The 922746-nt window shown below is 66.6% G+C and carries 853 protein-coding genes, 8 tRNA genes, 1 other RNA gene, 6 pseudogenes and 2 riboswitches (2 of these 870 running past the window's edge); of the genes and pseudogenes, 367 read left to right on the top strand and 501 right to left on the bottom strand.

Going from position 1 to position 922746, the window contains the following annotated elements; translation table 11 throughout:
• The 4 genes from R5O87_RS22625 to R5O87_RS22610 all read left to right on the top strand — a co-directional run.
• Positions 1-774 carry the 3' end of an efflux RND transporter permease subunit gene (locus tag R5O87_RS22625; RefSeq protein ID WP_410555008.1) on the top strand. 2445 nt of this gene lie to the left of the window's left edge, so 774 of the gene's 3219 nt are visible here — the last part of the coding sequence; its start codon lies off the left edge, out of view; its stop codon occupies positions 772-774.
• 324 nt (positions 775-1098) lie between these two features.
• Complete coding sequence (locus R5O87_RS22620; protein WP_410555009.1) at positions 1099-1926, top strand: hypothetical protein; 828 nt, start codon at positions 1099-1101, stop codon at positions 1924-1926.
• 56 nt (positions 1927-1982) lie between these two features.
• Positions 1983-3128 carry an LLM class flavin-dependent oxidoreductase gene (locus tag R5O87_RS22615; protein WP_410555010.1) on the top strand — a complete coding sequence of 382 codons (1146 nt, stop codon included), beginning with the start codon at positions 1983-1985 and terminating at the stop codon, positions 3126-3128.
• Positions 3125-3607 (top strand): MarR family winged helix-turn-helix transcriptional regulator, encoded by a 483-nt coding sequence (locus R5O87_RS22610; RefSeq protein ID WP_410555011.1) that lies wholly within the window; start codon positions 3125-3127, stop codon positions 3605-3607. The genes R5O87_RS22615 and R5O87_RS22610 overlap by 4 nt, the downstream gene beginning before the upstream one ends.
• Positions 3608-3724: 117 nt before the next feature.
• On the opposite strand, the gene R5O87_RS22605 is transcribed toward R5O87_RS22610, so the two are convergent.
• The gene (locus tag R5O87_RS22605) at positions 3725-4531 is read right to left on the bottom strand and encodes a transglutaminase-like domain-containing protein (protein WP_410555012.1); all 807 of its coding nucleotides are present in this window, start codon (positions 4529-4531) and stop codon (positions 3725-3727) included.
• A 74-nt stretch (positions 4532-4605) separates the two neighbouring features.
• The gene (locus R5O87_RS22600) at positions 4606-5394 is read right to left on the bottom strand and encodes a hypothetical protein (RefSeq protein WP_410555013.1); all 789 of its coding nucleotides are present in this window, start codon (positions 5392-5394) and stop codon (positions 4606-4608) included.
• An 83-nt stretch (positions 5395-5477) separates the two neighbouring features.
• Between R5O87_RS22600 and R5O87_RS22595 the strand changes: the two genes are divergently transcribed.
• Both R5O87_RS22595 and R5O87_RS22590 read left to right on the top strand, forming a co-directional pair.
• Positions 5478-6140: a DUF1684 domain-containing protein gene (locus tag R5O87_RS22595; RefSeq protein WP_410555014.1), complete on the top strand. Its 663-nt coding sequence runs from the start codon at positions 5478-5480 to the stop codon at positions 6138-6140.
• Positions 6141-6187: 47 nt separating this feature from the next.
• On the top strand, positions 6188-7063 hold the full coding sequence (locus R5O87_RS22590) for a fumarylacetoacetate hydrolase family protein (RefSeq protein ID WP_410555015.1): 876 nt from the start codon (positions 6188-6190) through the stop codon (positions 7061-7063).
• An 8-nt stretch (positions 7064-7071) separates the two neighbouring features.
• Here R5O87_RS22590 and R5O87_RS22585 read toward each other — a convergent pair whose 3' ends face one another.
• The 5 genes from R5O87_RS22585 to R5O87_RS22565 are packed head-to-tail and all read right to left on the bottom strand — an operon-like array spanning position 7072 to position 12864.
• The gene (locus R5O87_RS22585) at positions 7072-8235 is read right to left on the bottom strand and encodes a cysteine desulfurase family protein (RefSeq protein WP_410555016.1); all 1164 of its coding nucleotides are present in this window, start codon (positions 8233-8235) and stop codon (positions 7072-7074) included.
• A gap of 7 nt (positions 8236-8242) precedes the next feature.
• The gene (nadC, locus tag R5O87_RS22580) at positions 8243-9115 is read right to left on the bottom strand and encodes a carboxylating nicotinate-nucleotide diphosphorylase (protein WP_410555017.1); all 873 of its coding nucleotides are present in this window, start codon (positions 9113-9115) and stop codon (positions 8243-8245) included.
• Complete coding sequence (gene nadB, locus R5O87_RS22575; protein WP_410555018.1) at positions 9108-10829, bottom strand: L-aspartate oxidase; 1722 nt, start codon at positions 10827-10829, stop codon at positions 9108-9110. Before nadB ends, nadC begins: the two co-directional genes overlap by 8 nt.
• Positions 10830-10846: 17 nt before the next feature.
• Positions 10847-12157 carry a quinolinate synthase NadA gene (gene nadA, locus R5O87_RS22570; RefSeq protein WP_410555019.1) on the bottom strand — a complete coding sequence of 437 codons (1311 nt, stop codon included), beginning with the start codon at positions 12155-12157 and terminating at the stop codon, positions 10847-10849.
• Complete coding sequence (locus tag R5O87_RS22565) at positions 12154-12864, bottom strand: NUDIX hydrolase (RefSeq protein WP_331574896.1); 711 nt, start codon at positions 12862-12864, stop codon at positions 12154-12156. The genes nadA and R5O87_RS22565 overlap by 4 nt, the downstream gene beginning before the upstream one ends.
• Positions 12865-13048: 184 nt before the next feature.
• Here R5O87_RS22565 and R5O87_RS22560 point away from each other — a divergent pair, with 184 nt between their 5' ends.
• From R5O87_RS22560 to R5O87_RS22550, 3 genes are all read left to right on the top strand, one after another.
• Positions 13049-14431 (top strand): amino acid permease, encoded by a 1383-nt coding sequence (locus tag R5O87_RS22560; RefSeq protein ID WP_410555020.1) that lies wholly within the window; start codon positions 13049-13051, stop codon positions 14429-14431.
• 121 nt (positions 14432-14552) lie between these two features.
• Positions 14553-15380 carry an alpha/beta fold hydrolase gene (locus tag R5O87_RS22555; RefSeq protein WP_410555089.1) on the top strand — a complete coding sequence of 276 codons (828 nt, stop codon included), beginning with the start codon at positions 14553-14555 and terminating at the stop codon, positions 15378-15380.
• Between the two features lie 135 nt (positions 15381-15515).
• Positions 15516-16169, top strand: a complete 654-nt coding sequence (locus R5O87_RS22550; protein ID WP_410555090.1) for a phosphoribosyltransferase — start codon at positions 15516-15518, stop codon at positions 16167-16169.
• On the opposite strand, the gene R5O87_RS22545 is transcribed toward R5O87_RS22550, so the two are convergent.
• From R5O87_RS22545 to R5O87_RS22535, 3 genes are all read right to left on the bottom strand, one after another.
• Complete coding sequence (locus R5O87_RS22545) at positions 16166-17497, bottom strand: MFS transporter (protein ID WP_410555021.1); 1332 nt, start codon at positions 17495-17497, stop codon at positions 16166-16168. The genes R5O87_RS22550 and R5O87_RS22545 overlap by 4 nt on opposite strands.
• Positions 17498-17641: 144 nt before the next feature.
• Positions 17642-19096 carry a 4-hydroxyphenylacetate 3-monooxygenase, oxygenase component gene (gene hpaB / locus R5O87_RS22540; protein WP_410555022.1) on the bottom strand — a complete coding sequence of 485 codons (1455 nt, stop codon included), beginning with the start codon at positions 19094-19096 and terminating at the stop codon, positions 17642-17644.
• A gap of 51 nt (positions 19097-19147) precedes the next feature.
• Complete coding sequence (locus tag R5O87_RS22535; RefSeq protein ID WP_410555091.1) at positions 19148-19675, bottom strand: flavin reductase family protein; 528 nt, start codon at positions 19673-19675, stop codon at positions 19148-19150.
• Between the two features lie 185 nt (positions 19676-19860).
• On the opposite strand from R5O87_RS22535, the gene R5O87_RS22530 reads away from it, so the two are divergent.
• Positions 19861-20595, top strand: coding sequence for an IclR family transcriptional regulator (locus tag R5O87_RS22530; protein ID WP_410555023.1), 735 nt, complete (start codon positions 19861-19863; stop codon positions 20593-20595).
• On the opposite strand, the gene R5O87_RS22525 is transcribed toward R5O87_RS22530, so the two are convergent.
• The 4 genes from R5O87_RS22525 to R5O87_RS22510 all read right to left on the bottom strand — a co-directional run bounded on the left by R5O87_RS22525 (position 20583) and on the right by R5O87_RS22510 (position 27659).
• Complete coding sequence (locus R5O87_RS22525; protein WP_410555024.1) at positions 20583-22037, bottom strand: MFS transporter; 1455 nt, start codon at positions 22035-22037, stop codon at positions 20583-20585. The genes R5O87_RS22530 and R5O87_RS22525 overlap by 13 nt on opposite strands.
• A gap of 207 nt (positions 22038-22244) precedes the next feature.
• On the bottom strand, positions 22245-25418 hold the full coding sequence (locus R5O87_RS22520; RefSeq protein ID WP_410555025.1) for an AAA family ATPase: 3174 nt from the start codon (positions 25416-25418) through the stop codon (positions 22245-22247).
• Positions 25415-26632 carry an exonuclease SbcCD subunit D gene (locus R5O87_RS22515; RefSeq protein ID WP_410555026.1) on the bottom strand — a complete coding sequence of 406 codons (1218 nt, stop codon included), beginning with the start codon at positions 26630-26632 and terminating at the stop codon, positions 25415-25417. The genes R5O87_RS22520 and R5O87_RS22515 overlap by 4 nt, the downstream gene beginning before the upstream one ends.
• Positions 26633-26687: 55 nt before the next feature.
• A complete protein-coding gene (locus R5O87_RS22510) occupies positions 26688-27659 on the bottom strand; it encodes an MIP/aquaporin family protein (protein WP_410555027.1) in 972 nt (323 codons plus the stop codon).
• A gap of 169 nt (positions 27660-27828) precedes the next feature.
• On the opposite strand from R5O87_RS22510, the gene R5O87_RS22505 reads away from it, so the two are divergent.
• Positions 27829-28920, top strand: a complete 1092-nt coding sequence (locus tag R5O87_RS22505) for an ADP-ribosylglycohydrolase family protein (protein ID WP_410555028.1) — start codon at positions 27829-27831, stop codon at positions 28918-28920.
• Here R5O87_RS22505 and R5O87_RS22500 read toward each other — a convergent pair.
• Together R5O87_RS22500 and R5O87_RS22495 are read right to left on the bottom strand one after the other, a co-directional pair.
• Complete coding sequence (locus R5O87_RS22500) at positions 28907-29386, bottom strand: DUF4395 domain-containing protein (RefSeq protein ID WP_410555092.1); 480 nt, start codon at positions 29384-29386, stop codon at positions 28907-28909. The genes R5O87_RS22505 and R5O87_RS22500 overlap by 14 nt on opposite strands.
• Before the next feature lie 511 nt (positions 29387-29897).
• Positions 29898-30902: a 3'-5' exonuclease gene (locus R5O87_RS22495; protein ID WP_410555029.1), complete on the bottom strand. Its 1005-nt coding sequence runs from the start codon at positions 30900-30902 to the stop codon at positions 29898-29900.
• Positions 30903-30970: 68 nt separating this feature from the next.
• On the opposite strand from R5O87_RS22495, the gene R5O87_RS22490 reads away from it, so the two are divergent.
• The gene (locus tag R5O87_RS22490) at positions 30971-31744 is read left to right on the top strand and encodes a VTT domain-containing protein (protein ID WP_410555093.1); all 774 of its coding nucleotides are present in this window, start codon (positions 30971-30973) and stop codon (positions 31742-31744) included.
• Positions 31745-31846: 102 nt separating this feature from the next.
• Here the strand turns inward: R5O87_RS22490 and rdgB are convergent, their stop codons facing one another.
• From rdgB to clpS, 6 genes are all read right to left on the bottom strand, one after another.
• Positions 31847-32491 (bottom strand): RdgB/HAM1 family non-canonical purine NTP pyrophosphatase, encoded by a 645-nt coding sequence (rdgB, locus tag R5O87_RS22485; RefSeq protein ID WP_410555030.1) that lies wholly within the window; start codon positions 32489-32491, stop codon positions 31847-31849.
• 31 nt (positions 32492-32522) lie between these two features.
• Positions 32523-33281 carry a ribonuclease PH gene (rph, locus tag R5O87_RS22480; protein ID WP_003805875.1) on the bottom strand — a complete coding sequence of 253 codons (759 nt, stop codon included), beginning with the start codon at positions 33279-33281 and terminating at the stop codon, positions 32523-32525.
• Positions 33282-33334: 53 nt separating this feature from the next.
• A complete protein-coding gene (locus R5O87_RS22475) occupies positions 33335-34132 on the bottom strand; it encodes an MBL fold metallo-hydrolase (protein WP_410555031.1) in 798 nt (265 codons plus the stop codon).
• Entirely contained in the window at positions 34129-35154 is a 1026-nt protein-coding gene (gene murI / locus R5O87_RS22470; RefSeq protein ID WP_410555032.1) for a glutamate racemase, read from the bottom strand. The genes R5O87_RS22475 and murI overlap by 4 nt, the downstream gene beginning before the upstream one ends.
• 109 nt (positions 35155-35263) lie before the next feature.
• A complete protein-coding gene (locus R5O87_RS22465; RefSeq protein WP_410555033.1) occupies positions 35264-35830 on the bottom strand; it encodes a DUF2017 domain-containing protein in 567 nt (188 codons plus the stop codon).
• Complete coding sequence (gene clpS, locus R5O87_RS22460; RefSeq protein ID WP_410555034.1) at positions 35823-36200, bottom strand: ATP-dependent Clp protease adapter ClpS; 378 nt, start codon at positions 36198-36200, stop codon at positions 35823-35825. The genes R5O87_RS22465 and clpS overlap by 8 nt, the downstream gene beginning before the upstream one ends.
• 154 nt (positions 36201-36354) lie before the next feature.
• Here clpS and R5O87_RS22455 point away from each other — a divergent pair, with 154 nt between their 5' ends.
• Both R5O87_RS22455 and R5O87_RS22450 read left to right on the top strand, forming a co-directional pair.
• Positions 36355-37683, top strand: coding sequence for a nicotinate phosphoribosyltransferase (locus R5O87_RS22455; RefSeq protein ID WP_410555035.1), 1329 nt, complete (start codon positions 36355-36357; stop codon positions 37681-37683).
• A gap of 9 nt (positions 37684-37692) precedes the next feature.
• On the top strand, positions 37693-38352 hold the full coding sequence (locus tag R5O87_RS22450) for an isochorismatase family protein (protein ID WP_410555036.1): 660 nt from the start codon (positions 37693-37695) through the stop codon (positions 38350-38352).
• Between the two features lie 29 nt (positions 38353-38381).
• On the opposite strand, the gene R5O87_RS22445 is transcribed toward R5O87_RS22450, so the two are convergent.
• From R5O87_RS22445 to R5O87_RS22410, 8 genes are all read right to left on the bottom strand, one after another.
• Entirely contained in the window at positions 38382-40160 is a 1779-nt protein-coding gene (locus R5O87_RS22445) for a DEAD/DEAH box helicase (protein WP_410555037.1), read from the bottom strand.
• Positions 40160-40501 carry a DUF3039 domain-containing protein gene (locus R5O87_RS22440; RefSeq protein ID WP_307103745.1) on the bottom strand — a complete coding sequence of 114 codons (342 nt, stop codon included), beginning with the start codon at positions 40499-40501 and terminating at the stop codon, positions 40160-40162. Before R5O87_RS22440 ends, R5O87_RS22445 begins: the two co-directional genes overlap by 1 nt.
• Before the next feature lie 50 nt (positions 40502-40551).
• Positions 40552-41334, bottom strand: a complete 783-nt coding sequence (gene nagB, locus R5O87_RS22435) for a glucosamine-6-phosphate deaminase (protein ID WP_410555038.1) — start codon at positions 41332-41334, stop codon at positions 40552-40554.
• Between the two features lie 104 nt (positions 41335-41438).
• Positions 41439-43010: a transporter gene (locus tag R5O87_RS22430; protein ID WP_410555039.1), complete on the bottom strand. Its 1572-nt coding sequence runs from the start codon at positions 43008-43010 to the stop codon at positions 41439-41441.
• A complete protein-coding gene (locus tag R5O87_RS22425) occupies positions 42992-43756 on the bottom strand; it encodes an ABC transporter ATP-binding protein (RefSeq protein ID WP_410555040.1) in 765 nt (254 codons plus the stop codon). The genes R5O87_RS22430 and R5O87_RS22425 overlap by 19 nt, the downstream gene beginning before the upstream one ends.
• 85 nt (positions 43757-43841) lie before the next feature.
• Positions 43842-44939 (bottom strand): NADH:flavin oxidoreductase/NADH oxidase, encoded by a 1098-nt coding sequence (locus R5O87_RS22420; protein ID WP_410555094.1) that lies wholly within the window; start codon positions 44937-44939, stop codon positions 43842-43844.
• A gap of 5 nt (positions 44940-44944) precedes the next feature.
• Positions 44945-45937, bottom strand: coding sequence for a co-chaperone YbbN (locus R5O87_RS22415; RefSeq protein ID WP_410555041.1), 993 nt, complete (start codon positions 45935-45937; stop codon positions 44945-44947).
• A gap of 80 nt (positions 45938-46017) precedes the next feature.
• On the bottom strand, positions 46018-47790 hold the full coding sequence (locus tag R5O87_RS22410) for a hypothetical protein (RefSeq protein ID WP_410555042.1): 1773 nt from the start codon (positions 47788-47790) through the stop codon (positions 46018-46020).
• 192 nt (positions 47791-47982) lie between these two features.
• On the opposite strand from R5O87_RS22410, the gene R5O87_RS22405 reads away from it, so the two are divergent.
• Positions 47983-49350, top strand: a complete 1368-nt coding sequence (locus R5O87_RS22405; protein ID WP_410555043.1) for an AI-2E family transporter — start codon at positions 47983-47985, stop codon at positions 49348-49350.
• 26 nt (positions 49351-49376) lie between these two features.
• Here the strand turns inward: R5O87_RS22405 and R5O87_RS22400 are convergent, their stop codons facing one another.
• Positions 49377-50177: an alpha/beta hydrolase gene (locus R5O87_RS22400; RefSeq protein ID WP_410555044.1), complete on the bottom strand. Its 801-nt coding sequence runs from the start codon at positions 50175-50177 to the stop codon at positions 49377-49379.
• Positions 50178-50245: 68 nt separating this feature from the next.
• The gene (locus R5O87_RS22395) at positions 50246-50602 is read right to left on the bottom strand and encodes an ATP/GTP-binding protein (protein ID WP_354258593.1); all 357 of its coding nucleotides are present in this window, start codon (positions 50600-50602) and stop codon (positions 50246-50248) included.
• A 155-nt stretch (positions 50603-50757) separates the two neighbouring features.
• On the opposite strand from R5O87_RS22395, the gene nucS reads away from it, so the two are divergent.
• On the top strand, positions 50758-51453 hold the full coding sequence (nucS, locus tag R5O87_RS22390) for an endonuclease NucS (protein ID WP_410555045.1): 696 nt from the start codon (positions 50758-50760) through the stop codon (positions 51451-51453).
• A gap of 295 nt (positions 51454-51748) precedes the next feature.
• Complete coding sequence (locus tag R5O87_RS22385; protein WP_003804766.1) at positions 51749-51952, top strand: cold-shock protein; 204 nt, start codon at positions 51749-51751, stop codon at positions 51950-51952.
• A gap of 111 nt (positions 51953-52063) precedes the next feature.
• Here R5O87_RS22385 and R5O87_RS22380 read toward each other — a convergent pair whose 3' ends face one another.
• The 12 genes from R5O87_RS22380 to R5O87_RS22325 form a co-directional block, all read right to left on the bottom strand.
• Positions 52064-52495 carry a DUF2550 domain-containing protein gene (locus tag R5O87_RS22380; RefSeq protein ID WP_306924354.1) on the bottom strand — a complete coding sequence of 144 codons (432 nt, stop codon included), beginning with the start codon at positions 52493-52495 and terminating at the stop codon, positions 52064-52066.
• Between the two features lie 10 nt (positions 52496-52505).
• Entirely contained in the window at positions 52506-52790 is a 285-nt protein-coding gene (locus R5O87_RS22375; RefSeq protein WP_306924356.1) for a F0F1 ATP synthase subunit epsilon, read from the bottom strand.
• Between the two features lies 1 nt (position 52791).
• Positions 52792-54246, bottom strand: a complete 1455-nt coding sequence (gene atpD, locus R5O87_RS22370; protein ID WP_377989917.1) for a F0F1 ATP synthase subunit beta — start codon at positions 54244-54246, stop codon at positions 52792-52794.
• Positions 54247-54326: 80 nt separating this feature from the next.
• Positions 54327-55217, bottom strand: a complete 891-nt coding sequence (locus tag R5O87_RS22365) for a F0F1 ATP synthase subunit gamma (protein ID WP_410555046.1) — start codon at positions 55215-55217, stop codon at positions 54327-54329.
• A 76-nt stretch (positions 55218-55293) separates the two neighbouring features.
• Positions 55294-56931 (bottom strand): F0F1 ATP synthase subunit alpha, encoded by a 1638-nt coding sequence (atpA, locus tag R5O87_RS22360; RefSeq protein WP_410555047.1) that lies wholly within the window; start codon positions 56929-56931, stop codon positions 55294-55296.
• Positions 56932-57014: 83 nt separating this feature from the next.
• Positions 57015-57842, bottom strand: coding sequence for a F0F1 ATP synthase subunit delta (locus R5O87_RS22355; protein ID WP_410555048.1), 828 nt, complete (start codon positions 57840-57842; stop codon positions 57015-57017).
• Positions 57842-58399 carry a F0F1 ATP synthase subunit B gene (locus tag R5O87_RS22350; protein ID WP_111905892.1) on the bottom strand — a complete coding sequence of 186 codons (558 nt, stop codon included), beginning with the start codon at positions 58397-58399 and terminating at the stop codon, positions 57842-57844. The genes R5O87_RS22355 and R5O87_RS22350 overlap by 1 nt, the downstream gene beginning before the upstream one ends.
• 53 nt (positions 58400-58452) lie before the next feature.
• Positions 58453-58671, bottom strand: a complete 219-nt coding sequence (gene atpE / locus R5O87_RS22345) for an ATP synthase F0 subunit C (RefSeq protein ID WP_003804776.1) — start codon at positions 58669-58671, stop codon at positions 58453-58455.
• A gap of 78 nt (positions 58672-58749) precedes the next feature.
• Entirely contained in the window at positions 58750-59550 is an 801-nt protein-coding gene (gene atpB, locus R5O87_RS22340) for a F0F1 ATP synthase subunit A (RefSeq protein WP_102972065.1), read from the bottom strand.
• A gap of 81 nt (positions 59551-59631) precedes the next feature.
• Positions 59632-59970, bottom strand: a complete 339-nt coding sequence (locus R5O87_RS22335; RefSeq protein WP_410555049.1) for a hypothetical protein — start codon at positions 59968-59970, stop codon at positions 59632-59634.
• A complete protein-coding gene (locus R5O87_RS22330) occupies positions 59963-60466 on the bottom strand; it encodes a hypothetical protein (protein WP_410555050.1) in 504 nt (167 codons plus the stop codon). Before R5O87_RS22330 ends, R5O87_RS22335 begins: the two co-directional genes overlap by 8 nt.
• 91 nt (positions 60467-60557) lie before the next feature.
• Positions 60558-61691: an MraY family glycosyltransferase gene (locus R5O87_RS22325; protein ID WP_410555051.1), complete on the bottom strand. Its 1134-nt coding sequence runs from the start codon at positions 61689-61691 to the stop codon at positions 60558-60560.
• Between the two features lie 315 nt (positions 61692-62006).
• On the opposite strand from R5O87_RS22325, the gene R5O87_RS22320 reads away from it, so the two are divergent.
• On the top strand, positions 62007-62903 hold the full coding sequence (locus R5O87_RS22320; protein WP_410555052.1) for a glycosyltransferase: 897 nt from the start codon (positions 62007-62009) through the stop codon (positions 62901-62903).
• 19 nt (positions 62904-62922) lie between these two features.
• Here the strand turns inward: R5O87_RS22320 and R5O87_RS22315 are convergent, their stop codons facing one another.
• The 10 genes from R5O87_RS22315 to argS all read right to left on the bottom strand — a co-directional run bounded on the left by R5O87_RS22315 (position 62923) and on the right by argS (position 75847).
• Positions 62923-63699 (bottom strand): WecB/TagA/CpsF family glycosyltransferase, encoded by a 777-nt coding sequence (locus tag R5O87_RS22315; protein WP_410555053.1) that lies wholly within the window; start codon positions 63697-63699, stop codon positions 62923-62925.
• The gene (locus tag R5O87_RS22310; RefSeq protein ID WP_410555054.1) at positions 63696-64478 is read right to left on the bottom strand and encodes an L-threonylcarbamoyladenylate synthase; all 783 of its coding nucleotides are present in this window, start codon (positions 64476-64478) and stop codon (positions 63696-63698) included. Before R5O87_RS22310 ends, R5O87_RS22315 begins: the two co-directional genes overlap by 4 nt.
• 15 nt (positions 64479-64493) lie before the next feature.
• Positions 64494-65408 (bottom strand): peptide chain release factor N(5)-glutamine methyltransferase, encoded by a 915-nt coding sequence (gene prmC / locus R5O87_RS22305; RefSeq protein ID WP_410555055.1) that lies wholly within the window; start codon positions 65406-65408, stop codon positions 64494-64496.
• Positions 65409-65423: 15 nt separating this feature from the next.
• On the bottom strand, positions 65424-66497 hold the full coding sequence (gene prfA / locus R5O87_RS22300; protein ID WP_410555056.1) for a peptide chain release factor 1: 1074 nt from the start codon (positions 66495-66497) through the stop codon (positions 65424-65426).
• 195 nt (positions 66498-66692) lie between these two features.
• On the bottom strand, positions 66693-68840 hold the full coding sequence (gene rho / locus R5O87_RS22295) for a transcription termination factor Rho (protein ID WP_410555057.1): 2148 nt from the start codon (positions 68838-68840) through the stop codon (positions 66693-66695).
• 445 nt (positions 68841-69285) lie between these two features.
• Positions 69286-70251: a homoserine kinase gene (thrB, locus tag R5O87_RS22290; RefSeq protein ID WP_410555095.1), complete on the bottom strand. Its 966-nt coding sequence runs from the start codon at positions 70249-70251 to the stop codon at positions 69286-69288.
• A gap of 11 nt (positions 70252-70262) precedes the next feature.
• Complete coding sequence (thrC, locus tag R5O87_RS22285; protein WP_410555058.1) at positions 70263-71369, bottom strand: threonine synthase; 1107 nt, start codon at positions 71367-71369, stop codon at positions 70263-70265.
• Entirely contained in the window at positions 71370-72686 is a 1317-nt protein-coding gene (locus tag R5O87_RS22280; RefSeq protein ID WP_410555059.1) for a homoserine dehydrogenase, read from the bottom strand.
• Positions 72687-74192: a diaminopimelate decarboxylase gene (gene lysA / locus R5O87_RS22275; protein ID WP_410555060.1), complete on the bottom strand. Its 1506-nt coding sequence runs from the start codon at positions 74190-74192 to the stop codon at positions 72687-72689. It lies immediately after the preceding gene.
• Positions 74193-74197: 5 nt separating this feature from the next.
• Positions 74198-75847, bottom strand: a complete 1650-nt coding sequence (gene argS, locus R5O87_RS22270) for an arginine--tRNA ligase (RefSeq protein WP_410555061.1) — start codon at positions 75845-75847, stop codon at positions 74198-74200.
• A 223-nt stretch (positions 75848-76070) separates the two neighbouring features.
• Here argS and R5O87_RS22265 point away from each other — a divergent pair, with 223 nt between their 5' ends.
• From R5O87_RS22265 to R5O87_RS22240, 6 genes are all read left to right on the top strand, one after another.
• On the top strand, positions 76071-76559 hold the full coding sequence (locus R5O87_RS22265) for an FMN-binding protein (RefSeq protein WP_410555062.1): 489 nt from the start codon (positions 76071-76073) through the stop codon (positions 76557-76559).
• 9 nt (positions 76560-76568) lie between these two features.
• Entirely contained in the window at positions 76569-77456 is an 888-nt protein-coding gene (locus R5O87_RS22260; RefSeq protein ID WP_410555063.1) for an FAD:protein FMN transferase, read from the top strand.
• Entirely contained in the window at positions 77453-79009 is a 1557-nt protein-coding gene (locus tag R5O87_RS22255; RefSeq protein ID WP_410555064.1) for a ferredoxin--NADP reductase, read from the top strand. The genes R5O87_RS22260 and R5O87_RS22255 overlap by 4 nt, the downstream gene beginning before the upstream one ends.
• Positions 79010-79091: 82 nt before the next feature.
• A tRNA-Arg gene (locus tag R5O87_RS22250) sits at positions 79092-79164 on the top strand.
• 153 nt (positions 79165-79317) lie between these two features.
• Positions 79318-80358 (top strand): M4 family metallopeptidase, encoded by a 1041-nt coding sequence (locus R5O87_RS22245; protein WP_410555065.1) that lies wholly within the window; start codon positions 79318-79320, stop codon positions 80356-80358.
• Between the two features lie 60 nt (positions 80359-80418).
• Positions 80419-80733 carry a protealysin inhibitor emfourin gene (locus R5O87_RS22240; RefSeq protein ID WP_410555066.1) on the top strand — a complete coding sequence of 105 codons (315 nt, stop codon included), beginning with the start codon at positions 80419-80421 and terminating at the stop codon, positions 80731-80733.
• 31 nt (positions 80734-80764) lie between these two features.
• On the opposite strand, the gene R5O87_RS22235 is transcribed toward R5O87_RS22240, so the two are convergent.
• Entirely contained in the window at positions 80765-81733 is a 969-nt protein-coding gene (locus tag R5O87_RS22235; RefSeq protein ID WP_410555067.1) for a GlxA family transcriptional regulator, read from the bottom strand.
• Positions 81734-81814: 81 nt separating this feature from the next.
• Here R5O87_RS22235 and R5O87_RS22230 point away from each other — a divergent pair, with 81 nt between their 5' ends.
• Together R5O87_RS22230 and hrpA are read left to right on the top strand one after the other, a co-directional pair.
• The gene (locus tag R5O87_RS22230) at positions 81815-81982 is read left to right on the top strand and encodes a hypothetical protein (RefSeq protein ID WP_410555068.1); all 168 of its coding nucleotides are present in this window, start codon (positions 81815-81817) and stop codon (positions 81980-81982) included.
• 111 nt (positions 81983-82093) lie between these two features.
• Positions 82094-86044 (top strand): ATP-dependent RNA helicase HrpA, encoded by a 3951-nt coding sequence (hrpA, locus tag R5O87_RS22225; RefSeq protein ID WP_410555069.1) that lies wholly within the window; start codon positions 82094-82096, stop codon positions 86042-86044.
• A gap of 123 nt (positions 86045-86167) precedes the next feature.
• Here hrpA and R5O87_RS22220 read toward each other — a convergent pair whose 3' ends face one another.
• The gene (locus R5O87_RS22220) at positions 86168-87649 is read right to left on the bottom strand and encodes an MFS transporter (RefSeq protein ID WP_410555070.1); all 1482 of its coding nucleotides are present in this window, start codon (positions 87647-87649) and stop codon (positions 86168-86170) included.
• A gap of 499 nt (positions 87650-88148) precedes the next feature.
• Here R5O87_RS22220 and R5O87_RS22215 point away from each other — a divergent pair, with 499 nt between their 5' ends.
• Positions 88149-89810, top strand: a complete 1662-nt coding sequence (locus R5O87_RS22215) for an HNH endonuclease (RefSeq protein WP_410555071.1) — start codon at positions 88149-88151, stop codon at positions 89808-89810.
• 41 nt (positions 89811-89851) lie between these two features.
• Here the strand turns inward: R5O87_RS22215 and R5O87_RS22210 are convergent, their stop codons facing one another.
• The 3 genes from R5O87_RS22210 to R5O87_RS22200 are packed head-to-tail and all read right to left on the bottom strand — an operon-like array spanning position 89852 to position 92330.
• The gene (locus R5O87_RS22210; RefSeq protein ID WP_003804824.1) at positions 89852-90280 is read right to left on the bottom strand and encodes an HIT family protein; all 429 of its coding nucleotides are present in this window, start codon (positions 90278-90280) and stop codon (positions 89852-89854) included.
• Complete coding sequence (locus tag R5O87_RS22205; RefSeq protein WP_410555072.1) at positions 90277-91431, bottom strand: NAD(P)-dependent alcohol dehydrogenase; 1155 nt, start codon at positions 91429-91431, stop codon at positions 90277-90279. Before R5O87_RS22205 ends, R5O87_RS22210 begins: the two co-directional genes overlap by 4 nt.
• Positions 91432-91487: 56 nt before the next feature.
• Positions 91488-92330, bottom strand: a complete 843-nt coding sequence (locus tag R5O87_RS22200) for a sulfurtransferase (protein ID WP_410555073.1) — start codon at positions 92328-92330, stop codon at positions 91488-91490.
• Between the two features lie 73 nt (positions 92331-92403).
• On the opposite strand from R5O87_RS22200, the gene R5O87_RS22195 reads away from it, so the two are divergent.
• Complete coding sequence (locus R5O87_RS22195) at positions 92404-93483, top strand: PLP-dependent cysteine synthase family protein (RefSeq protein WP_410555074.1); 1080 nt, start codon at positions 92404-92406, stop codon at positions 93481-93483.
• Here the strand turns inward: R5O87_RS22195 and R5O87_RS22190 are convergent.
• Positions 93480-94136 carry an MBL fold metallo-hydrolase gene (locus R5O87_RS22190; RefSeq protein ID WP_410555075.1) on the bottom strand — a complete coding sequence of 219 codons (657 nt, stop codon included), beginning with the start codon at positions 94134-94136 and terminating at the stop codon, positions 93480-93482. The genes R5O87_RS22195 and R5O87_RS22190 overlap by 4 nt on opposite strands.
• Positions 94137-94231: 95 nt before the next feature.
• Here R5O87_RS22190 and R5O87_RS22185 point away from each other — a divergent pair, with 95 nt between their 5' ends.
• Positions 94232-94696: a Fur family transcriptional regulator gene (locus R5O87_RS22185; protein ID WP_410555076.1), complete on the top strand. Its 465-nt coding sequence runs from the start codon at positions 94232-94234 to the stop codon at positions 94694-94696.
• A gap of 12 nt (positions 94697-94708) precedes the next feature.
• Here R5O87_RS22185 and R5O87_RS22180 read toward each other — a convergent pair whose 3' ends face one another.
• The 5 genes from R5O87_RS22180 to R5O87_RS22160 form a co-directional block, all read right to left on the bottom strand.
• Entirely contained in the window at positions 94709-95584 is an 876-nt protein-coding gene (locus R5O87_RS22180) for a metal ABC transporter permease (RefSeq protein WP_410555077.1), read from the bottom strand.
• Entirely contained in the window at positions 95584-96399 is an 816-nt protein-coding gene (locus tag R5O87_RS22175) for a metal ABC transporter ATP-binding protein (RefSeq protein ID WP_410555078.1), read from the bottom strand. Before R5O87_RS22175 ends, R5O87_RS22180 begins: the two co-directional genes overlap by 1 nt.
• The gene (locus R5O87_RS22170; RefSeq protein ID WP_410555079.1) at positions 96396-97382 is read right to left on the bottom strand and encodes a metal ABC transporter solute-binding protein, Zn/Mn family; all 987 of its coding nucleotides are present in this window, start codon (positions 97380-97382) and stop codon (positions 96396-96398) included. Before R5O87_RS22170 ends, R5O87_RS22175 begins: the two co-directional genes overlap by 4 nt.
• A 129-nt stretch (positions 97383-97511) precedes the next feature.
• The gene (locus R5O87_RS22165; RefSeq protein WP_410555080.1) at positions 97512-98582 is read right to left on the bottom strand and encodes a hemolysin family protein; all 1071 of its coding nucleotides are present in this window, start codon (positions 98580-98582) and stop codon (positions 97512-97514) included.
• Positions 98579-100063: a hemolysin family protein gene (locus tag R5O87_RS22160; protein ID WP_410555096.1), complete on the bottom strand. Its 1485-nt coding sequence runs from the start codon at positions 100061-100063 to the stop codon at positions 98579-98581. The genes R5O87_RS22165 and R5O87_RS22160 overlap by 4 nt, the downstream gene beginning before the upstream one ends.
• Positions 100064-100433: 370 nt before the next feature.
• On the opposite strand from R5O87_RS22160, the gene R5O87_RS22155 reads away from it, so the two are divergent.
• The 5 genes from R5O87_RS22155 to R5O87_RS22135 all read left to right on the top strand — a co-directional run bounded on the left by R5O87_RS22155 (position 100434) and on the right by R5O87_RS22135 (position 106694).
• The gene (locus tag R5O87_RS22155; RefSeq protein WP_410555081.1) at positions 100434-104270 is read left to right on the top strand and encodes a multifunctional oxoglutarate decarboxylase/oxoglutarate dehydrogenase thiamine pyrophosphate-binding subunit/dihydrolipoyllysine-residue succinyltransferase subunit; all 3837 of its coding nucleotides are present in this window, start codon (positions 100434-100436) and stop codon (positions 104268-104270) included.
• A gap of 143 nt (positions 104271-104413) precedes the next feature.
• A complete protein-coding gene (locus R5O87_RS22150) occupies positions 104414-105013 on the top strand; it encodes a GDSL-type esterase/lipase family protein (protein ID WP_410555082.1) in 600 nt (199 codons plus the stop codon).
• Between the two features lie 91 nt (positions 105014-105104).
• A complete protein-coding gene (locus R5O87_RS22145) occupies positions 105105-105932 on the top strand; it encodes a DUF4097 family beta strand repeat-containing protein (protein ID WP_410555083.1) in 828 nt (275 codons plus the stop codon).
• Positions 105932-106537 carry a PadR family transcriptional regulator gene (locus R5O87_RS22140; RefSeq protein WP_410555084.1) on the top strand — a complete coding sequence of 202 codons (606 nt, stop codon included), beginning with the start codon at positions 105932-105934 and terminating at the stop codon, positions 106535-106537. Before R5O87_RS22145 ends, R5O87_RS22140 begins: the two co-directional genes overlap by 1 nt.
• A gap of 82 nt (positions 106538-106619) precedes the next feature.
• Positions 106620-106694, top strand: coding sequence for a 50S ribosomal protein bL37 (locus R5O87_RS22135; protein WP_369299106.1), 75 nt, complete (start codon positions 106620-106622; stop codon positions 106692-106694).
• A 296-nt stretch (positions 106695-106990) separates the two neighbouring features.
• Here R5O87_RS22135 and R5O87_RS22130 read toward each other — a convergent pair whose 3' ends face one another.
• The 3 genes from R5O87_RS22130 to R5O87_RS22120 form a co-directional block, all read right to left on the bottom strand.
• Positions 106991-108097 (bottom strand): IS110 family RNA-guided transposase, encoded by a 1107-nt coding sequence (locus R5O87_RS22130; RefSeq protein WP_462836350.1) that lies wholly within the window; start codon positions 108095-108097, stop codon positions 106991-106993.
• 391 nt (positions 108098-108488) lie between these two features.
• Positions 108489-108749, bottom strand: coding sequence for a mycothiol system anti-sigma-R factor (gene rsrA / locus R5O87_RS22125; RefSeq protein WP_410554085.1), 261 nt, complete (start codon positions 108747-108749; stop codon positions 108489-108491).
• Positions 108746-109474, bottom strand: a complete 729-nt coding sequence (locus R5O87_RS22120; RefSeq protein ID WP_410554084.1) for a sigma-70 family RNA polymerase sigma factor — start codon at positions 109472-109474, stop codon at positions 108746-108748. The genes rsrA and R5O87_RS22120 overlap by 4 nt, the downstream gene beginning before the upstream one ends.
• A 419-nt stretch (positions 109475-109893) precedes the next feature.
• Between R5O87_RS22120 and R5O87_RS22115 the strand changes: the two genes are divergently transcribed.
• From R5O87_RS22115 to R5O87_RS22075, 9 genes are all read left to right on the top strand, one after another.
• The gene (locus R5O87_RS22115; protein ID WP_410554083.1) at positions 109894-110463 is read left to right on the top strand and encodes a DoxX family protein; all 570 of its coding nucleotides are present in this window, start codon (positions 109894-109896) and stop codon (positions 110461-110463) included.
• A gap of 6 nt (positions 110464-110469) precedes the next feature.
• A complete protein-coding gene (gene aroA, locus R5O87_RS22110) occupies positions 110470-111891 on the top strand; it encodes a 3-phosphoshikimate 1-carboxyvinyltransferase (RefSeq protein ID WP_410554082.1) in 1422 nt (473 codons plus the stop codon).
• Positions 111875-112990 carry a ribosome small subunit-dependent GTPase A gene (rsgA, locus tag R5O87_RS22105; RefSeq protein ID WP_410554081.1) on the top strand — a complete coding sequence of 372 codons (1116 nt, stop codon included), beginning with the start codon at positions 111875-111877 and terminating at the stop codon, positions 112988-112990. Before aroA ends, rsgA (R5O87_RS22105) begins: the two co-directional genes overlap by 17 nt.
• Before the next feature lie 66 nt (positions 112991-113056).
• A complete protein-coding gene (gene hisN / locus R5O87_RS22100) occupies positions 113057-113869 on the top strand; it encodes a histidinol-phosphatase (protein WP_387097945.1) in 813 nt (270 codons plus the stop codon).
• Between the two features lie 180 nt (positions 113870-114049).
• A riboswitch (SAM riboswitch) is annotated at positions 114050-114163 on the top strand.
• Between the two features lie 34 nt (positions 114164-114197).
• Positions 114198-115604: an aminotransferase class V-fold PLP-dependent enzyme gene (locus tag R5O87_RS22095; RefSeq protein WP_410554080.1), complete on the top strand. Its 1407-nt coding sequence runs from the start codon at positions 114198-114200 to the stop codon at positions 115602-115604.
• Positions 115605-115699: 95 nt separating this feature from the next.
• Positions 115700-116479 (top strand): class I SAM-dependent methyltransferase, encoded by a 780-nt coding sequence (locus R5O87_RS22090; RefSeq protein WP_410554079.1) that lies wholly within the window; start codon positions 115700-115702, stop codon positions 116477-116479.
• A 10-nt stretch (positions 116480-116489) separates the two neighbouring features.
• Positions 116490-117203: a metal-dependent transcriptional regulator gene (locus R5O87_RS22085; protein ID WP_410554078.1), complete on the top strand. Its 714-nt coding sequence runs from the start codon at positions 116490-116492 to the stop codon at positions 117201-117203.
• A gap of 6 nt (positions 117204-117209) precedes the next feature.
• Positions 117210-117659 (top strand): fluoride efflux transporter FluC, encoded by a 450-nt coding sequence (locus tag R5O87_RS22080; RefSeq protein WP_410554077.1) that lies wholly within the window; start codon positions 117210-117212, stop codon positions 117657-117659.
• On the top strand, positions 117656-118021 hold the full coding sequence (locus R5O87_RS22075) for a fluoride efflux transporter FluC (RefSeq protein ID WP_410554076.1): 366 nt from the start codon (positions 117656-117658) through the stop codon (positions 118019-118021). The genes R5O87_RS22080 and R5O87_RS22075 overlap by 4 nt, the downstream gene beginning before the upstream one ends.
• On the opposite strand, the gene R5O87_RS22070 is transcribed toward R5O87_RS22075, so the two are convergent.
• Positions 118008-119396 carry an MFS transporter gene (locus tag R5O87_RS22070; protein ID WP_410554075.1) on the bottom strand — a complete coding sequence of 463 codons (1389 nt, stop codon included), beginning with the start codon at positions 119394-119396 and terminating at the stop codon, positions 118008-118010. The two genes, R5O87_RS22075 and R5O87_RS22070, sit on opposite strands and share 14 nt — an antisense overlap.
• 22 nt (positions 119397-119418) lie before the next feature.
• On the opposite strand from R5O87_RS22070, the gene R5O87_RS22065 reads away from it, so the two are divergent.
• Both R5O87_RS22065 and R5O87_RS22060 read left to right on the top strand, forming a co-directional pair.
• The gene (locus tag R5O87_RS22065) at positions 119419-119781 is read left to right on the top strand and encodes a hypothetical protein (protein ID WP_410554099.1); all 363 of its coding nucleotides are present in this window, start codon (positions 119419-119421) and stop codon (positions 119779-119781) included.
• A gap of 82 nt (positions 119782-119863) precedes the next feature.
• Entirely contained in the window at positions 119864-119998 is a 135-nt protein-coding gene (locus R5O87_RS22060; protein WP_258006495.1) for a hypothetical protein, read from the top strand.
• Positions 119999-120057: 59 nt separating this feature from the next.
• Here R5O87_RS22060 and R5O87_RS22055 read toward each other — a convergent pair whose 3' ends face one another.
• The 16 genes from R5O87_RS22055 to galE all read right to left on the bottom strand — a co-directional run bounded on the left by R5O87_RS22055 (position 120058) and on the right by galE (position 133826).
• A complete protein-coding gene (locus tag R5O87_RS22055; RefSeq protein WP_410554074.1) occupies positions 120058-121041 on the bottom strand; it encodes a S1C family serine protease in 984 nt (327 codons plus the stop codon).
• A 191-nt stretch (positions 121042-121232) separates the two neighbouring features.
• Positions 121233-121601: a transfer-messenger RNA gene (gene ssrA / locus R5O87_RS22050) on the bottom strand.
• A 122-nt stretch (positions 121602-121723) separates the two neighbouring features.
• Complete coding sequence (gene smpB, locus R5O87_RS22045; protein WP_410554073.1) at positions 121724-122194, bottom strand: SsrA-binding protein SmpB; 471 nt, start codon at positions 122192-122194, stop codon at positions 121724-121726.
• Positions 122195-122310: 116 nt separating this feature from the next.
• Positions 122311-123678: a peptidoglycan DD-metalloendopeptidase family protein gene (locus tag R5O87_RS22040; protein WP_410554098.1), complete on the bottom strand. Its 1368-nt coding sequence runs from the start codon at positions 123676-123678 to the stop codon at positions 122311-122313.
• A gap of 45 nt (positions 123679-123723) precedes the next feature.
• Positions 123724-124638, bottom strand: coding sequence for a permease-like cell division protein FtsX (gene ftsX, locus R5O87_RS22035; protein WP_410554072.1), 915 nt, complete (start codon positions 124636-124638; stop codon positions 123724-123726).
• Positions 124635-125444 carry a cell division ATP-binding protein FtsE gene (ftsE, locus tag R5O87_RS22030; protein ID WP_410554071.1) on the bottom strand — a complete coding sequence of 270 codons (810 nt, stop codon included), beginning with the start codon at positions 125442-125444 and terminating at the stop codon, positions 124635-124637. The genes ftsX and ftsE overlap by 4 nt, the downstream gene beginning before the upstream one ends.
• 170 nt (positions 125445-125614) lie before the next feature.
• Entirely contained in the window at positions 125615-126730 is a 1116-nt protein-coding gene (prfB, locus tag R5O87_RS22025) for a peptide chain release factor 2 (RefSeq protein ID WP_410554070.1), read from the bottom strand.
• Positions 126731-126828: 98 nt separating this feature from the next.
• A complete protein-coding gene (locus R5O87_RS22020) occupies positions 126829-127242 on the bottom strand; it encodes a pilus assembly protein TadG-related protein (protein ID WP_410554069.1) in 414 nt (137 codons plus the stop codon).
• Positions 127243-127307: 65 nt separating this feature from the next.
• Positions 127308-127844 carry a hypothetical protein gene (locus R5O87_RS22015; RefSeq protein WP_410554068.1) on the bottom strand — a complete coding sequence of 179 codons (537 nt, stop codon included), beginning with the start codon at positions 127842-127844 and terminating at the stop codon, positions 127308-127310.
• Complete coding sequence (locus R5O87_RS22010) at positions 127825-128136, bottom strand: pilus assembly protein (RefSeq protein WP_462836450.1); 312 nt, start codon at positions 128134-128136, stop codon at positions 127825-127827. Before R5O87_RS22010 ends, R5O87_RS22015 begins: the two co-directional genes overlap by 20 nt.
• Before the next feature lie 87 nt (positions 128137-128223).
• Entirely contained in the window at positions 128224-128472 is a 249-nt protein-coding gene (locus R5O87_RS22005; RefSeq protein WP_410554066.1) for a hypothetical protein, read from the bottom strand.
• A 98-nt stretch (positions 128473-128570) separates the two neighbouring features.
• On the bottom strand, positions 128571-129512 hold the full coding sequence (locus tag R5O87_RS22000; RefSeq protein WP_410554065.1) for a type II secretion system F family protein: 942 nt from the start codon (positions 129510-129512) through the stop codon (positions 128571-128573).
• The gene (locus R5O87_RS21995; protein WP_410554064.1) at positions 129509-130363 is read right to left on the bottom strand and encodes a type II secretion system F family protein; all 855 of its coding nucleotides are present in this window, start codon (positions 130361-130363) and stop codon (positions 129509-129511) included. Before R5O87_RS21995 ends, R5O87_RS22000 begins: the two co-directional genes overlap by 4 nt.
• Complete coding sequence (locus R5O87_RS21990) at positions 130363-131586, bottom strand: CpaF family protein (RefSeq protein ID WP_410554063.1); 1224 nt, start codon at positions 131584-131586, stop codon at positions 130363-130365. Before R5O87_RS21990 ends, R5O87_RS21995 begins: the two co-directional genes overlap by 1 nt.
• Before the next feature lie 107 nt (positions 131587-131693).
• Positions 131694-132617, bottom strand: a complete 924-nt coding sequence (locus R5O87_RS21985; protein ID WP_462836449.1) for an acyltransferase family protein — start codon at positions 132615-132617, stop codon at positions 131694-131696.
• A gap of 159 nt (positions 132618-132776) precedes the next feature.
• The gene (gene galE, locus R5O87_RS21980) at positions 132777-133826 is read right to left on the bottom strand and encodes a UDP-glucose 4-epimerase GalE (RefSeq protein WP_410554061.1); all 1050 of its coding nucleotides are present in this window, start codon (positions 133824-133826) and stop codon (positions 132777-132779) included.
• 250 nt (positions 133827-134076) lie between these two features.
• Here galE and R5O87_RS21975 point away from each other — a divergent pair, with 250 nt between their 5' ends.
• Positions 134077-137439 (top strand): GH25 family lysozyme, encoded by a 3363-nt coding sequence (locus tag R5O87_RS21975; RefSeq protein ID WP_410554060.1) that lies wholly within the window; start codon positions 134077-134079, stop codon positions 137437-137439.
• A gap of 101 nt (positions 137440-137540) precedes the next feature.
• On the opposite strand, the gene R5O87_RS21970 is transcribed toward R5O87_RS21975, so the two are convergent.
• The 7 genes from R5O87_RS21970 to R5O87_RS21940 form a co-directional block, all read right to left on the bottom strand.
• On the bottom strand, positions 137541-138683 hold the full coding sequence (locus tag R5O87_RS21970) for a glycosyltransferase (protein ID WP_410554059.1): 1143 nt from the start codon (positions 138681-138683) through the stop codon (positions 137541-137543).
• Between the two features lie 89 nt (positions 138684-138772).
• Positions 138773-139870, bottom strand: a complete 1098-nt coding sequence (locus R5O87_RS21965; RefSeq protein ID WP_410554057.1) for an acyltransferase — start codon at positions 139868-139870, stop codon at positions 138773-138775.
• Positions 139870-140283, bottom strand: a complete 414-nt coding sequence (locus R5O87_RS21960; RefSeq protein WP_410554056.1) for a DUF2304 domain-containing protein — start codon at positions 140281-140283, stop codon at positions 139870-139872. The genes R5O87_RS21965 and R5O87_RS21960 overlap by 1 nt, the downstream gene beginning before the upstream one ends.
• Before the next feature lie 4 nt (positions 140284-140287).
• Positions 140288-140926, bottom strand: a complete 639-nt coding sequence (locus R5O87_RS21955) for a glycosyltransferase family 2 protein (protein ID WP_410554055.1) — start codon at positions 140924-140926, stop codon at positions 140288-140290.
• A gap of 84 nt (positions 140927-141010) precedes the next feature.
• The gene (locus R5O87_RS21950; protein WP_410554054.1) at positions 141011-141505 is read right to left on the bottom strand and encodes a hypothetical protein; all 495 of its coding nucleotides are present in this window, start codon (positions 141503-141505) and stop codon (positions 141011-141013) included.
• Positions 141502-142845: a glycosyltransferase gene (locus R5O87_RS21945; RefSeq protein ID WP_410554053.1), complete on the bottom strand. Its 1344-nt coding sequence runs from the start codon at positions 142843-142845 to the stop codon at positions 141502-141504. The genes R5O87_RS21950 and R5O87_RS21945 overlap by 4 nt, the downstream gene beginning before the upstream one ends.
• Positions 142842-143807, bottom strand: coding sequence for a glycosyltransferase family protein (locus R5O87_RS21940; protein WP_410554052.1), 966 nt, complete (start codon positions 143805-143807; stop codon positions 142842-142844). Before R5O87_RS21940 ends, R5O87_RS21945 begins: the two co-directional genes overlap by 4 nt.
• Before the next feature lie 153 nt (positions 143808-143960).
• Between R5O87_RS21940 and R5O87_RS21935 the strand changes: the two genes are divergently transcribed.
• Positions 143961-145769 carry an ABC transporter ATP-binding protein gene (locus R5O87_RS21935; protein WP_410554051.1) on the top strand — a complete coding sequence of 603 codons (1809 nt, stop codon included), beginning with the start codon at positions 143961-143963 and terminating at the stop codon, positions 145767-145769.
• A gap of 15 nt (positions 145770-145784) precedes the next feature.
• Here the strand turns inward: R5O87_RS21935 and R5O87_RS21930 are convergent, their stop codons facing one another.
• Genes R5O87_RS21930 through R5O87_RS21920 form a run of 3 tightly spaced genes read right to left on the bottom strand, consistent with a single transcriptional unit; the run spans position 145785 to position 149094 of the window.
• Entirely contained in the window at positions 145785-146789 is a 1005-nt protein-coding gene (locus R5O87_RS21930) for a glycosyltransferase (protein WP_410554050.1), read from the bottom strand.
• A 36-nt stretch (positions 146790-146825) separates the two neighbouring features.
• Positions 146826-147947 (bottom strand): glycosyltransferase, encoded by a 1122-nt coding sequence (locus R5O87_RS21925; RefSeq protein ID WP_410554049.1) that lies wholly within the window; start codon positions 147945-147947, stop codon positions 146826-146828.
• A gap of 40 nt (positions 147948-147987) precedes the next feature.
• Positions 147988-149094 carry a glycosyltransferase gene (locus R5O87_RS21920; RefSeq protein ID WP_410554048.1) on the bottom strand — a complete coding sequence of 369 codons (1107 nt, stop codon included), beginning with the start codon at positions 149092-149094 and terminating at the stop codon, positions 147988-147990.
• 53 nt (positions 149095-149147) lie between these two features.
• On the opposite strand from R5O87_RS21920, the gene R5O87_RS21915 reads away from it, so the two are divergent.
• On the top strand, positions 149148-150287 hold the full coding sequence (locus R5O87_RS21915; protein ID WP_410554047.1) for a hypothetical protein: 1140 nt from the start codon (positions 149148-149150) through the stop codon (positions 150285-150287).
• A gap of 58 nt (positions 150288-150345) precedes the next feature.
• Positions 150346-151410: a non-hydrolyzing UDP-N-acetylglucosamine 2-epimerase gene (wecB, locus tag R5O87_RS21910; protein ID WP_410554046.1), complete on the top strand. Its 1065-nt coding sequence runs from the start codon at positions 150346-150348 to the stop codon at positions 151408-151410.
• A gap of 83 nt (positions 151411-151493) precedes the next feature.
• Here wecB and R5O87_RS21905 read toward each other — a convergent pair whose 3' ends face one another.
• The 11 genes from R5O87_RS21905 to R5O87_RS21855 form a co-directional block, all read right to left on the bottom strand.
• The gene (locus tag R5O87_RS21905) at positions 151494-153488 is read right to left on the bottom strand and encodes a DUF6541 family protein (protein ID WP_410554044.1); all 1995 of its coding nucleotides are present in this window, start codon (positions 153486-153488) and stop codon (positions 151494-151496) included.
• Positions 153489-153597: 109 nt separating this feature from the next.
• On the bottom strand, positions 153598-154326 hold the full coding sequence (locus R5O87_RS21900) for an ABC transporter ATP-binding protein (protein WP_410554043.1): 729 nt from the start codon (positions 154324-154326) through the stop codon (positions 153598-153600).
• Positions 154327-154329: 3 nt separating this feature from the next.
• Positions 154330-155235 carry an ABC transporter permease gene (locus R5O87_RS21895; RefSeq protein WP_410554042.1) on the bottom strand — a complete coding sequence of 302 codons (906 nt, stop codon included), beginning with the start codon at positions 155233-155235 and terminating at the stop codon, positions 154330-154332.
• Positions 155232-157259, bottom strand: coding sequence for a glycosyltransferase (locus R5O87_RS21890; protein ID WP_410554041.1), 2028 nt, complete (start codon positions 157257-157259; stop codon positions 155232-155234). Before R5O87_RS21890 ends, R5O87_RS21895 begins: the two co-directional genes overlap by 4 nt.
• Positions 157256-158440, bottom strand: a complete 1185-nt coding sequence (glf, locus tag R5O87_RS21885; RefSeq protein ID WP_410554040.1) for a UDP-galactopyranose mutase — start codon at positions 158438-158440, stop codon at positions 157256-157258. The genes R5O87_RS21890 and glf overlap by 4 nt, the downstream gene beginning before the upstream one ends.
• Before the next feature lie 111 nt (positions 158441-158551).
• Complete coding sequence (locus R5O87_RS21880) at positions 158552-159640, bottom strand: glycosyltransferase family 2 protein (protein WP_410554039.1); 1089 nt, start codon at positions 159638-159640, stop codon at positions 158552-158554.
• Positions 159637-160851 (bottom strand): glycosyltransferase family 4 protein, encoded by a 1215-nt coding sequence (locus tag R5O87_RS21875; protein ID WP_410554038.1) that lies wholly within the window; start codon positions 160849-160851, stop codon positions 159637-159639. Before R5O87_RS21875 ends, R5O87_RS21880 begins: the two co-directional genes overlap by 4 nt.
• A complete protein-coding gene (locus tag R5O87_RS21870; RefSeq protein WP_410554037.1) occupies positions 160848-161843 on the bottom strand; it encodes a Gfo/Idh/MocA family oxidoreductase in 996 nt (331 codons plus the stop codon). The genes R5O87_RS21875 and R5O87_RS21870 overlap by 4 nt, the downstream gene beginning before the upstream one ends.
• Entirely contained in the window at positions 161843-162934 is a 1092-nt protein-coding gene (locus R5O87_RS21865; protein ID WP_410554036.1) for a DegT/DnrJ/EryC1/StrS family aminotransferase, read from the bottom strand. Before R5O87_RS21865 ends, R5O87_RS21870 begins: the two co-directional genes overlap by 1 nt.
• A complete protein-coding gene (locus R5O87_RS21860; protein ID WP_387097828.1) occupies positions 162931-163530 on the bottom strand; it encodes an acyltransferase in 600 nt (199 codons plus the stop codon). Before R5O87_RS21860 ends, R5O87_RS21865 begins: the two co-directional genes overlap by 4 nt.
• 67 nt (positions 163531-163597) lie before the next feature.
• Positions 163598-164887 carry a nucleotide sugar dehydrogenase gene (locus R5O87_RS21855; protein ID WP_410554035.1) on the bottom strand — a complete coding sequence of 430 codons (1290 nt, stop codon included), beginning with the start codon at positions 164885-164887 and terminating at the stop codon, positions 163598-163600.
• Positions 164888-165126: 239 nt separating this feature from the next.
• Here R5O87_RS21855 and R5O87_RS21850 point away from each other — a divergent pair, with 239 nt between their 5' ends.
• Positions 165127-169278 (top strand): FtsK/SpoIIIE domain-containing protein, encoded by a 4152-nt coding sequence (locus R5O87_RS21850; RefSeq protein ID WP_410554034.1) that lies wholly within the window; start codon positions 165127-165129, stop codon positions 169276-169278.
• Here R5O87_RS21850 and R5O87_RS21845 read toward each other — a convergent pair.
• Entirely contained in the window at positions 169275-169772 is a 498-nt protein-coding gene (locus R5O87_RS21845; RefSeq protein ID WP_410554033.1) for a hypothetical protein, read from the bottom strand. The two genes, R5O87_RS21850 and R5O87_RS21845, sit on opposite strands and share 4 nt — an antisense overlap.
• A gap of 233 nt (positions 169773-170005) precedes the next feature.
• Here R5O87_RS21845 and R5O87_RS21840 point away from each other — a divergent pair, with 233 nt between their 5' ends.
• A complete protein-coding gene (locus R5O87_RS21840; RefSeq protein ID WP_003804966.1) occupies positions 170006-170254 on the top strand; it encodes a WhiB family transcriptional regulator in 249 nt (82 codons plus the stop codon).
• 82 nt (positions 170255-170336) lie between these two features.
• Here the strand turns inward: R5O87_RS21840 and R5O87_RS21835 are convergent, their stop codons facing one another.
• The 4 genes from R5O87_RS21835 to R5O87_RS21820 are packed head-to-tail and all read right to left on the bottom strand — an operon-like array spanning position 170337 to position 178739.
• Complete coding sequence (locus R5O87_RS21835; protein ID WP_410554032.1) at positions 170337-171806, bottom strand: sensor histidine kinase; 1470 nt, start codon at positions 171804-171806, stop codon at positions 170337-170339.
• Between the two features lie 36 nt (positions 171807-171842).
• The gene (locus tag R5O87_RS21830) at positions 171843-176696 is read right to left on the bottom strand and encodes an NAD-glutamate dehydrogenase (RefSeq protein WP_410554031.1); all 4854 of its coding nucleotides are present in this window, start codon (positions 176694-176696) and stop codon (positions 171843-171845) included.
• A gap of 58 nt (positions 176697-176754) precedes the next feature.
• Positions 176755-178098 carry an AAA family ATPase gene (locus tag R5O87_RS21825; protein ID WP_410554030.1) on the bottom strand — a complete coding sequence of 448 codons (1344 nt, stop codon included), beginning with the start codon at positions 178096-178098 and terminating at the stop codon, positions 176755-176757.
• Complete coding sequence (locus R5O87_RS21820) at positions 178095-178739, bottom strand: SAF domain-containing protein (RefSeq protein ID WP_410554029.1); 645 nt, start codon at positions 178737-178739, stop codon at positions 178095-178097. The genes R5O87_RS21825 and R5O87_RS21820 overlap by 4 nt, the downstream gene beginning before the upstream one ends.
• A 153-nt stretch (positions 178740-178892) precedes the next feature.
• Here R5O87_RS21820 and R5O87_RS21815 point away from each other — a divergent pair, with 153 nt between their 5' ends.
• On the top strand, positions 178893-179108 hold the full coding sequence (locus R5O87_RS21815; protein ID WP_043419585.1) for a helix-turn-helix domain-containing protein: 216 nt from the start codon (positions 178893-178895) through the stop codon (positions 179106-179108).
• Between the two features lie 14 nt (positions 179109-179122).
• On the opposite strand, the gene R5O87_RS21810 is transcribed toward R5O87_RS21815, so the two are convergent.
• Positions 179123-179692 carry a hypothetical protein gene (locus R5O87_RS21810; RefSeq protein ID WP_410554028.1) on the bottom strand — a complete coding sequence of 190 codons (570 nt, stop codon included), beginning with the start codon at positions 179690-179692 and terminating at the stop codon, positions 179123-179125.
• A 157-nt stretch (positions 179693-179849) separates the two neighbouring features.
• Between R5O87_RS21810 and R5O87_RS21805 the strand changes: the two genes are divergently transcribed.
• Entirely contained in the window at positions 179850-180647 is a 798-nt protein-coding gene (locus tag R5O87_RS21805) for a LysM peptidoglycan-binding domain-containing protein (protein WP_410554027.1), read from the top strand.
• 388 nt (positions 180648-181035) lie between these two features.
• Entirely contained in the window at positions 181036-181407 is a 372-nt protein-coding gene (locus R5O87_RS21800; protein WP_410554026.1) for an Rv3235 family protein, read from the top strand.
• 60 nt (positions 181408-181467) lie between these two features.
• Here the strand turns inward: R5O87_RS21800 and secA are convergent, their stop codons facing one another.
• The 7 genes from secA to mtrA form a co-directional block, all read right to left on the bottom strand.
• A complete protein-coding gene (secA, locus tag R5O87_RS21795) occupies positions 181468-184197 on the bottom strand; it encodes a preprotein translocase subunit SecA (RefSeq protein ID WP_410554025.1) in 2730 nt (909 codons plus the stop codon).
• Positions 184198-184282: 85 nt separating this feature from the next.
• Positions 184283-185497, bottom strand: a complete 1215-nt coding sequence (locus tag R5O87_RS21790; RefSeq protein WP_410554024.1) for a winged helix-turn-helix domain-containing protein — start codon at positions 185495-185497, stop codon at positions 184283-184285.
• A 29-nt stretch (positions 185498-185526) separates the two neighbouring features.
• Positions 185527-186252: a ribosome hibernation-promoting factor, HPF/YfiA family gene (hpf, locus tag R5O87_RS21785; RefSeq protein WP_377990015.1), complete on the bottom strand. Its 726-nt coding sequence runs from the start codon at positions 186250-186252 to the stop codon at positions 185527-185529.
• A gap of 179 nt (positions 186253-186431) precedes the next feature.
• Positions 186432-186626, bottom strand: a complete 195-nt coding sequence (locus R5O87_RS21780) for a phosphoribosyltransferase family protein (RefSeq protein ID WP_410554022.1) — start codon at positions 186624-186626, stop codon at positions 186432-186434.
• 832 nt (positions 186627-187458) lie between these two features.
• Positions 187459-189168, bottom strand: coding sequence for an LpqB family beta-propeller domain-containing protein (locus R5O87_RS21775; RefSeq protein WP_410554097.1), 1710 nt, complete (start codon positions 189166-189168; stop codon positions 187459-187461).
• A 5-nt stretch (positions 189169-189173) separates the two neighbouring features.
• Positions 189174-191279 carry an MtrAB system histidine kinase MtrB gene (gene mtrB, locus R5O87_RS21770; protein WP_410554021.1) on the bottom strand — a complete coding sequence of 702 codons (2106 nt, stop codon included), beginning with the start codon at positions 191277-191279 and terminating at the stop codon, positions 189174-189176.
• Positions 191251-191925, bottom strand: coding sequence for an MtrAB system response regulator MtrA (gene mtrA / locus R5O87_RS21765; RefSeq protein WP_387097776.1), 675 nt, complete (start codon positions 191923-191925; stop codon positions 191251-191253). The genes mtrB and mtrA overlap by 29 nt, the downstream gene beginning before the upstream one ends.
• Positions 191926-192121: 196 nt before the next feature.
• Here mtrA and R5O87_RS21760 point away from each other — a divergent pair, with 196 nt between their 5' ends.
• From R5O87_RS21760 to R5O87_RS21735, 6 genes are all read left to right on the top strand, one after another.
• A complete protein-coding gene (locus R5O87_RS21760; protein ID WP_410554020.1) occupies positions 192122-193537 on the top strand; it encodes a DUF7544 domain-containing protein in 1416 nt (471 codons plus the stop codon).
• Positions 193534-194241 carry a DUF4129 domain-containing protein gene (locus tag R5O87_RS21755; RefSeq protein WP_410554019.1) on the top strand — a complete coding sequence of 236 codons (708 nt, stop codon included), beginning with the start codon at positions 193534-193536 and terminating at the stop codon, positions 194239-194241. The genes R5O87_RS21760 and R5O87_RS21755 overlap by 4 nt, the downstream gene beginning before the upstream one ends.
• Positions 194242-194345: 104 nt before the next feature.
• The gene (locus tag R5O87_RS21750) at positions 194346-195467 is read left to right on the top strand and encodes a DUF4350 domain-containing protein (RefSeq protein ID WP_410554018.1); all 1122 of its coding nucleotides are present in this window, start codon (positions 194346-194348) and stop codon (positions 195465-195467) included.
• 71 nt (positions 195468-195538) lie between these two features.
• A complete protein-coding gene (locus tag R5O87_RS21745; RefSeq protein WP_410554096.1) occupies positions 195539-196519 on the top strand; it encodes an AAA family ATPase in 981 nt (326 codons plus the stop codon).
• A 4-nt stretch (positions 196520-196523) separates the two neighbouring features.
• Positions 196524-197816, top strand: coding sequence for a DUF58 domain-containing protein (locus R5O87_RS21740; RefSeq protein WP_410554017.1), 1293 nt, complete (start codon positions 196524-196526; stop codon positions 197814-197816).
• Entirely contained in the window at positions 197816-198550 is a 735-nt protein-coding gene (locus R5O87_RS21735) for a DUF4166 domain-containing protein (RefSeq protein ID WP_410554016.1), read from the top strand. Before R5O87_RS21740 ends, R5O87_RS21735 begins: the two co-directional genes overlap by 1 nt.
• A gap of 33 nt (positions 198551-198583) precedes the next feature.
• Here the strand turns inward: R5O87_RS21735 and R5O87_RS21730 are convergent, their stop codons facing one another.
• Together R5O87_RS21730 and R5O87_RS21725 are read right to left on the bottom strand one after the other, a co-directional pair.
• Complete coding sequence (locus tag R5O87_RS21730; protein ID WP_410554015.1) at positions 198584-199624, bottom strand: uroporphyrinogen decarboxylase/cobalamine-independent methonine synthase family protein; 1041 nt, start codon at positions 199622-199624, stop codon at positions 198584-198586.
• A gap of 3 nt (positions 199625-199627) precedes the next feature.
• Positions 199628-200050, bottom strand: coding sequence for a chorismate mutase (locus R5O87_RS21725; protein ID WP_410554014.1), 423 nt, complete (start codon positions 200048-200050; stop codon positions 199628-199630).
• Between the two features lie 96 nt (positions 200051-200146).
• Between R5O87_RS21725 and R5O87_RS21720 the strand changes: the two genes are divergently transcribed.
• Entirely contained in the window at positions 200147-200803 is a 657-nt protein-coding gene (locus R5O87_RS21720; protein WP_410554013.1) for an NADPH-dependent F420 reductase, read from the top strand.
• 55 nt (positions 200804-200858) lie between these two features.
• Here R5O87_RS21720 and R5O87_RS21715 read toward each other — a convergent pair whose 3' ends face one another.
• The 5 genes from R5O87_RS21715 to mnmA all read right to left on the bottom strand — a co-directional run bounded on the left by R5O87_RS21715 (position 200859) and on the right by mnmA (position 207839).
• Complete coding sequence (locus tag R5O87_RS21715) at positions 200859-202574, bottom strand: ABC transporter ATP-binding protein (RefSeq protein WP_410554012.1); 1716 nt, start codon at positions 202572-202574, stop codon at positions 200859-200861.
• Positions 202571-203593 (bottom strand): ABC transporter permease, encoded by a 1023-nt coding sequence (locus R5O87_RS21710; RefSeq protein ID WP_410554011.1) that lies wholly within the window; start codon positions 203591-203593, stop codon positions 202571-202573. Before R5O87_RS21710 ends, R5O87_RS21715 begins: the two co-directional genes overlap by 4 nt.
• 1 nt (position 203594) lies before the next feature.
• Positions 203595-204686, bottom strand: a complete 1092-nt coding sequence (locus R5O87_RS21705; protein ID WP_410554010.1) for an ABC transporter permease — start codon at positions 204684-204686, stop codon at positions 203595-203597.
• 129 nt (positions 204687-204815) lie between these two features.
• A complete protein-coding gene (locus R5O87_RS21700; RefSeq protein WP_410554009.1) occupies positions 204816-206450 on the bottom strand; it encodes an ABC transporter substrate-binding protein in 1635 nt (544 codons plus the stop codon).
• Between the two features lie 249 nt (positions 206451-206699).
• The gene (gene mnmA, locus R5O87_RS21695; RefSeq protein WP_410554008.1) at positions 206700-207839 is read right to left on the bottom strand and encodes a tRNA 2-thiouridine(34) synthase MnmA; all 1140 of its coding nucleotides are present in this window, start codon (positions 207837-207839) and stop codon (positions 206700-206702) included.
• Positions 207840-208008: 169 nt separating this feature from the next.
• Here mnmA and R5O87_RS21690 point away from each other — a divergent pair, with 169 nt between their 5' ends.
• The gene (locus R5O87_RS21690; protein WP_410554007.1) at positions 208009-209262 is read left to right on the top strand and encodes an NAD(P)/FAD-dependent oxidoreductase; all 1254 of its coding nucleotides are present in this window, start codon (positions 208009-208011) and stop codon (positions 209260-209262) included.
• On the opposite strand, the gene R5O87_RS21685 is transcribed toward R5O87_RS21690, so the two are convergent.
• Both R5O87_RS21685 and R5O87_RS21680 read right to left on the bottom strand, forming a co-directional pair.
• On the bottom strand, positions 209241-210470 hold the full coding sequence (locus R5O87_RS21685) for a cysteine desulfurase family protein (protein ID WP_410554006.1): 1230 nt from the start codon (positions 210468-210470) through the stop codon (positions 209241-209243). The genes R5O87_RS21690 and R5O87_RS21685 overlap by 22 nt on opposite strands.
• A 68-nt stretch (positions 210471-210538) precedes the next feature.
• A complete protein-coding gene (locus R5O87_RS21680; RefSeq protein ID WP_410554005.1) occupies positions 210539-211228 on the bottom strand; it encodes a helix-turn-helix transcriptional regulator in 690 nt (229 codons plus the stop codon).
• Between the two features lie 92 nt (positions 211229-211320).
• Here R5O87_RS21680 and R5O87_RS21675 point away from each other — a divergent pair, with 92 nt between their 5' ends.
• A complete protein-coding gene (locus R5O87_RS21675) occupies positions 211321-211767 on the top strand; it encodes a DoxX family membrane protein (RefSeq protein WP_410554004.1) in 447 nt (148 codons plus the stop codon).
• On the opposite strand, the gene R5O87_RS21670 is transcribed toward R5O87_RS21675, so the two are convergent.
• The gene (locus R5O87_RS21670; protein WP_410554003.1) at positions 211737-212432 is read right to left on the bottom strand and encodes a hypothetical protein; all 696 of its coding nucleotides are present in this window, start codon (positions 212430-212432) and stop codon (positions 211737-211739) included. The two genes, R5O87_RS21675 and R5O87_RS21670, sit on opposite strands and share 31 nt — an antisense overlap.
• Before the next feature lie 149 nt (positions 212433-212581).
• Here R5O87_RS21670 and R5O87_RS21665 point away from each other — a divergent pair, with 149 nt between their 5' ends.
• The 5 genes from R5O87_RS21665 (at position 212582) to R5O87_RS21645 (ending at position 216535) form a co-directional block, all read left to right on the top strand.
• Complete coding sequence (locus R5O87_RS21665) at positions 212582-213526, top strand: J domain-containing protein (protein WP_410554002.1); 945 nt, start codon at positions 212582-212584, stop codon at positions 213524-213526.
• Positions 213527-213557: 31 nt separating this feature from the next.
• Positions 213558-214025, top strand: coding sequence for a tRNA (cytidine(34)-2'-O)-methyltransferase (locus tag R5O87_RS21660; RefSeq protein ID WP_003805026.1), 468 nt, complete (start codon positions 213558-213560; stop codon positions 214023-214025).
• A 214-nt stretch (positions 214026-214239) separates the two neighbouring features.
• Entirely contained in the window at positions 214240-214845 is a 606-nt protein-coding gene (locus R5O87_RS21655) for a sigma-70 family RNA polymerase sigma factor (protein WP_410554001.1), read from the top strand.
• Positions 214846-214847: 2 nt separating this feature from the next.
• The gene (locus R5O87_RS21650; RefSeq protein WP_410554000.1) at positions 214848-215711 is read left to right on the top strand and encodes an anti-sigma factor; all 864 of its coding nucleotides are present in this window, start codon (positions 214848-214850) and stop codon (positions 215709-215711) included.
• Positions 215712-215764: 53 nt separating this feature from the next.
• Positions 215765-216535: a MerR family transcriptional regulator gene (locus R5O87_RS21645; RefSeq protein WP_410553999.1), complete on the top strand. Its 771-nt coding sequence runs from the start codon at positions 215765-215767 to the stop codon at positions 216533-216535.
• Here R5O87_RS21645 and R5O87_RS21640 read toward each other — a convergent pair.
• From R5O87_RS21640 to R5O87_RS21625, 4 genes are all read right to left on the bottom strand, one after another.
• On the bottom strand, positions 216532-217311 hold the full coding sequence (locus R5O87_RS21640) for a PIG-L deacetylase family protein (protein ID WP_410553998.1): 780 nt from the start codon (positions 217309-217311) through the stop codon (positions 216532-216534). The genes R5O87_RS21645 and R5O87_RS21640 overlap by 4 nt on opposite strands.
• A gap of 4 nt (positions 217312-217315) precedes the next feature.
• On the bottom strand, positions 217316-218269 hold the full coding sequence (locus tag R5O87_RS21635) for an electron transfer flavoprotein subunit alpha/FixB family protein (RefSeq protein ID WP_410553997.1): 954 nt from the start codon (positions 218267-218269) through the stop codon (positions 217316-217318).
• Between the two features lie 14 nt (positions 218270-218283).
• The gene (locus tag R5O87_RS21630) at positions 218284-219084 is read right to left on the bottom strand and encodes an electron transfer flavoprotein subunit beta/FixA family protein (RefSeq protein WP_410554095.1); all 801 of its coding nucleotides are present in this window, start codon (positions 219082-219084) and stop codon (positions 218284-218286) included.
• A 268-nt stretch (positions 219085-219352) separates the two neighbouring features.
• A complete protein-coding gene (locus R5O87_RS21625) occupies positions 219353-221035 on the bottom strand; it encodes a trypsin-like peptidase domain-containing protein (RefSeq protein WP_410553996.1) in 1683 nt (560 codons plus the stop codon).
• A 307-nt stretch (positions 221036-221342) separates the two neighbouring features.
• Between R5O87_RS21625 and R5O87_RS21620 the strand changes: the two genes are divergently transcribed.
• The 3 genes from R5O87_RS21620 to R5O87_RS21610 all read left to right on the top strand — a co-directional run bounded on the left by R5O87_RS21620 (position 221343) and on the right by R5O87_RS21610 (position 225861).
• On the top strand, positions 221343-223418 hold the full coding sequence (locus tag R5O87_RS21620; protein WP_410553995.1) for a TPM domain-containing protein: 2076 nt from the start codon (positions 221343-221345) through the stop codon (positions 223416-223418).
• A 109-nt stretch (positions 223419-223527) separates the two neighbouring features.
• Positions 223528-224319, top strand: a complete 792-nt coding sequence (locus tag R5O87_RS21615) for a PspA/IM30 family protein (RefSeq protein ID WP_410553994.1) — start codon at positions 223528-223530, stop codon at positions 224317-224319.
• A 117-nt stretch (positions 224320-224436) separates the two neighbouring features.
• Positions 224437-225861, top strand: a complete 1425-nt coding sequence (locus R5O87_RS21610) for a cryptochrome/photolyase family protein (protein ID WP_410553993.1) — start codon at positions 224437-224439, stop codon at positions 225859-225861.
• Positions 225862-225865: 4 nt separating this feature from the next.
• Here R5O87_RS21610 and R5O87_RS21605 read toward each other — a convergent pair whose 3' ends face one another.
• The 5 genes from R5O87_RS21605 to R5O87_RS21585 form a co-directional block, all read right to left on the bottom strand.
• Complete coding sequence (locus R5O87_RS21605; RefSeq protein ID WP_410553991.1) at positions 225866-226801, bottom strand: cytochrome b/b6 domain-containing protein; 936 nt, start codon at positions 226799-226801, stop codon at positions 225866-225868.
• Between the two features lie 163 nt (positions 226802-226964).
• Positions 226965-227041, bottom strand: a tRNA-Met gene (locus R5O87_RS21600).
• 135 nt (positions 227042-227176) lie between these two features.
• A tRNA-Met gene (locus tag R5O87_RS21595) sits at positions 227177-227250 on the bottom strand.
• 150 nt (positions 227251-227400) lie between these two features.
• On the bottom strand, positions 227401-230328 hold the full coding sequence (locus tag R5O87_RS21590) for a UPF0182 family membrane protein (protein WP_462836349.1): 2928 nt from the start codon (positions 230326-230328) through the stop codon (positions 227401-227403).
• 186 nt (positions 230329-230514) lie between these two features.
• Positions 230515-231675, bottom strand: a complete 1161-nt coding sequence (locus R5O87_RS21585; RefSeq protein WP_410553989.1) for a YlbL family protein — start codon at positions 231673-231675, stop codon at positions 230515-230517.
• A gap of 222 nt (positions 231676-231897) precedes the next feature.
• On the opposite strand from R5O87_RS21585, the gene R5O87_RS21580 reads away from it, so the two are divergent.
• Complete coding sequence (locus tag R5O87_RS21580) at positions 231898-233352, top strand: zinc-dependent metalloprotease (RefSeq protein WP_410553988.1); 1455 nt, start codon at positions 231898-231900, stop codon at positions 233350-233352.
• 43 nt (positions 233353-233395) lie between these two features.
• On the opposite strand, the gene R5O87_RS21575 is transcribed toward R5O87_RS21580, so the two are convergent.
• From R5O87_RS21575 to nudC, 3 genes are all read right to left on the bottom strand, one after another.
• Positions 233396-233986: a M48 metallopeptidase family protein gene (locus tag R5O87_RS21575; RefSeq protein WP_410553987.1), complete on the bottom strand. Its 591-nt coding sequence runs from the start codon at positions 233984-233986 to the stop codon at positions 233396-233398.
• Positions 233986-236118 (bottom strand): ATP-dependent DNA helicase UvrD2, encoded by a 2133-nt coding sequence (locus R5O87_RS21570; protein WP_410553986.1) that lies wholly within the window; start codon positions 236116-236118, stop codon positions 233986-233988. The genes R5O87_RS21575 and R5O87_RS21570 overlap by 1 nt, the downstream gene beginning before the upstream one ends.
• Positions 236119-236202: 84 nt before the next feature.
• The gene (gene nudC, locus R5O87_RS21565) at positions 236203-237255 is read right to left on the bottom strand and encodes an NAD(+) diphosphatase (protein ID WP_410553985.1); all 1053 of its coding nucleotides are present in this window, start codon (positions 237253-237255) and stop codon (positions 236203-236205) included.
• A gap of 164 nt (positions 237256-237419) precedes the next feature.
• Between nudC and R5O87_RS21560 the strand changes: the two genes are divergently transcribed.
• On the top strand, positions 237420-238814 hold the full coding sequence (locus tag R5O87_RS21560) for a phosphotransferase (RefSeq protein WP_410553984.1): 1395 nt from the start codon (positions 237420-237422) through the stop codon (positions 238812-238814).
• A 47-nt stretch (positions 238815-238861) separates the two neighbouring features.
• Here R5O87_RS21560 and R5O87_RS21555 read toward each other — a convergent pair whose 3' ends face one another.
• The 3 genes from R5O87_RS21555 to R5O87_RS21545 all read right to left on the bottom strand — a co-directional run bounded on the left by R5O87_RS21555 (position 238862) and on the right by R5O87_RS21545 (position 246188).
• Positions 238862-242359: an ATP-dependent helicase gene (locus tag R5O87_RS21555; protein WP_410553983.1), complete on the bottom strand. Its 3498-nt coding sequence runs from the start codon at positions 242357-242359 to the stop codon at positions 238862-238864.
• On the bottom strand, positions 242356-245634 hold the full coding sequence (locus R5O87_RS21550) for an ATP-dependent helicase (protein ID WP_410554093.1): 3279 nt from the start codon (positions 245632-245634) through the stop codon (positions 242356-242358). Before R5O87_RS21550 ends, R5O87_RS21555 begins: the two co-directional genes overlap by 4 nt.
• Positions 245635-245771: 137 nt before the next feature.
• On the bottom strand, positions 245772-246188 hold the full coding sequence (locus tag R5O87_RS21545) for an MGMT family protein (RefSeq protein ID WP_410553982.1): 417 nt from the start codon (positions 246186-246188) through the stop codon (positions 245772-245774).
• A gap of 143 nt (positions 246189-246331) precedes the next feature.
• Here R5O87_RS21545 and R5O87_RS21540 point away from each other — a divergent pair, with 143 nt between their 5' ends.
• The 4 genes from R5O87_RS21540 to R5O87_RS21525 all read left to right on the top strand — a co-directional run bounded on the left by R5O87_RS21540 (position 246332) and on the right by R5O87_RS21525 (position 249812).
• Positions 246332-247042 (top strand): 3'-5' exonuclease, encoded by a 711-nt coding sequence (locus R5O87_RS21540; protein ID WP_410553981.1) that lies wholly within the window; start codon positions 246332-246334, stop codon positions 247040-247042.
• A 302-nt stretch (positions 247043-247344) separates the two neighbouring features.
• The gene (locus R5O87_RS21535) at positions 247345-248295 is read left to right on the top strand and encodes an ABC transporter substrate-binding protein (protein ID WP_410553980.1); all 951 of its coding nucleotides are present in this window, start codon (positions 247345-247347) and stop codon (positions 248293-248295) included.
• Between the two features lie 18 nt (positions 248296-248313).
• Entirely contained in the window at positions 248314-249078 is a 765-nt protein-coding gene (locus R5O87_RS21530) for an amino acid ABC transporter permease (protein ID WP_331575781.1), read from the top strand.
• On the top strand, positions 249075-249812 hold the full coding sequence (locus tag R5O87_RS21525; protein ID WP_410553979.1) for an amino acid ABC transporter ATP-binding protein: 738 nt from the start codon (positions 249075-249077) through the stop codon (positions 249810-249812). Before R5O87_RS21530 ends, R5O87_RS21525 begins: the two co-directional genes overlap by 4 nt.
• Positions 249813-249923: 111 nt before the next feature.
• On the opposite strand, the gene hemL is transcribed toward R5O87_RS21525, so the two are convergent.
• From hemL to R5O87_RS21485, 8 genes are all read right to left on the bottom strand, one after another.
• Positions 249924-251255 (bottom strand): glutamate-1-semialdehyde 2,1-aminomutase, encoded by a 1332-nt coding sequence (hemL, locus tag R5O87_RS21520; protein WP_410553978.1) that lies wholly within the window; start codon positions 251253-251255, stop codon positions 249924-249926.
• Positions 251256-251268: 13 nt separating this feature from the next.
• Positions 251269-252387 carry an LLM class flavin-dependent oxidoreductase gene (locus R5O87_RS21515; RefSeq protein ID WP_410553977.1) on the bottom strand — a complete coding sequence of 373 codons (1119 nt, stop codon included), beginning with the start codon at positions 252385-252387 and terminating at the stop codon, positions 251269-251271.
• Positions 252387-253367 (bottom strand): porphobilinogen synthase, encoded by a 981-nt coding sequence (gene hemB / locus R5O87_RS21510; protein WP_410553976.1) that lies wholly within the window; start codon positions 253365-253367, stop codon positions 252387-252389. Before hemB ends, R5O87_RS21515 begins: the two co-directional genes overlap by 1 nt.
• A gap of 42 nt (positions 253368-253409) precedes the next feature.
• Positions 253410-254267 (bottom strand): uroporphyrinogen-III synthase, encoded by an 858-nt coding sequence (locus R5O87_RS21505; protein WP_410553975.1) that lies wholly within the window; start codon positions 254265-254267, stop codon positions 253410-253412.
• A gap of 14 nt (positions 254268-254281) precedes the next feature.
• The gene (gene hemC, locus R5O87_RS21500; protein ID WP_410553974.1) at positions 254282-255280 is read right to left on the bottom strand and encodes a hydroxymethylbilane synthase; all 999 of its coding nucleotides are present in this window, start codon (positions 255278-255280) and stop codon (positions 254282-254284) included.
• Positions 255277-256509 carry a ferrochelatase gene (locus R5O87_RS21495; protein ID WP_410553973.1) on the bottom strand — a complete coding sequence of 411 codons (1233 nt, stop codon included), beginning with the start codon at positions 256507-256509 and terminating at the stop codon, positions 255277-255279. Before R5O87_RS21495 ends, hemC begins: the two co-directional genes overlap by 4 nt.
• A complete protein-coding gene (hemQ, locus tag R5O87_RS21490) occupies positions 256506-257207 on the bottom strand; it encodes a hydrogen peroxide-dependent heme synthase (RefSeq protein ID WP_410553972.1) in 702 nt (233 codons plus the stop codon). Before hemQ ends, R5O87_RS21495 begins: the two co-directional genes overlap by 4 nt.
• Positions 257208-257281: 74 nt before the next feature.
• Positions 257282-257569, bottom strand: a complete 288-nt coding sequence (locus tag R5O87_RS21485) for a hypothetical protein (RefSeq protein ID WP_410553971.1) — start codon at positions 257567-257569, stop codon at positions 257282-257284.
• Between the two features lie 13 nt (positions 257570-257582).
• Here R5O87_RS21485 and R5O87_RS21480 point away from each other — a divergent pair, with 13 nt between their 5' ends.
• Positions 257583-258173 carry a hypothetical protein gene (locus R5O87_RS21480; protein WP_410553970.1) on the top strand — a complete coding sequence of 197 codons (591 nt, stop codon included), beginning with the start codon at positions 257583-257585 and terminating at the stop codon, positions 258171-258173.
• A 273-nt stretch (positions 258174-258446) separates the two neighbouring features.
• Here R5O87_RS21480 and hemG read toward each other — a convergent pair whose 3' ends face one another.
• Both hemG and hemE read right to left on the bottom strand, forming a co-directional pair.
• Entirely contained in the window at positions 258447-259931 is a 1485-nt protein-coding gene (gene hemG, locus R5O87_RS21475; RefSeq protein ID WP_410553969.1) for a protoporphyrinogen oxidase, read from the bottom strand.
• 6 nt (positions 259932-259937) lie between these two features.
• Positions 259938-261032 carry a uroporphyrinogen decarboxylase gene (hemE, locus tag R5O87_RS21470; protein WP_410553968.1) on the bottom strand — a complete coding sequence of 365 codons (1095 nt, stop codon included), beginning with the start codon at positions 261030-261032 and terminating at the stop codon, positions 259938-259940.
• 158 nt (positions 261033-261190) lie between these two features.
• Here hemE and R5O87_RS21465 point away from each other — a divergent pair, with 158 nt between their 5' ends.
• From R5O87_RS21465 to R5O87_RS21450, 4 genes are all read left to right on the top strand, one after another.
• Positions 261191-262543 (top strand): glutamyl-tRNA reductase, encoded by a 1353-nt coding sequence (locus R5O87_RS21465; protein ID WP_410553967.1) that lies wholly within the window; start codon positions 261191-261193, stop codon positions 262541-262543.
• 96 nt (positions 262544-262639) lie between these two features.
• Entirely contained in the window at positions 262640-263326 is a 687-nt protein-coding gene (locus R5O87_RS21460; RefSeq protein WP_410553966.1) for a hypothetical protein, read from the top strand.
• On the top strand, positions 263323-264096 hold the full coding sequence (locus R5O87_RS21455) for a multicopper oxidase domain-containing protein (RefSeq protein WP_410553965.1): 774 nt from the start codon (positions 263323-263325) through the stop codon (positions 264094-264096). Before R5O87_RS21460 ends, R5O87_RS21455 begins: the two co-directional genes overlap by 4 nt.
• Positions 264097-264122: 26 nt before the next feature.
• Complete coding sequence (locus R5O87_RS21450; protein ID WP_410554092.1) at positions 264123-265670, top strand: multicopper oxidase domain-containing protein; 1548 nt, start codon at positions 264123-264125, stop codon at positions 265668-265670.
• 17 nt (positions 265671-265687) lie between these two features.
• Here R5O87_RS21450 and moeB read toward each other — a convergent pair whose 3' ends face one another.
• Positions 265688-266887, bottom strand: a complete 1200-nt coding sequence (moeB, locus tag R5O87_RS21445) for a molybdopterin-synthase adenylyltransferase MoeB (protein WP_410553964.1) — start codon at positions 266885-266887, stop codon at positions 265688-265690.
• A gap of 84 nt (positions 266888-266971) precedes the next feature.
• Between moeB and R5O87_RS21440 the strand changes: the two genes are divergently transcribed.
• The 3 genes from R5O87_RS21440 to R5O87_RS21430 are packed head-to-tail and all read left to right on the top strand — an operon-like array spanning position 266972 to position 268232.
• Positions 266972-267640 (top strand): TetR/AcrR family transcriptional regulator, encoded by a 669-nt coding sequence (locus R5O87_RS21440; RefSeq protein WP_410553963.1) that lies wholly within the window; start codon positions 266972-266974, stop codon positions 267638-267640.
• Between the two features lie 56 nt (positions 267641-267696).
• Positions 267697-267921: a DUF3107 domain-containing protein gene (locus tag R5O87_RS21435; protein ID WP_410553962.1), complete on the top strand. Its 225-nt coding sequence runs from the start codon at positions 267697-267699 to the stop codon at positions 267919-267921.
• Positions 267922-267929: 8 nt separating this feature from the next.
• On the top strand, positions 267930-268232 hold the full coding sequence (locus tag R5O87_RS21430; protein WP_410553961.1) for a hypothetical protein: 303 nt from the start codon (positions 267930-267932) through the stop codon (positions 268230-268232).
• Between the two features lie 21 nt (positions 268233-268253).
• Here the strand turns inward: R5O87_RS21430 and R5O87_RS21425 are convergent, their stop codons facing one another.
• The 4 genes from R5O87_RS21425 to thiO all read right to left on the bottom strand — a co-directional run bounded on the left by R5O87_RS21425 (position 268254) and on the right by thiO (position 271410).
• Positions 268254-268928 carry a 4a-hydroxytetrahydrobiopterin dehydratase gene (locus R5O87_RS21425; RefSeq protein WP_410553960.1) on the bottom strand — a complete coding sequence of 225 codons (675 nt, stop codon included), beginning with the start codon at positions 268926-268928 and terminating at the stop codon, positions 268254-268256.
• 62 nt (positions 268929-268990) lie between these two features.
• Positions 268991-269785 (bottom strand): thiazole synthase, encoded by a 795-nt coding sequence (locus tag R5O87_RS21420; RefSeq protein WP_410553959.1) that lies wholly within the window; start codon positions 269783-269785, stop codon positions 268991-268993.
• Between the two features lie 5 nt (positions 269786-269790).
• Positions 269791-270027, bottom strand: coding sequence for a sulfur carrier protein ThiS (thiS, locus tag R5O87_RS21415; protein WP_003805112.1), 237 nt, complete (start codon positions 270025-270027; stop codon positions 269791-269793).
• Between the two features lie 60 nt (positions 270028-270087).
• Positions 270088-271410, bottom strand: a complete 1323-nt coding sequence (thiO, locus tag R5O87_RS21410; protein WP_410553958.1) for a glycine oxidase ThiO — start codon at positions 271408-271410, stop codon at positions 270088-270090.
• Positions 271403-271523, bottom strand: a riboswitch (TPP riboswitch). Its footprint overlaps the gene before it by 8 nt.
• 27 nt (positions 271524-271550) lie before the next feature.
• Here thiO and thiE point away from each other — a divergent pair.
• Positions 271551-272252, top strand: a complete 702-nt coding sequence (gene thiE / locus R5O87_RS21405; RefSeq protein ID WP_410553957.1) for a thiamine phosphate synthase — start codon at positions 271551-271553, stop codon at positions 272250-272252.
• 12 nt (positions 272253-272264) lie between these two features.
• Here thiE and R5O87_RS21400 read toward each other — a convergent pair whose 3' ends face one another.
• A complete protein-coding gene (locus R5O87_RS21400; RefSeq protein WP_410553956.1) occupies positions 272265-272951 on the bottom strand; it encodes a ferritin-like fold-containing protein in 687 nt (228 codons plus the stop codon).
• A 41-nt stretch (positions 272952-272992) separates the two neighbouring features.
• Between R5O87_RS21400 and R5O87_RS21395 the strand changes: the two genes are divergently transcribed.
• From R5O87_RS21395 to R5O87_RS21385, 3 genes are all read left to right on the top strand, one after another.
• Complete coding sequence (locus R5O87_RS21395) at positions 272993-274516, top strand: RNB domain-containing ribonuclease (RefSeq protein WP_410553955.1); 1524 nt, start codon at positions 272993-272995, stop codon at positions 274514-274516.
• 302 nt (positions 274517-274818) lie between these two features.
• Complete coding sequence (locus R5O87_RS21390) at positions 274819-276501, top strand: DEAD/DEAH box helicase (protein ID WP_410553954.1); 1683 nt, start codon at positions 274819-274821, stop codon at positions 276499-276501.
• 5 nt (positions 276502-276506) lie between these two features.
• Positions 276507-277379: a DNA-methyltransferase gene (locus R5O87_RS21385; protein ID WP_387097575.1), complete on the top strand. Its 873-nt coding sequence runs from the start codon at positions 276507-276509 to the stop codon at positions 277377-277379.
• A 57-nt stretch (positions 277380-277436) separates the two neighbouring features.
• Here R5O87_RS21385 and R5O87_RS21380 read toward each other — a convergent pair whose 3' ends face one another.
• Complete coding sequence (locus tag R5O87_RS21380; protein ID WP_410553952.1) at positions 277437-278282, bottom strand: PHP domain-containing protein; 846 nt, start codon at positions 278280-278282, stop codon at positions 277437-277439.
• 95 nt (positions 278283-278377) lie between these two features.
• Between R5O87_RS21380 and R5O87_RS21375 the strand changes: the two genes are divergently transcribed.
• A complete protein-coding gene (locus tag R5O87_RS21375) occupies positions 278378-279967 on the top strand; it encodes an aminopeptidase P family protein (RefSeq protein ID WP_410553951.1) in 1590 nt (529 codons plus the stop codon).
• Positions 279968-280049: 82 nt separating this feature from the next.
• Here the strand turns inward: R5O87_RS21375 and R5O87_RS21370 are convergent, their stop codons facing one another.
• Entirely contained in the window at positions 280050-281051 is a 1002-nt protein-coding gene (locus tag R5O87_RS21370) for a YflT domain-containing protein (RefSeq protein WP_410553950.1), read from the bottom strand.
• A 77-nt stretch (positions 281052-281128) separates the two neighbouring features.
• Here R5O87_RS21370 and R5O87_RS21365 point away from each other — a divergent pair, with 77 nt between their 5' ends.
• Genes R5O87_RS21365 through R5O87_RS21355 form a run of 3 tightly spaced genes read left to right on the top strand, consistent with a single transcriptional unit; the run spans position 281129 to position 284253 of the window.
• Positions 281129-282412, top strand: coding sequence for a magnesium transporter MgtE N-terminal domain-containing protein (locus tag R5O87_RS21365; RefSeq protein WP_003805129.1), 1284 nt, complete (start codon positions 281129-281131; stop codon positions 282410-282412).
• Positions 282396-283115, top strand: a complete 720-nt coding sequence (locus tag R5O87_RS21360) for a DUF1003 domain-containing protein (RefSeq protein WP_410553949.1) — start codon at positions 282396-282398, stop codon at positions 283113-283115. The genes R5O87_RS21365 and R5O87_RS21360 overlap by 17 nt, the downstream gene beginning before the upstream one ends.
• 10 nt (positions 283116-283125) lie before the next feature.
• On the top strand, positions 283126-284253 hold the full coding sequence (locus R5O87_RS21355; RefSeq protein WP_410553948.1) for an Mrp/NBP35 family ATP-binding protein: 1128 nt from the start codon (positions 283126-283128) through the stop codon (positions 284251-284253).
• A gap of 8 nt (positions 284254-284261) precedes the next feature.
• Here the strand turns inward: R5O87_RS21355 and R5O87_RS21350 are convergent, their stop codons facing one another.
• The 3 genes from R5O87_RS21350 to sigE all read right to left on the bottom strand — a co-directional run bounded on the left by R5O87_RS21350 (position 284262) and on the right by sigE (position 286321).
• Positions 284262-284660, bottom strand: a complete 399-nt coding sequence (locus R5O87_RS21350; RefSeq protein WP_410553947.1) for a twin-arginine translocase TatA/TatE family subunit — start codon at positions 284658-284660, stop codon at positions 284262-284264.
• Positions 284661-284750: 90 nt separating this feature from the next.
• A complete protein-coding gene (locus R5O87_RS21345) occupies positions 284751-285647 on the bottom strand; it encodes an anti-sigma factor (protein WP_410553946.1) in 897 nt (298 codons plus the stop codon).
• Positions 285648-285703: 56 nt separating this feature from the next.
• Positions 285704-286321: an RNA polymerase sigma factor SigE gene (gene sigE, locus R5O87_RS21340; protein ID WP_387097552.1), complete on the bottom strand. Its 618-nt coding sequence runs from the start codon at positions 286319-286321 to the stop codon at positions 285704-285706.
• A gap of 318 nt (positions 286322-286639) precedes the next feature.
• On the opposite strand from sigE, the gene R5O87_RS21335 reads away from it, so the two are divergent.
• A complete protein-coding gene (locus R5O87_RS21335; protein ID WP_331575711.1) occupies positions 286640-287272 on the top strand; it encodes an O-methyltransferase in 633 nt (210 codons plus the stop codon).
• Positions 287273-287385: 113 nt separating this feature from the next.
• Here R5O87_RS21335 and R5O87_RS21330 read toward each other — a convergent pair whose 3' ends face one another.
• The 4 genes from R5O87_RS21330 to R5O87_RS21315 form a co-directional block, all read right to left on the bottom strand.
• Positions 287386-287553, bottom strand: a complete 168-nt coding sequence (locus R5O87_RS21330; RefSeq protein ID WP_003805139.1) for a DUF3117 domain-containing protein — start codon at positions 287551-287553, stop codon at positions 287386-287388.
• 257 nt (positions 287554-287810) lie between these two features.
• On the bottom strand, positions 287811-289154 hold the full coding sequence (locus tag R5O87_RS21325) for a hypothetical protein (protein WP_462836348.1): 1344 nt from the start codon (positions 289152-289154) through the stop codon (positions 287811-287813).
• Positions 289151-289570 (bottom strand): DivIVA domain-containing protein, encoded by a 420-nt coding sequence (locus R5O87_RS21320; protein ID WP_410553945.1) that lies wholly within the window; start codon positions 289568-289570, stop codon positions 289151-289153. The genes R5O87_RS21325 and R5O87_RS21320 overlap by 4 nt, the downstream gene beginning before the upstream one ends.
• A gap of 48 nt (positions 289571-289618) precedes the next feature.
• The gene (locus R5O87_RS21315; protein ID WP_410553944.1) at positions 289619-290404 is read right to left on the bottom strand and encodes an LOG family protein; all 786 of its coding nucleotides are present in this window, start codon (positions 290402-290404) and stop codon (positions 289619-289621) included.
• Between the two features lie 106 nt (positions 290405-290510).
• Here R5O87_RS21315 and R5O87_RS21310 point away from each other — a divergent pair, with 106 nt between their 5' ends.
• The 4 genes from R5O87_RS21310 to R5O87_RS21295 all read left to right on the top strand — a co-directional run bounded on the left by R5O87_RS21310 (position 290511) and on the right by R5O87_RS21295 (position 293828).
• Positions 290511-291266 (top strand): amino acid ABC transporter ATP-binding protein, encoded by a 756-nt coding sequence (locus R5O87_RS21310; protein WP_410553943.1) that lies wholly within the window; start codon positions 290511-290513, stop codon positions 291264-291266.
• An 84-nt stretch (positions 291267-291350) separates the two neighbouring features.
• The gene (locus R5O87_RS21305) at positions 291351-292241 is read left to right on the top strand and encodes a glutamate ABC transporter substrate-binding protein (RefSeq protein WP_410553942.1); all 891 of its coding nucleotides are present in this window, start codon (positions 291351-291353) and stop codon (positions 292239-292241) included.
• 100 nt (positions 292242-292341) lie between these two features.
• Positions 292342-292992 carry an amino acid ABC transporter permease gene (locus R5O87_RS21300; protein ID WP_331575698.1) on the top strand — a complete coding sequence of 217 codons (651 nt, stop codon included), beginning with the start codon at positions 292342-292344 and terminating at the stop codon, positions 292990-292992.
• A complete protein-coding gene (locus tag R5O87_RS21295; protein WP_410553941.1) occupies positions 292989-293828 on the top strand; it encodes an amino acid ABC transporter permease in 840 nt (279 codons plus the stop codon). The genes R5O87_RS21300 and R5O87_RS21295 overlap by 4 nt, the downstream gene beginning before the upstream one ends.
• Before the next feature lie 105 nt (positions 293829-293933).
• Here R5O87_RS21295 and dapE read toward each other — a convergent pair whose 3' ends face one another.
• Positions 293934-295058, bottom strand: coding sequence for a succinyl-diaminopimelate desuccinylase (gene dapE / locus R5O87_RS21290; RefSeq protein ID WP_410553940.1), 1125 nt, complete (start codon positions 295056-295058; stop codon positions 293934-293936).
• A gap of 138 nt (positions 295059-295196) precedes the next feature.
• On the opposite strand from dapE, the gene dapD reads away from it, so the two are divergent.
• Together dapD and R5O87_RS21280 are read left to right on the top strand one after the other, a co-directional pair.
• Positions 295197-296225, top strand: a complete 1029-nt coding sequence (dapD, locus tag R5O87_RS21285) for a 2,3,4,5-tetrahydropyridine-2,6-dicarboxylate N-succinyltransferase (RefSeq protein WP_410553939.1) — start codon at positions 295197-295199, stop codon at positions 296223-296225.
• A gap of 93 nt (positions 296226-296318) precedes the next feature.
• On the top strand, positions 296319-297170 hold the full coding sequence (locus tag R5O87_RS21280; protein ID WP_410553938.1) for a hypothetical protein: 852 nt from the start codon (positions 296319-296321) through the stop codon (positions 297168-297170).
• 91 nt (positions 297171-297261) lie between these two features.
• Here R5O87_RS21280 and R5O87_RS21275 read toward each other — a convergent pair whose 3' ends face one another.
• The 5 genes from R5O87_RS21275 to fdxA all read right to left on the bottom strand — a co-directional run bounded on the left by R5O87_RS21275 (position 297262) and on the right by fdxA (position 301866).
• The gene (locus tag R5O87_RS21275) at positions 297262-297873 is read right to left on the bottom strand and encodes a hypothetical protein (RefSeq protein ID WP_102973809.1); all 612 of its coding nucleotides are present in this window, start codon (positions 297871-297873) and stop codon (positions 297262-297264) included.
• 89 nt (positions 297874-297962) lie between these two features.
• On the bottom strand, positions 297963-298601 hold the full coding sequence (locus R5O87_RS21270; protein WP_410553937.1) for a TetR/AcrR family transcriptional regulator: 639 nt from the start codon (positions 298599-298601) through the stop codon (positions 297963-297965).
• 129 nt (positions 298602-298730) lie between these two features.
• Entirely contained in the window at positions 298731-300032 is a 1302-nt protein-coding gene (locus tag R5O87_RS21265; protein ID WP_377949634.1) for a citrate synthase, read from the bottom strand.
• A 356-nt stretch (positions 300033-300388) separates the two neighbouring features.
• Complete coding sequence (gene dapC, locus R5O87_RS21260) at positions 300389-301528, bottom strand: succinyldiaminopimelate transaminase (RefSeq protein ID WP_410553935.1); 1140 nt, start codon at positions 301526-301528, stop codon at positions 300389-300391.
• A gap of 11 nt (positions 301529-301539) precedes the next feature.
• Positions 301540-301866: a ferredoxin gene (gene fdxA, locus R5O87_RS21255; RefSeq protein ID WP_026265673.1), complete on the bottom strand. Its 327-nt coding sequence runs from the start codon at positions 301864-301866 to the stop codon at positions 301540-301542.
• Between the two features lie 154 nt (positions 301867-302020).
• On the opposite strand from fdxA, the gene R5O87_RS21250 reads away from it, so the two are divergent.
• Positions 302021-302263 (top strand): putative acetyltransferase, encoded by a 243-nt coding sequence (locus R5O87_RS21250; protein WP_410553934.1) that lies wholly within the window; start codon positions 302021-302023, stop codon positions 302261-302263.
• Here R5O87_RS21250 and R5O87_RS21245 read toward each other — a convergent pair.
• Complete coding sequence (locus tag R5O87_RS21245; RefSeq protein ID WP_410553933.1) at positions 302260-303597, bottom strand: MFS transporter; 1338 nt, start codon at positions 303595-303597, stop codon at positions 302260-302262. The genes R5O87_RS21250 and R5O87_RS21245 overlap by 4 nt on opposite strands.
• Before the next feature lie 63 nt (positions 303598-303660).
• Here R5O87_RS21245 and R5O87_RS21240 point away from each other — a divergent pair, with 63 nt between their 5' ends.
• Positions 303661-304170, top strand: a complete 510-nt coding sequence (locus R5O87_RS21240) for a helix-turn-helix domain-containing protein (protein WP_410553932.1) — start codon at positions 303661-303663, stop codon at positions 304168-304170.
• A 19-nt stretch (positions 304171-304189) separates the two neighbouring features.
• Here the strand turns inward: R5O87_RS21240 and R5O87_RS21235 are convergent, their stop codons facing one another.
• Complete coding sequence (locus tag R5O87_RS21235) at positions 304190-304558, bottom strand: hypothetical protein (RefSeq protein ID WP_410553931.1); 369 nt, start codon at positions 304556-304558, stop codon at positions 304190-304192.
• Between the two features lie 28 nt (positions 304559-304586).
• The gene (gene typA / locus R5O87_RS21230) at positions 304587-306515 is read right to left on the bottom strand and encodes a translational GTPase TypA (RefSeq protein WP_410553930.1); all 1929 of its coding nucleotides are present in this window, start codon (positions 306513-306515) and stop codon (positions 304587-304589) included.
• Positions 306516-306788: 273 nt separating this feature from the next.
• On the opposite strand from typA, the gene R5O87_RS21225 reads away from it, so the two are divergent.
• On the top strand, positions 306789-307634 hold the full coding sequence (locus R5O87_RS21225; RefSeq protein ID WP_410553929.1) for an SGNH/GDSL hydrolase family protein: 846 nt from the start codon (positions 306789-306791) through the stop codon (positions 307632-307634).
• Positions 307635-307754: 120 nt separating this feature from the next.
• Here the strand turns inward: R5O87_RS21225 and R5O87_RS21220 are convergent, their stop codons facing one another.
• The 5 genes from R5O87_RS21220 to R5O87_RS21200 all read right to left on the bottom strand — a co-directional run bounded on the left by R5O87_RS21220 (position 307755) and on the right by R5O87_RS21200 (position 315429).
• A complete protein-coding gene (locus tag R5O87_RS21220) occupies positions 307755-309572 on the bottom strand; it encodes a dipeptide ABC transporter ATP-binding protein (protein WP_410553928.1) in 1818 nt (605 codons plus the stop codon).
• An 11-nt stretch (positions 309573-309583) separates the two neighbouring features.
• Positions 309584-310534 carry an ABC transporter permease gene (locus tag R5O87_RS21215; RefSeq protein ID WP_410553927.1) on the bottom strand — a complete coding sequence of 317 codons (951 nt, stop codon included), beginning with the start codon at positions 310532-310534 and terminating at the stop codon, positions 309584-309586.
• On the bottom strand, positions 310524-311453 hold the full coding sequence (locus R5O87_RS21210) for an ABC transporter permease (RefSeq protein ID WP_410553926.1): 930 nt from the start codon (positions 311451-311453) through the stop codon (positions 310524-310526). Before R5O87_RS21210 ends, R5O87_RS21215 begins: the two co-directional genes overlap by 11 nt.
• Positions 311454-311582: 129 nt before the next feature.
• Positions 311583-313268 (bottom strand): peptide ABC transporter substrate-binding protein, encoded by a 1686-nt coding sequence (locus tag R5O87_RS21205; protein WP_410553925.1) that lies wholly within the window; start codon positions 313266-313268, stop codon positions 311583-311585.
• Positions 313269-313554: 286 nt separating this feature from the next.
• Positions 313555-315429 (bottom strand): ABC transporter ATP-binding protein, encoded by a 1875-nt coding sequence (locus R5O87_RS21200; RefSeq protein WP_410553924.1) that lies wholly within the window; start codon positions 315427-315429, stop codon positions 313555-313557.
• Positions 315430-315508: 79 nt separating this feature from the next.
• Here R5O87_RS21200 and R5O87_RS21195 point away from each other — a divergent pair, with 79 nt between their 5' ends.
• Positions 315509-316138, top strand: a complete 630-nt coding sequence (locus R5O87_RS21195) for a PH domain-containing protein (protein WP_410553923.1) — start codon at positions 315509-315511, stop codon at positions 316136-316138.
• 43 nt (positions 316139-316181) lie between these two features.
• Here the strand turns inward: R5O87_RS21195 and R5O87_RS21190 are convergent, their stop codons facing one another.
• From R5O87_RS21190 to ychF, 4 genes are all read right to left on the bottom strand, one after another.
• Positions 316182-317315: an ABC transporter permease gene (locus R5O87_RS21190; protein WP_410553922.1), complete on the bottom strand. Its 1134-nt coding sequence runs from the start codon at positions 317313-317315 to the stop codon at positions 316182-316184.
• Positions 317312-318853 (bottom strand): ABC transporter permease, encoded by a 1542-nt coding sequence (locus tag R5O87_RS21185; protein WP_410553921.1) that lies wholly within the window; start codon positions 318851-318853, stop codon positions 317312-317314. The genes R5O87_RS21190 and R5O87_RS21185 overlap by 4 nt, the downstream gene beginning before the upstream one ends.
• A gap of 178 nt (positions 318854-319031) precedes the next feature.
• Complete coding sequence (locus tag R5O87_RS21180) at positions 319032-320810, bottom strand: ABC transporter family substrate-binding protein (RefSeq protein ID WP_410553920.1); 1779 nt, start codon at positions 320808-320810, stop codon at positions 319032-319034.
• A 326-nt stretch (positions 320811-321136) separates the two neighbouring features.
• Positions 321137-322222 (bottom strand): redox-regulated ATPase YchF, encoded by a 1086-nt coding sequence (gene ychF / locus R5O87_RS21175; protein ID WP_410553919.1) that lies wholly within the window; start codon positions 322220-322222, stop codon positions 321137-321139.
• A 91-nt stretch (positions 322223-322313) separates the two neighbouring features.
• Here ychF and R5O87_RS21170 point away from each other — a divergent pair, with 91 nt between their 5' ends.
• A complete protein-coding gene (locus tag R5O87_RS21170; protein ID WP_410553918.1) occupies positions 322314-323549 on the top strand; it encodes a DNA recombination protein RmuC in 1236 nt (411 codons plus the stop codon).
• A 36-nt stretch (positions 323550-323585) separates the two neighbouring features.
• On the opposite strand, the gene R5O87_RS21165 is transcribed toward R5O87_RS21170, so the two are convergent.
• Both R5O87_RS21165 and R5O87_RS21160 read right to left on the bottom strand, forming a co-directional pair.
• The gene (locus tag R5O87_RS21165) at positions 323586-324662 is read right to left on the bottom strand and encodes a 4-hydroxy-3-methylbut-2-enyl diphosphate reductase (RefSeq protein ID WP_410553917.1); all 1077 of its coding nucleotides are present in this window, start codon (positions 324660-324662) and stop codon (positions 323586-323588) included.
• Positions 324663-324720: 58 nt separating this feature from the next.
• Complete coding sequence (locus R5O87_RS21160) at positions 324721-325569, bottom strand: hypothetical protein (RefSeq protein WP_410553916.1); 849 nt, start codon at positions 325567-325569, stop codon at positions 324721-324723.
• A 263-nt stretch (positions 325570-325832) separates the two neighbouring features.
• On the opposite strand from R5O87_RS21160, the gene xseA reads away from it, so the two are divergent.
• Complete coding sequence (gene xseA / locus R5O87_RS21155) at positions 325833-327116, top strand: exodeoxyribonuclease VII large subunit (RefSeq protein WP_410553915.1); 1284 nt, start codon at positions 325833-325835, stop codon at positions 327114-327116.
• A gap of 96 nt (positions 327117-327212) precedes the next feature.
• On the top strand, positions 327213-327503 hold the full coding sequence (locus R5O87_RS21150) for an exodeoxyribonuclease VII small subunit (protein ID WP_410553914.1): 291 nt from the start codon (positions 327213-327215) through the stop codon (positions 327501-327503).
• Between the two features lie 47 nt (positions 327504-327550).
• On the opposite strand, the gene R5O87_RS21145 is transcribed toward R5O87_RS21150, so the two are convergent.
• From R5O87_RS21145 to R5O87_RS21110, 8 genes are all read right to left on the bottom strand, one after another.
• Positions 327551-328405 (bottom strand): PPK2 family polyphosphate kinase, encoded by an 855-nt coding sequence (locus tag R5O87_RS21145; protein ID WP_410553913.1) that lies wholly within the window; start codon positions 328403-328405, stop codon positions 327551-327553.
• Positions 328406-328440: 35 nt separating this feature from the next.
• Entirely contained in the window at positions 328441-329661 is a 1221-nt protein-coding gene (locus tag R5O87_RS21140) for a pyridoxal phosphate-dependent aminotransferase (RefSeq protein ID WP_387097464.1), read from the bottom strand.
• A gap of 181 nt (positions 329662-329842) precedes the next feature.
• Positions 329843-330802, bottom strand: a complete 960-nt coding sequence (locus R5O87_RS21135; RefSeq protein WP_410553912.1) for an ABC transporter substrate-binding protein — start codon at positions 330800-330802, stop codon at positions 329843-329845.
• Entirely contained in the window at positions 330799-331542 is a 744-nt protein-coding gene (locus R5O87_RS21130; protein ID WP_410553911.1) for an ABC transporter permease, read from the bottom strand. Before R5O87_RS21130 ends, R5O87_RS21135 begins: the two co-directional genes overlap by 4 nt.
• Positions 331539-332252 carry an ABC transporter permease gene (locus tag R5O87_RS21125; protein WP_410553910.1) on the bottom strand — a complete coding sequence of 238 codons (714 nt, stop codon included), beginning with the start codon at positions 332250-332252 and terminating at the stop codon, positions 331539-331541. The genes R5O87_RS21130 and R5O87_RS21125 overlap by 4 nt, the downstream gene beginning before the upstream one ends.
• On the bottom strand, positions 332252-333340 hold the full coding sequence (locus R5O87_RS21120) for an ABC transporter ATP-binding protein (protein WP_410553909.1): 1089 nt from the start codon (positions 333338-333340) through the stop codon (positions 332252-332254). Before R5O87_RS21120 ends, R5O87_RS21125 begins: the two co-directional genes overlap by 1 nt.
• A gap of 268 nt (positions 333341-333608) precedes the next feature.
• On the bottom strand, positions 333609-334682 hold the full coding sequence (rsgA, locus tag R5O87_RS21115) for a ribosome small subunit-dependent GTPase A (RefSeq protein WP_410553908.1): 1074 nt from the start codon (positions 334680-334682) through the stop codon (positions 333609-333611).
• Between the two features lie 328 nt (positions 334683-335010).
• A complete protein-coding gene (locus tag R5O87_RS21110; protein ID WP_410553907.1) occupies positions 335011-335475 on the bottom strand; it encodes an NUDIX hydrolase in 465 nt (154 codons plus the stop codon).
• A 56-nt stretch (positions 335476-335531) separates the two neighbouring features.
• On the opposite strand from R5O87_RS21110, the gene R5O87_RS21105 reads away from it, so the two are divergent.
• Positions 335532-336590 (top strand): pirin family protein, encoded by a 1059-nt coding sequence (locus R5O87_RS21105; RefSeq protein ID WP_410553906.1) that lies wholly within the window; start codon positions 335532-335534, stop codon positions 336588-336590.
• 6 nt (positions 336591-336596) lie between these two features.
• Here R5O87_RS21105 and R5O87_RS21100 read toward each other — a convergent pair whose 3' ends face one another.
• Positions 336597-337469, bottom strand: coding sequence for an N-acetylglucosamine kinase (locus R5O87_RS21100; protein WP_410554090.1), 873 nt, complete (start codon positions 337467-337469; stop codon positions 336597-336599).
• Positions 337470-337649: 180 nt separating this feature from the next.
• Between R5O87_RS21100 and R5O87_RS21095 the strand changes: the two genes are divergently transcribed.
• A complete protein-coding gene (locus tag R5O87_RS21095; protein ID WP_410553905.1) occupies positions 337650-338681 on the top strand; it encodes a nitronate monooxygenase in 1032 nt (343 codons plus the stop codon).
• 51 nt (positions 338682-338732) lie between these two features.
• Here the strand turns inward: R5O87_RS21095 and R5O87_RS21090 are convergent, their stop codons facing one another.
• The gene (locus R5O87_RS21090) at positions 338733-339719 is read right to left on the bottom strand and encodes a LysR family transcriptional regulator (RefSeq protein ID WP_410554089.1); all 987 of its coding nucleotides are present in this window, start codon (positions 339717-339719) and stop codon (positions 338733-338735) included.
• An 89-nt stretch (positions 339720-339808) separates the two neighbouring features.
• Between R5O87_RS21090 and R5O87_RS21085 the strand changes: the two genes are divergently transcribed.
• Positions 339809-341110 (top strand): MFS transporter, encoded by a 1302-nt coding sequence (locus R5O87_RS21085; protein ID WP_410553904.1) that lies wholly within the window; start codon positions 339809-339811, stop codon positions 341108-341110.
• A 118-nt stretch (positions 341111-341228) separates the two neighbouring features.
• Positions 341229-341738: an Lrp/AsnC family transcriptional regulator gene (locus R5O87_RS21080; protein WP_387097433.1), complete on the top strand. Its 510-nt coding sequence runs from the start codon at positions 341229-341231 to the stop codon at positions 341736-341738.
• Positions 341739-341757: 19 nt separating this feature from the next.
• On the opposite strand, the gene R5O87_RS21075 is transcribed toward R5O87_RS21080, so the two are convergent.
• The 3 genes from R5O87_RS21075 to R5O87_RS21065 all read right to left on the bottom strand — a co-directional run bounded on the left by R5O87_RS21075 (position 341758) and on the right by R5O87_RS21065 (position 344105).
• Positions 341758-341994, bottom strand: coding sequence for a 2-nitropropane dioxygenase (locus tag R5O87_RS21075; RefSeq protein WP_410553903.1), 237 nt, complete (start codon positions 341992-341994; stop codon positions 341758-341760).
• Positions 341991-342710, bottom strand: coding sequence for an ArsR/SmtB family transcription factor (locus tag R5O87_RS21070; RefSeq protein WP_410553902.1), 720 nt, complete (start codon positions 342708-342710; stop codon positions 341991-341993). Before R5O87_RS21070 ends, R5O87_RS21075 begins: the two co-directional genes overlap by 4 nt.
• Before the next feature lie 159 nt (positions 342711-342869).
• Positions 342870-344105, bottom strand: coding sequence for an MFS transporter (locus R5O87_RS21065; protein WP_410553901.1), 1236 nt, complete (start codon positions 344103-344105; stop codon positions 342870-342872).
• Positions 344106-344279: 174 nt separating this feature from the next.
• On the opposite strand from R5O87_RS21065, the gene R5O87_RS21060 reads away from it, so the two are divergent.
• The 6 genes from R5O87_RS21060 to R5O87_RS21035 all read left to right on the top strand — a co-directional run bounded on the left by R5O87_RS21060 (position 344280) and on the right by R5O87_RS21035 (position 348145).
• Positions 344280-344810 (top strand): Lrp/AsnC family transcriptional regulator, encoded by a 531-nt coding sequence (locus R5O87_RS21060; RefSeq protein ID WP_410553900.1) that lies wholly within the window; start codon positions 344280-344282, stop codon positions 344808-344810.
• 9 nt (positions 344811-344819) lie between these two features.
• A complete protein-coding gene (locus R5O87_RS21055; protein ID WP_410553899.1) occupies positions 344820-345245 on the top strand; it encodes a DUF1761 domain-containing protein in 426 nt (141 codons plus the stop codon).
• 97 nt (positions 345246-345342) lie between these two features.
• Positions 345343-346338, top strand: a complete 996-nt coding sequence (gene corA / locus R5O87_RS21050) for a magnesium/cobalt transporter CorA (protein ID WP_410553898.1) — start codon at positions 345343-345345, stop codon at positions 346336-346338.
• On the top strand, positions 346338-346844 hold the full coding sequence (gene zapE / locus R5O87_RS21045) for an AFG1/ZapE family ATPase (RefSeq protein ID WP_410553897.1): 507 nt from the start codon (positions 346338-346340) through the stop codon (positions 346842-346844). Before corA ends, zapE begins: the two co-directional genes overlap by 1 nt.
• A gap of 75 nt (positions 346845-346919) precedes the next feature.
• Positions 346920-347261 carry a hypothetical protein gene (locus tag R5O87_RS21040; RefSeq protein WP_331575614.1) on the top strand — a complete coding sequence of 114 codons (342 nt, stop codon included), beginning with the start codon at positions 346920-346922 and terminating at the stop codon, positions 347259-347261.
• Positions 347262-347743: 482 nt separating this feature from the next.
• Positions 347744-348145 (top strand): Hpt domain-containing protein, encoded by a 402-nt coding sequence (locus R5O87_RS21035; protein ID WP_410553896.1) that lies wholly within the window; start codon positions 347744-347746, stop codon positions 348143-348145.
• A gap of 59 nt (positions 348146-348204) precedes the next feature.
• Here R5O87_RS21035 and R5O87_RS21030 read toward each other — a convergent pair.
• The 4 genes from R5O87_RS21030 to galU (R5O87_RS21015) form a co-directional block, all read right to left on the bottom strand.
• Positions 348205-348277: transfer RNA gene (locus R5O87_RS21030), tRNA-Ala, on the bottom strand.
• 213 nt (positions 348278-348490) lie between these two features.
• Positions 348491-349468 (bottom strand): hypothetical protein, encoded by a 978-nt coding sequence (locus tag R5O87_RS21025; protein WP_410553895.1) that lies wholly within the window; start codon positions 349466-349468, stop codon positions 348491-348493.
• A gap of 126 nt (positions 349469-349594) precedes the next feature.
• Positions 349595-350215: a GNAT family N-acetyltransferase gene (locus R5O87_RS21020; RefSeq protein WP_387097403.1), complete on the bottom strand. Its 621-nt coding sequence runs from the start codon at positions 350213-350215 to the stop codon at positions 349595-349597.
• 6 nt (positions 350216-350221) lie between these two features.
• The gene (gene galU / locus R5O87_RS21015) at positions 350222-351127 is read right to left on the bottom strand and encodes a UTP--glucose-1-phosphate uridylyltransferase GalU (RefSeq protein WP_410553894.1); all 906 of its coding nucleotides are present in this window, start codon (positions 351125-351127) and stop codon (positions 350222-350224) included.
• A gap of 88 nt (positions 351128-351215) precedes the next feature.
• Here galU (R5O87_RS21015) and R5O87_RS21010 point away from each other — a divergent pair, with 88 nt between their 5' ends.
• The 3 genes from R5O87_RS21010 (at position 351216) to cpaB (R5O87_RS21000) (ending at position 353300) form a co-directional block, all read left to right on the top strand.
• On the top strand, positions 351216-351827 hold the full coding sequence (locus R5O87_RS21010) for a 5-formyltetrahydrofolate cyclo-ligase (protein ID WP_410553893.1): 612 nt from the start codon (positions 351216-351218) through the stop codon (positions 351825-351827).
• A gap of 147 nt (positions 351828-351974) precedes the next feature.
• Positions 351975-352259, top strand: coding sequence for an FmdB family zinc ribbon protein (locus R5O87_RS21005; protein ID WP_410553892.1), 285 nt, complete (start codon positions 351975-351977; stop codon positions 352257-352259).
• A gap of 294 nt (positions 352260-352553) precedes the next feature.
• The gene (gene cpaB, locus R5O87_RS21000) at positions 352554-353300 is read left to right on the top strand and encodes a Flp pilus assembly protein CpaB (protein ID WP_410553891.1); all 747 of its coding nucleotides are present in this window, start codon (positions 352554-352556) and stop codon (positions 353298-353300) included.
• Positions 353301-353384: 84 nt separating this feature from the next.
• On the opposite strand, the gene R5O87_RS20995 is transcribed toward cpaB (R5O87_RS21000), so the two are convergent.
• From R5O87_RS20995 to R5O87_RS20930, 14 genes are all read right to left on the bottom strand, one after another.
• The gene (locus tag R5O87_RS20995; RefSeq protein ID WP_410553890.1) at positions 353385-353690 is read right to left on the bottom strand and encodes a hypothetical protein; all 306 of its coding nucleotides are present in this window, start codon (positions 353688-353690) and stop codon (positions 353385-353387) included.
• Positions 353687-357877 carry an AAA family ATPase gene (locus R5O87_RS20990; RefSeq protein ID WP_410553889.1) on the bottom strand — a complete coding sequence of 1397 codons (4191 nt, stop codon included), beginning with the start codon at positions 357875-357877 and terminating at the stop codon, positions 353687-353689. The genes R5O87_RS20995 and R5O87_RS20990 overlap by 4 nt, the downstream gene beginning before the upstream one ends.
• Before the next feature lie 157 nt (positions 357878-358034).
• Entirely contained in the window at positions 358035-359624 is a 1590-nt protein-coding gene (gene guaA, locus R5O87_RS20985) for a glutamine-hydrolyzing GMP synthase (protein WP_377949565.1), read from the bottom strand.
• A 71-nt stretch (positions 359625-359695) separates the two neighbouring features.
• Positions 359696-360193 carry a DUF3817 domain-containing protein gene (locus R5O87_RS20980; protein WP_387097382.1) on the bottom strand — a complete coding sequence of 166 codons (498 nt, stop codon included), beginning with the start codon at positions 360191-360193 and terminating at the stop codon, positions 359696-359698.
• Positions 360190-361041 carry an SURF1 family protein gene (locus R5O87_RS20975; protein ID WP_410553888.1) on the bottom strand — a complete coding sequence of 284 codons (852 nt, stop codon included), beginning with the start codon at positions 361039-361041 and terminating at the stop codon, positions 360190-360192. The genes R5O87_RS20980 and R5O87_RS20975 overlap by 4 nt, the downstream gene beginning before the upstream one ends.
• Before the next feature lie 80 nt (positions 361042-361121).
• Positions 361122-361610, bottom strand: coding sequence for a PTS sugar transporter subunit IIA (locus R5O87_RS20970; RefSeq protein WP_410553887.1), 489 nt, complete (start codon positions 361608-361610; stop codon positions 361122-361124).
• A 50-nt stretch (positions 361611-361660) separates the two neighbouring features.
• Positions 361661-363412, bottom strand: coding sequence for a glycerol-3-phosphate dehydrogenase/oxidase (locus tag R5O87_RS20965; RefSeq protein WP_410553886.1), 1752 nt, complete (start codon positions 363410-363412; stop codon positions 361661-361663).
• An 88-nt stretch (positions 363413-363500) separates the two neighbouring features.
• Positions 363501-364637: a GuaB3 family IMP dehydrogenase-related protein gene (locus tag R5O87_RS20960; protein WP_410553885.1), complete on the bottom strand. Its 1137-nt coding sequence runs from the start codon at positions 364635-364637 to the stop codon at positions 363501-363503.
• Between the two features lie 125 nt (positions 364638-364762).
• Positions 364763-366622 carry an ABC transporter ATP-binding protein gene (locus R5O87_RS20955; RefSeq protein ID WP_410553884.1) on the bottom strand — a complete coding sequence of 620 codons (1860 nt, stop codon included), beginning with the start codon at positions 366620-366622 and terminating at the stop codon, positions 364763-364765.
• A gap of 343 nt (positions 366623-366965) precedes the next feature.
• A complete protein-coding gene (guaB, locus tag R5O87_RS20950; protein WP_331575577.1) occupies positions 366966-368477 on the bottom strand; it encodes an IMP dehydrogenase in 1512 nt (503 codons plus the stop codon).
• Positions 368478-368693: 216 nt separating this feature from the next.
• Complete coding sequence (locus R5O87_RS20945) at positions 368694-370763, bottom strand: acyltransferase family protein (RefSeq protein ID WP_410554088.1); 2070 nt, start codon at positions 370761-370763, stop codon at positions 368694-368696.
• Between the two features lie 219 nt (positions 370764-370982).
• Positions 370983-372593, bottom strand: a complete 1611-nt coding sequence (groL, locus tag R5O87_RS20940; protein ID WP_410553883.1) for a chaperonin GroEL — start codon at positions 372591-372593, stop codon at positions 370983-370985.
• An 86-nt stretch (positions 372594-372679) separates the two neighbouring features.
• Positions 372680-372973 (bottom strand): co-chaperone GroES, encoded by a 294-nt coding sequence (gene groES / locus R5O87_RS20935; RefSeq protein WP_003805290.1) that lies wholly within the window; start codon positions 372971-372973, stop codon positions 372680-372682.
• 232 nt (positions 372974-373205) lie between these two features.
• Positions 373206-373622, bottom strand: a complete 417-nt coding sequence (locus tag R5O87_RS20930; RefSeq protein ID WP_410553882.1) for a hypothetical protein — start codon at positions 373620-373622, stop codon at positions 373206-373208.
• Positions 373623-373677: 55 nt separating this feature from the next.
• Here R5O87_RS20930 and R5O87_RS20925 point away from each other — a divergent pair, with 55 nt between their 5' ends.
• A complete protein-coding gene (locus R5O87_RS20925) occupies positions 373678-374907 on the top strand; it encodes a THUMP-like domain-containing protein (protein ID WP_410553881.1) in 1230 nt (409 codons plus the stop codon).
• 18 nt (positions 374908-374925) lie between these two features.
• On the opposite strand, the gene R5O87_RS20920 is transcribed toward R5O87_RS20925, so the two are convergent.
• Together R5O87_RS20920 and R5O87_RS20915 are read right to left on the bottom strand one after the other, a co-directional pair.
• Positions 374926-375732, bottom strand: a complete 807-nt coding sequence (locus R5O87_RS20920; protein WP_462836347.1) for a shikimate 5-dehydrogenase — start codon at positions 375730-375732, stop codon at positions 374926-374928.
• An 80-nt stretch (positions 375733-375812) separates the two neighbouring features.
• On the bottom strand, positions 375813-377393 hold the full coding sequence (locus R5O87_RS20915; protein WP_410553879.1) for a glycoside hydrolase family 3 N-terminal domain-containing protein: 1581 nt from the start codon (positions 377391-377393) through the stop codon (positions 375813-375815).
• 331 nt (positions 377394-377724) lie between these two features.
• Here R5O87_RS20915 and R5O87_RS20910 point away from each other — a divergent pair, with 331 nt between their 5' ends.
• Positions 377725-378876 (top strand): glutamate--cysteine ligase, encoded by a 1152-nt coding sequence (locus R5O87_RS20910; RefSeq protein WP_410553878.1) that lies wholly within the window; start codon positions 377725-377727, stop codon positions 378874-378876.
• A 5-nt stretch (positions 378877-378881) separates the two neighbouring features.
• Here the strand turns inward: R5O87_RS20910 and tsaD are convergent, their stop codons facing one another.
• The 6 genes from tsaD to R5O87_RS20880 all read right to left on the bottom strand — a co-directional run bounded on the left by tsaD (position 378882) and on the right by R5O87_RS20880 (position 384505).
• The gene (tsaD, locus tag R5O87_RS20905; RefSeq protein ID WP_410553877.1) at positions 378882-380036 is read right to left on the bottom strand and encodes a tRNA (adenosine(37)-N6)-threonylcarbamoyltransferase complex transferase subunit TsaD; all 1155 of its coding nucleotides are present in this window, start codon (positions 380034-380036) and stop codon (positions 378882-378884) included.
• Positions 380033-380584: a ribosomal protein S18-alanine N-acetyltransferase gene (gene rimI, locus R5O87_RS20900; protein WP_410554087.1), complete on the bottom strand. Its 552-nt coding sequence runs from the start codon at positions 380582-380584 to the stop codon at positions 380033-380035. The genes tsaD and rimI overlap by 4 nt, the downstream gene beginning before the upstream one ends.
• Positions 380585-380676: 92 nt before the next feature.
• A complete protein-coding gene (gene tsaB / locus R5O87_RS20895) occupies positions 380677-381348 on the bottom strand; it encodes a tRNA (adenosine(37)-N6)-threonylcarbamoyltransferase complex dimerization subunit type 1 TsaB (RefSeq protein WP_410553876.1) in 672 nt (223 codons plus the stop codon).
• Positions 381348-381968 (bottom strand): tRNA (adenosine(37)-N6)-threonylcarbamoyltransferase complex ATPase subunit type 1 TsaE, encoded by a 621-nt coding sequence (gene tsaE, locus R5O87_RS20890; RefSeq protein ID WP_410553875.1) that lies wholly within the window; start codon positions 381966-381968, stop codon positions 381348-381350. The genes tsaB and tsaE overlap by 1 nt, the downstream gene beginning before the upstream one ends.
• Positions 381965-383218 (bottom strand): alanine racemase, encoded by a 1254-nt coding sequence (gene alr / locus R5O87_RS20885; protein ID WP_410553874.1) that lies wholly within the window; start codon positions 383216-383218, stop codon positions 381965-381967. The genes tsaE and alr overlap by 4 nt, the downstream gene beginning before the upstream one ends.
• 195 nt (positions 383219-383413) lie before the next feature.
• Positions 383414-384505, bottom strand: a complete 1092-nt coding sequence (locus R5O87_RS20880; RefSeq protein WP_410553873.1) for a carbohydrate kinase family protein — start codon at positions 384503-384505, stop codon at positions 383414-383416.
• A gap of 126 nt (positions 384506-384631) precedes the next feature.
• On the opposite strand from R5O87_RS20880, the gene R5O87_RS20875 reads away from it, so the two are divergent.
• From R5O87_RS20875 to R5O87_RS20860, 4 genes are all read left to right on the top strand, one after another.
• On the top strand, positions 384632-386101 hold the full coding sequence (locus tag R5O87_RS20875) for a family 4 glycosyl hydrolase (RefSeq protein ID WP_410553872.1): 1470 nt from the start codon (positions 384632-384634) through the stop codon (positions 386099-386101).
• A gap of 180 nt (positions 386102-386281) precedes the next feature.
• Positions 386282-387559, top strand: coding sequence for a D-inositol-3-phosphate glycosyltransferase (gene mshA, locus R5O87_RS20870; RefSeq protein WP_410553871.1), 1278 nt, complete (start codon positions 386282-386284; stop codon positions 387557-387559).
• Positions 387560-387580: 21 nt separating this feature from the next.
• Complete coding sequence (locus R5O87_RS20865) at positions 387581-389293, top strand: formate--tetrahydrofolate ligase (RefSeq protein WP_410553870.1); 1713 nt, start codon at positions 387581-387583, stop codon at positions 389291-389293.
• A 279-nt stretch (positions 389294-389572) separates the two neighbouring features.
• Entirely contained in the window at positions 389573-390532 is a 960-nt protein-coding gene (locus R5O87_RS20860) for a DUF559 domain-containing protein (RefSeq protein ID WP_410554767.1), read from the top strand.
• Positions 390533-390639: 107 nt separating this feature from the next.
• Here the strand turns inward: R5O87_RS20860 and R5O87_RS20855 are convergent, their stop codons facing one another.
• Positions 390640-391182: a DUF2306 domain-containing protein gene (locus R5O87_RS20855; protein WP_410554769.1), complete on the bottom strand. Its 543-nt coding sequence runs from the start codon at positions 391180-391182 to the stop codon at positions 390640-390642.
• Between the two features lie 98 nt (positions 391183-391280).
• Between R5O87_RS20855 and R5O87_RS20850 the strand changes: the two genes are divergently transcribed.
• Positions 391281-391904 (top strand): MerR family transcriptional regulator, encoded by a 624-nt coding sequence (locus R5O87_RS20850; RefSeq protein ID WP_410554770.1) that lies wholly within the window; start codon positions 391281-391283, stop codon positions 391902-391904.
• A 132-nt stretch (positions 391905-392036) separates the two neighbouring features.
• Here R5O87_RS20850 and R5O87_RS20845 read toward each other — a convergent pair whose 3' ends face one another.
• The 9 genes from R5O87_RS20845 to R5O87_RS20805 all read right to left on the bottom strand — a co-directional run bounded on the left by R5O87_RS20845 (position 392037) and on the right by R5O87_RS20805 (position 405579).
• The gene (locus tag R5O87_RS20845; protein ID WP_410554771.1) at positions 392037-393122 is read right to left on the bottom strand and encodes an inositol-3-phosphate synthase; all 1086 of its coding nucleotides are present in this window, start codon (positions 393120-393122) and stop codon (positions 392037-392039) included.
• A gap of 181 nt (positions 393123-393303) precedes the next feature.
• Positions 393304-394344, bottom strand: coding sequence for an L-glyceraldehyde 3-phosphate reductase (mgrA, locus tag R5O87_RS20840; RefSeq protein WP_410554772.1), 1041 nt, complete (start codon positions 394342-394344; stop codon positions 393304-393306).
• 95 nt (positions 394345-394439) lie between these two features.
• The gene (treZ, locus tag R5O87_RS20835) at positions 394440-396236 is read right to left on the bottom strand and encodes a malto-oligosyltrehalose trehalohydrolase (protein ID WP_410554773.1); all 1797 of its coding nucleotides are present in this window, start codon (positions 396234-396236) and stop codon (positions 394440-394442) included.
• Complete coding sequence (gene treY, locus R5O87_RS20830) at positions 396233-398572, bottom strand: malto-oligosyltrehalose synthase (RefSeq protein ID WP_410554774.1); 2340 nt, start codon at positions 398570-398572, stop codon at positions 396233-396235. The genes treZ and treY overlap by 4 nt, the downstream gene beginning before the upstream one ends.
• Complete coding sequence (gene glgX, locus R5O87_RS20825) at positions 398569-401004, bottom strand: glycogen debranching protein GlgX (protein WP_410554775.1); 2436 nt, start codon at positions 401002-401004, stop codon at positions 398569-398571. Before glgX (R5O87_RS20825) ends, treY begins: the two co-directional genes overlap by 4 nt.
• 110 nt (positions 401005-401114) lie before the next feature.
• Positions 401115-402644 carry an NAD(P)H-hydrate epimerase gene (locus tag R5O87_RS20820; protein WP_410554776.1) on the bottom strand — a complete coding sequence of 510 codons (1530 nt, stop codon included), beginning with the start codon at positions 402642-402644 and terminating at the stop codon, positions 401115-401117.
• A 19-nt stretch (positions 402645-402663) separates the two neighbouring features.
• A complete protein-coding gene (locus R5O87_RS20815) occupies positions 402664-403011 on the bottom strand; it encodes a holo-ACP synthase (protein ID WP_018776647.1) in 348 nt (115 codons plus the stop codon).
• Between the two features lie 4 nt (positions 403012-403015).
• Entirely contained in the window at positions 403016-404908 is a 1893-nt protein-coding gene (glmS, locus tag R5O87_RS20810; RefSeq protein WP_410554777.1) for a glutamine--fructose-6-phosphate transaminase (isomerizing), read from the bottom strand.
• Positions 404909-404955: 47 nt separating this feature from the next.
• Positions 404956-405579 carry a signal peptidase I gene (locus R5O87_RS20805; RefSeq protein WP_410554778.1) on the bottom strand — a complete coding sequence of 208 codons (624 nt, stop codon included), beginning with the start codon at positions 405577-405579 and terminating at the stop codon, positions 404956-404958.
• Positions 405580-405727: 148 nt separating this feature from the next.
• Here R5O87_RS20805 and coaA point away from each other — a divergent pair, with 148 nt between their 5' ends.
• Positions 405728-406693, top strand: a complete 966-nt coding sequence (gene coaA / locus R5O87_RS20800; RefSeq protein ID WP_377964649.1) for a type I pantothenate kinase — start codon at positions 405728-405730, stop codon at positions 406691-406693.
• On the opposite strand, the gene R5O87_RS20795 is transcribed toward coaA, so the two are convergent.
• Positions 406641-407072, bottom strand: a complete 432-nt coding sequence (locus R5O87_RS20795) for a hypothetical protein (RefSeq protein ID WP_462836346.1) — start codon at positions 407070-407072, stop codon at positions 406641-406643. The two genes, coaA and R5O87_RS20795, sit on opposite strands and share 53 nt — an antisense overlap.
• A 19-nt stretch (positions 407073-407091) precedes the next feature.
• On the opposite strand from R5O87_RS20795, the gene R5O87_RS20790 reads away from it, so the two are divergent.
• Together R5O87_RS20790 and mscL are read left to right on the top strand one after the other, a co-directional pair.
• On the top strand, positions 407092-407661 hold the full coding sequence (locus R5O87_RS20790) for a M15 family metallopeptidase (protein WP_462836345.1): 570 nt from the start codon (positions 407092-407094) through the stop codon (positions 407659-407661).
• Positions 407662-407711: 50 nt separating this feature from the next.
• Positions 407712-408119 carry a large conductance mechanosensitive channel protein MscL gene (mscL, locus tag R5O87_RS20785; protein WP_410554780.1) on the top strand — a complete coding sequence of 136 codons (408 nt, stop codon included), beginning with the start codon at positions 407712-407714 and terminating at the stop codon, positions 408117-408119.
• Positions 408120-408214: 95 nt separating this feature from the next.
• Here the strand turns inward: mscL and glmM are convergent, their stop codons facing one another.
• The 3 genes from glmM to rplM all read right to left on the bottom strand — a co-directional run bounded on the left by glmM (position 408215) and on the right by rplM (position 410759).
• A complete protein-coding gene (gene glmM / locus R5O87_RS20780) occupies positions 408215-409576 on the bottom strand; it encodes a phosphoglucosamine mutase (RefSeq protein ID WP_410554781.1) in 1362 nt (453 codons plus the stop codon).
• A gap of 196 nt (positions 409577-409772) precedes the next feature.
• Positions 409773-410279, bottom strand: a complete 507-nt coding sequence (rpsI, locus tag R5O87_RS20775) for a 30S ribosomal protein S9 (RefSeq protein WP_102973654.1) — start codon at positions 410277-410279, stop codon at positions 409773-409775.
• A gap of 36 nt (positions 410280-410315) precedes the next feature.
• Positions 410316-410759: a 50S ribosomal protein L13 gene (gene rplM, locus R5O87_RS20770; protein ID WP_410554782.1), complete on the bottom strand. Its 444-nt coding sequence runs from the start codon at positions 410757-410759 to the stop codon at positions 410316-410318.
• Between the two features lie 524 nt (positions 410760-411283).
• Here rplM and R5O87_RS20765 point away from each other — a divergent pair.
• The 19 genes from R5O87_RS20765 (at position 411284) to R5O87_RS20675 (ending at position 427591) form a co-directional block, all read left to right on the top strand.
• Positions 411284-411745 (top strand): prepilin peptidase, encoded by a 462-nt coding sequence (locus R5O87_RS20765; protein ID WP_410554783.1) that lies wholly within the window; start codon positions 411284-411286, stop codon positions 411743-411745.
• A 273-nt stretch (positions 411746-412018) separates the two neighbouring features.
• Entirely contained in the window at positions 412019-412234 is a 216-nt protein-coding gene (locus tag R5O87_RS20760; RefSeq protein ID WP_410554784.1) for a Flp family type IVb pilin, read from the top strand.
• A 124-nt stretch (positions 412235-412358) separates the two neighbouring features.
• Positions 412359-412763: a TadE/TadG family type IV pilus assembly protein gene (locus R5O87_RS20755; protein WP_410554785.1), complete on the top strand. Its 405-nt coding sequence runs from the start codon at positions 412359-412361 to the stop codon at positions 412761-412763.
• Positions 412751-413770, top strand: coding sequence for a TadE/TadG family type IV pilus assembly protein (locus tag R5O87_RS20750; RefSeq protein WP_410554786.1), 1020 nt, complete (start codon positions 412751-412753; stop codon positions 413768-413770). The genes R5O87_RS20755 and R5O87_RS20750 overlap by 13 nt, the downstream gene beginning before the upstream one ends.
• Before the next feature lie 49 nt (positions 413771-413819).
• The gene (gene cpaB, locus R5O87_RS20745; protein ID WP_410554787.1) at positions 413820-414587 is read left to right on the top strand and encodes a Flp pilus assembly protein CpaB; all 768 of its coding nucleotides are present in this window, start codon (positions 413820-413822) and stop codon (positions 414585-414587) included.
• Positions 414584-415789: an AAA family ATPase gene (locus R5O87_RS20740; RefSeq protein WP_410554788.1), complete on the top strand. Its 1206-nt coding sequence runs from the start codon at positions 414584-414586 to the stop codon at positions 415787-415789. The genes cpaB (R5O87_RS20745) and R5O87_RS20740 overlap by 4 nt, the downstream gene beginning before the upstream one ends.
• Positions 415786-417276, top strand: coding sequence for a CpaF family protein (locus R5O87_RS20735; protein WP_410554789.1), 1491 nt, complete (start codon positions 415786-415788; stop codon positions 417274-417276). Before R5O87_RS20740 ends, R5O87_RS20735 begins: the two co-directional genes overlap by 4 nt.
• Positions 417273-418223 carry a type II secretion system F family protein gene (locus R5O87_RS20730; RefSeq protein ID WP_410554790.1) on the top strand — a complete coding sequence of 317 codons (951 nt, stop codon included), beginning with the start codon at positions 417273-417275 and terminating at the stop codon, positions 418221-418223. The genes R5O87_RS20735 and R5O87_RS20730 overlap by 4 nt, the downstream gene beginning before the upstream one ends.
• Positions 418224-418239: 16 nt before the next feature.
• Positions 418240-419118 carry a type II secretion system F family protein gene (locus tag R5O87_RS20725; RefSeq protein ID WP_410554791.1) on the top strand — a complete coding sequence of 293 codons (879 nt, stop codon included), beginning with the start codon at positions 418240-418242 and terminating at the stop codon, positions 419116-419118.
• A 237-nt stretch (positions 419119-419355) separates the two neighbouring features.
• Positions 419356-419595, top strand: coding sequence for a Flp family type IVb pilin (locus R5O87_RS20720; protein WP_410554792.1), 240 nt, complete (start codon positions 419356-419358; stop codon positions 419593-419595).
• A 52-nt stretch (positions 419596-419647) separates the two neighbouring features.
• Positions 419648-419908 carry a Flp family type IVb pilin gene (locus R5O87_RS20715; protein ID WP_410554793.1) on the top strand — a complete coding sequence of 87 codons (261 nt, stop codon included), beginning with the start codon at positions 419648-419650 and terminating at the stop codon, positions 419906-419908.
• Between the two features lie 104 nt (positions 419909-420012).
• Entirely contained in the window at positions 420013-420387 is a 375-nt protein-coding gene (locus R5O87_RS20710; protein ID WP_410554794.1) for a TadE/TadG family type IV pilus assembly protein, read from the top strand.
• On the top strand, positions 420375-421394 hold the full coding sequence (locus tag R5O87_RS20705) for a pilus assembly protein TadG-related protein (protein WP_410554795.1): 1020 nt from the start codon (positions 420375-420377) through the stop codon (positions 421392-421394). Before R5O87_RS20710 ends, R5O87_RS20705 begins: the two co-directional genes overlap by 13 nt.
• 50 nt (positions 421395-421444) lie before the next feature.
• The gene (gene cpaB / locus R5O87_RS20700; protein ID WP_410554796.1) at positions 421445-422221 is read left to right on the top strand and encodes a Flp pilus assembly protein CpaB; all 777 of its coding nucleotides are present in this window, start codon (positions 421445-421447) and stop codon (positions 422219-422221) included.
• Positions 422218-423411: an AAA family ATPase gene (locus tag R5O87_RS20695; protein ID WP_410554797.1), complete on the top strand. Its 1194-nt coding sequence runs from the start codon at positions 422218-422220 to the stop codon at positions 423409-423411. Before cpaB (R5O87_RS20700) ends, R5O87_RS20695 begins: the two co-directional genes overlap by 4 nt.
• Positions 423412-423741: 330 nt before the next feature.
• A complete protein-coding gene (locus R5O87_RS20690; protein ID WP_462836448.1) occupies positions 423742-425196 on the top strand; it encodes a CpaF family protein in 1455 nt (484 codons plus the stop codon).
• A 2-nt stretch (positions 425197-425198) separates the two neighbouring features.
• A complete protein-coding gene (locus tag R5O87_RS20685; RefSeq protein WP_410554798.1) occupies positions 425199-426131 on the top strand; it encodes a type II secretion system F family protein in 933 nt (310 codons plus the stop codon).
• Between the two features lie 7 nt (positions 426132-426138).
• A complete protein-coding gene (locus R5O87_RS20680; protein WP_410554799.1) occupies positions 426139-427023 on the top strand; it encodes a type II secretion system F family protein in 885 nt (294 codons plus the stop codon).
• A gap of 106 nt (positions 427024-427129) precedes the next feature.
• On the top strand, positions 427130-427591 hold the full coding sequence (locus R5O87_RS20675; RefSeq protein ID WP_410554800.1) for an Hpt domain-containing protein: 462 nt from the start codon (positions 427130-427132) through the stop codon (positions 427589-427591).
• A 65-nt stretch (positions 427592-427656) separates the two neighbouring features.
• Here the strand turns inward: R5O87_RS20675 and R5O87_RS20670 are convergent, their stop codons facing one another.
• A complete protein-coding gene (locus R5O87_RS20670) occupies positions 427657-428448 on the bottom strand; it encodes a response regulator transcription factor (protein ID WP_410554801.1) in 792 nt (263 codons plus the stop codon).
• 252 nt (positions 428449-428700) lie between these two features.
• Here R5O87_RS20670 and R5O87_RS20665 point away from each other — a divergent pair, with 252 nt between their 5' ends.
• Together R5O87_RS20665 and R5O87_RS20660 are read left to right on the top strand one after the other, a co-directional pair.
• Entirely contained in the window at positions 428701-430368 is a 1668-nt protein-coding gene (locus tag R5O87_RS20665; RefSeq protein ID WP_410554802.1) for a sensor histidine kinase, read from the top strand.
• Between the two features lie 128 nt (positions 430369-430496).
• Complete coding sequence (locus R5O87_RS20660) at positions 430497-432467, top strand: DUF222 domain-containing protein (protein WP_410554803.1); 1971 nt, start codon at positions 430497-430499, stop codon at positions 432465-432467.
• A gap of 25 nt (positions 432468-432492) precedes the next feature.
• Here the strand turns inward: R5O87_RS20660 and R5O87_RS20655 are convergent, their stop codons facing one another.
• The 33 genes from R5O87_RS20655 to rpsJ all read right to left on the bottom strand — a co-directional run bounded on the left by R5O87_RS20655 (position 432493) and on the right by rpsJ (position 452644).
• Positions 432493-432978 (bottom strand): sensor histidine kinase, encoded by a 486-nt coding sequence (locus tag R5O87_RS20655; protein ID WP_410554804.1) that lies wholly within the window; start codon positions 432976-432978, stop codon positions 432493-432495.
• 96 nt (positions 432979-433074) lie between these two features.
• Positions 433075-433974, bottom strand: coding sequence for a response regulator transcription factor (locus R5O87_RS20650; protein WP_410554805.1), 900 nt, complete (start codon positions 433972-433974; stop codon positions 433075-433077).
• 131 nt (positions 433975-434105) lie between these two features.
• Complete coding sequence (gene truA / locus R5O87_RS20645) at positions 434106-434996, bottom strand: tRNA pseudouridine(38-40) synthase TruA (RefSeq protein ID WP_410554806.1); 891 nt, start codon at positions 434994-434996, stop codon at positions 434106-434108.
• 31 nt (positions 434997-435027) lie between these two features.
• The gene (gene rplQ / locus R5O87_RS20640; protein WP_410554807.1) at positions 435028-435627 is read right to left on the bottom strand and encodes a 50S ribosomal protein L17; all 600 of its coding nucleotides are present in this window, start codon (positions 435625-435627) and stop codon (positions 435028-435030) included.
• Positions 435628-435704: 77 nt separating this feature from the next.
• Positions 435705-436715, bottom strand: coding sequence for a DNA-directed RNA polymerase subunit alpha (locus R5O87_RS20635; RefSeq protein WP_003803733.1), 1011 nt, complete (start codon positions 436713-436715; stop codon positions 435705-435707).
• A gap of 131 nt (positions 436716-436846) precedes the next feature.
• Positions 436847-437248, bottom strand: coding sequence for a 30S ribosomal protein S11 (gene rpsK / locus R5O87_RS20630; RefSeq protein ID WP_003803734.1), 402 nt, complete (start codon positions 437246-437248; stop codon positions 436847-436849).
• Positions 437249-437319: 71 nt separating this feature from the next.
• Complete coding sequence (gene rpsM / locus R5O87_RS20625) at positions 437320-437694, bottom strand: 30S ribosomal protein S13 (protein WP_003803743.1); 375 nt, start codon at positions 437692-437694, stop codon at positions 437320-437322.
• A 172-nt stretch (positions 437695-437866) separates the two neighbouring features.
• Positions 437867-437980 (bottom strand): 50S ribosomal protein L36, encoded by a 114-nt coding sequence (rpmJ, locus tag R5O87_RS20620; protein WP_009358722.1) that lies wholly within the window; start codon positions 437978-437980, stop codon positions 437867-437869.
• Positions 437981-438050: 70 nt separating this feature from the next.
• Positions 438051-438272 (bottom strand): translation initiation factor IF-1, encoded by a 222-nt coding sequence (infA, locus tag R5O87_RS20615; RefSeq protein ID WP_011775571.1) that lies wholly within the window; start codon positions 438270-438272, stop codon positions 438051-438053.
• A 170-nt stretch (positions 438273-438442) separates the two neighbouring features.
• Entirely contained in the window at positions 438443-439510 is a 1068-nt protein-coding gene (locus R5O87_RS20610) for a P1 family peptidase (protein WP_410554808.1), read from the bottom strand.
• A gap of 161 nt (positions 439511-439671) precedes the next feature.
• A complete protein-coding gene (map, locus tag R5O87_RS20605; RefSeq protein ID WP_410554809.1) occupies positions 439672-440499 on the bottom strand; it encodes a type I methionyl aminopeptidase in 828 nt (275 codons plus the stop codon).
• 128 nt (positions 440500-440627) lie between these two features.
• Positions 440628-441197, bottom strand: coding sequence for an adenylate kinase (locus R5O87_RS20600; protein ID WP_410554932.1), 570 nt, complete (start codon positions 441195-441197; stop codon positions 440628-440630).
• 5 nt (positions 441198-441202) lie between these two features.
• Positions 441203-442513, bottom strand: a complete 1311-nt coding sequence (gene secY / locus R5O87_RS20595) for a preprotein translocase subunit SecY (RefSeq protein ID WP_410554810.1) — start codon at positions 442511-442513, stop codon at positions 441203-441205.
• Between the two features lie 196 nt (positions 442514-442709).
• Positions 442710-443195, bottom strand: a complete 486-nt coding sequence (gene rplO / locus R5O87_RS20590; protein ID WP_306924871.1) for a 50S ribosomal protein L15 — start codon at positions 443193-443195, stop codon at positions 442710-442712.
• Complete coding sequence (gene rpmD / locus R5O87_RS20585) at positions 443195-443401, bottom strand: 50S ribosomal protein L30 (protein ID WP_003803757.1); 207 nt, start codon at positions 443399-443401, stop codon at positions 443195-443197. The genes rplO and rpmD overlap by 1 nt, the downstream gene beginning before the upstream one ends.
• A gap of 3 nt (positions 443402-443404) precedes the next feature.
• Positions 443405-444121: a 30S ribosomal protein S5 gene (rpsE, locus tag R5O87_RS20580; RefSeq protein ID WP_410554811.1), complete on the bottom strand. Its 717-nt coding sequence runs from the start codon at positions 444119-444121 to the stop codon at positions 443405-443407.
• A complete protein-coding gene (rplR, locus tag R5O87_RS20575; protein WP_003803763.1) occupies positions 444118-444501 on the bottom strand; it encodes a 50S ribosomal protein L18 in 384 nt (127 codons plus the stop codon). The genes rpsE and rplR overlap by 4 nt, the downstream gene beginning before the upstream one ends.
• A 2-nt stretch (positions 444502-444503) precedes the next feature.
• Complete coding sequence (gene rplF / locus R5O87_RS20570) at positions 444504-445040, bottom strand: 50S ribosomal protein L6 (RefSeq protein WP_410554812.1); 537 nt, start codon at positions 445038-445040, stop codon at positions 444504-444506.
• Between the two features lie 18 nt (positions 445041-445058).
• Complete coding sequence (gene rpsH / locus R5O87_RS20565) at positions 445059-445457, bottom strand: 30S ribosomal protein S8 (RefSeq protein WP_018769139.1); 399 nt, start codon at positions 445455-445457, stop codon at positions 445059-445061.
• An 82-nt stretch (positions 445458-445539) separates the two neighbouring features.
• On the bottom strand, positions 445540-446121 hold the full coding sequence (gene rplE / locus R5O87_RS20560) for a 50S ribosomal protein L5 (RefSeq protein ID WP_331572343.1): 582 nt from the start codon (positions 446119-446121) through the stop codon (positions 445540-445542).
• A complete protein-coding gene (rplX, locus tag R5O87_RS20555) occupies positions 446121-446480 on the bottom strand; it encodes a 50S ribosomal protein L24 (RefSeq protein WP_003803770.1) in 360 nt (119 codons plus the stop codon). The genes rplE and rplX overlap by 1 nt, the downstream gene beginning before the upstream one ends.
• A 3-nt stretch (positions 446481-446483) precedes the next feature.
• Complete coding sequence (gene rplN, locus R5O87_RS20550; protein WP_003803789.1) at positions 446484-446852, bottom strand: 50S ribosomal protein L14; 369 nt, start codon at positions 446850-446852, stop codon at positions 446484-446486.
• Between the two features lie 433 nt (positions 446853-447285).
• Positions 447286-447591, bottom strand: coding sequence for a 30S ribosomal protein S17 (gene rpsQ / locus R5O87_RS20545; RefSeq protein ID WP_076801234.1), 306 nt, complete (start codon positions 447589-447591; stop codon positions 447286-447288).
• Positions 447588-447917, bottom strand: coding sequence for a 50S ribosomal protein L29 (gene rpmC / locus R5O87_RS20540; protein WP_003803792.1), 330 nt, complete (start codon positions 447915-447917; stop codon positions 447588-447590). The genes rpsQ and rpmC overlap by 4 nt, the downstream gene beginning before the upstream one ends.
• A 2-nt stretch (positions 447918-447919) precedes the next feature.
• On the bottom strand, positions 447920-448336 hold the full coding sequence (gene rplP, locus R5O87_RS20535) for a 50S ribosomal protein L16 (RefSeq protein ID WP_076801229.1): 417 nt from the start codon (positions 448334-448336) through the stop codon (positions 447920-447922).
• Positions 448337-449173 (bottom strand): 30S ribosomal protein S3, encoded by an 837-nt coding sequence (gene rpsC, locus R5O87_RS20530; protein ID WP_111905195.1) that lies wholly within the window; start codon positions 449171-449173, stop codon positions 448337-448339.
• Positions 449174-449539 carry a 50S ribosomal protein L22 gene (gene rplV, locus R5O87_RS20525; RefSeq protein ID WP_003803798.1) on the bottom strand — a complete coding sequence of 122 codons (366 nt, stop codon included), beginning with the start codon at positions 449537-449539 and terminating at the stop codon, positions 449174-449176. It lies immediately after the preceding gene.
• A gap of 38 nt (positions 449540-449577) precedes the next feature.
• Positions 449578-449859, bottom strand: a complete 282-nt coding sequence (gene rpsS / locus R5O87_RS20520) for a 30S ribosomal protein S19 (RefSeq protein WP_003803803.1) — start codon at positions 449857-449859, stop codon at positions 449578-449580.
• Between the two features lie 12 nt (positions 449860-449871).
• Positions 449872-450711: a 50S ribosomal protein L2 gene (rplB, locus tag R5O87_RS20515; protein ID WP_003803804.1), complete on the bottom strand. Its 840-nt coding sequence runs from the start codon at positions 450709-450711 to the stop codon at positions 449872-449874.
• Positions 450712-450740: 29 nt separating this feature from the next.
• Positions 450741-451046 carry a 50S ribosomal protein L23 gene (gene rplW / locus R5O87_RS20510; protein ID WP_003803807.1) on the bottom strand — a complete coding sequence of 102 codons (306 nt, stop codon included), beginning with the start codon at positions 451044-451046 and terminating at the stop codon, positions 450741-450743.
• On the bottom strand, positions 451043-451663 hold the full coding sequence (gene rplD / locus R5O87_RS20505; protein WP_410554813.1) for a 50S ribosomal protein L4: 621 nt from the start codon (positions 451661-451663) through the stop codon (positions 451043-451045). Before rplD ends, rplW begins: the two co-directional genes overlap by 4 nt.
• Positions 451664-451667: 4 nt before the next feature.
• Complete coding sequence (rplC, locus tag R5O87_RS20500; protein ID WP_410554814.1) at positions 451668-452318, bottom strand: 50S ribosomal protein L3; 651 nt, start codon at positions 452316-452318, stop codon at positions 451668-451670.
• A gap of 17 nt (positions 452319-452335) precedes the next feature.
• The gene (gene rpsJ, locus R5O87_RS20495) at positions 452336-452644 is read right to left on the bottom strand and encodes a 30S ribosomal protein S10 (RefSeq protein ID WP_003803825.1); all 309 of its coding nucleotides are present in this window, start codon (positions 452642-452644) and stop codon (positions 452336-452338) included.
• Positions 452645-453049: 405 nt separating this feature from the next.
• On the opposite strand from rpsJ, the gene R5O87_RS20490 reads away from it, so the two are divergent.
• Positions 453050-454513, top strand: coding sequence for a GH1 family beta-glucosidase (locus tag R5O87_RS20490; protein WP_410554815.1), 1464 nt, complete (start codon positions 453050-453052; stop codon positions 454511-454513).
• Positions 454514-454559: 46 nt separating this feature from the next.
• Here R5O87_RS20490 and R5O87_RS20485 read toward each other — a convergent pair whose 3' ends face one another.
• From R5O87_RS20485 to rpoB, 7 genes are all read right to left on the bottom strand, one after another.
• Positions 454560-454685 carry a hypothetical protein gene (locus R5O87_RS20485; RefSeq protein WP_410554816.1) on the bottom strand — a complete coding sequence of 42 codons (126 nt, stop codon included), beginning with the start codon at positions 454683-454685 and terminating at the stop codon, positions 454560-454562.
• Between the two features lie 171 nt (positions 454686-454856).
• Positions 454857-456047: an elongation factor Tu gene (gene tuf, locus R5O87_RS20480; protein ID WP_076801216.1), complete on the bottom strand. Its 1191-nt coding sequence runs from the start codon at positions 456045-456047 to the stop codon at positions 454857-454859.
• A 255-nt stretch (positions 456048-456302) separates the two neighbouring features.
• Positions 456303-458417, bottom strand: a complete 2115-nt coding sequence (fusA, locus tag R5O87_RS20475) for an elongation factor G (protein WP_410554817.1) — start codon at positions 458415-458417, stop codon at positions 456303-456305.
• 69 nt (positions 458418-458486) lie between these two features.
• A complete protein-coding gene (gene rpsG / locus R5O87_RS20470) occupies positions 458487-458957 on the bottom strand; it encodes a 30S ribosomal protein S7 (protein WP_003803829.1) in 471 nt (156 codons plus the stop codon).
• A 1-nt stretch (position 458958) separates the two neighbouring features.
• Positions 458959-459333 (bottom strand): 30S ribosomal protein S12, encoded by a 375-nt coding sequence (gene rpsL, locus R5O87_RS20465; RefSeq protein ID WP_003803830.1) that lies wholly within the window; start codon positions 459331-459333, stop codon positions 458959-458961.
• A gap of 405 nt (positions 459334-459738) precedes the next feature.
• Positions 459739-463638: a DNA-directed RNA polymerase subunit beta' gene (locus R5O87_RS20460; protein WP_410554818.1), complete on the bottom strand. Its 3900-nt coding sequence runs from the start codon at positions 463636-463638 to the stop codon at positions 459739-459741.
• A 95-nt stretch (positions 463639-463733) separates the two neighbouring features.
• A complete protein-coding gene (gene rpoB / locus R5O87_RS20455; RefSeq protein WP_410554819.1) occupies positions 463734-467240 on the bottom strand; it encodes a DNA-directed RNA polymerase subunit beta in 3507 nt (1168 codons plus the stop codon).
• 393 nt (positions 467241-467633) lie between these two features.
• Between rpoB and R5O87_RS20450 the strand changes: the two genes are divergently transcribed.
• Together R5O87_RS20450 and R5O87_RS20445 are read left to right on the top strand one after the other, a co-directional pair.
• Entirely contained in the window at positions 467634-468833 is a 1200-nt protein-coding gene (locus tag R5O87_RS20450) for an acetyl-CoA C-acetyltransferase (RefSeq protein ID WP_410554820.1), read from the top strand.
• A complete protein-coding gene (locus R5O87_RS20445) occupies positions 468833-469333 on the top strand; it encodes an aminoacyl-tRNA deacylase (protein WP_410554821.1) in 501 nt (166 codons plus the stop codon). Before R5O87_RS20450 ends, R5O87_RS20445 begins: the two co-directional genes overlap by 1 nt.
• A gap of 140 nt (positions 469334-469473) precedes the next feature.
• On the opposite strand, the gene rplL is transcribed toward R5O87_RS20445, so the two are convergent.
• The 9 genes from rplL to R5O87_RS20400 form a co-directional block, all read right to left on the bottom strand.
• Positions 469474-469851: a 50S ribosomal protein L7/L12 gene (gene rplL / locus R5O87_RS20440; RefSeq protein ID WP_410554822.1), complete on the bottom strand. Its 378-nt coding sequence runs from the start codon at positions 469849-469851 to the stop codon at positions 469474-469476.
• A gap of 74 nt (positions 469852-469925) precedes the next feature.
• On the bottom strand, positions 469926-470507 hold the full coding sequence (gene rplJ / locus R5O87_RS20435) for a 50S ribosomal protein L10 (RefSeq protein ID WP_076801202.1): 582 nt from the start codon (positions 470505-470507) through the stop codon (positions 469926-469928).
• 312 nt (positions 470508-470819) lie between these two features.
• The gene (locus R5O87_RS20430; protein WP_410554933.1) at positions 470820-471929 is read right to left on the bottom strand and encodes a GNAT family N-acetyltransferase; all 1110 of its coding nucleotides are present in this window, start codon (positions 471927-471929) and stop codon (positions 470820-470822) included.
• Between the two features lie 78 nt (positions 471930-472007).
• The gene (locus R5O87_RS20425) at positions 472008-473099 is read right to left on the bottom strand and encodes a GNAT family N-acetyltransferase (protein WP_410554823.1); all 1092 of its coding nucleotides are present in this window, start codon (positions 473097-473099) and stop codon (positions 472008-472010) included.
• Between the two features lie 266 nt (positions 473100-473365).
• Positions 473366-474073: a 50S ribosomal protein L1 gene (rplA, locus tag R5O87_RS20420; protein WP_410554824.1), complete on the bottom strand. Its 708-nt coding sequence runs from the start codon at positions 474071-474073 to the stop codon at positions 473366-473368.
• Between the two features lie 188 nt (positions 474074-474261).
• A complete protein-coding gene (rplK, locus tag R5O87_RS20415; RefSeq protein ID WP_003803853.1) occupies positions 474262-474693 on the bottom strand; it encodes a 50S ribosomal protein L11 in 432 nt (143 codons plus the stop codon).
• A 133-nt stretch (positions 474694-474826) separates the two neighbouring features.
• A complete protein-coding gene (nusG, locus tag R5O87_RS20410) occupies positions 474827-475681 on the bottom strand; it encodes a transcription termination/antitermination protein NusG (RefSeq protein WP_410554825.1) in 855 nt (284 codons plus the stop codon).
• 115 nt (positions 475682-475796) lie between these two features.
• Positions 475797-476081, bottom strand: a complete 285-nt coding sequence (gene secE, locus R5O87_RS20405) for a preprotein translocase subunit SecE (RefSeq protein WP_410554826.1) — start codon at positions 476079-476081, stop codon at positions 475797-475799.
• Positions 476082-476162: 81 nt separating this feature from the next.
• Positions 476163-476235, bottom strand: a tRNA-Trp gene (locus tag R5O87_RS20400).
• A gap of 273 nt (positions 476236-476508) precedes the next feature.
• Between R5O87_RS20400 and R5O87_RS20395 the strand changes: the two genes are divergently transcribed.
• A complete protein-coding gene (locus tag R5O87_RS20395) occupies positions 476509-477726 on the top strand; it encodes a pyridoxal phosphate-dependent aminotransferase (RefSeq protein ID WP_410554827.1) in 1218 nt (405 codons plus the stop codon).
• A gap of 204 nt (positions 477727-477930) precedes the next feature.
• On the opposite strand, the gene R5O87_RS20390 is transcribed toward R5O87_RS20395, so the two are convergent.
• Together R5O87_RS20390 and R5O87_RS20385 are read right to left on the bottom strand one after the other, a co-directional pair.
• Positions 477931-478608 carry a LuxR C-terminal-related transcriptional regulator gene (locus R5O87_RS20390; RefSeq protein ID WP_410554828.1) on the bottom strand — a complete coding sequence of 226 codons (678 nt, stop codon included), beginning with the start codon at positions 478606-478608 and terminating at the stop codon, positions 477931-477933.
• Entirely contained in the window at positions 478605-480020 is a 1416-nt protein-coding gene (locus R5O87_RS20385; protein WP_462836344.1) for an ATP-binding protein, read from the bottom strand. The genes R5O87_RS20390 and R5O87_RS20385 overlap by 4 nt, the downstream gene beginning before the upstream one ends.
• A gap of 125 nt (positions 480021-480145) precedes the next feature.
• Between R5O87_RS20385 and R5O87_RS20380 the strand changes: the two genes are divergently transcribed.
• The 5 genes from R5O87_RS20380 to R5O87_RS20360 all read left to right on the top strand — a co-directional run bounded on the left by R5O87_RS20380 (position 480146) and on the right by R5O87_RS20360 (position 484403).
• Positions 480146-481768 carry a PspC domain-containing protein gene (locus R5O87_RS20380; RefSeq protein WP_410554829.1) on the top strand — a complete coding sequence of 541 codons (1623 nt, stop codon included), beginning with the start codon at positions 480146-480148 and terminating at the stop codon, positions 481766-481768.
• A gap of 1 nt (position 481769) precedes the next feature.
• On the top strand, positions 481770-482054 hold the full coding sequence (locus tag R5O87_RS20375) for a hypothetical protein (protein ID WP_410554830.1): 285 nt from the start codon (positions 481770-481772) through the stop codon (positions 482052-482054).
• A gap of 3 nt (positions 482055-482057) precedes the next feature.
• Positions 482058-482312 carry a PspC domain-containing protein gene (locus R5O87_RS20370; protein ID WP_410554831.1) on the top strand — a complete coding sequence of 85 codons (255 nt, stop codon included), beginning with the start codon at positions 482058-482060 and terminating at the stop codon, positions 482310-482312.
• A gap of 234 nt (positions 482313-482546) precedes the next feature.
• Positions 482547-483572: a 6-phosphofructokinase gene (locus R5O87_RS20365; RefSeq protein WP_387099047.1), complete on the top strand. Its 1026-nt coding sequence runs from the start codon at positions 482547-482549 to the stop codon at positions 483570-483572.
• Positions 483573-483686: 114 nt separating this feature from the next.
• A complete protein-coding gene (locus R5O87_RS20360) occupies positions 483687-484403 on the top strand; it encodes a GNAT family N-acetyltransferase (RefSeq protein WP_410554832.1) in 717 nt (238 codons plus the stop codon).
• 45 nt (positions 484404-484448) lie between these two features.
• Here R5O87_RS20360 and R5O87_RS20355 read toward each other — a convergent pair whose 3' ends face one another.
• From R5O87_RS20355 to R5O87_RS20330, 6 genes are all read right to left on the bottom strand, one after another.
• The gene (locus tag R5O87_RS20355; RefSeq protein ID WP_410554833.1) at positions 484449-485966 is read right to left on the bottom strand and encodes a DHA2 family efflux MFS transporter permease subunit; all 1518 of its coding nucleotides are present in this window, start codon (positions 485964-485966) and stop codon (positions 484449-484451) included.
• 4 nt (positions 485967-485970) lie between these two features.
• Positions 485971-486414 carry an ankyrin repeat domain-containing protein gene (locus R5O87_RS20350; protein WP_410554834.1) on the bottom strand — a complete coding sequence of 148 codons (444 nt, stop codon included), beginning with the start codon at positions 486412-486414 and terminating at the stop codon, positions 485971-485973.
• Positions 486411-487496 carry a CAF17-like 4Fe-4S cluster assembly/insertion protein YgfZ gene (gene ygfZ, locus R5O87_RS20345; RefSeq protein WP_410554835.1) on the bottom strand — a complete coding sequence of 362 codons (1086 nt, stop codon included), beginning with the start codon at positions 487494-487496 and terminating at the stop codon, positions 486411-486413. The genes R5O87_RS20350 and ygfZ overlap by 4 nt, the downstream gene beginning before the upstream one ends.
• A gap of 41 nt (positions 487497-487537) precedes the next feature.
• A complete protein-coding gene (locus R5O87_RS20340) occupies positions 487538-488260 on the bottom strand; it encodes a flavodoxin family protein (RefSeq protein ID WP_410554836.1) in 723 nt (240 codons plus the stop codon).
• 145 nt (positions 488261-488405) lie between these two features.
• Positions 488406-489059 (bottom strand): nitrobindin family protein, encoded by a 654-nt coding sequence (locus tag R5O87_RS20335; protein WP_410554837.1) that lies wholly within the window; start codon positions 489057-489059, stop codon positions 488406-488408.
• A gap of 164 nt (positions 489060-489223) precedes the next feature.
• Positions 489224-490015 (bottom strand): permease, encoded by a 792-nt coding sequence (locus R5O87_RS20330; protein WP_410554838.1) that lies wholly within the window; start codon positions 490013-490015, stop codon positions 489224-489226.
• 221 nt (positions 490016-490236) lie between these two features.
• Between R5O87_RS20330 and R5O87_RS20325 the strand changes: the two genes are divergently transcribed.
• The 14 genes from R5O87_RS20325 (at position 490237) to R5O87_RS20260 (ending at position 504059) form a co-directional block, all read left to right on the top strand.
• A complete protein-coding gene (locus R5O87_RS20325; protein WP_410554839.1) occupies positions 490237-490935 on the top strand; it encodes a winged helix-turn-helix transcriptional regulator in 699 nt (232 codons plus the stop codon).
• 230 nt (positions 490936-491165) lie between these two features.
• Entirely contained in the window at positions 491166-492137 is a 972-nt protein-coding gene (gene mshD / locus R5O87_RS20320) for a mycothiol synthase (RefSeq protein WP_410554840.1), read from the top strand.
• A 105-nt stretch (positions 492138-492242) separates the two neighbouring features.
• Entirely contained in the window at positions 492243-494492 is a 2250-nt protein-coding gene (locus R5O87_RS20315) for an RNA degradosome polyphosphate kinase (RefSeq protein ID WP_410554841.1), read from the top strand.
• Between the two features lie 11 nt (positions 494493-494503).
• Positions 494504-495475 carry an NUDIX hydrolase gene (locus tag R5O87_RS20310; protein WP_410554842.1) on the top strand — a complete coding sequence of 324 codons (972 nt, stop codon included), beginning with the start codon at positions 494504-494506 and terminating at the stop codon, positions 495473-495475.
• A gap of 103 nt (positions 495476-495578) precedes the next feature.
• Positions 495579-497237: a hypothetical protein gene (locus tag R5O87_RS20305; protein WP_410554843.1), complete on the top strand. Its 1659-nt coding sequence runs from the start codon at positions 495579-495581 to the stop codon at positions 497235-497237.
• Positions 497234-497686, top strand: a complete 453-nt coding sequence (locus tag R5O87_RS20300) for a GntR family transcriptional regulator (RefSeq protein ID WP_410554844.1) — start codon at positions 497234-497236, stop codon at positions 497684-497686. The genes R5O87_RS20305 and R5O87_RS20300 overlap by 4 nt, the downstream gene beginning before the upstream one ends.
• Positions 497687-497695: 9 nt before the next feature.
• Positions 497696-498499, top strand: coding sequence for a thymidylate synthase (locus tag R5O87_RS20295; RefSeq protein ID WP_410554845.1), 804 nt, complete (start codon positions 497696-497698; stop codon positions 498497-498499).
• Positions 498496-499080: a dihydrofolate reductase gene (locus R5O87_RS20290; RefSeq protein ID WP_410554846.1), complete on the top strand. Its 585-nt coding sequence runs from the start codon at positions 498496-498498 to the stop codon at positions 499078-499080. The genes R5O87_RS20295 and R5O87_RS20290 overlap by 4 nt, the downstream gene beginning before the upstream one ends.
• A 3-nt stretch (positions 499081-499083) precedes the next feature.
• The gene (locus R5O87_RS20285) at positions 499084-499302 is read left to right on the top strand and encodes an NF038396 family protein (protein WP_410554847.1); all 219 of its coding nucleotides are present in this window, start codon (positions 499084-499086) and stop codon (positions 499300-499302) included.
• 119 nt (positions 499303-499421) lie between these two features.
• Positions 499422-500501 carry a WXG100 family type VII secretion target gene (locus tag R5O87_RS20280; RefSeq protein ID WP_410554848.1) on the top strand — a complete coding sequence of 360 codons (1080 nt, stop codon included), beginning with the start codon at positions 499422-499424 and terminating at the stop codon, positions 500499-500501.
• A 9-nt stretch (positions 500502-500510) separates the two neighbouring features.
• Entirely contained in the window at positions 500511-501164 is a 654-nt protein-coding gene (locus R5O87_RS20275) for a hypothetical protein (protein ID WP_410554849.1), read from the top strand.
• The gene (locus tag R5O87_RS20270) at positions 501151-501552 is read left to right on the top strand and encodes a hypothetical protein (protein ID WP_410554850.1); all 402 of its coding nucleotides are present in this window, start codon (positions 501151-501153) and stop codon (positions 501550-501552) included. Before R5O87_RS20275 ends, R5O87_RS20270 begins: the two co-directional genes overlap by 14 nt.
• 76 nt (positions 501553-501628) lie before the next feature.
• Positions 501629-502771, top strand: coding sequence for an aspartate-semialdehyde dehydrogenase (gene asd / locus R5O87_RS20265; protein ID WP_410554851.1), 1143 nt, complete (start codon positions 501629-501631; stop codon positions 502769-502771).
• Between the two features lie 181 nt (positions 502772-502952).
• Positions 502953-504059 carry a winged helix DNA-binding domain-containing protein gene (locus tag R5O87_RS20260; RefSeq protein WP_410554852.1) on the top strand — a complete coding sequence of 369 codons (1107 nt, stop codon included), beginning with the start codon at positions 502953-502955 and terminating at the stop codon, positions 504057-504059.
• 37 nt (positions 504060-504096) lie between these two features.
• On the opposite strand, the gene R5O87_RS20255 is transcribed toward R5O87_RS20260, so the two are convergent.
• The 7 genes and pseudogenes from R5O87_RS20255 to R5O87_RS20225 form a co-directional block, all read right to left on the bottom strand.
• Positions 504097-505164 carry a UDP-N-acetylmuramate dehydrogenase gene (locus R5O87_RS20255; RefSeq protein ID WP_410554853.1) on the bottom strand — a complete coding sequence of 356 codons (1068 nt, stop codon included), beginning with the start codon at positions 505162-505164 and terminating at the stop codon, positions 504097-504099.
• A 34-nt stretch (positions 505165-505198) separates the two neighbouring features.
• A complete protein-coding gene (locus R5O87_RS20250; protein WP_410554854.1) occupies positions 505199-506467 on the bottom strand; it encodes an MFS transporter in 1269 nt (422 codons plus the stop codon).
• A gap of 12 nt (positions 506468-506479) precedes the next feature.
• Positions 506480-506917 carry a MaoC family dehydratase gene (locus R5O87_RS20245; protein WP_306924967.1) on the bottom strand — a complete coding sequence of 146 codons (438 nt, stop codon included), beginning with the start codon at positions 506915-506917 and terminating at the stop codon, positions 506480-506482.
• A gap of 2 nt (positions 506918-506919) precedes the next feature.
• The gene (locus R5O87_RS20240; protein ID WP_410554855.1) at positions 506920-507381 is read right to left on the bottom strand and encodes an FAS1-like dehydratase domain-containing protein; all 462 of its coding nucleotides are present in this window, start codon (positions 507379-507381) and stop codon (positions 506920-506922) included.
• Positions 507382-507416: 35 nt separating this feature from the next.
• Positions 507417-507641, bottom strand: a complete 225-nt coding sequence (locus R5O87_RS20235; protein WP_377949349.1) for a DUF3188 domain-containing protein — start codon at positions 507639-507641, stop codon at positions 507417-507419.
• A 49-nt stretch (positions 507642-507690) separates the two neighbouring features.
• Positions 507691-508571: pseudogene (locus tag R5O87_RS20230) on the bottom strand (DUF2797 domain-containing protein).
• 26 nt (positions 508572-508597) lie between these two features.
• Positions 508598-509461 (bottom strand): HpcH/HpaI aldolase/citrate lyase family protein, encoded by an 864-nt coding sequence (locus tag R5O87_RS20225; RefSeq protein WP_410554856.1) that lies wholly within the window; start codon positions 509459-509461, stop codon positions 508598-508600.
• 318 nt (positions 509462-509779) lie between these two features.
• Between R5O87_RS20225 and R5O87_RS20220 the strand changes: the two genes are divergently transcribed.
• Complete coding sequence (locus tag R5O87_RS20220; protein WP_410554857.1) at positions 509780-510811, top strand: ABC transporter substrate-binding protein; 1032 nt, start codon at positions 509780-509782, stop codon at positions 510809-510811.
• Between the two features lie 58 nt (positions 510812-510869).
• Positions 510870-511790: a TauD/TfdA dioxygenase family protein gene (locus tag R5O87_RS20215; protein ID WP_410554858.1), complete on the top strand. Its 921-nt coding sequence runs from the start codon at positions 510870-510872 to the stop codon at positions 511788-511790.
• A gap of 83 nt (positions 511791-511873) precedes the next feature.
• Here R5O87_RS20215 and R5O87_RS20210 read toward each other — a convergent pair whose 3' ends face one another.
• From R5O87_RS20210 to R5O87_RS20190, 5 genes are all read right to left on the bottom strand, one after another.
• The gene (locus R5O87_RS20210) at positions 511874-512839 is read right to left on the bottom strand and encodes an aldo/keto reductase (protein ID WP_410554859.1); all 966 of its coding nucleotides are present in this window, start codon (positions 512837-512839) and stop codon (positions 511874-511876) included.
• A gap of 118 nt (positions 512840-512957) precedes the next feature.
• Entirely contained in the window at positions 512958-514667 is a 1710-nt protein-coding gene (locus R5O87_RS20205) for a glycoside hydrolase family 13 protein (RefSeq protein ID WP_410554860.1), read from the bottom strand.
• Positions 514668-514720: 53 nt separating this feature from the next.
• On the bottom strand, positions 514721-515638 hold the full coding sequence (locus R5O87_RS20200; RefSeq protein WP_410554861.1) for a carbohydrate ABC transporter permease: 918 nt from the start codon (positions 515636-515638) through the stop codon (positions 514721-514723).
• Positions 515638-516594 (bottom strand): carbohydrate ABC transporter permease, encoded by a 957-nt coding sequence (locus tag R5O87_RS20195; RefSeq protein WP_410554862.1) that lies wholly within the window; start codon positions 516592-516594, stop codon positions 515638-515640. Before R5O87_RS20195 ends, R5O87_RS20200 begins: the two co-directional genes overlap by 1 nt.
• Before the next feature lie 23 nt (positions 516595-516617).
• Entirely contained in the window at positions 516618-517907 is a 1290-nt protein-coding gene (locus tag R5O87_RS20190) for an ABC transporter substrate-binding protein (protein ID WP_410554863.1), read from the bottom strand.
• 225 nt (positions 517908-518132) lie between these two features.
• On the opposite strand from R5O87_RS20190, the gene R5O87_RS20185 reads away from it, so the two are divergent.
• Positions 518133-519335, top strand: coding sequence for an ROK family transcriptional regulator (locus tag R5O87_RS20185; protein WP_410554864.1), 1203 nt, complete (start codon positions 518133-518135; stop codon positions 519333-519335).
• A 91-nt stretch (positions 519336-519426) separates the two neighbouring features.
• Here the strand turns inward: R5O87_RS20185 and R5O87_RS20180 are convergent, their stop codons facing one another.
• Positions 519427-520086, bottom strand: a complete 660-nt coding sequence (locus tag R5O87_RS20180) for an NAD(P)H-binding protein (RefSeq protein WP_410554865.1) — start codon at positions 520084-520086, stop codon at positions 519427-519429.
• A 67-nt stretch (positions 520087-520153) separates the two neighbouring features.
• On the bottom strand, positions 520154-520717 hold the full coding sequence (locus R5O87_RS20175; RefSeq protein ID WP_410554866.1) for a dihydrofolate reductase family protein: 564 nt from the start codon (positions 520715-520717) through the stop codon (positions 520154-520156).
• 222 nt (positions 520718-520939) lie between these two features.
• Between R5O87_RS20175 and R5O87_RS20170 the strand changes: the two genes are divergently transcribed.
• Complete coding sequence (locus tag R5O87_RS20170; RefSeq protein WP_410554867.1) at positions 520940-521731, top strand: HNH endonuclease family protein; 792 nt, start codon at positions 520940-520942, stop codon at positions 521729-521731.
• A 216-nt stretch (positions 521732-521947) separates the two neighbouring features.
• On the opposite strand, the gene R5O87_RS20165 is transcribed toward R5O87_RS20170, so the two are convergent.
• The 4 genes from R5O87_RS20165 to R5O87_RS20150 form a co-directional block, all read right to left on the bottom strand.
• Positions 521948-522021: transfer RNA gene (locus R5O87_RS20165), tRNA-Met, on the bottom strand.
• A 61-nt stretch (positions 522022-522082) separates the two neighbouring features.
• A tRNA-Thr gene (locus R5O87_RS20160) sits at positions 522083-522154 on the bottom strand.
• 296 nt (positions 522155-522450) lie between these two features.
• The gene (locus R5O87_RS20155; protein WP_410554868.1) at positions 522451-524532 is read right to left on the bottom strand and encodes a DEAD/DEAH box helicase; all 2082 of its coding nucleotides are present in this window, start codon (positions 524530-524532) and stop codon (positions 522451-522453) included.
• 505 nt (positions 524533-525037) lie between these two features.
• Positions 525038-525691, bottom strand: coding sequence for an MOSC domain-containing protein (locus tag R5O87_RS20150; RefSeq protein ID WP_410554869.1), 654 nt, complete (start codon positions 525689-525691; stop codon positions 525038-525040).
• A 224-nt stretch (positions 525692-525915) separates the two neighbouring features.
• On the opposite strand from R5O87_RS20150, the gene R5O87_RS20145 reads away from it, so the two are divergent.
• From R5O87_RS20145 to R5O87_RS20125, 5 genes are read left to right on the top strand one after another with little or no spacing between them, the layout of a single operon-like run.
• On the top strand, positions 525916-526692 hold the full coding sequence (locus R5O87_RS20145; RefSeq protein WP_410554870.1) for a Tat pathway signal protein: 777 nt from the start codon (positions 525916-525918) through the stop codon (positions 526690-526692).
• A gap of 2 nt (positions 526693-526694) precedes the next feature.
• On the top strand, positions 526695-527915 hold the full coding sequence (locus tag R5O87_RS20140; RefSeq protein ID WP_410554871.1) for a glutathionylspermidine synthase family protein: 1221 nt from the start codon (positions 526695-526697) through the stop codon (positions 527913-527915).
• A complete protein-coding gene (locus R5O87_RS20135; protein WP_410554872.1) occupies positions 527912-529435 on the top strand; it encodes an APC family permease in 1524 nt (507 codons plus the stop codon). Before R5O87_RS20140 ends, R5O87_RS20135 begins: the two co-directional genes overlap by 4 nt.
• Before the next feature lie 38 nt (positions 529436-529473).
• Positions 529474-530694, top strand: coding sequence for an acyl-CoA dehydrogenase family protein (locus tag R5O87_RS20130; RefSeq protein WP_410554873.1), 1221 nt, complete (start codon positions 529474-529476; stop codon positions 530692-530694).
• A gap of 53 nt (positions 530695-530747) precedes the next feature.
• Complete coding sequence (locus R5O87_RS20125) at positions 530748-532466, top strand: phospholipase D family protein (protein ID WP_410554874.1); 1719 nt, start codon at positions 530748-530750, stop codon at positions 532464-532466.
• A gap of 92 nt (positions 532467-532558) precedes the next feature.
• Here the strand turns inward: R5O87_RS20125 and R5O87_RS20120 are convergent, their stop codons facing one another.
• The 7 genes from R5O87_RS20120 to R5O87_RS20090 form a co-directional block, all read right to left on the bottom strand.
• Positions 532559-533302, bottom strand: a complete 744-nt coding sequence (locus tag R5O87_RS20120; RefSeq protein ID WP_410554875.1) for an SDR family oxidoreductase — start codon at positions 533300-533302, stop codon at positions 532559-532561.
• Positions 533299-534657, bottom strand: a complete 1359-nt coding sequence (locus R5O87_RS20115) for a glycosyltransferase 87 family protein (RefSeq protein WP_410554876.1) — start codon at positions 534655-534657, stop codon at positions 533299-533301. Before R5O87_RS20115 ends, R5O87_RS20120 begins: the two co-directional genes overlap by 4 nt.
• 86 nt (positions 534658-534743) lie before the next feature.
• Positions 534744-536240, bottom strand: a complete 1497-nt coding sequence (locus tag R5O87_RS20110) for an MFS transporter (RefSeq protein ID WP_410554877.1) — start codon at positions 536238-536240, stop codon at positions 534744-534746.
• Positions 536237-536785, bottom strand: coding sequence for a winged helix-turn-helix transcriptional regulator (locus R5O87_RS20105; protein WP_410554878.1), 549 nt, complete (start codon positions 536783-536785; stop codon positions 536237-536239). The genes R5O87_RS20110 and R5O87_RS20105 overlap by 4 nt, the downstream gene beginning before the upstream one ends.
• Positions 536786-536844: 59 nt before the next feature.
• Positions 536845-538182: a glycosyltransferase 87 family protein gene (locus R5O87_RS20100; protein ID WP_410554879.1), complete on the bottom strand. Its 1338-nt coding sequence runs from the start codon at positions 538180-538182 to the stop codon at positions 536845-536847.
• Complete coding sequence (locus tag R5O87_RS20095) at positions 538179-539342, bottom strand: cystathionine gamma-synthase (RefSeq protein WP_410554880.1); 1164 nt, start codon at positions 539340-539342, stop codon at positions 538179-538181. Before R5O87_RS20095 ends, R5O87_RS20100 begins: the two co-directional genes overlap by 4 nt.
• Positions 539343-539354: 12 nt before the next feature.
• Entirely contained in the window at positions 539355-540740 is a 1386-nt protein-coding gene (locus R5O87_RS20090; protein ID WP_410554881.1) for a cystathionine beta-synthase, read from the bottom strand.
• 119 nt (positions 540741-540859) lie between these two features.
• Between R5O87_RS20090 and R5O87_RS20085 the strand changes: the two genes are divergently transcribed.
• On the top strand, positions 540860-541993 hold the full coding sequence (locus R5O87_RS20085; RefSeq protein ID WP_410554934.1) for an SLC13 family permease: 1134 nt from the start codon (positions 540860-540862) through the stop codon (positions 541991-541993).
• A 131-nt stretch (positions 541994-542124) separates the two neighbouring features.
• The gene (locus R5O87_RS20080; protein WP_410554882.1) at positions 542125-542556 is read left to right on the top strand and encodes a VOC family protein; all 432 of its coding nucleotides are present in this window, start codon (positions 542125-542127) and stop codon (positions 542554-542556) included.
• A 53-nt stretch (positions 542557-542609) separates the two neighbouring features.
• On the opposite strand, the gene R5O87_RS20075 is transcribed toward R5O87_RS20080, so the two are convergent.
• Positions 542610-543014 (bottom strand): VOC family protein, encoded by a 405-nt coding sequence (locus tag R5O87_RS20075; protein ID WP_410554883.1) that lies wholly within the window; start codon positions 543012-543014, stop codon positions 542610-542612.
• Between the two features lie 151 nt (positions 543015-543165).
• Here R5O87_RS20075 and R5O87_RS20070 point away from each other — a divergent pair, with 151 nt between their 5' ends.
• Positions 543166-544161 carry a DNA-3-methyladenine glycosylase family protein gene (locus R5O87_RS20070; protein ID WP_410554884.1) on the top strand — a complete coding sequence of 332 codons (996 nt, stop codon included), beginning with the start codon at positions 543166-543168 and terminating at the stop codon, positions 544159-544161.
• Positions 544162-544294: 133 nt separating this feature from the next.
• Here R5O87_RS20070 and R5O87_RS20065 read toward each other — a convergent pair whose 3' ends face one another.
• Together R5O87_RS20065 and R5O87_RS20060 are read right to left on the bottom strand one after the other, a co-directional pair.
• Entirely contained in the window at positions 544295-545212 is a 918-nt protein-coding gene (locus R5O87_RS20065; RefSeq protein ID WP_410554885.1) for a hypothetical protein, read from the bottom strand.
• 144 nt (positions 545213-545356) lie between these two features.
• Positions 545357-547030, bottom strand: a complete 1674-nt coding sequence (locus R5O87_RS20060; protein ID WP_410554886.1) for an AMP-binding protein — start codon at positions 547028-547030, stop codon at positions 545357-545359.
• A gap of 33 nt (positions 547031-547063) precedes the next feature.
• Between R5O87_RS20060 and R5O87_RS20055 the strand changes: the two genes are divergently transcribed.
• Positions 547064-547342 (top strand): putative quinol monooxygenase, encoded by a 279-nt coding sequence (locus R5O87_RS20055; protein WP_410554887.1) that lies wholly within the window; start codon positions 547064-547066, stop codon positions 547340-547342.
• Between the two features lie 165 nt (positions 547343-547507).
• On the opposite strand, the gene R5O87_RS20050 is transcribed toward R5O87_RS20055, so the two are convergent.
• The gene (locus tag R5O87_RS20050; RefSeq protein ID WP_410554888.1) at positions 547508-547942 is read right to left on the bottom strand and encodes a thioredoxin family protein; all 435 of its coding nucleotides are present in this window, start codon (positions 547940-547942) and stop codon (positions 547508-547510) included.
• A gap of 400 nt (positions 547943-548342) precedes the next feature.
• Between R5O87_RS20050 and R5O87_RS20045 the strand changes: the two genes are divergently transcribed.
• On the top strand, positions 548343-549374 hold the full coding sequence (locus R5O87_RS20045) for a LysM peptidoglycan-binding domain-containing protein (RefSeq protein ID WP_410554889.1): 1032 nt from the start codon (positions 548343-548345) through the stop codon (positions 549372-549374).
• Between the two features lie 157 nt (positions 549375-549531).
• Positions 549532-550266, top strand: coding sequence for a potassium channel family protein (locus tag R5O87_RS20040; RefSeq protein ID WP_410554890.1), 735 nt, complete (start codon positions 549532-549534; stop codon positions 550264-550266).
• A gap of 122 nt (positions 550267-550388) precedes the next feature.
• Here the strand turns inward: R5O87_RS20040 and R5O87_RS20035 are convergent.
• Both R5O87_RS20035 and R5O87_RS20030 read right to left on the bottom strand, forming a co-directional pair.
• Positions 550389-550470: transfer RNA gene (locus tag R5O87_RS20035), tRNA-Tyr, on the bottom strand.
• 118 nt (positions 550471-550588) lie between these two features.
• Positions 550589-550843 carry a hypothetical protein gene (locus tag R5O87_RS20030; RefSeq protein WP_410554891.1) on the bottom strand — a complete coding sequence of 85 codons (255 nt, stop codon included), beginning with the start codon at positions 550841-550843 and terminating at the stop codon, positions 550589-550591.
• A gap of 199 nt (positions 550844-551042) precedes the next feature.
• Between R5O87_RS20030 and R5O87_RS20025 the strand changes: the two genes are divergently transcribed.
• Positions 551043-551534 (top strand): YajQ family cyclic di-GMP-binding protein, encoded by a 492-nt coding sequence (locus tag R5O87_RS20025; protein ID WP_050054209.1) that lies wholly within the window; start codon positions 551043-551045, stop codon positions 551532-551534.
• Between the two features lie 135 nt (positions 551535-551669).
• On the top strand, positions 551670-552128 hold the full coding sequence (locus R5O87_RS20020; RefSeq protein ID WP_410554892.1) for a GNAT family N-acetyltransferase: 459 nt from the start codon (positions 551670-551672) through the stop codon (positions 552126-552128).
• A gap of 125 nt (positions 552129-552253) precedes the next feature.
• On the opposite strand, the gene htpX is transcribed toward R5O87_RS20020, so the two are convergent.
• Positions 552254-553123, bottom strand: coding sequence for a zinc metalloprotease HtpX (gene htpX / locus R5O87_RS20015; protein ID WP_410554893.1), 870 nt, complete (start codon positions 553121-553123; stop codon positions 552254-552256).
• A gap of 39 nt (positions 553124-553162) precedes the next feature.
• Positions 553163-554434 (bottom strand): MFS transporter, encoded by a 1272-nt coding sequence (locus R5O87_RS20010; RefSeq protein WP_410554894.1) that lies wholly within the window; start codon positions 554432-554434, stop codon positions 553163-553165.
• Positions 554435-554510: 76 nt separating this feature from the next.
• On the opposite strand from R5O87_RS20010, the gene R5O87_RS20005 reads away from it, so the two are divergent.
• The 5 genes from R5O87_RS20005 (at position 554511) to R5O87_RS19985 (ending at position 560674) form a co-directional block, all read left to right on the top strand.
• Positions 554511-554984, top strand: coding sequence for a Fur family transcriptional regulator (locus R5O87_RS20005; RefSeq protein WP_410554895.1), 474 nt, complete (start codon positions 554511-554513; stop codon positions 554982-554984).
• Positions 554985-555003: 19 nt separating this feature from the next.
• Positions 555004-556485 carry a catalase gene (locus R5O87_RS20000; RefSeq protein ID WP_410554896.1) on the top strand — a complete coding sequence of 494 codons (1482 nt, stop codon included), beginning with the start codon at positions 555004-555006 and terminating at the stop codon, positions 556483-556485.
• A gap of 155 nt (positions 556486-556640) precedes the next feature.
• Complete coding sequence (locus R5O87_RS19995; protein ID WP_410554897.1) at positions 556641-557858, top strand: polysaccharide pyruvyl transferase family protein; 1218 nt, start codon at positions 556641-556643, stop codon at positions 557856-557858.
• A gap of 8 nt (positions 557859-557866) precedes the next feature.
• Positions 557867-559903, top strand: coding sequence for a DUF6541 family protein (locus R5O87_RS19990; RefSeq protein WP_410554898.1), 2037 nt, complete (start codon positions 557867-557869; stop codon positions 559901-559903).
• Between the two features lie 135 nt (positions 559904-560038).
• On the top strand, positions 560039-560674 hold the full coding sequence (locus R5O87_RS19985) for a DUF2461 domain-containing protein (RefSeq protein ID WP_410554899.1): 636 nt from the start codon (positions 560039-560041) through the stop codon (positions 560672-560674).
• Between the two features lie 102 nt (positions 560675-560776).
• Here R5O87_RS19985 and R5O87_RS19980 read toward each other — a convergent pair whose 3' ends face one another.
• The 8 genes from R5O87_RS19980 to R5O87_RS19945 all read right to left on the bottom strand — a co-directional run bounded on the left by R5O87_RS19980 (position 560777) and on the right by R5O87_RS19945 (position 575838).
• A complete protein-coding gene (locus tag R5O87_RS19980; protein ID WP_410554900.1) occupies positions 560777-562324 on the bottom strand; it encodes an APC family permease in 1548 nt (515 codons plus the stop codon).
• A gap of 216 nt (positions 562325-562540) precedes the next feature.
• The gene (locus R5O87_RS19975; protein ID WP_410554901.1) at positions 562541-568051 is read right to left on the bottom strand and encodes a peroxidase family protein; all 5511 of its coding nucleotides are present in this window, start codon (positions 568049-568051) and stop codon (positions 562541-562543) included.
• A 352-nt stretch (positions 568052-568403) separates the two neighbouring features.
• Entirely contained in the window at positions 568404-568862 is a 459-nt protein-coding gene (locus R5O87_RS19970; RefSeq protein WP_410554902.1) for a DUF779 domain-containing protein, read from the bottom strand.
• A complete protein-coding gene (gene adhP / locus R5O87_RS19965) occupies positions 568862-569884 on the bottom strand; it encodes an alcohol dehydrogenase AdhP (RefSeq protein ID WP_410554903.1) in 1023 nt (340 codons plus the stop codon). The genes R5O87_RS19970 and adhP overlap by 1 nt, the downstream gene beginning before the upstream one ends.
• A 79-nt stretch (positions 569885-569963) precedes the next feature.
• Complete coding sequence (gene exaC / locus R5O87_RS19960) at positions 569964-571487, bottom strand: acetaldehyde dehydrogenase ExaC (RefSeq protein ID WP_410554904.1); 1524 nt, start codon at positions 571485-571487, stop codon at positions 569964-569966.
• Between the two features lie 269 nt (positions 571488-571756).
• Positions 571757-573133 (bottom strand): GAF domain-containing protein, encoded by a 1377-nt coding sequence (locus R5O87_RS19955; RefSeq protein WP_410554905.1) that lies wholly within the window; start codon positions 573131-573133, stop codon positions 571757-571759.
• Between the two features lie 115 nt (positions 573134-573248).
• Positions 573249-574685, bottom strand: a complete 1437-nt coding sequence (locus tag R5O87_RS19950; RefSeq protein WP_410554906.1) for an FAD-dependent oxidoreductase — start codon at positions 574683-574685, stop codon at positions 573249-573251.
• A gap of 154 nt (positions 574686-574839) precedes the next feature.
• Positions 574840-575838 carry a DNA topoisomerase IB gene (locus R5O87_RS19945; protein ID WP_410554907.1) on the bottom strand — a complete coding sequence of 333 codons (999 nt, stop codon included), beginning with the start codon at positions 575836-575838 and terminating at the stop codon, positions 574840-574842.
• A 115-nt stretch (positions 575839-575953) separates the two neighbouring features.
• Here R5O87_RS19945 and rarD point away from each other — a divergent pair, with 115 nt between their 5' ends.
• Positions 575954-577039, top strand: a complete 1086-nt coding sequence (gene rarD / locus R5O87_RS19940; protein WP_410554908.1) for an EamA family transporter RarD — start codon at positions 575954-575956, stop codon at positions 577037-577039.
• A 50-nt stretch (positions 577040-577089) separates the two neighbouring features.
• On the opposite strand, the gene R5O87_RS19935 is transcribed toward rarD, so the two are convergent.
• The 3 genes from R5O87_RS19935 to R5O87_RS19925 all read right to left on the bottom strand — a co-directional run bounded on the left by R5O87_RS19935 (position 577090) and on the right by R5O87_RS19925 (position 581080).
• On the bottom strand, positions 577090-577956 hold the full coding sequence (locus tag R5O87_RS19935) for a universal stress protein (RefSeq protein WP_410554909.1): 867 nt from the start codon (positions 577954-577956) through the stop codon (positions 577090-577092).
• Positions 577957-578244: 288 nt separating this feature from the next.
• Positions 578245-579600 (bottom strand): 4-aminobutyrate--2-oxoglutarate transaminase, encoded by a 1356-nt coding sequence (gene gabT / locus R5O87_RS19930; RefSeq protein WP_331574554.1) that lies wholly within the window; start codon positions 579598-579600, stop codon positions 578245-578247.
• 49 nt (positions 579601-579649) lie between these two features.
• Positions 579650-581080, bottom strand: coding sequence for an aminobutyraldehyde dehydrogenase (locus R5O87_RS19925; protein ID WP_410554910.1), 1431 nt, complete (start codon positions 581078-581080; stop codon positions 579650-579652).
• 142 nt (positions 581081-581222) lie between these two features.
• Here R5O87_RS19925 and R5O87_RS19920 point away from each other — a divergent pair, with 142 nt between their 5' ends.
• Positions 581223-582659, top strand: a complete 1437-nt coding sequence (locus R5O87_RS19920; protein WP_410554911.1) for a PucR family transcriptional regulator — start codon at positions 581223-581225, stop codon at positions 582657-582659.
• Between the two features lie 53 nt (positions 582660-582712).
• On the opposite strand, the gene R5O87_RS19915 is transcribed toward R5O87_RS19920, so the two are convergent.
• From R5O87_RS19915 to R5O87_RS19900, 4 genes are read right to left on the bottom strand one after another with little or no spacing between them, the layout of a single operon-like run.
• Positions 582713-583396 carry an alpha/beta fold hydrolase gene (locus R5O87_RS19915; protein ID WP_410554912.1) on the bottom strand — a complete coding sequence of 228 codons (684 nt, stop codon included), beginning with the start codon at positions 583394-583396 and terminating at the stop codon, positions 582713-582715.
• Between the two features lie 48 nt (positions 583397-583444).
• Positions 583445-583711, bottom strand: a complete 267-nt coding sequence (locus R5O87_RS19910; protein ID WP_462836343.1) for a YciI family protein — start codon at positions 583709-583711, stop codon at positions 583445-583447.
• Between the two features lie 22 nt (positions 583712-583733).
• Entirely contained in the window at positions 583734-586529 is a 2796-nt protein-coding gene (locus R5O87_RS19905) for a PEP/pyruvate-binding domain-containing protein (protein ID WP_410554914.1), read from the bottom strand.
• An 11-nt stretch (positions 586530-586540) separates the two neighbouring features.
• Positions 586541-588190, bottom strand: a complete 1650-nt coding sequence (locus tag R5O87_RS19900; RefSeq protein ID WP_410554915.1) for a CYTH and CHAD domain-containing protein — start codon at positions 588188-588190, stop codon at positions 586541-586543.
• A gap of 141 nt (positions 588191-588331) precedes the next feature.
• Between R5O87_RS19900 and R5O87_RS19895 the strand changes: the two genes are divergently transcribed.
• From R5O87_RS19895 to R5O87_RS19885, 3 genes and pseudogenes are all read left to right on the top strand, one after another.
• Complete coding sequence (locus R5O87_RS19895; protein WP_410554916.1) at positions 588332-589609, top strand: MFS transporter; 1278 nt, start codon at positions 588332-588334, stop codon at positions 589607-589609.
• 6 nt (positions 589610-589615) lie between these two features.
• Entirely contained in the window at positions 589616-590296 is a 681-nt protein-coding gene (locus tag R5O87_RS19890; RefSeq protein ID WP_410554917.1) for a FadR/GntR family transcriptional regulator, read from the top strand.
• Between the two features lie 19 nt (positions 590297-590315).
• Positions 590316-590690, top strand: a pseudogene (locus R5O87_RS19885) (AI-2E family transporter); the annotation flags it as partial.
• Positions 590691-590783: 93 nt separating this feature from the next.
• Here the strand turns inward: R5O87_RS19885 and R5O87_RS19880 are convergent.
• Positions 590784-591317: a hypothetical protein gene (locus tag R5O87_RS19880; protein ID WP_410554918.1), complete on the bottom strand. Its 534-nt coding sequence runs from the start codon at positions 591315-591317 to the stop codon at positions 590784-590786.
• Positions 591318-591486: 169 nt separating this feature from the next.
• Here R5O87_RS19880 and R5O87_RS19875 point away from each other — a divergent pair, with 169 nt between their 5' ends.
• From R5O87_RS19875 to R5O87_RS19865, 3 genes are read left to right on the top strand one after another with little or no spacing between them, the layout of a single operon-like run.
• Positions 591487-591777: a hypothetical protein gene (locus R5O87_RS19875; protein ID WP_410554919.1), complete on the top strand. Its 291-nt coding sequence runs from the start codon at positions 591487-591489 to the stop codon at positions 591775-591777.
• Between the two features lie 23 nt (positions 591778-591800).
• Complete coding sequence (locus tag R5O87_RS19870; RefSeq protein WP_410554920.1) at positions 591801-592628, top strand: DUF1206 domain-containing protein; 828 nt, start codon at positions 591801-591803, stop codon at positions 592626-592628.
• A gap of 34 nt (positions 592629-592662) precedes the next feature.
• On the top strand, positions 592663-594078 hold the full coding sequence (locus R5O87_RS19865; RefSeq protein ID WP_410554921.1) for an SRPBCC family protein: 1416 nt from the start codon (positions 592663-592665) through the stop codon (positions 594076-594078).
• 109 nt (positions 594079-594187) lie between these two features.
• Here R5O87_RS19865 and R5O87_RS19860 read toward each other — a convergent pair whose 3' ends face one another.
• Together R5O87_RS19860 and cobA are read right to left on the bottom strand one after the other, a co-directional pair.
• A complete protein-coding gene (locus tag R5O87_RS19860) occupies positions 594188-595654 on the bottom strand; it encodes an FAD-dependent oxidoreductase (protein ID WP_410554922.1) in 1467 nt (488 codons plus the stop codon).
• Positions 595655-595741: 87 nt separating this feature from the next.
• Positions 595742-597013 (bottom strand): uroporphyrinogen-III C-methyltransferase, encoded by a 1272-nt coding sequence (gene cobA / locus R5O87_RS19855; RefSeq protein ID WP_410554923.1) that lies wholly within the window; start codon positions 597011-597013, stop codon positions 595742-595744.
• Positions 597014-597215: 202 nt separating this feature from the next.
• On the opposite strand from cobA, the gene R5O87_RS19850 reads away from it, so the two are divergent.
• Positions 597216-599405: a hypothetical protein gene (locus R5O87_RS19850; protein WP_462836342.1), complete on the top strand. Its 2190-nt coding sequence runs from the start codon at positions 597216-597218 to the stop codon at positions 599403-599405.
• Positions 599406-599637: 232 nt separating this feature from the next.
• On the opposite strand, the gene R5O87_RS19845 is transcribed toward R5O87_RS19850, so the two are convergent.
• The 4 genes from R5O87_RS19845 to R5O87_RS19830 all read right to left on the bottom strand — a co-directional run bounded on the left by R5O87_RS19845 (position 599638) and on the right by R5O87_RS19830 (position 603857).
• A complete protein-coding gene (locus R5O87_RS19845; protein WP_410554925.1) occupies positions 599638-600639 on the bottom strand; it encodes an ABC transporter permease in 1002 nt (333 codons plus the stop codon).
• The gene (locus R5O87_RS19840) at positions 600629-601354 is read right to left on the bottom strand and encodes an ABC transporter ATP-binding protein (RefSeq protein ID WP_354257471.1); all 726 of its coding nucleotides are present in this window, start codon (positions 601352-601354) and stop codon (positions 600629-600631) included. Before R5O87_RS19840 ends, R5O87_RS19845 begins: the two co-directional genes overlap by 11 nt.
• Before the next feature lie 55 nt (positions 601355-601409).
• The gene (locus R5O87_RS19835) at positions 601410-602543 is read right to left on the bottom strand and encodes an ABC transporter substrate-binding protein (RefSeq protein ID WP_410554935.1); all 1134 of its coding nucleotides are present in this window, start codon (positions 602541-602543) and stop codon (positions 601410-601412) included.
• Positions 602544-602690: 147 nt separating this feature from the next.
• Positions 602691-603857 carry an RtcB family protein gene (locus R5O87_RS19830; RefSeq protein ID WP_410554926.1) on the bottom strand — a complete coding sequence of 389 codons (1167 nt, stop codon included), beginning with the start codon at positions 603855-603857 and terminating at the stop codon, positions 602691-602693.
• Positions 603858-603955: 98 nt separating this feature from the next.
• Here R5O87_RS19830 and R5O87_RS19825 point away from each other — a divergent pair, with 98 nt between their 5' ends.
• On the top strand, positions 603956-604393 hold the full coding sequence (locus R5O87_RS19825) for an SRPBCC family protein (RefSeq protein WP_410554927.1): 438 nt from the start codon (positions 603956-603958) through the stop codon (positions 604391-604393).
• A 90-nt stretch (positions 604394-604483) separates the two neighbouring features.
• Here the strand turns inward: R5O87_RS19825 and R5O87_RS19820 are convergent, their stop codons facing one another.
• From R5O87_RS19820 to R5O87_RS19800, 5 genes are all read right to left on the bottom strand, one after another.
• On the bottom strand, positions 604484-605905 hold the full coding sequence (locus R5O87_RS19820) for a sulfate adenylyltransferase subunit 1 (protein ID WP_410554928.1): 1422 nt from the start codon (positions 605903-605905) through the stop codon (positions 604484-604486).
• Positions 605905-606852 carry a sulfate adenylyltransferase subunit CysD gene (cysD, locus tag R5O87_RS19815; protein WP_314194858.1) on the bottom strand — a complete coding sequence of 316 codons (948 nt, stop codon included), beginning with the start codon at positions 606850-606852 and terminating at the stop codon, positions 605905-605907. The genes R5O87_RS19820 and cysD overlap by 1 nt, the downstream gene beginning before the upstream one ends.
• Entirely contained in the window at positions 606849-607565 is a 717-nt protein-coding gene (locus R5O87_RS19810) for a phosphoadenylyl-sulfate reductase (protein WP_410554929.1), read from the bottom strand. The genes cysD and R5O87_RS19810 overlap by 4 nt, the downstream gene beginning before the upstream one ends.
• Entirely contained in the window at positions 607562-609301 is a 1740-nt protein-coding gene (locus R5O87_RS19805) for a nitrite/sulfite reductase (protein WP_462836341.1), read from the bottom strand. Before R5O87_RS19805 ends, R5O87_RS19810 begins: the two co-directional genes overlap by 4 nt.
• Positions 609302-609456: 155 nt before the next feature.
• Positions 609457-610242, bottom strand: coding sequence for a sirohydrochlorin chelatase (locus R5O87_RS19800; RefSeq protein WP_410556577.1), 786 nt, complete (start codon positions 610240-610242; stop codon positions 609457-609459).
• A gap of 60 nt (positions 610243-610302) precedes the next feature.
• Between R5O87_RS19800 and R5O87_RS19795 the strand changes: the two genes are divergently transcribed.
• Both R5O87_RS19795 and R5O87_RS19790 read left to right on the top strand, forming a co-directional pair.
• Positions 610303-610974, top strand: coding sequence for a trimeric intracellular cation channel family protein (locus R5O87_RS19795; RefSeq protein ID WP_410556578.1), 672 nt, complete (start codon positions 610303-610305; stop codon positions 610972-610974).
• Between the two features lie 14 nt (positions 610975-610988).
• Positions 610989-611411, top strand: a complete 423-nt coding sequence (locus R5O87_RS19790; protein WP_410556579.1) for a hypothetical protein — start codon at positions 610989-610991, stop codon at positions 611409-611411.
• Positions 611412-611600: 189 nt separating this feature from the next.
• Here the strand turns inward: R5O87_RS19790 and R5O87_RS19785 are convergent.
• From R5O87_RS19785 to R5O87_RS19770, 4 genes and pseudogenes are all read right to left on the bottom strand, one after another.
• Positions 611601-612344, bottom strand: a pseudogene (locus R5O87_RS19785) (type IV toxin-antitoxin system AbiEi family antitoxin domain-containing protein); the annotation flags it as partial.
• Positions 612345-612801: 457 nt separating this feature from the next.
• Positions 612802-613902 (bottom strand): polyprenyl synthetase family protein, encoded by a 1101-nt coding sequence (locus tag R5O87_RS19780; RefSeq protein WP_410556580.1) that lies wholly within the window; start codon positions 613900-613902, stop codon positions 612802-612804.
• 9 nt (positions 613903-613911) lie between these two features.
• Complete coding sequence (locus R5O87_RS19775) at positions 613912-615246, bottom strand: geranylgeranyl reductase family protein (RefSeq protein WP_410556581.1); 1335 nt, start codon at positions 615244-615246, stop codon at positions 613912-613914.
• Positions 615247-615250: 4 nt separating this feature from the next.
• Positions 615251-616030 carry a demethylmenaquinone methyltransferase gene (locus tag R5O87_RS19770; RefSeq protein ID WP_410556695.1) on the bottom strand — a complete coding sequence of 260 codons (780 nt, stop codon included), beginning with the start codon at positions 616028-616030 and terminating at the stop codon, positions 615251-615253.
• 108 nt (positions 616031-616138) lie between these two features.
• Between R5O87_RS19770 and R5O87_RS19765 the strand changes: the two genes are divergently transcribed.
• From R5O87_RS19765 to R5O87_RS19750, 4 genes are all read left to right on the top strand, one after another.
• The gene (locus R5O87_RS19765; RefSeq protein ID WP_410556582.1) at positions 616139-617524 is read left to right on the top strand and encodes an isochorismate synthase; all 1386 of its coding nucleotides are present in this window, start codon (positions 616139-616141) and stop codon (positions 617522-617524) included.
• Between the two features lie 178 nt (positions 617525-617702).
• Complete coding sequence (locus R5O87_RS19760; RefSeq protein WP_410556583.1) at positions 617703-618659, top strand: ABC transporter substrate-binding protein; 957 nt, start codon at positions 617703-617705, stop codon at positions 618657-618659.
• A gap of 35 nt (positions 618660-618694) precedes the next feature.
• Complete coding sequence (locus R5O87_RS19755; RefSeq protein WP_410556584.1) at positions 618695-619660, top strand: amino acid ABC transporter permease; 966 nt, start codon at positions 618695-618697, stop codon at positions 619658-619660.
• On the top strand, positions 619657-620433 hold the full coding sequence (locus tag R5O87_RS19750; protein ID WP_377949177.1) for an amino acid ABC transporter ATP-binding protein: 777 nt from the start codon (positions 619657-619659) through the stop codon (positions 620431-620433). Before R5O87_RS19755 ends, R5O87_RS19750 begins: the two co-directional genes overlap by 4 nt.
• 126 nt (positions 620434-620559) lie before the next feature.
• Here the strand turns inward: R5O87_RS19750 and R5O87_RS19745 are convergent, their stop codons facing one another.
• Positions 620560-621513, bottom strand: coding sequence for a hypothetical protein (locus R5O87_RS19745; protein WP_410556585.1), 954 nt, complete (start codon positions 621511-621513; stop codon positions 620560-620562).
• Positions 621514-621745: 232 nt separating this feature from the next.
• Positions 621746-623512 (bottom strand): 2-succinyl-5-enolpyruvyl-6-hydroxy-3-cyclohexene-1-carboxylic-acid synthase, encoded by a 1767-nt coding sequence (gene menD, locus R5O87_RS19740; RefSeq protein ID WP_410556586.1) that lies wholly within the window; start codon positions 623510-623512, stop codon positions 621746-621748.
• A 126-nt stretch (positions 623513-623638) separates the two neighbouring features.
• On the opposite strand from menD, the gene R5O87_RS19735 reads away from it, so the two are divergent.
• Positions 623639-624727, top strand: coding sequence for a LacI family DNA-binding transcriptional regulator (locus R5O87_RS19735; protein ID WP_410556587.1), 1089 nt, complete (start codon positions 623639-623641; stop codon positions 624725-624727).
• Between the two features lie 81 nt (positions 624728-624808).
• On the opposite strand, the gene R5O87_RS19730 is transcribed toward R5O87_RS19735, so the two are convergent.
• From R5O87_RS19730 to R5O87_RS19695, 8 genes are all read right to left on the bottom strand, one after another.
• A complete protein-coding gene (locus tag R5O87_RS19730) occupies positions 624809-626227 on the bottom strand; it encodes a glycoside hydrolase family 32 protein (RefSeq protein WP_410556588.1) in 1419 nt (472 codons plus the stop codon).
• 22 nt (positions 626228-626249) lie between these two features.
• Positions 626250-627155: a carbohydrate ABC transporter permease gene (locus R5O87_RS19725; protein ID WP_410556589.1), complete on the bottom strand. Its 906-nt coding sequence runs from the start codon at positions 627153-627155 to the stop codon at positions 626250-626252.
• Positions 627156-627163: 8 nt separating this feature from the next.
• Positions 627164-628135, bottom strand: coding sequence for a carbohydrate ABC transporter permease (locus tag R5O87_RS19720; RefSeq protein WP_410556590.1), 972 nt, complete (start codon positions 628133-628135; stop codon positions 627164-627166).
• Entirely contained in the window at positions 628132-629553 is a 1422-nt protein-coding gene (locus tag R5O87_RS19715) for an extracellular solute-binding protein (protein ID WP_410556592.1), read from the bottom strand. Before R5O87_RS19715 ends, R5O87_RS19720 begins: the two co-directional genes overlap by 4 nt.
• Positions 629554-629794: 241 nt before the next feature.
• Positions 629795-631885: a PhoX family protein gene (locus R5O87_RS19710; protein ID WP_410556593.1), complete on the bottom strand. Its 2091-nt coding sequence runs from the start codon at positions 631883-631885 to the stop codon at positions 629795-629797.
• 225 nt (positions 631886-632110) lie between these two features.
• A complete protein-coding gene (locus R5O87_RS19705; RefSeq protein WP_410556594.1) occupies positions 632111-633109 on the bottom strand; it encodes an o-succinylbenzoate synthase in 999 nt (332 codons plus the stop codon).
• Positions 633110-633229: 120 nt separating this feature from the next.
• On the bottom strand, positions 633230-634621 hold the full coding sequence (locus R5O87_RS19700) for a sensor histidine kinase (RefSeq protein ID WP_410556595.1): 1392 nt from the start codon (positions 634619-634621) through the stop codon (positions 633230-633232).
• Positions 634614-636188, bottom strand: coding sequence for a BTAD domain-containing putative transcriptional regulator (locus R5O87_RS19695; protein WP_410556596.1), 1575 nt, complete (start codon positions 636186-636188; stop codon positions 634614-634616). The genes R5O87_RS19700 and R5O87_RS19695 overlap by 8 nt, the downstream gene beginning before the upstream one ends.
• Positions 636189-636677: 489 nt before the next feature.
• Here R5O87_RS19695 and R5O87_RS19690 point away from each other — a divergent pair, with 489 nt between their 5' ends.
• The 4 genes from R5O87_RS19690 to R5O87_RS19675 all read left to right on the top strand — a co-directional run bounded on the left by R5O87_RS19690 (position 636678) and on the right by R5O87_RS19675 (position 640032).
• Positions 636678-638387, top strand: coding sequence for a sensor histidine kinase (locus tag R5O87_RS19690; protein WP_410556598.1), 1710 nt, complete (start codon positions 636678-636680; stop codon positions 638385-638387).
• Entirely contained in the window at positions 638384-639106 is a 723-nt protein-coding gene (locus tag R5O87_RS19685) for a response regulator transcription factor (RefSeq protein WP_410556599.1), read from the top strand. Before R5O87_RS19690 ends, R5O87_RS19685 begins: the two co-directional genes overlap by 4 nt.
• Positions 639107-639245: 139 nt before the next feature.
• The gene (locus R5O87_RS19680; protein WP_410556600.1) at positions 639246-639662 is read left to right on the top strand and encodes a hypothetical protein; all 417 of its coding nucleotides are present in this window, start codon (positions 639246-639248) and stop codon (positions 639660-639662) included.
• A 55-nt stretch (positions 639663-639717) separates the two neighbouring features.
• Positions 639718-640032, top strand: a complete 315-nt coding sequence (locus R5O87_RS19675; RefSeq protein ID WP_410556601.1) for a hypothetical protein — start codon at positions 639718-639720, stop codon at positions 640030-640032.
• Positions 640033-640182: 150 nt separating this feature from the next.
• On the opposite strand, the gene R5O87_RS19670 is transcribed toward R5O87_RS19675, so the two are convergent.
• Complete coding sequence (locus R5O87_RS19670) at positions 640183-640578, bottom strand: hypothetical protein (protein WP_387099298.1); 396 nt, start codon at positions 640576-640578, stop codon at positions 640183-640185.
• Between the two features lie 51 nt (positions 640579-640629).
• Positions 640630-640818, bottom strand: a complete 189-nt coding sequence (locus R5O87_RS19665; protein ID WP_410556602.1) for a hypothetical protein — start codon at positions 640816-640818, stop codon at positions 640630-640632.
• A gap of 127 nt (positions 640819-640945) precedes the next feature.
• Here R5O87_RS19665 and R5O87_RS19660 point away from each other — a divergent pair, with 127 nt between their 5' ends.
• The 4 genes from R5O87_RS19660 (at position 640946) to R5O87_RS19645 (ending at position 644541) form a co-directional block, all read left to right on the top strand.
• On the top strand, positions 640946-641902 hold the full coding sequence (locus tag R5O87_RS19660; protein ID WP_410556603.1) for a phosphatase PAP2 family protein: 957 nt from the start codon (positions 640946-640948) through the stop codon (positions 641900-641902).
• Between the two features lie 184 nt (positions 641903-642086).
• Positions 642087-642944 carry a class I SAM-dependent methyltransferase gene (locus R5O87_RS19655; protein ID WP_410556605.1) on the top strand — a complete coding sequence of 286 codons (858 nt, stop codon included), beginning with the start codon at positions 642087-642089 and terminating at the stop codon, positions 642942-642944.
• The gene (locus R5O87_RS19650; RefSeq protein WP_410556607.1) at positions 642941-644212 is read left to right on the top strand and encodes an aminotransferase class I/II-fold pyridoxal phosphate-dependent enzyme; all 1272 of its coding nucleotides are present in this window, start codon (positions 642941-642943) and stop codon (positions 644210-644212) included. The genes R5O87_RS19655 and R5O87_RS19650 overlap by 4 nt, the downstream gene beginning before the upstream one ends.
• Positions 644209-644541 (top strand): serine hydrolase, encoded by a 333-nt coding sequence (locus R5O87_RS19645; RefSeq protein WP_410556697.1) that lies wholly within the window; start codon positions 644209-644211, stop codon positions 644539-644541. The genes R5O87_RS19650 and R5O87_RS19645 overlap by 4 nt, the downstream gene beginning before the upstream one ends.
• Before the next feature lie 108 nt (positions 644542-644649).
• On the opposite strand, the gene R5O87_RS19640 is transcribed toward R5O87_RS19645, so the two are convergent.
• Both R5O87_RS19640 and R5O87_RS19635 read right to left on the bottom strand, forming a co-directional pair.
• Positions 644650-646047 carry an MFS transporter gene (locus R5O87_RS19640; RefSeq protein WP_410556608.1) on the bottom strand — a complete coding sequence of 466 codons (1398 nt, stop codon included), beginning with the start codon at positions 646045-646047 and terminating at the stop codon, positions 644650-644652.
• A gap of 115 nt (positions 646048-646162) precedes the next feature.
• A complete protein-coding gene (locus R5O87_RS19635) occupies positions 646163-647098 on the bottom strand; it encodes a dihydrodipicolinate synthase family protein (protein ID WP_410556609.1) in 936 nt (311 codons plus the stop codon).
• A gap of 161 nt (positions 647099-647259) precedes the next feature.
• On the opposite strand from R5O87_RS19635, the gene R5O87_RS19630 reads away from it, so the two are divergent.
• The 4 genes from R5O87_RS19630 (at position 647260) to R5O87_RS19615 (ending at position 650671) form a co-directional block, all read left to right on the top strand.
• Positions 647260-648303, top strand: a complete 1044-nt coding sequence (locus tag R5O87_RS19630) for a LacI family DNA-binding transcriptional regulator (protein ID WP_410556698.1) — start codon at positions 647260-647262, stop codon at positions 648301-648303.
• A 420-nt stretch (positions 648304-648723) separates the two neighbouring features.
• Positions 648724-649047 (top strand): hypothetical protein, encoded by a 324-nt coding sequence (locus R5O87_RS19625; RefSeq protein ID WP_410556610.1) that lies wholly within the window; start codon positions 648724-648726, stop codon positions 649045-649047.
• Entirely contained in the window at positions 649044-649622 is a 579-nt protein-coding gene (locus R5O87_RS19620; protein WP_410556611.1) for a hypothetical protein, read from the top strand. The genes R5O87_RS19625 and R5O87_RS19620 overlap by 4 nt, the downstream gene beginning before the upstream one ends.
• 368 nt (positions 649623-649990) lie before the next feature.
• A complete protein-coding gene (locus R5O87_RS19615; protein ID WP_410556612.1) occupies positions 649991-650671 on the top strand; it encodes a hypothetical protein in 681 nt (226 codons plus the stop codon).
• Positions 650672-651226: 555 nt separating this feature from the next.
• Here the strand turns inward: R5O87_RS19615 and R5O87_RS19610 are convergent.
• The 6 genes and pseudogenes from R5O87_RS19610 to R5O87_RS19585 form a co-directional block, all read right to left on the bottom strand.
• Positions 651227-651988 (bottom strand): annotated as a pseudogene (locus R5O87_RS19610) (MFS transporter); the annotation flags it as partial.
• Between the two features lie 108 nt (positions 651989-652096).
• Entirely contained in the window at positions 652097-653863 is a 1767-nt protein-coding gene (locus R5O87_RS19605) for an ATP-binding cassette domain-containing protein (protein WP_410556613.1), read from the bottom strand.
• On the bottom strand, positions 653856-654701 hold the full coding sequence (locus R5O87_RS19600; protein WP_410556614.1) for an ABC transporter permease: 846 nt from the start codon (positions 654699-654701) through the stop codon (positions 653856-653858). Before R5O87_RS19600 ends, R5O87_RS19605 begins: the two co-directional genes overlap by 8 nt.
• Positions 654694-655635: an ABC transporter permease gene (locus R5O87_RS19595; RefSeq protein WP_410556615.1), complete on the bottom strand. Its 942-nt coding sequence runs from the start codon at positions 655633-655635 to the stop codon at positions 654694-654696. Before R5O87_RS19595 ends, R5O87_RS19600 begins: the two co-directional genes overlap by 8 nt.
• A gap of 37 nt (positions 655636-655672) precedes the next feature.
• Complete coding sequence (locus tag R5O87_RS19590; protein WP_410556616.1) at positions 655673-657220, bottom strand: ABC transporter substrate-binding protein; 1548 nt, start codon at positions 657218-657220, stop codon at positions 655673-655675.
• Between the two features lie 167 nt (positions 657221-657387).
• The gene (locus R5O87_RS19585) at positions 657388-658605 is read right to left on the bottom strand and encodes an MFS transporter (protein ID WP_410556617.1); all 1218 of its coding nucleotides are present in this window, start codon (positions 658603-658605) and stop codon (positions 657388-657390) included.
• 214 nt (positions 658606-658819) lie between these two features.
• On the opposite strand from R5O87_RS19585, the gene glgX (R5O87_RS19580) reads away from it, so the two are divergent.
• The 7 genes from glgX (R5O87_RS19580) (at position 658820) to R5O87_RS19550 (ending at position 666130) form a co-directional block, all read left to right on the top strand.
• Entirely contained in the window at positions 658820-660985 is a 2166-nt protein-coding gene (glgX, locus tag R5O87_RS19580; protein WP_410556618.1) for a glycogen debranching protein GlgX, read from the top strand.
• Positions 660986-661401: 416 nt separating this feature from the next.
• Positions 661402-662316, top strand: a complete 915-nt coding sequence (locus R5O87_RS19575; protein WP_410556619.1) for a hypothetical protein — start codon at positions 661402-661404, stop codon at positions 662314-662316.
• Between the two features lie 61 nt (positions 662317-662377).
• Positions 662378-663001 (top strand): class F sortase, encoded by a 624-nt coding sequence (locus R5O87_RS19570; RefSeq protein ID WP_410556620.1) that lies wholly within the window; start codon positions 662378-662380, stop codon positions 662999-663001.
• Between the two features lie 208 nt (positions 663002-663209).
• A complete protein-coding gene (locus R5O87_RS19565) occupies positions 663210-663866 on the top strand; it encodes a SipW-dependent-type signal peptide-containing protein (RefSeq protein WP_410556621.1) in 657 nt (218 codons plus the stop codon).
• Between the two features lie 14 nt (positions 663867-663880).
• Positions 663881-664492 carry a SipW-dependent-type signal peptide-containing protein gene (locus tag R5O87_RS19560; RefSeq protein WP_410556622.1) on the top strand — a complete coding sequence of 204 codons (612 nt, stop codon included), beginning with the start codon at positions 663881-663883 and terminating at the stop codon, positions 664490-664492.
• A gap of 8 nt (positions 664493-664500) precedes the next feature.
• Positions 664501-665040 carry a signal peptidase I gene (locus tag R5O87_RS19555; protein ID WP_410556623.1) on the top strand — a complete coding sequence of 180 codons (540 nt, stop codon included), beginning with the start codon at positions 664501-664503 and terminating at the stop codon, positions 665038-665040.
• Between the two features lie 427 nt (positions 665041-665467).
• Entirely contained in the window at positions 665468-666130 is a 663-nt protein-coding gene (locus tag R5O87_RS19550; protein WP_410556624.1) for a hypothetical protein, read from the top strand.
• A 43-nt stretch (positions 666131-666173) separates the two neighbouring features.
• On the opposite strand, the gene R5O87_RS19545 is transcribed toward R5O87_RS19550, so the two are convergent.
• Positions 666174-667013 (bottom strand): phosphatidylinositol-specific phospholipase C/glycerophosphodiester phosphodiesterase family protein, encoded by an 840-nt coding sequence (locus R5O87_RS19545; protein ID WP_410556625.1) that lies wholly within the window; start codon positions 667011-667013, stop codon positions 666174-666176.
• A 398-nt stretch (positions 667014-667411) separates the two neighbouring features.
• Positions 667412-669394 (bottom strand): APC family permease, encoded by a 1983-nt coding sequence (locus R5O87_RS19540; RefSeq protein ID WP_410556626.1) that lies wholly within the window; start codon positions 669392-669394, stop codon positions 667412-667414.
• A gap of 405 nt (positions 669395-669799) precedes the next feature.
• Between R5O87_RS19540 and R5O87_RS19535 the strand changes: the two genes are divergently transcribed.
• Positions 669800-671323 carry a TrkH family potassium uptake protein gene (locus tag R5O87_RS19535; RefSeq protein WP_410556627.1) on the top strand — a complete coding sequence of 508 codons (1524 nt, stop codon included), beginning with the start codon at positions 669800-669802 and terminating at the stop codon, positions 671321-671323.
• On the top strand, positions 671316-672008 hold the full coding sequence (locus R5O87_RS19530; protein ID WP_410556628.1) for a potassium channel family protein: 693 nt from the start codon (positions 671316-671318) through the stop codon (positions 672006-672008). The genes R5O87_RS19535 and R5O87_RS19530 overlap by 8 nt, the downstream gene beginning before the upstream one ends.
• 29 nt (positions 672009-672037) lie before the next feature.
• Here the strand turns inward: R5O87_RS19530 and R5O87_RS19525 are convergent, their stop codons facing one another.
• From R5O87_RS19525 to R5O87_RS19515, 3 genes are all read right to left on the bottom strand, one after another.
• Positions 672038-672427 carry a hypothetical protein gene (locus tag R5O87_RS19525; protein ID WP_410556629.1) on the bottom strand — a complete coding sequence of 130 codons (390 nt, stop codon included), beginning with the start codon at positions 672425-672427 and terminating at the stop codon, positions 672038-672040.
• A gap of 77 nt (positions 672428-672504) precedes the next feature.
• On the bottom strand, positions 672505-672714 hold the full coding sequence (locus R5O87_RS19520) for a hypothetical protein (protein ID WP_462836447.1): 210 nt from the start codon (positions 672712-672714) through the stop codon (positions 672505-672507).
• Positions 672715-672759: 45 nt separating this feature from the next.
• Positions 672760-673419 (bottom strand): LGFP repeat-containing protein, encoded by a 660-nt coding sequence (locus R5O87_RS19515; RefSeq protein WP_410556630.1) that lies wholly within the window; start codon positions 673417-673419, stop codon positions 672760-672762.
• A 68-nt stretch (positions 673420-673487) separates the two neighbouring features.
• On the opposite strand from R5O87_RS19515, the gene R5O87_RS19510 reads away from it, so the two are divergent.
• The 6 genes from R5O87_RS19510 to R5O87_RS19485 all read left to right on the top strand — a co-directional run bounded on the left by R5O87_RS19510 (position 673488) and on the right by R5O87_RS19485 (position 679457).
• Complete coding sequence (locus R5O87_RS19510; protein ID WP_410556631.1) at positions 673488-674003, top strand: copper resistance CopC family protein; 516 nt, start codon at positions 673488-673490, stop codon at positions 674001-674003.
• A 101-nt stretch (positions 674004-674104) separates the two neighbouring features.
• On the top strand, positions 674105-674719 hold the full coding sequence (locus R5O87_RS19505) for a hypothetical protein (RefSeq protein WP_410556632.1): 615 nt from the start codon (positions 674105-674107) through the stop codon (positions 674717-674719).
• 117 nt (positions 674720-674836) lie between these two features.
• A complete protein-coding gene (locus tag R5O87_RS19500) occupies positions 674837-675601 on the top strand; it encodes a YcnI family copper-binding membrane protein (RefSeq protein ID WP_410556633.1) in 765 nt (254 codons plus the stop codon).
• Positions 675602-675947: 346 nt separating this feature from the next.
• Positions 675948-677426, top strand: coding sequence for a PepSY-associated TM helix domain-containing protein (locus tag R5O87_RS19495; RefSeq protein WP_410556634.1), 1479 nt, complete (start codon positions 675948-675950; stop codon positions 677424-677426).
• A gap of 106 nt (positions 677427-677532) precedes the next feature.
• Entirely contained in the window at positions 677533-677709 is a 177-nt protein-coding gene (locus R5O87_RS19490; RefSeq protein ID WP_306925217.1) for a CsbD family protein, read from the top strand.
• Positions 677710-678407: 698 nt separating this feature from the next.
• The gene (locus R5O87_RS19485) at positions 678408-679457 is read left to right on the top strand and encodes a glycoside hydrolase family 3 N-terminal domain-containing protein (protein ID WP_410556635.1); all 1050 of its coding nucleotides are present in this window, start codon (positions 678408-678410) and stop codon (positions 679455-679457) included.
• Positions 679458-679687: 230 nt separating this feature from the next.
• Here R5O87_RS19485 and R5O87_RS19480 read toward each other — a convergent pair whose 3' ends face one another.
• The 5 genes from R5O87_RS19480 to R5O87_RS19460 form a co-directional block, all read right to left on the bottom strand.
• Positions 679688-680362 (bottom strand): DUF1345 domain-containing protein, encoded by a 675-nt coding sequence (locus tag R5O87_RS19480; protein ID WP_410556636.1) that lies wholly within the window; start codon positions 680360-680362, stop codon positions 679688-679690.
• Positions 680363-680372: 10 nt separating this feature from the next.
• Positions 680373-680660, bottom strand: coding sequence for a hypothetical protein (locus R5O87_RS19475; protein ID WP_410556637.1), 288 nt, complete (start codon positions 680658-680660; stop codon positions 680373-680375).
• Positions 680657-681430 (bottom strand): DedA family protein, encoded by a 774-nt coding sequence (locus R5O87_RS19470; protein WP_410556638.1) that lies wholly within the window; start codon positions 681428-681430, stop codon positions 680657-680659. The genes R5O87_RS19475 and R5O87_RS19470 overlap by 4 nt, the downstream gene beginning before the upstream one ends.
• 149 nt (positions 681431-681579) lie before the next feature.
• Positions 681580-682533 (bottom strand): polysaccharide deacetylase family protein, encoded by a 954-nt coding sequence (locus R5O87_RS19465; RefSeq protein WP_410556639.1) that lies wholly within the window; start codon positions 682531-682533, stop codon positions 681580-681582.
• A 43-nt stretch (positions 682534-682576) separates the two neighbouring features.
• Positions 682577-684109: a purine-cytosine permease family protein gene (locus R5O87_RS19460; RefSeq protein ID WP_410556640.1), complete on the bottom strand. Its 1533-nt coding sequence runs from the start codon at positions 684107-684109 to the stop codon at positions 682577-682579.
• A gap of 133 nt (positions 684110-684242) precedes the next feature.
• Here R5O87_RS19460 and R5O87_RS19455 point away from each other — a divergent pair, with 133 nt between their 5' ends.
• Entirely contained in the window at positions 684243-685871 is a 1629-nt protein-coding gene (locus R5O87_RS19455; RefSeq protein ID WP_410556641.1) for a PucR family transcriptional regulator, read from the top strand.
• Between the two features lie 221 nt (positions 685872-686092).
• Here the strand turns inward: R5O87_RS19455 and R5O87_RS19450 are convergent, their stop codons facing one another.
• The gene (locus R5O87_RS19450; protein ID WP_410556642.1) at positions 686093-686980 is read right to left on the bottom strand and encodes a DUF695 domain-containing protein; all 888 of its coding nucleotides are present in this window, start codon (positions 686978-686980) and stop codon (positions 686093-686095) included.
• A gap of 216 nt (positions 686981-687196) precedes the next feature.
• Between R5O87_RS19450 and R5O87_RS19445 the strand changes: the two genes are divergently transcribed.
• Positions 687197-687892: a maleylpyruvate isomerase family mycothiol-dependent enzyme gene (locus tag R5O87_RS19445; RefSeq protein WP_410556643.1), complete on the top strand. Its 696-nt coding sequence runs from the start codon at positions 687197-687199 to the stop codon at positions 687890-687892.
• Between the two features lie 100 nt (positions 687893-687992).
• Here R5O87_RS19445 and R5O87_RS19440 read toward each other — a convergent pair whose 3' ends face one another.
• From R5O87_RS19440 to R5O87_RS19420, 5 genes are all read right to left on the bottom strand, one after another.
• Positions 687993-688571 (bottom strand): P-loop NTPase family protein, encoded by a 579-nt coding sequence (locus R5O87_RS19440; protein WP_410556644.1) that lies wholly within the window; start codon positions 688569-688571, stop codon positions 687993-687995.
• A gap of 98 nt (positions 688572-688669) precedes the next feature.
• Positions 688670-689431, bottom strand: coding sequence for an ABC transporter permease (locus tag R5O87_RS19435; RefSeq protein ID WP_410556645.1), 762 nt, complete (start codon positions 689429-689431; stop codon positions 688670-688672).
• The gene (locus tag R5O87_RS19430) at positions 689428-690255 is read right to left on the bottom strand and encodes an ABC transporter ATP-binding protein (protein WP_410556646.1); all 828 of its coding nucleotides are present in this window, start codon (positions 690253-690255) and stop codon (positions 689428-689430) included. Before R5O87_RS19430 ends, R5O87_RS19435 begins: the two co-directional genes overlap by 4 nt.
• Positions 690252-690623, bottom strand: coding sequence for a DUF1048 domain-containing protein (locus tag R5O87_RS19425; RefSeq protein ID WP_410556647.1), 372 nt, complete (start codon positions 690621-690623; stop codon positions 690252-690254). Before R5O87_RS19425 ends, R5O87_RS19430 begins: the two co-directional genes overlap by 4 nt.
• A 2-nt stretch (positions 690624-690625) precedes the next feature.
• On the bottom strand, positions 690626-690955 hold the full coding sequence (locus R5O87_RS19420; protein WP_410556648.1) for a PadR family transcriptional regulator: 330 nt from the start codon (positions 690953-690955) through the stop codon (positions 690626-690628).
• Positions 690956-691079: 124 nt separating this feature from the next.
• On the opposite strand from R5O87_RS19420, the gene R5O87_RS19415 reads away from it, so the two are divergent.
• A complete protein-coding gene (locus tag R5O87_RS19415) occupies positions 691080-691337 on the top strand; it encodes a hypothetical protein (RefSeq protein ID WP_410556649.1) in 258 nt (85 codons plus the stop codon).
• A gap of 73 nt (positions 691338-691410) precedes the next feature.
• On the opposite strand, the gene R5O87_RS19410 is transcribed toward R5O87_RS19415, so the two are convergent.
• The 3 genes from R5O87_RS19410 to R5O87_RS19400 all read right to left on the bottom strand — a co-directional run bounded on the left by R5O87_RS19410 (position 691411) and on the right by R5O87_RS19400 (position 694747).
• On the bottom strand, positions 691411-691785 hold the full coding sequence (locus tag R5O87_RS19410) for a hypothetical protein (protein WP_410556650.1): 375 nt from the start codon (positions 691783-691785) through the stop codon (positions 691411-691413).
• Between the two features lie 489 nt (positions 691786-692274).
• Positions 692275-693927 carry an amino acid permease gene (locus tag R5O87_RS19405; protein ID WP_410556652.1) on the bottom strand — a complete coding sequence of 551 codons (1653 nt, stop codon included), beginning with the start codon at positions 693925-693927 and terminating at the stop codon, positions 692275-692277.
• Between the two features lie 52 nt (positions 693928-693979).
• On the bottom strand, positions 693980-694747 hold the full coding sequence (locus R5O87_RS19400; protein ID WP_410556654.1) for an SDR family NAD(P)-dependent oxidoreductase: 768 nt from the start codon (positions 694745-694747) through the stop codon (positions 693980-693982).
• A gap of 460 nt (positions 694748-695207) precedes the next feature.
• Between R5O87_RS19400 and R5O87_RS19395 the strand changes: the two genes are divergently transcribed.
• The 8 genes and pseudogenes from R5O87_RS19395 to R5O87_RS19360 all read left to right on the top strand — a co-directional run bounded on the left by R5O87_RS19395 (position 695208) and on the right by R5O87_RS19360 (position 701022).
• Positions 695208-695999, top strand: coding sequence for an amino acid ABC transporter ATP-binding protein (locus R5O87_RS19395; protein ID WP_410556655.1), 792 nt, complete (start codon positions 695208-695210; stop codon positions 695997-695999).
• Between the two features lie 7 nt (positions 696000-696006).
• Complete coding sequence (locus tag R5O87_RS19390) at positions 696007-696654, top strand: amino acid ABC transporter permease (protein WP_410556656.1); 648 nt, start codon at positions 696007-696009, stop codon at positions 696652-696654.
• Positions 696654-697316, top strand: a complete 663-nt coding sequence (locus R5O87_RS19385) for an amino acid ABC transporter permease (protein ID WP_410556657.1) — start codon at positions 696654-696656, stop codon at positions 697314-697316. Before R5O87_RS19390 ends, R5O87_RS19385 begins: the two co-directional genes overlap by 1 nt.
• A gap of 71 nt (positions 697317-697387) precedes the next feature.
• Positions 697388-698254, top strand: a complete 867-nt coding sequence (locus R5O87_RS19380) for a substrate-binding periplasmic protein (RefSeq protein WP_410556658.1) — start codon at positions 697388-697390, stop codon at positions 698252-698254.
• Positions 698255-698375: 121 nt separating this feature from the next.
• Positions 698376-698801, top strand: a complete 426-nt coding sequence (locus R5O87_RS19375; protein WP_410556660.1) for a universal stress protein — start codon at positions 698376-698378, stop codon at positions 698799-698801.
• A gap of 17 nt (positions 698802-698818) precedes the next feature.
• On the top strand, positions 698819-700147 hold the full coding sequence (locus tag R5O87_RS19370; protein WP_410556661.1) for a flavin monoamine oxidase family protein: 1329 nt from the start codon (positions 698819-698821) through the stop codon (positions 700145-700147).
• Positions 700148-700264: 117 nt separating this feature from the next.
• Positions 700265-700552, top strand: a pseudogene (locus R5O87_RS19365) (GntR family transcriptional regulator); the annotation flags it as partial.
• Positions 700553-700638: 86 nt separating this feature from the next.
• Positions 700639-701022, top strand: a complete 384-nt coding sequence (locus R5O87_RS19360) for a hypothetical protein (RefSeq protein ID WP_462836446.1) — start codon at positions 700639-700641, stop codon at positions 701020-701022.
• Here R5O87_RS19360 and R5O87_RS19355 read toward each other — a convergent pair.
• Both R5O87_RS19355 and R5O87_RS19350 read right to left on the bottom strand, forming a co-directional pair.
• The gene (locus R5O87_RS19355; protein WP_410556662.1) at positions 700977-701429 is read right to left on the bottom strand and encodes a hypothetical protein; all 453 of its coding nucleotides are present in this window, start codon (positions 701427-701429) and stop codon (positions 700977-700979) included. The genes R5O87_RS19360 and R5O87_RS19355 overlap by 46 nt on opposite strands.
• A 17-nt stretch (positions 701430-701446) precedes the next feature.
• Positions 701447-701671 (bottom strand): hypothetical protein, encoded by a 225-nt coding sequence (locus R5O87_RS19350; protein WP_410556663.1) that lies wholly within the window; start codon positions 701669-701671, stop codon positions 701447-701449.
• Between the two features lie 188 nt (positions 701672-701859).
• Between R5O87_RS19350 and R5O87_RS19345 the strand changes: the two genes are divergently transcribed.
• Positions 701860-702411 carry a dihydrofolate reductase family protein gene (locus tag R5O87_RS19345; protein WP_410556664.1) on the top strand — a complete coding sequence of 184 codons (552 nt, stop codon included), beginning with the start codon at positions 701860-701862 and terminating at the stop codon, positions 702409-702411.
• Between the two features lie 25 nt (positions 702412-702436).
• Here R5O87_RS19345 and R5O87_RS19340 read toward each other — a convergent pair whose 3' ends face one another.
• Complete coding sequence (locus R5O87_RS19340; RefSeq protein ID WP_410556665.1) at positions 702437-702994, bottom strand: NADPH-dependent FMN reductase; 558 nt, start codon at positions 702992-702994, stop codon at positions 702437-702439.
• 385 nt (positions 702995-703379) lie between these two features.
• Between R5O87_RS19340 and R5O87_RS19335 the strand changes: the two genes are divergently transcribed.
• The 4 genes from R5O87_RS19335 (at position 703380) to map (R5O87_RS19320) (ending at position 707883) form a co-directional block, all read left to right on the top strand.
• The gene (locus R5O87_RS19335) at positions 703380-704723 is read left to right on the top strand and encodes an MFS transporter (RefSeq protein WP_410556666.1); all 1344 of its coding nucleotides are present in this window, start codon (positions 703380-703382) and stop codon (positions 704721-704723) included.
• 35 nt (positions 704724-704758) lie between these two features.
• The gene (locus R5O87_RS19330; RefSeq protein WP_410556667.1) at positions 704759-706015 is read left to right on the top strand and encodes an aminopeptidase P family protein; all 1257 of its coding nucleotides are present in this window, start codon (positions 704759-704761) and stop codon (positions 706013-706015) included.
• 172 nt (positions 706016-706187) lie between these two features.
• Positions 706188-707066, top strand: a complete 879-nt coding sequence (locus R5O87_RS19325; RefSeq protein ID WP_410556700.1) for an IclR family transcriptional regulator — start codon at positions 706188-706190, stop codon at positions 707064-707066.
• A gap of 40 nt (positions 707067-707106) precedes the next feature.
• The gene (gene map / locus R5O87_RS19320) at positions 707107-707883 is read left to right on the top strand and encodes a type I methionyl aminopeptidase (protein WP_410556669.1); all 777 of its coding nucleotides are present in this window, start codon (positions 707107-707109) and stop codon (positions 707881-707883) included.
• 397 nt (positions 707884-708280) lie between these two features.
• Here the strand turns inward: map (R5O87_RS19320) and ykgO are convergent, their stop codons facing one another.
• Positions 708281-708403: a type B 50S ribosomal protein L36 gene (ykgO, locus tag R5O87_RS19315; RefSeq protein ID WP_011693081.1), complete on the bottom strand. Its 123-nt coding sequence runs from the start codon at positions 708401-708403 to the stop codon at positions 708281-708283.
• Entirely contained in the window at positions 708400-709158 is a 759-nt protein-coding gene (locus tag R5O87_RS19310; RefSeq protein WP_410556670.1) for a GTP-binding protein, read from the bottom strand. The genes ykgO and R5O87_RS19310 overlap by 4 nt, the downstream gene beginning before the upstream one ends.
• A gap of 217 nt (positions 709159-709375) precedes the next feature.
• On the opposite strand from R5O87_RS19310, the gene R5O87_RS19305 reads away from it, so the two are divergent.
• From R5O87_RS19305 to R5O87_RS19295, 3 genes are all read left to right on the top strand, one after another.
• Entirely contained in the window at positions 709376-709942 is a 567-nt protein-coding gene (locus R5O87_RS19305; RefSeq protein WP_462836340.1) for a transcriptional repressor, read from the top strand.
• Positions 709912-710607, top strand: coding sequence for a metal ABC transporter solute-binding protein, Zn/Mn family (locus R5O87_RS19300; protein ID WP_410556672.1), 696 nt, complete (start codon positions 709912-709914; stop codon positions 710605-710607). The genes R5O87_RS19305 and R5O87_RS19300 overlap by 31 nt, the downstream gene beginning before the upstream one ends.
• A 317-nt stretch (positions 710608-710924) precedes the next feature.
• On the top strand, positions 710925-711779 hold the full coding sequence (locus R5O87_RS19295; RefSeq protein WP_410556673.1) for a glycoside hydrolase family 25 domain-containing protein: 855 nt from the start codon (positions 710925-710927) through the stop codon (positions 711777-711779).
• An 828-nt stretch (positions 711780-712607) separates the two neighbouring features.
• Here R5O87_RS19295 and R5O87_RS19290 read toward each other — a convergent pair.
• Entirely contained in the window at positions 712608-714137 is a 1530-nt protein-coding gene (locus tag R5O87_RS19290) for a M23 family metallopeptidase (RefSeq protein WP_410556674.1), read from the bottom strand.
• A gap of 603 nt (positions 714138-714740) precedes the next feature.
• Between R5O87_RS19290 and R5O87_RS19285 the strand changes: the two genes are divergently transcribed.
• Positions 714741-717953, top strand: coding sequence for a bifunctional cytochrome P450/NADPH--P450 reductase (locus R5O87_RS19285; RefSeq protein ID WP_410556675.1), 3213 nt, complete (start codon positions 714741-714743; stop codon positions 717951-717953).
• Between the two features lie 335 nt (positions 717954-718288).
• The gene (locus R5O87_RS19280) at positions 718289-720475 is read left to right on the top strand and encodes a multicopper oxidase family protein (RefSeq protein WP_410556676.1); all 2187 of its coding nucleotides are present in this window, start codon (positions 718289-718291) and stop codon (positions 720473-720475) included.
• A 60-nt stretch (positions 720476-720535) separates the two neighbouring features.
• On the opposite strand, the gene R5O87_RS19275 is transcribed toward R5O87_RS19280, so the two are convergent.
• Together R5O87_RS19275 and R5O87_RS19270 are read right to left on the bottom strand one after the other, a co-directional pair.
• A complete protein-coding gene (locus R5O87_RS19275; protein ID WP_410556677.1) occupies positions 720536-721819 on the bottom strand; it encodes an ABC transporter permease in 1284 nt (427 codons plus the stop codon).
• A gap of 4 nt (positions 721820-721823) precedes the next feature.
• A complete protein-coding gene (locus R5O87_RS19270) occupies positions 721824-722753 on the bottom strand; it encodes an ABC transporter ATP-binding protein (protein ID WP_410556678.1) in 930 nt (309 codons plus the stop codon).
• A gap of 191 nt (positions 722754-722944) precedes the next feature.
• Here R5O87_RS19270 and R5O87_RS19265 point away from each other — a divergent pair, with 191 nt between their 5' ends.
• Positions 722945-723364 carry a hypothetical protein gene (locus R5O87_RS19265; RefSeq protein WP_410556679.1) on the top strand — a complete coding sequence of 140 codons (420 nt, stop codon included), beginning with the start codon at positions 722945-722947 and terminating at the stop codon, positions 723362-723364.
• Between the two features lie 8 nt (positions 723365-723372).
• On the opposite strand, the gene R5O87_RS19260 is transcribed toward R5O87_RS19265, so the two are convergent.
• Together R5O87_RS19260 and R5O87_RS19255 are read right to left on the bottom strand one after the other, a co-directional pair.
• A complete protein-coding gene (locus R5O87_RS19260) occupies positions 723373-724017 on the bottom strand; it encodes a LysE family translocator (RefSeq protein ID WP_410556680.1) in 645 nt (214 codons plus the stop codon).
• A 77-nt stretch (positions 724018-724094) separates the two neighbouring features.
• The gene (locus R5O87_RS19255) at positions 724095-724691 is read right to left on the bottom strand and encodes a TetR/AcrR family transcriptional regulator (RefSeq protein ID WP_410556681.1); all 597 of its coding nucleotides are present in this window, start codon (positions 724689-724691) and stop codon (positions 724095-724097) included.
• Between the two features lie 206 nt (positions 724692-724897).
• On the opposite strand from R5O87_RS19255, the gene rox reads away from it, so the two are divergent.
• Positions 724898-726331 (top strand): rifampin monooxygenase, encoded by a 1434-nt coding sequence (gene rox / locus R5O87_RS19250; protein ID WP_410556683.1) that lies wholly within the window; start codon positions 724898-724900, stop codon positions 726329-726331.
• On the opposite strand, the gene R5O87_RS19245 is transcribed toward rox, so the two are convergent.
• Together R5O87_RS19245 and R5O87_RS19240 are read right to left on the bottom strand one after the other, a co-directional pair.
• Positions 726328-726933 (bottom strand): dihydrofolate reductase family protein, encoded by a 606-nt coding sequence (locus tag R5O87_RS19245; RefSeq protein WP_410556684.1) that lies wholly within the window; start codon positions 726931-726933, stop codon positions 726328-726330. The genes rox and R5O87_RS19245 overlap by 4 nt on opposite strands.
• A 187-nt stretch (positions 726934-727120) precedes the next feature.
• On the bottom strand, positions 727121-728458 hold the full coding sequence (locus R5O87_RS19240) for a S1C family serine protease (protein WP_410556686.1): 1338 nt from the start codon (positions 728456-728458) through the stop codon (positions 727121-727123).
• 307 nt (positions 728459-728765) lie between these two features.
• On the opposite strand from R5O87_RS19240, the gene R5O87_RS19235 reads away from it, so the two are divergent.
• The 3 genes from R5O87_RS19235 (at position 728766) to R5O87_RS19225 (ending at position 732862) form a co-directional block, all read left to right on the top strand.
• Complete coding sequence (locus tag R5O87_RS19235) at positions 728766-730274, top strand: FG-GAP repeat domain-containing protein (RefSeq protein WP_410556687.1); 1509 nt, start codon at positions 728766-728768, stop codon at positions 730272-730274.
• Between the two features lie 206 nt (positions 730275-730480).
• Positions 730481-731179 (top strand): hypothetical protein, encoded by a 699-nt coding sequence (locus tag R5O87_RS19230; RefSeq protein ID WP_410556688.1) that lies wholly within the window; start codon positions 730481-730483, stop codon positions 731177-731179.
• Between the two features lie 219 nt (positions 731180-731398).
• Positions 731399-732862: an FG-GAP repeat domain-containing protein gene (locus tag R5O87_RS19225; protein ID WP_410556689.1), complete on the top strand. Its 1464-nt coding sequence runs from the start codon at positions 731399-731401 to the stop codon at positions 732860-732862.
• Between the two features lie 226 nt (positions 732863-733088).
• On the opposite strand, the gene R5O87_RS19220 is transcribed toward R5O87_RS19225, so the two are convergent.
• Genes R5O87_RS19220 through R5O87_RS19210 form a run of 3 tightly spaced genes read right to left on the bottom strand, consistent with a single transcriptional unit; the run spans position 733089 to position 735134 of the window.
• Positions 733089-734528: a purine-cytosine permease family protein gene (locus R5O87_RS19220; protein ID WP_410556690.1), complete on the bottom strand. Its 1440-nt coding sequence runs from the start codon at positions 734526-734528 to the stop codon at positions 733089-733091.
• A complete protein-coding gene (locus R5O87_RS19215; protein ID WP_410556691.1) occupies positions 734525-734689 on the bottom strand; it encodes a hypothetical protein in 165 nt (54 codons plus the stop codon). Before R5O87_RS19215 ends, R5O87_RS19220 begins: the two co-directional genes overlap by 4 nt.
• Before the next feature lie 10 nt (positions 734690-734699).
• Positions 734700-735134, bottom strand: a complete 435-nt coding sequence (locus R5O87_RS19210) for a cupin domain-containing protein (protein WP_410556693.1) — start codon at positions 735132-735134, stop codon at positions 734700-734702.
• Positions 735135-735681: 547 nt separating this feature from the next.
• Between R5O87_RS19210 and R5O87_RS19205 the strand changes: the two genes are divergently transcribed.
• From R5O87_RS19205 to R5O87_RS19195, 3 genes are all read left to right on the top strand, one after another.
• Positions 735682-736059, top strand: coding sequence for a cupin domain-containing protein (locus tag R5O87_RS19205; RefSeq protein ID WP_410555828.1), 378 nt, complete (start codon positions 735682-735684; stop codon positions 736057-736059).
• Between the two features lie 105 nt (positions 736060-736164).
• The gene (locus R5O87_RS19200; protein ID WP_410555830.1) at positions 736165-737559 is read left to right on the top strand and encodes an NAD(P)-binding domain-containing protein; all 1395 of its coding nucleotides are present in this window, start codon (positions 736165-736167) and stop codon (positions 737557-737559) included.
• A gap of 268 nt (positions 737560-737827) precedes the next feature.
• The gene (locus R5O87_RS19195; protein ID WP_462836339.1) at positions 737828-738382 is read left to right on the top strand and encodes a TetR/AcrR family transcriptional regulator; all 555 of its coding nucleotides are present in this window, start codon (positions 737828-737830) and stop codon (positions 738380-738382) included.
• 31 nt (positions 738383-738413) lie between these two features.
• Here R5O87_RS19195 and R5O87_RS19190 read toward each other — a convergent pair whose 3' ends face one another.
• On the bottom strand, positions 738414-739895 hold the full coding sequence (locus R5O87_RS19190; protein ID WP_410555832.1) for an NCS1 family nucleobase:cation symporter-1: 1482 nt from the start codon (positions 739893-739895) through the stop codon (positions 738414-738416).
• A gap of 1787 nt (positions 739896-741682) precedes the next feature.
• Between R5O87_RS19190 and R5O87_RS19185 the strand changes: the two genes are divergently transcribed.
• Positions 741683-743257: a hypothetical protein gene (locus R5O87_RS19185; RefSeq protein WP_410555833.1), complete on the top strand. Its 1575-nt coding sequence runs from the start codon at positions 741683-741685 to the stop codon at positions 743255-743257.
• Positions 743258-743498: 241 nt separating this feature from the next.
• On the opposite strand, the gene R5O87_RS19180 is transcribed toward R5O87_RS19185, so the two are convergent.
• The 4 genes from R5O87_RS19180 to R5O87_RS19165 all read right to left on the bottom strand — a co-directional run bounded on the left by R5O87_RS19180 (position 743499) and on the right by R5O87_RS19165 (position 750785).
• Positions 743499-745730 carry a S8 family serine peptidase gene (locus R5O87_RS19180; RefSeq protein ID WP_410555834.1) on the bottom strand — a complete coding sequence of 744 codons (2232 nt, stop codon included), beginning with the start codon at positions 745728-745730 and terminating at the stop codon, positions 743499-743501.
• A 263-nt stretch (positions 745731-745993) separates the two neighbouring features.
• Positions 745994-748183 carry a S8 family serine peptidase gene (locus R5O87_RS19175; RefSeq protein ID WP_410555835.1) on the bottom strand — a complete coding sequence of 730 codons (2190 nt, stop codon included), beginning with the start codon at positions 748181-748183 and terminating at the stop codon, positions 745994-745996.
• Between the two features lie 675 nt (positions 748184-748858).
• Complete coding sequence (locus R5O87_RS19170; RefSeq protein ID WP_410555836.1) at positions 748859-749479, bottom strand: hypothetical protein; 621 nt, start codon at positions 749477-749479, stop codon at positions 748859-748861.
• A gap of 202 nt (positions 749480-749681) precedes the next feature.
• Positions 749682-750785, bottom strand: a complete 1104-nt coding sequence (locus R5O87_RS19165) for an acyltransferase family protein (RefSeq protein ID WP_410555837.1) — start codon at positions 750783-750785, stop codon at positions 749682-749684.
• Between the two features lie 975 nt (positions 750786-751760).
• Here R5O87_RS19165 and R5O87_RS19160 point away from each other — a divergent pair.
• Positions 751761-753794 (top strand): glycoside hydrolase family 55 protein, encoded by a 2034-nt coding sequence (locus R5O87_RS19160; RefSeq protein WP_410555838.1) that lies wholly within the window; start codon positions 751761-751763, stop codon positions 753792-753794.
• Between the two features lie 70 nt (positions 753795-753864).
• On the opposite strand, the gene R5O87_RS19155 is transcribed toward R5O87_RS19160, so the two are convergent.
• From R5O87_RS19155 to R5O87_RS19135, 5 genes are all read right to left on the bottom strand, one after another.
• On the bottom strand, positions 753865-755106 hold the full coding sequence (locus tag R5O87_RS19155) for a MinD/ParA family ATP-binding protein (RefSeq protein ID WP_410555839.1): 1242 nt from the start codon (positions 755104-755106) through the stop codon (positions 753865-753867).
• Between the two features lie 1475 nt (positions 755107-756581).
• On the bottom strand, positions 756582-757397 hold the full coding sequence (locus tag R5O87_RS19150) for an MBL fold metallo-hydrolase (protein ID WP_410555840.1): 816 nt from the start codon (positions 757395-757397) through the stop codon (positions 756582-756584).
• 363 nt (positions 757398-757760) lie between these two features.
• Positions 757761-759302, bottom strand: a complete 1542-nt coding sequence (locus R5O87_RS19145; protein ID WP_410555841.1) for a dihydrolipoamide acetyltransferase family protein — start codon at positions 759300-759302, stop codon at positions 757761-757763.
• A gap of 4 nt (positions 759303-759306) precedes the next feature.
• Positions 759307-760410, bottom strand: coding sequence for an alpha-ketoacid dehydrogenase subunit beta (locus tag R5O87_RS19140; RefSeq protein ID WP_410555842.1), 1104 nt, complete (start codon positions 760408-760410; stop codon positions 759307-759309).
• Positions 760407-761663 carry a thiamine pyrophosphate-dependent enzyme gene (locus R5O87_RS19135; protein WP_410555843.1) on the bottom strand — a complete coding sequence of 419 codons (1257 nt, stop codon included), beginning with the start codon at positions 761661-761663 and terminating at the stop codon, positions 760407-760409. The genes R5O87_RS19140 and R5O87_RS19135 overlap by 4 nt, the downstream gene beginning before the upstream one ends.
• 159 nt (positions 761664-761822) lie before the next feature.
• Here R5O87_RS19135 and R5O87_RS19130 point away from each other — a divergent pair, with 159 nt between their 5' ends.
• Both R5O87_RS19130 and R5O87_RS19125 read left to right on the top strand, forming a co-directional pair.
• A complete protein-coding gene (locus tag R5O87_RS19130) occupies positions 761823-762290 on the top strand; it encodes an Lrp/AsnC family transcriptional regulator (protein ID WP_410555844.1) in 468 nt (155 codons plus the stop codon).
• Positions 762291-762613: 323 nt separating this feature from the next.
• Complete coding sequence (locus tag R5O87_RS19125; RefSeq protein ID WP_410555845.1) at positions 762614-764113, top strand: tyrosine-protein kinase domain-containing protein; 1500 nt, start codon at positions 762614-762616, stop codon at positions 764111-764113.
• 750 nt (positions 764114-764863) lie between these two features.
• On the opposite strand, the gene R5O87_RS19120 is transcribed toward R5O87_RS19125, so the two are convergent.
• The 7 genes and pseudogenes from R5O87_RS19120 to R5O87_RS19090 all read right to left on the bottom strand — a co-directional run bounded on the left by R5O87_RS19120 (position 764864) and on the right by R5O87_RS19090 (position 771373).
• Positions 764864-765976: an O-antigen ligase family protein gene (locus R5O87_RS19120; RefSeq protein WP_462836338.1), complete on the bottom strand. Its 1113-nt coding sequence runs from the start codon at positions 765974-765976 to the stop codon at positions 764864-764866.
• A 233-nt stretch (positions 765977-766209) separates the two neighbouring features.
• Positions 766210-767433: a lipopolysaccharide biosynthesis protein gene (locus tag R5O87_RS19115; protein ID WP_410555849.1), complete on the bottom strand. Its 1224-nt coding sequence runs from the start codon at positions 767431-767433 to the stop codon at positions 766210-766212.
• Positions 767402-767914 carry an acyltransferase gene (locus R5O87_RS19110; protein ID WP_410555850.1) on the bottom strand — a complete coding sequence of 171 codons (513 nt, stop codon included), beginning with the start codon at positions 767912-767914 and terminating at the stop codon, positions 767402-767404. The genes R5O87_RS19115 and R5O87_RS19110 overlap by 32 nt, the downstream gene beginning before the upstream one ends.
• A gap of 2 nt (positions 767915-767916) precedes the next feature.
• Positions 767917-769041 (bottom strand): glycosyltransferase, encoded by a 1125-nt coding sequence (locus tag R5O87_RS19105; protein WP_410555851.1) that lies wholly within the window; start codon positions 769039-769041, stop codon positions 767917-767919.
• Complete coding sequence (locus R5O87_RS19100; protein ID WP_462836445.1) at positions 769038-769721, bottom strand: glycosyltransferase family 4 protein; 684 nt, start codon at positions 769719-769721, stop codon at positions 769038-769040. Before R5O87_RS19100 ends, R5O87_RS19105 begins: the two co-directional genes overlap by 4 nt.
• A gap of 30 nt (positions 769722-769751) precedes the next feature.
• Positions 769752-770048, bottom strand: a pseudogene (locus tag R5O87_RS19095) (glycosyltransferase family protein); the annotation flags it as partial.
• 221 nt (positions 770049-770269) lie between these two features.
• Positions 770270-771373 carry a glycosyltransferase gene (locus R5O87_RS19090; protein ID WP_410555852.1) on the bottom strand — a complete coding sequence of 368 codons (1104 nt, stop codon included), beginning with the start codon at positions 771371-771373 and terminating at the stop codon, positions 770270-770272.
• Positions 771374-771766: 393 nt separating this feature from the next.
• Between R5O87_RS19090 and R5O87_RS19085 the strand changes: the two genes are divergently transcribed.
• From R5O87_RS19085 to R5O87_RS19070, 4 genes are all read left to right on the top strand, one after another.
• Positions 771767-773203: a sugar transferase gene (locus R5O87_RS19085; RefSeq protein ID WP_410555853.1), complete on the top strand. Its 1437-nt coding sequence runs from the start codon at positions 771767-771769 to the stop codon at positions 773201-773203.
• A 50-nt stretch (positions 773204-773253) separates the two neighbouring features.
• Complete coding sequence (locus R5O87_RS19080; protein ID WP_410555854.1) at positions 773254-774567, top strand: UDP-glucose dehydrogenase family protein; 1314 nt, start codon at positions 773254-773256, stop codon at positions 774565-774567.
• A 215-nt stretch (positions 774568-774782) separates the two neighbouring features.
• Positions 774783-776432, top strand: a complete 1650-nt coding sequence (locus R5O87_RS19075) for a DUF4012 domain-containing protein (protein WP_410555855.1) — start codon at positions 774783-774785, stop codon at positions 776430-776432.
• Positions 776433-776604: 172 nt separating this feature from the next.
• Entirely contained in the window at positions 776605-777237 is a 633-nt protein-coding gene (locus R5O87_RS19070; RefSeq protein WP_410555856.1) for an LPXTG cell wall anchor domain-containing protein, read from the top strand.
• A gap of 147 nt (positions 777238-777384) precedes the next feature.
• On the opposite strand, the gene galU (R5O87_RS19065) is transcribed toward R5O87_RS19070, so the two are convergent.
• Positions 777385-778275 carry a UTP--glucose-1-phosphate uridylyltransferase GalU gene (gene galU / locus R5O87_RS19065; RefSeq protein WP_410555857.1) on the bottom strand — a complete coding sequence of 297 codons (891 nt, stop codon included), beginning with the start codon at positions 778273-778275 and terminating at the stop codon, positions 777385-777387.
• A gap of 87 nt (positions 778276-778362) precedes the next feature.
• On the opposite strand from galU (R5O87_RS19065), the gene R5O87_RS19060 reads away from it, so the two are divergent.
• Positions 778363-778806 (top strand): VanZ family protein, encoded by a 444-nt coding sequence (locus tag R5O87_RS19060; RefSeq protein WP_410555858.1) that lies wholly within the window; start codon positions 778363-778365, stop codon positions 778804-778806.
• Between the two features lie 11 nt (positions 778807-778817).
• On the opposite strand, the gene R5O87_RS19055 is transcribed toward R5O87_RS19060, so the two are convergent.
• The 6 genes from R5O87_RS19055 to paaA form a co-directional block, all read right to left on the bottom strand.
• Positions 778818-779597 carry an enoyl-CoA hydratase/isomerase family protein gene (locus R5O87_RS19055; protein WP_410555859.1) on the bottom strand — a complete coding sequence of 260 codons (780 nt, stop codon included), beginning with the start codon at positions 779595-779597 and terminating at the stop codon, positions 778818-778820.
• Positions 779598-779731: 134 nt separating this feature from the next.
• Positions 779732-780958, bottom strand: coding sequence for a 1,2-phenylacetyl-CoA epoxidase subunit PaaE (gene paaE / locus R5O87_RS19050; RefSeq protein ID WP_410555860.1), 1227 nt, complete (start codon positions 780956-780958; stop codon positions 779732-779734).
• A gap of 11 nt (positions 780959-780969) precedes the next feature.
• Positions 780970-781506, bottom strand: coding sequence for a 1,2-phenylacetyl-CoA epoxidase subunit PaaD (gene paaD / locus R5O87_RS19045; RefSeq protein ID WP_410556063.1), 537 nt, complete (start codon positions 781504-781506; stop codon positions 780970-780972).
• Positions 781507-781508: 2 nt separating this feature from the next.
• Positions 781509-782423 (bottom strand): 1,2-phenylacetyl-CoA epoxidase subunit PaaC, encoded by a 915-nt coding sequence (gene paaC, locus R5O87_RS19040; RefSeq protein ID WP_410555861.1) that lies wholly within the window; start codon positions 782421-782423, stop codon positions 781509-781511.
• A complete protein-coding gene (gene paaB, locus R5O87_RS19035; protein ID WP_410555862.1) occupies positions 782420-782803 on the bottom strand; it encodes a 1,2-phenylacetyl-CoA epoxidase subunit PaaB in 384 nt (127 codons plus the stop codon). The genes paaC and paaB overlap by 4 nt, the downstream gene beginning before the upstream one ends.
• Positions 782800-783813 (bottom strand): 1,2-phenylacetyl-CoA epoxidase subunit PaaA, encoded by a 1014-nt coding sequence (gene paaA / locus R5O87_RS19030; RefSeq protein ID WP_410555863.1) that lies wholly within the window; start codon positions 783811-783813, stop codon positions 782800-782802. The genes paaB and paaA overlap by 4 nt, the downstream gene beginning before the upstream one ends.
• Before the next feature lie 809 nt (positions 783814-784622).
• Between paaA and R5O87_RS19025 the strand changes: the two genes are divergently transcribed.
• Complete coding sequence (locus R5O87_RS19025) at positions 784623-785171, top strand: hypothetical protein (RefSeq protein WP_410555864.1); 549 nt, start codon at positions 784623-784625, stop codon at positions 785169-785171.
• Positions 785172-786212: 1041 nt separating this feature from the next.
• Positions 786213-786752, top strand: coding sequence for an NUDIX hydrolase (locus R5O87_RS19020; protein ID WP_410555865.1), 540 nt, complete (start codon positions 786213-786215; stop codon positions 786750-786752).
• 96 nt (positions 786753-786848) lie between these two features.
• Here R5O87_RS19020 and R5O87_RS19015 read toward each other — a convergent pair whose 3' ends face one another.
• Positions 786849-787049 carry a hypothetical protein gene (locus tag R5O87_RS19015; protein WP_410555866.1) on the bottom strand — a complete coding sequence of 67 codons (201 nt, stop codon included), beginning with the start codon at positions 787047-787049 and terminating at the stop codon, positions 786849-786851.
• Positions 787050-787136: 87 nt separating this feature from the next.
• On the opposite strand from R5O87_RS19015, the gene R5O87_RS19010 reads away from it, so the two are divergent.
• The 3 genes from R5O87_RS19010 (at position 787137) to R5O87_RS19000 (ending at position 789600) form a co-directional block, all read left to right on the top strand.
• On the top strand, positions 787137-787484 hold the full coding sequence (locus R5O87_RS19010) for a sensor histidine kinase (protein ID WP_410555867.1): 348 nt from the start codon (positions 787137-787139) through the stop codon (positions 787482-787484).
• Positions 787485-787801: 317 nt separating this feature from the next.
• Positions 787802-788593 carry a glycoside hydrolase family 16 protein gene (locus R5O87_RS19005; protein WP_410555868.1) on the top strand — a complete coding sequence of 264 codons (792 nt, stop codon included), beginning with the start codon at positions 787802-787804 and terminating at the stop codon, positions 788591-788593.
• 239 nt (positions 788594-788832) lie between these two features.
• Positions 788833-789600 (top strand): DUF6994 family protein, encoded by a 768-nt coding sequence (locus R5O87_RS19000; RefSeq protein ID WP_462836337.1) that lies wholly within the window; start codon positions 788833-788835, stop codon positions 789598-789600.
• Positions 789601-789675: 75 nt separating this feature from the next.
• Here the strand turns inward: R5O87_RS19000 and R5O87_RS18995 are convergent, their stop codons facing one another.
• From R5O87_RS18995 to R5O87_RS18985, 3 genes are read right to left on the bottom strand one after another with little or no spacing between them, the layout of a single operon-like run.
• Positions 789676-790818 (bottom strand): glycoside hydrolase family 26 protein, encoded by a 1143-nt coding sequence (locus R5O87_RS18995; protein ID WP_410555870.1) that lies wholly within the window; start codon positions 790816-790818, stop codon positions 789676-789678.
• A complete protein-coding gene (locus tag R5O87_RS18990; protein WP_410555871.1) occupies positions 790796-791152 on the bottom strand; it encodes a hypothetical protein in 357 nt (118 codons plus the stop codon). Before R5O87_RS18990 ends, R5O87_RS18995 begins: the two co-directional genes overlap by 23 nt.
• 2 nt (positions 791153-791154) lie before the next feature.
• Positions 791155-792582 (bottom strand): glycosyltransferase family 2 protein, encoded by a 1428-nt coding sequence (locus R5O87_RS18985; protein ID WP_410555872.1) that lies wholly within the window; start codon positions 792580-792582, stop codon positions 791155-791157.
• 699 nt (positions 792583-793281) lie between these two features.
• Here R5O87_RS18985 and R5O87_RS18980 point away from each other — a divergent pair.
• The 7 genes from R5O87_RS18980 to R5O87_RS18950 all read left to right on the top strand — a co-directional run bounded on the left by R5O87_RS18980 (position 793282) and on the right by R5O87_RS18950 (position 799437).
• Entirely contained in the window at positions 793282-794025 is a 744-nt protein-coding gene (locus R5O87_RS18980; RefSeq protein ID WP_410555873.1) for a phosphatase PAP2 family protein, read from the top strand.
• 50 nt (positions 794026-794075) lie between these two features.
• A complete protein-coding gene (locus R5O87_RS18975) occupies positions 794076-794747 on the top strand; it encodes a response regulator transcription factor (RefSeq protein ID WP_410555875.1) in 672 nt (223 codons plus the stop codon).
• Positions 794744-795727 (top strand): sensor histidine kinase, encoded by a 984-nt coding sequence (locus R5O87_RS18970; RefSeq protein ID WP_410555877.1) that lies wholly within the window; start codon positions 794744-794746, stop codon positions 795725-795727. Before R5O87_RS18975 ends, R5O87_RS18970 begins: the two co-directional genes overlap by 4 nt.
• Before the next feature lie 70 nt (positions 795728-795797).
• The gene (locus R5O87_RS18965) at positions 795798-796415 is read left to right on the top strand and encodes a DedA family protein (RefSeq protein WP_410555879.1); all 618 of its coding nucleotides are present in this window, start codon (positions 795798-795800) and stop codon (positions 796413-796415) included.
• Positions 796416-796447: 32 nt separating this feature from the next.
• On the top strand, positions 796448-796735 hold the full coding sequence (locus R5O87_RS18960) for an ArsR/SmtB family transcription factor (protein ID WP_410555880.1): 288 nt from the start codon (positions 796448-796450) through the stop codon (positions 796733-796735).
• Positions 796732-797124, top strand: coding sequence for a VOC family protein (locus tag R5O87_RS18955; RefSeq protein WP_410555882.1), 393 nt, complete (start codon positions 796732-796734; stop codon positions 797122-797124). Before R5O87_RS18960 ends, R5O87_RS18955 begins: the two co-directional genes overlap by 4 nt.
• 114 nt (positions 797125-797238) lie before the next feature.
• Positions 797239-799437: an acyltransferase family protein gene (locus R5O87_RS18950; RefSeq protein ID WP_410555883.1), complete on the top strand. Its 2199-nt coding sequence runs from the start codon at positions 797239-797241 to the stop codon at positions 799435-799437.
• Positions 799438-799539: 102 nt separating this feature from the next.
• Here R5O87_RS18950 and R5O87_RS18945 read toward each other — a convergent pair whose 3' ends face one another.
• On the bottom strand, positions 799540-799830 hold the full coding sequence (locus R5O87_RS18945; RefSeq protein WP_410555884.1) for an antibiotic biosynthesis monooxygenase family protein: 291 nt from the start codon (positions 799828-799830) through the stop codon (positions 799540-799542).
• 175 nt (positions 799831-800005) lie between these two features.
• Between R5O87_RS18945 and R5O87_RS18940 the strand changes: the two genes are divergently transcribed.
• Positions 800006-800335, top strand: coding sequence for a hypothetical protein (locus tag R5O87_RS18940; RefSeq protein ID WP_410555885.1), 330 nt, complete (start codon positions 800006-800008; stop codon positions 800333-800335).
• Between the two features lie 191 nt (positions 800336-800526).
• Here R5O87_RS18940 and R5O87_RS18935 read toward each other — a convergent pair whose 3' ends face one another.
• Positions 800527-801774: an MFS transporter gene (locus R5O87_RS18935; RefSeq protein ID WP_410555886.1), complete on the bottom strand. Its 1248-nt coding sequence runs from the start codon at positions 801772-801774 to the stop codon at positions 800527-800529.
• A 72-nt stretch (positions 801775-801846) separates the two neighbouring features.
• Between R5O87_RS18935 and R5O87_RS18930 the strand changes: the two genes are divergently transcribed.
• Positions 801847-802764 carry a LysR family transcriptional regulator gene (locus R5O87_RS18930; RefSeq protein ID WP_410555887.1) on the top strand — a complete coding sequence of 306 codons (918 nt, stop codon included), beginning with the start codon at positions 801847-801849 and terminating at the stop codon, positions 802762-802764.
• A 15-nt stretch (positions 802765-802779) separates the two neighbouring features.
• On the opposite strand, the gene R5O87_RS18925 is transcribed toward R5O87_RS18930, so the two are convergent.
• Positions 802780-803271, bottom strand: coding sequence for a DUF3592 domain-containing protein (locus R5O87_RS18925; protein WP_462836336.1), 492 nt, complete (start codon positions 803269-803271; stop codon positions 802780-802782).
• 1 nt (position 803272) lies between these two features.
• Complete coding sequence (locus R5O87_RS18920; protein WP_410555889.1) at positions 803273-804070, bottom strand: AraC family transcriptional regulator; 798 nt, start codon at positions 804068-804070, stop codon at positions 803273-803275.
• A 65-nt stretch (positions 804071-804135) separates the two neighbouring features.
• On the opposite strand from R5O87_RS18920, the gene R5O87_RS18915 reads away from it, so the two are divergent.
• Together R5O87_RS18915 and R5O87_RS18910 are read left to right on the top strand one after the other, a co-directional pair.
• Positions 804136-804648 carry a VOC family protein gene (locus R5O87_RS18915; protein WP_410555890.1) on the top strand — a complete coding sequence of 171 codons (513 nt, stop codon included), beginning with the start codon at positions 804136-804138 and terminating at the stop codon, positions 804646-804648.
• A gap of 155 nt (positions 804649-804803) precedes the next feature.
• Positions 804804-805883 carry a metallophosphoesterase family protein gene (locus R5O87_RS18910; RefSeq protein WP_410555891.1) on the top strand — a complete coding sequence of 360 codons (1080 nt, stop codon included), beginning with the start codon at positions 804804-804806 and terminating at the stop codon, positions 805881-805883.
• Positions 805884-805945: 62 nt separating this feature from the next.
• Here the strand turns inward: R5O87_RS18910 and R5O87_RS18905 are convergent, their stop codons facing one another.
• A complete protein-coding gene (locus R5O87_RS18905; RefSeq protein ID WP_410555892.1) occupies positions 805946-808294 on the bottom strand; it encodes a multicopper oxidase domain-containing protein in 2349 nt (782 codons plus the stop codon).
• A 205-nt stretch (positions 808295-808499) separates the two neighbouring features.
• Positions 808500-809606 carry an EAL domain-containing protein gene (locus R5O87_RS18900; protein WP_462836335.1) on the bottom strand — a complete coding sequence of 369 codons (1107 nt, stop codon included), beginning with the start codon at positions 809604-809606 and terminating at the stop codon, positions 808500-808502.
• 145 nt (positions 809607-809751) lie between these two features.
• Between R5O87_RS18900 and R5O87_RS18895 the strand changes: the two genes are divergently transcribed.
• The 3 genes from R5O87_RS18895 (at position 809752) to R5O87_RS18885 (ending at position 811080) form a co-directional block, all read left to right on the top strand.
• Positions 809752-810153 (top strand): YidH family protein, encoded by a 402-nt coding sequence (locus tag R5O87_RS18895; RefSeq protein ID WP_410555894.1) that lies wholly within the window; start codon positions 809752-809754, stop codon positions 810151-810153.
• A 3-nt stretch (positions 810154-810156) separates the two neighbouring features.
• Positions 810157-810546, top strand: coding sequence for a DUF202 domain-containing protein (locus R5O87_RS18890; protein ID WP_410555895.1), 390 nt, complete (start codon positions 810157-810159; stop codon positions 810544-810546).
• A 138-nt stretch (positions 810547-810684) separates the two neighbouring features.
• Complete coding sequence (locus R5O87_RS18885) at positions 810685-811080, top strand: response regulator transcription factor (protein WP_410555896.1); 396 nt, start codon at positions 810685-810687, stop codon at positions 811078-811080.
• Here R5O87_RS18885 and R5O87_RS18880 read toward each other — a convergent pair.
• On the bottom strand, positions 810989-811483 hold the full coding sequence (locus R5O87_RS18880) for an Hpt domain-containing protein (protein WP_410555897.1): 495 nt from the start codon (positions 811481-811483) through the stop codon (positions 810989-810991). The genes R5O87_RS18885 and R5O87_RS18880 overlap by 92 nt on opposite strands.
• A 604-nt stretch (positions 811484-812087) precedes the next feature.
• On the bottom strand, positions 812088-813536 hold the full coding sequence (locus R5O87_RS18875; RefSeq protein ID WP_410555898.1) for an MFS transporter: 1449 nt from the start codon (positions 813534-813536) through the stop codon (positions 812088-812090).
• A gap of 97 nt (positions 813537-813633) precedes the next feature.
• Between R5O87_RS18875 and R5O87_RS18870 the strand changes: the two genes are divergently transcribed.
• Together R5O87_RS18870 and R5O87_RS18865 are read left to right on the top strand one after the other, a co-directional pair.
• Positions 813634-814011, top strand: coding sequence for a MarR family winged helix-turn-helix transcriptional regulator (locus R5O87_RS18870; RefSeq protein WP_410555899.1), 378 nt, complete (start codon positions 813634-813636; stop codon positions 814009-814011).
• A gap of 102 nt (positions 814012-814113) precedes the next feature.
• The gene (locus R5O87_RS18865) at positions 814114-814410 is read left to right on the top strand and encodes a hypothetical protein (protein ID WP_410555900.1); all 297 of its coding nucleotides are present in this window, start codon (positions 814114-814116) and stop codon (positions 814408-814410) included.
• Between the two features lie 95 nt (positions 814411-814505).
• On the opposite strand, the gene R5O87_RS18860 is transcribed toward R5O87_RS18865, so the two are convergent.
• The gene (locus R5O87_RS18860; protein ID WP_410555901.1) at positions 814506-815162 is read right to left on the bottom strand and encodes a class I SAM-dependent methyltransferase; all 657 of its coding nucleotides are present in this window, start codon (positions 815160-815162) and stop codon (positions 814506-814508) included.
• Between the two features lie 5 nt (positions 815163-815167).
• Positions 815168-816439: a glycosyltransferase gene (locus R5O87_RS18855; protein WP_410555902.1), complete on the bottom strand. Its 1272-nt coding sequence runs from the start codon at positions 816437-816439 to the stop codon at positions 815168-815170.
• A gap of 186 nt (positions 816440-816625) precedes the next feature.
• On the opposite strand from R5O87_RS18855, the gene R5O87_RS18850 reads away from it, so the two are divergent.
• A complete protein-coding gene (locus tag R5O87_RS18850) occupies positions 816626-817408 on the top strand; it encodes a hypothetical protein (RefSeq protein WP_410555903.1) in 783 nt (260 codons plus the stop codon).
• Positions 817409-817456: 48 nt separating this feature from the next.
• Here R5O87_RS18850 and R5O87_RS18845 read toward each other — a convergent pair whose 3' ends face one another.
• The 5 genes from R5O87_RS18845 to R5O87_RS18825 form a co-directional block, all read right to left on the bottom strand.
• Positions 817457-817903: an arsenate-mycothiol transferase ArsC gene (locus tag R5O87_RS18845; protein ID WP_410555904.1), complete on the bottom strand. Its 447-nt coding sequence runs from the start codon at positions 817901-817903 to the stop codon at positions 817457-817459.
• 80 nt (positions 817904-817983) lie between these two features.
• Complete coding sequence (locus R5O87_RS18840) at positions 817984-819312, bottom strand: FAD-dependent oxidoreductase (RefSeq protein ID WP_410555905.1); 1329 nt, start codon at positions 819310-819312, stop codon at positions 817984-817986.
• 183 nt (positions 819313-819495) lie between these two features.
• A complete protein-coding gene (locus R5O87_RS18835; protein ID WP_410555906.1) occupies positions 819496-819906 on the bottom strand; it encodes an arsenate reductase ArsC in 411 nt (136 codons plus the stop codon).
• Positions 819903-820625, bottom strand: coding sequence for an aquaporin (locus R5O87_RS18830; protein ID WP_410555907.1), 723 nt, complete (start codon positions 820623-820625; stop codon positions 819903-819905). The genes R5O87_RS18835 and R5O87_RS18830 overlap by 4 nt, the downstream gene beginning before the upstream one ends.
• The gene (locus R5O87_RS18825; RefSeq protein WP_410555908.1) at positions 820622-820972 is read right to left on the bottom strand and encodes a metalloregulator ArsR/SmtB family transcription factor; all 351 of its coding nucleotides are present in this window, start codon (positions 820970-820972) and stop codon (positions 820622-820624) included. Before R5O87_RS18825 ends, R5O87_RS18830 begins: the two co-directional genes overlap by 4 nt.
• A 94-nt stretch (positions 820973-821066) precedes the next feature.
• Between R5O87_RS18825 and R5O87_RS18820 the strand changes: the two genes are divergently transcribed.
• The 5 genes from R5O87_RS18820 to R5O87_RS18800 all read left to right on the top strand — a co-directional run bounded on the left by R5O87_RS18820 (position 821067) and on the right by R5O87_RS18800 (position 826233).
• Positions 821067-821393, top strand: coding sequence for an ArsR/SmtB family transcription factor (locus tag R5O87_RS18820; protein WP_410555909.1), 327 nt, complete (start codon positions 821067-821069; stop codon positions 821391-821393).
• Positions 821394-821646: 253 nt separating this feature from the next.
• Positions 821647-822564: a cation diffusion facilitator family transporter gene (locus tag R5O87_RS18815; protein ID WP_410555910.1), complete on the top strand. Its 918-nt coding sequence runs from the start codon at positions 821647-821649 to the stop codon at positions 822562-822564.
• 198 nt (positions 822565-822762) lie between these two features.
• On the top strand, positions 822763-824907 hold the full coding sequence (locus R5O87_RS18810) for a heavy metal translocating P-type ATPase (protein ID WP_410555911.1): 2145 nt from the start codon (positions 822763-822765) through the stop codon (positions 824905-824907).
• 85 nt (positions 824908-824992) lie between these two features.
• Positions 824993-825448, top strand: coding sequence for a hypothetical protein (locus R5O87_RS18805; RefSeq protein WP_410555912.1), 456 nt, complete (start codon positions 824993-824995; stop codon positions 825446-825448).
• 140 nt (positions 825449-825588) lie between these two features.
• Positions 825589-826233: a DUF305 domain-containing protein gene (locus R5O87_RS18800; protein ID WP_410555913.1), complete on the top strand. Its 645-nt coding sequence runs from the start codon at positions 825589-825591 to the stop codon at positions 826231-826233.
• 111 nt (positions 826234-826344) lie between these two features.
• Here R5O87_RS18800 and R5O87_RS18795 read toward each other — a convergent pair whose 3' ends face one another.
• The 6 genes from R5O87_RS18795 to R5O87_RS18770 all read right to left on the bottom strand — a co-directional run bounded on the left by R5O87_RS18795 (position 826345) and on the right by R5O87_RS18770 (position 830008).
• Positions 826345-826755, bottom strand: a complete 411-nt coding sequence (locus tag R5O87_RS18795; RefSeq protein WP_410555914.1) for a hypothetical protein — start codon at positions 826753-826755, stop codon at positions 826345-826347.
• Positions 826756-826977: 222 nt separating this feature from the next.
• Positions 826978-827520: a hypothetical protein gene (locus R5O87_RS18790; protein ID WP_410555915.1), complete on the bottom strand. Its 543-nt coding sequence runs from the start codon at positions 827518-827520 to the stop codon at positions 826978-826980.
• 198 nt (positions 827521-827718) lie between these two features.
• Positions 827719-828177, bottom strand: a complete 459-nt coding sequence (locus R5O87_RS18785) for a hypothetical protein (RefSeq protein WP_410555916.1) — start codon at positions 828175-828177, stop codon at positions 827719-827721.
• A complete protein-coding gene (locus R5O87_RS18780; RefSeq protein WP_410555917.1) occupies positions 828174-828770 on the bottom strand; it encodes a signal peptidase I in 597 nt (198 codons plus the stop codon). Before R5O87_RS18780 ends, R5O87_RS18785 begins: the two co-directional genes overlap by 4 nt.
• A 12-nt stretch (positions 828771-828782) precedes the next feature.
• Positions 828783-829403 (bottom strand): SipW-dependent-type signal peptide-containing protein, encoded by a 621-nt coding sequence (locus R5O87_RS18775; RefSeq protein ID WP_410555918.1) that lies wholly within the window; start codon positions 829401-829403, stop codon positions 828783-828785.
• Positions 829404-829480: 77 nt separating this feature from the next.
• A complete protein-coding gene (locus R5O87_RS18770) occupies positions 829481-830008 on the bottom strand; it encodes an alternate-type signal peptide domain-containing protein (RefSeq protein WP_410555919.1) in 528 nt (175 codons plus the stop codon).
• A 185-nt stretch (positions 830009-830193) separates the two neighbouring features.
• Between R5O87_RS18770 and R5O87_RS18765 the strand changes: the two genes are divergently transcribed.
• Positions 830194-830409, top strand: coding sequence for a helix-hairpin-helix domain-containing protein (locus tag R5O87_RS18765; RefSeq protein ID WP_410555921.1), 216 nt, complete (start codon positions 830194-830196; stop codon positions 830407-830409).
• Between the two features lie 25 nt (positions 830410-830434).
• Here the strand turns inward: R5O87_RS18765 and R5O87_RS18760 are convergent, their stop codons facing one another.
• Together R5O87_RS18760 and R5O87_RS18755 are read right to left on the bottom strand one after the other, a co-directional pair.
• The gene (locus R5O87_RS18760; RefSeq protein WP_410555922.1) at positions 830435-831172 is read right to left on the bottom strand and encodes a GAF and ANTAR domain-containing protein; all 738 of its coding nucleotides are present in this window, start codon (positions 831170-831172) and stop codon (positions 830435-830437) included.
• A gap of 125 nt (positions 831173-831297) precedes the next feature.
• Positions 831298-831825, bottom strand: a complete 528-nt coding sequence (locus tag R5O87_RS18755; protein WP_410555923.1) for an alternate-type signal peptide domain-containing protein — start codon at positions 831823-831825, stop codon at positions 831298-831300.
• A gap of 229 nt (positions 831826-832054) precedes the next feature.
• Here R5O87_RS18755 and R5O87_RS18750 point away from each other — a divergent pair, with 229 nt between their 5' ends.
• The gene (locus R5O87_RS18750; protein WP_410555924.1) at positions 832055-832960 is read left to right on the top strand and encodes a trypsin-like serine protease; all 906 of its coding nucleotides are present in this window, start codon (positions 832055-832057) and stop codon (positions 832958-832960) included.
• A 66-nt stretch (positions 832961-833026) separates the two neighbouring features.
• On the opposite strand, the gene R5O87_RS18745 is transcribed toward R5O87_RS18750, so the two are convergent.
• Positions 833027-833839, bottom strand: coding sequence for an SGNH/GDSL hydrolase family protein (locus R5O87_RS18745; RefSeq protein WP_410556064.1), 813 nt, complete (start codon positions 833837-833839; stop codon positions 833027-833029).
• A gap of 451 nt (positions 833840-834290) precedes the next feature.
• Between R5O87_RS18745 and R5O87_RS18740 the strand changes: the two genes are divergently transcribed.
• On the top strand, positions 834291-834764 hold the full coding sequence (locus tag R5O87_RS18740; RefSeq protein ID WP_410555925.1) for a hypothetical protein: 474 nt from the start codon (positions 834291-834293) through the stop codon (positions 834762-834764).
• A 235-nt stretch (positions 834765-834999) separates the two neighbouring features.
• Positions 835000-835230 (top strand): three-helix bundle dimerization domain-containing protein, encoded by a 231-nt coding sequence (locus tag R5O87_RS18735; protein WP_410555926.1) that lies wholly within the window; start codon positions 835000-835002, stop codon positions 835228-835230.
• 12 nt (positions 835231-835242) lie between these two features.
• Here the strand turns inward: R5O87_RS18735 and R5O87_RS18730 are convergent, their stop codons facing one another.
• From R5O87_RS18730 to R5O87_RS18720, 3 genes are all read right to left on the bottom strand, one after another.
• Positions 835243-835464, bottom strand: coding sequence for a hypothetical protein (locus tag R5O87_RS18730; protein ID WP_410555927.1), 222 nt, complete (start codon positions 835462-835464; stop codon positions 835243-835245).
• Between the two features lie 501 nt (positions 835465-835965).
• Positions 835966-836598: a hypothetical protein gene (locus R5O87_RS18725; RefSeq protein WP_410555928.1), complete on the bottom strand. Its 633-nt coding sequence runs from the start codon at positions 836596-836598 to the stop codon at positions 835966-835968.
• A gap of 312 nt (positions 836599-836910) precedes the next feature.
• Positions 836911-837117 (bottom strand): hypothetical protein, encoded by a 207-nt coding sequence (locus R5O87_RS18720; RefSeq protein ID WP_410555929.1) that lies wholly within the window; start codon positions 837115-837117, stop codon positions 836911-836913.
• Between the two features lie 217 nt (positions 837118-837334).
• Here R5O87_RS18720 and R5O87_RS18715 point away from each other — a divergent pair, with 217 nt between their 5' ends.
• The 3 genes from R5O87_RS18715 to R5O87_RS18705 all read left to right on the top strand — a co-directional run bounded on the left by R5O87_RS18715 (position 837335) and on the right by R5O87_RS18705 (position 840654).
• Positions 837335-838414 (top strand): LacI family DNA-binding transcriptional regulator, encoded by a 1080-nt coding sequence (locus tag R5O87_RS18715; RefSeq protein WP_410555930.1) that lies wholly within the window; start codon positions 837335-837337, stop codon positions 838412-838414.
• A complete protein-coding gene (locus R5O87_RS18710) occupies positions 838414-839409 on the top strand; it encodes an aldo/keto reductase family protein (RefSeq protein ID WP_410555931.1) in 996 nt (331 codons plus the stop codon). The genes R5O87_RS18715 and R5O87_RS18710 overlap by 1 nt, the downstream gene beginning before the upstream one ends.
• A gap of 258 nt (positions 839410-839667) precedes the next feature.
• Positions 839668-840654: a hypothetical protein gene (locus tag R5O87_RS18705; RefSeq protein ID WP_410555932.1), complete on the top strand. Its 987-nt coding sequence runs from the start codon at positions 839668-839670 to the stop codon at positions 840652-840654.
• A 67-nt stretch (positions 840655-840721) separates the two neighbouring features.
• Here R5O87_RS18705 and R5O87_RS18700 read toward each other — a convergent pair whose 3' ends face one another.
• The gene (locus R5O87_RS18700; protein WP_410555933.1) at positions 840722-841018 is read right to left on the bottom strand and encodes a hypothetical protein; all 297 of its coding nucleotides are present in this window, start codon (positions 841016-841018) and stop codon (positions 840722-840724) included.
• A 359-nt stretch (positions 841019-841377) separates the two neighbouring features.
• Here R5O87_RS18700 and R5O87_RS18695 point away from each other — a divergent pair, with 359 nt between their 5' ends.
• Positions 841378-842220, top strand: coding sequence for a hypothetical protein (locus R5O87_RS18695; RefSeq protein ID WP_410555934.1), 843 nt, complete (start codon positions 841378-841380; stop codon positions 842218-842220).
• Positions 842221-842388: 168 nt separating this feature from the next.
• A complete protein-coding gene (locus tag R5O87_RS18690) occupies positions 842389-842697 on the top strand; it encodes a hypothetical protein (RefSeq protein ID WP_410555935.1) in 309 nt (102 codons plus the stop codon).
• A 262-nt stretch (positions 842698-842959) separates the two neighbouring features.
• Here the strand turns inward: R5O87_RS18690 and R5O87_RS18685 are convergent, their stop codons facing one another.
• Entirely contained in the window at positions 842960-843493 is a 534-nt protein-coding gene (locus R5O87_RS18685; protein ID WP_410555936.1) for a prolipoprotein diacylglyceryl transferase, read from the bottom strand.
• Between the two features lie 746 nt (positions 843494-844239).
• On the opposite strand from R5O87_RS18685, the gene R5O87_RS18680 reads away from it, so the two are divergent.
• The 7 genes from R5O87_RS18680 to R5O87_RS18650 are packed head-to-tail and all read left to right on the top strand — an operon-like array spanning position 844240 to position 853874.
• Entirely contained in the window at positions 844240-845499 is a 1260-nt protein-coding gene (locus tag R5O87_RS18680) for a glycosyltransferase family protein (RefSeq protein ID WP_410555937.1), read from the top strand.
• Complete coding sequence (locus R5O87_RS18675) at positions 845486-846769, top strand: glycosyltransferase family 4 protein (protein WP_410555938.1); 1284 nt, start codon at positions 845486-845488, stop codon at positions 846767-846769. The genes R5O87_RS18680 and R5O87_RS18675 overlap by 14 nt, the downstream gene beginning before the upstream one ends.
• Positions 846769-847935, top strand: a complete 1167-nt coding sequence (locus tag R5O87_RS18670; RefSeq protein WP_410555939.1) for a glycosyltransferase family 4 protein — start codon at positions 846769-846771, stop codon at positions 847933-847935. The genes R5O87_RS18675 and R5O87_RS18670 overlap by 1 nt, the downstream gene beginning before the upstream one ends.
• A gap of 1 nt (position 847936) precedes the next feature.
• Positions 847937-849826 carry an ABC transporter ATP-binding protein gene (locus R5O87_RS18665; protein WP_410555940.1) on the top strand — a complete coding sequence of 630 codons (1890 nt, stop codon included), beginning with the start codon at positions 847937-847939 and terminating at the stop codon, positions 849824-849826.
• Positions 849823-851196 (top strand): aminoglycoside phosphotransferase family protein, encoded by a 1374-nt coding sequence (locus R5O87_RS18660; RefSeq protein WP_410555941.1) that lies wholly within the window; start codon positions 849823-849825, stop codon positions 851194-851196. The genes R5O87_RS18665 and R5O87_RS18660 overlap by 4 nt, the downstream gene beginning before the upstream one ends.
• Complete coding sequence (locus R5O87_RS18655; protein WP_410555942.1) at positions 851193-852419, top strand: aminoglycoside phosphotransferase/kinase family protein; 1227 nt, start codon at positions 851193-851195, stop codon at positions 852417-852419. The genes R5O87_RS18660 and R5O87_RS18655 overlap by 4 nt, the downstream gene beginning before the upstream one ends.
• A gap of 9 nt (positions 852420-852428) precedes the next feature.
• Positions 852429-853874, top strand: coding sequence for a UDP-glucose dehydrogenase family protein (locus R5O87_RS18650; RefSeq protein ID WP_410555943.1), 1446 nt, complete (start codon positions 852429-852431; stop codon positions 853872-853874).
• A gap of 49 nt (positions 853875-853923) precedes the next feature.
• Here R5O87_RS18650 and R5O87_RS18645 read toward each other — a convergent pair whose 3' ends face one another.
• Positions 853924-854454, bottom strand: coding sequence for a hypothetical protein (locus tag R5O87_RS18645; RefSeq protein ID WP_410555944.1), 531 nt, complete (start codon positions 854452-854454; stop codon positions 853924-853926).
• A gap of 13 nt (positions 854455-854467) precedes the next feature.
• A complete protein-coding gene (locus tag R5O87_RS18640) occupies positions 854468-856168 on the bottom strand; it encodes a hypothetical protein (protein ID WP_410555945.1) in 1701 nt (566 codons plus the stop codon).
• 306 nt (positions 856169-856474) lie between these two features.
• Here R5O87_RS18640 and R5O87_RS18635 point away from each other — a divergent pair, with 306 nt between their 5' ends.
• On the top strand, positions 856475-859072 hold the full coding sequence (locus R5O87_RS18635) for a rhomboid family intramembrane serine protease (RefSeq protein WP_410555946.1): 2598 nt from the start codon (positions 856475-856477) through the stop codon (positions 859070-859072).
• Positions 859073-859145: 73 nt separating this feature from the next.
• Here R5O87_RS18635 and R5O87_RS18630 read toward each other — a convergent pair whose 3' ends face one another.
• Positions 859146-859880, bottom strand: coding sequence for an SDR family NAD(P)-dependent oxidoreductase (locus tag R5O87_RS18630; RefSeq protein ID WP_410555947.1), 735 nt, complete (start codon positions 859878-859880; stop codon positions 859146-859148).
• Between the two features lie 280 nt (positions 859881-860160).
• Here R5O87_RS18630 and R5O87_RS18625 point away from each other — a divergent pair, with 280 nt between their 5' ends.
• From R5O87_RS18625 to R5O87_RS18610, 4 genes are all read left to right on the top strand, one after another.
• Entirely contained in the window at positions 860161-861201 is a 1041-nt protein-coding gene (locus R5O87_RS18625; protein WP_410555948.1) for an NAD(P)-dependent alcohol dehydrogenase, read from the top strand.
• Positions 861202-861313: 112 nt separating this feature from the next.
• Positions 861314-862582 (top strand): MFS transporter, encoded by a 1269-nt coding sequence (locus R5O87_RS18620; RefSeq protein WP_410555949.1) that lies wholly within the window; start codon positions 861314-861316, stop codon positions 862580-862582.
• A 198-nt stretch (positions 862583-862780) separates the two neighbouring features.
• Complete coding sequence (locus R5O87_RS18615; RefSeq protein ID WP_410555950.1) at positions 862781-863779, top strand: hypothetical protein; 999 nt, start codon at positions 862781-862783, stop codon at positions 863777-863779.
• Positions 863780-864207: 428 nt separating this feature from the next.
• The gene (locus tag R5O87_RS18610) at positions 864208-864378 is read left to right on the top strand and encodes a hypothetical protein (protein ID WP_410555951.1); all 171 of its coding nucleotides are present in this window, start codon (positions 864208-864210) and stop codon (positions 864376-864378) included.
• 175 nt (positions 864379-864553) lie between these two features.
• On the opposite strand, the gene trxB is transcribed toward R5O87_RS18610, so the two are convergent.
• The 3 genes from trxB to R5O87_RS18595 all read right to left on the bottom strand — a co-directional run bounded on the left by trxB (position 864554) and on the right by R5O87_RS18595 (position 866692).
• Positions 864554-865516, bottom strand: a complete 963-nt coding sequence (gene trxB / locus R5O87_RS18605; protein ID WP_410556065.1) for a thioredoxin-disulfide reductase — start codon at positions 865514-865516, stop codon at positions 864554-864556.
• 142 nt (positions 865517-865658) lie between these two features.
• Complete coding sequence (locus R5O87_RS18600; protein WP_410555952.1) at positions 865659-866093, bottom strand: arsenate reductase ArsC; 435 nt, start codon at positions 866091-866093, stop codon at positions 865659-865661.
• Between the two features lie 257 nt (positions 866094-866350).
• Positions 866351-866692 (bottom strand): DUF5655 domain-containing protein, encoded by a 342-nt coding sequence (locus R5O87_RS18595; RefSeq protein ID WP_410555953.1) that lies wholly within the window; start codon positions 866690-866692, stop codon positions 866351-866353.
• Between the two features lie 86 nt (positions 866693-866778).
• Between R5O87_RS18595 and R5O87_RS18590 the strand changes: the two genes are divergently transcribed.
• Positions 866779-867426 carry an SGNH/GDSL hydrolase family protein gene (locus tag R5O87_RS18590; protein ID WP_410555954.1) on the top strand — a complete coding sequence of 216 codons (648 nt, stop codon included), beginning with the start codon at positions 866779-866781 and terminating at the stop codon, positions 867424-867426.
• A gap of 107 nt (positions 867427-867533) precedes the next feature.
• Here R5O87_RS18590 and R5O87_RS18585 read toward each other — a convergent pair whose 3' ends face one another.
• A complete protein-coding gene (locus R5O87_RS18585; RefSeq protein WP_410555955.1) occupies positions 867534-868541 on the bottom strand; it encodes a LacI family DNA-binding transcriptional regulator in 1008 nt (335 codons plus the stop codon).
• A gap of 139 nt (positions 868542-868680) precedes the next feature.
• Here R5O87_RS18585 and R5O87_RS18580 point away from each other — a divergent pair, with 139 nt between their 5' ends.
• Positions 868681-870147 carry a sugar porter family MFS transporter gene (locus tag R5O87_RS18580; RefSeq protein ID WP_410555956.1) on the top strand — a complete coding sequence of 489 codons (1467 nt, stop codon included), beginning with the start codon at positions 868681-868683 and terminating at the stop codon, positions 870145-870147.
• A 120-nt stretch (positions 870148-870267) separates the two neighbouring features.
• On the opposite strand, the gene R5O87_RS18575 is transcribed toward R5O87_RS18580, so the two are convergent.
• Both R5O87_RS18575 and R5O87_RS18570 read right to left on the bottom strand, forming a co-directional pair.
• Positions 870268-870678: a VOC family protein gene (locus tag R5O87_RS18575; RefSeq protein WP_410555957.1), complete on the bottom strand. Its 411-nt coding sequence runs from the start codon at positions 870676-870678 to the stop codon at positions 870268-870270.
• Positions 870679-870707: 29 nt separating this feature from the next.
• Complete coding sequence (locus tag R5O87_RS18570; RefSeq protein ID WP_410555958.1) at positions 870708-871076, bottom strand: VOC family protein; 369 nt, start codon at positions 871074-871076, stop codon at positions 870708-870710.
• Between the two features lie 128 nt (positions 871077-871204).
• Between R5O87_RS18570 and R5O87_RS18565 the strand changes: the two genes are divergently transcribed.
• Together R5O87_RS18565 and R5O87_RS18560 are read left to right on the top strand one after the other, a co-directional pair.
• On the top strand, positions 871205-871399 hold the full coding sequence (locus tag R5O87_RS18565) for a hypothetical protein (RefSeq protein ID WP_410555959.1): 195 nt from the start codon (positions 871205-871207) through the stop codon (positions 871397-871399).
• 74 nt (positions 871400-871473) lie between these two features.
• The gene (locus tag R5O87_RS18560; RefSeq protein ID WP_410555961.1) at positions 871474-871935 is read left to right on the top strand and encodes an SRPBCC family protein; all 462 of its coding nucleotides are present in this window, start codon (positions 871474-871476) and stop codon (positions 871933-871935) included.
• 13 nt (positions 871936-871948) lie between these two features.
• Here the strand turns inward: R5O87_RS18560 and R5O87_RS18555 are convergent, their stop codons facing one another.
• The gene (locus R5O87_RS18555; protein ID WP_410555962.1) at positions 871949-872194 is read right to left on the bottom strand and encodes a hypothetical protein; all 246 of its coding nucleotides are present in this window, start codon (positions 872192-872194) and stop codon (positions 871949-871951) included.
• Between the two features lie 465 nt (positions 872195-872659).
• Between R5O87_RS18555 and R5O87_RS18550 the strand changes: the two genes are divergently transcribed.
• From R5O87_RS18550 to R5O87_RS18525, 6 genes are all read left to right on the top strand, one after another.
• The gene (locus R5O87_RS18550) at positions 872660-872860 is read left to right on the top strand and encodes a DUF7793 family protein (protein WP_410555963.1); all 201 of its coding nucleotides are present in this window, start codon (positions 872660-872662) and stop codon (positions 872858-872860) included.
• A gap of 27 nt (positions 872861-872887) precedes the next feature.
• Positions 872888-873406 carry a hypothetical protein gene (locus tag R5O87_RS18545; RefSeq protein ID WP_410555964.1) on the top strand — a complete coding sequence of 173 codons (519 nt, stop codon included), beginning with the start codon at positions 872888-872890 and terminating at the stop codon, positions 873404-873406.
• A gap of 158 nt (positions 873407-873564) precedes the next feature.
• On the top strand, positions 873565-873822 hold the full coding sequence (locus R5O87_RS18540; RefSeq protein ID WP_410555966.1) for a hypothetical protein: 258 nt from the start codon (positions 873565-873567) through the stop codon (positions 873820-873822).
• A 2-nt stretch (positions 873823-873824) separates the two neighbouring features.
• Positions 873825-874262, top strand: a complete 438-nt coding sequence (locus R5O87_RS18535) for a hypothetical protein (RefSeq protein WP_410555968.1) — start codon at positions 873825-873827, stop codon at positions 874260-874262.
• A gap of 198 nt (positions 874263-874460) precedes the next feature.
• Positions 874461-874865, top strand: coding sequence for a response regulator transcription factor (locus R5O87_RS18530; protein WP_410555969.1), 405 nt, complete (start codon positions 874461-874463; stop codon positions 874863-874865).
• 312 nt (positions 874866-875177) lie between these two features.
• Positions 875178-875558: a VOC family protein gene (locus tag R5O87_RS18525; RefSeq protein WP_410555970.1), complete on the top strand. Its 381-nt coding sequence runs from the start codon at positions 875178-875180 to the stop codon at positions 875556-875558.
• Positions 875559-875929: 371 nt separating this feature from the next.
• On the opposite strand, the gene R5O87_RS18520 is transcribed toward R5O87_RS18525, so the two are convergent.
• A complete protein-coding gene (locus R5O87_RS18520) occupies positions 875930-876568 on the bottom strand; it encodes an ArsR/SmtB family transcription factor (protein WP_410555971.1) in 639 nt (212 codons plus the stop codon).
• Between the two features lie 339 nt (positions 876569-876907).
• Here R5O87_RS18520 and R5O87_RS18515 point away from each other — a divergent pair, with 339 nt between their 5' ends.
• Both R5O87_RS18515 and R5O87_RS18510 read left to right on the top strand, forming a co-directional pair.
• Positions 876908-877621, top strand: a complete 714-nt coding sequence (locus R5O87_RS18515; protein WP_410555972.1) for a GAF and ANTAR domain-containing protein — start codon at positions 876908-876910, stop codon at positions 877619-877621.
• A 224-nt stretch (positions 877622-877845) separates the two neighbouring features.
• Positions 877846-877998, top strand: a complete 153-nt coding sequence (locus R5O87_RS18510; RefSeq protein WP_410555973.1) for a hypothetical protein — start codon at positions 877846-877848, stop codon at positions 877996-877998.
• 1 nt (position 877999) lies between these two features.
• On the opposite strand, the gene R5O87_RS18505 is transcribed toward R5O87_RS18510, so the two are convergent.
• Positions 878000-879463, bottom strand: a complete 1464-nt coding sequence (locus R5O87_RS18505) for a protein adenylyltransferase SelO (protein WP_410555974.1) — start codon at positions 879461-879463, stop codon at positions 878000-878002.
• 302 nt (positions 879464-879765) lie between these two features.
• On the opposite strand from R5O87_RS18505, the gene R5O87_RS18500 reads away from it, so the two are divergent.
• The 8 genes from R5O87_RS18500 to R5O87_RS18465 all read left to right on the top strand — a co-directional run bounded on the left by R5O87_RS18500 (position 879766) and on the right by R5O87_RS18465 (position 885345).
• Positions 879766-880650 (top strand): hypothetical protein, encoded by an 885-nt coding sequence (locus R5O87_RS18500; protein ID WP_462836334.1) that lies wholly within the window; start codon positions 879766-879768, stop codon positions 880648-880650.
• A complete protein-coding gene (locus tag R5O87_RS18495; RefSeq protein WP_410555977.1) occupies positions 880647-881078 on the top strand; it encodes a phage holin family protein in 432 nt (143 codons plus the stop codon). The genes R5O87_RS18500 and R5O87_RS18495 overlap by 4 nt, the downstream gene beginning before the upstream one ends.
• Positions 881075-881707, top strand: a complete 633-nt coding sequence (locus tag R5O87_RS18490; RefSeq protein WP_410555978.1) for a DUF3618 domain-containing protein — start codon at positions 881075-881077, stop codon at positions 881705-881707. Before R5O87_RS18495 ends, R5O87_RS18490 begins: the two co-directional genes overlap by 4 nt.
• A gap of 462 nt (positions 881708-882169) precedes the next feature.
• The gene (locus R5O87_RS18485) at positions 882170-882859 is read left to right on the top strand and encodes a GAF and ANTAR domain-containing protein (RefSeq protein WP_410555980.1); all 690 of its coding nucleotides are present in this window, start codon (positions 882170-882172) and stop codon (positions 882857-882859) included.
• A gap of 120 nt (positions 882860-882979) precedes the next feature.
• A complete protein-coding gene (locus tag R5O87_RS18480) occupies positions 882980-883720 on the top strand; it encodes a GAF and ANTAR domain-containing protein (protein WP_410555981.1) in 741 nt (246 codons plus the stop codon).
• The gene (locus tag R5O87_RS18475) at positions 883710-883937 is read left to right on the top strand and encodes a hypothetical protein (protein ID WP_410555982.1); all 228 of its coding nucleotides are present in this window, start codon (positions 883710-883712) and stop codon (positions 883935-883937) included. The genes R5O87_RS18480 and R5O87_RS18475 overlap by 11 nt, the downstream gene beginning before the upstream one ends.
• A gap of 212 nt (positions 883938-884149) precedes the next feature.
• The gene (locus R5O87_RS18470; protein ID WP_410555983.1) at positions 884150-884578 is read left to right on the top strand and encodes a hypothetical protein; all 429 of its coding nucleotides are present in this window, start codon (positions 884150-884152) and stop codon (positions 884576-884578) included.
• Positions 884579-884670: 92 nt separating this feature from the next.
• Positions 884671-885345, top strand: coding sequence for a DUF6766 family protein (locus tag R5O87_RS18465; RefSeq protein WP_410555984.1), 675 nt, complete (start codon positions 884671-884673; stop codon positions 885343-885345).
• 17 nt (positions 885346-885362) lie between these two features.
• Here the strand turns inward: R5O87_RS18465 and R5O87_RS18460 are convergent, their stop codons facing one another.
• Together R5O87_RS18460 and R5O87_RS18455 are read right to left on the bottom strand one after the other, a co-directional pair.
• Entirely contained in the window at positions 885363-885650 is a 288-nt protein-coding gene (locus R5O87_RS18460) for a DUF6221 family protein (RefSeq protein WP_410555985.1), read from the bottom strand.
• An 84-nt stretch (positions 885651-885734) separates the two neighbouring features.
• Positions 885735-886286 (bottom strand): universal stress protein, encoded by a 552-nt coding sequence (locus R5O87_RS18455; protein WP_410555986.1) that lies wholly within the window; start codon positions 886284-886286, stop codon positions 885735-885737.
• Between the two features lie 106 nt (positions 886287-886392).
• On the opposite strand from R5O87_RS18455, the gene R5O87_RS18450 reads away from it, so the two are divergent.
• Positions 886393-886869 (top strand): hypothetical protein, encoded by a 477-nt coding sequence (locus R5O87_RS18450; protein ID WP_410555987.1) that lies wholly within the window; start codon positions 886393-886395, stop codon positions 886867-886869.
• Here R5O87_RS18450 and R5O87_RS18445 read toward each other — a convergent pair.
• Complete coding sequence (locus tag R5O87_RS18445) at positions 886806-887942, bottom strand: alkaline phosphatase family protein (protein ID WP_410555988.1); 1137 nt, start codon at positions 887940-887942, stop codon at positions 886806-886808. The genes R5O87_RS18450 and R5O87_RS18445 overlap by 64 nt on opposite strands.
• Before the next feature lie 245 nt (positions 887943-888187).
• On the opposite strand from R5O87_RS18445, the gene R5O87_RS18440 reads away from it, so the two are divergent.
• The 5 genes from R5O87_RS18440 (at position 888188) to R5O87_RS18420 (ending at position 892292) form a co-directional block, all read left to right on the top strand.
• Complete coding sequence (locus tag R5O87_RS18440) at positions 888188-888811, top strand: arsenate reductase/protein-tyrosine-phosphatase family protein (RefSeq protein WP_410555989.1); 624 nt, start codon at positions 888188-888190, stop codon at positions 888809-888811.
• A 53-nt stretch (positions 888812-888864) separates the two neighbouring features.
• Complete coding sequence (locus R5O87_RS18435) at positions 888865-889962, top strand: LCP family protein (RefSeq protein WP_410555990.1); 1098 nt, start codon at positions 888865-888867, stop codon at positions 889960-889962.
• A gap of 24 nt (positions 889963-889986) precedes the next feature.
• Entirely contained in the window at positions 889987-890151 is a 165-nt protein-coding gene (locus R5O87_RS18430) for a hypothetical protein (RefSeq protein ID WP_410555991.1), read from the top strand.
• A gap of 409 nt (positions 890152-890560) precedes the next feature.
• The gene (locus tag R5O87_RS18425) at positions 890561-891319 is read left to right on the top strand and encodes a histidine phosphatase family protein (RefSeq protein ID WP_410556066.1); all 759 of its coding nucleotides are present in this window, start codon (positions 890561-890563) and stop codon (positions 891317-891319) included.
• Positions 891303-892292, top strand: coding sequence for an ADP-dependent NAD(P)H-hydrate dehydratase (locus R5O87_RS18420; RefSeq protein ID WP_410555992.1), 990 nt, complete (start codon positions 891303-891305; stop codon positions 892290-892292). Before R5O87_RS18425 ends, R5O87_RS18420 begins: the two co-directional genes overlap by 17 nt.
• Before the next feature lie 3 nt (positions 892293-892295).
• On the opposite strand, the gene R5O87_RS18415 is transcribed toward R5O87_RS18420, so the two are convergent.
• The gene (locus tag R5O87_RS18415) at positions 892296-893714 is read right to left on the bottom strand and encodes an ABC transporter substrate-binding protein (protein WP_410555993.1); all 1419 of its coding nucleotides are present in this window, start codon (positions 893712-893714) and stop codon (positions 892296-892298) included.
• Positions 893715-894293: 579 nt separating this feature from the next.
• On the opposite strand from R5O87_RS18415, the gene R5O87_RS18410 reads away from it, so the two are divergent.
• The 3 genes from R5O87_RS18410 to ctaD all read left to right on the top strand — a co-directional run bounded on the left by R5O87_RS18410 (position 894294) and on the right by ctaD (position 897076).
• Positions 894294-894716 carry a hypothetical protein gene (locus R5O87_RS18410; protein ID WP_410555994.1) on the top strand — a complete coding sequence of 141 codons (423 nt, stop codon included), beginning with the start codon at positions 894294-894296 and terminating at the stop codon, positions 894714-894716.
• 42 nt (positions 894717-894758) lie between these two features.
• Complete coding sequence (locus R5O87_RS18405) at positions 894759-895175, top strand: CBS domain-containing protein (RefSeq protein WP_410555995.1); 417 nt, start codon at positions 894759-894761, stop codon at positions 895173-895175.
• Positions 895176-895324: 149 nt separating this feature from the next.
• Complete coding sequence (gene ctaD, locus R5O87_RS18400) at positions 895325-897076, top strand: aa3-type cytochrome oxidase subunit I (RefSeq protein ID WP_410555996.1); 1752 nt, start codon at positions 895325-895327, stop codon at positions 897074-897076.
• A 78-nt stretch (positions 897077-897154) separates the two neighbouring features.
• On the opposite strand, the gene R5O87_RS18395 is transcribed toward ctaD, so the two are convergent.
• Both R5O87_RS18395 and R5O87_RS18390 read right to left on the bottom strand, forming a co-directional pair.
• The gene (locus R5O87_RS18395) at positions 897155-897493 is read right to left on the bottom strand and encodes a hypothetical protein (RefSeq protein ID WP_410555997.1); all 339 of its coding nucleotides are present in this window, start codon (positions 897491-897493) and stop codon (positions 897155-897157) included.
• Positions 897494-897717: 224 nt separating this feature from the next.
• Positions 897718-897900 (bottom strand): hypothetical protein, encoded by a 183-nt coding sequence (locus R5O87_RS18390; RefSeq protein ID WP_377997570.1) that lies wholly within the window; start codon positions 897898-897900, stop codon positions 897718-897720.
• Positions 897901-898098: 198 nt separating this feature from the next.
• Between R5O87_RS18390 and R5O87_RS18385 the strand changes: the two genes are divergently transcribed.
• The 3 genes from R5O87_RS18385 to R5O87_RS18375 all read left to right on the top strand — a co-directional run bounded on the left by R5O87_RS18385 (position 898099) and on the right by R5O87_RS18375 (position 904066).
• Positions 898099-900339, top strand: coding sequence for a S9 family peptidase (locus tag R5O87_RS18385; protein ID WP_410555998.1), 2241 nt, complete (start codon positions 898099-898101; stop codon positions 900337-900339).
• A gap of 249 nt (positions 900340-900588) precedes the next feature.
• A complete protein-coding gene (locus R5O87_RS18380; RefSeq protein WP_410555999.1) occupies positions 900589-901413 on the top strand; it encodes a peptidoglycan-binding protein in 825 nt (274 codons plus the stop codon).
• A gap of 7 nt (positions 901414-901420) precedes the next feature.
• Entirely contained in the window at positions 901421-904066 is a 2646-nt protein-coding gene (locus R5O87_RS18375; RefSeq protein ID WP_410556000.1) for a hypothetical protein, read from the top strand.
• 150 nt (positions 904067-904216) lie between these two features.
• Here the strand turns inward: R5O87_RS18375 and R5O87_RS18370 are convergent, their stop codons facing one another.
• Together R5O87_RS18370 and R5O87_RS18365 are read right to left on the bottom strand one after the other, a co-directional pair.
• Positions 904217-905023 carry a methyltransferase domain-containing protein gene (locus R5O87_RS18370; protein WP_410556067.1) on the bottom strand — a complete coding sequence of 269 codons (807 nt, stop codon included), beginning with the start codon at positions 905021-905023 and terminating at the stop codon, positions 904217-904219.
• A 191-nt stretch (positions 905024-905214) separates the two neighbouring features.
• Complete coding sequence (locus tag R5O87_RS18365) at positions 905215-905589, bottom strand: DUF7793 family protein (protein WP_410556001.1); 375 nt, start codon at positions 905587-905589, stop codon at positions 905215-905217.
• Positions 905590-905724: 135 nt separating this feature from the next.
• Between R5O87_RS18365 and R5O87_RS18360 the strand changes: the two genes are divergently transcribed.
• Complete coding sequence (locus R5O87_RS18360; RefSeq protein ID WP_410556002.1) at positions 905725-907437, top strand: ATP-binding response regulator; 1713 nt, start codon at positions 905725-905727, stop codon at positions 907435-907437.
• A 157-nt stretch (positions 907438-907594) separates the two neighbouring features.
• On the opposite strand, the gene R5O87_RS18355 is transcribed toward R5O87_RS18360, so the two are convergent.
• On the bottom strand, positions 907595-907753 hold the full coding sequence (locus R5O87_RS18355; RefSeq protein ID WP_410556003.1) for a hypothetical protein: 159 nt from the start codon (positions 907751-907753) through the stop codon (positions 907595-907597).
• A gap of 219 nt (positions 907754-907972) precedes the next feature.
• Here R5O87_RS18355 and R5O87_RS18350 point away from each other — a divergent pair, with 219 nt between their 5' ends.
• The 3 genes from R5O87_RS18350 to R5O87_RS18340 are packed head-to-tail and all read left to right on the top strand — an operon-like array spanning position 907973 to position 910991.
• A complete protein-coding gene (locus tag R5O87_RS18350) occupies positions 907973-909034 on the top strand; it encodes a tetratricopeptide repeat protein (RefSeq protein ID WP_462836333.1) in 1062 nt (353 codons plus the stop codon).
• Positions 909035-909466 carry a DUF7793 family protein gene (locus tag R5O87_RS18345; protein ID WP_410556005.1) on the top strand — a complete coding sequence of 144 codons (432 nt, stop codon included), beginning with the start codon at positions 909035-909037 and terminating at the stop codon, positions 909464-909466. It begins immediately after the preceding gene.
• Entirely contained in the window at positions 909456-910991 is a 1536-nt protein-coding gene (locus tag R5O87_RS18340; RefSeq protein WP_410556068.1) for a putative bifunctional diguanylate cyclase/phosphodiesterase, read from the top strand. The genes R5O87_RS18345 and R5O87_RS18340 overlap by 11 nt, the downstream gene beginning before the upstream one ends.
• A 69-nt stretch (positions 910992-911060) precedes the next feature.
• Here R5O87_RS18340 and R5O87_RS18335 read toward each other — a convergent pair whose 3' ends face one another.
• Together R5O87_RS18335 and pta are read right to left on the bottom strand one after the other, a co-directional pair.
• Entirely contained in the window at positions 911061-912215 is a 1155-nt protein-coding gene (locus R5O87_RS18335) for an acetate kinase (RefSeq protein WP_410556006.1), read from the bottom strand.
• An 8-nt stretch (positions 912216-912223) separates the two neighbouring features.
• Positions 912224-914356, bottom strand: coding sequence for a phosphate acetyltransferase (pta, locus tag R5O87_RS18330; protein ID WP_410556007.1), 2133 nt, complete (start codon positions 914354-914356; stop codon positions 912224-912226).
• 385 nt (positions 914357-914741) lie between these two features.
• Here pta and R5O87_RS18325 point away from each other — a divergent pair, with 385 nt between their 5' ends.
• The 3 genes from R5O87_RS18325 to paaK are packed head-to-tail and all read left to right on the top strand — an operon-like array spanning position 914742 to position 917475.
• Entirely contained in the window at positions 914742-915614 is an 873-nt protein-coding gene (locus tag R5O87_RS18325) for a CPBP family intramembrane glutamic endopeptidase (RefSeq protein ID WP_410556008.1), read from the top strand.
• 36 nt (positions 915615-915650) lie between these two features.
• On the top strand, positions 915651-916094 hold the full coding sequence (gene paaI / locus R5O87_RS18320) for a hydroxyphenylacetyl-CoA thioesterase PaaI (RefSeq protein WP_410556009.1): 444 nt from the start codon (positions 915651-915653) through the stop codon (positions 916092-916094).
• A gap of 10 nt (positions 916095-916104) precedes the next feature.
• Positions 916105-917475, top strand: a complete 1371-nt coding sequence (paaK, locus tag R5O87_RS18315; RefSeq protein WP_410556010.1) for a phenylacetate--CoA ligase PaaK — start codon at positions 916105-916107, stop codon at positions 917473-917475.
• A gap of 68 nt (positions 917476-917543) precedes the next feature.
• On the opposite strand, the gene R5O87_RS18310 is transcribed toward paaK, so the two are convergent.
• Positions 917544-919733 (bottom strand): multicopper oxidase family protein, encoded by a 2190-nt coding sequence (locus tag R5O87_RS18310; RefSeq protein WP_410556011.1) that lies wholly within the window; start codon positions 919731-919733, stop codon positions 917544-917546.
• A gap of 319 nt (positions 919734-920052) precedes the next feature.
• Here R5O87_RS18310 and R5O87_RS18305 point away from each other — a divergent pair, with 319 nt between their 5' ends.
• Positions 920053-920670 (top strand): TetR/AcrR family transcriptional regulator, encoded by a 618-nt coding sequence (locus R5O87_RS18305; RefSeq protein ID WP_410556012.1) that lies wholly within the window; start codon positions 920053-920055, stop codon positions 920668-920670.
• A 67-nt stretch (positions 920671-920737) separates the two neighbouring features.
• Positions 920738-921571 (top strand): DUF427 domain-containing protein, encoded by an 834-nt coding sequence (locus R5O87_RS18300; protein ID WP_410556013.1) that lies wholly within the window; start codon positions 920738-920740, stop codon positions 921569-921571.
• 241 nt (positions 921572-921812) lie between these two features.
• Here R5O87_RS18300 and R5O87_RS18295 read toward each other — a convergent pair whose 3' ends face one another.
• Both R5O87_RS18295 and paaZ read right to left on the bottom strand, forming a co-directional pair.
• Complete coding sequence (locus tag R5O87_RS18295; protein WP_331572255.1) at positions 921813-922220, bottom strand: VOC family protein; 408 nt, start codon at positions 922218-922220, stop codon at positions 921813-921815.
• 191 nt (positions 922221-922411) lie between these two features.
• Positions 922412-922746 carry the 3' portion of a phenylacetic acid degradation bifunctional protein PaaZ gene (gene paaZ / locus R5O87_RS18290; protein WP_410556014.1) on the bottom strand. Its footprint extends 1777 nt past the window's final position, so 335 of the gene's 2112 nt are visible here — the last part of the coding sequence; its start codon lies off the right edge, out of view; it ends in the stop codon at positions 922412-922414.

Raw genomic sequence — 922746 nt, 5'->3', positions numbered from 1 at the left:
CCGTCGGGATCCAACCTCGGCGCCGTCAGCGCCGAGGTGCAGCAGCGCCTCAAGGCCGTGGAGCTGCCCGCCGGGGTGACCGCGGAGATCGGCGGCGCCACGACGCAGCAGGCGGAATCGTTCCGGCAGCTGGGCCTTGCGCTGCTGGCCGCCATCGCCATTGTCTACGTGATCATGGTGGCGACGTTCAAGTCCCTGGTGCAGCCGCTGATCCTCCTCGTTTCGGTGCCGTTCGCCGCCACCGGAGCGGTTGCCCTGCTCCTGGTCACGCGGGTACCGCTGGGGCTGCCGTCGCTGATCGGCATGCTCATGCTGGTGGGCATCGTGGTGACCAACGCCATTGTGCTGATTGACCTGATCAACCAGTACCGGAAGCCGCGCGGCGGCAAGCCGGGCATGGGCGTCGCCGACGCCATCACGCACGGCGCCCGGCAGCGGCTCCGCCCCATCCTCATGACGGCACTGGCCACGGTCTTCGCGCTGACTCCCATGGCGCTTGGCATGACGGGCGGCGGCGGGTTCATTTCCCAGCCGCTGGCCATCGTGGTGATCGGCGGCCTGGTCTCCTCCACGGCTCTGACCCTGGTGCTCGTCCCCGTGCTGTACCGGCTGGTGGAGGGGCGCAGGGAGAAGAAGGAGCTCCTGCGCCAGCTCAAGCAGCGGCCCGGCTTCTCCCCCGCCGATGACGACGTCGATGCCGAGTTCGCCGACTGGACCACCGGCATGGTGCCCAAGCTCAGCGGCCGCCGCGCCGCGCCGGGCTCTCCCGAATAGCCCCGCCGCTCCCCTTCCCGTCCTCCACACCCAACTAGGTGGCAGCAGAGGGCGTTCCCAGCGCTGGGAACGCCCTCTGCTGCTACCTAGATCTCGTGACCGCCGCGGAGCCTGTGGATAACCCCAATCCCGCCTCCCGTTTTTGCAACGATGGGCCATGAAATATCCGAGCCCATTGCCGGACCACCTCTCGGCCGTGCCGTTTACCGTGCATGAAGCACTCGATGCCGGGATTCCCGGGACCGCCTGAAGATCGGCGGTCTGGTGACTCCCAGCCGCGGCATCCGTGTGCCTTCCGACGTCGGCAGCGGCCCGGAGTGCCTAATGCAGCTTGCGCAGCTGGCCAGGCCCCACACGCTGGTAACGCGCCTTTCGGCGGCGTCGCACGCCACGGCGTTCCTGCTGTGGGAGTTCCCCGGCTTTCTCCCCGGCGCCGACCAGCCGGGCGTCCACATTTCCCGCCCGGATGCGGTTACGATCGCCCGGCGCCGGGGTGTGGTGGGCCACCGCGGGCAGTTCTTTCCGGACGAGATCGTGGAGCTCTACGGGGCGTTTGTGACCAGCAGGGTCCGGACGTGGCTCGATATTGCGCGGCGGATGAGCGTCGATGAGCTGACGGTGGTGGCAGACCATCTCCTGCGCCATCCGCGTCCTGAATTCGAGGGGAGGTCCGCACCCCACGCCACCCTGGAGGGACTCGCTGACATGCTGGACCGGCACAAAGGAACGCCCGGGATCCGGAAGGCCCGGCTGGCGCTGGAACAGGCACGCGTCGGCGCGGATTCCGCTCCTGAAACACGGCTCCGGCTTGCGCTGGCGCGCCGCGGCTTTCCGGATGCGGACGTCAACGTGCCGGTGGCTCTGGGCGGCGGCATCGTGCGGCAGCCGGATCTTGCATATCCGGCGTTCCGCGTGGCGGTGGAGTACGACGGCGAGGGCCATTCGTCCGGCACAGGTGCTGAGGGACATCAACCGCGACGAGGATTTCGCGGCCGCTGGCTGGATCCTGGTACGCATCGGCAAGACCCACATGGAGCACGACGCGCGGGCGGCCGCCCGCAAGGTCCGGCTGGCGCTCCTCGCGCGCGGCTGGTGGGGCGGGAATATCCTGGCGCCGGGGACGTTGACGGCAGTACATGCAAATGCATGTAAATCGGGTACACTGGTAACAGCAGGCCCGAACAACCCCGGCGAACGGAAGGCTCATCATGCAGATCGGCGTATTCAGCGTCAGCGACATCACCCAGGACCCCACCACGGGCCGGACCCCCACCGAGCACGAGCGCATCAAGGCCTCCGTGGCGATCGCCAAGAAGGTCGAAGAAATCGGCATGGACGTCTACGCCCTCGGCGAGCACCACAACCGGCCGTTCTTCTCCTCCTCCCCCACCACGACGCTCGCGTACATCGCCGCGCAGACCGAGCGCATCACGCTGTCCACAGCCACCACGCTGATCACCACGAACGATCCGGTCAAGATCGCCGAGGACTTCGCCATGCTGCAGCACCTCTCCGACGGCCGCGTGGACCTGGTGCTGGGCCGCGGCAACACCGCCCCGGTCTACCCCTGGTTCGGCAAGAACATCCAGGACGGGATCGAACTCGCCATCGAGAACTACAGCCTGCTCCGCAAGCTGTGGGATGAGGACACCGTCAACTGGTCCGGCAAGTTCCGCACGCCGCTGCAGAACTTCACCTCCACCCCGCGCCCGCTCGACGGCGTGGCCCCCTTTGTCTGGCACGGTTCCATCCGCACGCCGCAGATTGCGGAGGTGGCCGCCTACTACGGTGACGGGTTCTTCGCCAACAACATCTTCTGGCCCAAGGAGCACTACCAGCAGCTGATCGGCCTGTACCGCGAGCGCTACGAGCACTACGGCCACGGCAAGGCGGACCAGGCCATCGTCGGGTTGGGCGGACAGTTCTTCATGCGGAAGAACTCCCAGGACGCGGTCCGGGAATTCCGGCCGTACTTCGACAACGCCCCCGTCTACGGCCACGGCCCGTCGCTGGAGGACTTCACATCGCAGACCCCGCTCACCGTCGGCAGCCCGCAGGAGGTCATCGAGAAGACTCTCACGTTCCGCGAGTTCTTCGGCGACTACCAGCGCCAGCTGTTCCTGATCGACCACGCAGGCCTGCCGCTGAAGACCGTCCTGGAGCAGCTTGACCTGTTCGGCGAGGAGGTGCTGCCGGTCCTGCGCAAGGAGTACGCCGACCGCACGCCCGCCCACATCCCGGCTCCGCCCACGCACGCCGGAAGAGTTGCCGCACGGATCGCAGCCGAGGGCACCGCCGCCGAGGGCACCGCAGGTGAGGACGCTGCCGCTGCCGCCCCGACGGAGTTGCGATGACACCGCGGAACGCCCCGGCGGCATCCGGGCCATCGACGTCCACAGTCCGGCTGGCCGCCGAGACCTGGGAGTCGCTGTTCCGCGCACAGGTTGCCGTGATGCGGCGGCTGCAGTCCGGCCCAGCCTTCCGGACCCTGGCGGTGAACGAGTACGACGTGCTGTTCACCCTGTCGCGGTGCCCGTCCGGCTGGCTGCGGCTCAACGAGCTGAACGACAACGTGCTGCTGAGCCAGTCCAGCCTGAGCAGGCTGGTGGACCGGCTGGAGAAACGCGGCCTCGTGGAACGCACGCCCGCGCCGGATGACGGCCGGGGCGTGCTGCTTAAACTCACGGAGGAGGGCGCCGCGCTGCAGAAGGAAATCGGCCGGGAGCACGTGCGGGACATCGCCGAGCTTGTCGCCCCGGCCCTGACCGCGGCGGAGCAGCGGGAACTCCTGCGCCTCACGGAGAAGCTGCGCGCGTCGCTGCCGTCGCGTTAGTCACCTGCCGTCCCGTTGGCGGGACGGCAGGTGACAGGGCCGCCGTCGGCGGGGTGACAGGACGGCCGACGGCGGGAGGCCGGTTACGCCGGAAAGCCAACCTCCGGAGGCCTAAAGTCAGCGGATGACCGCCAGTTTGTCCGGGTCCTCCGCCGGAAGCCCGCCCTCCACCGTGGCGGATACCCGGATCTCCCGCAGGGACAGGCTGCCGCCCACCGTGGACAGGAAGGCGGTGTCCGAGGAGTCGCGCCCGGCGGTGATGCGCAGCATGGTGTCCCTGGGCGCCAGGCCCGTGGGGTCGATCACGTGCCACGCGCCGTTCACATGGGCTTCGGCCACGGCATGGAAGTCCATCGGGGTAAGGCCAGGCGCATACACGGCCGCCAGCCGGGCAGGCACGTTCTTGGCGCGCAGCAGCGAGATGGCCAGGTGCGCATAGTCCCGGCACACGCCCCGCCGGTTCAGGAGGGTTTCCACGGCGCCATCCGTTCCGCGGGAGGAACCGCTGACGTAGCGCAGTTCGTTGAAGACCCACTTGCGCACGGCGTGCAGCAGCTCCTCGCCCTGGAGTCCGCCGAACTCCGCGTAGGAGGTGGGAAGCATCCGGTCGGACTCCGCGTAGCGGCTGGGCCGGACATAGCGGATCAGCTCCATCAGCGAGGCTTCCTCGGGTTCTGCACGGCCCCCGACGGTCGCCGAGTAATCCACCGTGACCTCCGTGGGGTCGGCAAACTCCATGTAGTGGAACCTGCCGCCGTGGTGGTCCGAAAGCTCCGTCAGCGGAACCTGCTCCCCGTCCGCCGTCACGCTGAGGTCCTCCGCAAAGGACGTATAGCCGGCGTTTCTCGCCACGGAGATGGCCATCGCCACCTTGGTGTCGGCCACAGTCTTGAATACCAGGCGGGCAGCAACAGTTCGTTCCATGGGTCTCCGGGGTGTGAGGCGGCGGCGTCAGTCAGTCGCGGCTGCGGGCTGGGTGTGCCGGAGGCGCCGCGGGACTAGCTCTTGATCTCCAGAGACATTAGCATCCGCTGGACATTGGCGAATTCGGAGCCCTTGTTGACGTAGCCGGCAGCCTGGTCGAGGGTGTCGAAGGCTTTGGCCGGAGCCACCTTTTCATCGGGCGCGAACGCCTTCAGCGAGCGTACGTCGCTGAACGAGTAGTTCCCCTTGCCCGGAAGGCCCTGCACCACATTCTGCAGCTGGCAGGCCTTGGAATCGGCGCCGCCCACCAGGTTGGTGATGCCGTACGAGCCAAAGTAGCGGTAGCCCTGGATCACCCGGAACACCACGTGCGGGTCGATGGTCCCCTGCCCGCCGCTGTGCGGCAGCTCCACGGGAACGCTGCTGACGACGACGTAGGGTTTGCGGGCGGAAGCGGCGCAGCCCGCCGGCGTGGTGTTGGGCAGGCCGGTCTGCAGGGTGGCCAGGTACGTGCCCTCCTTGTCCTTGATTTCGATCTTGACCGCGCCGGGAAGGGTGCCCATGTCAGGCTCCGCCGACTGGGCAATCCAGTCCTGCGGAAGCTCGAAGCTCACGGTCTTGGCCGGGTCGGTGAAGACCTTCCACGCCGCCGCCGTGGAGCCGGGGGAGGCTGAAGCACCGGCTGACGGGGTGGCGGAGGGGCTCGCGGTCCCGGAGGCCGCGCCGCTCGCCGGGCTGGTGCCCGGCTCTGCCGTCCAGGCGGGCCCGCCCTTGCCGTCGCTGCTGCAGCCGGCCATCAGTCCTGCCGTCAACAGCACGACGGCGGCGGTGCCGATGCGTCCAGAGGCCGTGATCCCTGTCATGGCTCCAGCCTAGCCGGGACGCCGGGCCCAACCCGGGGCCTCTGGTCAGCGTTTCGCGGGTGAATTAGCAATAGGCTGAGGTTATGGCCGAACATGAGCTGGACGCAGCAGAGCAGACCCTGGCGAACATGTCCGCCCTCGACATTGCCGACTGGCGGCTGCGGACCTTCGCCCTCTACGACACGGTGCGCAAGATCGCCGCGGACAGCCCCGCGGAAGCCCACTCCTACTGGCGCCAGGAGCGCGACCGCATGTTCGGCACCCACGCTGCGTCAGCACTGACAGCCGAGGCCAAGGCGTCCTTCTACGGTCTCAAGACGGCAGACTACGATCCCATCTACCGCTTCTATGTCCCACTGACCAAGGAGGGCGCCGGGCAGGAGATGAACGTCGAGACAGGGACGGACGGGCTGGTCCGGTTCGTCAGGCTGGGAACGTTCGACCTTCCCGAGATGGGGCAGCTGGCGGTGTGGAAGCTGAATGGCTACGGGGGCGGGATCTTCGTTCCGTTCCGTGACGCCACCGCCGGGAAGCCTGACGGAAGCTACGGTGCCGGCCGCTACCTCCTCGACACCATCAAGGGCGCCTTCCACGGGGTCCGCGGTTCCGGGTCCGACGCCCAGTACGTGCTGGATTTCAACTTCGCCTACAACCCCTCATGCGCCTACAACGAGGCCTGGGCGTGCCCGCTCGCCGGCCCCGCCAACCGGCTGGCCGTGGAGATCCCGGTAGGCGAGCTGTACTGACGCTTCCCAGTTCCTCGCCGGTCCGCCCCGGCACATACGATGGCTGGATGACCCCACCTGCTGCCCGACGGATCGCCCGCGTCCGCCCCCTCGCCCCAGTCCAGCCGTCCCCGGCGCCGGACACCAACCCGGACTCGGACACAGCCCGGCTGCCCGAGCAGTTCTTCGTGGCCAACCACGCCACGGACTTCGACAGCCCGGCGGGACGGATCTGGACGGTGGTGGCGTCCCCCTTCCCCGGCTCGCGAGCCAACGCCAACAGCAACCCAAGACAAGGATGGGAGCCCGGGGCTGAGGTCGCCGAGGAGAGCTTCACCTTCCTGGCGCCGAGCGTGCCGGCCAATGTCCTGGGGATGGCCCACAACACCGGTCAGGCGGGCCGGGACCTTCCCGCCCAGGCATTCCACAAGGCGGCCACCAGCGTGATCGGGCCGGGCGACGCGATCGAACTGCCGGCGGGAATCGGCTTGGTGGAGCCGGAGGCGGAACTGACGGTCGTCGTCGGCCGGACAGCGAAAAACCTGACCCTCGACAACGCGCGGGCCGCGGTTCTTGGCTACACCATCGGCAATGACGTCACCGCGCGCAAACGGCAAAAGTCCGATGAACTGTGGCTGAGCGCCAAGAGCCAGGACACGTTCACCCCGGCCGGGCCGTGGATCGTCACCGGGCTGGACCATGCGGACCTGCCCGTCGGCGTGGTCCACAACGGCACCGAGCTGCCGGCGGCAAGCACCGCGGACCTCGGCTGGAAGGTGGACGAGATCCTCGTCTACCTGACCTCGTTCCTGACCCTGCATCCCGGCGACCTGGTGCTCACCGGGTTCCCGGCGGCGAGCGCCGCCATCCGGCCGGGCGACACCGTCACCTGCCGGGTGGGCGGGATCGGCGAGCTCTCCAACCCCGTCACGGCCGCTGGCTGACCGGCACGCTAACCCGGAATCAGACCCAGGTTCCGGACACTTCCGACGGCGGCCGTCACCGCCGCGGCGGCGGCCGCCAGGTCGGCGGCGGTCACCGACGAATCAAAGCTGAACCGCACGGCGGTCTGCGCCACCTCGGCTTCGATGCCCAGTGCCACCAGCACCGGTGACGGCGCGTCCGATCCGGCCGCGCATGCTGAGCCGCTGGAGCAGACCACACCCTGGCGCTCGAGTTCCAGGAGCACGGACTCCCCGCTGGTACCCGGGAAGCAGAAGGACGCCACCGAGGGCAGCCGTTCGGCCGGATGGCCGGTCAGCAGCGCACCGGGAACGCTGGCCAGTACCGCGCCGATAAAGTCATCGCGGAGGCCTGTGACGCGGTCGGCGAGCGCGGGCTGGTCAACGTGCGCCAGGGTGAGGGCGGTGGCCAGGGCCACGGCGCCCGCAACGTTTTCGGTACCGGAGCGCCGGCCGCGTTCCTGGCCCCCGCCGTGCACCAGCGGCTCGATGCGGGTCCGGCCGCGGACGAACAGGACGCCGTTGCCCTTGGGCGCCCCGAGCTTGTGCCCGGAGATGCTCAGCGCGTCCACGCCGAGCGCGCGCACGTCCAGCGGCAGCCAGCCGGCGGCCTGCACGGCGTCGGTGTGGAAGGGGGTTCCCCGCTCCTTCGCCAGGGCCGCCAGTTCGGCCACCGGTTGGACGGTCCCCACCTCGTTGTTGGCGTACATGATGCTGACCAGCGCGGTTTCGTCCCGCAGCACCGCGGCGAGCGCCTCGGGCGTGACCGTACCGTTCCCGTCCACCGGCACCACGTCCACGGTGAAGCCGTGGAAGCGTTCGAGGTAGCGTGCGGACTCCTCCACGGCGGGATGCTCGACGGCGCTGATCACCACCCGGTTCAGTGCCGGGTCCGCGGCCTGCCGGGCCAGCGCAATCCCCTTGAGGGCGAGGTTGTCAGCCTCCGTGCCGCCCGAGGTGAAGGTGATCTCCCCCGGCCGGCAGCCCAGGACCGCGGCCACGGTCTTGCGGGCGTCCGTAAGCGCCCGCGCGGCGGAGTCGCCGAGCGAGTGGTGGCTTGACGGGTTGCCGAATTCGCCGGTGAGGTAGGGCCACATGGCCTCCAGCACCTCCCGGCGGACGGGCGTTGTGGCTGCTGCGTCCAGGAAGATCATGGTGTGTTCACCCCACTGTCAGTTCGACGTCCAGGCCGAGGTCCAGGGCCGTGACGCTGTGCGTCAGGGCACCGACGGAGATGACGTCCACGCCAGCTGCGGCAATGTCCGCCACCGTCTGCAGGTTGACGTTGCCGCTGGCCTCCACTACGGCCCGCCCGGCCACCTGCCGGACGCCTGCGCGGAGTTCCTCGAGGCTGAAGTTGTCCAGCATGATGGTGTCCACCCCGGCGGCCAGGACAGGTTCGATCTGCTCGGCGCTGTCCACCTCCACCTCGAAGTGCGTGGTGTGTCCCAGCTGGGCCTTCGCGCCGGCGAGCAGCGCGGTCAGCTTCGCCGGATCTCCCCCGGTCATGACGGCCAGGTGGTTGTCCTTGGCCAGCACCGCGTCCGACAGGCTGTAGCGGTGGTTGGCGCCGCCGCCGCAGCGGACGGCGTACCGTTCCAGCACCCGCAGGCCGGGCGTGGTCTTGCGGGTGTCCGTGATGCGCGCCTTGGTGCCGGCGGCCAGTGCCACAAACTCCGCCGTCTTGGTCGCGATCGCGCTCATCCGCTGAGCCAGGTTCAGGCCCACCCGCTCGGCCAGCAGCACGCTGCGCGCCCGGCCGGTGACCCGCGCGAGCTTTGTTCCGGCGGCAAACGCTTCGCCGTCGGCCACGAGCAGCTCAACCTGCGTATCCGGGTCCACCATCAGCATCGCGTCGCGGAACACGCTGCCCCCGCTGAAGACCCCCGGGACACGGGCGTTGAGCACAGCGGTGGCGCGGGCCTCGGCCGGGATCAGCAGCTGCGAGGTGATGTCGCCGCTGGGCGCATCCTCCGCAAAGGCCCGCTCCAGGATCTCGCGGACGGGTGCTGCAGGGAGGGTCAGGCTAGTCATGGACAAGGCTCGCTTTCGGGCTCATTCTGAATTCTTCGTCTGGGGTGTCCGGGATGGCGGGTTCCGGCAGGCCGTCATTCCGGTAATGCGCACCGAGCGAACCGGTTCGCTCCCTCGCCGCGTGGACCAGCAGCTGCGCGGCGAGCAGCAGGTTGGCGTCCTCGTGGGTCCGCCGGTCCGCTGACTGCGGCGCGGCTTCCGGACACACGTCTTCGAACCACCCGGCAATCTCAGTCCCCGCCTCCCGCAGCAACTCCCCACTGCGCAACACGCCGGCCTTGGCAGTCATCAGCCGCCGCAAGGCTTCCCGAGAAAACGCTCCGGACAGTGGCGCTTCGCCGAACGGCAATCCTCCGCGTGCTGTCTCGGCCGCAAGCGGCCTCCCCTTGACGCACGCTTCCGGATCACCGTCCGCCGAACCAGACGGCTCAGCCAGGAATGCTTCAACAGCCCGCCGCCCGAACACGAGTCCTTCGAGCAACGAGTTACTGGCAAGCCGGTTGGCCCCCTGGACGCCGGTGCAGGCGACTTCGCCGGCCGCGAAGAGCCCGGGGACGGTGGTGCGGCCGTGCAGGTCGGTGGACACGCCGCCCATCCAATAGTGGGCGGCCGGCGCGACGGGGACCAGTTCCCGGGTCCACTCGATGCCGGCCTCGAGGGTGCCTCGGGTGATGGTGGGGAAACGGCGCGCCAGGAACCCTGCACCCCTGGCGGCTTCAATCCCGCGGGCGTCGAGGTAGACGTGGCCGTTCGGGTCGCCGAGCGCGGCAAGGTGGAGGGCGATGCTGCGGGACACCACGTCGCGCGGGGCGAGTTCGCCGTCGGGGTGGTAGCCATGCAGGAAACGGCGGCCGCGGGCGTCCACGAGGATGGCCCCCTCGCCGCGCACTGCCTCGGAGATCAGCAGCGGGTTCTGGCCGCCGTCGGACTTCACACCCCTGTCCCGGCGGGCTGATCCCCCCTCGGACCTGACCAGGCAGGTGGGGTGGAACTGGAAGAACTCCAGGTCGGCGACCGCGGCACCCGCGCGCCAGGCGAGGGCCAGGCCGTCGGCGGTGGCAACGGAGGGGTTGGTGGTCTGCGCGAACAGCTGCCCTGCCCCGCCGGTGGCCAGCAGCACGGCGTCGGCCTGGATGCTGCCCGGCCGGCCGTCCTGCAGGAAATCGACGCCCGTGACCCGGCGGCCCTGCTGCAGCAGGGCCGTGACGCTGGCGTGGCCCAGCAGCCGGATCCTGCCCGTGGCCTGTGCGGCCAGCACCGCGCAGATCAGGGCGTTGGCAATGCCTGCGCCGGTGGCGTCGCCGCCGGCGTGCAGGATCCGCGGCGCGGAGTGGGCGGCCTCGAGACCCAGGGCGGGGTCGCCGCCGTCGTCCAGGTCAAAACGGACGCCGAAGCGGCCGAGTCCGGCGATGTCCCGGCGCGCCTCGGTGCACAGCACCCGGACAGCCGCCGGGTTGCAGTGCCCGGCGCCGGCCTTCAGGGTGTCGGCGATGTGGGCAGCCACGGTGTCCCCGGGCGACGGCTCGTCCAGGACGGCGGAAATCCCGCCCTGGGCGAAGTACGTGTTGCTGTCCGCGAGCGCGCCCTTGGTCAGCAGCACCACGTCGGCGCCTGCCTCCGCCGCGAGCAGCGCGGCGTAGAGGCCGGCGATGCCGCTGCCGACGACGGCGAGCCGCCGGCGTGCGTCCGTTCCGTTTTCGCTGGGGATGGTCATTGCGGGCTCTTTTCGGACTATTGGGGCTTGGCGGCGAGCATGCGCTCGAGTGCAGTCCTGGCGTCCTGCTGCACGTCGTCGTCCACAATGATGCGGTTGACGATGCGGCCGGCCACGAGCTCCTCGAGGACCCAGGCCAGGTAGCCGGGGTGGATCCGGTACATGGTGCTGCACGGGCAGATCACCGGGTCCAGGCAGAAGATGGTGTGCTGCGGGTACTGGGCCGCCAGCCGGTTCACCATGTTGATCTCGGTGCCGATCGCGAAGACCGTGGGCTCGGTGGCTGCGGCAATGGCCTTCTGGATGAAGTCCGTGGATCCGGCGGAGTCGGCCGCGTCCACCACTTCCATGGGGCACTCGGGGTGCACGATCACGTTGACGCCGGGGAAGTCGGCCCGGGCCTTCTCGATCTGGGCCACGCTGAAGCGCTTGTGGACCGAGCAGAAGCCGTGCCACAGGATGACGCGGGAGTCCAGCAGGGCCTGTTCGTCGTTGCCGCCGAGTTCCTTGCGCGGGTTCCACATGGGCATCTGCTCGAGCGGGACGCCCAGTGCCTTGGCCGTGTTCCGGCCGAGGTGCTGGTCCGGGAAGAACAGGACGCGCTGGCCGCGCTCGAAGGCCCACTCGAGGACCGTCTTGGCGTTGGAGGAGGTACAGACGATCCCGCCGTTCCGGCCGCAGAAGGCCTTCAGGGCTGCGGAGGAGTTCATGTACGTGACGGGGATGACCGGAACGCGGCCTTCGGCGTCGGGCCCGGTGCCGAAAATCTCCTCGAGCTGTTCCCAGCAGTCCTCCACGGAATCGGCGTCGGCCATGTCCGCCATCGAGCATCCGGCAGCGAGGTTCGGCAGGATCACGGCCTGCTCCGGCGTGGAAAGGGTGTCGGCGGTCTCGGCCATGAAGTGCACGCCGCAGAACACGATCGCCTCGGCGTCGGGCCGGGTCAGCGCGGCGTTGGCCAGCTGGAAGGAGTCGCCAACAAAGTCCGCGTACTGGACAACCTCGTCGCGCTGGTAGAAGTGGCCCAGGATGACGGCGCGGTCACCCAGCGTTGCCTTGGCAGCCCGGATCCGGGCGTCGAGCTCAGCTTCGCCGGCCAGCTTGTACTCCTCGGGCAGCTGGCCCTGGCGCGGCGTGGAGGCCGGAGCGACGTCCGCACTGGAGGCCCCGGGTCCGTAGGCCGGAACACCGGCCAGCGTTTCGGCGAGGTCGTACTCCCAGGGCCCCTTGGCGAGCGCCGGACTGCAGGTGCCGCCGGTGCCGGCTGCCGTGGCCTTCTCGGCCTGTTCACGCGTGATCAGCTGGATGGCAGTGTTGACGCTGCTCATGGGGTACTCCTGTTATCTGGGTCGAGGCCGGGGCGGCCGGTAAATCGGTAAAGACGCGGCGGGCGGTGCTTGCCGCCCTGGAGGTATTCACCGGTTTCTTCGATTTCCGGCGTCGACTTGATCTGCCGGCGGAAGTTGGCGGGGTCCAGTTGCGTGTCCAGCACGGCTTCATAGACCTCGCGGACCTGGGCGAGGGTGAAGTACTCCCCCAGGAAGTGGTAGGCGATGGAGCCGTAGGCCAGCTTGTTCCGCAGGCGCCAGAGGGCGTAGTCCACAATTGCGTTGTGATCGAAGGCCAGGCTGCCGAGCTTGTCGGCGCGGAACCACCGGACGTTCTCGGATTCGTCGGCGAGGGCCGCCTCCGTGGGCTGCACCAGCGCCCAGTAGACGATGGACACGACGCGCTGGGTGGGCGAACGGTGCAGGCCACCGAAGGCGTAGAGCTGCTCGAGGTAGCTCGGCGCCAGTCCCGTGGTCTCACGCAGGTTCCGCGAGGCGGCGTCCTGCAGGGATTCAGCGTGGGTCAGCGGGCCGCCGGGCAGTGCCCACTGGCCTTTGAACGGTTCCCGGATCCGGCGGACCAGCGGGATCCACAGCGTGGGGCGGCCGGAGGACTCGCTGGGGCGGAGCGCGAAAATCACCGTGGAAATGGCGAGCGACGGCGGCGCGGACTGCCGCTCGGCCACATTGGCTGAGGTGGTGTACACCGTGATCACCCGCTTCGCTGCGATCGGCTGGCCCGTTGGGGCCCGCCCTGGATTAGTTATAGTCAACTTGACTCAAACTGATTCTACGGCCGGCTGCCCGGGATGCAAAATGTTTCGCGAAAGTTGGGTGTAAATTCGAAAGGTCCCAAAAGGACCAGTCCCCAACCCCAAGAAGGTACGCAGCATGACGATGAAGTCCACGGCAGAGCGACCCGCAGTCGAGCTCCGCCACAGCATGAAGTCCCGCCAACTCACCATGATGGGCCTCGGCAGCGCCATTGGCGCCGGGCTCTTCCTGGGCTCAGGCGCCGGCGTCCAGGCAGCCGGCCCCGCAGTCCTGGTTTCCTACCTTGTGGCCGGCACGCTCATCATCCTGGTCATGTGGGCTCTGGGCGAGATGGCGGCGGCCAACCCCAACAGCGGCGCCTTCTCCGTCTACGCCGAACGCGCCATGGGCAAGACCGCCGGGGCAACCGTGGGCTGGCTCTGGTGGCTGCAGCTGGTAGTGGTCATCGCCGCCGAGGCACTCGGCGCGGCGGGGCTGCTGTTTTCGGTCTGGCCGGTGGTTCCGGTGTGGGCACTCGCCCTGGTGTTCATGGTGGTGTTCACGGGCATCAACCTCGCCGGCGTGAAGAACTTCGGCGAGTTCGAGTTCTGGTTCGCCATTCTCAAGGTGACCGCCATTGTCCTGTTCCTCGCCATCGGTGCCGCGCTGCTGCTCGGGCTCCTGCCGGACGTGGCTTCCCCGGGACTGGCCAACATCACCGGAGACTTCGCCCCCTCGGGCCTCGGCGGCATTGCCACGGCCCTGTTCGTGGTGATCTTCGCGTTCGGCGGCACGGAGATCGTGAGCGTCGCAGCCGCTGAAACCGAAGACCCCGAGCACAGCGTCACCAGGGCCATCCGCACGGTGGTGTGGCGGATCCTCGTCTTCTACATCGGCTCCGTCTTCGTGATCGCCGCCGTCCTGCCCGCCACGTCGGAGGCCCTGTCCTCGCCGTTCGCGGGCGTCCTGGATGCCGCCCGCATCCCCGGCGCCGCCACCGCCATCACCCTGGTGGCCGTCGTCGCCCTGCTGTCCGCCCTGAACGCCAACCTGTACGGGGCGTCCCGCATGGTGTTCTCGCTCGCAGAGCGGGGCGAGGCTCCCGGCTTCCTGTCCCGGCTCAGCGGCGCGGGAGTGCCGACGGCCGCCGTCGGCGTCTCCGTCGCTTTCGGCTTCATCGCCACTGTCCTGGAACTGCTGTTCCCGGGGCGCATCCTGCCCGCCCTGTTCCAGCTGGTCGGGTCCACCTGCCTCGTGGTCTGGGGTTCGGCACTGGTCTCCCAGCTCATCCTGCGCCGCCGGGCCGACCGCGCCGGCACACCGCTGCCGCTGCGGATGAAGGGCTTCCCCGGGCTCACCGTGTTTGGCCTCGTGCTGCTGGGCCTGGTGTTTGCCGTGGGCTTGAGCGCCGAGAGCAGCCGCATCCAACTGGTCAGCACGCTGCTGCTCATTGCCGGCATCGCGGCCGCCTGCTGGGCGGGGGCCCGGTTCGCGGCATCGCGGCGCGCCCGGCTCTCCTAGCCGTGGATTTGCCCGGTCCGCAGGCGGGTAGAGTGGTGCCCATCCACGGCGGACCGGCGACGAAGCAGTCCCGGCGAGCCCTGCACCTGACAAGGATTGAGACTTGACGAGGACTGAGGCGATGAGCGGCAGACACACCGGCGAACAGCACTCCCACACGGTCGAGGGCACCGACCCGCAGCTTTACGTCGAGGTGCACGATCCCGCGAACGACGCCGGTCTCCGCCCCATCCTCCTCATTCACGGCTTCTCCGCGTCCAGCAAGCTGAACTGGGAGGACACGGGCTGGATCCCGGCGCTGCTGGAGGCCGGCCGCCGGGTCATCGCCGTCGATCTTCCCGGCCACGGCCGGAGCGGGGCCCCGGAGGACATGGACTCCTACTCCCCCAGCCGGATCAGGGCGGACCTCCTGCAGATAGCGTTCGACGTCGGCGCCCGGCCTTTGCGCGACGGTGACCCTGCCAGCGGGCTGGACGTGGTGGGCTATTCCCTCGGTTCCCGGCTCGCCTGGGAGTTCGGCGCCACCCAGCCGGAGCTGGTCCACCGGCTGGTGCTGGGCGGCGCGAACATGGCCGACCCGCTGGCGGCCTTCGACCTCGTGGCCGCCCAGCGGTACCTGGCCGACGGCACGCCCATCGAGGACGCGTCCACGGCCGGGCTGCTGAGCATGGCGCAGGCGCTGCCCAGCAACAACATTTTCGCGCTGCTGTCCCTGGTGGAGGCGATCAAGGGCGAACCGTACGACCCCGCCGAGGCCGTGCCGCACATGCCGGTGCTGCTGGTGGCCGGCGAAAACGATGAACGCGCCGCGTCCATGCCGCAGCTCGCCGACCTGGCCCTGAAGGCCGGCGCCATGGCCGAGCAACTGGTCCTGCCCGGGCGCACGCACACCAGCGCCATCACCAGCCGCGCCTTCAAGCAGGCGGCCATCGCGTTCCTCGGCAGCTAGCCAGATTCCCAGGCCTATCCTGACCTGACTCCCCGTTCCAGCCCGGCCCAACGCCGTCGAAAACCCCGGCTCCCGCCGGAGCCTACGGGCGTAGGCTGGATCTTGGGGGTGGCGGAGACACCGGAAGAGGAACCCATGGCCATGGTTTTTGAGGACCGGGAAGACGCAGGAAGGCAGCTTGCGGCCGCCCTTCCGCAGTTCCGCGAGCGCCCGGACACCATTGTGCTGGGCCTGGCCCGCGGCGGCATCCCCGTGGCCGCCGCCGCGGCTGAGGTCCTCCACCTGCCGTTCGGGGCCCTGCTGGTCCGCAAGCTGGGCATCCCGGGCCATGACGAAACAGCATTCGGCGCGCTGGCCTACTCAGGCGGAAGAATCGTCCGCCTTCTCAACAGGCCGCTCGTGGAGCGGATTCTCGACGACGGTGTGCGGCAGGAATGGCTCGACCAGGTGGAGCACCGGGAACGGGCCGAACTGATGCGCCGTGCCGACAGCTACCCGGCCGTGGACCCCGATGTGCATGGCAAGACGGCCCTGCTGGTGGATGACGGCCTGGCGACCGGGGCCACCATGCGGGCAGCTGTCGAGGCGGTGCGGATGGCCGGCGCGGCGGCGGTGGTGGCCGCCGCACCGGTCGGTTCGATCGAGGCGGAGAAGTCACTGTCCCGGGTGTGCAATGTGCTGTGCCTCCACCTGCCGGGACGGTTCCGGGCGGTGGGCGCCTTTTACCGGCGCTTTGACCAACTGAGCGACGAGGACGCGATTGCGCTGCTGCACGGCGCCCGCATCTAGTGCCGGCTGATCCCGAGCGGCCGGCCGCGCGTCTCCTTGGCCAGGATCACGCCGATGCCTGAAATGACACACAGGATCATGATGTAGATGCCGATGGAGCCGGTCCACTTGGTGCTCTGCAGGAGCGACTCGGCGATGGTGGCGGCGAATGCACCGCCCAGGATGGCGCCGAAGGCATAGCCGATCGAGATTCCCGAGTACCGCACGTTGGCCGGGAACATCTCCGCGTACATGGCGGACATGGGGCCGTAGGACAGGCCCAGGCCCACCGTGAGGACGAACAGCGCCACGCCGTAGAGCATGATGTCCCTTGTGTCGATGAGGGCGAACATCGGGATCATCCAGGCGAAGACGATCGCGTAGCCGGTCAGAAAGGTCTTGACCCGGCCGATCCTGTCCGAGAGCCAGCCGCCCACCAGGGTGAAGATCAGCCAGCCGAAGGAGGCCAGCGTGGTGGCCAGCAGGATCTGCGGCGTGGGCATCTTCAGCGTCCTGGTTGCGTAGGCAATGAAGAAGGCAATCAGGAGGTAGCCGGCGGCGTTGTTGCCGATGAAGATCATGGTGGAGTAGAGGACGGCCTTCTTGTGGCTCCGGATGAGTTCGCCGAGCGGGGCCTTGCTTTCTTCCTTGCGGGCCGTCATTTCCTTGAAGACCGGGCTTTCACCGACGGCGCGCCGGATGAGGTAGCCCACCACAATCAGCACGATGGAGAGCAGGAACGGAACGCGCCAGCCCCACGAGGCGAAGTCCTCCTTGGACATGCCGGTGTTGAGGAAGAACAACAGCCCGGTGGCCAGGATCATGCCCACGGGGACGCCGATCTGCGGGTAGGCGCCGAACAGGCCTCGCCTGCTCTTGGGGGCGTGCTCCACCGCCATCAGCGCCGCACCGCCCCATTCACCGCCGGCGGAGAAGCCCTGGATGACGCGGAGGGTGATCAGCAGCACCGGCGCCCAGAAGCCGATCTGGCTGTAGGTGGGCAGCATGCCGATCAGTGCCGTGGCGGCGCCCATCATGATGAGGGTGAAGACCAGCATGGCCTTGCGGCCCAGCCGGTCGCCGAGGTGCCCGGCGATGATGGCGCCGAGGGGGCGGAACAGGAAGCTGATGCCGATCAGGGCGAAGGAGAGGATCTGCGCCAGGCCCGGGTTGGATTCGTTCAGCGGGGCCAGGAACAGCGGCGACAGCAGCGTTGCCGTCAGCTGGGCGAAGATGAAGAAGTCGTACCACTCGATGGTGGTGCCCACCAGTGTGCCGGCGAGGACCTTGCGTTCCTCACGCTTGCTGCTGGGGCCCGCCTCTGAATCGACGTGTGAAGTTGCGGTCATTGAAACTCCGTGGGTGGGGGCAGTGCTACTGCCGGCGGCGATGAAGGGCTGTCCGATTTACTGATCGAACGGTCAGTTAGTGTGAGGATACTACGAAAGTGTGATCTGGCGCACCCCTCCGTCAGTCTGCCTGGTCGGTCCGGCCTAGTCGGTCCGGTGCAGGAACTCACGCAGCCGCGCCCTGGCAGGTTCGCGGTCGTACGTGTTGACCAGCGCCCCGGCCATCCGGACCGGGTCCCCGAAGAAGAAGTACTCATACAGCGACTGCCGGCCGGAGAAACCTGAGATCGAGGCGTCAAACGCAAGCTTGAACAGCCGGACCCGCTCCGGCCCGGTCAGCGTCTTCCCCTGCAGGTACAGGTCGATGTCCGCCCTGGCATCGCCGTTGACGTCCGCCTCACCGGGCAGGGCCATCAGTCCGGACGCGGAGAACTTCCGGATAATCTGCGGGAAGCGCTGGGCCACCTTCGGATACCAGTTGCGGGCAGCGTTGAGGGTGGTCCACTTGGGCAGCATCATGCCGGCCTCATTGGGTTCGGCGTCGGCCTCGGACGCCCGGACCAGCGCCTTGCCGATTTCGACGTCGATGATCAGTTCGGCGATGTCCTCCTGGATGTGCTGGAACCCGTCGATGCCGATCGAGTCGGCGAGTTCGGAAGCGAGGCCCAGGAAGAACTCGCTCTTGGCGATGGTCCTGGCCACCACCTGGTGGGTCATGAGGGCGCCGGCGCCGGTCTCGGCGTAGAACGAGTTGCAGAGCTGCGGATTGCCGAGCATGAAGATGCGGTCGCCGGGAACGAAGACGTCGTCAAAGATGGCCACGGCGTCCATTTCCTCGTAGCGGGACGCCAGCGGTTCATCGTGGATGCTGCCGCCGTTGTACAGCGAGGACCGGCAGAGGTACCGGAGGCCCGGCGTGTCATTGGGGACGGCGAAGGCAAAGGAATACGGGGCATCCTCCGGCGTGCCGCGCAGCACTGTGGACGGGAAGACCAGCAGCTCGTCGGCGATGGGGGCGATCGTGGCGAGCATGCGGGCACCGCGGACCACAATGCCGTCGTCGCGCTCCTCGACAATGTGGGCCGTGAGCTGTCCGCCCAGCTGCTCCGAGCCGGATACGGACCGGTTCACCTGCGGCGGGATCAGCGTATGGGTTGCGAGCATGTCGTTTTCGCGCGCCCACTCGTAGTAGTTGCCGATGTTCTCGGCAAACTTGGGATCCGCCTGGGCGAACCACTTCCCGGCCGTGCCCAGGGCGGTGAGTGCGGAGTTCATGTAGTCGCCGGTGCGGCCGAGGAATCCGTTCGTCGCCTCGGCCCACGTGGAGGTGGCCCGGCGCCGGTGCTGCAGGTCCTCGATGGTCCGGGGCACCAGGAAGGACGCGCCGACGAGGTCGCCGGTCGTGGGCGAGGCGTAGGTCAGCGACTCCTGGTGCCGCCGGTCGTGCTGCATGTCGAACAGCCTCGCGTACTGCCGGGCTACGTTGCGGAAGGCCGGGTGTTCGGCGACTTTTTCGCTGACCACTTCACCGTCGATCACGATGTGCGGGGTCATCGCATTGAGTTTGTCCAGGTACTGCTGGCCGGTTCTGATGCCCATTGCTGCCTCCAGTCGTCGTTGAACTGTTTTGTGGTGGTGAAAGTGTGGTGCCTACAGCAGGTCCTCTATCCCCAGCTGGCTCTCGGGGATGGTGGTGAAGGCGCTGTTGGCGAACGCGAGGGCGTCGCCGTTGCGGTGGTCGAAATCCACCACCTCGCCGAGATAGAGCGTGTGGTCGCCGCCGTCGTACGCCGCCCAGGGCCGGCATTCAAAATAGGCGAGCACGCCGGAGAGCCGGGGCGCTGTTGCCCCTTCCACCCAGTGGGGCTCCGGCCCGGGGCGCCCCGCAAAGTGCAAAGCCAGCTGCCGCTGCTCGGCGCCCAGGATGTTGACGGTGAAGGGCCGGCCGGCCAGCTCGTCGTGGGCCTTGGCGGTGCGGGCGATGCTGGCCAGGACCAGCGGCGGGTCCATGGAGACTGCCGTGAAGGAGTTGACGGTGATGCCGTGCCGCTTGGTGGCGCCGTCGAAAGTGACAATGGCGACGCCGGTGGCGAACCGGCCGAGGCTGCCGCGGAAGCGGTGGGCGCGGGGCACCGAGGTCCTGCCCGGAACACCGGGGCCCGCTGCTGGATTGGCCATCATCTTTGATCCTTTGGGTGCGCCCTCCATCTCTGGCGCACCGTGCCGCAGTCGCTCTAAACTGTTCCGTAGGTGGACTGTTCTATAGTTGAACAGGCGGTTCCTATATGGAACGGTAGCCCAACGGAACGGGCCACACAAGCCCTTTTGGCTGGCGCCCCGCTTACTTGCCTAGGATGGACAGCATGACTCCCAACGCCGGTGCCGCAGCGCAGGTTGCGCCCGCCCAGGCCTCCCCGTCGCAGACCCTTTCCCGGGGCATCCGCGCACTGGAAATCCTTGCCGAGGCCGACCGACCGCTGACCATCGCCGAGCTTTCGGAGGCCATGGGCGTCCACCGCTCCGTCGCCTACCGGATTCTGCGGACCCTCGAGGACCATTCCCTGCTGGTGCGCGACGACGCCGGCCGGGTGCAGCCCGGGCCCGGCCTCGCGGTGCTGGCGCGCGGCGTGTCACGGAACCTCCAGACTGCTGCGCTGCCGGAACTGACCCTGCTGGCCAACTCACTCAACATGACGGCCTTCGTGGCTGTGTGGGACCACCAGGACTGCGTGACGCTGGTGACGGTGGAACCCCGGCATTCGGCCGCCACCGTCGTGCAGCATCCGGGGTCCCGCCATCCGATCAGCTCCGGCGCGCCAGGCATCGCCATCCAGTCCGCCCTGACGGAGCACGAGTGGAGCCAGCTGGCTCCCGCCGTGCCCTATCGCCCGGAAGCCGCCGAGGCGCGGCAGAGCGGTTACGCGGCAAGCCACGATGAGGTGATTGCCGGGGTCTCCTCCCTTGCCGCACCGGTCCGGGTGCCCGGCGGGCGCCCGGCGGCGGTCGCCGTCGTCTATATCCGCTCCTCGCAGGACCCGGCGGAGGTGGCCGCGGCCCTGACGGCAAGCGCGGCCCGGATTGAAGGTCAGCTCGCCTGAGCTGTCCGTTTCCGCGAACGGACGACGACGGCGGCCACCGCCCCGAGCGCGAACAGCGCCGCCGCGGCGGCTGCCGTGACGAGGAAGGCGGCCTGGTGGCCCGCTTCCTGCGCCAGCTGGCCGCCGATGGACGAGCCAAGGGCGGTGCCCGCGACGATGCCGCTGGCGAGCGCCGTCATCACGGTGGCCAGCCGGCCGGCCGGTGCCACCAGCCCGCCGATGGCAAAGACCGTGACCATGACCGGACCCACCGGCAGACCCAGAGCGAGCAGCACCAGCACCATGCCCCAGCCGTCGGTGGGCAGGAACAGCAGGGCCGAGAGTACGGCCATGGCTGCCGCCCCCGTCACCCAGCGGGCAGTCACCGGGAAGCCGGAAGGCCAATAGGCCACAGAGATCGCGGCCGCGGCCGAGCTGATCCCCATGACGGCGTAGAGGAGTCCGGCCGCCTCTGACGTTGCGAACCCGGCGGCAAACGCGCTCAAGGCCGCCTGCGTGGAGCCGAAAAAGGTGCCCATGCAGACCATGGCCAGGACAGGAAGCGCCACTGCGGCCGGGCCGGTAAGCCGGCTGCCGGACCGGGTTCCGGCGCTGCCGCTGCTTTCCCTGCCCTTAGCGGCCGGTCCCGTATTGGCCCCTGCTGGATTGGGGCCGCCCGCCCGGGTGGCGGCCGCCCGCCGCGGAACAGCGGCGTGGGTATGGTGGACGGCGAAGGCGGGCACGAGCGTCATGGTGAGCGCTGCGGCCAGGGCCAGTGGCAGCCACGGTGCGACCAGGCTGGCCAGGACTCCCACGAGGGCCGGTCCGAGCACGAAGGTCAGTTCGTCTGCCGTGCTCTCATAGGACAGCGCGACGTCCAGGTCGGCGCCGTCCCCAGCGCGGCGGCTATCGGCGGTGAGGGCCATCCACCGGACGCGGGCCAGCGGGCCAACCTGGGGGCAGCTGAGGCCGGCCGCAAATGCGGCCGCGATGACGGTCCACGCGGCACCGACGTCGTGGACCCCGGGAATCATGTATGCGGCGGCGAGGATGGCCAGCACGGCGGCGACGTTCAGGACGGCCGAGACCAGCAGCACCGGGCGCTGGCCGAGCCGGTCGGCGAGCCAGCCGAGGATGGGCGCGCCGATGGCCGAGCCGATGCCGACAGCGCCCGCCGCGGCTCCGCCCACGGCATACGAGCCGGTGACAGAGGTGGCGAGGGTGAGGGTTCCCAGGGTCAGCATCGCCAGGGGCAGCCGGGCAAACAGGCCAATGGGCAGGAACCCCCTGCCTGCGAGCGCCGGCAGGCGCGCGAAGCGGCCGCCGAACGGCCGGGGTGGGGCATCCGTGCCGGCTGAGGGGGCCGTACCGGCTGGCGCGTCTGTGCGGCCTGGCGCGTCTGTGCGGGCGGAGTGGGTCGGACGGGGGTCGGCGGATGGCTGGGGCGCCGTTGAAGTGCTCATGTATGCGGGCTCGTTCAGTCGTGCGCATCGTCCCTCCTCCCGATGCGCTGAACCCGGTAACAGTCCCATGATAGTGGACTCCGGAACCGCGGCCCGGTAACGTGCCCGGCTTCCGTGCAGCGACGCCCGGCCGGTGATGCCCACCGGGTAATACCCGCGCAGTAATGCCCGGCCGGTGATGCCCGGCCTGCGGGCGGGCTCACCAGGTCAGACGGTCACGAGCGCATCAACGATGTGCACCGTGGAGCCGTTGCGCTGCTTCACTACCTGGAGCTGGCTGCCAATGCGCTGCTTCATCTCCCCTACGTGGCTGACCAGGCCCACCACGCGGCCGCCGTCGCGCAAGCCTTCCAGGGCATCCATCACCTGCTCCAGAGCCTGCTCATCGAGGCTGCCGAAGCCCTCGTCAACGAACAGTGTTTCGATGTCGACGCCGCCTGCCTCCTGCTGCACAACGTCGGCGAGGCCCAGCGCCAGCGACAATGAGGCCATGAAGGATTCCCCGCCGGAGAGTGTGGAGGTGTCGCGGCGGCGGCCGGTCCATTCGTCCACGACTTCCAGCCCCAGCCCGGACTTCGCGTTCCGGGCTGCCCTCGCGTCCGAGTGCTGCAGGGTGTAGCGGCCATCGCTCATGGCCACCAGCCTTTCGGATGCGGCGATGGCAACCTGCTCGAGCCGTGCCGCCAGGACGTAGGCATTCAGGCTCATGCGGTAGCTGTTGTCGCCGGAACCGCGGGCCGCTTCAGCCAGGCCCTTCAGGATTTCGGCGCGTTCCCGAGGCTCACGGCCGGACTCGGCGAGTTCACCGTATTCGGCATGCAGGCAGGCCAGCGACTTGGCGGCCTTCCGGGCCAGTCCCGCCGCCAGTTCACCGTCCTTTGCGGCCCTTGCAGCCTGCTCCGCTTCGGTGCGCAGCATGTCCAGGTCCACCGCGGCCACCGCTGGGACGCCGCCGTGTTCGCCGCCTGCCTGATCCCCGGCTGCTTGTTCCCCAGCTACCTGTTCCGTGGCCGCCTGTTCCTCTGCCGCGACAACGAGTTCCTCGCTGGCGAACAACTCCTCGAGCCGCGCCTCCTCGTCGCGTCCGGCCTGGATGGCTGACTCCATCCTTGCTGCCTCCGGCCCCGGCAGCAGTGCCGCGCGGGCCTCAGCGGCCGAGGCAAATCCGGCTTCGGGGAGGGCACGGTCCAGCTCGCTCCTCGCCTCAGCCAGGCGGTCCGCAGCCTGGTCCAGCTGTTTCCGGGCAGCGTCAGCCTGTTCGAGGACGCCGACAACCCGGCCGATGGCGTCGCTGCGGAGTCCGAGGCTGGCGTGGCCGGCACGAAGCGCTTCGAGCGACGATTCCAGAGCGGCGGACTGCGCTTCGATTTCGGTGAGTGCGGATTCCGTCTGTGCCAGCTGGGACAACGTATCAACCCGCACCTTTTCCGTGGCCTCGATGCGTTCGTCCAGGTCCTCCTGCCGGCTTCTGCTGGCTGCCAGCTCCGCTACGGCGGCGGCTGCCTCGGCAGCGGCTTCCCGGGCAGCGTGGGCGGATTCCTCCGCTTCGGCGGGATCGGTGTCCCCACCCTGGCCGGCGAGGACGGCGACCAGCTGCCTGGCCTCGGAGAGCTCGGCTTCCAATGCAGACAGCGCGCGCTCAGCCGCCTCGCTGCGCGCCTTGGCACGTTCCTCTTTCTCGGCAAGCCCCAGGACGGAGTCCCCGGCAGGCACCGGTTCGGGGTGCTCCGGGCTGCCGCAGACAGGACAGGGCACGCCGTGTTCCAGGCGTGACGCCAATTCGGCCGCCGCGTTGGTCAGGCGTTCCTCGCGGACGTCAAGCCACTGCCGGCGCAGTTCCTGGTGGTGTTCCCTGCCATGGAGATGCCGTTCGGTGACTGCGGCACACTCGGCTGCCGCAGTTCCGTAGCGCCTGACAACGTCCACCAGTTCGTCGGCGGCTGCTGCCTCCTTGGTCCGCAGCACGGATTCCCCTGCCAGCTGCTCCAGCGGCTGCAGGGTGGAACGCAGGTCCTCCATCTCGGTGCGGAGGGAAAGCAGCCGGATGGCGTGGTCATCGCCGGCGCGGGCAAGTTCCTGCCGCCGCTTCGCAAGCCCGGCAGCGCGGGCATGCAGGCCACCCAGCCGGTCCTCATCGGCAAGGCGTTCGCCGACCACGGCGGCCAGCGCACGAAGGCGCGAAAGCTCGGCGGCGACGTCGAGGGCGGCAAGTTGTGCGACGGGGCTGTGTTCTGCCGTGCCATGTCCGGTGCCGCCCAATCCGGTGCCGCCCAGTTCGGGGCTGGACTGGAGTTCGGAGCTGGACTGGAGTTCGGAGCTGGATGCGGCTGCCTCCCGCACACCGGCTGAGGCAAGGTCCATGGCTCCTTCCGCCCGCGCAAATGAAGCCTCGGCGGCGGTCACCGCCTTCAGCTGCCCGCCGAGGAGCCCGGCCTTCCGGTGCAGGTCCAGCGCGGCCCCGGCACGGGCCAGTCCGGGGGCGGCGGCCTGTGCGTCTGCCCTTCGGCGCAGGGCAGCCGCAAGCTTTTGGCGCCTCCGGTCGCGGGCAAGCTCCGCGTCGAGCCGCTCCGCGCACCGGCGCCGCAGCTCCTCGGACGATTCTGCATCGCCGGCCAGAGCCGAGGCACGCTCCGAGGCTGCTGCCTCCAGCCAGGACAGGAGTTCCAGACCGCTGGCGGATTCCGGCGCTGCTGCAGAGTCCACGTCGAGGGCCGCGGCCTCCGACCTGGCCCTCGCCACCAGCAGGCCCAGGCTGCCTTCAAGATCGGCCACTTCCCTTGCGGCCCCGGCGGCCTGCAGTGCCAGTTCCCGCTCCACCGCCTCGAACCGTTCGGTCCCGAAGAGCTTCTGCAGCAGTTCCAGGCGATCGGAAGCCTTGGACCGCAGGAACGCGGCGAAGTCGCCCTGCGGGAGCATGACCACGCGGGTGAACTGCTCCCGGTCCATGCCCAGGAGCTCGGTGATTTCCGCGCCGGCTTCGTCGTTCCGGCCGGACTTTTCCACCCATGAACCCGCGAGCCGTTCGCGCAGGAGGGTCTTGGCCTGCTGCGTGGTGAACCCGTTCCGTCCGCGGGCGCTGGGCTTGTCCCACGCCGGGGTCCTGGAGACTTCAAAACGCCTGCCGCGGGCGGTGAATTCGCAGGTCACGCGGGGTTCGGCAGCCGGGTCAGCGTGGTCGCTGCGCAGCCGCTTGCCGTCCTGCCGTGCGCCGGGCACGGACCCGTAGAGGGCGTAGCAGATGGCATCCAGCACGCTGGTCTTGCCGGCGCCGGTGGGGCCGTTGAGTAGGAACAGCCCGTGGGCGCTGAGCCGGTCAAAATCAATTTCCTCGGTTCCGGCAAACGGCCCGAACGCAGAAATTTCCAGACGATGGATCCTCACAGTGATGCCTCCTGCAGACGCACGTTCTCCAAAGCTTCTGTGAGGGCGGCCTGTTCCGCCGCATCCGGCTCCCGGCTGCGGACGTGTTCCAGGAACCCGCAACACACGGCGAGGTCGTCCTCCGCCTTCGCCAGCCGGCTGCTGTAGCTCGTCACGGCGGCGGCGGGTGCGCCATCCGGCTCGAAACCGAGGACGAGCGTGTCCGGGAACCTGGCACGCATCCGATCCATGGCCTTGGCAGGCCGCTGGGCGTCGGTCAGGGTCACATGGCAGTAGGCCTGCTCGGCCCAGGCGTGCTCGGGTGATTCCAGCAGCCCGTCGAGGGTTCCCCGGAGGACGGCAAGCTTCCGCGGCGCGTCCCAGAGGATCTCTTCGACGGCGGTGACTCCGGACCCGTCCACGTCAATAAGCCAGCCGCCCTTCTGGTGTGTGGCTTCCGAGAAGGAGTACGCCAGGGGAGAGCCTGAGTACCGCACCTCTGCGGAGAGGGACTGCCGGCCGTGCAGATGGCCGAGTGCCGTGTAGCTGAAGCCATCAAACAGATCCAGCGGCACGGCCCCCACTCCCCCGATGCTCAGGTCGCGTTCGCTGTCCGAGCTGATGCCCCCGCTGGCGAAGGTGTGTGCAAGAACGACGGAATGGACCGTCCGGGATTCGCTGCGCGCGGCGAGATCGGCCCGGATGCGTTCCGTGGCGGCGCGGGTGACCTCAAAGTGGCTGGCTGTGTCCACCCCGAGCTGGTCTGCGACCAGCCGGGGTTCGAGCCACGGGATGCCGTAGATCGCCAGCACAGGGTCCTGCTCGCCGGGCCGCTCGGCCTGCTGACTCCCGGCTCCCTGTTCATTCCCGGCTCCGCCGAGCGGGAGAAGGAGCGGGATGTCCAGCTCCTGGAGGCGGGTGCGCAGGTGGACGCCGCCCTTCTCCAGCAGCCGGGAGGCGAAGCCGAGCCGGATGGCGGAGTCGTGGTTTCCGCTGGTGAGGACCACCTGGGCGCCTGCCCCGGTGAGCCGGACCAGGGCCTCGTCCAGGAGGTTGACGACGTCGACGGCGGGCAGCGCCCTGTCATAGACGTCGCCGGCGATCAGCACGACGTCGACGGACAGGTCCCTGACCCTGGCCACCAACTGGTCGACAAAGGCGCGCTGCGCGTCCAGCATGCCGACGCCGTGGAAAGACCGGCCCAGGTGCCAGTCGGAAGTGTGCAATAACCGCATATTCATAAGCTAGACGCGGGCACTGACAAAATAGCCGACCCCGCGCTTCGGCGCGTCAGGACTGCTTGCGCGGCCCGTCGAAGAAGTCGCGGGCCTCGTCGCGGCCTGCCTCAGGCGCCTCATCGGCGTCCGCGCGGCCATGCTCCGCTTCCGGCCGGGGTTCCGCGGCGGGTTTTTCGTCCTGGTCGTCGTCGAAGCCGTCCGCGAGGTCAGACCCGGCGTCCGCCTCGTCGTCGGACGGGTCCGCGTCCAGAGTTGCGGTGCGGCCCCGGGCATCGGCGAATCCGCGGAAGACGAGGCCGGCAATGCCGGCGCCGACGAGCGGGGCCACCCAGAAGAGCCACAGCTGCCCGAGCGCCCAGCTGCTGCTGAAGAGCGCAGAGGCGGTGGCCCGGGCGGGGTTGAAGGGTGCGTTGCCAAGGGCCTGCCCCAGCTGCAGCAGCACGGCAAATGCCAGGCCCACGGCGAACGGGGCCGCGGCCGCGTTCGTGTTGCGGCGGGCCGTCATCCCGAGGAACACGGCCACCAGGAGGGCTGCCCCCAGGACTTCCACCAGCAGCACGCCGGCCATCGATGTCTGGATCACGGAGTGCTCGCCGAAGCCGGCGGTGACCGTGTCAAACGCCGTGCGGGCGTCCGGAATGTTGGGCACCGTGCGGAGGATGCCGAACAGCGCGAGCGCGCCCGCCGCCGCGCCTACCAGCTGCGCGCCAATGTAGGCTGCTGCGGCGGCGATGCCGATCCTGCCCGCCACGAGGTTGCCCAGCGTGATGGCCGGGTTGAAGTGCCCGCCAGAGATGTACGCGAAGGCCAGCATCGCGGCGGTCACGGCCAGGCCCCCGGCGAGGGCGCCCGGCAGCGGGTTGGACTGCGGCAGGGTGAAGAGCGGCACGCCCAGCCCGGCAACCACCAGGAACAGCGTTCCGAACGCCTCCGCTCCGAGCCTGGACAGGAGTCCGGGCCGGAATCCGTTGTCACCGGCGGATTGCCGGCGGTCGGTCGGGGGGACGGACACGGGGGTGCTCATGGCGTGGAAAATCCTTTGTTTCGGTCAGCGGGGAACGCCGCTCACGTGGGGAGCCGGCCCCAGCAGTCTGGCAGCAAAGTCTGGACGGTTGCTGAATCCGAGCTTATCGTCCGGTGGCCGGGGGTCCGGCATTCAGAGTGGGATATCACAGCAGGGTAAATTTGCCTCCATGAGCAATGATCCCGGCGCCGTTCCGTCCCCCGAGTCCCGCATCCATGGCTGCCTGCTGGGCGGCGCCCTGGGCGACTCGCTCGGCTACGCCGTCGAGTTCGATCAGATCGATGAGATCCGGCGCCGCTTTGGCGCCGCCGGGCTCCGGGATTTTTCCGTGCTCGACGGCGGGACGCACTTCTCGGACGACACCCAGATGACGCTGTACACGGTCGACGGAATTGTCGAGGCCCTGGAGTGGGCCAACTCGGGCGTGGGCGCCGACGCCAACGCCTGCGTCTGGCTTGCGTACCTGCGCTGGCTGGACACGCAGGGTGTGCCCGTTCCCGAAGCCGCGCCGCGGCCGCAGCCCCGCTGGATTGACGGCCAGCAGGTCCTGCGGCACCGCCGCGCACCCGGGAATGCCTGCCTGAGCGGGCTGGCCACCGGCGAAATGGGAACAGCCGCCCGCCCGGTCAATCCGGATTCCAAGGGCTGCGGAACCGTGATGCGTTCCGCCCCCTTCGGGCTGGTTCCGCACATTCCGGCGGACTCCGTGTACAAGTTGAGCTCGGACGCGGCGTCGCTCACGCATGGGCATCCCTCCGCCCGGCAGAGCGCGGGCGCTTTCAGCCTGCTCATCCATGCCCTGGTACAGGGCAGCAGCCTGGCCGGGGCAGCGCAGGCTGCCCTTGCCCGGGTGCTGGGCGACGACGACGCGGCGCCCGAACTCCGCGAGCGGCTGGAAGCCGCGGTCCGCCTCGCCGGCGAGGCCGGCGCTGCCTCCGTGCTCAGCCCGGAGGACCTGGTCCGCGAACTGGGTGAGGGCTGGGTGGCGGAGGAGGCCCTCGCCGTCGGGCTTTATGCCGTCCTGGCCACGGCTCCGCAGGCAAATGGCGGCGACGCCGATCCCGCGGACCATTTCAGGGCGGCCATCGCCGTGGCCATCAACCACAGCGGCGACAGCGATTCCACCGGGTCCATCGCAGGCAACATCCTGGGCGCGTACTACGGGACGGCCTGCCTGCCCACGGACTGGCTGGCGGCGCTTGAGGCCCCCGAGGTGATCCGCGGGATGGCCGGGCAGCTGGTTGCCGTCACATCCGGCTGAGCGCAGTGTTGTTGCACGCCTCGCAGACGTCTTCGGGGATGAGGCCCCGGCGCTGCAGCAGGCCAAAGATGGCGCAGCCCAGGCAGAATCCGGCGAAGGCCTCCAGCGAGGCGGCAACGATCAGCACGACGAGCAATATCCAGGCGGCAGGCGCGAGGCCGGCGGCCAGCAGGACGGCGGCAGCCGTGGACATCGCGGCGCCGATGCCCTGTGCGAAACGCTTGGGCGGCCCGGGCACCAGCCTGACCCGTCCCAGCCGCGGAGCCAGGACCCTGACCGAAAGCAGAGCCATCGGGGAGATCCTCGGGCCGAAAAGCACCCGCAGCCAAAAACCGGCGGCGATGAGCGCCAGGCCCCAGCCGAAGCCGGTGAGTAGAGTTGCCGCGGCCAGCAGGACCACCAGTCCGGCTGTGATGCGGGCCGCGTACTCGTTCACCGGGTTGGGAAAGGCGAAGACGGAACGCAGCCTGCCCTGGCCGCCCTGAGTGTCGGCTGTGCCTGCTGTGCTCGATCTGCCTGCTGTGCCCAGTCTGCCTGGTGTGCCCAACCTGCCTGGTGTGCCCATGCGCCAAGGCTAGGAGACGGGCGGCGGGGCCGGGAAGCTTGTTGCGCCATGTGTAGCGGCGCGCCGCCACCAACTGCAGGAAACACGCGGACCGTACCCCCTTCAGGACGCTCTCGCAGATCCTGCGGAATTCCTGGCGACGCTCTATCAGATCCTACGGAGCTTTGGGCAACGCTCCTTCACATCCTGCGGTATATCCGGGGCGCTCCCAGATTCGATGGATCGACCGACGCTTTCCAGAGAGAAGTGATCGAGCGTCCGAAGAAACCCGACAGGAAGTAACCGAGCGTCCGAAGAAACCCGACAGGAAGTAACCGAGCGTCCGAAGAAACCCGACAGGAAGTGACCGAGCGTCCGAAGAAACCCGACAGGAAGTGAGGAAGGGGCAGTCAGTCGGCGGGACCGGGAAGCCTTATTGCGCCATGTGTACGGGCGCGCCGCCCACCATCTGCAGGAACTCCCCCTCGGAGATCACCTCGATGGCCTGGCCGCGGTCGTGCAGCTCCAGGACGCGTTTCGCCTTGCCGGTGAGCCGGCCCGAGCGCAGGTCGTTCGCCACGAAGCCGTCGCCCACCACCAGGACGCTGGTCCGGGCCGTGACCCGGCTTTCCGGGCGTGCGCCCAGTTCAGCGGACCGCGTCTTCGCTTCGGGCCGCGGCATGGCGAGCTGGCCGGTGAACACGACGGTCTGGCCGAACAGCGGGTTCCCGGGTTCGGCGTCGGGATTGGGCTCCGGGTTGGACCCCTCCTCGGGCCATCCGCTGCGGAACGGCCGTGCCACACTGGCACCGCCCGCGGCGGCGAGTGCCGCGACGGTGGCTTTCGACAGCTCGCCGGCGGACGGGTCGAACGCCGCCTGCTGCGGCAGGGACAGCCCGAGTGACAGGTAAAGTTCGGCGATGCTGTTGGCCCTGTTGCGCCGGGCGATGTCAATGAGGATGCCGGCGCACGCCCTGGCGTCCTCGGCGGCGTCGTGGTGGTTCACGAGGGGCACGCCCGCCTCTTCGGCGGCAAAGGGCAGGGAATTTGAAACCAGGGAATAGCAGCGCCGGGACAGCATCACGGTGCACACATAGTCGTAGGCGGGGCCGGGAAGTCCCGAAACCTCAAGCCCGGACCGGATAACCCCGAGGTCGAAGGCGGCGTTGTGCGCCGCGAGGATGTCGCCGCCGATGAACGCGCCGATCTCCGGGAAAAGCTCACCGAAGCGGGGCTTGCCCGCCACCTGTTCGGGTCTGATGCCGTGGACGCGGACGTTGTGGTAATCGAACGAATCGTGGTTTTCCGGCGGCCGCATCAGCCACGAGGCCTCCTCGACGATGACGCCGCCGCGGACCTTGGTGAGGCCAACGGCGCACGGCGAACCGCGGAAGCCGTTGGCGGTCTCGAAGTCGATCGCCGTAAAGTCCAAACCCACGGGGACAACTGTAGCCCGGCGGAGCCGCTGAACCCGTCAAGTACCCTTGAAACGTGAACTTTAATGCATTGAGCGACTTTGCCGTGCCCGCGCTGGGTGGCGCCGGCCCCGTCCAGCCGCATCTGGCATCATTCCTGCCCGATTGGCTTAACCCCCAGGTGTTCCTCGCCGACCCGGCGCTTGCCCCGTGGGTTGTTCTGCTGGTGTGCGGGATCATCTTCGCCGAGACCGGGCTGCTGATCGGATTCTTCCTGCCCGGCGATTCCATGCTGTTTACGGCGGGCCTGCTCGTGGCCACGGACACCATCAAATTCAACATCTGGCTCTTCGCCGCGCTGATCATCGTGTCCGCGATCATCGGCAACCAGACCGGGTACCTGATCGGCTCCAAGGCCGGTCCCGCCATCTTCAACAAGCCGGATTCGCGGCTCTTCAAGCATGAAAACGTGGACAGCGCACACAAGTTCTTCGAAAAGCACGGCGGCAAGGCCCTGATCCTGGCCCGCTTCGTGCCCATCATCCGCACCTTTGTTCCCGTCATCGTGGGCGTCGCCGGCATGGACAAGCGGAAGTTCTTCCTCTTCAACGTCATCGGCGCTGTCCTCTGGGGCGGCGGCGTGACGCTGCTCGGCTACCTGCTGGGCGACAAGGTCCCGTGGGTGCGGGACAACCTGGACATCATCTTCATCGTCATCGTCCTGCTCTCGGTGATCCCGGTGGGCATTGAAGTCATCCGCGGCATGGCCGCCAAGCGCCAGGCCGCGGCCTTGGGCACGGATGCGGTGGAGGAATTCATCGAGGAACACGAGCCCGAGGCGGAGCGCAAAACCAACCTCGACTGACGGGCCCGCTCAAAGCAACGCGGGGTCACTTACCGCCCAATGGAATGACCGGATTGGGCGGAAAGTGACCCCGCGTTGCTGTTTTGGCGGAGTGCCCCGACTTTAGCGGAGTGCCTCGACGATCGAGGGAAGCAGCGCGCGGAACGCCAGCCCGCGGTGGCTGATGGCGTTCTTCTCCTCCGGGCTGAGTTCGGCGCAGCTGCGGTCCAGCCCCAGGGGTTCCAGGACAGGGTCGTAGCCGAACCCGCCTTCGCCCCGCGGCTCGCGCAGCAGCGTGCCGGCCAGCTGCCCGTACTCCACCACTTCGCGGGCCCCGTCCCCGGATGCCGTGGCCGGCACGGCGAGCGCCGCAGCGCACACGAAGGCGGCACCGCGGTGGCCGTCCGGCACGTCCGCCAGCTGGGCCAGCAGCAGGTTCAGGTTGGCGTCGTCGTCACCGTGGCGGCCCGCCCAGCGCGCGGAGAAAATGCCCGGCGCGCCGCCGAGGACATCCACGGACAGCCCGGAATCGTCGGCGATGGCCACCAGCCCCGTGGCCTCGGCCACCGCCCGCGCCTTCAGCAGCGAGTTCTCCGCAAAGGTCACCCCGGTCTCCGCGACGTCGGGGGCTCCGACGGCGGCCGCGTCCACTACCTGCGTGTCGACGTCGAGCCCCGGGACCTGCCCGCGCAGCAGCTCACGCAGCTCCCGCAGTTTGCCGGCGTTGCGGGTGGCCAGGACCAGCCTGGGCGCAGCTCCCCCGCTCACAGCGCTGTTCCATTCACGGCGCTGTTCCTATTCACGGCGCTTCGGCCAGGGTCTCGCGCTGGATGGCGGCCAGCTGTTCCGTCCCCAGCAGGGCCAGGTCCAGCAGCTTGTTCAGCTCGTCCCGGTCAAAGGGGGCGCCCTCGGCCGTGCCCTGGACCTCCACGAACTTGCCGGAGCCGGTCACCACGACGTTCATGTCGGTTTCGGCGCGCACATCCTCGATGTACGGCAGGTCCAGCATGGGGATGCCATCGATGATCCCCACGGACACAGCCGCGATGGTGTCGATCAGGGGCTGGGCGTTGCGGGCGATCATCTTGTTCTCGCGGGCAAAGCGGATGGCCTCGGCGAGCGCCACATAGGCGCCGGTGATGGCCGCGGTCCGGGTGCCGCCGTCGGCCTGCAGGACATCGCAGTCCAGCACGATGGTGTTCTCGCCCAGTGCCTTGGTGTCGATGATCGAACGCAGCGAGCGGCCGATCAGGCGGGAAATTTCGTGGGTGCGGCCGCCGATCTTGCCCTTGACGGACTCGCGGTCGGACCGGGTGTTGGTGGCACGCGGGAGCATCGCGTATTCGGCGGTCACCCAGCCGCGGCCCTCGCCCTTGAGCCAGCGCGGAACGCCTTCGGTGAGGGAAGCGGTGCACAGGACCCGGGTGTTGCCGAACTCGATGAGGGCCGATCCCTCGGCCTGCTTGGACCAGCCGCGGGTGATGCTGATGGGCCGGAGCTGGTCCGGGGTGCGGCCGTCGGCACGGATGACGGGGGCAGTGGTTGCTTCGGAAGTCATGCCTTTAGCTTATCGAGGCTGCAGGCGGACGGTGTCACGTCAGCCGGCACACGTCAGACCGTGTAGTGCACACCCGCCACAGCCACGGCCACGTCACCGGCAAAGGCGGGCCGCGCCTCGGCCATGACCTTGGTCTGCGAGGTCCACACCGGAATGTGCGTGAGCAGCAGGCGGCGTGCACCCGCGGCGGTGGCTGCCTCGGCGGCCCGCTTGCCGGTCAGGTGGACGTCCTTGATGCCGTCGTCGCGGCCTTCCTCGAAGGCCGCCTCGCAGAGGAAGAGGTCGGCGTCCTTGGCCGCCTCCTCCAGGCCGCGGCACGAGTCGGTGTCGCCCGAATAGGTCAGCACGCGGGTCACGCCGTTCCCGGCCGCGTCCGGCTCCGTAACCTCCACGCGCAGCGCGTAGGCCTCCTCCACCGGGTGGTTCACGGCGAACGGCGTCACCGTGAAGGGGCCCACAGTGACGGACTGGCGCTCGGTCCAGTTGCTGAAGTCGAACTCCTCGTGCATCCCGGGATCGAGGTCCAGGCCGTAGGCGGTTGCCATCCTGTCGGCGGTGGCGGCGGGGCCCCACACGGGGATCCGGCCGCGGTCCCAGCCGCCCGGTTTCCAGCGCACCGCCACGTGCAGGCCGCAGAGGTCCATGCAGTGGTCGGGATGCAGGTGCGTGAGGAAAATCGCGTCGATGTCCTCCAGGTCGGTGTACCGCTGGATGGCGCCCAGAGCCCCGCTGCCGAGGTCCATGACCACCTTCCACACCCGTTCGCCGTCGTTGGCGGTCAGCAGGTAGCAGGAGGCGGGTGATCCGGGACCGGGAAATGAGCCGGTGCAGCCGACAATGGTGAGCTTCATAGGAAGTACCCCCCGGGGGCTGCGCCGCTGCCGGCGGCCTGCTCCACGAAGTTGGAGATCCGCGGGCGCGCGGCCGCCTTCCGCGCGGCGGCGATCATTTCAGGGGTGATCCGGGCCAGGCTGCCCGTGGGGTACTGGGCCGCAACGTGGTCCACGTGCTTGACGCTGAGCACCTCCGGGCCGAGGAACCTGCGGGCCAGTGCCTCGAACTGGCCGGGATCGCCGGTGGCGATGAAGCTGTGCTCGGGCCGTGCGGGTTCGGTCCGCTCGAGGCCGTTGCTGGCCAGCGCCCGGTACACATCCTTTGCCGTTTCCTCGGCGCTGGAGACCAGGGTGACGTCCTCGCCCATGACGTAGGAAATGACGCCAGTCAGCAGCGGGTAGTGCGTGCAGCCCAGCACCACGGTATCCACGCCGGCTGCCTTCAGCGGCTCCAGGTACCCGCGGGCGACGTCGAGCAGTTCCGGTCCGGTGGTGATGCCGGCCTCCACGTAGGGCACGAATGCCGGGCAGGCCACGGAGGTGATCTCCAGGTCAGGCGCCGCGGCGAAGGTGTCCTCGTAGGCCCGGGACCCCACCGTGGCGGAGGTGCCGATCACGCCCACCCGGCCCGTGCGGGTGGCCGCCACGGCGCGGCGTACGGCCGGCTGGATCACTTCGATGACGGGGATTCCGTAACGCGCCGTGTAGCGCTCACGGGCGTCCCGGAGCACAGCGGCCGACGCCGAGTTGCAGGCGATGGTGAGCAGCTTGACTCCGGAGTCCACCAGTTCGTCCATGACGCCGAGGGCGTTGGCGCGCACCTCCGCGATGGGCAACGGCCCGTACGGGCCGTGGGCGGTATCCCCGACGTAGAGGATGGATTCGTTGGGCAGCTGGTCGATGATCGACCGCGCCACCGTGAGGCCGCCGACCCCGGAGTCGAAGACGCCGATCGGCAGCGATCCCACATTTACGCCGTCGGCCGGTGCGGACTCCGCTGCAGCTCCCGCTGCCGGATCCATGCTCGATGCTGAAGTCATGATTATTTGAGGATAGGTCTTCCCGTGGGGTGCGGCCATCACTTGTGGCGAGCGACTCATGTCGAATTTGTCACATTCGGCGGCAGGAACCGGCCGGCGCCGGAACCGCTCAGGGGCGCGAGTCCAGCGACTGCAGCATCGCCTGTACCAGCGACTCCTGCAGCCACGTGGTGAAGTTGTAGACCAGCGCGAGGTAGCTTTCCACATCCTCTGCCTGGGACCAGTCCTGCATCTGGTGGACGTGGTCGGCGTCCGCTTCGTCCCGGATGTCGAGCCGCTCGGCGAGCACCAGCCGCACGTCGTTGAGCGCCGTGGACCAGTGGCGGGCATCGGACGGGGTCAGGACGAGCTCGTCCTTGTCCAGGCCCAGCGCGGCGGCGCGCAGCGCGCCGATCTTGCTTTCCCGCAGCGAGCGTTCGGTGAGCTGGCGGAACTCAAGCGAGGCCGCGGCGTCGTCCTTCACCGCGTTGGGCAGCAGCCGGCGGAGGGCGCGGTCGGACGGTTCCCGGACCTCCAGGTCCAGTCCGATCATGGCGGCGAGCGGATCCTCGGAGCCGCGGTCGGCCGGCTCCAGCATGGAGATGACGTCGGCGAACAGGCTGCGCAGCAGTTCCCGCTCGGCGGGTTCCAGGAAACCGGTGATGCCCTTGAGTCCGTATTTGAAAGCCTTAGCCACGTTTTCCCTTGCCCTTGCCCGGGCCGCTTTTGCCGCCCCCGCTGTCTCCGCCGGTGGCCTTCTCCACGGTGGCCCACAGGCCGAACCCGTGCATCGCGACCGCGTGCTGCTCCACCTGTTCCTTGCTGCCGTGGGCAACGATGGACCGGCCCTTCCTGTGGACCTCCAGCATCAGCTTGTTGGCTTTGGTCTCCGAGTAGCCGAAATAGCTTTGGAAAACATAGCTGACGTAGCTCATGAGATTGACGGGGTCATTCCAGATGACGAGGTTCCAGGGAACGTCCGGGGCGGTCAGGGCATCGGTGGACACCGCCGTTCCGGTCTGGGTGCTCTCCTGGGTGTCAGGGCCGAGCGCAACGCTTGAGGTCATCTGTCCATTCTATGGCGATGCTGGGCCCACGCCGGCGAGGGCCCCGCGGCGAAGCGAAGCGAGACGTGGGAGCCGGTGGGTGGGCCCACGCCGGCGAGGGCCCGCGGCGATGCGAAGCGAGACGTGGGAGCCGGTGGGGACTAGAGTGATTTTTGTGAGTAACTCCGCCGGCTGGGAGCAGCCCCGCACGTCCCTGTTCACCGACCATTACGAGCTGACCATGCTGCAGGGGGCCCTCCATTCCGGCGCCGCGCACCGCAAGGCCGTGTTCGAGGCGTTCGCGCGCCGGCTCCCGGACGGCCGCCGCTACGGGATCGTGGGCGGCACGGGCAGGCTGCTGGAAGGCATCATGGCGTTCCGGTTCGGCGAGGCGGAGCTCGAATTCCTGGCGCGCACCGGCGTCGTTAATAAGGAGACTATCGACTACCTGGCGGATTTCCGCTTCACCGGCGACGTCTGGGGCTACGCCGAGGGCGAGGCGTACTTCCCGAACTCCCCCATCCTGATTGTCGAGTCGACGTTCGCGGAGGCGTGCATCCTGGAGACGTACGTCCTCTCCGTCCTCAACCATGACAGCGCCATCGCCTCGGCGGCATCGCGCATGGTCATGGCCGCCGGCCAGCGGCCGTGCATCGAGATGGGCTCCCGGCGGACGCAGGAGGAATCAGCCACAGCAGCCGCCCGCGCCGCCGTCATCGCCGGGTTCGACAGCACCTCAAACCTCGAGGCCGGGCTGCGGTACGGCCTCAAGACGGTGGGCACCGCCGCCCACTCCTTCACGCTCCTGCACGACACCGAGCGGGACGCCTTTGAGGCGCAGGTCGCCTCCCTGGGTGCCGGCACCTCGCTGCTCGTGGACACGTACGACGTCGAAACCGCCGTCCGTACGGCCGTTGACATCGCCGGGGACAAGTTGGGCGCCGTCCGGCTGGACTCCGGCGACCTGGTGGAGCAGGCGCAGTGGGTCCGGCAGCTGCTGGATGAACTGGGCAACGAGCACACCCGCATCACGGTGACCTCGGACCTGGACGAATACGCCATTGCGGCACTGCAGTCCGCCCCCGTCGACTCATACGGTGTGGGCACCTCCCTGGTGACCGGCTCCGGGGCACCCACCGCCAGCATGGTCTACAAGCTGGTCAGCCGGACCAACGACGCCGGGGAGTTCGTCTCCGTAGCCAAAACCGCCAAGAACAAGACGAGCAAGGGCGGCCGGAAGTACGCCCTCCGCCGGCTCAACGACAACGGCACCGCCACCCAGGAGCTCATCGGCGTGGGCCACCGGCCTGCTGACGACGGCAATGACCGCACGCTGCTGCAGCAGTTCATCAAGAACGGCGAACTCCTGCCGGGCTGGACTGGCCACGAAGGTGTCCTGCGTGCCCGGCAGCGCCACGCTGACTCGCTGGCCGAACTGCCGGCAGTGGTCCACCGCCTGCACCGCGGCGAGCCGGCCATTCCCACAATCTACGAGGACAACTGAGGAGAACTGATGGCACGGGCACTCATCATCGTCGACGTCCAGAACGATTTCTGCGAGGGCGGCGCGCTGCCGGTGGAGGGCGGGGCCGCCGTGGCCGGGGCCATCAGCGAATACGTCGAGAACCACCACGGCCAGTTCGACCACATCGTGGCCACGCAGGACTGGCACATTGATCCCGGCACCCATTTCTCGGAAGCCCCTGACTTCAAGGACACCTGGCCGCCGCACTGCGTGGCCGGGACGCAGGGTGCCGAACTCCATCCGGAGCTCGACACCGAACACATCCAGGCGTACTTCCACAAAGGCCTCTACACCGCGGCCTACTCCGGGTTCGAGGGCCTGCTGGCACCGGAGGACGCCGTCCCCACCGGGGAGCGGCAGCCCGGTTCCCTGCCCAGTTCAATGTCGGCTTCAATGACCGGAGCTGCCGATCCCGGCTATGCGCCGGAGGAAGACGCGATCGGCCTGGATGACTGGCTGCAGAGCCACGACGTGGAGGACGTCGTGGTGGTGGGCCTCGCCACCGACCACTGCGTCATGGCCACGTCACTGGATGCGGTCCAGGCCGGCTACTCCGTCACCGTGATCAAGCGGCTGACGGCGGGCATCGCCGATGACCTCGACGATACCTACGCCGAAATGGAGCTGGGCGGCGTGGACCTCGAGTAGGTCCCTGCCGCCTGCTCTTCCCGGGCGGGCTATTTCCTGCCGATAAACCAGTCCTGGAGCTTCTTCAGCCTGGACTGGAGCTGTTCCTCGTTCGCCTGTGCCACTGGAGGGCCGCCGCAGACGGTCCGCAGCTTCGTGTGCACCACGCCGTGCGGGGTGCCAGTCCGCGCAGACCAGGCCGCCACGTTCTTGGCCAGCTCGTTGCGCAGGTCCATCAGCATCCGGTGGTCAGGCACTGCCGGCCCGGCAGGCTCCGCTGCCGGGCTCTGGCGCTTCTTCCGGCCCTGCTGCTCGTGCTGGCGCTGGCGCAGCAGAACGCCCACCTGCTCGGCGTCCAGCAGGCCCGGGATGCCGAGGAAGTCGAGTTCGTCCTCGGAACCGATGTCGCCTCCGGTGCCGAACTCGCCGCCGTCGAACAGCACGCGGTCGAAGGACGCCTGCGAATCCAGTGCCTCGAACTTGCCCTTGGTCAGGCTGTCCGACGCCTTCTCCTCGCGGTTCGCCTCGTCCATCAGCGATTCTTCGAGGTCCATCAGGCCGTCAGGGTCATCGTTCTGTGGCCGGTCCAGGGCGTGGTCTCGTTCGGCTTCCATGCTGTTGGCGAGCGCCATCAGCTGCGGAACGGACGGCAGGAATACCGAGGCTGTCTCGCCGCGCTTCCGGGAACGCACAAAGCGTCCCACTGCCTGGGCGAAAAACAAGGGTGTGGATGTGGACGTGGCGTAGACGCCCACCGACAGGCGCGGCACGTCCACGCCTTCGGACACCATGCGCACGGCAACCATCCAGCGCTTGTCGCCGGCGCTGAACTCCTCGATCTTGTTTGAGGCCTTGGCATCATCGGACAGAATCACCGTCGGCGACTCGCCCGTGATCTTCTTGAGCTGACCGGCGTACGCCCGGGCGTCCTCGTGGTCGGTGGCGATCACCAGGCCGCCGGCGTCGGGAACGGTGCGGCGGACCTCGCTGAGCCGTTTGTCGGCTTGCGCCAGAACGGCGGGAATCCATTCCCCCGCCGGGTTCAGGGCAGTCCGCCACGCCTGTGACGTAATGTCCTTGGTGACCGCCGCCTCGCCGAGGGAGGCGGCCATCTCGTCGCCTGCACTGGTGCGCCAGCGCATCTGCCCCGAGTACGCCATGAAGATGACGGGACGCACCACGTGGTCGCGCAGCGCGTTGCCGTAGCCGTAGGTGTAGTCCGATTTGGAGCGCCGGATGCCCTCGCGGTCCTCGGTGTACTCCACGAACGGAATGGGCGAGGTGTCCGACCGGAACGGCGTACCGGTCAGGGACAGCCGGCGGGCCGCGGGATCGAACGCCTCGCGGAGACCGTCGCCCCAGGACAGCGCCTCGCCGCCGTGGTGGATTTCGTCGAGGATCACCAGGGTGCGGGCGGCCTCGGTCTTGGCCCGGTGCAGCATGGGTTTGCTCGCCACCTGGGCGTAGGTGACGGCCACGCCGATGAACCCGCGGCCGTGCTGGCCGTCCGAGTTCTTGAAGTTGGGGTCGATGGCGATGCCGACGCGCGCAGCAGCGTCGGCCCACTGCCGCTTCAGGTGGTCGGTGGGCGCGACGATGGTCACGCGGTTCACCGTGCCGGCCTCGATGAGCATCGAGGCCACCCGGAGCGCAAAGGTGGTCTTGCCGGCGCCGGGCGTGGCCACGGCCATGAAATCGCGCGGAGCCTTGCTGAAGTAAAGATCCAGGGCTTCCTGCTGCCAGGCACGGAGCTTCGGGGCGGTTCCCCAGGCTGCGCGTTCCGGGTAAGCCGGGGGCAGGGTGGGTCCGCCGAAGAGTGTCTCCGTCACTATTTGTTGTTGCCTGAGTCTCCGCCGGACCCGCTGCCGCCGTCATTGCCCGGACGGAGGCCGTCGTAGACCTCTTTGCACATCGGGCAGACCGGGAACTTCTGCGGATCCCGTCCGGGCGTCCAGACCTTGCCGCACAGCGCGATGACAGGTTCGCCCGTCATGGCGGACTCCATGATCTTTTCCTTGCGCACGTAGTGTGCAAAGCGCTCACGGTCGCCGGGCTCCACTTCCTGGCGCAGTTCCTCGCGCTCAATGGTTGCGGTGGACGATCCGGCGCCGGAAAGCTCACGCATGGGGTCGTTGTCGAGAGGATCCGTCATGCTACTCATGGCATCCATCTTAGCCGTTCCGAAGGTGCGGCCGCGGGAGGACGGGCGCAGGATTCCGGTCACAGACCCTGCCATGCAGGTTTGTGGTCGTAGGTGTGCCGGTAGTAGTCGGCGAGCTTCAGTGACGACGCCGCGGCCTCGTCCACCACGATCGAGGCATGCGGGTGCAGCTGCAGGACCGAGGCTGGGCAGATGGCGGCGAGAGGCCCCTCCACCAGGTCGTGAACGGCCTGGGCCTTCTGGGCCCCCGTGGCCAGCAGGATGGCGTGCCGCGACTCGAGGATGGTGCCCAGACCCTGGGTGACCACGTGGTGCGGGACCTCGTCCAGGCTGCGGAAGAAGCGTGCGTTGTCGCGCCGGGTCTGCTCGATGAGCGACTTGATCCGGGTTCGGGAGGCCAGGGACGAGCCCGGCTCGTTGAAACCGATGTGCCCGTCGGTGCCGAGGCCCAGAAGCTGGACGTCGATGCCGCCGCGCTCCCGGATCCGGTCCTCGTAGGCCCGGCATGCCGCCGGAATGTCCGTGGCGCTGCCGTCCGGTCCGAGGACGTTCCCGGGGTCGATGTTCACGCGGTTCGCGAAGTCGCGGCGGATCACCTCCCGGTAGGACTCGGGGTGGCCGGGTTCCAGTCCGACGTACTCATCCAGGGTGAATCCGTAGGCGCGGCTGAAATCCAGGCCAGCGTGTTCGTGGCGCCGGGCGAGTTCGTCGTAGACCGGCAGCGGCGAGGAGCCCGTGGCCAGCCCCAGCACGGCGTCGGGCTTGCCCCGCAGCAGGCTTTCCACCGCATCCGCCACGAGGGAGGCAATCTGCCTGGTGCCCGGAAGTATGACGACCTCCATGTTCGGCCTTTCTCTCAGCTGTCCTGTTAGTCAACCACGGCGGGCAGATACTTTCAGCGGCAGCCTGATTCAGCGGTTGCCTGATTTCAGCAATCGCCTGATTTTCAGCGATTAACAGTGACCTGCGCCAGAAGCTCCGGGCCGCGGGCATCGAGCCAGCGTCCGCCCACCCGGACGCCAACCACGAACAGTGCCGCGCCAAGGACGGGGCCAAGAGCAAGGTTGATCCAGCCAAACAGTGGGTCACCGGTGAGCACCTGCGCGAGCACCAGGCCGGCCTCCGGCAGGACCAGCACCAGGAGGACACCCATCCCGCCAAACTGGACGGCCAGGGTCTGCCCCACATTGCCCGGCGGCTTCTTGAACGGGCTGTCGCCGGGAAGCGGCACGGCGATGGTGTAGCGGGCGGACACCACGGACGACAGGCCCAGCCCGGTCAGCAGCACTCCCACGGATATCCCCAGGATGGAAGGCCACCACGCCCAGTCCCCCGTGATGAAGAACGGCACGGTGGCGAGGATCAGCACCGCGGGCAGCGCGAACGCCAGGCAGGCCAGCGCGCGCCCCAGCCTGTCATGGACTCCGCGCACGCCGGCGGCGACGTGCAGGGCAAAGGCGGTGTTGTCGTAGGACACATCGCCCGAAATGGACCACGCCAGCAGGAACGCCGTGAGCGGGCCGGTGACCATCAGCACACCGTAGTCGTTGGTCTGGCTCCCCTGGAAAGCCAGCACAACGGGCAGCAGCGGAATGACCACCAGTGAACCTGAGTACCGGGGATCACGGAACCAGTACGTCAGGGCCCGGGCAGTGACGGCCCCCGCGGGTGTCGCCGGCAGCAGGGCGAACAGTCCCAGGCGGCCGCCCTTCCGGCGGCTGCTTCCGCTGTAGGCCGGCGTAACCAGGGCACGTTCCAGCAGCAGCTTCCAGCACCAGGTAAGCCCCGCCAGCGTGGCCACGGCAATAAGCAGCTTGAGTCCCGCCAGGCCTGCCTGACCGGCTTCGAGATCGCCGCCCAGCGACCAGGCCGCCCCCAGCGGCGTCCAGGAAATCCTGCCGGCCAGGTCGGTCAGGAAGGCCCCCGAACCCGCCATGCCCTGGAAGATGCCGGCGGTGATCGGGCCCAGGAGGACCAGGGGAACCATGAAGGCGATGCCGCTGACGTCCTTGAACCGGCGTGAGGCCGCGAGGCTCGACGTGGCGGTGGTGACCACCCGGCAGAACACCACGCACGTGAGCACGCCCAGGACTGCACCCACCAGCGCGCCTGCAGCGGGCAGCACGCCGCGGGACCAGGTGACCACGGTGCCCAGGGCGACGAGCAGGGTGGCCAGGCCCGGAATCCCGATGAGGCCGCCGAGCGCGAGCCCGGCAAGAAGCTGCAGCATGGGCACGGCCGACGTCGTGAACCGGGCAGGGTCCAGGGTCATGTCGACGGCGGAGGCAATGACCGGCACAATTCCCCAGCCCAGCAGCGCCGCCGAGCCGCCAAGCACCACTACGGTCTGGGCGAGGCCCGGGTCCTCCTGCCGGAGCAGGACGAGCAGCACCACGCACATGCCGACAAAGAAGAGCGCGTACAGTCCGCCGAATGCCAGCCCCACCAGCTGCCAGGGGCTCCGCCGCAGGCCGTTCCGCAGCAGCGTGAGCTTCAGCCTCAGGAGGTGCGCAACCATTCGAGCCCCTCCGTCTGGCTCCGGCCGCCCACGAGCTGCACGAACCGTTCCTCCAGGGTGGCTCCGGCACGCACCTGGTCGATCGTGCCGGCGGCCAGAATCCGGCCGCCGGCGATCACGGCCACGTGGTCGCACATCCGCTGCACGAGGTCCATCACATGGCTGGACACGATCACGGTGCCGCCCGACGCCACGTACCTGTCCAGGATGTCCCTGATGTTGGCGGCGGAGACGGGATCCACGGATTCGAAGGGCTCGTCCAGCACGAGGACCTTCGGAGCGTGGATCAGCGCGGAGGCCAGCGCGATCTTCTTGGTCATGCCGGCGGAGTAATCCACCACCAGGGTGCCCGCGTCCTGGCTGAGGTCCAAAGCTGCCAGCAACTCCCCTACCCGGGAGGCCACCACGTCCCTGTCCATGCCCCGGAGCAGCCCGGCGTATGTGACCAGCTGCTCACCGCTGAGCCGGTCAAAGAGCCGCACCCCGTCAGGCAGGATGCCCATCAGCTTCTTGGCTTCCAGCGGCTGCGCCCAGACGTCCACCCCGTGGACCACCGCCGTTCCGAAGTCCGGGCGGAGGAGGCCCGTGGCCATGGACAGGGTGGTGGTCTTGCCGGCGCCGTTGGGCCCGACAATGCCGAAGAACGACCCGGCGGGAACGTCGAGACTGATGCCGTCCACCGCGATCTTGGTGCCGAAGCGCTTGGCTAGCCCCCTGATCGAGAGGGCTGTTATGGGAGTGCTCATGCACTCACCCTAGCCGCGCCCTGCGGCCAGGGGGATCCTCCGGAAGGAGTAGAAACTCAGAACATGCAGCCGCTAAAAACCACGCCTAAAAAGCACGCCGCGGCACGGCCCGTTCATACTGCGGTGCCCAGCGGAGGTCGTGGCCGAGTTCAAAGGCGGCCCGGAGCCACCAGTGCGGATCCCGCAGTGCCGCCCGTGCAATGAAGACGCCGTCTGCCTGTCCGGTGGCCACCACATGCTCCGCCTGGTCCGGCGAGGTCAGGAGCCCCACGGTGCCGGTGGGGACTCCTGTGTCGCGCCGGATCCGGGCTGCGAATTCGGTCTGGTAGCCCGGTCCGGGCTGGATCTTCTGGTGCGCGACGGCCCCTCCACTGGACACGTCGACGAGGTCCACGCCCCGCTCGGCGGCCTGCGCGGCAAGGCTCACCGAGTCCTCGACGCTGATGCCGCCCTCCGCCCAGTCGGTTGCGGAGATGCGAAGCAGCAGCGGCATGGACTCGGGGATCACGTTGCGCACAGCGTCGACGACGGCCAGGGTCAGCCGGCTCCGCCCCTCAGCATTGCCGCCCCAGGAATCGGTGCGGTCATTGATCAGGGGGCTTTGGAACTCGTGGAGGAGGTAGCCGTGGGCGCCGTGCAGTTCGATGGTGTCGAAGCCGATGTCGACGGCATGGGCCGCCGCGGCGGCAAAATCGGCGATGACGCGCCGGATGTCGTCTTCTGTCATGGCCGACGGCGGCGCGTAGCCGTCAAAAGCCCCGGTGCCCGGACCCACCGTCTCCCAGCCGCCGTCGGACGCCGGAACCGATCCGCTCTGGCCGGAAAACGGCCAGTAGGTGGACGCTTTGCGTCCTGCATGGGCGAGCTGGGCACCGATCTTGGTGTCGGCCACGCCGTGGCGGTGCACGAAGCGGACGATCCGCTCCCAGCCCAGCGCCTGCTCGTCGTTGTACAGCCCCGCGTCGCGCGGACTGATGCGCCCTTCTGCATTGACTGCCGCGGCCTCGGTCAGGATGAGGGCCGCTCCCCCGGCAGCGAACGAGCCAAGGTGCATGAGGTGCCAGTCGTTGGGCACGCCGGGGGCTTCGTCAGGTTCGCAGCTGTACTGGCACATCGGCGAAACCCAGCCGCGGTGCTGCAGTTCCAGGGAGCGCAGCGTCAGGGGCCGGAACAGCGCTGGCACCGCCACTAAAACAGCACCCGGGCCAGCGCCTGGCGGGCCTTGCCCACGCGCTCGTCTGTGGTCCCGACAACTTCGAACAGTTCAAGCAGGCGGACGCGGGCGGTCTCGCGTTCCGGTCCGAAGTTCCTGCCGATGAACGCGACCACGCGGTTCAGGGCATCCTCGACGTGGCCGCCCGCGAGATCGAGGTCCGCCACGCCCAGCTGGGCCGTCAGGTTGTCGGGTTCGTCCGCGGCGAGCTGGCGCAGGGCCTCGCCCTCGGGTCCGGAAAGGCTCTGCAGGCGTTCCATCAGTTCCACCTGCGCCAGGCCGGCCTTGGCCTCCGCGTCCGCGGGCATCTCAGCGAGCGCCTGCCGGTAGGCAGCAGCCGCTGCGGCGTAGTCACCCTCTTCAATGGCGTCGAACGCCTTCTGGTGAAGCGGCGGGAGCGGGGCCGGGCCGGGTTCTTCAGCTGAAGCTGCGCCGCCTTCGACGTTGCCGGTCACCCCGTTGGCAGCAGCAACCGTGAGGAGTTCGTCCAGCAGCGGCCGGATCTGCTGCTCGTCCGCGCCGCCCTGGAAGAGCGGAACCGGCTGGCCCTTGATCACGGCGACGGCGGTGGGGACGGCCTGTACCTGGAAGGCCTGGGCCAGCTGGGGGAACGCTTCGATGTCCGCAGCGGCGAGGACCAGCCGGCCGCCGTAGCTCTGGATGTTCCGGTCGAGGACATCCAGCACGCCGGCTGACTCGGGCGAGTAGGCGGCCCAGAGGACAAACACCACGGGCACCTGGGCGGACAGCTCGATAAGGCTCTGGAAGTTTGCCTCCGTGACGTCCACCCGGAGGGCGGGGCCGCCGTCGTTCTGCGGGGCCTGCCGGGCCTGCGCGTCCCCTGCCGCCGGACCATTGGCCGGCGCCGGTGGCGCCGGCCGCTGCTTGAGGGAGGAGAGATCGACGGCGCCGCGAAGGTTAAGCTGGCTCGCGGCCGAAGGGACAGGGCGGGAAGCTGGCGAACTCATAGCTCCCACTCTAGCCACAAGAGCGGCCGCAGTAAGCACCGCGGCCGCTCGAGTGACGGCAGGTTGAGGGAACCTGTTCCCTACTTGAAGCTGGCCCCCACCAGTCCGCGCGTGGCGGCCACGAGCTTCATCGGGTCCTTCGAGTCCGCCGGCGGCACGTACACGGCCACGGATTCGGCGAACTTCAGCACCATGCCGGTGGTGGTCTCCTTGCCCCCGGCGAGGACGGCCGCATCGTTGCCGATGGACAGCTTGTCGCCTTCGGCCTTGGGGGTGCCGTCGAAGTTGAAGGTCAGGCGGCCAAGGACCAGAGCCCCGCCGTCCTCCGTACGGAACACCACGGTGCTCTCCGGAACAACCTTGTGCGTGAACGCGAACTTGCCGTCGACGCCGTCCTTCACAATGTCAGCCTGGTAGGACAGTGTGTCCGCGATGTACGGGGAAGATTCCCCTTCCACCAGCTTGCTCTTGAACGTGGAGTTGGACTTTGTCAGCCGGTCGGCCAGTCCTGCGAGCGCTTCCTGTCCGCTGTAGAGCAGGCCGGACTTGTCGCCTGCGGCAAGCGACTGCGTGCCGCCGCGAACGATGGACGGGAAGGTGGCGCCAGGCTGCAGCGGCGACGTGCCTACGAGCTTGTAGTTCTCCCGCGGGGAGTTCTGCACGAGCGTGAGCAGCTGCGGCACAACGTTGCCTTCACCTTGCGTGACGGCCAGGACGGACCGCGGCCATTCGCGCTTGTCGGTGACCACCGTCGTCAGGAGCTTCGTGGAGCGCACGGGCATGCGGGCGTCATAGGAGGCCACCCGCGACCTGATCTTGTAGTTCTGGGTACGCACTTCGAGCTCCGTCCCGGCAACGCGGGCGGCGAGCTTCTTGGCGTCCTTGGCGGCGTCGCCGGCGTCGGTGGCGCTGGCCACCTGTTCCAGGATGCGGCGGAACTGGGCGTCCAGAACGACCGGCGTGCCGCCGGCCCCGGGCGAGGCGCTGGCTGAGGGGGCGGTGGAGGTCGACGCCGGGGCAGACGAGGTGCTGGCCTGCGCGGCAGCTGCGGTGCCGGCCAGGACAGCGGCGGTGGTAGCCGCGACCACAACGCTGAGCCGTGCGGAAGAGGACCGTTCACCGGCCTTGGCTGCCGCCTTGGCGCGGGCCCGCCGCGCGAACAGGCTGCCCTGTTTGTCGGCGCCCTCGTCCGCGGGCCCGTTGCCTGCGGATCCGCCATCGGAGGGTCCGCCGTCGCCGGGCGCCCCGGTCCTGGGCTTGAGTACCAGCAGTGCCCCGCCGGCGAGGATCAGGAGGCCGCCGAGGACCATGAGCGGCACCGCCCACGGCATGGACGTGTCGTTGGGGAACGTCATGGAAATGGACGACGGCGCGGGCTTCTTTCCGTCCGCTGCGAGCAGCAGGGACCAGTCGCCGTCGGCCGGAGCGGACCACGTGTAGTCCAGCTCGCCGCTGGCATTTTCGGTGCTTACCCAGAGGTCGGAGCCGGCGGGCGACGGCGCGCTGGCTTCGCCGTCGGTGTGCTTGACCTGCAGCGACTTCCTGTCGTCGGAGACTCCGGTGACCGTGTTGTGGGCGGTCTTGCCCACCCAGGCATCCACGTCGTCCGGGCGTCCTGCAGCGAGCAGGAAGCTGCCCTCGCCCTTGACCTTGATGGTGACCGTTCCACCCTCAAGGGTGCGCAGCTTCTGGTCGATAACGGTCAGGGGCGCGGCTTCGCCGGCGGAGGCCGTTGCCGTCACTGTCTCGGCGGGGGCCCAGAAGGTCTTCTGCCCGATGCCGGCCAGCAGTGTCAGGAGGCCGAGCAGCACAAGTGCAACTGCAGTCTTGAAACGCAAAGGAATACCTATCATCAGCGGGGGTTTAGCTTCAATAGTAACCGTTTTGTTACCAATAGGCCGGATCGGGGGGTTCACGGCGCCCGCAGCCGCCCCGGCGAAACGCCGCCCGCCCGGCTATTCACAAGGCTGCTGATAGTGTTTGCGATGATCATCACATCTGGCCCGCAGCCGCGGCGCCACGCACGGTAAAGGCATCAAAAAGCAGTGACTGAACACACGGATCCGTCCATGCGCGGCCCCGAAGATCTGCCCGACGCCGACTCCCCGCAGAGCCTGCCGGCAGCACAGGACACTGCTGCACACAATGCTGCGGCACCCGGCGCCGTGCCACAGGCCACGCCGCCGCAGAAGTCAGCCAAAGCGAAGGGCCGTCCCGCCGCCCTGGGCGCGGTGCTGCGGCGCCTGCGCCAGCCAATCCCCGGCGCCCAGCCCCGGCTCCGGTTTGAATTCCCGCCGGAGCACCCGGACAACCTTGCGCCGGAAGATGCCGGCGAGACCGCGGACACCGCACGGTTCGGCTCCCCCGGCCCCCGCATCTCCGCCCAGCACCCCCTCTATCTGGGGTTCATGGGCACCGTGGGCGTGGGCCTGGCCCTGCTGGTCTACTGGATCGGATCACACACCACCCAGCTCCTGCTGTGGATCGTCGCCGCCATGTTTATCGCCCTCGGCCTCGACCCCGTGGTGCGCTGGCTTGAGGGCCGGAGGATTCCCCGGCCCGCCGGCATCCTCGTCTCGGTCTCGGTGCTGATGCTCGCGGTGGTGGGCTTCTTTGCCACCCTGATCCCCACGATCGTGGAGCAGGTGACGGAACTCGTGAAGCAGGCCCCCGTGTGGGTGCGGGACTTCATCAACTCCGATTTTTTCCGGACCTTGGACAACCAGTTCGGCGTCCGCGACCGCATCACCGAGGAACTGGACAAGTTCGTCAAGAACCCCGAAGCCATGAGCGGTATCTTCGGCGGCGTCCTCGGCTTCGGGTCGACGGTGGCCAACGGCCTCTTCGGCACGCTGATCGTACTGGTGCTCAGCCTGTACTTCCTGGCAGCCCTGCCGGCGATGAAGAAATGGGGCTACCGGCTGGCACCGCGGTCCCGGCGGGCCCGCGTCGAGGCGCTGTCCGAGGAAATCACCCGCTCGGTGGGCAACTATGTCATCGGCCAGGCAGTGGTCGCCCTCCTGAATGCCACGTTCGCCTTCATCGTGATGTCCATCATCGGCGTGCCGTTCGCCGTGCTGCTGACATTCATCGTGGCGCTGCTGGCCTTCATTCCGCTGGTCGGCGGCCTGATCGCCGGCGTGGTGGTCATCCTGATCACCCTGACGCTCGGCTGGCAGTCCGCCCTGGCCTACGCCATCTGCTACTTCGCCTACCTGCAGTTCGAGGCGTACTTCATCTCGCCGCGCATCATGCAGAAGGCCGTGGCGGTGCCGGGCGCTGTCGCGGTGATCTCCGTCATTGCCGGCGGCAGCCTGCTCGGCGTCCTCGGCGCGCTTATTGCCATCCCGACGGCGGCTGCCACGCTGCTGCTGATCAAGGAGATCTACATCGTCCGCCAGGACAAGCACTAGGCACTAAGCGGCGGGAGGCACCAGCCTCAGACGGCGGCGGTGGCCACCGGCCCTTCCCACTCCTGCGGGAGGCCCGCGGCTCCTGAGCCGTCGCGCGTAACGTCGTCCACGATCTCGTTCAGCACCCGGGCGGCCTGCTTCTCCCCCACCCACAGGTGCTTGGCGCCGTCGACCCCCACCACCCTGGCCTGCGGCACAAGGCCGAACCGGGCCTCAGCGGCCGCGGGCCGGAGGTAGTCGTCGTGCTCGGGCACCAGGACGGTCAGCGGTTTGCCGGCCTCCGCCCAGAGCTTCAGGTGCTCGTCGGTGGCCCGGTGCAGCGGGGGCGACAGCAAGACCGCACCCTCCACCTGGGAGGCCACCGGCTCGACGGCGCCGTACATCAGGGCCAGCTCAGTGCCGAAGGACCAGCCCACGAGCCACCGGTTGGGCAGCCCGCGCTCGGCGGCGAAACGGACCGCCGCCTCGACGTCATACCGCTCGCCGATGCCTTCCTCAAAGGTTCCGTCGCTGGTTCCGCGCGGCGAGGACGTACCCCGGGTGTTGAAGCGCAGCACGGCGACGCCGGCCAGGGCCGGCAGCCGGTAGGAGGCCTTGCGGTACACGTGGGAATCCATGAAGCCGCCGTGCGTGGGCAGCGGGTGGAGGGTGATCAGCGTGGCGGTGACCGGACCCGATTCCGGCAAGGCCAGTTCGCCCACCAGCGTGTGGCCGTCCTCGGTGCGGATTTCGATGTTCTCGCGCCGGGCGGGAAGCACCGTCGAGGCGCGGATTGCGGTGGCTGCTGATGGCTGGCTGAAAACGTACGACGCCGGGTCAAAAGTCATGCGCACCAGCTTATCTTCCGGCCGGGCTGGGCCGGACACTGCCCGCCCGGCGTTACCGGGCGCGGGCGTCACCGGTACCGGAAGTTACGGGACGTCCAGCAGTTGGTGTGCCAGTGGCGCCGCTCGGCCAGACCCGCGGCAGCGCCGAACAGATGGTCGTCTGCCCAGACCACGAGGTGGGCGATCCCGGGCAGTACCGCGGTGGAGCAGCCCGGGCAGATGTAGGTCTTTTCAGCATTGCGGGCCGTCATGGTCCGCACCATCCAGTCGCCGTCCGGCGCGCTTTCCCGGCGGGCAATTCCCGCGCGCGCCCGCTCCAGGTCGAGTTCCGGAGCGGGACCGGTGCCGTGCTTTCCGCCGCCGGGGGCGTTTCCGGCCGCACCGCGCCCGGTCTTGGGTCGGCGGGGGCGGTTGGAGCGCGGCATGACTCCATTCTGCCTCAGCCGGCGCCCCTGCCCCGCCCAGCATGACACCGTGCTAAGGCGCGCCGGACAGCTGCGTGTTCTGCCGCCCGTGCCGGGCGCCCTCTGCGGGGAACGCGCTGCAGGGAACGCACCGCGGAGAAGGTAGGGTGTAGGGCGTGCGTCTCGTCATAGCCCGTTGCTCCGTTGATTATGTTGGCCGGCTCAAAGCCCATCTCCCCCTCGCCACCCGGCTCCTGCTGGTGAAGGCCGACGGTTCCGTGCTGGTGCACTCCGACGGCGGCTCCTACAAGCCGCTGAACTGGATGAGCCCGCCCGCCGTTCTCCGCGTCACCTCCCCGGAGGAGGCGGACGTCGAGGTGGGCGTCGTCGAACAGTGGACCGTGCAGTCGGCCAAGACGGACGACAGGCTCATCATCAACATCCATGAACAGATCCACGACAGCTCCCACGAGCTCGGCCAGGACCCCGGCCTGATCAAGGACGGCGTCGAGGCCGACCTGCAGCGCCTCCTCGCCGACCAGATCGAAACCCTCGGCGAGGGGTTCTCGCTGATCAGGCGGGAGTACTTCACAGCCATCGGTCCCGTGGACATCCTGGCCCGGGATGCGGCCGGAGCCACGGTGGCCATCGAACTGAAGCGCCGCGGCGACATCGACGGCGTGGAGCAGCTGACACGGTACCTCGAGCTGCTCAACCGGGATCCCTTGCTGGCACCGGTGCGCGGCATCTTCGCCGCCCAGCAGATCAAGCCGCAGGCCAGGATCCTGGCCACGGACCGCGGGATTGACTGCGTGACCCTGGATTACGACGCGATGCGGGGCGTTGACGACGTCGAATCCCGGCTTTTCTAAGCGGTACTTCCGGCCCGCGTAGCCGTAGCCACCGGGTGATCAGGCGTTTACTCCCGATTTGCCCAAAATTTGCCGGAATTCGCGTTTTGCCCGTTGACCAGACGGTTTGCCCATGAAATTCTTGTATCAGTCTTTGTGTAGGTGTTTTTCATGCTCGCAAGACATGTTGCGAGCGCGAAGCTCCTGCAACGCAATTCCGGTCATCGGGGGTGCAGGCCAGGATTCTTCTCGCGGAGTAACCAAGACCAGTACGAGGTGTGCTGGCCTTAAACAGTTCCATACTGAGGAGAAATAAATGGCACAGGGAACCGTCAAGTGGTTCAACGCTGAAAAGGGCTTCGGCTTCATCACCCCGGACGACTCCGATGGCGATGTCTTCGTTCACTACTCCGAGATCCAGACCGGCGGCTTCAAGACCCTCGACGAGAACCAGCGCGTTCAGTTCGAAATCGGCCAGGGTGCCAAGGGCCCCCAGGCTACGGGCGTAACCGTCGTCTAATTAGTCTCAAAAGAAATGATCCTCGGCATTCGTGCCGGGGATCATTTTTTTGTCACAAATATTTTCAAGTCTTGAAACATTCACGGGCGGCATTGGTGCCGGGGTGAAACCTCAGCGCCAGGTCCCAACCCCGATGACCGGCCCCGCTTCCAGCCACGAGGACAAACCGGTGTAGGCATCAAACTTCATGGCCAGGAAAACGTCCTGGCCCTCGTAGCGAAGCTCCACGATCACCACATCGGGCTGTACCTTGACCAGCTCCGCCTCCGTGGGCTGCCGCCGGCCCAGCAGCTCAAGCGAACTCCGTTTGAAGCGGTGACGGGGCCGGACGCTCAGCGACAGGAGTTTGAACCATTCAAGCTCATTGTCCTGATAACGACAAACCCCCATCCGCCAGCTCTTTCCAGCCGTACGAATGGAGGCGTCCACCGTGCCCAGGGCGCGCCGCAGGTTGAAGCGGCGCACCCCAAACAGGCACAGCGTAAAAATCAGCACCGCAAACACGGTTGCTATGGCGATGAACGGAAAGGAAGTAACGTCCATCAGGGTTGTGCTATCGGATCCCCGCAGTGGCCGCGTCACCCAGCTGGGCGTTGTCAGCAACAATTACCACCCGGTTGTTGTCGACGGAGAAGAACCCGCCGTCAACGTCTACGGCAATGCGGTCGCCGGAAACCGGCTCGATCGCCAGCTGACCCTCGGCCAAAATCGCCAGCACGGGCGAGTGGCCGGGCAGGATTCCGATTTCACCATCGCTGGTGCGGGCCTTGACCATCTTGGCCGCCCCGGACCACACGAAGTGGTCCGCTGCGACAATCTCAACCTCAAGCTCAGCCATATTACTTGGTCTGTTCCTGAATCTTGGCCCACTGGCGCTCGACGTCGTCCAGACCGCCGACGTTGAAGAACGCCTGCTCTGCAACGTGGTCAAGTTCGCCGTCGCAGATGGCCGCGAAGCCTTCAACGGTGTCCTTGATGGAAACGGTGGAGCCCTCAACGCCGGTGAACTGCTTGGCGGTGTAGGTGTTCTGGGAGAGGAACTGCTGGATGCGGCGTGCACGCGACACGACGATCTTGTCCTCTTCAGACAGTTCGTCAACACCGAGGATGGCGATGATGTCCTGGAGTTCCTTGTTCTTCTGCAGGATCTGCTTCACACGGACAGCCGTGTTGTAGTGGTCCTTGCCGATGTACTGCGGGTCCAGGATTCGCGACGTGGAGGTCAGCGGGTCCACGGCCGGGTACAGGCCACGGGAGGCGATTTCACGGGAAAGTTCCGTGGTCGCATCCAGGTGCGCGAAGGTGGTGGCCGGTGCCGGGTCGGTGTAGTCATCTGCGGGAACGTAGATGGCCTGCATCGAGGTGATGGAGTGACCCTTGGTGGACGTAATGCGCTCCTGCAGGAGGCCCATCTCGTCGGCCAGGTTCGGCTGGTAACCCACGGCGGAAGGCATGCGGCCCAGCAGCGTGGACACCTCGGAACCTGCCTGCGTGAAGCGGAAGATGTTGTCGATGAAGAGCAGCACGTCCTGGTTCTGGACATCGCGGAAGTACTCCGCCATGGTCAGGGCGGACAGGGCCACGCGCAGACGCGTTCCCGGCGGCTCATCCATCTGGCCGAACACGAGGGCGGTGTCCTTGAGGACGCCTGCCTCTTCCATTTCAACCCAGAGGTCGTTGCCCTCACGGGTACGCTCGCCAACACCGGCGAACACAGAGGTACCACCGAAGTTGCGGGCAACACGGGTGATCATTTCCTGGATCAGAACGGTCTTGCCCACGCCGGCGCCGCCGAACAGGCCGATCTTTCCACCCTTGATGTACGGGGTGAGGAGGTCGATGACCTTGATGCCCGTTTCGAGCATTTCGGTGGAACCCTCGAGGGACGCGAAGGACGGGGCCTTGCGGTGGATCGGCCAGTAGTCCGACGCCTGGATCTCGGACTCTTCGACGTCCAGCGGCTTGCCGAGGACGTTGAAGATGTGGCCCTTGACGCCGTCGCCAACAGGCACGGAGATGGGGGAACCGCTGTCAACCACGGAGGTGCCGCGGACCAGGCCGTCGGTTGCCTGCAGGGAGATAGCGCGGACGAGGTTGTCACCCAGGTGCTGGGAGGTCTCGAACGTGATGGTCTTGGTCTCACCGTTGAGAGTGATCTCGGTGGTGAGTGCGTTGTAAATCGAGGGGATTGCGTCAGCCGGGAATTCGACGTCGACAACCGGGCCAATGACACGGGCAATACGGCCGGTGGCACCGGCCGTTGCTGCTACGTGCTCGGTAGCGGTGGCAGTCATCTCTCTCACTTCACTCGTAGATGGCGTGGGGTTAAGTTTATCTGGTGGTGCAGGTCTGGCTGGATCCGAGATCCGGCCGGTCAGGACGCGAGTGCGTCGGCGCCGGCCACGATTTCGGAAAGCTCCTGCGTAATCTCTGCCTGGCGGGCGGTGTTGCGCAGACGCGTGTACTTCTTGATGAGCTCCGTGGCGTTGTCGCCGGCGGATTTCATCGCCCGCTGGCGTGCCGCAAGCTCAGAAGCCGCCGCCTGCAGCATGGCCGCGAAAATGCGGGATTCGATGTAGCGCGGCAGCAGTGCGTTGAGCACCTGTTCCGGCTCCGGTTCGAATTCGTAAAGCGGCAGCAGTTCCGACTCGGACGCTGCCTGCTCTTCCACAACTTCGAGGGGAAGAAGTCGGATGACGGTCGGCTCCTGGGTCACCATGGACTTGAAGCGGGTGTACACAACGTGGATTTCGTCCACGCCGCCCTCTTCGAAGTCGGTGGCGAAGTCTTCGAGCAGAGCCGCGCCGATCTCCTGCGCCGTGGCGAACTCAGGGGCATCGGTGCTGCCCGTCCAGACGCGTCCGTAGGGACGGTTCCGGAAATCGAAGTAAGCCTGCGCCTTGCGGCCCACCAGGTACGTCTTGACTTCCTTGCCTTCGGCACGGAGCAGTTCGTTCAGGCCTTCGGCCTGCTTCAGCACGCTGGCGGAGTACGAGCCTGCGAGGCCACGGTCCGAAGTGATGACCAGAACAGCGGCCCGGCGAATGCTCGTCGGCTCGGTGGTCAGCGGGTGGTCGATTTCGCTCTGGCTTGCGACGGCAGAAACGGCGCGCGTGATCGCGTTCGCGTAAGGCAGTGAAGCTGCTACGCGTGCGCGGGCCTTGCCGATGCGCGAGGTAGCGATCAGTTCCATCGCCTTGAAGATCTTGCGCATCGACGTCGTCGAGCTGATCTTCTGGCGGTAGACCCGGATCTGGGCTCCCATACTTATCCTTTCCTAAGATCCCGATGGCCGGGACTGCCGGACCCCCGCGGGGTTCCGGCAGTCCCTGCCAGCGAAACTAGCGCTTCTGCCTGACGATTTTTTCCTGGTCGACCTGACCCTCCGAGATAGCTTCATGCTCCTCGTGGCCGGCGCCCACCAGCTGGCTGTCCCCCTCGCCGAAGAAGCCCTTCTTGAAGTCCACGATGGCGGTCTTCAGTGCTTCCACGGTGTCATCGTCCAGGACGTTGGTCTGTGCCAGCGTCGTGAGGATCGAGGACTTGTGCTTGAGGTGCTCCAGGAATTCGGACTCGAAGCGGCTGATGTCCTCAACCGGAACGTCGTCCAGGTAGCCCTGGGTACCGGCCCAGATGGACACAACCTGGTTCTCCACCGGGAACGGCGAGTACTGGCCCTGCTTGAGCAGTTCCATCAGGCGAGCACCACGGGTCAGCTGCTGGCGGGATGCGGCATCGAGGTCCGATGCGAACATCGCGAACGCCTGCATGTCGCGGTACTGGGCGAGGTCCAGCTTCAACGTACCGGAGACCTTCTTCATGGACTTGACCTGGGCGGCACCGCCAACGCGGGACACCGAGACTCCAACGTCAACAGCGGGGCGCTGGTTGGCGTTGAAGAGGTCCGACTGCAGGAAGATCTGGCCATCGGTAATGGAGATCACGTTGGTCGGGATGTAGGCGGAAACGTCGTTTGCCTTGGTTTCGATGAGCGGCAGGCCGGTCATCGAGCCTGCGCCGAGCTCGTCGGAGAGCTTGGCACAACGCTCCAGCAGGCGGGAGTGCAGGTAGAAGACGTCGCCCGGGTAGGCTTCACGTCCCGGCGGGCGGCGGAGCAGCAGCGACACAGCGCGGTAGGCTTCGGCCTGCTTGGACAGGTCATCAAACACGATGAGGACGTGCTTGCCGCCGTACATCCAGTGCTGGCCGATGGCCGAGCCGGCGTACGGTGCCAGGTACTTGAAGCCGGCCGGGTCGGACGCCGGGGAGGCAACGATCGTGGTGTACTCGAGCGCTCCGTTGTCCTCAAGGGTCTGGCGGATTGCCGCGATCGTCGAGGCCTTCTGGCCGATTGCGACGTAAACGCAGCGGACCTGCTTGTTCACGTCACCGGAAGCCCAGTTGTCCTTCTGGTTGATGATCGTGTCGATGGCAATGGCGGACTTGCCGGTCTGACGGTCACCAATGATCAGCTGGCGCTGGCCGCGGCCGATCGGAATCATGGCGTCGATGGCCTTCAGGCCGGTCTGCATCGGCTCGTGCACAGACTTACGCTGGGTAACGCCGGGTGCCTGGAGTTCCAGGGCACGGGTGGTCTCGGCCTTGATCTCGCCGAGGTCGTCGATCGGCACACCCAGGGGGTCCACCACGCGGCCGAGGAAGGCGTCGCCCACCGGCACGGACAGAACCTGTCCGGTGCGGTGCACTTCCTGGCCTTCTTCGATGCCGTTGAAGTCACCGAGGATGATGACACCGATCTCGCGCACGTCGAGGTTCTGGGCCAGGCCCAGGGTGCCGTCTTCGAAGCGAAGCAGCTCGTTCGCCATGACCGAGGGAAGGCCCTCAACACGGGCGATGCCGTCGCTTGCGGTGGTCACACGGCCGACCTCTACGCGCTCTGCGTTTCCGGGTTCGTAGGACGCCGCGAATTCGTTCAACGCATTACGGACGTCGTCGGCGTTGATGGTCAATTCGGCCATCTGCAGTCCCTGCTCTCCTGTATTCGTGATCATCGTTGCTCACGATGACCGGGGTTTCTATCAGTTGTGTTGTGCTTGTCCGGCTAGCCGGCCAGCTGGCGCTGGAGGTCGTTCAGGCGGGTGATGACCGAAGCGTCGAGCACTTCGTCCCCCACCTGCACCCGGATGCCGCCGATCAGCGTGGGATCAACCTTGAAGTTGACCTTCAGCTCGCGTCCGTAGAGGGAGTTCAGTCCCTGCTGCAGACGGCTTGCCTGCGTCTCCGTCAGGGGACGCGTAACGCTGACCGTCGCAATCCAGCGCTGCTGGCGCTTGGCGGCGAGCTCGGCGAAACGGCTCACGAGCCTGGTTGCCTTGATGCCACGGGGCTGCGTCACTGCCTGTCCGATGAGGACCTTTGCTTCCTCGCTGGCGGAGGGAACGAGCCTTTCGGCCAGGGCAGTCTTCGCTGCGGCGCTGGCCTGCGGTTCAGACAGGGCGCGCTGCACATCGTGGTTGGCAGCCACGGCCTGGTTGAAGGAGAACAGGTGGTTCTCCAGCTCTTCCAGACCGGTGATTCCGGAGGCAGAAACGGCCGACTTGTTTTCAGCAACGGCGATGACCACCGTTGCGGCAAGCGTCTCGAGTGCATCGCCGATGTCTCGCGCCGATGCCCAGCGTGAGCTGGCCAGACCGGCTGCGATGTCCACGGCTTCAGCGGAAGCTTTTCCACTGAAGAGCCGCTTGATCAACGCCGACTTTTCCTCACCGCTGCGGGAGGGGTCAGTCAGGGCGCGGCGCAAGCCAGCCGAGCTGTCTACCGCTCCCAGGATCCCGAAAAGTTCCTTTGCCAACTGCAGCGATGCAAACGGAAGCTTTGGCTCCAGCTCGGTCAGCGCCTTGGTCAGCGATTCGCTCGATACACCTGCCATTACTTAGCTACACCTGCGTTCTGGGTCTCCAGATCGGCCAGGAAGCGGTCAACAACGCGTGCTGCGCGTGCGTCGTCCTCGAGGGTTTCCCCAACGATGCGGCCCGCAAGCGTGGTGGCGAGGGTGCCCACCTCCGAACGCAGCGACACAACGGCCGCCTGGCGCTCGGATTCGATCTGCGCGTGTGCCTGAGCGGTGATGCGTGCAGACTCGGCTGCCGCCTTCTCCTTCAGTTCCGCCAGGATCTGGGCGCCTTCGGCACGTGCTTCCTCGCGGATACGGTTGGCCTCAGCACGGGCATCAGTGAGCTGCTGCTTGTACTCTTCGAGTGCGGCAGAAGCCTCAGCCTGAGCCTTCTCAGCCTTGGCGATGCCGCCTTCGATGGCCTCGGCACGCTCTGCAAACGTCTTCTCGAACATCGGGACAACGAACTTGACCACGATGAAAAAGAGGACAGCAAAGCCGGCGAGGACGACGCCCATTTCCCAAAGATTGGGAACGAGCGGGTTAGCCGCCGCGGCGCCTTCAGTGGCGGCTGAGATGATCAGCTGATTCATATTTCACCCGTCCTTATCTACTCGGTTCTGAATGTTCGCTAGGTTCTGAAGGTTTACTTGAGAACGAAAGCGAAGACCAGGCCCAGGATGGCGAGGGCTTCAGTCAGCGCAAGGCCGAGGAATGCGATCGGCTGCAGGACGCGCTGGGCTTCCGGCTGACGAGCCACACCGTTGATGTAGGCAGCGAACACGAGACCCACACCGATACCACCGCCGATGGCCGAGAGACCGTAGCCGATGAGGTTGAGGGAGCCGTTGATGGAGCCTTCCATTTTTCTTCCTTTCAAGATGCCATGTATATGGCAGGTTGTTTGGGTTGCTTCATCCCCACGAGGGGAAGTTTGAGGTGCCTAGTGGCTGTCGGCGTGGAGTGCGCCTTCGATGTAGATCGCGGTCAGCAGTGTGAACACGTAAGCCTGCAGCGCCATGATCAGCGCCTCCAGCATGTACATGGCGATCGCGCCGGCGAGAACCAGCACGGAGGTGCCCTTGAGGAGTACGTTCTCCTGCATGACGAGGTATTCGATGCCGGAGCCGGCAATCATGACGATCAGGTGGCCGGCCAGCATGGTGGCGAAGAGACGCAGGCTGTGCGTGACCGGGCGGACCAGGAAGTTGGAGATGATCTCGATCGGAATGACGATCGGGAGGATGTAGACCGGGACACCGGAGGGAACGGTGGCGAGCTTGAAGTAGCGCAGGCCGTTCTTCTTGATGCCGATGCCGATCCAGGTGACGTACACGATGGCTGCCAGCACGTAGGCTCCGCCGACGTGCGAGAAGCTCGGGAGCTGGATCACCGGGATGGCGCCGTAGATGTTGTTCACCAGGATGAAGAAGAACAGGCTGAACAGGAGCGGGACGTACTTGATGAAGTCCCTGCCACCGATGATGTCCTTGGCGATGCTGTTACGGACGAAGCCGTAGGCGGCCTCACCTGCGAACTGCAGCTTGCCGGGAACGAGCTGCTGCTTCCGTGCAGCGAGCACAAAGAATGTGGCGATAATGACGACGGACAGGATAACCAGCAGCATCTGCTTGGAGAATCCGTCTGCCGCACCCCACGGCAGGATTGCCGGCAGGTGCATTTCTTCAATTCCGGGAGGTGTGAACTCTCCTGAATTTTGGGCCGGGAGCGCAAGCGCGATCAACGCGTTTCCTCTCTGCAGTGTCCATCGTTGGGCGTTGGTCGGGTTCCGGCGCGCGTCATGCTTGCCCTCCCCCTCGTGAAATTATTTGGCATTACTGTTCCCGTCCTCCGACGGGCCGCTGGCTGCACCGTTCCCGCCAGTTGGTTTCCTTGAACTGGTGAGTCCGTGCATATGGGACAGATAGAACCCTCCCGCGGCTCCAAGCAGAGCGCCTGCGAGCACAATCCAGCGGGTTCCCCACAGATAATCCAGTCCCCACCCTATCAAACTCCAGACGATGATTCCGCCAATAATGTAGCTAAAGACGGCCATTCCAGCGTTGTAACCGCCGTCGGAATTCTCGCCGGGTACAGCGGTGGAACCGGGGGTCGGTTCGGGTGTCCCGGGCTCGTTTTTCCCGGGGTGGTTGCGCTTAGACATCGGTGCTGCCGCCGTTCCGTTTAGGGTCGCCGGCCTGCTCCGGGTCGTTGAAGATCTGCAGCCGGGCTTTGCTGAAACCGTAGATCTCGGCTGCCTGCCACGTGACCACTGCCACGACGGCGCCGATGACGAACCAGCGGCCATGCAGCCAGTCGGGGGCACCGACGGCAAACAGGACCACGGCAAAGCCGATGACTTTGACGAAGTAAGTCGCCACAAACAGTCCGACGGCACCTGAGGGGTTGTTGCGCCCCACGAAGTGTCCGATCAGGAGGCTGACCGCGAAGAACACGACCACAAGCAGCCCACCGAGGCTGCTGGACACAACACCGGTCCAGCCGTTCAGCAGGGCAGCCACGACGCCGGTAAGAACCAGGGCGCCGCCGGCGACTGCGGAACTGAGTCCCAGCAGACCGAGCCAGAGCGACCGTGTGGGACCGGAGACGCCAACGGATCCTTTGCCGGACGCAGGTCCGGGGTCGGCGTTGGAGGTCATGCGAACCCAATCTTCGGGGCAGGGTGGAGTGGTGCAGGAAAGACCTGCACCTGAATTCTACACGAGATAGAAATTTTCCGAAAAGCGCGTGTTACTCCGGCGCCGTCCCCACTCCTGCTCCGGTGTTCTCCCCGCGGCGGCTCAGGTAGGGCCAGGCCGTGACCAGGCCCATGACCAGCGTGGCGGCGACCATCACTGCCAGCACAATCTGCCAGGGGTAGACCGCGAAGGCCAGGCCGCCGAAGGACAGCACCGCCGCCCACAAGTACAGGAGCATGACCGCGGTGCGGTGGGAGTAGCCGATGTCCATGAGTTTGTGGTGCAGATGCCCGCGGTCCGCAGACCACGGTGAACGTCCGACGGCGGTGCGCCGCACCACCGCGAGGCAGAGGTCCAGGAGCGGCAGGAAGAGCACCGCAAACGGCAGCAGGATGGGGATGATCGTGGGGATACCGTTGACGCGGTCATAAAGCCCCGACGTGATCTGGCCGGTGGAGACCACACCGGCTGACGCCATCAGCAGGCCTATCAGCATCGCGCCGGAGTCCCCCATGAAGATCTTCGAGGGAAACCAGTTGTGGGGCAGGAAGCCCAGGCAGCTCCCCACCAGGACAGCCGTCAGCAGGGTGGCGAGATCTGAACGGTCCAGGATCGGTGCGTTCCGGTGGACCCAGTAGGCCGTAAGGAAGAACGCGGAGCCGCCGATGATGGCCACCCCGGCGGCCAGGCCGTCCAGCCCGTCGATGAAGTTGAACGCGTTCATGGTGACGACGATGAGGCCGGTGGTGAGGGCGATGTTGACCGGGTCTGATTCGAAGCGGATCGGCTCCGGAACGAACGGGATGATGGTCATGCGGACACCCCAGACGGCCACCACGAGCGCGGCGCAGGCCTGCCCGATCAGCTTGATCCACCAGCGGAGGTCCAGGAGGTCGTCCGCCACTCCCACCAGCACGATGACGGCGGCACCAGCCAGCACACCCCACGGCGAGCCGTTGTTCCGGAAGATGTCCTTGACGAAGAAGGACTGGCTGGACACTGCCAGCGCCACCAGCACGCCGGCGAAGATCCCCAGCCCGCCAAGGCGCGAGACCGGGCTGGAATGCATGTCCCGGCTGCGGATCGGGGCAAAGAGCTCAAGCCGGTTGCCGATCAGCCGCGCACCCCAGGTTGCGCCGTAGGAGACAATGGCCGCTGTCAGCATCATGGACAGGTACATGATCATGGCGCGGCCACCGTTCCCGTGGCATTGGGTTTGATGCTGCCGCGGTGCATGCTGCCATGCTGCACGCTATTCGGATGCGGATTCGGTATCTGGCCGGGAGGACCATGCGGGCTCGTTAGCTGTGGATCTGACGTGCAATAAATGAAACTTCTCCGTCGCCATGCGCGCACAGACAGGCAGTGCATAGTGCCTGACGGGGCTGTATTACAGTGGACTCTAGTCAAGATACTAGCGCCAACGGGTACATCGCTTCGCGTCACACGGCCATACGCCGGCGGGAAACTTGCCGACGGCTGTGCTGAAAGGATCCCCGCCATGCCAGTGTCGGTTGCAGTTGCCGCCGTGACATTTGACCGTCCCCGTGAGCTCGCCGTCCTGCTGAAGGCCATCAATAATCAGACGGCCTCTGTGTCCACCATTTGCCTCGTGGACAGCGGTACCGTGCCGGCGAAAGACGTTGCCGCGCAGCATGAAAATGTGGACTACATCCGTTCGGAAGCCAACCTTGGCGGCGCCGGAGGCTTTTCCCTCGCGGCGCTCAAGGCGGTGGCCAGCGGCGCCGAATGGGTCTGGATGATGGACGACGACGCCGAGCCGGCGGACGCCGACTGCCTTGCCACGCTGATCCGGGAAGCGGAGGCACGGGACCTGGACGCTGTTGTGCCCCTCGTCGTAGCTCCGGGCCATCCCGACCAGCTCTCCTTCTTCTTCCGGCTGGACGGCAAGGTCACGCATGACCGGGCCGCGCTGGAGAAGGTGGGATTTCTGCCGAACGACGGCCATTTCTTCAACGGTGCCCTCATCCGCTCCGATGTCTTCTTCAAGGTGGGGCTGCCGGACATGCGCCTGTTCATCCGCGGCGACGAAGTGGACTTCACCATCCGGCTGCGCAAGGCTGGCATCCGTTTCGGCACCGTCACCACGGCTGCGATCATGCACCCGCACGCGTTTTCCGAAACGAAGCACGTATTTGGAGCCCGCTGGCACGTCATCGTTCCGGAGGGCGCCTTCAAGCGCTACTACTATTACCGCAACCGCGGCTACCTCATTCGCCGCCACTTCCGTGTGAAGTCCCTGGTGGCGGATGTGGGCGGCTACCTCGGCTACTTCCTCCGCCGGGGCGACCTCCGCGGGCTGGCGGACTGGTTCCGGGCGTTCTCCGCCGGGCTCCGCGGCAAGGGCTTCGGCCCGCTGAAGGACCAGAAGTTCTGACCTGGGCGGGGCCTGCCCTCTAGCCCCGGCCGCGCAGCCGGCGCCGCAGCAGCAGTCCCAGCAGGACCCACGGTTCGCCGAACACCCGGTACGCCACGCGGCGCGGATGCAGCAGCAGGCGCCAGGCCCACTCCAGGCCCAGCCGGCCAAGCCAGCGGGGCGCCAGCTTCTGGATGCCGGCGATCTGCTCGATGGCTCCCCCGACGGCGCAATACACGGCCGGCGGCAGCGACGGCAGGCGGCGCCACAGCACCTCTTCCTGCAGCGGCATGCCAAGTCCGATCAGCACCAGCTGCGGCTGGACCTCGGCCAGCCACGCGGCTGCTTTCTCCTCCAGATCCGCATCCCAGCCCTCCCCCGGCATTCCGGAGACAGCGGCGCCCGGGACGATGGCCTGCAGCTTCGCCACAGCCTTGGCGTTGGCGGCAGCCCCGGCGCCAAGGACGGCGATGCGGTGAAGGCCGTCCAGGCGGCCCAGCGCGGGAATCCAGTCGGTTGAACCCAGCCGGTAGTCCATGACGGGCCGGGAGCCGGCTTCCCCGCCGGTCTTGTGCCGGCTCCTCCCCCACAGCCAGAGGACGGGCGCGCCATCGAGAAGGACGACGTCGCTGTTCTCGTAGAACTTCCTGAACTCGGGTTCAGAGTGGAACAGCGTCACGCTGTGGAGATTGTGTCCGACGACGGTCCTGGTGGTGCCGTCAGCCACGAATCCGTTGAGGACTGCTGCGAGTCCGTCGACGTCCAGGGGCGTGGCATCCACGCCGAGGACCGGTATGGTCTGCCTCTGCAGCGTCATTCGGCGCTTGCGGGCTTTTCGCCGGCCTCGGGCTGCACGGCGCCGGACTGAAGGGGCGCTTCGGCAGCGGGAACCCCAGCGTCGTCCTCGGCGGAGACCCCTACCTCGTCCGCGGCGTTGCCGTTGATGTCGAGAACGCCGGGGACCACCCCGCGCAGCCGCTCGATGCTGATGGCCCCCTCACGGACCACGCGCAGCGGCAGCGATGTGGCATCCACGATGGTGGACGGCCGCGCGTCGGTTCCCTCGACCGGCCGGAAGCCGCCTTCAAGGTAGACCTCCACGGACTCCGCGAGCTGGGAGCGTGCTTCAAAGGCTGTCTGCGCCGGCGCCTGGCCGGTCCGGTTTGCCGAGGACACGGCGAGGGGGCCGGTGACGGTCAGCAGGTCGATCGCCACCTCATCGTCCGGAATGCGCAGGGCAACGGTGCCCTTGGTCTCGCCAAGGTCCCAGTCGAGGGACGGCTGCGCGTGGAAGATCAGGGTCAGCCCGCCGGGCCAGAAGGCCTCCGCCAGGTCGCGGGCGTCCGGGTACACATCGGTGGCCAGCCCGTCGAGCGCAGTCAGGCGCGGAATCAGGACGGGCGGCGGCATGTTCCGGCCGCGTCCCTTGGAGACCAGCAGCATGGTGACGGCCTGCGGGGAAAAGGCATCGGCGGCGATTCCGTAGACGGTGTCCGTGGGAAGGACAACGCACTTCTTCTCGAGGATCGCCCGCCGTGCGTGGGCGATTCCGGCGGTCCGCTCGTCGTCGGCCGTGCAGTTGTACGTAGTGGTCACTGCCTCATTCTTTCATTACTCCGCGGGCGGGAAGGCAAGGACGGCGCTGGTGGCGCGTTCCTTGCCGTTAAGGTCAAAGTGCGTGGTGACGTCGGTCCAGAGCCCGCTCCGCTTCAGCACCGTGGATATCCAGCCGGCCTGGACTTCGGCGTGTTCCATCACGAAGTAGCCGCCGGGGACCAGGAGCCGCGCCGCCGAGGCGGCGGCCGCCGTCGGCAGTTCCATGCCGTCCGCTCCCCCGCCGTACAGCGCTTCCGGGGGGTCGTGGAGCGCCACTTCCGGTTCATTGGGGATGGCTTCGGCGGGGATGTACGGCGGGTTGGAAACCACGACGTCGAATGTTCCGTTAAGCTCCGGCAGGGCGTTCCGCAGGTCCCCCAGAAGGAGGGTGACGCCGAGCGGCCGGAGGTTCTTCGCCGCCCAGGCGTGCGCGAACTCGCTGAACTCCACCGCGAAAACCTCGGCCTCGGGCACCTCGTGCGCGATCGATCCGGCGATGGCACCGGAACCGGTGCCGAGGTCCACCACCTTGGGGCGGACCACGCCGGCCCGTTCGAGTGCCCGCAGCCGGTCGATGACCAGCTGCACGACGGACTCGGTTTCCGGGCGGGGAATGAAGACGCCGGGTCCCACCGCGAGCTGAAGATAGCGGAAGTGCGCCACGCCCGTGATGTGCTGGAGCGGAATCCGGGTGGCGCGTTCGGCAACGAGTTCGGCGTAGCCTGCCGGGGCGGGGGCATCGCCGAGCATCATGGCCCGCAGCCGGCCCAGGCCCACGCCCAGCAAATGGTCCGCCAGCAACTCGGCGTCCACCCGGGGGCTGGGGACGCCGGCCTCGGTCAGGCGCTCTGTCGCTTCGCGGACGGCGTCCGCCAGGGTCTGGCCGGACGGCGACTGGGCAGGCGGCTCCGCAGTGTGCTCGGGCGTCATGTGATCCGGAGGCTCCTAGTCGCCGATGGCGTCCAGCCGCGCCTGCTCGTCCATCTCGATGGCGGACTGGATGACCGGCTCGAGGTCACCGTTCATGACCTGGTCCAGGTTGTACGCCTTGTAGCCCGTGCGGTGGTCGGCGATCCGGTTTTCCGGGTAGTTGTACGTGCGGATCCGCTCGGACCGGTCCATGGTGCGGATCTGGGACTTCCGCTGCTCTGAGTTGGCGGCGTCGATCTGCTCCTGCTGGTGGGCCAGGATGCGGGCACGGAGCACGCGCATGCCGGCTTCACGGTTCTGCAGCTGGGACTTCTCGTTCTGCATGGCCACGACGATGCCGGTGGGAAGGTGCGTGATGCGGACGGCGGAGTCGGTGGTGTTGACGGACTGGCCGCCGGGACCCGATGACCGGTAAACGTCGATTTTGAGGTCGTTCTGGTTGATCTCGAGCTCTTCCGGCTCATCAACCTCGGGCAGCACAAGAACGCCTGCGGCCGACGTGTGGATGCGGCCCTGCGATTCGGTGACTGGCACACGCTGGACGCGGTGCACGCCGCCCTCGAACTTCAGCCGGGCGTAAACGCCCTCGGCAGGATCGTTCGAGCTGCCCTTGACGGCCACCTGAACATCCTTGTAGCCGCCGAGGTCGGACTCGGTGGAGGAGATGATCTCGGTCTTCCAGCCGCGGGATTCCGCGTAGCGGGTGTACATTCGCAGGAGGTCGCCGGCGAACAGGGCAGCCTCGTCGCCGCCTTCGCCGCCCTTGACCTCGAGGATCACGTTGCGTGCATCGTCCGGGTCCCGGGGAATCAGCAGCCGCCGCAGCCGCGCAGCAGCTGTCTCCAGGGATTCCTCCAGTTCAGGCACCTCGGCAGCAAACTCAGGGTCCTCGGCAGCCATCTCCTTGGCAGCGGCGAGGTCATCCCGGAGGCCTTCCCACTTGTGGTAGGCGTCCACAATGCCGTTCAGCTGGGCAGACCGCCGCCCCAGCTTCCGGGCCAGTTTCGGGTCAGCATAAACAGCCGGATCCCCCAACTGCGCCTGGATGGAATCATGCTCGTCCAACAGGCCCTGTACGGACTCAAACATTCTCAAAACCTCTTTCGACTTGTAACCAAGTCTAGTTACTGCAACGCGGGGTCACTTACCGCCCAATCCGGCGGCTCCATTGGGCGATATCTGACCCCGCGTTGCTGTTGGGCCAGGAAGTGGCGGTTTAACGACGAAGCCGCCCAAAACGTACCGGCCAGGGAGTGGCCGGCATACTTTGAGCGGCTAACGCAGCTACTTGTCGTTATCCGACTTGGCGCCAAGCGTCGTCTTCTGGACCTGCATGAGGAACTCGACGTTGCTCTGGGTCTCGCGGATCTTGTTGGTCAGCAGTTCCAGGCTCTGCTGGGTCTCCAGGCCGGAGAGGACGCGGCGCAGCTTCCACATGATCTTGACCTCTTCGGCCGAGAGCAGGTTTTCTTCGCGGCGCGTGCCGGAGGCGTTGACGTCCACGGCGGGGAAGATACGCTTGTCCGCCAGCTGGCGGGACAGGCGGAGCTCCATGTTGCCGGTGCCCTTGAACTCTTCGAAGATGACCTCGTCCATCTTGGATCCGGTCTCCACGAGGGCCGTGGCCAGGATGGTCAGCGAGCCGCCGTTTTCGATGTTGCGGGCAGCACCGAAGAACCGCTTGGGCGGGTACAGCGCAGCGGAGTCCACACCACCGGACAGGATGCGGCCGGAGGCCGGGGCTGCCAGGTTGTACGCACGGCCCAGACGGGTCATGGAGTCCAGGAGCACCACGACGTCCATGCCCATTTCCACGAGGCGCTTGGCGCGTTCGATGGAGAGTTCGGCCACCGTGGTGTGGTCGTCGGCGGGACGGTCGAAGGTGGAGGCAATGACCTCGCCCTTGACGGTGCGCTGCATGTCCGTGACTTCTTCGGGACGTTCGTCAACCAGCACCATCATGAGGTGGACCTCAGGGTTGTTGGTGGTGATCGCGTTCGCGATGGACTGCAGGATGAGCGTCTTGCCCGCCTTGGGCGGGGAGACGATCAGGCCACGCTGGCCCTTGCCGATCGGGGCGACCAGGTCGATGACGCGGGGGCCGATCTTCTTGGGGTCGGTCTCCAGGCGCAGGCGCTCTGACGGGTACAGCGGGACGAGCTTGGCGAACTCAACGCGGTCCTTGAGGTCCTCGGCGGTCTTGCCGTTCACCGAGGTGACGCGGACCAGCGCGTTGAACTTCTGGCGGGCGGACTGCTGGCCGCGGTCCTCGCCGTCGCGCGGTGCGCGGATGGCGCCAACAACGGCGTCGCCCTTGCGCAGGTTGTACTTCTTGACCTGGGCCAGGGAGACGTACACGTCGTTCGGGCCCGGCAGGTAACCGGACGTGCGGATGAACGCGTAGTTTTCGAGGACATCCAGGATGCCGGCCACCGGCAGCAGCACGTCGTCGTCGGTGATCTCGACGTCGTCGACGTCGGGCCCCTGGCTGCGTCCGCGGCGGCGGTCATTGCGGTCGCGGAAGCGTTCGTTGCGGCCACCGTCGCGGCTGTCCGAACGCTCGTTGCGGTCGTTCCGGTCGCGGCGGTTCCGCCGGTTGCGGCGGCTGCCGCCGTCTTCGTCGGCGTCGCGGGTGTCGTCACGGCGGGTGTCGCGTCCGCCGGCTTCGCCGGCGTCACGGCCTCCGCGGCCGCGGGCGTCGCGGCGTTCGCGCTGGCCGGCTTCGCCTTCGGCTGCCTGCTCGCGGGCCTCAGCACCGCGGGTTTCTGTACCGCGGGTTTCAGCGCCGCGGGTTTCAGCGCCACGGGTCTCAGCACCGCGTGCCTCGGGGGCAGCTTCGGCCGGAGCGGCGGGGGCCTCGGCGGGGGCCGCTGCGGCTGCTTCGCCACGGCGGCGGTTGCGGGTGCGCGGCTGGCGGCGTTCTGCGCCCTCAGCCTCGGCAGAAGCACCCTCGGCCGGAGCGGCCGCGGGTGCCTCGGCGGCGGCCAGTGCTTCAGCGGCCTGCGGAGCTGCCGGAGCCTCGGCGGCCGCTTCAGCCGCAGTGGCGGCAACAATGCCGTCGCTCACTGCGCGGCGGCTGCGGCCACGGCCACGTGCACGGGTCTCCTGTGCCGGAGCCTCGGCTGCTTCCGCGGCCGGGGCGGCAGCGGGGGTTTCGGCGGCGGGGGCAGCCGGTTCAGCAGCCTTGGCGGTCCGCGCCGGTGCCTTGGTGGCGGTGGCGGACGTGCCTGCACGGTGCGCGGAAATGGCTGTCACCAGGTCGCCCTTGCGCATGCGGGAACCGCCGGAGATACCGAGCTGGCTGGCAAGCGCCTGCAGCTGGGCGAGCTTCAGGCCGGCAAGGCCGCTGCTCTTGGCGGGAGCTTCCGTCAACGATCCGGAAGCAGAAGATGGTGTGTCCACAGCTGGCGACAGCTCAGTGGTTTCGGTCACGAAGGATCCTTCCCCCTCGACGGCGTCCAGACTGTGAGCTGGACGCGATGATTGGATCTGGGCTGCAGTTCAGATCTGCAGCCGGGATGTCGGCCTTGCCGGTTGGAGTTCGGCCAGCAGGGCCGGATACTGATCACCTTCAAATGCTCCGCATAGCTGGCGGGGCGGCGGACTGGCGGTTCAGGGAACAGAAATCGATCTGTAGGTTCCTGGCCAGGCCAAGCAGGTGGCACCGGAAAATATTGCGCAATAAGAGATCGAAGCAGCAGAAGCAGATCGAAGCAGATTCTGACCCGATGACCGATTAGGGCCCTTCTCGGAGTCGTTGACTGCACGGTCTCTTGGCTGCAGGGCCCTCTCGACTGCAGAGTCGCCGTCTGGCTGCATCAATGAATGCGGTTATGACTCAGTGAATGCGGTGTGACTGCGGAGACTGCATGCGGTGTTACCGCCGGTGCACTCCCACTTTAGCACCTTCGACGTCGACTGCCAGCTTCATCACACGCCAGCTGATGTCCGGCGTGTTTGCTTCGGAAAACGCGGCGATGAATTCCAGGACGGCCGCGGCCTCTGCCTCGCCGTTAGCCAGGACCAGAACCGTGGGTCCTGCGCCGGAGACGACGGCCGCGTGGCCTGCTCCGCGCAGGGCCTTGATCAGGCCGGCGCTCGGCCGCATGGCCTCCGCACGGTAGCTCTGGTGCAGGAAGTCCTCGGTGCCGGCGAGCAGGAATTCGGGCTTCTGCGTGAGCGCGTGGATCAGCAGCGCTGCGCGGCCGGAGTTCATGGCCGCCGCGTGGTGGCCGATGGAGGCGGGCAACAGGGCGCGCGCGGCCTCGGTGGAGAGCTCGTAGTCCGGAACCGCCACGATGGGGATGACGGCAGGGTCGACCGTGGCGCAGGTGCTGCTGTACTGGTCACTGTCCTGCCACGACAGCGCCAGTCCGCCGTAGATCGCCGGAGCGACGTTGTCCGGGTGGCCTTCCATTTCGCTGGTCAGCTGCAGGATCCAGTTCTTGTCGCGCTGCTCCCCCGCCGGCAGCAGCGCGTTGGCCGCCGTCACGGCAGCCACGACGGCGGACGCCGACGAGCCCAGGCCACGGCCGTGCGGATTGACGTTTTGGGCCGTGATCTTGAGGCCGGTGTGGCGGTAGCCCAGCCGCCCGAAGGCGGCGTTCATCGCCCGGACCACCAGGTGGCTGGCATCCCGCGGAAGGGAATCCGCGCCCTCACCGCTGAGCTCGAAGACCAGCTCGTCGCTGTCCAGGCTCTCCACGGTGAGGGTGTCGTGCAGGGTCAGTGCCAGCCCGAGGCTGTCATAGCCGGGGCCGAGGTTGGCGCTGGTGCCCGGAACCCGGACCGTCACCTGCTGCCCGGCCTGGATGGCGGGCAGCTGGGCGGTCTGCGGCAGCATGGTTTCCACTGTTATTTGTCTTCCAGTCCCAGTTCTGCAGCAACGGTCACGACGTCGTTCGGCACCTTGACCGGCTGGACATCACTGCCGTCCTCGGTCCGGAGGGCCCACTGCGGGTCCTTGAGGCCGTGGCCGGTGACGGTGATGGCGATGGTCTTGCCGGAGGGCACCTCGCCTGCGGCGTGCTTCTTGAGCAGGCCTGCGACGCCGGCAGCGGAACCGGGCTCCACGAAGACGCCTTCGCGGGAGGACAGCCAGCGGTGGGCGGCCAGGATTTCCTCGTCGGTGACGGAATCGATGAATCCGCCGGATTCGTCACGGGCGGCGATGGCACCGTCCCAGGACGCGGGGTTGCCGATCCGGATGGCGGTGGCGATGGTGTCCGGCTCCGTGATGGGGTGGCCGGCGACGAACGGCGCGGCGCCCGCGGCCTGGAAGCCCCACATGGCGGGGGTCTTGGTGGCGACGGGAGCGAGCGTGCCGGCGGTTTCGGACTCGAACGTGGCGGCGTACTCCTTGTAGCCCTTCCAGTAGGCCGTGATGTTTCCGGCGTTGCCGACCGGCAGCACGTGGATGTCCGGGGCGTCGCCCAGGGCATCGACGATCTCGAAGGCGCCGGTCTTCTGGCCCTGGATGCGGGCCGGGTTCACGGAGTTGACCAGGAACACCGGGTAGGACTCGCCCAGCTTGCGGGCGATGTCCAGGCAGTTGTCAAAGTTGCCGTCGACCTGCAGGAGCGTGGCGCCGTGCGCGATGGCCTGGCTCAGCTTGCCCATGGAGATCTTGCCTTCGGGCACCAGCACGGCGCATGTCAGGCCGGCGGCGGTGGCGTACGCCGCAGCGGAGGCGGACGTGTTGCCGGTGGAGGCACACACCACGGCCTTGGCGCCGGCCTCGACCGCAGCGGTCATGGCCATGGTCATGCCGCGGTCCTTGAAGGAACCGGTGGGGTTCATGCCCTCGACCTTGAGGTAGACGTCCGAACCCGTCAGCTCGGACAGCTTCTGGGCGTGGACCAGAGGTGTGCCGCCCTCGCCGAGGGTGATGACCCGGGTGGCCGCCGTTACGGGCAGACGGTCAGCGTATTCGCGGATGACACCGCGCCATTGGTGAGCCACTTAAGCTCCTTCTACCCGCAGTACGGATGTAACGGAATTGATCACGTCCAGGCCCTTCACGGCCTCGACGGTCGCTGCCAGTGCAGCTTCGCTTGCGCGGTGGGTGACGATCCGCAGCTCGGCCGATTCCACGTTGGAGTCGGCGTCGCGGTGGATGGTCTGGCGCATGATTTCGATGGACACGCCGTGCTCGGCGAACAGCTGGGCGATCTTCGCCAGCACGCCGGGCTGGTCCGCAACGTCCAGGCCGATGTAGTAGCTGGTGGTTGCGGCATCGATCGGCAGCGCCGGGACGTGGCCCGTGGTGGACTCGATCCGTCCGGGGCCGCCCAAAACGATGCGGCGGGCGGCCGAGACCAGGTCGCCCAGGACGGCAGACGCCGTCGGGGTTCCGCCTGCGCCCTGGCCGTAGAACATCAGCTCGCCGGCGTTCTCCGCCTCGACGAAGACGGCGTTGAACGCACCGCGGACGGCTGCCAGCGGGTGTTCGCGCGGCAGGAGCGTCGGGTGGACGCGCACGGAAACACCCTCGCTGCCGTCGCCGTTGCCGATCTTCTCGGCGATCGCCAGCAGCTTGATGACAAAGCCGGCTTCCTTTGCCGCCGCAATGTCGGCGGCACTGACGCGGGTGATGCCCTCGCAGTAGACGTGCTCCAGATCGAAGCGCGTGTGGAAGGACAGGGACGCCAGGATGGCGGCCTTGGCGGCGGCGTCGTGGCCCTCGACGTCGGCCGTCGGGTCAGCCTCGGCGTAACCGAGGCGCTGGGCCTCGGCGAGTGCGTCGGCGAACTGCGCGCCGGTGGAGTCCATCTGGTCCAGGATGAAGTTGGTGGTGCCGTTGACGATGCCCAGGACGCGGGTGATGCGGTCACCGGACAGGCTGTCCCGGATGGGGCGCAGGATGGGGATGGCGCCTGCGACGGCGGCTTCGTAAGACAGCTCGACGCCGGCCTTGTCCGCCTCTTCGTAGAGGGCCGGGCCGTCGGCGGCGAGCAGGGCCTTGTTGCCCGTGACCACGCTGGCGCCGTTCTGGATGGCGGACAGGATCAGCGAGCGGGCAGGCTCGATGCCGCCCATCAGCTCGATGACGAGGTCGGCGTCCTTGACCAGGGTTTCGCCGTCGGTGGTGAACAGCTCGCGCGGGAGGTCCACCTCGCGGTCGGCGTCGAGGTTCCGTACCGCGATGCCGGCCAGTTCCAGGCGGGCGCCGGTGCGCGGCGCCAGGGTGCCGGCGTCGTCAATCAGAATCCGCGCCACCTGAGCCCCGACGTTGCCACAGCCCAGCAGGGCCACTTTCAGGGTTCGCAATTCGGTCATTCAGGCTCCCATGTCGCGGTTCAGCAGATCTTCTTCGGTTTCCCCGCGGACAATCAGCCGGGGAGATCCGTCGCGCACAGCGACAACGCCCGGCCGGGCCAGATAGTTGTAGTTGCTTGACAGGGCCCAGCAGTAGGCGCCGGTCCCCGGTACAGCGAGCAGATCACCGGCTGCCACGTCCTCGGGCAGATATACATCTCTAACAACTATGTCGCCGCTCTCGCAATGTTTGCCCACTACGCGGGACAGCTGCGGAGCCGCCGCGGAGGTCCGCGACGCGAGAATGGCCGAATAATCCGCGTCGTACAGCACCGGACGGGCGTTGTCGCTCATGCCGCCGTCCACTGACACATAGCGGCGCGGGTGCGTAACGTTTTCACCGGCGGTTTCACTGTCGCCGCCGGCCGGAGCGTCCACGCGGACGGTTTTGAGCGTACCCACCTCGTACAGGGTGAAGGTGCTGCTGCCCACGATCGCGCGCCCGGGCTCGATCGAAATCCGGGGTGCAGTGATACCCAGTTCGGCGCACTTGGAACGCACGACGGCGGCCATCGCCTGCGCGATGTCGGCTGCCGGGCGGGGGGTGTCCACCGGTGTATAGGCGATGCCGTAGCCGCCGCCGAGGTCGAGCTCGGGCAGGGTGATGGAATATTTGGCCTGCACCGCGGCCAGGAAGGTCAGCAGCTTCTGGGCGGCCAGCGCGAAGCCGTCCGGCTCGAAGATCTGCGAACCGATGTGGCAGTGCAGGCCCAGCAGCTCCACGCTGTCATAGGACGTTGCCGCGGCGACGGCCTCCTCGGCAGCGGACAGGCCTGCTTCGTCGGTGGAGTCCCCGGCCATGGAGAGGCCGAATTTCTGGTCCTCGTGGGCGGTGGCGATGAACTCGTGGGTGTGGGCGTGCACGCCGGGCGTCAGCCGCAGCATAACGTTGGCCTTCTCCCCGCGGCCCGAGGCGATCTTCGCCACGCGCTCCAGCTCGTCCAGGCTGTCCACCACGATGCGGCCCAGATTCATGTCCAGCGCGCGGTTAATCTCGGCGTCGGACTTGTTGTTGCCGTGCAGCGACAGGTTGGCACCCTCGATGCCGGCCCGGGCTGCGACGGCGAGCTCGCCGCCGGAACAGGTGTCCAGCCGCAGCCCCTCTTCGGCCACCCACGTGGCGACAGCGATGCTAAGGAAGGACTTGCCGGCGTAGTAGACGTCCACTCCCCCGCAGATGTCGGCGAAGGCGTCGTCGAAGGCATCCTTGAAGGCACGGGCGCGGGCACGGAAATCCGATTCGCTCATGACAAACAGCGGCGTGCCGTACTGTTCCTTGAGGGCGCTGACCGGGATGCCGTCAATGGCGAGTTCGCCGGCGTCGTTCCGTTCCACCCCGCCTGCCCACACCGGGGTGTGGAGGGCGTTGAGGTCCGCGGGGACGGCAAGCCACTCCGGAGCCAGCGGCGAGGCTGCCGGGTCGGAGGCTGCGCTGTTGAACGCGGTGCTGCCCGTGATGTCCTGCACGCTGATCACATCCGTTCCGGCGCCGAAACGCCCAGCAGTTCGAGTCCGTTGGCGAGCACCTGGCTGGTGGCGTCATTGAGCCACAGCCTGGTGCGGTTGGTGTCCGTGACGGCTTCGTCGCCCATCGGCGCCACCCGGCAGGCGTCATACCAGCGGTGGTAGGCGCCGGCGATGACCTCGAGGTGGCGTGCCACGCGGTGCGGCTCACGGAGTTCGGCGGCCTTGGCCACGATGGAGGGGTAGCTGCCCAGGTAGGAGAGCAGTTCGTTCTCCGTGGCGTGGTCCAGCAGGGAGGCGTCGAAGGCGCTCCGGTCCACTCCGGCAGCCACGGCGTTGCGGGCGGTGCCGCACGAGCGGGCATGCGCGTACTGCACGTAGAACACGGGGTTCTCGTTGGAGTGCTTCTTGAGCAGCTCGGGGTCCAGTGTCAGCGGGGAGTCGGCCGGGAAGCGTGCCAGCGAATAGCGGACCGCGTCAGTTCCCAGCCAGGAGATCAGGTCCTTGAGCTCGATGATGTTGCCGGCGCGCTTGGAAAGCTTGGCTCCGTTGACGGACACCAGCTGGCCGATCAGCACCTCGATGTTGACCTCGGGGTCGTCCCCGGCCGCGGCGGCGATGGCCTTGAGCCGGTTGATGTAGCCGTGGTGGTCGGCGCCCAGGAGGTAGATCTTTTCCGTGTAGCCGCGGTCCTTTTTGGACAGGTAGTACGCGGCGTCGGCGGCGAAGTACGTCGGCTCGCCGTTAGCGCGGATCATCACGCGGTCCTTGTCGTCACCGAAGTCGGTGGTGCGCAGCCAGACGGCACCGCCGTCGTCGAACACGTGGCCCTGCTCGCGAAGGCGGGCAACGGCACTTTCGATAGCGCCGGCGTCGTGCAGTTCCTGCTCGGAGAAGAACACGTCAAAGGAGACGCCGAAGTCCGCCAGGGTGTCCTTGATGTCCTTGAGCTGGGCCTCGTAGGCCGCGGCGCGGATCACGGGCAGGGCCGCGGCGTCGGTGAGCTCACGGATGTCCGGGTGCTGCGTCAGCACCTCGTGGCCGAGGTCGCGGATGTATTCGCCCGGGTAGCCGCCCTCGGGCACGTCGCGGCCGTGCAGGCGCGACAGCACCGAGTTGGCGAAGACGTTCATCTGGGAGCCGGCGTCGTTGATGTAGTACTCGGCGGTGACGTCGGCACCGGAGGCGCGAAGCACCCTGGCTATCGAGTCGCCCAGGGCCGCCCAGCGCGTGTGGCCGATGTGCAGCGGACCGGTGGGGTTGGCGGACACGAATTCCATGTTCACCGTGTGGCCGGCGAGCACGTCATTGGTGCCGTACTCCCTGCCCGCTTCGACAATGATCTTGGCCAGCGCGCCTGCGGCAGCAGCGTCAACCGTGATGTTGAGGAAGCCGGGACCGGCGATTTCCACTCCGTCGACGCCATTGATGTCCTTGAGCCGCGCGCTGAGGAGAGTGGCGAATGCGCGCGGGTTGGTGCCGGCCTTCTTGGCCAGCTGCAAAGCGATGTTGGTTGCCCAGTCACCGTGCTCCCGGTTCTTCGGACGCTCCACCAGGACAGAGTCCGGTATAGCCGCCTCGGCAAGGGCAATGTCGCCGGCGGCAACGGCGTCTTTCAGGCAGGCGGATATTGCAAGGGAGAGTTCTTCGGGAGTCACACTCCTAGACTACCGGGGAGCCCGTTGCGGCGCGGAATCCGGGCGTCCCTGCGCACTCTTCCCGGCGTCACAGCAACCTCGTTTCGCGTCACAGCCAATAGTAGGGAAATTCACAGGAACTGCCCTTAGCCTTTACTCACCTGCCAAATTGTTGAAACATCAACACTGGAATACTGGAACTCAACGCTGTCGCTGGCGTGCCCGCACCACGAAAAGAGACCCCGTGAAGCCTTCAATCCGCAAAACTGTGTTCGCCGGAGTGGCCGGCCTGTCCCTCGCCGGAACGGTGGCAGGCTGCGCGCCTTCCGCCCAGCAGCCCGCTGCGCAGGAGACCGAACCCTCGGCGGCGTCCGCTCCTGCGTCGGGAACAGGGTCGGGGACCGCATCGGCTTCCACCCCGGCATCGGGCTCCGCAGCCGGATACAAGGACGGGACCTACAGCGCCGACGGCACCTACAGGTCCCCCAATGGCACCGAGACCGTGGGCGTCCAGCTGACGCTGGCCAACGGCACGGTGTCCGCGGTGGAAATCACCGAGCACCCATCCAATCCCAATACCCGGAAGTTCCAGGGCGAGTTCGCCAGCGGCATTGCCGGGCAGGTGGTGGGCAAGAGCCTGGATGAGATCAACGTCTCCAAGGTGGCGGGCTCGTCCCTCACCAGCGGCGGCTTCAACCAGGCGGTCGAAGCGATCAAGGCGCAGGCCCTGTAGGCGGCTGCCGTGCCGCACCCGGGCTGGCAGGACTTCCGGTTTGACGGTATCGGAACCGGCTGGGAAATCTCCACGCCTGCCCCGTTGCCGCCGGCCCTGCGCAGCGCCGTCCTGGCCGAAGTGGAACGCTACGACTCCACGTGGTCCAGGTTCCGCCATGACTCCCTGGTAACCCGGATGTCCGTGAGGCCCGGGCAGTACGAAATGCCGCCAGAAGCCGCAGGCCTGGCCGCGCTCTACCGGCAGCTCTACACACTCAGCGGCGGGGCCATGACGCCGCTGATCGGTGAAAGCCTCGAGCGGCTGGGCTACGATCCGCACTATTCACTGCAGCCCCGCGGCGGCGCTGCGCCTCCCCCGGCCTGGGACGCCGTCCTGGAATGGCAAGGAACATCGCTGCGCACCACCGCCCCCGTGGTGCTGGACGTCGGCGCGGCCGGCAAGGGCCAGCTCGTGGACCTGGTGGCCGAACTGCTCAGAAGCCACGGGGTCACAGACTTCTTCATCGACGCGAGCGGCGACCTGCTGAACGGCCGCGGGGAGACCGGCGGCCTGGAGCCGGTGCAGGTGGCCCTGGAACATCCCTATGACCCCACCAAGGCGACAGGAACCGTAGCGCTGGGGGCCGGTGCCCTCTGCGCGTCGGCGTCGAACCGGCGGGCCTGGGGAGACGGACTCCATCACGTTCTGGACGGCACCACGGGCGCGCCGGTCAGGACGGTCGTGGCCACCTGGGCCCGGGCGGACACCGCCATGGAGGCGGACGCCCTCGCCACCGCCCTCTTCCTGGTTCCGGCCGAAGACCTGGCACGGCACTTCCGTTTTTCCTGGCTCAAGGTATTTTCCAACGGCAGCGCGGAGTACTCCGCGGAATTCGAAGGAGCGCTGTTCACATGAGTTCAACCACCTCCCGGCAGCAGACCTCACCCGGCACCGCCCTGGACGCGTACCTGGGCCGGTTCACGATGTACCGGCTGGTTCTGTTGGTGCTTGCCGTGCTGGCCGCCTACAGCCTCCTCCTCGATGCGCTCGGCTGGCTGACGTTCGGCATCCCGAACATGCTCGCGCACCTGGCCCTCTGCCTGGGGCTGACGTACGTCTCCAACCGTGGCCTGGCCGCACTGTTCCGGGTTCAGCCGCATTCTGAATCCTCACTGATTACGGGTCTCCTGCTCTACTTCCTGTTCTGGCCCACCCAGCTCGGCCCGGCGTTTGCGCCCATGGACCTTGCAGGGGTGGCGCTGGCCTGCGTTTTGGCTTCAGCCTCCAAGTACGCCCTTGCCTGGCGTGGCCGCCATGTGTTCAATCCCGCGGCCGCCGGGGCCTTCATCACCGGGCTGACCGGGCTCAACATCGCCACCTGGTGGGCGGGTACGCCGGCCATGCTGTGGCTCCTGGTCCCGGGCGTCCTGCTGGTGCTCTACCGCACCCGGAAAACGCTCATGGCCGCCGTCTTCATCCTGGTGGCCACCGCCGTCGTGGCGGCGGTGCAAATGCCCTCCGGCGTCGACCTCGGAAGTGCTGTGTGGCAGACCCTGGCGCAGGGCCCGGTGCTGTTCTTTGCCGGCTTCATGCTCACCGAGCCGCTCACGCTGCCGCCGCGGCGCTGGCAGCAGCTGGCGACGGCCGCCGTCGTCGGAATCCTTCTGGCCACGCCGTACAACTTCGGCCTCGTGGCGAACTCCCCCGAGCTGGCACTGCTGATCGGCAACCTGCTGGCGTTCCTGGCGGGCCAGCGCGGCAGCGTCCGGCTGCTGTTCAGCCACTCCCGCAGGCTGACGCCGACGACGACGGAATTCGTCTTCCGCCCGCAGCGCCCGCTCCGCCACGCGCCTGGCCAGTACCTGGAACTGGATCTTCCGCACACCAAGCCGGACGGACGGGGCAGGCGCCGCGTCTTCAGCCTGACGAGCCATCCGGACGCAAAGCATGTGAAGATCGGCGTCGGTACCGCCGACCCCGTCTCCGCCGCCAAGCGCAAGCTACTGTCCCTCAAGCCCGGCGATGAGCTCACGGCCACCACGGTGGCGGGCGATTTCGTCCTGCCGAAGGGTTCGGACCCCGTACTGCTCATCGCCGCCGGGATCGGCATCACGCCATACTTGGCGCACCTGTCCGGCGGGGTGGCCCGCGAGCGCGACACCGTGCTTCTCTACCTCGCGCGGAACGCATCCGAACTCGCCTACGCGGAGGAGCTACGGGAATCCGGTGCCCGCGTCATTGCCCGGCTCGCCGACGGCTCGGCGCCGCCGGACTTCATCGAGAACGCCGGCGGGCTGCTGGCCCCGGGGGCACGGCTGGATGGTCATGCACTGAAACGGCTGGTGCCGGACATCGGCCGGCGAAGGGTCTTCATCTCGGGCTCACCGGCCAGTGTCGGCTCGCTCCGGCGTGCCGCCCGGCATGCCGGCGCCCGCCGTATCCATGTGGATTCGTTCGCGGGATACTAAAGGGGAGGTCCCGTTTTCCTTTCCGGCCCACCTTCCTGCTAAGCTCTAGGACGTCCGGCCGGGAACGGCAGGATCCCTGGATGCCCTCGTAGCTCAGGGGATAGAGCGTCTGCCTCCGGAGCAGAAGGCCGTAGGTTCGAATCCTATCGAGGGCACAGCTGAAACCCCCGCCGCTTAATCAAAGCGGCGGGGGTTTCCTGCATCTGCCGGGTTAACTGCGATTGCCGGGTCTTCTCCGGTTCCAGGGTTTCCTGCATTTCCAGTGCGCCTGACGCAGAATGTCAGAGGCCGTTCGTAGTGTGAGTTGCATGGTCTGTTCAATCGTTCCGCCGTACATCCTCCGCCGTCTGGCCGCCCAGGGGTCCCCCCGGTTCTCGGCAGTCGCCCGCGCCGCCAGGGAAGCCCTGCTCCACGTTGGCGCCGTACAGGCGGCCCGCACGTCGGCGCCGTCGGCTCCTGCCGGCATCAGGCAGCTGCAGCCCGCTCCGGTCAACAGGTCCGTCTTCGACGCGAAGTCCGGCGAGTCGCTGCCCGGGCAGGTTGTCCGGAAAGAGGGCGACGCCGCCACCGGCGATCCCGCCGTCGACGAGGCCTATGACGGACTGGGCCATACGCACACCCTCTATGCGGACGCCTTCAGCCGGAACTCGATTGACGGACTGGGAATGCCGCTGAAGGCCAGCGTCCACTTCGGCAAGCTGTACGACAACGCATTCTGGGACGGCCAGCAGATGGTGTTCGGCGACGGCGACGGCGAGGTCTTCGAGCGCTTTACCCGCTCGCTCAGCGTGATCGGCCACGAACTGGCCCACGGCGTCACGCAGTTTTCCGCGGGGCTGGCCTACCGCAACCAGGCGGGAGCCATCAACGAATCCGTCTCAGACGTCTTCGGTGCCCTGGTGGAGCAGTATTTCCGGAAGCAGACCACCGCCGAGGCCTCCTGGCTGATCGGCGAGGGCCTGTTCACGCCGCAGGTCCAAGGATCCGCCCTGCGCTCCATGAAGGCACCCGGGACGGCGTACGACGACGACGTCCTCGGCAAGGACCCGCAGCCGGACACCATGGACTCCTATGTCCGCACGCGGTCAGACAACGGCGGCGTCCACATCAACTCCGGCATTCCGAACCGGGCGTTCTGCCTCGTCGCCCAGGCCTTGGGCGGGAACGCCTGGGACGCACCGGGGCAGATCTGGTACGAGACCCTGACTGGCGGCTTGCTGAGCCCGACCACCACGTTCACAGCCTTCGCCAAAGCCACCGCGTCAACGGCGAAGGAACTGTTCGGCGAGGAGTCCGCAGAGCATGACGCCGTGCGCGGTGCGTGGGAGACTGTGAAGGTAAAGCTCTAACCGACGCCGGGACTGTGACTTTCCGCTTCCCGGCGGCCTCGGAAACCCGGGAACCTCGCCATGAAAATCACAGTCGAGCGCAGCGGCGGGATAGCCGCACTCACCCGTGTCTGGACGGTGCTGGCCGTGACGTCCACTGACAAAAGCCGCTGGCAGCCGCTCGTCGAAGCGTGCCCCTGGGACGCCGTCGACGATCCCCGGCAGGCGGCTGACGGCCAGCCGGACCGCTTCATGTACTCCATCCGCGCCGGCCAGCGCCGCGCCACCCTGCCCGAGACGGCAGTCACAGGCCCCTGGCGCGTGCTCGTGGAGTCGACCCGGGCCGCGGCTGAGGAATCGCGCTCCGGCAGCGGCGAGTCCGGCTTCCGACAGTAGCCGGCCGGTCGCTACGCGGCCCGGGCAGGCGCTAGCCTGCCGTGGCCATCTGGCCGCGGAAGGCCCGGCGGTAGGACTGCGGACTCGTGTCCAGCACCTTGGCGAAATGGTGCCGAAGCAGCACGGGGTGGCCGAATCCTGACTGCCGTGCCACCTCGTCGATATTCAGCTCCGTCGACTCCAGCAGCTCCTGGGCGCGCAGGACCCGCTGTGAATTGAGCCATGCGGCCGGGGTCGCGCCTGTTTCAGCACGGAACCGCCGGGCAAAGGTGCGCGGCGACATGTGCACGCGGGCGGCGAGCTCGTGGACGGGATGTTCCTCGTCCAGGGATTCCACCATCCACCGCAGGAGTTCCTCGATGGGCTGCGAGCCGCATTCGGGCATGGGCCTGTCGATGAACTGGGCCTGGCCGCCGTCGCGGTGCGGCGGGACCACCATGTCCCTGGCGATGGCGGCCGCCACGGCAGCCCCGAATTCGATCCGCACCAGGTGCAGGCAGGCGTCAATGCCCGCTGCTGTTCCGGCGCTGGTGATGATCCTGCTGTCCTCGACATAGAGGACGTTCTCGTCCACCAGGACCTTGGGGTGCTGGGCGGCCAGCTCTCCCGAGTAGTGCCAGTGTGTGGTGCACCGGCGCCCGTCCAGCAGCCCGGCCCGGGCCAAAGCAAAGGCGCCGGAGCAGATCGACATCACCCATGCGCCCCGCGTGTGCGCCGCCCGGAGCGCTTCGAGGACCGATTCCGGAACGTCCTCTTCGCGGCCGTAGGGCGCCATGATCACCAGGTCGGCATCGGCGGCGGCCTCCAGGCCGAGGCTCACGTTCATGGTGAGTCCGGACTTCAGCGGAACTTCCCCGGGCACCGGGGTGCACACGCGGAAATCAAACTGCGGCACGCCCGTTCCCCGGTCCGAACGGTCGATGCCAAACACCTCAAAAGCGGTACCGAACTCGAAGATCGAGAAGTTGGGAACCGCGATGATTGCCACTGTCTTGAGCATGCTTCCAGTATGGCAGAAATTTGTACTTTTTAGGCATTTCTGCCACTTTTTTCCGGGATGCCACCGGAGAACCATGGAGACATGGAAATCTTCGGAATCGCCCTCCTCGTCCTGGTCCTCGTTGCAGCTGCAGCCACCGTTGGCGCCATCCTCCGTGACGGCCGCGGCCACACCCCTCCCGAATACTCTGCCCGGGACTGGTCCGCACTGGACCTGCCAAGCAGCAACTACACCATGCGCATCTTCTAGCGGCGCATACCTGTCAACCATCACCGCCCCCGCAGAACAACAGTCCCCCATCCGAACCAAGGACCCGGCGCACGCCGGGTCCTTTTACGCGGCAGTAGACTTGGGGGAGCCATGACTTTTCACATCTCCTACCCCGCCGAGCTGCCGGTTTCCGAGCGCCGCGAGGACCTGATGGCCGCGATTGCCGCCAACCAGGTGACGATCATTGCCGGTGAGACCGGTTCAGGAAAGACCACCCAGATCCCGAAGATGTGCCTGGAGCTGGGACTGGGTGAAAACGGCCTGATCGGCCACACCCAGCCGCGGCGCCTCGCAGCGCGCACGGTGGCCGAACGCATCGCCTCCGAACTCGGCGTCGACATCGGGCAGGAAGTCGGCTTCCAGGTCCGTTTCACGGGCGAGGTGGGCAGGTCCACCAAGGTCAAACTGATGACCGACGGCATCCTGCTGGCCGAAATCCAGCGCGACAAGCTGCTCCGCAAATACAACGCGATCATCATCGATGAGGCCCACGAGCGCAGCCTGAACATCGACTTCATCCTCGGCTATCTCAAGCGGATCCTGCCGCAGCGGCCGGACCTGAAGGTGATCATCACCTCCGCCACCATCGATCCCGAACGCTTCGCAAAACACTTCGGCTCGGACGAGGAACCGGCGCCCATCGTGGAGGTGTCCGGCCGCACCTACCCGGTGGAAATCCGCTACCGGCCGCTATCCCAGCCGGCTGGCGGCCCGTCCGCAGGCGATGACGAGGACAACTCCTCCGACGACGAACTCGAAGAGGACCGGGACCCGCTGGACGCGGTGTGCGACGCCGTCGACGAGCTTGCCCTGGAAGCGCCGGGCGACATCCTCATCTTCTTCTCCGGCGAACGGGAGATCCGGGACGCCGCCGACGCCCTGCAGGCCAGGATCCAGTCGAACCGGCGGCTGGCCGGCACGGAGGTCCTGCCGCTGTTCGCGCGGCTGAGCCTGCAGGAACAGCACCGGGTGTTCAACCCGGGCAGCAAGCGGAGGATCGTGCTGGCCACCAACGTGGCCGAGACCTCGCTGACCGTCCCGGGCATCAAGTACGTCGTCGACACCGGCACCGCCCGCATCTCGCGCTATTCGCACCGCACCAAGGTGCAGCGGTTGCCCATTGAGCGCGTGTCCCAGGCCTCTGCCAACCAGCGATCCGGGCGCTGCGGCCGCGTGTCGGACGGTATCGCGATCCGGCTGTACTCCGAAGAGGACTTCGAGTCCCGGCCACTCTACACCGATCCGGAAATCCTGCGCACCAACCTGGCGGCGGTCATCCTGCAGATGACAGCCATGGGCGTCGCACGGGGGCCCAAGGACATTGAAAACTTTCCGTTCGTGGAACCGCCGGATTCGCGGGCCATTAACGACGGCGTGACCCTCCTTCGGGAGCTGGGAGCCTTGAGTTCACCGCAGGCAGCCACCCCCGAAAACGGCAAGGGCGGCGGCCTGACCGCCGTCGGACAGAAACTCGCCCAGCTTCCGGTGGATCCGCGGCTCGGCCGCATGATCGTGGAGGCGGGCAAGCGCGGCTGCGTCCGCGAAGTCATGATCCTGGCAGCGGCCCTGACCATTCAGGATCCCCGCGAACGCCCGACGGACAAGCAGCAGCTGGCGGCGGAGAAGCACGCCCGTTTCCGCGACGAGAATTCCGACTTCACCGGCTACCTGAACCTCTGGAACTACATCCACGAGAAGCAGCAGGAGCTGTCCTCCACCCAGTTCCGCCGCCTGTGCCGCAACGAATTCATCAACTACCTGCGCGTCCGCGAGTGGCAGGATCTGTTCACGCAGCTCCGTCAGCTGGCCAGGCCGCTGGGCATCAGCCTGGACAACAGGCGCGAGGCCGACGCCGTGGGCAACCACGAGGGCATCCACATCAGCCTGCTCTCCGGCCTGCTGAGCCACATCGGCATCCTCGACGAACGCAAGCGGGAGTACGCGGGCGCCCGCGGCAGCCGGTTTGCCATCTTCCCGGGCTCGGCACTGTTCAAAAAGGCGCCCACGTTTGTCATGGCCGCCGAACTGGTGGAAACCAGCCGGCTGTGGGCACGGGTCGCCTCCAAGTTCGAGCCGGCCTGGGCTGAGCAGGTGGCACCGCACCTGATCAAGCGCAGCTACAGCGAACCCCACTGGTCCACGAAGATGGGCGCCGTGATGGCCTATGAAAAGGTCACACTCTACGGCGTGCCGATCATCGCCCAGCGCCGGATCAACTTCGGCAGGGTGGATCCTGTCCTGGCACGCGAGCTGTTCATCCGGCATGCGCTGGTCCAGGGCGAGTGGAAGACGCACCACAAGTTCTTCCACCGCAATCGGGCCCTGCTGCACGAAGTGGAAGAACTCGAGGCACGGATGCGCCGCCGGGACCTGCTGGTGGATGACGAGACTCTTTTTGAGTTCTATGACGCGCGCGTTGGCAAGGACGTCGTCTCGGAACGGCACTTCGACAAGTGGTGGAAGGACGCCCGGCAGCAGGATCCGGCGCTTCTGGACTTCGACGAGGCCCTGCTCCTGAGCGAGGACGCCGATGCGCTGGACGAGTCCGCCTACCCGAAGACGTGGCTGCACAAGGGCTTCGAACTGCCCCTGAGCTACGAATTCCATCCCGTGGCACCCGGCTCGACACCCAACCCGTCCGACGGCGTCACGGCGGAAGTCCCGGTCCTCTTCCTGAACCAGCTCGATGATGCCCCGTTCCGTTGGCTGATCCCCGGCCAGCGCGTGGAACTTGTCACCGCGCTGATCAAGTCCCTGCCGAAGCAGGTCCGCAAGAGCTTTGTGCCGGCCCCCGACGTCGCGCGGCAGGCTGTGGCGGCGCTGGAAGCCGACTTCGACCCCGCCGAGGACGAGCTGGAGAGTTCGCTGGAGCTGGTCCTGCGCCGTCTGAAAGGCCAGATCGTGCCGCCCGGGTCCTGGAACTGGGATGCGGTTCCGCCGCACCTGCGGGTGAGTTTCAAGGTGGTGGACACCCGGGGCAGGGTCCTGGATGAGGGCAAGGACCTGGAAGCCCTGCAGGAGCGCCTGGCCCCGGCCACCCGCCGGGCCATTGCCGAGTCGCTGGGCGCCACGCCCGCCACCGCCGGTCCACGGTCACAGAACGCGCGGGCGCCGAAGAAGAGCCAGCAGCAGGCTGCCCCGCAGGACGGCCGCCCTCAGACGCATGCCGGATTCACGGAACAGTCCGGCCTGACGGAGTGGCGGTTCGGCACCCTTCAACGCCAGGCCAGCGTCACCGTGAAGGGGCACACCGTCACCGGTTTCCCCGCGCTGGTGGACGAAGGCAAGTCCGTTGGCCTGCGAGTGTTCCAGACCGCGTCGGAGCAGCAGGAAGCCATGCGGGGCGGCGTCATCAGGCTCCTCGCACTTCGGGTGCCCGCGCCGGACCGCTACGTCCTCGAACACCTGAACAACACCGAGAAGCTGACGTTCAGCCAGAACCCGCACGGGTCCGTCTCGGCCCTGATCGCCGACTGCGTCCTGGCAGCGGTGGACAAGCTGACTCCCGCCGAACTTCCGTGGGACCAGGCAGCGTTCGACGCCCTGCACGAGCATGTCCGGGCGGAGCTGATCGACACCGTCTTCAGTGTCACCGCCGTCGTGGAGCGAATCCTCGCCAGTACCCACCGGATCGAGAAGCAGCTGAGGGGCACCACCAGCCTGGCGCTCATTAGCGCTCTCAACGATGTCCGCAGCCAGCTTGAGCAGCTGGTCTTCCCCGGCTTCGTGGCCCGGACCGGCTACGCCCAGCTGAGCCAGCTCCCCCGCTACCTCACCGCCATCGAAAAACGCCTGGAGAAGCTGCCCGGCAACGTGCAGCGCGATGCGCTCAACATGGCGGCGGTCCAGCAGCTGGAGGATGATTACGACGACGCCGTGTCGGCCCTGCTGCCCGGCCGCCGGGCAGGTGCCGAGCTGACACAGGTGCGCTGGATGATCGAAGAGCTGAGGGTGAGCCTGTTCGCCGTCGAACTTGGAACCGCCTATTCGGTGTCCGAGAAGCGGATCCGCACGGCACTGAACAAGGTACTGGCGGCGTAGCGTCAGCTGGCTGTCCGCGCGCGAACGAACACTTGAGGCCCCCGATCCGGGCGGATCAGGGGCCCCAAGTGTTCGTTCGGGATTGTGGGTCAGCCGTCCCGCTGGGTCGGCCGTCCCGCTGGGTCAGCGGGCGCCGGCACCCACTGATTCCGCGGGTGCGGGAACCAAAAGCATGGTGGCGGTGTCGATGCGTTCGTTGGTGTCCTGGTCCCTGACAAGCGCCGCGGCCTCTTCGCGGCTTGACACCACGGGCACGGAGCCGAGCAGCGGCCGTGAAGCGGACTCGCGCATCTTCAGTACCGCTACGAGCGCGACGGCGGAGAAGAACATGATGTAGTACGCCGGGGCGTAGGAGTTGCCGGTGACCTCGACGAGGATCTGGCTGACCAGCGGTGTGGTGCCGCCGAAGATCGAGATGGACAGATTGTGCGTGACTCCCACGCAACCGTAGCGCGAGGCTGTGGGGAACAGCTCGGACATCACGGCTCCGGTGAGTGCCAGGAAGAAGGCGCTGGGCACCATCACCAGGAACATCGCCAGGTACAGCGACCAAAGGGTGCCGACGTGCATCAGCCAGAACGCAGGCACCAGCAGGATGAGGTTGCCGATGGTCGCCATGGTGTAGATGGGTCGCCGGCCGATGCGGTCCGACCAGCGCCCGACGACGGGAATCAGGATGGCCTGCAGCACCAGCACAACCACTGCGGCCACCGCGGTGTGCACTGCCGGGGACCCGACCTCCGTCTCCAGGTAGGTGGGCATGTAGCTCGTGAGCATGTAGGAGGAGGTGCCGTCGGCGGCGATGAGCGCGCAGCCAATGAGGATCTGGGGCCAGTAGAACTTCAGGATGTTCGGCAGGTTGTGGCGGACGAAAATGGGGTCGACGTCGTCAGACGCAGCCTTCTCCTGGGCGACCTCGAAGCTGGGCGATTCGGGGATACGGCTGCGCAGCGAGATGGCCAGGACACCAAGCGGCGCGGCGAGCAGGAACGGAATGCGCCAGGCGCCATCGTGCATGGCCGTCTCGCCCCACGCCGACGTCGCAGCAGCGGTCGTCACGGCCACGACGCCGGCGCCCACGGCGAAGCCGAGCATCGACCCGGAGTTCAGCAGGGCGGTCATGAAGCCGCGGTTCCGGTCCGGGGAAAACTCCGCGATGTACGTCGCTGCGCCGGAGTACTCGCCGCCGGTGGAGAAGCCCTGCAGCATCTTCAAAAGATAGAGGGGGATGATGACCCAGAGTCCCACCTGGCCGGCGGTCGGCAGCAGGCCGATGGTGGTGGTGGCCCCGGCCATGATCGCCATCGTAAAGAAGAGCACCTTGCGGCGGCCGATCTTGTCACCCAGCGGGCCGAGAACCATTCCACCCAGCGGGCGCACCACGAAGGAGACGGCGAAACCGAGGAGCGTGACCAGCAGGCCCATGCGTTCGTCCATGCCTTCGGTGAAGACCGAAGTCATGGTGACTGCCAGGTATCCGTAGATCCCGATGTCGTACCACTCGATGAAGTTGCCCACGCCGGCACCAATCTGGGCCTTCCGCAGTTCGCTGTTGTCGACGACGATGCAGTCATCTGTCTGCAGCCGTCGGGTCGTCTTTTTCACCGGATGTTGTGTTCTGGACTGATCGAACATCTTTGTCCTTCTTTACCTAGAGATGAGAAGCGCAGTTCGTGGTCGTTTATGACCATCCCGCGTGCGCCGCCGTCGGTTGGGCTACGGCCAGGGGGTAGTGCCAGGTGTCTTTGCTGTGAACTCCCTTGTGGATCGTGCAGCTTCGAACGGTCCAGGACTCGCCGGCGCTGCCTGCGCACTGATTGCGATGCGCAACTGCGGCGTCCCACCCGTTCACCCTTCGAACGTTGCGTTCAAAACTATGGCATGCGCCACAAGGCTGTCAATAGCTCGTGTGATTTGCTTCACCGATGAACTGCCATGTGGCGCGCCCAACTGAGTAGCAGCACAGGGCGTTCTCAGCGCTGGGAACGCCCTGAAGTGCTACCTAGTTTTCGTTCTCGGATGATTCGAAAAAACTTTTGGATCCTGCCCGCATCTGGTGCCTGATCGGCCCTTTATTGTCGGACCCCCTTGGCAGACTGTGTTCATGGAAGGCTTCGGGAATTCGGCAGTGACAGCGGGGGCGCCGCACGGCGGCGTCCTGCTGGCTGCTGGGGTTCCTGGCGGCGTTTGCCACGTCCCTGACGCCGCGGTTCTCGACGCCGATCCGTATTACGGGTTGCCTTATGACGATGATCTCGACGCCGTCTATCCGGCCTCGTTGCCGGAGGACCCGTTTCCCGAAGCCCTGTTTGCCGAGCGTCCGTTCGACGGGGACCTCTTTGACGACGGCGGTCCCTCCGGCGCCGTTACCCCCCGGCACGCTGTGGCCGGTGCACCTCCAACAACCTCCGGGTGGGTTCTTCCGGTAGCTGACCTCGCGGCCGACAATGCCGGGCTGATCGACCAGGTCCGCGCGTACGAGAACGTCAAGTGCTGGGCCGCCGGGCAACAGGCGAGGCTTTCCGTCGCCTTCGAGGCCCGGCTCCGGCAGGAATCCACCGACAGACCGGTCCTGGCCGCCGAGGACCTGAGCAAAGACAGGGGCAAAGACCGCGCCCTGGGTGCGGCCGAGCAGATCGCGTTGGCCCGGGGCGAGTCCCCGAACCGCGGGCAGAGGCTGCTCGGCACGGCCAAAGCCCTGGTGCAGATGCCCCACACCCTGGGAGCGCTGGAGACCGGGCAGTTGAACGAAGAACGCGTCACGCACTTCGCGAAAGAGACCGCCTGTTTGACTGTCGCGGACCGGGCCGCTGTTGATGAGGAACTCGCCGCCGACACCGGAACCTTCACCGGCGCCGGAACCCGTGCCGTCATCGCCGCTGTCCGCGCCGCCGCCATCCGGCGCGACCCCCGCTCCGTCGCCCAACGCGCCAGCCACGCCGTCTCCGAACGGAGAGTCAGCCTGCGCCCGGCACCGGACTGCATGACCTACCTGACAGCCCTGCTGCCCGTCCACGAAGGCGTCGCCGTGTACGCGGCGCTGACCCGTCACGCCGATTCTCTCCGGGCCAGTGGGGACCCACGCTCCCGCGACCAGGCCATGGCCGACACCCTGGTCGAAAGGACCACCGGCACCCCCGGCGGCATCACCGGCATCGAACTCAACCTCGTCATGACCGACCGCACCCTCCTCCAAGGCGACTCCGAACCCGCCCGGATCCCGGGTTACGGCATTATCCCCAGCTACTTCGCCCGCAACCTGCTAACCCAAGGGCAAGAAGAGCCGGGTCGCGGGCCAAAAGCCGCGGACGCGGCAGCCGAGGTCGATCCAACCAGCCTGCAAGAACTCACGACCTGGGTCCGGCGGCTCTACACCGCACCCGGAACCGGCGACCTCGTCGCCATGGACTCCAAACGGCGTCTCTTCCCGGCCAAGCTGCGCCGCTTCATCCAACTCCGCGACGACACCTGCCGCACACCCTATTGCGACGCCCCCATCCGCCACCACGACCACATCATCCCCTGGCACAACGACGGCCCCACCACCGTCGCCAACGGCGCGGGACTCTGCGAAGCCTGCAACCACACCAAAGAACTCCCCGGCTGGAAAGCACAACCCAGACCAGGACCCCGGCACAGCATCGAAATCACCACACCCACCGGCCACACCTACCGGTCCATGGCACCGCCGTTGCCCGGAACGGGCCTGTCCGGGACCGTGGTGCGCCAACCGAGCCAGTACGAGCCGCCCGGCCCAGCCCCGTAGCAGGAAAGCCGGGGCGGGCCATCGGCCCGGCGTGTGCCTAACTAAGCCTCCGGCACGAACTCCCCGTAGCCGGCGTCGCGCAGGCCTGCGCGGAGCTTTTCCGCGTTGGCGTCCAGCCGCGCCGGATCCGGGTTGTGCTCGGCGGTAGCAAAATTGAACTCCGCCATGCTGTTGGAAGGCCACACGTGCACGTGCATGTGGTTGATCTCGTAACCGGCGACGATGAGTCCTGCGCGGGCCGCCCCGAACGTGTCCACCTGAACAGCGCCGATGCGCCGCGCCACCTCCATGACCCGGGCCAGGGTCTCGGGCGAGGCGTCCGTCCAGCGGTCCACTTCCTCGGTCGGAACCACCAGCGTGTGCCCGTCAGCAAGCGGCCCCATGGTCAGGAAGGCGGAGACGTCCGGCTCGCGCCAGACAAAGCGACCCGGGATCTCCCCGTTGAGAATCTTGGTGAACAGCGTGCTCATGCGTCAGCCCTTTCCGACGGTTCCTGCAGGGTGGATGTATCCAGGACAAAACGGTACTTCACATCGCCGGCGACCATCCGGTCATAGGCGTCGTTAAGTTGCTCAGCTCCAACCAGTTCGATGTCGGAGACGACCCCATGCTCGGCACAGAAGTCGAGCATCTCCTGCGTCTCGGCGATACCCCCGATCAGGGACCCGGCATACGATATCCGCCTTCTGATCAGCGCCCCGGGGTTAACAGGCGGCATGGCATCGGAGGGCAGCCCGAGCTGAAACAGCGCGCCGTCACGGCGCAGGGTTCGGAAAAACGGGTTGAGGTCGTGCGGGGCGGCAACGGTGTCAATGATGACGTCGATGCTCCGGTTCTCAGCGGCCATCGCCTCCTCGTCGCGGGACAGCACAACCGCGTCGCCGCCGAGTTCCAGCGCCGCCGACACCTTCGACTCAGAAGTAGTGAAGACCTTGACCTCGGCACCCATGGCCTTGGCCAGCTTGACGGCCATGTGGCCCAGGCCGCCCAGGCCCACGACGCCGACCACATGGCCCGCCCGGACACCGAAGTGTCGCAGCGGCGAGAACGTGGTGATGCCTGCGCAGAGCAGCGGGGCGGCCGCCGCGGGGTCCAGGTTTTCCGGCACCCGCAGGACGTACCGCCGGTCCACCACCACAGAGGACGCGTAGCCGCCCTGCGTCACGGCGTCGCCGTTCCTGGCGTCCTTGGCGCCGTACGTCCCGGTCATGCCGCGTTCACAGTACTGTTCCAGCCCTTCGAGGCAGCTCCCGCATTCGCGGCACGAGTCCACCATGCAGCCCACGCCCACCCGGTCGCCCGGCTGAAAGTCCTTCACGTCCGAACCGACGCGGCTGACGCGGCCAACAATCTCGTGGCCCGGTACGAGCGGGTAGTTCTGGTTGCCCCACTCCCCCCGGGTGGCGTGAACGTCCGAGTGGCAGAGCCCGCAGAATTCGATGGCAATCTCGACGTCGTCGGCCTTGGGTGCCCGGCGGGCAACTGTCAGCTCAACCAGCCCGCTCGTGGCAGATGATGCACCGCGGGCAGCGGCAAGGCGCCCCTCGAGGGGTCCGACGGCGGTCTCTTCCAGCGGGATTCGCAGGTTCAGCGGCGGGGGCACAGGGCGTCCAGGAGTCATATGGCGACGCTACCGCGGCTCCCCGGTGACTTCCAATTGCAGGCGCACACCACCACTTACTGTCCGGGATCAGCGCCGGTGGCCACCTGGCGGGAAGCATCGTTGGACCATTCGGAGAAGGAGCCGGGGAACAGCGCGGCGCTGAAACCGGCGATCTCCAGGGCCGCGATCTCGTGCGAGGCTGTCACCCCACTGCCGCAGTAGACGGCGGTCGGCGCGGTTCCGTCGACCCCAAGACCGGCGAAGCGCTCCCGCAGCTTTTCCGCCGGCAGGAAGCGGCCGTCGTCGTCGAGGTTCCCGGTGGTGGGGGCGCTGACAGCGCCGGGGATGTGGCCGGCCCGGGGGTCCACCGGTTCAACTTCCCCGCGGTACCGTTCTCCGGCACGTGCATCCAGGAGCACGCCCCCGGCCGGCCAGCCTGCGGCCCCGTCGGCGTCGGTCACGGCCATGCCGCCGTCCGTGAGTGTCACGTCTCCGGTGTCCGGCTCTGCGGAGCCGTCCTCCAACGGCAACCCTGCCGAGCGCCAGGCGGCCAGGCCGCCGTCGAGCAAGTAAACGGTGTGCATGCCGGCGTTCCGGAGCATCCACCACACCCGGGCGGCGGAGGTGTTGCCCGCGTCGTCGTAGGCGACCACTACGTCGCCGTCGCAAATGCCCCACGAGCGTGCCGCCTCCTGGAATCGGGCCTGCGAAGGCAATGGATGGCGCCCCCGGCCAGGGTCGGCCGGGTCGGCCAACTGGGTGGGCAGGTCCACGTACACAGCACCGGGGATGTGCCCCTTGAGGTAATGGCTGCGGCCCTCCGGATCCCCGAGCGCCCAGCGGACATCCAGAACCACGGTGCGCTGACCGGCCGCCATCCGGGCGTTCAGCCCGGCCACGTCAATGAGGGTGTCCATCTGTCTCCTTGGTGTTTGCCTGCAGATCAGCAACAACTCTAGCCGCGGCTGCCCGCGCCGGTAGGCTGATTCCGTGAGCAGGCGATTCAGTGAACGGGCGTGGGCGGACGAGGCTGTCCGCAAGATCAACGCGGAAAACAACCGCTCGGCAGACACCCACCTGTATTCAGTCCCGTTGCCGGACCACTGGGGCGTCCAGCTGTACCTCAAGGACGAATCCACCCACCGGTCCGGAAGCCTGAAACACCGGCTGGCCCGATCCCTCTTCCTGTTCGGGCTGGTGAACGGGTGGATCCGCGAGGGCACCACCATCGTCGAGGCCTCCAGCGGCAGCACCGCAGTGTCCGAAGCCTACTTCGCACAACTCCTGGGCCTGCCGTTCGTCGCCGTGATGACCCGTACCACCAGCCCGGAAAAAATCGCCCTGATCGAACAGTTCGGCGGTGCCTGCCTCCTGGTGGACCATGCCTCCGAGGTGTACGCCGCGGCCGCCGAGGTAGCCGCCACGAGCGGCGGCCACTACATGGACCAGTTCACCTACGCAGAGCGCGCCACGGACTGGCGGGGCAACAACAACATTGCCGAATCCATCTTTGAACAACTGGCGCTGGAGGAGCATCCGGTCCCCCGCTGGATCGTGGTGGGAGCCGGCACCGGCGGAACCAGCGCCACAATCGGCCGCTACCTCCGCTACCACCGCCACGCCACGTCGCTGGCGGTGGTCGACCCGGAGAACTCCGCCTTCTACCCCGGCTGGCGGAGCGGAGCCGCAGACTTCAGCACGGGCATGCCTTCCCGGATCGAAGGGATCGGCCGGCCCCGCATGGAGCCAAGCTTCGTCCCGTCGGTCATCGACCACATGATCCAGGTTCCCGACGCCGCCTCGGTCGCAGCCATGCGGCACCTGCACACGCTGGCGGGTCTGCACGCCGGGCCGTCCACGGGCACCAACCTCTGGGGCGTCTGGCAGCTCATCGCACAGATGGTGGCGGACGGCGAACGGGGCAGCGTGGTGTCCCTGATGTGCGACGGCGGTGACCGGTACGCCGGCAGCCACTACAGCCCTGCGTGGCTGGCGGCCCAGGGACTGGATCCACGTCCGCACGAGGACACGCTGAAGGCGTTGTTCGAGACGGGCGTCTGGCGGGGCTAAAGCTCCACGGATTCCCGGCTGGAGAGGTGGGCGTATTCGGTGCCGTACTTGGCACCGATCCGCTTGACATGGCCCTCCACCAGGCCGAGGCCGGTGTCGTTCAGGAGCCCGTCGTGGATGTTGTAGGCGCGCTCCGCCCGGACGCCGATCACGAAGTCCACCACTTCACTGACCTTGTTCCACGGGGCATGGACCGGAACCAGGAGCGTGCGCACGCTGATGCCGTCCGGAATTATGAAGGAATCCCCCGGGTGGTACACGTTCTCGTCCACTAGGTAGCCGATGTTGGCCACCACCGGAATCTGGGGGTGAATCAGGGCATGCTGGCCGCCGAAGCTGCGGACCGCGAAGCCTGCGGCGTCAAAGGCCGTTCCGGGCTCCACGGCATGCACGCGGTCCGCGGCGGCCGGCGCTTCCTTGCGCACGTTCAGCGCCACGCCCTCCGGCGCGAAGAGCTCAAGCCCGTCATTCCCTGCAAGAGCGGCGGTCACAGCGGGAACATCGATGTGGTCGGCATGCTCATGCGTGATGAGGACGGCCTGTGCACCATCCAGTGCCTCGGCGGTTTCGGAGAAGGTCCCCGGATCCAGGACCAGCACCCGGCCGTCCTTTTCGAGCCGGACACAGGCGTGCGTGTATTTGGTCAGCTTCATGAAGCCAGCCTAGGGACAGGCCCGATCAGTGTCCACGCGGCTCCGGCTGGTAACGTTAAAGCTTGTCATTACCCGAAAGAAAAGCGAGTTCATCCATGCCACAACGCGCCAGCGCTGACGGCAGACCACAGGCACCTTCGACGGCGGCTGGCGGGAAAGAGCAGCGCGTCACCAAGCAGCGGATCGCTGTCAGCGCCGCCCTGGACGAGCTCAATGACTTCGTGAGCACGCAGGAGCTGTACCGGATCCTCCAGAACAAGGGCGTGTCGGTCTCCCTGGCCACCGCCTACCGGATCCTGCAGTCGCTGGCCGATGAGGAACTCGTGGATGTGCTCCGCAACGGCGACGGCGAGGCCGTCTACCGCCGTTGCGCCGTGACGGTGCACCACCACCATCTCCTGTGCCGCAACTGCGGCAAGGCCGTGGAAGTGGAGGCGCCCGCCGTCGAAACCTGGGCCGCGCGGACCGCGCAGGAGCACGGCTTCACCGAAGTGGCCCACACCGTTGAGATCTACGGCCTGTGCCCCGACTGCTCCGCACGCAAGGCTGCCTCGCAGTAATCCCCAGCTTTTCTAGGCGGTCCGCATGACCCGGCCGTTAAGGCCGCGCTTGGCCCGGACGCTGCCGATGACCCGGCACACCACGTAGATCAGGAACGACAGCGTGGTGACGTACGGGCTGATGGGGATGCGGCCGCCGAGGGCCAGCAGTATTCCCCCAACCGTCGCCGACACAGCGAACACCACGCTCAGCAGCACCACGAGGCGCGGCGAGGACGTCACCCGCAGGGCCGCAGCCGCGGGCGTGATCAGCAGGGCAAGAACCAGCAGGGCGCCCACGATCTGGATGGACAGTGCCACGCTGACGCCGAGGAGCACCATAAAAACCAGGGCGAGCATCCGCACCGGAACGCCGCGCGCCTCGGCCAGCTCCGGATCGACGCTGGCGAAGCTCAGCGGGCGCCAGATGAAGCACAGCGCTGCCATCACGGCAACCGCGGTGCCGGCCAGGACCTGGAGCTGGACGGTGTCCACCGACACGATCTGCCCGGTGAGGAGGCCGAACTTGTTGGCGGCCCTGCCCTCATAGAGCGACAGGAAAAGAATCCCGAGGCCCAGGCCGAAGGGCATGATGACGCCGATGATGGAGTTCTTGTCCCGCGCCCGGACTCCCATGAGCCCCAGCAGCAGCGCAGCCGCCACGGACCCCACCAGGGAGCCGAACACCACGTCGGTGCCGATGAGCAGTGCGAACGCGGCGCCGGCGAACGACAGCTCGGAAATTCCGTGGACGGCAAACGCGAGGTCGCGCTTCATCACGAAGGTCCCCACCAGGCCGCCGAGGAGTCCCAGGACCGCGCCGGCCCACAGCGAGTTCTGCACCAGCGCCAGCAGTTCGCCATAGTTCTCGAAGTTGAACACCGATTGCAGGAACGATTCCAGGTCCATCAGGAACCCTCCCCCGCAGCGGCGTGCGCGTCGTCATGGTGGTGTGTGGTGGCGTCGGGCAGGCCGACGACGACGATCCGGCCGTTGGCATGGATCACTTCCACGTTGCTGTCGTACAGGTCGGAGAGGACCTCGGTGGTCATCACCTCGTGCGGCGTCCCCACACTGAACCTGCCGCCGGCCAGGTACAGGATCCGGTCCACGTAGTCGATGATCGGATTGATCTCGTGGGTCACGAACACCACGGCGCTCTTGCGGTCATGGCACTGCTTGTTGATGAGTGCGCTGACGGCCTGCTGGTGGTGCAGGTCCAGCGACAGCAGCGGCTCGTCGCACAGCAGCACTTTCGGGTCGGTGGCAAGGGCCTGCGCCACGCGCAGGCGCTGCTGCTCACCGCCGGACAGCTGCCCGACGGGAACCTTTGCGTAGTCGCTTGCCCCGACGAGCTCCAGCAGTTCGTCAATCTTGCGGTTGGCCTTGGCGGTTCCGAGCCGGATTCCCCAGCGGTGCCCGTCGACGCCCAGTCCCACCAGGTCCCGGGCGCGCATGGGGGTGTCGGGCAGGAAGGGCTTCTGCTGCGGGATGTAGCCGATCATGCGGCTTCCGCGCTCCACGGGGTGCCCACCGAGGTTGGCCTGGCCGGAGTGCAGTTCCTGCAGCCCCAACAGGACCTTGAGGAAGCTGGTCTTGCCGCTGCCGTTGGGCCCCAGCACCGCGAAGAACTCCCCCGGATTGATGTCCAGGTTCAGGTCTTCCCAGAGTGCGCGTCGGCCGAACTTCAGCGACGCCTGCTTCAGGCTGATGACTGGGTTCAAGGCTGGCTCTTCAGTGCGTTTCCGACGTTTTCCACGTTGTCCGCCATCCATTGCAGGTACGTCTTGCCGTCCGGAAGGGTTTCAGTGAAGTTGACCACCGGCGTTCCCGCGGCACTGGCCGCGTTTTTGACGGCCTGGGTTTGCGGGCCTTCAGTCTGCTCGTTGTAGGCGAGGAAACTGGTGTCCTTTGCGGCGGCCGTCGAGGTGGCTGCCTTCAGGACTGCGGGCGGAACGTCGGCGCCTTCCTCCACGGCGGCCGTGTACTCTGCGGGGGTGCGGTTCTCCAGTCCGGCCGCTTCCAGCAGGTAGAGGGGCACCGGTTCGGTCACGGCGACGCCGGCACCGCCGTGCGAGGTCTTCATTGCCGAAATCTTACTCTCCAGCTTCGCGAGTCCGGCCTTGAACTCCGCGGCGTTGGCCTTGAACTGCGGGGCCGAGCCGGCGTCGAGCGCGCCGAGGCGGGCTGCCACGGCATCCGCGAGGTGCGTCATGGCGTCAAAGCTGTACCAGACGTGCTCGTTGAAGTCACCGTGGTCATGGGAATGCCCGTCCGCTGCATGTGCAGTCTCTGAATGCGCGGGGGCGGTGGCGGCCGACTCCGGGGCCAGCCCCGACACCTCCACGGCACTGATGATGTTTTCGTGCGGTATGTTGCTGTCGTCCGCCAGGGTGTGGATGAAGTCGTCATAGCCGCCGCCATTCTCCACCACCAGCCTGGCCTTGGAGACTGTCAGCCGGTCCTGGGCGTTGGCCTCGTACGAGTGCGGGTCCTGGCTCGGCCGGGAGATGATGGCCGACACGTTGACCTTGTCCCCGCCAATGGCCTCAACAATGTCCCCGTAGACGTTCGTGGACGTGACGACGGCGATGCGCCCGTTCGCGCCTGTGCCTGCCGTCGGAGCCGCCGGCGAACCACAGCCGGTGAGGAGCAGGCCGAGTCCGGCCAGGGCAGCGGTCAAAAAAGTGCGGGCAGTGCTGGGCACGGAAATACCTCGGTTCTGGACAGGTCAGGTTGCGGGGAGGGGGCAACCCCTAGTCGAGTGTATCGCTAAATAGGAATGATTCCTATTTAGAACTTACGACGGCGGTGCGCCGCCGGGGCACCCGGGCCGCTATTCGCCGTCGGGTCTGCCCAGCCGTCGGATACCCTTGGCCTGGGTGGCATCCCGGATCTCCCCCACGAGCTGTTCGATCACATCCTCCAGGAACAGCACGCCTTCGGTCTGCCCGCCCGGCCCGATGACGCGGGCCAGGTGCGAGCCGGAGCGCTGCATCACGGACATCGCCTTTTCAATCTCGTCGTCGCGCGTGAGGTTCGCCAGCGACCGGATGCGGCCCTCCGCGATGGGCAACTCATATCCGGCTTCCGGGATGGCGAGCACGTCCTTGATGTGGAGGTAGCCGGACAGCAGGCCATCGTCGTCCAGCATCGGGAACCGGGAGAAACCGGTGCGGCTGACAGCTTTTTCAAACTCCAGCGGGGACGTTGACGACCGGAGCATGACCAGCCGTTCCAGCGGAACCATGACACTGCCGGCGGTGTACTCCGAAAATTCGAGGGCTCCGGTGATCAGGCCGGCGTCGTCATCCACCAGGCCATGCCGCGTGGATTCCTGCACGATGGACTGCACCTCTTCCAGCGTGAAGGTGGAGCTGACCTCGTCCTTGGGCTCGATGCGCATCAGCTTCAGAATGTGGTTCGCGGACCAGTTCAGCGCGGCGATCACGGGGTTGACGATCCGTGCAATGAACATCAGCGGCGGAGCCAGCAGCAGCGCCGCCTTGTCGGCAACGGACACGGAAATGTTCTTGGGCACCATCTCGCCGAACGTCACATGCAGGAACGTCACCAGCATCAGTGCCACAGCGAACGCCGAGACGTCGGCAACTTCGGTTGGCACGCCCAGCCCGGCAAGCGGCACAGCCAGCAGGTGGTGGATGGCCGGCTCCGCCACCAGCAGGATCAGCAGCGAACAGACGGTGATGCCCAGTTGCGCGCACGCCAGCATCAGCGAGACGTTCTCCATCGCCCGCAGGGTGGTCTGAGCGCGCAGTACACCCTCGTCCGCCAGGGGCTCGATCTGGCTCCGGCGTGCGGACATGACCGCGAACTCCGCGGCCACGAAGAAGGCGTTGCCCAGGAGCAGCAGCACCAGCCAAAGCAGTCCCGCCCAGTCGCTCATGATCGCCCGCCGTTCCCGGGTTTACCGTTCCCGGGTTTACCGTTGGCCGGCTTGCCGTTCCCTGACCTGCCGTTTCCCGGCCTGCCGTTCCCTGACTTACCGTTTCCCGGCCTGCCGTGATTGGCGGCCGAGTGCTTGACCGGTGTGCTTCCGCCGGCCGGGTCCGGGGCGCCGTCGTCCTGCCGTTCACGGTGCGGCCTGAAACAGATCCTGTCGATGCGCCGGCCGTCCATCCTGGTCACGCTGAGCGTTCCGCCGCCCGCTTCCACGACGTCCCCCACCTCGGGGATCCGTCCCAGCTCGCTCATGACGTACCCGCCCACCGTCTCGTAGGCGGCCTCGTCGGGCACAGTGAGGCCCGGAATCTGTTCCGAGAGCTCGTCCGGACGCATCAGGCCCGGAAAGTACCAGTCGCCGGAAGCGCTTTGCAGCAGCCCCGGCCGGACCTTGTCGTGCTCGTCGGCCACTTCGCCCACGATTTCCTCGACCAGGTCCTCCAGCGTGGCGATCCCGGCAGTTCCGCCGTACTCATCCAGCACAACGGCAAGCTGGAGGTTACCCTCCCGCAGTTCGGCTAGCAGCGCGTCGAGGTGAATGGTTTCGGGCACCCTGAGGACGTCCGTCATGATGGCGCCCGCCTCGAGCTTCCGCCGCCGGTTCGGCGGAACGGCGATCGCCTTCTTGACGTGCACCAGCCCGCGGATGTCGTCCGCCGATTCGCCGATGACCGGGAAGCGCGAATATCCGCTGCGGCGGGCCGCGTCGATGATGTCCGACACCGGCTGGTCGGCGTCGATGGTTTCCACGCGGATGCGCGGCGTCATCACGTCGGCGGCGCTGCGGCCGGAGAAGTTCAGGGTGCGGGCAATGAAGTTCGCGGTCCCCGGATCGAGCGTGCCCATGGCCGCCGACCGGCGCACCATGGAGGCAAGCTCCGCCGGCGTGCGGGCACCGGAAATCTCCTCCTTTGCCTCCAGCCCGAAGATGTTGAGGACCTTGTTGGAAAAACCGTTCAGGACCACAATGGCAGGCTTGAAGATCGCGGTGAAGACCAGCTGCGGCCGGGCCAGGGTGCGGCCGATGCGGAACGCGAGGGCAATGGCCATGTTTTTGGGAACAAGCTCGCCCAGGAGCATGGACAGCCCCGTCGCGATCACCATGGCGACTATGAGGGAGACGGACCCGGCCACCGGCTCCGGGATGCCGACGGCGGCAATGGGCACCTCGAGCAGCGCCCCCACCGACGGCTCCATGACATAACCGGTCAAAAGCGTGGTCATGGTGATGCCGAGCTGGCAGCTGGACAGCTGCGTGGACAGGGATTTCAGGCACTTGAGCAGCGGCACCGCCGCGGCGTCGCCGTCGTCAACGGCTCGCTGCACTGTGGGCTGGTCGAGCGCAATAAGGGAAAATTCGACGGCGACGAAGAAGCCGGTTCCGAGAATGAGCAGCAGGCCGGCGGCAACAAGGAGCCACTCCATCATGGGTGGTAGCCCCCAGGCCGGCACCTGGATTTACCGTCCATGGCACCTATATTCGCTGTCCATAAGGATTGCAGTCTACAGGAGCAACGTACCGCCGCGGAGGACCAAAGCTCCCCGTCCGACCGGTCCGGACCGGCGTCCGCGCAGGTCAGCAGGGGCACCGTTTGGGGCCTGATTCGACGCCCATTTCGCCACAATTCGGGAGGTACATGATTTGGGTCACGGTTATTGGCAGTTAAGCCGAAACGGTCACTAGACTGGCAAAGGTCTGGGTTCATAGGACACAGAAAAAACTGGTTCGATCGTTGTGCCGTGGCACCTTAGGCGACCAGAGGGAAATCAAACTCATGGAAGAGGCGTATTTCAAGTGCCAGAGCAGCCTAGCCACCGTCTGCCAGAGGAATTTGGTGGAAACGAGTGGCTCGTTGACGAACTGTACGAGCGTTACCAGCAGGACAAGAATACGGTCGATGCCAAGTGGTGGCCCCTGTTCGAATCATTCGACAGCGGCAACGGTCCATCTTCCAACGGCGTTCCGGCCGTGACCGCCCCGGCGGCCAACCCGGCCAACCCGGCCACCCGCGAACTGCCCATTGTCACTCCCCCGGCGCCTGCGCAGGCACCGGCATCCGCTACTCCCGCGGCCCAGGCGCCCGCGGCAGCACCGGCACCGGCGCCGGCAGCAGCCCCCGCCCAGCCCGCACCCGCCAAGAAGGCCCCGGCAACGGTAGCCCGTGACGGCGCCAAGAAGACCGAGGCGGGCACCGGCGCCCAGCCCATTCCGGCCCAGCTGCCGAAGAACGTCAAGGCTCCCACCGCCCCCGAGGAAGACGTCGTGTCCGTCCTCCGCGGGCCGGCCAAGGCCATTGCGTCGAACATGGTCACCAGCCTTGAGGTCCCCACGGCCACCAGCGTCAGGGCGGTTCCGGCCAAGCTCCTGATCGACAACCGGGTTGTCATCAACTCCAACCTGGCCCGCGCACGCGGCGGCAAGGTCTCCTTCACCCACCTCATCGGCTACGCCGTTGTCAAGGCACTGTCCCAGTTCCCGTCCATGAACGTGTACTACGACGAGGTCGACGGCAAGCCCGTGGCTGTCCAGCCGGCGCACGTGAACTTCGGCATCGCCATCGACATGCCCAAGCCCGATGGCACCCGCCTTCTGATGGTTCCCAACATCAAGAAGGCCGAAACCATGAACTTCGCGGAGTTCTGGCACACCTATGAAGACCTCATCAAGCGTGCCCGCAACGGCAAGCTGACCGCGGATGACCACGCCGGCACCACCGTGTCGCTGACCAACCCCGGCGGCATCGGTACCGTGCACTCCGTGCCGCGCCTGTCCAAGGGCCAGGCCGCCATCATCGGCGTCGGCGCCCTCGACTACCCGGCCGAATGGCAGGGCGCGAGCGAGAAAATCATCGCGCAGAACGCCATCAGCAAGATCCTCACCCTGACCTCCACCTATGACCACCGCGTCATCCAGGGTGCAGGCAGCGGCGAATTCCTCAAGCTCGTCCACTCGCTGCTCCTCGGCGCGCAGAACTTCTACGACGAGATCTTCGAAGCCCTGCGCATCCCGTACGAGCCCGTGCGCTGGAGCCCGGACCTGCAGGTGGACCCGTCCGACCAGATCAACAAGGTCGCCCGGATCCAGCAGCTGATCCACTCCTACCGCGTTCGCGGCCACCTCATGGCGGACACCGATCCCCTTGAGTACGTCCAGCGCAAGCACCCCGACCTCGACGTCCTCACCTACGGCCTGACCCTGTGGGACCTCGACCGCGAGTGGCCGACGGGCGGCTTCGGCGGCAAGCCGATGCTCAAGTTCCGCGACATCCTCGGCGTGCTTCGGGATGCCTACTGCCGCACCACCGGCATCGAGTACATGCACATCCAGGACCCGGCCGAACGCAAGTGGTTCCAGGACCAACTGGAGCACCCTTACTCCAAGCCGAGCCGCGACGAGCAGCTGCGCATCGTCTCCAAGCTGAACGCCGCAGAGGCTTTCGAGACCTTCCTGCAGACCAAGTTCGTGGGCCAGAAGCGGTTCTCGCTTGAGGGCGGCGAATCGCTGATTCCGCTGCTGGATGCCATCATCTCCGACGCTGCCGACGACGCGCTGGACGAGGTCGCCATCGGCATGGCCCACCGCGGCCGCCTGAACGTGCTGACCAACATCGCCGGCAAGACCTACGCCCAGGTGTTCCGCGAGTTCGAAGGCACCCAGGACCCGCGCTCCGTGCAGGGTTCCGGCGACGTCAAGTACCACCTCGGCACCGAGGGCACGTTCACGTCGGACAACGGCAAGGAGACCAAGGTCTACCTCGCCGCCAACCCGTCCCACCTGGAGGCCGTTGACTCGGTCCTGGAGGGCATCGTCCGTGCCAAGCAGGACCGCCTGGACCAGGGACAGTCGTTCCCCGTGCTGCCCATCATGGTTCACGGTGACGCTGCCTTCGCCGGCCAGGGTGTTGTGGCGGAAACGCTCAACCTGTCCCAGCTGCGCGGCTACCGCACCGGCGGAACCATCCACATTGTGGTCAACAACCAGGTCGGCTTCACCACCGCGCCGTCCTCGTCGCGCTCGTCCACGTACTCCACGGACGTCGCCAAGATGATCCAGGCTCCGGTGTTCCACGTGAACGGCGACGACCCCGAGGCAGTCGTCCGCATCGGCCAGCTCGCCTACGAGTTCCGCCAGCGGTTCCACAAGGACGTTGTCATCGACATGGTCTGCTACCGCCGCCGTGGCCACAACGAGGGCGACGACCCCTCGATGACGCAGCCGCTGATGTACAACCTCATCGAGGCCAAGCGCTCTGTCCGCAAGCTTTACACCGAGTCGCTCATTGGCCGTGGTGACATCACCGAGGAAGAAGCCGAGCAGCTGCTCCGCGACTACCAGGAACGCCTCGAGCGCGTCTTCGCCGAAACCCACGCGGCCCAGACCTCGCCCATTCCGATCATCACCGCCGACTCGGCAGCGGTCTCGGACATCGAGCGTCCCCAGGCACAGCAGTCGGACATCGGAACGAACGCACCGGCGTCGACCGCCATCTCGGCCGACACGCTTGCCCGCATCGGCAAGGCGCACGTGGAGATCCCCGAGGGCTTCACCGTCCACGCCAAGCTCAAACAGCTGCTGGAGAAGCGTGAACAGATGTCCCGCGAAGGCGGCATCGACTGGGGCTTCGGCGAAATCGCAGCATTCGGCTCCCTGATCATGGAAGGCGTGCCCGTACGCCTTGCCGGCCAGGACTCCCGCCGCGGCACGTTCGTGCAGCGCCACGCCGTGTTCCACGACCGCGCCAACGGCAACGAATGGCTGCCGCTGGGGAACCTGTCGGACAACCAGGCCAAGCTCTGGATCTACGACTCCCTGCTGTCCGAATACGCCGCCATGGGCTTCGAATACGGCTACTCCGTGGAGCGTCCCGACGCCCTGGTCCTGTGGGAAGCGCAGTTCGGTGACTTCGTAAACGGTGCGCAGACCATCATCGATGAGTTCATCTCGTCCGCCGAGCAGAAGTGGGGCCAGCGCTCGTCGCTCGTGCTGATGCTTCCGCACGGCTACGAAGGACAGGGACCGGACCACTCCTCCGCCCGCATCGAACGCTTCCTGCAGCTGTGTGCCGAGGAAAACATCATCGTCGCCAACCCGACGACGGCGGCCTCGCACTTCCACCTGCTGCGCCGCCAGGCCTACAGCCGGCCGCGCAAGCCGCTCATCATCTTCACGCCGAAGCAGCTGCTGCGCCTCAAGGCCGCTGCCTCGTCCGTGGAGGACTTCACCACCGGCGGCTTCCGCCCGGTGATCGGTGAACACGAGCTGCTGCAGGCCGACGCCGTCGACCGCGTACTGCTGGTCTCCGGCCGCCTGTACTACGACCTGCTGTCCACGCGGCAGAAGACGGGCGACAAGTCGACGGCGATCATCCGCGTCGAGCAGCTTTACCCGCTGCCGCAGGCGGAGATCGAAGCCGAGCTGGCCAAGTACCCGAACGCGGAAGTTGTGTGGGCGCAGGACGAGCCCGCCAACCAGGGTCCGTGGCCGTTCATGGGTCTGCACCTGCCGACCGCCCTGGACCGGAAGGTGCGCCTGGTTTCACGCCCGGCCTCGGCTTCCACCGCGGCCGGCTCCATGAAGCGCCACGCTGTGGAGCAGGACGCGCTGCTGAAGCAGGCTTTCGCCCGTAAGTAGCAGATCAGCTGCCCGGCCGGACGGTGACATACCGTTCCAGCCGGGCAGTTCTGTTTAATCGGCGTGAGTTAATGGACCTTTAGTGTTGGCATGCAAACGGTCCGTATCCGGGACACGCCCTCCCAACAAGTGAAGAGGTAGTAGTGGAAGACAGGAAGCTGCGGATTGCAGCTGTTGGAGATGAACTGCTCGCCGGGCTCGGCGATCCCCGGGCGCTGGGGTGGCTGGGCCGGGTGCTCGCCCGCACTCCGCAGGACGGCGTGACGGTGGAGAGCTTTTCCCTTCCTTGCCCGCAGGAGGGAACCGAGGGCCTGTCGGCGCGCTGGCTCGAGGAGGCCGGCCGGAGGTTCAGCGATCTTCACGAGAACCGCCTTGTCATCGGGCTCTCCGGCAGGGACATCGAGTTCGGCCTGTCCACCGCCCGGAGCCGGCTCAATCTCGCCAACATCCTGGATTCGGCCACCCAGAAGCGGCTGGAGGTCTTCGTCGTGGGGCCGCCGCCCACGCTGGATCCCGTGCAGAACCGCCGGCTCGGCGAACTGAACACTGCCTTTGCCGACGTGACCACCCGGCGCAAGCACCTCTACGTCGACACGTTTTCGCCGCTGCTGAACCATGAGCAGTGGCGCCAGGACCTCGCAGCCAATGGCGGCTCCCCCGGGCAGGCGGGCTACGGGCTCATGGCCTGGCTGGTTCTGCACCGCGGCTGGTTCCAGTGGCTGGGGATGGACACGCCCGAGTAGGAAAAAGCCACTCACGATATATCTTGATCTTCAGGCACCGGGGTACTAGCGTGGCTTCCACAGTCACGATATATCGCAAGTGGAGGGGATCATGGAAGAGAACTCCTGGACCATCACCGGCCCACAGACCATTGATGTCGACGGCGTCTCCCACCTTAAGGTGGGCATCGTGCGGGGGAGGCTGGACATCGTCACGCACGACGAAGCAGTTGTCCGCATCGAGGTGTCAGAGGTGGTCGGGGATCCGCTGGCGATCTCTCTGACGGGCGGCCGCCTCGAAGTCCGGCACCAGCTGCACGGGCCGCAGGGCTGGTTCAAGAATCTGATGGAGTCGGTCAACAACAGCAGCAACAACTCGGCGGTGATCAGCGTCGCAGTCCCTGCCGGCGTGGACGTCGAGGCGGGCACGGTCAGCGGGGACGGCCTGGTTTCGGGTGTCCACGGTCGGACCCGGCTGAACACTGTGACCGGTTCCCTGCTGGCCGACGGGACCTCCGGTGAACTGCACGTCAACACCGTCAGCGGCGAAGTGATCGCCCGCAACCACAGCGGCGTCCTGACGGCCAAGAGCGTCTCGGGTGAGGTCACGGCGTCCGGGCAGTTCACCAATATCCGGGCCAATACCGTCAGCGGCGACATGAGCTTTGACCTGCACGGCTTCACCCACGACTTCGGTGCCAACTCGGTGTCCGGGGACCTGACCGTCCGCGTGCCGCACGACGTCGGCGTGGACATCGTGGCCCAGTCGGCCAGCGGGCCGGTGGTCATCGACGACAGGAAGTACGGCCACCCGGGCGGCAAGGTACAGACCATCTCGGGCCCGGACGCCAAACTCATGCTGGTCCGGACCAACTCGGTTTCCGGGAAGACGTCCATCTTCCACGGCCAGGCACCTGCCACCACGGAACAGGCGCTGTGATGCCTCCCGTCTTCGCCCACGGCGCCCTCCGGCTCTATCTGCTGGCACTCCTGGAGGCCGGCCCCAAGCACGGGTATGAACTCATCAAGGCGCTCAGCGACCGGTTTGGCGGCACCTACTCCCCCAGCGCCGGCACCATCTATCCGCGCCTCGGCAAGCTGGAGGAGGAAGGCCTCGTGGCCACCGAAAGCCAGGGGCGCCGCACCAACTACCGCATCACCGCCGCGGGCCTGGCCGAACTGGACAGCCGGCGCGCGGAGCTGGAGACCGTAGAGAACGACATTGCGGCATCTGTCCGCCGGCTCGCCGATGACCTCCGCGCCGATATCCGCAGCAACATGCGAGGACTGCGCGCTGACCTGGCCGCCACCGCGGAAGCGGCACGCACCGCCGCCAGATCGGCGGCCCCGGCCGGCCAGGGCCGCTACACCGCCGAGGGGCAGCGCATGCTCAAGGAAGCGGAGATGCTGCTGCAGGCCTTCCGTGACGACATGCGGACCGAGCTTCGCCTTCACACCAGCACCAGGCCCATGACCCCCGTCGCACTGGAAACGGTTCGGACTGTCCTGGACCAGGCCCGGGTGTCGATCCGCAACTCACTCTAGGCAGCCCCGGTTCGCGGCCTGTCCGCTGATATGGGAGACTGGAGGGCAACTCTTTTGGGTAACGAAATTAAGGAGGCCAGCTATGAGCAAGCGTGCACGTAAGCGTCGTGACCGTAAGCGTGGCGGCGCGAACCACGGGAAGCGCCCCAACACCTGATATGTAGATCGGGTTGTCAATAGGCATACGTGAGCGGTTCCTGGGATTTTTCTTTCCTGGGAGCCGCTCACTTTTTGCCGGGCGGGTCGTAGCCTCGGGTGACTATGGCCGGGTCATTGTTCGACAGGCATTGTCAGACTGACATTCGCGGGTTGGTTACCGCATGACGATTGTTCGGCTGGAGGCGTATCGGTGTCTAAGATCGAGCGTCGCCGGTGTTCCGTCTGCTCATAGGCGTGTCCCGAGTTAGCTCCGCGTGCCTGCCACGCCACTTCCACCACGTCTCGGCCGGCAGGTCAGGCTACGTTCATCCGTTCTCCTTGCTGGAGTGGGGCGGCCAATGACCAGCACCAGCCGGCGAGCTCACGGGCAATTGCGATGTTGGCCTTCACCGACATTTTGTGGCGTTCATCGAAGTGTTCCCACTTGTGGTGGAGCCGGTGGTTCCCTTCGAGAGCGCGGATGCGGGTCGCCGGGCCGACCACATCGAGCTGGCGAAGCAGCCGTTCCCCAGGCCGTGCGTAGGGGCGCCGGTGGACCCACGCGGCCTCGATGAGTAGTTTACGGGCGTACGTGTTCCCGGCCTTGGTGATCGGGCCCTGATGCCGGGACTGGCCGGAGGAGCTTTCACTGGGAACCAGCCCGAGATAGGAGCCGATGGACGAGCCGGTGAAGCGGGTCCAGTCCCCGATCTCTACAGCCAGCCCGAAGGCGGTCGTCATCTGGATGCCCCGCAGGCACATCAGGGCGTCGATCACGCGGGAGTACCGGCAGAGCCCTGCCGTGGCGGTGATCTGTTTGTCGATGCGTGCCAGATGCGCGGCGAGCAGCTCGGCCTGCTCCACGTCGGCGTCGTACGTAAACTGCAGCGCCGGTTCGTCAAAGCGCTGACGGTGCAGCCACAACCGGTGTTCCTTGGTCCATCTGCTGTCGTTGGGGTAGCGGATGCCGTGGCGCAGCAGGATGGCGTTCACGTGCTGGCGGGCGTGGGCTAGGTCCTTCGCAGCGCCGGAGCGCAGCCGGGCCAGATCCCGCAACGCCTCCTCGTCAGGGTCCGGGATGTGCACCTGGACCACTGAACCGACCGCAAGCATCTCGGCAAGTACCCGGGCGTCGCGACGGTCGGTCTTCACTCGGTCCCCAGGGGCACGCAGCAGCTTCGAAGACGCCGCGACCACGCAATTGATGCCTGCAGCTTGGAGGTACCGGGCCAGAACGAACCCTGTCGGGCCGGACTCGTAAGCGACCTTGACGGGCGGCTCGAACCGGCGGACCCACTCCAGCACCATGGCCGGGTCGGCAGCCATGGTGTGAGCGCTGATTTCTCCGGTGCCCGGGTTCAGCGCATGGCCCGCCACATTAACCGCGTGAACATCCAGACCAATGAAAGTATGCTCAAACATAGCCGGGACCTCCCAAACCTCACATGTGGCACTACCATTGCACCCCCGAAAGACCCTCGCAGGCCACGGGTACCGCTAATGGCAACCCACGGACCCTGTGAAACAGAAGGCCCCGGCCCCCGCCCGGGCGTCAGAGCCTGGCCGTCCGGGATAAAGGACATCACCGCCGCGTGCAGGCCGGGCAGCGCCACTTCCTCGCAACCGGCAACCGAACCACGACAAGCTGGCGCTGCACGACCGTACCGGCGATACTGGGCCGCGCCCCGGACGGCCCGCAAGCGGGGCCGCTCCACTTCATATCGTCTAAGCCACGGCTCGAACCGAAGCTTAAATGCGATGCCCCCGCTACCAGCACGGTAGCGGGGGCTTCGCGTTTAAGCCGGCAACCCGGTCAGGCGTCCACGGGCCGGATCGTGTGGATTCGTTCCAGGATCGCGTTCTTGAGGTTTTCCGGCGCCGCCTCGGTACAGGAGCGCTTCACCACTTTGCGGATGACGCACTCAAGATCGTACTGCTCGGCGCATTCCGGGCACTCGTCGAGGTGCTGCTTGATCTCCGCAAGGTCGCCGCGGGTCAGAGCTCCGTCCAGATACTCGTAGATGCGCTGCATCCTTGTGTCATCGCAATCGCCCAATCCCTGGCAGTCGCTCATTTCCCGTTCTCCTGTTTGTTGCTTTCCGTTGCCGCCGTGGCGTCTGCAGCAGCCTTGAATCCCCGGTCGGCGGCGTAGTCCGCCAGCATGTCACGCAGCATCTTCCGGCCCCGGTGGAGCCGGGACATCACAGTGCCGATGGGGGTGTTCATGATGTCCGAAATTTCCTTGTACGCGAAGCCCTCGACGTCGGCGAAGTACACGGCCAGCCGGAACTCTTCCGGGATGGCCTGCAGGGCCCGCTTGACATCCGAATCCGGCAGGTGGTCCAAGGCCTCGGCCTCGGCGGACCGCAGGCCGCTGGAGGTGTGGGACTCGGCACGGGCAAGCTGCCAGTCCTCGATGGTGTCCGAATTGGACTGCAGGGGTTCCCGCTGCCGCTTCCGGTACAGGTTGATGTAGGTGTTCGTCAGGATCCGGTACAGCCAGGCCTTCAGGTTGGTGCCGGGCTTGTACTGATGGAAGGCCGAGAACGCCTTGGTATACGCCTCCTGCACGAGGTCCTCGGCGTCGGCCGGGTTCCTCGCCATGCGCATGGCCGCCGAATACAGCTGGTCCACGTACTGCATGGCGTCGCGCTCAAACCGTGCCCGGCGCGCTTCCGCGCTCTCCGAGCCGACGTCGATATCCGCTGCCGCTTCGGCGGCGGGCGACGTGCCATTCTCCGGGATGCCGTTGGCGGCGTCCTCCTGTGTGGCCTGTAGGGCCGGATCCACGGTGCTCATTGCCTTCAAGTCTACTTTGATCGGCGCCGGCCGCCCCTGACGGCGTGCCGTGCCATAGTCGGGGCCCGGGAAAGCACTCCCGGCCTCGAATGCGTCGGCTTCCGGCACAACAAAGGGCCCCATCCTGGCGGGACTTCGCACCCCCACAGCTTCCTTCACCAAAGTCAATGCTCCATCTCCGCTCCGCCTGATAAGACCCGGCCAATAAGACCCGCGTTCGTGCGGCGGTCCGCGCTCCTGCCGGTTCCGGCCATGCCCCAGCCGCCGCTGAACACCGGAAACTGCACAGAACGCTGCCTGCAGAATGCTTCCGGCCTGATGTGCACAACGACGTGCGGTGGGCAAATATTCCGCAAAAGTGCAAGACTAGAACCGACTCCGCCGCGGCCACCGCGGCTCGGCCATCCAGGAGGAAATTCATGTCCTTTGTCCGCTTTTTTGCCCGGCCGATGCTGGCCTCAAGTTTCATCCTCGCCGGAACGGACAAGCTCAGGAATGCGGACGACACCGCGCAGCAACTGTCGCCCCTCCTGCGCCGCGCCTCTGAGGCCCTGCCGTTCCAGACGGACGAGAAGGTCCTGGCACGGATCATCGGCGGCACGCAGGTGGGCGCCGGCGTCCTCTTCGCGCTCGGCAAGTCCGCGCGGCTGGCGGCCTCTGTGCTGGCTGTCATCTCGGCACTGAACGCCTTCGTTGAATGGCGCAGCGCCGACATCAGCAGCAAGGAGGGCCGCGAAGCACGCCGCACCCAGCTGCTCAAGAACATCACCCTCACCGGCGGTGTGCTGCTCGCCTCCGTGGACACGGCCGGCAAGCCGAGCCTCGCCTGGCGCGCAGAGCACCTCGCCGCCGACGCCCGGAAAACCGCCAGCCACCTCGCCGCTGACGCACGCAAGAGCACGGGCAAGAAGCTGCACAGCGCCGACAAAGCGGTCCGCAAGGCCGACAAGGCAGTCCGCAAGGCTGTTGACCACGCGGTGGGGGCATAAGCAGGAATGACAGCATCACCCATGGGCGCGTCCGCTGACAACTCCGGCGCTGCTCCGCACTGGCCCGCGCCATTTGCGGAGCAGCCCGTTGACGCCACGGTCCGCGTGCCAGGCTCCAAGTCGCTGACCAACAGGTACCTGGTGCTCGCCGCGCTGGCCGACGGGCCGTCCCGGCTCCGGGCGCCGCTGCATTCCCGCGACTCAGCGCTCATGATCGCCGCCCTGCGCCAGCTTGGCGCGGACATCCGGGAGGTGCCGGGCGACGGCGCCTTCGGCCCGGACCTCGAGGTGACGCCGGTTCCGGCCAACGCCGGCGGCGCCGACGTTGCCATCGACTGCGGCCTGGCCGGGACCGTCATGAGGTTTGTTCCGCCGCTGGCGGCACTCCGCAGCGGCGCCACCGTGTTCGACGGCGATCCCCACGCCCGGGAGCGCCCCATGGGCACCATCATCGAGGCGCTTGCGGGCCTCGGCGTCACCGTCAGTGGTGAGGACGGCGGAACGCCCGCTTCGCTTCCCTTCCGCGTTGACGGCACCGGGCACGTCCGCGGCGGCCACCTCGTCATTGACGCCAGCGCCTCCTCCCAGTTCGTCTCCGCCCTGCTCCTGGTGGGGGCGCGGTTCGCGGACGGCCTGCATCTGGAGCACTCCAGCAGCACCGTGCCGAGCCTGGACCACATCAACATGACCATCGCCACGCTGCGCGGCGCAGGCGTGGTGGTGGATAACTCCACGCCCAACCACTGGATTGTGAGCCCGGGCCCGATCCGTGCCTTCGACCAGCGGATCGAGCAGGACCTGTCCAATGCCGGCCCGTTCCTGGCGGCCGCGCTGGCCACCGGCGGCACGGTGCGCATCCCGGACTGGCCGGAGCACACCACGCAGGTGGGTGACATGTGGCGCAGCATCCTCAGCGACATGGGGGCAGCGGTCTCGCTGCAGGACGGAACCCTGACCGTGACCGGCGGCAGTGAAATCAAGGGCGGGGCCTTCGCCGAGACCAGCGAACTGGCGCCGACGGTCGCCGCGCTGTGCGCGCTGGCCTCCGGGCCCTCGCGGCTGAGCGGCATCGCCCACCTGCGCGGACACGAGACGGACCGGCTCGCCGCGCTCGTCACCGAGATCAACCGCCTCGGCGGCGATGCCGAGGAAACGGCAGACGGGCTGATCATCCGGCCCGCGGAACTGCACGCCGGCGTCGTCCACAGCTATGCAGACCACCGGATGGCCACCGCCGGTGCCATCCTCGGCCTGGCGGTCAGGGGCGTGGAAGTGCAGGACATCGCCACGACGTCCAAGACCATGCCGGACTTCCCCAAGCTGTGGGCGGACATGCTCGGCCAGCGGACCGCCTCGGTTACAAACGGCGCTGTGACAGACACGGCAGTGACCAGCACCGCGGGGACCACCGGTGGCACGCAGCACTGATTCCTGGGACGAGTCCGACGTCCGGATCCGGCCGAACAAAAAGGGTTCCCGGCCCCGGACGAAGGACCGCCCCAGCCATGAGGACGCCGTCACCGGCCGGATCATCACCGTTGACCGGGGGCGTTACACGGCGGTCGTGGGCGAGGACTCAGGGCATGAACGGACGGTCATTGCCGCCCGCGCCCGGGAACTGCGCCGATCCCCTGTGGTCGCGGGCGACTTCGTCTCCCTCGTGGGAGATGTGTCCGGCGCCCCGGACACCCTCGCCCGGCTCGTAAAGATCCAGGACCGCAAGACCCTGCTGCGCCGCAGCGCCGACGATACCGACCCGGTGGAACGCGCCGTTGTGGCCAACGCGGACCAGCTGGTGGTGGTGGTCGCCGCCGCGAACCCCGAACCCCGCACCGGCTTCATCGACCGGGCTCTGGTGGCGGCCTACGACGCCGGAATCGAACCACTGCTGCTGGTCACCAAGGCGGATGTCAAGGATCCGACCGAGCTGCTGGGCAACTACCGCCACCTCGATTTCCCCGTCATCATCAGCCGCACCGCCGATTCCGACGCGTCCGGCATCGACGCCCGCTCCGACGACGGCCTCTCCGCCCGGCTCGACGTGGCCGCCGTGTCCGAGCTCCGCGCCCACCTGGACGGCAAGGTGACAGTGATGCTGGGCCATTCCGGCGTCGGAAAATCCACCATGGTCAACGCGCTGACGGGCGCCGAACGCGCCACCGGCGGCGTGAACGCGGTGACGGGCCGCGGACGGCACACGTCGTCGTCGGCCCTCGCCCTCAAACTCTCCGACGCCCCGGCCGGGAGCTGGATCATCGACACGCCGGGCATCCGTTCCTTCGGGCTGGCCCACGTGGATCCGGACCGCATTTTGCACTCCTTCCCCGACCTTGAGCCGGGCACCGAGGCCTGCGAACGCGGCTGCAAGCACGACGCCGCCGCGGTCAACTGCGGCGTGGATGCATGGGTCGCGGCCGGCCACGCGGGCGCCACGGGAGCGGCCAGGCTCGCGTCCCTGCGCCGCCTGCTGGGCACCGACCCGCGCGCGGAGGGCCAGGAAACCAAGGAACTCGGCAGCGTCGGCTAGGCTGCCCCGGCGCAGCCGGGCGGCTGCCTCCCCGCCCCGCCGGGCCTTTGAGGGTAGTTTGGAACCATGACCCAACCCGCTTCAACGTACAACGATGACCTGCGTCTGGCCCATGTGCTGGCCGATTCCGTGGACGACCAGACCATGAGCCGGTTCAAGGCGCTGGACCTCCAGATCGAGACAAAGCCTGATCTGACGCCGGTCACCGATGCGGACAAGGCCGCCGAGGAGTCCATCCGCGGCCAGCTGTCCCGCTCCCGTCCCCGCGACGCCGTGCTCGGTGAGGAGTTCGGAAGTTCCGGCCACGGTTCCCGCCGCTGGATCATCGACCCCATCGACGGCACCAAGAACTTTGTCCGCGGAGTGCCGGTGTGGGCCACGCTGATCGCCCTCGTCGACGAGGGCGAGCCTGTCGTGGGCGTGGTCAGCGCCCCGGCGCTCGGCAAGCGCTGGTGGGCGGCCAAGGGCGCCGGCGCCTACTCGGGCCGTTCCCTGGCCTCCGCAACCCGGCTCAAGGTATCCAACGTGTCCAGCCTCGCCGACGCCTCGCTGTCCTACTCCAGCCTCGGCGGCTGGAAGGACCGCGGCAACCTCGATGAGTTCCTCCAGCTCACCGAGGATGTGTGGCGCACCCGCGCCTTCGGCGATTTCTGGTCCTACTGCATGGTCGCCGAAGGCGCGGTGGACATCGCCTGCGAACCGGAACTGAACCTTTACGACATGGCGGCGCTGGTGCCGATCGTCACGGAGGCCGGCGGCCGGTTCACCTCCCTCGAAGGCACGGACGGCCCGTTCGGCGGCAATGCCCTGGCCACCAACTCGATCCTGCACTCGGAAGTCCTGAAGCGGCTGAACCCGCAGCTGGACGATTTGCTCTAGCTATCCCCTGAGCAGATCCGGCGCCCTGGCGCTGAATATTACGACGGCGGCCGCCCCCTTTTGGTGCCGGCCGCCGTCGTTTATTCGACGGAAAGCCCAATATCCGGGCTGCGTAATAATCCGCTTAACATTCCCGACCGGCTTTTTCATCGCCCCTCCGGATGTCCTAGTCTCGTAACAGGTCACGAGTGCCAGCGCTAAACCCCGGTTAGCTGGCCGGCAACCCTCCATTCGCGGTGGGGTGCCCCGGGTGACGACCAGGCCGATCCGGAACGGACCCGGCAAGCGCGGATCCCCGTCCCACGGGGTCCTTTCTCAGTGAGGTCCCATGACGACTGCAACCATTGCTTCCACCACCGACGCCGACGTGCTGGACGGCCGATTTGCTGCCGCCGGCCGTCCCCTGGCCGCCGTCACCGGCGCGGAAATCCAGGCTCCGCTGATCCAGGGCGGCCACGTCCGCTACGCCAACCTCGACTACGGCGCCTCCGCGCCCGCACTGTCCGTGGTGTCTGCGTACCTCAACGAGATCCTCCCGTACTACGCAAGCGTGCACCGCGGCGCCGGCTACGCCTCGCAGATCAGCACCTCCGTGTACGAGAACGCGCGCGACATCGTGCGGGAGTTCGTTGGCGGCCGCGCCGATGACGCCGTGATCTTCACCCGGAACACCACCGATTCCCTCAACCTCCTGGCCGGCTGCCTGCCCGTGCAGGACCACCACCACACCGGTGAGGTGCTGTACCTGGACATCGAGCACCACGCCAACCTGCTGCCGTGGCAGGGAGTGCCGCACCGCAGCGTGGTGGCCTCGGAAACGCTGGAAGCCACCATCAGCAGCCTGCGCACCGAACTTGAGCACGGCGACGTCAGCCTCCTTGCCGTCACCGGTGCGTCCAACGTCACCGGCGAAATCCTTCCGATCCGGCGCCTCGCGGCACTTGCCCATGAATACGGCGCACGGATCGTGGTGGACGCCGCCCAGCTCGCGCCGCACCGCCGCGTCAACATCGCCGCGGACGACGTCGACTACCTCGCCTTCTCCGGCCACAAGCTCTACGCCCCCTTCGGCGCCGGCGTGCTGATCGGCCGCCCCGACTGGCTCGACGCCGGCACCCCCCACCTTGCCGGCGGCGGCGCCGTCAGCGAGGCCCGGCTCGACGGCGTCAGCTGGGCCACCGGCCCCGCCCGCCACGAGGGCGGCTCACCCAACGTGCTCGGCGCAGCCACCCTGGCCAGGGCAACGCAGGTCATCGCTGCCCTGGACCCGCAGAGCTGGCACGCCCATGAGGCTGCCATCCGGTCCTTCCTCGTCGAGGGGCTGCACAGGATCGACGGCGTCACCGTCCACCAGATCTTCGAGGACAGCGACCCGGACGAGGCCATCGGCGTGGTCAACTTCTCCGTGGAGGGTTACGACGCCGGCCTGGTGGCCGCCTACCTGTCGGCCGAACACGGTGTGGGCCTGCGCGACGGACGCTTCTGCGCCCACCCGCTGCTGAAGCGCCTCGGCCTGCCGTCCGGGTCCCTGCGCGCCAGCTTCGGCGTGGGGTCCCGGCTCGAGGATGCCCAGCGGCTCCTCGCCGGCATCGAGGAGCTCCGCCGCTCCGGCCTGGGCTGGGACTACGTGGTGGACGCCGGGCGCTGGGTGCCGGCGAACGACACCCGCACCTACCCCGAATGGGCACCGAACACCCCGGGCACCGCCGGCGCCGCACCCTGCACGCAGGAGTGACGGGCACGCAGGACTAAGCGCCACCCGCTCTGCCAACTGCCTCCGTACGGTAAATTCGAAAGGTAATTTTCGACGTCGGGCTAAGGAGACTGTGCGTGGCACGGGGCGGTCCCAAACTTCATCACGGGCGGCGGCAGGAGCTCGGGCAGAGCTTCCAGGACGGCGGCGAGCACTACCACCGCGTCCGTCCCGGCTACCCCGGCGATTCCGCGGACTGGCTCATTCCGGCCGGTGCCCGCACTGCTGCCGATCTCGGCGCCGGAACCGGTAAATTCACGGCCCTGCTGGTGGAACGCGGGCTGAGCGTCAGCGCGGTGGACCCGTCCGTGGACATGCTGGAACAGCTCAGCCGTGCCTTTCCCGGAGTCCAGGCCCTGGAAGGGACCGCGGAGGCAACCGGACTGCCCGGGGCGGCGTTCGACGTCGTCAGCGTTGCCCAGGCGTGGCACTGGTGCGACCCGCTGCTGGCCAGCACCGAGATTGCCCGGATCCTCAAGCCCCGCGGGGTACTGGGCCTCATCTGGAACCAGCTGGACACCTCCGTGCCGTGGGTGCACCGGCTGTCCCGCATCATGCACGCCGGCGACGTCCACAAACCTGATTTCCGCCCCAAAATCGGGCCCGAATTCACGTCCCTGGAAAGCCACCTGACGCGGTGGGAGGATCCGGTCACCCCGGACGACATCCTCGAACTGGCCAAGTCCCGCAGTTATTACCTCGCGGCCAACGACTCCACCCGCGCCAAGGTGACAGACAACCTCTCCTGGTACCTGCACGAGCACCTGGGGCATGCCGAGGGCGAAGTGCTGCAGCTTCCCTACCTGACCCAGACCTGGCGGGCCGTTCGGGCGGAGCGCCGGGGCGGCAGCAGGTAGGCTTGAAGCTGTGAAGACCAGTACGCCCTCCTCCTCGATCGAGGATTACGTTAAGGTCATCTATTCCTTCACGGAATGGCAGGACAAGCCCATCACCTCCACCCAGCTTGCACAGCGCCTCGGCGTAGCCAACTCGTCGGTCTCCGAAATGGTGCGCAAGCTCAAGGACCAGGGCCTGGTCCTCCACAAGCCGTACAGCGCCATCACGCTCACGCCGCAGGGCGTCCGGCTTGCCCTCTCCATGGTCCGGCGGCACCGCCTCATTGAGACGTACCTGGTCAAGGACCTCGGATACAGCTGGGACGAAGTCCACGACGAGGCCGAACAGCTGGAACATGCGGTCTCGGACACGTTCATTGAACGGCTGGCAGACCGGCTGGACAACCCGTCCCGGGACCCGCACGGCGATCCCATCCCCGCGGCTGACGGAACCGTCCGGATGCCCTCCGCGCACCGGATGATCGAGCTCGACGACGGCCACACCGGCAGGATCACCCGGATCAGCGACGAAAATCCCGAGCTGCTGCGCTACCTCGCCGCGGAAAAGATCAGCCTCGACGCCGACGTCGAGGTGCGCGGCCGCAAGCCCTTCGGCGGCGCACTCGTGGTCCGCATCGGCTCCCCCGGGACCAGCCGCGACGTTGACCTGGCCGACGAAGTGGCCTCCGCCCTTTGGATCCACAGCGATTCGGCGCACCCCGGCTGCCGCATGGCCGGCCTGTAGGCACAGGTGCGCGCTCGCCTGGCCGGCCGCACCGGCACCGCTCCCAAAACGGGCTACGGCTGGCGGGTCTGGACCGCCGTGGCAGTCGGCGGACTGCTGGGAACTGAACTCCGGTACGTGCTGGGACTGCTGTTTCCGGACCAGCCCGGAGACCTGCCGTGGGCCACACTTTCCATCAACATCGCGGGCAGCTTCGTGCTGGCGGCCCTCACCACCATCTGGATCGCGCGGCCGCACACCGCGTTCTGGCTCCGTGCCGCCATCGGGCCGGGCGTGCTGGGCTCCTTCACCACCTTCTCCGCCGTCGTATTTTCCACGGACCAGCTCACCCGCGGCGGGCTCCCCGGCCTGGGACTTCTCTATCTGGGGCTCTCCGTCCTGCTGGGCCTCGCGGCGGCGGCCGCTGGCTGGCGGGCCGGCAAGGTGCTGGGTGCTCCTGCCGGGGTGGGTCCGTGACGGCCCTCCTGGTGGGTCTTTTCGGCATCGCCGGAGCCCTTCTCAGGTTCGCCGTGGACGGCTGGCTGGCCGGTTTCCCGTCGCCGCGGCGGCACTGGCCCTGGGCCACCCTGCTGGTCAACGTCGTCGGATCATTCGTGATCGGGCTGTCCGTCGGCGTCACCGCGGTATTCGGCAGCGAATGGCACGCCGCCCTCGCCACCGGGTTCGCCGGGGGCCTCACCACCTTCAGTTCCTGGACCACCGCCACGGTGCGGCTGGCCAGCGAACGGCGCTACCTCGCCGCCGCCGCCAACATCGTCGCCAACCTGCTGCTGGGGCTGGCTGCGGCCGCGGCAGGAATAGCGGTCAGCGGCGGCTAGCCGGCACGGGGTTGCGGATTCCGACGGCGGAACTGGCCGCTCCCAGCAGCAGCAGGGCGGCCGTGGCCAGCAGCGCACGGTGCAGGCCCGGCGTCGTCAGTTCCGGACCGACGATGAAGCCCGCAAAGGCGATGCAAACCAGGCCGGCGATTCGTGAAACAGCGTTGTTCACCGCGGAGCCAACGCCGGCCTGCTTCTCCGGGACCGACCCCAGGATCGCCGCCGTCAGCGGTGCCACGGTCATGGAAAGGCCAAGGCCGAAGACCAGCTGCCCGGGCAGGACCTGGGTCCAGTAGTTCAGGGTGCCGCCAACGGACAACGTGAGCAGGAAGCCGGCCGCGCACAGCACCGGCCCGGCGGTCATGAACCACCGCGGCCCGTACTTGCCGGCGAGGCCGCCGAAGAAGGACGCCAGCAGCATCAGGATCACCGTGGAGGGCAGCAGCGCCAGGCCCGCGGTGGTCGCCTTCATGCCGCCGACCTGCTGGATATAGATGCCGAGCGCAAAGAACCCGAGCGAAAATCCGCCGTAGATCGCGGCCGTGGCAATGTTGCCCCAGCCGAAGTTCCGCACCGTGAACATGCCCAGGGGCAGCAGCGGCGCGCCTGTCCGCGATTCATGGATGAGGAAAAGCACCGTGGCCCCAACGCCGGCGGCCAGCGGCAGCCAGACCTGCGGGCTTCCCCAGCCTGCAGTCCCCTGTTCAATCAGTGCATAGACCGGACCGCCCAGCGCGATGACGGCAAGGAGAGCCCCCGCGATGTCGATGCGGCCCGAAGCGTCTGGGTCGCCGTCGGCCTTCCGGAGCCTGGCCAGCACGGGCCAGACGGCCGCCGCCGGCAGGACGTTGACGAAAAAGATGACCCGCCACGAGAGCAGGTCCACCGATACGCCGCCGATCAGGGGGGCCACAATGGCGGCGGCGCTGGTCCACGCCGACCATTTGCCGATGGCCGCACCCTGGGCGGCGCTGTCGAAGTGACTGACGATCAGCGCCAACGAGCTGGGCACCAGAAGCGCTCCGGCCACCCCCTGCAGCCCGCGGCTGACCACCAGTATTTCGGCAGTCCAGGCTGCCCCGCAGAGAACCGAGGTGAGAGCAAACCCGCCCAGGCCCCACTGCAGCACCCGCACCCGTCCGAAGTGGTCCGACAGCGAGCCGGCCGCCAGGATGAGTGCGCCGAGGGTCAGGAGGTAGGCGTCCACCACCCACTGCTGGATCCGGAGGCCGCCCCCGAGTTCCCTGCCGATGGCGGGCAGGGCGAGGCTGACGACGAAGCTGTCCAGGATCGCCATGAAGGAGGCCACGATCGCCACGGTCAATACCTGTCGCTGGAGTCGCGTGGGCGCGGTGGTCTGGCTGGCATCGCTCATGACTTACCGTATCGTGGACTGGATGATCAGCAGACGTGATGCGGCAATTGCCCTGGATGTACCACTGGAAATGGCCCAGCGCCACGGCATTCCGAAGCTTCTGACCGAAGCCGAGCTGGGAGAGCTGCTGGACAATCCCCCCGCCTGGCTTCTCCAGTCCCGTGCCAACCGGACCGGGAAGAGGCCGGTGTGGGTGCACCTCGTCTGCGCGGTCTGCGGCTACGAGGAGGCGGCCCGGCCCAAGAAGTGGTGGCCCGAGTTCACGTACGTCGTGTGCGACCACCACCGTCCCTCCGAGGTTCCGCCGCCGGCGCCCGGCTCTGTACGGAGCGAGTTCGACGGCGTGGGCACCAGGTTCGTGGGAATCGCCGACGTCGCGGGCTGACAGGGCAGTTACATCTGAACCGAAACAGGCGTAATTTACGTAGGGAGGGGCACCTCCTGCCCCTCGGACGAGGGAGCACGCCATGCCGGACAAGTCGCCGCACCAGCAGCAGCAGAAAAAAGCAGGCAAGACCATCAAGCAGAAACGCGCGGACAAGAAAGCCAAGGCACCGCACGAGGGAGCCGCGGATCCTGTGGCGCATCTGAAGAAGCGCTGACTGCCGTTTAACACGCGACGGCGTGGCCAGGGATTTCCTGGCCACGCCGTCGTTTGCGTCTATCCCCAGTCCGCCATTTCGCCGGGCACAGCCGCGATGTCGGTGACGTGCCCGTCGCGCAGGACGGCTATGTTCATCGGGACGCCGATGGCCTCGGCGAAGAGCAGTTTCTGCAGGCTCTCTGCATTGCTGACAGCGCGGGAGCCTGCCCGCAGCAGCACATCACCGGTCCGGATCCCGGCCTGCTCCGCGGGGGAACCGGACAGCACCTCCACCACGCGCAGTCCCTCCCGCTGGCCCGTGCGGACCACGTCGCTGGCACCCAGGCGGATGGGTGTGCTGACCACGCCGAGGTAGGCGCGCCGCACCCGGCCGTCCGACAGGAGTGCGGAGATGATCCGGCGCGAGGTGCTGTTGATGGGTACGGCCAGGCCGAGCCCGGCGCCGGCCACCGCGGTGTTGATTCCGACGATCCGGCTTCGTGAGTCAGCCAGTGCCCCGCCGGAACTGCCGGCGTTCAGGGCGGCATCGGTCTGGATGACATCCTCAATGACCCGGCGGTTGCGTCCCGCCCAGACCGGGATGGCGCGGCCCAGCCCGCTGACCACACCTGCCGTCACCGAGCCCGAGAGTCCCAGCGGGTTCCCGACGGCGATCACCAGCTGCCCCACCTGCAGGGACTCGGCGTCACCGAACTCCGCTGGCGCGACATGCGGGGAACGGCCCCGGACCACAGCCAGATCGGACAGCGGATCCGCGCCCACCACCTCAAGGTCTGTACCGGAGCCGTCAGCGAAGACAGCGCGGCCCTTCTGGGTCCCGGCCACCACATGGGCGTTGGTCAGCAGGTAGCCGTCCTCCGTGAACAGGACCGCGGATCCCGCGCCGACCCGGAACCGACCGTTGCGCCGGTTCCCCGTCATCTCGATGGCAGCCACATGGGGCGTGACAGTTCTGGCCACCCTGATGACTGTCTCCGAATAGGCGTCAAGGGCCGCGCCGTCGTCGACGGGACCCGGTTCGTTTGCAGCCGCCGTGGACATGGCATGCCTCCCTACCGCTCGTTCGAATCCTCTGGATCCGTGATACCAGTCACAACCCGCCAGGCGGGGCGGGTAGTCCCGCGCGGGCTACGCCGTCGGTGAACAGCGACGGGGCGGGCTTAAACGACGGGGCGGGCTTAAACAAGGAACGCCCGGACCGAAGTCCGGGCGTTCGTCGTCAAAATGACGGGATGTGGAGATGGGGGGAATTGAACCCCCGTCCGATGTCGTGTTGTCAGGGCTTCTCCGGGCGCAGTTTGCGTCGGATTTTCTCGGCCCCAGCCGTCCTGCAAACAGGCGGCTGATCCGGGCCCAGTCATCTAAGAGTCCCGTTTACTCCGATGACGGGAGCAAACAGCAGTGGCTATCTAAATGACGCCAGGATCCGGAGCGATAGCATCCCCGGGCTGACGGACTGAACTACTGCTTAGGCAGCGAGTTCGAAGTCAGTGCGCTTAGATTCGGCACTTATTGGTTTGCAGACAGCGTTTACGAGATAATTCTGCATCCTCGGCCCGCTTCACCTGTCGCGACTAACATCGTCGAAACCGATCATCCCCGTATTTTGTTACCAACCGGCAAGGCGTAGGTTTCTGGACCAGTTCCCTGCCGGACTACCAATAATAACGCATTGGCGCGCCGAATCATTCCAGCCGCCGTACCGCGCGTCGGCCTTTCGGTCCTAGCGGCGGTTGCGTTCCCGCATGGCGCGCTGGGCCTCGCGCTTGTCCTGCTGCTCGCGAAGGGTCTGGCGCTTGTCGTATTCCTTCTTACCGCGGGCCACGCCGATTTCCACTTTGGCCCGGCCGTCCAGGAAGTAGAGCTGCAGCGGAACAATGGTGAAGCCCGATTCGCGGATCTTGTGCGAAATCTTGATGAGCTCCTCGCGGTGCAGGAGGAGCTTCCGCCGCCGCCGCGCCGAGTGGTTGGTCCAGCTCCCCTGGTTGTACTCGGGGATGTTGATGCCTTCCATCCAGAGCTCGTCGTTGTAGAATGTGCAGAACCCGTCGACCATGGACGCATGGCCTTCGCGGAGGGACTTCACCTCCGTCCCCATAAGCGCGATGCCCGCCTCGTAGGTGTCCAGGACGTGGTAGTCGTGCCGGGCCTTCCGGTTGGTGGCCACGACTTTACGGCCACTTTCTTTGGGCACGGTTCAACTCCTCAGTTCTCGGTACTGGCTGTTCCGGCGGCAGCGGAACAAAGTCTTACTATTCTACGGCAGGTGCGCCGGCGGACCCGCGTCGTCAGGCGACCGGCACCCCCTTGTCAGAGCAGGCGCATCGGGTCAACCGCTTCACCGTTCAGCCAGGTCTCAAAGTGCGAGTGGCAGCCGGTGGAGTTGCCGGTGGTGCCCGAGTAGGCGATGAGCTGGCCCTGGCTGACCTGCTGCCCCACCGAGACCACCACGCTGGTGTTGTGGTAGTAGATCGTGGTCAGCGAGTTGCCCTGCACCACGCCGTGGGAGATCTTCACGTTGTTGCCGCCGCCGTCGTCCGCCCAGCCCGCGGAGAACACCGTGCCGGCTGCGGCCGCGTACACCGGTGTGCCGCAGGCGGCACCGAAGTCAATGCCCGTGTGCATGTAGCCGCCGGTGCCGTAGAAGTCGATGGTGCCGGGCGGCGTCGCACGCCATCCAAAACCGGAGGTGATGGGAACGCTGTCGGGGAACGGGTGGCGGAGGCCAAAGGCCGACGGCGGTCCCGCCACGGGCGGCACGTAAGGCGGGGGCTGCTCCCCCTTGGCCTTCGCCGCCGCGGCGGCAGCGGCGGCGATCCGCCGCTGCTCGGCCAGCCACGCCTCGCGCAGCTTCCGGTCACGCTCTTTGATTTCGGCCGCGACGGCGTCCTGGCGCGCCTTGACGCCAGCCAGCTTCTTCTGGATTCCGGGCCTGGCCGCCTCGAGTTCATTGTTCAGTCGCGTGGTGTCGGCGATGAGCTTGTCCACCTTGGCCTTCTTGGCGGCGGCTTCGTCGCGGGCTGCTTTCTCTTTGGCAAGCGCCGCGTCGGCCTTGGCCTTGAGGTCCTTGATCTCGGCTTCAACCGCCTGCAGCCGGGCCTGCGAGTTCACGTTGGTGGCGTTCTGCTGCGTGAGCTTATCCATCGCGGAGTTCTGGCTGCGCAGCGCCTGGTCCGCCATGTCCATCGTGTCGGTGAGGCTGCCGGTGTTGTTAGAGCCGAAGAAGAGGGTGAGATCCGAGGGAACGCCGCCGGACTTATAGGCCTGGGTGGCGATCTGGCCGATCAGCTTCTTCGTGCTGGCGATCTTCTGCTTGTCCGCATCCAGCTGCTGGGTGATTTTGGCCTTGTTCTGCTGTGCGAGATCCACCCTGGCCGCGAGGGCTTCCACTTCCTTTACAGCACTCGCCACGCGGCCCTGGGCCTCGAGCAGCGCCTGCTGCGCGGCCGGAAGCTGTCCCCGGTAGATCACGAGGTCCCCGACTGCTTTGGAAATTTTTGCATCGACGAATTCGAGCGACTGCTGGACCCGGGCGGCTTCGGCCTTCAGGGCTGCCTGCTGGTCCTCAAGGTCGTCTGCGTAAGCGGCAGGAGCTGACGCCCCCAGGCTCGCGGCCAGCACCAGCGCCACTGCGGCACTGAGAATCCTGCGCTGGCGCCCGCCCGGGCTGTTTCGCATGGGCCTGCCGGAACTCATCATGGGCATTCCTTCGGTGAGCATGGCCTACACCCTCAAGTATCGGCGGAGCGTAAGCAGAGATGAAGTGCCTGCCAGAACAACACCCAGCCCAACGAGGGCCGGGGCAAGGAGCAGGGTCTGTGCCGGCGAGATGAATGCGGTGTCCGGGTACTGCTTGGACAGGTATTCCCCCAGGAAGAAGTGGGCCACGGCCCACAGCGTTCCGGACGCGAGGGCGGCGCCAATGACGGCTGCGATCACGCCCTCGAGGATGAAGGGCAGCTGGATCACGGTCTTGGACGCGCCCACGAGCCGCATGATGCCGGTTTCCCGCCGCCGGCTGAACGCCGAGAGCCGGATGGTGGTGGCGATGAGCAGGATGGCGCACACCGTCATCACGCCTGCAATGATCACAGCGACGAGGGACGCCGCGTTCATGACGGAGAAAAGCCGCTCCAGGACCTGCCGCTGGTCGATGACAGTTTCCACGCCCGGCTGCGAGGAAAAGGTCTCGCTGATGATCTGGTACTTCTCCGGGTCCTTCATGTTGATCCGGAATGAGGCGGGAAGCTGGTCCGGCGTCACCGAATCGACGATGGGAGAGTTCGAGAACTGCTCCTTGAAATGCTTGTAGGCGTCGTCCTTGGACTCGAACTGGAAGTCGTTGATGTACTGGGCCACCGCCGGCGATTCCAGCAAGGTCCGCACGTTGTCCTGCTGCTCGGCCGTCACCGGTCCCGAGGCGCAGCCGGCCGCCGTCGACCCTTCACCGCACAGGAAGATGGCCACCTGGACCTTGTCGTACCAGTAGCCCTTCATCTGGTTGATCTGCAGCTGGAGCATCCCAGCGGCACCCACGAAGGTCAGGGACACGAACGTCACCAGGATGACGGAAACCACCATCGACAGGTTGCGCCGCAGGCCGCCGCCGATCTCGCCGAGGATGAACTGGAGCCTCACAGCCCGCCCTCCCCTGCCTGGTCACGGGCTGCCTGGTCGCTGGCGTCGGTCTGGTCGCGTACCGCCGCGTCTTCGCGTCCGCTGGCGTCCCTGAGCCGTCGGGACTGGCCGACCACGGGCATCATCGACGTGTAGAGGGCCCGGGCTTCGTCGCGGATGACCTTGCCGTTCTTGAGCTCCACGACACGTTTGCGCATCTCGTTGACGATGTCGTCGTCGTGCGTGGCCATGACCACGGTGGTGCCATTCTGGTTGATCTTGTCCAAAACGCCCATGATGCCCATGGACGTGGTGGGGTCCAGGTTGCCGGTGGGCTCGTCGGCCAGCAGGATGCCGGGGCGGTTGACCACGGCGCGGGCAATGGCGACGCGCTGCTGCTCACCGCCCGAGAGCTCGTGGGGCATGCGCTTCTCTTTGCCCTCCAGGCCCACGGTTTTGAGCACCTCCGGGACGGTGTCGCGGATGACGCTGCGGCTCTTGCCGATGACCTGCATGGCGAAGGCGACGTTGGCGAAGACGTTCTTCTGCGGCAGCAGGCGGAAGTCCTGGAACACCACGCCGATTCCGCGGCGCAGGCGGGGCACCCGCCAGCTGGAGATGTTGGCGACGTTCTGGCCGGCGACGTAGACCATGCCCGATGTGGCGCGGTCTTCCTTGAGGACCAGGCGCAGGAATGTGGATTTGCCGGATCCCGAGGCGCCAACGAGGAAGGCGAATTCACCACGGTCAATTTCAAGGCTGACAGAATCCAGGGCGGGCCTGGCTTTCTGGTCGTAGACCTTGGTGACATTTTCGAAACGGATCATGACCCTAAAACCCTGCAGGACACGGCTTTAAGGGCATGGTCTGCAACCGGTGCGGGGGCTTTCGCTAGGGGGAAGTAGAGCTCCGGCCTCTCGACTATACGCACGGGCTGCCATGCTCAGGCGGGAGTCAGAGGGGCGTGTCGCGGGATTGGGTCCGTTGCCCCGGGCGGCTAGCGTTCGGCGTTGCGGTTGTCAGTGCGCCAGCGGATGCCGGCTTCGATGAAGTCGTCGATGGCGCCGTCCAGCACGGCGGTGGTGTTTCCCACCTCGTGCTCGGTCCGCAGGTCCTTTACCATCTGGTAAGGGTTCAGGACGTAGGAGCGCATCTGGTCGCCCCAGGACGCCTTGACGTCGCCGGCCAGGGCCTTCTTCTCCGCGTCCTCCTGCTCCTTCTTGAGCAGCAGGAGCCTCGACTGGAGCACCCGCATCGCGGCGGCGCGGTTCTGCAGCTGCGACTTCTCGTTCTGCATGGACACCACTGTGCCGGTGGGGATGTGCGTCAGGCGGACGGCGGAGTCCGTGGTGTTGACCGACTGGCCGCCGGGACCGGACGAGCGGAAAACGTCCACACGGATTTCGTTGTCCGGGATGTCGATGGAGTCCGTCTGCTCGATGAGCGGAATGACTTCCACGGCGGCGAAGGACGTCTGCCGGCGCCCCTGGTTGTCGAACGGGCTGATCCTGACCAGCCGGTGTGTTCCGGCCTCGACGCTGAGCGTGCCGAAGGCGTACGGCGCATTGACCTCGAAGGTGGCGGATTTCAGGCCCGCTTCCTCCGCGTAGGAGGTGTCCATGACGGTGGTGGGGTAGCCGTGGCGCTCCGCCCACCGCAGGTACATGCGCAGCAGCATCTCGGCGAAGTCCGCGGCATCGACGCCGCCGGCGCCGGAGCGGATGGTGACCACGGCCTCGCGTTCGTCGTACTCGCCGGAGAGCAGGGTGACGACTTCGAGGTCCTTCAGCGACTTGCGGATGGACTCCAGCTCGGCCTCCGCCTCCCCCATGGAATCGGCGTCGTCCTCGTCCTGGCCGAGTTCCACCAGCACCTCGAGGTCATCGATGCGGGCAGCCAGGGTGTTCAGGCGCTCCAGCTCGGACTGGCGGTGCGACAGCCGCGAGGTGATGACCTGCGCGGCGGCAGGGTCGTCCCAGAGGTCCGGCTCGCCGGCACGCTCGCTCAGTTCTGCGATCTCTTCCTTGAGCGCCTCGACATCGGTGACCTTTTCGATGGAGGTATAGGTGCCGCGCAGCGCGCGGATTTCTGCAGCAAAATCAATTTGAGCCATGGTTGTTTAAGCGTACGCTATCCGCCCTGATCGGCCGGACTGTGGGCGGCCCGGTGGCCGGGGCGGCGGTTTTGCCCTCGGCGGACCCGCTGTCCGGGTTACCGGGTCAGCCGCGAGCGTGCGGTGGACGAGGCTGCGATGGTGAGGCCGTCCGGGATGAGGAAGTTGACCACCGGCGGGTGCACGGTGGCACTGAGAACCACGACGGCGGTGGAACCGTCGGGCGTTCCCGTTCCGGCGGCCACGGCCAGACCGTCGACCCTGCCGAAGGCGCCGCTGCGGCTGAGATAGTCGGCGGCGACGTTCCGGACCCGGTCACCATTCAGCAGCGCTGATGGAGTGCCGCCGGCCGTTTCGACCTGGCCCAGCGTGTAGGAGTCGGCGGCGGCCACGGAGGCGCCGTCGGCGAGCGACAGGAGTTTCTTGTGCTCGATGTACAGGCTGGAGGCGGCCATGACCACGGTGCTGACCAGGAGGGCCAGCATGACGAATCCGATGATGAGGACTGTCATCTGCCCGTCCTCGTCATGGCCCGTTCGCTCTGGTCCGGCGGCGGCGCGGTTGGCAGGACGAGGCGTCAACGGAACCTGCCCACAATCTGGGTGGCCGAAGCGCTCAGGTGACTGGCGTTCAGCCGAAGCGCTTCCCCGAAGGGCACGAAAGGCAGTGGCACGGTGAGCCGTACGGTGACGGTGACCGCGGAGCCCGCCGCCATGCAGTCACTGCCGGAGTCGCAGCTGATTTCGACGCTGGCGTTCCCGGCGGGATGGCCATAATCGGCAAGGGCAACCATGGTGGCCTGCTCTGCTGCCGCCCGGCCCGACGATGCATCGGGCTGGGTTACGAAGACCTTGGCCGCCTGGTCCGCGGCTCCCACCACGGCGAAGGAGCCGCCCTGGATCTGGCCAACGGTGATGATGAAGTAGACCACCGGGACCATGAGGAGCAGCCCAAGGAACGTGAACTCCACGACCGCGCTCCCCCGCTGCCCGTCGCCGCTCCCTGCCTCAGGGCCGCGGCTCACCCCGACGCCGAGGCACAGCGCCTCGCGGAGCCTGCCCGCGACGTTGCTGGTGAGGCGCCGCCATCTGCTGTCAGCCGGTGATCGCCGCATGTCCGGTGACCTCCAGCCCTTCGCGCGGACCGATCAGACCAATGACCGGCAAGGGCGCCCTGACGGTCACTTCCAGTGTGCGCAGCCCCTGGAACGTGACTTCGCGCGTTGCGATGTCACGGGCAAAGTCGGCGTTGAGCGCCGTGCCGATCAGTTCGCCGGTGCGGCGCCTGGCGTCGTCGGCACTGCGGTCGGCCAGGGTCCCGTACCGGGCGCCGGACGCGGCGGCATCGATGAGCGTGTTCCGGACGTGCAGGATGAGCGCGAGCTGGATGATGGACACAAAAAACATGGTCAGCAGGGCGCCCACGAGCACGAAGTCGACCACAGCAGCACCGCGCTCGCGCCCGGAGGTGTCCGCGCCGGTCCGGTCCACGGGCTACTTTCCGACCGTGTCCATTGCCTGGTTGAACATGGCCTCCAGGGCAGGACCGGCCAGGGCCAGAAGCGCGGCAACAAGGACTGCCGACATGAGCGTGATCATGACCCAGCCGGGCACATCCCCCCGCTCGGGATGGTCCGCGGATGTCGCGTTTTTCCGGGGGCGCGGGACCGGTGCCAACGAGTGGCCGATCAGCGCCGCCATTGCGGCGACAAGTGCAAGTCCGTGCCTGGTCATGAATGTCATGTGCTTTCCTTTTCTCCGAGTTGTTTGCTGTGCTGTGCTTGTTTGTTTGGCCGTGTTTGCTTCCTGTGGCGGCCTGCCTGTGACGCCTGGCAGCGGCGTCAAAAATTCAGGCTCAGTGCCGCTATCCCGGGGAACACGGCGAACACCACTGTCAGCGGCAGCACGCCGAAGACAAGCGGCACCATCATTGCGATTTCCTTCTTGCCGGCAGACTCCATCAGCTCGCGCTTGGCCGTATCGCGGACGTCCTGGGCCTGGGCCCTCAGGACTTCGGCCAGCGGCGTTCCGCGTTCCACCGCCACGATGATGCCGTCGACAAAGCGGATGAGCGGCCCCAGATCCGTGCGGGCGGAAAACTCCTGCAGCGCCTCCACCAGGGGCTTTCCCGCCCGGGTTTCTGCCAGGACCCGGCTGAATTCCTTGGAAAGCTCACCCTGGGCTGTCCTGCATACACGGTCGAGGGCACCGGTGGCGCTTTCCCCGGCGCCCACCGCGAGCGCAATCATTTCGGCCAGGCTCGGGAATTCCGCCAGCATCCGGTCTTCCCGCCGCCGGATCTGCACGCCCAGCCAGTAGTCCCGGAAGAGGAAGCCGCCGATGCCGCTGCCGACTGAAACCGCCACGGCAAGGACGGGACTGAACCTCCCAGCCAGGGCTGCCAGCACGATAACGCTGACAGCGGCGGTGAACGCGCATAGTGCCCAGAAGAGCTGCTGGGCCCTGAAGTCCAGAGGAGACTTGTCGATTCGCGCCTGGGCGAGCCTGCGGCTGAGTGCTGTGGAGCCGAGGTTGAACCGGACCAGTTTGGCAGTGGCCTCCCTGATCAGCGGACGGACTATGCGTTCGAGGGGACCAAACGGAGTGAGGACGCGTTCCTCCGCCCGCAGAAGCCTCGATTCGAGGTTTTGGGACCTCAGCTGCGGTTCGATGCGTTCCACGAAACTGACCGAGCGCATGAACGGGAGCCTGACCAGGAGGAGCCAGAGACCGGCGCCGAGGACTGTGCCGCAAACGATCGCGGCTGCTGGCACGGTGGTCATCGCAACACCCTCTCTTCCTCCGGGAGGGCTCCGATCTTCAGCATGACCGAGTAACACACCAGCGACACCACCAGGCCTCCCAGCAGCACGGCCGCCCCCATGGGGGTGTTATAGGCGGTCACGGCCTCCGGACGGCTCACCAGCAGCAGCATGACAATCCACGGGGCTGCGACGGCGAGCCGCGCAGCGTTGACCGTCCACGACTGACGCGCCTCAAGTTCGCTCCGGGTCCGGGCGCTTTCGCGCAGGAACTCGGCGAGGGTCCCGAGCAGCTTGCCGAGATCGGAGCCGCCCACCTCCCGGGTGAGCCTGAGTGCCTCAATGATGCGGTCGGCTACGGGGTCCGCCAGCCGTTCCTTGAGCCTGTTGAGGGCCGCATCGAACTGGCCGCCGGAACGGTAATCCGAGCCAAAGTCGCGGAACACGTGCCGCAACTCCTCGGGTCCCTTGTCGCCGAGCTGGATCAGTGCCTCCGGCAGCGACAGCCCGGCCCGGATGGCCGACCGCAGGTGATCGACGACGTCGGGCCACACCCGGCGCAGGACGGCGGCACGCCGCTTGGCCCGCCATTTCACCACCGCCACGGGAAGCCAGCCACCGAACAGGCCGAAGCAAATCGAAATCGGCCAGGACCTGCTCACGGCGAAGAAGGCCAGTGTCGCAAAAGCGCCAAGGCCCAGGCAGCTGCCGATGAGACCGGCGGCGGTGACCTTTTCAATGCCGGCGGACAGCAGCAGGTCATGGAGTCGGCTCGTCCGCGGCCCTCGTTTGGGGCGGGCGGGCTGGTCCCAGGCAGACCACCAGATGAGGAACAGACCCGCACCCGTCAGAACCCCCAGCAGAGCAGCCATCAGCGCGGGTCCAAAAGCGCCGCGACCTCATAGCCGGCCCTCGCGAATTTTTCCTCCGCCGGCATGGTGTTGGCCGTCGGCTCCAGCAGGCCGCCGATCATCGAAAAGATCATGGAGGACTCGATGATTCCGTTCTCGACCCGTCTGCCCAGGGAGAGAATTTCGGTCACCTGCCTGCGCCCGTTCGCGAGGCGGCTGCAGTGCACCACCAAGTCGATGCACGAGGCCACGGTGGGAACCACGAAGGCGCTGGAAATGTTGTCCCCGGCGAGCAGCGGCAGTGTACACATCTTGGTCACGGCATCGTGCGCTGAATTTGCGTGCACGGTGCACATTCCCGGCAGGCCGCTATTAAGGGCGATCAGCATGTCGAGGCTCTCGGCTTCCCTGACCTCGCCCACTACCAGACGGTCAGGCCGCATCCGGAGAGCCTCCTTAACCAGCCGGCGGAGCGGGATCTCCCCTTCGCCCTCCAGGTTGGGCTGCCGGCACTGCAGGCCGACAACGTCGCGCAGCGGAAACTGCAGTTCGAAGATCTCCTCGACCGTTACGACGCGCTCCCGGCTGCCTATGCTGGCTGCCAGGCAATTCAGCAGCGTGGTCTTTCCCGCCTGCGTGGCGCCTGAAACCAGGATGTTGAGCCCGCTTGCGACGGCGGCACCCAGGAAGCGCCCGGACTGCGGAGTCAGGGTGCCGAGTTCCACGAGGTGGTCCAGCCGGGTTGCCTTCACAACGAACTTGCGGATGTTGACGGCCCAGTGCCGCCTGGTGACATCCGGGATGACCACGTGCAGGCGGGACCCGTCCGGCAGGGCCGCATCCACGAAGGGAGATGAGATGTCCAGCCGCCTGCCGGAGCTTTTCAGCATGCGCTCGACCAGGTCCCGGACCTGCTGATCCGTAAGGCTCAGTGAGGTGAGTTCGGATTCACCGTTCCGCGCGACGTAGATTTCCGTCGGCGCGTTGATCCAGATTTCCTCGATCCCCGGATCATCCAGTAAAGGCTGGAGGGCTCCGAACCCGGCCACGGCATCAAAGACAAACCGCCGTGCTGACTCCAGCGGCCCGAGCGGCGGCAGCGGACCCATGAGGGCGCGCTCGTCATGGTCGGTAACTGCCGCTTCCACGAGCCGCCTGACCTCGGCAGTCTGGTGCAACGGATCGAGACCACGCCGACGGATCAGCTCCCGGACTTCATCCTCGACAATGCGTACTGCATCCATGAATTCCCCCGAACGACTGCCGCCCCCAGCGGAAGCAGTGCATCTGGGTTAAAGCTAAGGGAAGCCACGGCGTGAGCCAAGACACAAAATCCGGTTTGTGGATAACCCTACGTCCGGGTGGACAGCGGATCCGTTCGCACCGAACGTGGCTTCCCAGCCCGGGGAGTGCCCAGCAATAAGGGCGACAGGGGCGTCCGAAGAACCAGCGCGGCGGCCAGCCATGGCACGACGAGTGACCCGGCGAACACGAGCCAGGGCGCCGCACCCCACTGCATCAGGATGACCAGCACCAGTGCATGCGTCAGGACAACCAGCAGGCCGCATCTGGCCAGCATGGTTACACCGGCAGCGAATCGCGGGCCGGCCAGGGGAACAAGCGTCTCGGCAACGAGCACCATTCCGGCGCAAATGGCCACGGCGACAACGACTGTCACCCCGGGCACCCCAAGCTTGGCATTCTTCAGGTCGAGGTACGACGACCAATCCGCCACGATCGCGCAGGCGGAGCCCAGGAGCAGGAGACATCCCGTGAGCAAGGGCCGCTTTACTCTGCTTCGCAGTTTCTTGAACGCCCGTCCCGCCAGCACGAACACGAGGCAGGCGCAGGCCACGCCGGCAGCCAGCGGAATCTTCGCAACCAGGTTGCTGTGGGCGTACGTCACGGCCAGGGCAACGAGCCCGGCCGCCCACTGCATCCACAACGGGAACCGCTGGACGGCGCGAAGGAGGACTGCAGCCACAAACAGTGCAGTGACGAACCAGAACGCGGCGAACGGTCCGGTAAGCCGCGATCCACCCAGCAGGAGTCTGCTGAAGGTGGAAGGCCCAATCACATCCAGCTGGGCGATTGACCAGGCAGCGATAACGATGAGCCAGAACAGGTACGGCAACAGAAGTGATTTTGCGCGACTCCTGACCTCAGACGTTAGGGTTCTGTTTTCTGACCAGAAGTAGCCGGAGAGAAAAAAGAACAACGGGACGTGCCACGGGTAGAGCGTCTCCCGCGTCAGTGGACCGGCCCAGGCAGTCACATGGCCCGCAACCACTGCCGTAATCCCGAGAACGCGAAGAAAATCCACGGCGCCGGAACGGCCGGGAATGGGCCGCTTGCCATATGCAGTCCCGCCCGATGGGGTGGGCTTGCCAGGAGCTCCGTACTTCGAGGCGTATGCGGAAACGGGCTCCACGGACTACGCGGTGCCGGAAGCGGCCACCGGTTCAGCTGCTTCGCCGGCGTAACCGTAGGGGTTCGCACTCTGCCAGCGCCAGTGGTCAGCACACATCTGCGCCAGGTCGCGGTGCGCCGACCATCCCAGATCCGCCAAGGCTGCCGAGGCGTCCGCGTAACTCACGGCCGCGTCCCCCGGCCGGCGGGGTGCAAACTCGTAAGGAACCGGATGCCCTGCAGCAGCACCGAAGGCCTCGATGACCTCCAGGACGGACGAACCGCGGCCGGTCCCAAGGTTCCACCGGAAGGCCCCGGTCTTCGTCTGCAGGTAGTTCAGCGCTGCCAGGTGCCCCGCGGCGAGGTCCATGACATGGATGTAGTCACGGATCCCTGTCCCGTCCGGAGTGGGGTAGTCGTTGCCGAACACCATCACCTTCTCACGGCGCCCCACCGCGACCTGCGCCACGAAGGGCAGCAGGTTGTTGGGGATACCGCGGGGGTCTTCGCCGATGCGCCCCGATTCGTGCGCACCGACGGGATTGAAGTAGCGCAGCAGGGCGATGCTCCACCGCGGGTCAGCGTCACTCAGGTCGGACAGGATGTCCTCGATCTGTTCCTTTGTCCTGCCGTACGGGTTGGTTGCATCCAGCGGCGACTTTTCGATCAGGGGAACGTGCTCTGAGGCGCCGTAGACGGTGGCCGACGAACTGAAGACCAGGCGCCGCACACCGGCCTTCTCCATGCCCTCGAGAAGGTTGAGCGTGCCCACCACGTTGTTCTTGTAGTACCAGAGCGGTTTCGCGACGGATTCGCCAACGGCCTTCAGGCCCGCGAAGTGGATGACGGCGTCGAACCCGCCCTCGGCGAAGACCTGGTCGACAGCCTCGGCGTCGAGCAGGTCTGCCTCGCGGAACTCCACCTTCTTGCCGGCCAGTTCCTCGACCCGGCGGACCGCCTCAATGTTGGAGTTCATGAGGTTGTCCAGCACGACGACGTCGTGCCCGTCCTCGAGCAGGCAAAGAGCCGTGTGTGATCCGATGTAGCCGGCGCCGCCGGTAACCAAAACCTTCATGGCCCTCATTTTATGCGGGGTCCCGGGTGCGCCGTTAACTAAGACGGCGTCAGACCCCGCGCTTGACAGACGCAAGGGGTCCGCCACTGCGTCCGTAACAGGCATCACATAAGCACCATTGGTAACATCAGCATCTTCAGTGCTAGGATGGGCCGCCTACACCGCCGCCGGCGTGATGGGACTCAAGACGGCGAAGACGTCAGCCACGAGCCGGCTCTCTGCCCGGATATTGAAGGCTACGGAGTATTAGATGCAGTGTTCCCCTGATAACAAAATCTCCGCGGCTCTCACCGTAAAGGTGAAGCGGCTTGGACTGGTGGGCGGGGCAACACTCCTGTCCATAATGCTCTGCCTCGGCGGCGGGCTTCCCGCGCAGGCAGCTCCGTCCCCGGCGGACCCGGCCACATCCCCGACGCCGGCCTCCCCCTCGCCCTCACCGGCTCCGTCAAGCGCGCAGGAGAGCGCACCGAGCCAGGCCCCGACGAACCAGACCGCACCGCAGCCCGCGCCGGCACAGGTCGACATGGCTGCTCTTCGGGCGGAAATCGGCAAGGACGGCGCCTATATGGGACAGGGCCTGAAGCGTCGGGCCGCGACATTCGCGCAGAAGTCCACGGCATCGTCCCTCAACTCGATCTCCACCGAGGCCGCCAACGCCTGGATGGCGCCAGGCGTGCAGGGGCTGGACGTCAGCAGCCATCAGGCCACCGTCAACTGGCCGGCGCAATACAGCATGGGTGCACGCTTCGCGTACGTCAAAGCTACGGAAGGAACGACGTACACGAACGGCTACTTCGGCACCCAGTACGGAGGCGCACTGGCCTCAGGCATGATTCGCGGCGCTTATCATTTCGCCCTTCCCGGCGTCTCCACTGCAGCCGCCCAGGCCGACTTTTTCGTCAATAACGGGGGCGGCTGGACCGGGGACGGGAAGACCATGCCGCCGCTCCTGGACATCGAGTACAACCCCTACGCCGAACTGGGCAACACCTGCTACAACATGAGCCAGGGGACCATGGTCAACTGGATCGCAGCCTTCTCCAACCGGGTCCTGGCCAGAACCGGCCGGCTCCCCATGATCTACACCACCACGGACTGGTGGACCCAGTGCACCGGCAATTCCGGCGCGTTCAGCAACCAGCCCCTCCATCTGGCCTCCTACTCCCGGTACGTGGGGTCGATGCCCAATGGGTGGGGCACTTACAGTGTCTGGCAGTACAGTTCCACCGGGCCGTTCGCCGGCGACTCCAACGCCTGGAACGGGGATTTTGCCAGCCTCCAGAAATTCGCCTCCACGGCTGACGGCACCATCCCCACTCCGTCCATCACCTCACTAGGCGACGTGGTGGCGGCGGACTCCGCCGGCGTCCTGTGGGACTATCCGGCAACGGGAAGCGGGACCTTCCGTCCCCGGAAGCAGATCGGCGCCGGATGGACCGGGCTGCGGTCCATCAATGCCATCGACTGGAACGCCGACGGTGTCCTTGACCTGGTCGCCCAATGGAAAACGGGAAGGGTCAACGTCTACTTGGGGATCGCCACCGGCGGGTTTGCCACCGGACCCGTACTCGCCGCTTCCGGTTGGGGCAACTACCAACTGACCATCGGCTACTGGTTCAACAGCAGCTACTATCCGCAGATGATCAGCCGTGATGATTCCGGCGTCCTCCGGTTGTGGAACAACACCTCCGGTGGCGGAGTCAGCGGAGGAACCGCCATCGCCCAGGGCTGGGGCGGCCTTAACCTGACCATGATCGACTTCGACGGCGACGGCAACCAGGACATCCTGGCCCAGAACCCCGCCGGCGCGATGCTGCTCTACCGCACGAACGGCAGCGGCGTATTCATGGCCGAGCCCCGCAAGACCATCGGCAGCGGCTGGAATCAGATGACGAGCGTCACTGTGACCACGAACTTCAAAGGGGCCGGCACCAACGGCCTGATGGCCCGGAACTCGGCCGGCCAGCTCTACTACTACCCGGTGCCCGGCACCTCCACATGGGGCCCGGTCACCAGCATCGGTACCGGCTGGGCGAACTATCTGATTGCCGGCGGCGAAACCATCAATGCGGCTCCGGCTCCGGGCCCGGCTCCCCCTGCCCCCGCCCCGGCGAACCCGTCGATCACCGCGGCCTCCGACGTCGTCACCGTGGATCCCGCAGGCAACCTCTACCGGCGCACATCGGGGGCCGGAACGCTCGGGACTGCCAGTCAGATCGGCAGCGGCTTTACCGGCCTCACCTCCATTTATGTCGTTGACTGGAATGCCGACGGCATCCAGGACCTGGCAACGCTCAGCACAACGGGGCAGCTGGCCATACAGGCCGGGCTGGCCGCCGGAGGATTTGCCGCAAAGACTGTTCTGGCATCCGGGCTAAGCGGAGCAGACGTCACGTTTGGGCCGTGGCTCAAGGCCGCCAAGTATCCGGGAGTCGTCATCCGCACTGCGGACGGTGCCCTCCAGTTCCGTTCGAATCCCTCGGGAAGCACCCTGGGTCCTGCCACCGCCATAGGTTCGGGTTTCGCCCGAACGGACGTCTTCATGACGGATGCTGACGGCGACGGCAACCAAGACGTCGTCGGTGTTGATTACCTTGGCCGGATGTCGCTGTACCGCTCCAGCGGAACAGGCAGCCTGATCGCCGAGGCCCGCAAGCTCCTGGCAACGGGCTGGAACACGAAAAACAGCATCAGTCCGGTCAAGGGTTTTGCTTCGGCCGGCTCGAACGGCGTGCTGGCCCGCGACCGGACAGGTGAATTGGGCTACTATCCGCTGGCCGGCGGTACCCTGGGCGCCAAATCGGTACTGCCATCCGGATGGAACGGTCTCCTCATTGCGGGAAGCGGGCTTCTCGTCCCCGAACTGGCGATCACCAGCAGAGCAGACGTGCTGACAGTTGATGGCGCGGGCGGACTCTGGAACCGTCCGGCCCGCAATTCGTCCTTTGGGAGCGCCTACCAGATAGGTGTTGGCTGGTCAGGCATGAAGTCGCTCAACCTCGTGGACTGGAACGGCGACGGCGTGACCGACGTTCTCGCGCAAAAGTCCAGCGGAGCGCTGACCCTGTTCCCCGGTTCAGCATCCGGCGGCTTCGGTTCCGCGGTCACGGTAGCGGCGTCGGGCTTTGCTCAAACCAGGCTCGTGGCCGGCAAATGGGTTTCCGGGTCCAGGTACCCGGGGCTGGTCGGGTACGGTGCCGACGGGGCACTGTATTACTGGGCTAACCCGAGCGGAGGAACTCTTGCCGCGCCAGTGCGCATCGGCACCGGGTGGTCTGGCCTCAAGCTGGCCATGATCGACTTCGATTCGGACGGCAAGCAGGACCTGCTGGCCGTCAATTCCGCCGGCGCCATGAAGCTCTATCGCTCCACGGGCGCGGGCGGATTCATCGGGGAGGCCAGGAAGACCGTCGGAACCGGATGGCAGTCGTTCCGGCAGTTCTACGCCACCCAGGGATTTGCCGGCTCGGCCAGCAACGGCGTGATGGCGCTCCAGACCAGCGGGCAGCTGCGCTACTATCCCGTCCTGGCCGGGAGCCGGTGGGGCGCGGCCCTCAACGCAGGATCTCTGGGAACGGCATCCACCGTCTCATCCTCGTCCGCCGCCGGATAACGGCACTCACCAAAGAAAGGCGGCCTCCCTGGAAAATCTCCGGGGAAGCCGCCTCCTTTGTTTACGCACGTGTTAGCCGCACAGGGCGGGCCATGCTGCTTTTAGGCCCGCGCAGCCTGCGCTCTCACGATGCTGTCCACGGCCTGCCGCCACGCCAGCACCTGGGACTCGGCCGAGAGCGGTCGGGCGGCGGCGTCCGCCGCCGCCTTCCATGCCTCAATCTTTTCCGCGGTCAGGCCGTGCAGGGTTTCCCGCAGCGACGCTGCAGAGAAGTCAGGTGTCACGGCGCCGAGTCCGTGCTGTTCGACAAGTGCGACCATCGCCGGAGACGGGCCCACAATGAGTCCTATCCGGGCCTGCACTGCTTCGAAGAACTTGTTCGGCAACGCGTTCTTGAGGTTGAAGTTCGTGGGCGGCAGGAACACCAGGGAGACGTCGTACTCACTAAGCGTAGAGACCAGCTGGCTGTACGGCACGGGATCGCGGAACCGGATGGCAGGCACCGAGGCTGCCTTCTCCTTCAACTCGGACACATAGTCCGGTTCGTTGGGCATGACGATCATGTCCAGCGTGAGCCAAGCCGGGGCGTCCCGCATGGCTTCAATGAAGTTTTCGAGCTTGCGGTACCGCTGGCCGGCGGCGCTGTGGATGAGTCGGACGGGCGTCCCCACGGGGCGGACGCTGCGCTCTGAGTACGGCGCGGCGTTGGTGACAACTCCTGCGGCCACACCATAGTCCTTGGTGTATTCGTCAGCGATTCCCTGGGACACCGTGGTCACCGATTCCGCCAACGGAAGGTAGCGCCTGCACAGCCAGCGCATGAAAGGTGCCACGAACAGCCGCCACTTGAGGTCATCCTCTTTTTCACGGGGCGCGAACTCATGCAGGTCGGCGTGGACGCCCAGCCGTGGCTGAAGCTCCAGTGCCAGCGGAAGGGTGTTCAGGTCGTTGGCCAGAATAACGTCGAACTCGCCGCGCGGAAGGATACCGCGCGCTGCCGAGACAGCGGTCAGCCCGTTGTAGACGCGCGGATAGCGCCGTGTGACGAGGCCCAGCTTGTCGGAAGGCCAGCCGCGGGAGTCGGCGGGCAGTGCGAAATGGCTGTCCACACCGTCCGGGGCGTCACCGTAGCCGCACGTGGAAACGCGGTACTTCCCTTTAAAAAGCTCAACCTGCTTGAGGACCCTGGGATCCGAGCGAATGGGCGAAAAGGTCAGGATCAACAGCGAGGGCAGCTCAGTCATATGGTTCATTATCCCAGACAGCCGTTGCCGAAAATGGCGTGCGGCCATGCGTCCGCTCCGGCAGGGAGCGAAAGACGCACCAGGTTGGCCTAGAAAATGCTCCGCAGCACGGGGACGCGGCGGGCGACGGTTGAAACAGCGAAGCTTCCCACCAGCGTGGCGGCGTAGGCGAGCACCATGGCCTTGATCGATGTCCCGGCAGCCACCGCGGGAAACTGCAGCCGGATGGCTTCAAAGATGACCAGGTGCACGAGGAAGACCCCAAAGGTCGCGTTCGACAGGTCCGTCAGGGGCTTCGCCGTCCGCTTTAGCCTCAGGTTCGAGGCCAGCGACAGCGTCACGACAAAGACTCCCAGCGCCGCCAGGGCCACCCCAATTCCAAGGTAGGAGACCGAAACAACGGCATCCAGAAGGCGAATTTCCCCCTTGTTGCCGTAGTGCCAGACCGTTCCGGCGATGATCGCGGCAGTTGCGAGGGCGGTCACTGTGAGCTTCAGCCCGGTGAGCCGGACATTCCGTAACGCGTACCCCGCGAGGAAGTAGCCCACATACGGCATCCAGTGCGTCAGGAAGTTGAGGCGGATTGGACTCGCCACACCGAATAGGCCAAGCACCCCGGGAAGCATGTAAAACAGCAGCGAGACGGCGACGAAAGCGGCAGCCATCTTCGCAGCCCGGGTCTCGTTTCCTGCCCGGAGAAATCCTGCGAGCACCGGAGCCACCGCATACAGCCCGGCAATGAGCCAGAGGAAATAGAGCTGCGTGAACACCGAGCCATCAACCAGCAACTGAAGGCTCCGGTGCGGGGTCAGGTCCTCGCCCCGCATCCAGACGCGAACTCCGATGAGGTAGACAAGGTTCCAGGCGATAAGCGCCGGAATAAGCCGCACTGCCCTGCGCCGATAGAACAGGCCCGGCTGTTCTGCAACCATCCTGGAGCCGAGGATGAGCGCCCCGGAAATCATCACAAAGACGGGAACGACCCAGATCCAGCTCACGTCCAGCACTGCGGCGATCCACCATGGCCGGCTCTCGCGCGGCGCCCGGCCCAGCATGTAACCGAAGACGTGGATCCCGACCACGCCGCAAATGCTCACGACGCGGAGAATGTCCAGGCCATACTCGCGCGTGGGCCCGGTCTCCGGCATCTGGACGGCGGCGCGGGCTGTGCCGGACAGAACCGGCACTACTGCCCTCCGTGCGCCGGTGGGGTCAGGCGCCGGTCCGGCTCCGCATCCTTGCGCTCAAGGGGCCCGTTAGCACCGGGCGGCGGTGGCGTCTCATCCAAGGCAATCCTCCGGGAGAGCTTGGTGAGGGTGGATTCCATGTGCCGAAAGCGCTGGTAGGTGGTTGCCATGAAGACCATGAAGCTAACAATGAGGCCGTAGAGCACCAGGTCGGTTCCGCGGCCAATGCCCAGCAGCCGGGCCACTCGGGTCAGCAGCTCCGGGAAGAAGATGGAGAGCGCCGCCACGCAGGCGAAAAGAACCAGCATGATCCGGCGGATGGCAAGGTGCCTGGCATTGGAGCCGCCGCGCATCAGTGCCAGCGACACGATAATGACGGCAATGACGAGGGCTACCTGGACAATGATCTGCACAATTTCACCTAAAGAAGAGGTCGGCGACGATATTGACCGAGTTCAGCAACGACTGGCCTTTGGATTTTGAGTAGTCCGTGTAAATGATCTCCACCGGGTGCTCCACCCAGCGCGGATTCATCTCGGCAAGCTGATGGATAAGTTCGGAGGCGTGCGCCATCCGGTTCTGCTGCAGATGGACGTTCCGGGCGACGTTCGGGCTGAATGCGCGAAGGCCGTTGTGGGCGTCGGTCAGGGCCATGCCTGTGGACATTCGGGACTGCATGGCGGCCGTCCGCAATACCAGCCGCTTCAGGGGCGAGAGCTTGGTGCGGTCATCGAGGAACCGGGACCCGAGGACGACGTCGGCCTCCCCCGATCGGATTCGGTCTGCCATGGCCAGCGCGTCAACCACGCGATGCTGGCCGTCGGCGTCGAAAGTAACGATGCAGTCCAGGTGCGGGTCCTGCAGCGAATACTCGATTCCGGTCTGCAGTGCCGCACCCTGGCCCAGGTTTACAGGGTGTTGGACAACTACTGCGCCGGCCTGGCGGGCGACGTCCTGCGAGCCGTCGGTGCTGCCGTCATCAACACAAACAACGTGCGGAAATTCCTTCCGCAGCCCCTCGATGACGGTACCGACGACGGACGCTTCGTTGTACATGGGTATGACTATCCAGGTTCGACTCACCCGTCAAGTATTCCACAGGCGACATGCCATGGACTCATCGGCGGGCCTGGTGGACGATCACTTCTGCAGTGTCTCCCGAAGCGCATGCAGCATGGCGACGGGACCGTGTACCAGCCCGGCACCTGTGTTGTTGCGCAACTGCCAGACGGAGCGGTCTGCGGTGAGGTCAGCCGCGACAACGACGTCCGAACTCCGGAACTTTTCCTGAAGGTCCACACGGCCGGCGAGGGTCCGTGCGAGGCCCCGGGATTCGAAATTGTCCCGAAGAAGCCGTCCGGCCACACCGACGGGACCCGGCTTGCCCGCGGCGGACGACACCAGCGAGCCGAGCCTGCCGCCGCGGGGCTTGGCCAGCGGCACCACCGTCAGGCGGTCGTCCCCCGCCGTGACAGCCGAGCCACCGTCATGGGCGTAGACCGCCGTCCCCGTTATCCGGCCGGCCTGCTGGCCCACCGCGCCGACGGCACGGTTCCACAGATCATCGATGACGGCTTGCGGGTGGCTGCTACGGCCGACGACGATACTCACGTGCAGCGCCTTGGCGGAAGTCACGCCTGGCTCCTTTCTTCTGTGGCCGGCTGCGGATTGGCCGCGCCGTGCCCAGCGATTCCCCGCAGGTCGGCGATGACCGGCTCCAGGATCGTACTGCGAAGGAATTGCTGGCCGTAGGCCCAGGCAGCGGCCCAGCGCTTTTCGTCCGGCTCCTGCAAAGCCTCGGCGCAGTCACGCAGCGCATTGGCGATCCCCTCAGGGGTAAGCTCCTTCGCCGGGAACCACAGTGGGTAATCCCGGAGCAGATCCGTGGCTGCGTTCTCCATGTCGTGCACGGAAACGATCGGCAGTCCGGTGGCCAGGTACTCGGTGGTCTTGCCGCCGGTCACGTATTTACCGCTGGACAGCAGGAGAATCAGGGCGTCCATGCTTCCGTAGAACGCGGCGACGTCGCGTTTGGAGATCGGCCCGTCGTAGCGGAGGCCGTTCTGGCGGCCGGCCCCAAAGATCTCGAGAATCTCAGCGCCTGCCGCTCCGGAAGCGCTCAGCTTCCCGCGGAACACGGCCTCCGCCTCCGGGCTGTCCGGACCGAAGGCGGCGCTCCAGCCGTCCAGGAATTCCTGCAGCGGCATGTTTACATACTGCAGGGTGCCAAGGTAGCCGAAGCGCGGACGTTCCGCTGGCCGCACAGCCGGCCTGGCATGGCCTGGCTGGGGATCGAACCCGTTGGCCACCACCCGCATCAGGTGGGCGGACTCCGGATAGCGGCGTGCGTACTCATCCCGGATCTGGTCGTTGACGAACCAGACCTGCGCGGCATCGTGAAGGTACTCGGCCTCGCGCTTCCCCACGGGGCTGTCCGGGGTAAAGTCCTCCGCCCCGGATATGGTGTTGAAAGCCCACGCGTCGCGGTAGTCCATGACGTAGGGGACACCCTCAAGCGCACGGGCAACGCCAAATGCGACGTACGGGCTGGCCGAAGCCATGACCAGGTCCACAGGTTTTTCAGCGTGAATGCCCCGGGCAGCCTCGCTGGCAGGCTTCAGCCACGCTCCGTGGAAGTCCTCCGGGAAGTTCCGCCGGCTGCGGCGGCGCAGCGCATCCTTCCACAGGTAGGGAGCCTCGATCCTGAACCGCGAGTAGCGGCGGAGGTCCCCCTTGGCTGGTTCTTCGGCGCCGCCGTCGTCCACGGCGACAATGCGAATAGCGGGGTGAACCGACTCCGCCAGCTTCTCGTCGACTCCGGAAATCTGCGACCAAACCTGCGGGTCGACCGTGAGGACCGTGACATCCCATCCGTCCTCGGCAAAGGCATTGGCAACAGCAGCGCAGCGGTAGACCGAGGAAGCCGTGCTGGGCGGAAAGGCAAAAGCGACGTAAAGAAGGTGGGGCTTGGTCATCGGGCGTTCTCCAGCGCCTTGGCGTAGCCTGCTTCCAGTCTGGGCAGCATGACTTCAGCGCTGTGGTTCCTTCGAACGTAGGACGGCCCATCGAGTCGATTGGAGAGCGAGCGCGGATCCTGAAGCGATTCCAGCACCGCTTGGCCGACATCGGCCCGCGCTACCGAAACAGTCGCCAGATCGTCCGGATAACCCGGCACTGGATCGGCGACGACGACGGGGACACCGATTCCCAATGCCTCCAGCTCGCTCGTGGCGAGGATTCCCGCGACCTGGCCCACCGCCACGTGGGCGCTTGCCATCTCCAGCAGAAACTTGTCCTTTGGCATCTTGGGCAGCAGGGTGACACCCAGGCCTGCGGCCTCGGCGGCCCGGTCTCCCCAATCCAGCCCGACAATATCGACGTCCTTTTGCCCGACGGCGGCGACCACGTCCGCCGCTGTCTTGAGTAAGGCGTCACCGCCCTTAGACGCGTCCCAGCGTGACGGAAAGAACACCCGCGGCCGGGACGCCGGGCTCCAGGCCGGCAGTTCGTCCGGTTCCACCGGAATCGGGAAATACTCGGCATCGGGCCTGACGCTTTCCGCCTTCTCCCGGACGTCGGGAGTCATGTACCAAACGTGTCCGGCGCCGTCGATGTCGCTCTTCATCACAGCGTGGTGCTGGTCCTGCCAGTAGTTCTCGCGGATGTCCGTTCCGTGCAGGGTGAGGGCGTAGGGACGGGAGAACATTCCGCGCGCCCACTTGGCCCTGCCGCCCATATTCACATGCCAAAGCTGCGTACGGGGGTAAGCTGCTGCCTGCTCAAGCCGGAACCGGTAGTACGCCGCTTTAGTGCCGCCCCTCGTCCACGGTCCCTGGATGATTTTCCAAGGCTTCCCGTGGCTGACGCCCGCTTTCACGATGGTCTTGCCAACGTCAGCGCAGTCGAACAGTTGGGTCACCCGGATTTGGTCGCTCATGCCTTTATCCTCTCATTGACACCCGGCAGGGGCGATTTCACGCGTCTGCTCCGCCGGATCCCCGCATTAGCCACGTCCCCTGCCATCACAGCCGGAGCGGGGCCCGGCGGTAGTATGGGGAAGGACCTTCCCCTTCCGTTCTGGAGTAACTTCTTGAGACAACTGCGCCGCACCATGCGCGAACTGCTGCCGCTTCTGCCGATGAATGCACGGAGATTCCTCCTGCTCTTCGGCGTCCTCTCAGCGGTTCTGGCGCTTCTCGACGCAGCCGCCCTCGGCGTTTTCGCCCTCGTGCTGAACCAGATCCTCAAGGGCGGAGAGATGAGCCTGCCCCTGATCGGATCCATGAGCCAGGAGTTCGGGCTGCTTTTGCTCGTCGGGTCCGCCATGGTGATGATCCTGAAGTCGGTGCTGAACATCTGGCTGCAATGGATCTCAACCAGGAAATTCGCCGATTACGAACTCGAGATCGGCACGGTGCTGTTCCAGAGTTACATCCGAGCTCCCTGGACCGAACGGATGAAGCGTTCCACCGCTGAGCTGGTCCGAATGATCGACGTCGGTATTGCCAACACGGTATCGGGCGTCCTCCTTCCGGCGGTCACGCTGCCTGCAATGGCACTGACCTTTGTTTCGGTGCTGGTGGTCCTGATCGGCGCGTCGTGGCAGACGGCTCTGGCGACACTTGTCTACCTCGGCGCCATCGCAGCCTTCCTTTACCTGTGGCTCTCCAAGAAGTCCTACGAGGCCGGCAAGGTAAACCGTGACGCCGCCATGCGGATGTCCACCCTGGTATCCGAGATGCTGGCTGCACTGAAGGAAATCACCCTCCGGGACAAGGCGGACGAGGTGGGCGGCATCGTGATGGACAGCCGTGAAATCGCCGCACGGTCCCGCTCGAATATCCGGTTCATGGGCGCGGTGCCGAAGTTCGTCATTGACATGGCCCTCATCGGCGGCTTCCTTCTCATCGGTACCGTCGGCTACCTCATCGGAGGCATCGAAGCTGCCATGTCGTCCGTGGCGATCTTCGGCCTGGCGGGCTTCAAGATGGTTCCCGCGCTTACCGCCATGCAGTCCCAGCTGACGGTTGTGCAGTCCACTCTCCCCTACACCGAGACGGTGATGCGGGACATCAAGGACGCCGCCGAGTTCCGCAAGCACGCGGAAAAGCTGGGCAAAACTCCCATCCGGCATGAACCGAAGCTGCTCGAGCTTAAGGACGTGCAATTCACCTACCCCGGTGCCGGACAGCCGGCCGTCCAGAACATCAATCTGCAGCTGCCCATGGGGTCGTCCATCGGTGTGGTGGGACAGTCTGGCGCCGGCAAGTCGACCCTGATCGATATCTTCCTGGGCCTCCTGACTCCTTCGGCAGGAACCATGACGCTGGACGGCGTCCCGCTCGAGGATGTACTGGCCGACTGGCGCAAGCGGGTTGGCTATGTGCCGCAGGAAGTCGCCATTTTTGACGGCACCGTGGCCCAAAACGTCGCCCTGACATGGGGCAGCGACATCGACGAGGACCGCGTCCGCACCGCATTGCAGCGCGCCCAACTCCTGGAAACCATCGAGTCCCGCAAGGACGGCATCAACGGCCGGGTGGGCGAACGCGGTCTTGCCCTGTCGGGCGGCCAGCGCCAGCGCCTCGGAATAGCCCGCGCCCTGTACATGGACCCGCTCGTTCTGGTGCTGGACGAGGCGACGAGCGCACTCGACACCGCCACGGAGGCAGCAGTAGCCCAGGCCATCAGTGAACTGCACGGCGAAATCACCGTCATCTCTGTGGCGCACCGGCTGTCGACCATCCGCAACAACGATCAGGTGTGCTTCATGAAGGAAGGCACCATCCTCACCCAGGGCACCTTCGACGAGGTTGTCCAGGCCAACCCGGACTTTGCCCAGCAGGCGGCCCTCGCCGGGCTGCACTCCCCCGCCGGAGCGACCGCGGCCGGCAGCTAGCGGTCGCTCCGGCCGTTAAGCGCGGCCGGCCGCGATCCTGGCATACAGCGTTGTCAGCCGCGGCACAAAGGCCGCCGCGTCGTAGCGGGGCAGCGCCCAGCCGCGTCCGCCCAGCCGTGTGGTGACAGCGACGGGGTCATCGAGAGCCGCCACGACCTGCTCCACCACGTCCTCATCGGTTCCCTCGAGCACGGGCGGTGTGGTCCCGTCGTCGGGCCGCGGAAGCCGGGAGCCCAGGGCGGCAAGCGGGACACCCATGCAGAGGGCCTCGAACTCGCTGGTGGCGAAGTTGTTGGTGGCCTGGCCAATGGTTAGATGTGCCTGTGCCATGATCCGGTGGAAGTCATCCTGAGGCATCCGTTCCAGCAGGGTCACCCCGTTCTGGCGCGCCGCGTCGGCACCGGGCCCCCAGTTCAGGCCGAGGATTTCTGCCCGGTTTCCGACGGCGGCGCTAAGCTTCCGCGCCAGCTCCAGCTGCCGCTCCACGCCCTTGTCGTCATCCCACCGCGAGACGAAAAGTATCGACGGCCGCCCGCCGGGGTGCCACGAGGGCAGCGCGGCGGCGTCCACGAGGGCAGGAAGGAACTCGGCATCGGGGCGGGCACGGAGGGCGTTCTCCGCGGTGTCGTTATTGGCGAAGAAAACGTGGGCGGCCCCGTCGATCGCCTGCTGGATCTCGCCGTGAAACTGCGGATCCTTCCACTGCTTGCGGATATCCGTCCCGTGCAGGGTGAGCGCGTACGGCCGCTGCGGCATGCCGCGTTCACGGAGAAGCCGTGCGCTCGTTCCGTAGTGGACATGCACGACGTCGGCCGCGCGGAGCCGGAGAGCCCGGCGCGCCACGAAGGGAACGAACCGCGCCCGGGCAAGGAGCGGGTTCTTTGGAGCGGCGGTCATGGGCCGGACCTGCTCCGGCGGCATGTAAGCCCACTCGATGCCGGCCCTCGCCGCTGCCCGCACCATATTGCGGGCCACGAAGGCACAGTCGTTGAACTGAAGAACCCTGGGTTCGGACCTCAAGAATTTCCCTATCGCGTAGTTTTCGGTACCGGCTTTTCAGGCACGGGCCAGTGCCGCTGTATATGCCCCGTCGAACAGCTCACCCACCGCCTCCGGCGAGAACCTCTCCCGGATGGGGCGCGCGATGTCCTCCGCGGGCACGTCCTTGAACGCATCCCTGGCATCCAGCACTGCACGTCCCAGCGATTCCGGCGTCACGTCCTCCACCAGCCTGCTGTTGCGGGCATCCGCGTAGTCGCTGAAGCCCCCGACCCTCGTGGCCACCACGGCACGGCCGGCAGCCAGGGCCTCGGCCGCGGACGTGAAGAAGTTCTCCTGCGCCGTCGGAAGGAAGAAGAGGTCCGCCGCCGACAGATGCCGGGCCACCTCGGCAGGCCGGACCGAACCGGCCAGGGTGACGTGGTCTCCCAGGCCGAGCTCCGCAACGCGGGACTCAACCGCTGCCCGCAACGGCCCGTCCCCCACCCAGGTCAGGTGGGCCGCGGTGCCGTGATCCCTGAGCCAGGCGATGGTGTCCACCGCTTCCAGCGGGCGCTTCCTGGCCACTAGTCCCCCGACGGCGGCCAGCCGGAGCGGATTCCCGAATGATGCAGGGACGACGGCGCCCCGCCCCTTGACCACGCACGGCACCACCATTGCGGCGCCGGGCCGGGAAAAGCGCTGCATCTCCGTGGCCAGCTGTCCGGTCACGCCGGTGACCACATGGGGCAGCCGCAGAACGGCCCGGATTCCGGCCAGCTTTTCCCACAGGGGCGAAACACTCGCCGGGTTGACCACGCCGTTCCAGTGTTCCGTGTGGACCCACGCCGGCCCCCGGCCGGCAAGGGTCCGGGCAGCCCACGGCAGCATGGTGACCAGAATGGAGGAGAACGCCATGGTGTGGACGGCGTCGGCCCAGGCCATTTCCCGCGCCAGCGTCCGTGCCGCCTGCACGAGCGTGAAAGGGCGTTTGGGGTCGGCAGCGATGCGCCGCACGGGTGTTCCCTCCCACAGGCCCGACGCCTTCCCCGGCATGCCGAGCGCGGTTCCGAGCCGCACATGGACCACCCGCACATCGTGGCCCCGGCCGCGGACCGCCTCCACGTGTTCGGCGTTGAAGGGCGCCTCGGCGGGGTTTTCGTCATGCGGGTACCACGTGGCAACTACCAGGATCTTCATGTGTTCCTTTGGCGTGTCTGGAAATTTAGGCGGGCAGGCCCTACACGAGGGCCGAGGCGCTCATGAACCGGAAGGGTGCTTCCGGATGCAGCACCCTGCTGACGTCGCGGGGCACCCACGTCTGCGGGCTGACGAAGCGGCGCCGCGCCTGGGCCAGCGACTTCATCACTTCCACGTCCGGTTCCTCGCGTGCAACGGCGTCGAGCAGTTTTCTGTCGGCGAGCGAAAGCGGACGGGCAGCCTGCGGCGCCCCGAACAGCAGCTTCCGGAGCTCCCGGGCCATCTCCCGCGCGTCTTCCTTGTCCCAGGTCCCGGCTTCCGCGCGCAGCAGGACATGCCCAAAGACATGCACGCGGATGATCTTGGTGACGATCGCTTCCTTTGCGCGCTGCGGAAGCTCCGTAAACCAGTCGGACAGCACGAGGTCGGTGGCGAAGGCCAGGTCCTCCGTGACCGGCCGCGGCGTGTGGGTCACGCGGACGGCTGCATCGGCATGCACCAGGTAACGGGGCAGGCCACGGCCGTAGCGGATTTTCGCGCCGGAGAACCACAGCTTCGCGGAAAAGGACTGGTCCTCCCCCGTGGCGTAGCGCGGCGGAAACGTGAGGCCTAGCTGCCGGACGAGTGAGAGCCGCATCAGCCCCAGCGGCGCGGTCCGGTAGGTGAGACGGTCGGCCACCGGGTCCAGGTGGCCGCGCCGGGTACGCCGCACCACCGGGGTGCGGATCGGGCCACCCCCGGCGTGCGCCATCGGGGCGATCAGGACGTCGGAACCGTCCCGTTCGGCAGCCTCAACCCACTGCGCCAGGGCGCCGGGTTCGATCGAATCGTCGCTGCCCATGATGGCCACCCAGGTGCCGGTGGCTTCGGCAATGCCGTGGTTGAAGGGACCTGCCGGGCTTTTGATGCCGTCCACGTAGTGCAGGAAACGAACCAGCTCCCGGTGCTCGGGTGCCACACGGTCCCGGATCGGTTCCACGTCCGTGTTGTGGCATACCACGTTGATCCGCAGGCGCCGCGGCGCACCGGCCTCCGCAGCCAGGCCGCCCTCCAGCAGGGAAGCAACAGCGCGCCCCACCGGCCGGTCCGGAGTGTGCACGGCAATCACCACGTCGAGCAGCACGGAGTCCTGTGTTTTGTTGTCCACCCAGTAAGGTTATCGCGGGTCCAATGAAACCTTGCCGAGGAGCACGCACCCCCATGAGCCAGAGCATCGAAGTGGTCGTTCCCGTCCATGATGTAGAGCGACCCTTCAAACGCGCCGTCAGTTCAGCCCTGGCACAGCGCGCCGAACTGTCCGGGCTGGGTGTTGAGCTCCGGGTGACAGTGGTGCTGCACAATCTCGGCGCCGCAGCCGCCGGGGTCACCGCGGGTTCCGGCGCCGGTTCTGAGTTCGACGGCGTCACCTGGCTGACGTGCGACGACGGCGTCCCGTCCCCGGCTGGACCCCGCAACCGTGCGCTCGACGCCAGCACGGCAACATTCCTGAGCTTCCTCGACTCGGATGACCATCTGGAACCAGGGTCCCTGGCCGCGTGGTGGAAGGCCGCCCAGCCGGCCGGCGCTTCGGCAGTCATCGCTCCGCTGCGCACCCCGGAGGGAACCATCCTGTCGGCGCCCCGCATCCGGCCCTCGAAGCCGGCCATCCTGGATCCCCTCAAAGACGGCCTCGCCTACCGGAGCGTGCCGTACGGGCTGCTCCGCCGCTCCGCCCTCACCAACGTCGGATTCCGCTATGCGGAGGGGCTGCGGACCGGAGAGGACATCGAGGCGACCCTGAAGCTCTGGTTCCGCTCCGGCCCCGTCTGCTACCCCTACGGCGCCCCCGCCTATCACCAGACCGACGATTCGGGTGCCGGCCGCGTCACGAGCTCGCTCAGTAACCTGGCGGACGAATTCAAATGGCTGGAACGGCTGCTCGCGTCCGAATGGCTGCGGCCAGCCTCCCGCTCTGAGCGGCGGGCCGTTGCACTGAAGGTCCTGCGCGTCCACGGCATCGGCGCGCTGCTGCGCCGTGCCGGCGCCTCCGGCGTCCCCGACGATGCCCTGTGGAACGAGGCGGAGCGTGCGTACTGGGCCGATATTTCCTCCCGGCTGTATGCCTTTGCCGGAGGCAGCCTGCCGGAAGTGAGCCGCCGGGATACGGAACTGGCCCGGGCAGCCGCGGCGGCGGCCGACGTTCGGTCGCTGCGCACCGCCGTCGAACGCCACCGGAACGCGGGCCGCCTGGGCGACCTCGTCCCCGCGAACCCGGCGGCGATCCTGTCCCGGGACTCGGTGCTCCGGCACTACCTGACAGAACGGCTGCGCGCCCGGGCCGGCGTCTTTTCCCGGTCCTGACGGTGCGCAGGCCTCCCCCGGGCGGAAATCTGCGCTGCCTGCAACTAAACTGGAACCCATGCGAATTCTCAGCGTCGTTGGCGCACGTCCCCAGTTTGTGAAACTTGCGCCGATCGCGGCCGCCATGGAGGGCCAGGCAGAACACCTGATCGCCCACACGGGCCAGCACTATGACGAGCTCATGAGCGATGTGTTCTTCCGCGACCTCGGCATCCCCGCACCGGACTTCAACCTGGGTGTGGGCTCGGGCAAGCACGGAGCCCAGACCGGCGCCATGCTGCACGGGCTCGAGGAAATCCTGGAACAGTCTGCCCCTGACTGCGTCCTCGTTTACGGCGACACCAACTCGACCCTTGCCGCCGCCATCGCCGCCATCAAGATGCACATCCCCGTCGCGCACCTCGAGGCAGGCCTGCGGTCCTTCAACCGCCGGATGCCCGAAGAGCACAACCGCGTCCTGACCGACCACAGCGCCGACCTCCTGCTGGCCCCCACCGAGGTGGCCGTCAAGCACCTCGCCACCGAGGGCCTCGCGGAGCGGACGGTCCTGGTGGGAGACGTCATGACCGACGTCCTTTTCAAGGTCCGCGACATGCTCGACGGCGGCGACCAGCCGCTCCCGGTCGATGCCGTACCGGGCCAATACTACGTCTGCACCATCCACCGGCCGGACAACACCGACTCCCCGGAACGCCTCGCCGCCATCGTCGGCTCCCTGGCCAGCCTGGAAAAGCCGGTCTTCCTCCTGGCCCACCCCCGGCTCGTCAACCTTGCGGCCAAGCACGGCATTGAGCTGGAGCAGGGGGCGGTGCGCGTTGCATCGCCTCTCGCCTACCCGCAGCTGGTCCACGCTGTCCGGAACAGCGCCGGCGTCATCACCGACTCCGGCGGACTCCAGAAGGAAGCCTTCCTGCTCCGCACCCCGTGCACGACGATCCGCCCCGAAACCGAATGGGTGGAGACCGTGGAACTGGGCTGGAACGTGCTGGTGAGCAAGGACCTGAGCGTCCTGGCCGACACGGTCCGGCGTCCGGCCCCGGCGGCCACGGATGCGACCCCCTACGGCGACGGCCACGCCGCCGAACGCACTGTGGCAGCGCTGATTGAGGCCTTCGGAAGCTGACAACCAGCCTCAAGAAAAAGACCTCCGGAAGGCGCACCCTGCAGGGTGCCTGTTCCGGAGGTCTTTTTTCTTGGTGCCTGCTGCTAGCCGCAAGCCACCACTTTGAACAGCTTGGCGTTCCCCTGCTGGTCCACGAGCTTCACGGCGCCCGAGGACGCGAGGTTCTGCAGGCCAGGATACGTCCTGCTCTCCGGGTGGTTGAGGAGATACTGCGAGCCGAAGTCCAGGGCATAGGACACCTTCGTTTCCCGGACAGCATCACAAACTGCGGGTGACGTGTCTGCCTTCGCGAGCGACTCCGCCACGACCCGCATGCTCTTGGTCTCCCGCTGGCCCATGTGGAATTCCAGTACCTTGCGGTCCGAAAAAGCGTAGGCAAGTGCCCCGCCGTTCCACGGGTTCACCGCGATGACCGCATCCTCCGGAACTTCCGAACCGAGGCGGGCCAGCAGGGCATACTCATCGGAGGAAACAATTGAGTCCTTCGTATCCCGCTCGAAGAAGTACTGGCTGGAGGCGACGTAGCCCCGGACCGGCCCGGTCTGCGTGGCCCAGCCAAGACCGAGGCAGACGGCCAGGATCACCGCGAAGCCCGCAACGCCGCTCAGACGCACCCCTGCCCGCGGCACTTTCAGCGCCAGGACACCGGCGGCGGCCTTGATGGCGTCTGCCGTGGCCAGCACGCCAAGGGCTGCCAGCACCACCGCAAAGATCGGAAGGTAGGCCGCGAGCCGGTAGGTGTCCTGGTACCACGTGCCCGTGAAGAACGCACGGGCCCAGCCGGCCGCGAATCCGGCGTCGACAACGTACAGGAACCCTGCGACCAGGTAGCAACCGAGCAGCCAGAGCTGTGTGCGCCGGCGGACGATCCTGGCCACGCCGATCAGGGCCAGCACCGAGATGAGGATTGTGGCGTCCGTCTTCATGGGGCCGTTGGCAATCACTTCGCCGATGGCGCCAGGCACAGTTTGGTGCGGCGTCCAGCCGTTGTATGGCGCCGGACGGAGCTTCTGCCATGCGACCACAACGGCAACCGCACTTGCCACCGAGGCCAAGGCCACCAGGCCAAATTTCCGCGCCGCTGCCTTGGTACGGATCATCTCCCTGACATAGAGGAAGAGCCGGGCCAGGACCACCGGAATGCTGAACGCAAGCAGCGCATTGACAGCGCTCATGTGGGACAGGGCGAGTCCGGGAACTGCCACCAGCAGGACGAGCCAGGCCCGCAGCGGAGGTTCACGCAGTGTCGGAGACAGTCTGCAGACGAAAATTACCGCGGCGACGCCGGCGGGCAGGGCGCTGACGGAGAGCAGGTTGGGGAACAAGGGGCCCCACACCAGGAGCAGGTAGGGGAAAGCCAGGAAGCCCGCCGACAGTACTCCCGCCGCCATCAGGCCAACCGGGCGGGGACCGATGACAACGCGGGTCAGGAACACCACGGAAACCGGCCAGATCACCGCCGAGGCCACGAGGTTGATGACGTTGACAGATACCGGAACAGACGCACCGGTCAGCTGTGAAACGAGGGCGGCCAGCGAATGCCACACCGCGGGGTACACGGAAGACAGACCCCCGGTGCCGCCGGCCATACTGCCGAGGTTCAGGGTGGATGCGTTGCCTGTGTCCAGGATGAAGCGGACGGCGTTCAGGTGAAAGACGTTGTCATAGCGCTGGGAGATGTTGTCCGGCTCGCCCACCAGCTGGATCACCCGGCGGGCGATCAGCATGGCACCGACGGCAACGCCGACGGCACCTGCGGCCAGGGTCGGCCAGCCGTCGCCCTGCTGCACAGCCTGCCGCACCGCCGTCGGCGACGGGCGCTGCCACGGCCGCCGCGTCACGGCCCACGCGGCCGCGGACGCCAGGGCGGCGGTCACGAGCACGACGCCGATCCCCCACTCCACATGGACGAACGGCGCCAGCACGGCGCCGACCCCCGCAATGGACAGGGAGAGCAAAGGTGCCAGTCCCAGCAGGCTGGTGCGCCGGAAACCCAGGGACCAGGCAAGCGCGGCACCGGGAAGGATCACCACTGCCACGGCCGCCAGCAGGGCCGGCAGCGAAGTCAGCCAGGACAAATTTCCTCCAAGAGTGATTACAGGTCGGGCCGCGGACGGCAAGACCGTGGCTGCGGTGAAGCTTTACGGCAGCAGTTGAAGCATACGGCAGTGCACGCGTTGCGGGACGCTAGTGGCCGCGGAGCCGGCCGATCACGTCGGCAACCGGGCCGTCCATGATGACCCGCCCGTGTTCCAGCAGCACTCCGCGTTCGCAGACATGGGCCACCAGGTCGAGGTCGTGGCTCACCACCACCAGCGTCTTGCCGGCCGCGGCGAGTTCCTTGATCTTGGCGAGGCACTTCTTCTGGAACGGTTCGTCACCCACGGCGAGGATTTCATCGACCAGGAAGACGTCGGGATCCGTGTGGACCGCCACCGAGAACGCCAGCCGGAGGTACATTCCCGAGGAATAGAACTTGACCTCGGTGTCGATAAACTCGCCGATCTCGGCAAACTCGACGATGGAGTCGAACTTTTCCTTGATCTGGGCCTCCGTCATCCCGAGGATCGCGCCATTCAGGAAGACGTTGTCCCGCCCCGAAAGGTCAGGGTGGAACCCGGCGCCGACTTCGATCAGGCCGGCAACGCGTCCGCCGGTGCGCACAGTTCCGGAATCGGGGAGCATGACGCCGGAGATGTGCTTGAGCAGCGTTGACTTCCCGGACCCGTTCAGGCCCAGCAGGGCCACCGTTTCGCCATGCTCGACGTCGATGGACAGGTCCCGGAGCGCATGGAACTTCTTCGACAGGTCACCTTTGCGGCCCCGCAGGAGCCACACGAGGGCTTCCTTCAGTGACCGGGTGTGCCGCAGGACGAACTGCTTGTTGATGTTGCGGATTTCAATTGCGGTGGTCAAGACTCACAGCTCCTGTGCGAAGCGGCCCTCGAGCCGCCGGAAAGTCCACTGGCCGAGGAAAAGGATGGCAAGCGAGACCAGCAGCCCCACGGGAACCCACACAGAGACCAGATTCGGCGGGCTTCCCTCTGCCCCTGACGTCGTGGGCAGCCAGAAGGCATGGTGGAAACACTCCACCGCGATCGTGATCGGGTTCAGCTGGTAAACCGCGAACCAGGTTTCGCCCGCCTTGTCCAGGACCATCCGCCAGGAGTACAGGACCGGGGCAACCCAGGTGGCGATCAGCAAAATCAGGTCCACGAGGTTCTCTGAATCGCGGAAGTACACGTTGACCGAGCCGAAGAAGAGTCCCAGACCGGTGGCAAGCAGCGCAATCATGACAAAGCCGGCGACGGCGGTGACCGCCTCCAGCAAGCCTGGCCGCCAGCCGCTGAACAGGCAGGCCACCACAAGGACGAACAGCTGCGGGAAGAAATGGACCGCCGAGACCCACACCGAGGACACCGGAAACAGTTCCCTCGGCAGGTAGATTTTGTTGATCAGCCCGCTGTTGTTGACGATCGACCGGGTGGCCGTGCTCAGGGACTCGGTGAAGAAGTTCACCAGGATGATCCCGGAAAACAGGTAGACCGCGTAGTTGGGCAGTCCTCCCCTGTTGCTCGGGCTCTGCTCCAGTCCCAGGAAAACACCCAGGGCAATGTAGAAGGCAATGAACTGGACCCCGGGCTTGACGTAGGTCCACAGCAGGCCGAGGACCGAGCCCCGGTACCGGATCCTGAGCTCCTTGCGGACAAGGAGCTTCAGGAGGAACCGGGAACGGAACACGTCAACGAGCCCGTTCCCGGTACCCGGCGCCACCAGCGCCCGGCCGGAGTCCTGTTGGGTAGGAGAGGTGCGTCCGTTTGTCACTGACCGGGCTTCTGCTGCTCAGCCTCGGAGCCGGAGTTGGCCGCGAAGGTCTTGCGCCAGGCATCCGGAGACGTGAAGTTGGGCAGTTCCTTCTTGTAGGACGCGGAGAGCTCGTCCCACCGGGCCAGGACGCGGGTGTGCAGGGCAAGGCTGCGCAGCAGCTCCTTGCGGAAGCGGACGTTGTCGCGGCGGTACCAGGACGCGCCCGTACCGTCGGAAGCCGACACCAGTGCTGAATCCAGGTGCGAAAGGCGCCACCAGCGCGCATCCGCTGCCGGTACGACGGCCTCGGGGTGCTCTGCTGCGGCCGGGTCCACGGGGCGGAGCTGGCGGATTGCGCCGGACAGCGCGCTGGACAGGGTCTGCGCGAAGTTCTTGGGCCGCGTGGGAACCATGCCGAACTTGGGCAGGTGCAGCCGCTTGACCGCGGGGAACTGGGTGATGTCCTTGCTGACCTGGGCATCCGGGAACTCGGAACGGACCTTGCGGATCTCGGGGAGCTTGCCGCCGATGGTCCGGTGCAGGTGCGAGGGCCCGTCCAGCAGGTCCTTGAGGGCCCGGTTCCTCAATTCCACGGCCGAGTACTGGAGCGAAAGCAGGTGCCGGACGTCCTGGAGGAAGCTCTCAATCGGGAGACGGCCGCCCTTTTCGTACTGCGAGTACAGCATTGCCGCCACCCACCGGTTCCGCTGGTGGAAATAGGCCTGCCAGTCGATGGTGTCGTCTTTCTCGGTCCAGGGCATGTGCCAGACCGCGGCGCCGGGCAGGCTCACCGTCGTGTAGCCGTGTGCCTTGGCACGGATACCGTACTCGACGTCGTCCCACTTGATGAAGACGGGCAGGGCCAGCCCGATCTCCCGGATGATCGACGTCGGGATCAGGCACATCCACCAGCCGTTGTAGTCAACGTCGATCCGGCGGTGCATCCACGGGGTGGTGCGCAGGTTGCTGGAGGCAAAGTCATGGGCGCTCTGCGCCTCGCCAATGGGCTGGTACTGGAACCGGTACTCGTTGATGCCCTCGCCGAAGTTGTGGATCACGGAACGTTCAAAGAGGTTGAACATGTGGCCGCCGACGATCGTGGCGCTGCGGGTGAAGTCGGCGAAGTTGACTGCACGGAGGACGCCTTCGGTTTCCACGACGACGTCGTCGTCAAGGAGCATGACGTACTTGCTCTCGCCGCCCTCGACTGCCTCGTGCATGCCCCGGGCAAAGCCGCCGGATCCGCCGAGGTTGCCCTGCTCAACGAGCTTGAACTTGTCGCCGAGCACAGCCGCGGCTTCGTCGAACCCAGGCTCGTCGCGGACCTTCTGGTTGCCCTGGTCCGTAACGATGAGCCGGTCCATGACCGCCAGCAGATCCTCGGACTCGGCAAAGGTCCGCAGGTGCTTGACACAGTAGTCCGGCCGGTTGAACGTGGTGACCGCGATGGACAGCGACCCGGGGGTGAATCCCTCGGGCTGGGGAACAGACCAGTCGGCCTGCTTCAGCTTCACATCGGCGCCGTGGGCGACGAGGTCGAACCAGTACCAGCCGCCGTCGGCGAACGTGGTGAGTGAGAGGTCGCAGGTGGCCGTGGTGCCGCCCGTGACGTGCAGGCTCTGGACCCGGTTTGAGCTGCCGCGCGGGCTGGACTTGTAGACGATGACCGTCGCCTCGGCGTCCACCTCGATGCTCAGGCGGACCTGCTGCACATCGGTGTGGGCACGCCAGTAGCTGGCGGGGAACGCGTTGAAGTATGTTCCGAAGGAAACGCGGCGGTGCGCGGGCAGAGACAGTTCGCGGCGGCCCAGGATGAAGTCCGAACGCATCTCACTGCGGTGGGACACCAGCGGTGCGGCTGGGGTGCGCTTGCTCCCGGTGTCCTGAGACTCCACCACACGGCGGGCGGCGTCAAAGTCGACGTACAGCGGGAGTGTGTCGGTATCGCCGTCGACCGGGAAAACAACGCGGTGGACTGTCTTCCACACGGTCTTGTCAGTGCCCGGTTCGGTTCCCTGCCGGAACTCCGTCGCTACGCTCATGCGTCTACTCCTCCGCTTTCCAGCTTCGCACCGCCGCTGAAGTGCGGCTTGATCTTGTTGTCGAACATGCTCAGGGCCGATCCGATGGCCATGTGCATGTCGAGGTATTTATAGGTTCCCAGGCGGCCGCCGAACAGCACGGATTCCTCGCCGCGGGCGAGGTCGCGGTAGGCCAGGAGCTTCTCGCGGTCGACGGCGGTGTTCACCGGGTAGTAAGGCTCGTCGCCCTTTTCGGCAAAGCGGGAGAACTCCCGCATGATGACCGTGGCATCCTTCGTGTAGTCACGCTCGGGGTGGAAGTGCCGGAACTCGTGGATCCGCGTGTACGGGACGTCCTCGTCCGGGTAGTTCATCACCGAGCAGCCCTGGAAGTCCTCAATCGGAAGGACTTCTTCCTCCAGGTCGATGGTGCGCCAGGACAGGTCGCCTTCGGCGTAGTCGAAGTAGCGGTCGACGGGGCCCGTGTAGATGACCGGCACCTGGCCGCGCACGGCGTCCCGGCCGTATTCGCCGCCGTCGAAGAAGTCTGTGTTGAGGTGGACCTCGATGTTCGGGTGGTCGGCCATCCGCTCGATCCACGCGGTGTAACCGTCAACCGGCAGCCCCTCATACGTGTCGTTGAAGTAGCGGTTGTCGTAGTTGTAGCGGACCGGAAGCCGGGAAATGATTTCCGCGGGCAGATCCTTGGGGTCGGTCTGCCACTGCTTGCCGGTGTAGTACTTGATGAACGCCTCATACAGGGGCCGGCCAATCAGCTGGATCCCCTTGTCGTTCAGGTTCTGCGGATCGGTGCCCGCGAGTTCGCCGGCCTGCTCCTGGATGAGGGCGCGTGCCTCGCCGGGGCCCATGGAGGACCGGAAGAACTGGTTGATGGTGCCCAGGTTGATGGGCATGGAGTACACCTCGCCCTTGTGGCTGGTGTACACCTTGTGCTGGTAGCTCGTGAACGCCGTGAAGCGGTTGACGTACTCCCAGACCCGCTCGTTGGAGGTGTGGAAGAGGTGGGCACCGTACCGGTGGACCTCGATGCCGGTCTTGGCCTCATTTTCGCTGTATGCGTTGCCGCCGATGTGGTGGCGGCGGTCCAGGACGGCGACCTTCAGCCCCAGCTCCGTGGCGGCGCGTTCCGCGATTGTCAGGCCAAAAAAACCCGAACCGACTACGACGAGATCAGCGTTCACAACTCTCCTGTGTGTTTTTGGTGGCAGGGTTCAGCAGCCCTGTCTGCCGGGTCTAGACTACCCGATCCGCTTTACGTGGCCGGTATCGGGCGCTGGCCCGACCGGCCGAACCTAACGACGGACTGAGGTGATTTTTTCGGCGCCGTAGTACCTGAAATTGCTTTCACGCCGCAGGTTGTCCCACAGCCGTGGCGTCAGGATCTGCGTCCGGTAGCCTCCCGACGGCCAGGCTGTCAACCCGTTCGTAAAGCTCTCCAGGCTGGACTGGGGTGCTTCAGCGAGCCGCAGCAGCTCCAGCTCGGCGACGCTGAGCGGCCGCTCAACGGACGGAGCCACTGCCTTGATGGCATCCACCGCCGCAGCTAGCGCCGCCCTGTCCTCCGCGGTCCAGGGGAAATTGCCGCCGCGCCGGTACATCGCCGACAGGACGTGGACGCGGAGGATCTTAACAGCGATGGCGTGCCTGGCCGGGCCGGGCAGTTCCTGGACCCAACCGGCATTGACCACGTCCATCAGCGCCCGGAACTCTTCGGTTAGGGGCAGCATTTGGCCGGTCACCCGCTCCACGGCGTCCTCCCCTACTATGTAGGCGCTGCCGGGCCGGCCCATTTCGACCCTGCCCCCGCTGAACCACAGCCGGAGGCTGAAGTCGATGTCCTCCCCTGTTCGCAGCCCGCCTATAAACGCTATGCCGAGCCGCTCAATGGCCGCCATGCGCATGAGGCCAAGAGGCGCAGTCCGGTAGGCGATACGGTCGCGGACGGGATGCAACGGCCCGCGGCGCAACAGGCGCAGCCGCGGAGAGCGGATCGGCGTTCCGCCTTGCGTTCGCAACGGGGCGAGCACGGCATCGGCGCCGCTGGCGTCCGCCTGGGCAATCCACTGCGACAGAGCGCCCGCCTCCAGGTAATCGTCCGAGCCAAGGAGGGAGGCATAACGTGTCGCAACGGCTTTCAGCCCGGCATTCATGGGCCCGGCGGGCGAGGGAATACCGTCGGCGAATTCCAGAAGTTCCACGTGCTCCAGCGGAATTTCCGACAACAGTCTGCGGACGTCGTCCGCCGCAATCCCGTGGCACACCACAAGGACTTTCACCTGACCCGGGTTCCCAGCCGCAAGCGCCGAGCCTGCCGCACGGGCGATGGGCCGGTTCAGCTGGTGGACAGGGATCACGACCGTGACTGCGTAATCGCTGATCATCGGTTTCCGCCTGGGATCTGCCCGCTGGCCGCAGGTTCGGACCTGGCCACGGTCGAAAGCACTTCAGCGGCGGCATGCTGCCCTGAGGTTGCCAGCGACGCGTGCTGCAAAACCCAGCCTGCCCTCGCGTCCCGGCCGTCCGCGTTGCCGCCGGTTTTTTCGCCGGCGGCAACACGGCACATGGCTGCGGCGACGCTGTCCACGTCGTAGATGGCCGCTTCGCCGAGTCCGTTGCCGGAGACGAGCGCCGCGCCCTCCCCTGTTCCGGCGAAGACCACGGGCGTCCCGCAGCCCGCGGCGGCATAGATCTTGGTGGGCTTGGCAAAGTCGTACCCCTGGCCCGGTTTGATGCTGACCAGGGCCGCGGCGGCTCCGCGGATCCAGCGGGCCGCGTCGGCCGGCGGTATGACGCCGCCGAACGTCACGCGGCCCGGCGCTGTTTTCTCTGCGAGCTCTCTGAGGTGGGGCTCGTCGGCCCCCTGGCCGAAGAAGCGGATGCTGGCACCGGGGTGCTCGGCAAGCACGGCGGGGAGAGCGCGGATGAAGATATCGGCGCCCTGCCACTCGGACATGGTTCCGGTGTACACGAAGTACGGTCCGTCTGACCCGGCAGTCTCCCCCTCGGGCCCGAACACCGAGGTGTCAATACCGTTGCCGACGACGGTGATGCGGTTCCGCGGAACGCCGAACTGCTCGACTTTCTGCGCCACGGCGTCCGAGATGGCGATGACCTTGGCCGCCCTGCGCAGCGCAAAGCCCTCCGCGGCCCGCATGACGCGGATGACGACGGCGGGAACGTCCGTAGCGGACAACGCTTCGGTCCAGATGTCGGCGGCATAGTAGACGAATGGCCTGCGCCGCAGCGCCGATGTCAGCGCCACCACCACGCCGGTGGTGGGCGGCGGCTCGGAGACGACGACGTCTGCCGGCGAAAACAGCAGCCGGAAGAAGGCGGGCACGTCAAAGCTCATGTACTGCACGTAGCCGCGAACGTTTCCCCCGGCGTCCCGCAGCACGGGCCACCGGGAGACCTTGTACCGGGGCTTGAACGCCGGCGATCCCTTGGGCGGCCTGGTGGTGACGACACTAACGTCGGCATCCTTGGCCGCCAGGCCGTCCACGAGGGCTCTCAGCCGGAATGAGGCCGCGCCCACTTCCGGCGTGAAGAGCCGTGTTGCCACGGTGACCCTGACAGGTCGGTTTTCACTCACGAAGCAGCAATCTTCACGATCTGCCGGTTGGTGGCGGACTCGAGCACGGCTTCGGCCACACGGAGGGTATCCAGGCCTTCGCGCATGGTGACGACGTCGCTGCGCAGTCCGAGGACGGCGTCACGGAAGGCTTCGTGTTCGGTGCGCAGCGGTTCCGGCTTGGCGATGGCGAGCCGGGTGACGTTGCCTTCGGAGACGCCCCGGAACGCGGCCATGGACTCCCATTCGGTGGCGACGGTGCCGTTCTCGAAGAACGTCAGGTCGGCCGTGATGGTGTCTGCCACGAAGGCGCCCTTTTCACCGGTGACGATGGTGAGGCGTTCCTTCATCGGCGAGAGCCAGTTGACCAGGTGGTTGGTGATGACGCCGTTGCCGAGCTGTCCTGTCGCGGCGACCATGTCCTCGTGCGGGCGGCCGCTGCGGGTGGTGGTGCGGGCGAAGATCGACTCGAAGCGGCTTTGGGCCAGCCATGCGGTCAGGTCGATGTCGTGCGTGCCGAGGTCCTTGACCACGCCGACGTCGGCGATCCGGGCCGGGAAGGGGCCCTGGCGGCGAGTGGCGATCTGGTAGACATCGCCGAGCTCGCCAGCTTCGATCCGCTTGCGCAGCGACTGCAGTGCCGGGTTGAACCGTTCGATGTGGCCGACGGCGCCGACGAGGCCCTTGGCTTCGAAGGCGTCGACGAGGCGCTGACCGGCCTCGGCGCTGGATGCGATCGGCTTCTCCACGAGGGTGTGGACGCCGGCGTCGGCCAGGGCAAGGCCGACTTCCTCGTGCAAGCCGGTGGGCACGGCCACCACTGCCATGTCGATCCCCGCGGCAATGAGCTCGTCCACGGACGACAGGACGTCCAGCTGGCCGGCGACGCCGTGCGGGTCGCCGTAGGAGTCGGCAACGGCGACCAGGTCGACGCCGTCGAGCTCCCGCACCACGCGGGCGTGGTGGCGGCCCATCATGCCCAGGCCAATGAGGCCGACGCGCAGGTTAGCCATCAGGCACCTGCCTGGACGAGCTTGTTGACGGCGGTGACGATGCGGTCCAGGTCGTTCTGGCTCAGGGACGGGTGCACCGGCAGGGAGAGGACTTCCTTGGCGGCGGTTTCCGTGTTCGGCAGGTCCTCGGTGCGGTTGAACGAGGGCAGGCGGTGGTTCGGAACCGGGTAGTACACGCCGGTGCCGATGTTGTACTCCTCGCGGAGTGCCTTGGCCAGCCCGTCACGGTCCTCGGGCACACGGATCGTGTACTGGTGGTAGACGTGGGACGCGCCCTCGGCAACCTTCGGCGTGCCGACGCCCTGGAGGTTGGCGGTCAGGAAGGCGGCGTTCTGCTGGCGCTGCCCGGTCCAGCCGAGGACCTTCTTGAGCTGGACCCGGCCGATGGAGGCGTGCAGGTCGGTCATCCGGGCGTTGAAGCCCACGAGCTCGTTTTCGTACTGCTTTTCCATGCCCTGGTTCCGCAGCAGGCGCAGGTTCCGCTCCACACCTGCGTCGGGGGTGGAGACCATGCCGCCCTCACCGGAGGTCATGTTCTTCGTGGGGTACAGGCTGAACATCGCGAACTTGCCGAACGTTCCGACCTTCTGGCCGTTGAAGCTGGCACCGTGGGCCTGGGCGGCGTCCTCGTACAGGTCGATGCCGCGCTCTGCGGCGAGCTTGCCGAGGCCCTCGACGTCGAACGGGTGGCCGTACAGGTGCACCGGCATGATGCCCTTGGTCTTGTCCGTGATCAGCGAGGCGACGTGGTCCACATCCAGGGTGTAGTGGTCCAGTTCGATGTCGGCAAACACCGGGGTGGCCCCGGCCAGCGCCACGGAGTTGCCGGTCGCGGCGAAGGTGAACGAGGGGACGATGACCTCGTCGCCTGCCTTCACGCCGGCGGCCAGGAGCCCCAGGTGCAGGCCCGACGTGCCGGAGTTCACGGCCACGGAGGAGCGGCCGTCGAGGAGAACCTCGGAGAATTCCTTTTCGAATTCGGCGACCTGCTGGCCCTGGGCCAGCATTCCGGTGGCCAGAACGGCGTCGACGGCGGCCCGCTCGTCGTCGCCGATGATCGGCTTCGCCGCGGGGATAAAGTCGTAGCTCATGCGTTCTCCTCAGACTCTTTCAGGGAATTTCCGTCTTCAATGTATTTGGCACCGGTGGCGGGGCAGACCCAGAAGCCGCCCTCCTGGCGCAGCGGCTCGCCGGCCTTGCCCACCCAGCCAAGCCGCTTGGCCGGGACACCGGCCACCAGGGCAAAGGCCGGCACGTCCTTGGTGACGACAGCGCCGGCCGCAACCGTGGCCCAGCGCCCCACCGTCAGCGGGGCAACGCACACGGCGCGGGCACCGATGGATGCGCCGTCCTCGATGGTCACGCCCACCGGGGTCCAGTCGTGGGCGCTCTTGAGGGAGCCGTCGGGACTGACCGACCGCGGGTAGGTGTCGTTGGTCAGGACCACGGCCGGACCGATGAAGACACCCTTGCCGAGCTTGGCCGGCTCGTACACCAGGGCGTAGTTCTGGATCTTCGTGTTCTCGCCGATCTGCACGCCGGTGCCGACGTAGGCGCCGCGTCCCACGATGCAGTTCGCGCCGAGGTTCGCCTGTTCGCGCACCTGCGCCAGGTGCCAGATCTTCGTTCCCTCACCGAGGATGGCCTGGTCCGAAACGTCGGCGCTCGGAGCAATGGTCGTCGTCATACTTTGGTTCCTCTCAGAAGTGCCGCTGCGGCCTGGCCGCAGCGGCAAAGGCTGCCGCGAAGCGCTCTTAGGCCTTGCCGATAACGCGGTAAACGACACCGTCCCACTGGTCGGCGGAGCTCACCCGGCGGCCGTCGATGAAGGCCTTGATGCCAGGCAGGTCAGCCGGGGACAGCGTGCGGTATTCGGCATGGTCGGCCTGGACGATGGCTGCGTCAACGGGCTCACCAACGTGGTACGCGGTGAAGCCGAGCTTCTCGAGTTCAACGTCCGTGTAGAGCGGATCGTGGACCGTCACCAAGGCGCCGCGCTTCTCCAGGCTGGACACGGCGTCGAAAACGCCGGAGAACGCCGTCTCCTTCACACCGCCGCGGTAGGCGGCGCCCAGCACCACCACCCGGGCATCGGTGAGGTCGCCGTAGGCGCCCTCGAGCAGGCCCACCGTGTAGTCCGGCATGTCCGCGTTGGCGGCACGGGCGGCCCGGACCACCGTCGCCTCGGGGTCGTTCCAGAGGTACAGGCGCGGGTACACCGGGATGCAGTGGCCTCCCACGGCGATGCCCGGCTGGTGGATGTGGCTGTACGGCTGGGAGTTGGAGGCCTCGATGACCTGATAGATGTCAATGCCCGCGGTTCCGGCGAACCGGGCGAACTGGTTGGCCAGCCCGATGTTCACGTCGCGGTACGTGGTCTCGGCCAGCTTGGCCAGCTCGGACGCCTCGGCGGACCCCAGGTCCCACACGCCGTTCGGCCGGCGAAGGTCGGCACGCTCGTCGAAGTCCAGCACGGCTTCGTAGAACTCAACAGCCTTGGCCGCGCCCGCCTCGGACAGGCCGCCCACCAGCTTGGGGTACTTGCGCAGGTCCTCGAACACCCGTCCGGTCAGAACGCGCTCCGGGGAGAAGACGAGGTGGAAGTCCTGGCCTTCCACCAGCCCCGAGCCGGCCTCGAGGGCGGGCTTCCAGCGCGTACGCGTCGTTCCCACCGGCAGGGTCGTTTCGTAGGACACCAGGGTGCCCGGGGTCAGGTGCTTGGCCAGCTCGGCGGTGGCGCCGTCCATCCAGCCGAAGTCAGGCTTGGCGTCGGCGTCCACGAACAGCGGGACAACCAGGACGACGGCGTCGGCGCCGGGAACAGCCTCGGCATAGTCCGTGGTGGCGCGCAGCTTGCCCGCCGGGACCAGCTCGGAAAGTTTCTCCTGCAGGTGGGCCTCGCCCGGAAACGGCTCGGTCCCCGCGTTGATCAGCTCCACGACCTGCTGGTTGACGTCGACGCCGACAACGTCATGGCCCTTGGAAGCAAACTGGACAGCCAGCGGCAGCCCGATTTTTCCCAACGCAATTACAGCAATCTTCACGAGTCAGAAGCCTTTTCTCTCAGGACTGGCAGGCGGCAGCCACGCTGCCACACCCGGTTTTGCTTAACACTATCCGCTGACCGGACCTTACGCCGATTCCGCGAGTGCGTCGGCGTCGCACTCCCGCGCGCTGCGGAGAAGCCGCCCGGGTTATCCACATGGACGAATTCACGGCATCCGTTCCGGCCGTGGCGTCACTAGCGTGGTGCCCAGGTTTTCCCGAAGAACGGAGGTCCCCGGTGCAGCTGCAGTGCACGCTGGTGCGCGCCCCCGGGGCCGTTTCGGCCGGGTCCGGTCCCCCTGCCGGTCCGGTCGAGCTGACGGTGGCGGCACCGGACGGCTGCCCGGGGGCCGCCCTGGAGGCAGAGGTTCGGCGCAGTTTCGGGACGGGCGGCCTGACTGTTGCCGGCCTGCAGCTCAGGGGGCTGACGCTCGGCAGGCCGCCCCTGGTCAACGGGGCTGTCCTGGTGGACGGCCACGCCGGCAGCTCCGGGTTCGTGCACGGAGCTGCCGGCGAACTTCCCTCCGCCGTGCTCCTCGCGGTGGAGAGCGGCCCCGCGGCAGGGACTGTTCTTCCGCTGCGCCGGGGAAGCTACCGGATCGGCCGGACCAACGCCGACCTGACCATTCCCGATGCGGATCTCTCCCGGGAGCACGCCGGCATTGAGGTTTCGGACACAGCCCTGACCCTTGTGGACCTTGGCAGCATCAACGGAACCGAGGTGGATGGCAAACGGGTCTCCAAAACGCCCGTCGCCATCGGTTCCCGGATCCGCTGCGGCAACTCCTCCATGTCGGTCATGCTTGCTGCGCCGGCAGAGGCGGGCGATGCTGACCTGGGCTTTGCCGGGCGATCGGTGGCGGAGCCGCTGATCGTCCAGCGCCAGGCCGCTCCGGCAGGCAGGGCCGTTCTGGTTCTCGGGGCCATACTCCCCGTGATCATGGGGGTGTGGCTGGCGCTGGCGACGCGGTCGTGGATGTTTCTGGCTTTCACAGCCGTCTCGGCGGTGACACTCCTTGTCCCCGTGGCGTCGGGCTCCCGCCAGCGCCGGGAACTGAGATCGGCAGTCGCGGCGGCAGCTGAGCAGGACCTGGACCGACGACGGCGGTCGGCGCCGTCCGCTGCCGTCCTTGCGCTGGGCGCTGCGTTTCCCGGGCGGAGCCCAGCAGGAACGGGCCGGAGCCCTGCCGCAACCGGCAGCGCCGCCGAGGAGGAAACGTCCACGTCCACGGAAATTTCCGGGCCCAAGCCTGGCCCCGGCGTCTGGCTCCGTCTCGGACTCGCCGATCAACCGGCCAACATACGAATCGAACCGGATCTGCCGGGCTTCAGACCGCCCCGGCTCGGGGCGGTGCCGCTGCTCCTTGACCCGGGTCATGCGGTTGTTTCCGTCCGGGGTCCGGAAGCGGAAGTTCAGGGCCTGGTCCGCTCGTTCCTCATGCAGCTCACCGGGTATCCCCTGGCCAGGGGTACCCGGATCGCAATCCACGGGCCGGCTTCCGCGTTGCCGCTCGCGGCGCGGTTCCTTCCCGGCGTCTCACTTCACTCACGGGTTCCGGACATCATGGCGGCCCTGACGGACACCTCGGGCGAGACGGGCCTGCCCCGCGTCCTGCTGCTCTTCGGCGGTACAGCATCCGACGGGACGGGACTTGCCGGGCCAGCAGACGGCATCCGCGGGGCCGGCATCATCGCAACGGCCCGGAGACTGGGCTGGCGGGTTGTCCACCTCCCGGGTGCGGAACAGCAGCCGGCGGAGACCGACATAGAGCTCGGCGAGCGCGGAGCCGTGCTTCGGACCGGCAATGCATGTCACCGCTTCGTGGCTGACCTGGTGCCGGCCCGCGTTTTCGACCGCTATTGCCGGGCCTGCGGGCAGTCCATCCCCGGTGCGCCGGCGGGCGGACAGTCCGTCCCTGCACGCTGCGGGCTTAGAGGTCTCCTTGACCAGACGGCCGCTGCGACGGCCAAGCGCTGGGCGGCGGGCAGGCTGGAGCCAGGACTTACCGTCCCCCTGGGCCGCACGGCCCGGGGCGTGCGCGTCCTCGACCTTGAAGCAGACGGCCCGCATGTCCTCGTTGCGGGCACCACAGGTTCCGGGAAGTCGGAGCTGCTCCGCACCATCACCGCCGGGCTCGCGCTGAGCTATCCGCCGGACCGCGTCAATGTCATCTTCTTCGATTTCAAGGGCGGGTCGGGACTCAGTCCGCTGGTCAGCATTCCGCACTGTGTCGGCATGCTGACGGACCTTGCGAGCAGCCAACTGGGGCGCACGATTGTGTCACTTCGGGCGGAGGTCCGCAGGCGTGAGCAGCTGCTGGCCGCCGCTCACGCCCCGGATCTGGCCGCCTACCGCCTGTCCCCCTCCGGCGGTCCGCCGCTCCCCCAGCTGGTCCTCGTCATCGATGAGTTCCGGATGCTCGTAGAGGAAGCTCCCCAGACCCTGACCGAACTGATGAGGATTGCGGCCATCGGCCGGTCGCTGGGGATCCACCTGATCATGGCCACCCAGCGCCCGCAGGGAGCCCTCACGGCGGACATCCGCGCGAATGTCACGACGAGCATCGCCCTCCGGGTGCAGTCCGCACATGAATCGGCCGATGTGATCGGCACCAGTGCGGCCGCGGCGATTCCCGTCAACCGGCCAGGCCGCGCCTACCTGGCCAAGGGTGGCGAACCTGCCGAGGAGTTCCAGTCGGCATCACTTGGCTCCGCCGACGACGAGGTCTCTGCGTCCTGCCGGGTCAGAGTGCTTGAGGCCAGGGCGGCCCTGGCGATGCAGCCTTCCCTCCGCGGCTGCAGCCCTCCGCCGGAAACCCCGTCGGACGCTGCCGTGCCGGTGGTGGAGCTGACCGCCTCCCTGTGGGCCGGGATAGGCGGTTCCCCGGTGCACCGTCCTGTGGCTCCGCCGTTGCCGGACGTGCTGGCGGGCCCCGCTGACGTGGCAGCACTCACCGCGGAACGCCCCGTCGCGGGAACGGCCGGGGACTGGGCGGTAGGGCTGGGCTTGCTGGACCTGCCCGAGGAGCAGCGGCTCGCCGCCCTGACCTGGCGGCCCGGCGCAGAGGGGCATCTGGCGGTGATCGGCGCCGGATCCCGTGATGCGGCCCACGCAATGTCGGCGGCAACGCAACAGCTCCTGTCCCATCCCACGGAGTGCCACTTCTACGTCCTCGATGCAGACGGGTCCTTGACGGGCCTGGCTGGTGCGCACCGCACCGGATCCTTTGTGAGCCTCCACGACGTCCGCCGAGGCGTGCGCCTCCTGGAACGCCTGGCGGTCGAAATGTCGCAGCGCCTCAGCCGGCTTCCGGCGGCCTCCGGTCCGCCACTGGTGCTGGTCATTTCAGGCTGGGGCTCGTGGCTGTCTGCCCTCCGCGCCGGCCCTCTCACCCGCGCCGAAGACCATCTCCAGGACATCGTCCGGGATGGCCGCCCTGCCGGAATCACTGTGGTGATCTCCGGCGACCGCGAACTCGTGACATCGCGGTTCTTTCCGGCCATTCCCAACCGCCTCTACTGCCCGCGGGGCGCCAGCGCCGAGAGCAGGCTGGTGTGGCCCTCAATGCCCGAGGTTCCGTCAGTTCCCGGCCGCGCCGTCGCATCGGGTGCCTTGTCGGCCGGGCGCCAGGCGGCCTGCCAGCTGTATGCCCCGGGACGCGGATTTGCGGGATCCGGCAAGGGCACGGTCCTTAGCGACGCGATGCAGGGTCCGGTGCGGGTCAAGCCCTTCCGTATGGATCCACTTCCGGTGCGGCTTGCGGTGGCGGATGTGCTGTCCCGGTTGCACGGAACCGAGGGCGCAACCCAGCCCGGGCGTCCGGCCGCCCGGCGCCTGGTGGTCGGCATGGGCGGGGACGAACCCGCCCCTGCCGACGTACGCCTGCCGCAGGGCGCGGTCCTGGCCGTGCTGGGCAGCGCCGGTTCGGGCAAGTCATCTTTCCTGGCCTCACTGCCGGCGCTGAACCCGTCAGTGCCCGGGTGGCTGCGCCCCGGTCCGGCTCCGAGTCCTGGAGACTTTTGGACCAATATCCACCGCGATGCCGTGGAAGGCCGACTGCCGAGGGACGCCATACTCCTGGTAGATGACGCCGACATGCTGCCGGCCGCTTCCCAGCAGCACCTGATGGACCTGAACAGCCGCGGCTGGGCGGTAGTTTTCTCAGCCGCGTTCAGCCAGTCGCTGATGCAGCGGCTCCCCCTCGCGCTGGCAGCCCGCGCGAGCGGCAGAGGCATCCTCATTGCGCCCCGCAGTCCGCTTGACGGCGACATCTTCGGTCTGCGGATCGAGCCGGACTCCCATCCCCCGCCCGGACGCGCACTGCTCCTGGCGGACGGCGCCGCAATGCCCGTCCAGCTGGCAGCGGCCGACGATGTCAGGGGGCCCTAGAGTGCCGGCGGATCGGACGCGGCGCGGGAGGCGAAGCGAATCACGCGTTTGTCGAACAGCAGAACGATGGCCGTGGCGGCAGGGATCAGCATCACGGCCCCCGCTACCGGGAGTCCGCCGGTGAGGGTTGGGAAGCCAATGGTTAGCACGAACAGCTGGGCCACCAGCGCCCCCGCCCTTGGCCAGCGGAAACCACGGAAGAGGAACACGGCGACGGCGTACAGCCACGCCGCGAACGCCAGCAGCAGGCCGAGCGTAAAAACGGCACCCCAAAAGGACATGACGGGCGCCCCGCTGGCAAGCTGGAATCCGTACCAGCCTGCTGCGGCGAGCAGGACCGTGGCCTCAAGTGCCACAATCCCGGAGATCACGGCGACGGCGCGGGGACGGCCGGGCCCGGAAGGCGCTGCTCCTGCTGTTTCCCGGTCCTGCGGAGTACCGGGATTTCCGGCATCATCTGACGGGCCGGACGGGTCTTTTGGGGGTCTTGACACACTGGCACACTACCCGACATAGTCGACACACGGCGGGGCAGCCCGCTGATGTGATGCATCGCTCACGCTTCTAGGGTATTTCGTGGCCCCCTACCCCTTGTTTACACAGCGTTAACATGAAACGCTTGATCCAGATGACCAAGGGGGCCCTGCAGGGCCCCTTTCCTATGTAAGCCCTAGTGAATATTTTCACAAAGGCTATTGACTTCCCAGGAATGGAGTGACTGATCAGCATGGATTGGCGTAATCGCGCGGCCTGCCTCGACAAGGACCCGGAGCTGTTTTTCCCCGTGGGCAACACCGGCCCCGCGCTCTTGCAGATCGAAGAAGCCAAGAGCGTCTGCCGCCGGTGCCCGGTCGTTGACACCTGCCTGCAGTGGGCGCTGGAATCCGGACAGGATGCCGGCGTGTGGGGCGGCATGAGCGAGGACGAGCGCCGTGCACTGAAGCGCCGGGCCGCCAGGGCCCGCCGCGCTTCCTGACACGGCACAGCACCAGAGCAGTAAACACAGAGCAAAAGGCGACGGCCGCGGACCATGGGTCCGCGGCCGTCGCCTTTTGCTGTTAGCGGTTTGCCAGGCTCAGCACAATCTGCACGGCTGTGCCGCCGCCCTCGCGGGGCTGCCACTGGATGGTGCCGCCAAGTTCGCTGGTGACCAGCGTCCGGACAATCTGCAGCCCGAGACCCTCCACATGCGGCGTCTCCGGGAGGCCAACGCCGTCGTCCGCCACGGTGACGGTGAGCAGTTCCTCGCCGTCTTCGTTTGCCGAGCGGTCCGCGAGCAGCCACACCGTGCCGGTGCGCCCCTCCAGCCCGTGCTCGACGGCGTTGGTCACGAGTTCATTGATCACCAATGCCAGCGGCGTCGCAAAGTCGCTGGGAAGCTCACCGAACAACCCGGACCGCTGCGTCCGCACCTGCTGGGACGGTGACGCCACTTCCGCGGAGAGGCGGAACTGGCGTCCGATGAGTTCATCAAAGTCGACGCTCTGGGTCAGTCCCTGCGAGAGCGTCTCGTGCACGAGGGCAATCGTTGCCACGCGCCGCATGGCCTGTTCGAGCCCCTGCTTTGCCTCGTCGCTGACCATGCGGCGGGACTGCATGCGCAGCAGCGCGGCAACGGTCTGCAGGTTGTTCTTGACCCGGTGGTGGATTTCACGGATGGTGGCGTCCTTCGTCACCAGCTCCATCTCGCGGCGGCGCAGTTCGGACACGTCACGGCAGAGCACCAGCGCACCGAAGCGCTGCTGCTCGTCGCGGAGCGGGATGGCACGCAGCGACAGGCTGACGCCGCGGGATTCAATCTCGCTACGCCACGGCATCCGCCCGGTGACAACGAGCGGCAACGTCTCGTCCACCATGCGGCGGTCCTTCAGCAGGCCCGCCGTGACCTCGGCCAGCGAGCGCCCCTCGAGTGATTCGCCGTCGCCGAGGCGCCGGAACGCCGAGACCCCGTTCGGGCTGGCGTACTGGACGATCCCCTCGGCGTCGAGCCGGATCAGGCCGTCGCCCACGCGCGGGGCGCCACGGCGGGAGCCGGTCGGCGAGGCGAAGTCGGGCCAGAGACCCAGTGTGCCCATGCGCAGCAGGTCATAGGCACACTGGCGGTAGGTCAGCTCCAGCCTGGACGGCATCCGCGAGCTTGAGAGGTCCATGTGGGAGGTGACCACCGCCAGCGTCCGGCCGTTCCTGACCATCGGCACGGCCTCGACCCGCAGCGCCATGTCGCTGCTCCAGTTCGTCTCGCTGGAACGCTCAATGGTGCGGCTCTCCCATGCCTTGTCCACCAGCGGCTGCAGGTCCGACCGGATGCCCTCCCCGACGAAGTCGGCGTGGAACACCGTATGCGTCGTGGAGGGCCGGACGTGTGCCAGGGCAACGTAGCCGTGTTCCGGATGGGGGAACCAGAGTGCCAGGTCGGCGAACGCGAGGTCGGCCACCATCTGCCAGTCGCCCACCAGGAGGTGCAGCCACTCGGCATCCCCCGGCCCGAAATCAGCGTGCTCCCTGATGGGGTCCGTAAAGATTGCCACTGCACCTCCAGTTTTTCGACGGCGGGACCGAATGTCCTAGCGTCGGACGATTGACCTCAAGAGCCTCAATGCTACCGAGAGCGAGGCCATGTCGTCCGCTTCGAGGGCGTTGACCTCATCGAACATGCTCTTGGCGCGGCCCAGGTGTTCGGCATTCAGCTGCTCCCAGGCCTTGAGCCTGTCCTCGGCCGGCGACCCTCCGTCGGTCGAGTCCAGGACCGCGGTGGTCATGTCGGAGACCGTCGAGTAAAGGTCATCCCGCAGCGCGGCACGGGCCAGGGCCTGCCAGCGGTCCGCCCGGGGCAACGAACTGATCCGCTCCAGCAGTGAGTCCACGTGGAACCGGTTGAACACCGTGTAGTAGACGTTGGCGATGTCCTCCACCGGCTCCTTGCGGCTGTGCGCGATCTTCGCGATGTCCAGCAGGACAAAGCTCTCGAACAGCTCGGCCCAGCGGTGGCCCAGGTCCTCGGGCAGGCCCCAGGACCGTGCCTTCTCAAGCCAGGAAGCAACGCGCTCACGGTCGTCACCGCGCAGGTAGTCCAGCAGCCGGGCCCGCATGGGCTCCATCGGCGGCTTGAATTCGGCGACGATGTCGGCGATGGGCCGCGACGCGCTGCCCTGGGCCAGGACCCACCGCACCGCACGGTCCAGCAGCCGCCGGATATCGAGGTGGACGTTGCTCCAGTGCTCAGTGGGGAACGAGGCGGGAAGCTCGTTGAGCTCGGACACCATGACATCGAGTTCGTAGATATCCCGCAGAGCCACGAACGCCTTGGCCACAGCCACCTCGCTCGCCGAGGTCTCCTCCATGGTCCGGAAGGCAAAGGTGATGCCGCCCAGGTTGATCATGTCGTTGGCCACCACCGTTGCGATGATTTCCCGACGCAGCGGATGGGTGTCCAGTTCGGCGTCGAACTTCTCCCGGAGCTGCACCGGGAAGTACTGCCGGAGCGTCTCACGGAACCACGGGTCGTCGGCCAGGTCGCTGTCGCGCAGGGCCGTCGCCAGCTCAATCTTGGCGTAGGCGGCCAGCACTGACAGTTCAGGGGACGTGAGGCCCTGACCCTGTTCCAGGCGCTCGCGCAGAACGGCGGTGGAGGGCAGCGCCTCCAGGTCACGGTTCAGGTCCGCCGTCTTCTCCAGCCAGTCCATCAGCCGCTCGTAGCTCGGGCTCCATTCGGCAACCTTCTGCCGGTCGTTCAGCAGGAGGATGTTCTGGTCGATGTTGTCTTCCAGGACCAGGCGTCCCACCTCGTCGGTCATGGCGGCAAGGAAGTCCGAGCGCTCGGCGGCGTCGAACTTGCCCGCGGCCACCATCCGGTCCACGAAGATCTTGATGTTGACCTCGTGGTCGGAACAGTCCACGCCGGCGGAGTTGTCGATGGCATCGGTGTTCAGGATGACCCCTTGCAGCGCCGCTTCGATGCGGCCGCGCTGCGTCATGCCGAGGTTTCCGCCCTCGCCCACAACCTTGACCCGAAGGTCGCGGCCGTCCACCCGGATGGCGTCGTTGGACTTGTCGCCCACCATGGCGTGCGTTTCTGAACTGGCCTTGACGTAGGTGCCGATGCCTCCGTTGTACAGCAGGTCAGCGGGGGCGAGCAGGATGGCGCGCAGGAGTTCGGGCGGGCTGAGCTGGGTCGTGTCCTCGGCCAGGCCAAGGGCGGACCGGACCTGCGGCGAGACCGGGATCGACTTCGCCTGACGCGGGTAGACGCCGCCGCCTTCGCTGATCAGGCTCTTGTCGTAGTCGTCCCAGGACGACCGGGGCAGCTCGAACAGCCGCTGCCGCTCCGCGTAGGAGCTTGCCTCGTCCGGGTTCGGGTCGAGGAAAATGTGCCGGTGGTCAAACGCAGCGAGCAGCCGGATGTGCTTGGACAGGAGCATCCCGTTACCGAAGACGTCACCGGACATGTCGCCGACGCCCACCACGGTGAAGGGCTCGGACTGCGTGTCCAGGTCCAGCTCGCTGAAGTGGCGCTTGACCGACTCCCAGGCACCCCGGGCGGTGATGCCCATGGCCTTGTGGTCGTATCCCACCGAACCGCCGGAGGCGAAGGCGTCGCCCAGCCAGAATCCGTAATCGGCGGCCAGGCCGTTGGCGATATCAGAGAAGGATGCCGTGCCCTTGTCCGCAGCGACCACCAGGTAGGAGTCGTCGCCGTCGTGCCGTACAACGCTCGACGGCGGGACGAGCCGTTCGCCGTCGGCTCCCGTCACGAGGTTGTCCGTGACGTCCAGCAGTCCCCGGATAAACGTCTTGTAGCTTTCGATGCCCTCCGCCATCCAGGCCGACCTGTCCTTCGCGGGATCCGGCAGCCGCTTGGCGAAGAAGCCGCCCTTGGCGCCCGTCGGAACGATCACGGCATTCTTGACCGTTTGCGCCTTGACCAGGCCCAGGATTTCCGTCCGGAAGTCCTCCCGCCGGTCCGACCAGCGGAGACCGCCGCGTGCCACCTTGCCGAAGCGCAGGTGAACGCCCTCCACCCGGGGCGAGTAAACCCAGATTTCGAACATCGGCCGCGGGAAGGGCAGCCCCTCGATGGCTGAGGGGTTGAGCTTGAAGCTCAGGTGCGGCTTGTCCTGGTAGAAGTTGGTGCGCAGCGTTGACTCGATCAGGTTCGTGAAGGTCCGCACCACCCGGTCGGCGTCCAGGGTGGCGACACTGTCGATCGACGACGACAGCTCAGCGCGGACCTTTTCCTGCCGTTCGGTCCGCTCCAGCTCGGTCAGCGCCGGATCGAAGCGTGCCTCAAACAGTGCACTGAGCCCGCGGGTGACCTCCGGGTTGGCCAGCAGGGTGTCGGCCATGAACTCGAACGAGTTGGTGTTTCCCATTTGCCGCATGTACTTCGCGTAGGCCCGCAGCACGATGACCTGGCGCCACGTCATGCCCTCACGAAGCACCAGCCGGTCAAAGCTGTCGGATTCGACGGCACCGGAAACGGCCGCGCCGAAGGAGTCCGCCAGCAGCCGTCCCGTGGACACCGGGTCCACCCCGGCGGGGTACTTCAGCCCGAGGTCGTAGAGGAAGAAGTCCCGGCGGTCGGCGGTCTCGATCTCGAACGGCCGCTCGTCCAGCACCTCCAGCCCCAGGTTGTGGAAGTAGGGCAGGATCTGGCTCAGGCTCTTCGGTTCCAGCATGTAGAGCTTGACCCTGGCGTCTTCTTCGAGGGTGGCGCCTGCGCCTTCGGGAAGGTAGACATGGACGCCCGGCCGCTCCTGCCGGGCGCCAGCCACGCGCTCGGCTTCGGCCCCGTACTGTTCAAACCGGGCGATGTCCTCGAGGGCATCTTCGATTTCGTAGTCGACGCGGTAGCTGGCCGGGAAAGCCTCGGCCCAAATGGCCGCGAGTTCATTGGCACCGTCGTCGGCGCTGCGCTCGCGGAGTACCTCGGCGATCCCTTCACTCCAGGACCGGGCGGCACGGACCAGCCGCTGTTCCAGCGCATCGGTGTTGACGTGACTGACGTCCGCGCCCTTGGGCAGCCGGATCCGGAAAAACAGGCGGGCGAGGGCCGATTCGGTCATCCTCGCCTCGTAGTCGATGGACTCGGCGCGGAAGGTCTCGCGGAGTTCCTGCTCGATCCTCAGCCGGACGTTGGTGGTGTACCGGTCGCGGGGGAGGTAGACGACGGCGGACATGAACCGCCCGTAGATATCCGGCCGGAGGAACAGCCGGGTCCGGCGGCGTTCCTGCAGCCGCTGGATTCCCGTTGCCGTCGCGGCGAGGTCGGGAATTTCGATCTGGAAGAGCTCGTCACGGGGGTACGTTTCCAGGATGCCCAGCAGATCCTTCCCGGAATGCGAGTCCGGCGGAAAACCGGCGCCGCGCAGGACGGCCTCGACCTTTTCCCGGACAATCGGGATGTTGCGCACGGAGTCGGTGTAGGCGCTGGTGGCAAACAGTCCGATGAAGCGCTGTTCACCGTTGACGTTGCCGGCGGCATCGAAGCTTTTCACGCCGATGTAGTCCAGGTACGCGGGCCGGTGCACCGTTGAGCGGGAATTTGCCTTGGTGATGACCAGGGCACGCTTTTCGCGGGCCTTGCGCCGGCCGGCGTCAGTGAGGTGCTGCACCTGGTGGGTGTCGTGGTGCGCCCGCAGCAGGCCCAGGCCGCTGTCCTCGCGCAATTCCAGGACATCCTCGCCTTCTTCGTTGATCAGGTCGTATTCCCGGTAGCCGAGGAAGGTGAAGTTGCCTTCGTCCAGCCAGCGAAGCAGATCCTGCGCCTGGCGCAGCTCTGCGATCTGCGTCGGATGCGCCACCTTGTCCAGATCCTTGGCGATTTGCAGTGCCTTGTTGCGCATTTTCGGCCAGTCTTCGACGGCGGCCCGAACGTCACCCAGGACCCGTTCCAGCCCTTCCTGCAGCTGCTCGGCCGCCTGGTCACTGGCTCGGCCGATCTCGACGGCAATCCATGACTCCATGTGGGATGCGTTGTCGCCCTGCGCAATCAGGTGGGACAGGACGGGCAGCGCCGCGGTGTCGCCGCTGGAGATGCCGATGCTGGACGGGACCCTGTCCACCTTGACGAGCTCGTTGGTTTCGCGGTTGCGCGTGACCACGAACATCGGGTGCTGCACAAGGTGGATGGCCGAGTTCTGGCGGACCAGCTCGGCGTTGACCGAATCCACCAGGAACGGCATGTCGTCGGTGACGATGTAGACAACGCTGCGGTCGCCCTCAGGAACGATTGAGATGTTGGCGGTGCCCGGCCGGCGTTCAAAACCGACGGCGCGGTGGGTCTCAGCCCGGGCCGTCAGCAGCTCGTGCGGATAAGCCCGCGCGTCCTCCTCCGCCAGATGCTCGTAGTAGTCCGCAAAGAAGCCTTCCTCGGCTCCGATTGAACGGGACTGATCCTCCACGCTGGACCCAGACGACATCGACACACGCCTCCATCACACAGTTTGCGGCTGCTTCCTTGCAGCCCTCACCGTGAGCCTAGCCCGTCAGCCTGCGCCTTGCTGTGGAGGAGAACACAGAGGATCTGCGTTTTTGCTGGACAGGTGCACAAACCAATTCCGCGATTGCCGTCCTCAGCCGGGATTCCGGGGCTGATTCCAGCAATAGCGAGCCGGACAGTAGCGCCGCGTCTGTAGCGTCCGGATCCCATGGGAGGAAGGCCTTAATCCCCGCCGACGGGCCGAACCGGTCCCACGCCTCGCGGAGCTGACGTTCCGGCGAACGGCCCACTGCCGAGGCCCGGACCTTGTTCAGCACCACCTCGGGGCTAACCCCCGGCAGCGAACCTTCGAGTTCCGCCAGCCCCCTGACAAGGCGGGGAACACCGATGGGGTCCGCCGACCCCACCGCGATCACCGAATCGGCGAGCTCAAGGCTCCTGAGCGTGGCCGCGTTGCGTCGCGGGGCCATGGTGTCGAAGCTCAGCTCCTCGTCGGCCTCAAGGCAAAAGCCGGCGTCGACCACGATGACCTCGGCCATCTCACGCGCCCGGTCCAAAACAAGCGCCAGCGCTGCCGCGCGCAGCTCGGTCCAGCGGTCGGCCCGGGTTATCCCGGTCAGTACCCGGAAAGCCCCGCTCGTGGCTGTGACCGGAACGGCGACGCGAAGCAGTGCTTCCCGGTCCAGCAGTCCCTGGTCGGCCAGCCGGCAGGCCTGGGCCAGACCTGCCGCTTCGTCGAGGAGCCCGAGGACACCGGCGACGCTTGCCCCATAGCTGTCGGCGTCGACCAGCAGAACTGACTTGCCTTGCGCAGCCAGCTCCCCTGCGATGTTGACGGCAACCAGTGTCCTGCCAGGCGCGCCGGCCGGCCCCCACACAGCCAGGACCCTGCCGGTTCCGACCTGCGCCGGCTCCGGTTCGGCGTCGACAGCCTCCGGGCGAAGGGCCGCGCCGGCATCGGCGAAACCCGTGCTGTAACCGGGGCCCGCACTGTAAGCCGAACCGGCTGGGTTCAGCCCTGTCGGCCCCGGCCCGGCATGCCTGCTGACGGCGTCGGCAATACTCTCCGCCAGTGCCGTGGATTCAACGGTCGAAGGCGCCGCCGTGACTCCGATGCCGCGAAGCCTCAACCGCTCCTCGGGGCTGTCGGTCAGGGCAATGATGACCACGCCCACGGCGGCGAGCCTGTCCACCAGCGAGGCTGTCAGGTCCGGACTTCCCTCGGCAACAACGGCAGCCCGGGCAAGTCCGCTCTGGCAGGCGGCCAGCAGCTCCGCGAGCTCCGCGCAACGCCGCACCACGGTGACAGGACCGTGGAGCCGTTCAAGCCCGCCAACCAGGTCCTCCTGCGACTCACCAACGGTGACTACGGGGATGCTCACTTGGCGGCCCCGCCGGGATTCCACACCACGGAGATTTTGGCCTCGTTGGCCTGCGCGCCGAGGAGCGAGGCCATCTGCCCGTCCCCCACCAGGACCATCAGGACGGTGGATTTCGAAGCCCCAAGAGCGGTGGATCCTTGTGATACCTCTGCGATCTCGGCGCCCGGCAGCAGCAGCTTTGGTTCGGCAAAGCCGTTCCGGGCGTCAGGCATGGAGACCCAGACGTCCACCCGGGTTCCAGCGACCGCCTGTTCCGGCAGGGCCTCCTGGACGGTGACGGCCACCGGCTTTCGGTCCAGGGCATCCACGCTGCCCAGGCTTTCCCGGGGAATGAGCTGGTCCTTGGCGATCCGCTGGACAGCCACCCGACCCTCGGGAATACCTGACTCCGCCGTGACATAGTGCGCCTCGACGTCGCCCAGGCGCACCTTGACCCGGCTGATGTTTTCAGGCGTGAGTTTCTGGCCGACGGCGATTGGTTCACGGGCGGCGAATACCTCGGTGGTGCGGTCAGCGCTGCCGACGAGGGCAACGACTCCGACGACAGAGGCGAGCACCAGGAGCACACCCACCAGCAGCCTCGGGTCCTTCCAGGAAGGCTTCTTCAGCCGGGCTCCGGTGGCCGCCGTGCTTGCACTCATGCGTACTGCTCCCCCTTGACGCCTGGGCGCTTCCGCAGCGCCGGTCATGAACATTGTTACGGCATGCCTGCTCAATCGGAAAGGCATTCAGGCAAACAACATCAAACTGTGGATAACCGCATCACCCACGCCCAACAGTGGCACAATTGGACTATGCCCCGATTCCTTACGCTTGCAGATGTAGCCGAGCAGCTTCAGATCAATGCGCCGGCAGCGTATGCCCTCGTCCGCAGCGGCGAACTGAAGGCAATCCAGGTGGGTGGCCGCGGCCAGTGGCGTGTCGAGGAAAAGATGCTGGAGCAGTACATCGAAGAGCGTTATGCCGAGGCCAGCCGCATGATTCAAGAGGCAAAGTCCAAGTCCGTTTGAGCACGGGAGAGCCGTCAGAGTTCCCCGCCGCGCCGTGAGCGGAGCGCGCTCAGCGATTGGAACGGCACAGTAGCCACGTCGGCAACCCGGCCGGCCCTCCGCGCTTCGCCGGGCAATGTCAGTGCGAGGTCAAAGAAGTCCCGCCCCACCCTGTCGATCACGCCCGGGAGCTGTATGTCCGGTGACCGGCCTGCCAGCAGGACGGTGAGTTCGGCCCTGTCCCTTGCCAGCACCCGCAGGGCGCTGGCAAGGCCGAGTTTCCGGCGCACCGCAGATGCCTCGGCCACCGCGAACCTCCCGAGTCCGGTGTAGTGGCCCACGGCTGCATAAGGTATCAGTACCTGGTGCGTCGGCTCGTCGATGACCAGGCTTTCGGAGCCCGCATGGCTGAGCGTGCCGGCAAAGACAGGTCCCGAATTCAAGTGGACGCCGACGTGGCAGCCCACGGATCCACGCAGCCTGTCATCGAGCGCAATGGCAGCCGTGTCAGCCCGGGAACGCTCGGCAATCTCGGACTCCATGCCCAGGACCCCGGCTTCGGCGAGCTGCTGCTCCAGATCCTGAAAAAGTGCATTCCATCGCATTGCGCCAGCGTAGGCCCGCGCACGAAGGCGGTCAATTAATCCACAAACTTTCTTATCTCCATGGACAATCTCGGTATAGCTGCTGCAAACTGTCTCCATCGAGGCCAAACACATCAAAGTGGATCAAACTGCATCAAGACACTGGTTGGGGGAAGTCATGGCGGAAGAGGTTCAGCGTCGGGTAAGGGCAGAGGCTGCCCTGGCGGTGGTCATTCTGGGGCTCGGAGTCTTTCTGGCTCTCACCGGGTCCGGGATCGTCAATCACTGGAGCCGGTCCGCGGCTCGCCAGCAGGCGTTGGTCTTCGATGACCTGCTGGGACTGCTGGCCCTCGCCGCCGGGCTGACCGTCATCGCCTGGTGGCTGCTGTCCCTGGCCACCGCCTTCGCTTCGGCACTCCTGGAACGGACGGGGCATCACGCTGCCGCCCGCGCCACCGGGCGGTTCAGCCCTGTTTTCATGCGCCGGCTGGCGTTGGCCGCGGTGGGCGTCCAGCTCCTCGGGGCACCGCTTGCCCAGGCGGATGAATTGCCGGCCGCAGCCCTTTCCTCCAACAACGGATCGTCCCTCTCCGCAGCGTGGGCTCCTCTGGCGGAGCCTCGGCCGGACCTGCCCGCCGGCCGTTCCGCGGGGTACGGGGTCACCCAAAGATCAGTCCCGGACCCCGGCGAACTCCAGCCCCAGTGGAAGCCGCGCGTCCCGGTTGTGCAGCCCGGCCTCGTCAGCTCATTGCCCGCCAGGGCAACAGCGGAGCCAGCCAATGCCCGCGGTGAGGTGCCGGTACGTGCCGGCGAATCGCTGTGGACCATCGCCGCACGCGAACTGGGGCCCAGCGCCTCAGAGCTGGAGGTAGCAGCCCGCTGGCCGCTCTGGTATCAGGCCAACCTGAATGTCATCGGCCCCGATCCCAATGTCCTTCTCCCGGGCCAGCTCCTCAGCCCGCCGCCCCCGCCGTAACCGGCTCGGCACCCGTTTCCTCCGCGCTACGTCCGTCACCGCCCCAAGGACCGGCCCCCTCTCGCGGCCGTCCAAAGCCAACCCCACCAGAAGGCCCAGCCCTACCAGAAGGCCAGCCCCACCAGACGGCCCAGCCCTACCAGAAGGCCAGCCCCACCAGACGGCCAGCCCCACCAGACGGCCGGCCCAACCAGAAGGACCGAACATGACTGCAGTAACTCCAATACGGCGTGCTGGAAACGCTGTTCTTGAACCCGTCCCGGCCGGGCCGGCCTGCACGGGAGCGGCTCCCATCCGTCCTGAGCAAGCCCGGCCCCCGCAAACCCAGGCAACTCAAACCCAGGCAACTCAAACCGGCCTTACGCAGCCCAGGCTTACGCAGACCCTAGTGGCGGTCCCCTCCCCCGGCGACGAGGCGCGTGAGATCTGCGCCATCACCAGGGCCACAGTCCAGGCCGCCATTGAGGTCCTGGCCGGGACGAGGCCCATCCACCAGCTGGCGCGGCGGCTGGACCAGCGCTGCCTCACCGTGCTCCAGCACCGGGCGGCCCTCACCCGTCGGGTGGCGGCCCGGGCTCCCCGGAAAATGGGGCTGCTCCACCGCAACGCCTCAGTCCGCTCGGTCCGGGCATGCGGGGTGACGCCTGACGTTTACGAAGCCAGCGCGGTGGTGATTGATGAATTGCGGGTCCGGGCGGTCGCCGTCCGGCTGGAACGCAGCAAGAACGTTTGGCGTGTCACAGCCCTGGAGATTGGCTGATGCGAAAACAGGAAGGGACCGGAGCACGAAGCTCCGGCCCCTTCCTCTCATGTCCGCTGGCTAGCGCTTTTTCTTCTTGTCGCGCCGGTCCTGCGATGCGGCCTTGGCGGGGTTGCCCGAACGGCCCGCGGGCCGGCCCTCGATCCGGGTCTCGGCTCCGCCGTCCTCCCGGGGCGCGGTGTACTGGAGCTGGGCGGGCTTTTCCGGCGCTTCGAGGCCTGCGGCCCGGATCTGCGGCTCATGGTGTTCGGTGTGGCCGCCGGCGGCATCGGCCACCACGACGTCCTCGGCCGGGGTGACTTCCACCTCGAGGTTGAAGAGGAAGCCGACGCTCTCCTCCCGGATGGCTTCCATCATGGACTGGAACATCGTGAAGCCTTCACGCTGGTACTCCACCAGCGGGTCACGCTGGGCCATGGCGCGCAGGCCGATGCCTTCCTTCAGGTAGTCCATCTCGTACAGGTGCTCCTGCCACTTCCGCCCGATGACGGAGAGCACAACGCGCCGCTCGAGCTCACGCATGCTTTCGGAGCCGATGGCTTCCTCGCGTGCCTGATACACCAGCTTGGCATCAGACATGATTTCTTCCTTGAGGAACTCCACGGTGATGCGCGACTTGCCGCCGGCCTCGTCGATGACGTCGTGCGGCGTCACGGTGACGGGGTACAGCGTCTTGAGGTTGGTCCAGAGCTGGTCGAAGTCCCAGTCGTCGCCGTTGCCTTCGGCCGTGGCTTCGTCGATGAGTGCGTTGATGGTGTCTTCCAGGAAGAACTGCACCTTTTCGTGAAGGTCGTCGCCTTCCAGAATCCGGCGGCGGTCGCCGTAGATGGCTTCGCGCTGGCGGTTGAGGACGTCGTCGTACTTCAGGACGTTCTTGCGCTGCTCGGCGTTGCGGCCTTCGACCTGCCCCTGGGCGGAGGCAATGGCACGCGAGACCAGCTTGGATTCCAGCGCGACGTCGTCGGGCACGGAGCTGTTCATCAGCCGCTCCGCGGCACCCGAGTTGAACAGGCGCATGAGGTCGTCGGTCAGCGACAGGTAGAAGCGGGACTCGCCGGGGTCGCCCTGGCGGCCGGAGCGGCCGCGGAGCTGGTTGTCGATGCGGCGGGATTCGTGGCGTTCGGTTCCCAGCACGTACAGGCCGCCCAGTCCCAGGACTTCCTCGTGCTCGTCCTTGACGGCCTTTTTCGCAGCTTCCAGAGCCCCGGGCCAGGCGGCCTCGTACTCGTCCGAGTTTTCCTCCGGGTCAAGTCCGCGCTGCGCCAGTTCGGCGATGGCGGTGAACTCCGCGTTGCCGCCCAGCATGATGTCGGTACCGCGGCCGGCCATGTTGGTGGCGACGGTGACGGCGCCCTTGCGTCCGGCCTGGGCAACGATGGCGGCTTCACGGGCGTGGTTCTTGGCGTTCAGGACCTCGTGCCGGATGCCCTCCTTCGCCAGCAGGCGCGAGAGGTACTCGCTCTTTTCGACGCTGGTGGTGCCCACCAGGACCGGCTGGCCGTCCTCGTGGCGTTCGGCGATGTCCCGGACCACGGCCTCGAACTTCACGACCTCGTTCTTGTACACGAGGTCGGACTGGTCTATCCGCTGCATGTCGCGGTTCGTGGGGATGGCGACCACCCCGAGCTTGTACGTGCTCATGAATTCGGCGGCTTCGGTTTCGGCCGTGCCGGTCATGCCGGAGAGCTTGTCGTACATGCGGAAGTAGTTCTGCAGCGTCACCGTGGCGAGGGTCTGGTTTTCAGCCTTGATCTCGACGCCCTCTTTGGCTTCGATCGCCTGGTGCATGCCTTCGTTGTAGCGTCGGCCGGCCAGGATACGGCCGGTGTGCTCGTCAACGATGAGGACCTCGCCGTCGAGGATGACGTAGTCCTTGTCCCGCTTGAACAGTTCCTTGGCCTTGATGGCGTTGTTGAGGAAACCGATCAGCGGCGTGTTGGCGGACTCGTAGAGGTTCTGGATGCCGAGGTAGTCCTCGACTTTTTCGATTCCGCCTTCGAGCACGCCGACGGTGCGCTTCTTCTCGTCGACTTCATAATCCTTCTCCGGCTGCAGGCGCAGGACCACCTTGGCGAATTCGCTGTACCAGCGGTTGGTGTCACCCTGGGCCGGGCCGGAAATGATCAACGGAGTACGGGCCTCGTCGATGAGGATGGAGTCCACCTCGTCAACGATCGCAAAGTTGTGGCCGCGCTGCACCAGCTCGGACTTGTCCCAGGCCATGTTGTCGCGGAGGTAGTCGAAGCCGAATTCGTTGTTGGTGCCGTAGGTGATGTCGGCAGAATACTGCTCGCGGCGGACGGACGGGTCCTGGTTGGCGAGGATGCAGCCACTGGTGAGCCCCAGGAAGCGGTACACGCGGCCCATCAGCTCGGACTGGTATTCGGCCAGGTAGTCGTTCACGGTGACAACATGCACGCCATTGCCGGTGAGGGCGTTGAGGTAGGCCGGAGCAGTGGCCACCAGAGTCTTGCCTTCACCGGTCTTCATTTCGGCGATGTTGCCCAGGTGCAGGGCCGCGCCACCCATGAGCTGCACGTCGAAGTGCCGCATGCCGAGTGTGCGCGAGGACGCCTCGCGCACGGCGGCGAAGGCTTCAGGCAGGAGGTCGTCAAGCTTCTCGCCGTCCTGGTGGCGCGCGCGGAGCCGGTCTGTTTCTTCACGCAGTTCCGCATCCGAGAAGGTCTGGAACGAGTCTTCAAGGGCATTAATGGAATCAGCATAGTTCCGCAGCTGCCGCAGGAGCTTCTTGTCACCTGTGCGGAGAAGTTTTTCGATTAGTGATGCCACGTGAAGTTGCTCCCAGTCTCATGCTGCCGAATTCTGGCGTGATTTAGTCTACGGGAGAGACGCATGGCACGTTGCCCCTGTTCCCTCACAGCGGATAGCCGTTGCCGGCGGCCGCAACCGCGGGAGCCAGATCCCCCACCGGCGAGACGGCTACGCCGTCCAGTCCAAGCCAGCCTGCCATCAACTGCAGTTCGGCCGCGAGTTCGACGGCGGTGTCCGCCGGAGCGTCCGGCTCACCGAAGCACGCCTTGGCAAGCAGCAGGCCCGCGGCCCGGTCTGCCTTCAGGTCCACCCTGGCCACGATGCGGTCGCGGAGCAGAAACGGAAGCACGTAGTAGCCAAAGCGGCGCTTGGCCACCGGGGTGTAAATCTCGATCCGGTAGTGGAATCCGAAGAGCTCTTCGAGCCTGCGCCGTTCAAAGACGAGCGAATCAAACGGGCTGAGCAACGCCCTGCCGGTTGCCGTGCGCGGCAACCGTGCTTCGGCGTGGCGGAACACGTTCCGGTCCCAGCCTGCCACGGTCACCGGCTCGAGCCGTCCGGCGTCAACCAGCCGCTGCACCGCGGCCCCGGCAGCCTTCAACGGAGTCCTGAAGTAGTCGGCAAAACACCGCACGGTCCCGATCCCGTGGGCCCGCGCCGCCGCATCAATGAGCCGGTCCATGGCGTCCAACGGATCCGGCACCGCGTCGAGGTCATGCCCGGGCAAAACCTGACGGGTCAGGGTGTACTGCCGCTCGAACTGGTCAGTCCTTGAGGCCGACGAGACAACCCCTTCCTCGAACAGGTGCTCGAGGACGCGTTTGACGGCGTTCCAGTTCCAGCCCCAGTTGACGTGCTTGCGGTCTTCGACATGCCCGAGCCTTGCGGTGAGTTCGGCGGCGGTCATGGGCCTGCCGTCGGCGAGCGCCTCAAGCACCCTGCCCGTCACCCCGGAGCGCAGACCGGGGTCCATTCCTGCCGCCCCAACCCACTTCCGGTTCTGCCACACCACCAGGTCCAGGAAATGTTCCGGGCGGATATAGCTGGCTTCGTGGGCCCAGTACTCCATCATCCGCCGCGGGTTCCTGCCGGCCATGTGCTGCAGGATGGTGCGGTCGTAGGCGCCAAGCCTGGAAAAGAACGGGAGGAAGTGGCTGCGGGCCAGAACGTTGACCGAATCGATCTGTACGAGTTGGATCCGGGCAAAGGTCCGGCCCACCGCCCGTGAGGTCACGGGTCCGGCGGGCCGTCCTTTGTCCAGTCCCTGGGCTGCCAGTGCGATCCGCCGTGCCTGCGAGAGGCTCAGCGATGCACCCATGTCAGCCCTTTCGTTGTCTGGGCTCCATCTTAGGCAGTTGCGGCTGCATCATCCGAGCGGTACGCAAGGATTTTCTCCTCATGCGTGTTCTCGCCGGGTTCGCAGTAATGGTCGAGGGTGATAACCCCGTATGTCCATCCGCGGCGACGGTACACAACCGATGGTGCGTTCGTGGCCTTGTCCACGAAGAGGTAAAAGTCGTGACCGATAAGTTCCATGTTGTCCACGGCGTCGTCAAGGGTGAGGGACGCGGCCGGGAACACTTTACGCCGGATCAGTACCGGCGAGTCGCCGGCAGGGATGTCGTTGTCGACGTCGTACGGCGATTTCTCAGCCGGTTCCGGAGCGGCCTGGGCGTTATTGCTCGCTTCGACGTAAATCGGCTGGTTGGAGCTCGCGGGCTCCAGCGTTGCAGTTGCCTCGCGTACTGCCTTAGGCGTGTGCCGCCCGTGGTGGACCTTCTTGCGGTCCTTGGCCCTGCGCAGCCGCTCAAGCAGCTTGTTGTAGGCGAGGTCGAACGCGGCGAACTTGTCTGCGGCGCTTGCTTCGGCACGGATCACGGGGCCGCGGCCCAGGACTGTCACTTCAACCGTGAGCTGGTCACCGGTCTGCCGCGCATTTGTTTCCTTTGAAACCTTCGCGTCGACCCTCTGGACCTTGTCCCCAAGCGATTCGATCTTTGAGATCTTCTCGCCGGCGTATTCGCGGAAGCGGTCCGAGACCGTCAGATTCCGTCCGCTGATCATGAACTCCATGGTGCCCTCCAAATGACTTCGGTGACACGACGGCGGCACTTCCGGGGGACGATCTGATTGACAGTCGAGCCCCTTTCCGAGCCGCTATCGAAAGGTACAACTGATCTTGGTACCCATATCCGACGTTAGTTCATAGCAACCAGTTATTCACCCTTTCGCAGTTTATTTTTTTCTATGTCTCAGCTAAGCCCCAGCTGGTCCACAGGATGCAGCGACTGCGCGGGGACGGCCGCCGCGTCCGGTGCGCGGGTGGCGGCAAGGACCACGGCGCCGCGCACAATTCCGCCGGCTTCGTTGATGGCCCGGGCGGCTTCCGCGAGGGTGGCGCCGGTGGTCAGGACATCGTCGACGATGATGCACTGCCTCCCCCGCAACGACCGGCCATGGGCTCCCCGCGCGCATGGAACCGCGGACCCTTCGGGACCTGTCTCCCCTGCCGAGTCCCTTCTGGCCGCCGACCAGGCCTGCTCCGGCTCCGGGATTGCTGACCTTGCGCAATGCATCATTGCATTGCCAGCGACGGTCGCTGAAACCGCGCCGGACGCCGGCCAGCAGCAGGTGAACGGGGCTGAAGCCGCGTTTCCGGTACGCGCTGCCGCTGGTCGGGACGGGAACGAGGACCATGCCGTCGGTTCCGGCATACGCTGCCCCAAGCGCGTTGGCAAGGACCCTCGACAGCACCGAACGCAGCTGGACCTGGCCGTGGCGCTTGAAGGCCAGGATGGACTGTGAGAGCTCCTCACGGTAAATACCCGCCGCGACCACCGGCAGGATCACCGACCCGTCAGTATCCATCAGCGCCGGCGCCCCGGTCTCAGCCCGGAAGGGATGGCAGGTGAGCATCCGGAGCCTGCGCTCGCATCCGGCACAGAGCGCCAGGTCCTCCTTGCCGCAGCAGACGCATTCCACGGGCAGCGCGAGGGCCACAATGTCGGCAGCGGCCCCCGCCAGCAGGTCCCAGGCCTGCAGGAAGCGCAGCCTGTGCTCCCCGCGGTGGCGGGCATGCCATGGCGGCTGGACCAGCAGATCCGGGTCTGCCGAAGTCCTCTGCCCGTCGCCCGTCCGCCGGCTTCCCACGATTCAAGGGTGGTGCAACGGCTCCGGCCGGAAAAGAGCGGGCGGCCATTATGTGGAAAACGTGAGGCAGGAGACGCGCCGGCCCTCAATCCTCCGGACAGGGATGCCCCGCGCAGGAAGGACCGAGGGTCAGCCGGGGAAGGACGGGTCCGTGGGTCCCTTCAGCTGCGCCGACCAGCCATTGCCGAGCCTCTGGAAGACCCCGTCCCTGGACTGCGCGTAGATCTCCTCCGGACCGTTGCCGGCGCTGAGGGAAACCAGCCCCGGCCACGGGGCGAGCTTCTGCGGCTGGGACGACGTGAGCGACAGTAGTTCGGGAGTCACGTTAGCCGTGCCGTCACCCTTCATGACCACAGCCGTGGTGTCGTTCACCCACACTCCCTGGTCCGGGTTGCCGCTGGCCTGCAGCGTGATGGGCGCGGTCAGTTCCTTGGGGGTGCCGTCAGCACCGCGGATGATCCCGGTCACCTGCACGCGCGTAATACCGTTCTGTTCGGAGATCACCAGTGCCCGGACACCTTCCCGGGACACCCGGAAGTCCTTCACCGTGCGGCCGGCCAGCCAGGACGGGGTCAGCGTTACTGAAGGCACCGCTGCACCCTGGGCTATTCCCGTGGGACGGAAGGCGGTCAGCTCCGTGATGCCCTGCGCCCCGGGGCCCGCGGTCCACAGCCAGTCATGCAGGCTGAATGACGGGTGCGTCAGCGTGCTGCGGGTGGTCAGGGCGCGCGCGGGCTGGCCGGGCACCATCGAATAGAGCGTGCTGCGGCTGCCGTTCAGGAAGGCCACCGTCTGCGAGACGGGCGACTCGGCGGGCGAGCGCGGTTTCAGGGCAGCCACCGGCTGCATGTCAGGCAACGGTGACACCCTGTTGTTCTCGTACCGCACCAGCTCGTTGTTGCTGACGGCGATCTGGCGTGCGGGGACATTTCTGTTCTGGACCGGCGGCAGCACGGAGCCGTTGTCCTCCACCCGGACGAGGTCCTGGTTGGCCCGCAGCTCCACGTTGATGACGTCCGGCTGGCTGCGGAATGTGAGGGCCAGCTGCGTCTGCATCCTGAGCCGGTCCTCGGTGGACGCGTCGGTCAGCTCCTTCGCCGACAGATCGACCTGGGCTGCGCCCGAGACGACGGGCACCGATTCCCTGGCAAGTTTCATTCCGGACGGGAATGCGCTGACGACGGCGCCCTTCAGATACGGGGCGGGGCCGCCGAGCAGGGCGCTCGTCATGGATTTCACGGTCTTCTTTTTAATGAACCAGCGGACGTCCGGGACGGCATAGGTGAAGCTGGGGTCGTAGAAGTAGATGGGGTAGGCGCCGTAGATGACCTTGAAGGTCTCCTCGGGGATGGCGGTGCCGTCCGGGATCTTGGAGATGCGCCATTCGCCGTCAACCTGCACCAGAGTCACGGGGATGTTTTCCTTGGTTCCCTCCGGCATCTGGGTGGCCACGCCGTCGGAATCCACTGAGTAGGCAACGTCCAGTTCGTAGTTGTAGACGCCCTCGGCGCCGGTCTTCACCACACGCTCGGAGCGGAACACCAGCGTCCGCTGGTCTGGCTTCCAGGCCACCGAGGATGCCTGCGTGAGGTACTGCCGTGCCACGGCGTAGTCATCCTCGTACCCGCTGCCTGCCAGGTAGAAATCCTCGATGACCGCTTCGGGACTGGACCCGGTGCGCGGCGCCACGGGAAAGAACACCGGCGCATTGGGATTTCCGGCGCTTTCGTCCGTGCTCTTTCCAACGGGGCCGGACCGCGGAATCTGGGCGCACGATGCCAGGAATAGCAGCACGACGGCCAGCAGCCCCGCGGCCAGTCCGCGGGCCGCGGGGCGCACCCGGCTCACGGGCGCTCCCCCGTGCGCGCTGCTTCAGGTGTTCCCGGCCGGAAGGCGGAAGACTCTGCTTCGGCGGAGTCCCTGGCCGGCGCAACGCCACCTGCGGAGTCGTCGGCGACCACCGCGCCCCCGGAAACAGGGCCCCCGGAAGCAAGGCCCCCAACAGCGGAGTCATGAGGCACAGAGTCTCCAGCCGCGGGGTCCTTGGGCGCAGCGGTGGCGCCGGGCCCCAGGACAAGGACACTGTGGTCCCCGGGCGTGCCGAGGCCCACGTCTGCAGGTTCCAGCGGCAGCGGCGACTTCGTGATGGTGCCGCCCTGTTTAAGAGGCAGCGTGAGCCGGAAGCTGGAACCGACGCCGGTGTTTCCCCAGGCCTGCAGCCAGCCGTTGTGCAGTTTCGTGTCTTCGGTGGCAATGGATAGGCCCAGGCCGCTGCCTCCGGTGGTGCGGGCCCGGGCGGGGTCGGCGCGCCAGAAGCGATCGAACACCCGTGCCGCCTCGGCCGGGCTCATGCCGATTCCATGGTCCCGAACAGTGACCGCAACGGCGTCCCCGTTCGAAGCGACGGAGATATTGACGGGACGGCCTTCGCCGTGTTCGAGGGCGTTCAGGATCAGGTTCCGCAGGATCCGGTCGATGCGCCGGGAATCCATTTCCACCACAACGCTGCCTTCCGGTGCATTCAGCATCATCTTCGAACCATATTCTTCGGCGACGGGCGCCGCGCCCTCCATGACATGCGAGATGAGCTGGACGATGTCCGTCGCCTCGGCGTCGAGCATGGCGACGCCGGCGTCGAACCGGGAAATTTCCAGCAGGTCCGCCAGCAATGACTGGAACCTTTCCACCTGGTTGTAGAGCAGTTCGGCCGACCTCTTGTTGATGGGGTCAAAGTCGTTGCGGGCGTCATACAGCACCTCGGCGGCCATCCGGACGGTGGTCAGCGGCGTGCGGAGCTCATGGGAGACGTCGGACACGAAGCGCTGCTGCATCTGGGACAGCGTGGCCAGCTGCGTGATCTGCTCCTGCAGGCTTGCGGCCATGTGGTTAAACGACGCCCCGAGCCGGGCCACCTCGTCCTCGCCCTTGACCACCATGCGCTCCTGCAGCTGGCCCGCCGCCAGCTTTTCCGACACCACAGCGGCATGGCTGACCGGGCTCACCACGTTGCGGGTGACATACCAGGCGATCGCGCCGATCATGAGGATCAGCGCAGCGCCGCCGGCCCAGAGGACGTTCTGGATTTCGTTGAGGGTCTGCTGTGCGGTGTTGAGGTCGTAGATCAGATAGAGCTCATAGACAGTGCCGTTGAAGGTGACCTTGTTGCCGACGGCGATGCCGGGCCGGTCCTCGGTCCCCACCGGGAATTCGGTGGAAGCCCAGAACTGTTCCTTGCCGGAATCCTGGACGGCCTTCCGGAGATCGGGCGGGATGACGCTGATGGTCAACTGGTCGGAGGCGCGCGATTCCACCCACCGGTTACGGGGCTTCGTCTGCTCCGGCATCGCCTCAAACACGTAGCGGCGCTGGATGACCGAGCCCTTGCCCTCCACCGCGTTCAGGGTGTCGTAGACGAGCGTGATCACGCTGGACTGGTCGGTGACCTGGGCGCCGTCGAACGTGTCCTGCACCTGCTTGACGTTGTAGCGGGTCTCGGACTCCGCCTGGGTCAGCCGTTCCTGGAAGAGGTTGTTGGCGATCTGGTTGGACAGGTAGGCGCCGACGATCGCGAACGAGCTGATGGACAGCAGCAGGGTGGTCAGGACGGTGCGGAACTGCAGCGACCGGCGCCACCGCCGCTGCAGGGAGCGCAGCAGGTACCGGATGCCGGGGAAGATGCGGTCGACGCCGGTACGCACCAGGCGTGCCACCCGCAGCACGACGATCAGGGCGCGGCGCCGCCAGATCCGGGCCTGCGAGGGCAGCCTGGCGAGCCCGGCGCCAAAGGCGTCGGTGTGCTCCGGGACCGGACGGGGACCGGGTTTGCGCGATGCGTCCCGGGCATGCTCCGCCGCGGGAGCGCTGCCGTGGGCTTCGGAACCGGATCCCGCGGGCGCCTCAGGGGGATTCTGGCCCTGCGGTTCAGGACCCTGCTTTGTAGCCGACACCACGAACCGTCAATACAACTTCCGGGGCTTCCGGATCACGTTCAATCTTGGACCGCAGGCGCTGGACATGGACATTGACCAGCCGGGTGTCAGCCGCGTGGCGGTAGCCCCAGACCTGCTCCAGGAGCAGCTCACGGGTGAAAACCTGCCAGGGCTTGCGCGCCAGGGCCACCAGGAGATCGAACTCGAGGGGGGTTAGCGAAATCCGCTCGTCTCCGCGGCTGACGAGGTGGCCGGCGACGTCGATGGTGATATCTGCGATGCGCAGCGTCTCGGGTGCCTTCTGGTCACCTGGGCGCAGGCGTGCCCGCACCCGGGCAACGAGTTCCGCGGGCTTGAAGGGCTTGGGGACGTAGTCGTCGGCACCTGATTCCAGTCCCCGGACCACATCGGAGGTGTCCGACTTGGCCGTCAGCATGACGATCGGAACGTCCGACTCGGAACGGATCTGCCGGCATACCTCGATGCCGTCCGTGCCCGGCAGCATCAGGTCAAGGAGCACCAGATCCGGCTTTGACGAGCGAAACACGTCCAGAGCCTGTCCGCCGTCCGCGCAGAAGACGGGCTCAAAGCCGTCGTTGCGCAGGACAATGCCGATCATTTCTGCGAGCGCCTCGTCATCATCAACCACCAGAATGCGTGCCTTCATAGTTATATATTCCCTTATTGCCCTTGCTTTGTCGTATTGATGGAGTTTTCGGCGGGGCGCGTGCCGGGGCAGCGGACACGGCAGCCGGCGGTCCGCCCCGGGAGCCAACCGGCCCGGAAGCTAGGATGCCCGACGGCGGAACTATAGTCTGGAGGTGCCCGGCCGTTGGCCGGTGCGCACCTTGGGGAGGAACAGGTTGTCAGAGCAGGATCCGCAGCACCCGCCGTCCGGACAAAGGCCTGAATACCGCCCGCCGGAACCCTCCTCCGCAAACAGCTCCCAGCCCCATAGCCCGTGGGTTTCACCGCAGCAGCAGCTCTGGGGCGCACCCCCGCAGTGGGGCAGCCAGCAGCCCGGGCCATACCCGTCCGGCGCACAACAGCCCTACGGGCCTCCGCACCAGTGGGGTGCCGGGCAGTACTCTGCAGTTCCCTACCCGATGTACGCGGCTCCGCCGAAACCCGGCGTGGTGCCGCTGCGGCCGCTGATGTTCGGCGAAATCATGGACGGGGCCTTCCAGACGATCCGGAGGAATCCCAAAGCCATGCTTGGCGCAGGCCTGCTGGCCCAGGCGCTGGGTGCTGTGATCACCGCCGTTGTCCCGATGGTCACCCCGGCCTCCGATGCTTCCGCGGAGGCCTGGCTGGGGAACCTCAGCACTTCGGAGGTGACCGGGATCGTCGCAGGTCTGGCGGGCGGCTTCATGCTCGTCGGCCTGGTGTCCGTGTTCATCTCCGTGGTGATGCAGGGGGCCATGGTGGTCCCCGTGGCCAGGGCCATCCTCAACCGGCACACCGGGTTCCGGCAGATGTGGCACCTGGCACGCAGCCGCGCGTGGGCGCTGGTCCGCCTGGCCGGGATCGGGGTGGCCGCCGTACTGCTGTTGGTGGCCCTCATCGCCGTGGCCACCGCGCTGCTGGCCAATTCGATGGGCACGGGGTCGCTGGTCATCGTGCTTCCCCTGTTTCTGGCCTTTTTTGCGGCCATGATCTGGGTGTCCGTCAAGCTGACGGTGGCGCCCGCGGTCATCGTCGTCGAGGATTTGGGAGCGCTGGACGGCATCCGGCGCTCCTGGGCCGTCACCCGGGGAAGCTGGTGGCGCATCCTCGGCATCGTCCTCGTCGTCTCGCTCCTCGTGGGCATCATCGGCCAGATCATCCTCATTCCGGTCACCCTGCTCTCCGGGCTGCTGACCACCGTCGCCGGCCCCCAGGAAGCGGCCGGCCAGACGGCCACCCTGCAGGTAGTGGCCGGTGTGGCCACGGCTGTCGTTTCCGCCGCCGTCGGGGCGGTGGCGTTCGCCTTCCAGACCTCGGTCATGGCCCTGCTTTACATGGACTTGCGCATGCGCAACGACGGCTTGGATATTGCGCTGCTCCGGCTGCTGGAAACCGGAAACGACGACGGCGGCATCCCGGGCCGGGGCGTCCCTGTCTTCAGCGCAGGCCGGAACAGCACAGACCGGAACAGCGCGGGGCCCAGCCAGCCTTGGCCCTACCAGCCCGGGCCTTACCAACAGGGCCCGTACCGGCCCGGTCCCCAGCAACAGGGGCCGTACGGAAATTCAGCAGGTTGGCCGCCGCCACCGGGCCCCCCAACGATGCCGGGATGATCGCCGTCGGCCTCGTCCCGGTCCTGCGGCACGCGGCGGTGCTGCTGCAGCCAGCCATGGAACCGCCGGTACAGCCTGACCGGGAAGAAGCGCGCCGCTGGGCGGTGGAGGAGCTCTCCAAACGCGAGTACCGGGAGGCCGCACCCGGCTGGCTGGAAACCCTCTGGCGGCAGTTCCTCGACTGGCTGCAGTCCGTGACCGACGGACAGTCGCCCGCCGACGGACCTCCGGTGGCGCCCTTGATCGGCCTGGGCATCGCCATCCTGATAGGCGTCGCCATCGTCCTGGCGCGGCCCCGGCTGAATGCCCGCCGCCGCGCACCGAAGGAAATTTTCGACGCCGAGACCGCCGCCACGGCAGCCGACTACCGCGAGCGCGCAAAAACCGCAGCCGCCGGCGGCGACTGGGCGGCCGCCGTCGTCGAGCAGTTCCGCGCCCTGGTGAGTTCCGCTGAGGACCGGGCCGTCCTGGATCCCCAGCCCGGCCGGACAGCCGACGAGGCTGCGGCACAGCTCACGCGCGCGTTCCCGGCGGCCGGCGACAAACTCGACGCTGCTGCCCGCATGTTCGACGCCGTCCGCTACGGCAGCGGGACCGCCGTAGCAGCCGACTATGCCGCGGTAGTTGAGCTGGACACGGCCCTGGAAAGGCTCACGCCTTCCTATGCAGAGCCCGGCCCCGGCGGACTGGCGGTGCCCCGGTGATGCCTCATCCCGGCACGGAGCCGGCACGCCCGGAAGCGGCGGGGGGTGTTCTTGTCGCAACCTCGCGCCCGAGGGCTGGCTGGCTGCGCAGGCACCGGGCGGGGGTGCTCTTCGGCATTGCCGTGGCCGTTGCCCTTGCGGTGATCCTCATACTCCAGTCGACGCAAAGAGCCGACAGCCAGGAGCTGTCCATCCGCAACCCCGGTCCGCAAGGCGGCAGGGCGGCCGCCCAGATCCTGAATGGACAAGGAGTCACTGTCGAACAGACGGCGTCGTTCGAGGAAACTGTGGCAGCAGCGCGTGCGGCCGCCGGCAGCGGGTCCGGCTCGACGGTGCTGGTCTACGACCAACGCGGGTTCCTCGAGCCCGAAAGGCTCCGCCGGCTGCTCGCAGAGACGGAGCGGCTGGTGGTGGTATCGCCGCGCCTCGCCACGCTGGCCGGCCTCGGCAGCACCATCCGGCAGGCCGGGGTGGTCCCTGGCTCTGAGCAGACCCTGCAGCCCGGATGCGCCGTTGCCGACGCCCAGGCCGCCGGCGACATCAGCGCCGACGGCGGCTTCCTCTACACCGGCGGCACCGTCTGCTACGGAGCCGGTGCCGGCGGGCGGGGCGTTTATGCCACGGCAGAGAGTGGAAATCTTGTGGTCATCGGCAGCACGGCGGTGATCAGCAACCAGTTCCTCGCCGCGAACGGCAACGCCGCCCTCACCCTCAGGACCCTGGGCAGCCAGGGACACCTCGTCTGGTACCTGCCGGGTCCCGCGGACCTCGGGGTCAACCCCGCACCGAAGACCCTTGCCGAACTTGCACCGGCGTGGTCGGCGTTTGTGGCCCCGTGGCTCATTGTGGTGGCCCTGTTTGCCATGCTGTGGCGCGGACGCCGCCTGGGCCCGCTGGTCTTTGAACCTTTGCCTGTTGTGGTGAAGTCCGCGGAAACCGCCGAGGGCAGGGCGCGCCTATACCACCAGGCCCACGACGTTGCCCGGGCGGCGGACACCCTCCGGGCAGGTACCATCGTCCGGCTTGCCTCAGCCCTCCGGGTGGGTACCGCAGCTGGGTTTACCGACGTGGCCGGCTCTGACGTGGCGGCCGCCGCTGCCCGGCACCTGGACCGCAACGCCGCAGAAATACAGCAGATCCTGCAACACCGTCCCGCAACCGAGGCCCAGCTTGTCCGCTGGGCCCAGGACCTTGTCCGACTCGAGAAAGAGGTACAGGCCAGATGAGCCAGCAGCCAAACGGGCACCAGCACGGCACCTACAGCGACGGGACCTACGGCGAGGCGCGGGTGGGCACCATGGCCGCTCCGCGCACGCCAGACCATTCCCCGGATCCCGTCCGGCAGGCGCTGCTGGACGTCCGGCAGGAGGTGGCAAAGGCAGTTGTGGGCCAGGATTCCACGGTCACCGGCATGCTCATCGCCCTCTTGTCGCGCGGACATGTGCTGCTGGAAGGAGTGCCGGGCGTGGCCAAGACGCTGCTGGTCCGCGCCCTGTCCGCTGCCTTGAGCCTGGACACCAAACGCGTGCAGTTCACCCCGGACCTCATGCCCGGCGACGTCACGGGATCCCTCGTATACGACGCCGCCAATTCGGAGTTCAGCTTCCGCGAAGGCCCCGTTTTCACCAACATGCTCCTGGCGGACGAAATCAACAGGACGCCGCCGAAGACCCAGGCCTCGCTGCTGGAAGCCATGGAGGAACGCCAGGTGTCCGTGGACGGTGTGTCGCGCCGGCTGCCCGTGCCGTTCATCGTGGCGGCCACGCAGAACCCCGTGGAGTATGAGGGCACCTACCCGCTGCCCGAGGCCCAGCTGGACCGCTTCCTCCTCAAACTCACCATGCCCCTGCCGGACCGGGCCGCCGAAATCGAGGTGGTCCGCAGGCACGCCGCCGGCTTCGATCCCCGCGACCTCGCCGCAGCCGGCATCCGCCCGGTGGCAGGCGCCGATGAACTGGAGCGGGCGCGGCAGGCCGTGGCCGCCGTCGAAATCTCGCCCGAGGTGCTCGGCTACATCGTGGACGTGGTCCGGGCAACGCGCGCCGCCCCGTCCTTCCAGCTCGGCGTCTCGCCACGCGGTGCCACGGCGCTGCTGAACACCTCACGTGCCTGGGCCTGGCTGTCCGGCCGGCATTTTGTCACTCCGGATGACGTCAAGGCGCTGGCCCAGCCGTGCCTGCGGCACCGTGTGGCGCTCCGGCCCGAAGCCCTGATGGACGGCGTCCGGGTGGACGACGTGCTGGGCAGCATCCTGGCCTCCGTCCCGGTCCCCCGCTGATCCCATGGCCATTTCCGGACGGCTGGTACTCCTGGCGGCGGCCGGGCTGCTGCCGGTGCTGCTGTTTCCCGGCTGGCCGGGCGTACTTGCCGTACTCCTGGTCCTTGGCGCCCTGATCCTGGCGGACCTGCTGCTGGCCGCGGCGCTGCAACAGGTTTCGGTGAAAAGGTCGGCGCCCGCCAACGTGACGCTCGGGGGCACCGCGGATGCTGTGCTGACGGTGCATAACCGCGGCACGCGCAGGCTCAGGGCCGTGGTGCGTGATGCCTGGCAGCCATCCGCCGGGGCGGAAAACCCGGTCCAGGCTGCAGAGGTTCCCGCGGGTGAACGGCGCCGCCTCAGCGTCCGGCTCAGGCCCCTCCGGCGCGGTGATCTCCGGGCGCCCCACATCACCGTCCGCTCCTTCGGGCCGCTCCGGCTGGCCGCCCGCCAGAAAACGGTGCAGGTCCCCGGGTCGCTGCGGGTGCTGCCGCCCTTCAATTCACGGCGGCACCTGCCGTCAAAACTGCGCCGGCTGCGGGAGCTCGACGGCAAGGCGGCAGTGCAGATCCGCGGGGCCGGAACGGAGTTCGACTCCCTGCGCGACTATGTCCGCGGTGATGACGTCCGCTCCATCGACTGGCGGGCGACGGCGAGACGGTCCGCCGTCGTGGTCCGCACCTGGCGGCCGGAGCGCGACCGCCGCGTGGTGATCATGCTGGACACATCCCGGACCGCCGCTGCGCGCGTGAATGACGAACCCCGGCTGGACACTGGCATGGAGGCCGCGCTGCTGCTGGGCGTCCTGGCCGAACGCGGCGGCGACCGCGTCGATTTCTTCGCCTTCGACCGCAGGATGCGCGCCCGGGCAGGCACGACGGCGGGCAGCAACCTGCTGGGCCAGCTGGTGCAGGCCATGGCGCCGCTGCAGGCCGAACTCATCGAGCTGGACTGGGCACAGGTGCCGGCCCAGATCCGTGCGGTTTCGGCGCACCGTTCCCTCGTGGTCCTGCTGACTTCGCTGGACAGCGGCGCTCCGGAGGAAGGACTCATTCCGATGGCGGCGCGGCTCGCCCGGCAGCACGTCGTGGTGGTCGCGTCGGTCCGTGACCCGCTGCTGGGCGAGATGCTCCAGGACAGGACGACGGCGGCCCAGGTGTTCCGTGCCGCTGCCGCCGAACGCGCCCTGCTCGAGCGGGAAGCCGTGGGTGTCCAGCTGCGCCAGCTCGGCGTGGAGGTGGTGGACGCGGAGCCGCACCAGCTGCCGCCGGCACTGGCCGACGCCTACATCCGGCTTAAGGCGGCGGGACGGCTGTGATGACTGACCCGATCTACTGCCAGGCCCTGGGCGCAGACTTCTACAATCTGCAGCCCGAACTGCAGGAGTATTTTTCACTTGCCCCGGGCTCCGGCACCTTTGGCGTCGGCGAAGGCGTATTCGAGGTGGTGGGCTGCAGGCAGCGGTGGCTGCGGCCGCTGATGCGGCTGACCGCAGGCGAGCAGGCCTTCTTCCCGGAGTACGGCGAGGGTATCCCGTTCCGGATCGAAAACCATGCGCACCTGGATCCCTACGGCCGCTCCAGCCTGACGGCCCGGCGGGAGATCTTCTTCCCCGGGACCACCAGGATTTTCCAGGACACCACGAGTGTGGAGGCGGGCGGCGCCGGTTCCCACGTCCCAGGCAACCGGGCCCGCCTGGTGGACTACGTGGGCCGGTACCGCCGGCTGGTCACCGACCTCCACCTCTGTGTGACAGTGGAGGGCCGGCTGCGGGGAGTTTCCGAAGTATCCCGCCTGTTCCTTGGCCCGCTCCGGTTGCCCCTCCCGGCTGCCCTCGACGCGAAAGCGTATGCGGAGCAGTGGTGGGACCCGGCAGCCGGCAAATCCGGGCGGCACAGGATCCAGGTGAAGGTGATCCAGCCGCAGCTCGGCCTCATCCTGGTTTATGCGGGCCACTTCGACTACCGGCTGGAGCCCTACCCGGCCGGACATCCCTCGGCGGGCTTCCTGCCGGCGTATGCCAGGCCGGACCGCTGGGAGCGCCGAAGCTGAGTCGCTGCAGCCCACACAGCCGGGCACGGCAATTCAGCCGAGCGCGAGCTGGTTCAGACCGTCGGCAACCTGGGTCAGGCGGGTGAGGACTTCCGTGGCGGCGGCGGGCGACTGGTTTTCAAGGCCGCCCGACGGAGTGACCCGCACCGTGCCGAGCGCCGCCAGCGGCAGTCCGAGCTGCTGCCACGGACGCCGGACGGATTCAACCACCCCGGATGCCTTGGGCACGCCGCCCGGACTGTCAGCCTGCAGGGCTCCGGCCCAAAGCCGCTTGCCGGCCTCGACGGCCTCGGCGAGCTGTTCCCACTGCCGGGTGGTCAGGGCCCGCAGCGGGACGGCGATGGCGTCCGCGCCCGCAGACAGGATCCTTTCGAACGGGGCCTCGATTTCCGGCACCGCAATGGCGATTTCGGCGGCACCGGCCTCGCGGAGGGCGTCGATCACTACACGCCAGAGCTCGGTGACCTCCTGTCCGGCGACGGAGCGCAGGGTCCGGTAGCCGCTGGACGTGGGGATGGTGCCGGCGAGGACCGAGGCGATGTCCGGTTCGTCGAGCTGCACCACGAGCCTGGCACCGGGCACCGCGGCAGCCACCTTGGCCAGGTGCGCGCCAACCCCGGCTGCCAGGGAGGCAGCGATGTCGCGGCGGGCGCCATAGTCGATCAGGGCACGCTCACCGTTGTGAAGGTGCAGTCCCGCCGCAAGGCTGAGGGGACCCCGCAGCTGGACCTTGAGCCCGTCGGCCGCGCTGTCCTCTTCCCCGGCGATGTCGGCCAGCACGTTGATGTCGGTGGACAGGGCGGACCTTGCCCGGACCATGTCGCGTCCGGGCCGGTCAACGATCCGCCAGCCGTGCGGCTGGACGTCCACCGCCAGGTCCACCAGGACTGACGCGGTGCGTCCTATGGCGTCGGCGCCCACGCCGCGGTCGGGCAGCTCAGCGAGGAAAGGCAGGTGCGGGCTGCCGAGCTCACCCCGAATGATGCGGGTGGCCTCCACCGGGTCCTGGCCCGGCCAGGGTCCCAGGGCCGTGGCCGTTGCCTGGGCCGGCAGCTGGATGTCTGCGTCCGGCACGGCTTAGGCGGTGAGCGGTGCGGAGGGGCTGGCCGTCCCGTTACCCGCTCCCCCGGCGGCGTTGTGGTCCTCGGCGATCGCCTCGTGGTGCCGGATCACCTCGCCGATGATGAAGTTCAGGAACTTCTCTGCGAACGCCGGGTCAAGCTGCGCGTCCTCGGCGAGCCGGCGCAGGCGGGCGATCTGGGCTGTTTCGCGCCCGGGGTCCCCGGCGGGGAGGCGGTGGGCCGCCTTGAGGAATCCCACCTTCTGCGTCGCCTTGAACCGCTCCGCGAGGAGGTAGACGAGGGTTGCATCGATGTTGTCGATGCTCGACCGGATCGACAGCAGTTCCGCCATCACCGCAGGGTCCACATGCCCGGCCAGGGAGCTGGCGGCGGGATTGTAGGAGTCAGTGTCAGGCAGATCATGGTTCAGCTCGGTCATGGTTCCAGTCTATGGGCAGCGCCGGATTCTCTCCCCGTGTTAAGGATGCTGGCAGAGAATGTAAGTCTTCGCACATACCCATGAGGGAGGATGCAGATGAGGATCGCAGTTCTTGGTACCGGCGTGGTGGGCAGGACTTTGGCGGGAAAACTCGTGGAGTCCGGTCACGACGTCGTTCTCGGGTCACGGACCGCAACCAACGAGGCCGCCGTGCGGTGGGCAGCGGAGGCGGGGCCGCGGGCAAAGGCAGCCACTTTCCAGGAGGCCGCCGGGGAGGCCGAGCTTGTCATCAACGCGACGCCCGGCGCGGTGTCACTGGACGTGCTGGCCGCGGCCAGGACGGCGAACCTCGCCGGCAAGGTGCTGATCGATGTGGCCAATCCGCTGGACCATTCGGCGGGATTCCCGCCGTCACTTTCCATCTCGAACACCGACAGCCTGGCGGAGACCATCCAGCGCGCGTTTCCCACTGTCCGCGTGGTGAAGGCACTGAACACCATGCGGGCCGATGTCATGGTGGCGCCGGACCGGCTGGCTGGCGGGGACCACGACGTGTTCATGGCCGGTGATGACGCGGAGGCCAAGGACGTGGTGGCCGGACTGCTGCGGGAATTCGGCTGGCGGCCCGAGCACATCAGGGACCTGGGCCCGCTCGAGGCGGCACGTGGGCTTGAGATGTGGCTGCCCATGTGGCTGCGGATCTTCCTGAAGCAGGGAGACAGCCTGTTCAACATCAAGGTGGTTTCCGGGTAGCCGTCCGAAAGACGCGCGTCCCCGTCCTCTGCTGAGGACGGGGACGCGTGGTCTGCTAGATGCCCAGCAGGGCGCGGTGGTCCTGCCGGCGCTTGGCCTGCTCGGCGGGATCCGGGACAGGCAGCGACGCGATGAGGCGCTTCGTGTAGTCATGCTGCGGGGCACCCATGACCTGGTGGCCGATCCCCTGCTCCACGAGCTTGCCCTTGTACAGCACCCCGACCCAGTGCGACAGCATGTCCACCACCGCGAGGTCGTGGCTGATGAACAGCGCCGCGAAACCGAACTCCTGCTGGATTCCCTTGAAGAGTTCCAGGACCTTCGCCTGCACCGAAACATCCAGTGCCGACGTCGGCTCATCCGCGATGAGCAGTTTCGGGTTCAGGATGAGCGCCCGGGCCAGTGAAGCGCGCTGGCGCTGCCCGCCGCTGAGCTCATGCGGGAAACGGTCAGCGTACGACGCCGGCAGCTGGACTGACTCCAGCAGCTCACCGACGCGTTTGCGCGCCTGGGCCGGGGACGGGTTGGTGTGGATGACCAGCGGTTCGGCGACGCAGTCGCCGATGGTCAGCTGCGGGTTGAAGGATGCCGCCGGATCCTGGAAGACGAAGCCGATCTCCTTCCGGAGCGGCTTGAAGCTCCGTTCTTTGAAGTTCAGCATCTCGTAGCCGAGCACGTTCAGGCTTCCGCCGGTGGTCCGGTTGAGCCCGGCGATGGCCCGGCCGATGGTTGTCTTTCCCGACCCCGATTCGCCGACGAGTCCGAACACCTCACCTTCGGACACCGTGAAGCTGACGCCGTCCACCGCCTTGAAGGCGGGGCTGCCCAGCCGTCCGGGATATTCGATGGTGAGGCCCTTCGCCTCCACCAGGACCTTGCCGTCCTGGTGCGCCCGTTCAGTCATCCCTTCCGACGCCGAGTGCCGGCCCAGGTGCGGCACGGCGGCGAGCAGCTTGCGGGTGTATTCCTGCCGCGGCTCGGCGAAGAGGGTCTTCGCCGGGGCCTCCTCGACGACGTCGCCCCGGTACATCACCACGACGCGGTCGGCAAGATCGGCCACCACACCCATGTTGTGCGTGATCAGGACAATGGACGTCCCGTACTTGTCCCGCAGGTCCCGCAGGAGTTCCAGGATCTCGGCCTGCACGGTGACGTCCAGGGCGGTGGTGGGCTCGTCCGCCACGATCAGCCCCGGGTTCAGGGCGAGCGCGGCGGCGATGACCACGCGCTGCTTCTGGCCGCCGGAGAACTGGTGGGGGTAGTAGTTGACGCGCGTCTCCGGGTCCGGGATGCCCACCTTGCGCAGGGCCTCGATGGCCCTGGCCTTGGCCTCCTTCGCCGTGACCCGTTTGCCGCCCTCGCGTCCCACGTGGGCGAGGATCCCTTCGGCGATCTGCCAGCCGACGGTGAACACGGGGTTCAGTGCCGTGGACGGCTCCTGGAAGACCATGGCCACGTCCCGGCCCCGGATCTGGCGGAGCCGGCCCGGAGAGACGCTGATGACGTTGCTGCCGTTGATCACCACGGCGCCGGAGCTGATGGCGGTTTCCGGCAGCAGGCCCAGGATGGTCTTGGCCGTCACGGTCTTGCCGGAGCCGGATTCACCGACGATGGCGAGCACTTCGCCGGCCTTCACTTCGAGGCTCACGTCCTTGACGGCGTGGACATCCCCGGCGTCGGTGGCGAACGTGACCTTGAGATGGTCGATGTCCAGCACCGGTCCGGCGCCGGCCGCATGCCGGTCAGAAACAGATCCGATATTGATGGTCATGAGCTTCTCACATCTGCTGAAATGGCTGCCTGGGCCGCCAGGGTCGAGTCCGGTCCGCCCTTGTTCCCGGCACGCTTGCGGCCGCGGAGGCGGGGATCGTTGAGGTCGTTGATGCTCTCGCCCACGAGGGTGAGGCCAAGCACGGTCCAGACGATGGCGAGACCCGGGAACACGCCGGTCCACCAGATCCCGGACGTGGTGTCCGCCAGGGCCTTGTTGAGGTCGAAGCCCCATTCGGCCGCGGACGAGGGCTCGATGCCGAAGCCCAGGAAGCCCAGGCCCGCCAGGGTCAGGATCGCTTCGGAGGCATTCAGCGTGAAGATCAGCGGCAGGGTGCGGGTGGCGTTCCGGTAGATGTGCCGGCCCATGATGCGGATGCTGGAGGCACCCACCACCTTCGCCGACTCGACGAAGGGTTCCGCCTTGAGCCTGATGGTCTCCGCCCTGATGACCCGGAAGTACTGCGGGATGAACACCACGGTGATGGAGATAGCCGCCGCGAACACCCCGCCAAGGAGGCTGGACTCGCCGCCGCTGATGACGATGGCCATGACGATGGCCACCAGCAGTGACGGGAACGCGTAAACGGCGTCCGCCACCACGACGAGTACGCGGTCGAGCCAGCCGCCGAGGTATCCGCTCACCAGGCCGAGGATGACGCCGGCGAAGATGGACAGCACCACGGCGACCATGATCACGAGGATGGCGGTCTGGGAGCCCCAGATGACCCGGGACAGGACATCGTAGCCGCCCACGGTGGTGCCCAGCAGGTGCTTGCCACCGGGCGGCTGCTGCGTGGGGAAGCTGCCGTCGGCGTCGGACAGCTGGGAGAATCCGTAGGGGGCCAGCAGGGGCGCGAAGATGGCTGTCAGGAGGAACACGCCGGTCAGGACGAGGCCGACGACGAGCATGCCGCGCTGGAGTCCGACGCTCTTATTGAAATGGGAGATCACGGGCAGCCGCTTGAACAGCGGTGCCCTGCGGTCCACGGTGGTTTCCACCGGAGTGGCAGTGCTCATGTCAGTACCTCACACGGGGGTCGATCAGCGCGGCCACGATGTCCACGATGAAGTTGGTGACGGCAACGATGACGGCCAGGAGCACCACGATGCCCTGGACGGCCACAAAGTCACGGGCGGTCAGGTAGTTGGCCAGCTGGAAGCCCAGCCCCTTCCACTCGAAGGTGGTCTCGGTGAGCACGGCGCCGCCCAGCAGCACGGCGATCTGCAGGCCCATCACGGTGATGATGGGGATCAGGGCCGGCTTGTAGGCGTGCTTGGTGACCAGCCGGAATTCGCTGACGCCCCGTGAGCGTCCCGCCTCGATGTAGTCCCGGCCGAGGGTTCCAATGACGTTGGTGCGCACCAGCCGGAGGAAGATGCCGGCCGTCAGCAGGCCCAGCGCGACGGCGGGCAGGACGGCGTGCGCCATCACGTCGCCGAAGGCGGCCATGTTGCCGCTTCTGAGCGCGTCCAGCCAATAGATTCCCGTGGGCGCCTGGAGCCCGGTGAGTGCCAGTTCGGTGGAGGTCTTGGCCCGGCCCGCCACGGGGAGCCAGCCAAGCCAGACGGAGAAGGTCAGCTTCAGCAGGAGCCCCGCAAAGAACACCGGAGTGGCATAGCAGAGGATGGCAAAGACGCGCAGCACGGCGTCGGGCAGGTGGTCACGGCGGTGCGCGGCGATCATCCCGAACGGAATGCCCACCAGCAGTGCGACGATCAGCGCGTTGATGGTCAGTTCCAGGGTGGCTGAGCCGTAGGTTACCAGCATCTCCGTGACCCTGCGGTTGTCGGACAGCGTGGTTCCGAAATTGCCGGTAACCAGCTGGCCGAGGTATTCGAAGTACTGCACGGGAAGCGGACGGTCATAGCCTGCCGCATGGATCCGTTCCTGCAGCTGGTCCGGGGGCAGCCGGCCGCCCAGCGCGGCCGTGATGGGATCGCCGGTGATCCTCATGAGGAAGAACACCATGGTGACCAGGATGAAAATTGTCGGAAAGATCAGGAGGAACCTGATCAGGAGGTATTGGCCCAGTCCCCCGCCGGACTTCTTTTTCTTAGTCGGCAAAAGGCCGTCGGCGTCACTTGGCGGCGCCTCGATGAGAGTTGTCATTACTGCCTGATTCTGTGTTTCCGGGTCCACAACGGAACCGGAATCGGCTGTTCACTGGCCAGCAGGAAGGCGGGACGCCGGGAAGGCGTCCCGCCTCCTTGGCTGGCCAGGACCTGATGGGGTGGAGCCCTACTTCGAGATCACTCCGAGGCGGGTCTTGAACGAAGCGTCGAGGGTCTGGTCCACGCCCTTGACGTCGGCCCCCGCAACCATGAGCTGCGCGCCCTGCAGCAGCGGCAGGGTGGAGAGGTCCTTGGCGACGGCGGTCTGCGCCTCACCCAGCACCTTCTCGCGTTCACCCTTGTCCACCGTGGTGAGCTGCTTCCTCACCAGCTCGGTGACCACAGGATTTTCGTAGTGGTTCTTCAGGAAGTTGCCGGGGACAAAGAACGGCGTGAGGTAGTTGTCGGCGTCGGAATAGTCCGGGAACCACCCGAGCTGGAAGACCGGGTACGCGTCGGTGGCGCGGGCCTTCGAGTAGGTGACCCATTCGGTGGACTGGAGGTCAACCTTGAACAGGCCCGACTTTTCCAGCTGTTCCTTGATCATGGCGTACTCGTCGCCTGAGGACTTGCCGTAGTGGTCCGGGTTGTACTGCAGCTTGATGTTGACGGTGCCGGTGATGCCGGCGTCGGAGAAGGCCTTCTTGGCCTTGTCCAGGCTGGGCTTGCCGTTGCCGTCGCCATACATTTCCTTCAGCGGCTGGATGGCGCCGTTGAAGCCGTCCGGAACAACGGAGTAGGCGGGCAGGTAGGTGCCCTTGTAGACCTGGGTGGCGATGGCCTCGCGGTCCACGATGTCCGCCATCGCCTGGCGGACGGCGAGCGCCTTCTTGGCGTCGGCGTCGGCCGTCTTGGCACCGAACGGCATCGTGTCGAAGTTGAAGACGATGTAGCGGAGTTCGCCGCCGGGGCCCTTGTGCACCTTGACCTTCGAGTCCTTCTCAAGGTCGGCGGCGTCGGTGGCCGTCAGGCTGCGGCCGGCGACGTCGATGTTGCCCTGCTGGACGTCCAGCTTCAGGTTGTTGGAGTCGGCGTAGTACTTGATGTTGGCGCCGGCGTTGGCCGGCTTGCCCAGGAGCCCCTGGTAATCCGGGTTGGCCTTGAGGCTGACGAGCTCGTTCTTCTTGTAGCTCTCGATGGTGTACGGCCCGGCGAACGGCTTGCCCTTGACGATCTCGTCGTCGCTGAGGACCTTGTCCGCCGGGAAGACCTCCTCGTCGACGATCGGGCCGGAGTTGGCGGCCAGCACGCCGGGGAAGACCTGGTCGTTGCCGGCCTTGAGGGTGAAGACCACGGTCGAGTCGTCCTTGGCCGCCACGGACTTCAGGTTGGACAGCAGGGCGGCCGGACCGTTGGGGTCGGCAATCTTGACCACGCGGTCGATCGAGAACTTGACGTCGGAGGAGGTCAGTGCGTGGCCGTTGGCGAACTTGAGTCCGGGCTTGAGCTTGACGGTGTACTCAGTGGGGGTGGTGAACGACGCCGATTCGGCGATGTCCGGGACGGCGTCGGCGCTGCCCGGCTTGGAGTTCATGAGGAAGGGATAGATCTGGTTCATCACCATGAACGAGCCGGCATCGTAGGAGCCGGCGGGGTCGAGGGTGACAACTTTGTCCGTGGTCCCGTAGGTGATGGTGCCTCCGCCGGCGCCACCGGTGGACGTGCCGCCACCTCCGGACGGGCCGGTGCAGGCGGTGAGTGCGAAAGCGGAAACGCCTGCCAGCGCGATAGCGCTCCGCAAGGCCCTCTGATTCTTTGCCATCTGTGAACTTTCTGTTCGGTGAGTACGCGCGGGGTGCCCGGTCTGACTCGTGTGCGGGCAGCCCGCTGATGCCTCTGATTCAACCAGATGGTTGCCCGGTGAAACATTGCATCGTGTGAGTTGAGACACAAAATTTACCAGAAGGACTTGCCTTCCGCTGACCGAACGGTCGGGAACCGGGAAATGGCAACAAAAAACGGCCGGCGGATCACTCCGCCGGCCGTTCTCACTCCGGAAACCAGGGCACGGTTAAAGTTCTGCCCGCTGCAGGGAACGCGCGGCGTCGATGGTCGCCTGGCCGAGGACCCGGCTGCCCTGGTACAGGACCACGGTCTGGCCCGGCGAAACACCGCGCAGGGGATCCGTCAGGGTCACCACGAGGCTGTCGCGCACGATCCCCTCGTCGTCGGCCACCCGCTCCATCCGTGCAATGGCAGGAACGGGGTCGCCGTGCGCGCGGACCTGGGCATGGCAGTCAAAGTCGGCGCCGGAGCCAACCTCATCGATGGGCAGGCCGGCCCAGGAAACCTTGATGCCGCGGATTTCGTCGATGGCCAGCAGGGCCTCGGGCCCCACCACCACCTTGTTTTCCTTCGGCCGGATCTCCAGCACGAACCGCGGCTTGCCGTCCGCCGCCGGCCGGCCAAGCTTCAGGCCCCGCCGCTGACCCACGGTGAACGCGTTCGCTCCGCCATGTTCGCCCACCTTGGCACCGGTTTCATCCACGATGTCGCCCGGGGTCATGTCGATCTTTTCCGCGAGCCATCCGGCGGTGTCGCCGTCCGGGATGAAGCAGATGTCGTGGCTGTCCGGCTTGTTGGCCACAGACAGCCCGCGCCGTTCGGCCTCGGCGCGCACCTCCGCCTTCGACGGGGTGTCCGCCAGCGGGAACATGGAGTGCTTCAGCTGCTCGTGGGTGAGCACGCCCAGGACGTAGCTCTGGTCCTTGGCCCAGTCGGCGGCGCGGTGCAGCTGGCGGTTTCCGTCGGCGTCCTCGATGACCTTGGCGTAGTGGCCCGTGCAGACGGCATCGAACCCAAGGGCGATCGCCTTTTCAAGCAGGGCGGCGAACTTGATGCGCTCGTTGCAGCGCATGCAGGGGTTGGGGGTGCGGCCGTCGGCGTATTCGTCGATGAAGTCCTGGACCACATCTTCCTTGAACCGCTCCGAGAAATCCCACACATAATAGGGAATTCCCAGGACGTCGCAGGCCCGCCAGGCATCGCGCGAATCTTCAATGGTGCAGCAGCCCCTGCTGCCGGTGCGCAGGGTGCCCGGCATCCTGGACAGCGCGAGGTGAACGCCGACGACGTCGTGCCCCGCCTCGACGGCGCGGGCGGCTGCGACAGCGGAGTCAACCCCGCCGCTCATGGCTGCTAGAACTCGCATTATGGCTTTCTGTTGGATGGGCCCCATGACGCACGGGTTGCCGAACCATTCTACTGCCCGCCCGAATCAGGGCCTAAATTTCCTTGACGGCTCCAGTCCGCCCTTCTAAAGTCACGAGTATCGTTTTTAGAATGCAGGCCGTGGCCTGCCGTGCGAATCGAGTAGCGCCATGACCCCTGAAAGCATTGTCATCGCCGGCGCCGGGCTGGCCGGAGCGACGGCGGCCCGCACCCTGCGCGCCGAAGGATACGCCGGGAACATCACCATCGCGGGCACCGAACAGCATCCTCCCTATCTCCGGCCCCCGCTGTCCAAGGAATACCTGCTCGGCAAGGCGGCGGAGGACGCCGTCGAGGTCGCCCCGGAGAACTGGTACGCCGACAACAACGTCAGCCTCCGCCTCGGCAACCCGGTTGCGTCGGTCGATCCGGCGGCACGTACCGTACGCTTCGCCGACGGAACAGTCCAGGGATACGGCGCACTCCTGCTGGCGCCTGGCGCCACGCCGCGGACGCTAGCGCTGAGCGGCGCGGAACTGGACGGCGTCACCACCTTCCGCACGATCGATGACAGCCGCCGCCTCCGGGAACTGCTGGCGCCCGGCGGACGGAACGTCGTGCTCATCGGCTCCGGCTGGATCGGGATGGAACTGGCCGCAGCGGCGAGCACGTATGGCAACCAGGTCACGCTGCTGGGGCTTGAGGACATTCCGCTCGCCGCGGCAATCGGCCCGGAGCTCGGCAGCTTCTTCCGGACCCTGCACGAGGACAACGGGGTCCGCTTCCGGCTGCCCGCCTCAGCCAAGGAGATCACCGGACAGAACGGGAAGGTGACAGGCGTGGTGACCGACGCCGGCGAGCTCCTGCCCGCGGACATCGTGGTCATCGCTGTGGGCGTGGTTCCGGAAACGGCCCTTGCTTCCGGGGCCGGGCTGGAAGTCCGCAACGGGATCCTCACCGACGCCTCGCTGCGCACCAGCGCGCCGGACATTTTTGCGGCCGGCGACGCCGCCAACGCCCTGCATCCGTTCACCGGCGAGCACCACCGCAGCGAACACTGGTCCAACGCGCTCAACGGGGGCAAGGTGGCGGCCAAAGCCATGCTCGGCCAGGACGCTGCCCTGGACGTGGTCCCCTACTTCTACACCGACCAGTTCGATGTCAGCATGGAGTACTCGGGCTTCCCGTCCCTCGCCGCCAAAGCGGTCCCGGTCATCCGCGGCTCGCTCGACAGCAAGCAGTTCGTGGCGTTCTGGCAGCAGGACGGCCGCGTTGTGGCCGGCATGAGCGTCAACTGGCCAAGGTCCGTGAAGCCCAGCGCCCAGAAGACCATCAAGGCGCTCATCACCGCCCGCACCGAGGCGCCTGCCGAGCGGCTTGCCGACGAGGACGTGCCGTTCGATCAGCTGATGCCGGAACCCTGACGGGCAACAGTGGCAGCGGTCTGAATGGAGGATTCGTGCCCGGCCATTCCGGCCTGCCGCGCCCGGGCGTAGGCGCCGGGCAGGGCCGCGAGAAGTGCGTCCACGTCCGCTTCCGTCGATGGATGCCCCAGGGTGAAGCGCTGCGCACCGCGCGCCGTCTCCTCGTCCAGGCCCATGGCGAGCAGGACGTGCGACGGACGCGGAACACCTGCCGTGCACGCGGAGCCGGTGGACGATTCCACGCCGGCCAGGTCCAGGAGGAACAGCAGGGAGTCGCCTTCGCAGCCGGGGAAGGTGAAATGCGCATTTCCGGGCAGGCGCCCCTCCCCCTCCGGTCCGCGCAGCACCGCCGCCGGAACTGCTTCGCGGACCCCCGCGATGAGCCGGTCGCGCAGGCCGGAAATCCGCGGAGCTTCGGCGTCGAGGTTCCTTGCGGCAGTGTCGGCTGCGGCGGCGAAGGCCGCGATGGATGCGGTGTCGAGCGTTCCCGAGCGGACGTCGCGCTCCTGGCCGCCGCCGTGCTGCACGGGCGTGAGCTTCACTGACCGCCCCAGGATGAGCGCGCCGACGCCCACCGGGCCGCCGATCTTGTGGCCGGAGATGGACATGGCATCGAGCCCGGAGGCATGGAAATCCACGGGGACGGAGCCAAACGCCTGCACAGCGTCGGAATGCACCGGAACGCCGGCGGCGTGCGCGAGCTCCACTGCCCGGTGGACGGGCTGGATGCTCCCCACCTCGTTGTTGGCCCACATGACCGTCACCAGGGCAATGGACTCGGGCTCACGCTGCAGCTCGGCCCGCAGCGCGTCGAGGTCCAGCACGCCGTCTTCCTTGACGGGCAGCCACGCAACTTCCGCCCCTTCATGGCGTTCCAGCCACTCAACGGTGTCCAGCACGGCGTGATGCTCGACGGCGGAACACAGGATCCGCCGCCGGCGCGGGTCTTCAGCCAGCCGGGACCAGTACAGGCCTTTGACGGCCAGGTTGTCCGCTTCGGTGCCGCCCGAGGTGAAGATGACCTCCGAGGGATGGGCACCTGCCGCCGCGGCAAGGGTTTCCCGCGCGTCCTCCACGGAACGCCTGGCCCGGCGGCCGGAGCCGTGAAGGGACGAGGGATTCCCGGTCCGGGACAGCTCGCGCGTCAGGGCAGCCAGGGCTTCGGCGGCGATGGGCGTGGTGGCGGCATGGTCCAGGTAAACAGGCACGCTTAAATTCTAGACGCCGCAAAATTTAGACGCCGCAGGATTCCGGGGCGGCCTGGCTTGCTGTGGCCTCACGGCCTGATCCTGGCGCAGCAGCGCCCGACAGTCCGGTCCTCCACCACCCTGTCCTCCGGCACCCCGCAGGCTGCGGCGGCACCGCTCAGCAACGCTCCGTTCATGGCACACACCACGTCCGTGTGACCGTCGGCGAGCCGGTGGAAGGGGCAGTTCATCAGGATGGTTCCCCCCTCGCCGTCCTGTTCCGGCATATAGCCGATGCTGCCGAGCACTTCATCCAGGGATGCTCCCTCCCCGCCCAGGGCACGGCCACGGGCGTAAGAGGCATCGGCCAGCGCCTCGCGGACCCCTCCCCCGTCGGCTATTGAGGATTCGATGGCAGTGGCCATCAGCTCGCCGGCCAGGTCGTAGCTACGCTCCGGAACTGACGCCCCCACCTCGTCCAGCGCCGGACGGTAGAGCTTTGCGGGACGGCCCGACCCCGGGCCGGCCTTTCCGCCGAGCTTGCGGAACTCGACGGCGAGCAGGCCGTCCCGGACCAGCTTGTCCAGGTGGAACGACGCCGTGGACCGGGGCATGTCCAGCGCAGCCGCAGCATCGTCCCGCCCCACAGCCGACGGCTGCCCGCTGACGTACTCAAAAAGGCGCCGCCTGCCCGCATCACCCAGTGAGGCCAGGGCGGCCAAACGGCCGGTCCACGAAAGAACGGTTCCCGGCTCGTGGTCTTCAGGTTTGCGGCTCATAAATCCAGCGTAACTCTAAAATCAAGATCTGTTGCTAAAGAAGGATGTCCAGTTCTAAAATCAAGCTATCTACTTTTAGAAGGGAGTTCGTCATGAAAACCACCGCAGTGAGGGAGTCCGCAGGCCCGAACACGCTGGCGTCGGATCCGGCCCGCCAGGCGTTCCTGCTCCTGCGCACCGTCTTCACCGTGGCGCCCATCCTGTTCGGCCTGGACAAGTTCACCAACCTCCTGACCGACTGGACCGGCTACCTCGCACCGATGGTTCCGGATATCCTGCACCTGCCGGCGCAGACAGTGATGTATGGCGTCGGCGTCGTCGAGATAGTCGGCGGAATCCTGGTAGCCCTGCGGCCACGGATCGGCTCGCTGGTAGTGGCTGCCTGGCTCTTGGGGATCATCCTGAACCTGATCATCCTCGGCGCCTTCTTCGACGTCGCCCTGCGCGACTTCGGCCTGTTCGTGGCCGCCCTGGCCCTGAACCGGCTGGCAACCGCCGCAGCGGCCCGTCAGGCCGGCGGAACCACCGTCAGCCACTGAGCAATGTCGGCCCGGGCGGCGGCGAGCGCCGCCGCCGTCGGGCACGACGCCGACACGTACACCGAGGAGCCGGCCTCACCAAATACCCGGGCCAGCACCGCGGTGGCCCTGCCGGCATTCCGGCCGGTGGGCTTGGCGGCCCGTTCCAGGACCAGCACATCCACGGCCGGCGCGGGCTTGCCCCGTTCGCCGCCCCAGCGCAGCGATGCCGGCTTCAGGTAGGCCGGCAGGATCGTGGGGTCCAGGTAGGCGAAAAGCGCCGCTGTCGATTCCCTGTCATCAGCCGCCACCAGGGACCACTGGTTCTGACGCACCCCGGCCGCCACCTGGCAGCCGTCGGACTTTGAATAGCGGCTCGTGCCGCCGGCGTTGCCGACCACCTGTTTCCAGTGCGGCGCTTCGGCCAGGTCCTCCGACAGCCCGACGGGAACGCCGTGTGCCAGGGTGGGCCCCGCCGAGAACGGCATGTCGCGCGCGGCCACCGCGCCGGCGTCGTGGCCGGGGGTAATGCTCGGCGTCGCAGGTCCGCTGGTTAACGGCGGGTTGCTGGGCGCAGCGGGATCCGGGACCCCGATGCTGCAGCCGCCGAGGAAGGCCGTCGCTGCAACGGCTGCCACCGCCATGCGTGCATGGCGGGCACCGCCGCGACCTGTCCGAACTCCCATACCGAAAAGTCTAGACGCCCCGCGTTAACACCGGCGGGAACCGGCAGCCCTGCTGCGAACGTTGATCCAGAAGACCGTCAAGACCGGCTTATATGCTTGGCAGACCGCGCCGCGCATGCACGCCGGCAACAACGACTTAAGGACCATGCTTGACCAAGGGCAGCAGTTCCCACTACGAAGTGCTCCGCGTGGCGGCGACCGCGACCGAGAGGGAGATCAAGGTGGCCTACCGCAAGGCTGCCCGCGCTTCGCATCCCGACCACGGAGGCGACGCTGCGACGTTCCGGCAGGTGACCCTTGCGTATGAAACGCTCATCGACCCGCAGCGCCGGGCCGCCTATGACCGCTCCTACGCTGCCGGCCCGCGCAGGAGCCGCGCAGAAGGCGACGAGGCGCACTTCGACGCCCCGGCTGCCGGCAGCCACGCGTCCGCCACGATCCACAAACCAGGAACGCCCCGCAACACCTCCGGCGATGCCCCCGTTTACGTGCCGCCCTTCGACACGCCCGGTGCCGTTCCCCTGCTCCCGCCGGAACTCGCCGGCCAGCAGGTCCACGGCATGCCCAGGAAGCGGGGCATCTTCGGCGCCGAGGCCCGCATCCAGCGGGAGCTGCGCACGGTCCAGCTGATCAGCAGGCAGGTCCTGCCGGCGATCCCTGCAGCGCGCCTGATCAACGGGCTGCAGTCCCCGGCAGACAACAGCCACATTGACCACGTGCTGCTCTCGGGCTACCGGCTTGCGCTGATCGGCTCCATGCTGCTGCCCAAGGGCGCCTACGCGTGGGACGGCAACACGCTGAACCACGGCGGCAGGTCGATCGCCCCGCCACAGCTGTCCCACGTGGTCCGGCGCATGCAGGACATCTTTCCGGAACTCAACGTGACCGGATGGACAGTGGTCCACAGCCCGGACGGCAACCTCCACGAACCTGTCATCGACCGCCACCGCCGCTCCCGCGGCGGCTCCGACCTGGTCGAGGTGGTCAACGCCGCAGGCCTTGCTCGCGGGCTGAAGGATTTCCTGTCCTCCGGTCCGGCGCCGAACACCGTCAACGTCCCGGTGCTCGCGCGGCTGCTGCGGGGCATGCACTAAGCGCCGGTTTTGCCGCCGCTAGGATGGAAGCGTGTTCCGCATCCTCTTCCACACGCCTGAAATTCCCGGCAATACGGGCAACGCCATCCGTCTCGCCGCCATCACCGGCGCCGAACTCCACCTCGTGGAGCCTTTGGGCTTCGACTTCTCCGATGCCAAGCTCCGGCGTGCGGGCCTGGACTACCACGACCTGGCAGTGGTCACTGTCCACCCCAACATCGAGGCCGCCTGGGAGGCCCTGCAGCCAGAGCGCGTCTTCGCCTTCACGTCCGACGGCGAGGTGTCCTATACGGACATTGCCTACCGGCCCGGCGATGTCCTGATGTTCGGCCCGGAGTCCGTGGGTCTGCCGGATGACCTGAAGCGCGATCCACACGTCACGTCCCGGGTGCGCCTGCCCATGCTGCCGTCGCTGCGGTCGCTGAACCTGGCGAACGCGGCATCCATCGCCGTCTACGAGGCCTGGCGCCAGCAGGGTTTCACCGGCGCCCAGCTCTGAACACAGCCCGCCTGCACTGCCACCCATCCAAGGCCTGCGCGGCACCGAATCCCTCCTGAGCACATCCAAAGGGCATGCACATCAGGAGCGGAAGGAGCGGCAGGTGACAACACGGCGGCCGGGCACCACAGCATTCCGTTTTGCCCGGCACGATGCTCCCGTGGCCGGTTGCGGTGTGCCGCATCCGCCAGCAGGCAACCTATGCTTGAGGGTGATGGAAACTCCCAACGCGCCGAACTTTGACGCCACCGCGCCGCCCGGCACCGCCGTCGACCTTAACCAGCAGCTGGCACAGCTGCTGGAGCGGGTCGCCCAGGGCGACCAGGCGTCCTTCGCAGAGTTCTACCGGCTGACGTCGCGGCGGGTCTTCGGCATGGCGCGCCGGGTGCTGATCGACCCGGAGCTCAGCGAGGACACCGTCCAGGAGGTCTTCCTGCAGGTCTGGCAAAACGCCGCGAAGTTCGATCCGGCCAGCGGAAGCCCCCTGGCCTGGCTCATGACCATCTCGCACCGCCGGGCCGTCGACAGGGTCCGGTCAGCGCAGTCCGCGAGCGAACGTGAGGCCAGGTACGGCGCCAACAGCCAGGACATCGACCACGACTCAGTGTCGGACGAGGTGGACAGCCGGCTCGAGGCCGAAGCCGTGGTTCGCTGCCTGGACACGCTGACCGAAACGCAGCAGGAATCCGTGCGGCTCGCCTACTACGGCGGCCTCACCTACCGCGAAGTGGCCGAAAAACTGAACGCGGCCGTTCCAACCATCAAGTCCCGCATCCGCGACGGACTGATCCGACTCAAGACCTGCCTGGGGGTGAGCTGACAATGACCGATACGAATGATTCCCGCGGCCGCCAGCTGCCCAGGGCCTTTGCCGCCGACATTCCCACTGACCTCGCGGCCGGCCGGGCCGTGGAGCTGGCCGAGATCTACGCCCTCGACGCCATCACCGACGCGGAGCGCGAAGCCATCGACGCCTACGTCAGCGGCGCCCCCGAGGCGGAACGCGCATCCTTCAACGAACGGGTCCGCCAGGCGAGGGAAACTCTGGCCATGTCCTTCACGGCCGAGGAGGAGCCGCCCGCGGACCTGTTCGCCCGCATCGTTGCGCAGCTTCCCGCTGCCGCACCCGCGGCGGAGGCAGCCAAGACGGCGGCCGGGGCCCACGCGGAGGGGGATGCCCCGGCTGAGCCTGCTGCCGACGAGCTTGCCGCTGCGCGCCAGCGCCGCGAAGTACGACGCCGGTCCGCCGGCCTCCGCAATTGGCTCGTCGGTGTTGCGGCTGCTGCCGTGATCGCGCTCGGCGGGGTGGGGATCGGGGCCTACGTGGCCAACCAGAACGATCCTCTCAGGCAGGTCGTCGAGGCGCAGGACGCCCGGCAGGCGACAGTCGACGTCAGCGGCGGAGGGACGGCGACGGTTTCGATCTCGCCGTCGCACGATGCGCTGGTTGTGCGGATGAAGGATGTGCCGCCTCCGCCCGCGGGCAAGGTGTACCAGATGTGGCTGATTCCGAAGGACGGCTCCACCCCCGTCTCGCAGGGGCTGATGGATGCGGAGGCGTTGTCGAAGCCTGCCCTGGTCAAGGGCATCGGCTCCGCGGCCGCGCTCGGCATCACTGTCGAGCCTGCCGGCGGATCGGCGACCCCGACGCTGCCCACCGTGGCTGCCGCGCCGCTGAACGCCTGACGCTCGGTGCCGGGCCTTGACGTTGACGTTGCGTCAACTTCTACGCTGGAGGCATGAAGCAGGAAGAACTCCGGAGCTGGTCCATCGCCGAGCTGGCGAAGCTGAGCAGGGTCTCGTCCCGGACCCTCCGGCACTATGACCAGGTGGGATTGCTGCCGCCTGCCTACACCGGGCACAACGGCTACCGCTACTACACGCAGCCTGAACTGCTGCGTCTCCAGCGCATCCTGCTTCTCCGCGAACTGGGCCTGGGCCTGGAAACCATTGGCCAGGTTCTGGACGGCCAGGCAGACCAGCTGGACGCGCTGAGCGTGCACCGGAAATGGCTGCTGGCCGAGCGCGACCGCCTGGACCGGATGGCCAGGACCGTCGGGGCAACCATATCGGCACTGCAGCAAGGAGACGCCATGTCAGGCGAGGAAATTTTCAAGGACTTTGACACCAACCCGTACGAGGAGGAAGCCCGCCAGAGGTGGGGCGACCAGGCCGTCGAGGACAGCAAGGCCCGGCACGCAGCGCTCAGCGCTGCCGACAAGCAGGCCTTTATGGCGGAGGCAGGCGCGATCAACGAGGAACTGGGCCGCTGCCTGGACGCCGGACTGGCGGCGGACGACGCGCGGGTGCAGGCCGCCGTCGAACGCCATTACCGCTGGATCTGCGTCAGCTGGACGCCGGACGCGGACAGCTATGTCGGCCTGGGCCGGATGTACGTCGAGGACCCGCGGTTCACCGCCTTCTACGACAAAAGCCGCGCAGGCCTCGCCCCCTACCTGCTGGAGGGGATCAAGGTCTACGCGGCATCGCAGCTGAAAGGGCCAGCCTAGAAGCCGGCGATCGTCCCGGGCCCGTTGACCATGACCACGTGGAACGCCTCGGCACTGCGTCCGTCGGGCAGTCCTGCACGTTCGGCGTATTCCCGCATGCCGCGGCGCACCCTGGCTTCCATGGCCTCGGTATCCGGGTGCTGGCTGACATGGACGTGGATCGCCTCAAGCTTGCTCTCCACGTGCTCCGTGACGTCCACGTAGTGGTTCTCGCGTTCCTCGGGCCCTGCAAAGAACCACAGCCACGGAACCTTGTAGGCCTCCAGGCCTGACTCGGCAAGGTCCGGGTAGGCGAAGGGGTTTTCCACAGCCGGGTAGATGGCCCGGGTCACTGCCTCCCCCACCGCCAGGTGGTCCGGATGGCTCTTCTGGATGCGTTTCCAGTTGCGTTCCGGATGCATGGAAAGCACGACGTCGGGCCGGACTTCCCGGATCAGCTTCACCACTCCGCGCATCACCTCGTGGTTCGGTTCAAGGTACCCGTCCCGCTGGTGCAGGTAGTGGATGTCCGTGACGCCAACGAGTGCCGCGGCACGTTTCTGCTCCGCCGCCCTCAGGGCGATGATTTCGGCGCGCTGCGCGGGGTCGAAGCCCCCGGCGTCGCCGTCCGTCATGATGCAGTAGCTGACCTCGACGCCGGCCGCCGTCCATGCGGCAATAGTGCCGGCGGCCCCGAAATCGATGTCGTCGGGATGGGCTGCGAAACAGAGCACCCGCTCAATCCGGTGCTGTTCCGGATTGAACGGGCTCTGCGCTGGTGCAGCGTTTGCGGCCAAGGACTCAGCCCTTGCGCTTCTTGATTTCTTCGGTTGCCTGCGGCAGCACCTGGAAGAGATCACCAACGATGCCGAAGTCCGCGATTTCAAACACGGGCGACTCGGCGTCCTTGTTCACGGCAACGATCACCTTGGCGGTCTGCATGCCGGCCTTCTGCTGGATGGCACCGGAAATGCCGGCGGAGATGTACAGCTGCGGCGAGACGGTCTTGCCGGTCTGGCCGACCTGCGCGTCGTGGCTGATCCAGCCGGCATCCGTTGCCGCGCGGGATGCGCCCACGGCCGCACCCAGGGCGTCCGCCAGTTCCTCCACGGGACCGAAGTCGCCGTCGAGGCCGCGTCCGCCGGCCACCACGATGCGCGCATCGGTGAGGTCCGGGCGGCCGCTGGCGACCTTCTGTTCGCGGGAGGTGATGCGGGCAGCCGCTGCCGTGGCGTCGGCAGGAGCGTCGACGGTGACGGTTTCGGGTGTTCCGGGAGCCGCCGCGGGCTCGGGGTCCACGGAGTTTGCCTTCACGGACAGCACGGTGACCGGGGTGGTGGCCTTGGCCGTCGTGGTGTACGAACCGGCAAGCACGGACTTGTGGGCGGTACCGTCGGCGTCAACCGCGACGACGTCGGTGATGACGCCGGCGCTCAGCCGGATGCCGAGCCGGGCCGCGATTTCCTTGCCCTCGGGTGAGTTCTCCAGCAGGACGGTGGTGGCACCGGACTTGTCCGCCACGGCAGCCAGGAAGGCGGCCTTGGGGGCGACGAGGTAGTCGTCGAGGTCCGCCGCGGCGGGCCGGAAGACGCTGGCCGCGCCGTAGGCACCCAGGGTGCCGGCGGCGTCGTCGGACAGTTCGCCGTTGACCGCCACGGCGGTCTCCCCGAGGGAGCGGGCGATGGTGAGGAGTTCCAGGCTGCTCTTCTTGAGAGCCTGCCCGGGGTTGTCAATGAATACCAGTACGTTTGCCATGTTGTGGAGTCCCCTTAGAGCAGCTTCTGGGCGGCCAGGAAGTCAACCAGCTTGATGCCGGCGTCGCCTTCGTCCGTGATGATGGTGCCGGCAGTGCGCGGCGGGCGTTCCTCGGCCGTGGTCACGCGGGTCCAGGATCCGGCGTGGCCAACCTGGGAGGAATCGACTCCGATGTCAGCCAGCGAAAGCGTGGTGATGCTCTTGCGCTTGGCCGCGATGATGCCCTTGAAGTTGGGGTAGCGCGGTTCGTTGATCTGGTCGGTGACAGAGACCACGGCGGGCAGGGACGCCTCGACCGTCTCCGAGTGGGTGTCCGCGTCACGGCGCGCCGTAACGCGTCCGCCGTCGACGTCCAGGGAGGAGGCAAAGGTCACCTGCGGAAGCCCGAGGCGCTCGGCGAGCTGGGCCGGAACCAGGGACGTCTCACCGTCGGTGGAGGCCATGCCGGTCAGCACCAAGTCAACGGGGGCGTCCGCGCCGAGGTGGCGGAGGGCAGCTGCGAGCGCCAGCGAGGTAGCGGCGGCATCCGAGCCGGCGAGCGCGGCATCGGTGAGGTGCACACCCTCGGTGGCGCCGATCTGCAGGGACTTCTTGATGGCGTTCACGGCGCCGGCCGGTCCCATGCTCAAAGCGATCACCTTGTTGCCGGCCTTGGCACCGCCGCGGGCTTCGGCAAGCTGCAGGGCGGCTTCCAGGGCGTACTCATCCAGTTCGGACAGGATGCTCTCGTCGCGGTCCGTGGTGTGGCCCTCGCCGCTGAGGTGCCGGTCGAACTGGGCGTCCGGCACATGCTTGACCAGGACGACGATCTTCAATGTCTCTTCCACTGTATTTACAGCAGCCTTCCGTGCTTGTGGATAGCCAGCCGGGTGAGGTCATGGCCGTGGAACGCCCGGGATACGGGTAGCTCCTAGCTAACCATATTGGGCCCGTCATATGACGCCCCGTTAACGCCTGTGTCAAAGGGGGCGGGCCGAAGGCCTGCGTCAGACGCAGGGACAACGACGGCGGGCCACACCCCCAGGTGCGGCCCGCCGTCGTGCTTGGTGCAGTTACTGCGCTCTACTGTTCTGCGGCTGCGCTCTACTGTTCTGCGGCTGCGCCGAGCGTCACGTCCAGCTGCTGCTCGCGGCCGTTGCGCAGGACCGTGATCTTCACCGAGGAGCCGGACGGCTGCTCGCGGACAGCTGCCGTCAGCTGGTTCGGGTCACTGATGGCCAGGTCGTTGAAGCGAGTCACCACATCGCCCACCCTGATTCCTGCCTTCGCCGCCGCCGAGCCCTGCTCCACCGAGGCCACGTCGGCTCCCGTGGAGAACCCGGCATCCGATGCCGACTTCGCCTGGACGCTCACGCCCAACTGGCCGTGGGTGGCCTTGCCGTTGTCGATGATTTCCTGCGCCACGCGCTTGGCATTGTTGATCGGGATGCTGAAGCCCACGCCGATGTTGCCTGTTCCGCTGGCTGCGGAACTGCCGCCGGCGGAGGCGATCGCGACGTTGACGCCGATCACTTCACCCTTGCTGTTGACCAGGGCACCACCGGAGTTGCCGGGGTTGATGGCCGCGTCGGTCTGGATGACGTTGATGGAGATCGAACCCTTGTTGGCCGAGCTCTGGCCCTGCCCCTGGCCCGGAGGAGCGAACTCAAACCCCTGGCCGCCGCCCTGGGAGTTGTCCGTTCCTTCCTTCGGGGCCGCCGAAGACGCGACGCTGATGGTCCTGTTCAGCGTGGAGACGATGCCGTCGGTCACCGTGCCGGTGAGGCCGAGCGGCGAACCGATGGCCACCGCGGTATCCCCGACGTTCAGCTTGCTGGAGTCACCGAGAGCTGCAGGCGTGAGGCCGGACGGGTTGTCCACCTTGATGACTGCCAGGTCGGAGAGTGGGTCGGTGCCAACAACCTTGGCGCTGAGGACGCGGCCGTCGTTGGTGCGGATTTGGATTTCCGCACTCGCCGTGGCGCCGTCGAGCGTGACGACGTGGGTGTTGGTGAGGATATGGCCCTGGTCGTCGAGGATGATCCCGGAGCCGGTGCCGCCCTCGCTGCCGCTGGTGGCCTTGATGGTGACGACGCTCGGCGACGCTTTGACGGCCGCAGCGGTGATCTCGTTGACCGAATCCTGGTTGTTGACGATCACCGTTCCGGGCTGGCTTCCGGAACTGACGGCAGGCGCCGTTCCGCCGGCGTCGAACAGGTTGCCGGAGCCGACGGTGGCAACGCCGCCGCCCACGAGGCCTGCGGCCAGGATGCTTGCCACCAGCGTGCCGACGCCGAACGTGGCCTTGCGCTTGGGCTGGCTGGTGCGGTTGTCCTGGAAAGCCGGGTGGCTGTTGTGCTGCGAGTACTGGGCACCGATCGGCTGCGTCGCCGGCCCGGACTGCTGCCCGTAGAAGGGCGCGTGCTGCGGGTAAACCGGATGCGGACCGCCGGGCCGCTGCTGCTGCGGGTGCTCGCGGTTCTCCGGCTGGCTGCCGTACGGCTGGCCCTCATCGGCCCGGGCTTCGCGGGGCTGGCTTGGACCCGGCTGGCCTTCGCGGGGCTGGCCTGCGTCCTGGGCGGGCCGGTACAACGGCCGGGTGGGGTTGCTCTCGGAGTCAAGGCGCACCGTGGGGTTCTCGGAACCGACGGCAGTGCGGTAGTCGCCGTCCTGCGCCGCAGGAGGCTGGAGACCCTCCGCGGGCTCAGGCCGAGGGGTCGGATCAACAGGCCGCCCTGAAGGATCTCGGTTCTCAGGTGCTGCGCCCGGTACTGGGTGCTCAGTCATTGGACTTCCTTTCATCCGCGTCTGTATTAACTATGGACGATCGGACTGAAACTAATTCGGACGTTTGCTGGGAGGTTCCTGAATGCCCTCCGTGACGGTGTACCTGCCAGTGTTCCGGGCCGCCGCCATCGTCTCCAGCGCTTTTCGCTGGTGGCATATTCCCCGCCGTGGACGGTCCCGCTGGTGCACCATAGAATCAAGAAGAATTGCCACAGCGACCTGCGGCTTTACACCCGGCGTGGGGGCGCTGCTGCATTCTATGACGGCTGTTCGTCCCGAACCAGCCGCGGCGTGCTGAAGGGTTGCCATGCGGTCAATGTTGAAACGTGTTCTCGCCGTGATCGGCCTGACGGCAGTGCTGGCGGCTCCGGCCGCGGCGGCCTGGGCCGAGGATCCGGTAGCCATCCCCTCCGGCCAAAACATCGTCGACGACGCAAATGTCCTCGGCAGCCGCAAGGGCGAAGTTGAGGACTCGATCCAAAAGCTCCTCAAAGACCACAAGTACAACCTGTACGTGGTCACCGTAAAGTCATTCCAAAACCCGAGCGACCCCAAGTCATGGGGCCAGGCCGTAGCCACCAGCAAGGGCATGGGCAGGGCTGACGTTCTGCTGGCGATCTCTACCGAGGGCAAGTATTACTTCGCCCCCAACTCAGCAAGCGCCATCGCGTCCAAGACCGGGAACATCACACAGAACGCCATCGCGGCCAACCTCGGTGGTGGCAAGCGGGACTTTGCGCAGGCCGCCATCGACACCGCGGCTGCCATCGGCGACGCCGCGGGTGGCGGAAGCGGAACGGTTCCTTCCGGCGGCGGCGCCGGCACGGCTGTGCTCGTTGGTGCTGGCATCGTGGCCGCCGGCGGTGCGGGCACATACCTTTACCTGCGCAACAGGCGGAAGAAGGCCGGCCAGGCATCCGGCGCCGGCTACGGCCCGCAGGGTGCCGAACTCGATCCTCTGGCCGGCATGAGCATCGAGGACCTCCGCCGGAAGAGCGGCTCCCTGCTGATCGAGGCAGACGACGCGATCAAGTCGAGCGAACAGGAACTGGGCTTCGCCGAGGCGCAGTACGGGGAAGCGGCCGTGGGCAACTTCACCAAGGCGCTTCAGGAGGCCAAAGCGCACATGTCCGAGTCGTTCAAGCTGCAGCAGCAGCTGGACGACCACATCCCTGACACCGAAGAACAGCAGCGCAGCTGGCTCGGCGAAATCATCCGGAGGTCCGAAGCCGCCCTGGCATCACTGCAGGAGCAGAAAGCAGACTTCGACTCGCTGCGCGAACTCGAGAAGAACGCGCCACAGGCCCTCGCGGCAGTGGACGCCGGCGCCGCAGAGGCCGACGCGAAGATCGCACGGGCGGACCAGACCCTGGCCGAGCTGCGCGGCAAGTACGCGGACAGCGCGCTCGCCCAGGTCTCGGACAACATCCTGCAGGCCAAAGAGCGGCTGGCCTTCGTGCAGAATGCCAGCGCCGCTGCGCGTGAAAAGCTTGACTCCGGCGAGACGAGCCTGGCGGCCGTGGCCGTCAGGGCATCGGAGGAGAGCCTGCACCAGACCAACGTCCTCCTGGATGCCATCTCCAAGGTGGCCGGCAACCTGGACTCGGCCCGCCAGGGCCTGGAGTCCGCCGTCGTGGACACCTCCCAGGACCTGGCCCAGGCGAAGGCCATGATCCAGTCCGGCGCGCACCCGGAGCTCGAGGGTCCCGTGGCCGGCGTGGAAGCTGCCCTTGCCCGGGTGAAGAGCGAAATCCAGAGCGGCAAGATCGATCCCATTGCAACCTTGGAGCGGGTCGAGTCGGCGCACCAGGCGCTCGACCAGGCGCTGGGCGGCATCCGGGACCAGCAGGAGCAGGCGCGCAGGGCGCAGGCTTCGCTGCAGCAGACCATCATGTCCGCCCAGGCCCAGATAAGCGCCACCTCGGATTACATCACCGCCCGCCGAGGCGGCGTGGGCACCGAAGCCCGGACCCGGCTCGCGGAGGCCCAGCGCAACCTCGATTACGCACTGTCCATCTCACGCAACGACCCCGTGACAGCCCTGACTTACGCCCAGCAGGCGCACGCCCTGGCGGCCCAGGCCGCCCAGCTGGCACAGTCCGATGTCGACAGCTTCGGCTACGCCAACCAGGGGTACGGCCAGGGCTACGGCCGCGGCGGCATGTTCGGCGGCGGCGGAGGCGGCGGCCTGGGCGGCGCTATCCTTGGCGGCATCCTCATCAACTCCATCCTCAACGGCGGCAGCGGCGGCGGCTGGGGCGGCGGCCACAGCGACGGCGGCAACTGGGGCGACGGCGGAGGCTGGGGCGGAGACGGCGGCGGCTTCGGCGGAGGAGACTTCGGTGGGGGCGACTTCGGCGGCGGGGACTCTGGCAGTTTCTAGCCGGCACAAACTAGGCGCCGGCCCGTGCACCCGGGCCGGCGGGTAGAAGCTGTACACAACTGTTCACTGAACTCAGTGGCACATACGGAGCAGGACGAAAGGTAACACCATGGTTAAGCAGTCCATTTTCGGCCGCATGGCGCAGCTGGCGAAAGCAAACATCAACGCCTTGCTGGACCAGGCCGAGGACCCGCAGAAAATGCTGGACCAGATGGTCCGCGACTACACCAACAACATTGCCGAAGCCGAGTCCGCGGTGGCCCAGACCATCGGAAACCTGCGCATGCTCCAGGACGACTACAACGAGGACATCAAGAACGCACAGGACTGGGGCAACAAGGCCCTGGCCGCCTCCCGCAAGGCGGACGAATTCCGCGGCGCCGGCAACGCGGCCGACGCGCAGAAGTTCGACAACCTGGCCAAGGTGGCCCTGCAGCGCCAGATTTCCTCGGAGAATGAGGCCCGGGCGGCCGAGCCCAACATCGCTTCCCAGAGCGAAGTGGTGGACCGGCTCAAGACCGGCCTGGACCAGATGAAGAACAAGCTGAACCAGCTGACCAGCAAGCGCAACGAGCTGGTAGCCCGCTCCAAGACGGCGGCCGCGCAGTCCCAGGTGCACGATGCGCTCCGCAGCATCGACATCCTCGACCCCACCAGCGAGGTGGGCCGCTTCGAGGAAAAGATCCGGCGCGAAGAGGCCAAGGTCCGCGGCCAGCAGGAACTTGCCGCTTCCAGCCTGGACGCCCAGTTCAACCAGCTTGAGGACCTCGGCGAGCAGACCGAGATCGAGGCCCGGCTTGCCGCGCTGAAGTCAGGCAATGCCAAGCCCGCCATCGGAGCCGGCGGCAACACAGCATCGTCCTCCTCCACCGTGGACGAGGCGGACTTCGACAAGCTGTAAACACGCAGCGAACTTTAAGCACTCAACCGAGGGACGCCGTCAGCGCCGCACCGGCCGAGGCCGGGATCCACCGGGATCCCGGCCTCCGCCGTCTCCGGGCACGTGTAGCGTGAAACCATGGCTTCCACGATTGTCTGGCTCCGGGACGACCTCCGGCTCGACGACAACCCCGCCCTGGCCGCCGCGGCGGCACTGCCCGATCCCGTGACCGTCGTCTATATCCTCGACGAGGACTCCCCCGGCATCCGGCCCCTGGGCGCCGCGGCCAGGTGGTGGCTCCACCACTCGCTGTCCGCCCTCGCCGCCAGCCTCGAAACGCACGGATCACGGCTGCTGCTGCGCCGGGGCGCCGCCGCTCCGGTCATTGGGGAGCTGGCCGCCAAGACAGGTGCGGAGAGGCTGTTCTGGAACCGTCGGTACGGCCAGCCCGAGCGGACCATCGACGCCGGCATCAAGGAGTGGGCTGCCGAACAGGGCATCGAGGCCACCAGCTTCCAGGCAAACCTGCTGTTCGAGCCGTGGACGGTGCGCACGGGATCGGGCGGACCGTACAAGGTCTTCACCCCGTTCTGGCGCTCCTGCCTGGCCGGTGCCGAACCGCGGCTCCCTTCCGATCCCCCGGACCGGCTCCCAGAGTCCGCAGCCGGAAAGTCCGGTCGCCCGCCGGCCGGCGACCGGCTGGACAGCTGGCGCCTCCTCCCCCGTCAGCCGGACTGGAGCGGCGGCCTCGCAGAGACCTGGACCCCGGGCGAGAACGGCGCCCACGAACGGCTGGAAGACTTCCTCGACGGCCCCGTGGAGGACTACGGCAGGGGCCGCGACCTGCCGGGCATCGAGGGCACCAGCCGCCTCTCAGCGCACCTGCGCTTCGGCGAGATCAGTCCCTTCCGGGTCTGGCATTCCCTCCGGGAACGCTTCCCGCGCCACGCACCGGCCGACGTCGGGATTTTCCGGGGCGAACTGGGCTGGCGCGAATTCTGCTGGCAGCTGCTGTTCGAAAATCCGGACCTTGCCACCCACAACTACCGCCGGGAGTTTGACCGCTTTGCCTGGCAAACGCCGTCCGACGCCGAACTGGAGGCCTGGCAGCAGGGGCGCACCGGCTATCCCCTGGTGGACGCCGGCATGCGGCAGCTGTGGCAGACCGGCTGGATGCACAACAGGGTCCGCATGGCTGCGGCGTCGTTCCTCGTGAAAAACATGCTGGCCGACTGGCGCGTGGGCGAGGCCTGGTTCTGGGACACCCTGGTGGACGCCGACGCGGCGAACAACCCGGCCAACTGGCAGTGGGTAGCGGGCTCAGGCGCGGATGCCTCCCCCTATTTCAGGATCTTCAATCCCGTGACACAGAGCAAGAAGTTCGACGCCGGCGGCAGTTACCTTCGCGGCTTCATCCCGGAACTGGCGGACCTGGATGACCGGGCGGTGCACGAGCCCTGGAAGAATCCGGCGGCGGCTCCGGGCTACCCCGACCCGCTGGTGGGCCTGCAGGAATCCCGGGAACGGGCGCTGGACACCTACCAGCGGCTCAAGGAGGGGTGAGCGGTTACCGGTTGGTGACCTTGCCCATGAGCGAGGCGATGGGACGCAGAAACAGCGGCCGGGCCAGGAACCAGGCTCCAACCATGACCGCGACCGACGCGACGAAGAACCAGAAGCCGACCCAGCTCACGTCGTCGCTGCCGCCGTACATGTGGTTGAGGTTCCGCAGCGCGCCGGTGGCCAGGACCAGGAACACGTGCACCACGATGAAGGCCACGAAGTAGATCATCACCGGGAAGTGCACTGCACGGGCGGCCTCGATGGGGAAAGCCTTGTTCACCCCGGCGGCCTTTTTGGGCCAGGCGGCGGACATCCGCAGGCCCGTGATGAAGGCCAGCGGAGCTGCGATGAACACCGTGGCGAAGTAGGTCAGGAGCTGCAGGGCGTTGTAGTTGACCCAGCCGTTCTCCGTGGGCCAGTTCAGCGAGGCGTACTGCAGGCCGGCCGAGACCGCGTTCGGGAATACATCCCAGGACGTGGGGACGATCCGGGTCCACTGGCCGGTGGCGAAGAGCAGGATCACAAAGACCAGCCCGTTCAGGATCCAGAGCGCATCCAGCGTGAGGTGGAACCAGAGATCCAGGCTGATCTTGGTGGGCGCCGTCCTGGTTTTGATGAACCCCTTGTTGTTCCGGGTCCAGTAGCCCGCGGGGCGCGTGGTGGTGCGGACCTGCCAGCCCGAACGGATGATGAGCAGCAGGAAGAACGCGTTGAGGAAATGCTGCCAGGCCAGCCAGGCCGGGAAACCGACGGGGGCGCCGGCGGGAAGCTCGGAATGCCCCGGGTAGTCCGAGAGGAACGACCGGACGTCGGGCAGGCCGGTGATCCACTTTGCGAGGAGCACCACCAGCACCAGGGCCACGAGCGCTGCAGGCACCGCCCAGTACAGCCTGGCGCGCTTGCCCCTGGCAGTGCCGGACTTGTTCTTCGTTGTGGACATCGAGCTACACGTTCCTCTCGAGAATGACTGACCAGTGTGGGCGCCCTGCGCCGGCCAGGAATTCCGGGCCCTGCGATTAGAGAATACTAGGAACCCTCAGCACATGAACAAATGCTCCGGTAATGCAGAAAGCCCCGACCACGTTGTGGTCAGGGCTTCCTTCTGGTTGCGGGGACAGGATTTGAACCTGTGACCTCTGGGTTATGAGCCCAGCGAGCTACCGAACTGCTCCACCCCGCGTCGCTTGGTTAACACTACCCTACTTTTCGGGGCACTCTGACCACGGCCATTTTCGCCAGACCCCGAACGCCGGGGCAAACTTGGGGACAACAAAAAACCCGGACCACCATACGGTGATCCGGGTCTTTTCTTCAGTTGCGGGGACAGGATTTGAACCTGTGACCTCTGGGTTATGAGCCCAGCGAGCTACCGAACTGCTCCACCCCGCGTCGCAAGAACTACTCTACCGGCCGGTGAACAGGAGGCCAAATCCAAACGACGTGATCTGCGTCTCCGCAAATCCAATGCACTCTCTTACGCGAAAGGCCGGCCCCTCCCCTTCCGGGGAGGGCCGGCCTTTTCAGCTGCTGGTCAGCCGGTCAACTGCTGGGTGACGGCGTCGGCGTTGCTGACGGCGACGTCGGGCTGCTGGCCGTTCCGGTGCTGCCCAGCTTCGCCTCGGCGTCGAGCGCCTTCTGCAGGGCCGCCGAGAGCTTCTTCTGCTGGTCGCCGTATGCCGCGAAATCACCCTTGGCCAGTGCAGCCTGGCCCGCCTTGATGGCCGCGTTTGCCTCATCCAGGGCTGCCTTCAGTGCTGCCTTGGCATCCTCCGAGCCCGGCGCAGTCGGCGTGGTGCCCGGAGACGTGGGTGTCTTGCCGTTATTTGGCGAGTCGCCTGCCTGGGCCCCGGACCGGCCGCCAAACAGCTGGTTCAGTGCCTCATCCAAGGTGGGGGCGAAGCCGATCTTGTCACCAAAGGCCACGAGCACCCGCTGCAGGGTCGGGTAGGAGGTCTCGCCCGTGGACTTGAGGTAGACGGGCTGGATGTAGAGCATGCCCCGGGCCGCGGGAAGCGTCAGCAGGTTGCCGTTGAGCACATCCGAGGCACCCTGCCGCAGCAGGTTCAGAGCCTGGGAGACAGCGGGATCCGAGTTGAACTTGTTCTGTGCCTGGCCGGGGCCGGGGACCTGGGATTCCGGCGGGACCTGCAGGAGCCGGAGCTGCCCGTAGCTCTCCGACTTCACGCCCTTCTGCGAGCCTGCATCGGAGTCAGCCGCGAGGAAGCCGTAGAGGACGTTGCGGGCGTTGTTGTTGACCACCTGCGGAATGTAGGACGAGGTCAGCTGGAACGCCGGTGTCTTCTGGTCCGGCATCTGCAGCGACATGTAGAACGGCGGCTGCTTGACCTCCTGCGACACGGTGGGATCGTTCGGAACGCTCCACGCGTCGTCGTTCTTGTAGAAGCTCACGGGATCCGTGACGTGGTAGCGGCCCAGCAGCTCACGCTGGACCTTGAACAGGTCCTCCGGGTAGCGGACGTGGCTCATGACGGCGCCGGACATCTCCGAGTACGGCTTCAGGGTGGAAGGGAACACCTTCTGCCAGGCCTTCAGCAGCGGATCCTGGTCATCCCAGGCGTACAGCGTCACGGAACCGTCGTAGGCGTCCACGGTAGCCTTGACCGAGTTGCGGATGTAGTTGACCGAGCTGTTCGGCAGCGCCACGTTGCGTCCGGCGGTGGTCTGTGAGTCCGTGGTGGCGTCGGAGAGCTGCTCCTGCTGCGAGTACGGGTAGTACTGGCTGGTGGTGTAGCCGTCCACGATCCACTTGACCCGGCCGTCAACCACGGCGGGGTAGGCGTTGCCGTCCACGGTCAGGTAGGGGGCCACCTTCTGCACGCGCTCCCGCGGGTTGCGTTCGTACAGGATCTGCGAGGCCTCGTTCACGCCGTCGGAGAGCAGCAGGTCCGAGGACTGGAACTTGATCGAGTAGAGGACCTTGTTGAAGAAGCTGCCCACGTTCGGGCCGCCGTTTCCGGTGAAGGTGTACTGCGTCTCGCCGCCCTCCTTGGAGGCCGGGCGGTCCTGCTCGCGGTGCGGTGCGCCTTCCGGCGCCCCCACGATCGAGTACTCCGGGGAGTCCTCGCCGAAGTAGATGCGGGGTTCGTAGGTCGTATCGTTGCCGAGGACGCCGGTGGACGGGATGCCGGACTGCAGGAACTCCGGCTTTCCGTCGGCCGTGAACTTGTTGCCCTTCGCGGCAACAACACCATAGCCGTGGGTGTACACGACGTGGCGGTTCAGCCAGGACTGCTGGTCGGCGGCGAGGCCGTCCGGGTTCAGCTCGCGCACGGCGATGACAGTGTCCTGCACCTTGCCGTCCACCATGTACCGGTCGACGTTGAGCGCCTTGGGGAACTGGTAGTACGGGCGGAACTGCTCAAGCTGCGAGAAGGCGTCCGAGATCAGGTTCGGGTCCAGGAGCCGGATGTTGGCGGTGGTCTGCGCGTCGGGGGCCAGGGCTCCGGCGGTGGTCGTGGTGGTGGCGTTGTACCGCTCCACCTTCACCTGGTCCAGGCCGTACGCCGCCCGGGTCATGCCGATGTTGCGCTCGATGTACTTCCGTTCCAGGGTCTGCTCGGACGGGCGGACCTGGAATTGCTGGATGACCCACGGGTACACCCCGCCGGCCAGGATGGAGGTGATGATCAGCATCGCCGTGCCGATCACCGGGAGCCGCCACTTGCCGATCACAGCTGCGACGATGAAGAGGATGGCCACGAGGGCCGCCGCGACGGCCAGGATCGCCTTGGTGGGGATGACGGCGTTGACGTCGGTGTACAGCGCGCCGGCCCAGCGGCCGCCGCTGTTCTGCAGGGCGGAGTAGCGGTCCAGCCAGAAGTTGACGCCCAGCAGGATCAGGAAGGAGGCGCCGGTGACGGCAAGGTGGATCTGCGCCGCGCGGCTGGTGAAGATGCCGCGCTCCATGATCCGGATGCTGCCGTACAGGTAGTGCGTGAGGATGCCCGCGATGCCGGCGACGATCGCCACGCTGATCAGGAACCCGGTGACGAAGCCCAGGAACGGCAGCGTCATCAGGTAGAAGCCGATGTCGAGCCCGAATTCCGGATCGTTCTGGCCGAAGGACTCCTGGTTGAAGAACAGCATGACCTTCTGCCACTGGCTGGAGGCCGCGCTGCCGGCGAAGAGCCCAAACAGCACGGGCAGCCCGATCATGACCACGCGCCGCACGGGTTCCAGCTGCGCCTGGTAGCGGTTGAGGTTGTCCCGGATTTCCGAGTCCGGCGCATAGACCGGACGGGCGTGGTACGCGATCCGGATCGCATAAAACACGGCCGCGAACATGATGAGGAAGCCGGCGGCGAAAATGCCGATCCTCGCCAGGTTCTCAGTCAGGAACACCTCGAAGTAGCCAAGCTGCTGGTACCAAAGGACGTCCGTCCACACGTTGGCGAAGAAGATGAACCCGACAACAACCAGCGCAACGACGATGAGCGTGGGCGTCAATGCACCACGCCTTGTCTGGAGTTTTCCGGGCGGGGTGGGGCTGGCAGGACGGGACAAACTCGTACCTCATAGCTTTGTCAGTTGCTGGTCTTAATTTTAAGTTTTCAGTGGAGGGCACGCATAGCGCCGGCACCGGCTGTCAATTAGTGCCACGAGCGGACCGGAGCCTTAGTTCCTCGATTTAGTCTAGTTGTTGGTGCAGGCCGGAAGTCCCGACGTGTCGCCGCCCTTGGCGGCCAGCTCCACGGCGGACTTTGCCTCGTCCAGGTTTTCCACCTTGACCACCTGCAGCCCGTCCGGAACATGCCCCACAACCTCGGCGCAGTTCGCCGCCGGGGCCAGGAACATGGTGGCACCGTCGGCCCGGGCTCCGTGCATCTTCACCGCGATGCCCCCGATCGGGCCCACCACGCCGTCGGGACTGATGGTGCCCGTCCCCGCGATGTGTTTTCCGCCGGTGAGGTCCCCGGGCGTCAGGGTGTCCATGATTCCCAGGGCGAACATCATCCCGGCGCTCGGGCCGCCCACCTTGTCCAGTGAGATCTTCACGTCGAACGGGAAAGTGAACCGGTACTGCAGCAGGACGCCCAGGATGTACCGTCCGGACGGGTTCTTCGCCGGCGTCACCGTTTCGGTCACCTGCTTGCCGTCCCGGCTTACGACGACGACGGCTGGCTTGCCCTTTCCGGCGGCCAGTTCGTCCTGGATCACCTCGAGTGACGTGACGGGCTTGGCGTTGATGGAGGTGAAGACATCGCCCTTCTGCAGTTTGCCCTGCGCGGCCGACCCCTCGGACAGGTCCGCCACCTCAAGCTTCTGCGCATACGCGATATCGAGTCCCTTCAGGGCCGCCGCCACAGCGTTCTCCTGCGACGTGGCCATGGCCACGGCACTCTCCTGCTGCGATTCCTCCTTGGTGACACCAGTCGGGAAGATCAGTTCCTCGGGGTACACCGCCTTGGAACCGTCAAGCCACGCCGAGAACGCCTCAAAGACGCTCACGGGACCGTTGGGGCCGCCGTCGACATAGACAGTGGTGAGATCGAGGTTCCCCTTGGCCGGGAATGTCTCGCGGCCCGATACGCTGATCACGGGCTTCGTATTTTCCGTGCCCAGTGTGTTGAACGTGGGCCCGGGCGATTCCACCACGTAGGGGACGGGAAGGACGGCGGCCGTCACGCCTAGCCCGAGCGCCAGTAGCCCGGACAGTGTCATCGCGGAGATGCGCGGATCCCTGCCCCGGGCACGCCGCCACCGGCCGGCTTCCCCGGTTTCATCGGGGTTCCCGCCACCGGCGACGGGCGCCGGGGATTCCTCTGCGGGCTGGCCGCCCTTGGTTATCGTCACTGAAGGACCTCTCCGCACCGCGTCATTCAGCGCTGCACCGCGGCCGCAGCCCGGCGAACAGCCGGGGCACAGCCTACATACGTTCCGGCTTCTAACACTACGCGTCCCGGCCTGCCGTTAGCTCTTTGCCTACAGCGAACGTCACGGCTTTCGGCAGACAGCCACTCCCGCACAGGGGTAGCGTGAAGTTGATTAATAGTCACACCGACGATCGGCGGGATCATGACCTCCAATCCACTCAATCCGTCCAACGGCGACGAAAATCCTAAGGATCCGCTGGCGGAGATGCTGCAGAACCTCATGGGCGGCAAGGGCCTGGGTGACATCGACCCCGCAGAACTCGCCAAGGCCGCCGGTCTGCCGAACGATCCGAACCTGCTGGCCCAGATGTTCTCCCAGGTCCAGGCCATGATGAGCGCGCCCTCGGAGGGGCCCGTTAACTGGAAGCTCGCCCATGACAACGCCCGCCGTGTTGCCGCGGGCAGCGCCGACCCGTCCGTCACGTCCGCGCAGTCACGCGACGTGGATGAGGCGCTGCGGCTCGCCGAACTCTGGCTGGACCAGGTCACCGACCTGCCCGCCACCGGCCTCATCGGCAAGGCGTGGTCCCGCGCCGAGTGGGTCGAGGAGACCCTCGGCACGTGGAAGCGGCTGACGGAGCCGGTCGCCAACAGCGTGGCCAACGCCCTCTCCACCGCCATGACGGAGCAGATGCCCGAGGAGATGAAGTCCATGATGGGCGGCGCCTCGTCCATGCTGCAGAACGTGGGCGGCGCCATCTTCGGGATGCAGCTGGGCCAGGCCATCGGGGCCCTGTCCACCGATGTGGTCAGCTCCACGGACATCGGCGTTCCGCTGGCCGACCTGGAGATGGCGCTGCTGCCCGGCAACGTGGCCAAGTTCGGCGAGGGGCTCAGCCTTCCCGAAAACGACATCCGGCTCTTCCTCGCGGTCCGCGAGGCAGCCCATGCCCGCCTGTTCGTCCAGGTTCCGTGGCTCCGCGGGCACCTGCTCGGCGCCATCGAGGCCTACGCCCGCGGCATCCACATCGACACGTCGCGGATCGAGGAGCTGGCCCGGGACCTTGACCCGAGCAACCCGGAGGGAATCCAGGAGGCCCTGTCACAGGGCGTCTTCATGCCGCAGCGCACGCCCGAACAGGACCAGGCACTGCAGAAGCTGGAGACCGCGCTGGCCCTCGTCGAAGGGTGGGTGGATGAACTCACCGCGGCTGCCACCGAAAGGGTGCTCCCCTCCGCCGCAGCGCTCCGCGAAACCGTCCGCCGCCGGCGGGCCACCGGCGGTCCCGCGGAACACGCGTTCGCTTCCCTTGTGGGGCTGGAGCTGCGACCCCGCCGCCTCCGCGAAGCCGCCACCCTGTGGGCATCGCTGAAGGCCGAGCGCGGCATCGACGGACGCGACGCCATCTGGAAGCATCCCGACCTGCTCCCCACCGCCGAGGACCTTGACGATCCCAAGGGATTCAGCGAACGCCGCAAGCTCGCCGAGGCCAGTGACAGCGAAGTGGACGACGCCCTCCAGAAGCTGCTGAACGGCGGGTTCGACAGCCCCGCCGGCACCGACGCCGACGCTGACAGTGATGCCGAAACGAACGACGGCGGGAACGCCGGCGAAAAGGCCGACGGCGACGACGGGGACGAGGCTCCGAAGAGCTGAGCCGGGCTTTTACAGGGCCGGTTCTGTTATAGGGCCGGTTCTGTTATAGGCCCGGTTCTGCGTCGCTGGCGGGGAGACCGCGCGAAGTGGCGAACGACACGCCCTCCAGGAAGGCCTTGGCCCGTTCCGTCTCGGGGTACGCCTCCAGCAGTTTCCAGAACGCCGCGTTGTGTCCGGCCACCAGCAGGTGCGCCAGCTCATGCAGCAGCACATAGTCGATGACCCACTGCGGCATGGGCCGGAGCTTGTCTGAGAGCCGGATGGACCCGTCGGCGGGCGTGGCGGAACCCCAGCGGGAATTTTGGTTGCTGACCCAGCGGACCGACATGGGGGCCGGCCTGCTGCCGAGGTACCTGGCCGAGAGCTGTGCAGCGTGCGCGGCCAGCGCCGCGTCCGAGGTAGGCCGCCGCCCCGCGCCGCTGGACCGCCTTTCCCCCTGGGTCCGCAGCTTCTCCAGCATCCGGTGAACCCAGTCCGCTTCCTGCGCCCTGCTGAAGTGGGCCGGGATGGCGACGACGGCGGTGCCGTTCTCCCAGAAGGCCGCGACCGTGCGGCGGCGGCGGGCGGAACGGCGGACCTCCACGGGAGCCCCGTCGTGCGTGGTCAATGGCATGGTCTCGAGTTTTCCGGGCATTACAGCGTGCTGCTTTCCGTCAGGACCGCGAGGACCGCCTCGCCGTACCGCTCCAGTTTGGACGGGCCAACGCCGGCCAGCCCGGCCAGTTCCTCGAGGGAGGACGGCCGTGCTTCGGCGATGGCCGTGAGGGTTGCATCGGTGAAAACCACGAAGGCGGGGACGTCGGCGGAATGCGCGACCTCCTTGCGCCATTCACGCAGGGCGTTGAACGTCTGTTCTTCGTAGCTGGGCGGGCATTGGCTGCACCGGCCAACCTTCCGCTCGGCTCCGCTGGCCAGCATGCTCCCGCACACCCGGCAGGATGCGGGGGCGGCCGCCTTGCGGCGCGGCGCGGTTCCCCTCCCCCGGGCGGCCGAGCTGGCCACCGAGTCCGGACGCAGCCCGTCGAGGAAGCGGGACGGTTTCCGGTTGGCGCGCCCGCCCGGAGTCCTGGCCGTGGACCAGGACAGGGCCAGGTGCTCGCGGGCACGCGTGATGCCGACGTACAGCAGCCGGCGCTCCTCGTCCACCGCGGCAGGATCGTCTGCGAAGGAGATGGGCATGAGCCCTTCGCTTAGCCCCACAAGGAAGACCGCGTCCCATTCCAGGCCCTTCGCCGCATGCAGGGACGCCAGCGTGACACCCTGGACGGTGGGGGCATGCTGGGCAACGGAGCGCTCCTGGAGCTCGTTGACAAAGTCAGCCAGGCCGAACTGCGGCCCGCGGTTCTGCGCCAGCTCGTCCGCCAGGGCCACCAGCGCGGCCAGGGATTCCCATCGTTCCCGCAGGGCGCCGCCGCTGTGCGGGGCGGTGTCCGTATAGCCAAGCGACGCGACGATGTCGCGCACCAGTTGCCCCAGCGGCTGGGGATCGGACTCGGCCACGGCACGGGTGGCTGCCCGGAGCTGAAGGATCGCATCGCGGACCTCCTTCCGCGCGAAGAACCGCTCGCCGCCGCGCAGCTGGTAGCCGATCCCGGCGGATGCCAGGGCCTGCTCGTAGGCCTCCGACTGGCCGTTGGTGCGGAAGAGGACAGCGATTTCACTCGCCTGCACGCCGTCGTCGAGGAGGGTGCGGATCTTGCCGGCGACCGTTGCTGCCTCGGCTTCGTCGTCCGTGCATTCCGTGAACTGAGGCTGGGGTCCCGGGTTCCGCTGGGCGACGAGCTTCAGCGGCGCAGCCCAGGCTGCGTCGGCTGCCGGGCCGCCGCTCCGGCGTGAGGCCAGCAGATCGTTGGCGAGCTTGACCACCTGAGGAGTGGACCGGTAGTCCCGGACCAGCTTGACCACGTTCGCGTCCGGGTACTGGGCCTTGAACCCGAGGAGGTGCTTCGGGGACGCTCCGGTGAACGAGTAAATGGTCTGGCTGGCATCACCCACGACGCACAGTTCATCGCGGCCGCCAAGCCAAAGCTCCAGGAGGCGCTGCTGCAGCGGGGAAACGTCCTGGTATTCGTCCACCACGAAGTGCCGGTACTGTTCCCGGACCGTCGCCGCCACCTTGGGGTCTTCCTGCAGGATGCCCACGGTAATCAGTAGGACGTCCTCGAAGTCAATGACGTTGCGGTCGGTCTTGACGTCCTCGTAAGCCTGGAACACCCGGGCCACTGCCGTGAGGTCAAAGCCGCCCGGAGCGCCCCGGTCATGTGCGTTTTCCAGGTAGTTGGCCGGGGTGAGCATGGACACCTTGGCCCACTCAATTTCCGACGCGAGGTCCCGGATGGAGGCACGGTCGGTGCTCAGCCGGAGCCGGCGGGCGGCCTCGGCGATCATCTGTGCCTTGTGGTCCAGCAGGTTGGGCAGCGCCCCGCCCACAGCCTGCGGCCAGAAAAACTGCAGCTGCCGCAGCGCGGCCGCGTGGAACGTCCTGGCCTGGACGTTTCCAACCCCGAGATCGCGCAGCCGGCTGCGCATCTCCGCTGCCGCGCGTGCCGTGAACGTGACCGCCAGCAGCCGCTGCGGGCTGTACACGCCCGAGTGCACCCCATAGGCAATCCTGTGGGTGATGGCGCGGGTCTTGCCGGTTCCCGCTCCGGCCAGCACGCAGAGCGGACCGGTCAGGGTGGTGGCCACCTCCCGCTGCTCCGCGTCGAGGCCGCCAAGGATCCGGTCCTCCAGGGAGGCGTTGCCATCAGGATTTTCTGTCGTCACTTCTTGCTGCTTGCTTTATGGGGATGGATGGGCTGCTCCGCCTTGGAGGCATTGGAGAAGATGGGTTGTGCCGGCCGTACAGGGTCAGTCGTCGGCCGGACGGTCCTGGATCACGCCGCCGTACCAGTGCTCGATGAGGGACCTGGCGATGGAAAGCCTGGTGGAGATGACGATTTCACCGCTGAGCACGGCCTCCTGGACTTCCTCCCGGCTGAACCAGCGCGCCCTGGTGACCTCGACGCCGTCGGGCTTTGCTTCTGTGTCGTCGGTGACGGCGGTAAAGCCGAGCATGAGGGAGGCCGGGAACGGCCACGACTGGGAGCCAAGGTACTGGCATGCCTTGACCCGCACGCCTACCTCTTCCTGGATTTCCCGGACGACGGCCTGTTCCAGGGATTCCCCGGGCTCGACGAATCCAGCCAGCGTGGAGTAGTTCTTGGCGTCCAGGGGTCCGCCGCCGCCCAGCAGGACACGGCCGTCCGGCCCAACCACCGTGACGATGATGGCCGGATCCGTGCGCGGGTAGTGTTCGGAGTCGTCAGCCGGGCACCGCCGGACCCAGCCGCCGGCTTCCACGTTGGTGACGGTGCCGCAACGGGGACAGTGGGTGTGGGTGGCATGCCAGTTGGCGATGGCACTGGCCTCAACGAACAGCGCGGTGTGCGTCGGATCCAGTTGCGCCGCGACGTCCCGGAAGCCTTCCCAGGTGGCTCCGGCGGGCAGGCCGGCCGCGCCGGGCTGCACCGGCTCCGGCAGGATGAAGAGCAGGACGCCGGTTCCTGCGGGCAGGTCCGCGGAGCCGAGGGCTGCGCCGAGATAGATGATGTGCGCCGGGCCGGTGGCCGACGTCTCAAGCCGGTCGAGCAGCGGTGCGGCCTCTGCCAGGACGAGCGCGTCCCCGTGGACCAGCGCCTGCCGGCCGGACAGGAGCATGGCCCTGGCGGTTCCGGCCGCCAGCAGGTCCGGAATGAGGCCTGGCCTCATCCGCTCAACCGACCCCCTGTTGACCATTGCGGGCCGGACCGGCAGCACGGTGTCAAAGAGATGGTTGGCCGGCAGTTCGCCTGCCGGGAGCTGATTTTCCGGGATGGCGCCCGCCGCTTGACCGACCGGCACAGCGGCCTCCGCATGACTCATGTATCCACCGTACTGACTCGCAGTGACAATTTACATTTCAGGAGGGCGCCGGCAGGCCCGGAAAGTGTGTGTTCCCTTCGCTCGCGGCAGCCATATTTAGGCGGATCTCGAGACTCGCCGTGACACATCATTGTCTTGGACGCCGCTCAATCTACCGTGGAACCGTGAGAAGAGAACCAATCGAACTGGCAGCTGTGGCCACCGCGGCAGTCCCCGGACTGAGCCCGACCGCCGTGAGCTCTGCCCCGGATGACCCGGCAGACTTTGATTCGGCTCTCCTTCTGGACGCCGAGGGCAAACGCTGGCGCGTCCGTTCACCCCGGCACGCGGAAGCCAGCACCAGGCTCGAGACCGAGTTCCTGGTGCTGCGCGCCTTCGCACCCGGAATCCGGGCCGAACTGCCGTTCCTCATGCCCACCGTGGCCGGCACCGTCCGGCAGCAGAACCTGACCACCTTCGTGTACTCCCACCTGCACGGCGCCACGCGCACGGTGGAGGAGCTGACGGCCGGGCCGCAGGAGCTGGCGAAGGAGATCGGCACGGCGCTGGCCGCCATTCACGATCTTCCCCGCGCTCTGGTCAGCAACGCCGACCTGCCCAGCTACACCCCCAACGAGTTTCGCCAGCGCAGGCTCAACGAACTGGACATGGCCGCGACCACAGGCAAGATCCCGGCCCTCCTGCTCCGCCGCTGGGAGCACGCCATGGAAGATGTCTCGCTGTGGCGGTTCAACCCCTGCGTGGTCCACGGCGACCTGCACGAGGACAACCTGCTGGTTGAGGACAACCGGGTCACGGCCGTCACCGGCTGGACGGATTTGCGCATCGGCGACCCCGCCGACGACCTCGCCTGGCTCGTGGCATCCAATGAGCACGAATTCGTCGACGCCGTGGTCAAGCACTACACCGCGAAGCGCCGGGACGCTCCGGACACCCACCTGCTGCGCCGCGCCGCACTCTCGGCGGAATTTGCCCTTGCCCAGTACCTCGTCAAGGGCATCGCGGCCGCCGACGCCGAGATGATCGCCGAGGCCGAGGCCATGCTTTCCACGCTGGCCGACGACATTGCCGAATACGGCGGCCAGCCCATCAGCGTGGAACCGCTGCCCCCGGCCAAGCCCGATACCCCGCCAACGGGCCAGGCACCGGCCGCGCCCGGCCTCGTCGACGCCCCGGCGGCCACCGACATTTCCGAGGCCATGCCGGCCGTCCACGTCACCCCTATCCCGGTTGACGTGAAGCCGCTCCCGGTCGAGGTGTCGCCCATCCCGGTCGGGGTGACGCCGATCCCGGCCGAAGGGGCGGACGGCCCTGAGGACGGTCGGGCCGACGGGGAGAACGCAGCCCAGCCGTCAGCCCAGGACACGCCGCAGAGCGCAGTGAAGGATGGCGCAGCCCAGGACGCCGCACGGGAGGATGGCGCACCGGAGGATGCCGGCGCATCTGACGATGCTAAAGCCGCCCGGACCAAGGACGGGGCGGATGCCCCGGCCCCGAAGCCTTCAGGCGCCGACACCTCCACCGTCGCCCTCACGGTGGTTGAGGCCAAGACAACCTAGCCCGCTGTGGCTCCTGGCCCGCTGTGCTTCCTGACCCGCTGTGCTTCCTAAACCGCGAGTGCGGCGGCCACGATCCCTTCGAGTTCGGCGCCTGACGCCAGGTCGTGCGGGCGCACCACATGGTTGTCCGCGACGTAGAAGAAGGCAGCCCGGACCTCCTCCAGCGGCACGCCCTTGAGCCGGGCCCAGGCCAGCCGGTAGACGGCAAGCTGGACGCTCTTGGTCTTCAGCTGCCCTGCGGACGGCCGGCGGCCGGTCTTCCAGTCCACTAGGTCCCAGCCGCCGTCGGCGTCCCGGAACACGGCGTCGATCCGGCCTCGCACCACGACGTCGCCGATCCGGGTTTCCACAGGGACCTCCACGTACGCCGGCGATCTGTGTGCCCACCGGGAGTCCTTGAAGGTTGCGACCATGTCGTCGAGACCGTAGGCCTCGTCGATGTGGTTGTCCGAGCCGGGCGCTTCGCCGAGATCCAGCATTCCGGCCATTCCGAAATACTCTTCCACCCAGGCATGGAAGGCGGTGCCCTTGCGCGCGGACATGCCGGGTTCCCGCGGGACGGGCCTTCTGAGCCGCTGCACCACGGCCTCGGCATCCTCCCCCAGGTCCACCAGGGTGGATGCCGAGATATGCCCGGGCAGATGCACGTCGCGGCTGCGTGCCCGCCTGGCGCGGCGTTCCAGCAGGAGGGCAGCCTCGCGTTCCCAGCCTGCCGCCTGGGGGCGGAGCCCCTGGCCTGCCGGGAGTCCGGGTACTCCGGCTTCGACGGCGGCGATCTCGGCGATCAGCCGTTCCGCGGCACGGTCCATGGCGGCCCGCCGTCCCGGAACCAGCCGGAGCCGGTTGCCGCTGCGGGGGTCCACAGGACCTTCCAGCGGATCATACGGCCAGGCCGCCACCTCCAGTTCCCGGGTCAGGGGACTTTCCTGCGGCAGGGATTCCTCATCCACGGAAGCAGCGTGGATTTCGGCAGTTTCCTGTTCGGCCAGGGGTGCCAGCTCGGCAAGGAACGGCGACATCTCCGCCATCCCGCCGCGCCCGCCGACCCACGCTCCGCTGGAAACCCAAAGCACATGCTTGGCGCGGGTGTATGCGACGTAGGCCAGCCTCCGCTCCTCAGCCTCGCCGTGGGCCTGGACGTCGCCCTTGAAGACCTTCTCGGCGTCGAGCCACCCCTTTTGGTCCGGCTGGTCCAGGTCCCACTGCGGAAGGTCGGCACGGTCGCCGCGGAGGGGCCAGGGCAAGGCCGCGGCACCGCTGCTCCACCTTGAGTCGCGGCTGCTGGGGAACGCGCCCGAGTTCAGGCCCGGCACGAACACGACGTCCCATTCGAGGCCCTTCGAGGCGTGCACCGTCAGCAACTGCACGGCCTCGTGGTTGACGTCGGCAGGCGGCACGTCCAGGCCTCCCTCCTCCGCTGCTGCCGCCTCCAGCCATGACAGGAAGGCCAGGACGTCCACACGGTGGGAGGTCTGCAGGAACCCGGCCGCGGCATCCTGGAACGCATCCAGGTTCCGCCGTGCCTGGTGGATGCTGAACCCGGGCCTCGCGGCAACCTCGATGTCCAGCAGCATGGCCCTTTCCACCTCGCCCAGCAGGGTGGTCAGGTCCTCCCCCATCAGTGTCCGGAGCTGCCGCAGCTCCGTGCCCAGGCGCTGCAGCCGCTCCCGGGCCGCCGGGGTCAGGCTGCGGCCGTGGGCGGACGTCCACCCCTCGTTGGGGAGCCAGTCCAGGGCCTCGACGAGGCTGGCGGCATCGGTGATGTCGCCCTCGATGACGACGTCGGCGGCTTCCGGATCCCCGCCGGCCGACGGATCGTCCGTTGCCGGGTTGCCGTTCGCGCCCGGCCCGTGGCCGTTGTCGACCGGGCCGCGGCGACGGGCCAGAAACGCGGACCAGTCCCGGAACGCCATGAGGTCGGCGGGGCCGATCCTCCACCGGGCACCGGCCAGGAGCCGCATCAGCGAATCCGACCGGCCCGGATCAGCCAGGACCCGCAGAGTGGACACCAGATCCACGATTTCGGGAGTGTCCAGCAGGCCTCCGAGGCCCACAATCTCGTACGGGATCCCTGTGGCCTCGAACTCCTTGCGGAGGCATTCCATCTGCGCGCGCCTGCGGCACAGTACGGCCATGGCAGGCTGGACGCGCGGTTCCGCGGAGGAGCCGTCGAAGTCAGTGGCCCGGAACTTCAGGAGATCCTTGGCGATCGCCGCCGCTTCGTCTTCATCGGTGGCAAAACGCCCAATCACCACCCGGCCCTGCACCGCGGCCGGACTCGGCTGCAGCGCAGGCACCTCCACGGCCGCGCCGGAGGACCGCTGCCCCGCCGGTCCGGCCTGCGCCGCGGCGGCGCTGAGCGGGGCGGAGATGAGGTTGGCGGCGGCCAGGATATTGCGGCCGTTCCGCCAGGCAGTCGTCAGGTACGAAACGGGGGCGGGACGCCGGGACGCCGTCCCCGGCTGGCCGTCCTCGGCGCAGACCGGAAACTCGTTGACAAAGTGGAACAGCTGGCCGGCCGACGCGCCGCGGAAGCCGTAGATGGACTGGTTCGGATCCCCGACGGCCGTGACGGCGTGCCCGTCCCCAAAGAGCCTGGAGAACAGCACCAGCTGGGCGTGTGAGGTGTCCTGGAATTCGTCCAGCAGCACCACCTTGTAGCGCTGGCGCTCCATCTCCGCGGCCAGGGGCACCTCCCTGGCAACGCGTGCTGCGAGCGCCACGAGGTCACCGAAGTCCAAGGCGCCGCGTGTCCTTTTGGCGTCCGCATACCGCCCCACGAGCTCGGCCACGCTGGCCCGTGTGCGGAGCATGGCACCGAGTTCGCCGGCGGCCTGGGTGGGGTTCTTCTTGGCCCCGGCCACATACGGCAGGGCCTCGAACTCGGCGAACCGCTGCATCAGCCAGCCCTGCACACTCTTCGGGTCCTGGAGGTGCTCCGCGCACTCCCCCGCGAGCTGGATGACGGCTTTGACGAGGGTGGACTTGGCCACCCTGAAATGCGAGTACTCGCCGTCGAACGCCTCAACCACCTCACTGGCCAGCTGCCAGGCCTGCGCCCCGCCCAGCAGCACGACGTCCCGCTCGATCCCGAGCCGCAGGCCGTAGTCGGAGACGATGCCGCTGGCAAACGAGTGGTAGGTGGAAACCTTGGGCTCCAGGGCGTCGGCGCTGAGCAGCGCCCCGGCAACGGCACCGCCAGAGTTGCCAGAGCCGCCAGTGGCGCCGGCATCACCGGTGGCCGCCCGCTGCAGCGCACTGAGCTTGGTGCGGATGCGGCTGGCCAGTTCACCGGCGGCCTTTCGGGTGAACGTGACACCCAGGACCTCCTCCGGCTTGACCCAGCCGTTCGCGACGAGCCAGACGACGCGGTCGGCCATGGTGGCCGTCTTGCCCGAGCCCGCGCCGGCGATGACCAGCCGGGGCGCCAGGGGCGAGGAGATGATCGCCGACTGTTCCGCCGTCGGCAGGTTTTTCTCCCCCAGCAGGACGGACAACTCTTCGGGACTGAACCTGGGCTCGGGCAGCTCTGCCGTCCGGCTCATTCGGTAACCTGCTTTCCCCGCGAACACAGCGGACATACCTCCGGCAGCCGGCAGCCGAGGCCGCCGTAGCCGGCCTTGGCGGGATCGTGCCTTGCCTCGAATTCGTGGCCGGACATCATGGCGGCTGCGCCGTTCACCATCTCGATCGCCCAGTTGTCCCCCGGGTCCAGCGGCTCCTGGTGCTGGATGCCCGGAGTCTTGGTGGTTGTGCCCAGCTGGGCGAGCACCGCGCCGCCGGGCTGCGCCCCGGCGTCGGAAGCCCCGGCGTCGCCAAAGCCGCCGGCCAGCACGGCCGCCTGGTACGCGCCCAGCTGCGGGTGCCTGCCCAGTTCGGCCTTGCCCGGCTGCCGTTTGCCCGTCTTGAGGTCAACGATCACCAGCCGCCCCTCGGCGTCGATCTCCAGCCGGTCCACCTGCCCGCGCAGCACCGCAGACCGCGGACCCTCATCGGACGGAACGTCGCCGCGAATAACGGCGGCTGGCTCGGGCAGGATCACTTCGAAGTCCTGCTCGACGCCCGCCAGCCGCCGGCCTTCGCTGCGCATGACCAGGACGTACTGCGCCAGCTTCCGGACCATGGCTTCGGCCCTGCGGAAGTCCAGTTTGCCCTCCCAGTTGTCCTTCATGCCCAGGGCCGGCCAGCGCCGGACAAGTTCGGCGAGGTATTCCGCGCCGCTGGCATCGGGAAGGTCCTGGGCGATGGCGTGCACCAGGGTGCCGAGGCTGCGGGCGAAATCCGTTGCCGCTTCACCTCCGGCGGCCTGGATGAACCAGTCCAGCGGTGATTTCTGCACCGACTCCACCTTGGACGGCGAAACGTAGACGGTGCCGCCCGGGGGCACAACCCGGTCCACTGACGTCAGCGGCGCAAGCCCCCACCAGGAGTCCGGATGGGCACCGGGAACAGGCGGCTCGGCCGTGGCAAGGCGGGCGAGCACACGCACCGCCTCATCCGCCTCGGCGGCAAGCCTGCCATCCAGCTGGGCGTACTGGCGGAGTTCCGCCACGAGCGCACGCAGCGTCAGCGGCCGTTCAACCGGCGTGTAACCGCGCCCCTCCTGGCCTGGCAGCAGCGGCGCCACGTAGTCCAGGAAGGAGGACGGCTGTTCATCCTCGGACGAAACGGCGGTGCACAGCAGCACCTCCCGGGCCCGGGACACCGCCGTCGAAAAGCTGCGGAGTTCGTCGTAGCGGATCTCCCGCAGCCGGCTGAGCGGGCCAAGCTGGAGCGCGTATTCAACGCCGTGTTCGACGGCATCCGCGAACAGTGTGCTGCCCAGCAGCTCGCCGCGGAGGCGGGTGTTGGGCCAGACGCCTTCCTGCAGGCCGGCGACGATGACGAACGGCCATTCCCGGCCCGCCGCGCTGGCGGGCGTCATGAGCTCCACGGCGTCGTCAACCTGCGCCCGCGCCGCCAGGGTGTCCATGGGCAGTTCCTGGTTCAGCAGGTACTCCAGGAATTGTTCCGGGCCGGATCCGGGCATCTGGTCCACGTAGCGCTCGGCGGTGTGGAACAGCGCCATCATGGCGTCCAGGTCCCGGTCCGCCCGCGCACCGACGAGTCCGCCGGCAAGGGCAGCGGCCGTCCACGCCGCTGCGAGCCCGGTGGAGTGCCAGAGGGCCCATAGCACGGTCTCGGCGTTGGACCCGGGTTCGCCAACTGCTTTCCGCCCGGCCTGGATCATCCGCGCCACTCTGCGCGCCGACCGGCCTTCGATGCCCAGCGTGCCCAGCGCGCCCGGCTCCAGGAGCGCTTCTACGAGCAGCGAATCGCTGGAGCGTCCGCCGCCGCCCAGCAGCTCCTCCCGGCGCAGCGACTGGCGGAGCCGGCGCAGCTCGAGGGACGTCGCCCCGCCGATCCGGGACGTCAGCAGCGACACGGCCGATTCGGGCGTGAGGACCGCGGGGTCCAGGGCCACCGCGTAGGCGTCGAGCAGCGGACGGACGGCCACCTCATCGCGTACCGCGGACTCAGCCACCGGAATCCGCACCGGAATCCCCTGCCCGGAGAGGTAGCGCTGCAGCTGGCCCAGCTGGCCGCCGTTCCGGACAATAACGGCGATGTCCTCGAGCGGACGCCCGTCCCTGAGATGTGCCTCGAGGATCCTTTGGGCGACGTACCGCAACTCATGGACGGCCGAGGGCAGAAGGTGTGCCTCCACGGCGCCCCCTGCCGGCCGGGCAGCAGCACCTGAAGCGGTGTCACCCGAAGCAGTAGTACCGGGTTCCCCCGCAACGTCAGCAGCACCGGCGCCAACCGGGTCCAGGCGGCGGGCGAGCTGGCCGCCGGACCGGAGGGAGATCCGGTCCGCGACCCCGAGCCAGGCCTGGGCCACGGCCGGCTGATGGCGGTGGGCGTGGGACAGCGGCTTCTCAAGGACTGTCCGTTCCCCGCCGCCCAGCAGGCCCGGGAGCTCGGCCACAAGATCCGGCCGCGCGCCACGGAACCCCTGCACCACCGTGTCCGGAGCTGACGTCACGTAGACATCCTTGCCGGCGGCCACGTCGGCCAGCAGTTCGAAGACCGCAGGGTTGGCCTCCTGGATGTCATCCACAAGCACCAGCTGGAGCCGGTCGCGTTCGGCCGCCAGGAAGTCCGGGAAATCCTGGAAGAGCTGGCGGGCCGCGGTGATGATGCCCGCGGGGTCGAAGGCCTCGGGCATGCGCAGATCCAGGACATCGCGGTACTCGGCATACAGCGCGGCAGCGGCAATCCAGTCCGGCCGTCCGCAGGCGTGGCCGAGGCCGGCGAGGTCCTCGGCGGTGCGGCCCGTCTCTGTAATCCGGTCGAAAAGCTGGCGTACCTCGTGCCGGAACCCGCGCGTGGGCAGGGCCGCCGTGAGGTCATCGGGCCAGGGCAGCCCAAGGCCTGGCAGGGCGTGGCCCTCCAGCAGTTCCTTGATGATGAGGTCCTGCTCGGGGCCGGAGAGGAGCCGCGGTGCCTTGGACAGCGGCAGGAGCCCCTCTGCCTTGGCACGGCGGATGAGGTTGAAGGCATACGCTGCCCAGGTGCGGGCCGGCGTGGTGCTCAGGCTGCGGTTCAGCCTGGCGGTGAACCGGTCACGGAGGGTGTCGGCCGCAAGCCGTCCGGGGGCGAGAATGAGGATCCGCTCGGGGTCCACCCCGTCCGCCTCAACCCGGCGGATGGCTGCCTCGATGAGCACCGTGGATTTTCCGGTGCCGGGCGCTCCGGGAACCAGCACAGGGCCGGATCCCTGGGGAACGCCGACGGCGGCGAGCTGGTCCGCCGTGAGGACCGGGACGCGGGAGTGCACCTGGCGCGGGGGCAGCAAACGGAGACCGGTGGGCGGGAACGGTGCGGCGGAGAAAGAGTTGCTGTGGTCCCGTTCCGAAGTGGGTGCGGCTGCCGGATGGACTGAAGCCGGGTCGGCGGTCTGATCGAGTGTTGCGGTCACACGGACATTCCATCATCCGGCACTGACAATGTTCGCAGCGACGCTTCCAGCCGCTCGGCAATCACGTCCAGGGCGTCGAAATCGGCGTCGGTCGGGGCCCACCGCGCGGCGGTCAGATCCACCCGCCACCGGCCCTCGCCCGTCCGCGCGTACCCGCGATAGTCGCCGCGCAGGGGCGTGGCCTCCTGCAGGTAGTGGCCGAGGGCCTCGGACTCATGCCCGTCGGGCGCCAGTCCGCTGGCCCGCAGCACCCGCCACCACGGAACGCCGCTGCCGTAATGGCTCAGCACGGACCCCACCTGGCGCGGCCCTCCGGCCCCAAGAAGTTCAGCGACGTCCCCGTAAGCCACGGCCGAGCCGGCCGGGATGAGGTCGACCACCGCCAAAACCGCCTCTACGTACTCCGCCCGCATATCCCCAGACTATCGGCCGGCACGCAGGACCAGCGGTCAGGGCGGACGCCGTGTGTGTCTTCCCACACGTGTCTTCCCGCACCATGCCGGACACGCGCAGGGCAAGCACCGTTACTGTCGGTGCCTCCGGGTAATTTGGAGCCATGAGCACTTGGAACACTCTCCCCCGGGCCGCGTTCGACCTCGAAACCACGGGCCGCAACTCACGCGCCGCCAGGATCGTGACGGCTTCGGTCACACTGGTGGACAGCTCCGGGAACGTGGTTCGGGAGCATGAGTGGCTGGCTGATCCGGGGGTTGAAATTCCGGCGGAGGCAAGCGATGTGCACGGGATCACCACCGAACACGCCCGCAGCCACGGCCGGCCTGCGGCCGAGGTCACCAGGGAAGTCGCTGCCGTGCTCCAGGGACTCTTCGACGACGGCGTTCCGGTGATCGCGTTCAACGCCAGCTACGACTTCACCGTCCTGGCCGCCGAATCTGCCCGCTACGGAGTGCCCCAGCTGAGCCGGTTTCCCGTCCTGGACCCCTACATCATGAACAAGCAGGTGGACCGGTACCGCAAGGGCAAGAGGACGCTGTCCGCCCTGTGCGAGGAGTACGGCGTGGATCTGGAAAACGCCCACACGTCTGCGGCAGACGCGCTCGCAACACTTCGGATGCTTGACGCCATGGCCGGCAAGTTCCCTAAACTGAACATGCCGGCCGGCCAGCTGCACCAGCTCCAGGTGGACTGGGCCGTCAGCCAGGCCGCCGACTTCCAGCAGTACCTCCGCAAGACCAAACCCGCCGCCGTCATCGAGGGTGACTGGCCGGTACTTCCTCCTGAGGATGCCAGCCGCGGCGGCTTCTGACCGGCGGCGCTCCTGGCTGGTGCGACGCATTTCACACAAACAGGGCCGCCCTGCCGGCAGCCCCACAGTGGCCTGCTGATTCTGTAACAGCAACTTCTCTCATTGGCATTGGCCCGCCAGAGGCAGCAATCCTGCATTATATTCGGCAAAAGCCGCACGGGCCCGTTCATTACGCCACCTAACGGCCACGTTAAGGGCAGGTGAGACAATTAAGTTTTGCGGGCGCGCCTCTGCACCACCGGATCCCGGCCAAAGACGGCTTGACTGCCCGCCCCCGTTTATCCCAATGAAAGTGATGCGTGATGAAAATCAAAGCCTTGAAGTGGCTGTCCACGGTTCCCGTGGCCGTAGTCATGGCCGTATCCCTGGCTGCCTGCGGTGGAGGCACCGCTGCTCCCAGTGGCTCGCCGACCGATGCCCTGGCCGGCAGCGACCAGCAGACGCTGGACAAGTACACCACCAAGGACGTCACCGCCCTGGACAAGATCGACAAGTCCAAGCTCGGCCTGATCACTCCGGGCGTGCTCAAGGTCGGCACCCTGTCCGACGCCCCGCCCAACATCTTCATCGACAAGGATGGAAACTTCACGGGCTATGACAACGAGCTCCTGAAGGCCATGGCGGCCAAGCTCGGCCTCAAGGTGGAGTTCGCGTCCACCAAGTTCCAGAGCCTCCTGGCCCAGGTGAAGAACAAGCAGTTCGACGCCGGATCCTCCTCCATCTCCACCACGGATGCCCGCCGCGAGACGGTGGCCTTCACCAACGGCTACGACTTCGGCTACATGGCGATCGTCACCAAGGACGACGCAAAGGTGAAGACCTTCGACGACCTGAAGCAGGGCGTGCGCATCGGCGTCGTCCAGGGCACCGTCCAGGACGACTTCGTCACCAACACGCTGAAGCTCGAGCCGGTCCGCTTCCCGGACTACAACACGGTCTACGCCAACGTGAAGAGCGGCCAGATCGACGCCTGGGTTGCCCCGTCGCAGCAGGCCGAGGGCCAGGTCAAGTCGGGCGACGGCACGAAGATCGCTGAGAAGAAGGTCAACACCCAGAACTTCACGGCATACGCCGTGGCCAAGGACAACCAGCCCCTCACCGATGCGCTCAACTCCGCGCTCGACGCCGTGATCGCCGACGGCACCTGGACCAAGCTCACCACCAAGTGGTACACGGACCGCCCGACCATCAAGGAGCAGACTCCTGAGGGCTGGAAGCCGGGCAGCAAGGCCGTCCAGGTCCCCACGAAGTAACCAACTGACAGGCGCCACATGGATTATCTGAACAGGCTCGCCGAGACCTTCCTCGACTGGAAGGCCATCGCCGAGGTACTCCCGGCCATGTTTTCGGTCGGTCTGCCCAACACCCTCGTCCTCGCAATCGTCTCGGGCATCATTGGCTGCGTGGCCGGCATGGTGCTGGCCCTGATGGGCATCTCGCGTAATCCTGTGGCGCGGTGGGCCGCCCGGGTGTACACGGACGTGTTCCGTGGACTCCCGGCGGTTCTCACCATCCTCGTCATCGGCCTCGGCTTCGGCCCGATCTTCCGCGAGCTGACCGGGGTCACCAGCCCGTACCCCATGGGCATCGCCGCGCTCTCGCTCATGTCCAGCGCCTACATCGGAGAGATTTTCCGTTCCGGTATCCAGAGCGTGGACAAGGGCCAGCTCGAGGCCGCCCGCGCCCTGGGCTTCGGCTACGGCCCCTCGCTGCGGATGGTCGTGGTGCCGCAGGGTATCCGCCGGGTGCTCCCCGCGCTGGTGAACCAGTTCATCGCCCTGATCAAGGAGTCCTCGCTGGTCTTCACCCTGGGGCTCCTGGCCTCGGAGCGGGAGCTGTTCCAGATCGGCCAGGACGCCGCCGCACGAAGCGGCAACCTGTCCGGCTACGTGGCGGCCGCCGTGTTCTACCTCGCGATGACCGTCCCGCTGACACACCTGGTCAACTGGATCGACGCACGCCTGCGCACCGGCCGGCCGCAGAAGATGGAACCGGACGAGGCTGCCGCCGTCGTCGGGAAGGGAGCCCACGCATGAGCAAATTCACGTCAGGCTCTCTCGAAGCCAAAAACGTCCACCTTGCCTTCGGGCACAACAAAGTCCTCCGCGGCATCGACCTGACCGTCCCGGCCGGCACCACCGCCTCGGTGATCGGCCCGTCCGGTTCCGGTAAGTCCACCCTGCTGCGGGTCATGAACCGGCTGATCGAACCGGATGCCGGGGACATCTTCCTGGACGGCAAGTCGGTGCTGAAGGAGAACCCCGATGAGCTCCGGCGCAGGATCGGCATGGTGTTCCAGCAGTTCAACCTGTTCCCGCACAAGAGTGTGGGCGAGAACGTGGCATTTGCCCTGCGCAAGCTGCGGAAGCTGCCCAAGGAGCAGGCGCGCGAGGAGGCCCTGAGCCAGCTCGACCTCGTCGGGCTGAAGCACAAGGCCGACGTCCGCCCGGCCACCCTCTCCGGCGGCCAGCAGCAGCGTGTTGCAATTGCACGCGCCCTCGCCATGAAGCCGGAGGTCATGTTCTTCGACGAGGCGACCTCTGCCCTGGACCCCGAGCTCGTCAAGGGCGTCCTGGCACTCATGGCCGACCTCGCCAAGGGCGGCATGACCATGGTGGTGGTGACCCACGAAATGGGCTTCTCGCGCAATGTCTCGGACACCGTGACCTTCATGGACGGCGGTGTGGTGGTGGAGTCGGGCCCGCCCGCCCAGGTGTTTGAAAACCCGCAGACCGAGCGGCTGCAGGGCTTCCTCTCGGACGTCCTCTAAGGGCCACCCGGAACAGCAAAAAACTCTGGCATCCGCCGCGGCGGATGCCAGAGTTTTTTGTTGCCTTAACAGTTGCCTTAACCAGGCACGGGAAGAAAGCCCGACGGCGGTTTAGGCCTTCGCTGCGGCGGCCGCTTCCGCGGCGGCAGGCAGTGCCTCGAAGATCCGGTTCATGGCGGCGTCGTCGTGGGCCGCGGACAGGAACCAGGCCTCGAAAACTGACGGCGGCAGGTAGACACCCGAATCCAGCATGGAGTGGAAGAAGGGCGCGTAGCGGAACGACTCCTGCTTCAGTGCGTCGCTGTAGTTGTGCACACCGTGCTCGGACGTGCCGAACGCCACCGAGAAGAGGTTGCCGGCGCGCTGGATGGAGTGGTCGACGCCGGCCGCATCCAGGGCGGAGGACAGGGCGCCTGACAATTCCAGCGACCGCGCGTCGACAAACGAGTACACGTCCCGGGTGGCATGTGTCAGGGTGGCGACGCCGGCAGCCATGGCCACCGGGTTACCGGACAGGGTGCCGGCCTGGTAGACGGGACCGAGCGGTGCGAGGTGGTCCATGACGTCGGCACGGCCGCCCAGGGCCGCCGTCGGCATGCCCCCGCCGATCACCTTGCCGAACGTCAGCAGGTCCGGGGTCCACTTTTCGGTGGCGTCCGCGGCGCCGCCGGTGAGTCCCCAGTAGCCGGAGTATCCGGTCCGGAAGCCGGTCAGGACCTCGTCGACGATCAGCAGGGCGCCGTGGGCGGCCGTGATCCGGGAGAGGCCGGCGTTGAAGCCCTCGCCGGGTGTGACCACACCCATGTTGGCGGGGGCGGCCTCGGTGATCACGGCGGCGATGTTGGGCCCGTGCTCGGCGAAGGCGGCCTCGACGGCGCCGAGGTCGTTGTAGGGCAGCACCAGGGTCTCGGCAGCGGTGGCGGCGGTGACGCCGGCCGAACCGGGCAGAGCCAGGGTGGCCACGCCGGAGCCGGCCGAGGCGAGCAGTCCGTCAAGGTGCCCGTGGTAGCAGCCGGCGAACTTGATGACCAGGTTCCGGCCGGTGAAGCCGCGGGCCAGCCGGATCGCCGTCATGGTGGCTTCGGTTCCGGTGGACACCATGCGCAGCCGCTCGACGGCGGAAACGCGTTCCTTGACGATGGCCGCGAGGTTGGCCTCGTCGGGGGTGGAGGCACCGAAGGAGAGGCCGCGGTCCACGGCGGCGTGCACGGCGTCGAGGACGGCCGGGTGGGCGTGCCCCAGCAGGGCCGGGCCCCAGGAGCAGACCAGGTCAACGTAGTCGTTGCCATCGGCGTCGGTCAGGTACGGGCCCTTGGCCGCCACCATGAAGCGGGGCGTGCCGCCGACGGAACCGAAGGCGCGGACCGGGGAGTTCACGCCGCCGGGCATCAGCTGGCGGGCGCGGTCGAAGAGTTCCTCGTTGCGAGGGGTACTGGAAGTCATGGTTCCCATTCTTTCAGTCTGCGGGAGTGTCACCGGACAGGAGCTCGGCCACCCGCGGTGCCACCACGGTGCCGAAGAGTTCGATGCAGCGCATCATGGATTCGTGCGGCAGCGTGCCGTTGCCGTATTTCAGGTCGAAGCGGTCCACGCCGAGGTTCTGCTTGAGCAGCACAATCTTCTGCGCCACCGTCTCGGGCGAGCCGACGTACAGGGCGCCCTCGGGACCGCACATGGCGTCGAATTCCCGCCGGTTCCCCGGACCCCAGCCCCGCTCGGCGCCGATCCTGTTCCGCTGGGCAAGCCAGTGCGGAAAGAGCTCCTCGCGCGCTGCCTCGTCGGATTCGGCGATGTGGCCGGGCGAATGCGTGGCGATCTGCTGCATGGCCTGGCCGTACTTGGCCATGGCCTCGCGGTAAAGGTCCACCAGCGGGGCGAATGCGCGGGGCTGGCCGCCGATGATGGCAAAGATGATCGGGTAGCCGTATTCAGCGCAGCGCAGGACGGACTCCGGGGTGCCGCCCACGCCGATCCAGGCGGGCAGCAGGTGGTGCTCCAGCGGCGGGTAAACGCTCAGCCCGGCCAGTGCAGGCCGGGTCCGGCCTTCCCAGTGGACCGGCTTTTGTGCCCGCACCCGGTCGAAGAGCTCGAGCTTCTCCTCGAACAGCACCTCGTAATCCGCCAGGTCCAGGCCGAACAGCGGAAAGGACTCGACGAACGAGCCGCGGCCCAGCATCACCTCGGCACGGCCGCCGGACAGCGCATCGACGGTGGAGAAGCGCTGGAACACGCGGATGGGGTCGTCCGAGCTCAGGACGGTCACGGCCGACCCGAGCCGGATCCTGGTGGTGCTCGCCGCGGCGGCGGCCAGGAAAACTTCCGGGGCGGACACCGCGAAGTCGCGGCGGTGGTGCTCCCCCACGCCGAAGGCGTGAAGGCCTACGGCGTCAGCGAGGACCGCCTGGTCGAGCAGCTCCCGCAGTACCTGGGCATGCGGCTTCGGCTTGCCCGAGCCGTCCACGCCGACGTCGCCGAACGTGTTCAGACCCAGCAGAATCTTGCCCGGGCCCACCGGAGCGGTGGGCCCGGGAGTCTGGCCGGCGGGCTGTCCCGCGGGCAGGCCCTCGGCCGGCATCAGGATTCCTTGAGCCAGCCGGCGATTTCGCTGGCCCAGTACGTGAGGACCAGGTTGGCCCCGGCACGGCGGATGCCGAGGACCGATTCGGTGATGGCGGCCCGCCGGTCGATCCAGCCGTTGGCGGCGGCGGCCTCGATCATGGCGTACTCGCCGGAGATCTGGTAGGCCGCGACCGGAACGGGGCTCATGTCGGCAACGTCGGCCAGGATGTCGAGGTAGCTCATGGCCGGCTTGACCATCACCATGTCCGCGCCCTCGGCAAGGTCCAGTTCCACCTCCTGGATGGCCTCGCGGCGGTTGGCGGCGTCCATCTGGTAAGTCCTGCGGTCGCCCTTCAGCTGTGAGTCCACCGCTTCCCGGAACGGGCCGTAGAACGCCGACGCGTACTTCGCGGCGTAGGCCACCACGGCGGTGTTCACATGGCCGGCCTCCTCCAGTGCCTGCCGGATCACGCCGATCTGTCCATCCATCATGCCGGACGGGCCCAGCACGTGGGCGCCGGCGTCGGCCTGGGCCACCGCCATCCTGGCGTAGATCTCCAGGGTGGCATCGTTGTCCACGTAGCCGTCGCTGTCGAGGACGCCGCAGTGGCCGTGGTCGGTGAATTCGTCCAGGCAGACGTCGCTCATCACCACCAGGCTGTCCCCCACCTCCGCGCGGACGTCGCGGATGGCCTTGTTGAGCACGCCGTCGGGGTCCAGTGATGCACTGCCCTCAGCATCCCGGGTCTCGGGAATGCCGAACAGCATGATGCCGCCGACGCCCAGCTCAACGGCCTCGGCCGCCGCCCGCTTGAGGGTGTCGGTGGTGTGCTGCACGACGCCGGGCATGGAGGCGATCGGGTTGGGCTCCGACAGGCCCTCGCGGATAAACGCGGGAAGGATCAGGTCGGCCGGGGCGACCCGGTGCTCGGCCGTGAGCCTGCGCATGGCGGGGGTGGTGCGGAGCCGCCGGGGGCGGTGGTGCGGAAAGCTCATGTCCTGTCCTTCACTGTGGGCCTGCTGTTGATGAGTGGATGTCTAGGGGGCAAGCGCCCGGACGACGGCGGCGACGAGCCCTTCCGGCGTGGCCTCCCGGGCCGTGGCTGCCACCGTGAGTCCTATGGCGGCCGCCTCCGCCGCCGTGGCCGGGCCGATAGCCACGAGCCGGCAGGAGCCGAGGGGCGCCAGGGTGGCACTAATGCGCCGCACGGCGCTGGGTGAGGCGGCGACGACGGCGGCCAGGGCGCCGTCGTCGACCTCGGCTTTCGCTTCGGCGGGGGTGAGCAGCGGCAGCGGAGCGCTGCCTTCGCTGTTAGCCTGGCCGAGGCGCCGCGCCGGCTCGGCCGGGAAGTCCACCGTGGCGTAGGCCACCACGGTGCAGACCCGGGCGCCTTTCGCCTCCAGGCCCCGGGCCAGCGCAGGGGCGGCGATGTCGGCCTGCGGCAGCAGCACGTCGGCGGGCCCGCCGGGCCACCCGTTGACGATCCCGGCCGCCGAGTGGTCATGCCGCGGCGCGAAGTGCACCGCGATCCCTGCTGCCTCGAGTGCCTTCCGGCTGGCGGGGCCCACCGCGGCAACGCGGGTGCCGGCCGGGAGCCAGTCGCCCAGTTCAACGGCCCGTTCACCGGCCTTTTCCTGCAGCGCGAGGACCGTGGTGGCGCTGCTGACCACGAGCCACTCGAAGCGGCCCGCGCCCAGCGCGTCAAAGGCCTCGTCCAGCGCAGCCTGGTCCGGGGCGCGTTCGGCGGCCGTCAGCGGCAGCAGGAGGGGAACGGCACCGGCCAGCCGCAGCGCCTCCGCCAAGGGCCCGGACCGGTCGGGGCTGCGCGTCACCAGGACGCGGCACCCTTCCAGCGGGCGTCCGCCCGCCGGGTACTCCCCGTTCGTCGTTCCCATCCGGCCGGCTGCGGTCAGGACGCCGTCAGGTCCGCGATGTCCGCAGCCCCTGCCGCCAGCAGGGCCTCGGCCAGTTCGATTCCGAGCAGGGTGGCGCCCACCTCGGTGAGTCCGTCCGTGGCCCGCTTGTCCCGCACCGAGGCGGTGCCGTCCACGGCACAGACCACGGCTTCCAGGTGGAGCATGCTGCCTTTGCGGTACGCGTACGCGCCCACAGGGGCGGCGCAGCCTGCCTCGAGCCGGGCCAGCAGCGCACGTTCAGCCGTGACCGCAAGCCGGGTGTCGGCGTCGTCCAGGGCGGCCAGTGCCTGGGCGAGCACGCCCTGTGAGCCCTCGGTGGACCCTGCCCGGCGGGGCGCCTCGGCCGTGCGGCATTCGATGGCCAGCGATCCCTGCCCGGCGGCCGGGAGCATGATGTCCGTCTCCAGGTATTCGGTGACGGTGTCCAGGCGGCCGATCCGCTCGAGTCCGGCGGCGGCGAGGATGACGGCGTCGAGGTCGCACGACCTCCCGTCAACCACGGCGTCGGTGGCGTTGCCCGGCAGGCCGGGCACCCGGCCCAGACGCGTATCCACGTTGCCGCGGATGTCCACGATGTCCAGGTCGGGGCGGACGGCGCGCAACTGTGCCGCCCGGCGGGGAGAGCCGGTGCCCACGCGGGCGCCCTTGGGCAGGTCGGCCAGCTTGAGGCCGTCGCGGGCGCAGAGGACATCGCGGACGTCCACCCGGGGCGGGGTTGCGGCCAGCGCCAGGCCCGGGGCGGAACCCGTGGGCAGGTCCTTCAGGGAGTGGACGGCGACGTCACATTCGTTCCGCAGCAGCGCATCGCGCAGCGCGGCCACGAAGACGCCGGTGCCGCCCATCTGGGACAGCGAGCCGGTGAGGACGTCGCCGTCGGTCCTGACATGGACAAGCTCGACGTCGAAACCTCCGACGGCGGCCAGCCGGTCGGCGGTCTGCTGCGTCTGGGTCAGGGCGAGCTTGCTCGCCCTGGTGCCGATCCGTACCGTCACTTCGCGTCCTGTCCGGCCGGGTAGGGATCGTGCCCCTGCCCGACGGTGGTGTCGGCGCCGGCAATGGTGGGCTTTTCGCCGCGGAAGTTTTCGCAGCAGCCCGGACGGCATACGTCGTACCAGGGGCCGAGGCCGGTGACGGCCTGGCGGTCCGCGACGTTGTTGGCCACGGTGCGTTCGCAGATCAGCTCCACGAGCCCCTCCACGAAACGGCGGTGCGTTCCCGGTGTGGGCACCCGCGTGGCGGCGACACCCAGGTCCTGACAGGTTTGCAGCGCTTCGGTGTCCAGGTCCCAGACGACCTCCATGTGGTCGCTGACGAAGCCCAGCGGCACGATCACGATGCCCGCGACGCCCTGCTTGGCGAGCTCCTCGATGGCGTCGTTGATGTCCGGCTCGAGCCACGGGATGTGCGGGGCGCCGGACCGGGACTGGTAGACGAGGGACCACGGGGCGGCCAGGCCGGAGTCGGCTTCCACGCGGCGCATGATCTCCGCCCCGTTGGCGAGGTGCTGTGCCACGTAGGCGGAATCCTCCGCGAACTCGCGGGGTTCGTCCTCGGAACGGCCCGCGGCCACGGCATCCCGGGTGGGGATGGAGTGGGTGGCGAAGAGGACGTGGATGGGGGCGTCGGGCTTGCCGGCGGCGGCCAGCTGCGCGCGCACCTCGGCGACTCCCTCGGCGGTGCCCGCAATGAAGGGTTCCACGAAGCCGGGGTGGTCGAAGTACTGGCGGACCTTGTCCACTTCCAGCCGGCCGTCAAGCCCGGTTTCGGTCAGCGCCATGCCGATGTCCTCACGGTACTGGCGGCAGCTGGAGTAACAGGAGTACGCGCTGGTGGTGAGCATCAGCAGCCGGCGGTGGCCGGCGTCGTACGCGTCCTGGAGCGTCTGCGGGATGTAGGGGTCCCAGTTGCGGTTGCCCCACAGCACGGGCAGCCCGATGCCGCGCGCGGACAGTTCGGCCTCGAGGGCGGCCTTCAGTTCGCGGTTCTGCTGGTTGATGGGGCTGACGCCGCCGTTGGCGCGGTAGTGGTGGGACACCTCTTCGAGGCGCTCATCGGGGATCCCCCGGCCGCGGGTGACGTTGCGGAGGAACGGGATCACATCGTCCTGGCCCTCGGGCCCGCCGAATGAGGCGAGGAGGATGCCGTCGTATTCCTTGGGGGCCATCCTGCCGGTCTCGGTGACGGGATTCACGGCGCCGTCCTGGGGATCCAGCGGACTCATGCCAGGACCTCGGCGATCTCGCCGGACGTGATCCGGCGGCCGGTGTAGAACGGGATTTCCTCGCGGACGTGGTTGCGCGCTTCGGTGGAACGCAGGTGGCGCATCAGGTCCACGAGGTCCACGAGCTCGGGGGCCTCCAGGCCGAGGATCCATTCCCAGTCACCGAGGGCAAACGAGGAAACGGTGTTGGAAATGACCTGCGGGAAGTCCCGGCCCAGCAGGCCGTGGTCGCGCAGCATCTTGCCGCGCTCATCGTCCGGCAGCAGGTACCACTCGTAGGAGCGGACGAACGGGTACACGCACAGCCACTCGGCCGGCTCGACACCGCGGGAGAACGCCGGGGTGTGGTTCTTGGCGAACTCCGCCTCGCGGTGGACGCCCATGGCGGACCACACGAGCTCGGTCCCGGCGAACAGCTTGCTGCGGCGGATGTCACGGATGGCCTGCTGCAGCGCCTCGGGCTTGGGGCCGTGGAGCCAGACCATGACGTCGGCGTCGGCACGCATGGCGGAAACGTCGTAGCTTCCGCGGTGGGTCACCCCTCCTTCGGCCAGGCGCGCCACCAGGGCGTCGAAGTCCTCGGCAGCATCGGCGCTGCGGAGGACCTCGGAGGAGCGCTTGAAAACGGTCCAGAGGGTGAAGAACTGCTCGGCTGATTCTTCGGTTTTAGTGACAGATTCGGCAGGAGTGTGGCTCATGGTTACTATCCTGCCCCTTCCATGCGGCCTAAGTCGAAAAACTCAACTTCTACAACGCGTAGAAGTGGTTTATTTCACAGCGACCGCCGGATCCGGACTGCTGCCACGCCTGCAGCCCCGGCAAGCGCCAGCAGCCCTGCTCCCCACCACACCTGGGGTTCGATCGTGCCGCTCCGCGACGCACCCATGACAGCATTTTCGGCCGGTCCGCGGGTGTAGGGCGAGCTGATGGTGGCCATGTTGTTGGGTCCGCCAAGCTGTGCCGAACCCCAGACTCCGCCGGCGACGCCCGCGGCCGAGCGGCCCCGCAGGCCGGCCCCGCCTGACAGGCCCGTAATTTCCGCGAACGGGCTCGCGTCCACGGACGGGGTTTCGGTGGCCGCTTCGCCTGCGGAGCTGCCGGCGGCCGGGCCAGCGGATCCGGTGGTTCCGGGCGCGCTGCCCGGGGCCTGGCCGGCAGGCGTGCTGCCGGTGCCGGCTGAGGTCCCGGACCAGCCGCCGGTTCCTGCCGGCGATCCTGACTGGCTGGCCGATGGCGATGCCGTTCCTTGCGTGGAGGGGGCTGCCGGCGAGGACGGCGCGGCCGGGCTGGCCGACCGGGTCGGGGCGGGCGCCGAACCTCCAGACGGACCCGGCGACGGGGCGGGAGATGACGGCGCGGGAGTGGTCGGCAGTGGCACGGACGGGACCGGAACGGGCGAAGTCGGAACCGGAACTGACGGGACCGGAACAGAAGGCGAAGGCACCGGAACGGCAGGCGTGGGGCCGGCTGAGATGGTCACGGACGGGTCCGGCGTCGGAACCCGCGGCGCCAGCGAGGGCGGCAGCGACGGTGAGACCGACGGCGAGGGTGAGACCGAGGGCGTGGGTGCGGGTTTGGTGGACAGTGCGGCCGCGGCCCAGGCCTCAAGGCCCGCGGCGTCGACTTTGACGTCCAGCCGCGTTCCGCCGGACGTGCCGCCCTGATCGGGTTCCGGCAGCAGGGATGCCGCAGCGTTGGATGCAGGAACACCTGCGGACAAGACCAGTACCGCTCCGAATGCAGCCGCTGCGGTGCCGCGCCGAAGACCCCCATGGAAACCAGTCAGCGAACGAAAACCATCGGACTTCTGATTGACCATAGTCATCGACCCTAGACACATTCTCGCGCCGGGGAAAACTTGCGGGCAGGCCGGCCAGCAGGTATCGCGGGCGGCAGGGAACCTGTCTGCGGGGCGACCTGTGCCTGGCGAGTCGGCCTTACGCCAGGAAGCCCGCGAGCTGCTTTTTCGTGTCCGCCACCACAGCCGCCAGCCCGTTGCCGGCCAGCCAGCCGCCCACCATCAGCAGCCCGTCAACGCCCGCGCAGACCTGCCGCACTTCGGCAACCCGCTGCCGGTGTCCCACGGCGGCAAACGGCAGCGCTCCGGCCCAGCTGACGACGTCCCAGTCCACCAGCGACTCCCGTGTGACGGGCACGGTCAGCAGGGCTGACGCGTCCTGCAAAGCCATGTCAAGCAGTTGCTCGTCCGAGGCCGAATCCGTCCCGGCCACGGCACCGGCCGTTGCGGCCGATCCTCCCTCGCTGCGCCCGTAGGAGAGCCGCAGCACGTGCCTGCCGCGTCCGGCCGCTTCCGCCACCCAGTCCCATTTGCCGGTGGCGTGGGTGAGGGCCTTCGCCCGGATTCGCTCCGTTTGCGGCGCCACCAGGATTCCAGTGCCGCGCGGCCGCCGGTCCAGCGCAGGGAGGTCAACTACGAGTGTCACAAGCTTGACCACGGGCCCGGGTCCGGGCTGATGCCCGGCCAGGGCGGGGACGGCTTCCGCGAGGAGCCGCACGGCGGACGGCCCGTCCAGCGCGACCACCAGGATGTCGGCCGCGAAGCTTCCCTCCCCCGCCGCAACCTCCCAGCCTTGCGGGGTGCGGGTAACGGCGGTGGCGGCCGTACCGGTCAGCAGCTGCACGCCGCGCGCCCGGAGGTCAGCCACCAGCTCCGTGACGAGGGTGTGCATTCCGCCCCTCAGGCCGGCGACGGCGGAGCCCGCCTTGGCGGGTTTGCCTGGGGTCTGGGCGCCTGGCGTCTGGGCCCCCGGCGTTCCGGCCCCCTTGCGCTGGGCGGCGACAGCCGCCGCCAGCGAACCGTGCCGCACGATGCCTGCACGCAGGCCCGGGGCGACCATATCGACGTCGAGCAGGCCGGGATCAGCCGAATGAACGCCGCCCACCACGGGTTCCACCAGCCGTTCCAGGACGCGGCGTCCCATCCGGGCCCGCACCAGCGCGGAGACGCTGGAAACCTCGGCGGTGGTCCCAACGGAGGCAGGGAGCAGCTTGTCCAGCGAGGCGCGCAGCGAGCCGCCCAGGCCGAGCGAGCGGCGGACCTCCGGGTCCCACGGATTGGCCGGGATGCCCAGCACGCCGGTCTTGGGAAGTTCGCGGGGGCCGCCCGGCAGCTGCACCCAGGCGCCGCCGGGCCGCGGGGAGACGATATGCCCGCCCAGCCCGAGTTCGGCGGCCAGGTCTGCCACGGCGGTGGAACGGGTGGCGAACGACTCGGCGCCGCTGTCCAGCGTCAGCCCGGCGACGTCGTGCCGGCCCACGCAGCCGCCCCAGGCGTCGGCAGCTTCCAGCACCGTGGTGCCGAGGCCCGCCCGGGCCAGTTCCCGGGCGGCCAGGAGGCCGGAGATGCCGCCCCCAACCACCAGTGCCGTGCGTACGGGAGCGGGAAGACTGCCCGCAGCCACGGCCCTTTACTCCGGAGAGATGGAGTGGATGAGTTCGACGACGCGCGTCAGGACGTCCGGGTCGGTTTCGGGCGGCACGCCGTGGCCAAGGTTCAGCACGTGGCCGGGGGCTGCCGCGCCCGATGCGATGACCTCGCGGACGTGCGCCTCAAGGACTTCCCACGGGGCAGACAGCAGTGCCGGATCGATGTTGCCCTGCAGCGGGACGGTGCCGCCCAGCCGGCGGTTGGCCTCATCCAGCGGCAGCCGGTAGTCCACGCCGACGACGTCAACACCGACGTCGCGCATGGCCACGAGGAGTTCGGAGGTGCCGGTGCCGAAGTGGACCAGCGGCGCGCCCAGGTCGCGGACGTGGTCCAGCGCGCGGGATGAGGCAGCGGCGACGAAGCGGGTGTAGTCGGCCAGGCCGAGCGAACCCGCCCAGGAGTCAAACAGCTGCCCGGCCGAGGCACCGGCCTCCAGCTGCGCGCGCAGGAACAGGCCCGAGGCGTCCGCGGCCCAGTTGGCCAGCGCCGTCCAGGTCTCGGGGTCGGCATGCATCATGGTGCGCGGACCAAGGTGGTCACGGGAGGGCCGGCCTTCCACCATGTAGGCGGCCAGTGTGAAGGGTGCACCGGCGAAGCCGATCAGTGGGGTCTTGCCGAGCTGGTCCACGGTCAGCCGGACCGCTTCCCGGATGGGTTCCAGGGACTCCTCGGTGAGGCGCGGCAGAGCGGCGACGTCGGCGGCGGTCCGCACGGGCTTGTCCAGGACCGGCCCCACACCGGGGACGATGTCGACGCCGACGCCGGCCAGCTTCAGCGGAATGACGATGTCGGAGAAGAAGATGCCCGCGTCAACGTCGTGCCGGCGCACCGGCTGCAGCGTGATTTCAGAGGCAAGCTCGGGCCGCAGGCAGGAGTCCAGCATGGCGACGCCCTCGCGCACCTTCAGGTACTCAGGCAGGGAACGCCCCGCCTGGCGCATGAACCACACCGGGCGGCGGCTGGGCTTGCCGCCGCGGTACGCCGTGATGAGCGGAGAGTCTGCAGTGCGTCCGTCGCGAAGCGGGTGGCCTGCGTCGAGTCCGGTACCGGCGGGGGTTACAGCGCTAGAAGTCATGCCTTTGATTGTGCCCAAATTCGCCACCAAAAGATAACGACAGCTTGTCAGTCCGCGGCAGCCCCTCGCGCGGGTGGCAAGAATCACAGCCGCCGAAAGCCCCTATCCGTTTGAAGGGTTGTTCTACGAGGGTGCGAAAAAGCTATGATTGTCCTGCTGTGGTTCTTTTCTCATTGGTGGCTACACACGCCGACATCGACCTCGAAACCGTTGCTCAGCTGAGCAACGGTTCTTCTGGCATTGCCACGTCCGCCCTCGCCGGTTCCCCGGCGGTCAAGGGCGCCGTTGTCCTTGCCACCTGCAACCGCTACGAAATCTACGGCGAGGCGCCGCACGCCGACGACGTGGAGGCCGCACGCGCTGCCCTGGTGGGCCAGATCAGCGAATCGAGCGGACTCAGCGAGCAGCTGGTCTCCCGTTCGTTCAGCACAAACACCGGCCCCGAGGTCACCAAGCACCTGTTCGCCGTGAGCTCCGGGCTCGACTCCGCGGTGGTGGGCGAACGCGAAATCGCGGGGCAGGTCCGCCGGGCCCTGATCACCGCCCAGCATGAAGGCACGGCAAGCGCCGGGCTGGTCCGCCTGTTCCAGGCCGCCTCCAAGACCGCCAAGGACGTCGGCGCGCAGACCGCCCTCGGCTCCCGCGGCCTGTCCATCGTTTCCGTGGCGCTCGACCTCGCAACCGACCTTTCCGAAGAGACCGACTGGTCGAAGAAGAAGGTCGTGGTGTTCGGCACCGGCGCCTACGCCGGCGCCACCATGGCGCTGCTTCGCGAGCGCGGCTGCCGCGACGTCTCGGTGTTCTCCTCGTCGGGACGCGCCGCCACCTTCGTGGCAACGCGCGGCGGGACCGCCCTCGACGGCGACTCCCTGCACGCCGCGGTCGCCGCTGCCGACGTCATGATCGGCTGCAGCGGCTCGGACACCAGGGTGGAAGCCGATGAGCTCGCCCAGGTCCGCGCCGGATCCACCCAGCCGCTGATCGCCATCGACCTGGCGCTCACCCACGATTTTGATCCCGCCGTCGGAGAGCTCGACGGCGTGGAGCTGCTGACGCTGGAGTCCGTGCGGCTCGCAGCTCCCCAGGAGCAGGCGGAATCTCTCGCCCAGGCCAGCACCATGGTTTCCGGCGCTGCCCAGGCGTTTGAGCAGGAACGCGAGGCGCGGTCCGTGGACTCAGCCATTGTGGCCCTCCGCCGCCACACCATGAACGTGCTCGACGCGGAGATGGAAAAGGTGCGGGCCCGCCACGGCTGCACCGCCGCTGCCGAAGAGGTGGAGTTTGCGCTGCGCCGCATGGTGAAGCAGCTGCTCCATGTCCCCACGGTGCGCGCCCGCGAGCTGGCATCCAACGGCCAGCAGGACGACTACGTCGCTGCCCTGGAAACCCTGTACGGCATCACGGTGGAGCAGCCGGCTGCCGCGTCCAAGGCCGAGTGCCCGGTGGACCACAGCGCCCTCGCCGCGGGCAGCCTGCCGCAGGAAGACGGGACACGCAGGAACTCCGCTTAACCTGCTCATGTTCTGACAAACAGGACCCCACAAGCTTTCCATAGGCTCCCCGCGCAGCATTGAGGTTGCCCGTGAAAACAATATTGGGGAGCAGTCATGAATTTTCCTTCACCGGCCCCTGCCATCGCGCCTCTGAGCCGGCGGCAATTCGGACTTCTGTTGGGCGGCGGAGCACTTCTGCTGGTGGGCGGCGGGACCTACGGCATAGTCTCCCGCAGCAGACCTGGCGGCGGAGCCGGGCTTTCCACGGCTTTCGGGACACTGTCCCTCGTGGATGCGGGACGGCTGGCCAGGCTTGATGCGCAGGGGCAGCCCGCTGCCACACCGCTCGCCTCGGCCATATCGCAGGTCACGGACGGAACGCGGCGCGCAGCCGCGGCCGGCGAGCCCGGAATCCGGCGCGTTTCCAGCCGGCGGGGCGCCACCGTGGATGACCACCACAGCGACCCACTGCTGGACTCCGACTGGCCGCAGCCCGGCAACTTCACCTGGGGTGACGTCGTCGTGCTCGAAGTGGCACTCACCAATGTCCGGCCCGAGCCGGTGCTGTTCAGCCCCGGACAGCTGCGCCTCAAGCTCCTTCCCTCCGGCATCACGGTGGCCCCGCAGGACGCCGACCGCGGCTCCGGCACGATCGCCGCCGGCGCCACCGAACAGGTCTGGATCAGCTACCTTGCCCCGCACGATTCCGTCGCCATGGAGATCGAGTACACGGGGCTGGAGGACGACGCCGCCCAGGCCCTGGCCCTGCCGCTGCTCACTGTCGCCAAGGTGGCCTCGTGAGCCCCCTGGACCTTCACATCAACGACGGCTACCTACCGATGGTGGACGGCACGCTGGTCTACCACCGCGGGTTCGGAGACCGCAGGACGGCGGTTAAGGGTCCGAAGCCCAGCCTTTTCGTGAGTCCCCGGGTGTTCCTGCGCAACGGCTCCGTCGTGGCAAGCCGCACCTATCCGCTCAAAGCCGCGGTGCCTGCCCTGGGGCGGCCCACGCCGGCAGCCAAGGACCCGCTGAACCCCGGAGAGTTCCTGGTCCGCCGCGCCCACTGGGCCAGCTTCTTCCCGGACCGGACGCTCATCGCGGAGACCGGCAGCACCATCAGTATCCGCGTAACCAACAACCTCACCCAGGACCACGCGCTGCAGTTCCTCAACGCGGGCCCGGCGAAGGGCCACGTCGGAACCGGGGCCATCAAGCCCGGCCAAAGCAAGACGCTGACCTTCAAGGCGCCCACGGAAGGCGCCTACCTGTACTGCGACCCCGGCGCCGACCCGGCAGACCCCGACGCGGACCCGGTGCAGCGGGTCCTCGGCCTGTTCGGCGCCCTGCTGGTGGTGAACCCCGACTCGCCGTGGCTGGCCGGCGTCGACGGACCGGAATTCGAGCGCCAGTGGCTGTGGATACTTCAAACGTGGATCCGGTCTGGGCCGGCATCGCCTCCCGGCAGGGCACCGTGGACCCGGACAGGACGCCCGTGCTGCCCCGCTACTTCACGCTCAACGGGCGCAGCGGCTACCAGTCCCTGGCCGCCTCCACGGATGAGGCGCTGAACCGGGTCCGGGAGGAGGACACCCTGATGTCCGGCTCGGCGCGCCAGATCGACGTCCGGAACTTCAGCCTGAGCGCCGCGGCCGGCACCGTCCGCGCCGGCCAGCTCATGCGCTTTGTCAATGCGGGCGTGGTCCACCACCAACTGCATTTCCACGGAAACCATCTCTGGACCGTCCAGCGCAACGGTGAGCCTTTTCCCCGCACCGGGGGGCGGGTGGACGCCGAAGGGCACGTGGTGCTCCAGCAGTGGGAAGACGTCGTTGAGATGCATCCGCTGGACCGCACGGAGTCGATGCTTCCGATGCGGCGCCCGCCGGAGGCCGTCGACCCGGTGTGGACCGCCCGGAAGACAGACTGGAATTACCCGATGCACTGCCACGCGGAGCCGTCGCAGGTGGCGCGCGGCGGCATGTACCCGGGCGGCCTGGTGGGCCACTGGACCCTCGCAGCCCCCGGGCCTGTCAACGCCACCCAGCCGCACGAGCTGTTCCGCAGCCAGGTGGACTTCAGTTCGCACCAGATGCACGAGGGGAGCCCGGCAACCGAGTTCCCCCTGAAGCCCGACGTCGCCCACGAGTTCAAGTTCTTCAACCGGAAGATGAAGTTCGACGACGGCGGCGAGTTCGAGATGTGGACGTTCGAGACCGAGAACTCGGGCCGGATTTTCCCCGCTCCCCTGGTGCGTCTCACGGAGGGCCAGCTGTTCCACGGCACGATCCACCCGAGCAAGCGGGTCCACACGGTCCACTGGCACGGCATGGAGCCCGATCCCCGGAACGACGGCGTGGGCCACACCTCCTTTGAGGTCTCCGGCTCCTACACCTACCAGTGGCGTCCCGAACGCGGCATCCCCGGCAACCCGAACGTCGGCGCCTCCGGCACGTACTTCTACCACTGCCACGTGAACACCACGCTGCACGTGCAGATGGGCATGTCCGGCCCTCTGATCATTGACCCGCCCGTACATAAGGACTACCCGGTGACCAAGGGGGCGCGGCGGGCATTCGTCGACGGCCCCGAGTACGACATCGACACCGAGACCCTCCTGGTCCCGTATTCGGTGGACCCTCGCTGGCACGAACTCAACCACGCCGCAGGCCTCTCCGGGGACGACGCCGGCCTGGATAGGTTCAACCCGCAGCACTTCTACCTGCTGGGCGGCGAACTTGCCCCGGTGCCCACGGCGGAGGGCCCGATCCAGCTGACCCGCATCCGTGCCCGGGTCTCCAACGGGGGCACGGTCAAGCCCACCCTGCTGCGCCTGCTGAACGCCAACTATTTCCCCGTGAACGCCTATTTCACCGACTCCGCGGGAAAGCGTGTGGCCATGGCGGAACTGATCTCGCACGACGGGCGCCCGTTCCGGGACACCTCAAACCCGAATGCGCCAGCCCGACCCATCTCGGAAACCAGCCCCATGCGCGCCAGCCTCGTCAACTTCGGCGCCGCGGAACGCTACGACATGCTCCTGCGGCCCCCGGCGTCCGGCGACTACAAGCTGACAGTGGACCTGCTGCACTGGATCACCGGCAAGGTCCTGCACAGCCGGCAGATCCCCGTCATCGCCCGGTGAGGGAAACAGGAGCGGGATCAGTAGACGGGCTTCTGCGGCTCCACGTCCCTGACCCAGGCGAGGATACCGCCGTCGAGGTGGCTGACGCGCTGGTAACCGGCCTTCCGGGCGGCGGCCAGCACAGCGGCGGACCGTGTCCCGGCCTTGCAGTGGAACACGATGTCCTTGTCCTGGGGCAGCTCGTCCCAGGCCTCGCCGGAGAGGATGCGCCCCTGCGGGATCAGCACGGAACCGTCGATCCGGACAATGTCGTACTCCCCCGATTCCCGCACGTCCACGAGGTCGAAGTCCTTCAGCCCCGCCTCCCGCGAGGCCAGCATGGTGGCCAGCTGCGTCGCCGTCACGGTGTGCTCCGTGTCGGCTGTCGCCTCCGGGGCCATGCCGCAGAAGGCCTCGTAGTCGGTGAGCTCGGTGATCCGCGGGGCGTCGGGGTCCTTGGACACCCGGATCTCGCGCCAGCTGCCGCCCAGGGCGTCGTACAGCGCCACCCGGCCCAGCAGGGAACGCCCGACGCCGGTAATCAGCTTGACGGCCTCCGTCACCATGAGCGATCCGACCGCCGCGCACAGCATGCCGAACACGCCGCCCTCCCCGCACGACGGCACGGAACCGGCCGGCGGCGCCTCCGGATAGAGGTCGCGGTAGGTGGGCCCGCGCTCCTCCCAGAAGACGCTGACCTGCCCGTCGAAACGGAAGATCGAACCCCACACGTACGGCTTGCCGAGAATCGCGGCGGCGTCGTTCACAAGGTAGCGCGTGGCGAAGTTGTCCGCGCCGTCCAGGATAAGGTCGTAGCCGGCGAAGAGCTCCAGGGCGTTGGAGGCGTCGAGCCTGACGTTGTGCAGCCGGACGTCCACCAGCGGGTTCAGCTCCGCGATGGCGTCCCGGGCGGATTCGATCTTGGGCCGGCCGACGTCGTGGACTCCGTGGATGACCTGCCGCTGCAGGTTGCTCAGGTCCACGGCGTCATCGTCGATGATCCCGAGGGTTCCCACCCCGGCGGCGGCCAGGTAGAGAAGCGCCGGAGCGCCCAGGCCGCCCGCGCCGATAACCAGGACGCGCGCGTTCTTCAGCCGTCTTTGGCCGAGGGCGCCGATCTCGGGAATGATGAGGTGCCGGGAATACCGCTCCACCTCTTCAGTGCTCAGCCCGGGCGCGGGATCGACGAGGGGGCCCGGGTGCGTGCGGACTGTATTTGCGGTGGACGGAGAAGCCATACTTCAATGTATGCCTGAAGATACCGCGCGGTCATATTACCCCCGGGTAAAGTGAAGTTAACTGCAAAGGAAAGAAGGCCAACAGTGGTTCATCATGCACCGGTTGATCGAACTCAGGCCGCGCAATCCAATGCCGGCCAGGTCCGCCCCGCCGGCCAGCGCTCCGCCAGGCTGCCGCGCGACGAGCGCCGGGCCCAGCTGCTGGCCGCAGCGCAGGAGGTTTTTGTCGCCAACGGCTACCACGGCGCAGCCATGGACGAGATCGCGGAAACGGCCCACGTCAGCAAGCCGGTGCTCTACCAGCACTTTCCGTCAAAGCGGGAACTCTACATGGCCCTGCTCGACAGCCATCTTGAGTCCCTGACCGAGCTCATGATGGGGGCGATGAACTCCACCACGGACAACAAAGAGCGCGTGAAGGCAGTGATGCGCGCCTACTTCCGGTTCATTGACAGCGATGACCAGGCGCACCGGCTGGTGTTCGAGTCGGACCTGATCAACGACGCCGATGTCAGCTCGCGCCTGGAGACCTTCAACAAGACCTTCGCCGAGGCCATTGCGCGGGTCATCGCCGAGGACACCAAGCTGCCGCTCGTGGAGGCCCAGCTGCTGGGACGCGGGCTGGCGGGCATGGCCCATGTCAGCGCGCGTTACTGGCTGGAAACGGACGGGACCCTGGACATGGATGTGGCCAGCGACCTGATTTACCGTTTAGCTTGGCGCGGAATCTCTCGCTTCCCCAAAGAGACCTAGACTACAACTGAAACTACCTTTGAAATTTCAACCTTGACTGGCTGGGAGGCCCCGCTGTGGAAGTAAAGATCGGCATTCAGAACGTCGGCCGTGAGATTGTGCTGGAATCGGCTCAGGATGCTGACGCTGTGGCCAAAGTAGTGGCCGAGGCCATCGCCAAGGGCGGCGAGCTGCGCCTGAACGACGAGAAGGGCCGCCAGATCATCATCCCGGCCAACGTCCTGGGCTACGTCGAAATCGGCGCAGAGGAAGTGCGCCGGGTCGGCTTCGGCGCCCTGTAGGCCGGGCCGTGCTGTCCCTCGTGATCGTGCTCCTGGTGACTGCCGCTGCCGGCTTCATCGTGTGGGCCAACGACCGGCGCCACTCCAAGTACGGCATCCTCCTGCCGGCCGGCACCGCTGCGGCGGTGGGGATGCTGGCGTGGATCATCTGCATCTGGGCGGGGCTGGGCTACCAGCCGGGCCTGACGTGGCTGCCGTGGGTCCTTCCCATGGCCGCCGGGACGGCTGCTGCCCTGGCGGCGGCTGTCTTCCTGGGCCGCGCGCGGGCCAAACAGGACATGCAGCGGCTGACGGCAGCGCTGAAGATCTAGCCGCCCCCTAATCCGGGGATGTCAGGGCCCGCTGAGGTCAGGCTCATGGCCTTCCTCGGTGCACAGGCAGAGCCGGTTTCCCTGGGCATCAGTGACCACCACCCAATTGGGTGCGTGGTCACTGTTGATTAAGGCCCCGGTTGCAGCGGTCTTCTCCAGCGCGGGTGCCGATTCGGCCTTCGAGCGGTGGATGTCCAGGTGCAGGCGGTTGTCGCTGGGGGTCGCGGTCTCCTGGAACCACACCCCGGGCCCGCGGCCGTAGGGGTCCACGAGATCGCCGAACCGGCCCTTCCGGTAACCGAGCGCTACGCGCCAGACCTCGGAAATCTCCGCGGCGTCGGCAGTGTCGATGCCGATCTCCACCGAGCGGTACAGGCCGGGCTGTGCCTCGGCGCCCGCCGCCGATGCGGCCGCACTGACCGAGGCCGCGGCTCCGGTGTCCCGCGTGGTCACCTCGCCGCCGACGTCGTGGGAACTGACCCGGATGAACACCCGGTTGTAGCGCCAGTCCAGGTCCGGATGGTGGTCCATGTCCTCTGCCACACGCCCGACGGCGGCAATCAGCTCCAGCGCGGCAGCGGACGTCGGCGTCTTATAGACGGTGACCAGGCCGCCCAGCCGGTAACGCCAGTCGGGAAGGCCTGCGAGGGCTTCGTCGATCTGGGGTCGGGTGAGGATGTCTTCCCTGGCGGCCACGGTGAACTCCTAGGCAGGACCTGTTGAGCCTGCCGCCGCCGGGCCGCCATGGAGGGCCGGGCTTAGAGGAACTCCGCCCGGCCCTCCATGGCCGACGAGGCCAAGGCATGCTCACGGCGCGGGATCCGCCCGGCCGCACGCGCCAGCCTACCCGCGGCGACAGCGTGTTTGAAGGCCTCAGCCATGAGTGCGGGGTTCTGGGCGCGCGTGACGGCGGTGGCCAGCAGCACCGCATCGCAGCCCAGCTCCATGGCCAGTGCCGCGTCCGAGGCGGTGCCGATCCCGGCATCAAGCACCACGGGAACGGAGGCCCGCGACACGATCAGCTCGATGTTGTGCGGGTTGAGGATGCCCAGGCCTGTGCCGATCGGTGCTCCCAGCGGCATCACGGCCGAGGCTCCCAGGTTTTCAAGCCGGAGTGCCAGGACGGGGTCGTCGTTGGTGTACGCGAAGACCTTGAAGCCGCGGTTGACCAGCTGCTCGGTGGCGTCCACGAGCTCCACGGCGTCCGGCAGCAGCGTGTGCTCGTCCGCGATGACCTCGAGCTTGACCCAGTCCGTCTCCAGCGCCTCGCGGGCGAGCTCTGCCGTCATGACGGCATCCCGGGCGGTGAAGCAGCCGGCGGTGTTGGGGAGCACGCGGATGTTGTGGTCCACCAGCAGCTGGAAGAGCGAACCCGTTTCGGCAGGCGAGTAGCGGCGCATCGCAACCGTGGTCAGCTGGGTGCCGGACGCCACCAGAGCTGAGCCGAGGCCGTCCAGGCTCGGGGCGCCCCCGGTGCCCATGATGAGCCGCGAGGTCAGCTCCACCCCGTCAATGACCAGGCTGTCTGCTGTTTCAATCAGTGTTTCTGCCATCGTGCTCATCCTCCTTGGACTGCCGTGACTAGTTCGATCTCGTCGCCCTCGGCGAGGGCGGTGCTGTGCCACTGGCTGCGCGGCACGACGGCTGCATTGCGCGCCACCGCCACACCCAGTCGCTGGCCGTCGGCGGCCTGCCCGTTTGCGGACAGGCGGCGCCCCGTGACCTGGCTGACGAGCGAGGTGACCGAGGCGCCCTCGCCTACTTCCTGTTCGATACCGTTCAGAGTGATGTTCATGCTGGTTCCTTGTTTGGGTCAAATGTGACGCGGGTCATGCGGTGATTGGCTGGGCGGTGATCAGCCAGGGGCAGGGCTGAGCGCGGGGGCGGATTCCAGCCGGCCGGATTCCACCGGCGCGGATTCCACTGATCCAACCGGGTCCTGGAGCCCGCGGGAAAACCGGCCCGGCCGGAATGCGGCCCAGCGCGGGTCCCGAATGCCGTCCATGAGCTGTCGGCAGATCACTGCGGCCGCCGGGGTTAGCAGGACGCCGTGGCGGAAGAACCCGGTGGCGATGATGAGGCCGGCCACGTCTGTGCCGTATTCCTGCCCTGGTTCCAACCCGGACCGGGGCCCGCCGGCCGGCACGCGGCCGAGCAGCGGCGCGTTGTCCGGTGTGCCCGGCCGCGCCCGCGCCGTGGCTTCGAGGAGCTCGAGCTCGGCGACCGCCGGCAGCAGGACCTGCGCGTCGCGCAGCAGCTGGTAGACGCCGCCGGCGCTGGTGCCCGGCACCCCGTCCTCGCGCTGGGTGGCGCCGATCACCACAGTGCCGTCCTGGCGGGGCACGATATAGACCGGAACGCCCCGCACCATGCCGCGGACTGTTGCGGTGAGCAGGGGCTGCAGGTGTGCGGGGACCCTGAGCCTGAGGATGTCGCCGTAGACCGGGCGCAGGGGCAAGTGCAGGCCTTCCGGCAGGTCCTGCAGCTGCGCCGCGGCCAGCCCGTTGGCCACCACCGTCTCGGCCGCCCGGACGGTGCCCCCGCCGGCCAGCCGGACCCCGCTGACGCGTCCGCCGTCCCAGAGCAGGCCGGCCGCGTGCTCCCGCACCGCGTATCCCTCCGCCGCCGCAGTTTCCTGGCGATGGCCGGCCAGCCCGGCAGCAATCGCCCGGACGAGCCTTCGCGGATCCACCTGGTGGTCCGCCGGGATGTCCAGGGCGCAGGAGATCGCGGGGCTGAGCAGCGGCTCGCGGGAACGTGCCTCGCGGATGGTCAGCGGCTCAACCTCCAGGCCGTGGCTCCGCTGCACATCCCGCAGGTCCATCAGGGCGCGGCGGTCGGCGGGGTCGGCACCCACCGCAAGGGTCGGCGTCGTCAGGTATCCGGCGTCCTCGCCGGTGGTGAGGGTGGCGGCAAACTCCGGCCACCGGGCGGAGGACTCCAGCATCAGCTCCAGGAGCCCTTCCTCCTGGTAGTGCAGTTCGCTGACCGGAGCCAGCATGCCGGCCGCGGCCCAGCTTGCACCGCTCCCGGGGGCCTCATCGATGAGCACCACCGAACGGCCGGAGCGCCGTGCTTCCCAGGCGATGCCGTGGCCCACAACGCCGCCGCCGATGACGGCCACATCCGCCTCAAGACGGGTGGCGGCACATTCTGCGCCGCTGGTTTCAGGGTTCATGAAAATCCTTCCCTACGCCGGTACTAACCGGATCAGGTCAAGCGGTCGGCTCTGACGCCCTCTCAGCCCTGCGCCTTTTATGACAGCAGTAACAGGCTCCCGCGGTACCTGCCCAGTTTAGAGGAACTAAGGTGGTTGCCATGACCCAGCACTCTGCCCACACCTCCGCCCGCCTCTACCTCTGCACCGACGCCCGCAAGGACCGCGGGGACTTTGCGGACTTCGTGGACGCGGCGTTCGCCGGCGGCGTGGACATCATCCAGCTGCGGGACAAGAGCATCGAGGCGGCCGAGGAACTCGAGCTGCTGGAAATCGTCCATGCCGCCGCCCGCAGGCACGGCCGGCTGTGGGCCGTGAACGACCGCGCCGACATCGCGTCCATCGCCGGCGCACCGGTGTTCCACATCGGCCAGAAGGACCTGCCGCTCCGCGCCGCCCGGAAGCTCCTGCACGACGCCACCGTGATCGGGCTTTCCACCCACAGCACGGAGCAGGTGGACGCCGCCGTCGCCGCCGCGCACGGGCGCAGCGGCCTGGATTATTTCTGCGTGGGTCCGCTGTGGGCCACGCCCACCAAGCCCGGGCGGGCCGCCGTCGGACTCGACCTGGTGAGCTACGCCGCGCGGGCTGTCCGGACGGCGAATGAGGAACGGGTGGGCGGCCTGCTGCTGCCCTGGTTCGCGATCGGCGGGATCGACCGCACCAACGTGGAGCAGGTCCTGGCGGCGGGAGCCACCCGGATCGTCGTCGTGCGCGCCATCACCGAAGCGGCTGACCCGTCGGGCGCCGCGGCAGAACTGCTCGACGCCCTGGACGCAACGGCGCCGGCCGCCGTCTCCTAAGCGGAGAAACGGCTAGCCGCTGAGGCCCAGCTGGACCATCCGCCGGGAATGGTTTTCCGCGACTTCGGCGGTGATGCCCCGCACCAGCTCGCGTGCCGTGGCGTCCGTGGCGGCCGGTTCCGCCTCGACGAACAGCTCGCCCAGGAAGGCATGTTCGTGGCCCACGCGCTGGGCCTGCGTGATCGCTTCGCCCAGCAGCCGGCGGCCCCACAGCGCCAGCCGGGAGGCGAGCCGCGGGTCGTCAGCCAGGGCGCCCTTGAGCCGGTCCCGGAGCACGGCCGTGGCCTCCTCAGACGGCTGGATCTGCTGGATCACGTCCCGCGTTCCGGCATCCACGAACCGGGCCACCGCCCGGTAGAAATCGGCGGACACCGTGTCCACCACATAGGCCTTCATCAGGGACTCGTACCAGTCCGCCGGGCGGGTCCGTTCATGGAAATGGTCCACGGCCAGCTGGAACGGCAGCATCGCGTGTTCGACGTCCACACCCATGTCCGCCAGCTTGGCGCTCACCAGCTCGTAGTGCTGGAACTCAATGACGGCGATCCTGCCGAGCACGGCGCGGTCGTGCAGCGTGGGCGAGTAACGGGCGTCCGAGGACAGCCGCTCGAACGCGGACAGCTCACCGTATGCCATCACGCCGAACAGGTCTGCGACAAAGCGGTCATAGCGAGCGGTGTCAGCCGAGGATGTGCCCATAATCCAAGACTAACGGCGCAATTCGGGCTAACCTGATTTTCGTGTCACATCATCGGCTGTCGCCCAGCGTCCACGAGCAGACCAACGCGCTCGCGGACGCCCTGAGCGCGCTGCGGACGGAACTGGAGCTTCCCGGGGAATTCCCCGAGGACGTGCTCAAGGAAGCCGAAGCGGCCGTTGCCGACCGGGAATTCCCGGCCCTGGACCTGACCGGGGTGGAGTTCCTGACCATCGATCCGCCGTCGTCCACCGACCTTGACCAGGCGCTCTTCATCGAACGCCGCGGCGACGGCTACCGGATCCTCTACGCCATCGCCGACGTGCCGTCCTTCGTGCAGCCGGGCGGCGCGCTCGACGCCGAGACCCGCCGCCGCGGGCAGACCTTCTACGCGCCGGACGGACGGATTCCGCTGCACCCGGAGGTCATCAGCGAGAACGCCGGCAGCCTGCTGGCCGGGCAGCTGTGCTCCGCGTTCGTCTGGGAGTTCGAACTCGACGCCGCCGCCGAGGTGGCGTCCGTGGTGGTCCGCCGGGCCACCGTGCGCAGCCGGGCCAAGCTCAACTACAAGGGCGTCCAGGCGGACCTGGATGCCGGCACGGCGCCGCCCATGCTGCAGCTCCTGCGCGAGGTGGGGCGCAAGCGCGTGGACCTGGAGCGGGCCCGCGGCGGCGCGAGCCTGAACATGCCGGAGCAGGAGATCGTCCAACTGCCCGACGGCGGCTACCGGATCGTGGCAGTCCCCCAGCTGCCGGTGGAGGACTGGAACGCCCAGATTTCGCTGATGACCGGGATGGCTGCGGCCTCCCTGATGCTCAACGGCAAGGTGGGGATCCTGCGCACCATGCCTGCCCCGGATGAACGCTCGCTCAGCCATTTCAAGCGGCAGACAGCCGCGCTGGGCAAACCGTGGGACGGGCAGGAAACCTACGGCGAGTACTTGCGCACCCTCGATCCCACCGACCACCGCCAACTGGCCATCCTGCATTCGGCCGGCATGCTCTTCCGCGGGGCCGCGTACACGCACTTCGACGGAACCGTCCCGGAGGACGCCGTTCAGTCGGCCATCGGCACCGCGTACGCCCACACCACCGCGCCGCTGCGCCGGCTCGTGGACAGGTTCGTGCTGGTCATCTGCGAGGCCCTGAGCAACGACCGGCCGGTGCCGGCCTGGGCGCGGGAGGCGCTTCCCTCGCTGCCCGAAATCATGGCGTACTCGGACCAACTGGCGGCGAGGATGGAACGCCTGGCCCTGGACACCGTGGAAGCCGCGCTGCTGATCAACCACATCGGCCAGGAGTTCGATGCCGTGGTGATCTCCGGGTCGAAGCCGGCCAAAAACGGCAATGGCAATGGGAACGGGAACGGCAATGGGAACGGGAACGGCGGCAAGGGCCTGAACGGCAAGGGGAGCAACGGATCCGGCCCCTCCGGCGTGGTCCAGATCGCCGAACCGGCCGTGACAGCCAGGTGCGAGGGCGAGATGGAGCCCGGCACCAGGGTCCGCGTCCGGCTCATCTCCTCGGACATCACCACCCGGGAGATCCACCTCGAGCTCGTCGACTGATCCGCTCCGGCGCCCGCCACGGGCCCCTGCGGCGGGCTGAGTCAAGGAAAACACGGGTTTGCCAGTAGACTGGGTGCGTAGTAATGGATGCCCGGTCGTTGATTTCCTTGATTTGAATTCAACAAGCCCGCCCCTACGCGATCTTGAGTCACACCCGCCGGTCCCCAGTGCCGGCAATTAGATAGCCCGCGATCGGCTTCCACTGGAATTGCTTGCGCGCCTGAGCGTGCTCCGGAACGGCCCCCGCGCCCGCCCCGTTGAGCAGGCGGCGCCAATGCCTAAATGAATAAGGAAACTCCCCTGTGAGTGAATTGCATACCCACCAGCTGCTCTCCGACGACACCGGCACCGAGACCATCGAGCCGGAAGAGACCATCATCTCGGACGAGAAGCCGCACGAAATAGCCGAAAAGTCGTTCGCCGACTTCGACGTCCGCTCCGACATCGTCGAATCCCTGGCCGACGCCGGCATCACGCACCCCTTCCCCATCCAGGCCATGACGCTGCCCGTCGCCCTGACCGGCCACGACATCATCGGCCAGGCCAAGACCGGTACCGGCAAGACCCTCGGCTTCGGCATCCCCGTGCTGCAGCGCGTGGTGGGCCGGGACGACGCCGGGTTCGACAAGCTCCCCTCCCCCGGCGCGCCGCAGGCCATGGTGATCGTTCCCACCCGCGAACTTGCCGTCCAGGTGGCCAACGACCTGCAGACGGCATCCCGCAAGCGGAACGTCCGAATCGCCACGATCTACGGCGGCCGCGCCTACGAACCGCAGATCGACGCGCTGCAGAAGGGCGTCGAAGTGGTCGTCGGCACGCCGGGCCGCCTCATCGACCTCTTCAAGCAGCGCCACCTGGTGCTCAAGAACGTCAAGATCGTTGTACTGGATGAAGCCGACGAGATGCTGGACCTCGGCTTCCTGCCCGACGTCGAGACCCTCATCGCCGGCACCCCCGCCGTCCGCCAGACGCTCTTGTTCTCGGCCACCATGCCCGGCCCGGTCATCGCGATGGCCCGCCGCTACATGACCCAGCCCACCCACATCCGCGCCGCCGATCCGGACGACGAAGGCCTGACCAAGCGCGACATCCGCCAGCTGATCTACCGCGCCCACAGCATGGACAAGACCGAAGTGGTCTCCAGGATCCTGCAGGCCCGGGAGCGCGGGCGCACCATCATCTTCACCAAGACCAAGCGGACCGCCGCCAAGGTGGCCGAGGAACTGGTGGACCGCGGCTTTGCCGCCGCCGCCATCCACGGCGACCTCGGCCAGGGCGCCCGCGAGCAGGCGCTGCGGGCCTTCCGCAACAACAAGGTGGACGTCCTGGTGGCCACCGACGTCGCCGCGCGCGGCATCGACGTCGAGGACGTTACGCACGTCATCAACTACCAGTGCGTCGAAGACGAAAAGATCTACCTGCACCGCGTGGGCCGCACCGGCCGCGCCGGCAACAAGGGCACGGCCGTGACGTTCGTTGACTGGGACGACATGCCGCGCTGGGGCCTGGTGAACAAGGCGCTCGGGCTGAACGTTCCCGAGCCGGTGGAGACGTATTCCTCCTCACCGCACCTTTACACCGACCTGGATATCCCGGAGGGCACCAAGGGCCGGCTGCCGCGCAGCAAGCGCACCCTCGCCGGCGTCGACGCCGAGGTCCTGGAGGACCTGGGCGAGACCGGCAAGAAGAACAGCCGCTCGGGCGGCCGTTCCGGCGGCCGGTATGGCGGCAGCAGGGACGGCAGCCGCCGCGGCGGTGACGCGGGCAAGCGCTCAGGCGAGCGCCGCCGTCGTTCTTCAGACAGCCGTTCCTCCGAGTCCGGTGCCGATGCCGGAACCGGTACCGCCGCCACCGCGACCGTTGAAGGCGAGCAGCCGGCGCGCCCGCGCCGCAACCGCACCCGCACGCGCCGCCGCAACGGCGAAGTGGTTTCCGGCAGCGAATCCGCTGCAACCGGCGCGCAGCCCGGCCCCGAGGCCCCATAGCCTCAATGACTGAAACTGTCTGGGCGCCGGACGGCAGCAACCTGGTGGTGCACGCGGATAACGCGGACTTCCTCCCCACGCTGCCGGACGGCGCCTTCACACTGATCTACGTGGACCCGCCCTTCAACACCGGCCGGGCCCAGCAGCGCCAGGAAACACGGATGGTGCTCAATGCCGACGGCGACGGCGACCGGGTGGGATTCAAGGGCCGCTCCTACGACACGATCAAGGGCGCCCTGCACCGCTACGACGACGCCTTCAGCGACTACTGGTCCTTTCTCGAGCCGCGCCTGGTGGAGGCCTGGCGGCTCCTGGCCGACGACGGCACCCTGTACCTGCACCTCGACTACCGCGAGGTGCATTACGCCAAGGTGATGCTGGACGCCATCTTCGGCCGTGAGTGCTTCCTCAACGAGATCATCTGGGCCTACGACTACGGTGCGCGCGCCAAAAACCGCTGGCCCACCAAGCACGACAACATCCTCGTCTACGTCAAAAACCCGGCCAAGTACCACTTCAACAGCGCCGAGGTGGACCGCGAGCCCTACATGGCGCCGGGGCTCGTGACCCCGGCCAAGCGTGAACTGGGCAAGCTGCCCACGGACGTCTGGTGGCACACCATCGTCTCCCCCACGGGCAAGGAAAAGACCGGCTACCCCACGCAGAAGCCCGAGGGCCTGGTGCGCCGGGTGGTGGCCGCGTCCAGCCGCCCCGGTGACTGGTGCCTCGATTTCTTCGCCGGTTCCGGCACGCTCGGTGCGGTGGCTGCCAAGATGGGCCGCAGGTTCGTCTGCGTGGACCAGAACCAGCCGGCCATCGACGTCATGGCCAAGCGGCTGGGGGCGCACGCCGAGATCGCGTCCTACCCGCCCAACTAGGTAGCACTTCAGGGCGTTCCCAGCGCTGGGAACGCCCTGTGCTGCTACTTACTTGGGTCAGCGCACGACGGCGGCGCCCGTGCCCAGCTCCTCGATCCGCTCGAACACATCCGGCGCCGTCAGGTTCTCGCCGAGCCGGTTGGGCTTGCCCAGGCCGTGGTAGTCCGAGGAGCCGGTCACCAGGAGCCCGTGCTGGGCGGCCAGCTTCCGCAGGAATTCCCGGCCCTCCTCCGGGTTGTCCCGGTGGTTGACCTCGAGCCCGGCCAGGCCGGCGTCGATCATGCTGTGGTACGTGCTTTCACCCACGATGCGGCCGCGCGCGGAGGCGACGGGGTGGGCAAAGACGGGAACGCCGCCGGCGGCGCGGACCAGTTCGACGGCGAGGGCCGGCTCCGGCGCGTAGTGCTGCACGAAGTAGCGCGAGTGGGAGGTCAGGATCGAGGTGAAGGCCTCGGAACGGTCCGCCACCACACCGGCGGCCACCAGGGCGTCGGCGATGTGCGGCCGTCCCAGCGTGGCCCCGGGCGCCACGTGGTGGATCACGTCGTCCCAGCTCAGCGGGTAATCCTCGGCCAGCAGCGTGACCATGCGTTCGGCGCGCGTGAGGCGGGCTTCCCTGGCCTTGGTGATCTCCTCGAGCAGGCCCGGGTGTGCGGGGTCGTGCAGGTAGCTCAGGAGGTGGACGCTGATCCCGTGTTCCGTCCGGCAGGAAATCTCCATGCCGGGTACCAGTGCCACGCCGTTGTCTACCGCCGCCCGGGACGCTTCCTCCCAGCCGTCCGTGGAGTCGTGGTCCGTCAGCGCAATGACGTTCAGCCCTGCCGCCGCCGCGGCTGCCATGACCTCAGCAGGTGTTTCCGTGCCGTCGGAAACGTTCGAGTGGGCGTGCAGATCTATCCTCACCAGCCCAGCCTAGTAGATGGCGCGCCTCCGTGGCCGGGATGGGCGTGATTCTGCCTCGGCTGGTGAGTCCTTGGGACTGGTGAGACTATTGGACGGTGAACGATGCAGACAACACCCACAACGGTGAAAACACAGCTTCCCAGCCCCTGGACGAGCGCGTCAACAACCGCTCCCAGCGGCCCAGTTCCGCGGCTTTCAAGGCCTTCATGGCCAGCAATTGGGCGCCCGCGCCGCAGGTGACCTCTGAACAGGACGCCGTCGCCAGCCACGCCGCGAGGAGGCGGCGCGCCATCTCCGACCAGTTCAAGGGCGAACGCCTGGTGCTTCCGGCCGGCCCCCTGAAGGTCCGCTCCAACGACTGCGACTACCGCTTCCGGCCGCACTCCGGCTTCGCCCACCTCACCGGCCTCGGGCTGGACCATGAGCCCGACGCCGTGCTCATCTTCGAACCTGTCGAGGAGGGAAAGGGCGACGACGGCGGCAACCACCGCGCCACGCTCTACTTCCGGCCGCTGGCCGGACGGGACACCGAACAGTTCTATGCCGACGCGCGGTCGGGGGAATTCTGGATCGGCGCACGGCCCACGCTGGCCGAGTTCGAGGCCAGGCTCGGAATCCCCACGGCCCACATCAACGAACTCGAGATGGCCGTCACCAAGAACGTCGGCGCCCCCGAAATCGGCGGCATCTCCATCCGCCTGGTGCGCAAGGTGGACGAAAACATCGATGCCCTCGTGGACACCGCCCGCTACAACACCGCCAAGGATCCGGACAACCTGGACCTGGGCGTGCTGGACGCCCTCGACGAACAGCTCTCCGAAGCCCTCTCCGAACTGCGGCTGACCAAGGACGAGTGGGAAATCGAGCAGATGAAGATCGCGGTGGCCGCCACCGTGGAAGGCTTCACCGAGGTGGTTAAGGCCCTACCCCGCGCCCTGACGCACGACCGCGGCGAACGCGTGGTGGAAGGCGCCTTCTTCGCCCGCGCCCGGGAGGCAGGCAACGAACTCGGCTACGACACCATCGCCGCCTCCGGCAACAACGCCACCGTGCTCCACTGGACCCGCAACACCGGCAAGGTCAACGCCGGTGAGCTGCTCCTGCTGGACGCCGGCGTGGAGGCCGATTCGCTCTACACCGCGGACATCACGCGCACGCTTCCGGCCAACGGCAAGTTCTCGGATATTCAGCGCAAGGTCTACGAGGCCGTCCTGGACGCGGCCGACGCCGGCTTCGCGGCCGCCCGGATCGGCGTGAAGTTCCGCGACGTGCACACCGCCGCCACCACAGTCCTCGCGGAGCGGCTCGCCGAATGGGGCCTGCTTCCGGTCTCCGTCGAGGAGGCCCTGGGCGAGGACGGCCAGCAGCACCGGCGCTGGATGCCGCACGGCACCAGCCACCACCTTGGCCTCGACGTCCATGACTGTGCCCAGGCCAGGCGGGAACTCTACCTCGACGGCGTGCTGCGCGAGGGCATGGTCTTCACCATCGAACCGGGCCTGTACTTCAAGGAGGAGGACCTCGCCATTCCCGGGGAGTACCGCGGCATCGGCGTGCGCATCGAGGACGACATCCTGATGACCGCCGAGGGCCCCGTGAACCTCAGCGCGGCGCTGCCCCGCACGGCGAACGACGTCGAGGCCTGGATGGCCGGCATCTACCAGGAGATCGACGCCAAGGGTTAGGCGGGCCAACACACGAAGGGACGGCCACCGGATGCTCCGGTGCCCGTCCCTTCGTGCTGTCCTGGGCCTTATTGGCCCCGGGCTATTGCTGCTGTCCGTCCCGGCCCTGCTCGGCCTGGTTCGGGTCCACCCGTACGCCGTACTGCGGCCGGCCGTCCGGCAGGTCCGGGTAGCGGACGGACGACGCCGGGCGCTGGCCCGCTGCCGGTGTGCCCTCTGCTGCCTGCCCGTGCTGGTTGGCGCCGGCCTGCTGGTTACCGGGCTGCTGGTTCGCGCCGTAAGGCTGCTCTAGGTCGTACTGCTGGCCCTGCTGTCCTGCGCCGTATTGCTGGTTTGCGCCGTGCTGCTGGTGGGGGTCCTGCGGCTGTCCGCCCTGCACGTGCTGGCCTGCGCCGTACTGCTCGTTGGCGTCCTGGCTGCGCTGGCCGTAGGGGTCGTTCCAGCCCGCCGGCCGTTGCGGCGCCTGGCCCTGGGACGGACCCTGCGGCGGTCCCTGGTGCCGGCCCCGCTGCTGGTAGGGCTGGTTCTGGTAATCGTGCTGGGTGTGCGCCGCCTGGCGCCCGCCCGGGGTGGCGTCGGACGGCGTCATCGGCAGCTGCTGGAGCAGCCGGCGTGCCTCGTGGGCGGCTTCGAAGGCCACGACGACGTCGTAGTTGGTGGCAACCACCTGGCTGGTGGACGTGAAGTCGCGCTTGCCGCGCTGCATGGCGTAGGTGACGATCCCGAACAGCATGAAGAACGCCGCACCCATCAGTACCGAGCTGATGATGGAGAAGGTCCCGCCGGCGGGCGTGAAGAAGGACAGCATGACGCCGACGAAGAGGCCGAACCACATGCCGCTCAGCGCACCGGAGAGCGCCACCCGCGGGTAGCTGAGGCGCCCCGTCACGCGTTCCACCATCTTGAGGTCGTTCCCCACGATGGACACCAGATGGACCGGGAACTGCTGGTCGGCGAGGTAGTCCACGGCCTTCTGGGCGTCCAGGTAGGAGGTATACGAGCCGACGGTGGCCCCCGTGGGGACCGTCTTCGATTCGTCCGGGCCGTTGGGTCCAGCTTTGGGAGCACCAAAAATATTCGCCATGTCTTCATTCTTGCCTATAAGGATGGGTGCGGGCTGAAAATTCAGCTAAAAGAGAGCAGACTCGGTAGCCTGTAGAGGTGAGCACGAATCCTACCCGCGTCTTTGTTGCGCGCCTCCTCGGACTGGACGTCTTCGACCCTCTGGGCGACCGTCTGGGACGATTGCGTGACGTCGTCGTGCTCTCCCGCGGCACCCGCGGCGCCCCGCACGTGGTGGGCATCGTCGTCGAAGTACCCGGCAAGAAGCGCGTCTTCGTCCCGATGACCCGGATCACCTCCATAGACCAGACCCAGGTCATCTGCACCGGCCTGGTCAACCTCCGGCGCTTCGAACAGCGCGGCGCGGAGACCCTGGTGGTGGCCGAAATGTTCGACCGCCGGGTCACCCTCACAGACGGCAGCGGCGACGCCACCATCGAGGACATCGCCATGGACCAGCACCGCTCAGGCGACTGGTTCGTGAGCAAGCTGTTCGTCCGGCGCGGACATTCCCTCGCGCCCCTAAGCAGGCTGCGCCGCAACGAGACCATGATCATCGACTGGGCCGACGCGCACCAGGGAGCCAAGACGGAACCGCAGGCCGCCACCCAGTTCGTGGCCAACCACGAGGACCTCAAGCCCGCCGACTTCGCCGAGGCGCTCCAGGAGATGAGCGACAAGCGGCGCTTCGAAGTGGCCAGCGAACTGCAGGACGAGCGGCTCGCGGACGTCCTGCAGGAACTGCCCGAGGACGACCAGGTGGAAATCCTCTCCGCCCTCGACGTCCAGCGCGCCGCCGACGTCCTCGAGGAGATGGACCCCGACGACGCCGCCGACCTCCTCGGCGAGCTGCCGTCCGCCCAGGCGGAGGAACTCCTGCAGCTGATGGAGCCCGAGGGCGCCGAGGATGTCCGGCGCCTCCTCGAATACGACGAGGACACCGCCGGCGGCCTCATGACGCCCGTTCCGGTGATCCTGCCGCCCGAAGCCACGGTGGCGGAGGCACTCGCCCATGTCCGGCGCGAGGAACTCTCGCCTGCCCTCGCCTCGTCCATCTTCATCGCCCGCCCTCCGCTGGAAACCCCCACGGGCCGCTTCCTCGGCGTGGTGCACATCCAGCAGCTGCTGCGCTTCCCGCCGTTCGAATCGCTGGGCAACCTCGTGGACAAGAACCTGGAGCCGCTCTCGGACCTGGCCCACATCAGCGAAGTGGCCCGCACGCTCGCCACGTACAACCTGAACTCGCTGCCGGTGGTCAACCAGGCCGGCCGGCTGGTGGGTGCGGTGACGGTGGACGACGTCCTGGACCATCTGCTGCCCGATGACTGGCGGGCGAACGACGGCGAGGCCCCGGTCAGGAAGCTTGGTGGCCGCATTGGCTGAGAACACGGCAAAGGGAACCCGCCCGGGCGGAAAGCCGGCAGCCCAGGGCAGCCTGGACACGCCGCTGAGCGGCCGCCAGCGCATCCTCCCCAAGTTCTCGCCGAACCCTGATGCGTTCGGCCACGCGACGGAGGGCTTCGCCCGTTTCATGGGCACGCCGCAGTTCCTGCTCTACATGACCGTGTTCTGTGTCTTCTGGCTGGCCTGGAACACCTTCGCCCCCACGGAGTGGCAGTTCGACAAGGTCGAACTCGGGTTTACGCTCCTGACGCTGATGCTGTCCCTGCAGGCCTCCTACGCGGCGCCGCTGCTGCTGCTCGCGCAGAACCGCCAGGACGACCGCGACCGTGTGTCCCTGCAGCAGGACCGCCAGCGTGCCGAACGCAACCTTTCGGACACCGAATACCTCACCCGGGAGCTGGCCTCGCTCCGGATCGCGCTGCGTGAGGTGGCCACCCGCGACTACGTCCGCGCGGAACTGCGCAGCCTCCTGGAGGACCTGCTGGAAGCCCAGGAGGAGCTCCGCACGCACGAGCCGTCCGGGCCCGGCAGCCACGAATCGCCGCGCGAACTGGTCCGGGAAAAGCTGAAGGAGAAGCGGGAGAAGCAACGCAACCCCCGCACGCAGCAGATCCCCAAGGTCCAGTCTGAAAAAACGCGCCAGGGCCGGGCAGCCCACCGACCCACCACTCCCGAAAGCTGAGCACCACGGCATGAGCACCACCCTCCTTCAGGCAGTCAATGCTGCCCTGGCAACCGTCATCGACCCAGAACTCCGGCGCCCCATCACCGAACTGGGGATGGTGGACTCCGTGGAGATCTCCGACGACGGGACCGTCCGCCTGGCGGTGCTGCTCACCATTGCCGGCTGCCCCCTGCGCGACACCATCACCAGGGACTCGGAGGCGGCGCTGCTGGACGTACCCGGCGTGACCGCCGTCGAGGTGGACCTGAAGGTCATGACCCAGGCCCAGCGCGACGCCCTGAAGGAGCAGCTGCGCGGCCCCGGCGGCGAGCGGGGCATCCCGTTCAACCAGCCAGGGTCCCTCACCAAGGTCTTCGCGGTGGCCAGCGGCAAGGGCGGCGTGGGAAAGTCCTCCGTGACCGTCAACCTCGCCTGTTCCCTCGCGGCACAGGGGCTGCGCGTGGGCATCGTGGACGCGGACGTCTACGGCTTCTCGGTGCCGGCCCTGATGGGGATCACCCAGGCCCCCACCCGGGTGGACGACATGATCCTCCCGCCGGTGGCCTACGGCGTGAAGGTCATTTCCATCGGCATGTTCGTCACCGGCAACCAGCCCGTTGCCTGGCGCGGACCCATGCTGCACCGCGCCCTCGAGCAGTTCCTCACCGATGTCTACTTCGGCGACCTCGATGCCCTGTTCCTGGACCTCCCGCCGGGCACCGGCGACATCGCCATCTCGGTGGCGCAGCTGCTGCCCAAGGCCGAGATCCTGGTGGTCACCACTCCCCAGGCCGCCGCGGCCGACGTCGCCGAGCGCGCCGGCGCCATCGCCACTCAGACCGGGCAGACGGTGGCCGGGGTCATCGAGAACATGTCGTACCTGGAAATGCCCGACGGCGGGCGGATGGACCTGTTCGGCACCGGCGGCGGGGAGGTGCTCGCCGAGAGGCTCAGCGCCTCGACCGGCACGGACGTGCCGCTGCTGGGCCAGATTCCGCTGGACATCCTCCTGCGCGAAGGCGGCGACTCAGGCAAGCCCATCGTGCTCGGCGGCCCGGACACGCCGGCCGCTGCGGCGCTCTCCGGCATTGCCGGGAAGCTCGCGGCCAGGCCGCGGGGACTGGCCGGGATGAAGCTGGACGTCCAGCCCCGCTGACTGCGAAGCTACGTGGCCTCGGTGTCGAAGGGTGCGCGCTCCCCCACGCCGAGGCTTTCGATGATGCGAGCCGGCCGCTCCTCACCGGCGGAAGCGGCGGCTGACGCCGCGGCAGCCACGGCAGCGGGACCGCCGGCGCTGACTGGCTTGGTGTCGTCTTCGAGGAGCGCTTCCTTGATGATGCGCCGCGGATCGTACTGGCGGGGGTCGTATTTCTTCCAGTCGACGTCATCGATGTCGATGCCGACTTCTTCCTTGATCTGTTCCCGCGCGCCGGAAGCCATCCGCCGCACTTCACGGACCAGGTTTGCCAGTTTCTGGGTGTATTCGGGCAGCCGCTGGGGGCCGATCACCAGAATGCCGATGAGCAGCAGAAGGATAAACTCCGGGCCGTTGATTCCAAACACTTTAGGAAGATTACCCTCTCCGGGGAGGCGGTGACGATTTCGGCCCGGCCAGGGCCCTGCGGGGCCATTCTGCAGGGACGGGGAAATGCCTCAAAGCCCCAACTGGCGGGCTAGTTTACGGAGGCCGCGTTCCACCCGGTCAACGGCGGTCTCCTGCGCCGGCCCCTGGGCTCCGGCGCTGCCGCTGGACACGTCGGTCCCGGCGGCAAGGCCCGGGCCGGCCGCACCTCCGGCCCCGGCGAGCATCGCCACGGCGTCGTCGGCCGAGGTGGCGGGCAGGTCCGACACGTAGGTGAAGGTACTCCGCGAGGTCTGGTAGATCGCGCTCCACGGCGATCCGGCCTTGACCCAGACCTGGCCGTCCGCCGTCGTTCCCGGCAGGTCGGCGGCGACGTACCCGTCGCTTCCCGCCGGGTGGCCGGTCAGCGGGTTGAGCGGCCAGGGCGCCGCCGGGGATCCCTGGTGCTGTTCCAGGATCCGTGCCGTGTGCTGTCCGTCCGTGAGGCGCAGTTCAACCGTGGGCTGGCCCGCCAGCACCGTGGTACTGGCCGAAACAAGGTGGAAGCCCATGGCACGCAGTTCGGGGCAGGTCCAGCCGGAGGAGCGCAGCGCGGCGAGGCGGCTGTCCGTTCCCGGGGAATGCCCGGACTGGCCATAGAGCGAGGCCGTGCCCGCGGCGTACTGCCGGGGTTCGCCGGCAACAGTGTAGGCTCCGGCGGCGACGGCACCTGCCGCCACCACGGCTACGCCGCCGGCCAGCCCGGCCAGCCTCATCCGGCTGGGCCGGTAAACGGGGGCCGGCGCCATGGCCAACTGCTCGGTCCTGAGCAGGAGCCGCGCGGTCAGTTCGTCGCTGGCGGCCGGGACGGCGGCGGTACGGAGCCGTTCGATGTACTGGCGCTGCCGGTGCAGCGCGCTGGCGCATTCGGCGCACGCGCGGACATGGTCCGGTGTCTGCGGGTGCCGTCCGCCGGCGAGCGGCGACAACCGTGTTTTCCTCCTGAGCCCCTCCAGCAAGCGATGTAGCTGACGCATGTCGCCGATCAGAGAACGCCGGCGATGCGGGGCATCTTCAGCCGCGGCTTGCGCGCCTGCTGCGGGCGCGGATCGCGGTGGGCAAGCTTTTCGCGGAGCATGGTCCGGCCGCGGTGAATGCGTGAGCGTACCGTGCCCAGCTTCACGCCCAGGGCCTCGGCGACCTCGTCGTACGACAGCCCTTCAAGGTCGCACAGGACGACGGCGGCACGGAAGTCCGGCGGGAGTTCCTCGAGGGCGGCCTGGACGTCGAGGTCCAGGTTGTTGAGCTCGAAGCTTTGCTCGGGGCCCGGTTCCCGGCCGGGCAGCCGCGATTCGGCGTCCTCGGCCAGCGCATCGAAGCGGATGCGGCTCTTGCGCCGCGCCTGGTCCAGGAAGAGGTTGGTGGTGATCCGGTGCAGCCAGCCGTCCAGGGTTCCCGGCTTGAAGTTCTCCAGGGAACGGAAGACGCGGACGAACACCTCCTGGGTGAGGTCCTCGGCGTCGTACTTGTTGCCGGTGAGCCGGTAGGCGAGCCGGTACACCTTGGCGGAGTGGTTGGTGACCACTTCCTCCCACGTGGGCATGGCCCACTCGGCGGCTTGCTCTTCAGTTGTAGGGACAGGTGCCGCAACGGATGCTGACATCGTCCACTCCCCTCGTGGATGTAATAACGCCTGACGTGCTTTACATCATTGGTTCGGCGCCGATCACCACTTGGATGAGCGGATTATTATCATGTCAAAGTTGGCTGGGAATTTCCTGACTGCGGGGCACCCTTTGCTAAAAGCGCAAACTTATTCACCCCAATTTCAGGCCAGGGTTCCCCGGACAGTGCCCGCGATTCATCGGGCAGCGTGACAGTATGCGCCATCACAGGCGTCCGCGCTGTCACTTGCCCGTCCGGCGCCGTCCAACCAAGTACGCTGTAAGAACATGCCCCTGCCGCCCAGAAAGCGAAATCCATGAGCGCCGATAAGTCCACGAGCTGGTCCTATGCAGAAGATCTGCCTGCCGAGGATGAGGTTCTGCTTCGCGCCCGGGAGCGTTCGTTCGAGCTTGGCGTGACACCGATCGGCCGTGGCGTGGGCGCCGTGCTGACTGTGCTGGCCGCGGCATCCAAGGCGCAAACCGCCGTTGAGATCGGCACCGGCGCCGGGGTGTCCGGCGTCTGCTTGCTCCGCGGTCTCGGCCCCCAGGCCGTGCTCACCACCATCGACGTGGACGTGGAGCACCTGAAGGCCGCCCGGGAGGCGTTCCAGGAAGCCGGCAGCCCCGCCAACCGGACGCGCACCATCTCCGGCCGTGCCGGCGATGTCCTGCCGAGGCTCACCGACGCCGCCTATGACCTCGTTTTCATCGACGGCGACAAGCCCAACTTTCCCCGCTACGTGGAGCAGGCCGTCCGGCTGCTCAAAACCGGCGGCCTGCTGATCGTCAATGACGCCCTGGACAAGGACCGGGTGTCCAACCCTGCGGCCCGCGATGCCACCACCGTGGTGCTGCGCCAGGTGGGGAAGGCCGTGCGCGACGACGACCGGCTGGCTTCCGCGATGCTTCCCACCGGCGACGGGCTGCTGGTAGCGGTCAAGCGGTAAGCCGCCCGTCGCTGGCCGGCGAGGCTTACGAAACGGGCAGGGTTTACCAAAAAGGCAGGGTTTACCAAAAGGCAGGGCCCGCAGCCTTCCGGCTGCGGGCCCTGCCTTTTCTGCTATTCGGTGACGCCGACGAGGCAGTCCTTGAGGTTGGCCGCCTCCGTGGCATTGAGTTCAACCACGAGCCGGCCCCCGCCTTCGAGCGGCACACGCATGATCAGGCTGCGGCCCTCCTTGGTTACTTCCATAGGGCCGTCGCCGGTGCGTGGTTTCATAGCCGCCATGAGGAATATCCCCTCCAGTAGTCCCAGGACCGAGCAGCCCGGCCGGGCTGAGTCCGCGTGGTCAAAACAAAGCCGCTCTGGCGGTCCTTTCGGCAGCCGCCATGGCTGAACAATCCGAATGCTTTTTGTCCTTGCTTATTACCTATTATCCTGTAATTACCCGTCTGTAGCTAATCGATGGACAATCCGTTCACGTACGGATTCCTGTGCCCTTCCGCGGGCTGATCTGGGGAAACCCGTCCGGGAAACCCGGCCCGTCACGGCGGATAGTCCCCTCCGCCCGGCAGCTGCGCCCACGCCCACAGCCACACCACCCAGACGATCTGCAGCAGGACGAACATGGTGACCACGGCGCCGCGGTAGGCGCGCGAGCGGGAAACCAGAGCGGCGGCCAGGGCGAGCGGAAACAGCGGCAGCAGCATGCGGAAGGTGCTGGTCTGCGGGTGCAGGAACACCACGAGGTATCCCATGTAGCACACGCACCACAGCCGGAGTTCAGTTCCCAGCCGGCGCACCGGCGGGGAGGCCATGAAGAGCCCGAATACCGCCAAAAAGACGAACGGGGCCACGAGCCCCAGCACGGGCCCGAACAGCAGGATGCCGGTGTCGAACCACGGCTTGAAGGGCACCAGGTCGTCTCCGCGCCACACGGTTTCGGTCTTGGTGTACGCGGCGACGTCGCCGGTGGCCGCCCATGCGATGGCGGGCCAGGCGAGGGCGGCCGCACAGCTGACGGCGGTGAGCCCGGCGAGGGACCACAGTTCGTTCCGGCTGTGGACCCGGCTGTGGGCCCGGCTGGCGCTCCGGCGCCATCTGGCGGCCAGCCCGTGGTTCCGCGCCTCGAGCCAGGCCTCGCCGGCACGGTACAGGAACAGGATTCCGACGGTGGCAGCAAACGGCACCCCCGTGGGCCGGGACAGGCACATGGCCAGAACCACCGGAATGGCCCACAGGTAGTGCCGCCGGACCACCAGCAGCAGCGCTGCGGCCAGCAGCAGGAGGTTCAGGGACTCCGCGTACGGCACCTGGAGCACCGGCGAGACGGGGAAGGTGGCGAAGAATGCGGTGCCCCACACGGCAGGCCAGTGGGCTGTCCGGGTGCGGAACAGCAGGTAGACCACCAGCGAGGCCGCCAGTCCGGCGAGCATCGCAATCAGGATGAGGGCGGCGGGGGGAGTCATACCCGTGGCAGCGGCGAGCATCCTCCCCAGCGTGGGGAACAGCGGGTAGAAGGCCCAGGTGTTCTCCTGCACGTTGCCGGCAGCATCCACCGGCAGCTCGGACGGGTAGCCGCCGGTCATCACCGATTCGTACCAGCGCGCGTCCCAGATATTGATGAAGTTCCAGTAGTCGGGCTTGGCCGGGAACCAGGGGTTGATTCCCTGGTGCAGGGCGGCCGACATGAAGATGCAGGCGCTGACCAGCCGGGCGGCCACGTAGACGGCCGCCACCTGGGCCCACCACGGCCAGCGGGACAGCCGGCCGCCGAGGCGTGCCGCGGCAGTCCGGAACGCCGCGTCCAGGCGCGTCCCGGACTTGGACGCCGGAGGTTCTGCCGTTGCGGGCGGCACGGGGCCCGGAGGCGGCACCGGGGAGCTCACGCCCGGTCCTCGGCGGCCGGCCGTTCGGCGGCGGTCACTGGTTCGGCGGCAGTCACCTGTTCGGCGGCAGCCAACGCGGCAGAGGCGCGCAGCTGCTCGCGTAGCCTTTCTATTTCGGCGTTCCTGGCGGCCAGCTGGTCCCGCAGGTCGTCCAGCACCTGGTCCACCTGGTCCATCCGGTAACCGCGCAGCCCCAGCGCAAACCGGACGTGGTCGACGTCGGCCGGTGTGGCGTCGTCGGGAAGCAGCACCGGGGGCAGGGACGCCACGGGGTCATCGAACCCGTCGTTGAAGCGGTCCCTGGCGAGGGGCGCGCGGGCGCGTTTCCTCCGCAGCATGCCCGCCCCGAGGTCGGTCCCGATAAGGGCGGTGGCTCCGATCAGGACGATGGCGAGGAAAACGAGGAAGAAACTCACACCACCAATCGTGCCAGACGCAGCCCCCGCTGCCGCTTACGCGGGCTGCTATTCGGGGCGCTGGTCGCCGTTGGTGGAGGGCGCCCGGACGTGGCCGTGGAGGACCAGGTTCACGGCTTCCTCCGGGGTGTCCACCACCTGGATGAGGTCCAGGTCCTTTTCCGAGACCATTCCCTCGGCCACCAGGGTTCCCCTGATCCAGTCGATCATGGGCCCCCAGAACGCCGCGCCCAGCAGGACGATCGGGAACGAGGTCACCTTCTGCGTCTGGACCAGGACCATGGCTTCGAAGAGCTCATCCAGGGTGCCGAGGCCGCCGGGAAGAACGATGAAGCCCTGGGCGTACTTGACGAACATGGTCTTCCGGGCGAAGAAGTAGCGGAAGTTGATGCCGAGGTCCACCCACTGGTTCAGGCCCTGTTCGAACGGCAGTTCGATGCCGAGGCCAACGGAGACGCCGTTGCCTTCCACGGCTCCCCTGTTGGCCGCTTCCATGGACCCCGGTCCGCCGCCGGTGATGACGGCAACGCCGGCCTCGGCCAGTTTCCGTCCCACCTCGACGCCCATGTCGTAGAACGCGCTGCCGGGCTTGGTGCGGGCCGAGCCGAAAACACTGACCGCCTGGCCCAGGTCGGAGAGGGCACCGAAGCCTTCAACGAACTCGCTCTGGATCCGCATGACACGCCAGGGGTCGGTGTGGATGAAGTGGCCGGGGCCCTTGGTGTCGAGCAGGCGCTGATCCGACATCTCCACCGCGGCCTGCTTGCGGCGCAGCTCTAGGGGCCCTTTCCGGCGGGGCTGTACTGATTTTGACGGATCTGCGTTGATGCTCATCCCCCAAGGCTAACCTGCTGACCTGCAGGTATCTCTTGAATTACGATCAGCGGGAAGTTGGAGTGATTCCGGTCATAACCGTGCAATGTTCGCTAGATTCATACTTATGACTACTCAACTGCCCGGCGATGCACTCGTCTCTCTGAATGCCGTCAACAAGCATTACGGTCAGCTGCACGTTCTGAAGGACATCAACCTCCAGGTCCGCAAGGGCGAGGTGGTTGTGGTCATCGGCCCGTCAGGTTCGGGGAAGTCCACACTGTGCCGGGCGATCAACCGGCTGGAAACCATCGACGACGGCGACATCGCCATCGACGGCAAGCGACTGCCCGAGGAGGGCAAGGAGCTCGCCCGGCTGCGGGCCGACGTCGGCATGGTGTTCCAGTCGTTCAACCTGTTCGCGCACAAGACCATTCTGGAAAACGTGACCCTTGGCCCCATCAAGGTCAAGGGCGTCGCCAAGGCGGAGGCGGACAAGGAGGCCATGGCCCTGCTTGAGCGCGTGGGCGTAGGCCACCAGGCGCCCAAGCTCCCGGCACAGCTGTCCGGCGGCCAGCAGCAGCGTGTGGCCATCGCACGCGCCCTGGCCATGAAGCCCAAGGTCATGCTGTTTGACGAGCCGACCTCAGCCCTCGACCCGGAAATGATCAACGAGGTCCTGGACGTCATGATCCAGCTGGCCAAGGAGGGCATGACCATGATCGTGGTAACACACGAGATGGGCTTCGCCCGCAAGGCCGCCGACCGCGTGGTGTTCATGGCTGACGGACAGATCGTGGAGGACGCCACGCCCGAACAGTTCTTCACCAATCCCCAGAGCAGCCGCGCCAAGGACTTCCTGTCCAAGCTGCTCACGCACTGACAACCGATCCAGCAGTCCCCAACTTCAAGACCCCCGATTTCGCACCCAGGCCGTCACCGGCGGCCGCCCAATGAAAGGAATGTCATGAAGGCATTTTTGACCCGAAGGAAATCCCTTCTGGCAGCAGCATCCGCGGCCATCGCTCTTACACTGAGCGCTTGCGGCGGCGGCGGTGGCACCGGCTCCGGCTCCAACCCCACGCCGGTCGAGAAGCCCAGCTTCGCTGCAGGCACCACCATGGAAAAGCTCGCCTCCGCCGGCAAGGTGACCATCGGCACCAAGTTCGACCAGCCGCTGTTCGGCCAGAAGGGCCTGGACGGCAAGCCGGTCGGTTTCGACGTCGAAATCGGCAAGCTGCTCGCCGCCAAGCTGGGCATCCCCGCAGACAAGATTGAATGGGTTGAGACTGTCTCGGCCAACCGCGAGCAGTTCATCAAGCAGGGCAAGGTGGACCTGATCGTGGCCACCTACACCATCAATGACAAGCGCAAGACCGAAGTCGACTTCGCTGGCCCGTACTACGAAGCCGGCCAGGCGCTGATGGTCAACAAGGACAACACGTCCATCACCAAGCCCGAGGACGTCAAGGGCAAGAACGTCTGCTCCGTGACGGGTTCCACCCCGGCTTCCACCATCGTGGAGAAGTACGGCGCTGTCCTGGTTCCGGCAGCCACCTACTCTGCCTGCCTCGAGCCGCTGCGCAACAAGCAGGTTGAGGCTGTGACCACGGACAACGTCATCCTGGCAGGCTTCGTCAACAAGGAACCGGACGCGTTCAAGCTGGCATCCGACGAGACCTTCACCAAGGAGCCTTACGGCATCGGCCTGAAGAAGGGCGACACCGAGTTCCGCAACTGGATCAACGACCAGCTGGAGGCCTTCGCCAAGGACGGCTCCTACAAGAAGGCCTGGGAAGACACGGCCGGCGCGGTCATCAAGACGGCACCGGAACTTCCGGCCATCGACCGCTACTAAAACGATCGTGGCGGTTACCGGCGGCTGTGCATGCCACAGCCTGCCGGTAACCGCCGCTTCCGTTTCCGCACATTCCCCTGAACGCAGCTAAAAGGACTTTATGGACGTCATCATTGAAAGCCTCCCGCAATACTGGGACGGCTTTCTCAGAACCCTGTTCCTGGCCGCCGTTTCCGGCATCATCGCGTTGGTTGTGGGCACCCTGCTGGCCGCAGCGCGCGTCTCCCCCGTCGCAGCCCTCCGCGGCTTCAGCATGTTCTACGTGGAGGTGGTGCGCAACACCCCGCTGACCATCGCTTTCTTTTTCGCGGCCGTCGTCCTGCCCCGGCTGGGCGTGACCTTCCAGCAGTTCGAGGTTGCAGCCATCATCGCCCTGAGCGCGTACACCGCCGCGTTCATTGCCGAGGCGGTGCGCTCGGGCGTCAACAGCGTTCCGGTCGGCCAGGCCGAGGCGGCCCGCAGCATCGGCATGAAGTTCGGCCAGGTGCTCTCGCTCATCATCCTTCCGCAGGCACTGCGCACCGTGATCCCGCCGATGATCAACATCCTCATCGCGCTCGTCAAGAACTCGTCCGTGGCCGGCGCCTTCTACGTGCTGGAGCTGTTCGGCTACGGCAAGCAGCTGGCCAACGACCATGGTGACGCCGTCATGTGGGTGCTGGTGGGCGTTGCCTTCTTCTATCTCCTGATCACCGTGCCGCTGGGCTACCTCGCCCACCAGGTCGAACGAAAGGTGGCGATCGCACGATGAGTTCGGTTCTCTACGACGTCCCCGGCCCCAAGGCCCGCCGCGTCTCGCTGATCGGGTCCGTGATCGGCGTCGTGCTGATCGCAGCCCTGCTGGCCTGGGCCATCATGACCCTCGCCCAGCAGGGAATCTTCCAGGCCCAGCGCTGGGCGATCTTCGGCCAGGCGGATGTCTGGACGCTGATCTTCAACGGCATCGGCGCGACGCTGGCCGCGGCGGCCATCGCAGCGGTCATTGCATTTCCGCTGGGACTCCTGCTGTGCCTGATGCGCATCTCCGACGTCGCCTGGATCAGGATTCCCACCAGGATCGTGCTCGAGTTCCTCCGCGGCATGCCCGTGGTCCTGATGATGCTGTTCGTGCTGCTGGTCTTCGCCACCAGCTCGTTCATCGCCGTGGTGGCCGGCCTTGTCCTCTACAACGCGGCCATCTTCGCGGAGATCATCCGCGCAGGCATCCAGTCCCTCCCCCGCGGCCAGCGCGAGGCGGGGTTGGCGATCGGCCTGACCAGCTTCCAGTCCCGGCTGACCATCGAACTGCCGCAGGCGGTCCGCCGCATGCTGCCGTCCCTCGTGGCGCAGCTGGTGGTCCTGCTGAAGGACACGTCACTCGGGTACATCGTGGCGTACGGCGAACTGCTGCGTGCGGTGCAGGTGATGGCGGACTTCCTGGGCCCGCAGTTCCTGTTCCCGGTGTTCTTCGTGGCCGCGGCCATCTACATCGCCATTAACCTGGCAGTGTCCCGGCTGGCCATCTGGATTGAGCGGCACGGGTCCAAGAAGGCTGCCGGCGGAGTGGCGAAGGCCCCCACCGCCGGCGTCTCCACCGTCGTCAAATAGGAAACAGCGGCGACCTGGCCGGCAGGCTTTTACAGCGAAGGGTCCGCAGCCATCCGGCTGCGGACCCTTCGTGTTTGTTCGTGTGAATTGCCCGGAGCCGGTGGCTCAGGAGAGCCAGGTCTGCAGTGCGCGCAGGCAGGCGCGGATGGCTTCGGCTTCCACGTGCTCGTTGTCCTTGTGTGCCAGGAGCGCGTCCCCGGGCCCGAAGTTCACGGCCGGGATGCCGAGTTCGCTGAAGCGGGCGACGTCGGTCCAGCCGTATTTGGGCTTGGGCTCACCGCCCACGGCGGCCACGAAGGACGCGGCGGCGGGGTGGTTCAGTCCGGGCCGCGCTCCGGCGGCGCTGTCCGTGCGGACCACGTCGAACCCGTCCAGCAGCCCGCGCACGTGGTCTTCGGCCTGGTCGGGGGTCTTGTCCGGGGCGAAGCGGTAGTTGATCTCCACGACGCAGCGGTCCGGGATGACGTTGCCGGCGGTGCCGCCGTGGATCTTCACCGCGTTCAGGCTTTCGCGGTAGTCCAGGCCGTCCACGGTCACGGTCTGCGGGCTGTATGCCGCGAGCCGTGCCAGGATGGGCGCGGCCGCGTGGATCGCGTTGCGGCCCATCCAGGCCCGGGCGGAGTGTGCGGCCTCTCCGGAGGTGGTGGCGTGGAACCGCATGGTCCCGTTGCAGCCGCCCTCCACGGTGCCGTCGGTCGGCTCGAGGAGGATGGCAAAGTCGCCGCCGAGGAGTCCGCCGTGGTTGCGCACCAGCCGGCCCAGCCCGCTCTTGACCGCCTCCACCTCCTCATGGTCGTAAAACACGAAGGTGACGTCCTTGCTAGGTTCCGCCCCGCCGTCGAACATTGACGCCGCCAGCGCAAGCTGGACGGCCACGCCGCCCTTCATGTCCGTGGCGCCGCGGCCGTAGAGGACGCCGTCGCCGGGGGTGCCGGACGACCAGGTGGACGGCACCGTTCCCAGCGAGTCGTCGGTGACGGGCAGCGGCACGGTGTCCAGGTGGCCCGCCAGAATGACCCGCTCGCTCCGGCCGAGGTTGGTCCGGGCGATGATGGAGTCGCCGTCACGCACCAGTTCGAGGCCGGGCAGCAGGCGGAGTGCCGACTCGACGGCATCGGCCAGCTGGCGCTCGTTGCCGGAGACGCTGTTGATGTCGATCAGCGCGGAGGTCAGCAGTGCCACGTCCTGGCGCAGGTCAAGGGTTACGGGGGCTGTTTCGGCAATCACCATCCCACTGTATCCCGCACCTGCCCGTCCCAACTGAGTAGCACTTGAGGGCGTTCCCAGCGCCGGGAACGCCCTCAAATGCTACTCAGATATGCACGGACCGGTTTCGGTGCCTGCACCTCGTCTCGATAGACTTGGCGCATGACTGAAACCGCTTCTTCCGCCGTGCCCGCTGCCCAGACACTGTCCGACGAATCCCGTTCGGCCTATGGCTTCGGCGTAGCCACCATCGCCACGCGGAACGGCGAAGCCACCGTGCTGGACACGTGGTTCCCCGCCCCCGCCCTCGGTGTGACCGCGGAAAGCCTCCGCGCCGTGGAAAACGCCGACGAAACCCTGACGGAAATCGCAGCGGCCGGCACCGACGCCGACCGCGGCACCGAGCAGAAGGTGGTGTTCGTCCAGATCAACCTGGACGAGGCCCCGGCCGACACTGCCGACGCCTACCTCCGCCTGCACCTCCTCTCCCACCGCCTGGTCCGGCCCAACAGCATCAACCTGGACGGCATCTTCGGCAAGCTCCCGAACGTCGTCTGGACCAACTTCGGCCCGTGCGCCGTGGACGGCTTCGAGCTGACCCGCGCCAAGCTGCGCAAGCGCGGCGCTGTCACCGTCTACGGCGTGGACAAGTTCCCGCGCATGGTGGACTACGTCGTCCCCGCGGGCGTCCGCATTGCCGACGCCGACCGCGTGCGCCTGGGCGCCCACCTCGCCGAAGGCACCACGGTCATGCACGAGGGCTTCGTGAACTTCAACGCCGGCACCCTGGGGACCTCCATGGTCGAGGGCCGGATCTCCGCGGGCGTGGTGGCCGGCGACGGCACCGACGTCGGCGGCGGCGCCTCGATCATGGGCACCCTCTCCGGCGGCGGCAAGGAAAAGGTATCCCTCGGCCAGCGCGTCCTGCTGGGTGCCAACTCCGGCGTCGGCATCAGCATCGGGGACGACTCCGTGGTGGAGGCCGGGCTGTACGTTACCGCCGGTACCCGCGTCCGCGTAGCCGGCCCCAAGGACGCCGACGGCGAGGACACCAGCAAGATCGTCAAGGCCATTGAGCTGTCCGGTGTGCCGAACCTGCTCTTCCGCCGCAACTCCACCACGGGTGAAGTTGAAGTCCTGCCCCGCCGGGGCCAGACCGTGGAACTGAACGACGCCCTGCACGCCAACTGATTGCACGCCAACTGACCGCACGACAACCAACCGTGAGGACATAGCCGGCACGCCACCCCGACGGGCGTGCCGGCGGATTGCTGGAGTAACCACGTGACACGCAGACGCAGGCTGCGCAGGGCTGTCATCGCCGGCCTCTCCCTCGCCCTGGTGGCCGGCGGCATCTATACCTCGATCTCCTTGCTGCAGCGCTCCGAGCAGCTGATCACCGAGGAATGCACCGCCGCCGCCGGCTCACAGCGGGCCGACCTGGCCACGGACCAGGCCGCGAACGCGGCCCTGATCACGGCCGTGTCCGTGCGCCGCGGGCTGCCGCCGCGGGCAGCCAGCATTGCCCTGGCCACCGCCATGCAGGAATCCAAGCTCCGGAACATCGGCCACGGCGACCTCGCAGGTCCGGATTCCAGGGGCCTCTTCCAGCAGCGCCCCTCCCAGGGCTGGGGCACGCAGGAACAGGTCATGGACCCGGTCTACGCCACGAATGCCTTCTACGACGCCCTCGTGAAGGTGCCCGGCTACGCCACCTTGGAAATCACCGACGCCGCCCAGCGGGTCCAGCGCTCGGCCTACCCCGCTGCGTACGCCGAGCACGAGGCGATGGGAGGGTCCTTCGCCTCGGCTCTGACGGGCGAAACGCCCGCCGCCCTCAACTGCACGCTCCGCTCACCGGATACCGCCGGCAACACCGACGCCCTGCTGACGCAGCTGGAAGCCGCCTACGGAAACATCCCCACAACCGCCAACGGCCAGACCGTGGAGGTTGACGTCGCCGACAGCTATGCCTGGTCCGTGGCCCACTGGGCGGTGGCGAACGCCAAAGACCTTTCCGTGGAACGCGTTGACGTGGACGGAAAGCGGTGGGACCGGAAGGCCCGCAACGGGTGGCAGGATGCGCCGGACGCCGGCGGCAGGGTGGCCATCACGATGGCAGCCGACGGTTCCTGAACCCGCGCGGTCCTCGCCCTGCCGCGAATCTTGGGGCCGGACGGGCCTGAAGGTCAGACGGGCCCCTGAAGGTCAGACGGCCTCCTGAAGATCAGACGAGGATCTCCACGACCGGCTGCACGTAGCTGCGGAACACCTCGGGCTGGGACAGCAGCTCGTGGCTCATGATGATCTTGTCCGGCTCCAGGTACCAGGCCCGCTGCTCATCCAGCGGCAGCTCGATGATCGTCAGCGCAAAGTCCCGTGAGTCCCTGCCTACCTCCAGGAGCCGGTCCTCCACGATGTCTTCGATCAGGTGCGCGGAGCCTCCGGCCACGCGTTCGGCTTCCAGTTCGGCGTACTCCGCGCGCCGCTCCCTCGCCCAGGTCAGGGCAGCCCCGAAGTGCGCCTGCAGAACCTTCCGCAGCGCCGGCGAGTTGGCGAAGGACCGGAACCCCGGGGGCGACAGCTCGGGGGACATCTGCGGATGGGCCTTGAGGAGCTGCTCCCACCAGGCTTCCCACTCCGTTTTCAGTGCGCTGATGCCGCCCACTTCGGCGGTGAGGTGGGAATGGTCAACGTGGCGGACCTTGGGTGCGGCGTGCGACAGTGGCGGAAAGCCTGCACCGTCGAGCCCGGCAACATCACGTATATAAAGGGCAATGAGCATGGGCCCCGACGTGTCCATAGTGATTCGCCAGCCTGGACCGCCTGTGTGCTGCATGCGTATGCCTCCTTGGCATCTTGTTTTACACCCCGTTGTGCCGGCAACCCGATCTCCGGCTTTCAGTCTATTCCCCCAGCCCGGGGAGGTTAATGGCTGGCACCGACCCTCCTGCGAAGCCCCTCAAGGTGGGATTCGAGCACGTCACGGCACATTTCCGGAGACATCCAGCCCGGCTGGAGCAGCGCATGCATCGTCAGCCCGTCCAGGGTCGCCAGCAGATGTTCGGCAGCCGTCACCAGCTGCGGCCCGGCACCGGCCGCCGATGCCTCGTCCCCGTGGAGGAGCCGGGTGATCACCCGGCCGACGACGGCGGCCACGGCGCGGTGGCTCCTGTCCGCCTCGGCGGCCAGGACGGGCCTGATCCTGGCCGCGTTCCTGAACGCCAGCCAGGCGCACGCATCCAGGGCACGTTCCTCGTCCAGGGGCAGGAATTCGCCCAGCAGTGTTAATACCGCCCGGCTATCGTCCGGGTCATCGGCCGACTGCCCGAGCCCGGCAAGCCTGGCGTGCAGGCGCGCCAGAATGCGGTCCGATACCGCCGCAAACGAGTAGGCCAGCAGGTCATCGCTGCTGTCGAAGTAGTGCCGTACGGAGCCCACCGCGAGGCCGGCCACGTCCGCCACCTCCCGCAGGGACGCCCGCTCCAGGCCGTCCGTGGCAATGATCCTGCACACGGCGCCAACGATCTCCTGCCGGCGCTGCGCGGCGTCCACGATTTTCGGCACTCTTGTTTTTAGCACGGCTGTGCTCCAAAACCGCGGCGGCGCTCCCGAACGAGCCGGTAGTTAAAGCGCGACGGCGGCCGCCCACCTCAGGTGGACGGCCGCCGTCGTACTCCGCTTGGGAGCCGGGTTTCAGCGGGCGGGGTACTGGCGCTCGGGCTCTCCTGTGTAGAGCTGCCGCGGGCGGCCAATCTTGGTGTTGGGGTCGTTGATCATTTCGCGCCACTGGGCAATCCAGCCCGGCAGGCGGCCGATCGCGAACAACACGGTGAACATCTTCTCGGGGAAGCCCATGGCCTTGTAGATCAGGCCGGTGTAGAAGTCCACGTTCGGGTACAGCTTGCGCTGGATGAAGTAGTCGTCGCCGAGGGCCTTCTCCTCCAGCCGCATGGCGATGTCCAGGAGCTCGTCGTGGCCGCCGAGCTTGCTGAGGACCTCGTGCGCGGTAGCCTTGATGATCTTGGCGCGCGGGTCGTAGTTCTTGTAGACCCGGTGGCCGAAGCCCATGAGGCGGACGCCGTCTTCCTTGTTCTTGACCTTCTCCATGTAGTCCTCGGGCTTGACGCCGTCGGCCTGGATCTGGCGGAGCATCTTCAGCACGGCCTCGTTGGCGCCGCCGTGCGCGGGGCCGAACAGGGCGTTGATGCCTGCGGACACGGACGCGAAGAGGTTGGCGTTGGAGGAGCCCACCAGGCGCACCGTGGAGGTGGAGCAGTTCTGCTCGTGGTCCGCGTGCAGGATGAGGAGCAGGTCCAGGGCCTTGACCACTACAGGGTCCAGCTCGTACTGCTCGGCCGGCAGGCCGAAGCTGAGGCGCAGGAAGTTCTCCACGAGGTTCATGGAGTTGTCCGGGTACAGCATCGGCTGCCCGATCGACTTCTTGTGAGCGTAGGCCGCAATGACCGGCAGCTTCGCCATAAGGCGGATGGTGGAAACCTCCACTTGCTCGTCATTGAACGGGTCCAGCGAGTCCTGGTAGAACGTGGACAGCGCGGACACCGCCGAGGACAGCACGGGCATCGGGTGCGCGTCGCGGGGGAAGCCGCCGAAGAAGCCCTTGAGCTCCTCGTGCAGCAGGGTGTGGCGGCGGATCTTCTGGTCGAAGTCGTCCAGCTCGGCCGGCGTCGGGAGGTTGCCGTAGATCAGCAGGTACGAGACTTCCAGGAAGCTGGAGTGCTGGGCCAGCTGCTCGATCGGGTAGCCGCGGTACCGCAGGATGCCTGCGTCGCCGTCAATGTAGGTGATGGCCGACGTCGTGGCGGCCGTGTTCATGAAGCCGGGGTCAAAGGCAACGGCGCCCGTCTGCTTCAGTAGCTTGGAAACGTCGTAGCCTTCGTTTCCCTCAACAACCTTGATGCGCGGGAGCTCGAGCTCCCCGCCTGCGTGGCGCAAGATCGCACTGGTGGTCTCAGTTGCGCTGGTGGTCTCAGTCATGGAGTCCCCTTCATGAGGCCTCTTGGCCTCTCTAGAAAGCTTGATCCAACATCAGGTGAGCCGCGCGGGATCCCGCACGGCGGGACGTCCAACGGCCGTGCTGCCTTCTTGTAGAAAGCCACCATTGATAGTCAGTTAAAAACTACCGCCACTTCCGGGCAGCCACTAATCCGCGAGTGCCGAATTATCCCAAAAACAGGGTAGTTGTGGCGCGAGTCACACCATTGTTACGGGCCCCGGAGCCTCAAGAGTCGCCCGTTCAGGCCCGGGTACGCAGGGCGCCGCCGGTCAGGCAGGTGCGCGGTCAGGGCGCCGCCAGCAGGACGGTGCTCGCGGCATGACGCCGGGAAACCCGCCTAGGCCAGGCGGGCCACCGCGGCGTCGATCCGTTCGTCGGTTCCGGTCAGTGCCACGCGCACATAGCCGTGGCCGGCCTCGCCGTAGAACACGCCGGGACCCACCACGATTCCCCGCTCCGCCAGGCGTGCCACGGTGTCCCAGGTGGCTTCGCCCGCGGTGCACCAGAGGTACAGCCCGGCGGCGGATTCGTGCAGCGTCAGCCCGAAGGACTCCAGCGCCGGCAGGAGCCGCTCCCGCCGCCCGCGGTACAGGTCCTTCTGCGCCAGGACGTGCGCGTCGTCGCCGAGGGCCACGCGCATGGCTTCCTGCACCGGGTACGGCACGATCATGCCGGCGTGCTTGCGGCTGTTGACGAGGTTGGCCATCAGGGCAGCATCGCCGGCGACGAAGGCCGCCCGGTAGCCGGCCAGATTGGACTGCTTGCTCAGCGAGTACACGGCGAGGAGCCCGTCGTGCGAGGCGCCGGCGACGCGCGGATCGAGGATGCTCGGAACAGGCTGCCCGCCGCGCTGCAGGTCCCACTCCCCCCAGCCCAGCTCGGCGTAGCATTCATCGGAGGCCACCAGCGCGCCGATTTCGCGGGCCTGGTCCACGATCTTCTTCAGCGAAGCGGCGTCGCGGACGCTGCCGGTGGGGTTGCCCGGGGAGTTGACCCACACCAGGCGGACCTTGGCCCGGGTGGCCGGGTCCAGTTCATCGAGGTCGTCGGCCGCCACCGCAGTGGCCCCGGCGAACGTGGCCCCGATGTCGTAGGTGGGGTAGGCCACCGTGGGACGGACGACGACGTCGCCAGGCTTGAGGCCCAGCAGGAACGGCAGCCACGCCACGAGTTCCTTCGAACCCACGGTGGGCATGACGGCGAGGGGATCGAGGCCTTCCACGCCGCGGCGGCGGGCGAACCAGCCGGCGATGGCTTCCCGGAGTGCGGGCGTGCCGTGAACGGTGGGGTAACCGGGCGCATCCGCGGCCGCCTTCAGGGCGTCCTGGATGACCGGCGGCGTGGGATCCACGGGGGTGCCGATGGAAAGGTTGACCACGCCACCCGGGTGTTCAGCCGCTTTGGCGAGGTACGGCGCCATCGCTTCCCACGGGTAGTCGGGCAGGCTTAGGCCGAAACTGCGCACAGCTGTAGTCACGAACGGTCCGCCTAGTGGTCCTGGTTCTGCGGCGGGAGCGCTGCAATCATCGGGTGGTCCTTGCCGGTGTTGCCCACCTTGGCGGCGCCGCCCGGGGAGCCGAGGTCGTCAAAGAACTCGACGTTGGCCTTGTAGTAGTCGGCCCATTCCTCGGGGGTGTCGTCCTCGTAGTAGATGGCTTCCACAGGGCAGACGGGCTCGCAGGCGCCGCAGTCGACGCACTCATCGGGATGGATATAGAGGGAGCGTTCGCCTTCGTAGATGCAATCGACGGGGCACTCCTCAATGCATGCCTTGTCCTTAACATCTACACACGGCTGCGCGATTACGTACGTCACGTCCCTTGCCTCTCCACGTTGATTCCCGGCGCCTGGCCGGTTGCTGCATCCGGCCTGCATGCCGGGCTGTCCACTTCAGAGCCTATTATCTCCCACGCCCGTCCCGCGAACGAAGCGGGCGCGTCACACTCCGGACGCGTCATACGATGGACGGGTGAGCCCGACACCACCAACACCCCGGCAGTTCCTGTCCGCAGCCCCGGCCGGAACACGCGTGGTGGTGCGGTACAGGATCGACGGCGGTTTTACGGACGCGCTGGGAGACCTCCTTGAGTGCGGCGAAAGTGAGTGCACCGTACGGACCCGGAGTTCCGACGTCGGCATTCCGCTGGACCTGGTGGTTGCCGCCAAACAGGTGCCGCCGGCGCCCCCGCGGCGAGGTTCACGGCGGGCCTAGGCCCTGTCCCTTCCCTCCAGGGCACCGTCATCCAGCGAGTCGTCATCCTGGCTTCCCTCCGCCTGCACCTCGTCCGGAAGCGTCCGCATCCTTCGGAGCGGGGAGAACAGGACCGGGGCGGTGGCCAGGAGGCTGCCGGCCGCTCCGATCAGGATGGTGGGCACCAGGCCGAGGTGTTCGCCCAGGTAGCCGGAGGCCAGGGCAGCCAGCGGCATCACGCCCCAGACCGCAAACCGGATGGAGGCGTTCATGCGGCCGAGCAGCCGCGGCGGGCAGACCCGCTGGCGCATGGTCAGCTGCATGATGTTGTACACCAGCACACTGAAGCCAAACCCGAACTCCGAGACCAGCAGCAGGGCCAGCGAGGCCCCCGGCTGGGAAACGGCCGCAGCGAGCGGAACCAGCAGCAGAAAGACCGAACTGACCACGGCACACACGGGAATCACTGTGCCCTCGCCGATCCGGGCGGCGAGCCGCGGCGCGGCCACTGCGCCCAGGAGTCCGCCCGCTGCGCCAACGGTCATGATGATGCCCATGCCCTGCGGCCCCAGCCCGAGGGTGCGCAAGACCAGAACCGGCATCAGCGTGTAGATCAGCATGCCCGAAAAGTTCATTCCGCCAGTGCAGGCCGCGATCCGGCTGATGAGCGGATGCCGGACCACAAAAGTGAGGCCTTCCCGTATTTCGACCGGCAGGGGGCGCCGTGCGGCCACGGGAACACGCGCCTCTGAGTCGCGGGTCCGTGCCAGGAACAGCGCGGAGAGCAGGTAACCGGCGGCTTCACCCAGGAACAAGATGGGGGCCGACACGACTGTCAGCAGCGCACCGCCGGCGGCGGGTCCGCCGATGCGCGCGATCTGGGCCGTCGACTCCAGCTTTGAGTTTGCCTCCCTCACCTGCGGGGACGCCACCAGGACCGGAACATAACTCTGGTAGGCGACGTCGAAGAACACAGTAGCCGTCCCCACGATCCCCGCGACCAGGTAGAGATGCCAGATCTCCAGGCTGCCGCTCCACCACAGGACCGGCACCGCGGCCATGGCGGCCATCCGCACCAGGTCGCCGGTGATCATGGTCCTGCGCTTCAGCCAACGGTCAACCCACGCCCCGGCCGGCAGACCGACTGCCAGGAAGGCCGCCAGGCCGGCGGCGTTCAGCACCCCCACTTCGAATTCCGAGGCCGAAAGCAGGGTGACAGCGAGCACCGGGAGCGCCAACTGGCCCAGCTGCGCGCCGAACTGCCCCAGGGCCTGCCCGGCCCAGAAGGTGGCGAAGTTCGGGTCCCGCCACAGCGGTCCTGATGCTGGATCCGCGGCAGTGGGTTCGGCAGGCACGGCTTCAGTTTCGGCGAGCGATTGACATATGTCAATCGCTTATTGATCGTTACACTTGCGTCTATGAACCACCCGCCGGAGAGCGACGACGCAGACCTGGTGGCCAAGGGCCGCGCGCTGAGTTCGCCGCTGCGGCTAAGGATTCTTCGGCTGTGCCTGCACCAGTCCCGGACCAACAAGGAAATCGCCGACCTGCTCGGCCTCAATCCGGCCTCCAGCCTCCACCACGTCCGGACCCTGGTCCGGACCGGGTTCCTGCTGGCCGAGGAACGCCGGAAGGGCCGGCGCGGCGCTACCGAGGTGCCCTACATCGCCAGCCGCAAGTCGTGGACCACGCCGGTGGACAACGTCTCGCCGATCCTCATCGAGACGTTCCTGCAGGAGACCCGGGACCTCCCCCCTGAGGACATCGAAGTGTGGCGGCTCGGCGTGAAGTTCAACGCCGCGCGCCGGGAGGAAATGCTGGGCAAGCTTCGCGCCGTCGTCGAGGAGTACATGGCCCTTCCCGCAGACGACGACGGCGAGGCCACCTCGCTGATGATCGCCCACCACCGGGACCCGACGGCTGACTAGGGCCGGCAACCCGGCCGGGCTACCGGCGGTACCGCCGGCACCAGGCGAGCATGGCGACGGTGACCACCACGATCCCGTAGACCCAGATACCCCCGGCCAGGTCCCCCGCGATCAGCCGCTTGCCGGACTCCATTCCGGACCACCAGCCGGCCAAGGCGTAACAGAGCACGCCGCACACCGCCGTCGGAATCAATGTCCGGAAGGCCGCCCCGAGGAACAGCTGGAGCGATGCCAGGAGCAGCAGCGCCGCAACGGCACCCAACGGCAGCGCGGGACCGATGGCGGCGAACTCCTGGCGGTGCAGTGCGGTCCCGGCGAGGGCAGCAAAAAGAGCTGCCGGCACAGCGGCGGCCAGGCCGCCTGCCATGCCGGCAGCTCTTCTGTTCACGATGTCAGTTCCCTGCGGGAGGGAGCCGTTATGCCTTGGCGCGGGCGCGGTTGGCCTTGGCACGCTCGTTGGAATCGAGGATGACCTTGCGGATCCGGATGTCCTCCGGCGTGACCTCGACGCACTCGTCTTCGCGGGCGAATTCGAGGGACTCTTCGAGGGTGAGCTCACGCGGCGGGGTGAGGTTCTCAAAGCTGTCGGAGGAAGCCGCACGCATGTTGGTGAGCTTCTTTTCCTTCGTGATGTTCACGTCCATGTCGTCTGCGCGGGAGTTTTCGCCCACGATCATGCCTTCGTAGACCTCGGAGGTCGGCTTGACGAAGAAGGAACCGCGTTCCTGCAGGTTGATCATGGCGAACGGGGTCACCACGCCGGCGCGGTCGGCCACCATGGAACCGTTGGTGCGGTATTCGATGGGGCCGGCCCAGGGCTCGTAACCCTCGGCGATGGAGGCGGCGATGCCGGCGCCGCGGGTGTCCGTGAGGAACTTGGTGCGGAAGCCGATCAGGCCTCGGGCCGGAACGATGAATTCCATGCGGCACCAGCCGGTGCCGTGGTTGGCCATGTTGGTCATGCGGCCCTTGCGGGCGGCCATGAGCTGGGTGACGGCGCCGAGGTACTCTTCGGGCACGTCGATGGTCATGTGCTCCATCGGCTCATTGACCTTACCGTCGATGGTCTTGGTGACCACCTGGGGCTTGCCGACGGTGAGCTCGAAGCCTTCACGCCGCATCTGCTCCACGAGGATGGCCAGCGCGAGCTCGCCACGGCCCTGGACTTCCCAGGCGTCCGGACGCTCGGTGGGGAGAACCTTGATGGAGACGTTACCGATCAGTTCCTTGTCCAGGCGGTCCTTCACCTGGCGGGCCGTGACCTTGGCGCCCTTGACCTTGCCGGCCAGCGGGGAGGTGTTGATACCGATGGTCATCGAGATCGCGGGATCGTCGACGGTGATAAGCGGCAGCGGCTGGGGGTTCTCGACGTCGGTCAGGGTCTCGCCGATGGTGATTTCCTCGATGCCGGCGACGGCGACGATCTCGCCCGGGCCGGCGGACTCGGCCGGTACGCGCTCGAGGGCCTTGGTGGCGAGGAGTTCGGTGATCTTCACAGTCTTGAGCTCGCCGTTGGCGCGGGCCCAGGCAACCTGCTGGCCCTTGCGGAGCGTGCCGTTGTAGATGCGCAGCAGGGCGAGGCGGCCCAGGAACGGGGAGGCGTCCAGGTTGGTGACATGCGCCTGCAGGACACCTTCCGGGTTGTAGGTCGGTGCCGGGATGTGCTCGATGATGGCGCTAAAGAGCGGCTCGAGGTCCTCGTTCTCCGGAGCGGTGCCGTCGGCCGGCTGCTCGAGGGAGGCGCGGCCCACCTTGGCGGCGGCGTAGACCACCGGGACGTTGAGGATCTTGTCCAGGTCAAGGTCGGGAACCTCGTCGGCGAGGTCGGAGGCCAGGCCCAGGAGCAGGTCCATGGACTCGTGGACAACCTCGTCGATGCGGGCGTCGGGGCGGTCGGTCTTGTTGACCAGGAGGATCACCGGCAGGTGCGCGGCGAGGGCCTTGCGGAGGACGAAGCGGGTCTGGGGCAGCGGGCCCTCAGAGGCATCCACGAGCAGAACGACGCCGTCCACCATGGACAGACCGCGCTCCACCTCGCCGCCGAAGTCGGCGTGGCCGGGGGTGTCGATGACGTTGATGGTGATGGTTTCGCCGTTGGAGGACGGTCCGTTGTAGGCCACCGTGGTGTTCTTGGCCAGGATGGTGATGCCCTTTTCGCGCTCCAGGTCACCGGAGTCCATGACGCGGTCTTCGAGGTGGTTGTGCTCGGCAAAGGAGTTGGTCTGCTTGAGCATGGCGTCCACAAGGGTGGTTTTGCCGTGGTCAACGTGGGCCACAATCGCGACGTTGCGCAGGTCACTGCGAACTGCAGTTGCTACCGCGGTGTTGGTGGTGGTTTCAGACATGCGTTATTGCTCGATTCAGTGGTGAAGTCAGCTGTTGTATCGCGACATTTCCAACCGGAACGCACGACGGATCAGACCCTTAACACAGGGCACCTACTGCCAGTCTAAACGCTCCGCCATTTATTGGCCTAAAACGGCCACCCTCCCCCACCCCGGGCCCGTTACCAAATCGTGAATCCAACGGGGCGTCATGTGAGCAAAATCACTGGCTTTTCCGAAAGTGATCCACCACTATTGGCTAGACCACTTTTCGAACAGGCCAGGAGTCCACGGATGTTACAAGCCTCGACGCGGGCCCTCCTGATCGGCCCGGTCATCGCCGCCAGCGTCTTTTTGGCGGGCTGCGGCGCCGCGACGGAGCCCGCCTCCGGAACCGGAACGGCCGCGGTCCCGCGCGCCGCCGCCCCGGTGGCCGCCCCCGGTGAGGCCGTGGCTGCCGGCTCGGCGGTCGTGAGCGACCTGGGGGCCGCTGTCGACCCCGCCAGCCTTCCGGCCGGAGCGCTGTACCGCAATCCGGCCAATGGCCGCAACGAGGTCATCGTGGGCAACATCGCCCACACAGCGCTGCTGATCGGTGACTCGCAGTCCGAGCCGCAGGCCAGCTGGCCGCGGCGTGCCCTCGCGGGGCTGGGCTATGACGTCTTCTTCTGCGGCAAGGGCGGCACCGGCTTCGTCGCGTCCAACGGCACCACCGGTAACTACGTCGATGCCCTGCAGCGCGGCGACTGGCACCTGCCCTACGGCTTCCCCCCGCTGGTGCTCATCGAGGGCGGCGGAAACGATGCGAAGCAAGGGGCGAGCGACGAGCAGATCGCGGCCAATGCAGACCGGCTCATCACGACGATCAAGCAGCGGTATCCAGGCGCGAAGCTGGCCATGGTGGGAACCCTGGGCAAGGGAGCGGACCACGGCGGCGCCCGGCGCGCCGAGGTTGACGCCCTGCTGGGGACCGTCGCCGCGGACCACGGCATTCCGTTCGTCAGTGTCGGGGACTGGCTCACCCGGTACGGGCTGGAGTCGCAGCTCAAGGACAGCGTCCACATGAACGGCGAAGGGCACCGGGCCCTGGGGGCGCTGCTCGGTGACAGGCTCGCCGAACTCGGTCTCGCCCTGTCCTAGCTTGCGTCTGGGGGGCGGTGCCCTTAACCAGGATTGCCCTTAAACAGCAGGGGCCGGTATCCACCGCGGGTGGATACCGGCCCCTGCTGTTTGGGCGCTCTGCGTCTTTGGCGCTTTGGGCTACGCCGTTGCGACTTCCGGGGGAAGCATCAGGCTGGCGCCGGGGATGGCGTTGAGCAGGGCCTTCGTGTACTCCTGCTGCGGGGCGTCGAAAACGTCGTCCGTCGCGCCGGTTTCCACGAGCCTGCCCTTCTCCATCACGCAGACGTGGTCGGCGATCTGCCGGACCACCGCGAGGTCGTGGGTGATGAACAGGTATGTCAGCCCCAGGTTGGCCTGCAGGTCCGCGAGCAGGTTCAGCACCTGCGCCTGCACCAGCACATCCAGCGCGGACACCGCCTCGTCGCAGATGATGACCTCCGGATCAAGAGCCAGGGCACGGGCAATCGCAACGCGCTGGCGCTGGCCGCCGGAGAGCTCGTTCGGGTACCGCTGCATGGTGGACTGCGGCAGCGCCACCTGGTCCAGGAGCTCGCGTACCTTCTTTTCGCGGCTTGCCCTGTTGCCCACCTTGTGGGTCCGCAGGGGCTCCTCGATGGTCCGGAAGATGTTGTACATCGGGTCAAGGGAACCGTAGGGGTCCTGGAAGATCGGCTGCACACGCCGGCGGAAGGCAAAGATCTCCCTGCTGTTCAGCGTGGCAGTATCCACGCCGTCGAACACGATCCGGCCGGACGTCGGCGGCAGCAGGTTCAGCACCATCTGAGCCACCGTGGACTTGCCGGAGCCGGACTCGCCCACGATCGCCGTCGTGGTGCCGCGCTTCACGCCGAAGGACACGGAGTCCACCGCCGTAAAGTCAGCGGACCGCCCGAAGCCGGACCGCATTTTGAAGACCTTGCTGAGGTTCTCGACGCGCAGGACCTCGGCGGGCTTGTCCTGACCCTGATTTTCCTGGTGCTCCCTGTCCTCGTGCCGGGCAGCGGTCCCGGCGAAGACCAACCCGGAGGCCGCCCCGGACGGCGCCCCGGACGGGGCCCCGGACGGCGCCCCGGACGGGGCAAGAAGATCCTCGGACTCCACGCCCAGCTCCTTGGCCGCCTGGATACGGCGGGAGGCGAGGGAGGGTGCCGAGGCGACCAGCCGCTGCGTGTACGGGTGACGCGGATTTCGCAGCAGGTCCAGGGACGGACCCGCCTCCACCACGTTGCCCCGGTACATCACCACCACCTTGTCGGCGCGCTCTGCGGCAAGGCCCAGGTCGTGGGTGATGAGCAGCACGGACGTGCCAAGCTCGGCGGTCATCTTCCCGAGGTGGTCCAGGATCTGCCGCTGGACCGTGACGTCCAGGGCCGAGGTCGGCTCATCGGCGATGAGCAGCCGCGGCTGGCAGGACAGGCCAATGGCGATCAGCGCCCGCTGGCGCATGCCGCCGGAGAACTCGTGCGGGTACTGCTTGGCCCGCCGGCGTGCATCCGGAAGCCCTGCCTCGGCAAGGACCCTGGCGACGTCGTCGGGTCCGTCGGGGCGGCCGTTCGCCCGCAGCGTTTCGCGGACCTGGTAGCCGATTTTCCACACCGGGTTCAGGTTGGACATCGGGTCCTGCGGAACCATGCCGATGGTGTTGCCGCGGAGTTCGATCATGCGCTTCTCCGGCGCCCCGGCGATGTCCTCGCCGTCGAGCAGGATCTGGCCACCGGACACCCTGCCGTTGGCGGGCAGCAGGCCGATGGCCGCGAGCGCCGTCGTCGATTTTCCGGAACCGGACTCGCCCACGATGGCGACCGTCTCCCCCGGCATGATGGTCAGGTGTGCGTTGCGCACCGCCTGGACCTCGCCGCCGCTGGTGGCGAAGGAAATGGCGAGGTCCCTGATTTCCAGCAGGGGCTTCACCTCCGCTGCACCCGCTTCGCTGAGGCTGATCTTGGAAGTTGTCATGTGGGGCACCTTCATCGTTGACGGCTCTTCGGGTCGAGTGCATCGCGGAGGGCGTCGCCCAGCATGATGAAGCTCAGCACGGTAATGGACAGCGCCGTTGCGGGATACAGCAGGACGGCGGGATTGGTCCGCAGCGAGGACTGGGCCGCGGCGATGTCGTTGCCCCAGGACATGACGCTGCCGGGCAGGCCGATGCCCAGGAAGGACAGGGTGGCCTCGGCGACGATGAACACACCCAGTTCCATGGTGGCGAGCACGATGATGGGGGCAAGGGCGTTCGGCAGGACGTGCCGGAGCAGGGATCCCATCCTGGACACACCCAGGGAACGCGCCGCTGTCACAAAGTCGGCGTTCCGCACCTCGATGACGGCACCGCGGGTGATGCGGGCCATTTGCGGCCACGCCAGCAGCACGATCACCATGACCACTGTCCAGACGCTCTTGTTGTCCTTGAAGAAGGGCAGCTGCGTGATCACGAGCGCGCCCAGGACGAGCGGCAGGGCGAAGAAGATGTCGCCGAGCCGGGCAATGACGGCGTCGAGCCAGCCGCCAAAGAAGCCGGCCAGCGCGCCGAGCGTCACGCCGATGATCAGCACGAAAATAACTGACAGCACGCCCACCGACAGCGACGCCTGCGTTCCATGGATGACGCGCGAGAACACATCGCAGCCCTGGAAGGTGTAGCCGAACGGGTGGCCGGCCTGCGGCGCCCCGTCGGAGAACTGCAGGTCACAGTTGTCATTGGGCGCAACCTGGGTGAAAAGGCCCGGGAAGAGCGCGATGACCACCAGCAGCACGATCAGCAGTGATGACACGATAAACAGAGGGCGGCGGCGCAGCTTCCGCCACGCCTCGGCCCACAGGCTCAGGGGCGCCTGGTCCATCTTGACGGAGTCGGTGGCGAGCAGCGGGGTTTCGTCGATGGGTGCGACGTAGTGCTCTGCCTGGTAGTTACTTGTCATAGCGAATCCTTGGATCGAGCCAGGCGTAGAGCAGGTCCACCAGCAGGTTCGCCACCACGAAGATGAGCACGAACACGCTGACGATCGCGACGATCGTGGGGCCCTCGCTGCGCAGGATGGCCTGGTACAGCTTTTGCCCGACGCCCGGAACGTTGAAGATGCCCTCGGTGACGATGGCCCCGCCCATCAGGGCGCCCAGGTTGGCGCCGAGGTAGGTGGCCACGGGAATCATCGAGTTGCGCAGGATGTGCGCCAGGACCACGCGGGGCCGTGAAAGGCCCTTGGCCGTGGCGGTCCGGACGTAGTCGGCGTTCATGTTTTCGATCACGGACGCCCGGGTGAGCCGCAGGACATAGGCGAAGGACACCAGGCCCAGGACGAACGCCGGGAGCAGCAGCGTGCCCCAGGAGACGTCGGATCCCACCGTGGGTTTGGCCCAGCCCAGCTGCACGCCGACCACCAGCTGCAGCACGAAGCCGAGCACGAACGTCGGGATGGCGATCACCACCAGCGAGGCGATGAGCACGGTGGAATCGAAGAGCTTGCCCTTGCGCAGGCCGGCGAAGAGGCCCGCGGCCACGCCGAAGACGCCCTGGATGACGAGGGCTTCGATGGCCAGCATCGCCGTCACCGGGAAGACCCGGCCCAGGGTGGCGGCGATGGGCTGCCCGGTGAAGTCGTTGCCGAGGTTGAAGGTAAAGAGGTTCTTCAGGAACAGTCCGTACTGGACCCAGAACGGTTCATCAAGGTTGTACTGCTGCCGCAGTGCAGCGATGACGGCAGGGTTGGGCTGCCGGTCGCCGAACAGGGCGGCGATGGGGTCGCCGGGGAGGGCGAACACCATGTAATAGACGAGCAGCGTGGTTCCGACAAAGACGGGAATCACCTGCAGCAACCGGCGGAGGACGTACTGGATCACAGCAGTTCCTCCCCGGGGAATGGAAATTGGGGATTCATGGGGCAGCTTTCATGCTGGTTCACAGCACATGGGGGCCCGGCATCCTGGGCCGGACCCCCATGTGCTGACTGATGTGGGTGGTTCCAGGGACTACTTGGCGGTGATGTTGTAGTACTGGAGCACGCCGTTCCAGCCGCTGTCCACGTTGGTGACGTTCTGGCTCCACACGGCCTGGCGGGCCTGGTACCAGAGGGGCAGGTTGGGCAGGTCCTTGAAAAGAACCTCCTGTGCCTGGCTGAACTTCTTGTTGGCGTCGTCGGTGGACTTCGCGCCCAGGCCTTCCGTGAGGAGCTTGTCGAACTCAGGGTTGGAGTAGCCCTCGTAGTTCGAGCTTGAGCCGGTCTTCAGGAGCGGGCCGAGGAAGTTGTACAGGGACGGGTAGTCCGCCTGCCATCCTGCTCGGGTCAGGCCGGGCAGGGTCTTGGACTTGCGCAGGTTCAGGATTTCGGCGAACTTCGCGAACGGCTGGCCCTCGGCCTGGATGCCGAGGTTGTTCTTGATGTTGTTGGCTACCGCGTCGATCCATTCCTTGTTGCCGCCGTCGGTGTTGTAGGCCAGCTGCAGCGGCTTTGAGGCGTCATAGGGCTTGATGGCCTCAGCCTTGGCCCACAGGTCCTTGGCCTTGGCGGCGTCGAACTTCAGGAACTCCGAGCCGGCAACGTTTTCGTTGTAGCCGTCGATGACAGGGGCGGTGAAGTCCTTCGCCGGGATGCGGGTTCCGTTGAAGATCACCTTCGTGATTTCGTCACGGTTGATGGCCATGGACAGCGCCTGGCGGCGCAGCTTGCCGGCCGCACCCTGGAAGTTGGGGTTGTAGACCGGGATGTTCAGCGTGGCGTTGCCGGCGTAGGCCTTGTTCAGGTGGTTTTCCGGGAAGTCGGTCTCGTAGGTCCGCAGCGCGTTGGTGGGAAGCACATCCGTCACATCGAGGTTGTTGGCCTGGATGTCCGTGTAGGCGGGGCCCGGATCGGTGTAGAACTTGAAGGTCACGCCGCCGTTCTTGGCCGCACGGGGACCGCTGTAGTCCGCGTTCTTGACCAGCGAGATGGACTGGTCGTGGACCCAGGCGCCTTCCTTGGCGAGCTTGTATGGTCCGTTGCCCACGGGGTTTTCACCGAATTTCTTCGGGTCCTTCATTGCCTCGGACGGCAGCGGGTAGAACGCCGAGTAGCCGAGACGCAGCGGCCAGTCGGCCTCAGGCTGGCTGAGCTTGACCTGGATCGTGGAGTCGTCCTTGAGGACGAGGCCGGACATGGTCTTGGCGGTGGGGGCCGGGACGTCCTTTTCCTTGCCGTCGGCGCCCTTCTCGGTCTTGACGGCGCTGACGTCGGCGTAGCCTTCGATCGACTCGAAGAACGTGCCGTTGTTCTGCAGGTTGGTGCTCAGCGCCGCGAAGTTCCAGGCGTCAACGAAGCTCTTGGCCGTGACTGCCTCGCCGTTGGTGAACTTGGTGCCGGTCTTGACCTTGATGGTGTAGTTCTGGCCGTCCGGGGACTCGATGGATTCCGCCAGCGCGTTGACTGGCTTGCCGTTGGCGTCGTAGGCGCGGAGGCCTTCGTACAGCAGCTCCACGACGCGGCCGCCGTAGACCTCGTTGGTGTTGGCCGGCAGCAGCGCGTTCTGCGGCTCGTTGCTGTAGGCAGTGATGACTTTGTTGGGATCTCCGGCAGCGCTGCCGGAACCGTTGCTGGTGCCGCCTCCGGCACCGCAAGCGGACAGGGCGAGGGCGGCGATGGCCACCATGCCCAATGCTTTGGAAGTGCGCGCAAAACGCATTCCGCCTCCTAGGAGTTGTGGGAGAGATTGGTGGGGACTCAGGTGTATCCCCGAAGCCCGGATCACAGAAGGTCGTCTGTGACGTGGGCAACACAAGCATGAAGCCTAACCGCAAAGCGTCCAGATAGTGATACGCCGTTGCCAAACCGTAACCGGATAGTATTCGACACGCCGGACGATTTAACGGCCTAAGTTACCCGCTGGTATCATGCCCCGTTTGTGACACAGCTCACCCATGACAGCGCCCCCGGGCGGATGCCCGGGCTCGCCCACAACTCCCCCCGGTTTACTCCGTTCCGGTGGCCAGCAGCTGCGCCCGGAGCTCCCGGCGCTCGCGCTGCTTTTCCGGATCCGGCAGCGGCACGGCGGCAAGCAGCCGCTGGGTGTAGGCTTCCTGCGGGTTGCGCAGGATCTGGTCGCGGGAGCCCTGCTCCACGATCCGGCCCCGCTGCATGACGCAGATCCGGTCCGCCAGCACATCCACGACGGCGAGGTCGTGGGTGACGAAAAGGCAGGCGAACCCGAGCTCGCGCTGGAGGTTCTGGAACAGCTCCAGGACCTTGGCCTGCACCGACACGTCCAAGGCAGACGTCGGCTCGTCCGCCACCATCAGCTTCGGCTTGAGCGACAGTGCCCGGGCGATGCCGACGCGCTGCTTCTGCCCGCCGGACAGCTCGTGCGGATACCTGTTCCGGTAGTTCCGCGGCAGCTCCACCTGGTCCAGCAGCGCCTCGATGCGCTTCTGCAGGTCGGCGCCCTTCGCCACGCCGGCAAGGTACATCGGCTCGCCGATGCTTTCGCCGATGGGCAGGCGCGGGTTCAGGGACGAGGACGGGTCCTGGAACACCATGCCGATGTGGCGCCGGACGTGGTGCAGCTGCTTGCCATTCTTCTTCGCGGCGGAGATGTCCTGCCCCACCACGCGCATCGTTCCGGCAGCCACCGGCAGCAGTCCGACGGCGGCGCGCCCGATGGTGGTCTTGCCCGATCCGGACTCCCCCACGAGGCCCACCACCTGCCCGGGATGGATGGTCAGGTTGGCACCCTCCACGGCGCGGAAGGCCGGGACACGGCCCTGCTTCGGGTACTCGATGGCCACGTCGGTCAGCTCCAGGACCGGCTCCCCCACGGGTCCCCCGGATTCGGCGGCCGCCAGGGCTGCCGCGTTCTCCCGCTCGCGGCGGACCAGTTCGTCGTGGTCCACGGACTCAAGCTCGGCGTGGGTGGCCGCGGCCAGCGCTGCTGTCACATCCACGTCCGGCGCGGCGTCCGTTCCGCCCTGCCCGAGGTGCGGCACGGCCGCCAGCAGGGCCTGCGTGTACGGGTGCTGCGGGTTGTGAAAGATCTGCTCGGCGGTGCCGGTCTCCACGATCAGGCCCTTGCGCATGACGGCGATCCGGTCCGCCAGGTCCGCCACGACGCCCATGTCATGGGTGATCAGCACGATGGCGCTGTCCAGCTTGTTGCGCAGGTTCCTCATCAGGTCCAGGATCTCCGCCTGCACCGTGACGTCCAAGGCCGTGGTGGGCTCGTCAGCGATCAGCAGCTTGGGGTCGCAGGACAGGGACTGGGCGATCATGGCTCGCTGCCGCTGGCCACCGGAGAGCTGGTGCGGATAGGACTTGAACGCCTTCACCGGGTCGGGCAGTTCCACCAGCTCCAGCATCCGCAGCGCACGCTCCTTGGCCTGCTCCGGTGAGACCTCGTTGTGAAGCCGCACCGTCTCGACGATCTGCGCACCCACCGTGTACACCGGGTTCAGCGCCGTCATGGGCTCCTGGAAGATGACGGCCACGTCTTTGCCGCGGACGCTGCGGATGTTGCCCGCATCCGCGCCCAGCAGTTCCTTGCCGGAAAGCCTGACGCTTCCGGACACCCTGCTGTTGCTGGGCAGCAGGCCGAGCAGCGCCATGGAACTTGCGCTCTTGCCCGAGCCGGACTCACCCACGATGGCCAGGACCTCGCCGGCGCGGACCTCATAGTTAAGTCCGACGGCGGCAGGCACCCATTTCTTTTCCACCCCGAAGTCGACGCTGAGGTCGCGCACTTCCAGGACGACGGAACCCTTGCCCTCTGCCCTCCGCCGTCCGGCGCCGGGCTCAATGGAGTCCGGCGCCAGCGGGTCCGGCGACGGGCGGTCGGGGCTGATGTGGTCAGACATGGTGGGGTTTTCCTTCCACCCGGGCCAGCAGGGCAGCTGAGATTAGTGCTGCGGCCGGGAATACTGAATTATTGGGGGCATGAGCACTGTGCCGCATGCCGGAAACGCCGCAATCTTCAAAGCGCGCACCAACAAATGGTTTGCCGGATTCTCGTGGTTCGTGGCTGCTGCCGGACTGGCCGGCCTCGTCGTGGCGGGCGGAGTTCCGGCCCTGGCCGGCGCCGGTCCCCTGCTGCTCATCGCCTACCTGGGCTGGCTGCTGTTTTGGCGTCCGGCGGTGGTTGTCCACGACGCCGGCGTGACCATCGAGAATCCGTACCGCGCCATCACGGTGCCGTGGGCGGCGCTGGTGCAGGTGGACACCCGCTACGTGCTGACCCTCGTCACACCCGGCCGGAGCTACGGGGCCTGGGCGGCTCCCGCACCCGGCATCTGGGGCGGGCGCAACGCCCGCCCGGAGGACCTCCGGGGACTGCCGGACAGCACCTACGGGCCGGGAAACTCCGTCCGACCGGGCGACCTGAAGAGCACCGACTCGGGGCAGGCGGCGCAACTGGTCCGCGGACGCTGGCAGCAGCTGGTCGAATCCGGGCTCCTCGATGCCGGGGCAGCCGAAACCACCCCGGTCAGCGTGAGGTTCCGTTGGCGCGAGGCAGTGGTCACGCTGGTCCTCCTCGGGCTTAGCTACTGGAGCGTGGCCGCGGTGTAGGCAGGCTGCGTGCTGCACCCGCCCGCGGCGTCGCAGCAGCACCTCAGGCTCCCCTGTCCCCGCCGGAGGCCCGGCCGTCATCGGCCCTGCTGTCCAGGGCCGTCACCGGCGCCGCCTCCGGAACTGTTGCCCCGGCGTCCTTGGCCTTCTTGGCGTTGAACTTCTTTTGCCGCGGGTCGAAGGCGTCACGCAGGCCGTCGCCAATGAAGTTGATGCTGAGGCAGATGAGGACGATGAACAGGCCGGGGAACCAGAACAGCCAGGGGCGGGTGGCGAAGGCTTCCTGGTTCTGGGAGATCAGCAGGCCCAGCGAGGTGTCCGGGGACTTGACGCCGACGCCCAGGTAACTGAGGGCCGTTTCGGTGAGGATCGCCGCCGACATGGTGAGGGTGACGTTCACGATCAGCACGCCCACCGCGTTGGGCAGGATGTGCTTGAAGATGATCCGGGCGTTGCTGGCCCCGGAGATCCGCGCCGCGTCGACGAACTCGCGCTCCCGCAGGGTGAGGAACTCACCGCGCATAAGCCTGGCCAGGCCCACCCAGCTGATCAGCCCGAGGAAGATGCCGAGCGCGAGGACGCCGTTGCTGCTGGCGAACGCCGCAAACCAGCTGCCCTCATCCCGGCGTCCTGCAAGCTGCGCCATGACGGCGGCGAGGAGCAGCGCCGGGACGATGATGATGACGTCGGTGAGCCGCATCAGGACCGCTTCCATCCACCCGCGGAAGTAGCCGGACAGCGCCCCGACGACCACACCGATCAGGCCGGCGATAAGGCCGATGACCACCATGATGGTAATGGACTGCTGGGCACCGCGCATGGTCATGGCGAACAGGTCGCGCCCGATCCGGTCCTGGCCGAAGGGATGCTCCCCCCATGCCAGGGGCCACAGCGACGCCGTGGGGGTGCCGTCGTTGACCAGCGGCGAGACGGCTTCGTGGGTGTATTTCCACCAGCCGGGAATCCCGGCGTAGCCGACCGACGTGAAGGCCATGATGAAAATGATGGCGAAGACGGCCAGGCCGACGATGGCGCCGGAGTGGCCAAGGAACCGCTTGCGGACAATCTGGCCTTGGCTCAGGCCCCTGGCTTCCGAGACAGGCTCGATGCCGGCGGCTTCCTGCCGCAGGCCGGCCTCCTCCGCCATGATTTCATCCTGCTGGCTGGGCTGGCTCATGCTTTCACCCTTACTCGTGGATCCAGTGCGGAGTAGGCGAGGTCCGCGATGAGGTTGAACGCCATGGCCGTGATGGCGACGCAGACGAACACGCCCATGACGGGGTTCGGGTCTACGTGCTGGATGCCGTCCAGGAACAGGAACCCCATGCCCCGGACGGAGAAGACCGTCTCGGTGATGACCGCGCCGCCGATCAGGCCGCCGATGTCGAACGCGACGATGGTGGCCACCGGGATGAGGGCGTTCCGGAACGCATGGCGCATCACCACGGTCCGCTCGGACAGGCCCTTGGCCCTGGCCGTCCGGATGTAGTCCATGTTCATGATCTCGAGCATGGAGGCCCGCGTGAACCGCGTGTAGCCGGCGAGCGAAATAAGGATCAGCGCGGTGGTGGGAAGGATGAGGTGCGTGAAGGAATCGAGTCCGAGGATCCAGAAGTCGCCCTCGATGTTCGGCGTGCCGGCGCCGATGGTGGCGATCGGCCGCCCCCGGACCCGGCTGTTGTTGAAGTACGCGGGCCAGGCCTGCATGAAGCGGTCCAGCATGATCAGGAAGCCCACCAGGAAGGACGTGATGGCAGCAGCGCGCATGGACTGCCCGCGGTCGTAGCCGCCCATCAGGTAGCCGATGCCCATGCCGACCAGGACTGCGGCGACCGCCAGCAGCACGATCATCAGGAACGTTGCCTGGTTCAGCAAGGGCTGGACCACAAAGTAGAGGACCACTCCCACGCCGGCGGCAATCAGGGCGGACTGCAGTGCTTTGCGATTCCGCAGACCCGCCGTCAGCAGGGTCACGGCAAACGCGATGCCCGCGCCGGCGATGGCGATGACCACGGGGCCCAGGCCCGGAGTCTTGAACCACTGGGTCAGGGAGAAGTAGATGAGGACGGCAGCGACGGCGACGAAAACGACGCCGCCCGTCAGTAACCTGCGTCTGGCGTCACCGCCGGCCACGATCAAGGCCACGGCGCCGAGGACGGCTCCGACGCCGAGCGAGACCGGCAGGGGTATCTCCGGGTTGCGGAGGAAATTGTTGAAGCCGATAGCGCCGAATTCCTTGAGCAGGACGGCGACCCAGAAGATCGGCAGGGAGAAGAACAGGAAGGCCATGAAGGTCACGCCGTAGTCCAGGGTGCTGTACTGGCGCAACGCGGTGATGATGCCCAGCGTGATGCCCACGAGGATGGCCAGAACGGCGGCACCGGTGACCAGCGTCAGTGTCTGAATGAGTGCGTGGCCGAGGGCGTCCGTGATGGGCTGGCCGGCGATGTTTTTACCCAGATTGCAGGAGCCCGTGAAGGGCACCAGGCACTGGGCTGCGCCGCCGAGCCATTTGAAGTACCGCACCGGAGCAGGTGTGTCGAGATCCAGCAGCGCGGATCTCGAGTCCATGAGCTGCTGCTTGTTCGGCGCGCTGCTGGCGCGGAACTCGGCGAGCGGGTCGCCTGACGCTGCGGTCAGCAGATACACCAGGAACGATGCGCCCAAAAGGATGAGTGCGGCGGTGACGAGCCGCCGGACTATGTAGGTCACCATTGTGATTGAACCTCAGGATTCGGGCCCGGGGATTGCCCGGACCGGTCGCAGGTTTGGCGGCGCCTAGCTGCTCGTGCTGCCAACACAGGCACTGCCGGGGGATGGCGCTGCAAGGCGCCGGGACCGTGGTGCGTGGTCCCGGCGCCTCAACTAGCGTGCTGCACTTCGTGGCACGGGCTTACTTCTCGGCCCACTCCCAGAAGTTCCACCAGACGCCCGTCTGGTTCGGCATGAACTTCACGCCGGTGATGCGGTCGCTGTAGGCGTCGACACCAACGGACTGGAAGAGCGGGAGGCCGTATGCCGAGTCCCAGATCTTCTTGTCGATCTGCTTGGTCAGCTCATCCTGCTTGCTGCGGTCGGTCGTCACAATGAGTTCGTCCATGAGCTTGTCGGCTTCAGGATCACTGAACTTGTTGAAGTTGGAACCGTTGCCTGAGCGGAAGATCTGCGGCACGCCGGAGACGCCGACGCCCGGGTTGATCCAGCCGAAGATCGTGGCGTCATAGCCGCCCTTGCCGAGGGCCTTGCCCCAGTCAGAGGCACCGAGTCCGCCGTCGACGATCTTGAAGCCGGCCTTGGTGGCGGACTCGCGAATGAGCGAGAACGCGTCCACACGGTTCGGGTTGTCCTTGTTGTACATGATGCGGACCTCGGGGGTCGCACCGTTCAGGAGTTTCTTGGCGCCGTCAACATCCGGATCCGCGAAGTTCGAGGAGCCGTTGCCCTGCACGGAGGCCTCGTAGGCCGGCTGCGCGGGAACGAACAGCTGCGAGTCCAGGGGCTTGGCCTGGGGGTCGAGCTTCTTGATGATCTTGTCGACGATGTCCTTGCGCGGAACCGTCTTCATGAAGGCCTCACGGACGTTCTTGTCCGCGAAGGGGCCCGAGTAGTTCAGGTCGATGTGGTCGTAGGAGAGCTGGTTGCCCTGCTCCACCGTGACGCCCTGGCTCTCGAGTGCCTTGAGCTGTTCGAGCGTGTCAGCCGAAGCCTGCGGGGCGATGATGTCGGCTTCGCCGTTCTTCAGCGCCTGGACCTGGGCCGGGGAGGAACCGATGTAGCGAACGGTGATCTCATCCAGCTTGGCCTCGGGCCCCCAGTTGTAGTCCTTGTTCCGGACCATGGTCAGCGACTGGTCCTGGTTGATGCTCTGGACAACGAACGGGCCGTTGGAGAGGAAGAGGCTCGGATCGCTCGGCAATGTCTTGGAGTCGAAGCCGGTGTTCCACATGTCGGACATGGCCTTGAGCTTGGCGTCCGCGGGCTTTGGCGACTTGGCGTCACCGCGGGGCAGGCTCTTGAGGTGGTCGATGAAGGCCTGCGTGTCGGCCAGGCCGGCCTTCTTGGCCAGGACGTGGGCCGGGATGTCAATGCCGGGGCCGCCCAGCGCGATCTCCCAGTCAGCGAACGGCTTGGAGTACTTGATGGTCATGGAGCGGTTGTTGTCGCCGATTTCGGGGAAATCGGTGAGCTTCAAGCCTGTGGGGTCGCCCGCGTAGGAGAAGTAGGACGTTCCCGCCTTGCCTTCTTCGTCGGCGTCGTTGTAGTACCCGGAGAAGGCTGCCCACTGCAGGAGCAGGTCCGCTGCCGTAACGGGTGTGCCGTCCGACCACTTAACGCCTTCGTTGATGGTGTACTTGACGGTCAGCGGATCGTCAGACGTCTTTTCCATCTTGCCGAACTTGTCGTTGTGGACGATGTTCAGCTGGTTGTCGATGTAGTAGAACCCGGAGTGTGTGGCGTAGCTGACCTTCGAGTTGATGTCAGTGTTGCCGTCGGCCGTGTTGGGGTTGAAGGTGTTGAACGCGTTGACCTCAACGACAGTGGCTGTTCCCCCCTGCTTGCCGGCCGCATTGCTGGACGGGGTTGTCCCGCCGTTGGTGCTCGCGCAGGCGCTGAGCGCCAGTGCAGCCGCGGCTGCAACGCCTACTGCTTTGGAAATACGACTGAATCGCATTCCGCCTCCTATGTTTCTGTGAGTGTGGAAAAGACCTTCGCTGTGGGCGCCGGCCAGACCCGCTACATCCCCCCAGTGAGATGTGGCGAGTCTCACATGACAAGTAGCCTAGACCCGAACGCGCCGCGCGCGGTCCGAAAGTTGTCCCTCAGTAAAGGTTGTTATCGAGATGCAACCAACCTGTTGCCGTACGAAAAGTTCGCGCTCTTTTTCCTTGACGCCCTGTTGCACGGAGGGTAGGGGCGCCAATCACAGAAAAAGCCCCGATCCAAGGGATCGGGGCTTTTTGCCGTTAATACTCAATCACTGAGTAGTCCGGCGGAAACTCACACGTTGAAGCGGAACTCCACCACATCGCCGTCGGCCATGACGTATTCCTTGCCTTCGATGCGGACCTTGCCGCGCGATTTCGCCTCCGCCATGGAACCGGCGTCGACGAGGTCTTCGAAGGAGACAACCTCGGCCTTGATGAAGCCGCGCTGGAAGTCCGAGTGGATGACCCCGGCGGCCTGGGGGGCGGTGTCGCCCTGGTGGATGGTCCACGCGCGCGCCTCCTTGGGCCCGGCCGTGAGGTAGGTCTGCAGCCCCAGCGTGTGGAAACCGACGCGCGCCAGCTGGTCCAGTCCGGACTCGTCCTGCCCGTTCATTTCGAGCATTTCGCGTGCTTCGGCCTCGTCGAGCTCCACCAGGTCGGACTCGAGCTTGGCATCAAGGAAGATGCAGTCGGCCGGCGCAACCATGGCGCGCAGCTCGGCCTGTTTCTCCTCGCTGCCCAGGATTCCCTCGTCCGCGTTGAAGACGTAGATGAACGGCTTGGCCGTGAGGAGGCTGAGCTCCTTGAGGTGCTCCATCTCCAGCTTGTCGCTCGTGACGGAGGAGTAGATGGTGTCGCCGCGCTCCAGCACGGCCTGGGCGGCCTTGATGGCAGCGAGCTCCGCGGCCTCCCGCTTCTTGATCTTGACCTCTTTTTCGATCCGGGGAATGGCCTTCTCGATGGTCTGCAGATCGGCGAGGATCAGCTCGGTGTTGATGGTTTCCATGTCCGAGCGGGGATCGACCTTGCCGTCGACGTGGATGACGTCGGGGTCGTCGAACACGCGCACCACCTCGGCGATGGCTTCCGTTTCACGGATGTTGGCGAGGAACTGGTTGCCCAGGCCTTCACCTTCGGAGGCGCCCTTGACGATGCCGGCGATGTCGACGAAGGAAACAGCCGCGGGCAGCACGCGCTGCGAGCCGAAGATCCCGGCGAGCTGCTGGAGCCTGGGGTCGGGCAGGTTCACGACGCCGACATTGGGTTCGATGGTGGCGAACGGATAGTTCGCGGCCAGGACCTGATTGCGGGTCAGTGCGTTGAAAAGTGTTGATTTGCCGACGTTGGGCAGTCCGACGATGCCAATAGTAAGAGCCACGGACATTGATTCTACCTGTTCGGCCCCGGCGTTCCGTGCGGCGGGTGTTGCCCTTCCAAGAAATGTCAGAGCCCCGTGCCACAGTGAAGGCATGGAACCTTTTGCAGTCATTCTGGCCCTTTTAATGCTGTTGCTGGGCGCCGTGTCCGGCGCGGGCGCCGTGTATGTCGTGTTGCGCCGCCGGAGCACCGCCCTGGAGGCGGATTTCGACGGCGTTTCGGCGCGGCTTTCGGAGGTCAGCGCCCAGTTTGCTGCCGCCGATGCGGAGCGGAAGCTCCTGTCCGCCCAGAACCGGGACCTGGGCATGTCCCGCGATCAGGATTCCAGCGTCCTGCGTGCACTGGCACCGGTGGCTGAAAAACTGACGGCGGTCCAGCAGCAGGTATCCCTGCTGGAACGGGACCGGCTCGAGCAGTACGGCCAGCTGGCGCAGCAGCTGCAGGAGGCCCGCCTCACGGACGAGCAGCTGATGCGGTCCACGCATGCGCTGGAGTCTGCGCTCCGGTCAAACAGCGCCCGCGGCCAGTGGGGCGAAGTACAGCTGCGCCGCGTTGTGGAGGCGGCCGGCATGATGCGGCACGTCGACTTCCATGAACAGCACCACGGCACATCAGGCGCCGAGGCGGCCGTCCGTCCGGACCTTGTGGTCCAGCTGCCGGGCGACAAACAGCTCGTTGTCGACGCCAAGGTCCCCCTCTCCGCCTACCTCGAGGCACAGGAGCTGGGACAGGCGGGCAGCGACAAGCCCGGCCTCAGCCAGGCAGCGCGGCAAAACCTCCTGGCGGCGCACGCCAAGGCCCTGAAGACCCATGTGGACGCCCTCAGCACCAAGAAGTACTGGGACATTTCCGGAAATTCGCCGGAACTGGTGATCTGTTTTGTCCCGGCAGAGTCCATCCTCGCCGCCGCGCTCTCCGCCGACCCGGCGCTCCTTGATCACGCACTGTCCAAGAATGTGGTGCTGGCCTCCCCCGGCACGCTGCTCGCGGTGCTCAAGTCCGTGGCGTTCACGTGGCGACAGGACGTTCTCACGGACAGTGCACGCGAGCTCTTCGAACTGGCCCGGCAGCTGTACGAACGGATGGGCACGCTCGGGGACAACGTGGGCAAGCTGGGGTCCTCGCTGAAAAGCTCGGTGGACCGCTACAACGCGATGGTGGGCACGCTCGAGGCCCGCGTCCTTCCCACCGCGCGGAAACTGAATGCCCTGGACACCAGCGGACTGGCCACGCCTCCGGCCGTACAGGTCACGCCGCGGTCCCTCGCCGCCCCGGAACTGGAAACGAACGGGACGCTGGCACCTGTGGGCGAAGAGGACGCCGCCTAAGCAAACAGCCGGCGGACGCCGGCTCGCGTGCTCCTGCTAGCGCGAGCGGCGTCCGCCGAGGGCGCGGGACACGTCCCCGGCTTCCTTGAGCGTGGCGCGGAGCTCCTTGGGCAGGGAGAAGAGCAGGTCCTCCTCCGCGGTCACAATCTCCTCGACGCCGTCGTACCCGTAATCGGCCAGGAGGCGGAGCACGTCCTTGACCAGGACCTCCGGAACGGACGCGCCCGAGGTCACGCCAACGGTGGCAACGCCCTCGAACCAGGACTCGTCCACCTCGTTGGCGAAGTCAACCCGGTACGACGACTTGGCGCCGTACTCGAGCGCCACCTCCACGAGGCGGACCGAGTTGGAGGAGTTGGCCGAACCCACCACGATCACGAGGTCCGCCTGGGGCGCGATCTTCTTGATGGCCACCTGCCGGTTGGTCGTGGCGTAGCAGATGTCGTCGCTGGGCGGATCCTGCAGCGTGGGGAACCGTTCCTTGAGCAGCCGGACGGTTTCCATGGTCTCGTCCACGCTGAGCGTGGTCTGGGAAAGCCAGATGACCTTTTCGGGGTCCCGGACCGTCACCTTGTCCACCTCGTGCGGGCCGTTGATGATCTGGATGTGGTCGGGAGCCTCACCGGACGTTCCCTCAACCTCCTCGTGGCCGTCGTGGCCGATCAGGAGGATGTCGAAGTCGTCCTTGGCGAACCGGACGGCTTCCTTGTGGACTTTGGTCACGAGGGGGCAGGTCGCATCGATGGTGCGCAGCCCGCGGTCCTCCGCGGACTGGACCACGGCCGGGGACACGCCGTGGGCCGAGAAGATCACCAGGGCACCTTCGGGCACCTCGTCCGTTTCGTCCACGAAGATGGCGCCCTGCTCCTCAAGGGAGCTGACGACGTGCACGTTGTGGACGATCTGCTTCCGGACATAGACGGGCGGTCCGTAGTGCTGCAGTGCCTTTTCGACGGCGATGACCGCGCGGTCCACGCCTGCACAGTATCCGCGCGGGGCTGCCAGCAGGACCCTCTTGGGGCCCGGGACCGGTGCCGCCGCGAGCACTTCCTCCGGCGAACGCCGCCGGCGCGGGACAGTTGGCATCGAAAGGGAAACTGCAGAGGAAGTCATTGCTCCATGCTACCGGCTGGGCGGCAGGCCATAAGCGGGGGCACCGGCGGCCAGCGGATCAACGCCTGCGGGCAGGACCGCCGACCACCCTGAGCAGCAAGCCGGCCGCGATCAGGGCCGCACCGGCGATCGCCGCCGCCAGCGTCCAGGACGCAAACCCGGCAGCGGAAGCCGCCACGAACTCCCGCTTGAACAGGTCTGCCATTTCATTTCCGCTCGCGGTGCCCACGACGGCGTCGGCGGCCCAGCGGGATGCCAGCGTCCACACTCCGGAAAGCGCCAGCGCACCCAGGCCGATGCCGGCCAGGACTTTCCACCGCCGGCGGGCGGTCACGAGCGCCAGGAGGAATGCCACCCCGGCACCGACGGCCAGGCTGTATCCCAGCGGAGCGTAGGCGGAAACCCGTTCGATCTGTTGGCGCTGGCTCGCCTGGCCGATGTTCACCAGGGTTTGGCCCGGAGCCTGAAGCTGAACACCCACCTGGCTGGAAATCTGCTTGGCGGCGAGGCCTACGAGCGGGGCCACATCCAGGGTCAGCGAGGTGCCCGAGTCCGCTTCTGCCGGCAGGGACCCCGGATCGGCGAAGTTGAGGCGGTGGCTCTTTCGCAGTGTCTGTTCCCAGGCAGCCGGGTACTCAGGCAGTCCGGTGAGTGAGGTCGCCGCCTTTTCCAGCACCGGCCGGACCAGCGCGGCCACCTGCGGCGGGACGGCGCCGCCGGTGTCAATGCTGTTGACGGCGGCGGTCGCCAGGCGTTTTTGGAACTCCGGATTCTTGCCCAGTGGCGCCGCCAGGGCAACGAAGCCGTCCTCCTGCACAATGTTGCGGTCCACCCAGATGGCCGGAACGGCGGCGGCGGAGAGGAGAAGACCAAGGATGACGGCCAAGGCCGCAAGAAATGAGCGCAAGGGATTCCTAGCTGGTCGGGTTTCTCGGCTTGTCGGGTGCCTGGCTGGCCAGGTGCCTGGCTGGTCGGGAAGACACTGCCATCCTAGGCGCGCTGTCCTGCGATCAAAAATGTCGGGCCATCGAAAAGGTGGGGTCATCAGCAATGTCGGGTTGGCAACAATGTCGGAGCCCGGTGATACAGCTATGGATAGAGTTGATTAACCGACCCACAGGCAAAGGACCGCGACCATGCAACTGGCATTCGCCGCCACCGGGGCTGCACATGGCTGAAAACGCCACTGTCCCCGTCCCCGGCACGGCCCCTGCAGCCGGCCCCAGCACGGTGCCGGCCACCGCCGCCGAGACCAGCCCGGACAACCCTTGGCCGCTGCAGCTGCTGTCGCAGAAGCTCAAGACCCACATCGAGCGGGCACCGGCCGCCTGGGTTGAGGGCCAGGTCATCGAACTGAACAGGCGCGGCGGCAGTGCGTTCCTCACGCTCCGGGATGTTGATGCCGAGATCTCCCTGCCGGCCTCCATCTGGTCCAAGTTGCTCGACCGGCAGGAGACGCCGCTTGAGCGCGGCAGCCGGGTGGTGGCCCTGCTCAAGGCTGAATTCTGGCTGAAGACCGGGCGCCTGAACATGTCCGTAAAGGACATCCGCCCGGTCGGGTTGGGCGATCTCCTCGCCCGGATAGAACGGCTGCGCCATGCCCTCGCCGGGGAAGGCCTGTTTGCCGAGTCGCGGAAGAAGCGCCTGCCGCTGCTCCCCCACCGGATCGGGCTCATCACCGGGCGCGATTCCGATGCCAAGAAGGACGTGCTGCGCAACGCTGCCCTGCGCTGGCCGGCCGTCGAGTTCGAGATCCGCGAGGTCGCGGTGCAGGGCAACACGGCCGTGTCCCAGATGGTCAGGGCGCTGCGTGACCTCGACGCCATTCCCGAGGTCGATGTCATCGTCATCGCCCGTGGCGGCGGCGCACTGGAGGACCTGTTGCCGTTCAGCAGCGAGGAACTGATCCGCGCCGTGGCGGCCGCGGTGACTCCGGTGGTCAGCGCGATCGGGCACGAGGCGGACCGTCCCATCCTGGACGACGTCGCCGATCTCCGGGCCTCCACGCCCACGGATGCGGCCAAGCGGATCGTGCCGGAAGTTTCGGAGGAACTTGCCCGGGTCCGGCAGGCTGAGGCCCAGCTGCGCCGTTCCGTGACAATGCTGGTGGCCCGCGAAACGGACCGCCTGGCGGCCATCAGGTCCCGTCCGGTCCTGGCGGCTCCGGAGAGCATGATCACGGCGCGCGAAGACGATGTGGAACGGCTCGCCCGCCGGTCCACGGCGGCCATCAGCGCCGCCGTCACCAGGGCTTCGGACCAGCTGGTCCACCTCCAGGCGCAGGTCCGTGCCCTGTCACCGCAGCAGACCCTGGACCGCGGTTACGCCGTGGTGCAGCTTTCCGGGTCCGGCGGCGCAGTTGTCCGCCAGCCGTCCCAGGCCCCCGCGGGGACCCCCCTCTCGGTGCGGGTGGCCGGCGGGCGGTTCGGCGCGGAATCCACTGGCGCACCATAACCCGCCTCCACAACGAACCCGCCTCCAAAACGACGCCGGCGCCGCCGAAGCGCCAGCACCCGACGCCATCACCACCGACACGACAGGCCAGGAAACATGACAGATCCGAACATCAGCACAGAGCCAGGCAGCTCAGAGCCAGGCAACCCAGACCAGCCAACCAGCGCAGCCCAGCCGGGCCCCGCGCTTCCTCCGGACATCGATGCCCTCAGCTATGAGGAAGCACGGGAACAGCTGGTGGCCGTGGTCTCCAAGCTCGAGGCCGGCGGCACCAGCCTTGAGGATTCGCTGGCGCTGTGGGAGCGCGGCGAAGCGCTGGCCCGGCGCTGCGAGGAGTGGCTGGAGGGCGCGCGGAAGCGGCTTGCGGCTGCCCGCAAGGACGGCTGAGCGCCAGCGGACAGCCCGCCGGGGGAGGATAGCGGGAGAGGGCCGGTTCAGGACCGTTCGACGAGCCGCCGCTCGGCCTCCACGTCGAACTCGGCCTTGGGCCACTCCAGTTCGAGTTCGCCGAGCCCCTCCAGCAGCAGCTGCTGCACCGCGATGCGCGCGTACCATTTCTTGCTGGCAGGCACGACGTACCAGGGTGCATGGTCAGTGTTGGTTTCATCGAACGCAGCCTGGTAGGCGGCCATGTAGTCGTCCCAGAACGCGCGCTGCTTTAGGTCCTCGGTGTTGTACTTCCAGTGCTTGGCAGGATTGTCCAGCCGGGCGAGCAGCCGCTTCTTCTGCTCATCATTGCTGATGTGCAGCATGACCTTGACCACCTTGGTGCCAACCGCCGCCTGCCTGGCCTCGAACTCGTTGATCGCCCGGTAACGGCGTTCAAGCTCCTTGGGGTCAGCCCAGCGGTGAACCCGGTGGATGAGGACGTCCTCGTAGTGGGACCTGTCGAAAACCCCAAGCATGCCGGCGGCCGGGACTTCCCGTTCGATGCGCCACAGAAAGTCGTAGGCCTTTTCCTCCGGCGTGGGGGCCTTGAAGGACTTGAACTGGACGCCCTGCGGATCCATGGCACCCAGCACGTGCTTCACGATGCCGCCCTTGCCGGCGGTGTCCATGCCCTGCAGGATCAGCAGCACGCGCTTGGTGCCGCCGAACTTGGACTCGGCAAACAGCTGCTCCTGAAGCTGCGCGAGCTTTGCGTCCAGTTCCTCAAGGAGCAGCTCGCCGTCGGCCTTGTTCCCCGGGTAACCCACCGTGGCGTCAGGGTCAACGTCGGCCAGTTGGAATCCCTTCTCGACTTTCAAAGTTTCGGAAGGGAGCTTCGTGAATTCCACAACGCCGGCCATCGGGTCCTCTTTCCACGGTTGTCTGTGGGTAAAGGCTAGTTCCCCTGATACCTGCTGAGGAAGTCTCCCATCCGGCCAATTGCTTCCTCGATGTCCTTGACGTTGGGCAGCGTCACCATCCGGAAGTGGTCGGGCCGGACCCAGTTGAACGCCCGGCCGTGGGAGACCAGGATCTTCTGTTCCTTGAGCAGGTCCAGGACAAATTTTTCGTCGTCCCGGATGTTGTAGACCTCAGGGTCCAGCCTGGGGAACAGGTAGAGGGCCCCCCGCGCCTGCTGGGTGCTGACGCCGGGAATGGCGTTGAGCATGTCGTAGGCCTTGTTGCGCTGCTCCAGCAGCCGGCCGCCGGGCAGGATGAGGTCGTTGATGCTCTGGTATCCGCCCAGGGCAGTCTGGATGGCGTGCTGGGCCGGGACGTTGGCGCAGAGCCGCATGTTGGCCAGCAGGTTGATGCCTTCGAGGTAGTCCGCGGCCTCCTTCTTGGGCCCGGAGATGGCCATCCATCCCGCCCGGTAGCCGCAGACCCGGTAGGCCTTGGACAGGCCGCTGAAGGTCAGGCACAGCACGTCGTCGCCGGTGAGCCCTGCCATGTTCACGTGTACGGCGTCCTCATAGAGGATCTTCTCGTAGATCTCGTCGGCGAAGATCACCAGCCCGTGCTTTTCGGCCAGGGCAACAATCTTGCGCAGCGTGCTTTCCGGGTAAACGGCGCCCGTAGGGTTGTTCGGGTTGATGACCACGATCCCCTTGGTGCGGGGCGTGATCTTGGCCTCGAGGTCCTCCAGGTCGGGCTGCCAGCCGGACTCCTCGTCGCAGAGGTAGTGCACCGGGCGTCCGCCTGCAAGCGCCACCGAGGCGGTCCACAGCGGGTAGTCCGGCGTGGGGATGAGGATCTCGTCGCCCTCTTCGAGCAGGGCCATCAGCGACATCGTGATGAGCTCGCTGACGCCATTGCCCAGGTAGATGTCGTCCACGTGGATGCTCTGGATGCCGCGGGTCTGGTAGTACTGCGAGACGGCGGTGCGGGCCGAGAAGATGCCGCGGGAATCGCTGTACCCCTGGGCGTTGGGCAGGTGGCGGATCATGTCCACCAAGATCGCGTCCGGCGCTTCAAAACCGAAGGGTGCGGGGTTGCCGATGTTCAGTTTGAGGATGCGGTGACCCTCTGCCTCCATCTGCTGGGCGGCCTGAAGAATCGGTCCACGGATGTCGTAAAGGACATTATGAAGCTTGGTGGACTGCTTGAATTCTGCCATTCATCAAATATGCCACAAGCGGGATGTACTTCCGGGGAGACGTGCCTCACACGCGGGCCGGCTTCGGTCGGTGCCTGCCCCCTGTTATCCGCCGGGCCCGTTACCCGCTTAACGACGGCGGTGGCTGCCGGTTCGCGCGGAACCGGCAGCCGCCGTCGTACTCACCTGCTAAGGCACGGGCCTACTTGACGATGCCCTTGTCCTTGAGCCAGGCGGCGGCCGCGTCCTTGGCGTTCTGCTTCTGGCTTCCGCTCACTGCCCGGTTGAGGTTGATCAGGTCGTCCGTGGTGAGGGTCTTGGAGACGTTGTTGAGTGCCTCCTTGGCCTTGTCCGTCACCTTGGCCGTGTTGTACAGCGGGAGCACCTGCTGGGCCTTGAAGTTGTTCTTCGGGTCCTCCAGCACCACCAGGTCGTTGTCCGCGATGGACGGCGTGGTGGTGAAGATGTCGGCCACCTGGACCTCGTCGCTCAGGAGCGCCTGCAGCGTGAGGTTGCCGCCGCCGTCGCTGAAGGGCTTGAGCGCCTTGAGCTCGCAGTTGTAGTTCTTCTTGAGCCCCGGGAACCCGTAGGACCGGGTTTCAAACGTTGCGGGCGCCGCCATCGTCAGGTCCTTGCAGACCTTGGCCAGGTCCTCGATCGACTTCAGTTGGTACTTTTCCGCGGTGGCCTTGGTGACCACCATGGCGTCCTTGTCCTCAGCCTTGGACGCGTCCAGCACGGCGAGGCCCTGCGGCAGCTTGCCCGGCAGTGCCTTGACGATGTCCTCCGGGGTGACCTCGGCAGCCTGCGCGTCCACGTGCGACAGGAGGTTGCCGGAGTAGTCGGGAACGACGTCCACCGAACCGTCCTGGACGGCCTTGAAGTAGATCTCACGGGAGCCGATGTTCGGCTTGGTGGTGGCCGTGACGCCGGCCGCATTCAACGCGCCGGCGTAGATCTCGGCAATGATCTGGCTTTCCGGGAAATCCGCGGAGCCGACCACGAGGGAACCGCCGGAGGTGGCACCGCCGGCTGCACTCGTTGAGGGGGAAGACAGCGGATTGCCGCTGCTGCAGGCGGACAGGGCAAGGGCGACGCCGACACCGGCGGCGAGGCCGCCCAGGCCACGGCGGGTAAGAGTCGTGCGGACGGGGTACTTCATGCGGTGCCTCCTTGAACAGCGGCCGCCGCGGGCGCGGCAGCCGAGAGATCGGTGGCGGCCTTGCGGCCGCCCTTGGAACGTGCGGAAAGTCCCGGTGAAACCACCAGCCGCTGCACGGCCGCCAGGACGAGGTCGACGACGATCGCCAGCGCCGCGATGAGCAGCGAACCCGCCAGCATCCGCGGGAAGTCCTGCAGCACCAGCCCGTCGAACAGGTAGCGCCCCAGGCCGCCGAGCGGAAGGTAGGCCACCACCGACACCGTGGCGATCACCTGCAGCACGGCGGTGCGGATGCCGCCGAACATCACCAGGAGCCCGTTGGGAACCTCCACGCCGAACAGGACCTGCAGCTCCTTCATGCCCATGGCCCGGGCGGCGTCCACCACGTTGGAGTCCACGCTGGAAATGCCGGCATACGTGCCGGCCAGCAGCGGCGGCACCGTGAGGATGACCAGCGCCCACACCGGCGGCATGAGGCCGCTTCCGGCGACGAGGGCGAACAGCACCAGGAGCCCGAGCGTGGGCAGCGCGCGGAGGGCACCGGCCACGGCCACGGCCACCACGCGGCCCCTGCCCGTGTGGCCGATGTAGAGCCCGACCGGGACCGCGATGGCGGCGGCGATGACAAGGACCAGGAAGCTGTACTGCAGGTGTTCGAACAGGCGGGTGGGTATCCCGCCCGGGCCGGACCAGTGCGTCGGGTCGGCGAGCCAGGCGAAGGTTTCGGTGAAGATGTTCATGAGCCCGCCCCCGCGTGCACCTTGGCGTCGGCGATGAATTCGGCGCCGGACTTGGCATGCGCGTCGGTCTTTACAGAGCCGGCCCTGGTCCAGGGAGTGAGAACCCGTTCCAGGATCACCAGCAGCGCGTCCATCACCACCGCCAGGAGCAGGATGGCAACAATCCCCACCACCACCTCGGTGACGAAGTTCCGCTGCAGGCCGTCCGTGAACAGCATCCCCAGGTTGCCGACACCCAGCAGGGCGGCGACGCTCACCAGCGAAATGTTGCTCACCGACACCACGCGGAGGCCGGCGAACATCACGGGCAGGGACAGCGGCAGGTCGATCTGCAGGAACCGGGCGGCCGGTTTGTAGCCCATGGCCACGGCCGCCTGCCGGAGGTCGTCATCCACGGAATCGAAGGCGTCCATGGCCGCCCGCACCAGCAGTGCCACGGCGTAGATGGTCAGGGCGACGATGACGTTCAGCGGGTCAAGGATCCGGGTTCCCAGCAGCGGGGGCAGGATGATGAACAGCGCCAGCGACGGGATGGTGTACAGCAGGGAGCTCACGGTGGCAACGAGCTGCCGGAGTGCGCTGTGCCGCCGCGACAACTGTGCCAGGGGGATGGAGATCAGCAAACCCAGGACCATCGGAACCAGGGCCAGGACCAGGTGCTGGCCGGCCCGCTCGAAAACCATGGGGCTGTTCGCCAGGAACCACTCCATCAGAGCGCGCCCTGCCGGGTCCGGCGCGCGGACTCGATGACGGAAAGCACCTCCGCGCCCTTGACGACGCCGGCCACCTTGCCGTCGCCGTCGACCGCCACACCAAGCCCCGAGGGCGAGGACAGCGCGGCGTCCAGGGCGCGCCGGAGGGTATCGCCCGGCCGGAACAGCGAGCCGCCGGGGACGAGCTGGGAGTCCAGGCCGGGGCCTTCCCAGCCCAGCGGGCGCTGCTGGTCGTCCACCACGAGGCGCCAGTCCTCGGCGTTCGCCCCGGCGTCCCCGCCCCTGGTGACCGTGCCAACGGGATGGACCGCGACGCCGTCGGCCGTGGTGAACGCCAGGTGCCGGAATCCGCGGTCCCGGCCCACGAACGAAGCCACGAACTCGTTGGCCGGTGCCCGGAGGATCTCCTCCGGCGTGGCGTACTGCGCCAGCCTGCCGCCGACGGCGAAAACCGCCACCTTGTCCCCCAGCACAGTGGCCTCGTCGATGTCGTGGGTGACGAAGACGATGGTCTTGGCCAGGTCGCGCTGGAGGCGCAGGAGCTCCTGCTGCAGTTCGTCGCGGACCACGGGGTCAACGGCGCTAAACGGCTCGTCCATCAGCAGCACCGGCGGATCGGCGGCGAGCGCCCGGGCCACGCCGACGCGCTGCTGCTGGCCGCCCGAAAGCTGCGACGGGTACCGCTTGCCCAGTGACGGAGCCAGCCCCACGACGTCGAGCAGTTCTTCCGCCCGCTTGCGGGCGTCCCCCTTCGGCACGCCGTTCAGCCGGGGCACGGTGGCGATGTTGTCCACGACGGAGCGGTGCGGCATCAGCCCCGACGACTGCATCACGTAGCCCATGGAGCGGCGGAGCTCGGCTGCCGGCACCGAGCTGACGTCCCGTCCGCCCACGGTGATGGTGCCGGAGGTGGGCTCCACCATCCGGTTGATCATGCGCAGGGAGGTGGTCTTGCCGCAGCCTGATGGTCCCACGAACACCGTGATGGAGCCGCGGTCAATGGACATGCTTAGCTGGTCCACCGCCGGTTGCCCGCTCTGGTACTGCTTGGTGACGCTCTGGAACTCAATCATGGCTTCGGCCATACCCGGCTTACCTAACTGTTGGGCGGCAACATCGGACGGTAAAGCAAATTGATCATAAGCACGCTGTTTTTTGGCTGTAAAGCACGTCTTGACACAGCGTAACCAGTGCCCGAAGCAAAACCCCGGCAGGCGCGGATACCGTAATCATTCGGAGACAAACACCATTGATTCGGTGCCTTCCCCCGCCCGGATGGGTGAAGGAGTTTTTGTCCAGATAATGGCCGCTGCGGGGGCTTTTGGAGCCATTATCTGGACAAAAACTCCAGCCTCAGGAATGCCGGAAGCGCTCGGCGGCACGCTGGCTCCGGCCGGCCACCACCACCTTCTGGTGCCATTCCCGCTGGTACGCCCTTCGCGCCGCCGCGTCATGCCGCCGCTCCAGGGCGGCGAGCTCCCGCTGCAGCTTGAGGTAGCTGGCCCACCGCCGCTCCTCGAGGGACCCGTCGTCGAGGGCATCCCGGACCGCGCACCCGGGCTCCCTGTCATGGGCGCAGTCGGAGAAGCGGCACTGCCCGAAGAGCACCTGCAGGTCGCCGAACATCTCCTCCATCCCGTCGTCGGCGTCGAACAGCCCGAAGCCGCGGACACCGGGGGTGTCCATCAGCACGGCGCCATTGGGCAGCGGCACCAGTTCCCGCGACGTCGTGGTGTGCCGGCCCCTGCCATCGGTGGCCCGCACGTCACCCGTCGACTGGACATGGTGGCCCGCGAGCGCATTGATGAGCGTGGACTTGCCGGCGCCCGAGGGCCCGAGCAGGGCCAGCGTCCAGCCCGGCTGCACCCTGGAGAGCAGTTCGTCGATGCCGTCCCCCTGCTCGGCAGAGGTGGTCACCACGTCCACGCCGGCTGCCTGCAGGATCACCTTCCCGACGACGTCATCGGCGATGTCCGCCAGGTCGGCCTTCGTGATGATCACCAGCGGAGTCGCGCCGGAATCCCAGACGGCCACGAGTGTCCGTTCGAGCCGGTTGTGGCTCAGCGGACGGTCCACGGGAACAACCACGCCCACCATGTCGATGTTCGCGGCCAGGACCTGCGCCTCCGTGGACGGATCGAAGGCGCGCTTGCGGCTCAGCTCGGACGTGCGCGGAAGAATTCCGACGACGGCCGGTTCCGCCGCCCGGTTGCGGCCGAGCCAGATCCAGTCGCCGGTGGCGGGCACGGCACCGGCCGGGTACGGCAGGTGCACCAGTCCGTCGGCCGTGGCCGCGACAATCCGGTTGCGGTCCACCCGGACCACACGGGCGGCCGCCTCGCCGCCGTCGGCGGCATGGGCGGCGAAGTGCCGCGCCGCTGCCGCCGTGAACCCGTATTTGACAGGACCGAGAAGTGGGCCTGACATCGGGTCAATATTTGCTGAAGGGATTTGAAGCTGGTTGGCACGAATGCCGGAAGAGTTTTTCACTGTGAACCTCGGGTTGGCCCCGAAGCGCCGCCGGCCGTCCAGTCAGTGCGCTGTGCACCGGGTGTGCTGGACCGGCTACGAGTGGGCAGCAGCAGGGGCAGGAGTAATGAAGGTGTTTTCGACAAGGCGCGGAGCGCGCACGAATTCTGCAATCATCAGGTCCACCTCCCCCGCACGAAGTTCAAATGCCAGACTGGCCGCCGCCGGACAAAATGTCCGGGGACTCCCCCAGAATAGCCAGCCGGGCGCAGGCTGGGTAGGGAATTTACTCTGGAATTGAATCCAGCTTGCCGTTGACCGGCCGCTCCCGGAACAGCCGCAGCGCGGCGTCCACCAGCGAGACCCTGTTGAGCGAGCCGATGTCAGTCAGCGGTATCCACGCGGCGTGCGTGGTGGTGCCGTTCTCTTCGTGGGTGAGTTCCCCGCCCGTCACCCGGGCCTCATAGACCAGCCGGAGCGCCTGGAAGTCGCGTTCCTCCCCGTCCAGCCGCGAGCCCGCCGGCCAGTGCCCGACGTCGATCCCCAGCATGCGTCCGATTTCGGCGTGGTAGCCCGTCTCCTCGAAGACCTCGCGGATGCAGCCGTCCACCGGGTGCTCGGCCAGGTCCAGCCCGCCGCCGGGCAGCGTCCAGCCTTCCTTGCCGTCCTGCTTCCAGTACGCCAGGAGAATGGCGCTGTCACGGATGATCACCGCGTAGGCGGCGGGGCGGGTATCGAAGAGAACGCTCATGGCTCCAGCGTAGCCCCGCGCTATCCGCATGCCGGCGGCCGACCTAAAGTGGGACTGTGACTAATCTGGAGCTCCTCCCGCAGGAGGAAACCTGCCCGCCCGCCGGTCCCGACAGTGGGACGGGTGGCGGACCGTGCCTGCAGCTGTGGCCGGCGCGTGAGGTGCCGCTGGGCGGCGTCCGTGCCATGTCGGTGCTCCGCACCCTGCCCCAGCGCAGCCTGCCCACCGTGGGAGCCTGGTGCTTCCTGGACAGCTTCGGCCCCGACCGGACGGCAATGTCCGTGCTGCCGCACCCGCATACCGGCCTGCAGACCGTGACGTGGCCCCTCGCCGGCCAGATCAGGCACCGGGACAGCGTGGGCAGCGACGTCATTGTCCGCCCGGGTGAGCTGAACATCATGACCGCGGGCCACGGCGTCTCACACTCCGAGTTTGCCGTGCTGCCCGCCTCCGATGCCGGCGGCGCGGACGGGGGCGGCACGCACGACGGCGGTGCCGGGCTTCCGCTGCAGCGCGGGCTGCAGCTGTGGGTCGCGTTGCCGGACGGCGAGCGGAACAGGCCTCCTGCCTTCGAGCAGCACCGCGACCTGCCCACGGTTTCCGGGCCGGGCTTCACGGCCACGGTGATGGTGGGGACCTTCGCCGGCGCTTCCTCGCCGGCCACGATGTACACGCCCATCGTCGGGGCCGACGTCAGCTGCGGCGGCGCTGCCGCCTTCCCGCTTGACCCGGCGTTCGAGCACGCCGTCCTGGTGCTCGACGGCGGCCTGACGGTGGACGGGCAGGAGGTCGGCCCGGGGCCGCTGGGCTACCTCGGGGCCGGGCGGGAGGTCCTGGCGGTGGACGCCCTGCCGGAGACCCGGTTCGTGCTGATCGGCGGCGAGCCCCTCCAGGAGGAGCTCCTGATGTGGTGGAACTTCGTGGGCAGGACGCACGAGGAGGTGGCCCAGGCGCGGGCCGACTGGGAGGCCCAGGCCGAACTGCCCGACGCGGCCGCCGAAGCCGCTAGGTTCGGGCTGGTCCGCGGCCACGGTCCGGATGCGGGCCGCGAGGCGGGCAGGATCCCCGCGCCGCCCTTGCCCGGCGTGAAGCTCAGGCCGCGGACCCGGTCCTGAAGTTCCTCAGGCCTGCTCGCGGACCAGCAGCGGAACACCGAAGACGGGGTCCTGGTCCAGGATCCGCACGTCGCTGACCCCTGCAGCAGCCAGGTGCTTCCGGAACGATTCCTGGAGCCGGACAACGTTCATGCCCAGGCCGCTGCCCAGAATGACCGGCCCGTCCAGCCCCAGCTGCCGGAGAACCTGGGCGGCCATGCCGGCCAGGTCCTTGCCCGCCTGGTCAATCAGGTCGCGGCTCACGCTGTGGCCGGCGTCGGCCGCCTCCACCACGAGCCGGGCCTGCTGGGCCCAGAACCGGCGGCCGGTGTCCGGGGAGTGGAAGAGCGCGATCAGCTTGTTTGGGTCATCCGTGTTGCAGGAATCCAGCAGCGCGCGGGTCAGCTCGTCCGGTTCCTGTCCTTGGTTCATGCGCCGGAGGCTGTGCCGCACTGCCTCCCGGCCCAGCCAGTAACCGCTGCCTTCGTCGCCCAGGAGGTAGCCCCAGCCGCCGGCCCGCGCCTCGCTGCCGCGCCCGTTCGTGCCCCAGGCTGCCGAGCCAGTGCCCGCGATGACTGCGACGCCGGTGCTGGCGCCGCCCGCCGCAAGCAGGAGCCGGGAGTCGTGGACCACGGTGATCCGGGCCTCCGGGGCGTGCGGCTCGATGAGGGCGGCCAGGGCGGCCGCGTCCTCCTCGGTGTCAATGCCGCCGGCCCCGGCGTAGACCTGTGCCACCGGTCCGCTGCCGATTTTGGCGAAAAGCTCCGCGAGATGCGCAGCGGCTTCGGCGCGGCTGACGTTCTGGACGTTGGCGCTTCCCACGCTTTCGTCGGCCACCGGTTCCCCGTGCTCGAACCTGACGCCCCGCGTCTTGGTGCCGCCGATGTCGAGACCGATCACGACGCCGTCGGGCTGGGTGGCACCGGAACCGCCTGCGCCGGACGAAACAGCACCGGACGGGCCAGCGTTCAACGGGGCCGCGTTGGACAAAGTTGCATTGGACGAAGCAGGGGCCGCACCGGATAGGTTGTCAGAGTTAGTCACCTGAACAGATTACTGATTAGCCCCAAGGAGCCGGCCATGCCCCACGCAGAGATCGATACCCGCATCATTGCAGCGCCGATGGCCGGAGGGACGTCCACGCCGGGCTTCGTGTCGGCCGTCCACCGCGCCGGAGGACTGGGCTTTCTCGCCGCGGGCTACAAGAGTGCCGACGCGGTCAGCACGGAGATCCGCGCCTGCCGGGACGCCGGCGTCCGGTTCGGCGTCAACGTTTTTGTGCCCGACCAGGCACAGCTCAACCCCGCCCCTGACGCCGTGGCCATGCTGGAGGCGTACCGGAGCAGCCTCGGCCAGGACGCCGCGCGCTACGGCGTGACCGTTCCGCCCCTGGTGCTTGACGACGACGATGCCTGGCAGGCCAAGATCGACGTCCTGCTGGAGCACCCCGTGGAACTCGTCAGCTTCGCGTTCGGGCTGCCCGATTCCGCTGTTGTCGAGGCGCTCCGGAAGGCGGGGTCCACCGTCCTCGCCACGGTCACCAGCCGCGCCGAGGCCGAGCTGGCAGCCGGCCGCGGCTTCGACGGGCTCGTCGTTCAGCACAGCAGCGCCGGAGCGCACTCCGGCGCCTTCCTGCCCACGGCGCAACCGGGCGCCATGCCGCCGTCGACGGCCGAGCTGATCCGGGAGGTGGCGGCCGCCGTCGGCCTTCCCCTGATCGCAGCCGGCGCGGTGTCCGACGCCGCCGCCGTCAGGTCGGTGATCGCGGCCGGGGCGGTGGCCGCCCAGGTGGGGACGGCACTGCTGCGGACCGACGAAAGCGGCGCGCGTCAGCTGCACAAGGACGCCCTCGGCGATGAGCGTTTCACCGAAACAACACCCACCAGGGCCTTCACCGGGCGCTACGCCCGCGCCCTCGTCAATGACTTCGTCCGCGACCACGGGGACGCCCCCGAAGGCTACCCTGCCATCCACCACCTGACAGCGCCCATCCGCGCGGCCGCGGCCGCCGCCGGTGACCGGGAGCGGCTGAACCTGTGGGCGGGCAGGGGCTGGCGCTCGGCCAGGACCGGACCCGTGGCGGACGCGGTGGGCGCGCTCCTGGACGGCTAGGGCCCGGGTGCCAACGGGCCCGGGTGCCAAGGCCCCGGTGGAAGGGGCCGGTCAGGCGCCCGAGCGGGCCCGGACCAGCCCTGCCAGCAGGCCCGGCCCCTCCTCCAGCACTAGCTCGCGGAAGAGGCGCACGGCGTCCGGTTCGCCCTCCCGCATGCTGCGGCGCTCACGCCAGGCCATCCCGATCTCGCGGTACGCCAGCTCCGATTCCAGCGGAATTTCGACCCAGCCCAGGTCGCCGGTGTCCGCCGTGACGCCGCGTCCCGGGCCGCTGCCGCCCTCGGGCGGAAGGATGCTGACGCCCAGCCCGGCGGACACCAGGCCGCGGGCGGTGTGGGAATCCTGGCTTTCAAAGGCGATCCGCGGCCTGAAGCCGGCCTCCCGGAACAGGGCATCGGTCAGCGAGCGCAGCCCGTAGCCTGATCCGAGCGCAACGAACGGGTCTTTCCGGATCTCGGCCATGCCCACCGACTTCCGGTCCGCCAGCGGGTGACGGTGATGGACCACGAGCCGCAGCGGCTCCCGGTACAGCGCGGCGGAGCCGGTGGACCGGCTGGCGGGTGCCACGGGTGCGGTCAGGGCGAGGTCGGCAGCCCCGGAGGAGAGTTCCGCCAGGCAGCTGTCGCGCGAACCCTGGCTGAGATCGAACTCCGTCTGGGGATGGCGGCTCCGGAACGCGCTGATGAGCAGCGGCAGCGTCGCCTCGCCGAACGTGTGCTGGAAGGTCACAGCGATCCGGCCGCGCACCACCTCCGACTCGTGCCGGACAAGGTCCAGGCCGGCGCGGAACTCAGCGAGCGCCGACTCCACATAGGGCAGCAGCGTCGTGGCGGCAGGGGTCAGCCGCACTCCCCTGCCGTCCCTGACCAGCAGCTCGGTCCCCACCACGGCACTCGCGCGCGCCAGCGCACGGCTGACCGTCGACTGCGGAACGCCCAGCAGCTCTGCGGTTTCGGTGATGTGCTGTGTGCGCCCCAGCTCCGCCAGCAGCGGCAGAACCGGAAGCAGCTGCACCAGCTGCCTGTGCTCGATGTCCAAGGCTTCCTCCGTCAATCAATCCGCCTCAGCATGAATAACCGATAAATCATGCATTGGATGCTAAGTCAGCATAGATCTACGCTGAAGGCATGCCAACGTCCCACCAGCACGCCCCCGGAATCGCGCCGAGCCAGTCCCGGCCGCCGGCAGCTACCGGGTGGAACGGCCACCCAAAGGGATCACAGGCCTACGGCAGGATCCTGGCCGGCCTGGCGTTCGCCGGCGTGGCCACTTTCGCGCAGCTCTATTCCACCCAGGCGGTGCTCCCCGTCATGGCCGCCGAGCTTCGGGTGAGCGCCGCGGAGGCCGCACTGACCATTTCGCTGGCCACTGTGGGCCTCGCCGTCACCGTCATCCCCTGGTCATTCCTCGCGGACCGGATCGGGAGGGTGAAAGCGATGACCTGGGGAATCTGCCTGGCCACGGCCCTGGGACTGCTGGTGCCGCTGGCCACGTCCTTCCCGGTCCTGCTGGGCCTCCGGATGCTGGAGGGCATGGCACTGGGCGGCATTCCGGCCATCGCGATCGCCTACCTCAACGAGGAGATCGACCGGGCGCACGCCGCGGTGGCCGCGGGCAGCTACGTCGCGGGCACCACGCTGGGCGGGCTGGCCGGCAGGCTCGTGGCCGGACCGGCCGGGGAACTGTGGGGGTGGCGTGCCGCCGCGCTCGCCGTCTCCGTGCTGGCCACCGTGGCAGCCGTGCTCTTCCTGGTCCTCATCCCCAAGGCCCGCGGCTTCAGCCCGGCCCGCGGCATAGGCCTCCGCGGTGCTGCCCGGACCCTGTCCGGCCATCTGGCCAACCCGCGGCTGCTGGCACTCTATGTGCAGGCCTTCCTGCTGATGGGCGGCTTCGTGGCCGTATACAACTACCTCGGGTTCCGGCTCTCCGGCGAACCGTTCAGCCTCCCCGCCACGCTCATCAGCCTCATCTTCCTGGCCTACCTGTCGGGGACCGTGACCTCGCGCTGGGCCGGCGCCCTGACGCAGCGTTTCGGCCGGCGCACGGTGCTGCTGGCCGGCATCGCGGTGATGGCGGCAGGCCTGGCCCTCACCCTCACCGAGGTGCTGGCGCTGATACTGGCCGGGCTCATCATTTTCACCGGCGGCTTCTTCGCCGCTCACAGCATCGGCGCAGGCTGGACCGGAGCCATCGCCCAGACCGGCCGGGCCCAGGCAGCGTCGCTGTACAACCTCGCGTACTACCTCGGTTCCAGCATCCTGGGCTGGGCGGGCGGACTGGTGTTCCAGTCCCTCGGCTGGCCGGCGCTGGCTGCCGCCGTCATCGTCCTGGGATGCACGACGGCGTTGATCACCGCCGTCGTGCATCCCACCTCGGGACGCCAGCGGCAGCGGCGCCGGCAGGACACGGCAAGCCTGCAGCATCCCTGAATAATTCGCCGCCGAACCCGGCGGCAAACCTGCAGATATTCGGAAGTGCCGCCCGGTCGTGAATGTCTTGGCCACTTTGGCGCCGGTAAGATGAACGGAGAACACTTCAGGAGGATCCGTGAGCAGCAACCCGAAGAATATTCGGCCGGCGGCGGGGCACGAACCGCTCGACGCCATCGATGAGCGGCTGCTGGCGGCCCTGGTGGACGACGCCCGGATTTCCAACAAGCAGCTGGCGGAACTGGTGGGCATCGCCCCCTCCACCGCGCTCATGCGCACTCGCGCGCTCTCGGACCGGGGCATCATCCAGGGGTTTGAGGCGAAACTGAGCCTTTCGGCGATCGGCCGGTCGGTGCAGGCCCTGATCGCCGTCCGGCTCCGCGCCCACGACCGCGAGCAGATCGACCGGTTCACCTCCCGGGTCCCCAAGCTGCCGGCCGTGCTGTCGACCTTCCACACCTCGGGCTCGGTCGACTATCTGCTGCACATCGCCGTCGCCACCACCGAGGACCTGCGGGACTGGGTTCTGGACAACCTCGCCACCGACCCCGTGGTGGGACACACCGAAACCACGCTGGTGTTCGACCACATGCAGGGCAACCACGGGCCGCTGCCCGAGCAGGACTGACCGGGGCCGGGACTGTCTGTTAGCGGCGGGGAAGCAGCAGGCCCGAGTGCGCCGCGCCGAGAATGTCGCCGCGGAGGAGGGCCAACTCGTCCCGGCGCCGTGCGGCCTCCCGCTGCTGCCGGACGGTTTCCGCCGGAATAACCCGGCGCCGCTCCGCCCATTCCACCAGGCCGGCGCCGATGCGGACGGCCACGGCTTCAAGGACGGAGGCGCGGCGGTAGCCGGAGACGGACTGGTTGACCGATAGAGCACTCATGGCTCTTTCCTTTCGGGACTCGTTGACTGCGTTGTGCTGATGGATTCCGTTTGGGCGGGATTCTGGCTCTCACGCTGTCCGCGGCTGCCTGCGGAGGCGGGGACCCCAAGGATGGGGAAGGCGTTGAAGTGGATCTGGACGGGGCGGGCGCCTTCCTGGTCCCCGTCGGCGCGGATCTCCTCCAGCAGCCGGTAGGAGTAGGCTTCCATGGCCTGTGTGTACGCGCCCAGCTGCTCCTCGTTCATGCGCACGTTGGCGGTGCTGACGGTTGCGGCTTCCAGCCAGTCGCGGTCCAGGGTGTCCGCACCGTGCGCCATGAAATCGGCCAGCACAGCCTGGCGGCGAAGCTCGAACTCCCTGTTAACCAGCCGCGACGCTTCCTGGGTGGCGGGGGAACTGGCAAGCTCGGGTGAGGACACCTCGATGGCGCCCCGGGGGCGCTCCCACCACCGCTCGCGTGCCGTGCCTTTTCCCTCGACCTCCCGGACGAAGTCGTGCTTGGCGAGCTGTCGCAGGTGATAGCTCGTGGAACCGCTGGACTCGCCTAGCAGCTCGCCGAGGCTGCACGCCGTCTGTGCGCCGTACCGGGACAGCATTTCCAGGATCTGGACGCGCAGCGGATGGGCAAGGGCCTTGAGCGAGGCCGGGTCCATTTTCCGGACGGGGTACGGCAGTTCCTGCACGCCGGGGGCTTCGGGGTTGGGCTTGGTGGCCATACGGCAAGGCTACTCTTGCAAAGGTTTCTTTGCAACGGTTATTTTGCAATCAGTTCTTTGCAACTGTTTCTTTGCAAGAAGCTCTTCCGACGACGGCGGGCCACCCGCTCCCGTCGACCGGGCCCGAGTGCAGCTGCCGCCTGCCCGCCTCCGGCGCCGCTACCGCCGGAGGCTGTGGCGCCAGGTGACCGCCGCCAGCAGCCCCGCCGCGCAGGCGCAGGCGGTCACGAATCCGGCGACGGCCGCGTCGAGGCCGTAGGCCGCCGTCGCAAAACCCAGCCCGATCACGGGGACGGCACTTCCGAGGTAGGTGATCACATAGACGGTGCTGATGATCTGAGCGTGCCGGGACGCCTCCACCTTGCCGGCCACGTCGTTGAAGACAGTCCGGAACGCAACGCCCTGCCCGGCGCCGGCAGCCACGCTCGCCGCGACCAGCAGCCACGGGTTGCCGGCTGCAGCCGCGGCGGCGATGAGCGCCACCGCGCCGCCCAGGACGGCCAGCCCCGCCGGGACAGCAAACCTGCTCCGGACGGCGATCAGCTGGCTCAGCGCGGAGGCGCCGAGGGTGAGCCCGGCCAGGAGGCCGATCAGCGGCCGGGAGTCGGTGCCGATGATCTTCGCGAAGTAGCTTGGCGCGAGGGACAGGCAGAAGCCAAAGACGGCAAAGCTGAGGAAGCCGACGGCCGCCGCCAGCCAGAAGGCACCCCGGGCCTCGCTGGACACCGTCGGCCGGCGCGGGGCCAGGGCCTTCAGGGGGCGCGGGCCGGCGGCAGGCTTGATGGCGGGGCGGGCGCGCAGCAGGTAGAGCGGAACCAGCAGGGCCGCCAGGACGATCGAATGGATGAGGTAAGGCGTGGTGGTGGCACCGGGCAGGAGGGAGAGGACCCCGCCGATCGCGGGGCCTGCCGCCACTCCCCCGGCGGACGCCAGCAGGGTGAAACGCGAGGCCCACTCCGGGCGCTCCGGCAGCAGCTCACGCAGGGCCGCCGAGCTCGCCCCCGTGGCCAGAGCCACGGCAATGCCCTGGAGTGCCCGGCCGCCGCACAGACCGGCAAGACTGTCCGCGTTGGCAAAGACCAGGCCGCCCGCGAGCCCCGTCAGTACGGCAAGGAGGAGCGCGGCACGGCGGCCGATGTGGTCCGACCAGTGCCCGGCGAGCATCAGCGTGGCCACGAGGGCCACGACGTAGGCGGCGAACGCGACGGTGATGCCCAGGGAACCGATGCCCAGCCGCACCTGCAGCAGCGGATACAGCGGGGTCGCCAGGTTTGCACCCACCAGGAGTGTGAAAATGACGACGCCGGCCATGGCCAGCCGTGAGGTGGTGGACGCATCCCAGCCCCAGCGGGTGGCCGCAGCCGGACGCATTCGAAGTTCGCTAAAGACGGTCATGCCCGTGCCCTTGCCTGTGTGTCCGGCGAAGCTGCCCCTTGTGGGGGCAGCCCGCGCGGATGGAATCTTGATACCTAAAGAATGCGGCAGGAGTGCGTACCCGGCGCGTCATTCTGTGGGAATATTGAGCAAAACAATCAATCTTTGGCCGGATTCATGAACCGGAGTGACGTTTTGAACATCTTGGACCCCACGGATCTGAAGATCCTGCTCGAGCTGATCCGCGACCCCCGCGTCCAGATCGGCGAGCTGAGCGAAAAGCTAGGCATCGCGCGGAATACTGCGCAGTCACGCGTGCGCCGGATGCTGCGCTCCGGCATCCTGCACGACGGCGGCCGTGAGATCGACCTCGAGGCGGTGGGATACGACGTCGTTGCCTTCGTGACGATTGAGGTGACCCACCGGGAGCTCGACGGCGTGATCGCCGCCTTGCGGCTCATCCCCCAGGTCCTCGAAGTGCACGAGATCTCCGGCAGGGGCGACGTCTGGTGCCGGGTGGTGGCCACGGACACGCAGAACCTCCAGACCGCGCTGCGTTCGATCCTGCGGATCAAGGGCGTGATCCGCACCGAAACCGTACTGGCCCTCCACACGCACATCCCGTACCGGACCGAGCCGCTGATCAGCCGGCTCGTTCAATCGGCAGGAGTTCAGTCCTCAGGTGGCCAGCCGGCTCCGGCGTCTGCGCCGTCCCGGCCGGAATAGGATTCGAGGATGGACTGGCTCTCTTACTTCTTTCAGGTCAACTGGCTTGCGGTGCTTCTTGCCTTCATCGCGAGCATGGCCATCGGCTTCGTCTGGTACCTGCCCGCCGTGCTCGGCAGGCGGTGGATGGAGGCCGTGGGCAAGACCGAAGATGACCTCAGGAACTCCGAGGGCGGTGCCGGGATCTGGGTTCCCATGATGGCTGCCGCGGCCCTGACCGCCATCCTCCTCGCAGTGCTGATCAGCAAGCTCGGACTCGACAGCGCACTGGCGGGCGGATTGTTCGCTTTTGTGCTGGCACTGGTGTTCCGCGTTGGCGGTCACGTAATCCACAACGGCTTCGCCGGACGCCCCGCCGCGGTGACGCTGATCGACTCCGGCCATGATGTCCTTGCTGTGACAGCCGCCGGTGCCATCATCGGCGCACTGTCCTGAGTCAACTCAATGTCCTGAGCCACGGCAATGTCCTGAACCGCCGCAATTCCGCACCGAACGCCATGCCCTGCCCCAGACAGACGGAGACCTGCATACTGTGACCATCATCGACAACGCCGTCTACGTCGACGGGGTCCGCACTGCGGAGCCCGAAAACCTGGAACAGACGTTTGAAACGCTTGGCAGCCACGGCGGAATGGCCTGGATCGGCCTGTACCGGCCCTCGGAAGCCGAGATGGCCGCCGTCGCCGAGGAGTTCGGCCTGCACGACCTCGCCGTCGAGGACGCCATCTCGGCCCATCAGCGGCCAAAGCTGGAGCGCTACGGGGACAGCCTTTTCACTGTGCTGAGGCCGGCCCGGTACCGCGATGACACCGAAACCGTGGAATTCGGGGAGCTCCATATCTTTGTTGGCACGAACTTCGTGGTGACGGTCCGGCATGCCGAGATGTCCGGCGTCGGACAGGTACGCCGCCGCCTGGAGTCCCGGCCGGACCTCCTCCGCCACGGACCGCCGGCGGTACTGTACGCACTGCTGGACCAGGTGGTGGACGACTACGCCCCGGTAGTGGCCGGGCTGGAAAACGACATCGACGAAATCGAGGACCAACTGTTTTCCGGGGACTCCGCGGTGTCCCGCCGCATCTATGAACTCGCCCGCGAGGTCATCCAGTTCCAGCGGGCCATCCATCCGCTGCCGGCCATGATGCAGCAGCTCAACCAGGGATTCGACGACTTCGCTGCCGACGACGAGCTCCAGCACAACCTTCGGGACGTCGAGGACCACGTGGAGCGGGTGATTTCGCGGGCAGATTCATTCCGTGACCTACTGCAGAACGCGCTGACCCTGGACGGCACGCTGACGGCCAACCGGCAGAACGAGGCCAGCGCGCAGCAGAACGAGCAGGTCAAGAAGATCTCGTCCTGGGCGGCCATCTTCTTCGCCCCGTCCTTCGTGGCGGGCGTATACGGCATGAACTTTGACCACATGCCGGAGCTGCACTGGGCCTACGGCTATCCCATGGCGATCCTGCTGATGATCGCCACAGCCGCCCTGATGTATCTCATCTTCAAGCGGAAGGGCTGGCTCTAGTGGCCGGCTTTGACCGGGGCCTGGTCATCACGCCGGGCACGGAACGCCAGCTGGGCGCCTGCGGGCTCTTTCGGCCTTCCCCTTTCCAGCGGGATGAACTGGCTCTGCCCACCGGCGCGCTGCCGGTCAAGGGAGCCGACCCGGACGTGCTGTGGGTGAGCTTTGCCGAGCTGTGCGGCGCGGACAGGACGGCGGCGGACTACCTTCTGCTGGCGGAGCGGTTCCCCGCCTGGGTGGTCGACGGCATACCCTCACCATCTGCAGGGTCCGCGGCCAGCGCGGCTGACTGGCAGCGGTTCCTGGCGTTGCTGGACGTCCTCCGCGGGCAGGACATCACCCCGTTCCTCATCATGCCGGGGCCGCTTGGCAGCCCCCTTGATGAACCGCAGGCCAGCGATCCCGGGGAACTGACCGCCGTCCTGTCGATTATCGGAGAGCGGCTCTCGGAGCTTCGGAGGATCGAGTCGGACGAGCAGCTGGCGGATGAGCAGTCCGCCGGCTGCTAGCGGCGGCCGTAACCCAGCCATCCCGAGCCGGTGGCGTCTGCTTACAATCGATTGACATCAACTACTGAGGGAATCATGAAGAAACTCACTACTGCCCTGCTTGCCGCCGGGTTCATCCTCTCCGCTTCCGCCTGCGCTGCACCGCAGCTCACCACCGCGCAGACCTGTGACCGGATCCGGACGGTCGTCTCGAACCCCACGAACTCCGTGGGGAAGACCGGCATGACCCGCCTGGCCAACCAGATCCGCCCCATCGAGGCAGTGTCCTCGGACGAACTGCAGCCTGCGCTGCGGGCCATCCTGGAATACACGGACGAGTCCGCCAAGGAAACCCCCGACCAGGCCAAGCTCACCGAGCTGAAGGCCGGTTACGAGCAGGCTGGCAGCACCTACAGCAAGTTCTGCGGCGGCCAGTAGCCGCGCCTCTTACACGCCTGGCGGCCACGGACAGGGCACTCCTCCTGCCCCGTGGCCGCCTTTCGTGTTGGCCAAAACGGGCTGGCCAGCCCCAGGCTTGGGAAAACCTTGGGCAGATGGCGTCACACCCCACACCCAGGGGGTGAAAGCGAAGCCCGGCTCTCAGGTAGCTCCGGCCTTTCATAGCGTGCAGCCCGCAGACTGTTTGTGTCCCTGAAGCAGAAGGTAGCCGCGAACCGAAGCTTCAGACTGCCGGGTCCGGACCGCATTCCCCCCATGTACTCCGGACCCGGCGGACAATTACCTGCCACGCCGGGGACCATTGGAACCCGCTGCCGGTAACGCCCAGCTGTACGACCCGGATGAATGCTAACCAACTCTTGATCCGAACCTGCGACGACAGTGTCAGGTTCTTGAGCTGCGTCCCGGACCATTTTGTTGAGAATCGCAGGAAAGCGTGGACAACTGGATGAGGTGGCTGCATGGCGGAGGACCCGGACCCGGGCCAGGACCTTCCGATCCTGGATGACGGTGCGCTGCAGGTCCTTACGGAAGAAGCCGGGGAGGACGCAGCCCGGAAATTCATGGAGGAGTATCTGGTGATGCTTCCCGTGCGGGCGGCCAAGATCTTCAAGGGCCTCACCCGCGGTGATACCGAGACAACCCTGGAGGCCATCATCAGCCTGAGGGTCAGCTCCGGGATGGCCGGCGCGCAGCGTCTGGAGGCCTATTGCGGCAGCCTTGAGAGCGCGCTGAAGCACGGGCACCACCCGGACATGGCAGCAGTGAAGGCAGTGCTGTTCGCCAACATCCGGCAGGTTGTCCGCGAAGCGTCCCGGCGCGGCCATCTGCCGCCCAAGTCACACGGTTCCTCGGGCGCATGAGCCACAGCCGCGCATTCTGCACCAAAAAACACCCCGGTCCGCGGACCGGGGTGTAACTGTGGAGTTAAGGGGATTTGAACCCCTGACCTCTTCGATGCGAACGAAGCGCTCTACCAACTGAGCTATAACCCCGTGGCGCCGATTTCCGGAGGAAATCCGACGCCGGTTTCCCTAGGCTACAAATTTTCTCGCCGGTTTGCCAACCAGGCCTCAAATGTCGTGTCTCCGTAACGCTGTCCGAGCGCCAGATTCTTCCCTTTACGCAGAAATCCGCCCATCGATCCCGGCAGCGGCAGTTCGGTCACGAAGCCTTGGCGCCGGTTATCCGCTTCCACGAACGTCCGGTTATGCGCGGCGGCGCTGCAGGACGTCGTCGAGGTTGCTCAGCGCGCTCTGGGCCTTGGTCAGCGGCTTGGCGGGGACGGCATTCGGGGAGGCCACGGGAGGTGCGGCTGCGGGGCCCTGCTTGAGTGAGGGCTTGCCCACGGACTTGGGGGCCTCGGGCAGCGCCAGCGGTTCGGGTGCCGGGCGTTCGGCCTTGGCCGCTTCAACGTAGGTCGGCTTGGGAACTTCCACCGGATCCCAGCTGGAATCCGGCGAGGCCGTCGGACCCTGCACCGGGGCCGCGGCGCTTTCGTCGCCGGCCGCAAGGGCAACTGCCAGTGCCGCTTCGCGGAGTTCCACTGCCGTCAGGGGCTTGGGCTTCGACGCTTCTGCCTCGGCATCGAACAGTGCATTTTCCCGGGGCTTAACAGGCTCGGCGGCGGGCGCAGGCTCCGCGGGGCGCCCGGCGGCGGACTCCCGGCCGGCGGGTGAGCCCATGGCAGCCCTGAAGGCGGCGCTGACTTTCCTGCGGCGGTCGCGGACGGCCAGGCGCCGCAACACCACGACGGCGCCAGCACCGGTCAGGAAGGCCACGGCCGGAACCCAGGGGTTGCCGAGCCCAAAGAGCCGCAGGACTCCGACCACGATGGCCGTCACGAAGGACAGCAGCCCAACGAATGCGATGGCCGTCCGTCCGTACCGGATCCGAAAGGCAGGGGTCCCCTGGGCGGCAGGCCTACTGCCGGACGAAGCCGGGGTGAGGCCTGTTGCTGGTTCGCTGCTCTTCCTGGTGTCCATGCGTTTCTCCTGCTGGGCGGCCATATACACAACCGTCCCGGCTTGCGGGTTTGCAGTTTCGGCGTCGACGCTGTCCAGCGTCAGGTCACCGGCAGCCTGGAACTGATGCCGGCCGTAGCGGAGCACGTAAGGGGCGACCCAAACGATCCAGAGCGCAACTGCAGCCACAAGGATGACTGAGCTGCTAAGGGGGAAGTCCACACACAAAACCGTATGAGGAATGTCGGGGCTCATGTGGCATTCGTCTCGGTGTGTCGCGGCCCAGCTTCAAATCACTGGACTTATGCGTGCAACCCGGCCCTGACCAGCGGCTCTGTCGGTCAGCGGTCAGGCAGGCCGGACCCGGAGCCAGCGGCTGAGGAGCCCTTCGGGAATTTCCTCCGACGTCAGTGCGAAGGAGCGGTGGTCCGCCCATTCCCCGTTGATGTGCAGGAAGCGCGGGCGGTAGCCCTCATCCCTGAAACCGAGCTTTTCCACGACGCGCAGGCTTGGGCCGTTTTCGGGACGGATGTTGATTTCCATCCGGTGCAGGCCCAGGGTCCGGAAACAGTGATCGGTCGCCATCGCCACCGCTGTGGGGGCGATCCCGTGGCCGGCGCGGTCCTGGTCCACCCAGTAGCCGAGCGTCGCCATCATGGCGGATCCCCACACAATGGAGGAGACCGTCAGCTGTCCCACGATGACGGGGTCACGGTGCCCGGGCGTCCACTCCGCGATGACAAAGGGCAGCGCCGTGGCCTGGGCCGCCTGGGTGTTCAGGGACCTGACCATCTGCCGGTAATCGGGCAGCGCCCCGCCCGGGATCGGATTGGACGCCTCCCAGGGCGCCAGCCAGTCGCTGTTGCGGGAACGGACCTCAGTCCATTCCTTCCGGTCCCGGTACCTGATGGGCCGCAGGACAAGGTCCCCGCATTCCAGCGTGACCGGCCAGATGTGGCTGACCCTCATGAAAGGTTATTCGGACAAACGGGCGGCAACCTGCGGAAGCCATTCACGCAGGCCGGGTCCGAGGTCGTCGCTGTCTATGGCGAGCTCCACGCAGGCCTTGAGGTAGCTGAGCTTGTCGCCGGTGTCGTAGCGGCGGCCCCGGAAGACCACGCCGTACACACCGCCGCCTTCACCGTCCCTGCTGGCCAGTTCCTGCAGGGCGTCCGTCAGCTGGATTTCGCCGCCGCGGCCCGGTTCGGTCTTTTCCAGCACATCGAAAACATCGGGGTGGAGGACGTAGCGGCCAATGACGGCCAGGTTGGACGGCGCCTCGTCGACGTCCGGCTTCTCCACCAGCTTGTTGATCTTGACGAAGCCTTCGCCGGCAATTTCGGAGATGTCAGCGCAGCCGTAGGCGCTGATCTGGGACGGCTCCACCTCGATGAGGGCCACCACGGAACCGCCTGTCTTGGCCTGCACGTCGATCATGACGCTCAGGAGCTCGTCGCGGGCATCGATGAGGTCGTCACCGAGGAGAACGGCGAACGGCTCGTAGCCCACGTGCTGGCGCGCACGCAGCACCGCGTGGCCCAGGCCCTTGGGGTCTCCCTGGCGGACGTAGTGGATGTCGCCCAGGTTGCTCGCGGCCTGGATCGATTCCAGCTTGGCGGTGTCGCCCTTGGCCTCCAGCGTCGCTTCGAGGGCCGGGACGCGGTCGAAGTGGTCCTCGAGCGCGCGCTTGTTGCGTCCGGTGATCATCAGGACGTCGCTCAGGCCTACGTTGACGGCCTCCTCGACGACGTACTGGATGGCCGGCTTGTCAACCACCGGCAGCATCTCCTTGGGCATGGCTTTGGTGGCAGGCAGGAACCTGGTGCCGAGCCCAGCAGCGGGGATTACGGCCTTGCGGACTGAACAATTAGTGGTAGTCACTGGTCTAATCTATCCGAGGGAACATTCATACGGTAAATGCTTCCGGCAGCGGCCCGCCCGCCTGCCGCCGCGACAAAGGATGACATCCATGCCAACAGGGACCATGCCGTCGAAGGACGGGATCCGTTCTCAGCACCGGCGGATCCGGGCCACGATGACAGCAACGGACCTCGCTAACGCCGGCGACGGCATCGCAACGCATGGCCTGCCCTGGGCCGAGGCCATCGCTGCTGGCAAGCCGGCCACGTTCACCGCCTACCTCGGCGTCGATTTCGAACCGCCAACCCTTCCCCTGCTGCACGCACTGCATGAGGCGGGCCACAGCATCCTGCTCCCGGTCTGCGAACCGGACAGGGAACTCAGCTGGGTGTACTGGACCCCGGACAGCGAGTTCATCCGCAGCAGGTATGCGCCCATCCAGGAACCGGCCGGTGAGCGGCACGGCCTGGACACGGTGCGGACTGCGGCCGGAATGTTCATGCCCGCGACTGCGGTGGACCGCAGCGGCAACAGGATCGGACAGGGAGGCGGCTATTACGACAAGTTCCTGGCGGCGGCCAACGCCGGAGGCCTGCACCTTCCGAAGGCAGCCATCATCTACGACTCCGAACTCCTTCCCGCCCAGACCATCCCGGCCGAAGATTTCGACCGCCCCGTCGAGGCAGTGCTCATGCCCTCCGGTCTGGTAGCCTTCGCGTGACCTCGCCCGGGCGGGGTGCTAGAATTGGCACTCAGGCCCTGCGACTGCTAATGGAGTCATTTCCGCCGCGGTGATCCGTCAAGGAGAATCCGGGAAATGAAGCCAGGCAGCACGGGACCTGTCGTTTGTCCAAGAGGAGGATCTACAGTGCCCACGTATGCCTATGCCTGCAAGGATTGCAGCCATGCCTTCGACATCGTGCAGTCTTTCACCGACAGCACTCTGACGTCCTGCCCCGAGTGCCAGGGCACGCTTCGCAAGAAGTTCAACAGCGTCGGCGTTGTCTTCAAGGGCTCCGGCTTCTACCGGACTGATTCGCGCGATTCCAAGGGAAGCACCGTTTCGCCCTCCCCCGCTGCGTCAGCGCCGGCCGCCCCGGCTGCCTCCTCGTCCTCTGCAGCTGCCGCCCCGGCAGCCGCAGCCGCGAGCTAGGGGCGTTCCCGCGGCACCTGCCGCCTTCAAACTATGGGAGTCCGGCCGGGTTTTACCCGGCCGGACTCTTGTGTTTCACGCCGCTGCCCCGGGTCCAAGTGTCCGTTCGCGCCCCGGGCTGGAAAGTACGACGGCGGCGGCCGGCTAGGGGGCTTACGTGTCCGTTCGCACCGGAACAGTCTTCCGGTGGGCTGTGCCGACTGTAGTGCCTGTGCCGCCTATGCAGGCGCAACTTTTCCACATACGGCTGCCCGCACCTGTCCTGAGCCAGCGGACGGCCCGTAGCGTGGCCGCATGCCAGCTACCGGAATCTTCCCTGCAAGGGCGCCGCGCCCGGCGGTTCGTCGCCCACGCCGCAACGCACTGCCCGGTCCCGCCGCCCGTCCCCGGCCGCGCGGAAGGCGCTTCGCGGGGTGGCTGAACCGCAACCGCCGCCTTGCCGTGGCACTCCTGCTCTGCGCGGCCGCGGGGATCGCCGTCCACCAGCTCACTCCTGCCCCGGCCCAGACCGTGAACGCCCTGGCCGCCGCCCGGGACCTTCCTGCCGGTGCGAACCTGAACGGCTCGGATGTCAGGACGGTCAGGGTCCCGCCGGCCATGGTCCCGGAAGGGACCTTCGCCGACGGCACCGGATTGGCCGGCAAACAGCTGGCAGCGCCGCTTCGCCAGGGCCAGCTCCTCACCGACGCGCAGCTCGTGGGGCCAGGCCTGCTGACGGGAGCACCGCCCGGCTCCGCCGCGGTGCCGCTCCGAATGGCAGATCCTTCCTCCATCCAGCTGGTGTCCCCCGGCCAGCTCGTGAACGTGGTGCTGACAAGCGGCAACGGCTATGAGCAGGCATCAGCTTCGAAAGTGCTCGCCAAATCGGTGCCGGTTCTATGGACCTCTGGCCAGGAAGGCAAGGGCGGCCAGTGGCTTGCAGCCGGGGATTCGGACGGGCTGCTGGTGGTGGCGGCTACCCCTGCGCAGGCCAGCGCCTTGGCGGGCGCGTCAACCCAGGGAAAGCTGTTTTTCGTGCTGGTGGGATCCGGTGCCCGGTGAGCCGACCCGCGCGAGTTTTGTGCCCCGCGCAAGTCCTCAGGTCGTGGCGGATCCTCTGGACTGAGCGGGTCTTTGCCTGGCTGCTCAGCCCCAGTGCGGGGGCTTCTGCTCCTTCAGCCAGGCGTCGTGGTCGTTGCCGGATTCAGCGTCGCCCCAACTGCGGGGGTCGTCCTCGGCTGCCCTGGTGGGGACCACGCCCGTCCGCTGCTGCCCGCCGGCCGCGGCGCGGCGGCCTATTGCGGGTTTCGCCGGCACCGCTACCTGCCCGTCTTTGCGTTGGACACCGTCTTCACGTTGGACACCGTCTTCACGTTCGGCACCGTTTTCGAGTTCGGCCCCGTCTTCGTGCCCGGTCCCGCCGCTGCGTTCGGTCCCGCCGTCGGATCTCACAGCGGGCCCTCCTTCCGTTCCGTGGCCGGCGCGTCCTGGCCGGCCTCCGAACGGAAGCCTACTCCGGCACCGGCCGCGTCGTAATCCGCGGGGCCGCGGTCCGATGGTTCAACCTTTGCCTGGTCGGTCTCGGCCCGATCAACGTCCTGCTGATCCGTGCCCGTCTCGTCCGGACCCGACGGGTGCGAACCAGACGGGACTGCACCCCCGGAGTCCGCGTGCTCCGAAGCCGCTTCCGCTCCATCCCGCCCGGATGCGTCCCAGCCGCCGGGGTCTGCACCGCTACCGTTCGCGTCGTCGCCGAAACGATCGTCCAGGTTCTCGTACCCGGTTTCCTCCCGCGTGTCAGACTCGAAATCACCCACCGCCAGGGTGCTGACGTCGTCATCCAGGAAGAATCCCGGCGCACCCACAGAGCGCACCGGCGGAGCAGGCTTCTCAAGCCCGAGGTACCCGCCGATCCTGTCGGCGCAGGCCGAGGGATCGGTGAAGACCTCGATGGTCCACAGCGGCATGTACCGCCAGCCGAGCCGCTCCAGCAACTGGGGGCGCAGCCGGCTGCGTTCGCGGACCGTCATCTGGCGGTACTGCTCGGTGCCGTCCGATTCGATGGCTACCGGCCGCGGAATGTCGGCCTCGTCCTGTCCCATGGTGCTGAGCGGGTCGGCAGCGGCCACCACGTCGATGGCACCGTCGTACTGGTGCCAGACGCGGGCACCGCGGGCCCGCAGCCGGTCGCCGAGGTCGGCCACCAGCGGGTCGGCCCCCAGAGCCTGTTCACTTGCCGCTGCCCGGGACGCGGGGGTCCCCAGGTCGGTGTTGCCGGAGATCTCGCGGTCCAGGAGTTCGAACAGGTCGACGGCGCCGTGGGCCAGCCGTGTCCGGTCAAGGTCCTCGGGCTTGAAGCACGTCAGCACGTGCAGCGACTGCCGTGCCCGCGTCATGGCCAGCGCAAACTTGGCCCGGCCACCGTCGGCGGACAGCGGACCGAAGCTGTGCAGCGCGCGGCCGTGCGGCGTCCGCCCGTAGCCCGGCGAGAAAATCACGCGGTCGCGGACCAGCCCCTGGGCACGTTCAAGGTCCACCACCCGGAAGGATTCGTCACCTGCCGTGAAGAATCCGGACAGCGACGGATGGTTGGGCAGCTGCAGCCGGATGGACTCGCCGATGCGTGCCGCGTGCCGGAGGCTGGCAGTCACCACCGCCAGCGAGGTCCGGGGCCGGAGCCGCGCGTGCTCGAACACGAGTTCAACCACCCGGTTCACCTCGGCCACCACCGATTCGACGCCCTCATGGTCGGCGCTCGGCAGGCCGGTGCCGTCGGGCAGGTACTCCACCGTCAGCGCGCGGTCCAGCCCCGTGGCCGACTGGCCCTCGGGCAGGCGGCGGAGGCCGCCGTCGTAAAAGTTCTTGCTCAGCTGCAACACCAGGTCCTCGTCCACCGCGCGGTAGACGGAGCGCAGCGGCGCCGTCGGCAGCACGGCGGAAAGGGCCGTGAACGCGCTTTCGACGCTCTGGTGCGACTGCTCGCCGGCAGCGAGCCGCTCCACCGCAACGGTAAAGGTACGCGGGCTGGCGATCTTCTCGTCGCCAAAGGCGATCACCTGGCGGGCGCGGGCCACGGCGGGGAGAACCGCCTGCAGCGACGTCGCCTCGGCGTCGAGGATCACCACCGCGTCGAACTTTTGCTCGGCGGGCAGGAGCCCGGTCATGAGGTAGGGACTGACCGACCAGACAGGCACCAGCATGGGAACGAGTCCGGGTGCCTGCGCCGTCAGCGCAGCCAGCGTGACCCGCCCGTCCTTGAGCAGGCTGCGGAGCAGGTCCGCCTGGCGGGCATGCTCCTCGATGCCGGCACGCCAGCGCTCGGCCAGCTTCCATCGCAGCCGGCCCGCGCCGCTGGCGATGTGGGCGTTGTCGGCGAGCCGGTACTCCGCCTCAAGCTGGCGCAGGGCGTCACCGTCGGACATGGCCAGGTAGTCGTCGCCGCTGATCATGGCTTCGAGCGCCGACTGCCACCAGGCCAGGTCAAGCTCGGCAGCAACCGACCCGGCACCGACCTCGCGCTCCGAGAGGTCTGCCAGCAGCTCGCCCAGCCCGTGCTCGCGCATGTTCTCGATGAGCAGCGTTCGCTCGGGCAGGGTCTGCAGCGTCTGGGTGTCCGCCACAAGCCTTTCCAGGCGCTCCATGAGCTCCGGGTACGGAATGGTTTCGAGCGATCCGCCGGCAGCCGTATGCCGCAGGGCCTCGCCCAGCATCTTCATCTCGCGGGTCAGCCCGCGGTGCATGATGCTGATCTCCGCCAGGCCCGAGGGGACGGCAGGGTGCCGCTGCGTGGTGGCGTACCCTGCCCACTGGGCACGCTGTTCCTGTACCAGCACCAGCGAACTGTGGAGGTCGGCAATGTGCACCCCGGGGCGCACGTACTCCTTGGCCACCCGGCGCAGGCGGGACCGCTGCATGGAGGCCATGTCGATGCCGCGCTCCCGGCGCCAGGACGAGGACGCCGTCGCGGAAATCAGGTCGGTCACGGGCCGGTCGAAAATGTCCGGGGTGAACTTGTCCAGGCTTTCCCGGACCGCCACCAGGAGCTTGAGCTGGGAGCCCCATTCGGCGAAGGTGGTGCCCAGCCGGATTTCGGCGTGGCTGGCCACGTCCGTCATCCGCTCCTGGAGCAGCGGCAGCTTCTTCGCCACTGCACGCGCCAGCTCCTGCGCTTCCTCGGTTTCCTTGCGCGTCACCAGCCGCGCACCGTGCCAGGGGCTTGTGGTGGATGCCCTGCTGAACGCACCGAGTTCGGCGGCGCGCTTCAGCCGGCCGGCCAGCTCCTCGCGGTCCCGGATGCTGTCCAGGACGCTGCGCTTCAGCCGGACGGTGGTGGCCGGGGCGGGCTGGATGGATGTCAGCTCCGCGAGCGACTGCATGGCCTGGTACGGCGAGCAGCCCCACCGCTGCCGGACGTTGTGCAGCGACGCGACGTGGTCCAGCAGCGCGTGGCGGTGCTCGATGAGGGTCTTGTGCAGGCTGCCGAGCTGCGGCTCCTGGGCCTTCTCGTTGCGCACGATGGCGCGCACCAGCTGTCCCTTGAGCTGCTGCGGCGTTGCGTTTCCGGACAACTGGAAAAGGATGGAATCCAGGCCGAGGTTTTCGAGGCGCCCGGCCACTTCGTTGAGGCTGGCACGCCGGTCCCCCACCACCAGGACGGTCTTGCCTTCGTCCACGAGTGCGCCGATGGTATTGATGGCCGTCTGCGTCTGGCCGGTGCCGGGCGGGCTGCTCACCACGAGCGAGTCCCCCGCGCGGACGGCATCGATCACATACTGCTGGTCGGCGTCGGCGTCGAGGAGGAGCAGTTCCTCGGCCGGGTCCCGCTCGTCAACGCTGGGAAAGCGTCCGGGCTGGAGCGCGGGCACATCGACGACCTCACCCGACGCGGCCCTGGCCAGGGAGGCCACCAGCACGTTCTGCCCGTTGATCCACGGATCGTCGAGGTTCCCGGAAAGGTCTGCGAAGGTCGAGACCAGCAGGTTGTGCTCCACGTCGGCGCCGTGGATCGGCTTGACCAGGGTGCTGATCCGGTCCAGCACCGGCAGCGGGTCGAACCGTGCGGTGCTGTACGCCATCCGCGTTACCGCGTTGACGTCGAACACGATCCCGTGGATGGTCTTGAGGTGACGGATCAGGGCCGGGTTGATGCGTGCCTGCTCCGTGAGCTGGAGTTCGTAGTCGTCTTCCCCGGGCCGGATGGTCAGCGACATGGCGGTCAGCATCACCGGTGCCGAGACGCGCTGCGGTTTCCCGCCGACGGCGGAGGTCCACACCACGGTGCCGGCCGAGAAGTACCCGGCTTCGATGCCGCGGTCATTGGCCAGTTCGAAGATCTTCGAGCGCAGGTTCCGGCAGGCCCGGGCGGCCACGACGTACTGCTGCTGGTCACGGATCAGCGTGGAGAGCCGGGTCCGGCGCCCGGCCATGAGCTGTGCCAGGCCCGAAGGGTGCGCGTGCGTGAGGTCGATGGAACCCTCGGGCGTTTTGGTGAAGCGCAGCATGGTGTCTGCCCCTGTAACGGGCTTGAGCCCGGACAGCCACTTCCTGAGCTCCTCCGAACCCTCGGAGTCGACCTGACCTACTGACACTTCTGCCTTCTTTTCTGCGCTTGCGCGTGACGCCTTGGACCATACGGGCATAGTTTCGAGCGTAGCCGGAAACCGCCGCGGTTGAGAGACCGCAACACTGGGACGGGCCAAGTTGCGGCGCATTTCGCACGTTGCCCGCCGTGCCGGATGCGATGCCGGGAATGCAAAATGGCCGGCCTCCCTGCGGAGGCCGGCCATTCTTACAACGCTATTCCCACTCGATGGTTCCCGGCGGCTTGCTGGTGACGTCGAGCACCACGCGGTTGACGCCGTCCACCTCGTTGGTGATCCGGTTGGAGATCCGGGCCAGCAGGTCGTAGGGAAGCCGCGACCAGTCGGCCGTCATGGCATCCTCGGAGGAGACGGGGCGCAGCACAATGGGGTGGCCGTAGGTGCGGCCGTCGCCCTGGACGCCGACGCTGCGGACGTCAGCGAGCAGCACCACGGGCATCTGCCAGACGTCGTTGTCGAGTCCGGCGGCGGTCAGTTCGGCGCGGGCGATGGCGTCGGCCTTGCGCAGCAGGTCCAGGCGTTCCTTGGTGACTTCGCCGACGATGCGGATGCCCAGGCCGGGGCCGGGGAACGGCTGGCGGCCGACGATCTCCTGGGGCAGGCCGAGCTGGGCGCCCACGGCACGCACCTCGTCCTTGAACAGGGCACGCAGGGGTTCGACGAGCTCGAACTCCAGGTCCTCCGGCAGTCCGCCCACGTTGTGGTGGCTCTTGATGTTCGCTGCGCCCTCGCCGCCGCCGGATTCGACGACGTCCGGGTACAGGGTGCCCTGCACGAGGAACTTGATCTTTTCGCCGTGCGCGGCGGCGTCGGCGATGATGGCGCGCTCGGCCTCTTCGAAGGCCCGGATGAATTCGCGGCCGATGATCTTCCGCTTGGTTTCGGGATCGCTGACGCCGGCCAGCGCCGCCTGGAAGCGCTCCTGCTCGTTGGCCACATACAGGTTCACGCCGGTGGCGGCAACGAAGTCGCGCTCCACCTGCTCGGCCTCGCCCTCGCGGAGCAGCCCGTGGTCAACGAAGACACAGGTCAGCTGGTCGCCGACGGCACGCTGGACGAGCGCTGCCGCAACAGCCGAGTCCACGCCGCCGGAGAGGCCGCAGATGACCCGGGCATCACCGATCTGCTGGCGGATGCGCTCCACCTGCTCCTCAAGGATGTTGCCCGTGGTCCAGTTCTGTTCCAGCTTGGCGCCCTTGAACAGGAAGTTTTCCAGCACCTGCTGGCCGTAGGCGGAGTGCTTCACCTCGGGGTGCCACTGCACGCCGTACAGGCACTTCTCCTCGTTGGCGAACGCGGCAACTTCAGCGCCCGCCGTGGTGGCCAGCACCTCGAAGCCCTCGGGAGCCTCGTGGACGGAGTCGCCGTGGCTCATCCAGGTGTTCTGGTGCTGGGGCATGCCCTCAAGGACGGAGCGGCCTTCGCCGAGGATGGTGGTCTGGGTGGAGCCGTACTCCCGCAGGCCGGTCTTGTCCACCTTGCCGCCGAGGGCGTTGGCCATGGCCTGGAAGCCGTAGCAGATGCCGAAGACCGGGACACCGGCCTCGAACAGGTCGGCACCGACGCTCGGGGCGCCGTCGGCGTAGACGCTGGCGGGGCCGCCGGAGAGGATGATGGCGGCAGGGTTCTTGGCCAGGAGCTGCTCAGTGCTGTAGGTATGCGGAACCACTTCCGAATACACGTTCGCTTCCCGGACGCGGCGGGCAATCAGCTGCGCGTACTGGGCACCGTAGTCAACAACCAGCACCGGCTTCTGGGAAGTCTGGGATGCAGTGGGAGTAGTCACCGTACTAGCCTACTTGGCAGGCTTGCCCCGACGCATCTTGAGCGGGCCCGCTGTGATGCACGGAACGCAAATCAGTAGCGGCTGGCGGCCTGCGGGTTGGCCGCGAGCTCGGCCTCCACCTCGGCGTGGAACTTCTTCTCCACGATGAAGGAGAGGAAGGGCACCACGCCGCCGAGCGCCAGCAGGATCATCTTGGCGAACGGCCAGCGCATCAGGGTCCACAGCCGGAAGTTGGACATCAGGTACACGACGTACATCCAGCCGTGGACGATGAGCACGGTGACGGACACGTTGAACCCGCCGAGGACACCCTTCGGTTCCGCCTGGGCGAAGCCGAAGCCGAACGGCTGGCCGGTCAGGGCGTCCGTTCCGCCGGCGAAGAGGTACTGGCCGAAGCCGTAGCGGGCCACCAGCTCCGCGCACAGCAGCAGCAGCATGGCACCGGTGAGGTAGGCCATGACCTTGTAGAACTTCAGGGCGGAGCGGATCTGCGCCTCCGTGCCGCCAAAGCGTCGCTTCTTCGCCCCGGTCGGGTTGGAGGGCTGGATGGCCGGCTTGGGTTCGATCATGGCTGTACCTTTTGTTGGATCTCGTTGGGTTGGGTCGGTTCTGGTCCGTCGTGGCCGTGGCCGCCGTGGTCATCCTCGGCGTCCTCGAGGCTTCTGCGGTAGTCGTCCTTGACCAGCCGCCACCAGATGAACAGTGCGAAGCCGGCGAAGACGATCCACTCCACGGAGTAGAACAGGTTCAGCCAGTTGACCTTCGCGGCCGGCGGCTGCGCGGCAATGCCGAGCGGCTCCAGGCCGCTGCCGGCGGCAGCACCGACGTCGGCCGTTCCTGACTTCTCCGCCGTGGCGGAAACGAAGGCGGGGTAGCTGCTGACGTTCCAGGCGTTGATGAGTTCGGCCACCGAGACGGCCGTCGCCTGTCCGGGTGCGGGGGCGGTGTTGGGCACCGGCGCCTCGGACGGCAGCAGCCGTCCGGTCAGCCGGATAATGCCCGACGGCGGGGCGCCGGCATCGGCGGGATCGGCGATCCAGCCGCGGGCCACCGGTATGTACGTTTTCGGTGAGGCTGCGGCGCCTTTGAGCACCGGGGCGTCAGCCACGGCGAAGGCCGTGACCACCCAGTATCCGGTCTTGCCGTTCTTGAGGCGCCCCGGAACCAGGACCTGCTTGGCCGGATCGTACGATCCGGATGCCGTGACCATCTGGTCCGCCGCCGAGCCATGGAAGAAGTCGCCGGGCTGCAGGGTTTTCGTCAGCGCCTGCACCTGCTCCGTCGTGGGGTTGACCGGCACTTCAGGCTGCGTGGAACGGCCGAACTGCCATTGGCTCAGGAGCACAAAGACACCCGAAACGGCGATCGCAAAGACCAGGCCTGCGATCCACCGGGGCTGGAGGGCTGTTTTCCACACCCCTTAACGTTACTTCGTCCTCGTGTAGAACAACGAAACGCCTGCCCAGGGGAACGGCGGGCCCAGGAGTATGGACGCCGCTAGTGGTCGAAGAAGACCAGGCTCGAGTTGATGAGCTCGGCGATGACCTCGGCGTCGTAGGCCCGGCGCAATGACTCCCTGAAGGATTCCTTGGACAGGGACCGGGCCAGGGTGGCCAGCACTTCCAGGTGGTCGGAGAAGGAACTCGCTGGCGTGGCGATGAGCAGGACCACGGTGGCAGGACCGTCGGAGGCGCCGAAGTCCAGGGCCTTGCCGTACTTGGTGATGCCGACGGCGATCGAGGTCTCGGAGACGAACTCGCTGCGGGCGTGCGGCAGGCCCACTCCCCCGGGCAGGCCGGTGGCCAGCTGGTGCTCACGGGCGTTGACGTGCGCCAGGAAGCCCTCCAGGTCGGAGACCCGGCCGGCGTCGAACAGCTTCCGGGCCAGCTGGCTGGCGGCGTCCACCTTGTCCTCGGCGTCCATTTCGAGGATCACCAGGTCCGGTGTGGTGAGTTCCGCGTCGTAACGGTCCAGTGGTTCCGCCAAGTGGTGTCCCTTCAGTGGGGCCGGGGCCTGTCCGGCGGCAAATTGCGAGCTCAGCGCAGCGGGACGATATCCTCCGCACCCAGCCGGGCCGCATCCGCCGACTCGTCATCCGGCTGCTGCTGGCTCAGCCGTTCGGCCTCCACCCGCGCAAGGTAATGCTTGATTTCGCTTTCCCGCTGCGCATCGCTCCAGCCAAGAATTTCTCCCATAAGCTTAGCGACTACCGGGACGGCAGACACACCGCGGTCCCATGCCTCGATGGAAATCCTGGTGCGCCGGGTCAGGACGTCGTGCACGTGGCGGGCGCCTTCGTGCGTCGCCGCGTAGACCGCCTCGGCCTGCAGGTAGTCGTCGGCGCCGGGCAGCGGTTCGGCCAGTTCGGGCCGGTCCTTGATGATGGCCAGCACCTCGGAGGCCATGGACCCGTAGCGGTTCAGCAGGTGCTCAATGCGCGCCACGTGCACCCCGGATTCCTCGGCGGTCCGGTTGCGGCGGTTCCAGGCCGCCTTGAACCCGCTGGCCCCCAGCAGCGGAATGGTCTCGGTGCAGCTCGGGGGCACGCGCTCGTCCATGCTGCGGACGGCCTCGTCCACGGCGTCCTTGGCCATGACGCGGTACGTGGTCCACTTGCCGCCGGCCACCACCACCAGCCCGGGCACGGGGTGCGCCACGACGTGCTCGCGGGAGAGCTTGGCCGTGGAGTCGCTTTCCCCGGCCAGCAGCGGCCGCAGCCCGGCGTAGACGCCCTCCACGTCCTCGCGGGTGAGGGGCCGTTTAAGGACCTTGTTGACGTGTTCCAGGAGGTAGTCGATGTCCTTGCTGGACGCCGCGGGGTGGGCCTTGTCCAGGTGCCAGTCGGTGTCCGTGGTGCCGATAATCCAGTGCCGCCCCCACGGGATGACGAACAGCACGGACTTCTCGGTCCGCAGGATCAGCCCGACCGTTGACTGGAAGCGGTCCCGCGGCACTACAAGGTGGATGCCCTTGGACGCGCGCACCTTCAGCTGCCCGCGCTCGGTGACCATGGCCTGGGTTTCGTCGGTCCACACCCCTGTGGCGTTGATGACCTGTTTGGCCCGGATGTTGAAGCTGGAGTTGTCTTCGCGGTTGACCACCTTGGCGCCCACCACGCGCTCGCCCTCGCGCAGGAAGTCGACGACGGCGGTCTGGTTGACCGCGTGCGCGCCGTAGTAGGCGGCGGTGCGGACCAGGTTGGCCACGTACTTGGCGTCGTCCACCTGTCCGTCGTAGTAGCGGATCGAGCCGACGAAGGCGTCGCCCTTCAGGCTCGGGGCGGCACGCAGCGTGCCCCGGCGCGAGAGGTGCTTGTGGAACGGCACGCCGCGCTTGTGCCCGCCGGAGATGGACATGACGTCGTACAGCGCGATGCCGGCGCCGATGTACGGCCGCTCGACGAAGTGCTTGGTCAGCGGGTACAGGAACGGCACCGGCCGGGCCAGGTGCGGCGCCAGCTCAGAAAGCAGCAGCCCCCGTTCCTGGAGCGCCTCCTTCACGAGTGCGAAGTCGAGCATTTCCAGGTAACGGAGGCCGCCGTGGATGAGCTTGGAGGACCGCGATGATGTCCCTGCGGCCCAGTCACTGGCTTCCACGATGCCGACATTCAGGCCGCGGGTCACGGCATCGAGGGCCACACCGGTGCCGACGATGCCGCCGCCGACTATGAGGATGTCCAGTTCCTTGCCCGGCTCCGCCGAAGCCTTCAGCGCGGCCAGAGCGGCCTCCCGCGCCTCAGGCCCCAGAGCGCCTTTCGCCGCCGCCGGACGTTCACCGAAACCGGTCATGACAGGCCTCCATCCTCATCGAACGTTGTAGTTCACCAGAGTACTTCGTACGCCTGCCGATGGGCAGGGCGCGGGGAGAGGCTGTGGATCAGTTTCCCTCGTAGGGGGAAACGACGACGTCGACCCGCTGGAACTCCTTGAGGTCCGAGTACCCGGTGGTGGCCATGGAACGGCGGAGCGCGCCGATCAGGTTGGAGGTTCCGTTGGTGTGGTGGCCCGGTCCGAAGAGCACCTCTTCCAGCGGGCCGACAGTTCCGATGTTGACCCTGTCGCCGCGCGGCAGTTCCAGGTGGTGTGCCTCCTGGCCCCAGTGCCAGCCCTTTCCGGGGGCTTCCTCTGCCCGGGCGAGGGCCGTGCCGAGCATAACGGCGTCGGCGCCCATGGCGATGGCCTTGACGATGTCACCCGAGGTGCCCATGCCGCCGTCGGCGATCACGTGGACGTAGCGTCCGCCGGACTCGTCCATGTAGTCGCGGCGGGCGGCGGCGACGTCGGAGATGGCGGAGGCCATGGGCGAGTGGATGCCCAGGGCGCGGCGCGTGGTGGTGGTGGCGCCCCCGCCGAACCCGACCAGGACACCGGCGGCGCCGGTGCGCATGAGGTGCAGGGCGGGCGTGTAGCCGGCGGCACCGCCCACGATGACGGGGACGTCGAGTTCGTAGATGAACTGCTTGAGGTTCAGCGGTTCGTGGTCCTTCGAGACGTGCTCGGCGGAAACCGTGGTTCCGCGGATCACAAAGATGTCGACGCCGGCAGCTACCACGGTCTTGTAGTGTTCCTGGGTGCGCTGCGGGGTCAGGGAGCCGGCCACGGTGATGCCGGCGGCGCGGATTTCGGCCAGCCGGGACGTGATCAGTTCGGGCTGGATGGGTGCCTGGTAGAGCTCCTGCATCCTGCGCGTGACGGCAGGGCTGTTGGTCTCATCCGCGAGGGCGCCGATCTCTTCCAGCACCGGCTGCGGATCCTCGTACCGGGTCCAGAGGCCCTCGAGGTCCAGGACGCCCAGGCCGCCGAGCTTGCCGAGCGTGATGGCCGTCGCCGGGGACATGGCAGAGTCCATGGGTGCCGCGATGACCGGCATGTCGAACTTGTAGGCATCGATCTGCCACGAGACGGAGACGTCCTTGGGGTCACGGGTGCGACGGTTGGGGACGATCGCAATGTCGTCCAGGGAGTAGGCACGACGCCCACGCTTGCCACGGCCAATCTCAATCTCGTAAGTCACTGCTCTAGGTTATCCCAGCTGGAGTAGGCCGATGGGCAGGCGGTGGGTGTTCGGCGGCCACCTGGCTGGCATCGGAACCGCTTCCGGCCTGCGCGCCGTGGTGGGGATCTGGCAGAAGTGCCGTGTCAGATCCCCCCGGCCTCCTCGACGCTGAGCTGGGACTCGAACATCCGGAAGTAGCGGCCGCGGAGCGCCACCAACTCCCGGTGCGTGCCTTGCTCCACGATCCGGCCGTCCTCCAGCATGTACACGATGTCCGCCTTCTCGATCGTGGCGAGCCGGTGGCTGATGGCGATGATGGTGCTGCTGCGTTCGGCGAACAGCCTGGTGAAGATGCGGTGCTCCGCCAGCGCGTCGATGGCGGAGGTGGGCTCGTCCATGACCATGAAGGATGCGTTGCGGTAGAAGTTCCGGGCCATGGCCAGCCGCTGCCACTGTCCGCCGCTCAGTCCGCTCCCCTTGCGGCCGCGCGGATCCTCCATCCAGTTGCTGACGTGGTTGTCCAGGCCGTTGGGGAGCTTGTTGATGAACTCCAGCGCCTCGGCATCGGAGGCCGCACGGCTGATCCGCCCGTCGTCGCGGGGTGAGTCGATGTCGCCGAAGAGGATGTTTTCCGCCGCGGTGGCGAACTCGTACTTGAGGAACTCCTGGCTGAGCACCGCCAGATGGCGGTGCCAGGAGGTGACGTCCACGGCGGCGAGATCCACGCCGTCGAGCATCACCTGGCCTGAGTCCGGGCGGTAAAGCCCGGCCAGGATGCGGATCAGCGTGGACTTCCCGGCGCCGTTCTCCCCCACGATGGCGATGTGCTGGCCCTCGCGGATGGTCATGCTGATACCGCGGATCACTTCGATGTCGCTGCCGGTATAGGTGAAGCGGATGTCCCGCAGCTCAACCGTCTTGGGCGCCTCGAGCAGCGGCGGTGCATGGCTGGAATGCACGGGCAGCGCCATGAACAGCTCGTAGTCCTTCAGGTTGGCCAGGTCCTCGTCGATGGAGCTGAGCGAGGAAACCAGGTTGTTCGCCGTGGACAGCGCCCGGCTGACGATCTGCTGGACGTAAAGGAACTGTCCCACGGGCTGGGCGCGGGCGATGATCTGGCCCACCACCCAGATGAGTGAGACAACCTCCGCGGCGTACTGCAGGGCATCGGCGGCCAGCTGCTTGGGGATGTACCGCTTCTGAAAATCCAGCCGGCGCTTCTCGTCGGCGTCGCGGAGCCGGGAACGCAGATCCATCAGGTATCCGACGATCCCGTACAGGCGCATCTCGGCGATGTGCTGCGGGCGGAGCAGGTTGGTCTCGATCATCCGCCGCTGCCGCCGCGAATCCACCTGGGTGTTCCAGTGAGCGATCTGCTCCCGGGACAGCTTGAACTGCAGGTAGACGCTGGGAACGATCGCCACCAGCACGATCACGGCGATCCACCAGCTCACGAGCAGGAGCGCGCCGATGGCCAGGATCACCGACACCAGTTGCGTGAAGATGGCCGCGATCCGGTCCAGGACCCTGGCGTAGGAGTCGGAGAACCGCTTGGCGCGGTCGTAGAGGTCTACGGTTTCCTTGTCGTCGTACTGCCAGAAATCCAGCGCAAGGAACCGTTCATACATCAGGTCGCCCACGATGGCGCCGACCCGGAAGCTCATGACCTGCTGGATGTAGCGGTCCAGGCTGCCGAAGGCGCCCCAGAACAGGCCCAGCGCGGCGGTGATGATGACGTAGACGATGGCCTGCTGCCCGGCGGCGGCATCCCCGCTGTAGGCGGCCGCCAGCGCCGTGGTGGTCAGGCCGGCGAAGTAGGTGGTGACCAGCGGCAGCACCGCCGAAATCAGCGAGCCGGCCACCTTCATGAGCACGGCACCCGGCGACGCGCGGAAACTGACGCGCAGCACCTGGGCCACGGCGCGGGCATAGGGCTTCAGTGCCAGCCGCCGCTGGGGCTCCCTTTTTGGGTTCAGTTCGGCGGGATGGCGAGGTTGGGACATGGCTCCAGCCTAGTCCCGGCGCCCCGTCCGCCGTCGTTGTCCTCGGAGTCGGCCGCAGCCCAACCGGGCCGATCCGAGAAGGCCCTCTTCACACCGTCCAGAAACGTGTCCCGGTCGAGGCCGGGCCGGAGCTGCACCTGGCCGGTTCCAGCCCACTTTTTCTGTTCGCCACGGCAGGACATCAGGCTCGAGGTGTCATTTTCGAAAACCGAGATGGCCAGCCCGCCCGGCACCTTCGCCAAATCTTCCCCCAAAGGCTCACCAGACGTTTGTCCATCGATTGTACTTTAGGGCACGAAAAAGCCGGGATGGGCAGAACTGCCCATCCCGGCCTTCGTGTGGACTAGCGGGAACCGTAGTTCGGCGCCTCGACGGTCATCTGGATGTCGTGCGGGTGCGATTCCTTCAGGCCGGCCGGGGTGATCCGGACGAACTTGCCGCGGGCCTTCAGCTCGGCGACGGTCGGCGCGCCGGTGTAGAACATGGTCTGGCGGAGGCCGCCCACCAGCTGGTACGCCACCGAGGCGAGCGGGCCGCGGTAGGCCACGCGGCCTTCGATGCCTTCGGGGATGAGCTTGTCATCGCCGGAGACGTCGGCCTGGAAGTAGCGGTCCTTGGAGTAGGACGTGTTCTTGCCGCGCGACTGCATGGCGCCGAGGGAGCCCATGCCGCGGTAGCTCTTGAACTGCTTGCCGTTGACGAAGATCAGCTCGCCCGGGGATTCGTCACAGCCGGCCAGCAGGGAGCCGAGCATCACGGTGTCAGCGCCGGCAACCAGCGCCTTGCCGATGTCGCCCGAGTACTGCAGGCCGCCGTCGGCGATCAGCGGAACACCGGCCGGAATGGCGGCCTTGGCCGATTCGTAGATGGCGGTGATCTGCGGAACGCCCACACCGGCCACCACGCGCGTGGTGCAGATGGAGCCCGGGCCGACGCCCACCTTGATGCCGTCGGCACCGGCGTCGATCAGCGCCTGGGCGCCTTCGCGGGTGGCAGCCTGGCCGCCGATGATGTCCACGTGCGCGGCAACCGGATCGGACTTCAGGCGGCGGATCATGTCCAGCACGCCCTGCGAGTGGCCGTTCGCGGTGTCCACGAAGAGGGCGTCCACACCGGCGTCGATGAGCTTCATGGCGCGCTCCCAGCCGTCACCGAAGAAGCCGATGGCGGCACCGACGCGCAGCCGGCCCTCGTCGTCCTTGGTGGCCAGCGGGTACTGCTCGGCCTTGGTGAAGTCCTTGGTGGTAATGAGGCCCTTCAGGCGCCCCTGCTCGTCCACCAGCGGAAGCTTCTCGATCTTGTTCGTGGCCAGCTTGTGCGAGGCCTCTTCGCGGCTGATGCCGACGTGGCCGGTGACCAGCGGCATCTTGGTCATGACGTCGCTGACCAGGCGGATCGGGAAGTCGGATTCCGGCACGAAGCGGGTGTCGCGGTTGGTGACGATGCCGAGGAGGCGGTTGCCGTCGTCGACCACGGGAAGGCCGGAGACACGGTAACGGGCGCACAGCTCGTCGAGTTCCTGCAGCGTGGCCTCGGGGCCGATGGTGAGCGGGTTGGTGATCATGCCCGACTCGCTGCGCTTGACGCGGTCCACCTGGTCGGCCTGGTCATCGATCGCGAGGTTGCGGTGGACCACGCCGAGGCCGCCCTGGCGTGCCATGGCGATTGCCATCCGGGATTCGGTGACGGTGTCCATGGCCGCGGACAGCAGCGGCGTCTGGACGGTGATGCGCTTGGAGATCCGGGACGACGTGTCGGCCTCGGAGGGGATCACGTCGGTGTGGCCGGGAAGCAGCAGGACGTCGTCGTACGTCAGGCCGATGAAGCCGAAGGGGTCGTGCTCGGGCTGGGTCATGAGTGCGCCTCTTACCTTGGTTTACAGGTTCACGGGTAGGGGTTGCAGCCGATGACCAGCCCGTCATTACGGGACTGGCCTGTGCAGCGTTGGCCCTGTGCTGGTTAAAGCGGGGCCAGGAGGTGGTTCTGGAGGAATTGAATTAATACTAGAACCTTGGCGGCGATCCCCATATTCCGCGCCGGCATTGTGAGCAACGGCACTATGGCCGGCCCGTTACTTCCACCCCGTGGACGCCAGGAGCCGCTTCTCGAACATCGGAATCATGGACTGGACGTACGTCTTGGTGAGGTGGTTGTCGTCCTTGTAGACGTACACGTTGCCCACCACGGCCGGGCAGATGCCGTCCGCGCAGATGAAGTCGCTCATGTCCATCAGGTGCAGCCCGTCCACCTTGCCCCGGTACGCATCCAGCGGGGACCTGGCGGCCAGCGACTCACCCAGCGGCGGGTTGCATTCCGGCGCTTCGGTGCCGTACTTCTGGACGCATTCGGGCATGTTGATGGCGAAGCGGGGGTTGTCCCGGACGCCCACCACGTCGATCCCGGCGTCGGTGAACGGCTTGATGCCCTCCAGGTAGCCGGGCACCTCGGTTTCGAACGGCGCTTCCTTGTGCGTGAGGGACGCCACGGTGAACACCGCGTCCGGCTTGTGCTCCATGACGTACGCGGCGCTGGCCTTGTTGAAGGCGTTGCAGTCGGCGTCGCGCTCCGTGGATTCGGCGCCGAACCGGCAGTTGCCCTTCAGGAGGGTGACCACCTCCCAGCCGTGGTCCCGGGCGATGGGGCCAAGCGCGGCCATGTACTGCTGCGCGTGGGAGTCGCCGAGCACCACGATCCGCTTGGTGACCTTGTCCGGCTTGCTGTTCTGCAGGCAGCCGTTGAGCAGGGGGTCGCTGGGGACGTTATCGTCGGTGCACAGCCCGTCGATGTCCGCCCACTCGTTTTTCATGGCGGCCGGGGCCGGGATCACGGTGGCTTCCGGCGTCGCCTTGCCGGCGTTTTCGGGCGCCAGCGCCGCGGCGCCGGGAGTCAGCTCGCGCGGCTGCGCCGCTGCTGCCGCCTCCTCGGCATTCAGCCTGGTCTGCCACAATGCAACCGGACCGGCCAGCAGGGCGCCGCAGGCAATAATTACGACGGCGGTGCGCCAGGCCCGCAGCTGCGGCCAGTGCCATTCGCGCAGGGGCTTCTCGACGAAGCGGGTGGTCAGCACGGCCAGGACCACTGAACCTGCCACGACGGCGAGGCCCTGGACCAGGTTGGGCTTTTCGATGCCGGTGGCCGCAAGGGACAGCACCAGGACGGGCCAGTGCCAGAGGTACAGGGCGTAGGAGTTGTCCCCCAAAGCCACGAGGGGTTTGGAGCAGAGGAGGCGGTCCACGCCGAACCGGCTGCCGCTTTGCCCGGCGACGATGATGGCGGCCGCGGCCAGCGTGGGCCACAGTGCGATGAAGCCCGGGAAGGACCGGTCCACGGTGAGGACCAGGCCGCAGGAGATCATGGCGGCGAGGCCTGCCCAGCCCAGGACCACGCGCAGCGCCTTGCCCGGCTTCAGGTAGGGCAGCGCCAGTGCCAGCAGTGATCCCAGCGCGAACTCCCACAGCCGGGTCCGGGTGTCGAAGTAGGCGTAGGCCTGGTTGCTGGCGGTCTGGTCGATCGAGAACACCAGGGAAGCGATGAAGATGCCGCCGAAGGCAACCATCAGGACGGTCCGGTAGCTGACGTCCCGGCGGCGCCGCAGCACCCGCCACACCAGTGCTGAGCCGGCGAAGATGAGGGGCCAGAGAATGAAGACCTGGCCCTGGATGGACAGCGACCAGAAGTGCTGGAGCGGGCTGGCGCCGGAGTGGTCCTGTGCGTAGTAGTCCACCGCGGTGTTGGCCAGCAGCCAGTTCTGCCCGTAGAGCAGGGATGCCCAGGCCTCATTGAGGACGTCGGGCCAGCGGCTCTGCGGCAGGACCAGCCAGGTTCCGGCCAGGACACCGAGGATCACGACGACGGCGGCCGGGATCAGCCGCTTGAAGAGGTGCAGCCAGTGGCTGACGAGGCGCAGAGGCGTGCCGTTCTCCACCTTGCGGACGAAGGACATGGTCAGCAGGAACGCGGAGATGAGGAGGAAGATGTCCACGCCGCCGGAAACCCGGCCAAGCCACACGTGGTAGGTGACCACCATGAGCACCGCCAGGGCGCGGAGGCCCTGGACCTCGGGCCGGTAGCCCGGCTTGGCCTTCAGCCGGGCAGCCCGCGGCTCATGGTTTTCTTTTCCCGCCGGCTCCTCGCGCGGCATGCTTTTCAGCGGGTCCGTCGATCTCGCTTCTGGCACAGATAACCCCTCAAACGGCATCACAAAGTACCCATGTTACCGATTCGTGACATTCCAGACGAATCAAACACGCGGCGTGTGACCGGCGTCTCAGCTGGGAAAACGCTCCCGAAAGCGCAAAGGAGGCCCGGCCAGCGGCAGCTGGACGGGCCTCCTTGTGACACCGCGGGAGCGGGCTGCAGCCTAGTGGCTGTGGCCTGCGTGCTCGTCTTCCTCGGCGGGCTTGTCAGCCACGAGGGTTTCGGTGGTGAGCACCAGTGCGGCGATGGAAGCCGCGTTGCGCAGGGCTGCACGGGTGACCTTGACCGGGTCAATGACGCCGGCGGCGATCAGGTCCTCGTACTCGCCGGACTTGGCGTTGAAGCCGTGGTTGTTGTCCTGCTCGGCAACCCGGGCGGTCACGACATAGCCGTCGTGGCCGGCGTTCTGGGCGATCCAGCGCAGCGGCTGGACCAGCGCACGGCGGACGATGCCGACGGCAGCAGCCGCGTCACCCTCGAGTGCCGTGACGGCCGGGTCCTCGTCGAGTGCCTTCAGCGCGTGGATCAGGGCGGAACCGCCACCGGCCACGATGCCTTCTTCGAGGGCGGCGCGGGTGGAGGACACAGCATCTTCGATGCGGTGCTTCTTTTCCTTCAGCTCAACCTCGGTGGCTGCGCCGACCTTGATCACGCCGATGCCGCCGGCCAGCTTGGCCAGGCGTTCCTGCAGCTTTTCCCGGTCCCAGTCGGAATCGGTGCGGGTCAGCTCGGCGCGCAGCTGGGCAACACGTGCCGATACGTCCTCGGCCGAACCGGCGCCGTCGACGATGGTGGTGTTGTCCTTGGTCACCGTGATGCGGCGGGCGGTACCCAGCACCTCGAGGCCCACGGAGTCCAGGCTCAGGCCCAGTTCCGGGGACACAACCTGGGCGCCGGTCAGCGTCGCGATGTCCTGCAGCATGGCCTTGCGGCGGTCGCCGAAGCCCGGAGCCTTGACGGCAACCACGTTCAGGGTGCCGCGGATGCGGTTGACGATCAGCGTGGACAGGGCCTCGCCGTCAACGTCCTCGGCGATGATGAACAGCGGCTTGGAGCTCTGCAGCGCCTTCTCCAGCAGCGGCAGGAATTCCTGCACGGAGGAGATCTTGCCCTGGTTGATCAGGATGAGGGCGTCCTCGAGGACGGCTTCCTGGCGCTCGGTGTCGGTGATGAAGTACGGGGACAGGTAGCCCTTGTCGAACTGCATGCCTTCGGTCAGAGCCAGCTCGGTCTGCGTGGTGGAGGATTCCTCGATGGTGATCACACCATCCTTGCCGACCTTGCCGAACGCCTCGGCGAGCAGCTCGCCCACCTCGTCGCTCTGGGCGGAGATGGCGGCAACGTTGGCCACCTGGGTGCCCTCGACGGGACGGGCGTTCTCCAGCAGGCGGGCTGCGATGGCCTCGACGGAGACCTCGATGCCGCGCTTGATCTGGCCCGGAGCGGCGCCGGCGGCAACGTTGCGCAGGCCTTCCTTGACCAGGGCCTGGGCGAGCACGGTTGCGGTGGTGGTGCCGTCACCGGCGACGTCGTTCGTCTTGGTGGCGACTTCCTTGGCCAGCTGGGCGCCAAGGTTCTCGTACGGGTCGTCCAGCTCGACTTCCCGGGCGATGGTCACGCCGTCGTTGGTGATGGTCGGGGCGCCCCACTTCTTGTCCAGCACGACGTTGCGGCCGCGGGGACCAAGGGTCACCTTGACCGTGTTGGCGAGCTTGTCGATGCCGGCTTCAAGCGACCGGCGGGCAGCGTCGTTAAACGCAAGCTGCTTTGCCATGGTTTGTCCTTTCAAGACAGAACCCCGTGCAGCCGCCCGGCCGGAATGACATCAGACGCGGGCAAGCTGCACGGGGATCCAAAGAGTTACTTGACGACGATCGCCAGAACGTCGCGGGCGGAGAGCACGAGGTACTCGGTGCCGCCGGTCTTGACTTCGGTTCCGCCGTACTTGGAGTAGATGACGACGTCGCCAACGGCTACGTCGACCGGTACGCGGTTGCCGTCTTCGAAGCGGCCGGGGCCTACTGCAACAACTTCGCCTTCCTGCGGCTTCTCCTGTGCGGAGTCCGGGATGACCAGGCCGGAAGCCGTGGTCTGCTCGGCTTCGAGCGGGCGGACAACAATGCGATCCTCAAGAGGCTTAATAGAGACCGACACTCGGACCTCTCCTTTTCGTCAAAATTCATGGACAGTAAAAACTGTTGCGCCATGGCGGCAGACCGTCGTCGCGGTGCCGGCAGCAGCCAGGCTGGCAGCTCTTCGTGTGTTAGCACCCTCCTAGGGAGAGTGCTAATGATGACTCTATGTAAGGGGTTAGCACTCGGTCAAGGTGAGTGCCAGAATTTCATCCGCCGTAACCGGCGCGGGCACAAAACGCAGCGCTGGTAGGTCAGCGTCCAGCGAGGTCGTCGAACCCCAGGTCCTCGCCGCCGTCGGCGTCTTCGTCCCCCGCTTTGCGCTGGTCGCGGACGAGCACGACAGCGGCGGCCGCCGCGATCACGGCCGACACGATAAGCACCACGATGCCGCCAATACGCGCGCCCAGGTACAGGTCCCGGATCTGCCGGGCTTCCTCGGTGGCGTCGCTGATGTTCTTGCCGCCCACGGAGTAGACGGTGGCGTTGAAGGAGTCCAGCAGGAAGATGATCACCAGAAGGACAAGGCAGACCACGGCGATTACGGAGCCGGCGATCAGCACGGGGCGCGCGTACCGGACCAGGCGGCTATGCTCCGCCGGGCCGGGGTTGGTGCTTTCGGGCTGGCCTGAATCGGACTGGCCTGGGGTTGGCGTTTCGCTGGATTCCATTCAGACCACCCTATCGGGAAGAGGTTGGGGCGGCCGCTCCACTAGGCTTGTTCCCATGTCTGAAGCACCGCAGGACCAGATCGCCCCGCTCCTCACGGAAGAAGGATGGGAGCTGCTGGCCTCGCTCGGACCCTACCGGGAGGACGAGTCCTTCACCCTCAGCACGGGCCTGCGCAAGGCCGGGCACTCCCCCGAACTCGTCTCCGCCGTCCTAACCCAGTCACGGCTCCGGACCAGGGCCGAGGCCAAGTTCGGCGAGTTCGCCCGGCAGATGCTGTTCACCCAGGCCGGTCTGGAGCAGGCCACCCGGCTCAACGTTGCCGCCCGGCACGCCCAGCGCTTTGCCCAGGCGGGCGTCCGCCACGTTGCCGACCTCGGCTGCGGGCTCGGCGCGGATGCCATGGCCCTGGCGTCACTGGACATCGCAGTGACCGCCGTGGAGGTCGATGAGACCACCGCTGCCTGCGCCACCATCAACCTCATCCCGTTTCCGCACGCCTCGGTGGTCCATTCGGACGCGACGTCGGTAGCGCTGGAGGATGGGGCCGGCGTCTGGCTGGACCCCGCCCGGCGCACCACCACAACGTCCGGCACCAAGCGGATCTGGGACCCGGAGGCCTTCTCTCCCCCGCTGTCCTTCGTGGAGTCGCTGGCCGCCGCGGGTCGCGCCGTCGGCGTCAAGATGGGGCCGGGCATGCCGCACGAGTCGGTGCCTGCCGGCTGTGAGGCGCAGTGGGTCTCGGTGGGCGGCGATGTCACGGAAGTCACGCTGTGGTTCAACGCCGTGGCCCGTGCCGGCATCCGCCGTGCCGCCCTGGTGATTGGCGCGGAAGGCGCCGCCGAACTCACCAGCGGGGAGGAGTTCGACGCCGGCCCCGCGGCCCCCGTGGGCCCGGTGGAGGGATTCCTGTACGAGCCGGACGGCGCCGTCATCCGTGCCGGGCTCGTGGCCGACCTGGCCCTGGACCTGGGCGGGCACCTCGTGGACGAGCACATCGCCTACATCTGCGCCCCGGAGCTGCTGGACACTCCGTTTGCCCGGGCCTACCGGGTCCTGGAGGTCATGCCGTTCAACGTCAAGGCGCTTAAGGCCTGGGTCCGGGAGAAGGGCGTCGGCGTTTTGGATATCAAGAAACGCGGCACGTCAGTCACCCCGGAGGAGCTGCGCAAGCAGCTGCTGCCCGGGGGTAAAGCCGGTGCCAAGGCCGCGGGCAAGAAGACAGCCACCCTCGTCCTCACCCGGATCGGGGAAGAAAGAGTGGCTGTCTCCGTGGAGCCCGTCTAACTGCCGGGGCCGCGGTGCCTACTGGGCGCGGACGAACGCCTCGGCGTCGCGGACCTGCTGGTCCGTGGGCCGGATGCCCGTGTACAGCACGAACTGCTCCAGCGCCTGGATGGTGGCCACCTCGGCGCCGGTGATGACCTGCTTGCCGGCTTCCCGCCCGGCCTTGATAAGCGGCGTTTCGGCCGGCAGCGCCACCACGTCGAAGACCACCTTGGCGGCCTCGATGGTTTCGGCGGGGAAGGACAGCGCATCCGCCTCCGGTCCCCCGGCCATTCCCACGGGAGTCACGTTGATGGCCATGTCCGCGGCGGCCTCCGGGCCGGTGCCGAGCTCCGCACGCCAGCCGAAGCCGTAGAGGTCGGCGAGCGCCCGGCCGGCTGCCTCGTTGCGGGCGATGATGGTGACGTCCTTGAACCCGGCGTCGCGCAGGGCTGCGGCGGTGGCCTTGGCCATGCCGCCCGCGCCCTTGAGCAGCACCGATGATTCCACCGGCACGGCATTGCGCTGCAGCAGCTGCTCGATCGCCGTGTAGTCCGTGTTGTACGCGGTCAGCCGGCCGCCGTCATTGACGATGGTGTTGACGGAGTCGATGGCCTTGGCGGACGGGTCCATGGCATCCACCAGGGCGATCACATCCTCCTTGTAGGGCATGGAGACGGCGCAGCCCCGGATCCCCAAACCGCGGACGCCCGCGATCGCCTGGGCAAGGTCGGCGGGCGCGAAGGCCTTGTAGATCCAGTTCAGGCCCAGCTGCTCGTACAGGTGGTTGTGGAAGCGGGTCCCGTTGTTGCTCGGCCGGGCCGAGAGGGAGATGCACAGGGTCATGTCTTTATTCAGAATCGGCACCCCTCCATTAAACGGCGGCACTGCCTTTATTACCGGCTGCTGTCACCTGCAGCCGGTTGTTATCGGCAGCCGGTGCCGGGGCGGTAGGGCCCGACGGCGGCCGGCAGCTTTCCGGGGGCGGTCGCCTTCCCCGCCAAGACAGCCAGCAGGGCCTTGTACGCTCCGGGCGTCCGGCCGTAGAGGGCGATCTTCGTGGGCGCGACCGACTGCGCCAACGGCCAGGGCGCGTCAAGCGCCACCGCAATATCGCCCTTCGCAGGGTCGGCACCGTAGCCGATCAGGCTGACCAGCGGGCCCTTCGTCCCCAGCGTGATCCCCGCGTCCTTGGCCGCAGCGGCAAAACGGGCCCGGTCCACCGGAGAACCGCCTGCCACGCGCACGGAGCCGCGCACGGCAGCGCCCTTGCACCGGCCGGCCACCACCGTGATGGCGCGGGCCGAAATCTTCGCGGACAGTGCCTCGCCGCTGCCCGGCGCTGCCGGGGGCTTCGGCTGCGCCGTCCGTCCGCGCCAGATCATCATGGTGACCACGCGGCGGGCCGCGTCCTCGAGGCGTTCCATCGGGAGCTTTCTGTCCCTGACCGCACTGACGATGGCGGCATGGGCGGCGGCGGCATCTGCCGGCATCAGCAGCAGGTCCGCTCCGGCTGCCAGCGCGGCGGGCGCCGCCGACCCACGGGGATAGCGGCCGGCCACCGCACCCATGTTCAGCCCGTCGGTAACCGCCACGCCCTTGAAGCCCAGGCCGCGGAGGGCCCTGTAGGTTGGCTTCGAGAGGGACGCGGGCACGCCCGGCTCCAGTGCCCGCGCCGCGATGTGCCCGGTCATGATCATGGGCGCACCTGCGGTGACCGCGGACCGGAACGGCTGCCAGTCCCGCGCTTTCAGCTGCCCGAGGGTGGCGTTCTGGACGGGGAGGTCCTTGTGGGAATCGGTGGTCACGGAGCCGTGTCCGGGGAAGTGCTTGACGGTGGGCAGCACCCCGCCGGCCAGCATGCCTTTGGTGAAGCCGGCACTCAGGGAAGCCGCTGCCCGGGCGTCGGCGGACATGGACCGCGCGCCGATGGTGGGATCGGCGGGGCCCATCGTGACGTCGGCCGCGGGTGCGAAGTCCACGGTGAAGCCCAGCGGCGCGAGCTCTGCCGCAAGCCCCTTTCCGGCGTCGGCCGCCAGGGGCACGCTGCCGGCTGCGCCGTAGCTCATGGGAGTGGGCCAGCGGGTCAGCGGGGCGCCGACACGGCTGACCGCTCCGCCTTCCTGGTCGACGCCGATCAGCCCGGGCCAGGTGCGGCCCCCGGAGCGCGACGCCTTGTCCAGCCTGCGCGTCACTCCGGCCAGCGCCGGGACGTCCACCAGGCCGGTGGCGGTTCCGGGAACGTTGTCGGCCATGATCATGGAGCCGGCAAGGTGCAGGCGCTCCACCATGGCGGCCTGGGCTTCATGATCGAGGCCGGTGTAGAAGGGCAGGAGGACCTGCCCGGCCTGCTCCTCCAGGGTCATTTTCGCCACCGCCGCGGCGGCAGCGTCCGCGTCCCGCTGCTGCGGGCCCCAGCCCAGCGCCGCAGTTTCCTTCGGAGCGGGCTTCCCCGCGGACGGGGCCGGGCCGTGCGCACCCGTCTGGGGTGTGCCTGTCTTCGGCAAGGCGGTCTGGGGCGCCCCGGGTGAGCCGGAAGCGGAAGCCGCGGGCGCCGTCGTCGTGCTTTGTTCCGGCCCAGGTGAGGGTGGCGCCGTGCACGACGCAACGGCGAACAGCGCCGCGAGCGCTGCCGCAGTCCGGGTGCATGCAGTGCCGGAATGTTGTCTGGGGGATTTGGGGCGGCGGGTTTTGTGAACACTCTCACGCGCCCTGTGTAGCCAAGCCATCACGTCGATGCTACCCCTGCACTAGACTTGAGTGACCGTTCCCCTGCCAGCTGTTCGCCAGGAACGGACGGCGGACCATCGGCATTTGCCACCAAACAGTGAGGAACACATGAAGATTGATTTCGCTTCATCCAGGCAATCAACTCTTGGTGTGGAATGGGAACTTGCCCTGGTGGACGCGCAGACCGGTGAGCTGTCGTCGGTGGCCAACGAGGTCCTGCGCGGGGTTGCCGCGCGGCACCCCGAGCTGAATGAGGATGACGAACACCCGCACATCAAGCAGGAACTGCTGCTCAATACCGTGGAGCTGGTCACCGGCATCTGCGAGACCGCCGCCGAAGCGAAGGAAGACCTCGCCCGTTCCCTGGCCGCAGTCCGTGAAGTCACGGATCCGATGGGCGTTGAAGTGTTCTGCGCCGGGAGCCACCCGTTCAGCCCGCCGCAGCTGCAGCCGGTCACGGACAAGGAACGCTACGCCAAGCTGATCGACCGCACACAGTGGTGGGGCCGGCAGATGGTGATCTACGGGGTGCACGTCCACGTCGGCCTCGACCGGCGGGACAAGGTCCTCCCCGTGCTCGACGGCCTGGTCAACTACTTCCCGCATTTCCAGGCCCTGTCCGCGTCCAGCCCGTTCTGGGGCGGCGAGGACACCGGCTACGCCTCCCAGCGCGCCCTCATGTTCCAGCAGCTGCCGACGGCGGGACTGCCGTTCCAGTTCGCCAGCTGGGAAGAATACGAGTCCTACGTCCAGGACATGTTCACCACCGGCGTGATCGACACCATTTCCGAGATCCGCTGGGACATCCGCCCGGTGCCGGCCCTGGGCACCGTTGAGATGCGCATCTGCGACGGCCTGGCCACGCTCGAGGAAGTGGGCGCCGTGGCGGCCCTGACGCAGTGCCTGGTCCACGAATTCTCGAACACCCTCGACGCTGGCGGCAGCATCCCCACCATGCCGCCGTGGCACGTCCAGGAGAACAAGTGGCGGGCTGCCCGCTATGGCATGGACGCGATCATCATCCTCGACGCCGAAGGCAACGAGCAGCTCGTCACGGACCACCTGCTGGAGACACTCAACCGGCTCGAGCCCATCGCCGCGAAGCTGGGCTGCCCGGATGAGCTGGCCGACGTGGAAAAGATCATCAGCCGCGGCGCGGGATACCAGCGCCAGCGCCGGGTGGCTGCCGAGAGCGGCGGCAACCTGCAGGCCGTGGTCCTCGATCTCGTGAAGCAGATGCGGAACGGCCCCACGGCCTGACCCAACTAGGTAGCAGCAGAGGGCGTTCCCAGCGCCGAGAACGCCCTGATCTGCGACTCACTTTTCGCCGAAACCGTGGTGACCGGCATGGAGGAGTCCGGCGCGAAATTGATGCCGCTGGGTTCGATGCCGGCCATGACCAGCTGCGCGCCGAGGGCTGCCACCATCGCGCCGTTGTCCGTGCACAGGTCCAGCGGCGGAACGTGCAGGGTGATGCCGGCGGCCGAGCAGCGCTGTTCGGTCAGCTGCCGCAGCCGCGAATTGGCCGCCACTCCCCCGCCCAGCAGCACGTCCGTGATGCCACGCTCGCGGCAGGCCAGGACAGCCTTCGAGGTGATGACATCCACCACGGCCTCCTGGAAGGCTGCGGCAATGTCTGCCACCGGCACGGGTTCGCCCGCGGCTTCGAACTGCTCCACGCACCGGGCCACCGCGGTCTTCAGGCCGCTGAACGACCAGTCATAGCGGTGCCGGCCGGGCTCCTCCGCAGTGCCCATGTACTTGGGCTGCGTCAACCCGCGGGGGAACCGGATGGCCTTGGCGTTGCCTTCGCGCGCCAGCCGGTCAATGGCCGGGCCGCCGGGGTAGCCGAGGCCGAGGATCCGTGCCACCTTGTCGTACGCTTCACCGGCGGCGTCGTCGATGGTGGAGCCGAGCAGCTCGACATCGTCGGTGATGCTGCGGATGCGCAGGATCTCGGTATGGCCGCCGGACACCAGCAGGGCGCCCAGGTTGTCGGGCAGGACCGGCTTTTCTGTGTCTGTGGCCGCGCCGGGCCGGGAGTTAAGCAGGCCGACCCCCACGTGGGCCACCAGGTGGTTGATGGCATAGAGCGGCTTGCCGGTGGCAACGGCCAGCGCCTTGGCGGCGCACACGCCCACCATCAGTGCACCGGCCAGCCCAGGACCGGACGTCACCGCGATGGCATCGACATCGTCCAGCGTCACGTCCGCCTCAGCCAACGCCGCCTGCAGGGCTGGAACAAAGGCATCCAGGTGGGCGCGCGAAGCGATTTCCGGGATGACGCCGCCAAACCGGACGTGCTCCTCCATGGACGAGGACACCGTGTTGGTCAGGAGGTCCGTGCCGCGGACGATGCCCACGCCCGTTTCGTCGCACGATGACTCAATGCCGAGAACTAGCGGCTGCGAGCGGTTCATTTCTGGTCTGCCTCCGTCGGAGCGGTTTCGCCGGCCCGGCCGGCTTCGTCGGTCTGCGCGCGCTGGTGTCCGGCGTTGTGGGATTCGGCGTCGTGCACGATGTCCTGGTGCACGGACAGTACGTCTTCCAGCTGTAGCCGCATGATCAGCGCGTCGACGCCGTCGCGGTAGTACTTCTTCCGCACGTGGATCTGCTCGAAGCCGAAGCGGATGTACAGCTGCTGGGCGCGCGGGTTGTCGGCGCGGACCTCGAGCAGGATGTCGGCTGCACCGCGGCGCCGCCCCTCGGCGATCAGGTCGGTGAGGAGCGCTGTGCCGATTCCTTTGCCTTCGTATTCGGGGACGACGGCGATCGTCTGGACGTCGGCGATCGGCTCCACGCACATCAGTCCGGCATAGCCGACGATGCCGTCCGGTGCCTCCGCCACGAGGTACCGGCGCGTCTCCGGCTGCACGAGTTCGTCCCAGAACATCTGCACCGGCCACGCGTCCACGGGGAACAGCCGGACCTCCAGCTCGTGGACGGCCGGGATGTCGTCAGGGAGCATGTCGCGGATGGTCACGCCCGAGGCCAGCTGGCGGGGCAGGACAGGCGCGGCGCCTGGGGTTGGAACGCCGGATGCTCCGGACGGTCCGGGCGTCACAGGGCACGCTTCCGCGGGCCGGGGACCTGGGCGTCCGATTCACGGAGGTACAGCGGCGTCGAATCCAGGAGCTGCTCGCCCGCTTCCAGCCTCGCCAGCGCGAACTGCCCCAGGTACAGTGCGTCCGGCTGTTCGGTGCTGAAGTCCGGATCCGCGCGCACATCGTCGGGGTACAGCCCCGCACCCGCGCCGTAGGCCGGCAGGTCGGGAAGATCGGCGGCGAAGCCCACGTGCGGCCCGTCCGTAAGCTTGGGCAGCTGGCCAGCGGCCAGGGTGTAGCGCGCCCAGTAGACCTCTTTACGCCGGGCGTCGGTGGCAACGAGGAACTCGGCCGGCGCGTCGGTGGACTCGGCCACCTCGAGGGCGACGGCGTCGAGGCTCATCATGCCGTGCAGCGGGGTGTTCCAGACAAATGCCAGGGTACGCGCCGTCGCAATGCCGGACCGCAGCCCGGTGAAGGGCCCCGGGCCAACGCCCACCACGATCGCGTCAATGTCGGCTCCGGTCACTCCGGCGTCCGCGAGCAGCCGCTCGATTCCGGGTGCGAGGACCTCGGCGTGGCTCCTTGTGTCCTCGGTGGAGAAGCTGCCCACCACGCCTTCCAGGGCGTCGTCGGACACCAGCGCGGCGCTGGCCACGGCCGAGGTGTCGATGGCGAGAATGAGCATCAGGCGATTCCTTCCTCGGCCAGAACCGGCTGTTCCGCCCAGCGCGGCCCGAAGCCGCGGATGATGATGGTGCGGGGCTCGTCGTCGTCCTCGGACTCGAAGTCCAGGGCGCCGTTCCCGGTCTGGTGCGCCGGCGCGGTGCCGCCCAGCTGGCGGTGCAGTTCCACCTCGAGCCGGCTTTCAGTCAGGTGTTCCACGCGGTCCCGGCCCCACTCCACCACGGTCACGGCGGAGTCCAGCGTGTTCTCCAGGTCGATGTCGTCGATTTCCGACGCCGATCCAAGCCGGTACGCGTCGACGTGCACCAGGTCGGGCCCGCCCGGACGCCGCCCGTCGGGGAGGTTCGGGTGGATGCGCACCAGCACGAAGGTCGGGGAAATGATGCCCTCGCGGACGCCCAGGCCTTCACCCAGGCCCTGCGTAAACGTCGTCTTGCCGGCGCCCAGTTCGCCCGTCAGCACCAGGAGGTCCCCCGCCCGGAGCACCTCAGCCAAGGCCGCGCCGAGCGCATGCGTCTGGTCCGCCGTCGTAACCGTCAGGGTCTGGACCCACACCGGAGCGGTGCCGGTTTCCGGAAGGCCGCCGGTTTCCGGAGCGCCGCCGGTTTCCGGAACACTCATGGCGCCCGCGTTTCGGCCGTTGCCGCTTCGGCCACGGGCGATTCGTTGATGTAAGTGCGAGGCACCCGCGGGCTGATCCGGGTGACAATCTCGTAGTTGTTGGTGCCGGCAGCGCGGGCCCAGTCATCGGCCGTCGGGCCGCCGTCAGAGCCGTCGCCGAAGAGGACCGCCTCTGCTCCGAGGACGCTGCGGCCGCCCCGGCTCACGTCGAGGGGGCCGAGGTCGATCACCATCTGGTCCATCGCGATCCGTCCCACCACGGGGTAGGTGACGCCCTCAACGCGGACCGGACCGCCCGTGGCGACGCGCGGAACGCCGTCGGCATAGCCGAGCGGGATGAGCCCCAGCGTGCTCTCGCCGGAGGTGTGGTAGTTGAAGCCGTAGGAGACGCCCTGGCCGGAGTGCACGTCCTTGCAGTGGGAGACGACGGTGCGCAGGGTCATCGCGGGGCGCAGACCCAGTTCCGCGGAGGTCTGCCCCTCGAAGGGCGAGAGGCCGTAGATTCCCAGCCCGGCGCGGACCAGGTCGAAGTGAGTGTCAGGGCGGGACAGAGTGGCCGGGGTGTTGGCCAGGTGGCGGACCTCGGGGTCCACGCCCGCGTCCTCGGCGATGGCCAGGACCTCTCGGAACGCGGCGAGCTGGTCATCGGTTTCCGGGCGCTCGGGTTCGTCGGCCACGGCAAGGTGGGAGAAGATGCCCACTACGCGCAGCAGGCCCTGGTCCTGATACTCCACGGCTTCACCCACCAGCCGGTCCCACACCTCAACGGTGGCGCCGTTGCGGCCAAGCCCGGTGTCGACCTTCAGGTGGACGCGTGCGGGCCGTTCCTGTTCCCGGGCGGCGGCCACGATCTGTTCCAGCTCCCAGCCGGAGCACCCGATGTCGACGCCGGCAGCCACGGCCGCGCCGAAGTTGCTTTCCGGGGTGTGCAGCCAGGCGAGCAGCGGGGCTTCGATGCCTGCGGCGCGCAGTGCCAGCGCTTCGGAGATGTGTGCCACGCCCAGCCAGCTGGCGCCTGCCTCGAGGGCCGCGCGGGCTACCGGCACCGCACCGTGGCCGTAGGCGTCGGCCTTGACCACTGCCATGACCTTGGCCGGTTCGGCGGCTGCGGCGAGCCGGCGGACGTTGTGCCGGATGGCCTCGAGGTCGATGACGGCGGAGCGTTCGTGGGCCGTCCGGTCATATGCGTGGAACGTCCCGGCCTGGCCCGCTACTGCCGGGCGGTCACCTGTTGCTGCTGGATAAATCACTCTACTGATTCTAGTGCTGGCGCTTCGGGCCGAATAATTGCCCGGAAAACGGCGTGCCGGGGACGCGGAAAGTTCCCGGGGACACGCAGCCGGCCGGAGGACACACGAATGTGCGCGTCCTGCCGCCGATTGCGCGGCCGCTGGCCAGTTCCGCGTCCCGGTTCGGCGTCCCGGAACCAGGCCGCCAGTTCCAGTTCAGGCGTCCGAGAGGTGCGCGATGGTGGCAGCCGCCCGCCGCTGTGCCTCCTGCGGAACGTCCCTGACGATGTCTGCGAGGAAGCAGTAACGGCGCAGCCACTGGCTGCCGCGGCGTTCCGGCCTTGCGTTGGCGCGCTTCCACCAGTCGGCGATGTCTCCCCAGCCCGGCGCAGCGAGGGAACCGCCCACTTCCTGGACGGCCAGCGCGGCGCAGAGGTTGGCGAACCGCAGCCGGTCCCCGAGCGGCCACCCCGCCAGGCTTCCGACGATGAACGCGGCCCCGAAGCAGTCCCCGGCACCGGTCGGGTCGAAGGCGGCCACCGGCAGCGAGGGCACCCATTCCTCCTCGCCCGATTCGGAGTCCACGGCCACGGCCCCCTGCGCCCCCAGGGTCACCACCGCCACCGGCACCCGGTCCGCCAGCGAGTACAGGGCCGCCCAGGGGTCGTCTTTGCCGGTGAAGGCCATGGCCTCGCGCTGGTTGGGCATGAAAGCATGGAAGTACTGCAGGTTGGCCAGCCGGGCGTGGGCCCATTCACCGGTGGGGTCCCAGCCGACGTCGCCGAACAGTTTCACGCCCTCCCGGTGCGCCGCGAGAGCCCAGGGTTCCAGCTCATGTCCGAGGTCCGCCACGGCAGCCAGCGCGCGGGGCGGATTCCCGATCAGCTCGGACGAGCTGACCGGCGCCGGGTGCCCGTGCGTGACCATCGAGCGGTCGTGGTTAACGCTGAGGGATACGGTCACCGGCGAGTGCCAGCCCGGGACCCGGCGGGAGAGGGACAGGTCCACATGCTCCTGCCGGTCCAGGATCTTCCAGTTGTAGTCACCGTAGCCGTCGTCGCCGAAGGCAGCCGCCAGACCCGTCCGCAGGCCAAGGCGCGCGGCCGCGATGGCCTGGTTGGCCACGCCGCCGGGGCAGCTGCCCATTCCCTCGCTCCAGATTTCCGTTCCGGGCTCGGGCGCATGCGGCAGTCCGGTGAAGATAATGTCCTGAAAGACGGTCCCGGCCAGCAGCAGGTCGAACTCGCCCACCGCCTGTGTACGGACGGCGGAGAGCGGGTCGAAGCGCCGTGCGGGATTCGCCTCCATGTTCGGCACATTACGCTGTGTACCTTGGCGTTGTAACCCCGCGATTTGGGGGTCGGGACGCGTCCGGGCTGGGCGCGGCGCCGAAGTTCAGGGCTTGCCGCCGGCTGCTGCGCATAGACTCCTGCCATGCGGCTCATGATCGCCGGCGGCGGCGGATTCCGGGTTCCCCTCGTTTACCGTGCCCTGTGTTCCGGGCCGTATTCCGGCCTGGTCGGCGAGGTGGTGCTGTTCGACGTCGACGGCGGCCGCCTCGCCGCCATCGAGGCCGTGCTGCGGTCCCTGGGCCCGGGAATCAGCCGGTCACCGGAGGTGGGCAGCGCGCCGGCCGGAAGTCCCGCCGTCGGACGTTCCTCCGGCCGTCCGCCGGCGGTGACGTCCACAACGTCCCTCAGCCAGGCCCTCAAGGGGACGGACATGGTGTTCGCCGCCATCCGTCCGGGCGGAACTGCCGGCCGGGTCGCCGACGAACGGGTGGCCCAGGACCTGGGGCTGCTGGGTCAGGAAACCACCGGCGCGGGCGGGATCTCGTATGCGCTGCGGTCCATCCCGGCCATGGTGGAGCTCGCCCGGAGCATGCGGACGCACTGCCCCGACGCGTGGCTGATCAACTTCACCAACCCGGCGGGGATGGTCACCGAAGCGCTGGTTCCCGTGCTGGGCCGGAAGGTGATCGGCATCTGTGATTCCGCGAGCGCCCTCGTGCACCGCGCCGCCAGGGCGGCCGGCGTGCCGCTGCCGTCTGGAAAGCTCGACGGCGTGGGGTACTACGGGCTGAACCATCTCGGCTGGCTCTACCGGCTGGAGAGCGGCGGCCGGGATGTCCTCCCCGGGCTGCTGGCCGACGCCGGCGCCCTGGCCAGCTTTGAGGAGGGCCGGCTGTTTCCGCAGCCCTTCCTGCGCGACCTGGGGCTGCTGCCCAACGAGTACCTGTTCTACTACTACGAGGCGGCGCGCGCGGCGGCCGGCATGCGGGCCATGGCGAAGACGCGCGGCGAGTCGATCCACGGCCAGCAGGCGGAGCTGTATCCGCGGCTGGCCAGCGCCGGAAAGGAAGCCTACGGCCTGTGGGAGGCCGCCCGTCTGTCCCGCGAGGAAGGGTACCTGGCCGAAGGCAGGGCCGGCGGTGAGGCGCGGAACCCCGAGGACCTTGCCGGCGGCGGTTATGAGCAGGTGGCGCTGGCGGTGATGCGGGCGCTGGGCGGAGGGGGCGGCGTCGGCGAGGCTGGTGCGGGGGCTGCCACGGAGCTGATCCTCAATACCCCGAACTTCACGGGACAGTCTCCGGCGCCGGGCGGCACCCAAGCCGCGATTCCCGGGCTCCCGGCGGACGCCGTCGTCGAAGTTCCCTGCACGGTCACACCGGAAGGGGCGATGCCTATCCCGCAGGACCGGCCGGCCGAACCGCAATTGAGGCTGCTGCATCAGGTCAAGAGGGTGGAGCGGCTCACGGTCCGTGCCGCGTCAACCGGCGACCGTGATGCGGCGCTGGAAGCCTTCGCCGGTCACCCGTTGGTCGGTTCGGCTGGATTGGCTGAGGCCCTGCTCAGCGGCTACGAGAGTGCGTTTCCGGAGCTGGCGGAGTTGTGGCGGCGCTGAGGCAGTGCCGCGGTACAGCACCGAACGGGTTTTAGCAGGGCCGTGCTACATCGGCTGGCCCCGCGCGCTAGCGTGTGGGACGCCACGTTGGCGGCAGTTGCGGCACCACGGTTCCGCTGAGCGTTGAGGAGTAGTGTTTTATCCGACGCAGTTCCCGCAGGACGGAGAGGAGGGAGGGCCATGTCCGTGATCAAACGAGTGGCTTTCCTGTCGCTGCACACCTCGCCCATGGAACAGCCCGGTTCCGGGGACGCTGGCGGCATGAACGTCTACATCCGCGGACTCGCCTCCGCCTTGGCCGAAACCGGCATCGAAGTGGAAATCTTCACGCGCTCCACCGCCGCCGGCCAGCCCGCCGTCGAGCACCCCGACCCCGGTGTCTGTGTCCACAACGTCATGGCCGGCCCGCCCCGCAAACTGCCCAAAGAAGAACTCCCCGAACTGCTGCACAGCATGGTGGCCGAAATCGAGCGCATCCGCGCCCAGCAGCCCCACGGCCGCTATGACCTCATCCACTCCCATTACTGGGTCTCCGGCGTCGCCGGCCTGGAGCTCTCCGCCCTCTGGAATGTCCCGCTCGTGCACACCATGCACACCATGGCCAAGGTCAAGAACCTCCTTCTGCACTCCGGCGAACAGCCCGAACCGCGCCGCCGCGAAGACGGCGAACACCACATCGTCGACGGCGCCGCCCGCCTCATCGCCAACACCACCGCCGAGGCCGCCGAACTCGTCTCCCACTACGGCGCCGACTTCGACCACATCGACGTCGCTCCCCCGGGCGTGAACCTCTCGGTGTTCACCCCCGCGTTCCGCGCCCAGTCGCGCGCCGCCCACGGCATCGCCCCCGGCACGTTCCATCTGCTGTTCGCCGGGCGGATCCAGCGCCTCAAAGGACCGCAGATCCTTCTCAAGGCAGCCGCCCTGCTGCGGGGCCGCCGCCCCGACATCGACCTCAAACTCACCATCCTCGGTGCCCTCAGTGGCGCCAAGGACTTCAACCTCAATGCCCTCGTCAGCGCTTCAGGCCTTGACGACGTCGTCACCCACCACCCGCCGGTCAGCGCACCTGAACTTGCCGGCTGGTTCCGGGCGGCCGACGTCGTGGTCATGCCCTCCTTCAGCGAGTCCTTCGGCCTGGTCGCGCTCGAGGCCCAGGCCTGCGGCACCCCCGTGCTGGCCACCCGCGTCGGCGGACTCACCCGCGCCGTCAGCCACGGCCGCACCGGCCTGCTCGTGGACGGCCACCACGCCGCCGACTGGGCCGACGCCCTCGAAGCCCTCCACGACGACCCCGACACCCGCCACAACATGGGCACCGCCGCCGCCATCCATGCAGCAAACTCCGGCTGGCAACGCACTGCCGCCATCACCCTCGACAGCTACCACGCCGCCGTCGACGAATATGCCTCCAGCCACCCCATGGCCGCCGTCTACGGGACACGGCTCACCGGTTAGACCCATTCTGAAAGGACAACGATGTCTGACAGCACTCCCCTGAGCGGTACCGGCCAGAGCAGCACTCCCCTGAGCGACCTGGACATTGCCCGCAGGGCAGTGCTGCGGGCAATCGAGGAAATCGCCGCCTCCGCGGGCATCGATGCAGAGGCAGTGGAGCTCTACGGCCGCTACAAGGCCAAGATCGACCCCGCAAAGCTGTCAGCCCCCGCACCCGCCGGAAAAGTGGTCCTGGTCTCGGCGATGTCGCCCACGCCCGCGGGAGAGGGAAAATCAACCACCACCGTGGGACTGGCGGACTCCCTTGCCCGGGCCGGCCACAAGGTGATGGTCGCGCTGCGGGAGCCCTCGCTCGGCCCCATCCTCGGAATGAAGGGCGGTGCCACCGGCGGCGGCCTGTCCCAGGTGCTGCCCATGGACGAGATCAACCTGCACTTCACCGGCGACTTCCATGCCGTCACCTCCGCCAACAATGCCCTCATGGCCCTCGTGGACAACCACATCTACCAGGGCAACGAACTCAACATCGACCCGCGCCGCATGACGTTCAAGCGGGTCCTGGACATGAATGACCGCTCCCTTCGCGAACTGGTCATCGGCCTCGGCGGCCCCACCCAGGGCGTCCCGCGCCAGGACGGCTTCGACATCACCGTCGCTTCCGAAATCATGGCGGTCTTTTGCCTCGCGACCGACATCGCCGACCTGCGGGACCGGCTTGGCCGCATCACCTTCGGCTACACCTACGACCGGACGCCGGTTACAGTGGCGGACCTGGGTGTGCAGGGCGCGCTGACACTGCTGCTGAAGGACGCGATCAAGCCGAACCTCGTCCAGACCATCGCCGGCACGCCCGCACTGGTGCACGGCGGGCCGTTCGCGAACATTGCCCACGGATGCAACTCGCTGATCGCGACGCAGACCGCCCGCCGGCTCGCCGACATCGTGGTCACGGAGGCGGGATTCGGCGCCGACCTCGGAGCGGAAAAGTTTATGGACATCAAGGCGCGGATCGCAGATGTGGCGCCGGCCGCCGTCGTGGTGGTGGCGACCGTTCGCGCACTCAAGATGCAGGGCGGGGTTCCCAAGGACCGGCTGAGCGAGCCGAACGTTGAGGCCGTTGAGGCGGGTGTGGTGAACCTGCGCCGGCATGTCCGGAATGTGGAGCGGTTCGGCGTGACGCCGGTGGTGGCGATCAACAAGTTCCCCTCGGACACCCAGGCGGAGCTCGACTGGCTGCTTGGCTGGTGTGCCGGCGAGGGCATCCAGGCCTCGGTGGCGGACATCTGGGGACGCGGCGGGGGCGGCGACGGCGGCGATGAGCTGGCTGCCAAGGTGGCCGCTGCGGTGAACGGGCCGTCGTCGTTCCGGCACCTCTACCCGCTGGATATGTCCGTGGAGGACAAGATCCGCACCATCGTCCAGGAAATCTACGGCGCCGACGGAGTGGACTTTTCGGTGCCCGCACTGCGCCGCCTGGCCGACATCGAGAAGAACGGCTGGTCCGGGCTGCCGGTCTGCATGGCGAAAACGCAGTACTCATTCACGGACGACGCCTCGCGGCTGGGGGCGCCCAAAGGGTTCACCATCCATGTGCGCGACCTCATCCCCAAGACCGGCGCCGGCTTCATCGTCGCCCTGACCGGAGCGGTAATGACCATGCCCGGCCTGCCCGCCGTACCGGCGGCAATGCGGATGGACGTGGACGACGCCGGCAACCCAGTCGGCCTCTTCTAACCCCCAGCGCTCCCCCACCTCCCGCTCCCTCACCCCTCACCACCTCCAGCTCCCTCACCCAAACCCTTCCTCACCTCCCGATCCCCTCTCACCACCCGCGGGTCTTCCCACGACCCTCTCTCACTACCCGCGGGTCTTCCCACGACCCTCTCTCACTACCCGCGGGTCTTCCCACGACCCTCTCTCACCACCCGCGGGTCTTCCCACGACCCTCTCTCACTGCCTGTCGCCTGTGGATAACTTCTGCAGCAATTCCCCGGTCTGGGTCACAATGCATGCATGGAAACGCGCGACGGCTTACCTCCCCGATTGGCGTCAGCCCCGTTCACCTTCGACTCGGCCCGAACGGAAGGCATTCCCGCGTCACGGCTGCGGCGCCGGGATGTGATTCATGTGGGGCGCGGACTTTACCGTCCGTGGAACTGGGACTTTGAACTGGAGGCAGCGGCGCGGGCGCTGTCAGAGGCTTCGCCAGGCGCCTGGATCTCACACGTCACTGCGGCGCGGCTCCGGTGCCAAGTGCTGCCGCCGTGGCTGGCGGACTCCATGGAACTGCATTTGAGCAAGCCGAAATCGCTGCCCTCGGTGCGTCGCAAGGGGGTGCTTGGCCATACCCTGCTGGCGGAAGAGGACGAGATTGAAACAGTGGACGGCATCCGTATCAGTACCCGGTCGCGGACGTGGCTGGACTTGGCCCGACGACTGCCACTGCGGGATTTGGTGTGCATGGGGGACCAGATAATCCGTATTCCTCGAATGGAATTCGAAGGCCGGGCGCAGCCGTTCGATACCCTGAACGGTTTACGATCCCTCGTTCTGCGCCACCCTAATCTCCAGGGCATTGTCCGCGCCAGGGAAGCCTTGGATCTGATGCGGGTGGGTGCAGACTCGGCGCCTGAATCAATGCTTCGTCTGGCGATGGTGGACGCCGGACTCCCTGAACCCGAACTCCAACTCACGCTGAGAAGCGGCGATCCGTTGTCGCCGTCAGCCGATCTCGGGTACCGTGCCCAGCGGATCGCCATTCAGTACGACGGCGGTCATCACCTCGTCGAGGATCAGATCTTTCGTGACAGACGGCGAGACAAGGCCTTCGAGGCGGCGGGATGGACCGTCCTGACGGTGAAAAAAGACGACCTTGATGAGGGTTTCCGTGGGGCGGTCAACAGGATCAAACGGGCAAGGCGCATGGCGCAGCTGGACCACCCTCATGCGTCCGGCTTTGCCGACCCCTGGTGAGAGAGCGTGGCCGTCATGGCTGCAGGAAGTGACAGAGGATCGCATCAAGTCTTGCGGGAAGTGATAGAGCGTCCTGGGAGGGCGGGCGCCGCATGGCCAACAGGCAGTTACCCGTCGACTTTGGCAGCGACCTCGGCTGCATGCACTCGCCCGGCAGTCGCCACATCTGGACCCGTTGATGCGGAGACGTTGCCAGAACGGCCGCTCCGCTTGAGCGAGACGAAAACGACGCCGACGCTGAGCGCCACCAGGGCGGCGACGTAGAGGGCGGTCGGCAGGTCCGCGGCAAGGAGCCGCGGAATCGCCCGGCCCGGCACCGAGATGGCGAAGCCGAATGCCACCGCGATGCCGATGTAGCTGCCGATCATGTTGCCCCGATGCGCGGGAATGTTCCGGCGTACGGCAGCGATGAGCCCGAGCGTGACGGTCACGATCGTGAACGCCGAAAGCCCGTGCAGCCAGCTGAAACGCCCGTCGCTGACGATCCAGAAGCTGCTGAAACAGACGTAGTACATGGCCGCGACCCACAGGTGTCCCATGGTGCGGTGAATACGGTCGCGGCGGCGGCGAAGGATCTGGACCGGGCCGATGGCAAGAACAAAGAGGGCGGCAATGACGTGGCTGGCGAGCAGTACATTCCAAGGCTCCATGCACCTAGGATAGGAGCACTATCCAGCGGTGTACATCAAGATAGTCAGCGCGCCGGCAGCTATCCAACGGATGCCGCCCGCCGGGGAACGGAGCGGATATGCAGCTGAAGCAGCTCAGTGAGCGGACGGGAGTCTCCCCCGCCAGCATCAAGTTCTACCTCCGCGAAGGGCTGCTGCCTGCGGGCCGTTCGGTGCACCCCACCCGGGCGGAGTACTCGGAACACCACGTGAGCCGACTGGAACTGATCCAGGCGCTGCGGCGAGTGGTCGGGTTGAACATCGCCCAAATAAGTTCCCTGCTCAGAATGGCCGACGACGGCGTTCCCCGCCTTGAGCTTTTGGCCGCGGTCCAGCGCACGGTGCTGGGCCTCGATGAGGCGGGTACAGCGCAAGGTGACCTGAGCACACCGGCGGGTGACGCCGTCGTGCGTTCCCGAAACTGGCCGGACCTGCCCAGCGACGCCAGACACTCGCTCAATGCCCACTTGGCCCTGATGGAGAAACTGGGCGTGCCGGTGTCCGGAGACCTGCTCGACGCCTACAGCCAGGCGGTGGACGCCATTGCGGCGGCGGATATTTCGGCCACGACGGCACCGGAGGACGTCAACCAGCTGATCCTCATGGCGGCCGTGGGCATGCACCTGCACGGACAGCTGGTCCTGAAGCTCCTGGCACTCGCGCAGGCCAGCCACGCGATCCGGCGCTACGAGGAGCACGCTTAAACGGCGACGCTCCCCCACCGGACGGTGAGAGAGCGTCGCGTCAAAACCCACAGCAAGTGATAGAGCGTCCGGTCAGAACCGACAGGATCTGATAGAGCGTCCGGTTAAAACCCGCAGCAAGTGATAGAGCGTTTAGCGGTCGAGGTCGCCGCTGATGAAGGCCTCGACCTTTTCGCGGGCGAGGTCGTCGTTGAACTGCTCCGGCGGGGACTTCATGAAGTAGCTCGACGCGGAGATCAGCGGGCCGCCGATGCCGCGGTCCAGGCCGATCTTCGCAGCGCGGATCGCGTCGATGATCACACCGGCCGAGTTGGGCGAGTCCCAGACCTCGAGCTTGTACTCGAGGGACACCGGGGCGTCGCCGAAGTTGCGGCCTTCGAGGCGGACGAAGGCCCACTTGCGGTCATCGAGCCACTGGACGTAATCCGACGGGCCGATGTGGACGTCCTTCGCGGCGAGTTCGGCTTCGACGTTGGAGGTGACGGCCTGGGTCTTGGAGATCTTCTTGGACTCGAGGCGGTCGCGCTCCAGCATGTTCTTGAAGTCCATGTTGCCGCCGACGTTCAGCTGGTAGGTGCGGTCCAGCGTGACGCCGCGGTCTTCGAACAGCTTGGCCATGACGCGGTGCGTGATGGTGGCACCGATCTGGCTCTTGATGTCGTCGCCCACGATCGGGACGCCGGCGGCGGTGAACTTGTCCGCCCACTCCTTCGTGCCGGCGATGAACACGGGCAGTGCATTGACGAAGGCCACGCCGGCGTCGATCGCGCACTGGGCGTAGAACTCGGCGGCTTCCTGGGAACCGACCGGCAGGTAGCAGACCATGACGTCAACCTGGGCGTCCTTCAGGGCCTGGACGACGTCGACAGGCTCCTCGGTGGACTGCTCGATGGTCTCCAGGTAGTACCGGCCCAGGCCGTCCAGGGTGTGGCCGCGCTGGACCGTCACGCCGGTCGGCGGGACCTCAGCGAGCTTGATCGTGTTGTTTTCGCTCGCCAGGATGGCGTCGGCGAGGTCGTGGCCGACCTTCTTGCCGTCAACATCGAACGCAGCCACGAACTGGACATCGTTGACGTGGTACTTGCCGAACTCCACGTGCATCAGACCCGGAATCGTGGCCTGGGGGTCGGCATCCCGGTAGTAGTGGACACCCTGAACCAGCGAAGCGGCACAGTTACCCACACCGACGATGGCTACACGAATCGGATTTGAAGACACGGAACTCCTTTGAGAACAAACTTCATGTGCCCTGCGCGTCTGTACCTTGCTGTACGACGGCGTCTGACGGGCACTGCGCCACGCGGCGCGCTTATCAGTCTAACCAAACGCTGCCGGGGCCGGCTTTGTTCCCGCCGGCCCCGGTCATTTGATTACGCGTCTCTTTTCTTTGGGGGTGGGTTCAGACCCGCTGCGCCCATAGGTTGATGTCGGACTCGACGGCGAACTCATCGATCGCCGTCAGCTCGTCAGCGCTGAACCCCAAGTTGTTGATGGCGGCCAAGGTGTCCTCGAGCTGCCTGACGCTGGACGCACCGACAAGTGCCGACGTTACCGGGGAGCCCTTGGGCTGGTCGCGCAGGATCCAGGCGATGGCCATCTGCGCCAGCGACTGTCCGCGGCCGGCCGCGATGGCGTTGAGTCCGCGGACCCTGTCCAGCTTCTCCTCGGTCAGGGCGGATTCGGACAGGAACCTCGCCTTGGCGGCGCGGGAATCGGCCGGGACGCCGTTGAGGTAGCGGTCGGTCAGCATGCCCTGGGCCAGCGGTGAGAACGCGATGGAGCCGGCGCCCACCTGGTCCAGAGCCTCGTACAGGTTTGGCGAGCCGTTCTCGGTCCAGCGGTTCAGCATGGAATAGCTAGGCTGGTGGATGAGCAGCGGGGTGCCGAGCTCCTTCAGGATGCGGGCGGCCTCGAGCGTCTGCTCCGGCGTGTAGGAGGAAATGCCCGCGTACAGCGCCTTGCCGGAACGGACCGCGTAATCGAGCGCGCCCATGGTCTCCTCCAGCGGCGTCTCCGGGTCCGGCCGGTGGCTGTAGAAGACGTCCACATAATCCAGGCCCATCCGCTGCAGCGACTGGTCCAGGCTTGAGATCAGGTACTTCCGCGAGCCCCACTCGCCATACGGGCCGGGCCACATGTAGTAGCCGGCCTTGGTTGAGATGACCAGTTCGTCGCGGTACGGCTTGAAGTCGTCCTGCAGGTGCCGGCCGAAGTTGGTCTCCGCGGAGCCGTCCGGCGGGCCATAGTTGTTGGCGAGGTCGAAGTGGTTGACGCCGAGGTCGAAAGCCCGGCGCAGGATGGCGCGCTGTTCGTCGAAGCGCTTGTCGTCGCCGAAGTTGTGCCACAGGCCCAGCGAGATGGCCGGCAGTTTCAGGCCGCTGCGTCCGACGCGGCGGTAGGGCATGGAGTCGTAGCGGGTGTCCGAGGCCACATAAGTCATACGTTCCATCCTGCCAGCCGCGCCGAGGCTGCGGGGCTGGCGTCCACCATCCGGTCACGGGATGTGGACGCCCGCCCCTTCCGCAGAGAAAAACGTCAGTCGCTGACGACGGCGGCGCTCAGCGGACCGAGCTCCGCACGCTCACCTTCCAGCCGGACGGCGTCGTCGGTGGCCAGCAGCAGGGCACTGCCCGCACCGTCCAGGCTCACCGACTGCTCCGAGAAGTTGAGCAGCACCTGCACGCCGCCGCGGCGGAACCGCAGCCAGCGGGCATCCTCGTCAAACTCCACCTGGGTGTCCTCGAAGCCCAGCTTGGTGAGGTCCGGCGTGGAGCGGCGGAGAGCAGTGAGCGAACGGTACAGCCCCAGCAGCCGGGCGTGGTCGCCGTCGGCGGCTTCCGCCCAGTCCAGCTTGGACCTCCGGAAAGTCTCCGGATCCTGTGGATCGGGCACGACGGCGGGATCCCACCCCATGCGCTCGAACTCCCTGATCCGGCCTTCCGCGGTTGCCTTGCCAAGCTCCGGCTCCGGGTGGGAGGTGAAGAACTGCCACGGCGTGCTGGCTCCGTACTCCTCCCCCATGAAGAGCATGGGCGTGAAGGGTCCGGTCAGCGTCAGCACCGCGGCCAGCGCCAGGCTTCCGTACGGCAGCGTCTGGGAGAGCCGGTCCCCGGTGGCGCGGTTGCCGATCTGGTCGTGGTTCTGCGAGCAGACCACCAGGGCGGCAGGGTGGACCGCGCTGAAATTGATCGGCCGTCCGTGGTGGCGTTCCCGGAAGCTGGAGTAGCTGCCGTCGTGGAAGAAGCCGTCACGGAGCACCTTGGCGAGGGCCGCGAGCGAGTCGAAGTCACTGTAGTAGCCGGTGGTTTCGCCGGTGACGTTGACGTGGACGGCGTGGTGGAAGTCGTCGCTCCACTGCCCTTCCAGCCCGTACCCGTTCGCGTCCCGCGGATACAGGAGGCGCGGGTTGTTGAGGTCGGACTCGGCGATGAGGGTCAGCGGCCGTCCCACCTCGGCGGAGATCTGATCAGCCAGCGCCCCGAAGTCCTCCAGGATGTGGACCGCCCGCTCGTCCTTCAGCGCGTGGACGGCATCCAGCCGCAGGCCATCCACTCGGTAGTCACGCAGCCACATGGCCACGTTGTCCAGGATGAACCGGCGCACGTGGTCGGAGCCGGGCCCGTCCAGGTTCACCGAGTCGCCCCAGGTGTTGCCCTCACCCTGCTTGAGGTAGGGCCCGAACCGCGGCAGGTAGTTCCCGCTGGGGCCGAGGTGGTTGTAGACCACGTCCTGGATCACGCCGAGGCCCGCGGCGTGGGCGGCGTCGACGAACCGCTGGTACGCCTCCGGCCCGCCGTAGCCCTCGTGGACGGCGAACCACTGCACGCCGTCGTAGCCCCAGTTGTGCGTGCCGTTGAACGCGTTCACCGGCAACAGTTCGATGAAGTCCACGCCCAGGCCGGCCAGGTAATCCAGCTTCCCGGCCGCGGCGTCAAGCGTCCCTTCGGGCGTGAACGTTCCGAGGTGGAGTTCGTAGATGACCGCGCCCTGCAGTTCCCTGCCCTGCCAGGCGTCGTCCTGCCAGCCGTAGGCGGACGGGTCAAACGTGCGGGACAGGGCGTGGACGCCGTCGGGCTGGCGCCGGGTCCGCGGGTCCGGCAGCGGTGTTTGGTCGCCGTCCAGGAGGTACCCGTAGTCCACGTCGCCGTCCGCGGGTGCGCCGGCGGCGGTCCACCAGCCGGCGTCGTCCGGCCCGGTCCCGGCCCGGCGCTGCATTGTGAAGCGCTCTCCGGCTGCAAGCAGCGTCACTGATTCAGCGTTGGGCGCCCAGATGTCGAAACGCGCGGGGCCCTGAACGGGTTTCGCGGCTTCGCGGGGGTAGGTGTGCGTCATGACTCTCCTCCTGACTGCGTCACTGTCTGGGGCACCAGCAGCGCAACGGGGAACGTCCTGAAGATCTCGTCAATCCTCACCGTCCCCGGTCCGAAGCCGGCACCGGTCAGTTCGTCCTTCATGGCTGTATTAAGTTCGACGGCGGTGTCCCGCCATCCGCCCGACTGTTCCAGCCCGTAGGGAAGCCGGGTGGCGAGGGTCAATGCGCCGGGTGCTGCCGGGTCGCCGCGGTCGAACGCGAGCAGGTGCCCGGCGGCGGGGCCGCTGGCCTGGACCGCGCGGTAACCCGTGAACAGCTCGGGGCGGTCCCGGCGCAGCCGCAATGCGCGCGACGTCACCAGCAGCTTCGCCCGCTCCTCGGTAAATGATGGGGGAAGTTCGCCGGCATCCAGCTGTTCGAGCGCGGCACGGCGGTCGTCGAAGCTGAACGGGCGCCGGTTGTCGGGGTCCGTCAGCGACCGGTCCCAAAACTCCGTGCCCTGGTAAACGTCCGGAACACCAGGCATGGTCAGCTGCACGAGCTTGGCCGCGAGCGAGTTCGAGGCGCCGTACGGCTCGAGGAGTTCCACGAGGGCTTCCACCTCGGCCTGCACAGCGGGATTGTCGAAGACGGAGTCGACGGCGGCCTTCAGTTTCTCCTCGAACGCCGGGTCCGGGTCGGTCCAGTTCGTGGAATTCCCGGCTTCACGCGCGGCCTTCAGTGCGTAGTACTGCAGGCGTTCCCGGCTGGCGGGCCAGGCGCCGGCAACGGCCTGCCACAGCAGCGCGGACAGCGGACCGTCCGGCAGCGGAGCCAGTCCGCGCAGCCGGTTCAGTGCCTTCTCCCATTCGCCGGCAACCTCGGAGATGACCGAGATCCGTGCCCGGGTGTCCTCGCTGCGTTTGGTGTCGTGCGTGCTCAGCGTCGTCATGGACAGCGGAAGCTCTGCCTGCCGGCGGGTCATCCGGGCATGGAACTCGTCCGGCTCCACGGAGAACTCGGTGGGGTCTGCGCCCACCTCCGTGAGGGTGCCCAGGCGGTTGTAGCGGAAGAACGCGGTGTCCTCCACCCCCTTGGCCATGACCATTCCCGAGGTCTGCTGGAAGCGGCGGGCCAGCTCGAGGTCCGTGTCCAGCAGCAGCGGCTGCAGGGCCTGGATGCTCTGGTCGAGTTCCGGCCGCCTGCGCGCAGCAAGCTCGCACGCCTCCTTGAGGACCTCCGCGCCCTCCGGAAGGTAGGTGCGGTAGACCGGGAAGGCGGCGATGATTTCGGCGAGGGCGTCGGCTCCGGCGTCAATCGAAACACCGGCGTCTCCCGGAACCAGCCGGGCCAGCCGCAGGATCTCGGAGTGGAGGATGCCGTCGGTGATCCGGCGCTTGGTGCCGCGGATCATGTCCTGGTAGTCGGCGGGGTCGCCGCCACGCAGGGACGCGTCCAGCCGGTCCAGCGGTTCCTGGCCGCGCGGGTCCACAAGAACCCGGTCGACGTCGGCGAGGGCATCGTAGCCCGTGGTGCCCTCGCACTCGAAGCTGGCGGGCAGCTGCTCCCCGGGTTCGAGGATCTTTTCGATCAGCAGGTAGGCCCCGCCGGTGGCTTCCCGCAGCCGTTTCAGGTATCCCTCGGGGTCGGCGAGGCCGTCCGGGTGGTCGATCCGCAGGCCGTCCGCGAGGTCCTCGCGGAACCAGCGCACCACCTCCTGGTGGGCCTCGTCGAAGACGGTGGGGATCTCCACCCGGACGCCGGCGAGCGTGTTGACCGCGAAGAAGCGGCGGTAGTTCAGCTCGTTGTCCGCGCGCCGCCACCCGATGAGCTCGTAGTGCTGCCGGTCGTGGACGTCCCGCGGGGAATCGCCCTCGGCGTAGGTGCCGTCGGCCAACGGGAAGCGGTGGTCGTAGTACCGAAGTTCCCCGTCCTTGACCTCGAGCTGGTCCAGGTCATCGTCGCTGCCGAGGACCGGGAGCCGGATGCGTCCCCCGGCGAGGTCCCAGTCGACGTCGAACGCCTCAGCGTAAGGGGACTGGCGCCCTTCCTTGAGCAGCGACCACCACCAGGGGTTCTGCACCGGCGTGGCGACGCCGACGTGGTTGGGCACGATGTCGATCAGCACGCCCATGCCGTAGTCGCGGGCCGCCTTGGAGACGGCGGCCAGGCCCTCCGGCCCGCCGCGCTCGGGATCGACGGCGGAGGGATCGGTGACGTCGTACCCGTGATCGGAGCCCTGCTCAGCGGTCAGGACCGGAGAAAGGTAGACCCAGTCGACACCGAGCGAGTGCAGGTACGGAACGGTTTCGGCCGCGTCAAAGAGCGTGAATCCCTTCCTGATCTGCAGCCTGTACGTGGAGACTGGCGTCCTCACGCTTCCTCCCCAGTGGGCTTGACCGCCCTCAGGTGGCCGCCGCGCTTTCCGGCAGGCTTGCGCGCTGGCTTTTCCGCCGGCTCCTCCACCGGGCTCTTCGCTGGCTCCGCAGCGGACCCAGCAGGCTCCGCAGCCGTTTCCGGCGCCGGCTCAGCGGCCGGCTCCGGAACACGGTCAGCAGCCGGTTCCGCGGGCGGGTTAGCCGGCTTCTTCGTCTTGGCCGGCTCGGGAATGGCCGGCGCGGTGAGCGCCGCGGTCTCGGCGGTGGCGGTCTGCGTCAACGCCGCAAGCGAGGCAGCCACGGAATGGTCCGGCTCCTCCTCCGGTGCGCTGTGGGCGCGAAGAACAACCAGCGACTTGGCCGCAACGGACAGGATAGTTCCGGCGTCCGCAGGCTTGGAGTCGGCCCCTTCGCCGGCGGTGTCGATGATGACGTCCCAGGCCGGAGCGTATTCGTCCGGCGGCAGGGTGAACTCAACGTCGCCGTCGTGTGCGTTGAAGTACAGCAGGAAGTTCACGTCGGTGATCCGGCGGCCACGGTCGTCATGGCCCTGGATGCCGTCGCCGTTGAGGAACATGCCCACGGAACGGCCGAAGCCGCTGTCCCAGTCCTCCGGCTGCATGAGGTTGCCGTCGGGGTCGAGCCAGACGATGTCCGGCAGCCGCTCGCCTTCGCCCCGCCGGACCGGCCGGCCGTCGAAGAAGCGGCTCCGCCGGAAGGTGGGGTGCTTGGCGCGCAGCGAGTTGACGGCGGCAGTGAATTCGATGAGCGGCTGGTCCACGCTGTCCCAGTTGACCCAGGTCAGCTCGGAGTCCTGACAGTACCCGTTGTTATTGCCCTGCTGGGTGCGGCCGAGCTCGTCGCCGTGCAGGATCATCGGCACGCCCTGCGAGAGGAGCATGGTGGCGATGAAGTTGCGCTGCTGCCGGGCCCGGAGCGCCAGGACCTTGGGATCGTCCGAGGGACCTTCGACGCCGCAGTTCCAGGACCGGTTGTGGGATTCGCCGTCCTTGTTGTCCTCGCCGTTGGCGTCGTTGTGCTTCTCGTTGTAGGACACCAGGTCCCGCAGCGTGAAGCCGTCGTGCGCCGTGACGAAGTTGATGGATGCCACCGGGCGGCGGCCGGAGTGCTCGTAGAGGTCCGCCGAGCCGGTGATGCGCGAGGCAAACTCGCCGAGTGTGGCGGGTTCGCCGCGCCAGAAGTCACGCACGGTGTCGCGGTACTTGCCGTTCCATTCCGTCCACTGCGGCGGGAAGTTGCCCACCTGGTAGCCGCCGGGGCCGACGTCCCACGGCTCGGCGATGAGTTTGACCTGGGAGACCACGGGGTCCTGCTGGATGAGTTCGAAGAACGTGGAGAGCCGGTCGACGTCGTAGAACTCGCGGGCCAAAGCGGCGGCGAGGTCGAAGCGGAACCCGTCCACGTGCATCTCGGTGACCCAGTAGCGCAGCGAGTCCATGAGCAGCTGCAGGGAGTGCGGCTGGCGGACGTTCAGGGTGTTGCCGGTGCCCGTGTAGTCCATGTAGTACTGCTTGTCGTCCTCCACCAGGCGGTAGTAGGCCTCGTTGTCGATGCCCTTGAAGCTCAGGGTGGGGCCGAGGTGGTTGCCTTCGGCGGTGTGGTTGTAGACGACGTCGAGGATGACCTCGATGCCGGCGCGGTGCAGTGAGCGGACCATCGCCTTGAAGTCCTGGACCTGCTGGCCGGTGTCGCCGGTGGAGCTGTAGGTGTTCTGCGGCGCGAAGAAGCCGATGGTGTTGTAGCCCCAGTAGTTGCTCAGGCCCTTCTCCTGCAGCGTGCCGTCGTTGACGAACTGGTGCACGGGCATGAGCTCGATCGCGGTGACGCCCAGCTTCTGCAGGTGCGAGATCACGGCCGGGTGCGCCACGCCGGCGTACGTGCCGCGCTGCTCCTCGGGGATCTCCGGGTGCAGCTCGGTGAGCCCGCGGACGTGCGCCTCGTAGATGACCGACTTGTGGTAGGGGATGCGCAGGTTCTGGTCGTTGTCCCAGTCGAAGAACGGGTTGATGACCACGCCCATCATCATGTGCGGCGCGGAGTCGGCGTCGTTCTTGGATGAGGGGTCGCCCATGTTGTAGGAGAACAGCGCGGGGTCCCAGTCGATCTGGCCGGAGACTGCCTTGGCGTAGGGGTCAAGGAGCAGCTTGTTGGCGTTGAAGCGCTGGCCGTTCGCGGGGTCGTAGGTGCCGTGCACGCGGTAGCCGTACTTCTGTCCGGGCTGGATCTGCGGCAGGTAGCAGTGCCACACGTAGCCGTCGACTTCGCGGAGCGTGACTCGGGTTTCGGTCCCCTCGTCGTCGAAGAGGCAGAGTTCCACCTTTTCGGCGTGCTCGCTGAACAATGCGAAGTTGGTTCCGGTACCGTCAAACGTGGCTCCCAGCGGGTAAGCCGATCCGGGCCAGATTTCCATTCGTGCTCCTATACCTCGTCCAACACTGCGTCCGGCAGGTCTTCACGCACGACCTGCACGGAACTTGGTCTTACCGTAGCGGGTGGGTGTGACTATTACGCGGTCCACCGCTAATTACTAAGCGTGCTGACTTTACCCCATATTTCGGGCAGGGCGTCGGATATCCGCCCCGCCGTCAGCGGGCCGCCGGCCGCGGCCGCCGCTCCGGCGAGGCCGTGCAGGCTCGCCCCCATCGCGGCAATGGCCGCCCACCGTTCGTCCGGATCGATGCCCGCCGCACGGAAGCGTCCGACGTCGGACCCCACCTGGGCGAGCAGGGCACCGATGATTCCGGACAGCACATCGCCGCTTCCGGCGGTGGCCAGCCAGGGCGTTCCCTCGGACTGGCTGTAGAAATCCTGGTAGGGCGAGGCCACCAGCGTGCTGGCCCCCTTCAGCAGCACCGTGGCCTCGGTCAGGCCGGCGGCGCGGCGCACGGCAGCGAGGGTGGAGGCTTCAACGGCCTCGCGGTCCAGGTCGGCGCCGAGGCGCTGCAGCAGGGTGGCCAGCTCGCCGGCGTGCGGCGTCAGCACCACATGCGGGGCCAGCACGTCGGGCAGCACGGGCAGGGCGCCGGCGTCGGCCACGGTGGGCAGGCCGGAGTCGACGGCGTCGCGGACGCGCTGCATTTCTTCCTCGTCCTTGCCGTCCATCCCGGAGCCCACGAGCCAGGCCTGGACGTGGGTCTCCGCCACGGTCCCGGTGCTGCAGACCACCTCGGGGCAGCTGTGGCGGATGAGGTCGGCCACCTCCGGCGGCCCGACATAACGGACCATCCCGACGCCGGCGGAGAGCGCCCCGCGGCAGGCGAGCACGGCGGCGCCCGGGTAGGCCGGGGATCCAGCCACCACCCCGAGGACGCCCCGCGAATACTTGTGGGCGCGCCGCGCGGGGCGCGGTAGCAGGGTGGCCAGGTCGGCGGCCTCCAGGCGGCGGAGGGCGGGCCACGGGAGTGAGTCCTCGATACCGATCGGGACCACCACCACCCGGCCGGAGAAATCCGCCCCGGGGTCGGCCAGCAGTCCGGCCTTGGCGCCGCCGAAGGTGACGGTGATGTCGGCCGGCAGCACGGGTCCTGCGGCCTGGCCGGTGTCGGCGTCCACGCCGCTGGGCACGTCGCACGCCACCACGAGGCCGTGACTGCTGCCGGCAAGCAGCGATACGAGGTCCGCCGAGGTTCCCCGGAGACCCCCTTGGGCGCCGGTTCCCAGCAACGCGTCAATGACGACGTCGGCCCTGCCGGCCAGCGCTGCCAGCTCGCCGGCGTTTGTTTCGGTCAGCGTCAGGACCCGGCCGCCGGCGCGGCGAAAGGCAGCCAGGCCGTCCGGGTGGGCCGTGGCGGAGGCGAGCACCGCCGTCGTACGCATTCCCCGTCCGGCGAGGTGCGCGGCGGCGAAGAGGCCGTCGCCGCCGTTGTTGCCCTTGCCCGCCAGGACGGCGACGCTGGCGCCGTACAGGCGGCGTCCGCGGCGGCGCAGCTCTGCGATGGCGGCGCCGGCCATGCCGCGCGCTGCCCGCTGCATGAGAACAGCGCCCACACCTGAATCCAGCAGGGGCTTTTCAGCTTCCCTGATCTGGGTTCCGGTATAGGCGCTGATCATGTGGTCAGTCCGTCCGGGGTCAGCCCTCGGCCAGGACGGTGGCCGTGGCAATGCCGCCGTCGTGGCTCATGGAGAGATGCCACCGTTTGACGCCCTTGGCTTCGGCCACAGCAAGCACCGTTCCCTTGACCTGGATGGTGGGGCCGTTCTGGTCCAGGCCGATCCAGCAGTCCTGCCAGTTCATGCCGGCAGGCGCGCCCAGGACCTTGGCCACGGCTTCCTTGGCGGCGAACCGTGCCGCCAGGGAGCGGGTGTTCAGTTCCCGTTCGGCCGGCACGAAAAGCCGGTCCCGGAGTCCGGGGGTGCGCTCCAGCTGCCGTCCGAAGCGCTCGATGTCCACTACGTCTACGCCGATGCCAACAATCATAGGCTTACTCTACTGTGACGCTCTTGGCCAGGTTGCGCGGCTGGTCCACGTCGTAGCCCTTGCCGGCGGCAAGTTCGCACGCGAAGATCTGCAGCGGAACGGTGGTCAGCAGCGGCATCAGCAGCGTCGGGGTTTCCGGGACGTAGAAGACGTGCTCGGCGTAGTCCCGGACCGCTTCGTCGCCTTCCTCGGCGATCACCAGGGTGCGGGCACCGCGGGCCCGGATCTCCTGGATGTTGGAGACCACCTTGGAGTGCAGCGAATCGCGGCCGCGCGGGGACGGGACCACCACGAACACCGGCTGGCCCTCGTCGATCAAAGCGATCGGGCCGTGCTTGAGCTCGCCGGCCGCGAAGCCCTCGGCGTGGATGTACGCGATTTCCTTCAGCTTCAGCGCACCTTCCAAAGCCACCGGGTAGCCCACGTGGCGGCCCAGGAACAGCACGGACTTCTCGTCCTTCATGCTCCGGGCCAGCTCCCGCAGTTCTTCGGCGGAGTCCAGGATCTTCTGGATCTTCGCCGGGATCTTGCCCAGGTCAGCCAGCACGTCCTTGATCTGTCCGGAGAAAATGTTCCCGCGCAACTGTGCCAGGTACAGGCCCAGCAGGTACGCCGCGGTGATCTGGGCCAGGAACGCCTTCGTGGACGCCACCGCGATCTCCGGACCCGCGTGCGTGTACAGCACGGCGTCGGACTCCCGCGGAATGGTCGAGCCGTTCGTGTTGCAGATGGACACCGTCTTCGCGCCCTGCTCCCGGGCGTACCGGACCGCCATCAGCGTATCCATCGTCTCGCCGGACTGGCTGATGGAGACCACCAGGGTGTTCTCGTCCACGATCGGGTCCCGGTACCGGAACTCGTGCGCGAGCTCCACCTCGGTGGGGATCCGGCACCAGTTCTCGATCGCGTACTTCGCCACCAGGCCCGCATACGCGGCCGTGCCGCAGGCCAGCACGATGATCTTGTCGACCTTCTTCAGCAGCTGCGGGTCAATGCGCAGCTCATCCAGGGTCAGCTTCCCGTTCAGGTCCGAACGTCCCAGCAGGGTCTGCGCCACGGCGTCGGGCTGGTCATGGATTTCCTTCTCCATGAACGAGGAGAAACCGCCCTTTTCGGCAGAGGCCGGGTCCCAGTCCACGTGGTACTCCTTGCCCTGCGCCGGGGCACCGAAGAAGTCCGTGATCTCCACCGTGTCAGCGGTGATCGTCACGATCTGGTCCTGGCCCAGCTCCACCGCACGGCGGGTGTAGTCAATGAACCCGGACACATCCGAACCCAGGAAGTTCTCGCCCTCGCCCAGGCCCACCACCAGCGGCGAGTTCCGGCGCGCCGCCACGACAACGTCGGGCTGGTCGGCGTGCACGGCCAGGAGCGTGAACGCACCCTCGAGCCGCTGGCAGGCCAGCTCCATCGCCCGGGTCAGGCCGCCATCGGAAACGTCCCCGCCCAGCTTGTTCCGGAAAATATCGCCCAGCAGCGCCGCGGCCACCTCGGTGTCCGTCTCCGACGCGAAGACAACACCCTTGGCCAGCAGCTCCTGCTTCAGCTCAGCAAAGTTCTCAATAATGCCGTTGTGGATCACCGCAAGCTTCCCGCCATCAGACAGATGCGGGTGCGCGTTCTGATCCGTCGGACCACCATGCGTGGCCCACCGCGTGTGCCCGATACCGGTCAGCGAATCCGGCAACGGCCGCTCCTCCAGCTCGGCCAGCAGGTTGCTCAGCTTCCCGGACTTCTTCCGCGAGGAAATCTCCCCGTCAGCAACCACCGCAACACCGGCAGAGTCATAACCCCGGTACTCCAGACGGCGAAGCCCCTCAAGAACAACATCCAACGCGCCGTGCCCGGCATCAGCCCGGCCCGACGTACGGCCTACATAACCCACGATTCCACACATGGGTATAAGCCTATCTGGCTTTGCGGAGAACTCCTGCCCCCGCTACGTCATCCTGACCGCCGCCGCCGGCGGACGCCCAGGACGATGAGCAGCACGCACTGGCCGATGAGGCCGGCCGCCGCCAGCATCATCCAGAGCCCGCGGTCCGCGTCGCCGATGGCGCTGGTGAGATAGCCGGCCAGCGGGATCGCATAGAGCGGCTTCCCTTTAATCTGGCGGACGCGGACGGGCTCCGGGTCGTTTGCGTTGGCGTCATCACCCCTGGTGACCAGGGTTCTTTCGCCGTCCTGCATGGCGCCGAAGCCCACAATCCGATGAGTGCGGACTTCGGGGCTGTTAAGGGCGGGCTGGTAGGTGACGAGGTCGCCGAACTTCAGCTGGCTCAAGGCCGCGGGCTTAACCACGAGGAATGTCCCGGCGGGATACGCCGGCGCCGAGTCGTTCGTGGACACGGAATACGTCTGGGCCCCGGTGGCCTGGGGAATGACCACGAGGCCGAGGGCTGCGAAAAGGAGGAACATCAAGACCGCGAAGTTGGTCCACAGCCCTGCCGCGGCGAACCGTTTCCGGCGGCGGATTTCGAAAATCCGGGTGGCCGCTCCCCCGCCGCGTCTGCCACCGAAGTCGCGGCCAGTCCGCTGTGGCGCCTGCGGTATGACTGCCTTTCCCATGTTGAGACCCTTCAAATTCTGCTGCGGTTCTCCGTTATTCCCAGAACACTCCCGCGGCATGCTCAGGAATCGACATCGCAAAGGGTCAAGTTTCACTCAAGAATGGCTGCATTTCGCTCTCGGCGCCGGGAGGGGCAGAATCTCTAGGGTGACTTTGCAACGCAACGAAGCGAACGGAGAGGGTGTTTCCCCGTTCGTGGAGCTGGACCGGCAGACCTGGTCCCGGCTTTCGGCCCAGATGGAGCAGCCCCTTAATGAAGAGGACGTGCTGCGCCTTCGCGGCCTCGGTGACCCCCTGGACATCAGCGAGGTGCGCGATGTGTACCTCCCCCTGTCCCGGCTGTTGCACCTGTACGTGGAAGCCGCCGGCCAGCTGCATGCGGCCACCACAACCTTCCTTGGCGAGCAGACCCAGCGCACCCCGTTCGTGATCGGCGTCGCGGGTTCCGTGGCCGTGGGCAAGTCCACCATCGCCCGTGTTCTCCGCGAGATGCTGCGGCGCTGGCCGGGCACGCCTAACGTCGAGCTCATCACCACCGACGGTTTCCTGTATCCGCTGGCGGAGCTCAAGCGCCGGCAGCTGCTGGACCGCAAGGGCTTCCCCGAGTCCTACGACCGCCGCGCCCTGCTGCGGTTCGTGAGCGAGATCAAGGGCGGCGCGGAGGAGGTGCGGGCACCCTGGTACTCGCATGTCACCTATGACATCGTCCCGGGCAAGGAAGTGGTGGTCCGGCGTCCGGATGTCCTCATTGTCGAGGGCCTGAACGTGCTCGCCCCCGCCCGGCCGCGGCACGACGGCCGCCAAGGGCTGGCGCTGAGCGACTTCTTCGACTTTTCCATCTACGTGGACGCCAAGACGTCATATATCGAGGAATGGTACGTGGACCGGTTCCGCAAACTCCGTTCCACCGCCTTCGCGCAGCCGGAGTCGTACTTCCACCGATATGCCACGCTGTCCGATACCGAGGCCGAAGCGACGGCCCGCGACATCTGGAAGCGCATCAACGAACCGAACCTGGAAGAGAACGTGCTGCCCACCCGGGGACGGGCGCAGCTGGTGCTCACCAAGGAGGCGGACCATTCCGTCCGCAGGATGCTGCTGAGGAAGGTCTAGCGGGCATGTGCGGCAACTGCCCTCCAGATTCCATGAACGACGCCGAGCCCTCCTTGGGCGCGCAGCCCACCCGCCGCGCGGTGGCGCGGCTGTTGATGGCCGGCGCCAGCCTGTCGGCCCTCGCCGCCTGCACCCCCAGTCCGGTACCTGAGGGTTCGGGAGCCGGATCGTCGGTTTTGATCCCGGGGTCCCCCGCGGCGTCCGGCTTTCCGGCCTCGTCCGCCTCCACCGGCGGCTCGGCCACCGCGTCGCCGTCAGCGCCTGCTTCCTCAGCGCCCAGCGCCGCAAAGTCACCGTCAGCTTCGGCGACGCCGTCCACGACGGCGGCGGCAGCCCCGCCGTCGGCCGCGTCCCGCCTGCCCAAACAGTTCTCACTCACCGATCCAGCCAGTCCCTGGGTGATCGTCAATAAGCACCGCCCGCTCAAGCCGGCCAACTACGTTCCGGCCGATCTGGTCCAGCCCAGCGTGGCCCTCGCCGTCACCGGCGAGGCGGCACAGCTGAACCGCACGACGGCGGCTGCCGCAGAACGGATGTTCGCCGCGGCTGCGGCGGACGGCGTGAACATGACGCTGGCGAGCGGCTACCGCTCGTACGCGACGCAGGTGGTCACCTATAACGGCTGGGTGAGCTCCCAGGGGCGGGCCGCGGCGGACACCGCGTCGGCGCGGCCGGGCTACTCCGAGCACCAGACAGGCTGGTCGTTCGACATCGGCGACGGCGGGGGCGCCTGCGGCTTCCAGCCCTGCTTCGCCGGGCAGCCGGCCGCCGTGTGGGCCAAGGCGAACGCGCACCGCTTCGGCTTCGTGGTGCGGTACCCGTTGATGCAGCACCCCATTACCGGGTACTTCTATGAATCGTGGCACCTGCGGTACATCGGCGTGGAGGCGGCAACGGACATGCGGAAACGCGGCATCGCCACGCTGGAACAGTATTTCGGCCTGGCGGCAGCCCCGGGATACCGCTGAGGCACCGGCCGGTCAACTTCCCGTAATCGGGGTGCGGTAGTTTGGTTGGCATGCTTAGTGGATTCAAGAAGTTCATTCTCAAGGGAAACGTCATCGACCTTGCGGTGGCGGTGGTCATTGGATCGGCGTTCAGCGCGGTGGTGGATGCGCTGGTCAAGAGCGTCCTGATGCCGCTGATCTCGGTGCTGGTCGGAGAGCCGAACTTTGACGATTTCCTGGCGTTCGGCGACGTGCGGTTCGGCGTGCTGCTCACCGCGGTGGTCAACTTCCTGCTGGTTGCCTCGGCACTCTACTTCGTCATCGTCGCCCCGATGAACAAGCTGATCGAGCACCGCAACCGCAAGCTGGGCATCGGGCAGGATGCGAAGAAGGAAGCGGCCGAGGACCCGCAGATCGCCCTGCTCAAGGAGATCCGCGACGCCTTGCAGGCCCAGAACCAGAACCAGGCGGCCAAGTAACGCCGGCCGACCGGCAGCAAAAAAGCAGCCCGCCTCGGCTGACCAAGTCGGTCAGTGAGGCGGGTTGCTTTTTGCGTTTGCGGTGCGGCGAAGGCTTAGTCGCCGACGAGCGCCAGCGCCAGCTGGGTCTTCACGACCTGTGCGAGGCGTTCGGCGATGACCTGGGCGGTCTGCTGGTCGCCGGCCTCCACCATGACGCGCACAACGGGCTCGGTGCCGGACGGGCGAAGGAGCACGCGGCCGGTGTCGCCCAGCTCGGCCTCGGCTGCCTTGACGGCCGCGGCCAGGGTCTCGTCGCCGCCGACCCGGCTGCGGTCCACGTCCTTTACGTTGATGAGGACCTGGGGCAGCTTGGTCATGATGGTGGCGAGTTCCTTGAGCGGGCGGCCGGTCAGGGCCACCTGCGCTGCCAACTGCAGGCCGGTCAGCACGCCGTCGCCGGTGGTGGCGTAGTCGGCGAGGATCACGTGGCCGGACTGTTCGCCGCCCAGGTTGTAGCCGCCGTCGCGCATTTGTTCGAGAACGTACCGGTCCCCCACGCCCGTCTCGCGGATGGCGATGCCGGCGTCGCGGAGGGCGATCTTGAGGCCGAGGTTGCTCATCACGGTGGCAACGAGGACGTTGTCGGCGAGCTTGCCGGCCTTCTTGAGGGCGACGGCGAGGATGGCCATGATCTGGTCGCCGTCCACCTCGTTGCCCTCGTGGTCCACGGCAAGGCAGCGGTCAGCGTCGCCGTCGTGGGCAATGCCGAGGTCGGCACCGTGCTCCACCACGGCCGCCTTGAGCGGGCCGAGGTGGGTGGAGCCCACGCCCTCGTTGATGTTCAGGCCGTCCGGCTCGGCGCCGATGACAATGACGTCAGCACCGGCGTCCTTGAAGACCTGCGGGGAACAGCCGCTGGCGGCGCCGTGCGCGCAGTCGAGGACCACCTTCAGGCCGTTGAGGTTGTGCGGGAGGGTTCCCAGGAGGTGGACGATGTAGCGGTCCTCGGCGTCGGAGAAGCGCTGGATGCGGCCCACCTCGCCGCCCACCGGGCGGAAGGGCTCTTTACCCATCTGGGCCTCGATGGCGTCCTCCACCTCGTCGGGGAGCTTCTGGCCGCCGCGGGCGAAGAACTTGATCCCGTTGTCGGGAGCGGGGTTGTGCGAGGCGGAGATCATGACGCCGAAGTCGGCGTTCAGGTCGGCCACGAGGTAGGCGGCGGCGGGAGTGGGCAGGACGCCGGCGTCGTAGACGTCGATCCCGGAGCTGGAAAGCCCGGCCTCCACGGCTGCTGCGATGAATTCGCCGCTGGCGCGGGGATCCCTGGCAACCACGGCGCGCGGCCGTGCACCTTCGCTGGTGCGTTCATGGCCGAGCACGACGGCGGCGGCCTGGGCCAGCTGCAATGCGAGCTCGGCAGTCAGCAGGCCATTCGCCAGGCCACGGACACCGTCTGTTCCAAATAATGTAGACATCGGGTCAAGTTTAGACGATTCAGGTGCCCGTCCCTGCCTTGAACCCGTCCCGCACGGCGTCCATGAAGGGCGTTGCGGACGTTTCCCCTGCTCACCGGCGTTCCCGTGCCGTAACCGGCGTTAACGGCAGAAGCCCGCCCCGCCAAATGGCGGAACGGGCTTCTGAATGAGGCGGAACCGCCCCGGCAAGCGCGATTTAGCGCTTGGAGTACTGCTGAGCCTTGCGTGCCTTCTTGAGACCGGCCTTCTTACGCTCGATGACGCGGGCGTCACGGGTGAGGTAGCCGGCCTTCTTCAGGGTGGCGCGGTTGTTCTCGACGTCGATCTCGTTCAGCGAACGGGCGATGCCGAGGCGCAGTGCACCGGCCTGGCCGGAGGGGCCACCGCCATGGATGCGGGCGATGACGTCGTAGGCGCCTTCGAGATCGAGGATCTTGAAGGGCTCGTTGACGTCCTGCTGGTGCAGCTTGTTCGGGAAGTAGTTGTCCAGCTCGCGGCCGTTGATGGTCCACTTGCCGGAGCCCGGCACAACGCGAACGCGTGCAACGGCTTCCTTGCGGCGGCCAACAGCTGCGCCGGCAACGGTCAGTGCCGGGCGCTCCTTCTTCGGAGCAGCCTCAGTAGCGCCGCTTTCCGAGGTGTAGCTGGTCAGGTTTTCCTCAGCCTCAACGGCTTCGGTGGTCAGTTCATCGTTCTGAGCCACGGTTCTCCTTGTAGATAAAAGTGTTGGTGGCCAGGACTACTGGGCGACCTGGGTGATTTCGAAAGTCTTGGGCTGCTGGGCTGCGTGGGGGTGCTCGGCGCCACGGTAGACCTTCAGCTTGCTCAGCTGCTGGGCAGCGAGGGAGTTCTTGGGGAGCATGCCCTTGATGGCCTTCTCAACGGCGCGGACCGGGTTGGTCTCAAGCAGTTCCGCGTAGTTGACGGAGGTCAGGCCGCCCGGGAAACCGGAGTGGCGGTATGCGCGCTTCTGCTCCAGCTTGGCGCCGGTGAGGGCAACCTTTTCAGCGTTGATGATGATGACGAAGTCGCCCATGTCCATGTGGGACGCAAAGGTCGGCTTGTGCTTTCCGCGCAGCAGTGTTGCGGTCTGGCTGGCAAGACGACCCAGGACAACGTCGGTGGCGTCAATGACGTGCCACTGGCGGTTGATATCGCCGGGCTTCGGGGTGTACGTACGCACGGTGTTTGCCTCGTTCTTGTTCTGGCGTTCTTTGTTTTAGGCGTCACGCGGGGTGCGCCTACTATCTATGCGCGACCGGAACAGAGGTGAGGGCTCTATGGACCAGTTATCCCCTAGTCCCGAAAATGCCCGTTGGGTAGCGACCCTGCAACTGGATCCCCAAGCGGGCACGCATCATCGAGAAAGGACACGCACAACGACTACCAAGAATAGCGCCAACCGGAGGCCCGGGTCAAAATGGGGTATCCGGTGGCGGGGGCTTGGAGTCCTGCGCCAGCGCCGGGCCCTTCCAGCCAGGAGTCCATGTGTCGTCAGCAGGTATCGCCGCCAGCGCCGGGCCGCTCTCTACTGCGCCGCTCTTTGCAGTAGCCGTAGGGCTCCTTGGCATTCTACTGAGCCCGCTTGCTGAACTCCTCATCGCCCGCACCCTCCCCCGCCTCGGCGGACTGCCGGGTTTGCGGACCAGAATTACGACGGCGGCAGTCACCGGATTGCTGTGCAGCACCCTCGCGCTTCGGTTCGGAATGGAGTGGTCCCTGCCGGCTTTTCTGTTGCTGGCGGTCCTCGGCGTGCAGCTGGCCCGCATTGACCTGGCCCATCATTTGCTGCCAAACCCCCTCGTGCTGACGCTCCTTATGGCCGGCCTGGCGCTGCTCTTCCTGGGAAGTTTCGCTGCGGCACAGTGGGCCGAGCTGCTCCGCGCGGCGGCAGGGGGCGCCATCCTGTTCGTTGTTTTCCTGATTTTGGCCCTGATTTCGCCAAACGGCATCGGCATGGGGGACGTCAAGCTCGCTGCCCCGGTGGGCCTTTACCTGGGCTACTTGGGGTGGGGCCAACTGTTCTACGGCGGGGCCCTCGGTTTCGTTCTGGGCGGGATTTTGTCCGTCGTTTTGATTAGGCTAAAACACGCCAATTTGCGCTCCGAAGTCGCTTTTGGCCCGTCGATGCTGGCCGCAGCCTTGGGCACTGTTTTATTGGCATCCTGAACACCAATTTCCCTGGTGAAACGTTAAATTTCCTATAGGCACCTTGACGCTTTCTTGATGACCCACGTAGCCGAGTGCTTGTAATTTCCTGAAACTGAGTACCCGCTTGGGGGGAATACTTATTTTCTTGGGGGGAAAGTCGGGTAGAGCTACGCATTGTTGCGGATGCGGCCCCGGGTGGATTCTTTAGCTATCGAAAGCGCCAGCCCTTTCGCGGTATGGGGGAGGCTGGAATTCGATGAAATTTATTCCACCGAATTTAAGGAAATTACAATGACTACTCTCATGGTCTCGGTTCTTGCCTTCGTCTCCGGAATCAAGGACCGGCTGACATCAGAAAAAGGCGCCACGGCAACCGAGTACTCGCTGCTCATTGCATTCGTCGCATTCGCCATCATCGTTGGCGCAGCCCTGTTCGGCGATGCCCTCAGCAAGTGGTTCTCCGATCTGGGCACCGAGGTCGGCACCTGGGTCACCAAGGCCCCTTAGTCGCCGCTGCGCCGGCTAGTCGAGCGAACGAAATAACACTCCCCAATGGTGCGCCGCGCTTGTTTGAAGCGCCAGCGCGGCGCACCACACCCCCATTCAGCTGTACCTACTCGCGGAGGGTCCAGTGATACGCAGCAGTTCACGCTCCATCAAGGGAGCGCGCCCTTGGAAGGAACGGGGCGCAGTCGCGGTCGAGTTCGCCTTGGTCGCACCCATCCTTCTGGCGCTGGTGGCTGGCATCGTCGAGTTCTCACACGCCTACAACCTGCAGATTTCGGTCACCCAGGCGGCACGGGAGGCAGCCCGGGAGATGGCAATCAATGACGATCAGGGTGCAGCCGCACTCGCCGCGGCCGCCGGCGCACCTGGGCTCAACGCAGACGACTTCCAGTACTCATTCAGCCCGGCCGCCTGCAGCGCGGACGCGGACATGACGGTGACCGTCACGTACCCGGCCGCCACGTTGACCGGCATTTTCGGCAGCACCGTCACAGTAACTGGAGTAGGAGCCATGAGATGCGGCGGCTGAAGAATTCCCATGCCGAACAGGAACGCGGCGCGGCAGCCGCCCTAGTCGCTGTCATCATGTTGGTGCTCCTGGGTGCAGGCGCACTGGCAGTGGACGTCGGCCAGATCTACGCCGAACGGGCGCAGCTGCAAAACGCTGCCGATGCCGGTGCCATCGCCATCGCTCAGGCTTGCCATGCGACGGGATGTACGCAGTCCGAGGCGGAAGCTATCGCCCAGGACTTTGCCAACGGCAATTCAAACGACGAATCGTCCAACGTGCAGCAGGTAGATATGTCTGTAGCCAACCAGGTCACCGTCAGAACAACTACCCGTGACGGTAAAAGCGGAGCAGGCTTCCTGCGGCAGATGTTCAGTTCTGCCCTTGACGCACCGCCGGCGACAGTAGGTGCCCACGCAACCGCTGCCTTGGAGTTCCCCACCAGGGGCTCGGGATTTCCCCTGGCGATTTCAAACCACTGCTACAACCTGTCCGCAGCACTTGCAACCGGACAGGTCCAGAAAATCTCCTATAAACCCGGCGGAACCTGCACCGATCCCTCAGGCCATGCGATTCCGGGGGGCTGGGGCTGGCTGGACCGGAGCTCGCCCTGCGTGGCTACCACCCAAACCGGTAACAACCAGATGGGCTCGGACCCGGGCAATAATCCGCCTACGGACTGCCAGGCCATCCTCACCAAGTGGAAGGCAACCATTCTGGCCGGCGAGGAAGTCAAAGTCGCCTTCCCCATCTTCGACAATGCTACAAACCAGGGGCAAAACGGCCAATTTCACATTATTGGCTATGCGACGTTCAAAATCTGGGGCTGGAAGTTCGGCAACAACGGTGTTTACGAGTTTCGCAACACATCCACCGCTCCGGGAATGACAAGCGCGCTTGCCTGCTCTGGAGGCAATGATCGCTGCGTTATTGGTCAATTCATAAAATTTGAGTCAATCGACTCATTTACCGGCGGCGCAAGCGGGGGGACGAATTTGGGGACCGTGATTGTCAAGCTCATCGATTAAGGGCTAGCAAATAGACAAACGTCAATAAAAAATTCTTAAGGGGAATACAGTGAAAACTCGCCTACTGGGAGGCATTGCTGCGCTGCTTGTGGCAATCATCGGCACCGTGTTGCTGGTCTCATACGTGCAAAACGCTGACAAGCGCGCCATGGCCGGCACAGAGACGGAGAGCGTCTATGTCGTGGAGAAGACCGTCACGGCAGGCACCGGTATAGACAAGGTTGCCGGCGCCGTCGTCCGGAAGGATGTACCAAAACTGGCTGTGGCCGCCAATGCGGTAACCGATCTGAACCAGGTTGGCCAGAAGGTCGCGGCCGTGGACCTGATGCCGGGCGAACAACTCCTAAGCACCCGCATGGTGGACGCTGCCTCCATCCTCGGCCCGGCCAGGGCACAGGTTCCGGCGGGCATGCAAGAGATCACCCTCAAGCTGCCTATCGAGCGGGTGGTGGGCGGAACTCTTGCGGCCGGGGACACCGTTGGCGTCTTCCTGTCGGTTGCGGACTCCGGGACTAAGTCCGGAGGGACACAGCTGACCTTCCACAAGGTTTTGGTCACGGCGGCCCAGTTCAGCAACGGCAGCACGGCCAAGTCCGAGGACACGGCCGCCCAGGAGGATTCAGCCAAGGGCTCGCTCGCCTCGAAGCAGTCTGCTTCGTCGGACGGCACCTACCTCATCACGTTGGCCCGCAACTCATCCGATGCCGAACGGATCGTCTTCGCCACCGAGTTCGGAAGCGTTTACCTCTCCAAGGAACCGGCCAACGCTGTGGAAGGTACGTCCGGCGTCGTGAACACCGGAAGGCTGTTCCGATGAGCCGCTTTATCCTCATCACCCCGAACGCCGACTTCGAACGCCGCATCCAGCTGGCAGTGTCCGGCATGCACGGTTCGCTCCGTGTGTTCCAGGCGGACTACCTTCCCGAAAGCCCGCAGGACTTCCTCCGGCAGCTCGTCGGCGAGCCCCCGGAGGTCCTCATCCTCGGCCCAGGGTTGCCCGTTGACGGCTCCCTGAAACTAGCCTCGGTCATGGACCTCCAGTACCCGGAGATCAGCGTGGTGCTGGTGGTTCCCGAAACCCAGGAAGTCGTGCTCCAGGCAATGCGTTCGGGTGTGCGCGACCTCCTCGACCCGGCCGCCGATCCCGATGCCATCCGCGTCCTGCTGGAACGTGCCAGCCTCGCGGCGGCAGGCCGCCGTCGTGGTTTGCCACCTGGCGCATCCGAGCACGCCGATCACGGCGAGGGCGGGCGGGTCATCGCGGTCATGTCTCCCAAAGGCGGGGTTGGCAAGACCACGGTGGCAACCAATCTCGCCGTCGGGCTTGGCAAGTCAGCCCCTATGAGCGTGGTGATCGTGGATCTGGACCTGCAGTTCGGCGATGTTGCCAGCGGATTGATGCTGGATCCGGAACACACCATCACCGACGCCGTCGTGGGAGCGGCCAGCCAGGACTCCATGGTCCTGAAGGCGTACCTCACCGTCCACCCCGCAGGAATTTACGCCCTCTGTGCGCCGCGAAATCCAGTCGAGATGGACAGGATCTCCGGTGAACAGGTCAGCCGGCTGCTCAGCCAGTTGCGCGAGGAATTCCATTACATCGTGGTGGACACGGCACCCGGCCTGGGTGAGCACGTCCTGGCAACGCTAGAACAGGCCACCGATGCCGTCTGGATCTGCGGAATGGACATTCCCAGCATCCGGGGCCTCAGGACGGGCTTCCAGATCCTCGCCGAGCTCGGCCTGCTTCCGGAAAAACGGCACGTTGTGCTGAACATGACGGACCGGCGGGCAGGCCTCACGCTGCAGGACATCGAGGCCACCATTGGCTCCCCCGTTGATGTGGCCCTCCCCCGCTCCAAGACGCTGCCCTTCTCCACCAACAAGGGCGTGCCCATCCTCCAGGACGGCAGCCGGGACTCGGCCGCCAAGGGACTCCGCCAACTGGTGGAGCGCTTCAAACCGAACTGGGAAGACAGACCCCACAAGAAGCTGCACAGAAGGGCGGTAGTCCAGTGAACCTCACAGACCGGTTCCAGAACCTCCGGGGCGAGCCCAAGCCCGACCCCGAGAAGCCACAGCCCGCCGACGTCTTCAAACCCAAACAGGCTGCCGCCACCCTCGGCAAGAAGCACGATGAGCAGGTGGCCGGCACGGTTGCGAGTGCCACGGCAGCCCTGGAGACGCCAGCGGTGGCATCCGTTACCAGCGAGGCACTCAACGCCCTGAAGGAACGGGCCACCCAGACGCTCTATGAGCGGCTGGGTTCCCGGCTCACCGACTCTGCGCTCGAGGACGAGGAACTGCACCAGTTGGTCCGCGATGAACTGAAGATCGTTGTGGACGAGGAGCAAGTTCCGCTGTCGGGCCCCGAGCGCCAGCGGCTCATCAAGGACATCATCGACGACGTCCTGGGCCACGGCGCCATTCAGCGGTTCCTGGACGATCCGTCCATCACCGAGGTCATGGTGAACCGGTACGACCAGGTCTATGTGGAGCGCCAGGGACGCATCCTCCCCACGGACACGAAGTTCAGCTCCGATGAGGCGCTGCGCCGGGTGATCGACCGCATCGTGTCCAAGGTGGGCCGCAGGATCGACGAATCCTCCCCGCTGGTGGACGCACGGCTCGCGGACGGCTCGCGCGTCAACGCCATCATCCCGCCGCTGGCCGTCAACGGGCCGGCGCTAACCATTCGAAAGTTCGGCCGGGAGGCGCTGACGGTCCATGACCTTGTTTCCCTGGGCAGCCTTTCCCCCGAAATGGCGGAACTCCTGCACGCTTGCGTCGGGGCCCGGATGAACATCATCGTTTCCGGTGGCACCGGCACCGGAAAGACCACCCTCCTGAACGTGCTGTCGGGGTTTATCCCTGCCGAGGACCGGATCGTAACCATCGAGGACGCCGTCGAACTGCAGCTCCAGCAGGAACACGTCATCCGGCTCGAAAGCCGCCCGCAGAACATCGAGGGCAGGGGCGAGGTTTCCATCCGGGACCTGGTCCGGAACTCCCTCCGCATGCGGCCGGACAGGATTGTGGTGGGCGAGGTCCGCGGCGGCGAATGTCTCGACATGCTGCAGGCCATGAATACCGGGCACGACGGTTCCATCTCCACCGTGCACGCCAATTCGCCGCGGGACGCCATCGCCAGGCTCGAGACGCTGGTGCTGATGGCAGGCATGGACATTCCGCTCCGCGCCGTTCGCGAACAGCTCGCCTCGGCCGTCAACCTGGTAGTGCACATCACCAGGATGCGTGACGGCTCGCGCCGGGTCACGCACATCACCGAGGTGCAGGGCATGGAGGGCGACATCGTTACCCTCCAGGACGCCTTCGTGTTTGACTACTCGGCCGGCATGGACGCCAACGGCCGCTTCCTCGGGAAGCCGGTGCCGACGGGCGTGCGGCCTCGGTTTACCGAACGCTTCGCCGAACTCGGCATCGAGATCTCGCCGGCCGTGTTCGGAGCCTCACTCATCGGCGTTGCGCCGCCAAGGGGGCGATGACAGTGGCTGCCGACTCCGGCATTTTCGTTGTGGCGCTGGTGCTGCTGTACCTCGCTATCTTCCTGGTCTTCGGCGTGGCCCTCAGGCCTAATTCGGGCCTTCCGATGTCCCGGCGCCGGCCTGACGTTGCAGTTGCCCCCTCATCCCTGACCAAGCTGACCGACCAAGCCGTGGGCGCGCTGAACAAGGGCCTCAAGAAGCGCGGCACCGGCCTGCTTACCCAGGAACGGCTGGATGAATGCGGGCTCAAGAAAGAACCGGGCGACTACCTGATCATGGCGGGAGTCATCACCCTGACCGCCGGCGTCGTCGGCTTCTTCCTGGGCGGACTCTTCGCCTCAATCCTTCTGACGCTGCTGACGCCGCTGGGACTGCACCTGCTGCTGAACGTTCTGGCGGCGCGCCGCCGTCGGCAGTTTGACCAGCAGGTGCCGGACACCCTTCAGATGTTCTCCGGTGGCCTGCGGGCAGGCCACAGCCTACTCCGGGCGGTGGATGCGGCGGGGCAGGAAAGCCAGCCGCCGATGTCGGAGGAGCTGGGGCGGATCGTCAATGAGACCAGGATCGGCCGGGACCTCGGCGAGTCGCTGGCGGACGTGGCCAGACGGACCAGAAGCGAGGATTTCCTCTCCATCTCGCAGGCGATCGAGATCCACCGGGAGGTGGGCGGTGACCTGGCGGAGGTGCTGGACCATTTGGGTGACACCGTCCGCGACCGCAACCAGGTGCGCGGCCAGATCCGGGCGCTGAGCGCTGAAGGCCGGATGTCGGCGCTCGTCCTCATGGGCCTGCCGGTGGTGATGTTCACCGGACTGACACTTTTCAACGAGAAGTACTCCCGGGTTTTCACTAGCACCCTGCCTGGGTACCTCATGATCGCCGCGGCGGTCGTGCTTCTGACCGCAGGCGGCTTCTGGCTTAGCCGGATCGTCAAACCGAAATTCTAGGGAGAAGGTGGTCATCATGCAGCCTGTGGCTTACGCCGCGATCCTGGCCGTGATCGCACCTGTGACGGTCATGACCTGGTTCGTCTTCACCGGTGACCGGGCCGGGCTCCGCAACATCCAGGCCAACCTCGGCCGGGTTTCCAAGACCAAGGGCCAGACCCTCAGCGTCAACGAAAAGCTAAAGTTGGCCAGCCAGCGCATCATGCCGAGGGGCTACGCCGCCTGGCTGGACCGGCAGCTCGCAGGTGCCGGCCGGCCCAAGGAGTGGCCGCTGGCCCGCCTCGTCATGGTCAAGCCTCTGCTTGCCTTCGCGGGGGCGGTTGCCGGGTACCTGATTTTTGTCGGCCACCCGTCGACCCAGCGTTTCCTCATCATGGTGGGAATTACCGCCCTCTGCTACTTCACCCCGGACCTGCTGGTGCGTAGCCGTGCACAGAAACGGCGGGAAGCCATCCGGCTGGAGCTGCCGGTTGCCCTGGACCACATGCTGATCTCGGTCCAGGCGGGCCTCGGATTCGAGGCGGCCATGGGACGCGCCGGCACCAACGGCAACGGTCCGATGGCAGAGGAGCTGATCCGCACGCTTCAGGACATCCAGGTGGGCCGGTCACGAAAGGAGGCCTACCTCGCGATGGCAGAACGCGTGGACGTGCCGGACGTACGAAGCTTCATTCGGGCGGTGGTCCAGGCCGACGCGTACGGCGTGGCCATTGCAGGGGTCCTCAAGGCCCAGGCCGAGGACATGCGAATCAAGCGGAAGCAACGCGCTGAGGAGCACGCCATGAAGATGCCGGTAAAGATGCTGTTCCCGCTTATATTCTTCATTCTCCCTACGCTGTTCATCGTGGTTCTTGGCCCGACGGTGATGAGCATCATGTCGATCTTCACGAGGTAAGTTTTCGTTCCAAGGGACCCTTCGGCTCATTCAGCCGAGGGGTCTCTTTGCTGCGTTGTGGGCTTCCAAATCGCTTCAAGGTTCAAGGTTTACGCAGGGGAAGCGCAGGAAATGCGCAGTGCGGTAAAGGTTGGCTCAGGAGTCTGCAAAGAACCGCCTTGAGGGGGAATTCCGTTGCTAACTTTTTTTCAGAGCTGGTGATGGACCAGCTTTCCAACACTCGCTCAGGAGTACAAAATGCTTGCTTTCTTCTCTAACGCTGCCGCCAAAGTCCGTCGCGACGAAAAGGGCGCAACCGCCGTTGAATACGGCATCATGGTCGCCCTCATCGCAGTTGTCATCATCGTTGCTGTGACACTGCTCGGGGGCAACATGTACAAGACGTTCGACAGCGTCGCCTGCCAGGTCAAGGGCGGAACCTACACGGCCGCTGCTTCAACGTCTCCCGCAGGAACGGCTGGCACCTGCTCCAAGTAGTCGAGCTCTAACCACTTGGCACACACGTCGTTCACACGCTAAGGAGTATTCGATGCTAGCTCTAGTTTCAAACGCAGCCCGGGTCCGCCGGGAAGAGAAGGGTGCCACTGCCGTCGAATACGGCATTATGGTCGCACTGATTGCAGTTGTCATTATCGTCGCCGTTACCCTTCTGGGCGGCAACCTGACTACCACCTTCGAAAGCATTGCCTGCAGCGTCAAGGGCGGCGCCTACACGGCTGCAGTGAAGGAATCCGGCACCTCTGGCCAGCCGGGATATGTGGCAGCCGCCGCTTCATCCTGCAGCAAGTAATCCTCAATCTGGTAGGGGCGGCGGCAGCGATTCATGTGCCGCCGCCCAACCAATGCGTCCTGACCGACCAATGACTTTCTTCCAAACAGAAGGAGCGACCAGAAATGTCCAGGAAATCCGAACGCGGGGCTGTTGCCGTCGAGTTCGCGATCCTGGCCCCAGTGCTGGTCATGATCCTGCTTGGCATCATGGAATTCGGCCGCGCGTACAACGTGCAAACCACATTGACCAACGCAGCACGCGAGGGCGTACGGTCGATGGCCATCAACAATAGCCAGACCAGCGCAAAGACGGCCGCAAAGAACGCTGCACCTCAGCTGAACCCGACCCTGGCCGATGGCAACATCACTTTCAGTGGCGCCGACTGCACTGTGGGTACACAGATGACAGTCACGGTGAGCTATACCCTCAGCACCTTGACTGGAATCGCCGGTCCGTTTGCTATGACCGGGAAAGGAACCATGCTATGCGGCGGGTAAGGGTTTCCTCTGACACCGAGCGCGGCGGAATCGCCGTCATCGTCGCATTCCTGATGGTGGCTATGCTCGGCTTTGCAGCTCTAGCCATAGACGTCGCCAAGCTTTACTCGGAACGTGCGCAACTCCAGAACGGTGCCGACGCCGCTGCGCTTATGATGGCGCAGAAGTGCGCGAGGAACGATGTCGACGCCGAATGTTCCTCTACTTCCCCGTTGGCTGCCGACCTCGCTAGCAAAAACGCCATCGATGGTTTGAGCAACCTAAAGTCTGTAGCCCTGGACAAAACTAACCGAACCGTGACCGTGACAGCTGGTGCCAAGGAAACAGGCAGTTCGACGAATTCGGTCTCCCTGTTTTTCGCCGGCGTCCTCGGAATCCCCAGCGCGGAAGTAAACGCCAGCTCCAGCGTGAGGTGGGGAAGCCCGGTTGAAGGCACGATAGTCTTCCCGCTCGCCTTCTCGATCTGCCAGGTTTCGGGCATGGTGGACGGCTCGGCGCAGCTACTTCAAAATTTCTCCGCAGACGCCAACCCGGACTGCCCTTTGGGCCCTGCCGGGAAAACGGTACCCGGAGGGTTCGGTTGGACCCTTCAAGGCTCGGGGCAATGCGGTGGCCTCGTGAACCTGGCCATCAACCAAAGCGGTGGCGAAACAGGTAATGACGGACCGTCGAACTGCGATGCCACTTTGAACGGATGGGCAAGTAACCTCAACGCAGGGAAAGAGGTCATCATCTTACTGCCCGTGTATGACGATGTGACGGGAACCGGCGCAGGAGCTCAATATCACCTGAACAGCTTCGCGGCCTTTAGCGTCCAGGGCTGGGCCTTCAGTGGCGCAGACAAGCTGCCCATGGTCTACAACAGCGCCCCAACCTCGAGTCTTAAGTGCCAAGGCAATTGCCGTGGAATCATCGGCAAGTTCGTCAAGTACGTTTCCCTGGCCGATGGTTACAAGCTCGGTCCGGTCAGCCCGAATGGCGCCCTTGTCGTCGAATTGACCAGCTAGTTCGACTGCAGCAGTGCAGTTCGTGAATCTAAAATCCTCAGGAGCAGTTCGTGAAGTCTCGGTTGGTGGCGGGAGCAGCAGCAGTTGTCCTCGCCCTCGTTGGCGCAATGCTGGTTATCAATTACGCCCAGGGCGCGGACCAGCGAGCTGTCCAGGGCCTTGAGCCGGTGGATGTCCTCGTCGTCAAGACGGCCATTCCTGCCGGCACTCCTGTTGAATCCATGTCGGCCTCCCTCACCACCAAACAGGTACCGGAGTCTGCTGTAACCGGGTCTTCTTTGAAATCCCTGGACTCGTTCAAGGGCAAAGTAGCCGGCGTAGACCTAGTCCCCGGCGAGCAGGTGGTGGCTGAGCGTCTAGTCGCGCCGGAAGACGTCAAAGCAGCAGGGTCTGTGAACATACCCGCTGGCCTGCAGGAGGTCTCTTTCAAGCTTGAGCCGGACCGAGTAGTCGGCGGGCGCCTGGCTCCCGGCGACCACGTGGGTGTATTTGTCAACCTCGACAAGGGTGGAGCAGAAGACAAGAGTGACGCCGAAACCACCAAGCTGACGGTCAGCAAGGCTCTCGTAACTGCTGTACAGCGGGCACCCGAGCCGGCCGCCACTGCTCAGCCCGCCCCTACTGCGAGCGCTGATACAAACACGGCTGATCCCCAGGACACGACCCTCCCGACGGGCTCCCTCATGTTGACCGTTGCCGTCAGTGACGTGGACGCGGCCAAGATTGTCTTCGCTGCCGAATACGCCAAAATCTGGCTCAGCAAGGAGCCCACAAATGCCAAGGACAGCGGTCCCCGGATCATTCAGCGAAGTGAGGTGTACAAGTGAGCCGTTTCGTCCTCATCACTCCCAGCGCGGACTTTGACGGCCGCCTGCGCCAGGCCGTGGCCGGCGGCCTCCAGGGCGGCGTTCAAACGTTCTTTACCAACGTCGTCCCTGCGGGTCCGTATGACCTGTTCGCCCAGCTGAACCAGGAGCAGCCCGAGGTCCTCATCCTCGGCCCTGACCTCCCCATCGAAGACGCACTGCGCCTCGCCACAGTGCTCGACGTGCAGGTCCCGAATCTCATGGTTCTTCTGGCAAGCGAACCGGACCCTGCACTGATCCTGCCGGCGATGCGGGCCGGTGTACGGGACGTCCTCAGCCCATCCGCTGATCCGAATCACCTGCGGGTGCTGCTGGAGCGTGCCTGCCAGTCCTTCGCCAGTAGGCACCGAGGGGACCAGCAGGGCTCCATTGAACACCAGAAAGGCGCTGTTATCGGCGTTTTCTCCCCCAAGGGCGGGGTGGGCAAGACCACCGTCGCCACCAACCTCGCTGTTGGGCTGGGCCAGCTGGCTCCCATGAGTGTCGTTCTTGTGGACCTGGACCTGCAGTTCGGCGACGTCGCATCTGGCCTTTACCTGAATCCGGAACACACCGTGACCGATGCCGTCTCTCCGGCTGCTAACCGGGACACCCTGGTGCTGAAGACTTTTCTCACGGTTCATCCCGCCGGTCTTTATGCCTTGTGCGCACCGGCGAGCCCTGTCGAGGCTGACTTCATCACGCCGGACCAGATCACCCGCCTGCTTGAACAGCTGGCCGACGAGTTCCAATACGTCGTTGTGGACACCGCTCCCGGACTTCCGGAAATCGGGCTGGCTGCCATGGAGGCGTGCACGGACCTCGTGTGGGTTAGCGGCATGGACATACCCAGTGTCCGTGGCCTTCGTTCAGGCATGGAAATCCTGAAGCAGTTGGACATTCTGCCGGAAGGCCGCCACGTAGTCCTAAACATGGCTGATCCCAAGTGCGGCCTTAGCGTACAGGATGTCGAGTCCACCATCGGTGTACCTGTCGATGTCAGCGTCCCCCGTTCGCGGACCGTGACTCTATCCACCAACCGAGGCACCCCCGTTCTGCTGGATGCCAAGAAGGACCCAGCGGCCAAAGGTCTCAGCCAGCTCGTAGAACGTGTCAGCTCTTCCAGCCGCACCACCGATCAGAGGAGCAGCCACCGGCGGGTGGTGGTCTAGATGAAGCTCTCCGAACGCATTCAGGTCGCGCAACTGAAGTCTGAAGTTACGGACGACCAGATGTACCTTCCGGACGCCCTGCTGTACGTTCCAGCCGCCCCCGCGCATGCTCCCGTTGCCTCACTCCATGTAGCGGCTGCACCGGCGCACATCGTCTCCGAATCTGAACTAATCCACGATGCCCCGATCCCCGCCCCGGTTGCGGATGCAACATCGACGCCGGCTGCACCGGTGGAGGCTGCTGAGCCTGTTTTCCAGTCACGGGCAGCACGACGGGCAGCGGAAGCAGCTGCCCAAGCACCCAAGCATGAGATTCAGACTGAAGCCTCAATGGCGAAGGCACCGGTTCGCGAAGCCCCGGCGGAGCAAGTCGACTCGGCCAGCCCCGTCCCCTCGGTGCACTCTCTAAGCCGCCGGCAGGCGGCGCACGCGCAGACAGCTCAGCAGACTGGCAACGCCCAGGCTGAACCACCTAAGGCGAAGACCCAGCAGCCGGTAGACGTTTTTGCCGCTATGAAGCAGCGCGCCGCGACGGCCCTGTTTGAACGCATGGGGGCACGCTTCAACGACTCATCGCTTACAGAACAGGAGCTTCGCCGCACCGCGCGCGAAGAGCTCATGCGGATCATCGATACCGAGCAGGTACCGCTGACTGCGGACGAGCGGACTCGGCTGGTGGCAGATGTGGCGGATGACGTGCTCGGCTTCGGCCCGCTCCAGCGGCTGCTTGACGATCCGGCCGTCACGGAAATCATGGTCAACCGGATGGACCAGATCTATGTGGAGCGAAAGGGAACTCTGACGCTGACCGATTCTCGTTTCAGCTCGGAAGAACACCTGCGGAAAGTCATCGAACGCATCGTTTCCAAAGTGGGCCGGCGCATCGATGAATCGTCGCCGCTGGTTGACGCGCGCCTCGAAGACGGATCCCGCGTAAATGCGGTTATCCCTCCGCTCGCCGTCGGCGGTTCATCCCTGACTATCCGTAAGTTCAGCAAAGTGCCGCTGACCGTCCAGAACCTGATCGACTTCGGAACCCTCACACCGGAAATGGCCGAACTGCTCAATGCGTGCGTCAAGGCCAAACTGAATATCATCGTTTCCGGGGGTACAGGTACCGGTAAGACCACGCTGTTGAATGTCCTGTCCTCCTTCCTGCCGGCTGACGAGCGCATCGTGACCATCGAGGACGCGGTGGAGCTTCAGATACAGCAGGAACACGTGGTCCGTCTGGAGAGCCGCCCACCAAACACCGAGGGCAAAGGCGAGGTCACCATCCGCGACCTGCTCCGCAACTCCCTACGTATGCGCCCGGACAGGATCGTGGTGGGCGAGGTCCGTGGCGGTGAATCATTGGACATGCTCCAGGCGATGAACACCGGCCATGATGGCTCACTGTCGACGGTGCACTCCAACTCCCCGCGTGACGCCATAGCCCGGCTGGAGACTCTGGTCCTGATGGCGGGAATGGACTTGCCCCTCCGCGCCATCCGCGAGCAGATCGCCTCTGCAGTGAACCTCATCGTCCAGATCTCGCGTCTCCGGGACGGTTCCAGGCGTATCACTCATGTCACCGAGGTTCAGGGTATGGAAGGCGACATCGTCACTCTCCAGGACGCATTCGTCTTTGACTACTCGGCAGGCGTGGACCAATCTGGAAAGTTCCTCGGCAAACCGGTCCCCACCGGAATCCGTCCCCGCTTTATCGACCGCTTTGAAGACCTTGGAATTCACGTGTCAGCCGGTGTCTTCGGCGCACCCCCAATCAATCCCGAAAGGCGCTAACCATGATTGTCACACTAGGCGTTGTCCTCGTGGTGGCCTCGGTGGTGCTGGGTGGAATGGCAGTGTTGATTCCGCGGACCCCAAGTGTGCCGCTTGACCGACGGCGCCCCTACCGGAGCGAGGCCGACTCCCAACTCACTCGCCTCGCCGGCAATGCTGTTCAGTCCATCGACCGCGTCCTTGCCAAGAGGAACGTCCGCTACTTTAACCGAGAAAGTCTGGAGAACGCCGGTCTCCGGCTCAGCCAGGCGGAGTTCATCCTGCTGATCCTTGTGGGCGCCTTCGTCGGTGCCCTTATCGGTCTCGTCGTTGCCGGACCTCTGCTTGCAATCCTGCTGGTCCTCGCGGCACCGTTCGTAGGACACCTTGTCTTGGGCTTCCTGGCTGGCAAGAGGCGGGCCAAGTTTGACGAGCAGCTGGGCGACACGCTTCAGCTGCTGTCCGGAAGCCTTCGGGCTGGCCACAGCATCCTGCGGGCCATCGACGCCGCCGCCAACGAATCCCAGGCTCCGACATCGGAAGAAATGCGCCGCATTGTCTCCGAGACCAGTCTGGGACGCGACCTGCTCGTGTCGCTCAATGACACTGCAGACCGTATGAAGAACGAGGACTTCGTCTGGATTTCCCAGGCCATCCAGATCAACCGCGAGGTCGGTGGAAACCTGGCGGAGGTACTCGACCAGGTGAATGAAACCATCCGCGAGCGCAGTGAGATCAAGGGCCACATTAAGTCCTTGGCAGCCGAGGGCAAGTTTTCGGCATACATCCTCATGGCCCTGCCCGTAGGCATCGTCGTTATGCTCTCAGTGGTCAACCCGGGGTATATGAACAAGATGTTCAGCAACCCGTTGGGCTGGATAATGATCGTCGCCTCCATCATCCTCATGACCGTCGGTGGCCTGTGGATGCGCAAGATCGTCAACCTAAAGTTCTGAGGCGGCCATGAATCCCCTAATCATCCTTGCTCTGCTCCTGATCTGCCTTCCTCTCGCCTACCTGGTGTGGTCCTTCCTTTCGGTCGATCGGAAGGGGCTGGCCAACACCCGCGAGCTTCTGTCGAGGGGCATCCACCGTGCGGTAGTTGAGAAAAAGTCCCGTAGCGGATTGATCGAAAAGCTCGGCTACCGTCTCACACCCGCCGCCTACGTCCACAAGCTCGACAGGCTGCTTGCCCTAGCCGGACGCCCGGCGTCCATGCCCCTTGGCAGGCTACTGGCCGCGAAACCGGCTTTGGGCCTGATCGGGGGCCTTCTGGGGTTGTACATCAGCTCCATCGGGACAACGCCGATCATCAAGCTCGTGGGCATATTCGTCCTGTTCCTCGGATACTTCGTCCCGGACCTGATGCTCTACAGCAAGGGCCAGGAGCGGCAGAAGGCCATGCAGCTGGAGCTCGCCAACACCTTGGACCAGATGCTGATTTCCGTCGAGGCGGGTCTCGGCTTCGAGGGCGCCATGGCCCGCGCCGGCGAGAACGGCAAGGGACCGCTGGCAGAGGAAATCGTGCGGACGCTGCAGGACATGCAGGTGGGGCGGAGCCGCCGCGAGTCATACATCGCGTTGGCCGAACGGACCAACATTCCGGAACTGCGCAGCTTTGTCCAGGCTGTGGTCCAGGCGGACACCTACGGCATCGCCATCAGCCGCGTACTTCGTGTCCAGGCCAAGGTGATGCGCGTGAAGCGCCGCCAGCGGGCCGAGGAGAAGGCGATGAAGTTGCCGGTGATGATCCTGTTTCCACTGTTGTTCTTCATCTTCCCGGTGCTTTTCATCGCCATTCTCGGCCCGGCCGTCATCAACACCATCGAGACCTTCGCCAACCAGTAAACTGCAAGCTTCCGCAGGGTTAACCCCAACACAAGGTACCCGCAGGGTTTCCACAGGATCCAAGCTCAATCAGGGTTTTCCCAACCTCAGAAAGTAGCCTTAAGTCATGTCCATTTCAGGTTCCGAAGCAGCCGACAGCAGCGCCAACGGCGTCTGCTCCGCGGCTGCTGGCGTCCCTGACGGCGTGGCTCACAACGAATCGGAGAGTGCCGCTTTGCCCGTCCTGGACCTAGACGTACTTCACGAACTCGAAGATGACATGGGCAATACAGGCATTGCTCACAATTTCGCCAGGGACTACATCAAAATCTGGAACAAGCGCCGCACGTACCTCGAAGCGTCTGTCGAGGACGACGACGCCGAGGCCGCCATGGACGCAGTCCTCAGCCTGAAGAACTCTGCCCTGATGGTGGGCGCCGCACGGCTGGCCAAGCTGGCTGTGGACCTGGAGCAGATGGTCAAACGCGGTGACCTGTCCGCAGCACGGCAGTTGCTGCCGTGCGTGGCACTGACCGGTGAGGAAACCGTCAGCGGCCTGAAGCTGGGCTACCTCCCGCCGGAGGTCTGAGCCGCCCGCAAAGCGGCCAGTCGAAACTCAGCCAGCAACCCGCCGTCGGCCTGGACCTATTAGCCCTATTCCGCCCGCTTAGGAGCCAACCGGTACCCGACCCCGCGCACGGTAACAAGCCACCGCGGGTCCTGCGGGTCCTCCCGGAGCTTGCGGCGAAGGTTGCCGATGTGGACTTCAACGGCCCGTTCGTCGGCTTCGCTAATGTAGGTGTCCTCGCGGTAGAACTCCCCGCGCACCACACGAACCAGATCGGCCCGGGTGCGTACCGCGCCCGTTCCCCTCAGGAGCTCGTGCAGCAGGTCGAATTCGCTGCGGGTCAGTCCCAGGGGCGTGCCGCGCAGTGCCACGGTCCGGGTCTCGGTGTCGAGCGCCAGCCCGTTGTGCTGCAGCACGGTCCCACGGCGCGAGCCGGCGGCACCGGCACCCGAAGGCGCACCGGCCCCGGACTCCGCAGCAGAAGAAGCAGGGGCCTCACCGCCGGATACCCGGGGCCGGCGAAGCATGGCCGAGATGCGGGCACGCAGTTCGCGCGGCCGGAAGGGTTTGACGATGTAGTCGTCAGCGCCGCCCTGCAGCGCGGTGATGGTGTCCAGCTCGTCACCGCGGCCGGTGAGCATCACAACGTACGCATCGCTGAACTGCCGAATGCGGCGAAGAACTTCAAAACCATCAATGTCCGGCAGACCGACGTCGAGCGTTATTACGTTTGCCTGGCGCTGCCTCGCCACATCAACCCCGTCACGGCCGGTCCCGGCCGAGTGCACCTCAAAACCAGCCTGCTGCAGAACCGCGTCGAGGAGATTCCGGACATCAACGTCATCCTCGATAACCACGGCAACACCAAGATCGCCCACCACTACCTCATATCCAGGTAAAACCACCGCACAGCCCAGCGCAATGCGGTAAGCGTTACCAGATTACCTACGCTACAACGTAGAAGTGTCCAGAGAGCCAAATTTGGCCATATCTTTTAGACGCGTGCCTGTCAGTAGTGCCGTGCCCTCCAAATACCCAAGAATAAGTGTGCATAATGGGCTTCATGTGTGCGTTTAACGACGAGTGGGCCTGGAATTCGGAAGTGCAGGCGAGTACCAGGCGCAACCGCGTTGGGTGAGCAGGTGCTGGTCCACGACACGGACCGATTCTTCCGCCGGCTGCAGCCCCGCGTCCAGGTGGCGCTCTGCCAACTCCCAGTAACCCTTATTCTTGCCGCGCTGGCAATAGCCGCCCCGGCGGTGTGGCCCACGCTGGTCGAGAGCCCGGTCTTTATCGCCGCCATCATCATGATGGTTGCCACGTTTCTCGGCTGCTTTCTGGTTCCCTGGGAACGGCTGCCGCCCAACGCCTACCTAGTAATTCCAATCCTTGACATGGTGGTCATCGGGCTCGCCCGCAACGGCGCGGTTCCAGCCGTGGCCGGGCTTGGAGTTCTGGCGATATTCCCGGTGATCTGGCTTTCCAGCTCCGACAACTTCCCGCGCACCACCATATTCCTGAGCTTTTTCGGTACCCTCCTCATCGGCATTCCCACGCTGGTGCAAAAGTTTCCCAAGATTTCACCTTCGGATATTGCCACCGCAATTCTGCTGCCGCTTATGATGCTGGCCGTCTCGGTAGCCATCCGGTTTGCCAGCGCCAATGTGCGGCTGCAGCGCCGGCGCCTGGAAATGAAGGACGCCGAACTGCGCGAACTGCTCGTGGAGAGCAGGGACCGCGAACGGCTGCTCAAGACCATCCTGGACACCACCGACGTCGGGATTGTCGCCGTGGATGCCGACGGCCAGAAGGTGCTCGTCAACGACCAGCAGAAGACCTTCCGGCAGGCCGCGGCGCCCGCCGGTATGGAGCAGCCGCTGGAAGCGCAGCAGCTCATGTTCGGCCAGGACCGGGTGACCCCGCTGCCGCTGGACAAGCGCCCAATCCGCCGGGCCGTTGCCGGCGAGACTTTCGCCGACTACTTGGTGTGGCTGGGCGAGGGATCCACGCAGAGGGCCGTCTCAACCGCTGCGCGGATTATTAAGAACGACGACGGCGGGTTCCGTGGGGCGGTCATCGTCTACACCGATGTCACGGGCTTGGTAGAAGCACTGTCCGCCAAGGAGGAACTGATCTCCAACGTCTCGCACGAGTTCCGCAGCCCGCTGATGTCAGTCCTGGGCAATGTGGATCTGGTGCTGGATGACGCGGACGGCCTGTCCCCCGACTCTGTACACCGGCTGGAAGTGGTGCAACGCAATGCCGAACGGCTGCTGTCCCTGGTCTCCGAGCTTCTGGTCTCGGCGTCCGCCGTCCTGGCCGTGCATCCCCGCCGGACCGACCTCGCCGGCCTCATCGAGAACAGCATCGGCTCGGTGCAGGCCCAGGCCGACGCCAGCCACGTCTCCCTCAGTACCGATGTACCGGCGCCGCTGTGGGCCCACGCCGACCCGCTTCGCATCGGCCAGGCCTTGGACAATCTGGTGTCGAACGCCATCAAATACTCTCCCGACGGCGGCAAAGTCACTGTGAGTGCGCGGCGCAGTGACTCCTGGGTGCAGCTGAAGGTCCAGGACACGGGGATGGGCATCAGCGAAGAGGAAACATCGCGTGTCTTCACCCGGTTCTTCCGCACCCAGGCGGCACGACAGGCGGCCATCCCGGGTGTGGGGCTGGGACTGTCCATCACCAAGACCATTGTGGAACGCCACGGCGGTGCCATCTCCTGCGACAGCAAGCCGGGCGCAGGCACCACTTTCACCCTGACGCTGCCGGCCGAAGGATCGCCGGAAGCCTGACTCGGGCTTCCGTCGGCCGCCCGGTTATCCACAACACCCGGTTTTCCTCGGTTTTCCACATGACCCGGTTATCCACATAGGCGCAGGGCGGCGTGGTTCTTGGTCTCCGCCGCTGGCAGGCTGTGGATATGGATAACAGTGCGGCGGCTGCGAAGGCATTGGACGCTATTAGTGCCTCTGCCGCCGCGCTGGCTGCCGAGCTCCGCAGGGCCAGCGATCCAGGCCTGGCGGGCGCGGATCCACTGCAGGATCACACAGACCCGCTGCAGGATCAGGCGGATGCGTTCCTGGGTGGCCTGACCCAAGTGGCCGGAATGGAAGCCAGGATTGCCGCCGCGAAGGTGCACCTTGCCGCCGGCTACGCCGCCACGGACGCCGCCATGGCGCCGCCCGCTGAGAGTGCGTCGGATCCCGTTGTCCGGCAGATGTCCCTGACCGCGGAGGTGGCGTGCGCGCTGACCGTGAGTGAGGGGTCGGCGGCACGGTTCTTGGAGGAATCCGCCAGGCTGAGCAGTGATCTGCCGTTGGCACTTGCCGCGCTGGGGGCAGGAACACTGTCATGGCAGCACGGCCGAATCATGTGCGACGAGACAGAGGGCCTGTCACCCGAAGCCGCGACCGCGTTTGAGGCGCACTTCCTGGACCCGGACACACCCGGGTACGCGCGGGGCTGCCCGGCCGGGGAGCTGACGCCGGCCAGGTTCCGGGCGAAGGCACGGTACTGGCGGGAACGGCACCACCCCGTCAGCATTGAAAAACGCCACCACAAGAGTGTGAAGGACCGGCGGCTGGAATATGCCCCGGACCGGGACGGCATGGCCTGGCTCTCTGCCTATCTGCCCGCGGACCAGGCGGCCGGGATCTGGAACCGCAGCACGGCCGCCGCCCGCGCCGCGCAGTGCCCGACCGAAACCCGCACGCTGACCCAGCTCCGCGTCGACGCGTTCGCCGGCTGGGTGCTCGGCGCAGCTCAGGAAGTCGATGGCAGGGTTGAGGGGGCAGCCACAAGATCCCTGCCCACAGGTTTCCCGCCTGCCGGTTCCGAGACGGGGTCGCCCGTTGGCCCGCCTCCGGTTGCTGATGTTCCGTCCCCGAAGGCGCAGGTCCTGGTCACGGTACCGGTGTTTTCGCTGCTCGGTTTGTCCGAGGAACCGGCCACGCTAGATGGTTACGGGCCGATCCCGCCGTCCATGGCACGCCGGCTCGTCGCCGACGGCGCAACCTCATTCCTCCGCGTGCTCACCGACCCGCGCGACGGTGCACCGCTGGAGATCGGACGCACCAGCTACCGGGTGACCAAACCAATGCGCCAATGGCTGCGGCTCCGCGACGCCAAATGCACATTCCCCACTTGCAACAACCACTCCCTCGACAACGACGCCGACCACATCCTCGCCTGGGCAGACGGCGGCGGCACCGGCGTCGCCAACCTCGGCCAACCCTGCCCCAAACACCACCGCCTCAAACACTCCACGGCGTGGCAGCCGGTCGGCGCCACCCGCGACAATCCACCGGGCTGGATCTCCCCATCGGGTCGTCAATTTCCCGCCGAATACCAGGACTGGGAACCACCCACCTGGCCGGAACTTTCGCCTGGGCAAGAACTGCCCGAGTTCCTAGCCTTGCAGGGCCGGCCGGAACTTCCGCCCGCCCAAGATAGGCCGGTGCCGCAGGACTGGCAGGAATCGCCGTCCGTCGAAGATTGGCGGGAACTGCCGCCAGTCCAGGATTGGCAGGAACTACCACCCGGCCAGGATTGTCAGGAACTGTCACCCGGCCAGGATTGGCGGGAACTACCGACTGGCCAGGACTGGCCCGAACCAGCACCCGGCCAGGATTGGCCGGAGCCACAAGCCTGGCTCCCGCGCGGAGAACGGATGGAACCGCCCGATTCACCCATGGCGCCGGACTGGCCCGACCACTCCCCTGCCGTCGGGGGCTTCGCCAGTCCTGCCGGCGTTATTGGCGCCGAAAGCTATGACGGCTCGGACATATACGACGGCTCTGACAGCTACGACGGCTCCGATGCACTCACGGGCGCGGAACCACCACTGCCAGCAGAGCCTTGCCCGGACTGGACGTCATCCCCGGCGGCGTAGACCAGCGCGCCAATATGGCGGCGTGCTAGTCCAGCGGCAGAGTAACGGTGACGGACGTTCCCGACGAGGGAGCCGACTCGACTGCCATCTGGCCGCCCGCGGATGTCACAGCCAGCCGCATAAGCCGCAGTCCCATGCCCGCATGCCTGCCGTGGGTGGCGGCCTCAACGTCGAAGCCTCCGCCGTTGTCGGTCACTCGGAGCTGGATGGCATGGTTGTCCCCGGAACGGCAGACACAGCACAGCCGGACAGTCACAGAGGAGGCCTCGGCATATTTATGGATGTTGCTCAGGAGCTCCTGCGCCGCCCGGTAGAGGAGCGTTGCGGACTTCCTGTCCACTTCCATTCCATGGTGGGGCGCCTCGAGGTGCACGGTGATCCCGCGTTCGCGCAGCGGGATGGCCAAACGGTCAATCGCCCCCGCGACGCCAAGCGCATAGAAATCAACCGGATGCGTATCCGTAAGGACGCCACGGACTGCGACTACATCGTCGCTTGTTAGTGATTTCATGCTCCAACTGTGCGCCCGCCGCCTTGTTATTTTCTTGTAACTTTCCGGCGTGTCCCCCGTTTGCAGGGGCGCATCAGAGGCGTGCCCTGCCGGATCTTACGCCAGGGTGTAGCCGGCCCCGCGGACGGTCTTCAGCCAGCGCGGTTTCCTCGCGTCGTCCCCCAGCTTTCGGCGCAGATTGCCGATGTGGGTTTCGATGATCCGGCCGGGGTCGCCACCACCGGCCGCGCCGCCATCCGGGCCTGAGTCCCGCTTCACGAGACCCAAAAGACCCACGAGCTCGGCCTTGGTGACCACGCCGCTGCCGCGCTGCAGCAGGATACGCAGGAGGTCGAACTCGGTGCGGGTCAGCTGCAGGGCACGTCCTCCAATGGTGGCTGCCCGCGCCGCGCAGTCGAGCTCCAAACCCTTGTGCTCGTAGCTGTTCTCGTAACCCCGGGCCGCCGTGAGGTCCGGGCCTGCGGCTAGGTCCCGGCCTGCGGCGAGGTCGTGAGCGGCTGGCGGAACCTGCGCCAACGCGGACGCCTTAACCGGCCGCAGGTTGCGCACCGGCCGGACAGAGCCCCGCAGGCGCGGCGATACCAGCGGCGGTTCCCGCGGCGTCACGATCGGCGGGACAGTCAGCTGCCGTGGACGGCGCAGCATGCCGTCGACTCGGGCCCGGAACTCCCGTGGCCGGATGGGCTTGACCATGTAGTCGTCAGCCCCCGCGTCCAACGCCCTCAACGTAGTCCGAAGGTCGCTCCGCGCCGTAACGATCAGGACGTACGTGTGGCTGAACTCGCGGATCCGGCGCAGCACGTCGTAGCCATCCGTGTCCGGAAGCGCCAGGTCCAGCGTGACAGTATCCGGCTGCTTGGCACGAACAAGCGCAGCCCCGGATTCGCCGGTGGCGGCGCAGTGCACCTCGAACCCGGCCTCCACGAGTGTGGCCCGCAACAGCGACCGGACTTCCTCATCCCTGTCGATGACGACAACGACGCGACGATCATTCATCCCTTACCCCCTGTAAGGACCGCATGATTAAAGACTGCGTCTCAGCCTACTAGCCGTGTGCCCGGAAATGAGGCACCACCCTCACACCGCGCAACACAGCATCCCGGGAGGCAGAGTCACACGGCAGGATCTTACTCCCGCAACGCCCGCGTGAGCTCGGCCCGGGCCAGCAGTTCGCCGTCGGAGGGGTACGCCACTTCCTCGAACACCAGGGGGTGAGGCGCCGCCAGCACGGACCTCGCGTCGCGCTTCCGTGCGAGCAGGCGCTCGTGCAGCCACTCCGGACGCTCCTGCCCCTCCCCCACATACAGCGCAGACCCCACCAGGGCGCGCACCATGTTGTGGCAGAAGGCGTCGGCCTGGACGGTGGCAACAATGACGCCGTCCTGCCCGCGGGAAAACTCGAAACGCTGCAGCTCGCGGACGGTCGTGGAGCCCTCACGCGGCTTGCAGAAGGACAAGAAGTTGTGCAGGCCCAGCAGCTGCGCCGAACCTTCGTTCAGCAGGTCCACGTCCAGGGGCGCCTTGTGCCAGAGGGTGTTGTATCGGCTGAGCGGATCCCACTTCTCCGGCCCGTCCGCAATGCGGTAGCTGTAGCGGCGCCACAGCGCCGAGAACCTGGCGTCAAAGCCTTCCGGGGCCACCGCCGCGTGATGCACCACGATCGCGCCGGTCTGGTCCCCCAGCCCGCGGCTGAGCGTGCCGCGAAGGCGGCGCAGAAGTGCGACGGCGGGATCAACGGCCGCGCCGCGGCTCAGCCCCAGCCACTCGGCTTCCGTGAGGTCGAGGTGGACCACCTGGCCGCGGGCGTGCACCCCGGCGTCGGTCCGACCGGCGACCGTGACCCGAACCGGACGGCGGAGCAGCAGCTCCAGCGCGCCTTCCAGAACTCCCTGAACGGTGCGCAAGCCTGGCTGCACTGCCCACCCGCTGAACGGGCCGCCGTCGTACGCCAGATCGAGCCGGATACGCAAAAACCCGCCGCCCCCCAGATCGGGAGCAGCGGGTTTTTGGTGGGTCATAGACTCAAGTCTATGCGAAGGATTTAGCGAATTACTTCGCGTCCTTGGCCTCGTCGGCAGCAGCCTCGTCAGCGGCAGCTTCCTCGGCCGGAGCCTCTTCAGCAGCAGCCTCTTCGGCCGGAGCTTCCTCAGCAGCGGCTTCCTCAGCGGCCGGAACCTCTTCGGTTGCAGCTTCGGTCTCGGCGACCTCTGCCTCGGGAGCTTCCTCTGCAGCCGGAGCAGCAGCGGCAGCGGCCTGGGTAGCCTCGGCTACAACAGCCTGCTTGGCGGAAACCGGCTCGAGAACCAGCTCGATGACAGCCATGGGAGCGTTGTCGCCCTTACGGTTGCCGATCTTGGTGATGCGGGTGTAGCCGCCGTTGCGGTTCTCCACAGCCTGGGCGATATCGGTGAACAGCTCGTGGACGACGCCCTTGTTGCTGATCAGGCCGAGAACGCGGCGGCGGGAAGCGAGGTCGCCACGCTTGGCGAAGGTGACCAGGCGCTCTGCGTACGGCTTCAGGCGCTTGGCCTTGGTGACCGTGGTGGTGATCCGCTTGTGCTCGAACAGTGCGGAAGCCAGGTTCGCGAGCATGAGACGCTCGTGAGCCGGGCCGCCTCCGAGGCGCGGACCCTTAGTGGGGGTAGGCATAATTGTTTCTCCTCATATGGAAGCCGGGAGGCTGGGCACAACGTGGTGCGGCCAGCCCCTCGGCCAAGATCTGCTTGTTAGAGCTCGTCGTCGCTGAACGCGGCGTCGTCCTCTTCGATGGCTGCGGCGCGGGCTGCCAGGTCGAAACCGGGAGGGGAGTCCTTCAGGGACAGACCCAGTTCAACCAGCTTTGCCTTGACCTCATCGATGGACTTCGCACCGAAGTTACGGATGTCCATCAGGTCAGCCTCGGAGCGGGCAACGAGTTCACCCACGGTGTGGATGCCCTCACGCTTGAGGCAGTTGTAGGAACGGACGGTGAGGTCCAGATCCTCGATCGGCAGAGCCATGTCTGCTGCCAGGGCAGCATCCGTCGGCGACGGGCCAATCTCGATACCCTCAGCTGCGGTGTTCAGCTCGCGGGCCAGACCGAACAGTTCCACCAGGGTCGTGCCAGCGGAAGCAACGGCATCGCGCGGGGCGATGGCCTGCTTGGTCTCGACGTCGACAATGAGCTTGTCGAAGTCGGTGCGCTGCTCAACACGGGTGGCTTCCACGCGGAAAGTAACCTTCAGCACCGGCGAGTAGATGGAGTCAACCGGAATGCGGCCGATCTCTGCGTCGCCGGACTTGTTCTGAGCTGCCGAAACGTAGCCGCGGCCGCGCTCGATGGTCAGTTCGAGTTCGAACTTGCCCTTCGAGTTCAGCGTGGCAATGTGCAGATCCGGGTTGTGGAACTCGACGCCGGCCGGCGGAGCGATGTCCGCGGCGGTGACGACTCCGGGGCCCTGCTTGCGCAGGTAAGCAACAACCGGCTCGTCGTGCTCGGAGGACACGGACAGGTTCTTGATGTTGAGGATGATCTCGGTGACATCTTCCTTGACACCCGGAACCGTCGTGAATTCGTGCAGCACGCCATCGATCCGGATGCTGGTTACAGCGGCACCGGGGATGGAGGAGAGCAGGGTACGGCGGAGGGAGTTTCCGAGGGTGTAACCGAAGCCCGGCTCCAGCGGTTCAATGATGAAACGGGAGCGGTTTTCGGAGACGACCTCTTCGGAGAGGGTGGGGCGCTGTGCAATGAGCACTTAGGTTTCCTTTCGGCGAGCATCCGCTATATGACGCAACACAGGTGGTGGAAAATCGGTCTGAGGACTTAACGCGCTGGGCTTGCCCGGACCCGAAACGGGTCCGGGCAAGCTCCGGTGCACGGAAGTACTTAGACGCGGCGGCGCTTCGGCGGACGGCAGCCGTTGTGCGCGGCGGGGGTGACGTCCTGGATGGAGCCAACCTCGAGGCCGGCAGCCTGCAGCGAACGGATGGCGGTTTCGCGTCCGGAACCCGGTCCCTTGACGAACACGTCAACCTTCTTCAGGCCGTGCTCCTGTGCACGCTTGGCGGCGGCTTCGGCAGCCATCTGCGCAGCGAACGGGGTGGACTTACGCGAGCCCTTGAATCCAACCTCACCGGCGGAAGCCCAGGAGATCACAGCACCGGTCGGGTCCGTGATGGACACGATGGTGTTGTTGAACGTGCTCTTGATGTGCGCCTGGCCAAGCGCGATATTCTTCTTGTCCTTCTTACGCGGCTTGCGAACCGCGCCACGAGTCTTCGGGGGCATTTCTTCTCCTACAGAAAGTTATTTGGGGGAAGGCCGTGCTGATCCCACATTTGCCGTCAGGCAAATGGGGTTTAGCGGGCCTTCTTCTTGCCGGCGACGGTACGCTTCGGGCCCTTGCGGGTACGAGCGTTGGTCTTCGTACGCTGACCGCGTACGGGCAGGCCCTTGCGGTGACGCAGGCCTTCGTAGCTGCCGATTTCAACCTTGCGGCGGATATCTGCTGCCACTTCGCGGCGAAGGTCACCCTCAACCTTGTAGTTGCCTTCAATGTAGTCACGCAGCTCTACCAGCTGCGCGTCCGTCAGGTCCTTGACCCGAACGTCAGCGCTGATGCCGGTGGCAGCCAGGGTTTCGTGTGCACGGGTCTTGCCCACGCCGTAGATGTAAGTAAGCGCAATTTCCAGCCGCTTTTCGCGGGGAATGTCTACGCCAGCGAGACGAGCCATAGTGGCGGTACTCCTTGAATAAACCGGAGGTCGTAGGCAGTACACCCGCACTTTCAGTGCGGCCCCAGCCTCCGACCGGGGGTTAGCTGTCCGGGCCCATACGTCCCAGTTCAGCTTGTGCTGCCTTTATTTACTTGCGTGGGTTAGCAACCCAGGGATTCCCCGAGGGGAATTAGCCCTGGCGCTGCTTGTGGCGCGGGTTCTCGCAGATCACCATGACCCGGCCGTTACGGCGGATCACTTTGCACTTTTCGCAGATCTGCTTGACGCTCGGCTTGACCTTCATGGCGTTCCTTTGCGTGATAGCAGTTGGGCCGATGGACCGGCCTTAGGCAAATGCCTTGGCCGCCCAACGTTTACTTGTAGCGGTAGACGATACGACCACGTGTCAGGTCGTAAGGGCTCAGCTCCACCACTACGCGGTCCTCAGGGAGAATCCTGATGTAGTGCTGGCGCATCTTTCCAGAGATGTGTGCCAGGACGACGTGCTTGTTGGTGAGCTCAACACGAAACATCGCGTTGGGCAGCGCCTCAGTCACTACGCCCTCGATCTCAATGACCCCGTCCTTCTTGGCCATATCCTCCGCTAACTGTTGTTTGCCACAGACCTCCGGCTGGCGCCGGGCATGACTGCGGACGTTTTTGATTTGATTGACCGTCGCCCTCCGGCCCGCAAATGGGCGTGGCAGGGCAGACAACCAACATGCAACTCTACGGCATTAGGACCGGAAAGTTAAATCCAGCCATGTTAGCGCACATTGCCCGGGTATGCACCAAATTCGCCCGCGGGAGTTGTTACCGGCCTGGCGCTGCTGACCCCGTCCAGGATGGCCAAGCGTACGACGTCGGCTGCCGCACTCTGCAGGGTAATGAGGCTTATCTGCCGGGCAGCTTCCGTGCTCCTGTCCAGCTCCTGGCCTCCGGTGGCGAGGCAGAACACGGTGTCCCCGTCAGCCAAAGTGTGGCTCGGGTTCAGTGCCCGCGCCAGCCCCGCGTGGGCGGCCGAGGCGGTCCGCTTGCACTCGGCAACGTCCAGCGCCGCATTCGTGGCGACGACGACGAGCGTGGTGTTGAGGGCTGGAGGAGCATCCCGCTGATTGAGGTTATCTTCCCGCTGATTGAGCTTGCCGAAATCACGGGGGCCGTCCTCCGCAGCGCCGTTCTCGACAGGCTCTACCAGCGAACTGGCAAGCTCAACCACCGAACCCAGCGGCAGGCCGAGCGCATTCACGACTGCCAGCGCCCCGACCACAACGCCGTTGTCCAGGGTGACTGACGCCGTCCCCACTCCCCCTTTGAACTTCCCCCGTCCAATCACGGCCCCGGTGCCGGCACCCACATTGCCGCGGTCGACGTCGTGCCCTTCCGATTGCGCGCCGGCCGCTACTGCCGCCGCATAGCCCATGGACTCATCCGGGCGGGCGCTGAAGTCGCCGCCGCGGCCGAGGTCGAAGATCGCGGCGGCCGGAACGATGGGCACCACTCCCCCCATCACAGCGAAGCCGCGGCCCTGCTCCTCACACCAGCGCTGGGCGCCGTGGGCGGTAACCAGGCCGTAGGCGCTGCCGCCGGTAAGCACCACGGCGTCCACGGTGCGTACCAGGGTGGTGGGATCGAGCGCATCGGTCTCGTGGGTTCCGGGTCCTCCTCCGCGGACGTCCACCGAACCGACTGTCCCCGCAGGGGGCAGGACCACGGTCACCCCGCTCAGCCACCCGCCGTCGGACTTCTGCTGGTGCCCCACCCGCATGCCCGGCACATCGGTGATCTTTCCCTGCGCCCCGGCTGCTTTGTTGGCTCCGTCGCTCGCTCCCATGGCTCCCATTCTGCCCCGGGAGTTGACCTGGCGACGAGGTGACCCGGCAACGAGGTGACCTGGCGACGCAGAAAGATCCCCATGACGCGCAAAATCCCTGGCGATACCGGAATTCCAGTGTCGCCAGGGATTTTGCGTGTCGCCCAGCTAGATGCGTGTCCTCAGGGGATCGGGACCGGCACCACGCCGAGGGGCGCTAGGCGGGCTGCGCCGCCGTCGGGCGACGACAGCACCCAGATGCCCTTCTCGTGGACAGCCACGGAGTGCTCCCACTGGCACGAGCGCTTGCCGTCCGTGGTGACCACTGTCCAGTCGTCCTCCAGCACGGCGGTCTCGATGCCGCCGCGCACCAGCATGGGCTCGATGGCGAGGCACAGGCCGGGACGGATCTTCGGGCCGCGGTGGCTGGTGCGGTAGTTCAGCACGTCGGGGGCCATGTGCATCTCGGAGCCGATGCCGTGGCCCACGTAATCCTCGAGGATACCCAGGGGCTTGCCGGGCACAGAGGAGACATAGTCGTCTATGGCTGCACCGATGTCGCCCACGAACTTGCCCTTGGCCAGGCCGGCGATGCCGTGCCACATGGCCGTCTCGGTGACGTCGGAGAGGCGCTGGTCCTCCGGGTCCGGCGTTCCCACGATAACGGTCCGCGCCGAGTCCGAGTGCCAGCCGTTGACGATGCAGCCGCCGTCGATGGAGATGATGTCCCCGTCCTGCAGGACCTTGCCGCCCGGGATGCCGTGGACCACTTCCTCGTTGACGGACGTGCAGATGGTGGCGGGGAAGCCGTGGTAGCCCAGGAAGTTGGACTTGGCGCCGGCTTCCAGCAGCACGGCGGCGAAGACCTCGTCCAGGTGCTTGGTGGTGACGCCCGGGGCTGCCGCGGCCACGGCCGCGTCAAGGGCACGGCTCAGGACGAGCCCGGCCTCGTGCATGGTCCGCATCTGGGCGTTGGTCTTGTATTCAATCCGTGGCTGGCCGAATGCCATCAGCGGTGTTTCCTCTCAGTGTGCCCCTGCCCGCCAGGTTTCCGGATGTGGAACCGGACGGCCCGGGGCTAAAAGCCGGAGGCCCCTCCCCATGGTCCGGGAGGAGCCTCGCAGCGTTGGAACTAATTTCAGGCGGCCTGCGCCTCTTTGATGGCCTGCATGACGCGGTCGGTGACCTCGTCGATCTGGCCGATGCCGTCAACCTGGGTCAGGATGCCGCGCTCGGCATACTTGGCCACAACAGCCTCGGTCTGCTCGTGGTACAGGTCCAGGCGGTGGCGGATGACGGCTTCGTTGTCGTCACTGCGTCCGGTTTCCTTCGCGCGGCCCAGCAGGCGGTGCACGAGCTCCTCGTCGTCGGCGGTGAGCTGCAGGACGACGTCCAGCTTCTGGTCGCCGTCGGCCAGGATCTGGTCCAGGTAGTCAACCTGGGCGGTGGTGCGGGGGTAGCCGTCCAACAGGAAGCCGTCCTCGACGTCACCTTCGCTGAGACGGTCGCGGACCATCTTGTTGGTCACGCTGTCCGGCACGAAATCGCCGTTGTCCATGTACTTCTTGGCCTCAACGCCGAGCGGCGTCTCACCCTTGACGTTGGCGCGGAAGATGTCGCCGGTGGAGATCGCAACAACGCCGAGGCGTTCCGAGATGCGTTCCGCCTGCGTGCCCTTGCCCGAACCCGGTGGTCCGATAATCAACATTCTGGTCATCGCAATAGCCCTTCGTAGTGACGCTGCTGTAGCTGCGCGTCAATTTGCTTGACGGTTTCCAGGCCAACGCCCACCATGATCAGGATCGAGGTGCCACCGAACGGGAAGTTCTGGTTTGCGTTGATCAGCACGAGCGCCACCAGCGGGATCAGTGCCACGAAGCCAAGGTAGAAGGCTCCGGGCAGCGTGATGCGCGACAGGACGTACTGCAGGTAATCCGCGGTCGGCTTGCCGGCACGGATACCCGGGATGAAGCCGCCGTATTTCTTCATGTTGTCGCTGACCTCTTCAGGGTTGAAGGTGATCGCGACGTAGAAGTAGGTAAAGAACACAATCATGGCGAAGTACAGCGCCATGTAGATGGGGTGGTCACCGCGCGTCAGGTTGTTGTTGATCCACTCAACCCACGGCTGGATCGACTCCCCCGCCTTCGGCTGGTTGAACTGCGAGATCAACGCCGGCAGGTAGAGCATCGAGGAAGCGAAGATGACGGGAATGACGCCGGCCATGTTCACCTTGATCGGAATGTAGGTGCTGGTGCCGCCCACGGTGCGCCGGCCGATCATGCGCTTGGCGTACTGCACCGGGATGCGGCGCTGGGACTGCTCCACGAAGACCACCAGGGCAACTGTCAGCAGGCCGATGGCCAGCACGATGAAGAACGTACCCGGGCCCTGGGCGGACCAGATGGCGCCCAGCGAGGTGGGGAAGCCGGCGGCGATGGCCGTGAAGATCAGCAGCGACATGCCGTTGCCGACGCCCTTCTCGGTCACGAGCTCACCCATCCACATGATGAGGCCGGTACCGGCCGTCAGCGTGATGATGATGAGGATCGTGGTGATGACGCTCTGGTCCGGGATGATCGGCAGGTTGCAGCCGGGCAGCAGCTGGCCGGAGCGCGCCAGCGACACCAGCGTCGTGGCGTTCAACAGGCCAAGGGCGATGGTCAGGTACCGCGTGTACTGCGTCAGCTTGGACTGCCCGGAGGCGCCCTCTTCGTACAGCTGCTGGAACCGCGGGATGACCACACGCAGCAGCTGCACAATGATGCTCGCCGTGATGTACGGCATGATGCCCAGGGCGAAGATGGAGACCTGCAGCAGTGCACCACCGCTGAAAAGATTGACGAGCTGGTAGATCCCGCCCTGGGTCTGCCCGTTCGACAAGCATTGCTGGACATTCTGGTAGCTCACACCGGGCGAGGGGATAAAGGCTCCCAAGCGGAAGATTGTGATGATTCCCAGCGTGAACAACAACTTGCGTCGCAGATCAGGCGTTCGAAACGCCCGGCCGAATGCGCTTAGCAAGCGTCCTCCTCAGTAATTAATAGGTCACGTGATGCAGGTCGATAAACCCAACAACCGAGTCTAACCGGTGTTTGCGGCATGCGAACAATCCGGACGACCCAATGGGTATGAAAAAACTCCCGGCACAGGGGCCTCGGCCCCCGTGCCGGGAGTTTGCGCAGCGGGCAATTGCCCACCGGCTCCGGGACAGAATCCCTTAGAGCGCGGTGGTGCTTCCGCCGGCTGCAGCGATCTTTTCAGTCGCGCTGGCTGAGAAGGCGTGGGCGGTGACGTCAACCTTGACGGTGATGTCGCCGGTGCCAAGCACCTTCACGGGCTGGTTCTTGCGAACAGCACCCTTTGCAACCAGGTCCTCCACGGTGACAGCACCACCTTCCGGGAACAGCTCGTTGAGCTTCTCCAGGTTTACAACCTGGAACTCAACCCGGAACGGGTTCTTGAAGCCGCGCAGCTTCGGCAGGCGCATGTGCAGCGGCAGCTGGCCGCCGGCAAAGCCAGCCTTCACCTGGTAGCGGGCCTTCGTACCCTTGGTACCGCGACCGGCGGTCTTACCCTTGGAGCCTTCACCACGACCAACACGGGTCTTGGCGGTCTTGGCACCGGGGGCGGGACGCAGGTGGTGAACCTTCAGAGCGCTCTGCTTTTCAGCAGCTGCGGTCTCGGCCGTGTTCTTCTCTGCCATTACTTCGCCTCCTCAACATTCACGAGGTGCGGAACCGTGTTGAGCATTCCAACGGTCACGGCGTCGGCGGTGCGGACAACGGTGTGTCCGATCCGCTTCAGGCCGAGGGACCGCAGGGTGTCGCGCTGGTTCTGCTTGGCGCCAATGACGCCCTTAATCTGGGTGATCTCCAACTTGGCGTCGGAGGGAGTCAGGTTCTTGGCCATGACTTAGACACCTGCCTTCTGGTTCATCAGCGAACGCACCAGGGCGGCCGGAGCAACCTCGTCCAGCGGCAGGCCACGGCGTGCTGCCACGGCTGCCGGCTCTTCGAGGCGCTTCAGGGCATCAACGGTCGCGTGAACGATGTTGATGGCGTTGGAGGAACCGAGCGACTTGGAGAGGATGTCGTGGATGCCCACGCACTCCAGTACTGCACGGACCGGACCACCGGCGATAACACCGGTACCGGCGGAAGCCGGACGCAGCATTACGACACCAGCGGCCGCTTCACCCTGAACGCGGTGAGGGATGGTGTTGCCAACGCGGGGAACGCGGAAGAAGGACTTCTTAGCCTCTTCAACGCCCTTTGCGATAGCAGCGGGAACTTCCTTGGCCTTGCCGTAGCCGACGCCGACCAGACCGTTACCGTCACCAACGACGACGAGTGCGGTGAAGCTGAAGCGACGACCACCCTTGACGACCTTGGAAACGCGGTTGATGGTGACAACGCGCTCTACGAACTGGTTCTTCTCGGCTTCACGTCCGCCATCGCGGCCGCCACGGCCACCGCGGTCGCCGCGGCCCTGGCCACGGTCGCCACGCTCGCCGCGACGGGCGCCACCACGGCGGTCCTCGGTTGCGGGGGCAGTGGTCTCAGCAGCTGCGGCTTCGGGTGCCTTCTCTTCTGCAGACACAGTGTCCTTTTCCTTGTTTGCTTCGGTCACAGTGACAGCCCACCTTCGCGTGCACCGTCAGCGACGGCCGCGATCCGGCCGTGGTACTTGTTACCACCACGGTCGAAAACGACAGCTTCGACGCCGGCAGCCTTGGCACGCTCGGCGACGAGCTCGCCAACGCGCTTGGCCTTGGCGGTCTTGTCGCCGTCGAATGCACGAAGGTCAGCTTCCAGAGTGGACGCGCTAGCTACGGTCTGGCCAATGGTGTCGTCGACAACCTGGACAAATACGTGGCGTGCGGAGCGGTTGACGACCAGGCGAGGACGTACAGCCGTTCCGGAGATGCGCTTGCGGATACGAAGCTGGCGGCGGCTGCGCGAAGCAGACTTGCTCTTGTTCGTACGCTTCTTGTTAATGGCGATGGCCATGGTTACTTACCAGCCTTTCCGACCTTGCGGCGGATGACTTCGCCCGCGTAGCGGATGCCCTTGCCCTTGTACGGGTCAGGCTTGCGCAGCTTGCGAATGTTGGCAGCAACCTCGCCGACCTGCTGCTTGTTGATGCCTGAGACAGAGAGCTTGGTCGGTCCCTCTACTGCAAAGGTGATGCCGGCCGGAGCCGAAACGCTGACCGGGTGGCTGTAGCCGAGAGCGAACTCAAGGTCAGAACCCTTGGCCTGAACGCGGTAACCGGTACCGACGATTTCAAGCTTCTTCTCGTAGCCTGCGGTGACGCCCTGGATCATGTTGGCGATCAGGGTGCGGGTCAGGCCGTGGAGCGAACGGGAGGCGCGCTCGTCGTTCGGGCGGGTGACGGTCAGGGTGTTCTCCTCGAGGGCAACCTCGATGGGGCTGGCCACAGTGTGGCTCAGTTCGCCCTTGGAACCCTTGACGCTGACGACAGAGCCGTCAACCTTGACCTCAACGCCGGCAGGAACGGTGATGGGGAGACGTCCAATACGTGACATTATTCTCTTCCTTTCCCGTTACCAGACGTAAGCGAGGACTTCGCCGCCCACGCCCTTCTTGCCGGCCTGCTTGTCAGTCAGGAGGCCGGAAGAGGTGGACAGAATTGCGATACCCAGGCCACCCAGCACGTGCGGCAGGTTGGTGGACTTCGCGTAAACGCGGAGACCCGGCTTGGAGATGCGACGGACACCCGCGATTGAACGCTCGCGGTTCGGACCGAACTTGAGCTCGAGGGTCAGCTTCTTGCCGACTTCAGCGTCCTCTTCCTTCCAGCCGGCGATGAAACCTTCGGCCTTGAGGATGTCAGCAACGCGAGCCTTGAGCTTGCTGTAAGGCATAGACACGGAATCGTGGTATGCCGAGTTTGCGTTACGCAGGCGCGTAAGCATATCTGCGACAGGATCTGTCATAGTCATTTGGGCACTTGCCCTTCCTCGTAACGGTTTCCGCCGTTCTGTCCCTGGGGAAGCAGAGCGGCCGGACCTTTTACGTAGTTAATTAAGCTTCGGTCTTGAACGGGAAACCAAGCGCCTTGAGCAGCGCGCGGCCTTCGTCGTCGGTCTTGGCGGTGGTCACAACCGTGATGTCCATACCGCGGGTGCGGTCGATGGAGTCCTGGTCGATCTCGTGGAACATAACCTGCTCGGTCAGACCGAAGGTGTAGTTGCCGTTGCCGTCAAACTGCTTGCCGCTGAGGCCGCGGAAGTCGCGGATACGGGGCAGGGCCAGCGTGACCAGACGGTCCACGAATTCCCACATGCGGTCGCCACGCAGGGTTGCGTGTGCACCAATCGGCATGCCTTCGCGCAGCTTGAACTGTGCGATCGACTTGCGGGCCTTGGTGACCTGCGGCTTCTGGCCGGTGATCAGGGTGAGGTCGCGGACAGCGCCGTCGATCAGCTTGGAGTCCTTGGCGGCATCTCCAACACCCATGTTCACTACAACCTTGACCAGACGGGGAACCTGGTTCACATTCTCGTACTTGAATTCCTCAAGGAGCGAGCTCTTGATGGAATCGGCGTACTTGGTCTTCAGACGAGGAACGATCTTCGTTGCCGGAGTCTCGAGAGTCTCAGTCATTAGATGTCCTTCCCGGAGCTCTTGGCCACGCGGATGCGGACGGTCTTCTTGACGCCGTCCTTCTCTACGGTGTCGAGGCGGAAACCAACGCGGGTCGGCTTCTTGGTGGACGGGTCAACGAGAGCCACGTTGGAAACGTGGATCGGAGCCTCGACAACCTCGATGCCGCCGGTCTTGGTGCCGCGCTGCGACTGGCCGACCTTGGTGTGCTTGGTTACGCGGTTGATACCTTCAACCAGCACGCGGTTGGTGTCCGGGAACACGCGCAGGACCTTGCCCTGCTTGCCACGGTCGCCGCCGCGCTCAGCCTTGGCGCCAGTGATGACCTGTACCAGGTCACCCTTCTTGATCTTAGCCATGGACTAGAGCACCTCCGGAGCCAGAGAAACGATCTTCATGAACTTCTTGTCACGGAGTTCACGACCAACCGGTCCGAAGATACGGGTACCGCGGGGGTCACCGTCGTTCTTCAGGATGACGGCTGCGTTCTCGTCAAACTTGATGTAGGAACCATCCGCACGGCGGCGTTCCTTCTTGGTACGGACGATGACAGCCTTGACGACGTCGCCCTTCTTTACGTTGCCGCCCGGAATTGCGTCCTTGACGGTTGCGACGATGACGTCGCCGATGCCTGCGTAGCGACGGCCAGATCCACCGAGAACGCGAATGGTAAGGATTTCCTTAGCACCCGTGTTGTCGGCGACCTTCAGTCGCGACTCCTGCTGAATCACTATTTACTCCTTGCGTCGCGCCGGTTCTCAGACCGAATTACTTGCTACGGAATGAGCCTTGCGGAACGGTTGATCGGGGTGTCTCTTGACCTGACTGGATTTTGCCAGACCAGGCCTAAACGCCCGTGCCACAAACAGTTGCTTCCCAAGCCCGCGAAGGCGCAAGGGGGCACTATGCCGTGGCACGATTGTTTACGAGGTTTGCTGCAGGCGCACAACAGGCGCCATACAAACTCAAAATCTTAGCACAGTTTGGCCCAGCCTCCATATCACCTCCCGCCGCTCCCCCGCAACGTACGGGGCTCCCCCTTAACGCACGACGGCGACATGTTCTGCCGGCGCTAGCACCGCCGTCGGCCGCTTCCCCACTTAAACGCGGAAACCCCCGCTCCCAAAGGGAACAGGGGTCTCCATGCAGCCAGGCTGCGGGGTGTTACTTGGCCTTTTCGAGGATTTCCACGAGCCGCCAGTTCTTGGTGGCGGACAGCGGCCGGGTCTCGGCGATGACAACCAGGTCGCCGATGCCGGCGGTGTTCTGCTCGTCGTGTGCCTTGACCTTGGAGGTGCGGCGGATGACCTTGCCGTACAGGGCGTGCTTCACGCGGTCTTCAACCTGAACAACGATGGTCTTGTCCATCTTGTCAGAGACCACGTAGCCGCGACGCGTCTTACGGTAACCGCGCTGCTCAGCCGTAGCTGCCGTAGCAGTTTCCGTCACGTTCTCGTCCTTTTCACTCACTTGGCGTCCTCCTCGGTCTCAGCCTCGGCCGGCTTTTCAGCCTTCTTAGCTGCAGACTTCTTGGACTTCTTTTCTTCCTTGGCTTCCACAACCGGTGCGGCAACCTCGGCACGAATGCCCAGCTCGCGCTCACGGAGAACGGTGTAGATGCGTGCGATGTCCTTCTTTACCGCGCGCAGACGACCGTGGTTCTCCAGCTGTCCGGTGGCGGACTGGAAACGCAGGTTGAACAGCTCTTCCTTGGACTTGCGGAGTTCTTCAACGAGACGCTCGTTGTCGAAACCGTCCAGCTGTGCGGGTGCGAGATCCTTCGACCCTACTGCCATTTCTACTCACCACCTTCGCGACGCACAATGCGTGCCTTCAACGGCAGCTTGTGGATTGCCAGGCGCAGGGCCTCGCGAGCTACCTCTTCATTGACACCGGAGAGTTCGAAGAGAACCCGGCCCGGCTTGACGTTGGCGACCCACCACTCCGGCGAACCCTTACCGGAACCCATGCGGGTTTCGGCAGGCTTCTTGGTCAGCGGACGGTCCGGGTAGATGTTGATCCAGACCTTACCGCCACGCTTGATGTGGCGGGTCATCGCGATACGGGCAGATTCGATCTGACGGTTCGTGACGTATGCCGGGCTCAGGGCCTGGATACCGAACTCACCGAACGAGACCTTGGTGCCACCCGTGGCAGCGCCGGAACGACCCGGGTGGTGCTGCTTACGGTGCTTGACTCGACGTGGGATAAGCATTTAAGCCTGTCCTCCTTCTGCTGCCTGTGCCGGTGCGGCAGCCTCGGCTGCCGGAGCTGCAGCAGCAGGAGCTGCGTCGGCTGCCGGACGGTCGGTACGACGGCGGCGGTCACCACGGTCAGCGCCACCCGGGCGGCCCGGACGGTCGCCGGAGCGGCCACGGGACGGAGCAGCAGCTGCCTGCTGAGCCAGTTCCTTGGAGGTGACGTCGCCCTTGTAGATCCAGACCTTCACGCCGATGCGGCCGAAGGTGGTCTTGGCTTCGTAGAAGCCGTAGTCGATGTTCGCGCGGAGGGTGTGCAGGGGCACACGGCCTTCGCGGTAGAACTCCGAGCGGGACATTTCTGCGCCACCCAGACGGCCCGAGCAAGCGATACGGATACCCTTGGCACCGGCACGCTGTGCGGACTGCATGGCCTTCTTCATCGCACGGCGGAATGCCACGCGGGAAGTCAGCTGTTCTGCAACACCCTGGGCAACAAGCTGGGCTTCCATCTCGGGGTTCTTGACCTCGAGGATGTTCAGCTGAACCTGCTTGCCGGTGAGCTTTTCGAGCTCGCCACGGATGCGGTCTGCCTCGGCGCCGCGGCGGCCGATGACGATGCCCGGACGTGCCGTGTGGATGTCCACGCGGACACGGTCGCGGGTGCGCTCGATCTCAACCTTGGCGATACCGGCGCGCTCCATGCCCGTGGACATGAGCTGGCGGATACGGATGTCTTCGCGAACGAAGTCCTTGTACCGCTGGCCGGACTTGGTGCTGTCAGCGAACCAGTGCGATACGTGATCGGTGGTGATGCCGAGTCGGAACCCGTGCGGGTTTACTTTCTGTCCCACTTAGCGAGCCTCCTCTTTCTCCGGGGTAGCGACTACCACGGTGATGTGGCTGGTGCGCTTCTTGATCTGAAATGCACGACCCTGGGCACGCGGCTGGAACCGCTTCATGGTCGGGCCTTCATCAACAAACGCTTCGCTGATGATGAGGTCACCTTCGTCAAACGCAACGCCGTCGCGGTCCGCGAGGACCCGGGCGTTGGAGATTGCCGACTGAACTACCTTGAATACCGGCTCCGAAGCTGCCTGCGGGGCAAACTTCAGAATTGCCAGAGCCTCGTTCGCTTGCTTTCCACGAACAAGGTTGACGACGCGCCGGGCCTTCATAGGCGTTACGCGGATGTGGCGCGCAATTGCCTTGGCTTCCATTGCTTTCCTTCTCTCGTCTTTGACGTAAGTGCAGGCGCCTAGCGGCGCTTGCCCTTACGGTCGTCCTTGACATGGCCGCGGAATGTCCGCGTGGGAGCGAATTCGCCGAGCTTGTGCCCGACCATCGACTCGGTGACAAACACCGGGATGTGCTTGCGTCCGTCGTGCACGGCGATCGTGTGCCCGAGCATGTCGGGGATGATCATCGAGCGGCGGGACCAGGTCTTGATGACGTTCTTGGTGCCCTTTTCGTTTTCCCTTGCGACCTTCACAAAGAGGTGCTGGTCAACGAAAGGACCTTTTTTCAGGCTGCGTGGCATGTGTCCAGGCTCCTATCGCTTGTTCTTGCCAGTACGACGGCGACGAACAATAAGCTTGTCGCTCTCTTTGTTGGGGCGGCGGGTACGGCCTTCAGGCTTACCGTTCGGGTTGACCGGGTGACGACCACCGGAGGTCTTACCTTCACCACCACCGTGCGGGTGGTCAACCGGGTTCATGGCGACACCACGGACGGTCGGGCGAACGCCCTTCCACCGCATACGGCCGGCCTTGCCCCAGTTGATGTTCGACTGCTCGGCGTTGCCGACCTCGCCGATCGTGGCGCGGCAGCGCACGTCAACGTTGCGGATTTCGCCGGAGGGCAGACGCAGCTGGGCGAAACGGCCTTCCTTGGCGACAAGCTGAACAGATGCACCGGCGGAACGGGCCATCTTGGCACCGCCGCCCGGGCGCAGCTCAACCGCGTGGATAACCGTACCCACGGGGATGTTGCGCAGGGGCAGGTTGTTGCCAGGCTTGATGTCAGCGTTGGCGCCGGCTTCCACGAAATCGCCCTGGGAGAGCTTGTTCGGGGCGATGATGTAGCGCTTGGTGCCATCAACGTAGTGCAGGAGGGCGATGCGAGCCGTGCGGTTCGGATCGTACTCGATTTCGGCAACGCGGGCGTTGACGCCGTCCTTGTCGTGGCGACGGAAGTCGATCAGACGGTACTGGCGCTTGTGTCCACCACCCTTGTGACGGGTGGTGATCTTACCGGTGTTGTTACGGCCGCCCTTCTTGGGCAGCGGACGTACCAACGACTTTTCCGGCGTCGACCGCGTGATTTCGGTGAAGTCAGCTACGCTCGAGCCGCGGCGGCCCGGCGTAGTCGGCTTGTATTTACGGATTCCCATAATTCATTTCCTCGTTAAAGTGGTCTCCGCTACGCGAGCGGACCGCCGAAGATGTCGATAGTGCCTTCTTTGAGGGTCACAATGGCACGCTTGGTGCTCTTGCGGGTGCCCCATCCGAATTTGGTGCGCTTGCGCTTACCGGCACGGTTGATGGTGTTGATCGATTCGACCTTGACGGAGAAGATCTTCTCCACGGCCAGCTTGATCTCGGTCTTGTTCGACCGGGGGTCCACCAGGAAGGTGTACTTGCCCTCGTCGATCAGGCCGTAGCTCTTTTCCGAAACGACGGGTGCAAGCACGACGTCGCGCGGGTCCTTGATGGTGGCTGCGCTCACTTGGCATCCTCCTGGTTCTTTGCAGCCTTGTCAGCAACGAATGCTTCGTAGGCAGCCTGAGTGAAGACTACGTCGTCGGAAACGAGCACGTCGTAGGTGTTCAGCTGGTCCACGTACAGGACGTGGACTTCGGCGAGGTTGCGCACGGAGAGTGCAGCAACGTCGTTCGCGCGCTCGATGACGACCAGCAGGTTCTTGCGCTCGGAAACTCCGCGCAGGGCTGCCAGTGCTGCCTTGGAGGACGGCTTGTCGCCGGCAACCAGTTCAGAAACGACGTGGACGCGGCCGTTGCGGGCGCGGTCAGAGAGTGCGCCGCGCAGTGCAGCAGCAATCATCTTCTTGGGGGTCCGCTGGCTGTAGTCACGCGGGGTGGGCCCGTGGACGATGCCACCGCCGGTCATGTGCGGAGCGCGGATCGAACCCTGACGGGCGCGGCCGGTGCCCTTCTGCTTGAACGGCTTGCGGCCTGCACCGGAAACTTCGGCGCGGGTCTTGGTCTTGTGGGTACCCTGGCGAGCAGCAGCGAGCTGGGCAACGACGACCTGGTGCAGCAGCGGCACGTTGGTCTGAACGTCGAAGATCTCTGCAGGCAGGTCAACCTTGACAGTGTTAGCCATTGAACTAGGCTCCCTTCACGGCGGTGCGTACGAGTACGACCTGGCCGCGGGCACCGGGAACGGCGCCCTTGATCAGGAGCAGCGACTTCTCGACGTCAACCGCGTGGACCGTGAGGTTCAGCGTGGTGTGACGAACGGCGCCCATGCGGCCGGCCATTCTCATGCCCTTGAAGACGCGGCTCGGGGTGGATGCTCCACCGATAGAACCGGGCTTACGGTGGTTCTTGTGGGCACCGTGGGAGGCGCCAACACCGGAGAAGCCGTGACGCTTCATAACACCGGCGAAGCCCTTACCCTTGGTGGTGCCAACGACGTCGATCTTCTGGCCGGCTTCGAAGAGCTCAACAGAGAGCTCCTGGCCCAGCTCGTACTCGGCAGCATCTGCGGTACGGAGTTCAACGACGTGACGGCGAGGCGTGACGCCTGCCTTTTCAAAGTGACCAGCCAGCGGCTTGGTGACCTTGCGGGGATCGATCTGGCCGTAGCCGATCTGAACGGCGACGTAGCCATCGGTCTCTGCGTTACGCAGCTGGGTGATGACGTTCGAGTCAGCCTGGACAACAGTGACGGGGATGAGCTTGTTGTTCTCGTCCCAGACCTGGGTCATGCCGAGCTTCGTGCCCAGCAGGCCCTTTACGTTACGGGTTGCGGTCATAGTCTCTCAGCACCTCCCTACAGCTTGATTTCGATGTTCACGTCGGCCGGCAGGTCGAGACGCATGAGCGAGTCAACAGCCTTGGGCGTGGGGTCGATGATGTCGATCAGACGCTTGTGCGTGCGCATTTCAAAGTGCTCGCGGCTGTCCTTGTACTTGTGCGGAGAGCGGATAACGCAGTACACGTTCTTCTCCGTGGGCAGCGGCACCGGGCCGACTACCGTTGCGCCTGCGCGCGTGACCGTCTCAACGATCTTCCGTGCTGAAACGTCAATGACCTCGTGGTCGTATGACTTCAGCCGGATGCGGATTTTTTGTCCCGCCATGTCGCCTGACTCTCTTTCAGTAAGTGCTGCTCTGTTTACTTGCGTGTTGTATGGCTGCCGAAGCATTTGAAGTCGTAACTACCACCCGCCGCACAAGCTGAATCCGGATGAATCCGGGTTCCTCAACCTGCCGGCGCACCCGACCCCCGCGGTCGGGCGTGTCGCGCTGTGCAAAACGCACGAGCCCGCATTTCCTTGGGGGGTGGGTTATGTTTGGGCTTCAACCTGGACCCTGACACCCGGCATTATCCGGATCGGGACGCGAAGAAGCGCTTGAACAACTCATCTAGTATGCCGGAATTTATCCGAGGATGCGAATCGGGCCTTTTCAGCGGCCGTTGCCAGCCCTGTTCCTCCGCTCCAAGCGTCATTGCCTCCGGCAATCATCGGTTGGATGATGGGTGAATGGCCGTGCAGAACGCCGACGCCGGCAGGGACGACGCCGTCACCGCAGATGCAGTGCAAAACCTCGCCGGACGCCTGCGCCCGGATTTCACGCTGGGCGTTGCTGCCGCCGCCTTCCAGATCGAGGGGGCCCTCGCCGCGGACGGCCGCGGACCCTCGGGCTGGGACGCCTTTGCGGCGAAGCCCGGCAACATCCTGCACGGGCATTCGCCGGAGGTTGCCTGTGACCACTATAACCGCGTGCCGGAAGACGTTGCCCTCATGCGCGAACTCGGCATCGACTCCTACCGCTTCTCGATCTCGTGGCCACGGATCCATCCGGACGGCCGCGGCGCAGCCAATCCGCGGGGCCTGGACTTCTACGACCGGCTGGTTGACCTGCTGCTGGCGGCCGGCATCTCCCCCATGGCCACCCTCTACCATTGGGACACTCCCCTGCCCCTTGAACGCAGCGGCGGCTGGATGAACCGGGCTACGGCTGAGCGCTTCGCGGAGTACGCGGCTGCTGCCGGTCAGCGGCTCGGGGACCGGGTGGCGCAGTGGGTCACGCTCAACGAGCCCGTGTCCGTCACGCTCAACGGCTACGCTCTCGGCGTCCATGCGCCCGGCCGCGACCTGCTGTTCAAGGCGCTGCCTGCGGTCCACCACCAGCTTCTCGGCCATGGACTTGCGGTCCAGGCCCTGCGCGCCGCCGGCGTGGCCGGAACCATCGGCGTCACCAACCTGCACTCCCCCGTACGCCCTGCCACCCGGCGGCTGGCGGACAGGCTGCTGGCCAAGGTCTGCGACCTTGTCCTCAACCGCGTGTACGCCGATCCCATCCTCCTGGGACGCTACCCTGCCCCGCCGCTTGCCGCCCGCCCCTGGTTCAGGTTTCTGTCCCGGACGTCCGACGACGACCTCCGCCTCATCAGCCAGCCGCTCGACTTCTACGGGGTGAACTATTACTACCCTGTGCGCGTGGCCGCAGGCCAGGGCCCGACGGACACCCCAGCAGGCAACGCCCAGGCCATGGCGCGGGTACCGTTCCATTTTGCGGCCTTCCCCGAATACGCCACCACGGGATTCGGTTGGCCGGTGGCCCCGGACCATTTGGGCATCCTGCTGCGGGAACTCAAGGACAGATACGGGGAAGCTTTACCGCCGGTGTATATCACCGAGAGCGGCGCCAGTTTTCCGGAACCCGAACACGTCACGGGCCCGATCGTCGATACGGGCCGGATCGACTACCTGGCGCACCATCTGGGCCAGGCGGTGAACGCCACGGCGGCCGGCGGAATCGCGCACGATGTGCGGCTGCTCGGCTACTTCGTCTGGACGTTCATGGACAACTTCGAATGGGCCGCCGGGTATTCACAGCGGTTCGGCCTGGTCCACGTGGACTTCGAGACCCTGAAGCGGACGCCCAAGAAGTCTTTCTACTGGCTGCAGGCACTCAGCCGGGCGCGGGTACGCACGGCCTGACGTTGCGCCCATCGCTCCTTGTTGGAGCTACTGGTTCTTGTTGGAGCTACTGGTTCCTGTTGGCCCGGTTGATCCGCTTGGCACGCTCAATCTCGTGGCGGAAGTGCTTCTTCGCCCAAACAACGCCCACCACCACGGCGGCAACCACCAGCAGGAAAATAAGCCAACCCATGATGCTCCCTCTTTGCCACGAATCTGTCTTTGCACCGGCGCTGCCGGGAGCACTAACCCTATCAGGGGCACCCTCCCAAGCGGTGGGCAGCAGATACAAAAACAGCCCCGCTGCCAGGAGCAGCGGGGCTGTTTTCGAAGATCAGGCGCTTAGGCCTGCAATCAGCAAGAGTTACTTGATGATCTTGGTGACACGTCCCGAACCAACGGTGCGGCCGCCTTCACGGATAGCGAAGCCGAGGCCCTCTTCCATAGCGATCGGCTGGATCAGCGCAACGGTCATCTCGGTGTTGTCACCGGGCATAACCATTTCGGTGCCTTCCGGCAGGGTGATAACGCCGGTCACGTCCGTGGTACGGAAGTAGAACTGCGGGCGGTAGTTCGAGTAGAACGGGTTGTGACGTCCGCCTTCGTCCTTGGACAGGATGTAGACGTTGGCCTCGAAGTCGGTGTGCGGGGTGATGGAACCCGGCTTGACGACAACCTGGCCACGCTCGACATCGTCGCGCTTCAGACCGCGGAGCAGCAGGCCACAGTTCTCGCCGGCCCATGCTTCGTCGAGCTGCTTGTGGAACATCTCGATACCGGTAACCGTGGTCTTCTGGACCGGGCGGATACCGACGATCTCGACCTCAGAGTTGATGGCGAGGGTACCGCGCTCGGCGCGACCCGTCACAACGGTGCCACGACCGGTGATGGTGAAGACGTCTTCGATCGGCATCAGGAACGGCTTGTCGCGGTCACGTACGGGGTCCGGAACGGACTCGTCGACAGCAGCCATCAGGTCCTCAACGGACTTGACCCACTCCGGGTCGCCTTCCAGAGCCTTGAGGCCGGAAACGCGGATGACCGGTGCGTCGTCGCCGTCGAAGCCCTGCGAGCTCAGGAGCTCACGAACTTCCATTTCGACGAGGTCGAGGAGTTCCTCGTCCTCAACCATGTCTGCCTTGTTCAGCGCGACCAGCAGGTAGGGAACACCAACCTGGCGGGCGAGCAGAACGTGCTCGCGGGTCTGAGCCATCGGACCGTCAGTAGCGGCAACCACGAGGATTGCGCCGTCCATCTGAGCAGCACCGGTGATCATGTTCTTGATGTAGTCAGCGTGACCCGGAGCGTCTACGTGTGCGTAGTGGCGCTTCTCGGTCTGGTACTCAACGTGGGAGATGTTGATGGTAATGCCGCGCTGACGCTCTTCCGGAGCAGAGTCGATCGACGCGAAGTCACGCTTCTCGTTGAGAGTCGGGTACTTGTCGTACAGCACCTTGGAAATGGCGGCCGTCAACGTCGTCTTACCGTGGTCAACGTGACCGATGGTACCGATGTTAACGTGCGGCTTAGTCCGCTCGAACTTTGCCTTTGCCACAGGTTCCTCCTAGAACGTTTTTCAAATGGCTTACCTTCGACCGCGCTTATCGCGGCAGAAACTCCAGTAAGTCTACTTGGGGGCTTTGGATTGATGAAATTGCAGATTCAGGAACTAATACTAGTCCCTAGAGCCTGTTCGTGCTGATGGCCGGAACCCGGCCGGAACCAACGTCCCGGCCATCCGCACAAGGTGTGTTCCGCAGGGGAAACGCACCCGGTTTTTCGCAGCTTGTCGCGTGGACAGTCCTGGGGACTACTCGCCGCGGGACTTCTGGATGATCTCGTCGGCAACTGCCTTCGGGACCTCGGCGTAGCTGTTGAACGTCATGGAGTAAACAGCGCGGCCCTGGGTCTTCGAGCGCAGGTCACCGATGTAGCCGAACATGCCGGACAGCGGAACGTGCGCGCGGACAACCTTGACACCTGCTGCGTCTTCCATGGACTGCATCTGGCCACGGCGGGAGTTGAGGTCACCGATAACGTCACCCATGTACTCCTCAGGGGTACGGACCTCGACATCCATCAGCGGTTCGAGCAGAACAGGGTTCGCCTTGCGTGCGGCTTCCTTGAAAGCCATACGGCCGGCGATCTTGAACGCCATTTCCGAGGAGTCAACATCGTGGTACGCGCCGTCAATCAGCGTGGCCTTGATGCCGACAACCGGGTAACCGGCCAGGACGCCGTCGTTCAGCGCATCCTGGATACCGGCGTCAACCGACGGGATGTACTCGCGCGGAACGCGGCCACCGGTGACCTTGTTCTCGAACTCGTACAGCTCGCCTTCCGCGGTGTCCAGCGGTTCGATGGCGATCTGGACCTTTGCGAACTGGCCGGAACCACCGGTCTGCTTCTTGTGCGTGTAGTCGTGGCGCTCCACGGCACGCTTGATGGTCTCGCGGTATGCAACCTGCGGCTTGCCGACGTTGGCCTCGACCTTGAACTCGCGGCGCATGCGGTCCACCAGGATGTCCAGGTGGAGCTCGCCCATGCCGGCGATGATGGTCTGGCCGGTGTCTTCGTTGAGGGAGACCTGGAAGGTCGGGTCCTCAGCGGAGAGCTTCTGGATAGCCGTGGAGAGCTTCTCCTGGTCACCCTTGGTGTTCGGCTCGATGGCAACAGAGATCACGGGCTCCGGGAAGCTCATGGACTCGAGAACGATCTGGTTGCTGGAGTCACACAGGGTGTCACCAGTGGTGGTGTCCTTCAGACCGATCGCTGCGTAGATGTGGCCAGCGGTGGCTGCCTCGACGGGCATTTCCTTGTTGGCGTGCATCTGGAACAGCTTGCCGATGCGCTCCTTTTTGCCCTTGGTGGAGTTGACCACCTGGGCACCGGATTCCACGTGACCGGAGTACACGCGGACGAAGGTGAGCTGACCGAAGAACGGGTGGGCCGCAATCTTGAACGCGAGAGCGGAGAACGGCTCTTCGGCGGACGGCTTGCGGGTCAGTTCCTTCTCTTCGTCCTTCGGATCGTGACCGATCATCGGAGGAACGTCGAGCGGGTTCGGCAGGTAGTCGACAACAGCGTCAAGCATCGGCTGGACACCGCGGTTCTTGAAGGCAGAGCCACAGAACACCGGGTACAGCTCGGAGTTGATGGTCATCTTGCGGATGCCGGCCTTGAGCTCGTCGATGGTGAGCTCTTCGCCTTCGAGGTACTTCTCCATGAGTTCCTCGGAGGACTCAGCAACGGTCTCCACGAGGGCGGCACGGTATTCCTCGGCCTTGGCCTGCAGGTCAGCCGGGATCTCCTGGATCTCGTACTTGGCACCCATGGTCACGTCACCCTTGGCATCGCCGGGCCACACCAGAGCGCGCATGTAGAGCAGGTCCACAACGCCGATGAAGTCGTTCTCGGCACCGATGGGCAGCTGCATAACCAGCGGCTTGGCACCGAGGCGGCTGATGATGGTGTCTACGGTGAAGTAGAAGTCAGCACCCAGCTTGTCCATCTTGTTGACGAAGCAGATACGCGGGACGTTGTACTTGTCAGCCTGGCGCCAAACGGTCTCGGACTGCGGCTCAACGCCTTCCTTGCCATCGAAGACGGCAACTGCACCGTCGAGGACGCGCAGGGAGCGCTCAACCTCAACCGTGAAGTCCACGTGGCCCGGGGTGTCAATGATGTTGATCTGGTTGTTTTCCCAGAAGCAGGTCACGGCGGCAGACGTGATGGTGATGCCGCGTTCCTTTTCCTGTTCCATCCAGTCAGTGGTCGAAGCGCCGTCGTGCGTTTCGCCAATCTTGTGGTTCACACCTGTGTAGAACAGAATGCGCTCGGTGGTGGTGGTCTTGCCGGCATCAATGTGGGCCATGATGCCGATGTTGCGGACCTTACTAAGGTCTGTAAGCACGTCCTGTGCCACGGTGTCTCCCTTTCGGATGGACTACGCGTTCGCCGCCGGCTCGGTTGAGCCGGCGGCGTACGGGAAGTTTTACCAGCGGTAGTGGGCGAAGGCCTTGTTGGACTCGGCCATCTTGTGGGTGTCTTCGCGACGCTTCACAGCGGCACCGAGACCGTTCGAGGCATCCAGGATTTCGTTCTGGAGGCGCTCGGTCATCGTCTTTTCGCGGCGGGCCTTGGAGTAGCCGACCAGCCAACGCAGGGCGAGGGCGGTGGAGCGGCCCGGCTTGACCTCAACCGGAACCTGGTAGGTGGCGCCACCGACACGGCGGGAGCGGACCTCGAGGGAAGGCTTGACGTTGTCCATGGCCTTCTTGAGGGCTGCAACGGGGTCGCCGCCGGACTTGGCGCGTGCACCTTCGAGGGCACCGTAAACGATGCGCTCTGCGGTGGACTTCTTGCCGTCGACCAGCACCTTGTTGATCAGCTGGGTGACCAGCGGGGAGCCGTAAACGGGATCTGATACGAGCGGCCGCTTCGGGGCCGGACCCTTACGAGGCATATTACTTCTTCTCCATCTTTGCGCCGTAGCGGCTGCGTGCCTGCTTACGGTTCTTGACACCCTGAGTATCGAGGGCACCGCGGACGATCTTGTAGCGAACGCCGGGGAGGTCCTTCACACGACCACCGCGAACGAGCACAATGGAGTGCTCCTGCAGGTTGTGGCCAACACCGGGGATGTAGGCGGTAACTTCGATGCCACCGTTGAGGCGCACACGTGCAACCTTACGCAGAGCCGAGTTCGGCTTCTTCGGGGTGGTGGTGTAGACGCGGGTGCAAACACCGCGGCGCATCGGGCTGCCCTTAAGCGCGGGAGCCTTGGTCTTTGAGACCTTCGGCGTGCGGCCCTTGCGGACCAGCTGGTTAATCGTAGGCACTTTCGTGTTCTCCGTTTTATCCGGAGCGGCCTCTGACAGCCGCTCTCCTTTTGCTTTGCCCCGCCGCCCGAGCTTTGAAGAAGTCTCCAGAGCAGCTGAGGCGAAGCCTTAATGTCGGATCGCATACGGAGGACGCTGCAACTCGCGGCCGCAACTGTCCCTAGGCATGCAAAAATGTGGCATACGTTGCACAAGAACCCTGCAAACCGGAAACGTCGTCCTCGGTGTAACACCGGGCGCACTCATCCACTGCCACAATAACAATTGGTCTCAAGTTTAGCACGGACTCCCCCGGGGCCTTAATCCGCGCGGATCCCTGCGGGTTAAACAGCAACGCGGGGTCACTACGCGCCCAATCCGGGTGGTGGATTGGGCGGTAAGTGACCCCGCGTTGCTTACAGCGGACTACCGGAAATCGTTGCCGAGATCGTAGTCGTCCAGCGGGATGGCGTGGAACTCAGGAGCTCCGTCGCCGCCCAGCGTGTCGTAGGAGAAGTCGCTGAATGCGCTCGGGCCGGTGAACAGGTTGGCCTTTGCTTCCTCAGTCGGTTCCACCGTGATCTCGGTGTAGCGCGGGAGGCCCGTGCCGGCCGGGATCAGCTTACCGATGATGACGTTCTCCTTGAGGCCGAGCAGCGGATCGCTCTTGCCTTCCATGGCCGCCTGCGTCAGGACGCGGGTGGTCTCCTGGAAGGAAGCCGCGGACAGCCAGGACTCGGTGGCCAGCGACGCCTTGGTGATACCCATGAGCTCGGGACGTCCGGAAGCCGGAGTCTTGCCCTCGGACACAACGCGGCGGTTGGCGTCCTCGAACCGGGCGCGCTCTGCCAGCTCACCGGGGAGCAGGTCGGAGTCGCCGGACTCGATGACCGTGACGCGGCGCAGCATCTGGCGGACGATGACTTCCACGTGCTTGTCGTGGATGCCAATGCCCTGGCTGCGGTACACACCCTGCACTTCGTCCACGAGGAACTTCTGTGCGGCACGCGGGCCCATGATGCGCAGGACCTGCTTCGGGTCGACCGGACCGTTGATGAGCTTCTGGCCCACGGTGACGTGCTGGCCGTCCTCGATCAGGAGGCGCGACCGGCGCAGGACCGGGTAGGCAATCTCTTCGGAGCCGTCGTCCGGGGTGATCACCAGGCGCATCTGGCGCTCGGATTCCTCGATGGTGATGCGGCCGGCTGCTTCCGCAATCGGCGCCACACCCTTCGGGGTCCGGGCTTCGAAGAGCTCCTGGATACGGGGCAGACCCTGGGTGATGTCGTCACCACCGCTGGCGGAAACAGCACCACCGGTGTGGAACGTACGCATGGTCAGCTGGGTACCGGGTTCACCGATGGACTGTGCGGCGATGATGCCCACAGCTTCACCGATGTCCACGGTCTTGCCGGTTGCCAGCGAGCGGCCGTAGCACAGGGCGCAGGTTCCGACGCTGGACTCACAGGTGAGCACGGAGCGGACCTTGACCTCGGTGATGCCGGCTGCGAACAGCTCAGCGATCACGACGTCACCGCAGTCGGTGCCGGCCGGAGCCAGGACGTTGCCCTTGGAGTCGACGACGTCAACAGCCAGCGTACGGGCGTAGGCGCTGTTCTCGACGTTCTCGTCCAGGGTCAGCTCACCGTTGGCGTCGGCCACGGCGATCGGCGTGACGAGGCCGCGCTCAGTGCCGCAGTCCTCTTCACGGACGATGACGTCCTGCGAGACGTCCACCAGACGACGGGTCAGGTAACCCGAGTTGGCGGTACGCAGCGCGGTGTCGGCAAGACCCTTACGTGCGCCGTGCGTGGCGATGAAGTATTCCAGCACCGACAGGCCCTCACGGTAGGAGGACTTGATCGGACGCGGGATGATTTCACCCTTCGGGTTGGCCACCAGGCCACGGATACCCGCGATCTGGCGGACCTGCATCCAGTTACCACGTGCACCGGAGGACACCATGCGGTTGATGGTGTTCATCGGCGACAGGCTGTCACGCATGACCTGGGCGATCTCGTTGGTCGCCTTGTTCCAGATCTCGATCAGTTCCTGGCGACGCTCGTCGTCGTCGATCAGGCCCTTGTCGTACTGGCCCTGGATTTTGGCGGCGCGCTCCTCGTAACCGGCAAGGATGGCCGGCTTGGCGTCCGGAACCTCGATGTCGGAGATGGCGACGGTGACGCCCGAGCGGGTGGCCCAGTAGAAACCGGCGTCCTTCAGGTTGTCCAGCGTTGCGGCTGTGACAACCTTCGGGTAGCGCTCCGCGAGGTCGTTGACGATCCGGGACAGCTCGCCCTTGTCGGCAACAGCCTCAACCCACGGGTAGTCCTCGGGCAGGGTCTCGTTGAAGAGAACCTGGCCCAGGGAGGTGTCCACCAGTGCGGGCTGACCCTGCTCCCAGCCTTCCGGAGCTTCCCAGCCGGCGTAGGGTACGAAGCCCTCAAGACGGATCTTGACCTGGGAGTTCAGGTGCAGCTCGTGTGCGTCGAACGCCATGATGGCCTCGGACACGGAGCCGAAGACCCGGCCTTCACCAGCTGAACCGACACGCTTGGTGGTCAGGTGGTAGAGGCCGATGATCATATCCTGCGAGGGCAGGGTCACCGGGCGGCCGTCGGACGGCTTCAGGATGTTGTTGGACGACAGCATCAGGATGCGTGCCTCAGCCTGGGCTTCGGGGCTCAGCGGCAGGTGGACTGCCATCTGGTCGCCGTCGAAGTCAGCGTTGAACGCGCCACAAACCAGCGGGTGGAGCTGGATGGCCTTGCCTTCAACAAGCTGCGGTTCGAATGCCTGGATGCCGAGGCGGTGCAGGGTAGGTGCACGGTTGAGCAGCACCGGGTGTTCGGTGATGATCTCTTCCAGCACGTCCCAGACCTGCGGGCGGTAACGCTCGACCATGCGCTTGGCCGACTTGATGTTCTGCGCGTGGTTGAGGTCAACCAGGCGCTTCATCACGAACGGCTTGAAGAGCTCCAGCGCCATCTGCTTGGGCAGGCCACACTGGTGCAGCTTCAGCTGCGGACCGACGACGATGACCGAACGGCCGGAGTAGTCGACGCGCTTGCCGAGCAGGTTCTGGCGGAAACGGCCCTGCTTGCCCTTGAGCATGTCGCTCAGGGACTTCAGCGGACGGTTGCCCGGTCCGGTGACCGGACGGCCGCGGCGGCCGTTGTCGAAGAGGCTGTCAACAGCTTCCTGAAGCATGCGCTTCTCGTTGTTGACGATGATCTCCGGAGCACCCAGGTCAAGCAGTCGCTTGAGTCGGTTGTTGCGGTTGATCACGCGGCGGTACAGGTCGTTGAGGTCGGAGGTCGCGAAGCGGCCACCGTCCAGCTGGACCATCGGGCGCAGTTCCGGCGGGATCACCGGGACGGCGTCCAGCACCATGCCGAGCGGGCTGTTGTTGGTGGTCAGGAACGCGTTGACCACCTTCAGGCGCTTCAGGGCGCGGGTCTTGCGCTGGCCCTTGCCGTTGGCAATGACGTCGCGCAGGTTGTCGGACTCGGCCTGCATGTCGAAGTTCTCAAGGCGCTTCTTGATGGCCTCGGCACCCATGGAGCCTTCGAAGTACATGCCGTAGCGGTCACGCAGTTCGCGGTACAGGCCCTCGTCACCTTCGAGGTCGGCGACCTTGAGGTTCTTGAAGCGGTCCCAGACCTGCTCGAGGCGCTCGATCTCGGCGTCGGCGCGCTTGCGGACGTTCGCCATCTGGCGGTCGGCGGAGTCGCGTGCCTTCTTCTTGTCGGCGGCCTTGGCACCCTCGCCCTCGAGCCGGGCAAGCTCGTTCTCGAGGTCGCGGGCGATCGCGGCGATGTCGGAGTCGCGGTTGTCGATCAGCTGCTTCTTCTCAACGTCGTGCTCAACCTGCAGGTTGGGCAGTTCCGCGTGGCGGTTTTCTTCGTCAACGCTGGTGATCATGTAGGCAGCGAAGTAGATGACCTTTTCGAGGTCCTTCGGAGCCAGGTCAAGGAGGTAGCCCAGGCGGGACGGAACACCCTTGAAGTACCAGATGTGCGTTACGGGAGCAGCCAGTTCAATGTGGCCCATGCGCTCACGGCGCACCTTGGCGCGGGTGACCTCAACGCCACAGCGTTCACAGATGATGCCCTTGAAGCGCACGCGCTTGTACTTGCCGCAGTAGCATTCCCAGTCACGGGACGGGCCGAAGATCTTCTCGCAGAAGAGGCCGTCCTTCTCGGGCTTGAGCGTGCGGTAGTTGATGGTTTCCGGCTTCTTAACCTCGCCGTACGACCAGCCGCGGATGTCTTCCGCGGTGGCGAGGCCGATCTGCATGAGGCCGAAGGAGGATTCGCTGGACATATGGTCCCTGTTCTCTCTTGTTCTCTAAATTCTGAAGTCTTGGTTGCGGGTAGAGGGAGGGGACGACGGCGGGCGGTCACCCGCCGTCGTACTCCTTAGACCTCTTCTACGGAGCTGGGCTCTGCACGAGACAGATCGATGCCCAGTTCTTCCGCAGCCGTGAAGACTGCGTCATCAGAGTCACGCATTTCAATCGTGGTTCCGTCGGTGGAAAGAACTTCCACGTTCAGGCACAGCGACTGCATTTCCTTGATCAACACCTTGAAGGATTCGGGAACACCCGGCTCGGGGATGTTCTCGCCCTTGACGATCGCCTCGTAGACCTTCACGCGGCCGTGGATGTCATCGGACTTGATCGTGAGCAGTTCCTGGAGCGTGTAGGCGGCGCCATAAGCTTCGAGCGCCCACACTTCCATTTCACCGAAGCGCTGGCCACCGAACTGTGCCTTACCACCCAGCGGCTGCTGCGTGATCATGGAGTACGGGCCGGTGGAGCGGGCGTGGATCTTGTCGTCCACCAGGTGGTGGAGCTTCAGGATGTACATGTAGCCGACCGAGATCGGATCCGGGAACGGCTCGCCGGAGCGGCCGTCGAACAGGCGCGTCTTGCCCGAGGAGTCGATCAGGCGGTCACCGTCGCGGGTCACGTTGGTGGAGTCCAGCAGGCCCGTGATTTCCTCTTCGCGGGCGCCGTCGAAGACCGGCGTTGCAACAGTGGTCTGGCCACTCTCGCGCGGCAGGTTCGGCAGCTGCTTGGCCCACTCCGGCTCGCCTTCGATCTTCCAGCCCGTCTTGGCAACCCAGCCAAGGTGCGTTTCCAGCACCTGGCCGACGTTCATACGGCCCGGAACACCCAGCGGGTTCAGGACGATGTCAACGGGGGTGCCGTCGGCAAGGAAGGGCATGTCCTCGACCGGGAGGATCTTGGAGATAACACCCTTGTTGCCGTGGCGGCCTGCGAGCTTGTCGCCGTCGGTGATCTTACGCTTGGCAGCCACGTAGACGCGGACCAGCTGGTTGACGCCCGGGGGCAGCTCGTCGTCGTTGTCGCGGTCGAAGACGCGCACGCCGATGACGGTGCCGGACTCGCCGTGCGGAACCTTCAGGGAGGTGTCGCGGACTTCGCGGGACTTCTCACCGAAGATGGCGCGGAGCAGGCGCTCTTCCGGAGTCAGTTCGGTTTCACCCTTCGGGGTGACCTTTCCGACCAGGATGTCGCCGGCTTCAACCTCGGCACCGATGTGGATGATGCCGCGCTCGTCCAGGCCTGCCAGGACTTCCTCGGACACGTTGGGGATGTCACGGGTGATTTCCTCGGCACCAAGCTTGGTGTCGCGGGCATCGATCTCGTGCTCCTCGATGTGGATGGAGGAAAGAACGTCCTCGGCAACGATGCGCTGCGAGAGGATGATGGCGTCCTCGAAGTTGTGGCCTTCCCACGACATGAATGCCACGAGGAGGTTCTTACCGAGGGCGAGCTCGCCCTGGTCCGTTGCCGGGCCGTCGGCGATAATGCCGCCAACTTCCAGGCGCTGGCCTTCGTTCACCAGGACACGGTTGTTGTAGCAGTTGCCCTGGTTGGAGCGGGCGAACTTGTTGATGCGGTAGTTGGTTTCCGTGCCGTCATCGTTGAGCATGATGACGAGCTCGGCGGAGACCTCGGTAACCACACCGGCCTTCTTGGCGATGGTGACGTCACCGGCGTCGACGGCGGCAGCACGTTCCATGCCGGTACCCACGAACGGGGCTTCGGAACGGACCAGCGGCACAGCCTGGCGCTGCATGTTGGCACCCATGAGTGCGCGGTTGGCGTCGTCGTGCTCGAGGAACGGGATCAGTGCGGTTGCCACGGACACCATCTGGCGCGGGGAAACGTCCATGAACTGAACGTCGGCGGCGGGAACCAGCACGGGCTCGCCTCCACCACCGCGGGCACGGACCAGGACGGTCTCTTCAGCGAAGCGCTTGGTCTCGTCGAGCGGAGCGTTGGCCTGTGCGATCAGGACCTCTGCCTCGTCGTCGGCCGTCAGGTACTGGACGTCGTCGGAGACGACGCCGTCCTTCACCAGGCGGTACGGCGTCTCGATGAAACCGAACGGGTTGATTCGGCCGTAGGACGCCAGCGAACCGATCAGACCAATGTTCGGGCCTTCAGGGGTTTCGATGGGGCACATACGCCCGTAGTGGGACGGGTGGACGTCTCGGACTTCCATGCCGGCACGGTCACGGGACAGACCGCCCGGGCCCAGCGCGGACAGGCGGCGCTTGTGGGTCAGACCCGAGAGCGGGTTGTTCTGGTCCATGAACTGGGACAGCTGGGAGGTTCCGAAGAACTCCTTGATGGCTGCCACCACGGGACGGATGTTGATCAGGGTCTGCGGCGTAATGGCCTCGACGTCCTGCGTGGTCATGCGTTCGCGGACGACGCGCTCCATGCGGGACAGGCCGGTGCGAACCTGGTTCTCGATGAGCTCGCCCACGGCGCGGATGCGGCGGTTGCCGAAGTGGTCGATGTCATCGATTTCGACGCGCAGCTCGTGGTCTTCGCCGTCGCGCTTGCCCATGATGGTCTTCTCGCCGGCGTGCAGGGCGACGAGGAACTTGATCATGGCCACGATGTCTTCAACGTGCAGGACCGAGGCTTCCTTGTCGCCAAGGGAGCGGTCAATGCCAAGCTTGCGGTTGATCTTGTAGCGGCCAACCTTGGCCAGATCGTAGCGCTTGGAGTTGAAGTACAGGTTGTCCAGCAGGGACTGGGCAGCCTCGACTGTGGGCGGCTCGCCCGGACGCAGCTTGCGGTAGATGTCCAGCAGGGCGTCTTCGCGGGTTTCGGTGGCGTCCTTCTCCAGCGTTGCACGCATGGAGTCGTACTGGCCGAACTCCTCGAGGATCTGGCCTTCGGTCCAGCCGAGGGCCTTCAGCAGCACCGTGACCGACTGCTTGCGCTTGCGGTCGAGGCGCACGCCGACCTGGTCGCGCTTGTCGATCTCGAGCTCGAACCAGGCGCCGCGGGACGGAATGATCTTTGCGGTAAAGATGTCCTTGTCGCTGGTCTTGTCAGCGGCACGCTCGAAGTAGGCGCCCGGGGAACGGACCAGCTGGGAAACGACGACACGCTCGGTGCCGTTGACGACAAAGGTGCCCTTCTCGGTCATCAGCGGGAAGTCACCCATGAACACGGTCTGCTGCTTGATTTCGCCCGTGTTGTTGTTCATGAATTCGGCCTTGACATACAGCGGTGCCGAGTACGTAGCGTCCCGGTCCTTGCATTCAGCCATGGTGTACTTCGGATCAGCGAACTCCGGATCGGAGAAGCTCAGGGACATGGTGCCCTGGAAGTCCTCAATCGGGGAGATCTCTTCGAAGATGTCGGAAAGACCGGAGGTGGTGGCGACGCTCAGGTCGCCTTCTTCGACGGCCTTCGCAACGCGGGCCTGCCAGCGTTCATTTCCGACCAGCCAGTCGAAGCTGTCCGTCTGCAGGGCAAGCAGATTCGGAACGTCAAGAGGTTCGTGAATCTTTGCGAATGAGAGCCGGCGAGTCGCACCATCGGTGCTTGCCGTGTTAGCGGTTTCGTTATTAGAGGTGCTCGAGGCGACCAAGAGGGATCCTTCCACAGACCTTCAGGCGTTTTCAGATCTCCCCCGCTTTTCACCCTGCGAAGTGACTCCGCAGTGCTACCATCCGGTTCCGCTATATGACCCGGAACCTGGTTCTGCCCATGCTGGTGACGTTGTTCACGGCACATTGATGGAACAGCTAACAGGCTAAGCCCACCGCTATATGAAGGCTGAAGGTAAACAGGGAAGACGCAAATATCTACGATACGGCAAAACCCCACGCGTGTCTACCCCACTTGCCAGCAGAAAGCAAGCACCGTTGCCATGGGCACCTAACCGGAATGCTCCACGCCTTCCCAGCGTTGAATGGATAGGTGACCGGGCTCACGATACCCTTAGGCCAACCATCGACCAAAAGATCGGAAGAGAATATCCATGAGCAACTCCGCGGACAACAGCGACGTTGTCATCCTGTCCGGCGCTCGTACCCCACAGGGCCGGCTGAACGGGCAACTGGCGAGCTTCACCGCCGTCGAGCTCGGAGCTCACGCCATCAAGGCGGCCATTGCGGCGAGCGGACTGGAAGCCGATCGGGTGGACGCCGTGATCATGGGCCAGGTGCTGCAGGCCGGGGCCGGCCAGAACCCGGCACGCCAGAGCGCCATCGGCGCGGGCATCGGCTGGAACGTCCCCACGGTGACCATCAACAAGGTCTGCCTCTCCGGGCTCACTGCCGTGATCGACGCGGCGCGCATGATCCGTGCCGGCGACGCCACAGTCGTCGTCGCCGGCGGCCAGGAGTCGATGACGCGCGCGCCCCACGTCCTCCCCGGCTCCCGCCAGGGCTGGAACTACGGCACCGTCCAGGCGCTCGATGTTGCGGCGCACGACGGGCTGACCGATGCGTTCGACGGCCAGTCGATGGGCCTGTCCACCGAATCCAAGAATCTGACGCTCGGCATTGACCGGACGGCGCAGGACAACGTGGCCGCCAATTCACACCAGCGCGCCGCGATCGCGTCGAAGAACGGCGTTTTCGACGACGAGATCTCACCGATCAGCGTCAAGCAGCGCAAGGGTGATCCCGTGGTGGTCTCCACCGACGAGGGCGTCCGACCGGACACCACCGTTGAATCCCTGGCCGGCCTGCGGGCCGCCTTCGTCACCGACGGCACCATCACCGCAGGCAACTCCTCTCCCCTGTCCGACGGCGCCTCCGCCCTGGTGCTGACGTCGCGGAAGTTCGCGGAGGAGAACGGCCTCGAGTACTTGGCCGTTGTGGGCAAGCCCGGGCAGGTGGCCGGGCCGGACAACTCCCTCCACTCCCAGCCCTCCAACGCCATCCAGAACGCACTGGACCGGGCCGGCTGGAGCACCGCAGACCTGGACTTCATCGAGATCAATGAGGCGTTCGGCTCGGTGGCCGTGCAGTCCCTCAAGGATCTGGACTACCCGCTGGAGCAGTGCAACATCCACGGCGGCGCCATCGCACTTGGCCACCCGATCGGCGCGTCCGGTGCGCGGCTGGCACTCCACGCTGCACACGAGCTGAAGCGGCGCGGCCAGGGCAAGGCAGCGGTCTCGCTCTGCGGAGGCGGCGGCCAGGGCGAGGCGCTGCTGCTGTTCCGCGACTGATGAGTGGCGTTCCGGCGTCGGGCGGTAATGGAGCGGGCGGCAGGGAGCGTTTCCTTGCCGACGCCGCCGCGCGCGGGCTGGACGTCCAGCTCGTCGAGCGGCTGGCGGCCCACAGCCTGGAGGAGGCAGCGGAGATCCTTGGCATCACCCCGGCGGACATCGTGAAGTCCCTCGTGGTGAAGCACAAGGACGGCAGCTTCCTCTTTGCCCTCATCCCGGGCGACCGCCAGATCTCGTGGCCCAAGCTGCGGAGCCTCGTGGGTGTTAACAAGCTCTCGCTCCCGGCGGCCCACGTGGCGCTCGAGGCAACCGGCTATGAGCGCGGCACCATCACGCCGCTCGGCAGCACCACAGCCTGGCCTGTCTATGCGGACCGGACAATCGCCGGCAAGCGGATTTCCATGGGCGCGGGCCAGCACGGCTACAGCGCCTTCGTGGACGCCGACGCCCTGGTGTCCGCCCTCGGCGCAGTGCTCGCGGACATCAGCGAACCCAACTAGAACAACGGCGCCCTAAAACAACGCGGGGTCACTTACCGCCCAATTCGACCCTTGGATTGGGCGCTAAGTGACCCCGCGTTGCCGTTAAGAGCAGGAATCCCCGCCCACCGGAGTGGACGGGGATTCCCGGAAAAGCAATGTTACTTGAGGGTAACGGTGGCGCCAGCTTCTTCGAGCTGAGCCTTTGCCTTCTCGGCAGCTTCCTTGGTGGCGCCTTCGAGAACAGCCTTGGGAGCACCGTCGACCAGGTCCTTGGCTTCCTTGAGGCCGAGGGAGGTGATGGCGCGAACTTCCTTGATCACTGCGATCTTCTTGTCGCCAGCAGCTTCGAGGATGACGTCGAAGTCAGTCTTCTCTTCAGCTTCTTCTGCAGCGCCACCGGCAGCGGGGCCGGCAACAGCAACAGCAGCTGCGGTAACTTCGAAGGTCTCTTCGAAGAGCTTGACGAACTCGGAGAGCTCGATGATGGTCAGTTCCTTGAAAGCTTCAATGAGCTCTTCGTTGCTGAGCTTCGCCATGGTTGGCGTCCTTCCTATAAAGGTGGCCGGGGGCTGAATGCCTTCCGTTCCACCGGAGTCTTTTTGGGAGAGAGTTAGTTCTCTTCGGCAGCGGCTTCGGCCGGAGCCTCTGCTGCTTCTGCGGCCGGAGCTTCTTCAGCGGCGGGAGCTGCGGCTTCAGCCGGAGCACCGTTCTCTTCTTCAAGCTTGAGGCGCAGTGCGTCGATGATGCGTGCAGCAGCAGCGGCAGGGGCCTTGAGGACGCCTGCAACCTTGGCGAGCTGCAGCTCGCGGGACTCGAGTGCTGCCAGGGCAGCAACTTCGCTGGCGTTCAGTGCCTTGCCCTCGAAGTAACCGGTCTTGATGACCAGCTGCTTGTTAGCCTTGGCAAAATCCGTCAGGCTCTTGGCAGCTGCAACAGCGTCACCCTTGATGAACGCGATTGCAGTGGGGCCGGCGAGCTGGCCGTCGAATGCTTCGACACCAGCTTCCTTGGCTGCAATGGCGGTCAGGGTGTTCTTGACGACCGCGAACTTGGTGTCCTGGCCGAGAGAAACACGCAGCTGCTTGAGCTGTGCAACGGTGAGCCCACGGTATTCGGTCAGGACAGCGGCGTTCGATTCCTTGAAATCGTTAGTGATCTCAGCTACTGCTGAAACCTTGGTAGGCGTTGCCATAACCCTCCTTCCGGGGATAGTGCCGGTATTCCGGGTCCCCGCTCAGGTGAGCTAAAACTAAAAACGCCCCGCGCAGATGCACAGGGCTTGGCTCAACGCTGTTCAAACAGCGGAACTTTGCTTCGTTCACCTGCGCTGGCCGCCCTACGTTCAGGGTCCTTCGTCCGGAAACCCACTGGCTCTTCCGCACACAACTGCAGAGTTGAGCTGAGCTCGAAAGAGTGGGAATCCAACAACCGACGGTCTTTGGTAGTTCAAGCTTACGGGACGGCTCGGCGGATAACCAAATCGGCTAGCTACTGCCAGGGAAACCTAGCTCCTGCTCGGACCCAGGTCCGGCAGTTCCTTCTGCCAGATCCCAGTGACTCCCGCCGTCGTGAACCCGAGCTGGCGGTTGACCGTGAGCAGGTACCGGTTTTCCGGTGCGTTCCACGTGTAGATCACCCGCGCAGCAGGGAACTGCTCGGTGAGGCGCTCCATGTTGGCCACCTTGATGAGCAGGCCGAGCTTGTTGCCGCGGTGCGCCTGCAGCACCACGGTGTCGTCCTGGAACACGACGTCCTGCCGCTGTGCCAATACGCTGATGGTCGTCAGCCCCACGAGTGTTTCCGTGGCGATATGTTCGACGGCGGTCACCACCGTCCGCCGTCCCTGGGAGATGGTGACTTCCTCGGCTTCCCGCAGGATGCGTGCGTCGAAAACCATGTCATCGGTCCCTTCCACCGGCCCGGCGTCACCGCCGGCCTGGTTTTCGAGGGCGGCCACGGATTCCAGCCACCGTTCCGGGCAGCGGTCGGTCCAGTGGTGCAGCCGGTAGCGGCCGTTGTTGGCTTCCTGGGCCTCCGCCTCGAGCTCCGCCACCAGCTTGCTGTCCAGCGGCAGCGCGCACGAGCTGAACTGCTCAATGTGCTGCAGCGTGTAACCGGTGCGCTGGGCGAACTCCACCTCGCGGCTGCCCAGCGGCACATAGCCCTGCCCCGAACCGGGCACCAGCTGCTCCGGCGCGAATTCATGCAGGGAGGCCCCGGGATGGTTGGTGTCCACCAGGATCATGGTGCGGCCCTCGTTCCGGGCGAAGTGCTCGGCGGCCTCCAGCAGCTGCCTGCCGACGCCCTGGCGCTGGTACTCGGGAAGGATGTCCAGGGTGAATTCGGCAAGGTCCAGGTTGTCGGCCAGGGGAAGGGCGATGTCCACGGTGCCAACGATGTCGTCGTCAACCTTTGCCACCAGGATCACCTGGCGCTCGTAGGGGTCGTCCAGTTCGAGGAGCTTTTCCAGTGGCGTGTAGGCGAGGTCGTCACTCCCCCAGGTATCCATCCGGACCTTGCGTCCCACCTCCACCGCGGCGAGGAAATCCGCAGCGTCGGCAGCGTCCACGGAGTCCGGAATATACAGCCGCTCAATCCGCACCTTTATTGCCATCATCCCCAGCCGTTTCCGCCGCTCGCCTGCAAGGCTGCGGGCTTGAGTCCCGGTGTATCCGTCGCCAGCATATGCCGGTTAGCGCCGGCGCTGCCACTCACCGTCATACCCCGCCGGACGGAATCCCAGGGCCAGGTTGATGGCCAGCATGTGGTCATTCTCTGCCGCGTTAAAGGTCAGGACCCGCTCCACTTCGGGATGCTCCTGCTGCAGCCGGCGGAGGTTGAGCACCTTCACCAGCATCCCCAGCCGGTGGCCGCGGTGCGCCTTGGCCACCAGGGTGTCATCCTGTTCCGCCAGCCACGGCTTTTCGCCCGAGTGCTGCAGCACGGAGTAGGCTGCCAGCTCGCCGCTCCCCCTGTGCCGGGCGACTGCCACCAGGGACTCCAGGCCCGTCCGTTTCCACTCGTCCTCGACGTGCCGGACACGCCGGGCGTCCCACACCTCGGCGTCGTAGTGCAGCGCACCGGCCGGGGTATCCGTGCTCATCCGCGACATGAGTACGGCCATCTGCTCCACGTACTCGTCCGGGCAGCGGTCCGTCCAGCCGAGGATCTGGTATCCGTCACCGGCGATGCCGGCAGCCTCGCCCTCCAGCGCGTCCAGGACACCGTCCGACGGCGGCATGTCCAGTGCGCTGAAACGCGTCACCTGTTCGAGGGTGTAACCGGCCGCAACGGCGAACCGTACGCCGCGTGCCGCGGCCGGGACACCGCCCGTACCCGTTCCGGGCTTCAGGATCCCCGCACCGTCGGGGTCGAACCCGGGCGCGTGCTCGGTGAAACTCTGCAGGGTGCTGCGGCCGTCCTCCGCCGCCAGTGCCTCCGCGTGCCGAAGGAGTGCCTGGCCGATGCCGCGGCCGCTGAACTCGTTGAGGACGTCCACCCGGACGAACGCATCCTCCAGGTTTTCCTGTTGCGTAAGCCGTATCCACGACCTCGCCACCATGCGGCCGTCCAGCCGCACGAAGAAGAGCCGGAGCTTCGCGTAGTCGTCGTCCCGCCACCCCTCCAGCCTGGCCTTGCGGGGCGCTGCCCGGTCCAGGTTGCCCCAGGTCTCCAGCACCAGCTCGTCGCTGAGTCTGCTGAACTCGAGGAAGTCTGTGGCGTCGGCAGCGTCAAGGGACGCAGGCAGGAAAAGCGGCTCGATCCGGTAGGAGGGCGTCGTCACCGGATCAGCCTAACCGCAACGCCCTGCGTCCGACAGAGTGCCCTGGCTGCCAGCGGACTGCCGCCAGGGCCGGCGCTTCAGCACCCCGCCAAAAGCCGGCCTGCGCGCATGGCTGGAGTCCCGCCGTCGTGCTTCAAGGCTGCGAACATCAAGGCTTCGCACCTCAGCGGCAACGCGAAGCCCGGCGCCAACGCAAAAGGACCGCCCGGCAAATGCCGGACGGTCCTTTGGTACCGGCCGGATATCCGGCCGTGAGTTCAGGAAGCTTACGCTTCGGTCAGAACCCGGGTGACGTTGGGGTCAACGGAGATGCCGGGACCGAACGTGGTGGCAACCGTTGCCTTCTGGATGTAGCGGCCCTTGGAAGCGGACGGCTTCAGGCGGAGCACCTCTTCGAGGGCGGCGGCGTAGTTCTCGGCCAGCTTGACGGCGTCGAAGGAAACCTTGCCGATGATGAAGTGCAGGTTGGAGTGCTTGTCGACGCGGAAGTCGATCTTGCCGCCCTTGATGTCGTTGACAGCCTTGGTGACGTCGGGGGTGACGGTGCCGGTCTTCGGGTTCGGCATCAGGTTACGCGGACCCAGGACCTTACCGAGGCGGCCAACCTTGCCCATGAGGTCAGGGGTGGCAACGGCTGCGTCGAAGTCGGTCCAGCCGCCGGCGATCTTTTCGATCAGGTCGTCGGAACCAACGAAGTCGGCGCCGGCAGCGATTGCTGCTTCGGCCTTCTCGCCCGTGGCGAACACCAGGACGCGGGCGGTCTTACCGGTGCCGTGGGGCAGGTTGACCGTGCCGCGGACCATCTGGTCGGCCTTACGGGGGTCAACGCCCAGGCGGAAGGCAACCTCAACGGTGGCGTCGAACTTGGACGGGTTGGTGTCCTTGGCGAGCGTTACTGCCTCGAACGGCGCGTAGAACTTCTCCGCGTCGATCTTGGCGGCGGCTGCCTCATATGCTTTGCTGCGCTTTGCCATGCTGCTTATTTCTCCTTGTGCAGTTGTGGTCTGCGGACCGCGCTGGGCCCTGCCACAGCCGCTGGTCCGGCGGTTTTATCCGTGCGGAACTGGCGGCATTTCAATTTTTCAGTGGTGCCGGTTTCCCGGCGGTGCTGCCCGGCGTCGTTCCCGGTTTCCCGGATCCGGCGCCGCATCAGCGGTGGGAATTAACCCTCGACGGTGATGCCCATGGAGCGGGCGGTGCCGGCGATGATCTTCGCTGCGCCTTCGAGGCTGGTTGCGTTGAGGTCTTCCATCTTGGTGGAGGCGATCTCGTTGACCTGGGCCTGGGTCAGCTTGGCAACCTTGACGGTGTGCGGGGTAGCCGAACCCTTGGCGACGCCTGCAGCCTTCTTGATGAGCTCTGCAGCCGGCGGGGTCTTGGTGATGAACGTGAACGAACGGTCTTCGTAAACGGTGATTTCAACAGGAATAACGTTGCCGCGCTGGGCTTCCGTCGCAGCGTTGTACGCCTTGCAGAATTCCATGATGTTGACACCGTGCTGGCCAAGCGCAGGACCGATCGGCGGGGCCGGGTTAGCGGCACCTGCCTGGATCTGCAGCTTGATGAGGCCGGTGACCTTCTTCTTGGGAGCCAATGTAGGGTCCTTCTCTCAAATGCGTCCTGGGACACAGGAGCGTGCCTCAGGTGGTTGACCGCCATGGCGAGGCGGTCGGCCGTTCCGGAACTGCTAAAGCGGGCCGCTCCGGAACGAATTCTGTGGTGATCAGCTAGATCTTGGTGACCTGGTTGAAGGCCAGCGTGACCGGGGTCTCGCGTTCGAAGATGGACACCAGCACCACGAGGGTCTGGGAATCCACCTTGATCTCGGAGATCGTGGCGGGAAGGGTCTCGAACGGGCCTTCCTTCACGATGACCGACTCGCCGACCTCGAAGTCGACGTTAACCGGGGCGGCAGCCTGCTTGGCCGGCTTGCCCTTCTCCGCCTGCTCCTCTTCGAAGACCGGGGCGAGCATGGAGAAGACCTCATCGAGGCGCAGCGGCACGGGGTTGTGGGCGTTGCCCACGAAGCCGGTGACACCGGGGGTGTGGCGGACGGCGCCCCACGAGGCGTCGGTCAGGTCCATGCGGACCAGCACGTAGCCGGGGATGCGGACGCGGTTGATGACCTTGCGCTGAGCGTTCTTGATCTCAACGACTTCTTCCATCGGAACCTGGATTTCGAAGATGTAATCTTCCATATCCAGGGTCTGGATGCGGGTCTCAAGGTTGGCCTTGACGCGGTTCTCGTAGCCGGCGTAGGAGTGGATGACGTACCAGTCACCTTCCTGGCGGCGCAGCTTGGACTTGAACTCTTCGGCCGGGTCGGTGGCCTGGGCGGCGGCAGCGGCCAGGACGTCGGTCCCTTCGGCGCCTTCCTCGGCGTCGCCTTCTTCGGAATCGCTTTCTTCAGCGTCCTCTTCGGTCACGTCGTCGGCGTCAGCCTCGGCGGCGGCGTCGTAATCGGCGTCGCCTTCGGAATCGGGCGCAGCAGACTCAACCTCGGAGCCCTCAGCGGACTCAGCCGCGGGGTTCTGGGTTTCATCCAGCTCAGTCTCAGTTACCTCGAGCTCCTGCTCAGACACTTGGTCTCCTGCTTCCTCATTGCTAATTGCCTACTTAAATGGCTCAATTCCGCACACCCCGCAGCCCCTGCCGAATGAACGGCCGGGAGTCCACGCGGTCTGCGGACCGATCGCCTTAGCGGTTCCCGGTGCCTGTACCGTTGAAGACCCAGTTCACCGCGGTGCCGAACGCCAGGTCCAGCAGAGTGACGACCACCATCATGATGACTACGAATACGAGCACCACGAGCGTGTAGTTGATCAGTTCCTTGCGGGTGGGGGCGACGACCTTCTTCAGTTCGCCAATGACCTGGCGGATGAAGAGTGCGATGCGAGCGAAGAAACCGGCCTTGGCGGCCTTCTTTGCAGGGCGGCCCTTGGAGCTGCTTGCAGCTGTTTCGGTCACCTGTTCCTCACTCATCCTCGCAAGTCGGATTACCCGGCTCTGAACTGAACCTTTGTTTGCTGCGCTTGCTCCGGCTTTTCGCCGGAACAGCCTGCGCAGGGCAGACAGGACTCGAACCTGCAACCTGCGGTTTTGGAGACCGCTGCGCTACCAATTGCGCCACTACCCTATGGATCAAAAACAGGTGGAAGCCGCACTTTCCCCAAGGTCATCAGGGGCGCACGCCATCATCCGTGTTTTCAACACCGGAGAACTAGTCTACGCAACAACTGCGCTTACGTCGAACCAGCCTCGTTTCGGACCGTTTTCAGCTTCTGGATCTGCGCCGCACCGCAGTCACAAATCCGTGTTCCACCTCGAACGATCCGGTGAACAGCATAGAGTAGATTCCGTCGAAATCCACCATTCAGCTCACCAGCTGCCAGCGAAGAACGGACCCGCCATGTCTTCCGCCCGCGTTTCCCAACGCATTTCCGCCATTGCCGAATCCGCCACCCTGGCTGTCGACGCCAAGGCCAAGGCGCTGAAGGCGGCCGGCCGGCCGGTGATTGGCTTCGGTGCGGGCGAGCCCGACTTCCCCACTCCGGACTACATCGTCCAGGCCGCCATCGAGGCCGCCAGCCAGCCGAAGTACCACCGTTACTCTCCCGCCGGCGGCCTGCCTGAGCTGAAGAAGGCCATCGCTGAGAAGACGTTCCGGGATTCCGGCTACAAAGCCGACCCGTCCCAGGTGCTGGTCACCAACGGCGGCAAGCAGGCCGTCTACAACACGTTCGCCACGCTGGTGGATCCGGGCGACGAAGTGATTGTCCCCACGCCGTTCTGGACCACCTACCCCGAGGCCATCCGCCTCGCCGGCGGTGTCCCGGTGGAGGTCTTCGCCGGCCCGGAGCAGGACTACCTGGTGACCGTGGAGCAGCTCGAAGCAGCCGTCACCGACCGCACGAAGATCCTGCTGTTCGTCTCGCCGTCGAACCCCACCGGCTCCGTGTACTCGCCCGAGCAGGTCGCCGAGATCGGCAAGTGGGCCGCCGCCAAGGGCCTGTGGGTGGTCACCGACGAGATCTACGAGCACCTGACGTACGACGGCGTTCCGTTCACCTCCATCGCCACCGCCGCCCCCGAACTGGGCGACAAGGTAGTGATCCTCAACGGTGTTGCCAAGACGTATGCGATGACCGGCTGGCGCGTGGGCTGGATGATCGGCCCGGCCGACGTCATCAAGGCCGCCACCAACCTGCAGTCGCACGCCACCTCCAACGTGTCCAACATCCCGCAGATCGCGGCCCTGGCGGCTGTCTCCGGCCCGCTCACCGCGGTGGACGAGATGAAGGTCGCCTTCGACCGCCGCCGGAAGGCCATCGTGGAGGGGCTCAACGCGATTGAGGGCGTTGAATGCCCGACGCCGAAGGGTGCCTTTTACGTGTACGCGGACGTCCGCGCGCTGCTGGGTAAGGAATTTCCGACGGCGAACGGCACCGTCCGCCCGGAAACTTCGGCAGCGCTGGCCGCGCTGATCCTGGACGAGGTGGAGGTCGCCGTGGTTCCGGGTGAAGCCTTCGGACCGTCGGGCTACCTGCGGCTCTCCTACGCCCTGGGTGACGAGGACCTCGCCACCGGCGTCGGCCGCCTGCAGGAGTTCCTCGGCAAGGCGCAGTAACCCAAACGCTCGATCGCATCCTGCCGGAAAGATACGGATCCTCTCTCACTTCCTGCAGGAAATCCCCAAACGCTCTCGCACCGAAAATCTTCGGTGCGGGAGCGTTTGCGTTTTAGCGGCAGGATCTGCAGGAGCGTTTGGGAAAAGGCGGCAGGAAGTGATCGGGCGTTGGGGAAAGACGGCAGGAAGTGATCGGGCGTCTGGCTAGAGCAGGCGGCGTTCGGCGGCCCACTTGGTCAGTTCGTGGCGGCTGGACAACTGCAGTTTCCGGAGTACGGCCGAGACGTGGGTTTCGACGGTCTTGATCGAGATGAAGAGCTCCTTGGCCACCTCTTTGTAGCTGTAGCCGCGGGCGATCAGCCGCATCACCTCGAGTTCGCGGGCGGAGAGCTTGTCCAGTTCGTCGTCGGCGATATCCGCCGGGGCGGTGCCGAACGCGTCCAGGACGAAGCCCGCCAGCCGCGGGGAGAACACGGCGTCGCCGCCGGCTACCCGGAACACGGCATCCGTGATCTCCGCACCGGAAATCGTCTTCGTAACATAGCCGCGGGCACCGGCTCGGATCACGGCCACCACGTCCTCGGCGGCATCGGACACACTCAGGGCAAGGAACCGGGTGGTCCCCAGCAGGGCCGCGGAACCGGTGATGACTTCCCGCCCTCCCCCGCCGCGGCCGCCGGGCAGGTGCACGTCCAGCAGGACGACGTCGGGCCGTGCGGCGGCAATAACCTCGACGGCCTGCTCCACGGTGCCGGCCTCGCCGACCACCACCAAGCTCGGATCCAGGTCAGCCTTCAGGCCGGACCGGAAAATCGCGTGGTCATCCACGATCACCACCCGCACGCTTCTTCCCGCCGGGCCTGCCCCTGCCGGTGTAGTCATGACTTCCCTTCCCCGTTGTCCGCGACGTCCGCAGGCAGCCTGAGGCGCACCTCCGTGCCGTCGGGTCCGCTGTTGATGACGGCGTTGCCGCCGTGCCGTTTCATCCGGCCAATAATTGATTCGCGCACGCCCAGCCTGTCGTGCGGGACCGTGTTCAGTTCGAAGCCCGGGCCGCGGTCCTTGACGAAAACTTCCGCGCCGTCGTCGGACACCTCGAGGTAGACGGAAACGGGACCCCCGCCGTGGCGGGCAGCGTTCAGCATGGCTTCGCGGCTGGCCTGCACCAGCGCCTCGTGGCGTTCGGTCATCTCCGTGTCGCCCACGGTCACGACGTCGACGGCGTTTCCGAGGCCGTCCTCGACCTCGGCGGCGGCGGCCTTGATCCGGTCCGAGAGCTGGCCGGCGTCGCGGGCGGGGTCCTTGAAGAGCCAGCCCCGCAGCTCGCGCTCCTGGGCCCGGGCCAGGCGGACGACGTCGTGCTCGTTGCCGGCCCGGCGCTGGATCAGGGCAAGCGTCTGGAGGACGGAGTCGTGCAGGTGGGCGGCGATCTCGGCCCGCTCTGTCTCCCGCACGCGTCCGGCCCGTTCAGTCTCGAGGTCGCGCCAGAACTTCAGGCCCCAGGGCAGCAGCACCAGCGCCACGCCGCCCAGCACGGCCACGGACGCGAGGAGCGCGAGCCAGGTCTGCTGCCATGAACCGGACCCCGACACCATGACCAGCACCCCGGCCACCACGAGGGCGAGGCCCGCAGCCAGCCGCGCCCAGCCGCCGGCCTGGTCCGCCTTGGTTTTGTCCACCAGCCCGGCCCGGCGGGTTTCATCCAGCTGCATCCAGGCAATCGCCGCGCCGCCCAGGATCGCTGCTGCCGGGATCAGCGTGCCGAGGGGCACCTCCACGCCCAGCAGCCTGGCGATCAGGATCGCGGCCACGAGCAGGAGCCCGGCGCCCAGCAGAATCTCCTTGCCGTAGCGCATGCTCCGGATCCGGAACCATGCGCCGGCCCCGGGAGCGGCGGCAGGCGCCGGGGGCCGGGAGGGGGACCCGGCGCCGTACTCCCCCGAAGAAGGGGGGATGGCAGGTGAGGAAACAATTCCTGGTGACGGGACTGTGCCCGGTGAAAAAGCGGGGGCCGGGCCGGACTCAAAGCTGACCGGCGGCAGGCTCACGGCGGGGGCAATGGGCGACGCCGGGCGGCGGGCATTGCGCTTGGCGTTCTCGTCCGCGGTGGGAACCATGATCCACAGCCACGCGTAGAACGCGAGCCCCGCGCCACCGGCGAAGGCTGCGACCACCATGCCAATCCGGACCATGCGCACGGGCCAGCCAAGATGGACCGCCAGGCCGGAGCAGACGCCTGCGATCACGCGGTCGCTGCTGCGGACCAGAGGCGGGCGGGCGGGGGCTGTGGTCATGCATCAATCCAAACACGGATCAGGGTTCCCGGGCCCCGTTGTGAGGGTGATCCCGGGGTAAGTCAGGGACGGCTCAGGGTGTTCCCCAATAGAGGACTGACCAGTACAAACGGCAAGATCGAGGTATGAACTCGCAGAACCCCAACCCCAATGAAGGCCAGCAGCCGGGCACCCCGTCCGAGGGCAACACCGGCCAGGAACCGGAGCACCCCGTACTGCCGGAAAATCCTGAGCCGGTAAGTCATGCTGCGCCGGAGAACCCGACGGAGCCGCTGTTCCCGACTCCCGCCGAGGACGAGCCGCCGCACGCTTCCGCTGGAGACACCCCGCCTTCCGGAACGCACACCGGAGCCCACGCCGGGCCCTCCTTCGGCGGCCCCGCTTACGGTGCCGGCTACGGCCGCGCCGCCCAGCCGCTGAACTTCTTCGACTGGATCCGCAGCCACGGCATCCACCGGGGGCGCGACCGCTGGATCGGCGGCGTCTCGAGCGGCATCGCGGAAAGGATGGGCATCGACCCCCTGATCGTGCGCGGCATCTTTATCGTGCTGACGCTGTTCGCGGGCATCGGCGTCCTCCTGTACGGCCTCGGCTGGGCCCTGCTGCCCGAGCCCGACGGCCGGATCCACACCCAGGAAGCAGGCGCCGGCCGCTGGAGCACCGGCATGACGGGTGCACTCATCACCTCGATCGTCGGCCTCACCGGCATAGGCGGCGGCTTCTGGGGATGGGGCCACGACGGCTTCGGCTTCTTCTGGGCACTGTTCTGGATCGGCGGCATCATCTACCTGATCTATTTCCTGACCCAGCGGAACAAGAACCGCAGCGGAGCACCGATGGGCAGCGCCGCCGGAGGCCGGGCCGCCTATGGTTACGCCGCTCCCGGCAGCCCGACAGTGGCTGGCACAACCGGAACGTCCACGTTCCCGTCCTCCTCCTTCGCTGCAGGCAGTCCTACGGCTTCCCAGCCCTACACGGTGCCGCCGACCCCGGACGCCATCCCGTCATACAGCCAGGCGACCCCATACGGCTCTGGAGCCCCCACAGCCCCCTACGGCGGCGGCCTTCCACCGCGCCGGCCAGCTCCGGTTCCGGTCCCCACACCGGCACCCAAGTCGCGGCCCAGCGGCCCCGGCGCTCCGGCCGTAGCCATCACCGCAGGACTGGCGCTGCTGGCTGGCGGAACGCTCAAAGCGCTCGACGCCGGCAACCTGATTGATCTCGGCGATTCAGCCAACGCCGTGGTCTGGGCAGCCGGCGCGGCGGTCCTGGGACTTGGCATCCTGCTGGCCGGGATGCGCGGCAGGACCTCGGGTGTCCTCGGGTTCTTCGCCGTGGTGGCGCTCATCGTCGGCGGCATCTTCAGCGCCGTGCCCAACGGTGACCGGTTCCGCTTCCAGAACGCGGACTGGAACCCCGTCACCCTCGAGCAGGCCCGCCAGGGCTTCCAGATCACCGGGGGCCGGGGAACTGTGGACCTGACCGGCCTGAACCTGAACCCGCCCCTAAGCACCGACGTCGTGATTCCCCTCGACGCCACGGCAAGCAACGTGACGGTCATCATCCCGCGCACCGTGCCGGTGGATGTCCGGGCCGACATGACCCTGGGCAACCTGAACGAGGGCACGGACAGCCGGGGCGGCATCACCTCCCGGCAAAGCAGCTACAACTCGGACAAACCCGGCGCGCGCCTGATCCTCCAAATCGACGGCACCGTGAGCAACATCGCCATCCAGGAAGGAAACTGACATGAGCAGTTTTGATCCCTCGCCGGAAACAAACCCGGTACCCAAACCGTCCACCCCGGGCACGGACGAACCCGCCGAGGCGCCGGCCCGGGTAGGCACCATCGTCTGGGGCCTGGTGGTCCTCGCCCTGGCCGTCCTGATCGTCATCTCCCAGCTGGGGATTGTGGTCCTGAACGGGACGTATGTGCTGATCGGCCTGATGATCGGAGCCGGGGCCGCACTGGTGATCGGCGGGCTCCTCTCAGCGCGGAAACGTGACAACAGCACAACAAACGGGAAGTCTTGAACCATGGAAAAGTTCTTCAGCATTGTCAGGGGCCTTGGCCTGAAGCGCGGACCGCAGCGGTGGCTGGGCGGCGTATGCGGCGGAATCGCCGGGAAGCTGAACGTGGACGTGGCATTCGTCCGGATCGCGTTCCTCCTCTTCTGCCTGCTGCCGGGCCCGGCCGTCGTGTTCTACCTCGCGGCGTGGCTGATCCTGCCGGACCAGAACAACTCGATCGCCCTTGAATCCTTCCTCGAGAAGCGCGGCACGGGCCGGTAGAGCCCGTGGCGGGCAACCGCCGTCGTCCATTCATTCAGTGCCCCCGTTCTTGCCGGAACGGGGGCACTGTGCTGTCCCGGGCCATGCCGGCCCGGGCGTCCGGAGCCAGCACCGGGACTCCTCGGGGGTGTAATCGTTTGTGTCCTACCCCACACTCCCCACTAGAATCTCTAATTGAGCTCAGCGTGGCGCTCTGCCCGTAAAAACCTTCGAACCAGGATTTGAGCCAAGAAAATGAAAATCGGAATCCTCACCAGCGGCGGCGACTGCCCCGGACTGAACGCCGTCATCCGCGGCGCCGTCCTCAAAGGCATTGCCATCCACGGCCACGAATTCGTGGGATTCCTCGACGGTTGGCGCGGCGTGGTGGAGGGTGACATCATCCCCATCCCCCGAACCCTTGTCCGCGGTATTGCCAAGCAGGGCGGCACCATCCTCGGAACATCCCGCACCAACCCGTTCGAGAACGGCGGCGGACCGGACGTCATCAAAGCCCACATGGACCGGCTGGGCATCGACGCCATCATCGCCATCGGCGGCGAAGGAACCCTCGCGGCTGCCAAGCGCCTCACCGACGCGGGCCTGAAGATCGTCGGCGTCCCCAAGACCGTCGACAACGACCTCGACGCCACGGACTACACGTTCGGCTTCGACACCGCCGTGCAGATTGCCACCGAGGCCATCGACCGGCTGCGGACCACCGGTGAATCCCACCACCGCTGCATGATCGCCGAAGTCATGGGCCGCCACGTCGGCTGGATCGCACTGCACGCCGGGATGGCCTCCGGCGCCCACGCCATCCTGATCCCGGAGCAGAAAGTCAGCATCGAGCAGATCACCAAATGGGTGACCGAGGCCCACGCCCGTGGCCGTGCACCGCTGGTGGTGGTGGCCGAAGGGTTCGTTCCGGAGCACATGGAAAGCCCGCACTCCGAACGCGGACTGGACACCTTCGGCAGGCCGCGGCTGGGCGGGATTGCCGATCAGCTGGCTCCGGAAATCGAAGCCCGGACCGGCATCGAGACCCGCGCCACCATCCTGGGCCACATCCAGCGCGGCGGCGTCCCGTCCGCCTTCGACCGCGTGCTGGCCACCCGCTTGGGCATGGCCGCCATTGACTCCGTGGTGGAGGGCCGCTGGGGCACCATGGTGTCCCTGAGCGGCACCGACATTGACCACGTGGGCTTCGAAGCCGCCCTCGGCAAGCTCAAGACCGTCCCGCAGCACCGCTACGACGAGGCCGCGGTCCTCTTCGGCTGAGCCACTCGGCTTTCATCAGCGCGAACGTACAGTTGTGGCCCCTGATTCTGCGGAGTCAGGGGCCACAACTGTACGTTCGCGCCCGCCGGACGGCAGGATCGGTAGGCTGGGATCATGAGTCTTGACCCCGGATCAGCCGCCATCATCCAGCTTGCCTGGGCGCGCCGCTTGGGGCTCGACGACGGTGCTTTCGCCAGCGCGCTGGAAACCGGCGAGCGGATCACCAGGGTTGACGACGCCGCGCGCTCGGTCGAGTTCGTCCGGCTGTTCGGCAGCTCGGCCCTGGTGGGTCCGCAGTGGGCATTGGACGCCGCGGCCGGCATTTCCGATGAGGAGATGGCCCAGCACGTCACCCTGCTGACCATCACGCGCCGGCACGGAGGCCATGGCCAGGGCTCGGCCGCACTCTTCTTCGCCGACGACCTGCCGCTGCTCCAGCCCGCGGAGGAACTGACCGTATCGCACGGCAACCCTGAAGCCATTGAGCTCGAGGGCCTGTGCCCGCCCGACGACGTGAACGAGGTGGGCCTGTCCGACCTCGAGAACCGCTACACCATCATTCACGACGACGAGGGGCAGCGGGTGCCGGTGGCATGCGGCGCCTACTCCGAATGGGAAGGCATCCTGGCCCACATGGGCGTCCTGGTGGCACCCGAGTGGCGCCGCCGCGGTCTGGGCTCGCTCGCGGCCTCGGTGGCCGCCCACGAAGCCTTGGCCTCGGGGCTGACACTGCAGTGGCGCACCGACGTCAGCAACAAGGGCTCGCTGGCCACGGCACGCAGCCTGGGCTTTTCCACCGGCGGCATCCAGACCAGCGTGCTGCTCGGCTAGCAGCTGGCTGCCGGCGCTAGCCGTGCCGCCCTGCCCCCAAACGCGCTAGCGCGTCGTCGCCTCCGCGTCCTGGCCGGCAGCGGGCCGCTGCCCGCCCCAGCCCTGGACGGCCTTGGGCTTGGCAAAGAACAGGGCCACCGCGGCGCCGAGCACGATCACAGCCGCCGGCAGCATGATCGACTGGCCCATCGCCGTCGCGAAGCCGTCATGGAGCGCGGGAGGCAGCTGGCCGCCGAAGCCGCCGGCCTCACCGCCACCACCCGGCGTCCCGCCGGGTGCCGCCGGAAGTTCCGCGGCGAGCCGGGCCTGCATGAGCACGGCGATGGCCGCACTGCCGAGGACAGCCCCGATCTGCCGCGTCGTGTTGTAAACGCCGGCGCCGGCGCCCGCCTGCCGCATGGGCAGGTTGCGGGTGGCGGTGGAGCTCAGCGGCGCCCAGATGCCGGCATTCGCGAAGCCGAGCACCGCGCTGGGCAGCAGGAACAGCCACACCGGGGTGTCCGGATGCATGAGCGCCGAGTTCCAGAACAGTGCCACGGCCATGAGGAGCAGGCCCGTTGACGTGATGTATTTGGGGTTCACCCGGTCGATGATCTTGCCCACCAGGGGGGCCAGTCCGCCGGAAATCAGCGCCATGGGTGCCATCATCAGGGCCGACTGCGTGGGGGTCATGTCCCGCACGATCTGGTAGTAGAAGATGAGCGGGAGCCCGAAGGCGGTGACAGTGAAGCCCACCGTGGTGATTCCGATGTTCGCCAGCGAGAAGTTGCGGTCACGGAAGAGACCCAGCGGCAGCAGCGGCTCGCCCTTGTTGGCCGCCTGCCAGCCGACAAACAGCGCCAGCACCACTATCCCACTGATGATCAGTCCCCACACCGTGACCGGCCCGGTGATGGTGCCCCAGTTGTACGTCTCGCCCTCCTGGATGCCAAAGACAAGAAGGAAAAGCCCGACGGCGCTAAGCACCACGCCGGGGATGTCGAACCGGTGCGGGTGGGTGGTGAGGGACGGAACGAAGCGCCAGGCAAGGATGAAGCCCACGATCCCGACGGGCACGTTGATGAAGAAGATCCACTCCCAGCCAAGCCCGTCCACGAGCACGCCGCCCAGGATCGGGCCGACCAGCGTGGCCACACCGGCGGTGGCGCCCCACAGGCCCATCGCAGCGCCCCGCCCGTCCGGCGGGAAGATCCGGGTGATCACGGCCATGGTCTGCGGGGCCATCAGCGCCGCGCCGAGGCCCTGCAGGACGCGGGCGGCGATGAGCATTCCGACGGTTCCGGACAGCCCGCACCATAGCGACGCGAGGGTGAAGACTACGAGGCCGGACAGGTAAAGCCGTTTGGGACCGAACCTGTCGCCGAGCCTGCCGGTGATCAGCAGCGGCACCGCATACGCCAGCAGGTAGGCGCTGGTGACCCAGATGACGGCGTTGATGTCCGTATCCAGCCCCTCCATGATGCGCGGGTTGGCCACCGAAACGATGGTGGTATCGATCAGGATCATGAAGAACCCGATGACGAGGGACCAGAGTGCAGGCCACGGCCTGGTGACGTTCTCCAAAAGCTCAGCCCAGCAGTTCCAGGATGTCGTCGCGGGCGAACATCCGGGCGGCGTCACGCGCCGACGGGGAACCGGCGTCGGGATCCGCTCCCGCGTCAATCAGTGCCCTGGCCACGTCCGCGTAACCCTTGAACACTGCGCCGGCCAGCGGGGTCTGTCCGCGGTCGTTGGCAGCGTTGGCGTCGCCGCCGTGGTGCAGGATGAGCTGCACCGTCTCGGCGTGGCCGTGGTAGGCGGCGAGCATGAGCAGCGAGTCGCCCGCGTAGTTGGTCATCGTGGCCGGGGCGCCCGCGTTCAGGTAGCTGCGCAGCAGCTCGGTGTCGCCGTTGCGGGCGGCGTCGAAGAGGGTGTGCGCCAGCGCGAGGGTTTCCTCATCGGGGCCTTGCGAAGCGGGGCCCTGCGAAGCGGGCTGAGAAGCCTGGGCGTCGGGCGCGGTGGAGTCTGTCATCTGTGGGTCCCCCTCAGGAATCCTGTCTGCCTTCCGACGACCTGTCCGGCGTCGGGCGCCACGATCACTTCCTGCGCGGCTGTGTACGGTTCGTCCCCGTCCATTACCGTCAGTATTTCATCCGGGGCGACCGAACGCTTGATGACTGCCAGCGCGATGGGGCCCATCTCGTAGTGCTGTGCCACGGACGTCACGGTGCCCACCTTGCGCTCCCCCACCCGGACTTCGCTGCCGGGGGCGGGCATAGTGTGCTGGGAGCCGTCGAGCTGCAGGAACACGAGGCGCCGAGGCGGGTGGCCAAGGTTGTGGACGCGGGCGATCGTCTCCTGGCCTTTGTAGCAGCCCTTGGCCAGGTGCACGGCGGTGCGGAGCAGGTCCAGTTCGTGCGGAATGGTCTTGTCGTCCGTTTCGGCCCCGAGCCGCGGACGCCAGGCGGCCACTCGCAGGGCTTCGGCGGAGAGAACGCCGGCGAGCTTGCGGTCCCCCACCGTCTGCTCGAGTTCGGCGGCGGGCACGAGGTATTCGAACCACGGCCGTTCGGCGCCGGGGTGGGTGTCTTCCGGGACCACGGCGTACGAGTAGCCGCCCGCCCCGACGTGCGGCCAGGGGTCCTGCCACACCAGCAGGCCGGACCATTCGGGCACGGCTTTGGTGGATCCCACCACTGCCCAGTCGGCCGATACGTCCGCCACCTCGACGCGGAGCGTGAACTTCATCTTGGTCAGCCACTCAGCCAGGGGTCCCGCTTCGGCGGCCTCGACGATCAGCCAGGTGGTCCCGCCGTCGTCCACCACGCGCGCATCGAACTCGATGCGGCCCTGGATACTCAGGAGCAGCAGCTCACTGGATTCACCGGGCTGCAAGTTGGTGACCTGCTGGGAGGAGAGCGTATTAAGCCAGCTAAGGCGGTCCGGTCCGGTGACCGTCACCACACCGCGGTGGGAAAGATCGACGACGGCGGTTCCGGCCGCCAGGGCGCGCTGCTCCCGCAGGGGCTCGCCGTAGTGGGACGCGACGCCGGCGTCGGCGCCGCCCGCTTCAACGGCGCCAGGGCGCGACAACAGAGGGCTCTTGGTAGTCATATGAAGGGGAACGTCCTTGGCTGGGAGGGTATTCCGGCCACCTAGCGGTATTCCGGGTTTTCGAAACCGAATTTGGTTCCGGCCTTCCATTCTTCCGGAAGGTTGCCGTAGGCGGGAATTCCGCCGGCGTCCTTGAGCGTCCGGGCCAGGTGCAGGAGGTTCCACGTCATGAAGGTGGTGTTCCGGTTCGTGAAGTCGCTCTCCGGGCCGCCCGATCCCTCATCCAGGTAGCTGGGCCCCGGCCCGACGGGGCCGATCCAGCCGGCATCGGCCTGTGGCGGGATGGTGAAGCCGATGTGCTGCAGGCTGTAGAGGACGTTCATGGAGCAGTGCTTGATGCCGTCCTCGTTGCCGGTGATCAGGCAGCCCCCGACCTTCGGGTAGAAGGCCCACTGGCCCTTCTCGTTGAGCTGGCCGGAGTGGGCGTAGAGCCGCTCGATGAGCTTCTTGGTCTGCGAGGAGTTGTCGCCCAGCCAGATGGGTCCGGCCACCACCACGATGTCCGCTTCCTTCACGGCCGGATACAGCCCGGGCCATTCATCGGTTGCCCAGCCATGCTCACGCATGTCCGGGTAGACGCCGCTGGCGATGTCGTGGTCGACAGTGCGGATGACCCGGGTGGCCACGCCCTGCTTCTCCATAATCAGCCGGCTCACGGTGATCAGGCCCTCGGTGTTGCTCTTTTCCGGCGACCGCTTCAGCGTGCCATTAAAGTAGACGGCTTTGAGGTCGCTGTAGTCAGCCGGAGGCTGGGACTCATCCATCGGACACTCCATCGGGTTGCTGCGGAATCAGGTTGTGGGACCTGAGGCCAAGGTAGCCCAAGGGAGCGCCGGCGAACAGTGCAGGTGAACGGAGCAGGTTTACAGTGCCCGCGGACGCCAGGGTACGGAAGCAGGGGTGCCGCGGTCAGGAGACCTTTTTAAGGAACGCCGAGGCGTGCGCCTCGAGGCCGTTGCCCGCCTCGACAGGTTCGGCGGCCGGTTGGGCAGCCCCGGCGGTTGCCGACGGCCGGCCGGTGGCCACGTCCCAGCGCCAGAGCAGGTTGCCCTCGACCAGCCCGAAGATCCGGGTGGCGGCGCTGTATTCCTTCGAGTGGCTGCCGCGCATCACCATGTCGGTGCTGAGCTGGATCTGCGGGCCCTTGATCTGCCCGTAGTAGAGCTCCGAGATGCCGCCGGGGTGGCTGATGGAGACCGAGATGTCGAAGCCGCCGTCCTTGTTGCGGAGGGCCTCCACCTCGTCGGCGCTTTTCAGCACGGGCACGATGTCCCCGGGAACCAGGCCGGGGCCGCTGTCGGCCTCCAGCTGCTTGCGCTCCAGGGCCCAAAAACCGGTCTCAACAGTGAGCGGCCGGAGCTTGGTGCCGTCCTCGTCGGTCAGCCAACTTTCCGCACGGTACTGCAGATACGGCAGACCGTTGTGGGTGAAGGAGACATGCTGCAGGAAGTGCTCTGAACCTTCATCACCGGCCCCGAGCCGGCCGCGCCCCTCCCACTCACCAATGAGCCAGGAGAGGGGAACCAGTTCGGGGGTCAGGTCCGTAGGAATTTCAATAGGCACAGCCGCTACCTCTCGAAACCGCTAAGCAGGGATTTACCGCTGTCCTTTGAACAGCCGGTACACAACAAAACCGGCAAACCAGGCCATGGAAAGGCTGGCAACGCCGAGCAGGACAAGGAAGAAGATTTCAAATGCAAGTACGGACATGATGCCATCCTAACCCGTCAGGAGATGAGTAGTTTGTCTATGAAGTAGGCGAGCGAACCGACCGCCGCAATCGGTGCCAGACCCATGCCCAGGGCGGCGGGAAAGTTCAGCGGAGCACCCCGGAGGGTGACCAGCCGGCGGAAGCTGACCAGGACGGCCCCGACCACCACGCCGAACACGGCGGCGGGCAGCACTGCGATGTCGGAGAACACCAGCCCGGCCAGCGGCCCGGCCAGCCCGGCCAGGGTGATGCCCAGGGGCGCAATGATCCGGTCGGGCCAGCGGATGAGGCCGGCGAGAAGTGCGACGGCGGCGCTGATGCCCGCCACCAGCACCATCTCCTTAACACCGTTGAACCTGGCGCCGGCGATCCAGCCGGAGCCCAGGCAGGACAGCAGGACGCCCACGCTGCAGCCGAGCGTCGACTCAAGGCGCTGCGCCTGGCCGGTGCCGCGCACCAGCTGGACAAGGAAAACGGCGGTGACGCCCAGGGCGATGAAGCCGGGCGTCCAGTTGAGGTAGCCGGGGGCGGCGGCGAAAGTGGCCGCAATGGCTGATCCGGCGCCTGACAGCCCGATCACGGCGGCGAGGGTTTTCTTGGCCGGGATATCCAGGTAGTGCGGCCAGCCGACACCGATCCCCAGGGCAAAAAGCACGGCCACGGCGAGGAGGACATCCGGGGTCCGGAAGACGCTGGCCACAAGCGCGGCAAGGCCCGCCAGGCCAATAATTCCGATGCTCCATGACTTGAGCGTCCGGCCGGCAGCGGCAGGATCGCTCACCCCGGGGGCAGGCCGTGGCGTACTCATCTCGGACTCTGCACTCAAATCTGCTGCGACCTCATCCTGGCTGTGCCGTTGACGGGCAGGGCTCGGCCCCCTGACGGTTTCAATCCTGCCCTATGTGAACGCCATATGTCGTAAACAAGGCACGCGGGTGCGGCCCATCAGTGTCCGTCCGGGGGCCGTTGGGTATACTCAGACATCAGCTCAGTCGCCCGACGATGCGCGGACAGCCCCTTGGAGGAATAATGTCGCACATCCTGTTACTGACCAACAGCACCGGGTCATCGGTGGACATTTTGCCTGCCTTGGAACTCCTGAACCACCGGGTGCACATCCTGCCCGCGGAGCCCACCGCGCTGCTCGAGACGGACCCCTGCGACATCGTCCTTTTGGATGCGCGCAAAGACCTTGTGGGCGCCCGCTCCCTGACCCAGCTCCTGAAGGCCACCGGCCTCAGCGCACCGCTGGTGCTGATCCTCACCGAAGGCGGCATGGCGGCCGTCTCCTCTGCCTGGGCAGTCGATGACATCGTGCTCGACTCGGCGGGCCCCGCCGAAGTGGAGGCGCGGATCCGCCTCTGTGTCGCCCGGGCTGTACCGGAGCAGGAGGAGACTCCCTCCGAGATCCGGGCCGCCGGCGTCGTAATTGACGAGGCAAGCTATACGGCGCGCGTCAACGGCGCGGCACTGAACCTGACCTTCAAGGAATTCGAACTCCTGAAGTACCTTGCGCAGCACCCGGGCCGGGTCTTCACCCGGCAGCAGCTCCTCACCGAGGTGTGGGGCTACGACTACTACGGCGGCACCCGGACCGTAGACGTCCACGTGCGGCGGCTGCGCGCCAAGCTGGGCGCCGACCACGAGAACCTCATCAGCACGGTGCGCAACGTGGGCTACCGCCTCACGCTGATGCGCCAGCAGGAGGACGAACTCACCGAGGCGTAGGCCCCGGAGCCCAGTATCCAGAATGCAGAACGGCCCGGCTCACCAGAGCCGGGCCGTTCTGCATTCTTACTGATAAGTGGAGGACATACGGGTCGAACGTATCGAGGCCACCCCAGTGGTGGATCCCCCTCACAACCTGCATGATTGCCGGTTGAGGTAACGACTATACGGGGCGCCACGGCCTGTTCCAAATCGGGCATGCCCGGGCGGCGTCCGTATAGCCTTACAGCATGAGTCCAGCACACCCGGAAAAATGGCCCGTCCTTGTCATCAAGGGCAGTGTGGATGACGAGCTGCTGCGGGATGTCCGTGCCCTGCTGGCCGCCGCCGAGGAATCGGACGGCAATCCCCCCATTTCCGAACAGACCCTCGTGACCATGCGCGCCGCGGACACCGGCCCGCACACGCTGCTGACCCTGGCCCTCTACGCCCCCGACGAGCAGTCGGATCCCGCCACAGCGCAGGATCTGGCCGGATTCGCCGTCATTGTCGAGGACCCGGACGGGACAGGCGTGGTGGAAATCGCGGTGCACCCCAGTTACCGGAACCAGGGCGTGGCGGACCGGCTCGTGGGCACGCTCAAGTCCTCCCGCGGCCTGGACGGGCTCAAGGCCTGGTCGCACGGCAACCACGAGGCAGCGGCGGACCTGGCAGCCCGGTACGGCTACGGACCGATCCGGGAGCTGTGGAAGATGCGGCTCACCACCGCCGCCTCTGACCTGCCCGACGCCGGCCTTCCGGACGGGGTCTCGATTCGCGCCTTTGTGCCGGGCCAGGACGAGGAGGCCTGGCTTGCGGCCAACCGTCAGGCTTTTGCGCACCACCCGGAGCAAGGTTCCCTCACCAGGGCCGACCTGCAGGCCCGGATGGACGAGGCCTGGTTCGACCCCGCGGGCTTCCTGCTGGCCGAGGACCGGGACGGGCGGCTGCTCGGCTACCACTGGACCAAGGTGCATCCGCAGCACGGAACTCACCCCGCGATCGGCGAGGTGTACGTGGTGGGCGTTACGCCGGCCGCGCAGGGCATTGGCCTGGGCAAGGCACTGACCATCGCCGGGATCCGGCACCTCCAGCAGCAGGGGTTGCACGCCGTCATGCTGTACACCGATGCGGACAACACCCCGGCCGTCTCGCTGTACCGGCGGCTGGGCTTCACGCGCTGGGACATGGACGTCATGTACGGGCCGCTCGAGGGACGCTGATCACCCCCTCTTGCGCGCGTCCCGGCGGCCGCGAAATCTTCGGGCCCCGGACGGGTTAATGCTTGTAAGGTTGAAACTAAACCCGCCAGTACTCAAGGAGAGCGCATGCAACCGGAATCCGCCGGATCAGCCACCACCGAAATCAAGGCGGCCCCTGTGCGCGCCCGGTTCGGCTCCTCCGAAGTGCCGGCGTCCCGCGCCACGCAGGACCGGATCGACATCCCCGAGTTCGCCGCCATCCTGGAACCTGAAGGTGAGATCAGCCCGGACCGGTTCCTGGACCGCGAGCTGAGCTGGCTCGCGTTCAACGCCCGCGTCCTCGAACTGGCCGAAGACCCGGACCTGTACCTGCTGGAGCGCGTCAACTTCCTGTCCATCTTCGCCTCCAACCTCGACGAATTCTTCATGGTCCGCGTGGCCGGCCTGAAGCGCCGCATCGCCACCGGGCTCGCCGTCCCCTCCCCCGCCGGCCTGAGCCCCGTCCAGGTCCTGGAACAGATCGGCGAGGCGGCCCACCGCCTGCAGCAGCGGCACGCCCAGGTTTACGCCGAGCAGATCCGGCCGGCCCTGGCCTACGAGCACATCCACCTCATGCACTGGGACGAGCTCGACGACGAGGCCCGGCACCGGCTCAGCGCCATGTTCGCAGAGAAGGTCTTCCCCATCCTCACCCCGCTGGCCGTGGACCCCGCCCACCCCTTCCCCTACATCTCGGGCCTTTCGCTGAACCTTGCCGTGGTGGTGCGGAACCCGGTCAGCGACAAGGAGCTCTTCGCACGTGTCAAGGTGCCGGACCAGCTGCCCCGCCTGATCTCCATCGACGGCCCGCGCGCCGGCTCGGTGCCCGGGCGCGTGGCACGCTTCATCGCCCTCGAGGAAGTCATCGCCGTCCACCTGGACCAGCTGTTCGCCGGCATGGAGGTCCTGGAGCACCACACCTTCCGCGTCACCCGCAATGAGGACGTCGAGGTGGAGGAGGACGACGCCGAGAACCTCCTGCAGGCGCTTGAGAAGGAACTGCTGCGCCGCCGGTTCGGCCCGCCCGTCCGGCTGGAGGTCACCAACGACATCAACCCGAACATCCGTGCCCTGCTGATCCGCGAGCTCGGCGTGGACGAGTCGGAGGTATACTCCGTACCGGCTCCCCTGGACCTGCGCGGCCTGTCCGTGATCGGCGGCATCGACCGCGCGGACCTGCACTACCCCAAGCACGTGCCCCACACGTCCCGGTACCTGAACGAGTCCGAGACGTCCAAGGCGGCGAACGTGTTCGCCGCCATGCGCCGCCGCGACATCCTGCTGCACCACCCGTACGATTCGTTCTCCACGTCCGTCCAGGCGTTCCTGGAACAGGCGGCCGCGGATCCCAAGGTGCAGGCCATCAAGCAGACCCTGTACCGTACCTCGGGCGACTCCCCCATCGTCGACGCCCTGATCGACGCCGCCGAGGCCGGCAAGCAGGTGCTGGCCCTCGTGGAGATCAAGGCCCGCTTCGACGAGCAGGCCAACATCTCCTGGGCCCGCAAGCTGGAGCAGGCCGGCGTCCACGTGGTCTACGGCATCGTGGGCCTGAAGACCCACTGCAAGCTCTCGCTCGTGGTCCGCCAGGAGGTGGACGGGCTGCGCCGCTACTGCCACATCGGAACCGGCAACTACCACCCGCGCACGGCACGCTACTACGAGGACCTGGGCCTTCTGACGGCCAACGAGCAGGTGGGCGAGGACCTCACCAAGCTGTTCAACCAGCTGTCCGGGTACGCCCCCAAGTCGACCTTCAAGCGGCTCCTGGTGGCGCCGCGCTCCGTGCGTTCGGGCCTGATCGACAGGATCGAAGGCGAGATCCGCAACGCCCGGGCAGGCATTCCGGCGCGGGTGCAGATCAAGGTCAACTCCATGGTGGATGAGGCGATCATCGATTCCCTGTACCGCGCTTCGCAGGCCGGCGTGCAGGTGGACGTCATTGTCCGCGGCATCTGCTCGCTGCGCCCCGGCATTCCCGGCCTCAGCGAGAACATCACGGTCCGCTCCGTCCTGGGCCGCTTCCTGGAGCACTCGCGCGTGTTCGCCTTCGGCAACGGCGGCGACCCCGTGGTGTACATCGGCTCCGCGGACATGATGCACCGCAACCTGGACCGCCGGGTGGAGGCGCTGGTGCAGCTGTCCGGCGGCGAGGACACCGCCTATGTGCTGGACCTGATGCGCCGGTACATGGACCCGGAGACGTCCAGCTGGCACCTGGACAGCGACGGCGAGTGGACCCGCCACCACATCGGCGACGACGGCAGCAAGCTTGACGACGTCCAGTCCTGGCTCCTGGCATCACGTTCCCGCCAGCGCGCCGTCGCCCGGCGGTAGGAACCCGGCCTTTGAAGAGCAGCGACTCACCCATAGCGGATCAGACCGATCACCCGGGCGAGCCGGTAGCCGTTACGGCCGCCGGCGCCCTTCCTTGGCGTGTCAAGAAGGACCAGCTGGAAGTCCTCCTGATCCACCGGCCCCGGTACGACGACTGGTCCTGGCCCAAGGGCAAGCTCGACCCGGGAGAGACGGTGCCCGAGTGCGCCGTCCGTGAGGTGGACGAGGAGATCGGGCTCGTGGCGCCGCTGGGCATCCCGCTCCCGCCCATCCACTACCACGTTGCCGCCGGGCTGAAGGTTGTGCACTACTGGGCCGTTGAGGTCACCGGCAACTCCCTTCGCCCCGACGGCAAGGAAGTGGACAGCGTCATGTGGTGCACCCCGGAACGCGCCGCCGAGCTGCTGTCCAACCCCTCGGACCGTGCACCACTGGAATACCTGGCCGCGGCGCATGCCCGCAGGGAACTCCAGACCTGGCCGCTCGTCGTCGTTCGCCATGCCAAGGCCAAACCGCGCTCGTCGTGGACCAAAGCGGAGGGCGAGCGGCCCCTGGCCGCCACCGGCATCCGCCAGGCACAGGCGGTGCACCGGCTGCTGAAGGCGTGGCAGCCGCTGCGCGTGGTCAGCAGCCCGTGGCTGCGCTGTGTGGCCACCATCGCTCCGTACGTCAAGTCCTCGGACGCCAAGGTGAAACTGGTGGATGCCCTGACGGAGCACCGGCATGCCCGGAACCCGAAAAAGACGGCTGCCGTCGTCGACGCCTTGTTCGACAAGCAGCGGGCGGTGGTCCTGTGCACCCACCGGCCGGCCCTCCCCACGGTGCTGGGCCAGCTGGCTGGCTACATGACCCCGCGGCTCAAGGGCCTGCTGCCGACGGCGGACCCGTACCTCGCGCCGGGGGAAATGATCATCTGCCACGTGGCGCACGGCAGCAAGAGCAGGATCGTTTCCGTGGAGCAGTTCAAGCCCTTCGACGACTAGGTCCCCCACAACCCCTGCATTGACCCCGGCCATCTTTGTATCAAATACTTGGTACAAAGATGGCGCTGCGGATCAGGCGCTTTGGGGATCATTGGGGGATCTGTTGCAACTACAGTTTGAGCTGCCAGCCATGGCGCTGCTGGGGCCGCTGCTGGCCGCAGTAGGCATTTACGGACTACTGCGCTGGGTTGTCTGGGCGCCTGGCGGCGGCAATTCGCCCAAGTCAGTTTCAGACCATGCGCTCTGGGTCGGCGTCATCGGCTGGCTGGCAAGCACGCTGCAGGGGGCGGCGAACGCCGGCATCATTCCCCTCAATCCACAGACGCCGTCGCTGCAGCAGCCTGGCGACATCCTGGGGGCTCTGGCCTGGCCGATAGCCGGCTGCCTCGGCGTCCACGCGCTGGGCCAGCTCAGCTACCCGGGACCCCGCAGTTCGCGGCGGCTCGCAACCCTGGCCGTCCGGCGGGTCAGGGACTTCCTTCCGCGGAAACTCGCGTGGACCACGCTCGGCATTTTCGCCACCTCCGCCGCAGCCATCGCCTGGGCGGCCATGCAGCCGGCGTACCGTGCGTTGCCCTACACCTCTCCGCCCTACGGGGAAGCCGGCCCCCTGGTGGGCGGCGACGGACGGATTGCCGGCACCGAACTGGCGGTCTGCCTTGCCGCCGCCCTCCTGCTGCTGGCTGCCGGAACCCTGCTGGTGCTGTGGCTGATTTCCCGCCGCCGGCAGCTCGAAGCACTGGATGCCGGCGACAACGTCCTCCTCCGCACGATGGCGATGAACCGTCTGCTGCGGACGGTCTCGACTGTCGCCGCCGGGCTTGCTTCCATTGCTGCCAACTATGCTGCCCGGCCGGATCCCGCGGTTGCCACCGAGTGGATCAACCCTGTCGGATTGGTGGCCATCGTGGTGCTGTTCGTGATGTGGCTGTGGCAGCCGCCCCGGCTGGCCGGCGTCCCAAACCGCAAAACCCGGGTCCGCCGCGCTTCGCCTTCGGGCCAGAAAAACGTCCGGAACCTTCGCGGCGAGAAGCACCCTGGCGCGGCGCTCTCTGTGTCCCTCGGCGCTCTCCTGGCACTGGCCGCGGTGGCGCCGGGGGTGGCGGTCCTGTTCTTTCTGGGCACGACCAATCCGGCCCGCGCCACCGTGGTCTCGGCTGTCATGGCCGTCTGCGTCCTGCTGGCCATCCTGGCCGGCGAACTGCTCCTCGCACGGAATTACGGCGATACCTCGGCGGTCCGCCGCTGGCCCGTCCAGCCGGTGGCTCCAGGCCTCCTCACCGCCGCCATTATTGGCACGCTGGTCCTGGCCGTAGTGATGGTGATGACCGCCGTCGGAGAAGCAGCCCTCCGGTCCGGAACGCCGGTGGCACCTGGCTGGATTACGACGGCGGTGGCCGCTGCCGCCGTCGCCATCACCGCTGTTCCCGCTACCCTTGCCGTGCGCCGGCGCCGCGGCATCGTCACCTCGGATGACGGACTGGATGCAGCGCTCCGCGCCGTCACGCTGAACAGGATCGTGCGGACTCTGGCCGCGTTCCTGCTGGCACAGGCGGGCGGGCTGCTGATATCGGGAAGCCGCGCATTGGGTGCGCTGCTGGGCATGCAGACGGTTCCGGCGGAAGCGTGGGAAGGGGCCGCGGCCGCCACCGGGTATGTGCTACTGGCGGCCGCCGCGGTGCTGTCCCTGATCCGCGTGACCGCTTTCGGCCCGAGGAGCGCACAGGCGGCACGGCACGCACCGGTGGAACCTGCGCGATGACCGAGGGCATTTCAGTCGACCTCGGCTCCGCCACTCCCCCGTACGAACAGATCCGGCTGCAGATCAGCGCGCTGATCGCCGCCGGCGGCCTCACGGCGGGGACGCGGCTGCCGGCCGTCCGCAGCCTGGCCGCGGACCTGGGGCTTGCCGCCGGGACCGTTGCCCGCGCGTACAAGGAGCTTGAACAGGCCGGGCTGATCGAAACCCGGCGCCGCAACGGCACCGTCGTCGTAGGGCTGCCGGCGAACAGTGCCGCGGGCACCGGCGTGCCCGGCTCCGGTGGGGCCGGAACAGGAGCCGCTGCAGCGGAACTGAATGCCGCCGTCGAGCGTCTCATCCTGGCCGGAACCAAGGCGGGACTGCCCGACGAGGAGCTTCTTGCGCTGGTCCGTGTTACCCTCCAGCGGCACCCCAAGGAGCCTGCAGGTCCTTCGTCGACCGTCGAATAGACTGGACGGGTGAGCACCCCAACGCCCTATGAAGACCTTCTGCGCGACGTCATGGCCAACGGCACGCACAAATCAGACCGCACCGGCACCGGAACCAGCAGCGTTTTCGGCCGTCAGATCCGCTTTGATCTGGGCGAAAGCTTTCCGCTGATCACCACCAAGCGGGTGCACTTCAAGTCCGTCGCCGTCGAGCTGCTGTGGTTCCTCCGCGGCGACTCCAACGTGAAGTGGATGCAGGACCAGGGCGTCACTATCTGGAACGAATGGGCCGATGCCGAGGGCGAACTCGGGCCGGTCTACGGCGTCCAGTGGCGGAGCTGGCCCACCCCGGACGGCGGTCACATCGACCAGATCGCCGAGCTCGTGGAGAGCCTGAAATCGAACCCGGACTCGCGCCGGCATATCGTCTCGGCCTGGAACGTGAGTGAACTCAAGGACATGGCCCTGCCGCCCTGCCACGCGTTCTTCCAGTTCTACGTTGCGGACGGCAAACTCTCCTGCCAGCTGTACCAGCGCTCGGCGGACATGTTCCTGGGCGTGCCGTTCAACATCGCCTCCTACTCGCTGCTGACCTGCATGCTGGCGCAGCAGGTAGGACTCGAGCCCGGCGAATTCGTCTGGACCGGCGGCGACGTGCACATCTACGACAACCACATGGACCAGGTCCTGAAGCAGCTGGACCGGGAACCGTACGAGTACCCGCAGCTGAAGATCACCCGCAAGCCGGAGTCGATCTTCGACTACACCCTGGACGACTTCGAAGTGGTGGGCTACCGGCACCACCCCACGATCAAGGCGCCGATCGCCGTATGAGCACGGAGGGCACTATGGACGGGCAGGCTTTCAGCGAGGACATCGCCGCAGGGATGTCCGGGATCGGGCTCGTGTGGGCACAGACCCCCGCCGGCGTCATTGGCAAGGACGGCGACATGCCGTGGAACCTGCCCGAGGACATGAAGCACTTCACCAGGGTCACCACCGGCCATCCCGTCATCATGGGCCGCAAGACCTGGCTGTCCTTCCCGGCGAAGTACCGTCCGCTGCCCAACCGGACCAACATCGTCATCACCCGGCAGGAAAACTGGGGCAGCACGCCCGAGGCGGAGGGCGCCGTCGTCGTCAAATCCCTCGATGACGCCCTGCTGGAATCACAGTTCGCTCCGGGCTGCGAGGCAGTCTGGATCGTCGGCGGCGGCGAAATTTTCAAGGAGTCCACCGGGCTGGCCAACGTCGCGGTGGTCACCACCATCGACGTGAACGCCGACGGCGACACGTACGCCCCGGAGCTCGGCGACGGCTGGGTGGCCGGCCCGTCAGCGCCCTCGGACGGCTGGCTCACGGGGGCCAACGGCACCCGCTACCGGTTCACCAAGTGGAACCGCTCGGAAGGTTAGAAGATGCTGCGTAAACCCGAAACCCTCTTTGTGCTCGGCTACATGCTGCTGCCGCTGCTGGCACTGCTCTCCGCGGTTGTCGGCCTGACCATGATCCTGGGCGGCAACAAGATCGCCGGCATCATTGTGCTGGTGGTGGTGACGCAGGCGTTCGCCTTCGGCGCCTTCTTCGCCCTGCGCGCCCGCAAGAATGCCCTGCTGGAGGAGCCCGACCACCAGTAGCGTCCGGGATGGGGAGCGCTGCCCATCGCGGCGCACGTGGGCCCGAACTAGAGTGATGGCTGGACTTAGCAGCAACCGTCCTTGTCCGGGGCGGTCAGGATTTGGGGGATGATGCCGCAGTGACTGGTAATTTGTGGGGCGCCGACGTCGCGCAGCTTCGCACACTCGCGCAGCAGTTCGGAAAGGTCTCCGACACCCTGTTGCAGACGTCGTCGCAGCTGACCAACCAGATCAACAACAACCCTTCCTGGAAGGGCAACGACGCCACCCAGTTCCGCTCGGACTGGAACGGCAACCACCGGGCTCTCATCCAGCGGACGGCCCGCGCCCTCAAGGACGAGTCCAGGAAACTGCTGGACAACGCCAACGAGCAGGAGAAGGCCAGCGACGCCGCCCCGGGCTCCGGCGGCGGTCCCGTGACCCTGGGCGATCCGGGGTCTTCCTGGCCGGGCGTGCTGGGCGGTGTGCTGCTCGGGGGCGTCGGTGCGCTCAGGGCGGGCATGACCCTGCACAAGTTCATCAAGGCCCCGTTCACCCTCGCCAAGCACCTCAGCCAGTACGGCTGGGTGCTGAAGAACCAGCGGGCGGACTTCATCAAGGCGTTCCTGCAGGGCAGCCACCGCATTGGCGGGCCCGGCTTTGCAGCGCACCGGCTGCTCGGGAACTCGGCCCTGGACGACCTGCTGAAGGGATCCGCCTCGGCCCACCGCGGGCTCGGGCTGATCGACAAGGCTACCGACATCGCGTCGCTGAAGAACCTCAACAAGCACATTGGCGTGCTGTCCAAACTCGGGCCGGTCCTGGAGGAGAAGCCCTGGCTCGGCGCCGGGACCAAGCTCGAATGGCTGGGCAAGTCCGGCCTCGCCCGCGGACTGGGCTGGGCCGGCGTCGGGTTCAGCGCCTATGACTCGGTGAAGAGCTTTTCCGACGGCGACATCAAGGGCGGGCTTGTGGGCGTGGGCAAGACGGCCCTCGGCGTTGGCTGCTTCCTGCCGCCGCCGGCCGGGACGGTCTGCCAGGTCGCCAGCGTCGGCATCGCGGTGTACGAGAACTGGGACACCATCAGCAGCGTCGGGAAAGACATCGGCGAAGGCGTGGTCAACGCCGTCAAGGACCCTGGAAAGTTCGTCAGCGACACGAAGGATACCTTGGTTAATGCGGGCAAGTCCGTGGGCAAGTTCTTTGGATTCGGCGATTAGGAGACAAGCATGACTGTTCAGGACCCGACCCAGCAGGAACCGCGCCTAGGCGTCGACGTCATCGGCTTCGGCGTGGGCGAGTTCGCCTACCTGCTGAACGTTTTCGAGGGCCCTTCGCGGGACCGCTCAGTCAGCGTCTTCCGCGCCGAAGAGATGATCGACGACGTCACCCTGTCCACCGCTGGAGCCTCGTCGCTGCTGGCACGTGACCTGGCTGCGGTTGATGACGACGGTGATCTGGGCGTGAAGGGCGTGGCTGCTGCCGTTGCCACCGCGCTGGGCAAGGCGACCCGGTGGACGGAGATCTCGCTCCTGACCGGCGAGTCGATGGACAACGTGGCGCTGCTTGAAGCACCCGGGGTTTCCCTGATGCTCCAGCCCCGGCTCCTGGGTACTTGGTTCGTCTTTGCCCAGGATCCCGCCATTTCTTCGGCGGAGGCGACGCTCAGGGTGGTACGCCAGCATGTCGAACAAAACCCTGGCGGCTCCGCATATCTGGTTTTGAAGACCCTGGCGTCCGAGCAGCACCTGCTGATCCGTCGCGAGGAGACTTCGTGGACCACCGGCGTTCCCGATTTCGATAATGACAAGGTTGCCGAGACTGGCGGCCTGGATGATGCGGGGCTACTCGCCGCGATCGAGGATGCACGTGGCGAGGCGTAGCGACGGTGTCCCACAGGAGCCGGGCTACTCACTATCCGGTCTCGCCGGGGAGCAGCTGAAATACCGGCGGGCAGAGAACGGCGAAATGGTGGGCTACACGCGGGCCGAATACGGCGTGCGAAAGGATGACGGGCGCGGCCTGGTCAAGCCTGTCAACAGCTCCGGCGGCCTGCTCTTCCTCTCAATACTGCTCACGGCCTGTCTAGGCGGCCTGCTTTACGGTGTGGTCCAGGTGGCGCTCACTGACCAGTGGCACATCCTTGGCGAAGTATGGTGGGTTTTCCCGGCCTGCCTTTTTCCTTTCCTTGCCGCCTGGGCGGCCTATTTCAAGGAGCGGCGGGCCGAGAAACTGCGCAAAGCCCGCAACCTTCCCCGGCCCGTGGACTGAACTCTTTGCGTCCGGTGCGCCGGCGGCCGTGACGTAACCGACTGCGGCCCGCCAAATCCAAAGATAAACTGGCTAAATGACTACAGCAGCTACTCCGTCCGTTGGACTGGTCGGTTGGCGCGGCATGGTCGGCTCCGTCCTGATGCAGCGCATGCAGGACGAGGGCGACTTCGCCAGCATCAACCCGGTATTTTTCTCCACCTCAAACGCGGGAGGTGCCGCCCCGACTCTTGCTGGTGCTGCCGCGGGCGCGGCCGGTAAGCTCGAGGACGCGTTCGACGTCGAGACGCTGGCGAAGCTGCCGATTATTGTCACCGCCCAGGGCGGGGACTACACCAAGCAGGTCCACGGCGAGCTGCGCAGCCGGGGCTGGGACGGCCTTTGGATCGACGCCGCCTCCACCCTGCGCATGAACGATGACTCCATCATCGTGCTCGACCCCATCAACCGCGACGTTATCGACAAGGGCCTCGCCAACGGCGTCAAGGACTTCATCGGCGGCAACTGCACCGTTTCCTGCATGCTCATGGGCCTTGGCGGTCTCTTCAAGAACGGCCTCGTCGAGTGGGGCACGTCCATGACCTACCAGGCCGCCTCCGGCGGCGGAGCGCGGCACATGCGCGAGCTCCTCAGCCAGTTCGGCACCCTCAACGCCGAGGTCAGCACGGAACTGAACGACCCGGCGTCGGCCATCCTGGAAATCGACCGCAAGGTGCTGGCCCACCAGCGCAACGGCGTCGACGCCACCCAGTTCGGTGTGCCGCTGGCCGGCTCCCTCATCCCCTGGATCGACGCCGACCTCGGCAACGGCCAGTCCAAGGAAGAGTGGAAGGCCGGCGTCGAGACCAACAAGATCCTGGGCACCTCGGATGAGAACCACGTGATCATGGATGGCCTCTGCGTGCGGATCGGGGCCATGCGCTCCCACTCGCAGGCACTCACCTTGAAGCTGCGCGAGGACCTCTCCGTTGCCGAGATCGAGAAGCTGCTCGACGAGGACAACGAGTGGGCCAAGGTGGTGCCCAACTCCAAGGAAGCCTCCATGGCCGACCTGACCCCCGTGGCCGCCTCAGGCACGCTGACCATCCCGGTGGGACGCATCCGCAAGCTCGAAATGGGCCCCCAGTACATCAGCGCATTCACCGTCGGCGACCAGCTCCTCTGGGGTGCCGCCGAGCCGCTGCGCCGCATGCTCAACATCGCCACCGGCACCCTATAGCCAGGCTCCGCCCACTCAACCGGCCCTGCCCCGCACGACCGGCCCCGCCCACTGTTACAAGGGCTGGGCCGCTCACGCGGAGCGGGGCCGGTTTTGTATCCGCGCCCGAGCGGTCGCTGCCAGGACGTGCCGCGGCAGACGCGGGCGCCCCCTCCGGTCCGGAGCGTCCTAGGATGGGCTCATGGCAGCGGCGGTGAAGACCCGGGTTTCGTCCAAGGTGATGGGCCGGCTGCGGCTGGCGTCGCAGGGGCTTCTGGGGTCCGGGTTCGACGGCGTGCCGGAGGCCGTCCGCGGGATGACCGCCATGCAGGCGCAGGATCTCCAGTCGGCGCTGTGGGCTGTGGGTGTCCGGGTGCCCGGTGCGGGACTGAGCGATGTCCGCAGGGCTTTGGACGACGGTGCGGTGGTCCGGTCGTGGCCCATGCGGGGGACACTGCACCTGCTGGCGCCCGAGGATCTGCGCTGGATCCTGAACATCACCACGGCCCGCATGATCCAGGGCACGGCCGGGCGGCACCGGCAGCTGGAAATCACCAGCGAGGACGTGGAGAAGTGCCGCGACGTAGCCCTTGGCGTGGTTGACGGCGGACGTGCGGCAAGCCGGGAGGAGCTGTTCGCGGCCTTTGAAGCTGCCGGGCAGGCCACCAAGGCCCAGCGCGGGGTCCATCTCCTGTGGATGCTGTGCCAGAGCGCCTCGCTGGTGCCCGGGCCGCTGGACGGCAACCAGCAGAAGTTCGTTGCCTTCGGCCGTTGGATCACGTCCTCACGCGATCTGGGCCGGGAGGAAGGGATCGCGGAGCTGCTGCTGCGGTACCTGCGCGGGCACGGACCCGCCACGCTGCGCGACTTCGCCTGGTGGTCCAGCATTCCCCTGACCGAGGTGCGGCGCGCACTGCCGGCGGTGAGCGGCGAACTTGTCGAACTGGAGCACGACGGAACCCAGTACTGGCTGTCGCCGGAGGCCGCCACATTGCTGGACAATGGCGTGCCCGGGCAGCGCACGGTCCTCGCCCTTCCGGGGTTCGACGAGTTCGTCCTCGGCTACACGGACCGAAGCATCGTGCTGCCGCCCGAACACGCGCAGAAGATCGTCCCCGGTGGCAACGGGGTGTTCAAGAAGGCCATCGTGGCCGGCGGCGAGGTGACCGGCACCTGGGCGAGGCAGGGGAACGGCCGGACGGCCGCCGTCGTACCCGTTCCCTTCGACGACACGAAGCCCCTGGGCCCGGCGGCCCTCGCGGGTTTCCGCCGGGCCGCCGAGCGGTACGGGCGGTTCCTCACGTCCTGACGGTACGGGCCCGCGCTCAAGACCTGTCAGACACCCGCTACAGCGTAATGCCGATCAGGAGCGGCTCGGGGTGCAGTTCAATGCCAAAACGCCCGACGACGCCGGCCCGCACCTCGCGCGCGATCGCCACCATGTCGGCGGCGCGGGCCGAGCCGCGGTTGGTGATGGCCAGGGTGTGCTTGGTGGACAGCGAGGCCCGGCCGCCCGAGACGCTCCCCTCCTCCAGCCCGAAGCCCTTGCCGAAGCCGGCGTGGTCGATCAGCCAGGCCGCGGACAGCTTGATGAGCCCGTCGGAGCCGCCCGGATACCGGGGTGCGTTTTCGGGCAGTCCGTCTGCCACGGACGACGGAACGATCGGGTTGGTGAAGAACGAACCCGTGGAGTAGGTGTCGCGGTCCGCCGGATCCAGCACCATGCCCTTGGAGGCGCGCAGCCGCAGGACCTCGCGGCGCACATCGTTGGAGTAGGCACGCTGGCCCTGCTCGACGCCCAGGACCCGTGCCAGCTCGGCATAGCGGATGGGTGCGCTCATGCGGCCCAGCGGCAGCTGGAACTCGACAGTCAGCACCACGTAGCGCGGGGACCCGTCGACCGTGGTCTGCTTGAGGATCGAATCCCGGTACCCGAACTTCAGCTCCGAGTTGGTGAAGGTCTTCACCGCGTTACGCTCCCGGTCCCAGGTCCGGACCGCGGCGATGGTCTGCGAAACGTCCGCACCGTACGCGCCGACGTTCTGCACGGGCGTGGCCCCGGTGGCGCCGGGGATCCCGGACAGCGCCTCAATGCCGGACCAGGCGTGCAGCACGGCGTGCTCCACCAGCGCGTCCCAGTTGTGGCCGGCCTGGACCACCACGGAGACGCCGCCGCAGGAGTCCTCCGCGTTGACGGTGAACCCCTCGGAGGCGATCTTCAGGACGGTTCCGGGGAACCCGTCGTCGGAAATCAGCAGGTTGGAACCGCCGCCAATGATGAGCAGCTGCTCACCGGCGGCGTCCGCGGTGCGCACCGCCTCGATGATCTCGGCCTCGGTGCGGGCCTCGACGTAGGTGCCGGCGGGACCGCCGACGGCGGCCGTGGTCAGATCGGAAAGCATTGGGGAGGTCACCAGTCCAGCCTATCGGGAACAGAAGCAGGGGAAATCAGGGAAGCTTGCGGGCCACCGGGGACAGCAGGAAGCTCACCGCCAGCACGGCCATGACGGCCAGCAGCGAGTGCAGGATCCCTACGTGCTCAGCCAGCAGCCCCAGCAGGGGCGGGCCGCACAGGAAGGCCCCGTACCCGATCGTGGACACCACGGACACGCGGGCGGCGGCCTTGGCGGGATCGTCGGCCGCGGCAGACATGCCCACCGGGAAGCCCAGCGAGGCGCCGAGCCCCCACACGGCCAGGGCGGCGTAGGCCAGCCACGGCACCGGCGCGAACACGAACAGCGCCAGTCCGGCGACGGCCATGGCGGAGCACCAGCGCATCACCGGGACCCGGCCGAACCGGTCCAGCACCACGGTCCCGGCGAACCGGCCGATGGTCATGAACGTGACAAACAGCCCGTACCCTGCGGCGCCCGCCGCGTCGGACTGGTGGTGCCCGTCCGCCAGCGCCAGGGCCACCCAGTCCCCCGCCGCGCCCTCGGCCAGCGCCAGGCCCAGCACCATGACGCCGAGGAGCAGCGTCCGCCGGTCCCGCCAGGCCTGGGCGATCTTGCGCTTGTTGTCCAGCGGGGCCTCGCCGCAGTCGTTGACCTGACGTACAAGAGGGATGGGCCCGGTAGAGGGGTCCTCGAAGTTGTCCGGCCGGTACGGTGCCGCGCGCTCCGCCGGGGTAGCGTCGGCACGGAACCAGCGTGCCGCCGTCGTCACCGAACCGGCGACGACGAGACCGGCGGCGGCGAGGTGCCAGAGGACGGGCACGCCGGCGCCTGCCGCCCAGGCGCCAAGCCCGGCGCCTGCCACGGTGCCCAGGCTGAACGAGCCGTGCAGCCTGGGCATGATGTGCCGGCCCATGGCCCGTTCGACGGCGGCGCCCTCCACGTTGGACGCCGTGTTCCAGCTCGCCGTGCCCAGGCCGACGACGGCCAGGCCCGCCGCAACCGTAACCGGGCTGGACAGGACCGACGTGCCGAAGCCGGCGAAGACCAGGCCGCAGCCCACCATGATGCTGCCGGTCCGGATGGTCCGCCGGGAACCGAGCCGGAGCACGATCAGCCCCGACGCGGACACCGAGAGGAAGGACCCCGCCGTCATGCACAGCAGGAGCAGTCCCACCGTGCCGGGCGTGAGGCCGAGGCCGTCGCGGATCGCCGGCAGGCGCGAGACCCAGGACGCGAATGCGAGTCCGCTGGCGGCGTAGGCCACCACCACCGCCTTGCGCCACAGGCCGATTTCCCGCGCCTGGACGGCGGTGGAACTCAAGACAGCATCACGTCACGCCAGCCGGACGAGGGCCTGGGCCTTCACGAGGACCTTCTGGCCGTCAAACACCACGGTGAGGTCAACGCGCGCGGTGCGCGCTTCGGCGTCCAGCGCGCCGACCGCGCCGCTGACGTCGATCACGGCACCGGCGTCGCCGGTTCCGGTGGTGTCGGTGACCAGCACCGGCTTGGTGAAACGCGTCTGGTAGTCGACGACGGCGGCCGGGTCACCGGCCCAGTCGCTGACCAGCTGCACGGCGGCACCCATGGTGAACATGCCGTGCGCGATGACACCGGGAAGCTCGACGCCCGTGGCGAAGGCCTCGTTCCAGTGGATGGGGTTGAAGTCCCCCGAGGCGCCGGCGTACTTGACCAGGTCCTGCCGGGTTACCTCGATGCTGCGGCTGCCGATGTCCTGGCCGACGCTGAGTTCTTCGAATGTGGGGCTCATGGCTACTGTCCCTCTCCGCGGACCAGGATGGATGACTTGGTGGTGGATACCGGCTCGCGCCCGTCCCCGTCCGTCAGTGCGAAAATCTCGCTGCGCGTGGTGATCATGGCGCCGCCGCCCATAGCGCGCACGCCGTCGACGTGCAGTTCGGCGACGAGCCGGTCGCCGGCAAAGATGGGGCGGTGGTGGGTGAAGCGCTGGTCGGCGTGGACGACGCGGGAAAAGTCGATGCCCGCCTCCGGATCCTCGATCAGCTGGGCGTCGGCGCGCTGCGCGATGATGATGGCGAACGTCGGCGGTGCCACGAGGTCGCGGTGGCCCAGGCCCTGGGCGGCGTCAACGTCGAAGTGGGCGGGATGGGTGGCCTTGACGGCGCGGGCGAACTCGCGGATTTTCTCGCGGCCGACGTCATACACCTCTGCGGCAGGGTAGCTTCGGCCCTGCAGGTCCGGATTGATAGTCATGGGTTCAAGCCTATCGGGGCGGGCGTGCCGGTTTCCTACTTGCGGATGTTCTTCCGCACACTCTGGCCGCGGACCACCAGGCCCACCATGTGCAGCACCAGGCCCAGGCCGATGACCGGCAGGGACCCGATCATGAGCCCCTGGTTGGCGGTGACATTGCCCGCGATGTTGAGGATCAGACCGACGGCGATGAGGCCCATCGCGGTGAAGACCAGGATTTTGTAGGACTTGGGCGCGGTGACCCAGAATTCGTGCAGCACCGTGCCAGTTTACCCAGTCAGGCTGTCCGCCCCCATTTAAGGGCTTTCCCTAGAAGAGGGCTTCCTGCACCGCCGGCACCTCCGAGGTGTACTCCCCGGGTTCCACCAGCCGCCCCTTCAGCAGCCCGAGGTTCACTACGAAGTCCAGCTCCGAGCCGTCCAGGCTGGCCAGTCCGTGGCTGCCGCACAGGGATCTGAGGATGAAGCCGTGGCTCCCGCCATGCATCCCGTGCGGGTACGCGTGCCGGGAAGCCGCCGCGCACAGCGCCGCGGCCTGGGCGGGGCGGACCCACTGCTCGTCCACAATGGCAAAACCCCCGACGGCGGTCCCCGCCAACAGGGCCCGGACGTCTTCAGCCCGGCGCCGGTTCAGCAGGTCAAGCTCGACGCCGGGCATCGGGTCCGTGAGGGCGGGGGCGGCGGCCTTCGCCGCGCCGCGCACCTGCTGGGCGAGGCCCGCTTCGGTGGTCGCCAGGTCCTCCAGGACGCGCACCACCCGCCAGTCCTCCGCCAGGGCGACGTAGCGGGCAACCACCGCACCCTGTTCAGCCAGCCGGTTCCATTTGGGCGGCTGCGAGGCCGTGCCGATCTTGCTGGCCCCGTTGGCGAACGTGGCGACGTAGAGCCAGTGCGGCTGCATGAGGTAGTCCCGCAGTCCGGCCGGGACCCGCTGTCCGGGCAGGTCACGTGCCGGCGCCCCGCGGCCGAGAAAACCCTGGTGTGGCCGAGGCAGTGCCTGGCCCCGGCCGGCACACGGAACCCGAGCCGGGTGCCGGCGTCGAGCGCTATCTCACTGAACGCGCCGGAATGGTGCTGGAGGCGCAGAACCGGACTGCCGCCGTCGGACGCTGTGGAAAGGGCCTGCGGCCCGTCCCAAAAGACCCCGTGCACCAAAAAGACCCCGTGCACCGGATAACGGGTATCGGTCACGGGGTCTCCTGGTGATGCTGATGGCGTTACAGCGCGGGCTGCACGCCGAACGCTACCGCGAGCTTCATGATCTTCTCTGCGCGGCCGAGGCGGGGCAGGTCGGAGCCGTCGCGAATGACTCGGCCGTTGGCTTCGAAGTCGTTCATGAAGTCGGTGGCCCAGGCGACGTCCGACGGTGTGGGGCTGATGACCTCGTTGATGACGCTGGTCTGGTCGATGGCCAGGCAGAGCTTGCCGGTCATGCCCATCATCACGGTGATCCCGGTCTGCTCGCGCAGGATCGGGTGGTTGGTGCCCACGGTGGGTCCGTCGATGGGGCCCGGCAGGTTGCCGACGCGGCTGGCGACCACGAGCTTGGCGCGCGGGTAGGCCATGGCCTCCTGGGTGTTGGCCATGCCGGTGTCGCGGCGGAAGTCGCCGGAGCCGAAGGCCAGGCGGAAGGCGCCCTGGGCCTTGGCGATGTGGTTGGCTTCCTCGATGCCGAGCGCGGATTCCACGAGCGGGATGACCGGCGTCTTGCCGTCCATGCGGTGGAAGGACTCGGTGACCTGGTCCGCGGACTCGGTCTTGGCCAGCATGACGCCGAGCAGGCCCGGGGTGCCGCGCAGGCCCGCGAGGTCGTCGGCCCAGAACTTGCTGGTGGCGTCGTTGATCCGCACCCAGGCCTGGCCGCCGCCGGAGAGCCAGTTCACCACGTTCTCGCGGGCGACGTCCTTCTGCGAGGGGTCAACGGCGTCTTCGATGTCCAGGATGATCGAGTCCGCGCGGGACACGGCGGACTGGTCGAACAGCTCGGTTTTCATTGCGTTGACAAGCAGCCACGACCGGGCGATCTCGGCGGGGATATTGCGTTCGTGCCGGGTGATCTCGGCTGTGGAAGTAGACGTCATGGTTCTACCGTATCGGGCGCGCGCCCGTATGCGCGACGCAGATCGGCCCCGCAGGGCAGACCATTACGAACAAAAGGGGGCAGTCTACCGCCGTCGGCACGCCTCGCCGGCACCGCGGGTCACACCGGTTCACCGGCAGCAACAGGACGCCTCATGACCCGCTGTTGCGCCATGTTTCCGCGGATTTCCAACGGTTTCCCGCCGTGAACCGGGCACTTTTCTGCGTCCTTCGAGTGCGCTTACATCGATCCATCGGCCGTTACAGCGGCTGGAGTAAGCGTGGCGAACCAGCCAAAACAACCCCTGAAGGAACCCCCCATGAAACGACACCTGACCATCCTGAGTGCTGCGGCCGCCGTCGTCATCGCCCTGACGGTGTCCGGCTGCGGCGGACCATCGGTGGCCGGCACAGACGGCGCCGCTTCCGGCGCCAATGAAGTCAAGGAGCTCCGCTACCAGGGCTGGGCCAACAACGTCACCCTTCCCGAGCTGGCGCAGGACCTTGGCTACCTCGGCGACGTCAAGCTGAACTGGGTGGGCAACACCATCAGCGGCCCGCAGGACATCCAGTCCGCAGCCACCGGGCAGACCGACTTCGGCGGCGCGTTCGCCGGGGCAGTGGTGAAGCTCGTTGAGGCGGGCGCCCCCGTGAAGGCCGTCATCAACTACTACGGCGAGGACAGCAAGACCTTCAACGGCTTCTACGTGAAGGAAGACAGCCCGATCAAGACCGCCCGGGACTTCATCGGCAAGAAGATCGCTGTGAATACCCTCGGCGCCCATTCCGAGGCGGTCATCAACACCTACCTCCGCAAGAACGGCCTGAGCGCGGACGAGATCAAGCAGGTCCAGCTCGTGGTGGTTCCGCCGAACGACACGGAGGAGGCCATCCGCCGCGGCCAGGTGGACGCCGGCTCCCTGGGCAGCATCCTGCAGGACAAGGCCGTCGCCAACGGCGGGCTGCGGTCCGTCTTCAGCGACTACGACCTGTTCGGCACGTTCGCCGGCGGACCGTACGTCTTCCGGGAAGACTTCCTCGCCCAGAACCCCAACACGGTCCGGACTTTCACCACGGGCGTGGCGAAGGCCATCGAGTGGGAGCGGGCCACGCCCCGCAAGGAGGTCATTGCCCGGCTCACCAAGATCCTGAAGGAACGCGGCCGTAATGAGAACCCCGCCGCCCTGCAGTACTGGAAGAGCGTGGGCGTCCCCGCCAAGGGCGAGATCAAGGACGAGGACTTCACCCGCTGGGAGGAGTACCTGAAGTCCGCGGGCATCATCAAGTCCGGCCTTGACACCAAGAAGCTGTACACCAACGAGTTCAACGGACTCCTGACCGGGTCCAAGTAAACCGCCCGAGCCATCACAACGCACCGATTCAAGCAACGCACAAAGTGAGGAAAGAACGATGACCGTCATTACCGAAACTAAGCTCGAATTCTCCAAGCTGGGCTCCCGCATCGGCGCAGAGATCCGCGGCCTGGACCTCAGCGGCGACCTGTCCGCGGAGACCGTTGCGGAGATCCGCGCGGCCCTCAACGAGCACAAGGCCCTCGTGTTCCGCGAGGCCAACATCCTCTCCGATGAGGCGCAGGTGAAGTTCGCCAGCCACTTCGGCCCGCTCACCAAGGCGCACCCCACGGTGGCGTCCGTCGAGGGCGAGGAAAACGTCCTGCCGGTGGACAGCGAGAACGGGTCGGCCAACAACTGGCACACCGATGTCACGTTCGTCGTCAACCCGCCGCAGGCGTCCACCCTGCGCAGCATCGACCTGCCGGCCTACGGCGGCGAGACGCTGATCGCGTCCTCCGCCGGCGCGTACGCCGATCTTCCTGATGAGCTGCGGAACTTCGCCGACACCCTCTGGGCCATCCACACCAACGATTACGACTACTCGGTGCCCAAGAACCTGGAGCACGCCAATGCCGAGGAGCGCCGCAAGGAGTTCACCCGGCTGAAGTTCGAGACGGCCCACCCCGTGGTGCGCGTCCACCCGCTGACCGGCGAGCGCGGACTGTTCATTGGGGGCTTCGCGCAGCGCCTGCGCATTGTGGGGCTGTCCAACACAGAGTCCAGGGACATCATCCGCCTGCTCCAGGCCTACGTCACCCGTCCCGAGAACGTGGTCCGCGTGAACTGGGAGCCTAACCAGCTGGTGCTCTTCGACAACCGGATCACCCAGCACTACGCACCGGACAACTACGACGGCCAGCCGCGCAAGCTCAACCGCGTCACCATCGCCGGGGACATCCCGGTGGGCGTGGACGGCAAGCAGAGCCAGGCCCTGAAGGGTGATGCCTCCACGTACTCGGAGATCGCCCCGCTGTAAGTTTCGTCCCGGCGGGCCCAAGTAGGTCGCAGCAGAAGGCGTTCTGAGCCCTCAGAACCCCCTCAGCTGCGACCTACTTGGGTTTAAGGGATGTTGCTCCCCCGGGCCGTGACCCACAGCCGGTACCACTCGGCCCGGGTCATGGTCTCAGCGGCGCGGGCTGCCCCGGCGCAGGCACGGATCCGGTCCGGGTTGGCCGAACCGATGACCGGCGCGATCCCTGCCGGGTGCTTCATCAGCCACCCCAGCAGCACCGCTTCCACGGTGGTGTCCTTCTCCCGGGCCATCTCCGCCAGCAGCGCGGCCGTGGCACTCTCGGCCGGCGTGGGCCGCTCGGGCGGGTTGCCGGTGTAGTGGCCACGGGCCAGGGCGCCATAGGCCTGCAGGGTGATCCCCTGCCGGGCGCAGTACTCCAGCGTTCCGTGCGGAAAACTGTAGCTGCGGGCATCGGGATGGTTCACCAGCACCGTGCTCTCCAGCCAGTCCCGCTTGAGCAGGCTGAGCTCCAGCTGGTTGGCCACCACCGGTGTTTCCAGACTGTCCTGCAGGAACTCGATCTGCGCTGCGGACATGTTGGACACGCCCAGCGCCCGCACCTTGCCTTCCGCCATCAACTTCCCGACGGCGGCCGCCACCTCCGCGGGGTCCATCAGGGGATCCGGGCGGTGCAGCAGGAGGATGTCCACGTAGTCGGTGCGCAGCCGCTCGAGGCTGCCGTTCACCCGCTCCATGATGGCGTCCGAGCTCAGGTCGTAGTGCGTTTCCAGCCCCCGCTCGTTCAGCCGGATCCCGCACTTGGTCTGTAGCTGGATCCGTTCACGGAGGCCGCTGGTGCCGGCCAGGACCTCGCCAAAGACGGCCTCGGCCTTTCCGTGCCGGTAGATGTCAGCGTGGTCAAAGAGCGTGACGCCGATGTCCAGCGCCGCATCGATGGCCTCTGCCGCGGCCTCGACGTCGGTGATTTCGTGGGGTTCGGTGGACCAGTCCCCGCCCAGGCCCATGCAGCCGTAAAGCAGCCGGCCGTAGGGTGCTGCAGTCTGTTCAGTCATGGCATCACTCTTTCATTTGTTCCGGGCGCCGCACAGAGGCCGGCCCGGGCGTTTAACGAGCCGCTGGCGGCCCTTGGTCCAGTCGGACCAGGGGCCGCCAGCGGCAGGTAGTCAGCGGTCAGCGCAGCCAGGCTGTGGTGTTGGCCGGCAGCTTGCCGTCCTCCAGCGAGGCGCTGCTCACCAGTACGGTGCCCGCGGGAAGCTCGACGGCGGTGTCCCCGAAGTTGGTGACGGACTGCCAGCCGCCGGGGCGGCTGAAGTGCAGGACATCCGGGTTTCCGGTTTCAATCCATTCCAGCTCTTCGGCGGCCTGCAGCTCGCGGCGGAGCTTCAGCGCAGTGCGGTAGAGCTCCAGCGTGGAGCCCTGGGTGCCGTCCTGCGCCTCAACCGCGTACGTGCTGAACCACTCCGGCTGGGGCAGGTGTGCGCCGCCGTCGCCGAAACCGAAGGACGTGCCCTCCACCGACCACGGCAGCGGCACGCGGCAGCCGTCGCGGCCCACTTCCACTCCCCTGTTGCGGAAGAACGACGGGTCCTGGCGCTCGGACTCCGCGATGTCCGCCACTTCCTGCAGGCCCAGTTCCTCACCCTGGTAGAGGTACGCGGAGCCGGGCAGCGCGAACATGAGGAGGCTGGCGGCGCGGGCGCGGCGCTGGCCGAGCTCGACGTCGAGGTCCTCCTGGGGTCCGCCGGCCAGCAGCCAGGCCTTGCCGTCCTGGCCCTTGGCGTGCTTGCCCTTGGAGCCCTTGGGCAGGCCGTAGCGGGTGGCGTGCCGGACGACGTCGTGGTTGGAGAACACCCAGGTGGAGGAGGCGCCGGTGGCGGCCGCCTCGGCCAGGTTGCGGGTGATGATCTCGTGGAACTCCTCGGCGTCGAAGTCGGCCTGCAGGAGGTCGAAGTTGAACGCCTGGCCCAGGCCCTCGGGGCTGGCGTAGCGGGCACGGCGGGTGGCGTGCACCCAGGCCTCGGCGACGGCGGTGCGCGGCGGGTTGTACTCGTTGAAGACCTCGCGCCACTCGGCGTAGACCTCGTGCACCTCGTCGCGGTCCCAGAAAGGGTGGGACCCGTCGTCGAACCCGTCCGTGCCGGTGTTGGCGGCGCTCAGCTCCAGCTTGGAGAGCAGCGGCTCGGTGAGGTCCTTGGTGAGCGCGTGCGCCACGTCAACGCGGAAGCCGTCCACGCCGCGGTCCGACCAGAAGCGCAGGGTCTTGAGGAAGTCGTCGCGGATTTCCCGGTTGGCCCAGTTCAGGTCCGGCTGTTCCTTGGCGAAGATGTGCATGTACCACTGGCCGGGGGTGCCGTCCGGTTCGGTGATGCGCTCCCAGGCGGGGCCGCCGAAGACCGAGTCCCAGTCCGACGGCGGGAACTCGCCGTTGGGGCCCTTGCCGTCCCGGAAGATGTAGCGGTCCCGGGCCGGGGAACCCTTCGGGGATGCGAGCGCTTCCTTGAACCACTCGTGCCGGTCCGAGGAGTGGTTCGGGACGATGTCGGCGATCAGCTTGATGCCGGCGGCGTGCAGGGCGGCGGCCATCTCGTCGAAGTCCTCCAGCGTGCCGAGCTTCGGGTCCACGTTGCGGTAGTCGTCCACGTCGTAGCCGCCGTCAGCGAGCGCCGAGGGGTAGAACGGGCTGAGCCAGACGGCGTCGATTCCGAGCGTCTTCAGGTACGGGACCTTCGCCGTAATGCCCTTGATGTCTCCCAGTCCGTCGCCGTTCGAGTCGGAAAAGCTGCGGGGGTAGATCTGGTAGACGGACGCCTGGCGCCACCAGTTCGGATCGGCCAGACGGTCGGAATCGGAAAGGGTTGCCAGCGTGGCGGTGGTGGACAAGGGATGATCCTTTTCTTGTGGTTGGGGTTGTTGCTGGACTGGTTTTGATGGGTCTACTTGACGGCCCCGCGCATGACTCCGGACAGTACCCAACGCTGGGCCAGGATGTAAACCACCAGGGTGGGTGCCATGGCCATCAGGTAGGAGGCGAACGCGAGGCTGTAGTTGGTGTTGAACTCCCCCTGGAAGAGCATCTGCACCACGGGGAGGGTCTGCAGGGCGGGGTCGGCGATCATCATCTGCGGGAGCAGGAAGTCGTTCCAGGAGCCGAGGAAGGCGAAGATGCCCACGGTGGCGTTCATGGGGGCCAGCAGCGGGAAGATGATCTTGCGGAACACCTGCCAGGTGGTGGCGCCGTCGAGCCGGGCCGATTCCTCCAGCTCCACCGGAATGGAGCGGACGAAGGCGATGTAGAGCAGCGTGTTGAACGAGATGCCGCCCAGCACGTGCAGGAACACCACGCCGCCCGGGTTGTCCAGGCCGAGGAGTGCCGTCTGCTTGATCAGGGGCAGGATGATCACCGGGAACGGAATGAACATGGCCGAGAGCAGGTACACGAAGGAGCCGCGGAAGAATTTCCGGTTCCAGTTCCTGGCGATGGCATAGGCCACGAGCGAGCTGCAGGCCAGCGAACCGAGGACGCTGAGCACGGTGACGAACGCCGTCGACATGAACGCCCGCGGGAAGTTCGTTGCCACGTAGGCGGCGCCGAAGTTCTCCCAGTTCACCGGGCTGGGCCATTCCAGTCCCGTACCCGTACCGATCTGGTCCGGGGACTTCAGTGCCATGGCCACGGTGAAGTACAGCGGGAGCAGTACGGTCAGGGACGCCACCAGCATCAGAGCGGTGAGCCACCAGTTGATCTTGTAGCCTTCCCTGCCGGAGCGGCTTTTCCGGCGGAAAGGGTTGCCTGCACTGTTGGAAGTTCCGGCGCTGTTGGAAGGGCGGCGGGTCAGTGGAAAAGCTGTCATTAGAGTGAAACCCCCCGGCGCTGGATGAGGCGCAGCTGGATGACGGAGATCAGCAGGGTGATCAGGAAATAGATGACCGCGTTCGCCATCTGGTAGGAGTAGTCCCCGCCGGTGAAGCCGGAGAAGATGCGCATGGCCACGGACTGGGTGGCCATGCCGGGGCCGCCGCCGGTGAGGCCCACGATGATCTCGTACGTTCCCAGGAAGCCCTTGAAGCCGAGGATCACGTTGATGACGAGGTATCCGAGGATGAGCGGCAGGGTCAGGCTCAGGAACTGCCGGAAGCTGCCGGCGCCGTCGAGGTCTGCGGCCTCATACACCTCGGACGGGACGCTCTGCAGCCCGGCCAGGTAGATGATGGTGGCGCCGGGGGCCGCCTGCCACACCGTGACCAGCACGATGGCCAGCCAGGCGTAGTTCTCGTTGGCCAGGATGCTCGTGGCCAACGGCGTCACACCGAGGCTGTCCGCGATCACCGGCAGGGTGTTGGAGAACAGGTAGTTGAACACGAAGGACACCACCAGGGCCGAGAGCACCATGGGAATGAAGAACACGGTGCGGATGCCGGTGCGCCACTTGATCTTGGCGTTCAGGCCGAGGGCGATCGCGAGTGCCACGACGTTGACCACCACGGTGGTGGTCAGGGCGAACACGAACGTGAAGATGTAGGACTGCAGGATGGCCGGGTCTTTGAAGATGTTGACGTAATTGGACAGTCCGATGAACTTCCAGTCGCCGTAGCCGGCGTAGTTCGTCAGGCTGAAGAACACGCCCACGAGCGCCGGCAGCGTGATGAAGAAGGCGAACAGTGCCAGGACCGGCACCACCATCCAGTAGTAGGCGGGGTCGATCCTGTTCTTGGACCTGACGGTGTGCTGCGGCGATTTTGGGGACTTCGGGGGAACGGCCGGCGCGGCTGCCGGGGCTGCCGGCGCCGTCTCTGAGGTTGTGGTCATGGGGGCTCCTGAATTCGGGCGGGTCAGACCGCGGTGCGCTCGGCCACCCGGCGCCATTCGTCGTCGAGGGCGGAAAGGAACTGCTGGCTGTTTTTGCCGTACACGAAGGACTGGATGTAGTTGTACAGCGGGACCGACGGCGGGAAATAGGTGGTTGCCCCCTGGTAGTACCGCCCCTCCCGCACCGAGGCGGCGAGGCCGGTGATCTGGGGATCCTCGACGGCGGGGGCCTGCTTGAGCGGCGAGAACGCCGCGTTCTTTTCGTTGTAGGCGTTCACCACGGAGGGGTCCAGCAGGTAGCTGACGAACCGGCGTGCCGCGGCCATGTTGGGCGTGTTGCGGGTGATGGACAGGGCCATGTCCACATTGACCCGGGCTTTTGTGTCGGCCGGGTTGTTCGTGACGGGCAGCGGGAAGCTGCCGAGCCTGGCGTCCTTGTTGGCGGCCACCAGTTGGGACAGCGCCCACGGGCCCTGCAGGTACATGGCTGCCTGGCCCTTGGCGAACGCGGCGTTGCCGTCAGCGTAGTTCTTGCTCGTGGCGCCTTTCTGCGAGAAGGCTGCCAGCTCGAGCATTTTGGGCAGGACCGGGCCGAAGTTGTTGGTGAACGACTCTTTGGCGTCTTCGGTGATGGCTGCACCCTTGGCGGTGAGCTTCGCGAAGAAGTCGGCGACGTCCAGCGACCCGCCAGCGAGGTAGTCGAACATTCCCTGGCCGAGGGTCCAGCTGTCCTTGAAGGTGCCGTAGATGGGGGTGATGCCGGCGGCCCTGAACTTCTCGCAGGCGGCGGTGAACTCATCCCACGTGGCGGGGACGGACACGCCCTGCGCTTCGAAGATATCGCGGTTGTAGATGACTCCGGCGGCTGCCAGGGAGAACGGGAGGGCGCTGGTCTCGTGCCCGTTGTACTGTCCCCACGAGCTGACCAGGTCCTGGACCTTGGGGTCGATAGTGGCTGCGGCTGGATGGTCTGAAAGGTCCGCGAACACGCCCTTGCGGACGAAGTCGGCGGTGGCCTGCGCGAAGCCGCGGGTCACGACGTCGGGCGGATCGTTGCGGACCAGGCCGGGAACGAAGTTGCCCTCGTTGAAATCCTGGATGACGCGGATGTCCGGGTTGAGTGCCTCGAAGTCCTTGATGACCTGGTTGAAGTAGGCCACTACTTCGGGCTTGTTCTGCATGAAGCGCAGGGTGGTGACGCCGTGCTGGCTGCTGGGGACGGAAGCGCAGCCTGCCAGCGGGAGGACGGCTGCCGCGCCGGCGAGCCCGGCGGCTTTGAACAGCGCTCGGCGGCTGAGCGGAGTGGCGTTCACAGGGCGGAGGCCGGGGCGGCGTGCTGGCTGGTGGCGAGGGGTTTTGGATTCCGGAGTTGGTGCTTCGAAGGGCTGTTCACAGTTGCTCCTTTGCAAAAGGGCTGAGGAAAAAGCTGGAAGGAGTCCCGTGGCCGGCGGCCGTCCGGCCCACGTGGCTAGTTTATTTTGAATCTAAATTTAGTTCCTCAAGTATTATGTGGGGCAGAGCACAAGGAGGTCAACACCATGTCCGAGATGACGGCGGCCACACCCCAACTGCTGCGCCGGGTGAGCGCCGGAGCTGTCCTGGATTTCATGCGCGCCTCGGGGGCGGTAACGGTTACCGAGGTCATCCAGGCCACCGGCCTGACCCGTGCCACGGCCATCTCCGTGTGCGAGGACCTCATGCAGCGCGGATGGATCACCGAGCTGGAGAACCAGCGCGCCTTTGGCGGTTACCAGAAGGGACGCCCCGCCCGGCGGTTCGAACTCAACGAGCGCGCAGGCTACGTCCTGGGAATGGACGTGGGCTTCTCGAAGGCGACGGTGGTGGTGTCCGATCTTCGCGGCAAGGCGCTGGGACGGTCCAGCCAGCCGTTCGAGATTGAGGACATGTCCGCGGAGGAACGGGTGGGGGTTATTGACCGGGCCGCCACCATGGCGCTGCATAGCGTGGGGGCCTCCCCCGACTCGGTGCTGGCCGTGTGCGCCGGCATCGCCGCACCGGTGGACCGGAACGGCAACATCCTGGCCGCCCAGCACTTCTGGGGGCTGTTCGACGTCGGACTCAAGTCCGCGCTGAATGAGCTGCGCGGATGGACCGTGCTGCTGGAGAACGACGCCAACCTCGCCGCCCTCGGCGACCGGTGGCGGGGCGCGGCAGAAGGTGTGGACGACGTCGTCGTGATCCTGGCGAGTGAGCGGTTCGGTTCCGGCGTCATCGAGGACGGCCGTCTACTGCACGGCAGCGGGGGCGGCGCGGGCGAGCTCGCGTACCTGGACCTGGTGGAGGGCGTGGGCGACACCTACGGCATCGCGTCGCTGGCGCGGGTCTGGGCGGCGGAGGCGCTGGCGGGCACCGCGAAGACGTCCCTCCGCGACCACGCAGCCACGGGGGCCGAGGCGGAGCACGTCTTTGCCGCTGCCGCCGCGGGTGATGCGGAGGCGCTGAAGATCCTCGACCGGCTGGCCGACAGGATGGCCCGGGTGATCGGCTCGGTGGCCACCATGATCAACCCCGAGCTCGTGGTGATCGGCGGGGCGGTGGCCAACTCCGCGGGGGTCCTGCTCGGCCCCATTGCTGCCCGGCTGCCGGAATTCACAGCTACGCCGCCGCGGGTGGCGGTCTCGCCGCTGGGCGATTCGATCGTCACCGTGGGCGCCGTCCGCCGGGCCCTGGACTACGTGGAGACGAACACCCTGGACCTGGAACTCAACGTCCCGGCCTGACCCGCCCCCGGGTTCAAGCGCGAACGTACACTTGGGGCCCCAAAACCATCGGGATTTGGGGGCCCCAAGTGTACGTTCGCGCCTGTTTGGGCTACTGCAGGGCGGCCAGCGCGGCGGCCACCGGCTGGGTGCCGTCGCGGAATTCGATGGTCCGGCCGGCGGTTCCCGGCAGGTCCAGCACGGCCGCGGCGACGATCGCCACGTTGGCGCGCGAGGTCTGCGTGCCGGTGCTGGCATCTTCGGGATTCACGTCGATAAGCCCGTTCCCCGGACCCGCGGTCAGCGTCCCGGGACCCAGGACGGTCCATTCGAGCTGGGTGCCGCGGAGGTATTCGTCGGCGGCGGCCTTGGCTTCGGCATAGGCGCGGAAGCTGTGCCCTTCGGGAACCCCGTGGTCCGGCCCGGCACCAAAGTAGGACACCATCACATAACGCCCGACGCCGGCCTCCGCGGCCGCGTCCATGGAACGGATCGCGGCATCCCGGTCCACCGCATACGTGCGGGCGGGGTTCCCTCCCCCGGCACCTGCTGACCAGACCACGGCGTCGTGGTTCCGGAGCCCGGCGGCGATCTCCGCCGTCGTCGAGTTTTCAACGTCAAGGACCGACGGCGATGCACCGGTGGCGGCGACGTCCGCCGCATGGTCCGGGTTGCGGATGAAGGACGTGACGCTGTGGCCCTGTTCCGTGAGGAGGGCGGACAGTTGCAGGGCCACCTTGCCGTGGCCGCCGATGATTGCGATACGGGTCATGCCCCCATTGTGTCGCAGGCGCTGCGCCCGCCGCAGGCCGGCGCCGCCGTCGGGTCATTCCGTCGGGTCATTCCGTCCGGTTGGCGTAGCGGAGGAAAACCGTGCCGTTGCCGAACCGTCGCACCTCGAGCAGCTCCAGCCGCAGCCGGACGTCGGCCGGGAGGAAGGTCTTGCCGCCACCCACCGCCACGGGCGAGAGGAACATCTGGAACTCGTCCACCAGGCCCGCCCGGATGGCCTCCCCGGCGATTTCCGCGCCGCCGATCGCCAGATCCCGGCTGGCACCGGCCTTGAGCCGCCCGACGGCGTCCGCGCTGAATTCCCGCTCGATCCGGGTCCGGGCGGTGGTCACGTCCTGCAGTGAGCGGGAGAAGACCACCTTGTCCGCTGCCTTCCAGAGGTCCGCGAAGTCCTGGATGTAGCCGGGTATCTCGCCGAAGTCCTCCGGATGGTCCCAGACTGCCATCACCTCGTACATCCGGCGTCCCAGCAGGTGCGTTCCCGCCGGCCGCATCAGCTCGTTGACGAAGGAATGCACTTCGGCGTCCGGCTCGGCCCAGTCGAAGTTGCCGTCCCGGTCCGCGATGTAACCGTCAAGGGACATGAGTCCCAGGTAGATCAGTCTGGCCATGCCGGCTCCTGTTGTCCGCCTGCCTGTGTGCCTTGCCTGTGCAGTCCGACCCTAGGTTCAAGCCGCCCGGATGGCAACGGTTGCGCCGGTTTCGGGGCATCCGCAGCGTTCCCACAGGATTGCATCAAGACCTCATCAAGGTTCCGGTTCTCCCCTATGCCGACTGACATGCTGGTTGACGCATCAAGCAATTCGTACCGTTTCAGGAATGATGGGGGAAGGATGCCGCTAGGCACGTTCAATCACACAGGCCCGCACGCCGGGCCGTCCAAGCAGGCAGTCCAGGTCAAGCAGGCGGGCAGGGTCACACAGGGACGACGCCGGGTGGCTGCCTTCGCTGCGGCCGTCACGTCCGGCCCCTGGGTCCGTTCGCTGTCCGCTGCCGCCGTGGCGGGCGGCCTGCTGCTTACCGGGCTTGCAGTGCCCGCCGGGGCCGCCAGCTACTATTCGGCGCCGCTGCGCACCGCCGCACGTTCACTCGCGGTGGCCGCGGAGAACAACGCGGGCTACGACCGGACCCGCTACTTCGGCAACTGGCTGGATACCAACCGGGACTGCCAGAACACGCGGGCCGAGGTCCTGCTCCAGGAGGCAAAGGCCGCGGCGACGTTCACCACTGCCCGGCACTGCAACGTGCGTACCGGACGCTGGGTCACCCGGTGGGACAACCGGACATACACGCTGGCGTCGGCCGTGGAGATCGACCACACCGTCCCCGTCCACGAGGCCTGGGGCTCCGGTGCCCGTTATTGGTCGCAGGCGCGGCGGGTGGCGTTCTACAACGACCTCGGCGATCCACGCTCCCTGAACGCGCAGACGGCGGCGCTGAACTCCGCCAAGCAGGCCAAGGGCCCGGAAGCGTGGATGCCGCCGGCGAACCGGTGCGAGTACATCGGCAACTGGATCGCGGTGAAGATCCGCTGGGGCCTGAAGGTGGACAGCGCCGAGAAGGCGGCCCTGATCCGGTACTCGGACGCCTGCCCGAACGTGCGCATCAGCGTCACCCGGGCCTAGGCCCCCGGACCGCGGAACCCGTCCGCGACGGAAGCAGTCCAAAGATGGGGCATCTTTGACACGGGACGCGCCGGCCGCCGTCGTTATTTACGACGCCGACTCCCCCAAAGTGCCCCACGACGGCTTGGCCGTCACTGGGCTGGGTGCCACTGGCCAAATACATTGGCACAAACAAAAGCAGGCCAGGGGCTGAATGCCTCTGGCCTGCAGATTCTGTAGCGGTGGGGAGGCTCGATCTCCCGACCTCACGATTATGAGTCGTGCGCTCTAACCAACTGAGCTACACCGCCACGAATGAGAAAAACCTGTGTCAAGCCGGTCAAGACCGCCTTGACACAGGCCCTCATTCCGAGCCCCCCACCGGAATCGATCCGGTGACCTCGTTCTTACCAAGAACGCGCTCTACCACTGAGCTAGGGGGGCAACGAGTAAATACTCTACCGGAAGATTTCGCACTCAACAAATCGGCGGCGGAATGGGGTTCCTTGGGCCGAAAAAGCCCGGAAATCCGGGCCTGGAGCGGCCTTTTGGCCCTGCTTGGAAGCCCTTCCCGGGCCTTTCGGGACACAGATGTGACGAAGCGTACATCCGGGCCGAGGTCCCGGCTTTAATGGGACAGCTTTAAACAGCAACAGGCCGGCTGATCGGCCGGCCTGTTGCTATTCGGATGCGGAATTCACCGCTGCGTCATTCGTGGTGCGAATTGCCGCGAGGGGTGGTTACCACTTGCCCTTGCGGTTGAAGTCGCGGTGGCCGCCCTCGCTGCCGTGGCGCGGCTTGCGTGCGCCGTTGCCGTGGCCGCCGAAGCGGGAGTCGCTCGACTGGCCGCGGTCGCCCGAGCCGACGCCGCGCTCCGCACGGTCGCTGTACGCACGGCCTCCGCGGTCAGCGGAGGAACGCTCGCCGTCGTTCTTGCGGAACTCCTTCTTGAAGCCGCCGCTGCCCTTGAAGTTGCCGCCACGGCCGCCCTGGTAGCCACCGCGGTCGCCACGGTCACCGCGGTCACCGCGGTCACCCGGGCGGCGTCCGGTGTCCAGTTCGAGGTGGATCAGCTCGCCGCCGATCCGCGTGCGGGACAGGGCGCGCAGCTGGTCCTGGCTGAGGTCAGCCGGCAGCTCCACCAGCGAGTGGTCCGAGCGGATGTCGATGCCGCCGATCTGCGACGACGAGATGCCGCCTTCGTTGGCGATGGCGCCCACGATGGAACCCGGCATGACGCGCTGGCGGCGTCCGACGGCGATGCGGTAGGTCGCGTTGCCTTCGGTCAGCGGGCGGGTCGGGCCACGGGAACCGAAGCCGTCCTTGCCGCGCTCGCGCTTCTGGAATTCAGGAGCAGCCGGCAGTTCCTTGACGAGGAGCGGCTGGCCGCCCTGGGCCATGACTGCCAGTGCCGCGGCGATTTCTGCCGCCGGCACCTTGTGCTCTTCCTCGTAGGAGGCGATGAGGTCGCGGAACATGGCCACGTCCTCGGACTCCAGGGTCTCGGTGATCCGCTCGGCGAACTTGCCCAGGCGCAGCGAGTTGACCGTCTCGGCGGTGGGCAGGTGCATCTGCTCCACCGACTGGCGGGTTGCCTTCTCGATGGCGCGCAGCAGGTACTTCTCCCGCGGCGTCATGAACAGGATGGCGTCGCCGGCGCGGCCTGCACGGCCGGTGCGGCCGATGCGGTGCACGTAGGACTCGGTGTCATGCGGGATGTCGTAGTTGACCACGTGGCTGATGCGCTCGACGTCGAGGCCGCGGGCGGCGACGTCGGTTGCGACCAGAATGTCGATCCGGCCTTCCTTCAGCGCGTCAACAGTGCGTTCACGCTGCTGCTGCGGGATGTCGCCGTTGATGGCGGCAGCCTGGAAGCCGCGGGACTTCAACTTGTCGGCGAGGTCCTCGGTGGCCATCTTGGTGCGCACGAAGGCGATGACGCCGTCGAACTCTTCAACCTCGAGGATGCGGGTCATCGCGTCGAGCTTGTGCGGGCCCATGACCTGCAGGTACCGCTGGCGGATGTTGGTGCCCGTGGAGGTCTTGGACTTCACGGAGATCTCGGCGGGGTTGTTCAGGTACTGCTTGGACATCCGGCGGATCTGGCCCGGCATGGTGGCGGAGAAGAGCGCCACCTGGCGGGATTCCGGGGTCTGCTGGAAGATCTGCTCGACGTCTTCCGCGAAGCCCATGCGCAGCATTTCGTCGGCCTCGTCCAGCACGAGGTACTGCAGTTCGGAGAGGTCCAGGGAGCCCTTGGCGATGTGGTCGATCACGCGGCCCGGGGTGCCCACAACAACCTGGGCACCGCGGCGCAGACCGGCCAGCTGGGGGCCGTAGGCGGAGCCGCCGTAGACGGGGAGGACAGTGAAGTCCTCCATGTGCTTGGCGTAGGAGGTGAAGGCCTCGGCAACCTGGAGCGCCAGCTCGCGGGTCGGGGCGAGAACCAGGGCCTGCGTCTTGCGGGACGGGCCGTTGAGATCGTGGAGCTCGGCCAGCCGGGACAGTGCCGGTACTGCGAATGCTGCAGTCTTACCGGTACCGGTCTGGGCCAGGCCTACTACGTCGCGGCCTTCGAGCAGCAGCGGAATGGTGGCTGCCTGGATGGGCGAGGGCTTTTCGTAGCCGACGTCCTGCAGGGCGGCGAGGACCCGGCCGTCGAGGCCCAGGTCGGTGAAGCGGACGCCTTCTTCTTCCGGCTCGGCTGCAGCGGGTGCTGCCGCCTCGGCGGGCTCGGCTGCGGGGACGGCAGCCTCGGTGAATTCGATGTTGGCGGTTTCGGCGGTCGCCGTCTCGGTGGCGTCGTCGTGATTTTCGGGCATAGGGAAATGTTCCTCATCCATAGGGGGCCAGGCGGCACAACCCGAGGTGAGCGGAGCCGCAGTACATGTGCCGTGGGCGCCGGGCATTCATTGACCGGCCGGTCACGTCGAAGTCCGGCGCTTTCGCGATCCCATGGCAGGACTTCGCACTGCATCTCTTGGCTGCTATCCCAGCAGTCTGTACAGCGTTTTCTTCAGCCGGCTCTCCCTATGAAACTGCCCGCATCACATTTGCGGGCCCCAACACTTGCCAGTCCTGCCTCAAAAATTGGGCAGGAATAAGGGATTTCCGGAGTGGGGGATGTTTCAAGTGTAGGGCATGACACCGCATGCCGACGAACCGGGGGCCCGGCGGGGGCGGTGAGCTTGCGCACACGCGGCATTTCTGCACCGGTTCAGCGGCCCGGAAGTCCTGCGGCCGCGCCGTCCCGGGGACGCACCCACGGCGGGCCGCCGAAAGTGGTGCAGAAATGCGGCGAGGAGGCGAAGTCCTAGCTTCGGAGTCCTAGCCGCCGACCCGGCGGAGCATCTTCTCGAACCGCTCGTGGTACTCGGCCTGCAGCCTGATTTCACCGTCGGCCTCGGCGTCGCGCAGGGCCTCGATGGCGTCGACGTCGGGCTCGCTGAACCAGCGGCCGATCGTCACTCCATGCTTCGGCACGAAGAGGCGGTGGATGTGGTCGCCGGCCTGCACGGAGCCCGTCTTGATAACGCGCAGATACGCGCCCACCCTTCCGGCCTCTGTGAAGCGCTTGACCCACTGGGTCTCGTCCATGCGCCGCTGGAACGTCGCACACGGAACACGCGGCGAGGTGACCTCGACTTCAACATCCAGCCCGATCCGCCAGCGTTCGCCGATGACCGCGCCCGTGGTTTCGATCCCGGCAACGCGCAGGTTCTCGCCGAAGATCCCCGGCGGCAGTTCGCGCTGCAGTTCCCCGATCCAGTAGTCGGCGTCGGCCTGGGAATAGGCGTAGAGCGCCTGGTCCTCTCCCCCGTGATGGATACGGCTGGCCTGGACGTCACCGTGCAAACCGAGCTTGTGCACCTTCACCGGCCCGTCCACCGGGCGTTTGTCGATCGCGGTGACGCCCACGCTTCCCTCATCCGGAAGGAGCTGATGGACCCGGCAAACGGCGAGAACAGTGGCTGTGTGCATGGCACCAGTCTAGGTTCTCGGCCTGACCAGCGCTTTTGAAGTTTCCGGCGGGACGGCTGGGCGTGGAAATTTGTTCACCGCAGCACCCTCCAGCCACTAGGCTTGCTGCAGTATTTACCGGCTGGACCGGACAGCCGTACCGCCGGCCGCAGCCACGCGGTCCGGCCACCAACAGCACCGCCAACAGCACCGCAGCCAAAGAGCATGGAGCAGCAGGGGGAACCATGGACCCGGAGAAGGACCCGAGCAAGGACGCTGACGGGGCCCGGAACGACGGCGTGGCCGGCGGAACCGGCGGCAGGTCCGGTGACGACGCCTCCCGCGGTCCGGCCAAGCCGCCGCCCTGGCAGGTGCCCAAGCCAGAGCTTCACCCCGAGCTGCTGATTCCCGGAACGCCTGGACAGGAAAGCCCCGGACAGGAAAGCCCCGGACAGGAAAGCCCGGGACGGGAAGGTCCCGGACAGTCGGGCACCGGAAGACGAGGCAAGGGGAAACCGGGCAACGGAATCCCGGGCGCGGCCACCCCGCCGGTAGGCACCCAGAACCAAACCGGCTTCCCCCAGCCCAGCCCCGTCTTCGACCCCTTCGCCCGTGACCGCGAGCGCGATGCGGCAGCGCGGAAGAAGCGGTCGCAGCGCCGCACGGTAGTGGTGGGCCTCGGCGTCACGGCCCTTCTGGCGGGCACCATCACCGCGATCGTGGCCAGCAACGAGCAGGACCCGGACTACGCCCAGGTGTGCTTCAACGAAGAGACGGGTGAACGCGTAGAAGACACCCAGTGCAACAGCTCGGCCGGCCGCGGCGGTGCCCTGTATGCCTGGTACTTCTACGCCCGCGGGGCCAGTGTTCCGGGCATCGGCCAGAACAGGACGGCCTATCCGAACTTCACCCGGACGGTGCCGCAGGGGGCCAAGACGTCCACGGGCTACAGCTCCAAGGGCGGCACGGTCAGCAGGGGCGGCTTCGGCAGCAGCTCCAAGGGCGGAAGCACGGGAGGCTAGGCATGAAACGGTTGTTCTCGGAGACCCGGCCCGACTGGAAGCAGAAGATCGAGGAGCAGGGCCTGGTGTTCTCGACCACCACCCTGCCCGGGGGAAAGAAGATCGAGTACTGGAACGAGTCGGCCTACTACGAATTCACCATGGACGAGGTGGAGGCGCTGGAGGTCACCGCCGAGGACATGCACAGGATGTGCCTGGAGGCCGCGAAGTTCCTGGCCACCGGCGCCATGGGACCCATCGGCATCGGGCCGCAGGCGCTGGAACTGGCCGCCGAATCGCTGCAGGCCGGGGACCAGGACATCTACGGCCGCTTCGACTTCATCTATGACGGCCAGGGCGGCGCCGCCAAGATGCTCGAGTACAACGCGGACACGCCCACCGGCCTGATCGAGGCGGCCGTGGCCCAGTGGTTCTGGCTGCAGGACGTCTTCCCGGAGAAGGACCAGTGGAACGGCATCCACGAGGCCCTCATCCGGCAGTGGAAGAAGCTGCAGTACCGCACGGGCATGAGCACGCTGCACGTGGCCCACTCCGAGGCCGAGGAGTCGGGTGAGGACTGGATGACGGCGGCCTACATGCGGGACGTCGCCAGCCAGGCCGGATGGACCACCATCGGGATCAACATGTCGGACATCGGCTGGGACCCGAACCTGAACCGCTTCGTGGACATGGACAACTTCATGATCAGCACCATCTTCAAGCTCTATCCCTGGGAGCTGATGATGAAGGAGCCGTTCGGCCACCGCCTGCTGCAGCGCTCGCACAATCCCCGCTGGGTGGAGCCGGCCTGGAAAATGCTGCTCTCCAACAAGGCGCTCCTGGCCGCCCTGTGGCACCTCTACCCGGACCATCCGAACCTGCTGCCCGCCTACCTCAACGATCCGGGTCCGCTCCGGGAGTGGGTGGCCAAGCCGCTGCATGGCCGCGAGGGCGACAACATCAGGATCCATGCGGAGGGCATCAGCCTGGAGAAGCCGGGCGGATACGGCCGCGAGGGCTGGTGCTACCAGCAGTACCATTCGCTCCCCGACTTCGACGGCAACCATCCGGTCCTGGGCCTGTGGGTGGTGGACGGCGAATCGGTGGGCTGCGGCATCCGCGAGTCCGACGGGCCCGTCACCGACTACTTCTGCCGCTTCGTCCCGAACACCATTGACGCGCCGGCGCCGCTGAGCGTCCAGGCGGCACAGGCCACCGCGAACAAGGCAGGTATAGCGCTATGAGAACAGGAACGACGACGGCGGGCGGCGGCGCCGGGGGCCACCCCGGCGGTGCCGTCCCCGGCAAGGGGCTCCGCGCCGGGATCCTTGACCTCGGCGACTCCGTGATGCTGGGCCTGGCCTCCACAGCGCCGGTGTACTCGCTGGCCGCGACGCTGGGCCTGATCGTGGCCGTCAACGGCGACTACACCCCGCTGATCCTGGTCCTGGGCTTCATTCCCGTCCTGTTCATCGCCTACGCCTTCCGCGAGCTCAACAGTGCGATGCCGGACTGCGGCACCACGTTCATCTGGGCCCGCCGGGCTTTCGGCCCGTGGGCGGGATGGCTGGGCGGCTGGGGCGTGGCCTTGGCCGGCGTCGTGGTCCTGGCCAATCTGGCCCAGGTGGCTGGCCAGTACCTCTGGCTCCTCATCGGCGACGGGTCCCTGGCGGGGAACAAGCCGGTGGTGACCGCCACCGGCGTCGTTTTCATCGCCTTCATGACCCTCGTGAACTACCGCGGGATCCGGCTGGGCGAGCACGTCCAGCGGACCCTGACGTACATCCAGTACATCTCGCTCGGCATTTTCGCCGTGGCGATCATTGCCAGGATCGCGGGCCTGACGGGAGAGCCGCCGGCGGGCCAGCCGTTCGACGTCGAGTGGTTCAACCCGGCCGTGGCGTTCGCCGATCCCGGCGCGGTGGTGCACGGCATCCTCCTGGCCCTGTTCATCTACTGGGGCTGGGACACCTGCCTGGCCGTAAACGAGGAGACGGAGAACCCGGCTACCACCCCTGGCCGCGGGGCCGTGATCTCGGCGTTCGTGCTGGTGGCCATCTACGTCTCGGTGGCGCTGCTGGTGATGATGTACGCGTCCGTGGGGACGGAGGGAATCGGTCTGGCCAACGCCGACAACCAGGACGACGTGTTCCTGGCAATGAAGGACGTGGTGCTGGGTCAGTGGGGCTGGCTGATCGTGGTGGCGGTGCTGGCATCCGTACTGTCCTCCACCCAGACGACCATTCTGCCCACCGCCCGCGGCACCCTGTCCATGGGCGTGCACCGGGCCCTGCCGCCGAAGTTCGGAGAGGTCCACGAGCGGAACCAGACCCCGGGGTTCTCCACCCAGGTGATGGGCGCGGCGGCCATCGTGTACTACGTGGCCATGAGCTTCCTCAGCGAGAACCTGCTGTCCGATTCCATCAGCTCCATCAGCCTGTTCATCGCCTTCTACTACGCCCTCACCGGCTTTGCCTGCGCCTGGTACTTCCGGGGTACCCTGCGCGAATCAGCCCGCAGCCTGTGGTTCCGCGGAATCCTCCCGCTGCTCGGGGCGCTGCTGCTGACCGCAGCGTTCTTTATCTCAGCCGCGCAGATGTGGGACCCGGCCTACGGGAACACGCAGATCCTCGGCGTCGGCGGGGCCTTTGTCAGCGGCGTGGTGCTCCTGGCCCTGGGCGTGGTGCTGGCGGCAGTCTGCCGGTTCCTGCCGTCGACCCGGGAGTACTTCGTGGCCGGGACGCGGGTTTCCCCGGGCGGGTAACCCGATGTACGGCGGCGTGGGACACATAGGATGCTGCAATGAGCAATGACGCCTTTGATCCTGTGGAAGCTTCGGCCGAGTACGGTCTCCAGGACCCTTCGGATGTCCTGGCCCTGGATTCCCTGCTGACCCCCGATGAGCTGGCCCTGCGGCAGCGGATCCGTGACTTCACCGACCAGCAGATCCGCCCAGACATCGCCGAATGGTACGAAGAGGGCGTCTTCCCCCTGCACCTGCCCGCGCAGCTGGGCGAGCTCGGCGTCCTCGGCATGCACCTGGAGGGCTACGGCTGCCCCGGCCGGTCCGCCGTCGAATATGGCCTGGCCGCCATGGAGCTGGAGGCCGGCGATTCCGGAATCCGCACGTTCGTCTCCGTCCAGGGGTCACTGGCGATGAGTGCCATCCACAAGTGGGGCTCGGAGGACCAGAAGGAGGAGTGGCTCCCCCGGATGGCCGCCGGCGAGGTGATCGGCTGCTTCGCGCTGACCGAGCCGACGGCGGGCTCGGACCCATCGTCGATGACCACCACAGCGCGGCGGGACGGCAGCGGAGAGGACGCCGGCTGGATCCTGGACGGCGCTAAGCGCTGGATCGGGCTCGCCTCCGTGGCCGACGTGATGGTGGTCTGGGCAAGGACCGAAGACGGCGTCCGCGGCTTCCTCGTGCCCGCCGGCACGGCGGGCATCACCGCCACCCCGATCGGGCGGAAACTGTCCATGCGCGCCTCCATCCAGTGCGATGTGACGTTCGACGGCGTCCGGCTGGGTCCGGAGGCACTGCTGCCGGGTGCCCGGGGACTGAGCGGCCCCTTCAGCTGCCTCAATGAGGCGCGGTACGGCATCGCCTGGGGCGCCATGGGCGCGGCCCGTGACTCCTATGAGGCCGCGCTGCGGTATTCGATGGACCGCCTGCAGTTCGGCAAGCCGCTGGCCGGGTACCAGCTGACACAGGAGAAGCTCGTCAACATGCTGCTCGAGGTCCAGAAGGGCACCATGCTCGCCCTGCACCTGGGCCGGCTCAAGGACTCCGGCCGGCTTCGGCCGGAGCAGATCTCGCTTGCCAAGCTGAACAACGTCCGCGAGGCCATCAAGGTGGCGCGGGAAGCCCGGACCATCCTGGGCGGCAACGGCATCACGCTCGACTACTCTCCCCTGCGGCACGCTGCCAACCTCGAGTCCGTGCGCACCTACGAAGGGACGGACGAGGTGCACACCCTGATCCTCGGCCAGCACATCACCGGCCTGCAGGCGTTCCGCTGACCTGCGACGTTTAGCTCTCGCGCCGGCCGCATGGCCTGGAGCATACTGGGCACATGGCTGACGCTGACGATCTCCTGGCCCCTGGAAGGACCGGGGACGATCGAGCGGACAGCAGTGCCGGCGCCTGGTTCCTGAGTGGCGAAGAGCGCGGGAACGCAGCCACCGACGTGCACGCGGGCGGTGCCGAATCGCCGTCCTGGTCGGAGGGCAACCTCGTGCGGCCGCTCGTTCACGGGGCCACCTACTTCGCCCGGCTGCTGGAGGAGCTGTCGGCCCTGAATCCGGGAGACCGTGTGTGGTTCACCGACTGGCGTGGCGATTCCGACGAGCGGCTGACGGCGGATGGACCGACGATCGGTGAGCTGCTGGCGCGGTTGGCCCGGGCGGGAGTGGAGGTACGCGGCCTGATTTGGCGGTCCCACGGCGAGCGCGTGTCGGCCCCGATGAGCTGGCGGTCCAATGAGCTCCTCAGCCGCCGGATCAACGACGCCGGCGGGGAGGTGCTGCTGGACCAGCGGGTGCGGCTCTTCGGCTGCCACCACCAGAAACTGGTGGTCATCCGCCGGCGGAACGACCCCTCGCTGGACGTGGCGTTCGTGGGCGGAATCGACCTTTCCCACAGCCGCCGGGACGATGCCGATCACGAAGGGGACCCGCAGGCGGTGGTCATGGATTCCCGGTATGGAAAAAGGCCACCGTGGCACGATGCCGCCCTCGAGCTGCGTGGCCCCGTTGTGGCGGATGTGCTGGAACTGTTCGCTGAACGGTGGAATGACCCCCATCCCCTGGACCGCCGCACCCCGTACCGGATGCTGCTGCAACGCCTGGCGGATATGCCCCGGCACCCCGAACCGCTGCCGGAGACTGCGCCGCCCCCGCCAGCTGCGGGTCCTCATGCCGTACAGCTGCTCCGCACCTACGGCATGAAGCATCCGCCGTTCCCGTTCGCACCTGACGGTGAGCGGAGCATCGCCCGTGCCTACACGAAGGCCTTCGCCCAGGCGCGCTCGCTGATCTACATCGAGGACCAGTACCTGTGGTCTGAGGAGGTCGCAGCCGGAATCGCAACCGCCCTCGAACAGAACCCCGAGTTGAACGTGATCGCCGTCGTGCCGCGCTACCCGGACTCTGACGGCATTCTCGGAGGGCCGCCCAAGCGGGTGGGGCAGATGCGTGCCATCAGCAGGATACGCCGGGTTGCGCCCGACAGGGTGGGCGTATTTGACCTGGAAAACCGCGCCGGGACTCCGATCTATGTCCATGCCAAGATCTGCATCATCGACGACGTCTGGTTTACCTGCGGCTCGGACAACTTCAACCGCAGGTCCTGGACCACTGACAGCGAGCTCACCTGCGCTGTGATCGACACCAGTGCGAGCCAGTGGGAACCACCCGGTACGGACACCGGTTCAGAAACCAGCACGGACACCAGCACAGACACCGGGCAGGGGGCAGACACGGCCGCCGGCTCTTCCCGGCCGTTGGCCTACGGGCTGCGGCTCCAGCTCTGGGCCGAACACCTGGGCCTGGATGAGGATGACCCCCAGCTCCATGCCCCGGAGGCAGGGCTGAAACTCTGGAACGCCACCGCCGATGCCCTCGACCACTGGCACGCAACCGGCCGCAGCGCGCCCCGCCCCAAGGGACACGTGCGCAACCACACTCCGGAGCCCGTGCCGCCCCTTCAGCGTCTCTGGGCGGGCGCGGCAAACCGCCTGGTGGTGGACCCGGACGGCCGCCCGCGCCGGATGCGCGGCACTACTCCGTTCTAGCGGGCAAATTTCCATGTCTAGGCGGGCAGGTGCCCATGGTGGCCAAGTTCCCAGGGCCGGGATCCCGCCCGCCTCAAAGGTGCCCGAAAGCGTTAGGCCGAAAACCCGCCGTCGGACTTAATAAGCTGCCCGGACACCCAGCGGCCTGCCGGGGACAGCAGGAATGCCACGGTTCCCGCCACATCGGCCGGAGTGCCCAGCCGCCCCCCGGGCTGCCGCCGGGCGAGCTCCTCACGAAGCGGTGCATCCATCCAGCCGGTATCCACGGGCCCGGGATTGAGCACATTGGCGCTGATGCCCAGCGGTCCGAGCTCACGCGCTGCGGCGATCACAATACGGTCCAGCGCACCCTTGGACGCACCGTACGGCAGGTTGAATGCTGTGTGGTCACTGGTCAGCGCGACGATCGCGCCGCCGTCGTCGGTTGCCTGCTGCGCGAAGGCGCGGATCAGCTGCCAGCTGGCCCGGGTGTTCACGGCGAAGTGCCGTTCGAAGCTTTCGAGGGTGGTGTCCATGATGCCCGAATCGACGGATTCGGCGTGGCTGAGCACCATCCCGTGGAGGGTTCCCGCCTGCGCGGCGACCTCCGCCATCAGCCGGTCCACGGCCTCCGGGTCCTGAAAGTTGGCGGGCAGCGCCACCACCCTGGAGCCGGTCGCCTCCAGTTCCGCGGTGAGCCGGACGACGTCGTCCGGCTGGATTCCCCAGGGCATGCGGGCGTCGTAGTCCTGCCAGTAGGTCAGCACCAGGTCCCAGCCGTCGGCGGCCAGCTGCCGGGCGATCCCGGCGCCGATGCCGGCGAGGCGTCCGACGCCGGTGACGAGTGCGGTGCTCATTCCGCCAGCTCCGCCACGGCATCGCGGCGGAGAACCACGAGCCAGCACACCGTGATGGCCACCGCGCAGAAAACCCCGGCGCTGGACGCCATGATCCAGGGCACCGGCGTCTGCAGGTCAAGGTTTTCGGCGCCCAGGGCGGTGCCGATGGTCTTCGGCGAGAACAGGAACACGGCTGTGGACACGCCCAGGACGCCGCCCATCAGCCAACGTGAGAGCCGGTGCCGCTGGGGAGTCTCGCGCAGCGTCCAGGCGAACGCCGGAAGCACCGCCGCCATCCAGACCCAGTGGTGCGACCACGAGACCGGGCTGACCAGGAGCATGGTGAGGGCCGTGGCCGAAATGGCCGCCACCCTGGCACCCTGGCTGCTGGCGATCCGGATGACGGCCGCGCCCAGGCCCGCCACGAGCAGGCTCAGAAGTATCCACGGCACGTTCACAACGTCCGCCGGAACGCCGAAGTGGAGCAGGGCGCCCTTGATGGACAGGTTGTCCACGTAGCCGGCGCCGCCGATCCGGGACGTGTCGGGAAGAATCTCCAGCCAGAAGCTGAGGGATTCGGCCGGCCGGAGAACCCAGCCGAGCAGCACCGTGAAGGCAAAGCCGGCGCCCATGTTCAGCAGTCCGCGCCAGTCCTTCCGCATCAGGAAATACAGTCCGAAGACCAGGGGCGTCAGCTTGATGCCGGCCGCCACGCCCACCAGGAAGCCGCTGCCGGGAACGCCGTTCCGCCAGCGCGGGCTGCCGGACAGCAGGTCCGCCGTCATCAGCCCCAGCAGGAGGATGTTGATCTGGCCGAAAACCAGCGTTTCGCGCCAGGGCCCCAGATTCAGGACAGCCAGGAAAAGTACGACGGCGCCGAGCCGGTTGAGCGCGGACCGGACGGTCGGGGAGGCGAAGGTGCTGCGCCAGCCCGGCTTGCCGTTCCAGTACCGGACGCCGAGCGCCGCCACCCAGGCGGCCACGGCCACGCCTGCGGCGTTGAACAGCATCAGCGCGGTGGCCTGCGGCAGGTTGGCGAGCAGGCTGAAGAGCAGCGCCGCGAACGGTGGATAGGTGAAGGGCAGTTCCGGCCCGCCTGCCCAGTTCACCGTGGGCTGATATAGGCCCGACGGCGACAGGCCGGCGTCGTTGAGGATCTTGCCGCCGTACCAGTAGACGCTGAAGTCCAGGCCCTTCCCGCCCCAGGCGTCCAGCCGCGACGCGACGAAGACGGCGGCGATGATCACGGCCAGCAGGACCGCCAGTTCGACGGCGGCCAGTGCGGTCCGGCGGCCGCGGAGCGGCGGTGCGGATACGCTGTTCTGTCCCCCGGCGGGCATGTCGGTGTTTGTTTGGGCAGTAAGCAGTGCCATTCAGTGTCCCCAGCTGTCGTCCGGCAATGTGCCTGCGGGACGCGTGGCGCGTTCAGCCGCAAGAGCTGCGCCCGAGGGCGCCCCGCTCAGTCTACTGAAGCCACTGCCACTGCTGCGGGCTCTCGCCGTCCGGCGTCCTTGCGGATGGTGGCGCTGATGACCGCGGCTATGGTGCACATCGCGGCGGCGCCGAACCAAGCGTAGGTGTACTGGCCGGTGGCGTCCCGGATGGCTCCGGCGGCCAGGGCGGCTGCCGCGGCGCCCAGCTGGTGCGCGGCGAACACCCAGCCGAACACCACGCTGCCGTCGGCACCGAACACCTGGCGGCAGATCGCGGCGGTGGGCGGAACCGTGGCCACCCAGTCCAGGCCGTAAATCACGACGAAGACGATCATGCTGGGCTGGACCGAGGAGCCCAGCAGCAGCGGCAGCACCAGCAGCCCGATCCCACGGAACTGGTAGTACACGGCGAGCAGGATCCGCGGGTTGAAGCGGTCGGTCAGCCAGCCGGAGGCGATGGTGCCCAGGATGTCGAAGATCCCGACGACGGCGAGCAGGCCGGCCGCCGTCGTTTCCGGCATTCCGTGGTCATGGGCGGACGGGATGAAGTGGGTGCCAATCAGCCCGTTCGTCGTGGCGCCACAGATGGCGAACCCGGCGGCGAGCGCCCAGAACGTGCGGTTCCTGCTGGCGCTCCGCAGCACCTCCAGTGCCCGGACGGCGGCGTTGCGGCGGGGTTCCGCGGCCCCGGCGGGGGCCGCCTCCGCCTTGCCGTCGGTTTCTGTGTTTCCGTCGGACGCGCCGGACGGTTCCTCCGCCCCGTAAGGCAACGCCCCGACGTCGGCCGGCGAGTTTTTCAGGAACTTCAGTACCAGCGGAACCACGGCCAGCGCCCCGGCGGCGATGAGCAGCGAGGCCTGGCGCCAGCCCGGATCCTGGGCGAGCATCGCGATGAACGGCAGGAAGACCAGCTGCCCGGCCGCGCTGCCCGCTGTCAGGATGCCGATCACCAGGCCCCGGCTCTTCGTGAACCAGATGTTGGCGATGGTCGCCGCGAACACGAGGGCCATCGAACCGGTGCCCAGGCCGATGAGCAGGCCCCACGTGAGGAGGATCTGCCAGGACTGGTTGACCAGCACGGTCAGGGCACTGCCTGCGCCGATCAGTCCGAGCGCGACGGCGGTGACGGCCCGGATGCCGAAACGCTCCATCAGGGCGGCGGCGAACGGGGCTGTGAGCCCGAACAGCACCAGGTTGATGCTGACCGCGGACGACAGCACCGTGGTGGACCAGCCGAACTCCTGCTGCAGCGGCACCATGAGCACACCGGGCGCGGCACGGAACCCGGCGGCCCCGACGAGCGCCAGGAACGCCACCGCCGCAACGGCCCACGCCGGATGCAGGCGCCGCCGCTTCTTCGGCCCCTCCCCCGGAGTCTTCTTGCCATCCTCCGGGGCCTTTGCCGCCTTCTCCCCTGGAGTTTTTGTCTCTTCCTCTCGAGTTTTTGTCCAGATATCGTCCGCTAAGGGCCCCTCAGGGCGCGATATCTGGACAAAAACTCCGGGGTCTTCGGGGGTGGTCATGCGGCTGTTCCTTCTTCTCCGCCGCCTTGAACGCGGTTGGTCGTGGTGTCGGGTTGCCGGGGCGCCGTTGCCAGCGCGACCGGTTCTTCGCTGCGGGTCAGGCTGTGCCAGCTGGTGTTCTCCGCGGTGAGCCGTTCCCCGCATTCGGTGCAGGTGTCCGCGGACGATGTGCGTTGCCCGCACGTTGCGTGGACCACGTACATATGCGCCTGCTCGGACGGCGCCTGCAGGTGCTTTTCGGACCAGATCACGACGGCGTTGAGCACCGGCAGGGCGTCCTCACCTTTGGCGGTGAGGACATACTCGTGGCGGGTGCGTCCGCCGTCGTCATAGGGCTGTTTAGCGAGGAGGCCGGCCTTCACCAGGGACGCAAGACGGCGGGTGAGGACGGAGTCAGCCACCTGGAGGCGCGTCTTCATCGCGTCGAAACGGCCGTTGCCGAAGAAGACCTCGCGGAGGACCAGCATGCCCCACGGGTCGCCGAAAATGTCGAGGCCGCGGGCCATGCTGCAGTTGCGCTGGGACCAGTCGGAGCGGAGAGCCATGCTGCGAGCGTAGCTGACTTTCTTGAAGAAAGCTAGCCTCCGCCTGAGGGTCCGACCGACTAGCGGCGCGGGGTGATCCCTGTCCGCGACGGCCGGTACGCCGCAGCCCAGTACACCAGGAGCGCCACGCCGCACAGCACACCAAGGCTGGAGACCATGAGCGGCCATTGCGTCTGCGGGTTCACGCCCCAGATCTCGGCCCCGGCCGCCATCGCGAGGTCCTTGGGGGCGAGGTAGAAGGCCACGGCGGACGCCGCAACCACCACCCAGCCGCCCAGCCGCATCAGGCCGGTCCGGGACGGAACGCGGTGCATCGCGAAGGCCATGGACGGCAGTGCCACCGCGATCCACACCCAGTGATGGGACCACGAGACCGGGCTGACCAGGAGCATGAGCACTGCGGTCGCGGAGACCGCCACGAAGTTTTCCTCCACGGCCACAGCCCACCTGATCACCAGCGCGGTGAGCGCGGCCAGGGCCAGCGCGAGCACCAGCCAGAGCAGGCTGGTGAACCCCGAGTCCGGCAGGCCGAGGTGGAGCAGCAGCCCCTTCAGCGACAGGTTGTCCACGTACCCGGGATCCCCGATGCGCCCGGTGTTGGGCAGGATCCTGGTCCAGAACATCACGGACGCCTGGGGCAGGGCCGCCCAGGCCACGGCAATGGAACCGACGAAGCCAACAGCCATCCAGGCCAGGGCCCTGAAATCGCGGCGGACCAGGAAGTACAGCCCAAACGCCAGCGGGGTCAGCTTGATTCCGGCGGCAACGCCGATCAGCAGGCCGGCGGGCCAGCGGATTTCCCCCGCCCGGGATTTTCCGTGCAGGGCGAAGTCGGCCAGGATGATGCCCATCAGGATGATGTTGATCTGTCCGAACACGAAGGTGTCCCGCCACGGGCCCAGCAGCACGATGGCTCCCGTCCCGGCCAGCGCAACGGTCCGGAACCGCCAGTCGGCAAACGCGTCCCGCCAGCGCGTTATCCCGAAGTAGTGCCTGGCCAGCCAGGCGGAAACCACCGCGGCGCCGCCCAGCGCGGCCCAGATGAAGAGCTGCCCGGCCTGGCCGAGGGTCATGGTGGCCAGGCCGGCGAACAGCAGCGCGGCAAACGGCGGATAGGTGAACGGCAGGCCGTCCCGCGGCGCGTACAGCTCGCTGATGCCGGCCTCGCCGGTCTGCAGCACCTTGGTGCCGCCGTAGTAATAGACCTCGAAGTCGTTCATGGCCGGGGCGTACGCGGCATACAGCCAGACCAAAGCGAGGACGACGGCGGCAGCCCCGCCCGCCGTTGCGGTCCAGCCGAGGACGCGCCGGCGCGCCGCTGTTCCGCGGGGCGCCGCACCCGGGCCGGTTTCCTGCCGGGCGCCCGCACCTTCCTGCGTTCGCGGGGAGGCCGTCACTGGATGTGCGTGAAGGCTTGCTCAAGGTCGGCGATGAGGTCCTCGACGTCCTCGATGCCGCAGGAGAGCCGGATCAGGTTCACGGGGACGGCCAGCTCGGTGCCCTTGACCGAGGCGTGCGTCATCTCCGACGGGTAGTTCATCAGCGACTCGATGCCGCCGAGCGATTCCGCCAGGGTGAAGACCGACGTCGATTCGGCCACCTTCCGGGCAGCGGCCTCGCCGCCCTTGAACTGCACGGAGATCATGCCGCCGAACTTCTTCATCTGCTTCTTCGCCAGCTCGTGGCCGGGGTGTGAGGGCAGGCCCGGGTAGAGGACGGCCTCCACCTCGGGGCGTTCCAGGAGCCATTCGGCCACGGCCTGGGCGTTGTCGCTGTGTCGGTCCATGCGCACGCCCAGGGTCTTGAGCCCGCGCGTGGTGAGGAAGGCGTCCATCGGGCCGGAGACGGCACCGACGGCGAACTGCACGAAGCCGATCTTCTCGGCCAGGTCCGCGTCCTTGACCACGATCGCGCCGCCCACCACGTCGGAGTGGCCGCCGATGTACTTGGTGGTGGAGTGCACCACGACGTCGGCACCCAGGTCGAGCGGGGTCTGCAGGTAGGGCGACGCAAAGGTGTTGTCGACGATCAGGAGGGCCCCGGCGTCGTGCGCCACCTTGGCCAGCGCCTCAATGTCGGTGATCTTCATCATCGGGTTGGACGGGGTCTCCACCCAGACGAAGCGGGTCTTGTTGGCGGCGACCGCGGCCCGGACGGCGTCGAGGTCGGACATGTCCACGGGGGTGTTGCCGATCCCCCACTCGCCGAGCACGCGGCTGATCAGCCGGTAGGTGCCGCCGTAGGCGTCGTTGCCGAGCACAATGTGGTCGCCGGGCCGCATCAGGGCGCGGATGAGCGAGTCCTCGGCAGCGAGTCCGGAGCTGAAGGAGTAGGCGTGCGTGCCGCCCTCGAGTGCGGCGAGCTGTTCCTGCAGGGCGTCGCGGGTGGGGTTGCCGCCGCGGCCGTACTCGTAGCCGTCCCGCAGGCCGCCGATGCCGTCCTGGGCATATGTCGAACTGAAGTGCAGGGGCGGAACGACGGCACCGGTGCGGGGCTCGAAGGCCTGGCCGGCGTGCACGGCGCGGGTGTTGAATCCTTGGTTCTCAGAGAGAGACATGGGGCTCCTTGATCAGTTGCTGAGGTAGGCGAGGAGGTCGTGGCGGGTCAGGATGCCCACGGGCGCGCCGACGAACGTCACCATCACGGTGTCGACGTCGGAGAGCAGTTCGCGGGCGGCGGAGATGGTTTCGAGCGAGCCGATCACCGGCAGCTTCTCCCCCATGTGTTCGGCGATCTTGTCCGTCAGCCTGGCCTCGCCGCGGAACAGCTTGGCGGTCAGGGTCCGCTCGTCCACGGCGCCGAGCACCTCGCCCATCACCACGGGCGGTTCCGCGGAGAGGACCGGGATGTGGCTGACGCCGAACTCGTTCATGATGTTGATGACGTCGCGGACGGTTTCGTTCGGGTGGATGTGCACCAGGTCCGGCAGTTCGCCCGTCTTGAACTTGATGACCTCGCCCACGGAGGCCTCCTCGCCGCCGGAGAGGAAGCCGTAGGAGCGCATCCACTGGTCGTTGAAGATCTTGGCGAGGTAGCCGCGGCCGGAGTCGGGCAGGATCACCACCACCACCGCGTCTTCGGGGAGGTCCCGGGCGGTGCGCAGGGCGGCCACCACGGCCATGCCGGAGGAGCCGCCCACCAGCAGGCCCTCCTCGCGGGCAAGCCGCCGGGTCATCTCGAACGAGTCTGCGTCGCTGACCGCGAGGACCTCGTCCGGGACCGACTTGTCGTAGTTGGCCGGCCACATGTCCTCGCCCACGCCCTCGACGAAGTACGGGCGGCCGGTGCCGCCTGAGTAGACCGAACCTTCGGGATCGGCCCCGATGATCCTGACCCGGCCGCCGTCGGACTCCGGACGGTCCGCCGAGACCTCTTTGAGGTAGCGGCCGGTGCCGGTGATGGTGCCGCCGGTGCCGGCGCCGATCACGCAGTGCGTGACCTTGCCGTCGGTGTCCCGCCAGATTTCGGGGCCGGTGGTCTCGTAGTGGCTCTGCGGGGCGGCGGGGTTGGAGAACTGGTCCGGTTTGTACGCGCCGGGGATCTCGGTGACCAGACGGTCGGACACACCGTAGTAGCTCTGTGGGCTGTCAGGTTCGACGGCGGTGGGCGTCACCACCACTTCGGCGCCGTAGGCCTCCAGGACCGCCCGCTTGTCCTCGCCCACCTTGTCCGGGACCACGAAAATGCACTTGTAGCCCTTTTGCTGTGCCACCAGGGCAAGGCCGACCCCGGTGTTCCCGGAGGTGGGTTCGATGATGGTGCCGCCGGGCTTGAGCTTGCCGTCGCGCTCGGCTTCCTCGATCATCTTGGCCGCGATGCGGTCTTTGATGGAGCCGCCGGGGTTCACGTATTCCAGCTTCACGAGGACGGTGGCTTTGATGCCCTCGGTGACGTGGTTCAGCTTGATGAGCGGAGTGTTGCCGATGAGGTCCAGGACAGACTGGGCGTACTTCATGGGTACCAACTTACCGTCTAGGGCCGCGGGATCGTCGTATCGGCTTTCGGTGCGAAGATTGGGCAGTGGCGCGCGTGCGAATACCGAAGAATGTGCGGAGCTATCTGCTGCCGGGCTTCATGCTGCTTGCCGGAGCCGGCTGCCTGGCGGGCGGCCTTCTGCCCTTGCCCGCGTTCGGAGAATTGGCAGGGCGCACAGCCCCCATCCTCGCCTTCGTGGTGGCGATGACCGTTGTCACTGAACTGGTTGATGATGCGGGATTGTTCCATGTGGTGACGGACCGCATTGCGGTGCCGGGCCGTGGCAGCGTCTTTCTGTTGTGGCTCTTTGTGGTTGCCCTGTCCTCCGTCGCCACGGCCTTTCTATCGCTCGATACCACCGCGGTCCTGGTGACTCCCATGGTGGTACTGCTGGCCGTCCACGCGAAGATCCCGCCCCTGCCGTACGCCCTGACCACCGTATGGCTGGCCAACACCGCGTCGCTGTTCCTGCCGGTCTCCAACCTCACGAACCTGCTGGCGCAGTCGAGCATGTCCCTGAGCCCGCTGGGATTCGCCAAGCTGATGTGGGTCCCCGCCGCCGTCGGCGTGGTTGTGCCGTCGCTGCTGCTTTGGCTGGCCTTCCACCGGGACCTGCGTGGCCGGTACGGGCCGCAGCCGGTCCATACCACAGGCGACCGGACGCTGCTCCGGGCATCGGGCGGAACGCTGCTGGTGCTGCTTCCGGCTCTGGTTTCCGGTATCCCCGTAGCGGTTCCGGCTGCCCTCGCTGCGGGGTTCCTTGTGGTCATCTTCCTGTGGCGGCGGCCGGCGGCCCTGCGCTGGTCGATGCTGCCGTGGCGCCCGCTGATGCTGACCGCCGGGCTGTTCATGGTGATTGAGACCCTGCACGCGCAGGGCCTCACCCGGGTGCTGTCACCTGCCGCCGGGACAGGCGAGACGTTTCCGGACCTGCTGCGCCTCGCTGTGCTGGGTACCGGCGCCGCCAACGTCGCAAACAACCTCTCCGCCTACCTGGCCCTGGAACCCGCGGCCGGATCGCCGCTGAGGCTGGGCGCACTCTTGATAGGGGTGAACCTGGGCCCGCTCGTTACGCCGTGGGCCTCACTCGCCACGCTCCTGTGGCACGAGCGGCTGCAGAGCCTCAACTTGCGCGTGCGTTGGGGCGGCTTCGCTGTGGCCGGCCTTGTGGCCGTTGTCCTTGCCCTTCCGTTGGCAGTCCTGGCGCTCTGGGCAGGAAACGGGACGCCGTAATCGCTTTCTTGCCGTGCCTGCCGCTCCCGCGCTCTGCCGAGGTACTAGCCACGGCCTGCCCGACAGGGCAAGCTGGCATCGGCACCCGTAGCCGGGCGCCGCTCCTGAGCGTCGTTGAAAGGAACTGTGCCTTGGACTGGACCCTCGAAGTAGTTGTGCTGCCCGTGAGTGACATCAGCCGTGCCGTGGAGTTTTACCGTGACAAAGTCGGCTTCAACCTTGACCACGACACGCAGAACGAGCATATGCACGTGGTGCAGCTGACGCCTCCGGGTTCGGGCTGTTCGATCGTGATCGGTGACCTGCCCACGCAGAACGAGATGGCCCCCGGCTCCATGCGTGGTCTGCAGCTCGTGGTGGCTGATGCCCGGGCGGCGCGCGACGAACTGCTCAGCCGCGGTGTGGAGGCGAGCGAGATCACCGTTTTCGACGAACGCGACGGCGGCACCTTCTTCGGGTTCAGCGACCCGGACGGGAACACCTGGGCGGTGCAGGAGCTCAGGATCCGCGCCCAGAAGCCGCTGATCCCGGTGGAGGCCCGCAGCCGCTTCGGCGAGGAGTAACCGCTGGCCGGCGGCGATTCGGAACCAGCTCGGCCGGCAGCCGGGCGCCTGGCTCAGCTCCCGGCGCCGGCGGCATCGGCGGGCAGGTTCTCCCAGAGCCCCAGGATGTTGCCCTCGGTGTCCTTGAAGTAGGCGTAGTGGCCCATGCCCGGGATGGTTTCCTTGCCCTTCACCACGGAGCCGCCCAGCTGTTCGACGGTCTTCAGCGTGGCGTCGATGTCCTCAACGTCCACGGTGATGACGGGCGTGGTCAGTTCCCCGTCCCGAGCCATCATGCCGCCGTTGATGGCGCCCGGCTCGGTGGGCCTGCCGGTCTTTTCGTCCATCGGGGTGGTGATCACCACGTTGTAGTCCATCTCGGGCATGGGGTCGATCCGCCAGCCGAGGGCCTGATTGTAGAAGTTTCTCGCCCGGTCCTGGTCGTCCGCCGGGATTTCAAAATGCACCACTCCACCCATTGCGATCACCTACAACTCGAAGGAAGGGACGCGGCCGACCCGCGCCACACACGGATTGTAGTCCTGCCGCCGTCCCCGGATAAGGGCCTGTCGCAACCCACCCGGCAGGTGCCGCGGCATGTTTGTCGGCGAGGCGTGGGACGATGTTCGTATGACCATTGCTGACGCACCCGCCCGGCTGGCAGCCGCGGCGGACGCGTCCCTCAGGTGGCATCCGGGCGGCCCGTATGACCTGCACCGCACCCTGGGCATCCTGATGCGCGGCAACGGTGACCCCTCCTTCGCCTCGCGGCCGGACGGGCTGTGGATGGCATTCACGACGCCGGATGGCCCGGTGACGCTGCGGCTCACCGTGAACAGCCAGGCAGGATTCGGGCCGGATGGCGGCCCCTGCGTCGATGCCCTGGCCTGGGGTCCCGGCTCAGACGCCGCCCTGGCGGGCGTTCCGCGGCTCCTCGGCGCGGATGATGACTGGTCCGCGTTTGACGAGCCTTCGTTCGCCGCCACGCTCCCCCACATGGTCCGTGAAGCCCGGCGCCGGAACCCCGATGTCCGCCTGCCAGCCACCGGGCGGATGGTTGACTCCCTCGTGCCCACCATCCTGGAGCAGAAGGTTACCGTCATCGAGGCGCGCCGGGGATTCCGCTACCTGATGTACCGGCACGGTACGCCCGCGCCCGGCGCCGGTACCGTCGCCCCAACCGGGCTGCTGGTCCGGCCGACCGCCGAGGCCTGGCTCCGCATCCCGTCCTGGGAGTGGCACAAGGCCGGAGTCGGCCCGCAGCGTTCGGCGACTGTCATGCGCGCCCTGCGATCCGCCGTCGCGCTTGAACGCCTGGCATCCCTGCCGGCGGCAGAGGCCGCCACCAAGATTCAGACCATCCCAGGGATCGGGGTGTGGACAGCGGCCGAGGTGGTGCAGCGGACGCACGGCTGCCCCGACTCCATCGCGGTGGGCGATTACCACCTGGCCGCATACGTTGGCGCCGCGCTGACCGGGCGGCGGACGGACGACGCGGGCATGCTGGCCCTCCTGGAACCGTGGACGGGACACCGGCAGCGGGTGGTCCGCATGCTCGGCCTGAGCGGCTTCCGGAAACCCACCTTCGGCCCGCGGATGACCATCCAGGACCACCGCGCCCACTGACCCGCCCCAACTGCAACGTGGGCCCACGCCCGCCGGGTTCCCTGGCCGAGCTTGCGAGGGAAGGGGCGGGTGGGAGGGTCACTTAGCGCCCAATAAACCGCCTCCATTGGGCGATATCTGACCCCGCGTTGCCTTAGGCTGCACGGCGTTTGGCACCTTTGACCCGGCTGATCACGCCTCGGAACCCCTCGTCCAGGTCGTCCGCGTTCACCTTGAAATAGGACCAGCCGGCGCTGATGAACGCCTCATCGCGCCGGTTATCGCGGGACTGCTGTTCACGCGACAGGTGATGCCCGCCGTCGTACTGCAGTGCAATCCGGAAGCGCCGGTACCCGAGGTCGGCAGTGGGCGACCAGGGATCATGGGGATCCAGGCGCACCTGAAGTTCCGGCTCCGGCAGGTGCGCATCCATGATCGCAATCCGGAGGAAAGTCTCAGGGTAGGAGTCGGCGCCCACCCGCATTTCATCCAGGGCCAGCCGCGCCTTCTCAACACCCTTCATGTTGGGGTGCTGCCGGATGAGCAGGCGCAGCCCGTCCTTGTACGCATAGGGCTCCGTGCGGCCCTCGAACTGGGGCAGCGGGATCCGGATCAGCTGGTCCCCCATGGCAACGACGTACTTCAGAGGGAGCACGGCGGCGAGGTCCAGCCAGGTCCGGGGCGGCAAGGAGATGGGAATGCCGTCGCACTGCCCGATTTCGCCCGGGATCATCCGCACCCGGTGGCCCACCACTCCGGCGCGGCGAACCCGCGGCAGCTCATGCGGCTTGCTGAGGTGAATGGTCTCCCCGTCCATCCACGGCGGCAGCCCCAACAGCGAGAGCTCGGCTGCTGTCTCATGCGACACCCAGGCTCCGGGGGTTGCCGCCGCCAGCACCCTGGCCCGCGACTGCAGGTCGAGGAATTGTCCCTTCGGCAGGTAGATGAGGCGCCCGCCGTCGGCCAGGTCTTGGGCGCGGAGCCGTTTCTCCGTCACGCCGAGCGCCCGTGATGCGTACACGGTGAAGGGGAGCTGGTGCAGGGTGTCCGGGAGCGGCGTCGGGCGGGCCATGGGAACTATTCTGGCGGCCTGCAGAAGCCTTTTGGAGTTATCCACAGCCCCAATGCTGCAAACTGCAACGCGGGGTCAGATATCGCCCAATAAAGGCCCTCCATTGGGCGATATCTGACCCCGCGTTGCTTTAGAGGCCCGCGCTTAGAGGCCCAGGCGGGCGACCGCCTCCTCGCGCATCTCCACCTTGCGGATCTTCCCGGACACCGTCATGGGGAAGCTGTCGCGGACGTCGACATAGCGGGGCACCTTGTAGTGCGCCAGCTTCCCGCGGCAGAAGTCCGCCACGGCGGCGGCGTCCAGCGGTTCGGCCCCGGGCTTGAGGATGACGCAGGCCATGAGCTCCTCGCCATACTTGGCGTCCGGAACGCCGATCACCTGGACGTCCTGGATGGACGGATGCGTGTAGAGGAACTCCTCGATCTCGCGCGGGTAGATGTTCTCGCCGCCGCGGATCACCATGTCCTTCATCCGGCCCTCAATCACCACATACCCGGCGTCGTCCATGCGGGCCAGGTCGCCGGTGTGCATCCAGCCCTCGGCGTCGATGGCCTCGGCCGTCTTGTCGGGCTGGTTCCAGTACCCCTGCATCACGGCGTACCCGCGGGTGCACAGTTCACCGATCTCACCGCGCTCCACCACCTCTCCGAGAGGGTCGACGATCTTGCTTTCCAGCCGCGGCATGGTCCGCCCCACAGTTTCCGTCCGCTGCTGGAGCGTGTCCCCGTCGCGGGTCATGGTGGACACCGGCGACGTCTCGGTCATGCCGTAGCAGATGGCGACGTCCTTCATGTTCATCTCTGAAATCACCCGGTTCATCACCTCGATGGGGCACAGCGAGCCGGCCATCACTCCGGTTCGGAGGGTGGAGAGGTCGTACGAGGCGAAGTCGGGCAGCGCGAGTTCGGCGATGAACATGGTGGGCACCCCGTAGAGGGAGGTGCCGCCGAAGTCCTGCACAGCCTCCAGCGCGGCGGCCGGCGTAAACCCGCGTCCCGGAATGATCGTTGCGGCACCGTGGCTCAGCGCATTCAGGTTTCCGATCACCATTCCGAAGCAGTGATAGAACGGTACCGGAATCACCACCCGGTCGTGTTCGGTGTAGCCCAGCAGCTCGCCGATGGAGTACCCGTTGTTGAGGATGTTGTGGTGCGTCAGCGTGGCGCCCTTGGGGAAGCCAGTGGTCCCGGATGTGTATTGCAGGTTGATCGGATCGTGCGGATCCAGGCCCGCCATGCGGTCCAACAGCGCGGAATGCCCGACGGCGTCAGCCCGCTTGAGCAGTTCAGCGTACGTGAGCTCCTGGTCACCCAGGGGGATCCCGGCGTCGAGCCCTTCCATTTCGAAGTCCGGCAGGAACACGAGCTCGCGGAGGTCCGGGCATCCGGCGAGCGCCTGGCGCGCCATCCCCACGTAGTCACTGTTCCGGTCCGTGGGCGCCGTGACCAGCACCCGCATGCCGTTCTGCTTCACCACGAACTCCAGCTCATGGCTGCGGTAGGACGGATTCACGTTGACCAGGACCGCCCCGATCTTCGCCGTGGCGTACTGCAGGATGGTCCATTCCGCGCAGTTCGGGCTCCAGATACCCACCCGCTCTCCCTTTGCGACGCCCAGGGCGAGGAGCGCGCGGGCCAGCCGGTCGACGTCGTCGTTCAGTTTGGTGTAGCTCCAGCGGCGGGCGTCCGCGCCGGGTACGGGGGCGGCCTCGATCAGCGCGTCATGCAGCGGGAACTGCGCCACCACGCGCTCAAAGTTCTGGCCGATGGTTTCCTCGAGCAGGGGGACGTCCGCGTCCCCGGCGGTGTAAGCGCGCATAAGGCACGCTATCAAGCCGGTATTGTGAAATCCATGAGTGCACCCATCGACCTGCAGGCCACGTTCATCCCCAACGACGGCGAATTCTTCCGCGTGAAGCTCGCCCTGGAAATCGCCATTGACGAGGTAGTCAACGAGCCCGGTTGCCTCCGCTACGAGCTCACCGAGGCGACGGAGGAGAAGCTGGTCCTGACTGAGCGGTGGGAGTCGGAAGAGACCCTCGACGCGCACTCCAAAGGCATCGCGCTGCAGGACCTGAACGAATCCCTCAGCGCCCTGCTGGCCGAACCCGTCAAGGTGGACCGCCTCTAGCCCTTACAAAAAAGCAACGCGGGGGGCCCACGCCCGCAGGGTTCCCTGGCCGAGCTTGCGAGGGTAGGGAACGGGTGGGGACAGTTTCCGCCCAATACCGAGGGGTTATTGGGCGGAAAGTGACCCCGCGTTGCTGTTTAAGTCGCGTTGCTGGTTAAGGACCCTTTAGAAGTCGGGGATCTGCGAGCCGTCCTGGGGGCCGGAGCTCTTGCTGCCATTGCCCGCGGCAGCTGCGGCCTCGGCCTGGGAGCGGGCCACGTGGGCGTGGACTTCCTCCATGTCGAGCGCCTTGACGGCGTCAATGACCTGCTCGAGCTGCGGGGCAGCCAGCGCGCCCGGCTGCGAAAAGACCAGCACCTTCTCCCGGAACGCCATCAGCGTGGGGATCGAGGAGATGCCCGCTTCCGCGGCCAGCTGCTGCTCGGCTTCGGTGTCCACTTTCGCGAAAACGACGTCCGGGTGCTTTTCCGAAACCGCGGAGTACGTGGGAGCGAACTGGCGGCACGGGCCGCACCATTCAGCCCAGAAGTCCACCAGGACAATGTCGTTGCCCTCGATGGTCGATGCGAACTGTTCACCTGTGATGTCGACGGTAGCCATGTTTCAACCGTACGCGAGCCGTGTCCGTAAGTCCCGCGGACCGGCGCCTTGTTCGCTCCCCGCGTCAACGGGAATATTCCTCGCCGGCTGCCTCTGTCCCCCCGGTACCCGTGCGCCCCGGACGTGCCGGCGTCCCTAAAATCCGGTGCTTACTGCGGCAAACAAGTGCCCGCACCCGGAAAGACAGGTATTCCCTACTCGTGCGGCGCCCGCGTGCTGCTTCCTACACTCGAATCAGGCTGGGGCCGGCACGTTAGCGAGCGTGCACCACTCATGAATAGCGGTCATGCGCCCCATATGCCGTGCTTCCGCCCCGTGGGCCCGAGCGCCTCCTGTGTCTGCGCGTCACCGTCCGCCGCGCACCCGGACATCCGCCTGCGCTCGAAGCAAAAGGTCCGCCATGAACCAACAGGAGACGCCAGATCCCCCGCCTACCCCTGGCCACAACGGTTTCGCAGTCCGGGCGCCCGGCCGGCATGGACCGCTGGCCGGAAGGCCGGGCGCACGGATCCTGGTCATTTCGGCAGCGGTGTCCGCCGCCCTGTTGGGGGCGTCAGCGGGCATCAGCGCGCTGGTGGCGTCCGACGGCGGGAGCCCGGCTGCCGCCGTCGGCCAACCTGCCGCTGAACAGGCCGAACAGCCGGCACCCGCCCCGTCGCCCGCGGCAGCCGCCTCACCCGTCGCAAGTGTGCCGGCCAAGGCGGTGGCGGCCGCATCGGCGGCCGCGCCGGCAAAGGCACCGGCGAAGCCAGCAGCAAAGCCGGCAACGAAGACGGCCGCCAAGGCGCCAAGTAAGGCAGCGGTGAAGGCACCTGCGAAAGCAGTCACCATCAGCAAGGTTGCTCCGGCCCCGGCGCCCAAGCCCGCCACGTATTGGGTGGTTGCCGGCGACACGGTGAGCTCCATTGCCGCACGTTTCAATGTCAGCGTCGGCGGCGTGCTGGCAGCCAACGGCCTGGGACCCAACTCGGTCATATTTCCGGGCCAGACGCTCAAGCTCAGCGGACCGACCGTGTCCGCCCCGGCACCAACTCCCGCCCCAGCGCCTGCACTCGCTCCCGCTCCGGCACCCGCTCCAGCACCGGCACCGGCACCGGTGCCCGCGGTACGGACCATCTATGTGGCTGGCGCCGGCGGCCAGGCGATGGTGGACGCCTGCATCGGGCCCATCCATTTCACGCCCACCGACGGGTATTCGCTCTTCATCACCGAGCACGACTTCTGCGGTGGCTGGGCCCGGTTCTCGGGAATCAGCGTCGGTGAGCGTGTCGACATCCCAGGCTACGGCTCCTACCGGGTTTCGGCCCGGAGCCAGGTGCCGAACCCCGGCACCACCAACGACGTCGCCGCGGTGTTCGGCGGGTTCCCCAGGGCAGTCCTGCAGACCTGCATCCCTGGCACCACCCAGATGCTGGTCATCGCGCTGAACTGACCGTGCCGGAACCGGACACCACAACCGGGGCGGCGCCGGTACGAAGTGAGCATCCCGGCCGGGAGCATCAGGGAAATCCCGGCCGGGCAGGACCCGCCGCCAGGGACGCCCGTATGCAAGGCCGCCCGTATTCAAGGCCACCCGTATGATCGTGGCCATGACGCAGCAACGCTATCGGGACCTTGCCGAATGGCCGCTGATGGGGACGGCCATTGTGTTCCTGGCGGCGTACGCGTGGCAGGTGATTGGCAGGATGGAAGGCCGGGGAGCAGAGTGGCTCGAGGCCACCCTGTGGATCACCTGGGGCATTTTCGCGCTGGATTATGCGGTCAACCTGTGGTTGGCCGAAGACCGCGGGCGCTGGTTTCTCCGCAACCTGCACGAACTGCTGATCGTCGCCCTGCCGTTCTTCCGCCCGCTGCGGCTGCTCCGCCTGGTGACCCTGCTGTCGGTGCTTCACCGGACGGTGGGCGAGACGCTGCGCGGCAGGGTTGTCACCTACGTGGCCGCCTCCGCAGCCCTGCTGGTGTTCGTAGGTGCCCTGGCCGTGCTCGACGTCGAACAGTCGGCTTCCGATGCCAAGATCCTCACCTTCGGCGACGCCGTTTGGTGGGCCGTGGCCACCATCACCACCGTGGGCTACGGCGACATGTACCCGGTCACTCCCCTGGGCCGGATGGTCGCGGCGGCCCTGATGATGAGCGGTATCGCGGTCCTGGGCGTGGTGACTGCCTCCATCGCCTCGTGGCTGGTCCAGCGGGTCGAGGAGACAACGGTGGCAGCGGCCGAATCGGCAGAGCAGCCGGTGCTGACGGAGGTGGGCGAACTGGCAGCCGAGGTGGCCGCCCTCCGGCGCGAGATCGCCGAGCTGCGGCGCAACCCCGCACCGTGAAGCTCCGGACTTAAACCAGCCGATCCGTGGCCAGGGTTGGGCCGGCCTGCGGCACAACCAGCACAGACCGGGAAAGCAAAAGACCTCCGGAACCATCAGGTTCCGGAGGTCTTTCAACAATGTGGCAGATGAGGGATTCGAACCCCCGTAGGCGTTGCCAGCTGATTTACAGTCAGCCCCCTTTGGCCGCTCGGGTAATCTGCCGAACTTCAAAAGAAGATCACCCCGGCCGGTGTTTCCATCAACCGCGGGCAAGACAACCTTACAGAACTTCTGCCGAAGAATGAAATCGGGGACCTGCGGGCCGAAAATCCGCGGAAAATCAGGCTTCGCCGAGGATCCGGCCGGCGAGCTTGGCCTCGAACCGCAGCGCCTGCTCCTCGGTGATCTGGTTGAGCTGCACGGCCCGTTGGAGATCCGCCTGCACTCCCTCCATCCGGGTCGACGCGTCGGCGACGGGGCTGAGGACGATGGATGCAGCCACGGCAGCGGCGGCCACTGAAGTGGCGGCGGTGGCGATGGTTCCTGCGGCTGCGGCAGTGGACTTGGTGACGTAGCGGACGGCCTTGTGGGTCATTGCTTTCCTTCCGAGCGGCTTCCAACTGCTACAACTCTGGTGGCCGAAACTTCGTTCCCGCCAAGACTTGGCTATGAGTGAACTGTGAATGCCGCCCACCTTCACATCACCGCCATCCGTACTACGCTGGAATCCAGATACCCACACCCTGCCCGGAGCCTCACGGCCCGGGCGACGCACGCACCAGCAAAGGAGAGTCATGGCAGGCGAGTCCACATTCGACGTCGTAAGCAAAGTAGACAAGCAGGAGGTGGCCAACGCGCTGAACCAGGCGCAGAAGGAACTCGCCCAGCGCTATGACTTCAAGGGCGTCGGCGCCGAGGTCGATTTCAGCGGCGAGAAGATCCTGATGAAGGCGAACTCCGAGGAGCGCGTCCTGGCCGTCCTGGACGTGCTGCAGTCCAAGCTCATCCGCCGCGGCATCTCGCTCAAGTCCCTGGACACCGGCGAGCCCTACGCATCCGGCAAGGAATTCCGGCTGGAGGCCTCCATCAAGGAAGGCATCGCGCAGGACCTCGCCAAGAAGATCAACAAGCTCATCCGCGACGAGGCCCCGAAGTCGGTCAAGTCCCAGATCCAGGGCGACGAACTCCGCGTCACCTCCAAGTCCCGCGACGACCTGCAGGCCACCATGGCCCTGCTGAAGGACTTCGACGAGGCCGATCTTCAGTTCGTGAACTTCCGCAGCTAGCCGCCCCCTGACCCCGCGGCGACGCGAAACCGGCCTAGCGACACGCTAATGGTCCGGCGACACTGGAATTCAGGTGTCGCCAGACCATTAGCGCGTCATGGGCAACTTTCCGTGTCGCGGAGAAAAGGACAGGACATGAATTTCGCGGTCACACCCGAGCCGTGGGACGCAGAGGACGGGGCTCGGCTCCGCAGCATGCAGCGGGCCGAACTGGATGCCCGCTACGGCAGCGACGACCATGAGCCGGGTTCGCCGCCCAGCGCCGAGGACATCACCGTGTTCCTGGTGGCGCGGAACCGCGAGGGGACCGCCGTTGCGTGCGGCGCCCTGCGCCGGCTCGACGCCGGTTCGGCCGAGATCAAGAGGATGTTCGTGCTCCCCGGCCACCGCGGAAGCGGCGCTGCCACGGCGGTTTTGCGAAGCCTCGAGGCCGAAGCCGCCCGCCTGGGACTGAGCGAGCTCAGGCTGGAAACCGGCACGGCCCAGCCCGACGCCATCCGCTTCTACGAGCGCGAGGGCTACCGCCTGATCGACAACTTCGGGCCCTACGCGGGCGAGCCACTCTCCGTCTGTTACGCCCGCTCGCTCGCGTGACGACGCGCAACTGACCAGGCGACGCGCAAATGTCCGCACGCTACGGGCATTCGGGCCGCGCCAGGCATTTTGCGCGTCGCAGGGTGCGGTGCGTGTCGCAGGACGGGAAGTACGACGGCGGCCGGTCAGCTGAGCGGCCGGCCCGCCATCCGCTCCAGGCGGCTGATGCGGTCCTGCATCGGCGGGTGCGTCGCGAACAGCTTGCTGAGCCCGCCGCCGCGGAACGGGTTGGCGATCATCAGGTGCGAGGCGTTGACCAGCCGCTGGTCCTGCGGCAGCGGCGCGGCCTGGACGCCCTGATGGATCTTGCGGAGGGCGGAGGCGAGCGCCAGCGGATCGCCGGTGAGCTGCGAACCGTCCTCATCGGCGTCGTACTCCCGGGTCCGGGAGATGGCCACCTGGATCAGCGACGCTGCCAGCGGCGCCAGCAGCGCCATGGCGATGAGGGCCAGCGGGTTCGAATTGCGCCTGTCCCCGCCGCCGAAGAACAGCAGCATCTGCCCCACCGAGGTGATGACGCCGGCCACCGCAGCCGCCACGGACGAGGTCAGAATGTCGCGGTTGTAGACGTGCATGAGCTCATGGCCGAGGACGCCGCGCAGTTCCCGCGGGGTGAGGAGCTGCAGGATCCCCTCCGTGCAGCAGACGGCCGCGTTCTGCGGGTTCCGGCCCGTGGCGAAGGCGTTGGGCGCCATGGTGGGCGAGACATAGATCCGCGGCATCGGCTGGTTGGCGCGGGCGGAGAGCTCCCGGACCATCTGGTACAGCTGCGGCGCCTGGGCTTCGGAGACGGGGTAGGCCTGCATGGAGCGGAGCGCGATCTTGTCGCTGTTCCAGTAGCCGTAGGCCGTGGTCCCGACGCCGATCAGCGCCATGATCAGGATCGGGGCAGAGCTGCGGGTATTGGCGGCGATGAGGGCACCCAGTCCCAGCAGGATGGCCCACAGCACGCCGAACAGCGCTGCCGTTTTCAGTCCGTTGTGGTGATTGTGCACTTTGCCTCCACAGCTCAGAAGTCGGAACCGGCACCGCCGCTACGGAACGGGATTCCGCGCGTCGTATTTCAGGAAGCCGGATTGCCACCGCGCCACCAGCCAGGCCACCACGATGCACAGGAGGCCGCCCAGCAGCAGGACCCAGCCCTCACTAAGAATTTTAGTGCCGCCGCCTGCCAGCATGTCGCCCAGCCGCGGGCCGCCGGCCACCACCACAATAAAGACCCCCTGCAGCCGGCCGCGTAGGTGGTCCGGGGTGGCTGCCTGCAGGATGGTGGTGCGGAAGACGGCACTCACCGAGTCGGCAATTCCCGCCAGCGCGCAGCAGAGGGCCGCCGGGATCAGCCAGAACGTCACCCCGCCGGAGCCGGACCGCCCGGCCAGCACCACCACGAGGCCGAACGCCGCGAACGAGGCGCCCCAGCCCATGACCGACCACACGACGGCGGTGCCCTGCCGGCGCACGGTGCCGAGCGGGCCGGAGAAGAGGCCGGCGAGGAAGGCCCCCACTGCCACGGCCGCCAGCAGGATGCCCACCGTCGTTTCCCCGCCGCCGATCATGAGGGCGCCGATGGCCGGAAGGAGCGCCCGCGGCTGGGCCAGGATCATCGCGATGAGATCGAGGATGAACGTCATCCGCAGGTTGGGGCGCGTGCCCAGGAAGCGGAAGCCCTCCACCACGGAGCGCATCCCGGCCCGGCCCGCCTGTTCGCCGGGCGGCATGGGCGGAAGCTTCAGCAGGGCCCAGAAGGCGAAAACGAAGCTGACGACGTCGAGCGTGTACGTCCACCCGAACCCGACGCTGGCCACCAGGACACCCGCGAACAGCGGCCCCGCCGTCATGCCCAGGCCGAACGTCACCATGTTCAGTGCGTTGGCGGCCGGCAGGAGCTCCTTGCGAAGCAGCGCGGGGATGATGGCGCTGCGTGCGGGCTGGTTGATCGCCTGGGCACCGCTTTGCACGGCCACCAGGGCGTACAGCAGCCACACATTGCCCACTTCCAGCCATGCCTGGAGGGCGAGTCCGCCGGTGGTCAGCCACAGCACCGCGGAGGACAGCAGCGCCACCGTGCGGCGGTCATGGGAGTCGGCGATGGAGCCGCCCAGCAGGCCGCCCAGCACCAGCGGAACGAGCGCAAAGATACTGAGGAGCCCGACGTACAGGCTGTCCTGGGTCAGCCGGTACACCTCGAGGCCGACCGCGACGAGGGTGAGCTGGCTGCCCACGTTGGAGACCGCCGACCCCAGCCAAAGCCGCCGGAATTCGGGGCTTTCGCGCAGCGGAGTGATGTCAGCCAGAAGTTTTCCCACCCGGCAACTCTAGCCTCAGCAGGAACTTAGCCCAGCCTTATTGTGATCTAGTCAAAATAAGTGATTCAATGGAGTCATGACCGATCACCCGGATAGCCACGAAGCATGGGCCGCGGCCCTGCGCGCCCACGGCCGCCGGGTGACCAAGCAGCGGTTGGCGGTCCTGGCCGCCGTCGAGCATCACCCGCACTCCCCGGCGGAAAACATCCTTGCGGCTGCCCGCGAGGAGCTGCCGGAACTGACGGCGCAGTCCGTGTATGTGGTGCTGGGTGATCTGACCGACCTGCATATGCTGCGCCGGTTCGAACCTCCGCATTCCCCGGCGCTGTATGAGACGCGGGTGGGTGACAACCATCACCACGCGATCTGCATCAGCTGCGGCCGGGTGGAGGATGTCGACTGCGCTGTCGGCCATGCTCCGTGCCTAACCCCGCATTGGAGCGAGGATTCCCACCCCATGACCATCCAGATCGCGGATGTCATGTACCAGGGGATCTGCGGAGAGTGCCAACGGGCCCAAAAACTTCCTGCAAACGTCAATGACAAGTAATTAAGTAATAAGGAGAACAATGACTGCCATTTCAACGACCCAGTCGGGCGCGCCGGTCACGTCCGACGCGCATTCCAAGGCTGTCGGCGCTGACGGCGCGATCATCCTCACGGACCACTACCTGGTGGAAAAGCTCGCCCAGTTCAACCGCGAGCGGGTTCCGGAGCGCGTGGTGCACGCCAAGGGCGGCGGCGCATTCGGTACGTTCAAGGCCACCGAGGACATCTCCAAGTACACCAAGGCCGCATTCCTGCAGCCCGGCGTCGAGACCGAGATGCTGATCCGTTTCTCCTCCGTCGCAGGCGAGAACGGCTCCCCCGACACCTGGCGCGACCCCCGCGGTTTCGCCGTGAAGTTCTACACCTCCGAGGGCAACTACGACCTCGTGGGCAACAACACCCCGGTGTTCTTCATCCGCGACGGCATCAAGTTCCCGGACTTCATCCACTCCCAGAAGCGCCTGCCGGGCACGCACCTGCGTGACGCCGACATGCAGTGGGACTTCTGGACCCTGTCCCCCGAGTCCGCACACCAGGTCACCTGGCTGATGGGTGACCGCGGCCTGCCCGCGTCCTGGCGCGAAATGCAGGGCTACGGCTCGCACACCTACCAGTGGATCAACGCCGAGGGCGAGCGCTTCTGGGTCAAGTACCACTTCCACTCCAACCAGGGCGTGAAGAACATCACCGGCGAACAGGCCGAGGCCCTCGCCGGCTCGGACGCGGACTTCTACATCCGCGACCTGCACGAGAACATCGAAGCCGGCAACCTGCCTTCCTGGGACCTGCACGTCCAGGTCATGCCGTACGAGGACGCCAAGACCTACCGGTTCAACCCGTTCGACCTGACCAAGGTCTGGCCGCACGCGGACTACCCGCTGATCAAGGTCGGCACCATGGAGCTGAACCGGAACCCGGAGAACTACTTCGCGCAGATCGAGCAGGCCACCTTTGCGCCGTCGAACTTCGTGCCCGGCATCGCCGCGTCCCCGGACAAGATGCTCCAGGCCCGCATCTTCTCCTACGCCGACGCTCACCGCTACCGCGTGGGCACCAACCACGCCCAGATCCCGGTGAACCAGCCGAAGAACCAGGTCAACAACTACAGCCAGGACGGCGCGGGACGGTTCCTGTTCAACGCTCCCTCCGTGCCGGTCTACGCACCGAACACCTTCGGCGGCCCTGCTGCCGTTGACACGGACGTTGTGGGCGGCGGCTGGGAGAACGACGGCGCGCTGACGCACGCCGCGCACTCCCTGCACGCCGAGGACGGCGACTTCGTCCAGGCCGGTGCACTGTACCGCGAGGTTTACAACGACGGCGAGAAGGCCCGTTTCCTGGACACCATCACCGGTGCCGTGGGCGGCGTAAAGCGTGCCGACATCAAGGAACGCGCCATCCAGTACTGGACCAACGTTGACGCCGAACTCGGCGCCAAGCTCCGCGCCAACCTCGGCGCAGCACCGCTCTCCGACGCTGAGGCCGCCAACAAGATCGGCTAGCAGCACCAGACAGCAACAGGAACCCCGCTCCGGCAACGTGACCCGTTCACAGTCGGGGCGGGGTTCCCTGCGTCCGGGTTCACGCCGGTTGAGCCGGCCGCAACCATACGTCGCCGAGGCGGGCTCCACGTTCGCAGGAAGATATAGTCAACAGCATGCAGTCGGGTCCCCTTTATCTGATCGGCCCTTCGGGCAACCCCAATTTCGGCGACGAGTTCATCGCCGCCGCGTGGCTGAGGTATCTTGCCGAGGTGCGGCCCGACGCCGACGTCTGGCTGGACTGCCCCCAGCCCGGCCTGGCGCAGGTCCTTTTCGACGGCCTGCATCCGCGCCTGCGCGTCACCAACACCCTGTGGCGGCTGGTCCATGAGACCGCTGAGGTGCCGCTGGAGGACGCAGCGGAGACCATCAGGGCACGGGTCACCGGACTAGGCTCCCCCTCCTACGATCTTGGCCTCCTCAAGCTGCGTGAAGCCGAGTCCCTTCACCTCATCGGCGGCGGCTTCATCAACGAGACCTGGTCCCACCACGCCGGACTCGTGCTGGCCATGCGTGCCGTGCACTCACTCACCGGTGCCCGCCTGATCGCCACCGGCCAGGGCCTCATGCCCGAACTGACGTCGGCCCCCGCCGAGATGCCCCTGTTCCAGGACTTCGCGCACGCTGCCGCCCGGGACGAAGCCGGCGCCCAGGCCTACGGCATCAGCCAGGAACTCGACGATGCCTTCCTCGGCGTCACCGCCGAAATCGCTCGCTCCACCGCCGAACCCGGCCTCTACGTCTGCATCCAAAGCGATACTGCCGACCCCGAGCGCTTCGGGACGGCCGTGGAACTGGCCAGGGCCGCCGTCGAAAAGGCCGCCAGCCGGGGAACCAACGCCTACTACGTGGAAGCCATCCCCGGCGCCGACCGCGTCGCCTACGAACAGCTGGCGGACCTCATTCCGGAAGAACGGTTCCTGCCGTTCGTCCACATCTGGGCCCATGGCCTGCCGCTGTCCGCCAGCCAGACCTGGGTGACCAGCCGCTTCCACTTCCACCTGCTGGCAGCGGCGGCGGGGGCACGGGGCCTCGCCGTCGGAATGAAGAAGGGGTACTACGACGTCAAGCATGAGTCGCTGGCCTCCCTCGGCAGTGGCTGGTCGCTCGCGCTTGACGGCGACAATCCCGGCATCCCCGAGCACCGGGGCCGGCTGCGCGACGACCTGCCGGACCTCGTGGCACGCAAGCGCGCGGAGGCAGCCAGCATCTATCCGCCGCTGCCGGGCCAGTCCGCCTCCGCGGGACTGACGGCCGGGTCGCTGACGGCGAAGCTCCTCAACAAGGCACTCACCGCCCCGCGGAGGAGCAAGATCCGGCCCGGAGCGTTCTGAACCAAACCATGCTTGATCTGCTTATCGGACTGGCTTCCTCGGCCCCGACCGTCCTGTTCCTCACCGCAGCATTCTTCCTGCCCGGCCTCCTGGTCCTGTTGCCGTTCAAGCCCGGCTTTCTGGCGGCCATTGGGCTCAGTCCGGCCGTCACCCTCCTGATGTACCTGGCCGGCAGCTTCGCGGCTGCCGCCGCCGGCCTGCCGTGGAACGGCGCGACGGCCGCGCTGGCTGCCCTGCCGCTGGTCCTTGGCGCCTGGCTCGCCGGCAGGCGGTTCGCCTTTGGAAAGCCGCTGTGGCCTGAAAACCTGGGCCGGCCCGCGGCCCTGGCGGTGGCCGCCGGGGTTGCCATCGGCTCCGCGGTGACCTGCGTGGCCATCCTCCGCGGAATGGGGGACCCCGCCACCGCCTCGCAAGGCTGGGACCCGATCTTCCACCTGAACGCACTCCGGTGGATCCAGGAATCCGGCAAGGCCACGCCGTGGAGCATCGCCCCCATTTTCGGGGCAGGCCCCGCCACCTACTACCCCGCGGGATGGCACAGCGCCGTGGCCCTCATACCGGGCAGTGTGCCGGAAGCGGCAAACCTGTCCTCGATCGTCATCGGCGGCCTGATCTGGCCGGCCGGCCTGGCCTTTCTGGCGACGGCCGTGCTGCCGCGGCACCCCGCGGCGTGGGCGCTGACGCCGCTGATTGCGGCCTCCTTCGTCAGCTTCCCCTTCTCCCAGCTCCTCCGCAGCGGCCAGTGGCCCAACGGCCTGGCCACCGCCCTGGTGCCGGCCACCCTGGCCGTGGCTGTCCTGTTGCTGCGCCGCCTGACGTCCGCCGCACGCGCAGAAACGCCGCGTCGGGAAAGCATCCTCCTGGCCGCCATCCTTCTGGCACTCCTCGGCGGCTGCACGGCGGCGCACCCCAGTGCCCTGTTTGCCACCGCCGTGGCGCTTCTGCCCTTTGTCGCTGCCCGGTTCCTGCCCATGCTGGTACGCGGGGTGCGGCGCCGTCCCGTGCCCACGCTCGGGGCTGTGCTGGCCGCGGCCGTTCTCGCCGCAGCGGCATGGTCTGTGCTGGCCAACTCGCGCCTCCTGGCAGGTGTCATGGCCTACCGGCGGGCTGTGCGGGCCGTGGTCCCGGATTCCCTGAAGCTTGCCTTCTTCGATCTGCCCCGCTTCCCGGCGCTGTCCCCGCCGGCACCGGACGATTTCAATGTGGCGGTGGGCGTGTTGGTGATTGCCGGTGCGGTGCTGGCCATTGGTGTCCGGGAGGCGAGGCCGCTCGCCCTCGCCTGGCTGGCGTTCGTGGGGCTTTATGTGCTCGCAGCGGGACCCGAAAACGGGCTGCGGTGGCTGACCGGCGTTTGGTACAAGGACACGCAGCGGATTGCGCCGTTCATCGCCATGACAGGGAGCCTCCTGGCGGCCCTGGCCGTTGCCGTCGTGACGGGCGCCGTGGTGCGGGCAGCGCTCCGCCTGTCTGCCCGGGTGCCGCGGGCCGGCACCGCGGTCCGGTGGCCGGTCCCCGCCATCCTCTTCACCGTGGCCGTTGCCGCCGTCACCGGCGCGCTTTACGCCGGGTCCGGGAACTACCGGTCGGTGGAACGTGTGGCGGTGGCCGCACAGAACTACGTTGTCTCGAGCAAGCCGGGGGCCGGTGTGCTGTCCAGCGGGGAACAGGCTTTTGTTGAGCGGGCCGGCGCCATGCTGCCGGCAGATGCAGTGGTGATAGGGGACCCCTTCAACGGCGAGACCTACTTCTATGCGCTGACCGGGCGGCACGTCGTCTACACCCAGCTGGGCGCACCAACGGCCGGCAGTGCGGCCAAGGAACTGCTGCGCACCGGCTTTAAGCGGCTCGCGACCGACCCGAGGATCTGTGAAGCGGTGCGCACGGTCGGTGCCACCCACTTCTACGAGGATGCCCCCGGGGCGTCGCACGGCAGTACCAGCCTGGGCCGGTGGCCGGGCTTCTACAACGTCCCCACGGAGCAGGGTTTTGAAAAAGTGGCTTCTGCAGGGGGCAGGACGCTGTACCGCATCACCGCCTGCAGATAGCCGGCGGCCGGTCATCGCCTGCCGGGAGCCGGGAGCCGGGAGCTTCCACGGAAGCGGACGTTCCACGCCGGCGCGCTTTTCCACATAGGCGGATCCGCCATGGCCGGAGGACCCGGCAAACCCTAGGCTTCAACCATGAGCACATTCGAGGGCATCCCCGCCGCGGCAACGAAGTTCTACGCTGAGCTGGAGGAGAACAACAACCGCGACTGGTGGCAGGCCCACTCCGCGGTCTACCAGGATTCCGTCAAAGCACCGCTCCAGGCACTCCTCGCGGACCTTGAGCCGCGCTTTGGTCCGGCCAAGATCTTCCGGCCCCACCGTGACGTCCGCTTCTCCCCGGACAAGTCACCGTACAAGACCGCCCAGGGCGCCTTCGCCTCGTACCAGGAGGGCGTGGGCTACTACCTCCAGATCAGCGCCGACGGCCTGCTGGTCGGCGGCGGCTACCACTCGCATACACCCGCGCAGCTGGTCCGCTACCGGAATTCGGTGGACGCGGGAAGCACCGGCGAACAGCTGCAGCACATCGTGGATGCGGTCGCGGCGGCAGGGTTCGCCATCGAGGGCGAAAAACTGAAGACCGTGCCGCGGGGCTTTCCGAAGGACCATCCCCGCGCCGAGCTGCTGAAGCACAAGTCGCTCTCCGCCGGTGTCACCCTCGGGGAGCCCGCATGGCTCGGCTCAGCGGACGCGGAACGCGAGATTGCCGCCCGTTGGGAACAGCTCCGCCCGCTGGTGGACTGGGTGGGACGGCATGCCGCCCCGTAACAGAACCACCAGCGGGCGGTCACCCACGCGGATCGGGTCAGGCTGGACCCGGACGGCCCAGACCCGGACGGGCTGGACCAGGCCGGACCAGACCCGGACGGACTAGACCTTGGTCAGCGCGTCGTCGTCCCGGTCGTCGAGGCCGCCGGCAGTGCCGTCCACGGCAGCCTTGGCCCCGGCGAACTTCTCGTTGAGGCGGGAGTGCCGCTGCCCGTAGGCGAAGTAGATGGCAATGCCCACCACCAGCCACATGCCGAAGAAGATCCAGGTCTCCACGGCGAGGTTGGTCATCAGGTACAGGCACAGCACCGCGGACACGACGGGAAGCACCTTGCCGAACGGGACCCGGAAGGCCGGCTTCAGGTCGGGGCGCTTCTTGCGCAGCACGAGGATGCCCAGGCTGACCATCACGAACGCGGACAGGGTGCCGATGTTGATCATTTCCTCGAGCAGGTCCACGTTCGTGAGCCCGGCAACCAGCGCAACGGCGGCGCCGCAGATGATCTGCAGGCGGGCCGGCGTCGAACGCTTTTCACTGGTCTTGGACAGGGAGCGCGGCAGCAGACCGTCGCGGCTCATGGCCAGCACCACGCGGGCCAGGCCCATGAGCAGCACCATGATCACGGTGGTCAGGCCTACGAGGGACCCGAAGGCAATCACCTTCGCGGCGTCGGTGTTGCCCACAGCCTCGAAGGCGGTGGTGAGCGTGGGGGCCTCCGCCTCGGCGAGCTGCGTGTAGGAGACCATACCGGTCAGGGCGAGGGACACCAGGATGTAGAGCAGAGTCACCAGGGCAAGGCCGCCGAAGATGCCGCGGGGCAGCGTCTTCTGCGGGTTCTTGACCTCTTCCGCGGAAGTAGCCACCACGTCGAAGCCGATGAAGGCGAAGAACACCAGCGCCGCGCCGGCGAAGATGCCCAGGGTGCCGTACTGTGCGGGGGCGGCGCCGGTGAGGAAGCCGAAGAACGACTGCTTCATGACGTCGGCCGCACCGGCGTTGGCCGTCGGTTCGGAAGCCGGGACGAAGGGGGTGTAGTTGGAGAACTTCACGTAGCTGAAGCCCACGATGATGACGAACACCACCACGCCGATCTTGATCAGCGTGAAGATGTTGCCGACGCGGGCGGACAGCTTGGTCCCGAGCACCAGCAGGACGGTGAAGACGGCCACGATGAGGAACGCACCCCAGTACAGGTCAACGCCGCCGATCGAGATGGCAGGGGGCATTTCCACGCCCATGAGGGCGAAGACCTTGCTGAGGTAGATGCCCCAGTACTTGGCGATCACCGCGGCCGCCGTGAAGAGTTCCAGGATGAGGTTCCAGCCGATGATCCAGGCCAGAACCTCGCCCATGGTGGCGTAGGTGAAAACGTAGGCGGAGCCTGCCACCGGGATGGCGGTGGCGAACTCGGCGTAGCACATGATCGCCAGGGCACAGGTGATGGCGGCGACCAGGAAGGAGATGGTGACGGCGGGGCCGGCGAAGTTCGCGGCGGCCTTGGCACCCACGGAGAAGATGCCGGCACCGACGGCAACAGCGACACCCATGATCATGAGGTCCCAGGTGCTCAGGGAGCGCTTCAGCTTGCGTCCGGGCTCATCGGCGTCGGCAATTGACTGCTCGATGGATTTGGTCCGGAAAAGGTTCATTGGAAGTCCACAGTCCTGATAGGGGATGGAAACAGACCTATCAAGTGTAGTGTCCATCCAGTGGACGGCCACATTTGTCCCAAATAATGAGACGGTCTACACGAAAAACCACGCCCGGCCCTCCTCCGCGCTGCGGCTGCGCGGTGTGGAGGGCCGGGCGTGGGTCCCTGTGGGAAGGCTGGCGACCCCTGCCTGGGCCGCCAGCCCCCAACTGGATTACCTGGTACCTGTCCTGAACGTCCAGGTCCGGAAGGCCAGCGGGTTGCCCGCCAGGTCCCGGACCGAGGACGTGGCCACGGTGTAGGTGGTGTTGGCCGCCAGCGTTGCCGACGGGTTCAGCGTCGCCGTCCGGTTCGCGGCGTTGTACGTCACGGTTGCCGTCACGACCGGGCCGGTCAGGCCGCCGCGGCGAAGCACCACGGTTCCGGTGTTCACGTTCGTCACGGGCTCGCTGTAGCGGACCAGGACGTTCGCCGTGCGGCTCGCGTTGGTGGCGCCGATAGCGGGGGTAACGGACACAACCGTCGGAGCAGGACCGGTGGTGAACTGCCATGACGTGAACGCGATGGTGTTGCCGGCGGTGTCGCGGACTGAGGAGACAGCCAGCGAGTAGGTGCGGTCAGCCAGCAGGTTGGCCGTGGGGTTCACCGTCGCCGTCCGGGTCGCGTTGTTGTACGTGACCGAGGCGGGGATGACGGTGGTGCCGAGCCGCAGCACCACGGTGCCCGTGGTGACATTCGCCACCGGCTCACTGAACGTCACCGACAGGTTGTTCGTCTGGCTGACGGACGTGGCGCCCGAGGCGGGCGTCCTGGCTGTGACGGTCGGTGCCACGAACTCGGTCCGCGGCGTAACCAGGGCGCTGCGGGCCGAAGGTGCACCCGTGCCTGCCGTGTTGATCGCCGAGACATCGAACGTGTAGCCGGTGCCGTTGATCAGTCCGGTGATCGCCGTGTTCGTCACGTTTCCGACGATCTCTTCGCGGGTCGGCGTGGTGGCCGTTCCAACGAAGACCCGGACCCGGAACTGGGTGACCGGCGCGCTGGGGACCGCCGCAGGGGCGGTCCACCTCACGGTGGCCTGGGCATTGCCCGCGGTTGCCGTGCCGATCGCCGGTGCGCTGGCGAGGACAGGAGCTGCTGGAGTGACCGTGTTGGACAGTGCCGAGAACGCGCTGGTGCCGATTGCGTTCAGTGCACGTACCTGGAACCGGACGGGGGTTCCATTGGCCAGACCTGTCACCACCAGGCTGGTGGCACCGGCGTCTGCGGTCTGCAGTGCGCCTATCTGGGTTCCGGCCGCGTTGACAACCCGCACCTCGAAGCTGGTGGCGATGCCGCCTGCTGCCGGGGTGAAGTTGACCGTTGCCTGGCCGTTGCCGGCCGTTGCGGCACCGATTACGGGTGCAGCAGGAGCAACAGTGTCGGCAAACACGAGCCGTTCGACGTTACGCACAGTATCGGTGCCGTCGGTGCCCACGTTGTCGGTGACCGTGGTGGTGGATCCCGGGGAGCCAAGGGTGCCGTCGCCGCCGGTCGTGGTGACCGTGTAGTCGGCCTCCGGTCCGGTGAACACTGCCGAGTCGGTGCCGCCGGAGCCCGTGAGGATCTCGCGGACCGCCACGATGTTGCCCGGGTTCACCGTTCCTGCGAAGACAGCTTCCTGGAGCGTCGGTCCCGTCAGGTTGCCGTTGGCGTCCTTCAGATACCGGCTGTTCATGGCGCTCTGCCCCGGCGCTTCAATGCCGGCGCTGCCGATCTCGGTTGCCGGATCTGCCGCGTTGGTGCGGACGCTCAGCCGGACACCGAGGTACCGGTCGCCGTCGATGATGTCGTTGGCGCCGCGACCCTCGAGAAGGTCGCTGCCGCTGCCGCCGAGGAGGATGTTGCCTTCACCCCAGACGTTCGTGCCGGTGAGAAGCGGGCAATCCTTGGAGGCCGAGGCGGCCACCACGTCTGACGTCAGTGTCGGGAAGGTCGTCACCAGGTCGCCAAGTCCGGCGATCCGGTCCACGCCGGCCTGATCCAGAACGTTGCAGCCGATGAACCCGCCGCCCCCGACTGCGCTGGGAACGACGTCATCGCCGCGGATCTTGTCATCGAATTTCCAGCCGGAGGCGGCCTCAAGTTCGTTGAACTTGTCGCGGACGTCAACGGTCAGGATGTCAAGCGGGACAAGCGGCAGAGCGAGGTCCAGGTCCTGTGCCTGCGGGTCTCCCTGGCCGGTCTCCCAGTCGTAACCGGAAGCTCCAGCGACTTTCTCGATGCCAGGACCGCCGACGCCGATGTCGTCGCCACCCTCCATGTCGTAGTCGTCGTCGCCGCCCTGGCCGACGAGGATGTCGTGGCCCGGCTTCTGGGAATCGTCCAGGAAGAACAGGTTGCCGCTGTCACCCTGCATCAGGTCGGGCTGGTCGCCACCTTCTTCCCAGTCGTCGCCGCTGTCGCCGAATGCGGCGTCAAGGCTCTGGCCGAGCATGATGAAGTCGTCGCCGGTTCCACCGAAGGTTTCGTTGGCGTTGGCTCCGCCGTTCGTGAAGTCCTTTCCATCGCCTGCCATGATGATGTCCAGGCCCGGACCGGCGTCGATCGCGTCGTTGCCCGGCCCGCCCTTCGGGACGTCGTCACCGGCGAGGTCGGTGATGATGTCATCGCCATCGCCACCGAGTGCGACGTCGGCTCCGTCACCACCTTCGATGATGTCGTTGCCTTCACCGCCCCAGAAGGTGTCGCTGTCGTTTCCACCAAAGATCCGGTCCACGCCGGCGGTGCCGTTGTAGACGCTCTGGCCGTTGATGCCTGAGGGGTCAACCGTGTTCCTGGCCCGGTACTTGATCGTGCCGTCGGCCATGCGGATCAGAACGGCCGACTCATTGCATTCTGAGTCCGGGTCGTCCAACACGGTGTTGCCGTTGGCTGCAAAGCCGGCAGTCGTGCCTGCCAGCTTCTTCAATTCGAACTTGCAGTCCGACGTGGCGAAGGCATCCGCCTTCAGGCTCTTCACGTTCGTGTTGCGCATCATCAGTTCGGCGAACGAGTTGCCTTCCAGTTGCGCCCTCAGGTTCATGCCTGGGGTGCGCGCCAGGTAGTACAGGCGGTCACCGTTCTGCAGATCCGTCAGTTGGTTTTCAAACACGTAGTTGAACGTGCTGCCCAGCAGGCCACCGAAGACAACCGTCTGCTCCGCGAGGCCGCCGACCCACAGGTCCACGTTGTCGAGGCCGGTGATCGAGCTGGCGCCATTGTTCGCCCAGGCGTCCGTGCTGTTCATGAACGCCGCGGCGTCTGCCGGCGGAACGTCGCCGGCCGAGGGGCTGACGATCAGGCGTGCAGCCTCCCGCTTGGCCGCCAGCGTGGTTGCGCCGGTGATGGACGGGTGCAGGCCGTAGGCGGCTACGAAGTTAACCAGCGACTCGGGGTGCTTGAGGTTCTCGCCGTAGTCGACCCAGCTGGTGTAAGGCGTCAGCTGGCCGTCATTCGTCTTGTTGAAGATCTCCCGGCGCAGGACGTTCAGCCGCGGGATGCCTTCAGAACGGGCGCGCGTCATGTTGATCGTGGGAAGGTCCAGGGGCAGGCCCAGGAGGTTGTTGCGGAGCGTGTCGGTCACGAACTCATCGAGTTCGTTGCCGGCCTGGTCCGACATTCCCATGATGATGCTTCCGGCGGCCTCTTCCGAGGTCAGCGGCCCGGCAGGGCCACCGTTGGTGTACTCCGGCGGGTTGAGGAAGCCGTCGAGCAGAGAGATGTCATTCTGGCTGCCCCGGGTGTCGTCGGACGTGCCGAACACCGTGTCGGGGCCGGCCCCATCCTCATTCCGGCGCGAGATCGTTTCGGTCAGCATGGAGTGGCCGAAGCGGTAGACGGCGTGCGCGAATTCAGCCTTGACCGCGGGGTTGAGTTCCGTCTGGGTGAAGGCAAACGGTTCGAAGGGGTTGATCGCCGGCTGAACCTTCCGGGCGAATTCCTCGAAGACGAGGTGCTGGTATTCCATCTCCGTGATGAAGCGGGCGGCCTGGAAGAGCCGCTCACCGTTCCAGCCGTTGGCGCCGGAGGCCAGCTTCCATTCGGCGAGTGCGGCGACGCCGCTTGCCGAGGTGTCGTTCAGCAGGACGTTCTTGATGCTGCCCACGGCCGGATCAACGTCACTGCCGACGAGCCGGTCGTGCTCCGAGTGGAAGATCTGGTGGATTGCGGTCAGGCCGATGTTTTCGTTGACACGGCCGTCACCGGCGATGAAGTGCGCGTCCAGCATCTCGTCGTCGTAGGTGCCCGGCGTCTGGCTGGCAAAATCGGCCGAGGGGGTGGTGTCCGCATCCTTCGCGGGGGTCACCTTCGGCGTGGCCGGGTTGTGGTCGGTGTCCTGCGGGCTCGGGTCCGCATTGTGGGCAATGTCCGTCAGGAACGGGGTGTCGAAGTACTTGACGTTCGCCGGCACCAGTGTGCCCAGTCCGCCGTTGTCGGCGCGGTCGGCTTCCACGAGTCCGGTGTCGGTCACGAACTGCGGCAGTCCGCGCAGCGGGCCGGGGATGAACTTGCCGTACGGGTCTGCGGCGACCATCGGGACATTCAGGACGTCCTTGTCCAGCAGTTGAATGCCGAGAAGAGCTGAGGCCTGGGCCTTGGTGGTGGCCCAGGTGGCCATGCCGCCCGCGGTGGGCCCGGCAGGTCCGCCGAGCAGCTTGCCCGTGGCGACGGGCTTGCCGTCGGTGTTGTCGACATACTCGCGGAGGAACACCTGGTGTGAAGAGTGCGAGGTGTAGGTCTGGCTCTGGTCGACCCAGGGCGAGTCCGTGTTGTTCGCGTCCTGGACGTCGTCGGCGCTTTCATCGACGGCCGTGTCTGGTTTGTCTCCGAGAATGCCGTCCGGACCGGGCTGGTTCTGTCCGCGGGTCAGCACCATGAAGCGCAGGTTCGGATCGAGGTCGTCACCGTTGCCGAGGACGTGGTCCGGACCCGCGATCAGGGGGTCGTCATCCTTCAGCGGAACAAAGACTGTTCCGCCGCTCTTGACGGTCTGGTCAACGCCGTGGTCAAAGAACTGTCCGAACAGCGTGAACATCGAGTTGTAGGGCGGGGAAAGCCCGACGTCGGTGGTCACGTTCTCGATGAACAGCGTGCTGTGGGACGGCACGCAGCCGGCGGGAACGCCTGCCACCGGCGGGGTGGCCAGCGGATCCGGGTCGGTCGTGCAGGGAACGACGCCCTCGTTGCCCTGGGTCCGGACCGGGTTGCCAGCCGCGGCGACTGCCGCCGGGTTGGTTGAGGTCTGGTCCACGATCAGGTTGCTGATCACGCGGGGCTCGGAGTCGAAGACGTTGCCTTTCTTCTGCGCATACGACGTCGGCTGGGAAGGACCGAATGCGGGAGGCGAGTTCTCAGCATCCTTAAACGATGGTGTTGTCAGGCGCGGGAACTTCTGGTCGGCTGCGCCGAACGTTTCCTGGCCCGCTTGGAGGTTGTTGCATGACCCGTCCACCGTCCGGAGACCCTGGGAGACCAGGGGGCTGGGGATTTGGTTGGGGCCGGTCCCGATCAGCGCGCCGCAGGGGCCGGTGGCCGAGGTCGTGTTGGCCACGTGGGCCTCGGCGATCTTGATCTGCTTCAGGATGAATGAGAGATCGGAGGGGGTGATGGTGAATCCCTCCCCCACAGGTGCCTGAACCGCGTTGGCTGCCACGACGGGCAAACCCATGGCGATCGGCATCATCAGTGTTGTTGCTGCTGCCACCGTCCTGAAGGAGATGGACTGCTTGCGGTGCTTTTTGCGTCGTTGACGCCGGTTTGTGGGTGGATCGGCGGGTGAAACGGATCGGCTTTGATCCGCTCCCCCTTCTGACTTCCATGCTGAGACATTCATGGCACACCTGCCGCTAGGAGGGTTATGACCGTGCCATCGTCCGGGGCCGTGCCCGTGAAAACCTTGTGGAAGTAGCCGAACCGGAGCTATTTGGCGGCTTGAGCCACCCAAATTGGGGGTTTTCAATCAGTGTATTAACAGGCAACACACAGGCGGGGCCGCTAACCTGTGACCCCGCCTGTGCAGCATTAAACCTGGACTTTCGGTGCGAAAATCCGCCGGTTTACACCGGCCAGTCCATGAGCGCGGAGCGGATCAGGAAGCGCTTGCCTTCCGGCGCCTCGACGGAAAACCCGCTCCCCCGGCCCTGCACCACATCCACCGTCAGGTGGGTGTGGCTCCAGTAGCCGAACTGTTCCCTGGACATCCAGAACTCCAGCGGCTGGCCGCCCCCGTGAGCACCGCGGGAGCCGGCGTCGTCCGCGGGACCGGACTCCCCGCCGTCGTCCGCGGAGATATCAAACCTCCCCAGCAGCACATCCGACTCCCCGGTGAGGAAGTCACCGGACGGGTAGCACATGGGCGCGGAACCGTCGCAGCAGCCTCCGGACTGGTGGAACATGAGCGGGCCGTGCTGCGCCCAGAGCTTCCGCAGCAGCCCCAGTGCCTCGGCGGTGAGCGCCACCCGGGAGAAGCTCTCCCCGGGCAGCGTCACGGCGGCGTCGAGCCTGGCTTCGGGCATCAGAACCTCAGCACCACGCGGCCGTCGATCTTGGCGTGCTTCATTTCGTCAAAGACCGCGTTGACTTCCGAGAGTTCCCGGGTGGAGACGGTGGGGTGGATCTTGCCCTGCGCGTAGAAGTCCAGTGCTTCCTCCAGGTCTTGCCGTGTCCCCACGATGGAGCCGCGGACGGTCAGGCCCTTGAGCACAATCTCGAAGATTGGTGCGGGGAAGTCGCCGGGCGGCAGGCCGTTGAACACAATGGTGCCGCCGCGGCGGGCCATGCCGATGGCCTGGCCGAAGGCCGACGGGTGCACCGCAGTGACCAGCACTCCGTGGCAGCCGCCGGTTTCCCGCTGGATGACTTCCGCCGGATCCTCGTGGAGCGCGTTCACGGTCAGTTCGGCACCGTGCTTTTTGGCCAGGGCGAGTTTGTCGTCCGCGATGTCCACGGCGGCGACGCGCAGTCCCATGGCGACAGCGTACTGGACGGCGATGTGCCCGAGGCCGCCGATGCCGGAGATGGTGACCCACTCCCCCGGTTTGGCTTCGGTCATTTTCAGTCCCTTGTAGACAGTGACGCCGGCGCAGAGCACCGGGGCCACCTCCACGGGATCCGAGCCCTTCGGAATCCTGGCGGCGAACCGGCTGTCCACCAGCATGTACTCGCCGAAGGAGCCGTCCACGCTGTAGCCGGCGTTCTGCTGGGCCTCGCACAGCGTTTCCCAGCCGGTGCGGCAGTACTGGCAGTCGCCGCAGGCTGACCAGAGCCAGGCGTTGCCCACCAGGTCACCCACGGCGAGGTCCGTGACGCCCTCGCCGAGGGCCACCACCTCACCGACCCCTTCGTGGCCGGGCACGAAGGGGGGCGACGGTTTGACCGGCCAGTCCCCTTCCGCGGCGTGGAGGTCGGTGTGGCAGACACCGCTGGTGATCACTTTGACCAGCGCCTGGCCGCGGCCGGGCGTGGGGACGGGAATGTCCTGGATCTGGAGGTCCTTGGCGAATTCGGATACTACGGCTGCTTGCATTGTCGTCGTCATTGGCGAAATCCTTGCGTCGTTGAAGCGTTGTTCTTAGCTGGTGCGGGACGGGTGGCACTGCCTTCCTGAGGGGTCGCCTTTAGAAGAAGCCGAGCTTGTTTTCGTTGTAGCTGACCAGGAGGTTCTTGGTCTGCTGGTAGTGGTCCAGCATCATGGCGTGGTTCTCGCGTCCGATGCCGGAGGACTTGTAGCCGCCGAACGCGGCGCCGGCCGGGTAGGCGTGGTAGTTGTTGACCCAGACGCGGCCGGCCTGGATTTCGCGGCCTGCCCGGTACGCGACGTTGCCGTTGCGGGACCAGACGCCGGCGCCGAGGCCGTAGAGGGTGTCGTTGGCGATGCCCATCGCGTCGTTGTAGTCGCTGAAACGGGTCACCGACACCACGGGGCCGAAGATCTCCTCCTGGAAGATGCGCATCCGGTTGTGGCCCTCGAAGATGGTCGGCTGGACGTAGTAGCCGCCGGCCAGGTCCCCGGACAGTTCGGCGCGGGCGCCGCCGGTGAGCGCCTTGGCGCCCTCCTGCTTTCCAATGTCGATGTAGGAGAGGATCTTTTCCAGCTGGTCGTTGGAGGCCTGGGCACCGATCTGGGTTTCGGTGTCCAGCGGGTTGCCCTGGATGATCTTCGCGGTCCGGGCCAGCGCGTCGGCCATGAAGGAGTCGTAGATGTCCTCCTGGACCAGGGCGCGGGAGGGGCAGGTGCAGACTTCGCCCTGGTTGAAGGCGAACAGCGCGAAGCCTTCCAGTGCCTTGTCGTAGAACGCGTCGTTGGACTCGGCGACGTCGTTGAAGAAGATGTTCGGACTCTTGCCGCCAAGTTCCAGCGTCACGGGGATCAGGTTGTTCGAGGCGTACTGGCTGATCAGCCGGCCGGTGGTGGTCTCGCCGGTGAAGGCGATCTTGCGGATCCGCGGACTGGAGGCCAGCGGCTTGCCCGCCTCCACGCCGAAGCCGTTGACCACGTTGACCACGCCTGCCGGCAGCAGGTCGCTGATCAGTTCCATCAGGACCAGGATCGACGTCGGTGTCTGTTCCGCGGGCTTGAGGACGACGGCGTTCCCCGCCGCGAGTGCCGGCGCCAGCTTCCAGACGGCCATCAGGATGGGGAAGTTCCACGGGATGATCTGGCCGACGACGCCGAGCGGTTCGTGGAAGTGGTAGGCGGTCGTGTCGTCGTCGAGCTGCGATAGCCGGCCCTCCTGGGCCCGGACGGCGGAGGCGAAGTAGCGGAAGTGGTCCGCGGCCAGCGGAATGTCCGCGTTGAGGGTTTCCCGGACCGGCTTGCCGTTGTCCCAGGTCTCGGCGACGGCGAGCAGTTCGACGTTGGCGTCGATGCGGTCGGCGATCCTGTTCAGGACCGCTGCGCGTTCGGCTACCGAGGTCTTGCCCCAGGAGGGAGCGACCTTGTGCGCGGCGTCGAGGGCGAGTTCGATGTCCTCGGCGGTGCCGCGGGCCACCTCGCAGAAGGGTTTGCCGGTGACCGGGGTGATGTTTTCGAAGTACTGGCCCTTCACGGGGGCCACCCATTCGCCGCCGATCCAGTTCTCGTAGCGGTCCTTGAACGTGACCTTCGAACCTTCGGTGCCGGGCTGTGCGTAAACGGTCATTGCTAGCTCCTTTGCTCTGCAACACGGTGGCGATATCTCGTGGTGATCGCCGATGCATCGAGCGTAGGAGCAGGCAGGTTGCAGTCAGGTTGCAACCGCGTGAGCCAGGTCACTGCCGCTGCCAGCGCCCCAGCCCGGCATATTTGCACCACTTCCCCGGCCTGAGATGCCCGGGCGGCGCGCCGTTCCAAGGAGCAGGTGTCCAGCGGTCCCGCAAAGCGGTGCAGAAATGCACCTAACCCGCGGTCACACGGAGCAGGTGAGGCGGCTCAAGCTCCCAGTTCGGCTTCCAGCCGTTCCAGGTCGGCGACGACGGCGGCCCGCTTGGGTGAGCGCGGCGGCAGGAGTTTCAGGGCGGCACGGCGGACGCCGGCGTCGTCCGCTGCCTCCGGCAGATCCGCGTATTTGAGCAGCGACTCCGCGCTGCCGTCGGTCAGGACGGCCTCGCGCAGCAGCGCGGCCACTCGGTTCCGGAGCTCGACGACGCCGGGCGCCTCCGAGCGGGGCAGGACGGCGCCGCGGTAGATGTCCAGGGCGATCCGATGGGCGCCGCGCTGCAGGCAGGTGAGCACCTGGCTGCTGTCCGGCAGGAGGTCCATGGACAGCCGGTACGGCCGGGACTCCGGCACCGCAGCCTGGTTCAGCTGCTGCAGGACCTTCCGCAGGCGCACCATCTCGGCGCGCAGGGTGATCGTGGAGCCGTCGCCCGGGTACAGGAGGACGCTCAGCTCCTCGGCGCTGAGGCCGTCCGGGCGGGTGCTGAGCAGGGCCAGGATCTCGCTGTGCCGTGCGGACAGGACCACGCTGCGGCCCTCGATGCTGAGCAGGGCCTGGTCGCGGCCCAGCAGCTGCAGGCTGTTGCGGTACAGGCTGCCTTCCCGTGCGGAACCGCCGGCTGCCCCGGAACCCGGGTGCCGCCGTCGTGCTTTGGTCCGTTCCTGGGCGGCCGCGAGCTGCAGGCGCTCGACGCGCAACTGGGCCTGGGCCGCCGCCACGGTGGCCTCCACGAGCGAGAGCGTGTGTGGCGCCACGGCTGCCTCCGTGCCCGTGATGTCCACGACCCCCAGCAGCGCGCCGGAGTCGGGGTCCTGGAACGGCACCGCCGTGCAGCTCCACGGGTGGACGGACCGTTTGTAGTGCTCGGCGCCGGAAATCTGGATGCCGCGGCCCAGGGCGAGGGCGGTCCCGGGGGCGCTGGTTCCCACCGTCGCCTCCGACCAGTCGGCGCCGGGAACGAACATCATGCCCTCGGCGCGGCTGCGCACGCCGGTATCGCCTTCCACCCAGAGCAGCCTGCCTACCTCGTCGCCGACGGCAACCAGCAGGCCGCTGTCTTGGCTGGGCCGGATGAGGAGCTTCTGGATGACGGGCATGATCGCGGCGAGCGGGTGCTGGCGGCGATATTCCTCCAGCTCGTCCGCGGCGATGGCCAGCGGCGCCTCGGGGTTGTCCGGGTTGGCCCGCAGCTTGGCAGACCGCTGCCAGGATTCGCGGATCAGGCTGCGCAGCCCCGGGATTTCCTCGGCATCGGGGAACGCTTCGGCCTGCGCGTGGCTGCCCAGGAATTCGTGGCCGGCCAGGGCGCGGCGCTGCACCAGCACCGAATCGCTGTTTTCGGGTGCCGCCGGCTGGATCAGGTTCTTCATCGAACTCCCACTTGCCCAAACGCTTGCGCGCAAAAGTCTAGTCCACCCAACTAGGTAGCAGTAGAGGGCGTTCCCAGGCGTGGGAAGGCCCTGTGCTGCTACCTAGTTGGGCCAGCTACGCGCGGGAGATCTGGATCATCTCCTCGCGCGGCACCACCTTGATGCGTTCGCGCGCCACACCGCCGTCGGCTTCGGCGGCTTCCGTCCAGGATGCTCCGAGCGCTGCCTCGTGGGCGTTCAGCTTGTTCCAGCCTTCCCACGTGGTGTACTCGACGCCGCGCTCCTCGAGCAGGTCGATGATCGCCTGCGGGTCCGGGTTCTGCGCCGGCGGCAGGGTGAGCCGGTCCTCAAGGAGGAAGCCGATGGTCTCCAGGGCGTCGCCCTTCGTGTGCCCGATCAGGCCGACCGGCCCGCGCTTGATCCAGCCCGTGGTGTAGATGCCGGGGACAGGGTTCCCGTCGGCGTCGAGGACCCTGCCGCCCTCGTTGGGGATGACCCCGCGCTTCGCGTCGTATTCCAGTTCGTCGAGGGCGGAGCCGTGGTAGCCGATGGCGCGGTAGACGGCCTGAACCGGGTAGTCGATGAACTCCCCCGTGCCCTTGACGTTGCCGGTGCCGTCCAGTTGCATGCGCTCGAACTTGATGCCGGCCACCTTGCCGGACCCGCCCTCGTCGTAAATCTCCACCGGGCTGTGCAGGAAGTGCAGGTGCAGGCGGCGCGATGACGGCTGCTCGGCCTCGGCGTGCTCCTCGACCAGCCAGTTGGTCATGGTGTTCACCATGGTCTTGGTCTGGTTGTTGCTGCGGATCGCGTCGTCGGAGGCCTCGTCGAATTCGAAGTCCTCCGGGTACAGGACAATGTCGACGTCGCGTGCATGGCTGAGTTCGCGGAGCTCCAGCGGGGTGAACTTCACCTGCGCCGGGCCGCGGCGGCCGAAGACGTGGACGTCGGTGACCGGCGAGTTCTTCAGGCCCTGGTAGACGTTGTCCGGGATCTCGGTGACCAGGAGCTCGTCGGCGTGCTTGACCAGCATCCGCGCCACGTCGAGGGCCACGTTGCCGTTGCCGATGACCGCGATTTCCTTGGCGTCCAGCGGCCATTCGCGGGAAACGTCCGGGTGCCCGTCGTACCAGGACACGAAGTCGGCGGCGCCAAAGGAGCCTTCGAGGCCGATGCCGGGGATGTCCATGTCGGCATCCTTGATGGCGCCGGTGGAGAAGATGACGGCGTCGTAGAAGGCGCGGAAATCGTGGAGCGTGAGGTCGCGGCCGTAGGTGACGTTCCCCAGGAACCGGATGTCGCCGCGGTCCAGGACCTTGTGCAGGGCGTTGACGATGCCCTTGATGCGCGGATGGTCCGGGGCCACGCCGTAGCGGATCAGGCCGTACGGTGCCGGGTACGCCTCGAAGAGATCGATGCTGACCTCGAAGTCGCCGTCCTTGACCTCGTTGGACTTGGTCAGGATGTCCGCGGCGTAGACGCCTGCGGGTCCTGCGCCGACGATCGCGACGCGGAGCGGGCGCTTAACCGTGGATTCAGCTGTGTTGGACACCGTAAGCCCTTCCGGAACGGGAAACCGCGCCCCACCGGCGCGCAGTTTTCAATTCTAATTGTCCGCCCGGCCGGGCGTTCCACCCGTGACGGCACACGGCGGTCCGTGACGGCCTGCGGCCGCAGCTCCGGCCGGCACCCGTCAGCCGCACCAGTCAGCCGCTCTTGCGGAGGGCCACCACGTCGCCCTCCCGGTACAGCAGTGCCCGCAGCTCAGACTCCGCCGAATCCAGCCGTTTGGGATCGATGGTCTCGCCGGCCGCAAAGTGGTCCAGCAGCCGCGGGTCCACGTAGCTCTTGCGCGCGATCGACGGCGTGTTCCCCAGCACCGCCGCCGCCTCCATCATGGCGACGTTGATGGCACGCTTCCGCTTCGCCTCGGTTTTCTGCGGCCCACTCCGGGCCAGGCTGACGGCGGCCGCGGCGGTGCCGCGCAGCGTGCGGAAGTCCTTGGCGGTGAAGTCGTCGCCCGTGCGTTCCTTGACGTAACCGTTGATGTCGGCGCTGGTAAGCGGCTGCCACGCCCTGCCGTTCTTGTAGGCCAGCAGCCGCGCGTTGCCGCCGCGCCGCTTGAGGGCCCGGGCCAGCGGCGCAAGGTCCGGGTCGTCGATGCGCGACTCCCAGGTTTTTCCGCTCTTGGCCGGGAAACTGAGGTGCAGGCACTCCTTGCGGACGCGGACGTGGGCGCAGAGCAGGGTGGCGAGCCCGTGGCTGCCGTTTTCGTTCGTGTACCGTTCCGAGCCCACCCGCAGGGAACCGCTGTCCAGCATCCTGAAAGCCGCGGCCAAAACGCGCTGGCGGGTGACGCCGTCGGACCTGAGATCCATGGTGACCAGCCGGCGGGCGGTGGGCAGCGACTCGGCGAGCTGGAGCGCGCGGTCGAACTTCACCCGGTCTTTCCGTTCGCGCCACTCCGGATGGTAGATGTACTGCCGCCGGCCCACGGCATCCAGCCCCGTCGCCTGGATGTGCCCGTTCTCGAAGGGCGCTATCCACACATCAGTCCAGGCCGGCGGAATGCCGATGCCCTCCAGCCGGTCCCGGACCGGACCGGGCGGCAGCGTGGAGCCGTCCAAATCCCGGTAGCTGAACCCGGCACCGGCCTTCACCCGCCGGTATCCGCGGCCGGAAGCGTTGCTGTGGCGGAGCCTCATCGGGTCCTCGCCCGGCGGTGAGTCGTACTCATAATGGCAAGCCTACTGACTAATTTGCTTCGGCAGTCAAACAATGACCCGTGGCAGGCGGAATACCGCTCCTTAAGATGGTGTTATGGGTCTTGTGCCTAACCCCGACGGATACGTCTCCTCAACTCTTCCGGCTGCCCCAACCTCCGGCGGCGCGCCGTCCGGTGTGACCGGCCCCGCCGCCGCTGGCGCAACCGGTTCGACCGGCGCACCGGGCGCATCTGGCGCACCCAAGGCGCTGGACAAAGAGACGACGGCGGGAATGCTGTTCGGCATCGGCGCTTACGGCCTCTGGGGGCTGCTTCCGCTGTACTTCTTCGTGCTGCAGCCGGCAAGCGCCGTGGAAATCGTGGCCAACCGGGTGGTGTGGTCCCTGATCTTCTGCGCCCTCCTGATCACGGTGACCAGGGCGTGGCGCGTTCTGGGCGCTGCGCTGCGGAACCGCTCCGTGTTCTGGACACTAGCGGCCGCGGCCGGCCTTATCGCGGTGAACTGGCTGACGTACACCTATGGCGTCACCACGGGACAGGCGGTTGAGACCTCGCTTGGCTATTTCATTAACCCGCTGGTTTCCGTCCTCCTCGGCGTGTTCGTCCTCAAGGAGACGCTCCGGCCGCTGCAGTGGGCCGCCGTCGCCATCGGTTTCATCGCCGTCGGCGTGCTGACCGTGTCCTACGGGAAACTGCCGTGGATCGCGCTGACCCTGGCCGTCAGTTTCGGCCTGTACGGCTTCGTGAAGAAGCGGGTGGGCCCGCGGGCCGACGCCGTTACCAGCCTCACCGTGGAGACCATCGTCCTCACTCCCCTGGCCGCGGCGACCATGATTTTCCTCGCGGTCAGCGGGACGGCCTCGCTGACCACCCACGGTGCCGGGCACTTCTGGCTGCTCCTGGCGTCGGGTGTCATCACGGCCGTGCCGCTCGTGTTCTTCGGCGCTTCTGCCCGCCGGCTGCCCATGACCACCATCGGGCTGCTGCAGTACTTCGCACCGGTGCTGCAGTTCATCGTTGCCCTGGTGGTGTTCGGCGAGGCCATGACCCCGGCCCGGTGGATCGGCTTCGGCGTCGTGTGGCTTGCCCTGCTGGTGCTCACCGCGGACATGCTGGCCGCGACGCGCAAGAGTTCAGCGGCCAGGCGACTCGCCCGCAGGGAAGCGCGGGCGGACACTTAAGCCCCCGCGGCGGGGCCGCAACTGCCCGTTCGCGCTCAGGCGGCGGCCGCTTAGGGGGCCGAGTCCGCGCGGTCGTAGTCGCGCGGCACAACCACCATCGGCACCGGCAGGGCCCGCAGCACCTTGTTGGCGGTGCTGCCGAGGAACATGCGGTTCTTCTCGGCCAGCCGCGAGGATCCCACGATGAGGATCTCGCCGTCGTCCCATTCGAGCCCGTCGATGGCTTCCTCGATGGTGCGGCCGTGGGCCACCGCTACGCCGACTTCGTGACCAGCCGGCACCTTCCCGGACGCCGCCGTCAGGACCGTGTTCGCGTGGATGTGCGCGGCGTTGATCGCCTCCCCGGCGTCACCGGCGGCGTCGAGCTCCACAAGCGACACTAAGCGCAGCGGCACACCTCGCCGCTTCGCTGCCCTGATGGCGGTCTCGATGGCGGCCTCGGCGCCGGCCCGCTGCCCCACGGCCAGGGTCAGACGGGTGACGGGCGCCGTCCGCTGGTAGCCGCGCGGCGCGAGTGCCACCGGAACCGGCGAGGCGTGCAGCAGCGCGTTGGCCACAGACCCCACCGTGTAGCGCTTGAACAGGCCGGCGCTGGCGGCGCCCACCGCGATGAGTCCGGCGTCGTATTCCACCGCCGCATCGATGAGCCCGCCGGCAAAGGAATCGGCCTCCCGCACATGGAATCTCGCGGGCAGCCCCTCCGGAACCAGGGCCAGGCCCTCCCGTTCCGCCGTCAGCACCTCCTGCTCCGAGGCGCTGACCCGGCTGCCCTCCGGGTTCAGGGCCACGTACGGCGTGCCCGGCTTCACCACATAGACCAGATCCAGTTCGGCGCCCTGGGCCAGGGCCAGCGAGGTGGCGAGGGCGACGGCGTCCGCGCCACGCTCGGTGGGTGTGTAGCCGACTACGTATCGCATGCGAAACCCCTCTTTGGGTAGTGCGGGCCGGCGTCCGTTTTCCGGCGGCGCCTACCGGCCTGCGGCGTGAAGTGCAGTGGTGAGGATGACTCTACCGCGGCGCTGCAGCAGGTGGGCAGAACCGCGGCGGGGAGAACGACGGCGGCAACAACGACGGCGGGCCGGGCACCTTTTGGTACCCGGCCCGCCGTCGTCGTACTTCCGTCAACGCGCGAACTGGCAGCAAATGACCTGTCCGGAGCGTTTTGAGGGCATTACCTGCCAGTTCGCGCTAAAAGCGGAGTGGAACTATGCGTTGGCCTTGATGGCCGCGGCGAGCACCTCCAGGCCGTCCAGCAGCAGCTCGTCGCTGATGACCAGAGGCGGCAGCAGGCGGATGACGTTGCCGTAGGTTCCGCAGGTGAGGATGATGACGCCTTCCTTGAGGCAGGCGGCGGCAACGGCCTTGGTGAGCTCCGGGTTGGGTTCCTTCGAACCGGCCTGGACCAGCTCGATGGCCAGCATGGCGCCGCGGCCACGGATGTCGCCGATGACGGAAACTTCAGAGGCCACCTCGCGCAGCTTGCCGAAGGACAGTTCCTCGATGTGCTTGGCGCGGGCGTTGAGGTCGTACTCCTGCATGGAGCCGATGGAGGCCAGCGCGGCGGCGCATGCCACGGGGTTGCCGCCATAGGTGCCGCCGAGGCCGCCTGGGTGGACGGCGTCGAGCAGGTCGGCGCGGCCGGTGATGGCGGACAGCGGCATGCCGCCGGCGATGCCTTTGGCCATGGTAATGATGTCCGGAACGATGCCCTCGTGGTCCACGGCGAACCATTCGCCGGTGCGGCAGAAGCCGGACTGGACCTCATCGGCGATGAAGACGATGCCCTTTTCCTTGGCCCAGGCGGACAGCGCCGGCAGGAAGCCCTCGGCCGGAACAATGAAGCCGCCCTCGCCCTGGATCGGTTCGATGATGATCGCGGCCACCTGGTCGCCGCCGATCTGCTTCTCGATCGCGGTGATGGCGCGCTTGGCGGCCTCGGCACCGGTGATCTCCGGGTTTTCCTCGCGGAACGGGTAGCTCATGGGCATGCGGTAGACCTCGGGCGCGAACGGGCCGAAGTTGGTCTTGTACGGCATGGCCTTGGCGGTCAGCGCCATGGTCAGGTTGGTGCGGCCGTGGTAGGCGTGGTCAAACGCGACGACGGCGTCCCGGCCGGTGGCCAGGCGGGCCACCTTGATGGCGTTTTCCACGGCTTCGGCGCCCGAGTTGAACAGGACGGTGCGCTTCTCGTGGGTGCCCGGGGTGAGCTTGTTCAGCTGCTCGGCGACCGCGACGTAGCCCTCGTACGGGGTGACCATGAAGCAGGTGTGGGTGAAGTGCTCCACGGCCTCCTTCACAGCACCGACGACGGCGGGATCGGACGCGCCGACGCTGGTCACCGCGATGCCCGAGCCGAGGTCGATGAAGGAGTTGCCGTCGACGTCGTGGATGATGCCGCCGTCGGCGTCTGCGACGTAGACCGGAACGCTGGAGGCGACGCCGGCGGCGACCACTGCCTTGCGGCGTTCGGTCAGGGCCACGGACTTCGGGCCCGGGAAGTCGGCCTGGACGCGGCGCTTCTGCTCGAGGCGGTAGGTGATTTCGTTGGCAGTGGTGGTCATGGTGTTTCTTTCTTTGCTGCGGAGGGGGCGCGGGGAACCGACGGGCTGGTCAGGCGTCGAGTGCGGACATGACGTGCTTGATGCGCGTGTAGTCCTCGACGCCGTACATGGAGAGGTCCTTGCCGTAGCCGGACTGCTTGAAGCCGCCGTGAGGCATTTCGGCGGTGAGGAGGATGTGCGTGTTGATCCAGACCGCACCGAAGTCAAGGTCGCGGCTCAGCCGCATGGCCGTGCCGTGGTCGGACGTCCAGACGCTGGACGCCAGGGCGTAGTCGACGTCGTTAGCCAGCTCGACTGCCTCGGCCTCCGTGCTGAACTTCTGCACGGTGATGACGGGGCCGAAGGTTTCCTTCTGCACGATGTCGTCCGTCTGCTTGGCGCCGGTGACGATGGTGGGCTCGAAGAAGTAGCCCTTCTCGCCGGCGCGGTGGCCGCCGGTTTCGATCCGGCAGTGCGCCGGCAGCGAATCGACGACGGCGCTGACGGCCTTGAAGTGGTTGGCGTTGTTCAGCGGGCCGAAGTAGTTGTCCTCGTCGTTCTGGGAACCGGTATGCAGGGTCTTGGTGTGCTCCACCATGGCCGCCACAAGGTCATCATGCACGGAGTCCTCAGCCAGCACGCGGGTGATGGCCGTGCAGTCCTGGCCGGCGTTGAAGAACGCGAACTCGGCGATGGCCGCGGCGCTCTTCTTGATATCGGCGTCCTTGAAGACGATGGCCGGGGCCTTGCCGCCCAGCTCCAGGTGCGCGCGCTTGAGGCCCTTCGCGGCGCCCGAGGCGACGGCGATGCCGGCGCGGACGGACCCGGTGATGGACACCAGGCCCGGGACCTTGTGCTCCACCATCATTGCGCCGGTCTCGCCGGTGCCGAGGATGACGTTCAGGACGCCGGCCGGCAGGATGTCCGCGGCCAGGCGCGCCAGGACCAGGGTGGATTCGGGCGTCGTATCGGACGGCTTCAGGACCACGGTGTTGCCGGCTGCGAGTGCGGGGCCGATCTTCCAGATGGCCATCAGGAACGGGTAGTTCCAGGGGGCGACCTGGGCCACGACGCCGATCGGCTCGCGGCGGACGAAGGAGGTGTGGCCTTCGAAGTACTCCCCGGCGGACTTGCCTTCGAGGATGCGGGCGGCGCCGGCGAAGAAGCGCAGCTGGTCGGCGCCGGCGGCGACTTCCTCGGAGGCGATCAGGGAGCGGACCTGGCCGGTGTTGCGGTGCTGGGCGTCGACGAGTTCGTCGCTGTTGGCCTCGATGGCGTCGGCCAGCTTGAGCAGCATGAGCTGCCGCTGGCCGGGGGTCACGTGCTTCCAGGACTTGAAGGCGTCCTTGGCGGCGGCCATGGCGGCGTCGACGTCGGCCTCGACGGACACGGGCGACTTGGCCACGACGTCGCCGGTCACGGGGTTCACGATGTCGATCAGGCCCGTGCCCGCAGGCGTGACGAACTCTCCGTTGATGAAGTTCTGCAAGGTTTGAACCACGGTGTACAACCTCTTTCGTCCTGAATGGTGTGATGCGGCTGACTCGAGCCTATTCCAGCCACCCACAGCGGGGAATAGCCACCTGCACACCCTTGAACCGGTGCTTTAGTGCGATCGGCCAGCCTCCCGCTACCCTTGATCCATGGCAATTTCCCTCGCGGCGCTGCTGGCCGTGCAGTCTCTGGGACTCAAGAAATCCAGCCTCGCGGAGACCACTTCGCACCAGGACATCCGCTGGGTTGCGGTCACCGAACTGGAGGACCCGCAGCGCTTCCTCAACGGCGGCGAACTGGTGCTGACCACCGGGCTGCGGATGAAAAGTGCGCCCGAACAGCGCCGCTTCGTCCGCCAGGTCCAGCGCGCCGGCGCGGTGGGCATCGGCTTCGGCATAGGCCTCTCGCACGACGCCGTTCCGCCGGCATTGATCGCGGAGGCGAACCGGTGGGGACTGCCGGTGGTCGAAGTGCCGTACGGCACGCCGTTCATCGCCATCAGCAAGCTCGTGGCCGACGCCCAGTCCGCGGACCACTACTCCAAACTGGAGCGCCTGATCGCCGGGCACCAGATCCTGGCCCGCGCGCTGCTGACCGGCGGCGGCCTGGCCGAACTCCTGCGGCACCTGGGCGGCATGCTCCGCACCGAGATCGCGCTCACCCAGTTCACCGCCCAGCTCTACAACAGCGGCAGCGAGCCGCCGTCCGCGGACTCCTGGACCACCTACCCCATCCCCACGGGCCGCCGCGACGCCTGCACCCTCTGGGTGAGGCAGCCGTTCGAGGATTCCGGCATCATCGGCTACGCGCAGAACCTCATCAGCGTGGAGCTCAACAACATGGTCAAGCAGCGCCAGGCCGAGCGGGCGCTGTGCGGGCAGGTGCTCGAGGACGTGATCCACGGGACGCTTGAGCCCAGCGAGGCCCAGCGCCGCCTCGCCGGAACCGGGATCAACAGCACGCGCAAGAACGTGGTGATCCTGGCCGGTTCCGAGGCGCACCACAAGCAGTTGGTCAGCTCCTCACTGCCGCAGGCACTGGAAAACGCGGTGACCGCCGTCGTCGGAAAGGACCTGGTGACGGTGGTGGCCGACGACGGACGCGGCGCCACGGTGATGGCCCGGAGCCTGAGCGACCATCTCGCCGAGGCGGGCATCCACGCGACGATCGGCATCGGCGGTGCGTACACCAAGCCGAACGGCCTGCGCTGGAGCTACTTCGAGGCGCGCGACGCCGCCAGCCACGGGCTGCCGGTGAACGAGCCTGAGCGGCTCAGCCTGACCTCCCTGCTCCTGGCCAGTGAGGACGTGCCGCTGGCGGACATGGCGAACGAGTCACTCGACCCGCTGCGCAGCTTCGACGCCGCCCACGGCGCCGAGCTGATGGCCACGCTGGAGAGCTACCTGAACAACAACGGCTCGGTTGCCGCCGTCGCCGAGGCCCTGACGCTGCACCGCAACACAGTCCGCTACCGGCTGGCGCAGATTACCGAGCTCACCGGCTACGACCCTTCAGTCACCGCCGACCGGGTGCAGCTGTGGCTGGCCCTGGCGGTCGCCAGGCTGGGCGCGCGGCACGCCGGCTGAGCGGGAGCATCACGCCGGTCAAGCGGATTCGGCCGGTCAAGCGGCCCGCCCGGTCAAGCGATTCCGCGGGCATAGCCGTCCAGCCGGCCGGCGAGTTCCACCGGATTGCTCAGGGCCACCAGGTGTCCGCCCGGGATTTCGTCAATTTCCAGGCCCAGCCGGTCCCGGACCACGCGCCGTTGAAAGTCCGGCGGGAAGAACCGGTCATCGCGGCCAATCAGGACCTTGGTGGGAACGTCGGGCCAGCGGTCGATCCCGCAGGGCTGCCCAAAGGGCGTGCCGGATGGGGCGCGCTGCTCGCCGGCGCCTGCGGCGACTACTTCCGGGGGAACGTCGTGCAGGAAGTGCACACGCTCATCAAAACCACCGCTGCGCCCGTTCAGCCTGTCATTGAGTTCCAAAGCCTGCGGCTGGCCGGTGGCCTCCCACCACTCGCCCGGCGTTTCACCGGGAAGCGGGACCATCGGGTTCAGCAGGACAATGAGCTCCGCCGGCACCCGCGCCGCGACAACCGGGACCGTGAAGGCACCCAGGGACTGGCCCACGAGGACCACATGCCGGTGATCACCGGCAGCCGCCACGGCGATATCGGCGTAGTCCTGCAGTCCCAGGCCGGGATCGTCCTCGCGGATATCCACCGCAATGGCCCGGTGCCCCAGCCGTTCCAGTTCCGGAACCAGCCGGTGCCAGTACCAGCCCGCTCCCCCGGCGCCCGGGACAAGAACGAAAGTGCTCACATGCCCTCCTATGCCGCGTGTCAGTGAGGCCCTGAAGGACCCCCGCGCCTACTCGAAACGCACTGCATTCCAGTCGAGGATCCGGGACTCAGCCAAACCCTCAGTGGTGAACGGGTCGCCGGCGATGAAGCGTTCGGCGTCCTCGCGCGAGGTGAAGATGCCCATTGATGAGCCAGCCGGGTCGGGGGCCTGGAACGGGCCGAGCGCGACGAGCCCGCCGCCGCCGGCGCGGAACTCCTCGTAGTAGGCCTTGTGGCGGGGGTATGTCTCCATCACGCGCGAGCGGTCGACGCCCTCGCGCAGGCTGTACAACACGACGAATTCCATGGACGCGATCCTACCGGCCGCCGTCGGAGTCACGGGAGAGGTCCAGCACAACCGTTCCCGCGGCACCGTCCACAGTGACAGGGTCCCCGGTTCGGATCCGTACGGTTGCGTCGGGAACACCGACGACGGCGGGAATCCCGTATTCTCGCGCCACCACCGCACCGTGCGAAATGGGTCCGCCCATTTCCATGACCAGTGCCCCGGCGGTCATGAACAGCGGCGTCCACCCAGGGTCGGTTGAGGGGGCGACGAGGATTTCGCCCGGCTCCAGGTGCGCGCCGGCCGGGTCCAGGATCACCCTGGCTCTGCCAGTGACAGTGCCGGCCGAGGCCGGCGCCCCCGTGAGGGTTCCCAACTGCGGCCGGCCGTCAGCCGAAGTCGCGGCTTGGGCAGCGGCCATGGCCGCTTCGACGTCGGTGCCGTCGGACAGCAGCAGGCGGGGAATGCGCCGGCGCCGCAGCTCACGCTGGTAGCTCCGGCGCCGTGCGGCGACGGGTCCGTGCAGGTCCGCGCCCCGCAATGCGACGCGCGCTTCGGTGAGGTCCAGGAAGAAGACGTCGTCCGGCAAAGCGATCCGGCCGGCGCCGGCGAGTTCCTCGCCCACCTGCTGGAGCTGGCCGCGGAGGACGGCGAAGGCCGTGATCAGCCGAAACTTGGGGTACTCGCGCATGCCTGCGGTTTCCCGTGCACGCCGCAGGCTGTGGGCAACGATCCTGCCGTACAGCCTGCCCCTGGACCGGGTTGCGCGCGCCGCCAGCTCGGCAACCTTGGCGTCCGCGTTGTCTGCCGCCCGCCGGAAGAGCCGGTCCGGTGCGAGCGCCGGGTCTGCCAGTTTCAGGTAGTTGGCCAGGACGTTGATGATGTGGGCGGGATCCTCGCCCCACCGGGGAACGCCGAGGTCAATTTCGGCCACGGCCCGGTGCCCGTAGCTGGCGAGGAAGCCCCTCAGCGCACCCTGGCTGACGGCGGGCAATGTTCCTTCGGCGTAGCGGCCGGCGAGTACCTGCGGGTCTTCCCCGGTCAGTGCGCGGATTGACTCCGGGTCCTCCCGGATTGAGGTGGCGGTCCGCCAGAGCTCCAGGTCCATCTCGGTGGTCACATTGTGCGGCAGGCCGCGCAATACGGCCTGCAGTTCGCCGGGCTGCACCAGCCTGCCGAGCAGCAGCCGGGCCAGGCCCAGCCAGATGTACCCGGCGGCCGCGGGCGGCAGGACGCCCATCACGGCGGGCGTGATCTCTTTGGTGAGGACGCGTTCCACGAAGTCCAGCCGCCGGGTGCCGGAGGCCGGTTCCGGCAGCACCAGCAACCGGTCCATGTCGTGGTCCGCCTCGCTGACCCGCGCCAGCGCGGCGGCGGGATTGACCATCGCCCGCAGGACGTGCCCAAGCAGGCCAAACGGCGGCGAGGCCCGCAGCCCCGCTTTCAGCGACGCCAGCCTGGGCGGTGCCGCGATGAGTGCGAACCGGGGGTCGGCCGCCAGATACGCCAGCACATCCACGGACCTGGCATCGGCCACCTTCATGGCCCGCTGCAGGCTGCGCCGCCCGCCCTTGCTCCGCAGCAGGGACGTGACATCCACAAACATGCGCATCCCGATCTGGGCGGAACGGTAGGCGGCGGGTCCGGCGCCGGCTGACCGGTAGCTGTCGCTCATCAGCGTGAAGGATGCCAGCCCCATCGGTGTCAGCGGCCGGGTCAGCCCCTGCAGCAGGCTGGCGCACAGGTAAGCCCGGGTGCCGCCGTCGTTGTTGTCAGCTTCGGGCAGCGGAAACAGCGTGGTGATCGGGCGTGACTGCATCACCCGGATCCCGCCGTCCGGCCCGATGGCCCACTCCAGGTCCTGCGGCTCCCCGTAGAGCTCCTCCGCCCGGGTCCCGACCTCGGCCAGCGAGCGGACCTGCTCATCCGTCAGGCAGGCCGCACGCAGAGCATCCTCCCCAACGCCGGACTGCCCCACACCATCCTGTCCAGTGCGATCCTGCCGGTGCACCAGCCGGGTCCCGCCGCCCGGCGCGGGCCGGCTTTCGATGAGCTTGTCGCCGAGGCTGCGCTCGAGGATCTCACCGGTGGCGGTGTCGACCCGGAAATGGTCCGGGTTCACAGCCCCGCTGACCAGCGCCTCGCCGAGACCGGGCGCGGCGTCGATCACGGTTTCCTTCCGCCGCCCGGTCAGCGGATTCGCCGTGAACAGCACCCCGGCCACTTCGGCGTCCACCATTTCCTGAACAACGACGGCGATCCCCACCGAGCGCTGGTCAATCCCGTGATCGGTGCGGTAGGCCACGGCCCGGTCCGTCCACAGCGAAGCCCAGCAGCGGCGGACCGCATCCACCAGCGCATCCGGACCGGCGACATTGAGGTATGTGTCCAACTGGCCGGCGAAGCTGGCTTCGGGGAGGTCCTCTGCGGTGGCGGAGGAACGCACAGCCACCGGGGTTTCCCCGCCCAGGTCAGCGTAGGCGGCAAGGATCGCGTCGACAGCGCCCTCGGGCAATGAAGCCGACGCCAGCCTGTTGCGGGACTGCTCCGCCGGTCCGGAAGGATCCACTCCTGCCGCCGCTGCGGCCAGCCGGTAGGCCGCCGTGGTGACGCAGAAGCCGCGCGGGACCGGCAATCCGGCGGCCAGGAGCACACCGAGGTTGGCGGCCTTGCCGCCCACGTCAGGCACCATGTCCGCGTCCACGCGGGCCAGGCTGATGACGGTGTCCTCCGGGCCTGACGGATACGGGCCTGACGGATAGGGGCGTGACGGGTTTGGGCGTGACGGACGCCGGCGTGATGCATGCCGGTCTGTATGATCATCCACCGGCCGGCCCGCTATCCCACTCCGCGGCGGATGGCCTTCCGGGATTTCCGGTGCGCCTTGCGGTACTTGGCTTCGGCCTTGGCAGCTACCTTCTGTTCCCGCTTCAGGAGCGAGCCGTAGGCTGCGTCCACCGGTTCCGGCACGTCGGGGCCGCCGGCGAGCTTCCCCAGGAAAATCCGCGCCATCACACTGTCGTGGTGGTCGCCGAGGATCGTCTGCTGTTTGTGCGCTGCCTTGGCCAGTTTGGCGGCGCGCCGGCCGAACACGGGATCCACCGTCTCGGCGGCATGCCGCAGCCGCTTGGCGTCCTTCCGCACCTGGTGCAGTGCGGTTTCGTGCGCCGTGGCGTCCTTGAGCTCCATGCCGGGCTTTTCACCAACCCCGTCCTTGACCCGCAGGGCAGACTTGTGGGCGCGGCGCAGCCGTTTGGCGGACTTGCCTACCAGCTTGCGGGCGGCTTTGCGCGCGGGTGCCGAGGCGGACGGACGGACGGGCGGGTGGTCGCGGAAGTCTTCGAGGTCGTCGAGGAGGCGGAAGTAGCGGTCGGTCAGAAGCACCTCCTGCGCCTTGCGGTAACCGGCGTCCAGCCTCGCGCCCAGCTCCCGCTCGATCCGCTGTTTCACGTCGTCGGTCCCCTGCCCCGGCGGAAGCTTGTCCGCATGGGTCCGCAACCGGTCCTGCATGACTTCGGCGTCGCGGGGCGTGCCGAGGATCCGGCCCAGCCACTTGAGCTCGTCACGCAGCCGGCCCACGGCGCCCTTGCCGTAGAGCTTCCGGTAGACCGCGAGGGCCGACCGCACGCGGCGCGCGGCCGAGCGCATCGCATGGACCGCGTCCGGTTCCTCCAGCCGCACCCGGGCGTCGGTTGCCAGAATTTCGCTGATCTGTTCGGCCAGGTACGCGCTTACGACGGCGGACACCGGCCATTTCTTGCCCGGTTTCCTGCCGCCGGGCTGCTTTGCCGCGCCGGCAGTTGCGGCTGTGTCTTCAGGTCCAGCCGCGCCGGCGGTTTTTGGCGCCGCCTCCCCCAATGCGCGCCGGAGCTTGGACTCGTGTGCTGACGGCCGGGCACCGGCCGCGGCCAGTACCGCTTCTGCTGCCTTGAACACCTCCGGCTGACCGTGAACCAGCTCGAGTTCCCATTCGCGCCACTGCTGCTTCTGGCCTGCAGGTTTCCCGCCCCCGCCCCCGCCCTGGAGAAGCTCAGCTTCCACGGTGTCGTCAACAAGGTCGGCGAGGTGCACGCCGTCGTCCCCGTAGATCGGGTGCGTGGTGCGCCGGGTGTTCAGGCGGGCCACGGGCTTGGGATCCGATCCGCGCAGGTAGGCGTGCAGATGGGCCAGCAGCTTCGGGGGGACGACGTCGGCCTGCCCCAGCGGGGCGTGAATCTCCCGGCGTGATCCCGGCCCCTCCTCGGACGAGGATGCGGGATCCGGTGGCAGCTTTACATGCCAGCCGGCGTCGGCTCCGCCGCTCCTGCGCCGCAGGGTGATGCGGCGGGAGGCGAGAACCAGGTCCTCCGTGTCGAAATAGACGGCTTCAAGTTCGGCATCGTGCGGTTTACCCACGCTGCCCACACCGGCGATGGCGGCAAGGTCGGGCAGTACCGTTCCGGGGTCGACGTCGTACTTCTTCTCCGTTTCAAGGCCTTCGGCAGTCATGGCTGGGCGGCGTCCTTTCCCATTGCCGGGTTGCTGCGCTCGATGCGCCTGCTGGCCTGAGTCTATGCCCGGGCCGGGGTGCCCGCGAGAGTTTCCCCACAAAGTTCTAAACATCAAACGTCAAACGTCTAACGTTAAGGAATGGCGACTACTTCTTCAGCACCCCCGACCGCTGCCACCTACCCGGCCAAGCCGCGCACCGCCGTCGTCGCCGGCGTTATTGCCCTGGTCCTCATCGGCCTGAACCTGAGGGCGGGCATCACCGGCGCCTCGGCGCTGCTGCACGATCTGCAGCAGGTTCTGGGCTACGGGCCGCTGGTCGCCTCGCTCATCCCGTCCATTCCAACGCTGTGCTTCGCGGTCGCCGGAGCCGCGACGTCGTGGCTGACCGGGAAGCTCGGCGTTGAGAAGGCCATCCTGCTCTCGCTCGGCATGCTGGCGGGCGGGCTGTTGGTCAGGGGCATTCCCACCACCGGCATGCTGGTGGTGGGCACGGTGGTGGGGATGTCCGGCCTGGCCGTCTGCAACGTGTCCATGCCGTCCTTCATCCGGGAGCACTTCGCCGCCCGCACCTCGCTCATGACGGCCGTCTACACGGTGACCATGACCAGCGGCGCCACCGTCATGGCGGTGGTCGTGGTTCCGCTGTCGCAGCTGCTGGGGTCGCCGTCGGCCGGGCTGGGCACCATCGGGATCCTCGCCCTCTCAGCGTTCCTGGGCTTCCTGCCCGTGACGCTGCACGCCCACCGCAACACTGTCCGGAAGGCTGCCGGACATGTCTCCCCGTGGCCGCTGCTGCGCACCAAGACCGGGCTGCTGCTCACCGGCATCTTCACCCTGCAGGCACTGCTCGCCTATGCGCTGCTTAGCTGGTTCCCGTACATGCTCACCACCATGGGCCTCAGCCCGGCGGACAGCGCCCTCATGTTCGGTGTCATGCAGCTGGTCTCGGTCCCTGCCGGCATGACGCTGATCGCCATCGGTTCCCGGCCGCGGATGCTGCGCCCCGCCGTCTACCTGGCCACCCTGACCATGACGGCCGGCATTGCCGCGCTTCTTGTCCTTCCCGTCTCACTGGCCGTCATCCCGGCGGTACTGCTGGGCTTCGGCCTGGGCATCTTCCCCCTGGTGATGGTGATCATCAGCCGCAGCGGCCGGAACACCGCCGAGACCACGGCCCTGTCCACGCTGGCACAGTCCACCGGTTACCTCCTGGCCACCGTGGGGCCGTTCGGCATGGGCCTGCTGCACAGCGCGACGGGCAGCTGGACGCTGCCGATCGCCCTGCTTCTGGTCATTGCGCTGGTGCAGATTGTCGTGGCACACCTGCTCAGCAGCGGCCGGGCTGCCGGCGTGAGCGCCAACGGCACAGGCGCTGCCGGAACCGGCTCCGGGAGCACCGCCGGAATGAAAGAGTAGGACGCCATGACCCTGAGCACGTCGCACCGCCCGCCGCTGGCGGACGAAGTCACCGCCAAACTCCGCGGGATGATCCAAACCGGCGAGTGGCCGCTGCAGCAGCGCATACCCTCCGAAACCGAGCTCATGTCCGGGCTGGGCGTGTCCCGCGGGACGCTCCGCGAGGCCGTCAAGGCATTGGCCCACAGCGGGATGCTCGAGGTCCGCCGCGGCGACGGAACGTATGTGCGCGCCACCAGCGAAATCTCCGGTGCCGCCCGCCGGCTCTACAAGGAACACACGGACGTGCACGTCCTCGAGGTCCGCGTGGGGCTGGACACCCAGGCGGCCCGCCTCGCCGCCCGGCATGCAACGGCCGACGACGTCGCCGCCATGCGCGCGCTGCTGACCGAACGCGGGGACGCCTGGCACGCCGAGGACTTCGCGCGCTGGGCCCTCGCTGACTGGGGCTTTCACGAGCGGGTGGCGCAGGCCTCCGGCAATCCCCTCCTGCACGAGCTCTATGTCAGCTTCGGCGACGTTTTCCACGCCGATCTCCTGAAGCAGCACCGGCGCGCCGGTTTCAACGGCCTGCCGGATGCGGGCCACGGCGAGCTCGTGGATGCCATCGAAGCGCACGACGGCGATGCCGCCGTGGCAAGTGTGCTCCGGAACCTCAACTCCTGCGCGGAGTGGCTGGGCGAGTAACGGGCTTTCGCCTCAACTTCTGCGGCCCTTCTCCGGGGAACGGGAAGCCAGGCTGCGGCGGGTGGGCAAGCGGACCCTTGAGGTTCTGGGCGGCTACGTCCGTGGCACTGCCATCGTGGCACTGGTGGACACCGTGGCCATCGGTGCCACCCTGCTGATCATGCCGGTGCCACTGGCTATTCCGCTGGCCATCATCGCGTTCATCGGCGCGCTCGTTCCCCTGGTCGGGGCCACGGTTGACGGCGGGCAGCATCCTGGCGGGCATCATCGGCGCGCTGTGCTGGCCGTTCCGCTGGCAGCCGTGGCGTGGGCCATCATCCAGGTGTGGACCGCCGAGGATCACCTCCAGGCCATGAACCCAAACTTGCCGCCGGCGGACAGCCAACCCGCGTAGGCACTCCGCGGAGCGGAGGTGAACCGAGCACGACGGCGGCCGGGCACTTGGGTGCCCGGCCGCCGTCGTGCGTTATCGGTTTTAAAGAAACCGTCAGCGCAGTCCCTTGAATACATTCTTGGGCCGTTGCATCTCGCCGTGCTTGGCGCCGAGGACGATCACAGAGGCGGCGAAGGCGGGGATGGCCCACTGCAGTGCCTTCAACTGCTTCTGCGCCGACTGCAGCTTGGCCGAAGAACCGGACCGTGGCTCGGTGGCACCCTCGGCACCTTCATCGGCCAGTTTTTCCACTTTCTTCCCCAGCACGCCTGCGTACAGGGTCACGGCGGCGCCCGCCAGCGTGACGGCCGTCTTGTAAACGGTGTCCCGAGCCACACCCTCCTGGCTTGCGATCCTGTCCCTGTTTTCCAGCGCGATGAACAGGTCCGCCAACAGGTGGGTCGCAAAGGCTGCTGTCTGGACCGGAGCCCATTTCATCCATCCGCGGCTCGAGAGACGGGTGCGCTCGGCCGGGTCCTTCGCCTCAGCAGTGGCCCCGTTCAGGCCGATGGCTCCCATCAGGGAACCGCCGAACCAGGCGGCTGCCGTGAGATCGTGAACAGACCGAGCAAAAAGATTTCCAGCCATGATGTCCTTCCTAATACGAGAGAGGTTCAATCCGGAACAGTGGCTGCCGCGGGCCCTGCGTTCAGGTTCCCGCCAGCCGTACCAAAGACACGGTCCCCACATGGTAAGCACACTTACTAACGTTACGGTAGCCCGTAATATCAACGGTTCTGTGCGTAAAATCAACGCCATGGGATCATCAGGAACACTCTTCGGCTGGGCATTCGGCGACTCGGAACGCGAGGACGACCAGGCATATGTGGACGGGCTGAAGGGCGAGGCGCTGGCCAACGCAACACAGGCCGCCAAGAGCAAGGGCTTCGACGTCGAGGCCGGCTCGGAAGTCTTCACCGTCCTCAGCGCGGGCGACGCGCTCGTCGACATCGACACGGCACCGGACGACCTTGTGGTGCGCTGCACGGTAAAACTCGTGGGCGAGGGCTCGGAGCGCATCCACGCGGAAGGGCCGATGAACGGCTAAGCGGAAACGGCTAACCGGAGGGCATGACGGACAACGACTCGACGATCAGCGAGGCGGCCGACGCCGCGGAGGCTGCATCGAACACCAAGGCGCTCGACGTCGTCGCGCGTTCCGGTTTCGCTGTCATGGCCCTGCTGCACATCATCGTCGGCGCCATCGCGATCGCCCTGGCCTTCGGGCATCCAGGCGAGGCCGAGCCCACCGGCGCCATCGAACAGCTGGCCGCCAACCCCTGGGGCCCGGCACTCATGTGGGCCGGCATGATCGGGTGCGCGGGGCTCTCCCTCTGGCAGCTGAGCGAGGCCACCCTCCGGGCCCGCCACCTGCCCCGCAAGGAACGGATCGGGAAGCTGATCTCCTCCGGCTTCCTCGCGATTGCGTACGGCAGTGTGGGGCTCAGTTTCGGCGGCTTTGCCGTGGGGCTTCGCGGTGACTCCGGCGAGTCCACGAGGGACGTGAGCGCGGCCCTGCTCACCAATCCCTTCGGCGGCGTGATCCTCAGCGCCCTGGGCCTGACCGTCATCGGCGTGGGCATCTATTTCGTGGTGAAGGGCTTCCGGCGGGGCTTCAAGGAGGAGCTCTTCCATTTTGACGGAACCCGCCGAGGCAAGCTCATCGACTCCTTGGGCGTGACCGGCCACGTGGCCAAGGGCATCGCGCTGTTCCTCGCCGGTCTGCTGTTCGCCATCGCGGCCGCGAAACATACGCCCGAAGAGTCCACCGGCCTCGACGGCAGCCTGAAGGCCCTGCGCGACCACGAGTACGGGCCCTACCTGCTGTTTGCCATCGGAGCAGGCTTCATTTGCTACGGAATCTTCGCGCTGGTCCGGTCAAAGTTCGGCAGGATGTAGCCATGGGAAAGGCCCGGCCATGGGAAGGCGACGCATGAAAAGACGATTCAGCGGCGACCCTGCGGGAGCGCCGAACCGGACCCCTAATCGCGCGGCAGAGCTCGCCGGGCGCGGTTTCGCTGCCGCGTTCCGGGGCATCAAGGCCGTGCGCCCCGTCCGCCCCATCCATCCGCGGGGCATCGGTCTCGTGGGGGAACTGACCCTCACGGGCGCCGCGGGCCGCGCTGCCGCCGGTCTCCCGTGGGTCAGCGGGATCTCCTGGCTCGACGACGCCGGAACCCACCAGGTGCGCGGGCGGTTTTCCCGGTCGGTCGGGCTTCCCGAGTCGCTGCCGGACATTCTGGGCCTGGCGCTGCGGATTTCCCTCGCTTCCGGAGACGCCGGCGGCCCCGGTGCCGACGGCGTTGGTTCTCTTGGTGCCGGCGGCGCCGGTGACTTTGACGGCGCCGGTGACAGTGCCGACGTCGGAGATGTCCTGTTCGCTACAACCGGCTGGGGTGTGCCGGGCCGTTACATGTTGCTGCCCAAGCTGGACGTTGGCACCGCCAGGTTCACCACGCTGATGCCGTACAAGGGTGCCAACGGCCCCGTCCTTTTGGGACTGCGCACGCTGTCCCTGCCGGGGCGTGCCACCGGCCGGGCGGACACCGGCGGAAACTTCAAGGAGTCGCTGGCCAGCGGAGACTGGACCCTGGCGCTGTCGTACGCCAGCCCGGCCGGCCGGTGGGTGCAGGCCGGCATGCTGCACCTGCGAGCCACTGCCACTGCCACTGCCACTGCCACTGGGGACGGTGACGCTGGCGACACGGCCATCCGGTTCGATCCGCTGAAGCACCCCCTGCCCGGTGCCGGGACCTACCCCTGGGCCCGCCGGCTCCGGGAACGCTCGTACCGGGCCGCCCGGCGGCCCGCCGCCCGCGTTGTTGGCGCCCCGGATCCCGCCGGGTCCACAACTGCAGACCGCGCCTCCACCAGCCGACGCCAGGGTTTGGCCGACGAAAGGAACACCATGTCAACCGTCACGCAGGTCTTCAATTCACCGGCATCGGCAGTCTGGACAGTGATCGCGGATGGCTGGCTATACTCCGGCTGGGTAGTCGGTGCCTCGAGAATCCGCGACGTGGACGCGCGCTGGCCGCAGGTCGGTGCCCTGCTCCATCACTCGGTGGGCGCCTGGCCGCTGCTCATCAACGATTCAACCAAGGTGACGGCGGCCGATCCGGGGAAGCGGCTGGAGCTGATCGCGCGCGGCTGGCCGATCGGCGAGGCCAAGGTGGTCATCACCCTCGAGGACATGGGCGAGCAGTGCCGGGTGACCATGATTGAGGACGCGGTCCGCGGCCCCGGCCTGGCCGTCCCCAAGGCGCTCCGTGACCCGATTATCACGGTCCGCAACCGGGAAACCCTGCAGCGCCTCGAGCTCATGGCTGCCGGCGGCGCGGGAGCTTAAACAGCGCCTGCTTAAAGCAACGCGGGGTCACTTAGCGCCCAATATTCCGGTCGGAATGGGCGCTAAGTGACCCCGCGTTGCTGTTTGAGTCTCGCGTTGCTGTTTGAAGCTAGACGCTGGCGGCGACGCCGTCGCGGGAGATGGAGACCATGTCCTCGCGCGGCACCACCTTGATGCGCTCACGCACAACCTCGACGCCGTGCGAGCCGCCGGCAGCGGTGGCCTCGGCGCCCAGGGCGAGTTCGTGGGCGTCCAGGGCCAGCCAGCCCTCCCAGGTGGTGTATTCCACGCCGCGGCTTTCGAGAAGGTCGACGACGGCGCTGGCAGCGGGTGCCTCGGCAACAGGCAGGTTCTCGCGGTCTTCCAGCAGGAAAGTCACGGTCTCCAGGGCGTCACCCTTGGTGTGGCCGATGAGGCCGACAGGTCCGCGCTTGATCCAGCCGGTAGCGTAGATGCCCGGGACGTGCTCGCCGGAAGCGTCCAGGACGCGGCCGCCGGCGTTCGGGACGACGCCCTTCTTGTGGTCGAACTCGATTTCCGGCAGTGCGGAGCCGAAGTAGCCGATGGCGCGGTAGACGGCCTGGACCGGGTAGTCCACGTACTCGCCGGTGCCACGGGCGTTGCCCGTGCCGTCCAGTTCGGTGCGTTCAAACTTCATGCCGCTGACGCGCCCGGGGCTCTCGGCGTCGTCGTAAATTTCCACCGGGCTGTGCAGGAAGTGCAGGTGCAGGCGGCGGGAGGCCTTGAGCTCGGAAACGTCCTCGGGCTGCTCGGCGATCCAGTTGGTGAGCGTTCCGACCATGGTCTTGGTCTGGTTGTTGGTCTGGATCTGGCGGTCGGATTCCTCGTCGAACTCGAAGTCCTCCGGGTAGAGGATGATGTCCACGTCCTTGGAGTGGGACAGCTCGCGCAGCTCCAGGGGTGTGAACTTGACCTGCGCGGGGCCGCGGCGGCCGAAGACGTGGACGTCGGTGACGGGCGATGCCTTCAGGCCGGCGTAGACGTTGTCCGGGATTTCGGAGACCAGGAGGTCGTCGGCGTGCTTGGAGAGGACGCGGGCCACGTCAAGGGCCACGTTGCCGTTGCCGATCACGGCGATTTCCTTGGCCTCCAGCGGCCATTCGCGGGACACGTCCGGGTGCCCGTCGTACCAGGAGACGAAGTCGGCGCCGCCGAAGGAGCCCTCGAGTTCGATGCCCGGGATGTTCAGATCGGCATCCTTGATGGCGCCGGTGGCGAAGATGACGGCGTCGTAGTGCGTCTTCAGGTCCTCTATGGAGAGGTCCGTGCCGTAGTCAACGTTGCCGAAGAAGCGGATGTCGCCGCGGTCCAGGACCTTGTGCAGGGCGTTGACGATGCCCTTGATGCGGGGGTGGTCCGGGGCCACACCGTAGCGGATCAGGCCGTAGGGTGCCGGGTAGCGGTCGAAGAGGTCGATGCTCACGGTCAGCTCGCCGCTCTTGACGGCCTCGCTCTTGGTGAGGATGTCCGCTGCGTAGACGCCGGCCGGGCCGGATCCGATGACGGCCACACGCAACGGGCGGGCGGCGGTTCCTACGGTGGTGCTGGTTGACACGGCTGTGTTCCTTTTCTTCTGCATCGATTGCTCCGTAGGCGCCCTTTTGAACCTTCATAAGGGCAGTTATGGAGCAATCGGTGGGTTTCAGGGGGTGAGAACGCGGGTGGTGCTTGTGCGGGGCTTGTTGGGGCTGGTGGTGCTGTAGTCAGCGGTTTTGAAGTGCGACGGCGCGAAGGGGCTGACGCGGACAACGTCACCGATGACGATCACTGCAGGATTGGCGACGCCGGCGGCCTCGGCCTGGTCGGCGATGGTGCCGAGGGTGCCTATGGTGACGCGCTGGTCCGGCAGGTAGCCGTTTTCAACAATACCAACTGGTGTGTCACCGGGCAGGCCGGCTTTGCCGAGGGCGGACGCCGACTCTCGCAGCTGGCCGACGCCCATGAGGAGTACCACGGTGTGGTCGGCGCGTGCCGGAACCTCGGACAGCTCCTCGTGGCCGGTGACCACGCTGAAGCCCTTCGCCAGGCCGCGGTGCGTGACCGGGATGCCGGCGGCAGCGGGGACGGAGATCGCGGAAGTCACTCCGGAAACGACTTCCACCTCCACGCCGTGCTGGCGGCAGAATTCCGCTTCCTCGCCGCCGCGGCCCAGGACGTAGGGGTCGCCGCCCTTGAGGCGGACCACGCGGTGTCCCTGCAGGGCTTCCTCGACGAGGATGCGGTTGATTTCGGCCTGCGGCACGGGGTGGTGGCCGGGGGTCTTGCCGACCTCGATGACGCGGACGTCCGGGGCAAGTTCGTTGAGCAGTTCGCGGGGGCCGAGGCGGTCGGCGACCACGACGTCGGCCTGGCCGAGCAGCCGGCGCCCGCGGACGGTGATGAGGCCGGTGTCGCCGGGGCCGCCGCCAACGAGGGCGACCGATCCCCGGTGGGCCCGGCGGCGGCGCAGCGGCAGGTCGCCGGATTCCAGTGCGGTGGCGACGGCGTCGCGCAGGGCCATGGCACGGCGAGGGTCTCCCCCGGCGTTGACGGCGATCTTGACGTCGTCCACCACGGCGACGGCGGGCGTCCAGGCCGCGGAGGATTCATGGTCGGAGGCGTTGACGCACCAGACGCGCTGCGCCTCGGCGTCGGAAGCTACAAGGGTGTCCACGGCGGGATCGCCGGTGGCGGTCTGAACGAACCAGACGCCGTCGACGTCCTCGGAGCGGTAAGTGCGGGGCTCCCAGGTGAGCAGGCCGGCGTCGGCGAGTTCGCGGACCGCGGCGGTGGCCTCGGGGGCCACGACTGTGACGCGGGCACCGGCGTCGAGCAGGCCCTTCGCGCGGCGCGCAGCAACGCGTCCGCCGCCCACCACCAGCACGGGGCGGCCGAGGAGGCGCAGCGCCGTGGGGTAAATGTCCTGAATTGCCATGGATCAACGGTAGGGCTGTGTTACGGGCCCGGCCAACGGCGCGGAAACACCAGTTCACGCAAGGTAACGCTGCGTCACATTGCGACAAGAGTCCTGCGGTGTTCCGGCACGAGGTTGACGGGCCGTAATTGTCTGTGCCGAGCCCTACAATAACTCCGATCGGGATTCACCGATCGGTCTCAACATGGGGGAAGGACACTAGTTGTCTCTGCACGAAAACGTCCGTACGCGGACGCGCCCTGGTTTTCTGACCAGGAGCATTGCCACAGCCGGCAGCATCGCGCTGCTTGCCGGACTTCTGATGGCTCCGGCAGCACAGGCGCTGCCGATGGAAACAGGCACTGTTACGGAGCCCGCACCGGCTCCGGCTGACCCGGCACCGGTTGACCCGGCGCCTTTGGATCCGGCACCTGTGGATCCCGCGCCGGCTTCAGATGGAGAGCCGTCGGCGGTGGCCACGCCTACGGAAACGGCGCCCGCCGAGGTAACACCCGAGGTGACACCTTCGGAAACAGTGCCCACGGAGACGGCTCCTGCCGCTCCCGAAAACATCAGCCTTCCGGTCATCGAGGGCGACGCCGTCGTCGGCGGCGTCCTCACGTCCACGGGCGGCCAGTGGAACGGCGCGGGCTGGATCCAGTACAGCTGGATCATCGACGGCGCTCCCGTCCAGACCGCCGGTCACACGGTCGGCGAGGCTGATGTTTTGAACATCGTCCCGTCCATGGCAGGCAAGAGCGTCCAGCTCACTGTCGTGGCGTCGTCGGATGCCCAGACTGCCGGAACCGAAGCGTCAGCGGCGGCCGTTACCGTCCGCCCGGCTGCCTTCACCGGAGTTGTGTGGAGCAACGCCGTGGCTGGCCGGCCTGCTGTCGGCCAGGAGCTGTCGGTGGGCACCCCGCAGTGGGATAACTCCGTCAGCCAAGGAGCCCTGGCCTACCAGTGGTTCCGCGGTACCCTGGCCATTGGATCGGCCACCACGCCGCGTTACACGGTCACCCCTGCTGATGTCGGGCAGAAGCTGTGGGCAAAAGTGACCTTGTCCGCGCCTGGCTTTACCTCGGTGGAACTCTCCTCCGCCCAGGCCACCGGTGTCTCGGCGACCTTCATCACCGCGCCTGTGCCCACGGTCAGCGGAACGGCCCGCGTGGGCCAGGTGCAGACCGCGAACGCAGGAACCTGGGCTCCCGGCGGTGCCGTGCTGTCCTACCAGTGGTACCGCGGAACGGCGGCCATCGCGGGCGCCGTCGGCCGCACGTACACCACGTCCGCGGCCGACTACGGCAAAGCACTCAAGGTTCGGGTGCGGGCCACCAAGGCCGGCTACGTCACCGTTGACCGCCTATCCGCCGCACGCACCATTGCGGCCGGGACAATTGTTGCCACCAAGGCCCTCACCGTCGTGGGAACCCACCGTTACGGCAACACCGTGAAGGTGTCGCAGGGCTGGGCGGCCGGCACCACAATCCGTTACCAGTGGTACCGGAACGGCGTGGCGGTCAGGGGCGGCACCGGCTATGCCCTGTACTTCAACCCGAGCTACATCGGTTCACGGGTGAATGTGAAGGTCACGGTGTCCAAGCCGGGCTATGCAACACGGTCGGTAACCACCGGCGCGGTCACCGTTGGCCGAGCACTCATCAATCTGAAGACGTCACCGCGCATCACGGGGGCAACGTCGCTGGGCTCTGTCCTTACGGCCAATCCCGGCACCTACTCCCCCGCGCCGTCGGCCTACGCATACCAGTGGTACCGCAACGGGGCCGCCATCTCCGGCGCGCGCTACCGCACCTACCGGCTCACCGCTGCGGACAACGGCCGCTCCATCACGGTCCGCGTCTCCGCCAGCCTGATCTACTCGGACACCCGGGTCACGATGAGCCCGGCACTGAAGCTGCCGGTCTGGGCTGTGACGGTGCTCCGCGGCGACGGCACGTACCGCGTTGGGACGCAGATCAAACCGGGGCTGTACAAGGCAACGGGCACGGGCAGCGGCTGCTACTGGGAACGGCTTAATGGCTTTGGCAACACTCTGGACGACATCAACGCGAACTACTTCGGATCTGCCCGGACTTACGTCCAGATCCTTCCAGGTGACGTCGGGTTCAGATCCAGCGGCTGTGGCGCCTGGACCACTGTCCCGTCCACGGGTGCAAGAGCCACCAGCATCACCAGGGACGGAACTTACCGGGTCGGCATCGACATCCTGCCGGGCGACTACTTCGGGTCTGGCACCAGCAGCACCTGCTACATGGCGCTGTTGACCGGCTTCGGTGGAACCCTTGACGACATCTACGACAACTACTTCGGTTCATCCGACGTTGTCGTGACCATTCCATCTTGGGCAAGGGGCTTCGAGGTCAACGGTTGCGGCACATTGGTCCGCGGCTGATCTTCGGTTAGCTGAAAGCCCGACGGCGGGAGTCGCCGTCGGGCTTTCTTGTGCCCTCAGGCGGTTGGCTCCCCCGTCTCCGTCGTGGGGCACTTTAGCTAAGGACACGCCCCGGATCAGCCGAAATCCCGGCGTGTCCCGGGTCAATGTGCCCAGTTGGTTGCAGTGCCCAGGACAGCAGAAAGCCCGACGGCGGGAGTCGCCGTCGGGCTTTCTGCGTTTAGTGAGGTGCTTAGCGGGTGCTGCCTGCCAGGAGGCCGCGGCGCTGGAGCAGGCGCTTCTCGATCGGCGCGAACACCAGCAGCTCGATCAGAATGCCCACGGCCAGGATGAGGAGGATTGCGGACATCACGATGGTCATGTCGGCGAGGTCGCGGCCCTGGTTCAGCATGGAGCCGAGGCCGAAGCCGATGGTGCCGCCCACCGCGATGATTTCCGCGGCCATGAGGGACCGCCAGGAGAAGGCCCAGCCCTGCTTGAGGCCGCTGAGGTATCCGGGGAGTGCCGCGGGGAGGATGATCTGCACGGCCATCTGCAGCCGCGAAGCGCCGAGGACCGTGCCCACGCTGCGGTACTGCGGCGGGATCTGGTCCACGCCGGAGATCAGGCCGTTGATGATCGACGGGATGGCGCCCATGAACACCACGAAGTACACAGTGGCGTCGGTCAGGCCGAACCAGATGATGGCGGCCGGCACCCACGCGACAGACGGCAGTACCTGCAGGCCCGAAATCAGCGGACCGAACGCCCGGCGCAGCGGCGCCACCTGGGCCAGCAGCAGCCCGACCGGCGTGGCGATCGCGACGCTGATCAGGAAGCCCAGAAGGCCGCGCTGCAGCGACGTCCAGACAGCCTCCTGCAGCGACCCCTCAGCCCACAGCGCGCCGAACTGCTCCAGCACATCCATGGGGCCGGGCACCTGGTCGCGGCGCTTGAGCCCCAGCGAAACGTAGAACTGCCAGATGATGATGAGCACCACGACGGCGGCGACCGGCAGCAGGATCCGGCTCCAGTCGGCCCGGGCCTTGCGCACAGCGTCCGACTGCAGCGAGTCCAGCCCGGACTCCAGCTCACGCAGGTCGGCCGAGCCCGTAGAGGACCGGGTCAGCGCGGCGTGGACCTTCTCACCCTTCGAGGAGGACGAAGCGCCGGATGCCTCGACACGCTCAACCAGCGGCGTATCGGCCACGGGGGTCTCGACGGGCTCAGCAACGGGAGATGAGTTACTTGGCATGGCGGCGGATCTCCTCTCGCAGCCGGGCGGTGATGACCCCGGTCAGCTGTCCGGCAAGACCGGCGTCGGTACGGTGTTCTTCAGTGACTTCCCATTCCTGCACCACGCGGCCGGGCCGGGAGGACAGCAGGAGGACGCGCTGGCCCAGGCGGACCGCCTCGCGGACGTTGTGGGTGACAAAGACGATGGTGCGTCCGGTTTCCTTCCAGATGCGCTCAAGTTCGTCGTGCAGCAGGTCGCGGGTGATGGCGTCCAGGGCGGCGAACGGCTCGTCCATCAGGAGCAGCTGCCGGTCCTGCGCGAGCGAGCGGGCAAGGGCCACGCGCTGGCGCATGCCGCCGGACAGCTCGTGCGGGCGCCGGTCCGCGGCCTCGGCCAGGTGGACCAGGTCCAGCAGCTCCGCGGCCTTGACGCGCCGCTCGGCCTTGCCCACGCCGCGCAGCTTCAGCGCCAGTTCCACGTTCTCACGGGCGGTGAGCCACGGGAACAGGGCGGAGTCCTGGAACATGAAGGCGGCGCCGTCGCTGGGCACCTCAAGGGCGCCCGACGTCGGGAGCTCGAGTCCCGCCATGATGTTCAGCAGTGTGGACTTGCCGCAGCCGGACGCACCGAGGAGGGCGACGAACTCGCCCTTGCCGATGGTGGCGTTGACGTCGTCCAGCACCGGGGCGCCTTCGCCGAAGCGCTTGCCCAGGTTTTCCAGTACGACTGGCATGGTCCCGTCCTTTGTTCGTGGTGCGTTATATGCGGCGGTGCAGATGCGGCTCGGGCTAGTCCTGGCCCAGCCCTGCAGCTGTGGTTTTCTCGGTGGCCACTGAATTCAGCGCCCGGAGGTCAAAGAGGCCGTTGAGGTCGGCCTGCTTCGTGGTGCCGGCATCCACGCCGTCCTGCAGCAGCTTCTTGTACGTTCCTGCCAGCGGGTCCACGGTGAACGTAATGTTCTTAAGCGAGCGGTCAATGACGTTCTGTGCCAGTGCCTTGCCGGCGTCCTGTTTGAGGGCGGCGTTGACCACGGCGGCCTTCTCGGCGGCCGGTGCGTCGTTGAGCCACTTCACGGCCTCGACGTGGCCCTTGAGCAGCGCTTCCACGGTCTGCGGGTGCTCCGCGGCGAACTTCTTGTTCACGATCAGGATGGTGGTCGGGAACTCACCAGGCTTGCCGGTCAGCGACCCGTCCCACAGGTCCTTCTCGTCCACCAGGACCTTCGCGCCGGCCTGGAGCACCAGACGGGAGGCCCACGGCTCAGGCAGCCACGCGCCGTCGAGCTTGCCGTCCTGGAACAGCTTCAAGGTCTGCGCGTTTTCGGTGGGGTTGATCGCAACGTCCCCGCCGCCGTCGGGAGTGGTCTTGTAACCCTGCTTGCCCAGCCAGGCGCGGAGCGCCACATCCTGGGTGCCGCCCAGCTGCGGCGAGGCCAGGGTCTTGCCCTTCAAATCCGCGGCGGACTTGATCTCCGGCTTGACCACCAGCTGCGCGCCGCCCGAGGCTGCGCCGGCGATCACGCTGACGGACTCGCCCTTGCTCTTGACGAAAGAATTGATGGCCGGGTTCGGACCGATGTACGTGGCGTCAATGGCGCCGGCATTCAGCGCCTCGATGGCGGCCGGACCGGCGTTGAACACCTGCGTGCTCAGCTTCGTGTCGCCCAGGCTCTTGGCGATGAAGCCCTTCTGGACGCCGACCATCGCCGGGGCGTGCGTGATGTTGCCGAAGTAGCCTAGCTTCAGCTCGGCCGCGGGGGTGCCCGCCGCGTCAGGGGCCGCCGAGGCATTGGAATCCCGGGCCACTGCCGACGCAACAACCGCACCCACGCTGATCAGCAGGACGAGGCCGACAGCCAACGCCACTTCCAGGGCGCGGCGGCGCTTGGGCGTCTGGCTTTCGCCGGCCACAATGCGGGTCATGCCCGGCCTGGGAGTACTCATGGATTCACCATAGGGACTGGCGTAAACAGGGTTCAACGGAGCGGAAACCCGGGGTCACGCAGGTTCATGCAACGTCACATTCAGCCACATAAATCCGCCTACTCGCGGGCCCGTGGAATTTCGGGGTCAGTCCCCCTTGACATTGACCAGCTGGCGCAGCCGGTGCCGTACCTTCACCAGGTCGGCGGCGTCGCGCATGACCTGGTCGATGGGCTTGTAGGCTGCCGGGATCTCGTCGATGAACGCCTCGGTGGCCCGGAACTCGATGCCGTGCATGGCCTCCTTCAGCTGGGCCAGCGAGAACGCCTTCCGCGCAGCGTTACGCGAATACTCCCGGCCGGCCCCGTGCGGCGAAGAGTTCAGCGAAGCCGTGTTGCCGAGTCCCTCGACGACATATGACGCCGTCCCCATGGATCCGGGAATCAGGCCGGGGTCCCCGGTTTCGGCCTTGATGGCACCCTTGCGCGACACCCAGACCGACTTTCCGTAATGCGTCTCCTGCTGGGTGAAGTTGTGGTGGCAGTTGATCCGCTCCGTCTCCTTGACCGTTCCGCCCACCCAGTCGCTGAACTGCCGGATCACGCGGTCCATCATCTCCTCGCGGTTCAGCAGGGCGAAGTGCTGGGCCCAGCGCAGCTCCTTGATGTACCGGGTGAACTGCGGCGTGCCCTCCTCGAGGTAGGCCAGGTCCCGGTCCTCCAGGGTAATGCGCTTGTCGCGCGCCACGCCCTGCGCCACCTCAATGTGGTGCTGGGCGATCTTGTTGCCGACGCCGCGTGAACCGGAGTGCAGGAACAGCCAGACGGCGTCGGTCTCGTCGGTGCAGACCTCGATGAAGTGGTTGCCGGACCCAAGCGAGCCAAGCTGCAGTTCCCATTTCGCCACGTACTGCGCAGGGTTGAACCCGGCCTTCTCGGCCCGCCTGTGCAGTTCGGCGATGCGCGGCTCCGCGGTGGCCGTCACCCTGCGGTTGTTGTGGCCGGCGGACAGCGGGATGGCCCGCTCGATGCTCTCCCGCAGCGGCTTGCGGTCCCGCGGCAGCTCTTTGAGGGTGTACTGGGTCCGCACCGCAATCATGCCGCAGCCGATATCCACCCCGACGGCGGCCGGAATGATCGCGCCGAGCGTCGGGATGACGGACCCCACCGTTGCGCCCTTGCCGAGGTGCGCATCCGGCATCAGGGCCAGGTGCGGGTAGATGAAGGGCAGGCGGGAGGTGGTCAGGGCCTGTTCGCGGGTCTTGTCGTCCAGGATCGACGCCCAGTTGATGAGCCGGCTGGTGATGGATTCCATGCTTCGCCTCCCACTGGATGAACGAGGACTAACGTAAGTCCTAGGCTAAACCCCGGCCCCCGCACAAACGGCGAGCCCCGCACATAGGAGATGCCAGCATGGTGAACGTTCAGACAGAGATCCTGATACGGAGGCGCCGGGACGAGGTGGCCGAGTATGCGGCGAACCCGGACAACGCCCCGCAGTGGTACGACAACATCCACTCTTCACAGCGGCTGACAACCGGACCGATCGACGTCGGATCCAAGGTTGATTTCACCGCCAAGTTCCTGGGCCGGGACCTGAACTACACCTACGAGTTCGTCGAGTACGTGCCGGGCGAGAAGCTGGTGATGCGGACCGCCCAGGGCCCCTTTCCCATGCAGACCACCTACACGTGGGCGGAAGTCAGCGGCGGAACCCGGATGACCTTGGGCAACAGCGGCCAGCCGTCCGGTTTCTCGCGGCTCGCCGGACTGTTCATGCCGCCAATGATCCGCAGGGCCACACGCAAGGACCTGCACAAGCTCAAGTCGATCCTCGAAGCCGGCGCCTGACGTCCGCGCCGCAACACGAAATCGCCGGAACACAGCGAGGCCGCCGTACGGATATACGGCGGCCTCGCAGGTTTCCGGCGAATTGAGCGATCAGATCGAGTAGCGCTCATCCTCGTGGTCGCCCGGGTGGTCCTTGACCAGGCCAGCGGCGAGGGTGTTGCCGTCGAGCGGGTCGATCACCAGGAACGCGCCCGTGCGGCGGTGGTGCAGGTAGTTCTCGAGCGGCAGCGGGGCGGCGAGCCGGAGCTGCGCGTGCCCGATGTCGTTGAGCTCCAGGCTGGAGGCACCCTCGAGGTTGAAGGTGGCCAGGTCCAGCTTGCCGTTCACGCTGCGGACCAGGGCCTGCACGGTGCGGGTGCCGTGCTTGACCAGGACCTTGGCGCCCTCACGGAGCGGCTTCGGGGACAGCCAGCACAGCTGGGCGTACAGGTCGGCTGAGCTTTCGCGGACGGTGCCTGCGGCGGCGATGGTGTCACCGCGGGCGACGTCGAACTCGTCGGCCAGGCGGACCGCCACCGACTGCGGGGCGGAGGCTTCCTCCAGCGAGGCGCCGGCGAAGTCGATGCCGATGACCGTGGTGGTGCGCGGGTCCTGGCCGGGGGTCAGCACGCTGACCTGGTCCCCCACCTTGACGGACCCCTCGGTGATCTGCCCGGCGTAGGCACGGTAGTCGCGGTATTCCTCGACGTCGAGCCCGCCAGCAACAGCGTCCGGCGCCAGCGCGCCCTGCGGCCGGATGACCAGCTGCACGGGGAAGCGGAAGCTCTCCAGGTGGCTTTCGAGTTCATCGGCGGCGGGCAGCGTCTCGAGCACCTCGAGCAGCGCCGGGCCGGTGTACCAGGGGGTGCGCACCGAGCGCTCCACCACGTTGTCGCCGTCGAGCGCGGAAACCGGAACCACCAGCAGGTCGGCGATGCCGTCGGAACCGAGGCCCAGCTCGCGGCCCACCCGCTGCACGTCGGCTTCGATGTCGCGGAAGACGGTCTCGCTGAAGTCCACGAGGTCGATCTTGTTCACAGCCACGATCACGTGCGCCACGCGCAGCAGCTGCAGCACGGACAGGTGCCGGCGGGTCTGCTCCAGGACACCCTTGCGGGCGTCAATGAGCACGACGACGGCATCCGCGGTGGACGCGCCGGTCACCGTGTTTTTGGTGTACTGCACGTGCCCGGGGCAGTCCGCGAGGATGAAGCTGCGGCGGTCCGTCGCGAAGTAGCGGTAGGCGACGTCGATCGTGATGCCCTGCTCGCGCTCGGCACGCAGGCCGTCGGTCAGTAGGGCGAGGTCGATGCCGCCGGCCGAGCCGCCGAAGCCGCGGTCCGCGGAGGTGCGGGCAACGGCGTCGAGCTGGTCGGCGAGGATGGCCTTGGAGTCGTGCAGGAGGCGGCCCACCAAGGTGGACTTCCCGTCGTCGACCGATCCTGCGGTGGCGAAGCGGAACAGCGAGGCGGACGCGAGCGGGGCCTCGTCCAGGAGGGCCGCGGCGCGGGCGGTGTCAATGTCGGTAGTCATTAGAAGTAGCCGTCCTTCTTGCGGTCTTCCATGGCGGCCTCGGAGATGCGGTCATCCGCACGGGTGGCGCCACGTTCGGTGATGGTGGAGGCGGCAACTTCGATCACGACGTCGCGCACGGTGGCGGCGGCCGACTCAACGGCGCCGGTGCAGGACATGTCACCCACGGTCCGGTAGCGGACGGTCTTGGTGATGACTTCCTCGTGCGGCAGCGGCTGGGACACCTCGCCCACCGCGCGCCACATGCCGTCGCGGGCGAAGACCTCGCGCTCGTGGGCGTAGTACAGGCCCGGAAGTTCGATGTTTTCGCGCTCGATGTAGCGCCACACGTCCAGCTCGGTCCAGTTGCTGATGGGGAAGGCACGGACGTGCTGGCCCACGGTGTGCCGGCCGTTGTACAGGTTCCACAGCTCGGGGCGCTGGTTGCGTGGGTCCCACTGGCCGAACTCGTCGCGCAGGCTCAGGATGCGCTCCTTGGCGCGGGCCTTGTCCTCGTCGCGGCGGCCGCCGCCGAAGACGGCGTCGAACTTGTTGGACTGGATGGCGTCCAGCAGGGGAACGGTCTGCAGCGGGTTGCGGGTGCCGTCGGCACGCTCGGCAAGCTCGCCGCGGTCGATGAACTCCTGGACGGAGCCGACGACGAGTTTCAGTCCCAGCCGCTCTACGGTCCGGTCGCGGAAGTCGATGACCTCGGGGAAGTTGTGGCCGGTGTCCACGTGCAGCACCGGGAACGGGACCTTGCCCGGCCAGAACGCCTTGGTGGCCAGGTGCAGCATGACCACAGAGTCCTTGCCGCCGGAGAACAGCAGCGCCGGCTTCTCGAACTCGGCAACAACCTCGCGGATGATGTGGATCGCTTCGGATTCGAGGGTGTCCAGGCTGGAGAGGCGCGTTGAGGCAGCTGCGTCGGTCACCAGGGTGGTCTCCTCAGTTAGGAAAGTGCTCATACGTGTAGTCCGCATTCTGTCTTGTTGGTTCCTGCCCAGCGGCCGGCGCGGGGGTCCTCGCCGGGAGCTACCTTGCGGGTGCAGGGCTGGCATCCGATCGACGGGTAGCCCTGGGACAGGAGCGGGTTGACGGGCAGGAGGTTGTCGTCGGAGTACTGGACCAGCTGGTCGAACGTCCAGGCGGCCATCGGGTTGACCTTAACCAGGCCGTTCTTGTCATCCCAGGTCACCAGCGGGGTGTTGGTGCGGGTGGGGGCCTCGTCGCGGCGGACGCCGGTGAACCACAGTTCGTAGCCGGCAAGGGTGCGCTGCAGCGGGGCCACCTTGCGGAGGGCGCAGCACTGGGCGGCGTCGCGGGCGAACAGGTCTTTGCCCAGGAGCCGGTCCTGCTGCTCCACGGTGTTCTCGGGGAGCACGTCCACCACGTTGACGCGGAGGTTCGCGGCCACCTCGTCGCGCGTGGCGTAGGTTTCCGGGAAGTGGTAGCCGGTCTCCAGGAACAGGACGTCGACGCCGGGAAGCTGGTCGGCGACCAGGGCCGGCAGGACGGCGTCGGCCATGGAGCAGGCGACGGCGACGGCGGGCATGTCGAAGTTGCGCTCCACCCAGGCGATGACGTCGCGGGCCGGGGCGTCCCAGCCGAGCTCGGCGGCGCCGGCTTCAGCCAGGGCCTTCAGCTCCTCGTTGGAGCGCTTTGCTTGAACGGTCGTCACTGGAGTGCCTCCTCGTCAGCTGCGTGTGCCCACTCCGCGAAGGTCTGGCCCTCGGCGCGGTCGGCGACGAACTTGCGGACAACGCGCTCAACGTAGTCGGGCAGGTCGGCGACGTAGACCTTCAGGCCGCGGACGGTGCGGCCGAGGCCTGCCTCTTCGCGGTCGGTGGAAGCCAGCCCCCCGCCCAGGTGGACCTGGAAACCCGGGGTGGGGTCGCCGTCGGGCGTGGGGAGCATCATGCCCTTGAGTCCGATGTCCGCGGTCTGGATGCGGGCGCAGGAGTTGGGGCAGCCGTTGATGTGCAGCGACAGGGCCTGCGGGAGCTGGCCGCTCTCCGTCAGGTCAGCCAGGCGGCGTTCCAGCTCGGCGACTGCCGTGGCCGCGGTGACCTTGGTTTCCACGATGGCCAGCTTGCAGAACTCGATGCCGGTGCAGGCGATGGTGCCGCGGCGGAACACGGACGGGCGGGCGGACAGGCCCAGGACGTCCAGTTCGGCCACGAGCGGCTCCACCTCGTTCTTCTCCACGTCCAGCACCACGATCTTCTGGTGCGGGGTGGTGCGCAGGCGGTAGGAACCGCGGGCCTCGAGGGTGTCCGCGAGCTTCACCAGCTGCGCGCCGGAGAGGCGGCCGGCGATGGGGGTGGCGCCGATGAAGAACTTGCCGTCCTTCTGCTCGTGCACGCCCACGTGGTCGCCCGGGGTGGACGGCTTCGGCGCGGCGGGGCCGTCAGCCAGCTTGTAGCCGAGGTATTCATCCTCGAGGATCTGGCGGAACTTCTCCGGACCCCAGTCGGCCAGGAGGAACTTCAGGCGGGCCTTGGTGCGCATGCGGCGGTAGCCGTAGTCACGGAAGATGCTGGTGACGCCGAGCCACACGTCAGCGGCCTGCTCCGGCGTGACGAACGCGCCGAGGCGCTTGCCGAGCATCGGGTTGGTGGACAGGGCACCGCCCACCCACAGGTCGTAGCCGACGCCGAGTTCGGGGTGCCTGACGCCGACCAGGGCGCAGTCGTTGATCTCGTGCACCACGTCCTGGCTCGGGTGGCCGGTGATGGCGGTCTTGTACTTGCGCGGCAGGTTGGACAGCAGCGGGTTGCCGATGAACCGCTCGCCCAGCTCTTCGATGAGCGGGGTGGGGTCGATGATCTCGTCCTTGGCGATGCCGGCCACCGGGGAGCCGAGGATGACACGCGGAACGTCGCCGCAGGCCTCGGTGGTGGAGAGTCCGTTGCTCTCGAGGCGGCGCCAGATCTCGGGGATGTCCTCCACGCGGATCCAGTGCAGCTGGATGTTCTGGCGGTCCGTGAGGTCGGCGGAGTCGCGGGCGAAGTCCACGGAGATCTGGCCGATGACGCGCAGCTGCTCGGTGGTCAGCGCACCGCCGTCGATCCGGACGCGGAGCATGAAGTACTTGTCCTCAAGCTCGTGCGGCTCCAGCGTTGCGGTCTTGCCGCCGTCGATCCCGGGCTTGCGCTGGGTGTACAGGCCCCACCAGCGGAAACGGCCGTGCAGGTCCTGGCCGGGAATGGCGTCGAAGCCTTCCTTGGCGTAGATGGACTCGATACGCTCGCGGACGTTGAGGCCGTCGTCTTCCTGCTTCCAGGTTTCGTTGGCGTTAAGCGGGGTGGTTCCGTCCACCTTCCACTGTCCGTGGGGCTTGGCGGCGGGGCGGGAGGCACGGGCGGGGCGCGCGGGCTTGTCCGTGGACGCTCCGGCTAGAGCTGTATCAGTCATGCATCGACTGTAGGGCCGCGCCGAAATACGTCACAAAGGCCCGGAAATGCTAAGTCACCTAAGGAAACATTTCGTCATGACTCGCCGGGAGGCCTTGAACGGCGCCGCCGGCTGTGCTTCCGGCTACGTGCTCCCCGGCGCTTTCAGGAGTCTTTTTAGGACCTGACGGCGTGGGCCGCCAGCGCGGCGTCGTACCGTTCCAGCGCGATCTCCGCGAGCACAGGCGAGGGCAGCAGCGGCTCGGTCACCAGGTCCGCCCCGGCCTTGGCGAGCTGGTCGTGGAAGAAGCCCGGCGCCAGGAGGTACGAGGCCACCACCACGCGGCCGCCCACGCTCACTCCCCCGGCAGACTCCCCCGCGCCGGCGCCGCCCGCGGCTTCCTCACGGAGCATGGCCACGGCTTCCGGCACCGACGGCTTGGCCGAGGCACCATACGCGGGCACGATCCGGTTGGAGCGCAGTGCCCGCAGCTGGCCGGCCAGCTCCTCGACGCTGACCGCGGCGTTCGGGTTGGAGGAGCCCGCAGCGGCGAGGACGATCGAATCGTTGTCCGTAACACCGGCCTCCCGCAGCCGCTGGTCCAGCAGGGCGGCGAGGCGCGGGTCGGGCCCCAGCGGCGCCGCGGCCACCGTGCCCGGCCGGCTCTTAACAGCCTTCGCGATGTCCACCTTCACGTGGTAGCCCACGCTGAGCAGCAGGGGAACGACGACGGCGGAGACGCCAGCGGCTTGTGCGTCGCCCCCGGTTTGGGGTGCTCCGGAGGCCTGGGGGAGCCCGGCCACCACGTCCACCAGATCGGGCTGCTGGACGTCCACGTACGCTTCGCGGACATCGAGCCCGGGGCGCAGCGCGGCGATGGCGTCACGGAGGGCGTTGACCTCGGCGGCTCCCTGCGCGTTGGACGTTCCATGGGCGCAGGCGATCAGGATCGGGCTATTCATAGGGGCTAGCGTAACGTTGGAGCTGCACTGTCCGCCCCTTGAAATATGCCGGGACGCTCCATGACCTTCTCTTTTGACATCGCCCTGGCATGGCTGGAACTCGCCGGCATCTTCTTTTTCGCGGTGTCCGGCTCGCTGCTCGCCGCACGGAAGCAGTTCGACGTCATGGGATCCCTCCTGCTCGCCTCCCTGGTCTCGCTGGGCGGCGGCGTGATCCGCGACATCATCCTCGGCGCCGGCCCGCCCGCGGCATTCAGCAACCCGGCCTATCTGGTGCCGCCGGTGCTGGCCACCGGGCTGGTGTACTTCCTGTTTTCCAGCGTGCAGCGCTACACGTCGCTTCTCACCCTGTTCGACGCCGCGGGGCTGGCCCTGTTCTGCATCACAGGCACGCTGAAGGCGCTGTCCTATGGCATGAACCCCATCTCCGCGGCGCTGCTCGGGGTTACGACGGCGGTGGGCGGCGGCCTGCTGCGCGACATCACGGCCAACGAGGTGCCCCGCCTGTTCGACGCCCGCGACCTCTACGCGCTGCCGGCCTTCACGGGCGCCGTCCTCACCGCGATCTTGTGGGACCTTCGCGCGTTCAATCCCTTCTCGGCAGGCGCCGTGGCCGCCCTGGTCTTCGCGTTCCGCGTGGTCGCCTGGCGCCGCTCGTGGCGCATTCCGCTGGCCGTCCGGGGGTGGCACCGGCTGGGTCTGGAACCCGGGAATTCGAGGGGCCGGGATTAGCTAGGATAAGAGCCATGACTGACATGTTCCTCGAGAAGTTCCGCGCGCTTGTTCCGAAGTATCTCGAAGACGAATGGCAGGAAGAGGACGGGCTGTCCGCCGAGGAGCTGGACGCGGAGCTCTCCGAACACCAGTTCACCATCCCCCTGGTGCTGCGCGAGTTCTACCTTGCGCTGGGCGGGTGCGAGGACCTCATGGAGGCCTACCACTACTTCTGGGACCCCGAGGAACTCGAAGTGGACGACGAAGGCTTCCTCATGTTCCTCGAGGACGAGGAAGAAAACTTCACCTGGGGCTTCCGCATCGGCGACCTGAGCATCCCGGACCCCATCGTGTACCGCCGCAACAACGCCCGCGGCCAGTGGAAGAGCGAGGAAGGCACCTTCTCGGAGTTCGTCTTCGACATGTTCGACTGGGCCTTCAACGACGAGGACTAGGTTCCTCGCTGCTTTCCCTTCTCCGTCCCGACCTTGTTTGACCGCCCTGCGCCCGGCAAAGAGGGTCACAACGGCGGATCGCTGCCCTACCAGGAGCCCGGCCCGAACCCGCCCCGTTGCCCATAAACGGAGCACAGTGCGAATCTCCTCCACCATCGCCATTGGCTGGTGCACCACGTCGTCGTAGAAATAGCGCAGAGTCAGGCGGCCGCCGAGCATGCCCGCTTTAGCTCTCCGCTGATCCTTCTTGATCTGTCTGGGTTCGAAGTGGCTGGATCCATCCAATTCGACCACAAGGCATTCCTCCACCAGGCAATCCACTTCGCCCACGCCCGGAAGGTTGACGTGCATCCTCACCTTGAGGCCGGCACGAACGAAATGGGTATGTGCCAGCACCTCCAGAACGGAGTCTGCCCGGGGAATCAGGAGGTCCAGCACGGCGCGGGCACGGCCGTTCCTGTTTCCGACGAGTTTCTTCTGCAGGAAACTGACCGAGATCTGTCCAGTTCCCGTGGCGGACTGCACCATCACCAACGCCTCGAGCTCCGGCAGGCATCTGAGCGCGTGCAGGAGTACGTCAGCCAAGGCAGCCACGGGATAGGCCAGCGTGGCTTCGTGAGTGCACGCCGCATGGTCAATAACTCCCCGCTTGGGCACGCCGTTCCCGCAGCTCAGGTGCATGGCCTGCGGCGGATGGAGGACCCACAGCCGGTAGAACCGTGCGGCCGAGACGCACGTCAGCCGCCCGTTGGCCCTGAACGCGGTCAGTACGTCGCGGTCCGCCTTGAGTACTGCGTACACGCCCCGCTGTGGGCGGTACAGACGCCCGGCAGCCACTGCGGCATCCAGCTGAATCCGCTGGAAACCGGCGCGCAGGATGTCGCTTCTCCTGGCCACACCGCCACGGCGCGCAAGGAAGAGTTCAAGGTCCATGCCTTAAAGGTGGCCGTGCACCGGAGCCACGGGCAGTCTTCAGCTCAGCCATGTGGACAACTCGCGGCTCCGGCGCTCCCGTCCTGACCTTTTCTCAGGCGCGGGAGGGTGCAGAGTGGGGCGTGTTGCGGCGTGTCCTCTACCCTCCGGGGCGAAATGAGGTCAGGACGGCTGACGCTGGGCCACGAAACCCTGTGACACGCCTGTTAACAAGGGATTTTGCAGATGTGACAAAGCTGTCATAGAGTGTTTCTGGGTCCACTGAATGCCTCCGGTGGATTTGATGCGAACGGAGAGACGGCCCCGGTTCCGCGCAGCGTATGACTCGTGACGCTGCACAGAACCGGGGCCGTTCCGTTTATGCAGGACCGGGCGTAGGCAGCGCCGGTTAAACGGGGAAGGCCCGGCACCTTGGGGGGCGGGCCTTCCTCGCCTGGTCTACTGCAGGCAAAATAAGCTAGCTGGCGCGGTCCACCACGGCGTGCGCGAAGCTGGACAGCGAGGCCTTCACAACACCTTCGGGCAGCGGGTCCAGAGCGGCGATCGCGTCGGCCGCCCAGGCGCGGGCCACCACCCAGGATTCGGCGGTGACGGGGTGCTCGCGCAGCCCTGCGACTGCTTCGGCGAGGGCCTCGTCCGAGGAGAGGTCGCCGTCGATCAGCTTGAGAAGTTCGACGGCGGACTGGTCACCGTCTGCGGCGGCGTTGCGGAGCAGCAGCACGGGAAGGGTGGGCACGCCTTCGCGCAGGTCGGTGCCCGGGGACTTGCCGGACTTGACCTTGACGCCCGTAACGTCGATGACGTCGTCGGCAAGCTGGAACGCGACGCCAACCTTCTCGCCGTACTCCACCAGGACGTTCTCGTAGGCCTCGTCGGCGCCGGAGAAGATGGCGCCGAACTGGCCGGAGGCCGCCACCAGCGAACCGGTCTTGTCCGCGATCACCGACAGGTAGTGCTCCACCGGGTCCTCGTCCGGGCGCGGGCCGACGGTTTCGTGCAACTGGCCGAGGCACAGCCGCTCAAAGGTGCGGGCCTGGATGCCGAGCGCGCGGGAGCCGAGCTCGGACACGAGGATGGAGGCGCGGGCGAAGATGAGGTCGCCGGTGAGGACGGCCACGGAGTTGCCCCAGACCTCGTGGGCCGTGGGGGCGCCGCGGCGGAAGGGCGCGGAGTCCATGACGTCGTCGTGGTACAGGGTGGCCAGGTGCGTCAGCTCAACCACGACGGCGGCCTGCACCACGGCGGGCAGCGACGCGTCACCGAGGTGGGCGCAGAGCAGGGTCAGCAGGGGGCGGATGCGCTTGCCGCCGGCCTCCACGAGGTGACGCGACGTTGCGTCAGCCAGGGGGTCGGAGTTGGCGATCGCTTCGCGGAGTTTCTTCTCCACCCGGGCCAGGTTGGTGGTGAGGGCAGGGCCCAGGTCGGGGTCTTCCGCGATGGCCGCGAAGCCCGCCGGCAGCTGCAGTCCGGTGGCGATGGCGGTGGTGTTGAGGCTGGGTTCAGAGTCCGGCAGGCCGTGCCCGGCGTGCGTCCAGCTGTGGTTCGCGGAGTTGGTCACGGGTTAACCCTAACTTTTTGTTGCGGAAACCGCTGATTTGGAGCCGGAGGGGGCAAGGGCGGAGGAGTTGGAGGTGGCCGGGACCAGCAGTTCGAGCACGCGGATCACGCGGTCCTCGAAGCCCTTGGCCGACGGGTCGGTCAGGTTGGCCAGCAGCCGGACCACAAAACGCATGAGCACGGGAATGGGCATCCCGGTCCGCAGCGCGAGCTTCATGACGGCGGGCTTGCCGATCAGCGCCGCGAAGGCACGCCCCAGCGTGAAGTGGGATCCCCACTGTTCACGCACATAGTCCGCGTACCCCGCGAGCCGGGTGTCGGCGTCGGACGCGTTCCAGCCGCCGGAAGCGGAACGGGAGCTGGCATCAATGATGAATTCGGCCGCGAAGCGGGCGGATTCCATGGCGTAGGAGATGCCCTCGCCGTTGAACGGGGACACCATGCCGCCGGCGTCGCCGAGGAGCAGCAGGCCGGGTGAGTAGTGCGGGGTGCGGTTGAAGCCCATGGGCAGCGCGGCGCCGCGGATCCCGCCCACCTGGTTTTCAGGCGTGAAGCCCCACTCGGCGGGCATGCCGGCGGTCCATTCGCGGAGGACCTGCTTGTAGTCCAGCTTGCCGAACTCTTTCGAGGAGTTGAGGATGCCGAGACCCACGTTGGACGTGCCGTCGCCGACGCCGAACACCCAGCCGTAGCCGGGCAGCAGCTTGCCGTCGCGGCCGGGAAGTTCCAGCCAGCCTTCCATCCAGTCGTCGTCGTGCCGCGGGCTCTGGAAATAGGTGCGGACGGCGACGCCCAGGGGGCGGTCGTCACGCTTCTGGATGCCGAGGGAGACGGCGGTGCGGGTGGAGTTGCCGTCGGCGGCGAGGACGACGTCGGCACTGAAGTCGAGCGTCTCCCCCGTCTTCCGTCCGGACTCGTCAAGGATTGCCGCGCGCACGCCGGTCACCCGGCCGTCGTCGCCGCGCAGGGCCTCGGTGACGCTGTGGCGTTCCAGCACGGTGGCGCCGGCGGCCTCGGCGTGGCGGGCGAGTTCCTCGTCGAAGCCGAGCCGGGTGCGGATCAGTCCGTACTGCGGGAAGTCGGACACCTCCGGCCAGGGCAGTTCGAGGCTCCGGCCGCCGGCGAGCAGTCGCAGGCCCTTGTTCCGGCGCCAGCCGTCCTGTTCAGGGTGTGGCAGGCCGAGCTTCTGGATCTCGCGGACAGCGCGCGGGGTGAGTCCGTCACCGCACACTTTTTCGCGCGGGAAGCTGGTCTTTTCCAGGACCGTGACGTCGATGCCGGCTTTGGCGAGGTAATACGCGGCGGTGGATCCGGCGGGACCCGCGCCAACAATCAGTACTTTCACAGTGTCAGCGGGCAGTCCGCGGGAGGTTGCGGCGCAGCTTGGCCACCGGGCCGGTGTGGGCGGCGATGGCTTCCGCCGAGCCGTTGCCGGTGAGTGGCTTGTGGGCGCGGTGGACAGCCACGATGCCGCCGCTCAGGTTGCGGTAGGTGACGTCCTGCCAGCCGGACTCCTGCAGCCACGCGGCGAGGTGGTCCTGGTCCGGCCAGGCGCGGATGGACTCGGCGAGGTAGACGTAGGCGTCCGGGTTGGAGGAGACCTTGGTGGCGATGGCCGGCAGGGCGCGCATGAGGTACTCGGTGTACATGGTGCGCCACAGCGGAACGACGGGCTGGGAGAACTCGGCGATGACCAGCTTGCCGCCCGGCTTGGTCACGCGGAGCATCTCGGCCAGGGCCTTCTTTGGCTCGTTGACGTTGCGCAGGCCGAAGGAAATGGTGCTGGCGTCGAAGGTGTTGTCGGCGAAGGGCAGGTTGGTGGCGTCCCCGGCGATAAAGTCGATGTCGGGGCGGCGGCGCTTGCCCACCTTAAGCATGCCGAGGGAGAAGTCGCAGGCCACCACGTTTATGCCGGCATCGGCATATGGCTCGCTGGAGGTCCCCGTTCCGGCGGCCAGATCCAGCACCCGCTGGCCGGCCCGGACATCCATAGCATCGACCACAACCTTGCGCCAGCGGCGCGTCTGTCCCATCGAGAGGACATCGTTGACGACGTCGTATTTGGGTGCGACGTCGTCAAACATCGTGGCTACTTCGTCCGGACGCTTATCCAAGGATGCTCGGTTCACCATGTCATTGTCTCAAAAGTTCCGCAGGCTCCGTGACACGGCGGCCGCCGGGCGTGGTGGCCCGCCTGAACGGCCCCAACTTGCTGCGCGGAGTACTGTTGACCCATCATGACCAGCACGCTCCGCACCCTGACAGTCCCTTTGGATGGAGAATCGGCTCCCGAGGGGCTGCCGTCGTATCTGGTCCGCGACGACGTTCTGTGCTGGACCCGGCGCGAGGCCGGCCTGGTGGGCTTCGGCGAGGCCGCGCGCTTCACCGCCACGGGCCCCGAGCGGTTCCTCGAGGCGGACATCTGGTGGCGCCACCTGGTCATCGAGGCCGACATCACCGACCACGTGGAGTGCCCCGGCACCGGCCCGGTGGCGTTCGGGTCCTTCGCATTTTCCAAGGCTTCGGACCATGAGTCCCGGCTGATCGTGCCGGAGATCGTGGTGGGCGTCCGCGACGGCCGCGCCTGGCTCACCCAGATAACGGCCGACGACGGCGAGCTCACCGAGGCTGGTGCGTTCGCCGCCCTGAAGGGGTGGCTGGAGTCCGACCCGGCCGACGCCGTCGGCTCCCCTGCGAACGGCTCCCCTGCGAATGGTGGGCCGACGACGGGTCCGGCTGCCGCCGTCGTACTTTCGGACACTGGCACGCACCCGGACGCGGCCACGCTGAAAACCGGCTCCCTCAGTGAGGAGGACTGGATGGACGCTGTCACCGCCGGCGTCGCCGAGATCCGCACCGGGAAACTGGAGAAACTCGTCCTGGCGCGCGACATCGTGGCCACGGTTCCGGAGGGCGTGAACGCGGCCGAGGTGCTGCGCCAACTGGCGGGCCGGTACCGGGAATGCTGGACCTACGGCGTGGACGGCCTCGTGGGCGCGACGCCGGAAATGCTCATCCAGGTGGAGGGCCGCACCGCCCAGGCCCGCGTTCTGGCCGGAACACTGGACCGCCGGGACGCCGTGGGCGAAGCGGGGCTGCCGCTGGACTACGCCGAGCGGGTCCTGGCCGGGTCGGAGAAACAGCGCCACGAGCACGAGATCGCCATCCAATCGCTGACCACCCAGCTCGCGCCCTTCTCCGAGGCGATGAATGCCCACGACGAGCCGTTCATCCTGGAGTTGCCCAACGTGTGGCACCTGGCGTCCGACGTCAAGGCCGAGCTCACCGAGGTGGAGGGCCACGTCCCCACCTGCCTGGCGCTGATCAACGCGCTGCATCCCACCGCCGCCGTCTGCGGAACGCCCACGCAGGTGGCGGGGGCCCTGATCCGGAAGCTCGAGCATCTGGACCGGGGGCCGTACGCCGGCCCGGTGGGCTGGCTGGACGCCGCCGGCAATGGCGAGTGGGGCATCGCGCTGCGCGGCGCCGTCATCGAGTCGGCCACGACCGTCCGGCTATATGCCGGCTGCGGAATTGTCGAGGGTTCGCAGCCCGAGGCCGAGCTCGCGGAAACGTGGGCCAAGTTCCGCCCGATGCTGGAGTCGCTGGGGATCAGCAGCTGACCCAAGGCGGGTAGGATTGTCTCATATACCGGACACCCCTCCACGATAAACCCTTGCTTTCGGGCGCCAATCAGTTATCCAATAGTGAAACTAAGTTACCTGTGACGCACATCTCTCGATGAGCGCTACACTATAACCCGCTAGTTCCGCATCCCTCCCCGCAACAAAAGGTAAGAATATGCAGATCTCCCGTTCGCTCATGGGCAATTCAAAGCTCAAGGCAGCTACGGTTCTCGCCATCGGCGCGCTGGCGCTTTCAGCCTGCACCAACGCCTCGGAGTCCGCCGCCCCTGGCGGTGCAGCGTCGCCGTCGGGCAGTACCGCGGCCAGCTTCGACCCGTCGACCGTCCAGAAGGATGACGCACTGGCCGACTCGGTCCCCGCCGCGATTAAGTCCAAGGGCACTCTTACAGTCGGATCGGACACCAGCTACGCACCGGCCGAATTCATCGGGACAGACGGCCAGACGCCTGTGGGCTACGACGTCGACATCGCCAAGGCCATCGGCGCCACCCTCGGCCTGAAGGTACAGGTGCAGACGTCCGAATTCACCGGCATCCTGCCCGCGCTGGGCCCGAAGTACGACCTCGGAATCTCCTCCTTCACCATCAACAAGGAACGCCTCGGCGCGGTCAACATGGTCAGCTACTTCAACGCCGGTACCGCCTGGGCCGTGAAGAAGGGCAACCCGAAGGGATTCTCCCTTGACGACGTCTGCGGCAAATCCATCGGCGTCCAGACCGGCACCGTCCAGGAGGATCCCGATCTGTCCGGCCGCAACAAGAAGTGCACGGCTGACGGCAAGCAGCCCATCAACATCGTCACGCTGAAGAACCAGACCGATGTCACCACCCGCCTGGTCAACGGCAGCATCGATGCCATGGCAGCGGACTCCCCCATCATCGGCTATGCCCTGACGCAGACCAACGGCCAGCTGGAGAAGCTCGGCGACGTCTACGACTCAGCCCCGCAGGGAATCGCGGTTGCCAAGTCGGACAAGGCCCTGGCCGAGGTTATCCAGAAGACCCTCACCAAGCTCATGGCTGACGGCACGTACAAGAAGATCCTTGATGGCTGGGGCAATGGTGAAGGCGCCATCACCAAGTCCGAAGTCAACCCGGCGGCCAGCTCTTGAGCATTCCCGTCACCGACCACAAATCAGGTGCACAGATGGACGACCATCACAAAACCGCGCCCGTCCTGAACGATTCAGTACCGGTTCGGCACCCCGGCCGCTGGATCAGCGCCGTCGTCATCCTCGGTGTTCTGGCGGTGTTCGCGCAGAGCCTGGTGACCAACCCGAACTTCCGGTGGGACATCGTGGCCACCTACATCCTGGACGTCAAGGTGGTCCAGGGCGTGGGGTGGACGCTGTTGCTGACGGTGGCCTCGATGGTCCTTGCGATCGTCCTGGCCATCCTGCTGGCGTTCATGCGTCAATCCGATAACCCGGTGTTCCGCTGGTCCAGCTGGGCCTGGGTGTGGTTCTTCCGCGGCACCCCTGTGTACACGCAGTTGATCTTCTGGGGCCTGGTTTCGGTCCTCTACCCGAAGATTGCGGCCGGGGTTCCGTTCGGGCCGGAGCTGTTCAGCGTGGACACCAGCACGGTCATCAACCCCCTGATTGCTGCAATCCTGGGGCTTGGCCTGAATGAATCGGCATACCTTGCGGAGATCTTCCGTGCCGGCCTGAAGTCTGTGGACCGCGGCCAGATGGAAGCCGCTGAAGCGCTGGGGATGGCCAAGACCAAGATCATGTGGCGGATCATCCTCCCCCAGGCCATGCGCGTCATTGTCCCCCCAACAGGCAATGAAACCATCGGCATGCTGAAGACCACCTCGCTGGTTCTGGCGGTTCCGTTCACTCTGGACCTGACCTTCGCGACGAACAACCTGGCCAACCGGACGTATCTTCCGGTGCCGCTGCTGATCGTCGCGGCCATTTGGTACCTCGTCATCACCAGCCTGCTGATGGTGGGCCAGCACTACATCGAGGCCTACTACGGCAAGGGCGTGGACAACCGGGTACCCGCCGTCGTGAATCCTGCGGCAGCGAGGGCCGCCGCTGCCGGCGCGCCCAGCGCCGATGCGGAACCGGCCCTGAAGATGGACTTCCCCGAGGAGAGCGCAAAATGACGATCACCGCTCAAAAAACGCTGGTCCGGATCGAGGGCCTGCATAAGTACTACGGGCACCACCATGTTCTGCGCGGGATCGACCTGACCGTCAACCAGGGCGAGGTGGCCGTTGTCATCGGGCCGTCCGGTTCGGGCAAGTCCACCATGCTGCGCTGCGTGAACCTGCTGGAAAGCATCAGCGCCGGACGGATCTCCGTAGGCGACCAGCTGATCGGATACCGCGAGGTGAACGGACGGCTGCACGACCTCAAGACCAAGGAGATCGCCGCGCAGCGCCGCGAAATCGGCATGGTCTTCCAGCGGTTCAACCTGTTCCCGCACAAGACCGCCCTCATGAATGTCATGGAGGCCCCGGTCCAGGTGAAGCGCCAGCCGCGCGAGGCAGCCCGCAAGAAGGCCCTGGAACTGCTGGACCGGGTAGGGCTGGCAGACCGCGCAGACCACTATCCGTCGCAGCTTTCCGGCGGACAGCAGCAGCGCGTTGCCATCGCCCGGGCCCTCGCCATGGAGCCCGAGCTCATGCTCTTCGACGAGCCCACGTCTGCCCTGGACCCGGAGCTCGTGGGTGATGTCCTGAACGTGATGAAGGACCTTGCGAAGTCCGGCATGACCATGATCGTGGTGACCCACGAAATCGGTTTTGCCCGCGAAGTGGGTGACAGCCTGACGTTCATGGACGGCGGCGTTGTGGTGGAGACCGGTGATCCGCGCGAGATCATCGCCAACCCGCAGCATGCCCGCACCAAGGAGTTCCTGAGCCGGGTTCTCTAGTCCCACCTTCCTGCGACGCGCAATCGGTCCTGCGACGCGCAAATGCCCCGACGCTACTGGAATTCCCGTAGCGTCGGGGCATTTCCGCATCATCGGGAACTTTGAGCGTCGCCATGTGCAGCGACGTCACCGTGCGGACCGTGTACGACGGCGGGGCACGCCGGAGGCTGTCAGCTTCCGTTCCAGCCGTCCCGGCATCATCAGGTCGGCCCATACCCACCGGACCACGGTGCGGCCAGTAGCACGGATCCTGTCCTCCCGGTACTTCTCGTCCACCACTGCCTGCGACGGCGTCCGGCCCTTCAGGTATTCCGGCTTCAGGTACTTTTCCACGCCGTCGAATTCGCCCGCGATGCGGGCAGAATCCCAGTGGTAGTCCGAGTAGCCAATAAGCCCGCCCGCGTCCCGGATCTCGTGCTGCAGGGTCGGCGTCTCGAAGCCTGCCACATGTATGAGCGCCCGGCTGTAAGACTCCCCCGCCGAAGCGGACAGCGGATCGGCAAAGTCGATGGCCACGGTGATCCGCCGTGCTGCCGCGGCCGGGTAGTTGCCCTCGATTTCAGCGCGGAGTTGCTCCTTGGACAGTGGCGGCAGCTTCCTGGCAGCGTCAGGTCTAAGCACGTGATCCAGCGGAACGATGGCTTCGGCGAAGGGTGTGAACGCCGCAAGGTCCAGAACAGTGCGCACGCGGCCGGTCACCAACAGGCCGTCGTGACGGAACACTTTCACACTGGCCGCCTCCGCGTAGTGCCTGCGAACGCCCGCCCTGGACCGGCCGCCGCCGTTCTGAAACGTCAATGCCTGCACGGGATGGTGGTGGCCGACAGTCGGAATGCCCCAAACGCTTGCCGCCGAATGCCGCGCGAACACCGTCGGTGCGGTAAAGGTTTCGGCCGCCGCCTGTACCCGCAGCCGGTACTGGTCCCACGGCTGAAGGGAGCCCCACACTGCCCCGTCCACGTAAACGCCGTGCCGCAGCCGGATGAGTGCTCCTGTTGCACAGCGGCGCGCGAGCATCTTGGGCGTCAATCCCTGCTGAATATGCTCGCGGGCGAGCACGAGCCTTGGTAGTTCGGCCATGACTCGTACACTCGCAGGTCTTGGTACCACCCAAAAGACATGGATGGCGCCATGTGGATATCCAGCCGCCGGTCACCCGTCCGCACCTGACGATGCGGAGATCGCCCAGCGAAGCGCACATTCTCTGGCGCGCACGGAATTCCCGTCGCGGGAGGAAATTTCCGCGTCGCCGGGCAGGATCCGCGTCGCCGGGCAGGCTGCGCGTCGCAGGGCAGGATGCGCGTCGCAGGGGCTAGCCGGCGAGTACCCCGGCCACCGCAGAACCCACCGCCGCCTTGATCCTGCCGTGCAGGGCGCGGAGTTCGTGCCGGTCGGTGCGCACCTCGATGATGGTGCGCCCGGTGAACGGTGCGGCAAGCGCCTCGGCTAGACCCGCCGTCGTACTCACCGAGCAGTGTCCGACGCCGTACGCGGCGGCGAGTGCCCCAATGTCCACTGAGTGCGGGGTGCCGAAGAGGCGTTCGACGGCGTCCCCATAGCCGCCTGCCTCGGCGACCGCGCCGTGTTCCAGCAGGCTGAAGATGGCGCCGCCGGCGTCGTTGAGGACGACGATGCGCAGCTGCGGCTGCTCCTCGCCGGCACCGAGGAAGAGGCCGCCGGCGTCGTGCAGGAAGGTGACATCGCCGAGCAGCAGGGTGGTTTCCTGGTGGCCGCCGAGGGCGATGCCGGTGGCGGTGGAAATGGTGCCGTCAATCCCGGCAAGGCCCCGGCTGGCGAAGACCGTGGCGGCTGGCTCCGGTGCGGGCTGGCCGGCGAGGTCGACGTCGCGGATGCCGTTGGATGAACCGAGGACCAACTGGCCGCGTGCGTGCTGCCAGACCAGGGCGCCGACGGCCGGACCGGTGGCGGCCTCTGAAGTGGCGAGTATGCCGTCCACGGCATGCTGGGCCGCGGCGCCCGCGAGCAGCCACGCGTCGAGCCAGGCGGAGGAGCCCCGGCCGGCGAACTCCGCGAGCTCTGCCAGGCTAACGATGGGCGTTTCCCGGCGCCGGCCAGGCTCGTACCAGGCCACCGGCACGGGTTCATAGAGGGCAGCCGGGATGTCCGTCCGGGCCAGCAGCGCCGACACCGGCCGGGACAGCGTGGGGCGGCCGAACACCACGGCACGCTCGATGGGCAGCGCCGAGTCCGGCCCAAAGTGCTCCAGCAGCAGGCGGTACGGTCCCACCGCGTTGGTCCCGAAGCGGGAGTTGGACGACGGCTCTGCCAGCAGCGGCAGTCCATGGGCGCGGGCGAAAGCCTCGGCGACCGGGCCGGCGTCGTGCCCCGCAAGAACCACGGTGCGCCGTTCGGGAAGGCTGTCCGGGGCAGGATCGAGGCTCATGGTGAGCGGCTCGGTGCCAATCCGGAAGGTCCCGTGGCCGCGTTCATCAGGCAGCCGCTCCCCCGCCTCGGGCACGAGCGGGTCGCGGAAGGCGAGGTTGAGCTGGACAGGCCCCGGAGGCGTGTCCTCGAAGGCTCCGGTGGCGGCGGCGAGCGACGTTTCCACCGCGCGCTGCGGGCTCTCCCCGGCGGGAACGTCGACGGCGAAGCGGACGTGCTCGCCGAACAGGTCCAGCTGGATGGTGGTCTGGTTCGCGCCGGTTCCGCGCAGTTCCTCGGGCCGGTCCGCCGAAACCACCACCAGCGGGACGGCAGCATGGTTGGCCTCCATTACCGCCGGGAGGAGATTCCCGACGGCGGTCCCCGACGTCGTCAGCACGGCCACCGGCGCGCCCGTGGCCAGGGCCAGGCCAAGTGCCGTGAACCCGGCCGAGCGCTCGTCGATCCGGACCAGCAGCTCGACCTTCCCGGCCGCCGAAGCCTCGGCCAGGGCGTAGGCCATGGGGGCGGAGCGCGAGCCCGGGGCCACCACGACGTACCGGACGCCGCCGCCGAGCAGCGATGCGACGGCAATCCGTGCGGACGCAAGTGAGCCCAGCGACGGCTTGGCGGGGTCGGCGTCGGCAGGGGTGCCAGTCAAAGAGGCGGAAGGTTCGGCGGGTTCGGAGGAAGTCACCGAACCAGTCTGCCACCAACGCCAGTGCTGGCTCACTTCGTGCCACGCGGGCCAGCGCCGCAGCCATCTCACACGAGTTAGGTAAACTACAGCACAACAGAGATTTTTCACCGCGAGGATCAGCCCATGAACCGCAAGGCCACCGCACTGGACGTCGCCAAGCTGGCGGGTGTCTCCCGAAGCGCCGTGTCGCTCGTGCTGAACGGGCGGGGTGACGGCAATGTCGCCGTCGAAAGCCAGCAGCGCATCCGGGAGGCCGCCGCGGCGCTCAACTACTCCCCCAACAAGATTGCATTGAGCCTGCGGAACCAGCAGTCGCGGATCATCGGAATCGTGTCGGACCAGGTGGTCACCAGCCCCTTCGACGGCAACATCATCGCCGGGGCCGACGCCGTTGCCCGGTCGCACGGGTTTGTCACCGTGGTGATGGATACGGAATTGGACGAATCCCGGGACGAGAGCGCCGTCGAAACCCTGCTCGACCGGCAGGTGGACGGCCTGATGTATGTCACCGTAGGTCTGCGTCCTTTGCACGTGCCGCCCAACATGGCCCGCGTCCCGTCGATCCTGGCCAACTGCTTCGATGACCGCCCCGATTCACGCCTCCCCGCCGTCATCCCGGACGAGGTCAGGGGCGGCCGGGAAGCCGCCGAGCATGTCATGTCACTCGGCCACCGGGATATCGCGTTCCTCGCCGGTGACTCGCTGACGCCCGCCGCCCCCCGCCGCATCGAGGGTTACCGCGAGGCTTTTGGCGCGGCAGGCATGCCGGTGAACGAGGACCGGATCCTGCAGGTGGGCTGGGACATCGACACCGGATTCCACGGCGCCATGAAATTCCTCGACGGCGTCGAGCCCGCCGTGCGGCCCACCGCGATCCTGTGCGCCAACGACCGCCTCGCCATCGGCGTCGTCCTCGCCTGCTACCGGCTCGGCCTGAATGTCCCGCAGGATGTGTCCGTCATGGGCTACGACGACGAGTTCCGTGTGGCCCAAACCATGGTCCCGGCCCTCACCACCATGGCCCTCCCGCTCCGGGAGATGGGCGCCGCCGCCATGACAGCGCTGCTCGCCGAGGTGGAAGCGGCGCCGGGCAAAACGGACGACGGCGGCAAGGCCGCTGACGCTGCGGCGGCCAGTACCAGCGCAGAGGCCACCGTTCCCTGCCGGCTGGTGATCCGGGATTCCACCGGCGCCGTCCCGGCCGGGCGTTGATTCCCGGCCGGGCGTTGATTCCCGGCCGGGCGCTCATTCCCGGCCGGGCATAAGTCCGGGCTGTCTGCGTCCGGGCAGCCGTCAGCCTTGGACCGTCGGCTGCTCCAGTCCCCAGACATCCGCCGCCGCGCCTTCAGGAAGGTGGAGCTCCCACTCCTCCCCCGCCGCAGGGTAGGCGCGCAGGGTGGTGGCCACGGAACCTGACCGGTAAACCTCCACCAGCGAGGCATCCACGAAGATCCGCAGCTCCTCCCCCGGTTCAACCGCCCCACGGAACACCGTCTGGCGGCTGCCGTTCCCCACCAGCAGCAGTTCGACGGCGGTGTCCCCGCCGGACGCTCCAGCCGTCACCACAGCTTCGGCGAAGGGGGGCAACACAACCGTGCCCCGTGCCGCGCTGGCGACCGGCGCGCCGCGGTAGGCTGCGATCTCAGGTGCGGGAGTGATGGCCAGCGCGCCTTCCACCACCGACAATTCACGCGGGAAAGTCAGGACGCCGGCCCAGCCGGCAGCGTCGATTTCCTCCTGGCTGCGCCCCCGGCGTCCGTCGCGCCCCGGGCCTTCGTTGGCCCAGCCCCAGAGCAGTGCCCGGTCCTCCAGGGCCACAATCTGCGGCGCATAGAAGTCGCGGCCAAGATCGGACTTCCCGCCGCTGCGGGGCGTGAACACCGGCAGCCCGGTGCCCGGATCTTCGGTCAGCGAGCCGAGCAGGTGGCCCACCCCGTTGGCGTGCTCATGCGCGTCCCCGGAGAGCCAGAGCGAGAACATCATCAGCCAAGTCCCGGAATCAGAGGAGGCAGAGGGGGAACCCTCGGCGGAGGCCCCATCCGGCACCTGCACCAGCTGCGGGCACTCCCAGATCTCGGCGGGCGTGGATTCGGCGGCCACCGGGTTTTCCGAGGTCAGCCAGATGCCCTGGTACTTCCAGTCGGACATGTCCTCCACCGTGTACAGCAGCAATGCGGCGTGGCCGTTGGCGAGGCCGGCGCCCTGCATCGCGTACCGCTTGCCGTTGAACCGGAAGATGAAGGGGTCGCGCACCGCGGTGACCTGGCCGCCTGGCATGGAGGCCGCCACATGGCCGGTCTGTTCCCAGCTGACCAGATCCTCCGAGCCGCGGGCGATCACCACCTGGGAGTGCCCCCCGTCCCCGCGGACGCCGGAATAAGCCGCGGTGGGAACACCGCCGTCGTCCGTTACAACACCGGTCCAGCAGCCGTACTCGTCCGGACCGCCGGGCTGGGGCCGCAGCGCCACCGGGTGCTCCTCCCAGCGCACCAGGTCGGCGGAGCTCACGTGGCCCCAGGCGATCATGTGGTGCCGGGCCGAGTCCGGGTTGTACTGGAAGAACACGTGGTAGCGGCCATTGATGTGGCTGATGCCGTTGGGGTCGTTGATCCAGCCCTGCGCCGGGCGGGGGTGGAACCGCGGGAAGGCGGGATCGGTGTGGGCGGCGGCCACGTCTTCGAAGCGGACGGCAGCGAGGTCCGGGGATGGCATGGTGGGCCTTTCGGTGAGTAGGTTATTTTCCGGTGCCGGCCGTGAGGCCGTCCTGGAGGGCGCGCTGGCCGAACATGAAGACCACCAGCGCCGGGATCATGGACAGGACCACGCCTGCCAGCACCACGGAGATGCTGCCGGTGCCAAGGTTGCCCTGGAGCGACACGAGCCCCAGCGGCAGGGTGAAGTTCTGCTCGGAAATCGTGAGGATGAGCGGGCGGAAGAATTCGTTCCAGTGGTAGTTGAACGCGAGGATTCCGACGATCGCCATGCCGGGCATGGCCAGCGGCGCGTAGATGGAACGGAACGTCCGCCACGGGGAGGCGCCGTCGATCGAGGCGGCTTCCGCCAGCTCGGCCGGGAGCCCCATGAAGTACTGGCGCATGAGGAAGGTGCCGAACGCCGTCGGAATGGCGGGCAGGATCAGCGCCAGCAGCGTGTCCGAGAGGCCCATGCCGCGGATCAGCATGAAGACCGGAACGATCGTGACCTGCACGGGCACCATCATCGTAGCCAGCACGATCGAGAACAGCGCTCCGCGGCCGCGGAACTTCAGGTGCGCGAACGCGTAGCCCGCCAAAGCTGCGGAGATCATCTGGCCCACCGCGATCAGCCCGGTCACCAGGGCGCTGTTGAGCACCAGCAGGAAGATATTCAGTTGCTGGAATACTTCACTGTAGGACGTGAAGTCGGGGTTCCAGGGAATGAACGACGGCGGCAGCTTGAAGGATTCCGACGGCGACCGCAGTGACGTGGACAGGGTCCAGAGCACAGGGCCCAGCGTGAGCGCTGCCGCAATCAGCAGCAGGACGATGCGCAGCGCGAAGTTCCAGCTGAACCTGCGCCGGCTGGCCGGCGTTCCGGGGAGGCCCTGCGACAGCTTCGGGGAATGCCCGGGGGCCAGGACGTGGTCTGTTGAGGTTGTCATGGCTGGCCTTACTGGTAGAAGACGAATCGTTTGCTGAGCCGGAACTGCGCGGCTGTGATGGCCATGATGATCAGGGTGAGCAGCACGCCGATGGCGGATGCCTGGCCGAATTCGAGGCGCTGGAATGCCGATTCGAAGATCACCATGACGGCGGTGCGGGTGGAATCGCCGGGGCCGCCGCGGGTCAGCACGTACGGCTGGTCGAACACCTGCAGGGCGTTGATGATGGCCATCACCGAAGCCACCAGCGTGGTGGGGCTCAGCAGGGGAAGCGTGACGTGCAGGTGCTTGCGCCAGCCGGTGGCGCCGTCAATCGATGCCGCCTCGTAGGTCTCCACCGGAATGGAGGCCAGGCCGCCGATGAACAGCAGGAAGGAGAACCCGAAGTTCTGCCACACGTACACCAGGACCACGACGGCGGCGGACCCTCCCGGTGTGGTCAGCCACGGCACCGCGGGAATCCCCACGAGCGACAGGAACCAGTTGACCACGCCGAACTGTTCGTTGAAGAGGTACCGCATGAAGATGGAGACGGAGGCCGCTGACAGGATGAGGGGGAAGAAGAAGGCCGAGCGAAAAAACACCCGCAGCCAGGCCGGCATCTTCTCCTGCACCATGACCGCCAGTGCCAGGGCGAGTCCCAACTGGAGGGCCACGGCCACCACAACGAAAACAATGGTGTTCAGGAAGGACACCCGGACTGTGGGGTCCTGGACCACCTCCGAGAAGTTGTCGAAGCCCACGAACGACGGCGCCGAGATGATGTCCCACCGAAAGAACGCCAGCACCACGGAGGCCACGATCGGGACCAGGGTGAACAGTCCCATGCCGAGGATGGTGGGTGCCAGGAAGATCCATGGCAGCCAGCGCTGCCTCAGCCTGCCGGTGGGCGCGCTTGCCGACAGGGCGGGTGCGGCGCCTGGCCGCCCCCGCCGGGCTGCCTGGTTCGGCCGCTGCCGCGGCGGTGTGGTGGTGCTCATGACTGCCTCCTCAGGGCCAGTTCAAGGTCGCGCTGCATGGAGCTGAGGGCCTGTTTCAGCTGCTGCTCGTCGCCGCTGACGGCAAGCGAGACGTTCTTCATCAGGGCCGTTTCGACGGCGGCCTGCTGCGGCGGTGCGGGGATGGGGCCGGTGGTGGGGAACCTGTCCAGGGTGTCGTAGAAGACCTTCCAGTGGGCCGGTCCCTTGCCGGCGTAGAGCCGTTCGTTGACCATGGAACGCCGGGCCGGCGTCGTAATGGGGTTGGGGAAGATCAGCTCCATCGCCTCGCGGCTGGCACTGAACTTGATCCATTCCCAGGCCGCGTCCTTGTCCTTGGCGGTCTTCATGATCGCGTAGCCCGCCGTCCCGAACTGGTGGCGCTGTGTCTTCCAGCGCGGGAAGAACTGGACGTCGAAGTCGTTGGCGCCCATGCCGGCCTCGTGCAGGCCCTGCACCCAGTAGCCGCCGGCCGGGGTGGTGCCGATCCGGTTGGAGGCGAACAGGCCGACGAGGGAACTGCCGCCGCCTTCCTCCGGCCGGACCCCGAGCCCGTCCTTGACCAGCCCGCGAAGGTAGTCGAAGGACTCAAAGACGCGGTCGTCGTCGGCGTTGGGCTCCAGCCACTGGTACCCGCCCGAACGGAGGCTGCGGGAGGGGTCCTTGGCGTAGAAGCCGTCCCAGAGCCATTCCCCGCCGGTGGAGCGGGTCTCCTTCAGGAAGCTGGTGTCGTTGGCGTAGAGCCACGGAACCACGCCGCCGAAGAGCCGGTTGGTCCAGTAGTAAGGAGTGAAGTCCGAGGTGCGCGCCTTCCGCATGGCGGCGAGGCTGTTGCGGAAGTCCATCTGGGTCCAGTCGTCCGCGGGGCGTTCCAGCCCCGCCTGGGCGAACGCGGTGGTGTTGTAGTACATGTTGGCCGCGTTCCAGTCCATGGGGAGCTGGTACAGACTGCCCTTGTACATGAAGGCCTCGACCAGACTGGGGTGGACGTCGTCGAAGAACTCCCGCATGTCCGCGGCGTCGCGGCGCACAAACTCGTCCAGCGGAAAGGCGAGCTTCTCGGCGAACAGCTGCGCTCCCTCGGTGGCCACGTAGACCACGTCCGGCGGTGTGCCCGCTGCCACCATGGTGAGGATCTTGGTGAAGAAGTCCTTCCAGTCCACGGCCTGGATGGCCTGGACCTTGACCCTGATCTCGGGGTGAAGCCGGGTAAAGGCGTCGATGGCGCGCTGCCGGGCAGCTGCGTCCGCGGCGGTGCCCATGATGGCGATGCTGAGGCTGTTGTCCCCGCGGCCCGGAATATCTGTCCCCGTGAGCCGCGGCCACGATGCCACTGTCGCTCCGATGATTCCCGCGCCGAGGGCACCAAGGGCTGTTCGTCGGGTGATTTCCCGCAGGTGCCCGTTTGTGGCTCCGGTCATGTCAATTCCCTTCCTAACACGTGTTAGGAACTGTAGGTGATCGACCTAACACGTGTCAAGCGTCACAAATCGGCCCTCACCGCGCCCCAGCCAAACGCCCCATCACTTCCTGCCGCTTAAAGCCCAACGCCCCATCACCTCCTGCCGCTTAAAGCCAAACGCCCTCTCACTTTCCCGAGGAAAGTGAGAGGGCGTTGGCAGGAAACCCGCAGGATCTGAGAGAGCGTCCTGCCGAGAAGCCCTAGGCGTCGGTGGGGAACACCTGGACCACGGCCGGGCGGGGAGCCCGGACCTGGCCGGGGCGGGGCGTTGCGCCGGCGGCTACGTAGTCCGGGAAGTAGGAGTGCGGCGCCTCGAAGGTGCCCTCCTCGCCGGGGTGCTGCACGGAGACGAAAACGCTGCGCTCGGTGTCGTGGACGATCGGTCCGCAGGTTTCGGCGTCGCGGGGCACGGCGAGGAACTGCTCCACGCGGCCGCGTTCGGGGCCAGCGAGGGTGACCTTGAACAGGCCGTCGGCCTTGCCGATACCGGACGGGGCGCCGTCGGTGGAGATCCAGAGGTTGCCCACGGAGTCGAAGGCCAGGTTGTCCGGGCAGGAAATCGGCGAGACCTTGTCGGCCGGGAAGCCGGAGAAGTACGTAACGTCGCCGGTGGCGGGATCACCGCAGACCATCAGCAGGTTCCAGGTGAACCTGGTGGAGGTCTGGTCGCCGGTCTCGGAGATTTCCACGATGTGGCCGTCGCGGTTTTCGTTGCGCGGGTTGACCTCGGTGGCGCCTTCCTTGCCAGGCTTGCCGCGGTCCGAGTTGTTGGTGCACGCGACGTAGACCTTGCCGGTGTGCAGGCTCGGCTGGACGTCCTCGCAGCGGTCCATCTTTGTGGGGCCCACCTTGTCGGCGGCCAGCCGCGTGTACACGAGCACTTCCTCGAGGGACATGCCGGCAACCATGGACTTGCCGCCGACCACCAGGGGCAGCCATTCGCCGGTTCCGTCGAAGGAGCCGTCGGACGGGACGGAGCCCTTGCCGTCGATCTCCGCCGCCGGGGCGTTGCCGGTGAACTTGGCAACGTACAGGTCGCCCTCGGAGAGGAGCGTCATGTTGTGCTTGCGGTCGCCCTCGCGGTATTTGGCCTTGGAGACGAACTTGTAGAGGTAGTCGAAGCGCTCGTCGTCGCCGGAGTAGGCAACCACGTGGCCGGACTTGGCCACGATCACGTTGGCGCCCTCGTGCTTGAAGCGGCCCAGGGAAGAGTGTTTCTTCGGCGTGGAGGTCGGGTCGAACGGGTCCACCTCAACGATCCAGCCGAAGCGGTTGGTTTCGTTTTCGTAGCCGGCGTTGTTGGCGTTGAAGCGGGGATCGTCCAGCTCCCACCGCCGCGCGGTGGCCTTGTTGGTCAGGCCGTAGCGCTTGTCCGAGGCGGACGTGCCCGGGGCCACGAAGTAGCCGTTGAAGTTTTCCTCGCCCGAGAGGATGGTGCCCCACGGGGTGGTCCCGCCGGAGCAGTTGCCCAGCGTGCCGTTGATCCAGCGGCCTTCGGGGTCGGCCACGGTCTTGACCAGGTCCGAGCCCGCGACCGGTCCGGTCAGCTCGTAGCGGGTGCTGTTCAGGTAACGGCGGTTCAGCGGGGCGCCCTGGACGTAGGTCCACGGCTTGTTCTTGTTCTTGCGCTCCAGCTCGACGACGGTCAGGCCGTGGGCAGCCGCACCCACCGCGCGCATCTGCTCGGCCGGCATGCTGGCCGGGAACATGATGTTCTCGTTGGTGTATTCGTGGTTCGCGAACAGCAGCGCGCGGCGGCCCTTGCTGCCGGGGATCTCGAGGATGTCCGAGTAGTCGTTGTTGTAGCCGAACTGGCGCTCCTGCGCTGCGGCAGTCTGGTTGCCCAGCTCGAACGCCGGGGCGTCCTTGAAGATCGGGTCGCCCCACCGGATCACCGGCTGCCAGGTGAAGCCGGCCGGCACCGTCAGGGCGTCGACGTCGGACGCCACCGGGGGGATGGCGGTGAACTGCAGCTTGGACGCACCCGGGCCAAAACCGTTCTTCGCGGCGGCAGAAAGTCCCGTTCCGCCGTCGGCAACGGCCTTCTCGCCGGACGTTACGGCACCGCCGAGTACGACGGCGAGGGCACCGGCGGCGCCAAAGCCCAGGGCGGCGCGGCGAGACAGAGTTGTGGAGGCAATGTCGCGGAAGTAGCTGTTCGAGCTCGTGTTGCAGACGTCGCCCGCGCAGGCGTTGTCGCACTTGAGGGCACAGGTGATGGGGCTGCGCTTGCCTTTGGTGTGCCCGAGCATGGGTAGCAGGGCGAACTTGCGTCCGGAGATTTCAGACATGGGAGAGAGACCTTCCAAGGGTTTAGATGCGGCACCGCCACCTTTCCACCGAAAGCGAACCGGAAGCCGACACTCAGATGAAGATCCGGTGAACTCGCACCCCAGTGCGAGAGCGTCGGGGGAAAACCCGCAGGAAGTGCGAGAGCGTCGGGGGAAAACCCGCAGGACGTGAGAGAGGATCGCCGGAAAACCTGCGGGTGGTGAGAGGGCGTTTGGGGGAAGGGTTTAGGCCGGGCCGGGGAGGTGAGCGTAGGCGCGGCGGAGCCGGGCGAGCCACCAGTCCCGGCGCTCCGCCGGGGCGGCGTACTGCTCAAGCAGCCCCTCGTCGGCGACGGCATCGCGCAAGGTGATGGCGCCGTCGTCGGCCACCAGGGGCGAGCCAATCACGTCCGCCGCGAGCAGCGAGACCGTTCCCAGCCCGCAGGCGTACGGCAGTTCGGGCAGCGCGGCCGCAAGCGCGAGCCCGGCCCGGATCCCTACGGAAGTATCGAGGGCGGAACTCACGACGGCGGGCATCCCCGCCTGCGCCACCAGCTCCAGGGCGCGGCGGACTCCCCCGAGCGGGGCCACCTTCACCACCAGGAGGTCTGCGGCGCCGGCGCGCGCCACCTTGAGGGGGTCGTCCTCCTTGCGGACACTTTCGTCGGCCGCGATCAGGACCGGAACCCGCGCCGCACGGAGCTGCCGCCGCACCTCGGCAAGGCCCCCGATCGAGGGCACGGGCTGTTCAGCGTATTCCAGTCCGACGCCAGCCAGCCGGGTCAGTGCCGCCACCGCAGCGGGCACGTCCCAGCCGCCGTTGGCGTCCACCCGGACGGCAGCGTCCGGAAGCGCCGCGCGGACAGCGGCAACCCGGGCAGCGTCGTCATCGAGCGTCTGCCCGCGTTCCGCCACCTTGACCTTGACGGCGTCCACGCGGCCGAACCGGTCCAGAATCTCCGGCACCCGGTCCGCCGAGATGGCGGGGACGGTCGCATTGACGGGAATGCTGGTCCGCAGGGGTTCCGGGAAACCGTGCCAGCCGGCTTCGATCGCGGCGGCGAGCCAGCGGGAAGCCTCGGCGTCGCCGTACTCGGGGAAGGCGCCGAACTCGCCCCATCCCAGCGGGCCGCGCAGGAGCAGCGTTTCGCGTTCCAGGATCCCGCGGAACTTCACGCGCATGGGCAGAACCACCACCCGGGCGGAAGCGAGCAGCTCCTCGAGGGGCGGGTACGGGAAAGGCATGGATTCACTGTACCGTCGCTGCCCCGCCGACCCGCCAGGCCGAAACCGGCGGACAGGACTGCGCCGGCCCCCACGCCATTGGAGGGGCCGGCGGCATACGGGGTGCAGCTGAGGGGGAAGTTACCCCGAGGGCACCGGTTCGGGCTCGTGGTCCATGGAGGCCGGAACCTTGGCGCTGCCGACTCCGAAGCGGGCGATCACCGTGGTCCCGTGGCCCGGAGCGGACATCACCTCGAGAGTGCCGCCGGCCTCGCCGATGGTGTCCTTCATGATCCGCAGGCCAAAGTGGCCCTCCGGCGACCCCTGGCTCTGGTCGAAACCGCAGCCGTCATCCTGGATGCGGATCTCCGAACGGTCCCGGCCCTGCTGGAGGTGGAGCTCGGCCTTGGTCGCCCTGGAATGCTTGGCGGTGTTGGCCAGTGCCTCACGGGCCACCCGGTAGAACAGCGCCGCGCGGTCCCGGTCCAGCTCACACTGATCCGGCAGGTCGAGCTCCAGGCTGATCCCGCGTTCCTCGAGCGGGTCGCCGAGCCTGGCCAGCGCCCCGGAGAGGCCGAGGCGGTTCAGGTCCGGCGGGTACAGCTCACTGGTCATGGCCCGCAGGCTGCGGACGTTGTCCTGCAGGATGCGCCGGGCGTCGGAGAACAGCGCCCGCTGGCCCACGGGACTGTGCAGCTCCTCGGACTCCATCACGTAGGACAGGCCGGAGAGCTCCTGGATCACTTCATCGTGGAGGTCGCGGGCAATGCGCTGCCGCTCCAGCTCGGAGGCTTCGATCGCCCGCCGGAGCAGACGGCTCCGGCCGGCTTCGTACGCCTGGATCCGGCGGGCCAGCTGGACTGCGGGGAACAGCTGGGCCAGCTGCAGGACGGCGAGGGAGAGCAGGAACGGCGGGGCCATGCCGAACAGAACCGCAGCCTGTTCCTGGCGGACGCCGTCGTCGTCGTAATAGGTCTCGAACACCAGCTTCTGCCCGTCGGGGGCACTGACGGGCACGTAGACCTCCACGAGCTCGCCGTTTTCGACGTTGGGCGTGTTGACCTCGTCCTTCTGCGTCTCCAGGTTGGCCGGGACGTCCCCGCCGTCCAGGACTTCCTGCGCCTCGTGCGGCAAGCCGAAGGTGTGGCCGATGAGCTTGGGGTCTTCCGAGTAGACGATGCGCCCGTTCTTGTCCCAGAGCCGGATCTCAAAGACCGAGGAGTCGTCCATCCAGGGACGGAGGCGGTCGTCGAGCCGTTCGAGGGCGGTGGGGTTGCCGGACAGGACTTCCTCGTCGAGCAGCGGCCCCACCACGTTGTTGGCCAGGTGGTCGGTGGCCTCCTTGGAGTTCTGCAGTGCGTGGCGTTCAGCCTCGGACCAGATCCAGAAGGCCACCGGGGTGGTGACCACCACCAGGGCAACCAGCCCCATCAACAGGAACCGCCGGACAGCCTTGAAAACCTCGGAATTCTGGTTGGCCGGCGATTCGAACGGGCGGAACAGGGCAGGTTTGCGGAGCGAGGGCCTAGCCATGGCTCGGCTGCTCGAGCATGCCGCGCCGTGACGCCTCCATGACCGATTCGAGCTGCGAGTGGGTTCCAAGCTTGGCGAAGATCGCCTTTACGTAGCCGCGGCAGGTGTTGAGGGAGATGTCCAGCTTGCTGGCCACTTCCTTCGAGCCGTGGCCACCGGCCATCAGCCGCAGCACATCCAGTTCGCGCGGTGTCAGGACGGGGCCGCCCGGTTCCACTTCGCGGACAGCGGGGGCCGGGGCGGGGGTGGACATGCCCAGCTGGGCCACCAGGGACGGGTGGACCACCATGTTGCCGGCCCGTGCGTAGCGGAGGGTGTCCAGGAGGGTGGAGAGCGATCCGCCCTTCGGCAGGAAGGCGCAGATGCCCATCGAGGCGGCGGTCCGCAGTGCTTCCGGCGTCGGGTCGCCGGTGAGCATGACGATCCGGGTGTTCGGGGCGTCGGCCAGGATCCGGGCAGCGGCGGTGAGGCCGTCGCCGTCGGGCAGGTGGAAGTCCATGATCACGACGTCGGGCTTGAGGGCGATGCTCTGCTCCACGCCGCTCTTGGCGGTGGTGGCCGAGGCGACGCTCCGCAGGTCGGGCTCGCGGTCCAGGGCTGCCGTCAGCAGTTCGGTGAACGTGCTGTGGTCATCGATGGTCAGGATGCTGATTTCCCGGGTGATCTGCGATGTTGCCGGGATGGGAGCTTCAGAATCTGAGAGGTCCATTTCGTCCTCGCTGGCGGCCGTTGCCTGCAGCAGCCGGGCGTGTGCTTCACGCAGCGGACGTCCGGGGAGGCAGCCGATCTCCTGGTCCATGACCCGGCGGCAGCGTCCGTAGGCCCGCAGCGCTTCCATGTACTGCCCGGATTCCTCGAGGCCCAGGACCAGGGCGGTCCAGGCGCGCTCGTTGATGGGATCGTCCACCAGCAGTTCGCTGGCCAGGGCCACCGCGCGCTCCGGGTGTCCGACGGCGACGGCGGCTTCCGCTGCCCGTGCCTTGATGCTGGCGACGCGTGCGGAGTGGAGCGCACGCTCCTCTTCGGCCCAGCCGGCCAGCAGCTCATCGCCGAGCAGCGGCACGGACGCGATGTCGAGGGCCTTCTCGAGCAGCCGGAAGGATTCCTCGGGTGAGGCATGTCCGGCCTGCTTGAGCAGGTCATCGAAGCGGTCGAGGTCAAGGTCAACCATGCTGCGGTCGATCATGTAGCCGCCGGTGACCGTGCGGAGGGCGCCGCCCTTGCCGCTGCCGGGCTGGAGGTGCCGGCGCAGCACGCTGACGTAGCTTTCCAGCGTGGACAGGGCCTCAGCCGGCGGCTGGCCGTTCCACAGCACATCGATCAGGTGGTTCTTGGAGACCGGGGTCCCCAGCTTGAGCAACAGGATTTCAAGGACCTGGCGCGGCTTGGGCCCGCCAAGTTCGTGGGATCCGATCACCGCGCCGCCGCGGCGGACACGGAGCGGACCCAGGATGTTGATGGACAACTTCGTTGTTGTGCCACCGGCGTCTTCCATTGAGTTCGGGAGGTACTCGTCGTCGTTGACTCTCCGGGCCCAACGAGTATCTTCTGCAACCGTCTGTACCATTTTGTCTGCACCTACTATCCCCATGAACTGCATTCCCCATGAATGGCTTGGATTCATACTTGTCACTCAGGCAAGTAGGGGCACGAGTAGCGAGTACTCGAATTTCGGTGGCGGCACTACTTGGTTGCTTTTGCATCGAGCCGCCCACCACTCGGCGGGGGTGGTCCGCGACTCCCCTTGAACCCTCCCGGAGGACGGCAGCGGGGCCCAGAAACACCAAGTTTTTCCCAAGAACCCGGGGCTACATTCGTATTACCGCAGTTAGAGCGGTGCTACTGCGATCCTCGTCCCCGGAGGACCTCCGAATCAGCATGAAATGGGTGATCCAATGAGGCGGACCATGGCCGGGCCGGGTACAACCAAGTACTCCGAGTACTCGGCGATGAGCGTCTTTGCCGGCCGTTCCGGATTTCAAAAAAAATTTGTGCGGCGGGCGTGCTCGCGTGCCGTGTTACGCACGTCACACCTTAAAAGAGGCCGGGTAGTCCCATGAACACGGCCGGCGCACTGCGCACGGAAGTCCATTCCGTCCGTTTCCGGCTGCTGGCCACGCTGCTCGTCTTCATGGCCGTGGGCCTCTTTGTGGCCGGCGCGGCCACGCATGCCGCGCAGCTCAAAAGCCTCAACGACCGGGTGAACGCCGAGCTGCTGGTGCCCCGGCAGAACCTGGACGAGCTGGCCAAGCATGGGTCGCCGAACCACGGCGGCGCCGCCTACGCCTCGCTGCACGACCTCTTTACGACCTATCTGCGCAATGGTGCACCCGGCGGCTACGAGTCCGTGATGACCATGGTCCGCGGCGGCAACATCATCCTGCCCAAGGCGCCACAGGCAACCAATCTGAGGACCGCAGCCGTCACCGACCACGTCTGGGACTGGAGCTCGCCCGGCCATACCGTGATGCGGGACCTGGACATTGACGGCCGGCAGGTCCGCCTGGCCATTACGTCCGTGTCGCTGGCGGGCAGCCAGGCGCAGGGCCTGCTGATTGCCTCGAGCGAGATCGGTGCCCAGCGGGCCGAGGTTTTCGCGTCGATGTGGACCTTCGCCCTGGCGTCCTTGGCGACGCTCGTCCTGACAGGCCTGGTGGGCTGGCTGGTCACCGGGCGGCTGCTGCGGCCCGTCACGCGGCTCCGCGAGGCCACCGAGGCCACCACCTTTGAGGACCTGACAAAACGGGTTGAAGTGCCGGACAGCTCGGACGACGTCGCCCAGCTGGCCATGAACTTCAACCGCATGCTGGAGCGGCTGGAGTCCGGCTCCGACAACCAGCGCCGCTTTGTCCATGACGCCAGCCATGAACTGCGAACCCCCATGACCATCATCCGCGGCTACCTGGAGCTGCTCCGTGCCGGAGATCCCGAGGACGTCGACCAGACCCGCATGCTCCTCCTGGACGAGCTGGACCGGATGCAGGTACTGGTGGATGACCTGCTGATCCTTGCCCGCAGCGGGCGCCCGGACTTCGTGACGCCCGCCTGGGTGGAGGCGGACGACCTCCTGGAGGACGTCCTGAACCGGGTGCGGGTCCTCGGCGAGCGCCAGTGGCACCTGGACGCCAAGCCCGGCGGCCTGATCCGCGCCGACCGCCGCCGGCTCACCCAGGCGCTGGAGCAGCTCGCCGCGAACGCGGTCAAACACACCGCCGAGTCGGACCGGATCTCCGTTGGCGGCGCCTGGGTGGTGAACGACGACGGCGCTCCCCAGGGTGGCCGGGCGGTGGTTGTGCGGGAGCTGGCAGACCCGGCGTCAAGGGAGCTGGAGATCTGGGTGTCGGACACCGGCACCGGCATCCCGGCCGGCGACCATGAGCGCATCTTCGAGCGCTTCGGCAGGGGCAGCAACTCTGCAGCCTCGGAGGGTTCGGGCCTGGGGCTGTCCATCGTGAAGGCCATCGCCGAGGCGCACGGCGGCACGGTGCTGCTGGAGTCGGAGGAGGGCAAGGGCAGCCGTTTCGTGATCAGGATCCCGTCCGGCGGCAAGGACACGGGCGGTGAAGCGGATGATTCCGCCGCCGCGGACATGACCGGCCGAAGCGGCAGCGGCACAAGGGATTCCGCAGATTCCAGCGCGGCTGTTCAGGGGCCGGCCGGCAAGGGACCGCGACATCGGGGAAAAGGCGCCGCAGGCGGCAAACCGAAGCCAGCGGGACCGGCGTCGGGCATTGAACTGGCCACCCGGGCGGGAGGTGCGCCATGACCCGGATCCTGATCGCCGACGACGAGCCGCGCATCGCTGCCTTCCTCGCCAAAGGCCTGACGGCGGCCGGCTACACCACCACCCAGGTTTCCGACGGCGTGAGGGCGCTGGACTACGCCACGTCCGGGGAGTTCGACCTCCTCATCCTGGACATTGGCATGCCACGGATGGACGGCCTTACCGTGCTGAAAAACCTCCGCGACATGCACTCCACGATTCCGGTGATCATCCTGACAGCCGCGGACAGCCTCGAAAGCACCGTGGCGGCGCTCGACGGCGGTGCGGACGACTACATGACCAAGCCCTTCCGGTTCGAGGAACTGCTCTCCCGCATCAAGCTCCGGCTACGGGGTGCGCAGGCGGTGACCTCCGCCCCGACCTTCGTCTGCGGCGACCTGTCACTCGACGTGAATCTGCGTACGGCCGAGATCGGCGGCCGCGTGATCGACCTGTCCGCGCGGGAGTTCGTCATGGCCCGGACGTTCATGGAGAACGCCGGCAAGGTCCTCAGCCGTGAGCAGCTCCTGAGCCGGGTGTGGGGCTTCCACTTTGAGGGGTCCTCCAACGTGGTGGACGTATACGTGCGGTACCTGCGGCACAAGCTCGGCCAGGACCGCATCCAGACCGTCCGCGGTGTGGGCTACCGCCTTCTCTGCCTGCCCGGCCCGTCAGCACCGGCACCCGGCGATGCCGGTGACGCCGAAGACCACTCGATTTAGGCCTTCAGGCCCCCAAAGCAGCCCATAACTGCGCCCAAAAAAACGCCCGCCGGGTGGATGAGAAGACTCTCATCCGCGTCTCATCCCTGCCTCACCTTCACGCCGCAAAGTTGTTTCACGAAGGAGGTGTGGCAGGCCGATGAAAAGGTGGTCCTTGCTGAGCATTCCGCTGGTGGGTCTCGCCAGCATCACCGTCTGGGCGCAGGCTGTTATCGGGGCGCCGACAGGTCAGGAACCCGGCGTAATTGTTCGTGAACCGGACCCCCGCGACTCGGTCCTCAACTTCAACGGATTAACTGAAACCCCGCGACTGTCGCCGCGTACCAACCCCACGGCCACGCCCAAGACCTCGTCGCCGGCGCTCAAGTCGGCGCCGCTGAACCCTGCCACCTCCTCGCCCCTCTCCACGAACCCAGCACAACCGGCCCAGACCGGACCGGCACCCGACGACCCGGCCAATTCCGGTGAGGACCCCGACGTGTCCTCCGATGAATCCGGGGTCGAGCTGGTGGAGCCAGACCAGATCATTTGGACTGGCGGTACCAGTGACTACTAAGCGCACGCGGCGGCAATCCGAAGAAGCAGTTTCCCCCCGCAAAAAGGAGCCAGTGATGCACACGGAATTCCGCGACCTGTATGAACCCATTCCGCCGGAGCGATGGGGCTCCACGGTTGACTCCTCCTATGGCCAGCCGACCACGGTGATGGTGGACGACTCCGAACTCCATCAGCAGGTCCTGGACATCATCCATAACGTGCTCGCCACCTCCGATCCGCGCTCCGACGTCCGGCGCCGGCTCCTGCGCCACCTCGCCGAGAACCCCGGTCATCCCGAACAGGCGCTGCTGGACCACCTGCGCGACAGGAACAGGCGCGGCGGCCGCTCCGCGCGCGATAGCCGGGCCTCAACGGTCGATCCGCACTAGCAGACAGTGCACGTCCGGCCGACAGCCCACGTCGACGCGACAAAAAACGCAGCCCACGCTGCCCCACAGACCGGGTACCCGGCGCGGCACGGGTACCCGACGTATGTCCGGCCCGGATTTACAGGCGGCCCGGTGTGACGGTTTCCCCACTCAGAAGAGCAACAGGACGAAGCCCCCGACAGTGCTCACGATGCCCACACCGGTAAGGATCCAGCCGAGGATCAGAATGATGTTGTCGTGCTTCGGCGGTTTCAGGCCCCAGCGCGAGGGGTGGCAGAGATCGTAATGGAGCTCCACCTTGGTGCCGGCCACCAGGCCCCGCCCGACGTCGGCGTCCACCAGGGTCTGGCGCGGAACGTTCTCCTGGTCAGTCCAGCGGAAGCCGGTGAAGCCGCCGGCGGTGTAGACCTCACCGGTGGTCTTGGTCCAGGCGCAGCGGCGCCGTTCGATAATCAGTCCCCACACGAGCAACGGCACGCCGGGGAGGAAGCCCACCCATGTCATTATTTCCAGGATGGGGCCAAGTACATCCGCGATACCGCCCATGCACCAACTTTAGCCGCCAGCGCGCCCGCTTTAGGCCCCCAATACAGGGCTTCAGCTGCCGGTTTCCTCCGGGTGCTCGCGGGCGCGCTTCGCGTCCGGGGTTTCGCCCTGCTGCGGGATGAAATCCGGGTCCAGTTTGGTGCTGAGGTCGGTTTCCTCGCGGGCCGCTTCATCGGCTGCGGCTTCGTCGCGGACCGGTTCGCCGGAAACATCGCGGGTCTCGTCTGGGTTTTCGGTCATGCCCCCAACGTAATGCCCCCTGCCCTGCAGAGTCGAGCATCCAGCAAGCGGTCGCGGATGCAGGGCAACAGGACGCACCCACCGGACAGACAGGCGGCTCCCAGCAAACTGTGACACCCTTGTTACGATGACTTTCCAGCTCAGGGACCCCCGCCGTAAGAAGCAAGGCCGCCAGCAGCAGGGCCGTCAGCAGCCGCGCCGTCAGCCGTCAGCCGGAAAGATGCGCCTTGCGGCGGGCACCGGATTCCTCTTCGCTGTGGCCACCCTGGCCTGTGCCACGGGCCTCGCCGCCACCTACTACTACTTCGTCCGGACCACCACCGGGCAGTTCATCGACGAGTCCGCCCTGGTGGAGGCCGTGGAAATCCACGGGCCCGCCGGCAAGGTGACCACCCGGTTCCTGGACTGGCTGCCCACCATCTCCCTGGTGATGGCCGCCGTCGTGGTTCTTCTGGTGACGGTGATTCACCGCCGCTGGCGGGCCGCGGGAATTGCCGTCGCGGCGTGCGTCGCTGCAAACATCGCGACGCAGGTGCTCAAGGACCTGCTGCCGCTGCGCCCGTACCGGGGCGTCGAGACGCTGGAGCTCAATTCGCTGCCGTCCGGGCACACCACGCTGGCGGCGAGCGCGGCCGCGGCCGTGTTCCTGATGGCCTCCCCGCGGTGGCGGCCGCTGGCCGGGTTTGTCGGCGGAACGTTTGCGATCGCCTCGGGCATGTCCACGCTGGTGAACCAGTGGCACCGGCCGGCTGATGTGGTGGCTGCGTTCCTGGTGGTGGGCTGCTTCATGATTCCCGCGGGCTGGCTCATTCTCCGCAACGACGGCCATGAATGGAACGTCTGGGACGGTTTCGGCGGCCACTGGGGTTCGGCACGGCTGTGGATCGGGCTGCCTGTGGTGCTGGGCCTGGCCTCGGCTGCCGTGTCGGTGTATTCGCTGGTCATGATCGTCCCGGGCATAGGCCAGGAGGCCAGCACCACCAACTACTTCTGGGCAGGCATCTCGCTGATCGTGATCGCCGGGTACCTTGCCACCGTGGCCACGACGTCGCTGTTCGCCTACGCCGTCCGGCGCCGGGACTAGCGCCCGCATCCAACTGAGTAGCAGCACACGGCGTTCCCAGCGCTGGGAACGCCCTGTGCTGCTACCCAGTTGGGAGTGCGCAACCTTTACAAGCCCCGCCCGGAAGCCCACAATAAGTCGCACCACAGCCTCCATTGACTCAGCTGAGCTGTTACTGGACCTGCGAAAGCAGAGGTGCGCGGACATGAACGACCAAGCCGGGGCGGACAAGGCCCTGAAGGAGAAACACCGGGCCATGTGGGCGCAGGGCGACTACCCTGCCCTCGCCAGCGAGCTCCTCCTGGACCTGGGCGCCATCCTGGTGGAGGCCTGCAACATCAGACCGCGCCAGCGGGTCCTGGATGTGGGCACGGGCGCCGGCAATGCGGCCATCCCCGCGGCCATGATGGGTGCAAAGGTGATAGCCAGCGACCTCACCCCGGAGATGTTCGACGCCGGGCGGCGGCAGGCTGCCGACCGCGGCGTTGAACTGAAATGGGTGGAGGCCGACGTCGAACATCTCCCGTTCGCGGACGGGGAGTTCGACGTCGTCATGTCCTGCCTCGGCGCCATGTTCGCCCCGCACCACCAGGCGAGCGCCGATGAACTGGTGCGTGTCTGCAAGCCGGGCGGGACCATTGGCCTGCTGCACTGGACCCCGGAGGGGTTCATCGGACAGATGTTCTCCACCATGAAACCCTTCGCTCCCCCGCCTCCGCCCGGCGCGCAGCCGGCGCCGCTGTGGGGCAGCGAAGACCATGTCCGTGAGCTGTTCGGCAGCCGGCTGGGCGAGATCCGGGCGCAGAAGCGGACAGTTGCGATCACCAGCTTCCGCCAGCCTGAAGACTTCCTGCACTATTTCAAGTCGCACTACGGTCCCACCATCTCCGTGTACAAGTCGCTGTCCGGAGACGAGGAAAAATCCAAAGCCCTGGACGAGGCCCTGACGGAACTGGCCAGCACATACATCGAGGCCCACGGCGATACGCCCGCGCAGATGGAATGGGAGTATCTGCTGCTCACGGCGAAGGCCAATGCCAAGCCCCAGGAAACCGGGCTGTGACGGACTCCCCCGCCTCGCGCCGCGCCCTTGAGGTGGCCTCCATTCCGTCCTTCCGGAGGATCTCCGAGCACCTGAACCATTCCACCTACGCCCGCCGCAAGCACCTTCCCGGCATCTGCGACTTCACGCTGGGCAACCCGCACCAGATGCCGCAGGAGGCCTATGTAGACGCCCTGCGCGATGCCCTCCACCCGCACGACGACCACTGGTTCGCGTACAAGACCAACGAGGTGGATGCCCGGGAGGCGGCTGCGGATTCGCTGGCCCGGCTGCTCGACGTTCCGTTCGAAGCCGAGGACTTGTACCTCACCACCGGAGGCTTCACCGCGATCGCCCTGGCACTGAAGGCGGTTGCCGACCCCGGCGACGAGGTCATCTACAGCCTGCCGCCCTGGTTCCTCTACGAGCCGCTCGCCGTCGAGGCGGGGCTGGTCCCGGTCAAGGTGCCGATCGACCTCGAGACCTTCGACCTCGACTTGGCGGCGATTGAAGGGGCCATCACCGAGCGGACCCGCGTGGTGATCATCAACTCACCCAACAACCCAACCGGCAGGATCTACCCGCCCGAGCTCCTCCGCCAGCTGGCCACGCTCCTCGACGACGCGTCGGCGCGGATAGGCCGGCGGATCTACCTGGTGTCCGATGAGCCGTACAACCGGATCGTGTTCGACGGCGTCCGCTTCCACAGCCCCGCGGAGTTCTATCCGTACACGCTCCTGGCCTACTCCTACGACAAGACGCACCTGTCGCCGGGCGAACGGGTCGGATACCTGGCGCTGCCGCCGAGCATGCCGGACCGCAAGGAGCTCGGCGCCGCGGTCGAGGCCATGCAGCTTGCCATGGGCTGGATCTACCCCAACGCCGTACTGCAATACGCGCTGCCGCGGCTGGAGACGTTCACCATCGACGTCGGCCAGCTCCAGCAAAAGCGCGACCGGCTGGTCCAGGAGCTGGGCGGCATGGGATACCGGCTCCGGCCGTCCGAAGGCACCTTTTACCTGTTCGTCCACTCCCCGATTCATGACGACGAGGCGTTCACCGAGGCGCTCGGCCAAGAGGATGTCTTTGTGCTTCCGGGGGTCCTGTTCGAGACACCGGGGTTTTTCCGGATCTCCCTCACAGCCAGCGAGGACATGGTGGAGCGCAGCCTGCCCCACTTCCGGGCGGCCATCGAAAGGGCAGGGCAAGACCGCCCGGAGGACGCCGAAATCAAGCTCCCCACGGGCCTGATCCCCATCGTTCCCGCGAACCCCCGAAAGCTGCCCTGACCGGACCATCCCCGGCGGAGACGGCCAGGATTCTCACCCTGCTCTACACGGGTCGGCTGCTCAGCCCCGACCACACCGCCGAGCACCTGTCCTACATGCAGAACACCAACTATGAGGCCCTGATCCCCGCCGCGGTGCCGCCGGACGTCACCGTTTTCCATAAGTACGGGCTGCTCAACGGAAACCTGCACGACGCGAGCATCCTGGTGCAGGGTCAGCGCTCCTACGCCTTCGTGGTCTACTCGCTGGGCGCCAGCGTGGCGGAAATCCCGGTGCAGACCATCATCATCCGGCAACTCACCCAGGCGGTCGTGGACCGGCTGTTCTGACGTACGACGCCGCGTCCCCGGCAGTCGGGAAGGCGGCACGGACTCCGGGAGTCCGTGCCGCCTTCCCTCCCGCTGCCTGGGATCGGGCCGTCTGGGATCGGGAGAACCTCAGGGTGAAAGTTCTTCGAGCACACGGCCCTTGGTTTCGATGGCGAAGACGATGGTGATGATCCCGCCGATTAGGGCCACGGCGGCGAAGACGGTGAAGACGTAACTGATGCCGAAGTTGTCCACAATCCATCCCACGAGTACCGGGCCGATGGCGGAGCCGGCGCGGAGCCAGGCGCTGCCGAAGCCGGTGCCGATGGCGCGGAGGCGGGTCGGGTATAGCTCGGCGGAGTAGAGGTACAGGGAAAACGAGATCGTCTGGAGGATGGCGTAGGCGATGCTGGCGAACACGACCACCTGTGTTGCCGAGACGGCACCCAGCGCTGTGAGCACCACGAGCGGGACCGTGGAGGCCAGGAACGCCACTGAGTACCAGCGCTTACGGCCGACGCGGTCGATCAGCAGGGCGCACAGGATCGACGCCACGACTCCAACGGCGGAGGTCACCCAGCCGTACGCAAGGCTGGTCTGCAGGGGCAGGTTGAACGTCTGCTTGTACAGTGTGGGCAGCCAGGTGACGAGGCCGTTGTTGACCATGTAGACGCAGATCCACAGCAGCCAGATGGTGAAGGTACGTTTGCGGTAGATGCCCTTGAACAGTTCCCGCCAGTCCGAGCGGGCCGTGGCTTTGGGGTCTACCGGGCGCACGATTGGTTCGGACAGTGTGTGGCCGGCCTTGACCGCCTCGTTTTCGAGCATGGCGACCACCGCGTCGGCCTTTTGGATGCGTCCCCTCGAGGCGAGCCAGCGCGGTGATTCGGGCATCAGGACACGCATGGGGATGGTCAGGATGGCCGGAACGAGGCCGACGATGAACATCGCCTTCCACCCGAAGACCGGCACCAGGAAGTAGCCTGCGATGCCAGCGAACATGAGTCCGACGGGAAAGATCACCTCGTACAGGAGGAAGAACCGGCCGCGTTTCTTCGCGCCGACGAATTCGTTGATGTAGGCGCTGGCGACCGGTACTTCGCCGCCGGTGCCAATGCCCTGGAGGAACCGGAAGAGGATCATGGACCAGGCGCCCCACGCGAAGAGGCAGGCGATGTCCATGGAGACGAAAAGCAGGATGGTGATTAGCAGGACGGGCAGGCGCCCGATCCTCTCGGCCAGGTTCCCGAAGAACAGGGACCCGAAGATCTGGCCCACGTAGCCGGCCGAGAGGATCATCCCGATTTCGCCGGCGCTCAGGTGCCATTCGGAGGCCAGTTGCGGCATCGCGAAGGCAATCGCTAGGACGGTGTAGGCGTCGAAAAAGGTTGCTGAACCGATGATCACGCGGATCAGGGTCAAACGCCGGGTGAGCGGCAGGCGTTCGAGTCTGGCGACGAGTTCGGCGTTAAATCTGCCGGCCTGTGGACCGCCGGCCATGGTTGCTGTGTTGTTCGGCTCGCGCATTGCGAGTCCTCCTTCTCCAGCTGCGATGCTGGGGTCCTCATTGACCAAGAGTGGAGATGGAAAATCCTGGGGAGGGACGGCGGGCCAGGGCCCGCCATCCCCCGGGATCCGGAGATCAGACGGCGGCGGTGACGCTGCCCAGGTTGGCCGACTGGAGGGCCAGCGCGATTTCCTCGCCGGCGCCTTCCGCCAGGGGAAGCAGCGGCGGGCGGACGGTGGCGTGTTCGAGGATGCCGCGGGCGACGAGTCCTTCCTTGAGGGCGACGGTGCCTTCCATGTGGGAGCCGCGGTGGTAGACGTTCTTGGTCACCGGCAGGAGTCGGTCGTGGATGGCGCGGGCTGCCGCGTAGTCCTTGGCCTTGCCGGCCGCGATCAGCTCCACCAGCGGTTCGGGGGCGAGTCCGCCGTAGCCCACCAGGGCGCCGTCGACGTCGAACATGGTGTGCAGCAGGTATTCGTCGTGGCAGGTGAGGATCTGCAGGTCCGGGTAGGTCTCACGCAGGACGGGAATCTCGGTGTCCCAGCGCTTCATGTTGCGGACGCCGTTCTTGGTGGCGAAGACGCCTTCCTGGCCCGCAATTTCAAGCTGGGTTTCCAGGTCGTAGGTGGCCTTGGTGGCGTCCGGGTACTGGAAAAGGATCAGCGGCAGGCCGGAGGTTTCGTAGATCTCCTTGTACCGGGTCTGCGGGGCGCCCTTCTGGTACCCGAACCGGAGCCAGCCGTGCGATGGGTACACCAGGCCCGCAGAAGCGCCGGCTTCGACGGCGCGCTGGGCTTCAAGGGCCGCGACGGTGTTGCCTTCGCCGGTGATGCCAGCAATGATCGGCAGCTCCCCGTTGACGGCGTTCTTGAACTCGCGGATGACCAGGGCCTGCTCGTCCTGGGTCAGGAACGTCCCTTCGCCTGCGTGTCCGAGGACCACGAGGCCCTTGACGCCCTCAACGCCGGCCAGCCAGCCGCCGAGACGGTGGATCGCGTCGACGTCGACGCTGCCGTCACGGTTGAACGGCGTTACAGGTGCGGGAACGAGCCCGCGAAGATCGATGGTCATGAGAGCTTCCTCTGTTTTCTTGATGGTAGCCCCGCTATGATGTGAGAACGTTTGCGGGAACGTTTTCATTCTGCGGCGTGTCTCAACTCACTGTCAAGACCTGATTTCCGGAAGGAGGAAATAGAGTGTTTCCTAACCCCACCCTGAACAGGAGCAAGCACATGGAACCGGTGGCACCAGGCACGCCCGTCACGCTGCGGGACGTTGCGGCAGCCAGCGGAGTCAGCGTGTCCACAGCAAGCCGCGCGCTCGACGATCGCGGCAACGCACCCAAGTCGGCCGCGGCAGCACATGTCCGCAAAGTGGCCGAGGAACTGGGTTATCGGCGCAATTCTTTCGCGTCCAGCCTCCGCCGCGGCGAAACCCGCACCCTCGGCGTGCTGGTGCCGCGGCTCAGCGACACTGTGATGGCACTGATGTTCGAAGCGCTTGAACGCGCCGCCGCCAGCCGCGGCTACTTTGCCACGGTGGCCACCAGCGGCGATGACCCGGACGACGAACGGCGGGCCGCCGAGACGCTTCTGGGCAGGAACGTTGACGGCCTGATCCTCGCCACGGCCCGCCTCGATGACGATCTGCCCCGACTTCTCCGCCAACGCGGCGTGGCGCACGCCCTGGTTCTGCGCACCGACGGCGAGAGCCCTTCGGCAGTCGGCGATGACGAAGTGGGCGGATACCTTGCCGTGCGCCACCTGATCGATCTGGGCCACCGCGACATCGCCGTCGTCACCGGACCCGACTTCACCTCGACCGGAACCGCTCGCCTCCAGGGGGCCCGCAGGGCCTTCGATGAAGCAGGAATCAAGCCGCGGAAGGAATGGCTGGTCGCCGCCGGCTACGGCATCGAAAACGGATACTCAGCAGGCGAAACGCTGCTGGCGGGCCACGCAAGAAAGCGCCCCACAGCAATATTCGCGGCCAACGACAACATCGCCATGGGCGTCATGGCAGCAGCCCACCGCCACGGCATCGCCATCGCCGATGACCTGGCCCTCGTCGGCTACAACGACACCCCCCTGTCCGCCCGGCTGCCCACCCCCCTGACTTCTGTCAGGGTCCCCCTGGACCAGATCGCAGCCACGGCCATCGACCTCATCGTGAACCCGGGTGCAGAGCCGCACATACGCCGGTTCATGCCCACTCTGATTCCCCGCCAGTCCAGCGGAGGACCGGTACATTTTCCGGTGAAACCCGGACAAAAGTAGGGCACGCGCCCCGCACGGGAGTCCGACGGCGGCCAGCCAAAAGTTTGGGGGTGCCGGCCCGGCATGTCAGGGGGGTGCAATGCCGGGCCGGCCAGCTGGTTGATACCACTCGCGGCTGTGGCGTCGGACCAGATAGGAAGATCGTGGCAGCCGTTCCTAGGAAAATCCCGTTTAACCTTGGGGAACGCAGACCCCCAACCCACCAGCGGCCGCGCGCCGCCGCGCACTGCCGGCGCGCCTTCCAACTGGGGGGACCTGGCCTCCGCAGGACCCCAAGGTTCACCAGCAAATCCACCATGGAGTAGCGGAACAATACCGGCAGACGGCATTCCCCTTCACACCGGGATTTGCCGGCAACGCCGCCGGTCTCAGCGCATGCCGGAAGGGCCCGCGGGGCGGCGCAGGTGGAAGGTAAATAAGATGATGAGCCCGGACCCGTATTCACCCGGTGACAGCCATTGGCAGTCACCCACCCCGGAGAGGCTGCCCGCCCGGCACGCAGCCGGCGGCCCCGCAGCAGCTCCCGACCAGACCCGGGTGGGCCACCGGCCGGCCCAGCGCGCTCCCCGGGGCGGAATACTGCAGCGCCAGCTGATGCGGCTCATCGGCGAAATCCTCGGCGACGAAAACCTGGACCCGGCCACCCGGCTGCAGCTGCTCAGGCACATCTCCGAACATCCCGGACACCCCGAACAGGCCATGCTGGCGCATCTGCACGAGATCCAAGACGGAGGACGACCATGAAAACCAGAGCAGCACTCGCGCTCTCCGTGGCCGGGATCCTCGTGACCGGCTCCGCCGCCCTTGCCGTCAACACGCAGGTTCTGAACACCACGCCAGCGGGCACCGGCAACGCGAACAGCATCCTCCTGCCGAACAACACCGGCAATCCTCCGGTCCCGGCTGCCGTTGTCAGCGCGGAAGCGGTCCCGGACGCCACGCCGAAGGTCGAGGGCGGCAACACAACGCCCCCGCCCGTGAAGACTGTGGGCAAGCCGGAATCCGAGAGCGGGAAGGGCGGGCGGCGGACAACGGCGTCGACGGAAAGCGGTTCGGACACGGACCGCAGAGGCGGCACCGTGACAAAAAAGTCCGACGCCGATCCCGCCCAGTCCCAGCCCGGCGGCACCGCCGCTTCCCAGCCCGACGCCGGTCCCGCCGGCTCCCAGACCAACGCCGGCTCCGCCGTCGTTTCCGTCCAGCCCGGCGACGACAAAGGCGGCCTGCGGACAGCCTCGGAACCGGGCGATGACAAGGGCAAACAGCGCAGCGCTGCCGAGCCGGGCGACGACAGCGGCGGACACGGTTCGGACGACTAAGACACGATCTGCACGCCGGGCGAATGCCCTCGGCGCGGGCCTTCTGCACTCGCGCGGGAGGCCCGTTCGTATTGCTCCTTCTACATGACAAAGAGGCTGAATCTAGCATCGACACGCCGACGAATTGATAACGCTTTCTTTGCTTAATCCCCAAATCAACCTGTATCGTATTCATTTAGGTCGACCGAAACTCCCCTGGAGCCGCAAAACTCCAGGAGCGTGCGCCCTGCATCGCAGCGCGCGAGCCGCTCCCGGCTCCTAAATAAATCCCCCAACCAAGCGCAGCAATTCCTGCTGTCCGGAACTCCCGGCCAGCCCAGCTCCCGGCACCATTCAGGGGAGCACAACAGTGATGAAAGGCCGGCATTATGTTCGCCGACACCCGCACCACCTTGACCCGCCCTGAAACCCGACCCGCAACAAACTCCGTCCCCAGATACCAGCCCCACCGCCCTGCCGCTCCGGTCCGCCGCAACCGCGCCGCGCTCAGGACCCCCACGTCCCGAAAGCAGACCATTCGGCTGGTCCTGCTGGGCATCCTCTGCACCGCAGGCTGGCTCGCCTCCCTGCTGTGCGGGCACTTCCTGGACTGCGGCCCGGTGCTGCACCGCATCGGGCTTGCCGTGCACATCCTCGCCCTGGTGCTGGCCTTCGGCACCATCCTCGTCGTCGACTGGCTGGGCCTGCTGTGGCTCATGGGCAAGGTGCACATGCACGCATCCCCCAAGCTTGAACGCGCAACGAAACCGCTGATCTGGGGCGGCCTCGCACTGCTGCTGGCGTCGGGGGCGTTCATCCAGCCCGACATCACCAACCCGGTGACCGCCGTGAAGCTCGGCTGCGTGCTCATCCTGATGCTGAACGGCCTGAGCATCGGTCCGGCGATGCACAAGATGTTCGCGCTTCCCCGGGAAACAAGTTTCAGCGAACTGGGCCGCCGGCTCCGCACCCGCCTGCTGATCGCGCTCAGCATCTCGCAGGCGTGCTGGTGGACGGCCGTGCTGATCGGCCTCGTCAACAGCACCCTCCGCCGCTGGACGGGGATGTAACAAAGCCCCGGGCGGTTTACCGCAGCTGCTCCTGCGAATCGGCCACTGTCGCCGTTCCGGCGGCGCTGGCTTTGGGAATGCCGTGCAGCAGCCTTGGCAGCGCCAGCGCTGCCAAGGGCCGCGAGCCCGATCATCGGCAGCCAGGGAGTGCCCGGCCACCAGTGGTGCCGGTCCGTCAGATCCAGTAGCCAGCCCAGCAGCGCATTTCCCGCCAGCACGGCGATGCCGCCGCAGGTGGCGGACAGGCCGTAATAGGCGCCCCGCCCTGACGCCGCCCCTTCCGACGGAATGAACCGCGGGATCAGCGCAAGGATGGTGGGCGTCAGGATCATATGGCCGAGGATCAGCGCGCCGACGATGCCTGCCATCAGTGCCACTGCACCGGCCTCCGCCGCCCCGGATGCCGCCGGACCACCTGCTCCGGAACGTCCAGCCACAGAACCGGCGGATTCCACAGGGACAGACGTCACGGCGGCAGTTGCCAACGCGGCGCCCAGCAGCAAAAAAGCCTGCGGACATGGCCCGGCCCGGTCCCAGCCGCTGGCCCGCCGCGGCCACCGGCAACTGCAGCAGCAGCGTCAGCACGGAGGCGAGCAGGAACAGCATGGCCAGCCACGAAGCGTCCAGCCCCCGCCGTTGCAGTTCAAGCGGGAACGCGAAGTAGAGCTGGTTGTAGGCCACCATGTTGGTGCTGGCGAGAAGGCAGAACGCCACAAAGCGGCGGTTCTTCAGGCACCCGAGCGCGCCGCGGGGCTTGCGGGGCTCCCCGGCTGCCGCGGCCCCCGGCTCCCCCGCGGTTTTCTGCGTTCGTGGTGACGTGGCGGGGAGGCGGAACCACAGCACCACCGTCACCGCGACGAAGACCGCAATGCCCGCCGCCAGCGCAGCGTCGAAGCCCCACCCCAGCAGGGCAGCCCCCAGCAGCGGACCGGCCAGGGCACCCATCTCCCCCGTGATGGCCAGCCACACGAACACCGAGCGCCGGGCCCTGCCAGGATCCTTGCCAGGTGCCCCGCCCTTGGGTTCGGCAGCATGGGTCCGGTCCGCATGCGACAGCTGGGACTCCAGGGCCGGGGAGAACAGCGCACCTCCCGCGCCGGCCAGCACGGCGCCGAGCAGGAACAACGTGAAATCCGACGCGGCCGCCAGGGTCGCATACCCGGCGATGCGGACCAGGCAGCCGGTCAGGATCGCGCGGCGGGCACCCCACCGGTCGGCGAGCATCCCGCCGAACAGGAACATACCCTGCTGGCTGAAGGTACGAGCACCCAGGACAAGCCCGACGGCGGCGGCGTCCAGTCCGTAGTCCCCGCCCATGGCGCCGGCCAGGAAGGGAATCACCGCGTAGAACCCCACATTGAACACCAGCTGGGTGCCAAGCAGGATACGCGTTTCAGGAAGGTACGGCATTGATCGGCTGGGTCCTTAGGAGTCCGGGAAGCTGGCGAGTTCCAGGGAACGGGCCGGTTCAGGGCCGCCCGCCACGCCCCCGATGACCACGGAAGCCCGCATGCCCATGGCCAGTGACCGGTGGGCGCAGGCCGCCAGGTCACTGCAGGCCACGGGGGCGGCGCAGGCCATGGGATGGGCGCGGGCGGCCGCCACCAGCTCCTTGCTGTGCCCGTGCTGGGGGTCGGCGAAGAACTCCGCAGTGCCGGCCAGCTCCACCAGGGCGCCTCGGTACAGCACGGCCACCCGGTGGCTCATGTACCGGATGACGTTCATGTCGTGCGAGATCATGATCAGCGCAAGACGGCGGTCCCGGTGCAGGCGCAGCAGCAGGTCCAGGACCTTGCGCTGCGTCACGGCATCGAGGGCCGAGGTGGCCTCGTCGCAGATCAGCACCGCCGGGTCCAGCAGCAGCGCCCGGGCAATAGTCAGCCGCTGCAGCTGGCCTCCCGAACACTGGCTTGGGTACCTCTCCAGCAGGTCGGGGTTCAGCTCCACATCCCGGACCGCCTGGTGGATACGCTCCCGGCGCTCGTCCGCCGTACCCGTCCGCTGCCGCAGCAATGGTGCTTCGAGGCTCGCGGCCAGTTTCATCCGCGGGTCGAAGGCGTCGTGCGGTTCCTGGAAGACGAGCTGCACCTCGGTGCCCGGGACACGGGAACGGGCGGTGCCGCCGTCGTCCTTGCTGTCCGCCAGGGGCAGCATCCGGGCAATCCGGCCGCGGTCCGGTGCCTCGACCCCCACCAGCAAGCGGGCCAGCGTGCTCTTCCCGGAGCCGGACTGGCCCAGGACACCAAGAATCTCGCCGTCCCGCAGGCTCAGCGAGACGTTTTCCAGGGCCGGCCGGGCGCCGCGTCCCTTCGCGAACTGCTTGGTGGCGCCGTCCAGCGCCAGGATGTCGCGGGACGGCAGGGGCTCACCGGCTGCCGCAATGCGGCGGCGGGTGAGGGCACACGCCTCCAGAAGCTCCCTGGCGCATGCCGTCCGGGGTGCGCCGAGGACGGTCCTGGCCGGGCCTTCCTCCTGGACGCGGCCGGCATCCATCACCACCACCCGGTCGGCGAACGCGGATACGGTGGCCAGGTCGTGCGTGATGTAGAGGACTCCGAGGCCGTGCTCGCGCCGCTGGGTGTCGATCAGTTCCAGGATCTGCCGCTCCAGCACCTTGTCCAGCGCGGAGGTCGGCTCATCGGCGAGCAGCAGCTCGGGCTGTCCGGCCATGGCCACGGCCAGCATGGCCCGCTGCGCCATGCCGCCGGACAGCTGGTGCGGGTACGCCCGGGCAATCCGCGCTGGATCCTCGAATCCGGCGGCGGTGAGCAGCTCCAGCGCCTGCGCCTTGGCCTGGCGTCCGCGCAGCCCGCGGTGCAGCTTCAGCGGTTCGGCCAGGTGGCTGCCGATGGTCATGCGCGGGTTGAACATCCGCTTGGGCTGCTGGTACAGCATCCCGATCCGTCCGCCGCGCAGCCGGTTGAGCTCCGCGCCGCTGGCCTGCAGCAGGTCGGTTCCGCCCAGCCGGGCGGACCCCGCGGCCACGTGGATCTGCGGCGGCAGCAGTCCCAGGACGGACAGCGCGGTCATCGTCTTGCCGCTTCCGGATGCCCCCACCAGGGCAACGAACTCGCCGGGTGCCACGGTGAGGCCGACGCCGGAAAGCACCGGACGGTCGGACGGACCGGAAGCAGCGCCGGACGGTGCCCGGACGCTGAGGTGCAGGTCCTCGATGATCAGGCCCTCATGCATGGGTGGCCTCCGGTGCAGGAGCGGAAGCCAGCAGCAGGCGGCTGCTGGACATGCGCGCCAGGTGCTGGCCGATGAGCGTGACGCACAGCGCCACCGTGAAGATCACCAGGCCGGGCGCGAGGATGGTCATCGGCGACCTCACGGCGTAGGGCTGGGCGGCGGCGAGCATGGAGCCCCAGTCTGACTGCGGGGGCTGCACGCCGAGGCCCAGGTAGGACAGGGCGCCCACACTGATCAGGAACTGCCCGAACCGGAGCGTGGCCTGGCCCAGCAGCGGCCCGGCCAGATGGGGCAGGATGTGCCGCCGCACCACGAACCAGGGCGGGCAGCCCAGCACGCGGGCCGCCTCGATGAAGCCGCGGGCGGAAACGTCATACGCCAACGCCCGGGCGAGCCGGGCGAAAGGTGTCCAGCCGGTGACGGTCAGTGCCAGCAGCAGCGAGGGGTAGCCCGCGCCCAGCGCGGCCACCAGGAACAGCGCCACCACCATCTCGGGCATGGCCAGCAGGATGTCGTTGGTGCGGGTGGAGAACTCGTCCAGCCAGCCCCGCCGGCGGGCACTGAGCACGCCGATCGCGGTGCCGGTGACCGCGGTGAGCACCGTGGCGAGGGCGGCGATGGTCAGCGAGAAGCGGCCGCCGTCGAGCAGCCTGCTCAGGGTGTCGCGGCCCAGGTGGTCGGTGCCCAGCCAGTGGGTTCCGGTGGGCGTGGACAGCCGGGACGCAAGGTCCTGCGCCGCAGGCGAATAGGGCGCGATCCAGCCGGCCAGGGCAACGGACAGCACCACGAGGGCCAGCACGCAGGCGGCAATCCGGATGTGCAGGGGAAGTTTACGCATGGCGCATCCTGACCTGGGGGTTGAGGAGGCCGTGGACCAGGTCCGCCGCGGTGGTCAGCAGCACAGCCAGCCCCACGACCACCACCACCGCCCCCTGTGCCAGCGGAATGTCGCTGTTCAGGACGCCGTCGAACAGCAGCCGTCCCATCCCGGGGATCGCGAAGATGACCTCGACGATGACCGATCCACCGAGCAGGCCCGCGAACCACACGGCCGTCAGCGTGGTGAGGGGCAACAGGCCGTTGGGGATGACATGCTTCCGGACGGTATCGAAGTAGCTCAGTCCCCTGCCCCGGGCGGCGGTGACGTGGTCGGCGCCCAGCGCGTCGAGCATTCCCTCGCGCACGGCGGACGTGAAATGGCTCGCCGGACGCAGGGCGAGGACCGCCACGGGCAGCACTGCCGACGTCGGGCCTTCCCACCCGGCCGACGGCAGAACGGACAGTTCGAGCGCGAAGACCAGAACGAGCATCGGCGCGAGCCAGTACTCCGGCATGGCGATGAACGCCTGCGAGACGGCGGTGATGGCCTTGTCTGCCGTGCGGCCCTCGTTCAGGGCGGCGGTAATGCCGAGGATCACCGCTATCAGCGCGGCCACGGCCAGCGTCATGACCACCAGGCTGAGCGTGACCCAGAGGGCGGGCAGCACCTGCTCCACCACAGGTGTGCGGCTGGTGTAGGACAGACCCATGTCGCCGCCGGCGAAACGCCCCAGCCAGCGCAGGTACTGCGTCCACAGCGGATCCTGGAGTCCCAGCTGGGCGCTCAGGGCCTGGACGGCGGAGTCATCGATCGCGTCGCCGGCCACCCGCGAGCGGATGATCTTGCGCACCGGGTCGCCCGGTGTGACGTACGGGATGAGGAACACCACGAAAGATGCCAGAAGAACGGCGACCACCAGGGCCGCCGTTCTCCTGGCGAGGAACAGCATCATGCGGGACCCTGCGGGTCAGGTCCCTTGAGGCGTGGCGTCACGATCCGGACTTGGCCGATTCGGCGCGGAGCACGTAGCGGGCAAGCGGGTCCTGGACGTGCGCCTGCAGGTCGGTGCGGACGGCGTCGATGGCCTGCTCGTTGACCAGCCACACGTTCACGGCCTGGTCCTGGAGGATCTGGCCGGCTTCGGCGTAGAGCTTGTAGCGCGCCTCGGCGTCGGCCGTCGTGGCCGCCTGCGCGATCTTCTTGTCGTACTCAGCGTTGCAGAAGTGGCTGAGGTTGTAGGTTCCATCGCAGGTGTAGTCCGCGGTGAGGAAGCCGATGGGGTCGGCAATGTCGATCAGGCGGTTGCGCTGGCTGAGCACCATGTCGTAGTTGCCGGACAGCAGGTCCGGTTCGACGGCGGCGTATTCCTTGGTCACGATTTTCACCGGGACACCCACGGCCTTCAGGTTTTCCTGGATGACGGTGGCCACGTCCGCGAACTCCGCGCGTTCCACGATCGCGACAATCTCCAGCGGGCGGCCGGCGGTGTACCCGGCGGAAGCGAGCAGCTTCTTCGCGGCGTCCACGTCCTGCTTCGGCGTCTCCGCACCCTTGATGGCCCACGGCTCCGAGGGGGCAAACGGTCCGGTGGCCGGGATCGCGGCGCCCTCATAGACACTGGCGGCCAGGGCGTCCAGATCGAGAGCCGAGCGGACCGCCTTGCGGAAGTCGACGTTGTCGAACGGGGCCTTGCCGTTGTTCATGTACAGCGTGGCGGTCCGGGGTGAATCCGCCTTCAGGACCTTCACCTTGGAGTCCGACTCCAGGGCAGCCAGGCCGGAGACCGGGATGGACAGGGACACGTCCGCCTCGCCGGTCTGGACCTGTGCGGTGCGGGTGGCTCCGTCCGTGATGAACCGGACCTCGGCGCCGGCGAGCTGGACCTGGCCGCCCCAGTAGTCCTCGTTGCGGTCCAGCGTCAGGGACTGCTTCGGCTTCTCGGAGACGGGCTTGAACGGGCCGGTGCAGTGGCCGAACGGATCGACGGTCCCGCCCTTGAAGGCGGCCGGAGACAGGACACCGGTGTTCACGCTGGCCAGCCGGTAGGGCACCAGCGGGCTCTCGGTGGGGGTGGTTACCCGGACGGTGTTCTCGTCGATGGCCTTGACGGTTTTGACCACCTTGGGGCTGAAGGCGCGGGCAGGAACATCGGCGTCGAGGACGTTCTGCAACGAGGTCACCACCGCCTTGGCGTCGAGCGCGGCGCCGTCCTGGAACTTGACGCCCTTGCGGAGCGTGAAGTCCCACTCCAGCGGGGAGACCTGCTTCCACTCCGTGGCGAGCGAGGGCACGATCTTGCCCTGCGTCTCGTCGTAGCGGGTCAGGGTCTCGAGGCAGCCTGACAGGGAGAGGATGTAGGCGGCGTCGCTCTCCAGCGCCCAGTCCGCCACGGGTGCGCGGAAGTTGTCGACGACGATCCGCTGGTTAAGGTCGGCCGCCTGGCTGGATTTGCCGGCTTCGCCGCTGAAGCCGCAGGCGGAGAGGGAGAGAAGCGCCACGAGTCCCACGGACACGGACAGCGGGAAGGAAAAGCGCAACGGTAAACCACCTAGTTATGAATGCCTGCGCGCGCGGCAGGCCGAAACCGGAACGGCCGAGATGGGCCAAGCTGAGTGTAGGCTAACCTAACTTCCCGACCCAAACCGGGCCGCTCGGCGTCGTAATATATCAGTCGGTTTCCAGTATTCGATTGGCACAGCCCGCGTCAGTAGTTGCGGCGGTGCCTGAGTCGAGGAAGCACGACGGCGAACACGACTGCCGCCGCGAACCCCAGTACGCCTGTGGCCGTCACGCCGGCGCCAAGGGAGGCTACCGCCGTCACCGCGGAGAGAAGCACGGGGCCGCCTGTTGTTCCCGCGTCGGCCATGAACCGCCAGAGGCCCAGGAACTGCCCGCGGCCGCGGTCGGGCGAGAAGTCGGCGCCCAGCGTCATCACCAGTCCGGAGCTGATCCCGTTGCCGAAGCCGATCAGCAGGGCCACCAGCAGCAGGCTGGTGAACCCGGCGGTCAGCGGGATCAGCACCAGCGCCACGCCCATGATCAGCGTGGACGGGATGGCCACCCACTGCCGCCCGCGCCGGTCCATCACCTTCCCTGCGGGATAGAAGACCAGCATGTCGATTGCGCCGGAGAGCCCGTAGACAAGGGAGGCGTGCGTGGGATCAAGGCCCAGGTGGTCGGCCCACAGCGGGATCACCACCTGGCGGGAGGCGCGCAGCGCGCTAAGCAGGAGGATGCCGATTCCGACAGTCAGGAAGACACCCGCGTGCGAGACGGCCACCCCGCGCAGCGTAGGCTCTGGCCTCGTGTCATCGGGATCGGACCCGCCCACCGCTACCAGGTCGCGAACGGTGACGGCGAGCACGGCGGCAGCGGCCATGCCGGCAACGCCTACCCAGTACGCGCCGCTGATGCCGACAAGGGCGATGGCCGCGGCGCCGATGAACGGCCCGATAAACACACCGATCCGGCTCACGCCGCCCAGCGTGGACAGGGCGCGGGCGCGGAACTCCACCGGCACGGCCTCGGTGAGGTACTTCTGCCGGGCCAGGCTGAAGACGGCGGCGGACATCCCGACGACGGCCATCGCCACCGCGAGCAGCCAGAGTCCGTTGCCGATCACCAGCGACACCCCCGCGGCCAGCAGGGCCAGCGCGCCGGCGGCGGCCGCGCCCACGATGGACCAGCGTTCGCCGAACTTCAGCGTGATCATCGAGGCGGGCAGGTTGAAGAACCACGAACCGAGCCCGATGAGCGTGACGATCAAGGCGGCCACGGCAACGGAAGCACCCAGCTGGACGGCGGACAACGCCACCACCGGCAGGATCGCGCCCTGGCCAACGCTGAACAGGAGGGCGGGGCCGAATGCCGGAACAGCAATGCCGCGGAGACTGAAGGGCGGCGGGCTGTTCGGTGGAGTCATCCCCCTCATCCTAGGTCCGCGCCCGGTCCGGACCGCGGAAACCTTGGTTCCGCGAGGCCAGAATCACAAACAATTTGATTTACAGCGTCACAGATTTCAACCAGACCTTGGCGAAACTAATCAGGGTGCTTAGCCTTGAGTCAGGGCGAGGCGCGCGGACCCCAACCGGACATCGAGTATGGTTCGGAAAAACTGAACAGACGCAGGAGTGATCATGGAAGTCTGGCCGGGCAGCGCGTATCCACTGGGTGCGACCTTTGACGGGATGGGGACAAACTTCGCGCTCTTCAGCGAGGCGGCCACCGCCGTCGAGCTGTGTTTGATAGCCGGGGACGGCGCCGAAACGCGCGTGGAGCTCCTCGAGGCGGACGGGTACGTGTGGCACTGCTACCTGCCCCAGATCCAGCCCGGGCAGAAGTACGGGTACCGGGTCCACGGCCGGTATGACCCCGCCAAGGGCCAGCGCTGCAACCCCAACAAGCTGCTGCTGGACCCCTACGCCAAGGCCGTCGCCGGACAGGTGCACTGGCACCCGGCCATGTTCTCCTACAACTTCGGCGATCCGTCCTCGCGGAACGACCAGGATTCGGCGCCGCACACGATGCTGGGCGTGGTGATCAACCCATTCTTCGACTGGGCCGGGGACCGGCCGCCCCGGATCCCCTACCACCGCTCCGTCATCTACGAGGCACACGTCAAGGGACTCACCGAACTGCACCCCGAGGTGCCCAAGGAGCAGCGCGGCACGTTTGCCGGCGTCGCCCATCCCGCCGTCATTGCGCACCTGCAGCGGCTGGGCATCACGGCCATCGAGCTGATGCCGGTGCACCAGTTCGTCAACGACGGGACGCTGCAGGAAAAGAACCTCAGCAACTACTGGGGCTACAACACCATCGGGTTCTTCGCGCCGCAGAACACGTACAGTTCGATCGGCCAGATGGGCCAGCAGGTGCAGGACTTCAAGGCGATGGTCCGCTCACTGCACCGTGCGGGGATCGAGGTGATTCTCGACGTCGTCTATAACCACACGGCGGAAGGAAACCATTTGGGTCCCACCATGAGCTTCAAGGGGATCGACAACGCCGCGTATTACCGCCTGCTGGAGGACGACAAGCAGTACTACGTCGACTACACGGGCACCGGAAATACGCTGAACGTCCGGCAGCCGCATTCCCTGCAGCTGCTGATGGACTCGTTGCGGTACTGGGTCACGGAGATGCACGTGGACGGGTTCCGCTTCGACCTCGCCGCCGCCTTGGCCCGGGAGTTTTACGACGTCGACCGGCTCTCCACGTTCTTCGAACTGGTGCAGCAGGACCCGATCGTGTCGCAGGTGAAGCTGATCGCGGAGCCGTGGGACGTCGGGCCGGGCGGGTACCAGGTGGGCAACTTCCCGCCGCAGTGGACGGAGTGGAACGGGAAGTACCGCGACACCGTGCGTGACTTCTGGCGCGGCGAACCGGCAACGCTGGGCGAGTTCGCGTCCCGGCTGACCGGCTCCGCCGACCTGTACGAGCGGTCGGGGCGGCGGCCGGTGGCCTCGATCAACTTCGTCACGGCGCACGACGGCTTCACGCTGCGGGACCTGGTCTCGTACAACGAGAAGCACAACGAGGCCAACGGCGAGGGCAACCGCGACGGCGAATCCCACAACCGCTCGTGGAACTGCGGCGTCGAGGGCCCCACGAACGATCCGAAGGTGCTGGCGCTCCGGGCCAGGCAGCAGCGCAACTTCATCGCCACGATGCTGCTCTCGCAGGGCGTGCCGATGATCCTGCACGGCGACGAACTCGGCCGGACGCAGCAGGGCAACAACAACGTCTACTGCCAGGACTCCAGGCTCAGCTGGGTCAACTGGGACGCCATCGACATGCCGCTCATGGACTTCACGTCCGCGGTCAACCGGCTCCGTGCCAAGCACCCCACGTTCCGGCGCAGCACATTCTTCGACGGCCGGCCGGTGCGGCGCGGCAAGGGCGAGAAGCTGCCGGACATCGTGTGGCTGAACGAGGAGGGCATGGAGATGCTCCCCGAGGACTGGGGCCGCGGCTTCGGCCGGACCATCGGGGTGTTCCTCAACGGCGACGGCATCCAGGGCCGGGACGACCGCGGCCGCCGCATCACGGACGTGAACTTCCTGCTGTACTTCAATGCGCACGACGACGACATCAAGTTCACGCTCCCGTCCGGTGAGTTCGCCGAGGCATGGGACATGGTGATCAACACGGCCGGCACCGGAATGGAACGCGGCCCGATCGACGCCGGCTCGGTGCTGAAGGTGGCAGCCAAGTCCATGGCAGTGCTCCGCGCCCGCGACCTGGCCCAGCCCGAACCCAACCTCTCCGTGGCGCCCGGCCTCCAGTCCCCCGGCCCCGCCTAACCCGATCCCCTCTCACTACCTGCACGTTTTGGACCAACCCCCTCTCACTACCTGCCGATTTCCCCCGAACGCCCTCTCACTACAGGGGCCAATGGCGCGAAAGGACCAAGGCGCCGACGGCGCCACTACGGAGCCCGCCATGCACTGTTCAGCTGCGACCGGCGGTCCGAATGCCGAAGCAGGTCTGTGACGTTTGCCACGGCCGACATCGGTAGGTATTTTTACTCTCACAGCAATCTTCCGGGTGGCATTCAGGTAAAACTGGGGTCTCGCCGTCGTAATCCGGATGATGAGCAGTACGAGCGTCTCCCGCCTGGCCCAGCCTGAATCTTCAGCGCAGCAGCGACGAGCCGCTCTGCCGCGGCTGAACCGCCGGGGCTGTCCCGGCGGCCACTTCGTGTTTGGGGGACGCACACATGACCGTATCCAAATGGGTCGCCGCCGGCTCGTCCGCGGCCGTAGTCGCTGGCGGACTCTTCCTTGCGGCTCCCACAGCCGCCGCAGCACCCGGTGACCCTGCCTGCGTGCAGGCTTCCACACAGTTTGAGGCCGCACTTTCGGCCGCCGGCATCACCGAGGCCACCGTGGCCGATCTCGAATCAAAAGCGGCAGTGGCGGCTGACACCGACGCCAGTTACCGTGCGTTGGTCGAAGCGGCCGGAGCAGTCCCCGCTGCCGAACTTGCCACTGCACAGGCAGCCCTGGACGACGCCATCGCAGCGACCGCAGCTGCTGAAGAGGCGGAGGAGGTAGCCGAAGATTCTGGTGATCCGGCGGCCATCACTGCTGCGCAGGAGGCCACGGAAGCAGCCGAGGCGGCCGAAGAGGCAGCACAGAAAGCGGTGACGGACCTGACTGCGGTGTACGACGCAGCCACCAACACGCCGGAGATCGTCGCGGCCCTGGACGCCGCCGACGCTGCGGCCGCTGATTTCGACGCCGCGCTGGCCGCCGTCTCGCTCGACGAAGCCACCGCCAACGGCCTTGCAGGCCTATTCGAGGCCTTCCTCGCAGCCTGCGATCCGGACTCGACGGGCGTTGGTCCGGTCACGCCGCCGGTGATAGCACCGGGAACACCGCCGGTCACCGGTCCGGGGACTGTTCCGGGAAGCACGACGCCGGCCGTCGCCGGCGCGGCCGACGTGACCCTTGCCGGGGGCGGCACTGCGCTGGCCACCACGAACAGGGGCCTGAACGTACAGACCGCTGCGGAAGCCAAGCCGGAGGTCCATCCGGGGCTGGCGCTCCTCGCCGGGCTCCTGGCGGCGGGCATCGCCGTGCCCACGGCGGTTGCCATGAGGATGCGCCGCCTGGAGCGCAGCCGCGGCTAGGCACGTGGTTCCGCCAACCTCCCCAAGCCGGCGCCGGCCCGACCGCCGCCGCTGGCTTGCCGTGCCCGCAGTTGCTGCGGCGGGTTTGGCGGCCGCTCTTTTCCTGGCGCCGTCGAACGCTGTTCCCCCCACCGGCGGCGGCCCCCCGACCGGCGGCGGCAGCACCGCCGTCGTGCCTTCATTAGTACCCTCAACGGCGGGTTCGCCGAGCGCCACGGCCGTAGCCCGCAAGCCGGTGCCTCCGCTGGCGGCGGCGCCGACGGCCGTGTCAATCGCGGCCGCCGATCTGAACGTGCGGGTCCTTCCGCTGACGCCGACTGCGGACGATCTGGCTTCGGAATCGCTGGTTCCGCCGCTGACCCTCGACGCGTACTGGCTGACGAGCTACGGCGTGCCGGGGGCGGGGTCGGCGAATACGACGTACATCGTGGGGCACAGCTGGGACGGCCGGGATGCCCCGTTCAACCGCCTCAGCGACGAATCGCTCGTGGGCAAGGCGGTCACGGTCACCACGGCGAAGGGCGCGCTGAAGTACGTCGTGGATTCGGTGACGACCCACGACAAGAACACCCTCAAGGACAGCGACATCTGGAACGTGGTGCCCAACCGCGTGGTGCTGATCAGCTGCTACACCGAGGACCCGTGGGGCAAGAACGTGGTGGTCACGGCCTCCCCCGCCCCGTAGCGATGCTCTCTCATTTGTTACCGCTTTTGGCCGGACGCTCGCTCACGTTTCGCCGCTTGTCCTTGGACGCTCCCTCCGAAGCAAGCTTGATTCAATATTGATCGAATCCTGCGGCAATGCTGGGCTGGATACAGCAGGCAAGTGAGAGCACCGTGACAGTATTAGTTCGGTTGCAAAAATCCGACAAAAAACTTCCTGGGGGGAAACTATGTCCACAACCGAAATCACGCCTGCCACGACTCCGCCGACTGCGGACAAATCGAAGCGCAGAAAGGCCAAAGCAATTCTGGCCGGCGGCCTTGTTCTCGGCATTGGGGCTGCCGTTACGCTCGCCGCCTGGAACGACTCCGAGTTCGTCTTTGGCGACTTCAAGTCAGGCGGTTTCAATGTTCAAGGCAGCACGAATGGAGTCGATTTTGCCGAGCACTCGACCGCTGATGACAAGGAGAACTTGAGCTTCTCCACAAACTACGACAATCTCAGCGCCAACGAGACCGTCGCCGCAGCATATGCCCTTCGTCTCGACGAGAAATCAACCTATGCAGCCTCCGTAGGAGCGGCAGAAGCCGTCGCGGGCGGAGACGCCACCACCGCCGGAAAAATGAGCTATGGCATCATCAAGGTCGACTCGATTGCAGCATGCACGCCCGATGCAACGGGCACGACAATCGTGGCTGCAGGGACTGCCTTCGGAGCCACACCCGTAGTGACCCCTTTTGTCCTTGCAAAGCCCCAAGAAGTTAACGGCACTACTGCAGCAGGTGCCAGCACCTTCGTCTGCATCAAGGTAAAGGCAGATGCCGATCTACCCCAAGGCAAAGCCGTCACTGCGACGTGGAAATTCGTCGCAACGTCGACCCCGTAAGAATTCGCGGACGCGTGAAACAGTTACATCACCGTACTTTCACCCGTATACGCGCAGTACTGGCTGGTGCCCTCGTCCTTGGCGTGGGCGCCAGCGTCACCTTTGCCTCGTGGACTGACTCCGAGCATGCGGCGGGCACATTCACCGCCAGCACATTCCGCCTTGAGTCCAGCACCCAGACCACAGACTGGCGTGACAGCACTTCTGCGACGGACGCATCACTCACTGTGAACGCGACCGGGTTGTCACCTGGCGCATCGGGCTACTCATGGCTCAATATCCGCACCACCGTGGGATCAACGGTAGGTGGAATCGTTGTTCTGACGAGTTCGACGCCGGTTGGTGACCTGTCGCCTCAGCTTGAGTACCGGGCGGTGCTGACATCTGCTGCGACGACATGTGACGCCAGTGCGTTTTCCGGCGCGCCTACGTTTATCGCCGGGTCGTCGTCGGCATATCTGGCGGCGTCTGCTGTGGGGACTCCGACGGTGAGTTCACCGATCGCCGCCGCAGGAAACAGCCCGTTGCGCTACTGCTTCGACGTCCGAATCAAGACCGGCGCGGACAACAGCTTCCAGGGCAAGTCGGCAACAGTGAGCTGGCTGTTCACCGGAACATCGGACTAGGGGGGATCGTGAATCAAAAGGCCAGCGGAGGCAACCGGATCGGCAATGCCCTCCTGAACGTGGCCGCACTTGGCGGCACCGTCTGCATCATCCTGGTGATCCTTGCGTTCTACTTCCAGATCACCTTGATCATGTTTAAGACCGGCTCCATGAGCCCGACCATCCCGGCGGGCTCGCTCGCCGTCGTTAAGAAGATCCCGGCCTCTGAAGCGCGCGTGGGCGACGTCGTCACGATAGACCGCACGTCGGCGCTGCCCGTGACGCACCGCGTTACATCTGTTTCGCCGGCTGAAGGCGGCGCAGCCAAAATCACGATGCGCGGCGACGCCAACCCAACCGACGATCCCCTTCCCTACGAAGTCCAGACCGTGCGGATCGTTCTGTGGTCAGTGCCGGAGCTCGCTTACACCGTCAACGCCGCAAATAACCCGCTGGTGCTGGGCGGCCTTACGGTCGTGATGGCGGTCGTGGTGACGTGGGCTTTCTGGCCGCGGGATGAGCCCCGCCGTCGTCGGGATGAAAGCGGGCGCCGGGAAGCGGCGACATGAAGCGGCAGCGGATCGCCGTCGTCGGACTGCTCACTCTGACGGCGGCCCTGGTTGTCGCACGGCCGGAGCCGACGACGGCGGCATGGACGGTGCCGCAGCACGCTCAAGCGACGTTGCAGGCTGGAACAGTGATGAAACCAGCGTGGACGGACTGCAGCAGAGATGGACTCGGCTTTATTTTCAGGTGGAGAACGCCGACAGGCGGCCTGCCGAGATCCGGGTATTCATGGACCCTAAGCCGAGGCGGGACAACCGTGTCCGGACCGAACTACAAAGCGGCAGACGTTGAATCGTTCACCGTCGCGCCGGACCTCTTAGCGTTGGGCGAGAGCACCGTAACTTTAACGGCCATGGGACCGGGCGGTTGGACAGCCAGCACGACCGGCACTATCAGCAGCGTCCTCCTAATCGGAACTAGCTGCAGCGTATGACGGACACCAACGACCCAGCCCGCGAGCCCCTCACCGGCAAACAGAAGGCATTGCTCTTCCTGAACTCCCGCCGTCGGAGGTTCTGGGCCGGTCTCACATTCTTCGCCGTGTGGCTCCTGCTCCAGTTCCTCTTCGACAGGGCGGAGAATTTCCCGCTCAACCTGGTTCCCAACATCTTCCTGTATGGAGGCGGCGCGTTCCTTGTGGTCCTCTGGACGAACGGCGCTGTCCTGTACCAGCCGGTCCCGCTCCCCGCCGGCATCATGCGCAGCACCGCCACGACCCGCTTCATGAACGAGGAGGCTTGGGAGACAGACATGTCTCCCGCCCAGGCCCAGGACGTTCTGGTCCGGCTGTTTCAACAGCCCGGCACGGAGGCGCGCGTCATCGGCAAGACCGTCTGGGTCCAGCTCGGCAAGGAGTGGCAATCCGAGGACTGGTGGCACCGCGGCGCAGCTCCGCACATGAAGCGCAGGGCACCAGTCCACTTCTTCCTCAACGCCACCGACTCGGGAACAGCCATCACCGCTTTCAGCCAGGACCGCAGGCTGGGCGGAATGCACGACGTCGTCCGCCTCTCGGACGAGATGAGCGCCACCGCGGTAAAGCTGGCCAGGAACGCTACCGAAAGACCCGACGACGAGGGCCGGGAGCAGTAAACTCCCGGCCCCCACCTCCCGGACGCGGCCGGAAAAAGACGAGCTACTTGCTCAGGAACCCATCCAGCGCGGGAAGGTCGTCCGTGTTGATGTGGTCAACGCCGGCATTGCGCAGCTCGGTCCACATCGCATCGCGCGCCGGCCCCGGCTGGTCCGGCGTCGCCCAGAACCGCACCCGGTACCCGTTCGCGTGGGCCGTGTCCACATACGCACGCAGCTTCGCGCGCTCGGCCTCCGGCATCGGCCCGACACCCTGCCACGTGAATAGCTTGGTCCAGTTGTCACTGACCAGCGGCATCAGTGAAGCAGGCATCCCCGAAGCCAGATCCGACGAGCGGCCGTCGTAGAAACCGAACCTCCTGTCCGCAGCCTGCATCGTCGCCAGCGGGCGGTTGCCGCTGATGACGGCCGTGACCGGCCCGGCGGAAACCTTTCCGTTGGCGTAGCGCGTCATCAGCGCCGGGTGCTCGGCAAGTTCCTTCTCGACGGCCGCATAGGTCGTTTCGCCGTCGCTCTTGATGTCGATCAGCAACTGCAGGCTGCCGTCCCAGCCCGGGTAGACGCTGTGGCCCTGCTGCCGGACGAGCTTGTCCAGCGGGTCCAGGTAGAGGCTTTCGAGGGTGACGCCGGCGCGCGCGTCCGCGAGGTCGTGCGCCACGCGCAGCTCGCCGTCCACCAGCCAGACATCCGCCTCCACACTCGTGAACCCGTGTTCCAGCGCGTCCAGCAGCGGGCGGTCGTGTTCGTAGTCGTTGTGCGCGTGCGCTGCGGCATGCGGCTCCCCCAGTACGACGCCCGCATCGGGCGCCGCGGTGGACGGGGCGGCGATTCCGGCGAGCGCCGTTAGGGCGACGAGGGCGGTGACGGTGCTTTTGAGCAGCACAGGGTTCTCCTTCAGTGCGGTTGGGGGACGCAGCCGCCGCTTCCCGGATGGGGAACGTCCGACGGCGTGCCCCACCACCCTGCCCGCCGGCAGCTAACGCTTGCCCACCGCCGCCTGACGCTGCGGTGAACAGGATGTGTCGTGCCCCGGGTTGATCGGGGCGCAAGCCGTTGGTTGAGCGTGCGCCGTTAATCGAGCCTGTCGAAACCAGGGGGCCGGACCCCTTGATCTCGACAAGCTCGATCAGCCGGTGATAGAGCGTCGGGGGAAAACCGGCAGCAACCGATAGAGCGTCGGGGGAAAACCGGCAGCAACCGATAGAGGGTCGGGGAAAAACCGGCAGGAAGTGATAGAGGGTCGGGGGAAAACCGGCAGGAAGGGAGAGGGCGTCCCGCGGGCTAGCCGACGTGGATGCCGGGGCGGCGGGCGGGGTCGGGCTCGTTTTCGCGGATGATCTCGCGGACCACGGGGGCAGTGTCGCCGCGGCCCAGGAGCAGGTAGCGCATCAGGTGTGCCAGCGGGTTGCCCTCGGCCCACTCGAAGTAGGCGTGCGGCTTGACCCCGGTGGCGGCGTGCAGGGCCAGCAGGATCGCCGCGATGGCGTTCGGCGCTGCGGGGCTGGTGGCGCGCAGGACGCGGTGGCCGGCCACCTCCACGCCGCGCACCGTGAGCACGTCACTGAAGCCGGAGGGGTCCGTGATGTCGATCTCGAGGAACATCACGTCGGCGGTGCCGGGAACCGGGTTGTTCTCCCGCTGCGCAGCCTCCTTCTCCGCATACTCCTTGGCGTCCCTGGCCTGCGGGCGGTTGGCGATGATGTTGATCCGCCCGTCGTAGTCGATGGTGTCCGTCACGAAGCGCCGCGCGGCCTCGTCGAACTCGATCCGGTCCACCCGCAGCTCGGTAGTGCGCGAGACCCGGGACACCAGCGAAACCACCACGATGCCCAGGATGAAGAACCCGGAAATCGCCAGGCCGTCCGGCTTCTCGATCACGTTCTCCGCCAGGGCGTAGAGCATCACCAGGGTCAGGACGGTGAAGCCGACGGCGGCCCCGCGCTTCTTCTTGCGTGCGGCGGAAATGCTCACGGCCACCGCCCCGGAGACCATCATGAACAGGATCCCGGTGGCGTATGCTCCGGCCTGGGCGTTGACGTCTGCCTTGAAGCCGAGGGTGATGAGGATGCTGATGGCCGTGTACACGAGGACCACGGGCCGCACCGCGCGGGACCAGTCCGGAGCCATGCCGTACGAAGGCAGGTAGCGGGGCACGATGTTGATCAGCCCGGCCATCGCGGAGGCGCCGGCGAACCACAGGATCAGGATGCTGCTGATGTCGTAGACGGAGCCGAAGCCGTTGCCGAGCCGCTCGTGCGCCAGGTACGCGAGGGCACGGCCGTTGGCCGGCCCACCCTCCTGGAAAGCCGAGGCGGGGATCAGCACGGTGGTTACGAAGCTGCTGCCGATGAGGTACACGCTCATCACCACGGCCGCCGTCGTCAGGAGCTTGCGGGTGTTGCGGATCCGGTTCTGCAGAGTCTCTTCCGGCGTGGCACCGGACGCCTTGACCAGCGGCATCATGCTGACGCCGGTTTCGAATCCGGAGAGGCCCAGCACCAGCAGCGGGAACGCCAGGATCGCCGGCCCGGCGATGTTCCCAATGCCGCCGCCAAAGGAGCCGAGCGAAGCCATCCAGGCGGCGACGGCACCCGGCTGGGTGACGGCGTCGTAAATTCCGGTGCCGATGATGACGGCGTTCAGCAGCAGGAAGACGCCCACCAGCGGAATGGCCACGGCCACCGCCTCGGAGAAGCCCAGCAGGAACACCCCGCCCAGGATCAGCAGCATCACCACGGTGATGGGCACGGCCTGGCCTTCAAGGAACGGCGGCAGGTACGGGTTTTCCAGCATGTGCACCGTGGCGTCGGCGGCGGACAGGGTGATGGTGATGATCCACGACGTCGCCACGAACCCGAGCAGCACCAGCACGAACACCTTCCCGCGCCAGAACGGCAGCAGGTTCTCGAGCATGGCCACGGACCCCTGCCCGTGCGGGCTCTCGTGCGCCACCCGCCGATACATCGGCAGCATGCCCAGCAGCGTCAGGGCCACAATCAGCAGGGTGGCCAGCGGCGACAGCGCGCCGGCGGCGAGCGCGGCGATGCCGGGCAGGTAGGACAGCGTGGAGAAGTAGTCCACGCCGGTCAGGCACATGACCTTCCACCAGCTCTGCTGGTGCCCCGTGCCCTCCTCGGATTCCGGCCCCACCGGCTGGTGCACCTTGTGCTCCAGCAGCCACCGCGTGAACGCGCCGCCGGGGCCGTTCTCCCGCTCTGGGTTGGGCACGCTGGCCGGAACGGAGTATTGGGCTGGTGCGGTCATGAAGTGTCTTTCTGGATTTTGGGGAAGGTCCGCCTTCGGGCCGCCGTCGAGCGGCGGGAGGGCGGGCCGGGAGCGGCTTACCCGCCGCCGGACTGCGGGAGAGGCGTCCGACGGCGGGGGCTACTTCGTTGCTCTGATGAGCCGGTAGATCATGTAGCCGGTTACGGCGATCCCGAGGATCAGCCACAGCAACGGGGCACTTTGGGTCAGCATGGCAGGACACGGCCTTGCGTGCTTGAGGTGGCCACGGGGTCCTTCGATTCATATGGGCAGTTTGCTGATGACCACGGGAGCCTAGCACCGGCCGGAATCCGAAAAGCGCCAAAACCGGGGATCTTAACGCTTTCTTAACGCCTTGCCCTTCACACCGGCTCCGGGGAATTCCGCGGTGGTAGCGTGACGCGTATGCGCGACGTTCCTGACCCGAAGGCCCGGCCTGCGGGCAGGAACGCCCGTCCGGCAGCCAAAACGGCCAGGCTCGCGGCGAAAACCGCGGCCAAAACGGCGAGGCAGTCGGCCAGGCCCGACAGTACGACGGCGGACCGCGGCTTCAGCGGGCTGTGGTCCGGCGGCTCCAAAGTCTTCCCGCGCATCCTCAACGTCTTCGCACCCCAGCACCCGGCGCAGGTGATCGTGCTCGGGTTCGCCGCCGCCGTCGCCGTCGGAACGGGGCTGCTCATGCTACCGGTCTCGCGGAACGGCCCCGGCGGCGCACCCTTCCTCGATGCCCTGTTCACCTCCACGTCCTCGGTGTGCGTCACCGGGCTGATCACCGTGGACACCCCGGTGTACTGGAGCGGCTTCGGCAAGGTGGTGATCATGGCCCTGATCCAGATCGGCGGATTCGGGGTCATGTCCTTCGGCACGCTGCTGGGGGTGCTCATGGCCCGGAGGCTGGGCCTGCGCTCACGGCTCTCAGCAGCGGCGGAAATCAAGAGCACCGGCTTCGGCGACGTCCGCCGCGTGCTGCTCGGCGTGCTGGCCATCAGCCTCACCGTGGAGATCGTGCTCGCGGGAATCCTGGCCGCCAGGCTCGTAGCGGGCTACGGTTACGAACCCGGCCGCGCGCTGTGGCACGGCATCTTCCACTCGGTCTCCTCGTTCAACAACGCCGGGTTCGCGCTGCACACGGACAACCTCATCGGCTTCGCGGGCGACCCGTGGATCTGCCTGCCCATCGCGGCCGCGGTGATCATCGGCGGTCTCGGCTTCCCGGTGCTGTTCGAACTCCGGCGGCAGTACCAGCGGCCCATCCACTGGAGTATGAACACCAAGCTGGTCCTGATGGGCACCGCCGTCCTCCTCGTCAGCGGCACCGTCTTCATCACCGCCGTCGAATGGTCCAACCCGGCAACCCTCGGCACGCTCAAACCGGGCGAACGCATCCTGGCCGGATTCTTCCAGTCCGTCATCACCCGCACGGCCGGGTTCAACAGCATCGACATCGGGCACATGCACGAGGTGTCCTGGCTGGGCATGGACATCCTGATGTTCATCGGCGGCGGCCCGGCCGGCACCGCCGGCGGCCTGAAAATCACCACCTTCAGTGTCCTGTTCTTCATCCTGCTGACGGAGCTGCAGGGCGGCACGGCCGTGAACATCTTCGGCAAGCGCCTCTCCCGCGCCGTGCACCGGCAGGCGATCACCGTGGTGCTGCTGGCCATCGGGCTGGTGGTGGGCTCCACGATGTTCCTCATGATCATCACCGACTTCGGCCAGGAGCGGATCCTGTTCGAGGTGATCTCCGCGTTCGCCACGGTGGGGCTGTCCACCGGCATCACCGCCGCCCTGCCGCCGGCCGGGCAGGTGGTCCTGATCCTGCTCATGTTCATCGGCCGCCTCGGCCCGGTGACGCTTGGCGCCGCGCTGGCGCTCCGCGAACGCCCGCTTCTCTACGAATACCCGAAGGAAAGGCCCCTCATTGGCTAAGAACTTCTTCTCCCGTTCCCCCGAATCCGGGGCGCCGGCTGACACGGTGGTGGTCATCGGGCTGGGCCGCTTCGGCGGGTCGCTGGCCCTGGAGCTCGAGGCGCAGGGCACCGAGGTGCTGGGCATCGACTCCAGCGAGGAGACCGTCCAGTCCTACAACGGCCGGCTCACCCACGTGGTCCGGGCGGACTCCACCAAGGAGGAGGTGCTGCGCCAGCTCTCCGTCCACGAGTTCGACCGCGCCGTGGTGGGCATCGGCAGCGACATCGAGGCGAGCATCCTCACCACATCGCGCCTGCTCACGTTCAAGAAACCGCAGATCTGGGCGAAGGCCATCAGCGAACCGCACGCCGAAATCCTCAACCAGCTCGGCGTGGACCACGTGATCCGCCCCGAGCATGACATGGGCAAGCGCGTGGCCCACCTGGTCCGCGGCTCGCTGCTGGACTACGTCGAGTTCGAGGACGACTTCGTCATGATCCGCACCAGCCCGCCCACCGAGGCCCGCGACCGCCCGCTCGGCGTGCTGGGCCTGCGCGACAAGTACGGCATCACCATCGTGGCGGTCAAGCGCCCCGGCGGCACCTGGGGCCACACCACCGCGCAGACCGTCCTGTACGACGACGACCAGATCATCGTGCAGGGCAGCAAGACCCAGGCGGAGCGGTTCAGCAACATGCCGTAGGGCCTACCCGGGCTGCCCGTCCTGGCTGGCTACCGCGTGGCCGGCGCCTCGATAAAGACCACCTGGCTCAGGCTTCTGACGGGCTTCCGCCGGCGGACCGCAGGCTGGCCGACGGCGTTTGCCGGCTTCCCGCCGTCGGACTTCAGTTTCCCGGCACCCGCGGAATGCCCGGGAACCGTGGAATGCCCGACGGCGGATGCGGCCTTTCCGGCCGGCACCCGCCGCACGCTGAGCTGCTCAAGATCCAGCAGCCGGCGGGTGCCGGTCCGGGCGTCGATGATCCAGAACAGGTCGATGTCCCGGAAGGTACTGCTCACCGTCCCTTGATGCGCCAGCCGTCCGCGGTGCCAGGCCTCGACCTGGTCGCCTATTGCCAGCTCGGCGCTGGACTGCACTTCAAGCGTCGCATTTTCGTTCACAGCCGGTCCCCCTCCATCGGAATGTTGATGGGACCAGCCTGCACCACGATGTTTTCTGGGACGTTTCGGGCGGGTGTTTACTGTGAGTCATCCCGGTTTCCGGCTGCGCCCGCGAACGCACCTCTCAGTTGGTGGTGTGCGGCATGCCGGGGAGGACCTCTGCCGTCCTGGGCGCCGTTCTTCAGCCAGGCGGTGCGGATGGCGCCCTTGGACACCTGCGCCCCGGTCATGGCGGACCAGACAATGGCACCCCTGTCGAACGACTGTGAGGCTCCGCCGGCCCGCAGGCCAGTGGTTTCACGCCGCTCGGTGGGGAACCCCAGGCCGCTGGTTTAGCCGCCCTCCGCGAAGTACTTCCGTCCGATGGCACCGGACAGGATGGAGACGTTCCTGTTGGTATAGACAATCACGCCGTTCTGGAAGCTCTGGGCCTGTCCCCCGTTTGGGGTGGCGTACTCTTCCGTGACTGGGTACCCGAGCCTGCTCTTGTCCGCGCCATCCTGGAGCCACACCGAGCCGATGGGACCATCCATGCCGCGTGCTCCGGTCTTGGGGGACCAGTAGATCAGTCCGCCATTAAACCGCTGTCCTGCGCCGCCACCCTTGAGTCCCGTCATCTCGTCGGTCTGGGCCGCGTTGAACCCGCCGTACTTGCCCTGGCCTGCCTGCCAGCGGCTCCTGATGGCACCCGAAATGGGGTATGCGCCGAGCGGTGCAGCCCATGTGATCCAGCCGCCCTGGTACTGCTGGTAGACGGTGTTGTCGAAGGCGATGCCGCTCTTGAATTCGCCCGAGACCGGGTATCCGAATTTGCCCTTCTCGTATCCGAGCTTCGAGTAGGTGGTGCGGATGGCGCCGCGTGAGACCTGGGCGCCGGTCGACGGCGAATAGACGACGAAACCGCGCTGGTGGCCCGTGTATCCCGACGGATTAAGGCCGATGGCCCACCCATCCGTGGCGGCCTTCGGAGACGCACTGCTGCCGCCATCCAAGGTTTTTCCACGCCGCTCTCCCTAGCGTCGGAATGAACCCACCGGGGCCTTGTTCGAAAGGGGCAGCTATGAAATTTCGGCGCATGCTGCACCGTTTCTTTGCGCTGCTCCAATTCCGCGTGCTGCAGCCCCTCGGTGCGCTGCGCATCGCCGTCGGCAGTTTGGCCGCCGCGGCACTGGTGGCCCTGATGTCGCTGACCCCGCTGGCACCCGCAAACGCGCACGACGCCGTCGAAAAAGTTGAGCCCGCCGACGGGTCCACCGTTGCCTCGGTTCCTGCGGCGGTCAAGCTGACGTTGAACAACACGCCCATCGCCCTCGGCGCGGAGGTGCTGGTCAAGGACGAAACCGGCACCAGCCAGTCCCTCGGACCGGTGGTCATCGAGGACAACCACTTTGCCCAGGCAGTGAAGGCCGGGGCTCCTGCCGGCCGGTACACGGTCGAGTGGCGCATCGTGTCCTCGGATTCCCACCCCACCGGCGGCGAGGCCGTGCTCGCGGCGGGAGCGCTGATGACCGGGCGCTACGTCCGCCGGAACCCCCGCGGAGGGAAGCGCGATGATGGAAACGGGGCCCGGCAATGATGCGTCATGAATGCCCACACTGTGGTGCCTGTCACAAAACAAGCCGTACAGTAGGTTTTACTGCTGAAGCCAATGTCGTCGTCCAGGAGAAAGGACAGTCCGTGAAGCCGCATGCCTCCTTTCGCCTGTTCCGCTCCGGGCTGATCGGATCCATCGTCCTGGGCCTGGCCGCCGGCGGGCACCTTGCCGGCGGCGGCCAGCTGCCCATGCCGGCGATCCTCGCTGCCCTGTGTGCCGTGACCATGCTTCCGGTCGCGGCCCTCACCCGTTTCAAGCTGTCGCTGCCGGTTCTGATCGGGCTGGTGGGTGGCGGGCAGGCCTGGCTTCACTTGGCGTTCGACGCCATGTCCGCAGACGCGTCGACGGCGATTTCCATGGCCACGCTGTCCGGGCACGCCGGACACACGCCGGCGCCGCTGAACCACGTGGCGCTGTTGATGTCCGCCCCGGTCCACGGGGCTGCACCTGACGGACTCATGTTCGCTGCCCACGCTGTCGCCACACTGGCCACGGCGCTGGTGCTTGCGCACGGCGAGCGGGCCCTCGCGGCACTGGCCGACTGGCTGGGTCCGCTGTTCCGGGTTCCCGAACCGTCCGTCGTCGTTCCCGTCCGTGCCCCCTCCACAGGCGCGGTTGCCGCGGTTCTTCCGCCCAAGCATCACTCGCTGCGCCTGCCGTCCCGCCGCGGCCCTCCGCTGCTCGCCGCCGCCGCGTAGAGACAGTTCCTTTCACAACTGGCAGGAACTTCCGACGGCGGTTCTTCCGCTTCCCGGACAGGCCTCCTGGCCTGCTTTTCCTGACCCCAAAAAAAACTTGTGAAAGGCACTCCCGCCATGAATACCTCCCTTCGCCGTACCCTCAAGACCACCGCAGCCGCCACCCTGGCGGCCGGGTTCCTGGCCGCCGGCGCGGCCGCGGCTTCCGCCCACGTCACCGTCGACCCGTCCGCCACCTCGGAGGGCGGCTTCACCAAGCTCACTTTCAGCGTCCCCAACGAGTCCGATACCGCCAAGACCAACCGGCTCGAGGTGAAGCTCCCCACCGACACGCCGCTGACCTCCGTTTCGGTCCTGCCCATCGAGGGATGGAAGGCCCAGCTCATCACCACCACGCTGCCCAAGCCGGTGGAGGTGGCCGGGGCCACCGTGACCAAGGCACCCACCAGCGTGGTCTGGACGGCTGACGCCGCGCACCAGATCGGGCAGCACCAGTTCCAGATGTTCACCCTGTCCGTCGGCCGCCTCCCCGCAGCCGGCACCACGGTGACCCTGCCCGCGGCGCAGGGCTACACGGACGGGACCACCGTCAACTGGGCCGACGCTGCCGAGCACCAGCACGCGTCAACGTCCTCGACCGCGCCGGCCTCGGAAGCTGAAGAGTCCCACCCGGCGCCGGCCTTCGTCACCACTGCGGCCGAAAGCGAGGGCGCCCACGCAGAGGCGAGCCCGGCAGCCACACAGGCCTCGGCGGTGGCGCCGGCCTCTTCGACTTCCTCCTCCGGTGGCGACACCGCGGGATGGGTCGGGCTGGCCGCGGGACTGATCGGCCTCGCCGCGGGCGTGACGGCGCTGGCCCGGACCCGCGCCAGCAAGCGGTAACCGGCCAACGCTTCAACAACCTTTTCGCTGAGCGCCTCCCGCCCGGTTGACCGGGCGGGAGGTTGCTTCGCGCTCCCGAAACGCTTCGCGCTGCGCTGATTCACTGCCCTGTTTCGTTCTGCACGGCTTCGCCCTGCCCTGTTTCGTTCTGCCCAGCTGCGTTGAGCCCCGGTTGGCTATCTGCCTGGATTCGGGTCGCGGCGCCGGCGCCATTGCTTCGGGGCGCTTACGCCGATGCCGTAGCGCCCGGCCGCGGGCCGACCGGGCCGTTCCAGCGGGGACGTGCCTGCGGGCCATAACGCGCGCACAGCGCAGCAGCGCAGCCAAAGACTCGAAAGACAAAACCATGACTGTATTAGCCGACCCCCAAACGTCCACACAAACATCTCCGCCGGCCACCGCCCCCGCCGGCAATGCACCGGAGGGCCGCGGATGGTTCCGGGCGTTCCTGCTCCGGCTCCACTTCTATGTCGGCATCCTCGCCGGCCCCTTCCTGCTCGTCGCGGCGCTCAGCGGCGGCCTGTACGCCGTCACGCCGCAACTGGAACAGGCCGTCTACGCCAAGGAACTGCACGTCCCCGCGGTCACGAATCCCCTGCCGCTCTCGGCCCAGGTGAAGGCAGCCATCGGCTCCGCCGGCGGCGCCACACCTGTCACCGTCCGCCCGGCACCCGGCCCCGAGGACACCACCCGCGTCCTCTTCGCAGACCCCTCGCTGGAAGAGTCCGAAAACCGGACCATCTTCGTGAACCCCGGCACCGGCGAAATCCGCGGGGACCTCACCACCTACGGCAGCAGCGGCGCGCTGCCGATGCGCACCTGGATCTCCAACCTCCACCGCTCCCTGAACCTCGGCGAGCCCGGCCGCGTCTACAGCGAACTCGCCGCCTCCTGGCTGTGGGTGGTCTCGATTGGCGGGCTGGGTCTGTGGATCGACAGGATCCGACGACGCCGGACAGCACCCCCGAAGGCCCGCCCGGCTTCCGGCCGGGCCAGGACGGTCTGGCTCCACGGCACCACCGGCACCGTCTTGCTCGCCGCCGTCCTGTTCCTCTCCGCATCCGGCCTGACCTGGTCCGCCAGCGCAGGCGAGAACATCACCGCGCTGCGCACCAGCCTCGGCTGGCTGACGCCCACCGTTTCCACGTCCCTGAACGGTCCGGCGTCCACACCGGCCGGTGACCATTCCGGTCACGGCCCGGCGTCGGCACCCGTCAGCGCGGCAGCCGATCCGGCGGCCTGGGATACCGTCCAGCGGATCGCCCGGGCTGACATCATCACCGCCCCCATGGTCGACATCAAGCCGCCCGCCGCCGAGGGCAAAGCCTGGACGGTCACCGAGGCCGGCAGGGAATGGCCCGCCACCGCCAGCGCTGTGGCCATCGACCCGGCGGCCGAGCAGGTCACCAGCCGCGCCGACTTCAAGGACTTCGGGCTGCCGGCGAAGCTGACCCGCTGGGCCATCGCGGCGCACATGGGCCTGCTCTTCGGCCTGCCGAACCAGCTGGTCCTGCTCACCGTGGCGGCAGGCCTGGCCGCGATGGTGGTCTGGGGTTACGTGATGTGGTGGAAGCGGCGCCCCACCCGCGGTAGCGCCTGGGCTGTGGGCAGGCCGGCACCGCGGGGAGCATTCCTCCGCGGACACTGGGCAGGAGTCCTGGCAGCGATCACGGCGATGGTGCTCGTGGGCATGTTCCTGCCGCTCCTTGGGTGGAGCCTGCTCGCCTTCATCCTCCTGGACACGGCAATAGCGGGAGCCAGGCGCCGTCGTCGTCCATTGCAGCCGGAACCGGAAGCGGAACCGGAACTCTCACCGGAACGGTAGCGCCGTGGCGCGCAAAGTGGGCATGGCCGCCCCGGCCCGCCGTCGATAGACTGAAAGTGGCCGCCGCGGCAGCAGGCCGCCCGGCTTTCCCGAACAGGAGGTCACGATGGGTTTGGGTGACAAGATCCACAACGCCGCCGAAAAACTCCACGGCAGAAGCAAGGAAGCAGCCGGCCGCGCGAGCGGAAACGAACGGCTCCGGTCCGAAGGCAGGGCCCGCCACATCAGGGCCGACCTCAAGCAGGCCGGCGAAAAGATCAAGGACGCCTTCAGGAGGCATTAAGGTCCCGCATGAGAGCTCGAGGCCCTGTCCGGTAAGAGCGGACAGGGCCTCGCCGCGTCTGCGCACGCTCCGGCCTTTCAAACGCGGGGGCGTTAAAAAATCGTTAAGATTCCCGCCGCTGGCCGGTGAAACGCTGTTGCGGCTTAGCGCGGCGAAGTACCGTGGATCCATGCCGTCCTGCGATGGCCCCCAACACCGCAGGGCGGCATTTCCATGCCCTTCGACACGCGGCTCGCGATTCAAACGGCGGCCCGCGTCGCCGCTTGGCCGTTTTACCACAAAGAGCCGCTCCAGGTGCTTCGGAGGCGGCCATTTTTGGCAAAAGCACCCGTCCTCGGGAGTCTAACCACACACGCCTCCCGGTGTCAGCCCCGGCCGCGCGGCGGTGGAAAACGGCGTACCCTCATTGATATATATGAGTGCCCCAGCAAAGCCGTGTGAACATGCGTCATCTGAGTAGATTGGCAGTCCTGGGAGCCGCGCTTTTGCTCGCTCTGTCTGCAGCGGGCGGCCCGCCCCAGTCTCGGCCCACAAGTCAGTCGCTGTCGGCGACAACGGCCGAGTTACTTCGTGCGACCGCACTGCCCGCGAAGGACCTGTCCGCGAAGAACCCGTCCGCAACGGCCCAGCCCGCGACGAGCCAGCCCGCAGCAGTCCCCCGAACAGTCCGGCATGCCGTCGTCCACCATGGCGCTGCTGTGACGGCGGCCCCACCGACTCCGGCGCAGCAGCTTGCCCGGCTCACTCTCGCTCAGCGGGTCGGCCAACTCTTCATGGTGGCAGCAGCGGCAACCGGAGCCGACGCCAACACCATGTCCGACCTGACCAGGTTCCACGTGGGCAATGTGTATCTTGCGGGGCGGAGCCGCGCGGGCACCGCGGCGACGACGGCTGTCGTTCGCCGGATGACCGCCACCGTATCAGCTGCCACCACCGCTGGCATCCGCCTCGCGGTGGCGACCGACCAGGAGGGCGGCTTCGTCCAGGTCCTCAGCGGCCCCGGCTTCTCGGCCATTCCCACCGCGCTGGCTCAGGGAACGCAGACGACGGCGGCCCTCCAGGCGAACGCGCGCGTCTGGGGCAGCCAGCTGCGCTCGGCCGGGCTCACTATGAACCTGGCGCCCGTGATGGACACCGTGCCGGGCCGACAGTTCGCTCGGCGGAACGCGCCCATCGGTTTCTTTGGCCGCGAATATGGGTTCACTCCGCAGGCAGTCTCTGCCCACGGGGGCGCCTTCGCCGCCGGCATGCGTCAGGCGGGCATAGCGCCGGTCATCAAGCATTTCCCGGGACTGGGCCGCGTCACGCTGAACACCGATACGAGCCGCAACGTCAAGGACACCGTCACCACGCGTACCGACCCGTATCTGCTGCCGTTCCGGACAGCAATCCAGGCGGGCACCCGGTGGGTCATGGTCTCGAGCGCCTACTACACGCGTATCGACGCCGGCCGCATCGCCCCGTTCTCCCCTGTGATCATGCGGACCATGCTGCGCACCGATTTGCACTTCACCGGCGTCGTCATGTCCGATGACCTCTGCGACGCGGCGCAGCTGGCTCCGTGGGCTTTGGGCACGAGGGCCACAAGCTTCATCAATGCCGGCGGAACCATGCTGCTCTGTGCCAACCCCCGAGCCATTCCCACCATGTACACCGCGGTGCTGCAGCTCGCCCAGCGCAGTCCCGCGTTCGCCGCCGCCGTCAACGCCGCCGCCCTGAAGCTGCTCACGGTGAAGACCGGGCATTAGGGGCCGGGACTGTTCGGTCGGCTCGAGGGCGTGGCTGCATCTGGCTGCCCGCTGGTTATTGCCAAAAAGGGCCGCCTGCCGAGGCTTCTAAGCGGCCCTTTTGGTACCGCGGCGAGGCGAGAAGGCCTCGAAGCGGCCACTTTTGGTAAATCCACGCCTGCACACCAGCCCAGGAAGCGCGAACGTACACTTGCGGCCCTCATCCCGGCTACAAGGAGGCGAGGAAACCGTCAGGCGACCAGGCCGGAGACCAGGTTGATGGTGGTGGCCAGCACGATCGCGCCCAGCAGATAGGACAGCAATCCGTGGCGGAGCACCGTGCCGCGCATGGCGTCGGTCTTGAGGTTGGTGTCCGAGACCTGGTAGGCCATGCCCACGGTGAAGGCCAGATAAGCGAAGTCCGTGTAGCGCGGCGGCTTGTCCTGGTTGAAATCGACGCCGGCCTTGTCCCGGTAGTAGATGGAGGCGTAGCGCAGTGTGTAGAGCGTGTGGACCAGGAACCAGGACAAGGTCGAGCTCCCGAGCCCGAGTGCGATGATGCCCGCTTTGGCTCCGCCCTGGCTGTTGGAGGCGTCCAGGAGGATCATGGCAACGCCACCGAAGCTGGCCACGGTGGCGGCGAGCACCAGCGCGTCGGATGCGGCCCGGCCGGGGTCGTCGCGCCGGGCGTGGGCCGCCGTCGCCGCTGCCTGCAGGCCTCCGATGATGGCCCACACCCAGATCAGATATGTGGCGGACGCTGCCGCCCACCCCATGGCCGGCGCGTAGGTCCATGACTGCAGGAACCCCACCGCCACAGCCGTTGCCAGTCCGACGACCGCCATCACCAGCAGCCGGAGCCGCGAATGATGCGCCGGCCGGTTGAAGTTCGATGCCGGGTATCGTGCGCCGTCCACTCTGCTCATGCTCTGATCATTACAGTTTTAGACCGCGGCTGTTTCGGGACGCGCAGACCGGTGCTGCAAGAGGTTCAGCCGCAGCCAGGGCCACTTCGGGTTCCAACTGATGCAGCAGGAAGTCCGAGGCGGTTTCGCCCATGCCGGTGGTGAGAACCTTGACCACCCAAAACCACGCGGCGATTTCGGGGACTTTGGACAGTGCCGGGCGGCCGGGCGCCCAATGACCTGCCTCGGGCTCAACAGAGGTGGCTACGGTACGTGTGGCCACGCCACCCGGTGCGGGACCGCTCTCGGGGCGGGTCATTTGCGCCACTGCTGGGCGGCCCGGGCATGCTCGGTCCCATCAACGGAAGATCCGCCGCCGGCGGAGGGTCCGTCATCAACTGAAGATCCGTCGGCGGCGGAGTCAGCCGCCTCGGCTTTGGTGTTGCGGCGCCGCCTGAGCCATTCCACTCCCCACGGTATGACGGAGGCCAGAACCAGAATGACAGCTATGACGTCGATGTTCTTGGCCACGACGTCGTAATGCCCCAGCCACGTACCAAGCAGGGTGACGGTGACCGCCCACGCCAGGGCTCCAACGATGTTCCACAGTGTGAAGGACTTGTAGTTGTAGCGCACCATGCCTGCGCTGAGCGGCGCGTAGGTCCTGACGATCGGCGCGAAGCGGGCCAGCACCAGGGCAGGACCGCCATGCCTCCGGAAGAAGTCCTCGGTCTTGTCCAGGTGCGAGGTCTTCAGGATTTTGGCGTCATCCTTGAACCACCGACGCCCGAATTTCCGTCCCAGCATGTAGCCCACCTGGTCCCCGGCCACAGCCGCAGCCGTGATCACACCGATCAGCACGGGCAGAGCTAGCTGCAGCTGCTGGTGCAGGAGTCCCGCCGTGAAAAGCAGCGAGTCGCCGGGCAGGAACGGGAACAGCACTCCCGACTCGATGAAAACCATGGCCGCAATCACCACCACGGTGGCCGGCCCCAGCCCCTGGAGCAGCGAAGCGGGATCGAGCAGCGGGGGCATCCCGGCGGAGGACGCCAAGGCAGGGGCGATCGCCACGGCATGAAGTGAAAGCATGGAACCAATGTCCCGTGACGCTTGAAAGAAAACCCTAAGAATTACGACGGCGGACGCCGCCCGTGCGCCGTTTCACCAAAAAAGGCCGCTCGGAGTGGGTCCGAGGCGGCCTTTTTTGGCGAACCCCCTGTGCCGAAACCCAGGAAGCGCTAACTGAGAGCAGGAACCTGTACGGCGCCCGGCTTGAAGCGGGATCCATAGCCGGGGGCGGAGGGCACGTCGATCCGCGCGTGGGTGTGGATCTCGGCAACAGTGGCCTTGGTGTGCTCAGCGATGTGCTCCAGCGTCGTCACCCACATGCCGTCCATGCCCTTGACCCGCTCGATCAGCCGCTCAAGTGCCACAGCCTTCGACGGCCGGCCCGAGATGAACGGGTGGTTCGTAAGCACGAAGCAGCTCCCCTGCGAGTGGTGCGCCTCGGCCTCAAGCGTCCACATCTCCAGCACCTTGGCCGGGCTCTCGATCACGCCGCTGCCCGTCACGCCGGGGTAGAACGCGTACTGCTCCCAGTCGTCCAGCGTCCAGTCCACGGGGATCTCCACGATGTCGCGGCTGTCGCTTCCGTCCTGCGAGACAGCCATCCGGTAGGGCGCATCGCCGTCGAGCAGGCTGGAATCGTAGAGGAAGCCGCGGTCCGCGAGCAGCGCCGGAGACTGCCAGTTCAGCTCCCACCACGGTGCCCGGTACCCCACCGGCCGGATCCCGGCCACCTTCTCCAGCGCCTCAAGCCCCCGGTCCAGGTACGACGCCTCGGTCGCGGCGTCGATCCCCTGCATCGGCTCGTGCAGGTACCCGTGATGCGCAACCTCGTGTCCGCCGTCGACGATCTGCCGCACCATGTCCGGGTAACTTTGGGCCGTGAACCCGGGGATGAAGAACGTCCCGCGGACCTCCTGCCGCGCCAGGATCTGCAGCAGCCGCGGCACCGCCACCTTGGGCCCGTAGGACTGGTGGCTCATGAGCGACATGCGGCGGGTGCTGGCGGGGTCGTGCGCGATGACGCAGGATTCGGCGTCGACATCGAAGGTGAAGGACGCCGCGGCGGTGAAGCCGGCCGGCCAGGTGATGGGGTGCTGGGAATCCGCGAAGGCGCTGGTGCTCATGCCGGAGTTCCTTTCGTCAGAGGGCGAAGTGGAGAGGAAGGGTTTAGAGTTCGACGGCGGGAACCGGCTGGGGTGCCTGCCCAGCGTCTGGTGCGTTGACCGCAACAGCCGCAGGGCCGCCGTCGGACGTCACCGTCACGTACGGCCGGTGCAGCCGGGGGCCGAGAACCGCGTAGACCGCGGCGCTGGTGAGGCCGCCGGCCAGCCAGGAGAGGTCCCAGCCGCCCAGGGCCACGGCGATCGGGCCCTGCATGATGGGGATGAGGCCGTACATGAACAGCCAGGTGGCCACGATGCCGGCGAGCAGCGAGGTGACGCCGGCCCAGTTGACCACGGGCAGGCGGCGGGTGCCCACGCCGTCGAACAGCCGTTCCACGTTGCCGGGCCAGCGCTTCTCCAGCCAGAAGAAGTGCACCAGCATCACGCCGCCCCACGCGGCCACCCAGGCCACCAGCCCGATCAGCCAGGCGTCCAGCACCGAGGCGAAGTCCTCCTGGAAGATGAAGAAGACGACGGCGATGAGCGAGAAGACGCCGACGAACAGGTTGAGCTTGCGGCGGCTGACGGTGATGTCGAGCGCCTGGGTGGCCACCGAGAAGGTGTAGATGTTGAGGATGTTTGTGGCGATGGGGCCGTGCAGCACCATGAGGAGGACGGGCAGTGCCATGGCGCCGAAGTTCTGCACGATCAGTTTGCCGGGGTCGACCTCGCCGCTGTTGGTGGCGAGGCTGGCGCCGAGGACGCCGAGCCAGACGACGGGGATGAACTGGCCCAGGACGGAGGCCAGGTAGACCTTTTTCTTGGGGACGGTTTTGCTGACGAAGCGGGAGTAGTCGGCGGCGTAGGTGAACCAGGTGATGCCCCAGCCGATGCCGATGGCCGTCATCACGGCGCTCATGGCCGCGATCCGTTCCGAACCCTGCAGGATGTTGCCCGCGGGGCCGGCGTAGGTCCAGTCGATTTTCAGCCCGAACCAGGCGACGGCGGACATGACCACGAGGATGATGATGGTGGGCGGCACCGTCCATTTTTCGAAGGCGGCGATCGCCTTGTAGCCGAACCACGCGATGGCAACCTGGGCGGCCATGATGAACGTGGCGACGCCGATCTTCCATTCGTAGTTGTGGGCGGCGGGATCCACCCAGCCGAGGGTGCCGAAGAGTGCCATGACGAGATCGAGGATGATCCAGGTGTTGACGGCGCACCAGCCCACCACGAGCAGGGCCTGGATGGCGGCCGGGAGGTAGTTGCCGCGGCGGCCGAATGCGGCGCGTGCCAGGACCATGCCGGTGGCGCCGGTCTTCTGGCCCAGCAGGACGAAGCAGCCGAAGAGAAGCATGCCGATCAGGTTGCCGAGGACCAGGACGGTGACGGTGTCAGCGAAGCCTAGGCCCAGGTTGATGCCGAGGGCGCCGAGGACCCAGTTGATCGGGGCGAGGTTTGCGCCTGCCCAGATCCAGAACTGGCCGGACACTTTGCGGGTGCGCGCGCTTTCCGGAATGGGCTGGAGCCAGGCTTCGAAGTCCTCGGCCTGCTCCATTGCGGGCCCGGACTGCGGTGTTGAGGAGTTGTGCATCGGAAAAGCCTCCGTGTGAGGAAGAAGAGCCTCCGGGAAGAAGGGATGGATTAAGCGTATGTGGGCCCCATCACAGCAACAAGGTACGATCTGTCTAGCAGAATTCCCTTGCCTATGACGGAGTGTCAGATCAGTGTTCCTCGAAGACGTCCTGAAGCACCGGACCGTCCAGGCGGCTGACCCGCTGCTGCGCGCCGCCGCCTCCGCTGTGGCCGGCCGGCAGGTCCGGTGGGTGCACTCGAGCGAGGTCCTGGACATCGCCCCCCTGCTCCGCGGCGGCGAGCTCCTGCTCAGCGGCGGGCAGGCCCTGGCCACCGCGTCCGATCAGCGACGGGTTGATTACGTGCGCGAGCTGGCGGGGCGTGGCGTTGCGGCTTTGGCCATCGAGACCGGGCCCGTCCTGCCCGACATTCCCGAATCGATGCTGGTCACCGCCGAGTCCCAGGGGCTCCCGCTGTTCGAGTTCCGCAAGGTGGCCCCCTTCGTGGGCATCATGCAGGAGATCAACTCGATCCTGGTGGGCCAGTCGGTGGAGCTGCTGCAGCGCGGGGACGAGATCAGCCACGCCATGGCCGCCGAACTCGCCCACGGCGGCGGGCTGGACGAGGTGCTCGCCGTTCTCGCCGGGCAGACCGGGACGGCTGTCCGCCTCGTGTCGCCGGCCGGGCTGACTCTGGGGAGTGCGGGTTCCGGTGGTTCCGTGGGTTCTGTGGGCGGAGCCGACGGCGGGGTTTCTGCCGGCGTGGTTTCTGCCGGTGTGGTTTCTGCTGGCGTGTCCGACGGCGGCGGTTCTGCCGGCGGTCCCGGAACCGCCGGTCCGGCGGCAGCGGGTTCCGGGACAGTAAATACGACGGCGGTGAGTACGACGGCGGTCGAGGTTCCGGTCCGCGGCGTGCTGGCTGCGCGCCTCGAGCTGGAGGTGCCCGAGGGCGTCGACGCGACGTTTGTCCGGGTGGCCGGCGAGCGGTCCGTCGATATCCTCGGCCTTGCGCTGCTGCAGCGGATGCCGCCGGGACTGAAGGAGCTGGCGGGAGCCGAACTGATGCGGGCCGTGCATTCCGGTGCCCAGCCGTGGCGGCTGGAGCAGCTGGGCGCGGCGGCGGGGTTCGCCGTCGACGGTCCGGTGGCCGCCGTCATGATCCGTTCCGCGGCGTCGGGCCGGCTGCGCCCGGCACTGGATGCGGTCCTGGCGGCGTCGGTTCCGCATGCCGCGAGTTACGCTGACAAGCTCGAGCTCATCGCGCTGGCCGGCCTCCCCCGCGAGGGAACCCGGGCCGCGCGGGCGTCCCTGATCGAAGCGCTGGGCAGCCTCGATATCCCGGAAGGTTCCGCGATCGCCGTCGGACCTCTGGGCCAGGGCATCGGCGAGGCAGCGTGGTCCATGGCGGAGGCCCGGCGGACGCTGGATCTGGCGCCCCGGACTGGCCGCGCTGCGAGGCAGGTGCGGGACGCCGACGCGTTTGGTGCCGAGCGCCTGGCCGCCGAGAGCATCGACGCCGGCGCCCGCCGCGACTTCGTCCGCCGCACACTTGGGCCGATCCTCGAGCACGACGAACAGCGGAACTCCCAACTCCTGCATACCCTGACCGTGTGGCTCGACTCCGGCTGCAACACAGCGCAGGCGGCACGCGAACTGCACCTGGAACGGCAGTCGATGTACCACCGGCTGCAGCGCATCTTCGACCTCTGCGGCGGCGACCCCCGCGGAACCGGCCGACTCGTGGGCCTGCACCTGGCAACCCGCCTGGCCCCACTCCCCTAAGGAATTCGGTGGCAAGAGCTGAGAGAGCGTTTTTGGAACCTAACGCTCGATCAGATCCTGCCGTTTTCCACCCGACCCTCTCTCAGATCCTGCCGTTTTCCACCCGACCCTCTCTCAGATCCTGCAGCCTGAACCCAAACGCTCGATCAGATCCTGCCGTTTTCCACCCGACGCTCGGTCAGATCCTGCCGCCTGAACCCAAACGCGTCCTCACATCCCGCTCAGGAGAAGTGGCGCACCCGTTTCCACCCGGGATCAGAGGCGTGCTTGCTGGACCCGCCGGCCTTGTGCGCGGCTGTCTCGAGGGCGTCGCGCCCGTTCCGGTCTTCGGAATCCGAGTAGTAGTGCAGCACCCTTTTCCCCGCTGCCGTCTCATGGGCCACCAAAATCCCTCGGAATCCAAGTGCCGCGGAGATGTCGTCCTCGATTTCACGGAGCACGTCGAGCGACGCTGACGTGGGCAGGCCGTCGTCACGCTTGTCCTTATATGCCAGCCACACCTCGGTATGGAGGTCGAAAATCGGATAGTCGATCCAGCGCAGCGGTCGGCGGGCAGTCACGATGCTCCGCTTCCCGTTGCGGGTCGCCCCTTCCAGGAGGGCCCATCTGTCGGGCTGTGATTGAGCGGCCATCGCCTTGACGGAAGCAGTGAGGTCGGCGGCGGTAGCGGTGGCCGTCCCGCCAACGTCGGCAATATCGACGGCACCGACCCACCGTTCGACTCCATCCTCCCCAAGAATCCAATCCAGAAGCAGGAACGAAACCTGGAGCGGCCCCCGCTCGGGCATATCAGCGAAGAGCGGATGGTGAACCGCAATGTCGACGAGTTCCCTGCCGAGATCCTCCGTAATCCGGAAGCGCGCGTCACCCAGGTGGAGGCTGTGGCCGCCGATCTCGATGACGTTGTCCGCCGCCCCGGAGTTCGGCTGACGCGCGGCGGCGAACTCCCAGGACTTGTCGGCAGCCGGAGCCGCCCGGAGCCACTGCTCGGCGATACGCCGCAAAGCCGGATCGCCCTCGGAACTGACAGTAAGGAGACTGCGGGCCATGCGCCCGGGCCCCGTATCCCAGGCCAGGCCCGGATGGACGGCTGCTATCTGCGCGCTCATTTCGTTTGGAAGCTCGCCCCATTGGCCGGCGTCCACAGCGGCACTGAACCGGCCCGCGCCTTCCGCGACCCACCATTGCCAGAACCCTGGAATTGGATGCACAGATACCGGAGCGGCTTTGCGCTTAAAGAATCCCACTTCTTCCCCCTCATCAGCGTGGATGCCACCTCGCACGAATCTACCTGAGCCCGCAGGTGGTACGGATAGGCTCGACTCATGTTGCCCGAACGCTACCTCGCCGAGCTCGCAAACCACCTCCGCGCCCTCGAAACGCTGGCGCGCCAGCCGGAGAGCGTCCTCGGCAGGTCAGTTCCGGCGTGCCCGGGCTGGACCCTCGATGCACTCTTCGGCCATGTCGGCTCGATCGAACGGTGGGCGGCCGCAGTGGTCCGGGCCGGCAAGTACGTCGAGGAACAGGCCCCGCCGGCAGGGAACGCAGCCGCTTGGTTCCTCGAAGGGGCTCCGGATTTCCTGGCCACCATGAACTCCCTGGACCCCGCGGCGCCGTGCTGGAACTTCGGCCCTCCCCCGCGGACGGCCGGTTTCTGGCTTCGCCGGCAGGCCCACGAACACGCCATCCACCTTGTTGACGCCCACCAGGCGTCCGGCCTGCCGGACCCCGAGTTCGCCGAGGACTTCATGTTCGACGGCGTCGACGAGGCCCTGGCGATGTTTGCCCCGCGGCAGATCCGGCTCCAGCGGATGGCCGACCCGGGAAGAGCGGTTACCTTCCGCGTAAACGACGGCGCGGCCTGGACAATCGGCAACGGCGCCGTAGCGGCGTCGATCACCGCAGCGCCGCGGGAAATGTACCTAGGCCTCTGGGGCCGCTCCAGCCTTTCAGACACGGCAGTGCTCGACGGCGACGCCGACCTCGCGCTGCGTGTCATCCGCGGTCCGCTCACGCCGTAAACCACACGCCGTAAACACCCCCTTCCAAAGCCCGATGCAGTTGTCATGCCGCGGCGCCCGTCATGCCGTGGCGCCGCAGTGTTCAAGAGGCGGACGTGCTCTACCGGGCGTTGCCGTCCAACGCGCACCGAAGCGGCCCGGCAAGCCACTGCTCCACTTGCTGCTGAGAGCGCAGCCTGACCACTGTCACGTGCGGCGACGCCGTCTCGAGGGCCAGAATCTTGGCGCGGAACCTGAAGCGTGTGGAGACCGCCCATCGCACAATGTGGTCGGGGTCGGTGAAGAACGTGCGCAGTGGAGGCTCGGTGTTGCCGTTCCAGAGCACTTCACGTCTAAGCCGGCGGCGCAGCGTCCGGCGGACGAGGCGCGGGATCGTCGTTGTCCAGAAGGGCAGGTCGAGCCACACAACCATGTCGGCGCGCTCGGTCAGGAGTGGACGGGCAGCCTTGTACTGCCACTCCGTTGTCCATGAGTCCTGTGCAACCATCGAGCGAACGTCGTCGAGGAAGGACTCACGCGGCACCCAATTCGGGCCGTGGTACAGGGCGTCGATTTCGATGTGGGGTGCACCGATGACGACGGCGATCCGGCCGGCAAGCGTCGTCTTGCCGGTCCCGGATACACCAGCAACCGCTACCCGGAACGGGCGGCGCGGCAGGGGCTCCTCGTGGGTCAGCACAATACTGATGCTAGCGACGAAAGGTGAGGAAGCGTTGCACAGGGAAAGGCCTGGCCGCGCTCAGCGCAGCCAGGCCCCTTCCCCATTTGAAAGAGCGGCTAGCTGATCCTCCGACGGTACGCCGCCATCGCGAAGACGTAGGCGAGGACCAGGATGCCGAGGCACCATGCAAGAGCGATCCAAATATCGACGCCGACCGGCCGTTGCGCGAACAGGTCCTGGATCGTGTTGACGATCGAGGTGACTGGCTGGTTCTCGGCGAACGCCCGCACAGGACCCGGCATGCTGGCAGTGGGGACGAAAGCCGAACTGATGAACGGCAGGAAGATCAGCGGGTAGGAGAAGCCGCCGGCACCATCCACGGACTTGGCCGACAGCCCGGCAATGACCGCGATCCAGGTGAGTGCCAGGGTGAACAGGGCGAGAATTCCGACGACGGCGAGCCACTCCAGCGGGCCGGCCGACGTCCGGAAGCCCATCAGCAACGCCACCAGCACGATGATCACGAGCGACAGTCCGTTGGCAACCAGCGACGTCAGGACATGGGCCCAGAGCACGGACGACCGGGCGATCGGCATGGAGTGGAACCGCTCGAAAATGCCGCTCTTCATGTCGGTGAACAACCGAACCGCGGTGTACGCGATGCCCGACGCGACCGCGATCAGCATGATTCCGGGAAGCAGGTAGTTGATGTAGTTGTCGGTACCTGTCCTGATGGCGCCGCCGAACACGTAGACGAACAGCAGCATCAGCGCGATCGGCGTGATTGCCGTCGTGATGATCGTGTCCACGCTGCGGAAGATGTGGCGCATCGACCGGCCCAGCAGCACGGCCGTGTCCCCGAAGAAATGCTTGCTCATGACCGCTCCTCACTAGTCCCAACACTGGCACGCGACCCGGCCTTGCCGTCCTTCCCCACCAGCGCGAGGAAGATGTCCTCCAGGGTCGGCTGCTTTTCGACGTACTCGACTTCCGCCGGCGGAAGGAGCTGCTTCAGCTCCGCAAGGGTCCCATTGGCGATGATCCGTCCCTCATGAAGAATGGCGATCCGGTCCGCGAGCTGCTCGGCCTCGTCGAGATACTGCGTGGTGAGCAGGACGGTGGTCCCCTGCGCGGAGAGATCCTTAACAACCTGCCAGACTTCGATGCGCGCTTCGGGGTCGAGCCCGGTCGTCGGCTCATCCAGGAAGATCACCTTCGGCTGCCCGATCAGGCTCATGGCGATGTCGAGCCGGCGGCGCATGCCTCCGGAATACTCGGACACCTTCCGCGTTCCCGCCTCGGCCAGGCTGAAGCGCGCCAGCAGATCATCCGCCACCGCGCCAGGGTCCTTCAGGTGCCGCAGCCTGGCCACCAGCACCAGGTTCTCCCGGCCGGAGAGGATCTCATCCACCGCCGCGAACTGTCCGGTCAGGCTAACGGATTCCCGAACTTGGGCCGACCGGGCACCAACGTCGAACCCATACACGGTGGCCGTGCCGCCGTCGGGCTTTAACAGTGTGGAGAGGATCCGCACCATTGTGGTCTTCCCCGCCCCGTTCGAGCCGAGAAGGGCGAAGATGCTGCCCGGCGCCACGTCGAAGTCCACGCCGCGCAGCACCTGCAAAGATTTGTACGACTTCTCCATACCCCGCACGCTGACCGCGGGCTCGCGGTCCCGAACAGGGGCGGCGCCAAAACTCATGGGACTTCCTCCTCTTTCGTGATGCCTTCGATCGTTTCGGTCAGCCGCTTCCGTTCCTTGTTGATCCACTGCCCCTCCGAGTAGTTCTGGAGGAACGTCTCCGCGAACTCCACGGGATCCTCCCCCACGACTTCCCGGACCGGCGTTCCGCTGGCCGCGCTCTGCTCGAAGAGATCCGCCAGATCCTCCAGCATCTTCACCAGGGTCTCCCCCTTCGTGATCGCGCCGAAGTAGGTCAGGTACCGCTCCAGCGCCTCGATCGCCGTGCGGTAGTTTGCGGGCAGCTGCTTGGTGCGTGCCTTGTACTGCTTGTACTGCTTCTTCTGTTCGAGCGAGCCGGTGACCTGCTCAATCCATCCCATGGCCATGTCTATTTCCCTCCCTTTCGAAGCTGTTCAAGCCGCTCGGCCAGAAAGCTCCACGTTTTCCAAAACTCATCCAGGTACGCCTCGCCCTGCGCGTTGAGCGTGTACACCTTGCGCGGGGGACCTTTCTCGGACGGCCGCTTCTCGACGTCGACCAGCCCCTTTTGCTCGATCCTCACCAGCAGCGCATAGACCGTGCCCTCGGCGATATCGGCGAATCCCTTGTCCCGCAGCAGCGTGGTGATCTCGTATCCGTACGCCGGCTTCCCGGTCAGGAGGGCAAGAACGATGCCCTCCAGCGTCCCCTTGAGCATCTCTGTCATTTGCTTGCCCACCGACACCTCCTCCAGCTACTTAGTACTACTAGCTACCAGTACATAGTAACGCTATGTAGGCAAAGCGCAAGGGTTGGGAAACAGCCGGTGGAGGTACCGTTATAGCCACAAGGGAGGTCCCGCAATGTCAGAATCCGAATACTCCGCACTCCAGGACCGGGCGGCCATGGGCGATGCCGATGCGGTGGGTGAGCTGATTGAACTCGCCGCTGAGCGGGAAGACTTCGAAGTACTTCACCGCCTCGCCGCGAACGGCAGCAAGGACGCCATAGACCAGCTCGTTGAGCTCGCCGCGGAAAAGGGGGACGTTGAAGAACTCCGGCGGCTCGCCGCCGGCGGCAGCAGGGACGCGGCAGACGTGCTGACCGAAATGGAAAGTTAAGGACGGAACGGACGACGCCGGCCGCTCACCTTAAGGACAAAATGGACGACGGCGGCCGCTCACCTTAAGCGACTTACCTGGCCGCGCGAGGAACCCTGCCCGCAACCTCGACGGCGTCCTCATACCCGAGCGGGGCGGACAACCTAAAGGCTGCCTCAGCGTCGCCGCGCTGCACATCTGATGCCAGCAGCCGCACATGCACCACGTCATCGTGGGATTCACTGCAGGCCAGGATGTCTCCCCGCGCCCGGTCCCCGTGCGAAACGGACTCCGGATAGGGGTGGAAAATTATCCACCACGGATCACCGGCCTCGTCCCGGAAGAGATAACCGGCAGCGGTGGTGATGGCGAAACCGTCCACCCCGCGGCCGCCGTAGCCCTCCACCGCATCAGGCGGCGCGGCGAACCTGATCCCGCCCTCTTCCCTAAGGCCCTTGTTCCAACGCATCTGACGTACCCGCCTTGAAGAACGCACGCCCTTTGAGGGGTGCCCTGGTTACATCAAAGCCCCACGCATGCCCGCCCGGACCGCCCAGCCGCGAAATATTGACGGATTATTGACGCGCGGAAGCTCCTCGCAGAAAGTCCGACGGCGGCACTCGCCAGAAGTTTGTCCGCCCAGGGAACCCGACGGAACGTGAGGACGCGTTCGGAAACCCAAACGCTCGATCAGCTCCTGCCGGTTAAACCCAAACCCTCCATCAGCTCCTGCCGGAAAATCCCCAACGCTCACTTCCCGTGCTGATAGAGCGTCAGGAAAACGCCGACACCAACTGATAGAGCGTCAGGAAAACGCCGACACCAACTGATAGAGCGTCGGGAAGAAAGCTGCAGGTAGTGAGAGGGCGTTGGGCAGGCGGAAGGGCCCGGCGGCGCTCTCGCGGCCGGGCCCTTCACGGGTCAGTTCCCTCCGAAACGGATGGATCGATTCCAGGATTTAGTGGTTGGCGTCGGACTTCTCGTGCTCGCCGCCGTGGACTGAGTGGTGGTGTCCGGGGTGGTGCTCCTCGTACTCGATCTCCAGCTCGTCGGCGGAGGTGAGTCCGTTGGGGAGGTCCACGGTGTGGCGGGGGCCGGTGTAGGTGTTCTTGACCCGGATTTCCCAGGCCAGCCACAGGGCCAGCAGCGTTCCGCCCACCACCAGCGGCGTGTAGTTCACGAACTTCCAGTCGAACTCCGGGTTCCACGGAACGCCGCCCGGGGAGCTCGGCATGAGCGCGATCACGGTGGTGATGGCAATCTCCACCACCGCGATGGTGCCCAGCCATTTGTAGTTCCGGCCCAGGTGCCAGGAACCGCGCTGGAAGGACGAGCCCTTGCGGAGCCGCTGGTAGATCGGGATGGCGAAGGCCAGGTACAGGCCGACGACGCCGATGGAGACCACCGCGTTGAAGGCGACCGGGACGGGGGCGCCGTTGATGTCCACCTCGACGAGGGCGGGCAGGGTCAGGATGATCGCCAGGCCGGCAACCAGGGCCACGCTGTACAGCGGCACGCCGCTCTTGTTCAGGCGGGTCCAGAGGCGGGCGCCGGGAACGGCGCCGTCGCGGCTGAAGGCGAACAGCATGCGGGTGGTGGAGGTCATGCAGGCCATGGCGCAGAAGCACTGTCCCACGGTGGAGATCACCAGCACGGCGCTGACCCACGGGCCGCTCAGTGCCTGGTTGAGCACGGTGACCACGCTGCCGCCGCTGGCGGTGACGGCGTCGGCGTCCTGCACGGCGAAGAGGATGCCCAGCAGCAGGATCCAGCCGCCGATGGCCGAGTAGAGGATGGCCTGCCAGATGCCGTTGGCGGCGGAGTTGGAGGCGCCCTTGGTCTCTTCGGACATGTGGCAGGAGGCGTCGTAGCCGGTAACGGTGAACTGGGGCAGGATCACAGCCAGCGGAAGCACCAGGAAGATGAAGCCCATGCCGGTGGTCTCGCCGTCGAACCATCCGGAGTTGTTGATGCGCTGGGTGAACACGTCGGCCATGCTGGCGTGGCGTTCCGGCACGAAGATGATGATGGCAATGATGGCCACGGTGCCGATGACGTGCCACCAGACCGAGATGTTGTTGAAGATCGCCAGCAGGTGGCTGGAGAAGATCGAGAGCAGGGTGACCACCACCAGCACGCCAATGAAGATCAGGAACACCCGGGTCAGCGAGTACCCCTCGGCCCAGCCTGAGCTGAACGAGGAGAGGGTCACGTCAATGAAGGTGGCGCAGCCGTAGGAGACGGCAGCCACGATGGCGAGCAGGCCGAGGAAGTCCAGCCAGCCGGTGAAGTAGCTGGAGCGGAGGCTACCCAGTTTGGCCGCCCAGTAGTACATGCCGCCGGAGGTGGGCATCGCGGAGACGAGTTCGCCCATGCACAGGCCCACCACGAGGATGAGCGCGCAGACGACGGGCCAGCCCCAGCTGATCGCGGCGGGACCGCCATTGTTCCAGCCGATGAAGAAGCTGATGAACGGGCCGCTGAGGATGGAGATGACCGAGAAGGAGATGGCGAAGTTGGAGAAGCCGGACCACGATCGCTTCAGTTCGGGCTTGTAGCCCAGATTGGCGAGGAGTTCGTCGTCGGACCGTTGGGATTGGGTGACAGACATGGCATTAAGTCCTTGGGTCTTGAGCCGATGGTTTGTGACGGGAGGGTGGCGTCTACATTGACGTCAGGCCGCCGTCGATGGGGAGGAGCTGTCCGGTGATGTACCGGGCCCAGTCCGACGCGAGGAACACGACCGACGGGGCGATGTCCTCCGGGGTTCCCTGGCGTCCCAGGGGTACCTGCGTTCCGACAAGCTGATCGAGTTCCTTGGTGTCCAGGTGGCCGAGCACGGGATCGTTGAAGCCGGTTTCGATCCATCCCGGGCAGACACCGTTGACGCGGATTCCCTCCTTGGCGTACTCGACGGCGAGCTGCCGGGTGAGGTTCACCAGCGCGCCCTTGGACGTGTTGTAGGCAACGAGGTCCGGTTCGCCGATCAGGCCGGAGACGGACGCGGTGATGATGATTGCGCCGGCCTTCTGCCTGATCATCTGCGGCAGGACCGCGCGCACTGTGAGGAAGGTGCCGCGCACGTTGACGGTGATGGTCTTGTCCCATTCGTCCATGGTCTGGGTCAGTGCGGTTCCCGCCATGAGCACGCCCGCGTTCGCGTGCAGCACGTCCAGCCGGCCGTGGGTGCGGACAATGTCATCGACGACGGCGGCCATCGCCTTTTCGTCGGTCACGTCGGCAACCGCTGCAACACCCTTGTTGCCCGCGTCTTTGATGAGCTGCTCGGTTTCGGCGGCGCGGGCGAAGTCAACATCGGAGGCCACCACCAGGGCGCCGGCCTCCGCCAGGGCCAGGGCGCTGGCGCGGCCGATTCCGTGGCCGGCTCCGGTTACCAAGGCCACCTGGCCGTTCAGGGTCAGGGCGTTCATCTTGTACCTCCGTGGGAGTTCTGCGTGGGGGTCTGAGACGCCGGAGTGACGCTGGTCACGCCGGGCGATTTCCTCTACTGTAAGGGAGCACACACTCTCAGGCAATAGATTTTAGTTTTAAAGGTTTTTACTTCCGATGCCTGACAACCTGGCGTCGCGCACCATAAAACATATATCTCTAAAGTATTGCTCTAATACCCGAATGTGTGATCTACTTCATGCATCTCAAGCGAGCGCGACTGAAGAAGTCGGGCCAAGGGCGCAGCTGCTGCAGAAGGATTTTGCTTGGACCAGCAGCAAACGCACCAAGGTGCGCGGCACCGCCTCCCCCGGGCGGCAGTGCCACGTACTGATATATCTGTTGACTGCCTTTCGTCGACATGCCTGTATTTGTAAACATTTGGCGCGGATCTCACGCAGATCTCAGGGATATGCGTCCGCTATCTGAAGGAAACAAAGGATGAGCTTCAGTTTTGGCACAAAAGCTTCCCCGATCGCGCTCTCTGGCGAGGTTGTGGTCTCTGGGCTCGGCAAGAGTTATGGAGCAGCCCGTGTGTTGTCGGATGTGAATCTGACGATGAACGAGGGCGAAGTCGTCTCGATCATCGGGCCCTCCGGAGCGGGCAAGAGCACGTTCCTGCGGTGCCTGAATTACCTGGAAACACCGACGGAGGGCACGATCTCGATCGGCGGGGCCACCGTTGTGGCCGGCGGGAAGCTGCCGGACAAGGCGAGCCTGGACCACCTCCGGCGGGTGACCGGCATGGTCTTCCAAAGCTTCAACCTCTTCCCGCACCTGACCGTGATGGAGAACATCACCCTGCCCCAGCGCAAGGTCCTAGGCGCCAGCAAGGAACAGGCCCAGGACACCGCGGAAAAACTCCTCAAACGCGTCGGCCTCCCGGACAAAGCACAGGCCTACCCGGCCCGGCTGTCGGGCGGGCAGCAGCAGCGCATCGCGATCGCCCGCGCCCTGGCCCTCTCGCCGAAGGTCATGCTCTTCGACGAACCGACCTCGGCCCTGGACCCGGAGATCGGCCTCGAAGTTTTGGCCGTCATGCGCGACCTGGCGGATGAGGGCATGACGATGCTGGTGGTCACGCACGAGATGCACTTCGCCCGGGACGTGTCCGACCGGATCATGGTGATGGGCAACGGCGGCGTGCTGGAGATCGGCCCGTCCGAGCAGGTCATGAGCCAGCCGCAGAACGAACGCACCCGGCAGTTCCTCAAAGCCGTCCTGGACCGGTGACACAGCGATGATCACCCAACTGCTGTCCTCGATCGCCCAGGGCGTCGGACTCACCCTCTACGTCACCGGCGCCTCGCTCCTGTTCGGCGGGATCATCGGCCTGCTCCTGGTCGGCGCCGCCCGCTCACCCATCGCCATCATCCGTGGTGCCGCCACGCTGTATATCAACGTGGTCCGGGTGATCCCGCCGATCACCTGGCTGTTCCTGATCTATTTCGGCCTGCCCCAGTTCGCGCTGCGCCTGACCACGATCCAGGCCGCGATCATCGGGTTCTCCATCATCGCCTCCGCGTTCATGGCCGAAATCTACCGCTCAGGCCTGTTGAGCATCCCCGACGGGCAGCGCGAAGCCGCCCACGCCCTGGGCCTGAGCACCATCACCACGGTCGGGCACATCATCACCCCGCAGGCGTTCCGGGTCGCGCTGCCCGCGATCGCCACCTACGGCATCGGGCTCCTGAAAGACTCGGCCCTGGCCTCCACCATCGGCGTCCGCGAAATCACCTACTACGCCCAGCAGGCCGCGAAACAAACCCACGAGGGCCTCCTCTCGTTCGTCGTCGCCGGGGTCCTCTACATCGTGATCAGCCTCGTCGTCGCCCTCATCTCACGCCGGGTCGACCTCACCCTGCGCCGGAAGATCGGAGTCGCGTGATGGACATGCTCATCCAATGGCTCGGCTGGCTGCCGAACCTCACCCCCGGACTCATGGTCAGCCTCCAGCTGACCGGACTCTCCCTGCTCTTCGGCTTCCCCCTGGGCCTGCTCTTCGCCGTCATGGCAGCCTCCAAACTCGCACCCCTGCAGTGGATCTCGTTCCTGTTCGTCGAGATCGGCCGCGGCCTGCCCGCCCTGGTCCTGCTCTACCTGCTCTACTTCAGCCTCCCCGACGCCGGCATCACCCTCACGTCCCTCACCACGGCGATCATTGCACTGACCTGGAACACCGGCGCGTACGCCTCCGAATACTTCCGCGCCGGCATCGCCTCCGTCCCGCTCGGGCAGAAAGAAGCAGCCCTCACCTCCGGGCTGCGCGGCTGGACCGGGTTCCGGCTCATCATCCTGCCCCAGGCCCTCAGGATCTCCACCCCGCCCCTGGCCGGCCTCGCCGTCCTCGTCTTCCAGGGCAGCGCCCTCGCCTTCGTGATCGCCGTGCCCGAACTGATGTCCAAGGCCTTCGAAATCGGATCCATCACCTTCGAATACCTGTCCGTCTACCTCCTCACCGCGGCCATCTACGGCTCCCTCACCCTCGTCTTCCTCGGCCTCGTCCGGCTCCTCGAACAACGGCTCGGCCGCCACCTCCAACGCAACTAAACCCGCTCCGCTACCCCCAACTTCACCCCTCCCGGGCATCCGCCCACCACCCCAACAGAGAAAGAACCACCATGTCGCGAACTCCCCGTACCCTCGTGCGCGCACTTTCCGCCGGCAGCGCCGCCGGCCTGCTCGCCATTTCCCTCTCCGCCTGCGGCGGCAGCGAGGCCAGCAGCGTCGCCTCCGACTGCAAACCGGCCCACGCCGACCTCAAAACCATCACCCAGGGCGAGCTCACCGTCGCCAGCTACGACTACGCACCCGCCACCATCCTCAACGGCGACAACGTCACCGGCATGGAGGGCGACCTCATCGGCGAGATCGCCAAACTCGAATGCCTCAAGGTCACCGTCAGCACCTCCGGCGGCGCCGGAGCCGTGATCCCGTCCGTCCAGTCCAAGCGCGTTGACATTGGTTCGGGCAACTGGCTGCGCACCAAGGAACGGTTGAAGATCGTCTACTTGAGCACGCCGTTGTGGAGCGATCCGCAGGCCATCGTCTCCACCAAGGGCCTTACCAGCGACGACCTTGAAGGTAAGAAGGTCGGCTCCGTCGCCGGCAACCTCTGGAACGACAGCATGCAGAAGTGGCTTGGCGACAACTTTAAGATCTACCAGGACGACGAGTCCATCTACGCAGACCTCAAAGCCGGCCGCATCGATGCCCTCGTGGCATCCGCCGCGTCCGCCAACTACCGGTTCAAGGACGCCCCCATCGAGGGCGCCACGGTGATCGACGTCAAGCCCAACCCGAAGGTCCCCCAGTTCGCCGGGGTAGGCCAGGTAATGCTGCCGTCGAGCCTGGACAACGAAGCGCTCGGCAAGGCACTGGACGAGGACATCCAGAAGCTCCGCGAAAACGGCACCATCAAGAAGATCCTCGAAAAGTACGGAGTGGACCCCAAGGTCGGCGAGCCCGGCACGCCCACAGAACTCTGACCGCCGCGTTGTTCTGGACCAGTGAGGCGTCGGATTTCCTGTCCGGCGCCTCCTGGCGGTCCACAGGCGTCGAATGGGCGTCAAAACTTTCGGAATGCAAAGCACGCAAGGGAGCATGCACATGAGCGGAATAGTAGTTGTAGGGGTCGATGGCAGTGACACGGCCAGAAAAGCTGCGGAGGCCGCAAGAGACCTGGCCACAGCACTTGGCGCGACCCTCCACGTGGTCTCAGCCTTTGACAGCGAGCGGTCTGACGTTTTCGGCACGGGCAGCAGCAAATGGCTCGTGTCGGACGCCGACAAGGCCGAACACGTCGCCAGGGCCGTAGCTGACACCCTGGGCGGGGACATCAAGATCACCTCCGCTGCGGCCCCCGGTCGGCCGGCGGATGCCCTTATCAGGGAAGCGCTGAGCAAAGAGGCCCGTCTTATTGTGGTGGGCAACCGCAGGATGCGAGGCATTGGACGCGTTCTGGGCAGCGTCGCCAACAGCGTGGCTCACAGCGCGCCCTGCGACGTTTACATCGCCAACACATACGAGGACTGAACGGGTAAGGAGCCACATTGCACGACGTAATAATTGTCGGTGGCGGTGCCGCGGGGCTTGGCACTGCATACTATCTGCGCGACTCAGGGCTGGACGTGCTCATCCTGGAATCCGGCCATGACATCGGCGGCCGGTCGCACACGGTGCAGCTTGCAGGAACATCGGCGAACTCGGGCGCGATGTTCGTTTACAGGGGGACGAAGTCGGAAGAGCTCGTGAACGAGCTGGGGATCAAAACCGTCCCCTTCCTTCCGGAAACGTACGGGATCCACGTCAACGGCAAAACCGTGGTGGCCGAAGCCAACGAGGACGTGGCGGCCGGCCTCAATCTCACAGAGTCCGAAAAAACCGAGCTCATCAAATTCATCGACACGTCCCTCACCGAGTACCGGGATTACGTCAACGACAGGACTTCAGCGGGAGACCTCAGCAGGCTTTCGGATGAGACGGTGGCCGAGCGTATCGCCGACCTGCAGCCGGCAGTCCAGAGCATCATTTCGACGGCGATCCGCGGCGGCGCCGTGGGCGATCCCGCCAATCTCTCTGCCAAGTACGCGATGCGCTACTTTGCCAGCTACCTGGCACGGGAGAAGAACAACCGGCTCTTCGCACTGGACGGAATGCAGTCCATTCCCCGGGCCATCCTGAAACGCCTGCCTGACCAGTCTGTCCGCTACAACACCCGGGTGACGGACGTGGCCCTGCTCGAAGAGCAAAATGTCTACGAGGTTTCCGTGAAGGGCGAGGCCGGCGAGGAGAAGCTGACCGCCAGGCATGTGGTTCTGGCCGTTCCCGCCCCTGTCGTTCCGGATATCGTCACGGACCTGCCCGAATGGAAGACTTCGGCGCTCAATAGGGTGGCCAGCCCCGGCAGCACCACGCTTAACATCGTTGCCGATATTGAAGGGCTGCCCGAGTTCAAGGACTGGGCCTTCATCGTGACAGTCGGCATGCCCTTCGACGCCATCATCAACCCTGTCCCCGGCGGCACGGAGGAGGCCTCCAAGGCAAACATCCTCCAGCTGACCTGCTACGGAAATTCCTCGGGCTACCTTCCGGGATTTGCCGACGACGAGGAAAGGGTCGCGCAGTGGATGGAGGACGTGTACACGGTGGCCCCGCAGCTTCGGGGCCGGGTCCTAGGTGTGCACGCCCAGACCTGGCAGCACTGCTTCGCACTACTCAGCCCGGAGCGGGCGGCAGCCCTTCCTGAACTGCAGCGTTCGATCGGATCGCTGCACTTCGCCGGCGACTACACCTCGGAGACCGCCGGTACCCACGGGGCGTACACGGAAGCTGAACGCGTTGCTTCCCTGATTAGGGCCTCCCTGCGGCCCTCGGACTAGCAGCGGCACAGCGGGTATGGGCCTCACCGTCAGGCCCATACCCGGCCGGATTCCGTGCAAGGATGAAGCCACTGATAATTTCGGTAACCCTGACGAACCGTGAACACCAGTGATCACATGGAGAAACTAAAATCCGATCCCCTCAATGAAACGGAGCTCGGCAAGACCCTGGGCGTGGGGCGCACCACCATCCGTGAAGCATTTCGGCGCCTGGAGTGCGACCACCTTATCGTTTCGTATGCACGCAGGGGAACCTTTGCCGCCACGGTGGACCTTGCGGAACTCTCCGAGGTCACCGAAGTCAGGACACTGCTGGAGCCGCTCGCGGCACGTCGGGCTGCCAAGTCCGCCAGCCCCCAGCTCCGGGACGAGATCCGCCAGCGGGCCGTGTTTCTCGATGAGCTGGATCCGGCCACTGATGAGCTCACCCTGATGCGCCACGATATGGCAGTACACCGGCTGATCTCTACCAGGCCGCGGGCAACAGCCGGCTGCAGGAGATCCTCATCCGGTATGACAACCTGGCCACCCGGATCTGGTGCTATCTCCTGGACAAGCTCCCGTCCGTGGCCGGCCACATCAAGGAGAACGCCGTCCTGCTCAGGGCCATCGCCGACGGCGACGCGGACCTCGCATCGTCGCGGGCAGAGGATTCCATTTCCGGATTCGAAAGGCTCGTCCGAAAAGTCCTCTGCACCAGCCTCCAAACCCAACGCTCTCTCAGCTCCTGCGCGTTTTGCCCCAACGCTCTATCAGCTCCTGCCGCTTTCCACCGGATCCTCTCTCACATCCTGCCGCCTCCAACCCAACGCTCTCTCACATTCTGCCGCTATGGGTTGATGGTGGCTGTCACCACGGAGAAGAGCCTGGAGTAGTTCGGGCATACGCTCAATTTCTCATCGGCCGGAACGCGCGCACCGTCCAGGGTCACCTTGGCGCCAGCGGCCAGGGATGAGCCGTCCGGCAAGGCCAGTGCTTCGCCCTTGAACGCAGTGCCCTGGGGGAAGATGAGTGTGGTTGACTGCCCGTCGCGGGTCCGCACCACGATGCATCCGGCCCCATCCGCCCCAAGACTGCCGACGAGCTGGCCGCTTTCCTCGGGAGCGGACGAAACTCCGGCGTGCACCACGGCCTTCTTGCCTCCCGCACTCTGTACCACCGCCGTCGGCATTTCCTGCTGTACCGAAGGCGCAGCGGATGTGGGAGCGGGATCCGCCTGCGGTGCCGAACATGCCGAAAGCGCGATGATCGCGGCAAAACTGAAGGCAGCGCGGTGCGCCATCTAAGTCCCCCTGATTGTCATGGAGCTTCCGGGCGATGAACCGCCATATCCGCCAGTCCGACGAAGGTCATGGGTCTTTCCGGCTTGTCCTCGAGCTTCAGGGTCACGAGGCCGGCGTCGCGGCGGGTCGAAAGGACACGCAACGGAATCCCGCCGAACTTCACGATCTCGCCGGCCCGCACGCCTTTGAGGCGGACCCTGTCTTCCGTTGTCTTTTTGATGATTACAGCCCAGCCCATCATTCCTGGCGCGGTGTCCCCGCGGCAGCGTAAAGGTTATGCCGGGCAACGGGCTGCATCATTGCACGTCCACACAGTTCATCCGCCGGGCTTCGGCATGTCAAACCGCCGCGACACAACTGCTGGAAAACCTTCCCACGCGGACCGTGGCCGAATACCGTAATGCCTGACGACCCGATTAGGAGGAACCGATGCGCAAGGTGACCGCCGGACTGTTCCACTCCGTGGATGGCGTGGTGCAGGACCCGTTCAATTTCCAGTTCGACAGCTTCGATGAGGACCTTGGCAAGGGACTGACCAAGATGATCAACACCGTGGACACAGTGGTCCTCGGGCGGGTCAGTTATCAGGAATGGGCGGGCTACTGGCCCAACGCTTCGCAGGACGAGGACTTTGCCGCCTTCATCAACCCGGTGGAAAAGTTCGTCGCATCGCGCACCCTTTCGGAGCCGCTCGAATGGCAGAATTCGCACCTGATCGGGGCACCGCTGGAAGAGTTCGTCACCGATCTTAAAAAGCGCGACGGCGGCGAGATCGCCGTGTGCGGCAGCATTTCAGTCACGCGGCAACTTCTGTTCGCCGGCATCCTCGATGAGTTGACCCTGATGACGCATCCGGTCGTGGCCGGCAGCGGGCGCCGGCTGTTTGAGGACGGCGATCCGCTGACACGGCTCGAACTGAAGGACCAGTACAGGACCAGCAAGGGAAACGTCGTCAGCACCTACAGCGTGCGCAACGTCTGATGCCTTGATGCCTCCGGCTGCCCTGTCAGGTCCGGATGGTTTTGAGTGCGGTGGACCAGGAGATGAGCTGGTCCAGCAGCGGCTTCAGAGCTTCTTCCGCGTCATGGCTCGGCGTGAAGACGGTGTAGTTCTCGAACTCTGATGCGAAGGGCAGCGCCACCTGGGCGCGGACGCCTGCCATTTGCAGCTCAGCCGCAATCAGGCGGAGGTTCTCCACGGCCCGCACTCCCCCCGCGCTTCCGTAGCTGACGAATCCGGCGGCCTTGTTGTTCCACTCTGCGTAGAGGAAATCCAGCGCGTTCTTCAGCGCGCCCGGAACGGAATGGTTGTATTCGGCGGTCACGAAGATAAACCCGTCAAACTTCGAGATGGCCTCCGCCCAGACTTTCGTGTGCTCGTGCGTGTACTGACCCATCGACGGCGGTATGGGCTCGTCCAGCAGCGGAAGGTCAAAATCCGCCAGGTCAAGCAGCTCGAAGTCAGCGCCGCCACGGGCACTCGCCCGGCTGTACACCCACTCTGCGACCTGCCTGCTGCGGCGCTGCGGACGCGTGCTGCCGATGACCACCGCTATCTTCACCATGATTCACTCCCGTTCATTGCGGTAATTCCTTGATACAGCGGCACCGCCCCGGAAGCCATAGCCGCGGTCTTCACATGCCCAGGTGAGAGAGCGTTCGGGAAAACCCGACAGGAAATGAGAGGGCGTAGGGGGAAACCCTGCGCCAAGTGAGAGAGCGTTTTATCTCGACGCCCCCGCCATGCCGCGTTAATTACAACTGCGTTGCCGCTAAAGCAACAACAACCGCGGACCGTTCCAGCGCCGATTCCACCGCAACTGCCACCACTCATCGGCTGCGCATTCGAAGCAAAGCCCAAAATACCCATTGACGGATGAGCTGGATCACACCTAATCTGATGCAACAGTGTTGCAACACAAGCAACCCCAAGTTTTCATTGGTGGACACATGGAACACCCGATAACCCAGGCCGGAGCAGCAGCGCAGCTGACCGGCACACCCCACACCGGCGACGACGTCAGCAAGGACACCCGGCGCCGGGTCATCACCGCGAGCTTCATCGGCAACTATGTCGAGTGGTTCGACTACGCGGTCTACGGCTACCTGGCCGGCATCATCTCCACGGTCTTCTTCCCGGAGGCCGACCGCCAGACAGCGCTCCTGGCAACCTTCGGCGTCTTCGCCGTCTCCTTCTTCGTCCGTCCGCTGGGCGGCTTCTTCTGGGGCCACATCGGCGACCGGCTCGGACGGCGAAAGGCACTGTCGCTGTCGATCGTCATCATGTCCGTGGCCACGTTCTGCATCGCCCTGATCCCCGGCTACGGCACCATCGGCATCCTGGCGCCGGTCCTGCTCCTGCTGGTCCGCGTCGTCCAGGGGTTCTCCGCCTCCGGCGAGTACGCCGGCGCCTCCGCCTTCCTGGTGGAGTACGCACCCGCACATCGGCGCGGACTCTATGCCGCCGTCGTACCCGCAAGCACCGCGGCGGGACTGCTGCTGGGCAGCCTCCTGGCAGCACTGCTCACCACGACACTCAGCGAAAGCCATCTGCACGACTGGGGATGGCGCCTGCCGTTCCTGCTCGCCGCGCCGATGGGCCTGATCGGCCGGTACATCCGTACCAAGCTCGAGGACACGCCGGCCTTCCGCGCTCTCGCCGAGGACGAAAACAAAACCAAGGCGCCGGCCCGGGACATGTTCCGGAACAACAGGCGGCAGTTGATCATCGCCACCGGCGCGGTGCTGCTGAACGCCGTCGGCTTCTACGTGATTCTCAGCTACATGCCCACCTACCTCGCCGAGGAACTGGGCTTCGGCGCCGGGGAATCGTTCCTGGCCACCACCATCGCCCTGGCCAGCTACATCGGCTTCATCTTCCTCACGGGCATCGCCTCGGACAGGTTCGGCCGCAAGAGGATGCTGATCACCGCGTCCGTGCTGTTCATGCTGGTGACGGTGCCGGCGTTCATGCTCCTGGAGACGGGCAACTTCCTGGTAATCGTGCTCGTCCAGATCCTGCTGGGCGGCATGCTCACCCTGAATGACGGCACGCTGCCCAGCTTCCTCGCCGAACTCTTCCCCACGAAGACCCGGTACAGCGGCTTCGCCGTCAGCTTCAACCTCTCCAACGCCCTGTTCGGCGGCACCGCCCCGTTCATGGCCACCCTCCTCATCGGCCTCACCCACAACAAGCTGGCCCCCGGCTGGTACCTCGTGGCCGCCTCACTGGTTTCCCTCATCGCAGTCCTGTTCGCCACGGAGACTTCCAAGAAGCCCCTGCAGCAGCACTGACAACACCCACCCCAGAAAGAAAAGGAAAGCACCGCATGACCACCTACCAGACCGAAGCCGTCAGCGACGTCGCCAAGCTCGAGCGCCTCAAGGTCCTCAACAACGGCGAGAAGGTCACCCTGACCTTCTCGGACGCGGAGTTCGAGCGACGCCTTGCGGGCCTGCGCAGCATCATGGCCGAGAAGGACCTGGACGCCGTCGTCCTGTCCAGCTACCACTCGATCAAGTACTACTCCGATTTTCTGTTCACCTACTTCGGCCGCTCCTACGCCATGGTGGTCACCAAGGAGGACACGGTCACCGTCACCGCAAACATCGACGCCGGGATGCCCTGGCGCCGCAGCTACGGCGAGAACCTCGTCTACACCGACTGGCGCCGGGACAACTTCATCTTTGGCATCCAGGAGGTGCTGCGCACCCGCGGCATCAATGTCCGCCGGCTCGGCGTCGAGGACGACTCGCTGCCGCTGGACAACCGGAACAAGATCCAGGCCGCGTTCGAATCCGCCACCCTGGTGGACGTGGCCCAGGCCGCGATGCGTCAGCGCATGATCAAGTCCGCCGAGGAAATCGAGGTCATCAAGCACGGCGCCCGGATCGGCGACCTCGGCGGCGAAGCCATCCGCAACGCCATCACCGCCGGCATCACCGAGTACGAGGTGGCCCTCATCGGCACCGAGGCCATGGTGCACGAGATCGCCCGCACGTTCCCGAACTCGGAGATCCGCGACACCTGGGTCTGGTTCCAGTCCGGTATCAACACCGACGGCGCGCACAACTGGGCCACCACCCGCAAGATCCAGGAACACGACATCCTGTCCCTGAACTGCTTCCCCATGACCTCCGGCTACTACACGGCCCTGGAGCGGACGCTGTTCTACGGCGAACCGGATGCCCGCTCGCTGGAACTGTGGAACATCAACGTCGAGGTCCACCGCCGCGGGCTGGAACTCATCAAGCCCGGCGCCGTCTGCAAGGACATCGCCGCCGAGCTCAACGAGATCTACGTATCGCACGGCTTGCTTGCCAACCGCACCTTCGGCTACGGCCACTCCTTCGGCGTCCTCAGCCACTACTACGGCCGCGAAGCCGGACTCGAGCTGCGCGAGGACATCGACACCGTGCTCGAGCCGGGCATGGTGGTCTCCATGGAACCGATGATCACGGTCCTCGACGGCCAGCCCGGCGCCGGCGGCTACCGCGAGCACGACATCCTGGTGGTGGGCGAGGACGGCGCCGAGAACATCACCAAGTTCCCGTTCGGCCCTGAGCACAACATCATCAGCGCCTAGCCCCACGGGTTAGGGGGCATGCCCTCCCCCGCCGGCCGTTGTCGGCAAGGCTTGTGATTTAGCAGCCTTGGGTTAAGTACGACGACGGCGGGCGGCCGGGAGGGCATGCCCACCTCCGCTTCCGGGGCAACAAAGACCGGACGCAGGGCAGCGAAGAAATATAGTGAACACCATGACTCCCCCGGCTTCTTCAGCGAACCCAGCCCCCGACGCGGCCTCCAACTCGGGCAAAGACACTGGCAAGGACACCGGCAAAGACGCCGCCAACGGCGACGCCCGCGGCGCCTCGGTGATCGTCAACGCCATCGCAGTGCTGCGGAGCTTCACCGCGGACGAGCCGATGCTGGGTGTAACCGAGATCGCCAGCCGCGTGGGCCTGCACAAGAGCACCGTGTCCCGGATTTTGGCCACATTCGAGCAGGAGCACCTGGTGGAGCGGGACCCGGACACGCGGCGTTTCCGGCTGGGACTGGGCCTCATCGCCGTCGCCGGGCCGCTGCTGGCAGAACTCGAGGAACGCCGGGTGGCCTACCCGGTGCTGCGGGAACTCACCGAGCGCACCGGCGAGACCAGCGCCCTCATGGTGTGGAACGGCACCGAGTCGATGTGCGTGGAGCAGATCGCCAGCCGCCAGCAGGTCAAGCACACCACCCCCCTGGGCGCACGCTACAACGACGCCCTCAGCGCCTCGGTCCAGATCTTCCTCGCCGGCGAACAGCCCGAACGGGTGAACACCCTGCTCCGCAGCGGCACCATCACCCTTCCCGTCCTCGACAACCACTCGGCGGAGGAGTACCTGCAGCGGCTCGTGGAAGTCACCAAACGCGGCTGGGCCATCAACTACGGGGAAACGTCCATCGAGGAAGTCGGCATCGCGGCCCCCGTCTACGACCACCGCGGGGACATCGCGGCCGCCGTCCTCATCCCCGCCCCCAAGTTCAGGGTCTCCCCCGACACCCTGCAAAGCCTCGGCGAAGCCTGCGCCGCCGCGGCCCGGCAGGTCACCCAGCGCCTTGGAGGCGTGGCGCCGAAGGAGCGCCGGAGCGCATAGTGATACGACGGAGTTACTGGATGCGTAAGAAGGGCGCCGCATGATCGAGATCCTGAACACCGCCGAACTGGCCCGTGCAAAAGTGTCAGGAGCCCTGGTGGCTGACATCCTGCACACGCTGAAGGGACGCAGCGCCGTCGGCACGAACCTGTTGGAAATCGACCAGTGGACCAAGGCAATGATCCTGGAGGCCGGAGCCGAGTCCTGCTACGTCGACTATGCGCCGTCCTTCGGCCGTGGGCCGTTTGGCCACTACATCTGCACGGGCGTCAACGACGCCGTGCTTCACGGACTGCCCCGCGACTATGCGCTTGCCGACGGGGATCTGCTGACTCTGGACCTCGCCGTCTCCAAGGACGGAGTCGCTGCGGACGCTGCCATCAGCTTCATCGTGGGCGAATCACAGCCCGCGGAAAGCGTCGCGATGATCGACGCGACAGAACGGGCATTGAGCGCGGGAATAGCCGCTGCCCGGCCCGGTGCACATATCGGCGACATTTCCCACGCCATCGGTTCTGTCCTCAGCGAGGCGGGCTACCCGATCAACACCGAGTTCGGCGGTCACGGCATCGGCTCGACAATGCACCAGGACCCGCACGTTCCAAACACTGGACGCCCAGGCCGGGGATTCAAACTGCGGCCCGGGCTGATGCTCGCGCTGGAGCCGTGGGTCATGGCGGACACGGCCCGGCTCGTCACCGATGCCGACGGGTGGACGCTCCGAAGTTCCACAGGCTGCCGTACGGCCCACAGCGAGCACACCATCGCGATCACCGACGACGGAGCCGAAATCCTCACCTTGCCCAGGCACCGCTAGACCCCCTTCACCACTAGGGCCGCTTCTGGTATTCTTGGCCGGAGCCGGAAGCCCTCGCGTCCGGCATGCCTCCACGATGTCGCTCAACATGGGACTGCCCAACCCCGAAAGCGCGCGGGCCGGAGTGCAGGCCGGTGCTGAAAATGACATTGGCATTCCACGATATTCGGGGGCGGCCGCCAGAACCGTCGGCTGGTCCTGGGAGACGGCTCGTATGCCAAGGACTGTGAGACAGCCGGGGGCAGTGGGGCGCCTCATCGGGCAGTTGAACGGCGCCGCGGCTCCCTGGCCGGTAATGGCCAACGGGAGCACTGGCGGACACCGGCATGAAGCAGTAAGGGGGACGACGCTGGCGTCCGTGTCCGACGGATCGAAGGTGCGCCGGAGCGGGTTTCCGTCAGCCTTGGCGGGCTTTCATCCGCGGGTTTTTCTTGTTGATGACGAAGGTGCGGCCGCGGCGCCGGACAATCTGGGCGCCCGGTATTTTCTTCAGTGCCCGCAGTGAGTTTCGTACTTTCATGAGTTGCTCCTTTGTGTTGCTTCGGTTGTCGGTTTCAGGTTGAACGGGTCCGTGATGGTGCCGGGGCTGGAGGTTATCTCCTCTTCGGTCAGTTCGCAGCCCCTGAGCAGGGCAGCGATCTCGGTGGCGTCGACATCATCACCCGTGACGGCCAGGACCGTTCCGCGGTCGCCGAATACGGGGTGCCAGTCGAGTACGGCTCCCGGACCATCGGCGGGAAAGGCTATCTGAAGGGGCTCGCGCATCGCCTGCCAGGGCCCCGTGTTCTCCAGCCAGACCCTGGGCCCGATGCCCTGAAGGGCGATCCTGCAATCCGGTGCTGATGCCATCCAGATCCGGCCGCGCAGCCAGCAGGACCCTTCAGCTAGGGCTGCCAGGGCGTGACGGAAGCGCCCTGGATGCAGGGGCCGCTCAATCTGCTGGACCACGGTAGTGAAGGGCGAGGAAGATTCGGCTGGGATCCGCAGGGAACCCGGGACGGTGCGTGCGGTTGCTTCGGCGAGGTTGTGCCGACCGAGCCAGAGGTCGCCTACGCTGTCAGTCACTGCCGCATGCGGGGCCAGCTCTTTGATCAGCTGGATTCCGCGGGCACGTGCTGCAGGATCAACAGGCACCAAGGCCGGGTCCGCAAGCAGGACGGTGTCGCTGAACGACAGCTCCTCCAGGAGGAACTCCCCCGGCGTCCGGTCATCCTCCGGAACGGGCGTGAAGCCGGACTCGAACAGCGAGTGATGATCCCAGATTTGGTCCTCCACTGTATCCGGGGCGCAGGCCAGCACAACGGAATCAATCGTGAACGCGCCTCCAAGCCCCCTCAGCAGAGCGTGCACGGCCGTTGACGAGGCTACGGCAGGGGGCAAACCCAGAATAAGGCGGGAAGCCGCCCGCAGCAGCCTCTTCACCGTGGGTACGACGTCCAGTCGCACTGTGCAGCTAAGGCATCCGTGTTCCAGAGTCGACTCTTCCCGCTCAATGCGCCGGCCCTCCTTGAAGAGCCTTCGGATCACGAGCCCGTCTTCTAAAAGGTCATGGAAGACAACCACGGTATCCGGAGTCTCCGCTGCCAGTGCCGCGCAGGCCTTCTGCCGGCTGAAAACATCCAAGGAACTCACAACAGTCACATGCATACTCGCCAGCCTATATGCGAATGATTCTCAATTGCAAACAAGGTCCACGTTACCAGCGGCTGTACGCTATGCAGCGCGAGGACGGCGATCGGTCTCGCTGGCCACCGTCTACCGGATTCTGCAGTCCATGGCCCACGATGGCGAAGTCGACGTGCTGCGGACCCAAGACAGCGAAAGCCACTATCGCCGCTGCCACCGCCAGGAACAACACCACCACCTGGTCCGCCGCCTTTGCGGACACGCGGTTGAGGTCGCGGAAGCACAGTGGAACGCTGGGCTGGGCGCATCGCGCGTGAACACGGCTTCGCCGCTGTCTCCCACACGGTCGAACTCCTCGGAATCTGCGCGGGCTGCGAAGGCGTCGTCAGGCGCTGATTCTGGATGCTCGAACAGGATGGGCACGGGGATGTGACCGAACGGTGGCTTGCCACATCAGCTAGGCCGGGAGAGCGTCGTTATCTCGCCCGCATCGGCGCTGGTATCGCCGGGGCGGCCTGGTTTGAGAGCGAGACGGCCACGACAGAGGGACTGTCCCGCATCGACCCGGCCGGCGCGGCCTCCTTCGCCGCCAACGCCGACCGGTTCAAGGCCGAGCTCGGGAAACTCAAGGAGCGCACTGCCGCGCTGAAGGCGCGGCGCGGCGGCGAATCCGTCGCCATCACCGAACCGGTCCCCCTCTACCTGCTTGACGCGGCCGGGCTGGTCAACAAGACCCCGGAAGAATACAGTCACGCCATCGAAGCCGGCCAGGATGTCCCCGTTCCCGTCCTGCAGAAGACCCTGGACCTCATCTCGGGCCACGCCGTGAAGATGCTCGCCTACAACGAGCAGACAGAAGGCCCGCAAACCAAGAAGCTCAAGGACGCCGCAACCGCGGCCGACGTCCCCGTGGTCAATTTCACCGAAACCCTCCCCCAAGGCCAGGACTACCTCCAGTGGATGAGCGCGAACGTCGACCACATCGAAAAGGCCCTCCAACCGGAAATCAGGCTGGCCGCCGCCCGGGGCGGCCCCACGGACACGGGTACCTCGCGTGCCGGCGGCGGCACCGGCACGGTGCTGCCGCTGGCGCCGTAATCCGGGGACCGTCTCAAGGGGCCACACCGTCACGGGCGTCACAAGGTTTTCCCACGCCGCCTTGCGTAAAGTCTGGGGTTGTCACAGCGGCGTGGGTCCTACGGGGGGAGGCAGAGATGGAACTTCGCGGCCCGCTGCGCCTCTTCCGCACGATCCTGTTCACCGGCAGGGCCGCGTCCGCGGCCGGCCCCCGGGCATGTCCCCGGAGGCGAAGCGTTTTCTGTCCCGGGAACTACAGTTCTGACCGCGCTACTGCCAGGGCGCCGCTGAGAGCCGCAAGATTCCTCGTCATTGCCTGCCTTTTCTCCGCTGGGCTCATGACCCCGGCAGGTGCCGCCAATGCCGGGGGTGCGCCGCCGCCTGACCACACCATACTGGGCTACGACATCTCCTGGCCCCAGTGCGGCAGCGACCTTCCGGAACCCCTGGGATTCGCCATCATCGGCGTGAACGGAGGCAGACCGAACACCACGAACCCCTGCCTGGCCGCGCAACTCACCTGGGCCGCCGGCACATCGGAACCGGCCAAAACCCCGCCAGTCGCGCTCTACGTCAACACAGCCAATCCCGGACCAACGGCGAAGGGGTGGTGGCCCACATCCAACGTCCACCACGGCGCCCACATCCCCAACCCCTACGGGGCGTGCAACGGTGCCGACACCGCAGCCTGCGCGTACATCTACGGGTACGCCATGGCCTACGACGACGTAAACCGCCGTGGCGTCCCCGACGCCGCGCACCACATGTGGTGGATGGACGTGGAAACCGGGAACAGCTGGTCATCCAACCGCGCAGCCAACGCCGCAGACTTGGAGGGCATGACCGCCTATCTGCAAAGCATCGGAGCGGAAGCAGGCATCTATTCCACGACCTATCAGTTCGGTGAAATAGCCGGCACCGTTGGCTCCGACAGCAACTTGAACAAGCTCAAGAACTGGGTCGCCGGCGCAACTTCAAAAACCTCCGCGCGCGCCTACTGTTCCTCTACCCCGCTCACCCCCGGCGGGGCCGTTGCCCTGACGCAATTCACTGCCGGATCATACGACTACAACTATCCATGCCGCCCCCTCCCATCAAAGCAACCAGCGCCCCCGCCCAAACGACAGGATCCACCGCACCCGCTCAATCAGCCGGATCCACCGTACGTACACTCACCAATGCGCTTTTATTAGCTTTCCGAGTCCCGTACAGGTTCGTTTAAGGGCGACCTACACCTCTTCTGATCCGGTTCTCGAAACCTCCTCTCGAGTCCCAAGGGTCTCAACAGTCTCGGGCACGCGCAGCGCCATCTCTGTCTGGAACTGGCATCGCCCGCCAAGCCCCGTATTGGCACGCATCACCGACAGGGAACTTCGTCCGGACGGGGACTTTCTGAATAGCGGCGTACGGGTCCGGCCTGATCCGAAAGGAGCCGACCATGCCAGAGTCTAGGGCCTGTGCCGGCAAAGAGATCATTGGCAGCATCGTGAGCCCCATCTTGCTCCGCCGGATCGGCGCCGAGTCCTTAAGTCACCAGGCGCTGTGTGCGTGATGTCAGTAGTGCTCCAAAACTAGCGCGCCCGGCTCGGCCTCAGAGGTCGGGCCAGACCTCTGTTTCCCGCAGCTAGACACGTTGCCCGCGGGCCTTGGAAACGTTACCAATCAGAACTGGGATGACAAATGCGCAGAGGAGTTCCGACAGTTCTGTGCAGCCAACGTCTGAAACTGACATCGGGCCCCTTCGTATTGTCGTCTGCTGTCCTGGAAGGTCCTGGAAGGTCCGCATCGTGTCCACGCAACGCTGATCATCCAGGACCACTAGTGTCATGCGGTCAGTTTCGCAGGCGCACGACCGGCCCTAAGTGTCCGACCCGCTGAAAGTCCGGCTTCATCGGATCGACCTTTTGGGCACGGCCTTGCCACCCGCTACGACAAACTCGCACTCACCAACCGTGGCGGAGCCGTTCTAGCATCCGTCATCGTCTGGCTAACGGCTCCAGGAGACAGCTCTACGAGCCCAATTAGGGTGCCGCTGCCTCTTCGGGCGCCGGAGCCGGGGCCGCAGGAGCCGGAGCAACAACCGGAACCGGCGCAGGCGCAACAACAGGAGCGGGCGCAACAACAGGAGCCGGGGCGGGCGCAACAACAGGAGCCGGAGCAACAACCGGTTCCGGCGCCGGAGCGGGCGCAACGACAGGAGCCGGGGCAACAACCGGTTCCGGGGCGGGCGCAACGACAGGAGCCGGAGCAACAACCGGTTCCGGTGCCGGAGCGGGCGCAACAACCGGAGCCGGCGCAGCAACAACCGGGGCCGGAGGCGGCGTAACCACCGGAGCTGGTGCAACCGGCTTGGGCTTAGGGGCGACAGTCGGTGCGGGAGCCGGCTTGGGCTTGGGCTTCGGCGCGACCGTCGGCTTCGGAGCCGGCTTGGGCTTCGGCGCAGCCGCCCTCGGTGCCGGCGCCGGAGCTGCCGGCTTGGGCTTCGGCGCGGCCGCCCTCAGTGCCGGAACCGCAGCCACCGTCGGAGCAGGCGACGCGACCCACATAACGGAAGGCACCGTTGCGAAAACGGACGCCGTGACTGGAGAAGAAAACCCGTTTGCCGGCGCTTGGTCCGTGACCGTGTGCCGGGGGGCGCTTGCCCCGACCGGAACAGCCCAGGAGGGCGTCTCCGTAGCGGTGCCGGACTTCCCGTAGTCCGTCATCCTGATGTTGGCAACGGGCCCCGAGTGCCGCAGCCGCAGCAGCGTCCAGTTATCAGGGTCCGTGTGCCTCCCGTTCAGAATCGTTTCGAAGTGGAGGTGGCATCCGGTCGATGACCCCGTGGTCCCGACCTTGGCGATGAGCTGCCCCACCTGGACCGGCTGGCCCTTCTTCACACCGATGCCCTCAAGGTGGTTATAGGTGGTGATCAGACCGTTGCCGTGATCGATTTCCACCCGGTTGCCGCCGCCCCACGGGTGCCATCCCACTGCCCGCACCACGCCGGAATCGGCGGCATAAACGTTGGTACCACAGGCGGCAGCGAAGTCCTGGCCCCAGTGGAATTCACCTGCCGAGCCGCTGATGGGACTCGTCCGCAGCCCAAAGGGTGAGGTGGGGACCAGGACATCCAACGGCGCCATCAGGGTTCCTGCCGCCGGGCGCCGCACCGTCGTAGAAGCCGCATGGAGTTTTTGGCTCACGGGCTTTGCCGAGGTGAAGACCACGGTACGGCTGTAGGACACGAACGCGTCCGGAGACGTCGAGATGGCACCGGAGGCTGTAACGAAGGTGCCTGAAGCGGAGCCCACCGCCGCCGAGGCCAGGGCGGTCGATCCGAGCGGCACATTGACCGCGATGTCACCACGCATGTCGGCGGGCACCTGCCCGGAGATGAGACCGGACGAAAGAACCGGGCCCGTGCCCTGGATTCCAAAAGCATAGACCGCCAGGAACGCCGCGCCGGCGCCGATGCGAACGGCACGACTCAGAACCGGACGGCCCGGAACGGCATGACGTAGGTCCTGCGGCGTGCGCCGGACAGCGGTTGGTGCCAGATGCTTTGACATTAGATCTCCCCCATAAAAGGTCGCCGGATGCTATGGATAGCGGCATGCTCCTAACATGGGAGCATGCCCGGCAGGCCTGCGAAACCGATCCGGCCGCATATGTGCATAAGCTAGGAAAATCTTGACCGGGCCCTAAGGTGAATTGCGCAAATCTTTAGCGGGCGTTGAGCAATCCCGACCCTCCACCACCGAAACCGACCGTAACCCCCAGGCGGCCCGGGCCCAGGCCTGTCGTGCGGCGCAGGGCCGGTCTCACGGGAAGTCCGGCACGAAGGACGGAAGCCCAGCACAAGGCAGGGCCCACCCAAGTAGGTCGCAGCACAGGGCGTTCCCAGCGCTGGGAAGGCCCTGAAGTGCTACCTAGTTGGGCCCGTGGAGGGTGAGGAGGCCGGGCGGAGCAGCCAAAGAAAAAAGCCGTAGTCCCCGGCACCGGACGGGAGTAATCTGTACAGCGCCCGGCCCGTGACGCCCGGCCCGCCCCGACACAAGAAGCAGCCGACTGCGGCGCCCCCTCCCGGTAAACCGAAGCACCACGAAGCACACAGCAACCAGCCAAAAACCAATAAGAACAAGAGTCAATGAAGACCGCCTAGGAGGGGCCCCATGCCTTCATCCAACAGCAGCAACAGCAGTGCCGGCAGCAGCCACAGCGTCCCCATTCCGCAGCCTCCCACGAAACCGGTGGTGGGCAACCTGCCCGACATCGACGCCAGCAAGGGCGTCCTGGGCCTGGTGGAGGTGGCCGAAGAGTACGGACCGATTGTCCGCATCGAAGTTTTCAACCGCAACATGATCGCAGTCTCGTCCCAGGAACTCGTCAACGAGGTCTGCGACGAGACCCGGTTCGGCAAGGTCCTTGGCATCTCCCTGCGCCAGGTGCGGGAGTCCGCGGGCGACGGCCTGTTCACCGCCGAAACCGAGGAACCCAACTGGCAGAAGGCCCACCGGATCCTGATGCCGGCCTTCGGTCCCGCCGCCCTGACGAGGATGTTCGCCGGCATGGACGACATCCTCGAACAGCTGCTGCTCAAATGGGAGCGGCTCGGCCCCACGGCGCGGATCGATATCCCGGACAACACCACCCGGCTGACCCTGGACACCATTGCGCTGTGCTCGTTCAGCTACCGGTTCAACAGCCTGTACCGGGACGAGATGCACCCTTTCATCGGGGCCATGGTCCGTTCCCTGATGGAGTCCCGGGACCGGTCGCGCCGGCTGCCGGTGCAGAACAAGCTCATGGTCCGCAAGCGTCACCAGTTGGAGGAGGACCGTGCGCTGATGCAGGAGGTGGCCGAGCAGCTCATCAGCGACCGGCGCCGCAACCCCAGCCCTCCCGGCAGCGAGGACATCCTGGACACCATGTTGAACGCGGCGGACCCGGTGACCGGCGAGCGCCTGCCCGAGGACAACGTCGTCAACCAGATGGTGACGTTCCTGGTGGCCGGCCATGAGACCACCAGCGGCCTGCTCTCCTTCACCATGTACGAACTCATGCGCCATCCCGAAGTGCTGCGCAGGGCGCAGGCCCTGGTGGACGAGGTGCTGGGCAGTGAGAGTGCCAAGTTCGAACACCTGCCCCGGCTCGGCTACCTGGACCAGATCCTGAAGGAGACGCTCCGGCTGTGGCCCACCGCCCCGGCCTTCAACGTGGCCCCGTACGAGGACACGGTGATCGGCGGCAAGTACGAGGTGCCCAAGGGCCAGACCATCATGATCCTGATCCCCCAGCTGCACCGGGACAAGACGGCATGGGGCGAGGATGCGGAGCTCTTCAACCCGGACCGGTTCGCCCCGGAGCGGTACGCGGCCGTCCCGCCCAATGCGTGGAAGCCGTTCGGCAACGGGCAGCGCTCCTGCATCGGCCGCGGGTTCGCCCTGCAGGAGGCCATGCTGTTCCTGGCCAAGGCACTGCAGCGCTTCGACATCACCCCGGCGGATCCCGGCTACGAGCTGAAGATCAAGCACACGCTCACCATGAAGCCGGAAGCCCTGTACGTCCACGTCCGACGGCGGAACGTCCGTATCGACGCAGCGGCAAGTGCCGCCGTCGGACTGGAGGAAACGAAAGAGGCGCCGGCACCGGCGGCCTCCGCCAACGGCGTTCCGATCCGGGTGCTGTACGGGTCCAATGCGGGCACGTCCCAGGACTTTGCGCAACGGATAGCGAACGACGCCGGGCGGCGGGGTTACAGCCCGATGATCGGTCCGCTGGACAGTGCGGCCGGCGGGCTGCCCACGGAGGGCCTGGTCGCCGTCGTCGCATCCTCGTATGAAGGGATGCCGCCGGACAATGCCAAGAAGTTCATGGCCTGGACCGAGGGCCTGCAGCCGGGCAGCCTCCGCGGCGTCCGGTACACGGTGTTCGGCAACGGCAACCGGGACTGGGCACGGACCTACCAGGAGGTGCCCAAGGCCATCGACGCCCGGCTCGAAGCGGCCGGTGCGGAGCGGATCTACGACCGCGGCGAGGCCAACGCCCGGGGCGACTTCTTCGGTGATTTCGAAGAATGGTACGCGGGATTCTGGCCTGCCGTCGACGGCGCCCTCGGCCAGCGAACCAGCGCACCCACCGGGGTGCCGCAGCTGGCGGTCAACTTCGTGGGGAACGTCCGGGACACGCTGCTGCGGCAGAACGATCTGGCGCTCGGCACCGTCGTCGTCAACCGGGAGCTGGTGGACATCACCAAACCCCATGCCCGGTCCAAGCGGCACGTGGAGGTCGCGCTGCCGGAGGGCATGAGCTACCGGACCGGCGACTACTTGGCGGTGCTGCCGCTGAACCCCAGCGATCTGGTGCAGCGGGCGCTCACGCGGCTTGCCCTGGACTACGATTCCCACGTGGTGCTGGCCATGGAGCACGGGGACACGTTCCTGCCCACCGGCACACCCGTGGCCGTGGGCGAGCTGCTGAGCAGCTACGTGGAGCTCGCGGTTCCGGCCACCCGGCCGCAGGTGGAGCAGCTGGCCGAGGTGGCCACTGACCCCGCCGAGCGGGCCGAGCTGGAGGCGCTGGCGCAGGACCGGGAGCGGCACGCGGCGGAGATCGTGGACAAGCGCGTCTCGCTGCTGGACCTGCTGGAGATGTACCAGTCGTGCCAGCTTCCGTTCACGTCGTTCCTGCAGCTGCTCACCCAGCTGACGCCGCGGCGGTACTCGATCTCGTCGTCGCCGCTCTGGAGCCCTGACCACGCGACCCTGACGTTCGCCGTCGTGCAGGCCCCGGCATGGTCCGGGCGCGGCACCTTCGAGGGGGCGGCGTCCACGTACCTGGCCCAGGCGCGGCCGGGATCGCGGGTGGCGGTGATGGTGCGGCCGTCGAACGCGGCCTTCCATCCGCCGGAGTCCCTGGCGATGCCGGTGATCATGGTGTGTGCCGGGACCGGGCTCGCGCCGTTCCGCGGCTTCGTGCAGGACCGGGCGCTGAAGGCCCAGGCGGAGGGGATCAGGCCGGCGAAGTCGCTGCTGTTCTTCGGCTGCCGGGCGCCGGACACCGATTTCCTCTACCGGACGGAGCTCGAGTCCTGGGCGGAGCAGGCAAACCTGGACCTGCGGCCGGTCTTCTCCAAGGCCTCGTCGGACGGGCAGAAGTACGTCCAGCACCGGCTCTGGGCTGACCGGGAGGACGTCAAGGAACTGGTGCGGCAGGGTGCCACGGTGTTCGTCTGCGGCGACGGGAAGAACATGGCGCCGGAGGTCCGCGAGACCTGCGAGCGCATCTACCAGGAGGCCACCGGCGCTTCGGACGCGGATGCCGATGCCTGGATGGACGAGGTGGAGCGCACCCACGGCAGGTACGTGGCGGACATCTTCACGTAGGGTCCTGGAACGCAGCAAGCAACCCTGTAACGCAACAGCAACGCGGGGTCACTTAGCGCCCAATGAAGGCGGAATATTGGGCGCTAAGTGACCCCGCGTTGCTGTGCATGAGGGTCTTCACAGCGCCGTCGCAGAGCAGTACCATGCCCCGGCCACGGTTCCAGCCTTTTCCCAAGGTCGGATGGACAAAGTGATTGCCTTGGGGAATCAACACAGAGAATTAAGCCACGGGCAGGGAGGTCCCCGTGGTCCGGATCTGGTCTCGGAATCCTTATTGGGGTTGACAGGGGCAGCAGCTGACTTGGCTTGCGCCTCATGCCAGGGAGGCACTGACCATGACCGAAGAATCCGCCAACACCAGCGGGCTCGCGCGCCGCACGCTCCTGCGTCTGGGTGCGGCCGGAGGAGCAGCAGCCGCAGTCGCCGCCGCCCAAAGCTGGGCCGGCCCGCTGCTGGCGCAAACCGGGCTGCCCTCACCCGACGGCGCTTTTGCCGCCGCGACGACGGCCCTCAGCGACGCCCTGTACATCGAGGCCTTCCCTACGAGCCCGCTGATCCTGTCCCCGTTCAACGACCCGCTGCTCATCCCCAAGGCGCTGGCCCCGGTCCCGAAGTCCGTGGTCAGCTCCTGGAAGAACCCGCCGGGACCGGAGCCGGGGCAGCAGAACTCGCTGCGCAATGAGCGGCACCAGGTCTGGACGAGCGACGTCGGTCTTCCGGATCCGATCGTCTACAAGGTCAACCTATTGGTGCGGACCCATTCCTTCACTACGTCGCAGGTGCTGCCGATCGATGCCAACGGCCGGCCGGCGGTTTCCTTCGATGCAAACCGCAAGACCTTCCCGGCCGGCACCAAGCGGACATTGCCTGCCAGCACCATCTACGGCTTCAACGGGACCTTCCCCGGGCCGAGGATCAACGCGGAGTATGGCCGGCCGGTCCTGGTCCGGTTCGAAAACCACCTCGACGAGAATCCGCTAAAGCTGGACCGGCAGGACTTCGGCTCACCGGACTTCTCATTCCTGACCCACCTGCACAACTCCCACACTGCACCCGAGAGCGACGGGAACCCGCACTATTCGATGGTGGCAGGGCCGAGGCACCGGGGGTTCCGTCCCGGGATGTGGGTGGACAACCTGTATCTGAACCGGCCCGCCGGCGGCGATGACCGGCAGAAGCAAAGCTTCTTCTGGTTCCACGACCACACCATGGACCATACCGGCGCGAATGTGTACAAGGGCATGGTTGGCCTGTACCCGATTTACGATCCGAAGAACGGCCTGGACATGGGCGACGAGACCCGTGGGCTGCGGCTGCCGGGGGTCCGCACCAACAACCCGGACGGGTCGTTCGACGTCAAGTACGACATCCCGCTCGCCTTCACCGATTTCCGGTTCGACGACGGCGTGACCATCCATAAGGACTTCCACGACGGGCTGGGCGAGTTCCCGGCCGCCAAGAATCCCAGGACGCACCCCGAGTGGTGGGGAAAAACCTTCTACAAGCACTTCCCCAACCACGGCTTCGTCGGCGACATCTGCACCATCAACGGGACGGCCTTCCCGGTTCTGGAGGTAAAGCGGCGCAAATACCGGTTCCGGTTCCTGGACGCCTCGGTTGCGCGCATCTACGAGTTCAAGCTGATGACCTCCACCAGAGGACCGAAGTCATCAGCATCCCTTGGCTACAACGGCGAGGAACTCCAGGGCCAGTACCGTATCGAGGACGGGCAGCAGTGCATGCAGTTCAACGAGATCGCGGTCGACGGCGGCCTGTTGCCAGTCCCGATCAAGCGCAATTCGTTTGAGTTGTGGCCGGCCAAACGGCGGGAGGTGATCGTTGATTTCACCCGTTACCAGGACGGCACGCCCACCACGAAGGGCGACGTCATCTACCTCACCAACGTCATGAAAATGCCCAACGGGCGGAAGTGGGCCGCATCGACGCGTTTCTCGCCCGATCCCAAATACAAGGTGCCCCTCCTCAAGATCGTCATCGGCGACCCGGTTCCGGACAACAGCCGAATCCCCGCCGCCCTCCGTGCGCGCCCTCCGCTGCCGAGCAACTGGCAGAGCCTGCTGGACAACCGGCTGATCTTCGAGGTGCAGCGCGGCAGCGCCGGCGGAGAAACCGAATGGCTTATCAACGGCAAGCCCTTCGACCCGCAGCATGTCCTGCCAAGCCTGAAAAACCCGGCCGGCCGCACACCCCTGGCCCAGCAAAAGAAGGGAAGCTTCAACCTCTGGGAGCTCCGCAACGGCGGCGGCGGCTGGGTGCATCCGGTGCACCTCCATCAGGAGGAACACCAGGTGGTCATGCGCGACGGCAAGGACGTCACCCGGACACCGGACCCCGGGCATCCTGACGACATCTCCGGCGAGGACACGGTGGCCCTGGACCCAGGCGAATCGGTGATCCTCTACCGCGGTTTCCGGGACTTCACCGGACCCTACGTAGGCCACTGCCACAATCTGAGCCACGAAGACCACGCCATGATGTTCGCCTGGGAAATCACACCGTAAGCGGCCGGGCCGCGGCCGGCGCCGGCCGGCCCGTAGCCGCCGCCCGGCTGCCGGGTCCGGTTACTTGGCGGTCAGGTCCTTCCGGCGGAACGTCCCGGCGATGGAGAGCTTGCGGCCGTATTCGATGGAGCCGTAGCGGAACAGGTGCACGGCCAGGCGCAGGACGAGGATCCCCGCGATGAAGACCTCGGCGATCACGATGGCTGATTCGAGGGGTCCAAGGGTTCCGAAGCCGTTGCGCAGCAGCGCGGTCACCGGGGCGGTGAGCGGGAAGTAGGTGAAGACCTGCACGATCAGTGCTTCGGGGTCGCTGATGATGAGGCTGACGGCGTAGAAGGGCACGAAGATCAGGGCCATCAGCGGGCCGAAGATGGTGCCCGCTTCCTTGGCTGTGGGCATGATCGCGCCGATCGCCACGAGCACGCCGGTGAACAGGGTGAACCCGCCCAGCAGCAGCAACAGGCCGGTAATCATCGGGACGGGCTCGAACACGAGCGAGGACAGGTCGAGGTCGGGCAGGGACACCGAGTCGCGGAACAGGAAGTAGGCGAGCGCGATCGGCGTGAGGAACACTGCTATCTGGAGGAGCCCGACGGCGAACAGGGAGATGATCTTGCCCGTGATCAGGGTGGTGGGGTTCAGGGTGGTCAGGATCATCTCCGTGACCCGGTTTTCCTTCTCCTCCAGAGTGCTGTTCAGCATCTGGTTGGACAGCAGGATGATGCTGACGTAGAAAATGACCAGAAACAGCAGCGGCGGTATGACTGAACCGATGCCTCCGGAGACCCGGCCGTCCCGGTACGTTTCGGCGTCGAACTTCACTACGCCGCTCAAGGCGGCGGTGACTTCCGGCGAATTGACCCGGGACTGGGCCGCGGTGGTGAGCAGGTGCTTGGCCACTGCCTCATACTTGCCGTTCTCGAACATGCCCTTGTCCGCGCCGTAGACCTTGACCGGCTGGGTGGCGGGATCGGCCGGGTAGGCGAAGTACGCCTCGCTGCTGCCGTTCTTGACGGCCTCCAGCGCGGCGCCGGGGTTCGACGTCGGTGTCCCGCCGACGGCCTGGGCCAGCGCTGCGGGGATGAGCCCGGAGGCATCGGTGTAGGTGAAGGTCAGTGCCGAGTTCTTCTGGGCGTCGGCGTTGGCCGAGGTGCTGGAGTTGCTGGCGTAGACCAGGGCGAAGATGATCGCGAAGACCACCGGGATGGCCAGGGTGGCGATGATGAACCCGCGCTTCTTGATGGTGCGCATGAATTCGAACCCGACGACGGTACCCAGGTTGTGCTGTTGGAAAGGGTTGTGCTGTTGGAGGGGGTTGTGCTGTCTGAATGCTGTGCGTGCCATCGTCCTAGACCTCTGCCATTTCGTGCTGTTCCCCGTACACCTGGATGAAGATTTCCTCGAGCGACGCCCGTGCGGTGGCGAAGCTGCGGACGGCGACGCCGGCCCCGATCAGTTCGCGCAGGACCGCCGTCCCGTCCGCGCCGGCGGCAGGGGCCAGTTCGGCGTGCCCGTCGCCGTCGCGCACCACGTCGTACAGGTCCGAGGCGGGCAGGACGCCGTCGTAACCCAGCCGGTACATGGTGCCGCCGAACTGGTCCTGGACCTCGGCGACGGTCCCGTACGCGCGGGAGGTGCCGTCCTTGAGGAGGATGACGCGGTCGCAGAGCCGCTCCACTTCCTCCATCTGGTGGGTGACCATGATGACGGTGGCGCCGGCGAGCTTCTGCTCCTCGATGATGTCCATCAGCAGCCGGCGGTTCACGGGGTCGAAGCCTTTGGTGGGCTCGTCGAGGATGAGCAGGTCGGGGTCGTTCATGATGGTGACGCCGAGCTGGACCTTCTGCTGCTGGCCGCCGGAGAGCTTGTCCAGCCGGACCGCGGCCTTGTCGGCGAGGCCCACGCGCTCCAGGTAGGTCTGGGACCAGGCGCGGGCGTGGTGCTTGCTCAGGCCCTTGAGCCGGCCGAAGTAGACCATCACGTCCAGGACGGCTTCCTTCTTGTACAGGCCGCGCTCCTCCGGCAGGTATCCCAGCCGGGCACCGTCCTTGGGTTCGAAGACCTTCCCGCCGATGTGCAGGGTGCCGGCGGTGGGCTTGTAGATGCCCAGCAGCGCCCGCAGCGTGGTGGTCTTCCCGGAGCCGTTGCTGCCCAGGAAGCCGAACGTCTCCCCTGCCCGCACATCGAAGGACAGGTCTTTGACGACCGTGGTCTCCCCGAAGTCCATGCGGAAGTTTTTGATGTGCACAAGCGGCTCGGCCGCGTCCCCCAACGTCATGAAGCCAGCCTAGCGGAACCGAGTCAGGCGTCTCGGTTGCGGGCGGCGTGGGCGGTGGGTCTGCCCGGTCTGTCGGCGCAAAGGCAGACGCAGGCGCCCGGAGACGGAGACCCGCGGAATTCTCCTAACGGTCACACAACCGTTCCCGGGAAAGTCTCGTCAGCAGCCCGCCCCACGAGTAGCTTTGTGCCATGACCGGAGACTTTGACCTCGAGGCGGAAGAATCGCAGGAAATCGCCGATGATCCGCGCCGAATTGGGTACTGGTTCTTCAGGGCGCTCCACGACAGGGCAAAGAACCTGGACGACCTGCACATGATCGTGACCCCGGAGTCCCGTCCGTTCTGGGGATCCTTCGAAATCGCCGCCGCCCTGCTGGAGTCCATCGAAGGCGCCGGCATGCTGCAGGAAGCGGTCTACGCGCACGGCGACCTCAACGTCTGCTACATGCGCGTCATCCGTGAAGCCCAGGAGCACACGCTCATCACACCGGCCTCAGTGCTGGACGACCCGCTGCTGATCACGCTGGTGTGGCGGCCCGACCACGGCCGGTGGATGGTCCACGGCTTTGGCGACATGGTGCATCCGGACAGGGTGCCCCGCGGGGCTTAGTAACCGAGCTAGCTGGTCGCGCCGGAGGCGACGACGCCGGCGCCGAGGGCGGCAATGATGCCGCTGCTGGCACGTTCGACGCCGGTGCTCACCTTTGGGCGCCGCAGCCACCCCATCGCCTTGTAGGCGATAAGCGCGACGACGGCCAGGTAGGCGAATCCGATGATCGCTTCCACCGCGCCCAAAATCATCGCCGTGCCCATGGTGTCGCCGCCCTGCGGGATGAACTGCGGAACGACCGCCAGGTAGAACAGGCCAACTTTGGGGTTGAGCAGCGTGGACAGCGCCCCCGCCCCGAAGCCGGCGAGGTTGCTGTACCGAAGTGCGCTTCCTTCTTTGCCGCCCGCGGCCATCCCGTCCTTGGCGGCCTTCCGGGTCTTCAGGAACGAGGAAATGCCGAGGTACAGCAGGTAGAGGCCGCCCGCGATCTTCAGCCAGCGGAACACCTCCGCGGACTGCTCCAGGATCGCGGCCAGTCCGACGCCGACGAGCGCAGCCCATCCGATGGCGGCAACCGCCGAGCCTGCCGCGGCAGCAATCCCAGCGCTGGGCCGGTTCAACGCGATGCGCAGCACCAGGAACGTGTCCGGTCCGGGCGTAATGGACAGAATGAGGCACAGTCCGGCGAAGGCAGCGAGCGAAGCGAGGGTCATGGAGACGATTATCCCTGATCGGCGCTTTCTTCACGAAAGGCCGCGCGCCCGGTCGAACCATGCCTGCCCGGCCCCTGCTACTGCCGGTGGCTATCCATGAGCAGTACGGCCATGTCCTTCGCGCGTGCCGCGGCACGGGGATCCCCTTCGGCGGCAGCGACCATGGCTCCCTTGATCAGGATGTGGATGGACCAGGCGAAGTCATACGGGTTGTCGAGGCCGGCGGATTTTGCGAGGTCAGCGATCTGCTCCCGAGTCTTCTCCAGATACTGGATGCTGGCTTTCCCGAGGGGGTGGTCGGGACCCATTTCCATCATCACGTGCAAAAAGGAGCTGACCTGGACCGCGCCCTGGCGGAACCAGTCGTCGAAGACGTCGAAGATGGTCAGCATGGCTGCCTCCCCGCGCGTCCCGCGCCGGGCAATAGCATCCTCGATCGCGGCCGTGCGTTCCCGGTACCACTGCTCGAGGAAAGCCAGCACCACGTCGTCCTTGGAATGAAAATGCCTGTAGAAGGTTGCCTTGGCCACCCCCGAGACACGGATCAGCTCGTCGACTCCCACGTCACGGATCCCGCGCCGGGCGAACAGTTCGTAGGCCGCGGCAAGGATCTTCTCCGGCGGCGTGCTCGTCGCAGGGCGCCCTGGCTGGTCGGTCCCCTCTGAAGTCTGCACAATCGGATCATATAACGCGCAGCTTGGAACGAGACGGACCGTTCTTTCTACCGCACGCTTAATCCCCGAAACATGCGAATGGCAAGGAGAAACAATCTCCCTGCCACTTTCAGAATATAGGTCGGCAGGGGGCTTGCCGCAAGGCCCCCACCCTCGGCCAGAATGGTTGGCCGCGGCCAACAAAGTTTATGGATTGGGGTTCTCACATGTTTGACGTGATCATTAGCGGCGGCGGGCCGACGGGCATGATGCTGGCCAGCGAACTGCGGCTGCACGGCGTGGACGTGCTGGTGCTGGAGAAGGACGCGGAGCCGACCCAGGCCGTCCGCTCGCTCGGCCTGCACCCGCGCAGCATCGAGATCATGGACCAGCGCGGGCTGCTGGACCGGTTCCTCGCTGAGGGGAAGCAGTATCCCGGCGTCGGACGGTTCGCCGGCATCGAGAAGCCGCTGCCAAACAACCTGGACACCGCCCACGGCTACATCCTCGGCATCCCGCAGCCGGTCACCGACCGCCTGCTGGCGGAGCACGCCGTCGAACTCGGTGCACAGGTCCGCCGCGGCTGCGAGGTGACGGGGTTCGAGCAGGACGACGACGGCGTGACCGTCGGGCTCGCCGACGGCACCCGGGTGCGCGCACGCTGGTTCGTCGGCTGCGACGGCGGGCGCAGCCTGGTGCGCCGGCAGCTCGGCATCGGCTTCCCCGGGGACCCCGCCACCACCGAGTGGATCCACAGCGAGATGGAGGTGACCACTCCCCCGGACGAGCTGGCCGCCGTCGTGGACGAAGTCCGCAAGACCCACCGGGGGTTCGGCGTCGGGCCGGCCGGGAACGGCCTGTTCCGCGCCGTGGTGCCGGCGGCAACGGTGGCCGAGGACCGCTCGGTCCCGCCGACCCTGGAGGAGCTCCGCACGCAGCTGCGCGCCCACGCCGGCACCGACTTCGGCGTCCATTCACCGCGCTGGATAACCCGCTTCACCGACGCCACCCGGCTGGCCGAGCAGTACCGCGCGGGCCGGGTGTTCCTTGCCGGCGACGCGGCTCACATCCACCCGCCGCTGGGAGGGCAGGGGCTGAACCTCGGCATCCAGGACTCGTTCAACCTCGGCTGGAAGCTCGCCGCCGAGGTCAGCGGCTGGGCGCCGGACGGGCTGCTGGACACCTACTTCGCCGAGCGCCACCCGGTCGCCGCCGACGTCCTGACCATCACCCGCGCCCAGAGCGAACTGATCTCGCCAGAGCCCGGCCCTCAGGCCGTGCGCCGCCTGCTGGCTGAGCTGATGGAGTTCGACGACGTCAGCCGGTTCCTCGCCGAAAGGATCAGTTCGACCGGGGTCCGGTACGACTTCGGCGAAGGGTCCCGGCTGCTCGGCAGGCGCCTCCGCGACATCCCGCTGTCGCGGGGCCGCCTCTACGAGCTCACCCGCAAAGGCCGCGGGTTCCTGCTGGACCAGACCGGCGGACTGTCCGTGGCGGGGTGGACAGACCGGGTGGACCTGATCGCGGACACCAGCGAGGAACTGGACGCTCCCGCGGTCCTGCTCCGGCCGGACGGCCACGTCGCCTGGACCGGCGACAACCAGGAAGACCTGCTCCGCCACCTGAAGCAATGGTTCGGCGCGGCCTCCGAGGGGCCCTAGGACTGGGCCGGCGCCGGGCGGTACCGCAGCAGGGCGTTGCTGGATCCCGGGAACGGCCGTACTTCCAGCAGCGTGAGGTTTGCGGGCTCGAGGAACAGGGGCTGACCGGCGGTGAGGGCCGACGGACTGACGGTCAGATGCAGTTCGTCGACGAGCCCCTGGGCCAGCAGGCCGTTCCACATGACGCGGCTGCCGAAGATGAGGATGTCTTCATTCCCGCGCTGTTTTTCCTGTTCCAGCCACGCGCCCGCTTCATCCCTTCGGACGACGGTGGTGGTGGCCGCCCAGGGATGGCCGGCAGGAACGGTCAGGGAGTCCGACACCACGGCTTTGGCCACGCGGTTGTAGAGGCGGCTGATTTCCCGGTTGTCAGGACTCAACGCCCGGTTGTCGGGGTCCTCATCGGCATCGGCAATGGCCGGCCAGTAGCCGCCGAACCCTTCGAACGACGTCCGGCCCAGCAGCACCGTTCCCGCTGACCGCAGCCGTTCGAGGTTGTAGGCGTCGAAGGTCTCATCCATGTTGAGCACCGTCGGGTTCCCGCTTTCATCGGCATAGAAGCCGTCGAGGGAGACGATGTTGTTGACAACAGTCCGGCGCATACACGAATCCTAGGCGTCCCCACCGTCAAAAAGGAGGGGGGCAAAGGCCCCGAACATTTTCCCAAGCCCAGGAACCCACACTTGCATTACTCCACACGGAGCGCAGCCACAGGCACACTGCTGCAATCCTTCCCGCCGGGCCGGCATGTCCCCCCAATGCAGACCGGCTCGGCGGCAATGCCCCGGCTCAGGAGGCTGCGTCGAGGGTGATGTCCGCAGTCTGACTCTGGCCGTCGCGCTGGAAGGTGATTTTCACGGTGGCTCCGGCGGCCTGCTCGCGGGCGGCGGCCGTCAGCTCGGACGCGTCGGTCACGGTCCGGCCGGCCAGGCCGGTCACCACGTCGCCGGCTTTCAGCCCGGCCTTGTCCGCGGCGGACCCGGAGGTTACCGAGGCCACCTCGGCGCCGGCGGTGAAGTCCGACGACGACCCTGACGTTTTGTCCTGAACGGACAGTCCCAGCTGGCCATGGGTCGCTTTACCCGTGGAGATGATCTCCTCCGCCACCCGCTTCGCCTGGTTGATCGGGATGGAGAAGCCGACGCCGATGTTCCCGCTCTGGGTGGACGAGGACGACGATCCCGCGGACGCGATGGCCACATTGACGCCGATGATCTCGCCCTGCGCGTTGACCAGGGCGCCGCCGGAGTTGCCCGGGTTGATGGCTGCGTCGGTCTGGATGACGTTGATGCTGATGGAGTCCTGGGCGGCCGAGGCCGACAGCCCCTGCTGCGATCCGAACGGGTTCTGCGACGAGCCGCCCTGGGACGAAGACCCGTCGGAGGTGGCGGAAGACGCCGTCTCGATGGTGCGGTTCACCGCTGAGACGATGCCGTCGGTCACGGTGCCGCTGAGGCCCAGGGGCGCGCCGATGGCGATGGCCTTGTCCCCGACGTTGACGGCGCCGGAGTCACCGAGGGTTGCGGGAGTCAGCCCGTCGGCGTCGATCTTGATGACGGCAAGGTCGGACAGCGGGTCGGTGCCCACGATGGTCGCTTTGTAGACCTGGCCGTTGTTGGTGCGGACCTCGACGGCGGCATCCGCCGCCGCCCCGTCCAGGGTCACCACGTGCGTGTTGGTGAGGATGTGGCCCTCCGTGTCCAGGATGATGCCCGAGCCGGTGCCGCCTGAACTGCCGGAGCTGACGCTGATGGTCACCACGCTGGGCGAGGCCTTCTGCGCGGCGGCCGTGACGGCGTTGACGCTCTCCGTGTTGTTGACGATGACCGGGCTGATCGCGGCCTGGGCCGTGGTGCCCGTCGCCGCGGGCGCGTCGGGCCACACCGCGGCTACCCCGGAAGCCACCCCGCCGCCGAGGAGACCGGCCGCCACGAGGCACGTGACGAAGACTGCCGGACCAACCCGCTTCTTGTCCCGCGGGCGGACCGGCGGCGCCGGGGGCACCGGGCCAAAAGCCGGATGACCTCCTGCCGGAGGGAGGGTCGGCAGAGGGGCGGTCCCCTGCGGAGCTGTTTCCTGCAGTGCGGCGGTAGGAGGGACAGGATTGTGGCTGGTCTCCGTGTACATGTGTGGCTCCTCAGGCGGTGCGCTCCGGCTGTTCCCGGAGCTTCCCTCTAATCCTGTCCACCGGGCCTTTCACCCTTCTGTCCCCGTGCTGTGCGGATGCTGTGAACGTTGCCCAGAGAAACCAAGTAGTGAGAGGAAGAGGGCCTGGAAATTCGGGTACCGGCTACGCTTGTCCGGCCAGCATCCCGAAGAATATCTTGCCGTTTAAGGTCGCCCAGGACCGCGAGCTGTCCCCAACGGCCTCAACGGGTCTCATCCATGTGTTCAGCACCGACGACGTGTTGAGCTCCGGACATTGGAGCGCGGAATGATGAAGCGATTCTTCAGGCTTGGGGTTGCAGGCAGCGCCGCGGCGTCCCTGATATGCGCGCTGGCGGTGGGCGCCGCTCCGGCCCAGGCGGCGACCTGTCAGCCAGGAACTCCGGCACCAACGAACTCAAATCCGGGGACAACGGTGCTGGCCACCAACTTCGAGTCCGGGACGCTGGCCGGATTCACCGCCACCACCGGCGGTACCGGAACCGCCGCCGTCTCCTCGGACGAGGCCCATTCAGGGACCTGCGCCGCCTTCCTGCATGCCACGGCCGACGCCGGCTCGATTTCCAACCTGTCAGTGCCTCTCCCTGCAGGCACGGCGACGTCCTATGCCGATGGCTGGTTCAACATCACCCAGGCCGGTGTCGTGGGCAACGACGTCCCGTACTTCCGGTTTTTCTCCGGCAGCCTGCGGGTCGCCGACATCTACCGTTACAACTCCAACGGGCAGCTCTGGCTCCGCGTCACCTCACCAACCGGAGATTTCGTCTATACCCGGCTGAGATCTACAGCCATCCCGCTCGACACCTGGCACCACGTGGTCATGCGGGTCACCGCCAACGGTCTCGGGACCGACGTGCAGGTGTGGTTCGACGAGGCTTCCGTGTTCTCCAGCAACCAGGTAGCCAGCGCTGCCACTACGTTGAGCGCGGCCCAGGTTGGTGCAGAGCATCTGCGCCAAATGGGCGATGCCTACGTTGACGACCTCGTCATCAAGGCTGGCACGGCGTCCAGCCCCAACCCGCCCGTGCCCAACCCGCCCAGCACCAGTTCCTCCATCCGCAGCGCCGCGGACGTGGTGGCGGCGGGACCGGACGGCACGCTCTGGAACTACCCGGCCACCGGCACAGGCGGGCTGCAGACCCGGGTGAGAATCGGCGTCGGCTGGTCCGCGCTGGCCAGAGGGTTTGTGACGGACTGGAACAGCGACGGCGTCTTCGACATCATCGCGCAGTGGAAGGACGGCCGGCTCAGCTTCTACCCCGGACGCCGCGGCGGTGGATTCACCGCGGCCCAGGCCATCGGCACCGGCTGGGGCAGCTTCCACATCACCGTCGGCCACTGGCGCAAGACCGACCAGTTTCCGGGCATTCTGGCCTACGACGCCGCCGGGACCCTCTGGTACTACGGCAACACCACAGGATCACAACTGGCGCCCCGGGTCAGGGCCGGGACCGGCTGGAGCGGCCTGTACCTCACCATGACCGACTTCGACCAGGACGGAGCCCAGGACATCCTCGCCAAACGCAGCGACGGCAGCCTCGTCCTGTACCGCTCCAACGGAACCGGCGGCTTCATCTCCGAAGCCAGGCGCACCGTAGGCACCGGATGGAACAGCATCAACAGCATCACCGCCGTCGAAGGCTTCACCACCGGAAGCTCAGGGCTCCTGACCCGGCTCAGCGACGGCCGCCTCGCGCACTACCCCTTCAGCAAAGGTACCTGGGGCGTGCGGAGCATCGTCGGCGCCGGCTGGAGCACCTACAACATCCTGAGGTAAGAGTTTGGCCTGCCCTCGTCCGCCAATGTAACGTTTTAGTCACCGGTTGGCTCACACCCCCGTCGGAACAACCCGAATTCCGTTGTGCGTGGTAGGCGCTGATGAGGCGTTGACCTTTCCCTGTCTCATGCCGGTGCCCCATTTCGGGCAGGACTTGCGTTGCGCCGGCCTGCCCGTTTCGCACCCCCGAAGAGGATTTAGTTCTCATGCGCAGGAAATATCTGCTGTCCGTCGCCATGCTCTCGGTACTGCTTGCCACGTCGGCATGCCAGGCGGGATCCCCCGCCTCAGTCGCATCCCCGCAACCCGCAGGCTTGACGGGCTCCGGCGCCGGGGCTGGTTCCACCAGCCAGCCGGAAATCGGGATTTCCCAGTGGAACGCGGCCCAGGCCGCCAAGGCAGCAAAGACCAACCCGGCTGCAGCCACCAAGGCCGGGCCCTCCGCACATACCAAGCCGGCCGCAGCTACCAAGGCAAAGGCGGCCGCCAAGACCGAACCGGCCGCGACCGACGAGGCAACAGCAGACGCAAAAGACTTGGCAGCCAAGGCGGCTGCAGCTGAAAAGGCAGCTGCCGCCGTCGCTAAGAAAGAAGCGGCTAAGAAAGAAGCGGCAGCTAAGCAGGAAGCCGCAGCAAAGAAGAAGGCGGCCCGGGATGCAGCGAAAACACGGCCTGCACCAGGCGGCCTGAAACGGGTCACGCCGATCCCTGTTACTCCCAAGACGGCACCTGCGCCCGACCAGCAGGATTCCGCGGAAGAAGTCGTCCGCTCCGCTTGCGACACGGCTGACGCCCTGCATGACAACATCTTGGACGCGACGGTCGGCGATCCTGTGCTGCCAGTAACGGTCGGCGGAACCGGTACGGACGCTGACACAATGAGCAAATTCCGCTGTCTCGATTGAGTTGCCCTAGTAGACAGCACCGCCAAACCAAGTAGTCCATCCAAGTAGTCGGCGGAGCCGGACAATAAAGTCGAGTACCTGCCACTGTTGTCCGCCCTCCTGACCTGCGGGTAATTTGCCGTGTACTGGTCGTCGAGATGTGGCCACTGTCGCCGAACAGCTCTATCAGCCTGAACCACGAGTTCAGTCACATCGGAGCGCGGAATGATGAAAAAGTACTTGAAATATGGGGTTGTGGGCGGCACCTCGGTGTCCCTGATTTGGGCGCTGGCGGTGGGAGCCGTCCCGGCCCAGGCGGCGACATGCCAGCTAGGAACCCCCGCCCCGGTCAGCACCTATCCGGGAACGGCGGTGATGGCCAATAATTTCGAATCCGGGGGCCTGGACGGGTTCACGTCCTCCACCGGAGGCACCGGAACCGCGGAAATCTCCTCGGACCAGTTCCACTCGGGGACCTGCGCCGCGCACCTGCATGTCACGGCCGATCCGAGCTCGCTCGCCAACCTCACCGCGCCCCTGCCGGCGGGTACGGCGACGGCCTATGCCGACGGCTGGTTCAACATCACCCAGGCCGGGGAGCTGGGCAACGACGTCCCGTACCTCCGGTTCTTCTCGGGCAGTATCCGGGTAGCCGACGTCTACCGGTTCAACAACAACGGACAGCTCTGGCTCCGGATGACCGCACCGGACGGGGCCTCTGTGTTTACCCGCCTGATGAGTTCCAGCATCACGCTCAGCGAGTGGCACCACGTGGCCATGCGGGTCACAGCCAACGGCACCGCGTCGACCGTGGAGGTGAATTTTGACGGCACAACGGTGTTCTCCAGCAGCCAGGTAGCCACCAGCGCCACCACGCTGGACGCGGTCCAGTTGGGTGCGGAACACAACCGCCAAATGGGCGACACCTACATTGACGACGTCGTCATCAATGCTGCACCCCGTCCCGCCGCCACTCCGTCCATCCGCAGCGCCGCGGACGTCGTGGCCGCCGGCCCGGACGGCACGCTCTGGAACTACCCGGCCACCGGCACAGGCGGGCTCCAGACCCGGGTGAAGATCGGCGTCGGCTGGTCCGGACTGGCCAAGGGATTCGTGGCGGACTGGAACAGCGACGGTACGTTCGACATCATCGCGCAGTGGAAGGACGGCCGGCTGAGCTTCTACCCCGGCCGAGCCACCGGCGGCTTCGCGCCGGCCAGGGCCATCGGCACCGGCTGGGGCAGCTTCCACGTCACCGTCGGCAACTGGCGGAATAGCGACCAGCACCCGGGCATCCTTGCCTACGACGCCGCCGGGACCCTCTGGTACTACGGCAACAGCGCCGGAGCATCACTGTCACCGCGGGTCAAGGCCGGGACCGGCTGGGGCGGCCTGTACCTCACCATGACCGACTTCGACCAGGACGGGTCGCAGGACATCCTCGCCAAACGCAGCGATGGAAACCTCGTACTGTACCGCTCCAACGGAACCGGCGGCTTCGTCTCCGAAGCCAGGCGCACAGTGGGCACCGGATGGAACAGCATCAACAGCATCACCGCCGTCGAAGGCTTCACCACCGGAAGCTCAGGACTCATCGCCCGGCTCACCGACGGCCGCCTCGCCCACTACCCCTTCAGCCACGGCACCTGGGGTGCACGCACCATCTTCGGCGCCGGCTGGAGCACCTACAACCTCTTCCGGTGAGCGAGCGTCCGGCCTCAGGCGGCAGGAACTGATAGAGCGTCGGTCCAAAAGCCGCAGGTAGTGAGAGGGGATCCGGGGAAAAGCGGCAGGTAGTGAGAGAGCGTCCGGGGTTTGGGGGCAGGACCTCAGTCTGGGGATACCAGACTGAGGTCCTGTGCCACCTTAAAGCGCTGTCACCTGAACGCGGTGTCATGTGGAAGCGCGCCACCTGAAGGAGCCAGATGCGTCAGTGCACCTTGTCGGCGTCGAGGCGCAGGGCAGCGGGGCCGAACGCCTTGGGCTGGAGCCGGGCCAGGAGCACATAGACCACAACCGTCGCCAGCGTAGACGGCAGCGTTGCCGTCGTGAAGGCGAACAAGGGGGCGGAGGCAAACGTGACCGGGTCCAGCAGGAGCAGGTACACCACCACGCCGATGGCCATGCTGACGAAGCCGGCCACGTTCACGCCCTTCCAGTACCAGTACGCCGATCCCGCGCCGTCGTTGTACAGGCCGTCCAGGTCCAGGCGCTGCTTCCTGATGATGAAGTAGTCGGCGATCTGGAGCCCGCACAGCGGGCCGAAGACCACGGCGGAGAGCGTGAGGAACGTTCCGAAGTTGGCGTAGAAGGGCTCCGCCAGGAACACGATCACCCCAGCCACGGTCAGTCCGGCCACCATCGTCGAGCCCCGCCAGCTGAGGCGGGCGTCGATGGCCGGCTGCTGCTTGAGGGAAAGAGCTGCCGTGTAGGTGCCCACCATCGCCGTGCCCACGTTGGCCACGATGATGAACGCGAACGCCGGCAGCGCCAGCCACACGCCGCCGATTTCCAGCAGCCCGGGCAGCGGGTCTCCGCCGGAATCCGGGAAGACCAGTCCGGTGTACAGGCCGATCAGGCAGATCACCCCGAGGGCGAGGCCCAGCCCCAAAGTTACCGGCAGCACCGATTTCTTGGTGCTCTTGGACAGCCTTGTCATGCCGCCGACGTACGGCCACCAGGACAGGGCCGTGGCGAGCATGAGTTCAATCGCCGTCGTGTAGTCCAGGAGCTTGTTGCCGCTGGCGGCGCTCGGCTTGGCGTCGAGGAGGGCACCCCAGCCCACCTTGGCAACAATCACCACGATGACCATGACCCCGAGGGCAAGGACGGAGCAGGCAACAATGACGCCGACCCTGCGCAGGATGCCGGGGCCGCGGCTGATGAGCGCCCACACCACCAGCAGGCAGACCAGGCTGCTCACCGTCTGGGCGATGGGCCCGTTGGTTTCGCTTACGGCGCCGAGACTCACCAGGAGCAGGGAAGCGGACTTTCCGCTGAAGATCATCAGCGTGGTCCCCCACCCGATCGTAAAGAGGAAGGTCAGGGCGACGCTGAAGAGCGAACCGCGGGTACCGAAGACGGGCCGCGTTGAGCGCACCGCCTCCAGGCCGTACCGGGTTGCCATCGGCACCGTGGCCAGGAACACCAGGAACATTCCGGCCAGCATGGCCGCGATCATCACCACCGATCCCTGCACCGCCGGCAGGTAGAAGGCCACATAGCCGCCGATGATGAAACACCACGTGGCCACCGCAGCCTGGGCGGAACTGAAGAACAGGGATTTGGGGCTCCAGTTCCGCTCGTGGCTCAGCAGGGGAAGCGATCCCTCGGTTCCGGAGGTGGAGATTTCGCCGGTCGCCTGGCTCACAGGAACCACCCCACGATCAGGGCGACAAAGGGAAAGGCGATGGTGACGGCGAACAGGGTTCGCATGTCGGCAAACCCCGACGGCGGTTCCAGGCTTCCGGTGTGCCATTCAGCCAGCCTGGCGTTGAGTTCTTCCGCGTACCGCTTTTCGATTGTGCTCACGGTGCCCACCTCAGATTTCGGAGTAGCGGAAGGAGTGGGACTCCGCGCCGTCGGGGTTGGGGCCGTAAATCGTGACCATGCGGGCGTAGACGGGCGCCCAGTACCGGCCCGTCCGTCCGGGGTTTACGCGGGCCGAGTCGCCCGGCCGCAGGATGACGGTCTGGCCTTCGCACTCGATATGGAGTTCGCCCTCCAGCACGAAGTTGGTCTCGGTATGCGGGTGGAAGTCCTGCCAGCCGCAAGACTCCAGCTCCCACTCCGAGAGGATGAATTCACCCCAGGAGCCTATGGGATCGGAGTTGATGAACCTGCAGCGCAACCGCTGCCATTCGTCCTTCATGGGCTTCATGGACTTCGCCGGCCAGAAGTCGATCGCTTCCCCCGTCGTCGACGTCGGCGGCTGGGTCGTTGCGGGGGGCTGGTTGGTGGTGGTGGTCATTGTCATTACCCGTTTCTGAAGTAGGGAGATCTGCTTTGCGGGTTTTGCTTTGGGAAATCTGAATCAGACTGCGACATCGTGATCTGCGTCACGGCGCTTTCAATACAGTGACAGGGACGCTTGTTCCAGTCAATGGTTCGGAACGAAAGATCTCGAAGCTTTTTTCACAGGCTCAAGCAACTGTTCATCGGAAATCTTTTTCAACTTGAACGCTTGACTCGTACAGCTGTTCATGTGAAAGTTTTTGAACACGAGATGCGTGACTGGCATCACACCGGCAAGGTTCGACGCGGAGCCTGCCGGGGCCTCTCGACACAGAGACTGTCACGTTCGACTATCGGTCCCCCGGAGCCCCAACCGCGGCTTTGGCCGGATCCCAACGCAGCTTCATTGCACGCAGCCTCATTGCACCACGCACCATTGGCACCACAATGCGCAGCCTCCCTCTGCGCCCACCCCATCTCTACCCCGCCCCATCTGCACCACCCCACCGCGTCTGCACTACTGCTCGACCCTGACAAATCCCCCACCACACCAATCACAGGAGAGACCCATGGAAACCCTCGTCGGAACCCTCACCAAGGCCGGATCCATCCACAAGGTCGTAGGCGGCTACCTCGGCCTGCCGCCAATGCACGAACCCGGCACGGTCGCCGCAATCGGCGACTCCCTCCACAACCCCACCGGCTCGGTCATGAGCGCCGGCTTCTTCGAGCTGAAGGCCTCCGAACCCCTGGTGTACACGTACACCTACGACGAAATGAAGGTGGTCATCAAGGGCGAGTTCATCCTCACCGACCAGACCACCGGGGAAGTCACGCACGCCAAGGAACGCGACGTTCTCTTCTTCCCCAAGGGCACCACCGTGAAGTTCGAGACCCCCGAGTACGGCCTGGGCTTTTTCACCGGCGAGCGCTCCTTCGCCCCGTAAGCACGACGCCGTAGGCACAGCACCGTACGCACGGCACCCTAAGCGCGTCCCCGGCACACGTCGCAGAGCAGCGACCCCCACGAACCATTTGAAGAGGAGAGAAGCATGACACTACGAGTAGGAATCATCGGCGCCGGCCCCAGCGGCATGGCACAACTGCGGGCCTTCGAATCAGCACGGCAAAAAGGCGCCGCCATCCCCGAGATCGTGTGCTTTGAGAAGCGCGAGGACTGGGGCGGCCAGTGGAACAACAGCTGGCGGATCGGCCTGGACGCCCAGGGCGAGCCGGTCCACTCCAGCATGTACCGCCACCTGTGGTCCAACGGGCCCAAGGAGTGCCTCGAGTTCTCGGACTACTCCTTCGACGAGCACTTTGGCCGCCCCATCTCCTCCTTCCCGCCCCGCGAGGTCCTCTTCGACTACATCAAGGGACGCGTGGAAAAGTCCGACGTCCGCAAGTACGTCCGGTTCAACAGCGTCGCCCGCCACACCAGCTACAACGAGGACACGCAGGAATTCACGGTGACGGTTGAGGACCTCAAAACCAACCGCACCGAGACCCACGTGTTCGACAAGCTCGTGGTCTCCACCGGCCACTTCTCCGTCCCGGCGGTCCCCGAGTTCAAGGGCATCAACACCTTCCCGGGCGAGGTCCTGCACGCCCACGACTTCCGCGGAGCCGAGCGCTTCTACGGCAAGAACCTGCTCATGATCGGCAGCAGCTACTCCGCTGAGGACATCGGCATGCAGGCCCACAAGATGGGCGCCGCGTCCATCACCCTCAGCTACCGCACGGCACCCATGGGCTACCACTGGCCGGACAACACGGTGGAACGCCCGCTCGTCACCCACTTCCGGGGACCCACCGCACACTTCAGCGACGGCACCCAAGGCGACTTTGACGCCGTCGTACTTTGCACCGGCTACCAGCACAAGTACCCGTTCCTGCCCAGCGAACTGTCACTGAAGTCGCCCAACGTGCTGTACCCGGGCAACCTGTACAAGGGCGTGGTGTGGCAGCAGAACACCAACCTGTTCTACCTGGGCGCGCAGGACCAGTACTACACGTTCAACATGTTCGACGCGCAGGCGTGGTTTGCCCGTGACGTCATGACCGGGGCGATCGACCTGCCGTCCCTGGCCGAGCGCGAGGCGGACATCCAACTCTGGCTCGAGCGCCAGGCCGCCCTGCCGGACCACGACGCGGAGGCCGACTTCCAGACCGACTACCTGCGGGAACTCATCAACGCCACGGACTACCCGCCGTTCGACCTGGACGCCGTGTCCCAGCTGTTCAAGGACTGGATGCGCCACAAGCACGACGACATCCTGGGCTACCGCGACATGCTGCACCGCTCCGTGGTCACCGGCACCATGGCCACCAAGCACCACACCCGCTGGCTCAACGCCATGGACGACTCCATGGAGCGCTACCTCAACGGACCGTCGCAGGACGTGGACAACGGCGCCACCGTCCCGGACATCGTGGCCGCAAGGTAACCCCGCCCGCATCCGGGCGCACTGCCTGGCACCCTGACCGCGCATACTCCCCCAAGGAGTGCCGCGGCCAGGGGCCAGGCGGAACCCGATTAACCACGACCCGCCGCGACACGCTCCCCTAATCTGTCACCCGTTCCAGTCAATTGTTCAGGACAATGGTGTGTAACCTTTATCCAAGCAATAGTCTTAAGGAAATGTCCCCGTTGGGCAGAACCGGGAACCTGGAGAGTGAGCTATGCGGATATCCTCCGCCGATCGAAAAGAACAGTTGATTGCCGCCACCGTGGAACTGATGCGGCGTGAAGGTGTCCAGTATGTGACCATGCGGGCCATCGCCAAGGAGGCCAACGCGCCCCTGGCCGCCGCACACTACTGCTTCAGCGACAAGAACGAGCTCATGCAGGCCGCCGCCGAGGCGTGGTTGAAAAACCTGAACAGCTTTTCCGGCGACATCCCGGTCCATCTGGGACTCCGCAAGACTGTGGAACAGGCAGCGGAAGCCTACTGGCGCATGGTCGAGGAGCAGCCTTCCAGCCTGCTGGCCGAAATCGAACTCATCCTGTGGGCCACCCGCAATGCGGACTCCAGCCCGCTGGCCGAGAAGATCTATCCCGCCTATGAGGTGGAGCTGGGAAACCTGTTCGCCGCCGCGGCCGAAAGCAACGAAGACAAGTGCAAGCTGAGCATTCCTACGCTGGCGCGGACCTTCCTGATGATCTACGACGGGGCAGTCCTGCAGTACATGACCAACCCGAAGGCCACAGACCACCGCGCCCATTTCCTCATGATGATTGATGCGCTCCTGATCAAGGCCGGCGTTTAGCCCGGCGCCAGGCGTCCGCGTTCCCGGCGGGTTAGGGCTTCGACCGGACCTGCAGCGAGGCATCAGCTTCGATTTCCGCCTCGGTGGCGGCCCTGACCGACGCGGCAAGGGTCGTGTCGTTGTGCGAGATGGCATAGTGCACCGCGGCCGCCAGGATGGCCCCGATGAACCAGGAGAAGGCGGAGAGGGCGCCAAAGACCGGGACAAGCGCCACCACCACGGCAGGGGCGGCCGAGACGATGAAGGAAATGTCGGCTTTGCGGTTCCAGCCGCCCGTGTAGGTGTAGTAGCCCTGCTCGATGAAGAGGTCCGGCACCAGCACATGCTGCCGGCGGAGCACGTAGTAGTCCACCATGATGATCCCGAACAGCGGACCCAGCAGCGCACCGAGCCCGCCGAGGAAGAGGTTGATCACCACCGGGCTGTTGAACAGGTTCCAGGGCGTGATGACCAGGGCGATCATGGCGGCGATCAGGCCGCCGCGCCTGAAGTCGATCTTCGAGGGCCAGACGTTCGCCAGGTCATAGGCCGGCGAGACGAAGTTCGCCACGACGTTGATGCCCAACGTGGCGACGGCGAAGGTCACGGCGCCGAGCAGGAGGGCCCAGATGCTGTCGATCCGCCCCACGATCTCCACGGGGTCGTAGATGTGCTCGCCGTAGACCTTGAAGGTTCCGGCAGTGACCACGACGGACACCACGGAGAAGGCAATGAAGTTCACCGGCAGCCCCCACAGATTCGCCGTGCGCACCGCCTTCCGGGTGGGGGCGAAGCGGGAGAAGTCGCAGAAGTTCAGCATCAGGGTGGAGAAGTAGGTCACGGTCAGCGCGACGGCGGCAAAGAAGGCATGCACGGTGCCCCACTGCGCAGTTCCTCCCGGCAGGTCCAGGGACACGTTCCAGCCCGCGTTGATCAGGATGTAGATGACCAGCAGGCCCATCACTGCCCACACGGCCGGGCCGGCCCAGTCCTGGAATCTCCTGATGGTCTCCATGCCGTTGCGGAGCAGCAGAAGCTGAAGCGACCACATCAGCAGGAAGGCAAGCCAGCCCAGGGTGGATTCACCCAGGAAGTTGTTTTCCGTCAGCCCCTTCAGGTCGGGCCAGATCTTCAGGGCGATGATGATCACTGCGCGGGAGGCGAGCCAGGTCTGGATGCCGTACCAGGCAATGGCCACGAGCGCGCGGATCAGGGCCGGCAGGTTGGCTCCGAACGTTCCGAACGAGACCCGCGCGAGGACCGGGTAGGGAACCCCGGTTTTCTGGCCTGCGTAGCCGGAGAAGTTCATTAGAAAGAAAACAAGGATGATCCCCACAACCAGTGCAAGGAAGACCTGCCAGGCCCCGAGGCCCAGGGCGAAGAGGCCGGCGGCGAAGGTGTAGCCGCCCAGCGAGTGGATGTCCGACATCCACATCGCGAACAGCGAGTAGAAACCCCACGTGCGGTGTTCGGCCGGTGCGAGGTCTTCGTTATACAGGCGCGTACTGGCGCCCGGGGGAATTGTGTGAGACACGGAATCCTCACTTCCCAACTTCCGCGTTGTGAAATTTAGAGCCTGAATCTTCTGCAGGAGCGCAACTGCCACTGCTAATCTACTCCGTTTTCACCAGGATAGATCGGCGAACCTTTAGGCTCTCCCCCGAATTGCCGCCGCATCCAGACAGCGGGCCGGAACGGACGACGGCGGCTGCGGGCTTCCAGCCTTGCCCACCTTGGTCCCGAATCGGCGGCGCTACACACGCTTGGGGTTTAAGAATTCGAATTGGATTCCGCCCACCGTTTGTATGCGCCTTGACGGCTAAAGCCGGCAGCTCGGCCAATATTGGACCAGGACACACCGGCAGCGCGGGCGTTGGCCACTGTTGAATCCAATCGTTCATTTGCCCTGCCGTATTCCTGGGCGGCAGCTTCCACTTCGGCAAGCGCAGCGGCTGCGATCGGATCCCGCGGCGGCAAATGGCCCCTCCATTCACTGTGGATCGCGTCCTCAATTCGTCGGGGGGCATGCCCGTCGCCGTCGAGGGAAATTGTGCCCCGGCTGCCGCCGGCCTCAGTATCGGCGCCGTCAATGTCTCGCTGCCATAATTTGCCCTGCCACCCGCAGATGCATGCCCCGCGCCAGCCCATGATTTCTTTTTCCCGCAATCCGTCATCGGCCGCTATGCGCGCCGCCCAGCCCTCGTGCCTGGGGTCCCCGGAGTACCATCCCATGCTCTGCGACCTTTTCAGCTGTGATTCGAACGGCATAAGCAGTCCGCACAGGCGCGCAAGGGACTGCTTCCAATAATGATTCCGGCAACGGCGGCGAGAACGCCTTCGGAACCATTACCACCAGCACATTCGCCCTCCCGCGACGAATGTGCTGGTGGACAGCGGAGCACTCAAGAACAACCTAAATTAACAACGTTCGCCTTGCTCATACACCTTCCGTTTTGCTCACTCAGAGAAATTGTGAGAACCAGAATAGCGCTAAGTGGCGACGCCGAAAAGGTATATTCCGCAGAATTGCCCCAGCTATTTATTTTATGAGCCTTCCCGCGGGCTTGTTTTTGATGAGAGAATTCTCAGCATTCCGGGATAAGGGCAGATTTCAGTCCCCTGACTGCCATGCATGACCAGGACGAAATGTAGATCAGAACCTGAGCCGAAGCCTGTCCAACGAGTCGCATCGTCGGGGAATGACTAATTCCTTACGGCAACCATGTCGCCGGGGATACGACTTCTCGAGCGCGCCAACAAAGACGCTAGACGCGCAGTAATCGGCAGCGCTGTCCGCGCGCCGTTACGACCGAAGAGGGAAAGGTCCGAACTTCCTTGCTGGTTTATCCGTGCAGAGGCTCCCAATCTGCCTTGCCGCGATGCTGCTGCCCCCGTGACTGGAGGACTTGGAATTCACTCTAGTTTAGGGGATATCCGGCAAAAAGCGCCCTCTTCGGGAGGACTCGCATCGAGGCGGGCCGAGTCACGGGGCCACCACTGCACGTTCGCGTTTGGCGCCAGGGCCACAACTGTACGTTCGCGCTCTACTTGCTGCACTGACCAGCACGTATGCCTATCACGTATCCATAACCGGGCTAGCAAATGCAGGGAACGCCTTAATAACTGATAGAGTTCTCCCGGACTGTAGCAGCGCTCTGTCCTCTGGCGATATCCATCATGCAGCCGGTGGCGCCGGAGTTGACCCTGCCACGACGCGTGCCGTCCCGGAAATCGGTAGTTGGGGGTTGTTCACCCGTTGAGTGAACAGCTGACGCCCGGGTTCCTTCCTCACACCAAAACGGCAGTTGAAAGGCCACCGGCATGCTTGAAAGTACCTTGGGTCAGACGTCTGATGTGCCCTCGGCCCGGATGCGGCGAGCCCGGCACCGCCCCCGGCCTTCCTACGCTGCCGTGGTGACCGCCGTCGCCGTCGTCGCTCTCCTTACTAGGCTGCTTCCGCTAGTCTTCAGCGGCACCCTGGACGGATTCAGGGGCTACGACGACAGTGTGCACTACAGCGCCGCGGTGCACCTGCTTGCCGGCGACCTCCCGTACCGGGATTTCGTGTTCGTTCATCCTCCGGGCATGGTCCTGCTCATGCTGCCGTTCGCGTGGCTGGGCAGCGTGACCTCTGACCACACGGGTGTAGCTGCAGCGCGCCTGCTCTTTGTGCTGGTCGGGACGGCGAACGCCGCAGCCATTGCGCTGCTGCTCCGCCGGTTTGGCCGCCTCCCCATGCTTGTGGGCGGTGGGCTGTACGCCGTCTGGTCGGCGGCCACCATTGCCGAACGGTCGGCAATGCTCTCCCCCGTGCTGAACCTGCTCGTCCTGGGCTCGTTCCTGGTTCTGTTCCGGCACAGGGAGGGCCCAACGCCCCGCGCGGCAAGGGGTGCCGGTCTCCTTCTCGGCCTTGCCCTGACGGTGAAGCTCTGGGCGATGATTCCCATCCTGCTGGTGGGCGTGTTGATCTTCACGGCACTGCGCAGTCGCGGGACCCTGTCATACATAGGTTTCGGGCTCCTTACGGCCGGGCTCATCTGCGCGCCGTTCTTCCTCGCTTCGCCGGGTGCCACGTTGGCCAGCATTGTCCGGGCCCAGCTCGAGCGCAGCGACCCCATTACCGGAACCGCCCTTGACCGGCTGGGCTTCTTCGCCGGCAGCACCGTTCCGCTGCCGGTTGCCGTCGTCTGCGTTGCAGCCTTGGGGCTGGCAGTGGCCACAGTTTTTGCCGCGTCCATCTCCTGGAAGCTGCAGGGCCGCGAGCTGCCGCCGGAGTTTTGGTGGAGTGTCCTGGCCATCGCCATCGTGGGGACTCTGCTCTCGTCCCGCGCCTTTTTTGACCACTACGTCAACTTCGCTGCTCCGGCCATCTGCCTGTGCGCCGGCGCCGCTGCGGCCCGGCTCGCCGGTGCCCTCCGGTCCCGTCCGCTTCCGCTGAAAGGGGCCGTCGCCGCGCTTCTGGCCGCCGTGTTCATCGTTCCCTTGGCGGCGGACGGGCTCACCATGCGGCCCGGCCGGCTCCCCGGCCAGGAGGAGCTGACTGCAGCGGTAGCATCCCACGGCTGCGTTTGGGCGCCGTTCCCGTACCTGTCCATCATGTCCGACTCACTGAGCCGGGCCGCGCGCAACGACTGTCCGGTGCCTGTGGACCAATCCGGCATCTGGATGATGACCAGCGCAGGCCTCCCCGTCCCCGGCAACGCTTCCGGCAGCCGCGCCCACAGCGATCGGACCGACATTGCCAACGTTTCGGCCGCGGACGCGGTCATCATCGGCAGGCGCCACAGCAGTTACGGGGTGTACCAGGACATGGAAAACGTCCTGAAGTCCGGCTTCACGCTGCGGCAGAGGATTGGCATCTTCGAGGTCTGGGTCCGTTCGCCACAGCAGAGCTAAGACCGACGACGGCGGTCAGCTCAAGTCGGCGGGGCGGCGGCAGACGGGTACCCGCTGCCGGGGCCGCAAGTGTACGTTCGCGCAGGCAGTGATAGAGCGTCCGTCAAAAACCGGTAGGTAGTGATTGAGCGTCGGTCAAAAACCGGTAGGTAGTGATAGAGGGTCCATCAAAAACCGGTAGGTAGTGATAGAGCGTCCGGGAAAAACCGGCAGGTAGTGATAGAGCGTCCGGGGTGGGGTTTTAGTCCCAGCCGTTGCCGGCGGCTGTCCGGCCGGAGAAGCCGCCCAGCCCGTTGCCGCGGTACAGCCACAGCGTGCCGTTGCCGTCCACGGAGAGAACGTCCGTCCTGGCGTCGCCGCTGTAGTCGCCACGGCCGGTGATGGTGGTCATCGAGTTCCAGCCGGAGCCCACCTGGACCTTGGCGCCGAAGCCGCCGCTGCCGTTGCCCGGGTAGCGCCAGAGGACGCCGGCGGCGTCGCGGGCCAGCAGGTCGGCCTTGCGGTCGCCGGTGATGTCGCCGGGACCGGCGACGGCGGTCATGGAGTTCCAGCCCGAGCCCACCTTGGTCCGGCCGAGCCAGCCGCCGGATCCGTTGCCGGGGTACAGCCAGAGGACGCCGGTGGTGTCGCGCGCCAGGACGTCGGCCTTGCCGTCTCCGTTGATGTCGCCCGCGCCCACGATGGCGGTGAAGCCGTTCCAGCCGGAGCCCACCTGCTTGCGCGCCAGCCAGCCGCCGGCGCCGTTGCCCGGGTACAGCCACATCGCGCCGGAAGCGTCCCGTGCCAGCACATCTGCGCGCCGGTCGCCGTTGAAGTCGCCGGGGGCCACCAGCAAGGTGAAGCCGTTCCAGCCGGAGCCCACCTGCTTGCGGGCCAGCCAGCCGCCGGCGCCGTTGCCCGGGTAGAGCCACAGGATGCCGGAGTTCTCGCGGGCCAGGACATCGGCCTTGCCGTCGCCGTTGAAATCGCCCGCGGCCACGACTGCGCTCATGTGCAGCACGGCGAGGGCGGCGTCCAGCCGGCCGGCGCCGCAGCCCTGCGGGCAACCGCCGGTCATGGGACGTGCGGTGCGCTTCAGGCGGGCTTCGACGGCAGCCGGTGTCGCCGTCGGGCCCATCTGGGCCATCAGCAGCGCAGCTGCGCCGGACACGTGCGGCGCCGCGAAGGAGGTGCCCTCGGACCAGTAATAGTTTGTGCCCGGTGCCTCCGTTGCCGTGGTTTCACCGTCGTTCTCGGTGGAGAGGATGCCGTTCGGGACCCCGCTGTCCGGCTGGCCGTCGACGGTGGGCGTCATGTCGCCGCCGGGCGCGGTGATGTCGACGCCGGGACCGAAGTTGGAATACGGTGCCAGGGCGCCGCTTGCGCCGCTGGCGGCCACGCTCACGACGTTCCGGCAGTTGGCGGGGGTGGAATCCGAGGCCTGGGCCATCTCGTTGCCGGCCGCGGCCACCACAATGGAGCCCCGGGCGGTGGCGGTGTCGATGGCGTCCTGGAATGTCTGGGGGCATGCTTCCGTGCCGCCCAGGCTCAGGTTGATGACGCGGGCCGGATTGAGGTTCAGCGGCGCATCAGTGACCGGCGCCCCCGAGGCCCAGAGGATCGCATCGGCAATATCCGAGACCTGGCCGCCGCACGGACCGAGCACACGCACCGGGAGGACTTTGGCTCCGGGCGCAATCCCGGCCATGCCCACCCCGTTGCCGGTGACTGCCGCGATGATGCCCGCCACGTGCGTGCCGTGCCAGGAGGACAAAGGCACGCCCGGTGATCCCTCGCCGCACTGCCCGGGTGACGACCAGTCGCCCGGGTCCGTGGCGTCGGCGTCCCTGCCGTCGTGGTCACCGGAGGCGACCGGGTCGGCGATCATGTCATAGCCGTCCAGCACGTTCTCGTTCAGGTCGACGTGGCTGGTAATGCCAGTGTCCACGACGGCCACCACCTGGCCGTTGCCCCGGGTGACATCCCACGCACGGGTGGCCCGGATGCCGCCCGTCTTGGCGGAGAGGTTCCATTGGTCGCCGAACGCCGGATCATTTGGATCGGCCACCTTGGCCTGCAGTTTGAAGTCCGGCTCCGCATAGGCCACCGCGGGGTCCGCACGCAGCTCGGCGAGCAGTTTCCCGGCATCGCCGTCGCTGAGTTCCTTGCTGATCCGCACCACACGGGCACCGCCGGCGGTGGCGCGGACGTCCTTGGCTGTGGCACCGAGCTTTGCGGCGGCGCGCCCGAAGGACTCGGCGCGGAGCGCAGAGCCGGACCGTGCCTGGTCCTTGAACTTCACGATGAACTGGTCCGCGGGCGGGGTGGCCACCGACGGCCGGCGGGGAACGGACTGAAACGATGGGGCCGGCGTCGGGGTTGCCGGGTCATGACCGGCCTGGGCGGCAGGTGCGGTGAACGCCGATGCCACCAGCGCGGCGATACCCGCAGACATCATGACAGCAGAGAAGCGTGCGCGGCGCTTAAGAGACATCGAGACCGTCCTGTACGGCGCCCTGTGGCACGCTCGTGCCGGGACGCGATGGTGAGGCGCGGCCCCCGCCGCGTTCAGTAACGAGTCTAACCCCAGGGGTGTGACACCCGTCCCTCTTTACGGCCGGAGGACAGCCGGCCGTGAGGAAGCGTCCGGGCCGACACGGCAGGACCTGAGAGAGCATCCTCCAAAAGGCGGCAGGTAGTGAGAGAGCATCCTCCAAAAGGCGGCAGGTAGTGATAGAGCGTCCGCGGCGGGTCGGTTTAGCCCCAGCCGCTGCCGGCGGCCGTGCGGCCGGAGAACCCTCCGGTGCCGTTGCCGCGGTAGAGCCACAGCGTGCCGTTGGTGTCCACCGACAGGACGTCCGTCCTGGCGTCGCCGCTGTAGTCTCCCCGGCCGGTGATGGTGGTCATCGGGTTCCAGCCGGAGCCCACCTGGACCTTGCTGGCGAAGCCGCCGCGGCCATTCCCGGAGTAGCGCAACAGGACGCCGGCGCCGTCGCGCGCCAGCACGTCCGGCCTGCGGTCGCCGGTCAGGTCACCGGGACCCACGACGGCGGTCATGCCGTTCCAGCCCGAGCCCGCCTTAGTCCGGGCCAGCCAGCCGCCGCGCCCGTTGCCGGGGTACAGCCAGAGGTCGCCGGTGGTGTCGCGGGCCAGGACGTCCGCTTTCCCGTCGCCGTTGAAGTCGCCCGGGCCGACGATGGCGGTAAAGCCGTTCCAGCCCGAGCCCACCTGCTTGCGGGCCAGCCAGCCTCCGCTGCCGTTGCCCGGGTACAGCCACATCGCGCCGGAGGCGTCGCGGGCCAGGACGTCCGCGCGCCGGTCGCCGTTGAAGTCGCCGGTGGCAACCAGCGCGGTGAAGGCGTTCCAGCCGGAGCCCACCTGCTTGCGGGCGAACCAGCCGCCCTTGCCGTTGCCGGGGTACAGCCACAGGAAACCGGAGTTCTCGCGGGCCAGGACATCGGCCTTGCCGTCGCCGGTGAAGTCGCCCGCGGCGACGACGATGGTCATGTGCAGCACCGCGGTGGCGGCGTCCAGGCGGCCGGCCCCGCAGCCCTGCGGGCAGGTCATGGGCCGTGCGGTGCGCTTAAGGCGGGCTTCGACGGCAGCCGGTGTCGCCGTCGGGCCCATCTGGGCCATGAGCAGCGCGGCCGCAGCCGACACGTGCGGCGCCGCCGCGGACGTTCCCTGGGCGAAGAAGTAGGCTTCCGTGCGGGCCGTGGTGGGGCCGTCGTTCAGGGTGGAGATGATGCCGTTCGGAACGCCGCTGTCCGGGATGGTGCTGTTGGTGGGGCGCATGTCGCCGCCGGGGGCGGTGATGTCGACGGCGGCTCCAAAGTTGGAGTAGGGCGCCAGGGCACCGGTGCGGCCGCTGGCTGCAACGGCCATGACGTTCCGGCAGTTGGCCGGGCTGGAGGTGGACGCCTGCGCCGTCTCGTTGCCGGCTGCCGCCACCACGAGGGAGCCGCGGGCGGTGGCGGCGTCGATGGCCGTCTGGAATGTGGCCGAGCAGGCTTCCGTGCCACCCAGGCTGAGGTTGATGACACGGGCCGGGTTCGGGTTGGCCGGTACACCGTCCACCGCGCCGCCGGAGGCCCAGACGATGGCGTCCGCAATGTCCGAGAGCTGTCCGCCGCAGGGACCGAGGACGCGGACCGGCAGGATCTTGGCCTTCGGCGCGATGCCGGCGATGCCCTCGCTGCCGTTGTTGGCGACGGCGGCGATGATTCCGGCTACGTGCGTGCCGTGCCAGGACGAGGCCACCTCCGCCGATCCGGTGCCGCACTGGCCTGCCGTGGACCAGTCGCCCTCGTCGGTGGCGTCAGAGTCGCGGCCGTTCCCGTCCCGGGCGTCATCTCTGTTGGCGATCATGTCGTAGCCGGGCAGCATGTTGGCGTCCAGGTCAACGTGGTCCGTCTTCCCGGTGTCGATGACAGCCACCACCTGACCGGCACCCTGGGTGACATCCCAGGCGCGGGTGGCACGGATGCCGCCGATTTCCGCGGAGAGGTTCCACTGCCAGGGGTAGAACTGGTCGCTCGGGTCTGCGGCTTTGGCCTGCAGCTTCACGTCCGGCTCGGCGTAGGCCACGGCGGGATCGGCGCGCAGCGAGGCGAGCATCTTTTCGGTGTCACCGTCGCCCAGGTCCCTGCTGGTACGGATCACGCGGGCCCCGCTGACGGTGGCCCGCAGGTCCTCGGCCGTGGCCCCAAGCTGGGCGGCGGCACGGCCAAAGGACCGGGCACGGATTGCGGAGCCGGTACGCGCCGGGTCCTTGAACTGAACGATGAACTGGTCGGTCGGCGGGTTGGCCACGGACGGCCTGTCCGGGACGGACGGCAGGTGGGGATCGCTGTAGGCCGCCGAGGCGGTGGGTACATATAGGGGCGCGGCAACCAGGCCGGCAATGCCGGCGGCAGTGATGGCAGCGGAGAAGCGTATGCGGCGCATGAGACCGTCCTGAGCAGCGCCCCCGTATGGGTTTTACCGGGACGCACGAGCCGTCGCGGCCCCCGCCGCGTTAGGAGTCTGTGCCCGGGCTGGCCCCGAACACGGTATCTACTGACTGGGTCCGCACCGAAAATGGCCTTGCCGCCAGGGCTTCTCGGGGAGACCGGGACCGCAGCCACGGAATGGCTAGGCGCTTAGCTGACCGGCTAGGGCGGTGCGGATGAACGTGGTTTTCCCATGACCAGACGTTAGCTTGGGGACCTTGGGGATAACTTGGCTGGTCATCCCCCACGTGGGAGGTCCGGAGTCGGTGCGCAGATACGCAGCAAGGTTTCGCGTCAGCCGCGGGGATGCTCGCAGCGTGGCATCCTCCACGTCGTTGACCTGGCGCCGAACACTGTCGTCGGGACTGCGCCCGTCGGTTCATAGGACGCCCGATCGCCTTTGAACCTTCCGGACAATAGGCCTACCTCCCCAGCGAGGCAGTCGAGGGAACGGTTCCGCTTGTGCAGATGCCCGAATACCAGGCGGTTCTGCGTGCGGCTCGGTGATGGTGTGCGGTTCCTCGGCCGGTCGAGTGTCCGCCACCGGGCCGGCTTTCGAGCCCCTGTTCCGCAGCCGAGTCTGTGTGGGGTCTTCCATCCCAAGGAGACTTTGGTTTCCTTGTCGGGCTGACTAGAAGTGGTAGGCCCCGCACCGCTCACAAGTTCGAGGCGTCCTCTCTCGCCGGGAAACAAACTGGGCCTGACTCTTGATCCTTGCCTCCAAGCTGATGGCTCTGAAGTTGTCCCAGTTCGACGGCGCCCCGCGCTTTTCTCGATGGGCAATGACATGCTGAGCGTGAGACCACGCCTTTGCCAAATTTGGTCCCCATTCTTCCATCACCCAGGCTTTGAAGACGTACCGCCGCTTCACGTATACGCCCAGAACGTCGTACATCGCCAACGCCCTGTTGACCTTGTGATATCCGTCCTCGTCTTTCTGGAGCAGGGCCTCTACGTCCTCGGGCGCGTGGATCTTCTCGAACAGAAGCCGTCGTCCCTCCTGGAGGTCCTTCGCAACGAGCTTGTCGTGGATGGATAGGAAGGTATCCTGTTTGGCCTTCATCCAGTTGAAGTAAAGTGCTGCACCAGAGAGGAAAGAGGCCAGCCCCGCCAAGCCCGCAGTCACCCAATCCTTTACTTGAAATGAAGGATCCGGGTGCGCAGCTGCCCCAACAAGCGCTTGGATCAGGTAACAGAGCAGGAAGCCACCAAGCGCGGCAGCCAAAATAACGATGGTCCAGATAATTCTCACCGATGCAGTCTATGCAGGGGGACCCGGTAGGAAGGAGCGTCACCTATCCAAATACGGCGACCCGGACCGCACACCTGCATTGGCATACACCGAAAAAACTGTTCCTCGCATTCAGTGACTTGGAACTGAGCACTCATTGAACGGCTTGCCAGAGCCGCTTGGACGGTACTGGTCCGTCATGTGCCCCATCCGCCTGCTGGCTCTATTTGGCTGCCAAGGTCTTCACGGGATCAGGCGTGTCCGCCACCGGGCCGGCTTTCGAGCCCCGGTTCCGGAGCCGGGCCTCGATGGGACGCTCGAAGAAGGTGTAGGCGGCGCCCGCCAGCGGGATGGACACGGCAATTCCGACGACGGCGAACGCGGCCCGTGCGGCCAGCGTTTCCGGGCCGAGTTCCAGGGCAGTCCGCAGCACGAGCTCGTGGACCAGGTAGAGGGCGAACGACCACTCCCCCAGTTTCACCATGGCAGGTGCACTGGCGAAGGTGGGCCGGCCTCCGCAGCGGTCCCGGTCCGCGTAGGCGGCAATCAGGAGGGCGAAGCCCGGAATGCAGAGCGCGCCGGCCAGTGGTCCGGCGGTATGCCACGGCGCGATGCCGTCGACAACTTCGAGAATGAGGAAGGAACCGGTGGCTGCGGCGGCTCCGACACCGATGCCGAACCTGGGCTTCCAGCCTTTCCGCATGGCGATGGCCAGGCAGACACCCACAGTGAATTCGGCGATCCGGAACGCGGGGAACGTGTAGAACAGGGCTCCCCAGTCGAAGCCGGGGATGGCGGCGAGCAGGACGGATATGAGGGCGACGGCGGCAACGAACACCGTGGCGCCGATGCGGAAGAGCCTGCGCGGTTCCAGGCGTGACAGCCTTGCCGCCAGGAACGGGAACACCGCGTAGAAGAAGGCTTCGCAGGAGAGCGACCAGGACACCCCGTTGTAGGCGTAGACCCACTGCTGGTCACCGAGCCAACCCTGCACGAGGAAAAGCGAGGCGATCAGACGCGGAACTGACTGGTCCCCTTGCGTGGCAACGGCAAGGACGACGGCGGCCAGCGCCGTCAGCGCGTGCAGCGGCCAGATCCTGGCGAACCGGCGCCAGTAGAACTGGCGCTTAGGGGTGCTCGGATTCATGGACCAGGCGAGCACGAACCCGGACAGCAGGAAGAAGAACGTCACGCCCGTCTGTCCCATAGAGACGAGCGGATACATCTCGGGCACCAGCGTCACAGACGCGTGATACAGGACCACGAGGATGGCGGCAATGAACCGCAGTCCTGTCAGTGAATCCAGCCGGGTGCGCGAAACGTTCATCCTTTACTCCAAGTACGACGGCGATGAACGGACTAGTCTACCCAGGAAAGATGGCAATATTACAAAAAGGTAACGGACTGCACACCCCTCGGGCGGCGATGATCAGATCGGTGTGTACTTGCGCCGACCAGAGTCAAGCCAGCGCAGGAACGAGCCTTAGTGTCTGGACCGGGACTGGATGATCACGGCGGAGACACCACTTGCTGCGGCCAAGGATCCGAGCATTAGTGCCAGTGCTGATGCGTATTCAGAAATGGTCATCGGGTCACACCCTTCAGTTGTGTTGCGGCGACACTACCCGCGCGAAAGGGGCCCGTCTGAGAAGGAGTCCAGCGTGTCAGATCAAGATTTGAAAACGAGGTCTGGACCGTCAAGGGAACACGCCACCGGCGAGTCCCCGTTCCGAAACAACAATTGCGCGCGAATCCGCCTACTCAGAGCAGGCCTTCCCGGTAGAGAGACCATCGAGTAACCGGCGGCGCCGGCAGCTCTGCGGTTCAGCTGGGGAATGACAACGCGCCAACGCCTGCTGAACGCTCAGACCTGGTCTTGTTCCCCCCGGCGAGTCTCAACTCTTTGGCAATCTCGGCAAAGACCGACGAATTGATGCGGGCAGTCCAAGGGGCTCTCCCCCTCCCCACGGGGCACCGTAACCTTCATGTCAGCATCATAGGCATTTGTCACTCTTCGCATTCAAATGCAACTTCCAACAATCTCTTGAAGTCGACTTAGTAGATCTCGCCGCCAATGGCGCGGGCAATACAAGACCACAAACATGGCGGCCATGAACCGGCATCCTGCTTATGATTCAGCTGGGGATCCGAGTTCGCACCGGGCGTCATTTTTCGGAGCGCGGTGGCCACGAGGACTCTGATCTAACTGAGTAACTACCTGCTCCACGCGGGTACTCGCTGTCAAATATTTACGTATCTTCCACGGTGGTCCAGCCACGTCGCGAGGAAATACCTTCTGAACATGGCAAACGAGGTTGGCAAGGAGGATCGCTCGGCGTCCCGTCGCAACAGGGCCGTCGAGCGCCGCGGGCTCTTCAGAATTGGAACGCTCATTACCGCTTTTACTGGCGCCTCTGCGATCTCCGCAGTTGGGGCGACTAGCGCACAGGCCGCACCAATAGATGCATCGGCCCTCGAAGCGTACGTTCCAATTGCGGAAAAGGGCGCTGCGTCTGGCGTGGCAGCCTTGGACCTCGAAGCAAAGGTGCCATTCTCCCAGCTTCCCGACCTTTCTGCCACGATTGCGACACGCATTGAGGAAGCCGCAACGGATCCAACGGGCGTCCTCCCCGCGACGTTCGCACCGCTCACCCTTTATGGGAAGGCTGCGGTCCGGAAAGACGAACTAGTCTTCAACGTACGGGATTACGGGGCCAAGGGCGACGGCACAACGAACGATGCCGCAGCATTCCAGGCCGCGATCTCAAGTGCATTCGCTGCGGGCGGTGGCATCGTTTACGCCTCGGCTGGTACTTACATGCTCGGGTCGACCCTTAAATTCCCGATGAACCCCACCACGCGCTACTGCAACGTCACGCTTGCCGGGGCCGGTCCCAACAGCACCATCATCCGCCGCACCGGGAACTTCGTTTTGCTCGACATTTCCGGGACCGACACAGCGCACTGGATCATCGGCGTAGCCGTGCAAAACCTGAAAATCGTCGGCGGAGGCAACCCGGCCTGGACTGCCTCCGTTGTTCGGTCTTACTATTCACAGTTCCTCAGCTTCACCCGCGTTAACTGGGAGAACTCCCGCGCAACCGCCCTGGATTGCGTCCAGATTTTCGACTCGTATTTCTACGAGTGCCGCTGGGACTATCAGGGCATTGAGTCCCCCAACTCATGGACCATTTGGATTAAGTGCAGCGATCAAGGCGCAGCAACCGGCTGGGGGTCATCTACGAATAGCTCCAACAACTGCTGGTTCATCAACTGTGTCATGGAGCAGTGCCGCGGCGGTGGCGTTTACCTCGATGGTCGGGCGTCTGACGGGACCTCACTTGGCAGCTGCCAGATCAACCGAATCTACTTCATCAACTGGAAGTACGAGAACGCGGTCGGCAGCGTGGCAGCATCCTCGATGAAGATGCTGAACTGCAATCACGTGGTGTGGCAGAACGGGCACGCCAGCACGCGCACACTCAGTTCGGCAGCAATCGGCACGGTCAACCTTGTAGAGATCAAGGACACCCTGTCCTCGCAGATTTCGAACGTGAGCCTCAATCCCCTTACTGGTGCGTCCCCAACGTCTGTCCGCACAGGCGTGTCCTATCAGGGCGGCAACAGCCTCGGCTCATTGGTGAATGTTGACTCGAGCTCGCAACGGGATCATTCCCCGTCGCTGGCGCTCGTAGAGTACACGGGCTCGAACATACTGATGTCCGAGGAACGCACTGGCTATTACTACAACCCGGCGAATGCACCGCTGTTCTCTGGCTCGCCCACCACTCTGGTAAGGCCTCGGCGCTCTTTGGCCAAGAACAACGGGTTCCTTGCGTGGGCTTACGACATAGCCATGCTGTCCGGGTCCACCCAAATCCTGACTTCGGGGACAATGGTGCTGGCGAAAATCCCGGTCGATGACCTGATGACCGTGAACGCCGTGAATGTACTCACAAGCGTAGCTGGCTCCGGGCTCACCGGCGCCTACGCGGCTCTATACACGTCAACGGGCTACTTGCTGGGGATGTCTGCCGATGCATCTGCTGCCCTTGCTGGGGCGCCCGGGCTGAAGACTCTGGCACTTACCCCGCAGGCGAATAAGCCGCTGACAATCGCGGCCGGGGACGGCGTGTATGTGTATGCGGCATTGGTCGCGACGGGTAGGACGCCGCCCACTCTGCATCGGACCGGGAGCGTTGCCCCGAACGCGAATCTGACCGCAGCTGGTGGGCTGAGGTTCGCGAACGGGCCGATTGGCATCACCAAGCCTCCGACGACGATATTGCTGTCATCGTTCAAGTCCAGCAACCCGGTTTGGATGGCTGTCTCTTAACCCCGGAGACATATCAGGCCCCCAGGCTTCGGAAGGGGCCCGCTAGGTGCAAAAGGAACCGCTGGCAACCCTAGTGGAATCCGTCCACGATCGCGGCAGCGATCTCCTTGTAAGCCCGCCGGGTCTCGGGCTTCAGGTGGTCAAGAGTCACCAGATCGCCGTCGGCCACGCCCCGGTCGTGAGGCACAGCGATGAGCTCGCGGCACATCCCGGCCAAGTGCTCCTCGATGGCGTGCTTGTCCACGCGGTTGGACACTTCATCTTTATCGGTAATAACCACGATCGCGTTGCGGGCCAGGTCCTCGTAGCCGTGACCGGCCAGCCACTGCAGAGTGCTGCGGGCACGCTTGGCGCCACTGACCGCGTACCCTGCGGCAATGATGAGGTTGTCTGCGGACTGCAGAATCCCGCTCATTGCGTTGTGGGTCACACCGGTGCCGCAGTCGGTCAGCGCCACCGAGTAGTAGCTAGCGATGAGTTTGCGGATCCGCAAGTACTCCTCAGCGGTGAGTGAGTCGGATACCTCAGGGTCTTGCTCGCCAGCGATGAGGTGCAGCCGCCCGGAGTGGTGCATGTAGCGGGACAGCTCAGTCAACGAGTCGACCGCGTCGATGTTCTTGAGCAGATCTGTAATGGTCCGTGGCGTAGTCATCTGGTAGATGCCCTCACCCAGCGCACGCTCGACTAGGTCGCCGGAGTCAGGGTTAGCGTCGATGGCGCAGGGAGGGTCGCCTCGGTACTCAGCCAGGGTGAGGCCAACACCCACGGTGGTGGAGGTCTTGCCGATGCCTCCCTTGAGGCTGAGGACAGCGGTGTTGAAGCTGCCCTGCAGCTGGCGCGAGATACGGCGGGCCAGCTCGTCCTCCTCGCGTTCCAGTGGGCTCGGGCCGAGGTTCCAGGCACCACCCGTAGCCCGGTACAGGAAGCCGCGGAAGCCCCTCTTCGGGCGCGGCTTCTGCTCGCGAACAAACGACGCCGGCAGTGCGGTGGCGTCTGCTGCAGGTAGCTCAGCTCCCGGAAGGCTTTCTGGAACCTGCGACGGCGGCGCTCCTGCCGGCTGGCGAACAGGCGTCGGCGGCGCGATTAGGGCGGGCGCAGTATCGGACAGCGCGTCTGCAGCAGCCGCTGCTTCGGCCCAGGAGGAGCTGCGGATGGGGCGGGGCGGAGCGGTGGACTCAGGTGTCACGGCGGGAAAGGTTCCTGTCCAGGCGTCGGAGCCGTCTGCATTGCGGCGGCGGAATCGGCGGCGGAGCTCGGGCTGCTCCTCGTCGGGGCCGGCCTCGTCTAATCGGTTGTCCGCTGGCTTGGGCATGGTCGTTCCCCCCGGGCTCACAGCGGCGTCCCGCTGCGGTGGTCAATTGGTTTCGTTCAAACAGCCATTCTAAGCGCTGCCGGAGTACGAATTTGTCAGCAGCCTTGCTAACGGTTCCCCGATGTGAGAGAACGGTCATTCTTATCCGTGCGCGAGAGCCACCACAACGACCGCGGCCGTAATCAAAAGTAAGATTCCCAATCCCACCAAGGCCCACCATTTGGGCCTACTACGGTGCGGGTTGATGTCGACATACGGCACCGCTACTTCACCTGCCCCGGAACGGGCACAGGTGAAGTAGCCGCAACGGCCCGGCGTTTGAGACGAAGCATCCAGCAGAGGCCTGCGAACGGGAGCAGCAGAGTCCCTAGAAGGCCGGATAGCGCTAGAAAAAAATCGGTGAAAGCCACGATGAGACCTCCGGAAGTGGCAGCACCTTCGACGCGGCTCGGGCGGCAGTGCCCGGGTGCGGCTAAGTGACTGGAAGCGGTATCCCCAATTTCTGGATCGCTCGTCAGCCTACTTAGCAGTCAAGGGCGCTGTCCAATTGGACACGCCCTGCAGCGATTGCAACGGAATATTCGGTTTTGGCGCTTCGAGCGGACTATGCCCTGAGAGCCATCACCACCACCACTGCAGTTATCACGGCCAAAGCGGCGAGTCCCAAATAGGAGAGCACGTGCATTTGCTGATTACGCCTGTCCCGTCGGTTGGCCCGTCCGCGTCTCGCTACCCTATAAGTCCCCACGCCCGGAATCGTAGGCATGCAACCTCAAGGAAAGCCCAGACTTTCCTCAAGTTTCACTCAAGACGCCAGCAGAATTTCGAGCCTGATCCTAGATACCATCGCGGCGGTGGGGGCCGGAATGGTGCCTTGGCAGTCTCCGCCTCGGTCGCTTCGTCGGTCCGCTGAGCTCGAAGGAGTGCGTAGGAAGGGGAATCAGCGGCTCGACTGGCAGGCCGGCCACGGTTGCCGTAGGTTGCACCAGTACTACGGGAGGCATGTCCTGCTGGTCCAGCCACGAGCGCTCGGGCTGAGGGTCATCGGCGAGAATGTGTTGCAATACAAAATGGCGAATAGCTGCCCTGATGCCAGTCTTCATGCAGCAAACCTAGGGTGGCCCGCCGTGGCGCCCCAGCGTAGTCACTACCTGTGTTTCCAGCCACCCGGTACCCGGGACGATAAAAGTACTCGGTGCAGATCTAAAAGTATGCAGCCGGCGTCAGTCCCCCCGAGGGAGCGTGACCCAAGAGCACGCGCCTGAGCCCAAAGGCCGGATGAGCCATGGCAGCGCCGGACCGAATCAGTTAAGCACCATGAGCAGGCACACCCTGACCCTCTATGCCCCGAAAAACTCCAGTCGAACAATGACCCGCAAAAGCCCCTCGGCCGCAAGCGACCGGACGACGATGAGCGGCCCCTGAATGAGACCCCGAAGAAGTTACTTACCCATGCTCGAAGGGCGATCTACTCATTAGTGCTGCGACCGCGTCTCCTGGAGCCGCTTGATGAACCAACGCGACTGCTCCGGACCGTAGGGCAGCACAGGGATGGCCTTAGTCGCGTCGGCAGGCGTGTCGCGGATAGACTGCCGAGCCTGCCTCACAGCAGTGGCCATGGTGTCCGCCATGGTTTTAACGAAACGATCACTGCAGGGCTCACCGTGCCCGGGAACCAGGAACTCGTACCGGTGGCGCAGAGCCGAGAGGTGCCGCAAAGCGTCGGCCCACTCTTCGGGGTACGAATCCTCAAACGAGGGATGCGAGCCCTGCTCTACTAGATCGCCGGCAAACAATGCGGTGGTGGTTCCCACCAGGAGATCGCCATCCGTGTGCCCTCGGCCCAAGTAGAATAAGGTCACGGCCTGACCCCCGAGATCCACGAGGACGGGCTGGTCACGAACAATCGCATTTGGGACGACAAGCTCAACATTCTCCCCGGCGCCCGCTGCCATCTCCGGTTCGGTTTCGGTCACTTCGCTGCGCTGCGCGTCTCCGTCTTCACCGATCTCCTCCGCGCAGTTCTCATGGGCCCAGAATTCCTCCACTCCGGCCTCGGCGAAGACCGCGTTGCCGAAGAAATGGTCATAATGGGCGTGGGTGTTTACCACGACCAAGGGCAGCGAGGTCTTTTCGCGGACCGCGTCCAAAATCTCCCTGCCTTGCCGTGGCCCGCAGCCGGTGTCGACTACCATGGCCCGTTCAGTTCCCACGATCAGGCCAGTGTTGAGCTTCGAACCTTCGGTTACCAGCACGTAGTTGTCCGCGCCGACGTCGAGCCATCGTGACATTTCTTCTCCGTAAATCTGGGGAGCATCTGCGATCTTCCGGCCTCGATTCTACCCACCTAGCTTGGGATTATCAGGGAACCGCCACAGGGCCGGGTCAGCAGATATCCCATGCGTGGCCACAAGGTAACCCATTCGAAATGCATCACCAAGTAGGCTCGGGGCATGGGGACTAAACAACAGAAGAACTTCTGCGAGACTTGCAAAACGATCACCAACCACGTCACGTCATACGAGAAAGACGGAACAGGGCTCGTTGCATTAGTGCGATGCAGCGACCACTCAGACAAATCGGCTTAGGACCTGCTGTCCCTCACGACTGGACGGTTGGCGAGGACTGACCACCGAACGGCGACGTAATCCGCCTTACATATCGGACAGTAGCGACGTTGGCGCTTCGATCGCATCCGCAACATAACGAAGGAATCCGGCGGCAGTGCCGCCATCGCAGACTCTGTGGTCAAAGGTCAGCGTCAGCTCGGTGACTTTGCGGATGGCGAGTTCACCGTTGACGGCCCAAGGCTTGTCCAAAATCCTGCCTATGCCCAAAATCGCCACCTCCGGGTAGTTGATGATCGCGGCTGAACCGTCGACGCCGAACACCCCATAGTTGTTCAGCGTGAAAGTACCGCTGCCCAATTCCGCGGGGGTCGCTTTGCCTTCGCGAACGACGGCGGTCAGCCTCTTGATCTCCGCATCCAGTTTTCTGGCACTGAGTTGGTCTGCATTACGGATGGACGGGACGACCAGGCCCCGGTCGGTTTGGGCGGCGAAACCGAGATTGACTCCATCGAACGCCACGATCTCCTGGGATTCCCCGCCTGCACTGTCCTCGTTACCAACGAAGCGAGTGTTCAACTCCGGGTAGTTCTTCAACCCGGCCGTCACAAAACGAGCAATGAAAGCGAGTAAACCCGGGGCGTTATGTGGGTCCGCTTTCTTGAGTTCCGCCCGCAGCTCAACGAGCGCCGTGGCATCGACGTCCACCCAGACGGTGGCTTCCGGAATTTCCGCGCGACTGCGGGCCATGTTCGCTGCCACCGCTTTGCGGACACCCCGGACGGGTGTGCGAGTTGTGATTCCCAGGCCGGTGCGAGCGTCGATTGATTGGGCACTGGTTTCGGCCGCCTGGGTTTCGACGGGCTCAACCACCCGATTTGCGGATACGGTGGGCTGGGTTTCGACAGACTCACCCACTGGAGAATTGATTGCCGCTTCGACGTCACGGCGCATGATGAGGCCGCTCTCCCCCGAACCCTGCATGTGCCCGAGATCCACGCCGTGTTCCTTGGCCATTCGGCGGACCAGCGGAGAGATAACGCCTCCGAGCTTCCCGGGGACCCGGGTGCGCAGGAGAAGGGCATCGTCGGCAGGAGTGGTGAGCTTATCCTCGGAGCCCTTGAGGTTGGTTTCGACAGGCTCAACCAGGGAACTAGTCGATGATCCCGTCGAAGCAGGCGGGGTGGCACGCCGGGGGCGGGTTCGTCGGACAATGGCTGTGCCACCGGGCGTTCCGTAACCAATGAGGACGTTGCCGGAGCCTGCCCTTTCTTCTGTCCGATAGGTTTCCGCCGCTGCGGCCTCTTTGGCTTCGACAGAGTCAACCAGCGGCGTTTCGGTTTCGACGGGCTCATCCAACCGTGTCCCGGCTTCCTTTGGGTCCGCCAGCGGTGTCACTGAAATGAGCGGTTTGCCCACGTCCAGGATCTGCCCCGGTTCGCCGTGCAACTCTGCCACCGTACCGGCGTACGGTGACGGCACCTCTACTACTGACTTGGCTGTCTCCACTTCGGCGATGGGTTGATCAACGCGAATCTCGTCGCCAGGGGCCACGAGCCAGTTCAGGAGTTCAGCTTCGGTCAGGCCTTCGCCAAGGTCGGGAAGGAGGAACACTCTCGTTTCGGTCATTTGATCAGTCTTCCCACTGGAGGTCGTCAACGGCGTCGAGGATGCGATCCACGCCGGGCAGGTAATAGTGCTCGAGCTTCGGTGCCGGGTACGGGACGTCGAACCCGGTAACGCGGCGGATCGGCGCAGCGAGGTGGTGGAAGCAACGCTCCTGGACCCTGGCCACGATCTCGGAGGACACCGAGGCAAAGCCGTGAGCCTCAGCTATCACCACAGCTCTGCCTGTCTTTCGGACCGAGGCAGAGACGGTCTCATCGTCGAACGGGACGATGGTGCGGATGTCGATGACTTCGAGCGAGCGCCCCTCTTCCGCGGCCGCGGCAGCTGCCGCGAGCGCCGTTGGGACGGACGGTCCGTAAGCGATCAGCGTCGCGTCGGTCCCGGAACGCGCGACGGCGGCGCGGCCCTCGGTGGCTGCCGCAGACTGCTCGTACTCCTCGCGGAGCGCCTCGAGGTCCAGCATGTCCTTGGACCAGTAGAGCTTTTTTGGCTCCATGAACATCACAGGGTCGTCGGAGTCGATGGCTTCCCGTAGCATACGGTACGCGTCGGCAACCGTGGCCGGTGTGTAGACCTTCAGTCCGGCGGTATGTGCGTAATAGGACTCAGACGAGTCGCAGTGATGCTCCACTCCCCCGATGCCGCCGGCGTAGGGAACGCGGATGACCATGGGCAACTTGACCCGGCCCTTGGTGCGGTTGTGCATCTTGGCCACGTGGCTGACGATCTGCTCAAAGGCCGGGTAGGCGAACGCGTCGAACTGCATTTCAATGACCGGCCGCATACCGTTAATGGCCATTCCGATAGCCATGCCGACGATGCCTGACTCGGCCAGGGGCGTGTCGAAGCAGCGCTGTTCACCGAAGGTTTTCATGAGTCCGTCGGTGATGCGGAAGACGCCGCCCAGCATGCCGACATCCTCGCCGAAGACCAGGACGGAGTCGTCCGCACGCATGGCATCCACCATCGCGGTGTTCAGCGCTTTGGCCATGGTGACGGGCTGGGGCCCGGCTTCTTCGGCGCTTGCCGCAGCGGAAGCAGCAGCGCGGGCGGTGGCCGAGCTGACGTTGCCGTTGGCCTCGGAGGAAGTGGTGACAGTGGGGCTCATTTGTTGGCCTTCTCTTCGGAAATTGCGCCGGCGGCATCACGGGCGAGCTCGTCGGCGAGCAGAGCCGACTGCTGATCGAGCTGCTGCGTCCTCGTCGCGAAGACATATTTGAACAGGTCCTGGGGGTCGACAGGGACGTCCTCGCCGAGGCCGGTACGGAGCTGCGCCGCAACTGCCTCTGCCTTTGCGGCAATCCGGGCGTCACCGCCGTCGTCCAGCAAGCCTCTGTCCGTGAGGTATTTCTTCATCCGCGTGAGCGGATCTCGGGCAACCCACTGCGCCACTTCGCTGTCCTGGCGGTAGCGGGTGGCGTCGTCGGCGTTGGTGTGGGCCTGCATGCGGTAGGTGTGCGCCTCGACCAGGAGCGGGCCAGAGCCTTCGCGGGCGAGCTTGACCGCGCGGTCCAGTACAGCGAGGAGCGCCACGACGTCATTGCCGTCCACGCGTTCACCGGCCATGCCGTATCCCACAGCCTTGTGCGCCAGCGATGGTGCGACTGACTGGTGAGCAAGCGGCACGGAGATGGCGTACTGGTTGTTCTGCACGAAGAAGATGACGGGCAGGTGGAATACCGCGGCGAAGTTCAGGGCCTCGTGGAAGTCACCCTCACTGGTGGCGCCGTCGCCGCACATGGCCAGGACCACCGTGTCCTCGCCGCGCAGCCTGGCCGCATGCGCGACGCCAACGGCATGCAGCAACTGCGTGGTGAGCGGCGTGCACTGGATTCCGACTTTATGCTTTATGGGGTCGTAGCCCCCGTGCCAATCGCCACGGAAGATGGTCATGGCCTCGATCGGGTCCACGCCGCGGGCCATGACGGCGACAGCGTCGCGGTAGGTGGGGAACATCCAGTCGCCGTCGGCGAGGCAGAGCGCGGCGGCTACCTGGCACGCCTCCTGGCCGTGACTCGAAGGATAGACCGCCATACGGCCTTGGCGGACGAGGGCGGAGTTCTGGTCATTGACCCGCCGGCCGACAACGAGCTGCTCGTAGGCATTGAGGAGTTCGCTATCGCCGGGCAGCGGATACTCGTGGCCGGGTTCGGCGCCCTGCTCGGAGAGGTGCTTCAGGTTACCGTCCTGATCCACCATCTGTATCTGGTGACGCGCAGGCAGCATGTAGTCTTCAGCGGTGATGCCGAACTTGCGCACAGCCTCGGCAGCGGCGCGGGGCAGGTAGGCCTCCTCGGCCACCTCCTCCGGGCGCTCCTGCCCCGTCTCGCCACGGGCAGTGTGGTCTGCGGAGATCGTCATTGGTCCGTCCTTCTGTAGCCACTATTCAATTTCAGTATGGTCCCGGCCGATGTTTCGTATCCAGTCTCACCGCAAATCGTGGAGAAGTATGCCAAGCTCCCCTATTCTGAGAGACAGATCGTGTTTGTGAGCTGCATAACAGGTGGGAGTTGTAGACGAATGGCTGGACCGGACGACGAGGAGCAGACTGCGGTCTCTCTCGACGATGTGGACCGCAACATCATTGCCGAGCTAATGCGCGACGGCCGGATGTCTGTGACGCAGGTCGCCGAGAACGTCCACATTTCCCGCGCGCACGCCTATACCCGGATAGCGCGACTGACGGGCCAGGGAGTGCTAACGAAGTTCACCGCGCTTGTCGACCCGATCAAGGCAGGCCTGAAGTCCTCTGCCTACGTGACCCTCAAGGTGCAGCAGCATTCGTGGCGGGAGCTAAGGGAGCAGCTTCGAGCCATTCCCGAAGTGCACCATGTCGCTTTGGTTGGCGGCGATTTCGATGTCATCCTTTTGGTGCGTGCGATAGACAATGTGCACCTGCGGCGGGTGATCTTTGATCAGCTCCAGTCCATGGCAGGTGTTCTGGACACGCAGACGTTCTTGGTGTTTGAGGATCTGGACACTCGCTAGCATGAACTTCTATTCATCTAGCGACGAGGCCCTAACCGCTAGGTCTGTGATCGCCCGACCCTGGCCTTGTCCCACCCATAGCTTCGCCACGAAGCTGATCCCGGCAAGATCAGGTTTCATCCTGTGAAAAGTACACAACTTTTTCACATGCCGCTTCCCGAGAGCTGGTGCCGCAAACTGTTTCTGGTGACCTCGGGCGTGTGACTCAACGGGTCATTGCCTACTTCGAAGGCCGGTACAATTGGCACTGACCGCATGAACATTGCCGTTCTGGTGGCACGCCATGCGACAGCCTCCAGTAACTTACGCAGGGGGACCCAAGTTTGGACTTACGCGATTCTTTGCGCATCTTACGCCGCAATTGGATTTTGATCGTCGCAGCAACTCTCAGTGGACTTCTTGTCGGAGGTGGAGCTTCCGTACTATCGAAGCCCACCTACACATCCGAGACCCAGCTATTCGTAGCCATCCAAAGTGCCGGTTCCGTTCAGGATCTCCAACAGGGCAACACATTTAGCCAAGCCAGGGTGCAGTCCTACGTCAAAACGGTGCGGTCTCCCATAGTGCTACAGCCGGTAATAGACGCCCTTGGCTTGAGTGTCACCGCGGAGGACCTGGCGAAAAACGTTGAGGCAAGCACGGAACTGAATACGGTCTTGATAAATATTGCCGTAAAAGACAGTTCTGCTGTTCAAGCGGCGGCAATCGCTCAGGAAATAGCCGAAAGTCTAATAAAGACCATCGATACACTGGAAAAGCCGAAGTCCGGGGGGGCTTCACCCTTCCACTTGTCGGTTATCAAACCCGCGACCGCCCCCACGGAACCATCGTCACCTAACACAAAGCTCAACCTTCTACTCGGCTTTATTGTTGGACTGAGCTTAGGGACAGGCGCTGCCGTGCTTCGTACTTCACTCGATAATCGGGTCCGGGGTGAGGAAGACGTTAGGCAGATCACGGATGCCCCTATTCTTGGTGGCATCTCATTTGATCAGGACGCCACAAAGAAGCCACTCTTGACACAAACAGGGCCGCAGTCACCCCGGGCAGAATCATTTCGTCAACTACGAACGAACCTACAGTTTGCCAACGTATCCGGACAGGCCAAAACTGTCCTCGTCACCTCTTCAGTGCCTGGCGAAGGAAAGAGTACTACGGGGACAAACCTAGCAATCGCGCTAGCAGAAGCTGGCCAAGCAGTGTGTCTCATTGACGCAGATCTACGCAGACCTATGGTCAGCGAATACTTGGGCTTGAATGGTGGTGCAGGCCTCACGACAGCACTCGTTGGTGCGGCGGACGTCAACGATCTGCTTCAGCCTTGGGGAGAAGACCAGCTTTATGTCCTCGCGTCGGGCCAGATCCCGCCGAACCCGAGTGAGCTCCTCGGTTCTGAGGCCATGAAGGATCTTTTACTCCGTTTAGAGTCTGCCTTTGACGCCATTGTGATCGATGCCCCACCGTTATTGCCAGTCACCGACGCTGCGGTACTTTCGCAGCACGTTGGAGGCGTCGTGCTGGTCGTAGGATCCCAAAAACTGCGGCAGCAGGACCTTGAGAAATCGCTCAATGCCCTCAACATGGTTGGGTCCAACTTGCTGGGCGTCGTGCTCAACCGCCTGCCGGTCAAGGGCCCTGATGCATATACATACAGCTATTACGGCGCTGCTCCCGAACCTCGTAGCAGTTCCCGACGTAGTTCAGCAAATAAAGCTGTGCCGGCCCTTAGAACAACGTCCGGCGGCGCTCCCGAAAAGGAAACTGGGCAGTCAGAATTTATCGAGACTCCGCGTTCAGCGGCAAAATTTCCCGCCAAGCACTAGGAAATGAGCCGGCCGCTACTGGACCGAAACGGGCCGGAAAGCGCCGGAAAGCGCCGGTAAAGCGGCCGGCTATACGTTCTTTTGGACCCCGAATCTTGGTCGCCTTAGTTCTGTCGAATGGCTTCCCCTCATACATGGCCATGGCCAACGCCGCAGAAATTTGAAGCTCACTCGATACCGCCGAACGTCCGAGGTGCCGGCGGTTAGAATCGTCACCATGCCCATCAAATAAGGGCGCTAGCCCGGGCTAGGGCAGCGTATCGTCCAAGGTATGTGTTCAACGTAGCTGGAGCCTTTGAGGGTGATGGCTTCAGCATGGTGAACGATGCCCATCGATCAGCCGGGGCACGACCTGGACACCAGAGAGGTCGCCTGACCGGGCGCGGAGGCAAGTTCGAGGTCAAGATCAGCGAGGCGTGCTCGCGGCATCAGGACACGAGCTGGAAAAACAGGTTCGCTGCGTGGCTTGAACGGGGCTCCGTCAAAGTCCGGGGCTATTCGCTGCCTCGGCTCCTCCAAATCTCGCGCCCTTCGCCCTCCGGGAACAATGCCCAGAGCGACCACCGACTCAGGTCATCAATTTGCATATTGGTTGGAACAACTCGGCGGTTGCCGGCAAAGCCTCTGTGAACAGCCCTTCACCGACCAGTCCTTCCCGGCCCAAGGGACGCGCCGGTGATGTTGGTGCAGGTCAGACACGGCCATTCAACTTGCCGATACCGTGCCGGAATGCATCCTCACGGCATTGTGTTAACCGTTAGACTCCAAGCGGTCCACCGACTGCACGGACGGCTGACCAGCATGCTCGGAGACATGCCGCGAATCATTGATACTTGCCAAGATCACAACGACCGCCATAGAACCAGTAAGACCCCAGAACGAACCTGAAATCATTATGGCACCTAGGTAAGTAACTACAGCCCTTGGCGCCAGGCGGTCACGAGGTGCCAACTCAACAAAACTGCCACAAATAGCCCATGAAAGAAGGAATATTCCGAATAGGATCAATCCAGGTATTCCCACTTGCAATGCCATATATAGATAGCCGTTGTCTGCCGCTATTCCTCCCAAGGGGAAGTCGGCTAGAGGGCCAGCCGGGGCATACCTGGCCGCCACCGGACCTGAAGCCCCGAGTCCATAACCGAGTGGCTGTTCGCCTATTAGTCTGAGCGCCACGGGGAGCGTAGTGTCCTGACGAACGCTGAAGGAATAGTCTGTCGACAAGCCAAACAGAGTCGCGAACCTAGATAGCGCCAAGTCGACCCGGTCCGGAGCTACAACGGCCAACACGCTGATCGACACCAATGCGGCCCCAACCACGACACCAAATCGCCGCGCTGAGGCACCGCGCCGGCCCCTAAAGGTGGCCGATCCCATCGAGAAGATAACGACAGCCATAGCGGCAAATGCACCCACTAGCGCGCTCCGCTGAAGCACAACGAGGGTAACGACCGCGGAAAGAATACCGAGCGTCCACACCAACGCACCCGTGCGACGAAAGCCTCGGCTCACAACTACGGCGCAGGCCCAAACAAAGCCGCTACCAGCCAGCATCGACAATTCCTGGCCAGTTGCTTGTAGTCCCAAGAGTCTAGTCTGGGACTCCACCTGATAGCTCGCACCAGCCTCAACTAAGGCCTGCATCTCTACCGCGTTCAGCCCCACCACAGCCTGCACCAGGGCCACCATCATATTAGACAGCAAGACCACAAGGACCAGTGTTCGCAGTCGGCGCGCGACAATCGCATCGAAGAGCTTGGCCTGCAGTATCATCGCAATGACGAGGCCCCAAACCAACGCGCGCAGCCCAAAGAGCCCCTGCTGACCGAGGACCGAAATGGATGGTACTGCAATCACCATCACACAAATGAGAAATATCCACCCTGCTGTCCAAGCGGGAGTTTTTTTAAGTCCTCGAGGACGGCAAAAAATGACGGCGACCAGTAGCAATGTGGCGAAGCTAGCGTCAGGCAAGAGATCAGCGACGGGCCTAATGGCTGCAAAGTACCGGGACACGCCTGGCCCCACACCACATGCAACCACTAGTAACCCAGAGAATAACCCGATCAGGATCTGTGGAATTCGTGAAGGAGAACTCACAAGTGACGGCCTTTCCTTCGGCGCATGGCCAGCAGAATGATTACAATACATCCGAATGCAACAAGAATAGACCAAGCAGCCAGAGCACCGATTATCAGACCGAATTCGAACAGGTATAAGCCACATCCAGCGGTTGCAATAACCCCGAAAAGGATGCCAATGACTGCATCCAACGAACGACGAGTGGTCAGAATATTTATTGCCGACGCAGCTATTGCCTGAAAGGCAACACCCAGACTCAGTATTGCTACATAAACGGGGAGCTGTGAGTATGCTGCATCAAGAAAGACTCGCGCCACAAAAGACAAGATCACCACAACAACAGTTCCCGGCAATAGGGCGAATATTGCGGACCGAAATTGGCGAAACGAAAGCCGCGACTTCCCGGAAGTACTAGCCTCTTTAAAGGAGATGGCACTTCTCATTTGAGGTAGGCTTGACTGAAGTTCAGCCAAACTTAGACTTATCGATATGGCGGCAGTAATGTCGGGCGGAAGCCAGATCCCAGAGGCAATAACAGGAGTCCGGGCTAGGATCAATGATTCAGTCTGACAAAAAAAATATGCGGCCGCCTTCGTATAAATCTGGCGCATTCGCACGTTCTCCCGCAGGCGAGAGAACAGGTCGCGAGGAACAATGACCACTAAGCAGACAACCTGAAGGAGCACGTACGTAACAGCAACGTTCTCCGCAGATGATCCCGAAAAAAGGTAGAAAACGAAAGATCCGCATAAAGTTGCAAGGGGAATAACCCCTCGAAGTGCGGTGCTTAGAAAGAAGTGCCCTTGGCCGTACTGTCGCCAACTCAGATTATTGAATATGGACGCGGACAAAACACCAGCAGCAGCCCAATAACAAAGCGCATCGGACATTCCCTGGAACGGCTTGAAAACAACAAGTGCAGTTCCAAGGAGACCGGCGAAGATCACTTGAACTATGACATGCCTGCGGATGATTACTACACCGAAGGCCCCTTCTCCACGAGCCGCACTTTGGAGTATTTCTGATTGAACTCCGAAGCAAGCTATATAGCCCCCCACGCTGACTAAAGCCAGAAACACCGCAACCAAACCACGGTCATCGGGTTCAAGAAACAGCGCACTAAAAAAAGTTAGCGCAGCACTGCCACCCAAGCTCAACAGTTGCGCAGCGTAGGGGCCTCGAATCAGCCGCGCAATCTTGTTTACCCTAGCGGTTTCTGAGGAAACGAGCTGGGACACCAGCGAAGACTCCTTGCGATGACAGGTCAGAAGTAACGACAGCGGACGACCCGACAATCACGTTAGAGCCGATTGTCACACCCGGTTGCACAACACAGCGGGCGCCAAGCCAGGAATACTCGCCGATGACAACTTCCCGCGAAAACATACCCTGCACATGGACTGGTACGCCCGCTTGTTCAGAGTTGTGCGTTGAGGTGAGAATGATCGACTCAAAGCCGATGAGGGCGCCCCTTTGAAGCGTCAAGCCACCACGCGCATCAAGCACTACGTCTCGCGCAATGGAGACATCATCCTCAATTTCCAAGCAGCTGGCTCCAATAATTCGCACACCCTGCGCCAAAACAATGTTTTTTCCAACTTTCGCGCCAGCGAGTCTGAGAACAGCTAGTCGCAGTGATCTCATGGACGAACCCGGTAGTAACCTTAATAACCGCTCGTCAAGAATGGCAAAGACTCGAGATAACTTGATTCTTTTCACGTTCATACCTCCGGTACGGCGAGTTCAGCCAGCAGGCGCGAATTGGCTCCAACATCGAAATTCCGGTCCGCCCACTCCCTCTGCCTCCGAAGAACGGCGTCTCGTAGGACCGGACTCAACAGCAGGCGTAGCCTCTCCCGCCAAACTGCCACGTGCTCCCTTTCACCGCGCGGGATAACCAAAAGATCCCGGTTATCAGGGTGGATAGCCTCAGCACAGCCTCCGACATCGGCAACCAGGGGCACCACTCCTGCATGACTCGCCTCAACCAGTACCATGGGCAAGCCTTCCGACCTTGAGGTCATCATTAGGACGTCAACGTTGGGATATATCTGATCCTGAGGAGTGAACCCTAAGAAGCTGATTCGCTCTGTCCTCTCGGCCAAACTCTCGCGGAGAAGCCCGTCACCGAATACCAGCCCCTCGACTTCGTCAAAATCTTCCACGATGTCGCAGAACAACCCGGGATCCTTCTCAACGGAGAGCCGCCCTACAAACCCGACTCGGATCGGTGGCTCACTAGATTGCTCACACTGCGCGAGTCTAGATGGGTTCAATAGCGAAGGATATACAGTGGTGATTTGGCGGCCAGGTATTTCCTTTGAAATCAACGCGGAAATATATTCACTAACACCTATTATCTGATCGGAGCGCTTGGCAGCGAGAATCCAAAGGCGCTTCCAGATCAGGCTCTTAAGCTTCCCCGTTTGATTCTTGACGGGATACGGCTGTCCGAGTACGTAAATCGTCCATCGACTGCGCGAGAAGGGTCGAACAAAAAGGCCGTAAAGAATGTCGGACTGAGAAATGGATGTTATTACGTGGGTGGTCGAGGCATCACCCAGCAGCGAACGGAACTTTGTCAGTGACCAAAAGATAGATTTCAAGTTCAAATTGGCTTGGGGATTCGAAACAGAATCGTACTCGGTGTGACCGCGCAGCAGCATGACCCGATTGATTACCTTACTCAAAGGCAACGAATAATTTTCCCAAAGTTGATACGCCCCAGCACCCTTTGTAGAAGGAGATGACCAGATCACTAGTGATTGGGATTCTAACTCGTCAGGCTTTGCCATATGTTCAACTGTCCTTGGGTTTCTGGCATGACTACAATTTGGTGTGCTCATTCGGACCGCGTAACGGCATCCGAGCTCTCACTCTGATGCAGTTCAGCCCGCACTGCCACATCACGAAAGACCCTCCCATGGGCCTGGGCAACCTGGATATCTGAGAGCAGTCCCGAGGTATCCGGAGCCGCACGTTGAAGTCTTCTCATAAGGCTTCTGTCAGATGCGACCATCGACAGAGCAGCGGACAGCGACTCGTAGTCCCGCGCTTTGAACAAAAGTCCGTTCTTCTCATGCGTGATCCACTCCACAGGCCCACCCTCGTCGGCCGCGATAACGCATCTTCCGGAGGCGAGATACTGCAACACATTTTGACCCAGAGGCTCGGGACGAATGGAAGCCTGAACGCACACATCGAGCTGCTTGATAGCGCTAGAGATGTCATCCACATGGCCCATAAAATGAACTCGGCCGACCAGGCCTAGGTCCTCCACCTCACTGTCCAAGTCGATCGAGTACTGCTCGTGCCCGAATAGACTTCCTCCGAAGAAGAACAATTGCTCCTCCCCATCAGGAAAAGCTTTTGCAAAAGCCTTGAGCAACAGTGACTGCCCTTTCCATGGATCAATTCGGGCAATCATGCCAACTTTCAGAGGCGCATCAGTTCGGGACGCGAACCCGTCCTCTTCTTCTCGCGTCACGGAAATGCCAATAGGACTTGGAATCACTGCCGTAGACATCGATCGAGCCCCGATGTGGGCGGTCGCCGTCTCCAGCGTTGACTTGGAGTTGCCTATCAGACCGTTTGCGCGCCTCAATGCAACGTATTTGAACGCCCAGAATCCGATCCGGCCCAAGCTCTCTATCGACACATGATCCCTCAAATGAATCACAAGTCTTTTTCCGGTTCCAACACAGGCTAAGGCTCCGTAGAGACTAGTCCTGGATGTGTTGGCATGGATTACATCCGCGTCGCGAAACTCCGGCGAGCGTCGAATAGCTATGGCTTGCCCGCTTACTTGCCGCAAGTAACCGAAGACTCGCAGCAGTGAGCCGTCCGACGACATTCCGGGCGTTTGCTGGGGCCCGATCTCCCGAACCGTGGATAGATCCTGCACCCGGCTAAATGCGCCTAATTCAGCGGACGCTTGATTTGGAAGAAGTATGGCAGGCTTCCAAGAGTCTGTGCAGTTGACGAGCCGAATTAGGGCCAGCTCCGCACCGCCGGCCTCCGTGGAGTGGTCTAGATGCAGAACCGACAATTTATCGGACTGTGCCAACTTCGCGCTCAAAGCTTCATCCAATCTGCGACGCGTTTCCTAAACACTGGAAGATCGAAGTCCTTCGCTCTAGCGCTGATGTTCGATTCATCCAGGCCGCAAGCGGTCGATACAGCGGCCTTGAGTTCACGGGGTCCGAAGTCGTCCAGCAATATCCCAGACTTTCGGTCAACAACGCTCTCGCCTGCACCACCAAGGCGATTAGCAACGACCGGCGTCCCAGTGGCCATAGCCTCGACCGGCATGATGCCAAAATCTTCGATGGCGGGAAAAACGTACACCATTGCGCGCTGATAAAGCGCTCGCAAAAATGGTCTCGAAGGAGCTCGCAGAATTTGAACAGGCACTCTGGCTTCGGTCGCCAGCTGCTGCAAGACAGGATAATGCGGCCCTTCCCCCGCCAAAACGACGGGCAGGTTGGCAGCTTCACCGGCGGCAATAACTTTGTCCAGTCCCTTGTACGGAACGAAACGGGAAGCACCTAGGATAAATTGCCTTGGCAACTCATCCAAGATCCGCTTTTCGTCATCGCGTAGGTCACTGTCCGAATCGGGAACATCTGAAAAATACTTAGTATCTACAGGGGGATTAATGACCACTGACGGACGATCCCAAGTGGCGTTGATTCGCTCTTGGACGAATTTGCTGTTTGCTGCGATCGAGACGGCCTCTGCGGCACGTCGGCGATCTATTCCCCGGAAAACAGCAGATGCGGCTCTTACGAGTCTTGACTCCCCCCGGTGGTCAAGCTCAGGATTCCAGATGTATCTGGCCGGCGTGTGCGTGTAGACAAACTTGGGGACGTCTACGTCGCGATTCAACAGGCGGGCATGATGCGCGAAAAGATGCGAGCTGCAAAGGATCCAGTCAGCTTCACTGACTGGAATTCGACGCCAGGTCGGAAGCATCCACGGGAGCGCGAGAGGCTTGCGTCGCCGTAGCGGCGTCGAAGCCAACCACGATTCCCGGACCTCATGGTTGGGAAAGCGCTCAGGAAAATCGTCCCATAAGCAGAAGATAGAAGCAGCGGGATAAAGTTCAGCAAACTGCTCGACCACAGTTTCGGCGCCGCCATGCTTTTCAAGCCATTCGTGGACAATTAATCCGGACAACGTTTCTCCCCCAGTTACCGCCGCCGCGAAGCTATATCCCGGTTAAGGGTCTTCAATCATTGGCTTACTCATTTGAACGACGAGATTTCACCCTGACAACAAGCGCCAAGAGCCGACGCTGGTGCGTGCGGCAAAGTCATCCTCGATGAACATGATAGAGCACGGACAGGTGCGCGATTGAACGCGGGAGTCCACTGCGGAAGGTCATCTCCAGACTGAGCAGCGGTAGGCGCCCGGCAACCGCTGCGCCGTCTAGCTCTTCAGATGCAAGTACGCGTAAGAAATGGTGATAGTCGCCATCATCTGGGCTCCGGGTTCGGTTCCATTCGTCGTGCAAGGTACCCTATCCCGGGGGCATCTCCCCGATCATTAGGCACAACATTTGGGGAAGTAATGGGGAAAGTGTCCGATTGGCGAGCGCGGACCTCCCGTGAACTGCGCATTGTTGATGCGTTTGTAATTGTGTGGGCTGTCGCCGGAGCCTATGTCATCCGATTCGGTCTGGAGCCCGACTTTGTCGCATCAGATCAGGCAAGTACCTACGTATGGCTATCTGCCACCCTCTGCATAGCTTGGTGGTTCATGCTCGGGGCATGGAACACGCGTCAAAGTCGCATATTGGGCCACGGTCCTGATGAGTACAAGCGGGTCGCTGCCGCTTCCCTCTGGCTTTTCGGCTTGGTTGCCATTTTCTCCTACGTGTTTCGGTTCGACACCGCTCGCGGCTACGTGGGCATCGCGCTACCTGCGGGCCTGCTTGGGTTACTTGCCGGTCGCTGGCTGTTGAGGCAACACCTCGGGGTTAACCGGCAACTCGGTCAGAGCATGTCACGCCTACTGCTAATCGGCAGTCCAAGTGCAGTGGATCATTTGGCATCGTCTCTGGATCGAGTAAAGCATGCCGGCTACCATTCGGTCGCTGCCTATACACCTGGCTCGTACCCGGAGACTAGTCAAGAACTGGAGTGCGGACTCCCGGTGCTCGGTCATGAGTCGGACATGCATTCCATTCTCGCTGCCATACAGCGATGCGAGGCGGAGGCCGTCGCCGTGTCCGCGGGCGTTCAGCTGCACCCCCAAACACTTCGCCATCTGGGGTGGGAGCTTGCAGCTCGCAACATCGGCCTAATCATGGCGCCGGCTCTTACTGATATAGCCGGTCCTCGGATTCACACCCAGCAAATTTCCGGTCTCCCGCTTATTCACGTGACAACGCCATCCTTGGAGGGCGGCCAACGAGTCGCGAAGCGCCTGTTCGACGTAGGCGTCTCGGGCATTCTAATCCTCATGGCTTCGCCTGTGATGCTCGCTGTTGCAGTCTGGGTAAAGCTCGACAATGCAGGGCCGGTTCTGTTCAAACAACAGCGTGTGGGCATAGAAGGTCGCCCCTTCCAAATGCTCAAGTTCCGGTCAATGGTCGTTGACGCTGAAAAGCGGCTGGCTGAGCTAGCCGGGCAAAGCGAAGGCAGTGGCTTGCTTTTCAAAATGAAACAGGACCCTCGCGTAACCAGAGCAGGAAGAGTCCTCAGAAAGTTCAGTCTTGATGAGCTCCCGCAGCTTTTCAACATCTTGACGGGTTCAATGAGCCTTGTCGGCCCTCGGCCACCACTGCCACATGAGGTCGAAGCCTACGAGAACGACGTCCGCCGCAGGCTATTAGTCAAACCTGGTCTGACGGGCCTCTGGCAGGTAAGCGGCCGGTCAAATTTGTCTTGGCAAGACTCTGTTCGTCTCGACCTTTACTATGTCGAGAACTGGTCACTCGCCGGTGACTTCATCATCTTGCTGCGAACGGTCCGTGCAGTATTTCAGAGTACTGGCGCTTACTAGCGCCCACTTATTGTTTTGACATATTCGCCTCTGGGAAGGAACCAAACACGATGCGTGTTTCAGTCATAGGCTGCGGCTATTTGGGGGCCGTTCATGCGGCGTGCATGGCCAAGCTAGGTCACGATGTCGTCGGTATTGACTTGGACGAACGAAAAGTCGCCGCCCTCTCGTCTGCGAAAGCTCCCTTCTATGAGCCTGGACTAGAGGAACTGCTCCAGGACCTACAAGAAACTGGGCGTCTTAGTTTTACGACGGATATGTCGGAGGCGTCCGGGCAGGATGTTCATTTCATATGCGTGGGTACACCCCAGAAGAAAGGGGAGAACGCTGCGGATCTTTCCTATGTAAATTCTGCAGTTACCGCATTACTGCCGTTTATTGAGCCGGGCAATTTGATTGTTGGTAAGTCAACCGTTCCCGTCGGTACCGCCTTTCATCTCTCGAAGCTAGTTTCGGAACGCGAACCTTCCGCCCACACGGTTTGGAATCCTGAATTCCTCCGTGAGGGGCACGCCGTCTCCGACACACTAAATCCCGATAGGCTTGTATACGGTGTCGCAGATGGTTCCGAAGATCATCCAGCAGTTACGATCCTTGACGAGGTCTATAGCACGCCCCTTGCCGCTGGTACGCCGCGTCTCGTCACTGACCTCCCCACGGCTGAACTAGTAAAGACTGCCGCCAACTCGTTTCTGGCCACAAAAATCTCATTCATCAACGCCATGGCTGAGCTTTGTGAGGCAGCAGGCGCCGACGTAACGCGCCTTGCGGACGCGATAGGGCTGGACGACCGTATTGGCCGGAAGTTCCTCAACGCAGGTATTGGTTTCGGCGGAGGCTGCCTCCCCAAGGACATCCGGGCGTTCATGGCTCGCGCAGGCGAACTGGGCGCCGATCAGGCTCTCACTTTCCTCAGGGAAGTCGACGCCATAAATATGCGACGCCGCTCTCGAGTTGTTGAACTGACACGGCAGTTGTGCGATGACACTCTTCTGGGAAAACGCATCACCGTACTGGGAGCTGCCTTCAAGCCGGAAAGCGATGACGTGAGGGACTCACCTGCGTTGAGCATTGCTGCTCAACTTCAGCTTCAGGGTGCAGTGGTCACGGTGACTGATCCTAAGGCTCTAGCGAATGCAGCTATGCGCTTCCCGGAGCTGCAGTACGAGCCAGATTTAGAAGCCGCGGTTACCAAGGCTGACGCGCTGCTCCTGCTTACAGAATGGAACAGTTACCGTGATCTGGACCCCCATGAGATTCGAACCCTGGTGACATCACCACGGATCCTAGACGGCCGAAACGTGCTCGACAGTGAGAAATGGCGAGCTGCGGGCTGGACGTTCCGAGGAATTGGACGCGCATAGTGGCGCCGACCGTTCCACGCGTTCAGTCCGGCAGCTCTGACAGCGATCGCAAAGGCCGGCGGGTTGGCCGGCGCGCTAAAACCGTCGTTGCATGCTCGGTCGGACTCTTCCTGCTCGGCCTGGGCAGTACCGCATGGCTTGGATTTAGAGCATCGACAGTTAACGCGGAACTAACCGCAGTAAACAGCCTTGTTCCCACACTCAGGAACAACGTCGTGAAGGGCGATGCCGCCGCCGCTTCATCCAACGTCGACGACCTCAAGGCCCATACGGCTAGGGCACGCGAAGCTACGACTGACCCCTTGTGGACGCTGGCGGGAGGCCTCCCTTGGATTGGCGACAATTTCCAGGCCTCAACGGTGATTGCGACGTCAGCCGACGACGTCGTTACCTTGGGGGCGGTCCCACTAGTCAGCGTGCTTGATGAGGTCGATTGGAAGTCCTACAAACCCAGCGGCGATGGCTTGCAACTGCAACCCATCGCTGAGGCTGCGCCGAAGCTCAAATCTGCTGCTCATGCTGTTAGTCAGTCGGCAGATCGCCTGAACGGGATTTCGGCGAACAACCTTATGCCTCAAATAGCCGGCCCTCTCGTTAAGGCTCGCGAGCAGCTGACTTCCTTGCGCGACGGCCTCCAGTCCACTGCCGATGCAGCGCTTATTTTGCCGAAAATAATGGGACACGAAACACCGCGTTCCTATTTGCTGCTAGTCCAGAACAATGCTGAGTCTCGCGCCACCGGCGGCATTCCCGGTGCCTTAGCAGTCTTGAACGTAAAAAATGGGCAAATGACGTTGGGAACGCAATCCAGCGCATCCGCCCTAGGGGCCTTCAACCCCGTCATCAAGGTCGATTCTGAGCAACAGAGCATATATTCATCACGCCTGGGCAAGTTCATGCAAGATATCAACCTGACGCCGGACTTCCCTACGGCGGCCCAGACGGCAAAATCGATGTGGGAAGCCAGAACTGGACAAAAAGTTGATGGGGTGCTTTCCATCGATCCCGTAGCGCTAGCTGACGTGCTGAAAGCGACTGGCGAAATTCGGCTTACGGATCCCATTCTCCAAGACGTAGCTGGGGGACGGCTGCCGACCACACTCTCCTCGGAAAATCTCGTCCCCACGCTACTATCGGACGTTTACGCGAAAATCCCTGAACCGAACCTCCAGGATGAGTACTTCGCTGGAGTGGCCAAAGAGGTGTTTTCCAAGTTTTCCTCCGGGACTGGCAACACCAAAACCCTGTTAGAAGGTCTCTTTCGCGGCGCTGGCGAACGCAGAATTCAGTTCTGGTCTACGGACGTGGCCGAGCAGTCCATCGTGGCGCGGTATCCATTGGGCGGCTCCGTAGTGGGCACGGGTATATCTCCCGCCCAATTCGGTGTCTACTTCAATGACGGAACCGGTGCGAAGATGGACTACTACGTGAAGAGAACGGTTCAAATCATGGAAGAGTGCGGGATTAACGGGTATTCGCAGGTTCGGGTACGAGTAACGAGCACAAACACCGCTCCCAAGGATGCCGCATCAACGCTGCCCAAGTATGTGACAGGCGGTGGCACCTATGGAGTTCCAGAAGGTAGCGTCCAAACTAACCTCACGGCCTATGGTCCCGTTCAGTCCAATGTCGAAGCAGTTTTCGTTTCCGACAAGAAAGTGGGCTTCGCTTCCCACAGGCACGCTAACCGTCCTGTCGGAGCAGTCACCATACGGCTAGCCCCCGGCCAAAGCAGCACCGTAGATTTTACTTTTGGCAAAATTGTGCAGCACGCGGACCCCGTACTCGCTGTCACACCGACAGTGCAGGCCGAGCAAGACGTGGTTCTCGCGACACGGAAGGCCGAATGCACTACGGTTCCGTAGCCGGACGATTAACAGTATGTAAAGTGTCTGGATTCACTTTGGATCGGACGCCCTTAGGGTGATAATCTCTCTCTGGGTAAAACCACGAGATTCGCCCCACGGTCACATGGGGATGGGGAATCTCCACAATCAATGTGACATCCGTGTGTTAAAAGGTCTCAGGGGGGACAAATTGAAGAAGTCTATTGCTGCGCTCGCGCTTGCGGGAACTATTGCTCTGGCCGGCTCCGCGCCGGCCATGGCCGCTAACTACCCGGCACCTGGAGCCGGAACCGGAACCGTCTCCGACGGCACCGTAACTCCGGGTGAGGTCTTCACCTTCTCAGGTACCGGATTCCTGGCAGGTGAAACCATCACCATCACCGTCACTCTTACCGTTGCTCCGCAGGCCTTGGGTGGCGGCGTCTCGGGCGGCGCCGCGATGTCGGTCCCGTCCAAGATCAACGTTCTGGCTGCACCGCAGACCTTCACGACGACCGCAGCTGCTGACGGGTCCTTCGCATTCCCCCTCAGCCTTAGCGAGCCGGGCACGTACACCCTGACGGCTGTTGGTGGCACTTCGGGCAAGACGGTTTCGCAGAGCGTCACCGTTGCCGAGGCTGCTGGCACCGGAACGGGCGCCGGAACCGGCACGGGCACCGGCAGCGGCCTGGCCAACACCGGCGGTAGCAGCGCTGGCCTGGCAAACACCGGTGCTGACTCCAGCCTTGTGCTGTGGTCGCTGGTCGGTGCAGGTGCACTGGCCGCCGGCGCCGCTTCGGTGGTCGTAGTTCGCCGCCGTGCTAACGCTGAGGCATCTGCCTAAACGTTGAGTTTCACGCTTCAACGAAGCGGGCCAACCTCCGGTAACCGGAAGCTGGCCCGCTTTTTTGTCCTTGAGAAGACAACTACCCGATGCAAGAAAAGCCCCGACCACCGTCGGGGCTTTCCAATTCATGGCTTCAATGCAGACCTAGCCGTTGAACTCCTTCATCCATGCCTTCAGATCTTCCCCGAACTCGGCGCGCTCGGAAGCAAGCGTAATGACGGCTTTCAGGTAGCTCAGCTTATCCCCCGTGTCATAGCGGCGGCCGCGGAAGACAACGCCGTAGACGCCGGTACCTTCTCCGTCACCTGCGGCGAGGGTCTGAAGCGCATCCGTCAGCTGGATCTCGCCGCCGCGGCCGGGCTCAGTCTTCTCGAGGACGTCGAAAACAGCCGGGTGCAGCACGTACCGTCCGATGACAGCCAGATTCGACGGGGCCTCATCGACGGACGGCTTTTCCACCAAGCTGTTTACTCGGACGTAGCCCTCACCGTCAACAGTAGTGATGTCCGCGCAGCCATAAGCGCTAATCTGGGACGGCTCCACCTCGATCAGAGCAATCACGGAACCGCCGGTCTTCGCCTGGACATCAATCATCGTGGTGAGGAGTTCATCCCGTTCATCGATGAGGTCGTCCCCAAGCAGGACTGCAAACGGCTCGTCACCGACGTGCTGACGGCCGCACAGCACCGCATGTCCCAACCCCTTAGGCTCGCCCTGCCGGACGTAATGGATGGGCCCCAGACCCGATGCGTGCTGCACCGCGTCGAGACGAGCCTGGTCGCCCTTCAGTTCCAGCGTGCGCTCCAAAGCGGGCGCCCGGTCAAAGTGATCTTCCAGTGCCCGCTTGTTGCGGCCGGTGATCATCAGCACGTCGTTCAGGCCAGCGTCAATTGCCTCCTCCACCACGTACTGGATGGCCGGTGCATCAACCACCGGCAGCATCTCCTTCGGCATTGCCTTGGTGGCAGGCAGGAAGCGCGTGCCCAGTCCGGCGGCCGGTATAACTGCTTTACGTACTGAATTCCCCAATGTCATGATCGAACCTTACAAATTGACTTGCGCAAAGCGAAATTTCCCGCGTCAGATTTCTGCAGGGGTGCGGGCTCCCGTAGCGTTTTGATCATGGGGAAATGGAGCCGGGCCGACGTCGCGCCCTACGCGCGCGTCCTGCTGGCTCTGTATCTGGCCGCCCTTGCGTTCGTGGCGTTCTGGCCAACCCCCGTAGACCGGCCTGTAGCCGGGCGGCTGCAGGCCGTGCTGTTTGGCCTCCACCGCTCCGGGGTACCCGAGCTGATCAACTACAGCTTCGTGGAATTCGCGTCCAACATTCTGATGTTCACCCCGATTGGCATGCTGGCAGCTCTCGCCTTCCCGGCGTTTCACCGAGGCCGGATCGTGCTGAGCGCCTTCCTGGCTTCGTGCTGCATCGAGCTGGGGCAGAAACTATTTCTGCACGACCGATTTCCCAGCGCTATGGACATCGTGGCCAATACGGCCGGGGCGATGCTTGGCGTGTGGGTGCTGGGAGTTGTTGAAGCGTGGGTGCGGGCGCGCAACGACAGCTGATTTCGACAAGCTCAACCGGCGAACTTGGGCTCGCGCTTTTCCTGGAACGCCTTGAAGCCTTCGGCGTAGTCCTCCGTCTTGCACAGACGGGCCTGCTCGGCGTTCTCCTGCTGCATTGAGGTCCAGAGGCCCAGGCGCTGGTCTCGGATGTGAGCCACCAGCTCCTTGCTTGCCTTGAACGCACCCGTGGCACCGGTGGCAACCTTGGCCACGATGGCACGGGTTGAATCCAGCAGGTCGTCCGCCGGCAGGGCACGGCTGAACATCCCCTGGGCGACGGCTTCGGCGCCGGAGATCAGCTCGGCCGTGTAGATCAAATCCAGCGTGCGGTGCATGCCGAGCCGCTCGGTGAAGTACCAGTGTCCGCCCGAATCCAGCGTGGCACCCAGCTTGGCGAACGGCGAGCCGAACTTCGCGTTCTCCGCCACGTACACCACGTCCGTGGCCAGCAGGAGCCCCAGCCCCACGCCAAGGCACGCTCCCTGGGCAGCCGCGAACGTCGGCGCCGGGAACGAGCTCATCTTCTCCAGCAGCGGCTGCACCAGCCCGCCCAGGTACGCCTCGGCGTCGTCACTCTCCGGTGTGACGCCGGAGATGTCCCGGCCCGCGCAGAAGGCGCGTCCCTCTCCCCTGAGCAGTAGCGCCCGCACCTCACCGCGGGAGGCGGCGGCAGCGGCGTCGTCGTACGCCTGGGAAAGCTCCGCCAGCGCCCGCTCGTCCAGCGAGTTCAGCTTCTGGGGGGCGTTAAGAACGACTTCGGCGACGCCGTCGGCGATGGAGAGGGAGATCATTGGTTCCTTCTTTCGGGGTTCGGCGGGGTTGGTTTCCTGATTTCGACCTGCTCGATCAGCGAAATCAGCGGAACCCGGTTTCGGCGGCATCCCTTGGTCTCGACAGTCTCGACCGGCGTAATCACCCGATGCTCCTAGACGTCGAAGTCGACGGTTACTTCCTTGCTGGTGGGGTGGGACTGGCAGGTCAGGACGTAGCCCCTGTCCAGCTCATCCTGCTCCAGCGCGTAGTTTTCGTCCATGGTCACAGTGCCGGTAACCACCTTGGCGCGGCAGGTGCCGCACACTCCCCCGGCGCACGCGAACGGCACATCCGGGCGGACCCGCAGCGCGGCGTTGAGGATGGATTCGCGGGCGTGCGTGGGGCTGGCGACGTCGCCCTGCAGGCCGTCCAGCTTGAACGTGATCTTGTACGTCTCCTGCGACTCGTCCGCGATGACGGGGCGGCCGGCGTTGCCCTCGGGCCGGTCCGGCTTGCCGGAGGTGAACAGCTCGAACCGGACGTGCTCCGGCTTAACGCCGCGCTCGGCCAGCGTGTCCCGGCACAGCTGAACCAGCTCGAACGGCCCGCAGAGGAACCATTCGTCCACGTCGTCCGCGTGGATGGCGGTGCCCAGCAGCGCCCGCAGCTTCTCGGCGTCGATCCGGCCGCTCAGCAGCGGCGCGATCCGCTGCTCCCGGGACAGCACGTGGTGGAGCGCCAGCCGCTGGGGGTACTTGTCCTTCAGGTCCGCGAGCTCCTCCAGGAACATCACGTCCATGGCGGCCTTGTTGGCGTAGATCAGGTCGAACCGGGTGTCCGGGTTGGCGGCCAGCAGCGTCCGGGCGATCGCGATCACCGGGGTGATGCCCGAGCCCGCGGCGATCGCCACGAAGTTCCCCGGCTCCCCCGCCAGGTCCTCCGGGTGGTTCATGGAGTTCATGACGTTCTGCTCCACGGCCTGCCCGTCCCGGCCGTGCTTGGAGACGAACGCGCCCATGGGGCTCATGACGTCCAGGCTGTCCCCGGCCTTCAGCTCGGCGTTGGCCCACGTGGAGAACAGCCCGCCCAGGTCCTTCTTGATGGCCACCCGGATCTCGCTGCTGCCGTCCGCGAAACTGCGCGGCTCGGCGCAGATCGAGTAGCTGCGGCGGATCTCCTTCGGCTCGCCGGACTCGTCCGGGAGCGTGGTGCGCAGGGCAACGTACTGGCCCGGCAGGTAGTCGAACTGCCCGGCCAGCTCCGCCGGCACGGCGAAGGTCACCTCGATGGCGTCCTCCGTCAGCCGGCGCACCTCGGCGACGGTGAGGGAGTGGAAGGTCGGACGACGGCGGCCGGTGGCCTCTGCCGATTCGGCTGCGGTCTGGCGGACAACGGGCATGGGCTTTTTCCTTACAGGACTTTGAAGTAGTCGAACGGTTCCTTGCAGTCCTGGCACACGTACAGCGCCTTGCAGGAGGTGGAACCGAAGCGGGTGAGTTCCTTGGTGTTCAGCGACGAGCACTGCGGGCACTTCACGGCCAGGCTCAGCCGGACCGGGCCGTTGTGGTCCAGTGCCGCCCTTCCTGTCGGGGGTGCGATGCCGTACTCGCGCAGCTTGGCCTTGCCGGACTCGGTCATCCAGTCCGTGGTCCATGCCGGCGCGAGCACCAGCTCCACGTGCACGCTGGGGTAGCCCTCCTTGTGGAAGGCCTTTTTGAGGTCGTCGCGGATGGCGTCCATCGCCGGGCAGCCCGAGTACGTGGGCGTGATGGTGACCTGGACAGCGGGCACCGGCCCGCCGTCGTCGAACAGGTCCACGCTGCGCAGGATGCCGAGGTCCTCGATGGTGAGCACCGGGATCTCGGGGTCGCACACCGTGGCGGCGACGGCCCACGCCTTCTGCTCGGCGGTCTCCGCGGTCCGGGCCTCGAAGTCGGCGACGTACATGGTCACCAGCCCGCTCCGGGGTGCTCCCGGGCCAGCACCTGCATCTCGGCCAGGACATAGCCCAGGTGTTCCGAGTGCTGGCCGCGGCGGCCGCCGCCGGGCGCTGCCGGGACGTCCGGAACCTCAAGCTCGGCTTCCTTCAGGACCTCGCCGGTGAGGCGGTCAAAGTCCGCCCGCAGGCTGGAGGGCTCGACGGCGGCGCCGGCCTCGGCCAGGCGGGTGGTCAGCTCGTCGTCCACGAAGAGCTCCCCCACGTACGGCCAGATCAGCTTGAGGCCGTTGATCATGCGGCGGCGGGACTCGTCCGTGCCGCCGGCCAGGCGGAGGACCCACTGGGCGCTGTGGTCGCGGTGGTAGTCCACTTCCTTCACGGCCTTGGCCGCAATGGCGGCGAGGGTTGCGTCCGTGGACTCGGTGAGCCGGCGGTAGAGCTCGAACTGGTAGTAGCTCACCACGAACTGCCGGGCGATGGTGACCGCGAAGTCCCCGTTGGGCTGCTCGAACAGATGCGCGGAGCGGAACTCGTGCTCGCGGCGGAAGTAGGCGAGGTCGTCCTCGGACTTCTCCCACGCTCCCCCGGCGTAGCTGAGGAAGCTCCGGGCGTGGCCCAGCTGGTCCAGGGCGATGTTGCCCAGGGCCACGTCCTCCTCCAGCTCCGGGGCGCGGGAGATCCAGTGGCCCAGCCGCTGGGCGAGGATCAGCGCGTCGTCGCCCAGGCGCAAAGCGTACTCGGCCACGTCCTCGGTGGGCTTGGCCAGGCCGGTGCGGACCTCGAGCGCGATGTCCTCCGGGCGTAGCGCATTGCCCGGTGTGATGCGGGTGGCGCTGGCGCTTCCGTCGCCGCTGGCACCTGCGCCCGCGACGCCGACAGAGATGTCGCCGTGGCCTGTTGTTTCTTGCGTTTCCGGAGCCGTCACAGGTGCTTCACTCCCTCGCTCTTGGTGTAGTACGTGGCGTGCCGGTAGTCCTTGCCCTGCGGCGACTCGAAGAACGAGCCCTTGGCGTCCGGGTCGCTCGAGGCGATGGCGTCCGCCGGGACCACCCAGATGGACACGCCCTCGTTGCGGCGGGTGTAGAGGTCCCGGGCGTTGCGCAGGGCCATGGCGGCATCCGGTGCGTGCAGGCTCCCGGCGTGCACGTGGGACAGCCCGCGGCTGGACCGGACAAAGACCTCCCAGAGAGGCCAGACGCTGCGGTGCGGGGTCTCCGTCTCCGAGGCGACGGGCACCTTGGCAGCCGAGCTTTCTACTGCTCCGGCGGAGCTTGCCGGTACTTCCGGGTTGCCGTGGGGGCTCATGCTGCGTATTCCTTCTGCTTGTTAACCTGTTTTGCCGCATAAGCGGCGGCTGCCTCGCGGACCCAGGCGCCGTCGTCGTGCGCCTGCCGGCGGCGCTCAAGCCGCTGCGAGTTGCAGGGACCGCGTCCAGCCAAAACTTCCTTGAATTCGTTCCAGTCCAGCGGACCGTGCTCCCACTTCTTGGTGTCCTCGTTGAAGCGGACCTCGCTGTCCGGGAGCGTGAGGCCCAGAACCCGGACCTGCTCCACCATCATGCCGACGAACCGCGAGCGCAGCTCATCGTTGCTGAAGCGCTTGATGTTCCAGGCCATGGACTGCTTGGAGTTGGGGGAATCGTCGTCCGGCGGGCCGAACATCATCAGTGCCGGGGCGTACCAGCGGTTCACCGCGTCCTGGGCCATCTGCTTCTGCGCGGGCGTCCCGTTGGAGAGTTCCAGCAGGATCTCGAAGCCCTGGCGCTGGTGGAAGGACTCTTCCTTGCAGATGCGCACCATGGCCCGGCCGTAGGGGCCGTACGAGGCGCGGCACAGCGGCACCTGGTTGCAGATCGCGGCGCCGTCGACCAGCCAGCCGATGGCGCCCATATCCGCCCAGGTAAGGGCCGGGTAGTTGAAGATCGAGGAGTAGCGGGCCTTGCCGGCGATGAGGTCGTCCATCATCTGGTCCCTGGTCTGGCCAAGGGTTTCGGCGGCCGAGTAGAGGTAGAGCCCGTGGCCGGCCTCGTCCTGGACCTTGGCCATGAGGATGGCCTTGCGCTTCAGGCTGGGGGCTCGGGTGATCCAGTTGGCCTCCGGCTGCATGCCGATGATCTCCGAGTGCGCGTGCTGCGAGATCTGGCGCAGGAGGGTCTTGCGGTAGGCGGCCGGCATCCAGTCGCGCGGCTCAATCCGGGAATCCTCGGAGATCACGCGGTCAAAATACGCCTGGCCCTCGGCCTCCAGGCCCTTCTCGCCGCCTTCAGCGGCGGCCGCCGGCTGGTCAGGCACTGACTGCAGGTTCTGCGCTGCCATGGTTGCTCCTATGCATTCACGTCCGTACTCGGATTATTTACCGACCGTTCGTTCAGGATATGCGGAAGCGGCGAAGGGCGTCAAGCAACGGCCACGTAGCCTGAACTATGACTGTGCGCCACAGCGTGGCTTGTCCTTTCATGATCCTCAAGCCCGTGGCTGGGGACGCCATTAGGCATCCCGAAGGGGCGCTCAGCCCCTATCAGTTGCAAACATTTTGGCGTCCACCGCCTACAACACACACCGCAAGACCGGGAGTTTCCAAGCTTAAGGCCGCACAATAGGTTCCAGCGGAACTTACGCCGGATCGAGCTTGTCACCTAAGAGGAATCCAGAGGACCTGCGTAGTTTTTGGGCGAGCATTGACCAGAATGCATCATGTTGGGAAGATTTGACTTCAGATTTGGTCAAGCAGCTGGCCTGGAATTACGAGATCCAATCGTCGAAGCAAAAGGAATTTTTGGCTCATGAGCATGGCCGCCGTCGCTCGTCCGACTAAATCGATCAGTCCCGCCAAGCGCAAACTGAGCCCTCGACGGCCATCCCCGCGGCGGCTACGCTTGACGGGTGATTTTGTAGCGATTCAAATCAAAAGTTCAGCTGGCATCTCTGGGAACTGCAAGCGGGTGCTTTGGTCCATGGGACTACGCGGAATTGGCAACGCAGTCTACGGGTCAAGCACGGAGAACGCTTGGCTGGGTCAGGTTAAGAAGGTCCAGCATTTGGTGCAAGTTGTTCCACTCACTGCCACCAGTGCCACCACACTGGCTAGGCGAAATTTTCCCCACCTGCTAAAAAATGAGGTCCAGATGACCATTCGCAGCTACTCAATCAACGATCGCAGCGGCAGGATAGTCACTCTGAAGAATGGTGAGTACATCCAATGCGAACAAGGAACTGAAAGTATTGGCCTTCTTTGGTCTAGTGCGCTTCCATTTGGTTCGATGGTGGACAAAATGCTGAACACCATGAGGAGCAAAGTTGAGTTCAAACTAGGTATCGTAATTGACCGTTTCGGCAGCATAACCGAAGGTGATTGGACCGAAGCCTTAGCGGCCGCACGTAGAGGGCTATCAGATGTGACGTTTTTCCGCCTAGATTCGGAAGAGTTCGCTTTTACGTGGAGGTCGAACGTCGGAGAGTCCGATTCGGGGAAAATTCCAGTACACGAGTGCTGCCTGTTGTCGACCATCATCGACGATGATCTGGCATCCGGCCTCGTCCGTGAACTCGGGACCGAAGGGGTAGGAACAAACAATTCCGTTCTCATGTCCAACTTTGACGAACTCGTAGCGGCGTACCCTCATCGACGAACTAGTGGGACCTCAGGTTCCAATGGCGATCTGGTGGCTGATTGAGCATGAGATCCTTCAAGCGGAACGTCAATGCTCCTAATCACCTGATAGTTACATCCAGTTATGATCAACGGGCTGCCACTCATCATCTAGACGTCATTCGGGTATACCCTCTCGCCATGTCAACCACGGTGATCAGCAGACATACGGATGCTCGATTGGAGTATTTGGGGACAGACGCTAAGGACAAATGGAAGGTTGCCTTCCAAACGGACGACACGTCGAGTCCTATGAAGTCCTATAAGTTCCATGATTACGCGACACTTCAACATGTTCCTGGCGCCTGTCCAACCGCTAGAAGTCACCAACTCACGATTGCCACTCGTTGGGAGCCGCTAGACGGTGCCACAGGATACAAAGACAAGGGACCATACCAGTTCGAATGCCGAAAGGTCTAGTGGAAGAGCATTTAACCGCGTCGCTACCATTCTTCATCTCTGCGCTCATCGCAGGCGCCTCGTGGGTTGGACAGGTGATAGCGCTCCACACACTCACCGGATACCTGACAACGGGTGAACAGTCTCTGGCGAGGGGACTTCGCCCGCCGCGTACTGTAAGATCTTGTCTTCCTTGGGAGCTTTTCTCCGAGGTTCTGGTCGCCAGAGTGGGACAGTTATTCGACGAGGCCGGCGCTCTGGCCAATGGTCTGGCCATGACCACCGCCCTACTAACAACCACCTTCACAGCCTTGCAGGTTTTTTCCCCACTGCTCTTAGTAGGCGGCGCCATAGGCTCTTTCGCCTTGTTCGCACTAGTTCATACAAAAAACCCACAGCGCTACACGGCATCTCGGCTATCCAGGTGGAGTCTAGTTCCCGTCATGCAAATTCTCTGGTATTCGGCCCTCGGCGTCACCGCCTTGTTCGCCTAGAAGGACACTTCTTCTTCCGACGCCAGCTGCTCAACTTGCGGCGGCACGTATTCAAAGTGTGGTCTGCCTCGGCGTCTCAAGACGTTTACGCATACTATGGAGGACGGACTCCCAGAATTGTAGGCCCACAGGAAAGATGCTGATGAATTAGTCAGCATAACGAGGTTAGCCAAATGAGCCATGAAATTCGATGCATAGCTGAGCGGCTCGTGTACGAGAACAGATTTGTCAAGGTGTACGATGACGTGGTTCAGTTCCCTGACGGGTCGCCAGGAACATACGTGAGGTTGGATTCCGCCGTAGCCGGCACGGCCGTTGTGCTCATTCCACTCAACGAAGGACGAATTGGCTTAGTGCGGACGTTTCGTTACGCGCTTCGGAAGCTCGAGTTAGGCCTTCCACGAGGCTTTTCCCAGGGAGTAAGCATAGAGGACACTGCGAGGCGCGAACTGCGCGAAGAGCTTGGGGTCGATGCCATCAAGCTCAACGTCCTCGGATACCTCACGCCAGACTCAGGAATCCAAAGCGCTCGAGTTGCCGTAGTTGAGGCACCCGTCGTTGGGATTGAGGGCGAGCCGGAGGACTCAGTGGAAGTCGAATCCGTTCATTGGTTGCCCGAAAGCCGTGTCGAAGAGATGATTCGAGCTGGAGAGATCGAGGACGGATTTACGATCGCCGCCTTGGCCCTACTACGTCTCCAGCGATCTGCTTAATCCCATATCCGGAAAGGCCGGACCACAAATCAGCTCGCGGCACTAAGTTCCCGCAGGGGCGTAATTCAGCGTTTGCCGAGGCACAGCACGTGAAAATCACGACCGGCGGCGTTGGACTTCGACGTTGGCGCCACCATGCAGAACCACCAGGTCCGCTGACTGCAGGTCATGGACGGGCACGACTTGGTGGGCGTCCTCACGCAGGCTGACCTCGCCCGAAACTACCCCGAGGACCGGGTTGGCGAGCCTGTAGAGCTCATCTCGTTCCGCAGCATATGCTTGGAGATTTCTTGGCACCCGCCTTCCACACTGGAAGAAGGCAGGCGCAGGCCCTGCCGGCGTAGCGGAAGGGTTAGCCAGTGGGCACGGCGGAAACCGCCTCACGTGCGCATTCCCCCGCACCTGCTGCGGCGGATGGTCACGGCACTCGTGGAGAATGCCATGTCGCACACCCCGGAGTCCGGACGGATCGGCGTCACTGTTGCGGCCGCCGGCCAGAACGTCCGGATCATGGTCCGGGACACCGGCCCTGGAATCATCGGGATCGAGCCCGGCCGCGTCTTTGAGCGCTTCGCGCGCGGAAGGCCGGCCTGGCACAACCCGGCACGGACCAGCTACGGAATCGGACTGGCACTGGTAAAGGACGCCGCCCTGCGCCACGGAGAAGACGTGACGGTGGCCGAAACAGGGCCCGAGGGAACAGTCCTCAGCCTGGAACTGCCATCCGCGTAGAACGCTCGTATAGAAGACCCGGCCGGAAGGACTTAGCCGGAATCTCAGCCGGAACGGAGACGGTGGCGTGAGCGGGACCGCTCCTTCCAAGAGCTCACTGCCAGTTACCCCCTTAACTGGTGGCCCGCAGCGGGTGCGCACGGGAATTTCCCAAGGCCGGCGTGCCAGAGTGGTCGCGTCCCGGGCCTGGCGGCCCGCACACCGACTCACTGGGACAGGAGCGCCGGCCCGGCCTCACTCCCGCGATGCGTCGGCCCGGCGTCTCCTCACCCACTGCCCAGCATCGGGGATGCCGGGCCACAGCAGAGGAGAGTTCGATGTTGAAGCGAAAGCTGGCCGCCACCGTGACGTCCGTGGCGGTAGTGGCACTGGCCGCGGCTGCCCTGACCGTGACCGGGCACCCGACGGAGCCAACGCCGGCCCTGGGCCCGGTTCTGGCCGTGGCCACCTCGTCCGGCGTCCAGGCAGCAGTCCTGCGGGGCTGGGGTGCAGTGGTTGCAGGGGACGAGTTCTCCTACACCGGTGCACCCAGCGCCCTGAAGTGGACGGTCTACAACGGCGCCGGCCACGCGGGCAAGGGAATCCGCAGCCCCAAGGCCTGGAACGTCGCCAACGGCGTGGCGACCGTGACCGGCAATGCGTACGGCACCACAGGCGGAATGGCGGCCAAATTCGCGATGCAAAAATACGGCCGGTGGGAAGTCCGCATGAGAACCAGCGTCCGCGACCCGAAGTACCACCCGGTCCTGCTCCTGTGGCCCAACGCCAACACCGGCGTGACCACATGCCCCGAGGTGGACTACGCCGAGTCGCTCACGGACACCACCCTGGTCAAATTCAACCTGCACTACGCCTGCCCCGGCCCTCATCCCTACCAGGCCCAGGCAGCACGCAAGGTGGACACCACCCAATGGCACAACTACGCCGTCCAGTGGAATTCCGCCGGGATCACCGGATACATCGACGGCGTCCTGTGGTTCACGGACACCAACAAGGCGCAGCTGCCGCCGGCTGCAATGCACCAAACGCTCCAGCTGGACTGGTTCCCCAACGGAACAGCCACCAAACCCAGCTGGATGCAGATCGACTGGGTCCGCGTTTACAGGTGACACTGGCGGCCCCGGGGATAATCCGCAGGGCCGCCAGGCGGCGTTCGAGGCCTCCCCCAATTGGGCTGCCCCCTGGAGCCCAAAGGCTCCACAACGCACCTCAATCGTAAGGCTGCTTATTTGTTGCCGTCCAGAACTCCGAGACGTGGCCGCTGGTGCCGCCATTCGGCGTCGTATATTCTCACCGGTAGTTCGTCCGGCTGCTCCTCAGCCGACGGTGACAAAGGGGGAAATCGTACATGAGTCCAGCATCCGCAGTGCCCAACCTCGCCAGCCTCCGCGGTGACAGCGTGACGGAACCGGTCGACATCGACGTTACGTTCGACTTTCGCTCAGACACGCCAAAAGGCAAAGATCCGGATGCTGCCAGCCCCACCCTCCGCCGTTACCATCGACAGCTTTGGGGCAAGCCTCTGCACAACGGCGCCCTGTTCGATCTGGACACAAGCAACCCACGCAGGTACCTCCATCACAAATCCGAACTGGGCGAATTCTTCCTGTCGAGCGACGCGATCATCCGGACATTCAGCCGGCACGTAGGGGCCGCCACAATCATGGCGCAGATTCCGGAGGCAGAGCAGGAGGCCTTCAGCCGCCAGGGCTACACGATCGGCGGGATGATGGTTTTCCCCGGGAACAGGATCAACAACAAGCAGACGATCAATCAGCGCCGCGGTACCCACCCCCGCATCGCCGACCGCTTCGATCTGACTCTCGAGTGCATCCGGCGGCACTATCTCCGCGAGGCCAGCCCACTGAGCGAAACGTTGGCGCTGTACGCCGACTTCTTCGACTTGTTTGGCAACTTCCGGGGCTACGTGGACTTCTTCCTGCTCCAGGATCTGGTCACAGACGATTACGGCGCCGTCCGGTTCCTGTTGCCGTTTTCCGACTTCACGACTCCTGCAGTACCAACTACCCTCGCTGAGTATCTGCCTTACAGGCAGTCGAGCCTCGAGTTCGTGGCTGCACGGAACGCGCGGATCGCTGCTTTCAGCACTCAGTGAAGCGACGCCGGCATCCTTAATGACTCAATGCGGCCGATTGACGTCAGGTGGGAGCCGGCGTCACACGACGCGGGTTCATCCCACCGGTGCCATGAGGAACCGGTCAGGAATGGCACGGGTGAACCGATCCCTGATCTGCGGCGTCATTGTCGTCGGCCAGTCAACCACAGGGCTTCCGGGCTGGTTTTCGGTTTTCGAGTACTCAAACCAGAGCGCCATTTTTAGGCGCGGGAACCTCCGCTGCAGGCCGGGGTCGAAAAGTTGGCTCCACCAGGCCTCCTTGATCGCCAGCTCTGTGGCCCCGTCGCTGCGTGACGTGTTGTAAAAGGCCCCTGTCTCTGAAATCGCAAAAGGCTTGTTGTGCCCGTCCGCATAGTCCTTGTAGAAGTCCGGGACGTCGGTGTCGTCGGTATAGGCGCTTTTGAAGGTTCCGGTGATTTTGGCGGCCAGTTTTCCCCGCTCCGGGACGGTGTTCTCTCCCCAGGGGTAGGCCTTGCCGAAGTGGTAGAGGGTAATTCCCACCCAGTCCACGGCGTCGTCCCCGGGCCAGTAGGGCGCGTACGGATCGTCCTTCGAGGTGAGTCTGCCGTCGTGGTTGGTGTCCAGTGCCGGAAAGTCGGGGCTGCCGGGGCGGGCCTCATACGGCCCTCCCTCGTAGGGATAACCGGCGCCTTCGTTCGGAGACCAGAGCATGGCCGACGACGGGGCCTTGTGGACAGCCGCCGCCACCTGCCGGAACTTGTCAATGTAGGCCGCAGGCTGCTGGCCCCATGAATACCAGGCACCGTTCATCTCGTGGCCGAAACGGACCATGACCGGCACGCCCTTCTGGTTCCAATCCGTCAGCAACCGGGTCAGTGCCGTCAGGGCCTCGGGGGTGACGGCGGCAAGTCCCTTTCTCGGTTCCAGGGTGAGCATGAAGGACGAGTGGTGGTCAGCGAGTTCCTGAACCTGTTCAGTGACCTGCCCTTCCTCCGCGGTGCTCAGGGGAAAATCGACGTAGCGCCCGTACAGGGCCGGTGTTGAACCGAGGCGGGAGGCGTAGCCGGCCACCGTATCGAATTCGGAATCAAGCTGGACTCCGAAGTATGTTTTGCCGTCGGCGGGCACCGGGAACCGCTGCGGCGTTTCGACGAGACGGGCCGTGAGGCCGCCCGCAGTCAGGGCAACGGCAACCATCAGGAACGCCAAGTTCCTAAAGATCCTCGGCTGCCGCATGGCGGTTTCCTTCTGTTTTCAGAATGATGCATGTGACGACGAGCGCGAGTTCGGCCAGGACCGCACCGGAGATCACCAGTACCACCGGGACCGGATGCACCGCGGCATGCAGTGCCAGCGCAAGGGGGACGAGGATGTAGGCTGCCACCGCCACCAGGGCGGCGAGCATGAAGGCGGCGCACCTGACCTTGGTTGCCCGATGGGCCCGGCGCTCGGCCGAATGGATGACCAGATTGGCAACCACGAGGGGTGGCTGGACGTGGCTGCCGGTGAGGAGGATTTGCTCCTCGATGGCCTGGTTGGCGGGTACCGCCACTGCTGAGGCTCGCTCCATGGCTACTCACCGCTCCTGGTGCTCTGAAGGTCCGCTTGCTTGGTCTTGGGGGTGGGCACCCAGTGAACGTCCCGCCTGCCCGCGGTCCATTGGAGGACTGCCCAGAGAGCCGCCGAGCTTTCGATGAGACCGGCAACAGGCGCCAGCAGGACGGCCAGCGATATTTCGCCCCCGCGGGCCCACCTGTTCATGCCCGAGTCGGCCACGTTGTGCCAGGCTCCGATAAAGACCGAGCCCATCCACATGACACCCACCGTGGCCAGCCATGCGCTGCCCGGCGCGGGCAGCGGGGGCTCGCCGTTGGCGAGCAGCGACTCCAGGGCGTTGGCGAGGAATGCCGGGAAGACAATGGCAGAGAGAACCCCGACGACGGCGCCCAGGGCGAAGGTCCCCACCCGGTAGCGGGTGCCCCAGACCAAACTGACTTTTGTGGCCCAAGGCAGCAGGACGAACAGCGGACTTCCGGTCAGGGAATGCATGCCCTGAAGGACACCGAAGATCCAGCGGTAGCGCTGCTTGAATGCGCTCCGGACGGAAAAGGGCGGCTGTTCGAGCATGACGCACCCGTGCCAGCCGAACACCTCCTTGCCGCAGCTGGTGAAGGCCTTCATGCCGAACACGTAGTCCTCGGCAATGAAGGGCTGTCCCTCCAGGCACCCGATGTCCCATCCGATCTCGTTTTCCAGCGATTCGTCGATCACGAGGTTGGAACCGTGCAGGTGCAGCGGGACGCCGGTTTCCATGACGTGGCGGCATTCGTAGCACCCGATCGGGCGGTTGGCTTCCATGCCCCGGCAGAGCGGGCTGGCATTCAGGTATTCGAGCGGGTAATAGATGGGGCCTTCGAGGATTTTCTTGTCCGTGGTGGCGAGGCAATGGATGAGCTTACGCAGCTCGCCCGGGACCATCACGCTTTCCTCGTCGTAGTGGACGATGAAGGTGCGTCCCGGTTTGCGGTTCCACGACTTGCGCCGCTGCTCCACCACGTAGTGCAGGCCGCGGGCCTTGAGCCTGGTGCCGTTCGGCGTCTCATAATCCCCGGGGATCACGAGCGTATCGACCTGGATCGGTGAGCCGTCAAAGGCATTCCGGAGAGCGTGCGACTGCTCCGCGGATTCGGTCACAACCTCCACGGAAAGGAGGCGGCCGTAAAAGGCGGGGTCCTCACGGACCAGGTCAGCCACGTTGCGGATTCCGCGCGTGATGACTTCGGTACTGCCCGCGGACCCGCGGGTGGTGATCTGGATCTTGACGAAGGGGACGTCAAGGGCGCGGAGATCCCGGTTGGAGACCGGGGTGCGGCGCCGGTAGCGCTTCCACCGGAAAAGAAAACTCCACCAGTACAGGGCCATCCGGACGCCGATGATCGAGACACCGACGAACAAAATTGGACCGAGAATGGGCAGGACAAAGTTCATCGAATTGGGCATGGGAGAGACCGTTCCATTGACTTGGCAGCGTTTTGGGGCACCGCGAGGCATTCAGCTGCATCTCCCGCCGGATGGCCGCCGGCTGCTGGGAACGCATCCGCTCTTGGGCTAAAGCAATGGCAGAAGCCGAAAGACCCAGGACTTCGCCACAGCCTGCGCGCCGGCAGTGAACGTCGTCTTGGACCTCCCCCCGTATCCACCACCCGGAAGAGCGTCCTCGATGCATTTCACCTTAGGGAACGGGAACGGGGGCCCGCACCAGTAATCACTACCTGAATCCGGACCGCCTCCACTTGGTTTCGGAGCGAAAAACACACGCATCCGGGAGTGCCCGCGTTGGCGGCCGGACCGACTACCTGTTTTGCCGGAGCTTGGGAAAACCTTGGAGCCAAGCGCCGGCCCCCTCAAACGGGGGGTTTACTTGGGCTCCGGCTCTCAGGTAGACCCCGCATTTCATAACGTGCCGGCTACAGAGTGAACGTGTCACTGAAGCACAGGTAGCCGCTAACCGCAGCTTCAGATCGCCGGGTCCGGGAACGCATCCCCCAGCCTTGCGCCGGACCCGGCGAACGACTCCCAGCCCGCACGCCGAACCATGCGGCGGCCCCGCAGCAGATTCTTGGAACTTTCTTGGCACCCGGCTCCCACACTGGAATAAGGCAGGCGCAGGCCCTGCCGGCATGACGGAAGGGTTGGCCAGTGGGCACGCCGGAAACAGCAAAACGGATCACAGCGGAACGCACACGGCTGGCCAGGCTGCCGCAGCTGCGGCACTGGATCACGCAGCCGCTGGTGCTTGCCGTCCTGATTGTGGCCGCCGGGTGGACCATGCGCTCCACCCCCGCCTTCACTGCGGCCGACCTGTCGGTCGATGCCACCCTGAGCCATCACCACACGCCGCCGCGGACGGCGGTTGCGCTGCTCATCAACGTCGTATTCAGCCCCGTGGCCGGCGTGGTGATCATCGCCGGGATCTGCCTGTTCCTGCTCCTGGTCCGCCGGAGTCCGGTGAATGCGTTTGCCACGGGGGTGGTGGCGGCCGGCTCCTGGGTCAGCAGCGAACTCTTTAAACTGGTTGTCGCCCGGCACCGGCCCGACTCCGCGGCGCTCTTCGACCCCATCACCCCCGAACCCGGCACGGACAGCTTCCCCAGCGGACATACCGCCCTTGCCGTGGCCCTGGTCATCGCACTGTTCCTGCTCGCCCGGGGCACCCGCTGGCAATGGCCCGTCCTGGTGGCGGGGACGGCGGTAGCCGTCACTGTTGCCCTGTCCCGCGTCTATCTTGGCGTTCACTACCCCACTGACGTTACGGCGTCGTTCCTTACCTCCCTGACCGGAGCCTCCTTCTTCACGGGCCTGTGGAACAGGTACGGGCTGGCGGTGCTCGCCCGCCTGCCGTTCCTAGCCCGGCTGGGCCCCGTGCCTGCGCCGGCGTCCTGACCGGACCTGTCGGACACAGCACGTCGAGGGATTGGGACAGAATGGCAGTCATGGACGCGAACCGGAAGAAGCAGGTGCTCCTGGTGGAGGATGACCGGCAGCTCGGGCCCCTCATCGCCGAGCTCATCGGGGACGACTTCGACGTGACCCTGGCCCGGGACGGCCAGCAGGGGCTGCACCTCGGACTCACGCGCGAGTGGGATGCCCTGGTGGTGGACCGCGGGCTCCCCCTGCTGGACGGCGCAGCGCTGGTCACCGCGCTGCGGGCCAAGGGCGTGACCGCCCCGGTGCTGATCCTCACGGCCCTCGGCACCGTGCAGGACAAGGTGGACGGCCTGGACGCCGGCGCCAATGACTACCTGGTGAAGCCGTTCGACGCCGCCGAGCTGGCCGCCCGGCTCCGCGCCCTGACCCGCACCTTCCATACTCCGCTGCGGACCGTGCCGCTCGGGGACTGGACGTACGACGCCGATGCCCGGCTCCTGCTGTCGCCTTACGGCGACCGCGTATCGCTTTCCCCGCGGGAGGGGTCGCTGCTTGAGGTCCTGGCAGCCGAGCCGGAGCGGGTTTTCTCCCGGGCCGAGCTGCTCGGCAAGGTTTTCTCGGCGGCGGACCAGCCGGGCGCCGTCGACACCTACGTCCACTACCTGCGCCGGAAGGCGGGCCGGGACATCATCCGCACCGTGCACGGCACGGGCTACCAGCTGGGGGATCCGTCGTGACGGCGCCGGACGCCGACAGGCTGATCCTCCGGACCGCCGCCCGCAAGGTCAGCGCCCAGATTGCGCTCGTGTGCGCGGCGTGCGTCGCCGTCGTGATCCTGGCGCTGGTGCTGTTCGCGCTCTACCGTTCCCAGCCCGCCGAACTGGTGCAGCACCCTGCCGGAGCCGGCCGGATCTACATCGACGAAGCCGACGGCCTGCTGGCGCTGATCCTCGGCGGCGTGCTCGGTGTGATGCTGGCGGCAGCCGCCGGCCTGGTCAGCGCACGGCGTGCCGTGAAACCGCTCGGCGAGGCACTGGCGGCGCAGCGGCGTTTCGTCCAGGACGCCAGCCACGAACTGCGGACTCCGCTGGCAGTGCTCGACGCCCGGCTCCAGCTCGCGCAGCGCAAGGCCGGGCCGGACAGCCCGGCCGCCGGGACGCTGGACCGGCTCCGCCAGGACAGCGCCGGACTCGCGGAACTGGTGGACGACCTCCTGCTGATGTCTGCTCCACCGTCCGCCGAGCATCTGGAACCTTTGAACGTGGCCGCGCTGGTTGCTGCCGTGACGGACGATCTGCGGCTCCTGGCGGAGGAGGCACGCATCGGGCTGGACTGCACGGTTGCCGACGGGGCGGCGGGACCGCCGCACGTGCGGATTCCCGCGCACCTGCTGCGGCGGATGGTCACAGCGCTCGTGGAGAATGCCATGTCACACACCCCCGAGTCCGGCCGGATCGGCGTCACTGTTTCGGCCGCCGGACGGAACGTCCGGATCATGGTCCGGGACACCGGACCTGGAATCATCGGGATCGAGCCCGGCCGCGTCTTTGAGCGCTTCGCGCGCGGAAGGCCGGCCTGGCACAACCCGGCACGGACCAGCTACGGAATCGGACTGGCACTGGTGAAGGATGCCGCCCTGCGCCATGGCGGAGACGTGACGGTGGCCGAAACAGGGCCCGAGGGAACAGTCCTCAGCCTGGAACTGCCGGCTGCGTAGAAGACCCAGCCGGAACGACTCAACCAGGACGGCTCAACCAGGACGGCTCAACCAGGACGGAGGCGGTGGCGTGAGCGGATTCATCGACGGCATTCTGGGCGTCAGTCCCCTGCTCGCCTATACGCTGGTGGCCCTGCTGGTGTTCGCCGAGGACGCCCTGTTCATCGGGTTCGTCATACCCGGTGAAACAGCCGCGGTGCTCGGCGGCGTGGTGGCGAGCCGGGGCCAGGTGCAGCTGGGCCTCATGATGGGCCTGGTGGTCCTGGCCGCGGTCATCGGCGACACCTTCGGATACGAGGTGGGCAAACACGCTGGCCCGAAGCTGCTGGACAGCAGAGGATTGAAACGCCACCGAAGGAAGCTGGACAAGGCACAGGACTTCCTGCGCCGGCGCGGCGGCTCAGCGGTGTTCCTGGGCCGCTTCATCGCCTTCTTCCGTGCGGTGATGCCTGCCCTGGCCGGCATTTCCCGCATGCACTATCCCCGGTTCCTGGCCTTCAATGCGGCCGGCGGACTGGCGTGGGGCGTCGGGTTTGTGCTCCTCGGCTACCTCGCCGGCAACTCGTACGAGGCGGTGGCCAAAACCGTCGGACGGGACATCACGGCCGTCGTCGTGGTTGTTGCCCTTGTTGGCGCAGTGGTGTGGCGCGTCCGCGCGGCGCGGAGGAACCGTGACACCGCCTCTTGAAAGGCAAGTGAGCACTTGCATATGATGGCGGCATGAGCGATGAGGTGTTCCGTGCGATCGGAGACCCCACGCGCCGCATCATCCTCGATGAGCTCGCGGCCCGGGACGGCATGACGCTGTTCGAGCTGTGCACTCGGCTGCTCACAGGGCACGGCTCAACGCTCACGCGGCAGGCCGTGTCGCAGCATCTGGCAGTGCTTGAGTCGGCCGGACTGGTGCGGACGGAACGGGCCGGACGGACAAAGCTGCACCACCTCGACACCTCGCCGCTGCGGTCACTGCTGGACCGCTGGCTGATCCCAGGACAGGAGACACCATGAAACCGCGCATCCACGTCATGAGCGTATTCGTCGACGACCAGGCGAAAGCGCTGGACTTCTACACCCAGCACCTCGGCTTCGTCCTGAAGCACGATGTGCCGCTGGGCGAGTACCGCTGGCTGACGGTCGTCGGGCCGGACGATACGGACGGCGTCGAGCTGCTGCTGGAGCCGAACGCCCACCCGGCGGCGCAGGAGTACCAGCGCGCCCTTGCCGAGGACGGCATCCCTGTGGCGTCCTTCCGGGTGGACGACGTCGAGGACGCGCACCGCGAGCTGTCCGAGCGCGGCGTCGTGTTCGTCCAGCCGCCCGGGGTGCAGGGTGACCTAACGATCGCGGTGCTGGACGACACCTGCGGCAACCTCATCCAGCTCCTCGGCCCCGCCTGAGCCGCGCCGCGGCGCCGGCGGATCTGGCTGAGCCGGGAGCCGCCGCTCAGCGGGTAAAGCCCGGCGGGTAAAATGGGACCACCGTCGGTCTCATTTGGGGGAATTCTCTTGTCCATGACTCATGCCCGCGTGCCGGTAGGCCGGGCAGCTCAGCTCCAAGCGGATTTCTCGCCCAGAAGGACGGACAAACCCGGCAGCCGCAAGCGCTACGACATCCAGGGCCTTCGCGCCCTGGCGGTTGTCCTGGTTATTGCGGACCACCTGCTGGCTTATCCCACCGGCGGCTTCATCGGCGTCGATGTCTTCTTCGTGATCTCCGGTTTCGTGATCACTGCCAGCCTGCTCCGGGAGCATGGAAAAAACGGCAGGGTCTCCTTCGCGGACTTCTACCGGCGCCGGGCGCGGCGGATCCTGCCGCTGGCCTCGGTGGTCATCGTCCTGTCGATCGCCGCGTCATGGGCCGTGTTCTCCACCGCGCGCTTCGCGGACATTGCCCAGGACGGCCTGTGGGCGTTCCTGTCTGCGGCCAACTGGCACCTGGCCATTGTCGGTACTGACTACATGCAGGCCGGAGGGGCAGTGTCCCCGCTGCAGCACTACTGGTCGCTGGCCGTCGAGGAACAGTTCTACCTCGTCTGGCCATGGCTGATCGCGCTCATGCTCGGGTGGGGAGCCGCCAGGCGAGGCCTTTCGTCTCCCGGGGCCCGGCGTCGTTCACTGGGCCTGGCCATGCTTGCCGTGGTCGCAGCATCGTTTGCCTTCGCCATGTGGGAAAGCTCCGCTGCACCCACCGTCGCGTACTTCTCAACGTTTTCCCGTGCCTGGGAGCTCGGCTGCGGCGGCCTGTTAGCCGTCCTCGCCCCGGTTCTCCTGCGCATCCCGGACCGCATCCGGCCCGCCTTGGCCTACCTCGGCCTCGCAGGAATCGTCCTCGGCGCCTTCGCCATGACACCGGAATTGACCTTCCCCGGTCCGTGGGCAGCGGTGCCGGTCCTCTCAACCATGGCCGTCATCGCCGCAGGGACCGGAGGGGAACAGCGGCTGCTCGCTCCGCTGACAAACCGGGTCTCCCGCTACCTGGGCGACATCTCATATTCCCTGTACCTGTGGCACTTCCCCGTAATCATTCTGCTGGGAGCCCTCAGGCCATCGAACGGCCCCGTGGACCACACCGTTGCGTTGGCCCTCACTTTGGCGCTGTCAGCATGGTCCTATCACTTCATTGAAGAGCCGGTCAGGCACTCGCAATGGCTTGAACCCAAGGCAGCCAAGGCTGCCAAGGCGCCGCACAAGGCCCCGGCCCGGCTGGCCTTCGGAGTGCTCACTGCTCTGGCCCTGGTCGCCGCCATCGTCGTGAGCTTAACCCTGGCGAAGGCCCCGGGCACCGCACCGGCTGCTGGGCGCCCGGTCGTGGCACCGGGCGCTTCCTCCGCTGCTGTCGCAAACACGCCCTCAGGAAAGCTGAGCCAGGAGCTCACCCTTGCTCTCTCGGCGTCCCATTGGCCGGAGCTTACGCCGGCGATCGATACCCTGGGCAACGAAGCGAAGGCGCCTGAATGGGTCGAGGACGGATGCCTGGCCGACGAGCGGGGCGCCCTGGACGACCCGGCAGAAAATGCGGCCCGCTGCGTCTACGGAGACCCGGCGGCCAAGAAGACGGCAGTGGTCCTCGGCGACTCGGTGGCCATCAGCTACGTCCCAGGCGTACGCGCCGCCCTCGAACCGCAGGGATACAGGGTCCTTGTTTACACCATGCAGCAGTGCCCGGCCGCGGCGGTCGACGTGATCAAATCCTCCAAAGCGGCACACCCCAAGTGCGCCCCTTTCCGCACGTGGGCCCTTCAGCAGATAAAGGCCATGAAGCCTGACATGGTGATCGCTTCCAGCTCAACGGGAACGTTGGTACGCCTCTCCAGCGGAGCAACAGGCGATGCAGCGGCCGGCGAGTGGACCGACGCGTCCAAAAACCTGTACACGGAACTTTCCGCCTCGGCCAAACAGGTTTTCGTGCTTGACCCGCCTCCACGCGGCCGCAAGTTCGCTGAGTGCGCCACGAAGATCAGCACGCCCGCGGACTGCGCGTCAAAGGTGCAGCAGCTCTCACTGGACATGACGGCCGCCGGGCGATCGGCGCTTGCCCCTGCCGCGCAGCCGAACGTTCACTACGTGGATACCGTGGGATGGTTCTGCGTCGCCGGGAACTGCCCCGCTTTCGCCGGAACGTCGCCCATGCACGCAGACGGGGCGCACCTCACGGCTGCCTATTCAAAGTCACTTGCGCCCGTGCTGACCGAAGCGCTCGCCACCAAGTAAATACAGGTTCGGTCGTGGATGACACTGACCAACGTTTCCCTGAAACCACGACGGCGGCCCTTCCACACGGAAGGGCCGCCGTCGGTTTTTTGAAGGGGTGGGTCAGAATTGGACGACTTCGAACTCGAGGAGATCCGCCCCCGTTGCCACGGCTGAGCGGTCACCGCCGTGCGCTTCGCCGGCCTTGCCGGTCCGCCAGTTCTGGAAGTCCTCCTCGGTGGCCCAGGTGGTGACCACAAAGTAGCGGTCTTCGCCCTTGACGGGGCGGAGCAGCTGGAAGCCTTCGAATCCGGGCTGCCCGTCGACGGCGTGCGCGCGGCCGGCGAAACGCTGCTCGAGCTCGGGCCCCTTACCTTCGGGGACGTGGATTGCATTGATCTTTACAACGGACATGGCGTTCCTTTCATGGGTGGGGCTGGTCGGCAACGACGGTACCCCATTTCGCTGTGTCCGGCCCCAGTCAAAATCGTTCCTGCCCACCCGTGGCGAGTACAGCCGCAGCGATCTGCAAGGATAAGCCTCAGCAGTCACGGGGCCACCAGCCCCACATCACTTGGGGGAAACAAGAATGTCCACAGAAACCACCGCCGACACTGAAGCAGGACGCCTCCACCGGACCCGGCTGCGCCGGCGGGTCCACTGGACGTTTTGGCTGGTCACTTTCATCGTATGTTGGCCCTTACTCACCACGCTGATCACCTTCGGATCGGACATCGCGCTGATAGCCGGATTGCTCATGTCCGGAGAGGTCGCCTTCGGCCACCCTGGCTACGAGGAACTGCACAACCAGCTGGACGTTCGAGTGCTGGCAGCGGGAGGGATCCTGGCAATGCTCGGGATCTATCTGTTCGTATGGATCAGGTGGTACCGGAAGGCCCTGCCAAAGTCCAGTCGCTGAGCGGGGACGGCGCCGATGACCAGCGTGTCTTGCTGACCGCGGTGGGGCCACCCCCACTCTTCCAAGGTTTTCCCAAGCTGCTCCAGTGACACTGGGTTTGCCGGCTAATGCACCTGCCAGCGCTGAAGCCGGTATGGCACCGGGTCCGAGGAGTTCGCCCCGGACCCGATGCCTTCGTTTTGAGGGAAATCTCAGGCGACCGCGGTCCCGCCGGCACCGCACCCGGACCCCTCGGCGCAGCCCCGGGAATTAAGTCCGGAAATGATTATTGCCGCGATGGTCAGCGCCGCAACGACGGCACCGAACCAGCTGATCCAGGAGAGCGCGGTGCCAAGCGGGATCCAGGCGGTGAGCAGTCCGACGGCGATTGGCGGCGCACCCGTCGCCAGGTAGAAGAAGAGGTAGAGCGCCGCGTTCACTGCGCCGCGGTTCCCGTCGGTGGTCACCCTGTCGATCGAGGCAGTGGCGCCGGCGTACGCGAGGCCGTTCCCGAGGCCCGAGAGAACAGCGCACACCATGGTCGGCACCAGCGATCCGCCGCCGTCGTAAGCAAGCCCGACGAAACCGAAGGTGAGCGCACCCAGCCCGGCCAGCTGCATCTTCGCGGCCGACACACGCACGGCGAACAACTGCGTCAGCAGCGAGCACGTGAGCATCGCGGCCAGCACGCCTGCGCTGACTATCGGGCTGGTGACGCCGGCCGAACGCGCGAGGAGGGCTGGAATTACGGAGAGAAACAGAGTCATGGCAATCCAGGCGGCCGACCCTGACGCCGCGGCCAGGATGAATTTCGTGCGGATCTCGCGGGGCACCTGAGGCCTGACCGGGCGCCAGGCACGAAGCGGCATGGTGGGGAACGATTCGATGCGCGAGGCCCTGACCCACCCGACGGCCAGCAACACGATGAGGAGCACATACGGCGAGTACCGCGGGAATGGCGCATACTCGACGATGACGCCGGACGCCAGCGTACCGATCACGGACCCGCCAACGAAGGCCACGGTGGCAATGACAGAGGCCCACGCCCGCCGCTCCGGCGCGGTCCGCTCGACAATGAGCGCCAAGCCCGCTGCGGTGGCCGCAGCGATGGAGAGGCCCTGCGCCACACGGGCGATGAGCAGCCAGGCCGGGCCGGTCGCGAAGAGAAAGCACAAGGCGCCGACCGCGGAGAGGGCAATGCACATGAGGATCACGAACCTCTTGCCGAGCGCGTCCGACGCCGGACCGAACAGCAGCAGCGCCGGTGCACTGACGGTGGCGAAGGTCGCGTAGATCAACGTCATGACCAGGTCGCTGAAGCCGAAGAGCTGCTGATAGACCGGGTACATCGGACTCGGTATGTACGCACCGGCAGTGACCACCACCAGCAGCCCGATCGCCGTGGCGATGTCCCTGTCCAGCGGGAGGGACTTTGCGCGGGCTGCGATCTGAGTTGTCATGGCACCAGTCTTTGCGCACTCACCGTTGAGGACAAGCGAAGGTTTTTCCCCACTATTGTGTACGGTTATTTCATGATTGATCCGCGGCTACGGGTGCTGCAGCTCGTCGCCCAGCACGGCACCGTGACGGCCGCGGCAGAGGCGCTGAACTACACGCCCTCGGCGGTCTCGCACCAGCTGCGCCAACTCGCCGGCGACCTCGGGGTACCGCTGCTGGCTGCCGAGGGGCGGGGGATCCGGCTGACCGAGCAGGCCAAGGTGGTGCTGCGGCACGCCGAGATCCTCTTCGCCCAGGCGGAGCGGGCCTACGCCGACCTGGCGACCGACACCCACCGCGGCACCTTCACGCTGTGCGGGTTCTCGACCGCGGCGAACTACCTGCTGCCCCCGGCCGCCGCCGGGGTGCGCGACGCCTTTCCCGGCTTGGACGTCAGGGTGATCGAAGCCGAGCCGGCCCGCTGCACGAACCTGCTGCTGACGGGGGAAGCTGACCTTGCACTGCTCACGGCCACCGCCGACGTTCCTGCCCTGACCGACCACCGGTTCGACCAGCGCCGCCTGCTCGATGACCCGCTCGATTTGGTGGTTCCGAAGGACCACCCCCTGGCGCACCGGCCGCGCGTCACGCTCGCCGATGCCGCCGAAGAGTCATGGATTGTCGGCCGCCCGGACAGCCCCTACCACCCGCTGCTGGTCTCGGCCTGCCTGTCAGCGGGATTCTCGCCAAACATCGCCCACTACGCCGACGAATGGGACACCGGCCTGGCCTTGATCGCGTACGGCTTTGGAGTGTGCCTGATACCCAGGATGGCGCGCATCCACGGCGACTGGGAGGTGACCAGGGTGCCGCTGAGCGGCAGGACCCAGCCGTCCCGCCGCATCCTCAGCCTCACCCGGATGGGTGCCCGCAAGCAGCCAACCATCATGGCTGCACTGGAGCTGATCGAGGCGAGGGTCGCCTCGATGTTCGCACCCGAGTGGAAACCCTAACCACGCCAGCCGCGGCTAGCCGAGCTTGTTTCCGGGCCTCTTGCCCCGCTTCGTAAATACGAGGAGGAGAACGATGGGGATGAAAATCATCGTCAGGATGGTGCCGATTCCCCGCACGGTGACGCCGTCGCTCTCGTAGCCGAGCACGACGGCCTTTCCGGGCTCCTGCTCGCGGTACGCCACCGTCACCACCCCGCCCTCCGCCGGCTGCTGGCGGTGGTCCACGGTGGCCGAGGTCACGCGGGCCGTCCCGTCCGCCGACGTGTACCTCACCCTGATGTCCCGCTGCGACGCCCTCCTGGCGTCGTTGAAGTCAACGATGGTTCCGGTGGTGTGCACACCCGTCCGCGCAATCTCGTCATGCACGTCCGCCATCCGGGAACCGACACCAATCATCACCGGCCCCGCCAGGACCATGACAAGGACCAGCACCATCTGCACGGCGCGGCCCAGCCGTGTTACGGGCTTGCGGTTTTCAGCGGCATCCGGGGAACTCACGGCGTCCATTCTAGGATCCATCCCCGGCCACCGCCCGCCGGTACGTACTCGGCGTGAAACCGAGGTACTTCTGGAAGTCATTCGTCAGGTGGGCGTGGTCGGCGTATCCCAGCTCGGCAGCTATCGCTGCCAGATCCGCCGACGGATCCTGCCGGGTCCGCTCGGCAGCATCCTGAAGCCGTCGACGGCGGATCAGCGCGGCAGGGCTGAGGCCGATGTATTTCCTGGCCACCCGCTGCAGGGTCCGTTGCGAAACCGCCAATTCAGACGCCGCGTCCTCCACCCTGATTACCGATGCGTCCGAACCGATCACGTCCATCAGCCGGTTGGCCAGCAGCGCCTCCTCGGACACCTCAGGCTCCGCAAAACAAGCCAGCCACCCGGCAAAGGCATCCACTGCCCGCTCACGGCGGGTACCGCCGTCGTACGTGTTCATGGCCTCCGCGACGGAACGGTGGAGCCCGTCAGCGGCCACGGCCACCTCGGTGTCCTGCAGGCTCGACGGATCGTCGGTGAACAGCGGCACGGCCGCCGGGCGCAGCAGCGCACCGACCGCCCAGCCCCGTCCGGCCAGGTCCTGGTGGGCGGCCCGGGTGGTGGGGCCGGAGAAGACCACGCCATGAAGCTGCACCACGAGGTTGGACCCGGGGTACGCGATCAGGTGCTGGCGGGACGTGCGGCCGGGCTCGATGTCCCACTCGGGAATCCAGAACCACTGGACCAGGTCCGCCACGGACGCCGGCGCCGGAAGGCGGTGGAAAGTGGGAAGCCGGGCCGGGTACAGGATCCCCTTGAACGAACTCTCCATCGGTCCCCTCACACTGTCGCGAATCTCCAAGCGCCGCCGCTGGCGGGGCACGTAGCGTCATAGACATGACAGATACTACAAGCACCGAATCCACCACGGCCGCCCACGGAGAGCACACCACCCACGGGATTCCGAACGGCCTGACGAGCCTCACGCCGTTCCTCGCCGTGACCAGCGCACGGGAAGCCATCGCCTTCTACAAGGACGTGTTCGGCGCCCGCGTGGTCGGTTCCACAGAGATGCGCGGGGTGGTGGTCCACGCGGAACTCGACTTCGGCAACGGCCACCTCCAGCTCGGCGAACCCAACCCCGACTACCACCTGGTTCCGGCGCCGGAGGGTGAAAACGACTGCTACTCCCTGGGCCTCTACTGCGCGGACGCGGACGCCCTGGTGCAGCGTGCCGAACAGGCAGGCGCCACGCTCCGGGAGCCCCTGACCACGTTCGTCTCCGGCGACCGGTACGCCAGCATCAGGGACCCCTTCGGCGTCCGCTGGTCCATCATGACCCGCGTGGAAGACCTCTCCGAGGAGGAAAGCAACCGCCGGGTCGAGGAATGGGCGGCGCAGCAGGGCTGATCCCCGGAACTCTGCCCTGACGCGGGAGCCCCCCCATGCCTCATGATTATTCCAAGGACGGGGACTGACGATTGGATGGGCCGGCGATGGCCGCCGGCCCCCCAATCGTCCCGAAGCAGGACACGGCACCCCCCGCGAAGGGAGGCTCGCACCCCATGCGCCGCAAACGTGTTGTGGCTGGAGCGTCCGCGGTCCTCCTGGGCGCCGCCGGCCTCTGGGCCGTCGCCCTCGCTGCCGGCGGCGGGAGCCCCGCCGGGGAGGACCCGCAACCAACGACGACGGCCGCGGCGCCAACCCTGCCGGCACCCGCCGAGACCGCACCCCTCCCTTCACCCGCCGAGACCGCAGCCCGGGCGGGCGGCGTGAGGATCGCGGCCGTCGGTGACATGAACGGCCCGAACAACTGGGCATTGGACAGCCCCTCCGGCCGCAACGGCACGGTCATTTCCGCGCTGGTGCGCACCAACCAGATTGACGCATTCCTGGGGCTCGGGGATTTCCAGTACGACACCGCGTACTGCAATGACTACGTGAAGTACTGGACGCGGCTTTGGGGCGGCACGAAATCCAAGTTGTACTGGGTGTCCGCACCCAACCATGACTGGCAACCCGGACGGAACGAAGACCTCGACAACTTTATGAACGGCCAGTGCCCGGGTGCCCCCGCGAAGGCTGCGATCAACCAGCAGCGCGGGCTAATCGGGAACGGGACACCCTACTCGAAGGACTTCGGGAAGTGGCACATCGCGTTCCTGTCGTCCGCGCAATGGCGGTACAACCCGGCACAGGCCCAGGCCATAACGGCCTGGCTGGACAAGGACCTCGCCGCCGCCAGGGCGGCAGGCAAGCACCTGGCGGTGGCGCACCACGACCCCTACTTCACGTCGGACACCGGCGGACACAGCCGGTCCGCCGAGCTCAAACCGTGGATCGACGTGATGTGGAAGCACCGGGTGCGGTTCACCCTGTCCGGGTCACAGCACAACTACGAACGCTCATGTCCGGTGAACAACGCCGACCAGTGCGTGGGTGACGGGATCACAGCATTCCAGGTCTCCACCGGAGGCATGGGGCTCCGGTCGTTCACCAGCAGTCCGCCGTATATCGTGAAGCGGTTCAGCGACACGCACGGTTTCCTTCGGATGACCCTCCGGGACGACGGTTCGTTCGGCTGGACCTTCGTTCCAACGTCCGGGTCGAGCAGGGACGCAGGGACGCGGCCAGCACCGAAATAGGAACCTCCGCCAGGCCTGCCCTTAGGGGCAAGCCTGGCCCGGTCAGCCGGCACTGGTCCCGGTTAGGCGGCGGTGACTGTGACGGTGCGGGTGGCGAGTACCGCGGACGTGATCCAGTGCAGGAACCGGATGCTGATGGTGTATTTCCCCGGGGCCGGAGGATGCAGCAGGAAGTCGAACTTCTCCGCGGCACCTGACTTGATGATGTTGGTCAGCAGCGGCTGCCCGGCCATCGACGGCTGCACCGCAGGACCCGCGGGGTTCGGCGTGTTCCAGAAGGGCCGGCCGTCGTGGGCAATCAGCTCGGCGATCCTGGCCGGTCTGCCTGCGGCGTCCGTGATGGTTGTGACTGTGGGGAAGTAGTCCACGTTCAACATGCGCACCAGCGTGGGATATCTGCCATTCCGGACAACGTTGGCCCGCATCTGGGAGATGGCCCAGACCCTGTCATCACCCCTCGGCCGGTTAGGGATGTTGCCGCCGATGAGAAAGAAATGCCGGGGCTCGAAGCGGTTTAGTCCCACATCCTCACCATTAAGTCCCGCGGCGTGGTTCAGTTCATGCCACCGGGGATCAAGGGAGTACGGTGCGATCAGGGTTTCCGTGGCCACGTCATAAAGCGGCCCCTCAAACGAGTGACGGCGGGTCCCGGCCGGCGCGGGTAACGCAGGGTTGGGCCGGGGATCGACGACGAGCGGGCCGAACATGCCCATCTGCACGTGCAGCGGGGTGTTGACATGGCAGTGGTAGAAGTAGGTCCCCGCGGCACCGCGGTTGGGGTTGCCCCGTTCGGCCACATCCGTCCTCCACTGGTACGTGTAGTGCCCTGAAACCTCGAAGGACGTGTGCCCCACGCCGTCGTTCCGCGGATCCGGCTCGATGCCGTGCCAGTGGATGGTGTGGACCCTCTTGTTCGGCTTAAGGGTGGCCTGAAACAGCTGCCCCTCCTGCATCCGCACCGTGGTCCCGGGGATCTGCCGGCCAAACTTGTTGCCTTCGAAGGTCCACATCTCGTGTTCGGAGCGGTCCGGAAACACGAACTTCCTGTTGAAGAAATCCATCTCAAGGAAGACGTCCGGCCTGAGCGGGAACTCTGTTTTCGGGCTGCCCTCGTGGGGCTGGTCCGACGAGAAGTCCACCTGGCTCCGGAAGGTGTGGTGCGGGTCCGCAGCCGTCGGCGGGGTGCCTTCGCTGGGGACCGGCTGGCCGGCCAGCACCCAGTCCGCCACGAGGCCGCCCGGATACAAGCCGCCGCGGGCGGTCTGGGACGGTTCGGCGTGGCAATGCATGGGGTAGGTCCAGTCCTCGTTCCTGGAGTTCCATACCTGGTCAACCGTGTCCGGCGGCCGCCGGACTGGAAGGATCGCCTCTTTCCGTTCCAGCGGTTGCAGCTGGACGGTGTCCTCCCACTGTTGGAGCTGCACATCGCCCTGCGGCGAGACCCGGCCGTTAGACCGTGGAAAGTCGATGCCGTTCGCCCGCACCGTCCACACGTGGTTGCCGTGGTAATGCAACTGGTGGTCCACGACGCCGGCGTTTAGCATCCGCATCAGGTGACCTGTACGGACGGCCCCGGCCGACGGTGAGGCGCTGAAGTTGCGCACGTCGGTTTCGCGCGGATGGCCCGACGGCAGCGTGTCCTGATGCCGCCGGTCATTGAACTCCAGGTCGGCGGTGACGGCCAGCGACTGAAAGCCCGAAAACCCGTTGATGGTGAAGTAATTCGGCACCGCGGGGATGGCCAGCGGGTCGACGGTCTGTCCTCTTGAAGCGATGCGGGCCCAGTTGGAGTCAACGTCGTGGCACAGCCATAGCCACTGGCGTTCGAATTCAGCCGCGCCCGGGGCCAGCCGCCATGCGTTGCGTGGATCGATCACCACCAGCGCTCCATACAGGCCCAGGACGCGTTCTACCGGCTGGTTGCCGGGATCTGTATATACGTACGTCCCGGGCAAGGGCGCAGGAAAGCGCAGCAGTTTCGCTTTTCCCGGCGCCACCGGGCCGGAGCCGATGTCGGCGCCGCCAGGTCCGGCACGGTGGAACCGGATCTCGTGCGGCTGCGCCAGGTTGTTGTGCACCGTGATTTCGATGGTGCTCCCCGTCTCGGCGATCAGGGTCCGCGGCGGAAAGAAGCTGGCCCAGTAGCCCCGCCGGGCAAGGAACTGCCGTGTGAAAGCAGAGTCCGGCCGCAGCGGTGTCGGTCTCCCGTGCGGGGGCAGCGCCGCGCCTAGTGGGTAGGTCCGGCTGGTCACCACCCGCCCGTTGGCGGTGATGACCCGCGGCGTCATCGCCAGCGCGGGTGCGGGATCGTTGACCGCGGTGCGCCGGTCTCCGAAACCACGGTGGTAAACCAGCGACCCATCAACCATCGGAACGAACCCGTCGTTGACGTGGACATCCAGTACCGCCATTGCCGACCTCCTGTGTATTGGAGGCCGGAATCGGATGAGAAACACAGGTCCATGTCGCCCCCAATTGCGATTTCAGACAGTGCTCGATGTTGCACGGAGCAGCCTAGGGAAAACTTGCGGTTCCTTCGGGAAGAGGGCATGTTCTGACATACGGCACCTGCAGGCATGGCAGTGCCTGCCTGCCCTCGCGGGCCACCTGGCGCCGTCAGCGGCCGTCCGGCTGGGGCCGCCCTGCCGTGTGCCGCCCGTGCCGGCCCTGGATGGCCGAGGCGGGGCCGGACCAGGTGGCCCATTCCTTCACATTGACCGTGGGCTGCCCCAGGAAATGGCCCTGGCCGGCGGCCACGGCCAGCCGGGTCAGGACCGCACGTTCAGCGGCGGTTTCAATTCCGACGGCGGCCAGCGCGGTACCGGTCTGCCGTCCGAACTCGACGAGGTCGGCCACCAGGTACTGACGGCTCGGATCGGCGTCGATCCCTGTGACCAGGCCGCGGCCGATCTTGATGACGTCCGGCCGGAGGGACCGGATGTGGCGCATGGAGGCGGCGTCCGTCCCGGCCTCGTCGACGGCCAGCCCCATGCCGGCACTGCGCAGTGGCGTCAGCACCTCCAGCAGCGGACTCAGCTGCTCGGGGTTGAGCGGTTCGGTGAGTTCCAGCATGATCCGGGAGGATTCCAGGGGCACGTGCTCCAGGAATCCCGGCAGCCGGGGATCCAGGCACACGGCCGGCGAGAGGTTCAGTGCCACCACCAGCTGGGGCGGCAGATCCTGCGCCGCGGCCACCGCCGCCTGCAGGGCTGAGAACTCCAGGTCCGCGCCCAGGCCGACGGCGGCGGCGTTCTTGAACCACGAGCCCGCACCGTCGCCGTCCGGCTCCCACAGGAAACGCGTCAGTGCTTCGGCGCCGATGACACCGCCGCGGCGCAGATCGTGGATCGGCTGGAACGCCGTGACAAGCATGCCGCCATGCAGGACCGCCTCGATGGCCGCCTGGCCGTGACCGGGGACGCTGATCTGCCCCTCAGTCGGGTGCCGGTGCACATCCTGCTTGCCGGGATTGGGCCGATCGCCGGCCTGCCGTGCGAGGGAGCGGGTGAAGACCAGATGCTCATGCAGCGCCGCTTCCGGATTTCCGGGGTGCGCCGCCACGTGCTCGCGCAGCCGCTCCCGGACTTCGGCCCCTTCCGGATCCGTGCCGGACAGGACCGCATCGATGATCTCGTAGGCCTGCTCGCGCATCAGCGGGATATCGGAGCCGGGCGCGTCGCCGTCGGTCAAATTGTCATCATCAGGGAACCGGGTGTTGTCCAATGGGCACTCCTCAGGCTCCGGGCAGCTGGCCGCTGGCTGGACTACCTGCCTCCGGATGCATCATAAGCGCAGGTGAGCCGACTTGACCCCTCTGTGACAAGAATTTCACAGACCTGTTAACAACGGCACTGGCTAGACTGTGACCGTGCCGTCCACCCCCACTCCCCCGCCCGGCCCCGACTCCCGCCGAAGCAGGTTCGCCGAAAGACTCCTTCCCGGCGGCACCGAGCCTGATCCGCGGTTCACGCTCGCCAACGAACGGACGTTCCTGGCCTGGATCCGCACCTCCCTGGCGCTGCTCGCCGGCGGCATCGCAGTGGAGGCGTTCACCACCGACGTCTTCCCGGAGCCCATCCGCCGCGGGCTGTCAGTCCTGCTCCTGCTGCTGGGGATGCTGCTGAGCGCGGGCTCCGCCATCCGCTGGCTGCGGGTTGAGGCCAGCCTGCGCTCCAACCGGCCGCTGCCCCTGCCGCTGATCGGTCCGCTGCTCGCCGCCGGCTGCGCCGTCGCGGCGGCGGTGGTGATCGCCGTCGTCGTCCTGGCCTGAACCATGCCCGACAACCCGGCCACCGCTCCCCCGCCCGGCGACGGCCCCCGCCAAGGCAACGGACCGCAGCCGGCCATTGGACCGCTCGACGGCGACCCCGGGCTGCAGCCCGAGCGCACCGCCTTGGCGTGGGGCCGGACCGTCTTGACGCTGATCGCCGCGAGCGCGGTGTGCCTGCGCTGGCTGCCGGACCAGGGACCGTTCGTGCTGGCGATGTTCGGCCTGACCGTGGCTGCCGGGACAGGCATCTACCTCACGCAGCGCCGGCGCTACCGGCGCAGCGTTGAGGGGATCCGGGCAGGGCGTCTGTCACCGGACATCGCTGCCGTTTTCTGGACCGCCGGAGCCTGCGTGGCCCTCGGCGCGCTGGGCGTGTGGCTGGTGCTGTCGTGACCGCGTCACGGCAGCGCATTTGAACCAACAAATTTAATGCTGAAAAACGGCCCGCGGGCTTGTACCGTGTGATGTGGGCGGTGAACTTGGAGCCGGTGCTGGGCCGGCTCAAGGACCCGCCAGACGTGGAGTTTGACCATGACCGGCTTGGGAGTGGCGGTCGTCATTGAGGACGACGCCGACATGCGCAATCTTCTGCGCGCAGTCCTGGAACGGACGGGATTTGCCGTATTCACCGCGGCCAGCGGGCTCGAGGGGGTGGACCTCGTGCGCCACAGGCTTCCCCGCGTTGTGACTGTCGACGTCGGCCTCCCGGATATCAACGGCTTCGAAGTCCTGCGGCGCATCCGGCCCTTCAGCGCCGCCCGGACCGTGATGCTCACGGGCCGCGCCGACGAAGCGGACATCGACGAAGCGCTGCGCTGCGGGGCGGACGAGTACGTCACAAAGCCCTTCCACCCCAGGGAGCTGCGGACCCGGATCGAGGCGATGCTTGCCGCCGGAACCGCTGGCCCCGTTCACCATGCGGTGTAGCTGATCTCGCCCGCGGTTTCGCGTAGCCAGCGACAAGCTCGTTGACTGTTGCGCGCCCGCAGACGCCGACGGCGGACAGCAGTTCCTCGCCAGCTGGAAAGTTTCCTGCCTGGATGGTTTCCTGCAGCTTCTGCGCGAGGCGTGCCAAGGAAGTGCCGCCGACCATGGACGACGAGACCTTCAAGCTGATGGCCGCATCCAGCGCGGCCTCGGCGTCCTGCCGTTCGATGGCGGCAGCAAGAGTCTCATGGCGCCGCTGCCACAGCGATACGTAGTCATGGACGAACCGCTGGACAATCGAGGGGCCGGCGAGCTGCTCCTCGAGGTCCCGCAGCACGTCCGCGTCGACCCACACCACGGGGGCGGGTTCCTCAGGGGCAGCGGTGGCGGGTGTTCTGGGCACATTTCAAGGCTAGGGTCCAAAGATCCGCCGCGGTGGTGTCTCAGGGTGATCCTGTGCAAACCCTGCGGGTTCCCTGAAAGGCCCTGTTCCCATCCTGCGGATACGGGATTGTAATAGATCGGCCGCGGCGCCTGCAGGAGCCGGCGGGGCCATGGGGCAGCCGCCTTGGGCCCGTCGCAGGACTGCGGCGGCTTCGGTGGCCGGACCCCGGCGGCTATCCGGTAGTGCTGCCGGGTCCGGCCGTCCCGGGGTTCGGTTAGGCGGGCCGCCCCGCCGGGACATGACCAACACTGAGAGCCAGGCCTTGGAGAAACCTCGGATTTCCCTGTGAAGTTGCCCCAGGCCACCAGCTGGGGATGAGGACTCTGCCCCTGTCCGACAGGCGAACTAGACTGGAGGACGAAGCAACAGCGGGCCCTCTGCCCCGGTCACGGCCGGATCCATGGGAGACAGTCGGCTGGACCCCCGGACCTGGCTGCGGCACATGGGGGTTGCTTCGTTTAATGGACATTTCGGCGGCACCGCCGGCGCGGCCGGACCCAGTTCACACTCGGTCCGGCCGCGCTTCGGTGACCTGGGCCTCGGTGACCTGGGCTTCGGTGACCTAGGCAGCCAGGGCGACTGCCCGCCGTCGGGCCGGCAGAGCCGCGACCAGCAGCGCGGCGATGGCGACGGCGGCACTCAGCACCAGCCCCGGCCGGTACTGCTCAAGCATGGCGGCGGCACTGGGGACGGCGCCGCCGTCGGAATGCCCGCTGACCATGGCGGTGGTGACGGCCAGGACCAGGGCGGCCCCCACCTGGGTGCTGGTCTGAATGAGGCCCGCGGCCAGGCCCTGCTCCGAATCCTTGATCCCGGCGGTGGCCTGGACGTTGATGGACGGGAAGGCCAGGGCGAAGCCGATGCCCAGCAGGATGATCGAGGGCAGGATGTCCAGGGCGTAGTTGGGCGTGGTGCCCACCCGGAGGAACAGGACGTAGCCGAGGCCCATGGAGACCAGTCCGGCCAGGATCAGCCGGGTGGCGCCGAACACGTTGATCAGGCGGTCGGCGAACGGCGCACTGGTGGCCACGATCAGGCCGGTGGGCAGCAGGGCCAGGGCCATCGCGAGCGGACTCCAGCCCAGGGCGGACTGCAGGAACAGCGTCACGATGAACTGGAAGCTGAGGTAGGAGCCGAACAGCCCCACCGCGCTGAGGTTGGCCCGCGCCACCCAGCCCTCGCGCAGGATGCCGAAGCGGATGAGCGGGTGCCTGACCTTGTTTTCGATGACGGCGAAGGCTGCCAGCACCGCGGCAGAGATGATGAATCCGGCGATTGTTGCCACAGATCCCCACCCTTGTTCCGGCGCGGACACCAGCGTGTAGACGAGCCCCAGCATGCCCAGCGCCAGGGTGACGGCGCCCCAGATGTCGTGCCCGCTGTCCGTGGCGTCGGGCGTGTCCCGCGGGATGAAGCGGGTGCCCAGGATGACCACCGCGACGGCGATCGGCACGGAGACCAGGAAGGTCCAGCGCCAGCTGAGGCTGGTCATGAGGCCGCCGACGACGAGCCCCAGCGAGAAGCCGCTGGCACCGAACGTGGTGAAGATGGAGAGGGCCTTGTTGCGCTCGCGGCCCTCGGCGAAGTTGGTGGTGATGATGGAGAAGCCCGTGGGCGCGGTGAAGGCGGCGGCCAGGCCCTTCACGAACCGGCTGGCGATGAGGATGGCGGGGTCGTCCACGAGTCCGCCCACCAGGGACGCGGCCGCGAAGACCGAGAGGGCGATGAGGAAGATGCGGCGGCGGCCGAGGAGGTCGGCGAGCCGGCCGCCCAGCAGCAGGAGGCTGCCGTAGCCGAGGACGTAGGCGGAGACAATCCACTGCAGGGCGTCCGTGCCGAGGTTCAGTTCGTGCCCGATGGACGGCAGGGCCACGCCCACCATGGACACGTCCAGCCCGTCGAGGGCCAGGACGGTGCAGACAACCATGAGCAGGAGCCACTGGGCGCGGGTCCAGCGGACGGCCGTGGCGATGGGGCCGGCAGATCGTTCGAGGGTGGTGGGTGATGTCATGCCTGAAAATCTATATGACGCGTCATCCAATGACAAGGAATATGACGCGGAATATTATGACGTGGACTTCAGTTCGTCTGTCGGGTAAAATCGGGGCATGGCTTCGACGACGGACCGCCTGCTGGTTGAGCAATGGCGCAGCATCCAGGACGCGTACTTCCGCACTTCGTGCGCCCTCGACCGGGCGTTGGAAGCCAAATTCGACATCGGACTGAACGAGTTCGAGATCCTGGACCTGGTGGCGGAGAACAGCAAGTCATCGTGCCGGATGAAGGAACTCGGCGAACGCACCCCCATGAGCCAGAGCGCCGTCTCCAAGGTGGTGGACCGGCTGGAAAAGGCCGGGCTGCTGACCCGCGAATCCTGTGCCGACGACCGCCGCTCGCTGTACCTCAAACTCACGGCGGCGGGCCGCAAGCTCCACCAGGCCGCCGCCGTCGAACACCGCGCGCTGCTGAAGGAAAACCTGGCCTGACCCGCTTCCGGCGGCTCCTTGACGGGCCTGCCTCCTCGGCGTACAACCAGCCGTATCGGTTCAGATGCGGGCCGTTGCACAACGAGGTGTAGGGAGCAGGAGATGGCAGTCGCGGTCATTATGGAGTTCAAGGGCGCCACGCTGGCGCAATACGACCAGGTCATCGAAAAAATGAACCTGACCAAGGGCGGCCCCGGTCCGGCCGGCGCACTGGGGCACTGGGTGGCGGCAACGGACGACGGACTGCTCGTCACGGACCTCTGGCAGTCCCGCGAGCAGTACGAGGCCTTCGCGCGGGACCAGATCGGCCCCTACAGCGCAGAGGCCGGGATACCGGAGCAGCCGAAAATTACGTACCACGACGCGTACAACTACTTCACCCCGGGTCCTGACGCCTGACCGGTGACGCGCGCTGCGGCGGCGGTGGTGACCGCCGCCGCGGTGAAAGCCGGTGAAACAGGTGAACGTGGTGAAACTTGGCCCGGCAGGCCCAATCACCGGGTGGCGTGGCCCAGGATGTGCGCCACGGGCGGGGTCAATGACTGGACCGCAAAGCCGAACCTCTGGTTGTCATGGATGGTGAACCCTGCCGCGGTGATGGCGCCGAGGGTGTCCCGGTTGGGATGGCAGCCGCCGGCCAGCCGCTGCCATGCCGGCGTGAGCAGGTCCTCGACCGCGGCCAGCACGGGGCGTTCAGAACGGACGTGCTCGTAGTAGGCAAGGGTCCCGCCCGGGCGCAGGACGCGCCGGATTTCCGCGAGCGCGGCAGCCTGGTCCGCGACGCTGCAGAGCACGAGGCTGGCGACGACGGCATCCGCACTGCCGTCGTCGGCCGGGATGTGCTCGGCTGCGGCAGCCCTCACGGTCACCGGCACGGCGGAGGTGGCGGCGCGGTTCAGGGCGAGGCTTCTGAGGTAGTCATCGGGTTCCAGGGCCAGGACACGGGTGACCGCCGGAGGGTAGAGCGCGAAGGCCGATCCGTCGCCCGCGCCGATCTCGATGACCTTCCCGGACAGGCCGGCCAACATGCGGCGCCGGTGTTCGGTGGCGCCGCGGCTGTTCATCCGCCCCACCGCACGCGCGTAGGCGCGGGCGAATCGCGGATGCTGGAGGTGCCTCAGCGCCTGGCTGCCGTCCCCTGCGTTGTCCATGCCGTTCACTCCTTCCGCAGCATCGCTTCCATCGCGTCGATGAGACCGTCCACGCCGGGGGACGCGGCGATCGCCGCGCCGATCCGCCGGCTCCCTGCCCGGTACCTGCCGTCGCTCAGCACCTTCCGCACAGCGCTGCGGACGGCGTTTGGCTTGGGCCGTCCCGTTTTGAGATTGATTCCGACGCCGGCCCAGGCCACCCGGGCGGCGCCCTCCGGTTTGTCCTCGGTATCCCCCGCGGCCACGATGGGCACACCGTTTTCCATCGCGTAGTGGAGGCCGCCGTAGCCGCCGTTGGTGACGTAGGCGGCGACCTTCGGCAGGAGCTCGGCGTCCGGGAGGAATTCGGCGGCGCGGGCATTGGCCGGGAGCGGCGGAAGGGCAGACAGCGGGCGGCGCCCGGTGCTGACGACGACGGTGACGTCCTCCTCCGCGAGCCCTTCGAGCGTGGGGCCCACCAGGGCGGTGAAGTCCTCGTTGGAGACGGTCCCCTGCGTCACGTAGACCACCGGGCGCGAACCGTCCAGTTCGTCCCACCATTCCGGTTTCGGCGTCACGGAGGCGGACGCGGCGTGCCGGGACATCGGCCCGAAGAAGCGCAGGTTGTCCGGTGCGTCCGAGCGCGGGTACTCGAACTCCTGCACGGTGAACTGGGCGATGAGTTCGGCGCGGCGGGCCCAGTCCAGGATGAACAGCCCGTCCAGCCCCACGCCCACGAGTTCGCGGGTGAGGCTGTCCACCTGCTGCTGGCTGTCCTTCAGCACCACATCCTCTACCATCCAGTTCAGCACGCGGTTCCGCAGGCGGGCTGCCTTTCCCTTGCCCGGTGCCAGGCCCGAGCCGTAGGGGGCGCAGTCCGGGCTGGACAGCGTCAACGGGAGGATTCCGCAGGCGATGACGGCTGGGCGCTGGCTGCGGGGAAGCCGGGACAGCGTGGCGGCACCCATGAAGGTGACCTCCGCCAGGACCGCGTCCGTGTGTTCGGCGGCGATCGCGGCCTCGAGCGGCAGGAACTGGCCTCGGGCCGGCTCGATCACCAATCCGCGGATGCCCTCGCGGATAGCCTGCACGCCGGTGGCCGAGCTGGGTTCGGCCGAGTACTCGGCGCCCGGCCCCAGTGGCAGGAACTCTGCACCGATGGCCTTCGCCGCGCCCTCGTAGCCGGGGCCGGTGAGGAACCGCACCCGGTGACCGCGGTCAATCAGACGGCGAGCGACTCCGAGCATGGGCGAAACGTGGCCGTCGTGGGGGCCGCTGCAAACGATGACTGATGACATGCTCGGAGCCTATGGCCTGCGGGGGTCCGGGGATAGAGCAGCGGCCACCTCATTCGCGGTGGTTGCGCTGCCGTGCACCCAAAAGCAGGCGCCGCCCCGCCGTCGACCTTTTAAGACGCCTACCGGATATGCTTCCCGTGGACAGGCGCGCGACCGCGCACGCTACGGGACTCTCGGGGGACATTCATGGCCGGACTGACGGCGACCGGCAGGCTATCCGGTGCCGAACGCGGGACCCTGCACGTCATTGTGTGGGTCGCCCTGACCGCTGCAGTTGTTGCGTGGTGCCTGGCCGGCGTGCAGATCTACGGCATCTGGGTGGGCGATCCCGTCCTCTCCGTCTCCCTGCTGAACAGCTTCTTTCCGGAAATCGGAGAGGACAATCCCGGCGTCCTGGCCGGCCAATACGAAACCGCGTCCCTGACCGTCAGCTACCTCCCGCTTCCGGCCCGGCTGATGCTGACCTGCGCCGCGCTGTTGCGGCACCTGCCGGTGGTGGCCGTCTGCCTGCTGATGGCGCTCCTCTGCCGGCAGCAGCTCCGCTACCGGCCCCTTGCGAAGTTCGGCATGCACGCCGTGGCCGGGGCCGGCGTCGCCCTTTCCCTGGCCGGGGTGCTCCCCGGAATCCTGGAAGCCGTCGCCACGGTCACCTCCGCCCAGGAGCTGGGCCTGCCCGGTCCGGAGCAGTCGGACGTCCGGGAAACCCTGACCATCCCGTTCCTCCCCGTCGACTGGCCCGTGCTGGCGATGGGCATCTTCCTCATCGTGGTGGCCGGTGCCTTGCAGATGGGCGCCATCCAACTCGGCGCGCTCACTGCCGGCCCGTTCCGGTCCGGCCTGCCCGGAGCGGACCTTCCGCCGTCGGGCGGGTATCCGGCGCCAGCCGGATACCCGCCGAACCACCTGCCGTCGCAGAGTTTCCCGACGGCGGGCGACCGGCCGCCGTCGGACATTCAGCCGCCGCGCTGAGTGGACGGCTGAGGACCGCCGCAACCGCTACGTAATGAACGAAGGCGGCTACCGGCCGGCCTGGAGCTCACCTACCAGCGCCTGGACGCGGTTTTTGATGTCGTCGCGGACGAGGCGCATGCGTTCCATGCCGTCGATGCCGCGTTCAGAGGGTTCGTCCGGTACCCAGAGTTCAAACCGGGTGCCGTCGCGGGGCTCGATCCTGGCTTCGGTGCCGAGGACGACGACGACATCCACGCCGTCGATAACGTCATCGGAGACCGGCTTGGGGTGTTCGCCGGTGACGTCGATGTCCAGTTCGGTCAGGGACTCCACCGCGAGCGGGTTCAGCTCCTTGCCGGGCTTGGTGCCGGCCGAGTACACGTCGACGCTGCCGGCCGCGAGCTGCCGCATGAGCCCGGCCGCGAGCTGGGACTTGCCGCCGTTCTTGCTGCAGACAAACAGGACGGAGGGCTTCTTTTCGGCGGATTCGGGTGTGGGCGTGGAGTCTGTCATGTGCGCAATTATTCCTTGTTCGTTGTAGCGGTGATGCGGCCAGGGGTTTGGCTGGTGACCGTTTTGGTGGCCGGGGCGGGTCAGTTCCCGGCCGAGCGGCCGTGGGCCAGCCCCGTGGGAAACCCGACGAGCACGGGCTCCGGGGCGTCGCAGCTGGTACCTGCGTTGGTGGAGCAGACGCCGGTTTCGGGGAGCTCAAGCTTGACGGTGTCGGCGCCTTCGCGGTCGCCGGCCAGAGCAGCGGCAACTGAGCGGACCTGTTCGTAGCCGGTGGCCAGCAGGAAAGTGGGCGCCCTGCCGTAGGACTTCATACCCACGATGTAGAAGTCCTTTTCCGGGTGTGCGAGGAGTTTGGCGCCGTGTGGGGGCACGGTGCCGCAGGAATGGAACTCTGGATCGATCAGCGGTCCCAGCTTCACGGGCGCCTCGACGGCGGGGTCCAGGCTGAGCCGGACTTCACTCAGGATGTCCAGGTCTGGCCGGAATCCCGTGCAGGGCACCACTATGTCGGCGTCCAGGGTGCGGCCGTCCACGGCTCCGACGGTGACATGGGAATTCAAGGACGTAAGGGAGCTGATCCCGAAACCGGTGTGCAGCTCGATGGTGCCCGCTTCAACGAGACGGCGGAGCCGGGCACCGAGCTGGCCGCGGGCGGGAAGCCCGTCGCCGTCCCCGCCGCCATACACCTTCGCGGCCGAGGCGCCCCGGACCGCCCACAGGATTCTGGTGCCCGGTTCCTCCCGGGCGAGGGCCGCCAGGCTGATGAGCGTGTTGGCGGCCGAGTGTCCGGCGCCGACGACGAGGACACGGCGCCCGGCAAACTCCTCGCGGTCGCGGCCAATAACGTCGGGAAGGGGTGTGGATATTCGGCCTGCCGCAGCGTCTTCGCCGATGGCGGGCAGCCCGGACGTGCCCAGTGGGTTGCGGGTGGACCAGGTGCCGGAGGCGTCGATGACCGCCGCCACGGTGTGGTCGCGGGTTCCACCGTCCTGGTGTTCGACACGGACGGTGAAGGGTGCGGTGTCCCGGTCCCGGACGTGGGTCTTGTCCAGGCCCTGCCGGGTGACAGCGACGACCCTGGCCCCGGTCTGCAGCCGGGAGGCGATCGCCGGAAGCGCGGCGAGCGGCATGAGGTAGTTGTCGATGAGCTCCCCGCCGTACGGGAGGGCCGTGAGGCGGGGCGCTTCCCAGCCGGAGGTTTCGAGGAGGCGGACGGCCGCGACGTCGAGGTTGTACCGCCACGGGGAGAACAGACGGATGTGGCGCCACTGTTCGATGGCGGCGCCGGCAGCAGGCCCTGCCTCCAGGATGAGGGGGTCCAGGCCCCGTTCAAGCAGGTGCGCCGCGGCAGCGAGCCCCACCGGGCCAGCGCCGATCACGGCGACGGGCAGCGAATCCGGTCCGGTCATCAGTTCCTCGTTTCGTGCGGTACCGGCTCCCGGATGCGGGGCCGGCTGTTGGCCTGCCCGCCGGTGGGCGGGCAGGGTGGATATGGGGCGGGCGGGTTAGCAGCAGTCCTGATCGTCGTCGCAGCAGTTGTCATCGCAGCAGCCGGTGTTCATGCGAGTCACCCCCTTCCCTGCCAGGTTTGCTTATGCAGAAGCCGGAGTCAGGGAGGCGATCAGCGCCTCCACACGCGTCTTGATCTCGTCCCGGATAGGCCGTACCGAGTCGACTCCCTTGCCCGCCGGGTCTTCCAGGACCCAGTCCTCGTAGCGCTTGCCCGGGAAGTACGGGCACTCGTCGCCGCAGCCCATGGTGATGACGACGTCGGAATCCTTCACCGCCTCGGTGGTGAGGACCTTCGGGATCTCGGCGGACATGTCGATGCCGACCTCGGCCATGGCCTGGACGGCGGACGGATTCACCTTGTCCGCCGGCTGGGACCCGGCCGAGCGTACCTCAATCGCGCCCTTCGACAACGTGGTGAGGAACGCGGCAGCCATCTGGGAACGGCCGGCATTGTGGACACAGACGAAAAGGACAGAGGGCTTCGCGGTCATGAGAGCACCTTTCGGTTGGCCGCTTCCGCGGATGTGGCAGTGGCTGGGGCTGGGGCTGGGGCAAGTGTCGGGTACAGAAGGCGGACCAGGACGAACCCCGCGGCGCCGCCGAGGAGCTGGGCCAGGATGAAGCCTGGTGCGGAGGCCGGCGCGATCCCGGCGAACGTGTCGGTAATGGTGCGGGCGACAGTCACCGCTGGGTTGGCGAAGCTGGTGGAGCTGGTGAACCAGTACGCCGCGGTGATGTAGCCGCCGACGGCGAACGCCACCCGGTCCGCCCGCCCGGAGCGGACCGTGCCGAACACGACAAGCAGCAGCCCGGCGGTAGCGATGACCTCACCCAGCCAGAGACCGGTCCCTGTGCGCTCGTGGCTCGAGAGGGTTACGGCGTCAAGATCGAACATCAGGTTCGCCAGCACCGTCCCGGCCAGGCCGCCGAGGAACTGCGCGGCGATCAGCGCGAGAGCAGCCCGCGTGCCGATCATGCCCAGGGCACGCTCCAGCAGGGTCACCACCGGATTGAACGATGCCGAGACCGGCTGCAGTGCCACAATCAGCGCCACCAGCGCGGCACCCGTGGCGAGGCTGTTCTGCAGGAGCTGCAGGCCGACGTCGTTCGGCGAAAGCCTGGACGCCATGACTCCGGAGCCGACGACGGCCATGACCAGGAACGCAGTTCCGACGAACTCCGCACCGGCCCGTCTCTTCAGCACGGTCACTTCGCCTGTCCCCCGATCAGCGCAGCCAGGTTTTCCAGCGCCTCGGTGCGCGCCCGGTAGTAGACCCAGACGCCCCGCTTCTCGCGCTCGAGCAGCCCCACGTCATGCAGCAGCTTCAGGTGGTGGCTGATGGTGGGCTGCGACAGGTCAAACGCGTCATTCAGATCGCAGACGCAGGCTTCTCCGCCCTCGTGGGACGCGACGAGGGACATCAGCCGCAGCCGTACCGGATCGGCCAGCGCCTTCAGCAGCGGGGCGATGCCCTCCGCTTCGGACGCGGAGAGCGGCTCCCGGGCCAGCGGCGAGCAGCACGCCACCGTTTGAACGGGGGTCAGTTCGAGAGACATAGACACATGTAAATATTCACACTCATCTATGTCTGCGTCAACGAGTCCCGGATACACAATTGTCTGAATACATGCAGCGATGTACTTTGGGGCCATGGAAACCCTCACGCATGCGCCCGTGCTGGCCCGGTTCGGATATGCGGTCTCAGACCCAACCCGGGCCCGGATCCTGCTCGCCCTGGCAGGCGGCCCAGGCTACCCGTCCGAGCTTGCCGATGCCCTCACGGTGTCGCGGCAGAGCATGTCCAACCACCTGACCTGCCTGCGCGGCTGCGGCCTGGTGGTGGCCGTTCCCGACGGCAGGCGGACCCGGTACGAACTCGCCGACGACCGGCTGGGCCATGCCATCCGGGACCTGATCGGCGTGGTGCTGGCAGTCGACCCTGCCTGCTGCACCCCCGACGGGACGTGTGTGGCGTGAGCACGCTCCGCCTGTCCCCCGCCCCGGCACGGCGGGACATACGGGCCCGGCGCGTCAGGCTCTTTGCCGCGGCCGCCTGCTCCGTCCCGCACGCGGTTGCGAACGCCGATTCCCTTGCTGACGAGGCAGCACTCGGTTCCGAGCCAGTTCACAGCGCGGAACCGGACGGCGGGTGCTGCGCGGACTGCACTGCGGAGCCTACACCGCAGCCGCTCGCCTTGCCGGTGACCGCCAACCGTCCGGAGCGGACACCGTGAGCGGGCACGACCACAGCCACGGCGCGGACGCCGCCAGCCAGCGCGGAAAACTGATCATTGTCTTCGTGATCACCGCCGCGGTCATGGTGGCGGAGATCGTGGGCACGTTCCTGACCGGGAGCCTGGCGCTGCTGGCCGACGCCGGGCACATGTTCACCGATGCGGCCGGGCTGCTCATCGCCCTGATCGCCGCATCGCTGGCCCTCAAACCGGCCACCCTGAAACGCACCTGGGGCTACAAACGCGCCGAAATCGTCGCAGCCGCCGGGCAGGCGGCCCTACTGCTCGGCGTCGGCGGATTCGTGATCGTCGAAGGCATCCGGCGCCTCATAGAACCACCGGAGGTCGGCGGGTCCACCATGCTGTGGTTCGGCATCATCGGCCTGGCGGGCAACGCCGTCGGGCTCCTTGTCCTCGCGTCCGGCCGGCACCACAACTTCAACCTGAAGGCCGCGTTCCTCGAGGTCCTGAACGATGCACTGGGATCGGTCGCCGTGATCGCGGCCGCCATCATCATTGCGCTCACCGGCTGGACCCGGGCCGACGCCGTCGTCTCCCTGCTCATCGGCGCGCTGATCATTCCGCGCACCCTGAAGCTGCTGCGCGACACGGTCAACGTGCTGATGGAAAACGCCCCCGCAGGCCTGGATCTGGGCGAGGTCCGCGAGCACATCCTCGCACTGCCCCACGTCATTGACGTCCACGACCTTCACGCCTCCCTCGTGGCCTCCGGCACGCCTGTTCTCTCAGCCCACGTCACAGTGCAGGACACGTGCATGAAGGACGGGCACGCCGCCACCATCTTGGCCGACCTGCAACGCTGCGTTGCCGAACACTTCGAAGTCGCCGTCGAACACTCCACCTTCCAGATCGAGCCGGCCGCGCACCGCGACCAGGAAACCATGCACCACTGACTCCAACACCAGACCAGGCCCGGCAACCATGGGTCCGCGAACGCCTCACAGACCAGGGACCCAGGAAGCCTTGACCGATATACCCCCCGGGGGTATATTTCTGGTGTTGTCAGTGAAGTGGTATGTCCAGGGGGCCACCTCCCCGTCACAGCCGTTCAACCCCAGCGCACCCATCCGTCTTTATGGAATGGAACTGACATGGAAGAGCACACCTCACATTCCGCCCCGCATACAGCCACCGCTGAGCACGCGGAGCACCCCGCATTAGCTACCCCCGCGCCTGCCACACCTGCCGGCGCCGGACACGGCCCGCATGCGGGCCACAACGCCCACGACGATCACGTGGTGCACACCCACGGCCAGCACGCCGGGCACAGCACCGCGATGTTCAAGAACCGGTTCTGGCTGACCCTGGCCCTGTCCGTTCCGGTGGTGTATTTCAGCCCGATGTTCGGGGACCTGCTCGGCTACATGCCGCCGGAGTTCCCGGGATCCTCGTGGATCCCTCCTGCCCTGGGCACCGTCATCTTCCTCTACGGCGGCCAGCCGTTCCTCCGGGGCGGCCTGAATGAGCTGACGGCACGCCGTCCAGGCATGATGCTGCTGATCGGCATGGCAATCAGCGTCGCATTCGTTGCCTCGTGGGTGACCAGCCTGGGCATCGGCGGCTTCGACCTGGACTTCTGGTGGGAGCTGGCGCTGCTCGTGGCCATCATGCTCCTGGGCCACTGGATCGAGATGCGCGCCCTCGGATCGGCACAGGGCGCCCTGGACGCACTCGCAGCACTGCTCCCCGACGAGGCCGAACGCATCACGGATGCCGGCACCGAGACCGTCAGCGTCTCCGAGCTCCGGGCCGGGGACCTGGTGCTGGTCCGGTCCGGCGCGCGGATGCCCGCGGACGGCACCGTGGCCGAGGGGCAGGCCGAATTCGACGAATCCATGATCACCGGCGAGTCCAAGACCGTCCCCCGATCCCCCGGCGACGCCGTGATCGCCGGAACAGTGGCCACCGACAATACGGTCAGGGTCCGCATCACCGCCGTCGGGGACGACACCGCACTCGCGGGCATCCAGCGCCTCGTGGCCGAGGCCCAGGCCTCCTCGTCAAGGGCGCAGGCCCTCGCCGACCGGGCGGCAGCGTTCCTGTTCTACTTCGCCGCGGGCGCCGGCGTCATCACCTTTATCGTCTGGACCCTGCTGGGCAGCGTCCCGGAAGCGGTGACCCGCACGGTCACCGTCCTGGTGATCGCCTGCCCGCACGCCCTGGGCCTGGCCATCCCGCTGGTGATCGCCATCTCCACCGAGCAGGCGGCCCGCGCCGGGGTGCTGATCAAGAACCGGATGGCCCTGGAGCGCATGCGCACCGTCGGCGTCGTCCTGTTCGACAAGACCGGCACGCTCACCAAAGGTGAGCCGGAGGTACGCGAAATAGCAGCGGCCGACGGCGTCAGCCGGGACGAGCTGCTGGCCCTCGCCGCCGCCGTGGAAGCGGACAGCGAACACCCTGTGGCGCGTGCGATCGTCCGGGCGGCCAGGGAGCAGGGCCTTTCCGTTCCCCAGGCAACCGGGTTCAGCTCCATGACGGGCCGGGGCGTGGGCGCGAGCGTCGACGGCCGGACGGTGCAGGTGGGCGGACCGGCGCTGCTGCGGGAACTCGCCGTCACGGAACCCGCCGAGCTGGCCGCGGCCACCGGGCCTTGGATGGACCGCGGCGCCGCCGTGCTCCACGTCCTGTCCGACGGCCGGGTGCTGGGGGCGGTCAGCCTCGAAGACGCCGTCCGCGTTGAGTCCCGGCAGGCCGTCGCGGCCCTGCAGGACCGAGGCATCAAGGTGGCCATGATCACCGGCGATGCCCGGCAGGTCGCCCAGGCCGTCGCGGCCGAACTGAACATCGATGAGGTCTTCGCCGAGGTCCTGCCGGCGGACAAGGACAAGAAGGTCAGCGAACTGCAGGGCCGTGGCTTCAAGGTGGCGATGGTGGGGGACGGCGTCAACGACTCCCCTGCCCTGGCCCGGGCCGAGGTGGGCATCGCCATCGGTGCCGGAACCGACGTCGCGATGGAATCGGCGGGCGTGGTGCTGGCCGGCAACGATCCGCGGGCCGTGCTTTCCATGGTGGACCTGTCCCGCGCGAGCTACCGGAAGATGTGGCAGAACCTGGTCTGGGCCACGGGCTACAACGTCATCTCCGTCCCGCTGGCGGCAGGGGTGCTGGCCTTCGCCGGCGTCACACTCTCCCCCGCGGCCGGTGCCGTGCTCATGTCAGTGTCCACGATCGTCGTCGCCCTTAACGCCCAGCTGCTGCGCCGGGTCAAACTGAATCCGGCGCAGATCCGCTGAACCGGCGGACGTAACCATCCCTGCCGGAAGCCCGCGGCCCGGTAGCCTTAAAAACACACTGTCCGGCACGAAAGGAGGAACCGTCATGACTGCAGCCCGCAGCGCCCCGGCCTTCCTGCTCCGTGCCGGAATGTTTTCCCTGGTGCTGGCTCTGATTGCCGGGATCTTCGGCATGCATGTCATGAGCGGCCACCACCTCATGCACGGCCAGGCCGTTGCGATGGCGGCCGCGGAATCCGAGGGGCACTCGCACACTGCCGGTGCGGCCGCGCACGGCATGGGCCCCCATGCTCACGCGGTTGAGGGCCCGGAAATTTCGGCTGCGGCCGGGTGCCCGGACGGGGACTGCAGCGGCACACAGGCGATGACCGTCGCCTGCACCCCCTCGGTCAAGACGAGCAACCTGACCGCGCCGGCGCCGGGTACTTCTGCGTTGGGTACGGCGGTAGTCCGTGCCGGCCCGGCGGGACCGGTGAGCGGAGGCTACGCCTACCTCCCCGGAACGCCTTCACCGTGTCAGCTGTCCATCAGCCGGACGTAAAACAGGACCCTGCCGGAAACGTCCGGCCCAAGCACCATCGCGGGCGAATGCCCCGCGTTACTGCCGCGCGCCCGACTGAAACGCGCAAGCCCCACTTCCGGCGCCTGCCGCCGACTGAATGCTTGAAGGACCTGATTGACATGACCAAGAAGTTTCTGACCCTTTCCACCGCCGCCATTGCTGCAGCGATCACGTTGGCCGGCTGCGGCGGCGGATCCGGCAGCGGCACCACCACAACCGGCATGGACCACGGCTCGGCGTCAGCCACCGCCTCGGCCTCCGCGACATCGGGCAGTGCCAGTGCGTCCGCTGCGGCCCACAACTCCGCCGACACGATGTTCGCGCAGATGATGATTCCGCACCACGCGCAGGCCGTGGAGATGAGCGACGTGATCCTCAAGAAGCAGAACGTGCCGGCCAAGGTCACCGCCCTCGCAGAAAAGATCAAGGCTGCCCAGGCGCCGGAAATCGAAACCATGACGGGCTGGCTGAAGAGCTGGAACGAACCCACGGAAGCGCCCAGCGGACATGACATGTCCAGCCACGGTGCCATGGGCGGCATGATGAGCGCCGACGACATGAAGAAACTCGACGCCGCCCAGGGCACCGAGGCCGCGAAGCTGTTCCTGACCCAGATGATCGCGCACCACCAGGGCGCCCTCATGATGGCAAATGTCGAGAAAGACGGCGGACAGAACCCCGACGCTGTTGCCCTGGCCGGGAACATCAGCAGCTCGCAGCAGAAGGAAATCCAGGAGATGAAGGACCTGCTGGCCGCTCTCTAGCCGGCATCCCCGCCGGCACGACCGGCACCGGCGGCCCCGCGCCGCCGGTGCCGGTTCTTCCCTGGGATGTTCGACGTGCACGGCGCTTCTGGAGTCACTCAGCCAGGAGGACTACAGCTTTGTGTCGGGGCCAACGGCCAGCACCCAATCTTTATCGTTCCACCGAAGCGAAAATTCGACCTCTGCAGGGCTTCCGGACGAATCAGTGGTGGCTACGCGCACGGCGACGACGTCTGGCGTGATGTCCGATGAATAGGATGCGGTATATCCGGAATCTGCCACACCAGCCCACTCCGAAAGCAGCAATTTGGAATACGGGTCCGCAGTTTGCGGCCCCGGCTGTGCAAGCGTGACCAGTTTGGCGTGGTCCTGTTCGTTCAGGGCGTGCATGACCGATGAGACCGCCGTATCCCGTTTACCAGGATCCGGTGCAGGTCCGTTGGTGCAGGCGCTAACTAAATGAGTTGCGGGGATCAGGACAAGGAATGCCACGCAGGTCCTGGCCAGCAAACGGAATTTCATTGTCGTGATCCCCCATTGTTCTCGACGTTCCCCCGACCTCCCCGGGACCTGCATCCTACTATCCCCGCGTCAAAGCTCCACTGACTCGGTCCGGAGTGAGCCCTGGCCAGCCACCCGCCGTCGAACGGACTACGCCCAGCCACCCGCCGTCGAACGCCGGGCAAAACAAAGGCGGTGACATGCGCGCCGCATGTCACCGCCTCCTACTGATTTGCTTGCCCGCTACGAGAGGGCCGTGCGCACCGGTGCCGGTGCAGCCTGCAGGATCCCTTCCCAGGTGCGGCCGAAGCCCCAGACCCGGCCGGCGCCCGTTGCCGCAAGGGCCACCATGGCGGCAGCGTAGATGATGTGCTCGTCCAGCACCGGATTGCTCTTGAGGGGCAGGGAGCTGAGCCACATCAGCAGCATCAGCGCGGTCCCGCCAACCGCTGCGGCGCGAAGGGCAACTCCCAGGACCAGCGCCCCTCCCACCAGCAGGAGTCCGAGCATGAAGGCGGCGTCAACGGCCGGGTTGCCGGCGAGCGGCTGGAAGGCTCCCGCCAGCGAGCCCTTGAGGCTGCCCAGGTAACCTGCCGTGGGCGACCCGCCGGCCATCCAGCTCTTGGCTGCGGGAGTGGCGAATCCTAGGCCGAACGCCTTGTCCGCGAAGGCCCACAGCAGAACCGAGCCGAGAAGGATGCGCAGGACGGCGAGGGCCCGTGCAGCCGCCGTCGGGGCTGCGGTGGTCTGGGTGGGAGTGGTCTGTTCGAGAACGGAGGAGGACATAGCTTCCTTGCGGTTGGGGGCGAGTGACCAATGGTTGTATTAGGCAACGAGAATGTGACCTAATTCCGGTCCAGCCTAGCGTCCCGGACAAGCCCTCCCGAAAATCCCCGAGCTTTTGTTTCGCCGGATGCTCCCTGCGCACCGCCGGGCGGTGTCCGGCGGGTGGCCTGCCCGTCGAATCCTGGCCGGGCCCTAGGACTAAGCGCAGGTCGCCTTTCCGTTGCCGGCGAAGCTGACCAGTGCCTGGCGGGTGTAGCCGGTGAAGGTGACGGTGAGGCGGACGGTGCCGGCGGCGCCGTTGAGAGCTTCCTTAACCCCGGTGGTGTCTGAGCCGAGGTCAAGAGTTCCCGGGAAGCTGCCCACGCTGTACTCGGTGCCGTAGGCGCCGTTTGCGTTCTTGAGGGCGGCCGTCATGGTGCCGCTGGCGGTAGGGGTAGCCGTCAGGGTGGCGGTCTTGATGTTGGGGTTGGTGCTGGTGACGCAGTTCAGGACCGCCTGGTCGCCGGGCCAGACGGGGGCGGCGGAAACCGTCATGGTGGTGGTGGCAGTTTGCTGCCAGAGTCCGACGGCGATGCTGCCGCCGGCTCCCAGCAGCACCGTCACCGCGAAGGCGATGATGGCCGCTTTCCCGCCCGGGACCTTCTTGAGTTCTTTCATGCAGGCCCCTCCCCCGGGTTCTCTGCTCCGCGGCTGCGGCGCATGCCGCGGAGGGTCCGGACAATGAGCACGGCCCCGTAGCAGATCAGCGCGGCCGCCCCGACAGACATCCACAGGCTCCGGTCCGTGTTGCCGAGGGCGTTGGCTATGAATCCGACGTACGGAACGGCGTAGAAGAGCTTGCCTTTGACCTGCAGCTCCCTGACGGGGTTGGGATCGTTGACGTCGTTGTTGTCGCCCCTGGTGATGAGCGTCTTTTCTCCGCCCTGGGTGGACGCGAACCCGACGATCCGGTGTGACTCCACCGCGGGTTTGCCCGACTCCAGCTGGAACGTGATGACGTCGCCGTACCTGAGCTGGGCAAACGGTTCGGGCTTCACCACCAGGAACGTGCCCGGCGGGTACTTGGGGGCCATGGAGTTGGTGAGCACGGTGTAGGTCTGGGAGCCGGTGGCCCGCGGCACGAGTATCAGTGCCAGGGCAGCGAAGACCAGCACCAGCAGCAGCGCCAGGGTAACGAGGCGGCTGACCGCCGCCAGGCCGCGGCGGGTCCGTGAACCCGCGGGAGTTCTCGAACGGTCCTGTTCCCCCATGAGGGGAGACTATCAAGGACAGCCCGCGGGCACACCGCAAAGCTGGCGGGCGGTGAGGGGAACCGTGATGTTCACGGACTGCCCCTTCACGGTGGCCGGAGCGTTGGCGGCGAGCGTGACCTGGAAGCAAAGCACGGTGCTACCTCCCTTGGGCACGGCGGCTGAGGTCAGGCCGGTGGTGGCAGTCAGCGTGGTGTTGTAGCCGCTGGTGACTGAGCAGTCCGCCGTAGTGGCGCCGATCTTGGCGTTGACGGTCAGGTACGCCGCGAGCGTGCCCGCTCCCACGTTGGCCACATTCGCGTTATCGGCGGTGACGGTGATGCTGAACGCACCGCCGGCGTCGGAGGCGTTCGTCACCGTTGCACTGGCGTAGGCCGAGGTCCCCGGCGTGAGGGAAGCAGCGGCGGAGTTGAGGGAGAGGCTGGCCGCCTGCCCGTTGGCCTGCGTCATCGGGGTGCTCACCCCGGACGGGGAGCCGGTGAGGTTGACGGTGAACGACGCCGCCTGCACGGTTCCGGGCGGGGCGGACGTGGCGGCATTCCACAGCGCGTACGTGCCCTGGACGGCCAGCAGGCCCAGGAGCACCGCAGCGGCAATCAGCGCCGCTGCCCGCAGCGCACGCGGGACGCGCATGGTTCCTCCTCCCGGCCAGCTGGTCGTGTTCGTATGGGTTGTGCGGCCGCGGGGCCGCACACCCCACCGGTATCAGCCTAGGACAGGCCGGTCTGCGTGACCTGGTTCAGGGCGAAGCCGATGCTGCCGAAGTTGTAGGTCTTGGTCACGTCCGAGCGGCCCGAGGTGGTGGACAGGAATTCGAAGGTGATGGTGGCGGTGACCGTCTGCGAGGTCTTCAGGGGGTTGCTGACCGCGGTGCCGCCGATCGTGAGGGCGGGCGCGGTGACCACCACGTTCGCCGGCGTGAAGCCGTTGACGGCGCCGGTGCCCGTTGCTGTAACGTTCGCGGCCATCTTGTCACCGGTCAGGGTGACGGTCAGGGCCTGGGTGTAGGTGAGCTTGTCGCCCGGGACAACCTTGTAGGTGGAGATGTCGATGGTGGCGCCGGTCCGGTCGGTCCAGACTCCGGCAGCTGCGGTGACGTTCAGGTCACCGGCGATGACGGTGCCGGGGGCGCCGGAGGCGGAGGCGTTCCAGGAGGCCAGTGTGCCGCCGCCGCCCAGCAGCAGAGCGGCGCCAACGGCGATGGCGGCGGTTCCCTTGATCAGTGCGCTGTTCTTCATGACGAGACCCTTCAAATCCGTGCGGATGGTTTTCCTTCTGCACAGAACAATGCCGGTGGAGCCTCAGGACAGGATGCGCTAAATGATCAGGATTCACTCAAGATTTCAGGGCGGTGCGATCAAGGGGCGCCGGGGCCGTGTTCTAGGCTGGAACCGGATCCAGGGCGACCGGTTGGAGGGCAGTGATGGAGCAGGATGCTTCCGGGACCACGGAGTTTCCGCCGTCGATTGGGAAGCCGGCGACACGTGGGCTGGTACAGCACGGCTACACCCGCTTTGACCAGCTGGCCGCAGTGACGGCGGCCGAGCTGCTGAAGATCCACGGCGTGGGACCCAAGGCAATCCGGATACTGGAAGCGGAACTCGGGGACAGGGGCCTCGCCTTCGCCGCAGCGGAATGACCTTCGCGGTACCGGAAGGATCAGTTCAGTCCTCGAAATGGGTTGCCGCTGCCGGTGCATCGGAGAACCCTGCCACGATCTCCTCGGCGAGGGCATGCAGCTTCTGGTTCCGCGTGCTGGAGCCGCGCCGCAGGATCTCGAAGGCCTCGTCGTGGGAACAGCGGTTCTGGGCCATGATGATGCCGCAGGCGAGGTCGATCGCGGTCCGGCTTTCCATGGCAGCCCTGAGGTTCTCGGCGAGCTGGTCCGCCGTCGCGATCCGCAGCGACAGGCGCAGGGCCTGGCCGGCCATGGCCGCAAAGACCTCCGCATCGGCCACGGTGTCCTCGGTGAACAGCCCGGTGGCGGGAGCGAAGAAGTTCAGCACCGCCGCGGCGTCCGGCCCCAGCTCGAGAGGCATGCCCAGCACGCTCCGGCAGCCCGCCGCTTCGAGGGTTTTACGGTACTCCGGCCAGCGCCGGTCCGTGGCGATGTCACCCAGGAGCACCGGCTTCCCCGTTTCCAGCGCTTCCTCGCAGGGTCCCTGCCCCAGTCGCTGTTCGATTTCATCCAGCAGCACCGCTTCGTCGCTGCTGCCAGCAATATGTGCGCTGCGCTTTCGCTGGTGCAGGGTCACGGCGCACTGGATCTCGGCGCCCGCCGACCGGCTCATCATGGCCGCCGCGAAACCGGTCATCCCGTCCAGGAAGCCTTTAATGTCTTCGGTATTGGTGATCAGCGCATGAAGCTGTTCGAAGTCGTCCGACTGATCTCCGGTGCTCATAACCTCAAACGTTAGAAGCACTGGCGCATCAGGACAAGGCTGTCTGGCCACGCCCTGCCGGACCATTACGACGGCGGCCAACCGGCCGCCGTCGTAATTATCACCGCCCTGCTGGGGTTGCCAGACTAGGACAGGCCGGTCTGGGTGACCTGGTTCAGGGCGAAGGCGACGTTGCCGAAGTTGTAGGACTTGGTCACGTCCGAGCGGCCCGTGGTGGTGGACAGGAATTCGAAGGTGATGGTGGCGGTGACCGTCTTGGAGGTTTTCAGCGGGTTGCTGACCGCCACGCCGCCCACGGTCAGTGCCGGCGCGGTGACAACCACGTTGGCGGGGTCGAATCCGTTGGCCGGCGTGGCACCGGTCGCCGTGATGTTGGCGGCCATCTTGTCACCGGTCAGGATAACGTCCAGGACCTGGGTGTAGGTCAGCTTGTCGCCCGGGACAACCCTGTAGGTGGAGATGTTGACGGCGGCACCGTTTCGGTCAGTCCAGGTGCCGGTGGCTGCGGTGACGTTCAGGTCACCGGCGATGACGGTGCCGGGGGTGCCGGTGGCCTCAGCGTTCCACGAGGCCAGGGTGCCGCCGCCGCCCAGCAGCAGAGCAGCGCCAACGGCGATGGCGGCGGTTCCCTTGATCAGTGCGCTGTTCTTCATGATGAGACCCTTCAAAACTTGTGAGTGGATTTCCTGCTGAAAAGAACAATGCCCGGCCAAACTCAGGACTCCATGCGATAAACAGTCAAGAATCAGTCAAGAAAAACAGCCTGCTTATGGTGGTATCTTGAGTCACCGCCACATTCGGGCGGTGACTTACTTTCTGGCGCCTGCCGCGTACTCCGACGTGCGCTGCCGGACGCCCGTGCAACTGGAAGCTGGGGCTTGTATGCGCTTTTTCAAGAAATTGCGCGCCGGAAGCGGTGCGCTGGCCGTTGCTGCAATGCTGGCCGTAACCACGGCGGGACCTGCCGGCGCCATCACCGGAGACTACGCCAAGGACAACGAGCACCCGTTCGTGGGGCTGATCGTTTTCTACGATTCCACGGGCGGGTTCAACCACCGGTGCTCCGGCTCCCTGCTGACCCCGACGGTGTTCCTGACCGCCGGGCACTGCACGGCAGGAGCCTTATCGGCACGGGTCTACTTCCAGCAGGACGCCGGCGTGGACTGGAGCCCGCAAACCGGGATTGACCCGGACACCGGCTACCCGAGCATCTGCGCGGCCGGAACTGAGGGGACCCAGTGCGCCACGTCGCATGAGATGTACAACTACGGCTACACCACCATCGACGCCGTACCCGAAACCAAGGACGCCGGCCTGGTGATCCTGGACCAGCCCATCGCGCTCAGCGAATACGGCCAGCTCGCAGCCGCGGGAACCCTCGACTCGCTGGCCTCAAAGCGCGGGCAACAGGAAACCGCGTTCACCTCCAGCGGCTTCGGCATTTCTGATGCCAACCCGGCAGCAGGCGAAACCTCATTCCGGGAACGGCTCATGGCCCAGTCCAAGCTGACCAACCTCAACAGCGCGAGCACCGACGGCTACAACGTCCAGACCAACGGCAACGGCAACGGAAACGGCGGAACGTGCACCGCCGACTCCGGCGGCCCGCTGTTCTACGGCACCGCCGGATCCAACACCATCACCGGCATCACGTCCTTCAACCACAACCGCTACTGCAACGGGACGAACTTCTCCTACCGCACGGACCGGCAGGACGTGATCGACTGGATCCAAGCCAACACCACCAAAGAGGAGTTCGGCCAGATCGTCTTCTCCCCGGCCAGCTGACACGTACGACGGCGGGTGGCCACCCTCCGTCGTACGCTCGCCTCTCTGGGCCGCTGCTTCCGTCCGCTACGCCAGGAACTCAGCCGCCGCCTTAACCGCAACGGTCCGCACGGCATACACCGGTGCGAACACGGGACGCTTGGGCAGCGGGGCCACCGGCGCGGCATGGTCGTGGACGAGGGGCAGGGCCGCGCGCTGCATCGCAATGCGCTGCCACGCCCACGGCAGGAAGTAGTTCCGCGCCCAGGCGAGGTCCCCGGCACGGGCGTCGCGCCAGTTGCTGTTTGGCAGCGCCTTCGGCTCCAACGGCTGGAGCGAGTGCTGCACCCCCAACGTGTCCAGCACCTGCATGGCGATCGTGTGGTGGCCCAGCGGCGAGAAATGCAGCCGGTCCGGGTCCCACATCCGCGGTTCGCGCAACACCGGCAGGGTCCACAGGTCCACCAGCAGACAGTCGTGCGCGGCGGCCACAATCCGGATGTTCTCGTTGAAGATGGCCACCCTGGAACGGCTCCGGCCCAGGAACGGCGTGTGCCGCCAGTCCGGCCCGGCGAACAGCATGATCGTGGCGCCGGTGCCACTCAGCCGTTCGACGCCGGCCTCCAGCTTTGCCGCCAGCTTGTCCGGGTCGGTGCGGTGGAACACCATGTCGTTCCCGCCCGCCGACAGCGTTATCAGGTCCGGCTTCAGTTCGAGAGCCGGTTCGGTCTGCTGGTCAAGAATCTGGTCCAAGAGCAGGCCACGGATGGCCAGGTTGGCGTAGGCAAAGTCCTTCCGCTCCGCGCTGAGCTCCTCTGCCACCCGGTCCGCCCAGCCCCGGAGCCCTCCGGCGCAGCGTTCCTCGGGGTCGCCGACACCCTCGGTAAACGAATCTCCCATTGCCACATACCGGCTCCAAGGGTGTGGGGCCGTTGCGTCCGCAGCGGAGTTCCGGGGTCCAAATCGGCCGATGTGTTTCATCGCCTCGTCCTCTCCCTTACGCCCCTGGCGCGGTACGCCTGCGGCGTTATTCAAGGAACGTTCGAACCCTGCGGGAAATTCCTGAAAAGTTCCTCCGGCTTGTGAATATTTTTCCGGGCGGAGGAGGCGCGAACGTACAGTTGTGGCCCCATTTGCCGCCCTGTTTAGGGCCACAACTGTACGTTCGCGCGCCCTGCCTCGCCATCGCCTTGGCCGGGCTGGGCATCCGGACTGTTGCCGCCCGCCGCCGGTTGCGTACTCCGGCAGGCAATCGGCCCGCCAATCAGGCCGGCCCCACCCCATAGGTCGCCAGCTCCCCCGGTGTTAGATTCGAGGTGCCTGCGCCCCTCTGACCTGCAAGGAGTTTCCTGTGTTGCTGATCGGCGGCCTTCCGGCCCACATTCTCCTGGTCCACGGCGTCGTCGTTTTCGGGCCGCTCGCAGGCCTGGGCGCCGTCATCTACGGCCTGGCCCGCCCGACCCGCCGCTACCTGGCCTGGCCGCTGGGCGCGCTTGCGCTGATCCTGACCCCGCTGGCCCTGGTCACGGCGGCCGCGGGCGAGCAGCTGCAGTCAACGCGGGGCGCCACCGACGCCATCCAGGCCCACGCCCGGCAGGGCGACATCCTCAAGGTGACCGCCGTCGTCTTCTTCTTCCTGGTCCTGCTGATGCTCGCCGCAACCTTCACTCCGCTGGCCAAGCGCATCCCGGCGCTGGCCGCACTGCAGCGTTCCCGCCCCGCCCGCATCGTGGCCCTGGTACTGGGCGTGCTCGCAGGCCTGTTCGTCATCTACCAGAGCGTGATCACCGGGCATTCCGGATCATTCTCCGTCTGGGGCGGGTAGTTCTTCGGCCTCACTGTGACGCCACGCCCCGAGACCGACGACGGGCTGGGTGTGCCCTCTGGCATGGGGACCATCAGGCTGGTCCGCCGCCGGCCTACCTTCAGATTACGCCTCCTGGTCGGAGCCCATCCGGCGGTCCGGGCAGGTCACGGACTGCGATGGGTAGACGGCCGTAGCAGCCCTGCGACTGCTGTTTTTCGTTGACGGTTCCGCGCGCGTAACCGACACTAAGTCGATGAGCGGCAGCGATGAAGAGAAGGAATCAACCATCGATCAGGTGGTGGAACGGCTTGCCGGGCGCTTTCCGGATGCCGACCGGGGACTGATCGTGGGGATCGTTTCCGAGGAGTATGACGCGCTCGACGCGGGCCGGATCAGAACGTTCATCCCCACCCTGGTTGAAAAAGGTGCGAAGACGCGGCTTCGCCGTGAACTGGCATCAGACGGTTTCGCTGCCGGAACCTAAACCGCGGCGCACCTAGGCTACGGCACGAAGCGGGCACTGCAGAACGCGCAGCTGGTCAAGATCGAGCAGCTGGCGGGTTCCGGTCCGGGCATCATCGATCCAGAACAGCTCCAGGGCCGGGACGACGGCCAGGACCCGGCCCCGGTAAATCAGCGTGCCATCCCGCCACGCCTCGACCCGTTCACCCGGGGACAGCTCCGAGCACGCGCGGATCTCCCTGTATGTGGCACTCACGAGCAGCTCCTTCCAGCGCCCGGCCGGTCAGGACCCAGTAAACAGGCCCCGGGTTTCGGCAACGTGACGCCCGGGTGACTTTCCCGCGACCGGACAGGCCGCCGTCGGAATTCAACCGCCCCGGCCGCCGTCGGAATTCAGCCGAGGCAAGGCAGCCGGCCGGTGGGCCCCCAAGGTGCCCCCAGCTTTCCCCAAGCCCGGCAAGCCAGATTTGTCTCACGCCGAACAGGCCGGCTGTCACGGGCAATGATGGCAGGTCGAGTCGCCGGACCCGGAATGTACCCCATGCTTTCCGGGCCCGGCGGAAAGGCTTCCCAAGCGTGCAGCGGGGTACCGCCCGGACTATGGCACGCCAAAGGTTTTTCCAAGGTCTGGCCGAGAGAATTTTTCTTGCCGGACACTCGTCTGCCGCGCGACAACCGGCTGGCACCGGGAACGGCGGAGCCCTCCCCGGTCCCGGTGCCTTATGACAGCAAGTAGCCTTCGGCCAGGTGCGCCGCCCTACGCCCCGGCCCAGCGGCGCAGCGTGCTGTTGATCAGGCCGATGAGGACGGCTGTCCACCAGCAGGCCTGCGAAATGCTGAGCGCCACCATGAGCCTGAGCCGCAGCCTGCGGCCGAGCTCCCCGAAGCGCGTGCATGCGGGCAGGGCCAGCAGCTGGTGCATGGCCGGCGCGATGCTCAGGCCGTTGATCATGAGCACCAGGACACAGGCGAGCTTGATGACGGTGACCGGGTTGGTCAGGTCGGGGTCGATCAGGGCGCCGGACACCAACAGCAGGGCAAGCCCGCCCCAGATCAGCGGCTTCGCGGCGGCCTCCAGCTTCCCGGACTCGTGCATCTGCACCTTGCCCAGAAGCCACAGCAGCCCCAGCCAGTCGACCACCAGGATGGTGCCGAAGGAAAGCACCAGGGCGAGAATGTGGACGGCCAGCCCGATCCGGTGAAGTTCGGGCCCGCAGTCAACGAAGTGCCCCACAAGCAGCGAGGCCGTCCACCCCGCCGTACACAAAGCCCCGAGCAGAACCAGCCGGACTCGTTGGCTTTTTCGGCTGGCCGGGACCCTGGTGATCCGCCTTTCGTGAATGGACTGCGGTGCGCCGGGCGGTGCCGGGGCAGGTGCTGCTGGGGACATGCTGCTGCCTTTCAGGGACGCCGGCGTATATGCCGGCGAGGTGCGCCGTGCTGCGATACACGGCGTCATGCGAGGGGAGAGTGATGGTGCTAGTTAGGTAAACCTAAATCGGGAGATTACAGCCCGCGATCGGAATTAGGCAAACAAAATGTTCGCTAATTTCTCCAGCGCTTGTTGTAAGTCCCGCCGTCGCCGCTTGGCCGCCCCTGCTTGGTCAATCGCCCTCTGGCCAAAATCGGCCGCCTGAGAACGTTCGAAGCGGCCCTTTTGGGAAAACCAAGGGCCAGGCGCCCCCTCTACCCAGGCACGCCGCTACCGGTTGACGGCGATGAACCCGGACGGCGGAAGGGGCGGAAGCGGCCGGGGTGCGGCCGGCGTCGGATGTGCGCTTGGCACCAGGTCGACGACGATGCCGGGCAAAGTGGTATCCCCGGGTCCGGCGCATGCCTCGTGCCAGACCTGGCCGCCGGCCACGCCGAGCACCGGGATGAACAGCAGCAGCAGAAACAGCTTCCTCACCACGCACCCCCTCCACTCGCATTTGCCCCTCTGGCCGTACCTTCACCATCGCGGCTGCACCATGGGAAAAGGGCACAGGAGCGGCCCCCCACTGATTGCCGTCCAACCCCTTTCGGGGGTGCCGCCGCCGGGTGTTCCAAGGTCGCCGTCCGCGCGGCGGGTGTAGCCAACGCAAGCGCTTGCGCAATCCAGCCTATGTGCCGTAGCGTGGCTTGCTGTGACGGCGAAGATCGAAGAGGTTGCGGAGCGGGCCGGAGTGGCCGTGTCCACGGTGTCCCGGGCGCTGCGCGACATGCCCGGCGTTTCGCTGGCTACCCGGCAGCGGATCAAGGACATCGCGGCGGAGGTCGGATACCTGGCGTCGCCGAACGCGGCACGGCTGGCGACCGGTGTGACGGGCACGGTCGCAGTGATCGTCCCCGATGCCACCAAGTGGTTCTTCGGGCAGGTCATTTCCGGTGCCGGTGCAGCGCTCCGGGCCGCCGGCCGGGACGTGTTGCTCTATGAGCTCGGGGATGCTGACGGGCGCCGCCGCTTCTTCGAAGGCCAGACACTCCGCGGCCGCGCCGACGCCGTGCTGGTGCTTTCGCTGCGGTTGTCGGAGGAAGAGACCCACAGCCTGCGGGCCCTGGGGCTTCCGGTGGTCCTGCTCGGGCAGGGCTCCGAGGTGTTCGGCAGCGTCCGCGTTGATGACCGGGCGGCCGGCCGCAGCGCGGTCCGGCACCTGATCAATCTGGGCCACCGCCGGATTGGGCTGATCGGAATTGACGACGCCGATGAGGTCACCTCCGGCGGCACGCCGCCCGTCTCGCGGCTGGCCGGCTACCGCCAGTCGCTGCTGGCCGCCGGGATTCCACTGGACACGGACCTCGAACAGTTCGGGGCGAACTCCGTGTCCGGCGGGGCGGAGGCCATGATCCGCCTCCTCTCCGCGGCGGAGCGCCCGACTGCCGTCTTTGTCGGGTCGGACGAGATGGCGTTCGGTGCCCTCGGGGTGGTCCGCGCGGCTGGACTGGCCGTTCCGCGGGACATCTCCTTCGTCGGATTCGACAACCACGACCTCTCGGAGGTCATGGAACTCACCACCATCGACCAGGACATCCGGGGCCAGGGAGAGGCAGCTGCCCAGCTGCTGCTCGAAACCCTCGCCGCCGCGCCCGGGGCGGCCCCGGCTAACCGGACCATCGACACAAGGCTGGTGCTGCGGCGAACCACCGCGCCGCCGTCGTCGGCTTTACCCGCTTCACCCGACTCCACTGCTTCACCCACCTCCCCAGAAAGCAAGGAAGAGACCTAATGGAATACCGCAAGCTCGGATCATCCGGAATGTACATCAGCGCCCTGGCCTACGGTAACTGGGTCACCCACGGCGAACAGATTGACCAAGACGCCGCAACCGCTTGCGTTCGGAAGGCACTGGACCTGGGCATCACCACCTTCGACACCGCCGACGCGTATGCGGGCACCCGCGCTGAAAGTGCCCTCGGCGAGGCCCTGCGGGGCACCCGCCGCGAAAGCCTGGAGATCTTCACCAAGGTCTACTTTCCCACCGGCGAGGGCAAGAACGACCGCGGCCTGTCCCGGAAGCACATTCTGGAATCGATCAACGGCTCCCTGACCAGGCTTGGCACCGACTACGTGGACCTGTACCAGGCACACCGCTACGACTATGAAACGCCACTGGAGGAGACGATGCAGGCCTTCGCGGATGTGGTCCGCGCCGGCAAGGCCCACTACATCGGCGTCTCCGAATGGACGGTTGACGAAATCCGGGCCGGAGCCGCGCTGGCCAAGGAGCTGGGCATCCAGCTGATCTCCAATCAGCCGCAGTACTCCATGCTGTGGCGGGTCATCGAGGAGGAAGTGGTCCCCACCAGCGCCGAGCTCGGCATCAGCCAGATCTGCTGGTCCCCGCTCGCCCAGGGCATCCTCACCGGCAAGTACCTTCCGGGGCAGGCCGCCCCGGCGCAGTCGCGGTTCGCCGCCGATGACGGTTCGCTGAAGGAAAACCGCTACCTCAGCGAAGACATCCTCGAACGCGTCCAGAAGCTCAAGCCGCTTGCCGATGAGGCCGGGCTGTCCATGGCCGGTCTCGCCGTGGCCTGGGTGCTGCAGAACAGCAACGTCTCCGCCGCGATCGTCGGGGCATCACGGCCCGAGCAGCTCGAGGACAATGCGAAGGCCGCCGGGGTGAAGCTCGATGAATCCCTGATGGCCAGGATCGACGAACTGCTGGACCCGGTGGCCGAACGCGATCCGCAGAAGGTCGAATCGTTCAAGGAACGCGTCTAAAGGTACCCCCGATGCGGGAGTGGCAACGCACTTATCTCCGCTTTTGACAAGTGTTGTTAGGTAATCCTTACCGGCGTAGTATCCGGACCGTTATCGGTTTCCGGCGCCGCGGTCGTCGTGGACCTGTTTTCAGCGCAGGTGCTGGCCGGACCGGTCATACGCTTGCGCCCAATCAGGGACGGAGCAAGCGAAATGACACGAAAATCCACAGCACTACAGGGCCTTTCCCGGCAGCACCATGGCTGGCAAAGACCGGCGGTGCGGACCGCAGCAGTTGTTGCTGCGGCCGCGCTGACCGCGGGATTCCTCAGCGTAACCGGGCCGGCAGAGGCGGCATCCTCGAAGGGATGCGTCGGCGGCGGATTCACGGTGCTGGGCCACACCAGCGAGTTCGATGCGACTGTGCCGGCCCCCAGTGGACGGTTCCTGGTCCAGGGGAAGTACGTCCGGTTCGAGGTGGACCCGGTGAACTTCGCAATCCACAACTATGCGTTCACCGGCGCGCCCAACGAACTGGACATCACCGGTGGCCGGTACACCCCGGTCTTCGCCAGCAAGATCCCTGACCACCGCGGCCTGGTGCTCAATTCCGGCATCGCCCTGGAGCTCAAGGACGAAGTAGCAACGCTCTCCCGCACGGGCACCGGCGGGCTGTCCATGACCATCCAGGCCAAGGACTGCGCCACGGGCGGGCTGTTCCAGATGGAACCCGAACGCGGCGACGGGACCCGGACCCGGATCGTGCACCGGATCGCCGACGGCGCCTTCTACTTCGACAACGCCAACTTCCGGGCCCGGCTGGGGGACTTTGTCGGTTCGGCGTGCACCAGCGTGGAGACCGGTCCGCCAAGCCAGTTCTGCGTCCGGGTCCGGACCAGGGTGAACATCGGCAACAACCTCTCCTCCGACTTCGTTGTCCGGGACAGCGCCCAGGTGGCCGACCGGGTCCTGCAGCCGGCGTGCGGCCCGGACTTCACCAACAATCTTGGCCTCACCGAAACCCGGGACCACTGCGGCGGCATGTCCATCTGGGACGTTGCCAGCGGCGGCCGGATGGGCATGGTCACCGGTGAGGACGCCGTCGAGATGGCAAACTCCCCCACCGACTGCGTCCAGGACTGCCAGGCGCAGAACCAGGTCCGCGGCCGCCTCGCGGTGCTCGGCTTCCCCTTCCCGGTAGCCGCCGGCAGCAACCTGACGCCACGCACCTCAACCGACGGGCTCAATGCACCGCTGACACCTTAGCCCCGCGCGGAAAGCCTGCGGCCCCCGGAAGCGCTTGCTTCCGGGGGCTGTGCGCTGTTCGCGTCCCTTAGCCGCCGGAGCTGCCGTCCCGGTCCGCGATGTCGCGCAGGTGTGCGAGCATGGCCCCCGGAGGGTCGCCCGGGTGCTCCGCCATGTGGCGCAGCAGCCCCAGACGCACTTGCTCATCCGTGTCAGTGTCATTCAGGATCTCGAACATCATGCGCTGGACTTGGCGGCTGATAATCCCTCCGCTTCGTCCTGCTTCCCCCGCCATCGGATGTTGCCACGGCTGGGAGCTACTGCTTTGCTGGGTGTTGCCCTGACCCGGCGTCGGTGCCGGAAATGCGCTGTTCAGCATGTCCATCACGCTCCCTAGGTTGATTCCCCGATGTTTCCCGTACAGCACTGTGGGCAGCCGGTAAACATCCAGAACAGGTGCGAGGCGGGGGCCACCAGTAGGGGCCGAACCACCGGGAGCGGGAAATCGGGGGGCCTAACCCCGGACGCCATCCCAACCAGCCGAGGGCGTTCCAAGCTTTCTGCAGGGTGGCCATGACAGGATGCCCCCGTCACGGATCTTGGATAAATCTTGGATGTTTTCTGCACGAATCCTCGACCATGCCTCCCTACCGTTGACCCATGAAGAAAAGCGCACTCTCGGTTCCATCCGCTCCAGAGCCCGGCACGAGGCCAGAGTGGCGGAAGATCTGAGGGGATTCCGTCATGCCCACCACACGCAACGTCGCCTGGGACGGGCGCCTGCAGTCCTTCAAAGGCAGGGACACAGCCAACTACGTGACCACCGCCGCCGACCTCGCGAAAACCTGCGCCTCCTGCCAGGGTCCGCTGGAACCCGGTGAACCCGCGTCCCTCCTCGTGGACATCACGCAAAGCACGACGCCGGACGGCACCGAATACCTCACTTTCACCGACGCCCTCTGCCACCGGCGGTGCAGCGGCCCCGGCCTGGCCGTCCGGCAAACACCGTGGCAACCGGACACCCTGTCCCCTGTTGCCGCCCGTGTTGTGCTGACCCAAAATTCCAAGGGCGGCCGGACCAGGGTGGTCCCGGTTCTAGCCTTCACCTTCGTTCCGGTGGTGAGCTTCCGCCAGGACGGCGGGGAGCTGACCTCAGCTTTGGTCTCGCTCCTGCTCGCCCGGGGGTTCCAGCTGGCCATGAGTCCGGACTACGCCGCCATCCTGGAGCAGGCCGCCGAGGCCGCCGCCAGCTGCAGGATCAGCGTCACCCGGGAGGGCCTGCTTCGACTCAGGATCGACGGTGAAATCCTCTACCGGGAACAGCTGAACCCCCACGACGCCGAGGACGCCGAGTGGCTCCAGGCGACAGCCCAGAGCGGGCACATGCTCGTCATCAGCGGAGACAACCTGGGCATCACCGAAACCGGCCTCGACATTAGTCCAGCGGCCCGGCACGGCACACTGGTCATCGGGACCGTCCCCGTCAGCGGCGGCGACGCATTCGCTTCCGCCACCCGGTTACACGTCACCGGAAGGGACGTTGGGTTATCGCGGCCCAAAGGCGAGGACGGCCGCTTCGGCCGGTGACGCTCGGACTTTATCGGCCCCGTACAGGCCTGCCGCAAATGCGGGACATTTTCGTTTCTCAACGGCAAAACACAAGACATGTGCTCATTTAGATTCCTTGTTTAATCAGTATGCTTACTACTAGGCTGGGGTGATGGGGGTCACACGAAACCGAACTAGGAGAACACCATGCGCAACATGAGGACAGCCGGCGCGAGCATTGCACTCACTGGCTCACTCTTGCTGACTGGGGGAGCACTAGCAGGTCCCGCATCTGCTGCAAACCAAATCCAGGATGGCTTGGTCAACGTTGCTGTAGGCGATATAACGGTCCAGAACATCAAGGTCGGTGTCGCAGCGAACATTATCGCGACTGTTTGCGGCCTCAAAGTTGGACCCATCAACGCCTTGGGGCGGCAGGTTGACCGTTCTGGCGTCGCTCAGACAATCAACTGCCCAAACACGGGCGGGACGGCCACCGTTTCGAACAACAACTGACCCCAGACGGTTGACGTAAGCCAATCCTGCAGCCGCTAGCGCTTCAAACGTTTCCAGACTGCATCGAGGGACTGAACCCCACGGGGTACAGTCCCTCCCCTTTGCCCTGACGGCGAGCGAAACTCTGATGGTGCTCGAAAGCGCCACCCATTATTGAGTCATGATCGGCGACTATTGGCCGCGACCAGCGACGGCTTCGTGAGCCACCTGGGAGGGGCACCATCGGGCTCGTCCGCCGCCGGCGGTCGCTCCGGTCGGGCTGCTACTCCGGCCAGGCCGTCCCTTCCTTGTCTGTCACCTCCGGGTCAGTGGCACTCGGCGCAGTGCCAGTCGGTGCTGGGCCAGCCGGTTCAGCTCCGGCCGTACCGGCGAGCTCCGCATCGGGGGCAGGGATACCGGCGGCGGCAGTCGTGTCGGTGGCGACTTTGTCGGTGGCGGCTTCGCGGGCCGGGCCCACAACGCCTTCGCTGCCGTAGTCCCCTTCGGTGTAGCGCCCTATCTCCGACTCCGCTGTCCTGCCACCGGCGATTCCAGCCTCGTCGTAATCACCGCTGACGAACCGGCCGGCTTCCTTGGCCTGACTGCTGAGCGATTCAGGGAGGCCTCCTTCCGTACCGGCCTCGCCGAAGTCCCCCTGGCTGTACTTGCCTTCCTCTTCTCCGTCGCGGGGCCCGGTTTGGACGCCCGCGTCCCCGTAGTCGCCTTTGATATATCTGCCACGCAGCTCGGCTTCTTCCGGATGCATCCCGGCCGCTGCAGGGTTGGTGGGATCTTCAAATTCGCTGCTATCCGTCATGGCTTGCCTCTCTCACTGACGAATTGCTGCGTCCTCCAAGGGGCGCGTTTCAAGTCTAGTCAGGTCTGCAGCACCCCAACAGGCCGCAAATATTTGGGTTGAAGGCCACCTGTTGCGCATGTCCGGAACAGTAACGGAGCGGCATTGACTGCCCCGTCGAGCGCCTCCCAGTCGCCGAGCGCGGCACGTCCCTGAGAATTGGCCGACAGCCGCCTGAATAAATCTTTGACAATTCTTGGATTACCCCTGCACCTATCCTCGACGGGTTATCCCTAGCGTTGAGCCATGCAGCCACAAGCAGTCCCCACAGCGTCCACCAGGGGCATCCTGTCACCACAAACGCCGCCGTAATGGGCAGCCGTAATGGGCGCGGCTGGGTGAGCGACGCGCAAAATTCCTCACGCAACGGGAATTCCCCGCACGCAGGGAAACACGCGCGTCGCTGGCCAACGTCCGCCTCGGACGGGACGGCCGGATCCACCCCAAACCCTGCCCTGACCTCACGTTTTGCAGGGGGACCCGTGAGGGGTTGAGGGGGACGCAGCCCACCCTGAAGGGTCAACCTGGGCACAGGATTTTCTAAATGGCGGGCCTCAATACTTCATTCGAAGCGTCAGACGGGGCGCCGCCCAGGCGGAACGAACCGATGCACGCGGCAAATGCTCTAAGGCGTCAGGGTATTTCTCTGGCCGCCCGGTTAGTCAATTTTCTATCAGAATCTTTCGGCAGGCTGTGGGGGCCCATAAATGAAGCACATCAGAATAATCCTGTACTCGCATGACTCACTCGGTTTGGGGCACGTGCGGCGGAACCTGGCACTGGCCAGCGCGCTGAGCGAGCAACTGCCAGGGCTTGCGGGCAGGCAAGTCACCGGCGTCCTCGTGGCCGGAACTGCCCTCGCCCCGGGGTTCCGCATCCCCAAGGGGTGGGACTGGGTGATCCTGCCCGGCGTCATGAAAGGCGCCGAGGGCTACGAGCCCCGGGACCTGTCCGTCCCCCTGCACGACCTCGTGTCCCTGCGCGGGAAGCTGCTGGACTCCCTGCTGCAGGGCTTCAGTCCGGATCTGGTGATCGTGGACCGGCACGCAACAGGCGTCCACCTGGAACTCGAGGGAGCGCTCCGCCGGCTCCGTGCACGCGGCAAAGCCCGGGTGGTGCTGGGGCTTCGTGAAGTGCTTGACTCCCCCGCGGCCGCAATGGCCGAATGGGACGGCATCGGCGGTCCACGCCGGGTGCAGGAGCTCTTTGACGCGGTCTGGATCTACGGCGACCGGTCGGTGCACGACCCCGTGGACACCGGTGAAATCCCCTTCGCGCTGCGGCGGATGGTCAGCTACACCGGATACCTGGCGGCTGGCCGCCCGAAAGGCTCCGGAAAGCTGAGGATGCCCGGCAGGTACGTCATGACCACCGTCGGCGGCGGCGCGGACGGCTATGCGCTGGCAAAGCTGGCCGCCGCAACCCCGCTGCCCACCGGCCTCGGGCACCTCATCGTGGCGGGACCCCAGATGCCCAAAGCGCAAAGGCGGGACCTGCAGCGGAAGGCGGGTCCCGGCGTCGTCATTGTGAAGGCACTGGCGGACATGCTCGCGCACATCAGCAGCGCCGAGGCGCTGGTTTCCATGGGCGGCTACAACTCGGTCTGCGAAATCCTCAGCACAGCGGTTCCCGCGCTGATCGTGCCGCGGGACCATTCCCGCAGCGAGCAGAGAATCCGGGCAGCGTCGCTCGCCGCCGCCGGGTACCTCGAACAGCATGAGCTCGCCACGCTGACACCGGACGCGCTGGCGGGTTGGATTGCCCACCGGGCCGGCACCAGGGTGGACCGCCGGGGCGCGCAGCTCAACGGGCTCTCCCGGGTTCCGGGATTGGCCGCGGACCTTCTGCAGGCTCCAGATCTTCTCCGGCCGCTCAGCCAGCAGATCACCAGCGAGCCGATGGTCAGCGCCCAGCTCAACAGCCTGGCCCACAGCCTTCGGGGAGGTGCCGCACGTGCAGCAATCTGAGCCGGTCACCGCCTACATCCTGAAGATGTATCCCCGCTTCTCCGAAACGTTCATCGTCTCGGAAATCCTCGCCCGGGAGGCCGCCGGCGAACGGATCGAAATCTTCGCGCTCCGCCCCACCACCGACGCCAGGTTCCACCCCGAACTGGCACGCGTCAAAGCTCCCGTCACTCACGTTGGCCGGCCGCAGTCCACCAGCGGGGTATGGGAAAGCTTCCGCGCAGCTGCATCGTCCGGCCTGACGGATGACGTGTCCCAGGCTTTCGGAGAGCTCGCGGCCGCGGACCCGGACGATGCTGTCCAGGCCATCAACCTGGCCGCCGAACTGCAGCGCCGCAACGTGCGCCACCTGCATGCGCACTTCGCCTCCGCCGCAACCGCCGTCACCCGGCTCGCCTCCCTGATCACTGGCATCCCGTATTCGTTCACGGCGCATGCGGCAGACATCTTCCGCGACACCGTCAGCCGGGACGACCTGCGGGCGAAGCTGGCCGGCGCCCACCACGTGGTGACCATCAGCGACTACAACCTGCAGTACCTGCGCCGCCACTTTCCGCAGCAGGCCGAGAGGCTCCGGCTGGTGCGGAACGGCCTGGAACTGGCCCGTTTCCCCTACCGCGACCCGCGGCCGGTCGGCAGCACGGTGCGGGTGGCCGCCGTCGGACGTCTCGTGGAGAAGAAGGGGTTCCAGCACCTGCTCCCGGCGCTGGCTACCCTCACCGGTTCGGGCGTCCGTTTGGACGCGCGCATCGCCGGCACCGGCATGATGGCCCAGGAGCTGCAGGCGGGCATCGACCGGCTCGGGCTCAGCCGCCAGGTCCGGATGCTCGGCCCGCAGACCCAGGACCAGATCCACGAACTGCTGGACTGGGCCGACGTCTTCGCCGCACCGTGCGTGGTGGGGTCGGACGGCAACGCCGACGGCATTCCCACTGTCCTGCTTGAGGCCATGGCCACCGGCACGCCCTGCGTTTCCACCGCCGTCACCGGCATCCCCGAGGTGATCCGAGACGGCAGCACCGGCGTCCTCACCGAACCCGGCGACCCCGTCCTGCTTGCCCAGGCGATCCTGCGGATCACCTCGCCCGCGGCGGACCGGACGCTGCTGGCCCGGAATGCGCGGGACCTGATCGAACGCGAGTACGACGCCGGGCGGCAGGCTGCTGCCCTGCGGCGCCTATCGCTCCAGACAGTTGCGCAACGGCCGGTTGCGGCACCCGAAGCGCGAACGGACCGTCCCGTTTCGCCGGCTTCGGAGGCGGTGGCCTGATGCGCGTCGCCTACATCTGCGCTGACCCCGGTGTCCCCGTCTTCGGCACCAAGGGCTCCTCGGTCCACGTCCAGGAGATCGTGCGGGCCTGGCGCCGGGCCGGGGCCGATGTCACTGTCTACTGCACCCGCGCCGGAACCGACCGGCCAGCCGATCTGGCCGGGCTGCCGGTCGTCGAAATCCGGCCGCAGCCTGCCTCCGGGGCGGCGCGGGAGCACGCCATCCGGGAAGCGGCGGTTGCCCTGGCACTGGCTGTTATCCGGGACGGCTGCGACGTGGTCTACGAGCGGTATTCGCTCTTCAGCCCGGCCCTGGCCATGGTCACCTTTGCCGGGGCGCTGCGGATACCCGCGGTGCTGGAGGTCAACGCCCCGCTGATCGAGGAGCAGCGGCAGTACCGCGAACTCCACGACGCCGGCCTGGCGGAGCGGATGCTGCGCACCAACGCCGCTGCGGCCACCGTGGTGGCCTGCGTCTCCGAGCCCGCGGTGCGGTGGGTGGAGGGCCGCGTTCCCGGGGCGCGGACGGTCCTGGCGCCCAACGGCGTGAACACCGAACGCATCACGCCGCGCCGCCCCGTCCGGCTTCATGCTGACGCCCTGACCGTGGCCTTTGTGGGAACGCTGAAGCCGTGGCACGGCGTCGGCCACCTCCTCCAGGGCGTGGCCCAGGCCAACATCCGCAGTGCCGGGCCAACGTGGCGGGCAAAGATCATTGGCGACGGACCGTGCCGCCAGGAGCTGGAGTGGACCGCGGAGCAGCTGGGCGTGGACGCCGAGTTCACCGGCGCCGTGGTTCCCGACTCCGTGCCGGGACTGCTGCATGAGTGCGACGCCGCCGCGGCGCCCTACCCGGCACCGGAGCCCGGCCGGGACGACTACTTCTCACCGCTGAAGGTCTACGAATACCTGGCCGCGGGCCTGCCGGTGATCGCCTCCAGCGTGGGGCAGATTCCGTCCATCCTGCAGCACGAACGCACCGGCCTGCTGGTGAAGCCGGCCGATCCCGGCGCGATCGCCGCCGCACTGGGGCGGCTCGGCGCGGACGCCGCCCTGCGGGACCGCCTGGGCACCCGGGCGAGGGCGGCCGCCGTCGGGCTTTACAGCTGGGACAGCGTCCTGGCAACCATCCGCCAGGCGCTGGCAACCGATAGGAGCGTGGCCTGACATGGGTTCGAGAGCCGCACGGGCAAGCGCCGCGCAGGCCCGGCCGGAATCCGGGCTGCGGCGGACGCTGCGCTGCGTGCGCCCGCACCTGCAGGGCCACCGGTGGCTGATGGCAGGCGGATTCTCCGCCCTGGCGTTCGACGTCGTTTTCCGCCTTATCGAGCCGTGGCCGGTGAAGATGGTGGTGGACGCCGTCTCCCGCGCCCTGGGCGCGACGCTCCGCAAACCCGGGCCGTCCATGGAAGCCGGCCTGCAGACCCTGCTGCTGTGCGGCGCCATTGTGGTAGCGATCGCCATCGGGCGGGCGGTGGCCAATTACTGGTCCGCGATCTGCTTCGCGCTGGTCGGGTCCCGGGTGGCGTCGGACCTGAGGGCACGGGCGTTCCGCCACGTGCAAAGCCTCTCCATGCGCCACCACACCCGCGCGTCCACCGGCGACACGGTCCAGCGGCTGGTGGGCGACGTGTCCCGGCTGCAGGAGGTTGCGGTCACCGCCGGCCTGCCGCTGCTGGGCAACATGGTCACCCTCATCCTGATGACCGGCATCCTGCTGTGGCTCGACCCGCTGCTGGCGCTGGTAGTTTTCCTGGCCGGCGGGGTGTTCGCGCTCCTGTCCCGCTCGAGCTCCGGGAGGATTACCGCCGCGGCGGGCAACTCCCGGAAGGGCGAAGGAAACCTCGCCACCACCGCCGCCCAGACCCTCGGCGCCATCCGCGAGGTGCAGGCCTACGGGCTTGAGGACACCATCAGCTCCGGCTTCCGCAAGAGCAACCAGGCAACGCTGGGCACCGGCGTCGCGGCGCTGCGGCTGGCGGCGGGTCTGGAGCGGCGCACCGATGTGCTGATCGGCGTCGCCACGGCGGTTGTCCTGGCCGGCGGCGGCTGGCGCGTGCTGGAACACGCGATCACCCCCGGCGACCTGGTGGTGTTCCTGATGTACCTCAAGACCGGGATGAAGCCCCTCAAGGACCTGGCCAAGCAGACCGGCCGGATCGCCCGGGCCACCGCCTCCGGTGAGCGCGTGGCGGATCTGCTTGAGGCGCAGACGGACCTGCCCGAAAAGCCCCACGCCAGGTCCCTCCGTTGCACGGCCCCGGACATCGTGCTGGACAACGTCTCCGCCGGCCACGGTGAAGGAACCGTGCTGCATGGGATCAGCCTTACGATCCCGGCCGGCGAGCACGTTGCCATCCTCGGCCCGTCCGGCGCCGGCAAATCCACCCTGGCGTCACTGATCCTGCGGATGATCGACCCCAGCGCCGGGACCGTCCGGGTCGGCGGTGAGGACCTGCGCGACCTCACCATCGCCTCCGTCCGCTCGCACGTGTCCATCCTGCTCCAGGACTCCGTGCTCTTCGGGTCTTCGGTCCGGGACAACATCCGCTTCGGCCGGCTGGACGCCACGGACGCGGACATCGAACAGGCCGCCGCCCTGGCCCAGGCGGACGGCTTCATCCGTGCCCTCCCGGATGGCTACGACACCGTGCTCGGCGAAGCCGCGAAGGATCTCTCCGGCGGCCAGCGGCAACGCATCGCCATCGCCCGCGCCATCCTCCGGCAGGCGCCCATCGTCATCCTGGACGAGGCCACCGCCGGGCTGGATCCGGTATCGCGGAACTCCGTCCTCCAGGCCCTCGCCGCCCTGACCCGCGAGCGCACGTCCATCACCATCACCCACGACGCCCACTCCGCCCGCTCCTGCGACCGCGTCATCTGGCTGGAGCACGGCCGCATCATCGAGGCCGGGCGGCCGGATGAACTGCTCCTGGATCCCGGCTCGCGGTTCGCCCGCTGGCTGGAGGAGCAGGGACTTGGTGCGCAGCTTGGCGACGCCGTCAGTGCTTCGGACACTGCCAGCGCTTCGGACGCCGTCAGGGTGGAAGTGCCATGATCACGCTGGCACCCCGGGCAGCGCACGCCGAGCGTTCCCTCGCCCGCCGCGACGCCGGGCTTCCCGGTCTCCCCTGGCTGCTGGACAACGGCCGCCTGTCCGAGCTCCTAGGTGAATCCGTCCGGGTTACGCGGGTGCGCTACAAGCCCGGCACCTCGCTGCTGGTGGCGTTCCGCCGCCTGCGCAATGGCAGCTTCGACTACGGCTGGGCCATGACCCGCACCCCCGCCAGCAGCGGCAAACTCCTGGAACGCGAGCACACCGCCCGCAACCGCGGCGGGGACATGCGCATCCTCCGGCCGGACCACGGGCAGCCGGACACCCTGGTGGCAGTGGGCGGCGTCGAGGACGACTGGGCACTGCACAGGAACCTCACCTGGCTGAAGAGGAACGGCAGCGGCCGGCTGGACCTCCGCCAGCGGCCGGGCACTGCCCTGCTGGCCGGCAGCAGCGTGCTGCGGTACAAGCCGGAACGGCGGCTGGTCCTTCTGGCCCACAAGGCGAGCACCGCCGTCGTGATCAAAGCGGCGGCCAAACCCGCCGGCCGCGGACAGCAAACCCAGTTCCTGAACCGGCTCCGCCAGCACGGCGTCCCCCTCCTGCCGCAGATTGCCGACGACGAATGCCTCGCCAACGGCATCAGCGCCAGCGCCGCGTGGGGTACCGGCGACCTCACGGCGCACGGCGACACCTCCGACGCCCGTACCGCCGCCTACACCGCAGGCCGGGCCCTGGCCGCACTGCACTGCGTTCCTGTGGCCGCCGGTGCTGCGGGGCCGGCGGCCGGTCCCGCCGCCAGTGCCAGCCCCGAGAACCCGGGTGACGGCCTCGCGGCGCAACTGAAGGCCACACGCACCATGGTTTCTGCCCTGCTCCCGGAGCTGGAGCCGCTGGCCAGGGACCTCGAAAGCAGGCTCACTGCCGCTCTGCTTGGCCACCCCCGGACGGCACCTGTCCTGGTGCACGGGGACTTCTCCCCCGACCAGGTGCTGGTGGGAGATTCTGAGGTCCGCCTCATCGACTTCGACCGGGCGGGAACCGGGACGGCGGAGGCCGACCTGGGCTCGTTCGCCGCCGCTGAAGAGGCGTTCGGCGGCGTGGCTGAGGGCGGCCCCCCGTCCCGGGGCGCACATTCCGACGGCGGAGCTCCCGCCGGCACTGCCGCCGGCGCCCCTGCCGGGGGGCCCAAAACGGCGCTGCTCACCGAGGGCTACCTCGACGCCGGTGGCCGGTTTTCGCAGGCCGCGGTGGATGCCTGGGCAGCCCACCGGCTCTTCAACAGCAGCGTTGACCCCTTCCGCGACCGGTCCCCCGAGTGGGCCGCCGACATGGCCTGGCACCTGAGCCGGGCAAAGGAGCTGATCCCATGACGTGGCATCCGCCCGTCCCCCGCCGGGTGGCCGACACCGGGGGCACCGTCTGGTCGGTCCAGCGCGCCTGGCCCGGCACAACGGCGGGTTCCTACGACGTGGAAGTCCGTTGCCCGGACCGGCCCGGCGTTCTGGCCGGGCATCTCACTGATGGCATCTTCGAGCCCGTCACCGTGGACGACCGCCGTCTCCCGGCCCTCGCCGCGGAGTCGGTCAAGGGTGAGATGGTGGTGCACCGCGCCCATAAACGGGCCGTCCTCCGTGCCCCCGACGCCTACATCAAGGTCTTCCGGCCCGGCCGGGCACTGACCGCGGCCGCCAGCCACAGCATCACGGCCGCTGCCCTGGCCGAGGGCGGCTTCGGCACTCCGCGGCTGGTCAGCGCCGGCTCCGACGTCCTGGTCTTCAGCCGTCTGGCCGGGCGGTCCTTTTACGAGCTGGGCCAAAGCCATTCCGGAAGTTTGGGTCCGGCAGGGATTGCCGGACAGGTCGGAATCTCCGACGCTTCCTACGCCGCCATGTGGACGCGGTGGTCCCGTGCCTGGGTGGGAACCATGACCGCAGCCGGCGGCCCCGACTTCCGGGACAGCCTGCATCAGCTTCCGCTCCGCGACGCGCAGAAGGAAGCCGCGAGCCTCCAGCGCTGGGTGGATCACTGGCTCCGGCACAGCGACGGCATCGCCGCAGCTGTTCCGGCCCGCGCCGTTCTCCTCGCCCGGGCTCAGGCTGTCACCGAGGTACTGCTCAGCACTTCCCCGGATCCTGTGGGCTGGGCCCACGGTGACCTGCACGACAAGCAGATGCTCGGTGGCCCTGCACTTGGCAGTTCGACTGCTCCAGGACTCCTAGATTTCGATGAGTCCTGCCGGGCCGAGGCTGCCCTGGACCTTGCCAACCTCGACGTGCACCTGGAACTGCGGTGGCGGCAAAACCTGCTCACCACCCGCCGCTATGCCATCGCCCACGCGGCGGTCGTGTCGGCTGCCGAACGCCTGCACGTAAGCCCGAACCGCTTCGCCGCCTACGCCGCATCCACCAGGCTCCGGCTCGCCTGCCTCTACTCCTTCCGCCCGCCCTGGGGCGCCGATGCCGCCAGCTACCTCGTCGCAGGACATCCCACCGCCGGACACTCCACCGCCTGCGACCTCCCCGCCGATCATCTCCCCGCCGGCGACCTCCCCGCCCAGGGCCCTGCCCTGCCCTGCCCCAACGCACCCCGATAGGAGCCTGACATGAACAACCCGCCAACCGAGGCTGGATTACCGGCAGCGGCGCTTTCCCTTTCCGTCATCGGCACCGGATACCTTGGCGCCACGCACGCCGTCTGCATGGCCCTGCTGGGGCACCGCGTGGTGGGAATCGACGTCGACGAGAACAAGATCCGATCGCTGGCCAGCGGAACACTGCCGTTCTACGAGCCGGAGCTGGACCAGCTGCTCCGACGGATGCTGGACAGCGGCAGGCTGAGCTTCACCACCGACTTCTCGGCCGCGGCCGGCGCCGACATCCATTTCCTGTGCGTCGGCACCCCGCAGATGCCCGATTCTCCCGCCGCCGACCTCCGCTTCCTGGACGCAGCCCTTGCCCGGCTGGCGCCGCACCTGGACCGGGACTGCCTCGTCGTCGGCAAGTCCACCGTTCCGGTGGGCACGGCGGAACGGTTGACCGCGCTGCTCCAGCTGAGTGCACCCGCGGGAGCCGGGGCGGAGCTCGCCTGGAACCCGGAGTTCCTGCGGGAAGGGCACGCGGTGGAGGACACCCTGCATCCGGACCGGCTGGTCTTCGGAGTTGCCTCAGCCAACGCGCGCGCTGCGCTCGACGCCTGCTTCGCCCCGGTCATCGCGGACGGCACCCCGGTAGTGGAGACGGACCTCGCCACTGCGGAACTCGTCAAAGCCGCCGCCAACTCCTTCCTCGCCACCAAGATCTCCTACATCAACGCCATGGCCGAAGTCTGCGAAGCCACCGGCGCCGACGTCAACCAACTCGCCACCGCCCTCTCCTACGACACCCGCATCGGCGGCCGCTTCCTCAAGCCCGGCCTCGGCTTCGGCGGCGGCTGCCTGCCCAAGGACATCCGCGCCTTCACCCACCGGGCCAAAGAACTCGGCGTCGGACAGGCCGTCGGGTTCCTCCAGGAGGTGGACGCCATCAACCAACGCCGCCGCCAACGCACCGTGGACCTCATCACCGAGATGGCCTGCGGCGACCTCACCGGCGTCCACGTCACCATCCTCGGCGCAGCCTTCAAACCCGACTCCGACGACATCCGCGACGCCCCCGCCCTGGACGTCGCCCGCATGCTCCACCAGGCCGGCGCCAAAGTCACCGTCTACGACCCCAAAGCCATGAACAACGCCCGCCTGGCATACCCCGACCTCACCTACGCGGAGACCCTCGAAGCCGCGGTGACCGGCGCGGAGATCGTGGCTCTCCTCACCGAATGGGACATCTTCCGCTACGCCGACCCCGCCGCACTCGGCGCTCTGGTACAGCTGCGGAACATCGTGGACGGCCGACACGCACTCAACGCCGACGCCTACCGCGCCGCCGGCTGGGACTACCGCGCCCTCGGCGCACCCAACAAGCTGCCGGCCCCGGTTCCCGCGCGGGCGGCGGAGGTACCCGCGGCGGCGGAGATACCTCCGGCAGCCCACGGAGCGCTCATGACGCATTGACTTCGAGTTTTTGTCCAGATATTCGCCGCTAAGGGCCCCCGAAGTCCGATTATCTGGACAAAAACTCCAAAGATATGGTCAGGTCCGTCTGCGCCGCCGAGTGGTCCCGGTTCCTGGCCACCATCACGATTGCGTACGGCCCCCTCCGCAGCTGGCCGCTGCCGGTCCGGGTGAATCCGTTCGACTCATAGGCTGCCTCGGCCGACGCGAGCGCCTCGTCCGCGCCGCCCGGGACCGTCAGCAGCACGGTCCACGCGCCAGCCGTCCCGCCCGCCCCCTGCAACTGGCCGGGCGGCAAGGGCACGTCCGCCGGCCAGTCCGCGGGCAGGGCCGGCAGCGCGCGGGCACCCTCTCCCCCTTCACCGTCACCGTCTGAACCCCGACGACGGCCGCCGGCCTGAGCGGTAGCCGTGCCCGACGTCGTACTCCCGTTAATAGAGGACGACGGCGGGCCGGGAGCCGACGGCTGACCGGTTACCGGCGGCGCGGCTACTGGTGGGGACGCGCTGCATCCTGCGAGCGCGGCAGCGGCGAGGACCGCCGAAGCGAGTCCCCGCCACAGCACCGACCGATGGTTCATGAGCGCTGGCCGGTCACCACGGCGACGGCACCAGCGCCGCCGTACTGCCGGTGCCCTCGCCGTTCACCAGGAACGGCAGGTGCCAGAGGTCGTTCGGCACGATCGGATCGCCGGGCATCACGTTCTCCGGGAAGATGTACTCGAACACCGGCGCGATGTACTGCCCCGGCTGCAGCCCGTTGGCCCGGGTGGGGGCGTTCTTGAAGCACGCGTCCAGGGCGGCCTGGTTGATCGTCGTGGTGGTGACGTTCACCGGCGTCGGCAGGCACAGACTGCGCACGCCCACCCGGACGGTCCGGTCCGGCTGGCTAAGCAGCCCGTTGGGTGCCTTGGTGGCCCGCAGGCGTGCCCGCTGCGGCTGGGCCCCGGTGTTCTGGGTGGTGATGCCGCCGGTGGGGCCGCTGATGGGAATGCCGTTCTCGCCCGTCATTTCAAAGGGCGTGATCCAGCGGTTGCGGACGGTGCCGTCTGTGTTGTGGTCCTCGTAGTAGATGTCCACGGCGGTCTTGACGTCCGTTGTCTCGGCCTCGAGGAAGATCCGGTCCTGGGTTTCCTGGGCTACGCCGTTGACCGCCGTCGCCACCGGATCAGCGGTGCCGACGCCGAAATCACCGATCGCCAGGTAGCTGGGCTGGGTGCCGGGTTGGGTGTAGATGCCCAGGTTGGCCTCGATGGTGTGGGCCGAGATGTAGTCCTCGGTGCTGCCGTGGATGAGCGTGCCGGAGTAGTCCACGTAGTCGCCGATCTCAAACGGTGCCTGCTGCGACGGGTCCGGGCCCGTCGTCGGAAGGCCGGTGAAGGCCGGCATCACGTACTGCGAGCAGTACTTCTGGCCTGGCGCCGGGGCGCTGAGTTCGCCGCTGGCCGGCAGGGCGACGCCGGCGATGCTGAAGTTGCGGCAGCCCGGGGCGAGCGGCCGGTTCTTCTGTGGGCAGAGCGGATCGTCCTGCCCGGGCACCGTGGGATCCGTGCGCGGGATGCACATGGGGTAGCCGGTGGCGGCGTGCACGGTGGGGTTGTCCTGATCCACGCTGAAGCGGTTGTCGGGCGACTGGCCGTTACTGAACCGGCCGGTGTCCGCGCCGGTGCTGTCATGCAGGCCGGCAATCTTGGGGTCGTTCAGCTGCACGGTCACGGTGCCGCCGGCTGCGTTGGCGATCTTCAGGGCGCCGTTGGCGTAGTCGATGCCTGTGATTTCGCCGCGGCCGGTGTTCACGGACTGCTGGGAGACGAAGGCCAGTCCGGCGATGTGCTTCGCGCCGACCATGTTGCCCACCGCCCGCAGCTCCAGGCCGTCCGTTGCCAGCGGGGCGCTGCCGCCGGTGCCGTGGACGAAGTCCGCCCAGCCGAGCGTGTTGGCGGGCATCTGGACGATGAGGTTGCAGGGGATGGTGATGACGACGCCGTTGATGGTGACAGTCCCGCCGAAGTCGGCCGGATCCGCCGTGGGGCAGGCCGCGCCGTCAACGGTGGCGTTGCGGGCCAGTCCGGTGTCGTCGAAGCCGTGCAGCTGCGCGGCGGGAACGGACAGGGGCGGGGTGGGCAGCGTGGGCACCACCCACGGGGAGACGATCCCCCTGGGCGGCTTGGCTGTGCCGCCGCCACCGCCCTTGGCCAGGGCGGTTCCCACGCCGCCGGTGGCGATCAGGCCGGCAGCGGCGCAGATAATGGTGAGTTTTCGAATCGTGCTGGGCCGAACGTTGGTGGTCCTCATGGCTGGTCCTTTCGGAGGCTTTCCTGTGCGGGACTGTTCCCTGTGCGGGAAGTGGTTCCTGCGCTCATGAGGGTGCGTTGCGTGCGGTGGTGACAGGTTAAGGTGCCGGGCCCGCGCGTGGTGCGGACCGACGTCGTACGTTCTTCTTTGCCGGGGCAGCAAAGGCAACATTTGGTTGCCGAGGCCAACCATCTCGCCGGCCGGTTGGGAAAAACCTGTGCCTGGGATCGCCGCTTCCCCCAGTTGAGTGGCCCCCGGCCCAACTGTGGAACAATCGAAGAGCCCTTTGAAAGGAGCCTTCCACCCATGCGGCAGCCGGACCAGGGACGACGCGTGCCCTCCGGCTACCGGACACCCGCGGGGTGGGCCCGGGTGTTGCGCGGCTCCCCCGCCACCGTCATCTTCGTGGTGCTGTTCTGGGCCACGGGAGCCGTGTCCGCCAGCCTCCGGTCAGGGCCGCCGCCGTTTCTGCTGCCCCACGTCGCAGCCACGTCACGTTCTGTTCCGGATCACTGGTGGGCCCTCTTTCTCTCCGCTTTCTGGGAGCGGGGCCTCACGGGTTACGTCGTGGGCACGCTCGTGGTGCTGCTCGCCGGGCTGCCGCTGGAGCGGCGTCTTGGATCCCTGAAGTTCGCCTCGGCTGCGCTGGCCGGGCACGTTCTGGGGATCGTGGCGACGCTCGGGTTCCTCGCTGTGGCCCGGGGACTGATGGGGAGCTGGATCCGGGACCTGAGCGGGCACTTCTTCCTGGGGCCGAGCGCCCTGGCCTGCGCCGCCGCGATGGCTGCCACGGCTTCTCTTTCTACACTGTGGCGGCGGCGGATCCGCGTGGTCATTCTGGCGGTGCTGCTGCTGTTTGCGATGTATGCCGGCGGCTTCGAGGACCTGGTCCGGCTCGGGGCGGCCGCGGCAGGCGGGTTATTGGGTCCGGTGCTGGTGGGCCGCCGGCCGCGCTTCGGCAGGCCCGCCGTCTCCCGGCACGAGGCCCGGATCCTGGTGGCGCTGCTCCTGACCGTCGCGGCAATCGGGCCGGTGGTCGCGGGACTTGCGCCGCACGCCGTCGGGCCCCTTTCGGTGCTCAAGTTCCTCTTAACCAACATCCAGCCGGTGGACCCCGCGGCGCTGCAGGCGTCCTGTTCTCGCCCGGCGGACCTCAGGGACTGCGCCGCCGCCCAGCTGCAGCTGCGGGCCGGGGCGGGCGGAATTTTCATGGCCATCCTGCCGTCGTTCCTGCTGCTCCTGTTCGCTGACGGCCTGCGGCGAGGGCGGCGGTTCGCGTGGGCGGGGGCTCTTCTGATCCAGGCCTCGCTGTCCCTGCTGGCGGCCGTCACGATCGCCGGGGTGCTCCTGCCTCCGCCGGGTCCGGGTCTGCCGTCACGCGAGGGCGTGGGCGGGATCGAGCTGTCCGGCTACTCGCACCCGCTCAGCCTGGTGCTGCCGATGCTCCTGCCCGTCTTCCTGACCGTGCTCCTGCTGGCCGGCCGCAACCTGTTCCCGGTGCGCGCGCCCCGCGGAACATACCGGCGGCTGGCGCACCGGGTGGTGGTGGCCTTCGTTCTGCTGAGCGTTGTCTACGTGGGCCTGGGCCTTCTCCTGGCCGCTGGGTTCACGCCTGTGCCGGGCCTGCCCCAGCTTCTGGCCGACGTCCCGGACAGGTTCCTTCCCCTCGGCTTCCTGGTGGACCGCTCACCGGCGTTCTTCCCCGAAAGCACCGCCGCCGTCGTGCTTTACGAAAGTATCGGCGTCGTGTTCTGGGCGTGGACCGGAGCACTCCTGCTCCGGACGTTCCTGCGTCCGGCCCACGGCCGGCACAGCGCTGACGAGGAGCGCGCGCGGCGCATCCTCAAGTCGCACGGCGGCGGCTCGCTCTCCTGGATGACCACGTGGGACGGGAACAGCTACTGGTTCTCCGGCTCGAGCTTCATCGCCTACCGGGTGCGCAGCGGCGTGGCCGTGGCGCTCGGGCCGCCCGTGGGTCCGGAGGCCGACCGGGAAGCGGCGTTCACGGAGTTCGCCCGGCACTGCAGGCTCAGCGGATGGACGCCGTGCTTCTACTTCGTGCCCGAGGACCTTCGGGGGCTTGCGGCCTCACTGGGCTGGGGCTCGGTGCAGGTGGCGCAGGAAACCGTCCTTCGGCTGGACGAGGTGTCCTTCCGGGGCAAGAAGTTCCAGGACATCCGCACCGCGCTGAACCGGGCGGCCAAGGCGGGCATCCGCGCCGAGTGGACCACGTTCGCCCGGGCCCCCCTTGCTGTCCAGGCGCAGATCGAGGCGATTTCCGAGGAGTGGGTGGCGGACAAGAAGGTCCCGGAGATGGGCTTCACGCTGGGCAGCCTGGATGAGCTGGACGACCCCGAGGTCCGCTGCCTGCTGGCGATCGATGCGGACCACACCGTCCACGCCGTGGCCTCGTGGCTGCCGGTGTACCGTAACGGATACGTGGTGGGCTGGACGCTCGACTTCATGCGGCGGCGCGGCGACGGGTTCCGTGCGAGCATCGACTTCCTCATCGCGTCCGCTGCGCTGAGCCTGCAGGACGAGGGGTGCGAGTTCATGAGCCTGTCCGGGGCGCCGCTGGCGCGGGTGCCTTCTGCTTCGGTTGGGCGCGGAGGTTCGGCTGCCGCTTTGGATGGCTCCGCCGTTGGTTCTGGCGCACCCGACGCTAATGGCGCCCTCGACCGGATGCTCGACTGGCTCGGCGCAGCACTCGAACCGGTGTACGGCTTCCGGTCCCTGCTCGCGTTCAAGGCCAAGTTCAAGCCCGACTACGAGCCCATGTACCTGCTCTACCCGGACGCGGCTGCCCTGCCCGCAATCGCCAACGCCCTCACCCGCGCGTACCTGCCCTCGATCAACCTGGGCCAGGGCCTGACGCTGGTGCGCGGCCTCCTCACCCGCCGCTGACCCAACTAGGTAGCAGATGAGGGCGTTCCCAGCGCTGGGAAGGCCCTGTGCTGCTACCTACTTGGGCCGGGACCTACGGAAGCGCCAAGCCCGTGTACCGTTCCAGCGCGTCGAGCAGTTCCGCCTGGAACGCCCGATCGTTCACGGCTGGATGGGGATCGCGGCGCTGCTGGTGGAACCAATAGCCTCCGGACACGCGGTCCCCGGCAGAATCACGGGTGGCCAGCCATACCTGCGTGACGTGCCCCAGCTCCAGGTCATCGGGAGCGCTGCGTCCACCCATGCGCGTGGGCACCCAGCCCGGATCCACCGCATTGCTCTCAACATCCGGCCAGCGGCCGGCCACGATGGCCGAGAGCGCGGTGACGTACAGCTTGCTGTCGGAGTACGCCGACGCCCGCCGGACCGCGTTGGTCCAGTCGATTCCGTCCAGGTCAGGCGTGCCCCACCGGTGCATGCCGCTGCTGAGGTACACCAGGCGCCGCGGCTGCTCCATCAGCGCGGTCAGAACGTACGGCGCCACGGTGTTCACGGAAAAGATCTCATTGCCGCTGTACACCCCGGCGTTGTGGATCACGGCGTCGAACGGACCGTACTCGCCTGCCCGTTCCGCCACCCGCACCGTCTCGGCGAGGTCGGCCAGATCCCCGACGACGGTCCCCGCGGCCTGGTCGCGGACCGCGCCGGCGTCCGCGAAACGCGATTCATGCCGTGCGTGCAGCACCACGTCATGTCCCTGCTGCACCAGCGCCCGTGCGGCGTTCAGCCCCAGTCCGCCGGCAGAGCCGGTGATGAATATTCTCGCCACTGTTTCACAGTAGCCGGGGCGGACCCGCGTCTGACAGGCACTGACAGGGACTCCCACGTTTCAGGGCGGGTTTCATAGGGTAGATATCAACAAGTCCCCTTCCGCCCGCCGGCAAAACGAAATTGCCGCGTGCAACCGGGAAGAGACTTGGGGGTCCCTGTGGTTACCCCTAACAGCAGGGTCTGCCTCACGCCACCGCGATGGGGCTTAGTGGATGAAAGAGACGGCCGATCACTTTCATCCGCGGCCCGTTCCACCCTCACCGACACCTAGGAGAACCATGCCTACCGTCAACGCCTACGCCGCGCCCTCAGCTACCGAGGACCTCATCCCCACCACCATCGAACGCCGCGACGTCGGCCCGCGCGACGTTCTCATCGAAATCAAGTACGCCGGCATCTGCCACTCCGACATCCACACCGTCCGCGGCGACTGGGGCCCGCAGCAGTACCCGCTCGCCCCCGGCCACGAGATCGCCGGCATCGTCACCGAGGTGGGCTCCGAGGTGACCCGCCACAAGGTCGGCGACCGCGTCGGCGTCGGCTGCATGGTCAACTCCTGCAAGGAGTGCGCCAACTGCCTCGCCGGCGAGGAGCAGTACTGCCTCAAGGGCAATGTGGGCACCTACGGCGCCGTTGACCGCGACGGCACCATCACGCAGGGCGGCTACTCCACCCATGTTGTGGTGGTCGAAGACTTCGTCGTCACCATTCCGGAGGGCATCGAGCTCGACGTCGCCGCTCCCCTTTTGTGCGCCGGCATCACCACCTACTCGCCGCTTCGGCACTGGGGTGCCGGGCCGGGCAAGAAGGTCGCCGTCGTCGGCCTCGGCGGCCTGGGCCACATGGCCGTCAAGCTCGCCCACGCCCTGGGCGCCGAGGTCACCGTCCTGTCCCAGTCGCTCAAGAAGCAGGAAGACGGACTGCGCCTGGGCGCGGACCACTACTACGCCACCAGCGACGCCGGCACGTTCGAAGCCCTCGCCGGCAGCTTTGACCTGATCATCAACACGGTCAGCGCCTCGATCGACATCAGCTCTTACCTGCAGCTGCTGTCCCTCGACGGTACGCTGGTCAATGTCGGTGCCCCGGCCGAGCCGCTCCCGGTCAACGCGTTCGCCCTCATCGGCGGACGCCGGGCCTTCGCCGGTTCCATGATCGGCGGCATCCGCGAAACCCAGGAGATGCTCGACTTCTGCGCCGAACACGGCATCGGCGCCGAGATCGAGGTCATCGCGGCCGAGAAGATCAACGAAGCCTACGAGCGTGTCCTCGCCTCGGACGTGCGCTACCGCTTCGTGATTGACACCGCCACGCTCTAAGGCGATTAATGCACGACGGCGGGCCGGTCCCTTAAGGGCCGGCCCGCCGTCGGGCGTTGCAACCCGGGGCAACGGACAAGCGCCACCCTTTACGAAACTTTCAGGAAGATACGTGACCCAGGAACTCTCCGGCTCCGGAACCCCAACGCAGGCCCCCACCGGCCACTCCCCCTCAGCTCTGCCCGCCCGCACTTCACGGATTCCGCGGGCCGGGCTACTCATCCTGGCCACGGCCGGGTTCACCGCGGTCACCACCGAGCTCCTGCCCTCGGGGCTGCTGCCGCAGATCAGCCATGACCTGGGCGTTCAGGAATCGGCCGTTGGCGCGCTGACCGCCGCCTACGCCGCCGTCATTGTCATCACGGCGCTCCCCCTGTCACGGCTGCTCGGCGGGCGGATGCCGCGCAAAACCCTGCTCATCGTGACAGTGCTTGCCTTCGCGCTGAGCAACGTGCTGCTGGCCCTCAGCCCCACCCTGGGCCTTGCCATCGCCGCCAGGCTCCTCGGTGGCGTGGCCCACGGCCTGCTCTGGTCCAGCATGGCACCGTACGTTGCCAGGATCGTGCCGGCGCATTCCGTGGGCAAGGCGATGGCCATCGTGTTCAGCGGCAACAGCATTGCCCTGGCGGTCGGAGCCCCGCTCGGCACGATGATGGGCTCCGTGCTGTCCTGGCGCACGTCCTTCCTGGTCCTGGCCGGGGTCGCGGCGCTCCTCGCACTGCTCGCCGTTCGCCTGCTGCCCCCGGCGTCCGACGGCGACAGGGACGCGGCGCCGTCGCTGAAGGCGGCTATGGCACTGCCCGGGGTCATCGCCGTCGCCACCGCCTGGCCGCTGCTGCTCCTGGGCCACTTCGCCCTCTTCACCTACATCGCCCCGTTCCTCCTGGCCGCGGGCTTGCCCAGCAGCGCCACCGGCATCTCCCTGTCCGTCATTGGCGGCGCCAGCCTGGTGGGCATCTGGATCGCCGGCCTCACCGCCGATGCCCGTCCGCGGCGCTCCGTGCTGACTGCCGTGGCCTTGTTCCTGGCCAGCTTCGTCCTGCTGCCAATGCTCGGCGGCACATGGACCGGCAGCCTGGCACTCCTGACCCTCTGGGGCATCACCTTCGGGGCCGCCGGCATCTACAACCAGGCGGCGATCCTCCGGGCCGGCGGTGAGCACAAGGACGCCGCCAACGGGCTGACGGTGGTGACAATCCAGCTGGGCATCGCCGTCGGTGCCTCGTACGGTGCGCTGGCCCTCACCACCGTCGGCGCGCTTTTCGTGCCGCTGGCCGCGGCGGTTCCCCTGGCCGTGGCGCTGGTGATCATCTACGCCAGCCGCCACCGCGGGTACCCGGCGGGCCCGCGCGAAGGGCGCCCGTCCCGTTCACCGAAGTAACTGTCCCGTTCACCGAAGTAACTCGCAGCCCGCGGGCTTAGGGCGGAGTCCTGCGCTGAACCTGCGGCTACATTGCCTTCTTCTTGAGTCTGGGGTTACATCATCCTTCAACAGGATTGGATGGCGCGAACACCGGAACGACGAGGAGGTCCGATGGAGTTGGTGCGGCAATGGAGCACTACAGCGGAGACGGAAGCCGTGGGTGTTTTCTGGCGGTGGTGGTCAGTGGCGGGAGCCGGCCTGATCACGGCAGCCGTCATGACCGGCGTCTACGGCGACCTCCCGGAAATGATCGGCGCCATGGTGATGGCGATTCACCCCGAACTGCGCTGGGAGACCGGCCCGGGCGCCCGTTCGCGGCACCGGTTCTGCGTCTCCGGCGGCGGGGATCCGCGGCTGCGGGTCCTGGCCGAGCGGTGGCGGAGGGCTGCTCCCCCGCCCACCGAGACCTGGGAATTCGCCGCTGCCAGGGAGCCCCAGCCGGACATGCTCACGGGAACCCTCGAAGGCCTGGGCGGGGAGATGGACCCCGGGCTGGCGCGGATTGCGGTGGACTGGGACGACCGAAGTGCCTTGGCAGAACTCACCGTTTTCCACCCGGCCTTCAAGGGCATGGGCACCAACGACTGCCGCCAGGCCGCCCGCCTGCTGGTGGACTGGCTCCTCGGCGAGGACGATGTCCAGCGGTGGGTCGGCGCCATCACCGTGACCCGGACCGATCCCCGCGACAGCCAGCCCGCCGGCGTCGTTCCCGAATTCTTCCAAGCGGTGGCAACCCGGAACCCGGAGCCGCGCTGGACGATGCGCGAGGCCAGGACTTCCTCGGGACACCGGGTGATCGTCTGCGCCCTGCGGCCGCTGCGATGGGTCGACCACCCGCTGCTGGACCTGCACACTGCCGTCCGGATCAGCTACCGGCGGACCGGGAACGACGGACTGCCGGACGACGGACTGCCGGACGGGGAGGCGCTGATGGGACTCCTCCACCTCGAAAAGGAGCTGGAGTCGGCAATTGGGCCGCGGGGCAGGGTGGTGGCTTCGGAAACGTCCAACGGGCTTCGCGTGCTGCATTACTACAGCGACTCTGAGGACCAGAACGGCCGGGACGGCTTCGACCGGTTTGCCCGGACCCGGAGCGACGTCGGGGTGGCCCACACCTATGATCCCGGGTGGGCGAGGGTGCGGAAATTCATCTAGGCCGCGTGAACCTGGGCCGTGTGGACCCGGCCGCGCGTGCCGTTCGGCTGCATGGTGCGAGCGGCAGCCGGATCCGGCGCGCTGGGGGGGAATGCATGCGGGTCCGGCTACCATGCCCGGCGTCGGAGAGGCGCTGTCCGCCGTCGGGACCCCTCGATTCTGGGCCCCCGGACTTGGGAAAAGCTGGTCCCCGGCACCGGACCGATACCTTCCTGTTGCCTTAGGCCACCAGTTTGGGGGGTTCGAAGTTTTTGCGTAGGCAAGCGCCAACTCCCACTTCTTTTTGGCCCGGGCGAGGACGATAATTAAGTCGACCACCGGGGCTGGGCCGGCGGCGGTGCCGCCTGCCTGAGACCAGGGCGGCCCCCCCAGCCGCCGCCGTCCCTTAAATCGTCGACAAGCCCGGAACCGCGTCCTATCGTGAGGGCATGAGCGATGTTCCCTCCGACGATGCCCCTGCTCCCGACAGCGACAAAAGCACACCGGATCTGTTGGCCGACGCGCTGTCCCCCGTCATTGCCCCCGAATCCACCGATGAGGAACGCCTCAAGGAGCCCACGGAGAATCAGTCGGCGAATGATACTGACGGGTCCGGCTGACCCGCCGCACAGCGCTCCGCAGTCATCGCAAACCGGCCCTGCCCCGCATGACCGGCCCCGCCCCGCAAACCGGCCCTGCCCCGCAAACCGGCCCCGCCCCGCATGACCGGCCCTGCCCCGCATGACCGGCCGGGGCCTGGCCGGTCGAGCGGTTACCGGCCGGTCATGACGTAACTCAGGCGTGCGTGGGTTCCTCGACCAGTGCCGTGGCGATGCTGTCCGCATCCTCCAGCGCGGCAAGGTACCGCTCGGCGTCGAGGGCGGCTGCGCACCCGGTGCCGGCGGCGGTGATCGCCTGGCGGTAGCGGTGGTCCACGGCGTCCCCGCAGGCGAACACTCCGCTCAGGTTGGTGCAGGTGGTGGGCGAATCCACCTTGATGTATCCCTCGCCGTCGAGCTCCACCTGCCCGGCCACCAGCTCGGTGCGCGGCACGTGCCCGATCGCCACGAAGAGCCCCGTGGCGGGCTGCTTCCGGGTTTCGCCCGTGCGGGTGTCGGTCAGGGTGACGCCGCTGACCTTGCCGTTGCCGTGGATCGCCGTGACGGCCGAGTTCCAGGCGAACGTGATCTTGGGGTTGTCCTTGGCCCGCTGCGCCATGATGCGGGAGGCACGCAGCTCGCCCTTGCGGACGACGACGGTCACGGTCTTTCCGAAGCGGGTCAGGAAGGTGGCCTCCTCCATCGCGGAATCACCGCCGCCCACCACGATGATGTCCTGGTCGCGGAAGAAGAACCCGTCGCAGGTGGCGCACCAGGAGACCCCGTGGCCGCTGAACTGCTTCTCCTCTGCGAGCCCAAGCTCCTTGTACGCCGATCCGGTGGCGAGGATGACCGCCGGGGCCTCATAGGTTTCGCCGGCGCCGGTGACCACCCGCTTCAGGTGGCCCTTGAGCTGAACGGAAGTGGCGTCGTCGAACACCACCTGCGCGCCGAACCGCTCCGCCTGCTGCTGCAGGCCGTCCATCAGCTCCGGCCCCTGGACGCCCTCCGGAAACCCGGGGAAATTCTCCACCTCGGTGGTGTTCATCAGGGCGCCGCCGGCCGTGACCGAGCCGGCCAGGACCAGCGGCTTCAGGCCGGCCCGGGCCGCATAGATCGCGGCGGTATAGCCGGAGGGGCCGGAGCCGATGATGATCAGCTGCTCGCCGGAGACCTTCGCGCTGCCGGTTTCATCCGTGCCGGCGTCCTCGGTACCGGCGTCCCCTGACTTGGCATTCTTGCTCACTGCTTGCTCCTTCTCCTCAGGCTTCTTTCCGGAAACTGTCACTGGGCGTCAACGGTTACTGGGCGTCGGCGTGCCGGGCGGGCAGCAGCTCGGTGACGAGGGCCTCGACGCGGGTCCGGATTTCGTCGCGGATCGGGCGGACCGACTCAATGCCGTGGCCCGCGGGGTCGGCCAGTTCCCAGTCTTCGTAGCGTTTGCCGGGGAACACCGGGCACTCGTCGCCGCAGCCCATGGTGATCACGACGTCGGCCTCCTGGACTGCGCCGGTGGTGAGTTCCTTGGGGACCTCGCCGGAAATATCAATGCCGACATCGGCCATGGCCTCGACGACGGACGGGCTCACCTCGTGCGACGGCCGGGTGCCGGCGGACCGCACCTCGATCGCTCCCCGGGACAGGCTGGCGAGGAACCCGGCAGCCATCTGGGACCGGCCGGCGTTGTGCACGCACACGAAGAGGACGGAGGGCTTCCTGGCGGGGTCGGCGGTCATGGCGGTCTCCTGAGGTTGGCGGTCGGAGCACGGAATCGCCGGGAAAACGGTGCCTGCCCACAGACCTGCGTACTCAAGTGCAACAAGTGCGGGCAGTTTCATCAAGAGGCTGGCTGCTTCTGCAGGACTCGCGGGTCTGGAGTTTTTGTCCATTTGTCGCGACTTCGAGGGCCTCCAACTCGCGACATCTGGACAAAAACTCATCCACCCGGAACCGAATCCCAAGGGCACTTCGCCTGACCAGGGATCAAACCGTGTCAGGCGGTGTGGGCATATCCTTCCCGGATCCAGGTGAGCAGTTCTGCGTCGATCTCTGAGGGGCTCTTCACGATGACTTCGTTGTGCCACCGGTTGGCCGAGACACGTTCGGCGCGGTGCACCCGCTCCGAATCGAGTTGTCTGGTCAGAACAATGTTGACGAGAATCCCGCCACGGCGGGGATGGATGCCAAGAAATGCCCGTCCCCGGGACACATGGAACGACGATGCGTTCTCCTGAATTTCACACCCGTCCAGGGTGGATATCTCGTTCAGCAGCGCACTGTAGACACCCGACGAGATCAGATCACCATCAATGCGTTCTCTTGCCGTGCGCGCCATTCAGCCAGCATACGGCAGGCAGATTCAGCCTCCCCTGTTCCTTCCGAGCACTCGTCAGCGCGGCGGGTTTCGTGGGACGATGCGGCATGGACAGCAGTTCGGCGGGCCACATCGTCCTGCTCGGAGACTCGATTTTCGACAACAAGGCCTACATCGACGGCGGGCCCGACGTCGTCCAACAGTTGCGCGGCAAGCTGCCGCCGGGTTGGATGGCAACGCTGCTGGCTGTCGACGGTGACGTGATCACCGGGGTTAACCACCAACTGCTTGGGCTTCCCGACGGCGCCACCCACCTGGTCATCAGCGCTGGCGGAAACGATGCGCTCGGTTTCGCCAAACTTCTCGAAGCACCCGCACGGTCCGTGGCGGAGGCGGTGGGCATGTTCGCCGACGCCCAGGAGCGGTTCGCCGCCGACTACGAACTCATGGCCGAGGCACTCGCAGCGACGGGGCTGCCCGCCGCGGTGTGCACCATCTACGACACGCCTTCCGCCGGGCCTTACTACCGGATCATCAGGACCGCCCTCACGGTTTTCAACGACTGCGTCACCAGGGCGGCGTTTACCCGCGGCCTCAGCGTGCTCGACCTCCGCATCATCTGCAACCACGACGGCGACTACGCGAACGCGCTCGAACCCTCCGTGCAGGGCGGGGCCAAAATCGCCGGAGCCATCGCCGCGCTGCTGGACCCGGGCCGCCCCGTGCCACGGTCAACGGTCATCGGCGGCAGCTGACCCCCCGAGGCAACCCAACCCACCCCCCGAGGCACGGAGTTTTTGTCCACTTGTCACGGCTTCGAGGGGGTTTAACTCGCGATATCTGGACGAAAACTCAAAGGGAGTTAGCGGAGAGGGGCAGTGGAGTTCCGGACCACCAGCTGCGGCGTGATGCACCTGTCCGCGGTGGGGGCGGCGGGATCGCTGAGCCGCTCCAATGCGACGGTTCCGGCAATTTTCCCGAGTTCCACAGCATGAAGGTCCACAGAGGTCAGGTCGATGCCGTGAAGCCGGGCAGTCCGCGAATCGTCGTAGCCCACCAGTGACAGGTCGCCGGGAATCGTCAGGCCCATCGCGTAGGCGGCCTCGCGAACACCCAGGGCGAACTGGTCGTTGTGGGTAAACACGGCCGTCGGACGGTCCGGGCCGCCCAGCAGCTCCCCCGCCACACGCTCGGCGGCCTCCTGCGTAAAATCATCGGCCGCCACGGTCTGCGGGTTTAGGCCGGCGGCCCGCATCAAGTGCTCGTAGGTTTCCCGGCGGACGGTGTGTCCGTCAATATGCGGCCCGGCCAGGTGCGCGATCCGCGTGTGCCCCAGCCCAAGGAGATGCTCGACGGCGGCCCGCGCGCCTGCGCGGTCGTCCGGGTACACGCTGTCCACGCCCTCCACCCGCCGCGTCACGCTGACCACCGGAACCAGCTGCGCCAGCTCCCTCACCCTGTCGTCGGGGTCCAGCAGCGTCGCGGCGATGATGATCCCCACCCGCGCCTCGATCAGCGAGTCGACGGCGCCCTGGTCCTCGCCGCCGATCGAGCGGGAGACGCTGAGGATGAGCCGGTTGCGCGCCTGCGGCAGCGCCAGCCGCACGCCGTTGAGGACATCCGAAAACACCTCGTTCCGGAGGTCCAGGAGATAAAGCCCGACGGCGGTCCGGGACTTGCTTGCCAGGGCGGCGGCCGCCGCATTGTGCCGGTACCCCAGACGCTTGGCGGCGTCGAAAATCGCCTGCCTGGTCTCATCGCTGACACCCGCAGTGCCTCGGAAAGCAAAGGACACCAGCGTCCGGGAAACGCCCACTTCCCGTGCAACGTCGGCCTGGGTGGCGGGCCGGTGCTGCCGCTGAAGTGTCATACCGCCATCCTCCCATCGGCGGGAAACACCGGAAAATTAAATCATTTGTAAGTTTGACCTTACATTTAAGCCTTTCGCGCGTTAGTCTTGGGTGTGACAGCGGGCACATGCCCCGCAAACTTGAGACAAGGGAGTCCTTATGTCTGCAACCCAAGCCCAGCGCGACGGCGCGCATACGCCCTCGCTTCCGCCGCTGACAAACGGCCCGCACCGCAAGCGCCTCGGCATGGTCGCCATGGTCGCAACCTTCGGCGGCCTGCTGTTCGGCTACGACACGGGTGTCATCAACGGGGCACTGCGGCCAATGACGGCCGACCTCGGCCTCACCCCGATCACCGAAGGCATCGTCACCAGCTCCCTGCTGTTCGGCGCAGCGGCCGGTGCCGTCGGCGGCGGCCGGCTCTCCGACACCTGGGGCCGCCGGAAGACGATCATCTTGCTCGCCATCCTGTTCCTCGTCGGCGCCCTGTCCTGCGTGTTTGCCCCGAACTTCGAGGTCATGGTGGTGGGCCGTGTCATCCTCGGCCTCGCCGTCGGCGGCGCCTCGTCAGTGGTCCCCGTGTACCTCGCCGAGCTCGCCCCCTACGAGATCCGAGGCTCCCTTGCGGGCCGCAACGAACTCATGATCGTCATCGGCCAGCTCGCCGCGTTCGTGGTCAACGCCATCATCGGCAACGTCTGGGGCGAATTCGGCGGCGTCTGGCGCATCATGCTCGCCGTCGCAGCCGTACCGGCTGTGGCCCTGTTCCTCGGCATGCTCCGGATGCCGGAATCGCCGCGCTGGCTCATCTCCCGGGGCCGGAATGGGGACGCACTGGCCGTGCTCAAGACCATCCGCTCAGCCGACCGCGCCGAAGCGGAGATGGCCGACGTCAAGCACCTCGCGGACGAGGAAAAGGAAATGAACCTCTCCGGCTGGGGCGCGCTGAGGAACAAGTGGATCCTGCGCATCCTGCTCGTCGGCATCGGACTGGGCGTGGCACAGCAGCTGACCGGCATCAACTCGATCATGTACTACGGCCAGTCCGTGCTGGTTGAAGCCGGCTTCGACTCCGGTGCCGCCCTTATTGCCAACATCGCCCCGGGCGTCATCGCCGTCGTCGGTGGTGTCATTGCCCTGAGCATGATGCAGCGTGTCAACCGCCGCACCACCCTGCTCCTCGGCTTCACGCTCACCACCATCTGCCACTTCCTGATCGGCATCGCGTCCATCGCACTGCCCGTTGGCAACCCGGCGCGGCCCTTCGTGATCCTCTTCCTGGTGGTTGCGTTTGTCGGCTCCATGCAGACGTTCCTCAACATCGCCGTCTGGGTGATGCTCTCGGAGATCTTCCCGCTGCACATCCGCGGCTTTGCCATCGGCGTCTCCATCTTCTGCCTCTGGATCGCCAACGCCTTCCTGGGCCTGTTCTTCCCCACGCTGGTGGCATCGGTCGGCATCACCGGAACGTTCTTCATGTTCGGAGTGGTGGGCATTCTGGCCCTGATCTTCATCTACACCCAGGTCCCCGAAACCCGCGGCCGCACCCTCGAAGCACTCGAGGAGGACGTCACCACCGGTGCCATCTACCTGGTCCACAAGACCCCGGCGGCGGCAGCCCACTAACAGCCCCCTCCCCGTCCGGCGCAGCAACGCCGGCGCAACGTCGCCCGGCCCAGCAACCGCCAGTCCCCGTCCGCCGGATTCATCCGAATCCGGTGGACGGGCTTCTGCGTTAAGGGGCGCCTATGGGCCGGCGGGCTGGAACAGCTCGACGACGTTGCCGGCTGGATCCTCCAGCAGGATCTGCTGGCCGCCCGGCCCCTTCACAATCTCGTTCCGGAACGGAACGCCCGCGGACCGCAGCCTGTCCACCTCGGCGGCGATGTCGCCGACGACGAGATGGATCCGGTTCCATCCGCCCGGTGCCGGGACCGCGCCGTCGGGCATTGGCCGGCCCGCCGAGCTGGCGGGTCCGCTCAGCAGCAAACGCAACTGGCCGCGCGCGACGTCGGCAAATGCCGGTGCCGCGTTCATTCTTACGGTGAAGCCGAGGTGCTTCGTGTAGAAGTCGACGGCGGCGTCAACGTCGTCCACCATGTACCGGACGCTGACAAAATCCTTGACGTTGACAAGCTCCTCAGGGTTATTGGACATTTCCTTCTCCTCTTTAGACGAAAAGCGGGTCAGACGTGCTGGTCCACGATGACCGGGTTGCCGTCGGGGTCCATCACGATGAAGCTGCCCGGCCCGGTGCCGTCACCGGCTTCAGCAACGAAGGGGACGCCCTGGTCCTTCAGCTGGCGTTGGAGGTCGCGCACGTCGGTGAAGGAATCGAGCTGCTGCGCATCCTGGTTCCAGCCCGGGTTGAAGGTCAGGGAGTTCTTGTCAAACATGCCCTGAAAGAGGCCGATCACCGTCTGCCCGTTCCGCAGGATCAGCCAGTTCTGGTCGATGTCGCCCCCGGACCGGGTGAATCCCAGCTTCTCGTAGAACGCTGCCGAGGCCGCGATGTCCTTGACGGCGAGGCTGAGTGAGAAAGCGCCGAGTTGCATGTGCTGCTCCAGTCTCCGGAAATCTCCGGGGCCATGAATGGTTCCGATGGTACTCGCGGGCCGTCCGATCCGTCCCAGACAGCACTCTTCCAGAACCCTCTGACAAAAACCGCACCCGGCACAAATTCATGGGCAGGGCCTCGGGCGGCCGCCGCGCGTTCGGCTGTGACGCCTGGTACCCCGTGTTCATCTGGATCCTGACGGCATACTCCGCGCTTGGCGTGCTGATGAACGGCATCTCCCGCAGCAAACCGGAACGGCTTGTCATGACCCCGGTGGCCCTCCTGCTGGCGCTGCTGTTTCTCTTCCTCTCCCTGGGGTAGTCCGCGGCCGCGGTGTGGGCGGCACAACACTTGCACCGCAGCCGGCCGGCAGCCTGAGCCAGTAGCGTGGATTGGTGCGTTTGTTCAGCTCCGAAGTACTCATCCAGGCCCGTGCCGCCATCGTGTGGGACGTCATCACCGACGGCGGAAACTTCGGCGTCTGGGAGTCGGGAATCGTCGAGGCGGATGGCGCCGTCCGGGCCGGGGACACCGTCCGCATCACGCCCTCCGGAGGCCGGCGGCCCGTGAAGCTGCGTGTCCGGCAAGTCAGCGGCAATGTCATGACCTGGCACCGCCGCCTGCCGTTCGGGCTGTGGAACAGGACCCGCACTTTCACCCTTACGCCCCAGGCTGGGAAGACCCGCCTGAGCGTCGTGGAAAAGCACCGGGGTATGCTGCTGCCCTTCTCGAAGCATGGCAGCAAAGACCTGTTCCTGGACAGGTTCACCGACGCCGTCAGGCGCCGCTCCGAGATACTGGACCGCGCCACTCCCGAAACCCGCGCGATGCAGAACCTGATGAAGGCCGCCGGCTAAACTCGCGGCAGCGCTAGAAGGCCTCCGCGTGCTCCAGTTCCGGCAGGACCACCAGCGGGTCTCCGGCAAAGTGCAGCCTGCGCGAGGACTGCCCGTCGAGCCAGGCGAAGACGACTGAGCCGTCAAGGGGCACGCTGCCGGAAATGCCGGCGCGGGCTGGGCGGGCCGGCTTCCGGATCCCTGTCTCCGCCCCCGGGGTCAGCATTCCCCACAGTGCCGGAAGGTCGGCGTCGTGATCGTTGCCAGCGTTCGCGTCCATGCATCAATGGAACCAGCTTGGGGTGAACAGCCTGTGAACGTGGCCTGTGCAACACGCCCTGTGATTTCGAGAGGGGCTGAGGGAGGGTGCTGCCGGGTCCGGCGCGCGAGGGGGAGTGCGTCCGGACCCGGCAGTCCTGAAGGTTCGGGGCGCGGATTCCGGTCCCTTCAGGAGGGTGCCACTATGGTCCGCTGACATGGGGAAATAGCTGGATCACCTTGGAATGATCCCCCGCGAAGCCCCCCGCTCTCCCGTGCGGTCCAATGGAACCCCAAAGTTCTTCCAAGGATGAAAGCCGAAACTTTAAGCAGGCCGGCGGCGGTGGCCCTTGGTCCACCCTCCGGGACCTGGCTGCCTAACCCAGTCCGCCGCCGGCCCCGCAACAGCCAGCCTGCCCGTTCCAGCGAAACCATTGTTTTCGACAGGCTCAACTAGCGCAGGCCAAACCACCTGGCCGGCGTCGCCATGATCGAACGGGACGCCATGGTCCAGTACGCCCAGGCGGTCACCGTCACCGCTCTGGCCCTGGTGGGGCAAACCCCGGTGGACCGGCTCGTGGCCCACCGGCTCGTCGGGCTCACTTTGCCGAAATGCCCCAACCGGTACTTCACGAACGCGCAGGAGGCACTCAACTGGCTTCGAACGCGCACGGAACGGGAAGCATAGATCCCGCGCCTGCTGTACGTTATGGCCATGGGTCACGCACCAACGGACACGCGCAGCCGGCTGACTGAGGTAAGTCTGGCCGTCGCGGAGTTCGCGCACGCTCACTGGTTTTTCGGCAACCTCTATGAGGCCGTGGTCAAAGTCCCCCACCGAGTTGCAGGCTCCGAGGACGGCCCAGGGCTGCGGAGGTCGCCGCTGGGTCCAGGCAGCCCCGGACGCTACTATGCGCCGCTCGCTCCCGCGACTTTTCCGGCCGTCGCCCTCGCGCTGGCCGCCGGATGGAACCGGCCGGGCAGCCGTCCGTGGCTGGTGACGGCTGCAGCCGCTTCGGCAACCGGCGGGGCAGTAACCGCCTACCTTCTCCGGTCGGTGAACCCTCCGCTCTTCTTCGGCCCCCAACCGCCCAGCGAGATGCGACGGAATCCGCTGCTGGCCAGATGGTACCGCGTCAACGCCCTCCGTCTCGCTGCCAGCGCGGTGGCCCTGGCGGCCATCGACCGCGCACGTCTGGCCGGCTTGCGGTCAGGCTGCGCCCCCGGGTTCTGACGGATCCTATGTACAAGAGACCCTACTGCAGGGTAGGTTCGATTACAGGACCCTGCGCTTTTTTACATGGGAAACCGCTCCGGGCGTTGTGCACCGCCTGAAGGTAATGCCGCTGCAGCCTCACGGCGGCCACCCCGCACCTGAGGAAAGAGCCTGCCATGGCCACCTCGCATTTCCAGCAATTCCTTTCCGACGCCACCTCCCCCGCTCCCGACACCGACAGCCCGCTGGGGCCCGACTGCCTCTACGGGCTGTACACGAGCTGGTGCCTGATCCAGGGACTGACGCCAAGAACCGACTCGTCCTTCCGGGCCGGCATGCGCCGGTGCCGGGTCAACCTCCGCGGCACCCGGCGGCGGATGAAGGGTCGCGCCGCAGCCGATTACATCCTGGCCAGCTATCCGATCGCCGGCTGACCATGTCACTCAGATCCCCCGACTTCCGCTCCGACGGCGCCGACGGCGCCGACCGCACCCGTGTTTTGCCGGTGAGGTGCACCAGCTGCGGCACCGACCGCTACCTGACCGTCAGGTCGGTGACGAATATTCCGGACTGCCCCACCGACGTCGTCCTGGTTGCCTACACCTGCGGCCGGTGCCGGCGTTTCAGCGAACATCCCGCCCAGGTTTCCGAGCTGTCCGGAGTCCTTGGCCGGCGCGAACAACGGGGGGATGTGCTGATCTTCGGCGGCCACTACATGCACTGCGGACAACCGATGGCCAAGGCCGGATCCGAGGTCCGCAGGCTGTCCGCGCCACTGTCCACGGAGACCGAGAACGATGACACGCTGGACGTCTACCTGTCCACCCGAGTCCTGAGATGTACGTGCGGTTTCCAGATGGAATTGCCCGAGTGACGGGAATCGTACAGTTGAAGGACAAACCTACGCACGGGTAACTTTGTGCGGGGCCCCATCCTATTCCCCCATGCGGATGGTCGTCCCCGGGAAGCCCCGCACCGCCTTCACAATGGTGCGGGGCTTTTTCGCGCCCTGGACATGCACTTCTTGAGGTTTCCGCCTTACACTATGCACACTTACTACAGGCCGGGGGGCATGTTGGGTTCACGGGGGCTTTGCCTGGTCATCGAGGATGATCAGGATATTCGCGATCTGCTCACTCTTCTTCTGACGCGGATCGGATTTGATGTCCATGCCGTGGGCAACGGAGTTGACGGCGTCGCCGCGGCGTGGGAGCACCACCCCGTCCTGATAACGGTGGACCTGAACCTTCCGGACCTGGACGGCCTTGAGGTGGCGCAGCACATCCGCGCCCGCTCCGACGCACCGATGCTGTTCATCACCGCCAGGGCAGAGCCCGACGACGAGATGGCCGGCATGGCGTCAGGGGCCGCCGCCTACCTGATCAAGCCGTTCCGTCCGCGGCAGCTCACGGAGACGGTCAACAAGCTTTGCCCCGTGGGTCCGCTGACGGCCCACGGACTTGAGTCGCGTGCCTAGCGCACTTTCGCCGGACGCAGCCGGTTCCCGCACGGGCCCACGGCACCCGGCCGGCCGCCGTCATACTTTCCTGTCCCCGCGTCCTATATCCGCAGGTGGCACTTCGGTTCCATAATGTCCCCATAAACTTTGGGGACCCTCGCGCCGGCGTTGGCCGGGAGGCGCGGCAGGGTCTCAGGTGGCCGCCTGGCTCTCGGCGAAACGGGCGGCGACGCGACCCGGGCACGGACGGCCAGTCCGTTCCCGGCACCGATCAGGGGGACCATCGCCATCAACCCAACAGCGCATTAACTCAACGAGGAGTGAACTGTCATGCTCAAGGACCTGGAACTCGCGGCTGTCCTTCCGGCGAAGGATATAGGCAGGGCCAAGGATTTTTACCGGGACAAGCTGGGACTGGAACCGGTGGAACCCGCAGACGACAACGTCATGTACGAATGCGGCAACGGCACCCGGTTCCTGGTGTACCAAACTGACAACGCGGGCTCCGCGAAGAACACCCAGATGGGCTGGGTAACGGACGACGTCGAGCGGGACGTTCAGGAATTGCGGAACCGCGGCGTTGTGTTCGAGGAATACGATTTTCCGGGGCTGAAGACCGAGAACGGGATTGCCACGGCCGACGGCGGCAAGGCCGCCTGGTTCCTGGACAGCGAAGGCAATATTTTGAGCCTCTTCGAACGCCCACAGTAGTTCAGGGCTGCGCCGCTTCAGGGCTGCACAGTTCCGGACTCGCGCAGCTCCGCCGCGGCTGGAATCGGAAAGGGGACGGAACCACGTTGTTCCGGCCCCTTTCCGTCTATTCCGCGGCCCCCTGTCGATGAGGTTGTCCCACCTACCCCGCGACGCTCCGGCCCCTCTGCGCCAGCCGGAGCAGAGGGCCCCCAATGGAGAGGATTGAAGAAACTATGAATTCATCAATTCCTCAATTACGAGTCTCGCCCAGCGGTGCCACCCCGTCAATAGCACGAACGCTTAGTGGGCAAATCGAAACCTTTCGCAACCTGCCGGCGCTCGCCCGGGCCAGCCCTTTCCGGAGCGGCTCCTTCCGGGCCGGCGGCAGGTCAGTCGGTTCCGCGCTCCGCGACCGCTTCGCTGGATACCTCCGCAAGCGTGAGGCTGCGCTCGCGCGCCTCTGTGAGGAGTCCGGCCAGGGCCTGCTCCGAGCTGCGGCCGGTCCGGGCACTGACGGACCGGACGGCGTCGGTTATCAGGGCGCGCCTGCCCAGGGATTCCTCCAGCACGGCGGCGGACTCCTCTGTCAGGATCGCCCCGCCCTCGGACGGCTCGCTGTCCGGCCCAATCCCGGCGCGGCCCGCCCCTGAGCCGTCGGATCCTGCACGGGCGGATCCTGCACGGGCTGCGCCAATGCCGGCCAGGCCGCCCGAATCGGCCGCCGCCCGGGCACTCAACACGGACTCCGCAGCGGAGAGCAGGTCTGCAACTTCAGGGAAAGCCAGCCAGTACTGCAGCCGGCCGTCGGCCCGGCGGCCAGTCACCAGGTGCTGGGCCCGCAGCAGGGCAAGCTGGCCGGCCAGATGCGAAGGCTTCAGGCCCGTCGCCGAACACAACTCCGCCACGGAAGCCGGTCCTGACGCCAGCACAGCCAGAACCCGGACCCTGGCGGGATGGGCGAGCACCTTGAACAGCTCGGCCTCACCAGCCGCGACCCGTACCCCGAGTCCTCCACGTTCCGTCACCATTGCCCCAATCCGACAGATACACACGTGTCCTTAACCGATTATCACCTCATAAAACCGTGGCCAGCGCAATGGACTTGGCATTTTCCGGACCAGGCATTTCGGCAGAAAATCGTTGCGATTCAAGGGCCGCTACCCCCTCGCGGCGTGCGCCCTGCACTGAAATAATTGTCTTAATCGTTTTCCACGCGGCAGTCTGCCACCGGGACGGCACTCTGCGCACTCAGGAGAGGAATAAAGGCGCGTGTCTGTCTCAGCAGCCACTCTTGCACGGCCCGGTGTACGCGTGCCCGGCCGGCCAGGTCCCCGCGGCCCATCCCGCTATCCCATAGTCAGGTCCTGATGCAGGCCAACCTGCCCCTCGCCGACGAGCTCGCGGCGCTCACCGCCCGGATCGCCGACCTTTTGCTGACGCGTGAAACAGTCGACGAGGCCGTGTCCGCGCTCGCCCAGGCCCTGAAGGAAGCCATCCCGGGGACCCTGGGTGCCGGCGTCAGCCTGATGGATACGCGCGGCCGGCGCACCAGCACGGCCTCCACTGATCCCGACATCCTGCGGGCAGACCAGCTCCAGTACGACCTTGGGCAGGGGCCGTGCCTGACCGCCTGGGCCCAGCAGGTAACCGTTACGGTCGATGACTGCCGCACCGACCACCGCTGGCCGGCCTGGAGCCGCGCCATCACCGATCTGCCCCTGCGCTCGGTGATCAGCACTCCGCTATCAACGCCCGACGGCGCCATCGGGGCCCTGAAGGTGTATTCCCCCCTTCCAAACGGCTTCGATTCCAAGGCCATCCGCCTGCTCGAACTGCTCGCCCGGCCCGCCGCACTCATGCTGGCCAACACCCAGGCCCGCGACACGGCGCAGCGCCTCAGCGACGGGCTCATCGGCGCACTTGGCGCCCGCGACGCCATCGGGACAGCCACCGGAATCGTCATGGAACGGCTCCACATCAACCGCGACCAGGCCCTCGCCACGCTCATCAGCGCCTCGCGGCGCAGGAATGAACCGCTGCACCAGCTTTCGCGCGACATCATCGACGGCGGAGAGGTGTAACCGGCCGTCACAAAACCGTCTTCAGGCGGTCCGCAACGGCCCGCGCATCAGGGGCCTGCCGCCGTCGGGAATTACCTCACGCCTGAGGTTGAGGGGCGGTTAGACCGGACCCGGCTACAGCATTTGCCGCCGCCGCGCAAGTTTGGCGCGCACGGCATTTCCAAGGAAAATAGCGAGTCAGCACACAAATTGCACGTCCCGCTTACTTCAGGAGACAGAGAACCATGACGAACAACATTGCCCCGGGTGCCGGCCTGATCGCCGCCCCGAACACCGCCATGGCCGCTCTGGATGAGCTGGACCTGACGCCGCAGGGACTCGCCGACGCACCGGCGAGCGAGCTGGACCCGGACACCCTCGTCCACCCCGGCCCGTAGGTCAGGTTCCGCAGAACGTCCGGTAGGGGCCAAAGCTTTCCGGCGCAGCCTCCGCGTAACGTTCGACGCCGGGACGCTCGTTATAGGGGTCGGTCACCGCTTCCAGCAATCGCCGGAGCGGGTCAAGGTCGCCGCCGGTCGCTGAGCTGAGTGCTTCCTCAACAAGGTGGTTGCGGGGCACGTACGCCGGGTTGACCCGGTCCATCAGGGCGGCGTCCGGGTTCAGGGCGCGCCAGCGCCCGGCCCAGGCAACGAGGCCGTCCGGCTCCGCGGCCGGATCCCCCGCCGGCTGCGCGTTGCCGCGGGCAACGGTTCCAAGCCGGCGGAAGAACGACGTGTAGTCGAGGCGCCCTGCCTTGAGCAGCGCGAGCAGCTCGTCAATCACGGGCGAAGCCGCGTCATCAGCGACGCTGCCGTCCAGCCCGAGCTTCGCCTTCATGCCGGCGAACCACGCGCCGCTGTACTGCTCGCGGAAAGCAGCCAGTGATTCCTGCGCCTGCTCCACCGCACGCTCTTCGTCGTCGTCGAACAGCGGCAGGAGCGCCTCCGCCAGGCGGGTCAGGTTCCACTCGGCGATGAGGGGCTGGTTGGCGTAGGCGTAGCGGCCGTTCTCGTCGATCGAACTGTAGACGGTGGCGGGGTCAAAGGCGTCCATGAAGGCGCACGGGCCGTAGTCGATGGTCTCCCCCGAGATGGCCATATTGTCCGTGTTCATGACGCCGTGAATGAAGCCCACCAGCATCCACCGGGCCACGAGCGAGGCCTGGGCGCTGATCACGGCATCGAAGAAGGCGAGATACGGCTTATCGGCCTCTGCTGTGTCCGGATAGTGGCGCGCGATGGCATGGTCCGCAAGGCGGCGCAGGAGCCCCTCGTCACCGGCGACCCGGGCATACTGGAAACTTCCCACCCGCAGATGGCTGCTCGCGACGCGCGTGAGCACCGCTCCGGGCAGCACCGTCTCCCGCTGGACGGAACGGTCGGTGGCTACGACGGCGAGTGACCGGGTGGTGGGGATGCCAAGGGCGTGCATCGCCTCGCTGACGATGTATTCGCGCAGCATCGGCCCCACGACGGCGAACCCGTCGCCGCCCCGGGCGAAGGGGGTGCGGCCCGAGCCTTTCAGGTGGATGTCGCGGAGGCGTCCTTCGACGTCGGAAACCTCACCGAGCAGCAGCGCACGGCCGTCCCCCAGCCTCGGCGCAAACCAGCCAAACTGGTGGCCGGAGTATGCCTGCGCAACGGGAGTGGCGCCGTCGGGCACCGCATTGCCGGTGAGCAGCGGCAGCCCTTCCGGGCTCGCCAGGAACTCCGGGTCCAGGCCCAGCTCGGCGGCCAGCGGCTCATTCAGGACGAGCAGCCTCGGGGCAGGGACCTCCTCCGCCTTCCAGGGGATGGCCATCTCGGCAAGCTCCGTGGCGAAGCGGCTTTCGAAGGTGACGGTTGATGCGGCTGGAGCGCTCATCTTTCAAGCATACGTTTCGGTCTGGACTCCGGGCCCTCCATCAGATCCTGCCGCCCCAAATTCAACGCTCTATCAGTGCGAGAGGGTTGCCTGTTTTCCTGCAGGTAGTGCGCGAGCGTTTGGGGATTTCCTGCAGGAAGTGAGAGGGGATCGGCGCCGGGCGGGTGTTATCCAACAAATTTTGAACCCATGCAGATTTCGAACCCATGTAGGAAGTCTACTTACTATTGGATGGTAATCATGCTTACTATTGCTGAGTGCTGGTTCATCAGCAGCAGCTAACCCTCAAAGGAAAGAGAGCAATGATGACCGAGAACCCATTTGGCACGGAAACCACGGGCCTGGGCACCGCCGGCTCGGGCACCACGGGCTACGGCACAACGGGAGCCGGCACCAACGGCTACGGCTCCACCGGCGCGGGCACGAATGAGTACCCGGGCACCACCGGCTACCAGGATGACAGTTCCTCGAAGAAGGACGTGGCGAAGGATGAGGCCGCGAACGTGGCCGGCCACGCTGCCGGGGCCGCCCAGAACGTGGCCGATACGGCCAAGACCGAGGCGAAGAACGTCGCGTACGAAGCCAAGAACAGCGCGCGGGATCTGCTGCACCAGGCGAAGTCGGACCTCACAGACCAGGCCGGGACCCAGCAGGCCAAGGCCGCCGAAGGCATCCGCAACGTCTCTTCGCAGCTGCGCACCATGGCCGACGCGCCGGACCAGCACGGCGTGGCCGCGGACCTCATCCGCCAGGCCGCCGACCGCTCCGAGTCGGTCGCATCCTGGCTGGACGCCCGGGACCCGGGCTCGCTCCTGAACGAGGTCAAGTCCTTCGCCCGCCAGCGTCCTGGGACCTTCCTGCTCCTCGCGGCAGGCGCCGGCCTCCTGGCCGGACGGCTGGGCCGCAGCCTGCAGGCCGGCGCTCCGGAAACCGGAACCGCGGCGGGCTACGGATCCACCGGAGGCACACCGCCCCAGTACCCCGTCCAGCCGCCGGTGACGGAAAGCAGCCTGACAGCGGCTCCGGCCGCTCCCCTGTACGACGCACCGCAGGCGACTCCGACCACCTACGCAGAGACCGTATACGGCGAACCCGCCCGGCCCGGCTTTGACGCACCGGGCTCGGCCGGCGTTCCGCTGCGCGACCCCGAGGACCCGTATACCGAGGGTGGAGGTCGTCCCCTGTGAGCAGCCAGATACCTGATACCCCGCAGACCGCCGCGCATGTGAAGGCCGACACCACTTCCCTCGGTGACCTCTTGGGCGAGGTCACCCGGGACCTGTCCACCCTGATCCGGCAGGAAATCGAACTCGCCAAAGCCGAACTCAAACAATCCGGCACCCGCGCCGGCAAAGGCGGCGGCATGCTCGCCGGCGCCGGCATCGCCGGGCACTTCGTCCTGCTCTTCCTCTCCATCGCCCTCTGGTACGCCCTGGGCGAACTGATGGGCCTGGGCTGGTCCGCCGTCGTCGTCGCCGTCATCTGGGGCATCATCGCCGCGATCCTGGCCTCCGTAGGCCGCAAGGAACTCAAATCCATCAAAGGCCTGCCCCAAACCGTCGAAACCGCCAAGGAAATCCCGCCCACCCTCAAACCGAACGGAGACCACCGATGAGTGAGAACCCGGACGCCATCCGCGCCGACATCGAAGCCACCCGCGCCCGCCTCGGCACCAACGTGGACGCGGTCGCCGACAAAGTCACCCCCTCCAACATCGTCCACCGCCAGACCAGCAAAGTCCGGGACGCCGTCTTCGGAGCCAAGGAGAAAGTCATGGGCACCCCCGACCACACCCACACCGGCAACCTCCACCACGCAGCCCACTCCACCACCAGCGGCATGCACCAGGCCACCGACGCCGCCGGCAACGCCCTCCACGACGCCGGCGAAAAAATCGCCGACGCACCCCACCAGGTCGCCGCCAAAACCCAGGGCAACCCCCTCGCCGCCGGCCTCATCGCCTTCGGCGCCGGGCTCCTCGTCTCCTCCCTCATCCCCCCGAGCGAGAAGGAACGCGAAGCCGCCGACGCCCTGAAAACCGCGGCAGAACCCGTCACCACCCAACTCACCGAAGCAGCCAAGGACATGGCCCAGGGCTGGAAGGAACCCGCCCAGGAAGCCATGGAAAACGTCAAGGCCACCGCCACCGACGCCGCCCAACACGTCAAAGAAGAAGGCCAAACCGCCGCCCAAGAAGTCAAAACAACCGCCACCGACGCCAAAGACCACGTCCAAAACACGTAGGTCCTGGCGCCGGGACTGGAACCCTGGGACCTGGGACCTGGAACGCTGAGACCTGGAACGCTGCATCCGCCAATCTCCGGATGCAGCGTTCCAGTGCGTCCGCGCCCGGGCCTGGACCCGCCCGTGGACCGGCATGGCCCCACTTCTCCGGCGCTGTATCTCGCGTGACCCAGAGGGAGTAGGCTCGAAATGAAGGCGAAGCGCCCATCAAACAGACGGGTTCCTGCGGGCCATGCCGCAGCGGGCCAGAGCGCCCGGGGTGCTGTCGTCCTTGCGAGCACAACGAGGCCGCGGGTGCGAGTCCGCGATCATGGCCGGACGTGGAGTCCGGTAGCAAACAGTGGATCGGAGGACCCGGCTCCCCGTAGATCGAGGCATGCGATGGCCGCCGTCGATGAGTCTGGCCAGCAGCCGGCGCCGGGGTCCACTCCCCCGCCGACGCTGGAGCAATTACAGGATTTGTTGCTGGAAAGCCCGGGGTTCGATGATTTCCTCCTCGAGCTTGCAGTATTCTCTGCTTCCCAGTTCGCCGCGCCGGAACCGATGATGTGCGCGATCTCCGTCGAACGGGACGGAAGGACCATTACCGTGGCCAGCAGCAGCGAAAGCGCCAGGCGGATGGATGAGAAGCAGTACGGGTTCGACGACGGGCCATGCCTGACCGCTCTGCGTGAAGGCCGCACGGTGCTGGTGGAGAATCTCAGAACCTCCGACAGATGGCGCCGGTACTCGGATGCGGTCACTGACGACGTCGTGGCCTCTGTCCTCGCCGTGCCCATTGACGCCGGGCCGGACGCGGCCGCCGCGCTCAACTGCTACGCCCGGAGCATCGCCGCTTTTGACGCCGCCACCATTACCGCGGCCGAAAACTACGCCTCGTCCCTGTCCCGCGTTCTCCGCCTTGCGCTGCGCGTCCACCGCCTGGCGGTCCTCCCCGAAGGCCTGCACGGCGCCCTGCAGTCCAGGGCTGTCATTGACGCAGCCCTCAGCCTGGTCATGGCCCAGACCCGCGGCAGCCGCGAGGAGGCGGCCGCGGTTCTCCACAGAATGGCGCAGTCCAACAAACAACAGCTGAAGCAGATAGCAACGGACATCCTCAGCGGTGCACAGCTTCCCAAGCAGGCATACCGTGACGACACGACGCCGGAGTGAGCGGGCCAGCGGCTTAGGAGCCCGTGACTATGATGGAGAGCACCTGCCGGACGTACCGCCCAGAGGGATGTTCCCGACCCCGATGAGATGTGAGGCCACCCCGTGACGCGGAAGCACCCAATGGCAGCGGAACTGCCTGAGATCTTCGCTTGGGTGTCGGGCCTGCTCCTCACGGAGCCGGTGGTTGACCGGGCGGTGGCCAGCCTCGCCCAGGCCGCACACGAAAGCCTGGCCGGAAGCGTCGGTGCCGGCGGCACGCTCATCGACGCCCAGGGCCGGCCCACCAGCACCGCCTCCACCAACAGCCTCGTCCAGGAAGCCGACCGGCTGCAGTACGACCTCGGCGAAGGTCCTTGCCTCACGGCCTGGGCCAGCGCCCAGCCGGTCCTTGTAGACGATGTCCGCAACGAACAGCGCTGGCCGGCATGGAGCCAGGCGAGCGCCGGCATGGGCATGCTGTCCTGCATCAGCGTCCCCCTCCTGGTGCCGGACCTGGACGGGCACAACAGGCCCGAGGCCATCGGCGCCCTCAAGGTCTATGCGGACCGGCCCGGGGCCTTCGACGAGCACAGCGAGCAGGTCCTGGCCCTCCTTGCCGGCCCCGCCGCGCTCATCCTCTCCAACCTGCAGGCACGGGAACGTGCGGCCCACCTCAGCGATGTCCTCAAAGACGCCCTGCACAGCAGGAGCCTGATCGACATGGCCAAAGGCGTGCTCATGGAGCGGCTGCGGGTGGGCGAGCGGGAGGCGCTGCAGGCCATGATCAGCCGCGCCCGGACAGAGGAGATCCTCCTGAGCGCGGTGGCGCAGCGGATACTCGAACCCACCGCGGAATCCGACGCCGGACACAATGAGCGCTGACCAGGACGGAGAGGCGCAAAGAAACCGGACCGCCCGGGCCTTCCGGCAGGCCCAGCTCGATATGGACAAGCTCTGGATGCACTACTTCAGCATCGGCGGTGACGCCGGAGCCATGGAGATCGAGGCCTACCTTCACGGCTCCTACATGCTGCGTCCCATCCAGCGGGACCTGCTCGACCACGCCATCTACGAACTGGGCAATTCGTTCGGGGAGTGACGCCTTCGTACGTGACCCGGCCATCCGCCGTCGGACGCGGAACTGAACGTCCGCACAAAAGCGGGCGGCGCCCCGCCGTCGGACTCTGCCTTCGGACCGTTCGCCCAGCTCAGCGGGCGCGCCACCTTGACGGCGCCCCCGGCACGGACTAAACAATAAGTAACCTTAGTAATTGTTGACGTCCCGCAGGAGGTTTCCCGTGAGTGATGAACGTGAAGACGCCTAGGGCCGTCAGGGGCCTGCGGCTGGGGATCCTCGCCCTGCTCGCGGTTTCCGGTTGCGTGCTTTCCGGGTGCGCCGCCGCCGACGGAACGCAGGCCGCGGAAGCAGCCGAAGCGTTCCACCGGGACGTGGCCAGGTCCAACATGACGGCGGCCTGCTCCATGCTGCAGTCCGAGACGCGGGAGGAGACGGCGCGGTCCAGTGACGCCGGGACCTGCGAAAGCCAGCTGGAGAAGGCGAAAATCCCGGATGCGGGAAAGCTGCTGAGCACTGAGCAGTTCGGCCGCGAGGCCTTCGTCGAATTCGAGCACGACACCGTCTTCCTGGCCGCCTCCAACGCCGGGTGGCGGGTCACGGGCGCAGGCTGCACCCCCAAAGGGGAAGAAATGCCCTACACCTGCGAAGTAGGAGGCAAATAGAATGCGCTGGAGCTTTGCCCTGTATCTCATCCTGATCTTCGGCGGGCTGGCCTACATGGCGGCCGTCGGACTGGTCCGGGGATAAGCGGACCGTGAAAAACGCACTCAGAAACAACGGTCTCAGCCTCTTCTTCGGCATCATTTTCCTCCTGGCCCTGCTGGGCCAGGCGCTCACCGGCCATGCCCTCTTCAACGAGGAGCAGGTGGCCTCCGGGCTGGAGGAGATCAGCCTCGGGCAGTACCTGACGTCGTCGAATTTCGCCGTGGACGTCTCCGAAAACTGGCAGTCCGAGTACCTGCAGTTCCTGCTGTACATCTTCGCGACCATCTGGCTGGTCCAAAAGGGGTCCCCCGAATCCAAGGAACTGGACCAGCCCGGCCCGGAGTCGGACAAGGAACAGCTCGTGGGCGAGTTCAGCAACGCGAAGTCGCCGAAGTGGGCCCGCGTGTCCGGCTGGCGGCAGACCGTGTACTCCAACTCGCTGGGGGCGACAATGGGACTGATCTTCCTGCTGTCGTGGCTGGTCCAGTCCATTGCGGGCAACAGCAACTACAACCAGGAGCAGATCAAGAACTTCCAGCAGCCCGTCAGCTGGGCGGAGTACATCGTCTCGCCGGAGTTCTGGAACCGCACCCTGCAGAACTGGCAGTCCGAGTTCCTCGCGGTCGGTTCCATGGTGGTCCTGTCGATCTATCTGCGCCAGCGCGGCTCCCCCGAGTCCAAGCCCGTGGGCTGCGCGCACGACGATACGGGCACCACCGGCTAGCGGCTACAGCCCGGGTGCTACAGCCCGTCGACGGCCCAGCCTTCCTGGTAATCCGGATGGTCCTTGTAAACGGCGGCGAGGGACATCAGGACGTACTCGCTCGTGGCGCCGATGGCGGTGGGAACGTCGGTGACGAGCGGGACGTTGCCCACGATCTTCCGTTTGGCCGCGCATTCCGACAGAACGCGCCCGGGGTTGAACCAGCCGACGGCGGGTCCCGCCGATCCCTCCGCCTCCAGTCCCCGCCGGGCATCCGCCTCGTCCTCGGCGATCCGCGCTTCCAGAAAATCGATCAGGTCGGCCATGTGAAGTCCCTCGCATTCGTCTTGGGTGGGTGGATGGTATCGGCGGTCCGGATGGCCTAAAGGCTCTGTCGCGTCGGAATGGCGTCAGGCATCCTCCTTCGGGCGGTGCCGCCGCTGCGGGGCGAGCGGAACAACAACCACCGGCCGGGTCTGCCGGTGCGTGAGGTGGACGGCCACCGAGCCGAGCAGCAGCTGCTCCAGCCGGGCGCCCACCCTGCCTTCGCGCGTGCCCACCACGATGACAGAGGCATCCGCCGAATCGGCCAGCCGGGCCAGCGCCCGCGCGGGTTCACCGACAAGGGTCAGAAGCGACCAGCGGATCCCGGCCTTGCCGAGGACAGCCTGCAGGTGCTCCCTGAGGTGGGCGCTGGTCTGCTCGACGTCGTCGACGACTCCCTCCTGCCCGGCAGTTTGCAGCAGATCCTGGTCGTCGCGCTCGTTGCTGAGGTAGGAGGTGATGTCAACATAGGCACAGATGAGCTTGACGTTCAGCGAGTAGGCGAGCCGGGCGGCGCTTTGCACGACGGCGGGCGGCTGGCCGGGCACGACGCCGGCCACCACCGGGCCGGCTATCCGCTGGGGGACGAACTCGTCCTCCCGGCCCGGGAGCCCGGCCTTCTTCGCTGGCTCGTTCATGAGTGCTGCCATTCCACGCTGTCCTTACGGCAGATCGGGGGAACTCTCATTGCCAGCCTACTAGGCCCCTCTGGCACCGGCGGGCAACCTGATGGAGGATGGGCGCATGGCGGAACGCGGAGGTCGCACGCAGTTTGCCGTTGCCGGCTGGCTCTTCGGGTCCGCCAGCGTTGTCCTGGGCCTGCTCATCCACGCCGTGTCCGGTCATCCCGTGCCGGCGGTGCTGATCGTCGTCGCCACGGCCGCGCTGCTGAGCCTGGCCGGCACGGTGGTCACCCGCATCGGCGTGCCGGACTGGGCGCTGCTGGTGCTGGCCGGCGCGGGACAGCAGGCCATCCACTGGGCTTTCGCCTTCTTCTCCGACCCGGTGGCCACCACGCTGGCCGCGGGCGGCCACGGACACGCGGACCCTGTGCAGTTCACCGGTCCCGGCCTGCTGCTGGCGGGGGTGACAACCCAGCCGTTGCACGTGCTGCTGTACGCGCACGCTGCGGCGGCGCTGCTGGTATTTCTGCTGGTTCAGCGGCTGAAAACATCGGACCCGAAGCGGTTCAGCCCGGGCGCGGCGGCGTACCCGAGGTAAGGCAGCCCAAAGGCATCCTCGATGCTGGCGAGCAGGCTGTAGTGGTTGTACAGCCGGTCCGAGGTGGCGCCTGCCCTGGCCAGCGGTGACAGCACCAGCGTCCCGATCAGTCCGCCCGCCGCTCCCCCGGGCAGCGCCGCATCCGCGCTTTCCTTCCCCTCCGCCTCGTCAAAGGTGATGACCAGCATTCCGTCCTGTTTGTAGGCCGGGGAGGCCATGATCTCGGGAACGTGCTTGCGGAGCCACACATCGGCCGAGACCAGGCCGCCCTCCCTGCCGTCCACGCAGGGGCTGTCGTGCCCGTCGTTGCACAGGTTGGGGCTGATGTAGGTCAGGTTCGGTGTGGTGGCCACGGACTTGAGGTCGCCGGCGAGGCCGGAGATGCCGACGTCGTTGCGCTCGCATTCCGGCGACGACGTGATCGCGGCGAAGTACACAAACGGGTTGTGCCGGGTGGCGTACTGGTCGCCCTCCTGGGCAGCATGGTTCGAATCCCGGGCGCCCGGATCGGGATGCAGGCACGGGGTGTCCATGTCCTCCATGTACGCCTTCCAGGTCTTCCCGGCCGCGCTCAGCTGCCCGGCCACCGTCTGCACCGACTCCGGGTACACACAGCCGCTGCCCTGCTCCTGGCCCAGCGGCGCCGTGCCCGTCGAATCAAACCTCTCGTAGACCGGGCAGTCGCCTTTGGTGGCCGAATTGGGGCCCTGGCCCGAGATCTGGGCGATGTAGTTGGGCAGGGAGGCATGCCCGATCGCGTAGTACCGGCTCAGCAGCACGCCCTGCGGACGCAGGGTCTGGGACAGGTACTCCGCGTCCGACTGGTCGTTCCAGACGTTGCGGAAGGACTTGTTCTCCAGGTTGATCACAAACACATGCCCGGGCTTTGTTGCCACTGAAGGCGAGGGCGACGGCGGCGCTCCAGTTCCGCAGGCCGCAAGGCCCAGGAGGGCCACCGTCAGCAGCGCCGACGGGAGGAGCTTCCGGCCGGCCGGCCGCCGCCGGTGGGAGCCGTGCCGGTGCCATCCGCCTGAGTTCCGCCCGCGCCACCTGTGAATCGGAGCAGCTCTCATTGGATCCTGCTTTCTGCAGCAACGTCGGTCCGCGGGCCAGGCCCAATGGGTCCGGGCTCCCCAGGCCCGGGCCCCGGGGGTTTCAGGCTCCATGCTGGCACCCCTAACCCGGCAGCAGCATGAAGGAAAGCTGGGAGTTGATTGGGAGGGCGCACCACGGTCATCCGGAACGCCGGGCGGCTCACATGTTAAGTTGAATCGGAGGGACAGACCTGTCCTGCGCACCAGCCTGAGAGAGCCAATACGTGGAATCGCCTTCACCAGTCCGAATCCTGACCGTCTGCACGGGCAACATCTGCCGTTCCCCCGTGGCGGAGCGCCTGCTCCAGGCCGGCCTGGACCAGGTGCTTCCCGGCGGCTTTGAGGTGCGCAGCGCCGGAACCCGCGCCCTGGTGGGCGACCCCGTCCAGCCGCTCTCCGCCGACATCATCCACACCTTCGGCGGCACGGCGGACGGCTTCGCGGCGCGCCAGCTGTCCGGCAAGATCCTCCGGAACGTGGACCTGGTCCTCACCATGACCTCCGGCCACCGCGGCGAGGTGCTGCAGCTGGATGCCTCGCTGCTGAAGCGCACCTTCACCATCCGTGAGTTTGCCCGGATGCTCGATGTGCTGGAGGAGCGTGAAGGACAGGCATCCCAGGGCGGCGGCCTCAACGGCGAACGGCTCGCGGCCAACACCAAGCTCTGGCGCAAGCTTCCCGCCCGCGCAGCCTCGGTCCGGCACCTCGCGCTGGCCCCCGATGCAGCGGACAACGACGTCGTCGACCCCTACCGCCGCAGCGAGGACTACTACCGGCAAATGGAGGACGAACTGGCCCCCGCGATCATCTCCATCCTGCGTTTCGCTCGGCTGAACGCACCCTCCTAAACCGGCCGGCCGCCGTCGTTCTCTCCGGCGACTTTTGGTGGTACCGTCCGATCATGAAATCCCGGAACAGTCCGGGAGCCGGGGGCAACGGCGACCCCGCTCCAGGCGCCAACGGCGGCGCCAAACGCAAGTGGACCGTACGCAACATCGTTTTGGCAGCGCTGCTCGGGATTGCCCTGGTGGCCGGCGGCTTCCTGTTCAGCCTGGCCCAGATCTGGAATACCCAGACAGCCAAGACAGAAATCAGCGCGGCCCCCGAAACCCCTACCCAGACGGCAACCACCAAGCCCTCGCCCACCAAAAAGCCTGCGCCCAAACCGGTGAAACCGCCGCCGCCGCCCACGCTGCCCATGAACATCCTGCTGATCGGCAGCGACCACCGCAAAGGTGACGCACCGTCGCCGAACGGCCTGCCGAACCAGCGCGCGGACGTCCTCATGCTGGTGCATCTGGCGGCCGACGGGAAGCACGCCTACGGCATCTCGCTCATGCGCGACCTGTGGGTTTCCATCCCCGGGTACGGCGAAGCGAAGATCAACTCCTCGCTCGAGCAGGGCGGCATGCCGCTTGCCGTGAAGACCGTGGAGTCCCTGTTCGGGCAGAGGATCCAGCACGCCGTGATGATCGACTTCGAAGGCTTCCGGGGCATCACCGAGGCGCTCGGCGGCGTCAACGTCAACAATCCGGTGGAGTTCACGGCCTCCTTCGACACGCACCAGCATTTCCCCGCCGGAGTCAACAAGCTGGAGGGCCAGCGCGCCCTCGAGTTCGTCCGCGAGCGCTACTCGTTTGCCGACGGCGACTTCCACCGGGTCGCGAACCAGCAGCTGTTCCTGCGCTCCACGCTGGCCAAGCTGCTCTCCGCCCGCACGCTGACCAATCCCGTGACGCTGTACAAGCTGGTCAACACGGCGTCGAAGTACATCACGGTGGACAAAGGGCTGAACGCCACCGCCCTGGCCAGCCTCGTGTACAGCCTGCGCAATGTCCGGATGCAGGACGCGGTGTTCTTCACGCTTCCGACGGCGGGATTCGGGACCAGCACCGATGGCCAGTCGATCATCCTGCCGGATTACGGGGCCGCCGCCGCTGTGGGTGCCGCCCTGGGGAGGGACCGGGTGGGGCAGTACGCCGCGACGCTGGGGAAGTGATGTTCGAGAACTAAGGGGACGTTGATGAAGAAGCTTTTATGGATCATCCTTGCGGTCGCGGTGGTGTTTTTTATCATGGGCGCCGTCATTAAGGCGGTGGCCTTCCTGCTGTGGGTGGCGCCTTTCCTCCTGCTGGCTGCCGTGCTGGTGTTCTTCCTCAACCGCTCGGGCGGCAGACGCATCCCCTGACGCCCCTCCCCCGACGCTCTCTCACCTCCTGCACGTTTCGGCCCAACGCTCTCTCACCTCCTGCACGTTTCGGCCCAACGCTCTCTCACCTCCTGCACGTTTTGGACCGACGCTCTCTCACCTCCTGCACGTTTTGGACCGACGCTCTCTCACCTGGTGAGAGAGCGTTTCCCTTTTACCGGCAGGAAGTGCGAGAGCGTTTGAACTAAAGCGACGGGACCTGAGGACGCGTCCCAGGAAAGCCGACGAAATCTGAGGAATCGTCAGGGGTTCAGCGGCCGGTGGTTACTCTGCTGACATTCCGGGTACGGCACTAGTAACGTGGAAAATTCGCAGGCCTAGGCTGAACGGGAGTGCAATCGTGGGACAGAACGGAACCTCCGCTGACGGAACGCACAAGGACGCCCCGGTGCCCGCGGCCTGGACCGCCGGCGCCGTCGAGCTCATCCTCATCCGGCACGGCGAGAGCCAGGGCAACGTGGCCGCCACCGATGCCACGGTTTCCGGCGCCGAGGTGATCGCTGTCCCGGCCCGCGACGCCGACGTCGAGCTTTCCTCCACAGGGCGGGAGCAGGTGACGGCCCTGGGCCGCGCACTGGCGGCGGTACCGGAAGACCGGCGGCCCGACGTCGTCATCTCCTCCCCGTACATGCGCGCCTACCAGACGGCAGAGATCGCCGTGGAAACGGCGGGCTGGCCCGTCCCCGTCCGTTCTGACGAGCGACTCCGCGACCGAGAGCTGGGCATCCTGGACATGCTCACGGCCTTCGGCGTGGAAACCCGGCTTCCGCAGGAGGCAGAACGTCGGCGGTGGCTGGGCAAGTTCTACTACCGTCCGCCGGGCGGGGAATCGTGGGCGGACGTGGCGCTGCGGCTACGCTCCGTGATCGGCGAACTGAACGCTATGGGCAGCGGACACCGGGTGATGCTGGTGTGCCACGACGCCGTCGTCATGCTGTTCCGCTACATCCTCGAAGGCATGTCGGAACGGGAGCTCCTCGACGTCGCGGCCAGCAGCCCGGTCCTGAACGCCTCGCTGACCCGCTATGTGCGGCCGGAGGGTGTGGGCCCGTGGACGCTGGAAAGCTTCAACGTGGCCGACCACCTCATGGAGCAGGGCGTCGAAGTGACCGAACATGCCGGGGACGCCAATGTCCACCCGCGCTGAGCCCACCCCCACAGCCGCCAAAGGTTCCGCCGGCACCCTGATCACGCCGACCCTCCTGCGAAGCTGGCCGCTGCCCTCCGCGGGATCCGACAAATACTCCCGCGGCGCGGTGCTGGTCATCGGCGGAGGCAGGCGCACCCCGGGTGCCGCGTTGCTCGCCGGCACGGCCGCACTTCGCGCCGGTGCGGGCCGGGTGACCCTGGCCGTGGCAGAGTCGGTGGCGGTTCAGCTGGCCGTGACGCTGCCGGAGGCGGGGGTGATCGGGCTGCCGCAATCCGCGGGCGGTTCGGTGGGTGACGCCGGGCTCGAGAACCTGCTGCCGGACTTCGATGCTGCGGATGCCGTGTTGGTCGGCCCCGGGCTGGACGACATCGGGCAGACCGAGGCGCTGCTCCGCGGGCTGCTGCGGCATGAGGCCTCGCGGGATCCGGAACGGGGTTCCGGTCCGACGGTGGTGCTCGATGCCTACGCGCTGGGCGCCCTCCCCCGGCTGGTTGATGAACTGGATCCATGGGCGGGCCGGCTGATCCTCACCCCGAACCCCACCGAAGCCGCGATCCTGCTGGGCAGGGACACCGGGGACCTGGCGGCCGACGTCGTCGAACTCGCCGGAAAATACCGCGCCGTGGTGAGCTGCCAGGGCGTGATTGCCGGGCCACCCCCTTTGGGACCGGCCGCCGTCGGCAATCCCGACGGCGGCTCCCCCGCCGCTGATGTCCCGGACTCCGGCGACCATTGGGAAATCACTACCGGCTACGGCGGGCTGGGAACCTCCGGCAGCGGCGACATTCTTGCCGGTGCCATCGCGGGGCTCCGGGCACGGGGAACCAGCGATGCCCAGGCCGCCTGCTGGGGCACACACCTTCACGCCGCCGCGGGCGACAGGCTATCAAGCCGGGTGGGCAGCCTCGGCTACCTGGCGCGGGAACTGGCCGACGAACTGCCGCCGCTCATGATGGAACTGGCCACCTAGGCCTTACTTCAGTGACTTCAGGAACGAACGCAGCGATGCCGCGGCCTTCGTGGCCGCCGCCTGCGGCTGGGCACGGCCCGCCGCGACGTCACTGACCGCCCGGGCGATCGGCAGTTCCGCCGCCGCAGCGCCGGCCAGGTCGCCGTGGCCCTGGACAATGCCCCAGTGCTGCAGGTCGTGGGAGGCGTCCAGCAGGGTGGAGAGAACGTCCTTGCCATAGACGCTGCCGAACTGCTCTGTCCTGCCGGCCGCCACAGGCGTGGACATCCAGGCATCCGCATACTCGGCCGGCTTTGCGGTGCTGCCCGAGCGCACGGGAACGCGCTCCTCGGGGGCAATCGCGAGCCACTTGGCATACCCGTCGGTGAGGAAGTACTCAACGAAGCGGCGGGCAGGTTCGGCGTCGGAATCTGCGGTCACGGTCCACGAGATCACTTCGCCGTAGTGCGCGGGCCGTTGCCCGTCCGGCCCCTGCAGCCCGGCGACCACTCCGGTGTTCCGTGCCAGGAACAGCGGGTCTTGGGCGCATTCGGGGCAGCTGGGCCGCGCATCCGTCCGCGTGCCGGCCAGCTCATCCAGCATGTTCGTCGGCCAGATGGCCATGGCGGCCTTCCCTGCGAAGTACGCGGACCGCACCGTGTCGATGTCCTGTATGCCCGGCACGGAATATTTCCGGAGCAGATCGCGGTAGAAGCCAAGCGCCGCAACGCACTGGGGGCTGTCGAAGGTAATGCCGCCCGTGGCATCCACCATCTCGCAGCCGTTTCCCAGCGCAATGTGCTCAAAGGACTGCTGCGTGAATGCCTGGCCGGTCTTGTTGGCCGCGACGATTCCCGCCATTTCCGGGGAATCCAGCCTCTTGGCCGCGGCAGCGATGTCCGCGTACGTTTGGGGTGCCTTCAACCCGGCCTGGGCGAAGAGATCCTTGCGGTAGTAGATCAGCTGGTGCCACGCCGAACCCGGCACGGCCAGCTGCAGGCCGTTGTCCCGCGTCAGCTCGAGCGCCCGGGCCGCCCACGTTTGCTCCCCCAGACTTTGCACAATGGCCGCGTTCGTCTTGTAGTCGATGTGGCGGGAGGTCGCCATGGTTCTAACCTGCCCCAGCGACAAGGACGCAATCACATCGGGAAGGTCTCCGGAGGCCGCCGATGATGTCATGACCTGATTGAAGCGGTGCGGCGCAACGCCCACCAGGTCGGCCTTCACTCCGGTGGCTGCGGTGAAATCCCCGATGACGAGGCGAAGCTTGGCCATACGGTCCGGGAGCGTCTCGGTGGTCCAGACGGTGATGTTGTGGTGGTCGATGTCCGGGGTGGGCACAGGCGGCTGTCCGTTGCCGGGCGTGCAGGACACCAGAAAGGCCGCCGCCAAGGACACTGCCGCTAGAACACCCGCCCTGACCTGGCCTCTGGTCCTATTCACCTGGCGCTCCTGCCATACCGTATCCGCAGTGCGGATTCACGCGGAGTGTCAAACTCCGCGCACAACTAGGAGACCTTTGTGACAAGCGTAGCTAACTGGTGCCGGGCTGTCAGCAGGCAGCGTTGACCGCAGGCCGTCAGCGGCATCGGCCGCCGATAGGGGAGCACATGAAGGGACGGCCTCCGCTCGTTGAGCCGGAGACCGTCCGCGAGAGGATCCGGATGCTGCTGCCGTGCGCTGTTTGGCGCGGTGGCGTGCTCCCGGGCTAACCGCCCCTTCAGGCAGCCAAATTAAAGCCCCGGGTCCTCCCGTTCACCGCCAGCCGCATCGGCTGGCTGTAGATGTTTTATAGCACCGGCCCCTGCCCGCCACAAGGGTTCCGGCAAGCTTTTTCCGCCGGATTGTGGGGCCGTCATGGGATCGGTTTCAGAGTGTACGACGGCGGCCTGGCCGGCTATCCCGACGGCGTTCCGGCCAGCCTGGGGTGCTATTGCCCGGCCCCACGGGCCGGGAGTATTTTAAGCGTGGGATTGAGCTCAAGCAGCAGGGCGCCGATGCCCCCTAACCAGGAGCCCGTCAATGACGACCATCTCCAACGCCCACCTGCCCGGCGAAGCGCAGCGCCCCTCCGGCGTCCCCTTATGGTGTTCCCACTGCCAGACGGATGAACACCTGATCGTCGAATCCATCGAGGCCCTGCATCCCCCTCAGGACGGCATTGTTGATGTGTCCTACACGTGCGTCGAATGCGACCGCTTCTATGCCCACCCCGCCGGCGTGCACGACGTCGCAGGCGTCCTGAACCGCCACGGCAAGGTGATGGGGGTCCTGCAGTTCGGCGGCGAATACTTCCACTGCGGCACGCCTATGGCTTCGGTCAGCTCGGGAACCAGCAGCATCTACGGCACGGAGCTCGGCCGGCACCGCACCATCCACGACGTGCACCTGCCCACCAGGCTGCTGCGTTGCGGCTGCGGTTTCCAAATGGAAGTGCCGGACTGAACGATCCCGGACTGTACGGGCACCAAAGGTGAGGAGAACGGAATGTCCATCCTGGCACGCGACATCATGACCGGCGGGGCAGAGTGCATCGGCGTCAACGAGACCCTTGAGCAGGCGGCCAGGAAGATGAAGGACCTCGACGTCGGATCCCTCCCGATCTGCGGCGAGGACAACCGGCTCAAGGGCATGCTCACCGACCGGGACATCGTGGTCCGCTGCCTGGCCGACGGCGGGGACCCCAAGAGCACGAAAGCCGGCGACCTCGCCCAGGGCAAGCCCGTCACCATCGGCGCCGACGACACCATCGAGGAAGCCATCAGGACCATGCAGCAGCACCAGGTGCGGCGGCTGCCGGTGATCGATGACCACGACCTGGTGGGAATGCTCAGCCAGGCCGACATCGCCAGGAACTACCCGGAGGACCGGGTGGGCGAGCTGGTGGAGTTCATTTCCTTCTGAGCGTGAGCTGCAGCATTAACCGGCAAACCTTTTGCCGGGGTGCCGCAGGCGTTATCCTGATGCCGTCGGTTCTGTGAACCGCTCACGGTCCGGCCGGCACCCTCGCCCTATACGGGGCGTCGAAGCGCGATGCCGGGGAGTGGCAGACGATGACCGCATATCAGCAACCAGCAACCACCACCGCCGCTGAGGCTCCCATGGTGGTGCCCCTTAAAAAAGGCAACATGGTGGTCAAGTGGATCACGTCCACAGACCACAAGACCATCGGGTATATGTACCTGATCGCATCCTTCGTCTTCTTCTGCCTCGGCGGCGTGATGGCTTTGCTGATCCGCGCCGAGCTCTTCGAACCCGGCATGCAGGTCCTGGTGACGAAGGAGCAGTACAACCAGCTGTTCACCATGCACGGCACGGTCATGCTGCTGATGTTCGCCACCCCCCTGTTCGCGGGCTTCACCAACGTGATCATGCCGCTGCAGATCGGTGCACCGGACGTCGCGTTCCCGCGACTGAACGCGCTGGCCTTCTGGTTCTTCCTGTTCGGCTCCACGATTGCGGTGTCCGGCTTCATCACCCCGCAGGGATCCGCTTCGTTCGGCTGGACGGTCTACGCGCCCCTCAACAACACCACTTTTACACCTGGCATCGGCGGTGACCTGTGGGTCTTCGGCCTGGCATTGTCCGGTTTCGGCACCATCCTGGGCGCGGTCAACTTCATCACCACTGTGGTCTGCATGCGCGCCCCGGGCATGACCATGTGGCGCATGCCGATTTTCACCTGGAACGTCTTCATCACGTCCGTCCTGGTAATCATGGCCTTCCCGCCGCTGGCCGCGGCCCTGTTCGCCATCGGCGCGGACCGGCGCTTCGGCGCCCACATCTACGACCCCGAGAACGGCGGGGCGATTCTGTTCCAGCACCTGTTCTGGTTCTTCGGCCACCCCGAGGTGTACATCATCGCGCTGCCGTTCTTCGGCATCGTGTCCGAGATCTTCCCGGTCTTCAGCCGCAAGCCGATCTTCGGCTACAAGGGTCTGGTCTACGCGACCATCGCCATCGCCGCCCTGTCGGCCACGGTGTGGGCGCACCACATGTACGTCACCGGCTCCGTGCTGCTCCCGTTCTTTGCGCTCATGACCATGTTCATCGCGGTCCCCACCGGTGTGAAGTTCTTCAACTGGATCGGGACCCTGTGGGGTGGCTCGCTGACGTTCGAGACCCCCATGCTGTGGAGCATCGGCTTCCTCATCACGTTCCTCTTCGGCGGCCTGACCGGCATTATCCTGGCTTCCCCGCCGCTGGACTTCCATGTCTCCGACTCCTACTTCGTGGTGGCGCACTTCCACTACGTGGTGTTCGGCACCGTGGTGTTCGCGATGTTCGCCGGCTTCTACTTCTGGTGGCCCAAGTGGACGGGCAAGATGCTCAACGAGCGCCTCGGCAAGATCCACTTCTGGATGCTGCTGGTGGGCTTCCACGCCACGTTCCTGATCCAGCACTGGCTCGGCGTCGAAGGCATGCCCCGCCGCTACGCGGACTACATGCCGCAGGACAACTTCACGGCCATGAACCAGTTCTCCACCATTGGCTCGTTCCTGCTGGGCGCCTCGCTCATTCCGTTCTTCTGGAACGTCTTCATCACGGCGCGCAGCAAGGCAAAGGTTGAGGTGGACGATCCGTGGGGCTTCGGGGCCTCCCTGGAGTGGGCCACATCCTGCCCGCCGCCGCGGCACAACTTCACCTCTCTGCCGCGCATCCGCTCCGAGCGGCCGGCCCTGGACCTGCACCATCCCGAGCTGCGTGTCCGCGAACACGACGCCGTGCATGGCCCGGCGGCCGAGGTTCTGGGCGCTGCGGACATCGGCGAGCGCGACGTGCGAAATCCCAACCCGGACGTGTGAGCCGGCGGTTCATCACCGACTGAGGCCCCGGACTCCGTTGGGAGTCCGGGGCCTCAGCCCATGTTCAGTTACCTAGCCTCAAGCAGCCGCGGCTACGGCGAAGCGGCCGGCTGCGGCGCCCATGCCGCCGTCGGCCGGGGCCAGGACGCGGAGGTTGCATTCGGACTGCTGCGGATCGATGGAACGCGGCAGGTGGTGCGTTTTGGAGCATTCCCGCAGCTGTTCAAGTGCGACGGGCTCGACCCGGGCGTGGCTGACATCGACGACGAGCTGCAGGCCCTGGCGGAGGTGGTTGGCGCGCTTCATAACGACGTAAAGAGCTTGGATGCTTTGGGCGGTTACATGTCCCTGGGCGGCGACCTGAGCCTCACCGCAGTCGAGGTCCACGCGGACCAGTACCTTGAGCTTCTGGTTCAAAAAACTTCTCCCCTCATGCGCGGCCGCGACGCTGCGACCGGATCTAACCCTAGCCTGCATGTGACTCAGGTAACAGGAAAATTCCGAATGTTGCAGAAATGGGATTTTTCGCGGGCGCGGGAACTCGTTTGCCCCGGACACGCAAATGGTCCGGGACGCATGGGTGCGTCCCGGACCATTTTCGGGTCACGTGTTCGACGACGGCGGACGGCCAGGCGGGCAGCTCAGCTGCGGGTGGGGTCCGGGCGCAGCGGCGCTGGCCCGGGATCGGGCACCGGAAGCGGGCCCGGCGGCTCGGGTGTGGGAACGGGGTTGGGCGGTGCGGGGCGGGATGGGTCCGGCCGCATGGGATCGGGCCCGGGCTCCGGCGGGAACGGCTCTGGTTCGTGCACTGGCGGGATGGTCATGCTTCCCCCTCGAAGGCTCGTGTGGGTTCCTTTTTGCTGACGCGAGTTCAGGATACGCCCGGCGCCGGAGCGGGGACAGGGCCCCGGCCGGCGCCCGCACAGGACCCCGCCCGGCCTGCGGGGCGCGTCAAAATGCCGGCCTCTCCCCCGGTAGCGAACGGCGGCACAAATGTCGGGGCGGCTCTATATATTGAGGGAATGACCCACACTCCGCTGCAGCAACCCGAAAGCTCCCCTGCCGTTGCCATGCCCCGGCCGCCCGTCGCCAAGCGCGTGCCCACCGAGCGAACGCACCACGGGGACACCTTCGTGGACCAGTACGAGTGGCTGCGGGACAAGGAGTCCGAGGAGGTCGTGGCGCACCTGAAGGCGGAGAACGCCTACCAGGAAGCCCTCACGGCACACCAGGAACCGCTGCGCGAGGCGATCTTCCAGGAGATCAAAGGCCGGACCAAAGAGACAGACCTGTCCGTTCCGAACCGCAAGGACGACTGGTGGTACTTCAGCCGGTCCGTCGAGGGCAAGGAATATGGCATCCAGTGCCGCGTCCGCGCCCAAAACTCGGGCAACCCGGTGGCGGACTGGACTCCCCCGGCAGTGGAGGCCGGCGTCGAAATTCCCGGCGAGGAAGTCCTGCTGGACGGCAACGTGGAAGCGGAAGGCAAGCCGTTCTTCTCCGTGGGCGGCACGGCCGTCACCATCGACGGAAACCTTTACGCCTACGCCGTGGACAACGCCGGCGACGAGCGGTTCACGCTGCGCATCAAGGACCTGCGGACCGGCGAACTGCTGCCGGACGTCATCGAGAACGTCTTCTACGGCGTGTCCTTCTCCCCGGACGGCACACGCATCTTCTACACCGTGGTGGATGATTCGTGGCGGCCATACCAGGTCAAGTCCCACGTCCTGGGCACACCTGTCACCGACGATGTGGTGATTTACCAGGAGGACGACGCCGCCATGTGGCTGGGCTTCGAACTCTCGGCTGACCGGCGCCACCTCGTGCTCGGCATCGGCTGCTCCGAGTACAGCGAGACGCGCCTGCTGCGCTTCGATGACCCCGACGCCGGCCTGTCCACCGTCATTTCCCGCAACGAGCGCGTGCTGTACGAGGCCGAGCCGTTCCTGCTCGAGGGCCCGGACGGACAGAAAACCGAACGCCTCCTCATCACCCACAACCGCAACGCCGTGAACTCGATGGTCTCGCTGGCGGACCCGGCCGAGTTGGCCAAGCCGCTGGCCGAGCAGCACTGGACCACCGTCGTCGAGCATTCCGACGACGTCAGGGTCAACGGGGCGGGGGTCACCTCCACCCACCTCGTGGTCTCGATCCGGAAGGACACCATCGAGCGGGTGCAGGTGATGTCCCTGGCCGGACTGGGGACTGCAGACCAGCAGGCTCCGGTAGAACCCGCTTTCGACGAGGAGCTGTACACCGCTGGCGTCGGCGGGTCCGACTACGAGGCGCCCGTGATCCGGCTGGGCTACACGTCCTACTTCACGCCGTCGCGGGTGTACGACTTCGTGCTGCCCACCGCGGAGCAGCCGGCCGGCGAACTGCTGCTGCGCAAGGAAAGCCCCGTGCTCGGCGGATACGACGGCTCGGACTACGTGGCCACCCGTGAGTGGGCCGAGGCCGCCGACGGTACCCGGATCCCGCTGTCGGTGCTGCGGCACAAGGCCGTCAGGCAGGACTCGACGGCGGCCGGTCTGGTCTACGGCTACGGCTCCTATGAGCTGAGCATGGACCCGGGCTTCGGCATAGCCCGGCTTTCGCTGCTGGACCGCGGGGTTGTGTTCGTCATCGCCCACATCCGCGGCGGCGGCGAACTCGGCCGGCACTGGTACGAGGACGGCAAGAAACTCAGCAAGAAAAACACGTTCACGGACTTCATCGCGGCCACGGACTGGCTGGCGCAGTCGGGCTGGGTGGCGCCGGACCGGATCGCCGCGCTGGGCGGATCAGCCGGCGGGCTGCTTATGGGCGCCGTGGCCAACCTCGCCCCGGAGAAGTACGCCGCCATCGTGGCGCAGGTTCCCTTCGTGGACCCGCTCACCAGCATTCTGGACCCGGACCTGCCGTTGTCCGCGCTCGAGTGGGAGGAGTGGGGCAACCCCATCATCGATCCCGCGGTGTACGAGTACATGAAGTCGTACACGCCGTACGAGAACGTCCGCGAGGTGGCCTACCCCAAGATCGCGGCTGTGACGTCCTTCAATGACACCCGGGTGCTCTATGTGGAGCCTGCCAAATGGGTGCAGGAGCTGCGCAACAAGACCAAGGGCGGCGAGCCGATCCTCATGAAGATCGAAATGGACGGCGGCCACGGTGGCGCGTCCGGCCGCTACGTGCAGTGGCGTGAGCGTGCCTGGGACTACGCCTTCATCGCAGATTCGCTCGGGGCCACGGAGCTGCTGCCCGGCGCCGGGCTGAAGTAGCCATCCTTTTTACCAAAAATGGCCGCCTGCCACCGTCGCAGGTGGCCATTTTTGGTAATCGGCGTAGCGCCATCGACGGCATTGGGCGGAGAGCACTCGGTAGCACCGGCGGGGACGTGGGCAGGAATTCCCTCCTTCGGGGCCGGTGTTTCCAGAAAATAGTAATCCTGCTTACTATTGACGGGCATACGGGCTCGGTGCACCTGTCCGCTGGGGGCTGGGAATCCGACGCCGGAACTGGAGCATAGCGTGAGCAATGAACAGGGATTGACCCCGCTTTCCGACGACGAACTGAATGCGCAGGCAGGCACCGCCCTGCCGGACAAGGAAGTCGCGTCCGTACTCGACCTCAACGCCGACCTCGACCTGGGCATCAGCGCCGCCGCACCGATCGATCTTGCCGTGGCCGCCAACGCCAACGTCGCAGCCCCGATCGATGCCGCGGCGTCAGCGAACGTCCTGTCCTTCGGTTCGGAGTCGCAGGCCCTCGCCGACCAGGGCGTCATCATCGACCAGGGCGTCATCATCGACCAGGGAATCACCGCGGATGCCACGGCAGACTCCGTGCAGGACAGCACAATCACCCAGGGCGCCGACGCCGGGACGGCTGACGGCGGGACGTCGGACAGCGCCGCTGGCACCGATCCCGCTGCAACCGGAACCGACGCGGCTGGGGCTGGCACTGCCGGTACCACCGCGGTGCCTGCGGCCACCGCTCTGCCGGACGGCACGCTTCCCGACGGTGCCATCCCCGACGGCACAGTCCCCGACGGCGTCATCCCTGACGGCACAGGTGTCGGCGCGCTTCCCGTCGATCCGTCCACTGCCCTCGACGGCGACCTGCTCAACGTCAACGTGGACCTCGCGGCCGACGCCGACATCGCGGCCCCGATCAACGGTGCCGTGGCTGCCAACGCCAACGTCGCCGCGCCGATCGACGCCGCCGTCGCAGCCAACATCGGCTCGATCGACAGCGACGCCTTCGCCGTGGCCCAGCAGGACGCCATCATCACGCAGGACATCGACGGCGAGGCCACCGCGTCGGCAGATCAGCAGTCCGGTCTGCAGCAGTAGTTCCTGAATGAGCGCCAAACGCAGCGGGCCGTCCGGCATGGACGGCCCGCTGGTCTCCCGCACACCCACATCCGGTCCGACTCCGGAACCAAGCCCTACACGAGACCCGACGGCGGCTGCCTCCTCCGCAGCCCCGGCGGAAGTCTCGACGGCGGCAGGTCCGTTCCCCACCCGGGCATCCCGGGCCGCCGTCGTAATTAGCCCTGACACCAACCGCGGCCAAGTGCCGGTGAGGGCGGAGGGAATCCAGCTCATTGGCGAGGCCAAAGGGTCCGGGTACCGGGAGGCACCTTCGCTGGTCCGCCGCGCCGACGGCCAGACCATCCAGCTCACCCGGCTGCTCTTCCATGTCCTGGACTCCATCGATGGCGTGCGGGATATTGATGAGGTCGCCGAGGCAGCCAGTTCGCGTTCCGGCCGGCTCATCAGCTCGGACAACGTCAGGACCCTGGTTGAGGGGCAGCTGCTGCCGCTCGGCCTCCTGCAGCTGGCGGACGGATCGCAGCCCGAAGTGCGCAGGTCAAATCCGCTGCTCGGCATGCGGTTCCGGTACACGGTGACGGACCCGGAGCGCACCCGGAAGCTGACGGCACCCTTCGCCGTGCTGTTCAATCCGCTCATCGTGGCGGTTGTGGCCGCGGGATTCCTGGCCTCGTGCTGGTGGGTCCTGATGGTCAAAGGCCTGGCCTCCGCCACGCACGAGGCCTTCGCGAACCCGTGGCTGCTACTGCTGATTTTCGCCGCGACGGTCCTGTCGGCCGGTTTTCACGAGTTCGGCCATGCGGCGGCCGCCCGCCGGGGCGGTGCCACGCCCGGCGTGATGGGTGCCGGGCTCTACCTCGTCTGGCCCGCCTTCTACACGGACGTCACCGATTCCTACCGGCTGGGCCGCGGTGGCAGGCTGCGCACGGATATCGGCGGGCTCTATTTCAACGCAATCGTTGCCATCGCCACCATGGGAGTTTGGTGGGCCACGGGTTTCGATGCGCTGCTCCTGGTGGTGCTCACGCAGATCTTGCAGATGGTGCGCCAGCTCCTTCCCCTGGTCCGCTTCGACGGGTACCACATCCTGGCGGACGCCACGGGCGTGCCAGACCTTTTCCAGCGGATCCGCCCCACGCTGCTCGGGCTCCTGCCATGGCGCTGGCGCAAGCCTGAACCGGAGGCGCAGGCCCTCAGGCCGTGGGCTCGCGCCGTCATCACGATCTGGGTTTTGGTCACCGTCCCTTTGCTGCTGCTGAGCCTGGTGCTGATGGTCATCTCCTTCCCCCGGCTCCTGGGCACCGCGTGGGCGAGCCTGCAACACCAAATGGCCCTGCTCTCCGCCAGCCTCGCCGAGGGAAACTTTGCCGACGGAGCCGTGCGTCTCCTGGCCATTGCCGTCGTGGTCCTTCCCGTGGTGGGCGTCGTCTATATGCTGCTCCGGCTGGTGCGGCAGCTCATCATCGGGCTCTGGACCAAAACCCGTGGCAAGCCGCTGCAGCGCGCCATCGCCATTGCGGCGGTCGGCGCCGTCACCGCCGGGCTGGCCTGGGCTTGGTGGCCGTTGCCCGGCACCTACCGCCCGGTGCAGCCCTACGAACGCGGGACACTCGCGGACGCCACGGCCGCCGTCATGCCCGCCCTGGCTGGTGGCGACGGCGTGCTTCGGGAAGGCCGGACTGGTCAGACGGTGGCACTCTGGCCGGACAGCACGGCACTGCCCACCCGCGAGCAGCCGCGGCTCAGCATGGTCCTCGTGCCGCGGGAGGGGGCGAAATCGGCCTCGGCGCCGGGCCAGCCGGGCCACAACGCAACGGACCCGGGCCAAGGCGACGCTTCGGCACCTGGCGGCACGCCGCCGTCGTGGGTCTTTCCCTTCGACAAGCCCCCGGCGCCGGAGGAGGACGGCAACCAGGCACTCGCGGTGAACACCACCGATGGATCCGTCACCTACGACGTCGCGTTCGCGCTGGTGTGGGCCGAGGACGGACCGGTGGACACCCGCAACGAGGCCTACGCATTCGCCAGCTGCGCGGACTGCGCGGCTGTGGCCGTCGGGTTCCAGGTGGTGCTGATCGTGGGCCAGGCCGACGTTGTGGTACCCGAAAATCTCTCCGCCGCCGCGAACTACGACTGCGTCCGGTGCCTGACCTACGCCCTCGCCAGCCAGCTGGTGCTCACGCTGGACGGGCCGCTCAGCGCGGACGGCATGGCCCGGCTCAATGCGCTGTGGCAGGAAATCGCCGAGTTCGGACGCACGCTGCAGGGTGTTCCGCTCTCCGAGATCGAGGGACGGCTGACCGCCTACAAGGAACGGCTCATGGAGATCGTCCGGGCCGATCCCAGTGCCACGCCCGGGACCGGCGCTGGGAGTCCGTCGCCAGGCGCCTCTCCTTCGCCCGGGGCCAGTTACCCTGGCTCGGGATTGCGGCCGGGTTCGCCATCGCCGGCAGTGCAGTCGCCGGGTGCGCCGGCGCCCGCTATCCCCCCGACTGCTGCGCCGTCGCCGGGAACGACGGCGGACCCCGCGGTTACGGCTCCCGGAACGGGAACGACGCCGGTCCCCGCCGTTCCTGCCCCTGCTCCCACGGGCGCGGCCCCGGGGCCGGCGACCACGGTTCCCGGCAGCACCGCGTCTGCGCCGCCGACCCCGGAGGCCGCCTCCCCGTAGAGTCCAGGCCTCGCCGTTTTACCAGAAACGGCCGCATGCGAAGGACCCTGCCTCGACATTTCACCAAAAGTGGCCGCTCTGGAGCTCACCGGGCGGCCACTTTTGGTAAATCGGCATTCGAAGGGGCTCGAAGACGAAGGGGCCCGCGGTTCAGCGGGCCTGGAGCACCGCGAAGTAGCCCGGGATCTGTTCAGGGCGGTCAGCGGACGTGAGGGGCCTGGTTTCAATGGTCACCGGGCCGTCCTCCACCACGTCCCAGCTGGCCTCGGGAAACGCCCGCCGACGCTGCTCCGTGCCGAAACGGCCGGGCATGGGCAGTCCGCGGATGGCCTTCTCGAGTGGCCCGGGGATGGAGTGCAGCGTGGCTCCAAGGTGGCTGACGTACTGAATCGGATTCCCGCGGAAATCCGTCTCTGCGAGGAACACTCGGCCCCGCTTGCCCACGAGCGCATGCAGCTGCGCGGCCAGGGCTGCCTGCGCGGGTTTCTTGAGTACGTGCAGGACGCCCCGGATGAAGATGTTGGCTTCGCCGTAGTACCCGGCCGCGGTCAGGGCTTCGGTCACGGCGTGCGTGCCCGCGGGCGCCGTCATGTCGGCCGCCACGTACGAGATCCGCTCCAGCCCTTCGGATTCGGCGGCTGCTCGGGCGACGGCGTTGGCTGACACATCCACTCCCAGGACATGCGGAAAGTGGGCCGCAAGCGCGCGGCTAAAGACGCCAGCGCCACACCCCACGTCGACGACCGGAAGGCTGGGGTCCAGCTGCCGCGTCAGGTGCTCCAGATATGCCTGAAGTTCGTGGTCGCTGCCCGAATCCCACAGGACGTCGCCGCGCGTCCCCGTGGCCCCGATCCCGCCCCAGTACTGGTCCCAAGCCACGCTGGGGTCCTTGGGCGCGTTGGATGACAGCTTCACCAGTTTGGGAAGCAGCAGGTATTTCTTGAGCGCCGAGAGCATCATTCAAATATATGTTGCCTGGGACACGTCCCGGTTCAATGGTGCCGCCGGCGCTCTCGAGCTGCCCTCGCACGGATTTGCCAAAAGTGGCCGCCCGGCGGGTCCGCAGGCGGCCACTTTTGGCAAAAGGAATACGTAGGGACTTCATGGGCGGCCATTCTTGGTAAAAGGATGAGCCAGCCCGTTCAGGCCTAGCGGAGCCTCAGCCAGGAGAGGGCTTCGGCCTCGGACGTGAAGAATTTCGTGGGGCACGGGAGCTTGTTGAGGCCAAGGAAGAAGTTTGCGATTACCCGGTCCACCGGCGACGCCCCGAGCAGCGCGATCCGTGAGGCCTGGCAGGGTCGGCCGAACACGGCACGGGCGCCGCGGCTCACGTCAGAGGTGGTGGCCATGTCGACAATCATGGGATGGCGGCTGTCGCCGCACAGCACGTTGACCTGCGCCATGGCGGCCTCGGCGTCCGCCTCGGTAATGCTGGCGTCCCTGGCCCAGGTCAGCCGCAGCAGGCCGTCGGCGTCCAATTCCAGGTTGAACAGCGTATTCCTTCCGGTGCTGTTGGAATTCAAATCAAACCTCCGCGGTGGCTAGTGTGGACAACTAACAAGGTACAGGGCCGCAGGGCGCGGCCAACGGCCCACCTACTGATAATGTGAGTCCAAATTCACGGTAGCCTCAAAAGGCACTCGCAACACAGGGGGCACATGGTCCAGGCACCGGCGGAGTATCCCTCCGCACCTCGCGAGGCGGTGGTCGCACTTACGGATTCCGCCCGTCTGGATTCCGTAGCGTCGGTGCTCACCGACGCCGGCTTCACCGTTCGCAGGGCGCCCGACGCCGGATCCCTCGCCCAAGAGCTGGAAGGCGACCGGGCCGCCGTCGTACTCCTTGATGCCGGGCTGACGGAGGGCTACCGGGGGGAAGGCACTCCCGTGCTGCTCTTGGTAGACCTCGGCGGCGACTTCGATCTTGCCCGGCTTGAGTCCTGGGGCATCGCCGACTACATCTCGCGGGACGCCCCCGCCCGTGAACTCACGCGCCGGGTGGAGACCCTGATCGGCCGGGCGAGGGAACGCCGCCGGATCCGGGCCGAAGCCGAGTTCCTGCGCGAGAGCCTCCGCAACGTGTCCGCCGCCATCCGCGGCACCAACAGCCCGCAGCAGATGGCCGGCCACCTGGTCCGCGGCTTTGGCGAATCCCTCGGCGTGGACCACGTCTGGTTCACCACGTTCCAGGATTCGCGCGTGCCCCGGATCAGTTCCCAGTGGTCCCTGCCCGGCCGCGCCAAGCTACCGGACTCACTCGGCGCGTTGGAGGACGAGGCCCGCGAGCAGACCACCTCACTGTGGTCGGCCGCCGAAGCCCTGGCGGTTCCGGATCACCAGAAGGACCAGTCGGCTGCCTTGGCCGAAGAACTGCAGGAATGGTCCGGTCTGGGGTCCGTCCGCGCGTCGGTTGCCTTGCCGGTGGGAGAAGGCGAGTCGGCGCTGGGGATCATCTGGATCGCGCAGCTCGACGGGCCGCGCGACTGGACCAGGGCCGAGATCGCGCTCATCCAGCACGTGGCCGGCAACCTGGCGCACAGCCTCATCCAGGGCCACCTGATCAGCGCGCAGCTGCAGGTCCTGCAGCAGCTCCGCGAGCTGGACAAGGCCAAAACGGACTTCCTGGCCACGGTCAACCACGAGCTCCGGACGCCGCTCACCTCCATCACGGCCTACCTCGACATGATCCGCGACGGGGCGGGCGGTCCCGTTCCCCCGGGCATCCTGTCCATGATGGACGTCATCTCGCGGAACTCGGACCGCCTCCGCAGGCTGATCGAGGACATGCTCACGGTCTCCCAGCAGGACACCGCCGGCAACCTGAACCTCAAGCAGGTGGAGCTTGGCCAGGTCCTGCGGATTGTCGTGGCGGCACTGCGCCCGCTCGCCGATTCGCGGAACGTCACCATCACCGGTGCCGACTCGCACGAGGACGTGAAGGTCCAGGCCGACGAGGCCCAGCTTGAACAGGTCTTCACCAACATCGTGGCCAACGCCATCAAGTTCACTCCGAAAGGCGGCCGGATCAGCATCAGCTTCATGTCGGCAGCCTCGGACGCCGGCAGCCCGTGTGCCGTCGTCAACGTCATGGACACCGGCGTCGGGATTCCGGAGCAGGAAATCGCGCAGGTGTTCACCCGTTTCTACCGGGCGTCCAACGCCTCCTCCGCGGCCATCCCGGGCAGCGGGCTCGGCCTGGCCATTGCGCACGACATCGTCCGGCGCCACGGCGGTTCCCTGGACCTTTCCTCCGTGCTGGGCGAGGGAACCACCGTTTCGGTGAACCTCCCGGTCGACGGTCCCCAGGCCGATGACACGGACGACGACGAGGCCGACGGCGGCGAAGCGGCCGGCGCACCCCAAACCGACTGACCGGCGTCGTCCGCTGACCAGAGTCGGCGACCGGCCGCCGTCGTCCGCTGACCAGAGTCGGCGACCGGCCGCCGTCGTCCGTCAAACCCAAATGAAAACCGCCCGGACCCAGCTGGTCCGGAGCGGTTTTCGTAATTCTGGTTTGCTACTGCCAACCCTAGTTGGGCCACCAGCCAATGGTGGCGTAGTTGACCTCGCTGTTCGACGAGGAGGACGTGGTGGTGTCCTTCTCCTTCGGTGCCGCGTTTGCAGGAGCAGCGAAACCTGCCACTGCCAGGATGCCGGTCATAACAAGTGTTGCAGCAAGTTTCTTCATCCGCTGTCCCTTTCGTCGTTTGTAGCCGTGAACCGAATTGCACATTACGGGCGACAGTATACGGTCACTGCATCAAGGTTTGGTCAAGTCATTTCCTGTCAATTCCACAGGATTAGCCATGTTTTTCCGCTGGCGTCTTGCCATTGCCGTAACAAGCGGAGTTCAGTCCTTCTGCGCGGCCTACCGCGCGCAGGATTATGGATAATTGGGAGCATGCCTATGCAGCGCGACTTGTCACCCTTCGTGATCGCGGAGTTGGCTGCGCGCGAAAGCTGGAAGCGGCGGGACTACGCCGCAGCCTACGCAGGAGCCGGGCACGCCGCCGAACTGGCCCAGGAGGCCGGCGACGAGGTGCGCTGGTGGAAGATGGTCCTGCTGCAGGCAGAATGCCTGCGGAACCAGGGGTCCATCCAGGAATGCCAGCAACTCGCGGCCGAACTCGCTGCCCATCCCGTTGCTGCCTCATCCCCCGACCTTGGCGCCCGGGCGGCCACCCTGCTGGCCCATTCACTGCAGGGCCTGGGCCGTCTTCCCGAGGCGGTGGAAGCCGCCTCCACCGCCGCCCGGCTCGTGGCCGGCGACTCTGAAAACGTGTACCTGCACATCCAGGCCCAGCAGGCCCTTATCGCCGCCCTCGCCGAAAGCGGCCGGCACGAGGAAGCCTGGCTTGAGTGCCTGGACCTTGAGTCCCTGCTCACCGACCACGTGGACGAGGACACCGCCGGCAAGGCCTACTGGGTGATCGGCAACGTCGCTTTCCTCAGCAACCGGGTCAATGAAGGCGGCCACTACCACGACCTCGCCGCGGGCAAGCTCTCCCCCTCGCAGGACGTCGACCTGTGGGCGCGTTTCAACCGGGCCTCCGCGGAAATGCGTCTCCAGGCCAAGCTGGGCGACGCCGCAACGCTGCGCTGCATCGAACGGGCCGAGCTCGCCACCGAGGTGGTGGGCGGCAGCGAACGGGACATCCTGGAGATGTCTTTGGTCCGCGCCCACTGGTACTACCTCACCGGGGACATGGACACGGCGATCAGCCTCCTGACCCCGCTGCGCAGCAAGTTCCCCATCCTCGCCACCCAGACAGCGGCGGAGGCCACCTTCATCCTTGGCAAAGCCCTGATGGCACAGGGACACGAGGCGGAATCACTGCAGATGCTTGACGAGGCGGCTACGCTGTTCGATACAGCTGCTGCACCGGAGCGTAGCGCCACCGTCCGTGGTTTTATCGCCTCAGCGGAGCCTTCGGACCGGCGCCAACAGCAATTTCTCCAGGGGGGGTAAATGCCAGAAGCGACAGTGTTTCCCGGTGCCGCACCGCTGCAGCCGGAGCCATCGGTGCGCCCCGCTCCCGCGCCCGTCGTCACCTTCACCGTACTGCCCGACCTCGCCGTCAAAGCGGTACTCCCCCGCGGCGCCGACCTGAACGAGACCGCCGCCGCCCAGCTGTACCGCCGCCTTGGTGAGCTGGCCGGGGACCGGAGGGTCGCCGTCGTACTTGAACTGACCGGGGTGAAGTCCGTAAACCGCGCCGCGCGGGCTGCCTATGCGGCGATCCCCTCGGTGTCCGCCTGGGCGATCCTGGGCGAATCCCCCGTGGACCGGCTGCTGGGGCACTTTCTGCTGGGCGGCGAATTCAGCTCGGTGCCGGCCCGCTATTTCGCCGCCGAAAACGACGCCCTCGACTGGTTGAGCCACCTTGACGATGTTTTCTAACGACGATCCCCGGCTTGGGAAGCTGCTGGACGGCATCGTCCGCCTGGCCGCCGGGGAACTCCACTCGCGTATTGAGATTTCCGAGGCCAGGGACGAACTGGACGCGGTGATCATGGGCACCAACCTGCTCGCCGAGGACCTGCAGATCATCTACCAGGAGCTCGAGGAGCGCGTGGAATCCCGCACGCGCATGCTCAACGCCGCACACAAAGAGCTGCAGCAGATGGCGCTCACCGATTCCCTGACCGGGCTCTACAACCGGTCGGCGCTGGTCAGCGCCGTCAACGCGGCCCAGACGGAGGCGGCCGACGGCGGGCTGCCGCCGGCCCTGCTGCTGCTGGACCTGGACGCCTTCAAGAGCATCAACGATTCACTGGGCCACTCCATGGGCGACCAGGTGCTGGCCACCGTGGGTGCGCGGATCCGTTCCTGCGTGCGCGACGGCGACATGGTGGCCAGGCTGGGCGGCGACGAGTTCGCCGTCCTGCTCCCGGCCACGACACCGGCCAAGGCGGCCGCCGTCGGAAACCGGATATTGGACTCGCTCAACGGAACCCTGGAGGTGGACGGCAAGACCGTCCGCTGCGGCGCGAGCCTGGGGCTTCGGATTGCGGATCCCGGCGAGACGTCCGAAGAGCTGCTCATGGAGGCGGACATCGCCATGTACGCCTCCAAGGCCGACGCCCGCAACAAGCTCCGCGTCTTCGAACCGGCCATGCTGCACGCCCGGCAGCTCCGCAACCAGCTGGTGGGAGAACTGCGCGAGGCCATCGCCACCGACCAGCTGGTGCTGTACTACCAGCCGGTCATCGAGCTTGCCTCAGGGAAGATCGAGGGCGTGGAGGCGCTGGTCCGCTGGAAACACCCCAAGCGCGGCCTGATCATGCCCGACGAATTCATCCCCATCGCCGAGGAGACGGGACTCATCTCGGAGCTCGGCAACTGGGTGCTCAAGAATTCCGTGGAGCAGCTGCGCCGCTGGCGGAGCTCCCCCGAAACCGGCCGCCACAACTTCGACATGCGCATCAACGTTTCCGCGGCAGACCTGCAGCGGCTCGAGTTCATCGAGGACGTCCGGGATGCGCTGACAGCCGCCAACCTCGAGCCAGCGCTGCTGGTCCTGGAGCTGACGGAGAGCGACATCATCAAGGGCAACGAGCTGGACCGATATACGCTGGCCAGCCTGCGGAAGCTCGGCGTGGGCCTGGAGATCGACGACTTCGGCACCGGTTACTCGTCCATCAGCTATCTGCGGCGCCTGCCCGTGGACCGGGTCAAGGTGGACCGGACACTGCTCACGGCGCTCGGCAGCGACCCCGCACAGCCTGCCCTGATCGCGGCCATCCTGCAGCTCATCCGGGCCTGCGGGCTCGAGGCCGTGTGGGAGGGCGTGGAAAACGCGGAGCAGGCCGAGCACCTGCGGAACACCGGCTGCGTCAGCGGGCAGGGCTACTACTTCAGCCGGCCCCTCCCCGCGGCCGAGTTCACCGAACGCCTCGCCTGGCAGGACATCTGGCCCGGCTGATTCCCATCGGTTGCTCCATAGATGCCCTTTTCCGGGCTGATAAGGGCATCTACGGAGCGCTCGACAGGCCTAGCCCCCGAGGACCGCCGCGGTGGCCTCGGCGATGGCGCGCTCCTCGTCGGTGGGCACCACCAGCACGGGGATGGCGGAAGCCTCGGTGGAAATCACGCGGGGTTCCTTGGACCGCTCACTGTTCAGGCCGGCGTCGAGCTCGATGCCCAGCGCACCCAGCCGCTCCCCCACCAGCGAACGGAACTGGTGCGAGTTCTCGCCGATCCCGGCCGTGAACACCAGCGCCTTGGCCCCGCCGACTGCCACATGGTAGCCGCCGATGTACTTGGCCAGCCGGTAGGACGTGACGGCCAGGGCGGTGGCCGCGCGGGAATCACCGGATTCGGCCGCCTCCACCACCGAGCGCATGTCGTTGTTCCCGGCCAGGCCCTTGAGCCCGGACTCGCGGTTGAGCATCGAGTCGAGGTCCTCGGCATTCCAGCCGGTGCGGGCCAGGAACACGAGGATGGACGGGTCCAGGTCTCCGGAGCGGGTGCCCATGACCAGGCCCTCCAGCGGCGTGAAGCCCATCGACGTGTCCACGGACTTGCCGCCCCGGATCGCCGTGACAGAGGCGCCGTTGCCGAGGTGGGCGATCACGCCGTCGAACTCCTCCACCGGAATATCCAGCAGCGCGGCAGCCCGGTTGGTGACGTATTCGTGCGAGGTCCCGTGAAAGCCGTACCGGCGGATTCCGTGGTTGGTGTAGAGCTCGTCGGGAACGGCGTAGCGCCAGGCGTGCTCGGGCAGGCTGCGGTGGAAGGCGGTGTCGAACACGGCCACCTGCGGCATGTCCGGCCACTTCTTCGTGATGGCGCGGATCCCCAGCACGTTCGCGGGGTTGTGCAGCGGCGCCAGCGGGTTGAGCCGTTCGATGGCGCGGGTGATCTCGTTGTCGATCAGCACCGGCTCGCCGAACCGCTCGCCGCCGTGCACCACCCGGTGCCCAACCGCGTCCAGCTTCCTCTCACCCAGCACCTCGTGGATGGCAGCGTCAACCAGCTCGAGCGCCTCGGCGTGGTCCGCCGGGCCTACCACCTCGCCGTCGCCCTGGCCGCCGTTGGACACGCCGATCCGCTCGATCAGCCCTTCGGTGAGGACGCTGCCTTCGGCGACGTCGCGCACCTGGTACTTGAGCGAGGACGAGCCGGAGTTGATGACGAGCACGAGCATGGGGCCTCCTAAGCCTTGGCTGCTGAAACGGCGGACGGTACGGCGGACGGTTCGGGTGACGGTTCTGCGGACGGCGTCTGCGCCTGGATGGCGGTGATGGCCACCGTGTTCACGATGTCCTCCACGGTGCAGCCGCGGGAGAGGTCATTGACCGGCTTCCGCAGCCCCTGCAAGACAGGCCCGACGGCGACCGCTCCCGAACTCTGCTGCACCGCCTTGTACGTGTTGTTGCCCGTGTTCAGGTCCGGGAAGATGAACACGGTCGCCTGCCCGGCCACGGACGAGCCCGGCATCTTCGACTCGGCGATGGAGGCGTCCACGGCGGCGTCGTACTGGATGGGGCCTTCGACGGCGAGATCCGGGCGGCGCTCACGCACCAGGTCGGTGGCCTGCCGGACCTCCTCCACCGCGGACCCCGAGCCGGAGCCGCCGGTGGAGTAGGACAGCATGGCCACCCGGGGCTCCACACCGAACTGGCCGGCGGTCTCGGCCGAGGCCAGCGCGATGTCCGCGAGCTGCTCCACGTTCGGGTCCGGGTTCACCGCGCAGTCGCCGTACACCAGCACGCGGTCCGGCATGAGCATGAGGAACACCGAGGAGACAATCTTCACGCCCTGCCGGGTCTTCACGAACTCCAGGGCCGGGCGGATCGTGTGGGCCGTGGTGTGCGCGGCGCCGGAGACCATGCCGTCCACCACGCCCAGCTGGACCATCATGGTGCCGAAGTAGCTTTCGTCCTGCATGACCTCCAGCGCCCGGGCCAGGTCCACGCCCTTGTGCGCCCGAAGTTCGGCGTACCTGGCGGCAAAGTCCTGGCGCAGCTCGGAGGTGGCGGGGTCCACGATGTTGATCCCGGCCAGGTCGATGCCCCGGCTGGCGGCGAGCTCCCGCACGTCGGCTTCCCGGCCCAGCAGGGTCAGGTCGCACACGTCCCGGCGGTGCAGGATCTCCGCGGCCTTCAGGATCCGGATGTCCTTGCCCTCCGGCAGCACGATATGGCGGCGCTGCGAGCGGGCACGTTCGATGAGGTCGTGCAGGAAGCGCAGCGGGGTCATCCGCTCGGCGCGCGGCAGGTGCAGGCGCTCGAGCATCTCGGCCTCGTCCACCTGCCGGGACCACAGCCCCAGCGCGGAGGCCACCTTCCGCCGGTGGCCGCTCCAGATTTCGCTGCGGACCTCGGACACGCGCCGCGCCGTGGTGTACGTGTCATCCTCCGTGGCGAACACCGGGAACGGGGCGGAGGCCAGGAGCGGGTAGATGTTGGCGTCCGGGGCCAGCCCGCCGGTGAGGATCAGCCCGGACGGCACGGGGAACTCGGGCGAGAACGACGACGCCAGGCAGGCCACCATCACGTCCGCCCGGTCACCGGGCACGATCACCAGCGCGCCGTCGTCGAGCACGTTCAAGAAGTTGCCCACATTCATGGCGGCGACCTTGACGTCACGGACGTCCCGCTCCATGTCCGCGCGGCCGGCGATCTGCCGCAGCGCCAGCGCCGCGCCAACCTCTCCGGTGGTGGGCCGGGCGATGTCCTCCAGCTCCGGGAACACGTACACCGGCCGGCCGGACGCCCCGGGCTTCACGGCCGCAATGATCGCGTCCACGTCCTCGGGGTCCGCCCGGTTCACCATCATGGCCAGCAGCGAGCATTTCTCCGCGGCAAGTTCCTTGCGGGCGACGTCGACGGCGGCCGCGGCCTCCGCCACGCTGCGCCCCTTGGCGCCCACCACGGCGACGACGGGCGCGGCCAGGTTGTTGGCCAGGCGGGCGTTGAGGTCGAATTCGACGGCGGCGTCATGGCCGGTGAGGTCCGTCCCCTCCACGATGATCACGTCGCAGTGCCGGCCCATCTCGGCGAAGATCTCCACGCAGCGGGAGTCGATGTCCTCACGCCGGCCCTCGGCGAGCAGGCCCCGGACCTCGGTGAACGTCAGGCCGCCGCGGCAGCGCTGGTCATCCAGGTCGAAGCGGGACTTCATGAGCGCCACCATGGGATCCGCGCCGGCGTCCTCGCCATGGACCACGGGTTTGAAGAATCCGATCCGGTCCGCGTGCCGGTGGAGCGTGTCCGCCAGGCCCAGCGCTATGAGCGACTTCCCCGATCCCGGGGTGGTCGCGCTGACATATATCCCTTTGGCCATGACCTGTCCTCTGGTTGGAAGCTCCTGCGTGGAACGTGCTGCATTGGACGCGCCGGTGTTCTGACTGGACGCCCCGAGGCGCGTCCTCCCCCATACTTTCACTTGTTGCCGCGCTTCCGGGAGCAGACAATGGTGTTGATTGCCACGTCGGCGCACATCCGCCGTCCCGGACCCGGAGTGGGCCAGCGCCCCGGGACCGGTCCATCCACAGCAAGGCACCGATCAGCGGCCTTCCGGGCCGCAACGTCCTGAACGATGGTGGTCCCGATGAACACCGCTGGCCGCGCTTCCGCCGTTCCGGCAGAACACGTTTCGGAGAAAACCAAGAAGTACGACGGCGTGCCGCGGCACAGTGCCCCGGCCACCTTTCCAGCGGAGGACGGCCGTGGCCCAGTCTTCGCCTGCTGAGCAGCCGCTGCCCGCCGGACAGTCCCCGCACGGTGAACAGCCATCACACCGTGCCATGGCGTGGCCCGCGGGCCACCGGCTCGGGCTGTTCTTCGTTCTGGCCTTCGCCATTTCGTGGCTGGTGTGGCCGCTGACACTCCTCAACCCGAACAGCTCTCCGCTCATCCCATACGGGCCCGCCCTGGCCGCGGGCATCACAGCCTTCCTCGCGGGCGGCAAGGCCGAGCTGCTGCAGCTGCTCCGGCAACTGGCCCGCTGGCGCGTTGCCGGCCGCTGGTACCTGGCCGCCGCGGGACTTCCGTGCCTGCTGGTGGCGGTGGCGACGGGCCTCACGGTCTCCGGCGGCGCGCCCGCTCCGGAACTCGGCCCCAACCCCGGCTGGTTCATGCTTCTGGGCACCTTTGCATTCACACTGGTGACCGTCGGGCTCTTTGAGGAGCTGGGCTGGCGCGGCTACGCCCTTCCGCTCCTGCAGCAGAACCGCCCGGCCCTGTCTGCGGCCCTGCTCCTCGGGCTGGCATGGGCGGCATGGCATCTGCCGGAGCTGCTCTCGGATCCCACCGGGCAAAGGCCCCCGCTGCCGTTCCTGCTCATGGTCCTGGCGCAGTCCGTGCTGCTGGCCTGGCTCTACAACAGCAGCGGCAGTGTTCCCATCTGCATGGTTTTCCACGCCGCGTTCAACACCTCGGGCGCCCTGGTCTTTCCCGCCCTTCTGGGGCCTGACTACCTCACTCTCTGGTGGACCGTGGCGCTCCTGCATGTCCTGGCAGCGCTGGTGGTTATCGCCGTCGCGGGTCCCCTCCGGCTGGCCCGCACCCTTGACACGACCCCCTCCAATGGGATTACCTAATGAACATTCGGTAAATAAAGCTGGAGGCAACGACGCATGGCTGAAACGGCAATCCCCGGTGTGGTCCACCACATCCTTGAGAACGACTACGCCTCGGAATGGATGGGCATAGAAGTCCTCACGCTCAGCGACGGCCACGCAACCATCCGGATGACCCTCCGGCAGGAAATGCTCAACGGCTTCGGAATGGCGCACGGCGGAATGATCTTCGCCTTCGCGGACTCCGCATTCGCCCTCGCCTGCAATCCCGCGTCGCCCGCCGACCCTGACAGCATCACCGTTGCTGCCGGCGTCGACATCAACTTCCTCAAGCCGGCCTATCAGGGCCAGGTGATCACCGCCGTCGCCGACCGCCGCTCAAGCGCGGGCCGCAGCGGCCTTTACGACATCCAGATCTTCGCTGCCGACCCCGGGACCACGCTTCCGGGTGAACTCATAGCCGAGTTCCGCGGACGCAGCCGTACCATCCCCAAGAAGTAGGAAGCAGACCATGACCCTCCACGCCCCTGAGCCCGCTGTCGCCGCTCCCGCCAACACCGTGCAGCCCGCCGACGCCATCCTCGACCCCGAGGAGACCATGTCCCGGGACGAGCTCGAGGCGCTGCAGCTGAGCCGGCTCCAGCACACCGTCGCGTACGCCTACGACCGCGTTCCGCTGTACAAGCGCAAGTTCGACGACGCCGGCATCCACCCCTCGGACCTGCGCGAACTCGCCGACCTCGGCAACTTCCCCTTCACCACCAAGGAGGACCTGCGCCAGGAGTACCCGTTCGGGATGTTCGCCGTGCCGCAGAGCGAGGTGGCGCGCGTCCACGCGAGCTCGGGCACCACGGGCCGGCCCACCGTCGTCGGCTACACCAAGCAGGACCTGGCCGACTGGGCCAAACTGGTGGCCCGCTGCCTCCGGGCCTCGGGCGTCCGCCCCGGCATGAAGGTCCACAACGCCTACGGCTACGGCCTGTTCACCGGCGGGCTCGGTGCCCACGCCGGCGCAGAGGCCCTGGGCTGCACCGTGATTCCGATGTCCGGCGGTCAGACCGAGCGCCAGATCCAGCTCATCCAGGACTTCGAGCCGGACGCCATCCTGGCCACGCCCACGTACCTGCTCACCATCGCCGATGCCATGGCCCACATGGGAATCGACCCCACGTCCACCTCGCTGAAGTACGCGGTGCTCGGCGCCGAGCCGTGGACGCAGGAGATGCGCCACGAACTCGAGGTCACCATGAACATCAAGGCCTGCGACATCTACGGCCTGTCCGAAGTGATGGGCCCCGGCGTCGCGGGCGAATGCGTCGAAACGCAGGACGGCAGCCACATCTGGGAGGACCACTTCCGCCCCGAGATCATCGACCCCTTCAACCCGGCACCGGGCAGGGAAAACGTGCTGGGCGACGGCGAACACGGCGAACTGGTGTTCACCTCGCTCACCAAGGAAGCCCTGCCGATCATCCGCTACCGCACCAAGGACCTCACCCGCCTGCTCCCCGGCACCGCCCGCCCGGCACACCGCCGGATGGGCCGCATCACCGGGCGCAGCGACGACATGATCATCCTGCGCGGCGTCAACCTCTTCCCGTCCCAGATCGAGGAGATCGCGCTGCGGATCCCCGAGCTCAGCCCGCATTTCCAGCTTGAGCTCACCCGGCCCGAGGGCCAGCGGATGGACCAGCTGACCGTGAAGATCGAGCGCCGTGACAACGTCACCGCCCAGGACAGCACGACGGCGGCCCGCACCCTGCGCGAGCAGATCAAGATCCACGTGGGTTCTTCGTGCACCGTGGACGTGGTGGAGCCCGGCTCGCTTGAGCGTTCCAACGGCAAGCTGCGCCGGATCTACGACCTGCGGCCGAAGGGGTAAGCCTCGGGTTACCCATGCTGGCCGGGATCCGCTGAAGGCGGGTCCCGGCCGCTGGTTTTAGAAAGGGGTCACGGCGTGATCGACCAGCCGAACATCATGGCGTGGTCCTCGTGCGCCAGGTTGTGGCAGTGCGCCACGTACGGGCCCACGAAGTCCCGGAAGCCCCTGTAGAGGATCACCGACTCGCCGGGATCGAGCGCCGCCAGGTCTTCCTTCGAGACGTCGTCGGGGTGTCCCGCATCCCCTCCACGGGTCACGTCTTTGCCGTTGCGCATGACTGTGCGGTGTTCCTCCATGTGCAGATGGAACGGGTGCACCCAGCCGCCGCCGCCGTTGCGGACCTCCCACAGGTTGAAGCTGCCCTTCTTCTGTTGGGCCAGGGGTGAGCGTCCTGCAGGATTTCTCAGGCTCGCGGCCACGGCCGCCGGGTCGAAGGGCTTGCCGTTGATGAGCCACTCGGTCTCCCCGCCCAGGGTGCCCCGCTTCACCTCGAAGACCATCCGGTTGGCCAGCATGGTCTGCCAGTTGCTCGGCAGCGGCGGAAGGGGCCGGAGAGCCGTGGGGATCACGCTGTCGTCCGGTGCGGTCTCGCCGATGACGAACTTGAGCACCGGCACCTTGTACTTGGGATCGGGGAAGAACCGGGACGAGTTGCTCCACATGCGTCCGTTGGGCATCTTCATCACGTTGGTCAGGTACACGACGTCGCCCTTGGTGGTCGGCGTGCCGTCCTGGTACCTCGTGAAATCGATGATGACTTCGCGCCGCTTGGCCGGCCACAGCTCAAAGGAGTCGCGCTTGAGCGGCACTGGCAGCAGCCCGCCGTCGGACGCGATCTGGGTGAACTGCATGCACTGCTGCGCGTCCGGGATGCGGTACTGGCCCTCCAGCTCGTCATCCACGTAGCCCAGCGAGGCCGACGACTTCGGGCCAAGCGTCGAACTCATCAGCTTGAACTCGTAGATCCTCGAGACCGACGCGTCCAGGAAACGGAACCGGTATTTGCGGCGCTTCACCTCCAGGGCCGGGTAGGCGGTGCCGTTCACGGTGAAGATGTCGCCCACGAACCCGTGGTTGGGGAAGTGCTTGTAGAAGGTCTTGCCCCACCACTCGGGGTGCTCTTTCGGGTTCTTCGCGGCGGGGAACTCGCCCTGCACGTCGTGGATGTCCTTGTGTATGGTTTTGCCGTCGTCGAGCCGGCAGTCATAGAAGGCCAGGGGAATGTCGTATTTGACGTCGAACGATCCATCCGGGTTATTGGTCCGGACGCCCGGAAGGTGCAGTCCCTGCTGCTCGTCGCCCATGTCCATGCCGCCCTTCGGGTCATAGATCGGGTACAGGCCCACCATGCCCTTGTAGACGTTGGAACCGGTGTGGTCCATCGTGTGGTCGTGGAACCAGAAGAAGCTCTGCTTCTCCCGGTCGTCGCCGCCGGCCGGCCAGTTCAGGTACAGGTTGTCGACAGACATTTTCGGCCGGAAACCCGGATGCTTCGGCCCGGAAACCATGGAGTAGTGCGGGTTGCCGTCGCTCTCGGGGGCGGTGTGGCCGTTGTGCAGGTGGGTCAGGAAGGACAGGTCGGGTGAACCGAAGTCCTGGCGGTCCAGGTTCAGCGGGTTCTCGTCCAGGTGGTTCTCAAACCGCACCAGGGCCGGCCTGCCGTACTCGGCGTTGATCATCGGGCCGGGGAAAGTCCCGTTGAATCCATGGATGGTGCTCAGCGGCAGCGTGCGCTTGACGCCCGCAGCAATCTTCCTGCCGAACGAGTCGAACGACACCGTCGGTTCGCCGTCCGAGTCGATCTGCAGCACCTGCGACGTGGTGAACGCGTGGGTCCGCAGCAGCACGTCGATCTTGTAGACAATGGGGTCGGGGTAGCCCAGCTTTGAGGGCCAGAGCTGGTGCTGCTCATTGCCCAGCGAGTTCTGCTGGCCCGGGCCTGGCCCCGGCGGGTTGGTCCAGGCGCTGTAAACGGATTTCGGCACCGGGGCCAGTGCCTTGGGGATTGGAAGCGGGTCGCTGAACGGCGAGATGATCAGCGGGCTCGTCGGATACTTCTCGATGTAGAACAGGTTGTCACTGAGCGTTGTCGACGTGGCAGCGAACGCGCCGTCGGCCGACAGCAGCCCCCGCTGGGCCAGCAGCGGACTGGCCCAGGCCTGTGCTGCCGCGAGCGCGGCGCCCGCTCCTCCGGCCGCACCCAGGCGTATCAGCGTGCGGCGTCTCAGCCCGTTGGTGTTTGCAGATTCCTCAGACATGGTCTGTGCCTCCTTGGCATGGGGGCGCAAGCCAACTCTGTCGCCCCGGTCAACCTAAATATGTGTGGTTTCCGAGACCAGTTCCTGACCACAAGGACCTCCTTGTCCTATGGCGTCAGCTCTTCTGCAGCGATTCCCCTGGCGAAAACTGTGGAGTTCGCACCTTGGGAAAAAGCTGATGGACGGTTGCGCGGACCCTCCGAATGGGCGGTCTGGCGGCCTGCGTGAACGCCCGGTCCCGGACGGGCTACTGGCAGTCTGTGGCGTTTTGTCGTGGCCCGTGCAGGGATTACCGAACGTTCATGAGAAAATAGCCCGTATGCCGAGTACAGCAGCCAGCACAGCAGCCCCCACCAAGCGCGGCCGTCCGGGCTACGACCAGCAGTCCGTGCTGCTGATCGCCGTCGACGTCTTCAACCGCCACGGCTACGATGCCACATCCATGGGCATCCTCGCCGAAAACCTGGGCATCTCCAAGTCGGCGATCTACCATCATGTGCCCTCCAAGGGCGACCTGCTGAAGCTCGCCCTGGACCACGCGCTCGGCGGGCTGGAGGCCATTCTGGACCAGCCGGGAGCCACCTCGGGGGCCGCGGACGCGCGACTGGAGTTCGTGCTGCGCCAGACCATCGCCGTGCTCGTGGAGCGGCTGCCCTTCGTCACGCTGCTGCTGCGGCTGCGCGGCAACACGGACATCGAGCGCAACGCCATGGAACGCCGCCGCGCCTTCGACCACAAGGTGGCAGGGCTGATCTCCGCGGCCCGCGACGAGGGATCGCTGCGCCAGGACATCGACCCCCGCACCGTCACCCGGCTCCTGTTCGGAACCATCAACTCGATCGTCGAGTGGTACAAACCGGGCGGTTCGCTCTCGCCGGAAAAGCTGTCCGACGACGTCATCAGCATGGCGTTCGACGGCCTGCACGCCAAGCCCTGAGCCGGGCCTCCCGCCGCTCAACAATTGGGCGTTGACGCCGGGTGTCCGGGGTGCCCACCCTGAATGCATGGCCACGAAACTGTCGGAGCTTCTGTTCGGCGCATTCCCTGATCTGCGGTACCAGCCCACGTCCAAAAGGATCCGGGCGGGCATCGACGGAAGTCCCGTCGTCGACACGCAGGAAGCCCTCCTGGTCTGGGAACCGAAACGCGTCACCCCGGTGTATGCCGTTCCCGAGAAGGATCTGCTGGCACGGCTAGAGCCGCCCGCGGCGGCGGGGGACGGCGGGCCGGACGAGCTTCCCGTCCGGCTGTCCGCCGATGCCCCGCAGTCGCTGGACCCGCGGACCGGCTTCCGGCGGCACACGGCGGAGGGCGAGGAGCTCGACGTCGTGGCGTCTGCGTTCAGTGTTCCCCGCGCAGCGTTCCGGCCCTCCGACCCGGACCTGGAAGGGTACGTCATCCTGGATTTCGGCGCGTTCCACTGGCTCGAGGATCACGAGGAAATCATCGGCCACCCGCGGGACCCGTTCCACCGCGTGGATATCCGCGCCACTCTGCGGCACATCGAAGTAAAGCTCGACGGCGTGCTGCTCGCCGACACCGTCGGCGCCCACCTGCTGTACGAGACGCTGCTTCCCGTGCGGTACTACATCCCGCCCGAGGACGTCCGGTTGGACCTGCTCGAGTCCAGCCCGCACCGGACCGTCTGCCCCTACAAGGGCGAGGCCAGATACTGGAGCTACCCTGAGTCGCCCAAAGGCAGGAACATCGCTTGGGCCTATGACTCGCGGTTCATCGACGCGCGGCAGATCCACGGCCTGGTCTGCTTCTTCAACGAGCGCGCCGACGTGTTCGTGGACGGCGAGCCGCAGGACCACCCGGTCACCCCCTGGTCCTGACCGCTCCCTCACCTTTCGCCGCTTAAAACCAAACCCTCTCTCACATCCTGCGGCTTTCCCCCAACCCCCTCTCACATCCTGCGGCTTTCCCCGAACCCTCTCTCACATCCTGCGGCTTTCCCCAACCCCCTCTCACATCCTGCGGCTTTCCCCCGAACCCTCTCTCACCTTTCGCCGCTTAAAACCAAACCCTTCCTCAGCTAGGTGAGGAAGGGTTTGGGGACCTGCGGCAGTGCGCGGATCAGAGCTGATACTCAGCCTGTGTTCCGAGCCTCTCGTGAATGCAGAGGATGTTGTTTTCGGTATCCATGAACCAGGCGCATTTCTCGGCGTCGGTTGTACAGATGTGGTGATCGGTCCTCAGGTCGGGGAGGTCATAGTCCTGGAACCGGACGCCCCTGGACTCCATGTCCTGGACGGTCCGCTCAATGTCAGTGACCTCGAAACTAAGTGTGGTGTGCTCGGAGTGCTTTCCATCTTTCACAGGCATCAGCTGCAGCATCGGGCCGTCAGCGTTGCCAAATAAATCGCTTCCATCCTCAGCCTTGCCGCGGTGTGGGAGGCCCAACGTTTCCGCGTAAAATCCGCGGGCGCGGTCCGGATCATCGACAGGCAGGACGGTTGTGGCTGTTCTTAGTGCTAGGGTCATTTCGCCACCTCCTACGGGGGTCATTTTACGCCCGGAAAACCCCGAAAGATCAGGGAAATTCCGCCCAACACCGCACGACCTGAGAGGGCGTCCAGGAAAAACCCGCAGCACCTGCTAGGGCGTCCGGGAAAAACCCGCAGGACCTGATAGAGCGTCCGGGAAAAACCCGCAGGAAGTGAGAGAGGATCCGGTTACTTCTCCACGAGGGTGAGGACGTCGTAGGTGGCCACGATTTCGTCGTTCTGGTTGGTCAGGACGGCGTCCCAGGCCACCTCGCCGTACTCGTCGGTCTCGCGCGGAGTGATCTTCTTGGCGGTCAGCGTCACCCGGATGGAGTCGCCCGCAGCTACAGGGGTGATGAAGCGCAGGTTCTCCAGGCCGTAGTTGGCCAGGACCGGGCCCGGCGCTGGCTCCACGAACAGGCCCGCGGCCCAGCTCAGCAGCAGGTAGCCGTGCGCCACGATGCCCGGGAAGAACGGGTTGGCTTCGGCAGCTTCCTGGTTGGTGTGGGCGTAGAAGGTGTCGC

This window comes from Arthrobacter globiformis (assembly GCF_046536215.2).
Lineage (GTDB): Bacteria > Actinomycetota > Actinomycetes > Actinomycetales > Micrococcaceae > Arthrobacter > Arthrobacter globiformis_E.
The sequence above is the reverse complement of the archived record's forward strand: the minus strand, read 5'-3'. Positions and strand labels throughout refer to the sequence as shown.

Coding starts and splice junctions, on each gene's coding strand:
- R5O87_RS22350 (WP_111905892.1), bottom strand. CDS start 58,399: ATGAATCAGCTGATCATCTCAGCCGCCACTGAAGGCGCCGCGGCGGCT.
- R5O87_RS21240 (WP_410553932.1), top strand. CDS start 303,661: ATGAACCACCCGCCGGAGAGCGACGACGCAGACCTGGTGGCCAAGGGC.
- R5O87_RS21865 (WP_410554036.1), bottom strand. CDS start 162,934: ATGAGCTACGACTTTATCCCCGCGGCGAAGCCGATCATCGGCGACGAC.
- R5O87_RS22070 (WP_410554075.1), bottom strand. CDS start 119,396: ATGAGCGATGCCAGCCAGACCACCGCGCCCACGCGACTCCAGCGACAG.
- R5O87_RS20445 (WP_410554821.1), top strand. CDS start 468,833: ATGAGTGGCGTTCCGGCGTCGGGCGGTAATGGAGCGGGCGGCAGGGAG.
- R5O87_RS19495 (WP_410556634.1), top strand. CDS start 675,948: ATGACTGTATTAGCCGACCCCCAAACGTCCACACAAACATCTCCGCCG.
- R5O87_RS19490 (WP_306925217.1), top strand. CDS start 677,533: ATGGGTTTGGGTGACAAGATCCACAACGCCGCCGAAAAACTCCACGGC.
- R5O87_RS22335 (WP_410555049.1), bottom strand. CDS start 59,970: ATGTCTAAGCGCAACCACCCCGGGAAAAACGAGCCCGGGACACCCGAA.
- R5O87_RS18775 (WP_410555918.1), bottom strand. CDS start 829,403: ATGCGCGTCCCGCGTGCGCTGCGGGCAGCGGCGCTGATTGCCGCTGCG.
- atpE (WP_003804776.1), bottom strand. CDS start 58,671: ATGGAAGGCTCCATCAACGGCTCCCTCAACCTCATCGGCTACGGTCTC.
- R5O87_RS21130 (WP_410553911.1), bottom strand. CDS start 331,542: ATGAACATCTTCACCGAAACCTTCGCCTGGCTCGCCGACCCGACGCAC.
- R5O87_RS20650 (WP_410554805.1), bottom strand. CDS start 433,974: ATGAATGATCGTCGCGTCGTTGTCGTCATCGACAGGGATGAGGAAGTC.
- R5O87_RS19710 (WP_410556593.1), bottom strand. CDS start 631,885: ATGTCTGAAATCTCCGGACGCAAGTTCGCCCTGCTACCCATGCTCGGG.
- dapE (WP_410553940.1), bottom strand. CDS start 295,058: ATGGTGATTGCCGAAACAGCCCCCGTAACCCTTGACCTGCGCCAGGAC.
- R5O87_RS21225 (WP_410553929.1), top strand. CDS start 306,789: ATGTTACAAGCCTCGACGCGGGCCCTCCTGATCGGCCCGGTCATCGCC.
- dapD (WP_410553939.1), top strand. CDS start 295,197: ATGACTGAAACCGCTTCTTCCGCCGTGCCCGCTGCCCAGACACTGTCC.
- R5O87_RS21970 (WP_410554059.1), bottom strand. CDS start 138,683: ATGACTGAGCTGCCCTCGCTGTTGATCCTGACCTTTTCGCCCATTCGC.
- R5O87_RS18455 (WP_410555986.1), bottom strand. CDS start 886,286: ATGAACGAGCCAGCGAAGAAGGCCGGGCTCCCGGGCCGGGAGGACGAG.
- R5O87_RS18765 (WP_410555921.1), top strand. CDS start 830,194: ATGGAGCAGGATGCTTCCGGGACCACGGAGTTTCCGCCGTCGATTGGG.
- R5O87_RS22140 (WP_410555084.1), top strand. CDS start 105,932: ATGCCTCCCGTCTTCGCCCACGGCGCCCTCCGGCTCTATCTGCTGGCA.
- R5O87_RS20325 (WP_410554839.1), top strand. CDS start 490,237: ATGTCGCACATCCTGTTACTGACCAACAGCACCGGGTCATCGGTGGAC.
- R5O87_RS22120 (WP_410554084.1), bottom strand. CDS start 109,474: ATGAGCACCGTGGATCCGGCCCTACAGGCCACACAGGAGGACGCCGCC.
- typA (WP_410553930.1), bottom strand. CDS start 306,515: ATGTCTGAAACCACCACCAACACCGCGGTAGCAACTGCAGTTCGCAGT.
- map (WP_410556669.1), top strand. CDS start 707,107: ATGATCGAGATCCTGAACACCGCCGAACTGGCCCGTGCAAAAGTGTCA.
- nadA (WP_410555019.1), bottom strand. CDS start 12,157: ATGAGCAGCGTCAACACTGCCATCCAGCTGATCACGCGTGAACAGGCC.
- R5O87_RS21040 (WP_331575614.1), top strand. CDS start 346,920: ATGAAGAAACTCACTACTGCCCTGCTTGCCGCCGGGTTCATCCTCTCC.
- R5O87_RS18710 (WP_410555931.1), top strand. CDS start 838,414: ATGGAATACCGCAAGCTCGGATCATCCGGAATGTACATCAGCGCCCTG.
- R5O87_RS19790 (WP_410556579.1), top strand. CDS start 610,989: ATGACTGACATGTTCCTCGAGAAGTTCCGCGCGCTTGTTCCGAAGTAT.
- R5O87_RS18450 (WP_410555987.1), top strand. CDS start 886,393: ATGGCGGAACGCGGAGGTCGCACGCAGTTTGCCGTTGCCGGCTGGCTC.
- R5O87_RS21125 (WP_410553910.1), bottom strand. CDS start 332,252: ATGGAGTGGTTCCTGGCGAACAGCCCCATGGTTTTCGAGCGGGCCGGC.
- R5O87_RS18955 (WP_410555882.1), top strand. CDS start 796,732: ATGAAACCGCGCATCCACGTCATGAGCGTATTCGTCGACGACCAGGCG.
- R5O87_RS21820 (WP_410554029.1), bottom strand. CDS start 178,739: ATGAGTGCAAGCACGGCGGCCACCGGAGCCCGGCTGAAGAAGCCTTCC.
- R5O87_RS21300 (WP_331575698.1), top strand. CDS start 292,342: ATGGACGTCATCATTGAAAGCCTCCCGCAATACTGGGACGGCTTTCTC.
- R5O87_RS21370 (WP_410553950.1), bottom strand. CDS start 281,051: ATGGCGAATATTTTTGGTGCTCCCAAAGCTGGACCCAACGGCCCGGAC.
- R5O87_RS20485 (WP_410554816.1), bottom strand. CDS start 454,685: ATGGGTTGGCTTATTTTCCTGCTGGTGGTTGCCGCCGTGGTGGTGGGC.
- thiO (WP_410553958.1), bottom strand. CDS start 271,410: ATGAACCCTGAAACCAGCGGCGCAGAATGTGCCGCCACCCGTCTTGAG.
- R5O87_RS21170 (WP_410553918.1), top strand. CDS start 322,314: ATGGAACCTTTTGCAGTCATTCTGGCCCTTTTAATGCTGTTGCTGGGC.
- glmM (WP_410554781.1), bottom strand. CDS start 409,576: ATGTCTACATTATTTGGAACAGACGGTGTCCGTGGCCTGGCGAATGGC.
- groL (WP_410553883.1), bottom strand. CDS start 372,593: ATGGCAAAGCAGCTTGCGTTTAACGACGCTGCCCGCCGGTCGCTTGAA.
- ctaD (WP_410555996.1), top strand. CDS start 895,325: ATGACCGCATATCAGCAACCAGCAACCACCACCGCCGCTGAGGCTCCC.
- R5O87_RS19625 (WP_410556610.1), top strand. CDS start 648,724: ATGATGAGCCCGGACCCGTATTCACCCGGTGACAGCCATTGGCAGTCA.
- R5O87_RS19500 (WP_410556633.1), top strand. CDS start 674,837: ATGAATACCTCCCTTCGCCGTACCCTCAAGACCACCGCAGCCGCCACC.
- R5O87_RS22510 (WP_410555027.1), bottom strand. CDS start 27,659: ATGAGCACCCCCGTGTCCGTCCCCCCGACCGACCGCCGGCAATCCGCC.
- R5O87_RS19735 (WP_410556587.1), top strand. CDS start 623,639: ATGAACCGCAAGGCCACCGCACTGGACGTCGCCAAGCTGGCGGGTGTC.
- R5O87_RS19955 (WP_410554905.1), bottom strand. CDS start 573,133: ATGAAGAACCTGATCCAGCCGGCGGCACCCGAAAACAGCGATTCGGTG.
- R5O87_RS20115 (WP_410554876.1), bottom strand. CDS start 534,657: ATGGCACTGCTTACTGCCCAAACAAACACCGACATGCCCGCCGGGGGA.
- R5O87_RS19605 (WP_410556613.1), bottom strand. CDS start 653,863: ATGCATGAGGGCCTGATCATCGAGGACCTGCACCTCAGCGTCCGGGCA.
- R5O87_RS22005 (WP_410554066.1), bottom strand. CDS start 128,472: ATGACATTCATGACCAGGCACGGACTTGCACTTGTCGCCGCAATGGCG.
- R5O87_RS18820 (WP_410555909.1), top strand. CDS start 821,067: ATGGAAACCCTCACGCATGCGCCCGTGCTGGCCCGGTTCGGATATGCG.
- R5O87_RS21095 (WP_410553905.1), top strand. CDS start 337,650: ATGCCCCACGCAGAGATCGATACCCGCATCATTGCAGCGCCGATGGCC.
- R5O87_RS20610 (WP_410554808.1), bottom strand. CDS start 439,510: ATGGGAGCGAGCGACGGAGCCAACAAAGCAGCCGGGGCGCAGGGAAAG.
- R5O87_RS19415 (WP_410556649.1), top strand. CDS start 691,080: ATGTCAGAATCCGAATACTCCGCACTCCAGGACCGGGCGGCCATGGGC.
- R5O87_RS21925 (WP_410554049.1), bottom strand. CDS start 147,947: ATGAAGATCCTGGTAGTTGCCACGTGGTACCCGCATGACGAAAACCCC.
- R5O87_RS20720 (WP_410554792.1), top strand. CDS start 419,356: ATGCTTGCTTTCTTCTCTAACGCTGCCGCCAAAGTCCGTCGCGACGAA.
- R5O87_RS20715 (WP_410554793.1), top strand. CDS start 419,648: ATGCTAGCTCTAGTTTCAAACGCAGCCCGGGTCCGCCGGGAAGAGAAG.
- R5O87_RS20195 (WP_410554862.1), bottom strand. CDS start 516,594: ATGACCACAACCTCAGAGACGGCGCCGGCAGCCCCGGCAGCCGCGCCG.
- R5O87_RS20705 (WP_410554795.1), top strand. CDS start 420,375: ATGCGGCGGGTAAGGGTTTCCTCTGACACCGAGCGCGGCGGAATCGCC.
- R5O87_RS22040 (WP_410554098.1), bottom strand. CDS start 123,678: ATGCGAAACAGCCCGGGCGGGCGCCAGCGCAGGATTCTCAGTGCCGCA.
- R5O87_RS22425 (WP_410555040.1), bottom strand. CDS start 43,756: ATGAGCACTCCCATAACAGCCCTCTCGATCAGGGGGCTAGCCAAGCGC.
- R5O87_RS18350 (WP_462836333.1), top strand. CDS start 907,973: ATGCAGCGCGACTTGTCACCCTTCGTGATCGCGGAGTTGGCTGCGCGC.
- R5O87_RS22410 (WP_410555042.1), bottom strand. CDS start 47,790: ATGATAGGTATTCCTTTGCGTTTCAAGACTGCAGTTGCACTTGTGCTG.
- R5O87_RS18825 (WP_410555908.1), bottom strand. CDS start 820,972: ATGTCTCTCGAACTGACCCCCGTTCAAACGGTGGCGTGCTGCTCGCCG.
- R5O87_RS19550 (WP_410556624.1), top strand. CDS start 665,468: ATGACGGACACCAACGACCCAGCCCGCGAGCCCCTCACCGGCAAACAG.
- R5O87_RS19640 (WP_410556608.1), bottom strand. CDS start 646,047: ATGCGCGAGCCGAACAACACAGCAACCATGGCCGGCGGTCCACAGGCC.
- R5O87_RS19895 (WP_410554916.1), top strand. CDS start 588,332: ATGGCGACTACTTCTTCAGCACCCCCGACCGCTGCCACCTACCCGGCC.
- R5O87_RS21995 (WP_410554064.1), bottom strand. CDS start 130,363: ATGGCTGCTCTGCTGGGGGTTCTGACGGGTGCGGGTCTGTTCCTCATC.
- R5O87_RS22095 (WP_410554080.1), top strand. CDS start 114,198: ATGACGACTGCAACCATTGCTTCCACCACCGACGCCGACGTGCTGGAC.
- R5O87_RS20145 (WP_410554870.1), top strand. CDS start 525,916: ATGGACCCGGAGAAGGACCCGAGCAAGGACGCTGACGGGGCCCGGAAC.
- R5O87_RS20765 (WP_410554783.1), top strand. CDS start 411,284: ATGGAGTGGTCCCTGCCGGCTTTTCTGTTGCTGGCGGTCCTCGGCGTG.
- R5O87_RS18375 (WP_410556000.1), top strand. CDS start 901,421: ATGAGCGCCAAACGCAGCGGGCCGTCCGGCATGGACGGCCCGCTGGTC.
- hemL (WP_410553978.1), bottom strand. CDS start 251,255: ATGACTTCCAGTACCCCTCGCAACGAGGAACTCTTCGACCGCGCCCGC.
- R5O87_RS19245 (WP_410556684.1), bottom strand. CDS start 726,933: ATGCGCCGGACTGTTGTCAACAACATCGTCTCCCTCGACGGCTTCTAT.
- R5O87_RS20185 (WP_410554864.1), top strand. CDS start 518,133: ATGTCCGAGATGACGGCGGCCACACCCCAACTGCTGCGCCGGGTGAGC.
- R5O87_RS21880 (WP_410554039.1), bottom strand. CDS start 159,640: ATGATCAGCGATTACGCAGTCACGGTCGTGATCCCTGTCCACCAGCTG.
- R5O87_RS21145 (WP_410553913.1), bottom strand. CDS start 328,405: ATGGCCGGCGTTGTGGAATTCACGAAGCTCCCTTCCGAAACTTTGAAA.
- R5O87_RS22190 (WP_410555075.1), bottom strand. CDS start 94,136: ATGAAGCTGACCAAATACACGCACGCCTGTGTCCGGCTCGAAAAGGAC.
- R5O87_RS21540 (WP_410553981.1), top strand. CDS start 246,332: ATGAGCACTTGGAACACTCTCCCCCGGGCCGCGTTCGACCTCGAAACC.
- R5O87_RS20140 (WP_410554871.1), top strand. CDS start 526,695: ATGAAACGGTTGTTCTCGGAGACCCGGCCCGACTGGAAGCAGAAGATC.
- R5O87_RS19345 (WP_410556664.1), top strand. CDS start 701,860: ATGCGCAAGGTGACCGCCGGACTGTTCCACTCCGTGGATGGCGTGGTG.
- R5O87_RS21055 (WP_410553899.1), top strand. CDS start 344,820: ATGGACTGGCTCTCTTACTTCTTTCAGGTCAACTGGCTTGCGGTGCTT.
- R5O87_RS19135 (WP_410555843.1), bottom strand. CDS start 761,663: ATGACGATCTCCGCAGACCACACTGCCCGTGGCGAGACGGGGCAGGAG.
- R5O87_RS19100 (WP_462836445.1), bottom strand. CDS start 769,721: ATGTCTACGGCAGTGATTCCAAGTCCTATTGGCATTTCCGTGACGCGA.
- R5O87_RS21275 (WP_102973809.1), bottom strand. CDS start 297,873: ATGCAGCACACAGGCGGTCCAGGCTGGCGAATCACTATGGACACGTCG.
- R5O87_RS19880 (WP_410554918.1), bottom strand. CDS start 591,317: ATGGCTGGAAATCTTTTTGCTCGGTCTGTTCACGATCTCACGGCAGCC.
- R5O87_RS18445 (WP_410555988.1), bottom strand. CDS start 887,942: ATGAGAGCTGCTCCGATTCACAGGTGGCGCGGGCGGAACTCAGGCGGA.
- tsaB (WP_410553876.1), bottom strand. CDS start 381,348: ATGCTCATTCTCGCCATCGACACCTCGGCCGTGGCCAGCGCCGCGCTG.
- R5O87_RS18650 (WP_410555943.1), top strand. CDS start 852,429: ATGAACAACCCGCCAACCGAGGCTGGATTACCGGCAGCGGCGCTTTCC.
- R5O87_RS20945 (WP_410554088.1), bottom strand. CDS start 370,763: ATGCCGCGCGAGGAGCCGGCGGGAAAAGAAAACCATGAGCCGCGGGCT.
- atpA (WP_410555047.1), bottom strand. CDS start 56,931: ATGGCCGAATTGACCATCAACGCCGACGACGTCCGTAATGCGTTGAAC.
- ygfZ (WP_410554835.1), bottom strand. CDS start 487,496: ATGACTACCAAGAGCCCTCTGTTGTCGCGCCCTGGCGCCGTTGAAGCG.
- R5O87_RS20955 (WP_410553884.1), bottom strand. CDS start 366,622: ATGTCCCAACCTCGCCATCCCGCCGAACTGAACCCAAAAAGGGAGCCC.
- tsaE (WP_410553875.1), bottom strand. CDS start 381,968: ATGAGTGTTCCGGAAACCGGCGGCGCTCCGGAAACCGGCGGCCTTCCG.
- R5O87_RS19425 (WP_410556647.1), bottom strand. CDS start 690,623: ATGGCCATGGGATGGATTGAGCAGGTCACCGGCTCGCTCGAACAGAAG.
- rsgA (WP_410553908.1), bottom strand. CDS start 334,682: ATGTCAGGCCCACTTCTCGGTCCTGTCAAATACGGGTTCACGGCGGCA.
- R5O87_RS20860 (WP_410554767.1), top strand. CDS start 389,573: ATGGAAACGCGCGACGGCTTACCTCCCCGATTGGCGTCAGCCCCGTTC.
- R5O87_RS18700 (WP_410555933.1), bottom strand. CDS start 841,018: ATGGACATGCTGAACAGCGCATTTCCGGCACCGACGCCGGGTCAGGGC.
- rsrA (WP_410554085.1), bottom strand. CDS start 108,749: ATGAGCGACTGCCAGGGATTGGGCGATTGCGATGACACAAGGATGCAG.
- R5O87_RS19390 (WP_410556656.1), top strand. CDS start 696,007: ATGATCACCCAACTGCTGTCCTCGATCGCCCAGGGCGTCGGACTCACC.
- R5O87_RS22115 (WP_410554083.1), top strand. CDS start 109,894: ATGTCCTTTGTCCGCTTTTTTGCCCGGCCGATGCTGGCCTCAAGTTTC.
- R5O87_RS21830 (WP_410554031.1), bottom strand. CDS start 176,696: ATGTCGTCTGGGTCCAGCGTGGAGGATCAGTCCCGTTCAATCGGAGCC.
- R5O87_RS20920 (WP_462836347.1), bottom strand. CDS start 375,732: ATGACCCTGTGCATCTCCCTCTCGGCCCGGCCGAGCAACAACGGGACC.
- cpaB (WP_410553891.1), top strand. CDS start 352,554: ATGCCAGCTACCGGAATCTTCCCTGCAAGGGCGCCGCGCCCGGCGGTT.
- R5O87_RS21070 (WP_410553902.1), bottom strand. CDS start 342,710: ATGGCCACCAAGCCCAACCCCGAAGCCCCCGGCGTGCAGGAACTGCCG.
- R5O87_RS18930 (WP_410555887.1), top strand. CDS start 801,847: ATGATTGATCCGCGGCTACGGGTGCTGCAGCTCGTCGCCCAGCACGGC.
- R5O87_RS21805 (WP_410554027.1), top strand. CDS start 179,850: ATGGCGGAAGAGGTTCAGCGTCGGGTAAGGGCAGAGGCTGCCCTGGCG.
- R5O87_RS20170 (WP_410554867.1), top strand. CDS start 520,940: ATGCCGCTAGGCACGTTCAATCACACAGGCCCGCACGCCGGGCCGTCC.
- R5O87_RS20875 (WP_410553872.1), top strand. CDS start 384,632: ATGCGGCTCATGATCGCCGGCGGCGGCGGATTCCGGGTTCCCCTCGTT.
- R5O87_RS19285 (WP_410556675.1), top strand. CDS start 714,741: ATGCCTTCATCCAACAGCAGCAACAGCAGTGCCGGCAGCAGCCACAGC.
- R5O87_RS21530 (WP_331575781.1), top strand. CDS start 248,314: ATGGATTATCTGAACAGGCTCGCCGAGACCTTCCTCGACTGGAAGGCC.
- R5O87_RS19875 (WP_410554919.1), top strand. CDS start 591,487: ATGGGATCATCAGGAACACTCTTCGGCTGGGCATTCGGCGACTCGGAA.
- R5O87_RS20000 (WP_410554896.1), top strand. CDS start 555,004: ATGACTGCCATTTCAACGACCCAGTCGGGCGCGCCGGTCACGTCCGAC.
- R5O87_RS22315 (WP_410555053.1), bottom strand. CDS start 63,699: ATGACGCTGCAGAGGCAGACCATACCGGTCCTCGGCGTGGATGCCACG.
- R5O87_RS22475 (WP_410555031.1), bottom strand. CDS start 34,132: ATGAAGCTCACCATTGTCGGCTGCACCGGCTCATTTCCCGGTCCCGGA.
- R5O87_RS18435 (WP_410555990.1), top strand. CDS start 888,865: ATGAAATCCCGGAACAGTCCGGGAGCCGGGGGCAACGGCGACCCCGCT.
- R5O87_RS21790 (WP_410554024.1), bottom strand. CDS start 185,497: ATGGGTGCATCGCTGAGCCTCTCGCAGGCACGGCGGATCGCACTGGCA.
- R5O87_RS21720 (WP_410554013.1), top strand. CDS start 200,147: ATGAGGATCGCAGTTCTTGGTACCGGCGTGGTGGGCAGGACTTTGGCG.
- R5O87_RS19305 (WP_462836340.1), top strand. CDS start 709,376: ATGCGCCGGCCCTCCTTGAAGAGCCTTCGGATCACGAGCCCGTCTTCT.
- R5O87_RS22395 (WP_354258593.1), bottom strand. CDS start 50,602: ATGCCGCGCTCCAACCGCCCCCGCCGACCCAAGACCGGGCGCGGTGCG.
- R5O87_RS18835 (WP_410555906.1), bottom strand. CDS start 819,906: ATGACCGCGAAGCCCTCTGTCCTTTTCGTCTGTGTCCACAATGCCGGC.
- R5O87_RS18535 (WP_410555968.1), top strand. CDS start 873,825: ATGTCACTCAGATCCCCCGACTTCCGCTCCGACGGCGCCGACGGCGCC.
- R5O87_RS18575 (WP_410555957.1), bottom strand. CDS start 870,678: ATGTCCAATAACCCTGAGGAGCTTGTCAACGTCAAGGATTTTGTCAGC.
- R5O87_RS19755 (WP_410556584.1), top strand. CDS start 618,695: ATGGACGACCATCACAAAACCGCGCCCGTCCTGAACGATTCAGTACCG.
- R5O87_RS20285 (WP_410554847.1), top strand. CDS start 499,084: ATGCTGCGTAAACCCGAAACCCTCTTTGTGCTCGGCTACATGCTGCTG.
- R5O87_RS19165 (WP_410555837.1), bottom strand. CDS start 750,785: ATGAACGTTTCGCGCACCCGGCTGGATTCACTGACAGGACTGCGGTTC.
- paaB (WP_410555862.1), bottom strand. CDS start 782,803: ATGAGCCCCCACGGCAACCCGGAAGTACCGGCAAGCTCCGCCGGAGCA.
- R5O87_RS20660 (WP_410554803.1), top strand. CDS start 430,497: ATGGATAACAGTGCGGCGGCTGCGAAGGCATTGGACGCTATTAGTGCC.
- R5O87_RS21085 (WP_410553904.1), top strand. CDS start 339,809: ATGCCAACGTCCCACCAGCACGCCCCCGGAATCGCGCCGAGCCAGTCC.
- R5O87_RS18335 (WP_410556006.1), bottom strand. CDS start 912,215: ATGCTCGTGCTCGTCATCAACTCCGGCTCGTCCTCGCTCAAGTACCAG.
- R5O87_RS19945 (WP_410554907.1), bottom strand. CDS start 575,838: ATGAGGCTCCGCCACAGCAACGCTTCCGGCCGCGGATACCGGCGGGTG.
- R5O87_RS18405 (WP_410555995.1), top strand. CDS start 894,759: ATGTCCATCCTGGCACGCGACATCATGACCGGCGGGGCAGAGTGCATC.
- R5O87_RS18385 (WP_410555998.1), top strand. CDS start 898,099: ATGACCCACACTCCGCTGCAGCAACCCGAAAGCTCCCCTGCCGTTGCC.
- R5O87_RS19060 (WP_410555858.1), top strand. CDS start 778,363: ATGGGGAAATGGAGCCGGGCCGACGTCGCGCCCTACGCGCGCGTCCTG.
- R5O87_RS22060 (WP_258006495.1), top strand. CDS start 119,864: ATGCCGGACAAGTCGCCGCACCAGCAGCAGCAGAAAAAAGCAGGCAAG.
- R5O87_RS22375 (WP_306924356.1), bottom strand. CDS start 52,790: ATGGCTGAGCTTGAGGTTGAGATTGTCGCAGCGGACCACTTCGTGTGG.
- hemQ (WP_410553972.1), bottom strand. CDS start 257,207: ATGAGCCACACTCCTGCCGAATCTGTCACTAAAACCGAAGAATCAGCC.
- R5O87_RS21020 (WP_387097403.1), bottom strand. CDS start 350,215: ATGAGGGTCAGCCACATCTGGCCGGTCACGCTGGAATGCGGGGACCTT.
- asd (WP_410554851.1), top strand. CDS start 501,629: ATGACTACAGCAGCTACTCCGTCCGTTGGACTGGTCGGTTGGCGCGGC.
- R5O87_RS21150 (WP_410553914.1), top strand. CDS start 327,213: ATGACAGATCCGAACATCAGCACAGAGCCAGGCAGCTCAGAGCCAGGC.
- R5O87_RS18555 (WP_410555962.1), bottom strand. CDS start 872,194: ATGGACGCGAACGCTGGCAACGATCACGACGCCGACCTTCCGGCACTG.
- R5O87_RS20980 (WP_387097382.1), bottom strand. CDS start 360,193: ATGATCGAACCCAAGCCGGCCATCCAGCCCTCCAACCCGACCGGGGCG.
- R5O87_RS21460 (WP_410553966.1), top strand. CDS start 262,640: ATGAATTTTCCTTCACCGGCCCCTGCCATCGCGCCTCTGAGCCGGCGG.
- R5O87_RS19405 (WP_410556652.1), bottom strand. CDS start 693,927: ATGTCTGTCACCCAATCCCAACGGTCCGACGACGAACTCCTCGCCAAT.
- R5O87_RS19675 (WP_410556601.1), top strand. CDS start 639,718: ATGCACACGGAATTCCGCGACCTGTATGAACCCATTCCGCCGGAGCGA.
- R5O87_RS18950 (WP_410555883.1), top strand. CDS start 797,239: ATGACTCATGCCCGCGTGCCGGTAGGCCGGGCAGCTCAGCTCCAAGCG.
- R5O87_RS19665 (WP_410556602.1), bottom strand. CDS start 640,818: ATGACCGAAAACCCAGACGAGACCCGCGATGTTTCCGGCGAACCGGTC.
- R5O87_RS18940 (WP_410555885.1), top strand. CDS start 800,006: ATGTCCACAGAAACCACCGCCGACACTGAAGCAGGACGCCTCCACCGG.
- thiS (WP_003805112.1), bottom strand. CDS start 270,027: ATGAACATCACTCTGAACGGTATCGAACAGGAAGTAGGCGAGGGCGCC.
- R5O87_RS20130 (WP_410554873.1), top strand. CDS start 529,474: ATGAGCAATGACGCCTTTGATCCTGTGGAAGCTTCGGCCGAGTACGGT.
- pta (WP_410556007.1), bottom strand. CDS start 914,356: ATGGCCAAAGGGATATATGTCAGCGCGACCACCCCGGGATCGGGGAAG.
- R5O87_RS20095 (WP_410554880.1), bottom strand. CDS start 539,342: ATGTCTCTCTCTGAGAACCAAGGATTCAACACCCGCGCCGTGCACGCC.
- rpmJ (WP_009358722.1), bottom strand. CDS start 437,980: ATGAAGGTCAAGCCGAGCGTCAAGCAGATCTGCGAAAAGTGCAAAGTG.
- R5O87_RS19680 (WP_410556600.1), top strand. CDS start 639,246: ATGAAAAGGTGGTCCTTGCTGAGCATTCCGCTGGTGGGTCTCGCCAGC.
- R5O87_RS20750 (WP_410554786.1), top strand. CDS start 412,751: ATGCGGCGGCTGAAGAATTCCCATGCCGAACAGGAACGCGGCGCGGCA.
- R5O87_RS19205 (WP_410555828.1), top strand. CDS start 735,682: ATGGAAACCCTCGTCGGAACCCTCACCAAGGCCGGATCCATCCACAAG.
- R5O87_RS21400 (WP_410553956.1), bottom strand. CDS start 272,951: ATGGGCACATCCTCGGCTGACACCGCTCGCTATGACCGCTTTGTCGCA.
- R5O87_RS19845 (WP_410554925.1), bottom strand. CDS start 600,639: ATGCCAAGTAACTCATCTCCCGTTGCTGAGCCCGTCGAGACCCCCGTG.
- R5O87_RS19695 (WP_410556596.1), bottom strand. CDS start 636,188: ATGGTACAGACGGTTGCAGAAGATACTCGTTGGGCCCGGAGAGTCAAC.
- rplE (WP_331572343.1), bottom strand. CDS start 446,121: ATGACTGAGACTCTCGAGACTCCGGCAACGAAGATCGTTCCTCGTCTG.
- R5O87_RS20990 (WP_410553889.1), bottom strand. CDS start 357,877: ATGCCCGTATGGTCCAAGGCGTCACGCGCAAGCGCAGAAAAGAAGGCA.
- R5O87_RS18515 (WP_410555972.1), top strand. CDS start 876,908: ATGCAGGCCAACCTGCCCCTCGCCGACGAGCTCGCGGCGCTCACCGCC.
- R5O87_RS19445 (WP_410556643.1), top strand. CDS start 687,197: ATGTTGCCCGAACGCTACCTCGCCGAGCTCGCAAACCACCTCCGCGCC.
- R5O87_RS20005 (WP_410554895.1), top strand. CDS start 554,511: ATGACCGATCACCCGGATAGCCACGAAGCATGGGCCGCGGCCCTGCGC.
- R5O87_RS21890 (WP_410554041.1), bottom strand. CDS start 157,259: ATGAGCGTAGCGACGGAGTTCCGGCAGGGAACCGAACCGGGCACTGAC.
- R5O87_RS18810 (WP_410555911.1), top strand. CDS start 822,763: ATGGAAGAGCACACCTCACATTCCGCCCCGCATACAGCCACCGCTGAG.
- infA (WP_011775571.1), bottom strand. CDS start 438,272: ATGGCCAAGAAGGACGGGGTCATTGAGATCGAGGGCGTAGTGACTGAG.
- R5O87_RS22000 (WP_410554065.1), bottom strand. CDS start 129,512: ATGACCACCGTGCCAGCAGCCGCGATCGTTTGCGGCACAGTCCTCGGC.
- R5O87_RS20370 (WP_410554831.1), top strand. CDS start 482,058: ATGGAAAAGTTCTTCAGCATTGTCAGGGGCCTTGGCCTGAAGCGCGGA.
- R5O87_RS18300 (WP_410556013.1), top strand. CDS start 920,738: ATGGCCACGAAACTGTCGGAGCTTCTGTTCGGCGCATTCCCTGATCTG.
- R5O87_RS20155 (WP_410554868.1), bottom strand. CDS start 524,532: ATGCCCGAAAATCACGACGACGCCACCGAGACGGCGACCGCCGAAACC.
- R5O87_RS20820 (WP_410554776.1), bottom strand. CDS start 402,644: ATGATCAGCGCCTATACCGGAACCCAGATCAGGGAAGCTGAAAAGCCC.
- R5O87_RS19400 (WP_410556654.1), bottom strand. CDS start 694,747: ATGAACGCCCTGACCCTGAACGGCCAGGTGGCCTTGGTAACCGGAGCC.
- R5O87_RS18475 (WP_410555982.1), top strand. CDS start 883,710: ATGAGCGCTGACCAGGACGGAGAGGCGCAAAGAAACCGGACCGCCCGG.
- R5O87_RS18885 (WP_410555896.1), top strand. CDS start 810,685: ATGACCGGCTTGGGAGTGGCGGTCGTCATTGAGGACGACGCCGACATG.
- mshD (WP_410554840.1), top strand. CDS start 491,166: ATGAGTCCAGCACACCCGGAAAAATGGCCCGTCCTTGTCATCAAGGGC.
- R5O87_RS19325 (WP_410556700.1), top strand. CDS start 706,188: ATGACTCCCCCGGCTTCTTCAGCGAACCCAGCCCCCGACGCGGCCTCC.
- R5O87_RS19210 (WP_410556693.1), bottom strand. CDS start 735,134: ATGACAATGACCACCACCACCAACCAGCCCCCCGCAACGACCCAGCCG.
- R5O87_RS20040 (WP_410554890.1), top strand. CDS start 549,532: ATGACGCAGCAACGCTATCGGGACCTTGCCGAATGGCCGCTGATGGGG.
- R5O87_RS20210 (WP_410554859.1), bottom strand. CDS start 512,839: ATGACTGAACAGACTGCAGCACCCTACGGCCGGCTGCTTTACGGCTGC.
- R5O87_RS21915 (WP_410554047.1), top strand. CDS start 149,148: ATGAGCCAGAGCATCGAAGTGGTCGTTCCCGTCCATGATGTAGAGCGA.
- R5O87_RS19825 (WP_410554927.1), top strand. CDS start 603,956: ATGGTGAACGTTCAGACAGAGATCCTGATACGGAGGCGCCGGGACGAG.
- R5O87_RS22065 (WP_410554099.1), top strand. CDS start 119,419: ATGATCAGCAGACGTGATGCGGCAATTGCCCTGGATGTACCACTGGAA.
- R5O87_RS22355 (WP_410555048.1), bottom strand. CDS start 57,842: ATGGCAGGTGTATCGAGCGAATCGCTGACCAAGGCGCTGACCGAGCTG.
- R5O87_RS21315 (WP_410553944.1), bottom strand. CDS start 290,404: ATGAGCATCAACGCAGATCCGTCAAAATCAGTACAGCCCCGCCGGAAA.
- R5O87_RS19235 (WP_410556687.1), top strand. CDS start 728,766: ATGATGAAGCGATTCTTCAGGCTTGGGGTTGCAGGCAGCGCCGCGGCG.
- R5O87_RS19080 (WP_410555854.1), top strand. CDS start 773,254: ATGCGTGTTTCAGTCATAGGCTGCGGCTATTTGGGGGCCGTTCATGCG.
- R5O87_RS21740 (WP_410554017.1), top strand. CDS start 196,524: ATGGCCATTTCCGGACGGCTGGTACTCCTGGCGGCGGCCGGGCTGCTG.
- R5O87_RS20815 (WP_018776647.1), bottom strand. CDS start 403,011: ATGATTGTTGGCATCGGCGTAGACGTAGTGGACATCGAGCGCTTCGGA.
- R5O87_RS20460 (WP_410554818.1), bottom strand. CDS start 463,638: ATGTCCAGCGAATCCTCCTTCGGCCTCATGCAGATCGGCCTCGCCACC.
- R5O87_RS21705 (WP_410554010.1), bottom strand. CDS start 204,686: ATGACAACTCTCATCGAGGCGCCGCCAAGTGACGCCGACGGCCTTTTG.
- R5O87_RS22585 (WP_410555016.1), bottom strand. CDS start 8,235: ATGATCTTCCTGGACGCAGCAGCCACAACGCCCGTCCGCCGGGAGGTG.
- paaK (WP_410556010.1), top strand. CDS start 916,105: ATGACCCTCCACGCCCCTGAGCCCGCTGTCGCCGCTCCCGCCAACACC.
- R5O87_RS18845 (WP_410555904.1), bottom strand. CDS start 817,903: ATGACAGACTCCACGCCCACACCCGAATCCGCCGAAAAGAAGCCCTCC.
- R5O87_RS21110 (WP_410553907.1), bottom strand. CDS start 335,475: ATGAGCGTTCTCTTCGATACCCGCCCCGCCGCCTACGCGGTGATCATC.
- R5O87_RS21330 (WP_003805139.1), bottom strand. CDS start 287,553: ATGGCGGCTATGAAACCACGCACCGGCGACGGCCCTATGGAAGTAACC.
- tsaD (WP_410553877.1), bottom strand. CDS start 380,036: ATGAACCGCTCGCAGCCGCTAGTTCTCGGCATTGAGTCATCGTGCGAC.
- R5O87_RS18355 (WP_410556003.1), bottom strand. CDS start 907,753: ATGAAGAAACTTGCTGCAACACTTGTTATGACCGGCATCCTGGCAGTG.
- R5O87_RS19585 (WP_410556617.1), bottom strand. CDS start 658,605: ATGACTCCACCGAACAGCCCGCCGCCCTTCAGTCTCCGCGGCATTGCT.
- R5O87_RS20395 (WP_410554827.1), top strand. CDS start 476,509: ATGTCTTCCGCCCGCGTTTCCCAACGCATTTCCGCCATTGCCGAATCC.
- R5O87_RS18855 (WP_410555902.1), bottom strand. CDS start 816,439: ATGTCATCAGTCATCGTTTGCAGCGGCCCCCACGACGGCCACGTTTCG.
- R5O87_RS22215 (WP_410555071.1), top strand. CDS start 88,149: ATGGAAGGCTTCGGGAATTCGGCAGTGACAGCGGGGGCGCCGCACGGC.
- R5O87_RS21650 (WP_410554000.1), top strand. CDS start 214,848: ATGACCGATACGAATGATTCCCGCGGCCGCCAGCTGCCCAGGGCCTTT.
- R5O87_RS20680 (WP_410554799.1), top strand. CDS start 426,139: ATGAATCCCCTAATCATCCTTGCTCTGCTCCTGATCTGCCTTCCTCTC.
- R5O87_RS22145 (WP_410555083.1), top strand. CDS start 105,105: ATGGAAGAGAACTCCTGGACCATCACCGGCCCACAGACCATTGATGTC.
- R5O87_RS20275 (WP_410554849.1), top strand. CDS start 500,511: ATGACTGTTCAGGACCCGACCCAGCAGGAACCGCGCCTAGGCGTCGAC.
- R5O87_RS19750 (WP_377949177.1), top strand. CDS start 619,657: ATGACGATCACCGCTCAAAAAACGCTGGTCCGGATCGAGGGCCTGCAT.
- R5O87_RS19020 (WP_410555865.1), top strand. CDS start 786,213: ATGAGCCATGAAATTCGATGCATAGCTGAGCGGCTCGTGTACGAGAAC.
- R5O87_RS22015 (WP_410554068.1), bottom strand. CDS start 127,844: ATGCGGCGATCACCGGCTGACAGCAGATGGCGGCGCCTCACCAGCAAC.
- R5O87_RS19395 (WP_410556655.1), top strand. CDS start 695,208: ATGAGCTTCAGTTTTGGCACAAAAGCTTCCCCGATCGCGCTCTCTGGC.
- R5O87_RS21670 (WP_410554003.1), bottom strand. CDS start 212,432: ATGGGAGTTCGGACAGGTCGCGGCGGTGCCCGCCATGCACGCATGGCG.
- R5O87_RS20200 (WP_410554861.1), bottom strand. CDS start 515,638: ATGACAGCTTTTCCACTGACCCGCCGCCCTTCCAACAGCGCCGGAACT.
- R5O87_RS20340 (WP_410554836.1), bottom strand. CDS start 488,260: ATGGATGAGTCCCAGCCTCCGGCTGACTACAGCGACCTCAAAGCCGTC.
- R5O87_RS18545 (WP_410555964.1), top strand. CDS start 872,888: ATGGGTCACGCACCAACGGACACGCGCAGCCGGCTGACTGAGGTAAGT.
- R5O87_RS19540 (WP_410556626.1), bottom strand. CDS start 669,394: ATGACCGCACCAGCCCAATACTCCGTTCCGGCCAGCGTGCCCAACCCA.
- R5O87_RS20315 (WP_410554841.1), top strand. CDS start 492,243: ATGCAACCGGAATCCGCCGGATCAGCCACCACCGAAATCAAGGCGGCC.
- rplA (WP_410554824.1), bottom strand. CDS start 474,073: ATGGCAAAGCGCAGCAAAGCATATGAGGCAGCCGCCGCCAAGATCGAC.
- R5O87_RS18975 (WP_410555875.1), top strand. CDS start 794,076: ATGGACGCGAACCGGAAGAAGCAGGTGCTCCTGGTGGAGGATGACCGG.
- R5O87_RS19000 (WP_462836337.1), top strand. CDS start 788,833: ATGAGTCCAGCATCCGCAGTGCCCAACCTCGCCAGCCTCCGCGGTGAC.
- R5O87_RS18685 (WP_410555936.1), bottom strand. CDS start 843,493: ATGACGGATAGCAGCGAATTTGAAGATCCCACCAACCCTGCAGCGGCC.
- R5O87_RS19005 (WP_410555868.1), top strand. CDS start 787,802: ATGTTGAAGCGAAAGCTGGCCGCCACCGTGACGTCCGTGGCGGTAGTG.
- R5O87_RS20060 (WP_410554886.1), bottom strand. CDS start 547,030: ATGCGCGCTTACACCGCCGGGGACGCGGACGTCCCCCTGCTCGAGGAA.
- rpsM (WP_003803743.1), bottom strand. CDS start 437,694: ATGGCTCGTCTCGCTGGCGTAGACATTCCCCGCGAAAAGCGGCTGGAA.
- mnmA (WP_410554008.1), bottom strand. CDS start 207,839: ATGCGAGTTCTAGCAGCCATGAGCGGCGGGGTTGACTCCGCTGTCGCA.
- thrB (WP_410555095.1), bottom strand. CDS start 70,251: ATGCTGCCGCAGACCGCCCAGCTGCCCGCCATCCAGGCCGGGCAGCAG.
- R5O87_RS21215 (WP_410553927.1), bottom strand. CDS start 310,534: ATGACAAGTAACTACCAGGCAGAGCACTACGTCGCACCCATCGACGAA.
- R5O87_RS19685 (WP_410556599.1), top strand. CDS start 638,384: ATGACCCGGATCCTGATCGCCGACGACGAGCCGCGCATCGCTGCCTTC.
- paaI (WP_410556009.1), top strand. CDS start 915,651: ATGGCTGAAACGGCAATCCCCGGTGTGGTCCACCACATCCTTGAGAAC.
- R5O87_RS21715 (WP_410554012.1), bottom strand. CDS start 202,574: ATGACCATCAATATCGGATCTGTTTCTGACCGGCATGCGGCCGGCGCC.
- R5O87_RS19830 (WP_410554926.1), bottom strand. CDS start 603,857: ATGGAATCCATCACCAGCCGGCTCATCAACTGGGCGTCGATCCTGGAC.
- R5O87_RS21840 (WP_003804966.1), top strand. CDS start 170,006: ATGGATTGGCGTAATCGCGCGGCCTGCCTCGACAAGGACCCGGAGCTG.
- wecB (WP_410554046.1), top strand. CDS start 150,346: ATGCGAATTCTCAGCGTCGTTGGCGCACGTCCCCAGTTTGTGAAACTT.
- R5O87_RS21305 (WP_410553942.1), top strand. CDS start 291,351: ATGAAGGCATTTTTGACCCGAAGGAAATCCCTTCTGGCAGCAGCATCC.
- R5O87_RS22590 (WP_410555015.1), top strand. CDS start 6,188: ATGACCCCACCTGCTGCCCGACGGATCGCCCGCGTCCGCCCCCTCGCC.
- R5O87_RS19375 (WP_410556660.1), top strand. CDS start 698,376: ATGAGCGGAATAGTAGTTGTAGGGGTCGATGGCAGTGACACGGCCAGA.
- rpsK (WP_003803734.1), bottom strand. CDS start 437,248: ATGCCCCCGAAGACTCGTGGCGCGGTTCGCAAGCCGCGTAAGAAGGAC.
- atpD (WP_377989917.1), bottom strand. CDS start 54,246: ATGACTGCCACCGCTACCGAGCACGTAGCAGCAACGGCCGGTGCCACC.
- R5O87_RS22255 (WP_410555064.1), top strand. CDS start 77,453: ATGAGTTCAACCACCTCCCGGCAGCAGACCTCACCCGGCACCGCCCTG.
- R5O87_RS22550 (WP_410555090.1), top strand. CDS start 15,516: ATGGCCATGGTTTTTGAGGACCGGGAAGACGCAGGAAGGCAGCTTGCG.
- R5O87_RS18655 (WP_410555942.1), top strand. CDS start 851,193: ATGACGTGGCATCCGCCCGTCCCCCGCCGGGTGGCCGACACCGGGGGC.
- R5O87_RS20350 (WP_410554834.1), bottom strand. CDS start 486,414: ATGACAGACTCCACCGCGCCCGACGCCCAGGCTTCTCAGCCCGCTTCG.
- R5O87_RS22230 (WP_410555068.1), top strand. CDS start 81,815: ATGGAAATCTTCGGAATCGCCCTCCTCGTCCTGGTCCTCGTTGCAGCT.
- R5O87_RS20220 (WP_410554857.1), top strand. CDS start 509,780: ATGAAACGACACCTGACCATCCTGAGTGCTGCGGCCGCCGTCGTCATC.
- R5O87_RS19805 (WP_462836341.1), bottom strand. CDS start 609,301: ATGACTGATACAGCTCTAGCCGGAGCGTCCACGGACAAGCCCGCGCGC.
- R5O87_RS18735 (WP_410555926.1), top strand. CDS start 835,000: ATGAGCGGCAGCGATGAAGAGAAGGAATCAACCATCGATCAGGTGGTG.
- R5O87_RS20655 (WP_410554804.1), bottom strand. CDS start 432,978: ATGAAATCACTAACAAGCGACGATGTAGTCGCAGTCCGTGGCGTCCTT.
- aroA (WP_410554082.1), top strand. CDS start 110,470: ATGACAGCATCACCCATGGGCGCGTCCGCTGACAACTCCGGCGCTGCT.
- R5O87_RS22200 (WP_410555073.1), bottom strand. CDS start 92,330: ATGGACACCCTCATTGACGTGGCCGGGCTGAACGCCCGGATGGCGGCC.
- R5O87_RS21945 (WP_410554053.1), bottom strand. CDS start 142,845: ATGACCAAGCCCCACCTTCTTTACGTCGCTTTTGCCTTTCCGCCCAGC.
- R5O87_RS21135 (WP_410553912.1), bottom strand. CDS start 330,802: ATGAAGTACCCCGTCCGCACGACTCTTACCCGCCGTGGCCTGGGCGGC.
- R5O87_RS18990 (WP_410555871.1), bottom strand. CDS start 791,152: ATGGAGCGAGCCTCAGCAGTGGCGGTACCCGCCAACCAGGCCATCGAG.
- R5O87_RS19150 (WP_410555840.1), bottom strand. CDS start 757,397: ATGTCACGATGGCTCGACGTCGGCGCGGACAACTACGTGCTGGTAACC.
- R5O87_RS21035 (WP_410553896.1), top strand. CDS start 347,744: ATGGCGGAGGACCCGGACCCGGGCCAGGACCTTCCGATCCTGGATGAC.
- R5O87_RS19730 (WP_410556588.1), bottom strand. CDS start 626,227: ATGCCATCCCCGGACCTCGCTGCCGTCCGCTTCGAAGACGTGGCCGCC.
- R5O87_RS18500 (WP_462836334.1), top strand. CDS start 879,766: ATGATGACCGAGAACCCATTTGGCACGGAAACCACGGGCCTGGGCACC.
- R5O87_RS22545 (WP_410555021.1), bottom strand. CDS start 17,497: ATGACCGCAACTTCACACGTCGATTCAGAGGCGGGCCCCAGCAGCAAG.
- R5O87_RS21525 (WP_410553979.1), top strand. CDS start 249,075: ATGAGCAAATTCACGTCAGGCTCTCTCGAAGCCAAAAACGTCCACCTT.
- R5O87_RS18580 (WP_410555956.1), top strand. CDS start 868,681: ATGTCTGCAACCCAAGCCCAGCGCGACGGCGCGCATACGCCCTCGCTT.
- R5O87_RS18480 (WP_410555981.1), top strand. CDS start 882,980: ATGGCAGCGGAACTGCCTGAGATCTTCGCTTGGGTGTCGGGCCTGCTC.
- R5O87_RS20910 (WP_410553878.1), top strand. CDS start 377,725: ATGAAGATTGATTTCGCTTCATCCAGGCAATCAACTCTTGGTGTGGAA.
- R5O87_RS18690 (WP_410555935.1), top strand. CDS start 842,389: ATGCGCAACATGAGGACAGCCGGCGCGAGCATTGCACTCACTGGCTCA.
- R5O87_RS21075 (WP_410553903.1), bottom strand. CDS start 341,994: ATGAGTGCTCTATCGGTCAACCAGTCCGTCTCCGGCTACCGCCGCGCC.
- R5O87_RS18790 (WP_410555915.1), bottom strand. CDS start 827,520: ATGTCCTCCTCCGTTCTCGAACAGACCACTCCCACCCAGACCACCGCA.
- R5O87_RS19430 (WP_410556646.1), bottom strand. CDS start 690,255: ATGAGTTTTGGCGCCGCCCCTGTTCGGGACCGCGAGCCCGCGGTCAGC.
- R5O87_RS21655 (WP_410554001.1), top strand. CDS start 214,240: ATGGAAACTCCCAACGCGCCGAACTTTGACGCCACCGCGCCGCCCGGC.
- R5O87_RS19980 (WP_410554900.1), bottom strand. CDS start 562,324: ATGAACCTTTTCCGGACCAAATCCATCGAGCAGTCAATTGCCGACGCC.
- R5O87_RS18910 (WP_410555891.1), top strand. CDS start 804,804: ATGCGCCGCAAACGTGTTGTGGCTGGAGCGTCCGCGGTCCTCCTGGGC.
- R5O87_RS19200 (WP_410555830.1), top strand. CDS start 736,165: ATGACACTACGAGTAGGAATCATCGGCGCCGGCCCCAGCGGCATGGCA.
- R5O87_RS19690 (WP_410556598.1), top strand. CDS start 636,678: ATGAACACGGCCGGCGCACTGCGCACGGAAGTCCATTCCGTCCGTTTC.
- R5O87_RS19985 (WP_410554899.1), top strand. CDS start 560,039: ATGAGCACATTCGAGGGCATCCCCGCCGCGGCAACGAAGTTCTACGCT.
- R5O87_RS19450 (WP_410556642.1), bottom strand. CDS start 686,980: ATGAGCGCGCAGATAGCAGCCGTCCATCCGGGCCTGGCCTGGGATACG.
- glgX (WP_410554775.1), bottom strand. CDS start 401,004: ATGGAAATCTGGCCCGGATCGGCTTACCCGCTGGGAGCCACGTTTGAC.
- R5O87_RS22280 (WP_410555059.1), bottom strand. CDS start 72,686: ATGACCGAATTGCGAACCCTGAAAGTGGCCCTGCTGGGCTGTGGCAAC.
- R5O87_RS21955 (WP_410554055.1), bottom strand. CDS start 140,926: ATGTACAACGAAGCGTCCGTCGTCGGTACCGTCATCGAGGGGCTGCGG.
- rimI (WP_410554087.1), bottom strand. CDS start 380,584: ATGCTCCCTGACGACATCCCGGCCGTCCACGAGCTGGAGGTCCGGCTG.
- truA (WP_410554806.1), bottom strand. CDS start 434,996: ATGACCCACCAAAAACCCGCTGCTCCCGATCTGGGGGGCGGCGGGTTT.
- rplX (WP_003803770.1), bottom strand. CDS start 446,480: ATGGCTAAGATCAAGAAGGGTGACCTGGTACAGGTCATCACTGGCGCC.
- R5O87_RS22055 (WP_410554074.1), bottom strand. CDS start 121,041: ATGTCCACGGCGGCTGCAAACGAACCGGGTCCCGTCGACGACGGCGCG.
- R5O87_RS18565 (WP_410555959.1), top strand. CDS start 871,205: ATGGGCAGGGCCTCGGGCGGCCGCCGCGCGTTCGGCTGTGACGCCTGG.
- R5O87_RS19990 (WP_410554898.1), top strand. CDS start 557,867: ATGCTTGATCTGCTTATCGGACTGGCTTCCTCGGCCCCGACCGTCCTG.
- R5O87_RS22380 (WP_306924354.1), bottom strand. CDS start 52,495: ATGGACGTTACTTCCTTTCCGTTCATCGCCATAGCAACCGTGTTTGCG.
- R5O87_RS19410 (WP_410556650.1), bottom strand. CDS start 691,785: ATGCGTTGGAACAAGGGCCTTAGGGAAGAGGGCGGGATCAGGTTCGCC.
- R5O87_RS18305 (WP_410556012.1), top strand. CDS start 920,053: ATGCCGAGTACAGCAGCCAGCACAGCAGCCCCCACCAAGCGCGGCCGT.
- R5O87_RS22325 (WP_410555051.1), bottom strand. CDS start 61,691: ATGATCATGTACCTGTCCATGATGCTGACAGCGGCCATTGTCTCCTAC.
- R5O87_RS20855 (WP_410554769.1), bottom strand. CDS start 391,182: ATGGAGCCTTGGAATGTACTGCTCGCCAGCCACGTCATTGCCGCCCTC.
- R5O87_RS21265 (WP_377949634.1), bottom strand. CDS start 300,032: ATGACTGAGACCACCAGCGCAACTGAGACCACCAGTGCGATCTTGCGC.
- R5O87_RS20085 (WP_410554934.1), top strand. CDS start 540,860: ATGCTGCTTGCCGGAGCCGGCTGCCTGGCGGGCGGCCTTCTGCCCTTG.
- R5O87_RS19295 (WP_410556673.1), top strand. CDS start 710,925: ATGACCCCGGCAGGTGCCGCCAATGCCGGGGGTGCGCCGCCGCCTGAC.
- R5O87_RS18370 (WP_410556067.1), bottom strand. CDS start 905,023: ATGCTCTCGGCGCTCAAGAAATACCTGCTGCTTCCCAAACTGGTGAAG.
- R5O87_RS19340 (WP_410556665.1), bottom strand. CDS start 702,994: ATGGTGAAGATAGCGGTGGTCATCGGCAGCACGCGTCCGCAGCGCCGC.
- R5O87_RS18785 (WP_410555916.1), bottom strand. CDS start 828,177: ATGAAAGAACTCAAGAAGGTCCCGGGCGGGAAAGCGGCCATCATCGCC.
- R5O87_RS21185 (WP_410553921.1), bottom strand. CDS start 318,853: ATGGTGACCTACATAGTCCGGCGGCTCGTCACCGCCGCACTCATCCTT.
- nagB (WP_410555038.1), bottom strand. CDS start 41,334: ATGGAGGTCGTCATACTTCCGGGCACCAGGCAGATTGCCTCCCTCGTG.
- R5O87_RS20850 (WP_410554770.1), top strand. CDS start 391,281: ATGCAGCTGAAGCAGCTCAGTGAGCGGACGGGAGTCTCCCCCGCCAGC.
- R5O87_RS19970 (WP_410554902.1), bottom strand. CDS start 568,862: ATGCCCGAAGCCAGGCTCGACGCCGCCGTGACGCTGCCCGGGGAGAGC.
- R5O87_RS21635 (WP_410553997.1), bottom strand. CDS start 218,269: ATGGCAAACGTACTGGTATTCATTGACAACCCCGGGCAGGCTCTCAAG.
- R5O87_RS22515 (WP_410555026.1), bottom strand. CDS start 26,632: ATGCGGTTATTGCACACTTCCGACTGGCACCTGGGCCGGTCTTTCCAC.
- R5O87_RS20730 (WP_410554790.1), top strand. CDS start 417,273: ATGACAGTGGCTGCCGACTCCGGCATTTTCGTTGTGGCGCTGGTGCTG.
- R5O87_RS19935 (WP_410554909.1), bottom strand. CDS start 577,956: ATGCGATACGTAGTCGGCTACACACCCACCGAGCGTGGCGCGGACGCC.
- R5O87_RS21420 (WP_410553959.1), bottom strand. CDS start 269,785: ATGGCAGAAACACTGATTGAAACAGCAGACAGCCTGGTCATTGACGGG.
- R5O87_RS20110 (WP_410554877.1), bottom strand. CDS start 536,240: ATGACCACCCCCGAAGACCCCGGAGTTTTTGTCCAGATATCGCGCCCT.
- R5O87_RS20490 (WP_410554815.1), top strand. CDS start 453,050: ATGGCCGTGCAGAACGCCGACGCCGGCAGGGACGACGCCGTCACCGCA.
- R5O87_RS21205 (WP_410553925.1), bottom strand. CDS start 313,268: ATGCGTTTTGCGCGCACTTCCAAAGCATTGGGCATGGTGGCCATCGCC.
- paaE (WP_410555860.1), bottom strand. CDS start 780,958: ATGCCCGTTGTCCGCCAGACCGCAGCCGAATCGGCAGAGGCCACCGGC.
- R5O87_RS20175 (WP_410554866.1), bottom strand. CDS start 520,717: ATGGCCAGACTGATCTACCTGGGACTCATGTCCCTTGACGGTTACATC.
- glgX (WP_410556618.1), top strand. CDS start 658,820: ATGGAAGTCTGGCCGGGCAGCGCGTATCCACTGGGTGCGACCTTTGAC.
- R5O87_RS19745 (WP_410556585.1), bottom strand. CDS start 621,513: ATGGCCGAACTACCAAGGCTCGTGCTCGCCCGCGAGCATATTCAGCAG.
- R5O87_RS20240 (WP_410554855.1), bottom strand. CDS start 507,381: ATGACTATCAATCCGGACCTGCAGGGCCGAAGCTACCCTGCCGCAGAG.
- R5O87_RS19600 (WP_410556614.1), bottom strand. CDS start 654,701: ATGCGTAAACTTCCCCTGCACATCCGGATTGCCGCCTGCGTGCTGGCC.
- R5O87_RS19920 (WP_410554911.1), top strand. CDS start 581,223: ATGGCAATTTCCCTCGCGGCGCTGCTGGCCGTGCAGTCTCTGGGACTC.
- R5O87_RS21335 (WP_331575711.1), top strand. CDS start 286,640: ATGAGCGCCGATAAGTCCACGAGCTGGTCCTATGCAGAAGATCTGCCT.
- R5O87_RS20225 (WP_410554856.1), bottom strand. CDS start 509,461: ATGACGTCTACTTCCACAGCCGAGATCACCCGGCACGAACGCAATATC.
- R5O87_RS18860 (WP_410555901.1), bottom strand. CDS start 815,162: ATGGACAACGCAGGGGACGGCAGCCAGGCGCTGAGGCACCTCCAGCAT.
- R5O87_RS21515 (WP_410553977.1), bottom strand. CDS start 252,387: ATGCCGGCCGAGGGCCTGCCCGCGGGACAGCCCGCCGGCCAGACTCCC.
- R5O87_RS19470 (WP_410556638.1), bottom strand. CDS start 681,430: ATGCTTTCACTTCATGCCGTGGCGATCGCCCCTGCCTTGGCGTCCTCC.
- R5O87_RS20020 (WP_410554892.1), top strand. CDS start 551,670: ATGAATTTCGCGGTCACACCCGAGCCGTGGGACGCAGAGGACGGGGCT.
- R5O87_RS19280 (WP_410556676.1), top strand. CDS start 718,289: ATGACCGAAGAATCCGCCAACACCAGCGGGCTCGCGCGCCGCACGCTC.
- R5O87_RS22245 (WP_410555065.1), top strand. CDS start 79,318: ATGGTCTGTTCAATCGTTCCGCCGTACATCCTCCGCCGTCTGGCCGCC.
- R5O87_RS19180 (WP_410555834.1), bottom strand. CDS start 745,730: ATGTCTCTTAAGCGCCGCGCACGCTTCTCTGCTGTCATGATGTCTGCG.
- R5O87_RS18915 (WP_410555890.1), top strand. CDS start 804,136: ATGACAGATACTACAAGCACCGAATCCACCACGGCCGCCCACGGAGAG.
- R5O87_RS18590 (WP_410555954.1), top strand. CDS start 866,779: ATGGACAGCAGTTCGGCGGGCCACATCGTCCTGCTCGGAGACTCGATT.
- R5O87_RS22240 (WP_410555066.1), top strand. CDS start 80,419: ATGAAAATCACAGTCGAGCGCAGCGGCGGGATAGCCGCACTCACCCGT.
- R5O87_RS21495 (WP_410553973.1), bottom strand. CDS start 256,509: ATGAGTCCGCTGGATCCCCAGGACGGCGCCGTGAATCCCGTCACCGAG.
- R5O87_RS22605 (WP_410555012.1), bottom strand. CDS start 4,531: ATGGAACGAACTGTTGCTGCCCGCCTGGTATTCAAGACTGTGGCCGAC.
- clpS (WP_410555034.1), bottom strand. CDS start 36,200: ATGACCTCAAGCGTTGCGCTCGGCCCTGACACCCAGGAGAGCACCCAG.
- R5O87_RS20090 (WP_410554881.1), bottom strand. CDS start 540,740: ATGAAGTACGCCCAGTCTGTCCTGGACCTCATCGGCAACACTCCGCTC.
- R5O87_RS20215 (WP_410554858.1), top strand. CDS start 510,870: ATGACCGTCATTACCGAAACTAAGCTCGAATTCTCCAAGCTGGGCTCC.
- hemB (WP_410553976.1), bottom strand. CDS start 253,367: ATGAGCTTTCCGCACCACCGCCCCCGGCGGCTCCGCACCACCCCCGCC.
- R5O87_RS20760 (WP_410554784.1), top strand. CDS start 412,019: ATGACTACTCTCATGGTCTCGGTTCTTGCCTTCGTCTCCGGAATCAAG.
- xseA (WP_410553915.1), top strand. CDS start 325,833: ATGGCTGAAAACGCCACTGTCCCCGTCCCCGGCACGGCCCCTGCAGCC.
- R5O87_RS18670 (WP_410555939.1), top strand. CDS start 846,769: ATGCGCGTCGCCTACATCTGCGCTGACCCCGGTGTCCCCGTCTTCGGC.
- R5O87_RS19620 (WP_410556611.1), top strand. CDS start 649,044: ATGAAAACCAGAGCAGCACTCGCGCTCTCCGTGGCCGGGATCCTCGTG.
- R5O87_RS20070 (WP_410554884.1), top strand. CDS start 543,166: ATGACCATTGCTGACGCACCCGCCCGGCTGGCAGCCGCGGCGGACGCG.
- map (WP_410554809.1), bottom strand. CDS start 440,499: ATGGCATTCGGCCAGCCACGGATTGAATACAAGACCAACGCCCAGATG.
- R5O87_RS19575 (WP_410556619.1), top strand. CDS start 661,402: ATGACCGTATCCAAATGGGTCGCCGCCGGCTCGTCCGCGGCCGTAGTC.
- R5O87_RS20045 (WP_410554889.1), top strand. CDS start 548,343: ATGAACCAACAGGAGACGCCAGATCCCCCGCCTACCCCTGGCCACAAC.
- R5O87_RS22505 (WP_410555028.1), top strand. CDS start 27,829: ATGAGCAATGATCCCGGCGCCGTTCCGTCCCCCGAGTCCCGCATCCAT.
- R5O87_RS19240 (WP_410556686.1), bottom strand. CDS start 728,458: ATGTACACGGAGACCAGCCACAATCCTGTCCCTCCTACCGCCGCACTG.
- R5O87_RS18840 (WP_410555905.1), bottom strand. CDS start 819,312: ATGACCGGACCGGATTCGCTGCCCGTCGCCGTGATCGGCGCTGGCCCG.
- R5O87_RS22530 (WP_410555023.1), top strand. CDS start 19,861: ATGACTCCCAACGCCGGTGCCGCAGCGCAGGTTGCGCCCGCCCAGGCC.
- gabT (WP_331574554.1), bottom strand. CDS start 579,600: ATGACCACCACTGCCAACGAAATCACCTACCGCCTCGAGCAGAAGCGC.
- R5O87_RS18295 (WP_331572255.1), bottom strand. CDS start 922,220: ATGACCCTAGCACTAAGAACAGCCACAACCGTCCTGCCTGTCGATGAT.
- secE (WP_410554826.1), bottom strand. CDS start 476,081: ATGAGTGAGGAACAGGTGACCGAAACAGCTGCAAGCAGCTCCAAGGGC.
- R5O87_RS21710 (WP_410554011.1), bottom strand. CDS start 203,593: ATGAGCACTGCCACTCCGGTGGAAACCACCGTGGACCGCAGGGCACCG.
- R5O87_RS19795 (WP_410556578.1), top strand. CDS start 610,303: ATGACCTTCTCTTTTGACATCGCCCTGGCATGGCTGGAACTCGCCGGC.
- R5O87_RS18640 (WP_410555945.1), bottom strand. CDS start 856,168: ATGAGGACCACCAACGTTCGGCCCAGCACGATTCGAAAACTCACCATT.
- R5O87_RS20930 (WP_410553882.1), bottom strand. CDS start 373,622: ATGGAATCCAGCGAAACGCCAACCCCAGGCCAGTCCGATTCAGGCCAG.
- R5O87_RS20260 (WP_410554852.1), top strand. CDS start 502,953: ATGGCAGCGGCGGTGAAGACCCGGGTTTCGTCCAAGGTGATGGGCCGG.
- R5O87_RS19700 (WP_410556595.1), bottom strand. CDS start 634,621: ATGGCTAGGCCCTCGCTCCGCAAACCTGCCCTGTTCCGCCCGTTCGAA.
- murI (WP_410555032.1), bottom strand. CDS start 35,154: ATGACTTCAGCATCGAGCATGGATCCGGCAGCGGGAGCTGCAGCGGAG.
- R5O87_RS20050 (WP_410554888.1), bottom strand. CDS start 547,942: ATGGCTACCGTCGACATCACAGGTGAACAGTTCGCATCGACCATCGAG.
- paaA (WP_410555863.1), bottom strand. CDS start 783,813: ATGGCAGCGCAGAACCTGCAGTCAGTGCCTGACCAGCCGGCGGCCGCC.
- R5O87_RS22450 (WP_410555036.1), top strand. CDS start 37,693: ATGGCACGGGCACTCATCATCGTCGACGTCCAGAACGATTTCTGCGAG.
- R5O87_RS19835 (WP_410554935.1), bottom strand. CDS start 602,543: ATGACCCGCATTGTGGCCGGCGAAAGCCAGACGCCCAAGCGCCGCCGC.
- R5O87_RS21675 (WP_410554004.1), top strand. CDS start 211,321: ATGAAAACCACCGCAGTGAGGGAGTCCGCAGGCCCGAACACGCTGGCG.
- R5O87_RS19595 (WP_410556615.1), bottom strand. CDS start 655,635: ATGATGCTGTTCCTCGCCAGGAGAACGGCGGCCCTGGTGGTCGCCGTT.
- R5O87_RS20880 (WP_410553873.1), bottom strand. CDS start 384,505: ATGGAGGCGAATCCCGCACGGCGCTTCGACCCGCTCTCCGCCGTCCGT.
- R5O87_RS19350 (WP_410556663.1), bottom strand. CDS start 701,671: ATGATGGGCTGGGCTGTAATCATCAAAAAGACAACGGAAGACAGGGTC.
- glmS (WP_410554777.1), bottom strand. CDS start 404,908: ATGTGTGGAATCGTGGGTTATGTAGGCCGTACGTCGGGCCGGGCTGAT.
- R5O87_RS22615 (WP_410555010.1), top strand. CDS start 1,983: ATGCAGATCGGCGTATTCAGCGTCAGCGACATCACCCAGGACCCCACC.
- R5O87_RS19105 (WP_410555851.1), bottom strand. CDS start 769,041: ATGAGCACACCAAATTGTAGTCATGCCAGAAACCCAAGGACAGTTGAA.
- R5O87_RS18520 (WP_410555971.1), bottom strand. CDS start 876,568: ATGGTGACGGAACGTGGAGGACTCGGGGTACGGGTCGCGGCTGGTGAG.
- R5O87_RS20805 (WP_410554778.1), bottom strand. CDS start 405,579: ATGGGAAAGGCAGTCATACCGCAGGCGCCACAGCGGACTGGCCGCGAC.
- ftsE (WP_410554071.1), bottom strand. CDS start 125,444: ATGATCCGTTTCGAAAATGTCACCAAGGTCTACGACCAGAAAGCCAGG.
- R5O87_RS19160 (WP_410555838.1), top strand. CDS start 751,761: ATGGCAAACGAGGTTGGCAAGGAGGATCGCTCGGCGTCCCGTCGCAAC.
- R5O87_RS20360 (WP_410554832.1), top strand. CDS start 483,687: ATGAGTCTTGACCCCGGATCAGCCGCCATCATCCAGCTTGCCTGGGCG.
- R5O87_RS18905 (WP_410555892.1), bottom strand. CDS start 808,294: ATGGCGGTACTGGATGTCCACGTCAACGACGGGTTCGTTCCGATGGTT.
- R5O87_RS20105 (WP_410554878.1), bottom strand. CDS start 536,785: ATGGCTCTCCGCTCCGACTGGTCCCAGCGCAACTGCAGCATGGCCCGC.
- rplV (WP_003803798.1), bottom strand. CDS start 449,539: ATGGAAGCCAAGGCAATTGCGCGCCACATCCGCGTAACGCCTATGAAG.
- hpaB (WP_410555022.1), bottom strand. CDS start 19,096: ATGGGCATCAGAACCGGCCAGCAGTACCTGGACAAACTCAATGCGATG.
- R5O87_RS22210 (WP_003804824.1), bottom strand. CDS start 90,280: ATGAGCACGCTGTTCACCAAGATTCTCAACGGGGAGATCCCGGGTCGC.
- R5O87_RS20430 (WP_410554933.1), bottom strand. CDS start 471,929: ATGGCAATAAAGGTGCGGATTGAGCGGCTGTATATTCCGGACTCCGTG.
- R5O87_RS22235 (WP_410555067.1), bottom strand. CDS start 81,733: ATGCTCAAGACAGTGGCAATCATCGCGGTTCCCAACTTCTCGATCTTC.
- R5O87_RS20390 (WP_410554828.1), bottom strand. CDS start 478,608: ATGACTACACCGGCAGGGGCAGGCCCGGCGGGAAGAAGCGTGCGGGTG.
- R5O87_RS18960 (WP_410555880.1), top strand. CDS start 796,448: ATGAGCGATGAGGTGTTCCGTGCGATCGGAGACCCCACGCGCCGCATC.
- R5O87_RS18660 (WP_410555941.1), top strand. CDS start 849,823: ATGATCACGCTGGCACCCCGGGCAGCGCACGCCGAGCGTTCCCTCGCC.
- R5O87_RS19765 (WP_410556582.1), top strand. CDS start 616,139: ATGACCAGCACGCTCCGCACCCTGACAGTCCCTTTGGATGGAGAATCG.
- R5O87_RS21745 (WP_410554096.1), top strand. CDS start 195,539: ATGGCCGCTCCGCGCACGCCAGACCATTCCCCGGATCCCGTCCGGCAG.
- R5O87_RS19510 (WP_410556631.1), top strand. CDS start 673,488: ATGAAATTTCGGCGCATGCTGCACCGTTTCTTTGCGCTGCTCCAATTC.
- R5O87_RS22415 (WP_410555041.1), bottom strand. CDS start 45,937: ATGAGTTCGCCAGCTTCCCGCCCTGTCCCTTCGGCCGCGAGCCAGCTT.
- R5O87_RS22365 (WP_410555046.1), bottom strand. CDS start 55,217: ATGGGAGCCCAGATCCGGGTCTACCGCCAGAAGATCAGCTCGACGACG.
- adhP (WP_410554903.1), bottom strand. CDS start 569,884: ATGACGACGACAATGCAAGCAGCCGTAGTATCCGAATTCGCCAAGGAC.
- hrpA (WP_410555069.1), top strand. CDS start 82,094: ATGACTTTTCACATCTCCTACCCCGCCGAGCTGCCGGTTTCCGAGCGC.
- R5O87_RS21535 (WP_410553980.1), top strand. CDS start 247,345: ATGAAAATCAAAGCCTTGAAGTGGCTGTCCACGGTTCCCGTGGCCGTA.
- hisN (WP_387097945.1), top strand. CDS start 113,057: ATGACCCAACCCGCTTCAACGTACAACGATGACCTGCGTCTGGCCCAT.
- R5O87_RS19630 (WP_410556698.1), top strand. CDS start 647,260: ATGGAACCGGTGGCACCAGGCACGCCCGTCACGCTGCGGGACGTTGCG.
- R5O87_RS22160 (WP_410555096.1), bottom strand. CDS start 100,063: ATGGAGTGGCTCCTTGTTGCCGCCGGCCTGCTGCTCATTCTCGGAACC.
- R5O87_RS18550 (WP_410555963.1), top strand. CDS start 872,660: ATGATCGAACGGGACGCCATGGTCCAGTACGCCCAGGCGGTCACCGTC.
- R5O87_RS20675 (WP_410554800.1), top strand. CDS start 427,130: ATGTCCATTTCAGGTTCCGAAGCAGCCGACAGCAGCGCCAACGGCGTC.
- prfB (WP_410554070.1), bottom strand. CDS start 126,730: ATGGCTCAAATTGATTTTGCTGCAGAAATCCGCGCGCTGCGCGGCACC.
- R5O87_RS18390 (WP_377997570.1), bottom strand. CDS start 897,900: ATGACCATCCCGCCAGTGCACGAACCAGAGCCGTTCCCGCCGGAGCCC.
- hemE (WP_410553968.1), bottom strand. CDS start 261,032: ATGACTTCTAGCGCTGTAACCCCCGCCGGTACCGGACTCGACGCAGGC.
- R5O87_RS20380 (WP_410554829.1), top strand. CDS start 480,146: ATGAACTCGCAGAACCCCAACCCCAATGAAGGCCAGCAGCCGGGCACC.
- R5O87_RS21065 (WP_410553901.1), bottom strand. CDS start 344,105: ATGACCGTCTTTAGCGAACTTCGAATGCGTCCGGCTGCGGCCACCCGC.
- R5O87_RS19055 (WP_410555859.1), bottom strand. CDS start 779,597: ATGATCTCCCTCTCCATCGCCGACGGCGTCGCCGAAGTCGTTCTTAAC.
- R5O87_RS18510 (WP_410555973.1), top strand. CDS start 877,846: ATGACGAACAACATTGCCCCGGGTGCCGGCCTGATCGCCGCCCCGAAC.
- R5O87_RS19380 (WP_410556658.1), top strand. CDS start 697,388: ATGTCGCGAACTCCCCGTACCCTCGTGCGCGCACTTTCCGCCGGCAGC.
- R5O87_RS19265 (WP_410556679.1), top strand. CDS start 722,945: ATGACCGGAGACTTTGACCTCGAGGCGGAAGAATCGCAGGAAATCGCC.
- R5O87_RS18420 (WP_410555992.1), top strand. CDS start 891,303: ATGTCCACCCGCGCTGAGCCCACCCCCACAGCCGCCAAAGGTTCCGCC.
- mtrA (WP_387097776.1), bottom strand. CDS start 191,925: ATGAAGGCACGCATTCTGGTGGTTGATGATGACGAGGCGCTCGCAGAA.
- R5O87_RS19705 (WP_410556594.1), bottom strand. CDS start 633,109: ATGCCTTTCCCGTACCCGCCCCTCGAGGAGCTGCTCGCTTCCGCCCGG.
- R5O87_RS21545 (WP_410553982.1), bottom strand. CDS start 246,188: ATGCGGGCGGAGTACGTAGAGGCGGTTTTGGCGGTGGTCGACCTCATC.
- R5O87_RS19635 (WP_410556609.1), bottom strand. CDS start 647,098: ATGACCATCGATCTTCGCGGGCTCGTTCCCGCACCTGTAACGCCGTTC.
- R5O87_RS18360 (WP_410556002.1), top strand. CDS start 905,725: ATGGTCCAGGCACCGGCGGAGTATCCCTCCGCACCTCGCGAGGCGGTG.
- R5O87_RS22320 (WP_410555052.1), top strand. CDS start 62,007: ATGCCAGTGTCGGTTGCAGTTGCCGCCGTGACATTTGACCGTCCCCGT.
- R5O87_RS20725 (WP_410554791.1), top strand. CDS start 418,240: ATGCAGCCTGTGGCTTACGCCGCGATCCTGGCCGTGATCGCACCTGTG.
- R5O87_RS22430 (WP_410555039.1), bottom strand. CDS start 43,010: ATGGTTGCGCACCTCCTGAGGCTGAAGCTCACGCTGCTGCGGAACGGC.
- R5O87_RS20065 (WP_410554885.1), bottom strand. CDS start 545,212: ATGGCCCGCCCGACGCCGCTCCCGGACACCCTGCACCAGCTCCCCTTC.
- R5O87_RS18920 (WP_410555889.1), bottom strand. CDS start 804,070: ATGGAGAGTTCGTTCAAGGGGATCCTGTACCCGGCCCGGCTTCCCACT.
- R5O87_RS21645 (WP_410553999.1), top strand. CDS start 215,765: ATGAAGCAGGAAGAACTCCGGAGCTGGTCCATCGCCGAGCTGGCGAAG.
- R5O87_RS22180 (WP_410555077.1), bottom strand. CDS start 95,584: ATGGACCTGGAATCGTTCCTGCAATCGGTGTTCAACTTCGAGAACTAT.
- R5O87_RS18585 (WP_410555955.1), bottom strand. CDS start 868,541: ATGACACTTCAGCGGCAGCACCGGCCCGCCACCCAGGCCGACGTTGCA.
- R5O87_RS20245 (WP_306924967.1), bottom strand. CDS start 506,917: ATGAGCCCCACATTCGAAGAACTCAGCGTCGGCCAGGACATCGGCAGC.
- R5O87_RS21755 (WP_410554019.1), top strand. CDS start 193,534: ATGATCGCCGTCGGCCTCGTCCCGGTCCTGCGGCACGCGGCGGTGCTG.
- R5O87_RS22165 (WP_410555080.1), bottom strand. CDS start 98,582: ATGAGCGACTGGGCGGGACTGCTTTGGCTGGTGCTGCTGCTCCTGGGC.
- R5O87_RS18680 (WP_410555937.1), top strand. CDS start 844,240: ATGAAGCACATCAGAATAATCCTGTACTCGCATGACTCACTCGGTTTG.
- R5O87_RS18755 (WP_410555923.1), bottom strand. CDS start 831,825: ATGAAGAACAGCGCACTGATCAAGGGAACCGCCGCCATCGCCGTTGGC.
- R5O87_RS18635 (WP_410555946.1), top strand. CDS start 856,475: ATGCGGCAGCCGGACCAGGGACGACGCGTGCCCTCCGGCTACCGGACA.
- R5O87_RS18310 (WP_410556011.1), bottom strand. CDS start 919,733: ATGTCTGAGGAATCTGCAAACACCAACGGGCTGAGACGCCGCACGCTG.
- R5O87_RS21355 (WP_410553948.1), top strand. CDS start 283,126: ATGAGCACCACCCTCCTTCAGGCAGTCAATGCTGCCCTGGCAACCGTC.
- R5O87_RS19890 (WP_410554917.1), top strand. CDS start 589,616: ATGACCCTGAGCACGTCGCACCGCCCGCCGCTGGCGGACGAAGTCACC.
- R5O87_RS18780 (WP_410555917.1), bottom strand. CDS start 828,770: ATGGGGGAACAGGACCGTTCGAGAACTCCCGCGGGTTCACGGACCCGC.
- R5O87_RS19475 (WP_410556637.1), bottom strand. CDS start 680,660: ATGACCCGCCCCGAGAGCGGTCCCGCACCGGGTGGCGTGGCCACACGT.
- R5O87_RS18540 (WP_410555966.1), top strand. CDS start 873,565: ATGGCCACCTCGCATTTCCAGCAATTCCTTTCCGACGCCACCTCCCCC.
- R5O87_RS21700 (WP_410554009.1), bottom strand. CDS start 206,450: ATGGCAAAGAATCAGAGGGCCTTGCGGAGCGCTATCGCGCTGGCAGGC.
- thiE (WP_410553957.1), top strand. CDS start 271,551: ATGACCCAGCACTCTGCCCACACCTCCGCCCGCCTCTACCTCTGCACC.
- R5O87_RS19260 (WP_410556680.1), bottom strand. CDS start 724,017: ATGACCCTCGCTTCGCTCGCTGCCTTCGCCGGACTGTGCCTCATTCTG.
- R5O87_RS22385 (WP_003804766.1), top strand. CDS start 51,749: ATGGCACAGGGAACCGTCAAGTGGTTCAACGCTGAAAAGGGCTTCGGC.
- R5O87_RS22525 (WP_410555024.1), bottom strand. CDS start 22,037: ATGAGCACTTCAACGGCGCCCCAGCCATCCGCCGACCCCCGTCCGACC.
- R5O87_RS20075 (WP_410554883.1), bottom strand. CDS start 543,014: ATGGGTGGAGTGGTGCATTTTGAAATCCCGGCGGACGACCAGGACCGG.
- R5O87_RS22020 (WP_410554069.1), bottom strand. CDS start 127,242: ATGACAGTCCTCATCATCGGATTCGTCATGCTGGCCCTCCTGGTCAGC.
- R5O87_RS22205 (WP_410555072.1), bottom strand. CDS start 91,431: ATGACTCCTGGACGCCCTGTGCCCCCGCCGCTGAACCTGCGAATCCCG.
- R5O87_RS21625 (WP_410553996.1), bottom strand. CDS start 221,035: ATGACTGAGCACCCAGTACCGGGCGCAGCACCTGAGAACCGAGATCCT.
- R5O87_RS18610 (WP_410555951.1), top strand. CDS start 864,208: ATGAGCGATGTTCCCTCCGACGATGCCCCTGCTCCCGACAGCGACAAA.
- R5O87_RS19480 (WP_410556636.1), bottom strand. CDS start 680,362: ATGAGCAGAGTGGACGGCGCACGATACCCGGCATCGAACTTCAACCGG.
- R5O87_RS22560 (WP_410555020.1), top strand. CDS start 13,049: ATGACGATGAAGTCCACGGCAGAGCGACCCGCAGTCGAGCTCCGCCAC.
- R5O87_RS20025 (WP_050054209.1), top strand. CDS start 551,043: ATGGCAGGCGAGTCCACATTCGACGTCGTAAGCAAAGTAGACAAGCAG.
- R5O87_RS21940 (WP_410554052.1), bottom strand. CDS start 143,807: ATGAGCGACCAAATCCGGGTGACCCAACTGTTCGACTGCGCTGACGTT.
- R5O87_RS20710 (WP_410554794.1), top strand. CDS start 420,013: ATGTCCAGGAAATCCGAACGCGGGGCTGTTGCCGTCGAGTTCGCGATC.
- R5O87_RS18795 (WP_410555914.1), bottom strand. CDS start 826,755: ATGAAATTCCGTTTGCTGGCCAGGACCTGCGTGGCATTCCTTGTCCTG.
- R5O87_RS20120 (WP_410554875.1), bottom strand. CDS start 533,302: ATGAGCACCGCACTCGTCACCGGCGTCGGACGCCTCGCCGGCATCGGC.
- R5O87_RS20030 (WP_410554891.1), bottom strand. CDS start 550,843: ATGACCCACAAGGCCGTCCGCTACGTCACCAAGTCCACTGCCGCAGCC.
- R5O87_RS18430 (WP_410555991.1), top strand. CDS start 889,987: ATGAAGAAGCTTTTATGGATCATCCTTGCGGTCGCGGTGGTGTTTTTT.
- R5O87_RS18760 (WP_410555922.1), bottom strand. CDS start 831,172: ATGAGCACCGGAGATCAGTCGGACGACTTCGAACAGCTTCATGCGCTG.
- R5O87_RS21450 (WP_410554092.1), top strand. CDS start 264,123: ATGTCCGGCTCGGCGCGCCAGATCGACGTCCGGAACTTCAGCCTGAGC.
- R5O87_RS22555 (WP_410555089.1), top strand. CDS start 14,553: ATGAGCGGCAGACACACCGGCGAACAGCACTCCCACACGGTCGAGGGC.
- R5O87_RS22600 (WP_410555013.1), bottom strand. CDS start 5,394: ATGACAGGGATCACGGCCTCTGGACGCATCGGCACCGCCGCCGTCGTG.
- rplL (WP_410554822.1), bottom strand. CDS start 469,851: ATGGCGAAGCTCAGCAACGAAGAGCTCATTGAAGCTTTCAAGGAACTG.
- rpsJ (WP_003803825.1), bottom strand. CDS start 452,644: ATGGCGGGACAAAAAATCCGCATCCGGCTGAAGTCATACGACCACGAG.
- galE (WP_410554061.1), bottom strand. CDS start 133,826: ATGAAGGTTTTGGTTACCGGCGGCGCCGGCTACATCGGATCACACACG.
- R5O87_RS21975 (WP_410554060.1), top strand. CDS start 134,077: ATGCAGTGTTCCCCTGATAACAAAATCTCCGCGGCTCTCACCGTAAAG.
- R5O87_RS19655 (WP_410556605.1), top strand. CDS start 642,087: ATGAACGACCAAGCCGGGGCGGACAAGGCCCTGAAGGAGAAACACCGG.
- mshA (WP_410553871.1), top strand. CDS start 386,282: ATGTCCGTGATCAAACGAGTGGCTTTCCTGTCGCTGCACACCTCGCCC.
- R5O87_RS21620 (WP_410553995.1), top strand. CDS start 221,343: ATGCGGTCAATGTTGAAACGTGTTCTCGCCGTGATCGGCCTGACGGCA.
- R5O87_RS22610 (WP_410555011.1), top strand. CDS start 3,125: ATGACACCGCGGAACGCCCCGGCGGCATCCGGGCCATCGACGTCCACA.
- R5O87_RS19435 (WP_410556645.1), bottom strand. CDS start 689,431: ATGAGCAAGCATTTCTTCGGGGACACGGCCGTGCTGCTGGGCCGGTCG.
- R5O87_RS21605 (WP_410553991.1), bottom strand. CDS start 226,801: ATGTCCACAACGAAGAACAAGTCCGGCACTGCCAGGGGCAAGCGCGCC.
- R5O87_RS21725 (WP_410554014.1), bottom strand. CDS start 200,050: ATGACCGAGCTGAACCATGATCTGCCTGACACTGACTCCTACAATCCC.
- R5O87_RS19465 (WP_410556639.1), bottom strand. CDS start 682,533: ATGAGCACCAGCGCCTTCGCGGATTCCCAGCACCCCATCACCTGGCCG.
- R5O87_RS20365 (WP_387099047.1), top strand. CDS start 482,547: ATGAAAATCGGAATCCTCACCAGCGGCGGCGACTGCCCCGGACTGAAC.
- R5O87_RS20385 (WP_462836344.1), bottom strand. CDS start 480,020: ATGACCACAGCCCCCGCCCGCCCGCCTCTGGTCCGCAGCAGCGACCGC.
- R5O87_RS20135 (WP_410554872.1), top strand. CDS start 527,912: ATGAGAACAGGAACGACGACGGCGGGCGGCGGCGCCGGGGGCCACCCC.
- R5O87_RS18665 (WP_410555940.1), top strand. CDS start 847,937: ATGGGTTCGAGAGCCGCACGGGCAAGCGCCGCGCAGGCCCGGCCGGAA.
- R5O87_RS21690 (WP_410554007.1), top strand. CDS start 208,009: ATGACCCCTGAAAGCATTGTCATCGCCGGCGCCGGGCTGGCCGGAGCG.
- R5O87_RS19385 (WP_410556657.1), top strand. CDS start 696,654: ATGGACATGCTCATCCAATGGCTCGGCTGGCTGCCGAACCTCACCCCC.
- R5O87_RS20600 (WP_410554932.1), bottom strand. CDS start 441,197: ATGTTGATTATCGGACCACCGGGTTCGGGCAAGGGCACGCAGGCGGAA.
- R5O87_RS19130 (WP_410555844.1), top strand. CDS start 761,823: ATGGCTGGACCGGACGACGAGGAGCAGACTGCGGTCTCTCTCGACGAT.
- R5O87_RS19725 (WP_410556589.1), bottom strand. CDS start 627,155: ATGACAACCTCAACAGACCACGTCCTGGCCCCCGGGCATTCCCCGAAG.
- exaC (WP_410554904.1), bottom strand. CDS start 571,487: ATGACCGTTTACGCACAGCCCGGCACCGAAGGTTCGAAGGTCACGTTC.
- R5O87_RS21505 (WP_410553975.1), bottom strand. CDS start 254,267: ATGGGAACGACGAACGGGGAGTACCCGGCGGGCGGACGCCCGCTGGAA.
- R5O87_RS18925 (WP_462836336.1), bottom strand. CDS start 803,271: ATGGACGCCGTGAGTTCCCCGGATGCCGCTGAAAACCGCAAGCCCGTA.
- prmC (WP_410555055.1), bottom strand. CDS start 65,408: ATGACGCCCGAGCACACTGCGGAGCCGCCTGCCCAGTCGCCGTCCGGC.
- R5O87_RS18625 (WP_410555948.1), top strand. CDS start 860,161: ATGCCTACCGTCAACGCCTACGCCGCGCCCTCAGCTACCGAGGACCTC.
- R5O87_RS19900 (WP_410554915.1), bottom strand. CDS start 588,190: ATGACTGCCGAAGGCCTTGAAACGGAGAAGAAGTACGACGTCGACCCC.
- R5O87_RS20450 (WP_410554820.1), top strand. CDS start 467,634: ATGAGCAACTCCGCGGACAACAGCGACGTTGTCATCCTGTCCGGCGCT.
- R5O87_RS18410 (WP_410555994.1), top strand. CDS start 894,294: ATGACGACCATCTCCAACGCCCACCTGCCCGGCGAAGCGCAGCGCCCC.
- R5O87_RS19155 (WP_410555839.1), bottom strand. CDS start 755,106: ATGCCCAAGCCAGCGGACAACCGATTAGACGAGGCCGGCCCCGACGAG.
- R5O87_RS18805 (WP_410555912.1), top strand. CDS start 824,993: ATGACTGCAGCCCGCAGCGCCCCGGCCTTCCTGCTCCGTGCCGGAATG.
- R5O87_RS18345 (WP_410556005.1), top strand. CDS start 909,035: ATGCCAGAAGCGACAGTGTTTCCCGGTGCCGCACCGCTGCAGCCGGAG.
- R5O87_RS18875 (WP_410555898.1), bottom strand. CDS start 813,536: ATGACATCACCCACCACCCTCGAACGATCTGCCGGCCCCATCGCCACG.
- R5O87_RS19355 (WP_410556662.1), bottom strand. CDS start 701,429: ATGGCGCACCGCGCTGCCTTCAGTTTTGCCGCGATCATCGCGCTTTCG.
- R5O87_RS18750 (WP_410555924.1), top strand. CDS start 832,055: ATGCGCTTTTTCAAGAAATTGCGCGCCGGAAGCGGTGCGCTGGCCGTT.
- R5O87_RS21165 (WP_410553917.1), bottom strand. CDS start 324,662: ATGACTTCCTCTGCAGTTTCCCTTTCGATGCCAACTGTCCCGCGCCGG.
- R5O87_RS21120 (WP_410553909.1), bottom strand. CDS start 333,340: ATGGCCGAAGCCATGATTGAGTTCCAGAGCGTCACCAAGCAGTACCAG.
- R5O87_RS18995 (WP_410555870.1), bottom strand. CDS start 790,818: ATGCGGCAGCCGAGGATCTTTAGGAACTTGGCGTTCCTGATGGTTGCC.
- R5O87_RS20740 (WP_410554788.1), top strand. CDS start 414,584: ATGAGCCGCTTTATCCTCATCACCCCGAACGCCGACTTCGAACGCCGC.
- R5O87_RS18800 (WP_410555913.1), top strand. CDS start 825,589: ATGACCAAGAAGTTTCTGACCCTTTCCACCGCCGCCATTGCTGCAGCG.
- nudC (WP_410553985.1), bottom strand. CDS start 237,255: ATGAGTCATGCGGAGGCCGCTGTGCCGGTCGGTCAAGCGGCGGGCGCC.
- R5O87_RS21195 (WP_410553923.1), top strand. CDS start 315,509: ATGAGCACTGTGCCGCATGCCGGAAACGCCGCAATCTTCAAAGCGCGC.
- R5O87_RS19535 (WP_410556627.1), top strand. CDS start 669,800: ATGCGCGACGTTCCTGACCCGAAGGCCCGGCCTGCGGGCAGGAACGCC.
- R5O87_RS22595 (WP_410555014.1), top strand. CDS start 5,478: ATGGCCGAACATGAGCTGGACGCAGCAGAGCAGACCCTGGCGAACATG.
- R5O87_RS18645 (WP_410555944.1), bottom strand. CDS start 854,454: ATGAACCATCGGTCGGTGCTGTGGCGGGGACTCGCTTCGGCGGTCCTC.
- R5O87_RS18570 (WP_410555958.1), bottom strand. CDS start 871,076: ATGCAACTCGGCGCTTTCTCACTCAGCCTCGCCGTCAAGGACATCGCG.
- R5O87_RS21200 (WP_410553924.1), bottom strand. CDS start 315,429: ATGTCTGACCACATCAGCCCCGACCGCCCGTCGCCGGACCCGCTGGCG.
- rarD (WP_410554908.1), top strand. CDS start 575,954: ATGGGTCTTGTGCCTAACCCCGACGGATACGTCTCCTCAACTCTTCCG.
- R5O87_RS22535 (WP_410555091.1), bottom strand. CDS start 19,675: ATGGCCAATCCAGCAGCGGGCCCCGGTGTTCCGGGCAGGACCTCGGTG.
- R5O87_RS20965 (WP_410553886.1), bottom strand. CDS start 363,412: ATGACCGGTTTCGGTGAACGTCCGGCGGCGGCGAAAGGCGCTCTGGGG.
- R5O87_RS19140 (WP_410555842.1), bottom strand. CDS start 760,410: ATGAGCCCCACTGTCACCACTTCCTCCGAGGCCAACGGCAACGTCAGC.
- treZ (WP_410554773.1), bottom strand. CDS start 396,236: ATGACGCACACCTACCCCCGCGAAGCCGCGAAACCCGTTCAGGGCCCC.
- rpmC (WP_003803792.1), bottom strand. CDS start 447,917: ATGGCAGTAGGGTCGAAGGATCTCGCACCCGCACAGCTGGACGGTTTC.
- R5O87_RS18935 (WP_410555886.1), bottom strand. CDS start 801,774: ATGACAACTCAGATCGCAGCCCGCGCAAAGTCCCTCCCGCTGGACAGG.
- R5O87_RS18505 (WP_410555974.1), bottom strand. CDS start 879,463: ATGAGCGCTCCAGCCGCATCAACCGTCACCTTCGAAAGCCGCTTCGCC.
- R5O87_RS21555 (WP_410553983.1), bottom strand. CDS start 242,359: ATGAGCCGGACGGCAGAGCTGCCCGAGCCCAGGTTCAGTCCCGAAGAG.
- rpmD (WP_003803757.1), bottom strand. CDS start 443,401: ATGGCCAAGAACCTGACTCCCTCCGACGCCAAGTTGGAGATCACCCAG.
- R5O87_RS19865 (WP_410554921.1), top strand. CDS start 592,663: ATGAAAAGACGATTCAGCGGCGACCCTGCGGGAGCGCCGAACCGGACC.
- R5O87_RS20375 (WP_410554830.1), top strand. CDS start 481,770: ATGAGCAGTTTTGATCCCTCGCCGGAAACAAACCCGGTACCCAAACCG.
- mgrA (WP_410554772.1), bottom strand. CDS start 394,344: ATGACTTATGTGGCCTCGGACACCCGCTACGACTCCATGCCCTACCGC.
- rplF (WP_410554812.1), bottom strand. CDS start 445,040: ATGTCACGTATTGGACGTCTCCCCATCACCGTTCCTGCCGGCGTTGAG.
- R5O87_RS22330 (WP_410555050.1), bottom strand. CDS start 60,466: ATGACCTCCAACGCCGACCCCGGACCTGCGTCCGGCAAAGGATCCGTT.
- R5O87_RS18870 (WP_410555899.1), top strand. CDS start 813,634: ATGGCTTCGACGACGGACCGCCTGCTGGTTGAGCAATGGCGCAGCATC.
- R5O87_RS19185 (WP_410555833.1), top strand. CDS start 741,683: ATGCTTGAAAGTACCTTGGGTCAGACGTCTGATGTGCCCTCGGCCCGG.
- R5O87_RS19615 (WP_410556612.1), top strand. CDS start 649,991: ATGTTCGCCGACACCCGCACCACCTTGACCCGCCCTGAAACCCGACCC.
- R5O87_RS18850 (WP_410555903.1), top strand. CDS start 816,626: ATGGCCGGACTGACGGCGACCGGCAGGCTATCCGGTGCCGAACGCGGG.
- R5O87_RS22010 (WP_462836450.1), bottom strand. CDS start 128,136: ATGTTTTTTGTGTCCATCATCCAGCTCGCGCTCATCCTGCACGTCCGG.
- rplR (WP_003803763.1), bottom strand. CDS start 444,501: ATGGCCATCGCCATTAACAAGAAGCGTACGAACAAGAGCAAGTCTGCT.
- R5O87_RS20925 (WP_410553881.1), top strand. CDS start 373,678: ATGTCTGAAGCACCGCAGGACCAGATCGCCCCGCTCCTCACGGAAGAA.
- R5O87_RS19760 (WP_410556583.1), top strand. CDS start 617,703: ATGCAGATCTCCCGTTCGCTCATGGGCAATTCAAAGCTCAAGGCAGCT.
- rplQ (WP_410554807.1), bottom strand. CDS start 435,627: ATGCCTACCCCCACTAAGGGTCCGCGCCTCGGAGGCGGCCCGGCTCAC.
- nadB (WP_410555018.1), bottom strand. CDS start 10,829: ATGACCATCCCCAGCGAAAACGGAACGGACGCACGCCGGCGGCTCGCC.
- R5O87_RS20055 (WP_410554887.1), top strand. CDS start 547,064: ATGAGTGCACCCATCGACCTGCAGGCCACGTTCATCCCCAACGACGGC.
- R5O87_RS20290 (WP_410554846.1), top strand. CDS start 498,496: ATGAGCACGGAGGGCACTATGGACGGGCAGGCTTTCAGCGAGGACATC.
- rplP (WP_076801229.1), bottom strand. CDS start 448,336: ATGCTTATCCCACGTCGAGTCAAGCACCGTAAGCAGCACCACCCGGGT.
- R5O87_RS18985 (WP_410555872.1), bottom strand. CDS start 792,582: ATGCCCAATTCGATGAACTTTGTCCTGCCCATTCTCGGTCCAATTTTG.
- R5O87_RS21680 (WP_410554005.1), bottom strand. CDS start 211,228: ATGAGCCGCAAACCTGAAGACCACGAGCCGGGAACCGTTCTTTCGTGG.
- rplO (WP_306924871.1), bottom strand. CDS start 443,195: ATGGCAGAGAAGAACACGGCCGAGACCGCAGCTGCTGAAAAGCAGAGC.
- R5O87_RS19715 (WP_410556592.1), bottom strand. CDS start 629,553: ATGACCGGAGCCACAAACGGGCACCTGCGGGAAATCACCCGACGAACA.
- R5O87_RS18600 (WP_410555952.1), bottom strand. CDS start 866,093: ATGACCGCCGACCCCGCCAGGAAGCCCTCCGTCCTCTTCGTGTGCGTG.
- rpsS (WP_003803803.1), bottom strand. CDS start 449,859: ATGCCACGCAGCCTGAAAAAAGGTCCTTTCGTTGACCAGCACCTCTTT.
- R5O87_RS20150 (WP_410554869.1), bottom strand. CDS start 525,691: ATGCACACAGCCACTGTTCTCGCCGTTTGCCGGGTCCATCAGCTCCTT.
- R5O87_RS20180 (WP_410554865.1), bottom strand. CDS start 520,086: ATGACCCGTATCGCAATCATCGGCGGCCACGGCAAGGTGGCCCTGCAA.
- moeB (WP_410553964.1), bottom strand. CDS start 266,887: ATGGCTTCTCCGTCCACCGCAAATACAGTCCGCACGCACCCGGGCCCC.
- R5O87_RS18490 (WP_410555978.1), top strand. CDS start 881,075: ATGAGTGAGAACCCGGACGCCATCCGCGCCGACATCGAAGCCACCCGC.
- R5O87_RS21575 (WP_410553987.1), bottom strand. CDS start 233,986: ATGCCCGGAAAACTCGAGACCATGCCATTGACCACGCACGACGGGGCT.
- R5O87_RS19025 (WP_410555864.1), top strand. CDS start 784,623: ATGACCATTCGCAGCTACTCAATCAACGATCGCAGCGGCAGGATAGTC.
- R5O87_RS18595 (WP_410555953.1), bottom strand. CDS start 866,692: ATGGCGCGCACGGCAAGAGAACGCATTGATGGTGATCTGATCTCGTCG.
- R5O87_RS21870 (WP_410554037.1), bottom strand. CDS start 161,843: ATGGCTAACCTGCGCGTCGGCCTCATTGGCCTGGGCATGATGGGCCGC.
- hpf (WP_377990015.1), bottom strand. CDS start 186,252: ATGGAGTTCATGATCAGCGGACGGAATCTGACGGTCTCGGACCGCTTC.
- R5O87_RS18340 (WP_410556068.1), top strand. CDS start 909,456: ATGTTTTCTAACGACGATCCCCGGCTTGGGAAGCTGCTGGACGGCATC.
- R5O87_RS20330 (WP_410554838.1), bottom strand. CDS start 490,015: ATGAGTACGCCACGGCCTGCCCCCGGGGTGAGCGATCCTGCCGCTGCC.
- R5O87_RS19290 (WP_410556674.1), bottom strand. CDS start 714,137: ATGTCAAAGCATCTGGCACCAACCGCTGTCCGGCGCACGCCGCAGGAC.
- R5O87_RS18525 (WP_410555970.1), top strand. CDS start 875,178: ATGCTCAAGGACCTGGAACTCGCGGCTGTCCTTCCGGCGAAGGATATA.
- R5O87_RS22400 (WP_410555044.1), bottom strand. CDS start 50,177: ATGACTTTTGACCCGGCGTCGTACGTTTTCAGCCAGCCATCAGCAGCC.
- R5O87_RS21180 (WP_410553920.1), bottom strand. CDS start 320,810: ATGCGATTCAGTCGTATTTCCAAAGCAGTAGGCGTTGCAGCCGCGGCT.
- R5O87_RS19820 (WP_410554928.1), bottom strand. CDS start 605,905: ATGACTACCGACATTGACACCGCCCGCGCCGCGGCCCTCCTGGACGAG.
- prfA (WP_410555056.1), bottom strand. CDS start 66,497: ATGTTTGAGTCCGTACAGGGCCTGTTGGACGAGCATGATTCCATCCAG.
- R5O87_RS22185 (WP_410555076.1), top strand. CDS start 94,232: ATGCCACAACGCGCCAGCGCTGACGGCAGACCACAGGCACCTTCGACG.
- R5O87_RS19335 (WP_410556666.1), top strand. CDS start 703,380: ATGGAACACCCGATAACCCAGGCCGGAGCAGCAGCGCAGCTGACCGGC.
- R5O87_RS18725 (WP_410555928.1), bottom strand. CDS start 836,598: ATGTCCCCAGCAGCACCTGCCCCGGCACCGCCCGGCGCACCGCAGTCC.
- R5O87_RS21990 (WP_410554063.1), bottom strand. CDS start 131,586: ATGGATGCAGTACGCATTGTCGAGGATGAAGTCCGGGAGCTGATCCGT.
- R5O87_RS19460 (WP_410556640.1), bottom strand. CDS start 684,109: ATGCACAACTCCTCAACACCGCAGTCCGGGCCCGCAATGGAGCAGGCC.
- R5O87_RS21580 (WP_410553988.1), top strand. CDS start 231,898: ATGACCTCCAATCCACTCAATCCGTCCAACGGCGACGAAAATCCTAAG.
- cysD (WP_314194858.1), bottom strand. CDS start 606,852: ATGAGCACTTTCCTAACTGAGGAGACCACCCTGGTGACCGACGCAGCT.
- R5O87_RS19270 (WP_410556678.1), bottom strand. CDS start 722,753: ATGACGTTGGGGGACGCGGCCGAGCCGCTTGTGCACATCAAAAACTTC.
- R5O87_RS19145 (WP_410555841.1), bottom strand. CDS start 759,302: ATGACCGAAACGAGAGTGTTCCTCCTTCCCGACCTTGGCGAAGGCCTG.
- R5O87_RS21615 (WP_410553994.1), top strand. CDS start 223,528: ATGGTTAAGCAGTCCATTTTCGGCCGCATGGCGCAGCTGGCGAAAGCA.
- R5O87_RS19870 (WP_410554920.1), top strand. CDS start 591,801: ATGACGGACAACGACTCGACGATCAGCGAGGCGGCCGACGCCGCGGAG.
- rpsG (WP_003803829.1), bottom strand. CDS start 458,957: ATGCCTCGTAAGGGTCCGGCCCCGAAGCGGCCGCTCGTATCAGATCCC.
- paaD (WP_410556063.1), bottom strand. CDS start 781,506: ATGTACGTCGCCGACTTCGAGGCCCGGACCGCGGAGACCGCCGAGCAG.
- R5O87_RS21190 (WP_410553922.1), bottom strand. CDS start 317,315: ATGAGCCAGCCCAGCCAGCAGGATGAAATCATGGCGGAGGAGGCCGGC.
- R5O87_RS21385 (WP_387097575.1), top strand. CDS start 276,507: ATGACTGAAACTGTCTGGGCGCCGGACGGCAGCAACCTGGTGGTGCAC.
- R5O87_RS19275 (WP_410556677.1), bottom strand. CDS start 721,819: ATGGCACGCACAGCATTCAGACAGCACAACCCCCTCCAACAGCACAAC.
- R5O87_RS19660 (WP_410556603.1), top strand. CDS start 640,946: ATGACTTTCCAGCTCAGGGACCCCCGCCGTAAGAAGCAAGGCCGCCAG.
- R5O87_RS18695 (WP_410555934.1), top strand. CDS start 841,378: ATGCCCACCACACGCAACGTCGCCTGGGACGGGCGCCTGCAGTCCTTC.
- R5O87_RS19720 (WP_410556590.1), bottom strand. CDS start 628,135: ATGAGCACCACCACACCGCCGCGGCAGCGGCCGAACCAGGCAGCCCGG.
- R5O87_RS18530 (WP_410555969.1), top strand. CDS start 874,461: ATGTTGGGTTCACGGGGGCTTTGCCTGGTCATCGAGGATGATCAGGAT.
- R5O87_RS18890 (WP_410555895.1), top strand. CDS start 810,157: ATGCCCGACAACCCGGCCACCGCTCCCCCGCCCGGCGACGGCCCCCGC.
- R5O87_RS18865 (WP_410555900.1), top strand. CDS start 814,114: ATGGCAGTCGCGGTCATTATGGAGTTCAAGGGCGCCACGCTGGCGCAA.
- R5O87_RS18945 (WP_410555884.1), bottom strand. CDS start 799,830: ATGTCCGTTGTAAAGATCAATGCAATCCACGTCCCCGAAGGTAAGGGG.
- R5O87_RS19800 (WP_410556577.1), bottom strand. CDS start 610,242: ATGAATAGCCCGATCCTGATCGCCTGCGCCCATGGAACGTCCAACGCG.
- R5O87_RS19085 (WP_410555853.1), top strand. CDS start 771,767: ATGGGGAAAGTGTCCGATTGGCGAGCGCGGACCTCCCGTGAACTGCGC.
- rplB (WP_003803804.1), bottom strand. CDS start 450,711: ATGGGAATCCGTAAATACAAGCCGACTACGCCGGGCCGCCGCGGCTCG.
- R5O87_RS19840 (WP_354257471.1), bottom strand. CDS start 601,354: ATGCCAGTCGTACTGGAAAACCTGGGCAAGCGCTTCGGCGAAGGCGCC.
- rplD (WP_410554813.1), bottom strand. CDS start 451,663: ATGGCTAACACTGTCAAGGTTGACCTGCCTGCAGAGATCTTCGACGTT.
- R5O87_RS21815 (WP_043419585.1), top strand. CDS start 178,893: ATGCCCCGATTCCTTACGCTTGCAGATGTAGCCGAGCAGCTTCAGATC.
- R5O87_RS22620 (WP_410555009.1), top strand. CDS start 1,099: ATGCAGCTTGCGCAGCTGGCCAGGCCCCACACGCTGGTAACGCGCCTT.
- R5O87_RS20125 (WP_410554874.1), top strand. CDS start 530,748: ATGGCTGACGCTGACGATCTCCTGGCCCCTGGAAGGACCGGGGACGAT.
- R5O87_RS19300 (WP_410556672.1), top strand. CDS start 709,912: ATGCTCGAACAGGATGGGCACGGGGATGTGACCGAACGGTGGCTTGCC.
- R5O87_RS19330 (WP_410556667.1), top strand. CDS start 704,759: ATGACCACCTACCAGACCGAAGCCGTCAGCGACGTCGCCAAGCTCGAG.
- R5O87_RS21610 (WP_410553993.1), top strand. CDS start 224,437: ATGGCTTCCACGATTGTCTGGCTCCGGGACGACCTCCGGCTCGACGAC.
- R5O87_RS21810 (WP_410554028.1), bottom strand. CDS start 179,692: ATGCGATGGAATGCACTTTTTCAGGATCTGGAGCAGCAGCTCGCCGAA.
- R5O87_RS22130 (WP_462836350.1), bottom strand. CDS start 108,097: ATGTTTGAGCATACTTTCATTGGTCTGGATGTTCACGCGGTTAATGTG.
- galU (WP_410555857.1), bottom strand. CDS start 778,275: ATGACATTGGGGAATTCAGTACGTAAAGCAGTTATACCGGCCGCCGGA.
- R5O87_RS20690 (WP_462836448.1), top strand. CDS start 423,742: ATGGCGAAGGCACCGGTTCGCGAAGCCCCGGCGGAGCAAGTCGACTCG.
- mscL (WP_410554780.1), top strand. CDS start 407,712: ATGCTTAGTGGATTCAAGAAGTTCATTCTCAAGGGAAACGTCATCGAC.
- guaB (WP_331575577.1), bottom strand. CDS start 368,477: ATGACCCAGCCCGAGCACGACCCCTTCGGCTTCATCGGCCTGACGTAC.
- R5O87_RS21310 (WP_410553943.1), top strand. CDS start 290,511: ATGACTACTCAACTGCCCGGCGATGCACTCGTCTCTCTGAATGCCGTC.
- R5O87_RS21295 (WP_410553941.1), top strand. CDS start 292,989: ATGAGTTCGGTTCTCTACGACGTCCCCGGCCCCAAGGCCCGCCGCGTC.
- R5O87_RS19565 (WP_410556621.1), top strand. CDS start 663,210: ATGTCCACAACCGAAATCACGCCTGCCACGACTCCGCCGACTGCGGAC.
- R5O87_RS20685 (WP_410554798.1), top strand. CDS start 425,199: ATGATTGTCACACTAGGCGTTGTCCTCGTGGTGGCCTCGGTGGTGCTG.
- R5O87_RS21220 (WP_410553928.1), bottom strand. CDS start 309,572: ATGACAACTTCCAAGATCAGCCTCAGCGAAGCGGGTGCAGCGGAGGTG.
- R5O87_RS18745 (WP_410556064.1), bottom strand. CDS start 833,839: ATGGGAGATTCGTTTACCGAGGGTGTCGGCGACCCCGAGGAACGCTGC.
- ykgO (WP_011693081.1), bottom strand. CDS start 708,403: ATGAAAGTACGAAACTCACTGCGGGCACTGAAGAAAATACCGGGCGCC.
- R5O87_RS21735 (WP_410554016.1), top strand. CDS start 197,816: ATGACTGACCCGATCTACTGCCAGGCCCTGGGCGCAGACTTCTACAAT.
- rplC (WP_410554814.1), bottom strand. CDS start 452,318: ATGACCGCAACCCGTAACGTAAAGGGCCTGCTGGGCACGAAGCTCGGC.
- R5O87_RS20300 (WP_410554844.1), top strand. CDS start 497,234: ATGACCGAGGGCATTTCAGTCGACCTCGGCTCCGCCACTCCCCCGTAC.
- rox (WP_410556683.1), top strand. CDS start 724,898: ATGTTTGACGTGATCATTAGCGGCGGCGGGCCGACGGGCATGATGCTG.
- R5O87_RS20865 (WP_410553870.1), top strand. CDS start 387,581: ATGTCTGACAGCACTCCCCTGAGCGGTACCGGCCAGAGCAGCACTCCC.
- R5O87_RS22440 (WP_307103745.1), bottom strand. CDS start 40,501: ATGGATGCCATGAGTAGCATGACGGATCCTCTCGACAACGACCCCATG.
- rpsH (WP_018769139.1), bottom strand. CDS start 445,457: ATGACTATGACAGATCCTGTCGCAGATATGCTTACGCGCCTGCGTAAC.
- cobA (WP_410554923.1), bottom strand. CDS start 597,013: ATGGCAATTCAGGACATTTACCCCACGGCGCTGCGCCTCCTCGGCCGC.
- R5O87_RS21860 (WP_387097828.1), bottom strand. CDS start 163,530: ATGACGACGACCATTGCTCCGAGCGCCGACGTTTCGGACCAGGCCATC.
- sigE (WP_387097552.1), bottom strand. CDS start 286,321: ATGTCAGCATCCGTTGCGGCACCTGTCCCTACAACTGAAGAGCAAGCC.
- rph (WP_003805875.1), bottom strand. CDS start 33,281: ATGACTTCCGAAGCAACCACTGCCCCCGTCATCCGTGCCGACGGCCGC.
- R5O87_RS18770 (WP_410555919.1), bottom strand. CDS start 830,008: ATGAAGAACAGCGCACTGATCAAGGGAACCGCCGCCATCGCCGTTGGC.
- R5O87_RS19230 (WP_410556688.1), top strand. CDS start 730,481: ATGCGCAGGAAATATCTGCTGTCCGTCGCCATGCTCTCGGTACTGCTT.
- R5O87_RS18460 (WP_410555985.1), bottom strand. CDS start 885,650: ATGGCCGACCTGATCGATTTTCTGGAAGCGCGGATCGCCGAGGACGAG.
- nadC (WP_410555017.1), bottom strand. CDS start 9,115: ATGACTAGCCTGACCCTCCCTGCAGCACCCGTCCGCGAGATCCTGGAG.
- rplJ (WP_076801202.1), bottom strand. CDS start 470,507: ATGGCAACGCCTACCAAGGTTTCAGCAGTAGCTGAGATCACTAACGAT.
- R5O87_RS21010 (WP_410553893.1), top strand. CDS start 351,216: ATGCCAACAGGGACCATGCCGTCGAAGGACGGGATCCGTTCTCAGCAC.
- R5O87_RS19995 (WP_410554897.1), top strand. CDS start 556,641: ATGCAGTCGGGTCCCCTTTATCTGATCGGCCCTTCGGGCAACCCCAAT.
- R5O87_RS19175 (WP_410555835.1), bottom strand. CDS start 748,183: ATGCGCCGCATACGCTTCTCCGCTGCCATCACTGCCGCCGGCATTGCC.
- R5O87_RS19670 (WP_387099298.1), bottom strand. CDS start 640,578: ATGGGCGGTATCGCGGATGTACTTGGCCCCATCCTGGAAATAATGACA.
- R5O87_RS21140 (WP_387097464.1), bottom strand. CDS start 329,661: ATGGCAGAATTCAAGCAGTCCACCAAGCTTCATAATGTCCTTTACGAC.